Origin of the sequence: Paenibacillus sp. PK3_47 (assembly GCF_023520895.1) — a bacterium.
Classification (GTDB): Bacteria; Bacillota; Bacilli; order Paenibacillales; family Paenibacillaceae; genus Paenibacillus_AQ.
The window spans coordinates 5,303,332-6,226,077 of the sequence record NZ_CP026029.1; the positions used below are offsets into that span (position 1 = coordinate 5,303,332).

Sequence of the window (922,746 nt, forward strand, 5' to 3'; positions counted from 1 at the left end):
GACACAGGCTGTGGCTGATACTTCCCATGCAGAAGGCAATTCAACCATCGCAAGAGGGCAAGCCGCTCATGCTGAGGGTCTGCTGTCACAAGCGAACGGAAACGCATCTCATGCCGAAGGATCAGGAACAACTTCCAGTGGCCCATCGTCTCATGCTGAGGGAAACTTAACTGCAGCAACGGGAGGGGCTTCGCATGCAGAAGGGGTCCAGACGCAAGCGGTAGCTTATACGTCCCATGCGGAAGGTAATTCAACTATTGTTAGAGGTGAAGCCGCTCATGCCGAGGGTCTACTAACACAAGCGAACGGTGCTGCCTCCCACGCCGAAGGATCTGGAACGTCTTCCATTGGTCCCTCGTCACATGCCGAAGGAAGTTCGACCGCAGCAACAGGAAGCGCCTCGCATGCAGAAGGGTTTCAGACGCAAGCTGTGGCTGACACATCCCATGCGGAAGGCAATTCAACCATAGTAAGAGGCGAAGCCGCTCATGCCGAAGGTCTGCTGACACAAGCAAACGGTAACGCGTCTCATGCTGAAGGATCTGGAACGTCATCCGAGGGCCGCTCGTCCCATTCCGAAGGGAATGCAACAGCTGCTACTGGCGGGGCATCCCATGCTGAGGGAAACCAGACTCAGGCCAGCGGCGCAGCCTCCCATGCGGAAGGGAGTAATACACGATCTTTAAGCGAAGCTTCGCATGCAGAAGGTTACTTTACTGAAGCGAGTGATCAGGGGGCACATGCGGAAGGCTTTTTCACAAAAGCCAACGGATTACACTCTCATGCTGAAGGGCATTTTACGGTTGCCAGCGGGATAGACGCCCATGCAGAAGGGGATACCACGGTTGCCAGCGGGGGAGATTCCCACGCAGAAGGATTTCATACAGTCGCTAGTGGAGAAGTTTCGCATGCCGAAGGATCAGAAACAATTGCAAGCGGCCCTGGAGCTCATGCAGAAGGTGCAAGAAATACAGCAAGCGGCCAGATCTCTCACGCCGAAGGACAATTGAATGTTGCCAGCGGTAATATTTCACATGCCGAGGGAAGTAATAATACAGCCAGTGGTCCAATTTCTCATGCAGAAGGTCAACAAAATATAGCCTCCGGCCCCATATCACATGCAGAAGGGGTAAATACGAACGCTGGGGGATTTGCATCCCATACAGAAGGATCTGGTACTAGCATTATTAGTAATTTTGGCCATGCCGAGGGGGTTAATACCACTGTTATTAATACAGGGGCTCATATTATGGGACAAAACGGTGCCACAAGATTTCCTTTTTCCTGGCACCTGGCGAATGGTCTTGCTGTCGGACCTACTCTGAACGCCGCAGTAATTCAAGGATCGACAGGGAATTTATTTTTGGATGGCACAGTGATAGCCCCTGCAATGGCAGATTATGCAGAAATGTTTGAGACGACCGACGGCAATCCGATTGAACCGGGATATTTTGTGACTTTGGATGGAGAGCAGGATACCATTAGAAAAGCCAATGCAAATGATGATTACATCATCGGGGTAGTAAGTGCAGCACCGGCAATGATTGCGGATGCGAGTGATCTGCGCTGGCACAACCTCTTCATTAAAGATGAATGGGGCAGAATTCAATATCATGAAGTGTTTATCCCGGAAAAAAGGAATGCGGAAGGGGATTTGCTTCAACCGTCGTACATTAAAACAGAGCCTATCCTGAATCCAGCCTGGGATGCCTCAGCTGTTTATATCCCACGTTTGGAAAGACCTGAATGGGTTGCAGTTGGAGTTGTCGGTAAGTTGCTTGTACGCGATGATGGCACATGCAAACCGGGGGGATATTGTATTTCCAATAATGACGGTATCGCTACCTTCTCACCCAATGGCTTCAGGGTAATGAGACGGACTGGAGCCAATCAAGTTCTTATCTTTATTAATCAGGCCTGGAGTAATAATTAGCGTTAGAATACGTCACAGCAAACAACTGCTCCTTCTGTACACTGTGCGGAAGAGGCGGTTATTTGTTGTATCTTCTTGTTCCTCAGTTGTCTTAGCCTTATTGTAACAAAAATCACATAACACGTCTCAATCCCGGTTAGGAGATTTTCTGGCCGGGATTTTTCTATTGGAAAATATTGATCACGTCCTCCGCAGTCCGGAATACGCGTTTTCTGTTTTAAATTCTACTAAAGGGATATGTAATAATAATAATCTAATGAGATTAAATACAGAGATATTGTAAGGAGTTCTGATCTATTGAATGCAAACAAATTAATAGCAGCAGGCTTGCCGATGATTGCGGTGACGTATGGCTTGTCCCGGTTCAGTTACGGCCTGCTGCTGCCGCACATCAGCGAATCGGTGCATATGGATCAGTCCACCAGCGGGCTGATCTCGTCTCTATCCTATATTGCATACTGCATTTCCATTGCAGCTGTAATGGCTTTTTCCGCTAAGTTCTCTCCAAGATCCATTCTTTTGGCGGCCGGATTATTATCTGTTGTTGGGCTCGGTATCATCTCTGTTTCTCCTGATCCATTCATTCTGGGTTTGGGTATCTTTGTGGCCGGGCTGAGTACAGGGTTGGCTTCCCCGCCCTATGCTGATATCGTTAGCACTAATATAGAAGAGAAGCGGCAGAATCAGACGAATTCATGGATCAATTCCGGGACCAGTATTGGAACCGTGCTGACCGGGTGCATTGCGATTGTCATGGCTGAACGCTGGCGGGAATCGTATTGGATCTTTATAGGTATGGCTATAGTAACACTTTTCGTTAATTATAAAGTTCTTCCGAAACAGCAGGCTCCGAACAAGAAAGAGATACATGCTCCTTCTAAAGAGGAGTGGATGCGTTCTATCCGGTTAATGATTGCATCCCTGCTTCTGGGTCTTTCCTGCACGCCGTATTGGACGTTCTCCAGGGACTATATGCTGACTTTAGATAGTGTTCCCGCATATCTGGGTGAATGGTTCTGGGTGATCATCGGGTTAGCAGGTTTACTGGGGGGAACTGCCGGGGTGTTTATCAATAAATTTGGCCTGTTAAAAGCCTACTGGCTTTCTGTAGCGGCACTTTCAACCTCCAGCCTGATCCTAGGAATGAACCCGGGCAGCATTATTATAGGATTCCTGTCACCCGTTTTGTTTGGCAGCTCTTATATTTTCGTTACAGGGGCCATCATCGTGTGGGGAATCTCCCTGTTCAAAACGAATCCGTCCTTTGGAATTGCCGTACCGTTTTTATTGCTTGCACTGGGGCAGGCGACAGGTTCCATTTTTGCAGGACAAATTGCTGATTCAGCCGGCTATAACACTCTTTTTATCGGGGCAGCTGTAATGGGTTTTGTGGCGTTAGTATTTTGGCCTAAAATAAAGGAGAACTCAAATGGCTGAGGTGAAAAAACGGCTATCCTGAAGGGCGAAAGACGTGCTTTTTATCCGGCGTTTTATTAGCATACTTCAAGTGTTGTAACATTAGCTTTCTTCATACCTGTCATGACAAACTTTCATTATTCTTTAGCTGAAAATCAGAGGTATACTGTTTGAGGAAAAAATCACAGTACAACTACTAGAGGCTAAAGGAAGCGTGTCAGGATGAATAAGTACAAGGTCAATTTGCTGGTTTTGCTCATTACTCTGGGATGGGGGTTTTCGTACCTGTTCATGAAAATGGGCTCGGATTCGATGGAAGAGTATAACTTGCTGGCGCTGCGCTTCGGCATTGCTTTTCTGGTCACGGGATCTGTTTTTTACAAGCGACTGCGCAAGATCGGTAAGTCTGCGGTCGGGTATGGAGCGGTGCTCGGAGCCGTTATGCTTGGGGTATGCGCCTCTATTGTTTTTGGCCTAAAAACTACCAGTACCTCGAACGCAGGTTTTCTGGTGGGGCTTACCGTTATTTTCGTACCTGTATTGAGTGTGATTCTGTTCCGGAAAAGGCTGGAGCGGAGTCATGTCACCGGTGCGCTGCTCGCAATTACCGGCATTGGCTTTTTAACCTTGAACAGCGATTTACGGTTTCATCCTGGCGATATTCTGTGTATTGCTGCCGGAATCGGGAATGCACTGTACATTCTGATATCGGGTGCGGCAGTGAAACGTAATGATTCCATAGCCATCGGTATTTTGTCCCTGGGCTTTACCGGACTGTTCGCGATGATCTTATCGTTCCTATTCGAGTCCCCGGCTCTTCCTGGGACATCGGGTGAATGGACGGCCATTCTGGCTCTCAGCCTGGTCTGCAGCGCCTTTTGCTTTATTGCCCAATCGGTGTCCCTCAAATATATCGCCCCGGTACAGCTGGGGTTAATGTATGCTTTGGAGCCTATTTTCGCCGCAATAACCGCTTATATTTTTGTGGGTGAGCGCCTTACTGCACAGGGATATTTCGGCGCACTGCTGGTGGTGGGCGGAATCCTTCTCTCCCAATGGCTGGAGTACCGGAAAAAGGTTGCCGTCAAGCTTACGTACCCCGTATTGCCTGCGGGTGCAGATCACCCTGCTGCCTAATGACATCATTAAATTTTATTACGTCTGACCTACAGCCCTCAAAAGCGACTAATGTTTTCTGCTGAAGCAGTAGCCGCCTTTGGGGGCTTTGTGCTTGTCCCGTTCATCTCCTTTCATGGATATGTTCAATTAAAGAGTGGACAGAAGAAAGAAATCAGTTTATTGTTATACTTATTACAAGTGTTATAATAACTAAAGAAATAAGGGGGTAATGATGAATCCAATTACTAATAATACGATGCTGGTCAAAAGAACTAATCAGGAGCTTGTCCGGCAGACGCTCAGAACCCTCAAGAAGGCTACAAAAGCTGCGGTGGCAAAAGCTACAGGCCTGAGCCTCGGCACCTGCGGGAATATTCTCAATGAGCTGCTGGGGACTGGTGAGCTGCTGGAGCTGGAAACCGAAGAATCTAACGGAGGCCGCCCGGCAAAGGTATTTCAGTACAATATGGATTATGCCTTTATTGCGTGTATTATCGTCAGGGCCGGAGTGAAGACGCATTCCCTTGAATTTGTGGTCACCAATCTGGCTGGCGAACTGGTAGAGCAGGGGCGAGAGGAACATTTGCCGCTTAATTTTACTGCTATTGAGCAACTGGTGGGCAGGCTTGTTAACGGTCATCCGGAGATTCGCGCTGCCGGCATTGGGGTACCTGGACCGGTTCATCAAGGAATTATGCAGATCAGCGATATTGAAGAATTGATTGATATCGAGATCGGGAGCATTCTCAAGGAGAAATACGGCATTGAAGTTGTAGTGGAGAATGACATGAATCTCACGGTGTATGGATTTTACCACCGGCAGGAATATGAGGATGATAAGACGGTAGCTGTGGCGACCTTTATCGAAGGCAGCTTCCCGGGAGCAGGCATGATGGTGAATGGCCATATCCATAGGGGGAGCAGCCATTTTGCCGGAGAAATATCTTTTCTTCCCTATGGCATAACGCGGGAGGAGCAGTTCCGGCAGCTGCATGACCGGGATACCTTTCCTTCTATAGCCGCAAGTGCATTAAGCAGTCTGATCGCTGTGATGAATCCGGAAGTGATAGCTTTGACGGGGAATCTGTTGCATTCTGCAGATGTGGAAGTGATCCGCCGGGAATGTATGAACAATATCCCGGAGATGCATATGCCGGAGCTTATGCAGCTTAACGATCAGGATGCGGATTATATGCATGGCTTAATTACGGTGACGCTGGAAAGCTTGTCTTACTCATATCAGCTGGTGGAGAAACGGATGTAGAACACGGGCCAGTAGTCCGGAAACTTAAAGAAAAGGCAGGGACAAACCATGAATCAAAAAGAAAGAATGCTTGCAGGACTTCCATACAAGGCCTGGCTGGACGGATTAAGTGAAGAGAGGCTTGCCAACAAGCTCAAAGTTCATGAATACAATCTGCTGCGGCCGGATGAAACCGGAAGAAGAGATGAATTAATCCGCAGCATCCTGGGCAAGACCGGCAAGAATGTGAACGTTGAAGCTCCCTTCCATTGTGATTACGGAACGAATATTACTGTGGGTGAAAATTTCTACAGCAATTTTAACTGCACCATCCTTGACGTCGGTAAAGTTGTTATTGGCGAGAATGTCATGTTCGCTCCCAATGTATCGCTCTATACAGCCGGGCATCCCATTCATCCCGATTCCCGGAATTCCGGGTACGAGTATGGCATAGCGATTACCATCGGCAACAATGTGTGGATCGGCGGTAATGTGGTCGTTAATCCCGGCGTGACCATTGGCAATAACGTTGTCATTGGCGCAGGCAGTGTAGTTACCAAGGACATTCCCGATAGTGTTATTGCCGTAGGCAGCCCTTGCAGGGTGATCCGCGGGATCACGGAAGATGACCGTAAATATTACTTTAGAGACAGAGAGTTCGATGTGCCAGATTACGTGTAATATGGTGCCAGGATGAACGGGCATTCCCGACTATTCATAATAACAAGCCAAGGTCCGGCCTGCCCCGACTTTGGCTTGTTTGTTTATATGCCTTAAGAGCTGTACATAATTGTGAAAAAAAGGTAACTTTGCAGGGAAGCTTTCTGGTATCATGATTAGTATAAAATTTAAGCGAAGCGAGGGATGGACATGCCGCATACGGTTGATTTTAAAAATGTGTCTATAGAAGGTTTGGAGTCATCACCTGTGGCGGAAGCGCTGGCCGGTCTGCGGGCGAACGAAGCGCGTTATTTTATGAACAAGTACAAGCATGAATTTACGGTAGTGCCAGCTGCCGAAAGCCAGGATAATCTTGATTATGTGAACCGGATTCTAAAAGAAGAACGCAATATCGAGTTTGCAGCGAGACCGCTGGAAACGTCGCAGTTTCAGGTGGAGAATATCCGCTTTACATACGTATTTTATGAGGATGGTCTTGGACTAAATGTCATGTATACCGTCGATGATCCCAAGAAGCGGGCTGTCGGGTTCAAGCTGTCCGAGGGGATGGAGGTACCGGCGGAGCTGGAAGGGAAGTTCAAGTTCGCCAGACAGAAGTCCAAGCTGGCCGGGACGATCCGCGGCTCATTTTTTGTGATCAAAAAAGAGTATTAACCGATCGAACTTACAACCGCAGGTCTGCAATAGTGAGAGTGCTGCAGGATTTAGTTGGATTTCCCCCACCTAATTATATCCTTTTATCCTAAATATAAGTTTTAGTTGGAAATTCTCCCGCTAATGTTGCGGATAATGGCTTTTGCCGACTCATACGGTACATTTAAGTGGAGTTTTTCCAATAAGCATTGAATTATAGGTATTTATCGGAGAATTAAATGGAGACATTCCACTTAGCTTGATCTGTACATGCTCCCTAAGACCATCTTCTATAATATCCGGCTAATCAACAGGGCTGAAGAACGTGCAATGGAACCTCAAAATCCTGCTCGGAAGAATAAGCTGCCCCGTACACCTCTTCCAGCCGCAAGACATGTCCTAAGACAGAGAAAAACGCAGAAAAGTTCAGCAAGCTTGGACAAAGTTGCAAAATTTGCGACTTTTTTGTTTTATTTACGTATATGTTCCTTAAAAGAGACTCAGATACATAAAAAGGAGCGATGCATCTTGAACTTCATGAATCAGAATGGCGACAATCCGGTGCCGGGACGCAGGCTGCCGGAGCTCAAGCCGGGGATGTACAAGAAGATTGGAATAGGGTTAGCCGCTGCCGTTGTGTTGATTTTTTTAGGCTCTACTTCGTTTTATACGGTGCAGGAACAGGAACGGGCGGCTATCCTGACATTCGGCAAGTACACGAACGAATCCTCGGCAGGACTTCACTTCAAATGGCCATATCCCATCCAGGAGGTCATTACGGTGCCTGCGGAGCTGACCCAGCGGATCCATATCGGGTACCGTGAGGCAGATGGAGGATCTGTAGCGGTTGAAGAGGAAGCGATGATGATTACAGGCGATGAGAATATCGTGTCCGCCGATGCGGTAGTCCAGTGGAAGATCAGCAATATCCGTGATTATCTGTATAACATTGACGACCCGGACAAATTCCTGCGCAACTCGGCCAGCTCGTCGATCCGTGCTGTGATCGGTTCCGAGAAGCTGGATTATGCCATTACCGACGGAAAGACAGTGATTCAGGATAAGGTCCGTGAGCTTCTCGTCGATCTGCAAAAGAAATACAACACCGGCATACAGATCATTGATATTAAATTCCAGGATATTGAGCCGCCGAGCGGCCAGGTACAGGAAGCATTCCGTGAGGTAACCAATGCCCGGGAAGAGAAGAATACGAAGATCAACAACGCCAAGAAGTATGAGAACGATATCATTCCCAAAGCACGCGGTGAAGCGCAGGCGCTGCTCGAGAGAGCCGAGGGAGAGAAGAAGTCGCGTATCCTGAATGCGCAGGGGGATGTTGCCCAGTTCAACGCCATTTATGCCGAATACAGCAACAACCAGAGTGTAACCGAAAACCGGCTGATTCTGGAGACACTGGAGACGATTCTGCCAGGCGCCCAAATCTTCATTACCAACTCAAACAGTGACACTGTGAACTATCTGCCGCTGAATGAGCTGATGCGCAGCACTCCGGCAGCCACATCTGCCCCGGCAGCGGTTAACCCGCCTGCTTCAGCCGCACCGCAAGGAGGAGATTCCCAGTGAAAAGAAACCATATTATCGCACTGATATCATCTGTAGTTCTGGTTATCCTGCTTGCCGGCTCCATGTATATCGTGAGGGAAGGCGAATACAAGGTAGTCCTCCGCTTCGGGGAAGCGATGCGTACTGTCGAGGAGCCCGGACTGAAGTTCAAGCTGCCTTTTATCGAAAATGTCTCGGAGCTTCCCAAATATCAGATGACCTACGAAAGCTCGCCGACCAGCATCCTGACCAAGGACCAGAAGCCGATTGTGGTGGATAACTATACCGTCTGGAGAATTACCAACGCCTCGCAGTTCCTGAGAACCGTACAATCGGTAGGCGGCGGAATTCAGCGTATTGATGAAGCGGTATATAACTCGGTGCGCCGGAAGCTGTCAGAGGTCAATTATGAAAATATTATCAGTGAGGACACCGGACGGGGCAATATCAACGATGAGATTACTAAAGACGTAAGTGCTGCCTTGACCCGCGATAATTACGGGATTGAAGTGATTGATGTACGGATCAAACGTACCGATCTTCCGGAAGAGAACAAACAAAGCGTATACAACCGGATGATTTCGGACCGACAATCCATTGCCGCGCGCTATCTGTCTGAAGGTGATGAGGAATCCAAGAAGATCACATCCAAGGCCGACCGTACCTCCACTGAGCTGATGGCCCAGGCCGAAGCCGACTCCAAGAAAATCATCGCCGAAGGTGAAGGGGAAGCCGCCAGGATCTATAACCAGGCCTACGGGAAATCTCCGGAGTTCTACAGCTTTTACCGCACACTGGAGAGCTATGTGACTACGCTGAAGAATGAGCCGGTGATCATGATCCCGATTGACTCGCCTTATGCCAGAATATTAATGGGACAATAGCTTCATCCAATATGATTTAATGACCCCCTCGTGTCAGACAACGCCAAGAGACATCACTCCGATGGACTTGAGCGTTGCTTGAACGCAGGGGGTTTTTATCTGCAAAACTCCAATAGTTGAATAAATCAATTATGGTTTTGCTTAGATCATTGTTTTCGGGTAAGGGGGAGAATTAAAATCTAACTATGTAAGCGTTTGCTGCAATCCCTGATTTGAACACAAAAAGGAGTAGATTACATGCTTAGAACAGTAGAGGTTGAAAACGGGACCGTTCAGGGGCTGCCTGCCGCCGACCCCCGGATTACGAGCTTCAAGGGAATACCGTTCGCTGCCCCGCCGACAGGCGTGAACCGCTGGCGTTCACCGCAGCCGGCTGCAGATTGGGAAGGTGTGCTGCAGGCCTTTCAGTTTGCGCCGGTCTCCATGCAGGTAAGGCAGGAAATCGATGACAACAATATTTATACCCGGGAATGGGCCGTGGAGCCCGATATCGCCATGAGCGAGGATTGCCTGTATCTTAACGTATGGACGCCCGCCAAGCACAAAGATGAGAAACTTCCCGTCTATGTATGGTATTTCGGCGGAGGTCTGCAGGTAGGCCATCCGGCCGAAATGGAGTTCGACGGCGAACGGATCGCCAGGCGGGGCATCGTGGTGGTCACGATCAACTACCGGCTGAATGTGTTCGGATTTCTGAGCCACCCTGAAATAACGGCGGAAGCGCCGGGGGCACCCGCTAACTTCGGCAACCTCGATCAACAGGCGGCTACCAGATGGGTGAAGCGAAATATCGCGGCATTCGGCGGTAATCCGGATCTGATTACCATCGGCGGCCAGTCCGCCGGCGGAGGCAGTGTAATGAGCCAGCTCACCTCTCCGCAGAACGAAGGCCTGTTTCAGCGGGCCATTGTTGAGAGCGGTATCTTCACCAACCTGTACCCGGGAACGCCTATGCCCGGACTGCGGAATAGTCTGGAAGAAGCGGAGCAGGACGGTGTCCGTTTTTTTAATTACCTGGGTGTATCGTCCCTTGCGGAGGCCCGGCAGCTGGATGCGGTCTATCTCAGGGACAAGGCTGTAGAGTACCGGGGGTTCTGGGGCACAGTAACCGACGGGGTGTTCCAGGCCGGCAACCCGTTCGAGCTTTTTCTTCAAAACAAACGCTGGATGGTTCCGGTAATGTTTGGTCATACCTCCTCCGAGTTTTTCAGTGTTCCGGATACGGTGACGATAGAAGACTTCAGGAAGATGGCTGCGGACCTCTTCGGCGAAGATGCCGGCACTTTTCTGGAGCTGTGCGGTGCCAAGACAGGCGATGCTATTGAAGAAGCCCGGAAGAGAGCGTCGGTGAGCGGGATTGAGTATGCGATTCGCATTGCTGCACAGGCCAGTGCCGCGAACGGAGGGGAAGCCCAGATATACTATTATAATTTTGATGCCGAAATACCGGGCTGGGACAACCCGGGCACTTTCCATTCGGTCGATCTCTGGTTCTTTTTTGAGACGCTGGCCAAATGCTGGAGACCTTTTGTCGGGAAGCATTACGATCTGGCCCGCCAGATGTGCAATTACTGGTGCTATTTCATCCGGTCAGGCGACCCGAACGGCAGGGACTCTACAGGAGAGGAATTACCACGCTGGGAGCCGTATACTCCTGAAGCGCCATACGGAATGCTGTTTGCTGATGAAGCCGTATTGTCCAGAGAGCAGCCCGGCAGTCTCATGAAGTTTCTTGTGGAGCAATATTGCAAAAAGCACGGTTATGCGCTTCAACAGGGATAAGCAAGACGGCCTGCATTAACCCTTGGCATGCTTCTGGTAGTTTCTCGGTGTGTGACCGGTAATTTGCTTAAATTGCCTGCAGAAGTGCTCCACATTCTGGTATCCACACCGGGACGCTACTTCCGCTATGCTCCGGGCATTGTGGATCAGATATTCTTTTGCCATGCGGATCCGGCTGTTAATGACATCATCCATGCAGGATATTCCAAATGTCTTTTTGTAAATATTCTGGAGATAACCCGGACTGATCTGAAGAAAGTCAGCCATTTTGGAAACCGACCAGTAATTGGCCGGATTGCTTTGAATAGCGGTACGCAGTTCCAGCAGCTTGTAGTACTGAGGTGTAATATTATCCTGGAAGCAGGACTCCCAGAGCTTGTTGAACAGCGTCCGGAGCAGGAGGTCAATGGATGATTCTCTGCAGTCGAGGCTGAAATTGTGCTCAATGACAAGCAGCTCAAACAGCTTTTGGCAGTATTCAGGATCACTCAGGCCAAAGGGGACGCCTAACGGGAGCGGTGATTCTGCAAGATAAGGTTCATCGGATTCGAAGCGGATCCAGTCATTGACGAAGTGACCGGTGCAGGCCCGGTAATAGACCTTTTGCTGCGGACGATAAAGGATTGCACTATGGGCAGGGTATTCCCGGAGACCGCCGTTTACCCAGAATTGTGCCGGAGTCTTGGTGACAACAAGGAGCCAGTGGTGGCCAACGGGGACATCAAGAACAAAATTGCCCGCATGTGCGGTATTGTGCTCAACATAGTGAATATAAACCATATTCGTATTCCCTCCCGGAAAGAAGAAATCGCTTACTTATTCTGGAAAGCGCTGCTTCCATGATAACCGCAGGGCGGTTTCTTTGTAATGTTATCAATAGACATTTATAACGTACTATAAAGTTTCGCTTAGTATAACATGAACAGAGATGCATAAATTAAAGCGTTTTCCTGAAAAATCATAGAAGCCCAATATTCTAAGAATAGATCAATGTTCTATGCCTATATGTCATGGACTTTCGTTAAAGCGCTTTACTATACTGTAAAGGACAAAGCAAAGTGCCTGCCTGGACTTACAACAATAACGGACAAGGGTGAATTAGCAATGGCAAAAAAACAGGGATTTAATCCATATCTTCCGTCATGGGAATATATCCCCGACGCTGAGCCGTATGTTTTTGATGGCAGAGTGTATGTGTATGGTTCGCATGACCGGTTTAACGGACACGCGTTTTGCTTAAACGATTACGTCTGCTGGTCTGCACCGGAGGACAATCTGGCGGATTGGCGGAATGAGGGAGTCATCTACCGGACTACGGATGATCCGCTTAACCCGGAAGGCCGCATGTGCCTGTACGCACCTGATGTCACAGTTGGACCGGATGGCCGCTATTATTTGTATTATGTGCTTGATAAGGTCCCTGTCGTTTCAGTGGCGGTCTGTGACAAACCCGGCGGCAAGTATACTTTCTACGGCTATGTGAAATATGCCGACGGAACACGCCTTGGGGAGCGAGAAGGCGACGAGCCGCAGTTTGATCCGGGCGTACTGACCGAAGGGGAGATGACATACTTGTACACCGGATTTTGCGGTTACGGTGATAAATCCAGACACGGGACCATGGCGACGGTGTTGGGTCCCGATATGCTGACGATTGTTGAAGAGCCTGTGTTTGTTGCGCCAAGCCAGCCGTACAGCGAAGGAAGCGGTTTTGAAGGCTTCGAGTTTTTTGAAGCTCCGTCGATCCGTAAACGGGGGGATATCTATTATCTTATCTACTCCTCCATTTCCATGCATGAGCTGTGTTATGCCACCAGCAGTCATCCAACCAGGGACTTCAAGTTCCAGGGTGTGATTATCAGCAACTGCGATCTTCATATTGACAGCTACAAGCCGGCGGACCAGCCGATGTATTACGGCGGCAACAACCATGGAAGCATCGTTGAAATTAATGGTGAATGGTACATTTTTTATCACAGGCACACCAATGGGACGGCTTTCTCCCGGCAGGGCTGTATTGAAAGAATTGAATTCCGCGGGGATGGCACGATTCCCCAGGTAGAGATTACATCCTCCGGCCCGAACGGGGGGCCGCTGGAGGGACGGGGCGAATATCCGGCATCTCTGGCCTGTCATCTGTTCTGCAAGCACCAGGAAATGTACACTGGCGGCTTCGGTCAGATCGGAGCCTGGATGGACAGCCGGTTTCCGAAGATTGCCCAGGACGGCGGGGATGGAGACGAAGAAACGGGCTATATCGCCAACATGACAGATTCCGCTACCGCCGGTTTTAAATACTTCGCATGCGAGGGAGTCGCCAAAGTTAAAATTAAAGTGCGCGGATACTGCTCGGGTTCTTTTGAAATCAAAACGTCATGGGACGGACCGCCGCTGGGCCGTATACCGGTAGGCTTTACGAATGTCTGGACGGAATACATGACTGAAGTGAACATCCCGGATGGTGTACAAGCACTGTATTTCACATATACCGGCAATGGCGGCGCCAGTCTCGCTTCATTTACGCTGGAATAACCGGAAGAGTGAGCTGAATAGGTAAAGAACTGGAAAGCAGCCTCAGGAGATCATCCGGTGCTGCTTTCTGTATTGCGGTATAACGAAGCTGGAGGCCGGAGGAGAGAATCAAATGGTAAGTGGCGGACAGGAGCACAGATTATGGTACAGCAGGCCTGCTGAAAAGTGGAATGAGGCCTTGCCGATAGGGAACGGGCGGCTGGGTGCCATGATATTTGGCGGTACGGCTGAGGAAAAGCTGCAGCTAAATGAGGACTCCGTATGGTACGGAGGTCCGCGGGACCGCAACAACGGGGACTCGCTCCCCAATTTGCCGGTGATCCGCAAGCTGATTATGGAGGGAAAGCTGCGCGAGGCCGAGGAGCTGGCGGCGATGTCAATGGCCGGATTGCCTGAAGCGCAGCGGCATTATTTGCCGCTGGGAGATCTGCTGCTTTCCTTTGGCGGACACGGACAGCCTGCTGAAGAGTACAGGAGAGAGCTGGATTTAGAGCACGGGATTGCCCGGGTCAGTTACCGGACCGCAGAGGCAAGCTATACCCGCGAAATCTTTGCCAGCTACCCGGATCAGGCGATAGCCATACGGATTTCTACCGACCATAAAGATGGATTATCTTTAAAAGCCCGGTTTAACCGTCAAAACTGGAGATATATGGAGAAAACGGAAAAGTGGCAGAACGACGGTCTGGTGATGGGTGGCGTGTGCGGGGGGGAAGGAGGCAGCACCTTTGCTGCTGTCCTTAAGGCGGTGACGGAAGACGGCACTTGCCGGACCCTTGGCGAGTATTTGCTTGTAGAAGGTGCAAGCTCGGTAACCCTGCTGCTTGCTGCGGGAACTACTTTCCGGCATCCCGATCCCGCTCTTCACGCCAAAAGAGTGCTGGAGGAGCTGGCCCGGGTTCCCTATGAAGAACTGCTGGCCAGGCATACCGCAGATTACCGGGAGCTTTACGCGCGGGTTACGTTAAGGCTGCCGGGGAAGCCGGAGCATTACGGAATGCCGACTGATGAACGGTTGAAGCGGTTTCAGGAAGGGGAGGAAGATAACGGTCTGATTTCGGCCTATTTCCAGTATGGTCGTTATCTGCTCATCGCATCCAGCCGCCCAGGCTCCCTGCCAGCAAATCTGCAGGGGATCTGGAACGACAGCTTCACTCCGGCCTGGGACAGTAAATTCACGATTAATATCAATGCGCAAATGAATTATTGGCCTGCAGAAATCTGCAATCTGGCGGAATGCCATGAGCCGTTATTTGATCTGCTTGAGCGGATGAGGGTTCCCGGGAGAGTGACGGCCAAAGTCATGTACGGCTGCGGGGGATTCACAGCACATCATAATACGGATATCTGGGGAGACACAGCGCCGCAGGATACCTACCTGCCGTCTTCCTTTTGGCCGCTTGGCGCCGCCTGGCTGTGTCTGCATCTCTGGGAGCATTACCGTTTCAGCCAGGACCGTTATTTCCTGGTCCAGGCCTATGGGACGATGAAGGAGGCGGCACAGTTTCTGCTGGACTATTTAATAGAAGATGACCAGGGCCGACTGATTACCTGTCCTTCTGTCTCCCCCGAAAATACGTATAAGCTGCCTGATGGGGAGTCAGGAGTGCTATGCGCAGGAGCTTCAATGGACTTTCAGATCATCGGGGCATTGTTCAGTGCCTGTATCCGCAGTGCAGAAATCATTGGTACGGACGACGCATTCCGCTGTGAACTTGCCGCAGCGCTTGAGCGTCTTCCCAAACCGCAAATCGGGAAGCACGGGCAGATCCAGGAGTGGATGGAGGATTATGAAGAAATGGAGCCGGGGCACCGGCATATTTCCCATCTGTTTGCCCTTTATCCCGGCGAAGCTTTCACTGTGGAATATACGCCGGAGCTGGCTGAGGCTGCACGGGTAACACTCGAACGCAGACTTGCGAACGGCGGCGGCCACACCGGCTGGAGCCGTGCCTGGATTATTAACTTCTGGGCCCGATTGAAGGATGAGAACAAAGCCTACGCCAATGTCCGGGCACTTTTGGAGCATTCAACGCTGCCCAACCTGTTTGACAATCACCCTCCATTTCAGATTGACGGAAACTTTGGAGGGGCTGCGGGGATTGCCGAGATGCTGCTGCAGAGTCATGCCGGAGGCATTAAGCTGCTGCCCGCTTTACCGTCAAGCTGGAGCGAAGGAAGTGTCAAAGGTCTGCGGGCAAGGGGAGGATACACCGTCGATTTCACCTGGTCGGACGGGCTGGTGACCGAAGCCGTTGTGAGCTGCACGGTTTCCGGTTCCTTTTTACTGGAGGCTCCGGGACTTGACTCCGTTACGTTCACGGGAGAAGCCGGCTGCTCTTATACATTCAAGCCCGCGAATTGACGCATACAGAAGGCAATGAGGCCAGAACATTCATGAATATGGAGGTATGAACATGACATTTCAATTAAGCCAGGCAGTAGGAAAGGTAGCGCCGAATGGCAATCCGCTGGTTGGATACAGATACGGGGCCGATCCCTACGCCCTTGTGTACAGCGGCCGGGTCTATTTATATATGACCAATGACGCGCTGGAATATGACGGGAACGGCGGGATTGTAGAGAATACTTACAGCAGTATCAACAAGATTGCTGTGATCTCTTCCAGTGATCTGGTCAATTGGACCGATCATGGCGAGATTGCGGTTGCCGGGCCGGACGGGGCGGCGAAATGGGCAACCCAATCATGGGCGCCTGCAGCAGTCCATAAGGTCATCGGCGGCCGGGACAAATTCTTTTTGTATTTCGCCAACAATGCCAGCGGGATCGGCGTTCTGTCGGGTGACAGTCCGGTTGGACCGTGGATTGACCCTATAGGTGAGGCGCTTATTCTGCGTTCGACTCCGGGAGTTGAAGACGTAACCTGGCTGTTCGACCCGGCGGTTCTGGTGGATGACGACGGCAAGGGCTATATTTATTTCGGAGGCGGAGTGCCGGAAGGAGCATATGCAGAGCCCGGTACGGCGCGGGTGATGAAGCTGGGAGATGACATGATCAGTGTAGAGGGGGCTGCCGAGGTTATTCCTGCCCCGTTCATGTTCGAAGATGCCGGAATACACAAGCGGGAAGGGGTCTACTATTATACCTACTGCTCCAACTTCTTTGATGGGGAGCGCCCTGAAGGCAGTCCGCCGGCGGGAGAGATTGCGTATATGACCAGCGGCAGCCCGATGGGACCCTGGACGTATCAGGGGACGATTTTAAAGAATCCGGGACATTTTTTCGGTGTATCAGGCAATAATCACCATGCAATTTTCCAGTTTCATGATGAATGGTACATCGCTTACCACGCACAGACTCTGTCCAAAGCACAGGGCATTGCCAACGGCTACCGTTCGACGCATCTGGGCCGGCTTTTCCACAATGAAGATGGTTCCATCCGTGATGTGAGAGCTGACTATAAAGGTGTAGAGAGGATTGGATATTTGAACCCTTATGAGCTTGTCCAGGCTGTAACGATAGGATGGAGCGCGGGTGTCAAGACGGAACTAAAGGCAGATAGAGAACAAAGAGTAGTTACGGGCATTGATCAGGGCGACTGGATCGGCTTGTCCGGGGTTGATTTCGGAAGCAAAGGTGCGGCAGCATTCACAGCCAGTGTCATCAGCCTGCAGGGAGGCTCCATAGAGCTGCATCTGGATGACCCTGCAGGCCCGTTAATAGGTGAACTGGCCGTTCCGGCGGCGGCCGGGCCGGACTCACAAAGCGGGCTGAAGACAGAAGTGAGCGGAGCGGAAGGAATCCATGATCTCTATCTGGTCTTTACTGGAACGGAGGAGACTGAATTATTCGAGCTTGTATCCTGGCAGTTTATCAGCTAAGGAAGGTAATTCATTTATAGGCTGCTCTTGAACGTGTGTTCTTTGGAGGCAAGCTTGTCCCGGTAAGCCCGGGGAGAGCTTCCGGTGAGCTGCCGGAACTGTCTGCAGAAATGCTCCACGTTGGCATAACCGCAAAGTGCGGCAACCTCGGCTATTTTGTGCGGACCGAAGCTGAGCTTTTCCTTGGCCAGCCGGATCCGGCAATGGATGACATCCTCCATACAGGAGATGCCGAAGGTTGATTTATATATCGTCTGCAGATAGCCCGGGCTTATATGCAAATATTCAGCCATTAAAGAAACGGTCCATGGACGGCCGGGATTATTGTAGAGCAGCTTGCGCAATTCCAATAAATTATAATATTGGGGACTGAGCTTGTCCTGTGAAGCCTCACAAAGCTTGTTAAAAATAATTCTGAACAGGTAGTCGATGGAAAGCTCGCGATAATCATTAGTAAAGGTGTTCTCTGTGGTCAATAATTGAAACAGCTGATGGCAGTAGCCGGGATCGGGCAAGGAGAACGGGACACCAAGCGGCAGCGTGGTTTCTGTAATATAGGATTCATCCGCATCGAAACGGACCCAGTCGTTAACGTACTTATTGGCGCAAGCGCGGTAATAGATTCTGTGTTTGGGCGGATAAAGGATAGCGGAGTGGGCCGGAAACTCCTTCAGTTCCCCGTTCACTTCAAACAACGCCGCAGTGTGTGTGAGCAGCAAAAGCCAGGCATCCAGGCCATCAGGTATACTGTATTCAAAATCTTCAGAATGAGCGGCATCATATTCGACATAGTGGATCTTAGGCAAGATTTTTCTCCTTTCATTCTTTGGATATATCAATTAATGAGCAGGAAATATCATTGATAGGTATTCATCGTTTCTCTATAATTTATAGTATCTGTCATTAGTATTTATCAACAACCATATGCACCTGTCAATGATACCACAAATGAACGGCAACCGGATCATGAAAAGGAGATGTAACATGAATTCAATCCCAAAACCCAATCAGCCGCTGGTCACTCACATTTATACCGCGGATCCGTCCGCACATGTATTCGAAGGTAAAATTTACATTTATCCTTCGCATGATCTCGATCATGACGGACCAAGTAATGACAACGGGGATCAATATGCAATGGAAGATTATCATATTTTATCGATGGAGAACCTGGACTCGCCGGTGGTGGATCATGGAGAAGCGCTTCATCTGAGAGATGTTCCATGGGCTTCGCAGCAGTTATGGGCACCCGATGCGGCCTACAAAAATAACACCTACTATTTGTTTTTTCCTGCCCGTGACAAAGAGGGGATCTTCCGCATAGGTGTTGCTGCTTCTGCTAGTCCGTCAGGCCCGTTTGTGGCTGAGCCTGATTATATTCCAGGGAGCTTCAGCATTGATCCGGCTGTCTTTATAGATGAAGATAACCGCGCTTATATGTATTTCGGCGGACTCTGGGGAGGGCAGCTGGAGAAGTGGCAGTCCGGAGCATTCAATCCCGAAGCGGAAGGCCCGGCACTGGACCAACCGGCCTTAGGACCGCGTGTAGCCTTGTTGAGTGAAGATATGCTCTCCTTTGAGGAACAGCCGCAGGAAATCTCCATTGTGGACGAGGACGGTAAGCCTATTGCTGCCGGAGATGAGGAACGGAGATATTTTGAAGGGCCGTGGCTCCACAAATATAACGGTCTGTATTATCTCTCCTATTCCACAGGCACAACACATAAGCTCGTGTATGCGGTCAGCGAGCATCCTAAGGGTCCTTTCACCTTTAAAGGAGAGATTCTCTCGCCTGTAATAGGCTGGACTACCCATCACTCCATTGTACAGTTTGAAGAGAAGTGGTACCTGTTCTATCATGACTGCTCGCTCTCTGAGGGTGTGAACCACAAGCGGTGTGTCAAATATACAGAGCTCAAATATAACGCAGATGGTACCATTCAGCCGATCAATCCGTATCCAGAGAGGTGATGAGGAGCCATGTACGGGAACAGCACCGATTATACGGTACAAGCAACAGGGTATGACAAGGAGAGGGACAGCATAGCGCGCGGGGAGATCCGTACCATTGAATATCCCTCCGCAACGGTAGGCAACAACCGCAAAGCAAGAGTATATACACCGCCGGGTTACTCTGCCGCAGAGAAATACAGCGTCTTGTATCTTCTGCACGGCATAGGCGGAGATGAGAACGAATGGTACAGCCACGGCAAGCCGCAGATCATTCTGGACAATCTGTATGCCGATCAATCCATTAAGCCGATGATCGTCGTGCTCCCCAACGGCCGGGCGATGCGGAATGACCGGGCGGAAGGCGATATTTTTGCCCCCGACAAGGTGCAGGCGTTCGAGACCTTTGAATCGGATTTGCTGCAAGACCTTATCCCTTATATTGAAGCGAACTATTCCGTCCTTACGGGCCGCAATAACCGTGCCATTGCCGGATTGTCGATGGGCGGAGGGCAATCTCTGAATATCGGCCTGAATAATCTCGACCGGTTCGCCTGGATCGGGGCGTTCTCCCCGGCTCCTAATACGAAGCTGCCCGAGCTGCTGCTGCCAAAACCGGATATCGCCGCTGAACAGCTCAGCCTGCTATGGCTGTCCTGCGGCGATAAAGACCGGCTAAAGGATATCAGCGACCGCACGCATGCTTATTTATCACAGCATTCCGTTCCGCATATCTGGGTAGAGGAAGACGGTGACCATGACTGGCCGGTCTGGAAGAACGGCTTGTACCAGTTCTCCAGGCTGATATTTTAGCGGCGCTTCTGCAAGCTCCGGCTTCCTATCGCCGCATACTGTACAAAGGTACGCTCCAGGCAGACCATCTGCCCGGAGCGTACCTTTTTTTGAGAGACTCTTTACTCCGTGCAGCTTCAGCCGTTCGGTTTATCCAGTAAAGATATGCCTGCACGATCGAAAATTTGCTTCAGCCGCTGCTCCTTTTCATCACTCCATGGATTTAACGGAGAATGGCTGAAGGTAGGCAGGGGAAGGCCGGACAGGCGGACCGCTTCTTTGATGGTCGGGATAAACGGCTCATCCAGCGCATACAGCGGCGGAATCTGGATCAGCTTCCGGTGATACTCAAGCACCTCCGGCAGGTCGTTATTCCGGAAGCTCTTGTACAAGCCGAGCATGAGCTGCGGGGCGAAATTGGCACTGGCTGCAATGGCCCCGGCTCCGCCAGCCGCGAGGGTAGGCAGCAAATATTCGTCAAAGCCGCAGAACACGGCGAAATCCGGATTGACCTCCCCGACCCGCAGAATCATTTGACGGATATGGCTGAGCTGGTCCACAGTCTCCTTGATGCCGCACACATGGGTATAGCTTGCCGCAAGGCGTCTGACAAAGGCAGGGCTTAAATCCTGACCGGTCAGCGCAGGGAAATTATAGAGCATCAGCGGCAGGTCGGAGGCTTCGGCAATAGCGGCGTAATGCGCGAACAGGCTGTCTTCGCTCAGCTTGAAATAGTAGGGATTTATGACAACAACACCGGTTGCACCGCTGCTTGCAGCATGCCGGGTCAGACGGATGGCTTCTGAGGTTGTGCTGCTGCCTGTCCCGATCCAGACCGGAAGGCGTCCGGCGGTGCACTCTATGCAGAACTCCGCAATTTCCTCCCGCTCTGCGGCATCGAACTGGTTGAATTCCCCCGCCGTTCCCAGGAAGAAGAGGCCGTGTACACCTCTGTCAATCAGGCTGTCAATCAGCAGCTTCATTCCGGCACGGTCAAGCTTCCGGTTTTCATTCAAAATCGTGGGTACAGGAGGAATAACGCCTGCAATGGATTGAATATTTTTCATTTGTTTTTGCCTCCGAGTTTGATATTATAAACATGAGATTATTATAGTGAACCTGCAACACTTAATCAATTGTTGTTTTTTTAGAGAGGAGATTGAAGGGGTGGACCGAAAATACTGGGTTCCCGCTTTGGAAAGGGCCGATTTGATTCTGACGGCGATTTCCAGGAAGCCGGGGGAATATAAACTGACAGATCTGTGCGAGGTCACGGCGATCAACAAAAGCTCCATGTTCTCGCTTCTGCGGACGATGGAGACGCTGAATTGGGTCAAGCGGGATGAACAGGAGGCTTATTTTCTTGGAGCGGGGATGGCGTACCTTAATACGGTGTTTAATGAATCGCATAAGCAGAATTACAATCTGGTGGAGCAATTTTTGCAGGAATCCCAGGAGAGCGTCAAGGCCATCGGGGAAACCTTCCAGCTGTCGGTGCTGGACCGGAATGAAATTATTTATCTAGCCAAGCAGGAAGGGCCCTCGCTGGTGAAGCTGGAATCGAGCCCCGGCATGCGGTTCCCGGCCCATGCGACTGCGATGGGCAAGATGATGCTTGCGCTGCTTCCGCCGGAGGAATTAAGCAGACGGTACCCTGATCATCAATTGTCACCGGTAACCCCGCATACTGTGACAGACTGGACACCATTTACGGCGGTACTGGCTGAAATCCGCCTGTGCGGGTATGCGGTGGATCATGAAGAGATCATTGAGGGGATCTGCTGTGCCGCAGCTCCGGTTACGGATGCTTCCGGTAAAGTTGTTGCTGCCGTAAGCACATCTATGCTTCGCCATGCTTATCTGGATAAGCAGGAAGCGGCAATTCAGGAGGTCATCCGGCTGGGGAAAAAGCTGTCCCGGGGTTAACACCGGGAGCCTGCACAACAATTTAGACGGGAAAGAAGGGCACATTATGGAACTGAGCTTGTCAGAAATTATGAAAGAGAACTCAGGGGAGCCGGTGCCGGTACATACTGCTGCCGAAGGACCTTCCGGCAGTCTTCCGATTACGGGCCATATGCTGCACAGCGCCCCGAGCGGAGAAATTTTCGGCATGAGCCAGAACGCGGGAATGGGCTGGAACCCGCTGCTTCTGAACCGGCCGCAATACCTGATCCTCGGCACCATGGGGGGAATCCGGCGTGAGGACGGCAGTCCTCTTGCCTTGGGTTACCATACAGGCCACTGGGAAATCGGCGTGATGATGGAGGAGGTTGCGCATGAGATAACCGCTCATGAAGGAATCCCCTTTGCGGGCTATGTCAGCGACCCCTGCGACGGCCGCTCCCAGGGAACAGAAGGAATGTTCGATTCCCTGCCTTACCGGAACGATGCGGCCATCGTCCTGCGCCGCTTGGTCCGCTCCCTGCCGACACGCAAGGGAGTGCTTGGGGTAGCCACCTGTGACAAGGGGCTGCCCGCGATGATGCTGGCCCTGGCCGGCATGCATAATTTACCGGGGATTATTGTACCGGGAGGCGTTGCGCTGCCGCCTGTACAGGGGGAAGATGCCGGTAAAGTGCAGAGCATCGGGGCGAGATTCAGCAACGGCGAGCTGTCGCTGGAAGAAGCTGCGGATCTCGGCTGCCGCGCCTGCGCAACGCCCGGCGGCGGCTGCCAGTTCCTGGGCACAGCCGCGACAGCCCAGGTGGTTGCCGAAGCGCTGGGCATGTCGGTTCCCCATGCGGCTCTGGCTCCTTCCGGGCAGCAGATATGGAAGGATGTCGGCCGCCAGTCTGCACGCGCACTGCTGCAGATGGAGCATAGCGGAATTGTCATGAAGGATATCCTGACAGACCGGGCAATACACAATGCGATGGTTGTCCATGCCGCATTCGGGGGATCAACGAATCTGCTCCTTCACATCCCCGCCATTGCCCATGCTGCCGGACTGCGCATTCCGACTGTCGAAGACTGGAATGGGGTCAACCGCAAGGTGCCGCGGCTGGTCAGCGTCCTGCCGAACGGCCCCGTTCCGCATCCGACGATCCGGGTGTTCCTAGCCGGAGGGGTTCCCGAGGTTATGCTGCATTTGCGGAGGCTGGGACTGATTGACGAGTCGGTTCTAACGGTGACAGGCAGGACGCTTGGGGAGAACCTGGACTGGTGGGAGCATTCCGCCAGACGCCAGGACATGCGCAGCCGGCTGCGAGAGGCAGACAGGATTGACCCGGATAGCGTGATTATGAGTCCGCAGGAGGCGAAGCGGCAGGGAATGGCCTCCACAATGACCTTTCCAACCGGAAATCTGGCTCCCGAGGGATCGGTCATCAAGTCGGCAGCCATTGATCCTTCGGTTCTGGACAGTGAAGGTGTCTACCGCCATACGGGAAAAGTGAAGGTGTTCACTGCGGAAAAGGATGCCATCCGCAGTATCAAGCTGGGACTGATCCAGGCAGGAGATATCCTGGCTGTTATCGGACGCGGGCCCAGCGGTACAGGCATGGAAGAAACGTACCAGTTAACTTCCGCCTTGAAGCATCTTCCTTTTGGCAAGTACGTCACTCTGATTACAGATGCGCGGTTCTCCGGGGTTTCTACAGGGGCCTGTATCGGGCATATCGGTCCGGAAGCATTGGCAGGAGGGCCCGTAGGCAGGCTCAGGGACGGCGACTGGGTAGAAGTTACCGTTGATACGGTCAAGCTGGAAGGCAGTGTGAATCTGGTTGGCGACGGTGAGCAGCCGGGCACTGCCGCAGACGGCAATGTTCTGCTGGCTGCCCGAACCGCGCATCCGTTCCTGGCTGTAGATCCGGGGCTGCCGGATGATACCAGACTGTGGGCTGCACTGCAGGCCGCAAGCGGCGGAACCTGGCAGGGCTGTGTCTACGATACCGATAAAATTATTGCCGCCCTCGAAGCGGGCCGGCAAGCATTGGGGTGGAAATCATGACAAAAAGCTTGATTCAGAATCCGATTCTCCGCGGCTTTCATCCGGATCCTTCGATCTGCAGAGCGGGAGAAGATTATTATATCGCCACGTCAACATTTGAATGGTTTCCCGGCGTCCGCATCCATCATTCACGCGATCTGGTTCATTGGCGGCCGCTGACGCATGCGCTTACACGCCGCTCACAGCTGAATATGGAAGGGGATCTGGACTCCGGCGGCGTATGGGCCCCGTGCCTCAGCTATGATAACGGGATCTTTTATCTGATTTATACAGATGTCAAGAGCAGACAGGGGGCGTTCAAGGATACGCCCAATTATCTGGTCACTGCAGCGGATATCGAAGGTCCGTGGTCCGAGCCTGTCTATCTGAACAGCAGCGGGTTTGATCCGTCACTGTTCCACGATACCGACGGACGCAAATGGCTCGTCAATATGCTGTGGGATCACCGGACGGACAGGCACAGCTTCGCTGGGATCGTGCTCCAGGAATATTCCGCAGAGCTGGGGCGTCTTGTGGGTCCGGTGTTTCCAATCTACAAAGGAACGGAGCTAAGATTGACGGAAGGACCGCATTTATACCGGAAGGACGGCTGGTATTACCTAATTACGGCGGAGGGAGGCACCCAGTATGACCATGCGGTGACGGTAGCCCGGTCACGGAACATCGAAGGCCCGTACGAAACGTATCCGGACAATCCGGTTCTGACCTCTGCCGGTGACAAAGAATTGAAGCTGCAGAAGGCAGGCCATGCCAGTCTGGTTCAGACCCATACCAATGAGTGGTACATGGTCCATTTGTGCGGCCGGCCGGTAAAGGACAAATATTGTAACCTGGGCCGCGAAACAGCGATTCAGCGCTGCCGGTTTACGGAGGATGGGTGGTTAGTGCTGGAGGATGGAAGCAACAGGCCTTCTCTTACCGTACAAGGGCCGGATATTCCGGCTCAGCCCTTTGAGCTGCCTGCCGCACGGGATGATTTTGATGCGCCGGAGCTTGATATCCGCTGGAGCACCCTGCGTGTTCCGGCTGAAGAAGACTGGCTCTCGCTCAAAGAGCGGCAGGGCTTCCTGCGTCTGAAGGGCAGAGAGTCGATGAGCTCCCTGCACCGCCAGAGTCTGGTTGCCCTGCGCCAGCAGGCCTTCAGCTGCAGCGCGGAAACTGAAGTTCTATTCGAGCCGGAGCACTTTCAACAGATGGCCGGACTCATTGTTTATTATGATACGAAGGATTATGTTTATCTGCGGATTACTCATGATGAGAAGACAGGCAAGTGTCTGGGGATTGTCCGCTCCGTGGACGGCACATATGAAGATGACATCTGCCCTCAGGTTCCCTTGCAGTCCGGCGCAGGCTGCCGGCTCAAAGCCGTGATCGAGCGTGAGAATCTCCAGTTCTATTACAGTGCCTCCGGAGCGGATTGGAAAGAAATAGGCCCAAGTCTTGATATCTGTCATTTATCCGATGATTTCCCGGCGTATATCAGGTTTACCGGAACTTTTATCGGCATGTGCGTCCAGGATCTGGCCGGGACCTTCCGTGCTGCAGACTTTGATTATTTTGAATACAGGGAACTGCCTGAAAAAGTGTAAAGGCAGCTCACGGATAAGAACTTCCTCCTCCCGGGGGAGGTTCTTTTTCTTTCCGGACAAAAGCAACATTTGTCTATGTGAAAGCAACGTAAAGCTATAGTTTTAAAGTGCGAGGTATGATTAAATGCATACATAATACATCATTTGTTAAGCACATCACTACTATATTCGATTATGCGAAAGGATGATAATGAACGATGAACCAACAACAGCTCGGCTTGAAGCCGCCATTGGGGTGGAATTCCTGGAATACCTTTACCTGGGACATTAATGAGCAGCTGATCCGGGAAGCCGCTGATACCTTCGTTACCGGGGGGTACAAGGATGCCGGATATGAATACATTGTGATTGACGACTGCTGGAGTCTGAAGGAAAGAGATGCAGAGGGCAGATGGGTTGCCGATCCCGATAAATTCCCGAGTGGTATGAAGGCGCTTGCAGATTATATCCATTCCAAAGGGCTTAAATTCGGAATGTACTCCTGTGTAGGCACTCATACATGCGCCGGGTATCCGGGGAGCTTCGAGCATGAATTTCAGGATGCGGAATTACTGGCAGAATGGGGCGTGGATTTTCTTAAATACGATTACTGCTTCAAGCCCAGACATATTTCCGGAGAGCTGCTCTATAAACGGATGAGCCTGGCGCTCAAAAACTGCGGAAGAGATATTCTGTTCTCGGCATGCAACTGGGGCGAGGACAACGTATACCACTGGATCCGTGAATCCGGGGCGCATATGTACCGGTCCACAGGGGATATTCAGGACAGCTGGGAGTCTATCAAGAGGCTGGCCCTGTCACAGCTTGATAAAGCCAGCTTTACAGGGGCGTATTGCCATAATGATATGGATATGCTGGTAGTCGGCATGTATGGGGGCAGCAACAACGGTTTTATCGGAAGCCAGATCGGGGGCTGCAACGATGTGGAGTACAAGACCCATTTTTCATTGTGGAGCATGATGGGATCTCCGCTGATGATCGGCAGTGATATCCGCAAAGCCAATAAGGAGACCAGAGATATCCTCTTGAACAAGGATTTGCTCGCCATCAATCAGGATGTGGAGGGGCGCGGTGCTTACCGCATCAAGCCGGAGCCGCAGTGGTTCCATACGGATGATGTATTTATGCTGGTCAAAGTATTAACAGACGGAGATCTCGCTATCGGATTCTTCAATCTGAGTGACGGCCAACGGGAAATCTCGCTGCAGTTCTGGGATGCCGGGCTGCCCTATGCTTCCGGTAAATCGCTGTCTTTATATGACTGCTGGGAGCACAAGGAAATTGGCGTATTCAAAGAAAGATATGCTCCCGTAGTTCCGGCTCATGACTGCCACATCGTACGCGCCAAGCTGGTGTAAAACACAGTATGAGTATGAATAGGACATGCAGAACGTGCGGAGTTCCCTTGATGACGGACGATGTGGCGATTTATCTCAAGCTTGTTACCCGGAACGCCAGAGACTTCCTCTGTATAGATTGTCTCGGGGTGCAGCTGAATTGCGGACGGGAGCCGATTGAGCAGCTGATTACTTATTTCCGGGAATCCGGCAAATGTGTGCTGTTCCGTTAAGGAGCGCTGTAAGCTTTTCTATACTCGGACGGAGTATGGGAAGTTACTTTTTTGAATACCTTGGAGAAATATAACGGGTCCAGATAGCCGACGGAATAAGCCAGGGATTTGACAGATAATCCGGAATGGATTAACAGCTCACAGGCGCGCCGGATCCTGAAAGCGGTTATATAACCGGAAACAGAAATGCCGTTCACTTCCTTGAATAACCGGAACAAATAGCTGCGCTCAATCTTCACAAAATCTACTACCTCAGGAACAGACAGGGAAGAACGCCAGTAGTTGCTTTCAATATATTCCTTGGCGGACAAGGCATAGTCTTTTTTGAGAAAGGCCCGGGCACTGGGGTAAAACTCCATGTAATAGGTTAAAAGAAGATGCAGTCCCGCATCCGAACGTTCCCGCTCAAACAGCGCTGTCCCGGCAGCCTTGACCTTGTGAAACAAGGGAGCGAAATCTTCCGGCGAGGCTTCAACAACAGGGTGATGGGGCGCAATATTGATCATTGACAGCAGACGGGAGGCTTCAGGACCGTTAAATTCAATCCAGTAATATTCCCAGGGGTCCCGCGGATCCGGATAATAATATACCTCCATATGCGGGAATATCATGAAGCTTTCGCCTGTTTTCAAACAAAAAGTATCCTGATTAATCTTCAAATAACCCTTTCCGCTTACAATATAGTGCAGGGCATACACATCGCGGACCCCCGGACCCCATTTATGTGAATTTGGCGGCTTATACCCGTTTCCTTTTACCAGTGAACCTTCGTCAGAGCTGTAATACATTGAATTCATAATCAGCACCTGCATCCTTTGATATATCTATCAGGGTATAGGAAAATCAGCGGAAAATAAAGAGTCCAATGATTTACTCCCCTTTAACACATCTCATACCTTCCCGTGGTATAACAGAACTAACCGGATAAAAGAGGAGAAGGATAAATGAAGCTCACTAAAGAGGAAAAATCATGGATTCTGTATGACTGCGGCAATTCGGCGTATTCGATGGCAGTGACTACAGCGCTGCTGCCGATTATATTCGGCATGTTTAACAATGTGGACAGCAGCATGGATTTAGGCTATTTTAATTCGATTGCCAGCATACTGGTGGCGGTTCTCAGCCCTATTTTAGGGACGATTGCCGATTACAAGGACCGGAAGAAGCGCTTTTTTATCTTTTTTGCGGCGGTCGGGATATTAGCTACGGCATCCCTTGCCTTCGTCTCCCCGGATAGCGGGCAGTGGCAGCTGCTGGTAGCCTTTTACATTCTGTCAGCCATCGGGTTTGCCGGGTCCAATATATTCTATGACTCTTTCCTGGTAGATATTGCGGATGATGAACGGATGGATAAGGTATCGACAAGAGGGTTTGCGTTCGGATATATTTTTAGCGTCATTCCGTTCGGAATCAGCCTGCTGCTTATTTTTGTGCTGGGTATGGACAAGGCCATCGGGTATCAGATCGGGTTCATTATTACTGCGCTCTGGTGGGGACTGCTGACGGTGCCGATGATCCGGGATGTGAAGCAGCGTTACTACATTGAGCCTGAACCGAAGCCTGTTGCGAACAGTTTCAAAAGACTTGCCGTCACCTTCCGGAATATCCGCCAGCACAAAATTGTATTTGTGTTCCTGATTGCCTATTTCTTTTACATTGACGGTGTGGATACGATTATTAAAATGGTCGTGCCTTACGCGACTGCGGTGCTGGGAACGGATGCCCTGGACACTTTTACCCTGCTGGGCATTCTGCTGATTATCCAGATTATTGCCTTTCCGTGTGCGATTCTCTATGGTAACCTGGCCAAAACCTATTCCGCCCGCAAAATGATCATCGTTGGAATTTTTACATATATCATCTCTTGTATTGCGGCTTTTTTTATTACGTCTGTGTGGCATATTTTCATTCTGGGGGCGCTGATCGGCTCGGCTCAGGGAGGGATCCAGGCGCTCAGCCGCTCGTATTTTGCCAAAATCATTCCCAAAGAAAATTCCAATGAATTTTTCGGGTTTTACAACATTTTCGGTAAGTTTGCGGCGATTCTCGGTCCTGTGCTGATGTCGCTGACGACAACTTTGACGGGTGAAGCGAGCTACAGTATTCTGGCGATTATTCCGCTGTTTCTGATCGGCTTCTTTGTCTTCATCACATTACCTAAGGGGAATTAATATGGAATCAACAATGTCTGAGGCGCCTGCAGCCAAACATCTGATCGTTGTATCCTATGATGCGTTTTCGGAGGACAACTGGGAGACAGCCAGCCGCTTGCCTAATTTGTCTAAATTAATGAAGAACGGTGCCTACAGCAACCGTTTGAAAAGCGTATATCCCACACTCACCTATGTGGTTCATACGACCATCGCCACAGGGATGTATCCGGACAAACACGGCATCCATCATAACAATCCGCTGCAGCCTTTTGTACCGGAGGAGGACCAGCACTGGTTCTGGTTCCGGGAAGCGGTGAAGACCCCGACAATTTATGACGCTGCACGTAAGCAGGGGATGAGCACCGCGGGCATTCTCTGGCCGGTATCCGGCAAATCTTCGATTCAGTATAATATTCCGGAGATCAGGGCGCTTAAAGGCGAGAATCAGGCGCTGAAGGTGCTGCGCAGCGGCAGCCCTGTATACTGCATCCAGATGGAAATGAAGCATGGACGGATCAGGCAGGGGATTGAGCAGCCGTATCTGGATGACTTTTCCACCCAATGTGCTGTCGATACGATCAAGCGTAAAAAGCCCAATCTCCTTATGATGCATCTGATCGATCTCGATGATGCCAAGCATATGTACGGAACAGACAGCGAGGAAGTGCATGAGGTTCTTCTGCGTATGGATCACAGGCTTGGCGAGATCATGCAGGCAGTGGAGGATGCCGGGATCAAGGACGATACAGTCCTTATGGTGCAGGGGGACCACGGGCAGTTCAATGTGCGGTACAAGGTGCATTTGAATACTCTTTTGCAGGCGAAGGGCCTGATTTATGAGGAAAATGGAGAGCTGAGATGGCGGGCGTTCTTCCAGTGCGGAGGAGGATCGGCTTACCTGCATGTCCGGCCGGGGGATGAGGAAGCTGAAGCCTTGGCTCTTGCGGCTGTCGAAGAATATATGAATAATGGGGCCTCAGGAGTAGAGAGCGTGTATGACAGGGACAAGCTGGACCGTATGCACGCAAGTCCGTACACAAGGATTATGCTTGAAGCCAGGCTGGGCTATTGTTTTGACGAGAGCCTGGACGAGCAGGTGGTTGTGGATTTAAAAGCACACGGAATCCGTTATGCCACACACGGCTATTCTCCCGACAAAAGCGGGTACCGCTGCAATATCGTCATCTCCGGCGCGAAGATAAAGCATGATTTTGCTATCGGGGACATCGAAATGGTCGACATTGCTCCGACGATGGGGCGAATTCTCGGGATCGATTTTAGTCATGGGGACGGCAGGGTGCTGGAGGAGATTTTTGCGAAGTAGGCCTGGTGAAGGAAATAATATGTTAAAGAGCAAGCGGACTTCGCAGCAAATGCGGATCCGCTTTTTTGTGCGGAAGATGAATAAGGATCTGGAATGGTGGGTGATGCTCCCTCCTATAACCTTTATGTGAAAATGCAGCACGGCCGCACGGAGGTATAGAGGATCTTAAGATCCAAAAAGTGCAAATCCGGCAAAAGAGTTCAAACCCTGTCTAGGGCTGTTCAAAAAAGTATGATTGTTGGAATGATTCTCATGCTTTAAGGTGGAAAGAGTATATGAAAGGGGGATGAACGTATGATGTTCAGCTATTCATTTATACCCGTTCTGGAAGGCTTATATAGTATGGAAGAAGGTTATGGCTTTGCCGCGTCAGCTGGAGTTTCGATGAATGAGGATTTACGGGATTCATGGCCCGGAGATTATTTCACGCCGCCGGTCCCGACCCTGCTGATGGATGTGCCCAACGGCAATTATAGGGTAACCCTGCAGATCGGTGCACCGGACCGGCCTGCTGTCACTGCAGTAAGAGAAGGAGTGGGGCGGATCAGGCTGGGGGAGCTGGAGACTGAAGCCGGACAGATCGTTACGCGGAGTTTTGCCGTGCATGTAGACAACGGACAGCTTAAGCTTGCCTTTGGAGGAAGTGCGCCTGGTGTGCAGCATGTTAAGGCAGAGCGGGAGACCCGTATCCCTACCTTATTTCTGGCGGGAGATTCCACAGTAACGGATCAGTCCTCCGCTAAATATCCTTACACAGGCTGGGGGCAGGTGATCGGATTATACTTCAATGCGAATATTGCCATTGCTAATCACGCATGTTCCGGCAGAAGTGCCAAAACCTTCATTCAGGAGAGCCGCCTGCTGCGGATTGCCAAAAAGCTGCGCAAGGATGACTATCTGCTGATTCAATTTGCCCACAACGATGAGAAGGAAAAGGGGGAAGGCGAAGGGCCGTTTACGACGTACCAGCACTATCTGCAGCAATTTATTGATCTGGCACGACAAGCAGAAGCGCATCCTGTATTGATATCTCCCATGCACCGCCGGTTCTTTGAGTCAGACGGTTCCATAAGCAATACCCACGGGGACTACATTGAGGCCATGCGCCAGCTGGCTGCCCGTGAAGCCGTACCTTTTGTTGACTTGGCGGCGCTTAGTAAAAGGTATTTTGAGGAGCTCGGGGAAGAGCGCACCAAACAAATCTTCCTGTGGGCCGAGCCGGGACAATATGCGAATTTTCCGGAGGGTGTGCAGGATAACACACACTTCTCGGAAGCTGGTGCCATTGAAATGGCCAGACTGGTGGCCGGGGGAATACTGCAGGCAGGAGTGGAGGGGCTGGAGCAGCATGTGATTGGATATGCGGGAGAAGTGCTTATAATTAACGCGGATTCGTAAATATACGAATCCGCTTTTTGTTTAGGCTTTGGAGAGTTTGCCCGTTCTGAACGGGGCAACCGCTGAGGTTCATTGTACTCGGTTTTTCGAGTACAATGGGCGCGTTTGACGTCGCAGAGGCGCGATGTACTCTGTTTTTCGAGTACAAAAGGCGCGTTGCACGTTGCAGAGGCGCAATGTACTCGGTTTTTCGAGTACAATGGGTGCGTTGCACGTCGCAGAGGCGCAATGTACTCGGTTTTTCGAGTACAATGGCCCCGTTGCACGTCGCAGAGGCGCAATGTTCTCGTTTTTTCGAGTACAATGGCCCAGTTGCACGTTGCAGAGACCCAATGTACTCGGTTTTTCGAGTACAATGGTCTCGCTGCGCGTAGCAGAGCCCGAATGTACTCGTTTTTTCGAGTACAATGGTCTCGCTGCGCGTAGCAGAGGCGCAATGTACTCGGTTTTTCGAGTATATTGAGCGCGCTGCACGTCGCAGAGAACAAATTTACTCGTTTTTTCGAGTACAATGGCCCCGTTGCACGTCGCAGAGGCGCAATGTACTCGTTTTTTCGAGTATATTGAGCGCGCTGCACGCCGCAGAGCCCGAATGTACTCGTTTTTTCGAGTACAAGGGGCTACTTTCTGCTGGAGGACAATTGGGCGTGAGGTAAGGTTTACCTGCAATGCAATTTTACAACAGGGGGTTGTACCTCATGGGCAAACCACCCGCTGGGAGGGTGGTTCTAATTAAACATCATTCAAATTGGCAATAACCGCAGCTGTGAATTCGGCCGTGGAGGCGGTACCTTTTAAATCGCGCGTTTTTACCCCATCCTCCATGGTCTTAAATAGAGCTTTTCCGATCAGCTCACCCGCCGTCTTCAAGGAAGTGTCCGCATGTCTGGCGCTCAACCAGTCCAACAGCATAACGGAGGACAAAATAATGCCAACCGGATTGGCAATGTTCTGCCCGGCTTTGTCAGGTGCAGAGCCATGGGCTGCCTGGGCCATTGCCAGTTTGTCGCTGGTGTTGATGGACGGGGCCAGTCCCAGGCTGCCCACCAGCTCACCTGTCAGGTCAGAGAGGATGTCGCCGAACATGTTCTCCGTGACAATGACGTCAAAATCCTGTGCCCGGCGGACCAGATGAGCGGTCATGGCATCGATATGATAGTCATCCACCTGCACTTCCGGGTACTTAGCGGCGACCTCCAGACAGACGTTCTTAAATAGGCCGCTACCCAGCTTGATCACATTTGCTTTGTGCACAATCGTCACCTTTTTGCGGCGCTGCACCGCCATCCTGAAGGCTTCGTGGGCAATGCGCTCAACGGCTTTGCGGGTGAAGACACCGGTGGATACCACTACGTCCTCGGTAATCTGCCACTCGCCGGTCCCCGCGTACATATTGCGGTCCGAATAGAAGCCTTCTGTATTTTCACGGAAAATAACCAGATCGGTGTCTGCTACAACGCCCTTAATACCAGGCAGATTCCTGGCGGGACGAACATTTGAATAAAGATCAAAGTAATGCCGGAGCTCTCCGCTCGGATTACGGCCTTCCTGATACTCCTGCGGATATGCGGCAGAGTCATGCGGGCCCATAATCCATCCGTGAAGCTTCTCCAGCGTATCCTTGGTCTGCTGCGGCATCGGATTCCCGTATTCTTTAATAGCGGTCCAGCCCATCGGAAGCGTGACGAATTCTATACTCACTTCCGCCAACCGGGAAGCTGCTCCCAGTATATCAACCGCAGCCTGCGTAATCTCCGGCCCGATCCCGTCTCCGTACAGCGCGCCTAACTGGTATGTATTCATATGATCAAATCCTTTCGGTGGGTTGGACAGATAAAGCCGTTCTATTCGCGTAAACTGGAAGGATTATATCCTTTAATCGACTTAAATACACGATTGAAGGTTCTTATATTATTGAATCCGCAATCCAGTGCGACAGTGGTAATCGGATCATTGGTTGACCTGATTTGTTCTTCCGCCGCATCCGCCCGGATGGCATTCAGATAATGCTTGAAGTTCGTGCCGGTCAGACTTTTGAACAGCCTGCAGAAATGAAACGTGCTGAGATTAAAGTGGCCTGCCGTTTCAGCCAGTGTCAAGGGCTGCATGTAGTCTGACTGCAGATATTCTATAATCTTCTGCATCGTCTTCAGATTGGCGGTCCGGCGGTTCTCCTGTTCGCCGTCCAGCTGTGTATCCGGCGCATGGCGCTGCAGCGTCGCAAGCAGCTCCAGCGTTTTGCCGGTAATAATCATAGGGGAATAAGGATCGTTTAACTGCATCTCAGCATAGACCTCGTCGAATAATCCCTTTAGCCGGTCACGGATGCCGGGATTTATTCCACTTTCCTGAATCGTGTCCTTAGTTAAGAAGGAGCTCTTATAGCTGATGTCTGAAGGACGTGCTGCATAGCCGCCAAGCAGACTTGGCTGAAAGACCAGAATATAGAACGTAGCCTGATCCATGCTTTCATACCAATGAATATCTCCGCTGCAGCATACCGCCACCTCCCCCTTGGTTAAGATGGTCACCTCCTGATTGATCCCGAAGCGCACAGAGCCGTCCATCACCAGAACCGCTTCCATATCTGAATGCCAGTGGGCACGGAAGGAGAATTGCTTCTGCTCATGCCTGTAAATCCGCAGCGGGAAGTCCGGGGGATAGGAACGTAATTCATGATAAGCCTTCATCTTATGAGGCCTCCTAAATAATTGAGCAATTTCTGTCCATAAATGAGCAAGGAATGACTTTCTGCAACGCTTATCCGGAGCTATAATTTGAGTCATTCACGGACAGATCATGATTACTTTATTATAAGAGGATGTGGAACGATTGTACAAAACCAGTGAGAATTCATCCCGGGCAGTAGATGGTACTACAGGTACGCCGCTGGGAGGATTCGGAGCAGGGGCCGTCAAATTTTGCGCGCATAACGGAACCTTTGCAGCTGTCACGCAGGCTCCCGCAGACCAGAATGATTATGTACCGATGGGGAGGTCCGGATTCCAGTTCTATTCCTGCTGCGGAGGACAAACCGAGACATTACATATAATGCAGGCTTATTGCTCTAATGGACGCTATGAAGATGACGCAGTCTGGCCGGAGCATAGAGTCAACTTTGGAACATTAGGCAGGATCAAAGTCCGGATGACGGCTTTTTCGCCGCTGGACCCGAAGAATCCCGGGCTTATGAGTATGCCGTATGCCTTTTATGAGCTGGAACTGGAAAATGAATCGGATGACGATGCGGCTGCCGCATGCGCTTTTCATGTAGATAGGCCAGCAGGGCCTGCTGAATATAAGCAGGGAAAAGGTTTTGCTTCCGATAAATGGGCTGTATATGCGGCAAGCAGCGATCCGGAGGCTGTTATGACCTGCGGCGGCGATGACAGCCTGTTTTTCAGCCATGGGGAATATAACGTCCAACCTCTGCCGGATGAACTTGTGAATAAGACAGCTGTAAAGGTTAACCTTGCCCCGGGGGAGACCAAAACAATCCGTTTTGTATTAGCCTGGTATGATGATACCGATCCGGAACGTGCTTATTACCTGAATCTGTATGACAACCCCGGTGATATTGCGGCGCTGGGAATAGAGAACTTTGACCGCCTTAAGGCTAATGCCGATGAGCTTGTTAACCGGATGCGGGGATCCAATCTGCCGGTGTGGCTGCAGAACCAGACTTTGAACACGCTTGCAAATTTATCGAATAACTCAATGTATAAAAAAGACGGAAGAGTCGCGTTTGCGGAAGGGGAGTGGACCTGCTTCGGTACGATGGACCAGATGTGGCATGCGCGGCAGATTGTGAATCAGCTGGTGCCTTTTTTCGCCTGGCAGGAGCTGCGGTACTGGGCCAGAACCCAGAAGGATAACGGGCAGATCCATCATGATTTTAACAGCAGCGGGCCCGATAAATCGGTACTTGTAGACTGGGATGATAAAGATCACAGGGACTACAGGGAAATCAGCAAGTGGGTGGACCTCAACTGCGGATTTATTATTTCTGTCTTTGAAACCTTTCGTGCGACCAATGACAGGGAACAGCTGGATTTCTTCTGGCCTTATATCCAAAAAGCCGGACAGCGGATTCTGGATCAGGTAGAGCTGTACGGGAGTCCTGATTATGCATATACCTTTGACGAGTCCGAAAACTCCTATGATGCCGGCGGGGACCCCAACCCGTATAATGCCAGCCTGTCTGCAGCTGCTTACCGGATTATGATTGTACTTGCCGGGATACAGGGCGAAAAATTTGCAGCAGAGCAGTACCAGACCGCTTATGACACCGTTGTCTCCTCCTACCGGGCCCGTTACCTTAAGCCATCACTGCCGGCAGGCAGAGGCTGTGAATCCTATTTTGCCGGTCAATGGCTGGCCTTGCACTTAAAGCTTGGGGAGATATGGTCCGCTTCCGAAACAGATGCTGTGCTGGAAAGCCTGGACAGCTACTATCATCCCTACTATTGGGGGCTGGGTAATCTGAACGGTACCTACAACGAGTGGACCCCGTATCTTCTTGTGCATTATGGAGGGCTGCTGCTGAATACCGGAAGAGCCGCTGAGTGGGCTGCAATGCAGAAGGATGCCTACAACAGGCAGTATAACAACAGAAATTATGTCTTTAACCACCCCTTGGACATTTTGCCGGCGGCAGCGGAACCTGATTATGCTGCTGCAACGGTTTCCGGGGATAAGCAGTACATCAGCATGCCGGGAATCTGGCGGAATTATTACGATATCGCCGGTTTCTGCCGGGACAGCCATACGAAGGAAATTTGGCTAAAGCCTGTTATCCTCGAGGAGATGGCCCATGAAATGACAGAGGTTATGGTCATCACACCGGAAGGCTACGGGACTGTAAGCTGCAAAGAGAGCGGAGAAGGGTTCCAGAATAAAGAGATTACGGTGAAGTTCGATCAATATATCGAAGTCAGCACCATACATATGGCTGATCCTTACGGGGATAAAGTGACTGTAGCTGTCAATGGAGAGAAGGTTGCATTTACCCGTTCCGGCACCGGCTACGCCAGAGAGCTGCTTATCGAGTGGAACGGGAGAATCGGCAGCAGCGGCATCAGTATCGTAACTGCAGGCGATCCCGGCAGCCCTCCGCCGCCCTTGCCTGCAAAACCATCCACCGGAGCGGATGGCATTAAGCCTTCTGCACTGCGGAGTGCTTACCGCTATATGGAAGCCGAAAGCGCGGATGAAACGGCAGGTGTAAGCCTGGTCACCCCTGTCGGAGGCACCTGGTATGTAACCGACTGCCATAATTTTGACTATATCAAGCTGGACAATGTCGTGTTTGAAGACACCGGTTCCCGGACTTTTAAAGCAAGGGTCTCCAGTACGGCTGCAGATTCGAGGATAGAGATTGTTCTGGACAGCGTGGGCGGAGAAGTCATAGGAAGCTGCCCTGTCCCGTGTACTGGAGGCGAGGGGGCTTGGGTCTATGCGGCCTGTCCGGTTACCAGAACTTCCGGTACCCATCATGTGATTCTGAAGTTTTACGGAAATACGGAGGGCAATCTCCTGAATATCGATAAATTCAAATTCGTTCAGGATGACGGCAGGCTGGACCGGTCGGAATGGACGGCAGCTGCCTCCAGGAATGGTCTGAACGCTTATGCCGTTCTGGATGAGGATGCTGCTGCGGGCTGGAGGGCCTCCTATCAGGCTGACCCTATTCATCTGATTATTGATATGCAGGAGGAGCAGCTGTTCAACAAGATCACATTGGACAGTGATATCGGGGACAATCCCGGTCCTTACCGGTTGTTCGTCTCGGCTGACGGCGTGAATTACGGAAATGCAGTTGCAGCGGGTTCCGGCCGGAAAGAGACAGGATGTACCGAAATTGAATTTCTCCTGCAGAAGGCCCGGTTTGTGAAACTGGTGCTTTCGGATGGGGAAGAAGCCCGGCTCTGGACCATCTATGCGCTGAATGTCTGGAACACTTCAACCACAGCATTGTAATCGTCTCTGATGAACCAACAGTCCTCATCTTATTTAAGGTGGGGACTGTTTGCAAGTGCTTGTACACGAATGGCGAAAAGTCTTTATACACTGTAATAAACAGAAAAATGTTAAAGAAGTTATATAAAGTATATTGTGCGAAACCCCGTTTACTGAGATTATATAGGTTGTCTGAAGATAATCATCCGCCTTAATGAAAGGCTGGACAGGAGGGATGAAGTTGAGCAAATATTTGCTGAAGCTGCTCGCCTATAGTCTTGTGCTGGGCATTCTGCCTACTATAATTATCGGCTTTGCTTCCTACTCGATTGCTTCGGGGGATATGGAGAAGAAGGTCAAGGAAATGAATATGCAGTGGCTGGATCAGACGCAGATGCGTGTAGAGCAAATATTGAAGACTACTGAAAAATCAGCCACCCAATTTGCCAACTCCTCCCTGGTTAAGGAAGCGATGAACAGTCCGTTATCTTCATATAACTTTGAGTCCATCCGGCTGCTTACCAAGGAGCTGTATAACCTGCAGTCCAGCGATGCGATTATTAACCAGGCCTATCTCGTCAGCCTTGAGCAGAATTGGGCGCTCAACCTGAATGTGATGAAGCCGCTGGATCAAATGGAGAACCGCCAGGAATTCATTGACAATGCCAAACAGCCAAAAAGTATATTCTGGTATACAGGGCTGTCTGCTGCAAATACGGATCTTTTCTACGAACCTGTGGAAACGATTACATTGGTGCACAAGATTCCGATCCTGCCGCAGACCGATAAACCGCAGGGTCTTCTCGTCGTAAGTATTATTTTATCGGAGATTCAGGATGTCATGGGGTTATCCTCCAACGTATCCAGCCGGAACTATATTCTGGACCGCGCGGGTGAAGATATTCTCGCTGCTGAAGCAGACAAGAAACGTTATAAAGAGATTAACAGCGCTGTGGTACAGCAGTTACAAGCAGATACAGACCAGCCAGCGGGAATATTTAATACCCGGCTTGACGGGAAAGAAGCGGCTGCCATGTACCGTTCCTCAAGCTATAACAGCTGGACTTACATATCGGTAGTCGACATCGGGGAGATGAAGAAGGATACCCGCAAAATAGCCGGCTTCACTATTCTGGTCTGTCTGGCCATTGTGCTGGTTGTCGTCACCCTTGCCTTGTATGGAAGCCGCCGGATGTATCTCCCGATCAGCAATCTGCTTCATGTAGCCAGAACATACGATCATTCGGACGGGGAACAGCGGTCACCGCGGAACCGGGATGATCTGGAATACATCAAATCCAGTATCCAATCGCTGGCCGGGTCACGGGACCTGCTGGAGAAGCAGATGCTGGGACAGACCAGCCATTTGAAGGAGTATTTCGTATTAAAATTATTTACAGGCCAGATCAGCGAAAACGATTATTTGTTCCGTTCCGAAATATACGGCTTCCCGTCCGGATGGAAAAGCCTGGGGGTTCTTACCCTTCAGATTGATAATCTGCAGGAAACGCGCTGCCGGGAGGAGGACCGTGAGCTGCTGCTCTATGCGGTCAGCAATATTGCCCAGGAGGTTCTGCCTCCTTCGCTCCGCTTTCCTCCGATTACACTGAACCAGTCTCAGGTTACGCTGGTGGCTACGGACCAGGATGACAGGGAAGCGGTCCGGAATATTTTGTACGAAGCCGCAGAGTGTATCAAGATAAACGCGGAAAAGGTTTTGCAGATCAAGGTGAGCATTGGCATCAGTAATCCTTATGTACAGCTGACCGATACTGTGATTGCTTACGGGGAAAGCCTGAACGCCTTGAAGGCACGGATCAGCCTGGGGCCGGAGATTATTATTCATTACGGGGATCTCGGAAGCCAGGGGGGAAATGAACATTATGAATACTCCCATCTGAAAATGCTGGAGGAAAGGGTGATTTACGCCATCAAGGAAATGCAGCCGGAGAGCGCTTCTGAGCTGCTGGGGCAGTACCTCGACACGTTGGTCTATAAGGACCGTGCTCTGTATGAACACCAGACGATGCTTCTGCAGCTGGCTTCAGGACTTTTGCGGATTGCACAGGAGCAGGGGATTCCGGTAAAGCAGGTGCTGGAGGGTGAAAGTGACATGCGGAAAATCTTTCAGCTGCAGACACGGGAGGAGATCATTCACTGGTTTGAATCCAAGTTGATCCATCCCATCATCAAGCTGCTGTCTGATAATTCCAAGATCCAATATGTAAAAATCGCCGACAGGCTCGTCAATATGATTCATGAGCAGTACGATCAGGAGATTACGCTGGAAATGTATTCGAAGATTCTGAATTATCATCCGGTGTACTTAAGCCGCATCTTTAAAAGGGAAATCGGTGTATCGTTCAGTGATTATTTGACGGATTACCGGATGAAAATGGCCAAAGAGATGCTGGAGAAGACGGATATGAAGATCTCGGAAATCAGCGAGAAAATAAAGTATAAAAATATCAGTTCTTTTATCCGCAGCTACAAAAAAACGTATCAGATTACACCAGGCCAATACCGGGAAAACATGATGAACGGAGCGGAGAAATGAAGATTACTATCTTACGAGTCTTATGCTGCCTGATGTTGGCTGCTGTGCCGGCAGGCTGTGGGCCCATGGGCGGAAGCGGGGGGAAATCCCTGCCTTCTTCCGCCTTCAACCTGTCCATCGGAGCCACGCTGATCGGTGAGCTGCCTCCTAATAATAATGAAGTCGAGCAGGCCATCGAGGCTTACACGCAGACGAATCTGCAGATTGAATGGATTCCGATGTCCGCCTATGATGATAAGCTGAGGCTGATGATTGCCGCGGGGGAACTTCCCAAGCTTGTGAAGCTGGGATATTCGCCCGATTATATCGCTACTATAAAAGCAGGCCAATTCTGGGAGCTGGGCCCTCTGCTGAAGGATTATGCCCATTTATCGGCGCTGGATAACCAGTATTATCACAATATCTCCGTGGAAGGGCGGATCTATGGGGTGCCCATTATCCGTGATCTCGGACGTGCGACAATTCAATACCGCAAAGACTGGTTTGACCGGCTGGGGCTTGAGGTACCGGTAACGCTGGAGGATTGGTACACTGTCGTGCGCGCAATGACCCTGGAGGACCCGGATGGTAACGGAAAGCACGACACCTATGGGATGGTCTTGGATAAAAGATACAATACGGATGTCAGTTCTATACTGACCCGGATTTCCGTATCCCAGGGAGGGCCGAACAAGTGGCTGGAGGAGGAGGGGCGCTTCACGCCTGAATTTCTTACAGAGCCTTTTTTGGACACCTTGAAATTATTCAGAAGGCTGTACCGGGAAAAGCTGATTAATTCCGATTTTGTAGTTGTCGATACGAATGAAACGACCAAAATCTATGATTCAGGCCGTGCCGGCATCCAGATTTCCGGAGGCAACGCCCAAAGCTGGATGGACAAGTTGACGAAGACGGTGCCGGAGGCGGAAGTTGATGTGGCTTTTCTTACCGGTCCGGAAGGCAACCGTCTGCCGGGTGAACCGGGAAATGCCGGCTTCTTTGCGATCCCCAAGGATTCTGTCAAAACATTGGAGGAAGTCAGGCAGATACTGGATTTTCTCGATAAGCTGTTTGATCCTCCCATGCAGACAGTGATCAGCAAAGGCATTGAAAGCAGGCATTGGGCTGATAAAGGGGAGTATGCAGAAATTCTGGACAGGACGCTGGATCTGAAGGAAGTGAAGCCTTACCGGGATTTGTTTCCTTATCTTGTGTACGACCAGAGTTCGGTTAAACCGAGTCTGCAGCCCGAGCTCTACCTGAGGACCCAGCAGCTCGGCAGGCAGAACAGGGAATACATCGTTGAGAATCCGGCGCTGACCCTGGAATCCGATACCTACAGGGAAAAAGGCAAGGAGCTGGAGCTGATCATTCTTGACGCAGAAACCAAATTTATAATGGGCATGATTGATGAAGAAGGCTGGCAGGCAGAGCTGGCCAGGTGGCAGGAAGCAGGCGGCACCCGGATGTGCCGGGAATATGAACTGGCTTACAGCAGGACTGTAAGATAGCAGGCGGACAGAGATCCTCGGATCTCATCCGCCTGCTTTTTTGCCGTGCAGAGCCTCCGCTTCAAAGGTTGTATAAAGTGAACTGCATGGATATATGAGGGTTATTGCAGGCCGGAAAACCTGCGGGGAAGCCCTATTGGCAGCAGGAGAGGTGAACAGGTTAGCTCAGCCTTATAGCCGGTCATAACCGGATGAAATAGTATTGGACCCAGATAGCAAACAAAGAAATCAAGGAGGTTACAGAGTTGAAGCAGAACGTAACAACTTCTTCAGGAGTACCCGGCATCAGGGCCCCAAGGGGCAGGATGGGTACCCTGCTGCGGGATATCACCCGGGATAAGTGGTTATATCTGATGCTGCTGCCTGGTGTCATCTATTTTATTATCTTCAAATACGTGCCTATGTACGGGGTATCCATGGCTTTCATGGACTATAAGCCCTATACCGGTTTTCTGAACAGCCCATGGGTCGGCTTTAAGCACTTTGAACGGTTTTTCTCGGAGCCGCAGTTTGGCATGCTGTTCCGCAATACAGTGATCTTAGCCATTTATAATCTGGTCTTCTTTTTCCCGATGCCGATCATTCTGTCGCTGATGTTAAATGAGGTGCGGCGCGCCAGATTCAAAAATTTCATTCAAACGTTAATCTACATTCCCCATTTTGTCTCCTGGGTGGTCGTTGTCGGGATCTTTTACATTCTGCTGACTACGGAAAACGGAGTGCTGAATGAGCTGCTGTATCAGATTACCGGCAAAAAAATCGCTTTCCTGCTTGAAGCGGAATGGTTCCGGACGATGATCATTACCCAGTCAATCTGGAAGGAAATCGGATGGGGAACGGTGATTTTCCTTGCTGCTCTGGCCGGTGTGGATCTGCAGCAGTATGAAGCAGCGAGAATTGACGGGGCCAACCGCTGGCGCCAGCTATGGCATATTACGCTTCCGGCAATCCGCAGTACGATTATTATTCTGTTTATTCTCCGTTTGGGGAGCTTCCTGGATTCGGGCTTTGAGCACATCTTCCTAATGATTACTCCGACCAACCGCGAGGTGGGCGAAGTATTCGATACCTACGTGTATACCAAAGGGATGACTCAGGCCCAGTACAGCTATAGCGCCGCGGTCGGCCTGTTCAAATCGGCAGTCGGTCTGGTATTGGTGCTGGGGTCCAACTGGCTGGCCAAGAAGTTCGGAGAAGAGGGTGTCTACTGATGCCGCTTCATAAACAGGAACGGAGGAGGTTTTAATTATGCATCAAGACAAAACCATGGGGAACCGGATTTTCGATGTGATCAATTATACGCTGTTAATCCTGATCGCACTGGTCTGTGTGTTGCCATTTGTATATGTGTTAGCGGTTTCATTTACGAGCCCGGCGGAGGTGGCCAAGGGCGGACTGATTCTGTGGCCGAAGGAATGGTCCCTGGCCTCATACCGCTATATTTTCTCAACGGATACGCTGTTCCGGAGCATGCTCGTCTCCATCTACATCACGGTAGTGGGCACCTTCATCAATCTGCTGTTTACCTCGCTTATGGCTTACCCGCTGGCCAAATCCACACTCAGAGGCCGCCAGTTTATACTGCTTGCCGTATTGTTCACAATGCTGTTCGGCGGAGGCATGATCCCTACATATTTTGTAGTCAAAGCCATGGGGCTGACGAACAGCTTATGGTCCTTGATGATCCCGAACGCCATCAGCGCCTTCAACCTGATCGTGCTTAAAAATTTCTTTCAGCAAATTCCCGACGGGCTGGAGGATTCGGCCCGGATAGACGGCTGTAACGATGTAGGTGTGCTGTTCAGAATTGTGCTTCCGCTGTCCATGCCGGCTATGGCTACCTTTGGTTTGTTCTATGCCGTCGGGCATTGGAACCAGTTCTTCAGCGCCATTCTGTATATCAACGACAGCACGCTGTATCCGATTCAGGTTCTGCTCCGGCAGATCGTCATCTTATCCCAGGGCAGCATCGGTGACACTTCCATTGATAACACGGAAATTCAGCCATTGACGATCCGGATGGCAGTCATTGTATTTGCCACGGTCCCCATTCTGCTGGTCTATCCGTTCCTCCAGAAGCATTTTGCCAAAGGGGTAATGCTCGGATCAGTCAAAGGCTGACCGTGATTTAAATTAAGCTTGCAGGCTATGAATGTCCATATGTCCTGGTTGCAAGGGGATATGGGCTTACCATAGAAATTTCTACAACCGGAGGGGTTAGGTCAATGAAGAAAAGAATGGCGTTACTAATGGGGGGCACATTACTGGCCACAGCTGTATTGTCGGCATGCGGTTCCGGAAATGAGCAGAATGCGGCAAACGGCAATACGAGTCCGGCCAACAGCAGTACGAACGCACCTGCAGAGGATCATTCTCCGCTGGAGCTTTCGATTGCTGTACACCAGGCTGCTGAAGTACCGGCTAAAGGGAATGCCATGGAACAGGCGATTGAAAAGTATACAAACACTAAGCTGAACTTCCAGTGGATTCCGACTTCAGGCTATGACGAGAAAATTAACGTCATGCTTGCTTCAGGAGAGCTTCCCAAGGTGATCAAGATCAGCTATGTTCCTACCATCGTTGCTGCGATGCAGTCGGATGTCTTCTGGGAGATCGGACCTTATCTGCAGGACTACAAGAATCTTGCGGCTCAGCCTGAAACCTATTATGACAATATTAAAGTAGAAGGAAAGCTGTACGGACTGCCGGTCTTCCGGAGTGTGGGCCGGGCGGTCCTCCAATACCGCAAGGATTGGTTCGATGAATCGGGCCTGCAGGTGCCGAAAACGCTGGATGACTGGTACAACGTTCTAAAAGCCGTGGCGGAAAATGACCCGGATAAGAACGGAAAGAAAGATACTTACGGACTCATGCTGGACAAAGGCTATAATCAGAATGTCTCCTCGACCTTAACCAGACTTTCGGTTATGCAAGGCGGTCCTAATAAGTGGGAAGTGGATGAACAGGGGAACTTCACCCCGGAGTTCATGACCGAAGAGTTTAACGATACCTTGAATCTGTTCAGACGGCTGTATGCCGAGAAGCTGATTAACCAGGATTTTGCTGTAACCGATTCCCAAACCGTGGATAAAGCTTATGAAGCCGGCCGGGTAGCCCTGCGGATCTCCGGAGGCAACGCCCAGACCATGCAGTCGAATCTCGAAAAGGTCGTACCGACGGCAGTTATGGATGCGGTTGCCCTCGAAGGTCCCGGCGGAATCCGGGTTCCTGCGGAGAGCGGCAATGCCGGGATTCTGGCCATTCCAAAGTCCTCCGTAAAAAGCGAAGCGGAAATGAAAAGAATTATGACGTTCTTTGATCAGCTGCTCGACAAAGAGATGGTCAATCTGATCAATAAAGGCATCGAGGGTACCCATTATTCAGTAGAAGGGGATTATACCATTCCGCTGGATAAGGATGCCGATGCCAAAGAAGTGAAGCCTTACCGGGACACATTGCTCCAACGTGGAGAAACGTACAATATGGATAAGCCGATGAAGCAGACGGAGCTGTTCGTGAAGAACAATAAAGTGGTAGCAGAGAACGAAAAATATGCGGTGACTAATCCGGCCCTTACCCTGATATCCAATACCTTTACAGAGCGCGGCAGCGAGCTGGAGCAGATGATTACGGACGCGGAAACCAAATATATTATGGGCAAAATTGATGAAGCAGGCTGGAACGCGGAGGTTGAGAAATGGAAGGAAGCCGGCGGCAGCAGCCTGATGGAAGAGTACAAGGAAGCCTATCTGAAAACCAAACAATAAAGAATAGAAGGTAACCCTAAAACCGTCTTATGCACCTGGAAAGGAAGATAAGGCGGTTTTTAGAACAGTCTTTGAAAGCGCTTATACCGGAAAGGGGATTTACCATATCAGTTAAGAGGAGGACATCCATGTACAAGCGATCCAAAAAGGCCGTAAGCAAATTACTGGTACTGGTCATGCTGGTGACCACCGTGTTTAGCCTGGGGCATGCTCCTGTGCAGGCGGAGGGTGCAGCGCAGAATGGCATGATTGAGGTATGGGACTTCGGAGGTGTTCAGGCAGCGGGAGATGAATATACCAACCATATTACAGTGGATACGCTGAACGGATTAAGCGCCTCTGTCGGGTCCGGCTGGTTTAAAGAGAATACTTCCTTCGGTGATCTGACGGTCATGACGCCTGCCGGCGGAGGTTATCACAGATTATATTATTACGACGGTGAAGCTATTGGCGCGCTATCCTACGGAAAGCCTACTACCAAAACCTTCAGCGACGGGTATGACAGCAGGGGTTCCGTCTATTCTGCGGGTAACGGAGATGCTTCCGCCAAGTACATCCGCCTGGAGAATGTGAAAGCAGGAGACCTCATCCACTTATATGGTTTCGTTACCAACGGGGCCGGCCCTGCAGCTGTTAATTTCGCACTGATCAGCAGCGCAACCGGTGAAGCCGTGACGGGCAATAAGGAGGCTTTCACTTCAGCAGGGCAGATCCTTGAATACCGCGCGCTGGATTCCGGGACTTTGCAGATTTATTATACAGAGTCAGGAAGCCATAAACCCAACATTGCGAGAATAACCAGGACTCCGGGTGTTAAAGTAACCGGTACACTGAACTTGAATGAGCATGTCCTGTCAGGCCATTCAATCGTTTTTCAGAACCAGTCCACCCAAGAGCTCCTTCCCGCAAAGCTGGAGGCTGACGGGACGTATACTGCAGTTCTTACCGCAGGGTACACGTATACAGCAGTCCTCAGAGGTGTCGACTCTGAATATGCCATATCAGATGACTCCAAGACAGTTGCCGTTACAGCTGCCGATATTCACAGCGGCATTGATAATCTTCAGTTACATGTAGCCAGAATTCCTATGGCGAACATCAGCGGAACCATTACCGGATTTGAGGCTGGTTACAGCCTGGATCATTTGAAGATTACCTTCAGTCCACAGGAAGGCAGTCTGGCTCCGGCTGTTGATGCCCGGCTGAATAAGGCAGACCTGACGTATTCCGCAGATCTCCGTGCAGGGGAAACCTATGCATTAGCCATTTCCGGCGTGAACGATTACGGGCTTCATGGAGAGGCAAGTGTAACCATCCATAAGGACATAACCCGAAATATTACGGTTGCAAAAGCAGCGGTTTACACTGCAGCAGGCGCCTTTACCGGATTGCCGTCCGGAGTCGGCATTGGCAGCATCAAATTTACGAATCTGAATGACGGGTACAGTTATACCGGAGAAGTCAGGGATGGAAGCTATACAGTCAAGCTGAGGGATGGTGCCTATGCTGTCACCGCAGTTTCTTCAGATCCCGCCTATACAACTGCCGGACACGTCGTTATCAATGGAAGTGACACTGCCAAGAACATCAGGTTCTCCAGCATTAAGCCGCTGCCGCCGCTTCCTCTGGTACAGGATTTATACGTCGGTGACAGCGCCAAAGAGCATAACTATGCATCTGTTAGGGAAGCACTTGCTGCAGCCGCAAGGATGAATCCGGCCAGTGAAGCAGAGCGCATCACGATTCATATTGCGCCAGGCATCTACCGGGCACAGCTGAAAATCGCAACGCCGTATATCAATCTGGTCAATGCGGATCCCGGCAAAGAGGTTAAAATCACCTGGTACTACGGGGTCGGCTATGATTATTACAGTGCCGGCGCGGATGGGCTGTATAACGAGGACCGGGCTTATGACAAGTATCTGAAAGGCAACCCGGGCAGCTTCAAATGGGGAGCTACCGTATTTGTCACCAGCGCCGCAACCGGATTCAGAGCAGAAAATATCGTCTTTGAGAATTCATTTAACAAATACATTACAGAGGAAGAGCTGGAGGATGGCGTTGAAGTCACGACGATCAACTCGCCTACGAATCTTACGCCAAGAACAGCATCACTGGATGCCAGGTCAAGAGGGGCGACGGAACGGGCAGCGGCCATTGCCGTCGAGGCGGATCAGGCCGAGTTCTATCGGTGCAGATTCCTGTCCAATCAGGATACGCTGTTTACGGGCAACACCCGCCAGTACTACAAAGACAGCTTCATAGAAGGCAACACTGACTATATCTTCGGCTCGGGAAATGTTGTTTTTGACAATAGTACACTTCACTTTGCCGGCTACAGCGATCAGGATTCGGGAGGGCATATTACGGCAGCGAAGCCGTCCTCAGCTTCGGACCCTTCCTTTCACGGTTACCTGTTCAGGGACAGTACAGTAACGGCATCCGGTGACAAATACAAGGCGGCAGGGGATTTCGGAAGACCTTGGGGGCAGGATGCCAAGGTGATCTTTCTGGATACCAGGCTGCAGAGCAGCTCGATCATCTATCCGGAAGGCTGGGCTGGAATGGGCGGCTCCGTCCCTGAGAAGGCAGACTTTTATGAATACAACACAACGTATAACGGTGAACCGGTAGACACATCGTCCAGAAAAGGAAATGTGCTTAGCGGAACAGCAGCTGTGGTGGATGTAACCCAATATTTCGGCAGTGATTGGGTGCCTCATTACTATGAGCCAAGTACATTAACAGCACCTGTCCTGCAGGCAGATGCTGTAAGCCCGTCCCGGGCTGTGCTCAGCTGGCAGGCTGCTGTCAGCAGCATAGGTTCTGTCCTGTATGAGGTGTATCAGGACGGGCACAAGGTGGCTACGACAACTGAGGCGACCTACACGGCTGATCAGCTTGCGCCTTTGACGGGCTATACTTTTAAGGTAACGGCCATCAATACTGCGGGAAATACAGCGGACAGTGCCAGCGTGCAGGTGACGACTGCAGAAGGGGGATTGCCTTCCGCACCGGTACTGGCAGCAGAGCCGGGCAACGGCAGCGCGAAGCTTAGCTGGTCCTCGGTTACGGGTGCCACCTACTACAATGTCAAAGGGCGCACCGCCGGCAGCGCAGGCTATGACATGCTGTATACCGTCAACAATTCAACCGTTACTTCTTACACGTATTCTGAATTGGCCAATGAAACTCCATATCATTTTATTGTAACCGCCTCCAATGAATACGGGGAGAGCCCTGACTCCAATGAAGTGACAGTAACCCCTGGAGCCGGATCCGGACCGGAAGCAGCTATTAAACCGGAGGATTTCACCGGATACGACATAGGCAGCCCGAATATGGCAGGTTCATCCGGTTTTGATGAAGATACCAATCTGTTTACACTTACCGGTTCAGGAACGGGGATTAATAAAAATGCTACCGGACTGGATCAATTTTATATGAAGGCAGTCAAAATCAAGGGAGACTATACGCTGAGCGCCAAAGCAATATATACCGGAGGCCAGCTAGGCCATATGAGCCTTACGCTCAGAGAAAGCCTGGATCCGAACAGCTATCATTATACGCAGGCTGCCACGGCTGCAGGCGGCAGAAAAATGTTCAGATACAGCGGCTCATCCAACGGTTCCAATTCAACGATTCCGATGAGCGGGACGGCGTATCTGCAAATCACAAAGATTGGGGATAAAATCACGTCCATTGTCAGTTCGGCACCCATTCCGGAACATCCGGAGGCCTCGGACACGCTGGCAATCAGCACAGCCACTGCGAAGCATCTGGGCCTGGACGAGAACGGGAACCCGAAAGAGCTGTACGCCGGGCTAATGGTGAACGGTGCCAACGCGGCCTCATCCCTGACAGCCGTTTTTGAAGATGTCAAAATTGTGATGGCTGACGGTACAGTAGCGTTTGATGCCAATGCCGGAAAGCCGGTGGCGCCGAAAAATGTGAATGCAAAGCCCTACAATTCGGGTGCCGAAATTACCTGGGACGCTTTGAGCACAGCAGCATCCTATACGGTGAAGCAGAGCGAACGTATAGAGGGGCCGTTTGAAGAAGCCGTAACGGTCGGAGGCTCGGTCTATAAAGCTTTCGTAACAGGGCTGGAAAATGATAAAACCTACTATTTTACCGTCACGGCAAGCAATGCCAGCGGAGAAAGCGTCCCGTCCGGCGCGGTTAGTGTATCGCCATCAGCATCCGCGGATGTGCCGCCAGTCATCACGATGACTTCACCGGAGCCAGCCGGCGAAGTAACCAGCGCCATTCTGCCGCTAAGCGGAACCGTGGATAAGGAGAGCACGCTCACCATCCATAACAACGGAATTCCGGAAAAACTGGATGGAAGCAAAGAATATCTGACCTTAAGTAAAAACGGGACTTTCAGCGCGAACCTGACTCTGGTACCGGGTGTGAATGAGATTGAAATAAAAGCTGCCGACACCTACGGAAAGGTGACAACCGTTAATTATACCGTTGCTTATAAATACAAAGCGGGAAGCATCGGCTTCTATAGTGCAGAGGAGCAAGCCATTACCGTCCTTGAAGCAGGCAAGGAAATTATTATACAGGCAGAAGTTGAAAACTATATAGCCTCAGCCAAAGATGTCATGCTGGTTGCAGGGCTGTATGACGGGGACAACAACCTTATTAAGTTCATTTGTACCGCTGAGACTCTGTCTAACGGTGAAGCAGATTGGTTATCTGCCAGACTGAAGCTTCCGGATGATGTGAGCGGGTATACACTCAAGGCTTTTGTCTGGGACAATTTCACGGATATGCAGCCCCTATCGGACATTGCTGTACTGAAATCGAACTAATTTGCGGGGAGGAAACACGATGAAGAAGCGGATTCTTTCGGCTGCACTGGGTGCTCTGCTGAGCTTGTCATTTCTGGCAGATGCGCTGCCTGCTTATGCAGACCAGGCCCCGGCAGACATACCTGCATTTCCGGGTGCCGAAGGCGGAGGGATGTATGCCAGCGGAGGCCGGGGTTATGATGTCTACGAAGTGACCAATCTGAATGATTCCGGCCCGGGGTCCTTAAGAGACGCAATCAGCGAAGACAACAGAATGGTTGTTTTCCGGGTATCGGGAACGATTCACTTAACAAGGGCGTTAAGCTTCAGTAACCGTAAAAATATTACGGTCGCCGGACAGACCGCCCCGGGTGACGGGATTTGCATTGCCGGCTTCAACACGGACATCAGCAGCGCGAGCAATATTATTATCCGGTATTTAAGATTCCGGCCCGGCTCGGCCAATATTTCCAGCGAGCCGGATGCGCTGGGCGGCAGAGGCTCGAACTATGTGATGATCGACCATGTCTCTGCCGGCTGGTCTACAGACGAGGGATTGTCCTTTTATGAGAACAATAACCTGACCGTGCAATGGAGCATTATCAGCGAGAGCCTTACTCTATCGGGACACGTCAAAGGAAAACACGGGTATGGCGGAATCTGGGGCGGCAATGCGACCACCTTCCATCACAATCTGCTCACGAGCCATACCAGCCGGATGCCGAGAATCGGAAACGGCAATACGCCCGGAAATATCACCATGTCTAACAACGTGATTTATAACTGGGGTTTTAATAACACCTATGGAGGCTTAACGACGCTGCAGTCCAATGTAGTAAATAACTACTACAAACCGGGTCCGTCCACGCTCCAATCTGTCAAAGGAAGAATCATTAATCCCGGGGACGGCGAGTTCTATGTGAAAGGCAATTATATGTACGGTAATCCGGAAGTGAGCGCAGACAACAGCAGGGGAATTCAGAATGCAATTCCGTCTACCGTGCTGTCGGAGACCCCTTTTCTTAATGACAGTTATTCTACGGTCAAGATTACGGATGCTGAGCAGGCATATAACGATGTGTTACACTCGGCTGGAGCTGTGCTGCCGAGGAGAGATGCCGCAGATGCCAGGGCTGTACAGGATGTGATCAACGGAACAGGCCGGACGATTAACCGGGAATTTGAGGTCGGCGGCTATCCGGAATTACTGTCAGCAGAGGCTCCGCAGGACCGTGATCATGACGGCATACCGGATGCCTGGGAAGATGCCCATGGACTGAATAAGGAGGACAAAGCCGACGGGAAGGCAATCAGTCCAAGCGGGTACAGCAACCTGGAAAATTATATAAACAGCCTGGCAGACATGGCTCATGGAGCGGATAATCCGGTAGTCAGATTAACGTCTCCTGCGTATAACGCTTTATATGAGGAAGGCGGTACAATCAGCATTTATGCGGAGGCTGCCGACACAGACGGGATTGCCAAAGTACAATTTTATAAAAATGACCTGCTGGCCGGAGAGGTGAAGAAGGCGCCTTTCAGCTTTACGCTTGATGATGTGGAGGAAGGGACCTACTTTATCTCTGCCAGAGCCTATGATACACAAGGGAATTCAACCCAGTCCACCTCCATGCCGGTCCATGTTAACGGGCCTGAAATCGCTGGGGAATGGACCTCTGCGGATATCGGCAGCACGCCTGTCAAAGGCAGCGGGAGTCTGGATGACTCCGGTATTTTAACAGTTAAAGGTTCAGGCAAAATCACCGGCAAAAATGACAGCTTCCACTATGTCTATCAGCCGGTCAGCGGCAATGCATCTTTGACGGCCAGACTGGATTCTATTGCTTTGCTGGATAACAATGCTATTTCCGGACTGATGATCCGGGACAGTCTGGAACCGGACGCCGCTGCCGCGCTGATCAGCACCTCGATCGTGAAGGCAGACCGGGATGAGCTGGGGAACGGAGACAAGGACGACACGTACTATGCCACCTATTTTTCATCCCGGATGAATAAGGGGGAGGCGGTCAGGACACTGAACAATGCCGATTATCCCCAGGACTACTTGCCAAGCTTAACGGATAACACCCTGCCGATCTGGCTGAAAATCGAGCGGATAGGCAGTACAATTGCAGCCTTTACCTCCTATGACGGTGAACAATGGACAGAGCTGTACAGGGATACTTTTAATATGGATAAGGACGCCTATATCGGATTTGCAGTCGACGGGACCCAGCCGCAGATTGAGGATAAGTATTACAATGTGGCCAAATTCTCCGATGTACAGATCAGCAATTCATTTACGGTAACCGATGTCAAAATTACTGATGTTCTGGGAAATGAAACTGCAGAGCTCGCCCCGGGGCAGAGTGCAGTGGCTGAAGTTACGGTAAGTAAAAATTCAGTGGCCGCCATGGAGGCTGCAGTTGTTATTCAGCTGTGTGAGGCAAGCGGCAAGGTCATCTCCACTTCATATGTGAAGTCGGCATTTGGGGTCAATCCGGTCAAAACGGTGAAAGCCGTGTTCAGTACTCCGCTGAATCTTACGGGACTACAAATCAAAGCCTACGTAGTGAATAACGTAAAAGACGGACAGATCATTTCTAACCAGTTAGGGGTGGACTTATGAGCAAAAATGTCTATCGGACATTCCTGGCCTGGATCGTGTTCTCGATGGCTCTGCTTAACATAGACAGTTTCCGTGTATCGGCAGATTCAATATTAACGGTAAGCCAGCAGGTAGATCATAGTAAAGTATCTGTAACCGTTCATTCAGCGGCAAATATGCAGGACACCGTAACTATCCTGATTATGCAAAAGCTGACCCATTCCGTAGCCTATATGGATCAGGCGGTGCTTCGTGACGGACAGCATACCTTTAGCACCCTGCTGCCCAAGGGAGAATACTACGGATTTGTGGGCTCCGTAAGCAGCGGTAAGGCAGACTTGAATGAGTTCAGCATCATGCACGAAGAAACCATCACAGGCTTCAGGCCCTTGAAGGCCATTACAGTGGCCAAAGGCGGAAGCTTTGTACTGCCCGGTTCAGTCATCGCTGTCTTTGACAACGGGGCGAACAGGGAAGTCGGTGTGAAATGGACCAAGGTCCCGGATACAGAGACATCAGGGCAGTTTCTGATTACCGGTGAGGTCAATGGAAGCCCGAAAACTGTAGAGTTAGTGCTGAATGTGGGCGAAGCACCAGCGACACCGGAGCCAACAGCCACACCGGCACCAACCACATCGCCAACACCGACAATCACACCGTCTCCATCATCGCCTGCAAACACAGCCCCGCCAGCATCGGGCCAGACTGCGGGGGCAGCTGCAAAACCATCCCCTTCACCAGGGGCAGACAGCCCGGCGGTAACGCTGAATGCAGTACTGGATGGGACTACGGGAATAGCGAAAGCAGAGGTTACAGAAGCGGCGATCAACGCAGCATTGTCCAAAGCTGTATCTGACATTCATGGCCTCAAGACCATAGAAATCATTATGCTCCAAGCTGAAGGCGCCAAGGGATATGAGCCGGTATTACCGTCCAGCGTGTTCAAACAGGGGGATAAGAAGCTGCTGTTTAAATTGACCACCCCTATTGGAACGGTTGAACTGCCGGGCCATATGTTTGAGGAGCAGCTCCCGGAAGGCAGTACCACCGTTTCCATTGTTCTGGCATCCTCAGATAAGTCAGTGATTACGGACCCGTCTGTCAGAAACAGTGTCGGTGATAAACCTGTTATTGAACTGACCGTAAAAGCAGACGGTAAGGCCGTTGAATGGCAGAACAAAAACGCACCGGTCAAGGTATCGCTGCCTTATATGCCGGCGCCGGCTGATCTGAAGAACAGTGAGCATCTCGTCGTCTGGTACATTGACGAGGCAGGGAGGGCAGCTAAAGTATCAAACACGAAATACAGCCCGGCAGAGAGCAGGGTAACCTTTAGTACGTCCCACTTCAGCAAGTTTGCTGTTTCTTATGTATTCAAGACGTTTAATGATGCAGCTGTATTCCGATGGGCTCAAAAGCCGATCGAAGTATTGGCTTCCAAGGGGATCATCAATGGGGTGTCGGATACCGCCTTCGCTCCGCAGGCTAACATTACAAGAGCGGACTTCCTCGTGATTCTGGTAAGAACACTAGGGCTTACGGCTGATTTCAGCGGCAACTTCAGCGATGTCAGCCCGTCAGCGTACTATTATGAAGCGCTGGGCATTGCCAGGCAGCTCGGAATCGCCACCGGCACAGGGAACGGCGGATTTAACCCGGCTGAACCGGTCTCCCGCCAGGATCTGATGGTTCTCAGCAGAAGGGCGCTTCAGATCAACGGTACCGCTGTCACGGAAGGCAATGCTGCGGACCTCCGGAAATACAGTGACTGGGCGGAGCTTTCAGCATATGCAGCAGAAGACGTTGCGGCAATGGTGAAAGAAGGGCTTGTCAGCGGCAGCGGAACTGCCCTGAGCCCCAAAGCCTACGCCAATAGAGCGGAAGCTGCCGTAATCATGTACAGAATCTTCAATAAGCTGTAAAAGATTATTTTGCATAGCAGTACGCCTCCCGTTTCGGGGGGCTTTTTTGCATGCTGGTTGAAGTAGATCTAAGAAGGAACGATTGCTGCGGAGAATGAATGACCAGGTTAGCGGCTTAAAGTAGGGGGCTGATGCAATCTAATGTACTTTGTTTGTGCAGCAGATGACCGCTAAATCGACGAAAAGTAGATTCTATTGCAGTTTGTACAGCGGATATTCAGCATTTAGCTGCTTTTAGTCCACTTATCCGAAATCAAATGTATGAAATACAATGGAATGGACTTTTTGGCGTTACGAAGAGATTCTATTGCACAAAATGCAGGATTGTAGATAAGCCGTGTTATGAAAAAGGGTTTCAGCGAGCACGTACAGCGCACACCGATCAACCTAAGTGGAATTTCTCCAACTAATCCTCCGAAAAATACCCGTATTACTCTGCATGTTGGAAAAACTCCACTTAAATCTGCTGAATGAGTCTTTATAAGCCTTTATCTGCCCGAACAGCTGGAGAATTTCCAACTAAAAGTTATAAATGATGAAAAAGGACAGCATTAGGTGGAGGAATTCCAACTAGGCTGGTGAATCAACAAGCCTGTACAAAGTTCAATCATGCTCCAAAAGCCACGGTTCACTAGGTAAGAAAGCGCTACGTTCCCCGATTCATCACCCGCGGCGTCCGGCCATCCTGCTTCCGGTGTGTTAACGTGTTAGGCTTAGAATTGAAGTAGAGAGCGGCAGAAGAGGCCGGCCTGTGTTAGTTGAAGAAATATAAAAAGCCGTTTTCCCGGTTTCATCCGGGCAAACGGCTTTTCCTTACATGAAGCTGTAGAGGCGTACGCCATGCGGCGGGATGGCCGTCTGCAGCGAGCCTGCGTTAAGCTCCGCTGGCGCTCCGCTCCACAGCTCGGTGCCGGAAGCGGCGCTCAGCCCGATCTGTTCAAGAGCGAGGTTAACAGGCAGCGGGCTGTCGCCTACATTGAACACGGCAGCATAGCGGGTGCCATCGGTATGTTCGGCAGTCCAGACGATCAGATCGCCTTGGCAGAGCGCCTCCTTGGCGCCGTAGCTCTCGCGGTGCATGCGCAGAACCTCTCGGTTCGTCAGCAGCGACATTGTCCACTCGTCGTTGTCCCGCAGTTCGCCGCCGAAGATCAGCGGCGAGCGGAAGATGCTCCACAGCGACATCATCGTCAGCTGCTCGTCACGCGTGAACCGGGTCCAGCGGTCCGCGCCTCCGCCGTCCACGGAACGGATGCCGATGTGGCCGAGCGGCAGCATGTCACAGTCCGGCCAGGAGCCGGTCTGGGGCACGCCCTGCCATTTGCGGCAGCGGTCGAACATATCCAGCAGCAGCGGCCACAGGTCCCAGAAGTCATCGGTTACGCGCCACATATTGGCATGCTCGACAAAGAAGTCCGCATATTCCACCGGAGCGGGTCCGGGGGAGAGGCTGAGCACCATCGGCCGGCCGCAGCGTTCAATGGCTTTGGAGATCAGGGCGATTTCCGGCTGATGGGTGTCATACAATCTGGAAGCTGCGATGTCATCTACCTTAACCAAATCAACGCCCCACTCGGCATATAATTCGAACAGCGAGTCGTAATAGGCCTGTGCGCCTTCTTTCGAGGCATCTACACCGTACATATCCGTATTCCATGGACAAATCGAGTTTGTATGTGCAATATCGCGTGCTGTAGCAGAAGTGCCCAGAACCGGAGTACCCGCATGGGCAGCCTGCCGCGGAATACCGCGCATGATATGAATACCGAATTGCAGTCCGAGGCTGTGCACATAATCAGCCAGCGGCTTGAAGCCTTGGCCGCCCGCTGCAGAAGGGAAGCGGTTCTCGGCAGGCATCAGCCGGGAATGTCCGTCCATCACGAGCGGAACGAACGGACGGTATTGTGAAGAATTCGCAAGGGGCTCATACCACTGAATATCGACAGTGATATAGTTCCAGCCGTATTCTTTGAGATGCTGTGCCATGTATTCCGCATTGCCGCGGATTTCAGCTTCCGTTACGGCTGCGCCGTAGCAGTCCCAGCTGTTCCAGCCCAGCGGAGGCGTAGGTGCTGCAAGCTTATGGTTCATTGTAAATCTCCTTTGCTGATGTATTATTGCTCTCGTCTGTTCCATCATAATCAAGGAGATTAGCAATATCTATAGTAATCTTACAAGTCTGATAGCACTATATTGCGGTCAATCAAAAAACAATCTGCGATACGCAAGGCTTTCGCCCCCGCTGCGGAAATCTCCCGGTGTAACGCCGGTCAGACTGCGGAACGCCTTGATAAAATAACTGCCGCTGGAGTAGCCAACCTGCCCGGCAATCGTTTCAACGCTGAGGGGGGTTCCCCTGAGAAGCTCCATCGCCTTCTCCGTGCGGACCCGGGTCAGATAGGCGCCGGGAGTCAGTCCTGTGCTGGCCGAAAAGCTGCGGATCAGGTGATATTTGGATAAGGAGACATGCTCGGACAGCTGGTCAATGCTGATCATCCGTGAATAGTTATGCTCTATGAATTCAGCAGCACGCCGTACATTCTCCGGCCAGTTATCCCTGTTGCGCAGCGTCGCGGCCTGAAGCCTGGACAATTCAGTCATGAATTGATAAATGCAGGAGGAGGCGATCAGGGGATCGGAGATTCTGCCTGCCGCGGCATCGTTCACAATCATCCGCAGCAGCCGGACGGGTGCGCTATCCGGAGGCAGATACGGGACTTCCCCGGCTTCACGCAGAAATTTGCGCCAATGGGGCAGGATCAGGTCGGGCCGGAACAGCAGGAACAGGAATTCCCACGGCTCGGACGAATCCGGATGATAGTAATAGCGGTGGGGGCCGGGAATTTCAGCGAGAAAAGCCTGTCCCGCCGTAACCCGGTGAGTCCGGTTCCCCGACTCGTATATGCCTTCACCGGAGAGCGTGTACTGGAACAGCAGCAGAGGGCCGTCACTGCGCTCCATTCCGTCCCAGTGATAATCAGGGGTGGTGATGCAATCGCTGCCTGCCGCAAACAAAACGCAGAGCTGAAGCTCCTTATCCTCCGCAAACCGGAAGCCGTAGGTGCCTCTCGGGATATCCATAAACGTCCTCCTTGTTGGAAGGACTTCTTATCTGACGCCCTTCTTCATTCTCTGTAGTTTACCATATCACTTTACTTGCTTTATAAAAACAGACTTTAGCAGACTTTCATTGAAAATCCCGGAAACCTTTGTTACTGTTACAAAAGAAAGGCGAGAAGCTGCGAAGGAAGGTAGACAGATGTCACGGATGAAAGTGTACAGAGCAACAGAAGACAATGTTAAAGTAATCGGTCGGACCTATTACAGCAATGATGTGCGGTGGCTGGCCCTCTCGGGCGGCGGTGTTGAATTTTCATTCCGCGGTAGAAAAGCGGAGGTTACCTTAAAGGGGGATGCCATTGCCCTGACCGGCAACAATCTGGCCCGGGTCGGCATCAGCGTAAATGGAAAGCGGGTCATTGACGATCAGATCGGTCAGCCGCTCAAAACGTATACAGTATTTGAAAGCAGCACGGAGCAGGAAGTCATCATCCGGATCACCAAACTGTCTGAAGCGGCTATGTCAACGGTCGGGATTCAGGAAATTGCTGTTGATGCCGAGGACGGTATTAAGCCAACTCCAAAAAATATACATACCATTGAATTCATCGGCGATTCCATTACCTGCGGCTATGGTGTAGATGATGAGCATGCACTGCATTCTTTTTCCACGGCAACGGAGGATGTCACCAAAACCTATTCTTACCTGGCGGCAGAGCAGCTTCAGGCTGACTACAGCATGGTTTCCTACAGCGGATACGGCATTATTACCGGCTACACCGAAAATGATCAAAAGCTGACCACCCATCTGCTGCCGGATTATTATGAGAAAGTGGGCAAGTCTGAAGGGAAGTTTGAAGACCGCGTGCTGCCGCAGGAGCTGCCTTGGGATTTCAGCACATTTACCCCTGAACTGATTGTCATTAATCTTGGAACGAATGATGATTCTTATACCCAGGACGATCCCGGCAGACAGCAGGAGTATGAGGAACAATATGTCCAATTTCTAAAAATGGTCCGTCGGAACAATGCCAATGCTGCGATTCTCTGCACACTGGGGATTATGGGGGACAGGCTGTATCCTTATGTCGGGCAAGCTGTGGAACAATATACGCTGGACACCGGCGACAGCAAGATTTCGGCGATGAAATTTGATGTGCAGCTGGAAGCTGACGGCTACGCAGCCGATTACCACCCGTCCCGGGCAACTCACCGTAAGGCAGCAGATAAGCTGACTGTGCATATTAAAGAACTGATGAACTGGTAATTTAACAATAACTTGCGGGGAAAGGAGGCGCATACCATTGGAGAATCGCGGAAGATTGTCTGGTACTTCTGCCACTCATGCAAAGCCTGGAATTGGAAAGGCGATACTTTGCATGGGGCGAAACGTTTGACTTTATCGCTGACTAAGCTTTTCTGACGACCGGCTTTGCACCTTATTTCAAATCATACGAATAAGGGGCGGGCACTCATGAAATATATTAACGCATCCAAGGTTTTACCTGAACTGCTGATTAAGGAAATCCAGAAATATGTTCAAGGGGAAACGCTGTATATACCGAAAGAAGAATCAGAATATAAAGATTGGGGAAGTCTGAGCGGCGGAAGAAAGCTGCTGGACCAGCGCAATGCGGCGATCCGTCAAGCTTTTGACAACAACCGCAGTATTGAGCAGCTGGCAGGGGAGTATTTCCTGTCAGCCGAAACGATCAAAAAAATTGTCTATTCGCATAAATAGCAGAAGAGCACTGGTGAAGAGAATTCATCAGTGTTTTTTCGTATGCCAAAGATGATTCCAAGTCATTGTCTTCATATTAAAGTCCTGGACTCAGCCCTTACAATAGACTGGTAACACCAAGAGCAGGAATTGAGCATGAGAAGAAAGTGAGGACCTTTTACAATGACTAATCCCCACAGCAGAAGCAGGCATCTGATTGATCCGGAGATCATTCAGGCCATTGATTTGATACCAACTGCCGATCTTAACCTGGCTTCACTAATGGAATCGCGCAGCAAACAGGCGCAGATGCTACCGCAGGCAGATATAACGGAGCTGTACCCGGTTACCTATGAGATGAAAAGAATCCCGAGTTCCTTTGGCGGACCGGATATCCGGATTGAGATCATAAAAGCCGTAAAGCCCAAGGCTAACAAAATGCCGCTCTACTATTCGATCCACGGCGGCGGTATGGTGATGGGAAGTCCTGCCGGAGACCGTGCAGGGAATGCAGCGCTTGCTGCGCAGCATGGGTTCTGTACGGTATCAGTCTATTACCGTCTGGCACCGGAGCATGTACAGCCCAGCCAGCTGCAGGATTGCTACTCGGGCCTGAAGTGGTGCATTGAGCATGCAGAGGAACTGGGAATCGATATTCAAAAAGTGGCGGTCGGAGGCTCAAGCGCAGGCGCTGGTCTCGCAGCCGGTCTGGCTCTGTTCATCCGTGACCGGCAGGAGTTTGCCATTCATCATTTGCGGCTGCTCAGACCCATGCTGGATGACCGCACGGCTGTTAAGCCGGAGCATCCCTATGCAGGAGAGTATGTCTGGACCCGGCAGAGCAATTATTTTGGCTGGAAATCTGTATTAGGACATGAGCCGGGCCAGAAGTCTGTCAGTGAATACTACGTACCTGCCCGTGCGGAGTCACTGGCCGGGTTACCTCCGACGTATATGAATATTGGAACCGTGGACCTTTTTATAGACGAATGTATAGTATTTGCCCAAAAGCTGGTGCGAAACGGGGTGCCTGTAGAATTGCATGTCTACCCCGGTTACCATCATCTGTCTCCTATGTATCCTGATGCCCATTACTCCATTGAGGGCGCAAGCTCCAGTGAACATGCCCTGCTGAAGGCGTTGCAGCTGCTGTAAAGGGGCACTAAAAAAGCGTACCCGCAAGACGGGCACGCTTTATTTTTACATATTAAAAGTAAGGTGTTTTACATATCCAAATCTGTAAATGCGTAAGGCAGCAGCTCTTTCAGCTTCAGTTCCAATATATCCTGTTTGTCATTAGTTAAATAGACGGGCATATCCGGCGAGCAGAATTCAGCCATAACCTGTCTGCAAATGCTGCAGGGCGGAAGATAATTTTCGGTATCCCCTGCAATCGCAATCGCCTGGAAATCACCTTTGGTATAGCCGTTTGTAATTGCCGTAAAAAATGCTGTCCGCTCGGCGCAATTCGTTGCTCCAAACGATACATTTTCCACATTCACCCCGTTAATTACAGTTCCGTCCTTAAGCAGCAAAGCCGCTCCGACCGGGAATTTGGAATAAGGGATATACGCGGATTTTTTAATATTACGTGCACTTTCCACTAATTGCTCTTTGTTCATAATCATTCACCCTTTTGTAATAAGAATGAACCTGCAAGGTCCCCTTATCGCCAGCATCATGCCGGCAGGACTTCTAATATTATAGATAGAGCGGAAGTTTGTCAATGTGGAGTGCTGTGACGAATGCTCCGGGAATCCGCCTCAAATTCGACAAGGTTTAAATGCGTTTATTTATCTTCAAAAGTGTGTGTTTATGGACTATAATGTTCACTAGAGTTTATATTAATACGTTTTTTCCAAAACACATAAGTCTGGAGTGCTGAACTGTGATCAGAAAAGCGAGTATCATGCAGGTCTACCGGGATAGTTATGAGGAGTATAAGAAGCGTCACGATGAACTGTGGCCCGAAATGGCTGAAGAGCTGAAGAACCATGGCGCACACAACTATTCTATTTTTCTGGATGAAGAAACAGGAAATCTGTTTGCTTACCTGGAGATTGAGGATGAAGCGAAATGGGAGCAGATGTCCCGGACAGAGATTTGCCAAAAGTGGTGGGTATATATGGAGCCGCTGATGGAGACGAATCCTGACCACAGCCCGGTGTCCAAGAACTTGAAGGAAGTATTTTATTTAAAATAAATCAGCAGGGGGCTGACCCGAAGCCATGTATTGGCCCGGGTCAGCCCCTTTTACATATAACCGTTACTCCGCCTGCGCCAGACTCATCTCTACACTCATCAGAATAAAGGCCCCGGCTCCGTGCAGGTCATTTTCGCTGGTCGGGCGGGCGATGTAGTGGGCGTAATCGCCGATGCCTGTGCCGATGCAGATTTTGCCGATCCGCAGGCTGCCGTCTTCGTCAAAAGTCAGCGTGTCGATGACTCCCTGATAGCCTTTCCACGCATATTTCATATACTCAGCTTCCAGGTAACCAAGTCTGACTGCCTTAGCTATGGCCTGCACGAATAGAGCGGTACAGGAGTTTTCCAGCCAGTTGTCCGGGCGGCCGCCTTTATCAATCACCTGATACCACAGTCCGGTAGCCGGGTCCTGGAATTTCACCAGTGCGGAAAGCAGATTCTGCAGAATATTGATCAATGTCTCTCTGTCCTTGTGCTGTTCCGGGAACTGCTCCAGCATTTCCAGCAGTGCTACAGGGAACCAGCCGATTGCCCGTCCCCAGAACTCCGGCGCCAGTCCGGTCTGCGGATCGGCCCATGCCGCTTCTTTGGTCTCGTCCCAGCCATGATAGAGAAGACCGGTAACTGGGTCCTTGGTGTGCTGTTCCATCAGAATCGCCTGATAGGCCATCAGATCAAAATATTCATCCTCGCCAAAGGTTCTGGCATACTGCGTTGCGATAGGACCTGCCATATACAGACCGTCCAGCCACATCTGGTTCGGGTAACGCTCCTTATGCCAAAAGCCGCCTGACGGATTGGTTTTCCAGGTCTTCAGCAGCGGGACCAGGGTATGGAGTGCCTTACGGTAGCGTTCATCTCCGGTCTGCTCCAGCAGATTGAACAGCAGCACGCCGGGCTGAATATCATCCAGCTCGTTGGCGTTGAATTTTCGGATGCTGCCGTCGCTCAGGATCTGGCTGTCCACCCAGTCTTTGATGTAATTATAGTATTCCGGCTTTTTTGTCTCCCGCCAGCATTTCTCCATCCCTGATAAAAAAACGCCCTGATGATAATGGAATCGGTCGGGCGGAAGCTCCTCGGGCTTAAATTTCTTCATGAGCGTATCGCAGGCAAGCTGTGCCCATTCAATCGGGGACAACGAAGCCCCGGTTCCTGTGGTGTCTCCTGAGGATGGTGCAGTGTTAGTCATCAGATTTACGACCTCCTTTTCAATTTAAGCCTATGCTATCACAATAAAACACACATTATTTGCGCATATGGACTAATTCTTCTTATATCTTGCGCAACTGGACAGTGCGGTCTATGCTGGAGACAGATAAGATAGCGGAAGGCGGGCGCAGGATGGAAGAGATCGGTTATAACAACGGCAGGGAGACCTTCTCCGTGTCATACCGGAAGGCGAAAAGCCATCATATGCAGACTAATCATTTTCACAGTACCTATGAGATCTTTCATCTCATGAAGGGCAAACGGACCTTCTTCATCAAAGACAGGACGATGGTGGTGGACGAGGGTCATATTATTATTATTGCGCCGGATGTGCTGCACCGGACGACGGATGCCCAGGCTTCCGGATATGAGCGGCTGGTGATTAATATTCACGGTGAGGAGCTCCCCTGGACAGACGGGATATCCCGGGAATTCATCCGGCCGCTGTTCGCTGAGGACTATCTGATTATAAAATGTCCCCTGCAGGAACGCCTGATGATCGATGAAATCTCGCACAGCATCCTCAGGGAGATCAGGGAGCAGCCCCCCGGCTTCGAGCTTTATGCCCAGACGCTTGTACTGCAGCTGATCATTGCCTGCTGCCGGCAGGTGATCCAGAGCAGCACAGAACCTTCCGAAGCCCCGAGCCCGGCACATGAACGGATTATGGAGGTTGTCCGGTTTATCAACAGCCAGTATATGCAGGACCTTTCACTGCCGGCAGTGGCGGAGAAGTTCTACGTGAGTCCCTATTATTTAAGCCGTTTCTTTAAAGAAGCCACAGGCTTCACCTTTGTAGAGTATTTGAACAGCGTACGGGTGAAGGAAGCGAAGCAGCTGCTTGAGCAGACTTCGCTGAAGGCCAGCCTGATCGCCAGAAAAGTGGGGTTTGGCAGCATAACGCATTTCGGCCGGGTGTTCAAGCAGGTCACGGGCCATGCGCCGCTGTATTACCGGAAGAGGTAGTGTGGCGTCGCCGGGAAAAGAGCGTATTGTACCCGAAAAATTGAGTACAATGGGGCCCGGCGCCGTGAGGAGCGCCCAATGTACTCGAAAAACCGAGTACATTGCGCTCCGTCGCCGTGAAAAGCCCCCAATGTACTCGAAAAACCGAGTACAATACGCCCCGGCGCCGTGAGGAGCCCCCAATGTACTCGAAAAACCGAGTACATTGCGCCCCGGCGCCGAGAAGAGCCCCCACTGTACTCGAAAAACCGAGTACAATACGCCCCGGCGCCGTGAAAAGCCCCCAATGTACTCGAAAAACCGAGTACAATACGCCCCGGCGCCGTGAAAAGCCCCCAATGTACTCGAAAAACCGAGTACATTGCACCCCGGCGTCGCGAGGAGCCCCCAATGTACTCGAAAAACCGAGTACATTGCGCCCCGGCGCCGTGAAAAGCGCCCAATGTACTCGAAAAACCGAGTACAATACGCCCCGGCGCCGAGAAGAGCGCCCACTGCACTCGAAAAACCGAGTACATTGCATCCCGGCGCCGTGAAAAGCGCCCAATGTACTCGAAAAACCGAGTACATTTCACCCCGGCGCCGTGAAAAGTGCCCACTGTACTCGAAAAACCGAGTACATTGCACTCCGGCGCCGCGAGGAGCGCCCACTGTACTCGAAAAATCGAGTACATTGCATCCCGGCGCCGTGAAAAGCGCCCAATGTACTCGAAAAACCGAGTACATTGCGCCCCGGCTAAGGGCTGCACCTAAATCAGCCCATCCCTTTCCTTGATTTCATACACTTCAAGTTGTAAGTGCGACCGTGGGCTTTGCCATATTTGATGATCCGCTGAAGCATGCTGCTATCCGGAAGCTTGGTGAACGGGCAGGGGTCTGGAGCGGTATTTACTTCAAGAATCCATAGTTTAAAATGCCGGTCGATGGCAATATCCACACCAATCTCCTGCAGGCCGGGATAAGCCGTTGCCAGCTGTCTCGCGCACTTTACCCCGATACGCTTCATTTCCGCTATCAATGCGTTGCTCTTCTCTGAGCTTGTGTTGGCGTTCAGCAGCACCTCTGCCGGAAATATAGTTCCTCCCTGGCTGCCGTTGGTGACCACTTTGCGGGGATGGGCGACGCGTCCTGCAAGCCCGGTAGCTTCCCATGCGCCCTTAAGATTCCGCTGCACCATTACCCGGATATCGAAAGGACGTCCCTTATAGGCCAGCAGCCGGACCCCTTTTTGCGCCAGATAGGGTTTTCCTTGAGTTTCACTATGAATTGCCTGGTATGCCCTGCGGTAACCCTTGAATTTGCGCACGACCGTACCTGCCTGATATCTCCAGCTGCTGTCCCCATACCGTTCAACCCGGATTACCCCCTGGCCCAAGGAACCGCAGCATGGCTTGATGTACACCATTTTGTATCTGCCAAGCATGTCCAGGAGGATGGCCTGATCCATTTTTCGAGTTACCGGAATATGTCTTCTTAACTCCGGACTTCGGAGCAGCACCCTAGTCTTCGTCAGCTTGTTGGATATTCGCGTCAGCTGCTTTTTCATCCTGTCCCTCCGTTCCTGAAATGTCTGTAGGCTATTGTACGGGAATACGGGGCTTTTTGATTGGGCGGATGCACAGGAACAGAACACCCGGTTCACATTGTACATATGATTATTGCAGGTGTATATTAATGCGGCTGCAGGTGCGGCCAACAGGAGGCGGCCAGAATGCCGTTCGGCGATTTGCAGAAAAAAGTGCTTGAAGTCATCGGGGAGTTCCCATGGTACAAGGGGCTTCTCAGCGGTGAGAGGGGGGAGTACAGTCTGCAGGATCTTCCTCTGCTCACGTCAGAAATTATGGACACCTATTATTACAGCCGGACCGCCGACCCGTCGCTGGCTGTATACCGCACATCCGGTACAAGCTCAGGCAAAAGAAAATCGATTGTATATTCTGCGGAAGACGACAGGCACTATGTGGACATCAAAACAAAGCTGTATGCCAAACTGCTTGCGGGCAGCGGCTGCAGCAAGGCTTTGGCGGATATGGGCACCGGACATGCAGCGAACACGGCGCTGGCTATTTTTGAACGGCTGGGTATGAAAAGCTGCTCAATTCCGTTCGAGCTCCCGGTCGCGCAGCATATCGAAGCTCTTCAGGATTTTCAGCCGGATTTGCTGTACACAATGCCTTCTATTCTGGATCATATCGTCCATGCTGCCGCAGATCCGCAGTCCTTCGGAATCCGCAAAATCATACTGGTCGGTGAGATCGCCTCACCGGAATGGCAGAGGAATATGGCCGCCGTGTTCGGCCTTGAGCCGCGCGACATTATCGATACGTACGGGTCTATTGAAATAGGCACAATTGCGTATTATGACCATGATGCGGGCCGGTATATTTTTGCAGACGGAATTGCTGCAGAGGGAATCGGGACACAGGAGCTGGGAGGGGAGCTCGAACCGCTGGGTCAGGGCGAAAGTATCCTGGTGCTTACATCACATGTCCGCAGGAAGCTGCCTGCTTTACGTTTTGTTACCTATGATGTGGTCAGGGATTTTCGGCCCGTAGTGATCGACGGTGTGGAGAAGCAGAGCTTTGCGGCCATTGTCAAAAGGGTAGGCAAAGAGCTCAAGCACGGCGAGAAAATCAGCCTGTACGATATCGAACAGGTCGTATACCGCCATCTGAAGGATGCGATCATCCGGGTCAGAGTGAAGAACAACGCGCTGGCAGTCTATATTAAAAGCAAATCCGCAGACCCATCCGTCATCGCGGCGGTCCGGGAGGAGATCAGGGAATGTATTCCGGAGATCGGCCTGATGATCCGCAATGGGCTGCTTGGCGATATTGAGGTGATTTTGGCCGCCGAAGGCGACCAGCTGGACAGCGGTAAGGTCAAGAACAAGAAGCTGTATTATGAGCAGAATGCAGGCGGTCCAGGGATAGACACCGCAGGCGGTATTTTGTCCAAAATAGGAAATACACCGCTCATCAAGCTGAATACGCTGTTCCGGAACAGTAAATTTGAAGTTTACGCCAAGCTGGAGCTGCTGAATCCGGGGGGAAGCGCCAAAGACCGGCCGGCCCTGCGGATGATTACCGAGGCCTGGAAAGAAGGGAGCATAGGTCCGGGTTCGGTCATTATTGAATCGAGTTCGGGCAATATGGCGATTAGCCTGGCGATGATCTGCAGCTGCTTGGGAATGCGTTTTATCTGCGTGGTAGACCCCAGAACGACGCGTACGAACCTGCAGATCCTGAAGGCGCTGAACGCAGAGATTGCTTATGTGGACGAACCGGATCCCGAAACCGGGGAGTTCCTGCCCGCGAGGCTGAACCGTGTGCAGCAGCTCCTGCGGGAGATGCCGGGCAGCTATTGGCCCAACCAGTATGGCAATCCCCATAATTATTTGTCCCATTACCATACAACGATGAAAGAGATGGTGACTGCGCTTGAACGGTTGGATTATTTGTTCTGCAGCGTCAGTACTTGCGGGACAATCCGCGGACTTGCAGAATACGCCAGAGATCACGGACTGAAGACTAAGATTATCGCTGTGGATGCAGAGGGCAGCATTATTTTTGGCGGAAAAAAAGGTAAAAGGCGTTTCCCCGGGCTTGGAGCCGGAATTGTGCCGCCTTTTTACAGACAGGATTTAATCCATCGTAACCTCTACGTCTCGGATTGGGAGATCGTCGAAGGCTGCCGGGCGTTGGCTCAGCAGGAATCGATTCTGGCGGGAGCATCCTCCGGCGGGAATATTGCGGCTGTCAGGCAGATGGAGCAGGAAATAGAGGCGGGGGCCGTCTGCGCGGTCATTCTGCACGACAGGGGAGAACGTTACCTTGATACGGTGTTCTCGGAGAGCTGGGTACAGAGGGAGTTCGGCAGGCGGGACCCGATTAAGGACGGAGAGAGGAGGAAATAAAGTCATGCTGTATTTAAATGATCATGACATTACGGCCATAGGCGTGAACTGGCCTGCATTGGTGGATACCATGGAATCCGCAGTGCGCATTCTGGATTCCGGTGATTTTGCACAGCCGGTGAAGCCTTACCTGAGGTACAACCATCCGCTTAACCGGATGATTGCCATGCCTGCTTACGTGGGCGGAAAGGTTAAGGCTGCCGGAATCAAATGGATCGCCAGCTTTCCCGGTAATATCCAGGCCGGACTACCCCGTGCGCACAGCCTCACTGTATTGAATGATCCGGAGACCGGCCAGCCGTCCGCCATCCTGAACTCCGCGATTCCAAGCATCGTAAGAACGTCATCCATCAGCGGGCTGATGCTCCGCCACTATATACAGGCACGGCAGCCGGAGAACATTCATCTGGGAATCATCGGCTGGGGACCGGTTGGACAGTATCATGTGCAAATGGCTGCTGCTCTTTACGGCGACAAAATTGAACGTATCCGGATCTTTGATATCAAGGGAGCAGATTTGAGCAAAGTCCCACCACCGTATGCGGAACGGGCAGAAGTGGCGGAGAGCTGGGAGGAAGTATATCAGCAATCCAATGTGTTCATCACCTGCACGGTGTCGGCCGAGAGGTATATAGATGTACCCCCTGCGCCGGGCAGCCTTCTGCTCCATGTTTCACTGCGGGACTATCAGCCGGAGGCGCTTGCAGCCTTAAAGGCCATCATTGTTGATGATTGGAATGAGGTCTGCCGTGAGAATACCGATATCGAGCGGCTTCATCTGGAGCAGGGGCTAAGCCGGGACGGTGTCCGGCTGATTACCGATGTGGTCTGCCGGAGCTGCCTGGCCGATTTTCCGGCGGAGGAGCCGGTCCTCTTCAGCCCGATGGGCATGGCGGTCTTCGATATTGCTACAGGTGTGTATTATGTGAATGAAGCAAGGATGAGGGGAATCGGAACGGAGCTGTAGAAGACGGGTTGTAAAAGTAGAGTTGAAAAGCCAAAGCGTACATAAACAGCGTACGCTTTTAGTATTGTGCAGATCGCTTACCTTCGCTTTGTTGAATTCGCTGGAAATAAGCTGGCGGGCAGAATGAACGGTAAAAGTCCCGTTGAATCTGCTGGAAATCGGTTGGCGGGCGAAATGAACGGGAAAAGTCCCGTTGAATCCGCTGGAAATCGGCTGGCGGGCGAAATGAACGGGAAAAGTCCCGTTGAATCTGCTGGAAATCGGCTGGCGGGCGAAATGAACGGGAAAAGTCCCGTTGAATCCGCTGGAAATCGGTTGGTGGGCGGAATGAACGGGAAAAGTCCCGTTGAATCCGCTGGAAATCAGCTGAGGGGCGAAATGAACGGGAAAAGGTCCCGTTGAATCCGCTGGAAATCGGCTGGCGGGCGAAATGAACGGGAAAAGTCCCGTTAATTCCGCTGGAAATCGGCTGGCGGGCGAAATGAGAAGCACAAATACCTCTGAATCCGCAGAAATCAGCCCCAGCAGCGAAATGAGAGGCACAAATACCTCCGAATCCGCACAAACCAGCCGCAACGGCGAAATGAGAAGCACAAATACCTCCGAATCCGCAGAAACTAGCCGCAACGTCGAAATGAGAAGCACAAATACCTCCGAATCCGCAGAAACTAGCCACACCGCGAAATGAGAGGTACAAATGCCTCCGAATCCGCAGAAACTAGCCACACCGCGAAATGAGAGGCACAAATGCCTCCGAATCCGCAGAATCCAGCCACAACGGCGAAATGAAAGGTACAAATACCTCCGAATCCGCAGAAACTAGCCACAATGGCGAAATGAGAAGCACAAATACCTCTGAATCCGCAGAAACCAGCCACAATGTCGAAATGAGAAGCACAAATACCTCCGAATCCGCAGAAATCAGCCACAGCGGCGAAACGAGAGGCACAAATACCTCATAAGCCTAACCATTATGCTAGTTGAAGGACAAATTGCAATTAGGATGAGCCTATATCCTATACATACTGATAGTTTCGATTGGCAGTGGGCACTGTAATTTCACTGAACCGCTAGCTGCAAGGAAAAGAGGGGTGAGGAAAAGCAGAAAAGCGGAAAAGAGGAAAAACAGAAAAGCAGAACAGCAGAAAAGCGGAAAAGAGGAAAAGCAGAAAAGAGAAAAATGAAAAGAGGTATGGAGAGAAGAGGATAAAAGAATAAAAGGAGAAGAAGAGAAGAGAAGAAGAGGATCAGAGGATAAGGGGGCCATAACCGGCCCTTCACTTAATCCCCCCAACCCCCTCTCAGCGCTGCGTCAAATTTGTATTGTACTATTTCTCATATTTCCTAAAGTATCCCCACCCTCTCACCGATATAAAAAAAGTGGGCAGCTATGTCCTAATGATTACATTAATGTTACTTATTTTTACTATTTTCATAGATGAAGGTTTTGATGAATTCAGGCGCTGACCACGCAAAATAACCCTGATTTTTACACCTGACGTAACATCAGAAGGAAGTTTCAGCAATTTTCACGTTGCCGTGCAGAATTTATGTTATCGCAGTTTACACAGGAATATATGAAATAGGATTGACAGGAAGAAGCAGGATACAATACTATTGAATCAATAGTTACAAAAAATTAATGAGTTGTTGCCGAATTTCGTTTCGAAAACGGGGGAACCAATCTTGGGTGAATTATTCTTGAAGGCAAAGGAATATAGGGAACCTTTAACCGAACCCTCAGCTAACTCCGTAGGCATTGAAGGGAGAAAAGGTTTCTGAAAAAGTTCATTTTGTCTCTAATGGGAGCTGCAGTTTTATTCACGTCCACTCCAGTCAGCACATACGCCAGTACATCATCACTGAATAGCGAAGTTCAAGAGGTATTGGGAACCCCTTACCAATGGGGCGGTACTACAACCGCCGGTTTCGATTGTTCCGGATTTATTTTGTACATTATGGAAAAATTCAATTCAGGTGACCTGCCGCGCACCTCAGCCTCGCAAGCCAAAGCCGGCACACCCGTAGCTAAAGATGATCTCCGTGAAGGAGATCTGGTATTCTTCAATACGCTCGGCTCCGGAATCTCGCATGCAGGTATTTATATCGGTGACGGTGAGTTCGCTCATTCTTCCAGCAGCAAAGGTGTAAGAATCAGCAAGCTCACAGACTCCTATTACCGCGACCGTTATGTGACTGCCCGCCGTGTAGTGAGCGAGACCAGCTACAGCAAGATGGCCAACTAATATTTATAAGTATAATCATGTCAAAGAACAAGCTGTCTCCGGCCGCCGGATGTCAGCTTGTTCTTTTTAATATACTTACGGTGAGGCTAAGAGCTGTACACCGCAACTTCCTCCGTCCGGTCGTCCCTCCGGATCTCCAGCAGCTCCATTGCAGCAAAAGCCCTGATTCCGTGCAGGTCGCCTCCGTTTACAGTGAACGAATCGCCGCTCCGGGCAGCCTGGGCCAGGCCGTTCAGCACAACCTCTCCATGCCCCGATAAAATAACCCAGTGTTTGCCGCTATGCAGGCAAGGCATCTCAGGCATCTCATGCCCTGGCAGCAAAAACAGCTTAACCGTAAGCACAACCTCTCCTTCATTTCCGGTCCGGTCCAGGACCATATAATGCCCCCAGGCGGTTTCTCCGTAACCGGCCTCTGCTGAAGGCGGATGCACAATGTCTTTAATGGCATTCGCCTCTTGTTTACCGGCAATCAGGATGCCGTCCGGACTTCCTACAGCAACAATATCCGGAACACCGATGACAATCATGGGCAGCTTCAAGTCGTTCACAATATGTGTATTCCCGCTGTTTCCCCAGATTCCTCCGGGTCCTGTCACCGTCTGCTGCAGCCGGGCAGTCAGCGTATCCCAGCTGCCCAGATCGCGCCATTCCCCTTCGTGACGGAGCACTGCAGCTTTGCGGGTCCGTTCGGCTATTTCCTTGTCAAAGCTGCGTACGGGAAAACCCGGGTACAGTGCGGTGAAGGCAGCCGGCTCCGCAGGGAGTCCCATTTGCTCCAGATGGCTCAGCATAAAGCCGAGCCTGAAAGCAAAAACCCCGCAGTTCCACAGCGCGCCGCTCCTGATCAGCTCCCCGGCCTTAGAAGAATCAGGCTTTTCTTCAAAAGACAGGACAGGGGAATAAGCCGTGTTACCGCCTGGTTTCTCCGGAAGTATGTAGCCATACTGATCCGAAGGATGGGCGGGTCTTGTCCCAAGCAGTACAAGCTCGGCTTGTGAAGCGGACAGAATATCCGTGAACTGATGGAAGCACTGAAAAAATCCGTCATCGGCATACATATCTGCAGGAGCCACGCATATAGTATCTTCCGGTTTAGCCTTGCGGGAGGCATACAAATAAACTGCAGCTAATGCAGCTGCCGTAAAGGTTCCGCGTTTATGCGGCTCCCCGAGAACTTCGTACCTGTTCCCCGTATACCGGCGCACGAGGGATGTCTGGTCCTCATGTGCCACGAACAATGCTGATGGGCTGAGACTGCTGTTCTCCAGCTGCCGGCACACCCGTTCAATCATCGACTCGGTGCCCCCGCCGGGAGCCGGCAGCAGCTTCAGGAACATTTTTGAGCGGACAGGGCCTGACAGCGGCCACAGCCGCTGCCCGGAACCTCCGCATAACAGGATGGTATGCAAGGCTGCCTTCCTCCTTCACGCTTAATGCCTGGCTGGAATGGAATATGCCTTACGCTGATGGAAAGACAAGGAGCGGTAGGAGCGTGCCAGCTTTTGAAGCTGTGTTTTTTTCAGCGTGCCCGCAGGTGTTTTCAGGGATTTATTGCCCGCGCTCTTCAGGATCACTGCGTCCTTATTCCTGCTGTAGACATAATTGGCATACGTCTCGAATTCGGAGAAACCGAACTGCTTTTTCTTGTTGATGCTGCGGATAATGGCGGCATGCCAGGGCATGCCGTGCCGGGCTTCTATTTTCCTTTTGAGCGCGGCCAGCCTGGTTTTCTCGAACAGCATATAGTGGGTTACAAAGGATCTGGGAGAAGGGGCGGCTGTGCCGAGCAGCTTACGGTAAGTAACAAAGTATTCCGGCTGGCTCCAGCTGCGGCAGTAAAAAATGCTTTTCCCGTTCGCCCGGAACCGGTGCGGAGTAATGAGAACTGTATCGGCATCAACAACCAGGAAGAATTTTTCCCGGCAGATATGATCCCCGTTCATTTTCAGCAGCTGCTGGTAGAGCCAGCCTGAACGGTTCCAGCGCGTCGAGGAGTAGCGGATATCCTTTTTGGTAAACGGCAGTACGGTAGTCTCATTTACAAAAACACAGCCTTTGCGCGAGCACAGGCTTCTGATGCTGCTGCTGTCCGGGGAAACGATGTAAATATTGCTGATCGGATGGCGGACATAGCGGCGCAGGCTGTCTATCACATGGGGCAGGGTGGCGAGATCCTTTTCAATGGCCGGGATCAGGACGTCTATAGGAGGACCGCTGACACTCCGGCCTGCAGTAGTAGCTGGCATAGGTTCATCTCCGTGCACAAATTGACACCTCAGCGTCTGCACTAGGATATGTCTGCTAACCCTGTTTTGACCGGGCGGCGGCCGCCATAAAGTTAATCTTCCATTACGGGACAGATGATTTATTCAGCACAGCTCCATCCTGCATACGATACTGTGACATTGTAAAACAGGGCGGGACATCCCACCCGGACAGGAGTGTGCAAGTGTGAAGGATAAGCAGAAACAAACCGGATCAAGCAAATGGTTCAAGACCAAGCTGCTGCTTCGCAACAAGGCGGTGAAGCCTTTTATTCCAGATACCCGCAGATTCAGCAAAGTGAGTCTTGAGCAGATGATCCACAGCTATGGAATGGTCTACGTCAAGCCGGAGCGGGGAACCTATGGGAACGGTGTAATCCGGGCCGAGCAGACCGGGCGGCAGAGCTATACTTATCAATATGAAGAAACCGTCCGCCATTTTGACAGCTTTGATGCTTTTCATAAGAGTCTCGCGAAGAAGACCGGAAGCCGGAAATATCTCATTCAAAAAGGAATTCACCTGCTGAAGCACAATAACCGCCGTTTTGATATCCGTGTCATGGTCCAGCTCAGTCCCAAAGGGAAATGGGAGGCGACCGGTATCATCGGCCGGCTCGGGCATCCGCGCAAAATCGTGACCAATTATCATAGCGGCGGCAAGCCGACCGCGATAGAGAGTCTGCTGTCGGCCCATCTGTCTGAACGCAGGCTTGCTGTGCTGACAGAAGAACTGAATACACTCGGGACCAGGATCGCTGCCCATATGCAGAAAACCTATCCCAAAATGAAGCAGATCGGCGTGGATGTCGGACTCGACCGGTCGCTGACGCCGTGGATTATTGAGGTAAATATGAACCCTGATCCTTATATTTTCAATCAGCTGAAAAATAAGTCGATGTACAGAAGGGTCATGAGATACCGCCGTTTTCATATGGGGAAATAAGGTGTGCAGATTGAACGTGATTTATCGGTTTTGGAATTAGTCGTGACTCCAGTGAATATTTGGACTTCCGGCTGCTATTTTAGCAAAAAGACAGTCCGCTACCCAGAACTACGGGTTAGCAGGACTGCCTTTTTTTATGGCTATGTTAAACGTTATATGTTCTGCGAAAAGGTAAATATCACTGTACGAAAGCTTATCTATTATTTGCGGCAAAGGGGCAGGGATATTCCAAAATATAGTATTATAGTATTGGGAATAAGCCTTCTATATATAAAGGTTCAGAGAGGAGTGATTGTTATGGTTGGCAAAGAAATAAGGGATATAATTGAAAACTATCTTGAGGCATACAATTCATTTGAAATTGAAAGCATGGTTAACCTCTTGCACAAGGATATAATATTTAGGAATATTTCCAATGAAGAAACCACCACGGAAACCAGAGGAATACAAGCCTTTAGGGAATTGGCAGAACAGTCGTCAACGATGTTCACCAGCCGCCGCCAGATAATCACCGGGTACAGTGTCATAAATGACAAAGCAGAGGTTGGAATTGATTATGAAGGTATTCTTGCCGTGGATTTACCTAACGGATTAAAAATCGGGGATAAGCTGCATTTAAATGGAATGTCAAAATTCGAGATTAAGGAAGGAAAAATCTCATTGATTGAAGATTACAGTTGAGTAATACGACGTTTCAACTAAAGAGAATTGATAGCACAATAAACCGCCTTTTTGCCAAGGCGGTTTTCTTATTATAAAAATATGGATCCAACTGCGGCGCTCAGCAGCCCAAGTACCATTACCGAGGCCACCACGAACCAGACGACCCGGCGCGGAAACGATTTGTAGATCATCAGCAGCGAAGGCAGGCTGACCGGCGGCAGAGTAACGAGCAGCGCACCTGCAACGCCTGTGCCAAAGCCGAAGGAAAGGAAGGTTGCAATGATCGGAATTTCGGCTGCAGTCGGGATGACGAACAGGGTGCCGGCAATTGTAAAGATAATAACCGCCAGAATGCCGTTAAAGGCGCCTTCTCCCAGTGCAGGGAACATCCAGGCCCGGGCTGCGCCCAGCACAAGAACTGTAACCAGGTAAGCGGGGACGATCGTCAGCAGCATTCTTCCGGCGCTTTGCAGCCAGCGTATCCAGAAGTTAGCCTCGTGTTCAGCGGGTTTATTGACCAGCTCATCGACCGGCTCAGGGACAGTAGAGCCTCCGGCCAGTTTGCCTGCGAAATAGCTGACGGCAAAAGTCAGGATCAGGCCGGACACAATGCGCAGCAGCGTGAATTTCCAGGACAGCACGAAGGTCATAAAGATAAGTGTCGCCGGATTCAGCATCGGGTTACCCAGCCAGAAGGCAAGCGCTGCCCCGACGGAAACATTTTTTTTACGGAGTCCGACGGCAATCGGTGCGGCGCAGCAGGTGCACATCATTCCCGGAAGGGATGCAAGGCCGCCGAGAGCCGTGCTCCTGAAGTTCGCTTTGCCGAGAACCTTCAACAGCCATTGGGACGGGAGCAGCACCTGAACCAGGGAACCGAGCAGAATGCCGAGAACTGCAGCTTTCCAGACCGCATTAAAATAAGTCAGGGCGTAATCCCATGCGGATTGAAAAGAGGGAGCAGGCATTTCGCCTTGTTCACCGGTCAATATGGATGAGCCGATGGAGTGTTCCGTTATAGCTTTGATCGCCTTGTGGTAGTAAGGCCACCATTTCACATAGGACAAACCTGCTACCGCAATGACAACAAAGACCAGTGCGAGCAGAATCGTTAACCTGGAAGGCTTATAGCCCTTCCCGGGATGCCCAGAAGTTGTGGCAGACATGTCTTTCCCCCGTTTTCCTAAAAAATTCAAGAATAATAGTATAGCACAGGAAGCAGGATTAGTAACTTATATTTTGTCATTATGATGTTCTTCGTGTAAGATTAAAGAGTTAATCATTTCATTTAAAGGAGCTGTGTCTTGATGTCACAAGCTGAACCTATAAAACTGACTTCATTATCTTCCAAAGGCGGCTGCGGCTGCAAAATCGGTCCCGCCGATCTGATGCAGGTGCTCCGCAATCTGCCGCCGGCTGTACCGAACCCGGATCTGCTCGTGGGACTGGATACGAGTGACGATGCGGGCGTGTACAAGCTTAGCGATGAGCTGGCGCTGGTGCAGACGGTTGATTTTTTTACACCGATTGTGGATGACCCGTATTCCTTCGGGCAAATTGCCGCAGCCAATGCGTTAAGCGATATTTATGCCATGGGCGGCAAGCCCCTTACAGTACTTAACATTGTAGCCTTCCCCATCTCCGTTCTGGATAAAAGCATCCTGGCGGATATTCTGCGCGGAGCAGCCGACAAGGTGCAGGAAGCCGGAGCTACGCTCGTAGGCGGGCATTCCATTGACGATAAGGAGCCGAAATTCGGGCTGGCCGTAACAGGGCTGGTGCATCCGGATAAAGTGAGAACGAATGCGGCGGCGCGGGCGGGGGACAAGCTTATTTTAACCAAACCGATCGGTGTGGGCATCCTGACGACTTCGATCAAGAAGGATCAGCTCACTCCGGAAGAGACGGCCCGCCTTACTGCAGTGATGTCCTCGCTGAACAAAACAGCTGCTGAGATAATGTTCTCCTATGATGTGCATGCCTGCACGGATGTGACCGGTTTCGGACTGCTGGGACATGCCTCGGAAATGGCGAAAGGAAGCGGGAAGGGACTCATTATCCGCCAAAATGATGTGCCGATGCTGCCCCGGGTCAGAGAGCTTGCGGAGCAGGGGTTTGTTCCCGGAGGAACCAAGAACAACTTTTCCCATCTGGAAGGCAGTATTCTGTATCCGGAGGAGATGGACCAGCTGAGCCGCTATATCCTGTGCGATGCGGTCACTTCCGGCGGTCTGCTGATGTCGGTCGCTCCTGAAGACAGCGGGGAGCTGCTGGAGAAGCTGATTGAAGCCGGTGTGGAAGCGGCATGTATTGGAGAAGTAACAGAAGAGCACCCTGGGCAGATTAAGGTTATAGCTGCGCAATAAAAGGTGAACAGGAACGCTTCGGAGGAGAGAGAATATTGTTTCAGGATATTACATTAGAAGAATTAAGGGCGCTGCGCAGCCGCAAGGAAATTACGGTTATTGATGTCCGCTCGCCTTCAGAATATAAAGACGCAACCGTGCCGGGCAGCCTGAATATTCCTTTTTTCAATGATCAGGAACGGGCTGAGGTCGGAACCCTGTACAAACAGACAAGCGTGCAGGCGGCCAAGGAAAAAGGGCTTGACATCATCTCTGCAAAATTGCCCTCATTCATTCAAGAGTTCGGGGCGGTGCAGGGAGAGAAGGCGGTGTTCTGCTGGCGGGGAGGCATGCGGAGCCGGACCACGGCGACGGTGTTGTCCCTGATGGATATTCACGCCTACCGGCTGATCGGCGGCTACAAGGCTTACCGTAAATGGGTGCTGGAGGAGCTTGAGCATTACGACCTCAAACCAAAGCCTTATGTTATTCACGGAAATACAGGCACCGGCAAAACCAATCTGCTGCACCGGCTGCGCAAACAGGGTCACCCGGTACTGGATCTGGAGGGGATGGCCGGACACCGCGGCTCGATCTTCGGGCAAATCGGTCTTCAGCCGAGCAACCAGAAAACGTTCGACAGCCTTCTTTTGGAGGAATTGATCGCACTGGAGCAGGCGCCTTACATCCTGTTTGAAGCGGAGAGCAAAAAGATCGGCAAGGTAGTTATGCCGCAGTTCCTGGCCAGCCGGAAGGAAACCGCCGCGCAGATCTGGATAGAGATGCCGCTGGAGGCGCGGGTACAGCAGATTCTGGCGGATTACCAGCCGGAGCAGTTCAAAGACGAATATATCGCTGCCTTCCTCAGTATCAAATCCCGGATTCATATTCCGGTGGCGGCCGAAATTGAGCGGACCCTGCAGGCAGATTTGTTCGGGGAAGCGGTGGCGCTGCTGCTGGAGCATTATTATGATCCGAAGTACGGCCACTCAGCGGGCCAATATGAGAATGTCGAAAAAATCACCTTCACGGTGAATAATCTGGATGAGGCAGAGGCAGCTGTAAACTCCTATTTGAGCGAGCAGATTCCTCAGCTGCAATAAAAAGATCCACCTAATTCCCTTGTTTATCTTGATGGGATTAGGTGGAATTTTTGTTTTTAACGGCGAAAAAATGATTTTATTTGATTAGGGGGAAGTGGAATTTCTCCATCTAATTCTCAGATAAATACCGGTATTTCAATACCAGTTGGAAAAACTCCACTTAAATGTACCGAGTTAGAATTCAAAGGCATATTTCCACTGAAATAGCTGGAGAATTTCCAACTAAAGCTCATAAATGAGGGACTAGGACAGAATTAAGCGGAGGAAATCCAATTAAGCCCAGCAGCACGCCCTTCTCGCGGATTACACAATACCGGCCGAAGATCCTGCACTTTAATCACGGTGTGACGGTCTGACGCAGGCGGGTTATAGCGGACTGTGACCAGCTTATCTTTTTACCGCCTGTGCTTAATAATTCTTACCAGCTGATCCATCACCGCATCAATTTCCTCAACGGTGGTATACCTCCCCAGGCTGAACCGGACAGCACCGCGTGCTATGGAATCCTCTATCCCCATGGCCTTCAGCACAGGTGAGCCTGTATAATCCCCCGCATGGCAAGCAGAGCCTGCAGAGGCGGCTACCTGATCCAACTCATTTAGCAGATCATGTCCTTCCCATCCGGTAAAGCTGACATTTAGCGTATTAGGGAGCTTGTGTTCAGGATGGCCATTAAGCTTAAAGTTATCGCCAAACTCGGCTGTAAGCCGGGAATAGAAATAGTCTGTCAGGACTTTACAGTCATCGTTCAGTACAGAGGCTAATTCACAGGCTTTACCCAGGGCGACGTCAAACATGACATTTTCCGTTCCGGCCCGCCGTCCGTTTTCATGGCCTGCACCGTGAATCAGCGGTGTAAGGATTACGCCTTCTCTGATGTAGAGCGCGCCGATGCCCTTTGGTGCATACAGCTTGTGTCCGGCTAGGGTCAGCATATCAACACCCAGTTCTTTTACATCCAGAGGAACTTTTCCGGCAGACTGCGAAGCATCCGTATGAACTAGAATCTGATGCCTGCGGCAGAGTCCGGCAATTTCCCGGATGGGTTGAAGAGTGCCTGTCTCATTATTGGAATGCATAATGGTGACTAGGATGGTCTCCGGACAGATACTTCGTTCCAATTCCGCCAGATCCACAACACCGCGGGAATCCACCGGTATGTATGTCACTCTATAGCCGTTCTGCTCCAGGTATCTGCACGGATTTAGTACAGCCGGATGCTCGGTGCTTGAGGTAATGATGTGGTTTCCCTTAAGCCTGCAGGCATGGGCAGCCCCCTTGATCGCCATATTATTGGCTTCGCTGCCTCCGCTTGTGAACAGGATCTCACGGGCAGAAGCATTCAGCAGACCGGCTGCCTGGCCTCTGGCGGTTTCTACTGCTTGTTTGGCGGATTGCCCTAAGGAATGCTCACTGGACGGATTGCCGAATTGCTCATAGAGATAGGGCAGCATAGCATCAGCCACAGCCTTATCCACAGGAGTAGTTGCGTTGTAGTCTAAATAGATCATTTGAGTTGCCTCCTTTGCCTGATGGGCTGCGGAATCAGCTGAAACGTGTTTGTTCCGCGGGTCCATTATACTGCAAAAATAAGGCGGATGGCTTTATATTTCCGGTCCGGACCAGACGGAAACCCCATCAATCGGATAATCATGCAGCTCCGGGCCGGGACCGGCTGAGCCTAGCAACAGCTGCGCTCCGGATTTCTTCAGCTTAAACAGCTGCTCGATATGGTATATTCCCGGTGCAAAGGTTCCTGAGCACATGCTTAGCGCAACTCCGGCTGCCACTCTGGCAGTAACGGCTGCTTCATTGTACCCCTGAATGCCCCATTCAGTGAGTACAGCTGTGCCTTGGCGGACTCCGTATGCATCAACTTTGACGGCATATTGTTCAGAACCGAACTTCAGCCTGCTGAATGCTCCCACGGTAAAGTTCCGGATTCTGCGATTGCGGAAGAGGGAGGTCAGACCAAGCTTTTGCAGCAGGGCAATACCGGCCGTGACCGGCCGGGAATCAAAGCACAGCCGGGTAGATACTGAAGGGACGTTAAGGGTTTCAGGCAGGGTCTGCTGGTCAGAAAAAGGAAAACGGTAAGCCGGCCGCTTCCCTATGGGCCCGCCAAAGCTGATAGCCTTCCGGCCGGTAAAGCTGGCTGCGGTTACAGTACTACCTTGCTCCGTCAGCTCAAAGGCGGTTCCCAGACTGTCCACCGTCCATTCAAGAGCGGCCTGGCCGTGGCTGTCCCCCAGTCCCAGCATAATCGAGATATCCAGCTGCTCTGTACTGTCCAATGACTGTGTGGCCTCTTTGGCCAGCAGATTGGTTAATCCGGGGGCCAGACCTACGCTTAGTAAGGCTGTCCCTGGCAGTTTATAGCCATTATCCCCCAGCCTTTGCAGCTGCGTAAGAAAAGCTCCGTTTGCCGTGATATCGACATAATGTGTTCCGCTCTGCAGACAGGCTTCCGCAAAGGAAGTATCCTGCTGGTCCAGACACATGACAACAAGCTTTGTCTGCTGGAGGAAAGCCATATCTGCTTCTCCTGCTGTAAGCTGCATTGGGAGTACCCGGCCGCCGGTTGCCCGGCTGAATTGTTCCGCACGTTCGAGGCTTCTGCCTGCCGCAAATACCCGTCCCGGATACTGTTCCCCGAGCAGGGTGCAGATTTGTGACCCGACATGGCCGTATCCTCCGACAACTACAATATCCGTCTTCATTCTGCGGCCTCTTTGCCCGGCTTAACAGCGAACCAGCCTTCAATCAGGTAGGAGCTGAAAAAGCGCACGGCACCTGTGAACCCGCTGCTGTGGAGCAGATCCTGAAATGTATGCTCCGGAACTGGAAATGAGGTGTTGCCAATGGAGTTCTGAAACCATTCACATTCCTGCTCCGTTATTCCGCCTGCATGCATATGATAGCTCCAAGCTTTCATCTGCAGAGAGCCGGGGATTCTATTGATATCTCCGCATAATGCTGCTGCAATAAGAATCCCGCCGTCCTGAAGACGATCATAAACTTCTTCAAGAAGCTGCTGCTTTTGAGCAGGCTCCTGCAAAAAATGCAGAACCAGGATGCAGGTGGCGGCAGCATACCTTTTGCTATGATCAAGATCCTGTACTGTGCCTTGAGTGAGGCTTATCGCTGCGTTCAGCTGCACGCGCTCCAGCCGCTGTCTTGCAAGCTCCAGCATAGCTTCGGACGGGTCGACGCCGGTCAGCGACCAGTTCCCTCGTGTTCCGAGCGTCAGAAGCTCCTGGCCACCGCCGGCTCCCACGATCAGCAGCTCTGCCTGTGCATCTGATTCACTGTCTAAATGTGCCGCAAGTATATGCTCCATCATTTGTATAGAACGGTATAACCGGGTATTTTGGCGGCAATTGTTGCCTCATAATTATGGACGTCGGGATGTTCCCAGTCTCTAGGTTGATGCGTGGTGTTTTTTTGCATTGTATCGGCTCCTGTCTCTAAGGCTCAATTTTGCGCTCTCCTGTTATAATAAGAGTTAATATTCATTATGAGACTCAGAGCATTATTACGGCTATCCCACTTATCTGGGATAAGGAAAGGACAACCGCATGAAAGAGAGCCAAATGATCAATATACTGAAACAGCTGGACACAGACAGGCAAGAATATAAATGGACATCCAAGGAGTACAGGGAAGCAGTTATCGATAAGCTTCGGAAGGCTGTTCCTTTTACGGCAGCCTGCTGCACCACTACAGATCCGCATACGCTGCTGTCCACTGGTGCAGTTACCGGGCAGGGGCTGACTGAGCTGCATCCGCTGCTGTTCCAGTATGAGTATCTGCGTGAGGATTACATGAAGTATGAGCAGCTGGCAACGGCGACGGTTCCGGTTGCCTGCTTAAGCGGTGTGACGGAAGGGAAGCCGGAGCGCAGCGCACGTTATATGAATGTTTTACAGCCAGCAGGCCTCGGGGATGAGCTGCGTGCGGCACTGGTTTCCGGGGGAGCCTGCTGGGGATTTTTGACCTTGTTCCGCTCGGCGCATGAGCTCCCTTTCCAGGAAGAGGAATGCAGAATCATTGCAGCGGCTGTTCCGTTGATTGCCGCCGTATTGCGGAGCTATGCAGCTGGGCTTCCTTATGATCAGCCGGATACTGTTCCGGAAGACAACGGAATTCTGATTCTGAATGACTCGCTGCTGCAGCTGAGTGCCAATGATGCTGCGAATCATTGGCTGGACAAGCTGCGCCGGCTGGAGGAGCTGGACAGCGGAGTTCTCCCAAGACCAGTTAACGCAGTGTGTCTGCGTGCGCTGGCGGCGGAGATGGGGGACGGAGGAGCATCTGCTCCGGCCAGTCTGTGTCTGCGCCTGGAGAACGGGGCATACCTGACGGTTACAGCGAGCCGGCTGGAAGCGACGGGTGGAAAGAAAGAGCTTGCTGTAACTTTTGTCTGCGCCAAGTCCTCGGACATTTTCCGCCTGCTGGCTGATGCATGTGTGCTGACTCCACGCGAAAAGGAGCTGGCAGAGATGCTGTCCAGAGGCTTGTCGACGAAGGAGCTGGCGGAGTCGCTATACATATCTGCATATACGGTGCAGGACCATCTGAAATCCATTTTCCGCAAAACCGGCGTGACCAGCCGCAGAGAACTGACCACCAGGCTGTTCCCGCATAAATAATCCATTAAATTACCAAAATGAAATAGAGAGGAAAGGGCAGGATATTGAAGGTGACACTTTAGAATCTAACTTAAAGTGAGGATCGAATTCATGAGTAAGCCTTCAGATCAATCCAAAGCGGAGAAAAAGCTTAAATGGTGGCAGCTGTCCCTGCTCGGCGTTGCCGGTACCATCGGAACAGGTTATTTTTTAGGCTCCGGCCTGGCGATTTCAATCGGGGGCCCTGCCGTGCTGCTTGCTTATTTACTGGCGGCTGTGGGCACTTATGTGGTGTTTGATGCACTTTCACGGATGACTGCGCAGCATCCGGAGCAGGGCTCTTTCCGTTCCTATGCCAAAAAAGCGTTCGGCAGCTGGGCCGGCTTCGGCAGCGGCTGGGTGTACTGGTTCTCGGAGCTGCTGATTATGGGCAGCCAGCTGACCGCTTTGTCCATTTTTTCACGGTTTTGGTTCCCGAATATACCGATGTGGGTCTTCGCAGCCGGCTTCGGGTTACTGGGACTGCTGATTGTCTTCTTCGGCAACAAGGGCTTTGACCGTGTCGAAAATGTGCTCGCAGTGATCAAAATGGCGGCGCTTGTTATGTTTCTGGTGCTGGCCGCAGCACTGCTTGCAGGCTGGATCGGCGGAGGAAAATACACGCCAAATGCACCGCTCGGCTACAAGGAGATTTTTCCTGCCGGAGGAATCGGACTGTGGTCTGCTTTTATATTTGCCTTTTATGCTTACGGGGGGATTGAGGTACTGGGCATAATGTCATACCGGCTGAAAAAGCCGGAGGATGCCCCCAAAGCAGGTAAGGTTATGCTGGTTACCCTGGCCACCGTATATATTGTTTCCATCGGCCTTGCGGTGACCATGGTTCCGCTGAAAGTATTTAATCCGAAGGAAAGCCCTTTTGTACTTGCGCTCAGCAGCGATCATCTCGCTTTTGTTCCGCATATTTTTAACGGGGTGCTCATTATTGCCGGCTTTTCGACGATGACTGCTTCACTGTATGCTGTAACCTCGATGATGCTGACTCTGGCACAGGAAGGTGACGCTCCCGGGATGTTCGCCCGCAAATGGAAGGATAAATATCCTGTATTCGCGCTCGGGCTGATTTCCTGCGGGCTGATTGCGGCGATTGTGATGTCGCTGCTCCTGCCGGGAAAAGTGTATGAATACATCACGACGGCCGCCGGGATTATGCTTCTGTATAACTGGTCCTTTATTCTGCTCTCCTCAGGAAAGCTCCTGAAGGCTGATAAGCTCAGCGGAGTCAAACGCTGGATCGGACTTGTTCTGATTGCAGCGGCAGTTACCGGGACCCTTTTTCACAAGATCAGCCGGCCGGGATTCTACATCTCACTGCTGCTGGTAGCCATCATTGGCGCCTGCGATGTTATCGTGCAGCGTATCAAACGAAAGAAGGAAGGCCATGCTGCAGCTGAAGCACCTGAGGAGAAACAGGAAGAAGCAGGAACCGGACACATAGGCAGTTACAGCCCTCCTGCTCATGCCGGTTTCCGGATCAAGGGTATAAGGCTGCGCAGAAGTAAAATTTAAGGCATAAACAGCAGCTTGAAGGCTTCAAATCCGAAGTAAAGCCCAAATCCGACCAGAGACAGTCCGGAGAGGACGGAGATGGCTTTTAACACGGCAGGGGTCAGCAGTTTGCGGAATATGCTTGAGGCGGCAGCCATAGTGACATCCCACAGCAGGATTCCAAGCACAATCGCTCCGCTGTAAATGAGCAGTTGCTGCATCGGATACTCATTAGCTGCTTTGGCAAGTATGGAACCGTAGATGCCGAGCCAAAATAGAATGGACAAGGGATTGAACAGGGACATCAGAAAGCCGGAGAAAAAGGATTTGGTCAGCGTATTCACATTTCCTCTCGTGTCGGCAGTAAGCTCACCGGCATTTTTGATGCTCTCTACCCCAGTGTAGACCAGCACAAAAAAGCCGAACAGCCAAAGAAAGGCTCTGACAAAAGGGGCGTCCAGCAGATGGATAATGCCCATATACACCAGCAGCATGTAAATAATGTCAGCGCTTATCGCTCCCAGTCCGACCATCCAGGCATGCCAGAAGCCGCCGCGGATACCCTTGTCCAATTGCGCCGCATTAATCGGCCCGATCGGTGCGGAAAGTGACAGTCCAAGAAAAATGTAACCGATGAATATGTTGATGGGAACCTCCTCCTTAAACGTTGCTGCAATTAGCTTATTCAACTGGGAGGCTTTGTAGGACATGATGTCAAAAAGAAAAAGGGTGGTCTCTCCATGAAAGGGAAAAAAGGGGCTTTAATCGCGCTTGCCTCCATACCGCTGATCATGACGCTCGGGAATTCAATGTTGCTGCCGGTTCTTCCGCAAATTTCGAAAGAGCTCGGTATTAACGCATTCAAGGTCAGTATGATTATTACGGTATATGGGCTTATTGCTATTGTAATGATTCCGGTTGCAGGTTATTTGTCCGACCGCTACGGTCGCAAAATCGTCATTCTTCCGGCTCTGATCCTTGCTGCTCTGGGGGGGGCAGTCTGTGTCCTGGCCGCATGGTTTATGGATGGCGTATCCGCATACTGGGTAATCCTTGCCGGGCGTCTGCTTCAGGGGATCGGAGCGGCAGGCGCATTCCCGATCGTCATTCCGTTTGTCGGAGATCTGTTCAAGGATGAAAAGGAGGTCAGTAAGGGACTGGGGATTATCGAGACCTCGAATACCTTCGGGAAGGTGCTCAGTCCGATTCTGGGCGCATATTTGGGTACTATTTTGTGGTATGCGCCTTTTATAGCTATCCCGATCCTGTGTCTCTTTTCCTTTGTGCTGGTCATATTTCTGGTCAAAAAGCCGAAGAAGGAAGAGGCGCCGGAGCCCAAGAGCTTACGGCAGTTTTTATCGGAAATCAAAGAAATTCTGCATGAAAAAGGCCGCTGGCTGTATGCCATCTTTGCCATTGGCGGAATCTGCATGTTTGTTACCTTTGCGGTGCTGTTCTATTTATCCGAGACGCTGGAGTCGAAATACAATCTTCACGGTGCGGCCAAAGGATTCGTGCTGGCTATTCCGCTGGCGCTGCTCTGTCTGGCCTCCTATGGAACAGGTAAGGTCATCGGGCAAAATAAGAAGCTGATGAAATGGCTGGGCTTTGGCGGAATGGCATTGCTTACCGCAGCTATGGTTGTCACGGGCTTTTACAGCGGTATTTATTTTATGGTCGGATTATTGAGCTTAAGCGGAATCGGAATCGGTATTGCCCTGCCTTGTATGGATGCGCTGATTACAGAGGGAATTGATAAAGAGAACCGCGGAACGATCACCTCCCTGTACAGCAGCATGAGATTCATCGGGGTGGCCCTGGGACCTCCTGTCGTTTCCCTTCTGATGCCCAGCGGGCATTGGGCGCTGTTCGGGACTATGGCTGCCGTGGGCGCTGTCGGCGGATTATTGACATTATTCGCGGTAAAACCGAGCTCGGGAGAAAAGGGGAAAAGCGGCGGTACACGAAACAGAAGGCCGGCCTCAGTTACAGGAAAGCTTGTTATCAGACAGAAAGCCCGCTGACACGAATACAGAGATGTGAGCCTTGGTCCTGAATACAAACGGACTGAGGCTTTTTTGTTGTTTCACCTGTGAACGGCATAAAAAACTCCCCATATAGCAGCAGGCTTATTGTTCTTTGCCTGTTGACTGTATGGGGAGCGTTTTACAGCTGAAGAGCGATTGTTATTTGTTAGGCTTCAACGGCTTCCGGACGCTTAATTTGAAGCGGCGGAGGAATCAGCCAGCCTTTTTTCTTGTTCATGTGCAGGATTTTCATCCCCAGCGCGGCTTTGGTCGCATGATATTTGCCAAACAGCGCCCCGACATCCTCGCGGATGGCCTGGCCCATCACCTGGCTGCAGGCAACCAGGCCGGCTGCTGTTTCAGCAGCGATTTTTGCAGCGATTTCCTGGTCTGCAAATCTGGCGCCGACCGGAATATCCTCAAGCTTGACTTCGGGTCTGTGCGGCATTGCAGGAGCAGCGGCAATGCCGTTGTCATTCAGCAGCGTGTCACACTCGCTGATTTCCAGCTCCGCCTGATCGATCAGCTGGCCGAGAATTTTCTTCAGATCGTGGTCCCCGGCATGGTTCAAGTAGGCACGGTAACAGGACACTGCGCCCTTCGCCATTGTAGAGGCTGACCAGATGCCGAAAATTTCTCCGTAATGCAAGGGTTCGTCTTTGGGATTACCGCCTAAAATTCCAGTCATAGATAAGCTCCTTTATTGTGAAATGTGAAACAGGAGTAGTATGCCCGTAAACCCAAAGATGTTGCAGCATAATTCTCTGTTACACTTCAATAATAATGGGGAGAATCATCGGCCGGCGTTTCGTTTTTTCATACAGGAATTTGCCCAGCGTATCCTTGATCGTCGATTTCATGACATTCCATTGCCCGAGGTCATTTTTGTTCATTTTGTTCAGCGTAGCGGTAACCAGCTGGTTGATCTCCTCGATCAGGGTTTCGGAATTGCGGATGTATACAAAGCCTCTGGAGATGGTATCCGGCTCGTTCAATAGTCTGCCGTCATTCTGGCTCAAGGTGATCACTGTAATCAGGATACCGTCGGCAGACAGCTGTCTGCGGTCGCGCAGTACGACATTGCCGATATCGCCAATGCCCAGCCCGTCAACGAGAATCTGTCCGGCAGGCAGCCGGGCAGGCTGGCGGACGGTCCCGCCGCTCGACTCCACGATATCCCCGTTTCTCAGGATGAAGATTTTGCTGCTGTCCACGCCGACTGCTTCTGCGAGCAGGCTGTGGTGATGCAGCATGCGGTATTCACCATGAATCGGAATGAAATATTCCGGCTTCATGAGCGTCAGCATCAGCTTGAGCTCTTCCTGGCTGCCATGACCCGAGACATGCAGCTCACTTCTGGAGCCGTAAATCACCTTCGCCCCGAGAATGTACAGATTATCTACAATCCGGGCCACGTTGCGCTCATTGCCGGGAATCGGGTTCGCGGCAATCAGCACCGTGTCCCCGGCTTCAATTGCAAGCTGCCTGTGGCTTGAATTCGCCAGCCGGGATAGCGCGGCCATCGGCTCGCCCTGGCTGCCGGTACAAAGCACGGCAATTCTCTCAGGTTCCAGCTTGGCTGCTTCCGCCGTTTCCACCAGCATGCCTTCAGGAACGTTCAGGTATCCCAGCTCCTGGGCGACTCCGACGACGTTGACCATGCTGCGGCCGAGCAGAGCCAGCTTGCGGCCGGTAAGGGCCGCCGCATCCACAATCTGCTGCAGCCGGTGGACATTGGAGGCGAAGGTGGATACGAAAATCCGCCGCTCCGCCTTCTGGAACGCTTCCTCCATATGGCCTCCTACCAGCCGCTCGGAAGGGGTGAAGCCGGGACGTTCTGCATTGGTGCTCTCAGAGAGCAGAAATCTGACGCCCTTTTTGCCGATTTCCGCCATTTTGTGAATATCCGGGTACTGCCGGTTCACCGGGGTCATATCAAATTTAAAATCGCCTGTATGAACAACGGTTCCCTCCGGTGTATCAAATACGACGCCCAGGCAGTCAGGAATACTGTGGTTAGTTTTGAAGAAGGTAGTGGTAATTGAGCCGAAATTCAGTGCAGAATCTGCATCAATCGTATGCAGCTCTGTCTGGCGAAGAAGGCCATGCTCCTTCAGCTTGTTCTCGATCAGTCCCAGGGTCAGGCGTGAAGCATAGACCGGTATATTGAGCTGCTTCAGCAGATAGGGGATGCCGCCGATATGATCCTCATGGCCGTGTGTGACCACCAGTGCACGAACCTTGTCGGCATTGCTGAGCAGATAGGCAATATCGGGAATGATCAGATCTATGCCAAGCAGGCTTTCATCCGGAAATTTTGATCCGCAATCTATGACAATAATATCTTCGGCGTATTGCAGAAGATACATGTTTTTGCCAATCTCATGTACTCCGCCTAATGCCGCAATCCAAAGCCGGTTTCCAGACATTCGCATGATAAGCTCCTCCTCTTGAATTTGCCTATATTATGCATAAATGCCGAAGGAATTATCCAAGGCTTATAGCAGAACTAAGATACCCGGCCCGTTTTGCCGGATGCGGAATACAGCTTGAGCCTGGAGCCGATATACGGCATGAACAGATTGAGGAGCGGACCGCCCAGCAGGACAGTAGCCAGTGTCCCGGGTCCTATCGGCCCTTGCAGCAGCGCGGCCATGGCCAGAAAAACTACATAAATCGCAGTTCTTGCGCTCAGAATGCTCATCCCGGTCTTTTGGCGCAGAATTAACATCAGCCGGTCCAGCGGAATCGGTGCAAACCGGGCATGCAGGTAGACAGCCGTTCCCAGCCCGATCAGCACAAGCCCTGCTGCCAGACAACTGATCCTGCCGATCAAATGCTCTGGCTGCAGCACAACGGTAACCAGCAGATGCCACAGATCAATGCCGAGACCGGTAATAAAAGCGGTAAGCAGCCCTGAAAATTCAGGCATCTGCCTGACCATCAGCGCATTGCTGAAAATCATGATAAACGCCAGAATGACCTCCCAGCTGCCTATGGTCAGTCCGGCTTGTTGTGACAAACCCACCAGCAGAGCATCATATGGCGATACACCGAGGGAGGACTGGATTGTAAGGGTAATCCCGAGGGAGAGTATGATAATGCCGGATACATAAAGGCTGAATCTGGCCGCAGTGTTACTCATTAATCAGTGTTCTGGTCATCAGGACATGGGGAATGCCGTCTTCCATGAACATTTCTGAGGAAGTAGTGTAGCCAAGCTTGTGATAAAAGCCTTCCGCCTGGGTCTGCCCGTGCAGCTTAACCTTGCTGATCCCTTTGTCTGCGGCAATCTCCTCCAGTGACTGAATGATAACCCTGCCGAGTCCGTATTTGCGGAATGCGGGGAGCAGACAGATTCTTTCCAGCTTGCCCAGACCCTCCACCTCTCTGATTCTGCCGGTCCCTGCAGCCTGGCCGTTATGGTATACCAGAATATGCGTACAGCCGGCATCCAGTGTATCAAAAGCATCGAATTCCTCTTCCAGAGGCACGCCCTGTTCCTTCACAAAAACCTCTTGTCTAATTTCCTTAGCTGCCTGCAGCTGCGGTTCCTCTGTAATGATCACTGTACTGGTATTCAATGCTCTTCAGTCCTTTATGATGGATTTCTTAGGCGGGACAAGTCATAATTCAATTATCCGCTTTATAAAGTTACTCCAATAATGTTGTATATGCAACAAAAATATAAACTGGGAGTTTTGCAGATGAAAGAAATCCTCCGTGAAATTGGAATGATCGCCAGGGCGCTTGATTCCATCAGCAATATTGAATTTAAGGAAATTGATCTCACCCGGGGGCAATATTTATATTTGGTACGGATCTGCGAGAACCCGGGCATTATTCAGGAAAAGCTTGCTGAAATGATCAAGGTGGACCGTACAACGGCCGCCCGGGCGGTGCAGAAGCTGGAGCTGCAGGGGATGATCGAGAAGAAAAGTGACGGGGAAAACAAAAAAATCAAAAAAATCTACGCCACTGACAAAGGCAGGGAGGTCTACCCTTTTCTGATGAGAGAGGGGAATTACTCCGACAGGATGGCTCTGCAGGGGGTTTCTGACGAAGAAACAGAGACGCTTTATAAGCTTCTTGTAAAGGTGAGAAAGAATGTGGAGGCCGACTGGGAGCAGGTGAAAAAGGGGCACAAAAGAGATTATTAAGCCACAAATTTGCACATGGGCAAAAAATATGGTCTAATTTTTATATAATCTAATCCCCAGCATTTCAGTCTGCATAAGAATAATAGAGGAGGCGATTTTATGTTCAAAAAGCTGATACAAAAGGTGATTCACTCTGCCCAGAATTCGGGACACCACAAGCATTCCAGCAGTCACCGGGGAAGGAGAGGGAACGCTCATTATTCCAGTTCCGGTAAAAAGCGCATGTCCTACCGTTATTCCAGCAGCGGTTACAGGCCGAAAAGAGGCAGCTCTTCAGATTACCGTCACGGCAGCGGGCATAAGGGGCATAAATATTACAAGAACAGATACGGAAGCTCCAGCTGATTCTTTCCTCAGCGGAGCCCCGGAAGAATCCGTTCCAAATCGGAGACGAACCCGGAAGTGTCCGGATAAGGGTTGCCTTCTTCAAGCAGCCTGAGGAGAATTTCCCTGAGTTCACCGGAGAGCTGTAATTCTTCCATCCAGCCTGCTTCCGGAGCATCGGGTTCAGGGCTGAATTGAGAGTAAAGCATGAAAAGCATCAGATGTCCGATATCATATAAATCCGACTGTATCATGGCAGGCTTTGACGGTGTTGTACTGTTGAAGCCTGCTTTAATCTGCTTATAAAGATCCGAACCGCTGTTACCGAGCGGAGCCGAAAGGCCAAAATCGATTAAATAGAGCTGATCTTCCTTCATAATTACGTTCGGTATACGCAGATCGAGGTGAACAAAACCTTTATCATGTATATATTTCACGCGCTCCATCAGCTGCAGCGTCCAGTTTACGGTATCTCTTTCCCCGAACGTCCTGCCTTCTGCAAAAATGGAGTCCTCCAGCGTTTTCCCTTCGATATAATCGATTACTAGCGATACAGAGCGCTTTTCTTCAAAAAAGTCCCGGCAGGCCGGAATGAAGGGATGCTCAAGCGCTGACATCACTTCTTTTTCCCAGGCCAGCATTTGCTGCCCGGTTCCTTTCTTGCTCGGCTTGGCCTGCTTGACCGCTACGGTCTGCTGATGCTGTTCATCCAGGCACCGGTAAGTAATACCGTAGCTGCCCAGCCCGATGGGCGATATCACTTTGTATCTGTCACCGATATAACTTCCAGGCTGAAGGGGATAATCTGTCCAAGCCTGGAGAAATCCTTTAATATATTTGTACACGCCGATTAACCCCTTTGTGTGTAAAACCGGATCGAATAGGAGAGAGTTGTGAACATGAATAATAATACAACAGTAGTATACCGGTTTAGCCGGATGGAAGAGCAAGAGGCAAGACAAATTGCGGATTGGAAATACGAGCCCCCGTATTCCATGTATAACTCGAACGATCCGGAAGATATCGGGGAGCTGATGGACGGTTCCTATTACGCTGTACATACCTATGACCATGAACTGATCGGTTTCTTTTGCTTCGGCCAAAATGCCCGGGTTCCCGGAGGAACGGAGCAGGGATTGTACACAGGAGACCATGTGCTTGATATCGGGCTTGGGCTGAAACCGGAATATACGGGAATGGGACGCGGACTTGGTTTTCTGAGAGCAGGTCTTGACTTTGCCGCAGCCGAATTTAAGCCTGATAAATACAGACTGACTGTCGCCGCATTTAACAAGAGGGCTATCTCCCTGTATCACACCGCCGGATTTAATGTCATAGGTGCCTTCATCAAGCAGAATCCGGGCAACAGCATGGAATTTGCAGTCATGGAATTAGGCTGATTATAATTACCGCCAAAAGGTTGTACAGTCTGCCTTATCCTCAATGTTAAACCGGATCATTTGCTCAAGTAATGCGTAATCAACCGGCCCGTTCCACTTGATGCGTACCAGCTCTTTGGTGTGATCATAGCCTGCCTGCACAATGTCCCCGCTAAACCGGTTAATCCCCGCCTTCTCCGGAGCGACAGCCAAATGCTGCTTGGAAACGCTGAAGCCTATGATAAACGTCCCGTGGTGAGTGAACATAGGCTGTTTCCAGGCGATTTTGGGTTCAAGTTCGGGGAATGTCTCCGATACCCACTCCAGTACCTCTTCCGTCCGCTGCCTGTTCTCCGGGTCAGCTATCTGTGCTGTGAACTCCGCAAAAACCTCCATAATGTTTCCTCCTGTACTGGATCATTTTATTCTTCCGCAAGACGCCCGGACACGATTAGTATAACAATGATTTATATCACTTGCCAGAACTGCGGGTTAACGGGATTCAGTTGACGAACCGGAAGTGAAGCACCTATAATAATTAGTGTATGTACTAACTAATTAATATAAATGTTAATGTAATTGGACAACGTTTACTAAGCTAAGGGAAGCGGTGAAATGATGGAGACAAAAGCGGCTTTAAAGGTACTGACAGGACAGAAGGGCGCGGAGTTGGGTGATCTCTTCGGAATTTTCTTTGAGGATCTCAATCATGCGGCAGACGGGGGGCTCTATGCCGAGCTTGTACAGAACCGGTCATTTGAATTTGATCCTATCGACAATAAGGACTATCATGCATTAACAGCCTGGGAGGCTGTGCAGCGGGGGAATGGACAAGCTAAACTTACGGTAGAAGACAGCCGGCCTTTAAATGAACGCAACCTGCATTATGCAGTCATCGATATCGTGGAGGAAGGCAGCGGTGTCGGAATTATGAATCTCGGGTTTAACTCGGGGATTCCGGTCAAGGAAGGCGGGCAATACCAGTTCTCGATGTACGCCCGCCGCGACGCAAGCTTTGACAGCCCCTTAAGCATCCGGATTGAAAGCGCTGACGGCGGGGTTCACGGAGAAACCTTCATCACGGTGAACAGCACGGAATGGGCCAAATATGAGGGCGTTATTGAGGCAAAAGCTACCGATTACAGCAGCCGGCTTGTTGTTCTGGCCAAGGGGAGCGGCAGGGTGTACCTGGATATGATCTCGCTGTTTCCGGAAAAGACATTTTTGAACAGACCCGGAGGCCTGCGGGAGGATATTGCGTTGCTGCTTAAGGATATGAAGCCGAAGTTCATGCGTTTTCCGGGCGGCTGCCTTGTCCATGACGGCTCTCTGAACCCGGATGACCGGGATTCGATGTACAGATGGAAGAACACGCTCGGTGATGTAGCCCAGCGGCCGGCCAGACGCAACAACTGGAGCTATAACCAGACGCTGGGGCTTGGCTATTATGAATACTTTCAGTTCTGTGAGGATATCGGTGCCAAGCCGATCCCGGTTCTGCCAGGGGCGTATGACCCGCATCATAAACGGATCGTTCCGGTCGGTGAGCTGAAGCCGTGGATCGATGATGCGCTGGATCTGATTGAGTTTGCGAACGGGGATACAAGTACGAAGTGGGGCGGTATCCGGGCTGAACTCGGGCATCCGGAGCCTTTTGGACTGGAATATGTCGGTATCGGCAATGAAGAAGTGGGTGAGCCGTTCTTTGAACGGTATCCGTATTTCCACAGGGCGATCAAAGAGAGATATCCTGATATTAAAGTCATCAACTCAAGCGGACCGTTCTCGGCCGGTGCGGAATATGAGCGGGGCTGGAACTCTGCCAGAGAACATCAATCCGATCTCGTAGACGAGCATTACTATTCCAGTCCGGAATGGTTCCTCGCCAACCACCACCGTTATGATCATTTTAAAGGTGATGAACCGAAGGTTTTCCTGGGGGAATATGCTTCCTGGGGCAATACCTACTATAATGCGCTGGTGGAAGCTGCCTTCATGACCGGCCTGCAGAACAATGCCCATGCGGTAGGACTGGCCTGTTATGCGCCTATGCTCTGCAATGTGGATTATGTCAACTGGAAGCCGGATATGATCTGGTTTAACAATCATGAAGTATACGGTACAGCCAATTATTATGTACAGAAGCTGTTCATGAACCATCAAGGGGATCACTTGCTTGGAGTTGAAGCTGAAGGGTTCGCGCCTCCACAGACCAGCGGCAATCCGCCGATTACCGGAGCGCTGACACTGGCGGTGGATGCTGCTTCGGCCAGGTTCTCCGGGATTACCCTGACGAATAATTTGACGGGTGAAGTGAAGACATTCGGCAGCTCCTCATCAGGGATTACAGTGTCAAAGCTGCCTGACCCGGCGCTGAACGGCAAGGATCCTGAAGTGTTTGAGCTAGGCGTAACCGATTGGGAACAGTATACGCTGAAGCTGAAGGCCGTACGGACTGCGGGGCATAAGGGGTTCCGGATTTATTTTGGCAAACAGGATGAAGCAAATCATCTCTTCTGGGAGATCGGCGGCTGGCAGAACCAGGATTCCATTATTACCTCAATTGTGCAAAACAGGCACACTGCCCTGACGCACACAATGTTCACTGTGGAAACTAATGTGGAATACGATCTGACACTGGAGGTATCAGGAAGACATATCCGCTCCTACATCAACGGAGAGCTGTTCAACGAGACGGAGGATAAGCTTCCGGTCATTGAACCTCTGTACTACACGGCAAGCCGGGAAGAAGCAACCGGAGACATTATTCTTAAGGCTGTAAATGTTCAGGGGCAAAGTATTGCAGCAGACATCGGGCTAATTGACTTGCCTGGTGAAGGCATCAATATTGAAGTTTATGAATTGTCCGGACACCGTCCCGAAGACGAAAATAATTTTGAGCAGCCGGCGCTGGTCTCGCCCAAACAGCACAGCCTAAGTGCTGCTGGCAGCAGCTTTAGTTATGAATTTCCCGAGCAGTCCGTTACGGTTTTCAGAATCAGCCCGAAATCTTAATTGTTTTTAGACCTTACAGCAGAGCCCCCAACTCCGGAGAGAAGGGGGTTTTGTTATTTTAATCAGGATTCGATGTCAATTATGGTCTCCATAATTCATTCAGCGGTTTAAAGGAATTTTTCACGGTCATAAACAGAGATTGCTACATCTTCACGGACCGCTTCTTTGAGGTATGGCATGGCGGCGATGAGGGTTTCGGTAGTGTTAATAATTTTCTCTCCTCTTATGTTACCGGCAGGTGCAGTGTTAAATTTGACCGCTTTACGTTTCCTGAAGCAAAAATTGTGTCGAAGGCCAGTAAAATATATAATATAGAGGTGGACTTTGATTACAGAGATCCTGCAGAAGCATAATAGAGCGGGGATCATACATACCAAAGGAGAATGGAATGTGAATGAGAAGCTAAAGCAAGCATATGACAGGCTGGGGCTGCCTGAAAACGTATCCAGAGAAGAGATTAATAAACGGTTTGATCTGCTGCTCAAACGGCGGCGTTCCAAATCAAAGGATGAGGAGAGATCGGCACCGGAGGAGGATTTTCAGGCCTTCAAATTCATCCTTGATACGCTGGATAAGCAGGAGATTCAGGAAGCCGAAGAGCAGCGGCTGGCGAAATACGGCAAGCTGTCCGGAGCTGCAAGCAAATGGGAAGACTTCATGCGGCTCTACAAAACTCATGTGATCATCTCGGTTATTGCTATCATTGTTCTTGCTGTTGCAGGAAATGCTATTTATAAGAATGTGCAGCATAAAAAATATCTGGCTTCCCTGCCGCCGCTGGATGCAACGATTATGTTCCTCGGCAATTTCGGCGTACAGGACCCCGACGGGCAGACGGCTGCGCTGGATCAGGCTATTGTGGAGCAGTATCCGGAATGGAAGCGTGTGGAGACCAATATGGTCTATCTGCCGCGGACGGGACCCGGTGTGGACAGCTTTGATATGAATTATATGCAGAAGGCTGTAGTGGAGCTGGCTGCGAACCATCCCGACATCATTATTCTGGATGAAGCAACACTGCAGTGGATCGGCGGACAGGACGGATTTCAGAATCTGGAATCCCTTGTCACGGACGGGACCTTGTCCAAAAATGACACCCGGCTGAAGTGGGGAACGAATGAAGAGAGCGGCGAGGAAGAGCTGTATGGCGTGGATATCATAGATTCGGAGTTTGTAAAGGCCCTGCCGATCAACCATGCTACCGAAGAAATGATCATTGGTGTACTCGGTGAAGATGCCGTGGATAAGGCGGCCGGCCTGATCAAACATATCACTGCCAAGAGCAGCGGGGAGTAGGCTGAAGCCTGTTTGTCCCAATAAAAATAACCCGTGTCCCCCAGTAAACCAGGGACACGGGTTATTTGATTTACAGCTGAATTACAAGTCCGGAAGACAGGCTGGTAATTCCGCCTGCTTCAAGGAGGCTTGTCTTAGCGCTCCAGCCGGTAGCCGCCGTGGAACACAGGGCCGACATATTGATTGAATGCATACCCATTCCGGATTGCCGCCGAAACAAAGTCCTTGGCTTTGGCAACCGCTTCTTGAACAGACAGGCCGTTCGCCAAGCCGCCGGTGATGGCAGCCGCGAAGGTGCAGCCTGCCCCGTGGTTATAGGCCGGTTCAATTTTGGCAGTTTCCAGCACGGTGAATTCGCTGCCGTCGAAGAAGATGTCAATGGCCAGGTCACCGCCGAGGGCTTTACCGCCCTTAACGACAACATTTTTGGTGCCGAGCTTGTGGATCAGGCGGGCAGCTTCTTTCATTTCGTCAATGGTGGTCAGCTTGCCGAGACCGGAAAGAACGCCTGCTTCGAACAGGTTGGGAGTGGCTACGGTAGCCAGCGGAAGCAGCAGATCGCGGATGGCGTTTGCACTCTCCGGATTCAGCACCTCGTCTTCCCCTTTGCAGACCATTACCGGGTCAATGACAACATTAGTCTGCAGGTTGTCTTTGATCGCTTTTTCTGCAACCTGTACAATTTCCACGCTTCCCAGCATACCGGTCTTCATTGCGTCCACAGGACCGCCGGCGAAAATCGTTTTGAGCTGCTCGGCAACAAGGGGAGCGTCAACCGGATAGACATTGTGATGCCAGCCGTTGTCCGGGTCCATGGTTACGATAGTGGTTAATGCGCTGAAGCCGTAAGTGCCGTACTCCTCAAAGGTTTTGAGATCGGCCTGAATGCCTGCGCCTCCGCTGGAGTCACTGCCGGCAATGGTTAAGGTTTTGATGATTTTGTTCAAGGGTAACGTCTCCTTCTTGTATATAAATGGTCGTACTCTGATTCAGAAGAATCCATACTCCCGATATTATAACAAAAATCATTGTCAGCGTCCGCAAAAATGCGGTTTTCAGCATATTGCTTTGTGCGGAGGCGAAAACACTTCATTCCGATACGGCTTTTGCATCTGCTGCAGGAAGGTCCAGTGCACCATGATGGGCTGTGAAGAAGCCGATAACCGGTTCCAGCAGTGCGGCTTCAGGAGAACCGGCAGACAGGCGGAGTTCGATCCGGCGGACCCTATGCCCCCATTCGCCATCCTCATAATAGGCAGCGCCTTCGCTCAAATAACCGTCCTGGCCGGCTGCAATCGAATAACGGACAGTCCGCAGGTCTGCGCCCTCCGTGCCCAGCAGATAACGGTCTGAGAATTCCAGCGGCTCATAGACAGGGAATCCGTGTTCCTCCGCCCAGGCGGACTTTTCCGGGAAATAAGTGCCGATATCCGAGATCGCGCAGCCCTGGCAGCTCCAGGTATTATCATAGTAGGTGAGCGTCTGCTGCGGCTGATCCGGATCCTCAAAGGTCACTCCGTAAGAACCGTTGGCACCGGTGTTCGCCGAAGGGATCCAGCCAGCCGGAGCAAGCAGCAGATAACCGCTCCCGTTATCGGTGAAATAGACTCCTGCCGCCTGAGGCTGATTCTCCATTGAAGGCAGGAGCGGATAGCTCATCCCGGGGAGGGCAGGCAGTGCTGTATGCACCGGCCTGGTGCCGTCATCCAGACTGGGGACAGATTTTATGAATAATAAGGGCAATGTAACCGCCTTGCCGTCATTGCTGGATGAGGGGAATTTAAGAATCAGGTTCTTTGTATTATCGGGTGCAGTGCTTGGGACAGCATGTGCGGCTCTGTCTGTCGTGATAGCGGCTGATCCGTTATCACCGGACCCGGCAGATTGGTTAGTGCCGGTACAGCCGGCCAGCAGACCCGCGGCCAGCATGAGCACGGCGGCATAAGTGAGCAAGTGTGATTTTATGCACTGCGGATTTTCCGGTTTATTCACTTGAGTCTCATTCCTTTTCAGCATACTGTGTTAAGATGGGACTGACGCCATATTTGTTCCAATCTTAACCACTATACTATTTTTACATATGAAAGCTTTTGCAATTTTGTAATATACAGGTGACAAATCTAACATCCGGACGGACGGCAGCACAGAGGTTGAATGCAATCCGCAGGTGTATTGGGTAAGAGCAGGGGTCCTTGTTCTCCTGAGATGCATATCTTTATAAAAGCTCAGATTTACCGCGATATAAGGAGGGACCAGAAGTTCATGATAGACATCAGCCTGTGCATGATCGTCCGCAACGAGGAGAACAGCCTGCCGCGCTGCCTGGCTTCGGTGGAGGGGATTGCCGATGAGATCATCCTTATAGACACCGGCTCAACGGACAGGACCAAAGAGATTGCAGCTTCCTTCGGAGCGGTGATTTACGATTTTACCTGGATCGATGATTTTTCGGCGGCCCGGAATTTTGCATTCAGTAAAGCTACAAGAACTTATATCCTCTGGCTTGATGCCGATGATTATCTGAAGGAGATTGACCGGGAGCGGTTCAGGGCACTGAAGCAGAATCTGCCGGACGGCATTGACAGTGTGAATATGCAGTACAATCTGGCTTTTGACGCGGAGGGCAACGTTGTTACGTCTTTACGCAGGAACCGGCTGGTCCGCCGCAGCTGTAACTTCAAGTGGATTGGGCCAGTGCATGAATATCTGGAGGTCTACGGCCCTGCTTACAGCAGTGATGTGTGCATTACCCATGACAAAGACAAGGTCTACACAGACCGTAACCTGAGGATTTATCAAAAGCGGGTTGAGGCGGGCGAGGTGTTCTCCCCCCGTGACCAGTACTATTATGCCAACGAACTGCGCGAGCACGGAATGGACGGGGAAGCCTGCCGCTATTATGAGCAGTTCCTGGAGGATGGAAAAGGCTGGATCGAAGATAATTATATGGCCTGCCTGCGGCTGGCAGAATGCCGTGAACGGCTGGGAGACAAGCAGGGTGTTTTTGACGCATTGTGCAGGACGCTGCAGTATGATTTGCCACGGGCTGAGTTCTGCTGCCGCCTCGGAGCCTGGCATCTGGACAAAGGGCAATTGAATCAGGCAGTCTATTGGTATGAGCTGGCGGTCCAGCTGCCGAAGCAGAATGATTCTATGGGGATAAATAATGAGGCGTTTTCTACCTGGCTGCCCAATCTTCAGCTGGCATTATGCTATGACCGTCTGGGGCAGCACGAAAAGGCAAATGCTTTTAATGAGACAGCGCTGAGATATTATCCGTCCCATCCAAGCATGATGTACAACCGGAATTATTTCAAAAACCTGCTGGGTGACAAATACAAGGAGCCCGGACAGCCGGCACAAGAACAATAAAATGCAAAAAAAGAGGCTTTTCTTACTATTCAGGTAAGGAGCCTCTTTTTTGTTATTGTCTGCGTCAGCAGCCTATGTTCAGCCGTCTGCTCTGAAGTAACTGTTCCTCAGGGGCATAACAGCTCTTGAAGAAATGCCGGACGAAGCGGTATTCATAAAATTAAGGACAGCCTGTTCCATAATGCGGACGCTGTTCTCCCAGGTCCATTTGACCGAATCTGCTTCACCCTTCGAGGCAAGCTTGATTCTGAGCGGATGATTCTGAGCCAGTGTAATTATATCCTCAGCCAGCCGGTTTTCATATCTGTAAGACAGCAGGCAGTTCTCGGCATGACGGGCATATTCCAGATTGCCGCCCGAATAGACGGACACCAGGGCAGCTCCGCAGCGCATGGCCTCCAGCCCCGGCATAGAGCCGGTATCGAGTGTGCTGGAGCTGACAAAGATATCGGCGCTGTTATAGTGGTAGCACAGCTCTTCATCATTCAGCGGGGTATAGAACCGGTATTTGCCGCCGGCTTTCATAGCCTGCAGTGTATCCGAAGAGTAGAACTCATCAGGCGGACTGATGAAGTTGATATTCACACCGGGAAGCTGTTGTTTAACCATATCAAGCTGCTGGATCATATAATCCTGTTCCCTGTGCCAGGAGAACGTGTCCTCATTTTTACGGAGAATAGCTGTAATGTTCAGCGGCTCCTGCAGCATATGCCGGAAATGGTAATTCTTAAACGCTGAACTGATGCCTACGGGGACAATGCTGCCTTTGATTCCATGATTGATCTCAATTAATTCCTGCTGCCAGTGGGACAGTACGATCAGGTTGTCCGTAATATGGTAGCTGGGGAAGGAGATGTTATTCTCCGGCAAAAATACAGGCTCATAACACAGCGAGAGACGGACATGGAGTCCCTTGCCGTTTTTGCTCGCAGCCTCTGCCACAGGAACGGTTGTGTAAAAATTCGAAACGATGACGTCGCTGACCGGAAAATCAGATTCCCGCAGCACTGTATGCGGAGTCCGCAGCAGCGTAGAATGCACTGTATAAGACACGGCGCCTTCCAGGGGCATAAGGATCACAACCTCATGGCCCAGCCGGGTGAGGCCGTTGGTCAGCTCTACAAGCATCCTTTGGGCGCCGCCGTGGCATAAGGTGAGAATGGGGAATGTGAACCTCATCGCTGATCCGTCCCTTCTGATTAAGCTTTGGTTACCCGTATGTATACTATTTTATTCGTGGCAGGCAGTGATGGTGAGCGGATTTATACAGGCCAAGTAACAGATGGCAAATGCATTTACACGGCCGTCCGGCTGAGTGGCAAGTCAGGTGAAGGCCGGGTTTCGCAAATGGTGAGAGGCGGGTTATATGATAATAGGGAACGACCCAGGAGGAGGGATTGCTGATGAACAAAAATGGAGACAAGTTTGCTGCGGAGCTCGCAGTGGAGGATTTCAGATACAGCGAGAAGAACGAAAAGCTGGTAAAAAAGAGCTTTTGGAGCAAAACGAAGAAATTTGCCGGCAAAATACCGTTTACCAAAGATGCAGTTGCTATGTATTACTGCGCCATCGACGCTAAAACCCCGATGTGGGCCAAAGGTATCGCCTTTGGTGCACTGGCTTATTTCATCTCGCCGATTGATGCCATTCCCGATGCGCTCATCGGATTGGGGCTGACGGATGACGCGGCCATTATTGCCGCCGGCGTCCGGGCCATTGCCGGCCAGGTAACCGACGAGCACCGCCAGAAGTCTGAGGAGTTTTTTGAGCAGGAGCCAGGGAAAGCAGTGGATAAGAATTCACAGATGCAAAGCTAAGCCGGGGCATGGAAAACTCATAAGTGTTCGCGAAAAACCGAGTATAATGGGCCACGGCGAAGGGAAAGCAGCAAATTGTAAGTGAAAAACCGAGTATAATGGGCCACGGCGAAGGGAAAGCAGCAAATTGTACACGAAAAACCGAGTATAATGGGCCACGGCGAAGGGAAAGCAGCAAATTGTACGTGAAAAACCGAGTATAATTGGCCGCTTCGAAGAGAAAGCAGCAAATTGTACACGAAAAACCGAGTATATTGAGCCACGGCGAAGGGGAAGCAGCAAATTGTATGCGAAAAACCGAGTATATTGAGCGATAGGCCATTCGATTCAGGTTAACAGTTATTGCTAAAAGGTGCAGCCCCGGCTGCACCTTTTTTTAACTTTCTGCAGTTACGCTGCCCTTGGACAGCTGCTTGGTTTTGTATTCCTCGCCCCAATCCCGCATCAGCCGGATGATCGGAATCAGCGTACGTCCGAATTCAGACAGCGAATACTCGACCTTGGGCGGCACCTGATGATACACTTCCCGGTGGACAACGCCGTCCTCTTCCAGCTCACGGAGCTGCAGAGTCAGCATACGCTGGGTAATGCCGGGACATATTCTCCGGAATTCATTGAATCGCTTCTTCTCGTCCATGAGATGGTACAGCAGCACGCCTTTCCATTTCCCGCCGATGACATCCAGAGTGAATTCAACAGGGCAGGCTGTTCCCTGTCCATCCGGGCATTCACCGAACCCGCCTTTTCTGTTACGCATAATTACCCCACCTTAAAGTATCGATTTGTATACTACATAACATAAATGTACGTACCAAAATTAAGCCTATGTACTCTACTATTATGCATGTAAGCAGAAGCCAGTCAATCGAAACTTGCTGGGATGAAAGAGGGTCTGATTAATGGAGACCACTGCGTTAACCAAACAAGAGATCCTGTCCGCTTTTGAATTCAACACGCCGCAGACAAAACACGGCAATCATCCGGACAGGTTATTCAAAGGGTCTGAGCAGGATCTGCAGCTTGAAAACCTAAATTAAAAAACCTCTCTGCCGAAGGAACGGGTGAGAAACACGGTTCCTTGAAAGAGAGGTTTTTTTATGAAAATCCTTACAAGTGTCGAAAAATAATTGAAAATTTGCTGAAAGTTCTGATAGTCTAGAGGAGTAAGGATTACATAGGATTTTCAATTTAGGATTGAAGGGATTCCTGCTGTGTGAAAATTATCCGTATTATTGCTGAAGTTGCTGTATTGTATGTGTTCTTTCTGGCTGGAGAGTATCTGCAGAAGCTGCTGCATCTCCCGGTTCCGGGCAGTATCGTCGGCCTGCTGCTGCTCTTTGTATTGCTCCTGCTCAAGATTGTGCCGGTAAAGCTGATTGAGAACGGCTCTTCATTTATCATGGCGTACCTTCCGATGTTTTTCATTCCGGCAACCGCTGGAATTATGAATCATCTGGATATCTTCAGCGGCAGAGGCCTGCTGCTGATCGGCATTCTGGTGGTAAGCAGTATAATTACGATGGCTGTAACGGCTCATTCCAGCCAGTGGATTGCCTCCCGCAGCGCGAAGGGGACCGGCAGACGCAGTTACCGCCGCACCCTTCTGAGAGAGAAGGGCAAGGAAGCATGAAATATCTGATTGCCGCCGGCTTTATCCTGCTCACTGTCGCTGTTTATATCCTGATGTCCATGCTTTACAAGCGTTACCGTCTTCCTGTTCTTTTGCCGGCGCTGACTGCGACTTTTACAGTTGTGGTGCTGCTGCTGGGCTTTGATATTTCCTACGACACGTACATGACCGGGGGAGAATGGATCAACCGTCTGCTGGGACCAGCGGTTGTGGCGCTAGCTTACCCGCTCTACAAGCAGCGCAATGTGCTCTGGAAGAACCTTCCGGCAGTCCTCGGCGGAACAGTTACAGGACTGCTGGTCGGAATGTTCAGCGGGCTGCTGCTGGCCGCATGGTTCGGATTCTCCAAGCTGTATGTGCTGTCTGTACTGCCCAAATCCATTACTACCGCCGTAGCCATCCAGATTTCGGGAAGTCTTGGCGGAGACTCTTCGCTTACCTCAGTATTCGTGATGATTGCCGGATTCACCGGGGCGATCGGCGGTCCTTATATTATCCGTGCGTTCAAAATCCGCGGTGAATCCGGCATCGGCATCGGTCTGGGCACCGCGTCCCATGCGCTTGGCACGGCCAAGGCGCTGGAATATGGAGAGCGCGCTGTTTCCATGAGCTCAGTGGCGATGACGGTGTGCGCCATTGTCGGTTCCATCGCCTCGCCGTTCGTCGCCTGGATTGTCTATCATTAAGCTCCGGCTTAACTGTTGACCTTCAGGCGGATGACGTTCCAGGAAGCTTTCGGAAGGAGGGCAGTGACGCTGCCTTCCCCGGCTGCTGCATTTCCCCGGTTGTGAGGCAGCACATTGCCGGGGTTGCTCCGTGTGTTGCTGGCATGAATATCTTCATGTTCAAGTACAGTATGCTGGAGGACGCTAACGTTCTTGAAGCTGCGAAGATCAAGGGTAAACTCCATGCCTTCAGTCAGATGGCGGTTTACCGCAAAGACAGTAACTTCTCCGAGTTCTTCGTTATATACACTGACTGCTTCGAGATAAGGTACGTCCGTGAAATCCTTGGAGTCATACACCGGACTTGTAATCAGCGGGTGCAGTACCGTACCGCGGCCGTAGAGCGATGCATGCATATAAGGGTAATAAGTCGTTTGCAGCCACAGCGGACCGCCGTTTTCGGTCATAATCGGAGCAATAACATTGATAAGCTGGGCGATACAGGCCATTTTAACCCGGTCTGCATGCTTTAGCAGTGTAATGAGGCAGCAGCCTACGACTAGGGCATCCTCCATGTTGTATTCATCTTCAAATTCAGGCGGCGCAACCTGCCACAATTGATCAGCGCGGCTCGTGCCCTGGGTTTTCCATACGTTCCATTCATCGAGCGAGAGGTAGATTTTCTTCTTGCTTTTCTTTTTAGCCTTGATATAGTCGCACACGGCTGCTACACTGCTGATGAACTGGTCCAAATCCAGTGAGCGGGCCAGGAAATTCGGCGTGTCATCTTCATGGTTGTTATAGTACTGATGCAGCGACAGGAAGTCCACGTTATCATAGCTGAGATCAAGGACTGTGGCTTCCCACTCGGCAAAAGTAGACATGCTGCTGCCGGAGCTTCCGCAGGCTACGAGCTCAAGAGAAGGGTCGACCCAGCGCATCGCTTTGGCGGTTTCGTTGGCGAGTCTGCCGTACTCTACGGCTGTTTTGGCGCCAATCTGCCAGGGACCATCCATCTCGTTGCCCAGACACCAGGTTTTGAAAGCATGGGGCTCCTTGTAACCATGGGAAATCCGCAGGTCACTCCAGTAAGAGCCGGAAGGATGATTGCAGTATTCTACCAGATTTCTCGCTGCATCAATGCCGCGGGTGCCGAGGTTAACGGCCATCATGACCTCGGAGCCGGCCAGCTTGGCCCAATCCGCGAATTCGTTAGTACCGATTTGATTTGTCTCAGTGGTCCACCAGGCTAATTCAAGAGAGCGCTTACGGTCAGCTTTTGGACCCACGCCGTCCTCCCAGTTGTAGCCGGAGACGAAGTTGCCGCCAGGGTAGCGGATGATCGGGACGCCTGCTGCACGCACAGCCTGCAGGGTATCACCGCGAAAGCCGTTTTCATCGGCGGTCGGATGCTCAGGGTCATATATGCCGCCGTAGACTGCCCGGCCCAGATGTTCAATAAAGGAACCATACACCCGCGGATCAACCTCAGCCAGCTTGAAATCTTTGTCGACGATCATTTTTGATTGTATTGTCATTGATATACACTCCTTCGCAAGGGATTAATAATAATATTAATTGATTCACCTATTTGATGATTACATAATACGAATGAACCACTATAATAAGCAATATAATTATTCAGGATTAATATAATTACTAATTCAAATGTCTTGGAGGATAATACTTATGTATCTGACTACCGATTCTGAATCCCTCAAGGTGTATGAAGCGCTGGCCAGTGAGGTCCGCCTGCGGATTATCGATCTGCTAGGTGTACAGGAGATGCATATCAAAGAACTCGCCGCCAAGCTGTATCTCAGCAGTGCTATTGTCAGTTCGCATGTAGCCAAGCTGCAGAAGGCTGGCATTGTCAGTTCCAGGATGAAGCGGATTGACGGAGGGACCTACAAATACTGCTCGCTCTCGGCTAATTTTCTGCAGGTTAAATTATCGGGTGCCAAAGGCATTGCCAAGAAGGTCGTCGAGGTCTCGGTGCCTGTAGGGCATTATACGGATCTTCAGGCTTCACCCACCTGTGGTATTGCCACAACCGAAAAGCTGATCGGATACTATGATGATCCGCGGTATTTTCTCGACCCCGAGCGGGTGGATGCAGGAATCCTGTGGTTTGCCAAGGGTTACGCCGAATATAAGGTGCCTAACTATCTTTTCAGGGACCAGAAGGTTCAGGAGATTGAAATTTCCATGGAAATCGGTTCGGAGGCACCGCATGTAAATGAGAAATGGCCTTCAGATATTACCTTTTCCCTGAATGGAGTGAAGCTTGGCAAATGGACCAGTCCCGGCGACTTCGGCGTGATGAGAGGCCGGCTTACCCCGGCCTGGTGGAATTCCGATGTGAACCAGTACGGCCTGCTGAAGGTGCTCCGCATCAATGCGGGGGGGACTTATATTGACGGGCAGCAGATTTCGGCGGTTACGCTTAATGATGTGCAGTGGCAGCAGGACCAGTGGACCTTCCGCTTTACAGCAGAAGATATCAGCCGTAGGCGGGGCGGGCTGACCTTGTTCGGGCGCGGGTTCGGGAATTACGAGCAGGATATTGTCTTTCGCGTGTATTACGAGTAAAAATGATGGCTGTGCAAAACCTCCTGCACGAAAAAATGTTTGTAAAACAGGCTAATGGGTAACTATAACTAAGTAACCATTACTGAAGAAGCTTAAGTAGAGCTATCAAACCTATAGGAGGAATTCACATGTCAGATCATACTCAGAACGAAGCGGACATCCGCAATAAGGAAAACAAAGACGGCGATTCCTTGGCAGAACGCAAAAAGATGGAGAATGGCGTAGATATCGAGCCGGAGGCCGATGATTGGGTTGCCAAGCCTGCAGAATCCGCGCACCCCGACCCGCTTCCCAAAAACTAAACTGCAGCGATGCATGTGTTGACAGACCATCCTTACAGGATGGTCTGTTTTTATTTTTTTGCATAATTACCGGGCTTCCGGGTATTGAGAAGCCTTTTGCAAGTAAGGTATACTGTACATAAGTACAACCTGAGCAACTCATAATATTGTCTGAGATCGTCGCAGATTCATCTTGTCTCAAGCAATCCATCTTGCGGGGAGGAATTGAAATGCGCAGTCGGGATGACAGCGGCCGCTACCGGCACAAACGTGCGGACACGCTGACAGGACAATTCGAGAAGAGATACAGCCCGGATTTTGGGGTGCGCAGTGATCTGAGGCTGGAAACCCAAAGAAGGCTGTATGACAAGGAGCCGCTAACGCCCATGATCCGGGAGCAGCAGCTTAAAGAAGAATAAGAGAGCAAGTCTCATCCTTTCAGTATCAGGGCATAACCTTCAGGTTATGCTTTTTGTTTTGCAATTTTACTGCATAACCCCTGCAGGGGGATGGCATACTAGCTTCCGGATGGCCTGAATGGAAATTATTATGGGAGGAGGCGGAGGTTATTACCTTTTTACCGGAACTTCAAGCGGGGGATCCTGCAGCATTTGCTGTGGCGGGGTCCTATGCTTTCTATTTTGTTATTTACTCGTTTCTGGGCTGGGTGCTGGAGGGAAGCTATAATCTATACAGCGCGGGCACCTTCCGGAAGGAAGGGTTCATGAAAGGGCCGTTCAAGCCGATGTACGGCTGTGCGCCGCTGCTTCTGCTGGCGGCCCGGGAGCTTGGATTGCCGGTTCCGGTTCTTCTGGTGCTGGCACTTGTCATCCCCTCAGCCGTTGAGTATATCAGCGGATGGCTGCTGCTGACGTTATTCCACAGACAATGGTGGGACTATTCCGGTATGCCGTATCAATTGCAGGGACATATCTGCCTCAAATTCTCTTTATACTGGTGGGGGCTTGCGGCTGCCTGTATCTTCCTGCTGCATCCGGCTATACAATGGTTCTACTTGCGTATTGAAAAGCTATGGCTGCCGGTCCTGCCTTTGGTTGTACTGCTGTTCCTCAGTGATCTCCTGTGGACTTTCCGGGTCCGGCGGCGGGCGTTAAAGCGGCTGGGGCTCGGTTAAAAGCAGCGGTAATGGAACTGTCCCAAAAGAACATCTTGCGGCCGCACGGCTAAGGGATGTTCTTTTTGATCTGCGCGGACAAGGAATAGATGCACGGAATGTCAAATATAGTGATAAGGGTTTCCTGACCAGAGGAGGATTATGAATGCCAATGTCTGATTATTACCGCCGGCTGCGTGAGAAGCTGGGGCAGGGGCTGTTGATGATTCCGTCAGTGGCCGCTGTTATCAGAAATGACCAGGATGAGATTCTGTTCATCCGTAAAGGCGGAGAGCAGCTGTGGGGACTGCCTGCAGGCGCGGTTGAACCCGGAGAGACTCCGTCCAGGGCGCTGCGGCGGGAGGTGTTCGAGGAGACGGGACTGATGGTTACGCCGAAACGGATTATCGGTGTGTTTGGCGGAGCAAAGTACGCTTATGAATACAGTAACGGTGACAAGGTTGAATATGCAGTGACGGTTTTTGATTGCATTATTGTAAAAGGGGTTCCCCACAGCATCGACGGTGAGGCAGAGGAGTTCAGATTTTTCAGGGAAGAAGAGATTCCTGAAACCGCTATTCCATTTCCGAAGGAAATCTTCCTCAAGGATGGCGGTACTGAAAAAGCAATATTTGAGTAGAAACATCAGGAGCAGGATCGACTGCATACTTCAAGCTTGCGGAGGACAACCATTAAAATGAGAGCAAGACTGATCTGCGGCTGCGCGGTACTGCTGGTCATGGGGCTGGGATCAGCGTCCAGAGCATACAGTGATGTGCTGCCGCTGTTCATTGCACAGCATGCAGGGGACGCGCTTTGGGCAGGGATGATTTATTTCGCCTTTCGCTTCCTGCTGATCCGGCAGGCCGGGTGGTGGTGTCTTATCTTCAGCCTCGTCTTCAGCTTCGGCATAGAATTCAGCCAGCTCTATCAGGCGGAGTGGATCAATGGTCTGCGTTCCACATTGCCGGGAGGGCTGATCCTGGGCAGGGGATTTCTATGGGCCGATCTCCTCAGGTACACTGCAGGAATTATGATCTGTTATGTACTGGACCGCAGTCTGATGCGCAAATAACGTCTGATTTGGAGATGAACCCCGGAACATGACAATGACAAGTAATCTAATCATAGTCTGCCTGCTTACCATGGTTATTAACACCGCAGAAACGTTATCCTACTCCGTGCGTTACGCCGGAGTACGGCTTAACAAGATCGCGATTGCCTTATCCTTAACCGGCATTATTGTTCTCGTATCCCGGACCGCCAACATGATCCAGGCACCGCTGACCGCCAAATTTGTGGACGTAGCCAATAAAGCTGCTGCCTCGGGCGGGAGCTTCCCGCTGCTTAATTATTTGCAGATCATTATGCTGGCCGCTTCGCTTGGAACCTTGATCGCGATCGGACTGTTCCCTACATTCGTCGGACTGTTCGGAAGAATTATTTCCAAGCTGGAAATTGAAGGGTCCTTGCCCAAAGTGCTCAGCAGTGTCACTGTAGGACAGCTTAAGAATACCCGGAAATATATCAGGAAGCCGAAAGTCGGATTGGTAAACTTCCGGTATCTGGGTATTCCTAAGCGGTTTATTATTATGAATATCTTCGTGACCGGGTTCTATACAGTAGGTGTCCTGTCCTCATTGTACGCAGCGCATCTGCTGCCTCAGTTCAGCACGACAGCTTCCCAGGCTTCGGGTCTGATCAACGGGATGGCCACCATCATGCTGACTGTCTTTATCGACCCGCAGCTTGGAATTATCACGCACAAGGCCACAGAAAATGTGGAGTACCGTGACCAGCTGGGGAAAATCTATGTGCTCCTGATGGGTTCGCGGTTTCTGGGGACGCTGCTGGGACAGCTCGTCCTGATTCCGGCTGCCTACCTTATCAGCTGGCTGGTACAGCTGATTTGAGTGACTGGACTGTACCACCGATCAAGCCGCAGACTATAACGGTGAGTCATTATTTCGGCAGCTTGGCCTCGGCAGTCCTGAGAATGGAAGCTATTTGCTTCTCCCAGCGGTAAATCTGCTGTCCCATAGTGCGGATTTCGCCCATCTTGGCATAAGACTTCTTCATTGCCGCAGCCGCCGCAACAGCATCGCCGTTCTTGACAGCCGACTTGTAGCTCTTGTCAGCTTGGGAGCGCACGGACTTCGCCGCACTGACCTTCTTATTCTCTGCGGTAATCTGCTTCTTAAGCGCAGCTGCCGGAAGAAGGGCATCCTTGGCTGGTTTGACCTTGGCCGCTGCAGCGGCCCGTGCTTTGCTGAGCGCTGTGGTCTTCGCCTTTACCTCAGCCTTGGCAGCTTCAGCAGCAACCTTGAGCTTGTTGCGCTTGATGTCCAGCAGTGTTGCAGACTTCAGGTTCTTGGCTTTGCGGGCTTCCGAAGCCTGCTTTCCGAGCGATGAATACTGCGTCAGCAGCGGAGCATGCTTCTTCTGTACAGCCTCGGCTTCTGATTTCAGCTTGTTCAGCAGCTCCAGATCGGTGGACTGCAGCTGCTTGTTAATTGCGGCAAGATCAATATTGTTCTGTTTGCGGAGCGCCTGGGTTGCTGCGTTTTCAGACTTTAGCGTAACCTGAAGCTCCGTGTAGTTGCTGTACAGGGAATGGATTTCATCCAGGGCAGAATCCCAGGCTTCCGCCGCAGCCTGCGGCGCGTAGCCTGAAAAGAGCATCAATACAATCAGCAGCCCTGTCCAACAGCCCGTCCTGCCTGCCCTGCCCACCCTGTGTTCAGCGTATAACCTGTTCAGAAAATTCACTATTAGATCATCTCCTTAATTACACTCGTTAATCAGACGAAAAAAAGCACCCCCAAGAAAGGCAGATATGCCTGTCCTGCGAGGTGCTTCGCCCGCTCAACGCGTATTATTTGTTCCTAACTATAACTTGAAATTAATGGATGGTCAAGTGGGAACAGAACCTTCGTTCGCATTGATCACGAATAGGGCAGCGTTTAGAGATTTATTACATTATACGGTATAATTGTTGTGGATTCCGTAACAAAAGGAGGCATAAATTGAGTATAAACTCCAGTCATACCAGCGGCAGGACCGCATTAGTTACCGGAACCTCCAGCGGCTTCGGATTGCTGACTGCTGTAACGCTGGCGGGTAAAGGTTATCAGGTCATCGCAACCATGAGAGACCTTAGCCGGAAGAATGAACTGCTCAGCCAGGCTGAACAGGCAGGCGTACATAAGCAAATTCACCTCATGACAATGGATGTGACAGACTCCGTATCCGTCCAGTCGGCCGTTGCTTCCATTACAGAAGCCTATGGCAGAATTGATGTGCTGGTCAATAATGCAGGATTCGCCGTCGGCGGCTTTATTGAAGAGGTAAGCATGGAAGAGTGGCGCCGGCAGATGGAGACCAACTTCTTCGGCCTGGTGGCGGTAACGAAGGCTGTACTGCCCGTGATGCGGGAGCAAAGAGAGGGCCTGATTATTAATGTCAGCAGTGTAAGCGGCCTGTCCGGATTTCCCGGATACGGACCCTATGCCGCTTCAAAGTGGGCCGTGGAGGGCTTCAGTGAAAGCTTGCGCCAGGAGATGTCTCCCTTTGGGGTCAGAGTAGTTCTGGTTGAACCGGGATCCTTCCGTACCCCCATCTGGGAAAAAGGAATAGGAGGTATTCAGGTCAATGAAGCATCCCCGTATAAAGAAAAGCTTGAAGAGGTGCTGCGATATTCCCGCCGGACTGCAGAGACTGCGCCGGATCCCCGGCAGGTAGCTGATCTGATCGGGCGTATCACCGCAATCTCTGCACCCAAGCTGCGGTATCCCGTCGGCAAAGGCTCCCGTATGCTGATGATCGGCAAGGCTCTGCTTCCCTGGAAGATGCTGGAGCGGATCATTGCCAGAGGGCTGAAAGGCGCCAATTAGGCCGCGCCCTGCAGACACTGGCGCATTGCCAAATTTCATGAGTTTGAATAAAATGAAGGTCCGGTCTATTTTTCAAAAAGCGAGGTGTAATTATGCCGGATAAAGTAGGACTGCATTTATGCTTCGATGAGCATGGACGTGAAATTGAAATTATTGATGTGACTCCGCTGTCACGGGATCAGTACCGTATTGAGGAAACACCGATTTTTAACCCCGGTATTGCCCTGGGTGATATTATCAGAGTGAAGGAAAAGCAGGGCGTATCTTATTATGTGGAAACTGTGCAGAAATCCGGCTACCGGAGACATGCCTGGCTGCTCAGCAGAGAGGCGGCCTTTTCCCGGGATATCAAAGACTTTACACAGCTGGTAACAGAGCATGGAGGAAGATGGGAGCAGATTTTCGGAGGTCTTTTTGTAATTCATATGCCGCGTAATACTATTATTGATGTTGAACTGGAAATGTCCCGGATTATAGAACGATTTGATCACTAATACATACAGGTGAGGTGGCAAATGAAGAAATTTCTGAAGCAATGGGTACCCAGTATCCTGATCGGGGTGGTACTCTCTCTGTTTATCCGGACGTATGTTGCCGAAGCGATGCGGGTGCCGACAGAGTCCATGGTGCCTACCATCGAGGTGAATGACCGTCTTGTAGTCGAAAAAATGCTCTGGCTGACTTCGCTTAAGCACGGGGATATCGTGGTATTTACACCGCCGGTACAGGATGAGCTCCACAAAAGATACGTTAAACGGCTGATCGGTCTGCCTGGTGACACGCTGGAGATCAAAGACGGTTCCCTGATCCGCAATGGCGAGATTATCGGGGAACCGTACCTGAAAGAACCGATGACCTATACCTTTGGTCCCGTCACTGTTCCGGAGGAGCATTATTTCTTTCTCGGGGACAACCGTAATGTCAGCTATGACGCCCATTTGTGGCCGACTCCATTCGTAGCCAAGGACAAGCTGATAGGCAAGGTTATCGCTGACGTTAATGATTTGTTCTAGGCATTACTTGAAGATTGGATAATCTACTACTACAACTTCTTCTATAATTCCTTCAAGCAGCCCTACAAAATGGCGGTGCGCCGGGTGCGGGCCATATGCCCGCAGGGCTTCCTGATCTGTAAAGGTCACGCGAAGCCCCAGCGTATAGCCGTGAATATTCTCCGTTTCTTCCGTGACGTTTACGCCAGCCGTAATATCCACAATCCCCGGAATTTGCTCTTTTAATGCAAGCAGTGTCCCTACCAGATGCTCTCCGTTTTGCGGATCGTATTGCCCGTTGAATTTAAACGCAACCAGATGCTCGAACATGGACTTCCTCCCTTTAGATAAATTTCCTCCTAAAATATCATATAGATCTTATTCCCTAATGTACATTGTTTGCGTATCGGATGGTTCTCCCGGCCTCTGAAGGGCGGCTTGAGCGGCTAAAGTCAGGGATTCTTTTGAACTAGGTGGATAAGGCGATTGTGACTTTCACCATATTGTAACACTGTACGCTTTTGAATATGATCAAGATAGTTAAAAGGAAATATTTCCTGTGCATGAAAAAGGGGTGCTGAGTTTGAAAGTCCATGTCACTGATTTACAGCACGGCGATTGTCTTACGACAGACACTTTCAATAGTGTGGGCCTGCATATCCTCCCAAAGGGAACGGTAATCCGCCGTGAGGAAATCTCGCTTCTTATACGGCAAAGAATAGATTATGTGGATATTGACATCCAGAATATTTTCCATCCGGCTGACGGAAAAGTTCCGGGGCACGGATTGGATGAGGAGTTTGATCAGGCGATCCTGAGTTACGAGTCTATATTTCTGGAAACGCTGAAGCGCGGAAGCTTTACTCCGTCCATGGTGGATGATACGCTGCGGCCGCTGCTGGAGACACTGGACCGGGAAAAGGATGTCGTAGCGCTTCTGCTCCTGCTGGACCGTGATGACATTGATACCTACCATCATTCACTCCAAGTCGGGCTGCTGTCCTATTACATAGCTTCATGGCTGGGTTATTCCAGGGAAGAACGCTATAGAATCAGCCGCGCAGGCTACCTGCATGATATCGGCAAAAGCCAGGTGTCCCTGTCCATCTTAAATTATGCCGGGTATCTGACTGCTGCGGAAGAGGAGGAGCTGAGACGCCATACCTCCTACGGTTATGATATTATCCGCGGGTCCATGAAGGATGAAGGCACGGCACTGGCCGCACTGCAGCATCATGAATACGAAGACGGGAGCGGATATCCGAACAGAATCAGCTATAAGGACATCCATCCGTATACCGAAATTGTATCTGTAGCGAACCTGTACCTGAATCTTACCACCTCAAGACTGAACCGGCCCAAGCAAGGACTGGTCAGCGTGCTGCGCCAGGTGCATGAAATGGGTTTTGGCAAGCTGAACGGAAATGTGGTGCAGGCGCTGACGACACATATGCTGCCAGGCTTTTTAGGCAAAAATGTGCAGCTCAGCAACGGGGAAAAAGGTATGATTGTGATGAACAATCCGCTTGATCTGTTCAACCCGCTGGTTAAGGTTAATGATACCTTCCGAGATTTGTCACGGGAGCGCAGCCTGACAGTTGATGAGGTTTTTGCCTGACTTGTAGTGCCCTATTGCGAAAACAGGTTATCCTTCGGGTTCCGGAAAGGACAGGAGGGTAGCCTTTTTGGGCTGTGTGCCATATTTGAATTCCGCCCATAGATTGGCTATGATTAATGAAAGATTGCTATACTCCTTCAACCGGGAAAGCCTCCGGGTGAAGAGAGCAGAAGAGGAGAATTGATTATGAGTACCGGCAGCAAGATCGAAAATTTCAAACAGCTTAAGTATGATCTGACCCGTTTTATGATGATTTACAAGTTCGCTCTGGAGGAAATGGAGACCAAAATTGAAATCCTCAAGCAGGAATTTCAGATGCTCCATGACTACAGCCCTATTGAGCATACCAAATCACGCCTTAAATCTCCTGAAAGCATCATGAACAAGGTGATACGCAAAAACTGCGGGATCTCCTTTGATAATATAAAATCAAGCATCAAAGATATAGCGGGATTACGTATTACCTGTTCGTTTATCTCGGACATTTACCAGGTCAGCGAAATGCTGCAGAAGCAGGATGACCTGAAGGTACTGGGCGTGAAGGATTATATCAAGAACCCGAAGCCTAACGGCTACCAGAGCCTGCATCTGCTGGTGGAGGTTCCTGTATTTTTGTCAGATTGCCAGGAGCATGTCTGCGTTGAGGTGCAGATCCGCACGATTGCGATGGACTTCTGGGCCAGTCTTGAACATAAAATTTTCTACAAGTACAGCCAGTCGGTTCCCGAGCATTTGACCAGGGAGCTGAAGCATGCGGCGGATAAAGCTTATGAGCTGGACCTGCAGATGGAGCGGCTGCACCGGGAAATTAATGAAATTAAGGATGCCCAGGCTGATGATACCGATGAAGAGCTCAAGCAGATCATCCTCAATAACCAGCAGTTTAATCTCCCGGCTAATTTCATCAAGCTGTTAGGCGAATAAATCATTGCAGAGGCTGGCGGCAGCGTATAGCATGTACTTAATACTACTCGGTTTGAGATGGGAGGGTACATGTCTATGGCTGCATTTGTCACAGACCTGGACGGGACGCTGCTGACGTCGGAACAAAGGCTAACGGACTATACAGTTCGTGTTCTTACGGAAGCAATGGAACAGGGGGTGATTGTCAGCTTCGCGACTGCAAGAGGTTATGTAAGCGCCGCCAGTGTTGTGTCGGAGATTGCCTGGAGGTTCCCGGTTATTCTTTATAACGGAGCTCTTATTTACGATACAATGAACCGGCAGGTTGTTGACGGGTACTGGCTGGATGCAGTTATTTCCGGGGAAATCATCGAGACCGGCCGAAGGAGCGGGATTACGCCTTTCCATTTCACAATGAACGATAGGGATGAAGAAAGGGTATTTCATGAGCCGCCGGCAAGGGCAGGTGATGTTTGCTTTTATAACAGCCGTTTGGGTGACAAAAGATTCCGGGAAACTGATAAGCTTGAGGTAATGGACGGGCACCGGACGCTGGTCATTACTTATATTGGACTGCTGGAGGAGCTTCAGCCGGTGTACAATGCAGTACACGAGAGATTTGGAGCAGAGATTCAGATTCATTTCATCAGGGACTTGTACATAGAGGATCATTATTTTCTGGAGTTCAGCCATCCCAAAGGCAACAAAAGCGACGGTTTGAAACTGTGGGCACGGCACCTGGGTCTGGAGACTAAAGACATCCTTGTATTTGGCGACCATTTGAATGACCTGGGGTTATTCGCTGCTGCCGGAACCCGTGTTGCAGTGCAGAATGCCCACGAAGAGCTTAAAATGCTGGCGGATACAGTCACTGCTTCCAACAATGAGAATGGTGTGGCTGTGTTTCTGGAGAAAACTCTAAAAAGGGAGAGATGTTAAATGAGTGAACACAATCTTCGGACGGTTACAGTGAATCAGATCGGATATGCTGCGGACAGCCGGAAAACCGCAATGTTTACCGGTGAAGGGCAAAAATTCCGGGTCATTCATGAGGATACCGGTGAAGTGGTATTTACAGGTCAGACTGGGGAGAAGAGAGCAGACCCGGCAAGCGGCGTTAAGGTGCATGCCGGCGATTTCTCGGAGGTGACTGCAGCCGGAAGATACCGTATCGAAGCGGAAGACGGTGGGGTGTCGGCAGCCTTTGTCATTGGCGATAAGCCGTATCATGAGCTGCAGCAGGGATTATTGAAAGCCTTTTATTTCTACCGCTGCGGAACGGAGCTGGATGAGGCATTTGCCGGTCCTTGGGGACACAAGGCCTGTCACCTCTCAGAAGGGATTGTATACGGACAGCCTGGACTTACGCTGGACAGCTGCGGCGGCTGGCATGACGCGGGAGATTACGGTAAATATTCGGGACCGGGAGCCAAGGCTGTTGCCGATTTACTATTGGCTTATGAGCTGTATCCTTCAGCGTTCAGCAGCAGCGTGCCGATTCCGGAGAGTGACGGGGTTACGCCTGACGTGCTGCTGGAATGCAGAGTAGAGCTGGACTGGCTGTTCAAAATGCAGGAGTCCGGCACCGGCGGAGTCTATCATAAGCTGACTACTTTGAGCTTTCCGGGCCTTGATGTCATGCCGGAGGATGATACGGCAGAGCTGTATTTCTCGCCGGTGTCTGCAACGGCTACAGGGGATTTCGCCGGTGTGATGGCGATGGCGGCGCGGATCTACAAGCCGTTCGACGAAGCTTATGCGAACCGGTGTCTGGAAGCAGCCCGCCGTGCCTGGGAATGGCTGGAGAGCCATCCGCAGGTCCCCGGCTTTAAGAATCCGCCGGAGATTTCAACCGGGGAATACGGGGATGATACCGATACCGATGAGCGTTACTGGGCGGCAGCGGAGCTGTACCGGACAACCGGGGAAGAGGTATACCACCAGGCGCTTCAGGCGCTCGCACAGCTGTCCTTTCCGAAGTACAGCCTGGGCTGGGGAGATATGGGCGGCTATGGCACATTTGCCTATCTGCTCAACGGGGAAGCAGCGGCGGAGACTGCACTGTATGCTTCCCTCAAGGAAGGGCTGCTGGCCGAAGCAGAGCGGCTGCTGCACCAGAGCCGTGAGGACGGCTACCGCATCTCCCTGCTGGAAGAAGATTATATCTGGGGCAGCAATATGCTCGTGATGAATAATGCCATGCTGCTCCTGGCGGCAGAGCATTTCAGCGGTGACGATGCTTATGCAGATTGTGCGCTCGATCATCTGCATTATCTGATGGGCCGCAATGTGCTGGATATCAGCTATGTGACCGGTTTTGGCGACCGTCCGGTCATGAACCCGCATCACCGCCCGTCGGTGGGCGACAATTTGGAAGCACCGGTGCCCGGTCTGGTGTCGGGCGGTCCGGACCGCGGACTCCATGATGAGTACGTGGCTGAGCATCTGCAGGGCCGGCCTGCCGCCCAGTGCTTTGCAGACCATGACCTCAGCTACTCGACCAATGAGGTGACCATTTATTGGAACTCGCCGGCTGTGTTCGTAACTGCGAGGTTTAACCAGCAGGCGTGAACCAATGGGCTCAGCTATTATAGAGCTGCTTAAGCGGTATAGGGTGCGGGTGGATAGGGGATTATCTCCGCAGGAATTATCGGAAATTGAACAGCGGTATCAAATTGTATTCCCGGATGACTTGCGTCAATTGTATGCTGCAGGACTGCCGGTTGGTGATCGCTTCTTGAACTGGCGCGACGGCTCATCAGCAAATGTTGAACGAATCCGCAGATCCTTGAATTGGCCGCTGGAAGGCATGATTTTTGATGTTATGCATAACTCTTTTTGGTATCCCGCATGGGGGGATAAACCGGACTTACCCGAGGATAGAGTAAGAATTTGTGAGCGGGAGTATTCAAAAATTCCAACATTAATTCCGATTTATTCTCACAGGTATCTCCCCTCCAATCCGCCGGAGGCTGGTAATCCTGTATTCTCAGTGTATCAGACCGATATTGTCTATTATGGAGAGAATCTTCTGGAATATTTCAAGGTGGAGTTCGGGGACAAGCCTCACGGGGCGATAGAGTTTGACCAAATAAAACCTATCGATTTCTGGAGCGATGTGATGGGCTGAGCAGGTTACAACCTATCACCTTGCGTACCCGGAGATATCAATTACTTGGAAAAGCTAATGCTAACGGACCCTGGTTCCGTTATTTTGTACTAAAGGTGTGTTTGGGAATTCTAAACATTCCTGTAAACGCTAAGTTTTTGGCTTAGACAAAAACAAGGGCGCCTCGTATGATGGGGGTATAAGGGGTCCGAAGCCCAAAACCCATCAGGAGGCGCTTACTATGAAGTCTAACCGAAACCATACAACGAATCAACGTATTGAACGAATTACTATGCAACATGCCGTGGTCGGAATCGATATCGCTAAGGATACGCATGCCGCACAAATGACTGACTTTCGTGGACGTTCCCTGACTCCGCGTCACCTGTCTTTTCCAAACACGCTGGAAGGCTTTGAGAAACTCTTGCGCTGGGTCAAAGAGGTTCAGTCAAAACATCGGCTGACGTCCCTCCTCATCGGTCTGGAGCCCACCGGACATTACTGGTTTAACCTCGCGAATTGGCTGCTTCAGCAAGGGATTGAGGTGGTACTGGTTAATCCCGTAACGACTCACCGCAATAAGGAAAATCGGGACAATAGCCCATCCAAGAACGATCCAAAGGATGCGCTTGTCATTGCAGACGTCGTCAGCCGAGGGTATTATACAGACTACGTGACTCAGGCCGCAGCGTTTGAGCGGCTAAAGACACTGATGAGCGACAGAGAATACTGGGTGAAGCAACTGACAAGTCTGGGTAACCGGATCGTCCGCTGGATTGACCTGTACTTTCCGGAATTCCGCCAAGTCTTCCCGGACTGGACGGTGCTTCGGTCGCTGGCATCACTCCGCGCTTGTCCATTGCCGTGCGACCTAAAGAGACTGAGCGTCGACGAAGTCATTGACCATTGGCGCGAACAAGGGATGAAGCGTGCCTCCGGTGTCAGCGGCAGAGCGAAGGCAGCAGCCTTGCTGGCAGCAGCAAAGCGAAGCATTGGGGATACGAGGGCAACGGAAGAAGCCCGGCAAGACAGCTGCCGCCTGCTTCAAACCTACGAGTACGTGAGCGCTATGCTAGGTGAAATGGATGAGGCCATCCAATCGGTCTTGACGGAAATCCCCTTGGCCGAGCAACTACGGAGCATCTGCGGGCTTGGAAACATGACGCTGGCAGCCGTCCTGGCCTCGGCTGGCGACCTGCGCCTCTATGCGCATGGCAAGCAATTATTGCGACGAGCCGGCCTGAATCTGGCCGAGTGCACCTCTGGTAAATTCAAAGGGCAAATCAAGCTCTCCAAGCGTGCGACAGTATGCTCCGTAAACATTTATACTGGGGGATGCTGGGCCTGGTGCGGCAAAATCCTGATTTCAAGCGGTGGCATGCGAACAACCAGGCGCGAGGGATGAAGAAACAGGCTTCGCTGTTTAAGCTGATTGGCAAGTTGGCCCGCATTCTGATTGGCATGGTGCAGCGAGAAGAAACCTACCGCAGTCCACTTCCAGCCCCGGCTGCCGCGTAAACCCGAACCACGGGCATTGACTTATTCGCAGGATTGTACAGCATAACGTGCACAAAGAGAACCGAATACGCGGTCCGGAAGGGCTTTGACCCGTTAACTAAACGCTATCGGTCTCCACGCCATGGACAGGTGTAACGAAGGAATGTAAGGGCATAGACCCGTTGAGATCTGGGAGGGTGAACCTCCGTGGGCCAAGTGGAGTGTGCAGGAATCGATGTGTCCAAAAGCACGTCATGCGTTGCTTCTGTTCCTGCATGCCCGCCAGCAGACTAACGGCTCAACCTCCACCACAAACCAACCATCTCCACCGTTTCATGACGATGAAATCCTGCGAATGAGTGAGTATTCGTGAGAAAACCCCTTAAATACGAGGGACGGACCCTGGATCCGTTATTTCATTCGAATGGGCTTCATTTACCCGTCATTTAGCAGAATAAAGGAACTACGGTCCGTTAGCGATGGAAACGGGGCAATTTTCGGCAAATAACGGACGCAGTGTCCGTTAGCGCGCGAAAGAGGACGAGGCCTATAATGGATGCGTCCGCAGACATAGAAATCCAGCAGAGAAACCCAAGACCACTGAAAGATCTGGGTTTCTCAATACTCTGAAGCACAAGCCAGCGGCTTGTGCTTTTTGGCATAATGTCTATGAAACTCGCAATAGCTAATTTACAGGCTTGTATGCCTTAGCAGCATTATGTACTCGATTTTTCGCATATAATCGCCTCGTTCGCCCCCCAGCAGCCAACTGTATTCGATTTTTTGCATCCAATGGGGCAACTTTATTCGAGCATCGCCACAGATGGCCGAAGCTGCAAAGTTGGAATGAAACGACGTATATACAAGCTTCATTAATCGTTTATAATGGGTAGATATGGCTTGGAACTACAAGGAGGTTGAAGAATGGCTGCACCCGCAAGAGCAGAAGCCAAGTCCGGCAGGAAGATTAGCCTGACCTTGCTGCTGATCGGCCTGGTGACACTGGTTTTTGTGCTGACCACTACGATTTTGCTAGTCGCTTCTTATAAATCGAAAAAAAGATCTTTAATCGATACAACGCTCAGCTTAAATCAATCCAATGCCCAGCGGATGAGCAAAACTGTGGATTCGCTGTTCCGTTCCATGCGCACGAGTCTCGCTTACAGTGCCGAATCCCTCTCCAAGATGAATGCTGCTGAGCCGGAGGCGATTGATGATTATCTTGAACTTATGCAGAACAGCAGCAATTATTTTAATTCGGTAATACTCGTATCTGCCGATGGCATGGTCCGCAGCAGCGCTCCACAGTCATTGGGGATCACCGGACAACAGGTAGGCTCCCCCTCAGTTATTGAAGCGCAGCAGCTGAAAACCTCTTTTTTATCAGAACCGCATATCTCTGCCACTACCGGAAAAATGCTTGTGTACATGAGTGAGCCGATATATGACGCGGAGAGGAACTATCTTGGACTTATCGGAGGAACTATCTACCTTCAGGATGACAACATACTTAATATGATTTTTGGTAGCAGTTCAATTGACAGCTCCGGTTCATACTTTTACATAGTCAGCAAAGACGGGCATCTGCTGTTCCATCCGGACCACAAGCGGATTGACGAGGATATTAGCGGCAATGAAGTGGTGAAGCAGCTAATGGAGGGACAGAGCGGGCAAATGCAGGCGATTAATGTCAGCGGTATCTCTATGCTTGCCGGTTATTCCAGTGTTCCCGCCAGCGGCTGGGGGGTTGTCGTGGTTTCCCCTGAGCAAGTTATTCAAAAGCAGCTAGTGAATTATCAGCGCAAAATACTCGCCTACACAATTATTCCCTTTATGATTCTGCTGCTGTGTGTATTTATGCTGGCACACCGGCTTGCCCGTCCTTTTGTCTATCTCGCGGATCTAATGAGTACAATGGGCAAAGAGAAAAAGAAGCTTCCCCAACTGAAGCCGCACTGGAACCGCGAAGCGGATCTGTTGAGACAGGCAGTTGTCATTGCGTGGACGGATATCCAGAAGCAGACGGATCAGCTGACACAGGTGGCCATGACGGATCCGCTTACAGGACTCACCAACCGCCGGTCACTGGAGAACAGCATTAACCAGGCCATTGCTGCCAGGATGCCTTTTTCGCTGATTGTGCTGGATATCGATAAATTCAAGTTTGTAAATGACACCTACGGCCATCTCGCCGGGGATGAGGTATTGAAACATTGTGCGCATATCCTTAGTACCAGTATCCGGCCAGGGGATGTATGCAGCCGTTACGGCGGTGAGGAATTTATAATTATGCTTCCGCGCACAAAGGCCGGGGATGCCTATGTTGTCGCTGAACGAATCCGCAAGTCGCTGGCACAAAGCAAAGGGCCTGTTGAACGGCGCATCACCTCATCCCAGGGAATCGCACATTATCCTACCCATGGCAGAAATCTCGAAGCATTGCTCAATGAAGCTGATCAGGCGCTGTATTCCGCCAAACACCTGGGGAGAAACCGTACAAGAATTGCCGGAGAATAAGCACACAAATGAGCATCTTCCATCCCGGAAGGTGCTTATTTGTGATTCCAGAAGGAGTCCCGTCACCTGGGCATAGGCGGATGCATACCCTATTGCAGAACGACAAAAAACGGTCAGCAGAAGGGAAGGATTGCACGGTGACTCTGAATAAGGATTACACATCGCCCAATACACAATTCAGCTTTGATGTGAACGGCAATACGTTATTTAAGAAGGATGCTTGCAACTATATTAATGTCTTGTCGGTGAAAGATCTCAATACGCTTGACAATACATCGCTGCTTGATATTTATCTGAGCAAAGCCAATGTCGTAGAACCGCATTACCATCAAAATGCCGCAGAACTCGTCTATTGTATCTCCGGGGCAGCTGTAGTTTCCTTAATAAACCCATTCACCAATGAGCTGCTCCACTTCCCGATTGCTCCGGGCCAGGTAGCGAATGTGCCGCAGGGCTGGTGGCATTATGAGGTAGCTACAGTGGACTGTACGCATCTGCTGGCTATTTTTAATGCACCTACACCGGAGGTTATTCTGGGTTCGGATATTCTGAAGCTGACTCCTGCCAATGTGCTGGCCCATACTTACTGCCTGAATGAAGCCAAAGTAAAGGATACGCTGGCGCCGGTGAAGCCGAGAACGTTCATTGGACCGCCTGCAGACTGCTGTGAACCAGCCAATGTCATGGCTGAAAATGCTGCTGCTCCCAATATGCCGGCTTACCAGTATCCAGGTACGCAGCCGGTGGCTCAGGGCTACGGATATCAGCATTATCCAATGCAAGGTTATTATGCGCAGCCTTATGCCCAGCAGTATCGTGAGCAGCCTTACAGCCAGAGCTATCCAACGTATCAGAACCAGGCCGTCCAGGAATAGCAGTCCGTACTTAACAAGAGAACTCCCGGAATAACCTGCCGGGAGTTCTCTGTATCAGGCCAGGCGGACAAGCACACGGCCCCTGGTATTGGATTTCAAAATGTCTTCGAGTGCAGCGGGCAGCTCTGCCAGCCTGATCTCACGGTCGACAAGGCTTTCCAGGGTATCCGGCTTCAGATCACCGGCCATCCGTTCCCAAATCATCTGCCGTTTACCGGCAGGGCAGGAGACAGAGTCAATCCCCAGCAGGCTTACACCGCGCAGGATAAACGGCAGCACTGATGTCGGCACCGCAGTTCCGGCGGTAAGTCCGCTTGCGGCGACCGCGCCGCCGTAGGCGATTTTGCTAAGAATGGCTGCCAGCGGTTCACCGCCGACAGAATCAACAGCCGCCTGCCAGCGCTGTTTATCGAGCGGCTTGGCCGCGCCGCTGCCAACCTCCTCGCGGGAGAGGATCTCGGCCGCGCCCAAAGCCAGCAGGTAACCGGCTTCCTCAGTCCGGCCGGTGCTGGCTGCGACATGATAGCCTTTCTTAGCCAGCATGGCTACGGCCGAGCCGCCTACGCCGCCGGTGGCGCCGGTGACAAGCACTGTACCTTTATCCGGAGCGGCTCCCTGATCCTCGAGCGCCTGAACCGACAATGCGGCAGTGAATCCGGCAGTCCCATAGATCATCGCTTCACGGAGGCTGAGTCCTTCCGGCAGAGGCACAACCCATTCCGCAGGAATCCGGGCATACTCGCTGAAGCCGCCGTAATGCGATACGCCGATGCCATAGCTGGTGGCAATTACCGGCTGGCCTTCCCGGAAGCGGCTGTCTGTTGAGGAGACTACAGTCCCCGACAGATCAATCCCCGGAACAAAAGGGTAACTGCGCACGATGTTGCCGTTCGGAATGCTGGCCAAGCCGTCCTTATAATTGACGCTGGAGTAGGCTACCCTGATCAGGACTTCACCGGCGGGCAGATCTTCCAGAGATAACTCTTTTACCTGAACCGTAAATTGTTCCGATTTGTCTACAACCAAAGCCTGAAATGTATCCGGCATAAATTCTCGCTCCCATTCTTGTACGATCTGTAATGTAAATCAGTTATATAATATTTATTCTGACCGGTCAACTTTTTAAGTGCTATGATATATTATACATTAACCTGATTGGTGGAGGGTCCTATGGTACGTTACAAGAAATCCGAGGAGAAACGCAAACAGATTCTGTCTGCTGCTTTTCAGGCATTATCTGAACACGGCTACGATTCCGTTACTTTGCAGACGATTGCGGATTACGCGAAGGTCAGCAAGGGCGTTGTGCATTATTATTTTGACAATAAAGAGGCTGTCCTTATCGAACTGCTGCAGTGGCTGACCGGCAAAATCTCAGCTAAAGAGCAGGCCGCCGTAGCAGAACAGCAGACCGCAGAAGGCAAGCTGGTTGCTTATATTGAATCGGCATTTGCGGGGCCGGCCCAAAACCGTTCTTTTTACCGTGTATATTTAGATTTCCTCGCCAGAGCGAGCAGGATACCTGTCTACAGGGAAATTAATCAGCGCTTCTATGACAGCTGTGCTGCGATCAGTACGGAAGTGCTTACCCTTGGACAGCAGGAGGGGATTTTCTCGAAAAAGCTGACTCCTGACACCACGGCACCGCTCATCCGGGCGGTCATCGACGGCTGTCTGATCCAGTGGCTGATGTCAGGTGACGATGAGCTTCATGCGGCATTCAAGGACTCCTGCCATGCGGCGGTTATGAAGCTGCTCAGAAGCTGAAACAGACATAATGCACTCTAACATAGCGTATAAGCAGATGAACCTGCTGGCGGAATGCCTTGCGGGTTGTTTGTGTGTCTGGAAAATTATACAATTAGAATGATATTTCCATTTTCAGGAGGCTTAATGAACAGAAGAATACACATTATGGGTGCTTCAGGCTCCGGAACAACTACACTCGCACGGGCCTTGGCCGCAAAGCTTCTGTACACCCCTTTGGACAGTGACGACTATTTCTGGGAGCGCAAATTCAGTGTGCAGACTGAAAAACATGAACGTTTGCGGAGGATTAGACAGGACTTAGAGGACAGGGAGCCGTGGATTTTGTCTGGTGCGGTATGCGGCTGGGGCGACGGGCTGAAATCCTGTTTTGATCTGGTCATTTTTTTGTGGATTCCTCCGAACCTCCGGCTGGAGCGCTTGCGGGCAAGAGAGTATGAACGCTATGGTGAGGACAGCCTGCCTGGCGGCAGTAAATATGAGGATGTGCAGGCATTTCTGAAATGGGCGGCTTTGTATGATACAGCGGGTGCGGAGGTACGCAGCAGAGTGCTGCATGAGGAATGGCTGTCCGGGCTCCAGTGCCCGGTACTGCGGCTGGTGGAGGATTTGTCAGTCGGAGAGCGTGTGGAAAGAGTGCTTGACTATCTGGGGCATAGCGGGGTACACAGTGCAGGAGAGTGATTTTACAACAGGATGAAAGAGGGAACTGTATGTTGAAATTTGTACGTAAACTGCTGCTGCCGGGAATAGTATTGCTTATCCTGACGGCCTGCAGTAACACCGAAACCCAAACCATCCGTCATGATTATACGTTTACTGGTGAGAGCGAGACATGGTCGGCGGAGTATATCCAGACAGCCTGGGAGAAGTATATCATTCCAGAAGATGAAGACAAACGGGTAGAATATGAAACCTCCAAAAAGTATAATTTTGAGCTTCGGTACAAGGGAGAGCAAAGTGATCTGGAAGATATAAAGCAGTTGCACTATAAGTATGAAGGAAGAGGCGGATCTGGAAGCATGAACATGGAAGGCCCCATTCCGGCAGAGCTTTTAAAGTCGGGCGCTTCTGGAACCGGGACAATGTTAAAAGAAGATTCAATAATCAAAGTAAACGTCGACTGGGACGGGAAGTCGGAGCAGTTTGAGCTGCGGGTGAAGGAATAATATCGGATGATTTATCCGAAGAATGGACAGCTTTAATAGTACGGCCAATGACTTTTTTTGTGAGAGGAAGCAGGAGCATACCCATGGTAACTATAAAAGAAATTGAAGCGGATTCTCTGGAAGCATTAAATGAGCTCTACAGTGAGTTGACAGGCGTAACCGCTAATCCGGGCAAACTGAAGGAAACCTTCAACATGATCAAGGCGGACAGCCGGTATATATTACTCGGTGCGTACACAGACGGTGAGCTGCTTGGTTCGTTAATGGGTATTATCTGCCAGGATCTTGTCGGGGACTGCCGGCCGTTTATGGTTATTGAAAATGTTGTTGTCTCCTCACGCGCCCGGCGCCGGGGACTCGGCAAACAGCTCATGACTGCGGTCGAGGCCATTGCCCATAAGCGAAATTGCTACTATATCATCCTTGTTTCCGGCGAGAAACGTAAGGAAGCGCATGTTTTTTATGAACGGATGGGCTACCGGGATGAGAAGGTGGAGGGTTACCGCAAGCATTTAACCTCGCATTAAAATGGGCACGGGAAGCTGATTACGGTTAACGTAATTCAGCTTCCCGTGCTTTTGTAATGCCTGACACCTATGCGCCAGATGAGCAGTGAGAACGCAAGAAATGCGGAACCGGCCGGGAGAGCAAGATATCCGGGCCATGATGGATAGCCCCAGCCGCACACCGCAGCCGCAGGATAAAAGCTGATGAACAGCATCGGCAAAAAGAAGCTGAACACCGACTTCAGTGCCCGCGGCATGTGCGGCTCCGGGATGCGGGTGATTTGATAGCTGGCATTAGTCAGCAGATAAATCCAGTCCAGCCCTTTGATTGTGAAAAAAGCGAGCCCCGACGTAAGCACGAATACCCCGCAGTACATGAGGCAGCCGCCGGCGAGCGCCATGACCAGGATGCCAGTCTTACCTGGAGTAAGTGATACACCAAGTTCCTCCAGCGCCCAGCCTGCTGCACAGATTCCGGTAACCGGACGCACTAGCCGGTGCAGGTGGAATCTGGAGGCTGCAACCTGTACGAAGAGGGATCTGGGACGGAGCAGCAGCCGGTCAAAATCGCCGGAGCGCAGCAGATACCACGGAAAATAATCAAAGCCGCGGCAGAAACTCTCCGCAAGCCCGAACGAAGCTACTGCCAGGGAGTAGACAAGGATGATGTGGGCTACGGTCCATTCGCCGATGCTGCCAAAGCGGGAGAACAGCAGTACAGTGGAGATAGGATCGGAGACGACAACGACAAACACCTGGATCAGCATCAGCCACCAGCCTTTATACTCCATCCCGGACAGCAGGTGCATCCTCAAGAATTTGAAATAGACTTTACCTTCTGTAATCATCGTATAAGATCACCCTCCCTGGACAATGATGCTTTTCAGTTTGCGGTTCATCATGAACCGGCCGGCTGCAATGAAGACTACGCTCCAAAAGAGCTGCAGGCCGATCCCGGGCAGCGCATCCGCTGGAGCCATACTGCCTACATACAGCTGGACCGGGATATCGGCGAATCCGCCAAAAGGCTGAAAATAGAGAAAAGTCTGCATGAAATCAGGCCAGAGCCGGAGCGGAAGGTAGGTGCCGGAGAGGATGTCGCTCAGCAGCAGCAGCATAGAAGTCGGACCGTCGCCCCAGGTAATGTTGAGCCGGATTGCGGTGACAAGCATGGCGAAGGCGGAGCACAGGACAAAAGCCATCCCTACAGAGAGCACAAAGAACAGCAGTCCCGGGATGGAAGCGGGTCCGCGCAGGGCATAGGCGGCAGGCATCAGCAGTCCGGCACCTATTGTTGCCAAGCTGCGGATCCATGAGGTGCCGAGCTTGCCGGCGGAGCTTTTGACGAACCAGTGTGTGTATAAGTTCATGGGCCGGCACAGTTCAATTCCGACGTCGCCGTTATTGATTTTTCCCATAATCTCGCTGTCAATGCTCATAGCCTGCAGTACGAACAACCCTTGGGCCAGCCATACATAGGATATCGTCTGCGCGAGACTTAGCCCATTATTGTTCCACGCTCCGTTGTCGCTGTATGTATAGAACACGGTGAACAGCACGCACTCCATAAGGCCCCAGAAGACGCCGACCATTGCTCCGGATAAAGCCGCTACCCGGTACTGCAGACCTTCGGCCATCCGGATCCGGAAGAGCGAGCCGCACGCCCGGGCGGTGGATCTCAAGTTCATGTTGCACCTCCTGATAAACGTAAATTATAGAATTGAACAGTGCTGATTTAACTCCTCAGACTAAAGACAGATCATTGTACATAGCAGCGATCATAGCGTCTGTGTTCACTTTCATGACAACCTCCGGCGCATATTTTGCCTGCAGACCGGCAAGTTCCCCGTCATACAGCAGCTGGCCGCGGCCGATGACCATAACCCGTTCGCACAGTGCTTCGATATCATCCATGTCATGGGTGGTCAGCAGCATCGTGACGCCGTATTTACGGTTTTCCTCTTTCAAAAAGTTGCGCAGCGCCAGCTTCGATACCGCATCCAGCCCGATGGTCGGCTCATCGAGGAACAGGATGGAGGGACGGTGCAGCAGCGCCGCAACCAGCTCACAGCGCATCCGCTGCCCAAGTGAGAGCTGTCTTACCGGAGTTTTTAACAGTGCTTCCACTCCAAGAGCCGCCGTGAGCCCGGACAGTCTGGTTTTGTAGTCGCCTGGCGGTATGGCATAAATGTCCTTCAGCACCTCAAAGGAATCCGCCACCGGCACATCCCACCACAGCTGTGATCGCTGGCCGAACACAACCCCGATTCGTGAGACATGCTCTACACGGTTTTTCCACGGAACCTTGCCCATGATGGTACATTCGCCGCTGTCAGGCGTGAGGATGCCGCTCATCACCTTGACAGAGGTAGATTTGCCGGCGCCGTTCGGCCCGATGTAACCCACCAGCTCACCTTCAGCAATTTCAAAGCCGATTCCGCCGAGGGCCTCCACCTCCGTAACATTGCGCATAAAAGCACCCTTCAGCAGACCCCATTTTCCCTCAGGCCGTTTGTACACTTTGAAGCTTTTGCGGATATCCTTCATTATGATTTGCATTCCATTCCCTCCTTCGTGCAGAAGATCATATCACCGGGGAGGAAGAACCTGCCAGCAGCACTGAGCCTGAATAGGATTCTTATCCGGAAGGGAAGAGGGGGTGGATCATTTATTTTCTCCGTTTTCCATAAAATTGCTTGCTAAGTTGACATTTCCGTGCTATAGTAATTTTATAGTAAGCGCCAGGGAATTGGGTTTTTTTTTTGTAACATATATAACCTATATAACTAACGTACCGGTGATGATAATCGCCGGTATTTTTGCGTTCACTTGGTGATTTAATTTGCTGTACATACGTATGAGTATAATTTTATAACAACAATAATATATTATTAATAGTTATTTATTTATTGCAAAACGATAAAATATGTGTTAAAGTCTGTTTAAATTAAATCACAAGTGAGGGGTTTTTATGGAACGAGGAACAACACTCTTTTTGAAGGCTGCGGTGATCCTGATCGGTATTCCGATTCTGGCATTGTGCATTTTTGTCGTGCCGGGGATTGCTGAATTTGCGGCAGAATTGTATCCCGACTATGCGTATATCAGGTATCTTATTTTCATTGATTTGTATGCGGCGGCAGTACCGTTCTACATTGCGCTGTATCAGGCTTTCCGGCTGCTGAGCTACATTGATAAGAACAAGGCTTTTTCTGACTTATCCGTCCGGGCCCTCAAAAATATCAAATACTGCGCAATTACCATCAGCTGCCTGCTTACTGCAGGGATGCCGCTCTTTTATCTTATGGCAGAAAAGGACGATGCCCCGGGCATTATTGTCATTGGACTGATCCTGATTTTTGCCTCCATGGTGATTGCCGTGTTCGCCGCGGTTCTCCAGAAGCTGCTGAAGGAAGCTATTGAACTAAAATCAGAAAATGACCTTACGGTCTGAGGTGACAATCATGGCGATTATAATAAATATTGATGTAATGCTGGCCAAAAGAAAAATGAGTGTAACCGAGCTGTCCGAGCGCGTGGGAATCACCATGGCGAATCTGTCCATTCTGAAAAATGGCAAAGCCAAAGCTGTGCGGTTATCCACACTGGAGGCGATTTGCAAGGCACTGGACTGCCAGCCCGGGGATATTTTGGAGTATAGAAGTGATGGGGACACGACAGACAACGGTTGAAGTAAATACAGCAGACACACCAGCACCTGCAGCCCCTGCCATATGATGGCGGGGCTATTTTTAATTAAAGTAACCGGAAAAACGGGAAAGAAAAGTCTCTGGTGGTGGCGGGTATGGAGAGGTAAGATGGAGAGGGATAGGTTTAACCTCCGGGGTGGCTCAATGTGCTCGGTTTTTCGAGTATAATGGGCTGGTTTACCCTCACAGGGGCCAAATGTACTCGGTTTTTCGCGTATAATGGGCTGGTTTACCCTAACGGTGACTCAATGTAATCGGTTTTTCGAGTATAATGGACTCGTTTACCCTCGTGGTGACTCAATGTGCTCGGTTTTTCGAGTATAATGGGCTGGTTTACCCTAACGGTGACTCAATGTACTCGGTTTTTCGAGTATAATGGGCTGGTTTACCCTCGCAGTGGCTCAATGTACTCGGTTTTTCGCGTATAATAGGCTGCTTTACCCTCGTGGTGACTCAATGTACTCGATTTTTCGAGTATAATGGGCTGGTTTACCCTAACGGTGGCTCAATGTACTCGGTTTTTCGAGTATAATGGACTCGTTTACCCTCGCAGTGGCTCAATGTACTCGGTTTTTCGAGTATAATGGGCTGGTTTACCCTCGCAGTGGCTCAATGTACTCGGTTTTTCGCGTATAATAGGCTGCTTTACCCTCGTGGTGACTCAATGTACTCGATTTTTCGCGTATAATGGGCTGGTTTACCCTAACGGTGACTCAATGTACTCGGTTTTTCGAGTATAATTGACTCGTTTACCCTAACGGTGGCTCAATGTACTCGGTTTTTCGAGTATAATGGGCTGGTTTACTCTCGCAGTGGCATTTCGTGTTCGGATTCGATTAACATTGAGAAAATAGTTAGAAGCAGCGACTGAATAAAGCAGTAGATTTTGAATAGTAAGTGAGAGTGAGGGAGGTCGGCAGATAATGAGCACTACATTTGAGGTGTATCCTACGTCTTCTTACGTACCCAGGATTACGGAACTATTGGCGCTTGCCAATCAGAAACTGCAAAATTTTTTACAACCGTTCGAACTGAAGACTGCTCCTGTAATCAGTGCACGAATTGGAGAGACGATAGTTCACACCAACTCATCCACCTTTCTGAACGCGCAGTGGGAAGAGGAATATGCCTGGTTTTTTGTGAATGATGCTGATGGGGGGACGGATGCATATTACAGTATCGTTAATGATTTGGATGTTGAGATATGGACTGAATACCAGGACAGCGGCCTTCGTTATACAAAAGTCCTGCATGCGCTCTCTATAGGCTATTATTGGTCCTTCCGCCGATCGTCAGGCCAGCCTGCAATGATCAATGTGGCCTACGGCTTTCTAGCTGCAGCCATGGCAGAACTAACCGGCGGATTCCTCTTTTCGGATGATGGTGCCTGGACAGGCGACCCCAGCCTTGCAAGCGAATTCGAAGGCCGGTATTTCAATCCTGCCAAAGCTAACAATTATGGAGACGCCCTCTGGTATGCAAGGTGCCTACAAAGCCTCATTGAGGAATATGGAGGAAAGCAATATGACCCGGGCATAACGCTTTTAACCGAACATGAATGGGAAGATAACCGAAGATTAACTTACGCACCATCCGGACGTACTATGGGGGAAGGTCCGGCGAAAGGTGACACTTTGCTCATTTTACATAGTGAATACCTCAATTATCCGTATGCCATCATTAACCGCAGTCTGGTGAAGCCGGATGAGCCTGCTCTTATTCGGATTTTAAGGCTTACAGATGTCAGAAGAGTGCTTGATCTTTCCGGACAGCCTGTCCATTCTGTTCAGGAGATCGATTTAAAGCCGCTGCTGATGAATCCTGAACTGACTTTTTGGTATAACCCGGTGTTGGGGAAAAACGGGGAGAATATTTTTAGACAGCTGACAGAAGCCTGAGTTACGGCGTTTTTACATCCACGCTCCTGCTGATTTAACTCATATCGAATAACAGCCCGGCAATCCGGTTAAAGGTTAGATAAGGCAGCGGCAATCAAGCAGAGTTATGCTATATAACCGTAACAAAACTGCCTGCCTCAAATCAGACAGAATAATTACTCCGCTGATGCAAATCCTAAACCAAGCCTAGCCGTAACAGTTAAATGAGAGTCAAAAAGGACGGAGTGCAAAGGAGTTTCTTATGACCGACGACAACAATAATAACCAGACAACTTCAAACACCGGCTGGAATTTCGATAACAGCTATGCCACTTTGCCGGAAGCAGCCTTTACGCTGCAAAAGCCGGTACCTGTCCGTGCGCCGCGAATGATTATTTTTAATGAATCGCTGGCTGAAAAGCTGGGACTCTCTTCAGAAGAACTAAAGAGTGAGGCCGGTGTTCCCATATTAGCGGGCAACCAGATTCCCGAAGGGGCCTTGCCGCTTGCCCAGGCTTATGCAGGTCATCAGTTTGGCCATTTTACGATGCTGGGGGACGGAAGGGCTGTGCTGCTTGTCGAGCAGATTACTCCGGACGGGGAACGTTACGACATCCAGCTAAAAGGCTCAGGAAGAACCCCTTACTCGCGGGGAGGAGACGGGCGTGCGGCGCTGGGACCGATGCTGCGTGAGTACATTATCAGCGAAGCTATGCATGGTCTCGGTATACCTACAACCCGCAGCCTGGCGGTGGTTGCCACAGGAGAACCGGTGATCCGCGAGACCCATCTGCCGGGAGCCATTCTGACCCGGATCGCCGCCAGCCATTTGCGTGTCGGGACTTTTCAATATTTTGCAGCGCGGGGTGTTGTCCAGGACCTCCGTACGCTTGCAGATTATACAATTAATAGACATTACAAGGATGCTCAGTCAGAGGAGAACCCGTATCTGGCACTGCTGCAGCGGGTGATCCGGCGTCAGGCAGAGCTTATTGCCAAATGGCAGCTGGTTGGCTTCATCCATGGCGTAATGAACACGGATAATATGGCAATTAGCGGACAATCGATTGACTATGGGCCGTGCGCATTCATGGACGTCTACGACCCGGCCACTGTATTTAGTTCTATTGACCGCCAGGGACGTTATGCCTACGGAAATCAGCCGGAAATTGCGGGCTGGAATCTGGCGCGCTTTGCTGAAACCCTGCTGCCGCTGCTGCATGAGGATGAAGAGCAGGCAGTCCGGATTGCTGAAGAGGCTGTCTCTGATTTTTATGAAATCTTTAATCGTAAATGGTTGGCTGGCATGAGGTCGAAGCTCGGGATTTTTAACGAAGAGCCTGAGGATGAACATCTGGTTCAGGAGCTGCTTACAGTAATGCACAACCACCGGGCAGATTATACCCATACTTTCCGCGCGCTAACTCTGGATCAGCCGGTGGAGACGGCTCTGAATGAAGCCCCGGAATTTACGGCATGGAAAAAACTGTGGCAGGCACGGCTCGGCAGACAGCAGCAATCAGCAGCTGATTCACAGCAGTTGATGCGGCACAGCAACCCTGCAGTCATTCCGCGTAACCAACGGGTGGAGGAAGCATTGGAAGCCGCTGTGGAGAGAGAGGATTACAGTGTAATGGAGAATCTGCTGAAGGTGCTTGCACGGCCCTACGCACACTCGCCGGAACAGGAAGAATACGCGGCAGTCCCTGCTGCATGCAATCAGCGTTACCGGACATATTGTGGAACTTGAGCTAATGTACTTCAGACCGTACTCTAACAGGGTGCGGTTTTTTGTTGTGCAGAAAGTTGAACAAGCGCGGACACGGGGATAGGTGGGCTGCCATAGATGGTGTATAAAAGGGGTGCCTCCCGGAATCAGCGGGAAAAGTCCCGTTGAATCGCTGGCAAACGGCCGCCGCACTGAAATCAACGGGAGAAATCCCGTTGAATCGCCGGCAAACGGCCGCCGCACTGGAATCAACGGGAAAAGTCCCGTTGGTTCGCCGACAAACGGCCGCCGCAGTGAAATCAACGGGAAAAGTCCCGTTGAATCGCTGGCAAACGGCCGCCGCAGTGAAATCAACGGGAGAAATCCCGTTGAATCGCCGGCAAACGGCCGCCGCACTGGAATCAACGGGAAAAGTCCCGTTGAATCGCCGGCAAACGGCCGCCGCACTGAAATCAACGGGAGAAATCCCGTTGAATCGCCGGTAAACGGCCGCCGCAGCGAAATCAACGGGAGAAATCCCGTTGAATCGCCATATAGCAGCCACTGAAACAGCAGAGGTTTCTTAGCTTTTAATATACTTTTATTAAAATCATCTTTTACCACCGCCTCAGCTATCCGCCTGTGATACACTGGGATCAATTGTTGCCTTTTATCAATATTGATAAAATCAAATTTAATGGAGGTATGTGGATGGAAACAATGTTCCGCTATAACTGGATGATCCGAGAGGAATGGTACAAATGGTGTGAACAGCTGAGTGAGGAGGAGCTCCTTAAGCCGCGTACAGGCGGTGTGGGCGGGATTCTGAAGACGCTTTTTCACATTGCGGATGTCGAGTGGAGCTGGGTTATGTGCATGGAGGGCAAACCGGATTTTGAAGAGGATTTTGCGGAGTACAGCAGCCTGCAGCAGGTGAGGGCATTAGATGCACGCTTCCGGCCTGAGGTGGAGCGGTTTGTCCTTGGCTGGCATGAGGGGCTGGAGCGGAACCTGCTGGAAGATCATTATAAGGCAGAAGGCGAACGCAGCCACGCATGGGGAGAAATTATGCGCCACATGATCGCCCACGAGATTCACCATATCGGGCAGCTGTCCGTATGGGCCAGAGAGCTGGGCAGAGCGCCTGTCTCGGCTAATCTGATCCGAAAAGGCCTGGCAGAGTTTCTCCCGGGCAAAGAATCAACCGTAGGGTAATGTATATAAAATGGCGTACTGGGCCAGACCCCTCACAGCGACGGAGGAAACCAGAGATGGCGCAGGTCCACCCAGCCCTGGCTGTTGAAGGTAACGCCCCGCACTGAGGGAAGATATGCCGTTTCGATCGGCTTCTCATATAGAATATGCAGCTGATGACCTCGGGTCAAATGGTCTTCAATAATCCTGAAGCCTTCTGCTCTGGCCGCAGCATCGGGCTCCCGTGAGATCAGCTTCAGCCTGCCTTCGATATCCGCGCGGATCCGGGGCTCCATGTGCTGGGAAAGCGTCAAATATAAATCGTACAGCCGGAGCTGTTCATCCTGATCGCGCAGCAACGAGAATACAATCAGGTCGGACTGCAGGCGGACAGGACCCTTGAATTCCTCTGGGGAGACCGGTAACACGGTACTTTCGTACCCGCTGCGGCCAAGCTTCTCCGCCACATAGCGGGCATCTCCGGCATACTGCGGAATTGTGGCAATCTGCAGGTTTACCTTTAAATCCGCAGCCAGCGGACTGTCTGACGTCAGAGGACTGTCTTTCGTCAGAGGATTGTCTATCGAGAGAGTCTCATCCAGGCAGGACAAAATATCAGCACGAAGCAGGGGATCACTCAGTGGTCCCTTTTTTTTGGTGTTGCAGGTGACAAATTTACGCACCGAGGACTCGGAATGAATCCGGCTCAAGGCGCCGGAATTTTCTGCAGACGGATTTGGAATGACATGAAAAGACGATCCCGTCCCTGCCGCAGGCAGCGTAATCCCCCAAGGAACATAAATGACCTCCACACGGTCGAGATGGGCCCGCCCCTGGAAATAGTAAGGAAACACCTCCAGCACACAGCAGTCATCATTCATCTCCACGACCTTGAAGGGACCTGTCCCTGCCGGCCGGCGTCCAAAGCTGCTCTCATCCTGATTCTCCAGATCACGGGGAACGATGGCAGCCCGGCTTGTACAGAGAAACGGAAGGAACAGCTCATTCGGCTGCTTCAGTTCAAAGCGGACGGTTAAGGCATTCAGGGCCTTCACCTTCCGGATTTCTTTGAATATAGAACTATAAAGTGTACGCTGCGAGGTTTTCATCATCCGCTCAAAAGAATACACCACATCCTCGGCAGTCAGCACGATGCCGTGATGGAACAGCACCTCTTTACGAAGATGGAAAGTCCAAACCGTGCGGCTCTCATCCGCATCCCAGGCATGGGCCAGGCCGGGAAGCAGCTTGTCCTGCTTGCTGCTCCGGCTGACCAGCCCGTCAAACACATGGCTGGATACAAAAGACTCCGCCTGCAGATTCATATACAGCGGATCAAAGGTGTGGAGCTGCTGGGTGACGGGCAGGCGCAGGGTATCAATCACTTTGTCGCTGCGGATTTCTTCATGATGTCCAAAGTAGGCCAGCAGCCAGCCCTGCAGCGTATCTTGAAGCGATGATGCGCGCGCATGACCGCGTATCCCTTCAAGAGCGCTGCTCATGTCTTTGCTGCTGATGGCCATCTTCATGGACTGCAGGGCAATCTCTTCGGCATCTGCCAGGAAGGCAAGCCGGGAGCGCCGCCCGCGGCCGCGGCTGGGTGTCCAGCGGATCCAGCCCTGCCGGGCCATTTTGCCGATGACATGCAGGGCATTGCGGTGCGTGCAGCCAAGAGTCTGTGCCAGTTCATCCAGAGTGACGGCAGCTTCCGGAGCTCCTCCATGCTGTGAATGCAGCTTCAAAAATTGGCTGTGCAGCTTCATCGAAGCCCGCCTCCTTTACAAAATAGGAAATTATCCGTAATTTCTTTCTCTTTTTCTTCTTATTTTATCAGCTAGAATCAGGATAAGAAAGCAAGGAAATGGAGGATATTACCATGGATAACAATCATGCTGCTGCAATGGGACCGGCCGGCCGGGCGCTGCTTGCCGCACTGCTGCTGGCTGGAGTACACCAGTATTTGTTCTGGGGCAAGCCGCCGGGCGTTTCTTATCCGCTTTTTGTATGCCTGTTCTATGCATTTATGCTGTACTTTGCCAAGGATAAGCTCCGCAGACAGACCTTGTTTGGCTATGTCTGGTTGGGGTCCATAGTTCTGCTGTCACTTACATACGGGCTGTTCAATAACTTTTTTTTCTACGGGCTTAACTTTCTCATGATTCCGGCGCTCATACTGCTGCATATGACTTATATGCTCAGCTACCGTAATCCTTCCTGGAGCAGCTTCAAGCTGATCGGCGCTGCAGCGGAACATTTTTTCGCCCAGGCGCCGCGGCATCTGCCGACGGTATTCAAGATCTTCCGCCGGCCTGGCGGAGACAGTGCCAAAAGCGAACGCAAGCAGGTGCTGATCAAAGTGCTCATCGGTCTTGCTGTCTCCTGTCCGCTGCTGATCATTGTGGTGTCACTTCTGTCTTCTGCTGACGGGGTGTTCAACCAGATGCTGAATAGCATTCCCGAGCTGCTGGATATGGTTTCCTTCGGTGAAGGCTTTACGCGCATCCTGTGGATTCTAGTGCTGGGGCTGGGAATGTTCGGATTTTTATGGGGGTTTGTCGACTCCAAGGCTTATGACTGGAATGTTCCGGTCCAGAAAGGGGATCCGGTCCCTGAACCCTTCACCTTTAACCTGGACCCGGTGGTCATGACAACCATTCTGACGGTGATCAATGCGGTTTATGTGTTGTTTGTATGCCTGCAGTTCACCTACCTGTTCAGTGCATGGGAGGGAATTTTGCCGGAAGGAAGCACGTATGCCGATTACGCACGAAGCGGATTTTTTGAGCTCATTCTGGTGACCGGTATTAACTTTGTTATACTGCTGCTGGCGCTGTACACTCTGGGTGCAGTGAAAACCGGGCTGCAAAAAGGAATCAACATTCTGCTCTACATTCTGGTTCTGTGCTCGATGGTGATGCTTTATTCCGCCTTTACCCGGCTTGCGCTGTATGAAGAAGCGTACGGTTACACCTATATCCGCTTTCTGGTGCATGCCTTTATGATTTTCCTGGGGCTTCTGATGGTGCTCACCGCAATCCGGATCAGCCGGGTGAAGTTTCCGCTCGCCCAATGTTATATTGTGCTTGGCATGCTGTCCTACGTGTTGATGAATTATATCGGGATGGATTCCATGATTGCGGACAAAAATATACAGCGCTACGAGGAGACGGGGAAACTGGATGCCGGATATTTAACGGGCCTGTCCTGGGAAGCCGTTCCGAAGCTGATTGAGTTCAGTAAGCAGCATGACGGGATGCTGGACAGCCAGCTGGCTGAAAAGCTGAAGCATAGAGGCGCAGAAGCCAAGTGGCCTTCATTTAATCTGGCGGAACACCGGGGCGAACGGGCGCTTGTGCGGTATTTTCAATAAATGCTTTTGAAAGATACGTCCGTATATGTTCTACTTAATGTATTGAAAATGCTTTAACAGTAGAGCAATAAAGGAGAAGTCAGTGATGCAGTCCATTATAGATATCGGGACCGTCCGCAGTCTTGCCGCGCAGAATGGTCTTACGGAGATGTTCACACAGGAAGTAATAGACGCTATGGAACTCCGGCGGTATGCCGACAGGGAGGCAGTCTGCTCGGTCGGTGACCGGCTGGAAGGGATGTTCATCCTTGTTCAGGGCAAGCTCAAAATTCATACCCTGCTGCCAAACGGTAAATCCATGCTGGTGCGGTTCGCCAGGCCCATGTCTGTCATCGGGGATGTGGAGCTGCTGCGCCAGTATCCGGTAAAAAATGAAGTCGAGTCTGTCGGCGACAGCCTGCTGCTGGTAGCAGGGCGCAAGATGCTGCTGAAGGAGATGGAAGAGAACACGGCGCTGCTGCGCTTTTTGCTGGGGGAGCTGAGCCATAAAATGTACACCCTAGGCCAAACCTCGGCGCTGAACCTCCTCTATCCGGTGGAGAACCGTTTTGCCAGCTACCTGATGTCCCTGTTTGCAGACACTGTAGGCGGCCACCGCGTGGAAGAGATCCGCACCTCAAGCCTGACGGAGACGGCGGATTTGCTCGGCACAAGCTACCGGCATCTGAACCGGATTGTGCACCGTTTTATCGAAGAGGGGATTATCGAACGCAAAAAGGGCCGCCTTAGTGTGCTCGACGCAGACAAGCTGGCCATGCTGGCGAACGGGAATTTGTATGAGTAAGGGGTGGTCAGGAGCAATAAGAGGGAGAGGTTTCAATGAAGGTCAGACTAAGCAATTATAATCCGGACTGGGCCAGGTCTTATCAGGATGAAGCTGATTTTCTTAAAACTATATTTACGGATGAAATTGTACGCTTTGAGCATTTTGGCAGCACTTCAGTGCCGGGCATGAAAGCGAAGCCTGTCATTGATATGATGTGTATAGTTAAAGACATTAACCGTGTGGATGTACATAACAATACCATGATTTCGCTCGGCTATGATGCAGCTGGAGAATGGGGGATTCCTGGCAGAAGGCTTTTCCGGAAGGGTGGAGAAGAAAGAACGCATCATATCCATTGTTATCAGACAGACAGCCCGCAAATTGAGCGGCATCTTATATTCAGAGATTATTTGCGAGCCCATCCGGAAGAAGCAGCAAGATACAGCCGGTTTAAGGAAGAATTAGCGGAACGGTTTGACCATACCAGCGAATACAGCCCTGCCAAAAAGACATTTGTGCTGGAGATGGAGCGGCTTGCATTGGCTTGGTACGATCAAACCGGGACAAATAAGTGACGGCTGACCTTAAAACTGAATAATCACATTCCCCTTCTTTCGTTCAGTCTCTACATATTTATGGGCATCCGGCAGCTGCTCCAAAGGATACCGGCGGTCGATCACGGCTTTCAGTGTCCCGCTGCTGGTGAGCTCCATGAGATACGTCAGATTCGCTTTATTTTGCATAAGCCCGGCCGTAGCCACAATAGCCCTTTTCCCTTTAAAAAGGGATGTCCACATCATTTGCATCAGGGTAGACATACGGGGTTCGGTAGTCAGATACATTCCGTTGGCCGTAAGCACACGCTTGCATTCTGGGAAAAAACGTTTGCCTACAGCATCAAAAATAACATCAAAAGCCTTATGTGTCTTCGTAAAATCTTCCCGGGTATAATCAATAACGAAATCTGCCCCTGCTGCTCTTACCAGACTTTCATTGGCACCGGAGCAGACAGCGGTCACTTCAGCGCCAAAGAATTTTGCCAACTGCACAGCGTAAATACCGACAGCTCCCGAAGCGCCATTGATCAGCACTTTCTGCCCTTTCCGCAGCTGAGCCTTATCTCTCAGAAACGTCAATGCAGTAGCGCCTCCATCACAGACGCCGACAGCCTCTTCAAAGGTAATGTTGTCCGGTATAACTGCAAGCGGGCTCTCTTCAGAGAGACATTTATATTCGGCGAAAGCCCCGAAGCTTTTGACGCTCATTCCCAAGACGCGATCCCCCGGCTTAAAATGCTTTACTTCCTCACCGACTGCTTCAACCACACCTGCTAATTCAGTTCCTCCTACAGCAAACTTTGGCCGGGACAGCCCGTATAACAGTTTGATCATAAACGGATTGCCTTGGCGGAAGGCACAGTCAGACGGCCCTACTGTGGCAGCTTGAATGCGGATGAGCAGCTCCTTGCTTCCTGGCGACGGTTTCGCGGTTTCTTGCAGGGTAATCACTTCCGGCGGACCATACGAATGTTGAACCATGGCTCTCATGGGTTTCCCCCTCCTAACGGTAATTTTACTGCAAATGGACATTTACAAGAGACCCCTGACGTAAGAAAATGGATAGAGAAGATGATAGCGGACAAGGAGATGAAGGCAAGGGACAATGAAAGACATTCTGTACAAATACATGTCGAGATGGACTTCGCTCAGCCAGGAAGATCAGCAGGCCATAGTGGATGAAATCCGTGTGGAGGAATTTACCAGGGGGACTGTTCTCTTTAGCCAGGGAGATCATCCTGCGGCATGCTATTTCATCTTGAAAGGCTGTGTAAGGCAGTATTCGATCGATGAGGATGGCAGAGAGGTAACGTCAAATTTTTATACCGAAGAGCAGGCCATCGCGATGTTTAACCAACACAAGGCGGATAAGTCATCGGAGTATACTTTTGTGTGCACAGAAGATTCGGTTATGGTCGTTGGCGCTCTGGATGCGGAACAGGACATGTACACCAAGCATCCTCAATTGGAATCCATGACCCGCAGAATGATCGAAGTTAACTTTAGCCAGGTCCAGGATGAATTTGCTGCATTTATCGCTTCTTCGCCTGAAGAACGCGTCAAGACTCTTCTTGTCAAACGCCCCTTTCTTATCGACCGGGTACCCCAACATCAGCTGGCCAGTTATCTCGGCATTACTCCGGAGTCGCTAAGCAGAATCAAGAAGCGGATCCAGTGAGATTTTATCTGCTAGGAATACTGTTATTGTAGGTATGGGGAGGTTGCCCTGCATTGACTTAAGTCAATTATTATTGAATATGGAGGATCAGCACATGAAGGATAACAACAATTTGCTGACTCAGACCCTGGCTGATGTGGAGCATGTAAAGGTGCACGGGAGAACAACAGGCTGCCTGGCTCCTTTGACTTTGTTCTGGACGGGGAGTGCTCTGGAGCTGAACCTTACGGGTACTGAGCTATGGGTAGAGATTGAGGCGGATTATGATTTGTACGAGCCGTGGATTTGCATGGAGATCAATGGGGTTCCGGTGAGCAGGCAGATGGTCACGGGAGGGCGGCGCTGGATTCCGTTATTTCGGGGCATGAGTGCAGATAAAGTGAAAAATATCCGGGTGATCACTGAAGTGCAGGCGATGAGCGGCGATCCTGCCTGCCTTTTTCAAATTCATGCGGTGAAATATGATGGAACATGTCTGCCTGTTCAGGAGCAGCCTTACAAAATAGAGTTCATAGGCGACAGCATCACCTCAGGTGAAGGAGCGATAGGTGCCAAGGAAGAAGAAGACTGGCTTCCGGTGTGGTTCAGCGCTGTGCAGAACTATACGGCGATGACGGCCAGATCGCTGAACGCTGAATACCGGGTGATTTCACAGAGCGGCTGGGGAGTGCTGACCGGCTGGGATAACAATCCGCAGATGAATATCCCCCAATATTATGAGCAGGTATGCGGCCTGCTGGCCGGGGAAAGAAATGAAGCTTTGGGTGCGAGGACTGCTTATCATTTTGAAGCCTGGCAGCCGGACGCCGTCGTGGTTAATCTCGGGACCAATGATGGAGGCGCTTTCTACAGCCCTGGGTGGAGGAACCCCGTGAGCGGGGAGATCCATAAGCAGCGGTTAAATGAAGACGGCACGTTTAACTCCGATGATTTGGCTGCCTTCGAGCAGGCCGCATGCAATTTTCTTATAAAGCTTAGGCAAAAGAATACACATGCGCATATCGTCTGGGCATACGGCATGCTTAGCATTCCGATGATGCCGGCAATTTACCGTGCCGTAGATGCGTACGTACGATTGACCGGTGACCGCAAAGTGTCCGTGTTTCAGCTCCCCAATATGACAGAGGACACAATGGGCGCAAGAAGTCACCCTGGCGTAAAGGCTCATGAGAAGGCTGCTGAAGCATTGACAGGGTATTTGAAAGAATTACTGGCCTAATAATATAACCTGACGTAAAAGTTATTTCTGCAAAACAGCGATAGTCGCGGACTTTGTTTACAGTCCCGGGATTACCGCTGTTTTTTGTTTTTCGGAATATTTTCAGCAAACGTTCAGTCCGGACTCAGCCCGGATTAAGGAGCGGACGTTAGAATCAAATCACAGACGGAGTGAAGCAAGGATAACAGCAGTATTGAATACATATAGACTCGGAGGTAACACCTATGCTCAAAGGAATTCGCGCAAAAATATTACTGGGCTTTGCCGCAGTCATTGCCGTTTTTATCGTGGCCATTGCCGGAAACATCCTGTTTCATGGTAAAGTAACGATGCTTACAGATGAGATTAACCGCAGCTACAGCAAGCTGTCGCTGGTACAGCAGCTTACGGACAACATCCGGCAGGCGGACGGGCTGGGTGCCAGGTACGTAATGAGTAATACCGAGGAGGAAAGAAATACATATCTCACTGCCTATGAAAGCATGGTTCCGGAAATACAGGACGCGGTATCAGCGCTCAAGGCTGCCGGACTGAATGAAGCGGAGCTTGCCGGGATCAGTAATCTGGAGACCGAGTGGAACAATTACCTGGCAGTTCTGGAAAGGGCCTTTGCATTAGCCAAGGAAGGGAATTTCCCGAATGCGCAAAAAGAATTCACCAATCTCTCCCTGGATACGATTATGGATTCCCAACTGGTATTCGAGGATACGCTGAATGGAGAGATCCTGACAGCGCAAAACGAGGCCGCTTCTCACCGCAGCTCCGCAACGGGGATCAGTTTTGGGGTAACGGCACTTTCCGTGCTGCTCGCTGCAGCAATTGCGCTGCTGCTGTCAGGCAGAATTATCCGGCCGCTCCGCGATGTGAACCGGCAGCTGCAGGAAATCGCCGATGGCGAGGCCGATCTTACCCGCAAGCTTTTGGTGCGTACAAAGGATGAGATCGGAGAGCTTGCCCATAACTTTAATAGGATGACCGCCAATCTGGGAGCCATCATCAGACAGGTAAGTCTTTCAGCCGACGGACTGTCGGCGTCTTCCGTCAAGCTGACCGCCGACAGCGGTATGACAGCAGGAGCTACGGAACGGATTGCCGGTATCATGAACACATTAGCTGCCGGCACGGACAGGCAAATGAACGACTTGCAGACAAATATGACCACCATTGCCGAAATGTCAGCCGGGATTCAGCAGATCGCCGTAAGCATGCAGGATATCTCCGAAGCCTCCGTGCGTTCCACTGAATCTGCGATTGCCGGGGACCACTCGCTAGAGGCGGCAGGGGCCCAGATGGAAGCGATCAGCCGTTCCATCCGCTTCTTGTCGGAGCAGGTCTTGGGCTTCGCGGACCGTTCCCGGGAAATTGGCAGCATGGTGGAGGTCATTAAGGGCATTACCTCACAGACAAACATGCTGGCGCTGAATGCGACCATTGAAGCGGCGCGGGCCGGCGAGCAGGGCCGGGGTTTCGCTGTAGTAGCGGACCAGGTCCGCAGGCTTGCTGAACAATCCGGTGAATCCGCGAACCTGATTGCCGCCATGGCGGCAGGGATACAGGCAGATACTGATCATGCAGTAAAAGTGATGAAGAACAGCATGGGCGAGGTGCAGAGCGGTACAGCAATTATTGAGCATGCCGGCCGGTCCTTCAGGGAGATCCGTGCCAGTATTGATACATTGGCCGGACAGGTGTATGAGGTGTCGGGTGCCGTGGAGGAGATTACTGCAGCTTCGGATGAGATTGTAGCTTCCATCCGCACGGTGACAGAAATCTCGGAAACGACGGCTGCCAACACGCAGCAGGTTACGGCGGCCTCCCGGGAACAGCTGGCCTCGGTGGACCAGATTGCTTCTTCAGCAAGTGCGCTGAGCAGCCTGGCACAGGGGCTGCAGGGGCTGGTGGCCCGGTTTAACATCTAATACACACGCAGTGATAGGGCTCCGCCGGTTCTGGCGGGGTTTTTTTAGATGATGAAAAATACAAAAAGAGAGAGATCTATAGAGAAATATCCGGCAGTAAGGGTAATGAACAGTAAGAATTTAGGTGTGAGCGCAATAAGAATGGACCGGGGAGGGGACATTAATTGAACGGTACAATAATGGCTTTTATTTAATCCGAAGGAGCGTGAACATAATGAGCGATTGGATCCAAAAGATTACAGATCAGTCCGGTGAGCTGACGGATGAGGAGACAGTGTCACTCAACAAGCTGCTGGCCTCTTATTTTGAAAGGCCGGTCTTGTTCACCGAGGAAGGGTTAGCTTCCTTTGCGGAAGAGGAACTGGAGATTATCCACGATACCATGAAGGGCCTTATTCTAACCAAAGCTTCGCTCGCGGACATTCAGAGCATCACCGGTAACCCGGAAATAGATTATCCTCAGGAAGTGTCGTTCGGCAGCATAGATAAGGCTCCTCCGGCACGCTAATCGACAAGTAGGAGGCAGTAGCGATACAATGGGTGATACATCCCTGCAAGGAATGAAGGAGGTACACCTGTGACATCACTGGTAGTGAACGATATAACAGAACTGATCGGCAATACGCCGGTTGTGCGGTTAAGCCGCTTGACCGGTCCCCAGGATGCGGAGCTGTATGTGAAGCTTGAAATGTTCAATCCCAGCGGCAGCGTCAAGGACCGGGCTGCGTATAACCTGATTCTGCAGGCAGAGCGGTCCGGGCTGCTGATGCCAGGCGGAACCATTATCGAGCCGACCAGCGGCAACACCGGCATCGGTCTGGCGATGAATGCGGCGGCAAAGGGCTACAAGGCGATTCTTGTTATGCCCGATAACATGACAAAGGAACGGATCAATATCCTGAAGGCTTACGGTGCAGAGGTAGTGCTGACACCGGCGGCGGAGCGGATGCCCGGGGCAATTGCCAAAGCGCTGGAGCTCGGGGAGCAGATTCCCGGCAGCTTTATTCCCCAGCAGTTCGAGAACCGGGCGAACCCGGACATTCACCGCACTACTACGGCTCCGGAAATTCTGGAGCAGATGGACGGCCGGCTGGATGTATTCGTAGCCACTTCGGGAACCGGCGGCACCATAACAGGGACCGGTGAGGTACTGCGGAACCATCTGCCGCAGCTTCGTGTTGTCGTGGTTGAGCCGCAGGGCTCCCCTGTGCTCTCCGGCGGACAGCCCGGCCCCCACAAGCTGGTCGGCACCAGCCCCGGATTTGTCCCTGCCATCCTGAACACGGAAGTGTATGATGAAATTGTTCAGGTGACAGATGAGAATGCGCTGGAAACCGTGCGCAGCCTGGCAAGCACAGAAGGCATATTAATCGGTCCTTCCGGCGGCGCAGCAGTATGGACCGCGCTGCAGGAAGCGCGCCGGCTGGGCAGCGGCAAGCGGGTGCTGTGCATTGCCCCTGATACAGGCGAACGTTATCTGAGCATGGGTATATTTTAAAGTGTAATGAAGAAAGGGACCGCCCGTCACGCCTGCGTGGCCGGACGGTTTTTTTTCAATGCATAGCCCAGCCTGAACAGTCCGTACCCCAGCAATGCTCCCGAAGTATTCAGAATCAGATCGTCCACATCAAAGGTTCCGATGGAGAACAACACCTGCGCACACTCCAGTGTCAGGCTTAATCCGAAGGCTTTGAACAATACTCCTATACCCGTAATTTTTTTGCTGCCGGATAGAAGCACCAGAAATATGCCATTCGGTATGAAGAGAGCTATATTCCCCGTTAAGTTGATCAGCGAATGTACTGTCATCCGGTCAAGCGTATTCAAGATCGTGGCCAGCGGAACAAAATTGGCCTGAGCCAGCCGGCCTGCTATTTGCTCCGGACTCCGCTGCAGCTGCTGCCACAGAAAAGCAAAGTCGATGTGGCCGAACTTAAATAAAATAATTTTAAATATTGCATACACGTACAGGGCAAACAGTGCCTGCAGAATGATTGTTGTGATTGTTTGCGCGGATGATGATTTCATTTCGTTACCCTCACTTTATCAGGAATGACCGGGGAACACCGTTACGATGACACCCTCCATGTTGTTGCCCGAAATCTCATAACGGCGGTCAGCCGGTACAGGGATAGACGTGTAGCCGGAGACGGGATAATAACTGATTTCGTAGGTTTTACCCGCAAGGGTTGCAGAAATGCTGCCTTCCCTGCTCAAATATTCCAGATACTCCTCAAGGGTAAAATTTTTCTGCTGCATAATCAGGCTGTGCGGCAAGCCGACATAACGGAAATGCCACGGTTCATAATGAATCCCGGTAATGGATACTTTGTCTTTGGGATACCGCAGAATGAACCCGTATTCCGCAGCATGGTCCTTCAGCCATGTTCCTTCAGGTGCGCGGCTCATTTCAGCTTCGGTTGATCCGATATCCAGCGATAATCCCAGATTATGTTCACTGTGTCCGGGCGGCAGAGCGTACTCCGCACCCTTGTCCTCATAGAGCTGCTGCTGTTCCGCCTCATCCCTGTACCCGCTGCTGATCATAAAATGCGTGACCCCGTCTTCGGCGGCAGCAGCTACCATTAATGCAAACTGCCGGGCTACGGATCGGGACAGCCTGACTGTAGTGTCGAACAGACCGTAACCCTGTACCAGCTCTTTCTGGTCCCATAGGTTGACTACATCAGGCTGAACTGCTCCTTTATGGATAGCATATTGTTTGTTGACCAGCAGCAGGCTGCCCTCATGGATCTGTTTCTGATCAATAACCCTTAGATTGGTCCCCCGGGGGTCAGACAACATCAGTTGCCCTTGTGTCCGTTCCCGCACCTCTGCGGTATATTCCGGTTCCTTATGTAAGACTTCATATCCGAGCAGCAGTATGATCACAAGCCAAAAAACCCACTTCTTCATCTCTCTTTCCTCCTTAACTGTGTCTACACAGAATAGGGGAAGCAGATTAAATAGAAGTGGGGGTAAAGTTAAAGTTTTTCTTAAGTCAGAATAAATACGGCCAAGAGTTAGGTTGCGAGCGGCAGCCGTACCTCGAACAGCGTGCGGATTACACTGCTCTCGGCAGAGATCGTCCCGTGATGCTGCTCTACAATATTTTTGGCGATAAACAGTCCAAGTCCTGTACTGCCTTCCCGGTGCGTCCGGGCCTTGTCGCCTGTATAGAACATATCGAACAGATGCGGGAGCTCTTCCGGGGGGATGCTGTCACCGTAATTAATAACCTGCACAACAGCCGCATCTCCTTCAACCCGGCAATGGATATCGACGAACTGTCCGTCCTGCCCGTAGCGGACCGCATTGGCCAGCAGATTCTCAAAAACGCGTGCCAGCAGCTCGCCGTCACCCTCAATCTGCAGCTGCGCTTCAGCGTTCAGCCGGGCCGTAAGCCCGTTATTTTCAAAAACAGGATAGAGCTCCTCGCTCAATTGGTGAAGGAGCTCGCTTAGATCAAGCGGCTGCTTCTCGAGGGTCAGCATTCCGTAGTTCATTCTTGTGATTTCAAACAGCTCATCGATGAGCTTTTCCAGGCGCTGTGATTTGGTGAAGGCGATGGACGTGTAGTGTTTGATTTGATCCGGGCTTAGCTGACTGTCCTTAAGAATCAAATCAAGATACCCGAGGACAGAGGTGAGCGGCGTCCGCAAATCATGGGCTAAATTCAGCACCAGCTGATCCTTGCTGTTCTCGGCAAAGTCTCCGCGTTCCACGGCTTCTTGCAGTTTTTCACCCGCCAGATTAAGGTCCGCAGCGATATCTTCGAACTCGTCATTGGATGAAATATGCAGCCTTCCGGTAAAATCACCGTTAGCAAGCAGGCGGACCTGTCCGGAAATTTCCTTGAAATAACGCGCATAAGGCTTGGTGAACAGAAAGAAAAACAAAATGGCCAGCGGAATAAACAGGATCAGGAAAAAGTTGAAATCCCCTATAGAGCGGATCATTTGCCGGACCTGGGCCAGGGGATCCTCCAAACGTACCCGGGAATAGTACTGCTGCAGCAGTTTGTAGAGCAGGTACGTGAGTATTCCCGAGCAGGACATGCTGAGCACGAGCAGCCAGATCATTTTGAAGCGGAAACTGCGGAACAGGTTAGCCATTGAAAGTATACCCGACCCCCCAGACGGTTTTTATCCATTTGTTTTTGGTTTGCTCTTCACCGAGCTTTTTGCGCAGCGTACGGATATGCACCATCACCGTATTTCCGCTCTCATAATAGGCTTCCCCCCATACCTGCTGAAAAATATGCTCTGCGCTGAACACTTTTTTCGGATAGCTGGCCAGCAGATGGAGAATATCAAACTCTTTGGGCGTCAGCTCGACGGGATGTCCGTACAGAGTTACTGAACGGCAGTCGTGGTCTATGATTAGTCCCGCGATTTCGATTACAGGCGAACTCCCGGCGGCAGGCTGAACCGGCTGATTCAACTGCAGAGAGCGGCGCAGCTGGGCATTCACCCGGGCTACAAGCTCCATCGGATTGAACGGTTTGGTCATATAATCATCAGCGCCGATCACAAGCCCGGTGATTTTGTCGAGATCCGAGGTCTTTGCGCTTAAAAAGATGATCGGCAGCTGATACTGCTCGCGGATTTGCCGTGTGACTTCATGTCCGTTCAGCCCAGGCATCATGATGTCCAGAATGGCCAGATCTATGGAATGGGTCTGTACAGCCTGAACGGCTGCCCTCCCGTCGGTTACCTTGATCAGATGATATCCCTCTTTTTCCAGATGCAGGGCGACCAGATCAGCAATTTCCGCATCATCGTCGGCGATAAGAATCGTAATCCGTTTCATTTCTAATCCGCTCCTATATTGATATGGCTGTATGTTTTCAGCGTGTATTTTCTTTTAGTGTAACCTAACAGCCGTTCTTTCGGAAACTTCCGGTTTCACACATGCAGTTAGCAGCGCCGGCTGATGGACGGTATAATAGCTAGTGGACCGATCACTGAACACAACAGTTTTATTTTAAAATACTTAGAATTGTAACATATCTCTTGCAGCTATAGCCCGAAAGAGTCATGAGCAAGACTGCCGGGCCATGTTATTCTATGAATCAAGTTTAGGGAGGGGACAGCAACGTATACCCGGATCAAAGTGCTTATCCTGCTCATTCCAACCATCATGGTCGGGATATGGGAATGGGTGCGACATCAGTTTCTGATGCCTTATATCTCCATGGATATGGGGAATTACCTGACACCAGTGCTGGTGTTCATGTTCAGTATTGTACTGCTGCTGCCGCTGTTCTCACTGATGGAGCGGAATCAGAGAGAGCTGGAGCAGGAACGGTCGGTCAAAACCGCGATGGAAGCCAGAGATCTGCTGGCCAAGGAGCTGCATGACGGAATGGCCCAGTCCCTGTTTCTGCTGTCCGTTCGGATTGACCGGCTGGAGCAGAACCGCAAGAACGGGGAGATTAGTGCCGAGAACGTTGAGCAGATCCGCAAAACAGTGCACGAAGTCAACCGTTATGTACGGCAGGCTATTGTCAATTTGAAGGTTCCTGTCTCGGATATAGCGGCATTTTCGCTGGAACAGTCGGTAAAAGAGCAGCTTGCCGCCATCTCAAGCGAGGTGATGATTGAGGTATCACTAGACTGGCGCTTGCCGGAGCAGGCACTGACATCTGCGGAACAGGCAGAGCTGTTCTCCTGCATCCGTGAAGCTGTGATTAATGTGCGCAAGCACACCAGGGCAACAATGGTGGCTGTAACCGCTCAAGGAGACGGAGAGTGCTGGAAAGTATCTGTAACCGATGACGGCGGCGGAATCAAGCATGACAATCCTTTTGCCGTGAGCGGGAGCTACGGGCTGCAGATTATGCGGGAACGGACAGAACGCATGGGCTGGCGGCTGGAGATTAAGTCAGGTCCCGGCGGTACAACGGTGGAGATTACGAAAGGGGGAACCTTGGAATGAGCAGCTGCAGAGTGCTGATCGTAGACGATCATGCCCATGCACGTGAGGCGATGAGCGAGATTCTGTCGCTGGATGAGCAGTTTGAAGTCATTGGCGCAGTCGGAAGCGGTGCCGAGGCTCTGGTCTGGACCGGGCAGTGGATGCCGGATCTGATCCTGATCGACATTGAGATGCCGGGCATGGACGGGCTGGAAACAACACGCCGGATCAAACAGGAGTACCCTTATGTCAAAATCGTCATTGTCACCGTGTCTGATGAAATCTCATATTTGTTCGAGGCACTGAAGCAGGGGGCGCAGGGGTATTTGCTGAAGAACCTGGCACCGTCAACCTGGATCGAGTATTTGCAGGCGATCGTCAGTGAAGAAGTTCCCCTGAGCCGTGAGCTGGCTTTTCAGATTTTGAAGGAATTCGCTGTGACAGCCGTCAAGGAAGAACGGGAAGCATTAACGGCACGCGAAAAGGAGATACTGGGCTGTGTATCCTCCGGTTCAACGAATAAGGAAATTGCGGGTCAGCTTGGCATCTCCGAGCATACCGTCAAAAATCATCTTAAAAACATCCTCCAAAAGCTCCAGCTCCAGAACCGCACGCAATTGACGCGGTATGCCCTGGAACAAGGGCTGGCTTCGCGGGAACGCGATTTTCCGCGAAAGAAATAAACATACTATGAGACACATACAGAGAGGGAGATACCCATGAAATCAATTATCCGTAAAATCGCAGCGCTCGCTGCACCGTCCCTGGCAGCTTTGATGCTGTTCGCGGCAGTAGCCAGTGCGCATGTAACCGTTGCGCCGGCACAGTCTGCAACAGGAGCCTGGGAGACTTATACACTGAAAGTTCCTTCAGAAAAAGAGTCGGCCACCGTGCGGATCGACCTGCGTATTCCGGAAGGGGCGGAGTTCAAGCAGTACGAGCCTTCTCCCGGCTGGGACGTAACCATTGAAGGAAACAAAGTCAGCTGGATCGCAACCGGAGAAGGCATTTTGGCCGGACAATTCCAGCGTTTCTACTTCACAGCCAAAAACCCGGACAGCGCGGGCGATATCGCGTGGAATGCCTACCAGCATTATGCTGACGGCAGCCTGGTGCAGTGGTCAGGTGAAGAAGGCTCGGCGACTCCGCATTCGGTCACTGAAATTGTGCAGAGTACCGCAGGCGACAGCGGACATTCCCACGGTGCGGCAGCTGCGGACGATCACGGCTCCATGGACATGGGCGGACAGGGTTCAATGACCATGGACGAACACAACAAAATTGTGGAAGGTATGGACAACAGCAGCACCTCACCGCTGATCTATATCGCAATCGGAATCTCCCTGGTGGCCTTTTTGCTGGCGGCCATCAGCTTGCTGAGAGGACGTAAGGATTAAGCATTTTGTTAATGTGCTGCAGCTGCGGATCTCCTCATCCCTGAAAAGGGTGAGGGGTTCGCAGTTTTTTTGTGCGGAAATGGCAGGGAATAAATGAGATGAAGCGGGCGTGATCCTCTGCTGGAGGATAGAGATTGGTCTCCTGGGGGAAATGCTTATCATGCCTTGGCAATCTCCCGATCAACCTAAATGGAAATTCTCCATCTAATTCGATGGCAGCTACCGATATTGCAGTTCTAGTGGGAAAAACTCCAGTTAAAAGTACTGGATTAGTCTATCGAGGCCTTTATTCGCTGTAATAGCTGGAGGATTTCCAACTAAAACTCATAAATGATGAAAAAGAAGCGGTTTAGGTGGAGGATTTCCAACTAAAGCGGATGATCAGGGAAAAGGAGGCGGGAGGAACTGGATGGAACAAAAAAGCGATAAGGAATCATTCCTTGTCGCTTTTTATGGAGAATTTAGAAATGACTTTGCGGTTGGCCAGTTCCTTCAGAGCCTGCCGCAGCTGATCGGGAGAAGGATTCACAATTCCGAGCTGTTCCTGCAGGAAAGCCAATTCTTTTTCGTTATTACCATGTTTGTTGTTCATGCGGTTCACCTCATTTTTGATTTTACACCAAAATCCGTTCTCATGCTCCGGTACCTCCTGTTATTTTTAACGCTGTGCTGTTCTGATATACTGGTTTTGAGCTTGCAACTACGATTATAAGGAGCCGAAAAAGTATGGCAATCCTGAGGGATATAGTAGCAAATAATACTTATGTGGAATTTTTATTTTTAAGTTGTATACCGGGGGAAGATGAGGGCTGCCAGCTAGCCTTTACCTATTGCCGGGACAATCACGTCGTTTACGAACTGGCTTTTGGCTGGACGAACCTGACGATTAAAAATTATATTGAAGTAACCTCTAAATTTCCGCTTGAAGCGCTGAATGATTTTATACTAAACAATCTTTATACTTCGTTCGAAAAACATTTATACGGTTTGGAATGGACCGGATTAGAGGAAAGGAATACCTATGGGATTAGATTTTCCGGTGCCCATCAGGACTTTTCGTTGAAGGTTACTGATGCTGCAGTGCAGCAGTTTGGCCGTGAGCTGGAGGCGGAGTGGAGAGAGGGGCAGCAGATGACCCTAAATTTCGCCTGAAAATACAATCAGTTGCAGGTTGTACATCAGATTCCCCGTATGGAGGCGTTTTTGCCCCGGTTGTGAGGAGGTTAAAATGAAAGATTTCAAACTGTTAATTATCATTGGTATCATCATCATTGTATTGATAATAGCGGCTGCCGCCATAGAGCGGCTCAAAACAGAACGTACTGCGGCTACCGCCTCATCCGGTGTTCCTTATAATCTGGTTACTACGTTTAAGGGGGATGCGCGCAGCAGCCGGGCGTTCACCTGGTATACCGGCGACCCCGGCGCAGACGGATGGCTGGAGATTGTTAAAGGCAGCCCATCGTCGTTCGCTGAGGGGGCTGTGATCAGGACCAAGGCAGTTCATTCGGTAGTGAAGACGGACAGCGGTAAAAAAGGAGTACATAAAGCGGAGATTACCGGCCTGGAACCTGGGACCATGTATTCCTACAGGGCTGGCAGCGGTACGGATGGGGAATGGAGCGGGACGTTTCAATTCAGTACAGCAGAGAAGGACAGCGGGAGTGTAACTTTTATCAATGTTACCGATTCCCAAGGCGCCTCAGCTGCCGATTTCAAATTATGGGGACGTACGCTGGACAAGGCGTTTCAGATCTTCCCGGAGGCACAGTTTATTGTGCACAATGGAGATTTTACAGAGGAGCCGGGGGAGTCTGGGCTGTGGAATAAGTTCTTCAGCAATGCGCAGGGTATAGTGGGCTCCATTCCGCTGATGCCGGTAACCGGGAACCATGATGAGATCGACGGGCAGACGGAGGAGTTCACCTCGCACTTCAATCTGCCGGACAATGGAGCAAAGGGGTCGGTTCCCGGAACCGCCTATTCTTTTGACTACGGCCCTGTGCATGTAGCGGTGCTGAATACCGAGAGCCATCTCAAAGCCCAAACCAAATGGCTGAAGGAGGATCTCGCGGGCACGGATAAGCCATGGAAAATCGTTGCGATGCACCGTCCTGCATACGGGGGCAGCACTTACAAAAAGATAGAGGACTGGACAGCGGTTTTTGACAAATACGGGGTTGATCTTGTGCTTCAGGGGCATAATCATGAATATTCCAGATCTTATCCGCTGCTCGGCGGCAAAATTGTATCCGGACAAAAAAGTGCAGCAGGTGCTGCTAAAGGCACTGTGTATGTAGTCACGAACGCATCCGGCGGCAAATTTAACGAGAAAAAAACGGAACAGTTCTACCACAAGGTTCATTTTCAGAATGAGAAGCAGATGTTCGCCGGCATTTCCGTCCGAGGCAATCAGCTTACTTATCAGGCGTATGATGTGGACGGCAGCAAGCTGGATGAATTTGTGCTGAAGCATTAAGTGAAGAGGGCTGACCCGAAAGCTATGCAATGGCTTGGGTCAGCCTTTGTTGTATTGGAGGCAGGGCTGCGGATGTATGCGAAAAATCGAATGCGATGCGCTACTGCGTAGTCAAACGGGCAAATGACGTCAGCTACAACGTCTGCCCGCTGTCCACTGTAATAATCTGGCCGGTCATCGCCTCCTGGGCAAGAACGGAGCAGATGAAGCGGGCAATATCTTCAGGCTGGGCTATCTGCTGCAGAAGCAAATTTGGTGCGAGCTTGTTCATCTGCTCCTCACGGCCTGCCCACCACCTTGTGGCGACAGCACCCGGCACTACACAGTTCACCCGGATCTCAGGAGAGAGTGCCCGGGCCAGCGATTTGGTCAGGCCGTGAACCGCTGCTTTGCTGACCGCGTAAGGGAGCGAGGAGCCGGAGCCGGTAGTCCCGGCAATGCTGCCCATATTCACAATAGCGCCCTGTCTGCTGAGCTTCATATAAGGCGCCACTGCACGTGCACAGAAGAACATTCCTTTGACATTGACCGCGAATAATTCATCCCATATAGCCTCGGTTACTCCATCCAGGTCTTCAAGCGCAAGATGTCTTGTAATGCCGGCGTTATTCACCAGCAGATCAATGCTGCCGCAGGTCTCCACAATTTGTCTGGCCATCTCCTGCACCTCATGCTCCTGTGAGACATCAGCCTGAACAGCGATGGCTTGGCCCCCGAGCTCCTTGATGCAATTTACGGTTTCCAGTGCCTCCGCTTCCGAACGGGAAAAATTTACGGCTACAATAGCTCCGGAAGCGGCAAGCTCCAGGCTTGCTGCCCTGCCGATACCTGTCCCGCCACCCGTTACCAGCGCTACTTTTCCTGACAGTTTCATAGTTCTCCGCCTCAGTTCTTGAATAGTTATGATTATATTTATATTTTATAGAGGGCATTGGATTTTGTATAATTGAATTAACTGAATGGAAGGTTCAAAATATTTGAATTATATAGAGGTGGAAAATGGACTTCAAAGCGATAAAAACCTTTCAGACCATCATTAGAACCGGAAGCTTTAACCGGGCTGCAGAGGAACTGAATTATGCGCAGTCCACAGTCACGATGCAGATTCAGAAGCTGGAAGCGGATGTAGGCGTTCCGCTGCTTGAGCGGGGGAAAACCATCAGCTTAACTGAGGCGGGCAGATTCTTTTATGAACAGAGCAACTTTTTGCTAAAGGATATGGAAAGGCTGCAGGACAGCCTGACAGAATATGCAGCAGGTACTGCCGGAAAGGTCCGGCTGGGAGCAACAGATCCGACAGCCAGCTACCGTCTGCCGGTGCTGCTGCAGAAGTTCATGAACCTGTTCCCCAAGATGGCAATTAGTGTGGATATTGCAGGAACTGCGGCGCTTACAGAAAGGCTGCTGCGCGGAGAGCTGGATATGATTCTGTGCTCACCCCCGGAGTTTAACAAGGAGCTTCACTATGAGCCGCTATTTACCGAGGAATTTGTGCTGATCCTGCCGGACGGCCATCCCCTGACTGCCGAACCGCTGCTTACACCGGATCATCTGCGCGGACACCGGCTGCTGATCACGGCTTCCGGTTGCCCATACCGCAAAAAGCTGGAAAGTGTGCTTCAAGAATATGCCGGCCCGCCGCTGGACACGATGGAAATCGGCAGCATGTCTGCTTTAAAATTTTATGTGGAGAAAGGGTTAGGGATAGCGCTTGTACCGGAGGTAACCCTTCACCCGCTTCCTGAAGGGACGGTAATGCGGGCATTGGAAGGAGGGAGAGTAAATATGACCAGCGGTATAGCCTGCAGATTGTCTGACTATCCGCTGAAGCCGGCGGGACGGAGCCTGTATGAGTTTCTGAAGGAGGAACTGGCTGAAGTAACTTCGAAAAATGACCGGGAAGGTTCACGCTAAAAAAGGAGCTATGCCGCCATCTGTACACGGCGAAGCTCCCGGTAGGCCACTTTTCTATTGCAGCCGATATTCACCTGCGGGCAGGCATCTTTTTCAGCTTGAACGTTTTGACAATCTCCGGAACCTCATCATTTACCATACGCTGCAGCAGGTCAATCTCTTTTTTATATTTCTCGTAATCATAGTCAAAGCCTGTTTCATCGAGAAAAGCGCCCGGGAGTTCACTTGGAACGGTATACGCATAAATGCGTCCGCCACGCTCGGCCAGGAAAATGTACGGGGATTCATCATAACCTTCGTTACGCCACTGCTCCAGTGTCATTTTGAACACCAGCAGGTTTAATACATCCTCATACACTTTTCCTTTATATTTAAAAAGAAAAAATACGCCATACTCTGCATCGGCAAGCTTTTTGCTTGTTTTTATGACCGTGTATGTCTTCCATGAATCGGGCAGCGTGATGCTAAATCCGTACACAGGGTCACGATACAAATAATTAACGGGTTTCTTTGCAGCTGATTTTGAAGTCGGTTTTTTGGCTGCTGATTTCGGTTTGCGGGCCGGGACTGGCATAAACTTCACGCTCCTTGCCTGATTAGTATCGGACAACAACATAATAATCAGGATATTCATCCGGAACGCATAAGGTTTGGACATCTGCCCGAAGACAGAAAAAAGCCCCTGCTGCTGACTCTGTCCAGCTTGCAGAAGCTTTATAATTTCAGGCATAATAATAGGCCTTATAACACACATAAACCTGTATTATTGATAGTTTCATCAATAATACAGGTTTATGCTTTCAGCACTATACCCATGTTCTTCTCAGACTCCTTATCCTATCCTTTGATCTCAGCCGGGTAGAAATCGTCCGAGGCGGCAGTAAATTTGCCTATCCTGCACATTAAATCTTCTCTAATCCATCCTCTGTCAACGATAGGACTCATGTTCAACATTTGAACTTTAAGAAGTTCATACCATTTCGTTCGGGAATGAATGGAAAGCTTTAGCGTCAGGATCAAAGATATAGTCTCAATCTCAGGGATTACGCTGCCAAAGACTGCTTACGAATGAAATTTACTACCCGTGAAGCGTTCCTTCCAGCAGTGTATGTGTCCTTGAGTTGATGTCTAAAGTATACCCCGAAGCCGGGCAGGAGTAAAAAGGCGTATACCTCTAATCTGGGGATATTTTGCATTAATACCTCATGTAAGCGCTATTATTCTGGAGGATTCTTTGTTTTTTAAATTTTAAGTACCGGGTTGTTTCCTTGGTTCTTCATGTATAATGGACCTAATGGTAACGTACGGGGAGGTTTACGTCTGTGAAAGCGGCCATATTCTATTTTTCCGGCACAGGTAATACTGAGATCATCGCAGGACATTTTATGAGGGCGCTGCAGGAAAGAGCAGTCAAGACACAATTGTTCCGGATGGAGGACATCCTCAACGGCAAAAGAAAGGCAGATTTCGGGGAATATGATCTTATCGGCCTTGGGCACCCGGTGTATGGTTTTGGAGCTTCCAGAATTGCGGAGGAGTTTGCAGCCCGGATTCCGGCAGGCAAGGGAACCGGGGCTTTTGTATTTAAAACCGCATCCTCACCTCATTATGTAAATTACAGTGCTTCAAACCGCATTCTGCTGAAGCTGGACGACAAAGGGTACACAGTTTTTCATAACTCTCTTTTGGCGATGCCCTGCAATTTTTATATGAAATATGACGACCGGCTGAACAAACAGCTGTATCTGACTGCGCTGAAAAAAATAGAGGTGTATGCAGATGAAATCGCCTGTGGAACTCCCCGCAGATTAGAAGTTAATATTGTGCTGGAGAAGATACTCAAGAAAATAGCGGACTGGGAAGAGAAAAAAGCGGGAAAGGCCTTTGGTAGAGGACTGAGGACTACAGAGGACTGCACCATGTGTCTTAAATGCGTTAGAGGGTGTCCGGTATCTAATATTTCTGGTACAGCTGAAAAAATTACCTTCGGTTCAAATTGTCTGCTCTGTATGCGCTGCATCTACTCGTGTCCGCAGCAGGCGATCTTTCCGTCGCGTCTGCGGGGCTCAGTAGTGAAACCATTTAACGGGGGCATTAAGCTGGCTAAATTAATGACTGATCACGATAATGACGGTTGTTTTGTGAACGACCGTTCCCGAGGATATTACAAACATTTCATTGCCTATATCAAGGAATATGAAACTATTCCCCAAGCAGAAGAAGAGGAGCGTACACAGAAATGAAGCTGTTTCAGATAAAGACGGCACCGATTGGTGTTGAACGGATTGCGGAGTATCTGGAAGACAATTATGTATGCATAGGGTACCCGGGGCTGGGCGATTTGGAGTTTGCCGGCCGGGATGAGATCCGCAGCCGGCTGATTCAAGCCGTAGCGGTTCCAGGTGCGGAGATCGAAGCTGCGGCAGAGGCTTTGGATACGTTTGTTCATAGTATGGAGGATGGCGATTATGTGGTGGTTGCAGACGGGGAATGGGTCCATCTGGGTGATCTCGGAGATTACTTCTATGACGATACCTTTGATCAGGCAAAGGACGGCCGCTGCCACCGGCGGGGCGTAACCTGGCTGAAAAGCCTGCCGCGTACAGCAGTAAATCCTGAGATCAGCAAGCTGCTGGCCGAAGAAGCATTTGTCTCCCGCTACACAGGAACGCTGCCATCCGCAAGGCTGGATTTGTGGATCGCCGGTTCATCTGCGGAAACAGCAGGCAGCGCGGAGAACGCGGGTAATAACGTCAAAGTCGATGCAGCTATCATCTCGGAAGCTATAGCTGTTCTCCGGGAGGCGTTGCACAGCAGTGACACGGACAGAAGAGAGCGGGCAGCGATAGCCATTCTTCAGTATGCCAAATAAGCCGGCAAATATGCACAAACACAAAGGGCATTCCGGTACTGATCCGGAATGCCCTTTGTTACACAAGTAAAGACTATAGATCAGATGAACTCGACAAATTCATGAACAGGCTTGCGGTAGCCGCGGGGTCTGATCTTGTGCTTGTTGTCTTTGCCGATCGTAATCATCAGTGCAGGAACGAAATTGTCCGGTACACCGAGTGTAGCGTTAACAGCCGCCGGATCAAAACCGATCATCGGGCACGAATCCCAGCCTTTATCTTTAGCAATCAGCATAAACTGCATCGCTGACAACGAGGCATTGCGGATGGCTTCATCACGCTGGAATTGGTCATTCCCGATATATGAATCATTGATGGATTGGATGGTGCTGTCATACTCCGCCTGGCTCATGGCACCAAGCAGCTTAAGACCGCTGTAGATTTCCGGCGCCTGCAGGTAGGCATTTTTGTCTCCATATACCATGATAACAGCAGAAGCGGTATGAATTTTATATTGATTGTTGGCATCCTTGCGTAGCTGTTCCTTCAGAACCAGATCAGTGATGACTTTATAATGCGTATGCTGCAGATTGGAGCTGGAAGGAGCGAGCCGGGCAAGGGAGAACATTTCCTCCAGCTCTGCACGCGGAATACTGATGTTTTCTACAAAATTCATTGCGGATCGGCGGTTTTGAACCAGTTCTGAAAAGGTACTCATGTTAAATGCCTCCGTTTACGGTATGTATGGGTTAGTAATCATAAATAGCTAATATTTATAAATAAACTTACTATTAGTTACTTACTTGCTAAAGATATCATGGGCGGGAGTTGGCGTCAATAACTAAATCAGCATTATGGAAAAATTATCATTACACAGCATGTAATTTATTAAATATTTCACAAGAGAAGTGATTATAATCACAAAATTAGGGTCTAAAGGCAAAAAGATTGTGACATTTATAACATAATAGGTGTTATAATAGTGGAATGGAGTATGTGTTTTATTATTTAAGCAGTTAAGCTAATGCAGAGGAGAGCACAAAATGTCAGAATCAAACAATCAGACACATCCAGAACAAGTTACAACGAAGTCTAACACCAATGAGAATGTTCTGGACCAGCTTTTGAAGCCCGAGGTTCAGGAATCTTTGACCGTCCTGATCGAGCAGCTTCCGCAGATTACACAGCTTGTGAGCGTGCTGAGCAAATCTGTTGACTTTGTACAATCGGTTGCAACGGACGAAGTACTTAAAAATGATACGGTAGGTGCAATCAAGGAGCTTTCCGAGCCGGTAGTAGGTTCGGTTAAGAATATGGCAGCTACAGTAATTGAGGCGAAGGACCGCGCTGAAGCAAGCAGCGAGACCATCAGCCTTTTTGGTCTGATGAAGATGATCAAGGATCCGCAGGTTCAGAAGCTTCTGCGTTTCATGAACGCCTATCTTCAAGTCAGCGGCGAACGCAGCCAGAGTAAATAGACCTTAATATTTCATACGCAAAGAACGGGGGAAACATCAAATGTCAAAACACATCGTTATTCTTGGAGCAGGTTACGGCGGTTTGCTGAGTGCTTTAACTGTACGGAAATATATGAACAAAGCCGAAGCGAAAGTGACTGTTGTCAACCAGTATCCTACCCATCAGATCATCACTGAGCTTCATCGTCTTGCCGCAGGCAGCGTAGCGGAAAAAGCTGTTGCCATGCCGCTTTCCAAGCTGTTCGCAGGCAAAGATATCGATTTGAAAATTGCCAAGGTAAAGTCCTTCTCAGCAGACAACAAGCAGGTTAAGCTGTCTGACGGTTCGACCCTCACTTATGATGCGCTTGTTGTAGGTTTGGGCAGCGTAACCGCTTATTTCGGTATACCGGGACTGGAAGAGCACAGCATGGTGCTTAAATCCGCTGAGGATGCCAACAAAATTCATGCGCATATCGAAGACCGCATCCGTGAATACTCGAGAACGAAGAACCCGGCTGACGGTACCATCCTTATCGGCGGCGGCGGTCTGACCGGCGTAGAGCTTGTAGGGGAAATTGCCGATGTGCTGCCTCAGCTCACCAGAAAATATGGGGTTGATCAGCAGGAAATCAAGCTCATGCTTGTAGAAGCAGGACCAAAAATTCTTCCTGTACTGCCTGACCACCTGATTGAACGCGCCACTGCAAGCCTTGCTGCCCGTGGAGTTCAATTCTTGACTGGACTGGCTGTTACAAATGTAGCCGGCAATGTCATTGACCTGAAGGACGGACAAAAAATTGTCGCCAATACTTTTGTATGGACCGGCGGCGTTCAAGGGAATCCGCTGGTTGGCGAATCCGGTCTTGAAGTGAACCGCGGCCGTGCCACTGTAAATGAATTCCTGCAATCGACATCCCACAAGGATGTATTTGTTGCCGGTGACAGCGCGGTCCTGTTTGCGCCGGACGGCCGTCCATATCCGCCAACGGCACAAATCGCCTGGCAGATGGGTGAGCTGATCGGATATAACCTGTTTGCACACCTGAACAATAAATCCTTTAATGTGTTCAGCCCGATTAACTCCGGTACACTCGCCAGTCTTGGACGTAAAGACGGTGTGGCCATCGTGGGCGGGAACTCGACTCCGCTGAAAGGTCTGCCTGCGACGTTGATGAAGGAAGCAAGTAACATCCGTTACCTGTCCCACATCCATGCGCTGTTCAGTCTTGCTTACTAAGAGGCAGGCATAATCATTGATTTGCCGCAAATCCCCTTCATATGCGTGAAGGGGATTTTTTGAGTACCTAAATTTAATGTTTTCATAAATTGAAAGTGTTTTCACAGGCAGTGTTTTGCTATAATGGTATTGCTTTATACCCTAAGAAATTCCATAGGAGGCCTTTACAGATGGCATTTAAAGAAAACGATATCATTTTGTTTATCGGGGACAGTATTACGGATTGCGGTCGCAATTATGGGGACCCTTCTTCGCTGGGTACAGGTTATGCACTGATGGCTGCTGCGCGTCTTGGACTGCAGTATCCGGACAAGAATCTCACCTGCATCAACCGCGGAATCAGCGGCAACCGTGCCATTGATCTGCAGCAGCGCTGGGAGAAGGATTGCCTCGAATTGAATCCGACATGGGTCTCAATCTATATAGGCATTAATGACACCTGGCGTTACTATGATTCCGGACAGGAAACAACGGCAGAGGAATTTACAGCAATATACCGTGACCTGATTGAGCGGACCAAGAAAGCCACTGATGCCCGTCTGGTGCTGATTGAACCATTTGTGCTGCCGGTACCGGAAGACCGCAAGGGCTGGCGCCGGGATCTTGATCCGAAAATTCATGCCGTACGGGAACTCGCCCGTGAGTATGGTGCACTCCTCGTTCCGCTGGACGGCCTTTTTGCAGCCGCTTCCGTCAAAGCAGCACCGGCCTACTGGGCAGGAGACGGCGTTCATCCTTCACCGGCCGGTCATGCGCTCATTGCTGATGCCTGGCTGAGAACTGTCGGTGCCATCCGTTAGACAAGCCATTTCTTACCTTTAGACGTGTACATATCAACCGGCCGGGGCGGCTTGCTGCCCTTGAGGGCCGGTTTTTTGTGCGTATAAGAAGTATATATTTAGTGGGGGAAATGTTGCGCTGCTGTATAAGCAGACGGGAATTGGCCATCAGTTTATTCTGTTACTCATAAATGGTATAATCAAAGGATGTCTATGACTGAGAAATAAAAAATAGATCCCCCGCTAACCTACGATGAGAGGAATATGAATATATGATCTGCGATAACGAGCAAGACCTGCAAGGACTTAAGGCAGCGGGCAAAGTAGTGGGCCACACGATTGCCGAGATGAGAAAAAGTGTACAGCCCGGGATGACAACTGCCGAGCTGGATGCAATCGGTGCGGAGATCATGAAGCAGTTCGGGGCCAATTCGGCGCCGCAGGTGACTTATAATTTTCCGGGTGCCACCTGCATCAGTGTGAATGAAGAAGCGGCTCACGGCATTCCGGGTTCCAGAGTAATACAGGCTGGTGATTTAATTAACATCGACGTATCTTTGGAATTGAACGGATATTACGGAGATGCCGGAGCATCTTTTCAACTGCCGCCCTATAATGAGAAGATCGTACATTTATGCCGCAGTGCAGAAGAAACGATGATGAGCGTCATCAACCATCTCAGAGCCGGGATGAAGGTCAATGAGATCGGCCGGGTAATGGAGCTGGAAGCCCGCAAACGCGGGTACAAGGTTGTCCGCAATCTGTGCAGCCACGGAATCGGCAAATCCCTGCATGAAAAGCCTTTTGAAATCCTGCCTTACTATAATCCGCGTGCCGGGGCTGTGCTTAAAGAAGGCCAGGTTATAACAGTTGAGCCTTTCCTCTCGACCGGAGCTGATTTCGTGGAGCAGCAGCCGGACGGCTGGACCCTCAGCGTTGCCGACAACAGCAGGGTAGCCCAGTATGAACATACCATTGTGGTAACCAAAGGCAAGCCCGTTATTCTGACCGGCGTTTGATCACTGCCATCCTATAATATCAAGGGAGGTCTGCCGCTTGCGGATCGCATGTATACTTTTTGACGGAATCACGTTCCTTGACTTTGCCGGCTTCTACGATGTCATATACCGGCTCGGACAATTTGAAGCAGGAAAAGGGCTGGAGTGGGACATATGTGCGCCTGCAGAAGAGATCACGGATGAACTGGGGCTGACTGTCAGGGCAGGAAAGGTGCTGCCGGATTTATCACAGTATGACATGGTTTTTGTGCCTGGAGGCATGGGAACGAGACAGCTCAGATATGATGAGGGCTTCCTTGACTGGCTGCGCGGCGCGGCGGACGTTCAGTATAAAGTATCCGTATGTACGGGTTCCCTGCTGCTCGGTGCTGCAGGATTGCTTCAGGGGCGGAGTGCTACAACGCATCCTTCTGCTTATGAACTGCTGAAGCCGTACTGTGCAAGTGTGATCAAAACCCGGATCGTAAAAGACGGTAACCTTCTCACAGGCGGCGGGGTGTCAACTTCCATTGACATGGGATTGTATGTGCTGTCGCTTCTGGCGGGAGAAGAGGCCATGCTTGCGGTGAAACAGCAGATTGATTACCCCTATATTATGCAGGGCATCATTGAGAAGCAATAAAAGGCAGCGCTGCAAGATTGACAATGGTTCAGAATGTAACTATCATTGTTACATCCCATGCTTGTTTTTTGTTTGAGGCACCAAAGGAGAGATTGACATGAACATCAGCACCAGGTTTGCGGTTGCTATTCATATTTTGACTTTAATAGATGCAAATAAAGAGGGTAAAAGTACTTCCGAATGGATTGCCGGCAGTGTCAATACAAATCCCGTGGTTATACGGCGCATTACTGGTATGCTGCACAAGGCTGGCCTGGTAGATGTCCGTCCGGGAGTGGCAGGCACAAGCCTCAGCCGGGAGGCGTCAGAGATTACGCTGCTGCAGATTTATAAAGCGGTCAATGCTGTGGAGGAAGACTCATTGTTCTCGGTGCATGAACATCCGAACCCGGAATGTCCGGTAGGGAAGAACATCGCCGGAGCGATTGTTCCGGTATTTTCCCTGGCCCAGAAGGCTATGGAGAACGTACTGCAGGAGGTTACACTGGACCAGATCGTGAATCAGATTCCCGTATCCTGACGGAAGATGCGCAAGCTTTAAGGGCCGGAGCCTGATCCGGTCTTTTTTTGCAGCTGTACGGGGTTGAACATTATAGGATGTGTACAAGTGAAGTCAATCAGACAATTTTAAGTAAACCTTCAGCAAGAATTTAGGTGTTTTTAAGGTTGAAAGAGTATAGTAAAGATCTCCACCCCCCAGTGGATTATATATTGCGCAGATCCTGTCGTGCCTCGGCAGGGTCTTTTCCTGTCTGCTCCTTTACACATAATTCCAGATGGTTTAGACTGACACAGGAAGATTACGAAGGAGAAGACAGGGATGCCGGCTTATGAAGTTCTCTGTAAGGTTATATTTAAAAGGGGATGCCTATGAAGAGCAAATCATTATTATCCGTATTGGCGGCCAGCATTGTGCTGGGAATATCTTTTATTACCGGTTGTTTGCTGATCGGGAATGATCTTAAAGAGAGAAGTGCGAATATGGAACAGTCCCAAAACGGAGCCGGAGTGACGGCCGGACCGCTGATGACCATTCAGGAAACCGCCGGATTTCTGGGACTGAGTGAAGAGCAGGTACTGAATATTATGAAAGCTGAAAATGCTATTCTAAGCAATAACGGAGTGTTTACAGGTATGAGGCTTCCTTATATCAAGGTGGATGACCAGTTTTTGTTCAGCCGGGCTGACTTGCTTAGTTGGGTCCAGCAGGCGACCGCAGAGAGAAGAGTATATAGCGGGGTCAAAATGCTCCATTAATTATTAAAATAACATCTATAAAGATTGAACTTGAAAATATCCTATTAGGAAATAGGGCGGAGGAGAAGTTTGGAACTGTAGGAGCGATAGCGTCCGCCTTTGTTTGCGGATTTCAACCGCGTAGACGGGTAAAATCAAAGAAATCTGCTGACAACAGCGGCCGGAAGTCCAAAGGTTCTCTGGAGTCACGACCATTCTAAATAGAAGAATCACTAGTTCAATCTATATAGATAACGGAGGAACCACTGTGGAACAAATCGCAATTATTTCTGATATACATGGCAATCTGACTGCTCTGCAGGCGGTGCTTGCGGATATCCGGAGCCGTAACATTTCACGGATCTTCTGTCTGGGGGACATCGTTGGCAAAGGACCGAGCTCTGATCTGGCTGTTGATCTGGTGCGGACGCATTGTGAGAAGGTGGTCAGGGGCAACTGGGATGAATTTATTACCGGAACTGATGAGCTGGATATGATAAAATGGCACCGGTCGCTGCTGGGAGAGGAACGTCTGGACTACCTGGCAAGCCTGCCGTTCTGCATCGAATTCCGGATGAGCGGCAAGCTGATCCGCCTGTTCCACGCCTCACCGCGCAGCGTGAACGAAAGAATCCAGCCCTGGGATGATTATGGCAGCCGGCTGTCCCTGTTTGAATCCTCCGTGATGTGCGGGGAGCCGCTGCCGGCAGATGTAGCGGGATACGGTGATATTCATAACGCTTATCTTCAGCACCTGGAAGGGAAAGTACTGCTGAATGCCGGCAGTGTGGGGAATCCGCTGGATCTGACCCAGGCCTCATACGTGATCCTGGAAGGAGAATACGGTAGCGGTACAGCGGCGCCGCTGAATATCCAGTTTGTTCGGGTTCCTTATGATATTGAGCTGGCGGTGTCCCAGGCTGAAGCCTCAGGGATGCCTGATATGGTGCCTTATATCCGTGAGCTTAGAACAGCGGAATACCGGGGGAGAACATAAAAATGAAGTCTGCCTTTCTCAGGCAGGCTTTCAGGCCGTTGTGAAAGTCCCGGCAACCGTATGTTGTGATTTTGATTTCATACGACACCGCGTTAACATTGCCGGCTCCAACCATCACCTCACGCGCACCAGAACATACTAATGACTTGGAAATCCTAATGCTAACGGACTCCAGATCCGTTATTTTGCATTAGAGGTGGGACGCAGTGTCCGTTAGCGTGCGAAAGAGGACGAGTCATCTAACGGATGCAGTGTCTGCAGACTAGGAACCCAGCAAGAAACCCAAGACCCTTAAAAGAGCCGGGTTTCTCAACACTTTGGAAGCCTGCCTCCTAGAGGGCAGGCTTTTTTGCTTTTACAGAAAAGTAATTGACAAACTTATAGAGTGCAACTAAACTAAAGTTAGTAAATATGTAACAGGGTTAGTTACAGCTGTGAATGGGGATATCACTAAGTGCAAAGAATAGGCTTTATACAACAGATCAGTAACGGAATTCAGAGAGTCCAGGGGGAGATAATATGACAGCAGCTAAATTACATGAGGAAGTACAGATCGGCCTAGTACAGATCAGGGTCAGCAATCTGGAGCGTTCGCTCGATTTTTATGAGAATGTCGTAGGATTGCAAGTCCTGCGCCGGCAAGAGCGGGTGGCGGAAATGACTGCAGACGGCAGCCGGGTGCTGCTTATTCTGCGGGAGATTGAGCATGCGGTGATCCCTCGCCGCAGCTCATTCGCCGGACTTTATCATTTTGCGATCCTTCTGCCTGACCGCCCGAGCCTGGGGCTTGTGCTGCGGAACCTGATTGATTCCGGGATTCATATCGGACAGGGGGATCATCTGGTCAGCGAGGCTCTGTATATTCAGGACCCGGATAATAACGGGATCGAGCTGTACCGGGACCGGCCGAGAGATACCTGGCAGCATGAGCCTAACGGCAACGTCGTCATGACTACAGATCCGGTAGATGTGGAAGGCCTTTTAGCGGCTTCAGAAGGGCTGGCGTGGAAAGGTCTTCCGGCAGGCACTACCATGGGCCATGTCCATTTTCACGTCAGTGACCTTAGTTTGGCCCGTACATTCTATGTGGACGCACTGGGCTTTGAGGTTACCACCAACTTTGGAGATTCGGCACTGTTCATTTCGGCAGGAGGGTATCATCACCATATGGGCCTCAATATCTGGGCGGGGCAGGGTGCACCTGCAGCACCGGCTGATGCTCCGGGAATCGATTATTTCACCTTGCTGCTGCCGGGTGTACAGGAATGTAATGCTGTCGCAGAACGTATGCGCAGTGCGGGTTATACTGTGACTGGAGATGGGCAGGGAGTGACTGTAACTGACCCGTGGAATATCGGGATCAAGCTGCTTGTAAAGCCGTAACATACATGGAACAGCAGCATTATATGTGCAAATAAGAACAGGAGGCGAAGCCGGATGAATCCGGAACCGCCTCCTGTTTGTCTGCTGCGGATGGTATTAATGTTCGGGTGCATTAATATCCGGTTCATGTACCGGCTGCTGCATTACCGATCCGTCCTCAAGGCGGAGCCAGGTATCAAATTCCCTTCTGCCCAGAGTCAGTTTGATTACGCGTGCACCGCGCATAAAGCCTTCTTTTCCATAAGTATTGAAGCCTGTAGCCCGCCCGTAAGACAATCTTATCCCGTGCAGGCTGCCGGTGAAATCATTGACATGATCATGCCCGCAAAAGGTGCCGGCCACATCGCCCATCTCAAGCAGCGCTGTAAATAATCCGGAATTCACATGCGGTGAGCATACCCGCTCGTATTTATGCCCGTAACAGGTCTGTGTGTTCCACATCTCCAGATATTCGGGAACCGGAATATGAAAGAATGCCAGTGCAGGCAGTCTGGGGTTCCTGTTCCGCGGATTCAGCCGCTCCGATTCACCCGCCAGCCAGTTGATCTGATTCCGCCGGACCCAGTTATAGCCCGGAATTTGTTCATGTTCGGAATAGGCGCCGGAATCCAGAAAATAGAGCAGGGCTGCAGAGCCGCCGCCGGGACCTCCGATCTCAAGCGTGTAATTGCCTGAACCGGAAAGCTCCTCAGGGCCGGCTGCGGCCAGGCATTGTGGATGCTCCAGGGCAATCTTCATGAGCTCTTCCCGGGAAATCCGGTTTTCGGTGTCGTGATTGCCAAATACAAAGGCCCAGGGAATACCGGATTTCTCTGCTGCGTCTACGGCCCCGCGGAAAGCGGCGGCAGGATCTTCGCAATCTTTTTCGCCTGGTGACACGGGGCCGGTATAAATCAGATCGCCTGTGAACACGACAAGATCCGGCTGCTCTGCCTCCAAAATACGCTCCATCAGTTCCCGGGTACGCTGGTCTTCAGCCCTTCCGTCCATCCAGTGCAGGTCGGTAAATTGGACCATCGTAAAGGTTCCGTCCTCCCGGAAGGCTAATTTTTCACTCATACGCTAACTCCTCTCTTAAGCGGCAGATCAGCCGATCCACACGCGCTGTGTGAAGTGGTCGCCGGAGTTCCGTCCGATCATAATATCAAACTCTCCGGGCTCAAACACGTACTGGTTGTCCCTGCCGTAGAACATCAGCATATCTCGTGTAACGGTAAAAGAGACCTGCCGCTTCTCATGTGCAGCCAGGGATACCTGGAGGAAACCCTTCAGTTCTTTGACCGGACGCACGACACTTGCGCTGACATCACGGATATAGAGCTGTACGGTTTCTTTGCCGGCGATGTCTGAAGTGTTCTCCACGACTACGGACGCGATGGTGTCTCCGGTATTTTCCACGCTGAAGCTGCTGTATTCAAAGCTGGAATAGCTCAGGCCATAGCCGAAGCAGAACAACGGATCATTGGGGCAATCCAGGTAACGGCTCACATAGCGGATCTGCGGATATCCGGGATCAAAAGGCCGTCCTGTCTGATAAGCATTATAATACACCGGAATTTGTCCCACACTATACGGAAAGCTCATCGATAGTCGCCCGGATGGATTGTAATCCCCGAACAGCACATCTGCCAGGGCATTCCCCGATTCGCTCCCCAGGAACCAGGCTTGTACAAGGGCATCGCTGGCTTCCAGAACAGGCTTCAGCTCCAGCGGACGTCCGCTGAATACGATGGTGACTACACGTTTACCGGTTTCCTTCAGACGCAGGATCAGTTTCTCCTGATTAGTGGACAGACGCAGGCCGGATTTGCTGGCACCTTCTCCGGTATCATGCTGGTTCTCCCCGACAGCAGCGAGAATAACATCACAATCCTTCAGCCGGTTATAAGCGTCCTCGGTTTCATCTTCAACATCAAATACGCCCTCAAGCATGCTTCCCAGCTCACCGGTCATAGCAGTAAGAACATCTGCAGCTGAAGTTTTCCGGACAATTCCCTCATAAAGGGAGACCGCGGAATCCTTCACTGTACCAGACCAGCCTCCGAGCACCTGAACAGAGGTGGCGAAGGGGCCGGCCAGTCCGATCTTCATGCCGCGCTGCAGAGGTAATGCAGCCTGATCATTCTTCAGCAGCACTACTGAGCTTGCCGCAAGCACACGGGCGGCCCGGCGGTGCTCCGGATCCGGGCCGGCAGCCTCGTCGGCTTCGGGATCAGCATCCTTGAACGGATTCTCGAACAAACCGAGTGCGTCCTTAAGCTCCAGCACCCGGATGACCGCTTCATCAATCAAAGTGCTGTCCAGCTTGCCTTCTTCTACCAGGGCTGCGGCATGATTAATATAGTGGGTGGACATCATCTCCATATCCAGGCCCGCAGTCAGGCTTTTTTCAGCTGCTTCGCTGCCGTCCTGTGCGGCACCGTGGGGAACCAGCTCATTGACAGAATTGAAGTCAGCGATGGTTACGCCGTCAAAGCCCCATTCTTCCCGCAGAATGCCGCGGAGCAGCTGTTCATTTCCGGAAGCCGGGATACGGTCTACCGTATTGAACGAAGCCATCACCATGGCTGCACCGGCATCTATGGCTGCTTTGTAGGCTGGCAGATAATATTCGCGGAACACACCGGAAGACATGTCTACCGTGTTATATTCGCGGCCGCCTTCCGGGGCGCCATATGCGGCAAAATGCTTCACGCAGGCTGCAATCCGCCCCTTGTCTTTGAGGTCCATTCCCTGATAGCCGCGGACCATCCGTTCGGCCATCCGGGCATTCAGATAGGGATCTTCTCCGGTTGTTTCCATAACCCGTCCCCAGCGCGGGTCACGGACGAGGTCGGTCATCGGCGAGAACGTGACATGAATACCGGCAGCAGCGGCTTCTCTGGCGGAAATTTCAGCAAAACGTTCACAGGCTTCCAGGTCAAAGCTGCAGCCCATAGCGAGCGGAATCGGCAGAATGGTCCGGTAGCCGTGAATCACATCCGCCATGAACAGCAGGGGGACAGGCAGGCGGCTGGAAGCCAGATGGCGGGTCTGCAGCTCAATCACATTTTTGGCGCCAACGCCGTTCAGCACACTGCCGATGCTGTTCATGACATGGGGCTGAATGTTCAGCTCCTTGAAAGGTCCGGTCAGATCCACGGTATCATCCAGCCCCCAGTAGTGGGGGCCGAGCTGGGTTAATTGAGCCAGCTTTTCCTCAAGCGTCATCTCATTTACCAGCTGTTGAATAAACGGTTTGGTCATTGCTAACTCCTTCTTCCCGAATGTACAGGTTATTGTGTGATATGGATGTGCAGCTCACTGTCGGTGAGTGACAGCAGAGTATTTTTGTCTACACATGCAGCACCATGACGATAAGGATTGGAGCGGCTTGTGGCGGTAACCGCTTTTCCGTCCCCATACAGTTCAGGTGTCCGGGAAGCGCCCGGGCTGATGTGATATACAAAGGTGAATGTGCGTCCGAAGCATTGGTAGGTAAAGCGCAGGCCGTCCAGGCTGGCCGGCAGTACCGGATCGATAATCAGCTCCCCGGGAGTAAAGCGGATGCCCAGGATGCCGGAGATAAGCTGATTCAGGTAAATTCCGGGGCCGCTGGAATAAAGCCGCCATCCGCCTTTAACCTCTACGCTTCCAGTGCGCAGCTGCCCGAAGTTCTCATCATAGCTGTACCGGTCGGGAAATTCCCCGTCTGAGCTGCTGAAATACATATTGCTCTGCCGGAGCTTTGCATTGGGAACGCTGTCCCGGATAAGGACCGGGTTAATCTGGAACAAGCCTTCCCAGGCCCGGTCCGCTTCCCCCAGCTTGGCTGCCGCTTCGAGATAGCGGATGTGGGCATGGACATACTGCAGGCTGATCTCACGTCCGACATTGGCGGCCTGCTCGGCACGGCGGAAGACCGTGCTTACACCGCCCGCATAACGGGCAGGCCGGTCCATAAGACGTACGCCGTCCGGACAGGCCAGATGCTCATCGATCAGGCGGAGATTGATTGCAGCCTGAGCAGGGCTGACCAGCTCCGCAATAATACTGCGTGTCATAGGCAGCAGGCGGTAACGGATTCCGGTCCCGTTGTCCCGGGGATGAAGCATATATTCCAGTGTTTCTGCGTCTTTGAACAGTGCAAAGCCGGCAATAACATCATCCTTGATCAGCAGGCTGTGGAAGGAATTTTTCATCCCCTCGGCCATATCGGCCAGGCTGGCCGAGAATTCAGGATCAAAGTCCGTAACCTGCGACAGATTACGTATGACCTGGAACGCCAAAGCTACTGTCCAGGCGCTGACGAGCTCTGTTTTCAATGCTTCATTGGCAGGCTGCAGCGTATCATCCCAGTCACCGCCATCATAGGAGAGAAGGCAGGTGCCGTTAAGGAAGCGCTTACGGATCGTTTCCACAGCAGCCTTCACATGCTCCAGCAGTGACTCGGATTGCGGGGCCGGCATTGCATTATCCAGGTGGCGGTATCCAATCTGTTCATGAAAGACAGACTGATCGCCTGTAGCCATCACATAGTCGCCGATGCATTTCAGCGGCCAGAACACTACATCGCCATGCCATTCATGGGAATGAACCGGATGGCGGTCGAACATGAACCACTGCGGCCATTCCCGGGTCTCCCAGAGCTGGTGGGCGAACACCTCCAGCAGCACGTTTCTGGCCAATTCATAATGCTGGGTCATCAGGAAGTATTCCATCGGCCCCTGACAGACATCACGGGTGCCCCAAGCGGCTCCGCCAGGCTGTTCAAGCCCGTGCGGCACAATAAAATGGGTCATGGCATTATGGGTGTACCACCATGCGGTTTCATTCAAGGCCTCAATCCGCTTCTGCTCACTTCCTTCAATTTGCAGCTTGAACCGGGAACTGAAGTTTTCATAGAATGTGCCGTATTTAGCGGTTTCCTCTTCAAAGCGGTAAGGCAGGACCCTGCTGCTTTCTCCGGAAGTAAGCCTGCCCTGCATAACCAGCTGAAAGCCGGCGGACTGCTCCACCGTTATTGTAAGCAAAGTTCCGTTGCGCGGTTGACCATCCTCATAGAAAATCCGGTCGTCACTAAACATGTAAGCGGTACCAGGTAATTGAATGTTGTAATGAAGGCCAGGGTAAGGATGGCTTTGCTGCACACTCTCCTCCGGAAGGATCTGCAGTATTCCGTCTGCCTGATTTACCTGCACAGACTGAACAAATTCATGTTCTCCCATCACCAGCTGGTTAGTCAGCAGGAAATCGTAGGACCTGCCGGACCCGGATTGTACCTGAAGGGCTATATCCGACTGGTGAGCTGCGGTAAAGCTGGTAACTGTAAGCGTATCGCCATTCAGTTTATAATGCCATCTGGCAAAGTTAACGCCCATTTCATAGGCCGCAGGCAGCGTTAAAATGCGGTAAACTCCTTCAACGCGGATATAAATGCGCTGACCTGTATTCTTGAGAATATTCAGCAGGCCGCGCGGCGTGGAGAGCAGCTTGTGGAAAGAGGTGTTGCCCGTTACAGTCTGGCCGTTAAAGATACCGTACATATAATTTGTAGATGAAATCAGGTTGTTATCGATCTTTTTATCATCCAGCAGGGTGGTGATAATATGCCCGTGCGGACGTTCCACCAGCAGCTCCTTGGACTGCAGGACGACATGGACGTGATCCGGCGTGAAAAAGGATAAGAGCTGACCGTCCTCATATTCCTCCAGCCTGCGCTCGGGATACATCGCATCGATCTCTTCCCGGGACCATTGCTCTGAGACATAAGGCTGGCCGAATCCGGGGTGGAGCGCAACAGCTTCACCTTCCTGGAGCGGTGCAAGGGAGTTCCAGTCTATAGCGGTATAAGCATTCCGGATCTCGGAGCCGTACTCCAGCGAGGTTACTGCATCAGGGTGGGTCTCACGGAAGAGGCCGTAGAAGGCAAATTCACGCGGTTCATTCAAAGACATCTGTTCAGTCTGCAGCCCTGTGTAGGATAATTCGAACTGATAATTCCGGCTTGGCAGTCCGCTGTGCAGCACTTGCGGTACATTCTCAGCCTTGTAGGACAAGCCGAAGAACTGCATGCCGTCAGTGGAATAGGCAACCGCCCGGGTATTCAGTACACCCTGCTGTAAATAGGGGAAAGCTGAGCCCTGCGGCTGGTTCTGGCGGGAGCATACTGCAAAGCCGTTAGGCCCTTCCCAAATGCTGTGGTCCAGATACTGGCTCATATACAGCTCATTGGACAGCACGCCGCCTTTGTCCGCAACGCCGATGTCCTGCCCGTAAATGATATCTACCGTTTCTCCATTTCCGGAGAGCAGGATGTGCCAGAACCAGATTCCGTCAGCAGCCGGAACAAAAGTTACACGGTAATCAATCTCCTGAGCGGAGCCTTCAAAAACGAGCTTATCCTGGTTGTAAGATAGTCTGGAACGGGAACGTATGCCGAGCAGGGGGTAGCTGTTGATCCCCCCAGCCGTATGCACACGGAGATAAATGTTGTTGGCCGACCCGTCTACCGGGTTGCCCTGATATTGGTTAATAAGGGTGTGTGCATGCATGAATTCGAAGATATCACCTGTAGGCAGGAAGCTGTAGCGCGAATCTCCCCGGCTGAAGCCGATCAGATGGCTGTGTTGTGTGAAAATCATAATAACCCTCGCTTTCCAGTGCTTGGTTATGACATGTTAATGGAATGAAGGGGAGTTCATCACAGGATGTCATAAAGAAGGGTAACCTGCTTCACGAAAAATACAATAGAAACGTTTCCATACTGAATACACCTAGATCTTAGTCCCAACCTAAAAAGTTGTCAATAATGTTCAAAAAAATAGTTATTTTTGTACAAACGAACAATAATGTGTTAGATAAGTACTTGAAAAATTTTTAGGAATTCTGATTGACAGCGCATACATTTTGGGAGTATATTCTTCGCGAGGGGAGTTTGGTGAAAACAATGGAAACGTTTCTATACTGTCATTTCCGCTTTATGAATGTTCAAACTGGAGGTGGGCTCATTGGCAAGTTTTAAGCGTGCAGGCGGGAATTTGATCCGGGAAGTTGTAAAAAACAGAGTCCTTTTTCTGATGCTGCTGCCTGTCATTCTGTATTTCGCGATTTTTCATTACGCGGTAATGCCGGGGGCATACGTCGCATTCGTAGACTACAATCTGAATAAGGGGATCTTTGGCAGTGATTTTATCGGCCTGAAGAATTTTGAATTCCTTGTCCAGAACGGTGATCTCTGGAATATTACCAAGAATACACTGCTCTACAACCTGGTCTTCCTAGCCCTAGGAAATATCATTCAGATTGTATTTGCCATTATGCTGGCGGAAATATCAGGCAGATGGTTCAAGAAGATTTCACAGTCCGTCATTCTCCTGCCTAACTTCATTTCCATGGTAATCGTTGGCGTGTTTGCCTACAATATTTTCAATTTCAACTCCGGTTTTATCAATACGATATTCGCCGGCGCCGGTCTGGAGCGTTATGAATTCTATTCCGATCCCGGGATCTGGAAATATATCATTGTAGCCTTCAAGATCTGGGCCGGTACCGGCTATGGCATGATTGTCTATCTCGCAGCGATCACAGGGATTAATCATGATTTATATGAAGCCGCTTACATGGACGGCGCGACGACCTGGCAGCGGATCCGCTACATGACGCTTCCGATCCTGAAGCCGACCTTTATCCTGCTGCTGCTGTTCGGAATGGGCGGAATCCTCAAAGGCTCCTTCGACCTGTTCTATAATCTCATCGGCACCAACTCGGTACTGTATCCGCAGACAGATATCATTGATACGTATGTATTCCGTTCCCTGGTCGGACAATTTAACTTCTCCATGGGGGCGGCAGTAGGCTTCTATCAATCCTTGTTCGGCCTGATCCTGGTGCTGGTAGTTAACTTTATCGTCCGCAAAGTTGAACCGGACAGCGCCTTGTTCTAAGTTCAGATATGTAAAGGGGTGATTATAGTGGCAAAGACAACCATCAAGCAGGACTCCGGCAGTATCTTCATTAAACTGATCAGTTACATCTCCATTACCATTTTTGCGCTGTTCTGCTTATTTCCCTTTGCCTTAATGATTTCTTCCTCGTTCATGAACGAGCAGGAAATTGTCCGGGAGGGATACAAGCTGCTGCCGAATGAGCTCTCTTTTAAAGCATACGAAATGCTTCTTAGCAACTCTACACAGCTGATCAACGCTTACCAGGTTACGATTTTTATCACTGTAGTAGGTACGGTGCTCGGGCTGTTCATGATGTCGATGGCCGGGTTCGTGCTCAACCGCAAGGACTTCAAATACCGCAACTTTTTTTCTTTCCTGATCTACTTCACGACACTGTTCAGCGGCGGTCTGATCCCCACCTATATTCTGATGGTCAAGCATCTTCACTTGAAAGACAGCCTGTTCGCCATGATTCTCCCCGGGGTGGTCGGTGCCTGGTCGATCTTCCTGATGCGCAACTTCATGAAGGCGATTCCTGACTCCCTGTATGAATCCGCAACTATCGACGGGGCAGGCGATTTCCGGATCTATTGGCGGATATTTATTCCGCTGGCGGTCCCGTCCCTGGCGACAATCGGACTGTTCTCGGCCCTCGGCTTCTGGAATGAGTGGTACAACGGAATGCTCTATATTGATACGCCGGAAAAATATCCGCTCCAGTACTTTTTGCAGCGAATGGTCAACCAGACGAACCTTGGGGCGTTAATCAACTCGGGGGCAGTGATCAATACGGCTGACCTGCCGACCCAATCCATCAAGATGGCTACAGCTGTTCTGGCTACCGGTCCGATCATTCTGCTCTATCCGTTTGTACAGCGCTACTTTGTATCTGGCCTCACCATCGGGGCAGTAAAAGGTTAATGGATGCTTTATACAGGGCATTTATTATAGATCATATTTTCTAAAACAGAAGAGAAAAGGGAGGCTTACCTAATGAAAGGTAAAAAAATTGCGTCTTCTTTAATTGCTGTACTCATGCTTGGCGGATTGCTGAGTGCCTGTTCTTCGGGCAATAATGCATCCAATAATGAACCTGCTAATAGCGGGGCTGCGGAAACTTCCTCTAACGCGGGTGGAGTGGATACTTCTAAAGAAGCTAAGCTGGTATACTATCTTTGGGGCAGCGAAGGGGTTACCAATAAGGATATTATTGCCGAGATTAACAAAAAGCTTAAGGCTGACCTCAACACTACGATTGAAGTAAAGTACATCGACTGGCCGGATACGGCTACCAAATACCCGCTGCTGTTCGCTTCCGGTGAAAAGTTCGATATGTCTCATGCCTCACCGGGAGCGCCGGTATCTTATTTTACCCTGGCCAGCGAAGGTGCTCTGGTGGATATTACGGAAATGCTCGACAAGGTTGCTCCTACATTAAAGGCGGAGATCCCGGAAAGTGCCTGGCAGAATACCAAATATAAAGGCAAGATCTACGGAGTTCCGAGTTTATACAGTGAATATACGCCTGCCGGCTATGCCTACCGTTCGGACTTGCTGGAGAAATACGGCATGGACAAAATCGATTCTATCGATGACATGGTAAAATATATGGATAATGTCGTCGCCAATGAGTCCTTCCCGCCAATCAACGGCAAGGCTGAGGATGCGCAGAATATGTACAGAATGCTAGTAGATACTACGGATATGTGGCTGAATGCGCCTGGCATATCGTCCGTGGAACTTAATCTCGTTACCAAAAGTCCGGAGGATTATAAAACAGTCTTCCATCCGGCATTCACCCAGGAATTTGAAGATTGGGCTGTGAAGATGCGGGAATGGGCGGACAAGGGCTATTGGGCAAAAGATGTTTTATCCGCATCGCTTGGCGGTAAAGAAAACTTTAGAGCGGCGAATTCCGCAGGTTATCTCACCCATGCCCAGGACTGGATCGGCCAGTATGGCGCGGATATGAAGGCCCAGCCTGAATCTGATCCTTACTTCTTTACTTTTGCTGAAGCCAATAAAAAGATCAAACGCAAGATGGGTGTGGACAACTCGACGGTTATCAGCACAAATTCGGCCAATCCGGAACGGGCTCTGATGGTGATCGAGAAGTTCATGACTGATGAAAGCTACTATAACCTGATCCAGTACGGAATTGAAGGCAAGCACTACGTGATCGAAGACGGAACCCTGAAAAAACCGGAAGGATTCAATGAACAAACCGATGGCGGCGGTTTCTCGGCCTGGTCCCTGCGCAATGACAAGTTTGTCATTCCTACCGAATCCGAAAACCCGGTCCGCAACTCCCTGTATGCTGAATGGGATAAGGTAGCCATCGATGATCCGTACAACGGCTTCAGCTTCGATCCGTCGAATGTGACCACAGAGATTGCTGCCATTTCCAACGTCAATTCACAGCTGGGCATCCAGCTGATGCTGGGCAAAACCAGCAAAGATCCGAAAGAAGCTGTCGCAGATTACCGTGAGCAGCTGAAAAAAGCAGGAGTCGACAAGGTCATTGCCGAAGTAGAAAAACAATTGGCTGATTTCGTTCCTGTCAATTAAAAGAAGGTAAAAGGTGTGGGGGAGCTGTCGGTGCATAGCTCCTTTACCCCTAAATGGAGGAATATAGTGGACGTAAATATCAAGGATATCGCGCGGATTTCCGGTGTCGGCATCTCAACGGTTTCCAGGGTGATTAACAATAAGGGATTGGTGAGCAAGGCCACACGGGAGAAGGTTCTGAGTGTTGTCAAGGAATACAATTATATTCCCAATTCCAATGCGCGGAATTTGAAAACTACGGAATCCAAAAATATCGCCCTCATGGTCAAGGGAATTACCAATCCCTTCTTCTCCACTATGATCAAAGAAATTGAACGCCAGGTCAATTTGCGCGGCTATCCTTTTCTGATCCAGCAGGTAGAAGACGGGACAGATGAGATTAACGCTGCCATTCAGCTGGTGAAAGAGAAGAATCTGTGCGGGGTCATCTTTATGGGCGGAACCTATAATCATTCCGAGGAGAAGTTCAGGCAGCTGACGGTGCCCTTTGTGCTGACAACAATCACCTCTACGCAGGAGGTGGACCCGGGGATCTTTTCCAGCGTGATCATCAATGAATGGAAGGAGGCCTATAAGGCCACCAATTACCTGATCTCACTGGGGCATACAAATATCGGATTTCTGGCCAAGTCGCCATTGTTGGATGAAACAACGGGTAACCGCAGGTTTTTGGGCTACAAGCAGGCTCTCACCGAACATGGTCTGTCTTATGATGCCGGCCTTGTCGGAGACTGCGAATATAGTCCGAGCTCGGGATTTGATGCGGCGCGCAGGCTGCTTAACAAGAATAAAGGGATGACGGCCATTTTTGCCGCCTCGGATACGATTGCCATCGGTGCGGCCAAAGCCATGCTGACCGCCGGGCTCTCCATCCCTGATGATATCTCGATCCTTGGATTTGACGGTATCGAAATGGCGGAGTATTATCATCCTTCTCTGGATACAATCAGCCAGCCGGGGACAGAAATGGCCTTATCCAGTGTGAATGTCCTGTTCGACCTCATTTCCGGACGCTCAGGCCATCAGCATCTGGTCTATGATGCCGTACTGCTCAAAAGAGGCTCCTGCAAAATGATCAAAGCCCATTAGAAGCCGAAGAGGACATCCGGTGTTTTAGTAAAAGCTATGAGAAGCAAGAAGCAGAGGCCGCTCTGCTTCTTTTTTGTACTTCAAAATTCGGGTATACTATTCTGAAATAACAGTGTCCTTTTTTGACAATAACATACGGGGGATGATCAAGCGTGGAGACTTTTCTGGCCGTGCTGCTAATGCTTGCTCTTATTGCGGCTTCCAATATCGTGAACCGGTTTATCCCGTTTGTTCCGATTCCCCTGATCCAGATTGGATTGGGAATTATTGCTGCGCTTGTACCGACGGGAATACATATGGAGTTTGAGCCTGAGCTGTTTTTTATTCTGTTTATTGCCCCGCTGCTGTACAATGACGGGAGGCGGACACCCCGGGATGAATTATGGAACCTCAGGGCACCTATCCTGCTGCTGGCCCTGGGTCTTGTCTTTGTAACCGTATTTGCCGCCGGATATGCCATTCACTGGATGATTCCGTCCATTCCGCTGGCGGCAGCCTTCGCACTTGCGGCGATTCTCTCGCCGACAGATGCTGTTGCCGTCAGCTCGCTGGCCGGAAGAGTCCATCTGCCCAAGAGCATCCACCGCATTCTGGAAGGCGAGTCCCTGATGAATGACGCTTCCGGGCTGGTTGCTTTTAAATTTGCAATTGCAGCGATGGTTACCGGCGTATTCTCACTGCCCAAGGCGACGCTCAGCTTCATTATGATTGCGGCCGGCGGACTGCTGCTGGGAGCGGCGCTGTCCTTCCTGCTGATCCGGCTGAGTATATTTATCCGCAGGTTCGGCATGGAGGATGTCACGATGCATGTCCTGCTGCAGATCCTTACACCGTTTATTATTTATCTGGTCAGCGAGGAGATGGGCGTGTCGGGAATCCTGGCCGTTGTAGCCGGAGGGATCGTCTATGCGATCGAGAAGGACCGTGCTGCATCTCCGCAGTATAAGCTGCAGCTTGTATCGGCCAGTACCTGGTCGGTGCTGCTGTTTATCCTGAACGGGATGGTGTTCCTGATTCTCGGCGTATCGGTTCCGGATGTGGCCAGGGTCATCATCGTGGATGAATCCATGAATAATTTTATGGTGGCAGCTTATGTACTGGCGATCACGCTGCTGCTGCTTGTGCTGCGGTTTCTCTGGGTATATGCCTATTCCTTGTTCGAAAGCCGCAGGCTCAGGACAGACAAGGCGCCGCTGAAGGCGCAGCTGATCACCTCAATTTCCGGTGTGCGCGGAGCCGTAACGCTGGCCGGGGCTTTCTCGATCCCGCTGGTTCTGGGAGACGGCTCCCCATTTCCCGAACGCGACCTGATCATTGCCCTCGCCGCCGGGGTTATTCTGGTGTGGCTGGTCCTGGCCAGTATATTCCTGCCTATATTGGCAGGGAAGGAGGAGATTGCTGCTGAAGCCCCGGATTCGAAGAGCACGGAGCTGGCTGCAAGGTCAGTTGTGATTGATGCCGGAATGGCGATGCTGCGCAGCCTGGCTGCAGAGAATCCGGGTTCTTCAACCCAGCCGGCACTGCTGGAGTTTACCGATAAGATCGACAGGCTTTGTGCTCCCAAGACAGAGAACGATATCGCTGCCGAGAAGTTCCGCAAGCTGGGGGTTCAAGCACGCCTGGACGGTCTGGAGGCAGAGCGGGCAGCACTCCGGCAGATGGTGGAAGCAGGGAGCATTGCCACTCCGGTTGCCGCCCGGATGGAGCAAATTCTGGATCATACAGAATCACTGCTCTGCCGCCGGCTGGATACGCAGATTAAATTTTCGTTTACGGAAATCCAGCGCCTGTTCTCTGGGCTGTTTTCCGGCCGCCTGGATGGGGAAGAAGGCCGGAAGGCCGTCCAGAATGCCGAGAGCGCACGCCAGGCCAAAATCGCGATGTGCCAGGCGGCAGTGTCCGCGGTCAGCGGGGGAATCAGTGATGAGAACCGTGCGGCTGCGCAGCGGGTGATTGACAAGTATGAGCGGCTGGAGTCGCGGCTTGCGCAGGGCGAAGGCTGGAGCAAGGATGGTATTATTGATGATGAGAAGCTGGAGCTGAAGCTCAAGGCGATTCAGGAGCAGCGGGATACCGTGCAGCAAATGTATCAGGAGGGCGCAATTAACCTCAAGATTGCCGGCAGGCTGCGGCGGTTTGTCGATCAGCTGGAAACATCGATTTGGGAGGATTAACATGGGCAAAGCTGAAGCAACCGGATTGTCTTTCACAGAGATCGGGGAAGAGCATCTGGAAGATGTGCTGGATATCTACAATTATTATGTAATGAATACGACCGTATCTTTTCATACGGAGCCGCAGACTTTACAGGAGATGCGCCAGGCAGTATTGAACGGGGATCACCGCTTTAAATCTTATGCCATCGTGCAGGACGGCAGCATGCGGGGCTATGTGCTTATTGCCAGACACAAGAACAAGCAGGCGTATGACACATCCGGCGAGATCAGTATTTATCTGCGGCCGGGCCAAGGCGGACGGGGTCTTGGCGGGGAGGCGCTCAGCTTCATAGAGGAACAGGCCGCGGAACTGGGCTTTCTCGTGCTGGTCGCTACCGTCTGTGCAGATAATGAGCCAAGCCGGCGGCTGTTCCTGAAGCACGGGTATGAGCAGAGTGCCCTGTTCAGGGAGATCGGGTACAAGTTCGGCAGGTGGCTGGATATTGTCAGTTATCAGAAGATTGTGGGATGACTTTGTTCCTAGCTTATATTGCGACTGACAGCAACTTTAGGTGCGGATACTCTTTAGATGTATTTCATACAACTAAAGACATCTATTTTTATACAGGAAGGGTTTTAGTTGCAGTTTCTGCAATTAAAAACCCCCTTTAACCGCAAAAGGAGCCTTTACGTCATTTTTAATTGCACAGAATACAGTTAAGTTTCTGAATCCGGTTTTTGGTCGTCTTTTAGCTGCAGGAAATACAATTATTTGCTGTTCATGCCTTAGAACTGGTGATGAAAAAGCCCGTCCACCTCACAAGGATTAGATCCCTGCAGGCGGATGGGCTTTTTGCGGTTTATCTGGCCTTGCGGCGGAGCATCTGCCCGAGCACTTCACTGAGCACGAGACCGGTGGCGATGGCTCCCGAGAGAAGCAGAGCCTGCACCGCATACTGGATGGCCTGATTGTTGTCATTTTCCACGAAATTGCGCATGGCATCATAAGCCAGTCCTCCCGGGACCATGGGGATGATTCCCCCGACGCTGAAGATGATGACCGGCATTTTATAGTAGCGGGCAAAAAATTGGCTGATGACACCGACTACCACTGTAGCGGCAAAAGTGGCAATTACCGTATCCAGCTCTTTCTCAAGCTGCAGATACAGGATCCAGCCGACCATCCCGGCAAAGCCGCACTGCAGCAGCGCACGTTTCGGTGCATTGAACAGGATACAGAATGTGGCTGCGGCAATAAAGCTGGTTATTAGCTGCAAAATCATGAACGGTTACCTCTTTCACATGGGTGTTCAACCTGCGGAATCTTCGATTCTAAAAAAGTGACAGCACAAGCCCTATGCCTGTCCCAATCGCAAAAGCGGTCAGAAACGCATCGGCTCCCTTGGACAGTCCTGATACCAGGTGCCCGGCCATCAGATCACGGACCGCATTCGTAATAAGAAGTCCCGGAACAAGCGGCATAACGGAGCCGATGATGATCTTGTCCATTTCCTGGCCGATCCCGAATTTGACGGAGAAGAAGGTGATCAGGCCAATCAGGAACGAAGCGGAGAATTCTGCAAAAAACCTCACCTGTACAAGCCTGTGCAGGTAGATGACAGCGGCGTAGCCGAGTCCTGATACCAGAAGAGCCGGAAGGGCATCCCAGAGGCTGCCTTTGAACATCACGGTGAAGCAGGCGCCGGTGAGGGCCGCGGCAGCGATCTGCACCCATATAGGATAAGCATGGGCCGAATCATCCACTGCGCCGAGACGTTCGCGGGCTTCGGCTGCGCTCAGCTGGCGTTCACTGAGCCGGCGCGAGATGTCGTTGACCTCGGAGACCTTCTGCAGGTCGGTGGTCCGCTCAGCGATCCGGAACAGCTTGACCGGCTCCGTCCGGCTCGTTGTGAACATAATGATTGTTGGCGTCACGTAGCTGTGCGCTCCCGGGAATCCGAGTGCCGCCGCCATGCGCGTCATCGTATCTTCCACCCTGTAGGTTTCCGCGCCGCTCTGCAGCATAATTTTTCCGGCCAGCAGGCAGAGATCGATAATGTCATGCGCGGAAGTATTGATGTTATTGCTTGTGCTATCCAACTTCTTTCGATCCTCCCCTGGAATGTTATCTATTTCTGATTGTCGCCGTAATTTCTGAAAATATCAAGCTTTATTCATTTATTTTATTTTTGAAATAAATGTCTGGGCGGTGTTCAGCTGCAGAGTCTATTTTACAGGCCGCTAAGGAGAGAACAGTTATTTTTCAAGGGTGCACAGACCGGTTGCCACACCGCCGGCGAAGATGGTCAGGATGGAATGAAAGAAGGTTTCCTTGGAGATCAGCACCCCGCCAGCCCCGATGATCAGAATATCGGACAGGAAAATGATGGCGCCAATGTTAAGCGGGACATACCGGTGAATAAATTTGGCAAGCAGATCGGTGCCTCCGGTGCTGGCTTTGAACCTCAGCATCAGCCCGACCCCCGTTCCCATCAGAAAGCCGCCGAGAATGGCGCTGGAGATTGAACCAACCTCGATATAGTATAAAAAGTAGAACTGGAGCGGACCCAGCAGTTCAATCAGAAATGATGAAATCAGCAGGCCCAGCACACTGTTATAGAATATGTCCCGCTCCTTCACCCAGGCCAGCAGGAAAACAGGAAGACTGCACAAAACAATGGCCAGTCCGATTTTGGCGCCGGAGAGATAATTCATAATGAGGGCGATGCCGATAATCCCCCCGTCGAGGATTTTATAGGGAACTAGGAAAAAGTTAGCAGCAGCAGCGATCAGCAGACTTCCAAGAACAATAACGGTAAACCTTGGGATCGGGCGCATAGTCAACATCTCCATTTTAAGCATAAAGGCATGTCTTAATAAGTATGCATGGAGTTGGGAAAAAATAGCTGTTCTGCAAAGCTCATATTCCCCGCCATTGATGATCTTATGAAATAGTACTTGCGGGAGAAGATATAAGCAGATATATTAATAGTAATATTTACGATTAAAATAAAAATGTAGTAAAGTGAGTGAAGAACGGATGGATTTTACATACAAGATTCTGGAAAGTGATATTGATCTGCTGGCAGCTGCGCTGTCGGAGGTGAAGGTAGCAGTTGCTGTAAAAGACATGGAGGAGGATGTGCTGGAGAGCGGAGGACGGATTATTGAGTATACACCCAACTCGGTACGTATCCGCGGGCTGTCCTACTGCCGGAGAATGTATGAATTTCGGGCCCTTTCCAGATAAGCTGGCGTTGTGATGCGATGAGCAGGAAGGATAGAGGAAAATCAGGTCAATGAGCTTAAGAAACCGGGAGCATTATCTGAGCTGCAGGTGCGTTGAAGGCCGGTTTAATGTCCGTATTCTAGAAAAATGTTTCGTGGAGCGTGCCGAGCTCAGCCGTGGATTGTGTTCAGATCAGCCATGGAGCGTGACCAGATCAGCCATGGAGTGTGACCCTATCAGCCAAAGTGGAAATTCTCCAGCTAATTCTAAGGAAACTGGCGCTATTACAATAGTAGTGGGAAAAACTCCACCTAAAAAGTACTCAATAAGCCTCCAAAGGCTTTTCTCATGCCGATTAGCGGGAGATTTTCCAACTAAAACTCATATTTGATGAAAAAGGAAGGGATTAGGTGGAGGTTTTCCAACTAAGCCCTAACTCGGCGTTCAGCTTTTTCCTTATTATAGTGTTAACCGGCTAATGCCTAAACCAGACTTACCGTGAATACCGCTTCCGGTAGCGCAGGGGGGATATACCGACCTTGCTCGCAAACCGGCGCGAAAAATAAGCGGTGCTCTCAAAGCCCGTGCGGTCCGCGATAGCAGCAATAGGAATTTCCGTCTTCAGCAGCAGAAGCTTGGCCTGCTCCAGCCGGTAATCTGTCAGGTACTCCATCGGCGTCAGCCCGTATACGCGCTTCATGCAGCGTGTCAGATAATTGTAGTGGAAATGGAGCGCCTCTGCGAGAACTGTGTTTGTGAGGGCTTCAGTGTAATGATTACGGATGTATGCCTCCGTCTGCTCGGCAATTTCGGCAGCATGGCTCCCTGAGGCGTCCTGCTGGGCAAGATCCATCATCCGCAGCATTTCTTCAAAAATCCGCTGCTGCTGCCAGACGGCGCTGGATCTCCGGTCGCGGGTGAACTGCAGGAGCTGGGCTGCCTGGCCGCTTGGCTCAGCCGGTCCCGGAAGCGGGCCGAACTGCGGCACACGGATCGTATAGGGATAAGTAAGGAACTGCTGAAAATGGGTATCACGGCCTGCGTACACAGGTTCACCTTCAGCCTCCAGCCATTCTGCAACTGTGTGAAAATGAATCCATACGAAAGAGGTTGTCTCCTCGCACGGCTTGACGCTGTAATGATAACGGTCCGGGAGCAGCAGCAGCGTATGACCTGCAGGAACCTCCCACTGCTTGTGGTCTTCTCCAAGATAAAGGCAGCCCTGCTCCACAAGAATCAGGTCGAATTTTCCCATCCGGCTGCGGTTCGGATGCTGCTCTCCGGGCTGATATACTGTATGTCCGCATTCCAGGAAGTAGGGAAAGGGCGGGGCTGCAAAATGAATATAAGAAGGGCTAAAGCTCATAAAGTGCTCCTTTCAGATAGGTACAGTTCCCTGATGTATAATCTAAAGTTGTCTAAGAGATAGCGTGTGAAATAGTACAAAAACAGGGTTGTGTATGATCCTGTTTTTTATTTATTTTAACGTCTATAATGGCAAATAGCGAGAACGATTACATGCAGAGGAGAATGATCGATGAGCAAAGCGGCAGAGACTGTGTACAAGGACAACAAGCAGACCGTCAAAATTCAGGATGAATTCTGGGGACGTTATATCCGGCTGGTACAGGATACCGTCATTCCGTATCAATATGAAGCGCTGCATGACCGGGTGCCGGAAGCAGAGCCCAGCCATGCCATTGCCAACTTTGAAATCGCTGCCGGCAGAAAAAGCGGAGAATTCAAAGGGTGGGTGTTCCAGGATAGTGATGTCGCCAAGTGGCTGGAGGCGGTAGGATATTCTTTAAGCATCAAGCCTGATCCTGAGCTGGAACGGCGGGCTGATGAAATTATTGATCTTGTGGGGGAGGCGCAGCTGGAGGACGGCTATCTCAATACGTATTTTATTATCAACGGCCTGGACAAACGGTGGACGAACCTGCAGGATTGCCACGAGCTGTACTGCGCAGGGCATTTCATAGAAGCGGCTGTGGCTTATTATGAAGCTACCGGCAAAGACAAGCTTCTGAACATTATGCGCCGTAACATTGATCATATCGATTCTGTATTCGGGCCTGAGGAAGGCAAAATTAAAGGCTACGACGGCCATCAGGAAATTGAACTGGCGCTGGTGAAGCTGTACCGGCTGACAGGTGAAGAGAAATTTCTGCGTCTGGCAAGCTTCTTTATTGATGAAAGAGGACAGGAGCCGAATTTTCTCCGCCAGGAGTGGGAGCAGCGGGGACGCGTCACCCATTGGTCGGGCAAAACGGACAGAATGGATCCTGCGTACAACCAGGCCCATCTTCCGGTGCGCGAACAAAGTGTAGCCGTAGGACATTCCGTGCGTGCTGTCTATATGTATACGGCAATGGCCGATCTGGCTGCGATTACCGGAGATGAGGCACTGCGCGAAGCCTGCAAAAGACTATGGAGCAATATGACGGAGAAACAGATGTATGTTACCGGAGGGATCGGCTCTACGCATCACGGCGAAGCATTCACCTTCGACTATGATCTGCCTAACGATACGGTGTATGCGGAGACTTGTGCTTCTATCGGCCTTATTTTCTTCGCGAAGCGGATGCTGGAGATGATTCCGGATGCGGGTTATGCGGACATTATGGAGCGGGCGCTCTACAACAACGTACTCGGTTCCATGGCGCAGGACGGCAAGCATTATTTCTATGTCAATCCGCTGGAAGTATGGCCGCAGGCCTGCAGCTGTGATCCGGGCAAACATCATGTCAAGTCAGAGCGCCAGGGCTGGTTCGGCTGTGCCTGCTGTCCGCCGAATGTAGCCCGTCTGCTGACTTCGCTGAACCAGTACATTTACACCGTTCACGGGGATACGCTGTACACAAATCTCTATATCGGCAGTGAGCTGAATGTGAAGCTTGGCGGTACCGAAGTTGCTGTCAGCCAGCAGAGCAGCTACCCGTGGGAGGGAAAGGTGTCATTGCAGCTTGATCCAGCAGCTTCCGGGGAATTCGGTCTTGCTCTGCGGGTGCCTTCCTGGAGCGAGGGGATCGAAATTAAGATTAACGGAGAAGTGCTGGAATCCGCTGAACGTCAGCAGGGGTACGTGATTATCCGCAGAGTGTGGAATGCGGGTGATGTTATTGAAGCCGAAATTCCGATGGAAGCACACCGCGTTTATGCCCATCCTTTATTGCGTGCAGATGCCCAAAAGACAGCCATTCAGCGCGGACCGCTGGTCTATTGCCTGGAGTCTGCCGATAACGGGGAACCCTTAAGCTCCGTTACACTGGATGAAACAGCAGCCTTCAGTGAGACCTTCGATGAGTCCCTGCTTGGTGGTGCAGTTGTGGTAGAAAGCAAAGGCTTCCGTGTGGATCAGCAGGGCTGGAACGGAGGCCTGTACAATAGAGTAAAGGCGCCGGTAAATGAGGTCAAGATTAAGGCCGTTCCTTATTATCTGTGGGGTAACCGCGGCAGCGGCGAGATGCGGGTATGGATTGCTGAAGGCAAGGCGTAAGCCAAAGAATTACTAATAGTTAATAGTTTTTAAAAAAACAACCCGGAGTTCACCGCTGATACGCGGAGAATCCGGGTTGTTTTTTATAGATACCGGAAAGATATTGTTTTATCCCTTCCTAATACCGTGAATCTGATTAGCCAAGCTCTACAACCACTTGGTGAACAGCGCCGTCACCTACAGGTGTAATGATGTTACCTTCAACAGCAGCGCCGTCGAGTGTCAGGCTGGCAACGCCTTTGGACACGTGGTTCGGGTTCTTGATCGTGATCACATAAGTATCTCCACGGAAGACGCGGGTGATTTCGAAACCGTCCCACTCGGCAGGGATACAAGGATCTACCTTCAGGCCGGCAAAATCAGCTTGAATACCAAGAATGGATTGGGTAATGGCTACATAGTTCCATGCAGCTGTACCTGTCAGCCAGGAGTTTTTCGCTTCCCCGTGGCGCACAGCGTCTTTACCGGCAATCATTTGCGAGTACACATAAGGCTCCATGCGGTGCACTTCACTGATATCTTCCAGGTAAGCCGGAGCAATCTTCTTGTAGATTTCGAAAGCTCTGTCGCCGTGGCCCAGTACAGTTTCAGCGATCATGATCCATGGGTTATTGTGGCAGAAAATACCGGCATTTTCTTTGTAGCCCGGAGGATACGTGGAAATTTCACCCAGGTTCAGATAGTACTTGGAGTACGCAGGTTGCTGCAGCACGATACCATAGTCCGTATCCAGATGTTCCTGAACGGAAGTCAGCGCCTTGGCAGCTTGACCGTTCTCTACACCGATACCGGCCATAACGCAGATCCCTTGCGGTTCGATGAAGATTTTACCTTCTTCGTTCTCTTTGCTGCCGATCTTGTCGCCATAGTGATCGTAAGCACGCAGGAACCAGTCTCCGTCGAAACCGTGAGTCAGCGTGATTTCACGCATGTTCTCGATTTTGGCTTCAGCGTCTACAGCTACATCGTCAAGACCGCGCATGCGGCAGATTTCAGCATAGTCCGGTCCTACGAAGACGAACAGACCAGCGATAAAGACGGATTCAGCTACACGGCCTTCGATGTTCGCAGTAGTCTGGAACGATTCACCCGGCTCGGTGGAGAAGCAGTTCAGGTTGAGGCAGTCATTCCAGTCCGCACGGCCAATCAGCGGCAGGCCGTGAGGTCCGAGGTTGTTGGTCACATGCTCGAAGGAAACCTTCAAGTGCTCGAACAGGGTAGCAGTGTTATCAGGATTGCTGTCGAACGGAACCTGCTCATCCAGGATGGAAGTATCTCCGGTTTCTTTGATGTACGCAGCGGTTCCAAGGATCAGCCAGAGCGGATCATCGTTGAAGCCTGTACCGACTTCGTTGTTGCCTTTTTTGGTAAGCGGCTGGTACTGGTGATACGCGCTGCCGTCTTCGAACTGGGTAGCGGCGATATCAAGGATACGCTCTCTGGCACGCTCAGGAATTTGGTGTACAAAGCCGAGCAAGTCCTGGTTGGAATCGCGGAAGCCCATGCCGCGGCCGATTCCGGATTCGAAGTAAGAAGCGGAACGGGACATGTTGAAGGTAACCATACATTGATACGGATTCCAGATGTTGACCATCCGGTTCAGCTTGTCGTCGCCGCTCTGGATTTGGTATTTGGACAGCAGGTTATCCCAGTGTGCAGCCAGAACAGCCAGTGCTGCGTCCACTTGCTCGTCTGTAGCGAACTGCTCGATGACAGCCTGTGCCGGCTTTTTGTTGATGACATTCAGGGATTCCCATTTCTCTTCTTCCGGATTCTCGATATAGCCGAGAACGAAGATGAAGCTTTGCTCTTCGCCAGGTTCCAGCGTAATGTTCAGGGCATGGGATCCGATTGGGGACCAGCCGCTGGCTACGGAGTTGCTTGCTTCACCGGAAGCCACTACCTGCGGGTTGTCCAGACCGTTGTACATACCCACGAAGGATTCACGGTCGGTATCGAAGCCGTCAAGCGGTTTGTTTACAGAATAGAAAGCATAGTGGTTTCTGCGCTCGCGGTATTCGGTTTTGTGATAGATTACGGAGTCCTTGACTTCAACTTCACCGATGCTCAGGTTGCGCTGGAAGTTGGTCATATCGTCTTGAGCGTTCCACAGACAGAACTCGGCAAAAGAGAACAGCTTAACGGTTTTCTTCACATCACCGGTGTTCTTTACGACAAGGCGGTGAACTTCGGCGTTGTGGCCCATAGGAACAAAAGCCAATTGGTTAACGGAAATTCCGTTGCGTTCGCCGGTAATGGAAGTATAGCCAAGACCGTGGCGGCATTCGTAGAAGTCGAGGTCACGTTTTACCGGCATCCAGCCCGGAGTCCAGAAATCACCGTCATCATACAGATAGTAATAGCGGCCGCCTGTGTCCAGCGGAATATTGTTATACCGGTAACGGGTAAGTCTTCTCATGCGTGCATCACGGTAGAAGGTATAACCGCCGGCAGTATTGGAGATAAGTCCGAAAAATTGCTCGTTACCAAGGTAGTTGATCCATGGATAAGGTGTTTTTGGAGTATTGATTACATACTCTTTGCGGATGTCGTCAAAGGTTCCGAATTTCATGAGAGAAAAGTCTCCTTTCGAATGTGAACGCGCGTTTACAATGGTGAGAAAAAATTCCCTTGGGGCAAAGGGAGTTTCTCATATCAATTATCAATGATGACGGTACTACTTCTTGGGCGGCTGGCAGGAATCTCTTTCGACCAGCCGGGCCGGAAAGCTGATGGTACTGAAGGTCGGCTGCCGGGAATCACACAGCTCAATAACCTTCTCTACAGCAGCCTTGGACATTTCATAAATCGGCAGACGGACAGAGGTCAGCTTGGGATGAATGCGTGCAGCGAGCTGCACATCATCGAATCCGGCAATGGAAATATCCTCAGGTACGGAAATTCCATGCTCGGAGAACGCTTCCATGGCAGAGATAGCCATATCATCATTAGATGAGAAGAAGGCGGTCGGCAGTGTGCCGCCGGAAGCCAAAAGCTTGCTGACTTCTTCGTAAGCAGCTTCCTTCAGGAATTCTCCCTTGAGAACGAAGCGCTCTTCTACAGTCAGGCCATGCTTCTTCAGCGTATCTTCATATGCCGCATAGCGTTCCCGTCCGGAGTAAGTGTTCATCCGCCCGCAAATCATGCCGATGTCTTCATGGCCAAGGCCAATCAGATATTCAATCGCTTCGACTGTGCCCTCATAGTCCTTGGAGTTCACAATAGCCAGATGATTGCGGTCCAGATGCTCCGACATAATCTCCGAAATGTCATAATCGATCAGCACCAGCGGAGAATCAAGGCCCACCATTTCCCGGACGATATCAATATCCTTCTGAGTGCCGACAATGATGCCGCCGTCAATCCGTTTCTGCAGAAAAGCCTGCTTCACTTTGAGGAAATCGTCAGGAGAGTAGACGGTGTGGATCAGCACATAACAGCCGCGGGCATTCGCCGTGTCGACTACGGCATCGACGAAAGGCGCGAAATAATTGTTCTGATAGATCCGGGTCGTATTCTCTTTCTCGTTCATGCTGATGGCGAAAAGGCCGATGGTATCGGTCTTCTTGCCGGCCAGGGCGCGTGCAAAGCTGTTCGGCTCATACTGATGCTGCTCGATCACCTTCAGCACCTTGGCCCGTGTCTCTTCAGGGACGTTGGAATAGTTGTTGATCACGCGGGATACCGTGCTTCGGGAAACCCCGGCGAGCTTCGCTATATCTTCGCTGCGCATAATGCCCCCTTTTCGTAAACGCGCGTTTATGAGCCTATTGTAAATTAAAATGCGGCAGAAAGCAATCGTCGAAAATAAGAATTTTGGCTTTGCATTAACGGCTGCTTGTAGCTAAGCCCCGGCAGAGAGTAGCAGTTATTGACCGTGATTCAATGAAATAGGCCCAGGAAATTATTGCATATAGCGGGAGAAGTCCTTATACTCCAATGTAGGAAATTAAAATTTGAACTAACGTGAGGGGAGTTTGACCAGGTGAAGAAGAAGATGATCGCAGCATTAACAACTTTTGCACTGCTTGGAGGAATGGGAACCGGAGTCTACGCCGGAGCCAACCTGCAGGAAATCAAGGCCTATCTCAACCCCGGAATCAAATTTAAGGTAGACGGCAAGCCGGTACAGCTTCAAAACAGCAGCGGTGCAGTCATATCCCCAATTTCTTATAACAATACAACATACCTGCCTGTCCGTTCTGTGTCAGATTTGCTGGGGGTTACGGTGAACTTTGACGCAGCGGCCAATACCATCCTGTTAGGCGAACAGACGGAAGGCGTGTCCATCGCGGCCGGATTCAAGGATACGTCCTATCGTACCAAAGACCCTGCCAAGACCGTCTATAAGGACAAGGATTACAAAGATGTTTATTTTGACAATGGAAGCGGAACCCGCGGCAGTTCCTTTATGCTCTACCCCAATAAGAAATACCAGAAATTATATATCCAGGTTGCCGCCATTGGTCAGGATATCGAAGAGTTTTTCGTTAACGACTCCGATACCGACGCTGAACTCGTAGGTAAGAGCATTGCGGTTGAGGATGGTCTGACTACGATTGAAGTGAATATAGCGGGTGTGAGCTCACTTTTTGTGCACGCTAAGGTCGTGAACGGCGGGTCGATGTTCATTCCTTTGACGACATCTTATTACAAATAACGATTTCGCCTCACACTCTATTAACAATGGAATGCTAGATTAAAGGTACCCCCATCTTTTGTATGTAGTATATACGCGCTGACTCACTTGGCCCTGCCTTCCGGCGGGGTTTTTTTTGTTAATAAGCTGGCAGGGAGGCAGGAGCAGGTTCAAATGAAGGCTGCATAGCAGCAGACACGAGTGTGTATAAGAATTTTGCGGAGAAAGTGTATTGTAGTGGATTTCATGGCCAGGATGAATTGCGGTGTGCTGTCCCATCAGCGAAAGATTAAGGTTGTTCTGGAGGTATTGGCCTAAAGCAGAAGGGGGAGGCAATCTTATAAAAAAAGATTGCCATCCCCGTACATCCTATGGTATTATAAATTTCGTTGCAGGACGGTAGCTCAGCGGGAGAGCACTATCTTGACAGGGTAGGGGTCATGGGTTCGAACCCCATCCGTCCTATATAGAAGTACCAGGAAGAAAGCCTTGGGTATCAAGGCTTTTTTTGTTTTTCTATGGAATCATTGAGACTGCTGCTTGTATAAAGGTTATGGGTTGGGGACGGATTGGGACGGTTTTTTAATGATAGAATGAAAATGAGCTTTAGTTCTTTTATTCCATACAAAAAAATAGGCCGCCCTCTGCCCGGGATGCGACCTATTCTTGTCGTTAGTGCCTGTATTTGATTAGCCGTCCTTAAAAGCGGCTGCGCCTGAGAGTCGTGTTCCTGCACGGCTCTCTTTGTATTTTACGTCATTTCCGGCTTCAACGCACACCTCTCAAAACATCAACGGCAAAAAGAAAATCAGAAATACAATAAGTACGATGACACTGCTGATCCTGCTCATTAAGAGGTAGGCGTCGCTGGGCTCTGAATCCCCTTTGACCATCCAGCCGTAACGCATATGCCAGCCCATTGCCGGAAAGAAAATATTTAACAGCGCGACCAGCACGAAAAGAATAGCGAAAAATTCCATGTGGCTCATCCCCTTTGGCTGCATCTCTAAAGTCAGGTTTGGACAGGAGTTGACCGGACTCTATCTTTATGGAGCAAATGAGTAGTTTTGAACAATATACCGGATGACATAAAAAGCAATGATGAACAATGAGGCCACAGTAAGCAGGGTGGAAACAATGACTTTATCTGAACGTCTGTATTTACTCATAACATCACCTCGGGTATCTTTTTGTAAATTATACCATAGTTGGGCGGCGCATATTTCGGTGTTAAAGAATAAACCGCAGTTCAACGAATGTCACTGCTGCGGTAAAAGGTATGTGCTATAGTAAAATGAATGATAATACTGGAATAAAATTCCGGGGTCTAACCTTTTTGATTTACAAACATTTATCGCAAAGGATGATCATTTGAAGGAGATTTATCAGACAGAAGATCAAGTTAGTTACTTTAAAGGCGAGGAATCGCCGGAGGAGCGATGGAAATGATAATGCCCGTTCATATCGTAGCTGTCGGAGGAATCGTGGAAAATGAGCAAGGAGAAATCCTGCTGGTCAAAACGTACCGTGGCGGATGGGTATTCCCGGGAGGGCAGGTGGAGGCCGGGGAGACATTGACGGACGCGCTGGCCAGAGAGATCAAGGAAGAAAGCGGAATAGACGCAGTGGTTTCAAATCTTATCGGAGTGTACTCCAACACAGGAACATATAAGGGGTATGACGGGGTAACGGATGTTCCGACTAAAGTGATAATGGATTTTACGTGCAAGCCTGTAGGCGGTGAACTGGGGACGTCAGATGAAACCTCCGACAGCCGCTGGGTGGCGAAAGATCAGGTGCTTAGGTACATAACCAGCCCGGTGATCGTCACGCGTTATCAGGCGTATCTTGATTTTGCCGGAAATGTGGGCTATATGGCTTATGAGACAAAACCGGAGTTTAAGGTGTCGCTGGAAAGAAACATTTAAAAATACTATAGACTGTGGATTATAAAAGCCCCCTTAATCGGGGGCAGCAGCTGTAAACTCACTTCTGTCCAGCACCCAAATCATAGATAACCGCCATAACCCTGCCCGGCATTAACCACGACTCCCCCTCAAAGCTGCTGTCCTCAGCAATAGTTCCTGTTCCGTATAACCATGCTGCCGATGCTGCAGCTTTTCAACCAATGAGTCTCTGGCTTCGTAATCTTCTATATAATAGATGTAACCGGCGGAGCTTAGAGCGTATCCGTTCTGCTGCGGGAAAAATGCATTTTATACATTAGATTACTTGAAAATCGGGGGGAATCCCATTCTAGGTATTTGGTGCAGCAGAATTCAGGAATATGGAGGCATTTCAGCAAATTCAATAGATCAGACTTGGCCTGATTTTAAAAGAGGGTTGGATAGACGAACGCTCTAAGAAAGCACTTTTCCACAAAATGTATAATCAACCTAGCTGTATTTCCTGCAACTAAATCGCCCTCTTTTCGTCGGGGGAACGCTTTAGCTGTACTTTCTGCAGTTAAAAATCACCAAATCCTATAAAAGAAAGTTTCCGGGCGTTTTTAATTGTACAGAATGCAGTTAAGCCTATAAATCAGACTTTTGACAATCTTTTAAATGCAGAAAATGCAGTTATCCGCTAAGCGCTGAACAGTCGCCCGTTTAACAACCCCCCATTCCGTCAAAGCTGATAAAAAGCTGGCAACAGGAGGGATTAGTATGCGTGGCACTATGGCTCGCCGGGTTGGGATGGCGCTGGTTCTGCTGCTTGGGGCAACAGGATGTACGACGTCTTACCAGGCACCCGGGTATGTAGAAATCCAGAGGATGACTGAGCTCGATGGGGGACCGGATCTGCTTCAACAGGATCGTCCGTTATCTCCGGTAATGAGGGATGTGTATGACCGCTCCATTCCTGAGGATGTGTATTCAACGCAGTAGCCCCGTAACTATACAGAAAGCCGAAAATTCTGTATAATTGGTCAACTATCATTTGGATAGCAAAGAGAGGAGACCGAAGGATAATGGCTGCAGAAATTGTGCATGTGACATCAGAAGAACAGCTCCGGCTGGGGCTGGATATCCGCAAAAAGGTGTTTGTGGAGGAGCAGAAGGTACCGGCAGATTTAGAAATTGATGAGTATGATGTAATCGGTGATAATGCACACCATATTGTGATTATGGATGAAGGCCTTCCGGTAGCTACCGGACGCTTGATTTATTATAAGGCGGGAACCGCCAAAATGCAGCGTATCGCCGTGCTCAAGGAATACCGCAGCAAAGGGTACGGACGGGTTCTTTTACTCGCCATGGAGGAGCTGGCCCGTGATCTGGGGCTTGAATTTTCGGTATTGGACAGCCAGTGCCAGGCAGAAGAGTTCTACAGCAGGCTGGGATACGAAGTGATCTCCCCGGAACCGTTTTATGACGCCGGGATTTTGCATGTAAGGATGCAGAAAGCGCTGTAACGATTAAGCAGATACATACGTTTTCCAATTCCGGGACAAGCTACAGGTGAGCCTTTTGGCCAATCCAAGCGTGAAGGAGAGAATCCTTATGATTAACAATGAACGCGAAAGATTTGTGGCAGCCCGGCGTAACGGTGACGGTGACCTGACCAGCTTCCAGACCTCTACAGGACGTGTGCTGGAGTACCAGCAGGCGCTGCAGGAGGTTCAGGCCGGTGGGATTGCCGGTGTGAACGTATTTAAAGGCAGAGATGGTGAAATGTATATCCGCGGCGATGCAGACGGTGATCCGACGAACAATTTGGACCAGCTTCCGCAATTCTAAGCCGCATCTCATAAAAACGGCCAGGCAGCGTAATTGACGTTGTCCGGCCGGTTTTTTTGCCCTTTTTTACAGTGAATAAATCTTATGCTGCTCCAAAAAATCCATTTCACCCGTCCTGCCCTCAAAATCAGGTTTCCGGTCACTGTAATGCATGAGCAGAATCAGTCTGCGCACATCTTCAGGCAAGGACATCAGTTCCTTGAGCGTGGTATGGACATGGCCTGGTCCCGTGAGCTGGCAATCATGCAGTATCTTCCGTACGCCCTCTTTGCGCACAAGCTTAAGCAGGAGCTCAGGCTGGAATGTCATATCCGCACTGTAAAATACATCCTCATTCAGCAGCAGCGAGTAGCTGTCCCTTCCCTGGATATGCGGGGTACGGATCAGTTTAAAGGTGATATCCTCGGAAAGTTCGCAGTAGCGATCCGCCTGCAGTGGCTTAATCTCAAACATATCCGCCAGCCGTTCCGCCCGGGCTTTGGCCGCCAGACCTTTTTGAAGAAGATGCTGCCATAACGGATCAACCAAGGTTTCGCTCAGCAGCAGCCTCATTTTCCTGCCATGGTCCTTCATGCTGCCCGCAAGGCTGGCAAGACCGCCGACATGATCATCGTGAATATGCGTAATCAGCACCGCATCAATTTCGTGGAAGCTTTTGCCCATTTGCCTCATCGCGGCGGGTGCTGTAGTTCCGCAATCAATGAGCAGTGTATAGCCTTGCCCCAGCAGCAATCCGTTATTATTATAGTAGCTTTTGGAAAAAGCATCGCCTGTACCCAGCATTTGCAGGTTTACAACATTCATCACAGGAGGCCTCCATCTATCCGTGTTTTCTTCAAGGTTTCGCACTTATGAAAATATAGTAACACTTTTCGTGAAAGTTATGAAATTTTTGCCGGACCCCGCGCAACTTGTGGCATGAACGGAAGTATATATTAACAGCATGAATTACTTGGGGGTCTCTAGCGATGAGATGGAAAAAAATTGCTCTGTGCGTATGTGTATTTTCCCTGATGGGAAGCTCAATGCTGTTCGCTGATGCAGTAAGTCAAAAAGTCAGAGTGTGGAGCAATGGCAAAGAGCTGGCTGACGGGGGCTATTTAATAGACGGCAAAACCTATATTCCGGCCCGGGAAGCAGGGGGAGTCGTCAACTGGGACGATTCAGGCAAAGTAACCATTATTAAACCAAACGTGCATATTGTTCTGTTTAAGGGAGACACTGTGTTCGGGAACGTAAACGTCGGCAAGCTCAAAATCAAGGTGCTGACACAGGTGGACAGCCTTACAGAGGATGTAGCGGCCGTGAAGGTTGCCATAACCGATCCGTCCGGGAATGTGAAGGATATCCAATCACAGGAGCTGAGCGGCTCGAAGAAGGATAATTTCTGGTTCCCGACTTCGGAATTCACTTATGATTTCAAGGAAGCCGGGAAATACCGGGTAGGCTTTTACATCAAAGCTTCTAAAAATGCAGACTACGTACTTGTCTCGGAGAAGGTCATCACTGCGCTGCAATAACGGTTTTGCTGCCCTCAAATTGACCTGAACTTGTCTTACGTGTTACGATACCAAATGTAGGATAATTCAATTTAAAGTGAGGTATTTCAATGAGCGATCACAAACATGAGCATGGCCATGAACATGGTGAAGCATGCGGTTGCGGACATGATCACGACCATGAGCACGAGGAGTTTGTGCTGACCTTGACGAACGAGCAGGGCGAAGATGTAGAAATGGTGCTGGTGGAAACGTTCGATGTAGGCGAGAAGCTGTACGCTTTGCTGCTTGAACGCGAAAACCCTGAAGCTGACGGCATCATTCTGCGTATGGAAGAAGAAAATGAAGAAATGGTGCTTTACAACATTGAAGATGAAGCTGAATGGAACGCTGTTGAGGCAGCTTACAATGAGCTGCTTGCACAGCAAGAATAGATTTCAGTGAAGTATATCAGAGACACGGCTGACCTGAGCAAGGCAGCAGTCTCTATGCACGAGAGGCTTGATCAAGAGCAGCGGTTCTCCGGTAACGGGGGATGGCTGCTTTTTGCTGTTCTACATGCAAAATAATAAGGCCGTCCCGAAAGTCATGGGGGACTGTTCGGGACGGCCTTGTGCAAACTCAGGAAGCAGACAGCCTGTTAGGAGATCGGCTCAGCTTCGACAATGACTTTGACAAAATTGATGCTGCGGTCCTCGGGGCCTTTAACCGGCAGCCCAATTTCCACGTGGTCGATGATATAGTCAATGTTATCCTGGGTAATAACTTCACCGGGAAGCAAAATCGGGATGCCCGGAGGATACACATAGATAAATTCAGCAATGATATAACCGGCTGACTCCCGGAACGGAACAACCTGGGTATCGGCATAGAAAGCATCTCTCGGGATCAGGGCAAGCTGCGGAATTTCCGGTACCTGCACCTTAAGCTCGTAGATTTCGCCTTTGCTGTAGTGAATGGCTGACAATACCCGCAGGGCGGAGATCAGCTTGTCTACCGATTCCTGTGTATCACCAGGGGTAATCAGGCAAAGAATGTTATACATGTCGCTCAGTTCGACTTCAATATTATACTTCTGGCGCAGCCAGTTCTCTGTTTCATAACCGGTGATGCCCAGATGGCGGACGTGAATATTAAGTTTGGTCGGATCAATATTGAAGGTGGCTTCCGTGCCGAGAATCTCTCTGCCGAAGCTGTACAGGCCGTCAATATTGTTAATCTCATTCCGGGCATAATTGGACAGTGCAATAGCCCGCGCTGCCATTTCATGGCCGTTCAGGGCAAGATTGCGTCTGGAGGTATCCAGGGATGCCAGCAGAACATATGAAGTTGAAGTTGTAGTCAGCATACTGAGAATCGTCTGTACCCGCTGCGGGTTCACCAGACCGGTCTTGGCATTCACATTGAGCACGGAGCTTTGCGTCATCGAACCGCCCAGCTTGTGTACACTGGTTGCCGCCATATCCGCACCGGCCTGCATGGCCGATACCGGCAGATCCTCGTGAAAATGAATCAATACCCCATGTGCCTCGTCCACAAGTACGGGAACGCCGTAGCTGTGGGCCAGATCCACAATCGAACGGAGGTCGGCGCAGACGCCAAAATACGTTGGATTGATTACTAGAACGCCTTTAGCGTCCGGATGACGCCTAAGAGCCTTTTCCAGCGAGCTGGTGGTAATGCCGTGGTCTATCCCAAGATTCTCATCCTGAACAGGAGAGACGAAAATAGGCTTGGCTCCGGAGAAAATAATCGCCGACATCACAGATTTGTGAATGTTGCGCGGCACAATAATTTTGTCTCCTTCCGAGCAGACAGAGAGGATCATAGTCATGATGGCATTGCTCGTGCCTTGTACGCTAAAATACGTATAATCGGCGCCGAAAGCCTTCGCAGCCAGCTTTTGAGCTTCTTGTATCACGCCTGTAGGCTGATGAAGATCATCAAGCGGTGCGATATTGATCAAATCTATGGATAGAGCGTTATCGCCGATAAACTCACGGAATTCGGCATCGGTTCCTAGCCCCTTCTTATGCCCGGGAATATGAAATTGAACAGGGTTTCCGGCGGCATGCTTTTTAAGAGCGGTGAAGAGGGGAGTACGGTGTTGATCCATTTAATGCTGTCACAACCTTTCGCGAAGAGTTATTTTACAAGCAAGCATCAGTATAACAAATCAATCAGCATAATACTAGGATGTGATGAAATGTCTAGCAAAGAAACAGAACGTGTGCATATCAGTCTGGCCACCCCGTTTATTGTCGAAATGTGGGTCATCATTTTTCTGGTGGGTTTTGTGAAAGGCTCGCTGCTGGTAGCTTTGCTGCCTGTCTATATGGAGAATATTCTCGGCTTGTCAGTGACAACGGTCGGCCTGGCATTTGCACTGCAGTATTTGGGTGACAATCTTTTCCGCAGCCCTTCGGGCTGGGTGATGGGGCGGATCGGGTACCGCTGGACCATGACAGGTTCTTTGCTCCTGATCGTTATTGCTGTCGGCATGATTATTTATGCCAAAGATGCGGTCTCCCTATCCGCAGCCTGCCTTATTTTTGGAATTGGAACATCACCGCTGTGGCCTTGCACGATGACAGGGATTACTGAGCTGGCCGGCTCCACGCAGAGCGGCAGCAGCGGAGCGGCGATGGGCGCGGTGGAGATGGCTTCCCTTGCGGGAACCGGCATCGGACCGATCGCTGTTAACTTTCTGATGGATCACGGTGGCCAAAGCTACCGCATGGTATTTCTGGTGCTCATGGGCTGCGCAGCCGCAGTTGCCGCTGTGGCGCTTCTGCTGCCGTCAAGAATTGGCGGCGGCCAGGCATCCCGGGAAGTCCTGCAGGATAAGCTGGCAGCTGGAGCAGGTCCTAGGCAGCAGCCGCTCCACAATCTTATGCAAAAGATACGGGAGATGAGCGGCTCGCTGAAGGTGAGCCGGTGGCTGTTCCCGGCACTGTTCCTGCAGGCTTTCGCCATCGGCCTGATGACCCCGGTAGTGACGTTGTTTGCCCATTCCGAGCTGCATGTCTCGCCGAACCAGTTCAGTCTGCTGCTAATTGCCGGAGGGGGGATAACAGTCCTTGCCCTGATTCCGGCAGGAAAACTGGTTGACAGGTTCGGCACTTCTGTCTTCCTGAACACCGGATTTATGCTTGCTGCGTTTTCGCTCGCTTTTTTCTCCCAGGTACGCTGGCTTCCGCTGGCCTTCTGTGCTGTAGCTCTGGTTGGAATCAGCTATGCCCTGATCCTGCCGGCCTGGAATGCCTATATCGCCAGACATGTCCCCAAGGGAGAACGGGGCACGGTATGGGGCTTATTCCTGACGCTGCAGGGCTCCGGGATGGTGGCCGGTCCGGTACTTTCCGGCAGACTATGGGATTCCGTCAGCCACAGTGCGCCATTTCTGGCCAGCTCGGCAGTGATGCTGCTGCTGTTCGGCCTGCATCTGCTGATCGTCCACAGAACAAAATTGAAGCAGACAGGATAGCCTGAGATTACGGATTTCTTCTAACTTCCTAAAAAACAGCAGCAGGCGTTTGGAAAGGGCGGGACGCGGGTAAAAATAGTCAATAAACCAAGTTACCGCTACATAATATGAAGTATAAAATAAGAGTAAAAGCAAGCACGATTTTTGTTAACAGGTGGAGGTCCGGCAGTCGGTTTTACTCTGGGTCAGGTTCATGATACATGCTTTGCCGGAGGCGGAGCTGTTAGGGGGGAGTGCCGTGAATAAACACGATGAAGTGGAGTACTGCAATGTGGAGCTGCGGTTTGAGAGACAGCATATCCAGGATCTGATCAAGGATTTGATTAAAGATGGCTATTCCCTGTACTGGAGCGAAAATGAGAATGTATTTCTGATCTCGGTACGCACGGGACGCAAGCTGGTGAAGCTGCGCTTCCAGCGGATCAAGGACGGATATAAGCTGGTAGGGGATTACATGATCCGCGATGCCCGCCTGTCTGAGTGGATGGAGAAGCTGATTGGCGATATGCGGGGGCATGCTGTAGTGAAGCGGTTCCGTGACCGTCAGATTATTATTGAGAATATTTTATTCGGTGAAGTCATCCGGCTGGTGGAGATTTCCGGTTATCAGCAGCGGGTGCTGTATCAAAAAGGTCCTCTGCTTACAGATCAGGAGCTGAGCAAACTGTTCTATTCCGCCGAAGGGGAAGAAAGAATCCGCCAGCGGAAAATAGAGGTTGATGAGCAGCTGGACCGACTGAATGAGGCGATGCGCAGCGGGGATTCCGAAGCGGCTGACGCCTGCATGGCCCGGCTGGGTGTGCTCACCCGGGAATTGAATATGCTGGAATGGTAACAGCTGATATTGTGCTTCAGGGCATCCCTAACCGGGGTGCCTTAAACTTTGTAATGCAAGTTGTTTACAGGGGTTCACTTCTGGCGGCAAAAACGGTAAAATAGTCATTGTGAGCAATTTCCTGCTTTATAGCGGATTTTGTCAATGATATTGATCTCTCTTTCGCAGAGCGGGCTTTGCTGTCGGTGATAAAGGATGGTATTGTTATACTGCGAGAAATGGAATTCACAAAAAATACAGGGTGCAAAGGGTGGAGGACCAGATGGCAAAACAACAAATCGGCGTTATTGGCTTGGCGGTAATGGGTAAGAATTTGGCTCTTAACATCGAGAGCAGAGGCTTTAGCGTATCGGTATTTAACCGTTCCCCGGAAAAGACTCATGATCTTATTGCCGAAGCAGAAGGCAAAAACCTTGTCGGCACATTCTCTGTGGAAGAGTTTGTGCAATCTTTGGAAGTGCCGCGCAAAATTCTGATCATGGTACAAGCCGGTAAGGCTACCGATGCAACAATCGAGCAGCTTCTGCCGTATCTTGACCAAGGCGATATCATTATCGACGGCGGTAACGCTTATTTCCCTGATACGGTTCGCCGCAGCAAAGAACTGGAAGAGAAGGGCTTCCGCTTTATCGGCACCGGGGTATCCGGCGGCGAAGAGGGCGCGCTCAAAGGACCTTCCATTATGCCTGGCGGTCAGGAAAGCGCATATAAACTGGTTGAACCTATTCTCACGGCAATTTCGGCCAAAGTGGACGGAGAGCCTTGCTGTACATATATCGGACCGGACGGTGCGGGACACTATGTAAAAATGGTGCACAACGGCATCGAGTACGGCGACATGCAGCTGATTTGCGAAGCTTACCAATTGCTGAAGGATGTGCTCGGCCTTGATGCCAAAGAGCTGCACAGCATCTTCAAAGAATGGAATAGCGGCGAGCTTGACAGCTACCTGATCGAAATCACTACAGATATCTTCGCACAATACGATGAAGAAACCGGCAAGCCTATGGTTGACGTTATCCTTGACGCTGCCGGCCAAAAGGGAACCGGTAAATGGACAAGCCAAAGCTCGCTGGATCTTGGCGTGCCGCTGTCCATGATTACCGAATCCGTATTCTCCCGCTTCCTGTCCGCAATGAAGGAAGAACGCGTTGAAGCCAGCAAAGTGCTGAGCGGTCCGGAAACCGAGCCGTTCCAGGGCGACAAGGCAGAATTCATCGAGAATGTGCGCAAGGCGCTGTTCGCAAGCAAAATCGTATCGTACGCACAAGGCTTCGCACAGCTTCGCGTAGCTTCCGATGAATACGGCTGGGATCTGAAGTACGGAAGCCTTGCCAAAATCTGGCGCGGCGGCTGCATTATCCGCTCCCGTTTCCTCCAGAACATCACAGATGCTTATGAAACAAATCCGGAGCTGAAAAACCTGCTGCTGGATCCGTTCTTCAAGGACATCATGAGCTCTTACCAGTCTGCATGGCGCAAGGTTGTAGCAGCTGCTGTAACCCAAGGCGTTCCGGTACCGGGCTTCGCAAGTGCGCTGGCTTACTATGACAGCTACCGTACAGAGCGTCTGCCTGCGAACCTGCTGCAGGCTCAGCGCGACTACTTCGGCGCACACACCTTCAAGCGTGTCGACAAGGAAGGCGTCTTCCACCACAACTGGATCGCTGAATAATTATTGCGGCACAGCCGCTGGTATCAAGCGGCCCGAAAGGCCCCCCGCTTCCGGGCAGCCTTTCGGGCCTTTTTCTATTACCAGCTTAGAGAACATAGAAGTCCATTGTGTAATGTTTTGGCCCTGTGTTATGATATGACAAATGTTGCGGTTGGAGGGTAGACATGGCTGGGGATATGGATGAACATCAGGAAACTGTCAGCAGCAGTGCGAACAGAAGCATTATCCTTGTAGGCATGATGGCCACAGGGAAGTCAACGGTCGGCGCTTTGCTGGCAGAGGAGTTAGGCTATGAGCTGGTTGATCTGGATCATGTTATAGTTGAGAGTGAAGGACGCAGCATCGCGGAAATTTTTGCCGAGGGCGGTGAAGCGCAGTTCCGGAAAATTGAGTCGTCTGTGCTCCGGAAGATGCTTGAAGGGGAGAGAAGAGTGATCTCGACAGGCGGAGGCGCAGTACTTGCCCCGGGAAATGCGGAGATCATGCTGGAAAAGGGACTTGTCGTTGCACTGACTGCTGCGGAAGAGGAGATCATTGCCCGGGTCAGCGGAGACCAGGCGCGGCCGCTGCTGGCCGGCAATGCGCAAGAACGGGTGCGCACGATTATGGAGCAGCGCCGGAACGCGTATCGCTTTGCACATTGCACGGTGGATACAACGAAGCTGAGTGCCGCAGAAGTGTCGCAGCATATTTTAATGCATTACCGCGGTTGAGCTTTTAAGTGTACTTGTGAGCAGGGATTATTCCTCTGCAGTTTCATACCATTCGATCATTCCGCCGCTCATATTGGTGCCTTTATAGCCGAACTGCTGCAGATACTGGCAGACACGCTGGCTGCGGGCGCCGGAACGGCAGATGAAAATAATTTCCCGGTCTGCAGGCAGTTCTTCTGTATGCTCCGGGATCAGACCCATCGGAATATGGCGGGCACCGGGAATCATCCCGAAAGCGACCTCGTCATCTTCGCGGACATCAATCAGGATCAGCTCTTCTCCTGCTGAAATCCGCTGTCGCAGTTCCTGCGGCGTAATTTGGGGGATATCATTCATAGTTGTCTGTAACCTCATTTCTTCAGAAGAATGCTTTTATGATAACACAGGAGCAGAACGGCATGTCAAACGGTGCAGTACATATACTAATACTTAATCTAAGGAGAGTCTGAACTATGGATGTTATTGTTAAGCCTACGCCTTCCCTGCAAGGAGAATTTGGGGCCTTGTCGTCCAAAAATTACACTACACGTTACCTGCTGGTCGCCGCCTTGTCCGATGGCGTCAGCACAATCTACCACCCTGCACACAGCGAGGACAGCGATGCCATCCGCAGATGTATAGCCGATCTTGGAGCCGAGCTGACTGAGGACGAGGAGAAAATCGTAATTAAAGGCTTTGGCCGCAATCCGAAGGACGTCAAGGAACTCAATGTAGGGAACGCGGGAGCGGTTCTGCGTTTTCTGATGGCTGTGGCTGCGCTGAGCCCGGAGGTTACCTTCGTAAATACCTACCCGGATTCACTGGGCAAGCGTCCGCATGACGACCTGATCACAGCGCTCGGCCAGCTTGGGGTTAAGGTGGAGCACAATGATGGTAAACTGCCGATTACGATCCGCGGCGGCAAACCGGCTGGCGGACGGATTACTGTATCCGGAGCAGTCAGCTCCCAGTATCTCAGCGCACTGCTATTCTTGACCCCGCTGCTTGCGGAAGACAGCGAGATTGTCGTACTGGATGACCTGAAATCTAAAGTTGTCGTCGGCCAGACGCTTGAGGTGCTGGAGCAGGCGGGAATTGTCGTTCACGCGGCAGATGACTATATGTCCTTCAAAGTGCCGGGCGGACAATCCTACCAGGCGAAGTCCTATACTGTTCAGGGCGATTATCCGGGATCGGCTGCTGTACTTGCTGCTGCGGCAGTGACACAGTCGGATGTGAAGATTCACCGGCTGGCTGAGCGCAGCAAGCAGGGGGAACGGGCGATTGTGGATGTCCTGCGGATGATGGAAGTGCCGCTTACCCATGAAGACGGCACGGTGCATGTACAGGGGAACTGCCGCCTGAAGGCAGTGGAATTCGACGGTGATGCGGCAACAGATGCTGTACTGGCTATGGTGGCCGCGGCAGTATTCGCCGAAGGCACCTCGCGCTTCTATAATGTGGAGAACCTGCGTTACAAGGAATGCGACCGGATCACAGATTACCTGGCCGAACTGACCAAAGCAGGGGCTAAGGTGGAAGAACGGCGTGACGAGATCATCGTCCATGGTATGCCGGAAGGCGTGGAGGGCGGCGTTACGATAAATGCCCACTACGATCACCGGGTAATTATGGCTCTGACCGTAGTGGGGCTGCGTGCACGCCAGCCGCTGCTGATCAAGGATGCGCATCATGTTGCGAAATCCTATCCGCAGTATTTCGACCATCTGCGTTCGCTTGGCGCCAACGTGGAATGGGTACAATAGTAGGAGGGGCTTGATTTTACAGGTGTTGAGCGGGCGTTGAGCCTGATGACTCTATCGCGTATACGAGATGACATCTGTAGTGATCGCTGTGGCAGCTTCCTGCTGGCAGGATGATCTGGTGGCAATAAGACTGTTATTGAACAATAATTACATCTTAAAGGACGCTTAAGGGGGAATTCGAGATGAGTTTTGAGAATCCGAGCCGGGAGCAGATTGGCGATATACTGGCTTCCGCAGGTAACATTGCTGTCGTTGGCCTGTCCGATAAAAGTGACCGTGTCTCCTACATGGTTGCCTATGCGATGCAGAGCCGCGGCTACCGCATTATCCCGGTCAATCCGACCGTTGACGGAGATATTCTGGGTGAGAAGTGCTACCACACGCTTGCCGAAATCCCTGAGCCGGTGGATATTGTCAATGTGTTCCGCCGGAGCGAATACTGCGCTGAAGTGGCCCAGGAGGCAGCGGACATCGGCGCGAAGGTGCTGTGGCTCCAGCAGAGCATCATCAGCCAAGATGCCGCTGACATTGCGGAGCGGCACGGCATGATTGCGATCATGGACCGCTGTATCAAGGTCGAGGAAGCGGTCACGATGCATGGCCGGAGGCGGGGGTAAGATTTAACTCCTGAAATTCGGCTGGTTATCGCTATAACCTGCTGCTATACTTAAAAAGACGAAGAACGTCCTATATCCGTGTTAATGATATGCTCCCCATATAGTAGACAGGTGAAATAATAAAAACCTGTTACTGTATGGGGAGCATTTTTATGGAGCGAAAAAACATTGCAGCAGCTGAGAAATTAGCGATTCTTCAGGAAATTAAAGAGGGAGTTATCGGATTAAATGCGGCAGTCGGTAAGTTTGGTGTGTCGAAGAGTTCCATCCAAGAATGGAGACGGCGGTACAAGGCGTACGGCTACCCAGGGTTGGAAACCCGTACCCATAACCGGACCTATTCCGCAGAACTTAAACGAAAGGCCGTGAAGGATGTTCTCGAAGGAGGCTTGTCTCAAACCCAAGTCATTTACAAATATCAAATTGCAAGTCAAACCCAACTCGCGAACTGGATTAAGAAGTATAATGGTCATAGCAAAAGCTTAACCGCAAATTCGGGAGGAACGAAAGCGATGACCAAGGGGCGTTTGACGACATGGCAGGAGCGGATCGACATTGTGCAGTACTGCCTTGCACATCAACTCGATTACACAAAGACGGCAAGTCAATTTAAGGTGTCTTACCCGCAAGTCTACAGTTGGGTGAAGAAGTACCAGAGCGGCGGAGATGACGCTTTAAGGGATGGTAGAGGACGCACCAAGGCGCCGGAAGAGCTAACGGAGGCGGATCGCTACAAGCTTGCCATGAAGAAGCTGGAGTACGAGAATGAGCGGCTCCGTGCGGAGAACGCTTTGTTAAAAAAGTTAGACGAAATCGAAAGGAGGCGACTTTAAGTTCCGTTCGGCAAGAGAACATCTATCTGGCTGTTCAGGCCGTTCAACAAGAGGGATACGGCTCCATTCAGCTACTGTGCGAGCTTGCAGGCATTGCACGGTCAAGTTATTACAAGTGGCTAAGCCGCACACCGAGTCGCCAAGAGAGAGACAATGAGAAGCTAATGCAGGAGATGCTTCTCTTGTATGAACAAGTAGAACGGATCTATGGATACCGCCGACTGGCACTTCATTTACGAAGGCAGATGAACCAACCGATTAATGCGAAACGAGTATACCGTCTCATGAAGCTCCAGGGCATTCAGTCGGTCATTCGCAGAAAGCGAAAGACGTACGCGGGTTCTACCCCTCAGCAGGTTGCAGAGAATTTGCTGAACCGTGAGTTCCATGCTGAAGCGCCGAACCAAAAATGGGTCACAGATGTCACCGAATTCAAATATGGGAGCGGAAAGAAGGCTTATTTGAGCGCTATATTAGACCTGCACGACAAGTCCATTATTTCTTATGTGCTAGGGCATTCTAATAACAACGCACTGGTCTTTGAGACGTTTGAGCTAGCGGTACAAGCTGCCCCCCAAAGTCATCCCCTGCTCCATAGCGACCGCGGGTTTCAGTATACTTCCTTGAAGTTCAAGGAAATGGTAGATAAAGCTGAAATGAAGCAAAGTATGTCCCGTGTAGGCTGCTGTATTGATAATGGACCGATGGAATCTTTCTGGGGGACTCTAAAATGTGAGAAGTACTACCTACATACCTACCGGACTTTTGAAGACCTCCAAAAGGATGTCGAGAACTACATTCACTTTTACAATAATGAACGGTTACAGGCAAAACTAAACGGCCTCAGTCCTATAGAATTCAGGACCAAGGCCGCTTAAAACTCTTTTATTATTTACGCTGTCTACTTGACGGGGTGCAGTTCATAACGGGTACGGGGCGTTCTTTTTATTTTCCGGGAGGGATGAAGGGTGGAGTTTGAAGAAGCGCATAGGTTATTTGTTGCCGGGCACGCAGGCGCAAGGTCGGGGGAGCGGAAAGGAAGGCTGCTCAGGGGGCACAATTTTGCAGAAAAGCTGTTTTTGCAGAACGTATGGTGGCCGCTGTTCGGGGCGCTTGGGGACCTGCATCCGGAGTACGAAGTGTATGACTGGAACAGGAAATCGCAGTTTCTGGACTTTGCTTTTTTGCCGCCTGGCGGTGCTCGGTTCGGGATCGAGTGTGACGGATATCAGAGCCATATCAAGGATATGGACCGCGAGAAATTCTGCTATGCGCTGAACCGTGACACTTTTTTGACAGGGCTTGGGTGGAAGATGCTGCATTTTTCGTTCGACGATATTCAGCAGCGCCCCGAGGTGTGCCGGATGCTTCTGCAGCTGGTGCTCGCACCTTATTTAGCCCGTCCGGCTGCCGCGCAGCAGATTTTGTCCGAAGAAAAGGAAGTCCTGCGCTTCGCCTGGCGTATCGGCAAACCGCTGCGGCCCAAGGACGTGTCGGATCATTTTGGGATTAACTTCCGGACGTCTAAGCGGCTGTTGAACTCCCTATGCGAAAAAAGACTATTAAAACCGGTAGCGTCTAATGAAAGAACAAGATATTACGAGCTGAAGGCCATGCGCCCCGACAAAATTGGTGAACAGGGGTCAGCGGAGCAATAACTGCACTTCATACAGCTAAAAGTAGTGTTTTTGCCATCATCTGCAATATAGCTGCACTTTGTACATCTAAAAATCGCAAAAGTGCTTCATTAGGCGGATTTAGCCGAAAATAAGTGTACAGAGTGCAGTTAAAGACTAATTAGTTCCCTGGGGAGCAGCTTTAACTGTACAAAGTACAAATAGAGCTGGGAGCAGGGAGCAGGAGCAGGAGCAGGAGCAGCAGGGAGCAGAAGCAGGGTTGAGCCGGAGCCAGAAGCGCAGATGTGGGATAAGATATTACGAGCTGACGGCCTTGCGTTCCGACCAAATTTGGTGAACAGGAGGCAGCGGAACAATAACTGCACTTTATACAACTAAAAGTGGTGATTTTGGGATCAATTTCGATATAGCTGCACTTTGTACATCTAAAAATCGCGAAAGTGCTTCATTAGGCGGAATTAGCCGAAAATAGGCGTACCGAGTGCAGTTAAAGACTAATTAGTCCCCTGGGGAGCAGCTTTAACTGTACAAAGTACAACTAGAGCTGGGAGCAGGAGCAGGAGCAGGAGCAGGAGCAGGAGCAGGAGCAGTAGCAGTAGCAGTAGCAGTAGCAGTAGCAGTAGCAGTAGCAGCAGCAGCAGTAGCAGGGAGCAGCATCAGCATCAGCAGCAGCAGCAGTAGCAGTAGCAGCAGTAGCAGTAGCAGTCACAGCCCCAGCCCTGAACCCAACTTCGGAGCATACCCCCCTGTTCAACAGTTACTGGAACCCGGGTATGATGCAGGCCAGAGTACACGCATTATTCCCCAAATAAAGTTCACACAAAGCTGTCAAACGTGATATTCTAATTGTTGGCGTTATCTTTTGACAAAACCTGCCGCAGCGCTTACCATTCAGTATAGAAAGAAAGGAGAGGGTCGCCTTGAATTGGCTCGGATCTTTGCAGCAGCTGGGCAGAGCCGTTATGCTTCCTACCATGGTGCTTCCGGCGGCAGCCATTCTGCTGAGTCTGGGCAGCTTGCCATGGTCTGAATGGGGACTTTCTTCGGTGTCTGAAGTAACTACATACGCAGGGCAAGGCGTTTTCTATTTCATGCCATACCTGTTTGCTGTCGGCGTAGCGTGGGGGTTGTCCAACCAGGCGGGACCGGCGGGGCTGGCTGCGCTGGCTGGAATGTTTACTTACGACCGGATTGTGACCCATATGGGCAGCGGTGAAGTTCAGCCTGCAACATTAATCGGAATTATACTCGGGATTATCGCCGGCGTGGCGCATAACCGGTTTAAAAATATCAAGCTGCCGGAGGCTATCCAGTTTTTTGGGGGGTCGCGGTTTGTTCTGCTGTTTATGGGTTTGTTCTCGGCCTTGTTCGCCTGGCTGATGCTGGGGATCTCACCGGTGCTGCAGCACGGTCTGGATGTACTGTTCCGGGATATACAGCTGACGGGCGGATATAGTGTGTTCATCTATGGGGTACTCTACAGGGTACTCACAGCATTTGGACTGCATCACATCCTTAATAATGTATTCTGGTTTCAGCTGGGCACCTTTACCACTCCTGACGGCAGTGCGGTCGTGCAGGGGGATTTGCCGCGTTTTTTTGCCGGTGACCCTACAGCAGGGATCTTTATGGCCGGACTGTTTCCGATCATGATGTTCGCGCTGCCGGCGATAGCATTTGCTATCATCCAGGAAGCGCGGGAGGACCTGAAGCCGCAGATTAAAAAGACTTTTTTACGCGCAGCCATGGTCTGCTTTTTGACAGGGGTGTCTGAGCAGATTGAGTTCGCGTTTCTGTTCGCCTCGCCGTATCTGTTCGCGCTGCATGTATTCATGTCCGGACTTGCTATGGTGCTGACCTATTCGCTGGGTATTCATCACGGGTTTTCCTACTCCGCGGGGGCAATTGATTTTTTCCTCAATCTTCACTTGTCGCAAAAAGCCTGGCTGCTGATTCCGATCGGGATCGGTTACGGGATTATCTATTATAATATTTTCCGCTGGGCAATCCGCCGCTTTCAGATACCTACGCCAGGGCGCGAGGAAGGCTCGGAGCTCGGAGACTGGGCAGGCAATATACCCTATCAGGCTCCGCTCATACTGGAGGCGCTTGGGGGCAAGGAGAATATTGTTCAGGTGCAGGCATGCATCACACGGCTGAGATTAACGGTAGGCAATGACCGGCTGATCGATACGGGAGCACTCAAAGGACTGGGCTCTGCCGGGATTATCAAGCTGGGCGGCGGTAACGTGCAGGTCGTATTCGGTACGTACTCGGAGCTGATCCGCGAGGAGATTGACAAGCTGCTGCTCCGCGATCTGCCCCAGGTGCTGTTCAGTGCCCCGATGCAGGGCCGGATGATGCCGATCGAGGAGGTGCCGGATCATATTTTTGCCGCCAAGCTGGTGGGTGACGGTGTAGCCTTTTTCCCGGAAAAAGGAGAGCTGGTCTCGCCTGTATTCGGCAAGGTGATGCATGTGTATCCTACAATGCACGCAGTGGGCATTTCCACGCCTGAAGGGCTGGAGGTGCTGATGCATATCGGGATCGACACTTCGCAGCTTAAAGGGCCGTTTGAGGCGCTTGTACAGGAAGGTGACAGCGTGGAGCCGGGGCAGCTGCTGGTTCGTTTTGACCTTGGCTATCTGCGGGAGCATGCGGCCTCACTCGCCACACCGATGGTGATCACCAACCCGGACCGTGTTAAATCCTGGAGCTATGCTCCATTCAAAAATGTGAAAAAGGGGCAATCGTCGGTAATGTCCGTTGTATTACATGAAAGTAACGTTGGAGGGATCGAAGCATGATACAAGGCATTGGCGCTGCAGCAGGTGTTGCTATCGGGAAGGCCTTTGTCCTGCCGAACTGGGAATGGAGCCTGCCGGACACGCAGGTGAATCCGGTCGATCTGGCCAAGGAGTTCGAACGTTTATACGAGGGGATCAGAACCTCCAAAGATGAGATTGAGTATATCAAAAGAGAATTCCGGGAGGTCGTGGGGCCGGAGGAGTCGAGTATTTTTGACGCCCATCTGGCCATCCTCGATGATCCTGTATTTATGAGTGAAATCCGCGGAATCATCGAACGCCAGTACAAAGCGGCTGAGGTAGCGGTGAAGGAAGCCATTGACCATTTTGTAGCGATGTTCGACCTGCTGGATGATGAATATATGAAAGAACGGGCAGTAGATATCAAGGATGTCGGAAACCGGCTGCTGAAGCATTTGCTGGGCGCGCCTGAAGTAACCCTGCCGTCCGATACCCAGCCTTATATCCTGGTGGCGAAGGAGCTGTCTCCTTCCCAGCTTGCGCACTTGAATCCTACCTATGTGCTGGGAATTGTCACGATGATGGGCGGCAAAACTTCCCATTCTTCGATTATGGCGCGTGCGCTCGGCATTCCGCTTGTAGCGGGTCTGGAGAATAAGCTGCCTGCACCGATTCAGACGGGTGACATGCTCGTTATTGACGGGGACTCCGGAATTGTCCAGCTGCACCCGGATGAAGAGATTGTCAAGGATTATGCCTCCAAACGGGATAAGCTGCGCAAAAAGAGAGAACAGCTCGAGCTGCTTGCGACTGTGGAAGCTGTCACCAAGGACGGCGTGCCGCTGCGGCTGGCAGGAAACATCAGCTCGGTCAAGGAGCTTGATCTGGCGCTGAGGTACGGGGCGGAGGGCGTCGGCCTGTTCCGGACTGAGTTTTTGTACATGGACAGGCATTCCTTCCCTACAGAAGAAGAGCAATTCGAAGTCTATAAACTGGTAGCGCAAAAAGTGGGAAGCAACACGGTTGTCATCCGTACACTGGATATCGGGGGAGACAAGCATCTCGATTATTTCCAGCTGTCTGAGGAGCAGAATCCGTTCCTTGGCTACCGCGCCATCCGGATCAGCCTGGACCAGAAAGACATGTTCAAGACCCAGCTGACGGCAATTCTGCGGGCGAGCCATTACGGTAATGTGAAAATGATGTTCCCGATGATCTCCTCTGTTGAAGAGGTGCAGGCAGCCAAAGCACTGCTGAACGAAGTGAAGGAAGAGCTGGACCAGCAGGGGATTCCGTATAACCGTGAAATCCCAGTCGGCATTATGATCGAGGTTCCGGCAGCGGTAATGATCGCTGATTTGCTGGCTGAGGAAGTGGACTTTTTCAGTATCGGTACGAACGACCTGGTGCAGTATGTACTCGCTGTAGACCGGATGAATGAACAGATTGCCCACATGTACCACCCTTACCATCCTGCAGTACTGCGCATGATCCGATTGACGGTGGAAGCCGCGCGGAATGCAGGCATTGATGTGAGTGTGTGCGGCGAGCTGGCCGGAGATGAACGTTCCCTGCCGCTGTGGCTGGAGCTGGGGATTTCCAATCTGAGCATGTCGCCGCAGGCGCTGCTGAAGGTCAAGCACCGTACGCTGAACACGCTGGCCGCGGATGCCAGAGAAGTAGCCAAAGCCTGTTTCCGGCATCGTACAAGCCAGCAGACGGAAGAGCAGCTAAGTGCTTTTGTCAGCCGGGGCGGCGTTGTACCGGGAACACGCGGAGACAGCAAAGAAAAAACATCCTAGATTATTGGAGCGTTAACGGGCCCGGCAGCTTGCCGGGTCTTTTTTTGTGTCCGGGTGTCAGCGGAAAAAGTAAAACCGTTTGCTCCTATACGCAGTCAATATATAAAGAGCTCTACAGAAGGCAAGGGGTGAGGACATTCAGGTGATCGATAATATTATAAAAAATACGGCTTTATCTGCGGATGACGAAGCGTTATTCTTCCGGCAGGTTGCCGGGGAGAAGCGGAAGCTGTACGGAATTGCCTTCAGCTACCTCCGCAATGAGGCCGATGCGCTGGAAGTTTTGCAGGAGGCGACCTGCAGGGCATGGATGCACAGAAATAGCCTGAAGGACCCGGGACGCTTTGTCCCATGGGTAACCAGGATTCTGATTAACTGCTGCAATGACGAACTGAAACGGCGGAAACGGATGTCATCCCTGCAGCCTGTACAGCAGCAGGACGGGATAATGGAGATGAAAAGCGACCGCAGGCTTGATATGGAGCAGGCGCTGGACGGAGTCAAGCCCAAATACCGCCAAGTCCTTGTTCTTAAATATTACCGGGATATGACTTTGAGCGAGATTGCCGAGGTTCTGAATAAACCGGAAGGTACGGTCAAGACCTGGCTTAACAAAGGACTGAAGCAGTTAAGGGACAAAATGAACCGGAAAGGGGGGCTGTAGCATGGCAGAAATTGAAGAAAAGCTGCTCAGGGATTATTTTCAGGAGATGGACAGTACAGCTGATGCGGTATCCGACATGAAGCTGGATGCTGCGATCCATCAAGGAATCCGCAGCGGCAGAAATAAAGCATCGGGGCTGCGGAAAAGTTATGCGGCGGCGGTTCTTGTGATATTGGCTGCTGTGCTTTTAGTAAGTATTCCATGGATCTTTGAGCAGATGAAGCCGCAACAGGCCGTGCAGACACCAAAAAGCTGGGGGGAGCTGGAAGTGTACCGCCAGGTCATCGGGGATAACTTAACGGTTAGTTCCGCGCTGGATGCCGGCTTTGTGCAGCAGGTAAACTTCCAGTCTCCTGAAGCTGACGGTTTACAAATGACAGTCAACGGGGTAATTGCAGACCGGCGTGGGGTCATACTGCTGTACACTCTGGTTAACCATACAGATCAGAAATTTATGTATCCCAGGTTTACTTTGAAAAAGAACGAAGCTGCCCTGAATGATCTAACTTCAGAAAGCTTTTCCGGTGCTAACAATAACTCCTTGCCGGATGGCGGAGGAATCCGTAATGTGATGCATATTCCATGGGAGAATCTGCAGGAAACGCTGCCGGATCAGGTTTATGCCACATTAACAATGATGCCCGCCGACGATAATCAGCATCCTGTTCAAGGTGCCAATGGTGAGGTGAAGCTGCAGCGATTAAGTGTAATGATCGATCTGGATGAATCTGCAGAATATGCACAGGGATCAAGTGTGGAGTTAAAGGCTACTTTGTCTGTGGCCGGACAGAAGATCCGGATGAATAACGTATATATTGGTCCGACAGGGATCTACATGAACGAGGTTTATGATGGAAAAAACACAATGAAGATATTCGGCTTGTATGGTCTCAAAATGAAAATTGGAACGGGGACGCAAATGGAAGAACTCCGGCAGAACACAGCGTATTCATATAACGGCGGCCCTTTACATTACGTATTTGCCAATGATAATATGCAGCCCGGGGAACCGGTCAGGTTGGAGATTGAAGGGCTGTATGCCATTGAAAAGACGAATCTTGAGGTAGTCATCAATACCGAAACAAGACAGATTCTGAAAGCGCCGGATGACCGGCTGAGCTTGTCGGAACGTATGGATGGCGCAGATTCGGGAGCATTGATTCTTGATCTAACCATGCCGGCTGCTGAAGAAGATACTGACCAGAGCGGAAGTGTTTCTCTCGATTACAATTTTGTAGACGGGGAAGGTGCCGGGCGTTGGCTTGAGCCGCGTGTAGAACAGTACAGTTCATACATGGAATACAGAAATAACGGCAAGGAGAGTGTGGCTACCTTTTTTTACAATCTGGGGGCAGAAAAGCTGCCGCAGCCGCTAACGTTCAAGCTTAATTATTATCCGGGCCTGATTACCGGTGATGACAGCCTGCGAATCAGATAAGCACAGTCGCCAATAAAACAAAGCAGCCCTGCTCCGCACCTTTCGGTGAAGCAGGGCTGCTTATTTTACAATGACCTAAACTTATTCCCCGGCCAGCGCATCGCAGAACGCCTTGCCGTATGGCGGCAGGTCAGGCGGGCGGCGGGCGGAAATAATGTGGCCGTCTGTAACGACGGGTTCATCTTTCCAGATGGCCCCGGCATTCTCCATATCATCACGGATGCCCGGGGTGGAGGTGACGGTTACGCCGTCCAGAATTTTGGCGGAGATCAGCACCCAGCCGGCGTGGCAAATTTGGCCGATCGGCTTCTTGGCCGCGTTGAAATCCTGTACCAGCTTCAGCACGGCGCTGTAGCGGCGGATTTTGTCAGGAGCCCAGCCGCCCGGTACCAGAATACCGTCATAATCGGCAGCACTAAGGTCGTCCCAGGAATACTCTGCTTCAGCAGGTACGCCGTATTTGCCGACATAGGTTTTACCTTTTTCCAGGCCTGCCAGGTGAACCTCTGCGCCTTCTTCCCTTACCCGGTATACGGGATACCAGAGCTCCAGATCTTCGAATTCATCGTCAACCAGCGCTATTACTTTCTTTCCGGTCAGTCTCATCATGTACAGCTCCCTTCCCAGACGTAATGCATATCCAGTTCATTCTATCAAATTTGAAGTTTGAAGTCACATATCGCTATGCAAAGATTAGAGTAATTTCCAAATAAATCATTATATGCAAATGAGAAGGTTTTTGAAGGCAGGGGGGCGAATATAGCTATTAAAAGCGAAGTCCCGTGTACAAAAAAACTGAACCTGAGGTGTGGGAGATGAACATAGATCATTTAATGAAGAAGACCTGCAGCTGTGGCGGTGTCATGACTATACATATGCATACCCTGATATACAGCGCAAGAGTCAAAATTACGGATGTCCCGGTATATACCTGCGGCAGCTGCGGACGTTATGAACCGCTTTTGATGATCAAGCGTGACTTAGGCCTTTTGATCGGAGAACTGGCCGGGTTGCCAGAGAGAAGGCATCTTTCTTTTGCCGACCGCAATGAATGGGCCGCCCTGCTCAAGGAAACTTTTGCCTCCGCAATGTTCATGGGCGGAATGACCGAATTGGAGGAAGCGATCCGCAGCGGAATAGAGGGAAGAATTGATCTTCTGCTGGATGTATACCGTGTTGCCGCAGAGCTTGCTGACTATGATTGGATGGAAGAAACAGGAATCAGGCTGTCACAATTGACCCAGCATTCCACAGAAAGCGCTAAATGAAAACTTTTTCTGCAAAAATGATGAAAAACTTTCACGAAAGTTGGATTTTTCACGCGCTTTTTGTTACCATAGGAGTATGTTAGATTAATTGCTGTAATTCAGCCTGAAATTGAGGCCCGAGTTACTAGATTTTCCCTATATGATACGCAGCGCGCACTTTCTGAAAGAAATTTGAAAGGAAAATGAAGCGTTATCATTGCACAATTGTACAAAGTGTCGTATCATAATTTTAATTAGTCGAACGATAAAATTTATCGCAATGGAGAGAGTAATTTGACGGTAACCATTTACGATGTAGCTCGGGAAGCAGGCGTATCTATGGCTACGGTATCACGGGTTGTGAACAATAACCCCAATGTGAAACCGCAGACCCGGAAGAAGGTTTTTGAAGCGATTGAGCGTTTGGGCTATCGTCCGAATGCCGTGGCGAGAGGTCTCGCCAGTAAGAAAACAACAACCGTAGGGGTTGTAATTCCCGATATCTCCAACTCGATTTTTGCTGAAATTGCACGCGGAATTGAAGATATCGCCAATATGTATCATTACAATATTATTTTGTGTAATGCGGACAAACGCAAAGAAAAGGAAATCCGTGTCATCAACACTTTGCTTGAGAAGCAGGTGGACGGGCTGCTCTTCATGGGCGGAACCGTAACCGACGAACACATTCAGGCATTCCAGACTTCTGCAGTTCCTATCGTTCTTTGCGCAACCCGCGATGAGAAGGGAACCTACCCGTCGGTTGATATCGACCACGAGACTGCAGCCTTTGATGCCGTGAATACGCTTATCCGCCACGGTCACCGCGAAATCGCCATGATCAGCGGTACGCTGCAGGATCCTGCGAACGGCTATGCCCGTTTCCAAGGCTACAAGAAAGCGCTGGAAGCAGCCGGTATCGAGTACCAGGAAGATCTGGTGCGCATCGGTAATTACCGTTACGAATCCGGTGTCGAAGCCATGAAATACTTCCTCGGTCTCAAGAAGAAGCCGACGGCAGTATTTGCTGCAACCGATGAAATGGCGATTGGTGCCATTCACAGCATCCAGGATGAAGGCCTCAAAGTACCGGATGATTTCTCGATCATCAGTGTCGACAATATCCGAATGGCATCGATGGTCCGTCCTCTGCTGACTACTGTAGCCCAGCCGATGTATGATTTGGGTGCGGTAGCGATGAGACTTTTGACCAAGCTGATGAAGAAGGAGACGGTAGAGAATCCGCGGGTTATTTTGCCGCATGAGACGATTCTCCGCTTGTCTGTAAATCACGTGAACAAATAATTCAATAGAAGTACGCAGAAAGCTCCTTCGGGAGCTTTTTACGTTGGGAGGATAGCTATGAGTGAAGTGACCGGAATCATTGGAGCGATGGATGAGGAGATTAAGCTGCTCCTTGAGCATATGGAGAATAGAAGTGAGACAGTAAAAGCAGGGATTAGGTACTACGAAGGTGTAATTATGGGCAAGTCTGTAGTTCTCTGTAAATCCGGGGTAGGCAAAGTTAATGCAGCGGTTACTACCCAGATTCTGCTGGATGCGTTCGGGGTATCCCGGGTTCTGTTCACAGGAGTGGCAGGTGCTGTTCATCCGGAGCTTAACATTGGAGATATCGTGATTTCCTCCCGCTGTATCCAGCATGATATGGACGCTACTGCGCTGGGATATTCAAGAGGCGTTATCCCTTATCAGGAGGTTTCCACTTTTACGGCGGATTCTGGACTGGTTAGGCTTGCGGAACAAGCCTGCAAGGAATTGAAGCAAAAATATGTAACCGGTATCGTGCTCTCGGGAGATCAGTTTATTGCAAGCAGAGAGGCGGTCAGAGATCTTCGGGAGGAGCTGAACGGAGCCTGTGCCGAGATGGAGGGGGCCGCAGTCGCGCAGGTATGTTATATGAACGAGGCTCCGTTTGTCATTATCCGCTCGATGTCAGACAAGGCTGACGGTTCGGCACATGTGAACTACCGTGATTTCACTGCAGCAGCTGCCGAGCGCTCCCATTCGATCCTGGAATACATGCTTCAGGCGCTGTAGCAAGGAAATCTTTTAATACATAAAACGCTGTCTGAAACGTACTCTGTCAAAAGTCTCCTGTGAAGACACTGGCACTTCCCGTCCGATCCGGACCATAAGGCAGTTGGCTGGATGTGAGCATATTTCCGGATCATCCGTAGCGTACCATACCATATCTGCGGTTTTCATCAGCTTCTCCATCATTTTCCGGTAAGCCCATACATCAAGTCCGCTGCCTTTGAGGTCCCAGTGCCAATAATATTCTGTCGTAAAAACAATACAATTCTCCAGCTGTTCCTCCTCAAAAGCAGTTGAAATCAGAAGTTTGCCCAGGCCGCTCCCCCTATAGCTATCGGCGACTTCAATGGCCCCGAGCTCAATAAGATCCTCCATCCCCCCCTGTGACCACAGCTCCAGCTCATCCGGGTAGTGGAACGTAACATAACCTACGATTTGCCCGTTATCAGCAGCGGCAATGATCCGCCCCTCAGGCAATCCCGCAATTTCTATGAGCGCTTCATGCTGTTCCCGCGGCTTACGGAAGGCATCCAGCTTTGGATGCATGTCCAGTCCTTTCAGAACCTCTGGTGTTAACGGCCCGCTGACGGTGATGACTCTATCATTATGTAAAAGCGTATGGGAGACGGGGATTTTGCGGTGTTCCATAAATGGGCTCCTTTCTATCTGAAAACCATAATATCCGCTGACTAAAATATGGAATGTAACCGCTTCCTGTGATATACTGTTTCCGACATAAAACATTCACAATTGCGATATTGACAGCACCTTGTATGAGAAAAGATCCACCCTTAAAGCTTAAATCAAACAAGTAGGGGAGGCAAGTGCAATGGGGCAAGTCCACAGCGAAATTATACCGGGACGTGTGCAGCAGGCGAATATGAAGGATTATTCCCGGTCAGTCAGCGAATTCCGGTGGGAGGATGTTGAAAAAGAATTTACGTGGTACAGCACCGGAAAGGTGAATATGGCTCATGAAGCCGTGGACCGCCATGTACAGGAAGGCCGGGGAGGGGCAACAGCCCTAATCTACAGCGATCTGGTAAGAGAGGAACGGTATACCTTCGCGGATTTGCAGGAGCGGTCGAACCGGTTCGGCAATGTACTGCGCAAATACGGTGTCGGCAAAGGAGACCGTGTGTTTATTTTTATGCCGCGGAGCCCTGAGCTGTATTTCAGCCTGTTGGGGATTCTCAAGATCGGAGCTGTAGCAGGGCCGCTATTTGAGGCGTTTATGGAGACGGCGGTCAAGGACCGGCTGGAGGACAGCGGAGCCGTGGCACTTGTGACAACGCCGGAGCTTCTGCACAGGGTGAAGCGTGAAGAGCTCCCGGAGCTGCGCCATATCATTATTGTGGGCGGTGAGCCGGATGAGGAACAGGGACTGCTCAGTTTTGAAAAAGAGACTGCAGCCGCTTCCGCAGAGCTGGAGCCGGAATGGCTGACACTTACGGACGGTCTCATCATGCACTATACCTCAGGTTCAACAGGTAAACCTAAAGGCGTCTATCATGTTCAAAAGGCAATGATTCAGCATTATTATACAGGCAAAATTGTACTGGATTTACGGCCGGATGATATCTACTGGTGCACTGCAGATCCGGGCTGGGTGACAGGTACATCTTACGGGATTTTTGCACCTTGGCTGAACGGTGTAACCAATATTATCAGGGGAGGACGCTTTAGTCCGCAGGACTGGTATAAAACGATAGAACGTTACGGCGTTACGGTCTGGTACAGCGCCCCTACGGCTTTCCGCATGCTGATGGGAGCCGGGGAGGGCAGCCTGCAGGGCATCGACCTAAGCAGCCTGCGCCATGTGCTCTCTGTAGGAGAGCCGCTGAATCCTGAAGTAGTGCGCTGGGGTGACAAATTTTATCAGCAGCGGATTCATGATACATGGTGGATGACAGAGACCGGTGCCCAGCTGATCTGCAATTATCCGGGGATGGACATCAAGCCGGGCTCCATGGGCCGTCCGCTTCCGGGAATAGAAGCGGCCATTTTGGATGACCGGGGCAATATACTGCCGCCGTATGCAATGGGCAATCTGGCGATACGGACGCCCTGGCCCTCCATGATGGGAGCCATTTGGAACAACAAGGCCAAATTCGACGAGTATTTCCGTATACCCGGCTGGTACATCTCCGGAGATTCAGCCTACATGGATGAGGATGGGTACTTCTGGTTCCAGGGGCGGATTGATGACGTGATTAATTCTTCCGGGGAGAGGATCGGGCCTTTTGAAGTGGAGAGCAAGCTGGTGGAACATCCTGCCGTCGCTGAGGCAGGGGTAATCGGCAAACCCGATGTGCTCAGGGGAGAGATCATCAAAGCTTTTATTTCCCTGCGGGAAGGTTATTCTGCTACGCCGGAGCTGAAGGATGAAATCGCCGCATTTGTCAAAGCAGGCTTGTCAGCCCATGCCGCACCGCGTGAGATCGAATTCAGGGATAAGCTGCCCAAGACACGGTCAGGCAAAATTATGCGCCGGGTACTTAAGGCCTGGGAGCTCCACCTGCCGGCAGGAGATTTATCAACGATTGAGGACTAACGAAATGAATATCTGTTACAGCATAAAAACACCGTTCCCTGAATTCTCAAGGGAACGGTGTTTGTGTGTACTGCTAAAGAGCAGGGGAGCGTACCAGCTACTGTGCGTTTTGTGCATTGGCCTCAGTATTGGCTTCACCGGCATTGTTACTGCTGCCGCTGCCCAAAGGAACCTCTGCATTAGCCGGCGGCTCAATGATGATCATTCCGGGATCTTCTGCATTTTCCGGAGGAGCTTCCCCTTCCGGCGTCGCCTCTGCACCCGGCATTACTTCCGGTTCAGGCGTTGCCTCAGGGGCCGCGGCAACGGATCCGCCAGCCACACTGGTGGAAGATGTCTCATTACCGGCAACGTCCACTGCAGTTACGTAGAAAATGGCACTCAAGCTGCTAGGAGTTCCTGGTGAGAATACGGTTCTATCCCCGACTGAAATGGTAGCCTGCTTCTTGAAAGGGCCTCCGTTGATGGAACGGTATAACCTGTAGCCTACAACATCCGGTGAACCGCTTGGTTCAAAGTCAACCACAGCTTTGCCGGAACTGTAGGATACCGTCACTCCGCGCGGAGCAGAAGGCGATGAACCGTCATCAACCCGCGGATCAACCTCGGTCGGGAAATCGGTTTTGGCATCGGACGGCATATAATACTGCAAGGATTCATGTTCTTTCATTCCCTTGAACGCTTCGCGCAATTCCTTTACGAGATCCTGGATCGGCTTTTCACGTTTGACAACGATCTTCTCTCTGAGGAAATCGTCGGGCGTGCCCTCCAGCGGAATATAGTTGACACCGTTATAGGAAATGAACTTGGCTCTGGAGATTCCGTCATCGCTGTCTGTAGGCACAAATTCAGCATTAAATATGTCTGTAGTGAATTTGTCCGTTAAATCCGTGGGCAGCTTGCCGCTGTACGCGGATACGGTCTTCTTTACGATGCCTTCAGGCTGGGCGAATTCCTTGGTCACGAACAGCTCAGGCTGCCTGTCGATGACGGCGTTCATTACCTTCGCCCACAAAGTCTGGGCCTGGCGCTTCTGGGTGTCGCCCTGAAGGGTATTAATCTGTTCTTTGTAACCTACCCAGATGCCAAGTGTGACATCCGGAGAATATCCCATGAACCACACGTCTCCGTAGTTTTGCGTGGAGCCCGTTTTGCCGACAACCGGCACATCATCAAAATGTTCATACTCTTTTTTGACTGTAGATGCCGTACCTTCCGTAATGACAGTGCGCAGCATATCTGTCATCAGGTAGGCGGTTTGTTCAGAAAATACCTGTTCTGGCTCAGCTTTGTGCTGATAAATAATTTTGCCCTGCGAATCGACGATCTTCTCGATCATATAAGCATCGTTAAAAGCACCCTGGTTTCCGATTGAAGAATAAGCATTAGTCAATTCCTCAACAGAGACGCCATAGCGCAGTCCGCCGATAACCCCGGTCTGTGCGTTATAATCATCCTCCTGGAGCGTAGTAATCCCCAGCTTCTTGGAGAAGGTCCAGGCGTTCTCGATGCCGACCTTCTCGATAAAGAGCTTGAGGGCAGGGAGATTTAATGATTTGTTAAGCGCATAACGGGCTGTGACCAGACCCTGATAACGGTTGTTGGCATTCTTCGGAATATGAAAGCCTTTGGAGCCGTCCTTCAGAATCACCGGAGCATCATCAAGAATGCCGGCAGGCTGAATCAGTCCGGCGTCAAGCGCCGGCAGATAGGCTGCGATGGGCTTCATGGTGGAGCCGGGCTGGCGGACCATCTGGGTAGCATAGTTCATCTGCTCAATATTAAAGTCACGGCCTTCGATCATACCGAGGATGGCACCAGTTTTGTTATCAATCATCATGCCGGCCGTTTGTTCCTTGCCCCGGGACTCACTGTCTGCAGTGAAGTTCTCGCTGTTCTCGGATACGCTGTGCATGGCACTGTACACTTTTTTGTCGATTGTAGTATATACACGGTATCCGCCGGTCATAAGCTGCTGCCGGGATTCCTCCAGCAGTGCGGTATCGCTTGCAGCATCCGCCGTGTTACCGTCTGTACCGTTTGCCGCTTCATTGAGCGACAAAAGAATCTCCGCTGCCTTGCGCTCGGTTTCCAGCATCAAATAAGGATACGTGGCATAAGCCTTCTTCGTATGCGGTGCCAGGGAGCCTTTGATATCAAAGAGGAGTGCTTCATCATATTGGGAGGTAGTGATCTTGTTCTCTTCCAGCATGCGGCGGAGCACGAGCTTCTGACGTTCAACCGCCCGGTTGAATGCCGTCTCATTGAATTCGCCTACTCCGTTAAATGCGGAATATCTGGAAGGCAGCTGCGGAAGTCCGGCCAAATAAGCCGCTTGGGCCACATTCAGCTTATCCAGATCATCCAGGCCAAAAATTCCCTTGGCCGCTGCTTTGATCCCGAACACATTATAACCGTTGGAGCCGTTACCGAAGGGTACCTTATTAAGATAGGCTGTGAGGATTTCCTGCTTGGATAAAAAACGCTCCAGCCGCAGTGACAGCAGTATTTCCTTCACCTTACGGTCTTCCGTGCGGTCAAGGTTCAAAAATACGCGTCTGGCCAGCTGCTGGGTCAGGGTGCTTCCCCCTGTCTGAACCGATTCGTTAAGCAGCTTCTGCTTAACAGCACGCAGGGTGCCTGTAATGTCAATCCCCTTATGCTCATAGAAATTATTGTCCTCTATAGCGAGAACGGCATCAATGACAAGCTGCGGTATATCATTAAATTCAATAAGCCTGCGGTCTTCTTCCGTCCGCAGCTGACCGATCGGCTGGCCGTCACGGAAATAAGCAAACCCGGTGATGGCGTTCTGGCTGACCTGCTGCTGAATCAATTCCTGGGAGCGCACAGGATCGTCTTTCACTATGGAAGTGACATATCCTGCGACGGCACCGCCGGCAAACAGAATGCCCAGAATACCGAGTATAAACATCCATTTTACGACAGATCCGAATCTGCGGAGCCAGGATCTGCGCGCCGGACGCTGTTTTGCGTTCTTCTTTTTATTCTCTTCAACCATCGACGATAATCCTCCTTTTAACGGAACTATTATAGCACAATTTGCCGATTTTGAATGCGCTTCTACCCAAAGTGGCTTTTTGAATGTAGTTGACTTGGGAAATCGCTGTATGTTATAAAATTACTCAATTGGATATTATAAATGCATAGAAGGACATCAGTAGAAGGGAAGCCAGGTGTTTCAGAGAGCCGGTGGGTGGTGTGAACCGGCAGCAGGCCCCTTTGAATTACAGTCTGGAGCAGTCCGGAGGAAATGCAGGCATACTGAGTGCCTGTCCAGTAGTCCGGAACCGGGGCATACCCGTTATCGAAATGAAGTGAAAGATCCCCGATTGTTCTGCAGATGCAAGGGATCTTTAATTAGGGTGGTACCGCGAGTCTTTTGCTCGTCCCTTGGGGATGAGCAGAGGGCTTTTTTTGCGTTGTCAAAATAACAGGTATACAGGAGGCGTATTTATGAAATGGGAGGCTTTGAACTCTGCACAGCAGCAGGAGGTGGAGAGGCAGCTGGACGTATTTTCACGTGGAGCAGCAGAGATTGTACCTGCGGAGGAACTGAGAAACAAGCTTATCAAATTCGTGGCGGCCGGCATTCCGCTCAAAATTAAGCTGGGACTTGATCCGTCCGCACCGGACGTCCATATCGGACACACCGTTGTATTGCATAAGCTCCGCCAGTTTCAGGAGTCCGGTCATCAGGTGCAGCTGATTATCGGAGATTTTACCGGGCGGATAGGAGACCCTACAGGAAAATCAGAGACACGCAGGCAGCTTAGTGAAGAGGATGTGCAGCGGAATGCCGCCACTTACAGGGGGCAGGTTTACAAAATTCTGGATCCTGAAAAAACACAGCTGCTCTGCAATTCGGATTGGCTGAGTCCGATGACTTTTGCGGAGGTGGTCAATCTGGCGGCAAAGGTAACAGTGGCGCGGATGCTGGAGCGCGAAGATTTTACCAAACGTTTTCAGAACGGCCAGGCCATTAGTGTGCATGAATTTTTCTACCCGCTGATGCAGGGAATGGATTCCGTGGTCAATGAAAGTGATATTGAAATTGGCGGAACGGATCAAAAGTTCAATATTCTAATGGGCCGTACGCTGCAAAAGGAACAGGGAAGCGAGCCGCAGGCCGTAATTTTAATGCCGCTGCTGGAAGGGCTGGATGGCGTGAGAAAAATGAGCAAAAGTCTGGGGAACTATATCGGAGTTGATGAAGAGCCTGCCGAAATGTACGGTAAAACGATGTCCCTGCCGGATGAACTGATGCTGAGATACTACGAGATGGTTACAGATCTCAGCAATGAGGAACTGAGTGACTTAAAAGCTGCAGTGTCTTCAGGTTTAGCTCATCCCAGGGATGTGAAAATGCGCCTCGCCTATACACTTGTCCGTATGTACCACGGGATAGAGGCTGCAGAAGCCGCCGCTCAGCAGAATTTCATAACGGTATTTCAGCAGCGTGCTCTGCCGCAGGAGGCTGCGATTTTTAGCGTCAAGGCCGGAGAACTTGAACAAGGCAGGGTTAAGCTTGTGAGACGGCTCACTATGGTTGGCTTCGCAGATTCCAATAGTGAGGCAAGACGGAGCATCCGGCAGGGGGCTGTGAAGCTTAACGGGGTGAAGCTGGAAGACGTGAACGGGGAGATTGTCCCGCAGGAAGGAGATATCCTTCAGGCCGGCAAGCGGAATTTTATCAAATTAAGCTTGATGTAACCCTTATACCTCTCAATCCGCCCTTTTGCCCGCTTAAGACGGATAGCATGCCATTGCACTCGAAAAACCGAGTACAATGGGCCTGTGTAAAGGGAAGGCGTGCCAATGTACTCGAAAAACCGAGTACATTGGGCCTGTGTAAAGGGAAAGGGGGCCATTGTACTCGAAAAACCGAGTACAATGGGCCTGTGTGAAGGAAAGGCGTGCCATTGTACTCGAAAAACCAAGTACAATGGGTCAGAGTAAAGGGAAATCGGGCCATTATACTCGAAAAACCGAGTACAATGGGCCAGCATAAAGGGAAATCGGGCCATTGTACATGAACGTTCGTTTCCCGTAATATCCGCTGACCAAGCCACTGACAAATGGCATTAAACAAAAAAAGCCACCGGAAAATCCGGTGGCTTTGATCGAATCCGCTGTTCGCGAAATCTTAACGGTTGTAGAACTCGACGATTTGTTTCTCGTCGATATCTTGGGACAGCTCAGCACGTTCTGGCAGACGGATGTATTTACCTTCGAAAGATCCGTCAGCAGATTCCAGGTAACCTGGAAGGTGGGAACGGTTGTCCAGAGCTTCTTTGATGGAAGTCATGGAACGGCTTCTTTCGCGCAGGCCGATAACGTCGCCGATGCTTACACGGTAGGAAGCGATGTCGACTTTTTTGCCGTTAACGGTTACGTGTCCGTGAGCTACCAACTGACGTGCGCCTGCACGGGAGTTAGCAAAGCCAAGACGGTAAACCAGGTTGTCCAGGCGGCTTTCAAGCAGGAACATGAAGTTTTCGCCCGCGATACCTTGCATTTTTTGAGCTTTGGAGAACAATGTGCGGAATTGTTTCTCGCCCAGGCCGTACATGTGACGCAGTTTTTGTTTTTCCAAAAGCTGCATTCCGTAGTTACTTACTTTTCTGCGTTGGTTAGCGCCGTGTTGTCCTGGAGGGAAAGGGCGTTTCAGGTCTTTGCCTGTACCGCTAAGGGAAATGCCCAGACGGCGGCTGAGTTTGAATTTAGGTCCGGTGTAACGTGCCATGTTATAGTAGACTCCTTTATAATTGAAATTTCATGGTAGGGCCTATTTGTGCCGCAATCGTATCCGTGAAAGCGTGTATTGGTTTCACTCTGCCGGGGAAGTTCAGCCGCTGCCCTGGCAGTAACGAGATGCGTGAGGGTGACACAACGTTACGCCCAAGTAAGACTTCTTATCAGTCTTGTTCAACAATAAATATTATATGAAAATGATAGGTAAAGTCAAGGGCAACTTTAAAGAGATTTTGTCACTCTTTGTCGTTAGTTCTTTGGTCCTAAAAAAAATCCCTCTGTTCAGGAAAATATAATGCATTAAAGGAGGAAAGGGAGTAAAATGTAGCTAATTATATGTAGTCGGAAAGTTTTTAACTCGAGTAGTAAAGGGGAACCTCTTATGTCAGATCAGGAAGCATGTGGTCGTAAAGACAGTCGCATGCTGCTAAAGGAGAACATGCAGTCCGGTGGCGTGATAAGCGACCCCGCAGCATGGCTTAGGGAAACGGATCTTGTGTCCCATGATTTCCCTTACGTAGCCCAATTGATTGCAGAAAGCTATGATGAATGGCGCAGACTTTCTGTCCCCCCCTTCGCGGAATCCTGGGACTGGGGTGTTTTGAATTTTGAAGGCAAATGGATTGAATCTATATATAACGGCAGTAACGGGGAGAGCAGCTGGAAAATGCAATGGGCAGAGGCTTCCGGACTAAGCCTGCTCTCCCGTGAAGTCTGCACCGCGCGTGAACAGGTGAACGGGGAAACGGTAATGCTTCTAACACTGCCGGTATTTACAAGAGGCCAGGGAGAAATCTTTGCCCTGCTCGGCTGCGCGATGACCGCTGAACAATATGATCAGGGAGGACGGTATACGGCCGAAGCGATGGCTATGCATTACCAGACCTGTTTTTACCACAGATTTGAGCATCTGTTTGTGTCTGATCTGGCCGGAGTGCACCAGCATGCCGAGCGGGAGAGCAGCAGGCGTTCCCTGCTGTTCCAGATTGTCCAGCGGATGCATGACAACATAGATGTGGATGCTGTGCTTACTGAAGTGATTGAGAGCATCTCGGCTATGTATCCGGCAGCACGGCTTGAGCTTTTTATGTCACAGGATCACCGCAGCACCCACCCCAAGGTCAAGCCGCTGCCGCTGCGCTGGAAGAAGGATGACGTACGCGGAAGGGCTTTTAAGGAAGGGACCCTTGCCCTTGATTTCGGGGGGGAGAGCTGCTCCCATGTTGAAATCGGGCTTCCGCTCGGAGGAAAGCAGGGGGTATACGGTGTTTTTCATATGGTAATGGACAAGCCCGCGTTTACTGAAGTGGACCAGCGGTTTCTGGGTATGGTTGCAGATACGGCGGGGACAGCTTTTGAGAATGCCAAGCTCTATGAACGTTCCAACCAGCTGATCCGTGAGCTGCGCATGAGCAATGAGCTGACCCAGCGGCTGAATCAGAGCCTGCGGCTCGGCGATATTTTTCAATATGCGTTTGAAGAGTTGCTGGAGATGTTTGCCGCCGACTACTGCTGCATCCTGCATATGAATGAAGAGAAGGGCGGACTTGAGGCTATCGCCTGCAATTACCACCCTCTGCGGAATGAAATGATCTCAACGGGGGACGGCATCGGCGGCAAAGTCTACAGTACAGGCGAACCGGTCATTCTGTCGGACTATTCGGCAGCAGGGGGGCCACCCTCCAGGCTAATGGATGCGACCTCCTCACAGTCAATGATTGCCACACCGCTGAATGTGGGCGGGGAAGTGCGCGGGGCGATTATACTTACGCACAGGGAAGCCCATTATTTCTCCTATGACAGCTTCAGGCTGCTGCAGGCAATGGCAGGGCATATCGGACTTGCCGTAGGCAATGCCAGACTGCATGCAGAGGTGCGGTATCTGGCCAACCGTGACAGCCTGACAGGGCTGTATGCGCGTCATTACCTTGATGAAGAGATTAAGGAAAGACAGACCAAGGACTTCTGCGGCTCGCTGATTGTGGTAGACATTGATCAGTTCAAGCTGGTCAACGACACCTACGGCCACCAGAAAGGCGACAAAATCCTGAAGCAGGTCAGCGAGATTGTAAAAACCTCGATCCGCCAGGGGGATATCGCTGCAAGATGGGGCGGCGAAGAGCTCGCGGTGTATCTGCCCCAGCTTGGAGTGCAGCAGGCTGTTTTTGTAGCTGAACGGATCCGCAAGCGGGTGATGGGGGAGACGGAACCCCGGGTTACCGTATCCTGCGGGATCGCGGAATGGAGCTGGACGGATGACCGTGTGAGCGTGGAATCCCTCTTTTACCGGGCCGATATGGCGCTCTATGAAGCGAAGAACAACGGCCGCAACCAGGTCGTCATTGACAAAAGAACAGATAATGCGAAGAATCCTTTGGCTTAGGCCGGAAGGGTTCTTTTTTTACTTTGAGATATATTAAAGGAATAATACTGAAACGACGGGTTAGATGCTCGCCTTCGCATAGCCGTCTCTTTTTCAGGATTAGTGGAATTTCTCCTTCTAATACTCGATAAAAAGCTGAGAATACGATGGCAGCAGGAAAAACTCCACTTAAATCTGTCCATTTCCTCTCCAGAGGCAGAATTACCCGGAAACAGACGGAGAATTTCCAACTAATTAACGTGAAGTACTAAAAAAGCTGAAATCAGGTGGAGAAATTCCAACTAAGCTTAGGAGCGTACCACCATACACAATTTATATAAAAATTCCGTTTCCGTATAACCTCTGCCCGCCGGGTAACCCTATAAGGGATGGTCACTTTAGAAAATATACTCGGAACGGGAAGGCCTGAATGCCATGAAAAAATCTGTATTCCTCCGCAAGGCGGCAGGAGCTGTTGTCCTGATAGTATGCTGCTTGTATACCGGGGGCTGCGGGGTCACCGGGAACAAGCCGGCTGATGAAGACCTGAGCCTTGTGCTGGCCGGGATGGACGGCAGTGATCATGTATCTTTTGAAGGGGCGGCAGGCCTCTTGATCGGCGGCAGGACAGTCGCGGAATCGGCACTATACTATGGAGGCAAAATTGAAGATCACAACAAGGTAAGCCTGCATACTTTATTGCCGGACAGCCAAGAACAGCCGAAGACAGCAGGGACCGCGGACATACAGCATTTTGAACAGAGCCATCCTGCAGCACCGTCCTATTACACACGCCTGGAAAAAAAAGACGGGGCATGGGCCATGCTGTCATCCGCACCTGAGGAGATGGAGAGCAATCCGCTGCCTGCATTGAATCCCCTGGGCCAGCTTGAAGAATTGGAGGCCAGGAAGAACCAGGTGACAGAGGAAAGCGGTGCGGCCAGAGGCACCAAAACACTGCGCATAGAGCTGACTCCGGCAGAAGCCAGAGCGCAGCTTACTGATGAGCTGGAAAGCCGGATGCAGGCGATCCGCCCCGCAGATGCCGGCTTGAAGACACAGGAAGGTGAAAGTCAGCCGCCGGAGGTGACAAAGGCACTGAACGGCTTATGGGAGCAGAAGAACACGGAACTGCTGCAAAAGCTGGAGCAGGCCGACATCCGGTCCGTCTATTACCTGAAGGTGGACACGAGATATAACCGGCCCAAAAGGCTGACTTGGACCCGGACGGTGAGCTACCCCGGTGCACAGGAAGCCGATGAGGAGACCTATGTGACCAAAGTGGATTTTTACGGCTACCGGTAAAAAAACGCCAGCAGGGGAGAAAACCTTGCGCTCTCTAGAGGGCGTGCTACAATATAACGGTATGTTTATTTTAAGCATGAGGAAGGAAGAGAGAATATGAAGGACCCAAGAATCCAGAAGCTGGCGGAAAACCTTGTCGGTTATTCCGTTAATGTGCAGCCGGGCGAGAACGTGCTCGTCGAAATGATCGGCAGCGAAAGAGATTTAATCAAAGCGGTTGTAGAGGAAGTCGGCAAGGCCGGAGGACGTGCATTCGTGCAGCTCACCGACCGTACGGTTCTGCGCAGCATGCTCAAATATGCCACTCCTGAGAGCCTGACCACATGGGCGGAAATCGACCTGAACCGGATGAAGCAGATGGACTGCTATATCGGCATCCGTGCCGGGGAGAATGTCAACGATCTGGCTGATGTGCCGGAAGAGAACATGAAGCTCTACAATTCCCTTTATTCGCATCCGGTACATAGTGAACAGCGCGTAAAGCATACGAAATGGGTGGTGCTGCGCTATCCGAATGCAAGTATGGCCCAGCTGGCCAATACGACAACAGAAGCGTTTGAAGACTTTTACTTCGAGGTCTGCAATCTGGATTACGCCAAAATGGACAGAGCCCAGGATGCACTCGCTGATCTTATGCGCAGAACGGATAAGGTCCGCATTTCAGGTCCGGGAACCGAGCTGTCCTTCTCCATTAAAGGAATCGGTGCCGAGAAATGCTCCGGCCAAAAAAATATTCCGGACGGCGAAGTATACAGTGCTCCGGTCCGCGATTCCGTAAACGGTACAATCAGCTACAATGCAGCGACACTGTATAACGGAATAACCTTCGAGAACGTGAAGTTCAAATTCGAGAACGGCAAAATTGTGGAAGCGACCAGCAATGACACCGCACGCCTGAACGAGATTCTGGATTCCGACGACGGTGCGCGCCACATCGGGGAATTTGCAATCGGCTTTAACCCGTATATCCTGCATCCGATGAAGGACATCCTGTTCGACGAGAAAATTGCCGGGAGCCTGCACTTTACTCCGGGACAGGCATATGATGTTACAGACAACGGCAACCGCTCCTCGATCCACTGGGATCTGGTGCTGATCCAGCGTCCGGAATACGGCGGCGGAGAGATTTATTTTGATGATGTACTGATCCGTAAGGACGGAATCTTTGTTCTGCCGGAACTTGAAGGTCTGAATCCGGAAAATCTGAAATAAATTTTAAGGAGTTTTGCATTTTAAGAAAACGACTTGCACGAGTAAGCGGATTCAAGGTATCATGTAATTGTTTATATAAGACTTATGTTCATATCAAGTTGCGGAGGGATTCTTATGTCCAGTAACAATGCGGCAATCGTCGATATTGCCCAAACAGCAGGCCGGTTCAATTCATCAATCGTTCTTCAGGCGGACAACAAGTACATTGATGTTAAGAGTATCCTTGGATTGTTCACTACACTGGTTTCCAGCCAAAGCTACGAGCTTCATGTTCACGGCACGGATGCTGAAGAAGCCAAGAAGGCAATGAGCGAAGTATTTTCCAAACACGGCTTGAATTTTACAGTTGTTGCAGAGTAATACTAATATCCGGAAGACGTCCTGCCACTGACGGCAGGGCGTTTTTAATATATTAAAAACTGCATTCTTGTATTGGTTACCGATTTCGACTAATATTAAATAAAATAGCATTAGCAGCAGTAACTTTTGGACATGGGGGGGAAATTGCATGACTTCATCGGATTTGCAGGAACAGCTTAACCAAAAAGCGATCACTCTTCTACAAGAAGATGCCGATAAAATTCAGAAGCTCATCGAAGTACAGATGGAGAACCTGGCGACTCGTTACTGCCCTCTCTATGAGGAAGTGCTCGATACCCAGATGTACGGCTTCTCCAGAGAAGTCGATTTTGCAGTCAGAGCGGGACTCGTTCCGGAAACCACCGGCAAGACGGTGCTGAGCGAGCTGGAACGCAATTTGGCTGTACTCTATGAAGCTCTGAACAAGAAAGCGGAAGAGCGCGAGATGTAAACGGCAAGTCTCATCCATTCATAAAAACGCACATAAGGACCATTTGGTCTCTCATGTGCGTTTTTTTTAAGTCCGCGATCACCGATTGATTAGACGAGGAAAAAGGAGACACCCAAAATCAAATATACGGCGAGCAGTAAAAGTCCCTCGTACCAGTTGGTCTGTCCGTCCTGTATGATCGATTTGGCAATGAATACTGAAACAGCTATAGCGACGATTTCAATAATTGTAAAGACGATATCCATCGTGTTGCCCATAAAGTAGCTGGCAAAAATCAGTACCGGGGCGACAAACAGTGCGATCTGCAGACTGCTTCCTACCGCAATTTCTACGGCTGCGCCGATCTTGTTCTTCATAGCCAGCATGATTGCAGCGCTGTGTTCAGCAGCGTTACCGATGATCGCTACCAGGAAGGCGCCGACAAACAGTTCGCTGAATCCGAAGCGTTCGGTCAGTGTTTCCAGCGTGCCGACCAGCCACTCACTGACAAAGGCGACCATAACTGTGGCCAGAATCAGATACAGAATCGATTTGTTCCGGGACCAGACGGGAGGATGTTCATTAGGCAGTTCCTCGGCGTTGTCATCCGTGACATCGGCCAGGTATTTTTTGTGTGTAATCATGGAGAAGATCAGCCAGGCTATGTAGGAGGCTATCAGCAGTCCTGCAACGACTAGACTCAATACTTCTGTGTCCTGCTCCGTAATGGAATGGGTGTTGAAGAACATTGCCGGTACAAAAAGAGCGATCACGGCAACAATCATCAGTGAACCGTTCAGCCCGGCGAGTGTCACGTTGAAGTTCTGAACCTTGAATTTCAGGCCGCCGGCAAAAATACTCAGACCGAGGACGAGCAGCAGATTGCCGATAATGGAGCCGGTGAGGCTGGCTTTGACCATGTCGAACAGCCCTTCCTTCACCAGGAAGAAGGCGATAATCAGCTCCGCTGCATTGCCGAAGGTGGCATTAAGAAAGCCGCCCAGTCTCTGGCCGGCATAGTGGGCTACACTCTCTGTCGCCCGGCCGAGAAAACCGGCTACAAAGATGACGGCGACAGCCGACAGCACGAATTGAAGCGTGTGGTCCCAGGCTGCATAGTGGGCGATAGCGCTAAGCAGAAAAGTGGTGACCAGAAGCGCTGGAGAAATCCATTTTTTCATGACAGGAACACTCCAATCTATATGTAAGGTTAAATTCATATCTCAATATACCCAATTCCATGCGGAGTGTAAACGGAATTGAGATAAAGTCATTTGCTTTTTAGCCTGTTTTCGAATTACAATAATTGATAATGAGTGTAGGGGGGATATGGCATGGCAGAACAACTTCAACTTGAAATGGGAAATATACGGATATCGAATGACGTCGTCTCCAAGATTGCCGGATTGGCAGCCCTGGAGACTCCGGGTATTGCAGCCATGTCAGGCGGCTTGTCAGAAGGCTGGGCGAAGCGCCTAAGCGGCAAGAACGTGCAGAAGGGCGTTACCGTTGAAGTGGGACAGCTGGAAGCTGCAGTGGATTTGCGGATTATCGTTCTTTATGAGACCCCGATCCACGAGGTGTGCCGGATGCTTCAGCAGAATGTACGCGAGGCTGTGGAGAGCATGACAGGCCTTCACATTGTAGAAGTGAATGTCAAAGTGGAAGGCGTTGCCTTCAAGAATGACGAGATTTCCTAAGCGCTGAGACGCTGCGGGAACAAATGCGGAAAAAGGCAGTCCGGGAACATTATCCGGACTGCCTTTTTCAAATTAAATATCCCTATTAGCGGGTACGGCGTCTTACAGTCGTTACTGACTTTGTCACTTCCTCTTTGGCAGGCTTGCCGGTCTCTCTGGAAATGCTGAGCATGATGCCCATACACAGCATGGTTACCAGGAGGGAAGAGCCGCCATAGCTGATGAACGGCAGTGTAACGCCTGTTAACGGGATGGTTTTGGTAACCCCGCCGATATTGACGAAGGCCTGAATGGCGATCAGCCCCATAATCCCTATGCCGACCAGGGTGCCGAAAGGATCGGTACACCGCAGTGCGATCAGAATGCCCCGCCAAATAAAATACAGATACAGCAGCAAAAAGATAGAGGTTCCTATAAAGCCGAATTCTTCACCGATCACGGCAAAGATAAAGTCTGTATACGGATAAGGCAGGTAATGCAGCTTCTGCACGCTTTGACCAAAGCCGGAGCCGCCTGTTCCTCCTTCACCCAGGGCAGTCAGTGACTGGACAATGTTGTACCCGTCACCCTGGGCATCTTCAAACGGATCCAGAAAGGCTGATATACGGCCTTTACGGTAATCCTCCTGGACAACGACTTCCCCGGCAGATGGTGACAGGGAGTCAATGGCTGTCTTGGCTCCCAGGACAATGCCGACACCCAGAACAAGCAGCGCAATTGAAGCCAGAATATGCTTCATGCTGGCACCGCCCGCATAAATGACAAGCCCGCTTGTCGCTACCAGGATGAGGCAGGAGCCGAGATCCGGCTGCATCATGATCAGTCCGGCTACAATTCCGACAATAACCATCACCGGTATGTATCCTGTCCGCAAATCTCTCAGCCGTTCGCCTTTTTTGGTAATCAGGGCAGCCAGATAGAGGATGATCGAGATTTTGGCCAGCTCGGTAGGCTGAATCCCCAGCTTACCGATGCTCAGCCAGCTTCGTGCACCGTTAATCCGCTCTGCAGAAGCTACGATCAGCAGAAGTATCAAAGTAAGGAGAAAGATCGGCGCATACCATTTCTTGAATTTGCTGTAATGAATATTCATTACGGTGAACATCACAAAGGTTCCCAGGGCGACCCAGATTACCTGTTTCTTCACAAAATATAAGGGATCATTTCCAAACTTTTCGTTGGCAAGCGTCAGGCTGGAGCTGGAACTGAACACCATCACCAGTCCGAAGCCGACAAGCAGCAAAGTAAGGATCAGCAGCTGGAAATCGGGCGTTCCTCTTTTGGGCAGGCTGACTTTTTTGGTTGTCTTTCCCTTCGCGGCACTCAAGCTTCCAGCAGTTCCTTCAGTTCAAGTATATGCCTCTTGGCAGTATCCAGCACAGGCTGAGGTACCGGGGATTCATACTCCAGGCCGTGAGGAAAGGTAGCTTTGCCGAGGTATACCGCTTCAATTGCAAGGATGGAATCCGGCTTCTCCAGCTTGCCCTCTACAGCGCGCGTGTTGACCCGCAGAAAATACTCTCCGCCGTTCTGCCTGTCTTCGATTTTGCAGTCGTAAGTGGCGCGGTAATATTCCCATTGCCAGCGGATGAATCCTGCTTTGGCCGCGCTCTCGTCCAGATAGAGAAGGTCGCTTTTCAAGCCTACAAGGCCGGTGTTCTCAAAAATCATAGCGCACATATCCCCCTTATCAAATGGAATGATTGTTTAATGATCAGAATTATTGATGTTCTCCCTCATGATAGTATGTTTCCATGGGTTGTGCAAGGTAAGCCGGGCCTATGAATACCCACTTTTTTGCGTTTCTGCTACAATGGAAGAAATATAGCTCTTTGCGGCCGGGACCGGAATAAATGCAGGACCTGCTGGCCTGGCCGGAGCGGGTTATGGGAGAAGGGAATGGACAATTATGGAGAAGCTATCATTTGAACAGCTGCTTCCGGAAATGGTGAAGTGGCGCCGCCATCTGCACCGTCATCCGGAGCTGTCTTACCAGGAGAAAGAGACATCGGCCTTTGTGGCGGGGAAGCTGGCGGAATTCGGGATCGAAGTGGTCAGAAGCAGCACCGGTTACGGACTGACCGGAATTCTTAAGGGCAGTCAGCCGGGCAAAACAGTGGTTTTGCGTGCCGACATGGACGCACTGGCCATTACGGAAGAAAATGAACACGAGTATGCTTCACAGAACAAAGGCGTTATGCACGCCTGCGGACATGACGGTCACACGGCGATGCTGCTCGCGGCAGCTTCATACTACAGCAGCCGGCGGGATGAGCTGAACGGTGAGCTGCGCTTCCTGTTCCAGCCTGCCGAGGAGATCTGTCCCGGCGGAGCACAGGGAATGATTGCCGAAGGCGTGCTGGAAGGAGCAGATGCCGTATACGGCCTGCATCTGTGGACTCCGATGCCGGTGGGTACAGTCGGAAGCGCTCCGGGCCCGCTGATGGCTTCTGCCGATGAATTCTTTATCGACATTATCGGTAAAGGCGGGCATGGGGGCATGCCTCACCGGACGGTTGACAGTATCGTGGCGGGGGCAGCGCTGGTAACCCAGCTTCAGAGCATTGTCAGCCGGTCCGTTGATCCGCTGCGGCCTGCTGTGGTCAGCATCGGCACGATTCAGGGCGGAACCGCGCAGAATATTATTGCCGACCGCTGCCGGATTACGGGGACAGTCCGGTCCTTTGACGAAGAGACCCGTTATCTGATCAGAGGCAGAATCGAAGAGATGACTGCCTCGGTAACCGCAGCTTACGGCGCCGAGTTCAAGCTGGATTATCTGATGGGCTATCCGCCGCTTGTGAACCATGAAGAGGAGTTTATGCGCTTTTTCCGGACAGCCCCGGAGGCGCTTGGACCGCAAGCGAGTGTAATTATGATGGAGAAGCTGATGCCGGCGGAGGATTTCTCTTATTATGTCAGAGAAATTCCGGGCTGCTTCATCTTTGTGGGCGCCGGCAATCCCGATAAGGATGCGGTATATCCGCATCACCACAGCCGGTTTGACTTTGATGAAGACGCCCTGCTTCATGGAGTGAAGCTGCTGGCAGCCATGGCGGATTCCTGCCTGAATGAATAAAATACGTATATTATGAACGGGCTGAGGAAAACCTACTTCCGTATATAGGAACTTGACAGGAGGGGTTATCCTTGAAGACCGTTCAAGAAGTGATGACTGCACAGCCGGCTACCGTTACGCTGCTGGATAATATCTATGAGGTTGCCGTCTTAATGAGAGACCATGATACCGGGTTTATTCCCGTGGTCGATGCGGATGACGGCGTCACTTTAATCGGAGTGATCACAGACCGCGATCTTGTCATCCGGGGGTATGCGGACAAGCATTCCGGTTCCACCGCTGTGGAAAGGGTCATGAGCCGGGAGGTTATTTCTGTCAGCGGGGACACTTCGGTGGATGAAGCCGCTGAACTCATGGCTTCGGGCCGGATCCGCCGGCTGCCTGTAACCCGCGGCAAGCAGCTGATCGGCATCGTGTCGCTCGGTGATCTTGCCGTCAAGAACATCTTCGCTGATGAGGCAGGAGAAGCGCTGAGTGAAATATCGCAGCGGCAGCTGCATTGAATAAGCACATAGGGGAGCTCATTTCCGCATCTTGCGGAGTTGGGCTTCTTCCTGCTGCTGTTTATTAAGAAGTGACCGAGGAGGAAAGCTATGAGCGCACAGGGAGCCTGTATTACCCGCAGAGACCGGACGGTTCTGCTGGAATGCAGCCATCCGGGGTTTGACGAGGCCAGAAAGGAGCTGGCGGGCTATGCCGAGCTGGTCAAAAGCCCGCCCGTCTACCACACCTACCGTATCTCACCCCTGTCACTATGGAATGCCGCAGCTGCCGGATATACGGCTGAGAGAATCGTTGCGAGCCTGAAAAACCTTTCCCGCTGGGGAATCCCCGCTGGACTGGAGGACGAGATCAGAGGTCTGCTCTCCAGGTACGGAAGCCTGGAGCTGCATGCAGACGCTGTGAATCCGCAGAGTATCATGCTCCGTACAGACAAGCCGGGCATTCTGGATGAACTGGAGAAGCTGAATACGCTGACTGCGCTGGGACTTCAGCGCAGCCATTCATTAGAGAGCAGCTTCCCTGCCGTGCAGCGGGGACTCCTGAAGCAGGAGCTGACAAGACTTGGTTATCCGGTTATCGACTATGCTGGCTACCGTGAAGGTCAGGTGCTGGACATTGCCTGGAAAGGAGACGGGCAGGGGGAGGCTGGCCGCTCTGACGCTTCATTTAGGCTCAGGGACTACCAGCAGGAGGCTGTCCGCCATTATCAGGGTACCGGCGGAAGCGGGGGCAGCGGTGTTGTGGTGCTGCCCTGCGGTGCAGGCAAAACCGTTGTAGGTCTTGCCGTTCTGGAAAGCCTGCAGTGCGAGGCCCTGATTCTCACCTCCAATGCAACCTCTGTAGAGCAGTGGCGGTCCGAACTGCTGGAGCGGACCAACCTGCCGGCATCCGATGTCGGGAAGTACACCGGTGACCGGAGGGAAGTGCGGCCGGTAACTATAGCAACCTATCAGATGCTGACTCACCGCAGTTCAAAGGATGGTCCGTTCCTGCATATGAACCTGTTCAATGAGCGGAACTGGGGACTGATTATTTATGATGAGGTTCATCTGCTTCCGGCCCCTGTATTCCGGGCGACAGCGGATATCCAGGCCACCCGCCGGCTGGGGCTTACGGCTACACTGGTCAGAGAAGACGGCCGGGAGGGGGATGTATTCTCGCTGATTGGACCTAAGTTTTACGAGCTGCCATGGAAGACACTGGAGGACCAGGGCTGGATTGCCTCGGTGGAGTGTGTGGAACTGATTGTGCCGATGGCACCGGGCCTCCGGAGCAAATACATCTATGCAGGAGGAAAAGAACAGTTCCGGCTTGCCTCGGGCAATCCCGCCAAGGCGGAGGCGGCTGCGCAGATTGTGGAGGCGCACGCCGGTGCTTCGGTGCTGGTTATCGGCCAGTATCTGGATCAGCTTGAAGAGCTGGCGGAACGCCTGCAGGCGCCTTTGATTACCGGGAAGACGCCGCAGCGCGAGAGGAAAGAACGGTATGCAGCATTTAATGAAGGGCGTCTGCGGGTGCTGGTGGTTTCCAAAGTGGCTAATTTTGCCGTGAATCTTCCCGATGCCTCCGTGGCGATTGAGGTGTCGGGCGCCTTCGGCTCACGGCAGGAGGAGGCACAGCGGCTGGGCCGCATCCTCCGGCCGAAGCCGGATGAGAACAAAGCCTATTTCTATACGCTGGTAACCGGAGACAGCCGGGAGCAGGAATTTGCACTGCGCCGCCGGATGTTTTTAACTGAGCAGGGCTATGAATATGCAGTGAGAATGATAGAGCGGCAGGAGGAGGAAATGGCATGATGAAGCTGTCATCTGAGGCGCAGGAGGTGCTGCAAAGGAGCTGTGCTGCTTATGCAGCACAGCCCTTTGCAGCGGACAAGGCAGAGCGGCTGCGTCCGGCGGCCCTCTGCCGTGCCGAGCAGCAGCTGGCTCTGCTGGAGCTGCGCCAGGCAGGGATGCTGGAGCTGCGCCGCAAAATATGGGGCGAGCAGCTGTATCAGATTCCGGCAGAAAGGCTGGCTTCCATACAGCAGACCTGCTTTCCTTATGTTCCACGTGCTGTACCGGACAGTGCGGTAGCTCTTCAGTCAGCCACAGGCGCGGGGCTTACGGGAGAATTGTTCCGGGCATTGCTGTTCACCGCGCGGGAAGGGCTGCCCTTGACCGGAAAAGGGGCCATACACAGCAAAAAAATGAGCCGCCTGGCTGCAGGATTGTCGTTACAGGAGCATCAACTGGCGGATCTGATATCCCCGGATGCAGGCCGTGCGCATCCGCACCCGCTGCCGGCGATGGTCATCGTTGACCTAATGCTGGCAATGGGGCTCGCCTGCCGGAACCAGACGGCTATCGTTCTGGATTCCGGGAGGCTGAAGAGCTGGTTCGGGCTCACTGAAGCTGAAATGTCAAGCCGGCTATACGGCGTTATACTGGAACGTTACGGGCAGCAGTCAGCCGATCTGCAGCATTTCCGTTATTTTATCTCCGCTGCCGGATTCGCGCCAGGGCAATGGTATTCCTTAACGGAGGTTGTTCAGGCAATGGCCGCTTACGGACTTTGTGTACCGGGACCGCAGCTGGAAGCGGGATGTCTGGTATGGCTCAGAGGACTGGCGGCGTTCGGCTGGTGCGAGCTTGGAAGCGGAGAGGGTGGCGATGCATGCTTCCGCTGGACAAGAATGAAGCCGCTGCCGGAAATTGGCCCGGAGAACGGATGCCTGGATCGGCCGGAAGCAGCAATGTTTATTGTACAGCCGGATTTCGAAGTGCTTGTTCTCCCGGAAACCCCGTTTCCTATCCGGTGGAGGCTTGCCGGATGTGCCGAACTGCTGCACAGCGACGACCTGTGGAGCTTCAGGCTGACCCAAAAAATGCTTGAAGCTGCTGCGGAGCAGGGCCGCTCTCCCGGGGAGGAAATAGCCTGGCTGGCTTCCCATGCGCACGGGGGATTGCCGGGACAAGTGGAGCAGGCCCTGAAGCATTGGGCCAAAGGGATCGGACGTACAGAGCTGTCAGAGGTTATTCTTCTGGCTTGCCGGAATGAAAAGGACGGAGAGGTCATTGCTGCCCATCCGCGGCTGCAGGAGAGCCTTACCAGAGTGGGGCCGCTGCACTTCATTGTCCAGCCGGAGGAGGTCGCAGCGGTCCGCAGGGAGCTGGCAGGTTCGGGGCTGGCGCCGCGCTTCAGCGGGGGCCGGGAAGGGAAAATGCCGGAATCTGATTACTTGCTGTCTGAAGCTGCCGCGCAGGCTGCAGAATTTATCCTCCCGGACACAGAAAATTCCTGTGGGCTATTCGGTAATAAAGTTACACTGCAGCTGATCCCGTTCGTCTCTGCCGAAGCGGAAGAACTGATGCTGCCGGGCCGGACGGCTGTGCCGCAGATGTGGTTGAAGGAATGGCGGCAGTATCACGGCTCGACAGCGCAGAAGGTGATGGAGCAGGCCCTGGAATGGGGAGTAAAGGTCCGCCTGGCACTGGAAGACCGGGTTCACGAGTTTATTCCCGGCCGAATCCACTCCCGCCCCTGGAGAGTGACGGGCTATCTGCTGGATTCCGGGGGGGCAGACGGAATGGAGGCGGAGCTGGCCGCAGGGGATTGGCAGGAGATGATGCTCCTGCTGCCCCGGGAACGGAGAATTTCCTCTTCTTCTGAGGCAGGCGGATATGTTATGATAAGATAGTCTACAGCTACAGTAGACCATTAACGTAGAAAAGAGTTGAAGTTCATGAGCGTAGCTGAAATGAATACGGTCGATATGGCCGAAGTGCTTACTTACGCCTATGAATTAGGCGATATGATTAATCAATCCGCTGAAGTATCGGATTACTTATACTGGAAAGGCCGGGTTGCTGCCAACCCGCAAATCCAGGCCATGATTAGAGTGCTGGACAGCAAGAAGGAGCTGTTCGAGGAGACCCAGCGGTTTGGTCATTTTCACCCGAATTATCATTCGGCCAAGGATGAGGTTACAGCGGTAGAGCGGGAGCTTGAACAGTTCGAAGAGGTTGTACGCTTCAAGCTGGCGGAGAAGACGCTGGATGATATCCTGCACTCGATGTCGGAAGCGATTGCCTTCTCCGTATCGGACAGCATCAAGGTGCCCAGCAATGATCCCAACCCCAAAGGCGGATGCGGCAGCGGAGGCAAATGCTCTTGCGGATAAGCCCTCCAGAAAGAGACAGATAGAAAGGCGGATGAGCTTATGTTTGCGGAACGGACAGGATATATCGTGTGGGTTAGTGACGTCAAGGCGGCACGCAACCTGGAGAAATACGGAACTCTTCATTACGTATCCCGCAGGATGCATTACGCGGTTATGTATGTGAATGCGGAACGGGCAGAGGAAGTTATGAAGAATGTCCGCAGGCTCTCCTACGTGCGCAAGATCGAGAGATCTTACCGTAATGAGCTCAAGACGGAATATACCAGCAACGGACAGGACAAGTCCCGTTACTACGGACTATAAATTCCGTTATTCAGAGGAACAGGCGCCGACGGCGCCTGTTTTTTTGTACAGCGCTTAAGGGATCCGGCTTAAAATCTCTAGGTAATTTGCCCTAACTATTTTATCGCAGCTTAATACTTCCGGTATATGCTTGTACAGAGTGACAAAATTCACGAAGAAAAGCACGCAGGTGATAAGATGATTAAAGATTGGGCATTGTCCAAAAAGCTATCGGTAATTCCGCAATACCTCCAGCACATGAACGGAAGAGTGAAGGGAGAGGTCAAAGAGCTGGGGAGACTGGCCGCACTCCTGGATATTATGAATAATGAACGTCTGGATACTTATTTTCAGCCTATATTGCAGCTGCACAGCGGCCAGACCCTGGGGCATGAGGTGCTGAACCGGCCGCCCAGCTCAGCCCAATTCCCTACGACAGAGCAATTTTATGAATTTGCCGGGCGGACGGAGCAGATGTACCGTTTCGAGCAGTACTGCCGGCGGATGTCGCTGTCCCGGTATGTGGATAAGCTGCCGGCGGCGGACAGGGGGAGCGGAAAGCTGATTTTTATTAATGTGCATCCGGGGGTGCTTCATGATGCCCGCCACAAAAGCGGAGAAACTCTGGGGCTGCTGCATTCACTGGGGCTCTCTCCGGAAAAGGTAGTCTTTGAACTGACTGAACGGCAGGCGGTGCAGGATTATGTAAGCTTCGAAAAGGTATTGTCCCATTACCGTACCCAGGGCTTCCGCATTGCTGTGGACGATGCAGGCTCGGGATACAATAGCCTCAAGACACTTGTCTATCTCAAGCCGGAGTTCATCAAGCTGGACAAGTCCCTGATCCATGGAATACACGGCAGCCGTGAACAGCAGGAGCTGCTGGAGCTGGTCAGGGAATATGCGGCCAGATCAGACACAAAGGTCATCGCTGAAGGCATTGAAACGGCGGAGGAGCTGGAATTTTTGCAGCGTTCCGGGATCGAATTCGGCCAGGGATATGCGCTGGGCAGGCCATCACTGCTGCCGGTTCAGGGCGCTTTCCCGCCCGGTGATCATCACAATCCAGAGTTAGAGTTGGGAGGCTACAGGTATGTTTCTGCAGATCGGAGAAATCGCCGAGCAGATTCCGGAGATTTCCTGTCATCATAAATGCGAATATGTGGATCAGGTTTTTAAAAGCAACCCGCAGCTTCAGGGAGTCGCCGTATGCGAAAATGGCCTTCCTGTGGCGCTGATCATGAGAATCCGCTTTTACCAGCAGATCGGGACCCTTTACGGTTATACCCTGTATATGGGCAGACCTGTAGAGCTTGTCATGGACAGAAACCCGCTTGTCGTGGAATACAAAACGCCTATCACCGAGGTCAGCAGGCTGGCCATGAACAGAAGCGACGAAAATCTGTATGATTACGTGATGGTTATTCATGAGGAGAAGCTGTTCGGGGCTGTCAGTGTGAGGGATCTGCTGCTGAACTTTGCCGAGATCCAGGCGGTTGCCGCCAGTTTTCTGAATCCGCTGACCGGACTTCCTGGCAATCTCAGCATCAATGAGTGGATGGTAAAAACGCTGCTGCAGGAGCAGTTCAGTGTGCTGTACATAGATCTGGATCATTTTAAAGCCTACAACGATACCTACGGATTTAAGGAAGGGGACCGGATGCTTCAGGCGACAGCAGAGATATTGAAGCATGCTGCGCTGCAGCAGGGCGGGTTCCTGGGCCATATCGGCGGGGACGACTTTATTATTTTTATCAACCACTATAACTTTGAAGAATGCTGCAGGTCGATCATCTCGCAATTTGAGACGGCCGTTCAGGATTTTTACCATGCCGGACATCTGGCCCAGGCTTATGTACTGACAGAGAGCCGTTCGGGTGTAATGGAGGAAATTCCGCTCGTCTCCATCTCTGTGGCAGTCGTGACCAACCGCTTCCGGCGTTTTGAATCCCCCCAGGATCTTTCGGGCGAAGCGGCACGGCTGAAGAAAAAATGTAAAATGATCAAGGGCAGCAGTTACGTGGATGATGAGGATTATGCGCTGCTGCAGGACTGCCGCTAACTATTAACTATACACTCCGGGATCTGTGCGATGCTTGAACAACACGCCCTGATGCGGTAAGATTGACAACAATAAGAGCATGCCAAGACCCTTTATTGTGGAGTGTGATGAGGATGCAGGGTAAGGGGATGGAATGGTGGGGGGCTTATGAACCCTTTCATGTCATGCTGAAAGATTACAGAGTTGCCGACATCGTGATCACCGATCATGCGAAGAGCCGTTACCTGGACCGGATCAAGCAGGAGGACAGCCTGGATGAGGAGATTGGTGCATGGCTGTGGCGGAGCCTTAAGGAGAACCGGGTCAAGCCTTATCTGCAGAGTGAGCTTAACGCCTATCTGATCGAAGAGGATATTGTGATCATAGCTGAATTCAAGGAGCTTGAGGGGGTTACAAGCCTCTCCGGGCGGCCGCTTTATGTTATGGTCATCGTGTCCTTTTTGGGCCGGATTTCGGCGGCACCCCAGCTGCGGGATCTGCAGGCTTATTTTGCCCGGCTGCGCAATTCACGCCGCATGAAGCTGGCGAAGAAACGCCGCAAACGCAGATAGAAACCGGCAAGTTACCTGGAAGGCATGCGGCTTAGGGCTGCATGTCCTTTTTTTGGTGGTTTGTCCAAAGCTGCGGGTACATTTAAGCAGAAGCAATCAATTACTGTGAAGGAGCTTTCAGGTTATGAATTTTCATCAGCTTCATATTTTTTATACGGTTTCGGAACGGGGGAGCTTCTCGGCTGCAGCCCAGACGCTGCACATGACACAGCCGGCGGTGACGATGCAGGTGCAGGCGCTGGAGGATTATTTCGGCACCAAGCTGTTCGACCGCTCCAGCAAAAAAATTATTCTCTCTGAAGCCGGCCGTGCGCTTCTTCCTTATGCCAGGCGGAGCATCATGCTGATGCGCGAAACAGATCAGGCGATGTCGGCGTTTACTCATATGCTGGAAGGGCGCCTGCAGCTGGGAGCCAGCCTGACGATCGGCGAATATGTGCTGCCGCGGCTGCTCGGACCTTTTGGCAGGGAGTATCCGAATATTTCGATCGTCATGAAAGTGATGAACACCTCGCAGATTATGGAGGAAATCAACAAGCACCAGCTTAATTTCGGACTGATCGAAGCGCCGGTGGCGCATCCGGATATGGAGGTAGAGCCGGTAATGGGGGATGAACTCAAGCTGATTGTGCCGGGAGATCACCCGCTGGCAGAGAGGGAAGAGGTTATGCTGGAGGAGGCGCTGCAGTATCCGTTTGTGCTGAGGGAACAAGGATCGGGCACCCGGCAGGTGATGGAGGAGCAGCTGATGTCCAAAGGACTGGACTCCAGCGCAATGAAGATCGTGATGGAGCTTGGAAGCAACGGTGCGGTGAAATCGGCGGTGGAGGCCGGACTCGGTCTGACGATAATTTCCACTTCGTCGGTCAAACATGAAGTCGCACTGGGGTTAATGAAGATTGTGAACATCAGCGATGCATCCTTTAAAAGGCAGTTCTATGCCATACATCTCAAATCGACGCTGCTGCCGATCTCGGCTGTTACCTTTCTTACCTTCCTGCGCCAGCACTCCAGCGGGCAGTAAGAATACTGAACAAAATACCAAGCAAAAAGGAGTGTCCATTATGCAGCAGGAACCGGGGAGATGTGATCTTCACACCCATACCTTGTCCTCTGACGGCAAGCAGCCGCCTGCAGACAATGTGCGGCTGGCCTACGAGAAGGGGCTCGCAGCTGTAGCGATAACCGATCATGATACGGTTGGCGGAATCGCGGAAGCTTTGGAAGCAGGCCGGAAATACGGAATTACGGTAGTACCTGGAGTCGAAATCAGCTCGCGTGCCGGAGGCAAAGAAATTCATGTGCTCGGATACTTTATCGATCATGAGCAGGAGCTGTTTCTGTCGCGTCTTGCCGCGCAGAGAGATACCCGGGACCAGCGGAATGAGGCCATTATCGGCAGGCTGAATGAGCTGGGAATCACAATTACGCTCGACAATGTAATCCGGGGAATTGGCCGGGAGCTGAAGCAGGGCGAGAGTGTCGGGCGGCCTCATATCGCCGACGAGCTGGTGCGGCTGGGGGCAGCAAGTGACATGCGCGATGCCTTTGATAAATATCTCGCTGAAGGCGCAGCGGCCTATGTATCTCCGCCGCGGATTGCCCCGGAGCTGGCCTGCCGGTGGATCCTGGAAGCCGGTGGCACGCCGGTGCTGGCCCACCCCGGCATTTACGGGAATGATGAGCTGGTCCGCTCCATTATCGCCGGCAGTGAGCTGCGCGGTATCGAAGTATACCACTCGGACCACGGACAGGCTGAAGAAGAAAGATACCTTGCCATGGCCGGGGAGTACGGCCTGCTGGTCACAGGCGGCTCGGATTTTCACGGTGCGCGCCAGGGTGTCATTTTTCACGGGGATATCGGCAGTGTGACGGTTGGTGTTGATGTGCTGAATCAGCTGAGGATTGCGAAGAAGTAGACCGGGAACGGTGAACTGTTTAGAAACTGCAAAAAACCCCCATATCCGGGACGTTTGCTATCCCTGGAACGGAGGTTTTTTGGCATGCAGACAGATATAGTTCGGCGGCTGATTAGGCGGCGGGAGCCACCAACTATCTGTTCTACCGGGTACCGCAAGATGATCTAAATGGCCTGGGATTCTCTAACGGACCGAAGTTCCCTTATTTGCTCCATTTAACGCCTTTTAAAGGGCTAACGGACCCTGGTTCCGTTATTATCTGATTTCGATGATGATATGGGATTAGCTGCAGCAAATAACGCCTCCCCGGTCCGTTAGCTGAGCAAAACGCTCTTTTAGGTGCAAATAAAGGATCCTCTGTCCGTTAGGATGTGAAGCCTTCTGCTGCTAGCTTTTCAGAGCATTCGGCAGGCTCTTGATACGCTCCTCATCCGGTGTGACGAAGAGGGTTTTCTGGTGATCATAAATGACAAAGCCGGGCTTTGCGCCGCTGGGCTTGCGGACATGACGGATCAAAGTGCAGTCAACCGGAACACTGCTGGATTGCTTCGCCTGACTGTAATAAGCCGCCAGCTGCGCCGCTTCCTCCAGGGTGGCATCACCGAATGTTTCGCTGCGGATTACGACGTGTGACCCCGGTATATCCTTGGTATGCAGCCAGGTGTCATTGGCAGAAGCCAGCCGGTTGGTGACGTACTCGTTCTGCAGATTGTTTTTGCCGACATAAATGTCAATGCCTTCGGATGAGGTATAGACCTGCAGGGTAGGACGGGTTGTTTTTTTCTTCTTTTTTCCTTTTTTGCTGCGGTCGCGCATATATCCCTGGCTCACCAGCTCGTCGCGGATTTCTTCGATATCATTCAGTGAGGCATGGGCCAGCTGCTGCAGCAGTGTCTCCATATAGGCAATTTCCTCATGCGTTTTGGTCAGCTGTTCATCGATAATCAGCAGGCTGTTCTTGTATTTGTTGTATTTCTTAAAATAACGCTGTGCATTGTCCGAGGGAGTCAGCAGCGGATCCAGCGGAATGGTGATTTCCTTTTGCTCCTCGTCATAGTAATTGATCAGCTTCGCTTCCTTGTCCCCTTTGTTCAAGGTATGCAGGGATGCGAACAGGAGCTCACCCCAAATCCGGTATTGGTCAGCATCCTCCGCCTCCTCCAGATCCTTCTGGAGATTGGCCAGCTTCTTCACATTTTTGCCCCGTTCATTGCTGATAAAGCGGATCAGATCGCTTACCCGCTGTTTTACGGTATCGCGTTCTGCTTTATCCCCGTAGTAATCCTCCAGACAAGTGCTGATGGAGCTGTACTGCTTCACAGGGTCATTATTTAAGGTCAGAGGAACTGCTGAGAAAATGGATTTGCCTTTGGCGTTATGTCCGATGATCGGCGCGAAGGCGAAATCCTTAACCGGAACCATAACGGACCGGAAAGCTTCCCAGAGTGCCGCAGGCTCTAACGGTCCGCCCGATTCCGAAGCAGCTTCCGGGCTGACCTTCGCTGCTCTTGTCACAATCTCTCCTGCAATCAGAGGGCTAATTCCGCTAAAGGCATGCACGATCCAGCCGGCAGGGTCGGCTGAAGGTGCAGGTCCGCCTGTTCCGGCGGCTTTTGGCTCCTCCAGTGAACGCAGCAGTCCGGCGATCTCTCCCTCTATCATTTCTTCGGGTTCTTCTTCAAGGTCCTCTGACAGAAGCGCAGCTTCCTCTGCCGAAGTCATTAAGGCCAAGAAGGCTTCCTTACCTGTCTCCAGCGGATTCAGCTTATGCTGCTGCGGCGGCTCGGTATAGGCGGCACCAGGCATCACTACCCGGTAGCTGCTGATGGAAGGCGTAACGTGGTGAATCCCGTCAATAATTGTGCCGGTGGACAGATCGGTCAGGATGATATTGCTGTGCCGGCCCATCAGCTCGATAATGATTTTTTTGGCCGAGACATCGCCGAGCTCATCCCGTGTCCGGATATTGATGTGAATAATCCGCTCCATGCCAACCTGTGTGATGCTCTCGATGGTCCCGCCTTCACAGTGCTTGCGCATCAGCATGCAGAACATCGGCGCCTCCGCCGGGTTGATCGTGCTGCGTTCTGTCAGATGCAGGCGGGGATAGGTCGGATTGGCCGACAGCAGCAGCTTGCCGCCGCCGCCGGCGCCGCGCAGAATGAAGATAAGGTCGTGGGTGTTAGGCTGATATATTTTGCCGACACGCGCACCGGTAAAAGGCTGAAGCTCGTGCACGATCGCTCTTGTAACAATACCGTCTAATGCCATGTTAAAGCTCTCCTGTCGCATGATAATAATGTTCTCTTCTCTATGATGCCATACTTTAACACTTTCGCGCAAAAGGAAGAGCCCTGTTCAGTGATATTTTGGGACGACCTTGAATACACTTGGTCATGAACAGGTGGAAAAGCTGTGCGCCGCCGGAAGTCAAGAAACGACCGGGAGGGGAAAGAAAAGTTATGGAACAAAAAAGTTGGCACAGGCTCGGTGCGGAGGAGCTGCAGAAGTTGTTCAGCGTTCATCCGGGTGCGGGCCTAAGCGGGGAGGAAGCCGCAGAGAGACGCAAGGAGAGCGGGTATAACGAGCTGTCGGAAGGAAAGCAGATCTCACCGCTGACCTTGCTGCTTAACCAGTTCAAGGATTTCATGGTGCTTGTGCTGATGGGGGCAACGCTGGTATCCGGTCTGCTGGGAGAATATCTGGATGCCGTAACGATCGTCGCCATCATTGTGCTTAACGGTGTGCTGGGGTTCGTCCAGGAATTCCGTGCCGAGCGGTCACTCCGGGCGCTTAAGCAGCTCTCGGCACCTTCGGCAAAGGTGCTGCGTGATGGCCGGCAGGAGACCATTCCGGCAAAAATGCTGGTGCCCGGCGACATTGTCCTGCTGGAGAGCGGAGACAGGGTTCCGGCTGATGTCCGCTGGCTGGAGTGCAGTGCACTCTATGCAGAAGAATCCGCACTGACAGGAGAATCGCTGCCGGTATCCAAGCATGCGGAAGCCATTCATGCTGAGGAGATTCCGCTCGGCGACCAGAAGAATATCGGCTTTATGGGCACAATGGTGACCCGCGGAACAGGCAAAGCGGTGGTAGTCCGTACGGGTATGGATACCGAGATGGGCAAAATTGCCGACCTGATCCAGAATACCGAAGCGCAGGAAACACCGTTGCAGCACAGGCTGGAGCAGCTGGGTAAAATTCTGATCTATGTCTCGCTTGCGCTCACGGTCGTAGTTGTGCTTGCCGGCATCCTGCACGGGCAGCCTGCTCCGGCGATGTTCCTTGCGGGAGTCAGCCTAGCTGTCGCAGCTATTCCGGAAGGGTTGCCTGCCATTGTTACCATAGCGCTTGCCCTCGGTGTCCAGCGAATGATCAAGCGCAAGGCTATCGTCCGCAAGCTGCCTTCCGTTGAAACGCTGGGTTGTGCTTCCGTCATCTGCTCGGATAAGACAGGGACGCTCACCCAGAATAAAATGACCGTCACACATCTCTGGAGCGCCGGCCGCGATATGGAAGTAACCGGCGAAGGATATGCCCCGGTCGGACAGGTTCTGTCCAAGGGCAGACCCGTAGATCTTAAGAATGACCAGAATCTGCGGCGGCTGCTTCAGGTAGGGGCCCTGTGCAGCAACGCTGAAATCGTGGAAACTTTTCCCGGAGAGGCACGCGGCAAGCGCAAAGGGAAGGATAAAGTTACTGAAAATGATAAAGAGACTAACAGCCCGTCCGTCTGGGAACTAAAGGGCGATCCTACCGAAGGGGCGCTGGTGGCTTTATCGGCCAAAATGGGCCTTACCGCACAATCACTCGCTGTAACCTACGGGCGCGAAAAGGAATTCCCGTTTGATTCGGAGCGGAAGCTGATGTCAGTTATCGTCGGCCATCCCGGCGGTCGGATGATCTGCACCAAGGGGGCACCGGATGTCCTGCTGGGCAACTGCTCTTATATGCTGTGGGAAGGCGGGGTAGTACCCTGCACGCCAACGCTCCGCCAGAAGGTGCTGGAAGCAAACGAACGGATGGCCTCCGGGGCCCTGCGGGTCATCGGCATGGCTTACCGTGAGCTGCGTCAGGGAGAAACCGTGGACAGTGAGAAGGAAGCGGAGAGCCAGCTGATCTTCATCGGCCTCACCGGGATGATCGATCCGCCGCGGAAAGAGGTGCGTGATGCAATCGCCGTAACACGCCGCGCCGGCATCAAGACTGTCATGATTACCGGGGACCACGGGACGACGGCGGAAGCTATTGCCCATCAGCTGGGCATTCTGCAGCGCGGAGGAACCGTGCTCACCGGCAGCCAGCTTACCCGGATGGACGATACCGAGCTGGATAAAGTATCCGATAATGTATACGTATATGCCCGTGTATCTCCGGAGCATAAGCTGCGGATCGTCAAATCCCTGCAGCGCCGCGGGCATGTGGTGGCGATGACCGGTGACGGAGTCAATGATGCTCCGGCGATCAAGGCTGCAGATATCGGGATCTCCATGGGGATAACCGGAACCGATGTTACCAAGGAAGCGTCATCGCTGATTCTCGGGGATGATAACTTCTCGACGATCGTAGCCGCTATTGAAGAGGGGCGCAGCATTTACGAGAATATCCGCAAATTCATCCGCTACCTGCTGGCCTCCAATGTCGGCGAGATCCTGACGATGTTCTTCGCGATGATGCTTGGGCTGCCGCTGCCGCTGGTGCCGATCCAGATTCTGTGGGTTAATCTGGTTACCGACGGGCTGCCGGCTATGGCGCTTGGCGTCGACCAGCCCGAGAAAGATTTGATGGAGCACAAGCCGCGGGGAGCGAAGGAAAACATCTTTGCCCGCCGGCTGGGCTGGAAAATTATCAGCCGCGGTCTGCTGATCGGCCTTTGCACGCTGGCTGCCTTCTGGCTCACTCTCCGCACTGACCCAGGCAGCGCCCAGCAGCTGATCCGGGCTCAGTCGGTTGCCTTTGCCACGCTGGTTATGGCGCAGCTGATCCATGTGTTCGACTGCCGCAGCTCACGCTCCGTGTTCCACCGCAATCCGCTGCAGAACAAACCGCTGGTGCTTGCCGTGCTGTCATCCATCGTGCTTATGCTCCTCGTTATGTACATTCCTGTGCTCCAGCCGGTCTTTAAAACAGTGGCGCTAAGTTTCCGCGAATGGTGCCTTGTGCTCGTCATGGCCGGTATTCCTACCTTCGTGATGGGGGCGGGCAGCGTCTGGGGCGGCAAAAGGAACCGCAGCCGCACCGGCGGGCGGCCAATGATAAAAAGTACAAAAATTTCGGCATAAAATCAATAGCCTCGTCCCGCTCCTTTAAGGTATGCTAAGTTCACGTCGAACTTTTAAGGCTGTACTTAACAAAACTTTTAGGAGTGGACCTTTCAATGGAATTTACAAAAATGCACGGCCTCGGAAATGATTTTATTGTCGTATTCGGTGAGCAGGAGCTGCCAGCTGATGCTTCAGAGCTTGCGGTTAAATTGTGCAACCGGTTCTTCGGTATCGGAGCCGACGGCCTGGTATACATTCTGCCTTCAGAACGCGGTGATTATATGATGCGCATCATGAACTCGGACGGCTCGGAAGCCGAACAGTGCGGCAATGCGATCCGCTGCGTATCCAAATATGTATATGATAAGGGACTTGTCAGTTCGGAGCAGATCGTAATCGAAACAATCGGTGCAGGCGAGCAGAAGGTGACCCTGAAGGTAAAAGACGGTGTTGTTGAGACAGTTACTGTGGATATGGGAGAACCTGTACTGTCCGGAAGCCAGATTCCTGTTGCCATCGATGCCGAGCCGGTACTGGATCAGCCGATTGAAACAGAGGGAACGGAGTTTAAATTCACCGCCGTGTCCATGGGCAATCCGCACTGTGTGATCTATGTGGACGACGCTGTGAGCTTTGATCTCGGCATCTGGGGACCAAAGCTGGAGGTACATCCGCTGTTCCCGCGTAAAGTGAATGTGGAATTCGCAACTGTACGTGACCGCAGTCATGTGGACATGCGTGTCTGGGAACGCGGAGCGGGTCCTACACTGGCATGCGGCACTGGAGCCTGCGCTACGCTGGTTTCCTCCGTGCTCAACGGGCTGACTGACCGTTCAGCCCGGATCAGCCTGAAGGGCGGAGATCTTTACATTGAATGGAACGAGACTGACAACCATGTATATATGACCGGGCCTGCCGAGGTCGTTTATACAGGAACCGTCGAAATCTGATTTAGTATTCGGATTGAAATATCCAAAAATTTTGATCAGGGATAGTCCCGGGGCTGCTGCTCCGGGACTATCCCTTTTGTCATTCCTGCTGATCCGAATAATGGCAGGGTCAACCGTGAATAATAGGACGAGCTTAAGAGAGAGGGGGATTGCCCGGTGTACGGGAAACGTCGTTCAAAGGAAAGTTCCGGGACAGGCGGTTCCGGTCAAACCCGCAGCAGCAGTGCCCGGAGTTTGTCCGGCCTGATTGAAGAAAGTATAGAGAATATCCAGTCAGAGCTGGGGAACAGTCCCGATCTGAAGGTCCGCAAGTTTCAGATCGGCGGAGCCAGTCCGGTCAGGGCTGCCGCAGTCCATCTGAGCGGATTATCAGATACGACTGCCGTAAACGAATTTGTGGTCGGGTCCTTGCTCGAGAATACAGACGGCATCACCGGCGATGCGGCAGACAGCGATACAGATCTGAAAGAGCTTATTCTGAGCCGTGCATTGGTTATCGGCGAGGCAGATGTGAAGGAGGAATGGAATGACATTATGCTGTCGGTATTATCCGGCGATACGGCAATCCTTATTGACGGCTATACAGCTGCCATTATGTGTGAGACCCGCGGCGGCGAATGGCGTTCTGTAGAGGAGCCGTCTTCACAGGTGGTGGTGCGGGGACCCAAGGACGGGTTTGTGGAATCTATCGGAACCAATGTGTCATTAATCCGCCGGCGGATCAGGTCACCGAAGCTGCGTCTGGAATATATGAAGATAGGGACGGAGACCCAGACCCATATCGGACTCATGTACATGAAAGAAATTACGAGTGAGGATCTGGTCCGTGAGGTCCGCCAGCGGCTGGAGCAGATTGTAATTGACGAGATACTGGAGTCCGGATTTATTGAGGAGCTCATCCAGGATAAGACGATCACACCTTTTCCTACAATTTATAATACGGAACGCCCGGATGTGGCTGTTGCCAATCTGCTGGAAGGCAGAGTGATCATCATTGTGGACGGGACGCCTTTTGTACTGGTGCTGCCGGCGGTATTCACCCAATATTTTCAGTCTGCTGAAGATTATTCGCAGCGCTATGACATCGCCATTCTAATGCGGCTCATCCGTTATGTGAGCTTTATTGTTCTGATTCTCGGACCCTCTGTGTATATCGCCCTGACTACCTATCATTATGAGATGATTCCGACCACACTGCTGATCAATTTACTGTCCCAGCGGGAAAATGTGCCTTTTCCGGCCTTTGTGGAAGCCTTGGTAATGGAAGGGGCCTTTGAAATTCTGCGTGAAGCCGGTGTCCGGATGCCCCGGGCGATTGGGCAAACCGTGTCTGTGGTAGGTGCACTGATTTTGGGCTCGGCAGTGGTGGAAGCGGGAATCATAACGCCGATCATGGTCATTGTAGTGGCGCTTACCGGTATAGCCAGCTTTGCAATCCCAGCATACAACATGTCTATTGCCGGCCGGATCATCCGTTTCGGTTTTCTGCTTCTGGCCGGCGTGTCCGGATTTTATGGCATCACCCTGGGGCTGATTGTGCTGGTCGCACACATGAACAGCCTGCGCTCCTTTGGCATTCCATACCTGTCACCGTTTGTACCGCTGTCAGTAAAAGGGCTAAAGGATACCCTCATTCGATTGCCGCTCTGGTCCATGAGACCGAGTAAATCCCCTCAGCAAATGCGAGCTGAGATGCCTAAATATATGAAAGTAACAACAGGACAGGACTTCCGGCTGTCCCCGGCCATTGTCAAAAACAGCAAACCACAAGAGCTCCATACGGAAGGGGAAGAGCAACAAGATGATAAATAAGGTTGTCTCTCTGACACTCCTTGCCTGCCTGCAGCTTCTTCTTCCGCTGGTTCTTACCGGCTGCTGGGACAGTGTCGAGCTGAACAGACGGGCTATAGTCTCCGGAGTCGCAATCGACAGGGGGCCCACGGAGGAGGAGAAATTCATATTATCCTTTCAGGTTATTGTCTCGGAAGAGATCTCCGGAGAAACGACGAGAGGCACCGCCCCGGTCGCCGTTTATACAGGCAAAGGACGTACCATGTTCGAGGCGCTGGCCAATACGTCGCGGCAGACTGCCCGTTTTTTATCGCTGGGCCATATCCGTGTGCTGGTGATCTCCGAAAAATTCGCCCGTGAAGGCATTAAGGATATTATGGATGTGCTTGAACGGGAAAGTGATACACGGCTGACCAGCCTGATTTTTATCTCCAAAGGCCAGGAGGCCAAAGACCTGATGACAACCATGACCGTATTCAGCAAAATTCCTGCCAACGATCTGGTGGAAAAGCTGGATACGACCTCCAAGCAGTTCGGCTACAACTACCGGATGGAGGTGGATGATGTGATCAGAGGCATTCAGATCAGGGGAGGGGGACCTTTAATTAACGGCGTGCATACTTCGGGGGACAGGGAAAAAGCAGCCTCTAATGATAATTTGAAGACCATAACCCCAGGGGCAGTTTTACGTGTTTCGGGTCTGGCTGTCTTTAAAGATGACAAGCTGAAAGGGTGGCTTCAGGGAAATGAGGCGCTTGGCGCCGCCCTGATTCATAACCAAATAAAAGAATACCCTTCACTGATCAAGGATCAGAGGGGAGGGTACATCGCTTTTAATGTGTATCATTCACAGCTGGAGCTGGGGGTAAATGCGTCCGATCCTGAGCATCCGGTCATCAACATTGAGATTTACCAGCAGGCGGCTTTAAAAGAGGCTTCCAGCCCGCTGGACCTTACTTCCCCGAAGGTTCTGGAGGGGCTATCGTCCGGCCTGCAGGCGGAAACCAAAAGACAGATTGAGGCGGCAGTTGCTGCGGCCAGGAGATACGGCAGTGACGTTCTGGGGTTTGGTGAAGAAATGGAAAGGGAGAATCCGCAGGGTTGGAAGAAGGTGAAGGACCGCTGGGAAGGGATTTTTGCTTCCTGTGAGGTCAACATTGATGCAGATGCTGTAATCAGGCATACCGATATGCGGAACAATTCGTTCCAGGTGAATCAATAACGTAAAGAAGGTGACGTATGGGGACTGTCAAAATCGGCCTGACCCAATTTTTCAGCATTACACTGCTGTTTGAACTGGGAACGGCACTGGTCGTCAATCTGGGGATGGGGGCAGGCAGAGACGCATGGATTTCGATTCTGGTCGGGGCAGTGGCGGGATTGGTCATGTTTGCGGGTTACACTTATCTGTACTGGAAATACCCGGATGAGCCTTTTACTTCTTATGCGCGGAAGCTGCTGGGCCGGCCGCTCGGGGCGGCAGTTGCGGTGCTGTATATCATTCTGTTTATGAATCTGGCGGGCAGGGATCTGCGCGACGGCAGCACCATGCTGGCGATGGCGACTATGCATAACACACCGCTTTTTATTTTGAGCACACTTATGATTATGTCAGGGGCTTACGTTCTTCATAAGGGGCTGGAGGTGCTGACCAGAACCTCGCTCGTCTTTTCCGCCATCGTACTCCTGATCGGTGTATTCAGCATCATTTTGCTTACACTGTCAGGTTCAATTAACCTCAACTATCTGCTTCCCATGCTCGAAAATGGCATAAAGCCGGTTCTGGTATCCGTAATCCATCAGAATTATATGTTTCCGTTCGGGGAAATGATCTGCTTCACAATGCTGATGCCCCACTTGTCCAATGTCAAAAAAGGACCCTGGGCCATTGCCGCTGCCATGCTGTTCGCTGCACTGCTGCTGAGCCTGACGATGGCGATGAATATTTCTGTGCTTGGGGCAGATATTGTGAAGCGTTCCCCGCTGCCGCTGATGCCGGCCATCAGCAAAATATCCATTTCGGATTTTATCCAGCGGGTCGATATTTTTGTGGTTATGGTGCTGATTATCGGCGTGTTTTTCAAAATGGCGGTGTTTTTCGCTGCCGCACTCATCGGCATTTCCGAGCTGTTCAAAATTCCTTACCGCAGGATGCTTTACCCGTGTGCCCTGATCATCCTGTTTACCTCCATGCTGGACGCCCGGAGCTTTATCGAGCATCTGGATGAAGGCGGACGGCTTCTGTATGTGGTTTACCCGTTTTTTATGGTGGGCATTCCCGTCATCCTGATCCTCATTGCCGCCGTGAAAAGCTATTTCTCCGCACCGCGCTCCGGCTGAGTGCCTTTGAACCAGTATATTGCGTCGGAGATGAAGAGGCTGAGCAGCATGACCGCGGCAGCAAGCTTCTCAGAGGCGGTATACAGGAGGTAATGGAAAATGTAGCTGATGTTGTGCATCCCGTAACCGAACATCCAGTCGCCCAGATACAGATAACCCAGGGAAAGCGCGGACAACAGCAGAATAACGGTATATTTGCGCAGCAGCTGTCTGCGCACTTTTTTTCTCATGCAGCTTGCTCCTCTCAAAAAAAGAATACGGCTAGTATGAGGCAAAAGGTGTTCCGGCATACAAGGGGCTGCGGCGTGATGCAGTTTTTGGGCCGGGCCTTCTTATCAACCAACCTGTTTTATGTTACATTAGTATGAAACTAATGACAGTATAGGGGAGGTTCTGCGGTGAAGCCGGATTTGCGCTCTGCGTGGAGTAATCAAGTTTTGGTCGGGGACGGAGCAATGGGGACGTTTTTATATCAAAAGGGGTTCCCTGTCGGCATCTCTTATGAAGAATTGAATCTGACCTCTCCCGAGGTTATAGAAGATGTGCACCGCAGCTATATTGAAGCGGGAGCGGTATTGCTGGAGAGCAATACGTATTCGGCCAATTATGACAAGCTGTCCAAGTTCGGCCTGGAGGACAAGGTGGAAGAGATCAACCGTGCAGGCGTACGCATCGCGCGTAAGGCGGCTGGAGAATCCGGATACGTGGTAGGTGCCGTAGGCTCAATCCGGGCCGGCAAACGGGCGAACCTGTCGGGCTCGGAGCTGAAACGCTTTTACGCCCAGCAGTTTGCTGCGCTGCTGGAAGAACAGCCGGACGGGATCATGCTGGAGACCTTCTATGATGTTGAGGAGCTGCACTTGGCCTTGAGGTCGGTCCGCAAGCTGAGCACGCTGCCGGTAATCTGCCAGCTGGCCGTAGATGAAACTGCGCGTACCCTCGACGGATTCACACTGACCGAAGCGTTTCATATTCTGGAGCAGGACGGGGCCGATGTGATCGGCTTCAATTGCCGTACAGGTCCTACGGGCATCAAACGGGCGCTCCGGACACTTCAGGGAAGTCTTACCCTTCCCGTATCGGTCTATCCCAATGCGGGGATTGCCGATTATGTGGACGGGCAGTACCGCTACGGCGCGACTCCTGATTATTTCGGGCAGATGGCCCCTGTATTTGCGGATATGGGCAGCCGGATTATCGGCGGATGCTGCGGCACTACCCCGCAGCATATTGCAGAAATCTCTGCGGCACTGCGCGGATATGTTCCGCAGCCGCTGCCTGAACCTTCGGTGAAGCCGAGCGCAGAGCGCATATCCGTGCATGAGCATCTGGGGGAGGATGCGGACGGAAGCAGCGCAGAACCGAATCTGGTAGATCTGGTGAAGGAGCGTCATACTGTAATTGTTGAACTGGACCCTCCGCGGGACCTGGATATTACCAAGTTCATGAAGGGCGCAGAAGCACTGCGCAGAGCCGGCGCAGATGCGCTGACGCTGGCTGATAATTCTCTGGCGGTAACTAGGATGAGCAATATGGCGCTTGGATCGCTGGTGCAGTCCCGGACGGGACTCCGGCCGCTTGTGCATGTAGCCTGCCGGGACCGCAACCTGATCGGTACCCAGTCCCACCTGATGGGCTTCGATGCCCTCGGCATTGACCATGTACTGGCAGTAACCGGTGACCCGGCCCGATTCGGCGATCTGCCGGGCTCGAGTTCCATTTACGATCTGACCTCCTTCGAAATTATCCGCATGATCAAGCAGCTTAACGACGGCATTGCCTTCTCCGGCAAACCGCTTAAAGCGAAGGCCAAATTTGTAATCGGCGCCGCATTTAATCCGAATGTGAAGCATTTGGACAAGGCGGTACAGCGGCTCGAGAAAAAAATTGCATCAGGCGCTGACTATATTATGACCCAGCCGGTCTATGATCCTGAACTGATTGTGCGGATTGCCAAAGCGACCGAGCATCTCGATATTCCGATTTTTATTGGCATTATGCCGCTTGCCAGTGGGCGCAATGCGGAATATCTTCACAACGAGGTTCCCGGGATTCAGCTGTCTGATGAAGTGCGGAGCAGAATGCAGGGCCTGGAGGGTGAAGCCGGCCGGGCTGCAGGTGTAGCCATAGCCAAAGAACTGCTGGATACTGCCACAGCGCATTTTAACGGCATCTATTTAATGACACCGTTCATGTTCTATGAGATGAATGTGGAGCTGCTGGAGTATATTTGGGAGAAGCAGGGGCGCAAATTGTCCCCCTTGTTTCGCTAGTAATAATCAATTACAATAGTGTAATGGATGTGATTCCGTTGTCATTTAGCATGACCGGATACGGTCAATCATCCCTGCAATTCGGCGGTTACAAGATTACATTCGAAGTCAAATCGGTGAATAACCGTTACTGCGAAGTAGTGCTGCGGATGCCCCGGAATTGGACGGGTTATGAGGATATGCTGCGAAGAAAGGTTCAAAGCCATATCAAACGGGGCCGGGTGGATGTCATCATTAATAGAGAGGTCACGGAAGAGGCAGCCTCTGTACAGGTTCTCAACCGTCCGGCAGTGAATTCCTACCTGAAGGCGGCGGAAATTCTCAAGCGTGAGTTTGGAGTTTCAGGGGAGCTGACTATACGTGAAATTCTCTCTATGCCCGGTGTAATGGAGCTCAAGGATGAAGCTGCGGCCGAGGCCGTGCATGCTCTGGAGGATTATTCAGAGGTGCTTGAATCAGGGCTGGAGCTGAGCCTGCAGTCACTGCTGGAGATGCGTGCGCGGGAAGGGCGTCATCTCGCGGCTGACCTGACGATGAGGCTTGGCCGCCTTGAGGAGCTTCACGCTGAAATGGCTGCACTTGCGCCGACAGTCGTAAATGAATACCGTGACAAGCTGCGCCAGCGGCTGAGCGTGCTGAATGACGGGACGTTCCCTTTTGAAGAGCATAAATTCGGAATGGAAATTGCTATCTTTGCCGACCGCTGCAACATTGATGAAGAGCTTACCCGGCTGTACAGTCATTTTGAACAATGCAGGGCGCTGCTGCTCAGTAACGAGCCGGCAGGCCGCAAACTGGATTTTCTCATTCAGGAGATGAACAGGGAGACGAATACAATCGGGTCGAAATGCAATCATCTGACTCTGGCGAACCTTACGCTTGAAATGAAGGCGGAGCTGGAGAAGATACGTGAACAAGCAGCGAATATTGAGTGATCACCGGTATCTGAATCAAGCAAAGATGTAACTTATGGGGGGAACAACCGGAACATGGCAATCAAATTAATCAACATCGGCTTTGGAAATATCGTATCGGCCAACCGCATTATTTCCATTGTCAGCCCGGAATCTGCACCGATCAAACGGATTATCCAGGAGGCCAGGGACCGGCATATGCTGATCGACGCGACTTATGGACGCCGGACACGGGCCGTCATTATTACAGACAGCGATCATGTCATTCTCTCGGCGGTTCAGCCGGAGACAGTGGCACACCGCTTATCAAGCAAAGATGACGATAACGATGAATAACAACAAATGGAGTGTATTATGTCAAAAGGATTGCTGATTATTTTATCCGGCCCTTCCGGCGTAGGCAAAGGTACCGTATGTACCGCGCTGAGACCGAGGATGCCTGAGCTGGTCTATTCCGTTTCCGCCACTACCCGCAATCCGCGGGAGGGCGAAGAGAACGGTGTCAACTATTTCTTCAAGAGCAGAGAAGAGTTTGCGGACATGATTGAACGTGACCAGCTGCTTGAATACGCAGAATACGTGGGCAATTATTACGGTACTCCGCGGGACTTTGTGGAGCGTACGCTCGAGAGCGGCAGAGATATTATCCTCGAAATTGAGGTTCAAGGAGCCCTTAAGGTGAAGGAGAAGTTCCCTGAAGGCATCTTTGTATTCCTGCTGCCTCCATCGATGGACGAACTGAAGGACCGGATCCGCGGCCGCGGAACGGAACATCCGGATGTGATCAGCCACCGCATGTCCGTTGCAGAGGATGAGATCGGCCTGATCCGGCATTACGATTATGCCGTTGTCAATGACGAGATTGATCTGGCCTGTAAACGAATAGAAAGCATTATTATCGCCGAACATTGTAAGGTGAGATGACATGCACTGCAAGCAACAGATAGATGAAATCACAGTAAACAGATGAAGAGGTGTCTTACGTGCTATATCCATCCATTGATGAAATGATGAACAAGGTCGACAGCAAGTATTCCCTGGTTGTCGCTGCAGCCCGCCGGGCAAGATTGCTCCGTGAAGGCGGCAAAACCGATGTCAAAGTGCCTAAATCCCACAAATTTGTAGGAGTTGCACTGGAAGAGATTTATGAAGACCGTATTGTTGTAACCCGCGGCGAAGAATAGTCTGCATTGCCCTGCTATACCTATTGTGGAAACGGACACTGCCTGCAGTCAGGGCGGCGTTACCGTTTCTTCTTAGGTTAGGAGGCCTGCACAATTTACAACTCTCAACTGACGGCCCGTTCGGGGCTGTTCCTGACAACCGGAAGGTTGTTATTTTTTTAAGCGGATTTTCGGATTTTGACGGAAATGAATCATACCAAGTTATCAGTTTAGGCAAGGGACAGGGGGAAATCATGTTGAACAGCCTGAAGGGTAAACGAATCATCCTGGGAATTACCGGTGGGATAGCTGCTTACAAAGCGGCTGCCCTGACCAGCAAGCTCACGCAAAAGGGCGCAGAGGTGCATGTTATTATGACTGCTTCAGCCAAACAGTTCATCACCGAGCTGACATTGCAGTCACTGTCCAAGCAGCGGGTATACAGCGACACGTTCCAGGAGCGGGATCCGGAGGCGATAGCGCATATTGATTTGGCCGACACTGCGGATCTGGTTCTGATTGCACCGGCTACTGCGAACATCATCGGCAAAATGGCCCATGGCATCGCTGATGACATGCTCACCAGCACGCTGCTCGCGGTTACGGCGCCGGTGATGGTTGCTCCGGCGATGAACGTCCATATGTACCAGCATCCCGCTGTGATCAGCAACATGAAGATCCTCGCAGAACGCGGTATTCAATTTATTGAACCGGGGGAAGGCCTGCTGGCCTGCGGTTATGTGGGTAAAGGACGGCTTGAGGAGCCCGAGACGATTGTACGGGTAGTAGAGAATTATCTGGCACAGCGGGACAGCACCGCCTCAGGACCGCTGAAGGGGAAGAAGGTTATGGTCACTGCCGGCGGAACCATTGAGCGCATTGATCCTGTGCGGTACATTTCCAATGACTCATCGGGAAAAATGGGCTTTGCGGTAGCCCGCGCTGCGCGTGCGCTGGGTGCGGAGGTAACGCTGGTGGTTGCGAGAACGGATGAAGCGCCGCCGCAGGACCCTGCCATCGAAATCGTCCGGGCATCATCGGCCCAGGACATGTACGAGGCTGTGTCCGGCCGCTGGAGCGATTGCGATATATTGGTCAAAGCGGCAGCGGTGGCGGATTACCGGCCTAAGGAGAGCGCGGGTTCCAAAATCAAAAAAAGCGGGGACACCCTAACGCTGGAATTGGTGAAGACTACAGATATACTTGAAACGCTGGGCCGGAGTAAAAACAAGCAGTTCCTGATCGGATTCGCCGCCGAGACAGGAAATGCGGAAGTCTATGCCAAGGACAAGCTGGTCCGTAAAAACCTGGATCTGATCGTGGCCAATGATGTCGCTGTGGAAGGAGCGGGCTTTGGAACGGATACGAATATCGTATCTATATATGATGCTGGCGGCCTGGTGCTGGATCTCCCGCTGGTCTCCAAGGATGAGGTAGCCCGCCGTCTCATGCTCCTGGCGGCAGAACGGACCTCTGGAGCTGCACTATAATGGATATTGCCAAGGTCATTGTCGATGTTCCTGTGCGCAGCACTGACCGGCCGTTTGATTATCTGATTCCGGGAGCATTAAAGCTGTGGATTGAGGTGGGCAGCCGGGTGGCGGTTCCCTTCGGGCACCGCACGGTCCAGGGCTTTGTAGTCTCTCTGGAATCCGGTGAGACGGGTTCTGTGTCCAAGCTGAAGCCGGTCCAGGAAGTGCTGGATCTGATGCCGCCGCTCTCTCCAGAGCTGGTAGAGCTGGCGGACTGGATGAGCCAAAGGTATGCCTGCAGAAGAATATCCGCACTGCAGGCCATGCTTCCAACTGCACTCAAGGGCAAGGCGGAACGGCTGATTTCTCTCGGGGAAGCCGCAGAGTCTTCCGGAGTGGCGGAGGACGAGCTGTTTCCGATGTTTCTGGACACAGACCAGGAGGAGCAGCAGATTATCGATTTCGTAAGGCGCAGCGGTGAAGTTTCCATGAGACAGCTGACCCGGAGTTTTCCTGAAGCGGCGGAGACGGTGAAATTTATGCTCCGCCGGGGCGTGCTGGCCGAAACCCAGTCCATCAAGGATAAGATGGGCAAAAAGAAGCTCAAAGCTGTAGATCTGGCCATTGGTGTTGCGGCTGCGCGCGAATCGCTTGCCAGCTTTCCGGCTCGTTCGGCCCGGCAAAAGGAAGTGCTCGCTTTTCTGGTCGAAATGGAGCCGATGCTGCCTATGCCGATGAAGGATCTGCTGGCCGTGCTGCAGGTGACAGCCGGGACCGTTAAGGCGCTGGAGGATAAGGGATATATTGAAATCAGCGAGGTTGAGGTATACCGTGACCCGTATCGGGGACGGGACTTCAAGCCCAGTACGCCGCTGCCGCTCACGCCCGAGCAGGAATCGGTGTATAAGCGGATTACCAGAGCGGTTGATGAACAGCGCCATGAGGTGTTTTTGCTGCATGGGGTTACCGGCAGCGGGAAAACAGAGATTTATCTGCAGTGTATCCAGCGTGTAGTGGAACAGGGCCGGCAGGCTGTCGTCCTGGTTCCGGAAATTGCGCTCACACCCCAGATGGTTGAACGGTTTAAAGGCAGATTCGGCAGCGGAGTAGCGGTGATGCACAGCCGCTTGTCTGTAGGCGAAAGGTATGATGAATGGCGGAAGATCCGTGAGGGCAAAGCATATGTGGCCGTAGGTGCGCGTTCAGCGGTGTTTGCTCCGTTCGCAAATCTCGGTCTCATCATTATGGATGAGGAGCATGAGAGCTCTTATAAACAGGAAGAGAACCCGAAGTATCATGCCCGTGATGTCGCTGTCCGCCGTGCGGAGCAGGGCGGTGCCGCTGTAATTCTCGGTTCTGCCACCCCTTCGCTGGAGAGCTATCATGCGGCCAGGTCGCAAAGTGATATTCATTTCTCGCCGATCCTGCTGGAGATGCCGACACGGGCGCTGGGCAATGAACTGCCAAAGGTGCATGTTGTTGATATGCGAGACGAGCTGAAAGAAGGCAACCGTTCCATGTTCAGCCGCAGGCTGCACGCTGCACTTGCAGACAGGCTGGAACGCGGTGAACAGACCGTGCTGCTGCTGAACCGCAGAGGCTTCTCAACGTTTGTCATGTGCCGGAGCTGCGGTTATGTTGCCGGATGTCCGGAATGCGATATCTCGCTGACCTACCACAGCCGCAGCGACAATCTGCGCTGCCATTATTGCGGTCATGCCGAGCCGGCGCCGAAGATATGTCCGGAATGCGGCAGTGAGCATATCCGCTTTTTTGGTACGGGAACACAGCGGGTGGAGGAAGAACTGGGCAAGCTGTTTCCGGGAATCCGGGTGATCCGGATGGATGTAGATACGACCACGGAGAAAGGCTCGCATGAGAAGCTGCTGAACCAGTTCAGGGACAAAAAAGCCGATGTGCTTCTGGGCACGCAGATGGTCGCCAAAGGCCTGGATTTCCCTGATGTTACGCTGGTTGGTGTCATCACGGCGGACTCCGCATTGAATCTGCCTGATTTCCGTGCGGGAGAAAAAACGTTCCAGCTGCTGACTCAGGTGGCAGGCCGGGCCGGACGGCACCAGCTTCCGGGTGAGGTCGTAGTCCAATCCTACACACCGGAGCACTACTCCATTGTCCATGCCAGCGGCCATGACTATAACTCTTTTGTGCGTGAAGAGCTCAAGCACCGCAGGGAACTGCACTACCCGCCATACTGCAGGCTCATTCTTGTGACGCTGTCCCATGAGCAGCTTCCGCTGCTGCTCAAAATGGCCGAGAACTACGCGCTGAATATCCAGGGCAAAGCAAGGCAGCTGCGCTGGTACGGCAGTCTGGACAAGCTGTCTTCAGATGCGCTTGATCTTTTGGGACCGGTAGCTTCCCCTTTGCCGCGGCTGAAAGGAAGATACAGGTTTCAGTGCATTATTAAATGGCGGGGTTCCATAGATGCAATCGGGTTAGCCAAGCAGGTGGCGGAAGAGCTGGAGGATTCGGTACGGGATAACGGACTGCAGATCAGCATAGACGTCGACCCGCAAATGTTGATGTAGTTGACCTGCGTGGTACAATGGGAATGGATTTTCACATGACAATGTTTAGAACAAGGAAGGTGTTTTTATAATGGCTATCAGACTGATCGTAAAAGAACCGGATGAGGTGCTTCATAAGACAGCAAAGACGGTAACGAAGGTAACGCCTAATGTGCAGAAGCTGCTTGATGATATGGCGGATACAATGTACGACGCGGAAGGCGTGGGCCTGGCAGCTCCGCAGGTAGGTATCCTGAAACGGCTGATTGTCGTTGATGCCGATGAAGAGCACGGGCTGATCAAGCTGATCAATCCTGAAATTGTCAGTACGGAAGGCGAACAGTTCGGGCCGGAAGGCTGCCTGAGCATTCCCGGGCTCAACGGTGATGTCCGCCGTGCGGAGACTGTCACTGTACGGGGCCTGGACCGTGAAGGCAATGAGGTGACCATTACAGGCAGCGGACTGCTCGCCCGGGCATTTCAGCATGAGATTGATCATCTGAACGGTGTATTGTTTACAGACATTGCCGAGAAGGTATATGAATACACCGCTGACCACAGTGAAGCAGGGGAGTGAAACATATGAAGATCGTATTCATGGGAACCCCTGCCTTTGCGGTTCCCTCCCTGAAGATGCTAGTGGAAGAAGGTTATGAGGTCGTGGCTGTTATTACACAGCCTGACCGTCCGCAGGGCCGCAAGAAAACATTGGTACCTACACCTGTGAAGGAAGCTGCCCTGGCACTTGGCCTGCCGGTGCTGCAGCCGGAGCGGCTGCGCCGGCCGGAAGCTGTAGCTGAGCTTGCCGCTTATGAGCCGGATCTGATTGTTACGGCGGCTTATGGTCAGATCCTGCCCAAGTCGGTGCTGGACCTGCCGGTAAACGGCTGTGTCAATGTTCACGGATCACTGCTGCCGAAATACCGCGGCGGAGCGCCGATTCAGCGCTGTATTATTAATGGTGAAACAGTGACTGGAGTAACGCTGATGTATATGGCTGAAGGCCTCGATACAGGAGATATGATCTCCCGGGTCGAAGTGCCGATTGAGGATGACGATACATCAGGAATACTATTCGAAAAGCTCAGTCTTGCCGGCCGTGATCTGCTGAAGGCCGAAATGCCGCGTCTGGCAGCCGGCCGTGTAGAAGCTGATCCTCAGGATGACAGTGAAGCAACCTACGCGCCCAACCTGACCCGTGAGGATGAACGGATTAACTGGAATGCGGATTCACTCAATATCTATAACCAGATCCGCGGTCTTGTGCCGTTTTCCGGAGCATTTACGCTCTGGAACGGCGAGAGCTTCAAAGTATGGTCAGCTGCAAAGCCGGTTGTCAGCAGTGATGGAGCAGCGGCACCGGGGACTGTGCTTGCGCTGAACGAAAGCGGTGTTGAGGTGAAGACCGGCAATGGAACGCTGCTGCTGACCACCGTGCAGCCGGCAGGCAAAAAAGCAATGAGCGCCGGCGATTTCAGCCGCGGTGCAGCCATGAAGCCAGGGACGGTGCTCGGTTGAGCGCGGCCGGCAAAGGCGGCGCGGGCCGCAGCAGTAACAAGAAGGCAGCTGCTTCCGCACGCGAAGTAGCGCTGGATATTCTTGTCCGGGTGGAACAGGAGGGAGCTTACAGCAACCTTCTTCTGAACAGCAGTCTGCAGAAATCAGGACTAAGCCGTGAAGATGCCGGACTTGCCACTGAACTGGTGTACGGAAGCATCTCCCGCATGATCACGCTTGATTATGTGCTGGACGATTTTGTAAGCAAAGGTATAACCAAGCTGCAGCCCTGGGTACGCAGCCTGCTGCGCTTAAGTCTGTATCAGATTATGTATCTTGACCGCATCCCTCCGCATGCAGCAGTCAATGAGGCTGTTAACATTGCCAAGAAGCGCGGGCATCAGGGAATCTCAGGTATGGTGAACGGAGTCCTGCGCAACGTGCTTCGTGCAGGTGAGCTGCCGGTGCTCAAAGCAGGGCTGAGCGAGGAAGAACGGATTTCCATTCTTCATTCCCATCCGCTCTGGATGGTGCGCGAATGGAGTGCCCAGTACGGCCTGGAGACCGCTGCAGCTATGTGTGCGGCCAACAATGAGCCGCCGGCGGTCAGTGTACGCGTAAATACGACGATGATCAGCCGTGAAGCACTGCTGGCCCAGATGCTTGAAGCCGGACTGGATGCTTCCGAGTCCATATTGAGCCCGTTCGGTATTGTTGTAAAAGGCGGCGGCAATCTGGCCCTTACCTCCTGGTACAGTGACGGTTATTTATCCGTACAGGATGAGAGTTCGATGCTCGTAGCTGAGGCTGTAGCTCCGGAACCGGGGATGAAAGTGCTGGATTGCTGCGCTGCACCCGGCGGCAAAAGCGCCCATATGGGCGAATTAATGAAGGACCAGGGCAGTATTTATGCCAATGACCTGCATGAACACAAAGCAAAGCTGGTTACAAGCCAGGCGGAACGTCTAGGCCTGGACTGCATCACAGCAGGAAGCAGCGATGCGCTGGATCTGGCACAGTCGCTTGAGGCAGCTTCCTTTGACCGGATTCTGCTGGATGCGCCCTGCTCCGGTCTGGGCGTCATCCGCCGCAAGCCGGATCTGAAATGGCGGAAGCAGCCCGAGGATGTGGCCGGCATAGCCGCCCTGCAGGGCGAACTGCTGCAGTCCGTCTCTAGGCTCCTGAAGCCGGGCGGCGTGCTGGTATACAGCACCTGCACCACAGAGCAGGCGGAGAACAGCCGTGTAGTTTCGGAATTTCTGGAGAATAATTCCGGCTTTGCATCCGTGACTTTTAATTCACCGGTATGGGACCGGCTCAGCGGCACGGCGCTTGCTGAAGGCGAAGGGATACAGCTTCTGCCGCAGCATTATGGAAGCGACGGTTTTTATATTGCACGTATTGAACGACTCTTGTAAAATAGTAGATCTGCATCGTAATGAGAGAACTCCCGCCCGCAGGACTTTGTGCGCGGCGGGCTTTTCTTTTACCGTCTCTGAAATTTGTGTTAAAATAGGAAGAATGAGAAATAATACGCATATGGATATCATTAAGCGTATTGCAGTTTATCAATAAAATACGAAAGCACAGGTGCTAACTATAATGAAACCTTTAATATATGATTTTTCTCTGGAAGAGCTGCAGCAGTGGGCCAAGGATAACGGTGAGCCTGCTTTCCGCGGCGGCCAGATTTTTGACTGGCTGTATGTGAAGCGAGTGAATGACTTTGAATCCATGAGCAACTTGTCTAAGGCGCTGCGGGCCAAGCTGGATGAACAGTTCAGTATCAATGCCCTGACTGAAATTACGAAGCTGGAATCGAAGGACGGTACGGTGAAATTCCTGTTTGGACTGCATGACGATCATGCCATCGAAACAGTTATTATGAAGCATAACTATGGCAACAGTGTCTGCGTAACAACACAGGTAGGCTGCCGGATCGGCTGCACCTTCTGTGCATCAACGCTCGGGGGGCTGAAACGCGACCTGACAGCAGGTGAAATTGTTGCCCAGGTTGTCCGTTCCCAGCAAATTCTGGATGCCCGCGGTGAGCGCGTAAGCAGTATTGTAATTATGGGTACAGGCGAGCCGTTCGAAAATTATGATGCCACCATGAGATTCCTGCGCCTGATGATTCATGAAAAAGGCCTGAACATCGGCCAGCGCCACATTACCGTCTCCACCAGCGGAATTGTTCCGAACATCTACAAATTTGCTGATGAAGATACCCAGATCAATCTGGCGATTTCGATCCATGCGCCTAACGATGCATTGCGCTCCAAGCTGATGCCTGTTAACCGCCGTTACCCGTTTGACGATGTTATTGAATCACTGCGTTATTATCAGGCCAAGACCGGGCGCCGGATCAGCTTCGAATATGCCCTGATCGGCGGGGTCAATGACCAGCCGGAGCATGCGAAGGAGCTGGCCGGCGTGCTTAAGAGCATGCTGTGCCATGTTAACCTCATCCCGGTTAATCATGTGCCTGAACGCAAATATGTACGGACTTCCCGCAATGATATTTTTGAATTTCAGCGTATTCTGGCCGACCAGGGTGTGAATGTAACGATCCGCCGTGAGCAGGGCCATGATATTGCGGCCGCATGCGGACAGCTGCGCGCCAAACATATGGAGTTGAGGTGAGGATAGTTGATCAGAACAGTTCATGCCAGCGACATTGGCCGGGTACGTACGGTAAATGAGGATTCTGTCTGGATCGGCGCCACGCGCCACGGTTATACACTCGGCATTATAGCCGATGGAATGGGCGGACATTTGGCTGGAGATACCGCGAGCAGGCTCGCTCTGGAGAGTATGAGGAGCACGCTCGATGAACTTCAGCCCGAACTGTCAAAGGAAGAGCTTGGAACTGCGCTCTCCTCTGCAATTAAGGAAGCCAACCACACCGTTCACAGTGAGGCTTCGCGTGACGAGAAGTACCACAACATGGGTACGACTGTTGTATCGGTTCTGCTGAAGGGGACCGCAGGCTATATTGGCCATGTCGGTGACAGCAGAGCTTATCTTGTGAAGGACGGTGCTGCATTTCAGTTAACCGAGGATCATACGCTGGTCAATGAGCTGTTCAAGAACGGCCAGATCAGCCTGGAGGAGCTTGGCAGCCATCCCCGCCGCAATGTACTGACAAGAGCGATGGGGACGGATGCAGAGGTAACTGCGGATCTGGCGCCTGTCAGTCTGGCGCCCGGTGAGCTGCTGCTGCTGTGCAGCGACGGGCTCAGCAATTTTGTCAGCCAGGAGCATCTGGGCAAGGTTGCAGGAATCCGGGAAATATCCTTAGAGGAGAGAGCGGATCGCTTGCTTCAGCTGGCGCTGCTTGCCGGGGGTGGCGATAATATCAGCGTCGCTTTGTTGGAACATCAAGGAGAGGCCGCTGCGCCCGAGACAAAGGAGTGGAATAGATGATCGGTCACGAACTGGGCGGCCGTTATCAAGTCATCGAACGGATCGGTGGAGGTGGCATGGCGCTTGTATACAGGGCGCATGACATCCTGCTTAACCGGAACGTCGCCATTAAAGTATTGCGCAATCAATTTGTGCATGATGAAGAGTTTATCCGCAGATTCAGACGGGAAGCTCAGTCCGCCGCATCTCTGTCTCATCCGAATGTGGTCAGTATATATGATGTAGGGCAAGAAGAAGACATTCATTATATTGTTATGGAATATATCGAAGGCCATAATCTGAACGAGATTATCAAAGAACGGGCGCCGCTCCAGGTGGACGAGGCGGTACGCATCGCTTCACAAATTTGTGATGCACTGGATCATGCACACCAGAATCAGATTATTCATCGTGATATTAAGCCTCATAACATTCTGATCGGACGTAACGGAAGGGTGAAGGTAACGGATTTCGGGATTGCCCGGGCGGTTACCTCGACAACGATCACCCAGACCGGTTCGGTAGTAGGTTCGGTACATTATTTCTCACCGGAGCATGCCAAAGGTGTAACTACCGGAGAGAAATCTGACCTTTATTCATTGGGTATTGTATTATACCAGATGCTTACAGGAGTATTGCCGTTCCTGGGCGAAAGCCCGATCAGTGTTGCGCTGAAGCATCTGCAGGAGGAGTTCGAAGAGCCGCGTGTGCTGAATCCGCTGATTCCGCAAAGTGTGGAGAATGTGATTTTGAGATCCATGCGCAAGAACCCGGATGAGCGTTATCAGTCTGCCAAGCAAATGCTGCAGGATCTGGAGACCTGTCTGCTGCCAGAACGGCGCAGCGAAGCCAAAAGCACATTCCATGATGATGACGAGGATGAGGACAGAACGCGGATTATTCCGGCGATCAAACCGCTCCAGCGTGGTCTCGGTGCCCGGAACAGCGGGGAAGACCGCCTGCGCAGTATGGCAAAGGAAGAAGATGACGAACCTCCGGTTCCATCCAAGCGGAAGTGGGGACGTCCCGCATTATGGATCGGACTTACTCTGTTTATACTGATAGCAATGGGCAGCGTGGTTTGGTATGTGAACTCCAAATTGTCGGTGGCCGAGGTTACCGTACCTAAGGTTACGGGCTACGAGCTTGAAGAAGCAACAGCTATGCTGGCCGAGGCGGGACTTCTTGTAGAAGATCCGCCGACAATGGAATATAACCCTAACTTTGCAGAGAATGTCGTATGGGAACAGAACAAAAAAGAAGGCACGGTAGTCAAAGAGGGAACTCATATTATTCTCAAGGTAAGCACCGCGAAGACCAAATACTATGTCCCGTCCTTATCCGGAAAAAGCTACGATGAGGCTGTTCAAGCGCTGATTGCGGAAGGTGTGGCACAAAGCCGGATCAGCCAGGATCCGCGTTTCAGCGAAGATTTCCCGGAAGGCCAGGTAATCGGCTCTGAACCGGCGGAAGGAAACGAATATGATCCGGAGACAGCGGCGGTCAAAATCATTGTCAGCAAAGGCGAAGAAAGTATAGAAATGCCTGACCTCATCGGCTCGTCGGAATCCCAGGCGAAGAAGCTGATTGAAGGTGCCGGCCTGGTGCTGGATGAAGTCAAGGAAGAAGCCTCCTATTCCATCGAGAAGGGAAAGGTCATGGAACAATGGCCTTATGAGGAAGGCGACCTTGTCTCCAAAGGGGATAAAGTTAAAATCTCCATAAGTACGGGATTCCCGCCGGAAGCATTGAACTATACCTTTAATGTGCCGGTGGCACCGTCAAGCGACGGCAAGAAGACACAAATCCGCATTGTGTATTCCGATGCCCGTAATGACGGTGAACCGCAGGAGTGGGGAACACGCACGATTGGGAAAAGTCAGGTACTGTCTGTGAACCTGGTTCTGGCGCCTAACAAGGATGGAGCGGTCTCGCTTTATCAGGATGGCGAGTATATTGAAGCTTTTGAAATCCGGTATTCGGATGCCAAGAACGGCACGGTTCCGCAGCCGGAGCCTCCGGTAACAGAGACGCCGGCGCCGCCAACTCCGGCACCGACAGAAACGCCGCAGCCTGATCCGACCATTGAGCCGGAAATTCTGCCTCCGGGATCTGAAGAGGAAGAAGAGGCGGATGAGACTGCCGGGAATGTAGATCAGACAGGTTTTGTTACGGAGAGTCCGAACAGTAATGCCAGCCTCAAAGCGTTAACGAACAACGGAAATAACGGCAAAAAGGAAAAGCATCAGAACAAAGGCAACGGCAAGGATAAAGATTATTAAAGAGGAATAGACAGCTGCTGAACCGTCATGAATGCGGGCAAGGCTGCTGCCGCCAAATGACCCGGGGATATGAGCTTGGGTCATTTGTGCAATCTCAGGAGAGGAAGGCTCAACATGTATGCCTGAAGGAATCATCATCAAAGCATTAAGCGGTTATTATTACGTCAAGCCGCTCCAGGACGGGTCTATTGCCACCGGGGAGGAGACTGTACAATGCCGGGGCCGGGGGATTTTTAGAAAGAAGGGAACTGCGCCCCTTGTCGGGGACCGGATCATTTATGGTCTCACCGAAAACGGTGAAGGCACGGTTGATGAAATTCTGCCTCGGGAATCCGAACTGATCCGTCCTCCTGTAGCTAATGTTAACCTGGCGGTGCTGCTCTTCTCATTGCGTGAACCGGATATGAATCTCAATCTGCTCGATAAGTTCCTGGTTCATATTGAACACGCGGGACTGGAGCCGCTGATCGTACTTACGAAGCAGGATCTGGCCGATGACGATCATGAAGCGACCAGAGAGGTCAAGGAACTCTATGAGCGCATTGGTTATGAAGTGATGGTCACCAGTTCATTAACCGGCTCGGGAAGCGAGCAGCTGCGGGACCGTCTCGCCGGGGGCGTAAGCGTCTTCGCCGGACAATCAGGTGTCGGCAAATCAACGCTGCTGAACCGGCTCGTGCCAGGACTTGAGCTTGAAACAGGTGAAATCAGTCTTCGGCTGGGCCGCGGGCGTCATACTACCCGCCATGTGGAACTGATGGATATCGGCAACGGCGGCTTCGTAGCGGATACTCCGGGATTCAGCCAGCTGGATTTTCTGGAATTAGGGGTGGAGGAGCTGTCGGTATGCTTCAGGGAATTCGCATCCTATGCGGAGAATTGCAAATTCCGCGGCTGCAGCCATCTGCATGAGCCGGGCTGCCGGGTTCTGGATGCTGTTGAAGCAGGTGAAATAGCCGGCAGCCGCTATGAACATTACAAACTTTTTTACAATGAGATGAAAGACAAAAAGCGGAGGTACTAAAGACATGATAATTATCGCCCCATCATTGTTGTCAGCGGATTTTGCAGCACTGGGTGCTGAGGTTGCGGAAGCGGAGAAGTGCGGAGGGGACTGGCTGCACGTGGACGTCATGGACGGGCGTTTTGTTCCCAATATCACACTGGGGCCGCCGGTAGTCAAAGCTGTAAAGGCAAATACCTCGGTGCCGCTTGATGTTCATTTAATGATCGAAAATCCGGAGCGCTACATAGCTGACTTTGCCGCTGCAGGCGCATCGGTAATCACTGTACACGCCGAGGCCTGTGTACATCTGCACCGTGTGGTGCATCAGATCAAGGAGCTGGGGCTTATGGCGGGTGTTGCCATTAATCCCGGTACTCCGGCTTCTGCGGTCCGTGAGGTGCTTGAGGATGTCGATATGGTGCTGGTTATGACCGTCAATCCCGGTTTTGGGGGACAGGCCTTTATTCCGGGTACACTCCGTAAGATCCGCCAGATCCGCGAGTGGGCGAATGAGATCAATCACAGCAATTTGCGCATTGAGGTGGACGGCGGAATTGCCGAGGAGACCGCTCCTTTAGTGGTTGAAGCCGGTGCTGATGTTCTGGTGGCAGGCAATGCCGTGTTCGGGCGGAGTGACCGTGCAGCCGCGATCAAGGCGATCCGTGAGGCAGCAGGGTCAGCCGTCCGTTAATCTGTGTGCGGATGAGAGTGAAGGTATAGGCCAAGTTGTCGGCGCATAAATATGGTTACATGAGCAGAAATCTCATGTAGCCTTTTTTTGTTCAATAAGGGAGGTCTGCAGTTCGTTTACGTATGCATAAAGACTGGAAAGTCTCCTACTGTACGCGCATGAATTGATGGGAGGGTGAAGAATGAAATTTTACACGTTTAAGCTGCCGAAATTTTTGGGAGGTTTTGTCAAGGCAATATTGAATACTTTTCAGAAAAGTTAAGCAGGTAACAGAACAGAAGACATGAAAAAAAGCACCTTACGAATGTAAAGGGTGCTTTTTGTTTCATATGAGATATCACCAGGTCTAGGAAAATCCAAGACTAAACGCGTTCAACTTTACCGGCTTTCAAAGCACGGGTGCTGACGTATACGCGTTTCGGTTTACCGTTCACGAGGATGCGGACCTTCTGAACGTTAACTCCCCAAGAACGACGGTTGCGGTTGTTTGCGTGAGACACGTGGTTACCGCTGCTCGGTTTCTTGCCGGTTACAGTACATTTGCGGGACATAGATTACACCTCCTTGTTACTAACACCTGCATAAAACAATACTTAAATATAATATCACAGCAAAAATTGCTACGTCAACCGATTCAAAAACATTTATTTCTTTATGCTATTATAGTACAATGTAACTTAGTGTATTATGTCCAGTTAATCATAGAATTGATTAGGCATAAAGTTAGGAAGGGGAATTCTCATTGAGTAAGCGTTCTATAAACGGAACAGATTTTACCGCAATGGTACTCGCCGGTGCGGAAAGGCTGCAGCAGCATGCAGAGCACGTCAATTCCTTGAATGTGTTTCCGGTACCGGATGGAGATACGGGAACCAATATGAACTTAACGATGACTGCAGGCGCGAACGAATTGAAAAAGAATAATACCGCATCAGTCGGTCAATGTGCAGGCGTGCTTTCCAAAGGCCTTTTAATGGGCGCGCGGGGCAATTCCGGCGTTATTTTGTCTCAGCTGTTCAGAGGTCTCGGACGTTACGCTGCCCAGTATGATGAGCTTAACACGCAGCAGTTCGCGGCAGCGCTGCAGACCGGAGTGGATACAGCTTACAAGGCTGTGGTCAAACCGGTTGAAGGCACCATTCTGACCGTAGCCAAAGAAGCTGCAAGACATGCGGTGTATTTTGCCCGCCGTACAACTGATATCAACGAACTCATGACAGAAGTATTGACGAGAGCGAAGGAAGCGCTGGCGAATACGCCGGAGCTGCTGCCTGTGCTAAAGCAGGTTGGCGTCGTAGACTCCGGCGGACAGGGTCTGGTGTACATTTATGAAGGTTTCCACCAGTATCTGACGAGCGGAAGCACTGCTGAGCCGGCCCCTGTACAAGGACAAGCTCCTGCTGCCGTTCCGGTTTCAGCGGCTGCAGCGCAGCCTGTGCTGACCAAGCATGAGGCGGTGCCTTCATCCGTGCAGTCGTCTGCCCAGTCCCAGCTTCATACGGAAGATATTGAATTTTTATATGATATGGAGTTCTTCATTAACCGCCAGCTTGGCGTGAATGCAGGAGCGGATTTTGATGAGGAAAAATTCCGGAAAGCGTTGTCAGTCAACGGAGACTCCATAATTGTAATTTCCGATGAGGAGACCATCAAGGTACACGTGCATTCGAAGACACCGGGAGATGTGCTTAACCTTGCGCTGCTCTATGGTGAAATTACCCAGATCCATATTCTTAATATGCGGGAACAGCACCGCGATCTGCTGACAGCAGGGATGGACATTGCGCCGATGCCGGATGTTTTTGCAGATATTCCTGAGGAAAAAAGCAGCGTACAGGCACCGGCCGTTCCACCGGCGGATGACCTGGCTCCTTACGGCTTTATCGCTGTGTCTTCCGGCGACGGTATTTCTGAAATTTTCAGGAGCCTGGGTGTCGATGCCGTGCTGGCAGGCGGTCAGACCATGAATCCAAGCACAGAGGATTTCGTTAATGCGATTTCATTAATCTCCGCAAAGCATGTGTATATTCTGCCGAATAACTCCAACATCGTGCTCGCTGCACAGCAGGCCAAGGATCTGCTGGAAGGGGAGCGGGAGATAACCGTTATTCCGAGCAAGAGCATCCCGCAGGGAATTGCTGCTGCGTTTGCTTTCCAGGAGGATGATACTGTAGATGCCAATACCAGCAACATGCTTGAGGCCATTTCACAGGTTAAATCCGGGCAGGTAACCAATTCCGTACGGGACACTGTTATTGAGGAGCTGGAGATCAAGGCAGGCCAGTATATCGGCATTTCCAATTCCAAAATTGTTGCAGCTTCCGATGACCTGCTGGGTGCAAGCCAGGCTCTGCTCTCAAGCATGCTGGAGAATGGTGATGAGATCGTCACTGTCCTGACCGGTGCAGAGACAGAGAACGGTGTCACTGAAACTTTAGCCGGCTGGCTGGAGGAGAACTATCCGCAGGTGGAAGTCGAGATTCATGAAGGCGGGCAGCCGTTGTATTACTATCTTTTCTCGGTTGAAGCCTAAGCTCAAGCTTTATTCCTCTATTTGCGTCAAAGCATTTTCCGCCGCTGCGCGGAACAGCTTAAATCTTGTTTGGGGAGGAATTCCATGAGTCGAACCGTTATCGTCACAGACAGTACTTCGGATATCCCGCCGGCACTGGCGGAAGCTTACGGCATTCAGATTGTACCGCTGACCCTGATGTTCGGTGAAGAGTCTTACCGGGATAATGTCGATATGACACCGGAGCAGTTCTATGAGCGTCTTCCGCGTGCAGCACAGCTGCCGACGACCTCTCAGCCTTCTCCGGTTGAATATATGAATGTGTACCGCACCATCCTGGAGCGTAATCCGGGCAGTGCAATTCTGTCTTTCCATATCTCATCCGGGCTAAGCGGGACCTATCAGTCAGCGGTTTTGGCGAAGTCCATGCTGGAGGAGGAGGGGGAGGCCATCACTGTGGTGGATTCCCTGTCCGCTTCCTACGGTTTCGGGTTTATGGTAGTAGAAGCGGCGCGCCTAGCCAAGGAAGGCAAAGAACCGCAGGAGATTCTGGAGACTGTGGAGAAGCTTCGCCAGTCGCGCAAGCTATATTTCCTGGTCGACACGCTTGAATATCTGCAGAAAGGCGGCAGAATCGGCAAAGCTTCAGCGTTTCTGGGAACGCTGCTCAATATCAAGCCTATTCTCTCTATTGATGCAGAAGGTATTATTTATGCGGTTGAGAAGGTAAGAGGCCGCAAAAAAGCAATTGCCCGCATGATCGAGCTGTTCAAAGCGGACCTGCCGGGAGTGAACAAAATCAATGTGGCCGTGGGTCATACGGCTGAACCGGCATACGGCGAAGAATTCCTGAAGGAATTAGCCGGGCACTTCACCCTGGAAGAGCAAGTGCTGACCAACATCGGCCCTGTTGTAGGCAGCCATGTCGGCAATGGTACGTTAGCCGTATTTATCTGGCCCGCGTAAATAGGGGATGAACATGCAGCTATCACTTGATGAAATCGAAGTAAAACAAATAACTGGCGTGAGCGCTCAAAAGCAAAGCGAGCTTCACGCCTTTGGCGTCTTTACAGTGAAGGATCTGCTGGAATATTATCCGTTCCGTTACGAGGATTTCCGTCCGCGTTCGCTCAGTGAGGTCAAGCATGGTGACAAGGCAACCGTGGTGGCCAAGGTGATCGGTATACCTGTACTGCAGCGGTTCGGGGGCAAATCACGCCTCAGCTGTAAAGTGGTTGCCGAGCCGTGGATGTTCACCGCCACCTGGTTCAATCAGCACTATATCAAGGAGCAGCTGACAGTGGGGCGGGAAATCGTTATTACCGGCAAATGGGATCAAAAGCGTAACGCCATTACCGTCACAGATTATGAATTCCCTGACCGCGGGGAGGGAAAGACCGGTACTCTTCAGCCTGTATATTCTGTCGGAGGCAAGATCACACAATCGTGGATCCGCAAAAGCATCAATCAGGCGCTGCTGCAGTTCGGTGAGCTGATTCCGGAAATACTGCCGCAGGTCATCCTGCGGAAATATGACTTCATGCCCCGCAAACGGGCTGTAGCTACGATTCACCGGCCGGAGGATACCCGGGAAGGCCAGCAGGGCAGGCGCAGAATGGTCTACGAGGAGCTGTTCCTGTTTCAATTGAAGGTACAGGCTTTCCGGGTGCTCACCCAAGGGAGAATGGACGGCGTGGTGCACACCGTTGATAATGCAACTGTCCGCCAGTTTGTGCGCAGCCTGCCTTTTGAGCTGACGGATGCCCAGAAGCATGTAGAACTGGAGATTCTGAAGGATATGCGCTCCCCATCCTGTATGAACCGGCTGCTTCAGGGCGATGTTGGCTCTGGCAAAACCGTACTGGCGGCAATCGCGCTGTTTGCCACGGTGCGGTCGGGGTTTCAGGGAGCGCTTATGGTGCCGACTGAAATTCTGGCGGAACAGCATATGCGCTCCCTGACGCGGATGTTCGAACCGTTCGGCATCACAGTCGGGCTATTGACAGGCAGCGTGACCGGGCGCAAACGCAAGGATCTGCTTGCATCCCTGCAGATGGGCATGATTGATGTCGTTGTAGGCACGCATGCGCTGATTCAGGATGACGTATTCTTCCGCGGGCTGGGCCTTGTGGTCACGGATGAGCAGCACCGTTTCGGAGTCAACCAGCGCAGTATTCTGCGCCGCAAAGGTTATAACCCGGATGTGCTGACGATGACGGCAACCCCGATTCCGCGTACACTGGCAATTACAGTATTCGGTGATATGGATGTATCTACCCTGTCCGAGCGGCCGAAGGGGAGGGTCCCGATTACTACCTATTGGGTAAAACATGATCTGATGGAGCGGGTGCTGAAGCTGGTGAACCGCGAGGTTGATCAGGGACGGCAGGCTTATCTGATCTGTCCGCTGATTGAAGAGTCCGAGAAGCTTGATGTGCAAAACGCAATTGACCTGCATGTCCAGATGTCACAGAACTTTCCGAATTACTCGGTCGGACTGCTGCACGGACGGATGACTCCGGGCGAAAAAGACGAGGTTATGCGCGCCTTCTACAATAATGAGATTCAGCTGCTTGTATCTACGACAGTTGTAGAGGTTGGCGTCGATGTACCTAACGCAACGCTTATGATCATCATGGATGCTGACCGCTTTGGATTGTCACAGCTGCACCAGCTGCGGGGACGTGTCGGAAGAGGGCAGCATGCTTCCTACTGTGTGCTTGTAGCCGATCCGAAATCGGAAATCGGCCGCGAACGGATGACGGCCATGACCGATACGGATGACGGTTTTGAAGTGTCGAGAAGGGATCTGGAACTTCGCGGTCCGGGGGATTTCTTCGGAACGAAACAGAGCGGGCTGCCGGAATTCCGGCTGGCGGATATGACCGCCGATTTCGAGGTGCTTGAGCAGGCCCGTGACGATGTCGCTGAACTGCTTAGGGATGCTTCCTTCTGGACCTCAGCCGATTATGCTCCGCTGCGCGGCTATCTGCAGAAGGAGCAAATATTCCAGGGCGATATTATTGATTAATTAGGCACATGCCGCCGCCGTCCCACATATACTGTGAATGATTGGATATGACGGGAGGTGCTGCATTTGGGTTACCAGCAATACGGAATCAGCCCGCAGCTGGTTGAACGGATCAAGCTGAAGATGAAGAATACGGCTGTCAAGGAACGCATTAAGAACATGATTAACGGAATCTCCAAGCAGGAGCTGCAGGATACCGCGGTTGTTCGCAGACTGGTGAAGAATGCCGCTTCAGTCCTTAATGAGAAGCTGACCACCACGCAGGAAGAGCAGATTGTAAAGTTCGTGATTGCCCAAAAAATTGATCCTAACAATACGTTTCACCTTATCCGGCTATGGGGTATGTTCCGCTGAAGAAGCAGGCCAGTCCTTACATCAGGCAAGCAAAAAGTCGTTCCCGCTAAGAGCAGCGGGAACGACTTTTTGGTGTACGGATATTTTCCATAGGTCAGCTGATATTTTTACGGAACAGGTCACCCGGATCCCGCCCGCTTGCCCCGCGGAAAACAATCTGGCTGTCCTTGTCATACTGCCGGACGATAGAGGTCAGCTTCTCCTCTTCCAGCCTGCTGGCCAGACAAAATAAGGTGCCGGGCTGGCCTGCCGGACCGGAGGCCTGGACAAGCTTGGCTTCGCGCTCCAGCGATTCCTTCAGCGCTTTGCTGATCTCCTCACAGCGGCGGCTGGTAATCCACACAGCCCTTGAGCGGGACAGGTCCCTCAGTGAAATTCTTACCCCTTCAAAGGCCAGAAGATAGGCAATGATGGAATACATCGCCTGATCCCAGCCGAATAAAAAACCGCCGCATAACAATATGGCACAGTTGAACAGCATAATGGCTGTTTCAGCATATTTAGGCGGGCCGCCCTTCAGCAGCAGGTACCCGGGATCGCCGGCCGAGCCGGTGATCCCGCCAAAGCGGATGGATATACCTATGCCTAAGCCAAGGCACAGCCCTCCGGCAATGGCTGCCGTAAGCGGTTCTCCCGCAACCGCCGGGTAACTGTGGAGTGCCAGGGAGCCTGCTGTAAGGCAGAGCAACCCGAGCATGGTATACAAGGCAAATTGCAGGCTGATTTGTTTGCGTGACAGCAGAATAAACGGCAAATTGAACAGGAACAGGAACAAGCCCAGCCGCATTTCAGTCATATGTGAGAACAGGGCGGAGAGTCCGGTAATCCCCCCGGGAATCAGCTTGTGCGGAATCAGGAACAGCTCCAGTCCGACGGCGGCGAGCAGACCTCCGGCAACGATCGAGAGAATACGGACAGGTTTGCGCTGAAGCGGGGAATAAGCTCCGCTTGTGCGTTTGTTCAAAGGTATTCCTCCCATCATCAGAAACTTATTTTTGTAAATCTGAACGGGTGAGGTTTAATATGCTTTGTCCACATAATTGGAAGTAAATTTGAGCGGATGCAGCCGCAGGCGTTTTAGGATGATATAGATAAAAGGATAAAAAGAAACACTTAGAAGACAGGCCGCAGATTCCGGTGTCAAAAGCGGGGTGGATCCATGATGGGATATGCGGACTCCCGGTGTATAGCTTGGCTTCGGCGGATGTAACCGCACCGGCTGTGTCAATTTGTGCTCATATTGCTGGATTTGCGGGGTTCTTCCTTCATACTCTTCCTGATGATGAACGCCGAAGGATGCAGCGAGCAGTGTGAAGAGAACCATGGGGATCAAACTTATGCGAAGCAGCTGTTGAAAGGGTTTGCGTCCCAGATATGCTATCATGGATTCACCTCCTTACTGTATGTAGTATATCTAAAGCATAACATAGGTTACGTAAGGGGCCAAATCATTAAAGCTTTTTGAGGGTTTGGTATTTCTCCATTTGTACTAAGAATTACCTGAGTATTTCTGGGTAAACTCCATATGAGTGAAAATAAAGCGCTGAAAATGGAAGGAGCTGATGGCTTGAAACCGGAAAATACTTCAGATAAGGTTCAAATGTCCACACCGTTTCATACCCTGGACACGGCAGAAGTGCTGAAAAGGCTGGAAACAGAAGAAAACGGCCTGTCTTCAGGCCGGGCGGGCGAACTGCTTACCCGTTACGGCAAAAATATGCTGCAGGAAGCAAAGCCCAAATCACTGCTGGCTAAATTTATCGAGCAATTTAAAAATGTCATGATCTTTATTTTGCTTGCTGCAGCAGTGCTGTCAGGCATCCTGGGAGAATGGACGGATACCGTTATCATTCTGCTGGTTGTCGTATTGAATGCCGTGCTCGGAGTGATTCAGGAGAACAAGGCGGAGCAGGCCCTTGAAGCGCTGAAAAGCATGTCATCCCCGATGGCCAGAGTCCGCCGTGACGGGCAGGTACGCGAGATCAAAAGCGAGGAGCTGGTGCCGGGCGATATTGTACTGCTGGAAGCGGGTAACGTGGTACCGGCGGATGTAAGGCTGCTGGAAACCGCCTCGCTGCAGATTGAAGAAGCAGCATTGACTGGAGAATCATTGCCTTCGGATAAGCAGACCGGTGTGCTGGAAGGGGAGGATCTCGTCATCGGTGACCGGAGCAATATGGCCTATATGAGCAGCAGCGTGACCTACGGCAGAGGCTTGGGTGTTGTTACGGCTACGGGTATGTCTACTGAGGTCGGGAAAATCGCCGGTTATATCTCCGGGGCAGAGACTGAAGTCACCCCGCTGCAGAAGAAGCTGGATGAGTTAGGGAAGTATTTTACCTTTATTATCCTTGGAGTCTGTATCGTTATCTTTGCGGTCGGGCTTCTTCAAGGCAGAGAAATGCTCGATATGCTGCTGACTTCAATTTCGCTTGCCGTGGCTGCGATCCCCGAGGGGCTGCCCGCCATTGTGACGATTATTCTGGCCCTGGGTGTCCAGCGGATGGCCGGACGCAAAGCGATTATCCGTAAGCTTCCGGCAGTGGAGACACTCGGCAGTACAGAAATCATCTGCTCTGACAAAACAGGAACGCTGACACTGAACAAGATGACTGTCGAGAAACTTTACATAAACGGACAGACAGTGGAAGCGAATGCCGCGCTTAAAGAAATGCCGGGCGGAGAACTGCTGCTTCAGGCCATGGCGCTGTGCAACGATTCCAGTATCGATGAAGGAGAGGGCCAGGGGAACACAGGGAATGCTGATGCCAAGCCGGGAGGCGGTTCGCATAGTAAAAGCGGCAAAAAAATAATCGGTGATCCGACGGAAACAGCTCTGGTCGACTATGCGCTGAGCATCGGTATTGACAAAAGAGAGCAGGAGAACAAGTATCCGCGCAAAAAAGAGCTGCCGTTCGATTCGGACCGCAAGCTGATGACCACCATTCATGTAATGGAAGGCGGTACATTCCGCGGATTGACCAAAGGCGCACCGGATGTGCTGCTTTCAAAGTGCACCCATATTTATAAAGAGGGTCAAATAGTGCAGCTTACTGGCGAGGACTCACGTTCCATCACTGCCGGAAATAAGCAGCTGGCGGATGAAGCGCTGCGAGTGCTGGCTTTTGCATTCCGTGATTATACGGAGCTTCCTGCTGATCCTTCACCGGAGACATCAGAGCGTGAGCTCGTGTTCGTCGGGCTGACGGGTATGATTGATCCTCCGCGGGAAGAAGTGCGTGAAGCGGTCGCTGTCTGCCGTCAGGCGGGTATCCGTCCCGTGATGATTACTGGTGATCACCGGGATACAGCTGCAGCGATTGCCAAGCGGCTCGGCATTATCGAGAGTGACGAAAGTGTCCTTACAGGCCGCGAGCTGGATAAGATCAGCGAGGAGGATTTTGCGGGCAGGGTTGCAGATTATTCCGTGTATGCCCGTGTCTCACCGGAGCATAAGGTGCGGATCGTCAAAGCCTGGAAGAAAAAAGGGAAAATCGTCGCGATGACCGGTGACGGCGTGAACGATGCCCCGGCATTAAAATCGTCAGATATCGGGGTGGGAATGGGGATTACGGGCACCGATGTCGCCAAGGGCGTATCGGACATGGTTCTTGCTGATGATAACTTTACGACAATTGTGGTTGCTGTAGAGGAAGGACGGAAAGTCTACAGCAATATCCGTAAAGCCATTCAGTTTCTGCTCTCCGCGAATCTCGGAGAAGTGCTGACCCTGTTCATTGCCACATTGATCGGCTGGCGTATCCTGGAGCCTATCCATATTCTCTGGATTAATCTTGTTACGGATACCCTTCCTGCGCTGGCACTGGGGCTGGAGAAAGCCAGTTCAGATGTAATGTCAAGAAAACCGCGCAAATCCAGCAGCAGCATTTTTGCCGGAGGTGTGGGGGCAGGGATTATCTATCAGGGGATCATTGAAGCTGTGTTGACGCTGCTGGTATATTACTGGGCGCATACCCATTATGATGAGGGTGTTGCGGTGACCATGGCTTTTGCCACCCTTGGCCTTCTGCAGATTACACATGCATTCAGTGTAAGGTCCAATACGAAATCACTGTTCCAGATCGGCTGGTTTACCAACAAATACATGCTTGGCGCCTCGGTTATTTCCGGGCTGCTGCTAGTGCTGGTCATTATCATCCCGGGACTGAATGACTGGTTCGGCGTGCAGCATATGAACGGAATGCAGTGGCTCATTGTCTGTGCGGCTGCCCTGTCGATCATCGTTATTGTTGAGCTAATAAAGCTGTTCATACGTATGAGCGGGAAAGGCAAGAGCTGGGATTAGGTTAAGCGTGCTTGCTTCAGCATACAATAAAGAGCTTGGAATTCCTTGAAGGGAATCCAAGCTCTTTGTTACATCAGGGAGTCTAAAGCACACGCTGCATGTGCAGCGTTACATTTTCCCAGTATCCGGTATCCAGTTCACTAATCTGTACCCCCGGTTCGCCCCATGTATGGATAAACTTCCCGTCTCCAATATAAATGCCTACATGGCCAGGTACGGCGTCGCTTTTAAAGCGTCCCGGGACCGTGAAGAAAATAAGATCGCCAGCTTTCAGCTCATCCCGGGATATCCGTCTGCCGACGTTATCCTGATCCCGGGCGAGGCGCGGCAGTTCAATGTCAAACTTTCTGAATACATGTCTGGTAAAAGAGGAGCAGTCAAATTTTTTGGTGTCCTCATAAGAACCTGCGCCAAAGTCGTATGGAACGCCAAGAAATTTTTTGGCATAAGAAACCAGTTCTGCTGTATCTACATTGGATGCACTTTGAATCCTTAACGTTCCCGGGGCATGATTTCGGTTATCAGCTCCGGCATCCTTATCGGTAGGTGTGGCAATATTAATCTCTCCCGTGGTCGGATTCCAGCCTACCTCTGTCTGCAGGAGCTTGGAGAGTGCTGTAGGAGTGATGTAAATCTGGCCGTCGCGGCGAACCGGCGCATCGGGCAGCGTAAGCTTTTGTCCCAAGGAAAAGACTTGCTTGGAGTTCGGACGCAGCATGTACATTACATCCGTGTAGCCCAGCTTGACGTAACCGCCGCTGGAGGTGTCGTCTTTCATCCGGTAGCCGATCGATGCTGCAGCAGGCTTGAGCGGAATCCAGAACTTTCCCTCTTTGTCAGTCACATGAGATTTCTCATAATAGCTGCCGGCAAAGGTACCGGAAGGAGTAACTGAATTCACCTTAGGTTTCGTCTCGCTGCTGTAAGACCCGCATGCGCTGGCCGTCAATGCTGCAGCGAGCAGCATGGCAGCCGTGAAAAACTTTTTGTGGTTCATAATTGTCATGTTGGCACGCTCCATGTTCAAATTATAAGAACAGTTTGCGCAGTGGCCGATTTTTTATCATAGGGGATTTGTGCGTGAATTGTAATATTGCGCCAGTTGAAATATATGGAGAGATCATAAAGGATTGACGGATATACAGTGTCCATATAATATAAGTTTAATAGATTTGCTGTACTTAATGTGAGACTGATGTAAGCTTTTGCTTTAATGCTTTTATAGATGAAAGCGATAATGCTGGACCGCTCACTTTGATGCACGCGCTGATACCGTAAAAGAAAAGGGGTTATATGATGAAGAAAAAGAACATTTGGTTAGGCCTCAGCCTGTGCTTGATGCTGGTAGCATCCGGATGCGGAAGCAACAACGCTGCAGTCAACACGGACAACGCCGCTAACACAGGGAATACGGCAGCCAATGCTACCAATGCGCCGGCGGATACGGAAAGCACGGACTCCTTCACAATTGCCATTTCACAGTATGTAGAGCACCCGTCGCTTGATGCCACTCGTGAAGGTTTCCTGGCTGCCCTGAAGGATGCCGGAATTGTTGAAGGCGAGAACCTGAAGGTGGATCTGCAGAACGCACAGGCCGACCAGGCCAACAATCTGTCGATCGCACAGAAGATTGCCGGAGACAAGAATGATCTTGTGCTTGCCATTGCCACACCATCCGCCCAAACGGTTGTGCAGAACGTTAACAAAGAAACACCGGTCCTGTTCGCAGCGGTAACAGATCCGCTGGATGCCAAGCTGGTGACCGATCTTGAACATCCCGGCGGCAATGTCACCGGAGCTTCCGACACCAATCCTGAAGCTATTACGCGTCTGATGGACTTTATCGCCGCACAATTCCCGGACGTGAAGAAGCTCGGGCTTATCATCAACGAAGGAGAGCCGAACGCAGTAGTGATGTCGGGTATCGCCAAGGAAGCGCTGGATAAGCACGGCATTGAGCTTGTAAAAGCGGCAATTACGAACACTTCCGAAGTGAAGCAGGCGGCTGAATCGCTTGTAGGGCGTGTGGACGCATTCTACATCACCCTGGACAATTCGGTGGTAAGCGGCGTGGACACTATTATCCAGACTGCCAATGACAACAAAATCCCGTTCTTCTCGGCTGACCGTGATACCGTTGAGAAAGGTGCTTTTGCAACAGTAGGCTTCAAGTACTATGATCACGGATACCAGGTGGGTGAAATGGCTGCAGATATCCTGAAGAACGGCACGAACCCTGGGGATATGAAGGTAACGATGCAGGAGAAGCTGGATCTGATCCTTAACCTCAAGGCAGCGGAAGCACAGGGCATTGAAGTTACAGATGCCATGAAGGCTGAAGTTGTTGACCAGACTAATAATATCATTCAATAAGAGCCAGACCAGATGGGGCGATTCCGGTGGGAACGCCCCTTGCCGCTTGAAGGAGGAAGTCACCCATGTATAATTCGATGATCGGGGCCGTGGAACTGGGCCTGCTTTATGCTTTTATGGCTTTAGGTGTATATATTACGTTCCGGATTCTTGATTTTCCGGATTTGACTGTGGACGGGAGCTTCACAACCGGCGGAGCGATTGCTGCAGTGATGATTACTAACGGCTATTCTCCGTGGCTTGCCACATTTTGTGCCCTGCTGGGAGGTATGCTTGCAGGGATGTGTACAGGCCTGCTGCATACCAAAGGCAAGATCAACGGGCTGTTGTCGGGGATTCTGATGATGATTGCACTCTATTCAATTAATTTGCGTATTCTGGGCAAACCTAACGTTTCGCTCATGGGAGAGGACACATTGTTCAGCTCTGTTAATCTTCTGCTCGTAATGCCGTTTGTAGTCGTGCTGGTCAAAATCCTGATGGATCTGTTCCTGCGGACGGATCTCGGTCTTGCCCTGCGGGCCACCGGAGACAATGCCCGGATGATCCGCAGCTTTGGAGTCAATACACATACTACGACAATTCTCGGCATCAGCTTGTCCAATGGACTGGTAGCACTTTCGGGAGCGCTGATTGCCCAGGAGTCTACCTTTGCCGATTCCTCTATGGGTATAGGAATGATTGTTATCGGTCTGGCTTCGGTTATTATCGGGGAAGCGATCTTTGGAGCAGGAAGCGTGTTCAGGGCTACGCTGGCAGCAGTGCTGGGCTCGATTGTCTACCGTGTCGTCGTTGCGCTCGCCCTGCGGGTGGAATGGCTGGAAGCTTCAGATCTGAAGCTGATTACCGCAATAATAGTTATTGTAGCTCTGATGTTCCCTTCCGTTCAGCGTCATCTGAAGCAGAAGAGCACTGCGCGCAGAAGAAGCGCCGAACTTGCCAAGCAGGCACAGCTCGGCAAGAAAGGGGGAGCAGCGAATGCTAAAGCTTGATAATGTATCGAAGCTGTTCAATCCCGGCACACCGGATGAGAAGATTGCACTGCTCGGGATTGATCTTGAACTCCGGGCAGGAGATTTTGTAACCATCATCGGCAGTAACGGTGCAGGCAAGTCCACCCTGATGAATATTATCTCCGGAGTTATGAAGCCGGATCTCGGTGAAGTACGTATTGAAGGAAGCCCGATCAGCCACCTGCCGGAGTTCCAGCGGGCCCGCTGGATCGGACGGGTGTTCCAGGATCCGATGGCAGGTACTGCACCGCATATGACCATTGAAGAGAATCTGGCTATGGCTTACAAGAGAGGGCAGAACCGGGGATTATCCTTCGGGGTCAGTGCCGCAAAGCGCTCGCTGTTCCGTGAACAGCTGAGCCGGCTGGGCATCGGTCTGGAGAACCGGCTCAGAGCTAAGGTAGGCATGCTCTCAGGCGGTGAACGGCAGGCGCTGAGCCTTCTGATGGCTACCTTCACCCAGCCGCAGATTCTGCTGCTGGATGAGCATACAGCCGCGCTGGATCCCTCACGTGCCGAATTGATTACCAAGCTGACCGAATCCATCGTCCGGGAGATGAAGCTCACGACCCTGATGGTTACCCATAACATGGAGCAGGCGATCCGCCTCGGCAACCGGCTGATCATGATGGACAAAGGATCGGTCATTCTTGATATCGATGAATCCCGCAAAAAGGATTTGACGGTAGAAAGACTGCTCGGAGAGTTTGAGACGATCAGCGGACATAAGCTTGCGGATGACCGGATGATGCTCGGATAATGAAATGGCCGGCTTCAGCGGGAATACTACGGCACCACACCCAAAAGACTTGGACTGCAGCAACGGCTGCGGTCCAAGTCTTTGTCTCATTTTGATCTAAATTTGCGTTAAAGCTTCTCTAAGCTGCGCGAGATGACGTTCTTCATGGATGCCGATAAAATCCACCCATTGCGCCACATCCATCAGTCCGAATACCGGATGCGGATATACCTTGCGGTTCCAGAGCGCCTCTTCGCTCTCCGCAAGCACGGCCTTAAGTTCAGCCCGGGACTGATCCAGCCGGGCACGCAAATCACCTAAAGGAATGAATTCCTCTGTAGGGACAAGATGTGGAGGTGCGTCAATGAAGCGGCTCCGGTCGAGCGTCAGCTGATAAGGCTTTGGTTCTGTTACGGTCTCTTCACTTGCAGTAAGTGCCTGGACAATACCGGCGGTGATGGCTTTTTCCATCAGATACAGATGCTCCATGATCTGGACGGGAGACCATTTGCCCCCGGCGGGTTTGGTATTGAGCGTCTCTGCGGACAGCCCGGATACGGCGTCATAAATCTGTCCGCGGATCTCTTCATTATGTGTCATCATCATTCACACTCTCCTCATATGCAAGAATAACTGCGGGTTTTTGGAGCCGGAAGTCAGGTGGACTTGTCTAACCATATTATCGCTGTCCCCAGAGCTTGTCAAAAATAGCTGCCGTCCGATTCACAGCCCAGTATGGGAGGTAAAGGTAAGGGAAACAACTTAACTGGAGAGCGCAAACACCACTGTAGGAGGAATGGAAAATGGCAGATAAAAAGCTTGAAGGAAAAGTAGCGATCGTAACCGGGGGCGGCTCAGGAATCGGGCGGGCTACCGTTCTTGAATTCGCCCGCAATGGCGCGAAGGTGGCTCTGCTCGACCGCACAGTTGAGAACGCTGAGAAGGTTAGACAGCAGATCGAAAAAGAAGGCGGAGAGGCTATTGTCATCGAATGTGACATTGAACAGCCTCAGCAGGTGGAAGAAGCGGTGAAGCAGGCTGCCGAAAAATGGGGACGGCTGGATGTTGTTTTTGCCAATGCCGGCATTAACGGTGCGATGGCGCCGATTGAAACGATGGATATCGAATCCTGGGATCAGACGATTCATATCAATCTGCGCGGAACCTTTGCGACGGTTAAATATGCGATCCCTTATCTGAAGGACAACGGCGGCAGCATTCTTATCAACAGCTCCATTAACGGCAACCGCGTGTTCTCCAACATCGGATTTTCGGCGTACAGCACCACCAAGGCAGGTCAGGTTGCTTTTATGAAAATGGCTGCGCTGGAGCTGGCCCAATACAAAATCCGCGTGAATGCCATCTGTCCGGGTGCGATTAAAACGAATATCGACGATAACACGTATCCTTCCGATGATCTGAAGGAAGTACAGATTAAAGTCGAATTCCCGGACGGCGACCAGCCGCTCGAAGAAGGACCGGGACGTCCGGATCAGGTGGGCAAGCTGGCCCTGTTCCTGGCTTCCGATGATTCGGACCACATTACAGGTACAGAAATCTATTGTGACGGCGCAGAGTCTCTCCTGCACGGCTGATCAAAAGTCTAATCAGGGACCGGCAGGAATAGAATAGACTTGAATAGTATCTCCTTCATTCAGAAACGGATTTCCGTATCTGCTGCATGATGTGCTGCCGTGCCCGGCAGAAGCCACCCTGCAGCAGGAGCGGCAATGCCGTTTCTTTTGTTCCAAATAAAGATAAGCAATTCCCCGGTTTTCAGTTATACTGTTTTTATCTGTTTTCATTCCACATTATAAGGGGGAGCCATGGATATTAATATTGATTTGCACACGGAATCGATAGTCAAGCTGCTTGTGGCCATGCTGTTCGGGCTGTTCATCGGTATCGACCGGCAATTGAAGCAGAAACCGCTGGGGATTCGGACCAGTATGGTCATCAGCATCGCCAGCTGCCTGGTGACTCTGGTCTCCATTCACGCCTATGACAAGTTCGGCGGTGCCGAGCACCCTACGATGGACCCGATGCGTCTGGCGGCACAAATTGTGAGCGGCATCGGTTTTCTGGGCGCCGGCGTTATCTTGCGCAGAGGCGGGGATGCCATCTCCGGTTTAACCTCGGCGGCGCTGATCTGGACGGCTTCGGGAATCGGGATCGCTGTGGGTGCAGGCTTCTACCTGGAGGCCGCTTACGCGGTTGTTCTGCTGATGTTCGCTGTTAATGCCGTTCCCCTGCTGATTAAAGCGGTTGGGCCGGAGGTTCTGAACAAGCATGAGATTTCTGTCAAAATCATTATGGAGCAGAACTATGTGCTGACAGAAGTGATTCAGAAGATTGAGGGGGGCGAGCTGACTGATACCAGAAAAAACAGACATCACGGGCGCACGATCCGCCGGATGAAGATCAAGGATCTGGATGACGGCCGGCAGCTGATCGATATGGTACTGTCCACTCCCGACCGGGATTACGCTACAGAAATTTACTATGATGTGAAAAAAATCGAACACGTAATGAGCGTGGAAGTAGAGCAGCTGTAAAAAGGCCATGTTTCTGCTTGGGCAGATGTGGTAATCTAACATGTGGAGAGTCATTTTGATTTTTTCGAAGGGAGAATTACTAAATGTCGATTACAGCATTTGAAGGACAGTATGAAGGAGAGGCGGCGGTCTGGTTAAAAGCCGGACGTTATGAAGCAGCTATCCTGCCGGGGATCGGCGGCAACCTGATCTGCTTCCGGGATACCGAAAACGGTTACCGTTTCCTGCATGAGCCGGGAGCAGAAGGGATGGAGGACTTCAAGGCCAGCCCGGGAATCCATGGGATTCCTGTACTGTTCCCTCCTAACCGTTATGAAGACGGGGAGTTTCCGTGGAACGGCAAAACTTACCGGCTCCCGGTAAATGAGGAGGCAACAGGTAACCATCTGCACGGATTTTTACATACGGCAGCTTGGGAGGTCGAAGAATTCGGCAGCGGTAAACATGAAAGCTTCGTTACGGTTGCCATCAAAGTAGATGAGAATCATCCGTCTTATCAGTACCTGCCTTTCAAATATACGGTTAAGCTGCGTTACACGCTTGGCGAAGGCGGTTTATCCCAGCAGCTGCTGGTGCATAATGATGGGGAAGAGCGGATGCCGTGTCTGCTGGCATTCCATACGGCCATTAACGCGCCGTTCGCCCCGGACAGCGCTGCACAGGATTACCGTGTGAAGCTGACCATCGGCCAGCGCTGGGAGATGAGTGACCGCATGCTGCCTACAGGTGCTTTCCAGGAGCTTACGGCTGATGAAATCGCCATGCGCGAAGAAGGTGTGAATCCGTTTTATGCATCCATGGACAACCATTACACAGCTGTTCCGCAGAACGGCCGCAACCGCATGGAGCTGAAGGATACGAAGTCCGGTGCGACTCTTGTATATGATGCAGGCACTTCCTACAAGCAGTGGATGATCTGGAATAACGGTGCAACAGAAGGGTTCTTCTGTCCTGAACCGCAAATTAACCTGGTCAATGCGCCTAAGGTGGATCTTCCGGCTGATGAGATTGGCTTGTTCGGTCTTGAACCGGGCGAATACTGGGAAGAGACAAGCCGTCTGTATGTAAAATAACTTAAGCTGATTCATATTTAAGTGAATAGAACGGGGAGCAGTGAACCAAACTGCGCCCCGTTTTTTTTTGTGCGCTAAAATTATGCTGATGATAATGGATTTACATTATTTTTACATACAGTTAACAATTTAAGGTTTCTTTAAGCAAGTTATCGTATAATGTTCGCCTAATACATGCTTATCTGCAGATTGGAGTGGAAATGCTGTGCGAGCTTTACTGCCGGACAAAGGGCTGGGAAAATTGCTGTTAGCGCTGCTGGCGGGCGGATTTATACTTAACTTCTTTATGCAGTCAGCGCTGCTTAATATGAATATATACAGTGTACTGGAATGGATAGGTGAATTTTACGGGCTGTATCTGGCCGGGGGGCTGTTGTTGTTCTGCGGCCTTCTGGTCTGCTCCATGCTCTTGCCTAACCCATACATCGGACCGGCCGCTGCCGGCCTGCTGATGGTAATCACCGGCTTTGCAGGCTATCAGAAGCTGTCCACAACAGGCGAGCCGCTGTTTCCCTGGGACTTGATGCTGCTTAAAAATGCCGGAGAAATGAGCAGGATTGCCCAAGGAATGGTCTCTCCGCTTATGCTTGCAACAGCCGCGCTCCTGGTGGCAGGATTAACCTGGCTGATTATTAAGCTGCCCAAGCAGCGGATCAGCTTGCAAATCAGGGTACTGCTCACTGGCGTTTCTGCGTCAGCAGTCGCCGGTTTTATTTTCCTGGTCGGCTCCCAGTCCCAGATCTTTACCTCACTGAAATATGAAAATATATTCTGGAACCAGAAGGTCAATTACAGCCAGAACGGATTCCTGTTTGCCTTTGCCGGCAATTTGCGCCAGAACCTCATGGAGGAGCCGGAGGGCTACAGCCGCGATGCAATCGCTGAAATTGCAGCCAAATATAACGCATTGCCGGATGTGCCGGCAGCCGCAGGGAAAGAGGAGCAGCCGAATATTCTATTTATGATGGACGAGGCGTTTTTTGATCCCACCCGCCTGCCGGACTATCAGTTCAGTGAAGATCCGCTGAAATTCATCCATCAGCAGCAGGGGAAGGTTCCCTCGGGGCTGATGCTGTCACCTGAATTTGGCGGCAATACGGCAAACATTGAGTTTGAAGCATTGACCGGCATGTCAATGTACTTTTTGAAGGACGGCTCGATCCCGTATCAGCAGCGGATTGTCAAAATGTCCTCGCTGCCTTCCATTGTCAGCATTCTGAAGGAAAGGGGATACCGGGCACTGGCGCTGCATCCGTTCGACGGCACCTTTTATAACCGCAACCGGGTCTATCCGGTCCTGGGTTTCGATTCCTTTACCAGTGAACAGGATTTGGAGCATGCGGAGCGGATGACGCCAGCCGGTTATATTACCGACAAGTTTGCTGTAGAGGAGGCTGTGCGCCAGCTGAAGTCCTCCCGGGAGCCGGCCTTTTTGCATCTGGTGACCATGCAGAACCATTTTCCTTTTACCAAGGGACTGAACGGGCCTAACACGATTAAAGTACAAGGTCTGCCATCAGCCTACACCGATGAGTTCGAAACCTATGTGCAAAACACCAAATTGACGGATGAAGCCCTGGCTTATCTGCAGCAGGAGCTAAAGACCATAGAGCGCAGGACAGTGGTTGTATTCTGGGGAGACCATTTGCCCGCTTTATCCGCAGGAATTTATAGGAACGCAGGCTGGGACAAGGAGCCCAGGCTTAAACATGAAACGACATTGCTAATGATGGCGAATTTTGAGCTGCCTGCTGAACCGCTGGGAACGCTCAGCCCCGCTTTTATCGGACCTGAGGTGTTCAGGCTGACGGGCCAATCCCTGCCGGCTTATTACAAGCTGCTGGAGCAGGTCCGAAAGGAGCTTCCAGGCTTAAGCAAAAATGTGCTGATCGGCCCTGACGGCGAACGGAGTGAATTGGACGCGGCTCAGCAGCTGCTGCTCGATGACTACCGGATGGTGCAGTACGATATGCTGGAAGGGGAAAATTACGCGCAGAGTCTTTTGTTCTAACAGGGATTTTTTGTCTGTATTAACAGTATGGGCATGTTATAATAAATGGATATTTGTTTACGAGGGGGTGCCATAGTTGCAAATTATTGCCATGCTGACCATGCTGATTGATCATGTCGGCTACATATTTTTTCCAAGCGAGCTGTATTTAAGGGTGGTAGGACGCATTGCGTTTCCGATTTACTGCTACTTGCTGGTGCAGGGGCATATACATACATCATCACGGCCCCGTTATCTGCTGCGTCTGTTCCTGATTGCTGTGATCACCCAGATTCCTTACAATATGGCACTTGATCCCGGCGGCTGGAATGTAGTCTTCACACTGCTCCTGTCAGCTATAGTGCTGGTGATCCTGGATAAACTGCCTAACCTTTGGCTCGGGATTCCGGTTGTCATTGCGGCCGTACTTGTAATGGACTATCTGCCGCTTGATTACAATGCCTACGGGCTTTTGCTGGTGCTGATTTTCCGCTATGCACGTTCGTACTGGCTTGTTGCAGCCCATTTTATACTGAATGTATTTTTCCTCTTCTACTACAACTGGCTGGTTCAGATGGCAAGCATTCTGCCGACCCTGTTCATTGCCTTGACCCCGGGGGCACTGAAGGCTTTGGAGAAAAGACGGATTCCGCGCTGGGTATGGTGGTCCTTTTATCCGGCTCATTTAGCTGTACTTGCTATTGTTAAGATTATACATTACCAATATTGGGTAACTATAGATTGGCGGAGTCTGCTAACTTTGTAAATAATGCACTTTGGGCTGTCTATGTTAAATCCTTCCTCTTTATGAGATGATGGATAGATTTCACAAATTTAATGCTAGAGGAGACATGCTATGAAGAAAATGAAAGCAAGAGCAAAATGGTTGGCCCCGATTCTGGCGATTCTGCTGGTTCTGGCGGGCTGTCAGCCGGTAGCCGGGTTTGACGTCAACAAGGCGCTGCTCGGAGACCTGGATGTGAAGTCTTCTGAATCCAGTATGACTTTATCGGTGAATGCGGTTCCTGCTCCGGGAATCAGCAGTGAAGATCAGGAAGTGGTAGATCTCATTAATTCCTTTTCATTGGACCTGGCTCACGTAAAACTGCAGAATAACGGAAATGTATCCGCTGCAGGCACGATCGGCTACAAGCAGTTAACGGTTCCGTTTAACCTGTATATGGATCAGGAATCTATCCTTTTTACAGCGGAAGGTGCAAAGCAGCCGTACTACATCCCGCTCGAAAGCTATGAAGCAGCGCTGGGTGCTGAGGGGTTAGATCCTTCAGGTGCGCAGAATATTAGCAAGCTGTTGACACAATTTGTCGTGAAAAATCTTCCGAATCCGGGCACGATCAGCGTTGCTTCGGTGAGTGAAGCTGTCTACGGCGAACAGCTGAGCCTGACTAAGCTACATACTGAAATTACAGGTGAAGAGCTGCCGGCCCTCTTGAAAAGCTTTTTGAAATCCGTATCACAGGATACAGAAGGATTTAAGGCTTTGCTCAGCGGTCTCTATGATTACTTATATCCTGTTCTGATGGCTTCCGGAGCGGATGCTGCGCTGGATGATCTTGGTTTGGGAGACATTCCGCTCGAAGATAAAGAAGGTGTAGTCACTGTGGTCCATGATGCGGCCAAACTGGCAGTGGATGCCCTGCTTCTGATGTATGACAAACAGGTTGCCAAACTCTATGAATCTGATCCTGATCTCGCGACCATTCTGGGCAAGGATACAAAGCTCAAGGTAGATCTGTTCGTAGACAGCGGTTTCCATGTCCGTAAGCAAAACTTTGATCTCTCCGTTGCCATTCCGGCCAGTGAGTTTTTACCGCTGCAAAGCATCTCTCTGAAGTCAGAGACAGAAACCTGGAATTTAAACGGTCCGGTTACTGCTGATGTCATCAGTAAAGAAGGGGCACTGGATTTCTCGGCAGAACCTCCTACACCTGGTGCGACCCTGAGAAACTTTGATCCGGAATCAGCCGCGTATAATCTGCTCAAGAATGATCTGGGCATCACTGCTAAATCGCTCGTCATTATGCCTGAAGATGAATACTATTATCCGATCGTTGAAAATGGCACCACTTATGTTCCGCTCCGCTATGTAGCAGAGGATCTCGATGCTGTAGTGGAATGGGATGCTGCCAACCGGGCCATTGTTGTAACCGAAGATGTATACGGCGACCAGCTTGTATTCAAAATCGGCTCTGCACAGGCTACGATTAACGGCAGCGCAGTGCAGCTTCCAAAACCGGTATTCGTTGACGAATACGGAGATGGCTATGTGCCGCTCCGTGTGCTGGCAAAGGGTCTGCATGCTACGGTAGAGACGGATGAGTACGGATATATTTATGTTAACCGTCCGTAATTTAACGTAAGCTGCTACAAGACAAAAGGGGCATCCCAAAAGCCATGACATGGCTCCTTGGGATGCCCCTTGTTTATTTCTTGAAATCCAGTCCTGCAGCTGACAGGGCTTCACGTAGCTGTCTGATCGTCTTGGGTCCAAGGCCATGCAGCTTAAGCAGCTCAGATTCGCCCAGCTCAGCAATCTGCTCCAGAGAGCTGATGCCCGCATGTGTAAGCGCCCGCCGGGCCGGTTGCCCCATCTTGGCAGGAAAATTACTGCCATCCATGAATTTACCGTTCTGTTTCAATCCAATCCCCCCTATTAACAATAACTAGTGTCTGGTAAGGATAATTTCAAGCGACACCTTGCTCCAGCCCTGTTCCCTGGCCATGCTGCGGATATAACCCGGCATAAAGCCGCCCTCCATGTTTTCCCATAGCTTGTACCCGGGCATTGCTTTGATTTCTTCCAATACACTGCCGGCAGTACCCGCAAAATAGTTCACATTCAGCCTGGACATGACCTCAGCCATAGAAGCCTTTTGGTCCTCGGTAAAGGGGGCATCCTGCAGCCGTTCCAATGCTTTATTATACGAGTTCCTGGCAAAGGTCTGTTCGGCATAAGTTTTAAAGTGGAGCAGATTAGCGTCTTCAATTCCATTTGCCGCAGCCCAGCCCTCTACATTAACTGCAGAGGTTTTGTACGTAACTGCACGTGAAGCCGGATCAAAGGTCATTTCCCCGTATTGGTGAGGATTGACTGCCATCGCGCTTGTAGCGATATCATATACGGTAAGCAGGCCGGAGGATGAGTCTCCGGTGATGGCTCCGGGATCCCTGCGGATATCCTGCATATGGATATGTCCGGATAATACAAGATTCAGCCCGTTCTTGCGCAGCCGCTTCAAGGATTCCTGACTGTTATTCAGTTTAAAACCGGAGACAGGCATGGAAGTGTGGCTGAGAAGATTATGATGCATTACTGTAATGATGGAGGCATGCTGCCTGGCAGCTTCCTGCACACAATCCTCGATCCAGGACAGAGTTTCAGGCAGGAGACGGCCGTCTGTCTGCGGAAATCCGTACTTTTCGTTGTTATGGTACTGGTTGCTGTCCAGCATCAGCAGCCATAATCCGGGGGCGGCATTTACAACATAGCTGAGGCTGTTCTGGTCTCTGGAAATGGCCTCATTGTAACCAAAGTCACCGTATAAGCGGGGGAAGTCTTTATCGGTGATATGCTCTGACTTAAGCTGCTTATCATTCTTGAAGGACCTCGCCCACGGATTGTTCAGATCGTGATTGCCTGGAATGACATAGACGGAAGTTCCCGACGCCTCGACCTGCTTCAGCTTCTTTGTAAGCTCTTTATGGCTGCCGGCTTCGCCGTTGTTGGTTAGATCTCCGCTTAGGATCACGAATTCCGGTTTCTTCTGCCGGATGTCATGGACAAACGCTTCGGTCAGTTCATCGCTGTAAGGCAGCATTTTACCGTCTCCGCCATTGACATAGGTTTGAAAAGCTTCTCCGCCGTCTTCCAGTGCTTTATCCAGATAGTGGAGGTCGGTAGCTACCCAGAAGGAGACGGGGCCATTTGATGGTTCCGGCTGTGCAGCTGTCTCCAGTGAAAATACTGACGGTTCTGTGTCCTTGCAGCCAGTCAGCACAATACCTGTCAAAATCAGTGCGGAAAGGGCGGATACGACGCTTTTTTTCATCATTTGAACCTTCCTTCTGCATTTTTGCGGAATCATTGTAGCTTATTTATGACCGGATTGTATATCAGAAATGCAACAGCGTTTAAATAACTGCCGGGATGATTAATGAAATTAGGATGGAGTGTATAAATCATCTCATTACAGCGACAATAAGTGTTGAACTATAGTAGTGGCGGGCGCAGGAAAGTTTTATGAAAAAGTTATTGTTTTTTTGGAATTTAAGTGTTAAGATTTAAAAAAGTTAGTTACTAAATTAAATGGAGGTAGTTATTTTATGTCGAAAAGCTTTTTGGATGCCGTAAAAGAAAGACGTTCCGTATATGCCATCAGCAAAGAATCCCCTATTTCAGACGACCAGATCAAGGCAATCGTTGAAGAGGCGGTATTACATAGCCCGACTTCATTTAACTCCCAAAGCTCCAGAGCTGTTGTTCTGCTGGGAGAGCAGCAGGATAAACTGTGGGATATCACAACTGAAACGCTGCGCAAGATCGTTCCGGCTGAACAATTTGAAGGTACTGCGCAAAAGCTTGCTTCGTTCAAAGCGGGCTACGGTTCCGTTCTGTTCTTTGAAGATCAGGCAGTGGTGAAGAGCCTGCAGGAGAACTTTGCCCTGTATGCCGAGAACTTCCCGATCTGGTCTAACCAATCTTCCGGTATCCTGCAATTTGTCGTATGGACAGCATTTTCCGAAGCCGGCCTTGGCGCATCCCTGCAGCACTATAACCCGCTTATTGATGATGAAGTGAAGGAAACCTTCGGTATTCCGGCAGAATGGAAGCTGATTGCCCAAATGCCATTTGGTAAAGTAGTTACTCCTCCGGGCGAAAAAGAATTCCAGCCGATTGAAGACCGCGTAAAAGTGCTGAAATAAGGGGGTTACTCCCTTTGTTTAAAACCTCCTGAACCTGGCTAATTACTACTATAGCCTGATGAGGGAGGTTTTTGTATGCCTTGGAATAAGGATGATTATCCGGATTCACTCAAAAATTTCATGGCCCCTGTACGCAACAAAGCCATCGAAATTGCCAATGCGCTTCTGGATGAAGGGTACGATGAGGGCAGGGCGATCGCCATTGCCACGGCCCAGGCCAAGGAGTGGGGCGAAAATCATGACAAGCAGATCCGTAAGAAAAATACCTGAAAATTCTATACTTCATTGACCGGTTAACAAAAAGAGGAGCAGACGCCAGCGTCTGCTCCTCTTACATATTCAAGTCAACTTTGTATGCTTGTCCAACAGACGTCCGTGTTCAGCACTGCCTTATTCAGCAGCAGGAGCTTCTGTTGCAGCAGGCTCTGCACTTGCTTCAGGGCTTGCTTCAGGAGCCGTGGTAGCCTCAGGCTCATCGGTCAACGTGTTGGTGATCTTGGCATTGGCAGTCAGATCCTGCAGCCAGGTTGTGGACATCTCGGATACCTTCTGCGAAGTAAGAGTGTCCTTGATTTCCTCTTTCTTCTCTTCGAGAGTATATTCCTTGGCTTCCTTACGGTCAGTCACTTTAATGATGTGATAGCCGTAATCGGATTTTACAGCACCGCTGGTTTCGCCGACTTTGAGCGCGAATGCGGCATCGGAGAATTCAGGGACCATATCGCCTTTTTTGAAGAAGCCCAGATCGCCGCCGTTATCCTTGGAGCCGGTATCTGTGGATTTTTCTGCCGCCAATGCTGCAAAATCAGCACCTTCAGCCAGCTGCTTCACAATAGCATCAGCTTCTTCTTTGGTTGCTACAAGAATATGGGATGCCTGAACCTCTGCCTCCTGATTAAGAGTGGCTTTGTTCTCGTCGTAGTATTTGGTGATCTCTTCGTCAGTCACAGTGACCTGCGGTTCCAGGATTTTGCGGATTTCCACCTGCAGCGGCATTTGCTTTTTCAGGTCGTCGATCGTCATGGAGCTTTGTGCCAGTGCGCTGTTCAGGGCATCTTCACCGCCGAATTGCTCTGTGAGATCTGCAATCTCTGCATCGATATCGGCATCAGTTACAGTCACATTCGCCTTCTTGGCTTCTTGACCGACAAGAGTAGTTGTAATCAGGTTCTGGAGCGTTGCTTCCCCGCCGGCTTCCACCAATTTATCATAAAGCTGTGCTTTTGTAATATCAGTACCGTTAACGGTAGCGACAGCTGTCTTATCGCCGCTGTTTCCAAACGGGGGCTTGATCAGTACAATGATCAGGGCTGCTGCAAGAACAAGAGAAGCGATCATCCAGCCTTTGCCGCCTTTGGAGGTGGAAGCTGAAGGAGGAGTTCCTGTACCGCCGACTTTATTCATAACAGGTACGCTTGGCTGAGCTTCAGCAGCTGGAGCTTTCTTGGCTTCCGGAGCCGGAGCGGCCTCTTCAGCCAATCCCTCATTGTTATTTACGGAAGAGTTGTTCTCCTCCGGTGCTGCATTGTTGTCCAGGTGTTCGTTTTCAAAATCTTTTTTGTCCATTATAATTAATGACTCCCTTCGATATAGGTGTTGCCTGTCTTTCTACAACTTTACCAGAAATACGGTTTCCAAACCTTAAGAAAGTATAAAAAAGCGGAATTATCTTTTAAGAATTTATTAAGAAAAATAAAAAAACCGGAGATCGCATGGCTTCACCACGCGCTTCCGGCTTATTTTGAGGGGATATAAGAAACCACAACCGGCATTCGTCCGGTGTACTTATATCCGCACCTATAACCGCTTAAGAGCTGAGGCTTCTGAGCTGATGGCGGATACTTTCCTGCTTCCGTCTCGGGACACGGACATTTTTGGCGTACAGTCCCTTTTCTCCAAAATAGATGCAGTCGTCTTCGATGCCGCTGATCTTATGCAGATTCACATAGCAGCCTCCGTAGACATGGTAATAACATGAATTGGACAATAAACGGTTAAGCTGCTCGGCAGTCATTCTCTTTTTGATATTGTAGTTTCTGCCGTGAAAAATGACCAGGTCGTGATCTCCGACCTTAAAGAACAGAATGTCCGTCTCCACCTCGAAGTCCTCATATACGTTTCTGGCTTCCAGCAGGCTGCTCATTCGTGTTCCCCCTTTATTAAAATTAACATGGATGTTAGCGCTTTCATTATAGCATATCTCCCCGGTTTTGAGAAGTCTTATTTTTGAAATGTTTTTTGTTAATTTTCACGTTGCATTTGTCATAGACGCTGAAAAACGGTAAATTATATAGATGGCTGTATTTTTAATTAATACTTAAATTCATGGAGGGGGATCATCTAGATGAATGAGAATACTAAGCTGCTGTTATTTACAGGCTCCTATGCAAATGCCGCAGAGAGCGGGGTTCAGGTGTTTGAATTCAACGGAGAAGCAGGGGGTACACTTGTACTTCTGGATAAAGTAGAGGGTATCACCAATCCTACCTTTGTAAATGTAGATCCTGAAAAGCTGCGGCTGTATGCCATTGGGGAGATTCCGAACGGGGATGGCGGAAAACAGGGTGAGGTGGTTACCTTCGCCATTGACCCTAAAGAGGGCATGCTGACTGAACTGAAGCGGATTAAGACGATGCCGTCCGAGGGAAAAGGTCAAACAACAACCTGCCACATTGCAAGAGAACCGGAAGGCGGACATCTTGTCGTCTGCAGTTACCACGGCGGAAGCATCGGGTTAATATCGCTGGATGAAGACGGCCAGCCTCTGAAGCTGATTGATACAGCACAGCATACCGGCCATGGTGCGCATCCTGAACGCCAGGACCGGCCGCATCCGCACTCCGCGGTATTCAGTCCGGACGGTCGTTACTTGTTCGTATCAGATCTTGGCCTGGATATTATCCGTTCCTACCGGATTGACCGGGAAACGGGGACGCTTGCGGCTCATGGAGAGACCTCACTTCATCCCGGGGCCGGACCGCGCCATTTCGTCTTTCATCCGGACGGCAAATCGGCTTATGTAATCAATGAGGTGGACTCCACCATCACTTCGTTTACATATGATGAAGCTGCAGGCACACTGCAGACCATAGCGACTGTACCGACACTGCCTGCAGATTACCAGGACAAAGAAGAAAATACCTGCTCCGAGATCGCCCTCTCGGCGGACGGGCTGTACCTGTACGGCGCCAACCGCGGTCATGACAGTATCGTCGTATACGCTGTGAATCCTCAGACTGCTGAGCTGACGCTGGTCGAGCATGTATCCACCCGCGGAGGCCACCCGCGCCACTTTACCGTGACGCCTGACGGAGGTTATCTGATCGTAGCCAACCGTGATGCCAACAACCTGGTTGTCTTCTCACTGGATCAGGCAAGCGGAAAGCTTACCTTTACCGGAAATACTGCGGAGGCTTCCAAACCGGTATGCATCAAGCCGGCGGTATTTGCAAGATAAGACCTGGTACGTATAAGCGGTTATAATACGGCAAAAGGAACAGCGGGAGCAGTATGTCCCGGTGTTCCTTTTGAATTGCCGCTGATAGGGTATCATTACAAAATGGCGGAAGGGCTGTCCCCTTATTTAAGGGAGACAGGTTTAAGCGGCACGACCGTGGAGACTGCCGATTTGAAGAGGACATTTTGCCTGCCGTCACCCTGGCCCTGCAATGTGATCGTGTAGGCATCGTAAGAGGTTACGGTGCCCTGCATTTTGACTCCGTTCGTTGTAAAAATCGTTACGGGTACCTTTGTTGAAATGCATTGGTTCAACAAACGTTCCTGCAGTTTCAGGCTTTCCACTTTGGCAGCACTCCATCTTTTAGGAATTGAATTACTTTTTCAATTATAGCATGGGAAAGACCTTCTCAGGAAATCTCCCCGGCAGGCCCAAAATAGACAAGGGGGTACATATGCTTTATTATCGTAACTGGTCCAGAGGTTTTCGCAATTTTTTAGGGTTCGCTTTGGCTTTTGCTGTCATTGCAACGTTAGTCATGCTGAATTTAACGGCTGGTTTTGATAACATGATCATTGATTTCATACAATCTATGGAGTCCCCGGCACTGACAGCCTTCGCCAAGGGGTTATCGCTGGTCGGCTCCTCCAGGCTTGCCATCGGCATTGCGCTGGTTACGATGCTGCTGCTGTTTTTTGTCCTGCATCACCGGATGGAGCTGGTTCTGTTCATATGGGTCGCTGTTGGCTCATATACACTGAATACAATGATGAAATTGTGGTTTCAGCGGGAGCGGCCCAGCATTCACCGGCTGATTGAAGAGGTAGGATACAGCTTTCCCAGCGGACATTCCATGGCAGCCTTCTCTATGTACGGAGGAATCGCTTATCTGCTTTGGAGGCATATGAGAAATCACCTGCAGCGCATATTTCTGATTATATTTACGGTGCTTATGACAGGAGGGATAGGCTGGAGCCGGATCTATCTGGGTGTGCATTACCCGAGTGATGTTATCGGCGGTTATGCGGCCAGCGGTGCCTGGCTGATGCTGTCTATCGGTATCTTTGAGGCTTACCGTAAATCGCGGCAGGTCTGAGCGGTCCGCTGGCATAAAAAAAACGGATACCCGCAATCTGCGAGTATCCGCAATTCATTTTTATAGATATACGGCGTTCAGCCTTCGCGCTTTGCAGACAGCAGGAAGCATCTTACGGGGTCTTTTCTCCTGAAGGATGCCCTGTCTGGCTGCCTGTACGGGACTGCGCAGCGCTCTCAATACTAAGCTTCAGCAAAGCCGGTAATCCGGCTTTCAGTTTTTTGAGCTCATCCGGATTCAACTGGCCCTTCTGAAGGGAATCATCCAGCTTCCGGCCTGCCGCTTCGCTCAGCTTTTGAATATACTGGTCTTCAGTCCAGCCCTTTTTCTCTTTGGCAATAGCATAAAGGGTTTTTCCGTTCTTGAGACTGGTTACCAGTTCAGCCCGGTCCATTTCCAGGAGTCTTGCTGTTTCATTCACTATGAAATGTCCTCCGGCTCTGAAGCCTCGGGCTTGGTGTGGATGCGGGTGATGGCCTTTACCGGATTGCACGCTGCTCTCTGCAGGTGAAGTTATAGTTCCCGCGCTGCTATCCCCATAAGCAGCTGCCGGAGCAAGACTGAGCATAACGGCTGCTGTGAACACTGTAATTCTGGAAATCCTGTTGCTCATGTTTTCACCTCGTGTGATGGATGTGGGAACTGCTGTACATAGTATCTCTGGAAGCTTAAGGAATTCCGTAAGCCGGTTTAAGCCATACTAAAAATTCGCCGGCCCCCTGCATGGGTAATGAATACTTGTACCCTATTAGAGATTGACCGAAGATCACAAGGATATACATACATCGCATGAAGAATATGCAGTTACTAAATCAAGGAGGGATGGTTTTGGCGTTTGGTGCCCGCATACTCAAAACAGGAATGGCAGTTACGCTCGCACTTTATTTATCCGTTCTGCTTAATTTCAGCTCGCCTGTAGGTGCGGCGATTGCAGCGATTTTCGCCATGCAGCCCTCCATTTACAGGTCCTGGCGTTACTTTTTGGATCAGATTCAGACCAGTACGATGGGAGCGGTTATCGCGCTATTAGGCGGGATGCTGCTGTCCAATGAACCTATAGCAGTCGGGCTTGTATGTATTCTGGTCATTATGATCAGCATGAAGATGAACCGCGCCGACACCATTGGCCTGACACTGGTTACAGTGATATCCGTGATGGAAGCTTCAGGGCAGTGGGAGTTTGCGTTAACGCGTTTTTTGCTTACACTGACTGGTATTGTGTCTGCTTTTATTATTAATATTACGGTTTTTCCGCCGAAGCCGCGCAAACAATATATACAGCAGATAGAAAATGTCTTTGCCAGCCTGTCCCTGCTGCTGCGTACTGCAGTTTCGCATGAGATGAAGGAAAGTGTATTCCGGGATGAGAAAAATGCCCTTGCGGGCTCCATCAAATCGCTGGCAGACAAATACGCCTTATTCGAGGAAGAGCAGAAGCAGCTGAGAAGAGCCAAGTACAGCCAGACCCGGCAGATGGTCGTATACAAAAACCTGCTCAATTCGCTGCAAAAGGGCTTTGAGGTGCTAGAGGCTGTGGATCAGCATTATTTTCAGGCGGAACGTACCGAACGTACCGATGAATTGTTCGACAGGCATCTGGAGCAGCTGATTAAATATCATGAGTATATTTTGCTCAAATTCGAAGACAAGCTGAAGCCGGGTGCGAACGATTCGGAGCCGCTGGGAGAGGATAATGACCGTTTTCTGGAGGCCGCAATCCGCGGATATAATCCCGAGAAATCCGGACAGCTGCGTCTTTCAGTAGTTGCTGCCGCTATCTATGATTATGGATATCAGCTGGAACGGCTGGATAAGGTTGCGGAGCATATCAACCGAGCCCATGCCGAGGATAAGGAATAGTTAATTTCACGAATGAAATGCAGCCTTTAAAAGGGGATGAATTGCAGTGGAGAAACAGGAACAGGAATGGAAGGAAGAACAAGCGAGGGTGACAGACATAACGGCTCTGCTTAAATCCCATATCCGCGGGCTGTCGGAGGAGCTCGGGCTCCACCGGACAGATGTAGTGGATATGCGTAAAGATTTCTGGGAAGAAGTGACAGTGAATTTCAGCAGCCCGGATGATCTGGGTGAAACTTCAACAAGCCTGCGGCAGCAGGCGCAAATTCTTAATGAGCGCGAACGCCATCATTTACAATCCAGCAAAGCACTCAAAAAATATAAAAAGCTGGTCGTGTCCCCCTATTTCGGACGGATCGACTTTGCAGAGACCTCGGATGCAGCTGCCGAGCGGATTTATCTGGGAATCGGTTCATTGATGGAGGATAACGGCAATTTTCTCATCTATGACTGGCGTGCGCCGATCTCCAGCCTGTATTACGACGGAGCACCCGGACCGGCATCCTATGATACTCCTGGAGGGCTGGTAAGCGGAAATATGGAGCTGAAGCGCCAATTCGTGATCGATGAAGGCGTAATCGAAGTGATGTTCGATACAGGTATGACTATCGGCGACGAGCTGCTGCAGCAGGTGCTCAGCCACAGTGCGGATGACCGGATGAAGAACATTGTAGCGACGATCCAGAAAGAACAGAATGCGGTAATCCGCAATGACAAAAGCCGAATGCTGATTGTCCAGGGTGCTGCAGGAAGCGGCAAGACCTCAGCGGCGCTGCAGCGTGTAGCCTATCTGCTCTATAAATACCGCGAGGTGCTGCAGGCTGATCAGATGCTGCTTTTTTCACCGAATCCGCTGTTTAACAGCTATGTATCTACAGTGCTTCCGGAGCTGGGCGAGGAGAACATGCAGCAGACGACCTTTCAAATGTATCTGGAGCACAGGCTGGGCCAGGAGTTTCAGCTTGAGGACGTCTTCAGCCAGACCGAAAGCCTGCTGGGGACACCGGATGGCCCACAGGCTAACCTCCGCAGGGAGGGAATACGCTACAAATCCTCCGTCGCTTTCCTGGATGTGATCCGCAGGTATGTGGACATGCTGGAACATAAAGGGATGCTGTTCAAGCCATTAACCTTCCAGGGTAAAGCGGTGGTCAGCAAGGAGGAAATGGAGCGCCAGTTCTACACCTATGATTCCAATATCAGACTGGCGAACCGGATTGATCTGATGACAGGCTGGCTGCTCAAAAAGATTGCCGCATTCGGCGTAGAAGAGCGCAAGGCTGCCTGGGTTGAGGAGCAGATTGAGCTGCTCGATACAAGTGACTACCAACGGGCTTATCAGAGTGTGCGCCGCAAGGGCGGTGCGCATGATGAAAGCTTTGATGATTTTGAAACCGAGAAAAGCCAGCTGGCCCGCTATGTCGTCAGCCAGCGCCTGAAGCCGCTGCGCGGCTGGACCAAACGTGGGCGGTTCGTCGATGTAAAAGGGCTGTACAGCAGGCTTTTCTCCGACCGTGATTTGATGGACAGCCTTAGCAGCGGCAGCGCCAATGAGCTTCCGGAGGTCTGGGATGACATCAGCCGGCTGACACTGAAATCCATGGCTGCCAATGAGCTTGCCTATGAGGATGCGACACCGTTCCTGTATTTGAAGGAGCTGAGCCAGGGCTTCCGCACCAACACGCAAATCAGGCATGTGATCGTCGACGAGGTTCAGGATTATTCGCCGTTCCAGCTGGAATTCATGCGCCGCCTGTTCCCGCGGGCGAAGATGACTGTCCTCGGTGATTTGAACCAGGCGATCTATGCCCAGGGTGAAGTGCTGGGGGAACTGGCAAGCCTTGTCAGTGTCTATGGAGAAGAGAATACGGAGGTCATTTCCCTGACCCGAAGCTACCGTTCGACTTATGAAATTGTGGAGTTTACGCGGGCAATGATTCCGGGGGGCGAACGGATCGTTCCGTTCAACCGCAAAGGTGAGGTGCCCCTGCTGAATGTGGTGGACAGCGAGTCCCGGCTGCTGGAGGCCATAGAGAAGGATATTCTCGACCTGCATGCCAAGGGCTACCATTATGTGGCGGTTATCTGTAAAACTGCGGAGGAAAGCGCAGAAGTCCATGACAAGCTGCAGCATAAGATCCCGGTGAGGCTGGTGACAAAGGATACCCCTAACTTCCAGAAGGGAACGCTGGTGCTGCCGGCCTATCTGGCCAAAGGTGTGGAATTCGACGCGGTTATCATCTACGACGGGTCGGAAGAAAAATACGGACGGGAAAATGAACGCAAGCTGTTCTATACCGCCTGCACACGGGCCATGCATCTGCTGCACATTTACAGTCTTGGGCAGCCGAATCATTTTATGCCTGCGTCAGTAAGAGAATCCGTAGCCGCAGGCCGGCTGCAGGACTGAATCCATTCATAGAAGAAGGCCATTCCGCACAGTATTCACTGGCGGGATGGCCTTTAGTGTTATAGAGTGATATTAACCGTGTTTACGGGCGCGCCAAGGTGGAACTGCTGTTGGCCAGCCGGCTGCGGCGCCGGTTGAACAGGATAACAATATAAATGACCAGCAATAGCGCTGGAGCCAGCGCCGAATAGCGGTACATGACGGCGTAGGAGTTATACAGCGCCACCGAGCCGAGCAGCATGGTTCCGACGGCAACACCAAAATCCAGGGAGTTGAAGAACATGCCGTTGGCCGTTCCGCGCTGTCGGGCGTCCACAGACTGGATCATCCAGGTCTGCAGGGCCGGCTGCATCGACCCGAAGCCGATGCCGTAGCACAGTGCAGCAGGGAAGAGGGCGGCAGTGGATGAAGCAAAGGAGAGCAGCAGCAGACCGCCGATAATGAACAGGCTGCCTGGGATCAGCAGGGCTGCCGGGCCGAAACGGTCATAGATTTTACCGGACAGGGGCCGGATAATTACGATTGCAACAGCATTAAACAAGAAAAAATAAGCGATATGATCCAGGTGAATCTCAGCGCCGTATAAAGCCAGGAAACCCAGCAGTCCGCCATAAGAGATGGACAGAAGCAGATTCAGGATACTGGGAATCAGCAGCTTGCGGAAAACGCCCCCTTTGGGACCGGTAACCGGTTCAGGAGCAGGTTCCTTATGATGCGCAGGCAGGCCTCTCGTTAAGCTGTAGCCGAGCGGGACAATCAGGGCAAGCGCCAGTCCTGTGCATAGGAGAAGCGATCCAAACCCCGGCCCCTGCAGCAGGCTGAGCCCGATCAGCGGGCCGGCGGACATGGCCAGACTTGTGGACAATCCGAAGTAGCCCATACCCTCACCCATACGCCGGATAGGGATAACATCAGACGCCATTGTCGGAAAAGCTGTGCTGGCCATTCCGAAGCCGATGCCGAACAGCATACGCATCAGCAGCAGGATGACAATGGTTCCTGAAAAGTAATAGCCGATTACAGCAGCCAGGGAAATGGCAAGCCCCAGGAAAATCAGCAGATTGCGGCCGCCTTTTTCCATAGCCTTGCCGGCAAATAAACGTGAAGCAATTGCGCTGAGTGCGAACAGGCTGGTAACAAGACTCACCTGTACAGAAGAAGCATTCAGATTCCCCTCGGCATACACCGGCAGGGTGGAGAGCGTCATCTGCAGACCGATAAACAGCAGCAGATTACATACGGTAAGCATGATAAAAGATTTGGTCCATAAACGGTCAGATGTGTTAGTCAATATTGTTGCTCCTATTCTTGATGTGAATTTCCGGTGTTGTGATAGATCAGCTCCAGCATGCCCCGGAGCTCTTCCAGCTGCTGCGGTGTGAGGCCAGCAACTGCGGCATTGATGTTCTGCTCTTCCAGCTGAAGTGTGCTTTCAATAAGCTCCTTGCCCTCCTCTGTGGCATACAGCAAAAAAGCCCGCCGGTCGCTGGGGCTCGTGGATTTCGTTATAAATCCCTTCTTTTGAAGCAGTTCAACAATCCGTGCGGTCGTAGGCTGGTCCTTGGCGGCAGCGGCGGCCACTTCTTTCTGGTTAATCCCGCCCCGGTCCGCAATCATCAGCAGCACCGACCATTGTTCAGGGGTAATATCATAGGGCTTCAAAGCCCGGGCAAAACCATTGGAAATCCGCCGGTGGGTGGAGCCGAGCAGAAACCCGAGGAATTGCTGCGGTGAGGATATGGGCATCATCCATCGTCCCTTCATAAATACTTGTTTTGACAATTATAAATATAACAAGTAAATTTGTCAATGCAGATTAAGGATCAGAGTGCAGCAAAAAGCACCTCCCGGAAAATGAACAAATCCGGCAGGATCCATTCATTTCTGAAGAGGTGCTTGTATCAGCTAAATAACGGCTTATTTGGCTTCTTGCGGAACAGTTTCCCAGTCCTTCAGGAAGCGCTCAATGCCGTTGTCAGTCAGCGGGTGTTTCCACAGCGATGGAAGCAGGGAACCAGGGATCGTAGCGATGTGTGCACCGGCGATGGCCGCCTGCTCCACATGTGCGATGTTACGGATGCTGGCTGCGATAATTTCGGAAGTCAGGCCGTAGTTGGTAAGAATGGTCTTCAGGTCTTTGATCAGCTTCATGCCATCCACACCGATATCATCCAGGCGTCCGACGAACGGACTGATATAAGTTGCGCCGGCTTTGGCAGCCATCAGGCCTTGAGCGGCGGAGAAAATGAGGGTAACGTTGGTCTTGATGCCTTTCTTGGTCAATTCATAGCAGGCAGCCAGTCCATCTTCCGTCATTGGCAGCTTGATTACGACATTCGGTGCCCATTCCGCAATTTCCAGCGCTTCCTTAAGCATTTCTTCTGTCGTAAGGCCAATAACCTCGGCGCTTACCGGACCAGGAACAATCTCAACGATTTCTTTGATGACTTCTTTGAACAATCTGCCTTCTTTGGCAATCAGCGAAGGGTTGGTCGTAACGCCATCCACCAAACCGAGGCGTGTAATACGTTTGATTTCTTCAATATTTCCGGTATCCAAGAAAAATTTCATTGTGAGTGTTTCCTCCCTTGATCTCTTATGGATTGACAAACCGTAAGCACAACTTCATTATGAATCATGCCATCCAAAGTTTCAACTGTTAATATGAATATTTCAAATTAACTTTATAGATTGTGATAGATTTTTCAGTTCTGCCTACCGGACCATTTCCCGCTGCCTGCACTCCGTGATAATATAGTAACGGTATTGCGTAACTCGTATGGAATGGCAGGTGGCAGGAATGATTACTGTAGTTGCGGGAGCAGCTGTATTTTTGCTGTTGGCCGCCGGACTTCTCGCTTATCAGAACAGCAGGCTGATTGCCGAACGGGAAGCTGCGGAATCTGCGGTCCCGACCGGTCTGCTAATGTACTCTATATATTATGAGGACTTTGCACACCAGGAGGAGAGGCCGGAAGCTGTACCTTTATTTCAGTTTACTGTGCTTTCGGCGCCGGACGAACAGTTCGCCAGCGGGGAGCGGGGCACGACAATGGCACTGTGCCGGGTTCCTGCCGGAACAGGCGAAATGACGCTGACGGATGCGGAGAGCTGGATGACAGGGAATATCCGCAAAGCTTCAGTTCAAGGCACACTGTACAATTACACTTCGTATACAGACAATGCTATGCGCAGAGGTGAAAAAGAGCTGGTCAAGAGTTTGCAGACTGCGCTTAAGGAGGAAACAGGCTATGCAAATCATTATAAATAATGTCGCTGTCTCCGTCCGTCAAGGTGATATTACACACTTTGAAGGCGATATGATTGTAAATGCCTCGAACTCGGGACTCTACGGAGGCGGCGGAGTGGACGGTGCGATTCACCGGGCCGGCGGACCGCGGATTGCGGAAGAATGTGCCGAAATCCGCCGGACCCAAGGGGGCTGTCTGCCTGGGGAAGCTGCTGTTACAAGTGCCGGCAGGCTGCCGTTTAAGGGAATTATACATACGGTCGGACCGATCTGGAAAGGCGGGAACGCCGGCGAAGCGGCTACACTGGCTAACTGCTATATCAGCAGCCTTGATCTGGCAGGTGCCAGGGGAGTGCGCAGTATTGCTTTTCCTAACATCAGCACCGGGGTCTATAACTTTCCCAAAGACTTGGCCTGCCGGACAGCGCTCCGGACGGTTACTGAATATGTCAATGCACAGGACCCTCTTGTTTTTCCGCTGAAAATGATTTCGTTTGTATGCTTCGAGCATGAGAATGCCGAGTTATATAAGGAAACGCTGAAAAGTTATACTTAACCATCATCAAATTGAGACAAAGAGAATTTGGACAATAGCGGAGGGAAACGGATGGCACCAATAACTGAAGTGAGTTTTACAGAAGTCGGTCCGGAGAACAGGGATTTGCGGGCGTTAATTGAAGATCTGGACGAGGATTTGAAGGCGCGTTATCCGCATGAGACCATCTATGTCGTCGATTTTTCCGATCCTAAAGTAAAGGAAATGACGTTCGTAGTGGCTTATCAGGGGGGAAGGCCTGTCGGCTGCGGAGGGCTCCGGCCGCTTGATCCGCAGAGCTCGGTGATGGAGCTGAAGCGTTTTTATGTGGATCCGGGCTGCCGCAAGCAGGGGATTGCGAACAGGATGCTGCTGGATCTGGAAGCAAGGGCACAGGCGGCAGGCTGCCGTGAAATCAGGCTGGAGACCGGTATCAAGCAGCCGGAAGCGATAGCACTTTATGTGAAGCACGGGTACCGGCCGATTGATTTGTTCGGACCTTATATTGGGGATCCGGACAGCCTGTGTTACGGGAAAGTTTTATCCTGACTGGGGCCACTCAGGCATGATATTTGCCGGTAGGCTCATTAAGCACCCATTCCAGCATGATAATCATATCCTCAAGCCGGGAGATTTGGGCGCTTAAGGTTACATTCTGCGGATCATCTGCGGCGAGCGGGGCCTGGCGTGACTCCAAAGCTCTGCGCTGCACCGTTAATTCGTTAATTTTGGACTGGATTTGATTTTGGGTTCTCATCCGGGATCCTCCTGGTGATTATAGATTTAAGTTTAATATATTATAACGGATAACATGGGGGTAATGAAATGAGTGTCAATGTAAAGCAGCTGGCTGCTGAAAAAGCGGTTGAGTATGTTGAGGACGGAATGAAGGTAGGGCTGGGTACGGGATCTACTGCGTACTGGGCAATCCGCAAGCTGGGAGAACGGGTTCAGCAGGGATTGAAGATTACGGCAGTAGCCACCTCCCGCGCTTCTGAGGAGCAGGCCCGTGAACTCGGTATTCCTCTCGTTGCTTTTGGCGATATTGACAGTCTTGATCTGACGATTGACGGTGCAGATGAGCTGGACAGCAGGCTGCAGCTGATCAAAGGCGGCGGCGGAGCGCTGCTGCGCGAAAAAATTGTCGCGGTGAACAGTACACGCATGATCGTGGTAGCCGATGAGAGCAAGGCTGTAGAAACGCTGGGCAAATTCCCGCTGCCGGTTGAGATTATCCCTTTTGCCTGGGAATGGACGCTCGCGCAGCTGAATAAGCTGGGCTGCAGTGCGGCGCTGCGGCGCAGCGGGGATGACCTTTATAAGACAGATAACGGGAACTACATCGCTGATTGCCGCTTTGACACCATTACTTCAGCACCCGAGCTGGCGTTATCCCTGCAGAGTATTCCAGGTGTTGTGGAACACGGGCTGTTCATCGGAATTGCCGATATGGCCATCATCGGGAAAAACGACGGCAGCATTGAAATTGTTGAGGGTGAGAATCATCTCTAAATCTCCGCATAAACGGGTGATAAGGAAACGTGGACAACCGCGCCGGATTTGGGCGTGGTTGCTGCTGTTTTTATACACAGGTGCTGTTGTCTACTGGATGTTTATCGGATTTGGACGCACCATTCATACAGACGGAGGGCTGCAGTACAATCTTGAACCTCTCCGTACAGTAAAACTCTATTTCGATCTGGATAACGGGGTGCCGTTCACAGGCAGGCTGGTGAATCTGCTCGGGAATGTGGCTGTATTTGTTCCGTTTGGCATTCTGCTGCCGCTGGTAAATGCAAGGCTGAACTCCATAATCCTGTTGACCGGATATACAGTTCTTTACATTCTGATTCTGGAGACCATGCAAATGCTCCTTCGGGTAGGCAGCTTTGATATTGATGATCTCCTGCTTAACATGCTCGGGGTCTGGACAGGGTATGTGCTGCTGCGATTGAAGAAGAGACGGTAAACAAGAGAAAAAATCTTAAAGGAGACTTTTATTATGCTGATTGATTTGAAGCAGCGTGTTAACTCGCCGGAAGTGGCTGAACTGCTGGCGTATGCTGTAATTGATGACCCGGAGGCGCTTCGCCGCACCTCTGCCGAATATAGTGAACAGGCTGCGCTGCAGCTCTGCGGCTGGGAAGAAGAGGAGGTGCTGGTCGGCCTGCTCGGCTTTGAGGAAACCGAGGACGGGTCTCTGGAAATCCGTCACATTGCCGTGCTTCCGGAGAACAGGGGGAAGGGATATGCCCGCGGGATGCTCCTTGAGCTTTTGACCGCCCGGGAACCGCGTTACCTTCTGGCAGAAACGGAGGATGAAATCGCAGCTGACTTTTACCGCAGCCTGGGGTTCATGGTATACAGCCTGGGCGAGAATGCAGCCGGGATCGAAATGTTCCGCTGTGTCTATGAGGTCGAGGAGCAGGAAGACGAGGATTAAGCCCTAGATGACCGGTTAATGCAGCTCTGTTTGCCAAATTTGGCAGGTGAATTGTCCTCCTGGGATGCGTGCAGCTTAAGCGAAATGGAATGAACTTGAATTAACCTAATGGAATCTATATAAATGGAATTTCTCCACCTAATTCTTCGGCAAATACCGGAATTCCAATACTAGCGGGAAAAACTCCGCTTCAATGAACTGGCTTAGTCTCCGGAGGCATTTTTTCGCTGAAATAACTGGAGAATTTCCAACTAAAGATCTTTAATTGTGAAAAATGACCAAATTAGGTGGAGGAAACCAACTACATTTGAATTACTCCATGAATTATAAAAAGAACCTCTGCAAGTTCCCGGATTGAACGGTAGACAGCAGAGGTTTTTGGTGTGCATCAGCATAAAATTACCGGGTATTGCTTATGTACAGGTTCTAACGCAGCTTGGCAAAATAACTGCGCAGCGCCCAGCCGCGCTCCTGCCGTTTCTTATACTTGGGCAGTGAACGGTAAATGGCAATCGACTCGGCAAACGCCTGCTTCGCATCTGCATCCCGGCCCAGTATCTTGTACATGGAGCCTGCCAGATAATAAGCTTCGCTGGAGGAGGACTGGATCTCCTGGAACTGGCCGACATAATACAGCGCCTTGTCCTGGTCAATGCCGCGGAATGTTTCAGCCAGGCGGAGATAAGGCTGGCCGTATTGTGCCCGGCGGTTAATCTCCAGACCCTGCAGCATTTGCGCTTCCCCCTCGGGAAGGAGTCCAAGCTTCAGATTGACAAACCCGAGCTCCACCCAATACTCAGCGGACTGTTCATAGCGGTCGGCGATCCCGGTCAGCAGCTCCTTGGCTTCACTATAACGTTTGCGCTCGGACAGCAGACGGGCCAGTTCAAACTTGGAGGAGACGTCGTTGGGGTTCAGCGATATTGTGGTCCGCAATCTGGAAATCTGCCGGCTTCTGCGGAATGGCTTGGAGATGCTGGGGAAGAGGCCGACATAGCGGCGGTCCAGAAAATACAGGATAACCAGCAGGATGATTAAGGCGATGAACGGGTTGCCGAACAGTTGGAAAAGCAGAAAAAAGCCGAATATTTTGATCATGAATTCCCTCCGTTATAATGGTGTTACCAAAACTTTTAATGACAGCTAAGCTGCAAGGCAGGATAATTATACCATGTCTTTACAGCGATAACATATACGGAGAATAAGCTGAAGTGGCATACCCTATGCCGCAGAGTGTCCATAGTAAGAGCATGGGGAAAAAGGGTGAAATCCGTAAATTTGACCTGCTGATCCCGGTTAAGACTCTGATTCCTTTCGCCATTCTCTCGGCGTCTTCCCCGTAAACTTGCTGAAGATTTTGCTGAAATACCGCCCGTCCTGGTAACCGACCATCTCGGCGACGGAGGAAATTTTATGCTGCCCTCCGGAGAGCAGCAGCTTGGCGTGATCAATCCGGACCTTTTCCAGATATTCCGAAATATTCTCGTTAAACATTTGCTTGAAGCGCCGGGAAACATATTCGCGGCTAAGAAAAAACTCGCCGGAAATTTCCTGCAGCGTCAAATTGTCCATGTAATGAAGGTCGATATACCGCTTAATCTCATAAATGGCGTTGTTCTCCTGCAGCCGGGATTCCTTCAGAATGCCGGCAATTTCTACGAACGCCTCTGTCCACTCCCGCCGCCATTCTTCCAGTGATAACCGTCCGTTTTTATCCAGCGGGAACAGCCCGGGGAAGGAGGAGGGAGCGGGCTCGCCGGCTGGCGGCGCCGTATCCTGAAGCAGCCGGCTTCTCAGCAGCTCGTATTCGTACCGCCAGTATTTCAGATCCTCCCACGTGACGGCCTGCCGCCGGACAACCGCATCAATCCAGCCGGAGACCGCCAGCCCGATCTGGGCAGCGTCTCCCCGGTGGACCGCTGTCGTGATTCGGCTGGCATAATCGGCCAGCACGGTTCTTTGGGCAGGCGGCATGGAGGAGGGCCCACCGAAATGATAGATCGGTGTATCATCCAGAAACGAGATCCCGCGCGCGGTTTGAAGTGTCTGCTGGAAGCCGGTGGGAATGCCCTGCGGGAAGGACACCCTATCTCCGCAGGCGAAGCGGAAACGCGCCCCGAGCACCCTGTACAGAGCGTCATTCATCGCTTTCAGCTTACAATCTGTCTGCCCGAGCTCTCCGGTCAGCAGCAGGACAAGACCGTAATTCGGGTCCGTATGTTTAAAGGCATAGCCGTTGCGGACAAGGCCGATCACCTCATTGCAGATATTGCCCATCAAAAAATGCAGCAGATCCGGATTGCGCCCGAATTTACCCAGAACGGTGCGCGGAAGCGGATCGGTCAGCAGCATTACAACCTGGCATTCCACCGCCGCAGACCAGCCGAACGCAGCGCGCAGCTCATCTGCGGCTCCAGGCTGGGAGCCGGGCCGGGAGACGAGGGCCGAGAGCGTTTTGTCCCAGTACATAGGCAGCGTTTTGTTGATCTCTACCTCCCTCTGAATATTGAGACTGCGGGCTTCTTCTTCCCTGCGCCAGGCTGCTGAGGCCTGGCTGAGCGCCTCAAGCAGCTCGCTGCGGCTGATCGGCTTCAGCAGGTAGTCCATTCCGCCGTGCTTGATCGTGTTGCGGATGTAAGTGTAATCGTCATAGCCGCTGATCACGATCACTTTGGAGGACGGAGACTTGTCTTCAATCCACTTCAGCAGCGCCATGCCGTCCATATTGGGCATTTTCATATCGGTGAAGATAATCTCCGGCCGTTCGCGCACAATCAGCGTCATCGCTTTTTCCCCGTCACAGGCCTCCAGAATGTCCGTAATGTTAAATGCCTCCCAGTCCACAAGCAGCCGGATAGAATCCCTTACGTCGGATTCATCATCGACGATCAGTACTTTCATGGTATATCGCTCCTTCCGTCAGGGGGATTCCGATGTGTACGGAGAAGCCGTGCGGCTCCGCATGTCCGATTGTTACAGCTGCTTTATCGTTAAAGAAAAGGCGCAGCCGGGAGATGACATTGATCAGGCCGATGCTGCCGCCTTCTGTGCCGCCCGGCTGTTCACTGGCAATCTGCAGCTGAAGCTCCAGCAGCCGCTCAGGGGTGACACCGGGACCGTTATCGGTGACCGTAACGCTGAGTATTTGACTGCCGCCTTCCACTGAAATGGTGATCTCAGCCTGTTCCGCCGATTCGAAGCCGTGTTTGAAGCAGTTCTCGACAAGCGGCTGCAGGATCATTTTGGGAACCGGCGTGTCAAGGGCGGCGTCCCTGCTGGTTACAATGCGGTAGCGGAGCCTGTCCTTGAACCGCTGCTGCTGCAGCTCCAGGTAAGCCTGTGCATGGGCAATTTCCTTGGATAGCGGAACAACTGGTTCTTCCGTATTCATGTTGTAGCGCATCATCAGGCCGAGGGAAGAGGTGAGCTCGTAAATCCGCGGCACCTTATGGTGCAGGGCGACCGAGCCGATAGACTGCAGCGTATTAAAAATAAAATGCGGATTAATTTGCGCCTGAAGCGCTTTCAGCTGATTATCCTTGTTGGCCAGCTCCAGCCGCAGCTCCCGCATAATCAGATTATCGATCGTATCGACCATGTTTTTGATTGCGCTGCCGAGTACGCCGACTTCATCACTGCGGTCCGGATCGCTGTCAAACTGGAGCTTTCCGAGCTTGATCTTGCGGATCGATTCGGTCAACCGCTTGATCGGAGCCGTTACCATGACCGAGACGAACAGAGCGGCGGCGATTGCAATGAACAGAAAGGTCAGCAGCACAAGCATATTGATCCGCAGCACACTTGCCGCATTGCTGTACAGGTAGCTGTCAGGAATCTGCTTGGCGACGATCCAGATGCGTCCGATCAGCTCGAACTTCTCGAAAACGACGATGCCGTTGAAGCCGTCGTCCCCGCGCCAGTCAAAGTGGCCGGCCCCCGTGAAGCTGTAGCGGGCATGCTGCAGCCAAGCATAGTCGGGTTTGGTGCCGATTTCTTCTTCCCTGGAGGTATAGATGGCAGTTCCGGTGTCGTCCAGCAGATAGATATTCTCCTGGCCCTTATCATAAAGCATGTTCATGATACTGCGGAATTCATCCAGCTTGAAGTCGATCGACAGCACGCCGATCCGTTCCTTGAGCGGTGCCCGGTACACCGGACGGTGAATGGTAAATACGGTGTTGGAAGGGCTGTACGGAAATTCCTCCATGCCGTAATTATGCGAAGGATGGGGCGGCTCCAGAAAAGGATCGTTTTTATCAAGCGGCTGCACGAAATGACCGTCTAATCCGCTGCTGCCCGGCCCGCGCTTCAGATAACCGTCGATCAGCAGCCAGGACTGGTCGGCGAGATCGGAATACAAATACACCTGCTGAATATCCCTGGCGGACTGCTCAATGGCGTGCAGGCCGGAATAAATATTGTTCTCTACCATAAAGTCGCTACGTCCCTGCACCAGAATGTTATACAGGCTGTTCGTCATCCGGATGTTGTTGTAAGCGTACAGGGAGATATTGTTCATTGCGTTCAGCTGCCCCATAAGGCTGGTGGTCCCTTGGCGGACCGTGTTTGAATTTTCGCGGATGGAATCATCTTTTAAGGAGAGTTTGGTGTAAAAATAGGAAATCAGGATGGAGGCGGCGATCGGCACCAGAATGGCGGCCATCAGAAAGACGCTCAGCTTGTAGCGTATGCTGCCCCGGAAGCTGCGGTATCTCAAAAGCGTTCCCCCTTACTCCGCGAATTGGTTTACAGTCTAGCACCGCTTCCAACAAAGGGTCAATAGGCTTTCTTGGCTAGGCGCGAAAAAAAAGACCGAGGTCACAATCTTACACATTTTTGGTCAACATCGGCTGTATTCCCGCTCACGGTAAAGTTAGTATACTGATCGTGTGAAACGCTTACAAGATAATACACAGGGAGGTTAAGGTATGAAAAAATGGTCATCCCTACTGATGGCAGGCTCGCTGTCGCTGGCGGTATTAACTGCCGGATGCTCGGGCGGAGGCTCAAATGCGGGCAGTGAGGCGAATAGCACGGATCCCGATACAGCAGGCAGCAAGGATGAAATTACACTCTACACTATTCAATCCACCAATCCAAATTTTAAGGCCTGGCTGGATGAAGCGCAGGAGAAAAGCGGGGTCAAAATCAATTGGGTCGCCGCACCGACCGATTCAGATACCCGTCAGCAGAAAATTTCCACCATCCTTTCTTCGGGCGACAGCACTGTGGACATTCTGGAAATCAACGATGAAATGGCCACTTCCTTTAAAAACGCCGGCTGGCTGGACCCGCTGCAGGATACGGTGCTGACTGAGGATATTATGAAGCAGCTGCCACAGGGCTATATGAAGGATATGCTAACCTCCGCCAAAGGCGATGTGTTCGGCGTCCCAAGCTATACTGGCTATCTCGCGCTGTGGGTCGACCAGAAGAAGCTGGATGCAGCCGGAATGACCTCAATTGAAACCAAAGAGGATTATGTGAATTTTCTGAAGGCTACAACGAGGGACGGTCAGTACGGCTACGGCGGCTCCTGGGAAAAGACATACGTTTCTAACGAAATTGCAACCTTTGTCAATTTGTTCGGTGGCGACTACTATGACTGGACCAATGAGAACAGCCGCGAGGCGGTCAAGTTTATGTACGACATGGCCAATACTTGGAAGGTGACGCCAGTCGATCAGATTGCGGACAAATATGAGCAGATGAACCAAAAATTTATTGACGGCAAATACGCGTCTGTGTTCATGTGGGGGACAGGCACGGATTATAAACAGGCGAACCGGTACGGACCTGATCAGATCCATATGGTTAATATGCCCGAATTTGCAAAACGCAGCATTTTCACCGATTCCTGGAGTTATGTGCTGAATTCGGCTTCCAAAAATAAAGAGGCGGCAATCAAATTTCTCCAGTATGTAGCCAGCGAGGACGGCGAGCTGAGCGGCTGGAAGAATTTTGACCGCTACCCGGCCAGAGCAGACGTCTCAGCTAATGAAGCGGTGACCGGCGACATTAAGGAAATCTATACTCTGATCCAGTCCACCAATGAGGTTCACGGACGCCCGATGCTCCCGCAGACGATGGAATTCATCTCCGAGATGGGCACGCTGTTCCAGAACTATATTCAGGATAAAATTACGCTGGACGAATTCTGCCAGAAAGCGCAGGATGCGGTTGAACGCTACCAGTAACGTCCAGCTAACCTTAAATCAACTGTAACTATCATACCGCAAAGGTAGGGCAAGCAGCGGGAGCGCCGGCTCCCGTCACTTGCTCATCCGAGCCTTGCCGCAGGAAAGGAGGCGCTGTCCATGTATGCCAGCCGAAAATATTGGGCGATAGCTTGGGTTCTAGTGCTGCCCGCGCTGATTATCCGGGTGTTCACGACCATCTATCCCATCATTGAAACGTTCCGCATCAGTCTTTACGAAGTCAAGCTGCTGCGGGGGATCCGCGAGTTCGTCGGCTTCGGTAACTTCATTGAAATGTTCCAGGATTCCAAGGTGATCGCCTCTATCGAATTTACGGCCATTTTTGTAGCGGGCTCCATGATCGGCCACATCGTGCTGGGTATTGCGCTTGCGCTTATTCTCAATATGAAATTCGCAGGGCAAAAGGTGCTGCGGACGATTGTGCTGCTGCCCTGGGCCATGCCCATGGTGGTCATTGCTATGGCCTCAAAGTGGGCGTTCAACAATGAATACGGGCTGATTAATGATTTTGTCCGCTGGTTTAACCCGAATTTTAGTCTGGACTGGCTTATCCATACGAATACGGCACGTTATGCCGTCATTGCCGTTGACCTGTGGAAGGATTTACCCTTCTTCGCCATTTTGGTGCTGGCCGGGCTGCAGTTTATTTCCGCAGAAATGTATGAAGCAGCCAAAATTGACGGGGCAGGCCACGTCCGTTCATTCTTCAGCATTACGCTGCCTCTGTTGTCCCGCAATATTCTGATGCTGAGCATTTTCTTTACAATGTGGCGGATAACCTCCTTCGACGTCGTGTATGCGATGACGAGCGGGGGACCCGGAGAAAGTACTGCACTGATCGCCTACCGGGTAACAACCGAGGCGTTTACGAATCTCAACACGGGCTATGCCGCCGCAATTGCGGTTGTGCTGTTTCTGGTCATGGCTCTGCTCAGCGGGCTCAGCATGTCCGCAGCCAAACGCGTAGACTACTAAGGAGCGATGTACGATGACGACCCAAAACCCCAGACCGCTGCCGCTCACCCTGCTCATGTGGGGCCTGGCCCTGATCGTAGCCTTTCTGATCCTGTTTCCGCTCTGGTGGATCTTTATTTCCTCCATTACGCCAGCGGGGGAGCTGTTCTCTAAACCGATCAAATATTGGCCCGATCATCCGACGCTTGCCAGCTACCGCTATCTGATTGAGAATGTGGGGCTGCTGCCGAAAATTTGGGATACCGCCATTATCGTCGGACTGTCGATATTGATCGGGATGATCGTGTCCGTTATGGCTGCCTTCAGCTTCGCCCGGTTCCGCACCAGGGGTCTTGCCGTTGCCGTCGGCTTCCTGCTGGCATCCATGCTGATTCCCGATGTCGTTACCGCCCGTCCGCTGTATGATTTCCTGCGCAGCGTGCATCTGTATGATACGTATACGGGGCTGATTATCTTATATATCAGCGGCATTCTTCCGTTTACGATTCTGATTCTGCAGAACTATCTGAATGATATCCCGGTTTCGATCGAGGAGTCGGCGGCCATCGACGGCTGCGGTTTTTATCAGTCGCTGATTTACGTTACCGTACCGCTGCTCCGTCCGGCGCTGGCAACCGTCTGTATCGTCAACTTTATTACATGCCTTAACAACTTCTTCACGCCGCTGTTCTACTCGAACGGAATTTCGGTGCTGTCCACAGCCATTACGCAGCTGCCGCTTAGAGACAATATGTACGCTGTGCCGTGGGACCTGGTCAGCGCCATGGGGTGGATCATTATTGTGCCGATTATCGTCTTCGTCGCGATCTTCCAGAGACAGATTATGGAGGGAATTATGGCTGGCGGAGTTAAAGGCTGATTATAAGCTAAGAACGCTGTCAAGGAACAAAATAAGTGTACGAGAGAGGAGTCTATACTATGGTTGAACATCCGTTTGTGGGAGGGCTTACAGCGCTTCCCCTGCTCAAATCCTGCCGGAGCCGGGCCGTTAACGCTGAGAATCCGAAAGGTGAAAAAGGCAAGGGAGGCATGGCGGCCAGCCATCTCGGCCCTTCCCGCAAAGGCTCTCCCTGCATCCGGGACGTAGCGTCCGGCGCAACTGCCTTGCTGGCTGATATTGAGGGTCCCGGTGTCATCGAACATATCTGGATCACCGTCACCGACCGGACTGAAGCAGACACCTTTGTCTTAAGGGACTTGGTGCTGCGCATGTATTGGGATGATGAGACTGAACCTTCCGTAGAAAGCCCGCTCGGGGATTTCTTCTGCAGCGGTTTCGGGCGAGGCTGCACCGTCAATTCCCAGGCGATTGTCGTCAATCCGACACGGGGCTTCAACTGCTACTTCCCGATGCCGTTTAGGCGTAAAGCGAGAATTGAAATCGAGAACCAGCATGAAGCGCCTATTCCGGCCCTTTTTTATCAGATCGATTACTGCCTGCATGATGAATTGCCTGAGCAGACCGCCTATTTCCACGCCCATTGGAGGCGGCAGCGGATGACCAGCAAGGCAGAGGATTACGTCATTCTGGACAATGTAAAGGGCCGAGGACAGTACGTGGGAACCTATATCGCGCTGACGACCCTGGAGCGGTATTGGTGGGGAGAAGGCGAAATGAAGATGTATATCGACGGGGACGACGAATATCCGACGATCTGCGGTACGGGGATGGAGGATTATTTCGGAGGTGCCTGGAGCTTTGCGACACAGAAGGACGGAAAGACAGTGGAGAACACGTACTGTACGCCTTACATGGGGTACCCGTATTATTCTGCTCATGACGAGGCCGTTCATAATTTCTATCATAATGACGACGCGCCGCCGATGCGCGGGTTCTACCGCTGGCATATACTGGACCCGATCCGGTTCCATGAGGACCTTAAAGTGACGGTTCAGCAGATCGGAGTCTACAAAAAGGGCTTGTTCGAGCGTCAGGACGATGTAGCTTCGGTCGCATACTGGTATCAGACAGAGCCGCACCAGCCGTTCGAACCGCTGATGTCCAAGGAAGAGCGCTGGCCGAGATAAAGCTAAGGCAAGCTGAGAATTGGGATACCGGCAAGGACCCAAGGACAGGCGCAGGCAAATATTTCTTCGTATCTTCCCGCAGGGACTGGCGTTTATACTGGTTATAAAGCCATCTTGCGACGAAGGGGTAGACAATGCGATGAGGTCCAAGCGATTTATATTAACCGTAGCAATACTCCTGCTCACTGCTGCTGCTGCTGCGGCCTGCGGGGGGCGAAACGGAGTCATCTATGAGTCAGACGCAGGAAGAAATCAGTTGGGAAATAGAGGGGAATCTGTGCGGACGCTGAAGATTTTTAATTTTAAGGTGGAGATGGCAGAACAGCTGAATGCACTGACGCAGCGATATCAGGAAGAAACCGGCGTGCAAATTGAGCTCGATACCTGCGGCGGGGGCTGCGATTACAGCGCGGAGCTGAAGACGAGGTTTAACTCCGGCGACAAGCCGGATCTGTTCTTCGTGGCAGGATATACCGACCTGGACCTCTGGCAGGAGTACCTTGAGGATCTTAGCGATGAACCGTGGGCAGAGGAGATACAGGAGCTGGCTAGACCCGGCATTATAAAGAATGGGCAAATCTACGGGATGCCGCTCGCGATGGAAGGCTGGGGTTTTATTTACAATAAGGCCCTTTTCCGCAAGGCGGGAATTGAAACCGCGCCGGTGACGCTCAGCGGGCTGAGAGCAGCGGCGGAGCGGCTTCAAGCAGCCGGCATCACGCCGTTTGAGAACGGCTACGCGGAATGGTGGGTCCTCGGCAATCATCTGCTGAATACTGCATTTGCCCTGCAGCCCGATCCGGAGAAGTTCATTGAAGAAGCCGGCAGCGGCAGCGCCAGGCTGACCGGGAATGAAACGTTTGAAGCCTGGCTGGATCTGATTGACCTCACGCTGGAATATGGTCAGGAGGCACCGCTGCAGACTGATTATTATACTCAGGTGGTTCATTTTGCAGACGGACAGGCGGCGATGATGCAGCAGGGGAGCTGGACGCAGCTGCAGCTGGATAAGCTGGCTCCGGATCTGGACATCGGCTTCCTGCCAATGCCGGTGAATGATGACGGCGTGAGGATGGATAAACTTCAGATCGGGGTGGCGAATTACTGGGGCGTGCTCAAAAGCTCGGCAATGAAGGAGGAGGCCAAGGCATTTTTACGCTGGCTGGCAAGCTCCGGTGCCGGCCGGAAGTTTGTCGTGGATGCGAGGCTGATTCCCGCCCTTAAGGACATGTCGGTTCCGGAAGGCCAGTTAGGGCCGCTGGCTGCGGATATCATGTCATATATGAAAGAAGGCAAGACGCTTCCTTGGTTGTGGCAGCGCTATCCGGGGTACGAGGCGACCACCTCACAGATGAGTGTGCAGATGCAGGCTTATATCGGCGGACAGATCCGCCGGGAGAAGCTGCTGGCTGAATTTCAGCGGATATGGGATACGGCCCGGAGTTTCGTGCATTACCCGCCGGCGTAACTTCCGTTTTTAACGCATACTAAGACGTGTATAACTGTATAGATATTTTAAAGCAGAACAAAGTAACGAATTTAGTTGCTTTGTTCTTTTTTTTCCTTAAAGTGCAAAAAAACTGTTTAGGAATGGAAGGAACGGTTTAAATAAGGGATAACATATTGCGCAACGACGCAAAGTATACGCAAATTATATGCAATTGGTGAAGATTACGGAAGGAGGGGGAACATTAATGAGCATGACGGTACATAATCTTATGGCTTTCAATCATCAATTTTTTAGACCTCAACCCGTGGTCGAGCCAAGGCAGCAGAGAACGGAAGAGAAGACTCAAAGCTTTCAGGATATCCTGAACGAAAAGCTGAGAGCTACCAGCGAAATGAAACGGTAGAAGTTATAGACTGAATTTAGAAGTAAAACAGAAGCCGGACATGTTCCCCTTGGGGCGCTTGTCCGGCTTCTTTGCATTATGATCTGACCTCATAAAATTGGCAGCTGCCGCGGGAATAATACGTCAAGTCGCTGACCCGGGACTGGATCACAACATCGGTATCGGTGAAACGTACGACGGTAGCGCCGGAATTCACCAGGTGATCATCCTGAAAGACACGGACAGGCAGCTTGCGGTCAACGGCCTCCTGCAAATCCCGGTCAGTCAGCAAAGGACGGTTGATGGGCATGGAAGTACTCTCCTTTTGTCATTAAATAAGAGGAAATAAAAATAGTATACCTGCGCAGGTGTGATAAATCCAATACCGGCAGCAGAAACTGTAGAACCGTCACCGGCCTCACCGTAATTATTTCCACCACAAATCGGAAGTTTGCCTCCTCAAAAAAATCATTCCTCTACTGTACACTAAGTCTTGTAAGAGAAACCTTTGAGAGGGGTACAGAGGAATGTATAAAGTAAAGAAACTTGCGTTGACACTGGCTTCAATCATGCTCGTCAGCACGCTGGCCGCATGCGGAGGCAACAATAATGCAGGCAGCAACGCAAACAAAGAGAATGCAGGTAACAACGCAGCAAGCACAAATGCTCCGGCGGCAACTGAAGATGCTGCAGAGCCTGCCGAAAAGGTAGAGCTTTCATTCTGGACACTCGGCAACGTCAACTATGAAGAGCTGGCGGCTGAGTACACAAAGGAACATCCGAACGTTACGATCAAAATCCAGAACACCGGTGACCAGACGGCCCACCACAACAACCTGACTACAGCATTGTCGGCAGGTTCCGGCGCACCTGATATTTTCCAGCTTGAAATCGGTTTCATGGAACGTTTTATCAGCGCACAGGACAAATTCTATAACCTGAACGATCTCGGTGCCAAAGACATTCAGGCGAATTACCTGGACTGGAAATGGAAACAGGCTTCCTCCGTTGACGGCAGCTTCCAGCTCGGACTTCCGACAGATATCGGGCCTACCGTTGTCTACTACCGTACAGATCTGGTTGAAGCTGCAGGACTGCCGGCAGATCCGGAAGGCTTCAGCGCAGCCATTGATACCTGGGATAAATTTGCGTCTGTAGCCAAGGCGTACAAAGACAAAACTGGCAAGTACTTCTCCGACTTGACGGACCTGACTTACAACGCGCTGCGTGACCAGTCTGCAGATGAAATTTATTTCAGCAAAGCAGACGGCAAGTTCATCGGCGACACTAACCCGCAGGTGAAAAAAGCCTATGACTTCACAGTAAAAGGGATTCAGGAAGGTTGGATCAGCAACTATCTGCTGTGGTCGCCTGAATGGGGTCAAGGCATGAGCGACGGTTCCTTCGCCGTAGTTATGGGGCCTGCATGGATGGCAGGTAATATCAAGAGCAACGCACCGGATTCGTCCGGCAAGTGGAAAATCGCCCAGCTGCCTGAAGGTGCAGGAAACTGGGGAGGATCTTTCATCACCTTGCCTAAGGAAGGCAAGCATCCCGAAGTGGCCTATGATTTTATCCAATTCCTTGTGAACAAAGACAGCCAGCTGGAATCGTTCAAAACCAAAGGCCTGATGCCTTCCATTCCTGCACTGTATGAAGACCCTGCTTTCGTTGATTTCAAAGATGATTTCTTTGCCGGACAGCAGACTGCCGTTGAATTCGGTAAAGCTGCAAACCGCGTAAAACCGGTATACTACGGACCGCTGCATGACCAGACTGACACGTTCTTCAAGAACGCGCTCAAGAATGTAATCGAGAAAAAAGCGGACCCTGCCAAAGAGTGGGACGAAGCAGTTAAACAAGCGAAGACCCTGGCAGAACGCAGCTAGGATCATTCACGAAAGAATGGTATCCCTGAAAGTCCGGATTCATGGAGAGCTTCATTCTCTGTGAATCCGGATTTCTGGAATTTACAGGAGTTTTCTTATCTTCCCTGGAGGTGTGACATGGCACAGCCCGTAATTACGAGTCCGCATGCCGAGAGCAAACGCCCATTTTTAACTGAACAAAGACGGAGCCGCATCACTGCATATACCTTCATTTCCCCGTTCTTTATTCTGTTCTCGATATTCGGACTGTACCCGATATTCTTTACCTTCTATTTATCCTTCTTCAAGTGGGATGCCCTTAATCCGATGAAGTTCGTCGGTATGAAAAACTACGAGCTCGTAACGAGTGATCCGACGTTCTGGATTTCCTTCTCCAATACGCTGATCATGGGGCTTATGGGCACGCTGCCGCAGGTGCTTCTGGCATTGCTGCTGGCGGTTCTGCTGCACTCTGGAATGACCAAATTCAAAAAGACCTTCCGCATTCTGTATTTCATGCCCAACATCACCTCCATCGTTGCTGTAACGCTCGTCTTCAGTACACTTTTCGGCAACAACGGGATGATCAACTGGATGCTGAACGGACTGGGACTCGACAGTATGGCGTTTAACTCCGGCTGGTGGGGAGTAAAAATTGCAATTTCCACAATGGTGATGTGGCGCTGGACGGGCTACAATGCAATCATTTTCCTCTCAGGCCTGCAAAGTATTCCGATGGATCTGTACGAATCTGCGCGGATTGACGGGGCGAACAGAAGACAACAGCTCTTCTCCATCACTCTGCCGCTGCTTAAACCGTTCATTATTTTCGTATCCCTGCAGTCGACGATCGGTGCCCTTCAGCTCTTTACAGAGCCTTATGTATTCCTCGGTCAAGCGGGAACAGGTTCCACCCGTCAGGAAGGGATCACTATGGTTACCTATCTTTACAGCGAAGCTTTCCGCAACGGATTCTTCGGTACAGCGGCAGCTACGGCAGTCCTGCTGTTCCTCGTTACAATTCTATTCTCCATCCTTAATATGCTGATTTCCAGAGGCACAGGCGGAGACACTGGGAGGAAAAAAGCGTGAGTACACTGCGTATGTTCAGAAAAAAACCGGATGATCTCGGCTTCTTCGGCAAATTGGGCTTTTATTTCCTGCTGATTCTCGGCGCGCTGATCTCTGTCTTTCCGTTCTATTGGATGTTTGTAGTCGGCACGAATGACAAGGGGGCTGTGTTTCATGTGCCGCCGCTGCTGACGGTAGGGGACCAGTTCTTCGATAATTTCAAGCGGGTGCTGGAAAAAGCGGACTTCTTCCAGGCGCTCGGCAACTCGCTGTTTGTATCTTCAATGGTAACGGTATCGGTTGTGTTCTTCTGCACACTGGCCGGTTATGCTTTTGCCAAATATGAGTTTCCGCTCAAAAATATGCTGTTCGTGTTCGTTATCGCAACACTGATCGTCCCGCAGCAGCTGGGTGTACTGCCGACTTACGTAATTATGGCCAAACTGCACTGGATCGACAGCTACAAGGCGCTGATTGTGCCGGCGATGGTGAATGCCTTCGGGATTTTCTGGATGCGCCAGTACATCTCCTCCGCTGTGCCGACAGAGCTGATTGAAGCGGGACGCATTGACGGCGGCGGACATTTCCGGATCTTCTGGAATATTGCCGTTCCGGTAATCACTCCGGCCATGGCGACGCTTGGCATCCTGAACTTTATGACGGTATGGAATGATTTCTTCTGGCCGCTTGTTGTCCTGAAGAACAAGGAACATTATACGATTCAAATCGCCCTGCAGCAGCTGTTCACTACACGCGACGGGCTGGATTACGGCATGATCATGTCAGCGACCTTTACGGCTACACTGCCGCTGCTGATCGTCTTCCTGCTGTTCAGCCGCTGGGTTATTGCCGGACTTACCTCAGGCGCAATTAAAAGCTGACACAGTTTTTTATGATTAACAAGGAAACAGGAAGTCCCTTGAAGAATAATAATGGGCAGAGACAGCAGGAGGAAGGGAAGGAACTATGAAGCTCCGCCGTAAAATTTTGTTCGCTATTATTCTTCTTGTGTTCATTCCCGTAATCGTGATGGGCATAGTTACATATGTGAATTTCTCCAATGCCATGGAGAAGAAATCAAGCAATTTCTATTGGATCTCCCTTCTGGAGACAGACCGCAAGCTCAAATTTGCCCTCAGCGAAATTTCGAATATTACCAATTCGGCGATTATTCAGCCCAAAATCCAGGAACCGCTCAAGCAGCGGGATTTTGTACTGACCTATGACATCAAGCAGGACATTAATAACCTGCTGATCAATCATCCAATGATCACTTCGTTCAGCCTGTACGGCAAGGACCGGCTGCTCTATCAGTATAACGCTCCGATGTCCTTCAGTGAGATGACCCACCAGAACTGGTACCGTGCTATGGAAGAGGCGGAAGGCCGGCCGGTATGGTCCGGGCCCGGAGAGAACGGTTCAGAAAATTCCGGCAATCCCGTGCTGGTGCATGCCAGGGTCATCAAGGATTCTTTTTCACTGGAGGATATCGGTTATCTGGTCGTCTACGTCAAGCCTGATCTGCTGGACCAGATCTTCTGGGAAGCAGCCACGCTGAAGAAAGGCGATATTCTGCTGGTCAATAAGCAGGGGAATATCGTATTTAACAAATCCGGCGAGCATATCGGGCAGCTGACCCGTTTTCCTTTTCTGGAGGAAGGGTATGCCAAGGCTCAGGACTATTACATCGACAATTATCAAGGGGAGAAATCATTGATTACTTTCCTTCCTTCCCATAATCCCGAATGGAGTCTGGTAGCGATCACGCCCATGAACCTGATCTCCTCGGAGTCGGATTCCATCCGCAATCTGGCTATTATTTTGTCCACAGTATCTTTGCTGTCCGCCTTCCTGTTTGACCGCTATTTCATCCGCAGGCTTGTGCGCAGCATCAACAGTGCGGTCAACGGCATGAAGCGGGTCAAGCAGGGAATCTACACTCCCATTACGATTCCTTTGCGCTCGGATGATGAAAGCGATCATCTGATCGACGGCTTCAACCGGATGAGCGCGCAGATCAGCGAGCTGATTGAGCAGGTGCAGACCGAGCAGGGCCGCAAGAAGGAGGCGGAGATGCAGGCGCTGATGGCGCAGATCAACCCGCATTTTATATACAATTCGCTCGAATCCATCAACTCGATGGCTGTGCTGGCGGGGAACAGGGATATCAGCAAAATGGTTGTATCGCTCGGCAGGCTGCTGCGGATCAGTATCAGCCAGAACCAGGAGCTTATCCCGCTGCAGATGGAGTTTGAGCATGTCCGGCATTATCTTGATATCCAGAAATTCCGTTTTGAAGACAAATTCTCGTACCGGATTGATCTGCCTGACCCGCTTAAGCACGTCATGACCCAGAAGCTGATCGTACAGCCTATTGTCGAAAACGCTTTATATCATGCCATTGAGCAGATGGAAGAGCACGGAAATATAACAATCAGCGCGCATGAGACAGGAAAGGATATTATTATCATCGTGAAAGACAACGGCCCGGGCTTTGATCTGCCTACACTAATGAGCTTATGGAACAACGAGCACAGCAATCCCAAAAAGTACAGCGACAGCGGCGTTGGACTGAAGAACGTGCATGAGCGGCTGAATATCCGGTTCGGCAATCCCTATGGCATCCTAGTATGCTCCTCCCCTGGCTTCGGTTCTACAATCTGTATCCGTATTCCGAGAATCCAGCCATGAACATAAACAGACACGGGATGAAAGGGAGGCGGGCAGCCGTGAGATGGGTGATGAAATGGGGCTGGATTCTGCTCTATATCCTGCTGATGGCCGGGGCGGTATTGTTCATAAACTTCGGCTACAGGGAGCCGATAGAAGATAATTCCCCCGAGAAAATCACATTGACCTTCCGCCACTTCTGGATCAAGGAGCATGACCGGCCGCTGCTGGCGATTTATGAAGAGGTGGTTCAGGAATACCAGAAGGACCATCCCAATGTCAAAGTGAATTTCGAAGGGCTTGACCAGACCATTCACCGGGAGCAGAAGCTGAAGAACGAGATGGTGACCGGTACGCCGCCGGATATGTTTGTGCTTTTCGGCGGTGCAGAGATTGAGCCGTATGTACGGTCCAACAGGCTGATGGATCTGACCGATTTTGTCATGGAGAACGGTCTCAGGAACCAGTTCAGCGATCTGCATCTGTGGACCTTTGATAATCATATTTACGGACTGCCGATTGAAGGGAACGCCGAGCCGCTCTATTTTAACAAAACACTGTTCAACAAACTGGGGATCAAGATTCCCGAAACGGTAGATGAACTGGACTCAGCGGTCCGGAAACTGAAAAATGCAGGGGTTATTCCCTTTGCTCTCGGCAATGAGGACCGCTGGCCAGCGCTGATTTTTGCCCATTATCTGATGGACCGGTACGCCGGACCTGAACTGATCCAGAAGCTGGTTACCGGCGAAGATCACGCTACTTTTCAGAATACAGCCTATTCGCAGGCGTTCCGGCATCTGGAAAAGTGGATAGGGGAAGGGGCCTTCAGCCCGTCCTCCAACGATTTGTCGCCGGAAAATGCGGTGAAGCTGTTCACCAGCGGCCAGGCAGCCATGTATCTCAACGGCAACTGGGATATTAATTTGTTCTCCGGTAACGAAGCACCTCCCGGTTTTCAGAATGAGGTGGGGGTCATTCCGTTCCCTGCACTTGCCAAAGGGACAGAGCCTTCCATCGCGGGCGGATATACGATCGGAATCGGACTATCCTCGAGCCTGACCGGTGCCAAACGTGAAGCGGCGCTGGAGCTGATGAAGGCCTTTTATACGAAAGAAATTCAGACAAGGATTGTGTATGAAGGATTGAGAATCCCTTCCATGCGGATTGCCTTTGATCCGGAGAAGACCGGACCGGTATTTGCACAGGTTATGGAGATCATGGACAAGAACAAGCAGAGCTTCGTGCCATATGACAATCTGCTGTCTCCTGAAGTCAAAAAAACCTTCCTTACTGTCATTGAAAATATGATTGACGGAGGGATAAATGGGGATGAGGCGCTGAAGGAGCTGCAGACTTCCTCACAGCAGTACTGGAATCTGATCCAAAGCTCGGCAGTTCAATAATTCTTGGGGGTGTGGGGGCAATGAGTGCACGGCAAGAGAGATACAAAGTACTGCTGGTGGATGATGAGCCGATTATTCTGCGCAGCCTGAAGGTGGCGATTCCGTGGGAAGAGCTGGGGCTTACCATAGCGGGAGAAGCAAAGAACGGAGAGGCTGCCCTGCGGCTGATTGACGAAATTTCACCGCAGATCGTGATCAGTGACATCCGCATGCCGGTGATCGACGGAATTGCCCTGATGAAAGAGGTGCTTCCGCGCAGCTCCAAGCTGATCTTCATCTTCATCAGCGGCTACGGCGAATTTGAATATGCCCGGGATGCGCTGCGGCTGGGTGCTTTTGACTATCTGCTGAAGCCGATCGACCATGATGAACTGACGGAAATGCTCAGCAGGGCGAAGCAGAAGCTCGATTGGCAGAAGGAAAACGAACAGCTTATGCATTCGGTGCAGATGCTGTCGACACTGGCCCGGGAGCGGATGTTTGCCGAATTTACCCTGGGCAATCCGCGTCCGCTGCAGCATCTGAAATGGCTGGAGAACAGCGAGCTGGACGGCGAATATTTCATGGCGGTGGTCCGGCTGGACGATTACGCTGCCCTGACGGCCAAATGGAGCGCCGAGGAGAAGCATCTCTGGCTGTTCGCGGTCCGGAATATCCTGGAGGAATGGTCTCTGGATAACGGGGCGCTGTCTGTCTTCCCGTTCTACAACGGGGAGTGGGTGCTGCTGTTCCCGGGAAGCCTCAGTGTGGGCAAACGTGAGCTGGGAGAACAGCTGATTGCCGGGATCAAAAGATATTCCAAACTGTCCTGCTCTGTTGGCATCAGCCGCAGTACGCAGGGGATTGACCAGCTCAGCACCGTTTACCCGCTGGCCGCCAAAGCGCTGTTTCAGCGGTTTTACTCCGGTCAGGCCGGCGTATTTATTGAAGAGGAGACGGCCGGAATTCCGGAGCGCGAGGTAAAATATCCGAAAGAGCTGGAAATTTCGCTGATTGAGAGCATCCGCACGCTGAATATGGAACGGATGCTGGTGCTTTTTGATGAAATGGCCTGCTTCATCGAAGCACAGGCGCTCCCGAGGGAGCTTGCCCAGCGGATTATCATTGAAATGATTGTAGTGCTCTACAGGCAGTTCGAGGACCTGAATATGCAGCCGGACCTGACGCTGGAAGGCCTGCTGGGCAGGCTACAAGGGCTAAGCACACTGGATCATGTCATTGACCTCCTGAAGCGGGAATTCCGTGAATGGATGCAGCGCAGCAATAAGACCTTAGCCCGCGAAGACGGCCGGAGTGCCGTGGATAAAGCGAAACGCTATATTGAAGCCAACTATCATAAAGACCTCAGCATTGAGGAAGTGGCCGAGGTGGCCGGCCTCAGCATCAGCCATTTCTGCACCTTGTTCAAGCAGGTCTCAGGCTATACGTTCCTGGAATTTGTGACCTGCTGCCGGATGGAAAAGGCCAAGGATATTCTGCAGAACAGCCCGGTGAAGGTGTACCAGGTGGCACCGCTGGTAGGCTACCAGGACCCGAAATATTTTACCCAGGTGTTCAAGAAGGCGACCGGCAGAACCCCGAGCGAATACCGCGAGGAGCATTCGAGGCAGGCGAAATAGGGGTTGACGGCACGGGGTACATGGGGCACACGGGCAAACGAGGTACACGGAGCACAGACGGAGCACACGTAGAGCAGACGGGACACACGGGACACACGGGACACACGGGACACACGGAGGAAATCCGTGTGTTTTTTGTTTTGGATTTAGCCCGCAGAGGTCCAATGTACTCGTTTTTTCGAGTATAATGGGCGACTTTCCGTGCGCCGGGTCCCAATGAACTCGTTTTTACGAGTATAATGGGCCGCTTTCCGTGCGAAGCGGACCAATGTACTTGATTTTTCGAGTATAATGGACCGTTTTCCCAGCGCCGGGTCCCAATGAACTCGGTTTTTCGAGTATAATGGACCGCTTTCTGTGCGCAGCTGCCCAATGTACTCGATTTTTCGAGTATAATGGACCGCTTTCCGTGCGCAGCGGTCCAATGAACTCGGTTTTTCGAGTATAATGGGCGACTTTCCGTGCGCAGCGGCTCAATGTACTCGGTTTTTCGAGTATAATGGGCCGCTTTCCGTGCGAAGTGGTCCAGTGTACTCGGTTTTTCGAGTATAATGGTCCACTTTCCCAGCGCGGGGCCCAATGAACTCGGTTTTTCGAGTATAATGGGCCGCTTTCCGTGCGAAGTGGTCCAGTGTACTCGTTTTTTCGAGTATAATGGGCCGCTTTCCGTGCGAAGTGGTCCAGTGAACTCAGTTTTTCGAGTATAATGGGCGACTTTCCGTGCGCAGCGGCGCAATGTACTCGATTTTTCGAGTATAATGGGCCGCTTTCCCAGCGCCGGGGCCCAATGAACTCGGTTTTTCGAGTATAATGGGCGACTTTCCGTGCGCAGCGGCGCAATGTACTCGATTTTTCGAGTATAATGGGCCGCTTTCCGTGCGCAGCGATCCAATGTACTCGGTTTTTCGAGTATAATGGGCCGCTTTCCCAGCGCCGGGGCCCAATGAACTCGATTTTTCGAGTATAATGGGCCGCTTTCCCAGCGCCGGGGCGCAATGTACTCGATTTTTCGAGTATAATGGGCCGCTTTCCGTGCGCAGCGGTCCAATGTACTCGGCTTTTCGAGTATAATGGGCGACTTTCCGTGCGCAGCGGTCCAATGTACTCGGCTTTTCGAGTATAATGGGCGACTTTCCGTGCGCAGCGGTCCAGTGTACTCGGTTTTTCGAGTATAATGGTCCGCTTTCCCAGCGCCGGGGCCCAATGTACTCGGCTTTTCGAGTATAATGGGCGACTTTCCGTGCGCAGCGGCCCAATGTACTCGTTTTTTCGAGTATAATGGGCGACTTTCCCAGCGCAGCGGTCCAATGTACTCGGTTTTTCGAGTATAATGAGCGACTTTCCGTGCGCAGCGGCCCAATGTACTCGTTTTTTCGAGTATAATGGTCCGCTTTCCCAGCACCGGGGCCCAATGTACTCGATTTTTCGAGTATAATGGGCCGCTCGGGGATAAGTATCCCAAAGCAGCCCGTTCCGCGATTCATGTGCCTGACTGCGCTGCGGCCGCGCTTTGTATCTGCAAGTATGACAAATGTCATACTCTGTACTTGATGTTTATGCCTTTTTGTCATGACACTTTCATCTATATAATGATTCTAGATCAATGTATACGGAATCGAATACACCGAGGAGGAACCGAGCAAGATGACTACCAAACAGACATCCCAGCTTTCCAGCCTGAAAAAAAGTGTTGCCCCCTACGAGAAAACAGACCATAAGGCGAGCGTGAGGCAGCTTGTGAATACGCTTGGACCGCTGCTGCTGCTGTGGGCTGCTGCCTATTTCAGTCTTGAAGTATCCTACTGGCTGACACTGCTGTTTGCCATTCCGGCGGCAGGCTTTGTGATACGGACCTTTATTATTTTTCATGACTGCTGTCATGGTTCCTTCTTCAAAAATCGTAAAGCCAATGACATCGTCGGCACGATTACCGGTGTATTGACCCTTGTGCCTTACCGGCAGTGGAAGCACAGCCACTCCATTCACCATGCCGGCAGCAGCAACCTGGACAAAAGAGGCATCGGCGATATCTGGATCATGACTGTGGATGAATATCTGGCGGCCAAACCGCTCAAACGGCTGTTTTACCGGATCTACCGTAATCCGCTGGTGATGTTCGGATTGGGCCCGATTGCCGTGTTCCTGATCCAGTACCGGTTCAACGCCAAAGGTGCAAGACGCAAGGAACGGATGAATACGTATCTTACGAATGTTTTAATCGTAGCGTTATATTCACTGATGATCTGGGCTATCGGCTGGCAGGCATTTCTGCTCGTTCAGCTGCCTATCGTATTTGTATCGGGATTCCTGGGCATCTGGCTGTTCTATGTACAGCATCAGTTCGAGGACACCTATTTTGAGCATGAAAATGAATGGAGTTATGTAATGGCTGCCGTGGAAGGCAGCTCCTATTACAAGCTTCCGAAGCTTCTGCAGTGGATAACAGGCAATATCGGCTTTCACCATGTGCATCATTTGAGCCCAAAGGTGCCGAATTACAATCTGGAGCTTGCGCACAACGCCACTCCGCCTCTGCAGATGGCAACGACAATTACAATCGGCACGAGTCTCAAGGCGCTGCATTTCCGCTTGTGGGACGAAGAGAATAAAAAATTCATCAGCTTCAAGGAAATCAAGGCGAAACTGCGCGAGCCAATTTCAGCGGGCTCCATGAACGTGTCCCGGCCCGGTTTTCAAAACAAATAACAGGCTTTACTGTGTCGAACCGAAAAGAGAAAGTCAGAACCGGAGGCGTGCATACACCGGCTGCTCTTTCTCTTTTTTGTACTAATAGGCGAAGTTAATCGCGGGTTTATGCTAAAATGGAGGTAATATCGCTGGCCAAAAGGATGACTGACATGCAGAAGTGGCATCATATTTTTCACAAAAGTACAGGTCTCAGCCCCTATGTATGGGTGGTCTTTTACATTCTGCCTTTTTATTTCATTTTCCGTTCCTCCAGTATGGACCGCTGGGTGTATGGAATCATTATGATAATTATGTTTTTTGCCTGCTACGTGCTTTCTTTTAAATCCAAGGGCTGGGTGGTCTACTTCTGGACGAGTGTGCAGATCGTTGTATCCATTACCATGACGCTGCTGTTCGGATACATGTATTTTGCGCTATTTCTGGCCTTTTTTATCGGGAATATCCAGAGCAAGGCCGGGTTCTTTACCATGTATTCCATTCATCTGCTGACTACGATTGTAGCCATTAACTATGAATTGATCACGCGCAATCCGGTGTTTATCTCCCAGCTTCCGTTCGTATTGGTCAGCATTATTGCAGTAGTCCTTCTTCCGGCTACCACCTATAACCGCAACAACCAGGACAAGCTGCAGGGCCAGCTGGAGGATGCCAACAAACGGATCTCGGAGCTGGTGATTATGGAGGAGCGCCAGCGTATTTCACGCGATCTGCATGATACGCTCGGCCAGAAGCTGTCGCTGATCGGTCTCAAAAGCGACCTGGCCGGCAAGCTGATTAACAAAAATCCGGCGCAGGCTGTTATAGAGATTAACGATGTCCGCCAGACGGCGAGAAGCGCGCTCAAAGAGGTCCGGGAGATGATCACCCAGATGCGGGGAATCAGGCTTGAAGACGAGCTGGTGCGGATCAGGCAGTTCCTGCAGGCGGCAGAAATCGAATTCCGGCTGGAGGGCAGCCCGAAGCTGGCCAATACTTCACTGATTATGGAGAATGTACTGAGCATGTGCATTAAGGAAGCGGTAACGAATGTAGTCAAACACAGCGGAGCCACCCAGTGCCTGATACAGATTGAACCCTCACGCACGGATCTGTACATTAAGGTGACGGATAACGGCAAAGGCATTGAAGGCTCCAACATGGATTACAAGGGTCACGGACTGCAGGGGATGAGAGAGCGGCTTGAATTTGTAAACGGCGGTATGGACATCGTACGGGACGGAGGAACTATGATTATAATAAGGGTCCCTACAGTCATACGGCAGCCGGAACAGGAGGTAACTGTGTAATGGTCAAAATAGTGATCGCCGAGGATCAGCGCATGCTGCTGGGAGCGCTGGCTTCACTGCTTGATCTGGAAGAGGATATGAAGGTTGTCGGCAGAGCCGGCAACGGGGAAGAAGCTGTGAAGCTGGTGCAGCAGCAGCAGCCGGATATCTGCATCATGGATATCGAAATGCCGGCGATGACCGGTCTTGAAGCTGCGGAAGCACTGAAGGATTCCGGCTGCAAAATTATGATTCTGACCACCTTTGCCCGGGCGGGGTATTTCGAACGTGCGGTCAAGGCCGGAGTGGATGCTTATCTGCTGAAGGACAGCCCGATTGAAGAACTGGCCCAGTCTATCCGCAGCGTGATGGCCGGCAGGAGGCTGTATGCCCCCGAGCTGATGGATGAGGCATACAGCAGTGAGGCCAATCCGCTGACCCAGCGGGAGAAGGAAGTGCTGGGACTGATTGCCGACGGCAAAAATACAAAAGAAATCGCCAGCCAGCTGTATATTACAACCGGGACGGTCCGTAACTACATTTCGGTTATTCTCGACAAGCTGGATGTGGGCAACCGTATCGAAGCGATTACGAGGTTCAAAGAAAAAGGCTGGTTCAAATAAATTTGTATGAAGGGGGACCGCCGGGTCTGCCCTTTTTTTGTGCAATTATCCCGGACTTCCTGAGGCAGTAATGGGACGAATATACTATTTTTGCCACCGGAAGGCCGGGAGCGTTGGAACTCCAAAACATTTTTGTTAAGATAAATGCAAACATGTATTCCTATTCTTAAATGAACGGCAGCGTTTGTCTATTCCCTGATTCTGGGTAATGGATGAATGTGCCCAAATTGCATTTTGCACTCGTTATCCACCTAATTCAACCGGGGAGGACAATCATTTGCTGGAGCTAACAACGTCGTATATTGATTCACTGGCACCCAATGCCGCCGCCATCAAGAACGGGCTGGGACTGGCACGCAAGAAAAGTTTTGTGCAGCTGCAACGCTCAGAGGGCGGGGAACTGCTCTTCGGGCAGTGTTCAGGGAGCGGCAAAACACCTTATGTATGCTCAGCGGATTTTATCGTGCCTGAGAAGCCTGTGTTCCGCTGTACCTGTCCCAGCCGGCAGTTTCCGTGCAAGCATGCCTTAGGTCTGCTGTATGCCTATGCCGAAGGCCAGACCTTTACTGAAGCTCCTGTACCGGAGGATATTACAGCCAAGCGGGAGAAGGCCGAGAAACGGGAAGAAAATAAAGAAAAGCAGGCGGCTGAAGGCAAGGAAAACAAACCCAAGAAGGTTAACAAGTCCGCGCTCAAAAAGAAAATCAGTGCCCAGCTTGAAGGGCTGGACCTGCTGGAGAAGCTGGTGCTGTCCCTGATCCGCGGCGGATTGTCCACTATTGACAGCAAAACGGTCAAAAGTATCCAGGAAAATGTGAAGCAGCTGGGCAATTATTATTTGTCCGGTGCCCAGATTGAGCTGCGCAGGCTGGCATTGCTGCTGGGCAGCAACCAGGACCGCGAGGAGAGCTATACATACGCTGTGGAACAGCTTACGCGGCTGCATGCGTTCATCAAGAAAGGCCGGGCTTATCTGACCGCAAGAGGTGAGGACCCGGAATTGGCGCTGGATCACGAATCTACAATTGATGAATGGCTTGGCCATGCCTGGCAGCTGTCGGAGCTGAAGGAATACGGGCTGACCAAGGAAGCAGCGGAGCTGCTTCAGCTGGCCTTTTACAGCTTTGATGATCTGGCCCGCCAGGAATATGTCGATCTTGGCTACTGGCTGGATTTGGAGAGCGGAGAGATACACCGTACGGTGAACTACCGTCCTTACAAGGCAGCCAAGCTGATGCGTGAGGAGGACAGCTTTTTTGAGGTGGCCTGCACGCCTGTGCTTTACAAGTATCCCGGTGACATGAATGTCCGGGTCAGATACGAAGAGATGAAGCCGAGGCCGGTAGCAGCTGAAGATTTCGCTCTTTTGTCTTCAAAGGACCAGCGTTCTTTTACGGAGGCTATTAAGAAAGTGAAAAACCAGCTCAAGAACCCGCTGGGCGACAAGCTGCCTGTAATGCTGCTGCATGCTGCGGATTTAGGTGTGACAGAAAGCGGGCAATATGTGATGACGGATGAATCCGGAAGCAGCCTTGTACTCGAGGATATTCCTTCACTTCCGCAGGGAACAGTTTCTCTGCTGCCGTTCCTGTCAGCCCCTGCGCTTCAGGACTGCTCTGTGCTTGTAATGTTCGAGCATATTCTGGACTCGGGCCGGCTGGTTGCCCAGCCGCTTACTGTCATCAAGGATGAGACTGTAACCCGTCTCTTGTACTAGGCATCATTCTAATTCAGGCCATTCTTATAAATGTATAGGGGGACAGTCCATGAGTACAGCATTGTTACAAGAGCTGCATCAAGAGGTGAGAAGGCTATACATTGCCGGCAGTGATCTGGCAGCAGGAGATTTCAGATTGAAACGGCTGCTGCCGCAGTTCCAGCAGCTGGGTGAACGTGCCGCCGTATTCAAGAAGCTGGGCGAAGGCATTGCGGCGCTGACCGAACCCGATGGAGCTTCCCTGCCTGCTTCCCGGCTGCAGGAACTAACCCTGCTGCTGGAATCCGTGCTGTATACCCAGGGATCAACGGCGCCGGACGGAGCTCCGGGGCCTGTGATGAACTATCCGTTTTCACTTAAGACGGAGCTGCCTTACCGTAAGCTGGCTGCTGTAAGGCTGGCACTCACTACAACGGGCAGCGGCAGATATGAAACGGTAGTCGAAGCTTTTAAGGAAGGTGTGTTCTCGGACCTGCGCCTGCTGCCGCTGGCTATCGATGCTTTAAATGATCCCTACTCCGCGATTGCCGATTATGCAATGACTACCATTTTACCTTCTTACGGGCCGGCTATTAACGGTCTGTTATGGGAAAGTCTCGACCCCAAAGGGGGCAGACGTGAAGTCCGGAAGCTGGAAGTCATCGGTATTACCGGAGGAGCTGAATGGCTGGCCAGGATTTTTGAAGCGGCGGAACAAGGGAACCAGGATATGAAGATTGCGGCCATGGAATTTATGGCAGGTCATGCTGAATATACCCCTGTTCTGCTGGAATGGTCCAGGGAGAACAGTGAACTCCGCAAAGCCGCTTATTACGCTCTTGCCCGGGGCGGATCTGCTGAAGGCGAAGCCAGACTGCTTGAAGCTTTTGAAGGCAAAGACAGGGAACATGTGGCGTATGCGCTCGCAAAATGGCCTTCCGACAAGCTTAAGAAAATCCTTGCTGATCAGTTTTTGGATGAAATCCGGCATATCCCGGAGAAAAGTGATGACGCTGAGGTGATGAATACTTATGGAGAGCGGATCCGGCCATATCTTACAGTATTTAATCATGATACGAGCCCGGTGCTTTATGAGGTGTTCAAGCTTGTCCTGAAAGAATATAAGCGTCTGTCTGTAATAGGGAGGTCATCGCTGATCACGCACGCAGCCGGTTATATAGAGGCTTCGGGCACCATGGAAGACTTCAAGCTGCTGGAGGAGCTGGCCGGACAGGATTATCTCTATGTGAGTTATTGTTTCCGGGCGGCGTATAAGCTCTTTTCACCCTCAGAGCTGTTTGAACGGTTTGTCAGCCTGACGCCGGACGAACTGAAGTACCCTGTGTTCATCAAGCCGACCCGGATCGAACTGGTGCTGATAGAGACAATAGAGTTGATGGTACTCCCCCATAGAAGAGTAGCTTACGACATGGTTTGGGATCCCTCAAGACCGGGCCGGCAGTATTCTTCAATAATGATCTCAGAGGACAACATTTCCAGTGATTGGGATGACCGCTGGCTGGACTGGTTTATGGCTAAAGGAGCGGTAAAATTGGTTTGCGCTTTTGCCCGGAGTGGTCATGAGGAAGCAATCAGCTTCCTGAAAGAGAATCTGTTTGCACTGAAACAGCGCGACAGACAGGAAATCATTCCGCTTATCTTCACAGGCTTCAGCAGGGCGGGCATGGAGAAAAGTGAGCGCCAGGAGCTGCTGATGACTGTGCTGGAAAAGGAGAGATATTACGATCCGTATGTATTCGATCTTTATCTGTTCCAGATGCTGCTGGACTTTCCGCCAGGCTACATCAGCCGTATAGAGGCGCTGCTTCCGCGGTTTAGATACGAAAGTAAACAGCAGCTGGAACATCTGATTAACCATTTGCAGGAGAAGAATAAATCATAAGGGGATATGTACATGTCAACGGAACAGGAACAACTTCAGGATTACATGCGTCTCCCGGCAGAAGTGCTGTATCAGGAGGAACTTGCGGCGCTGCGCCGGGAAGACAGCGGGACCATCCCGGCCGGATGGCAGATGTCCCCGCGGGCGGTGCTGACCTTTATCACCGGAGGCAAAGCCGGGAACACAGTCATCACCCCTAAATATATCGGAAATAAGCGTCTGGTTGAAATGGCGGTAGCCACTCTAGTTACCGACCGGGCACTGCTGCTGATCGGTGAACCGGGAACCGCCAAATCATGGCTCTCAGAGAACCTGGCAGCAGCCATTTACGGTAATTCAGGACTGGTGGTCCAAGGGACTGCCGGAACCAGTGAGGAGCATGTGCGTTACTCCTGGAACTACGCAATGCTGCTGGCAAACGGCCCGACCCCGGAGGCTTTGGTCAAAAGCCCTATAATGCGCGCCATGGAGAACGGCGGAATTGCCCGGTTTGAAGAGATTTCCCGCTGCGCATCGGAGGTGCAGGATGCGCTGATCTCCATACTGTCGGAGAAGACGATCTCTGTTCCGGAGCTGGGCAAGGAAGCCAGTGCACGCAAGGGTTTCTCCATTATTGCCACAGCTAATACCAGAGACCGCGGAGTCAATGAGATGTCTGCGGCACTCAAACGGCGTTTCAATATTATCGTGCTCCCGGCACCTAATGATATTGAAACGGAGCTGTCTATCGTCAAGAAGCGGGTGGCGGAAATTGCGGCTTCGTATGATCTTCAGGCTGCTGTTCCGGCTGATGAGGCGCTGCTCAAGGTGGTTACCATTTTCCGTGAACTGCGCAGCGGTATGACTCTGGATAAGAAAGAGAAGGTGAAGACGCCGGCCGGTGTCATATCCACCGCAGAAGCGATTTCTCTGCTCACCAACAGCATGGCGCTGGCTGCCAGCTTCGGCAGCGGTGAGCTGACTGACAGTGACCTGGCGGCCGGACTGCAGGGTGCGATTGTTAAGGACGATGACAAGGACAAACTGGTATGGAGGGAATACCTGGACAACGTAATGAAGAAAAAAGGAGCGGAGTGGCGCGGCCTGTACAACGCCTGTAAGGAGATGAATGAGTGAATCAGACTGCTGAAACCGGGGTGCATATTTTCGGGGTGCGGCACTTGTCGCCGGGAGGTGCCCAGCATCTGCTGAAATATCTGGATGAGCTTCAGCCTACGGCGGTACTGATTGAAGGACCAAGTGATGCCAGCAGCGAAATCAGTCATTTGACCCATAAGGTTACGAAGCCTCCGGTGGCTATTCTGGCATTCACCGAACAAGTGCCTGTACGTACCGTTCTTTGGCCGTTTGCTGTCTATTCCCCGGAATACCAGGCTATGCTGTGGGCCAAAGCAAACGGGGCGGAAGCTGAATTTATTGATCTGCCTTCATCAGTAACACTTGGATTGCAGGATATCATGAGGAGCAGGAGAGAGCGTTCACTGGAACCGGACGCGTTAGTGCCTCCTGCTGACGGTCCTGCTGAAGGCGGGCCGCAAGCGGAAGAATCCATATACAGCCGGATAGCCAAGGCATCCGGTGAATATGATTACGATATGTACTGGGAGCGTAATTTTGAACATAACAGCAATCCGGGCGCGTACCGGACATCAATACTTGCGCTTACCGCAGAGATGCGTGAGCTGGCAGAGGAACAGGAAAGAAAGGAACAGCCGGCGGAATTTGCGTATAATGCACTGCGTGAGTCCTATATGCGGCGTCAGATTAGCAAGGCCATTGCAGAGGGCCATGAGCCGGATAAAATCGTCGTGATTTGCGGGGCGTATCATGCTTCGGCGCTTGCCGATTTGACGGACAAGATGAGCGACGAGGAGCTTGCAGCCCTCCCGTCGCGAAGTACCAAGCTTACGCTGATGCCTTATTCGTATTACAAGCTCTCCTCGATGTCCGGATACGGGGCAGGCAACGCAGCGCCGTATTACTTCCAGATGATGTGGGAGAGTATGGCATCGGGCAGAGCCGGAGATCTGCCGCATCTGTACCTGTCTTCAGTGGCAAGGGACCTGCGTCAACAGGGAACCCACCGCTCCACCGCTGAGGTTATAGAAGCAGTACGGCTGGCGCAGTCGCTGGCCTCGCTGCATGGCGGCGGACCGACGCTGCGCGATTTGCATGATGCGGCCCAAACCCTGCTCGGCCACGGGGACCTCTCTGTAATAGCCGAAGCGCTGGCGCGGGCGGATGTCGGTACAGCCATCGGAAATCTTGCCGAAGGGGTCAGCCAGACTCCGATCCAGGATGATCTGAACAGACTGCTGAAGCGATACAAGCTGGAGAAATACAAGTCCACCGTAGCTGGCGATCTGGCACTGGATCTTAGGGAAAACCGCCGGGTAAGCAGTCAGGAAGCGGCCTTTCTGGATTTGCACCGGTCCGTATTATTCCACAGGCTTGTGCTGCTCGGAATTCATTTTGCCAAGCTGCAGCGCAGCAGCCAGGATGCAGCGACCTGGGCGGAGCACTGGGTGATCCAGTGGACGCCTGAAGTGGAGATACAGGTTGTGGAATCCACCCTGCTGGGAGAGACGGTCGAGGTTGCGGCGGCTTATGTGTTACGTGAGCGGCTGCATGAATGCCGCGCGATTTCTGATGCCTCAGCGCTTATCCGAATGGCCTGCCAATGCGGCATGACCGCCCAGATGGAGGAAGGAAGCCGCGTGTTGCAGAATCTGGCCGCTGACAGCCGGGATGTGCCCGGTATCGCGGCTGCTGCCCGTGAGCTTTCAACGATCATCCGGTTTGGTGATATCCGCAAGGTAGATACAGCGCCGCTTGTGCCGCTGCTGGAAGAGCTGTTCCGCCGCGGATGTCTCTTCCTGCTGGATGCCAGCGGCTGCAATGATGAAGCAGCCGGACATATGATCACGGCGATTAACGAATTGAACGGCATTTCGCTGGAGCACAGCGAGATTCTGGATGAAGCCTTGTGGCTGCATGAGCTGCTGCTGCTCTCGGAGCGGGATGACCGCAATCCGCGGCTGTCGGGTTTTGCCTGCGCGATTCTTATGGAGCGCGGAGCGATTGCTGCAGAGGATGTTGCAGCAGAAGTATCACGCAGGTTATCTCCGGGGATACCGGCTGATCTCGGGGCCGGCTGGTTCGAAGGAATGTCGATGCGCAACCGGTACGGTCTGCTCTCACGCCTCAGCCTGTGGGAACAGCTTAACGATTATATCAATGCTCTGGAAGACGATGAATTCAAACGGGCGCTTGTTTTTTTACGCCGGGCGTTCAGCAGCTTTTCTCCCCGGGAGAAGACGATGATTGCCGAGCTGCTGGGTGAGCTCTGGGGTGTGAATACCGAGCAGGCCGCAGAGATTCTGACCGGCGAGCTGAAGGAGGAAGAAGCCAAAATGCTGGATGAGCTGAACGATTTTGACTTCGGTGACTTTTAGATGACTAAGGAGAACAAGCAAGCACATTCGTTGTCCCGCTGGAGGCTGATTCTAGGTCAGGAAGCGGAAGCATCACTGTCCGGCTACGGGGAAGGCGGAGTGCTGCACCTGACGGAAGAAGAGCGGATTATGGATGCCGCGCTGGCGTCAATATATGATGAGACCGGCGGCGGTGACGGGAACCCTTCGGCAGGAGGTAAAGGCAAGGGAGCCGGGGGAGGGCCTTCCGCAGTCCATCTTTCCAAATGGCTGGGAGATGTGCGCAGCTTTTTTCCGGAAGATGTGGTCTCGATTATCCAGAGTGATGCGATGGAACGCAAAGGATGGAAGCAGCTGCTGTTCGAGCCGGAAATGCTGGCATCCGTAAAGCCGGATATCCGGCTTGTGGGCACGCTGTTGTCACTCAAGGGCAAGATCCCCGAGAAGACCAAAGAGACCGCCCGGATGCTGGTCGGTGCATTGGTTGATGAGCTGGTTAAGCTGCTGGAAACCGATATCCGCCGGGCTGTCACCGGGGCTTTGAACAAGCGGCAGCATTCACCGCTGCCTTCGCTCAGCGGCCTCGACTGGAAGCTGACGATCCAGCGGAATCTGAAGCATTATGACAGTGAGCGCAAAATCATTATCCCGGAGCGCTTCTATTATTTCGACCGGGCCAAACGAAGTAAGGAATGGACGGTAATTGTCGATATTGACCAAAGCGGCTCGATGGCGGATTCAGTCATTTGGGCTTCCGTCGTGAGTTCGATTTTTGCCAGCATTCCGGCGCTGAATACGCGGGTCGTGGCCTTCGATACAGAGGTGGTCGATTTGACCGAGCAGTGTGCGAATGATCCTGTGGATATGCTGTTTGGCATACAGCTTGGCGGTGGTACGGATATCCATAAATCTGTGCAGTACTGCGAGCAGTTCATCGAGGAGCCTAAGAAGACATTATTCATTATCATATCTGACCTTTATGAGAACGGTAATCAGGCTGGGCTGGTACGGCGGATGCGCGAGCTCCGGGAATCCGGGGTCCGGACAATGACGCTGCTGGCCCTGTCGGATGAAGGCAAACCTTACTATGATGAGCGTCTGGCCAAACAGCTGTCGCGGGACGGTACGCCATGCTTTGCCTGTACACCGTCACTTTTGCCTGCTTTGGTCGAAGGAGCCTTGAAGGGACAGGATCTTGGTGAGCTGGCGAAGCGCCTGGGCGCTCAATAACATCTGTGAATGCGGCAAAGGGGAAATTATAAAGGCTTCGCTCCTTGGTTGTGCAGGGGCGGAGCCTTTCTTTGTTGATAGCTATGCACAGCATATTCCACATCGACTATAACGCCAGGTTTGTTTATATTGCCATTAACTGCACCTGTTACACTTTCGGCTAATATGATATATTACTTAGCTGAAGACCCAAAAGGCTTATTGTAACCCAAACTACTTTCCATTCACATATTGTGTAAGCTGCGTATATGATTTATAATCGGTTATTAAAAAGCACCTATCAATAGGAGCTGCTTGAAAGGAAATGAACTTCTTATGTCAAGTAAGTTAAGAGCGGGTATCGTCGGCGGTACCGGTATGGTGGGTCAGCGTTTTATTGTACTCCTTGAGAATCATCCTTGGTTTCAGGTAACGGCCATTGCAGCAAGCGCCAATTCGGCAGGCAAAACCTATGAAGAATCAGTCAAAGGCAGATGGAAGCTTGCTACTCCTATGCCTGAAGCGGTGAAAAGTATTATGGTTCAGGATGCGTCCAAGGTGGAAGAGGTAGCCAAGGATGTGGATCTGATTTTCTGTGCGGTTGATATGAAGAAGGAAGAGATCAAGGCGCTGGAAGAAGCCTATGCTAAAACTGGCACACCAGTGATCTCTAACAACTCTGCACACCGCTGGACTCCGGATGTTCCAATGGTTATCCCGGAAATTAACCCGGAGCATCTTGAGGTAATTGCCCAGCAGCGCAAACGTCTGGGTACGGAAACCGGATTTATTGCTGTAAAACCTAACTGCTCCATTCAGAGCTATATGCCAACACTGCATGCCCTGAGCAAGTTTAAGCCTTCGAAAGTTGTAGTTACGACCTATCAGGCAATCTCCGGAGCAGGTAAAACCTTTGCCGACTGGCCGGAAATGGTCGATAACGTAATTCCTTATATCGGCGGGGAAGAAGAGAAGAGTGAGCAGGAGCCGCTGCGGATCTGGGGCAGCGTTTCGGAGAACGGGGTTGTCAAAGCAGAATCTCCAGTTATCACTACACAGTGTATCCGTGTGCCGGTAGCTGATGGCCACATGGCTGCGGTATTTGCTTCCTTTGAACAAAAGCCTTCCCAGGAAGAAATTCTGGAAGCGTGGAACAGCTTCAAAGGACGTCCGCAGGAGCTGGAATTGCCAAGTGCACCTAAGCAGTTCATCACTTATTTCCAGGAAGAGAACCGTCCTCAAACAGGACTTGACCGTGATATTGAGAACGGCATGGGTATTTCGGCAGGCAGACTCCGTGAAGATACGCTGTATGATTACAAATTCGTCAGCCTGTCCCACAATACGGTGAGAGGTGCAGCCGGCGGTGCCGTACTGATCGCAGAACTGCTCAAAGCTGAAGGATATATTCAGCCAAAACAAAACTAAGCTTTAATTGCAATAATAACAGCCTGCCGGATCTTGCCGGCAGGCTGTTTGCGTAAATCCCTGACATTCTGCTTAATATAATGTTACACTAGAAAAGCTGATCTAAAGATTATATATAGGCGAAAACAATGACTGAACACCAATGGAGTGATATTGTGGCAAAGAGCAAAGGCGGCGGTACCGGCAGAGGAACAGGCAGCAAGGGCTGGACCCGCTGGAACAAGACGGCGAAGCCTGCAAAACCGAAATTTCTGACTTCCGGCGGAGGCGCCAAAGGAACCGGCGCAGCCAAAGACAGCAGCGGATCCGCTAACAAGAACAGCGGAAAGTAGGCCTGAAATGAGAATAGACAAATATATGAGCATGACAGGAGTGTATTCGCGCAGAGAGACGGGCAGATTAATTGCAGCCGGCCGGATAACCATTAATCATACGGTGTGTGAAAAAGATGCAGAGGTAGAGCCCGGCGATCTTGTGGCTGTTGACGGAGAACCCGTAAGTCTCAGCACAGAGTCGCCGGTCTATCTGGCCCTTAATAAGCCGCTTGGCATCACCTGCACGGCGGCCCGCAGTGTTGAAGGGAATATTATAGATTTTGTAAATTATCCTTCACGGATCTTTCCCGTAGGACGGCTCGATAAAAATTCGGAAGGCCTGATTCTGCTGACAAATGACGGCGGCATTGTGAATACGATGATGCGTTCGGAAAACGGCCATGAGAAGGAATACAGGGTCACTATAGACAAGCCGGTGACCCCGGAATTTCTAAACCATATGTCCATGGGAGTAGCGATCCTGAATACAGTAACTAAGCCTTGCAAGACCTATGCCTTGCCGGATTCTGAACTTGAATTTGGAATTATTCTGACCCAGGGGCTTAATCTGCAAATCCGCCGCATGTGCAAGGAGCTGGGCTGCCGGGTCCTCCGGCTGGAGCGGGTCAGAATTATGAATATTGGTCTGAACAGCCTGCAGAGAGGCGAGTGGAGACATTTAACATCCCGCGAACTGGAAGAATTATTGGCTGCTCTGGATAAATAGCATTCCCTGAGGCGTCCGGTGTCCCAGACCAGGTTACTCAGCCGCCCCTGGGCTTGCTTGCTCAGTTAACGCCTTGGATTCGAACTGCTTATTATAGAGATCTTTGTACACCCCGTCATTTTCCAGCAGTGTTTCATGCGTGCCTTCCTCGGCAATCGCGCCGGCTTCTATGACCAGGATTTTGTCAGCCGCCATAATTGTGGAGAGCCGGTGGGCAATGACAATACTGGTTTTGCCCATAAGCAGAACTCGCATCGCCTGCTGGATATAGTATTCGGATGCAGTATCAAGAGATGAGGTAGCTTCATCCATAATAATGATTGGAGGATTCTTCAGCAGCACCCTGGCGATTGAAATCCGCTGTTTTTCCCCGCCTGACAGCTTAATGCCCCTGTTCCCGACAACGGTATCATACCCCTCCGGCAATCCCATAATAAAATCATGGATATAGGCGGCCTGGCAGGCTGCGGTTAAATCTGTTTCTGCGGCCTCCTCATGGGCATACATCAGATTTTCGCGGATGGTGCCATTGAACAGGTAAGTATCCTGAGTCACCAGCCCGATCTGGGCGCGCAGTGATTCCAGTGTAAAGTCACGGATATCCCTCCCGCCGATAGTGATCAACCCTGAATCCAGCTCATAGAGCCGGGGAAGCAGGCTGGTAATGGTCGTTTTGCCGGCACCGCTCGGTCCGACCAGCGCAGTCAGTGTGCCGGCTGCCGCTTTGAAGGAGATGTTCCGCAGCGCACTCTTATCCTGCTGATAAGCGAAGTTTACTCCCTTGAATTCAATGTCTTGTCCTGCAGCGCTGAATGGCAGTGCTTTAGGGCTGTTTACAATCAGCGGATCCATGTCAAAATAATCGAAAATCCGTTCAAAAAGGGCCGCAGAGCGCTTGATATCCACATAAAGATTAGTCATCTGCATCACAGGGCTGTACAGTCGGCCAAGCAGGGCAACAAAGGTGATAATTGTTCCGATCGAAAGCTCGCCCTGTATAAACAGATAGCCGCCGTACAAATAAATCAGCATCGGCCCGATCGTTGTAAATGTAGTCAAAATCATCATAAACCACCGGCCGGCCATCGACTCGCGGATCTGTAAGGCTGTGGCATCGGCATTGATAGTTTTGAACTTCGCATACTCCGCTTCCTCTTTGGTGAAAAGCTTCATAAGCATATATCCGCTGATGCTCAGGGTTTCCTGAATAATCTGATTCTGCTCCGACACCTTCTCCTGCGTCTCCTTGGCCAGCTTCCAGCGCACGTTGCCCATTTTGCGGGTAGGCACAATAAACAGCGGAATAACCAGGATACCGAGCAGGGCCAGCTTCCAGTTCATGAGGAACAGCGCAGCCGTTGTGGAGATCAGGATAAACAGGTTACTGGCAAAATTAACAATGGTGCTGTTGAACACACCCTGAACTCCGGCAATATCACTGGTCATCCGGGTGATGACTTCCCCCTGCTTCACCCCAGAGAAGAACTGCAGCGGCATCCGCTGTAAATGACGGTACATCTGGTTTTTCATATCATGGACAATATTGAGCGAGATAAAAGAATTCAAATAATTCTGCAGCACGCCCAGCAGGCCGGTTACTATAGTGGCCGCCAGTGAAGCGAGGACCAGCCATACCAGTAACTGCAGGTTTTTGTCCGGCAGCGCCCGGTCGATGATCTGCTGGATCAGAATAGGCGGCAGCAGTCCGAGAAGGGCAGTTACACACAGCACAATCATAACCAGAGACGTCTGTTTCCAGTAGGGCATGAAGTATTTGGCAATGCGGAGCAGCAGAGCTCTGGAGATATCGGGCTTCAGGCCTTCATCGAATTTCAATTTGCCGTGCCCGCCGCCCATACCGAAGCCTCCTCCCATTATTCATCACCAGCTTTACGGTTGGAATCATCCTGGGCCTGCATCAATTGCGACAGCAGCTGGGTGTTCATATGCAGGAGAGACTGGATTTCTTCCCCGGAAAATTGCGCGAGCGCTTCTCCCAGCACCTTATGTGAAAAAGCTTCTTCGTTGTACCGCGCACACAGCTCTTCACCCGCAGCGGTAATGTACAATTTGATTTCCCTGCGGTCCTGTTCGGAGGTCATCCGCTGCACCAGCCCTCTTTCGGCAAGATTATCAATGTGAATGCTCAGTCTGCTTTTGGCAAAAACAAGCCGTTCGGTCAGCTCCTTCTGCGTCTGTCCCGGAATTCCCCGGATGGAGTTAAGAATACCGAGCTGATGCACAGTCAGTCCGTGGTTCGCTGCGCTTTGGTGGGCAAGCCTCTTCAGCTGCCGGGCCACGGCAAAAAATGAATTGTAGACAGCTATAGTTGTCTGTTCCTGATTCTTGATGTTAACCACCTGTCCTTTGATTGAAATATAGTTAACTTTGTAAACAGTTATCTTTGAGAACTAATAATACAGCAAAAACCCCTGTACGTAAATACTGGTAATTAACGATTGAGCATCCGGCAGTTTCCCGTTATAATGATTCTCCTCAGAGAGGAGTGTGAAAATTGATGATTATTCATCCAAAGGAATACGAAGTAAAAGGTTTGAGATACATGATCCGCTCAGCCAGAGCAGAGGATGCGGAGCAGCTGCCGGCCGTCCGTCTGCAAATCGACGGGGAGACCGAGAATATGGACAGGGAGCCCGGCGAAGCCTTTATTGATATGTCTGGTTTTGAGGAGCTGATCCGGAAGGACACGGAAAGTAAGCGGAATATTTTTCTGGTAGCAGAGGTGCTTGGACGGATCTGCGGTTATTCAAGGTGCCAGGGCAATGAGCTGAAACGGTTCGCCCATAAGGCGGAATTTGGCGTTGGCGTTCTGCAGGAGTTCTGGGGGTACGGCATCGGGAGTCATCTGCTGCAGGAGTCCATTGAATGGGCCGATAACAGCGGGATTACGAGGCTGACACTGAATGTGCTGGAGCGTAATGAGTCCGCTATCCGGCTGTACAGTAAGCAAGGTTTTGAGCAGGAAGGCATTTTACATAAAGACAAGCGGCTGGCGGACGGTAAATACTATAACACGATCCTGATGGCGAGATTAAAGGAATGAATACTGTTTGGAACGGTTTTGTCTATTCAGATATAAAAGAACGCAGCACCTCCATTGAGGCTGCTGCGTCTGATTGAAGTATTGTTTATCCCCCGGTGATCCGGGAGAATTGCTGGGCAGTTCCGGCGATATTATCGGCTGTTGCAATGGCTGAAATTACAGAGATGCCGTCTGCACCGGCAGCGATTACCGGACCTGCGTTATCTGCGGTGATTCCGCCGATGCCGACGAGCGGGATCGTCAGTCCGGCTTGCCGCAGCTCTTCAATAACAGCGGTCCCGCGTACTTCGCTGGCGTCGGCTTTGGAAGAGGTGGGATAGACGGGACCGACTCCCAGATAATCTGCACCATCGCTGACGGCCTGCCGTGCTTCCGGCAGAGAGTGGGCGGAGACACCGATGATTTTGTGTTCACCCAGCCGCTGCCGGATCAGCGAGGCGGGCTCATCGTCCTGACCGGCATGCACACCGTCTGCATCAAGTGCTATGGCAAGATCAATATCATCGTTTACTATAAAAGGAATCCCGTGGCTGCGGCAGATTTCCTGAAGCTGCTTCCCGAGATCGAACGCCGCAGCGCCTGTAAGCGCACCGGGACCTTTTTCACGGAACTGGAACATGGTTATTCCTCCCGCAATCGCCTCTCTAAGTGTCACGGCAGGGGAGAGCCGGCAGTTCACACTGCCCATAATAAAATAGAGCCTTAAGTGTTTGCACATCTCGCTCTGCTGTATCCGCTTCATTGCAGTGCCCCCCTTATTCTGTTTCCGTAGGCAAAATGGTTCGTCGGACCGTGCCCTCCACCAATGCCGAGCCCGTCTTCAATCGCTGCCTGGATAAAATCTTTGGCTACCCTGATGGCTTCTGTCACTATAAGGCCTTTGGCCAGACCTGCGGCAATTGCCGCGGAATAGGTACAGCCCGTGCCATGGGTATGCCGGGTGGCGATCCGCGGACCTTCCATATAAACAAAGGATTGCCCGTCATATAACAGATCCAGAACGCCTGCGGTTCCGTCGTCGTGGCCGCCCTTCAGCACAACATAACGGGGGCCCATGGAATGAATGAGTCTGGCGGCATGTTCACGTTCTGCCAAACCGGATATTGTCATTCCGGTCAGCACCTCGGCTTCGGGAATATTAGGGGTCACGGCTAAGGCGGCAGGCAGCAGCTTTGCCTGCAGTGCCTGCACGGCTTCCAGCTGGAGCAGCGGCGAACCGCCTTTGGCAACCATTACAGGATCTACAATAAGGTTGTTCCATCCGTAACGCTGTATCCGTTCAGCGGCGAGCGTGATGATCTCACCGCTGAAGAGCATCCCGGTCTTCAGTGCGTCAGGCTGCAGATCACCTCCGATGGAATCCAGCTGCGCGCTTACAGCTTCGGCTGACAGTGGAAATACGCCTTGTACACCGAGGGTGTTCTGGGCTGTCACCGCAGTGAGCGCAGACATGCCGTACACACCCAGCTCCTGAAAGGTTTTGAGGTCAGCCTGTATCCCTGCGCCGCCCCCGCTGTCTGAACCGGCGATAGTGAGTGCTTTGTATACATTAGTCATACTGTCATCTCCTGTATGGATTAGGATTCGCGCTGCTGTATTCTGGATCTTTCAGCCAATACCACCGGAGTGACCAGAGCGAGCTGGTTCAGGAACTCCGTCTGGAAGCTTCCCGGTCCCTGATGGGCAGCAGCCTCGGCAGCAATCTCTGCAGCCACGCCGTAGAAGGAGAGGGCTTCAGCTGACGCCTCCAGCCAGTCACCGCCGCTGGCAGCCAGGAAAGCGCCGGTTACAGCGCTGAGCAGGCAGCCTGTACCTGTAACTTTAGTCAGGATGGAATGGCCGTTACTGACGATCCGGGTCCGGGTTCCGTCAGTGATCACATCATCCTTGCCTGTAATGATGACAATGCAGCCCAGCTTCAGGGCTGCTTTTTGAGCTAAGGCAACAATATCGCCTTCACCTTCGCCGGCATCGACACCTTTGCTTGCCCAGCTTTCGCCCGCCACGTTTGCCACCTCGGCGACATTGCCGCGCAGGACGGAAATCTGCAGCGAGTTAACGAGCTTTTGGGTCACGTCTGACCGGTACGCTGTTGCCCCGGCGCCTACAGGGTCCAGCACCAGCGGCACCTTATGGCGGTTCGCGGCTTGTCCGGCCAGTATCATGGCCTGGATGGCGTAATCATTAAGCGTGCCGATGTTAAGCACAACCGCACCTGCCATCGCTGCAATATCGGCAACCTCCTCGTGGGCGTCGGCCATGAACGGTGAAGCCCCCAGGGCGAGCAGCCCGTTGGCGCTGAAATTGGCAACCACAATATTAGTAATGTTATGAACGAGCGGGTTCATTTCCCGCACCTTCGCCAGATAAGTCATGATTGTTCCTCCTCAAAGTTTTGTGAGCTAAGGCTAAAGTTTTATGAACGGTCTAAAAATTGACAAAGGCCTCACCGCTGTCCTGATCCCCCGGAATCAGCCCGTTTTCTGCAAGCCAGGCTGCGGCCTCTCCCCAGGACTGCGGGTCCTGAGATCCAAAACGCTCGTCACCGGCGTCCATCAGCGGGATCAGAAGGTCCAGGCTTTGCGCTTCGATCTCAGGATCCAGCGGGGCAGTAGCGTCCTCATGCGCCAGCAGGATTTCCAGTGCCTGCCCGGGCTGATCCTGGACGAACTGCTGACCCTTGCGGATCGCATTCATGAAGCTTGTGAAATCATCCTTGCCATCAGCAAGACCCTGCTCACTGGCAACGAGAACCAGCTCATAGTAATCGGGAACGCCGTACTCTGTCGGATCGAAAGAAACTACCGGATGGCCTTCCTTAGCCAGAATCAGCGCCTCGTGATTAATAAAGCCGCCGATGATGCCGTCTACACGGCCGGTGGATAGTGCCGGAACCAGGTCAAAGCCGACATCAATCATATTCAAAGAATCAGGATCGGCACCGTCATGCTTGACCATGGTGCGCAGCATGGCTTCGTACAGGGGGATGGAGGAATACCCGGCGTTTTTTCCGGCAAGATCCTTGGGACTGGTGATTCCGCTGTCCTGCGGAACGAGCAGGTGATTCAGCGGATGCCTTACCAGGGCAGCAAGCGATTGTACCGGGATTTGTTCTGCACGCGCCATCAGCACCTGCGGCTGATAACTGAGCGCCAGATCCACCTTGCCTGAGGCAACCAGCTTCAGTGCATCATTGCTGTCAGCAGGCATCTGAATCTCTACATCCAGGCCTTCTTCGGCAAAATAACCTTTCTCCCGGGCAGCATACAGAAAGGAATGCACCGCGTTGGGATACCAGTCGAGCATAATTGTCAGCTTCCGGTTCTGTCCTGTACTGTTTCCGGAGGATTGCCCGGAAGCTTCAGGGTCAGCAGCGGTACCGCATCCGTTCATCAAGAGCAGTGCACAAAAGAGCAGGGTACAGCGCAGTGCGGTTTTTTGGCTTTTTTTACTGCGGCTATGTATCATCGGTAAATCCCTCTTTTCCTCAATATGAATTTTTCGAGCATGGCCATGCTTAGAAACAAAACAACGCCCAATACGGACAACAGAAGCACCGCAGCGAACATTTCCGCACTTTGCAGTGTTCCGGCCATTCGCCGGCTGAAATATCCGAGCCCCCGGCTGCCCCCAAGCCACTCCCCGATTGTAGCCCCGATAACACTGTAGACAGCTGCAAGCTTGAGTCCGGAAAAATAACCAGGCAGCGCAGGCGGAATTTGAGTCTTGATCAGGATCTGCCAGCGGTTAGCGCCCAGTGTCTGCAGCAGCTCCTTGTACTGGCCGCCGCTTTTGTTCAGCCCGTCATAAGCAGCGACGGCTACCGGGAAGAAGGCGGTCAGGAACACGACAGCGAGCTTGCCCCACAGGGAGTATCCGAACCACATGATGAAAATAGGGGAAAGGGCAATCATCGGAATCGTCTGGCTGACAATCAGCAGGGGATAAACCGCTTTTTCGAGCAGCACATACATATGCATTCCGATGCCGAGCACAGTTCCGCAGCCTGCGGCCAATGCCAAACCAAGCAGCGTTTCCTGAAGCGTGGCAGGTAAATGCTCCCCGAACAGAAGCTGCCTGTGCTCAATGAGTGCCGAGACAATTGCGGAAGGGGCCGGCAAAATAAATGGAGGCAATGCTTGAGCCCGTGCCGCCGTCTCCCATACCGCAAGAATGAGGAGGACAAGCAGGACAGCAGGACCGTAGGCCTGGAGTATTTGTCTAAATTTTATGGCTGTCATACAGTCTCCGTTCGAGTTCTTCCCGTAAGGCTACGAACTCCGGCTCATAATTCATTCTGTAATGTCTTGGCCGCGGCAGCTCCACGTTCATTTCCTGCATTCCCCCGCAGGTCCCGCCTGTCATCAGATAGATCCGGTCGCTAAGCAGGAGCGCCTCTTCCAGATCATGAGTAATGAACAGTACAGTCTGATGTAATCCGCTCCAGAGCGCCAGCAGCCAGCGGTGCATCTCGCGTTTGGTAATGGCATCCAGCGCCCCGAACGGTTCATCCAGCAGCAGGAGTTCATTGCCGGCGGCAATGGTGCGCAAAAGGGCGATCCGCTGGCGCATTCCGCCCGATAATTCCGACGGATAGGCGTTCTCTGTACCAGCCATGCCGAACCGGTCCAGCATTTCGCGAATCCGCATAACAGCCGCCTGCCTGCTGCCGTCCTTCTTCAGCTCCCAGGGTAAAAGGCAGTTGTCCAGCACCGTTCTCCAGGGCAGCAGCAAATCCTGCTGGGGCATGTAGGAGATATGTCCGAGCCGTTCACGGGCAGCCGCTGAACGCCTTCCGTTAACGCTGACAGCTCCTGCGGACGGCTCAAGGAGACCGGCAATGATTTTGAAAAGCGTACTTTTGCCGCAGCCGCTGGCGCCAATCAGAGAAATGAACTCTCCTTGGCGGATCTGCAGGGAAAGCCGGGAGAACACCGGCGCTCCCGCCGTCCCGTAAGCGTAGGACAGATCATCGATCGCAATCATTCGCTGGCACCTCCTGAACATCTAATTCATAACTGCAAACACAATAAAGACCCATCCATCTCCGGAGGAAATGAATGGGTCTGAACAGATACAGTCAGATAAGGCGCATGACGCGCACTGATGCACAATTCCGCTCCACTTCCCTCCGCTGGTATGATCCAGATCAGGTTCCAAGGGTCCGGAGCTTAAGCTCCGTCTCAGTCGGCCGACTCCCCTAGTGAAATAGCAGGTCCTATTAAATTCACAATCGCTAATTAATATACCATATTTTTACGCCTTGTAAAGAGCGGGATGTTACGGATCCCTTTGTACGGTGGAATTAGAAGGGCTTAGTTGGATTTTCTCCACTTCATTTTGTCCGTTTTCATCATTTGTGAGCTTTAGTTGGAAATACTCCAGCTATTTTGACGAAAAGAGGCGTTAATAGACGAATCCAGTACATTTAAGTGGAGTTTTTCCCGCTAGTTCCGTAATACCGGTATTTATCGGAGGATTAGATGGAGAAATTCCACTTAGCCTGATCTGCAAGCGTCCCTGCAGCCCTCACCTGCCACCCCCACCAAAACTTGGGCCTCAACAGCTGCATTTTGTGCATTAGAAACTCCGTATTTGGCCAGGAAATCTGAAGCGGTTGTATTTTGTACAGCAGCATAAGATCAAATAGGTGTTATAAGCCTGAAATTAAGAAATCTGCTGCATGAAATGCATCAAAAGGCGATTTTGCCGCCAAATAGCCGGAATCTAGTGCACTAATTACAACCAGACATTGAAGCACACCTGCACCTGGGCACATGAGCACATAAACACATAAGCACATGCGTACCTGAGCTAACCTCGAGATATTAGCGCTCTTTGTTACCCTGCCCGGCAACCTCAGCCTTCTGCAGTCCGCTCACAAACAGCGTCATAATTCCCCGGGTAATTTCCTCTTTCGTAGCGCCGTGCACCTTTTGCTGGTATAGATAAAGATCCGGGCTGAGGACAGCGACGAGTGCGGTAGCTCCAAAATGCGGATCAATGCCGATTATCTCCCCGTTGTCCCTGGCTCTGCGCAGCAGCTTCGCCATAATGTCATTCAGCCGCCGGAAAAAGGGGTGCTCAAACTGGGTCAGCTGCTTTTTGCCGGTAAACTCCGATTTTATCATCAGCAGCAGCTCCGCATACTCCTCGATAAGATCGACCACCCGCCCGATGCAGCTTTGAAGATGCATAAGAGGAGCCTCTGCGTACTCCGGCAGCGGGAGCTCACTCTCCATACCCCTAAGAAAACGCTCGGTGCTGTCGTTCAGCAGGGCGGAGCAAATTTCTCCTTTGTCGCTGAACCGGCGGTAAAGGGAACCTTGTCCGATTCCGGCATGTTTTGCGATAGCATGCATATTAACGGCCTCAATGCCATTTTCCGCAAATAAATCATGGGCAGCCCGGAGAATACGTTCGACGTAGGGGTCCTGTTCAGTTTTTTTCATATCGATGCCCTTTCATTGGTTTTCATATATTTCATGTTCGTTACAGAAAAATATTGACATAGCGGACAATTGTCCGTAGACTGGAAAAGCACTTGCGGACAACTGTCCGATAGCAGCATTATTATACCGATAAAACTGCCCGGTGGTCAACGAAAGGAAAAGAACCGGGTATCTCAGGAGGAGAAGAGGATGGAAGGATCGCTCAAATCAGAGGCGGATTTTCGTTTATCCAGTATACTGGTTCCGCTGCTGGCGATTATTGCCGGTGTGTTTATGGTGGTGCTTGACAGCACGGCAATGAACGTGGCTTTAACGACACTGGTCCATGATTTTAATACAGATCTGAATACGCTGCAGTGGGTGGTTACCGGCTACATGCTGGCTCAAGCTTCAGTCATCCCGCTGTCGGGCTGGCTGTCCGACCGTTTTGGCGCTAAAACTGTTTTTTTGACCGCAATCATCATATTTACGGCAGGTTCATTGCTTTGCGCAACCCCGAGCAGTGCGGAATGGCTGATTGTTTTCCGTGTCCTGCAGGGTCTGGGCGGCGGATGCGTACTTCCGGTAGGGATGGCCTATGTGTACAAGCTCGCTCCAAAGAGCAAAGTGGGTATCGTTATGGGAATCATGGGGATTCCGGTGCTGTTTGCTCCGGCGATCGGCCCGGTGCTGTCAGGCTGGCTGGTTGAATATCATTCCTGGCGCTGGATTTTTCTGATCAATATCCCTATCGGGATCATCTGCGTGCTGATCGGTCTGCGCAAGCTGCCGAAGTCGGAACGGAGCCAGGTGGCAGGGATGGACAAGTTCGGAATCATTCTGGGGCCGCTTGCTTTTGCCTCACTGTCTTACGGTGTCAGCCAGGGTGCAGACAGCTGGACCTCTGATAAAACCATTATTGGCCTAACAGTTGGCGTCACAGCACTGATTGCTTTTATATTTGCCGAGCTGCGCACACGTACACCGCTGCTGGAGCTGCGCATTCTCCGGTCTGCCGATTTCAGCACAGGTATTCTTGTGCAATGGATTGCCCAGTTCGGGCTGTACGGCGCACTCTTTATGCTTCCGCAGTTTCTGCAGCAGGCCCGCGGCTTTGGCGCGTTTGATACAGGTCTGACGCTGCTTCCGCAGGCTATCGCCTCCGGTATTATGATGCCGGTCGCCGGCATCCTGTTCGACAAAATCGGGGTGCGCTGGCTTGTAGTCGGCGGGCTCAGTCTGGTCTCCGGTGCACTCTACCAGTATTCCCATGTAGATCTGGCTACGCAAAGCCGGGATTTGATCGTGCCGCTGATCATGTGTGGTGCGGGCATGGGCCTGATGGTGATGCCTATGAACACTCATTTGCTCAACAAAGCCCCCGGGCCGCTGGTCAACCGTGTAACCTCGCTGACCAATTCGATGCAGCAGGTTATCAACTCACTGGCGGTATCCACGCTGGTAACGATTCTAACTTCAAGAACGGCTGCCCGGGGAATCGAGATGCAGGAGGCGGCTGCGGCTGCAGGTACAGATCCTGCCAATGCTTCGCCTGAAGCGCTGAAGCTGGCGGCACAGACGGTGCTGGCCAAGGGGTTCGATGATACGTTTCATATTATGATTTTTGTGGCACTCACCGGTGCGGTGCTGGGCCTGCTGCTCCGGAGAGGGCGCAGGGGAGATGACAAAGGGGAAAACCGTGAGGTTCATCCCGAGATTATGCATGGCTGATGATTTTTCACAACAAAGTATTACCTTTGTATCCTCACGGTGTAATTATGCTGCCGCGGGGATTTTTTTCATATCCGTTGGTTTTGCAAAGTACCAGAATACGCGTACCATAGCTATGCCCCGCTTTAGGGAGGATTTTACTCAGAATAACCGTTGTGATGAAGTTGGCGGATTTTTGGGTAAGATAAACGAGTGCAGATGAACAAAGCAGCACTGCTGCCCAGGTTTTTCCTTACACAACAATTCCGATCTATAAGATGGGAGTAAGTCTTGACGTACTTGTTAGAACGGTGTAGCATTGACATTCTGCCGGTTCAGACGGGTACATAAAGAGAGATGAGAGGGGATATTGTAATGAAAAAATTTAGTGTAACACTTATAATGCTGCTTACCATAGTGCTCCTGGCGGCATGCGGCAACAATAACGCCGGCAACAACACAGGAAATAACGCCGGTAATAATGCCGGTACGGCAACCGAAGCTCCTGCAGCCGGTAATGAAGGCACTGCAGCAGCCGGGAACAGCCTGGAGACTGTGAAAGCAAACGGCAAGCTGCGTATCGGAACAGAAGGCACCTATGCGCCGTTCACGTTCCATGATGCTGAAGGCAATCTGACCGGATTCGACGTAGAAATTGCCCGGGAGATTTCCAAGCGTCTTGGTGTTGAACCGGAATTCATCGAGACCCAGTGGGATGGACTTTTTGCCGGGATGGATGCCAAACGCTTTGATGTAATCTTCAATGAGGTGTCCATTACTGATGAGCGCAAGGAAAAATACGATTTCTCCGATCCTTACATTGTATCCAAGGCGGTTCTGATTGTGGGTGAGGACAACGAAGATATTCAATCGTTCGCTGATCTGAAGGGTAAAAAAGCCGGCCAGTCCCTAACCAGCAACCTGTCGGACATCGCCCGTGAGAACGGTGCGGAAATCGTCGAGATTGAAGGCTTCAATCAGGCGATAGATCTGCTGCTGTCGGGACGGATTGACGCAACGGTCAATGACGGCTTGTCTTTCCTGGATCTCAAAAAACAAAAACCTGATGTGAAAATCAAGCAGGTGGATGAAATCGCCGAAGGTTCACAAAGTGCAGCGGTATTCCTTAAAGGCAATGATGAGCTGATTCAAGCTGTGAACGAAGCGCTGGCTGAAATGAAAAGTGATGGTACGTATCTGAGCATTTCCGAGAAATATTTCGGAGCTGACGTTTCCAAATAACTGACGGATGGAAGGGGCGGCTTCGCCCCTTTGCTGTCCAAGAAGGATGTCTAATCTATGGATGACCGACAAATTCAAATATTTATAGATTCACTGCTGCCGCTGTTCAAAGCCGGGGTGGCTTTTACGATTCCGCTTGCCCTTGTATCCTTTGTGCTGGGGCTGCTGCTGGCTGTTCTTACTGCACTCGTACGGCTTTCTTCCTGGACCATTCCGAAGCTGATCGCAAGATTTTATGTTTGGGTGATCCGGGGAACTCCTTTGCTGGTACAGCTTTTTATTATTTTCTATGGCCTTCCGTCAGCGGGCATTATACTGGATCCTTTTATCGCCGCTGTGATCGGCTTTACGCTTAGTGTGGGCGCATACGGCTCCGAGATTGTGCGGGCTGCGATCCTGTCGATACATAAAGGCCAATGGGAAGCGGCATTTTCCGTCGGGATGACCCGGGGGCAGGCACTGCGGAGGGTTATTTTGCCGCAAGCTGCGCGTGTATCCGTACCGCCGCTGTCGAACTCTTTTATCAGTCTGGTAAAAGATACGTCACTCGCAGCCAGCATTACCTATGTGGAAATGTTCAGAAAGGCCCAGCAGATCGCAGCTACTACTTACGAACCTCTTCTGGTCTATTCTGCTGCTGCGCTGTTCTACCTGCTGTTCTGCTCCGTGCTGTCTGTGCTGCAAAATTACCTGGAGAAACGGCTGGGCCGTTACTCGGCCAGTTAAGGAGGAACTCTTTTGATCGAAATACGTGACTTGCACAAATCCTTCGGCCCGCTGCAGGTATTAAAAGGTGTAGATCTGCGGATGGAGCATGACAAGGTGCTGGTAATCATCGGCCCTTCCGGATCCGGCAAAACAACGCTGCTGCGCTGCTTCAATCTGCTAGAGGTTCCTGACAAAGGGAGCATTTCGCTGGCCGGCCTTCATATCGATTTTACGCCCGGAGGCAAAATTCCGCAGAAAACCGTACTGTCTCTCCGCCAGAAAACCGGAATGGTGTTCCAGTCGTACAACCTGTTCCCGCATATGACTGCGCTTGGCAATGTGATGGAGGGACAGGTTACTGTCCAGAAGCGTTCAAAGGAGGATGCCCGCAAACGGGGGCTCGAGCTGCTGGCCAAGGTAGGCCTTGCTGACAAGGCGGATGCATACCCTCATCAGCTGTCGGGGGGACAGCAGCAGCGTGTGGCAATTGCCAGAGCCATGGCGGTGGAGCCGGAGGTACTGCTGTTCGATGAGCCGACGTCCGCGCTGGATCCCGAGCTGGTAGGTGAAGTGCTGAAGGTCATCAAGCAGCTTGCCGCTGAAGGCATGACGATGGTGATTGTTACCCATGAGATGAAATTTGCCGCAGATGTGGCGGACCGGATCATCCTGATGGATAACGGCGTGATTCTGGAGCAGGGCACACCGCAGCAGGTGCTGGTTGAGACCACGAACCCGCGGGCCCGGCAGTTTCTCAACCTCCTGAGCGGGGAAGAGGAGTAGGTTATAGCTTTAACAATAGAACTTGTTTCCTATGATCTGTGTAACCGCCCCTGAAGTCTCAATGGATAAGCCGGACAACCATTGAGAACAGGGGCGTTTTTTGTGTGAAAAATGTCATTGGGCTGATATAATATGGAAAACGGAGGAAAAAGTGATGAGAATACCACAGGAGGCGTGATGAAAAAACCTATTTTTCAGGCGTTAATGACAGGTCTGATTTTCGTGGCTGCATATTATGCGTTTCAAGTCGTGCAAGGCATGTATCTCACTTATACCCATGTGGTTCCCGGTTTGGCCGGGCAGTATGCGTCTGCTGTTCCTTTGCCGAAAAAGATATCTTTTGGAGCGGGCAGCAGCCCTGCGTGGAGAGTTGTGGAATTTAGCGGTTTGATGCTGCTTGGAATCATTGTATATTACACCGGCAGGACAGTGAGAAGGAAGAAATCGAAATAAGGCCCCTTTATTCCTGTTCGCCCATGGCCTGAACGGCCAGCTCCAACGCTTTAATTCTTCTTTCCAATAAAGTTTTTTGCGGGCTTCCGGCCTTTGACTTGGCATAGCTGCTCTCAACGGATGGGAGTAAATCTGTAATAACTTTGCGGGCTTTGGCCAAATCAGACGGTGTATAGGAATGCTGAACCTGTTCCCAGACCTTTTGCAGCACAGCCAAACTGACCTGAACAGCCTGGAGCCGTTTGTTCACCAGAGTGGTATTTGCACCATTCCGGGTCATTTGGGATAAGGCGTTTTCAAGCTTGCGTAACGTCGATTGCAGTGCTTTTACGGATTCCTGCTTAACTTCATTGGATACGTTTTCCACACCGGTACCATCCTTTCTTTTTAACAGGGTATCATTCCGCCAACCATAAAACAACGGCAGTCCGGGACCCGTTACTTGTCCATGGCTGCCGTTGTTTCTGCGTAAATAGGCTGCAAAAATGCTGCTTAGTTAGCAGGTCCCTTGTCACTTGCCGAATGGAGATACTCCAGCGCATTATACAGCATCACTGCTGCTTCAGCCCGTGTGATCTCACTTTTGGGACTAAAATTGCCTTTGGCATCCAGCGAATTGATCCCGTATTTTAACGAACGCTGGATGCTGCCCTGGTAGGAGATGTCCATCGCAGCTTCATCGGCGATATCGGCAGGAACGATGTTAATCATCGGCAGATTGCCGGCCTTTTCCACCGCCTGCACCAGCAGGTTCGTAAAAAGCTCCTTGGTCATGGGCTTGGAAGGATCGATGTCAGCAGGGATCTTGATGCCGTTGTAATGGGCATTAACGAACGCTTCCGCATACCAGGCATTGTCCTTCACCTTGCTGAAGGTGTCACTGGCCAGCGGGGCCTTGTTGAAATCGATGGCTGCAAGAGTCAGCTGGAGGCCGCCGGTGATGAACTGCAGGCCTTGGGCTGTTGTTACTTTGGAGGCAGGCATAAACTGGGTATCGGATATGCCTTTGATAAGCCCCTGCTCCTTAAGGGAGATAATTTTGTCTTTGCCGGTAACATTGCCGATATCCTTAAAGCTGCTGCCGGCAGCGAACATGGGACCTCCCAGCGAGAAGGAGAGCAGCGACACTGACGTGATTGCGGCAAATGCGGTTTTTTTCATGTTCATGGGAATTCCACCTCTTAAGTAGGGTTGGCCGTTTGGCGTTGATCAATTCCATTGACGCAGCAAAATGTGGAAATGTTGCGGGCTATTTTATTATCTTATTGTAAAGTTGCCATGTCAAAAATATATCCCTATGCAAATTGCTCCGGTCTGCTGGGATTCTCGGCCCGGGATGTTATAATGAGAGAGATACTTTTCATTTTCAGTTCATTTTGTTATGCTTATATCGTAAAGATTACTATTAATGGACAGGAAATGACGTTATTCTTATACAATCGAGGTGGAGAGCCCATGGACCCTATTGCGAATATCGGCCAGCAGTTTGCCGCGCATAACTATAAATTAACCCCCCAGAGGGAAGCTATTGTCAAAGTCCTGCTGGATAATGAGGAAGAACACCTAAGTGTGGAAGATGTATATATGCGGGTGAAGAACAGCTACCCACATCTGGGCTTGGCGACTGTCTACCGGACGCTTGAACTGTTGTGTGAACTGCACATTGTCGAAAAAATGAATTTCGGTGACGGGGTTGCCCGTTACGATCTCCGCGGGACGGATCATGCGCATATGCATCATCATCTCATCTGTAATGTATGCGGCCGGCTGGAGGAGATCAAGGATGACTGGCTGCTTGACCTGGAGAGACGGCTGGAGCGGGAATACGGCTTCAACGTTACGGATCACAGGCTGGACTTCAAAGGCACCTTCAATACCTGCAAGCGGCATGGCTGTAAGGGAGACAGGAAGGATAAGGCGGTGTCATAAGTCGTATAAACGGATGGACGCAATAAAGACGCAGAGCGGGTGTTGCCGCTCTGCGTCTTTTTGTCGGGCGGATGCATGCTTACTGGTCCTTGTTAACTGTGCCTTTAGCCTGCTTGGGCCAAATGATGTAGCTGATGCTGATTACCGCATCAATGCCAACGATAATGGACCAGACTCTGATCGTATCCTGCAAAGTGCCGGTCCGCGCAGCATCCCCTGTGATTGCAATCATGCCATAGAGCAGGCCTACCCCTATGGAAAAAGCTAGCAGATGCAGCAGCCAGCCGGTCCATTCATAGCGGCCGCGTTCTGCCCCGTACTTGGGACGGGCAGGAGGCCGGGGCCCGCCGGCAAAGCGGTAGGCAAACCTTGCGTCGGCCCAGGCAATCATCCGGTGACCCCAGGCTACGGATACGCCGATATAGATCGCGGCAAGACTGTGGGAGAAATCAGCTGTAGCTCCGTTCCGCAGATCAATGATAGAAGCGGCGATAAGCACCAGGTCAATTAAAGGAGTACAATACAGCAGGACCGCTCCGAGCTTCTTCATTCTGAGGATATAACGGCTGGTTAGGCCTGCCAGCACGAATACCCAAAAGGCAATTTCACAGCCGATAATAAAAAATGCCATTTCCTGACCCCCTGAATTAAATAATACAACTGTATTAAAATAACTGCTGCAAGTGTATCACGGTTCAACATGCTTTTTCAACTATGATATACTCTTTATATGCCTAAATTAGTGAATCATGAGGAAAGACGCAGACAATTAGCAGAAGCAGCCTGGCGGATTATCCGCCGCGAGGGAATGGAAGGCGTATCTGTCCGGAGTGTCGCCCAGGAGGCCGGCATGTCGCTCGGCTCGCTGCGCCATTATTTTGACACCCAGTCTGAGCTGCTTGCTTTTTCAATGAAAATGGTCTCGGATCAGGTCAACGCCAGAATGGAAGCCCTTGAATTTACGGATCATCCGGTAGAAGACATCGAACGTTTTATCGGGGAGCTGATGCCGCTCGATGACGAGCGGCATACCGAAGCGGAAGTGTGGCTGGCTTTCTCGGTAAAAGCCGTTACGGTCCCGGAGCTGCAGAAGCTGCAGGAGGAAGTACATAGTGCACTATATGAAGGCTTCACCAAAGCGATTTATTATCTGGCGGCCCGCGGAATGTTAAAGGAGGGAGTGGACCAGCGGGCTGAAGCAATGAAACTGCATGCGCTCGTGGACGGGCTGGTGCTGCATCATACCACCCGGCCGGAGCAGGTATCACGTGAGGATATAGCCGGTCTGGTGTCGTCCCATGTGCGGAGTCTGCTGCAATAACAAACATGCTGCCATGCGGATAGGAGCAGAGCAGCTTCAGGCCGTTGAGGAAGCCTCGATAACCTTTTTTATCTGATTTTGATTTCATACGGCACCGCCTTAATTATTGACGGCTCTAACCCATCACCTCACGCGCAGGAAGATATTAATTCCATGGAAAGGCTAATGCTAACGGACCCCAGATCCGTTATTTTGCGCCAGAGGTGTGTTTTGGAATCCTAACGGACCCCAGATCCGTTATTACGTCCGAAAGGGCTTAATGTACCCTTCATTTAGCAGAATAAAGGAACTACGGTCCGTTAGCGATGTAAAGGGAGCGATTATCGGCAAGTAACGGACGCAGTGTCCGTTAGCATGCAAAAGTTAACTTGCGAAAGAGGACAAGTCATCTAACGGATGCAGCGTCCGCAGATATGGAAACACAGCAAAGAAACCCAAGACCATTAAATGATCTGGGTTTCTCAGCACGCTGAAGCTGCCATGCGTATACGAGCATGGCAGCTTTGTCATCCGGCAGGCTTAAGGGCGGCTGGGCACAAACGATCTGATCCAGGTGCCGAAGCTCCCGGGATTGCGGGTCTGCACGAGCACCACGCCTTCGCCGCGGAACCGGCAGACAAGGGCCTCGCCGCTGGTCAGGCTGTTCAGCCAGCCGGAGGCTGCTTTTTCCACCTTATAGTCCATATAATCCGGCCAGGCGACCAGATGCCCGTTGTCGATAATCATTTCTTCGCCCGGACCGAGATTAATCGCATGGATGGCCCCGAAGGAGGAGAGGAACACGGTTCCTTTGCCGCTGATCTCGATTATGAAGAACCCTTCGCCGGAGAATAGGCCGCGGGTAAGATTCTGCATTTTGGTGTTGACCTGGATGCCCTGCGTGCCGGCGAGAAAGCCGTCTTTTTGCACAAACAGCCTGTACGATCCGTCAAGCTCAATAGCCTGAATATCCCCGATCGCTCCCGGTGAGAGCAGCACTTCGCTTTCCCTCCGGACAGCAGTCAGCTCCTGGAAGAAAAATTTCTCCCCGCTGAGCATCCGCCCAAGCCCGCGCATCAGTCCGCCGTCCACTGTTCCTCTGAGCTCCACATCGGGAGACATGGCAACCATGGCCCCCATCTCTGCTTTGACGCCTTCGCCCGGATTCAGGTGCACTTTAAGCATGGCAAAAGCCCCATCATATAGAATCTCATATCTCATTGAATTATTCCTCCCGTATGATAAAATTTAAATATACTTTTGAAAAGGAGTGCTGCCATAATGGCAAGAACAAAAACGCAAAAGGCGCTGCAGAAAGCAGAGCGTTCCGGAACCTGGTGCGCCGCCATGAACCGGAGATCCAATGAAGACTATGGCGCTATTTCACAGCATGTACGCATAACCCCGGGCAAGGTTCAGAAACTGAATAAGGTCAAACACAAGGAGCGGATCTTTCAGGATGGCGCTCCTTTTCATATGCTGAGAGGGGCTTGACACTGTACAGACCGTTTTATTTCTGTTCTCTGCTATGTACGCGGTATTCTTTGGGCGACATGCCGTACCTGCTCCTGAAAATGCGGTGGAAATAAGTGTAGTTGGCGAAGCCGCAGGTTTCGGAGACATGCTCCAGCGGCATAGGGCTGAAGGTGATGCGCTCGCGGGCCATTTCCAGTCTCACATCATTTACATATTTGACAATGCTTGTCCCGAAGGCCTCTTTAAAGAGATGAACAGCCCGGGAGACCGAAATATCGACATGTGCGGCCACATCCTCCAGCCGGAAAGAAACTGCGGCATGCTCTTCGACATACTGCTTCATGCGGTAAGCAAGATAACCCTTTGGCGTAATCACCGGCTGCTCTATCATCAGCCTGTCAATTTCCATACATATAATCTGCAGGTAACAAGACGAAATCTCCGGTGAGGAATCGGACAAGCGGCGCTGCTCCAGCACAAGCTGGCGGAACAGGCTGAGAAAATTATCGCTCATCGGCAGACGGAGCAGGGCGGGACGCTGCTTCCGGTTCCACCATTCCTCGATCCAAGGTCCTCCGCAAAAAATATGATAGTCCCCGCTTTCAATCCGCGGCTTGCCGACGGGGTAGTTCTCTTTTTCGATACTCAAGTAGTAGGGATCCTGCGGTGCGAACAGCATAAGGTCACCGGCTTCGACCGGAGCAATTGCTCCGTCAATCCGGGTCCGGCTGCGCCCTTCCGTCTGCAGACGGAGCAGGTAATTCTGGACGCCGTCATTGCGTGACATCTGAAACGGTTTGCGGTGAAATGAGAATCCGGCTGTGTATACTTGGCAGGTATTGGTAGATTGCATAGTTCCTCCTGAACGGTATAAATGATAATCAGATTGTTCATGTTTTAATCATATTATTCATTTTATTATATACGCTTTCATATTACCATGTACTCAGGCAAACACATATAAGCGATAAAGAGAAGGCTGCATTGCGGCTCTAATAGCTACATAGGCGGGAATGGGCAGGCAGGGGACGGGATATCCGCATATTGGGAGATTTTCACATTGCAGCCCTTTTGTTCAGGTGTAAACCCGAACTGGCCGGTGGGCGGTTCAGCAGGCACTGCAGGTTAACTCTTATCCATTAGGAGTGAGAAAAATATGTTGAAGATTGGTCTACAGCTCTATACGCTCCGGGAAGAACTGGAACAGGATTTCGAAGGCACGCTTCGCAAGGTAGCAGAGCTGGGGTATGCCGGAGTGGAATTTTTCCACTTTTTTGGCCGGACCGCAGACGAAGTAAAGGAACTGCTCCGGGAAACCGGACTGGTTGCTCTTGGAGCTCATCGTCCGTATGATGCCATGCTTAACGATACGGAACAGGAAATCAGCTACAATCTGGCCATCGGCAACCGCAACGTGATCATTCCATTCCTGACTGAAGAACAGCGCAACTGGGAAGAAGTAGCCGCGAACCTGCGGATTATCGGTGAGAAATGCAAAGCGCAGGGCGCAGTGCTTTCTTATCATAACCATGACTTTGAATTTACTGAGCATTATGGAGAGCGTACAGCTTTTGACGGGATTTTTGAAGAAGTGCCGGCCGATCTGCTTCAGGTGGAGCTGGACACGTGCTGGGTACACTTCGCAGGTTATGACCCTGTAGAATACATTAATAAATACGCAGGACGCCTGCCGATCATTCACCTGAAGGATTTGAAAAAACGTGAAGACGGTTCTCCGGAGACTGTGGTGCTTGGAGAAGGGGAAATCAATCTTGCCGCCATTCTGGAAGCTGCAGCTGCTGCAGGCGTGGAATGGGCGGTCGTAGAGCAGGATTACTGCAGCCGTTCACCGCTTGAGAGTGTAAGTGACAGCATGAAATGGGTTAAAACATATGCCAATCAAGGAGGAAAAGTTAATGTCTAAGAAATTCAAAATTGCAATCATCGGCTGCGGAGGTATCGCAAACGGTAAACATATGCCAAGCTTGTCCCGTCAGGAAAATGCTGAAATGGTGGCATTCTGTGACATCGTGGAGGAACGCGCCCAAGAGGCTGCTGAGAAGTACGGCGCTGAGGGAGCGGCAGTTTATACGGATTTCCGTGAACTTCTGGCAGCCGGCGGATTTGACATTGTGCATGTATGTACGCCAAATGACAGCCACTCCGAAATTACTGTTGCCGCGCTTGAGGCCGGCAATCACGTAATGTGCGAGAAGCCAATGGCCAAGACTACGGCACAGGCTCAAGAAATGCTGGAAGCAGCACGCCGTACCGGCAAAAAGCTGTCGATTGCTTACCAGAACCGTTTCCGTGCGGACAGCGAGTATCTCAAAGGTCTCTGCGAAGGCGGAGAACTGGGCGATATTTACTATGGCAAGGCCATTGCACTTCGCCGCCGCGCCGTTCCTACATGGGGCGTATTCCTGGATGAAGAGAAGCAAGGCGGCGGACCGCTTATTGATATCGGAACCCATGCGCTTGATCTGACGCTGTGGCTGATGGACAACTACAAACCGCGTATGGTAGTCGGATCGACCTTCCATAAGCTTGGACAACGCAAAAATGCGGCCAATGCCTTCGGTCCTTGGGATCCGGAACAATTCAAGGTGGAAGATTCCGCATTCGGCTTCATTACTATGGAGAACGGTGCGACAATCTCGCTGGAATCCAGCTGGGCGCTGAACGTCTCCGAATTCGGCGAAGCCAAAACGCTTCTCGCCGGTACAGAAGGCGGTGCGGATATGAAGGACGGACTTCGTCTGAACGGCGAACGCGCCGGCCGCCTGTACGAAACCAAGGTGGATCTCTCTTCCGGCGGCGTAGCCTTCTACAGCGGGGCTGCGGAGTCTGAAGCGGACCGTGAAGCACGGCTCTGGCTGGAAGCGATCAGAGATGACAAGGATCCTGTCGTTCTGCCTGAACAGGCCCTGGTTGTAACCCAAATTCTTGAGGCTGTATATGAATCGGCCCGCACAGGCCGCGCAGTTTATTTTGACGGAAGCTCGGACAACTAAGCGTATACTACACGCACACATATAGAAACAGGAGTGGAAAACACGATGAGTTCAAACAAACATTCCATTGTCATCGTCGGTTATGGCGGTATGGGAAGCTATCACGCCCAATTGATTGGGGAAAATGATCATGTGGAAGTGGCCGGTACATTCGATCTTCTGGAGGATCGCCGCAATGCCTCTGCAAAGGCGGGATACAAAGCGTACGCAAGCTATGAGGAAGTTCTTGCTGATCCTGCGGTTGAAGTCGTACTGATTGCTACGCCGAACGATGTGCACAAGGACATCGCTGTCCGTGCCCTGAAGGCAGGCAAACATGTCATTTGCGAGAAGCCGGTCGCTATGTCGTCGGAAGAACTGAAGGAAATGATGGCGGCAGCGGATAAAGCCGGACGTGTGCTGATGGTCCACCAGAACAGACGCTGGGATGAGGACTTCCGTGTGATTAAGCAAATGTACGAATCGGAAACGGTAGGCTCCCTGTTCCAGATTGAGTCCCGTGTGCACGGGGCAAACGGCATTCCAGGCGACTGGCGCCATGTCAAAGCCCAAGGCGGAGGCATGCTGCTGGACTGGGGCGTGCATTTGCTGGATCAGCTCCTGTTCATGATTGACAGCAAGGTTGTCAGTGTAAGCAGCAATCTGAGCTATATTCTCGGCAATGATGTCGATGACGGCTTCGAAGCCATCCTTCTGTTCGAAAATGGCATCAAGGCCATTGTAGAGGTTGGAACCACCAACTTTATTACACTGCCAAGATGGTATGTGAAAGGGATTGAGGGCTCGGCCATTATTGAAGACTGGTCTCTGAACGGAAGAATAGTCACCCGTAACCATGCGAGTGAGCGCCGTGAGCCTACTCCAATCCGTGCAGGAGTCGGCTTGACCAAGACGATGGCCCCGCCGTCTGAAGGCTCAACCATTACTGCAGCGCTGCCGCCGGCGGCCGAACTGCCGGACAGCTTCTACAATAACTTCGCCGCTGTAATTGAAGGCAAGGCGGAGCCGATTGTGAAGAACAGTGAAGTGCTGCGCGTTCAGAACCTGATCGAAGCGATTTTTGCTGCTGCCGAGAACAATGCGGTCATTAAAGATTTTGATACCTACGAGGATTTAAAACCGGTACAATCTATAGGAGAGGCGGTTAAGTAATGAAACTTGGAGTATTTATGGTGCTTTTCGGCGGTCGTAAGCTGGAGGATGCGCTGGATTATGTAGTTTCCAAAGGGCTGAAGGCAGTAGAAATCGGAACGGGCGGCAATCCGGGCAACAGTCACTGTGATCCGAAGCTCCTGCTTGAGAATGAAGCTGCACTTAAGGAGTTCAAGCATGCTGTAGAATCCCGCGGACTGATGATCAGCGCGCTGAGCTGCCATGGTAATCCGCTGCATCCGCAAAAGGAGCTGGCCCGCAAGGATCACGAGGATTTTGTGAACTCGGTCAAGCTCGCCCAGAAGCTTGGCGTACAGGTTGTAAATACCTTTTCGGGCTGTCCGGGTGACCATGAGGATGCCAAATATCCGAACTGGCCGGTTGCACCCTGGCCGAATGATTACCAGGAAATTCTAACCTGGCAGTGGGAGAATAAAGTTATTCCATACTGGAAGGAAATGGGCGCTTTTGCAACAGAACATGATGTGAAGATCGGCCTGGAGCTGCATGGAGGGTTCTCCGTGCACACCCCTGGAACGCTGCTGCGCCTGAGAGAAGCTGCCGGTGAGGCCATCGGGGCCAACCTGGATCCGAGCCACATGTGGTGGCAGGGGATTGATCCGGTGCAGGCGATCCATATCCTCGGACGTCAAGGAGCGATTCATCATTTCCATGCCAAAGACACGGTCATTGATCCGGTGAATGTAAATATGCACGGATTGACGGATATGCAGTCTTATACAAATATGCTTGACCGTGCCTGGCAGTTCCGTTCGGTGGGCTACGGCCATGACGTGAAGACCTGGGCTGATATTATCAGCGCGCTGCGTCTGGTGGGCTACGACTACGTTGTTAGCATCGAGCACGAAGACGGTCTGATGTCTGTTGAAGAAGGCTTCTCCAAAGCTGTTGATAATCTCCGCCAGGTACTGATCGAGGAACCGCTGGCAGACATGTGGTGGGTCTAACCCTGATGGACAGCTTCACCAAAGTCCAACTGGATGAACGGCAGCTGGGACTTCTGGTCTCGGCTGCTTTCGGTGAGGATACAGCTGTAATCTCCGGCACAGAGCTGACCGGCGGCTACTTTAATACAGCCTATGACCTCGAATTAAGCGACGGCCGGTCTGTAATCCTTAAGATTGCCCCTGCAGCAGAGACGGAAATGCTGAGCTATGAGAAGGACATCATGCGCGCAGAAGTCGAAGCGCTGGAGCTGGTGGCAGACATAGGCGGTATTCCTGTACCTGAGGTCTACAGTTACGACGAGAGTCTGCGGCTGATCTCTTCGCCCTACTTCTTTATGGAGAAGATTGAGGGGCAGCCGTACAGTGAAGTGAAGGAAAGCCTGTCCCCGGAGGAGCGGTCATCCATTGAGCACCAGATTGGACGCTACCAGCGGCTGATTAATGAGATCAAAGGCAGCGGCTTCGGGTTGTTCGGACAGAGTCCGGCAGAAACGGGACAGTCTTGGCGCGCTACGTTTACCTCCCTGATGAACAGGCTGCTTGCCGATGCCGCATGGCTAGGCGTAACGCTTCCTGCTGCGCAGGAGGAAATCAGGCGGGTATTGGAGCGGTATTATTCCGCATTGGATGAGGTTACGGAGCCCCGGCTCATACATTGGGATCTGTGGAACGGCAACGTGTTTGTAAAGGACGGAAGGGTCATCTCGATTATAGACTGGGAACGGGCATTGTGGGGGGACGTTCTGCTGGAATACTACTTCCGGCATTTCGAGAATTCGCAGGCTTTTTATGCGGGCTACGGGGCAGACTTTGACAGCCCGAATGAGCGGCTGCGCAAAAAGCTGTATGACCTGTATCTGGATCTGATCCTGGTGATTGAATGCTATTCCAGACAATACAAGGACGAAAATCATGTGCGCTGGACGGCTGATAATCTTGCACGGGGCTGGGAATCGTTCACTGCTGACAGTGAGGCTATACGATAGGACACAGAAGACCGGTTCTCCTGGCGGAGATCCCGGTCTTCTTGCCTGTCTCCTAGAGCTGTGCATTGGGAATCCCGACGAGCGGATTACTGTCTGCTTCATAATCGACGCCTTCTGTTTCAAAGCCGAACAGCTGGAAGAATTCTCTTCTGTAGCTCTCAAGATCCGACAGCTCATGAATATTGCCAGTATTAATATGGGACCATAACCTATCCACCTCAGCCTGTACTTCCGGTTTCATTTCCCGATCGTCAATGCGGATGCGGCCGGCTTCGTCAAGTGCCGGGCCACCGTGGCTATAAAGCCGGTCAGCAAACAGCCTGTACGCCTGTTCAATGCATCCCTCGTGCAGACCCTGCTCCTTCATGACTTTATAGAGGATGGAGATGTACAGCGGAACTACAGGAATAGCCGAACTGGATTGGGTCACCAGGCCTTTACTGACAGCTACAAAAGCCTGTCCTCCGGCAGGAGCCAGCTGTTCATTAAGCTGCACTGCAGTGGCTTCCAGGTGGTCTTTGGCCCGTCCGATAGTGCCGTCACGGTATATAGCCCTGGTAAGCTCCGGACCAATATAGGAGAAAGCCAAGGTTACAGCATGATCAGCCAATACCCCGGCCTGGCGTAAGCTGTCTATCCACAGCTGCCAGTCTTCACCGCCCATCACCTTGACGGTGTCCTGGATTTCTATATCCGATGCAGGCTCAATGGTAATCTCGCTAACCTCTCCTGTATGGAAATTGACCGTCTTATTCGTGTATGGCTTCCCTATAGGCTTCAGCACCGAATGATGGACCTTACCGCTGGCAGGATCATTTCTGCGGGCTGTGGCTACACTGTAAACGACAAGATCAACCTGACCCAGCTCCTGACGGATGAGCTTAATTGTCCGGTCCTTAGTTTCCTGTGTAAGTGCATCCCCGCATACACTGTATGATTTCAAGCCGGCTGCTCCGGCGAAGCGTTCAAACGCGGCGGAGTTATACCAGCCGGCAGAGGCTGTCCGGGTATCACTGGGACTGCTTTGGCGGTAGACGCCGACTGTGGCGGCTCCGGCACCAAAAGCCGCCGCAATCCGTGAAGCCAGGCCGTAACCGGTCGAAGCTCCGATCACCAGCACGCTGCGCGGACCAGCAATGCCCGGCTGCTGCCGGATATAATCAATCTGCCGCTGTACCTGGAGGGCACAGCCTTCGGGATGGGCAGTTGTACATATAAAACCGCGTGTTCTGGGTTTGATGATCATCTTAATTTTCCTCACTTTCGCCTGTACGCCGGATATGATTTTTATATTGCTTAAATTTACTGTATTAGGGATTATCCATGCAAGTTATAGGGTGATGTAAGCTAATGTGCCGCTAACGGTGGAGGAAATGCATAGTTGCATGATTTCAGAATGGTGTATTTTCAGAAAAAACTTGACGAAAGACTATGTGAATAGATAAAATAATACTTATTGCCTATCTAAATAATATGAACTATTATCATAATTTGAAGAGAGTAGAGAGGGTGACAGGATGGAGCGCCTTTTAGAAGTAAAGGACCTAGCAATTTCATTCAAAACACGCGGTGGAGAAGTACAAGCGATCCGTGGTGTTAACTTTCATGTCAACAAAGGAGAAACACTTGCGATTGTAGGCGAATCCGGTTCCGGTAAGAGTGTAACTTCCCAGGCCGTTATGAAACTTATTCCTGAACCGCAGGGCATGTACAAGCGCGGTCAGATTATTTTTGATGGACAAGATCTGATCAAGAAAACTGACAAGCAAATGCAAAAGATCCGCGGTAAAGAGATCGGCATGATCTTCCAGGATCCGATGACCTCACTCAACCCGATGATGAAAGTCGGCAAACAAATTACTGAAGTACTGTTCAAACATGAGAATATGTCCAAGGATGCAGCCTACAAACGTGCTGTTGAACTGCTTGGCCTCGTTGGTATTCCTTCACCGGAACGCCGTTTCCAGCAGTATCCGCATGAGTTCAGCGGCGGGATGCGCCAGCGTGTAGTTATTGCCATGGCGCTTGCTGCGAACCCTAAGCTCCTGATTGCCGATGAGCCGACAACTGCGCTTGACGTTACCATTCAGGCACAGATTCTGGATCTGATGAAGGATCTGCAGAAGAAAATCGGTACAGCGATCATTTTCATCACGCATGATCTTGGTGTAGTTGCCAGAATGGCTGACCGTGTAGCGGTTATGTACGCCGGACAAATTGTGGAGATGGGCACATCGGAAGAAATCTTCTATGACCCAAAACATCCGTATACATGGGGATTGCTTGCATCCATGCCGAGTCTGGAGAGCAAAGGTACCCAGCTGACTGCCATTCCGGGAACACCTCCGGATCTGATCAAGCCGCCTAAGGGTGATGCCTTTGCACTGCGCAGCACTTATGCAATGGAAATCGATATGGAGAAAGAGCCTCCAATGTACCAGGTATCCGATTCCCACTTTGTGAAATCCTGGCTGATGCATCCAATGGCTCCGGCTGTTGAACCTCCTGCTGTGGTGAAGAGCAAACAGCGCGTTCTGAAGAATGCATATCCGGAACCTGTACTGGTCCAGCAGTAATAACCTGAATAAATTAAGCAGCGCCAAGCCGTTCACCGGCTTGGCGCTTTTTGCTGTTCACAGTGCTGTGGCTTTGAGCATAGCCGGTTGTTCAGCGCTCATACTTACGAAGTACAATCACAGCATTATGCCCCCCGAAGCCGAAAGAGTTAGAGATGCCGGTATTCAGCTCCGCCTTGCGGGCAGTATTCGGCACATAATCCAGATCACAAATTTCATCCGGAATTTCCTGATTGATCGTAGGCGGGATGATGCCGTCCTGCAGGCTTTTGAGCAGGGCGATGGCTTCAAGTCCCCCTGCAGCACCGAGTGCATGTCCGGTCATTGATTTATTTGCTGTCACCGGTATCCGGTAAGCGGCGTCTCCGAACAGCTTCTTGATCGCTAACGTTTCTGAACGGTCCCCGACTATAGTGCTGGTGGCATGGGCGCTGATGACATCTACCTCTTCAGGAGTCAGGCCGGCCTCCTTCAGTGCTGCCTTCATTGCCTGCAAGGCTCCCCGGCCTTCGGGATGGGTGGCGACCATATGATAGGCATCCGAGCTCGCTCCATAGCCTGTAATCTCGCCGTGAATGACTGCATTTCTGCGCAGCGCATGCGTAAGTGATTCGAGAATCAGGATGGCACCGCCTTCTGCAATCACAAATCCGTCCCGCCCTCCGTCAAAAGGTCTGCTGGCCTTCTGCGGTTCCCCGTTCCGGGTGGACAGGGAGGTGGCATTGCCGAAGCTGGCCAGCGAAATTTCGCTGATGGCCGCTTCTGAGCCGCCGGCAATCACGCAATCAGCTCCGCCGTAACGGATGAGCCGGAAGGCCTCGCCAATGGCTGTGTTGCCGATCGAACAGGCTGTTACCGGTGACATGGACGGGCCCAGTGCACCGAACTTCATGCTGATCATAGCTGCGGCCATGTTGGAGATCATCATCGGGATCAGTGTCGGGCTGACCCGCTCCGGCCCGCGCGCGCTCAGCAGATTCCCCTGGTCCATTAAGGTGTGGATACCGCCGACTCCTGAGCCTACATATACACCCAGCCGTTCATGGTCTATCTGATCAGGCTTTAGTCCGGATTGAGCCCAAGCCTCTTCAGCAGCGGCCAGTGCGAACTGGCTGAAGCGGTCCATTCTCCGGGCTTCCTTGCGGCCGAACCGGCCTTCTGAGTCGAAGTCATGCACGGCTCCGGCGATCTTGGTTTTAAAATGTGCCGTATCAAAAGCTGTTATATGGGTGATGCCCGATTCACCTGCAATGAGCCGGCTCCAAAATTGCTCTACAGTATTGCCAAGCGGCGATATGACACCCATGCCGGTAATTACAACGCGTTCCATTTATAAATCCTCCCCTGTATAGCCAAATGATAAGAAGTTGATGCTGTTCTAAATGTATTCTTTCACTTTGCTTATCCTATTACAAGTTGTCGTTTATCCTAGTATAATTACTACTATCATACGAATAATATCTTGAAAAGAGGAATATAAATGTCCCATCAGATGAGACTTCAGGCATTGTCGGCATTCCTGAAAGCACGCCGTGCAGCGATCTCTCCGGCGGCCGCCGGTCTTCCCGAGGGGACACGAAGACGGACACCGGGGCTCAGAAGGGAGGAGGTTGCCCAGCTTGCAGGAGTAAGCAATACCTGGTATACGTGGCTGGAGCAGGGGCGGGATATCAGAGTGTCACCCTCTGTACTGGAATGTATTGCCGCAGCGCTACAGCTGAATAAGGATGAGCGCAGCTATCTGTTTGCCCTTGCGCTGGATAATGGCCCGGCTAATGGCATATATCCCCAAGAGGAAGCTTCTGCAATTACGCCTTCCCTCCAGAAGATTCTGAAGGAGCTTACTGCCTGCCCGACAATCATCTCAGACCGCAGATGCGGTATTGTCGGCTGGAATGAGGCTGCGGCACACGTTTTTCTGGATTTCGCCAGACTGCCGCAGGAGGAGCGCAATATGATCCGCTTATTGTTCGTCCGTAAGGAATTCCAGCGCCTTGCTGTGAACTGGGAACAGTTCGTCCGGGGATATTTATCCATTTTCCGCGCCTATTACGGACAGTACTTGGAGGACCGCTGGTATGACGATTTTATAGCCGAGATGAAGGAAGCCCATCCTGAATTTGATAAGCTGTGGGAAGAGAGCAGAGTAAGCTCTGCGCCGGATGTTGTACTCGAATTCCGTCATGCCAAGGCAGGCAAGATGTTATTTCAGCTGACATCGCTTCAGGTTCAGGGCGGCGCTGACCTGCGCTGCAGTATTTATACGCCGGCAGGCGATTCCAATACAGAACAAAAGCTGCGTCAACTGCTGGAACATCACAAGCTAAGTTAGCTGATAAAATTAATTTATGTATTCATAAAAAACAATAAATATGCAATATTGAAATAGAAGTTTATACTCCTAATATGATGTTCAAATCTTAACGGATTATAAAGGAGCAATTAGCAGATGGCAAAGGTAACGGGATTGGAAGGCGTAGTAGCAGGAGAAACGGATATCGGTTTGGTGGATGGTGAGAAAGGTTTTTTGGTTTACCGGGGATATTGGGCAAAAGAGCTTGCCGTCAGTAAATGCTATGAAGAAGTGGCCTTTCTGCTGTGGAACGGGCGTTTGCCTTCACCAAAGGAGCTGGCACTGCTGAAGCAGGAAATGGCTGAGTCGAGAGCCTTGCCGGAGTATCTGAGGGGAATGATTGATCTGCTCCCGGCTTCAGTTCCGCTGATGCTCGTATTGCAAAGCGCTGTAGCTGCATTGGGGGTGCCGGAGAACGCATCCTGGCCGCCTACCCTTAAGCAGGCTGTACGCCTGACGGCTATTTTACCGGTCATTATTGCTTACAGGTACCGCAGACTGCAGGGACTGCCTGTTGTCGAGCCGCTGGCAGACCTGGGGCATGCCGCCAATTACCTCTATATGCTGACAGGAAAAGTTCCGGAGAACGCCCACGTGCAGGCGCTCAGCGCCTATCTGATTCTGTGTATGGAGCATGGTATGAATGCCTCGACATTTGCAGGACGTGTAGTGCTCTCTACAGAATCTGATATGTGTGCGGCAGTATGCGGTTCGATCGGGGCCATGAAGGGGCCGCTGCATGGCGGTGCTCCTTCGGAAGTCATCTCGATGCTGGAGGAGATCGGAACCAAGGAAAACGCAGAGCCATGGATCCGCAAAGTGCTGGATCACAAGGGCAAAATTATGGGATTCGGCCACAGAATTTATAAAACCAAAGACCCGCGCGCAGAGGCTCTGCAGATTGCTACCCAGGAAATGATCGGTAAAGATGAATCTTTTGACTTGGCTATTCATGTAGAGCATACAGCTATCCGGCTGCTGGAGGAGTATAAGCCGGGCCGCCGCCTGTTTACCAACGTGGAGTTTTATGCGGCTGCCATCCTGCGCGCACTTGAGCTTGACCCGGAAATTTTTACACCGACCTTCACTTCAGGCCGGATTGTCGGCTGGACCTCGCATATTCTGGAGCAGGCGGGGAGCAACCGCATCTTCCGGCCGCAATCTGTATATACCGGTCCGATGCCTGCTACCGGGATTTAGCTCCAGGAAGTCTGACAGCATAAAACATCCCCGGCCTTCAGCGGCCGGGGATGTCTGGAGGGGAATGGCAAGGAGCGGGCATGAGCGAGGTGCCCGCTCATTGCATCAGAAATCCGAGGTTGCTACCTGGATGGTGCCGAATACTGCACCGGCAGCTGTGCTGAGAAGCGCAGCAACCAGTATGGCGCTAATGGTAAGAGTAAGACTGTTGAGTGCAGGGATTTCATAAGAGACGGTTGGCGCATTGATCCGGTAAATAACAAGATTCACAGGGAAACCGGAGTTGTTATTCACAGTTACTGAAGCGTTGAGAATTCCATTCAGATTCTCGTAGTAGGATTTACCTACACTGGGTCCCAGATTGAAGAATTGTTCCGCTAACAAAATGGCCATTATTTTGACCTCCTTTCCGTTTGATAGAATATTATATTCGGCAATTCTATAAATGCATTAATTAGCAGGTGTATTAGGAGATTCATACATTTTCATAGTTTAGAACAGGACATCCCAAATATGTTACACTAGAGTGTATTCTAGTCAAATCGTAAGGAGAATGTCATCAATGAAGCTGGTGTCCTGGAATGTAAACGGCTTAAGAGCCTGTGTGAATAAGGGGTTTAATGATTATTTTGCTGAAGCTGATGCGGATATCTTCTGTGTGCAGGAGACAAAGCTTCAGGAAGGGCAAATTGTGCTGGAGCATGGGGAAGAGTACTCTCAGTACTGGAATTATGCTATTAAGAAGGGGTATTCGGGGACGGCGGTATTCACGAGGATCAAACCGCTGTCTGTGAGATACGGACTGGAGGAAGAGACGGAAGCCGAAGGGCGGATCATTACGCTGGAATTCGCTGACTTTTATCTGGTTAATGTATACACTCCGAATGCCAAACGCGACTTGACCCGGCTGGAGTACCGGTTGGAGTGGGAGGACCGCTTCCGTACCTATCTGCTGGAGCTGGACAAGCTGAAGCCGGTGATCGTCTGCGGTGACCTTAATGTGGCCCATCAGGAGATAGACCTGAAGAATGCGAAGCCGAACCGCGGCAACTCCGGCTTTACCGATGAAGAGCGGGGCAAGATGACTGAACTGCTGGAATCCGGGTTCGTAGACACCTTCCGGCATTTCTATCCCGACACTGAAGGGGCTTATACCTGGTGGTCTTATATGCCGAAGATCCGGGAGCGGAATGTCGGCTGGCGGATTGATTATTTTTTGGCCTCTTCGCGGCTGATTCCGAATCTGCTGGATGCCGGGATTGACTGTAACGTGCTGGGCAGCGACCATTGTCCTGTAGTTCTTAAGCTTAAGGATATGGAGCAGGCCTGATACAGACATTTGGATTGAAAATATTACAAAGGCCGTGCTTCCCTGAAGGGAGGTACGGCCTTTGTCTTGTCATGATGTGAAATAGATGGGGTTTTAATCAACTTGATTTCTCATAGAATTAGAAGGCTGTCCGGTATAGTCTGCTAGTTCACGCTGCTTCTCCGGCCATGTGATTGCGTTTGTGGTCCCGCTGATCCGTTCATAGAACAGGACAGGGTCCCTTTTGAACACTTTAAGGGCAAGATGAATGCAGAAGATCATATCACAGATCAGCAGCAAGCCTGGAATCCCGGCTGTCCATCCGCTGTCTAAATGGCCGGACCACGACGGATTTATAATAAGCGTATGTGCCCCCAGCCAGATGCCGTAGAGCAGAACATATCTGACGGTCAGACTCCATAGTGTGGTACGGCCTTCAAGTCCGCTGATCCGGATCCGCACAATCCATTTGCCGAGCGTCCGCCCGCGGGTCACATAAGGGATGAGCACGAAATAAATAAAGGTGGAAATCCAATACGCACCGGGAAGCGAGAGGGAGTTGATCAGAAGGGCTCCTGTCACCCATACGAAAAAATCGGTCATAAAAGCGATGGCACGTCTGGTGTAGCTCACCTTTTTGGCGGATAAGTCTTCCCGGCTGTCCAGCTGGTCAATCTTCGGTAATAAACCGGAAATCCATAAGGCGATGCGGTACCCGATAATCCCTCCGAGCGTGTTGGTAATAAGGTCATCGACATCGAAGATCCGGTAAGGGTGATCAAAATATCCATAAATTCCGGTAATCTGTGTAATCTCGAACATGAGAGACAGCACAAAGGACAGAAGAATACACACTACCCAGCGTGTCTGGAAATAATAACCGAGGAAGATGCCGAAAGGTATGGTCAGAATCACATTAAACACTGCCTGATAAAATGCAGGTTCACGCAGCAGTGTCAGATAAGAGGACGGTGTCTCCGGAAGAAGCCCCGCAGAATCCGCAATATCCTGAAGGAATTGCAGCGGAACAGGCTGAATCAGGTTGCCGGACAGCGGCAGATTATGCCGGGATGCCGGGAAAGGAAGCATAATCAGATAAAAAGCATTTAACAGGTAGAGCAGCAGCAGGTACAGAACCAGCGCTCTGATCTTGTTGATATAGCCGTGTCTCCGGTACTGCACAACAAGAAAAGGTAAAGTGAATACAAGTGCTGCTACAGGAAAAGACATAAACGCATAAGAGATAGGAAATAGATACGATTGAAACATAATACACCTGCCGTAACATAGATAGTTTGTGCCTCAATTAAAAGTCAGTAAAAAGTCCCGCTGGCAGTTAGACGTTACTCCGGACCAAAAACCCTGCAGAAACCCGCCTTCCTCTCAAAACCTTCTTTATTATAGGAGTTAATGGAAATATCCTCAACTTATTTATTGGGCTCATCCGGCATACATATGTCTGTAGAGGAGCGTGAGGACTATGGAAAAAAAGGTACAGCAGTACTACAAGCTTAAAGCGAAGCAGAAGGAGCTTGAAAAAGATCTGGCCGGGCTCAGGCAGGAAATTCTCGCCTATTGCAGTGACAGGGGAGAGAATGAAACCGTAATCAGCGGCTACAAGGTGAAGCTGGTGACCCAATCCCGCAAGGAATATGATGATGAAAAGCTGTACAACACCCTGGCTGACCCGGCGGTGTGGCGTCTTCTTTCCCGGGCCGATCCGGCGAAGATTGCAAGTCTTATCAAGCTGAATGTTCTGGCCGAGGATAAAATCCGGGACACCTACTCGGTGAAAAATGTTACGCTGCTGCAAGTAGACAAACAATAGCCTATAATTCATGCAGAGGTCGTCTCTATTGGAGGCGGCCTCGCAACTGCGCCCGTTTTGCGTTAAAATAGCAGAAGCGGTTCAAAGCTGATCTGATAGAAATCATGCATTCAAGAATATGGAGGAAGTTGTCATGAAAGATTTCGAGATAATACTTGAGAAGTATGCGGAGCTCGTTGTTAAAGTAGGGGTAAATGTGCAGCCTGGACAAGTGCTGATGGTCCATTCCCCGCTGGAAACTGTAGAGTTAACCCGCCTGATCGTAAGTAAAGCCTATGAGGCTGGAGCTAAATATGTCATGGTTGAATGGGATGATGAGAAAATTACCCGTATCCGCTATGAAAAAGCCCCTGAAGAGTCCTTCAGCTATTACCCGCAGTGGCATGCCGATATGCTGGAGGGCTTTGCTGAAGAGGGCGGCGCGGTGTTACATATTAAAGTACCTGACCCGGAGCTGTTCCGCGGAATTGATTCTAGTAAAGTATCCACGGCGGTAAAAGCTGCTGCGGTGGCCCGGAAGAAGTATCAGCATTACACCCGCAATAACAAAATCAGCTGGTCGCTGATCAAGGCCCCGACCCGGGCCTGGGCGGACAAGGTATTCGCTGATCTTCCGGAAGAAGAACGTGTAGAAGCGATGTGGGAAGCAGTATTCCAAATGACCCGCGCCTTTGCCGAAGATCCGGTGGCCGCCTGGCGCGGGCATATCGCAGATCTCAAGCAGAGCCAGGACCGGATGAATGCCAAACGCTACAAGAGCCTGCATTACCGTGCTCCGGGAACGGATCTGCGCGTGGAGCTGCCGGAAGGCCATTTGTGGCGCGGAGGCGGCGGTGAGAATGAAAGCGGGGTATATTTTGTAGCCAATATGCCGACTGAAGAAATTTACACCATGCCGCTCCGCACAGGTGTCAACGGTACGGTATCCAGCACACTTCCGCTTAACCTGAACGGCCGGCTGGTGGACGGCATTACGTTTACTTTTACAGACGGTAAAGTGACGGCTTATGATGCCGCATCCGGACGGGAGCATCTCACTTCGCTGCTGGAAACGGATGAAGGGGCTTCGTATCTGGGTGAAATGGCACTCGTGCCGCATGATTCGCCAATCTCCCGCCTGAACCGTGTGTTTTATAATACCGGTATTGACGAGAATGCCTCCTGCCATTTCGCGCTGGGCAGTGCCTATCCTTCAAATATTGAAGGCGGGGTAGGAATGAGCAGCGAAGAGCTGCTGAAGAGGGGCGCTAACGTAAGCCTGACGCATGTCGATTTCATGATCGGCTCCGCAGAGCTGGATATTGACGGAGAACTGGCCGATGGCACCATCGAACCGGTATTCCGTCAGGGGAATTGGGTGCTGTAGGCGGATACAGATGTAACTTTAACAGCAGTTTGAGCCGTCCCTCGGGGCGGCTCTTTGCTTATGGTCTTGCCAGTAAATGTTCCTCTTTGCAGAGGCCGATTGTACTCGGTTTTTCGAGTATAATTGGCCCGAATCCCTCCGCGGGTGTCCAAATGTACTCGATTTTTCGAGTACAATTGTCTCGTTCCCCTTTGCGGTGGCCCAATGTACCCGGTTTTTCGAGTACAATTGTCTCGTTCCCCTTTGCGGTGGCCCAATGTACTCGATTTTTCGAGTATAATTGGTCCGAATCCCTCCGAGGTGGCCCAATGTACTCAGTTTTTCGAGTACAATTGGTCCGTTCCACTCCGCGGTGACCAAATGTACTCGGTTTTTCGAGTACAATTGGTCCGTTTCCCTCCGCGGTGACCAAATGTACTCGGTTTTTCGAGTACAATTAGCAAATCAATGTTTCGAAAAATAAAGCCATTTAGGCCCTTACCCAGAACAGGAAATCTACAGTGTCGTCAGGGCACGGCTTCTGCATTCCAGTATCGGCCGCGAGTTTCAGAACAGCGGGGCATAGGAGCCCACCAGTTGGTCGATGGTCAGGATAATTATCATAAAAGGTACGGCCGGGGCCACGTGATGCTGGACAGAAGCCAGCCTTTTCCCGCTCAGCTGGCCGCTGAATTCCGGATAGCATCTGTCGATCCCGGCAAAATGGAAGACCCCAAGACCGGAACCATTATCGGTGACATGCATTACTCGCCGAATCTGGAGATCAGCTTCACACTGGATGGGAAGTTCAAGGAAGCAGCAACAAGGGGGTGTATCCGGACCAAACGTTTGAGCTGGATGGCCATGAGGTGGTGCTGACTGAGGTTGAACTGTCTCCACTGCTGATTACAGCAACGGTTACCTTAAAGAATCCTTCCGGATACCAGCGCGAGGCAGGCCATGAGATTTTGGACAGCAATTACACGGCAGAGATTGTAGCGGAGACCAAAGCAGGGAACCGGCCTCTCCCGGCCTCTTTTGGTGAGGGCATGAAAGACAGTTTCAAAAAAATGTTCAGCAGCAATATGCTGGATCATCCAGAATCTCTCGACTTGGTCTTTAAAACCGGAACCGGAACTAACGAAGAAGAGATCAGGATAGAAATTCTGAATTAGGACAGGACTAGCAATGATAACGATTATCAATTAGAATAGAAGGGGATGATTTACTTTAAATACTATGCCTAACAGGGGTTGCAGAATAATTACAGCTTCGGGCACTCAGGAGGAATGAACAGTGTTTGTGCAGACGAGATCCATCGTTGTAGAAAAAGGGAACAGCGGCAAGGTTATTGAGCGGTTCAGCGCACCGGGTGTTTTGGAAGAAATGCCGGGACTGATCGACATTAGTGTAGCTTTGAATAAGAAGAGCAAGGAATCCGAGGAAGTGTTAATCCTGATCCGCTGGGAATCGGAGGAGGCCTGGAAGAACTGGGAGAAAAGTGACGCTCATATTCAGGGGCACAAGAACAGCAGAGGCCAGGAGAAACCGGAGTTTATTCTAAGCACAACGGTCAATATGTATGAAGTGCAGACGATAAAAGAAGGCAAGGTCTACGGCCGGCAGGTATAGCGGCATCATTGCCTGACACGCGGTTACCGGAAGTAAGCTGCAATAAATGCATTCACCCGAAGAGGCCCCGGGATTCATTTCCAGGTGCCTTTTTAGTATGCATTTTCCAATCAGGGAAGTCAGCTGGATAAAATATATACAGTTACTTACAATTAGTGATTTTACTGGACGCAAAAAAGATTTTTTTAGCATGGAGACTTGAAATCGTTAACATCTAGCACTATAATACATTTATCGAAACGATTCGAGTTAATGGTATTTAAAAAGCCAAACTCTTTCGGAATATTAGATACTATTGTCGAGAAAATGTTGAAAAGTAGTTTCTTAGCGCTATGAATCGCCTGCAAAAGCCTTTTGAGTCTATGAAAACGTACTTATTTCTAACATGAGTGCTCGAAATTTTTTTTCGAATATAATCGAAACGTTTCGAAGAAAGGGCTTCAAACATATTATTTATGAGCTTGGCTCACACTAAAACCAGGGGTGACAGAAGAATGAACAAAAAAACAGGTATTTCAATGCTGGCCTTATTAACAAGCTTTTCTCTGATTGCAGCAGGCTGCGGCAACAACTCCAGCGAATCGGCATCGGGAGATAACAAGACACTGAAGGTATGGTTCATGGGTACGTCCGATACGGTAGATCCGATCGCCGATATGTACGAGGAACAGAATCCCGGCATCACTGTAGATGTACAAGCCATTCCTTGGGATACTGCACATGACAAACTTCTGACTGCGGTAGCCTCCAAGAACGGTCCTGACGTTGTTCAAATGGGTACCACCTGGATTCCTGAATTTGCAGCTGCCGGAGCACTGGCAGACATGACTCCATACATCGAGCAATATCCAAGCATGAAAGCGGAAAACTTCTTTGACGGTGCCGTTCAGACTACGAAATATGAAGATCAGACGGTAGCGGTTCCTTTCTATGTAGAGACACGCGCCATGTACTACCGTACAGATCTGCTTGCTGAAGTCGGTTATCCCGAAGGTCCAAAGACATGGGATGAGCTGAAGGATGCGAGCAGAAAGCTGGTTGAAAAAGGCGGCCCAGGTCATTACGCTTTGCCGATTGAAGGTAAAGACACGATTTACCCGGCTATTTTTGCCTGGCAGAACGGCAGTGACATCATCGACAGCAACCGTCAGCCACAGTTCAACCAGCCCGCTTATGTGGAAATGGTAGATTTCCTGAAAAGCTTCTATGACGAAGGGCTGTCCCCGAAAGGAACGGACCTGGATACAGTATCCGCATTTAAAGACGGCACAATGGCTATGTTCATCAGCGGTCCTTGGATGATTCAGACGGTTAAAGAAAAGGCTCCGGAGATTGACGGTAAATGGGCTGTAACTACACTGCCTGCCAAAGAAACCAATACTTCCTCCATCGGCGGCGCTGACTTGTCCATCTTCAGCTACAGCAAAAACCAGGATGAGGCTGCCAAGTTCATTGCTTTTATGGCTGAACAGGAAGCTCAGCTGAAATACTACGAAACTTCGAACTCCATGCCTGCACTCAAGGCCGCCTGGGACAATGAAGCGCTCTCCGATCCGATGATTGCCGCTTTTGGTGAACAGCTTGAAAATACGCGTCCGGCTCCAACCGTAAGAGAGTATGAGGAAATCGCACAGGCAGCTATGGCTTCCTTTGAACAGATTACTATTGGCGGTGCAGATACACAAACCGAGCTGGATAAGCTGAACGACAAAGCAAATGAACTTCTCGGCAACAAATAATCATTGATTAATTGTCAGGCGGGTGCCGGGATCTCTCTCCTTAATGTGAGGTTCCGGCATTACGTTTGTATAACGTTCCGCATAGCGGGGCGTGGAAAGAATGCGAAAGGGTGTGATTGCAAGTGAGTTCATTTGTGAAGGCGTGGAACAAGCATAAATATCCGTATCTGTTTATCGCGCCTGCGGTAATCCTGCTGACTTTATTCTCCATCATTCCGATTATCATTGCACTGGTGATCAGCTTTACAGACATGGATTTGGTCGGGCTTGCGGATTATTCAAATATTAACGGTGTGGGAATCAGCAACTATATAGATATTTTCAAAGATCCGGTATTCCTGAAGTCGATGTATAACACTATGATCTACGTGGTTATCGGTGTACCGCTGGTCGTCGTAGCTTCCATGGGGGTGGCGATGCTGCTGAACTATGGAACCGGCTGGTTATTCAAAAGCTTCCGGGTCATTTATTACATGCCTTCCATTACCAACATTGTCGCCGTGGCTGTAGTTTGGGGCTATCTGTACAACGGAACGTACGGTTTGTTCAACTATATCCTCTCCTGGTTCGGCCTTCCTGCACAGCAGTGGCTTCAGGATCCGGCACTTGCCAAGCTCTCGCTGATTCTGCTGGCTTTCTGGAAGTCGATCGGTCTCAATATGATTATTTTCCTGGCGGCACTGCAGGGAATTCCCCGCTCCTATTATGAGGCGGCTGAAATTGACGGGGCAACCGGCTGGAAGAAACTGCGCTTTATCACTGTTCCTTTGCTTGGATTCGCTACTTTCTTTGTGACCATTACGACCCTGATCGGCTGGATTCAGTTCTTCGAAGAACCGCTGGTGATGACCAAAGGCGGACCGCTGAATGCGACGATGTCCATGGCGCTCTTTATCTATAATAACGGGTTCCAGCTAAGTAAATTCGGCTATGCGGCATCAGGTTCCTTCGTACTGTTCATCATCATTATTATTGCGACCCTGATCCAATTCGCGGTCAAAAAGAAAGAAGTAGAATACTAAGCCTGGTCCTTGCAGCCAGCAGTTTAGAAGGAGGAACGAGCATGACGCTTAAAGCGAAGGGAATAGAAAAAGCAATTATGATTACGCTGCTCGTCATTGGAGGACTTCTGATGATGGTGCCGTTTATATGGATGCTGGGCTCATCGTTTAAACCTGAGAATGAGTTTACGGTGATACCGCCCGCTCTTTTTCCGGAAAATCCTACATTCAATAACTACCGGGATTTATTTGTGAAAATGGACTTTTTAGTCTATCTGAAAAATACGCTCATTATCGTATTGTGTTCATTTGCGGGGCTGTTTCTTAATGCAATGGCCGGATATGCGTTTGCCAAATTCGATTTTCCGGGCCGCAATAAATTTTTCTACATTATTCTGGGGACGATGATGATCCCGGGTCAGGTGACGATGATTCCAACCTACCTGATCATCAATCAGATGGGGCTGGTCAATACCATGGCAGGTATCGTGCTGCCGGGTCTCGTCGGGGCCTTTGCGATCTTCCTGTTCCGTCAATTCATGACTACGATTCCGATGGACCTGCTGGAAGCCGCCAGACTGGATGGAGCCGGTGAGCTGCGGATCTTTTTCCAGCTGATGGTGCCTATAGTGAAGCCGGTATTTGCCGTTCAGGGCATTCTGACCTTTATCGGGGCATGGAACAGCTTCCTGTGGCCGCTGATTATTGCCAATGATGAGAGGCTCTATACGCTGTCAGTCGGTTTGTCGCTCCTCAAAGGCCAATACGGTACAGCATTCGGTCTGCAAATGGCCGGAGCCGCGTTCATGGTCGTCCCGATTGTTATTATCTTTATCTTCTTCCAGAAACATATTATAGAAGGATATACGATCTCAGGGATGAAATAATTAATAGAAGCAAAATGCGGATGGGGAAGGGTTGAAATGCAGTATGGCAACGATCAAGGATGTGGCGAAGCTGGCTGGAGTAGCATTATCTACAGCTTCATATGCGATGAGTGGAGACAGCAAGGTCAGTGCAAAGACTAAAGAGAAGGTGCTGGCAGCGGCAAGAGAGCTGAACTATCAAAAAAATGGATTTGCCATGGATTTGAAACGGAGCCGGACGAACACCATTGCCCTTATCTTGACCGATCTTTCGGGTCCTTATTACTCGGAGCTGATCCGAAGTATACAGGATGTTGCATTGTCCAATAGTTTTGATCTCATTGCCTGCAGCTCCATGGGAGGCAAGGATTCGACTGCCGTCAGGTTTTTGCTTGAAAAAAGAGTTGACGGTGCAATCGTGCTTGCCCACAATATCTCGGACGAAATTCTGACGGCTGCGGCCGGTGAACGTTTTCCGATCGTCGTGATGGACCGGATCATTTCCGGGGAGGGCCTGATCAATGTTATGGTTGACGGTGAGCTGGGGGGCTATACCGCAACCCGTTACCTGATTGAAAAAGGCCACAGCTCGATCGCTTATATCAGCGGACCGGCCAATTCCTACGATAACACATTGCGTTATCAGGGGTTCCAGCGGGCCATGCGTGAAGCCGGGCTTGAAGAGAAGACAAAATGGAGATTAAGCGGAAATTTTATCCGTGAAGGCGGATATAAAGCGACCAAAATGATGCTGATGCAGGGGGAACTGCCTTCGGCCGTATTCTACGGCAATGATGAAATGGCGGTCGGCGGGATGAAGGCGCTGGAAGAAGGCGGAGTATCTGTTCCTGGAGATATTTCGGTCATCGGCTTTGATGATATCCAGCTGGCTGAGTATATTCAACCGCCGCTGACAACGATTCACCAGCCGATGTATGAATCCGGTTCGCTGGCCGGACATCTGCTGTTCCAGAAGCTGAACGGTGACCCGGTCAATGATTTCTATAAGCTCAAAATTAATCTGGTTGAACGCAAATCAGTCAACCCACTCAGTTAACTTGGAGATGAACAGACGTGGCCTTTATTCAAATGTCGTTATTCTCGGAAATCCTGGGCATGTCGACAGAAGTGAATGCCGTTGTACCGCTGAATGCGCAGCCTGGCCATAAGCGCGGCGGCAAGCTTCCTGTGCTCTATCTGCTGCACGGTCTGGGCGGCGACCATACGGAATGGACACGCCAGTCAGCGGTGGAACGTTATGCCGAAGAGAAGGGGCTGGTGCTTATTCTGCCCCGTGCCGACCGCAGCTATTATATGGACATGAAGCAGGGCGGAGCCTATTTCACTTATCTAAGCCGGGAGCTGCCGGAACTGGTCAAAAGGATCTTTCCAATTTCCGGCCGCAGAGAAGATACCTTTGCCGCCGGCATCTCCATGGGCGGATATGGAGCCTTCAAGCTGGCGCTGAGATGTCCGGAGAATTATGCTGCAGCAGCCAGTCTTTCCGGCGGATTGGATATCGTCGGCCGTGTTAACGGCCCGAACGGCTTTCACCCGGGGGAAATCCAGCGGATATTTGGTTCCGGTGCGGAGCTTGCAGGGAGCAGGGATGATCTGTTTGCTCTGGCGGATGCTGCGGCATCAGCTGACCGGCCCCTGCTCTATCAGTGCTGCGGCACAGAAGATTTTCTGTACGAAGGGAACCGGAGGTTTCTTAAGCATGCCTCAGCTGCCGGATTGCAGATAACGTATGAGGAAGGGCCTGGAGAGCATGAATGGGGCTATTGGGACAGGCAGACGCGGCGGATGCTGGACTGGCTGCCGCTGTAAGCTTCCTTTGAATGAATAAAGGAAGCGAATTTCCATCGAAACAAAGTGAAACGTTTATGATATTAGTAAAAATAATTAATGATAAAGCCTTATATATAAAGAAAATAATGGATAGAAACGTTTCGTTTTTCTTGGGGGAGGCATGGAGATGACCAATCATCTGTACAACAAATACGTCAAGAACATGACACTGGAAGAAAAAACAGCCCAGCTCCTGCAGCTGGCAGCTCCTTTTTTCGATAAGCCGGGAGAGCATTCTGAAATTACCGGCCCGATGGAAGAACTGGGAATACAGTACGAAACCCTGCGGAGCGCAGGCTCTGTACTCGGTGTTGCCGGCGCCGAGAAGATGATGGCCGTACAGAAAGCCCATCTGGAGAACGACCGGCATGGCATTCCGCTGCTCTTTATGGCGGATATCGTACATGGGTTCAAAACGATTTTTCCTATTCCGCTCGCCATCGGCAGTTCCTGGAATCTGGAGCTTGCCGGGCAAAGCGCTGAAGTGGCTGCACGTGAAGCGGCAGTTTCCGGTCTTCATGTAACCTTTGCCCCTATGGTGGATCTGGTCCGGGATCCGCGCTGGGGCCGGGTGATGGAATCAACGGGAGAGGATACTTATCTGAACGGGTTGTTTGCCGAGGCCTTCGTGCATGGGTTTCAAGGCGATGATCTGAGAAATGATTTGACGCGCGTTGCGGCCTGTGTGAAGCACTTTGCAGCTTACGGGCTGGCGGAGGGCGGCCGGGACTACAATACCGTTGATCTGTCAGAGCGTCAGCTGCGTGAATATTACCTGCCCGCCTATAAAGCAGCCGTGGACGCGGGGGTCAAGATGGTGATGACCTCGTTCAATATTGTTGACGGCATCCCGGCTACAGGGAACCGCAAGCTGCTGCGTGAAATTCTCCGTAAAGAATGGGGCTTCGACGGAGTCATCATATCTGACTGGGCTTCCATTAAGGAAATGGTAGCGCATGGCGCTGCAGAAGACGATAAGGAAGCGGCATTGCAGGCTATCCAGGCTGGTGTAGACATCGACATGATGACAACCAGCTATATCAATCATCTGCCTGAACTGGTACAGGAAGGCCTGGTAGACGAGAAATTGATCGATGAAGCAGTGCTGCGTATTCTGGAGCTTAAAGAGAGCCTGGGCCTTTTCGAGAATCCGATGCGCGGAGCAGATCCTGCTGCAGAGAAGGAGATCGTATTCTGCGGAGAGCACCGGCAGGTGGCCAGAAAGCTGGCCGAGAAATCAAGCGTGCTGCTGAAAAATGAGGGCGTTCTGCCGCTTGAACCCGGGCAGCGTGTCTCACTGATTGGCCCTTTTGCGAATAGTGGCGATATTCTGGGCTGGTGGTCCTGGACGGGTTCCAAGGAAACGGCTGTAAAGCTTGGGGATGCCATGAAAGCAGCCAGCGGCAATCCGAGCCATATAGTTATTGCTGAAGGTTCGGGGATTGACTCCATCAGTGAAGATCAGCTGAACGAAGCGCGCAAGACCGCGGCGAAGGCGGATGTTATTGTGCTGGCGGTGGGCGAATCCTCGGATATGAGCGGTGAAGGCGGCAGCCGCAGCAACATCAAGCTGCCGGAGGCACAGCTTGAGCTGATCCGGTCCATGAAAGAGCTGGGCAAGCCGTTGGCCGTTGTTCTCTTTAACGGCCGTCCGCTGGATCTGCACGGGGTATACGATCAGGCAGATGCCGTGCTGGAAGCCTGGTTCCCCGGAAGCGAAGGCGGTGCGGCGCTGGCGGATATTCTATATGGAAAAGTAAATCCTTCGGGACGTCTTTCCATGTCCTTCCCGTATTCCGTGGGACAAATTCCAGTCTATTATAATTCTTTCCGTACCGGCCGCCCCAAACCGGAGCAAGAGACAGAGAACCGTTATATTTCCAAGTATATTGATATTCCCAATGAGCCGCTGCTGCCTTTCGGTTTTGGACTAAGCTATACCACGTTCGAATATGAAGACCTGACGTTATCATCAGAGGTGCTGACAGCTGACACACCGCTTGAGGTCAAAATTACGGTAAAGAATACAGGCTTAAGAGCCGGAACCGAAACGGTGCAGCTCTATGTATGCGACATTGCAGGCCAGGTTGTCCGTCCGGTGAAGGAGCTCAAAGGCTTCCGCCAGATTGAGCTTGACCCCGGAGAAAGCAGTGAAGTTGTCTTTCGCATTGATGAAACGCTTCTCCGCTACCACCACAGTGATATGACAATCCGCAGTGACCGCGGCGAATTTATTCTTTATGTCGGTGCAAGCAGCCGTGATGTCCGGGAAGCCCGGTTCACTTTAGTAAAATAACAAGTACTCAAAATAGCGGATCTTAGCCGCATCAGATAAGGAAGTGAGAAGCATGACAACTTTAACAGGTTCCAAAGTGTCACTTCAGAATGGAAACTTAACATTTACATTTTTGCAGAGCGGAGATCTCTACCAGGCTTTTGGCGGTAAAATGATGATTAACCAGCTGTTGTCGAACGCGCTGGACGGAGCTCCCGGCAATATTTATGCAAGGTTGCATTTGCCTCAGGGAATCCATGCGGTACCGCTGCTCGGGGTGAAATCAGGCAGCCGTTTCCGTCAGGATGGGGACCGTCTGGTATGGCAGGGGGAAATTCCTGCAGGTCCGGAAACTCCGGGTCTGCACGAGCCAGTTGCTTATCGGGTAGTATTCACACTGGCCGGCAATGGCATCTGGTTCTGGGATGTAACCGTTGAAGGTTCGGGCGTAGAGCTCGACCTGATCTATACTCAGGATGTCGGTATCGCCTCTCCTGGAGCGGTAACCAGTAATGAAGCTTATTTGTCACACTATATTGACCATGCTGTCTTTGAACACAGTGATTATGGTTATGCAGTATGTTCACGCCAGAATCAGCCGCAGGACGGTAAATTTCCTTATCTTCAGCAGGGATCGCTGACCGGTGCTACCGGTTTTTCAACAGATGGCTTCCAGTTCTTCGGACTTAGCTACAAGGAGACGGACAGACCGGAGGCGCTGTACCAGGAGAAGCTTGCAAGCGAAGTTTATCAATATGAGTTCGCTTATACGGCGCTTCAGACAGAAAAGAGCATGCTGAATGGTAAGGCACACTTTGTCTTTTACGGCCTGTTCCGTGACAATCACCCTGCAGCGGTTACAGAGCTGGAGTATGAAGCGGAGCTTAAGGATGCCCGTGAGTATACACTTGGTCTTGGACCGGTAACCCCAGACGGAAGCTGGCTGGACAAAATATCGCTGTCTTCCCGGATCGGTGAGCCGCTGCAGACGGAGGAATTCTCCGGGGAGGAGCTTAACAGGCTGTTCCCGGACAGACAGCAGGAAGAACGGGAAGGCGGGAAGCTGCTTGCTTTCTTTACAGACACCTATGAGCATATTGTCCTGAAGAGCAAGGAGCTGCTTGTTGAACGTCCGCATGGACATATTCTGATGAGTGGTGACAATGCACAGCTCGGTGCAGAAGTAATGACTACGACATCCTATATGTACGGGATCTTCAATTCCCAGGTGGTCACAGGAAATACCAACTTTAACAAAATGCTCTCCAATGCCCGCAATGCGCTGAATGTATACAAAACCTCCGGGCAGCGGATTTATGTGGAAGCGGATGGACAATACCGCTTGCTGACCATGCCTTCGCTGTTTGAAATCGGCTTTAATTATGTCCGCTGGCATTATAAGACGGCTGCAGATACCCTGGTAATTACCAATTATACAGCTGCAGATGCTCCGGAAGTAAAACTTACGGTCCGTTCGGCCCAAGGGAAAGCATACCGCTTCCTGGTCACTAACCAGGTGACGATGAATGTGGCTGAATACGAAATTCCATACCGCTTATCACAAAATGCTGAAGGTGTATTGACCTTCCAGGCACATGACAGCGGAACAAGTGCGAAGGTCTATCCGGAGCTGGCTTACCGGATGACGCTGGAGGGGGCCGGGTACCGCCTTGGCGATGAAAGTTTGCTTTTAGATGGGCCGGCTTCAGGAAGCGCCTCGCTTGCTGTACTTGAACTGGAGGAGAGTGCTGAATGGAGCTTGACGATCCAGGGACAGCTGGACGGTAAAGAACGTCCGCCGGTTATATTGGATTTTGCTTCGGAGGCTGCGGAGTACCGGAAGTTCTTCTCAGGCGTGATGAACGGGTTCAGGCTGACCAAAGACAGCGGCGGTGAAGAGGAACTGTTCAAGGTCAATGCGCTTGCCTGGTGGTACACCCATAATATGCTGGTACATTACTCCGTGCCGCACGGCCTGGAGCAGTACGGCGGGGCAGCCTGGGGCACCCGTGACGTCTGCCAGGGACCTGTGGAATATTTCCTGGCTACGCATAAATACGAACAGGTCCGGGAAATTATGCTGACTGTATTCGCCCACCAGTATGAGGATGACGGCAGCTGGCCGCAGTGGTTCATGTTCGATAAATATGCCGCTATACAGCAGGAAGAGAGCCATGGCGATATTATTGTCTGGCCGCTTAAAGTGCTGGGTGATTACTTACGGGCAACACGTGACTTTGCTGTGCTGGACGAGAAAGTTCCATACACCCGCAAGCATACCTTTGATTTCACGGAATCGGCAGCAACCGTCCGCGAGCATGCCATCAAAGAGCTGGAATATATCAAGTCCCATTTCCTGCATGATACTTATTTGTCCTCTTATGGAGACGGTGACTGGGATGATACGCTCCAGCCCGCAAATGCACAGCTGAAGCAGTACATGGTCAGCAGCTGGACCGTAGCCCTGACTTATCAAACGGTGCTTGGCCTGTCCGGAGTGCTGCAGGATACAGACAGCGCCTGGTCTGAAGAGCTGCGCGGAATGGCTGAAGGCATCAAAAATGACTTCAACCGTTATATGCTGGGAACAGATGTCATTCCAGGCTTCCTGTACTTTGAAGACCCTGAGCATGCCAAGCTGATGCTGCATCCTGAAGATAAAGAGACAGGCATTCAATACCGTCTGCTGCCGATGACGCGCAGCATGATCGGTGAACTGCTCACTCCGGAGCAGATGGAAGCCCATTATGAGCTGATTCTTGAGCAGTTCCTGTGCCCGGACGGCGTACGGCTGATGAACCATCCGGCACAGTACGCCGGCGGTGTCAGCATGCACTTCAAACGTGCGGAGCAGGCGGCTAATTTTGGACGCGAGATCGGCCTGCAATATGTGCATGCGCATATCCGCTTTGTAGAGGCTATGGCGAAGATCGGCAAACGTGATCAGGTATGGAAGGGTCTGGCGACCATCAACCCTGTAGGCATCCGTGATGCGGTACCTAATGCCGAGCTGCGTCAGAGCAACGCGTACTTCAGCAGCTCGGACGGCAAATTTGCAAGCCGTTATGAGGCCCAGCAGCGGTTCGGTGAACTGCGCGACGGATCGGTTGCGGTCAAGGGCGGCTGGAGAATCTACTCCAGCGGTCCGGGGATCTATATGAACCAGCTGATCTCCAATGTTCTGGGAATCCGTGAGGATGCGGGAGATTTGATCATTGACCCTGTACTGCCGGATGAGCTGGACGGCACCCGCTTTGATTTTGAATACGGAGGTTCCCCGGCAGCGTTTGTTTATCACTATGCAGAGGGGACTGAAGGGACACTCCGCTCTGTTAAGGTCAACGGCCATGAGGTTCAGGCTGAGCGGATCGATAATCCTTACCGCCTTGGAGGCCTGCGCATCAAGCGGGAGGACGTTGAACGTCTCCGCACTGCAGAAACAACTGTTGTAGACATTTATATGTAAATTAATACAGGCGAGGGGCCGTTGTTCCGTGTACCGGACTGACGGGCCATCGCCTGTTTATTTTAAGCGGCATTATTTATTTTTGAATATAATGTTATCCATTCTGCTGTTAATCAGCGCAATCAGCTGCTCTGCCATATACGCTGCCGAATATTTGAAATGCGTCTCCGCCCAATACAGAATGACACCGACGGTTGCGGACATCCGGTAGCTCAGCATAATTTCATAATCCAGAGGCGTGCCGGCCTCTTCCATTTCAATATGCATATCTTCACGCATGGAATTCCGCAAAGTATCATACAGCATGGCGGCAATTTTGCCGCGCTGCACGGAAGAGAGCGCCAGAAAGTCTTTTTTATGGTCTTCTATATGCTGAAACAGCTGCAGGGCAGAGGGAAAAATCATGGTAGCTTTAATCTGCTGCATGCCTTCATAAGGCTTAAGCAGTGTCTCCGCAAAATTCCGCAGAAAATCATCATGAATATCCTTCAGCAGATCTTCCTTGCTCACAAAATGCTTGTAAAAGGTCCCCCGGTTGTAGTCCGCACGCACGGAGATATCCATAATGGTAACCGCATCATATCCCTTTTCCAGGATCAGCTCCATGAAGGCTGCCTTCAAAGCCTGCCGGGTTCTCCGCACTGCTCTGTTCAATTCTTCTTCCCGTTCCAAGGCCATCTTCCTCCACGATATTTGTCATTTTATTATAACCATTAGGCTCCAATGAGAAAAAGAGTGCCAATGATTAAAAATTTAAGTAAACAATAGGACATGGAATGTTCAAATTAATAATAAAGAGGTAACATGCCGAATCCGAATGTCGCTTTTTCAACTATATCTTAAATTATGATGAATGGGGAAGCCATTCAGCAGGTGATCCGTGAGCTGGGACTGGACGATTCCAACTCTCTGGCTGTCACAGCTGATGTATCCAGAGAAGAAGATGTGAAGAACTACGTGGACAAAGCCGTGGAGAAATTCGGAACCATCGATTATTTTGCCAATAATGCCGGGATTGAAGGTCCTTCAGGCCTAGTGGAAGAGATCAGCGTCAAAGCGCTTGACATGGTGTACAACGTCAATGTGCGCGGTGTCTTCCTTGGTCTGCAGTATGTGATCCCTGTAATGAAAAAACAAAAATCCGGCGCAATCCTCAACACTTCCTCCTTGGCAGGATTGATGGGAGCCTCGGGAATGTCACCATACATTATGTCCAAGCATGCGGTTGTAGGCCTGACCCGTGTAACGGCCAATGAGCTTGCACCGTTCGGCATTCGTGTCAATGCAGTCCTCCCGGGCACCATCAACACCCAAATGATGCGCAAAATCGAGACCAACTCCGGCAGTGCAGACTCCTTCAAAGCAGCCAATGAAGCTACAACGCCAATGGGACGCTATGGAGAGCCTGAAGAGGTAGCCGCCGTAATGAACTTCCTCCTGTCTGAAGAAGCTTCATTCGTAACAGCTTCGCTTTACACAGTAGACGGGGGAATGATGGGACAATAAGGCAGCAGCGATAAGGGTGTGTAATAGTATTAATTAAAAAGGGGTTAAGCCGTCTGCCTGGGCAGCGGTTTGACCCTTTTTTGCGTGATTTCTTACACGGGTCCGGGAGCAGGATTATACCTAAGTGGAATTTCTCCTGCTATTTCTTCATCTATTCATGTAATCAGGATGCTAGCGGGAAAATCTCCACTTATATATTCCCAATCCGCCCGTAATGGTGAAAAAACGCCGTATTAAATGGAGGTTTTCCAGCTAAGCTGCATAAATAATGAAAATTGGTGAAATTAAGTGGAGAAAATCCCTTTAAAGAATCAGATTTCCGCCCTGAACGTTCTGCCCAGCTGATCCCCCAGGCCGAAGTAATGACGGAAATTATAGATCAGCGGACTCCATTTTTGCGGATCGATATGACTGCCGTGAGTAATAATATCCTTATGGGCATGCACTTGTACTGCCCTGGCCTCTATGACCGCAAAATCAGGAGAATGCTCCGGCACCCGGATATTCAGCACAGCGGCTTCGATTTGCAGCGGACATTCGGCTATACGTGCCGGCTTTACAGTCACTGAAGCAGCAGGCGTTAGCCCGCTGGCGGCGAATTTATCTTTTAGAAAAGTGAAACCGTATTGCTGCTTATCTTCCGGAACAGGATATTTGCCGGTATACGGAGCCAGCCGTTCCACCTCTTTCCAAAGCGAAGGGCCCGGGATATTCACTACACACTCAGGGTGCCGCTCCAGGTTATGAAACGCTTGTCCGCCTATGCCCAGTCCGAGCACAATACAGTCTCCGAGTGCCCAGGAGGAAGAGATCGGGCTGATATTTACCGTGCCGTCTTCATTTAAAGTGCTTAGCAGGATTACCGGAGTGCCGTAGTACAGAATGGCGGGTTTAATCATTTCTGATGGCGGCAGCTGGTTCGTATTATTCATGGAATAGTTCCCCCTGTTGATGTTTTCTGCTCCAATTGTATAATACATATAGTTCAAGTATCATCGAAGTATGGAATGCAAAGAGGGTGTCAACAATGAAAACCGCTTCAAACCTGGCTCAGATTGCAGCTCTGGTGAGTGAAGATTCGCGGGCTGTAATTTTATCTGTTTTGATGGATGGAAGATTTCATGCAGCGGGCGAGCTCGCCTATATGGCAGGGATACAGCCGCAGACAGCAAGCTTCCATTTGGCAAAAATGGTTCAGGCGGGTGCAGTTGCCGTTGAAAAACAAGGAAGGCACCGCTACTACGGAATAAAGGATCAGCAAGTTGCCCAGGTGATGGAATCTTTATTGTTCCTTGCGCCTCCGGTTGAAATCAAGTCGCTGCGGCAGTCAGCAGAAGATCAAGCGCTCCGTTATGCACGAACCTGTTATGATCACCTGGCGGGGAGTCTGGGCGTCCAATTGACTAAGGCACTCCTGAATACCGGTGTTCTATGTGAAGAACTGGAAGGGTATGAGGTTACCGGATACGGGGAAAAGATTTTTACAGACCTTCTGATTGACCTGGAGCAGGTGAGGAAGAAAAAGCGGTCGTTCTCACACAAGTGTCTGGACTGGAGCGAAAGACGCCACCATCTCGCCGGCGCATTAGGAAATGCCATTCTGGAAAAGCTGCTGGAAATGCATTGGGTGCAGCGGCACCCTGCGTCACGGGCTATCAGCATTACTTCCGAGGGGGAGAAGGGGCTTAGAGAAGTGTTTTCGCTGGATATCAATGAATTGGCGGTATTAGGCAAAAATAAATAAAGACCTGTCCCCCGAAACGGATTCGGACAGATCTTTAGGATTCACTGGGGCCAATACACTCTATCTCCTGACCGGAACAATCCGGTTGCGGCCCTGATTTTTGGCTTCATAGAGCGCTATGTCTACAGTTTTGAACAAATCGCTCAGATAAGCTGAGGCGTCCTCAGGTTCCGGGACCGAGAAGCTGCGGATACTCAGCAGCCCCATGCTAATGGTTACGGATACAGGATGCTTCGCATTTTCGATGTTTATCAGGTTCGTCTCAATGCCGGATTTGAAGATTTCTGCTAACTGCAGCGCCTGCGGCTCATCGGTGTCCGGTAAATAAATAATGAATTCTTCACCGCCGTAACGGGCCAGAATATCAGCGGGTCTTAACGACTCCTGAAGCCTCTCAACCGTACTGCAAATTACAGCATCACCGGCCAAATGCCCGTAACGGTCGTTCACCGTCTTGAAGTAATCGATATCCAGCAATATTAGTGCTGAGGGGGTTTCAACCTCGCGGCTCCTGATGACCTCCTGCTCCAGCTGCTGGGTCAGATAATGACGGTTATAGCATCCGGTCAGGCTGTCGGTAATCGCCATCTTCGTCAGTTTGCGGTTGCTCTGGAACAGCTCCTCCTGGACTTTAATCAGGGAAGCGTTGCGTTCCTGCAGGATCGAATTCTGCTGATTGGTCTCGTCAATGAGCCGGCGGAGTTCCGTAATGTCCTGGAATGTGATTATCCGTCCGACCCTGACATTGCTGACCATGATTGGTGCGGCATGAATGCTGATGAAGAGCTGTATGCCGGGGTGGAACAGTTCAATTTCAGCTATTTCATGCGGCCGCTCCCGGTATTTATGCAGGAAACGTTCCATCCTGACTGAATTTCCGGGTAAAAAAGCGGCCATCTCAAACCGGTCACCAATGGTCAGATGTCTGTACGGATAGAGGGCCTGATTGATTTCAATGACTTTCTCATGATCATCGAGCACCAGGACTCCATATTCCATCGTATCTATGATATCCTGATGGGCAATGGTGACAATATCAAACACTTTATCCTGGTGAATGGTAACAATAAAGAAAATGGCTGATACTACAATGCCCAGCGAGGTAAAGCCCGGAATAACAGGCAGGAAATCGTCCAGCACCACATTGAGAAAGACATCAAGCATCAGGAACACAGTGACTGCTATGATCCCTTTGAGCATGTTCATGATCTGATTTTTGATCCGTCCGGCCTGCCCGGAGACAAGCGCAACGTAAATAATATAGAATGAAACGATGGCATGAATGATAAGAATCAGCATATTCACCCAGAATACCGGGCCATAAGTTCTTTCGGCATATCCGCCGTTAACCGGCTGCACGAACCAGCCGTTCGGATTCAGCACTACACCCAAAGAGGAGAGAAAGGCCGGCACGAACAGCAGCATTAATATTTTCCGGTTCAAAAACTGCGACTGGCCTGACAGCAGGATTGTGAAGAAGATCCAGCCGGTGGTCAGCAGCGAAGCATCCACAAAGGCAAGCTTTACATAAAACAGCTGATAGACAGGGTCATCTACGGTTTTGATGGCGAACTGGCAGTAGGGCCATACCATCATGGAAAAATGAAAGAGCAAATAGACTTTATGCAATTTTGTAATGGTTACGGTAGCAAATATGTATATGAATAATAGAAACAAAATAAAGCACATGATGAGATCAATCCATGACTCCAAAGCCACCGGGCCGCACCTTCTTGCTATTATGGAAGTGATATTCTACATGGGTCTGAAGTCTTATATATTGATTTTAATATATAATTAGTATGAAAATTTTTCAAGTTTTTTAGAAGTTTAAACTAAACGTTACTATCTTTTTGCAGGAGGGAAACAACATGAAGTCGGTTACTGTACAAAGTCTAACGGAGAAATTTCAGCTTGAAGTGCTGGCGGGAGCCAGCCGGATGGACCGTCCAGTTACCCGTCCGCGCACGCACAGACCGGGGCTGGAGTTTGTCGGATATTTTGATTTTTTTCCTATGGAGCGGGTACAGGTGCTCGGCCGTAAGGAAATTAACTATTTATTGACGCTTAGTGTGGAAGACCGCAAGCTGCATATCGGGAACATCGTCAAATATCATCCGCCGTGTTTTATAGTGACCTCAGGCCAGCAGGAGATCCCTTATTTGACACTGTTCTGTGATCAGGAAGGGATTCCGCTGCTGCGGACAACAGACACAACCACTGAGTTCATTGCCAAGCTGGACAGTTATCTGGTCAAAACACTTGCGCCGGAAATGTCTATTCATGGTGTATGTGTGAATGTATCCGGTATAGGTATTCTGCTCAGGGGCAAATCCGGAATCGGCAAAAGCGAAACTGCACATACGCTCATCAGAAGAGGCCACCGGTTTGTGGCAGACGATATAGTGGTACTAAAAAAGCTGGGGCCGGCTACACTGCTCGGTACCCATAACGAGACCACCCGCGAATTCCTGGCACTGCGCAGTGTCGGCCTGATCAATGTCGTCAGACAATACGGACGCAGGGCTTTCCAGGATGAAACGCGGATCGTGCTCGATATTGAGCTGGCCCCATGGCGGGAGAATGCGCTGAACAATGAGCTGGAGGTCGTTCCCCAGTTCACCGAATATCTCGGTGTCCAGATTCCGCATATGGAAATCCAGCTTCAGCCGGGCCGTGACGTTGCCGGCCTCATTGAGGCGGCGGCCAACAACTGGTATCTTAAGCAGCTTGGCTACAGCGCGGTTGAAGAGTTTATGAAGCGGATCGAAGATGGAATGCAGTCTTAAAGTTACATATAACAACCAAAGCAGCAGTTAAGGACCGTATTTTTTACAGCCTTAACTGCTGTTATTTTAAATATTCAAAATATTCAGATATTGCGAAGAAAAAGAAGGAAATATGACTGCTGCTGTCGAAATATAAATTCACATAGATAATAAATACCAAAATATGTTTTATTCTGAAGCGCCAGCTGATGAACAAAGGCAACTCCGCCGAAAGGCGGAAGACGCAAAGCTACCGGTCTAAACCGCTTCAAAGCGGCATGACAGCGGGGATACTCATATAGTTTGGTTTTTTGTTGTCTAAATACAACAATAGTAGATTAGTAGACATGTTGAGGAGGGTTTTGCCGGGACAATATACATAAATGGAAGCAGAGTTCTGCAAAATGTTGAAAAATTTATGATTATTTGTCTGAAAATATCAAAAAAGAGGCAAGAAATGTCGATATTAACTAAGCTATGTCATGAATTTCATTGCTGAGCTCATGAATCTCTCAGCTTAGAATCAAAACAATCAGAGGAGTGTCAATACAAGATGATCGCAGAAACTAAGATGTATCCGGAATCCAACACTATTTTTATCAGCCTCCACGGTTTTGCCGATTTGGATGAAACCATCAAAGAAGTAGATATTTTCGAGAATAATATGCCGTCATTGCCGCTTAAAGATATGTCCCTAATCATCGATTGCAGTGATATGGCGCCATTCAAAGCTGAAATCCTGCCTGTACTTGAACGCTGCTACGTTTTGTACAACGCGTTTAAGCATTGTGTGCTCGTCAATCCGCAAAAGGTTGTTGCCAAATCCCAGCTGCAGAGAGTAGCTCCCAAAGCCGGATTTGCAGGACACTTTGTAGATACCGTTGATGAAGCTTGGGCGATTGTGAAGGGTTAAGCGTTAACGGGAGATCAAATTCTTTTCAATGAAATACATTACAAATCTACTGGCAAAGGGTGGTCAAACTTGGCTAATGTGAGAATAGTAAGTACTGAAGTGTACCATCCGGCAACGAAGGTCAGCAATGAAGAATTGGCTGTCCAGGCGGGGGAAGCAGCAGGGAAGCTTATCGGGATTTGGGAGTATTTTGGACGCAAGGATCGTTATTATGCAGAGAGCTATGAAGAAAGCACGCTCTTTATGGGAATAGAAGCGGCAAAAGCATTACTTAAAAAAACCGGGCTTGCCGGAGAAGATCTGGATATGATTGTATTCTCCTCAGGCACTCATGACTTCAGCGCACCGACGGATGCTGCTTTTGTTCACCAGGCTTTAAAGGGTAAAGAAAATTGTATTGTGTATGACAGCAATGCAAACTGTGTAGGGATGGTTGTCGCTGCTGACCAGGCGGCCCGTTCTATGATTACGAACCGCAAAGTGAAATACGCGCTTATTGTAGGATCGGAACAAATTGCCAGGTTTTATAAAGAAGGGGACTTGGCGTCAAAAGGTCTCTGCGGAGATGCGGCCTGCGCGGTCTTGTTGGAGCGTGTAGAGGACACAGACGCCGGTCTGATTGATTCCGCATACTACACCAATACGCAAAGAGCCGAGGATATGCAGTTTCCTGCAGGCGGGATGACACAGATTTACGGCGAGCATATGACGCTTGAGGAGAAGAAAATTTATCTTCATCCGGAATATAACGTCAATGTGGCATTCCCGACAGCGGTAACGAATATTGAAATGCTGCTGCAGGAGCATGGACTGCAGAAAAGTGACATCACCCACTATATTCTCAGCCAGCTGAATCTCAGTGTCATCAAAGATATTGCCGGCAATTTGCAGGAAGACATTACTAAATTCCCGTACATTGGCGATATCTATGGCTACACAGGGACCAGCAGCCCGTTCATCACGCTTCATCATGCCATTAAAGACGGCACCCTGGTTCCAGGGGACCTGTTCGTACTGTGGTCTGTCGGAGCGGGGATTACCAGCTGTGCCACCCTGTGGAAGCTGTAATCCGATTTCTGCTGAGTTAAGAAGCAGCATCTATACAATTAATCAGACCCTGTGCCGGCCGGCACAGGGTCTTTTCAGTCCGCCAATCCGATGGCAATGGACGGTGACTTCGCGGGATCGAGCAGGGCCATCAGCTTAAGCAGATTGCTCTCGGACATGGCAATGCAGCCTGCTGTCGGCTGGTTTGCGCCCTTCCAGATATGCAGAAAGATCGCGCTGCCTTTCCCGGACACTACCGGAGCAGTGTTGTATCCTATGACCACAGCATATTTGTAAAGCGGGTGCTGAAGACGCTCATAGGAAGACCAGCGCAGGCCCGGATGACCGTCATAGGTTACCCACTGGTTATACTGTTCTGAAGCAGGATCATCAATCCAGAAATCCTTACTGGTTGTTTTCGTATATTCAAGCTTGAGATTCCCCGGTGCATCACCGGTTCCGAACGCCGGACCCAGCGGATACACACCGGAAGGCGTCCGCCCGTCTCCTTCTCTGATTTTACCGGTACCTCCGCGGCCCAAAGTTACGGGAATGCCGGCCAGAGCCGGGGACCATTTACCGTCACGCTTTTCATATAAAGTTAACAGCCCTGTTTGTGACTTTGCGGTTCGTGCAGTAACCACAACGGTCTGGCTGGAATTTAGAAGTGCAGCCTTGTAAGGCCAGGAGGCGGTGAAGCCCGCAGCAGAGGTCCGGTGAGCAGCAGGGATATACAGAAGAAGGAAGAGCAGCGCCGCGGCAATCAGAATGGACAAACGTCTGAACATATCAATTCCCCCTTTACTGCTTATTACCTCAGCAGGTTCCGGGGGAATCCGGGTTATGCGGGGATTTGGAGCGGCAGTCTTTTTTCAAGAGCAGAATCTGCTGTTCTCTATGCTCTGCAAGCTCACGGAACTGGGAAATGGTGTCTCTCATTTTGTGCAGGGCCTGGGTCCGGTAAACTTCAGGATTAACCCCTCTTATAAAGTAGATTTGGGTGCTCCTCCTGCTGCTTCGTATTACTTGGCGAAAAACGGGAACAATTTATTACCAGCATGGAATACAAAAAAAGCCCGCATCCGGCGCGGGCCTTCTGTTCAAGTATGATGATGCAAAAATTAATGTGCTGCGCGTTCTCTCTTGCGGTACATCTGAAGCAGTACATACGAGAGGACAAAAGCTCCTGTAACCAGCCAAAGCGGAATCCGCGGATCCAGCTTGTATGCCCAGCCGCCGATAATGCCGGCAGGTGCGGTAAAGAGCAGAATGAGTACGGACAGCACGGAGAATACCTTCGCTCTTTTATCATCATCAATTGCATTCTGTACAGCAGCTTCCAGGTATGGCGAGCTGATCATTAACCCGACTGCTGCCAGAATGGTGCTGAGCCCGATCCAGACCAGATTAGAAGAAGGATACAGCACCAGCATGACATTGGAAAGGGCGGAAAGGGCGAACCCGGCCATCATGGAACGGTTGGCGCTTTTCTCCGGGATTTTCGGCATAATCAGCCACAGCGTAATCAGCATAATCACTGAGGACACCGCAGGGAACAATGACAGGATGCCGTTATCCATATGCAGGTAATCAGCCAGATAGAGCGACAGGTAAGTCGTCTTCAGGGTAGCCTGGAAATTGAACAGAATGTAGACTGCGAAGATCAGCAGCAGGGTGCTGTCTCCCCAAAGCTCGCGGAAAGCGCCGCCGTATTCGGTCATAATCTGCTTGAGTCCGAGACCGCGGGTTTCCTTGCGCTTCTGTATGCCGGCTTCTGTCTCACGGGTGGTCAGGTGACGGCCGACGAACTGGAAGGTCATCATGACAAAGGCCAGCACGTACATAATACGCATGCCGCTTACCATTCCGTAATGGGCAACAAGCAGCCCGCCAAGCGGTGCGAACAAGCCGCCGATCACGCTGATGATCTGAAGCAGCGTAAAGACATAGGTACGGTCGGAAGGCTTCGTATCTTCAACAATCAGGCAGTAGAAGGCGATATGCGGTACACGCTGGAACCCGTTAATGAACGCAGCTGCCACAAAGAACCAGAAGTTCTGTGAAACGGCCCACAGGATGGTGGCCAGACTCCAGCTCAGCAGGTCGAAATATAAAATGGCCCGCTTGCGGCCCAGCCTGTCCGTCAAGTATCCGCTGATTAAAGATGAGAAGACCTGCACGATCAGGCCGATGGTGGTGACCCAGCCGATGTTCACTTCCGTCAGGCCGAGCTCGTACATATACAAGGTGGCGTAAGTGGAGAACATGCTGAACGGGATCAGGAAAAACGGTTCGAATGCGAGGCAGCCGCGGCTGTTGCCCTGCAGACGGGGGAATAAATGTCGTGCCATAATGTTTCCTCCGGGTTGTCGTTAGTAGGATGGCTTACAAGCCTTTATCGTATATGAAAATACTAAAAAATAAAAGCATAAAGAGGAAAATAATACTTATAGAATAATTAGACTGGCGAAAAATGTTGACATATGATGTAATGAATATATGTAATTAAAAATACTATATTACCCGGAATAATAATCCGGCAGGGGAGGATCATCATGAGCAGCACGATTAGAGTAGGAATTGCAGGGTACGGCAATTTGGGAAGAGGCGTACAGCAGGCCATTAAGCAAAATCCCGATATGGAACTGGTAGCGGTCTTTACACGCAGAGATCCGGAAGAGCTGGCTAAGGTGACCGGAGTGCCGACGGCACGTTTGTCGGATGCTGCGGACTACATAGATCAGATCGATGTAATGATCCTATGCGGAGGATCTGCAACAGATCTGCCGGAGCAGACACCGGAGCTGGTCAAGCTTTTCAATACGGTTGACAGCTTCGATACTCACGCCAAAATCCCGGAATTTTATGAAAAAGTAAATGCCGCAGCTCTCGAAGGCGGCAAGGTCGGGGTTATCTCCACAGGCTGGGATCCGGGCTTGTTCTCCATGAACCGCCTGCTGATGCAGGCTGTACTGCCGGAAGGCGTAGACTATACCTTCTGGGGAACCGGAGTCAGCCAGGGGCATTCCGATGCCATCCGCCGCGTACCGGGCGTCAAAGCCGGTGTTCAGTACACTGTGCCGGTACAGGAAGTGATTGAGCGTATCCGCTCCGGAGAAACGCCTTCGCTGACAACACGCGAGAAACACCGCCGTGACTGCTTTGTCGTAGCAGAAGAGGGGGCAGACCAGGAGGCAATCCGCAGCACGATCGTGAACATGCCGGACTATTTCGCCGACTATGATACCACGGTAACCTTCATCTCGGAAGCGGAGCTGGCTGCAGAGCATTCCGGCATGCCGCACGGCGGCTTTGTCATCCGCAGTGCTGTCACGGGCAGCGGCAGCAAGCAAATTGCCGAATTCGGCCTGAAGCTGGACAGCAATCCTGAGTTCACCGCCAGCGTACTTATCGCTTACGCAAGAGCAGCTATCCGTTTGAGCCGGGAAGGGGCCAGCGGGGCTAAATCCGTGTTCGACATTCCGCTGGGTTATCTTTCCCCGAAATCAGGGGAAGAGCTGCGCCGCGCATTGCTGTAGGCGTGCCTGTAATTGGCTGTAGTATGTTTAAGGGGATTTATCAGGCTGTCGGGAAAGTCTCGACAGCCTGATTTACGTGATTTTGATGTCATACGGCACTAGGTCAACAATTGCCGGCTCCAACCCACCCATCGTCCCGCGCGCACCAGAACGTACTGATTGCTTGGCAGGCTAATGCTAAAAATTCCTGTATACGCTTAGTGTTCAGCTTAGACAACAAACAAGGGCGCTTCGCATGATGGGGGAAGGGGCGGAAGCCTTACAAACCGAACAGGTGGCACTTACTATGAAGCCTAACGGACCCCGGGTCCGTTATTTTGCGCTGGAGGCGTGTTTTGAAATCCTAACGGACCACAGTTCCTTTATTTCATCCCAAAGGTTGTAATTTACCCGACATTTGGCGGAATAAAGGAACTACAGTCCGTTAGCGGTGGAAACGGGGCGATTGCTTACAAATAACGGATGCTGGGTCCGTTAGATGGATAAGGGGAGGGGTATATAACGGATGAAGTGTGCGTTTAACATGGAGGAGCGTGCCCGCAGACCTATTTGCCGCCCGGACCTTGAAGCTGAACAGCATGGCCGGCATGCAAAATAAGCAAAATTTGCTCAACCAGCCCCGGTGCCCACACCAATGGATGCACAATTCTAGGGCAGACGGCCAAATGTCATTGGACAATTATACTTTATCTAACTCGCTAAAATTCCATTGTTTCAGGAGTTATATCTATTACGCAAAAAGGACGTGCCGTTTATTCCGGCACGTCCTTTTTAAATATGTGGCAACTAAGTTTAGGCTGCTGCTGTCAGATTAGACAACACCCTGAGCCAGCATCGTATCCGCCACTTTCAAAAAGCCTGCGATATTGGCACCTGCAACCAGGTTGCCCGGCATACCATATTCATCGGCTGCGCTGACGGCGCTGCGGTAAATATTCTTCATGATCTGGCGCAGCCGTTCATCGACTTCCTCGAACGACCAGGAGAGCCGGAGCCCGTTCTGGCTCATCTCAAGCCCGGATACGGCTACCCCGCCGGCATTGGCTGCCTTGGCTGGTCCGAACAGGATCTGTTGCTCCAGGAAGTGATCTATAGCTGACAGCGTAGACGGCATGTTGGCGCCCTCTCCGACAGCAATTACCCCGTTCGCAACAAGTGTCCGTGCGGCTTCCTCATCAAGCTCGTTCTGTGTGGCACAAGGCAGTGCGATGGAGCAGGGCAGGCTCCAGATGCCGGTGCTGCCTTCCGTATACACAGCATGCGGATGCTCCTTGACGTATTCGCTGATCCGTGAGCGCTCCTGCTCCTTTAATCTTTTGAGCGTTCCGAGATTAATGCCTTCCGGATCATGGATGTAGCCGCCGGAGTCGCTGCAGGCAATGACATGTGCGCCGAGCTGCTGCAGTTTTTCTATAGCATATATGGAGACATTGCCCGAACCGGATACAACAACCGATTGATCCCGGAAGTCCAGCCCTTTCGCAGCCAGCATTTCCTGGACAAAATACACCAGGCCGTATCCCGTAGCTTCCTTTCTCGCCAGACTTCCGCCGTACAGCAGGCCCTTGCCTGTCAGAACACCGGCTTCGTGGCCGCCGCGGATTCTTTTATATTGTCCGAACATATAGCCGATCTCGCGAGCGCCTACACCAATGTCGCCGGCAGGAATGTCGGTGTCAGGTCCGATATGCCGGTACAGCTCAGTCATAAAGCTCTGGGCGAAGGACATAACCTCCCGGTCCGATTTGCCTTTGGGATCAAAATCAGAGCCGCCTTTGCCGCCTCCGATGGGCAGTCCGGTCAACGCATTTTTAAAAATCTGCTCAAAGCCCAAAAACTTCACAATCCCTAAGTAGACAGAAGGGTGGAAGCGTAGTCCGCCTTTATAAGGTCCGATCGCACTGTTGAACTGCACGCGGTATCCGCGGTTGACTTGAATGTTGCCGGCATCATCGTACCATGGAACTCTGAAGGAAATGCTCCGCTCCGGTTCGACCAGCCGCTCGAGGATGGAATTCTCCATGTAGTGGGGATGGCGTTCCAGCACTGGCACCAATGTATCGAGGATCTCCTTGACGGCTTGGTGGAATTCGCGCTCCTGCGGATCGCGGTGCTGAACCTCTTCATATACACGCTGTACATAGGCTTTGGCCGAGGAATGGGCTTCTGAATGGATGGTTGACACTTAATTGAACACTCCTGTCTGGTTGGATTGAATAAATACCGAATATCTTAAATATTTATTAATTATTAAAATGAATCTTACTAAAACCTGACATGAAAATGCCAATTAAATATTTTTTGTAGGCTTATCAATAATTTCTATAAAGTTTACAGTTTGTGTTATGTATAAGCGGAGAAACGGGGCTCGTTGACCTGGGGGAGAACTCAATGTACTCGAATTTTCGCGTACATTTGGCTTGGTTACCCTCGCAGCGACGCATTATACTCGATTTTTCGCGTACAATTGGCTTGGTGACCCCCGCAGCGCGCATTATACTCGAATTTTCACATGCGACGGGTTGTCAGAACTGTTGATCTAAATACCAAAGGAAGGGTAGTTAAGGGAATGACGGGTGCGTTAAATTTGTTACAGTTCATAGTGGGGAAGAAGCGATAATCAGAGGTTTTCAATAAACTGTAAAACACAGTTAACAATAAAAAAACTCCGCCATGAATGTGGCGAAGTTGTGAATTTTATAAATATGTTACCTTTATTATACCACAAATTAACAAATAAATCAAGTATTGTTTACTCTGCCGCCTCAATGCTACAACAGATATGAGGTGATTTTACATGGAAAAGAAAAGCTTAACCGCACTGGTGAGCGCATTCGCAAGAGCGCATCATGCGGAGCAGAACAGGGTCACCATTTTTAATGATTCACTTGCCAGGCAGCTTCTAACCGATGAAGAATACGAAGGGATCTCCGGCAATATGGCCCAGGGGATTGCATTTTTTCAGCCGGATTTTGCGGGTTCCCGGGAGGAGACACTGCGCAGAGTAGCGGATCATCAGCTGTCGCCAACGCCGCTCGGCAGGGCTGCTTTTGCGGAAAAGGCACTGGAAACGGCGGTGCTGCTGGGTGCCGGGCAGTATCTTATTTTTGCAGCAGGATATGATACCTTCGCCTATCGTCAGCCCGAGTGGGGCAAGAACCTGCAGATCTTTGAAATCGATCATCCTGCCACCGCTGCAGACAAACAACGCCGTCTATCCATGCTGCATGCAGACAAACCTTCCAACCTGCATTTCATACCGGGTGATTTACGTGAACGTGATTGGCAGACCGAGCTTTTGGCAGCTCCGGACTTTCACCCGGAACAGATCAGCTTCTGCAGTCTGCTGGGGATCAGCTATTATTTGCCCAAGGATGCATTTAAGCAGCTTGTAGCGGCAATAACTTCAATACTTCCAACCGGCAGCACGCTAGTCTTTGATTATCCGGACGAATGGACATTCACTCCGCAGGCAGGGGAAAGAGCGCAAAAACAGCTCATGATGGCCGCAAGTGCCGGCGAACCGATGCAGGCGAGCTATTCCTATACTGAAATGGAACAGCTTCTGCAGGAAGTGAATCTGCTGATTTATCAGCATTTGACGCCGGATGAGATCACTGCCCAGCTGTTTAAAGCCTACAACGACAGTCAGCCTGACCATCCCATGACCGCATTTGACAACGTGAATTACTGCCTGGCGGTTAAAAGATAACGTTTCACCCTTTTCACAAATGTCCAATAACTGGGGTAGGAACAAAAGATCCCCTTACAGGAGGACTTTCAATGAGGCACAAGGCAAAATCTGTTACTGGCTGGAGCAAAGGAATGCTGCTCCTTATCGCGCTTACAGTGGGGAGCGGGGTTACAGCAGTTAATGAACAGCCCGCAGCGGCAGCAGCGGCGGCTTCCCGGGATGCCCAAGCAGTCTATAACCAGTTCCAGAAGTATATCCGCATCCCCTCAAGCCTTGTCCAGGCACGCAATTACTTAATCAACCATATTGATGAAGCCGGCTCCTGGTATGCAACGGTGATGACACTGCAGCTGGAAAATGCGCAAAAGGCTGAACTGGAGCGCTTCTCCGAGAAAATCTATCCGGAAAAGGTGCAGAATGCGATTGAAGCATCGGCAGCTAACAATGGTCTTACCTATACCGGCCTGCTCCGCGGAATCCAGGATACACAGATCCGCCGGCTGATCCAGGAAACCTGGGATAAAGGCTATAAGCTGGAGAGCAGTGAGGGGATGTATTATCCGGTCTTGCACTATGAGGGATTTAAGGTGTTCAGGCCCTACGTGGGTAAGGACATCTCTTCCTATATAGATATTATGGCAGCTGAAAGCAACCAGCCGTCAGAATACGATGCCGGAATCGTTATCACATGGGATGAGCTGATTGGCCGAACAGCGGTTATGAGCGATTTTGTACAGGACTATCCGAAGTCGAACAGAACGGCAGCCATCCGGCAGGAGCTTCAATATTCCGCTGTCAAAATGTTTTACGGATCCGACAACACGCCGGCTTATGATCCGCAGACCCAAGCTCTTGATCCTGAGCTCCGCAGAGCTTATGAGGATGTCCTGCTCGAAGGTCCCGGAAACAATGGAATCTTTGGAATTCTGCACAAGCTGATGCCTCTGCTGGATGCGTCAGGCAACATCCTTACTCCGGAAGTTTCAGAGTATCTGAAAGAAGAATTAGCGCCTTATACTGAAATCTATAACTGAGCCGTTACTGCTAAACCATCATGAATGACAATGTTAGCCGCACACCCGCCAGGCCGGCAGCTGCCCGTGAGAGCAGACTGCCGGCCTGTATTATTTTGCGGAAAAAAGGAAATCGTCCAGATTATTTTCGCATAAAGTCCATGTTCAAACGTGAAAGTTTTAACTATCATAGATTTATGATAATGATTATCATTATTAATAAATAGATGGAGAGTGGTCAAGGGGATGTTGAAGAAAATCAGAGGTTTAGTGCTTGCCGGTGTAATGGTAATTGGTGCAGGTTCTGCCGTCAGCGCGAATGCAGCGCCGGTAAATGTAGCTAAGGCTTCCACTGCAACGCATAAAATTACTTACAAGGGCAAGCAATACACCGTTCCTGTCAAAACAGACAAAATTGTTATTACCGGTGCTGTGGAGGCGCTCGAAGATGCGCTGGTGCTTAACTTCAAGCCGAAGGGGGCCCTGACTGTAGGGGGCGATTTCCCGGCTATTTTTTCAAAAATAACTGCAGGTGTTCAGCCGATCGGAGAGAAGACAGAACCTGATCTTGAGGCGATCCTGAAGCTTAAGCCTGAGGTCATTCTCAGCAGTACGAAATTCCCGGCTGAAACCAACGCAAAGCTGGCTAAAATTGCGACTACCATTCCAGTATCACATATATCAACCGATTGGATGGACAACCTGAAGCTGCTGGCGGCACTGACCGGCAAACAGAAGGAAGCGACACAATCCATCGTTAAATATCAGAAGGAACTGAAGGTAGTCAAAGCCAAGCTTGCTCCGAAGCTGAAAAATAAAAAGGTAGTGGCGCTTCGCGTCCGCTCCGGCAACCTGTACCTCTATCCAAAGGATGTATTCTTTAACCGTTCGCTGTATGCGGATCTGGGCGCAGCGGTACCGAAGGAAATCCAGCAGGCGAAAGCCCAGCAGCTGGTTTCGCTGGAAGCCTTTGCGGCTATCAACCCGGATTACCTGTTCGTTCAGTTCTCGGAAGATGAGAACAAGGACAATCCGAAAGCCCTCGCCGAGCTGCAGAAGAACCCGATCTGGAAGAACCTTAAGGCTGTCAAGAACGGCAATGTATACGTAAACCTTGTGGACCCGCTCGCCCAAGGCGGAACCGCATACAGCAAGTTTGCTTTTATCGAAGCTTTGAAGAAAACCAATCTTTATACGGGTAAATAAAAGCAAAGAATCCCTTCCCGCAGGACTCCGGAAGATCCCCATGACATCATGGGGACGGAGTGAACCGGGAGGGGATTTTGTCATTTCTAAAAGATAGAGATCAATTCTTTAGTATATGGATGCCTATCGTCAGCAAACATTTCAGCCTTGGCGAACTCGTCGACCAGCCGGCCCTCCTGCATAACCATAATGCGGCGGCTCATCCGGTTCACTGCGGCCAGGTCGTGAGAAATGAACAGATAGGCCAGATTCAGGCTGCGCTGAAGCTGCTCCAGCAGGTCCAGAACAGCACCTTGCGACAGCACGTCCAGGCTTGCTGTCGGTTCGTCCAGCACAACCAGTGCCGGCTCTATGCTGATTGCGCGGGCAATGGTTACCCGCTGCTTTTGGCCGCCGCTCAGCTCGTGAGGGTAACAATCGGCCAGCGAAGGGGAGAGCCCGACAGCTTCCAGCAATTCACTGATGAATGCTGCCCTGGAGGAACAGCTGAAGTAGGTATGCTTCATCCGGGTGTTGTACTGCTCGTACGGGTCCAGCAGGGAATCTTTGACTTTAAGCCTGGGATTAAGCGCAGCGGACGGATTTTGAAATACGATCTGCATGTCCCTGCGGTAAGGATTCAGCTCCTTTTCGTTAAGGGCTTCAATACGCTGACCCTGGAAGGTTATAATGCCGCCGCTCACCGGCTCCAGGCGCAGCAGGCAGCGTGCCAGCGTGCTTTTGCCGCAGCCGCTCTCGCCGACCAGGCCCAGGCATTCTCCGCGGTTCAGCTGAAACGATACCCCTTGGACAGCCTGTCTGCCGCTTTTGTATTCCTTGCGCAGCTGCTCTACGGCCAGCAAAGGCGCGGTCATAAATTCACCTCCGGCAATCCGGAAGCCAGGCGGGAGAGCACAGGTGCGGCTGCAATCAATTGCCGGGTATACTCATGCCGTGCATGGTCGAGCACACGGTGTGTGCCGCCGGACTCCACGATCCGGCCTTCCTTCATGACCGCAATCCGGTCCGTATATCTTCTGACATGACGCCAGTCATGGGTAATAAAAAGGATGGCGCAGCCGGTGTCCTCCCGCAGCTGCTGAAGAAGGCTGAGAATGCGGTGGCCTGTAACACTGTCCAGTGCTGTGGTGACTTCGTCTGCAATCAGGACATCCGGTGAGAACAGCAGGGCCAGCGCGATGGAAGCCCGCTGCAGCTGGCCTCCGCTGAGCTGAAAGGGATAGGATTTTGCCAGATTGCCGCTTAGGCCCACGGATTCGAGAGAAGAGCTGATCACACTTTTTGCAGCACTCAGACTGTTTTTATCGTGCATTTTAAGAGCCTCTGTGAAATGCTGGCCGATCGTGCGGAACGGGGCGAAGGAGGCCTGATAATCCTGGAAAATATAAGACAGTCTATGTCCAAGTACTTTCCGTACGTTTCTGCGGTTCATGGCCAGCAGGTCCTGTCCGCCTAACCGGATGCTGCCGTCCGCAGAAAGGCCCGGGGGAAGCAATTGGCCGGCGCTGCGGGAGAGCAGGCTTTTACCGCTTCCGCTTTGGCCGACAAGAGCATGCCATTCTCCCGGCTGGACGCCGAGGGATACCCCGTCTACCAGCGTTCTTGTCCGGCTGCGGATGGTGACCTCTTCAAATTGCAGCATCAATGCCGCACCTCCTTTTTGACATCATAATAATCCCGCAGTACATCGCCCAGCATGCTGATGCACAGTACTACAAGTACAATGGCCAGTCCGGGGTAGATCATCAGCTCCGGTGCAAGCTGGAAATAGGGTCTGGAGTCATTCAGCATGGCTCCCCATTCCGGTGTAGGCGGCTGAACACCCAGACCTATGTAAGACAATGATGAAATCAGGAGAATCACCTTACCCAGATCCAGACTGGCCAGAACGAGCACCTGCCCGGCAATATGCGGCAGCAGATGCTTCCTCAGCATTGTTACAGAGGATAATCCGTTGGTCCGGGCTGCCAGCATATAATCCTGCCGGGACTCGGTGATTACAGTAGTGCGCACGACACGGGCGTAGCTTACCCATTTCACCATCACGATGGCTATGACCATACTGTTCAGTCCGGGTCCGAGCAGCCCGCTGAGCACGATAACGACGATCATGTCCGGAAAAGCGAGGAATCCGTCCGCTGTACGCATAAATATACGGTCAAGCCACCCGCCCTTGTATCCGGCGATCATTCCCGTCAAGGTGCCGATACTCAGGGCAGCCAGGAGTGCAAGCACGCTGTAGCCGATCGTCTGCCGGCCTCCCAGGATTAAGCGGGTGAGTACATCACGGCCGAGATGGTCTGTTCCCAGCGGATGGGTAAGGCTCATTCCCTGCAGGCGGTTACCCAGATCCGTAAGTGAAGGATCATGCCGGAGTATAACTGAAGAATAGGCAATAACGAGCAGAAGGAGGCTGCCGAAGACCGCAACGGCGCTGATTTGCAGTTTTTTTCTTAGCTGTGCCGGCATCCGGTTCATCGGACGTATCATCTTACATTTCCCTCCCCTTCAGCCTGATCTGCGGATTTAAGTACCGGTTAAGCAGATCTACAGCCGTATTAACAATAAACACTGTGACAGCCATGACCAGGATATATCCCTGGATAAGCGGATAATCGCGCTGCCGGATCGAATCCACGACCAGCCTGCCGATTCCCGGATAGGCGAACAGCACCTCAATCACGACAACGCCGCCGATCAGGCTGCCCAGACTGACTCCGAATACAGTGATAACCGGCGGCAGACTATGGCGGAACGCATAGGACCAGAAGATTCTCCGCTCTGACAATCCGCGTGCTCTTCCGGCAACAATGAACTCTTCTGCCAGTGATTCCAGCAGGCTTGAGCGCAAAAGCCGGAGATAGACGCTGGAGATAGCCAGTCCCAAAGTAAGGGAAGGCAGAATAATAGAAGTCATGCCGTCCCGTCCCATGGTCGGCAGCCAGCCCAGCTGGACACCAAAAAGGTCAATCAGAAGGAGGCCCAGCCAGAAGCTGGGCACAGCGGCCCCGATAACGGATAAAGCACGGCTTATCTGGTCAATCCAGCTGTCCCTGTACAGTGCCGACAGAGAAGCGAGAGGCAGCGTAACGATCATCATGACTGCAAGTGAGCCAAAGGTCAGCTCCAGCGTTGCCGGCAGGCTGCCTGCGAGCAGCTCCGTGACAGGCTGCCCGGTTGCGTAAGAATTGCCGAAATCGAGTCTGACGAACTTCAGCAGCCATTCCCCGTACTGAACCATCAGGTGATCATTGAACCCCATCTCTTCCCGGAGCTGCTCAATTTGTTCGTGGCTGACGGAGAGCTCGTCTGCGTTCAGAATGGTTAAAGCCGGATCCCCGGGTGCCAGCCGGATAAACAGAAAACTGATAAAGGTGATGAACAGCAGGAACAGTGCGACCTCCAGAAACTTACGTAAAATAATCTTTAGCATTATTCCCGGATATCCAGCTGATTGGTAATCATGTAGTATTCACTGCGCGATGTCACCCAGTTTTTGACCTTGTTTTTGTTATAGGCCACGATGGTGGACGGATGCAGGATGAACGAATTGATCACCTGCTCATGGACATAGCTGGCGGCCTTCTCTGCCAGTGCGGCGCGTTCAGAAGGATCTACTGTACGGTTAAGCTCGTCAATGATTGCGGTCAGCTCAGGCTGTTCAACGCCGCTGAAATTCAAGGCTCCAGCCGGATGGTAGGTGGCATTCAAATAATATCCGGCATCCCCGCGCGGCGCGGTCAGATTGCTGTAGGTGGCCAAATCCCAGTCCCGGTGTGAAGCCATATAGTCTTCCGGCGTATCAATTTGGCGGATTTCGACCTGGATGCCGATCCGTTTGGCGTCAGACTGGAACACCTGGGCTATTAAAGGCAAATCGGCACGGGCACTGTAAGTCAGCAGTACGAGCTCAAGAGGGACTCCGTTCTTCTGCATCACTCCATCCTGCTGTGTATATCCGGCTTCAGTTAAATACTGGATTGCCGCTTGTTCCCCGGCAGGGCCTGGCTCAAATGACGGAGCAAACGGCAGGGAGGGTAGGAACGGTCCCTTCGCCGCTTCTCCATAACCGAGAAGAATCGTATCCACAATCTCCTGGCGGTTAATCAGGGCATCTACTGCACGGCGGACATGGATATCCTGCATGCTCTCGCGTTCCATGTTCATCGTCATCTGATGGACCCGGAAGGTAGAAGTTGCTTCGACTTCGATCCCGTCCTCCGCACGCAGCACTTCAAGGCTCTCTACCTCAGGACGGTATACAATGTCTACCTGGCCGGACTGCAGGGCAAGTGTACGGGCATTGGCATCCTCATTGAATGAGAAGGTGACGGCATCCAGCTGCGCGGCTCCGTCCCAGTAAGCTTCGTAACGTTCAACTTCCAGCTTGCTTCCAGGGGCAAAAGAAGCCAGCTTGAACGGGCCGGTGCCGGTGAGCTGCTGATTGAAATCTTCCTCAGTGACATCAATAATCGAGACGTTCGGGTTCACCAGTTCACTGATAAATTCAGGGAACGGCTGGGTTGTAGTAATATGTAACAGATTTCCATCTGCTTCTATATGTTCGATATGGAGTGCATTCTTGATTGCGGCGCTCTCCCGGATCGCTCTTTCCAGTGAGGCCTTGACTGCGGGGCCATCCATGGCCTTGCCGTTATGGAAGGTTATGCCTTCGCGAAGCTTCACGGTCCAGTGCTGGCCGTCAGTGCCTTCCCAGGATTCCGCCAGCCACGGGACAACCTTGAGCTGCTCTTCATCCAGCTTGACCAGCGTCTCGGTAATGCCGGCGCGCAGCGGAACATAGCTGGAGTCTACATGCGGGTCAAGGGAACGGGTCGAGAAATTATACAGGAAGTGAATATGTTTTCGTTCTGCAGTCCCTTCTTGCTCCGGGGGGGTTCCGGCATTTTGGGAACAGGCGCTTAACAGAATCAGGACCATAAGCATGGTAAGGCTGAAACCTAATTTAAGCGGTTTTCCGGAAGAAAAATAACGTAAGAAAGACGTATGGGGAATTGTTTTCATGCTGCACCTCTTAATTAGTAATAGTTACGAATTAGTATATTATCGTAAAGTTTACGATTAATCAACTATAAAAAAGAACAGCAGAGATTTTAGCTCTGCTGTCCTGCCTTTATCTATTGCCGGATGAACGGATCATCCGGATAATTTCGTCTGCGACCAGCCGGGGTTCGGAGAACATGATCATATGCCCGGAGAGCGGGGCTTCAATCAGGCGTCCGTTTGACAATGCTGCGGCTGTCCGGCGGTGGGCTTCATGAAGCGCCGGCCGGGTCTTGCGTTCCATCCCGGACATCAAGGTTCCTGAGATGACGGAGACTTCAAGATCCCCTAAATTCAGCGGGTAATCCCGAAGCGTCCGCAGGTCCTCTATAAAATTATTGCCTTCAGCTATAATCGTTCTGGCCGCCTGTACAGTGAAATCATCGCGCCGGTGATCCTTATAGACATCTGCCGGAAGGACTCTTCCCGGCCTTGCGCCCATCATCCTGTAGAGGCCGGTTCCGGCCATTACAGGCAGCAGCGTGTTCATTCTCCCGTAATGCTTCGCCGAGGCCTCTTCAAAATACATTCCGCAGTGCTCGTCTGTCTGATCCACCAGCACAAGCCCGCGCAAGCGGGCATGATCCATTTCCGCAGCCAGCTTACGGATGATGGGGCCGCCCCAGCTGTGGCCGGCGAGGATGAACGGGCCTTCTCCGAGGTGCTGCAGCAGCCGGGCCAAGTCATCCGTGATTCTGGCCAGCGTCCTTGGCGCAGAATCCCGTTCACTGCGGCCGCTGCCCGCACGGTCGTAGACGACAGCACGCGCATGTTCAGCAACAAGCGGCTGTACGAGTCCCCAGGCGGAACGGGACATGCCCATCCCGGATTCAAACACGACGGTTAGCCTGCCCGTGCCGCTCTCCATATAGTGCAGCCGCCGCCCGTCGCCGGTCTTAATATAATGGCTGTCTCCAAAAGTGTGCGATGTATTATGCGGCATAGTCAATTCCACCCATCCATTAAGAATCATTCTCAATTGTATTGTATGACAAGAGCAGAGAGGGGACAAGAGCCGCTGTTCCAGGCGTTTTTTGGATAGGGCAGCCCCGCTTATTTTGCTGTAATAAATATTTTTACCCGGAAATATTTACAAACCCCACAAAACCAGCTATATTGTACAGGTACAATAAGTACACTTGGCGGCCGTAAGGAGGAAGCTCTTGGAGATTATCATTAGCAATAACCGGAACAAGCCTATTTATGAACAGATCACTTCGCAGATCAAAGCCATGATTATGAGCGGAGAACTGCAGGCGGGAGATCCCATTCCCTCCATGCGCTCCCTGGCCAAATCCATTCAAGTCAGCGTCATTACGGTCCAGAAAGCTTACGAAGATCTGCAGCGGGACGGATTCATAGAGACTACTGTAGGACGCGGAAGCTTTGTCTCTGCGGTCAGCAAGGACTTTTATCAGGAAGAACAGCAGAAGAAAGTGGAGGAGCATCTGCTGTCTGCAGCCGAGATCGCCCGTACAAGCGGAATTCAACTGGACAAATTGGTGGAGCTGCTGACTGTCTTTTACAAGGAGGATGAACAATGACTTATAGTTTAGAAATTGCAGGCCTGGCCAAGACCTACCCGAACACCGATTTTTGTCTCGACAATGTTACATTCTCGATTCCCAGCGGCACCATTATGGGGTTTGTCGGTGAAAACGGCGCGGGTAAAACGACCACCATTAAATCCATACTCAACACCGTCAAAAAAGACAGGGGCACAATCAAGCTGTTCGGAAAATCTATGTCTGACAAAGATACGGAAATCCGCGAGGATATCGGCGTTGTTTTTGATGCGGTGAACTTTTCCGGTGTCCTGACACCGAAGCAGCTGGCCAAGGTCATGAGCGGGGTGTATAAGCAGTGGGACCAGGATTTCTTTTTGGACATCATGCAAAAGTTTAACCTTCCCCTGGACCGGAAAATCAAAGGATTTTCACGGGGAATGACCGTAAAGCTGTCCATTGCCGTCGCGTTGTCCCATCAGCCCAAACTGCTTATTTTAGATGAAGCTACCTCGGGTTTGGACCCGATCACAAGAGAAGAAATCCTGGAGATATTCCTGGAATTTGTAGAGGACGAAAGTCACTCCATCCTGATGTCTTCCCACATCACAAGCGACCTTGAAAAAATCGCCGACTACATCACCTTCATTCACCGGGGAAAGATCATCATGACTGAGAGCAAAGACGATCTGATATACGGATACGGAGTTGCCCGCTGCAAAAGTGAACAGTTCAAGCGCATAGACCCAGCTGATAGAGTCGCATATAGAATGAAGGAGTTTCAGACCGATGTGCTGGTAAAGGATAAGAAAGCTTTTGCGCAAAAATATGACGGCATTATCGTAGACCATGTGTCAATCGATGAGATTCTGCTGTTCCTGGTAAAGGGGGAGAGATAAGATGAGAGGACTGTTCTTGAACAATTACTATTCCATGCAGAGCAACATCAAAGTATCGCTGAGCATAGCTGTGGCACTCTTGCTGGTTACTTTTTTTGTAAGCGACATTAAAGTCATGAATGCACTTATAGCCGGACAGATCATGCTTTTTGCTGTGAGTATAGGCTCTTCTTTGCAAGTGGATGAAGCTTCCAAATGGAGCAGGATGGAAATCACCCTCCTGGTCAAAAGAAGTACGGTTATAGGTGCCAAATACCTCTCATTCGTGATGCTGCTTCTGTTAGGGATGGCCATTAGTGTATGCACAACGATTCTGCTGTCATTAAAAGAGTCAGTAAGCCTGGCAAATCTGTGGAACGGCTACAGCTTCGGCCTGTCGCTTGCGATTCCTGTGATCTCGGTCTGCTTCCCGGCGATCCTGAAATTCGGGGTGGAGAAAAATGAAATGCTGCTGTTCCTGTCGGTGGCTGCTGCGCTGGGAATGAGGTTTCTGGTATGGGTGCTGATCAATATGACGGGAAATACCGTGAACTTTAACGGCTCCGAGGTAGGTAATGCTGCGCTTATGGTTTCACTTCTGATGTTCGCGGCCTCCTATTTTCTATCGGTGCGGATTCAGGAAAATAAAGAATTTTAAGCTATCGGTTCAGAACATAGATAAGGCGCGCTTGCAGTGGAACCTTGCATTTGTGTAGACTTGTTTAATAGAACCCTTGTACGGATCAAGGGACCAAAAAACAGCGCATACGCAGAAGTAAGGTGGTTAGTATGTTTATCATCCTTGGACTTGTTTTTATCGCTTTATACGCCCTGATTGTATTCTACATAGGATGGAGCGGCTGGAGCTGGATCAAGCCGGTGGTATCGGGCAGATTCCGTATCATTTATATTATTGTGCTGATTTTTCTGGCGAGCTCGCTTATTCTCTCCAGAGTGATCGCGGGGTCAACAATTTTAAGCGTGATCGGCAGTTATTGGCTCGCTTTGTTCAGTCTGCTGGTTCTGCTGCTGCCGCTCATTCATCTCGCAGTCTGGTTAACCAAGCTGTCCCGGTTGCCGCGCCATTCTGTTCAGAAGTGGTCCGGAATTATTACCTTTACTCTATTGGCTGTTCTGCTCGGATATGGAAGCTATAATGCTTTTAGTCCGGTTACGCGGTCTTATGAAGTGAAAATTGATAAGCCGGGACCGGCAAACGGCGAGCTGCACATTGTAATGGCGTCGGATATGCATTTCGCTTATTTATCCGGAGCAAACCATGCGAAACGGATGGTAAAGGAAATCAACGCGCTGCAACCGGATATTGTGCTGTTTCCCGGCGATATTGTGGATGATGATATTGTGCCTTACCGGGACAAAGGCATCAGCAATATTTTATCTGAGATAGAAGCTCCACTGGGTGTGTATGCCTCGCTCGGCAATCATGACCGATTCAAAGGCGACACCGCAGAGCTGATTGATCTTCTGGAGGAAAGCGGGATGCAGGTTCTTTATGACGAGACTGTGGAGGTCGGAGACTGGCTGACGCTGATCGGCCGGAAGGATTACAGTGATGCAGAGCGGGCGGAGCTTAATGAACTGACAGCTGGCATTGATAAATCCAAGCCGGTAATTATGCTGGAGCACCAGCCGGTCGAGTTCAGTACCGCTGAGGAACAGGGCATAGATCTGATGGTCTCCGGCCATACCCACCGCGGACAGATCGCACCTGCCCATCTCATCACATCCAGGTTGTTCGAAAATGACTGGGGTTACCTGCAGAAGGGGCAGTTTCATTCCGTCGTCTCTTCGGGATACGGGTTCTGGGGGCCGCCGATCCGGATCGGGTCGCGCTCGGAGGTTGTGTCCATTAAAGTGCAGTTCTCCGGTTCAGAACATTAGAGCAGAAGGGGCAGTCCGGATATATTATATCCGGGGTGTCCCTTCTTTTTTGCCAAGGAAAAGGTAAAATGTAAGAAGGACAACGCAGAGAGGGTGGCAGGATGGCCGGCAATGAGTGGATCGCTGAATGGATATTAACGGAGCCGTTAGACAATTTATGGGTGGTTGCAGGCGAGGTTCATTACTATAGAAATCCTGCCTTGATTTTTATCACGGATGGGCAGTCTGTCTGGAATATTCATGGAGAGAAGATACAGGTCTCCTCTGGACAGCTCATCGCTGCCGAAAAAGATACCGTCATCAAGATTATGGAAGGCGGCACAGCGGATTTGACAGGCTGGGAAATTCATTTTCATACCTATAAGCCCTTCAGCAGTGAAGAGGGCGGGGCGGATGTGGACTGGAAGGTGCCGGACGGCCATACCTTTCAGCAGGTGCAATTAACAGGTCATGCTCTGGCAGGCCTGGGTCATTATTTCAGAGACAATGGAACACAGAACTTTATTCCAATCAGGCTCAGTAATCAAAGTCTAGTATACGAATTATTAAAACATCTCTACCGGAATCAGCCGGATTCCGGGCAGACTACCGGGGAAGGACTGCTGCGGTCCATTACCTATATGCAGGAGCACTATGGAGAAATTATTACCCGCAATCAGCTGGCCCGGATTACCGGTGTCAGTCCATGGCATTATTCAAGGAAATTCAGTGAGCGGTATGGCATTTCACCTCTGAGTTACCTGGCCCAGTATCGCGTGTACCGTGCACAGGAGCAGCTGCTGCTGACCCGTTCCACCTCCCAGGCGATTTCCGGACAAGTAGGTTTTGAGGATGTTCATTATTTCAGCCGCCGCTTTAAGCAGTTTACAGGGGTATCTCCGCGAAATTATGCCCAGACACTAAATCAACGCAAAATTGTAGCTTTAGCGCCCCTCCTTGCCGAGACCATGATCGGATTAGGTGTTATTCCGCATGCTGTAGTGTCGTCGCCCGTACTATTGGCGGAACATCAGCTGGAGCTGTTTACAGCTCACGGCGTTGAAATACTGGAAACCGATCAATTTAACCTGGATGTTGAGCGGATTTCGCAGGTGCAGCCTGAGTTAATCCTCGGCCCTTTTATTACAGAAGACAAGAAGCAGAAGCTGCGCACAATTGCACCAGTTATTACCGACCTGCAGCTGGATCTGGAGGACCTTCTTATCCCATTGGGAACATTGCTCCATAAGGAAAAGGCGGCAGCGGGCATTTCCCGGGCTTTGGCTGCAAGAGTAAATGAAGCTAGAAATCAGCTGAATCCGGTTATTCAATCCGCCGCAACTGTAATGGTGCTGAGAATCGAACCCTTTGGGTACCGGTACTTGGGCGGCCGCTCCAACAGGATATCCCGCCTTCTCTATGACCATCTTGGGTTAGGTCTGCCAGAACCGTTAAAAGCAGGGGAGGCGTGGTTTAATCCGTGTTCCGCTGAATTGTTAAGTCTGGCAGATCCGGACTATTTGTTTGTGGAGAGGCGTGTCATGGAGCATTTTGATGCTGAGGACAGCAGCAGGAAACTGATGGAGAGCAGTCAGTGGAAGAACCTTAAGGCAGCCCGAAACCAGCAGGTCTTTTATATTGATACCCGGCTTTGGGTGGATGGATGCGGAACTTCCGGATATCCGGTGATACTGGATCAGATCGTCAGCTTTTTAAGTGGTTCCGAAGCCGTCTGCGCACAATAATCCACATCATTCCGCACAATCCGCTATGGAAAGGCTGCCGCTAATTTGATAGTGTATTGATAATAATTATCATTATCATCATAAGGGGCGGTATTTCATGTTTAAAACGCGTTTTAAAGGGATTGTATTTTTGCTGTTGGCTCTGAGTCTGGTATTAGGTGCATGTTCCAATGCCTCTGCACCGAATGGGACAAATGCTGCTGCAAACACAGAAACTGCGGCTGGCGGCAGCAAGACAGTACAAGATATATTCGGGGATGTCGAAATCCCGTCCCGGCCGCAAAATCTGCTCGTAACCAATTCCAGCTATGCAGAATATCTGATCGAGATGGGGATTGTACCGCAGATGGTACTCTTAACTCCTGCAGTTGAGCCGGACTACCGCGCACCTTATTTTGAAGAGCATGGCGTGAAGATCATTGAAGGGGAGCAATACCAGTATAATTATGAGCAGCTGCTTGCCCTGTCACCGGATCTGATTATTTCCCAAGGAGTGGGCATGGAGCAGACGGTGTATGATGATCTGAACAAAATAGCGCCTACAGTTGCCGTTGATACCACTGGTGATATGGAAGACGCCATGCCGAAATTTGCAGAGATGTTCGATAAAACGGCTGAAGCCGAGCAGGTATTAGCCGAGTTTAACGGCAAAGTCGAACAAGCCAAAGCCAAAATCGGGGAAGCGGTCGGAGACAAAACAGTGCTGGTTCTGCGGGTGGAGAGCGACAGATACCGTTATTTAGGTGCAAAAGCACCCAATAGCAGCAGCAGATTTTTTTATGAGAAGCTGGGACTGAATATTCCTGAAATTTTTAAAGATTCTGAAGACTGGTTTACACCGTTCTCATTAGAAATTTTGCCGCAAATCAAGGCGGATTACATCTTTCTGGAGCAGCGGACGCTTGAAGGATCTGATGCCACACAGTCCATGAAGGACCTGGAGGCGAACCCTTTATGGAAGAACATGGAGGCTGTGAAGAATGGACAAGTCTTCCCGCTGAAAACCAGTGATTTCGTTCAGGGTGTTGGCCCTGTGGGTTCAGCTCTGCTGATGGATTATGTGGTAGAAAAGCTGGTGCCCTAATGAACCAGGAGCATCCGGATATTTATGATGTAACGATCGTAGGAGGCGGACCTGCAGGCATGTACGCAGCCTTTTACAGCGGGATGAGAGCCATGCGGACCAAAATTATCGAAGCCAAAACGGAACTGGGCGGGTTCATGCGTACTTATCCGGAAAAGCTGATCTGGGATGTTGGCGGAGTTGAGCCTGTCCGTTGTGAAAAACTGATAGATTCGCTGGAACGGCAGGCCAGAACCTTTGATCCGGAGATTGTATTCGGGCAGGAAATTGCCGGCATGGAGCGCCGCGAGGATAATGTCTTTGTACTGACCTCCAAAACAGGGGAGTGTCACTACACCCGTACGGTCCTGCTGTGTGCCGGACGAGGGATGACGCAAATTCAGAAACTGGATATCGAGGGGGCCAGCCGTTATGAATTAAGCAATTTGCATTATACAATAACGGACCTGTCCCGGTTCAAAAATAAACATGTGCTAATCTCCGGCGGCGGTAATTCCGCAGTAGACTGGGCAAATGAACTGGCAAATGTGGCCAGACAGATCACTGTGGTGCACAGACGCCATGAATTTGGCGGACATGAACAGCCAGTAGAACAGATGAAGGCTTTTGCCAAAGTAATGACCCCGTACAGCCTTAACAAGTTATTTGGAGCAGGAGAACGGATTGAACGCGTGGAGCTTGTTCATACAGGGACAGGGTCCTTTGAGGAATTCGAAGTGGATGAAGTCGTTGTAAGTCATGGATACGACCGTGACTTCGGTAATCTCAGCAGCTGGAAGCTTGACAGAGGAGATTACGGAATTATTGTGGATCCGCAGATGAGGACAAGTGAAGACGGGATTTTTGGAGCCGGGGATTTTATCACTTATGACAGCAAGGTCCGCCTCATTGCAGGTGCATTTAACGATGCCGTTCTGGCAGTCAACAGTGCGAAAAGATATCTTGATCCTGACTCCTCCAAAATGGCGGGCGTATCCTCCCATAATCCACGCTTTTCAGAGAAAAACAAAGAGATTGTACAGCAGGAGATAGGTTAACAAGCTGCCGGGAAACAATCCCGGCAGCTTAGCTGTGCTTGCTATTTTATACAGCAGCTTTTATTGAATAAGATCAACCGCATCCTGCGGCACAAAAGCTTCTACGCCATTGTAGACAATCACACCATCTAACGCAGTTTTGCTGCCATTAAGGAGCGCAATGTTTTTGTAGATTTGCAGTTCGAGCTTAGTGGTGCCTTTGGTTACGAGGATTTTCGGATTTTTGGCATCGGTCAGATCCAGCTTGTACGTTGCGCCTTTGGCCGTAAAGGCCTGTTTTGCCGGAACGAACAATTGCTTACTTGTACTGTCGAGGTCTAGGTTCAGCACACGCGCCATATATTTGGCTACATCTGTGTTGTCAATTACACCGAAAGGCCGGTCATTATTTGGAGCATACGTATACAGCACCACATCTCCGCCCGTGTGTCCGCCTGTCGTCCAGCCAATGCCGGAACGTTTGCTGATCATCGGTCCAACGGTATAGTTCAGGCTGCCAGGGCTGGCTGCTTTGATTTCAGCAAATTCCTCGGTTGTCAGGTCGGTAATGCCAAAATACTGCTGCATCACCGCTTTGATATTGGTGCGGTTAGCATTGAGCTTGGATTCCAGGCCTTCGCCGGTCAGCTTGGCCTTTTTCAGAGGTCCGATAAATGTGGACAACGGCTCTTTATCATAAGTACCTGAAGTTTCGTTATTTCCGATGGTCAGACCGCCGTTCTGGTGATCTGTAACAGCAACAACGACGGTTTCCGTATCTTTTTTGGCAAAATCAACAGCTGTTTTGACAGCATCATCGAAGGCCAGCACATCACTGATGATGCCGATAGGGTCGTTGGCATGTGCCGCCCAGTCTACTTTGCTGCCTTCAACCATGAGGAAGAAGCCGTCTTCGTCTTTGGACAGCACCTCAATGGCTTTGGCCGTCATCTCGGCCAGGCTTGGCTGCTTTGCCGGATCACGATCCATGTTGTAAGACATGCTTGCCGGGGCAAACATCCCCCACAGCTTGCCTGATGTCGAAGCTTTCATCGCAGCCGGAGTAGTTACATAGTCATATCCCAGTGCTTTAATGGAAGCGACCAGGTTTTCACCGTCTTTGCGTCCGGCAGGCTCCAGAAAGCTGCTTCCTCCGCCGAGAACAACGTCCATCCCGTTATAAACCTGCTGTTTGCTGAGGGCATCATAGTTTTTGCGGTCCGGATAGTGAGCCGAGAAGTCAGCGGGTGTAGCGTGCATAATTTCGGAGGTCGCGATAATGCCGGTAGCTTTGCCTGCCAGTTTGGAGGCTTCCAGAACGGAGGCTACAGGTTTTTTGGCATCTCCAGGGGCAATGGCCTGAAGCCCTGGCATTGTCGCTTTATCCGGCAGTACGCCGACATATCCTGTATGTGATTTGTGGCCTGTAGCAAAGGCTGTTCCCGCAGGAGCAGAGTCTGCAATCGGCGCATCTGCAGAGTGTGTACGAACCATGCCGCTGGCCATGGAGTCCAGTGCCAGAGAAGATCCCTTATACCAGCGGGCCAATGCAGTGGCATCATTCGCCATACCGTCGGGGATCAGGATTATTACATTTTTAATGGGGGAGACAGTAGAGGCGGTTTCTTCCGCAGCCAAAGCTGCACTGCTGCTTCCCAGTGTAGCTGTAACAATGGTCGTAACTGCAAGCATTTTTTTGACCGTACGGGTATTGAACTGGTTTAACATTAGTACATCCTCCTAGTGATATGCATAGTTTGGTGTCCAAAACCCAGTGTATATAATAAATGATAAGTGAGCGTTTGCACTGGGTTAACTAAATGTAAACTTTACGAATAATAAATAGTGTGGAATTTAAAACGGGGGAAGGGAATGAACGAAGAATAGGTTCACGCGCAAAAAGCCGCCCCGGCTTCGCTTGCAGCGAAACCCGGACGGCCCTTCGAGTTATCATTCAAATAGCGTGTACACGTGAATGTTGCGCAGTTACAGCTTTTATACTGTACGGTCTTTAGCTGTAACAGTGTCTCCCTTTTATCAGGACTCGGAGTCCTGGCGCTTGACTTCCTCGTCACGAACCCCATTCAATTCATACTCGTTCTGGTGAAGCTCCTTGAGCATATTACGGTAAATATGGGCCTCTTGACGGTCTAATCCGTCGCGATTTTCTTTTAAAATCCAGTTCTCGACTGTTTTCTTCAATATTTCGCTTTTTCGCTCCAGCAGTTCCGTATAACTCAATGTGCTTCATCCTTTCCGGTTTGCAATTTCAGACGCCGGATGGACCTTGCTCTAGTGTGGACTCAAGATGGAATCCTGAACGCAACATCACATCCGGCGTAATGTTTACCATTATACAGGAAAGGCTGGAGGGACCCAACGCGGCTCAGCTGTCTTAAGGCAGGGTAAGCTCAGCTAAGACTGGATTACGCGTCCTCAGCGGACCTCTCCGTAAAAGTGCGGCCGGATGCTCCGGGATGCTGGCAGATGCTTCTTAGCTTATCAGTTATTTATTCTTCAAAAAGCAGCGCATCAGTACTTTGGCAGCTTATATACCGGCCACAAGACCAGCCTGAATATTTTGCGGCCCCAAAAGGCGATAACGGTTCCTGCATTCCATGAGCCCCGGTTATTCTGCATGAATTGATCATTGATAATATAAGTCCTGGTGGAAGGAGGGCTTTTCAGGCCGAGCTCTTCCCACCTGGCCGGATCATTCGAACCTCCAAGCTTTGCAAGCATATTAGCGCATTCTTGATTGATCTTAGCCGGAAGCTGGCCGAAGGCCCGGGTGATTTGCGCATGAAATTCATCAATCGGATTGCGGCTGGCGAGGCTCTCCAGGTGGATGCTTTCGCGAAGGTAAGAGACATAGGCGAGATGGTCAGCCCAGAGCTGGTCAATATAAAACAGCCGTACCCGCTGCTCGGAAGGGCTAATCGGCTGCTCGCCTTTCAAAATTCCGAGCCGTTCACCGTATAGAATCCGCCTCTGATCCTCCACCATATCTGAATAACTGTTCAATTCCTTGTGTATCTCGAAGTTTTGGCCCATAACGACGCGCTGGATATGCGTGATTTTGCTGCAGAGCACAGCATCTTCCAGAGCCTCATCCTGTCTGGCTGCACGAACCGTCGCCCTGATGCCGAAACGAAGCAGCATTTCGTCTTCCAGGCTTACAAAAAATACGGAGGATCCCGGATCACCCTGGCGGCCCGAACGTCCGCGCAGCTGGTTGTCGATCCGCAGGCTCTCGTTCACATGTGTACCAATTACGTATAACCCGCCCAGTCCGGCAACAACTTCTGCCTGCTCGGGGTCGCCGCCGCCGAGCCGGATGTCGACCCCGCGTCCCGCCATATTCGTAGATACCGTCACCGCGCCGGCTTCTCCCGCTTTGGCGATAATTGCGGCTTCTTCTGCGTCATTTTTTGCATTCAAAACATGACAAGGTATGCCGGCAGCGGCCAGCGTCTCCGCCAGCTTGTCCGATTCCTCGACGCTGGACGTACCGATGAGAATGGGGCGTCCCGTTCGATGAACGGATGAGATTTCTTGTACAAGCGCCTTAAGCTTGGCTTCTTTATGGGTATAGATCCGGTGCGGATGGTCGATCCGTATGTTTGTCCGGTTCGGCGGGATTTGCAGTACCTGCAGCGCATAAATATCTTCCAATTCACTTGCGGAGACCTGTGCGGTAGCCGTCATTCCGCAAATCATCGGATACAGACTGATGAAGTGCTGGATGGTGATTGTCCCGAGGATTTTCCCGCCGGCTGTCCACTGCAGGCCTTCTTTCGCTATCAGCGCGGCCTGCAGCCCGTCGGGCAAATACCTGTTCTCGGCTACGCGGCCGGTATATTCTTCGATCAGCTCGATGTTACCGTCCCGGACGATATAATCGACGTCTTTTGTTAACAAAGATTCAACATGCAGCGCGCAATTCAATGAAGTTAACAGATGACTGTTATGATCATCGTACAAATTACCGCAGCCAAGCAGCGACTCTGCCAGTGCAGCGCCGGCATCATTCAGATACACATTCCGCTGGAATTCGTCAAAGTCGTAATGCTCTTCGGGCTGCAGCTGCCTGGCCACTTCCGCAAACATATTGCTGCCGCTCTTGGGCGAACTCCACTCGCTGCTGATGACCAGCGGCACCCGCGCTTCGTCTAGAAGCAATGAATCCGCTTCGTCGACGATTACGTAGTGGAAAGGACGATGTACAGTATCTGCTTCACTTAATGCGATCGTGTCGCGCAAATAATCAAACCCAGCTTCTTTAGCTGTAACATAGGTTATATCTGCTGCGTATGCTTCCCGTTTCTCGAACAGACTCATGCCGGATTGAACAGAGGTTACCGTTAATCCGAGGAAGCGGTAAACCGGACCCATCCACTCAGCATCCCTATGTGCCAAATAATCATTAAAGGTCAGCACATGGACGCCTCTGCCGGTCAGCGCATTCAAATAAGCGGGCATAACGGCAGAAAGTGTTTTACCTTCACCAGTGTGCTGCTCAATCAACAATCTCTCATGCAGAGCGATAGCCGCCATAATCTGGACATCGTAAGGCTGCAATCCGAGCGTTCTTTTCGCTGCCTCACAAACTAATGAATAAGCATCAGGCAGAAGTTCATCCAAAGGCGTACCTGCTTGTGCTTCCTTTTGCAGCCGGAGTGATTCTGCTTGAAGCTGCCCGTCGTCCCATGCATCCAGCTTCCGGTTTCTGATGAGCTCCACTTTGTCACGGTAGACCTTCAGCTTATTCTGATTGTCGCGGTCGTAGAACTTTTGCATTAACTTTACGGCCATATTCATAGAAAGCTGATCTCCCCTCGCTAGAAAAACGCTTAGATTTGAACACTGTTGAGCTAAGCCTGGCCATCCGCATTGTGCGGATAAAACCTCTTTTCAATGACTGCGGGCTTATGAACTTCGTATTACTACGTAAAAACCGGGCACTGGTTTCTATAAATTACCTGCTGTCACTTAAGCTTTCCGCATACAGTCTTACTTTTTGTGTATCTGGATTACTCTGGTATTTCGTGGCGAAATATTTATTTTTACAATTTTTTACGCTTATGTGTCAGGATTTTTGTTAGAATGGGAGGAATGCAGGGGTTTACCCGACTAAAGGAGAGGTTTCATTGATAAGAAGGAGATGTGTATTCGTATTCTCGGTTCTATTATTACTGTGCAGTACTGTCACGGCATATGCAGCAGAAGAGTCCATCGGGGGAGCAACGCCTTCCGGAATTCCGCTGACAGGTTTAGAAGCTTTAGCAGACGATTATGTAAAAGAGTACATAGGGCAACATTCTGTTGGTGCGTCTGTTGTGGTGGTGAAAGATGGGCAGGTGGTACTGTCCAAAGGATACGGCTACGCAGATGTGGAACAGCAGATCCCGGTCACGCCGGAAACAGTAATGGAGTGGGGCTCCATCAGCAAGCTTACAGTTTGGACGTCCGTGATGCAGCTGGCAGAGCAGGGGGCGATTGACCTGAATGAAGATATCCGCAAGCTTTTGCCGCCAAATTTTCTGACAAAGCTGAATTATGATGAACCTATAACGATGCTCCATCTGATGAACCATAATGCGGGATTTGAAGAGTATATGTTCGACATGGCTTATCAATCCCCTGGGGAGGTTCGGCCGCTGGAAGAAGGACTGAAGCTTGCCCAGCCTGAGCAGATTTACAGACCCGGTGAGGTTGTGGCCTATTCGAACTATGGCAGCTCATTGGCGGCATATATTGTGGAGAGAATCAGCGGTCAGCCTTTTCATGAATATGTTCAGAAGCATATTTTTGATCCGTTAGGCATGAAGGACTCCATTGCCCATTCCGTCGTGGAGGAGCGCCCGGAGCTGCTGGAGCATAAAGCTAAAGGGTATTTCTTCGCAGGAGAAGGAAGATTTACGCAGGGGGCATGGAATTATATGTCCATGTACCCTAACGGCGGAAATAACGGCACTGCGGAAGATCTGGCTAAGTTTGCGATGGCTTTAGTGCCTGCGGCGGGAGAACAATCCCCGTTGTTCGGGAATCCGGAGACGCTGGACACCATGCTGTCCCGGAGTTATGCTGCAGCAGAAGACATGCCGGGCATTGCCCATGGATTCTGGGAATATCCAGGACTGCACCGGACACTGGGGCATGGCGGAAATACGATAGCTTTTGCCACCAATCTGCAGATCGTGCCTGAAGAACGGTTCGCGGTCATAGTTATGGCTAATCAAGCCGGCGAATCGAGTATCGTTCATGGCCTGACCAAAGCGATAGTAGGCATGCGTGAGCAGGCTGATGTGGCCGGTCTGCCGGATGTATCAGAGGTGGAAGGGAGGTTCCTGGCTGCACGCCGGCCTGGAGAAGGCTTTATGAAGCTGTTCCCTTATCTTACAATGATGAGCCTTAAGCCGCAGGGGGCAGATCAGCTACAGGTGTCCCTGGCGGGCATGAGCGGAAGCTATAAGGAGGTTCAGCCATACCTTTACCAGAAGGTGAGCGGGGACCCTGGCCTTGATGTCTGGCCCATGCTGTATGCCAAGGTCAATAATGGAAAGGTAGCGGCAGTCTCGGTATATACCTCGGATTATCTGCCGCTGCCTGCCGGCAAATCCATGCCGGTGCTGCTTATAAGCGCTGCGCTTGCGGCATTGGCTATCGCGTATTTTATTATCTCGCCATTTGTACTGCTGGTGCAGGCGGTCTTGAACAAGCGGAGAGGCGGAATCCGGACTGTACCCCGTGCCGGCAGCCGCAAGGTGGCGGCTGGACTCACCTTAACGGGTACCGGTATTGTGGTGAACAATCTGGTGCTGGCTTTACGGATGCTGAGCAACAGTGAGCGGGCGTATGCAGAAGTGTACCCGCAGATTATAATAAACTATGGGCTGACGGGTTTGGCTGTACTGCTGGCCGCTCTGCTGCTGTTCTCCTGGAAGAGGAACCGGTCCGGTTCAACGGCCCGGGACAGTTGGGCGGTTATTCTGCCTGTTGTAATGACCGTTGTTCTGGTGGGACAGCTTGTGTTCTGGGAGTTTTACAGGTAAAAGATAATTCGGCGTGAATTCAGTATCAAGAGCTCTTTGTGAGTGTGGGCTCTTGGTCTTTTTTTGTGAAAAGTCGTTATAGTTGTCCTCGTAACTGTTCCGTCATATCAGGGGATGGTATGGAGGCCCAATGTATGTATGCGGTAATTGAGTACAATGGGCCGCTGTAAGGGCAAAGGGTCGGATGTACACGAAGACCGAGTACAATACACAATGCACTAATCGAATGTAAGCGGAATGATTATCCGTAGCATAGAGTGAGGGATAGGAGTCATTGCAGGTAGAGAAGTTGGGGAAAAACTTAAACTAAAATGGTTAGTTTGCTATTCTGCCATCAAATTAACAATATTTGTATTTTTTTAGCCGACTAAAAGTGGCAGACTACATATAAATGCAGGCTAACGCGGCAAAGAATGCCCCGTCTCCTATTCCAATCGGAAGGAGGCGGGGCTTTGTGCATTTAAAAACTAATTTTGTAGCAGAAAGGGGAAGGGTATGGGGTTTAGAGAGGAACATGAGCAATGGTTGTTTGATCATTTCAAGCGAAGAAAAGGGGAGCGGCTTGATGCTCTGAAACGTGGTCACGGCTATGGTAACCGCTTATTTGTCGAAGAAGTGTGGTGGCCGCTTGCCGGCCATTTTGATGGACTGCATCCGGAGTATGAAGTGAGGGACTGGCGTGGCCGATCATATTTTGTAGATTTATTGTGGGAGGTCGGTTCCTCGCGTATTGCATTTGAAGTTATGGATTATGGCTCACATGGTACGGACCGGAGCAAATACCGGATGGACCTGAACCGCGGGCTTTTTTTGCAGTCACAGGATTGCACGGTACTCTATATCTCGCTGGATGAGCTCAAAGAAAATCCGTCTTTCATCCTTACGGCACTGCAGAACGTTCTGTATCCTTATTTGTCCTCGGGTCTGTCTGCGAACAGAACAGCTGAGAGAACTTACTCAAAAATCGAACGTGACATAATGCGGTCAGCGATTCGTCATCACCGTATCCTTCGCCCGGCTGCTGCTGCAAAAGAGCTGGATTTGCATCCGATGACGGTCATAAAATACTGCCGCAGACTGGTGGAAAAATGTAAATTCCGGCCTGTGGCAAGAGGAGCCTCCCAGCGGATTGTTTACTATGAATACATTGGTATGATTCATAGCCCGGATCTGGTTTGATGAATGATCTGTTCCGAGGTAACTTTGTGAAAACCAAACAGTGATAGCACAGGCAGGTAACTTACCTAAATGTACTCGAAAAACCGAGTATATTGGGCCACCGCGAGTGCCAGCGTCCCCAATGTACTCGAAAAACCGAGTACAATGGGCCACCGCGAGTGCCAGCGTCCCCAATGTACTCGAAAAACCGAGTACAATGGGCCACCGCGAGTGGCAACGGCCCCAATATACTCGAAAAACCGAGTACATTGGTCCACCGCGAGTGCCAGCGGCCCCAATGTACTCGAAAAACCGAGTACAAGGGCCACCGCGAGGTACCAAAAAACAAGCGATCGCCAAAGGCAGTGCGCCTCTTGAAGATCGCTTGTTTTCCAGTATGGGAGTGCTTAAGTTTGCGTTAGCCTTTTACACCACCGACCACCATTCCTTTGACGAAATATTTCTGCAGGAACGGGTACACGATAATAATCGGTACACTGGCAACGATGGTCATGGTAGCCCGGACGGAGGTTGGCGTTACTGCGGCTTTATTTCCCTGAGCATTGGCGAAGGCATCGGCTGCCGAGCTTGCACTGGCTGTATTTGACGTGGACAGCATCTTCATCAGTTCATACTGGAGAGTGCTGAGGCTTGGTGTAGAAGAGTTATACAGGAAAACGTCAAACCAGGAGTTCCATTGGTACACGGCTACGAACAACGAGACGGTGGCAAGCGCTGGAACGGTCAGCGGAAGCACAATGCGTGAAAAGGTAATGAAATCCCCGGCACCGTCGATTTTTGCTGATTCCATCAGACCCTCTGGCAGTCCTTCGATAAAAGAACGGATCACGATCATGTTAAAAACACCGATGATGCCCGGGATAATGTATACCCAGAAGGTGTTCAGCATATGCATTTCTTTGATCAGCAGGTAGCCTGGAATCAAGCCGCCGCTGAAATACATGGTAAAGATAAAGGTGACGGATACGAACTTTTTCAGTTTGTATTCCGGACGGCTAACTGTATAAGCCAGCATTGCTGTACAGAACACGGAGACAACCGTTCCGACAATGGTGCGTGCAGCAGAAATAAAGGTTGCATAAAAAATGTTGGATTCACTAAAGACATATTCGAAATTTCTCAGTGTCCATTCCCGCGGCCAAATGTAGATATCCCCGCGCACTGAATCATTGGCATCGTTAAAGGATAGGGCAAGCATATTCAGAAAAGGGTAGAGGGTAACAATAACCAGCAGGATCATAAAAATAGTATTGCAGATATCAAATATTCTGTCACCCAGCGAGGAATTCCGGAATTTTTGGTTTTGTGCCATAACGTGTGCCTCCTTTCTAGTACAATCTGCTTTCGCCCATACGCTTGGCGAGGTTGTTAGCGGTAATTAAGAAGATAAAGCTGACCACGGTTTTGAACATGCCGGCTGCAGTCGCAAGGCCAAAGTTATTCATTTGCATGCCGTATTTCAGCACGAATATATCTAGATTTTCCGAATAATCAATATTCATCCCGTTGCCAAGCAGGTACTGCGCTTCGAAACCGGATTCAAGGATATGGCCCAGATTCATGATCAGGATCAGAACAATTACCGGTTTCATGCCTGGAAGGGTGATATACCACATCCGCTGAAGACGGGAGGCACCGTCTATTTCGGCGGCTTCATATTGGGACGGGTCAATGGTGGTGATGGCAGCCAGATAAATGATCGTGTTCCAGCCTACATTTTTCCAAACTTCAGTGACTCCGAGAATTCCCCAGAAGTACTCGCCGACCCCGAGCCACAGCACAGGCTGATCAATGAGATTCAGGCGGAGCAGCAGCACATTGACAATTCCTTCAGGTGCCAGAGCTGTCTGCACGATATTGGCCGCCACTACCCATGAGATAAAGTAGGGCAGGTAGCTGATGGTCTGAACCGTGCGCTTGAAGAAAACTTTACGCAGTTCATTCAGCAGAAGGGCCAGGACGATAGCTGTTACAAATCCAAGGACCAGATTAATCGAGCTCATCACGAGCGTATTGCGCAAAACACGGTAAAACTGCGGTTCCTGGAACAAAAATTTGAAATTATCCAAACCCACCCAGGTTTGATCTAAAAAATCTCTGGCCGGCTTGAATTTTTGGAAAGCAATCGTCCATCCCCAAAGCGGGAGGTATTTGAAGATTATCACCCACAGAAGAAAGGGCAGTGACATCAGCATTAGCATTTTCTGTTTAGATAACTCTTTGAAAAAGACTTTCACGCGCGAATCGCCAGTATTCGATTGCGGCATTAGTCCAGCAGCAGGTTTCTCCACCTTAACAATCCCCTTTCCCAGACCTGTATGATCTCTTTGCAGCAATTCTAGAAGGGAAAAGTGAAGACAGCTTCACTTTTCCCGGTATGGAATCCTAATAGAACAGCTACTGACTTACCATTTTCCATCGATGCGATTTTTGATCTTGTTCGTCATGAATTCTTCGAAATCTGCCGCATCCAGTTTGTTATACTCAGCGAGATATTCATTCCAAACGTTTTCAAATTCGGCTGGGGAAGAAAGCACTAAGCGGGAATAATATTTCTGCTGCAGATCTCCGGCACGCTGGCTAAACAGCTGTTCCGGGGAACCAGGCTCACGCTCAATACTCCAGGCCGGGTACCATGGACGTTCCACCGGCTCGGCATAGAAGTCACCGAAAGTTTTCAGCTTGTAAGCATCAAGCAGGGCCTTGTCGCCTTCTGTATAATTGATTGCCGCCACTTCCGGCTGGTTGAACGGAACATGGGCATTGCCGTCGTCATACACTGAGTTATCACCGTACCGCGGCCACTCATAATCGAAATAAGCAAAGCCGTATTTGCGTTTGAAATCATTGTCGTTACGGTTGGTAAGCTGTTCTTCGCTCATCACCATGCGTCCTTCTTCATTCACGGAGTAGGTGACTCCTTCTTCGCCCCACTGGACAAGCTTCTGATTCTCATCCGTCAGCAGGTTATCCCAATATTTGATGATGCGTGCCGGATCTTTAGCGCTTACAGAGATACCGAGTCCGCGGTTATTGACGAAAGATGGAGGATCCACATATGCGTCTGTAATGCTCTCGTCATAGACAATCGGAAGGGCGACATAACGCAGGTCGTCATCTCCGGCTGTTCTCAGGTTGGTTGTCGCATCATTAATCTGCCAGGAATAGTTTACAAATCCGAGTACACGGCCGGAAGTAAGCTTGGCGAGATACTGGTCTTTGTTGGCGGTAAAGGTTTCCGGGTCAACCAAGCCTTTGCTGTTCATTTCATTTAGCTTGGCCAGCCAGCGTTTCTCATCTTCAGTTCCCTGATAGAGCTTGGCTTCATGGGTTTCCATATCAACCATGACGGCGCCCTCATTCGGGTAGCCGGCCAGATGCATCGGCTGATTCGTAATGGTGAAGAATTCACCGGCGGTGCCTGCAAAGGTAACGAATCCAATGGTGTCTTTTCCATCTACGGTAGGGTATTTGGCCTGATATTGTTCGATCAGGTCAAAATACTGGTCCAGTGTTTTGACTTCCGGATAGCCGAATTCTTTCAGCACGCGCCGCTGCATCCAGAAGGTGCTGGTTGGGTCAGGCGGCGACAAGTATCCGTTTACATTCGCAGTGTAGGGAAGGATATAGATATTGCCGTCTTCATGTGTAATTTTATTCATATAGTCGCCATAAACACGTTTGATATTAGGACCGTATTCCTCAATCAGATCATTCAGCGGGATGAGTGCACCGGCATCCAGGAACTTTGCAAGCTCGCCTACGGGGGAGATGACGTCAGGATAATCGCCGCCGGCAATCATTACGCCCGATTTGGTGCTTGCATCCCCGACAACAAATTCCATCTTCCAGTCAACACCCGTTTGTTCCTGAAGAATTTTACCGATCGTGGTATCACTTGCCATCACATCTCTATTATTACCAAAACCAAAGTAACTGTAAGTAACCGGTTCTGTGCTAACCTCACTTCCACCGGACTTACTGCTGCCTTCTCCGGCATTGCCGTTCGAGCAACCTGCCAGCAGAAGCGTCGTAGCCATGACCGCAGCCAGGCTGGATTGTAACCATTTTTTTCTGTGCATTGCAGTATCCCCTTTCTGTTGTTTGTAAGCACTTTCAGTATAAAATAAAGCCTTTCGTATTGTTACATGGCAAACTTTAGATCGGTCTTTGAATAATTAAGAAACAAATTTATTTAATGGCCAGCGGCAGCCGGAGGAGTACGCGTGTTCCTTCCCCGGGTTCACTGGAAATGTTGAAGAAGAACGATTCACCGTAATAGATTCTCAGCCGTGTTATAACATTTTTCATGCCGATTGAATCGCCCATCGCAGAGTCATCCTCAAAGTAATCCTGCAGCTCCCTGATTTTCTCCTGATCCATACCGACCCCATTATCTGCACTTACAAAGATGAGCTGACCGTTCTCCTGGGCAATCTGTATGTTGATATATCCGATGCCGGCTATATTTTCAATGCCATGAATACTGGCATTCTCCACAAAAGGGAGGAAGGCCATCTTCGGTATTTCAATGTCGAGCAGGGATTGATCCACCTCAATATGATAGTCCAGCTTTGTATCAAAGCGGTATTTCTGAATCTCCAAAAAGCTTTCGATTAACTCCAGCTCCTCGCGGATCGTTACGAAGCTTGTTTTCCAAAGGATCGATTTGCGGAAAATTTTGGCCATATTCTGAATGGTTCTGGCGGTTTGAGTTTCGCCTTTCATCTGGCTCCTCATTCTGATCGTCTCCAGCGCATTAAATAAAAAGTGGGGATTAATCTGGCTGTGGAGCGCATGCAGCTGGGCCTGCCGCTGGCGCAGCTCCAGTTCCTTTTTTTGTATTTCCGCTACATAGACATCATTGATCAGATTCCCGATCCGTTTGCTCATCCGGTTGAACTCGACCGCCAGCTCACCAACTTCATCCCTTTCCCCGTTATAGGGGATCAAACCGAAATTTTTGTCCTTTACGGACTTCATCTGCCGCAGGATGTTGCGGATACGGGTATGTATGGAGCGGGACATGATCAAGATCACGATGGTTGGCACGACGAAGTTAATCACCGCAAACCACAGGATAAACTGACCGGATTGTCTGACATCCGAGAGAATGATCTCTTCATCCAGCACCCCGTAAACAGACCATCCGCCTACATAACGGTTGTTCTGGTAAGTTTTCCCGATGACAATGGCTTTCTCCGGTTTGGGGATGTCACTGAGAGAAATAGTCTGTTCTGCTGTGATCAGCCCGCTCGGTTCACCGTTGGCCAGACGCCCGTAGCGGGCCTGATTGGATGGATCCAGAATGTAAAAGTCGCCGGTGAAGCTGGATAAATCCAGAATTTGTTTTATATAATTCATATTTAAATCAATTTTGAGCACATGCTCATAGGTCTCCAGCCGGCGATCAGAGAGTCTTTGAATGACACTGATATTATCGGGTGTTACGAAGAGATGCGGATGTGTATTGTTGAATGTATTGATCTGTCCGTACCAGTCGCTGTTCCGTGTATCATCCTCAAGTCTAATGATGTTGCCTGAGGCAAGAATAGTAGGATTGTCCGTCATGATGACTAAGGAGCTGATCACTTTGTTTTCCTTATCCGTGCGGTTGAACAGATTGGATATGGTGTTGAGCGATTCAACATAGCGATTATTAGATACAAAGGTAGTGTTTAAATGCTGAATGAGCTGCTTGTCAATAGAGTAGAGGTAGGACATGCCTGCAGCATCGTCAATAACGGTTTTTAACTCGGCTTGCAACAGGGACATCGCTTGTTCCGCATCAGAAGTCTTCTGAGTTTTGATATTCATGGTAGTTACCTTGTAGAACATAACATTGGTCAATATGATTGGTATGAACACACATACAATGTAAATCACGATCAGCTTGCTTCGAAGCTTCATATGATGCAGCAGACGGAAGTTGATCACTGACAGGTACCCCCTTATTTCTTATTATCGAGCATCAGATTGCGGTAATCGGTAGGTGTCATATTCTCGAGCTTTTCAAATTGGGTAGTAAAATAATCCGCATTCTGGAAGCCGACCAGCTCAGCGATTTCGTACATGCGTTTCTTCGTCTGCCGCAGCAGACGTTTGGCCTCCTCAATGCGCAAGGACAGCAGGTATTCATTGAAATAGACGCCGTAGGTTTTACGGAACAGTTGTCCGAGATAGACCGGATTCATGTTAAAATCAGCAGCAATCCCCTTCAGATAAATGTTTTCTTTATAGTGTCCGTCGATATACTTCTTGATTTTTTCTATACTGCCTTCACTCTTGTCTCCGCGCTTTCCGGCAATATATTCAGCTGCTTCCCCGATAAAATGCAGGAAAACCTGCTTCAGCTGGTGCAAATTGCGGTATTTGGTCTGCCAATGGAGCAGCTCGGCCGTCGAGTATAATTGGTTCTCATCACCTTCCAGCTGACGGATGATATTGATGATGGCGATCATGCTCCGTCTGATCGTGTTCGTAACGGCCCCCGGAGCGAAATGGCGTTCCTGAAACTCGGAGAAAATAACATCAACCGCGGAGCTGTAGGCTTGCTTGTTATTGGCTTCCAGCTCATAGATCAGCTTGCTGTGAAGCCCTTCTTCCACATCAAAGTAATATAAAGGAAGCTCCAGCAGCTTATCAGCCATGAAAATGCCTTTAAAGCTGGCGGAGAAACGGTAATTGAGGCATTTTTCAGCACTGGCGCCGGAGGCCACAATTTGTTTCAAATGGTTCGCTTTACAGCCTACAAACAGGGTAATTGTCGTTTTGAGCTCTCTTTCCAGCATGTCCAGCATACCGGCATAGTTTTTCGGCCCGTAAGGACTCAGCTCATTCATCCATAGTTCAGGGACGATGATCCCATACTGGTTGTTCGGGCGTCTATGAATCAGCAACGTCTGCGTCTTCTGATGAAAATAACGCTGCAGCGCTGCCTTCAAGGCAGGCATATAATCAATTTCGCCATGGGGAAGCCCGTCCTGCATTTCTGCAATGACATATGTATAGGAAGAGGAGATCGGCAGCTCCAGTGCATAGGCAATCCGTCCCATTACCTGGTCATCCGGTTCTGTCTGCAGCAGGCTTTCGATGACGGTTTCGACAAGCGGTTTTTCTTTCGTGATGGATAACAACTGTTTTTGATTTAACGTGTGGGCTATCTTTTTTAAGGCAGCTGTAAGCTCCTGTTCATCTACGGGCTTCAGGATATAATCTGAAACATTGTAACGGAACGCCTGCTGGGCATACGAGAAATCAGGATATCCGCTTAAAATAATAAATATGGGCTGCTGCTCAAGCTCTGTCTTTACTTTCCGGATCAGCTCCAAGCCGTCAAGGACAGGCATCCGTATATCTGCAATCACCAGCTCAGGGTTTAACTGTTCGATCAGGGCGAGCGCTTCTTTGCCGTTTTCCGCTTCACCGCAAATTTCAAATTGCAGCGGGCTCTCGTTCATAATAGAGATTAGACCTTTACGGACAAAAACTTCATCATCTACAATCAGCACTTTATACATTGATTTTCCTCCTTGGTGTAATATAAGCAGGTGGTGAAAACGATTCCATATGTGGCATCCGGAAGGACACGAACCCATATTCACCCCCGGGAGATTCCGGGCAACGGTGCACTCATTATAAGCAATGTTTGGCAAGAAGTTAATCTATTGCAGTGGAATTTTTAATAAAATTAATCATTTTACTAGAGAAATGTGGGTACATAAAGACATAAAGTGTGTAAATATCAAGCCGCTCTTTAAGAATACAACTTTTGTTATTACCGTAAGAGAGGAGCAACTGTGAATGGATTCTTGGATTTATCTGGTGATCACACTGTTTTATGCAGGTCTGGGCGTATGGGGAATAATGATGTGCATCCGCGGCGAGGCGAGGCTGGGTTATGTTGCTCTATTTGCAGTAACAGCTGCACTGATCTGGGATAATGGAGTTATGGCTGCAGGTACAACGATAGGAGAAGGCGGGCTGCTGGAATCATTGAATACGGCGAGATACTGGCTGCATGCTTTCTGCACGCCGCTGCTCGTACTGGCCAGCCTCGATCTGATCCGGTGGGCAGGCAGCACATGGGCCAAAACAACGATTGCGAAAGCCATTGCCTGGATCTTTACGGCTGGTCTTATTGTGCTGGAGTTAACTACGCATACATTCTCTCTGCAGCTTAAGCCCATGCTTGAATACGGTGCGCTGCGTTATGTGCCTGCGAATGAAGAGTCCGGACCGCCAGTCATGGTTTTGCTAATTATGATTCCACTTTTAGCAGCCGGAATTACCCTCTGGAAGCGAAAAGTAACGGCCATTCTGTTCTTGGGAACAGCCCTGATGCTGGTTGGCAGCATGATATCACTGCCAGTGGAGAGTTCGGCAATAACCAATGTGTTTGAATTGATATTAATAGCGTCTCTTTGGTACTCAGTGTATGCATTGCAAAAGCAGGAAAGGCGCAATGGATAGGGCGGATGATTCAGACAAAAGGAAGGGTCAATCCGGGTATAACCGGTTGGCCCTTCTAATTGATCAGAAGCCAGTAACAGAAAGTTCACCAGTAAGAGGTCAGGAGGAAGTACGCCAATCAAGTCAGTGCCTGAACCACATTGTTCTTGAATCATGATAATCTGCGGAATACACCGCCCCGAAAGTAGACCTGTCGATTAAACAAACCATCAAGTAAACCTGTACGGACTCAAACAATCCCTACACCACTACAACAGCCCACAATGCCCGCGTCTGCTCAAGACCTCTGGGCATCCTCGAACCCCTCACAGGCAAGAATACCAAAACGCTTCCACCCAAACGCCCAAAAAAATGAAAAATATTTGATAGATGGAATTTACCATTATATTGGAAGGAATTATATTTTAAGGACACACCTTAATTGACCCTATAAATTATGCTTCAAAATTTAAGATTGACAAATAAATAGGGTTGGGTTTTAATCGTAATTATTACGAATTAAGGAGAGTGACGATGAAGATTAAATGGTTGTTAATTCCAATGGTCTGCATGTTGATGGTTATTATCTGGGGATGCAGTAGTGAATCAAGTAACTTGAACCCTGCCGCAACTTCAAGCATGCAGCAAGATAATAACAGTTCAACGGATAATGAGTCAGCTGCGAATGCTGTCAATAATGATTTTCCGCAAGAATTGATTATTGTCGATCAGGAAATTGCAGCAAGTGTAGACCCTGTGGCGCCTTTAACTTCCAGCTATTTAGTGGCCCTTGCTGCCGGAGAACCTTTATTCAAGGTGGATGCAAATGGTATAGTCCAGCCTTTATTGGCAGAAGGTGCTGAAGCAATAGACTCGACCACATGGGAAATCTCCTTGAAAGAAAACGCACAATTCTGGAGCGGGAAAGCGGTCGATGCGGAAGCGGTCATTGCTTCGCTTGAACGTTCTCGGGACCTGGACAAGCAAGTTATTCCTTACATACAGGATTTGACCTTTACCCCGGTTGACACCTATACGATCCACGTTAAAACGGCACGTGAGCATATGGACGTCCCTTTAAACCTGTCTTACTATCAAACGCTGATTCATAACGCAGAAGCATCCTTTGATTCTGTCGAAACAATGGACCTTACAGGTATGTACAAGGTGGTGGCGTTTGAGCCGCAGAAGCGCATGGAGCTTGAGATTAACGACAATTATTGGGGGCGAAAACCGACCATTCCCCGGATTGTCCAAGAGCAAATAAGCGATGAGCAGACACGTATGCTTTCTGTATTGAGCGGCAATAGTCATATCGCTCATAAAATGCCAGTGTCCGGTATATCACAGTTGCAAGGAAGCGATGAAGTGAGAATTTCGGCTGTGCCGGCTGCGAATACGCAAACGATTTATTTAAACCTGAGTCAAAGCAAGTTCCAGGATGTCCGGGTCAGACAAGCATTGTCCTGGGGGATTGATCGCGATGAATTGATTGTCCAGGCTGCAGAAGGACAGAGCATTCCATTGACGACATGGATGAGCTCAAATCCGGCATTTTCGGAAGCGCGCAACGCTGTCTATACACAATATGATGCTGAGCGCGCGGGTCAGCTGCTGGATGAAGCGGGCTGGCTGTTAAGCGATTCAGGCGTACGGATGAAAGACGGAGAGCCCCTGACAATCAATCTGATGACATGGGGTGGCGACAGTGCACTGGGAGAAACGCTGCAATTCCAGTGGACCAAGCTGGGGATTCAAGCGAATGTACAACACGGGGACTATAATTTGATCGAGGTTGCTCGTGAAAATGGGGAATGGGACGCATTTATTGAGGCCTGGAGTACATTTGGCGATCCGCTAACATTGATGAAAGGACAATTTTCACCTTCAGGAAGCGGCAATTACGGCGGATTCGACGATGAGCTGACGAATGATTTATTGGAACAGCTGGCTTTAGCGAACGATGAGGCAACACGGCGTGAGCTGGCGCTCGAAATCAATGCTCACGTAGCTGAACAAGCTCCGGTTGTTAGCCTTTTTCCTCGCCCGCAAATTACGGCCGTTAGTCAAAAGCTTGAAGGTTTTGTCGATCATTTCCGCCAGTTCGAAAATTTGGTCAATGAAAATTTGACATTCGTATCGCCATAAGGAGGCAAGCGTAATGGGGTTTCGGTTATTAAAAAAGGCCATAGAAACGCTTATTACTGTCTTCGTGGCCTCACTGGTCCTGTTTGCGCTTATTCGCCTTGCTCCGGGTGATCCTGCCAAACTGCTCATTGGCTCTACTTTCGAGGTTGCGATTGATGTTGAGGCTTATGATGCGGCGGTTAACGAAACGCGTGAACAAATGGGGCTTACAGAGAGTGTACCCAATCAGTATTTCTCATGGATGGGCAGCCTGCTGCAGCTGGATCTGGGGAATTCCTACTATACAGGTCGCGCAGTGACAGAGGAACTCGGTGAGAGATTGCCGGCCACACTTCTATTAGCAGCTGCCGCACTGCTGATTCAAGTGATATTAGGATTTGTAGTGGGGACGTTGTCTGCCGTTTATAATGGAGCATTTTTTGATACAGCGGTAAGGGTTATTTGTGTAGGGCTGGCATCCATTCCTGGATTTGTAATCGGCCTGCTGCTGCTTTTATTGTTAGCGGTCCAATTTGGTGTATACGAGATTACCAGTCAGGCGAGTCTTCCCAGATTATGGCTTCCTGCTTTGACGATGGGACTGCTGGGCGCGCCACAAATGATCCGTGTTGTGCGGGCCAACCTGCTGAGTGAATTGGGACAGGTCTATATTCAGTCTGCGGTATCCAGAGGGCTGAGCCAGCGACGGGTAGTGTGGCATGCGATGCGTAATGCACTGATTCCGACAATTACAATGATTGGCTTGTCATTCACTGCTTTTATAGGCGGGGCAGTTATCATTGAAAGTATTTTTGCCTGGCCGGGACTGGGAGAGTACGCACTTGAAGCTATTTTAAACAAGGATTATCCGGTCCTGCAGGGTTATGCTCTTCTAACGGTGGTATCGGTTGTCATCATTCATATTATAGTAGATGCTATTTATGCCGTTCTTGATCCCCGTGTTTCCCGGAGACAGGAAAGGGCGGTGACTAATGAGTAAACTGAAATCCATGTCGGGCCTCATTTTCGGCACTGTGCTGCTGGCGGTTATTGCAGGAGCTATTTTTGCAGCACCATGGTTATCGTTGCAGGATCCACTGGCAATGAGTGTGGGAGAACGTCTGGAGAAGCCAAGTGCAGAACATCCGCTTGGTACCGATCGATTCGGCCGCGATATTCTTTCCCGCACATTGCATGGAGGGAAAACAACGTTTCTTTCATGTGTCCTTGCATTGGGTTCAGCGTTATTAATCGGCATGCTGGTTGGCGTTACTGCCGGGATGTTTCATGACACGTTATTGGATCATGTTATTATGAGGCTTATCGATGTCCTGCTGGCTTTTCCGTTCATGGTGTTCGCAATGGTTATTGCCGCATTATTCGGAACTGGTTTATATCATTTATTGTTTGCAGTCGTAATCGTATGGTGGGTCAGTTTTGCTCGTCTGACCAGAAGCATCGTGCTTAGTGCGAAGAGCAGCACATCTGTTGATGCGGCTAGAGTGCTTGGCAGCTCAAATTTCATCATTATGATCAAAGAGCTTCTCCCAAAAGCGTTTGGGCCTGTTCTCGTTCTGGCAACATTTGAACTGGGCAACCTCATTTTGGCCATTGCCGCACTTTCCTTTATCGGACTGGGATCACAGCCGCCATCACCGGAGTGGGGAAGTATGCTTGCAGACGGACGTGCCCATTTCATGATGAACCCGCATGTGCTGCTGGGTCCAGCGCTCTTTATTGTGCTGACCGTTCTTGCGTTTAATTGCATTGGCGAAGGGCTGCGTGACCGTTTGGATCCGTATGAAAAAACGCGCATATAAAGAAAGCTTTATATAGGCAAGATGAAAGGGGGAGGATTATGAACGATGCTGGTCATCAGCAAATGCTTGATGTGGATAACCTCCAGGTATTCTACTTGCAAGAGGGGAAGCCGCAACCTGTCCTAAACTCCATTTCCTTCAAGCTTTGTAAAGGCGAGATTGTGTCATTGTTAGGAGAAAGCGGATCCGGAAAGTCAACCATTGCAAAAGCATTAACAGGATTACTTCCTCCTTCAGCGCAGCTTGCAGACGGTATAATGAAATTGAAAGATCATCCGCCAATGCAGCTTTCCGCACCGTCCGGAGCATGGATTGATATTCGTGGGCGGGGGATTGCGATGCTGTTCCAGGATGCCCGTTTAGCGCTTAATCCGATGATGACGATCAAAGATCATTTTTATGAAACGTTGAAGGTACATGGACTCGCAGGAGACAAACTAGAAAGTGCAGCAATTATCGAAGGGTGGCTATCCCGTCTTCATTTCAGTCATCCTTTCCAAATAATGAATGCCTATCCTCACGAGTTAAGCGGCGGCATGTGTCAGCGTATATGTTTGGCATTGACGTTATGTTTGCGACCGCAAGTTTTGATTGCCGATGAACCTACTTCAGCCCTCGATACCGTCAATCAGCGCGAGGTGCTTGAGTTGATACGAAATCTGCAGCAGGAGCTTGATTTGTCAGTGCTGCTTATTACACACGATATAGGTCTTGCACAGGCTATCAGTCACCGTACAATTGTGCTTCATAAGGGGAATATCGTTGAGGAGGGAGATACCGCAGATTTACTTGCCAAGCCTCGCCATTCCTATACCCGTCGATTGCTCAATTCCCGCATGCTTGCTTCTTCTTCTGAGGACATTCCTTCTTCTGGCGAACCATTCGTACTGGAATTGAAGCAATTGGTCAAAGTTTTCGACCAGAGGCGGATCGTACTCGATAAGATTAATTTGCATGTCCGAAAAGGGGAAATCGTTGGTATCCTGGGACAGAGCGGCTGCGGTAAATCTACGCTTACCCGTTGTATGCTGGGGCTGGAGCCAGTAAATTCAGGTGCGATCCATCTTCTAGGCCGAAATATTACATTTTTAAAGGGCAAGGAAAGGCGAAAGCTCGCCAGGCATATACAACTCGTCTTTCAGGATGCCAGAGCAAGCCTCAATCCGCATGAAAGTGCGCTTGAACTTGTACAAGCTCCGCTCAAAACGTTTCGGATCGGAAGTCGGAAGGAGCGATTGGAGCATGCCCGTCATCTGTTGGACGAGGTAGGCATAACCGGATCTGCTCAGCATCGCAGGCCTCCGCAATTAAGCACGGGACAATGCCAGCGGATTGCAATTGCCAGAGCGTTGGCTTTACAGCCCGATGTTCTTGTTTGTGATGAAGCGGTATCAGCACTGGATATGAATGTACAGACCCAGATACTGGAATTGCTGCAGCGTCTTCATCAACAATTCGGTTTTTCCATGATTATGATTTCGCATGATGTCCGTGTCCTGCGAGCCTTTTGTCACCAAATCGCAGTAATGCATGAAGGCAAGTTCATTGAAAGGTTGTCCGGAAAGGAGCTGTCATCCAGCGAGCATCCTCATACTTCGCTGCTTTTAAGATGCGCGGATGAATTAAGTGAACTGAGTGAGCGGAAGGCAACGAATAAGCATATGGAGGTCGTTCGATCTTGAGTCAATCACGGGTCACTTCTTGGCCATTTATTCGTCTCTATGCACTGGCGTTTCTGTTCTTCAGCGCCAATTCTATTCTGACCGTTATTATCCCTTTGCGAAGTGAAACATTAGGAGCCAGCAATTCGACAATCGGTTGGATTATGGGCGCTTATATGTTAACCTGTATGTTTTTTCGTCCTCTCGCGGGTCAAATTGTGCAGCGCTACGGAGCTACGAAGGTGCTGCGTATTTTATTGCTGGTGAACGGTTGTGCTTTATTGCTGTATCCTTTAACCGGTCTTATGGGATTTTTGGCTGCAAGACTGTTGCAAGGTGTATCTACCGCATTTTTTTCCATGTCATTGCAGATTGCTATCATAGACAGATTGTCAGATGAAGAGCGGTCGCAAGGGATTTCGCTGTATTCGTTGTTCACGTATATGCCGGGAATTATCGGTCCGGTTCTGGCGCTGGCCATTTGGGACCGGGGGGGATTAAATGCCTTCACCGTAGTAATGGTGGTCATAGCAGCAGGTACGGCGATGTTCGGATTTCTTACTCCGTCACATGCGGACGGTGAAGGAGACAATGAAGATGTCAAGCCACAGCCGCAAGCAGGGATGTGGTCTTCCTTCGGCCAACTGTTTACAGTTCCTCCTCTCTCATTATGTACATTGCTAATGCTTGGTGCATCTGTTGTATTTGGTGCTGTTTCAGTATTCGTTCCGCTCTATGCTCATCAAATCCAATTCGGTAACGCAGGCGTCTATCTAATGATTCAGGCCGCGGTTATCGTCCTTGCACGCTTTTACTTGCGCAAGCGCATTCCTTCGGACGGCTACTGGCGTAAATCGTTTATTCAAACGGTGCTCTTGCTCGCTTTGTCGGCAGCATTGCTGCTCTCTTTAGCTTCTGCATTGGGACCGGTAACGTTCTATCCGGCAGCTGTCTTGATGGGCATTGCTCAAGCTATGCTATATCCGGCGCTTACTACTTATTTGACATTTGTATTGCCACAAGCTTCCCGAAATGTGCTGCTCGGCTTATTCATTGCCTCAGCTGACTTGGGCATTTCTCTTGGTGGTATGGCAATGGGTCCTGTAGCTGACCTTTTGTCCTATTCCGGGATGTATGGCTTTTGCTGTATCCTCATTCTGATTCTTCTTGGGGTTGAGAAGGTTCTGCGGAGACACCTGAGCGTCCCGGGTGATAAGCTAGCCAAAATGGTTTAAAAGGATTGGAACCGCCGGGTGACAGAGTCCCCGGCAATTTTTTGCAGGTGTGGGTCAGGCAGGCTACAATAAAAAATACAGGTGCGTGTGGAAGCAGCCTAATAAAATGAATTGAAAAAAGCATTGAATTAAGTAACGGGTCCATGTTGATTTTCATGTACGCCCAAAACACCGCCCAAGGCCTTAGCCTACATGGCGGTGTTTTGTATTTTATAGACTGTACGCCCGTAACAAGATCCTATATTTCTCCCGTCGCCACCGGATTCTCCTCATACGAGATCCAGTCACTCCAGCTCCCCGCATACAGCCGCACATTCTTGAACCCGGCCTTCTCCAGCGCCATTACATTCGGGCAGGCGGTCACGCCGGAGCCGCAGTAGACGATAATCTCACGGTCCTTGTCCAGTGCGGCAAAATGTTCCGTAAGCTGTCCGGCGATTTTGTAGCTGCCGTCAGCATTCTGCGTATCTTTCCAGAAGTAGTTAACTGCGCCGGGGATATGGCCGGCTTTCTTGTCCATCGTCTCGTTCTGACCCTGATAACGGTCATTCGAACGGGAATCGATGAGGACGGGAAGAGCAGGAGAGGAGTCGCCAGAAAGGTTATTATCGGCTACGGGATCAGCCACGGCATCCGCCAATCTCTCCGAAACCTCGCGAACCTCATCAACACCCGCCAGCATCTGCGGCTGCACGTTGGCCACAAAGGTGCTCGGCACCCGCACAGGCTGATGAGCGGTCACCGGATATTTTTCCGCTTTCCAGGTGCTGAAGCTGTCCTCCAGAATGAATACCTGCTCATGTCCGAGATAGCGCAGCAGCCACCATAGCCGCGCAGCATTCATGCCGTTCTCGTTATCATAGGCCACAACCCGCGTCTCGTTGCTGATTCCCAGCTTTGAGAGGCGTGCCGCCAGAACTTGCGGATCAGGCAGCGGGTGGCGCCCGCCATGCGCCCCGACAGGACCGGACAAGTCCTGCTCCAGATCCAGATAGACAGCCCCCGGTATATGCTCCTCTTCATAGCTTTCCCGGCCGGCCTGGGGTTTACCGAGCGTGAACCGGCAATCTATGATCGTCTGCTCCGGTTCATAGAGTCTGGCCAGCAGCCAGCGTTTGGATACAGTTGCGTCCATTAACGATCCCATCCTTTGCAAATTCAATATGAAGTTTATTATAGCGGAAAAAATAGAATTCCGCAGAACCAGTTCCGCGCAGAGGGGAAGCACCAATGCAGCTTCTACCTTGATTCCACAAATTGAGCCTCGACCGCAGCTGTGGCCGGCGGCAGCTGTATTCCCTGCCTCCACAGCAGGACAGGATTGTCATTTTTCGGGCCAAAGTAGATGGCTTTAATCGCAATGGAAGGATCGGAGCGGTTCACATTTAACATTTCCAGGTCGATTCTGTCGTATCTGTTGCCGAGTCCAAGATCGGCGAATTTACGCGATTTAATCACAGGCCGCACAGGAGTAAGGTAGAAATTCCCGTCTTCCTCAAGCCTGCCATTAATCTGGTTCAGAACGTAACCGTCGGTTATTTTGACATGATAGGCGATTTTGCCGTTTTTAAGCTGGCTGATATCCGAAATCTGAATATTGCCCGAAGGAACCTTGATGATATTCCACCGGAATAACCCGGCATAGCCAAGCACAATTAAGCCGCACACTGCCGTAGCCAGAAGAAGGCCCTTCACAAAAGAACGGACCCGGGTGCGGTGCCAGTAGCCTTGGAAGCTGGACAAACCGCTGCTCTCCTGCTTATTTTTTTGCATAACCTCAAAGGGCAGAGGGTTCTCCTGCAGCTTGAGCAGGGCGGCGGTACATTTCCCGCAGGTGCCAAGGTGCTCCTCCACTGCTTTCCGGGCAGCTGTACTGCACACCTCATCATGGTATAACGGCAACAGGTCCTCAACAATTTCACAGGACAGTTTGTTCATCGGTTTTCCTCCATTAACAAGTCTTGTATGATGTCTCTTGCGCGGTGATAAGTGACTCTTGCCCAGCTCTCGGTCCTGCCGAAAACTTCACTGATATGGGCAAAGGACAGTTCGCCGAATACCCTCAGTGTAAAAACCTCTTTATAAGGCTCTTTCAGATTGTGCAGCAGCTTGTGGATCCTCAGCGCTTCGCTTTTATCTGCCAGGGTATGTTCAATTAAGCGGCTGCCGGACTGGACTATGGTCTCATGATCATACTGTTCATAGCGCTGCTGCTTGTCCATATAAGTAAAATATGTATTTTTGGCGATTTGACAGAGCCAGACACTGATTTTACAATTGCCTTTGAACTGGTTGATATTTTTTACTGCTTTCACGAACGTTTCCTGCGTGATCTCTTCTGCGATTGCTTTATCCCGGCTAAGAGACAACACAAACAAGTAGACATCCTGGAAATATTGCTTGTAGATTTGCTCTACATCAGCCACATGTTCACCACCTTACATAGATAAGACACCCTTAGGGGAATTTCGTTACAAAAAAAGAAAGGGGCATAAGCCTACGGATACTATTGTAAGCCGGAATTGGCCGGAATGGAGCGGAACGCTGCATAAGCGGAGCGGAGGGTGGAATAACACAACCTTCTTTGTGGAAAATAAAACGCGGCGCGCGGTGCTGCGGATCTATGACACGCATAAAGACAAGGATAAAATCCTGTTCGAGCATGCGGTGCTGGGACAGCTGGCGGCGCTGGATCTGCCGTTCCGCGTGCCGGCACCTGTCCGTGCTGCGGACGGAAATATAGTGGTAGAGCTTCCCGAGAAGGACGGGAAATTCGCCTGTTTATTCCAATATATTGAAGGGGATTCACCCGGGGACGAGGAAGCCGGCTTCTTTGGCTCGTTCGGTGAAGCGGCAGGTATTCTGTCTGCTGTCCTGGCAGAGGTGAATCCCGGACAAGTCCCGGTGTACCGGCCGTATTATGAACTTAGGCAATCTTATCCGCTATGCAGTCCGGAGGCTGTCCGCGGCATCTGTCTGAATCCCCCGCAACCGTTCAAGGATCTTGAACAGGAGCTGGCGCTGCTCTATGAAGCCTATGAGCATATTGCCGGTTCCCTGGAGCAGCTGGCCGGACTGCCGCATCAGCTGGTGCATGGCGATTTGAATGGATCAAATTTGCTGGTGCACAGCTCTGACCGCCGGCAGGTAGCGGCGCTGCTTGACTTCGAGTTTTGTACCCGCGATGTGCGGGCGATGGAACCGGCGGTAATCTTGTCCGGACTGGTAGGGCATGCGGAGGAGCAAGCCGCGGTACAGGAATTTTGGCGGGGCTTCAGCGGAGTGATCCGGCTCAGCGGCGCCGAAATAGAAGCCATTCCGGTCCTGATGCTGCTGCGCAAGGCCGATGTGTTCCTGCATTTCGTCAGCCGCTATCTCGAAGGGACAGATGAGGCAGATGTGCTGCGGGAGCAGACTGGACTGCTCGCAGGGGATCTGCGCCAGCTGTCCGCAAGCACAGCGCAAATGATGGACATTATTTGTTCAGAGTAGCTCATTCCGGAGTCGGTTACCCGGCCTGTTCACCGGCAGCCTGCATCAGCTGGTAGATCTTACGCGTTGTATTGACATTGCGGACGGTCATCTGCCGGTACAGCTTGGTACCGATAAGCTTCGTCATCCCGCTTTTAGTGATGTTCTCACGTTCGACTCCATACAAAATGGCTCCGGGTACATAGAGCAGGGTTCCGATTCCCGGCTTTAGCGGCAGTTCCTCCAGCACAGAAGGGGTATTAATCTCCTCCCAGAGGAACATCACATCGCTTTTCAGCTGATCATCATTGCTCCAGGATTCAGGCAGTGCCTCGACAACCGTACGGATTTCATCGATATTCCGGACCATCACTCTGATGTTCAGGCCAAAATCTCCGGCAATGGCCTGTTCGAGCAGCTCCGGCAGCTCTTCCTGGTCATGACTGTCACTCGCAAAAATAATATTTCCTGAATTGATATAGGTTGTAACCGAGGCCAGTCCGGCCTGTTCAAATGTTTCTTTGAGCAGCTTCATGCTGATTTTGTTGTTTCCGCCCACATTTATGCCCCTTAATAAAGCCACGTAGATCATTTTGCATCCCTGCTTTCCTGCGTATTGCTTACATTATAGAACCCGTTAAAACCGATAACAAACGTAAGCGGGAATTATTTCTGCATTTTATTTGGGTATATATTGGTAGTAATACATATTTCCGCATGGAGCGGAGACAAGGCATGAGCCAGGAGTAAACCGGCAAAAACTTCCGGAAGATATGGAGTGAAAAGGGATGTACAAATTGAAAAGTATAGGCAATTTTGCGGCCATGCCGGCTGAGGCCATTCCTATTTATGAAGGGAATGTGCAGGCGGTGCAGAATTTGCTTGCAGAAGGCTGGGAGGTCAATTCTGAAATCACGCTCAGCAAACACAGCAGAGTTACCCCTCTGGAGCTGGCACTGATCAGGGATGATCTGGAGATGGTAAAGCTGCTTGTGGAGCATGGCGCAGAATTGAACAACTCAGAGAAACCCGCCTTTTTAACAGCTGCCCGGTACGGCTCGGAGAAGACAGTACGTTATATCCATAGTCAGGGTGCAGAAATGAACCGCATGAACCGTGTGAAATCTAATGCATTTCAGGAAGCGTATTATGGAGGAGGCAGGAATATTCCGCTCCTTTTGGAGCTTGGGCTGGATATCCGCCGGTATGGCGGCGAAACCTTGCGGTCCGCTGTCTCTGACCATAAGCTGAAGCTTGTACAGTATCTGCTCGACCAGGGAGTGGATGTTAATTACAACGAAGCTGATATGGTGTACCCTTACCGGGCTACTCCGCTTACCGTTGCTGCCAGAAACAACAATTTGCCCATGGTCCAATATCTGATTGAACGCGGCGCAGATGTGACTATTGCCGAACAAGACGGAGAGCGTGCCTATACGATCGCCGTTGCTGCTAAAAATATGCAAATGGCTGAACTTATCAAGGCGCAGGAGCCTGCTGATTTTCATGATCTGAACAACAAGCTGCATGCCCTCCGGGCGTACAAGCTTCCGGCAGCACTGGTTTCTTTTCTGAAGGGAAAAGAACTGCGTTTAAATCTGCCCGGGAATGAATATGAAGTAGGTTACATTGATTTCTTCACACTCACAGATACTATTGAAATGAAAGCTGGAAGGTCGAAACTGCTGCGGCTTTCGGCAGTGGTGGATAACTACAGTGATCTGCTAATTGTGTGGCATCCGGGCTCACAAAAAATCGGCTGCTATGATGTGGAACATCAGGAATATCATCCATTGGCTAAATTCAAAGATTTTATTGCTGACCCCGTTACTTATTTGGGAATGCTGCTTGAAGGCTGATACACGGACCTCTGAGGTGTCGTTTCCTTGTCCGTAAACTTTACAAACAGTATCGGAATAGATATAATTTATTTATAACATTTAAGGGTTTAGAACAACAGAAAGGGGCCTAACGCCAGTAGGCTCCTTTTGTATTTCTTGCCCATGTTAACAGGAGGGTGAAGGTCATTCACAAGGAAAAGATTATGGTATGTGTTCATTATGGTCCGCACGGGGAGCGTTTAATCCGGCGTGGTGTCCAGCTGTCCGAGCTTATCGGAGCACCGCTGTATGTGCTCAATGTAGATAGTTCGGACAGTGATGAATACAATCAGAGTAAAGAAATGTTTATGACAGTATGGAAACGCCTGGCAGAGGAAGCAGGAGCAGAGTTTATGGTCCGCAAACGCCGGGGCCGCAAGACAACCGATGTTATTGTCGAAGCAGCAGAAGAGAAAGAGGTAACACAGATCATCATCGGGCAATCCGCCCAGACGCTGTGGCAGGAGCTGACCAAACGTAACTTCGTCAATGAGCTGATCAGCAAGATGAATATGATGGATCTGCATGTTGTCGCTGTTCAGCGGATGCGCGCAGGACTGGAAGAAACCCATGAAGAGGGTGTAATTTCCTATCTGGTGAAAAATGGCGGCGTGTACGAGCTCAGCGATGAACCGGAAGGCCCTGACTCCATCAAAGGTAAATATTTTCACGAATTGCACACGGAATTTGAGAATGGCTTGTTCAGAATTGAGCAAGATGGTAAGGCGAGATATTTGCATATTTGTGAGGGCAGATTGACGGATCCTTTATAGCCGTCTTTGCCTATCAGAACTAAGTAACAATGTTCACAACTTAAAATCTAGAGTGGAAAAGGAGGCTTGCCTTTGCTGCATATAACCGTTCTTGTTCCGTTTCTTCTGGCCTTGATGATAGCGCTTCTACGCAGGAGGATGCCCAGTATCCACAGAGGGTGGCTGATGCTTGCCGGCCCGCTGGCGCTGTTCATTTACTTTTTGACCCGGATTCCGGTCATCAAGGGAGGGGATTCCGGATATGAGACCGTATCATGGATTCCGTCCCTTGGCATTGATCTGGTGTTCCATCTTGATGGTTTAAGTTTGTTGTTCACATTGCTGATTACGGGGATGGGTACGCTTGTAATTATCTATTCCATTTTTTATCTGGAGAGACGCGAAGAATTGACCCCGTTTTATGTGTATCTCCTGTTATTTATGGGAGCTATGCTCGGGGTGGTGCTCTCCGATAACCTGATGGTGCTTTACGGTTTCTGGGAGCTTACAAGTGTATCTTCTTTCCTGCTGATCGCCTTTTGGCACCGGAGACAGAAATCGCGTTACGGCGCACTGAAGTCGATGCTGATTACTGTCTTCGGCGGTCTGGCGATGTTCGCCGGCTTCCTGATGCTGTATGTGATGACAGGAACCTTCAGCATCCGCGAGATCTGGAGCCAGGTTGGCGATATTAGCGGACATTCGCTGTTCGTTCCTGCCATGCTCCTGATTCTGCTGGGCGCTTTCACCAAGTCGGCCCAGTTCCCGTTCCATATCTGGCTGCCTGATGCCATGGAAGCGCCGACTCCGGTCAGTGCCTATCTGCATTCGGCAACGATGGTAAAAGCGGGTTTGTATCTGGCAGCACGTTTCAGCCCGGTGTTTGCGGGGCAACTAGAGTGGTTTTGGATTGTGTCGGGTGTCGGCCTGATCACCTTGATCTATGGATCGATCCAGGCGATGAAGCAGACGGACCTGAAGGCTCTGTTAGCCTATTCTACAATCAGTCAGCTGGGACTGATTATGGGATTACTGGGAATGGGATCAGCAGCTTCATTTTATAACGGTGAAGAAGCTGTATTCTATACCGCCGCAACAACGGCAGCACTCTTTCATTTGTTCAACCACGCCATATTCAAAGGCTCGCTGTTTATGGTCGTCGGGATTGTCGACCATGAGACCAATACGCGTGATCTGCGCAAGCTCGGGGGCCTCATCTCCCTGATGCCGGTGACCTTTACGGTGGCGCTGATCGGCAGCTTTTCCATGGCCGGCCTGCCGCCGTTTGCCGGTTTCCTCAGCAAGGAAATGTTTTTTACGGTGGTTCTGAATATCCGCGAGCTGGACATTCTGAACGTCCAATCGTTCTTTACGCTGTTTCCGGTCCTGGCCTGGATTGCCAGTATCTTCACCTTTGCTTACAGCATGATTCTGGTATTCGATACCTTTTTTGGCAAATACCAGCCCGAGAAGTTAGATAAGAAACCGCATGAGGCGCCTTTCGGGCTGCTGCTTCCTCCAATTATTCTGGCGGCGCTTGCCGTGGTGACCGGATTTTTCCCGAACATGCTGTCCAAAACACTGATTGTGCCGGGAATGAACGCGATTCATCCGCAGCTGGCGGCAAATGAACCTTTTTATGTGAATATCTATTTCTGGCATGGCTTTACCACCGAATTATGGATGACGCTTGGCGTGGTCATACTGGGGATTATCGTATACAGAGTGTACGGCCGTTTAAGTCTGGTGGACAAAGATTGGGGCAGAGGCAGAGGCATCACCCTGAATCAGGTCTATGACGGCAGTCTCCGGCTGGTGGAACGGTTATCCCGTTCAATCACCGGTCTGTATATGACAGGCTCCATGAGGCACTATCTGATGTACATCTTCGCTTTGTTCATTGTTATAGTGGGCGGTTCCATGCTGTACACGGAGGGAATTACATTCGGCCAAGGGCAGTATGCTCCGGTCTCCTTCTTTGAACTGGTTGCGGTGCTGGTCATGCTGACCGGTGCACTGGCTATTCCGTTTGCCAAGTCGCGGATTGCGGCAATTCTGCTGACGGGTATGGTCGGGTATATGGTAACTCTGCTCTTTATCCTGTTCCGGGCACCCGATCTGGCGCTTACGCAGATGATCGTTGAAGTGGTGTCGGTGACGCTGTTCCTGCTCTGCTTCCGGCATCTGCCGAAGCTTAAGCGCGAACAGGCCAAGTTCAAGGTGAAGGTGCCGAAGCTCATTATTGCGATCGGTTTCGGTGCGACAATGACACTGGTTGCGCTGGCGGCTCTCGGCAGCAGTCCGTTTGAATCGATTTCAAGCTACTACACGGAAAACAGCTACAAGCTGGGCGGCGGTAAAAATATTGTTAACGTGCTGCTTGTCGATTTCCGCGGCTTTGATACAATGTTTGAGATCACGGTGCTTGGACTTGCCTCACTGGCTATTTACTCCATGATCAAGCTGCAGCTGGAACCGGACGATAAGCCCGCTCTGGTAAAAAGTATATTTGACGATAGCAGGCCCCGGTATTCCCGCAGCAATGATGTGCTGCTGCAGTCGGTAGCCAAGGTGGCCTTCGTTATCATCATCACCTTCTCGCTCTATCTGTTCTTTGCCGGACATAACAATCCGGGAGGCGGCTTTATCGGCGCATTGATGGCGGCGGCAGCGCTGGTGCTGCTCTCCATAGCCTTCGGGCCGCAGTTTGTGGAGAAGGTGCTGCCTGTGGATTACCGCAAATTAATTGCCGTTGGCATCCTGCTGGCGTTTCTTACGGGAATGGGTTCCTTTCTGTTCGATGTTCCTTTCCTCAGCCAGGCTTTCGGGTATTATGAGCTGCCGATCATGGGAACGACGGAACTTACTACGGCGATGCTGTTCGACCTGGGAGTATACCTTTCGGTGATCGGTGTCACCATGAATATTATCTTTACGATCGGGAGGGATAACTGATGGAATTCCTTATTGCCCTGGCGATCGGTGTCCTGTTTACCGTTGGTGTATATCTGGTCCTGTCCAAGAGCCTGCTGCGCATCCTTTTGGGGACTACGCTGCTGACTCATGGCGTTCATCTGCTGCTGCTGACGATGGCGGGCCTGAAGACCGGTGCTTCCCCGCTGCTTGGCGAGAAGGCCGATGCATATGTTGATCCTTTGCCGCAGGCGCTTATCCTTACCTCGATTGTTATCAGCTTCGGGGTGACCGCGTTCTTCATCGTGCTGGCTTACCGGGCCTACCGGTCGGCGGGAATGGATGACGTGGAAGGCAGCAAGGGGGAACGCCAATGAACAATCTGCTGGTTATGCCATTGTTGATTCCGGCTCTTACGGGAGTCATCCTGATTTTTCTGAAAGAAAAGATCGGTCTGCAGCGTATCATCAGTGCAGTCAGTGTCTTTCTGAATATTGCGGTTGCAGTAACAATTGTATATCAGGTAAGTACAGATGGGATTCAAACGCTCTATATGGGCGGATGGATACCGCCGTACGGCATTGTTTTTGTCGCTGATATGTTTGCGGCGCTGCTCGTATTGACAACCTCTGTGGTAGGTGCAGCCTGCATGTTCTTTTCCTTCGCCAGTATCGGCGAACAGCGGGAGCGGTTTTACTTCTATACGTTCTTTCATTTCCTGCTGACCGGGGTGTTCGGCTCTTTCCTTACCGGAGACCTGTTCAACCTGTTCGTCTGCTTCGAGGTTATGCTGCTGGCTTCGTATGCCATGATCGTGCTGGGCGGAACCAAAATTCAATTGCGTGAAACGCTGAAATATATCCTCGTCAATGTGATCTCCTCCAGTTTGTTTGTAGCTGCGATTGCTTATCTGTATGCTGCTACAGGTACGCTTAACATGGCGCATCTCGCGATGCGTGTGGCGGAGGCGGGACAGGGCGGTGTTATGAACGTCATTGCAGTGGTACTTCTGCTGGTGTTCTCGCTCAAAGCCGGTCTGCTGCTGTTCTTCTGGCTGCCGGATTCCTACAGTGCGCCTCCGCTGGCGGTAAGGGCGTTGTTCGGGGCACTGCTGACCAAGGTGGGGCTGTATGCCATCATACGGATGTTCTCGCTGATCTTTGTTCATGATCCTGCGCTTACGCATACGCTGATTAGCTGGATGGCCGGAGCGACGATGATTCTGGGAGCCCTCGGGGCGATGGCCTATCATGATCTCAGCCGGATCTTTAACTATAATATCGTAATCAGTGTAGGCTTCATTGCGTTTGGTATATCGGTTGCGACCCACGATTCCTGGAGCGGAGTGGTGTTCTATCTGATGCACGATATGATTGCCAAGGCGCTGCTGTTTTTCCTCGGCGGGCTGATTATTGCAGCCTCGGGAACCGAACAGCTGAGACAGATGGGCGGACTGATCCGCCGGTACCCATGGACCGGCTGGATGTTCTTCATCCTGACCCTGGCGCTTGTGGGGGTACCCCCGCTTAGCGGTTTTGCCGGAAAGGTCATGATGATCCGCAGCGGGTTCGGCGAGCAGCAGGTTGCGTTATCACTGATTGCGCTTGCTTCAAGCTTTGTCGTATTGTATTCGCTGATCAAGGTGTTCCAGGAGGTTTTCTGGGGCGGGGAAAGAAGCGAAGAAGAAATTCATCCTTTGCGTTATAAAGCCATGATGGCGCCGGCTGCCGTGCTGTTTGTCCTGATTATTCTGATGGGCCTGGGTGCGGAAACTGTGAATGAATATGTTCTTCAGGCTGGTGCAGTGCTGGCTGATCCGGCACAATACATTAACGCAGTCATGAAGGAGTAGATGCAGATGGCCTTTCAAATATTATTGAATTTCATGATAGCTTTCCTGTGGATGTTCCTGTTCAATGACTGGACAGCATCCGGCTTCATCGTAGGCTATTTGCTAGGAGTTGCCGTATTGTTCGGACTGCGGCGTTTCTTCAACACACGTCTGTATCTTGGAAGAGGATGGGCAATCATTAAGCTGCTGGGACTGCTGCTGCGGGAGCTGGTGGTATCCAGTTATGTTGTGGTGAAGGCGGTGCTCAGACCCAAACTGGACATCCGTCCGGCTATTCTGATGTATCATACAGAATTGAAATCGGATTGGGAAGTGGCAATTCTGATCACCATATTATGCCTGAATCCGGGTTCCGTGGTGCTTGAGGTTTCCAAGGATAACCGGACATTGTATATTCATGCGATGGATATAAGGGATGCTGAACAATTCCGGGACAGTATACGCAATACGTTTGAAAGAGCGATTTTGGAGGTGTCCCGCTCATGATTAATTTTATACTCATGCTGTCGATATCGATCATGGTCATTTCTATCGGGATTTGCGCCTGGAGACTGGTCAAAGGGCCGTCCCTGCCTGACCGAGTTGCAGCGCTGGATACGATCGGAATTAACCTGCTGGCGATGGTGGCTGTACTTTCGATCTTGTTCAGAACGCAGACCTTTATTGAATACATTTTGCTGATCGGAATTCTCTCTTTTATCGGAACGGTAGCGATGGCCCGGTATATTGAAAGGGGAGTGGTCCTGGAATATGGAAACGATCAAGACGGTACTTGAATTCCTGGTGGTCCTTCTGATATTGACCGGCGCTTTGCTCAGTGCTGCCAGTTCTTTTGGACTGATCCGTCTGCCGGACGTTTATTTAAGATCGCATGCCGCAGCCAAAAGCGCCACGCTTGGTGTACTGTGCGTACTCAGCGGTGCATTTCTCTACTTTGCGTTTTTTCTTGATTTCATCAGTGCGAAGCTGCTGCTCGGGATTGTTTTCGTATTTATGACTTCCCCGCTGGCAGCCCATCTGACCAGCCGTGCCGCCTACCGGACAGGTGTACCGCTGTGGAACCGCCGGATACAGGATGACTTGAAAGAGGTGCTGGAGAAGGAACGGGCTCAGTCAGATTCCTCTTCATCATAGTTCTGATAAATAATAACAGGGATGTCCACCAGGCCATAAAGCGTCTGGGGCATCCCTGTTTTTTTGACGTGATTGAAGTTTTATTCGGGGCCCCCGTAAAGTACCCGATTTCCCTTCGAAGCAAAGCTACACTTTGTGGGGGGATTATTTTATCCGGCGGAATAGATAGACTGCATTTTCGCCTGTGGGCGGAAGAATCAGTGAAGACAAGGTTTCATAAAGTTCCATCGAGAAATCTTCCAGCTGGTAATAAGTCGCGAAATCCCCGGTAATTGCGGGACTGCGCGTGCCGATAACGATGTACAGTTCAACAGATGGTGTTCTGAAGACCTGCTTCTCATAATTGTTTCCCGGGACAGGCCATGAGCATATAACCGTTTTTGGACTGTATTTGGCCAGAGCCGCTTTGGCATCGAGCTTTTCCACAAAATCCGGATATTTGATGTAATGCTCCCAGCTGTAGTCATCGGTTGCCCTGCAGTCGACACGCTGCTGCTTCAGGAAGGCGGTTAAAGTCCCATCCCCGGCACCGATCTCCAGGCATGGATTTTCCCCGATAAGAACCGCCAGCTCCTTGATCAGCTCTTTGGAGTAGAAGCAATATATCCCCTGTTTATTAACAAGCGGCATCAGTATCCGTTTATTGACCACCAGCTTCCAGAACAAACGGAACTTGCGGACAGATACCGGCTTGCGTTCAAGCCCTTTGGTGAACAAAAGCTTTTGCAGCAATGTCCCGTCCCACACATTAAAGCGGACATTTTCATGCGGAGTGTTAGAGGAGGACGCAACCGCTGCTTTTTCAAGCAGATAAAAAGCAAATCGCGCTTTGATAATATCCGGCAAAAAGGCGTTGACGGTTTTTTCATTCCATTCGCTTTTTTGAATTTTAGATTTGGCGATTTTCGCATTAACCGTGTATTTGTCCAGGATCGCTTTGGTGAAATTCGTTTTCCCGGCTGCTTTTAACGCACGGATCTCTTCAAGGACTTCGTCCTTGTACTGCGGATACTGGGTCAGCAGCGTTTCCACGCTGATCTCGTTAACCATAATTTTTGCAGCAGTATCCCTGGTGAAATTTCTCATAGATTACCTCGCTATGCTGAAAAGGGTAAAATAAGACGCTATAAGCTATAACGTACATATTTTACCCGAGAAATTGTAATGAGGCAATGTAACTGCATCAGATCAGCCGGTAACCTGAAGGCAAATTCCCGCTGCTGCGGATGTTACGGATTTGGGCAAGCGTCAGTCTCTGATTGGTGGAAATAATAGATTCAACATCATTGCCGGAAATATAATCATCCAAATCTCTGATGTTGTGATTTCCCCGCAGGACACGGAAGCTGCCTCTGAACCGGGTTCTGCTGAACAGTACGAGCGTGGCATTGCTGCTGGTGGAGAAGAAGCGCAGGCTTTCGATACCGTCCAGAATATTATCCGTATTGCGGATGCCCAGGTTGCCGGTATAGGTCCGTACTCTTCCCCGGTAATTCTCCTCTTCATAAACTCTCAGCCGCGGATAAGTCTGTGAAACATGAACTGAAGGTTTCATATCCATTCCTCCCGATAGTGTGATAAGCAGGTGGTGCAATACTATTCTATGAAATGCTTTTGGTAAGGGTATGGACTAGTCTCCTTCAGGCAGCCTAATCTTGAGATCCATAAAACGGGGTTTACTTTGTCGTTGACCTAGTGTACTATTTAACTAACACACCAACACTGAATCTTAACTATAACTACAAGGTACAGGGAGGATATAATGGATCATTTTATGGGGCAGGGGGAAAAGACGGTGCAGGCAGGGGATGATATAGTGCTGCAGATGAGAGAGGTCAGCAAAATCATCAAGGGTAAGGCGATAGTCGACCGGTTGTCTTTTGACATCAGAAAAGGGGAGATTGTCGGGCTGCTGGGTCCGAATGGAGCCGGCAAAACAACCACGATCCGCATGATGACCGGACTGATCAAGATGAGCGGGGGGGATGTGCTGATTCACGGCCACAGTATCCGCAGCAGCTTCAATCAGGCGATCGCACATATCGGAGCGATCATTGAGAATCCGGAATTTTATCCCCACATGACCGGCCTCGATAATCTGAAGCAGTATATGCGGATGTGCGACGGGGTGGGGGAATCACGGATCCATGAGGTCGTTCAGCTGGTAGGGCTGCAGGAGGCCATGAATAAGAAGGTAAAAGCGTACTCGCTCGGCATGCGCCAGCGGCTGGGGATTGCGCAGGCGCTGCTGCATTCACCGAAACTGCTGATTCTGGATGAGCCGACCAACGGTCTGGACCCGGCGGGAATCCGGGAAATGCGGGACTATATGCGGAAGATTGCCGAGGTAGAGGGAATATCAATTCTGATCTCCAGTCACATGCTCGCGGAAATCGAACAAATCTGCCACCGTGCGGTGGTCATCCAGAACGGACAGCTGGTAACCGTCTCCCAGCTGGGCATAGCTGCAGACAGTGAAGGGGAGGTCAGGCTTACGATCCGTGTCGGCAGTCTGGCGGCTGCTGTTAAGGTCATTGAAGAGATCCGCGGGGTTCAGCTGCTTGGTACCGGCGAGGCACGCTCGGAAATAAGCGTAAGTCTGCAGGATCACAACGTGCCAGAGCTTGTGGAGGCCTTCAGCAGGGCCAAGGTCGGTGTCTACCGGATTACAGAGAACAAGCATAGTCTTGAGGATGATTTCTTGAAATGGACAGGAGGCAACCGCATTGCGTAAATTTATGAATCTTGTTCTTAACGAATGGCTGAAGCTGGCCAAAAAACGCTCGTTTTTTATCCCTTTCCTGCTGCTTGTCCTGATCCCGGTGCTGATAGGCTATATAACCCGGTCATTATCTCCGGAGAGCTTCCATTCAGGGGCGGAATTCACCGCCGGCATGCTGCCGCCCACCGGAATGGGCCAGGTGATCGCGATTCTCGCTATTATAGGGACAGCAGGAATCGTAGCCAAGGAATACAGCCAGGGGACGGTCAAATTTCTGCTGATCCGTTCACGCAGCCGCACAGCCATTCTTGCCTCCAAATATGTAACCGTCATGTTATACACCTTAAGCATGGTGGCAGTTACGGCAGTTTCGTCTTTGATCTCCGGAATAGTGTGGTTCGGCTTTAGCGGCGGTGAAGCCGGTGCAGCAGAGATCATGCCCGCCATGCTGTACGGGACTGTGTACACCATAATGTATGTCACCCTTGCCTTTATGGTCGGCGTGCTGACTACATCGACAGGCGTGACCATAGGTATTACCATGTTTGCTGTGATGCTGGACAAAGTTTTGATCTACCGTGAGTTTTACAAATACGTTTTATTTCCCAATCTGGATCTGTCCGTTTATGATGGTGGAGAGGGGCCGCTGCCGGGAATGAGTATGGGGTTTTCCATTGCCATGCTGGCTGTCTATATGCTGGTGTTTCTGCTGGCAGGGTTCACTGTATTTAGACGAAGGGACGTTGCTTGATGACCATCGAATTCGATAACAACCAGCCGATTTATATACAGATTATGAATTACATCAAAGGGGAAATCGTAACTGGAAAGCTTCTGCCGGGAGATAAAATCCCCTCGGTCAGAGAGCTGGCTGCAGAGCTGCAGATTAATCCGAATACGGTGCAGAGAACTTTTCAGGAACTGGAGCGTGAAGAAATTGTGGAGACGCGGCGCGGCATGGGCAGATATGTCACGGGCAGCCGGGATAAAATTATGACCATCAAAAAAGAAATGGCACAGGATGTGCTGGACCGCTTTATACGCGGGATGGAGGAGCTTGGCTTCCGGGGCGAAGATATTCTGTCCGCCGTGGCGGAGAACATTGCTGACAGAGAGAAGAGATAGGGGGAGAACGGCAGGGTGGACAGCATACTTAAAGTACAGGATGTGACGAAAAAATACGGCTCAAAGCAGGTGCTGCACGGAGTATCCTTTGAGCTCACGGCCGGGAAAATCACGGGACTGCTTGGCAGCAACGGCAGCGGCAAAAGCACGCTGATGAAGCTGATCGCCGGACTGGCACAGCCTACCTCGGGGAATATTTCTGTGCTGGGCGTGCCTGTCGGCGTAGAGAGCAGGGCGCTCGTTTCTTTTATGCCGGACCGGCCGCTGACAGAGACATGGATGAATGTAGGGGATGCGCTGCAGTTTCAGCAAGATTTCTATCCCGATTTTGATGCGGATAAGGCAGGAAGAATGCTGGATTTCATGAAGCTCAGCAAGAGGGACAAGGTACGGACCCTTTCCAGGGGAATGACGGAACGCCTGCAGCTTACTCTCGCTTTATCCCGGCGCGCAAGGCTGTATATGCTGGATGAGCCGATTGGCGGCGTAGATCCGGTAGCACGGACGAAAATTCTGAATGCACTGATGGAATTTTATGAGGAGGACAGCACGATTGTACTCTCAACACATCTGGTGACAGATATTGAACGGATCTTTGATGAGGTGATTTTTATTAAAGACGGGGAGCTTGTCCTGCAGGGTGAAGTGGAAGAGCTGCGGCAGCAGCGCGGTAAAAGCATCGATGAGCTGTTCAGAGAGGTGTATGCCGAATGCTGAAGCTTATTAAATACGATTTCAGGCGGAGCCGTGAACTGATTCTGGTCTTTTTTGCTATTGCAGTGCTGCTGCACATCGCCATATGGTTATCCAACAGCACGATGGGAGCCAACCTGATTTCGCTTCATGTTGTTACTTATGTTTTTCTTGGATTAGGTGTTATTTTTGTTTGTGCGAATACTTACAGCAACAACATCAGATTTTATCACAGGCGCCTGCTGCCGGTGCACGCGATTTATACGATACTGTCGCCTTTACTGCTATTCCTGCTGCTGCTTATTGCGATGGCTGCTGTTGCCCTGCTTCATCTGGGAATTTACATTCTGATCTATTCAGCAGATTTCATCCCGGTCAATTTCTGGAGCGTGGTGCTGAACAACATGCCCAAACTGATATGGGCAGCCATTTTCTCGACAATTATGGTACTGTTCTCACTTACTGTGGCAGGCTGCTTCCGGTTCAGAGGCAGGCTGTGGGTAGGGCTGGCTGTTTTTATTGTTCTGCAAAATATTCTGTCCTATCTGGAATGGCTGCTCTTCGGCAATTACTTCGCCGGACTGGAGGACGCATTCAGGTTTGAGGTTGAAACCTCCTCTGCCGGTTCCGGCGGAATTGTGCTTTCGAACATCAGTACATCTTACTGGCCCGTTACATTCGAAATTGTTATAGCAGCAGCAATGTTCTATGTGATGACACGTCTGCTCGCAACCGCAATACAAGATTAGCCCGCTAAAGGAAGTATTCCGGCGGAGAGAAGGGCAGGGTTACGATCCTGCTCTTCTTTGCGTGTGTAATAAAAGAAGACCCCGAATGGAGGTCTTCCGCTGTAACCGTTTGTTGTTCACTGTGCCCTGAGTGTATTTGTCCAGCTCTCCAGCTCACGCATCAGCAATTCTTCCTCGTCTTCCTGCAAATCCAGTCTTACTCCATACTGATACTGTCCAATACCGAACATCCAGCCCCAGCGCACACTTCCTTCGAATTGAAGCTTGTCTTCTGTCAGCTTGAAATGTATGATCAGCTTTGTATCGCCTGCCGTGAAGCGGAGGTTCAGGGGGGTGCGCACTTTGCAGCCCGAACGGCTGAGGTCCAGCAGCACACCTTCTGTAAGCTTTCCTGCTCCGGGACCGGAATTTCCGGCCGGAACTTCAAGCCAGCATTCGATCGGCTGGTTCATTACATATCTGAACGGTTCTTTTCTGTTGGAGTCATCCATCATTTACCTCCGCGAGTTTATTTGCTATTATATCGGAACGGCCAGACTTGAACAATCTCCTAAAGTGGTATTTTTTCAAAGAGTTCACCGGATTTAATCATACCAAATTGACAGGTTTTCTGCATGTTAAATATTAAGAGTTCAATTGAATTCTAGCCGGGAAGGGGCGTAACGCCATGTATCAGTACGAAAATGAAAGCTTTGAGCACCATAATTTTGATTATGCCGCTTTGCGGGACGGGGAACTCAGCGGATGTACCTTCGAACGCTGCACATTCAGAGGCGCATCCATGGAGGAGATGACAACTGAGGGCTGCCGTTTTGTGGACTGTGATTTCACAGGCGCGCTGCTTAATGCTTCGCTGCATAGAGGAGGGGCGTTTACCAATTGCAGATTTTCAGGTGCCAACCTGTTTGTGTCCAGATTCGAAGACTGCAAAATGGTCGGCTCCGATTTCTCCAATGCCGCGATGGACGGAATTACGTTGATCGGCGGAGACTGGTCATATACTAATCTCAGACATGTGAATCTCGGCAAGCAGGATTTACGGAACATCCGGTTTGCAGAGGCGGATATGCTGGGCTGCAATCTGCAAAAAAGCGATCTGCGCGGTGCCGACTTAAGCCGTGTGCAGCTGGCCCAGTGCAAGCTTGCGGGAGCAGACCTCCGGGAAGCCAAGCTGGAAGGGATAGATCTGAAGAGCCTTGATCTCAAAGGGGTAAGACTGGATGTGGAGCAAGCCGTACTGCTGGCCCGCTCGCTCGGGGCAAAGGTCGGCTGACTCCCGGAATCCTTAGAACAGCTCCAGCACGAATATTCCGGCGCAAATGTTGTCAGGCAGTTCTTATATTTTACGCGCTTCCAGCCGATAAATAATTATCGACTCTATTCGACAAGGAGAATGTTCATGTCACTCCATCTTCGCACTTTTTTTTCAAGTGCATTTGCAGTAATTATAATTCTTTTAACTGCTCTGCTTATTTATGTAATAGGAGAACGGTCTACCAAGTCTGTAGAGACCAGTATCGGGGGATCACTTGCCCAGGAGGCCTACCAGATGGCGGAGAAGCTGGACCACTTTATGTGGTCGCGTTCCGGAGAGGTGGAGGTGCTCAGCAAGCTTAACGCTTTTCAGGAGCCGCTTGACCGGCAGGAAGTGGACAGGCTGCTGAACCAGCTTAAGAGCAGCCTTCCTGTATTTACGTGGGTCGGGTACGTGGATCCCGCAGGAAATGTAATTTCGGCTACAGACGGCATCCTTGCAGGCACGAATATCAGCCAAAGACCCGTGTACCAGGAAGGCTATAAGGGAATGTACATTGGGGATGTGCATGATGCGGTACTGCTGTCGCAGCTTCTGCCGAACCCGACCGGTGAGGCGCTGCAGTTCGTCGATGTAAGTGTTCCTGTACATAATGAACAGGGCCGGGTCAGCGGCATTCTGGCAGCCCATCTCAGCTGGGAATGGTCGCGGGAAGTGGAAAAGTCTATTCTGGAGCCTTTGAAGAAGCGTTTGGAAGACGTAGAGGTATTTGTGGTCAGCCAGAAGGATGATACGGTGCTGCTTGGTCCGGCGGCTTTGGTCGGAAAAAAGCTGTCGACAGATATTCTGCAGAAAATACGTTCCGGGGAGAATTCCTGGATCGTCGAGGATGACGGCGGCAAAAATTATTTGACCGGATATGCTTATGGTGACGGTTATTTGAATTATCCAGGTTTGGGCTGGTCGGTGATTATCCGCCAGCCGGCCGAAGTAGCCTTTGCGCCGGTGCACCAGTTGGAACGATTCATCGTGCTGATCGGAATGGCTGCTGCTGTGCTGTTCGGTATTATCGGCTGGTTTATGGCAGGCTGGGTGGCCCGGCCGCTGCATAACATTGCCAGAACAGCTGATCTTCTCAGCTCCGGGGCCAGTGCGGAGATTCCTACTTCCAACAGGATTAAGGACATTGCCATCTTGTCGGCATCCCTCCGCAATCTGGTCAGCAATCTGACCAAAACGGAGAACAAGCTGAGCTACATGTCGGATATGGCGCTCCGTGATGTGCTGACAGGCCTGCCGAACCGGGCTGCGCTTGATGACTTTCTGGCCCGGGCTGTGAACAGGGCCAAGCAAAACCGGACTACACTGAGTTTTCTATATCTGGATTTGGACGGCTTCAAAAAAGTAAATGATGCCTACGGCCATCCGACTGGCGATGCCCTGCTGCAGAAGGTGGCGATCCGGCTGCGGGACTGTACCCGGGATAATGAGATTGTCGCCCGTCTCGGGGGAGATGAATTTGTGGTGATTCTGCATACATCAGCCAATAAACCTATGCAGGAAGCAGAGATTGTGGCAGCGCGGATCATCAGCAAAATCAATCTGCCGATTGCCATCGGGGGAGAGAACATCCATGTCGGCTGCAGCATTGGCGCAGCGGTGTGGACTGCTGATGGGCCGGACACGTTTGAGACGCTGCGTCTGGCTGACGAGGCGCTGTATATTTCCAAGCGGAGCGGCAAAAACCGGATCACGTTTGAAGCAGCAAGTTAATCTGCATATGACAAACAGCAATAACCTTTCTTTGCCCGGCGGCATTTCCGCTGCCGGTCTGAGGAAAGGTTATTTTGGTTTGATGCTATAATCGGGAGTTGCTGGCGTGTTATCAGAAGGAGCTAGCGTAATCTCTTACGCGGATTGGACCACCATTTGATCCACAAATTGTTGTCGTCATCGCGGAAAAATTTGATGCCAATCCACTTAAGGGGTGTCCATAACTCTTTGAAATAATAAGATGGCATAGTCAATTAGACCCTCCAATATAGTAAATTATTACTATATAGTACGCCAGTTATAGGAAATTATCAATAGCTATCCTTCTTTTTACCTATAGTTGAATTTTGTCTATTTTGAGTACTTGCCGGCTTCGCGGTAGTAGACGGTTTGCTGAATGATCAGAATCAGGGCCAGTACGATCATAGGAACCGGTGTAAAGCCGAAAAAGAGCGAATACAAGGCGAATAGAATCATACCAATCACCAGGCTCGCGCTGGTTGTCTTGAAGGCGGCATACGAGGAACGGAAGACAACCCACTGTTCTCCTTCATCCATTTTATCAAACAGCTCACGCTCCGCCTTACCCTGACTTCCGAATCTGAGATCCATTTGCCGGTCGGGATACTGCTTGTTATAAAGAACAAAAGAGCGGTGCTGCAAAAATACCGCCAGCAGCAGGAAGATGAGGCCGCCAATCATATTGAACAGCATGAATATCTCCTCGTCACCGCTTCTCGTACCGGGACTGAGCGCGTGGGCGAAGGACAAAATCAGCCAGAGATAGCTGACAATCATGTTGTAGGTCACATTCTGCATCAGGCTGCTTAAGGTACGTTCCCGGGGACTCTCTATGCTGCCGTCATGGAAATGCTCCTGCTCTTCCGGCAATCCTTTTATTTTCTTGAATCCGTACATAGTAAGCAGCGTCAGCACTACCGAAATCAGGGCAAGAACCGCAAACAGCAGATCATAATCGTAAAATACGGAAGGCTTGAAATTCAGATCTGCAGGAACCGTCACACTTCCCGAAGCAAATATATAACCGATTGCCCCGCCTATGATCATCCATACTATCAGTTTGATGGCACCGCGCGTCCTCGAAGCTTGTTTGGCTTTCTCCATCTTAATCACTCTCCTCGTTGTTAATCCAAAATATGGTTTCTACTTCTGCCCCGAACACTCCGGCGATCTTAAGAGCCAATACGACTGAAGGGGAATAGTCCCCCCGTTCAATCAGTGCAATGGTCTGTCGGGAAGCGCCAATCCGTTCTGCCAGCTCCTGCTGGGATAGTCTGTCCCTTGCCCTGTATTCCCGTACACGGTTATTCAGTTCACCCACGAGTTTCCACCTCCACAAAGCAATTGTATAATATCATTGTCAAAATGTAAATTATAATATACAAAAAGACGATAATCATTTACATCTTAAGCTGTAAATAATCTAGCAATATTTCATTGTGATAGGGATGAGCACAAGCTTTTGCGCGGGAGAAGCATTTAATAAAAGAGAAAGGATGTGAAAGGAATGAAGGATAGCGAATTTATCGCCAAAATCGCCCCTTATGCGGTAGAAGATATGCAGCGCAGCCGGATTGCCGCCTCGCTCACCATAGCCCAGGCTGCACTTGAGTCAGCATGGGGCAGCAGCGGCCTGACGGTAAAAGCCAATAATCTGTTTGGCATCAAGGGCAGCGGGCCTGCCGGAAGTGTCACTATGCAGACCACCGAATATGTTAGGGGCAAAGCGGTGCAGGTTCCGGCCGCCTTCCGCGCATATCATAACTGGGGACAATCCGTGGCTGACCACTCGGCGCTGATAACCGGCGGGGTGTCCTGGAACCGGGGCTTGTACAGCAGAGCCATCGGGACGGACGGGAGAACGGCTGCCAGGGAAATCGCAGCGGCAGGATATGCCACAGATCCGAATTATGCTGCAAAGCTGATCCGGATTATGGATGACTATAATTTATACCAATATGACGAAATGAAGGAGGACGAAGAAATGTCCGCTGAAGATAAACAGAGGCTTCTGAGTCTTGAAAATGAACTGAAGGAAATGCGTACACTTATATCCGGACTTTCAGTCAGCCGCGATACCCTGAAGACAGGGGTTCAGGAGCAGGGGCAGAGCATTAAAAATATTGCTGAACGGCTGGTCGATATCGAAGGCCGGGCAGAGATGAAAGTTCCTGCATGGGCAGAGCCTGCTGTAAATGCTGCAGTGGCGGCCGGGCTTCTGGATACACCGGACGGGGGGAGCTATGATTTTTACCGTCTGATCACTGTACTCTACCGGGCAGGACTGCTGGTAACGGAGTAAGGGGGAGAATGCTTTGTATAATGACGCACTGAACAGCGTGCTGGCCTTTGCATCGGTGCTTGCCGTTTTTGTATTGGCACTGGTCCAGCTGGTGAAGAATACGGTGAATCTCCCGCGTAACCTTATTCCGGCCATCGGGGTTGTTATCGGGCTGCTCGTTGGCGCAGCGGCGTATCCTTTTACAGATATGAGTCTGGTACTCAGGCTGTGGGCCGGCGGTCTGGCCGGATTGTCGGCTACCGGGCTGTTCGAGCTGGCGTTCAGCAAAAGGGACGGTTCTACCAAAGAATGATGTTATATAGGCTGGGATATAAAAAAGCTTAACGCAGGTATCCGGCCAGGCAGACCAACAATGATCTTCATATATTGAGATATGCAAGACAGGAAGGAGGTGCTCTGGATGGGGACTTTTCTGGATGCCAGAACTTCGCAGAATGCCAGTATTGCCAACTCCATTGCCATTCCGATTCTGGTCGCCAATACCCCGCAGTTATTCGGCCAGATTGGCCTGATCACTGAAGGGATTACGGCTAACCCGCGTGTATTGCTCAAGGGGACGATATCTGTACAGCTTCCGCTCGCTCTTGTGGGGATAACTATAACAATTGTCAGAGGGACTTTACCAACCGATCCGGTGGTTTATTCCGCTACTTCCACGTTCAGCCTCAGTCTGCTGGCTCCGCAGGTTATTACATTCTCTGCAGCAGATTTCCTGCCGCCCGTTACTCCGCAGATTACTTACACTGCTTTTGTATCCTCTAATCTGCTCGGAACCGTCCGTGTCGGTCCGGAAAGCTTTGACGGAATTCTGGTTTCAGATTAATTCCTGGAAACACCTGCTGCCTGTCCTTCCCGGGGACGGACAGGCAGCAGGTGTTTGTTATAATTCGGTCCCGGATTTATTGTTCCCCGCCTAAAATTTTGGCCGTTTCGCCCAATCTGATAGGCCTTTCCATACATATGTTATGGTGTAGTCATCATTATGAAGGAGGTTATCTCATGGGTGCAGATTGCGGATACGGAGGTAAAGTCGGCGGTGCTTATTGCGGACCTGTAGGTCCATGGACTTCTACAGGTGCAATTCTGGTTCTTTATATCCTGCTGGTCATTATTCTGAGTGCCTGTTTATTCTAGGCCAATATTCAGCTGCCAGCGCGGCCCGGGCTAAGATGCCTGTGCCGCGCTTTTTACTTTTACAGCAGACTAGAATAATTTACATAAAGCACCAGATCCATTATAGTGGAACCCAAGTAAGGGAAAGGGGGAGCTATATGGAGATTAGAAAACTGGGAGCAGACGAACATCCGCCAATGGATTTGTTGATTAGCGCAGATCCTTCACCGGAGAAGATCAAAGATTATTTGCATAGAGGCGCTTGTTACGTGGCGGTCAGCGGCGGGGAAACGGCCGGGGTATATGTGCTGCTGCCCACAAGACCGGATACGGTTGAACTCGTTAATGTTGCGGTGGGTGAGAAGTATCAGGGGAAGGGGCTGGGCAAGCAGATTGTTGGTGACGCTATCCATACTGGCAGGCAAGCCTAAGCGAAATGAATGTAACCTTTTACCAGTTAAAACGTATGAAGGGGAGATATGATCTCGGAGAGGAGTTTTGAACATGAAAAAAGGTATAACACTCTTCCTTGCAGGAAGTATGCTGCTGAGCGTTGCAGGGGGATGGGGAGCACCAGTGGCCCACGGGGCAGAATCGAAGGTAAAGGTAATCGTCAACAATGCAGCGCTGAAGTATCCGGATGACAACACTTCTTATCTTGACGGATCTGTAGTAATGGTTCCTGCCCGCGCAGCAGGCGAGACGCTCGGCTTCGAGGTGAGGTACATAAAGCAGGAAGACAGCCTGAAGCTGGCTGGAGACGGGGTGCAATATACCTTTAAGCTTAAAACAGGTGAAGTAATTATAAATGGCTCGGACAAGCTGGCATTAAAGGGCAGCGCAGCACTAAAAAATAATCGTGTCTATGTGCCGCTGGCCTGGCTTGAGGTTCTCGGTCTGAGCACTACGTATGACGCAGCAGCAGCCCAGGCTACTGTAATGCAGCCGCAGCAAATCGCGGAGAACGTCCTGCAGCTGTTAAGCTCCGGACAATTTGATGTACTGAAGCAGCAATATTTTGATGACAATCTGATCAAGGTTCTACCGGTATCCGCGCTCCAGCAGGGATGGGAAAGTGTGACGTCACCTCTTGGCAGCTATGTGAAGCTGGAATCAGCGATTGCCACCACAGAGAAAAATGAAATGGTTATTGTGAGTGATGCCTTATTTTCACAAGGGAAATTAACTGTAACGATGACTGTAGGCAGCGGCGGCAAATTGAGCGGACTAAGCATTGCACCTCCTGTTATCGATGCACCAAGTGTTGATGTCCCGGTAAATGTTACGGAAGAAGATCTTGTCATTGGGGAGGGGACGGCCCATCCTTTGCGGGCGAAGCTGACCATGCCGAGAAATGCGGCTCAGCCGCTCCCGGCAGTCGTACTGGTGCATGGTTCGGGCTCAACGGATCTGGATGAAACGGTTCTGGGCAACAAGCCTTTCCGCGATATTGCCTACGGGCTTGCCGAGCAGGGCATTGCGGTGCTCCGCTATGATAAAAGGACTTACGCCTATCCTAAGGAGCAGGTGCTCACAGTGAAAGAAGAAACGGTAGACGACGCCGTTGCCGCTTCCAATTTGCTGAAGCAGGATAAGCGGATTGACGCTTCCCGGGTATTCGTTGCCGGGCATAGTCTGGGCGGAATGCTGGCCCCGAGAATTGATGCGGCAGGCGGAAATTTTGCCGGGTTGATACTGCTCGCCGGTTCACCCAGAGCGCTGTGGGAGGTCGTGTATGATCAGAATATGGATATTCTGAACGGGCTGGCTGACAGCGATCCGCTAAAAGCGCCAAATGCGGCGTTAGTTGCTGCTGAACTCGATAAAGCCAAACGCCTGGCCTCCATGACTGATGACGAAGCTCAAAAAGCGCCTTCTGTCTTTGGAATGCCGGCTTATTATTTACGAGAGATGGATCAGCATAATACCGCCGAACTAGCCCGGGGATTACAGAAGCCTGTGCTTGTGCTGCAGGGCGGAGATGATTTCCAGGTCTATCCGGACAAGGATTTTCCGCTCTGGAAAGAGGTGCTGAAGAACAACAGTGCCGCTGACTTCAAGCTGTATCCCGGATTAAGCCACCTTTTTGTGGACTATGATGGACCTGGAGCCGGGACTACTGCTGAATATAATGTACCGGGCAGAGTGGACTCCGGAGTGATTGCAGATATGGGAGATTGGATTAAGGGTCTGGATGAATAACAGGGCGGGTGCAATCCTGAAGATGACGGGGACCGTTATGTGCTCCATTCCGCTTCTTTTTGGGGCTGCCGGTCCGGTTTCGGCTAAGGCGGATATGAAAGTTGCAGGAGCTGGTGTGGAGGAGATCCAACCTTTTGCTGTAACCGGAGAAAGGCAGCTTGATCTGGAAGGCGGACAACCCACGTATACTGCAACCTTATCAATCGCCAAAGGCTCCGGTAATCTTAAATTACAGGCTAAGAACAGCGGCGGCCAATCGTACAGGGTAACGCTTCAGAGTGTTGATTATCCTCAATACGGTGTGATTTTAGATGCGGACGTTAAACCCGGTGAACCGCTGAACTGGATCAAAAATGGCGGCGGTGTTCCTTCTGGCGCGTATATTTTACAAGTACACGGCAGCACAGCTAATCCCAAAGGTGTTGTCTATTTAAAAAGTGCAAAGAAACGATGGTAATCTATATTTTTATGAAGGATTAACCGGGAATAAAAAGTCGTTTTATTTTTTGTGCAACGGGTAAAATGAAAAAGTGAGTACTCATCTGGCATCAGTAGCTACTACAAGGAGACTTGAACACCGGTTATGCCGGGTGGCTCACAACTTCCGTTTCTGACTTCGCGAAAGGCAAAGCAGCGTTCATCGCAGGCAATGCCGTCGGCTGGCAGGGTGAGCGGAAGCATAGACCGGTATACTGATAATGCCCTTGCGGTGTTAAGCAGTATACCGTTTTCTTTTTGAAATTTATCCGGAGAATTACCTTTCTTCAGTACTGACTGGTGTTACCCAAGCTTCATACAATGTGACTTTTAGATGGAAGAAATAAGGAAGTTGTGACTTTTGCTTGATTCATTACAAGGGCTTTCATATTGCGATATTTTTCGCTGTCTTGTTTAACTCAGATCAACAGATTAATTTTAATCGACATGATTGTATTTTTTAAAATTATTGTTGGGGGCTATTCCTGTCTGTGTTAACTCTTTCTTTTTTGAGTTATATTCAAAAAAATGAAAGCTTCCTGGGTCATCAGAGTAAGTTACTTTTATGATATAGGGGTTATACCCTAATAGAACATTATCGATGTGGTAGGAGACTTTAACCTCATATTGCTCTTCAGCATATCCCTTTGTAACCAAATAATTATTCATCTCTCTATTTAATAATGATTTATGGGTATTCACTCTAATGAATCCAAAAGTAAGTAATAATAAAAATAAAGTACAAATTATGATTAATATCTTTCTCAATGTGATTCCTCCTTAAAATCATAATTTATTCACTCTTCTCTAGGCATAATCATTAAAGAAGAGAGCGAGGTATCTTTTCCAAAAGAGATATTTTTAATTATTGATTTATTTTTTGAATTAATAATTGAAACCGTATTATTTAAATCATTAACTACAAAAAGCAATTCCCCATGTTTTTTTATTTCTGTGGGACTGTATAATCCATCAATATAGCCTAAAGTTTTTCCGTTCTTAGTATCAATAATTGTTATTGTCGTTCCTTTACGATCGCCATAAACTTCTTTATCATTATTAGTAATGTATGCAAGTCCTTGTTCATCGATAACAACATCTCTTACACCAGAGCTAAGAGGAAATTCACTTATTAGTTTTCCACTTGAATTATATCCTAAAATGCTGGATTTTTTGAATTCTTGAGGGTCTAAAGGCATCTCAATTATATAGATAATTCCTTCATCACTAATGAACATTCCCTTAGGGCTATAGTTAAATCCATCGGGGGTTAATATTTTTTGTTTTCCATCCAATAAATTTACTTCGAGTATATAATTATTGGGAACACCCTGATACCCCATGTCGTTCGCCTTTACAACTGTAAAATATAAGTTTTCTTTATGAATTCCGTAATTTAATACTGCACCTTTAACATTAATGGGATCTGTTTGTTTATAGTTCAACGTGCTAATTGCATCTAAAGGAATTCCATCTTTATAAAGGCCTGGTATAAGTGCGGAAAGCACATAGGCTCGATTTCTTTCTGGATCAGAGATTATTAGTGAAGGACCCTCATGTTTAAGAGTTATTTTATTTAATATTTTGCCACCTTTAATAGTTAGGACTTTGTTGTTAAGACTGCCGTCAGTAGTATCATAAAATGAAGCTAAAGCAGTACCACCAGAAATATTTTCAACTGAATGTAATATATCCCCTTGCTTCTTAAAGTTAATGCTGGTAGTTTCTTCAATTATAATTTTTTTATTGTTTATATTCGTGATTTCAAGTATTTCTAAGTTACCACCATTATTTATATAAATATTGGAAGTAGAAGTGTCTTTTTGTACTTTATTGGTTTCCTTAAAAGAGCAGGATGATAGAATAATGGATACAATTAAATATAGAAAAAAAGTTTTCGCTTTCATTTCAGTACCCTTTCTTCAAATAGAATTTGTACATAACACTAATTACAAATGAAATTGTTTTTTTGGTGTAGAAAAAGGACACTTATGAAGTGTCCCTTTATAAAGTGTTAGTAATAAGCCCCTACCAAAAAAGTATGAGGTGAATTTAGCAAGTCATCTGGCATCACCCATACTCCTCCATTAGAATCAAGGTCAATACCCATCGTATAGTAACCTTTACAAGGTATTTTTGAACAATACCATGAATCATTTGAATCTTTTCCAGAGTACCAATAATAAGGTTCAAATACTGAAGCGAGATTATAGGCCCAATTATATGCTGAAGCCTGTGTTGATGAAGTATAGTCTGTTGTTAGGATATAGGCTTCATCATGTTTTCTCCAACCACTCACGCTTTCAAACAGCACCCCTTTATTGTATTCATGAACTGCAAATAATTGGTGCTTCTATACAAGGTGAGCAACTAGATGCTCCGGATATGATTAAAATTCTAGTGACAAAGCAGGAAGTTGATACGGTTCCATCTAGAAAGAAGAAGGATAAACCCCTGAAAGTCACAGGCATAATACCAAGTCTGCCATTTACACAAGATACGATGTCCAAGTTAGCTCATAAAAGGTTATCTGAGATCTATAACGATCTCATGAATATGATTCGTGATAAGAAGATAATGTCTGAGATATTAGAAATAGAAGTTACCGAAGATAACAACAAGCTATTTAATGATTTTTGTAATCAATATAGGGAGTTATGGTTATGTACAGATGAGCAGAGAAAGGAACTATATAAAAAGCTGTGGGAAAGAATCGAAACAGTGATAAACCAACATTCGGAGCGGAACGTTTCTGACTAAATGATTATCCAATTGCGATTAAGGGAGAGAAGTTATGCTGCAGAGAAAACATAGAGGGAAGATGGTTACATGTTATGTATACGGAAAGTTGTTTCCAGTTCGTTCCCTGGCTGAACATGAAGAAGAGAAGTGGTATTTCGAATATAACGACAACGAAGATCTGATGGTGAACTACAACTTGATTCAAGCGTTAAATAACTTATCCTTAGAGGGTTGGGAACTTGTAATCCAGCATGAGCTCGGATTTATTCTTCGTAAACAAATCAGGCGGCATGTTCCTGAGGCGAGTCTTTAGAGGTTGTTCGTTTGAGGAAATGGCACCCAATCGGCACCCAATTATAAGATTTTGACTCCTTGAAAGTAATGAGCAGGAGTCGGGAATCCTTATACATCAAGGGTCCGGACAACAAAAATCGGAGCCCTATTTCTAGGGCTCCTTTCATGGGAGAGGAGAAACCGGACGAAGAGCTTATGGGGAAACGTAAGCCTGCTCCGCGGTTGTCTACGACATTTTGTGATGTCGATAGTTACATGATGGCCCGGAACGGGGGATCTTATACCTGCGTTGATAAAAAATAATCGGTGCGGTGATTTTACTGTATCCACATTTGAAGTGACAAGGATAGACAATCTTTTTATTTCAGATGACAATTGTGGTACGATAGGCTTGCACTTATGCCCTGACCGGCATAATAAACAGAGATATAAGAGCAGGTGAGAGCGGTGAGAGTTGTATCGGGAAGTGCCAAAGGCAGACCCCTGAAAAGCGTTCCGGGCACCGGAACCAGGCCTACGACCGACAAGGTTAAAGAGGCTATTTTTAGCATGATCGGCCCTTATTTTGACGGGGGAGCCGTGCTGGATTTGTTCGCAGGTACAGGCGGTCTCGGGATTGAAGCCCTGAGCAGAGGGATGGACAGTGCGGTGTTTGTGGATATGGAGCAGAAGAGCATCGATACGGTGCGGGCCAATTTGCAGGCAGCCAGGCTGGAAGCCAATGCTGAGGTGTACCGGAATGACGCAGGAAGAGCGCTTGGGGCGATGGAGAAGCGGGGGCGTTCATTTGACCTGGTGTTTCTGGACCCTCCTTACAGGCTGAAGCACGGGGATGAGCTGATGCTTACGATGGCCCATAAGGGGCTGCTCCGGGCAGATGCGGTCATTGTGCTGGAACATGAATCGGCATATGCCTATCCGGAGGAGATTGCGGGATTTTACAGAATGCGCCAGTCTGTATATGGGGAAACTACAGTATCCATTTACAGGTATGAACCTGTTCCAGGGGAAGCTGCTGGGAGCGGCAAGGAGGATATCGATGAGTCTGCAAATTAGAAAAGAGCGTGTCGCCATCTATCCGGGAAGCTTTGATCCGGTAACGATGGGACATATGGACATTATCAGACGCGCAGCCAAGCAGTTCGACAGACTGATTGTCACTGTGCTGAATAACTTGAGTAAAAAGCCCATGTTTACGGTTGAAGAACGTACGGAGCTGCTGCGTCAGGCAACCGCAGACATTCCGAATGTTGAGGTGGACAGCTTCCGTGATCTGCTGGTGAACTATTTGCGGCAAAAGGATGCCCAGGTAATCGTCCGCGGCATCCGCACAGTGACAGATTTTGAATATGAACTGCAGAATGCTTCCATTAATCATAACCTGGATCCCGAAGCAGAAACGATATTCATGATGACCAATCCGAAATATTCCTACTTAAGCTCGAGCGTGGTTAAGGAAATTGCTCACTTTGGCGGGAATGTCTCGGATTTTGTCACCCCGGAAGTAGAAGCCGCGATGAAGCTGAAGTTCAGCCATTTGGACGGCGGAGCAAAGTAAGGAAGTATACAGCCGCAGACAGGGCTAACAAAACCGCTAGAAGCATGAAATGCATACTTAGCAGGCTGGGCAGCGTCTGCCATACTGCCGCCGGAGTGATGCCTGCGGGCTCGGCAGGGGGAGCGATACCGGCTGCCGCAGGCAAGTCAGCGGTAGGGATATTCATCAGCGGTTTCCACAGCAGCATAGTGCCAATGAATGCATACAGACCATGAAGCAGGCGGGAAAAGGCGTAAGGTATAAAGCGGACACCCGCTGCTCTCAGCGATGTCAGTGCCTGAAGCTGTCCGCAAATTCCGCTCCAGCCGAGTGCGGCTGACAGCAGCGCATAGCCGGGCACGCCCATAGATCCCTCGTCTGCGCCCCTTGTGCTGGCCAGTTCTTTTGCACCGAGATGAATTTCGAGGAGGCCCGCCGCGAGCGCTGAAGGCAGCTGAGGGATCAGTGAAGTAACGATGTTGATCGCTACGGCGAACATAATCATATACCCCCCGACGAGCATCAGGCTTTGCACTGCAGAAGAGACGGATTCACCGAGCAGCCTGCCGAAGCTGCGGCCATCCTGTTCCCGGGCTTCGGCTGCAGTCTTAAGTATCCTTTTAAATAAAGGAAGTTTAGTGTGCCTTGCACCTGCTGCTGCATCCGGCGCATGGCTGTCTGCAGGTTTTCTGCGAATCAGTGCTGAAGTACAGCCTGCAAGCAGACCGGAAAACCAATGGATGGCCAGCAGGGCGTATCCGGCTGCCGGACTATGCAAAAAGGCTGTCCCGACAACGATCAGCAGGCTGACCGGACTGGCAAAATGGGCCAGTGCCGCCAGACGTCCCGCTTCGTTGTCACTGATACTGCCCTGCTTATGAAGCTGCATGACCCCATTAGCGCCTGACGGGAATCCTGCTGACATCCCGAGGGCCAGCGTCCAGCCGCCTATACCGGGGAGCCTGAACACTTTGCTCATCAGCGGGGCCAGCAGGACGCCAAGCCCGTGTACCAGACCTGAGGCGGTCAGCATTTCGGACAGGATCAGAAAGGGCAGCAGCGCAGGGAAAACAAGGGTCCACCAGAGCTTCAGCCCCTGCAGCGAAGCTGCAAAAGAAGACTCCGGTGCAGCTACGATGGCGATAGCCAGCAGTATTGCAAAAGCACCGGATAAAAAGGGAGCCGAGCCTGAAAGAATCCGGCGCAATTTTAGGATATTCATTTTATGCATCCCCTCTTCATAACTTAGGACATGGGCTTAGCTTGTTACAATTTATGCAGGGGAGACAACCATCATGCCACGGCCAAGAGGCGGGGCTATGAAGTTTGTACGTGGTCAGGCATAGGGCCGCGGGAAAGAAGGGAACAGCAGTGAGGCTGCAAAGACGCCGGATAGGATTTCGTGCTTTTGCCTATTTGTTCACATTTGTCGTAATTGTTTATGTTGCTGTATTTATGAACACCCCTTATATTGTCTACCAGCCCGGCAGTGCCACCGAGGTCGCGCCGATGATTGAGGTGGAGGGCGGAGACCAGGAAGAACAAGGAACTTTTATGATGACTACGGTGTCTGCAAGCTATGCGAATGTAGCGCTCCTTATAGCCTCTGTGTTCAACGCACACAGCGAAGTGGTGCTGAAAGAGACGCGGCTGCAGGATAAGACGGAGCAGGAATATGCGGCTGAGCAGGTCTTTTACATGAGCAGTTCGCAGTCCAACGCCGTGGAGGCCGCTTATCAGGCTGCGGATGTCCCGTATGAGGATGTTGTGGATTATCTTTACGTCATCTCGGTTGCCGATGCAGGGAATCAGAGCAAGTTCCAGCCGGGAGACAAGATCATCAGTGTATCCGGCCAAAAAATTCCCGATCCTGAGGCATTGGCTGAACTGCTCTCCTCCAGTAAAGTGGGCGATGAGGTGGAGATTGTTCTGCAGCGTGCCGGGAAGGAAGTTAAGGAACAGGTGACTCTGGTTGAAGTCCAGGATAGTAATGATCCCGCTGTCCGGCCGGGTCTGGGTGTAGTGATCGGCGCTGTACAGAGGGTGGAGCCCAAGGAGGCAGGGAAAACTGTCAGCTTTGTGGATACAAATGTCGGTGGACCTTCAGCAGGACTTATGTTTACAATGGAAATCTATAACCGGCTTACACCCGGGGATCTAACCAAAGGTCACCGGGTAGCAGGTACGGGAACGATTAATGCGGAGGGAACGGTCGGATCGATCGGCGGGGTCAAGCATAAGATTGTCGCTGCCGACCGTAAAGAGGCGGAGATCTTTTTTGTACCTGTCAAAAATTATGATGAAGCTAAAGCCAAAGCAGATGAAATAGGCACGGATATGAAGCTTGTGCCTGTATCAACTTTGGATGATGCGCTGAAATATATGGAGGAGCTGCCGGTCAGACCATGACCGGCGGCTGAAGGTAATCGGCGTAAAGGTCGGTCCGCAGCGGATGGCTGTAAGCTCCGGCATACACCGCAGCTGCTTGAAGATCCAGCTGAAGCATGGGATGGGAGAAATGGGCCGGACTCAGCACAACAGGCAGGGTGGCTGCCTGTTTCATTTGTTTCAGAAGACTGCGGCCGCTTGCGCGGAAGCCGAGAACCCGGATATAGGCCGGTCCCTGGGCCAGACGGTCAGGTAACAAAGCTTCCTTGCTATGATTGAGCAGGGCATGAAGCAAAAGTCTCTGCAGTCTGGTGTGAGTGTAACGCTTGCTCTTAAGGGCCTGCAAAAGCCCGTTTACAGTAAATTCAGGAAGCTCCGTCATGATGCGCAGCAGCCGGTTCTCCAATCCCTCATTCATATCCTGAAGGCTGCGGAGTTCAGCTGCTGTACGCGTGGACAGTACATGGCGGAGCGGAATCCGGAAATCCTCAAGACTCAGCGGGCCCCTGCCTGCTGCATGCTCCCGTTCCAGGATGGACAGGCTATATTCCGGCATGTATGGAGCAGGGGAGCCGCCGTCCTGAAGCAGACGGCGGATTGCGGTAGCGCTGGCGATGGATGATCCCGGAGACAGCGGATCATGGAATCCCGCCCCGGTCCTTGGAACGGTGAGCGGGCGGATGCTGCTGTTCAGCCGGCGCAGTGCAATCAGGTAGTGCAGGCCAAGGCTGTTGTTGGGCTGGCGCAGCAGAGCACCGGCATCCGCCCCTTCTGCTGCCGGTTCTGCAGCAGAGCTCCTCCAGGCCGCTGCCGCAGCTGCGCTGTAGGCGGCGGGAAAGCTCGATCCTTCAGCCATACGCCGGCGGATCTCTTCCTGCAGGGTGCTGCTCTCTTCGGCCAGAAATCCGGCCAGCGGGAGCAGGGCACCCAAAGTGCCGGCTTCGGAGCCGAAGCACAGGCTGTCCACCACCCCGGTGGCCTCCAGCAGGGCTGCAGCTCCGAAGGCGAACCATTCCGCCGGCTGGACAGCATAGGCCACCGGCAGTTCAATTACGAGATCGGCGCCCATATGCAGCGCCATCTCCGTCCGCGCCTGCTTGCTGACCGCCGCCGGCTCGCCGCGCTGGGTAAACGGGCCGCTCATGACGACAATGGTGCTGTCCGCACCCGATAATTTTTTGGCTTCGCGGAAATGGTGGACATGCCCGTTATGTAAAGGATTATATTCGGCTACAATACCAACTGTAGTCAAAGCTGCTCACTCCATATCATGTGGAAATAATGTTTTAATAGTTATATCATAAATTGTCCCTATCCTTGAAACAATATAAAGGAAAAATGGTTGACAAAGTCCGGAAATAATAGGTATAATAAATTTTGTTTGTTTGGAGTGATGATTATGAAGATTCACTTTCGCAAATTGGCTAATGCCGACGAGGCTCTGCACATTCATGAAACATTGGATGTCAGTGAACTTGTCAAAGGGCGAAAGGATATACTTGCTGTTGCGCCGCTCTCAGTGGACCTTAATGCGCTGCCCGCGGGAACCGATCGTGTGAACGTGGTGGGGAAATTGAACGGGAATGTGGACATGTTATGCTCACGTTGCCTGACAGAGGTCAACAGTAAACTGAACATTCCTTTTGCCGAGACTTTCAAATGGCTCAAGCAGCCGATTCTTCCCGATGATGAAGATGATGAACTCATCTACGTCGAGGATGAGATTGTGGATCTTGTCCCGTTCGTGGAAGAAAACTTCGTACTGCACTTGCCGGATTCGGTATTGTGCAAGGCAGACTGTCTTGGTCTTTGTCAGACATGTGGACAAAATTTGAACGAAGGCACCTGCAGTTGCGACAACACAGTGGTCGATCCACGGCTCGCTGCGTTGAAAGGATTCTTTACCAAGCAAGATGACTAAGAACAAATCCCGGGTTATAACGGGTTAACAAGAAATTGGGAGGTGTAACACAATGGCAGTACCTCAACGGAGAACGTCCAAAACACGCCGTGACAAGCGTCGTACTCACTTCAAACTGGTAGTACCAGGTATGGTGAAATGTGAACAATGCGGAGAGCTGAAACTGGCTCACCACGTATGCAAAGTTTGCGGAACTTACAAAGCAAGAGAAATCATCAAGAACTAGTTTTCTTGAGCGTGGCACTTCATCATTATTGATGGAGTGCTATTTTTTTTATGTGATTGAGAATACTACAGGTAAGATTGCTGCATCTGCACCGCGGTAGATTTAAGTTTGATGCTGCGGTGTAATCTGCTGTAAAGCGGCAGGATTGAAGTCAATGCTTTATTTTTGGCGCTTCATGCTTTATACTACATATTAGTACCTGGTTCTAAAACATAAATTACCTTTATAATACGAATGACAGCGGCCATTCTCACGGCCGAATGCTTGTGCTTTAGCATGTGCCAGGAGGTGAGCCGCCATAGAGCGGATGTCCAAGAAAGACCGCCAGCAGCAGCTGCTGAGAATAATTGAAGGGAATCCGTTCGTGACGGACCGGGAATTGACCCGGCAGCTTAAGGTGAGTATCCAGACCATCAGGCTGGACAGGCTGGAGCTGGGAATACCGGAGCTGCGTGAACGGATGAAGCAGATGGCAGAGCACTCCTACGATCAGGTGCGCTCGTTGCCTCCTGACGAAGTGGTTGGTGATATTGTCGATCTGCAGCTGGACAGAAGCGGGATATCCATCTTTGAAATCCGGGAGGAGCATGTCTTTTCCAGAAACGGTATCGCCCGCGGCCATTATGTGTTTGCCCAGGCCAATTCGCTTGCGGTTGCTGTTATCAATGACGAGATTGCTTTGACCGCTTCGGCTGACATCCGGTTTGTACGTATGGTCAAGCTTGGCGAGAAGTGCATAGCCAAGGCGCAGGTGCGCTCGCTGGCAGGACGCGGCGGCAAAGCTGAAGTGGACGTATTTACGTACGTCGGAGAAGAGCTGGTATTTCAAGGTCATTTTGTAGTGTACCGGTCCGCAAATGAAGAATACAGCGAAGGGGGAAACCGAAGTGCTGATCGCCATTGATGCCATGGGCGGGGACAACGCTCCTGAATGTAATGTGGAGGGGGCGTTGTCCGCGGCCGCGGAGTGGAGTGATACGCAGATCGTGCTTGTCGGCGACGAAGCCAGGCTTGAGCCGCTGCTGAAGAATAAACCGTCCAATGTGACGGTCCGTCATGCAAGTGAAGTAATCGGTGCGGATGATGAGCCCGTGAAGGCGGTCCGCCGCAAAAAGGATTCGTCCATGGTGGTTGCCGGACGTATGGTGCGTGAAGGCGAAGCTGCTGCCATGATCTCGTCCGGAAATACCGGCGCCCTAATGACAACAGGGCTGCTGGTCGTCGGAAGAATGGAAGGCATTGAGCGTCCCGCTCTTGCCCCGATGATACCGACGCTGGATGATGTCGGTGTACTGGCGCTGGATCTCGGCGCCAATATGGATGCCAAACCCCAGCACCTGGCGCAGTACGCGCTGATGGGCAGCATTTACCGCAGCAAGGTGCACGGTATTGCCAGACCGCGTGTAGGGCTGCTGAATGTCGGAACAGAGCCGGGCAAAGGCAATGAGCTGACCAAGGAAGCCTATCCGCTGCTTGAAGCCTTGCCCGGAATTCATTTCGTCGGCAATGTCGAAGCCCGGGATGTGCTTACAGGCAGCTGTGATGTTCTGGTATGTGACGGCTTTGCCGGCAACATCCTGCTGAAGACGCTGGAAGGAACGGCAGGAGCCATGTTCTCGCTGCTTAAAGAGCAGTTCAGCAAATCGCTCAAAACCAAGCTCGGTGCAGCGATTCTGATGCCTGAGCTCAGAGGCCTCAAGAGCAAGCTGGATTATAAGGAACACGGCGGAGCGCCGCTGCTCGGCCTTAGCGGGCTGGTCGTGAAGGGCCACGGCTCCTCAGACGGCAATGCAGTTAAGAATGCAGTAAGACAGGCGCGGATAGCGCTGCAGGCAGGTCTTGTAACAAGCATATCCAAGGAAATTAGCGGGAAGTGAGTGACAATATGAAGCAGCTGCGCCCTATAGGGATCATCGGCACCGGGAAATATGTGCCTGAGAAAATATTAACCAACAGTGATCTGGAACAAATGGTAGAAACGAATGATGAATGGATTGTCAGCCGCACAGGGATCCGCGAACGGCATATTGCGGCTCCGCATGAGGCGACTTCTGATCTGGCTTATGAAGCGGCGCTCAAAGCGCTGGAGTCCGCGAACATGAAGGCAGAGGACCTTGAACTTATAATAGTAGCAACTATTACTCCGGACAGCGCTTTTCCTTCTACAGCCTGTATCCTTCAGGACAAGCTTGGTGCCAAAGGCGCTGCGGCGTTTGATTTGTCGGCGGCCTGCTCAGGTTTTGTCTACAGTCTGGCTACCGCTACCGGATTCCTGCAGACCGGAATGTACAACAATGCGCTGATTATCGGTGCAGACACCTTGTCGCGGATTACGGATTATACCGACCGCAACACCTGTGTACTGTTCGGTGACGGTGCAGGGGCGGTCATTCTCGGTGAAGTTCCTGAAGGCAGAGGCTTCCAGTCCTTCGATCTGGGAGCTGAAGGCTCCGGAGGCAGCCTGCTGAAGATGGAAGCGGGCGGCTCCCGTCTGCCGGCATCCCAGCAGACAATTGAAGAGAAGAAGCATTTCATTTACATGAACGGGCGTGAAGTGTTCAAATTTGCAGTCCGGGTCATGGGCACAGCAACAGAACGTGTGCTGGCCAAGGCCGGACTCGGCAAGGAAGATATCGACTTGTTCGTACCTCATCAGGCTAATATCCGTATTATCCAGTCCGCTATGCAGCGCCTGGATCTGCAGGAGAACAAATGCGTCATTAATGTTGACAGATATGCCAACACTTCTGCCGCATCCATTCCGCTTGCGCTGGTGGAAGCTGCCGAAGAAGGGCGGATGAAGGAAGGCGACACCGTGCTTATGGTCGGCTTCGGCGGCGGCCTGACCTGGGGAGCATCCGTATTGGTCTGGTAACAGCAGAGACTATAGATAAGACGGCGTGAACCGGACAAACAGTGAGGAGTGCTCCACTGTAAAGGCTCCGGTTAGCCGGAAGGGGTTAGTAGAGATGGGTAAAATTGCATTTGTTTTTCCCGGCCAGGGTGCGCAGGCAGTCGGTATGGGTAAGGATATATATGATGCTCTGCCGGACAGCCGTGCGGTGTTCGAGAAGGGCGACGAGGTGCTTGGTTTTCCGCTGAGCAAGCTTGTTTTTGAAGGGCCGGACAGTGAACTGAAGCAGACGGTGAATACGCAGCCGGCGCTTGTCACGGCCAGTGTTGCTTTTCTTGAGGCTTTTCGCGCTCAAGGCATCAGCCCGGATTATGTGGCAGGTCACAGCCTTGGTGAATACAGCGCCCTCGTGGCGGCCGGAGTTCTCTCCTATGAGGATGCAGTAGCACTGGTACGCCTGCGCGGACAGTTTATGGAAGAAGCTGTTCCCGGCGGCAAAGGTGCAATGGCAGCTGTACTGGGCGCGGAACGCGGAGCTTTGGCGGAACTGTGCCGCACCATTAGTGAAGAGGGCAATCCGGTAGAGCTGGCCAATGTTAACTGCCCTGGGCAGATTGTTGTATCCGGTTCGGCGGCGGGCGTGGACAGTGTTGTTCAGCGCGTCAAGGAAGCTGGCGGCAAACGGGCGATTCCGCTTGAAGTCAGCGGACCTTTTCACTCTTCTCTAATGAAGGAAGCGGCGGACCGTCTCGCGGCAGAGCTTAAGAAGGTTACTTTCAATAGGCCTTCCGTCCCGGTTGTGGTTAATGTTACCGCAGCTCCGGTTACCGATCCTGAAGAGATCCGCCAGCTGCTTGTGCAGCAGGTATTCTCTCCTGTATTATGGCAGGATAGCGTGGAATGGCTGATCTCTGCCGGTGTGGATACGTTTGTGGAGATCGGTTCGGGAAGCGTGCTGGCCGGACTGATCCGCAAGATTGACAAAAATGTAAAAGTGGTAAACATTAACACACTGGAAAGCGCCCAAGCCCCTTTGTAATTCAATTGGCTGAAGGCGGTGAAGGTGAAAGGGGCTAAAGAAGCATGTTCTCAGCATTAAAAGGGCAGACCGCCCTCGTTACCGGAGGCTCCCGCGGCATTGGACGCAGCATTGCTCTGGCACTTGCCGAGCAGGGAGTCAAGGTCGCTGTCAATTATTCCGGCAGTGAAGCTGCAGCGCAGGAGACGGTCCGGCTCATCCAGGAGCTTGGCTCTGAAGCCATTGCGCTGAAAGGGAATGTCGGCAGCAGTGCGGAGGCTGACAATCTGGTCAAAGAAGTGGTGAACACCTGGGGCAAGATAGACATCCTTGTGAACAATGCCGGTATTACCCGGGATAATCTGCTTATGCGCATGAAAGAAGAAGAGTTTGATCAGGTCATCGAAACCAATCTCAAAGGCGTGTTCAATTGTCTTAAGGCGGTTACACGTCCGATGATGAAGCAGCGTTACGGCCGGATCATTAATATTTCCTCGGTTGTGGGTGTAACCGGCAATCCTGGGCAAGTTAATTATACCGCTGCCAAAGCAGGTGTGATCGGGATGACGAAATCTGCAGCCCGGGAGCTGTCTTCACGGGGAATCACTGTGAACTGTATTGCACCGGGATTTATTGATACCGATATGACCCGCGAGCTGTCCGATGAAATCCGCAGTGAGCTGATCAAGGGGATTCCTCTTGCAAAGCTCGGGCGGCCGGAGGACATTGCTATGGCGGCAGTATTCCTGGCCTCTGAAGGGGCTGCCTATATGACAGGCCAGACCATCCATGTGGATGGCGGCATGTACATGTAAGGCATAATAAGCGTCAAAGTATGACAGGAAAAGGGAATTGGAGCAGCCGGAAAGCGTTTTTTATGCTCTATGGTATTTTGACTTCATATCTCGTATAATACCAAAAGAGGAGGTGAACCGGATGTCCGATGTATTGGAGCGTGTAAAACGCATTGTCATCGACCGCTTGGGTGCCGATGAAGCTGAGGTAACATTAGAAGCGTCTTTCAAAGATGATTTAGGTGCTGATTCTCTTGATGTAGTTGAATTGGTAATGGAATTGGAAGATGAATTCGATATGGAAATCTCTGATGAAGATGCAGAGAAGATTACGACCGTGGGTGAAGTTGTGAAGTACATACAATCTCATACCTAGAGTCCTATCATTGAGGGTCCCGTCCCCAGGGGGGCGGGACTTCTCCTCATTTTACACCGGTAACGGATTTACGGGATATAACATTTAACATCTTTACGGGGAAAATAACAGAACCGCGGTTAAGACAAGCTGCGGCTGCAGTTTATATAGACTTTTTGAAAGACAAATACTTACTTGATGTTGAAATATACAGCCTACAGATGGGGTGATTGCGTTTGAGTCATAGAGTAGTTGTTACAGGAATGGGCGTAATAACGTCCCTGGGCAAGGATCTGGATACTTTCTGGGACAGCCTGATGAGCGGTAAATCCGGAGTATCTCTGGTGGATTCCTTTGATGTTAGTGATTACACCACGCGTATAGCGGCTTCGGTCAAGGAATTTGATGCGGAGGAGCGTTTTGGCCGCAAGGAAGCCCGCAAGATGGACCGGTTTGTACAGTTTGCAGTGGCAGCCGGCGAGGATGCGCTGAAGGACAGCAACCTTAAGATCGGTGAGAATATTGATGCAGAGCGGATCGGCGTATCTGTCGGCTCCGGTATCGGCGGACTGGGAACGTGGGAGGACAATCACAACCTGCTGCTTGAAAAAGGGCCAAAGCGGGTAAGCCCGTTCTTCATTCCGATGATGATAGCCAACATGGGCTCCGGACAGCTGTCGATTAACCTCGGCGCCAAAGGACCTAACACTACGACGGTTACAGCCTGTGCTACCGGAAGCCATTCCATTGGTGAATCTTTCCGGCTGATCCAGCGCGGTGACGCTGATGCGATGATCTGCGGCGGCTCGGAAGCTACCATCCGTCCGACAGGCATGGCAGGGTTCTGTGCAATGAGAGCGATGTCTACACGTAACGAGGAGCCTGAGAAGGCCAGCCGTCCGTTTGATGTTGACCGCGACGGTTTTGTAATGGGTGAAGGCGCCGGAATTCTGATTCTGGAGTCGCTGGAGCATGCCGAGAAGCGCGGAGCCAAGATTTATGCCGAGGTTATCGGCTACGGTCTTAGCGCAGACGCTCACCATATGACAGATCCGGACCCTGACGGCGCGGCGCGCTGTATGAAGATGGCGATCCGTGATGCGGGAATTAACCCTGAGGATATTGATTATATCAATGCTCACGGAACTTCCACGCCTGCAGGGGACAAATCGGAAACTACTGCTGTGAAAAAGGCACTGGGAGAGCATGCCTACAAGGTAGCCATCAGCTCCACCAAGTCCATGACCGGTCACCTGCTCGGTGCAGCCGGCGGCGTAGAAGCGATTATTTGCGGTCTTTCCCTGCAAAAGGGCATGATTGCGCCGACGATTAATCTGGATAATCCTGATCCGGAATGCGATTTGGATTATGTCCCGAATGTGCCGCGCAAAGCGGAACTGAACATTGCAATGTCCAACTCCTTCGGGTTCGGAGGACATAACGCAACCGTTATTCTCAAAAAATTCAATCAGTAAGGGGACAGTGCGGTGAAAGGAGACCTGAAGCAGTTACAAAGTCAACTTCAAATCCAATTTCACGATCCTGTACTTCTGAAGCAGGCCTTTACCCATGCATCGTATGTGAATGAACACCGTTTCAACCAGCATCAGGACAACGAACGCCTGGAATTTCTGGGCGACGCTGTCCTGGAGCTTACGGTGTCTGAATACCTGTACAACCTGCTGCCTGACCGGCCGGAAGGTGAACTGACCAAGCTGCGGGCCGCAATTGTATGCGAGCCTTCACTGGTCAAGTTTGCCGAAAGCCTGGGCTTCGGCAAATATGTACTGCTGGGCAAAGGGGAAGAGCTTACGGGCGGCCGGACACGGCCGGCACTGCTGGCCGATGTGTTCGAGTCCTTCGTGGGAGCGCTTTATCTCGATCAGGGTCTGGAAACAGCGCGGAAATTTCTTGACGACCATGTATTTCCGCTGGTGGAGACGGACGGCAAGCTGCAAATGCAGATGAGCGACTTCAAGACAGAGCTTCAGGAGCTGATACAGCATCACGGCATGGGTACGCTGGAATACCGGATTATTGAAGAACGGGGACCGGCGCATGAGCGCGAATTCGTCTCTGAAGTATACATGGCGAACCGGTCACTCGGCAAAGGAACCGGCCGTTCCAAGAAGGAAGCGGAACAGCAGGCTGCCGCAGCGGCTCTGCTGCAGCTGAAGGAAGACGGCGCATAAATACGCGGATTTATATTAATTATGCAATGCAAGCGGAGGAGAGCAGCAATGGTCTGAATGCCGGCGTAAGGCGGAGGTCAGACTTTTGCTGCTCTTTTTCGGACAAGATGCCAGGATGATGCAGCCGCTGCACCGCAGTTATTATGAGGCTGAGGCGGCCGCTATTCTAGGCTTTTACACGCTATGGTATAATGATTCAGAGGTGATAGGGCAGTTATGTTTTTGAAACGGATTGAATTAGCCGGCTTTAAATCTTTTGCTGACAAGACAGAGATGGAATTCGTACGCGGTATAACAGCAGTAGTCGGCCCGAATGGAAGCGGCAAGAGCAATATCTCCGACGGAATCCGCTGGGTGCTCGGCGAACAGAGCGCCAAGTCGCTGCGCGGGGGCAAGATGGAGGATATCATTTTCGCCGGAAGCGATGCCCGTAAAGCCGTGAATTACGGTGAAGTTTCGTTAACCCTGGATAATGAGGATCATGTGCTGCCGCTGGATTTCAGTGAAGTCACAGTGACACGCCGGGTCCACCGCAGCGGGGAAAGTGAATATCTGATCAACAAGCAGGCCTGCCGTCTGAAGGATATCACGGAGCTGTTCATGGATACCGGTATCGGCCGTGAGGCATATTCGATCATCGGGCAGGGCCGCATAGAAGAAATTTTGAGTACACGTTCTGAGGACCGGCGCGGTATTTTTGAAGAGGCCTCGGGGATTGTCAAATATAAATCACGGAAGAAGGACGCGGGGCGCAAGCTGGATGAAACGGAGCAGAATTTGCTGCGGATCCACGATCTGCTTAGTGAACTGGAGGATCAGGTCGGTCCGCTGAAGGATCAGTCGGAAAAAGCTGCCCGTTACAAGGAGCTGCGTGAACAGCTCAAGCACCTGGAGATTTCCGTATACGTGCACCAGATTGAAGGGATACATACGGCCTGGAAGGAAGGCAATGCCCGTCTGGAAACTCTGCAGGTCGAGCAGCTTGAGCTTTCAACTGTAGTATCAGCACATGATGCCAAGCTGGAGAGCGGCCGTTCAGAGCTGAGGACGCTGGAAGAGCAGATTGAGAAGCTTCAGGGAGAGCTGCTGCGGTACAGCGAAGCCAATGAGAAGAGCGAAGGCTACGGCGAAGTGCTTAAGGAGCGCAAACGCAATCTGGAAAGCAACCGGGAGCAGCTGCTGCTCACTTTAGGTTCTGTAGGTGAGCGTTCGGCTGACCGCCAGCGGGAGCTTGCGGAGCTGGAGCATAAGCTGAAGCAGACGCGGGAAGCCCTGGAGGAGCTGCGGAGACAGATTACGGATGAGGAAGCACGGCTGGAAGGTGTAACCGGCGGAATCAGCCAAAGCAAGGAAGAGAAGCTGAAAAGCTCCCTGCTGGAGCTGATGAACCTCATGGCGCAGGCGCGTAATGAGATCCGCTATGCGGACCAGCAGAAGGAGGCGCTGGAGCGGCGGATGAGCCGCAGCCAGGAGGAGAGCGGCAAATGGCTTGCCCGTCTGGAAGAATTGACTTCAGCGCAAAAAGGCCTGAAGGATAAAATTGCTGCGCTGGGTAATGAAATCAGCAAGCTTAGAAATGCTTATATTACCGAGAGCGAGCAGACAAGCAAACGCCAGAAGCTGCTTGAGGAGACACAATCCGGACTCCGCAAATGGGAACAGAAGCGTGAAGCCCAGGTGTCCCGGCATGAGACGATGAAGGAAATGCAGGATGATTTTGACGGCTTCATGCTTGGCGTCAAGGAAGTTCTCAAAGGCGCCCGCAAGGGTCAGCTGAGCGGTGTCCATGGTGCTGTCGCGGAGCTGATATCCGTTCCTGAAAGATTGGAAATGGCTGTGGAGACGGCTATGGGGGCATCACTGCAGCATGTCGTTATGGATAATGAAGCGGTATCCAGACAGGCGATCTCATTCCTGAAGCAGCGCCAGCTGGGACGGGCAACCTTCCTGCCGCTGGACGTCATCCGTCCGCGACAGATTACCGGCAGCGACCGGAGCATGGTGGAAGGTGCAGATGGTTTTGTCGGTATCGGCTCGGAGCTGGTAGGCTACGAGGAGAAATACGCAAACATCGTCGGCAGTCTGCTCGGTAATGTAGTCATTGCGGAAAGTCTGGAGCAGGCCAACCGGATTGCGGCGAAATGCCAATACCGCTACCGGGTCGTTACTCTGGAAGGCGATGTGGTCAACGCAGGCGGTTCAATGACCGGGGGCAGTCAGCATAAGAAGAACAACAGCCTGCTGAGCCGCAAACGCCAGCTCGACCAGCTGTTTGGCGAGATTGAGGAAAGTGAGCGGCAGATCAGCAAGCTGAAGCAAGGCATGAGCCGCCTGCGTGAAGAGCAGGAGAATGCGTCACAGAAGCTGGAGCAGCTGCGTCATGACGGTGATGAGAAGCGCATGGAGGAGCAGCGTGTCTCCGGCGATCTTAAGCAGCTTGAACAGGAACTGCGCCATGTGCAGGAGCAGGTGGAAGGCGCGGGTGCGGAGCGCAGCGGTTTTGAGAGCGAGGTGCGCGGTCTGGAAGAGAGCCGCAATCAGGCTGTCTCCGAGCTTGCCCGGCTGGAAAAGGAAGAAAAGGACGCCCACGAGGCGATCCGGAGTGCAGAGTCTGAGCGTAAAGCAAGCGAGAACGCGAAAGAAGAGCTGCAGGGCAAGCTGACGGGTATGAAAGTGTCTGAAGGCAAGCTGGATCAGGAGATATTCTCGCTGGAAGAGCAGCTTCGCCGGATGAGACAGGACGCCGGTTCACAGGACAAGGAGCTGCGCCAGAACCGGAATCTGCTGATGACAATCGAGCAGGATCTGGAAGAGAATGCCCGCGAAGCGGTGAAGCAGAAGGAAGACCTGAACAGCTACCGGCTGAAGAAGGAAGAAGCCTCAAGCAAGCTTGACCTTGCCCGTGCAGACCGGGCCGCGCTGACCCGCAAGCTGGAGCTGGCGGAAGGCGAGACCAAGGATCAGCGGCAGGCGCTGAGATCAGTGGAGGACAAGCTCCGCTCTACGGAGGTAGCGGTAGGCCGGCTTGATGTGGAGCTGGATAACATTCTCCGCAAGCTGAGCGATGATTATGAGCTGAGCTACGAGCTGGCGAAGCAGCGGTATCCGGTTCCTGAAGATGTGCCGGCAGCCCAGCTTGAGGTACAGTGGCTGAAGCGCAGCATTTCTGCGCTCGGAGAGGTGAATCTGGGTGCGATTGAGGAATATCAGCGTGTACATGAACGTTTCACCTTCCTCAGCGGACAGAAGGACGACCTGGTTGAAGCCAAAACCACCCTCTATCATGTCATTCATGAGATGGAGGAGGAAATGTCCAAACGCTTTAAGCAGACCTTTGATGCGATCCGCCGGGAGTTCGGCACAGTCTTCACCAAGCTGTTCGGCGGCGGGCGTGCAGATCTGCAGCTGCTGGATCCTGAACATCTGCTCGATACAGGAATTGATATCGTGGCCCAGCCGCCAGGCAAAAAGCTGCAGAACCTCCAGCTGCTATCCGGCGGAGAGCGGGCACTGACTGCTATGGCACTGCTGTTCGCGATTTTGCAGGTCAAACCGGTTCCATTCTGTGTGCTTGATGAGGTTGAAGCGGCGCTGGATGAAGCCAATGTGGTGCGGTTCGCCCAATATTTGCGCGAATTCTCGGAACAGACACAGTTTATCGTAGTTACACACCGTAAGGGCACGATGGAAGAAGCGGATGTTCTGTACGGAGTCACGATGGAGGAGGGCGGCGTATCCAAGCTGGTCTCTGTCCGTCTGGAAGACGAGGAAGCGGAGATTGCCTGACCTTGACCCATTGGTGGTTAGCAGAATATGCCGGAACTTGAAATAAGACGGCCTGCAAGTGAAGATAGCATAGAGCTTGCACCGATTACCGGAATGTAAAATAAGGAGGAATATCATGAGCTTTTTCAAAAAATTAAAAGAAAGCATTTCCGGCAAAACCGAAAGTGTAACCAAAAGCTTCCGCGATGGTCTGGAGAAGACCCGCAAAGGATTTGTTGAAAAGGTATCCGACCTGATCATCCGCCGCAAAAAAATTGACGAAGAGTTCTATGAGGAGCTTGAGGAAATTCTGATCGGTGCCGATGTGGGCGTAAATACAGTAATGGATCTGGTGGAAGAGCTGCGCGCCGAAGTGAAAAAACAGCGGATTGAAGATGCAGCCGAGCTGCAGCCGATTCTATCCCGTAAGCTGATGGAGCTGCTGCGCGGTGATGATGACAGCACGCTCCGCGAGAATCCGGACGGCATCACAGTTATCCTGTTCGTAGGTGTGAACGGGGTCGGCAAGACCACTACCATCGGCAAGCTGGCACACCGATACAAACAGGAAGGCAAAAAAGTTCTGCTCGCCGCTGGCGATACCTTCCGTGCAGGAGCGATCGAGCAGCTTGAGGTGTGGGGACAGCGTGCCGGTGTAGACGTGATTAAGCAGCAGGCGGGATCTGACCCGGCCGCGGTCATGTATGATGCAGTACAGGCTGCCAAACAGCGGAACGTGGACATTTTGATCTGCGATACAGCTGGAAGACTGCAGAACAAGACGAACCTGATGGAAGAGCTGAACAAAATCTTCCGTGTCATTCAGCGTGAAATTCCGAGTGCACCTCATGAGGTGCTGATGGTCCTTGACGCGACGACAGGGCAGAATGCTCTGACTCAGGCCAAGCTGTTTGGCGAGAAAAGCGGAGTGACCGGTCTTGTGCTGACCAAACTTGACGGCACGGCCAAGGGCGGTATTGTGGTGGCTATCCGCCAGGAAATGAACCTGCCCGTCAAGCTTGTAGGACTCGGCGAGAAGATGGAGGACCTGCAGCAATTTGATTCCGAACAGTTCGTGCATGCGCTGTTTGCCGGATTAATTACCGAGGAAGCAGAGAAGGAAGAGCAAGCCTAGAAAGCAGCAGGTGCCTGTCGGCAGGCACAATGCAGCTTAATATGAAACCCGGAAGAACAGATTATGTTCCTCCGGGTTTTTGCTGCTGTTAAGGTGGAGTCGGCATTCGGTGTGAGAAGAGCGGGAGTGATGCCGGCCGGAATGAACGGGAAAAGTCCCGTTGAATTCGGAGGAATCAGGCTTTTGGCTGAAATGAACGGGAGAAGTCCCGTTAATATTGCAGGAGTCGGGTATTTGGCTGGAATGAACGGGAAAAGTCCCGTTGAATTCGGAGAAATCAGGCTTTTGGCTGAAATGAACGGGAAAAGTCCCGTTGAATTCGCAGAAACCAGGCAGAAAACAGGCCCAAAGGTGAAATGAGAAGCACAAATACCATCGAATCTGCAGAAATCAGCCAGAATGGTGAAATGAGAGGCACATATACCTCAGAATCGTCAGAAACCAGCCAGAATGGTGAAATGAGAGGCACATATACCTCCGAATCGTCAGAAACCAGCTAGAAGGGTGTAATGAGAGGCACATATACCTCAGAATCCGCACAAAACAGCCAGGTAGGTGAAATGAGAAGCACATATACCTCAGAATCGTCAGAAACCAGCCAGAATGGTGAAATGAGAGGCACATATACCTCAGAATCCGCAGAAATCAGCAACCAAGGTGAAATGAAAAGCACAAATACTTCCGCATTGCAAAGATCCGCCTCAATAGCCAGTTCTAGTGCCAAAGCAGGGCATACTGCTCAAGCAGAACTTTATAAGCCGGACCGGCAGTTCCCCCGTACATTTTCCCCCGCATCCTTCCGCACATTTTAATAGAAGAAACAGAATCTACCCAAACCAGCAAATCTATATAAATATATCAATATATGAAAAATTCATAATAGTACTGCTTGTCAGCACACCTGCATACAATGCTAGGAGTCACTCACTTTCAGCTCCCGAATGCTACACTGCCGAGAAAGGAAGCGATTACAATTATGCGGGATGGTTCATAAACTCCATTTTGCTGTTATATATATTGACACGGATATTATCATTTACGTATTATGAGAGTATATTTTAATAATGTTAATAAAAAATCATTCAAATTTTAGCTTTGTTGTTAACAAATGTGACGCATTTATATTGATCCGAAAGGAGTCGGGCTTATGTCCAAACTTGATCCTCTGCCCGGTCTGTCTCCGTATCCGCTGGAGCATTTTTATGATGAAATGTATGCCGATGAACGGAACATCCGGTCTCACTACAAGCATGTTAACCGCATGTTTTCCGGGATGAGTCCCGAAGGGCTGCAGAGCAAGCAGAAATTGATGCAGCGCCGGATGATGGAAGAAGGAATTACTTTTACACTGTATAACCCGGCACAGGATCACCCGATGGAGCGGACGATACCCTTTGATATGATTCCGCGGATCATTCCCAAAGGGGAATGGGAACGGCTTGAAGCAGGTATTGTCCAGCGGATCACGGCACTTAATTTGTTCATCCACGATATTTATCATGAGCAGTACATTGTCAAAGACGGGATCGTCCCGAGGCGCATGATCGTATCCAACTGTTATTTCCGTCCTGAGATGGCCGGATTGCGCGTACCGGGAGGGGCTTATATTACAACATCCGGTATCGATCTGATCCGCCATCATGACGGGGAGTATTACGTGCTGGAGGACAATTTGCGGACACCGTCAGGGTTCTCTTATCTTTTCAAAGGAAGATCACTGATGAATCAGTTGTTTCCCGAATTGGCCTTTGCCAGCTCTATCCGCGATGTGGATCACAGTCTCAACCGGTTCCTGTCTGTACTGCGCAGCCTGTCGCCTTCCAGAACCAAAGATCCGGTGATTGCCCTTCTCACACCCGGTGAATACAATTCAGCGTATTACGAGCATGCTTTTCTGGCGCAGCAGATGGGGATCCATCTTGTGGAAGGCCGGGATCTCGTGGCCAAGGACCATAAAATTTACCTCAAGGTAATGAACGGGCTGCGCAGAGTGGATGTGCTGTACCGGCGTCTGGATGATGATTTTATTGATCCGCTCGCTTTTCAGCCGAATTCGCTGCTTGGAGTGGCGGGTCTGATGAATGCTTACCGGGCAGGAAATATCGCGATTGCCAATGCTCCGGGAACAGGTGTAGCTGACGATAAAGCCATGTACGTCTACGTTCCTGATATGATCCGTTATTATCTTAATGAAGAGCCGATTCTTGGCAATGTGCCTACGTATTTACTGTCCCGTCCGCAGGAACGCCAATATGTGCTGGATAATCTGGCCGGGATGGTGGTCAAGGAGACCTCTTTGTCCGGCGGTTACGGAATGCTGATCGGCAGCGAAGCAACCAAGGAGGAGCTGAACGAATTCCGGCTCAAAATCCTTGCTGATCCGGGGCGTTATATCGCCCAGCCGATCATGTCGCTGTCAAGAGCACCGGTGTTGACGGGTGACACGATGTCCCCGCGCCATATTGATCTCCGGGCATTTGTACTGATGGGGGCAGACCGCAAACCGCATGTTATACCCGGAGGTCTGACGCGGGTTGCCATGAAGGAAGGCTCACTGGTTGTAAATTCTTCGCAGGGCGGTGGGGTCAAGGATACTTGGGTGATGGCATAGAAGGTTTGCATACCAAATCCCGATTTAATAACAGGATGGCATCAATACGTTGGGTGAAGGGGTGGCTAGGATGCTGAATCGCAATGCGGAAGCTTTATTCTGGATCGGCCGGTATATGGAGCGGGCGGAGAATCATGCGCGGCTGATTGATGTGCATTATCATATCCAGCAGGAGGAGGATTTTCAGGCAGAGGGCCATAAATGGTCGAGGCTGATTGATGCGCTGGGGGTCCGGAATGAGTACCTGCAGCAGTTCGAAAGTTTTTCCGAGCAGGATGTATTATCTTTTATTACACTGGATCGCGGCAACAGCAATTCTTTGTTCTCCTGTGTGCATCAGGCCAGAAATAACCTGCGGACTCTCCGCCAGCATCTGCCGAGCGAGCTGTGGGATATTGCTAACGGCTTTAATCTGTGGCTCGGGGACCAGTCAGTAGCTGACATTATGAGCGGACCGCACGGGTTCTATCAGCAGGTCAAAGAGCGGGCGGCGATGTTCCTCGGAGCGGAGCATTCGGTGATGTTAAGAGGCAACGAGTGGCGCTTTATTGAAAGCGGGCGTTTTCTGGAGCGTGCGGAGAATACAACTCGGATTCTTCAGGCAGTAACAACCTCCTGTAAATCCAAGGATATTGCCGCAGTCTACACACAGCTGCAGGCCGTGCTGAAATCCGTAAGCGGATATCAGGCATTCCGCCGTTATTATGCAGACGCCATGTCGCCGGAGAGTATTCTGGAGTTCATGATTGTAAATTCTTACTTCCCGCGCTCCATCCGGTTCTCATTTCATAAGCTGGAGGAGCATTTAGCGAAGCTGGAGCTGGATTCCTCAGAGAAGGGCTCCGGTCATGAGAAGGTGATCCGCCAGGCCGGCAAAATCAAAGCAGAGCTCGATTACATGGAAAAAGAAGAAATGTCAGGCGATCTCGTCGAGGATGTGCTGCATTCCCTGATGCTCTCCTGCCAGAGGCTGGGCAAGACCATGGAAGGTGCCTTTTTTCGCCGTGAAGGAGTACAGGTATGAAGATTCAGATCAACCATACAACGACCTACAGTTACCCGGAGCCGGTGACGGACAGTGTCAATGAGATCAGGCTGACGCCGCGCACCAATTACCGCCAATCCTGCTATCATCATGAAGTCGAAGTGCATCCTCCCGCCAATCTGCTGACTTATGAGGATTTCTTCGGCAACCGCGTCCATGCCTATACGGTGAATAAGCCGCACACGGAAATGGTGATTCACACCAAAGCAACGGTCGTCACGCTTGACAAGGAACAGGGAGCCGATTTGCCGCATCTGGAGCTGGAAGAGCAGGTGAGGTTGCTTAATGATGATAAATTCCAGAACCGGTACATTGAGTTCATCCTGCCAACCCGCTATACCGAGGTGACGCCGGAGCTGGTGGAGTTTGCTTCACAGCATCCTTTTAACGAAGCCGAAGATATGTATGAATGGACCAAAAGGCTGTCCTCAACAATATATGAACAATTTACCTACGATCCCGAAGCAACAAGCGTGAATACCACTGTCAAAAATGCACTTAAGCTCAAGCGCGGCGTCTGCCAGGATTATGCCCATCTGATGATTGCTGTCTGCCGCAGTGTAGGTCTGCCCTCCCGGTATGTGAGCGGGTACCATTTTGTCAGTGATCTGCAGGGCGGCAACGCCGATTTCGAACAGGCTTCACATGCCTGGGTAGAGACCCACATACCGGGTACCGGCTGGCTAGGTTTTGACCCGACGAACAATATGGAAGTGAACTGGCGTTACGTGAAGCTTGGACACGGGCGGGATTACAAGGATATCGTTCCGGTCAAGGGCGTATACCGCGGGGTGGCCGGAACACTTACCGTGAAGGTGGATGTCCGCCGGCTGGATAACTGAAGCATGCTGAAAAAGTCCCGCTTGGCGGGGCTTTTTTTGCTCGTACGCCCAGCATGGGCGTCATCTCTAGGGTGAAAGTCCCGAGCGGGGGCTGGCAAGCGCCTACCGTTAGCCAAGGGCAAGGGTGTCTACCGCGAGGTGGAATCTGAAGGAAGTCGGAGGCAAAAGCACGACCTGAGGTACACGAATCCAATTTGAGGCGGTTGCAGCCGGATGAGTCACCTAGACATGACGAAATCCTAAGCTGCCAAGGGCTGCAATCGTAAACTTGGGCAGGTGCGGGCGGAAAGATGACGTTCTTATCTGGGGAGGCCTGTCCGGTATGCAAGGAAAAAAAAACTTGTAACCGTAACCGAGAGGTTGCGCTGAACGGGCAGGAGTCAGCAGAGGCCATAGTACGTAAACTGTTGCAACAGTTTACGGAAGGGCTGAACCGAAAGGAGAGAGGAAACCGATGCGTTCGCATGAAGAGCAACGACAGCCGAATATCTCGCAAGAGAGCTGCCAGCAAAGAGAAGCGGTGAAGCCGCCAGGGTATGCTGGAGCGCCGAGTTCTTCGTCGGCACAAACCGCCCCTCCCTCTCGCAAAGCAGCGAACAACTTGCTGGAGCGAATGCTCGAAGGAGACAACCTTCGGCTCGCGTATAAACGAGTGGTACAGAACGGAGGAGCCCCCGGTGTGGACCATGTAACGGCAGCGAATCTACAAGCTTACTTGAAAACACATTGGGAACCGGTGAAAGCCGAACTTCTGGCGGGAACTTACAGACCTGCGCCAGTCAAACGGGGGGAAATCCCCAAACCCGGAGGCGGCGTACGGCTGCTGGGCATCCCGACCGTGATGGACCGTTTTCTCCAGCAGGCTCTTCTACAAGTCATGAATCCGATCTTTGACGCAGAATTCTCGTGGTACAGCTACGGCTTTCGACCCGGGAAAAGTGCACATGACGCAGTAAAACAAGCGCAAAGATATATCCAAAAGGGTCTGAGGTGGGTCGTGGACCTCGATCTTGAGAAATTCTTTGACCGGGTAAATCACGACATGCTGATGGCGAGAGTGGCGCGGAAAGTGACAGACAAAAGAGTGCTGACACTGATTCGGGCGTATCTAAACGCCGGAGTCATGGTGAATGGAAAGCTGGAGCACAGCCAGGAAGGAACGCCGCAAGGCGGTCCGCTGAGCCCGCTTTTGGCAAACATTCTGCTGGATGATCTGGATAAGGAATTGACCGTACGTGGCCTGCACTTTGTACGCTATGCGGACGACTGTAATATCTTTGTGGCGAGCAAACGAGCTGGCGAACGGGTCATGGAATCGGTTAGCGGGTTTGTAGAAGGAAAGCTAAAACTGAAAGTGAACCGGGAAAAGAGTGCAGTCGCCAGACCTTGGCACCGGAAGTTTTTAGGATTCAGTTTCCTGAGCCAGAAACAGGCAACCATTCGATTAGCACCGAAGACCATTTCGCGATTCAAGGAGAGAATCCGTGAACTGACAAACCGAACGTGGTCCATTTCCATGGAAGAACGAATTTGCCGACTAAACCGTTATCTGATGGGGTGGCTTGGCTATTTCCATCTAGCGTCGGCGAAGAAACACCTCCAAACGCTGGACCAATGGATTCGGAGAAGGCTGCGAATGTGCCTGTGGAAACAATGGAAGCGAGTGCGCACACGAATCCGCGAACTCCGGGCGCTTGGGGTGCCTGAGTGGGCCTGTTTCACGATGGCCAACTCGCGGCGAGGCGCATGGGAAATGTCCCGGAATACAAATAATGCCCTCCCGACTTCCTATTGGGAAGCGAAAGGGCTGAAAAGCTTGCTTTCACGTTACTTAGAGCTTTGTTAACCTTTTGGAACCGCCGTATGCGGACCCGCATGTACGGTGGTGTGAGAGGACGGGGGCTTGCCGCCTCCTCCTACTCGATTGGGCATGGGTCCCGGAAGGTCTCAGTAAATGGCTGTTGCACAGGGGGAGGCACAGTTTGCACAAATTTTGCACAAGGTGATTATAATCAAGCGCTGGATGGGTAATCTTGAATCAGAGTCGATAAGATGAACTATTAGGAAGGAGAGTACACAGATGAGCCCAAATATAGCGAAAAAACAGCGTTTTGTGGGAAAAACAGCCATTATTACAGGTGCGGGCTCTGGGATCGGCAGAGCGACAGCAATTCAGATGGCCCGTGAAGGTGCAAACGTAGCCTTGTTCGATCTGGTAAATGAACGTACTTCAGTCCTGGCGCAGAAGCTGAACAAGCTCCGCAAGGATTGCGCGCTTGCCATTGAAGTAGACACCTCGGATGCGGAGGGCATGGAGGAAGCGGTGCGCAGAACCGTGGAGCATTTTGGCGGAGTGGATATCGTATTTGCCAATGCAGGGATCAATGGTGTAGTGGGGCCGATCGAGGAGCTGAGTCTCAGCGACTGGGAAAAGACGATGTCGGTTAACCTGACCGGAACCTTCCTGACTCTCAAATACACAATTCCTCATCTGAAAGCCAAAGGCAAAGGCAGCATCATTATCACAAGTTCTATTAACGGGAATACCCGGTTCACAAGCTTCGGCTGGTCGCCTTACAGTACAACCAAGGCCGGGCAGGTTGCTTTTGCCAAAATGGCTGCGCTGGAGCTGGCCAAGTTCAAAATCCGTGTAAATGTGATCTGTCCGGGAGCCATTTCAACCAATATTGATGAAACCACTGAATTCAACGAGGAAGTGGAAGAAATCGTGATTCCGATCGAATTCCCGGAAGGTGCACAGCCGCTGGCTGATGGACCGGGCAAGCCGGACAATGTGGCAGATCTCGTCTCGTTCCTCGCTTCTGATGAGTCTATTCATATCACAGGTGCGCAGATTGTTATTGATGGAGCAGAATCACTGTTATCTTAACATGTATATTAGACAGCCTTATCCCGGCACGAACACGGAGGTAAGGCTGTTTATGCGCGGATGTAGAGAACACCAGTCTTTTCATGGTAATATTCAGCTAAGTTATCTAGAGGCGGTGATAGCCATGACGGCTGTTTTAACTGGAGGGGAAAAGATTCGCGCGGTGATTACCGGAGCTACCGGTATGGTCGGCGAGGGTGTGCTGCATGAATGCCTTGCACATCCTGAGGTAGAGCAGGTACTGAGCCTGGGCCGGAGAGCCTGCGGGATTTCCCACCCCAAATTAACAGAGATTCTGCTGGAGGATTTATCAAATTTGTCAGGCATCGAAGAACGTCTTAAGGGATATAACGCTTGTTACTTTTGCCTTGGAACCACTTCCGCAGGGATGACAGAAGCAGCTTATACGCAGCTTACCCACGGTCTTACGCTGAATATCGCCGGGGTGCTGGCAGAGCATAATCCAGGCATGGTATTCTGCTATGTCACTGCTGCCGGGACAGACCGCACTGAGCAGGGCCGCAGTATGTGGGCCAGGGTCAAAGGAAAAACGGAAAATTCGCTGCTGAAGCTGCCGTTTTCCCGTATCTATTTTTTCCGCCCGGGCTTTATCCGTCCTACACCAGGCCTGATCCGTACCCACCGCTATTACAAAGCCATCGGCTGGATGTATCCGCTAATGCGTTTCCTGATCCCTAAATACGTAATTACCCTGCAGGAAATGGGAAGGGCTATGATTCACGTGACCAAACGGCATTATTCAAAAGATATTTTGGAAAGCAGGGATATGGCGGTTTTGGCGGAAGAATAGAAACTGTTCAGAAACAGTCCAGTAAACAGCAATATTACATACAATAATGAAGACCGTTTTCAGGTAACTGCTTTAAGGCTGCCTGAACGGTCTTTTTTTGTGGAAAAGAAAAATACATAATCTAATTAGATACTTGTAAAATAACAAACGAAATGATAAACTGTCTATAAAATAAACGAAACAGGTGATGATGTTGCCAGACAGCAGAGAGTCGGTGGGCATATCAGAAAAATTCTGGAATGCTTCGGTCGCCGAATTAAAGCAAGGGTATGTTTTTGAGAAGAGGGAGCACTCGGGTTTTTTTACATGTCTGGTGTGTGGGGAAGCGTTTGAAAAAGGGCTCATTTATAAGCAGGAAGAGACGTTTTACGAGGCGGAGAAATTTGCGGAGCTTCACGTTACTCAAGTTCACGGAACCATGTTCAACTGGCTGCTGGGACTGGATAAGAAGCTGACCGGATTAACGGAGCTGCAGAAGGGCCTGCTGAAGTCTTTTAACCAGGGCCTTAGTGACGGTGAAGCCGCCAAAGAGCTCGGGATCGGCAGCACATCAACGGTGCGGAATCATCGTTTTACGCTGCGTGAGAAGGTCAAGCAGGCCAAGCTGTTCCTTGCCGTCATGGAGCTTACGGAAGAAAAGCCGGGAGTATCTTCGCCATTTGTCAGCATACCCCGGACCGCCTCTATGGTCGATGAACGTTTTGCCATTACAGAGGAAGAGAATGCGGAGATTCTTGCTGCTTATTTTAAGCAGGGGCCGGATGGGCCGCTCAGTGAATTTCCCAAGAAGCAGAAGCGAAAAGCCGCGATCCTGCGCCAGCTGATTCAACGTTTCACCCCTGGACACAAGTACAGTGAGAAAGAGATCAATGCCATACTGGCAGATGCTTACCATGATTACGTTACCCTGCGCCGTTACCTGATTGATTACGGCCTGCTGGACCGTGAAGATGACGGAAGCAGCTACTGGGTCAAATTATAGGGATGAATCCCGCAAAGGAGAGAATAGAGAAGATGGAAAAAGCGAGAAGAAAAGAGCTGGGCTACAATTATGCACACTCACACAGGCCGATGGGGGTATACAGAATTTTTAATACGAAGAATGATAAATCCTATGTGGGCAGCAGTCTGAACCTGGATGGGGTGTGGAATAAACATAAATTCATGCTGGGGATTGATAATCACGACAACAAACAGCTGCTGGAGGACTGGCGGAAGTATGGGGAGGAGGCCTTCCGGTTTGAAATTTTGGAACAGATTAAGCCGGAAGAAGACTTCGTAGCGGATGTGACCGAGCTGGCAAAATATAAAAAGGTGCTGCCTGAGATGGAAAGCAAATGGCTGGAGCAGCTCTCTCCATACGGGGAACGGGGTTACCACAAGCCGAAACAGGCATGAGTCAGATAGCCGGAGCGTAAGTGAATTACACTTTTCTGTGTGCTAAAATAAAGGAAAACCGCCTCTGCAGGGAATTTGCTTATGGCAAAACCTGCGGTATGGAGACAGGAGGCCTTATATATGGCCATTTTATCATGGCTGGCAGAGCAGCGGATTCAGGAGTCCATGCGTAACGGCGAATTCGACCATTTGCCAGGACACGGCAAGCCGCTGGAGCTGGAGGATCTGTCAGGCGTTCCTGAAGATCTGCGGATGTCTTTTAAAATCATGAAAAATGCCGGTTTGCTCCCTGAAGAAATTACACTGCGCAAGGAATGTGTAACGCTGGAGCAGCTGATCTCCGCCTGCCACAAAAGCGGAAACCGGGATTCCGGAGAGCGGAAGAGTCTTGAAACGAAGCTGTCTTTAAAAAGACTCCGCCTGCAGGAGCTGCTGCGGCAGCGCGGGCTGGAGGACAGCGGCGCTTTTATGGACTATGGCGAACAGATCCGGGAGCGGCTGACGGGTGATTAATGGATAAACAACGTTGTATTTGCAGGGGATGTATTCAGGGGATGTATTAATGAAGGAATGTCATAGAAGAGCTTGCGGCCCATGGGGCGTACAGGCTCTTTTTGCTGTATCCTAAGTTATACACTATGGCTGCCGCACAGGTTCTTGAATTCCGTGCCGGTTTCGCCCATGATGGTATATATGGAAAAGTTAAGACTATGTGCAGATAATGGAGAGAAATAATGAAACAGCTTCCAATTATGCAGGTGCTACCTGAACTGAGAGCAACACTGAATAACAATACAGCGGCAGTGCTGATTGCCGAGCCGGGAGCGGGGAAGACCACAGGTACACCGCCGGCTTTTTTGGATGAACCGTGGATGGAGGGCAAAACGATCCTGATGCTGGAGCCTCGGAGGCTGGCTGCACGTTCAGCGGCCATGTATATGGCGGCCGGCATGGGAGAGAGTGCAGGACAGACTGTTGGTTACCGGATGCGGATGGACAGCAAGGTGGGCAAAAATACGCGTATCGTCGTGGTCACCGAAGGGGTATTAACGCGAATGCTGCAAAGCGACCCTACCCTTGGGGATGTGGGACTGGTTATCTTTGATGAATTTCATGAACGGAGCCTGCATGCCGATCTGGGGCTCGCTTTGACGCTGGAAGCCCAGTCGGTGCTGCGGGAGGATTTGCGGATTCTTATCATGTCGGCAACGATTGACGGGGAACGTGTCTCTGCTCTCCTGGGCGGAGTTCCTGTGGTGCAATGTCCGGGCCGGACCTTCCCGGTAGAGACCATCTATGCCCCTGCAAAATCCGATACACCGCTTGAAAAAGCGGCCGCAGCCGCTGTAAGGCGCGCACTCTCGGAGCAGGCTGGTGACGTGCTTGTCTTCCTGCCGGGAGAGCGGGAGATCCGGCGAACTGAACGGGAATTGGCGGGCGGAAGTCTGCCTGCCGGAACGGTGCTGCGCCCGCTGTACGGGCAATTGCCGCAGGCTGAACAGGATGCGGCTGTAGCTGCTGCGGTTCCTGGCGAACGCAAGGTGGTACTGGCGACTTCGATTGCCGAGACCAGTCTGACGATTGAAGGCGTGCGTACGGTGATCGATACCGGCCTGAGACGGACGCAGGTATTCTCGCCGCGTACCGGGATGCCGCAGCTGACGACGGTGCCGGTCTCGAAGGCATCGGCGGATCAGCGGCGCGGGCGGGCCGGACGTACCGCCCCCGGAGTGTGCTACCGGCTGTGGAGCTCGGAAGAGCACCTGCGGCTTCCGGAAGATAATGTGCCGGAAATTATGGAGACCGACCTGGCGCAGCTGGCCCTGGAGCTGGCGCTGTGGGGCGTGCGGGACCCTGCCGCACTGCCTTGGCTGGACGCGCCGCCCGCTGCGCCTTATGCGCAGGGCACAGCGCTCCTGCGCCAGCTCGGCGCGCTGGACGCCGGCGGCGCCATTACGCCGCACGGCCGCAGCATGGCCGTGCTGGGCGCGCACCCGCGGGCCGCGCACATGCTGCTGCGCGCGGCCGCGCTTGGCGCAGCGCCGCTGGCCTGCCGGCTCGCGGCGCTGCTGGGGGAGCGGGACCTGTTCAAGGGTCCCGCCGGGCAGGGCAGCGACCTCACGCTGCGCGTGGAGGCGCTGCAGAGGTACGAGCGCTCCGCCGCCGACACGGGCGGAGCGGACCCCGGGCTCCTGCGCGCGGTGCTGCGCGAGAGCCGTAATCTTGAGGCGCAGCTGCAGGGCGCGCCTCACGGCAAAGCCGGCGAAAGCAGCATAGGCCTGCTGCTGTCGTTCGCCTACCCCGACCGGGTCGGGCAAAAACGCGGCGATGGCGCGTTTCTGCTGTCCGGAGGCCGGGGGGCGGCGATGGCTGAAGGGCAGCCGCTGGCGCGCTCGCCCTATATTGTTGCTGCCGGCGTGGAGGCGCGCGCCGGCACAGACCGGATCATGCTTGCCGCGGAGCTGCCCGAAGAGCAGCTGCTGAAGCATCATGCTGATAACCTCGCGGAGGAGCGCGAGGTGTACTGGGACAAGGACAGCGGAAGCGTGAAGGCGCGCCGGATCACCAAATTTGGCGCGCTTGTACTGAAAGAAACCACTCACGAACGCCCTTCTGCTGAAGAGACGGAAGCCATTCTGCTGCGTGTGGTTGCCGAGGAAGGACTGCACCTGCTGCCTTGGGATAAAGGAACCGTCCAGCTGCGTGAGCGGATGGGGTTCATGCATGGTCTGCAGCCGGACTGGCCTGATGTCTCTGACGAAGCGCTGACCGGTACACTTGAAGAGTGGCTGGGACCGTTCATTTCCGGTATGCGCAATTTGCGTGATCTGCAGCGCCTGCCGTTATCGCGTGCGCTGGAAAACCTGCTGGACTGGAACAGCCGGCAGGTGCTGGACAGGGAGGCGCCTACTCATATCACGGTACCCAGCGGATCAAAAGTGCCTTTGGATTATAGTAATGCAGGTACTCCGGTACTGGCTGTCCGGCTGCAGGAAATGTTCGGCCAGATTGATACACCGAGAATAGGGCTCGGAAGGGTTCCAGTCCTGCTGCATTTACTCTCACCGGCAAGGCGGCCGGTGCAGGTGACCTCGGATCTCGGGAGCTTCTGGAGAAGCACTTATTTTGAAGTGCGAAAGGATCTGAAAGGACGTTATCCCAAGCATTACTGGCCGGATGACCCGCTGCAGGCGGTACCGACGAACCGGACCCGGCCTGCGAAATAAATACAAATTAGTGGCTGCTCTATTCAAATTTTGAGATTCAGGAGATGTTCACCCGGCGATCATAAATTCCGTTTAATTGTTACGCGGAACTGTTTTGTTCCTTCGTGTAAGGGTAATAAAGTAGCGAACGACAATTACGAAGGAGGGCTTCAAGTGACTAATAAAATCGTAGGTGTTTTCGATACGGAACAAGAAGCGACCAGAGCAATTGAAGGACTGCAGCGGCAAGGAATTACCAATGATGAAATTTCAGTCATTACACGTGACCGTGATGAAATGAAAAGCATTTCTGAAGATACAGGCACGATGGCTCCAGAGGGTGTAGCTACCGGGGCAGCAACGGGCGGTGTGGTAGGCGGTGTTACCGGCCTGCTTGCCGGAATCGGGGCGCTGGCAATTCCGGGTATCGGGCCGATACTGGCAGCAGGGCCTATCGTGGCTACACTTACCGGGGCGGCTATCGGTGCCGGTGCCGGAGGGCTGGTAGGCGGACTGATCGGACTCGGCATCCCTGAGGACGAAGCGAAGGATTACGAGGGTTATGTCGACAGCGGCAAAATCCTTGTACTGGTAGATGACAACGGCAGAGGACGCGATATTCATAATGTCTTCACCGGCAACCAGTCGCTGAACTCTGCACGCTATAACAATCTGTATGCTGACGATACTTTGACTAATCAAGGTGTAGCGAATCGTGATGTAATCCGGGACGACACCGCAGTCGGCAATACACCAGGCAACAGAGGTACCTTGAATGATCCGGATCTTTACAACCGCGACAGATTCTAATCAGGGTCCTTAAGGCCCGTTGATATTATAAAAAGAAAAACTGCATTTCAGGCGATAATGTCTGGAGTGCAGTTTTTTTGTTGTTGGAGCTAGATATACCCTCTATGTCCGATGCCCGAGCAGCAGGGTAGAATGAATTTAGGAGGAGGGTGAAAGTCATTCTGTTGCATTTTCTGCAGCAGAAGCGTCTTAAATCCGCCGGAAAATGGAATCTGCCGCAGTTAGTACATTAAAAATCCGCAAATCCGCAGATATCGGCCCAAAATACGGAAATCTATTGCGCAAAATGCAGTCAATCAACTTATACTCGAACTGCTAGGAACAGATTTTGATCCGACGTATTAGTATTCGCCAGAACAACATAAACCCCATACATGGCTGAAACAGCGAGATTCCATTCCTGGTGAATTGGTGACAAATGTGCTCAAGCTGAATTACGGACGAGCTGTAAACTCCGGGGAAAGAGAATAAAATTAGAAAGAGTATAAAATTAAATTTCAACATATGAAAAATTCACAATAATATTCTAATTATGAGCCAAGTGAAATAAACAAGTAGGTAAACAAGTAATAAACAAAATAAGATAACCAAAAATAGAGTGAAAGAGAAAAAGAGTAAAAGAAAAAGAGTAAAAGAAAAAGCAGAAGAAGAGAGGGAGTAGAACAAATCACAACCAGAGCAAAAACAAAACCGAATTAAAAACAGATAAGCAACTCAAGATCAACTCATTAGTAGAATAGCAGCAGCTGTACCAAGCAGAACAACGGCGCATAAGAGCGAAATAGCAGTAGAGGAAGGCGAAAGCAGAGAACAATCAGTTGAGAACTCATGGACATAAGAGCACCGCAAGAAGAGCAGAAGAGCAGAAGGAACAACCCCCAACCCCAACCCCCAACCCCAACCCCCAACCCCAACCCCCAATCCAAATCAAACCCTGAAAATTCTCAAACTATAATCGTTGTGCGTTTGAACAGACAATCCTAATGAATGCCCCCGGTGCGTTACATTCACTGCCATTAAATTTATTCATACTTCCCAATCGGGAATCAAATTCGGATTTACTTCTACCGTGATGAGATCCGAATTCCACCTGATTATGCGCTAATTGCATTTCATACAACTAAAAATAGCTTTTATCGTGCCGAGAGGAGTTTAGTTGCAGTCTCTACAGTTAAAAAACCCTAAATCCCGGGAAAGAAGAAAATTCTCTGTTTTTAGTTGTACAGTTTACAGTTAACTTCCCGAATCCTGCTTTTAAGCTTCATTTAAATGTAAGAAATACAACTAACCCGGAACTACTTCCAGATGGAATGGAACCGTGTAAGGGCTCTGGTCACTTCAATAATTTGTCCGCGTAGGTTGCACGTGTAGATTGGTGCGTGGGACAGCGGGTGTAGGTATTTTTTCCGCCACAGATATCATGAATTGCTAAGGCAGACGAAAACAGGTGACAGTGACAGCATAAGTCTGACAGTCAGGCAAAGCTTCGGGAGAAGGCGGCAACAAAAAGAAACAGCCAGAAGCTGATAGATTACAATCCAACCCCTATACACCAAATTACAGCATATGAAAAATTCACAATAACAAACGCAAAAAGACATTGCACTCCCGCAAACTCAGTAAAATCCCATCATATATCACGGACCTATTTACATAGACAATAGAAAAAGTGAGCCCCAGAGAAAAAATAAACCCAGAAAAAAATAAACCCAGAAAAAAATAAACCCAGAAAAAAATAAACCCAGAAAAAAATAAACCCAGAAATAAAATAGACCCCAGAAAAAGAGGGACCCCAGACTTTGGCAAATTCAGGTTGTGAAAGTTGGAAAATAGTGTTTATATTAAAGATAGATAGTTTACACAAATTATTATATTAATTAAGGTTCAGAAACCTCATACGGGGTTTAGCCTAGTCTTAAGCTTTGACAATGAAGTCCTTTTTCCGGACAGCTATCTTTCAGCAGAAATCAAACACGAAACGGTGCTGCATACACCACAAGGAGGAGATTCCATGGCATTTATGATTGCCCAGCGGGCGTATATTAAAATTTATCTGATTACAATGGTAGAGCAGCATAAAGGGTACGGGTATCAGATGCTTGAGGATTTACGGAGGGATTTTAAAGCTTACGGCTATTCTCCTCCCCAGAGTGAAGTATACCGGGCGCTCCATGAGCTGGTGCAGCAGGGTATTCTGTACCGCACCAAGCAATTGAAGGGAAATGATCCGAAGGTCGATTTTCAGGAAATCGTACTTTATCATTTTACGGCCGACGGAGAGGAGAAAGCCAAGCTGTACAAGAAGCAGGTCAAGACCGATCTGGACCGCTGTCTCGGAATATTGAATAAAGCTGTAGCGGATAATTACTAATTTTAAGCATCCGGCTCTTCGGCGTCATTCTCCGGAAGTGTGATTGGAGAGCTGGCAGTGCCATAATCTTCAACGGCATCCCAGGCATCGGCATCATCGAATCTTCCGCTGTTCTCCTGGCGGCCTTCTCCCGCACCTTTCGGAGGGGTCGTCATCACTTCTTCTTCAACAGGACGATCGCCCGAAGTTCCGCGTTCCGGTGTATGCTCGACAGTATATTTGGTATACGGAATGGCTTCCAGCCGTTCATAAGGGATTTCTTCTTTGCTGATTACGCAGATTCCGTAGGTTCCATCCTCCATCCGCTGAAGCGCTTCATCAATCTCTTTAAGCTCTTCATTGAAGGCATAGTTAATTCCCAGATCCCGGCTTCTTTCAAAGGTCTCGGTGCCTGTGTCTGCCGGATGATTGTCTGCGGAGGAAAGCTCACCGGTAGAGACCCGGAGTGAATCTCCAAGAAGGCTGTTTTCTTCCCCGTTGTCAGCGAAATGCTGCTCCAGTTCGTTTCTGCGTTCTTCCAGAGCAGCTTTCAGTGTAGCTAGCTGTGAATCGCTTAAGTGGCTCATGAGATGATCTTCCTTTCTGCGAAAAGTGTAGTAGTGCTGCCGTATTCTTTCCTTACCCTATTCCATGAACAGGCAATCATCGGGGCCGGATTCAGAACTGCAACTTTAGTGATATTTTCAGGTACCCTGCAGCCTGTTATAATGGTTACTGCCGGAGAACACGCACACATGGAGGTTACTTAAATGGATGAACATATGAAACGCAGACTGGACAAGCAGAGAAAGCTGTTCAGCCAGCTCGGCATTACTCTTGATGCACTTACGATTCATGAGAAGGAATTCAGCATGAAGCTTCGCGGTTATGACGCTGAGGAAGTGGATACTTTTCTGGATAGCGTAATTAAGGATTATGAACGTTTTTACGCCACGATTGCCGATCTGATGGATAAGTGGCAGGAGCAGCAGCTGGAGCTGCGTGAGTTGAAGGAGACCAAAGCCGCAGCCGTTCCGGTGATCAGAGGCATCGATCCCAAGGAACTGGAGGATGTAGTGATCAGAATGGAGCTGAATCTGCGCCAGCTGAAGGAGAAGCTCCCCCGCGCAGAAGAATATCTCTAAAATAGCAATAGCAACGTCCCTGGTCCGGACACCTATTTTATCTATAACACTTGTCTTCATGTCCAGCATGGAGACTTGTGAATTTTGTTACCAGCATTTACAATCAAAGAGAACATATACCGGGATGCAAGATGGAGGTTGTACCTTTGCCTAAAAAGCATGCTTGGAGCCTGAAAATCCGCGGGAAAATCGGACTTGGATACTTTATTATATTGTTAATGCTGGGTCTGTTCCTGCTTATTGTCTCCAGTAGAATTACCGATCTTGAGCATGAAACCATGTTCATTAGCAGCCACGATATTGAAGTGCATGAGCTTACCTATCAGATTGAGAAGAATGTTCTAGATATGGAGACCGGACAGCGGGGATACGTCATAACCGGTGACGAAAGCTATCTTGAGCCGTATAACAGCGGACTTGCTGACTGGCGGATTAATTATGCCAAGCTGAACGCACTTATTGAAGATAATCCCGAGCAAACGCAGAATTTGAGCAATATCAGGGAAAGTATAGAACTGTGGATCAGTACAGCGGGAGAATATGTTATTGATCTGAAAAGAAATGGCCATGAGGCCGCCGTCGATGCATTTTACCGCAATGATAACGGCAAATCACTCGTAGATACGATCCGTGCCCAGTCTGATTATTTCCGTGACAATGAGCGTAAATTAACAAGCGAACGGATTACTGCGCTTAAGAGCGGTAATGAGAAGCTTATCATCACAATGTATATCCTGTGGTCACTGGTTGCCCTGCTCGCGTCACTGATTGCCTATTTGATCGCAGCTAACATTGTTAATCCTCTGGTCAGTATCATCAGTGCGATAAGCGGTATCGCCGGCAGGGGGAATATGTCTGAGCGGATCAAAGTCAAAACCAGGGACGAAATCTATGATCTTGGAGAAGCGACTAATAATCTGCTGGACACCGTGCAGCGTGAACAATGGAGCAGCGAACAGTTGGCCGCGATGTCGATTCTGCTTCAGGAAACAACCGATCTGGAGAAGATGTGCCGGACTTTTACGAATAAGCTCGCTACGATACTGGAAATGCAGTACGGGGCTGTTTTTGTCCTGGATCATGATAATAATTTCAAACGTACGTATGCCTATGCGGGAGCAGAGGATAAGGAAGGCCATTTTGGGGCCCTGCTGATCCGGCCGGGGGAAGGACTTGCCGGACAGAGTGCGGAAGATAAGTGCCTTAAGGTTATAGAGCGGCTGCCTGAGGATTATATCAGCATTAATTCCGGTCTTGGCAGGGCGGCGCCACGGGTTGCGGTAATTGCCCCGGTTATTTTCGAGAATAAGACTGTGGCAGTTCTGGAGACTGCCTCTTTAATCAAGTGGGCACCGCACCAGTTTGAGCTGTTTGGTGAACTGCTGAAAATGCTGGGCGTGGCCATAAATTCGGTCCTTACCCGGATGGAAATCCAAAAGCTGTACCAGGAATCACAAATGATGAATGAAGAATTACAGGCCCAGTCCGAGGAACTGCAGGTACAGTCTGAGGAACTGCAGGTTCACACCGAAGAGCTGCAGAACCAGACGAACGAGTTAATGTCCCTGAACAAAGAGCTGGAGGACCAGAAAGCTGTTGCGGAGAATGCTGCAGTTGAGCTTGCCAAATATAATGAGCAGCTTGAGCTCAGCTCCCGTTACAAAACAGAATTCTTAGCCAACATGTCTCATGAGCTCCGTACGCCGCTTAACAGTATGCTTATTTTGTCACAGCTGCTTGCGGAGAACCGTAACAATACCTTAACCGAAGAAGAACAGGGGTATGCAGATGTCATACATACTTCCGGCAGTGAACTGTTAAGGATGATCAACGATATCCTGGACCTCTCCAAGGTAGAAGCCGGGAAGATGCAGCTGGAGCTTGATGCGGTTAACCTTACGGAGCTGCCTTCCATATTGCTGGGGTATTTCGCCAAAACAGCTGAACAGCAGCAGCTTGATTTTACAGTAAAAATGGATGATCAGGTGCCGGATCTGTTCTTTACGGATGAAATGCGGATGCATCAAATATTACGTAATCTGCTGTCCAATGCATTTAAGTTTACTGAACAAGGAAGCGTAGAAGTGGAGATTACCCGGCTGGAAGAGTACTCCGATGACCAGTATATATCTCCTGGACCCGTTCTGGCCTTTGCTGTAAAAGATACGGGTATTGGGATCTCGGAAGGGAACCGTGAGCTGATTTTTGAAGCCTTCCGTCAGGCAGACGGATCAACCGCACGCAAGTTCGGCGGGACCGGGCTGGGATTGTCGATCTCCCTTCAGCTTGCCAGATTGCTCGGAGGCCATATTACACTGGTAAGTGAGGAAGGTAAAGGAAGCACCTTTACGCTGTATCTCCCCAGTCAGGAAGTGGAAAGTGAAGCTGAGATTGTGCCGCTGGGCGCATGGTCACCGGCTGCAGCTACGAACGAATATATTGACACACTAACCCGGGAATCGTCTGCGACTAAGTCCCAGGATCAAGTTAACGCACGTGATGCGCTCAAGCTGAGCGGCAGAACGGTACTGATTGTTGATGATGACCAGCGCAATATTTATGCGCTGCAAAAAGGGCTGGAGCCTTACAACATGAACATCCTGACCGCACAGACTGGTTACGAATGCCTGCAGATTGTAAGAGAAGTGCCTGGGGTGGATATCGTGCTGCTGGATATTATGATGCCTAATCTGGATGGCTACGATACTTTATCCATCATCCGGGAGGAGCTGCACCTGACGGAACTGCCGATCATTGCAGTCTCCGCCAAAACCATGAAGGAAGACCGGGAACGCTGTCTGAAAGCGGGGGCTACAGATTTCCTGAGCAAGCCTGTGCTGCTTAAGGACGTAGTATCGAGAATGTACAGATGGATCAGTCCGGCAGAGGAATAAGCTGAATTTAGCCCGGCTTAACTTTTCTAAATTTACCATTGACGGAATCCTTACGGATGCTTTATGATGTGTTCATAAATGATCATTTATATGCAGTTGGCGTGTTACCGTAAAGGGCATGAGCCAAGGATTGTCTTCATTCATGTGGAGCAATTCTTGGCTTTTTTTGTTGCCTGAATACTGAAGATTAAGGAAGGAGGGAGAACTTGTCGCGGGAATTTGAGCAATTTCAGGTGCAGCGTGTGATCGGAAACAACGTTGTGATGGTTCAAGGGGAAAAGAACGGCAAGGAATATGTGATTATAGGCAAAGGCATAGGCTTTGCTGCCAAAAATGAGGGTGTTATCGCTGCCGACGATCACCGGATCGAAAAGCTGTTTCGGCTTGAAGACCGGGAAGAGTGGAGCCAGTACCAGATTCTGCTGGAGGATATAGATCCTAAAGTCATGAAGATCACCGATGAGATTATCGGAGATATCACCTGCCAGTTTCCCGGCAAGTTAAACGACAAGATTTATTTGGCGCTCCCAAGTCATATCCAGTTCACCATTTACCGTTTGCGCAGCGGGATGGATATTATCAATCCTTTTTTACAGGAAACCAAAATGACCTTCCCGAAGGAATTTGAGATCGCTTCCAAAGCAGCTGACAAAATCAGTGCCGGATTTAATGTCAAGATTCCCGAAGATGAAGTGGGCTTCCTGACTTACCACGTATACTCCGCTGTCAGCAACGTTCCGGTAGGGCAGCTGGTAAAGGTATCGAATATTGTAAGCGAGCTGATCGAAATGATCAGGGAAGAAAAAAATATAACTTTTGAGCAAGGCAGCATGAATCACGTACGGCTGATGATTCATCTGCGCTTTTCGCTGGAAAGAATTTTGCAGGGATCATTAATAGATAATCCATTCGTTAAGCACATTAAGAAAGAGTACAAAACGGAATATAAGCTGGCGCAAAAGCTTGGAAAAATCATGCAGAGTAAACTTGAAGCTTCTATTCCTGAAGAAGAGTTATGCTTCCTTGCTATGCATCTGCACCGGCTGTTCCAGACCGTGGAGAAAAATAAATAGAAGCCTGAGAGGAGTGGCCATAATGTTTTCCAAATGGAAATCCAAAAAGGAAGAGCAGCATACAGAACAGCAAATCGAGATCATGGCACCGGTCAGCGGGCAGGCGCTTCCTCTTGCCGAGGTTCCGGATGAGACGTTTGCCGGGGGTCATATGGGTAGCGGGGTGGCTATTAAGCCTGCCGAAGGGATCCTCAAGGCTCCGTTTGACGGGACCGTGGCCCATATCGTGAAAACAAATCATGCTCTGATCCTGGAGCATCCTTCCGGATTGCAGCTTTTGCTGCATATCGGCATTGATACGGTCAGTCTCAAAGGAAGCGCTTTTGTCAGCCGCGTCCAGACTGGTGACCGCGTGACAGCCGGAGAGACTCTGATTGAGTTCGATCTTGAAGCCATACATGCAGCAGGACTGCAAAGTATTTCTCCTATTATTGTGACCCTTACGGAGGAGATTCCGCCAGAGGTAGTATCCTTGTACGGCCAGGTTACCGCCGGCCAGGATCCTGTACTTAGAGTGGCTTCAAAGCAGTAAGCCATAGCATTACCTATTTTTGAACCCGAGGGGGACGATTTATTATGTTGGCTTTTTTACAAAAGTTAGGCAAGTCTCTGATGCTTCCCGTGGCAACGATGCCGGCGGCGGCCATTCTGCAGGGCTTTGGTCTGATTGATTATGAAAAGGATTTGCATTTAGGCAATGCGGTTGGAGGATTCCTGAATCAATATATCGCTCCTTTCCTTACAGCAGGTGCTGATGCTATATTCGGAAATTTGGCTTTAATATTCGCTATTGGAGTTGCAATCGGTTTTGTAGGGGATGCTGTTGCCGCATTATCGGCACTGATCGCATATATGGTCCTGACCAAAGTGCTTGCTATTGTACCGCTGCAATTTTCCTTCATTAACGATGATGTGGTGCTGAACATGGGTGTGCTGGGCGGTATTTTTGCCGGAGCCTGGGCTGCTTACCTGTACAAAAAATTCCACAACATCAAAATGCCTGACTGGCTCGGATTCTTTGCCGGAAAACGTTTTGTCCCGATCATTACAGCTGCTTCCACGATGGTGCTTGCTGTATTCATCGGTATGATCTGGAGTCCGGTACAGGATGTAATCAGTGATTTCGGCAACTGGGTTGTAAGCCTTGGTGCAGTCGGAGCCTTTGTCTTCGGTACAGCCAACCGCCTGCTGATCCCTATTGGACTGCATCACGTGATGAATACCATTGCCTGGTTTCAAATCGGCGACTTTACGAATGCAGCAGGCGAGCTGGTACACGGTGACCTTACCCGATTCTTCGCAGGGGACAAAACAGCAGGGATGTTCATGACCGGCTTCTTCCCAATCATGATGTTCGCCCTTCCGGGCGCTGCTCTGGCATTTATTCATACAGCTAAGCCGGAGAAACGTAAAATGGTTGCCTCGATCTTTATCGGATCGGCTATCGCCTCCTTCCTGACAGGGATTACGGAGCCGCTGGAGTTCTCCTTCATGTTTGTGGCCCCGCTGCTGTACGTAGTGCACGCTGTATTAACGGGTGTGGCCGGTCTGCTTATGTACGTACTGGATGTCAAGCTGGGCTTTGGCTTCTCTGCCGGTCTGATTGATTATCTGGTCAACCTGAAGCTGTCGACGAACGCGTGGATTTTGATTCCTGTAGGTCTTGCCTTTTTCGTTGTCTACTATGTATTGTTCCGTTTCATAATAGTGAAATTCAACCTGAAAACACCGGGACGCGAAGACGATGTGGAAGATAAAATGGAAGAGACCAGTGTCCGCGGCACCACAGTGCCTGCTTCCTCCAGAGCTGCCAAAATTCTTGATAACATCGGCGGTCCGGCCAATATCCAGAATATCGATGCCTGCATCACCCGGCTGCGGCTGATAGTCAAAGACGAGAAGGCCGTCAATGATAACGCATTGAAGCAGCTTGGCGCATCCGGAGTGATGAGGCTCGGCCAAGGTGCAGTCCAAGTCGTCTTTGGCCCGCAATCCGAGCAGATTAAAGATGACATCAAAAAATTAATGTAAGGCAAGTTTTGCTGCGGGCATCCTGGATGTCCGCTTTTTCTTATGTGGAACTATTGCATTGTTTATAAAACCGAGTATAATACTTGGTATAAGGTTGAAAAAGGGATTAAGGAGTCGGTATACATGTCAATCGATGATTATCTGGATCTGCTAAATTACGCCAAGCAAATGAACGATGAACAGTGGCAGGCTGACATCATTGAGACCTTGAACAATTTCAGGCAAATCTCGGAGGAAGAACAGAGGGCTGAAAATGTGCGGGAGCTGTGGAGCCGGTTCGATGAGGTGAACCATCTGCTGCTGGAGCTGTTCGACAAGCTTAGGGACGGGGAAGATGCAGAAGACAGCGGACGCTGGAAAGAGCAGATCTGGGAGATGAAGCTGGAGAGAATTACTTTGTCGAGACAAATTCAGAAGCAATATATCAAAATTATATAAAGTTATTATAAAAATAAAAACATCAACAAATATTGATTAATACATAGGAGCAGTTCTCTTAACAAGGGACTGCTTTTTGTGTTATTCCGTCCGGCAGTAATAAATTTTATAATAAGGTTCAAAGTGTGATACAAAAAAGCTCCGGCAGCCGTCTTACTTATAGCTGCAGCTGATAAGGAGGATTTACACTCATGAATATTCCGGAATCTGAACAATTCAAAGCATTGTTCTATGAACATTACCCTATTGTGCGGCGTAAGCTTGCCGCATTAGTACGTGACGATACAGCGGCTGATGATCTTGCCCAGGAGGTTTTTCTTAAGCTTTACCGTAATCCGCCGGATGATCCGGGGGCACTGGGTGCCTGGCTGCATAGAGTGCTGACCCGGGCCGGCTATGATTACCTGAGCAAAAAAGCCAGTGAACGGCGGCTTCAGGACAAGCAGGAGCTGTTATTTCAAGCAGAGCCGTCACCGCCCTCAGGGGAAGAAGCCGTCTTAAACAAGCTGGACCAGGAGGATGTCCGGGTATGGCTGGACGAACTGCCTGAGCGGGACCGGCAGGCGCTGCTGCTGCGGTACTCCGGGTACAGCTACAGCGAGATTGCCGGTGAGCTCGGCATCAGGCCTCCGGTTGTGGGTACCCTGCTGAGCCGCGCTACACAGAAACTAAGGCAGCATGCAGCAGAATCCCTGCCCCAGCCTGATTAACGGAGAGTATTGAACTATTTATGTACAGGAACAAATTAACACTCAATTAGGAGGAACCAGTCATGACTAATCATATGAACAAAGACTCACATACAGATTCACATACATCCTCTACAGACGAGGCCTGGACCAGACTGCAGGCAAGTCTTGCCAAAGAGCCGGTGAATCCGGTATGGGCAGCATGGGGACAACAATCTGCAAGTCCTGACCCGGGTCATGAGGGCGAAGCTTCTAATATGCAGCCGGCAGTTACCGAGCCGCCCGTTCAGGAACAGCAAAACATGCAGGGGAAGGAGCCATTCGGCAAGCAGCCTGCACACAAAACCCTTCGCCGGCCGAAAATGAACCGCCGCCGCAAGTGGACGGCTGCCGCGGCTGCCGCCCTGATAGTGGGCGCCGTTCTCGCTACACCGGTCGGCAACACGGCCATGGCGGCCATCCTGAACCAGTTCCGGATGCAGGAGGGCGCTGTGATCGAGGAGAGCGATCTGCGGAATATTTTCTATCAAGTTAATGAAGGCGGGGCATTCAGTGAAGCGGATAACAAGTTTGGCATATTCACTACCTCTGCCGGGGATCTCGGGGGCGAGCTGCCTGTCGGCCAACTGCAGGAAAAGCTGGGCTACAGTGCATTGAGCAGTCCGATGTTTGATTCAATAAATACGGTCTATGTCATGAATTCGCGCGATGCAACACTCACCCTGAATGTGGATGAAGTCAATCAGGCGCTCATGCGCCTGGGCTCAGACCAGCTGCTGCCGCAGTCCGTCGACGGTAAGCCGATTACGCTCCACATGCCTGAGGTAGTGAGCTATAATCTGTCTGCTGACAATAATCGCTGGGCATATGTGACGCAGATGAATACACCGACTATAACTGTAGATCCTTCTATTGATGTGACGGAAGCGCTCAAGGCTGTTCTGAATTTCCCGCTGCTGCCTGATCAGTGGAAAAACTATCTGGAGCAGAGCCGTGTACTGTCCGGAGAAATCCCGATGCCTTTAATTAAAGGAGAAACCGCTGAAGAGCTCACGGTTGGCGGTACACTGGTCATTATGGATACGGATGAATACGGCAGAGGAGCAAATTACCGGGCGGTGTGGGTTAAGGATGGACAGATGTTTGAGTTTAGCGGCGGAGATATCTACCAGGACAAAGAGGAGTATCTAAACAAACTGCAGGAGCTGATCTCCCAATGAGTGAACCGGCCATTGAGACCAATTCGCTGACCAAGGTCTACAGCAACGGACGCGGCTGCCGGGATGTTACGATTACCGTAGGGAAAGGGGAAGCCTTCGGCTTCCTCGGCCCTAACGGGGCCGGAAAAAGCACTTTTGTCAAAATGCTCGTCGGCCTGACTTCTCCTTCCGGCGGAAGTGCCACCCTGTTCGGTCATACCATCGGTTCTCTCGAAGCAAAGGCTAGAATCGGTTATTTGCCCGAATTATACCGTTATCAGGAATGGCTCACGGGTGAAGAAGTGGTCAGGCTGCATGCCAGGCTATGCCGGGTGGATAAAACTGCAGCGGACAAAAGAGTTCCGCAGCTTCTGGATGAAGTAGGGATCGGCCAGCGCGGCCGGGACCGGGTCAAACATTATTCCAAGGGGATGCAGCAGCGGCTGGGACTTGCCTGTGCATTGGTGAACGAACCTGCCCTTGTCTTTCTGGATGAGCCTTCCTCGGCACTGGACCCTGTCGGGCGGATGGAGGTCCGCAGGATCCTGGAGCGTCTGAAGGAACGGGGAGTCACCATATTTCTCAACTCCCATCTGCTTGAAGATGTTGAGGTGCTGTGCGACCGGATGGCGCTGCTGAACGACGGCGGGATCCTGCGGCACGGCAAAGTGTCTGAAATACTCCATAAGCGAAGCACCTGGCTTTTAAAAGTGGGGGGCTATTCGCCTTTTTTGCTGTCCTGGCTTCAGGAAACGACCGGACTTCATATCAGGCAGAGCTCTGAAATCATTGACGGCAGTACAACCTGGCTGGAGGCTGAACTTGAGGATGAAGAGCAGGCCGGATGGCTGAATGCACTGATTGTAGAGCAGGGGATGACATTATATGAAGTTACCCGCAAGAAAGAGCATCTCACGGACTGGTTCATGGATGCGGTGTCGGGCCTCAGCCACAGGGGGGAACGGGTATGAGAATAATCATCGGCATGACCTGTAAAGAGCTGCTTCGTAAAAGAGTAATGATCCTCACCCTTCTATTGACCGTAGTGTTCCTGATTGCCTTCTGGTTTGTCGCCAGTACAATCGGCAGTAACTCCTTTATAGAAAGTGATGCAAGCAGTGCCACTATTCTCATTGCCCGTTTTTCGAACGGGGTTTTTATTCTGACGCTTGGTTTTTTCTTTGGCAGCTTCGTCATTGCCTTTCTGGCCATATTTAGTTCATTCTCTGTAATTTCCGGGGAGGCGGAACAAGGTGTGATGCAGGCGCTCCTTCCGAGACCGCTGCCGCGCTGGAAATGGTATATGGGACGGTGGCTGGGTTATGTATCGCTTGGTGTGCTATATGCGCTTATATTGTTTATTGCAATCCTGGCTATTACCCAGGTACATGCGGCCATACCGCAAGAAGCGGGAGCTTTAATCAAGTCTTTCCTGCTGTTCGCCTCAGCGGTCCCGCTGCTGATCAGCCTATCCATGCTCGGCTCAGGCGTATTCTCGGCATTGGGCAACGGTGTATTCATGACCATGCTCTATGGGGCAGGCTGGCTCGGGGGAATGATTGACAAGGTAAGCGGATCATTGCAGCTGGAAGGGGACGGCATGAATATGCTTAATAACCTGACAGGTATTATGTCGCTATTGATGCCGGTAGACGGTTTACAGCGGAAGATGATGGGGGAACTGCTAAGCTTCGAGGATCTCAGCGGACTGGTCGGCTTTTCCGGGAGCAGTATGGGCCTGACGGATATAAGCTCTGTGCCCTCTGGCAGCTTTGTCATTTATGCAGCCTGCTATACCTTACTTGCACTGTTCACCGGCTTATGGCGGTTTCAGCGGAAGGATCTTTAATTGTATATATGCGGCAACAAATAAGCGCCCTTTTGATCCGGATCACGGAACCAAAAGGGCGCTTTATTCGCCTCTGAAGCGGGCGTCACTGGGTCACGCCAATCTCGATCCAGTCAGAAGACCAGTTGCTGATCTCTCCGAGAATCGGAGCCAGCGCCGTTCCTTTGTCAGTAAGCGAGTACTCGATCCGTACAGGCATTTCAGGATATACAGTACGCTGGATGATGCCTTCGTTCTCCATTTCTTTTAAACGGTCAGATAACACCTTGCCGCTCAGATTGGACAGACAGCTCTCGATTTCGCCGAATCGGCGCGGTCCCTGCATCAGCACAAACACAATCAATGCGACCCATCGTTTGCTTAACAGATCCACCGCTTTCTCAAAGCGCGGACACATTTCAAACTCATTCATGTTGTTCACCTCTGCATTCATTATATCATAAACTTACAATAAGTAATTATAAATGTTAAACTATATTTTATAACTTGACGAACATATATTACAATGATAAACTTACTTACAAATAGTTACTTGATATTCAGATACTTAAATTTAGATTATTCAAATTAGGACGGTGCTCTCATGAAACCTGATATTCTTTCTATATTGCAGAACAAGATCAAGCGGATAACGATGGATGATTCCACGAACATCCTAGTCGGACCTATTACACTTCCAGTGAATCTGGACGGAGAGACCGTTACTTTCAAATGGTACAGCTGGTTGAAGACAACCGATGAAGAACTGATGCAGGGGGATTCTCAGGCGGCAACGGAGCTGCTGATCTCGCGTCTGTCCTCCATGAATCTCGCTGACGGGCAGCAGTCAAGTGTACTCGTCTATGGTGATTTCGAAGGCTCGGAAGAAGCTTTAATCCGGATGCACAGCATCTGCCATACCGGAGATATTTTTGGCAGCAAACGCTGTGATTGCGGCTTCCAGCTGCGCCAGTCCATGAAGATGATTGCCCAGCACGGCGCCGGCGCGCTCTTCTACCTTGCCAATCACGAAGGCAGAGGCATCGGCCTGTTCAGCAAAGCTATGGCTTACATCCTTCAGGAAGAAGGATATGATACGGTTGAAGCCAATCTGGAGCTCGGCTTTGCCGATGATTCCAGAGACTACAGAGACGCAATCAGCGTCCTGCAGCATCTGCGCAGCAAACCGGTAACTTTGATCACCAATAACCCGAAGAAGATGGAAGCTTTGCGGGCTGCCGGCATGAATACGGGCAAGAGAATACCGCTTTGGGGCGATGTCTCTGTTTTTAATGAAAAGTATCTGCGGACCAAAGTTGCCCGTTCCGGCCACCTGGAAGCTGTAGTGAATCCGGATTTCTTCGAGGGCAGAGTCGCCAAATAAAAGAAATTGGGTAGTGCTTTTGCATTCCGTACATTATAATGGTGTACTGAACCCTATTTCTAGCTTAGCGAGGTACAATATGAATGCCATTCAAGTACAGGACTTGCGCAAAACCTTCAAAGTCCAAAAAAACCGCGAGGGCCTCAAAGGGGCCTTCGCTGATTTGTTTAAGCGGGAATATTCCGAAGTTACGGCCGTAAAGGATATTTCCTTCACGATTCCCCAGGGTGAAATCTGCGGGTATATCGGTGAGAACGGAGCAGGGAAGTCGACGACGATCAAAATGCTCACCGGTATCCTTGTGCCCACGTCTGGCAGTGTGACTGTCGGCGGATTTGTACCTTATGAGGAGCGCGAGAAATTCGTGCAGAATATCGGTGTCGTTTTTGGCCAGCGCAGCCAGCTGTGGTGGGACATCGGTGTAATTGAGTCTTTCCAGCTGCTGCGCAAGGTGTACCGGGTGTCCGAGCATGATTTTAAAAAAAGGCTGGACGAGCTCGTTGAGCGCCTGGAGCTGCAGGATCTCCTCAACCGTCCGGTCCGCAAGCTCAGCCTCGGCCAGCGGATGCGCTGTGAACTGGTGGCGGCCCTGCTGCATAATCCGTCGATTTTGTTCCTGGACGAGCCGACGATCGGTCTGGATATTGTCGTAAAATCAGAAATCCGCGAGTTTCTGAAGGATATGAACCTGGAGCATGGCACCACGATTCTTTTGACGACCCACGATCTGCAGGATATCGAAGCGCTGTGCTCCCGCGTCATTATGCTGGATGACGGCCGGATTATCTATGACGGCGGCCTCGATAATCTGAAGGAGCGCTGGGGAACCGGGCGTGAAGTGCTCTTCCAGTTCGGGATGCCCACCAAGCTGCAGCAGCTGCAGCAGTGGTCGGACGGCATGCCGGTCACCTGGACGGCCGAGAACGATCTGGGCGCCAAAGTATGGATTCCGCGTGAACTCAATGTATCGGATCTGCTGGCACGGGTGGTCGGCAAGGCGGACATCACGGATATCAAAATCATCGAGACCAATACGGACGATATTGTCCGCAGTATTTACCAGTCAGGCTCTGCAGAGAAGCCGGAGGATAAAATCTCGGCGCTGCAGGAGGAGAAAGAGGCCGCTCATGTCTGACAAGCTTCAGGCTGCTTCAGCAGCAGGCGGACCTGGCGGCGGCTCCCGGGAGGACGGCCGGAGGCTGCTGCTGGGTGCTTATTTTGATTTTATCCGCATCCGGTTTCTGACGATGCTGGCTTACCGAGTCAATTACTATTCGGGCATATTAATTTATACGCTCAATATCGGGGTCAACTACTTTACCTGGAAAGCGATCTACGGCGGAGGGGAGTCACTCGGCGGCTTTTCGGGTGCGCAGATGACCACCTATGTCGCTGTGTCGTGGATGGCGCGGGCGTTTTATTTTAACAATCTGGACAGGGAAATCTCTACTGATATACGTGATGGAAGCATCGCGATCCAGTTCATCCGGCCTTATAACTATGTTCTGGTCAAAATGATGCAGGGGCTCGGCGAAGGTGTGTTCCGCTTCATGCTGTTCATGATCCCCGGTATGGCTATTGCCATGCTGTTATTTCCTGTACAGCTGCCGACAGAGCCGTCCGCATGGGCGGGGTTCCTGGTGATGCTCTTTTTCAGCTTCCTGATTAATTCACAGATCAACGTAATTACAGGCCTGTTTGCCTTTTTCGTGGAAAATAATGAAGGCATGATGCGGATGAAGCGGGTGATTGTTGACCTGTTCTCCGGCCTGATCGTTCCGATCAGCCTGTTTCCGGGCTGGCTGGCCGAAGTGCTGAAGGTACTGCCTTTTCAAGCGATTACTTACCTGCCGGGTTCTGTATTTACAGGCCGGGTGCAAGGGGTCGGCATCTGGAATGTGCTGGGCGTCCAGGTGTTCTGGTTCGTCGTGCTGCTGATTCCGATTGTCTGGCTATACCATGCGGCGCGTCAGCGGCTGTTCGTGCAGGGAGGGTGAGGAAAAGGTGTATTACCTGGGATTGTTATGGGAGTATCTCAAAAATTATATGAAGACCCGCCTGACCTACCGCGCCGATTTCTGGGTGGAGGTCATTTCGGATCTTTTGTTTCAGGCAACCAATTTTATTTTTATTCTGGTTATCTTTATGCATACCGACAGCCTGGGCGGCTGGAATCAGAATGAAGTAATCTTTGTGTATGGATTCTTCATGGTTCCTTACGGGGTGTTCAGCTGCTTCATTAACATGTGGGGCTTCAGTGAGCGTTATATCGTCAAAGGCGAGATGGACCGTGTCCTGACGCGTCCGGCACATAATCTGTTTCAGATTTTCCTGGAAAATGTGGACCCGCCGGCACTGTTCGGCTCGGTCATCGGTGTAATCATTATGGCGATCAGCGGGGCGAATCTCGGGCTGCCTTTTGAGTGGTGGACGATTCCGGCGCTCATTATCCTTACGCTGAGTGCGGTAGCCATCTATACCGGTATCTATACAACGCTGACGTCGCTGTCCTTCTACTCGGATGCACCGACAGGGATCCTGCCGCTGATGTATAACATCCAGAGCTATGGCCGTTATCCGGTCACCATCTATAACCGTGCGATTCAGGTGCTGCTCACCTGGATTATTCCGTTTGCGTTCGTCGGCGTGTATCCGGCTGCGCTTTTCCTGGACCGGGAGGAGATGCGGGGAATGGCGCTGCTGACGCCAGTGGTGGGTGCGGTGTTCCTTGGGATCGGGCTGCTCAGCTGGAATTACGGTGTGCGGCGTTATAAAGGTGCGGGGTCTTAAGTTTAGTGATTAGGCAGACAAGAGGGATCTTGTCTGCCTTTTTGTTGTTTGCTGTGTTTTGTTAAGCTTGCTTGTGAGCTGACAGAAGGGGGTTACGGCAACGGCTAGGGCTAGGGTTGCTTTACGGGAGAAGGCTGCTCAGATCCAGATGGAAATTCTCCGCTTAATTCTATGGAAAATCATTAGATAAGGCGATTAGGTGGAAAAGCTCCATCTAATTCTGAAAAACCAGCACTATACGGATGAATTTGGTATATTTAAGTGGAGTTTTTCCTGCTAACCTTGCAATTCTGGTGAGTTTACGAGATTTAGATGGAGAAAATCCACTTAGGTTGATCAATGCATGGCTAAAGGGGAGGAGCAGATTCATGTTTGACGGCATTAATTTTTCGCCTGGGATAGTTACTTATAATGTACCTCAGTACTTAGGCCAAGAAGATATATTACAAGTCAGTTACACAGAAAATGATATCGATTATACAATCGACGTTGGCTGGTATAGAAAGTGGTTTGCTGTGGTTGTAATTAAAGATATGGATTGGGAAAATCCAGTGTTGGAGAAACATTGTGTTGAGCCCGGGAAGTTACCTGCTTTGGTTCAGGAGTGTGCTGAATTTGTCAGGGCGGCATTAGAGTCTAAATAAGTTAGTTAGATTAAGGACTCTTATCCGTGAGCACTAAAATTAATAACCATAAATGGAGGAACCGCAAATGAAAGACTGCATCATCGGCATTGACCTGGGCGGGACGAATATCAAGGCAGCATTGTTCACGGCGGAGTTTACTGTGAAAAGCGAACTGTCGATTCCTACAGAAGCTGCCAAAGGTCCGGCACATGTATTGGAACGGATCCGCACGGCAGTAGATTTACTGGTGGAGGAGGGCAGTATTACTCTTCAGCAGATTAAAGCTATGGGGTTAGGAATTCCCGGCTTGCTGAATCCGGAAAAGGGGATTTCAATTTTTTCCCCAAACTTTCCCGGCTGGGAACAGATACATATTGTGAACGAGATGATGCAGTACTACGATTTTCCTGTGTTTATCGATAATGATGTAAGGGTCAACTTGTACGGGGAGTGGCAGTTTGGTGCCGGAAGGGGATACGACAATGTTGTGCTGCTTACGCTTGGTACCGGGCTTGGATCTGGAATTATACATAACGGCAAGGTGCTCTATGGCACTACCTTCAGTGCAGGTGAGATCGGACATATGAATATGTACCGGGAGGGTCGTCCCTGCCGCTGCGGCAGCTCCGGCTGTCTGGGCAGATACGTGTCTGCAGTCGGAATGGTTAATACGTTTAAAGAAAAGCTTCACGAAGGCAGAGCCAGCATCATTCAGGAATGGACTGGCGGGGATCATGAGCTGATTACAGCACTTATGATTTCAAAAGCTTATGACCTGGCGGATCAGCTCTCTGTACAAGTCATGCACGAAACCGGCACATTGCTTGGCTACGGCTTGTCCAATGTGATTAACCTGCTTAATCCGCAGGCGGTTATTATCGGGGGAGGCATGGCTGCGGCGGGAGACAGGCTGCTAAGCAGCGTCAGAGCGTCGGTGAGTGCCCATGCACTGAAGCTGTCCGGCGGCAGCTGCACCATCCTGCAGGCAGAGCTCGGGAACCGTGCCGGCACTTTAGGGGCGGCTTATTATGCAGGCAGCAAGCTTGGGGCTGCATCCGCTGTATAGGGAGAATTATACTTCCGCTGCGGTAGCATGATATGCTATAGGCATTGACTGAACAAGCAGGAGGGGTACAATGAAACGAGACATCCAGCATGTCCCTTACGGCTATGAACCGCCGGCCAAGGAACGCAAGGGTACTTTGATTTTTTATGATTCTTTCGAGCATATCAGTGACCAGGAGCTGGAGGCAGCAGCACGCACGGCTGTGGAGCGAAAGTTCACGAAGCTGGTGCTGTATCCGCTGCATGAGGAAACGGTGAGAAGAATGACGAAGGAGCCGGTCCAGTCCTTTTATAAGCGTGAAGACCGTCTGCATGAGTGGAAAAGAGACCAGGGCCAGTCCTTCATCACAGTGGAAAGCCTGGAGGGCAAACGCAAGAAATACACGCCGCTGGATTCTGCACTGCGCCATATCAGCGATGTCTATCCCTCGCCGTATTTTCTGTACCTGACGCCGGAAACGGCGAATTTATTTGCCTCCTATTCATCCTTTGAGGATTGGATCGTTAAGATCCGGCTGCTGCTGTCGGAAGCTCCGGCTGCTGTCCATCCGCGGCTGGAGAAGTTCCGCCACCGCTGGGATGTGGCCGGGGAAGAGCCCAGGGAATAAGGCAGAACCTATAGCCGTAAATGAAAGAGCGGGCCGGCGGCCCGCTCTTTTACTCTGTATAGGAAGCTCGATTTCAATCATGAAGCCTCTAGCTGCTCTTCTGGCTGCGTCTGTACGTATACATTCTCCACTGATAATGAATGAAGCAGCCAATGCAGAACCCGAGAATGGCAACCGTTGCTGCCACAGCGACCAAACCGGTAAAGAGGTAAGCGGCAATCGTCCACCCGGCGAGGAAGCTGATAAGTCCGCCTGCCAGGCAGAATACGGCGATACTCTGGTTGAACTGCTGCTGCCCGTAGTCCTCAAGCACGTAAGCGGAGCGTTCTTTTTTCAGGAAATTAGCCGCCAGCTTTATCACCGGATTATACCCGAACAGCAGTCCCGGTATCCCGGCTGCCAGCGGTAATGCGAGAATCCAGTGCTGGTCTGTTAGCCAGCTGGCTAATACTGAAATTACAATAAAGGCCTGATTGGTTTTGACCAAAGGGCGCGGTATTCCTTTCACAGAACCGGAGCTGCTCATGCATAATGCACACCTTTCACATTGGAATAATTAAATTATACTGGATGCAGAATAAGCCAGCAATAAGAGGGAAGAACATGATCTATAATATTTTACAAAGCTTTGTTTTACAAAAATAAGCATTAAAATTTAAATAATTAAACGTTGACATAAACGGGCGATTCGTGGTTTTATTATGTAGACCGATTGTTATAAAAGTAAAAGGAAGTGTCAAGCTTGTCGAGCAAGCACAATGCACGTGAGGCGATCGTGGACACCGCATCCCGGTTATTTTTCACACAAGGTTATCATGCCACAGGGTTGAATCAGATTATCAAAGACAGTGACTCGCCCAAGGGCTCCCTTTATTATTATTTCCCCCACGGGAAGGAGGAGCTGGCTTTAACCTGCATCAACCGCACTAGTGAAACTGTTGCCGAGAAGCTCAGACACTATGTGGAGAAGAGTTCATGTACTGCTGACGGAGTACAGGAATTCATTCTGAATATGGCCAGGGAGGCTGTAGTGTCCAATTTTGAAGGTGTTGTTCCGTTCAGCTTCTGGCTGGCGGTAGAGACTTCCTGCATCAGCGAAGAACTGCGCGGAGCTTGTCAGGCTGTATTTGAAGACTGGCACGAGGTTATTGCGCAGCGTCTGATTGCTGAAGGCACAGATGAACAGACTGCAGCCGGTAAGGCTTCAGCTGTCATTTCATTGTTTGAGGGCGCGCTGCTCCAGGCGCTGACTTACCGGAGTGAACAGCCGCTGCTCGCTGCAGCGCAGATTATTCCGGCAATGCTGGGCACAGAGAAAGAATAGAGAGAGACAAAATTTACACATTATCAGGAGGATTAGAGAGTGGAAGCAACTATGCAAGGACAGCAACAAACCGGGCAAAAGAAATTTAAAGTATTGCCGATTCTCGTATCCCTGCTTCTGGCAGGTTTTATCGGGATGTTCAGTGAGACGGCGCTGAATGTAGCACTTAGTGATCTTATGATTATTCTGGATATTACACCAGCTACAGCACAATGGCTGACCACAGCTTATCTGCTGACACTTGGTATTCTTGTACCGATTTCCGGTCTGTTGCTTCAATGGTTTACCACAAGACAGCTGTTCGTGACTGCCGTATCCTTCTCCATTGTGGGTACATTCCTGGCAGCGATGGCACCGACGTTTGAATTTTTGCTGCTGGCCCGTGTCGTTCAAGCAATGGGTACAGCCCTGCTTCTGCCGCTGATGTTCAATACGATCCTGGTCATCATCCCGCCTGAAAAAAGAGGGGGCGCAATGGGTCTGATCGGTCTGGTTATCATGGTTGCACCTGCAATCGGGCCGACGATTGCCGGACTGCTTATTGAGAGCCTCAGCTGGCACTGGATCTTCTGGCTGTCACTGCCATTCCTGGTTGCGGCACTGATCTGCGGAATTCTGTTCATGCAAAATGTCTCGGAAGTCACCAAGCCGAAGATTGACGCACTGTCGATTCTGCTATCCTCGCTCGGCTTTGGCGGTATTGTGTTCGGATTCAGCAGTGCCGGGGAAGAAGGCGGCTGGGAGAGCACAAAGGTTATTGTTGCCATTGCTGTCGGCGTAATTGCACTCATCCTGTTTGTCATCCGTCAGATGACAATGAAGCAGCCGATGATCAACCTGCGCGCGTTCAAATTCCCGATGTTCACAGTAGGCGTTCTGATGGTCTTCATCTGTATGATGGTCATCCTGTCCTCGATGCTGATTCTTCCGATGTATCTGCAGCAGGGCCAAGGCTACTCAGCCTTCAAAGCAGGTCTGCTGCTTCTGCCCGGCGGAATCATTAACGGACTGATGTCACCGATTATGGGCCGCCTGTTTGATAAATACGGTCCAAAATGGCTTGTGATCCCGGGTCTGATTATTGTCGCAGTAACACTCTGGTTCTTCTCCAGTATCACTGCCGCATCTACCGTCGCCTTCATTATTGTGCTGCACAGCACACTGATGATCGGGGTATCGATGATTATGATGCCTGCACAGACGAACGGAATCAACCAATTGCCAATGCAGTACTATCCTGACGGCACGGCGATTATGAATACTTTGCAGCAGGTTGCCGGTGCGATCGGTACCGCGCTGGCTGTAAGTATCATGACTTCCGGCACGAAGAGCTACATGGAGACTGTAACGAACCCTGCGGACCCTGCCAACGCCGTTCAGGCGTTCACGCATGGCGTACAGAATGCTTTTATTTTCGGCATGATCGTGGCCATTATCGGTCTGGTCGTCTCCTTCTTCATCAAACGTGTTGTGGTACAGCATAAAGCTCCGACTGCAATGCATTAATATTTGATAGGTACGAAGCGCATCCGCTCTGCGGATGTGCTTTTTCCTGTTTCAGCCGCTTTAAATGCTGGACGACTATGGAAGGGGAACCTTATACTAGTCTTGTCAAGATGCGGATCAGAAAGGAGTGTCCTAATTGAAAGTTCACCGCTGGATGAGCAGAAGAATAACAGGCGGTATTCTGCTGCTTACATTAACTTTGTCGTGTCTATTAACAGCAGGAGAGGCTTCTGCTTCAGGTGTAACGAGCCAGAAATCCGGAGCAGCCGTGCAGGAAAGTATACCTGCCAAGAAGAATAGTTTACCTGACGGTTTTGTGTACCTTGATGAAGTGATTCCTGCAGCACAATACGAAATCCGTTACTACAGTGATCATAATTTTATCGGGACAAGGATCGACGGGTACAAGGCGCCATATGCGATTTTTACACGTACAGCTGCGGCTGCACTGAAGAAGGTGAGTGATGAACTGGCGAAAAAGGGATATATGCTGCGCATTTACGATGCCTACCGTCCGCAAAAAGCGGTAACTCATTTTGTAACCTGGTCCCAGGACTCTTCCGATCAAAAAATGAAGAAACAGTATTATCCGAAGCTGGACAAACGTAACCTTTTTAAGCTGGGCTTTATCGCAAAAAAGTCGGGACATTCCCGGGGCAGTACGATCGATTTAACTCTGGCTTATCAAAAAACAGGGGCGTTAGTTGATATGGGCAGCCCGTTTGATTTTTTTGGCGAGATTTCTTACTATAATACCCCTCTGATCAGCAAGACACAGCAGGCTAACCGCAAAATCCTGAAGGATGCTATGGTCAAGCACGGCTTTAAGCCTTACGCCAAAGAGTGGTGGCATTTTACATTTATAAAGGAGCCTTACCCCAAGCAGTATTTCAACTTTAATGTAGAGTAAACTATTTGTTTTACTTTTTACAGAAACAGGGTTATAAGCTGCGGGAAAGCGGTTATTGTTAATTGTAGGAGTATTCCCTGCAGCATGCGTGCATAATAATTTTGATACTGGAGAGGTGGAACCGATTTGAAGAACAAAATCGCAGCCGTTATCCTAAGTATTCTGTTATTGGCAGCAGGAACGGGGATAGGAACGGCACAGAGGGCTGACGCCGCAGGCGGAGTGGGTATTATTATGAACGGACAGGCGCTTCAGACGGGCAGTTCACCAGCATACCAAAGTGGCAGCACGGTAATGATTCCGCTTCGGGAAGCGGCAGAGGTGCTCAAGTACAAAACTTCCTTTACAAGTGCAACAGGTACAGTTCAACTGACCCGGGTAAAAGAAACGATTGAATTCAAGCTTGGCAGCCAGGAGCTGGTGATTAACGGCAAAGAAAAGCAGTCTTTCACCGACAATGCAGTTTCCAGACAAGGGCGTCTATTCGTACCTTTAAGTTTCTTCAGTGCCATTGGCCTGGTCACCTCATATGATGCGGCCAGCAATCAGGCGGAAATCTACAGTCCGGAAGTTACAGCAGGTGTAGTCACCAGTCTCCTTGCGGCCGGTAAATATGAAGAGCTGAACAAGCGGTATTTGACCGGAGCAGCAGAACAGAAGCTTACACTGCCGCAGGTTCAGCAGGACTGGGAAAAGGCAGCCTTACCTTCAGGCCATTTTCTCGGAATCAAAAATACAACCAGCCAGCAGGCCGGAAAGGGCATCACCATACAAAGTGTGCTGACATTTACCGGTGCGGAAGTGATGCTGACGCTTCAGGTAGATCAGTCCGGCAAAGTTACAGGATTTACGCTGGGTGCAGTACCGGCGAGTGGGATCTCAACTCAGCCAGTGCAGAATTAAAGATAAATATGGGGTGCCCTATAGCCAATACAGCTATTAGGGCACCTTTTTGTGCTGCAAAGATCTATGAACCTGGCTGAGGAATATCTTCATTTATTTGTTAGATTTCTGATTTTACATATGCAATGCGCAAGAAATGTCCAGTGTCCTGCTCCGCTAATTATTATAATGATGTTAATCGTTGCAACGAGGAAGTGAAGCGTGTGGGTTATATAGATGATTTCCAGGAAACTATTGATTACATTGAAGAAAATTTAACCGGTCGCATTAGTATTGAGGAGTGTGCAAAAAATTCGGGATTTTCCAAATTTCATTTTCACCGGCTCTTCGGCATCCATCTTGGCGTCACCTTCATGGAGTATGTCCGCAAAAGAAGGTTAGCTTATGCGATGCTTGATGTCATTAAAGGAAGAAGGATTCTGGATATCGCACTGGACTACGGCTATAGCTCAGAGAGGACGTTCAGTAGAGCATTCCAGCAGGAGTTCGGCCAATTGCCCGGCAGCTGCAGAAGTGTGAAATATGTTTTACCCCCTAAACCTGTGTTAAAAGAACAGATTAACTTGTTACGTGGAGGAGTTCAAATGGACTATTTAAGTGAAGTGAGGATTGAGAAAATCGACACAATGGATGTAGTGAGCGGGGTTAGGATCAGCAATAATCCTGAGGAAGAAGTAGTTAACTTTGTCACTGAATGGGCCAAGAAGTCCGGAGTGAATCCCGGGGCCAGAAAATTCGGGTTTGATATTCCCCTTGCCGGCGAAGAGCAGGAGACAGGCTTGCGTGGTTATGAGTATTGGGTAACTGTGGAGGAACAAGTCTTTCCCCTGACAGCAGGTCTTACGTGTAAACATATTAAAGGATGTAATTATGCAGTGCTGCGGGTTACCGAACCCTATATCAATCCGTTTGAGCGCATTCCCTTGGGCTGGAAAAAGCTTGCCGGCTGGGTGAACAGCAGAGGCTATAAAACCTCGTGTGACCAGGAGCGCTTTTGGCTTGAGGAAGAACTTGTTATGGGCGGTTCTGTATATATGGATTTATATTTTCCTATTGAATAGGACGGAATCTCTTCATTCTTAGGTTAGATTTTCAAACTTGATAACGATATAATTTTAAGGTACAACCTCTGGGGGATTTTACTTTAAATTATGGGGAATTAGGAGGCGTTCAGATGGAACAAAAGGATTTTGAAGAGTATGAGTGGCTTAATAAAGGGGATTTCAGGTTTGAAGCGGACAAATTAATCCTAACCGCGCCTGCAAAAACAGATTACTTCTGTCCCGGCGGTTCCATCGGAGAAGAAGGTGTGATTCCGGAAGGTTTAGCCAATGCGCCGTTTTTTTATACGGAAATACCGGGAGATTTCGTGCTGAAAGTAAAGGTGAGCCATGACTTTCTGGAAACCTACGATGCGGCTGCCATTATGGTTATGAAGGATTTGAAGGTATGGGCAAAAGCCTGTTTTGAACTTACAGATTTTGATACGAAGGCTGTTGTCAGTGTGGTGACGAACCAGATATCGGATGATGCAAACGGCTGTAATATTGATGGCAATGAAGTATGGCTGCAGGTTGCAAGGTACGGCAATTCCTTTGCTTTTCATTATTCGTTAGACGGCAAAAAGTATGATATGATGCGCTATTTCAGCCTTCCGGTAGAGGATACAGTTAAGGTGGGAATTGTAGCACAGGCGCCTACGGGTCAAGGCGGGGATCGGGTGTTTCAGAATTTATCAGTAGAAAAGAAGACCGTGAAAAATTTGAGAACGGGAGCCTAATGCTCAATTAAAGAGCCGCCGCAGCGGATGCTGTGACGGCTTTTTTATACTGGAATCAGTAATTGATAGGGCCAGCTACAAATCAGCCCGGCGTTTCTTAAGTCCTCTTGGTAAATGGGGAGCGGCAGGTATTTTTCCTAAAAGCTCGGAAGCGACAATACCCAGCAGCACAAGTGCTGCGCCGGCATAGCCCTGCATGGACAGCTGTTCACCTACAAACCAGTAGCCAAAGAAGGCGGCAAATACAGGCTCCAGTGCAAAAATCAGGCCGGTGCGGGCCGGTGATGTGTATTTCTGGGCTATTGGCTGCATAATGAAGCCGCAGGCGCTGCAGAGAATACCCAGTGCCAGAATGGCAGTCCAGCCTGGTAAGGTGGAGGGCAGAGCAGGTGTTTCAAAAATAGCAGACAAGACAAGGGCGTAACCGCCGGCAAAGCCAAGCTGAAGAATGCCGAGGTTCAATGTGTCGCAGGTTTTGACCGCTTTTCCTGTTACCAGAATCTGCACGGCATAGAACAGTGCGGACAGGATACAGAGGAGATCACCCGGCCCGATGTGAAGAGAGGCATTCAAGGTGAGCAGCCCAATCCCGGTTATGGCAAGGACAGCTCCAAAAATCTGCGGCGGTGCGGTTTTCTTTTTGAAGACCAGCACTTCAATCATGGGCACAAAAATGACGGTCAGCGCAACCAGGAAGCCGGCATTGGAGGTTGTCGTTGTCTTCAGGCCAAATGTAATGCAGGTGAATACACCTAATAGTAAAAAGCCGAGCAGGGCTCCGTATTTCAGTGTTCTGGCATCGATCCGGCGCAGGCGTTTATGGAACAGGGCAGCCGCCAGGATAAAAGCCAGCCCGAAACGCAGCGCAATCAGATTAAATTCACCAAGTGTGTCCAACCCCATCTTCATGAACAGGTAGGAGGACCCCCAGAACATGGTTACTACGAGGAGCATCAGCTCAGCCTTCAGCGGCTTCATTTCATCATCATCCTTCTTATTCTCAAGTGAATATAGTATAATACGCTCAATTACATAAGTTAACTGAATGTTTATCATACAAAACATGAATGAAATTCATGGAAATAAAGGGTGGGTGCATGCTTTGAGTATCAGCAAATATGAGGTATTTTTAAAGGTGGTGGAGCTGGGAAGCCTGACCAAAGCAGCCGATGTGCTGGGCTTCACCCAGTCGGGAATCAGCCATACGCTCAGCAGCCTGGAATCGGAATTCGGATTCCCGCTGCTGCTGCGCAACCGCTCCGGCGTCAAGTTGACAGTGAACGGGGAGCAGGTGCTCCAGCCGATCCGGGAGATTCTGAAATGGAATGAGCAGCTTAAACAGCAGGTTGCCGATATACACGGACTGGAGACGGGAACGATTACAATCGGCACCTTCACCAGCGTGTCTGTGCACTGGCTTCCGGGCATGATCAAGCAGTTCCGCCAGGAGTATCCGTATATTGATTTTAAGCTTATGGAAGGCGGTTATCTGGAAATTGAGCAGTGGATTGAGGCCGGAGTCATTGATTGCGGTTTTATCTCGCTGCCGACCCGGGAGAAGTTCGAAGTGATCCCGCTGAAGCAGGACCGGATGCTTGCCATCCTTGCCAAGGATCACCCTTTGAGCGAGGCTCCCTTTATGCCTCTGGCCCAAATTGCGTATGAGGACTTCATTATTCCAAAACCCGGCTCTGACTATGATGTCAGACGTGTGCTGGAACGGGCGGGCATCAAGCCTAATATCAAATTTTCGGCTGGAGATGATTATGCGATCATTGCAATGGTGGAGAACGGTCTGGGCATCAGCATTTTGCCTGAGCTGGTAATCACGCGCCAAAAGCATAATGTGGCGATGCTGGAGCTGGAAGAGCGGAGCTTCAGGTCCCTGGGAATTGCCGTCAACGATATGAAATATGCTTCCCCGGCGACAAAGCGTTTTTTGAAATATGTACAGACCTGGCTGAAAGAACAGTAAGGACAACTATAGAAGCCCATGCCGCCTGCTTGCTGCATGGGCTTTTCGGCTGGAAGAAAAATGATACATAAACCAGTTGACGCCAGGAAGTGAACATGAGAGAATGTACGCGTGTACATTAAGCGTTTGCAACATTGAATTTGCTCTATGAAATGCAGGTTGAGTATCCAGAAAGGGATGATCGCTATCGCCAGTCGTAAAGAGGTGGCGAATCTGGCAGGTGTATCCGAAGCGACCGTATCACGTGTGCTTAACAATGTCGGACCGCTAAAAGAGGAAACGAAGCAGCGGGTGCTCGAGGCGGCGCGGGAGCTCGGGTACACGCCCAGTTCTCTGGCCCGCAGCTTTGCCCGCAGAAGAAGCGGGAATTTGGGTGTAGTCATGCCCTATCTGCCCAAAGCCCGATTATTCTCCGCGTATTACTTCTCGGAAATTCTCAGCGGAATCGGAAGCAAGGCAAGAGAAGAAGGCTACGACTTGCTCATGATTTTCCGCGATGGGGATGAACCGCTGGATTACTCCGGGTTGTTCCGGATGCGGAAGGTAGATGCCTGTATTGTGCTGGGCGCGAAGGAAGAGGCCGGCGAGCTTGCCGCGCTGCGCAGCCTGAAGCAAGAAGGCCATCCCTTTTGCCTCATTAATCAGCATTTTGAAGGCGAGGGCTTCCATGAGGTGGATGCGGATCATGTAGAAGGGAGCCGCCAGGCTGTGCAGCATCTGCTGCAGCAGGGATACAGGCGGATCGCCTTTCTAAACGGTCCGGCAGCTTATTCGAACAGCCGGGACAGGTTGGCCGGATACCGGCAGGCACTGGCGGAAGCAGGTATAGAGCCAGATCCATCGCTGCTGCTGGAAGGGAATTTCAGCCGCAGGAGCGGGGCTGCAGCGGCGAAGATTATTGCCGCGGGCCTTGCGCACATCGATGCTGTCGCTGTGGCCAACGACCGGATGGCCATCGGTCTTCAGCAGGGACTGCGTGAACTGGGGATACCCGGCAGCCGGATGCCGGCTATTGTCGGGTATGATGATTCGGATGCTGCCGAACTGACGACACCGGCACTAAGCAGTGTACGTGTTCCGTTTTATGAGCTGGGGGAAATTGCGGCAGCGCAGGTACTTGAATTGTTTTCAGCTATTGAATCGGAAACAGCAGGCAGACTGATCTCGGTCAAACTGCCTACAGAGCTTGTTGTCCGTGCTTCAACCATGAATATAAGTTCCAGGGAGGGCTAAGATGAAACAGCTTCGTATCGGAATGATTGGCTATAAATTTATGGGCAAGGCCCACAGCAATGCATACCGCAGTCTGCCTATGTTTTTCCCCGGTGCACTGAAACCGGAAATGTCTGTCATTTGCGGCCGTAATTCAGAAGCAGTTCAGGAGGCAGCTTTGCAGCTAGGCTGGGCGGAAAGTGTAACGGACTGGCAGGAGCTGGTCTCACGTGAAGACATCGATCTTATCGATATCAATGCACCAAGCAACGCACATAAAGAGATTGCCCTTGCTGCCGCCAAGGCAGGCAAGCATATCTTTTGCGAAAAGCCGCTGGCACTTAATCTGGAAGACTCCCGTGAGATGCTGAAGGCAGCTGAAGATGCCGGGATTGTGCATATGGTCGGCTTTAATTACCGCTTCTCTCCGGCGGTCCGGCTGGCCAAACGGCTGGTGGAGAGCGGACGGCTGGGGACTATTTATCATTTCCGCGCCTGGTTCCTGCAGGACTGGATCATCGATCCGGAGTTCCCCCTGGTATGGAGGCTGCAAAAGGAGGTCGCCGGTTCCGGCTCCCATGGTGATCTTGGCGCGCATCTGATTGATCTGGCCCATTTCCTGGTTGGCGATATAAATGAAGTTATCGGAATGAGCGAGACCTTCGTCAAGGAGCGTCCGCTCGCTGCAGAAATGACAGGGCTTAGTGCCAAGGCGGGCAAAGATGCACCGCGCGGGGAAGTTACAGTAGACGATGCTACATTGTTCATGGCCCGTTTTGCTAATGGTGCCCTGGGCAGCTTTGAGGCCACGCGCTTTGCAGCCGGCCACCGTTCGACCAATTCTTTTGAGATTAACGGCAGTCTGGGCAGTGTGAAATTTGATTTTGAACGCATGAATGAACTGGAAGTATACCTGGCCTCTGATGATGAGGATGTACAGGGCTTCCGGAGGGTGCTGGCCACTGATCCGGCTCATGATTATGCAGAAGCGTGGTGGCCGCCGGGCCATACGATCGGTTTTGAGCATACCTTTATCCACGAAATGCTGGAGCTGTCTGCTGCAGTGGAAGAGGGCCGCCAGCCTCAGCCTAACTTCAATGACGGGGTGAAATGCCAGGCGGTGCTTGAGGCTGTTGAACGTTCGATCGAACAGCGCCGTTGGGTAGAGCTCTCCGAGATGTAATGCATGCGCTGCCATTAATATAACCATTCATTTAAATGAAGGAGTGTTAAGGATGAAGAAGGCTTTGATCGTGTGGGGCGGATGGGACGGCCATGAACCTCAGCAGGTTGCTGATATTTTTGCAGAGATTTTGCGCGGGGAACAATATGAGGTTGAAGTGTCAGACACACTGGAGGCTTTTGCAGACCGAGAGAAGCTGCTTGGCCTTGATCTGATTGTACCGGTCTGGACGATGGGTCAAATCGAGCAGCAGCTGGTGGATAATGTATCCGCAGCAGTACAGAACGGTACAGGGCTTGCCGGCTGTCATGGAGGAATGTGTGATTCCTTCCGCAACAATGTAGACTGGCAGTTCATGACCGGCGGACAATGGGTAGCCCATCCGGGCAATGATGGTGTTAATTATACGGTAGAAATCCGCCAGGGCTCCAGCCCGCTGGTGGAAGGCATTGCAAATTTCGAAGTATCCACGGAGCAGTATTATCTGCACATTGATCCGGCTGTGGAAGTTCTGGCGACAACCCGTTTCCCTGTGGTAAACGGACCGCATGCAACCAATAAAGCGGTGGATATGCCTGTCGTATGGACCAAGCGCTGGGGACTGGGCCGGGTATATTATAATTCGCTTGGCCATCATGCCGATATCGTCGCGCTGCCTCAGGTTAAGGAACTGATGCGCCGCGGTCTGCTCTGGGCGGCAGAGGGCAAAACGTATGCAGAATCAGCAACGCAGGATTTGCAGAACATCGGCAGCTACAGCGGTATGGCAGACAGTCAATAATTGCGGGAGCGGGAGTGAGTGAGACGATGGATAAGGTAAAAGTCGGGATTATCGGCTGCGGCAAAATCAGCGGCATTTATATGGAGAATTGCAAGAAGTTTGAGATTCTTGAGCTGGCCGCCTGCGCGGATATGGACCTGGGAAGAGCTCAGGAGCAAGCGGATAAATACGGAATTCCGAACGTGTACACAGTCGAAGAGCTGCTGAATGATCCTGAGATCGAAATTGTAATCAACCTGACCATTCCGGCTGCCCATGCGGATATTAATCTGCGTGCGCTCGAAGCCGGGAAACATGTGTATGTGGAGAAACCTTTGACTGTCACACGGGAAGAAGGGTTAAGCGTTCTTAATCTGGCTGCGGAAAAAGACCTGCTCGTCGGCAGTGCTCCCGAGACCTTTCTCGGGGCCGGAATCCAGACTGTACTGAAGCTGATTGAAGACGGTATCATCGGCAAGCCGATTGCGGCCACCTCTTTCATGATGAGCAGAGGCCATGAGCACTGGCATCCCGATCCGGAATTCTATTATGCGCCGGGCGGGGGACCGCTGTTCGATATGGGACCTTATTATTTGACCGCCCTTGTGCAGCTGCTGGGTCCAATCCGTGCTGTGACCGGCATGACAGGCAAAGCCCTTGAGGAGCGGACCATTACCAGCGAAAAGAAGGCCGGGCAAAAGATTCCCGTCGACATTCCGACCCACGTGGCCGGAACGCTTCAATTTGCAAACGGAGCAATTGCGACGCTGATTACCAGCTTTGATATCTTCGGCGGAAGTGACCTGCCGCCGATTGAAATTTATGGGACCGAAGGAACGATCCGTGTTCCTGATCCTAACACGTTCGGCGGACCGGTTAAATACCGGCGGACCGGAGAAGCCGAATGGACCGAAGCGCCGCTGCTGCCGGGTTATGACCAGAATACGCGCGGCATCGGTCCGGCGGATATGGCTTATGCTATCCGTACAGGCCGTAAGCACCGGGCGAGCGGCGAGCTTGCTTATCATGTGCTGGAAGCGATGTGGGCGTTCCATGATTCGTCTGATTCGCGCCAGTTCTACGAAATGGAAAGCACCTGCGAACGTCCGGCACCGCTGCCTCTAAATCTTGCACCTTATACTTTGGATTAAGCAACCTATTCCGCTCTGATTCCGTCATAGAGGTTAGAGTGGAGGTGGTCTTACATGTGGAATAAGGCAGGAGTAGCCAAATATTGCGGATTTATTGCGCTGATTCTGCTGATCAGCGGCTGTGGAAACGATCCGGGGAACGGTAAGCTGACAAGCGGCGCTTCGCCGGCACCGGCAGTTGCAAGTAATGCTCCGGATGCCGGCAGTGGTGCAGCGGCACAATCAGCAGCCGTTCCGGAGGATATTATGACCTTTCTGAGTGAGGGGAATATTCCAAATGGGGATATCTATTTGGACGGAAGTACCGTGCACGTTAACATCGTAGGCCTGAATGCAGAGATCGAGCGCAGCTTTGCGGACAGGTTCGCCGCGGGCAGCTATGTGCTGCATGATGTGAACTTTACTTAGCAGCAGCTTGAAGCAGCTTTCAAGCTGCTGGATCAGGAAGTGCACCAGCGGCTGGATCTGTATGGAGCCTGGATCGATGTGATACAGAACAAGATTGGCGTCACCATGCCGGATGACAATGCCGCCAAGATCCAGGATGAGCTTGAGCAGCTGATTGATCCCGGGATGCTGCATTATGATGTGAGTAAGATTGGTGAACCGCATGTTACCGGTGAGATCGTGGAGATCGAGACCGGGGAGCGGAACCGGATTCTGATTTTGGAGCCGGGCCAGGAGCATCCTTCGTACTGGTTCTCCATCGGCGATCGGGCTAAGATGTATGACGCCGAAGGACTCAGCATTGCCATTGCTGACTTGCAGAAGGGGCAGCATGTCAAACTGTGGAGCACTGGTACAGTTGAGGAGTCTTTTCCGGCATTAGCTTCCTTACGGAGACTTGAACTGGATGAAGAGTGAGTGAATTTTACATGTAGCGCAGCACCGTTCACATCGAGTGGACGGTGCTGTTTGCTTGTGCTGAAAAATGTACTCGAAAAACCGAACACAATGGGCAACCGGGAAGGTAGAGAGCTATCCAGGTTCGCCAGTGAGGGGAAAGTGCGTAAAGTAACCCGCTGGTTCGCAAGTTAGTGTGGTTTCGATTGGCAGAGATACGGTCTTGCCCGGGGGGAATTCATGAAATAACACTACTTCCGCGCCCCGGAAGGTGTCCGCCCTTTGTACTGCTTATACAGCTTGGTAAAATAATTCGGATTGTCACAGCCGACTTTGCCGGCGATCTCTGTCACTGTGTAATCGGTTTCCAGCAGCAGCCGTTCAGCTTCATTCATCCGGTACAGGTTCACATAGTCAATAAAAGTGCGCCCGGTCAGCTTTTTGAACATTTTGCAGAAATGGTAGGGGTTCAGATTCACGAACCGGGCAGCGCTTTCAATTGTGATCTTTTCATCAAAATGGTGTTCCAGATGCTCCAGCAGCGGTTTGAACCGCTCCCGGTTGACGGAATGACGCTGGTTCTGCACCCTGCCCGTTGACAGCTGCGGCGGAAAGGAACGTGCCAGCAGAGTGAAAAACAGATGCAGCTGATTTTTGACCACCAGCTGGAAAGCAGGCCCTTTTTGAAGGACCTCGGAAATAGCAGAATCCAGCAAGGTATAATAGGCGCTGCACGAGCTTTCATGATCTGACGGCTTCACCGGGAACTGGTAGCGGTTGTCCAGATAGGGCGCAACGAATTGCTCATGCTGCAAATCCTCGGTGCGTTCCTTGAACAGGGAAGCATGAAAAACGATAGATGCGAACGAAACATCGCCTCTTTGCATGCTGTATCCGACATGCAGGCCTCCTGAAGGCACAAGGATTACATCTCCCGGGCCTGCTTCATAAGGCATGCTGTCCACATGGAAGATTGCCCGTCCTTTTTTCATCACAATAATCTCAAAATGTTCATGCCAGTGCAGGAACAGTATATTCTGCTCAGGCCTGGCATCCCTGCACTCATTAAAAAAGATACGGAAGGGATAGGTTTTCTCTTCAAGCTGCGGATATTCTTTCAGCTCTTTCGGATAGGTCACGGCAACTTCAACTCCCACAATATTCAGCTATAATCGCACAAGATAAGAAGAGATTTAGCATCAAATCCGCTATATACTTGGATTGCTGAACTTACTATAAACCAATATTGGAGTGGTACACAAGATGCTGGATACATTGAGAATCGGTACGCTGGTAGGCGGCGGGGATGCAGTCAGAGTCATTCCGCAAATTGTTGGACACGGATTTGAGTCCTTCAGTTTGACCTTTTGGCAGACTACCGGGGGGACTAACCTGACAGAAACTGCAGCACGGGTGCGCGAGCTTGCCGCAGAGCATGATTTTGTTATTTCCTCAGTAGGCATCTTCGGCAATCCTCTAACCGGATCGGGTGACAATGCAGACACACTCGCCAGCTGGGAACGGCTGATTGATCATGCCCATTTATTCGGGACCGATATGGTATCGGGTTTCACCGGCCGTTTGACCGGCCAATCCATTGACGACTCCATTCCGAAGTTTGCCGAAGTGTTCGGAGAGCTGTCGAAGAGGGCGGCGGACCGCGGATTGAGAATCGCTTTTGAGAACTGCTCCATGGACGGCAACTGGCAGACGGGAGACTGGAATATCGCCCACAATCCGACCGCCTGGGAAAAGATGTTCAATGCTGTGCCTGCAGACAACCTGGGCCTGGAATGGGAGCCCTGCCATCAGATGGTGGCACTGATTGATCCGATTCCGCAGCTGCGCAAATGGACAGATAAAATATTCCATGTACACGGCAAGGATGCCACAATTGCCTGGGATATCGTCAAGGAATACGGAATTCATGGGCCGAAGCCGTATGTATGGCACCGAACTCCGGGCTTTGGCGATACCAACTGGACCGATGTGATTTCGATTCTCCGCCAGGCGGGATATAAAGGCACTATCGATATTGAAGGCTGGCATGATCCGGTATACCGTGATGAACTGGAAATGACAGGACAAGTGCATGCGCTGAACTATTTGAAATCCTGCCGTGGAGGCAGCTTTATACCTAATCCGGTCTAAGAAGAAAGCGGGGACACCATAATGACTGCACAATACCGCGTAGCTGTCGCCGGCTGCGGAGCAATGGCTAACGAGTGGATCACCTATGCCCTGAAGAGATCAGATGTGGAAATTGTAGCGTTGGTGGATCTCCGTCCGGAGTCGGCTCAGGCTATGGCTGAGCGCTACGGGCTGTCCAGCAGGGTATTTACGGACATCACTGAAGCCATCACAGAGACACAAGCTAATCTTGTATTTGATGTAACTATACCTGCAAGCCATTACAATATCGCAAGTAAAGCGCTTGAGCTGGGCTGTAATGTATTCAGTGAAAAGCCGCTTGCCGAAACCATGGAGCAGTGCAGCGCCATTGTAGAAACTGCGGAACGTACGGGGCGCAGCCATGCTGTCATGCAGAACCGGCGTTATGATCAGCGTATCCGCTCTCTGCGCAGCCTGATTGAGGCCGGGACGGTAGGACGGACGGGTTTCATCGGCGCCAGCTTTTTCTTAGCCCCGCATTTCGGCGGGTTCCGTGATGCCATGAACAGCCCGCTGCTGCTCGACATGGCCATCCACACCTTTGACCAGGCCCGCTTCATCAGCGGTGCTGATCCCGTCACAGTGTACTGCCAGGAATTTAACCCTCCCGGCTCCTGGTATGAGGGGATGGCGTCGGCGATCTGCATTTTTGAAATGTCGGACGGCTCCGTATTTTCTTATCAGGGCTCCTGGTGTGCGGAGGGCGCTCCTACTTCATGGGAAGCTGCCTGGCGGATTCACGGGGAGAAAGGCGCGGTGATCTGGAATGGGCAGGGAATGCCTTATGCGGAAGTCATCAGCGATGCCGACCAGACAGGGAAGTTTATTCGTGACTACATGAGGGTGGAAGGTCCGGTTATCCCTATGAATGAACAATTCCATCACGGCTGCCTGGAGGAGATGTTCCTGTCCCTTGAAGAGCAGCGGCCTGCTGAAACAGACTGCCGGGACAACCGCTACAGCATGGCTATGGTATTCGGGGCTCTGGAAAGTGCCAAAAGCGGACAGAAGCTTGAAATTGCCGAAATTATGAGAACGCATCCTGAAACCAGCCTGCTTCATCCTGCGTATACTCCGGTAAATACGAAATAGGAGGCTGTTTATGTCCTTTTTTAACAAAATGCTGGCAAGTGTGGGCATCGGATCTGCACAAATTGATACTCTTTTGGAAAAGACCTCATATTTCCCCGGGGAGCCCGTTTCGGGAGTCGTCCGGATTACCGGCGGCAGCGTCGACCAGTCTGTAGACAAAATTTATATCAAAGTTATGACCGAGTATATTAAGGAAGCCAACGACAGCAAGCAGCGGGTCAGCCATACGATCTCCCAGATCAGGGTTACGGATCAGGTTCATTTAAAGGCTCAGCAGAAGCTGGAGATTCCGTTCACCTTTACGCTTCCGCTCGAGACACCGCTGACGTTCTCGCGGCAGCCGGTCTGGCTGCACACCGGACTGGAAATCTCCAGTGCAGTTGATCCGACGGATAAGGATTATATTGAAATCACACCAACGCCATTTGCGTCCATCGTATTTGGTGCCGTGGAACGGCTGGGCTTTTCCTTCAAGCATTCCACCTGCGAGCATGACCGCCGTTTTGGCGGAGGGGTACCGTTTGTACAGGAAATTGAATTCTATCCCGGCGGTGAATTCAGAGGACGGCTTAAAGAGCTGGAGCTGATTCTGCGCAACGGTCATGAAGGATTATCCGTGCTGGTCGAAGTGGACCGCAAAAGCGGAGGGATTGCCGGCTGGCTGGAGAGCGCACTGGATATTGATGAGAGAAAAATGTGGCTGCACCTTTCCAGAGAAGATTTGAACCGGGGAACGGATTATGTTGCCGGACTGCTCAGCGGCCTCATTTATAAGGCGCTCCGCTAACGAGTGTACTGCACCGGAGCAAAAGAAACCCGGCAGCAAAAACCTTATGGCACTTGCCATAAGGTTTTTTTTGCTGCTTAACGCTATTGCGGGTTTACCTTTGTCAGCTGCTGTTAAAATCCTCTGTACTGGGGTTCTTCCTTTTCCAGCTCCGTAACCCGGCCTTCTACCTGCAAGGCGATCTGCTGTGTCTGCTCAGCCGCGTTAGTGAATAAGGTTTTAGCCTCCTGATTCTGGGTTTCCAATGCAAATTGCTCTAGACTGGCTTGAGCACTTTTCAAGGAAGCCAGGCACGTTTTCACCTGAGTAATTACAGTCATGTGATTTTCTCCTTTCTAAGCTTGATGAGGCTGTGAATGTGAATTACTTCATAGTATCTTCAGCGGCCAAGGAATTATTTCTTGGTTAATTAGGACCTGTTTTGACAAATAATGAGTATGCTGCGTTAGCTGATATTTGAAAACAGGAGGTGAAAAGAATGCCCGAATGGTTCGAGGTAATCTGGAGGACTTCTTTTGCTGTGGTTGTATTATTCTTATTGACCAAGCTGCTTGGAAAGCGGCAAATTTCACAGCTTTCTTTCTTTGAATATATCACAGGCATTACCGTGGGGGACCTGGCTGCATCCATCTCACTGGATACCGACAAAACCTGGTATTTGGGGCTGATTGCACTCATTGTCTGGGTATTGTTCTCGTTAATGATTGAATTTCTGAAAATTAAAAACAAAAAAACCAGAGATTTTATCGATTTCAAATCGACGGTGCTGGTCAAGGATGGAAAGATCTTGGAAGATAACATGAGAAAAGAACGGATATCCTCAGATGAGCTGCTGGAGGAGCTTAGAAAAAAGGATGTATTTAAATTAGCCGATGTTGAATTTGCCATCATGGAATCCGACGGTGCGATCAATGTTCTGTTAACCAGAGAAAATCAGCCGCTGACTCCAAAGGATCTCGGAATTAAGCTCGCCCCGGAGCAAGAGCCGCAGATTGTTATTATGGATGGCAAGATAATGGATGCTTCACTGGAAAAACGAGGACTCTCACGGAGCTGGCTGCAGGGGAAGCTGGAGAATCTGGGACTTACTGAAGCTAATGTGTTCCTGGGGCAAGTCGATACCTATGGTGAGCTTACAATAGATCTGTACGCCGATAATATTCAGACCCCTCAGCTGCAGGACAAGCCGCAAGTATATGCGCTGCTGAAGAAATGCGAAGCGGATTTGGAGCTGTTCAGCCTGTCGACCAAAAATAAAAATGCCAAGCTTATGTATGGCGAGGGTTCGGAAAAGCTGCAGCTATTGCTGAAGGAGTTACAGCCGTTTCTTCAGAGCTGACAAATTGTGTGAAATTGTGAGCGTACGTAGGAGGCCAGCAAAATTTGACTGATTTTGTTGGCTTTTGATGTGTGTATTGGCAAGATCAACTATTCACATAAATGTAATAATAAGGGTAAAAAAATGCTGTACATTTTTGATGAAATGCTTATAGTGGAGATTAGGCTGACCGCTGCAAAAGAGTTGAATTACGGATATTCGGCAGTCATGATTTTCTCACAAGGTAGGGGATGCCGTGTCTGGCCCGCGCACTACTGCATAAGAAGGCAGGGGCAGTCAATGATCTGAACATGTGTCACCGGCAAAGAAATCATATCGTATACTGGAGGTAAATGTTAACGTGAAAATAAAAAGAAGATTTGGATTCGCGGTTATGGTTGCGCTTTCGGCTTCGCTTGTTTTTGGCGGATGGGGAGGCATCGGGCTTTCCCGGGTACACGCAGCGGACATTTTCAGTGATGATTTTGAATCGGGGGAAGCAGGCAGCTGGACCCGGACGTCAGGTACATGGTCAGTGGTACAAGAGGGCGGGTCGCGGGTATATTATCAGTCTGCCGATACGGAAGGGCGTACCTATGCAGGCAGCAGCTCCTGGTCCGATTACAGTGTTCAAGCTGATGTGAAAATTGATAACTTCAACGGCAACAACCGTACCTACGTATGCGGGCGTTATACGGACGGCAACAATTATTATGCAGCCTCTTTGTCTAACAGCGGCGGGGGCACTCTGGAAATCCGCAAGAAAGTAGGCGGCTCCAGCAGTACACTGGCTGTGAAAACAGGTTTTCCGGTTACAGCCGGAACAGTATACACAGTGAAGCTAGAACTAAGCGGAAATTCGATTAATATGTACGTAAATAATGTTTTGCAGTTAAATGCACACGATAACAATTTGACTGCTGGCGGTATTGGTTTAATCGCGTATAAAACCGAAGCCAAGTTTGACAATGTTGTGGTTACAGCTGCCGGTTCCGGTACACCTTCACCTTCGCCAACCGTTACGCCTACAGCAGTGCCTACACCTACAGTAAAACCGACCTCAACACCAACTGCAGCGCCTTCGCCGACAACTGCCCCAACCCCAACGCCTGGCGCAACAGCTTCACCAACCTCAACACCTGCTCCGGTGGCAGGTGCGCTGTATGTATCTCCTGACGGATCTGCCGGAAATGCCGGAACCCTTGGCAGTCCGACGACACTTGCCTCGGCCATTACCAGGATTGCACCAGGCGGAACCATCTATATGCGCGGGGGTACCTATACTTTCAGCTCACCGGTAACGGTTGAACGGGAAAACAGCGGCAGTTCAGGTCTGCGCAAGAACATTGAGCCTTACGGTACTGAAAAGCCGGTGCTGGATTTCTTTGCCCAATCCTTTGGTTCTACTGAGCGCGGCCTGCAAATTTTCGGACACTACTGGAAAGTTAAAGGCTTGGAGGTCAAGGGGGCAGGGGATAACGGGATTTTTATCGGCGGAAATTATAACATCATCGAGAATGTAGAAACTCATCATAACCGTGACTCCGGACTGCAGATCAGCAGATATTCCTCTTCATTATCCAATATTGCCGACTGGCCGAGCCACAATCAGATCATCGGGGTCTATTCCCATGACAACTTTGATCCGGATAACGGCGAGGATGCCGACGGGTTTGCCGCCAAGCTGACCATTGGACCGGGGAATGTATTTGACAGATGTATAGCTGCCTGGAATACCGATGACGGCTGGGATTTATATACCAAGTCAGACACCGGCCCCATTGGTGCGGTAACCATTAAGAACAGTATTGCCTACAAGAATGGCCAGACTTCCGACGGCAGCAGCACTTCGAACAGTGATGGAAACGGATACAAGCTGGGCGGCGAGAAAATAGCTGTTAATCATATCGTCCAGAACAGCGTCGCTTTTCAGAACAAGAAGCACGGCTTTACTTTTAACAGCAATCCCGGTTCCATTCAAATGACAGGCAACACCTCCTGGAGCAACGGACAGAGCAATTTTGCTTTTGATACCGGCACTCACCAGTTCAGCAATAACTTAAGCTTTGCAGGGGGTTCGAGTGACAAAACGAGCGGTACAGACATTCTCAGCACCAATGTATGGTGGAAGAGTAATGCCAGCAGCAATGGCAAGGGGCTGATTGTGAGTGCGGCCGACTTTGTCAGCCTGACCCCTTCAGTCATCCGTAATGCTGACGGTTCCATTGCATTGGGGAATTTCCTTAAGCTGGCCGCCGGCAGTGATCTGATCGGCTCAGGCACTCCAAGCGGTACTAATATTGGAGCTACCTTCCAGTAAAACAGCTGTATTTTAAATTCCGGCGGAACAGCGCTATACTATTAGCGATTGGTTTTCATTACTTTTAGTATAGAAGGGATGTTTACGCCATGGAATATGTGAAACTGGGATCAACAGGACTCGATGTATCCAGAATATGTCTTGGATGCATGAGTTACGGGGAGCCGGAACGCGGCGGCCACTCCTGGACACTGAATGAGCAGGAGAGCCGTCCGTTCATTCAAAAGGCGCTTGAGCTGGGGATCAACTTTTTTGATACGGCCAACGTCTACTCCGATGGAAGCAGCGAGGAGATCGTCGGACGGGCGCTGAAGGATTATGCTTCACGTGATGAAGTCGTCATTGCCACCAAAGTGCATGGCCGGATGCGTCCGGGACCGAACGGGGGAGGGTTATCACGCAAAGCCATTATGAGTGAAATTGACCACAGCCTGAAACGTCTGGGAACAGACTATGTTGATTTATATCAGATTCACCGCTGGGATAATACGACTCCGGTCGAGGAGACCATGGAGGCGCTGCATGATGTTGTCAAGGCCGGAAAAGCCCGCTATATTGGTGCTTCATCCATGTATGCCTGGCAGTTTTTGAAGGCGCAGCATACCGCAGAGCGCCATGGCTGGACCCGTTTTGTCTCCATGCAGAACTATGTCAACCTGCTGTACCGTGAAGAGGAGCGGGAGATGCTGCCGCTGTGTGAAGCAGAGGGGATTGGCGTCATTCCCTGGAGCCCGCTGGCCCGCGGCCGCTTGACCAGAGACTGGGAGAGCACCAGTACACGTTCAGAAAACGATGAATTCGGCAAACGTCTATATGCCCGTACAGAAGAGGCAGACCGGCTGGTTGCGCTGCGTGTAAAAGAAATTGCGGAAGAGCGGGGAATTCCGCGTGCGCAGGTCGCCTTGGCCTGGGTACTGCAGAAAAAGCCTGTAACTGCACCGATTGTCGGAGCAACAAAGATGAGCCACCTGGAGGATGCGGCTGCTGCCGTGTCTGTAGCCCTCAGCCCGGAAGAAATCGGCAGGCTGGAGGAGCCTTATATTCCGCATCCGGTTATGGGGCATTGATCAAAATAATAGTCCAAACTTTCAGGGGACCGGCTGGAGAGCCGGTCTCTTTTTGCTGACCGCCTGACCGGTATTCCGCATAAATCCATTGATTTCTGGCAAACTAAGTCAGATATTCCATAGAAGAAGAAGGAGGCAGGGGATCATGGCGGCAAGCATACTGGACTATATCAAAGAGGAGTTGGCGGGAAGCAGCGACGTTGTATACCAGTCCATCAATGTATACGGCCATGCCTGTATGCTGATCTATATTCCTTCTATAGTAGACACGTTAAGCATGCAGGAGTATGTCTCCACACCGCTTAAATCAGAAGCGAATTCTGAGCCGGACTGGCCGAAGTTTCTCGAACGCCTGGACAGGGGATCGGCTTTTGCCATTCCTTATGTCAAGGTCTACGAGGTGAAGAGAGCGGTTGAACTGATCGTCAGCGGCAATGCCTTGCTCTGTATCGATGGGCTGCCCTGTATGTATTATTTTGAAATCATCCATTATCAGAAAAGAGCGGTCTCCGAATCCCAGAATGAGCTGGTAGTCATTGGTCCGCAGGAAGCATTCATTGAAGATATAGACACCAATCTGTCGCTTTTAAGACACATAATCAAACATGCAGATCTGAAAACCAAACATTTCAGCATCGGTAAATACACGAAAACGGACGTATATCTTATATACATTGAAGGCCTCTACAATCCGCAAACGCTTGAAGAAATCCAGACTTCACTGGAAGACATTTCGATAGACGGCATATTAGGGATCAGCTATCTGGCAGAGCATATGAAGCAGGGGCATTTCTCGCCTTTTCCGTTATTTCAGTATACAGAGCGCCCCGATTCGGTAGCTGCCTCCTTAATGGAGGGAAGAATCGGCATGCTGATGGACGGGACCCCTTCCGCTTTGCTGACTCCAGTCACCTTTATGTCACTGCTGCAGTCATCGGAAGACTATTACCAGAGCTTCTATGCGGGCAGCTGGGTCCGGATCGTCAGGTTATTTTTCTCCATGCTGTCTCTGGTTCTGCCTTCTCTGTATGTAGCCATCACGACCTTTCATTCACAGATCATTCCATCCAATCTTCTGCTCACCATCGCGTCAGCCAGAGAGAATATTCCGTTCTCGGCATTAACCGAAGCGCTCATCATGGAACTGACCTTCGAGGCATTAAGAGAAGCAGGGACACGTATCCCGAAACCGGTCGGACAGACCGTATCCATTATCGGCGGTATTGTTATCGGACAGGCTGCCGTCCAGGCGGGAATTGTCTCGGCTCCAATGGTCATCGTGGTGTCGATTACAGGGATCGCTTCGTACATTATTCCCCATATGGAGCTGGGTCTGATCTTCAGGCTACTGCGCTTTGCACTGCTTATTCTTGGAGGCACGATGGGGCTGCTCGGCGTTATTGTTGCTGTTTTTGTAACCTATGGCCATCTGGCAAATATGCGTTCTTACGGTACACCTTTTCTGCAGCCGATTGCACCGCTTGTGTTCCGGGACTGGAAAGATACCTTTATCCGTGTCCCTTCACAGTATATGAACAAACGCAGCACCTCCTTTACCAACCGCAAAAATGACAGGAGGCAGAAGAAGCAATGAAGCCTCTGAAGATTGCCCTCTGCCTGATTTTGCTGCTGAATCTGACCGGCTGCTGGTCCAAGCTCGAGCTGGATGAGTTAACGTTTATCTTCGGCATGTACATAGATTCAGGCAAAGAACCGGGAACGGTGGAGGTATCGATCAATGCGCCTTTGCCGAACCGTCTGTTATCCAGCACGCAATCCGGCGGTTCGCAGGGGAAAAGTTATTCTCTGGTTACAAAGACTGCTCCAACCATTACAGATGCTGTCATCATGATTCAAAAGGACCTGTCACGCCGCCTGGAGATTTCGCATATTAAGGCTGTAGTCATCGGCAAAGAGTATGCAGAGCAAGGCATCAGTGAAGTTCTCGACTGGTTCAAAAGACAGCCGGAATTTCCCATTGGAACCTATATTATGGCCGCTCCGGGAAAAGCTAAGGAAATCGCCAAGCTGTCCCCGGTCTTTGAGCAATTGCCGGATCAGGTGCTGATGGATTTCTCCAGCCAGAATCTGACCTTTGCCACGACCGTAAGAAGCTGCCTTCTTGCTGAAGCGAACAATATGGGGTATGCGATGAACTACTTGTCTTTCGGAGAAAACCCTGATGTGAAGGAGCAGGGCGAACCGCTGAAATGGGCAGGCGTTCAGGGGGTGATGCTGTTCCGCAAAGCGGCCATGCGGCAGGTCCTTAATACGGAAGACAGCCGGTCTCTGGCCTGGGCCGCAGGGAATGTTGCAGGGCATGTTGCGCTGCCGATGTACACTGTGAAATGGGAAGAGGATGGCAAGGGGACAGCCAGTGCGCTCTTTTACTCAAATCATGCATCCAAAAAGGTAAAGATGAGCAGTGACGGGCCCGTATTCTACATTAAATTAAAAGGTAAAGCCAGCATTACCTATTTCAGGGATGCAGAGGGGCACGGCGCCAATGAAAAGAGTGGGGTTATTTTGCAAAAGCTTCGCGAAAAGGTCATAGCCGACGTCACTCGTTCTATTAAGGCTACCCAGAAAGCAGGTGCGGATGTGCTGCAGCTCGGCATGCTTATGGAATGGAACCATCCTGCGGAATGGAAGAAGCTTCAGGAGAAGTGGGATGAGGAGTACCGTGAGGCCCAAATTGTGGTCAGTGCTGATCTGAGCATAGAAGATTTCGGGTCTGTAAAATAAGACGTACGCAAAGGAGCCGCTATGCGCACAACCAATTGGCAGATGTTCCGTTTCAGTGTTGTTTTCTTCAATTCGCAGACAACGATTTTCCTCGTTCCGATTCTGGTGTCCAGCTCCGGTTATCAGGGTTGGATCTCTCTTATAGGGGGGTGCTGCCTGGGATTGGTCCTATTATTCTTTACCATGAAATTAGGAAGTCTGAAGACGGATCAGGCCTGGGTGGACTTCGGCAAAGCGATTATGGGTAAATGGGTACACAAACTGCTGGTGCTTCTGCTGCTCTGCTGGTGCGTATATTATTCTTCCTATGATATTGAGAACTTCGTCCTCTTCTTCGGCTCCAACTACATGCGGGGCACTCCGCCTCTCTTCATCCAGATTGTAATCGGGCTGGTCATTATGTACACGGCCTCACTCGGATTAGCAACCATCGTATATATGACGGACGGGATATTTTTGATTATACTGGTCGCCACCATTTTCACGTTATATCTGTTTACACCCAATGCTGATTTTACCATGCTTCCCGCGTTTATCCACCATTTTGATCCCGGTCTCGCTCTGAAGGATACCCTCACTGTAACCTCCTGGTTCTCGGAATGGGTGGTATTTCTGTTTGTGGCGCCTGAGCTTAAAATCAACGGTAAAATGCTGAAGAAGCTGATGGTCGCTCAGCTCTGCATTACTTTTACAGTCCTGATGGGGTGGATATTTACGATTTTGAATTTTGGCCCGCACCTCGGGAAAGAGCTAAGGTATCCGTTTCTGGAAATGGTGCGCAGCTCCTCCCATGACAGCATTATTGGTAATATGGACCCGATTCTGATTGGCCTTTGGTCCTTCTCCATGTTCATTCACAGCGCCTTTTTAATCTATGTCGCCTATAAATGCGCGCTGCACCTGTTGAACCGGAAAGGGAAAAAATATGTGATTCCTGTACTGACTGTGTGTTCGATTACCCTGGCTTACCTGTACTCCCGTAATATTACGAAGTATTTTAGTGATTTCTCATCTGCTGCTGCCGTAATATTCTGGCTGGTGGTGGAGTGTATTCCCGTATATTACATAGCTGTGGCTTATGTGCGTTCAAAAATAAACGCGGCACCTAAATAGTGCTGCGGTTTACTTAATTACTAAATGGAGGCGCTTTCTGGTATGATAGACCTAAAGTACATACCTAAATTCGTTGATTGGATGGTGAGCCTTCATGAATCTGCAGGAAGCGAAGGAACTGGTAGAATTGATAAGAATGAATCTGGCCAAAGTCATTGTCGGAAAAAAAGAAGGGGTAGACCTGCTGCTGACCGCGCTGCTGGCGAATGGCCATGTGCTGCTGGAGGATGTTCCGGGCACCGGTAAAACGCTGCTGGCCAAGACACTGGCCCGCTCGCTGGACTGCAGTTTCAAAAGAATCCAGTTTACACCGGACCTGCTGCCTTCGGATTTGAGCGGCATCAACTACTATAATCAGCAGACCGGAGAATTTCAGTTCCGGCCCGGTCCGGTGTTTGCCAGCATTCTGCTGGCTGACGAGATTAACCGGGCAACGCCCCGCACCCAGTCGAGCCTGCTGGAATGTATGGAGGAACGGCAGATTACGATTGACGGGGTCACTCATGAGCTTGAGGCACCTTTTCTGGTAATTGCCACGCAGAATCCGATAGACAGCCAGGGAACCTTTCCCCTTCCGGAAGCACAGCTGGACCGGTTCCTCTTAAGGATTATGACAGGTTATCCTTCCTTCGATGAAGGAGTTCACATTCTGCAGCGGTTCCGGCAGAACAACCCGCTGCAGGATACCCAGCCTGTGGCGACATCCCGTCAGATCCAAGATATCCAGCAGCTGACTACGGCTGTTACAGTCAGCGACGATTTGCTGGCTTACATGATCCGGATTGTTGAAGCAACCCGGAAAGCTCCGGCTGTCAAGCTGGGCGCAAGTCCACGCGCCGGATTCTCTCTGCTCCGCGCTTCCCAGGGCTATGCCCTGATTCAAGGCCGGAATTATGTCATTCCGGATGATGTCAAGGCGGTGGCCGCTCCGGTCCTGGCCCACCGTCTGCTGCTGCAGCGCGGACCCGGCTCCCGGGAAGGCCAGGCGGCAGAGGTTGTGGAGCAGATCCTCCGGGAAGTGGAGGTTCCGGCGGAACCTGCAGTGGCTGCAAGGGGCGGAAGGGGAGACTAAGACATGTCGCTTCCCTGGTTTATTATCACTACACTTCTATTATTGATGGTTATTTACGTTATTTATGACCGGAATACGTTCAAGAAAGTCCGCTACACCCGTTATTTCTCGGAATCCTCCGTTTATGAAGGAGGACAGCTGGAGATGGTTGAAGAGATTACCAACGGCAAGCTGCTTCCGCTTCCCTGGCTGAGGCTTGAATCCAGTATTTCGAGCGGCCTTACGTTCGGCAACCAGGAGAATTTTGGCGTCAGTACAGGACAAATCTACCAGAATCATGTCAGCCTGTTTTCTTTGAAATCTTACCGTCATATTAAACGCCGTCATTTGATTACCTGTCCGCAGCGGGGACTCTTCCGGCTGGATTCCGTTACGATGACAGCAGGAGATCCGTTTGGCGTCAGCCGCAGGAGCCAGACTTTCCCGCTGCAGCTTGAGCTGCTGGTCTATCCGGGAATGGCCGATTTCAATGACCTTCCGCTGCCGGTCCACAGCTGGCTCGGTGAACTTCCTGTGAAGAGATGGATTGTCGAAGATCCCTTTCTTACAGCAGGAACCCGGGAATATATGCCCGGGGATTCGCTGGGTTCCATCAACTGGAAGGCAACGGCCCGCACAGGCTCCATGCAGGTGCACCGGAAGGATTATACAGCGGATTCACGCCTTATTATCTGCATTAACGTAGAAGACAGCGATTCGATGTGGAGAACGGTGAACAATGCAGAACGGATTGAATGGGGCATAAGGTGTGCAGCTGCAGTAGGGGAGTATGCCATGGGTCACGGCATTGAGACAGGACTGTTAAGCAATGGAAGACTGGATGGAGGAGGGGCAAGAGAGCCTGTGTCAGCCCGTTCTCTTGGCAGTCTGGAAGAGCTGATGGGACTGCTGGCCTGTCTGAATCTGGACAGAACCATTCCAATGTCCAGCCTTCTGGAGCTGGAAACCGAAAGCGGCAGCAGCAATAACGATTATCTTATCATTACCTCTCACAGGGGAAATGAGCTGCAGCAAGCGGTTGAGCAGCTGAAAATGCTGGGCAACGGCGTGGAGTGGCTGGATATTACGGATACGGGGAGGGTGGTCGGCGCATGAAGCCCCGGATGTCTCCTTACATCAGTACCACTATAAGATTATGGGCTGCCAGTATTGTGGAATGGCTGTTTTTTATCCCGGCATGGCTCGTGCTGCAGACGTATTTCGAGTCAGGCAATCCCGTCATTCCCTGGATGTACACATTGCCGTTGCTGTCGTTGGCAGGTGTGCTGCTGCGGCATTACTGCAACCGCCGGTGGAAGCAGTTCCCTGTCTCATTATTGGCCGGAGCCGCCGCCGGTATGCTGACTGCCGGCTGGTCTCTCTATGCAATTCCTTTAATAGCAGCAAATTGTACCGCGGTATTTATGGGATTAACCATAAGCTCCCGGAGTAACCGCTTCAGATTGTTTTTGACCGGATTAGGTTTATATTTAGCCGCAGCCATCGCATTCCAGCGGATCCCGCTGCTGGAGCCTCATCTGGGCTTCATCACCTGGACCGGCAGCCTGTGCCTTGTGCTGATGCTGCTGGATACGAATACCAGCTATCTCCGTTACAGTTCTTATGCCGGAGAAACGGCACGCTTGCCGGCAGGCATTCAGCGGCTGAACCGGATGTATGTAATAGGGTTCATTGCCGCCGCGGCTGCACTGGCCGCCGGCGGAGCCAAAATTATAGCTGCGCTGTTCGTAGGGGTTCTCGGTGCCATTCTAAAGTTTTTCAGCCTGCTGAGCGGCTTGTTCACTCAGGAAGAAGTTTCACCCGCTCCAGCTCCACAGGCTGGAATTCAGGAAATGCTGGCCAGCGAAGTCAAGGAACCCGGCATCCTGGCCCTTATCTTTGATATCCTGCTGTATGTTATTGGAGGAGCAGCAGGTATTGCCATCCTTTATTTCCTTCTCCGGTGGCTGTACAGGAATTCAGGCGGTCTGTTCCGCAGAGCGGTGGACAAGCTGCTGGCTATGCTGCGCAGAGAGACCCTAACGGAGACATCCCCTTACCGTGATGAAGAGCAGAGTATCTTCACCTGGGAGAAAACAATCCAGGACTTCCGCAATTACTGGAAGGACCGGATCCCGGGGAAGCGAAGAGACCGGTGGGAGAGTATGAACGGGGAGCGGGAGCGGGCCCGCTGGCTGTACCGCCAGTGGCTTAACGCCAGAAGGACCGAAGGTTATGAAGCAAAGGGATATCTGACACCCCGGGAGACCGGTAAGGATGTAGCACAGTGGTCCGGAAGCAGAGCGAAGCAGCGCAAGGGAAGCATTGGTGCCGGGGCCGAGTCAGAAGAATTGCTCAGGCTTTATAACCAGGCCAGGTATGGCGGCGAGGAACCCGGCTCCGGGGAGATTATACAGCTTAAAGACAAAATGAAATTTTAAGATGCCGCCATTAAGCGTCAGATGTCTCATGCAGACGCTCAGAACAGCAGACGCAGCAGCATAAGCGAGAGAATCCCTGTAATTACCGTACCGAGCAGGCTGCGGGTTTTGACCGCGATCCAAAAGGTCGGAACCGCAGCTATCAGCTCCACGTTGGCAGACAACGTCTGGAACCGGCCGTCTTCAATGAACAGCTCCTGGGCAATGAGTGCAGACATGACGGCAACCGGTACATAATTTAACCAGCGCATCCCCCATTCAGGGATCGTTATCCGGCTGAGCAGCATCAGCGGAACAACCCGGGGGATGAAGGTAACCAGTGCTGCACCGACAATAATCAGGAATATATCCGGTCTTACTTCCATTTTTCCATCACCATTCCTATCGTAGAAGCTATAACTGTTGCTGCAATTACACCCATGCTCGGGGACCACAGGATGGATATGCCGACTGCAATGAGAATAGAGATCCCTCCGACAGTAATATCCAATATGTACTTGCTTCTGCTCATAACCGTCAGTACGAGCAGGCCGATGAACATCGCAGGCAGGGCGAAATCGAGTCCCCACTGCTCCGGATTGGTAATCCACTGCCCGAGATATGCGCCGGCCAGGTTGGCAGCAATCCAGTTCAGATAAGCAGTAATGTTGAGGCCGTGCATCCACTTCTCGCTGATGTTCTTTTTTCGGGCGCTTGCCTGTATGGCGACACCAAAGGTCTCGTCGGTAAGCAGAGCGCCGATCAGCAGATTCCTGAACGGTGTCAGGTGGCGGAAATAAGGGGACAGGGCGGCACTGAGCAGCAAATGCCGCAGATTGACGAACAGGATGGTAATGATAATTCCGGAAATGGTGCTTCCGGCAGCAATCATACCTGCAGCAATGAACTGCGCCGACCCGGCGTATAGAATGATAGAGAGCAGGGCTATTTCAGCAATGCTGAGCCCGGCGGTTTTCTCAACAACTCCGGCGGCGAAGCCGATGCTTAAATAGCCCAGCAGTGTAGGCAGGCAATCCTTAACGCCGCGCAAAAAGCTGTCGTCACTCCCCTGAGCTGCAGGGAGATCACCTTGTGCAGATTCCAGCTTCATATGCTGCACCTCCTAGAATGAATTTAATATAGTCCCGTTACAGGCAGATTAGCTTAATATCATATAATTTGCGGAGTAATGCAAGAGGTATAAGCAAAAAAATAAAGGTAATTTCAGCTAACATGCAAATGGTCCCGCTGCAGCACGCTCTGCAGGGGACCATTTGTTATAGGTCTTACTTTATTTCAATACCAGTACACCGAATCCGTCCATCGTGAACGTCCCTGAAAGCGTATTGCCCGTCAGCAGATCGGTCTTCTGCTCTCTTAACTGAATCACAGCCGGCTCTTCGCTGTAATTCAGCAGAAAGGCCAGACTTGCCGCGCCCCCTTCACGGATTTGCAGCTCTACTTCACGGGGAAGCTCCAGCCAGTCTGCTGCAGGTGAACGCAGACCCAGCAGCCGGATCATCTGGAGGGCGGCATCTTCATTAAAGACAGCACCGTAATACCAGACTTCACCTTTTCCTCGTACATTTTTGGTTACCGCCGGTTTGCCGGCATAGTAGTCGGAAGCGTAGGTTCCGATAATTTCTACACTGTCTTCTTCAACCTGCAAAATATCATTGAACGCATCCGCGCCGGTTGTACTCTCCGCATCCTGCCCCCAGCTGATGAAGGTCGGCTTGCGGGTCCCCTTGACCATGGTAAATTCTTCGACTGTAATCCCGCACAGCTCTCTTGCCGCGCCGGGAAAAGGACGCATATAGCATTGCCCGCGCTTGTCCTTGTACCCTGTACGGCACCCGAAGACCAGCTTGCCGCCCTGCTGCACATATTCATCAAGCAGGCTTGCAGTTTCGTCTGACAAAATAGCCGGGTGCGGATAGATCAGCACCTCATAACGCGCCAGCTCGGCTGCTGTTGTATTGTCCCGCAGGTAGAACACGTCATTTGGAATGTGCTGCCCGGTCAGTGCCTTGAACCATTCCTTATTGCTCTGCCACATGAACGGGCCATGCCACACATCATATTCGCCGTCCCATTCATTGTCATAATCGCGCAGAATAGCAACGCTGGCCTTGTTCCGTGTTCCGATAATCTCCTTGCCTGCTGAAGCCAGCTCTTGGCCGATCTTCGCAGCTTCTCTCACCCGGCGGTTCGGCTGGTTGTGGTAATCATTGATTCCATGCCAATAGATTTCATTGCCCATAGTAGCTGTCCGCCAGCGGAAATAAAGGACCATATCCGCGCCGTGGGCGATGGACTGGTAGGTCCACAAACGCATCTGCCCTGGTTTGGGCGAAGGCATATCCATCCGGTTGACCCAGCCGCCGGGGCCTGACTGCTGCTCCATGATGCAGAAATTTGGACTGATGGAACGCACAGTGGACAGGGACAGACTCCAGCTCCGGTCTTCCAGCGGATTTTGCTCTGACGGATTGCTGGATATGGTGGAGAATTGCGGATAGGAATCATAACTGAAGAAATCCAGCAGCTGGTCATTCATTTCATGGTTATCCAGATGGCCGAACAGGCCGTTAGTCGTTACCCATTGCTTCGGGGCTTTGGTACGGAGTATATCAGCCTGAAGCGCAGCAAACGAAATGGTATTGTCAGAGATAAAGCGCTTTTCGTCCAGTGCCTGATGCGGATTAGGCTGTCTTGGCACCGGTGTAGGACGCGGCAAAAAAACCTGGGACCAGCTGGTGTAGGTCTGATTCCAGAAGACTGCGCCCCACGCTTCGTTCAATTTCTCAAGTGTGCCGTATTTATGCTGGAGCCATCCGCGGAATGCGTTGTGATCACTCTCAGAGTAAAATTCATTAATCTCACAGTTCAGCTCATTGTCAATCTGCCAGCCGGCAACACCGGGATAATCTGCATAATGTTCAGCCAGCCTTGTGACAATCTGAGCGCACAGCTCCCGGTATTTCAGACTGCTGTAATTGTAATGCCGGCGCATTCCGTGATGAAGTGTTACGCCATCATGGGTAACATTAAGCACTTCCGGATAACGTTCAGTCAGCCAGGCGGGCGGGGTAGCCGTCGGGGTGCCAAGGATCACCTTGAGCCCATGGCTGTGTGCAAGGTCTATTGCCCGGTCAAAAAGACCAAACTGATAGTTCCCTTCTTCCGGCTCAAATATGGACCAGGCGAATTCGCCCATACGGACAATGGTAAAGCCGGTCTCTACCATGCGGCGGTAATCGTCAGCCCACATTTCTTCCGGCCAGTGCTCCGGGTAATAGCATACGCCGAGTTCGAACCGTTCTGCTGCGACAGGTGTCTTCATAGTGACCTCCAAGTGTAAAAATATGCTTTGATGAAACTACAAAACTATTGTATTATCAGCTGCATATAAACTTATATAACATAATCTTGCGATTATATGACTATATTGCGTGCTTGTTTTTCAGCACTCTGGAAGGGCGGTTTGAATTTGAAAAATCAGTGGGTATTGCCAGTTCCGGCCTTTGCTCATTATGTGTGCTATCCGGAATTTCTGGGTCATTACAGCCAGTTTCCGCAGCATGCCGAGCGCAGGGGCGAAGGTGTACTGAACAGTTACAATCTCCATCTGGTGTTTGACGGCGAAGGATATGTATTTCATGAAGGTGAGCGGATTCATATGAGCCGGGGCAGCGGTTTTCTTTTTCCGAAAGGGGCCTATCAGCAGTACGGATGTGATCCCGGACAGCCCTGGGAGGTGCGCTGGGTACATTTTGACACCTCGCTGTCATTACCGCTGCTGGAGGAAGCTGACCAGTCCCGGGGCTATTTCTTTACCTTTGATCCGGATGCAGGACTCACGGGGCTGTTCGAAGAGCTGTCGGGGCTTAGCGAAGTCTATGAAACCCGTAATGAGCCGCGCTTTTCGGCTATATTATATGAAATACTCATTACGCTGCTGCAAAACTCCGAACCGCTGAACGGCTCAGTGCCGCCGGAAATCAGACATTCCATCCGCAGTACAGCCGACAGGATCCATAGCGAATGCCAGCGTCCCTGGACTCTTGAAAGCATGTCGAGGCTTGCCGGCTACAGCAGCTATCACTTTTTGAGGCTGTTCCGGTCCATTATGGGGAAGACGCCTAACCGGTACTTGAGTGACTGCCGCCTGGCCAGAGCGAAGCTGCTGCTGGTCTCCTCAGATTTGACTGTTGCCGAAATTGCCGTCCAGAGCGGATTCCAGCAGTCCAGCTATTTTATCAAAGTATTCAGGCAGGTCGAAGGCATGCCCCCGAACAGGTACAGAAGAACCTTCGGTTCGTAGATAACCTGGATTAACCTTATATAAACGTCTAAAACAGTGTATTTTACGCTGTTTTTTTGTGTTTCTGGAACAAAAAGGTTACAACGGCGCAGTAAGAGTTACAAATTGGATACATTTAGCTGTGATACAGCAACTATAATTATTCTAGTAAATAGACCTGGGGGGAAATGAATGAGAAAACATAGATTTACTTATACTGCACTGCTCCTTAGCACGTTTGTGATCGGTCAGCTGGCATCGGGATGGACGGCTCCGGCTGCTGAAGCAGCTGTGAAGGCACCGCTTGCAGCCGCTGCAGCAGGAAGTACGATCAGCTCCGTCACCCTGGCGCCTGGAGTGTCAGCATCGCTTACAGACGTCAATATCTGGCCGCAATCCGGCGGCAATATCCTTACATACACCTTGCGTTATTCGAATAACAGCGGCTCCAGCGCAAATCTGCTGCATTATTTTTCACGGGTGGTTACTCCGGGCGGCTCGGTAATACCCGGTAATCCTGTAACGGCGGACGCGCTAAAGAAAAAAGTGTTGGCCAAGAACAGCCTGAGCGTAACTTACTATGTCAATATCGGTGCGATCAAGTCGCTTAACGGAATCAAGATTTCGATGAATGTGTGGGACGCCAAAGCCAAAGGCTATTTGCGGCAAGCCGGTTCATTTACGGTACCTGCGAATTATTCGACAGCTGTGGCAGCAGGCAAAACCCTTAGCACAACAATGAATGATATTCCGGTTGCGGCAGGCGGAGAATCATTGGAATTATATAAATACGGCGGCAAAGTGTATGCGAAGGTTGGCCTAAGCTTAACCAACAAAGGCAATAAAGTGCTGGGCGATCCGGGTTATTCGGCCTATCTGATCTCGGCCAGCGGAACTTCCTTTGAGCTGGCGCTGAACGGTTCGCCGACTGATTTCAAGATCCAGCCGCAGGAAAAGAAAAGCATCTACTATTTGACGGAAATTCCGGCTTATTTGAACACCAGTAATATGAGAGTGCAGTTTACAAAAACGGACGAAACCTTGAAGCTGGAGCTTCCGGTGTCCTCCTATAAGCTGCCTGCAGCATCAATGCCCAATCTTGTAGTTGCCAGCGGTGCCGCCAAAAAAGTAATCATTAGCAGCAACGCGGTACATATGCGGCTCAGCAATGCTTCCGTGTACGCCGAAGATGCCCAGGCTGTGTGGTCACTTCAATTAAAAGTTACAAATTCCGGCAACAAGGCGGTTACCTTTCCGACCTATGAGCTGGCAGTGAAATCGGTTAGCGGCAAAACCTTTCCGGTGGATGCCAAAGCTCTAAACGGACTTACCCTGAAGCCGCTGGAGAGTAAGGTTATTACCCTTAAAGTACAGGTTCCGCTGGAAATCGAACAGTCCGGCCTTCAGCTGATGATGATCGAATCGCTGAGCACGGATGCCGGTAGCGGGGCGGGAGGCCAGACAGAAGGCGGAGCCGGCCCTGCTGTAACCTCGCCGAAGCTGATCTTCCCGGTCGCTTATTTCTCTATTCCTTATACGCTGCGCGGCAATGTGCAGAACGGGCAGGAATATCCGGCCACGAACCAATACGGCTCCTTCTCATACCGGCTCCAGTCTCTGCAGCGTTACCCGTGGAAGGATGATGACATTGTCATTGCCAGACTGCAGATAACCAATACCCAGCAGGTAACCTTGACCCTGCCTGAGCTCAAAGCGGCGCTTAAGCTGGATAACAATAATCTGGCAGCGTCTACCGAGCTGATGATGGATCAGGAAGCAGCGGTGCTTGCTCCGGGCAAATCTGCGGATATCGCAGTGATGGCCAAGATTCCGTATACCGATGATTTTGACACGGTAAGCCTGAATTTGTTCAGCAAGACAGAAACGGAAAGTATTCCTTTCCTGGATTTCACGGCGTACGGCACATTAACGGCCATTAATAACATTGAACGCGGCGGTACATATACCATCACCGGCAAAGGCAAAAATGCCAGCGTTCAGGAGAAGAGAACGATCGTCTACGAAGGAAGTAATTCCAATATTATCTATACAGAGCTGCTAATGAGCAGCGATGAAAAAAGACAAAGCAAAATGGCCCGGCTTCAGGGCTATTTCAAGACACCGGACGGACAATTCTATGAAGCAAAGCCTAATCAGACAGACAACTCCGCCACGCCTGGCGGCAAGCAGCTGATTTCCTTCTGGGCCAAGCTCCCCAAGACAGTATCTGCAAGCGATATTTCACTGTATCTGGGATCAGGCGTAACAGGCGGCAAGCTGAGTGAAAGCGGCCAGGAGGCTTCGGGGTTCATTAATATCGGTTCGCTGATGCTTACTCCTGGCAAACCGGCCCCGGCAACCAATCTGTCAACAACCGTGCTGTATCCATACACCCTGAACGTCCTAAGCTCTGAAGGGAAGATTGTTGAATCCAGCGACACCCTTTCGATTAACATCAACTACAACCTGCTGAGGGACAACAGCTTTGACAGCGGAGAGCAGGAGCATAAGCTGGTGCTCAGAATTACTGATCCTTACGGGCAGTCCCAGGAAAAGCTGCTTACTCCGGGAACGGACCTGACGGAAGGGTATAACAATACCTTCAGCATGTCTATCACAAGAGATATTTACAAAAAGCTGCGTTCCGGAACTTACAGACTGACATTATTTGATGAATTCCAGGGAGAACGGCTGGAGCTTAGCAGCGAGGCTTATGTCCTGCGTTACGAGCCGCTGCCAAGAGCCGAAGATGACAAACAATAATCTATTCTAAGTTCATAAAGGAGCAGCTTCCATGTTGCGAGTTGAAAATATCAAGCATTCTTTCAAAACCGGTAATGAATGGACACCGGTACTGCACGGAATCAATTTCACAGTAAAAGAAGGAGAGATGGTCGCGCTTCTGGGCAGCTCGGGCTCCGGTAAGTCCACGCTGCTGAACCTGATGGCGGGGCTGATGAAGCCTACTGAAGGGCAGATCTACATTGCTGACCAGGACATAGTCCAGATGGGGGAGAACAAGCTGGCTGAATTCCGCCGGAAGCACATCGGTTTTATATTTCAGGCTTACGAGCTGATCACCAGCCTGACGGTGCGTGAAAATGTGGAGCTTCCGCTGGTATTCCAGTCCGTTTCACCTTCGAAGCGCAAGCAAAAAGCGCTTGACCTGCTGGAGCAGGTAGGTATTCCGGACAAAGCGGATTTGTTTCCTTCACAGCTCTCCGGGGGCCAGCAGCAGCGGGTCAGTATCGCCCGTTCGCTGATTACCGAACCTTCTGTTATTTTTGCAGATGAGCCGACAGGGAATCTGGACACGAAGACCGAGGAGGAAATTATCAGTATTCTGCTGAAATTGAACAAAACCATGAAGACAACGTTTATTGTAGTTACCCATGAACAGGAAGTGGCAGATCAGATGCAGCGGATCTTCTTACTGCGGGACGGTTACATGATTACCGGAGAGCAGCCGCCGGCGGCAGAGCCTATGACAGTGGAACCAGAAGCGGCGGAACCTGAGGCTGCAGAGCCTGAAGCGGCGGAATCTGAGGCAGTGGAGCCTAAAGCAGCGGAGCCTGAAGCGGCGGAATCTGAGGCAATAGAGCCTAAAGCAGCGGAGCCTGAAGAGGAGGGGACGCAGTGAAGCTAAGGGATATTTCCCGGATGGCCTGGGACCAGGTAAAACGCCGCAAGGTAGTAACCGGCCTTTGTATGACAGGCATTTCCATCGGCTGTGCAGCAATCATCGTAGCCCTGAGTATCGGACAATCTGCACAGGACTATGTAACCGAAGAAGTGAACCGTAATTTTAAAATGGATGAGATCATGGTCACCCCGGGCGGCGGTATTCCTTCACCGGGGGGCGGCGGCAGCGGCAGTTCTGCTGCTCAGGATAATGAGAATCTTGATCCCGGCAAGCTTACACCCCAGAAGCTGGAGATTATTCAGGGCCTGAAGCATGTCGTCGCTGCAGCCCCTTTTCAGGAGCTGGGTTACCTCCAGATGCTGACAATGGATAACAAAATCGGGGACGTTCAGGTCATTGTTACGGATTTGACGATGCTGACCAAATACGACAAGACCTTCAAGCAGGGGACCGGCACGAACATGCCGGGCATGGTTGTATTGAATCATGGGGCCACCCTGGGGCTGATTGACAATGAGACACGGCAGAAGATATTTGACGGCCTCAATGCTGATCCGTTTAACCAGGAGCTGAATAATCAGTACATGAGCTTGACTACAGTGCCCTCTGAAATGTACCGCCAGCAGTTCCAGCTGCAGGCCAGGGATTACAGTGTTCAGGAGGGGGCCGTCAAGCTCAGCTCTCCGCTGCAGGTCAGCGGGATACTCGCGAATCCGGCAGGGATGAGTGATGAACGGGCTTCTTACGAGAAGATCGCCTATGTGTCTCCGGAAACGGCAGCCCGCCTGGCGGAAGAGCTGGCTTTTGAGAACTTCAGTGCGATTAATACATTGTCGGAAGACAGCTATAATTCCGTTACGGTAAAAGTAGATAACATGGACAACATTAAGCAGGTGGAGGAGATTATCCAGAAGCTGTCCTTGTCTGCCAGCGACAATCTGTATCAGCTTGATATGCTTAAGGAACAATTCGATATGATCAAAATGGCGGCGCTGGGCATCGGCGTATTTATCCTGGTCATTGCTTCCATCTCCATTATTGTCGCCATGACGATGTCCACACATCAGCGGCGCAGGCAGATCGGAATTATGAAGGTACTGGGGGCGAACATGGGGCAGATCCGCAATATGTTCATTACAGAAGCGGCGCTGCTGGGACTTTTGGGCGGCATGCTCGGTGTAGGGTTCTCCTACCTGATCGTAATGGCAATCAACAAACTGATAGGTACGGCAGGGGCCGGGTTAACCTTTGTAATTCCGCTGATGACTATTCCGGTGGGGCTCGCTTTTGCAATTATGACCGGTGTGCTGTCAGGGATTTATCCGGCCATCAGTGCGTCCAGAACCGATGCGCTTACGGCGATCAAGCGTGATTAGAAATTAAAGCTGAAAGGAAGCAGGACAATGAAAAGGATTTTAAAAAAGAGCCTGAAATGGATTATTATAGCAGGGATCATTATTACTGCGGGTTACATGCTGTATACCAAAGTGTTCAAGGAGACTGAACCGGAGGTTGTCATGGAGCCGCCGCCGGTGATCAGCTTTCAGGTGACTTCAGAGACGATGACCAACTCCATCCAGGTTAAAGGAAGATCGCAGTATCAGGAGGAGACGCTTGTCTACGCCCCTTTTGCTTCCAAGGTAACGTCCTGGAAGGTGGAGAACGGAGGCCAGGTGAACAAAGGGGATGTGCTGTTCAACCTGGACCAGTCCCTGCTGCAGAATGAAATCGCGACGGCGGAAGCGGCGATCCGTAAGGCCCAGCTTGAAGCGGAGCTGAATGATTTTGTCAGTCAGCAGGAGGAAGAGAATGCGGTTCCGGTTGGCTCAGAGGCTGAACGGCTTAAAGCGCTGGCTGCGCAGGAGACGGCCCGGCTGAATGAGGAGCTTAACCAGGTCAATACCGAAATTCAACAGAAGGATATCGCCGACAAAAAGGCCCGGCTCAAAACCGCCGTGTATCACGCTCCCGCTACAGGCATCTTCCTGTTCGACAGCAGCAGTGAACGTCCGCAGATGGTAACGGACAACCAATACATCGGCAAAATCGTCGATTTGAACAAGCTGGAATTTATCGCTCTGGTTGGCGAACAGGATTATTTCCGCATCAAGAAGGGCATGAAGGTGCAGGTGAAAATGACTGCAGTAAAAGATCTGAAGCTGACCGGCGAAGTTACCGAGGTGGCGAAATTCGCCACGACAACCTCCGGTCAGAATACGGCGGGACAAGTGCCGCAGTTCGAGGTTGTCATCTCGCTGCAGCCGGACGAACATTTGATCGGCGGCCTGAGCCTGACCGGTGATATCGAGACACAGCGTAAAGACAATGCGGTTGTCGTATCCAGCATCGCCGTTATCCGTGAAGGCGATCAAGCCTTCGTTATGCTGGATAAAGGCAACGGCCAGTACGAGCGGACCGAAATCAAGATCGGAATGGAGACCTCGGAGAAGACCGAGGTGCTGTCAGGGCTGAAGGTCGGGGATACTGTGGTTCTTCAGTAAGGTTGGTATTTTGATTATGGTATTTGTATAAACGGCGGGGCTGTTCAAGTGAACAGTCCCGCTGTTTATTTTGTTTTTTGGGGGGAGTGTGGCGCGAGCTGGAGGGCGGAGTGGGCGCCTTCAGCGGGATCAACGGGAATAGTCCCGTTGAATTGTGCGAAACCAGGCCAGTGGGTGGAATGAAAGGGAAAACTCCCGTTGAATCGGCGGAAACCAGGCCGATGGGCGAAATGAACGGGAAAACTCCCGTTGATTTGGCGAAAACCAGGCCAGTGGGTGGAATGAAAGGGAAAACTCCCGTTGAATTGGCGGAAACCAGGCCGATAAGCGATATGAACGGGAGAATTCCCGTTGAATAGGCGGAAACCAGGCCGATGGGCGAAATGAACGGGAAAACTCCCGTTGATTTGGCGAAAACCAGGCCAGTGGGTGGAATGAACGGGAGAACTCCCGTTGAATTTGCGGTAAGCAATAAGGTGGAGCGGGTGGAAACTAGGCCGATGTGATAGTGTGAAAAGAACAAATACCCTTGATTTCGCAGAAACCAGCCACAGCGGCCGAATGAGAAGCACAACTACTCCTGATTTCGCATAAATGAGCTACAGCGGCGGAATGAGAAGCACAACTACCTCTGATTTCGCAGAAGTCAGCCACAGCGGCGGAATGAGAAGCATAACTACCTCTGATTTCGCAGAAATGAGCCGCAGCGGCCGAATGAGAAGCACAACTACTTCTGATTTCGCAGAAGTCAGCCACAGCGGCGGAATGAGAAGCATAACTACCTCTGATTTCGCAGAAATGAGCCGCAGCGGCGGAATGAGAAGCACAAATACCTCTGATTCCGAGAAACGAGCCGCAACGGCGGAATCAGAGGCACAAATATCCCTTAACACCCTTTATACCAATCAGTATCATGTCCTCACCAAAGCTCCACAAGTGATCTCATTCAGACAACGTCTTCTGCCAGGCTTTGATCTCTTTATTCAGATCTCTGAGATCTGGCACAGGCAGGGGAGCGTCGCTTAGTTTGTATTTTTGTTTCAATGTTAAAATGCGGCGGACGCTTTCATCGATGCGCTTCTCTGTTATTCTCCCGTCTTTTACACTGTCCAGCAGAGCCTGACGCACTGCCTGTTCATTCTCATATTGGTGGGCGACCAGGAGGATATCACTGCCGGCAAGGACGGTGTCAACAGCTGCCGCTGCCAGTGTATAGTGGTCTGTTATAGCACCCATCGTGAGATCGTCTGTGATTACAACGCCTGTAAAGCCCATTTTCTCCCGCAGAAGCCCACTGATGATTGGCCGGGACAAAGAAGCGGGTTTATCCGGGTCCAGCTTGGGAAAAAGAACATGCGCAACCATTACAGCATCCGCATCCTCCGCGATAGCAGCCTCAAATGGCAGCCATTCCAGCTGGGCAAGGTCTGCAGCAGATTTATTCACTACAGGCAGCTCCAGATGCGAATCCACGGATGTGTCGCCGTGACCGGGAAAATGTTTGACGACCGGAATGACACCTTCTTCTGATATGCCTTTCATCTCCGCGATCCCGAGCGGGGTAACAATGCCGGCAGTGCTGCCAAAAGAACGGTCTCCAATGACCGGATTATCCGGGTTGCTGTTGATATCCAGAACGGGGGCAAAGTTCATGTTAAATCCGGCTGCCAGCACTTCTCTTGCCAGAAGCTGGCCGAACATCCGGGCAGAATCGGGATTACCGGCAGCTCCAACCCTGCCGCTGGACGGCATGTCTGCGTACTCCTTCGGCATCCGGCTGACCTTGCCGCCTTCCTGGTCGACACTCATAAATAGCGGTACAGGATTTCCGCTGTTGCTGTTCTTGAGCCCGTTAATCAGAGTAACCATGCTGTTTAATCCGGAAATATTATCTTTATAGAGGATAATTCCGCCGATTTCGTCTTCAGCGATCATCCTCTTCGCCTGACTGTCCAGCTGTGTGCCGTCGATCCCGGCGAGCAGCATTTGCCCGATTTTCTCCTCCAGCGTCATTCCGGCTATTTGCAGCGCGACACTATCCTCATCGCTTTGGCCTGGTGAAGCAGATGGGGCCGGTGTCTGTGCTGAAGCGGTTGAAGCCGGAGAATTCAGCTGGCCGGATGCAGCCGGAGCTGCCCCTGGACCCGAAGACGGAGGACTAATTGCTGTTACCGCCGGCGATGGCGTGGATGTGCTGCCAGCCGGAAAGTTACTGCTGTTGTTACTGCTGCATCCCAATACAAGAAGCAAAGAGGCTGCGGCGGTTAATGCAGATATTTTACGATAATTATTGATCATTATGGACGAACTTCCTCTCAATTACGGATGGATTAGTAAAGTATTAGTATCGGCAAACAGTAGAAATTTGAAACGATCTTCAGTATGAATATCCCCATTTGATAAGCAAGCGGCTAACACTTCACGCAGTAATAGACTCCTTTAATTGAAAAAAGTTACATCTAAGGTGAATATACTGCCAGGTTACAGCAACAAATTCTTCCATTGTTGAACAAATGCAAACTATGTTGCATCATGCAAAACACTTCCGGCTCCCCAACTCTATTTATCAGGGTTAACTATTGCGCCATCCGGCAACACTGTTTCTCTAGACCCACCCAGATGTCAGCGTGTAGTATAGAACAATACTATGTTTTGGAGGTTCTTTTTGTTGGAAAACTACAGCGACATCAAACAAAGTGAAAAAGGGGCCTGGCTAAGCTTAGTTGCCTATATTCTGCTCTCTGTCACCAAACTGTTCATCGGTTCCGCATCGGGTTCACAGGCGCTGCTGGCTGACGGTTTGAACAACAGCACAGATATTATAGCAACCTTAGCCATTCTGGTAGGACTGAAAATTTCCAGAAGACCCCCTGATTCCAATCACAGCTACGGGCATTTCAGAGCAGAGACAGTTGCTGCACTGATTGCTTCATTCATCATGATTGCTGTAGGAATTCAAGTGCTGTATCAGGGCGTGAACAAGTTTATCCAGCCTGCACTGGAAACACCGGATATGGTAGCGGCCTGGACAGCCGCTGGCTGTGCAGCGGTTATGCTTGTGGTGTACATGTATAATATTGCGCTTGCCCGCAGGCTGAAGAGCAACGCCATTGAAGCAGTAGCACAGGATAACCGGTCGGATGCGCTCGTAAGTATCGGTGCTTTTATCGGCATCATTGGTTCGCAGTTTGGACTTCCGTGGCTCGACCCGCTGACCGCGACTATTGTCGGGCTTTTAATCTGCAAGACGGCCTGGGATATTTTCCGCAAAGCTACCCATGATTTAACGGACGGATTCGATGCCAAGGAACTGGAGCTTATGAAACAGACTGTCGCCCAAATCAATGGAGTTGAATCCATCAAAGATATCAAAGCCCGTATCCATGGAAACAATGTGCTCGTCGATACAACCGTGCTTGTGGATTCAAATTTGAATGTCGTGCAGAGTCATGACATCACAGAAGAGATAGAGGACCAACTGAAAGATCTTCACCGGGTATCTTATGTGCTGGTTCATATTGAGCCTGTGTGACCAACAAAAGTCTGAGCAATCAGGCTTTTTTTGTTTGCTTATTCGGAGTGTACTTGACTAGAACTAATAAAAAAGGTATATAATAACTTTATGATATTAACACTTAGTTATTAATATAAATGATCTAGAGGAGTGTGTATATGACTGATCATTTTGCCAATGAGCCTAACGGTTTGACGGAAGAACAGTTTTTGCAGACGTATAATGCAGGAGACTATGAGCGGCCGTCCGTCACCGTTGATATGCTGATCTTCACCGTAATGGAGCAGGAACAGGATAATTACCGGAAGCTATCCGAGAAATCGCTGCAGCTGCTGATGATTCAGCGGGGAGGACATCCGTATCTGGGACAATGGGCGCTGCCCGGGGGATTCGTCGGGATCGATGAAAGTCTGGATGATGCCGCACGCAGAGAGCTCTATACTGAAACGAACATCGACAATATTTATATGGAGCAGCTGTATACCTGGGGAGAAGTAAAGCGCGATCCGCGGATGCGTGTTATCAGCTCCTCTTATATGGCTTTGGTTGACCGGACCGCACTGCAGGTGCAGGCAGGGGATGACGCTGCGGATGCAGCCTGGTTCGAGGTAACCTATGAGATTGATCAGCGGACACGCAAAGAGATTGAGGGCGGTACGGAGCTTGAGCAGCAGATTTCCATCACTTTGCAGAATGGGGCCGTAAGCTTAAGCGGAATCGTCCGGATCACCGAATCTGTCCAGGGCCATGTCCGCAAAACCAAACGTGAAATTGTCGAGAATAACGGGTTTGCTTTTGACCACCTGATTATCATTCAGTACGCGATTGAACGCCTGCGCGGCAAAATTGAATACACAGACATTGTTTTTAATTTGATGCCGCCGCTGTTTACTTTGACTGAGCTGCAGCGTGTGTATGAAATTATTCTTGGCAAGGAGCTGCTCGCTGCGGCCTTCCGCCGGAAAATTGCCGGCAAGGTTACAGAAACCGACGAGTTCACCAAGGATGCCGGGCACAGGCCATCCAAGCTTTACCGGTATAATCCTGACAGAGATTAATAGACTTATTTTGATAGAATGAGGTGAAATATTGTGAATTATAAAAGCAATGCAAGAGAATCCAGAGCCGCGACCGCCCAGCAAACGCTGGATATCATAGCTAAAGGAAGTTACAGGAATAGTGCCGGACATCAGATTGATATTGCGGAAGCCGTCAGCAGGGCGGTTACAGGCTCACAGCTGTATTCTCCGGAGCAGCTTACAAAGCTGAATAAGGATATCCGGGAGCGGATTGCCGGGCAGCCGCAGAACAAGGCGAAAATCGAGGTTACCGGGGAAACCACATTAGAAGCAGCACAGCGTCTTGTTGAAAAAAAGAGCATATCTCACACCGTCTGCCTGAATTTTGCCTCGGCCAAAAATCCCGGCGGCGGCTTCCTGAACGGCAGCCAGGCCCAGGAAGAAAGCTTGGCGCGGGCTTCGGCCCTGTATCCCTGCATCTCGCAAATGAGTGAAATGTACAAATATAACCGCAGCCGTAGTACGGCCCTTTATTCCCATTACATGATCCATTCACCAGAAGTACCTGTGTTCCGGGGCAGCAGGGAGGAGCTTCTCACCACGCCGTACAACGTATCTATGATTACAGCGCCTGCCGTGAATGCAGGAGTAGTGAAAGAACGGGAAGCTGATGCAGAGTCCCGGATCGCAGAGGTTATGCTGGAGCGGATCCGCTATATCCTTTCCGTTGCTGCAGACCAAGGACATCCGGCCATTGTACTGGGAGCTTTTGGTTGCGGGGTGTTCCGCAACGACCCGTCTGAGGTAGCCGGCTATTTCCGCAAAGTTCTGCTGGAGGAAGGCTATCAGGTCCTTTTTGATACCATAGTATTTGCAATTTTGGACCGCTCCCCGGACCAGAGTGTCATCAGCGCTTTCCGCAGGAAACTGCTGTAACTTTATTAAATAACTTCTGAAGCGCAAGAGATCATCTTGCGTTTTTTTTGCGTCTGATAAGCAGGTTTTTGCTGAGTTATGTCCTGTGATGTAATTAACAGATTCTTTAACAGGAAAGATAGAGAATTAAGTATATATTTTTATATGCAATTTATGGTAAAGGATAAGGTGAGCAGATGATTGAATGGAAAGATTCTTATGATATCGGCGTAGAGAAAATTGACTGTCAGCACAGACAGCTGCTGGTGAAGCTGAATGAATTTTTTGATGCATGCTCGAATCAGAAGGGAAAAGAGAAGATTGAAGAAACACTGCAGTTTCTCAAGGAATATACATTGGAGCATTTCAGCAGTGAGGAGCAGCTGATGTCGGAGATTGATTTTCCCGAACTGGCTGAACACCGGAAGACACATGCCGAATTCGTACAGGCCGTGCTGGAGCTGGAAGAAAGCATCAAGACCAAAGGCGTATCCGTACTTTCCACGATCAAGCTGAACCGTACACTTACCGACTGGCTGATCAACCATATCCACAAATGCGACAAGCTGATTGGTGAATGCATGGCTGCAAAAGGCAACAAGGCTGTATAGTTCGATACATAAATCCACTTCCGAAGATGCCAGAAGGCATTTTCTTTTTTTTGGACGGATATTACGTTTATTGTAAAGGCAGAGCACAGTTAATACCCGCTTAATAGTTTGTGTTATGATTTGAGGTGAATATAAAGATAGTTGAATGTCAAAGGAGTGAAGTTATGAAAATACTGCGCATGCTGCTTCCGGGGCTGGTAATGCTGCTGGTTCTTAGTCTTGTGAATTTTTACATCGGGATTCATCTCTGGGTTCTCATTAAGGACGTTATACCGGAGTTTTCTGCAGCTGCATACTGGACAGTATTCATTATTATTGCTTTTGCTTACATGATCGGAATGGTGCCTTGGCCGCAGGCGGTGAAGCCTGCCGCCCGTTTTTTTAAAGTGGTAGGCTCCTATTATCTGGCTTGCATGGAGTTTGCAATTATCGTGCTTCCGCTTACGGATCTGCTCTATTGGGTGCTGGGATTAATGGGCTTTGACCGTACATTATTTATTCCGGAAGCCGGTGCAGCACTGATTCTGCTTCTGGCGGTTTTCCTGATATGGGGTTCGCGGAATGCCTGGAGCACGGTAGTGCGGAATCATCCGATCCGGATCCATAAAACAGCAGGGTCCAGCGCGCCGCTGACCGTAGCCGTTGCTTCCGACCTGCATTTAGGTAACATTGTCGGCAACCGCCATCTTGGCAGAATGGTCCGCGAGATCAACAGCATGCAGCCGGATATTATTGGCCGGGGATGTGCTGGACGACAGCATTGAACCTTTTATCCGCAACAATATGAGTGAACATTTAAAGCAGCTCAAAGCCCGTCACGGCGTATATGCGGTACTGGGGAATCATGAATATTACGGCGGGTCGATTGCTGAATATACCCGTGTGATGCGCAGCATCGGGATCCGGGTGCTTCAGGACGAGGTCGTGGAGACGGCAGGCCTGTATATTGTGGGACGCAAAGACAAAACCGCTGAATCGATGGCCGGGGGCAGAAAAAGTGTCGCAGCACTGCTGGAAAATCTGGATCTAACGCGTCCCGTCATTATGATGGATCATCAGCCTACAGGATTTGACCTCGCGGCGAAAGCCGGCGTAGATGTGCTCTTATCCGGCCATACGCACCGCGGGCAGATTGCTCCGAACCATTTTATTACCAAAAGACTGTTCGAGCTGGACTGGGGATATCTGCTGAAGGATAAACTGCATGTGGTTGTCTCCTCCGGGTATGGTACCTGGGGACCGCCGATCCGTCTGGCCAGCCGTTCCGAGCTTATTAAGCTGGAAGTGCTGCTGGAAGGCAGCAAATCCTACAGCGAAGAGCCTCTGTCAGGGCAAACCGTGCTGGTCTAAGTTAAAGCAGTGCAAGAACCCCCTGTACTTCATTTTTGGAGCTGCAGGGGGTGACCATTTAAAGGGACTGATGAAGCTGAAATATATTGAATTTGGTATTGGAAATACGTGGATAGTCCGGACGGAAACGGAGCTGCCTGACGGCACGGAGTTTGAGGAGCGGGGGATAGCAGGTCCAGTTAGGCTGCAGTCTGTTTACATAAGGATATGGATCGGAAAATCGGTCTGGATTGCAGATAGCCGAGAAGGATTCAAACGAGCACGCAAAAAAAGGAATGCATTTAAACTGATCTTCGGGATCAGCAGCCATTAGATGAATATGCTTTGACAATTAAGGCAGGATCACATACATTCAAATAGTTAAGTGATTAACTACATGGAGCTGAACTTATGCATGGATGATTTACAAAAATATGTGCTGGAACACCCGCTGCCAATAGAGGCGTACTTCACCCTTGTGGAAGCAACAGCAAACGTTGTGGCTGTATCGGAGAAATATTGGCAGGTACATGGACTGAACGGTGCGAGAATCCGGGTACTGGTAGAGATCGCCAAGCAGGGCGGGGAGATTCTGCCGTCCATACTTGCCGAGAAAATTGGTGTGACCAAGGCTAACATCAGCCTGCTGCTCTTACCGCTGGAGAAGGACGGTTATATTACCCGGGCCGGCCATTGGCAGGACGGACGCAAAACCGTCATATCGATTACTGCTGAAGGCCGCTCTCTGCTGCTGGAGCATCTTCCGGATAACAGGCTTGCTGTGGCTGAGAAAATGAACAAACTGGATGCGGAGGAGCAGCGCCAGCTGATCCAGCTTTTGAACAAGCTGAACCGGTAAGTGGTCGGGCTATTGCAGCTGGCAAAGTTATATTTTATATAAAAATAATTAATGGCTTAACTAAATGTCGGAATGGGAGTGTCGATGCTTGAAAAAATTATTGGTCGCCGATGACGATGTACATATCAGAACACTGCTCCGGCATGTGTTGTCGAGAGAGGGTTTTCTCGTCATAGAGGCTGCTGACGGCCGTGAGGCGATGGGGCTGATGAAGAATCACACCATAGATCTGGCGGTTGTAGATGTGATGATGCCGCATGTGGACGGGCTGGAATTATGCAGCCACATCCGTGAAACCTATGATATTCCTATCATCCTGTTAACTGCGCGTCAGCAGCTAAGCGACAAAGAGCAGGGATATTTGCGCGGAACAGATGACTATGTCACCAAGCCGTTTGAGCCCGAAGAGCTGTTGTTCCGTATCAAGGCTTTGTTCCGCCGATACTCCGTCGCCTCTGATGACAAAATCCGCCTGAACTCATTAGTGATTGACCGCAAAAATTATGAGATCAGCGCCGGGAACGAAGTGCTTCTGCTTCCGGTGAAGGAATTTGAGCTGTTGTCCCAGCTGGCACAGTACCCGGGCCGGCTGTTCTCGCGAAGTGAATTAATTGAACTGGTATGGGGTGCGGATTATGAAGGCGACGAGCGGACGGTGGATGTCCATATCAAGCGGCTGCGCCAGCGGTTTGCGGAGTATCAGAATGATTTTATCATCCGTACCGTCAGGGGAATCGGATACAAAGTGGAGATGGTGAACGCATGAAGTCACTGTATATTAGAATGTGCGTCATATTTTGTTCCGTTATCCTGATCAGCAGTGTGCTGGGATTTCTGGCCTCCAATCTGTATTATCAGTCACAGATCAAACCGAAAAATGATGCCAAGCTTACGGAGATGGCTGCCGGGCTGCAGCAATTTATTCAGGATCATCCCGGTACGGTGGAGGAATACCTGCTCAGTACGGCTTCACTGGGGTACAAAATGTACCTCTCCAATGGCCGGGGGAATGAGACCTTTTACGGACTGCCTTTCCGCAAAAACGATCTTCAGGAAGGCGTACTGGAACAAGTACTTGCGGGCGGAATCTACCACGGGGTGGCGGAGTTTCCCAGCCAGGCGTTTGTGACCGGTTTTTTTGATAACCAGCTGACCAATACCATAGGTGTTCCTGTCCAGATCCGGGGCGAGACCTATGCGCTGTTTATGCGTCCCGATGCCGAGGTGCAGTTCGGTGAGCTGCGGATCTTTTTTGCCGTCCTGATTGGGGTGACGATTCTGCTTAGCTTATGCTTTGTAATGATTACTGTGTTACATGTGGTCAGGCCGATTACCCGTTTAACAGAAGCGACTAAGAAGATCTCAAAAGGCAGATATGATATCCAGCTGTATACTGCACGCCGTGATGAGATCGGCCAGCTCGCCAGCCATTTCCTGATCATGAGCCGCGAACTGGAACGGACCAACCGGGCCAGACAGGAATTTGTGGCTAATGTATCCCATGAGATCGAATCACCGCTTACTTCCATTCAAGGGTTCGCCCATACGCTTAAAGACCCGGATCTTCCGGAGGAACAGCGTACCCAGTATCTTTCAATTATTGAGGAGGAAAGCCGCCGTCTCTCTATGCTGAGCAAGCAGCTGCTTACGTTATCTTCACTGGATTATGACCAGAATGCGCTGCACAAAAAGACCTTTGAACTTCGTGCCCAGCTGCGGCAGGTGCTGCAGATTCTGGAGTGGCGGCTGACGGAAAAAGAGCTTGCGGTACGTTTGAATGTAGAAGAGATTACGATTAACGGGGATGCAAATCTGCTCTACCAGGTATGGATGAATCTGTTGTCCAATGCAGTGAAATATACCCCTTCCGGCGGCTCTGTTTCCGTTGCAGCCAAGGCTGCGGACGGGATGTGCACCGTGACCGTTGAAGATACGGGAGAAGGAATCTCCGAAGCTGACCTGCCGATGATTTTTGACCGCTTTTACAAGGTGGAACGTGCCCGTACCCGAGAACACAGCAGCAGCGGCCTCGGGCTCTCCATTGCCCGCAAAATTATCGAGGCGCATAACGGGACGATTGAGGCTTCCAGCAAGACCGGAGCAGGGACTGTGTTTACGGTGAAAATTCCGCTGCTGTAATTGTTTATTCATACTCCGTTCATCTTCATCTTCTAGACTGTGGCTATACAGATTAGAAGGAGTGGTAGTATGTTCTTAGCTTTACGGGAGATGAGGCACTCCAAAGCCCGCTACAGCCTCATTATGGTCATCATGCTTCTGGTTTCGTTCCTGGTTCTGTTCGTCACCGGATTAGCCAGAGGACTATCCTATGCCAATATTTCAGCACTGGAAAATATGCCTGCGTACCACTTTGTCATTCAGAGCGACGCGGATCATGCCTTCCGCCGTTCCCAATTCAACGAAAATGAACTTGCTGCCGTACAGTCGGTTGTAGGCGGTCAAAAGGCTGCAGCGCTGGGCGTTCAGACGAGTACGGTTACAGCTGATCAAGCGGATGCCAAGGCGGATATCACTTTTTTTGCCGTGGATATGGAGGGCATGCTGGCTCCAAAAGTCACGCAAGGCGAGGGGATTTCTAATGAAGTCCGCGGGTTTGCCGTGGTGGACTCCAAGCTTCAGCAGTCGGGCATTGTAGTCGGCAGTATCATTGAGGATCAGGCTTCAGGGCTTAGCCTTAGGGTATCAGGGATTGTTGAAGACAGCTCCTATAGCCATACGCCTGTTGTCTACATTAATCCGCTGGACTGGAAGGCCATGAAGCAAAGTGCCAGCCTAAGCAGCAGTGACAGCAGTAACGTTCCCTATAATGTAATAGCCATTGATGCCACTGCTGCGCAAGTATCTGAAATTGCAGGCCGGGTGGATGGAGCAGAGGTGATTACACAGCAGCAGGCCATCTCCAGTGTTCCCGGCTACTCCGCCGAACAGAATTCACTGAGGATGATGATTGTTTTTCTGTTTGTTATCGCCGCGTTTGTGCTTGCCGTGTTCTTTTATGTTATTACTATACAGAAGACGAGCCAGTTCGGGATACTAAAGGCGATGGGGACTACGATGTCCTATCTGGCCTGGAGCGTAGTCGGACAAGTCATGATTCTCTCCGTGACCAGCCTGGCGGTAAGTCTGCTGCTGACCTTCGGGATGAATATGGGGCTGCCGGAAACAATGCCTTTCAAGCTGGAGGGCCCGACCATCCTGTTGACCAGCGTCCTGTTCATCGGAATGTCTCTTCTGGGATCGCTGATTTCTGTTGTCAAAGTAGCCAAAGTAGATGCGCTGGAAGCGATCGGGAGGGCAGGAGCATGAAGAATAAATTAATCATGAAGCAGGTAACCAAAACGTACGGTGACGGTGATTCCACAATGACCGTGCTGAATAACCTTGATTTGACCGTAAAAGAAGGTGAGTTTGTAGCCGTGCTGGGGCCTTCTGGTTCGGGAAAAAGCACATTTCTCTCTGCAGCCGGTGCGCTGCTTACACCAACCAGCGGTGAAATCAGCATCGACGGGGAATCTCTTAAGGATAAGGACAAAGGAGCGCTGACCGAGCTCAGGCTGCAAAAGATCGGCTTCATGTTCCAGAGTGCGCAGCTGCTTCCCTATCTGAAGGTGGAAGAGCAGCTGCTGTATGTGGCTAGGCTTGCTAAGCATAGCAGCAGGGAGGCGAAAACACGGGCAGCATATTTGCTGAAACGGCTGGGAATCTATGAAAGGCGCAGTTCCTACCCTGAGCAGCTCTCCGGCGGGGAGAAACAGCGCGTCGCGATCGCCAGAGCGCTGATGAACCACCCGGCTATTCTATTCGCAGACGAGCCTACGGCGAGCCTCGATTATGAACGCGGCAGGGAAGTCGTCCGGATGATTGCCGAAGAAGTGAAGAAAGAGGGCAAAGCGGCAGTTATGGTTACCCATGACGAGCGGATGCTGGAGTGGTGCGACCGTGTGCTGCATTTGCAGGACGGCGTCTTGATTGAATATTAATAAGAGAGCCAAACCCTGAAAGCGGGTTTGGCTCTTTTCTATCGATTAACGTTATAAGAAAATAAGTATAATTAATTATCTTCTACCATTTAGGAGAACCTTTTGAATCCAAAGTCAAAGAGCTTGTGGCGGAACCATGATTTAGCGGAAATTCAAAAAGAAGCAGTCCAAGACCTAAATTTCAGGTGCATGGCTGCCTCTTTTGTGTTGGCTATGAGGTGGAGATCAAACAGCTAAGTGGAAATTCTCCATCTAATTCTCCGGTAAACACCGGTATTACGAAAGTAGCGGGAAAAACTCCAGTTAAATGTAATGAATAAGTCTCTAATGGCCATTATCCGTCCGAATAGCAGGAGAATTTCCAGCTAAAGCTTATAATTAATGAAAAAGGACCAGATTAGATGGAGAAATTCCAACTAGGCTGCTCAGCACCTTACTTATGCACTTTTACTCATACTGACTCTGACCTTGCCAAGCCTCTTACACCCATCAAACCCCCGAATAAGCCATAAACCCGCCATCCACCGGCACGGTAATCCCCGTAACAAAACCTGACATACCCTCGTCCGCGAGCCACAGCAGGGTACCCAGCAAATCCTCGGGTTTGCCGAAACGGCGCATCGGGGTCTGGGAGATGATTTTGCGGGAACGGTCGGTAAGCTCGCCGTCTTCACGGATCAGCAGCTTCTCATTTTGCTTGGTGACAAAAAATCCCGGAGCAATCGCGTTCACCCGCACACCGGACTCTGCCAAATGGACTGCCAGCCACTGGGTGAAGTTGTTGATTCCAGCCTTTGCAGCACTGTAGGCGGGGACTTTGGTCATAGGTGAAACCGCGCTCATAGAGGAAATATTGATGACAGAAGTTCCCTGACGGCCGAGCATCTGCTTTCCGAAAATCTGTGTCGGAATCAGTGTGCCGATCAGATTGAGATCCATAACCTGGCGGAAGCCCGGCACAGCGAGGTCAAAAAACGATTGAACCTCCGGGTTAGCCAAATCTTCCTCACTGAAGGTTTCATTGGTTGTAATCGCTGTCGGCTGGTTGCCCCCGGCACCGTTAATCAACAGATCACAAGGCCCCAGCCGGCGCAGAACCTCGTCAGCAGCATTCATTACGCTTTCTTTGTCGGTTACATCGCAGGCGCAGGAAATCGCGGTGCCTCCCGCCGCGTTAATCTCCGCAGCCACAAGCTCACCTTTGTCAGCGGTACGGTTCAGAATGGCCACCTTGACGCCCTGACGCGCCAGCTCCATAGCCATTGTGCTGCATAATATGCCCGCTCCTCCGGTGATTACAGCAATCTTACCGGCAAGTGCAGGGTGTATAGTAAGCTCTGCCATGTACAGCACTTCCTCTCGTCAAGTCATTTCAATGCCTATTATACCTGGAAACGTGAAAACGTAAAGATTTGGACACATATTCAGCTCAGCTATAGCGCAAAAGGTGTACTTAATCAACAGAGAGAGTAGGAGTTAACAATCACCTGCAGCAGCTGCTCCATAATCCCATGTGCTATATCATAATCACCATGTGCTACGCCATACTCACCGTGTACTGCTCCGGTAGGCTGATGGGGAAACCCCGGTTGTTTTCTTGAAATGTTTGGAGAAATGGGCAAGCTCCATACCGACCTGTTCAGCAATATCCGAAATGCTTAAATCAGAGTAGGTAAGCTGGCGTTTAGCCAGATCCATCCGTTTCAGCTGCACATACTGCATGGGAGGTACGCCCATGAACTTCTTGAAGTAGGGAATGAAATAATTAGGGTGCAAATGCACCAGATCTGCCAGCTCCTCCACGGCCATCGGCTCGGTCAGCCGAAGTTCAATATACTGCAGCACATGGGCCAGCTTGCCCTGGTCACCGTTATGCACAAGCTCCTCCATAAAGTTGGAATAGCCGCCATCCTGCAGGGTCATTGCCAGAAGATTAAGCAGCGAAGCCTGAATACGGAGTGCAGAAGGCAGACTGTTATCCTCAAACTGTGACACCATCTGTTCAAAGGTTTCGCGGGCCAATTGCGGATCAGCAGCGTCACTGATATACAGGTTATGGGCAGAGTCGAAAAGCGGCCATTCCCCGATCTTTGCGTCAAAATGGCAGATATACCGTGTATACGGATCTTCTGCAGAGGTACGGGTGGTTTGCGTGGTTCCTGCAGGCATAATCATCAGCTGTCCGGGGACCGGGTAATGGGTTACCCCGTTGATAATTACCTCACCAGTGCCGGATTCAATGTAATACAGTCTGTTAAAAGCAGGTGTTTCGCTATTCCTGCTCCAGCCCGGAAGCCCGCTCTTCACTTGGGCATGAGTCACACTGACCGTAATGTTCTGCAGCAGCCTGCCGGTTAAGTTCCCGTTCGTACTCATGCGGTGAGTAATCATAGGCAAATCTCCCCTTACCGTTAGATATTTCCATTATACCGCTTTCATTTAACTAATCCATCTTATTTTTATACAAATATGCCTTAGTTAAAGTCATGTTCACTTCCGGCAATTAAGGTTATTCTCAAGTCATAAACTCATATAGGAGTGATTAAGGCAATGATGAAGGTTCGCTTTGGAATTATCGGTGTCGGGAATATGGGGCGGGATCACGCCTTTAGCCTGCTGAATGATGTGAAGGGAGCAGAATTAACGGCTGTCTGTGACGTGAACCCTGCGCGTCTGGAGTGGGCAGAGGAGCAGCTGCCTGAGCATGTGCAGCGTTATGCAACCGCTGCCGAATTATTCGAATCCCGTTCGATAGATGCCGTGTTAATCGCTACACCCCACTATGATCATCCGCCGCTTGCCATAGAAGCACTCCGCTGCGGCTATCACGTCCTGATTGAGAAGCCTGCGGGCGTGTATACCAAAGCTGTACAGGAAATGAATGAAGCCGCTGCACAGTCGGACCGTAAATTCGGCATCATGTACAACCAGCGTACCAACCCACTCTACCAGAAGCTGCGTGATCTTATCCGGTCCGGGGAACTCGGGGAAATCCGCCGTACGAACTGGATTATCACGAACTGGTACCGGTCGCAAAGCTATTATGATTCCGGCGGCTGGCGGGCAACCTGGGCAGGTGAAGGCGGCGGCGTGATGCTGAATCAGGACCCTCACCAGCTGGATCTCTGGCAGTGGACAACCGGCATGATGCCTAAGCGGGTAAGGGCCTTCTGCCATTTCGGCAAATACCGGAACATTGAAGTGGAAGATGATGTAACCGCTTATGTCGAGTATGAGAACGGAGCGACCGGACTTTTCATAACCACTACCGGGGAAGCTCCCGGCACGAACCGTTTTGAAATCAACGGCGATAACGGAAAAATCGTCATAGAGGACGGTAAGCTGACCTTCTGGCGCCTGCGTACTCCTGAACCGCAGTTCAACGCGGAGTATAAAGGAGGCTTCGGATCACCGGAATGCTGGAAATGCGACATTCCGGTTCAACCCGGAAACGGAGACCAGCATAAGGGGATTCTGCGCAACTTCACGAACGCTATTTTGCATGATGAGGAACTTCTGGCTCCGGGAGAGGAAGGTATCCATGGGCTAACCCTGTCCAATGCCATGTACCTGTCCGCCTGGACGGACAACTGGGTGGAGCTTCCGATCGATGCCGACCTGTTCTATGACAAGCTGATGGAGAAGGTGGAGCAATCTACTTTTCACAAAGAAGTAACAGAGGAACAGGCTTTTAACGTCAAGGGCACGCATTAATCCCCTGCAATATAACGATGAACAGCCAACCTATACAAAGAGAGGATAAAAAAACATGAATCTCGAAACCATAGCAGCCCAAATGTATACCTTGCGCGAATTTACGCAGACGCCTGAGGGATTGAGAGACGCTTTTCAGAAGCTGAAGGACATTGGCTACAAAGCAGTACAAATTTCAGGCACCGGTCCAATCGACCCTGCGCTGGTCAAGCAGTATGCCGATGAATCGGGCCTTCAAATCTGTGCCACCCATGTTCCGTGGAACCGGCTGGTCAATGACCTGGATGCGCTGGCAGAAGAGCATAAGCTGTGGAACTGTAAATACGTCGGCCTGGGTTCGCTTCCGGCAGAGTATCAGAGCAGTCTGGAAGGCTACCGCAGCTTTGTGAAGCTGGCCTCCGAAATTGCTGTTACGCTTAAAGAGCAGCACGGTCTGCAGTTTATTTATCACAACCATGATTTTGAGTTCACTAAATTTGAAGGAACTACCGCTTTGGATGTTATGTTGCAGGAGACTGATCCTGAAAGTTTTGGTTTTGAACTGGATTTGTACTGGGTTCAGGCAGGGGGCGGCAATCCTGTGGACTGGGTGCAGAAGGTGGAAGGAAGAATGGGTGTGGTTCACCTTAAAGACATGGCCATTGTCGACAGACGCCAGGTGTTTGCCGAAATCGGGGAAGGGAATATGAACTATAAAGCGATCGTCGAAGCCTGCCGGGCTGCCGGAGTGGAATGGTTCGTTGTCGAGCAGGATGTCTGCCGCCGAAATCCGTTCGAGAGCCTGGAGATCAGTTATAAATATCTGACGTCACTGTTGTAAGGAGGAAAACCATGAGCCGAAAAGACGGTATGATGTACGCTCCTTCCCGCGAAGCAGCACCGGTTGTAGAGCGTGGGGAATTTATAATTGCCGCCATTGCCCTGGACCACGGACATATTTACGGAATGTGTAACGGGCTGGTGGAAGCCGGAGCAGAACTGAAATGGGTGTATGATCCTGATCCGGACAAAGTAAAAACCTTCCTGGCGACTTATCCCGGAGTTAAAGCAGCCCGCTCGGCCGAAGAGATTCTTGAGGATCCGGAGGTTCAGCTGGTTGCAGCAGCAGCGGTTCCCTCAGAGCGCGGACCGCTGGGCATTAAGGTGATGGCGCACGGCAAGGATTATTTTACCGATAAAACGCCTTTTACTTCATTATCACAGCTTGCGGCAGCCAGAGAACAGGCAGAGCGTACGCAGAAGAAATATATGACCTATTACAGTGAAAGGCTGCATGTGGAAAGTGCAGTGTATGCCGGACAAATGATCCGTGAAGGTGCTATCGGACGCGTGCTTCAGGTGATGGGGCTGGGGCCGCACCGGCTTAACGCTTCCTCCCGGCCCGACTGGTTCTTTAAGCGTGAGAAATACGGCGGCATCCTGTGCGATATCGGGAGCCACCAGATTGAACAGTTTCTTTTCTACAGCGGTAACCAGGATGCGAAGGTGCTCCACAGCAAGGTAGCGAATTACAATAATCCGGATTATCCTGAGCTGGAGGATTTCGGCGATGCTACGCTGGCCGGGGATAACGGCGCTACGCAGTATTTCCGGGTAGACTGGTTTACCCCAAACGGACTTGGAACCTGGGGTGACGGGCGGACGATGATTCTGGGGACGGAAGGCTACATCGAACTGCGCAAATACAGCGATATCGGCCGCTCCAATACAGGGGATCATGTCTACTGGGTGGATGGACAGGGTGAACATTACGAGCATGTCGCCGGAAAAGTCGGATTCCCGTTCTTCGGTGAACTGATCCTGGATTGTCTGAACCGGACGGAGAATGCCATGACCCAGCAGCATGCTTTCAAGGCGGCGGAGCTCTGTCTGGAAGCACAGGCCCAAGCGGTGAATCTCACACCGGATATTCTTAGGTGAATTGACTAGCATACAGAAAGAAGTTGATCAGGGCTGATGACAACTACTACATTAGGTGCAGCCATCATCGGCTGCGGGGCAATCTACTCTTTGCATGCCAAAGCTATAGCCGGGATGGAAGGCGTGCGGCTTATGGCCGTTGCCGATACTGATCACGCCGCAGCAGAGAGAGCCGCACGCGAATATACCTGTGAGGCCGTGAAGGATTACCGGGAGCTTCTGGACCGTGACGATATCCAGGTAATCCATCTCTGCACACCGCATGATCTGCATGCCCGGATGGGAATAGAATTTCTGCGGGCAGGCAAGCATGTGCTTACCGAGAAGCCGATGGCTCATGATATGCCGTCTGCGCGGCAATTTCTTGAGGCTGCGCAGCACAGCACAAGCCAGCTCGGGATCGTATTCCAGAACCGTTACAATGATGCCTCTATACGGATCAAAGAAACGATAGACTCCGGTATATTGGGCGCTCTTCATTGTATGAAAGGCATCGTGACCTGGCACCGCAGCGAGGCCTATTACACGGATAGCAGCTGGCGGGGGAAATGGAGTACCGAAGGCGGCGGTGTGCTGATTAATCAGGCGATCCATACGCTTGATCTGCTGCAGTGGTTCGGCGGTGAACTGGCTTCCGTACAGGGAAGTGTGACTACAGATGCGCTGGACAGAGTTATCGAGGTGGAGGACACGGCGCATGCCTGTCTGAACTTCAAGAATAAAGTGCGCGGACTTTTCTATGCTACCAATGCCTATCTGGTGAATTCGCCGGTTGAACTGGAGCTTGTCTTTGAAAAAGGTGCGCTCCATCAGCGCAGGGACCGCCTCTATCTTTGGAAGGATGGCCAGGAAACGCTGCTGTGTGAACCCTATGAGGTCAGCAGTAACGGAAAAGCATACTGGGGCTCCGGCCATCAAAAGCTGATCCGGGATTATTACAACCATCTCCGCGACGGCAAAAAATTCTGGCTTGACGGTGCAGAAGGCATCAAGGCACTGCAAATGATTGAGGCGATTTACAGCTCCTCAGCAGGGAGACAGCAGGTTCCTTTGGGTTAAATGAGGGTGACCCCGGCCGGCAACTTCTCCCGCAAATTGACTTTGTGGCTATTTAGCCTTATCTTCATAACATGCGCTATAAGCTTGTGCAGATGATAGATAGGGAGAGGGATTAACAGATATGGAACAGGCTATGTTTGCAGGAGGCTGCTTCTGGTGTATGGTGACGCCGTTTGAGGAACTGCCCGGAATACACGGGATTGTATCGGGTTATGCCGGGGGAACCGTGGAAAACCCGACCTATGAAGAGGTCAAAACAGGGACTACAGGTCATTATGAAGTCGTGCAGATCACCTTTGATCCGGAGATTTTCCCGTATGAGAAGCTGCTGGAGTTGTTCTGGCCGCAGATCGATCCGACCGACGACGGCGGACAATTTCAGGACCGGGGAAGCCAGTACCGCACTGCGGTATTCTATTATAATGAAGCGCAGCGGGAGGCGGCAGTTGCTTCAAGGGATGAAGTTGCAGCCAGCGGAAGATTTGAAGGACCAGTCGTTACGGAGATCCTGCCGGCCCCCGTCTTTTACCGTGCCGAAGAATATCACCAGGATTACCATAAGAAAAACCCGAAGCATTATAAGGAAGACCGTGAGCAGTCCGGCCGGGATACCTTTATTGCTAAGCACTGGTAAAATTACGGTGTGAAAATAGAAATCCGCATCTCCATAATCGGGGATTGCGGATTTTTTACGTTTATTAACTCATTAAACCAAAATATGGGACCCCTTTTCCGAAATTTCCGCCCTATTTTAAGATAGGCAAGACAGCTATAATCGTAATTGCAAACGCATACATTACCATTTATTACTAGACTATAAAAGAGAAGGTGATGAATGAGGAAGAGGGCCTGAGTATAGTGTGGCTAGTGCTGTGCAGCCGGTTGCAGTTCTTTGCAGTAATGAATGTCCAGCTTACCAATTAGGAGGAGGAACATTTCATGCAAAAAAAATGGCTTGCCTCTATGTTTGCGGTAGTGCTGCTGTTATCCTGTATTACCCTTTTCGGTTCCAAAGCGCAGGCTGCGGATTACACACAAGGCGTTGAGCTGTCAGGCACTACAGCAACGATCTGGTTCAAATCAACGGTGAGCACCAGTTGGGTTGACGCCCATTATAAAGTCAATTCAGGCACTCAGCAGAATCTCCGTATGACCTACAACAGCGGCAAAGCGCGCTATGAACAGGCTGTTGCTGATGTAGCCGGCGGCTCGGTCCTCACTTACTTTTTCACCTATAATAACGGTACTCCTGCTTACGACACAGGCTGGTTCACATATCATGCAGGGACATCGCCGACCAATCCGCCTTCCAATCCGTCCGCTTCTATTTATTCAATTTCTGCTTCTTCCATTCCGTCAGCTCCAAACGGCTCGATGTCGGTTAAAGTCATGAACGGAACAGGAGGAGCCTACTCTGACAGCCAGATCTACTGGGGAGTCATCGGGATCAATCCGGTTAACGGCAGGTGGAGCTACCTGGATCTAAACGGTAACCTTGTGCCCATCTCTGCAGCGCTGAATAATGCTTCCGGCCATCTGACGAAGAACGGCGTCAATTACGCCAATATCTATCACACGGTCAGCCAGGCCTCCTGGGTCAGCATGCCCAAAATCACCTCCGGGCGGATGTTCCTGAGTGTGGGTACACCGCTGTACATTAAAACCTATGACGACGGCTTTGCCGGACCGGATATCGACAATCCTACAGATCCTAACCGTAATATTTATTTCGATTTTGTAGAGTTTACTGTAGATGATGCAGGGTATCACGGAAATACGACCCGCGTTGACGCCTTTGGCTTCCCAATTCAGCACCGTCTGGTGAATACATCCGGTTCCTATGACCAGACTGTCGGTGAGCTGGAATCCGAGACCCGTGCCGGTCTGTTCACTAAATACCAGAACGAAGTTCCTTCAGCCTTTAAATCGCTGGCAACCGTTCAGGCCCCTTACCGCATTGTAGCCCCGATACACGGATCTTTCGCCGCCGGTGGAGCGAACGCCAATTACTTTGCCGGATACTCCAGCTACAGCACCCAGGACATACTCCGCAATGACGGTGCACTTATTGACGCTGCTACCGCTGCTGCAATCAACCGCCATGTCTATACCACGGGCAATTGGAATAACGTAGCCAATTACTATAACGCAGCTCCCGCCAATTTCTATGCGAAATTCTGGCATGACCACAGCATTAACGGGCTTGCTTACGGATTCCCCTATGATGATGTCAATGGACAAGCGGCCTATCTGGAAGTGGGATCACCGAAGGGGCTTATTATCCGGGTGGGGTGGTAAGCTTCCGGTATTTGACAGCATAACGGAAAGAATAAAGCGGCACGGACAGTCACCATTTTGCTCCTGGGCGATATGCTGTAGGTAAAAAGGAGGACTGTTTATGCCGCTGTTTCAAGGTAAGGAAATAGAGGAATCAGGGCATGCTCTGGAGGACTGGAAGCGGGAAGCCTACCGGCTGTTCGCCTTCAAAATGAGTGACCGGAAAGCCCTCTTCCCCTGTATTCCGGCCACACAGGCATTCGCGCTGGGACATCTGCGGTATGCATTCATGCCTGCGCCTTCACAGGAATCGGCAGGAGAGAAACTGGCTGAAGCTATCGCTGAGTATGGAAGGTCTTCGCGGACGTTTGGTGATTATTCCTCACTGGTGGTCTTTTTTGAGGCAGAGGAAGAGATCAGGGAAGTGACCGGATATGAAACGCTGTTCTGGGACTTGTTAAGCCGGGCCAGCACTGTAGATCCATCTCCGTGGCCGGAGGATATTCCCGAAGATCCCGAGCAGGCGATGTGGGAGTTTTGCTGCGATAATGAGCGGTATTTTGTCTATTGCGGCACCCCGGCCCACACCTCCCGCCAGAGCAGGAATTTTCCATACTTTATGCTGGCTCTGACACCGCGCTGGGTGCTGGACCACTGGAATGCGAACCCTCATAAAGCGGCAGCAATAGCTCCCCGTATCCGCGCCCGCCTGGCTGCTTACGACACCATTCCGGCTCATCCGGAATTGAAGCAGTACGGATCAGAGGGGAATCTGGAGTATAAGCAGTATTTTTTGCGGGATGACGATACGTCAGCGGGAGGTTGCCCGTTTCACCGGGGACTTCACAAGGAGCAGGCTGATGAGTAGAGGAGCAGTGGAACAGCAGACCACCTATCAGGGGATCTGCTGTTTTGCATGACTATTTCAATAGTCATTCTTATATAATTAAAATTCCACATACTTTCTACACATTTGCCGGGTAAACTCCAAAGTAGGATGTAACAGCATCTACAATGGAGGGATCTACTTGAAGAAACTAATACTGCTTGGCTCAGCGACCCTGCTGCTGGGTGCCGTGCTGGCCGGCTGCCAGGCCGGAAATACGGATAAGACATCTTCGACCAAAGCGTACAGCCAGACGGCCGTAAATATGCCATGGATTGGAACGAAAAATACAACCCGGATTAACAGCTCTGATCCTGTACAAGCAGCGGTGCTCGTTTCCCGGACGCTCTGGACGGCTGAAACGGAAAGCAACAGGCCTTCTAGCGTCGTATTAACCGATGCTGCCCATTGGCAGATTGCAGCTGCCAGTGCGGATTTGATCCATCATCCGAGCAATGGACCGGTACTCTATTTTAATAAAGACGGAATTCCCGAAGCTACCATTGACGAGCTTACCCGCCTTAAACCGCTTGGCGCAGAGAGTAATGAAGGGGTTCAGGTTATTATAGTCGGAACGGCTGCGGACGGAGTAGAAGCTCAATTGAAGGAAATGGATTTAAAGGTTGATAAAATCGAGGGAAACGAACCGGCGGCAGTGGCGCAGGCGATCGATACCTATTATGCCAAAGTGTCAGGTGAGCTGCCGGACAGCGTTATTATCGGCTCCATGGACAGCCCTGAATATACGCTCCCCGCGGTTAACTGGATTGCACATATGCCGGAACCGCTCTTGTATGTAAGCCAAAACGAAATTCCGGCGGCAACGGCAGAAGCACTGGAGGCGCGCAGCGGTCAGGCTTCCATCTATATTCTGGGGCCTGGACGGGTAATATCGGAGGATGTAGAGCAGCAGCTGGCAGCCTATGGGACAGTAACACGAATCTCCGGAGACAATCCTTATGAGAACAGCGTAGCTTTTGCCAAGTATAAAGATTCTTCGAACGGTTTCGGGTGGGGCATTACAGCTCCGGGGCATAATCTCTCACTGCTCACCACAGATTCCCCGCTGCTGGCTGTTGCTGCAGCTCCATTTTCACATCTGGGCAAGCATGCTCCGCTAATATTTACGGAACAGGGAGGACTCCCGGATGCTGTAATGAATTATACAATGGAGCTTCAGCCCAAATATAAAGATTCTCCCGCCGAAGGACCCTACAACCATGCCTGGCTGACAGGGGATGCCTCCACTCTCTCCGGCGGACTGCAAAGTGAAATTGACGACATGCTCGAAATCTCGCCGGCCTCCGGTGATAATCCGCATTCGGGGCATTAAAATAGCAAGCTGGCAGCGGGAGAACCCGTTGCCTTTTTGTTCTGTATTTTTTAGGTATAATGAAAACAACTTGAATGAACATGTAAGGGGTGGGGCCATTGCCGAAACTTCAGGTGCTGATTGTAGACGATGAATGGAATATGCGCAATCTGCTGCGCATTTATTTGACCAAAGAGGGGTTTGCAGCCGCCGAAGCCTCCACGGGCCGGGAAGCGCTGAACATGATCAGCCAGCATGCCTATGATGTAATTATCCTTGATGTAATGATGCCGGATATGGATGGATGGCAGGTATGCCGGACGGTCCGGGAGACAAGCCAGGTACCAATCCTGATGCTGACAGCCCGTTCAGAAACCAGGGATAAAGTGCATGGCCTGGGTGCCGGTGCGGATGATTATCTGACAAAGCCGTTTGAGCCGGAGGAGCTGCTGGCCAGAATTTATGCCCTGCTGCGGCGTTCGGGAATGGCTTCATCCTTAAAAAAGTCAGATGAAATTCTCAATCTATCTGAACTGCGGATTGATCCGGAAGCCCGTGAGGTGCGGGTCATGGATCAGCCTGCTGATTTTACACCGAAAGAATTTGATCTGCTCGTCATGCTTGCACGCGGGAGGCAGCGTGTCTATACCAGGGAGGAGCTGGTGGAACTGCTGTGGGGGGTAAATTATGAAGGCGAGACCCGGGTCATTGATACACATATCAAAAATATCCGGGAAAAACTGCAGAAAGCCGGACTTCCCTATCAACCGGTTCAGACAGTATGGGGGCTGGGATATAAATTTCAGGTGCCGGGTGACGTGGAGTGAAGCGCAATATGATCGGTTTTAAATTGGGTTTGGTCATTATGGCCGTATTTTTGTTTCTCCTGTTGCTGCTGGGGGTGGTCATCGAGCGGATGTTCACAGGGTTCTATTATCAGGAAATGCAGCAGGAGACGGAGGATCTGGCTTCGCATTTTACCGCCATGGCGCAGTCCGGGGATACTACGAGTGAGCTGATGATGTCCTCTTTTGCCGAATTCTCTAATGTGAGTATATTTAACATTTCTCTGAATAACAAGGTTAATTTCCACTCCGGTGTCCATGATTACGCTGACAGATCATTTGTCCGGAAAGAGGACCTGCAAGCGATTTATGCTGGCCATAGCATAAATTTTTTATACACTGATCCTGGGGGACACCGTTATTTTGTAGCCGGTCAGCCTATCCAAAGGGGGCAGGCGGTTCAATCTGCACTGTATGTAATGTCTTCCACAAATAGTATGGAGCAGTCCCTGTCTACTGTACGGAGTATCCTGCTGCTCTCAGGTTTGGGTGCTGTTGTGATTGCCCTTGGAATTACCTGGTTCATCGCCCGTACGCTGTCACGTCCGCTGCTTCAGATGCAGACAGCCACCCGTAAAATCGCCGCCGGCGATCTGGAGACAAGGCTTACGATCCGCAGCAGGGATGAGATCGGACATCTGGCCGGAGCCATCAATGATCTGGCGGTTGATCTGCAGCATTACCGGGATACCCGTCAGGAGTTTCTGGCGAATATTTCCCATGAACTGCGCACACCGATCACTTATCTGCAAGGGTATGCGAAGGTAGTCAGGGATGGATTATATGAGACGGACGATGAGAAGAAGCTGTATCTTGAGATTATCAATCAGGAGGCCCACCGCATTCAGCATCTCGTTGACGATTTGTTTGAATTGGCCAAAATGGAGGAAGGCAAAATTACACTCAACCGGGAGAATGTCGATCTTAGACAGGTCGTTGATCAGTCAGTCCGGAGGATGGAGCTTACTGTAAAAGATAAAGGTCTTAACCTGACTGCCGCCTATGAAGGCCGGGCCTATCTGCTGCCAGGAGACAGAAAGCGGATGGAGCAGATCGTAATGAACTTGCTGGAAAATGCAGTCCGCTACACTGACGAAGGAGCAGTCCACATTCGTCTGCAGTATACTGGACATTCTGCTGTACTGGTGATTCAAGATACCGGAATCGGAATTCCCGAAGCGGAGCTGCCCCATGTGCTGGAACGTTTTTACAGAGTGGAGAAATCACGTTCACGCCAGTACGGGGGGACAGGCTTAGGGTTGTCGATTGTGAACAAATTGGTGGAGCTGCACGGTGGTACTCTGTCGATTACAAGCAAGCTTGGGGAGGGGACGCGGTGTGAGGTGACTTTTTACCGAGAAAAATAGTGGCGAAATGAACGGGAAAAGTCCCGTTGATTGCGCCGAAGCTAGCCGCTGCGGCGAAATGAACGGGAAAAGTCCCGTTGATTATGCCGAAGCTAGCTGCAGCGGCGAAATGAACGGGAAAAGTCCCGTTCAATGTGCCGAAGCTAGCCGCAGCGGCGAAATGAACGGGAAAAGTCCCGTTGAATGTGCCGAAGCTAGCTGCAGCGGCACAATCAACAGGGACATTTCATGCCTGCCCGTGTAATCAGTGACTCATACCAGCCATCCCGCCAATAATGGACGGATCGATCATACCGAAGATCATAGCGATGTGGGCAACGACGAGGAAGCCGCTGACCAGCAGAAAATGCAGCTTCAGCTTGCTCTCTTCGGAACGTCTGCGGGCGATTATCCCCAGATCAAGCAGTGCCAGCGGGAGCAGGAACAGCACTCCGCTCAGGTAAAAGCCTACAGCTACCACGTCGACCCATGTATGCCATTCGCCGTTAATGGTAAGCGGCACAAAAGCTGTCGGGAACAGGTAAAGAAATACACCGGTAAAGTACAAACCTGCCAGTATACTGCAGATGCGGTTAAAGGCTCTAAGCGGTCCGTCCAGCTTCTTGGTGAACAGGATGATAAACTCTGTAACGGTAATCGTCTCTGCAAAAATTACAGGTATCGCCATAAAAAGTATCAGGTTCCATGGCTGATTATCTGCCAGCAGTGACATGTAGTGCGTCATATTCATGTTAAGTCCTCCTATGTATGTATTGCTCTTCTGTCTCTTCTGTCTGATGGTAACTGAAAAGTGTGTGGAAAGTATGTAGAAACGAAGGTATGATGTAACAAGTACGATCAGACAGTGGTCAGCCGGACAAGCTGAACAAGCATTTCCGTGTGACCATAATAGAGCGGAGGGAGCAAGCCTAAGATGAGCACTAGCTTAAAAAATATTTTATTTGATCTGGACGGGACGTTAACCGATCCCAAAGAGGGGATCACCAAATGCATAGAGTATGCGCTGAATAAATTCGGGATTGAAGTGGAGCATCCGGACCTGCTGCTGCCGTATATCGGACCGCCGTTATACGATTCTTTTATCCAAATTCAGGGGATGCCTGCGGAGCAGGCGCTGCTCGCTGTGGATTACTACCGTGAACGGTACAAGACGCTGGGTATGTTCGAAAACAGTGTGATTCCCGGAATCCCGCAGCTGCTGGAAGAACTGCAAAACCAGGGCTACAGCTTATATGTCGCCACGTCCAAACCGGTCGTTTTTGCCGAGGAAATTATCCGCCATTACAAGCTGGAAGGATATTTCAAGTATGTCGGGGGGAGTAATCTGGATGGAACCCGCTCCAAAAAACGCGAAGTCATTCAGCATGTGCTGGATCACAATAACCTTCCTGCGGGAGAGGCACTGATGATCGGCGACCGGGAGCATGATATTATCGGGGCGCAGGGCTGCGGGGTAACTTCAATCGGTGTGACTTTTGGTTATGGTTCTGTAGAGGAGCTGAACGGTGCAGGGGCGGATTACATCGCTTACACAGTGGCAGAGGTTGGAGAAATCATCGGACGGATCCGTTCGGGGACAAGCAGCAGTCTGGCGTAAATGCGCATTTTCTTCAAGGGATGTTAGATTTTCGGACATAGCAGAGTGTAAAACTATTTTTCATTCCAGGTCTTGACTTTTAATTAAGCCATTCAGTAATATGTAACACAGGCAACACCATATGCAAGGCAATGACCAAAGACATGGTATCCTTCACGGACTGACCAGAGAGAGAAGTGCAAGGTGAGAGCTTCTTACAGAACCCGGCCGGATATTACCCCTTTGCAGCCGTGGCACTGAACCCTTCCCGCTGTTGGGAGGCTGTAAATGCCACCGTTTTATCCGCGATACAGGATACCAATGAGGACACTAGTGACTTCTCTTCCGCCGAACAGCCGGTGGTGGTGCAGCACAGGTCAAATTAGGGTGGAACCACGAGCTGAACGCACTCGTCCCTGTACGGGAGAGCTGCGTTTTTTTGCGTTCAATCACACCTATAAGAAATGGAGGCTATAATCATGGAGATCAAAGCAACACTGCCGGATGGAACTGTTAGGAGGTATGCGCAGGGCACCACGATTGCACAGATCGCAGAGTCGATCAGCCCGAGTCTCAGAAAAAATGCAGCAGCAGGAAAACTGGATGGCAGACTTATTGATTTGCATCAACCGGTTAAGCAGGACAGCCTCGTCGAGATCATTATGCTGGACAGTGAAGAGGGACAGAACATTCACCGGCACAGCACAGCGCATCTTATGGCCCAGGCCATCAAACGGATATACGGAGAAAAGAAGGTTAAGCTGGGAATCGGTCCGGTGATTGAAGACGGATTTTATTACGATATAGATATTGAAAAGCCGCTGTCTACAGAAGATCTCGCTGCCATTGAGCAGGAGATGAACAGAATTGTCCGGGAAAATCTGCCGGTCGTACGCCGGGTGGTAACCCGGGAAGAGGCATTGGACATTTTCTCGGCGTTTGAAGAACCGCTTAAGCTGGAGCTGATCCATGATCTTCCAGCCGATGCCGAGATCAGCATTTACGATCAGGGAGAATTCTCTGACCTGTGCCGGGGGCCGCATCTGGCATCAACCGGGGGAATCAAAGCTTTCAAGCTGCTTAATGTAGCAGGTGCGTACTGGCGGGGCAACTCGGACAACAAGATGCTGCAGCGGATTTACGGCACAGCTTTTATCAAAAAAGCACAGCTGGATGAGCACCTCTACATGCTGGAGGAAGCGAAAAAACGCGATCACCGCAAGCTGGGCAAGGAACTGGGACTGTTCATGTTCTCTGAGGAAGCGCCGGGAATGCCGTTTTATCTGCCGAAGGGCATGATTATCCGAACAGAGCTTGAGGATTTTGCCCGGGGGCTGCAGCGGGAGCGGGATTACGACGAGGTGCGTTCACCGCTGATGATGAATAACCGTCTCTGGGAGCAGTCCGGGCATTATAATCATTATAAGGACAATATGTATTTTACTCACGTCGATGATGCCAAGTTTGCGCTGAAGCCGATGAACTGCCCGGGTCATATGCTGGTCTACAAGAACAGTCTGCACTCCTACAGGGAGCTGCCGATCCGGATTGCCGAATTTGGCCAGGTACACCGCCATGAATTCTCGGGGGCATTGGGCGGGATGATGCGTGTCCGTACGTTCTGCCAGGATGACGCCCATCTGTTTGTCCTTCCGGAGCAGATTGAAGCGGAAATCGGAAAGGTGCTTGAGCTAATCGACCATATTTATAAGGTGTTCGGTTTCGAATACAAGATCGAGCTGTCTACACGGCCTGAGGATTATATGGGTTCGGATGAACTGTGGGATCAGGCGGAGTCTTCCCTGCAGCAGGTGCTGGAGAAACGCGGCATCAAGTATCGGGTAAATGAGGGTGATGGCGCTTTTTACGGGCCGAAGATTGATTTTCACATTATGGATGCGTTAAAAAGAAGCTGGCAGTGCGGAACCATCCAGCTGGACTTCCAGATGCCGGAGAAATTTGATCTGACTTATGTCGCCGAAGACGGCAACAAGCAGCGGCCCGTCGTCATCCACCGTGCAGTTTATGGCTCGATTGACCGGTTCATGGGCATTATTACGGAGCATTTCAGCGGTGCTTTTCCGGTATGGCTGTCTCCGGTGCAGGCGAAGCTGCTGCCAGTGTCCGAGAATTATGTGGAGTATGGGCTGGAAGTGAAACGGGCGCTGGAGAAAGCCGGCATCCGGGTAGAACTGGACTCCCGAAATGAAAAGCTGGGGCTCAAGATTCGTGAAGCACAGCTGCAAAAAGTGCCTTATATGCTTGTGCTCGGCGAACAGGAGAAGAATTCTTCCAGTGTGTCGGTCCGCAGACGTTCCGGAAGCGAGCAGCTGCCGGCAAGCATTGAAGAGATTGTTTCCCAGATCCGCAGTGATATTGAGGCCAGAGTATAAATTTTTGCTTCATTAAAATGTGTACCAGACAACAGGACTGCTCCGTTTACATAAATGGGGCAGTCTTTTGATATTATAATGCAGACAATAAGAGAGGGAGTCATTTATAATCGAATAGATTCAACTTGAAACCAACATATATTCTGAAATCCTTCGCCAGAGACTGATAGCGAGGAAGCAAATGTGGAGCGTATAGCAGTGTACTGGTTAGTTGCATTTCCTGCAGTTAAAAGACTGCAAAAAAACGGATTTGCCGGTTTAACTGTATTCTTTACATCTATAAAATGAGGAAAGCCGCTTATTGTGAAGTAAAAGGATTTTTAACTGCAGGAAATACAATTAAAACCCTCTCAGAGCAAAAACGGGCTGTTTTAGTTGCATGAAATACAGTTATAGTCGTAGCCGTAGCCGCAGAATCGCAACCAGAGTTAGAAAAGTAAATGTCCAGCTGAAAGAATCGTCGATAACAGGGAGGCAACTTACGTGATTATGAATGACACCAGAGAGCTTGAAGGCAAGCTGATTAAGCTGGTACCTATGGAAGCGGAACATAAAGCTGAATTGATTGAAGTGCTTGGCAACCCGCATATCTGGGAGTTTACCTGGAGAAAAATCACTTCACGCGAGCAAGTAGCTCAGCTGATTGATACAGCCCTTGGCAATATGCAAAAAGGCGGTGAACTTCCTTACGTGATGATCGATAAAGCCTCAGGCCGGATTGCCGGAACTTCAAGGATTATGCACCTGGACCTGACTCACCGCAACGCTGAGATCGGCTGCACCTGGATTTCCCCTGAATTCTGGCGCACGGCGGTGAATACCGAGTCGAAGTCGCTCCTGCTGCATCACTGTTTTGAAGAGCTGGGCCTGATCCGGGTGAATTTCACAGTGGTCGGTGACAATTTCAGATCCCAGAAAGCCGTCGAGCGTATTGGTGCGGTAAAAGAAGGCGTGCTGCGCAAACACAGAATTACATCCGGGGGAGACGTTGTAAATAATGTGCTCTACAGCATCATAGACGATGAGTGGCCTGCGGTAAAAGCCAATCTGAATTATTTGCTGAATGTTAAATATTCATAGAACTATTTTGTGTAAATTGATATAATAGAAACATACATTCGCCTTTTGGATGGCGTTTCAGCGAGTATAGCCCATATTTCTCCCTTACCGGGGGGATATGGGTTTATCTTATTTTGTAGGGTGATCTGATGATTGAAACAATCAAGCTGGTTTTAGAGCGCAAATATGGTGCTATCCGCAAATCCAGACACAAAGTTTCTCTTGTATGGCTAGAGAAGGAGGTCGAATCTGGCTTCGAATATCGTTCGGATTACGTCGAAATGGCAGGCGGGTTTACTAGGTTTGCAACAGGAATAGATAAGCTTCTTGACGAAGGATACTTAGTGCCTCTTTCAAAGGTGAAGAAATATAAAACTTCGTATCTAGACGAGACATACTGGCTTTCAGAGACGTCAACAAAAGATTCCGGCTGGAGTGAGGCAGCTATGCTGCGCCTGCTTGATTTGAACGTATTAAATCTCAGTTATTACAGAAATCATCCGGAAGAACAGACTGCAGAAGTATGGACATACATAGAGCGGATTTATGATTTTTTACGTACGGTTGAGGAGAGGGAGTATGTGACTAGAGAAGAACGCTCCTTAGAACTGTTTGATCGGGAAAAATGGCTCTCTGAGCCGGAAGGTATTCAGTTTCTTTCGAGGCTTGGCCTTACACTGCAATCTATTAAAGCGCTGGTTGTACGCGAACTTTTTGAATGTCATCTTCAATCAATGAAGCCGATCCGGCGGGTTTTAATCTCAGAGAACCATTCATTTTTTGATTCGGCTAAAAGATTGATGCAAAAAGGCAAACCGGTCTGCGGAATGGAGCCCGAGATGCTGATTTACGGTGAAGGCTGGAAGATCATCAGCAGCCTGCAGTATCTGAATGAATTCAATATTGAGAAGGACGAAGCCATTGTATATTACGTTGGTGACATGGATAAAGCGGGCTGGGATATTTATGGTAAGCTGAAACTAACTTATCCTGAATGGAATATAAAGCTTGCTCTAAATATTTATAGAAAAATGTTAGAAGCTGCACGTCAGACCTATGATTATGAAAAAAACCAGTCCTGTCACCCGCAACATTTGGATATTGTCAGGGAAGAGGCTGCAGGTGACCCCGATCTGAATGTTTCTATAGAAAGGCTTCTGAAAGATAACAAACGTATTCCACAGGAAGTACTAAATTACGAAGTGATGGTGAGGTTGGCTTAGAGCATGAACTGGAGTGATTTTGGAGAACGGAACAAACGCCTCAATCCGCTATGGAGCCTCGGGGCGGGGATGAATCTGGGCGAACTTCAGCCCTACAAGGAAATGATTGCGCTTAGTGTGCTGCTGCAGGTGTATTATCTGGAGCTGGAATCGAACGAGCGGAGAGCGAGGGAAGACCTTGTTGAATTGACCTGGATTTCGCTGGAGCGATTCAATATTGCCAAGTTTGGCACTGCTGAATCTGTAGAGCGGATGGTGGACGGGCTGCTGTGGAGCGGCAACGGCGGCGATTTTGAAGCTTTTTATTATGATGACGCTGCCCGGCAGATGGCTGTGCAGAAATACAAATATTTCACGGTGGATGAGGATGCCACGCGCAGCAGCTGGGAAGAGACCGGCAAAACGGTCTACCGGCTCTCCGAATACGCGATGGAGCTCATTTTCATGAGCCACGAGATTATTGATGAATTCCAGATCAGCATCAAGCTGCTGGAGATTCAGATGCATATCAAGCATGGACGCGTGACGCGGGCGATGCAGGATGTGAACGAGCTGATCTCCCGGGTGCGGAAAATGATCCAGCAGCAGCAGGAATACCGCAATGCGCTGCGGCGTAATCCAAAGCATATGTTCAGTGAGTATGGCACAGCACGGCACGAGCGCCTGGAGGAGATTCATCAGCAGTTCGCGGAAGAACGGAAGCACTTTGATAATATACACCGCTCACTGGCCCGGCTTGCCAACGATGAGAAGGATGTCATCGACTTTAATGAGCTGCGGCAGCTGTCCGAACGGGTGGAACTGTCCCGCAGAGTGCATGATGAGCTGGCCGGCGTGGTCTTGAGCATTTTTGAGACGGAAACGAATCTGCGGCTAAATTACCCGGAGCTGTTCTGGGGAGCAGCGGGATTCAATTTCCGGACAAATGTGTGGGAGGAATGGGTGAAAGCCGAAGGACTGCCTGACGGGGACAGTCTGGAGACGTTAGTCAGCGGATTGTTCACGCCGAACCAGGACTTCATCTACCCGCTGGCCTGGGCCTGGGAGGAACAGGATGTGGGCTTTTTGCCGGAGGAATACCTGGATGAACCCGAAGAAGCCATGGGGGAGGAACCTGCAGTTTATATACCCAAATCCATTCCCTGGCCGGAAGTGAAGTCGCTTTGGTATCCTGTGTTCGCAGAGCTTGCAGTTCAGGGGACTTTTACCTTTGCAGCAGAGAGCTTTTCGGAGGAGGAGCAGAAGCGTTGGGCAGAGACGCCGGATGCGGTGGACCTGTGGATTCAGTTTTTTCATGCTGATATCATCGTGCAGGAGCATGCAGCAGATGCGGACAGCGGAGCTGACGAACCCCAAAAGCTGATCCGGCAGCTGATGGCGGATTATCCCGGTCTTGAGAGCCTGCGCGGCAAACGGCTGCGGACTTCGATCCGGAAGATCCCAACCGTCAGCGTAAGCTGGCCCGGTCTGGAAATGAGCCCGTATACCATTACTATAGTAGAGAATTGAGAGGATAGAAGCATGAGCTACTCGTTAGAACAACTGCAGCAGGCATCGCGGCTGTTTTTTGACCTGCTCCGCAGAAAAGTGATTTCGCTCGACGACCCGGCTGCTGCAGAATGCCTGCAGGACACTGGAGCGTATGACGCCCTTCAGTATCTGGCTAAAGAAGGGGGCTGCCGGATTATGAACTCCGGTCACCGTCTGCACCTGCTGGTTAATCCGCTCGGTTCCGGATTTGCCACGAACTTCACCCAGCTGCGGAACAAATACTCGCGGATTGAACGCAAGACCCATTTACATATTATCAATGTCATTATTCTTGTATTTCTGGCCGAAATGGATCAGGATGAGCAGCACTTCAAGCCGGGCCAGGACAGCATGTCTTATCTGCAGATTGCAGATCAGGTGTCTTCGCTCTTTCAGGCCTGGATTGAAATGGATGAAGAAGGTGCCTTCAGCAAGCAATGGCGGCTGGATGTTCAGGCCATGCATAAAGTGTGGGCAAGTCTGTACATGCAGACCAAAAGCCAGGAAGAAGGCGACTCCCTGTCCCGGGGTTCGGGCTCACGGATCGGCTTGATTCATGAAGGCATGAAGCTGCTTGAGGAAGAACATCTCGTGTTCATTTCCGAGAACGAGAAACGTATTTTTCCGAGAGAAGAATTATATGAACGGATGCGGTACCTGTACCATGATGTTGACCGGTATAAGGAGCTAAGGGCATTAATTGGCCGCACCTTGAGTGATAAGGAGGGAGAAGCTCATGCCGCGCATTGAACGGATCCGGATTACCGGTCTCAAATATGAGAAAATGCTCAAAAAATACGACGATATGATCCTGGATCTCTGCAATGAGGAGGGTCCGGCGAACACGCTGATTACGCTGATGAACGGCGGCGGTAAAGGGGTACTGCTGCAGTCCATTTTCCAGCTGCTGCTGCCGAAGACGGCCTGGGGCAAAGACAACGAGAATCAGGTAGAGGCATTTTTTCATAACCATAAGAAGCAGCTGAAGCCTTACACCTTCCATGTGGCTATTGAATGGCGGCTGGACCATCCCGAACGCAATCAATACATGACGACAGGAATTGCTATGACAGCCCAGAGCTCGGCGGATCAGCTCGAAATCAAAGTGGATTATATGCTGTATACGCTGATGGATTATGAGGAGCATGCGGAGCTGACGCTTTCCACACTCCCGCTGTACAATCATGACGAGGACGGACCGGCCGGGTTCGAAACCATCCAGCAGTTTGTAAGGGAGCGCCGCAATGAGTTCATCTACTATGGAAGCAGCAGCTCGGATCTGAAGAGATACTACAGCTATCTTGCTGAACGGGACATCCACATCGGTGAGTGGCGGAACATGAAGAAGATCAATGGTGAAGAGGGCGGGATTAAAGGTTATTTTCAGAAAAATGATGCCTTCTCCAACCAGAATCTGTTCGAAAAGCTTATCATACCGGAGATCGGTGCCAGTTTAAGTGAAGGCCTGCGTGAAGAAGACGGCTCACTGCAAAAAATGTTCGTAGATGCGGCGACAATCGCCCAGAGGCTGCCGATGCTGGAACAAAGAGAGAAGGCTTTTGCCGAATTCACCGGACTTGCCGCACCGCTGCATGACTTAGTGAAGCAGGGGACAGAAGCCGACCAGCACCACCGGGAGACAGAGCTGACGGGACGACAGATTTATACGGTTATCCAGGAAGAGCTGAAGCGTGCCGAAGAAGAGCGCAGCAGGAAAGCGGACGAACTGGTCAAGCTTCATCAGGAAGCACGGGAGCTGCGTTTTGAGCAGGATAATCTGAGGTATCTCCTCAGCAAGGAAGAGCATGATTTGAAGCAGGATGAGTTCAAGGCTATCAGCGACAATCAGGGCAGAGCACGGCTGCGGTTGGATGAATCGAAGCTGAGAGAAAAGAGTCTGGAGGTGGCCCATTACCGGGCCAAACGCAGTCTGCTGCTGCGCGAAATGACACAGTGGCAGAAGGAGATCGAAGTCATTGAAGGCTCGCTGGAAATGAAGGAACGCCAGGAGGTTATTCAGGGTGCGAAGGCGGAGCTGCGCAATCATTGGGAGATAGTCCGCCGGTTGTGGCAGTCTCAGCTTCAGGAGTACTCGGAACGACAGCGGGCGGTCACAGCTGAAGAATCCGCACAGCGCAAGGAGAGGGAGAATAACCTGCTGGAGCTGGGCGGACTCGACAGCCGGATTCATGAGCTGACTGCTTCCATCCGGCGGTATACCGAAGATACAGGGGTGTTTGCAGCCAGGTACGGGCACGAGGCTGCCGGATTTCCGGCTGCAGCGCTGCAGCGGACGCTGATCGCCGCCAAAGACATTGCTGCAACCCTGCTGCAATTAAATGACCGGCGCTCTGCGGCAGGGGAGCAAAAACTGAATCTGCATAAATCCCATACGGAGTTTAGCGTTAAGCTAACAGCGCTGCAGGCCAGGACTGAAGAGGTAAGAGGTCTGCTTGAAAATCAGCGGAACCGGGAGTCGCAGCTGTGGTCACAGCTGGTGGTACTGCTGGAAATGTATGAAGAGCATCAGGCGTACGGTGCGGCAGGTTTATTTGAAGCCGGGACTGCTGTGCAGGAACGGTTCATCCGCAGAATAGACGAAGCCGAGCAGCAGGCCAAAAGGCTTAGAAGAGACTATTATCACCAGCTGATGGATGTGGAGCTGCAGCAGGAAGCTTATTGGGTGCCCAATGCGGATATACTGACGGTGAAGGACAAGCTGGACTCTTTGAAGATCAGTTCCATGACCGGCAGCTCCTATCTGAATGATCTGTCATTTGTGGCACGGGAAGAGGAGCTGGAACGCCATCCGCTTCTACCTTATAGTCTTATTGTGACAGCACGGGAAGCAGATAAGCTCAAGCCGGAGCTGCTGAAGGATATCATACTGAAGTCAGCCGTACCTGTATTTATCCGTGAATCAATGGCGGCAGCGGCTGAAGAGCCGTTCCTGCTGTTCGCAAACCAAGGTCAGCAGATGGTGCTGCAGCCGGAACAGTTCCAGGAGTGGAAACGCGGCATTGCAGCGGGACTGCAGGTGAAGGAAGAGGAGCTTCGCGAAGCAGAGGTGTATCTGTCCAGGCTCAAAAAGGTGCAGCAGGACTTTGAACATGTCCGCCAAAGCGAGCACAGCCTTACCCTGAATGACAGACTGGACGGGCTTGAACAGCAGCAGCAGTCGCTTGCGCAAAGCATTAGTGAGCTGAACGAAGAGATCCGTAAAAATGAAGATGCTGCTGCAGATATCTTAAGAGAGCTTGCGGATTGCGAGACCGAAAAGAAGGAGTTAAATGAACGGGAGCAGGCGCTGCGGCAGTGGGAAATGCGCACGAAGAAAAATGAGCAGGATTATAAGGACAAGCAAAGTGCCCTGGAGAACAAAAACCTCCTTGTCAAACAAATAGCTGCTGCGGACCAGCAGCTGGACCTGCTGAAGGCGGAGAGTGACAATATCGGCAAACAGCAGGTCAAATGGATTGGAGATACACGTTACTCCCTTTTCCCGAGAGTTCAGCACTGGTTTCCGGAAATTTCCTTTCCCGGCGAGCAATCCGCTGCTTCGGCGGAAGAGGACAGCGCAGAAACAGTTGATCATGATGCCCAGAATAAGCTGCTGGAGCTGCTTAGCACTGTAGAAAGCCTTCAGCAATCCCTGACCCAGAACGAACTGGAAATCCGTACACGGGCAGGGAATATCAAGCGGTCCGGCGAGCAGCTGGCTGAGCTTGAAGCAGCGGTAGTTCAGGTGGATCCGGAGTGGCAGAAGACGCCTGAGCCTGCCGACTCACCGGATCATATTATGGCAGCCCGGCTGCGCCAGAAGAATGAAACGGCCTATCTGGACGAGGATTACCAGCATATCCGCGATTCTTATATCCGTTGTCAGACCGAACTGACCAGTCTGCAGAAGGAATTGGCGAAGTCCGAAAAGGCGATCAAGGACAAGCATGAACGCGCCACCGAAATCTGGCATGAATCACTGGACCGCAAAGAGGAAGAGATCGGCCGGCGCTTCCGGGAGAATGAACATCTGCTGAATGTCTGCAAGCAGACCTTAACGGTTATGGATCATTGGCTGCAGACACTCGCTAATCAGAGCAAGATTATGGAGACGCATGTTGAAGGGCGCGTATTGCTCCGCGATATTCCTGAAGAAGTGCAGCTCTCTGTAAAAGAGGATTGTGAACCGCTGGTTGCCGGTTGGCTGGTGCGCAGCCGGGAATCCCGAAGTGAACGTAATGAAATTGCCCGTAAAGTGAAAGAGGAGAAAAATGCTCTAAGCGCCAAGCTGTCCAAAAGCGGCTGGAATGCCGAACTGGAAGCCAAAATTCAGGACCGGCTTAATACAGTACACTGGGATGACTTCTCTATTGCGATTCAGGTGCTGGATTCCATGCTGCAAAGCTCGCGCGACCAGATTGAGAGCATCCGGACAGACAAGGAAGGCATGGAGCTCTCGCGTACCCTGTGGGTTGGCCGGGCCGCCAAACGGGTAGTTCAGATTGTGGAGATTCTGAAACGCATGGAACGCCGGATGATCATCCATAATGAGAACGGCTATGCTTTTCCGCTGATCCGGATGAACTACAAGAATATCAGTGTCCCTAAGACGACGGATGATATTGAGCCGCTGATCGCCGACTATTTCAACCGCTGCATCAGTACCCTCCTGGAGAAATATACCAAGATCGAACAGGTTCCGGCTGCATCTATCCGGGAGATTATCAATGACGGCAAAATTGTATATGCATCCATGCAGAATCGTTTCCCTGTGCTGCAGGTGTACAAGCCGGTTACGGAGAATTATTTCCTGTATGCCGAACCGGAAGATTTTCACTACTCCGATTGGGAAGTTATCAACAGGGGCGCCCTTGATGAAGCGGTGGGCAGCGGCGGGCAGCGTCAATCCGTACAGCTGCTTGTAGCCATGATGATCATGACCCATAAGCGGGTTAACCGGGAGAATAAGGGCTGGACGGTGTTTTTGTACGATAATCCGTTCGGCGAAATGGTCTCCAACAACGTGCTGGATCCGGTATTTGAGATCTCCAAAGCCCTGAAGTTCCAGTGGCTGATTGTAACACCGCCAGAGCTGGTCAAGAACGATGTCAGCATCCGTTTCGGCGTGTACTGGCAGCTTTATTTTGGCGGAGATAAGGGAGAAATGCTGGAGTCCACGCTCATCAAAGGCGGGCGCAAGCTGATTCCGGCTTCATTGTTCTAGCAACCCCACTAACTAACTTACAAGAAAAGGCGGTAATTTAAGATGAAAAATCTGCAGTCCACAGTAGAATTGGCTAACGGCATTCAAATGCCATGGCTCGGGCTTGGCGTGTATAAGGTGGAAGAGGGCCAAGAGGTTATTGATTCTGTAAAAGCAGCGATCAAAGCTGGCTACAGAAGTATTGATACAGCAGCGCTTTATGCTAATGAGGAAGGCGTAGGACAGGCGATCCGGGAGTCGGGCGTAGCCCGCGGGGAGCTGTTCATTACAACGAAAGTCTGGAACGCTGACCAAGGTTATGAGTCTACGCTGGCGGCATTTGATAAGAGCATCAGCAAGCTGGGGCTGGAGTATGTTGACCTGTATCTGGTGCACTGGCCGGTAAAAGGCAAATACAAAGAAACCTGGAGAGCGCTTGAACACCTGTACGCTGAAGGCAAGGTCCGAGCGATTGGCGTATCTAATTTCCAAATTCATCATATCGAAGATTTGCTGACAGAAGCTAAAGTAACACCTATGGTCAACCAGGTCGAGCTGCATCCGCTGCTGAGTCAGCAGGAGCTTCGTGAGTACTGCCGCACACAGGGAATTCAGATTGAAGCATGGGCTCCGCTGGCCCAGGGCCGCCTGCTGGACAATGAAGTGCTTGGGGATATCGCTAAGTCCCATAACAAATCGATTGCCCAGGTGATCCTCCGCTGGGATCTGCAGAGCGGCATTGTGACCATACCGAAGTCCATTAAAGAACAGCGGATTATCGAGAACGGCGATGTGTTTGATTTTGAGCTGTCGGCCGAAGAGATGGCACGCATCGACGCCCTGAATGTGAATCAGCGGATCGGTGCCGATCCGGATAATTTCAACTTTTAAGATTGCTTAAAAGTCAGACACAGCAAGCAGTGATTTTCCCATTAGGGGGGAGTCACTGCTTTTTTTGTGACGTACGCCAGTGGGGGGAGCTAGCTCCCCTTGGAGTGGTCAAATGTATTTGGTTTTTCGAGTATAGTGTGTCACATTCCCGCCGGAGTGGCCAAATGTGCTCGGTTATTCGAGTAGAATGGGTCACATTCCCGCCGCAGTGGCCCAATGTACTCGGTTTTTCGAGTAGAATGGGTCACATTCCCGCCGCAGTGGTCCGATGTACTCGGTTTTTCGAGTATAGTGTGTCACATTCCCGCCGGAGTGGCCAAATGTGCTCGGTTATTCGAGTAGAATGGGTCACATTCCCGCCGCAGTGGTCCAATGTACTCGGTTTTTCGAGTATAATGTGTCACATTCCCATCACAGTGGCCCAATGTACTCGGTACTTCACATTCAATGAGCTTGTTTCCGCTGTAAGCGGGATTAAGCGAGTGCTGTTAACACAGACTCGTTACTTCCCCAGCACCCTGGTCATAATATAATCCGTCTGTTCCTCCTCGCCCATATGGAAGGAGTGGGTTCCTGTTTGCACAAAGCCCATTTTCTGATAAAAGGCAACTGCGTTCCCGTTCTTTTCCCACACTCCGAGCCATACTTTCTTTTTGTGCTGTTCCGCCGCTATTTCAACAGCTTTGTTGATCAGATATTTTCCCAGACCCTGCTGATGAAATTTATGCTTGATGTATATCCGCTCGACCTCGAGGGAATCAGCGCCCATTTTTTCCGTTTGGGCTTCATCAGTGTTGAGCTTCAGGTAACCGGCGATTTCCTCATTGGAATATACAAAATAAAATTGTGAACAGGGCTCCGACAGCTCTATGGCTAACTGCTCCCGGCTAAACGCTTTGTCCAGGTAAGCTTGCATCATTTCCGGGGAATTCTGATCTTTAAAAGTCTCCTTAAAAGTTTCGCTGCCCACTGCCTGAAGCAGGCTTATGTCATCCGGTGTGCACTTTTTTATCATAATATCCAATCTGCTTGCCTCCTTATTTATAGAACACGGTAACAGAATCGTACCCCAAAAATGTTGTAATTACAACAATAATCACTTCAGATAAAGATGACACATGGCAGAACTAATCTAATCAATGATGAATATCGTGGAATTTTAACAGCAAACTTACATAAACTATGAATATAGCAGCTATAACAGCAAGTGGAAGTAACCGATATAAAAGATAGGGATATTCAGAAGCAGGAGGTACATATGAAACGTAAAACAATATTAACAGCTTTGATATTCATGCTGCTGAGTGCGGTTATGCTGCCGTCATTCAGCGTGGCGAAGACCAGTGTGCCTGATCATACGGAGTCTTTTTATGTTAATGATTTTGCAGGGGTTATCGATCAGAAGACAGAGAATTACATGGTAAATTACGGGGTGAAGCTGCATCAGGCCAGCGGGGCACAGGTCGTTCTGGCTACTGTAGATTCCACCAAAGGCGTGTCAATGAAGGAATATGCCAATGCGCTTTTTAATACCTGGGGAGTAGGCTCAGCCGATAAAAATAATGGTGTACTGCTGCTGCTGTCGGTCAAAGACGACGATTACTGGGTGGTGCAGGGTAAGGGGCTGGTGAACACTTTAAGTGACGGACAGCTGTCGCAAATTTTGTCCCAGTATCTGGAGCCGGACTTTGCCCGCAAGGATTATAATTCAGGCGCACGGAAAACATACGGGGAGCTGATCCAGCGGCTCGGCGGAGTGTGGACGGAGCAAACTGCGAACAGTAAATATGTGGCTGACAACGCCGGAGTGTTCAAGCAGGTAACGAAGGATTATCTCAATCAGTCGAGTTACCGTTACAAATCAACCTCCGGTTCTGGAATTTACGTTGTTACCGTCAAGAATACCGGAGTTAAGAATCTGCAGGAATATGTGTACAGCAAATTTGCCTCAACAGGTGCCGGACCCAGGGATGTAGTGCTGGTGCTGGATATCGGCGGTGATAATTATCACGTGCTTCAGGGCAGAGATATCGACAAGACATTAACCAATGAGCTGATCAGCAGTATGCTCGACAAGGAACTGGAGCCGTATTTTGCCAAAAAAGAGTACGCAGCAGGCGCAACGGCAATGGCGAATGCCTTGTACGGATTTTTCCTGGCACGGGCGGATCATTATCAGCAGCCGGCGGCATCCGCTTCACAGCCTGCCGCAGCAGCAGCCGGAGCAGCTGCCGGAAGTGTTGAGAACACGGTGACCATCACAGAACGCGAACCGGTTTCAACTGGCAATGCTATTCTGATTTTTGCCTTGGTGATTGGCGGCATTCTTCTTATTAGTCTTGCTGTTGCCCGGCGCAACAGATACATCGTGCAATATGGAGTTCCGGTTAATCCTTACCATCAGCGTAACATCCGCAGGTACGGCACCTGGAACGGCCAGGCGGGTTACGGTTATGGCAGCAGGTGGTATAACAGGCGGCACCGCCGGCCTAGCCGGCCTTCCTCGGCTCACTCCAGCAGCTTCTGGAGCAGCAGCAATGAAGCCAGCGCAACGAACGAAGGGGGAGGCGGTTCTTCTTCGGGAGGCGGAGCGGGACGCTACTCGCGCGAAAGAGAAACCAACAGCGGCGGCGGCGGTTCGAGCAGCGGCGGCGGCAGCGGACGCTACAGCTATGACTCTGACGATTCCGATGACAGCGGCTACAGCTCCGGCAGTTCCGGTGACAGTGGAGGAGGCGGCAGTGCCAGCAGCGGCGGCGGTGTCGGCAGGCACGGCTGACATAATTTTTATAATAAGCAGCGGATCTCCTTAGGAGGGCCGCTGTTTTTCTTTTAACTGCGCTGTTAAGAGAATTAACAAACTGAAACTTTTAATTTCATATAATCATGTAAGATGGAAGGAGCTGGGCATTTGCCCATTCTATGATCAGGATTTACCAGGGAGGAAGTAAGCAAGTGAACTCTTCATCATTACCGAAACGCTCCACCGTCACTACAAAGAAACCGCCGGCCCGTAAACGCAAACGCAAGAAAAAGGGCTTTTTCCGCATGCTTTCAAGAGTCATTCTATTCTGTATGCTGCTGCTGCTCGCTGGCGGAGCATGGCTTTATCTCGCGCCTTCAGGCGCAAGCACCCGGTATTTAATCGCGGATACCCTGATCACTACCCAGCACCGGTATATGGCAAAATATATTATCGGCGAAGAGGAGCTGAAACACAGGGTAACCGAATATAATCAGCGTTTTGTGCAAATGGGAGACGAGAAGGATACGCATACCATTGAACAGCCGCCTGCTGCGGAAGCGGAAGCGGAAAAGCCGCTGGTCGAAATCGAAAAAGTTACCGGCAGCGGATACACCGGGTATGTGATGACGGTTAACGATCCGACGAAGGTCAGGCTGGGGGTTCCAAGCCGCATAGGTTCCGGTGAGAAAGTGTCCAGCATGGTAAAACGCACAGGGGCAATTGCCGGTGTCAACGGCGGGGGCTTTGCAGATCCCAACTGGAGCGGCAACGGCTTCAAGCCGATTGGCCTGGTCATTTCGCAGGGCAGACTCTATTATGACGGACTGGGAGGGAAAACCTCCACGCAGATCGTAGGGCTGGACAAGCAGGGTAAAATGTTAGCCGGCAACTATTCGCTGGAAGAGCTCGGTGAGCTCGGCGTCAAGGAGGCGGTATCTTTCCAGCCGCGGATTATAGTCAATGGCAAAGGACTGATCAAGAATGCTGCCGAAGGCTGGGGAATCGCACCAAGAACTGCGATGGGCCAGCGCGCAGACGGTGCACTGCTGTTCGTTGTGATCGACGGAAGGCAGCCCGGCTACAGTATCGGTGCGAATTTGTATGATGTGCAGCAGATTATGCTGAAGCATGGCGCGGTGATTGCAGCCAATCTGGACGGGGGATCGTCTACGGTGCTGGTGAAGGACAATGAAATCGTAAATCAGCCTTCCTCACAATACGGTGAGCGTTATCTGCCGACAGCTTTTCTGGTGTTTGAACATCCGGAAGAAGCTGACATACCGAACATCTGGGAAGGGCTGGACCCTTCACAAATCGACGCCGGCAAAAAGCGGCCGCAATAAAGGCTGCGGGCATTTTGAAGGAATAAGCATGGTACAGAAGTGGGGTTTATGCTACGATATTTCTGACAAGCATGAGGCACCAGGCCTTGAGTAGAGGGGGAACAGGATTGACATTGCAGCAGCTCCGCTACGCCATTGAGATTGCCAACAGCGGCTCGATGAATGAAGCGGCCAAAAGGCTTTTTGTATCCCAGCCGAGTCTCTCGAATGCGATCAAGGAGCTGGAGAACGAACTGGGGATTACCATATTTGAACGGACGAACCGGGGGATCAGCATTTCTGCCGAAGGGATGGAATTCCTGGGATATGCGCGCCAGATTATCGAGCAGACCGAGTTCATGGAGAACCGGTATACCGGCAAAAAACGCAGCCCGATCTACTTTTCCGTCTCCACCCAGCATTATGCGTTTGTCGTGGATGCTTTTGTAAGGCTGATGAAAGAGCGTAATGTGATGGAGTACAATTTCAGCCTGAGAGAAACGCAAACCTACGAGATTATCGAAGACGTGCGCACCCTGCGCAGCGATCTTGGAATCCTGTATATCAATGAGAGCAACTATAAAGTGATGAACAAGCTGTTCAGCGACGGCAATCTGAAATTCACTCCGCTTTTTAATACGAGCCCGCATGTGTATGTCAGGTCATCTCATCCGCTGGTTCACAAAGAGAGCATCACACAGGATGACATTCTGCCATACCCGTATATTACTTTTGAGCAAGGAGACAACAATTCGCTGCATTTCTCCGAGGAGATGTTAAGCTTCACCCAGATCGAGAAGAATATTAAAGTTACAGACCGTGCTACGCTGACCAACCTGCTGTTAGGCAGTGATTCTTATACAGTGGGAACGGGAATTATGGCTTCTGAGCTTAACGGGAACGGACTGGTTACCATCCCTTTTGACAGCAATGAAGTGTTCACTGTCGGCTGGATTGCCCACAAGGACCGCAGACCCAGCGACATCATGTCCGGCTTTATCGAAATTCTGAACGATCTGGTCTCGGATCATTATTTCGACTTCAATCAGTTCTTACTATAACAGCAGGAGGGACGTATGATCAGTCAAGTTACCGGCACCAAAAGAAACTCACCGCCTTTTCGCTACGACATCGTCGGCAGCTTCCTGCGCAGTGATGAGATCAAGGCCGCGCGCCTGTTATTTGAACAGAATGAGCTTCATGCAGATCAGCTGAATGAGATTGAGGATCAGGAAATTGCCAAGCTGCTGGAGCAGGAAAAAGCGCTTGGACTCCAAGCCGTTACCGACGGTGAGTTCCGCCGTTCCTGGTGGCATCTGGACTTTTTCCTTGGCATTGAAGGCACGCAGAAAATCACACTCAACCAGGGCAGCGGCTCCAAAGAACATGCACAGCGGGCGGAAAGCTTTAAGATCGTGGATAAAATCTCATTCGGAAATCATCCGATGGTCGGACAGTTCATCAAGCTGCAGCAGATGGCGGGGAATACAATGGCCAAGATGACTATTCCGTCGCCTTCGCTGTTCCATTTCGTGCAGGACTACAACGGTAATGAAATCTATCCGCAGCGGGAGCAGCTGTATGCCGATATTATCGCCGTATACCGTGCTGCAATACAGGCATTCTATGATGCAGGCTGCCGTTATCTGCAGCTGGACGATACCACCTGGGGAACCCTTTCCAGCGGTAAACACCGCGCGCATTTGCGCAGCAGAGGGGTGGACCCTGAGCAGCTGGCCGAGGATTATGTGCGGCTGATCAATGAAAGTATTGCCGGGCGTCCGGCGGATATGACCATCGGTCTGCATGTATGCCGCGGCAATTTCCGGTCTACCTGGTTCGCCGCAGGCGGGTATGAACCGGTGGCCGAGAAGCTGTTCGGGCATGCCGAGGTGGATGCTTTTTTCCTGGAGTATGATAACGAGCGTTCCGGTGACTTCGCACCACTGCGTTATATCCGCGACCAGTTTGTTGTCCTGGGGCTCGTAACCACCAAACATGGGGGACTTGAGAATAAAGAGCAGCTGAAAGCCCGGATCGCAGAAGCCGCCCAGTATGTAAATATTGAGCAGCTGTGCCTCAGTCCGCAATGCGGCTTTGCTTCTACCGAGGAAGGCAATATCCTGACGGAAGAGGAGCAGTGGGATAAGGTACGGCTGGTAATTGAAACGGCGAATGAGGTATGGGTGTAGCGTGGTAAAAGGGATGTTCCGGCAGACTGCAGTCAGCTGTCCGGAGCATCTCTTTTTTGATGAATCAGAAGGTATAGTTCAAAGAAAATAAAATATTTGACTGGAGGGCACATGATTAAGCTAAGTGGCAGGGAGCAATATAGTTAAAGGAAAGTAAAGAAATACAAGTGGTAAAATGTTATTAAAACAAAGGAGATATAGTATGGAAAATGTCAAAGAAATTCAATTATCTTTTTATCAAAATAAACACTTAGAGAGTTTAAGCAAATTTGAATTACCAGAATCGCAAGTAAGATTCACAGCACTACCAGAAGAGATATTAAATGTATCTGAAGGTCAATATAGAATCGTTATCCTCTCAGAAGACTTACCCGTGGGATTCTTCTTATTACATAATACTGAAAGAGTGAGAGAATATTCGAATAGCCCTAACGCGATGTTACTTACCGCATTATCGGTGGATCATAAACATCAAGGGAAAGGATATGCAAAAAAAGCAATGGTTGAGTTAAAAGAATTTATAACGATGAATTTTAAATATTGTGATGAAATTATCCTAGCAGTTAATCATAAAAACATTCCTGCTCAGAACTTATATAAAAATGTAGGTTTTATTGATACAGGTAGAAGAAAAGCTGGAGAAATTGGAGAGCAGTTCATTATGCAGTTGAAAATTCATTAATATTATTATGTCATTTGCTTCCTTCTCTTTAAAACCTACGGCTATTCAATGACCCCAGTCTAACAAAGTCTACTTGTTTACAGCCCGTTCATCAAAGCCTCTATTTGTTACATAGTTATCTATACTCCATACTCCGCGTTTGGCTTTCCGCGCTTTGTCAGCGATGTTCTTGAACTCTTTTTCAAACTTGATATCCGGCGGAAACACTGCGACACGGGCCAGGCCCTCCTCCAGCAGCAATTCATTGACCATATGATCACCAATATAGGCATAGGCTAAAAGCCGGCCATACTGGTCGCGTTCAGACACATCGAATTCAAGGCGGACAGTTTGGCCCTTAAGTAGATCAGCCGTGTAATCGCGCGCTTCCAGCGCAAAAGGCTCGGGATGATCCCCGATTTCGGGAGTATCAATAAGTAAAAGGCGTACTTTTTCTGTTTTGCCATCCTTGCCTTTGATTTTGAAAGTATCCCCGTCGGTGACTGAGGTCACTTCGGCTTCTATAGAAGACCCGTTTAATACATAAGTATCCAATACATAAGTATCCAAAACTTCAGTGTAAGAGGATTCTTTTTCATTGGCCCGGTCAAATAATGGAATGTCAGGATCGGCAAAAATAAGGACAGCCGCACAAACAATCGCTGCAGCCACAGAAGACAGGGTGATGCGCTTACGGTTTCTTTTTGACATATGATGAATAACTCCTTTTGTATAAATGATAACGAGGTGCGGGCTAAACTTGAGTTCGGATAGGGCTCTTATGGCATTTTCTACAGCAAGTTGCTGTGGTATGGAAAATAGTCCAAGGCAGCGTCTATAGTGCAGATCAAGTTAAGTGGAAATTCTCCAGCTAATTCTCTGGCAAATACCGATATTACAATATTAGTTGGAAAGACTCCACTAGACATGCGGCAAAGCTAACATGAAAATTTATTTGAAATAGTTAGCTAATTATGGATAAAAAAGATGAGTTTACTCTGGTGAAAAAAGAAAAAAAGCCCTAATGTAGAGAGAGTAGGCAGGTTACCCACATCTCTCCACAAAAGGAGCTCAACCATGGGTAACATATCGCAAAATTCAGTTTTACGCAAGTACTTACAGCATTTAATGTTAAATTCTTTTCGTTGTCCGTTCGCAGATCATTATGCTAAAAAACTTACCGTCGGAGCCGCGATTACACTTTTTGTAGAAGCTCAGTTGCAGCAAAGGCGTACTCTCTCCGACATTGTGCTCAATTTGGAAACGAATGCGGAGCTTCAGGACATTACCGGACTCACGACCATTCACGAATCGACCTTGAACCGTAAGCTTGACACCATCCCTCTCGCTTATCTCGAGTGGTTGTTTGCCGAACTCGTTCAGGAGTTAAAAATGCGAAAAGCGAAAGCTAAGGGCATCAAGCACCTTGGAACGTTGGCACCTGTCGATTCAACCAGCCTTTCGCTACCCAAAATACTCGGCGACTGGGCGTTTTATCAAAACAAGACCAAGGGTGTCAAAATCCATACACGGCTGCTTTCGCTGGAAGCCGGGTGCCATTTTCCGGATGAGATTGTCCTTTCCACCATCGGTGTGTCGGATCAACAAGCGGTCAAATATCTCGTTGTCCCCGGAGAAATCACCTACATTTTCGACCGTGGCTACGTGCATTACGGAAACTTCAGAGAATGGTCGGAAGGAACGGTGCTGTTTGTTGCCCGGATCCGTGCAAAAACAAAGTACACCGTGCTGACCGAACATCCCGTTTCGGGTAGCAGCCATATGACTCGGGACGCTTACGTTGAGATTTTGGATAAAAATTCGGGCCAAACGTTTTGTGTCCGCCTTGTACAATTCCAAGATAAGCATGGAAAAATCTACGAGGTCATCACCAATCGCCAGGATCTTTCAGCCAAAGACATTAGTGAAATTTATCGCTGCCGCTGGCAAATTGAGCTGTTTTTTAAATGGATTAAGCAGCATCTGGCCACCGTAACTTTCCACAATCATCACCCGCATGCAGTGTGGGTCCAATGTTATATTGGAATCATTACGGCGTTGCTATGTCAGCTCATCCATTTAGAAGTACAGCCTACCCTAAGTGTGTGGAGCATGCTGCGAAAGATGAGATACTACGCCATGAAAGACTGGGATGTATTTGTTGAAGCGCTGAATCGCGAACCGACCCGTCGTTCTAAAGGGCGGCAAAAGATTCCTAGGCCCGCAGAAACTCCAGTACAAACGAAAGAAAAACGAGCGACGGTAAAAATAATTCTGGAATAACCAATAACATATACCTTTATTTGGTAACTAAACCTACGACTTAAGGAGCCACTGTTCTTTTTTCGTTGAGTCCACAAAGCTTACTGTAAAATTATTACTTTCGGTTTGGTTTAGCTCCCATGTAAGTTTGTATGCATGTCTAGTGGAAAGACTCCACTTAAATATATTGAATTAGTCTTAAAATGCCTTTATCCGCACAATTAGCTGGAGAATTTCCAACTAAAGATCATTAATAATGAAAAAGAACAGAATTAGGTGGAGGAAATCCAACTAAGCCTAGTAGCATTCACACTTAAGCAGAATTTGCCGCCCCCATATCATTTCAGAGTAACGTTGCTAAGTCAGTCTGCCTATGAAAAAGCTGCAGCTCCAAGGTCAATCAGTCTAGCTTAACAGAAAAGTCGGAAGATAGACACATCACCAGTGACTTACATAAAGCTTCAAACGAATTTCAGGTGGAAAGAAAGTACCTTGGATGTTTTAAAATACTTTTTTTAAGCTCTAAACCTGCCGTATGCCCACTCCCCGGCTTCTCCTGCCCTTTACGGGATCGTTGGACAAGAGGTATAATGGAAAGCGACTGTTTATAATAAATGTTGGAAAGCGAGCGGAACAATATGGGTCGTAAGTGGAATAATATTAAGGAAAAGAAAGCATCCAAGGATGCTAACACTAGTAAGGTATACGCCAAATTCGGGGTAGAGATTTATGTAGCAGCCAAAAAAGGCGAGCCGGATCCGGAATCGAACCGTGCACTGAAGGTCGTTCTGGAACGCGCCAAAACTTATAATGTACCAAAGGCAATTATCGACCGTGCGCTCGAAAAAGCAAAAGGCAGCGGTGACGAAAATTACGTGGAACTCCGTTACGAAGGCTTTGGTCCAAGCGGATCGATGATTATCATCGACGCGCTGACCAATAACGTGAACCGTACAGCTCCGCTGGTGCGTTCCGCATTCAGTAAGAACGGCGGTAACATGGGCGTGAGCGGTTCAGTAACGTATATGTTTGACCAGACAGCGGTCATCGGCCTTGAAGGCAAGTCTGCTGACGAAGTCATGGAGCTGCTGATTGAAGCCGATCTGGATGTGCGCGATGTTCTGGAAGAGGAAGAAGCGGTGATTGTCTATGCCGAGCCTGACCAGTTCCATGCCGTTCAAGAAGTGCTGCGCGGTGCAGGCGTTACTGATTTCACAGTAGCCGAGCTTACCATGCTGCCTCAGAACTATGTAAGCCTTCCGGAAGATGCCGAAGCGCAGTTCGAGAAGCTGATTGATGCTTTGGAAGAGCTGGATGATGTACAGCAGGTATACCACAACGTGGAATAGTTTTAGCGAGGACGGGCATACAGCAGAACAGCTGCGGTGTCCGTCTTTTTTTTGCAGGGAATAAACTGGAGCTGCTGCTGCCACAATAAAATGAAGTGATTTCCAAACCCGAAGGAGGCAGCAGCATGGAGCATAACAGCAAACCGGATAAGAACCTGATCAACACCGTAGAAGACCTGGCGCATACCCCTGTAACCAGCCAGCAGGCTCAACAGATGGAGCAGAAGAAGCTGGATGTCCGTAAGGAAGCGCTAAGCGACGACAAGACAACCTACAAGAAAAACGAACAAAACATCTATAAGTAAGTTCAGGCAAATGGCAAAACGAAAAAAAGTGGCAGAGGGATCTGTCACTTTTTTGCCGTATCAGAACTGGATATCTGGGATATTTTGTGTGCCATAATCGTTCTGGTTATGCTATACTTAATTTATACATAAGAACATGTGTTCCCTTTCAACAGCTGGGGTGGAGGAGGAATTGCTATGAGTGACTTAAGTCTAATTAGTGTTGCCCATATATTTATGATTAGAGAGGGTCAGATTCTACTGTTGAGGCGCTGCAATACCGGACATGAAGATGGACGTTACGGGCTGCCCGCAGGCCGCCTGGAGAGAGGAGAAAAAGTCCATTCCGCCGCGGCCCGCGAGGCTGCAGAAGAATGCGGGATCTCCATAGCACCGGAGGATTTGCAGATGATCAGTGTAATGCATATTAACACTTCATACGGGGAACGCGTGGATTTCTTTTTTGCAGCCCATGAATGGAATGGGGAGGTCCGCAATTGCGAGCCTGACAAATGTGATGACCTGCGCTGGTTTCCACTGGGTCAGCTGCCTGTGAATCTGATTCCGTTTATCAGGCAGGCGCTGGATAATTATCTGGAAGGCGTATGGTTCTCTGAATTTGGATATGAATAACTGAATAATGGTATGGTGCAGACCGCCAAAATTGTGTATGCTGGAGTGTGTTTGAAAAACTCTGAAATACATAGCAGGAGGATTTGCACGACATGGAATTTGGAAGTCCGGGTATGATTGCAATTTTAGTGATTTGCGGCTTTTTGGCCGGTTTGATTGACTCTGTGGTAGGAGGCGGGGGACTGATCGGGATTCCGGCGCTGCTGGCAGCGGGTATTCCGGTTCATCTGCTGCTTGGAAGCAACAAGCTGGCCGGAACGTTATGCTCTTTTACCAGCACGGCCTCCTTCATGAAGTCAGGCAAAATTGATTTTTCACTCGTTAAGGTGCTGATTCCTTTTTCTATTATAGGTGCGGTGTCAGGGACGCTTACAGTGCGCCAGGTGCCTTCGGAGTTTCTGAAGCCGCTGGTGATTGTAATGCTCGTAGTCATAACCATATATACGTTGTTCAAAAAAGCCTGGGGCGATGTGTCCACCTTTAAAGGCAGCACTGCCAAAACCCGGCTGATCGGTGTTGCTGTTGCTTTTGGGATCGGATTCTATGACGGATTCTTTGGTCCGGGGACAGGATCATTTCTTATTTTTGCCTTTCTGATGATGGGCTTTGAGTTCGTTACTGCTGCAGGTAATGCCAAGGTGCTTAATTTTGCCAGTAACATCTCCAGTCTGATTACATTTATTGCTTTGGGGTCCGTCAGTTATTCCTACGGTCTGATTATGGGCATTCCGATGATTATCGGTGCTGTTGTCGGCTCCAGAATCGCGATCCGCAAAGGGGCCAGCTACATCCGCCCGCTGTTCATTACAGTGACGGTAATCTTGATCGGCAAGCAAATCTGGGATACGATGCATTCATAACAAAAGGGCGGGGAGGATGACATGGATATCCGGTTAGCACCCAAGGAAGAGGTCTGGCAGTTACGTCATGAAGTGATGTGGCCGGATCGTGAACTGGATTATGTGAAACTTAAAGATGACGACAAGGCAATACATTATGGGCTATATGAAGAAGACTGGCTGGTGTCTGTAGTTTCACTGTTTATAGACGGCCGGGAGGCCCAGTTCCGTAAATTTGCTACAGCCGCAGCTGAGCAGGGGAAGGGTTATGGCACACTTTTGCTGAATTACATGCTGGGCGAAGCTGAGCGTTCAGGTGTACATAGAGTAATCTGTAATGCGCGCAGCCATAAGGCTGCTTTTTATCAAAAATTCGGGCTCATAGTAACAGACAGGACTTTCACCAAAGGCGGCAAGGAATACATTGTTATGGAACGCTTCTTTGGCAGCAGGATAGAGAGAGCAGGAGAGGAAAGGAATGAATCATGACTAACAAATTGTATTATGAATCAGCATTTATACAGGAATGGGAGACCGTGATTAGCGGCACTGCCCAAAAGGAAGACGGATTATATCTGGTCCTTGCGGACACCGCTTTTTATCCGCATGGCGGCGGACAACCCTGTGACACTGGTTATATTAACGGTATTGCTGTACTCGATGTCATCCTTGAGGAGGATACAGTGCTGCACAAAGTGGAGCGGATGCCTGAAAGCACTTCGGTCAGCTGTGTCATCGACTGGGATCGAAGGTTCGATCATATGCAGCAGCACAGCGGCCAGCATCTGTTATCAGCGGTGTTCCTTAAGCAGCTTCAGGCGGTGACCTTGAGCTTTCATCTGGGCAGCGATTATGCGACGGTCGACATTGACCTGCCGGAGCTGCCCCAGGCTCAAATGGCAGAGATTGAACAGGAGGTTAACCGCCAGATTTACATGAACCGGAGCATCACCAGTTATTTTGTAGATGAAGAGGAACTGGCCAAGCTTACACTGGTGAAGCAGCCAAAAGTGACCGAGAACATCCGGATTGTGGAAATTGAAGGTGTGGAGCATAACGCCTGCGGCGGCACACATGTCTCTTCTACAGGGGCCATCGGGATGATTAAGCTGCTGCGGGCTGAGAAACAAAAAGGCAACATCCGGGTTACCTTCAAATGCGGATACCGGGCTTTACAGGAATTTAATGACGGTATGAAGATTTTGGGGGCGCTGTCTGCCAAGTATAATACGGGCAAAGAAGAGATTATGGACCGGATTGAGAAATGGGAGCAGGAGCAGAAGCTGGTGCAGGCTGAACTGACCGCTCTCAAGGAGCAGAATGATCAATATGCTGCCCATGAGCTTTTATCATCCCGGGAACCGGACAGCCCTGTAATCGCCCATATCTATGAGGACAAAACGCTTAAGGATTTGCAGAATCTTGCCGGCAAACTGACTGCACTCAGCGAACTGCCTGTCCTGCTGCTGTCGGCAGCCGAGAACAAAATTGTCCTGGCCCGGAGCGGCAGTACCGGATTCTCCTGCGGTGCCTTCTTTAAGGCAAACTTAACGGAGTATCAGGGAAAAGGCGGCGGCAGCGACAAGCTGGCCCAGGCGGGATTTGCGTTACGGGAGCAGGCATTGGATTTTTATGAATTCGCCAAAAGCCAACTTTTAACTTACTAAACATCATTTCTCCATAAGTGTGATCCCTTGTTCCATGTTCATTTATGCGGGAAATGTTTATAATGAATAGAGGCTGTAAGCGTATTCTGTGATTTGCACACATGACCTTGGGAGGGACCACCATATGAACTACCGCAAACTTGGAAATACAGGGTTATCTGTCAGTGAAGTCAGCTTTGGTACCTGGGCAATTGGCGGCGACTGGGGAAACAGTTCTGATGAGGATGGCCTGAAGGGCCTGGAGCTGGCAATGGAGCAAGGCGTCAACTTTTTCGATACAGCAGACGTTTACGGTGGTGGACATGCCGAAGAACTGCTGGCCAAAGCGACAAAGGGCAAAGAGGATGAGGTACATATAGCCACCAAGTTCTGCCGTGCGGGCGACATCCATGATCCAGACAATTATTCGGCGCGCCGGGTGAGTGAATATGCCGAACAAAGCCTGCGCCGTCTGCAGAGAGAAGCAATTGACCTGTATCAGATCCACTGCCCGCCGATCGACATTCTGCGCGACGGCAGCGTATTTGCGGTGCTGGACAAGCTGAAATCCGAGGGCAAAATCCGCCATTACGGCGTAAGCGTCGAGACGATCGAAGAAGGCCTGCTGTGCCTGAATTATCCCGGGGTTGAAGCTCTCCAAGTAATCTTTAATCTGTTCCGCCAGCAGCCTGCGCTGGAGCTGTTCCCGCGTGCAGCAGAGCAAGGAGTGGGAATCCTGGTTCGCCTGCCGCTGGCCAGCGGGCTGCTGACAGGTAAATTTAATGAAAACAGCACCTTCCAGGCGAACGATCACCGCAATTTCAATGCCAACGGCGAGCAGTTCAATGTCGGCGAGACTTTTGCCGGGCTGCCATTCGCTAAAGGCGTGGAGCTGGCCCGCAGTCTGGAATGGATCAGTGAAGGCCGAGATAACATGGCCAGAGCCTCCATGCGCTGGATTCTCGACCATCCTGCAGTAAGCTGCGTCATTCCCGGGTTCAAGAACAAAACCCAGGTCAGCGATAACCTGAAGACAATCGAGATCCCTTCATTTACACCGGCGGAAATGGAACGGCTGGCGTCCTTTTATCAGGACGAGGTTGCTCCGCATATCCGCGGGGGAATTTAATTCTCTTCAGATGCTTAAATCTATAGTTTGTATCAACAAGGAATTCTCCTGCAGGAGAATTCCTTGTTTTTTCTGTCCACCTTCAGGCCGAAGCTGCAGCACGGCGGGTCAATGCCCAGAACAGTAGAGCCAGAACACTGACAGAAGCACCAAGTAAGCTTACCCCGGCCCAGCCATGATGAGCATAGATTTGGGTTGAAGTGATTGAACCGGCAGCACTGCCGAGGGAGTAGAAAACCATATAAGCGGCAGTGAGCCTGCTGCGCGCCTCCGGCCGTAAAATCAGGATCATGCTCTGATTGGTAACATGTACCGCCTGAACCGCGAAGTCCAGAAGAATAATTCCAATAACTAGTACAAAAAGCGAGCGTTCTGCATAGCTGATCAGCAGCCACGAGATGATTAAAATGCTTAAAGCCAGTCCCGTCATCTTCTGCCCGGACCCCCGGTCAGCAAGCTTCCCCGCATGTGCAGCGCCTAACGCTCCGGCGGCTCCCGCGAGTCCAAAGGCCCCGATAGCTGTATGCGAGAGGGATATAGGCGGAGCACTAAGCGGAAGCACCAACGATGTCCATAAAATGCTGAAATCCGCAAAAATCAGCAGAGCCAAAACAGCGCGGACACGTAAGATCCGTTCTTGCGCATACAAGCTGAACACCGACTTAAGCAGTTGGAGATAGGTCAGTGATTGTGGCGCACGGCTGGTGCCAGGCAGCATTTTAAATAGCGAAATGTTCATAATCAGCATCAGGGCTGCAGAGAACAAATAGATGGAACGCCAACCCGCAAGATCTGTTAATAATCCTGAAACTGTCCTCGCAAGAAGGATGCCGGTTACAATGCCGCTGGTTACCATGCCGACGACTCGTCCCCTCTGCACAGGGTCAGCCATGTCCGCAGCGAAGGCTACAATGGTCTGCGTCACTACGGCAAGCAGTCCGACTAAAGCCAGACCTGCAAAAAGTGCTGCCGCAGAGGAAGCTGTACCTACGATGACCAGTGCAACCGTTGATAAGGTCATTTGACCGATAATGAGCTGGCGTTGATTCAATAGATCACCAAGCGGGACCAGCAGCAACAGTCCTGCAGCATAAAGAGACTGGCTGATCGTAATAACGATACCAATGGTTGAATGTCCAATATTGAACTCGCTGGATAACTCATCGAGAATTGGTTGGGCGAAATAGATGTTGGCAACAGATAATCCGCAGGCAACTGCAAATAATAGTATTACAGCACGAGACATACGTGAACCTTTAGCTGTTATAGAGAGAACCTCTCCCATATGACATCACCCATTTCTGATATTTTTTATTAAGGAGTTAACATACCGATCAGTATGAAATTACCTCAACAATATAATGTCATTCTTAGATAAGTGTCAAGGAATATTTATTCGTTTGACATTTTTTTCGGATAAACTTAAAATATTAACGTACTAATCGGTATGTAATGAATGAAAGAAAGCTAAGTCTTACACAGAGAGGTATTGATTATGGGACGTAACCGGGCATATAACGAGGATCAAGTATTAGATGCAGCTATGCAGCTTTTCTGGGAGAAAGGGTATGAAGCTACTTCATTAAGTGATTTAACTTCCCGGATGCAGATTCAACGACCCAGTATATACTCAGGTTTTGGAGGGAAAAGGGAGTTATTCGAAGCCGCACTGCGCAAGTATACAACAGCCCATGCTTCCGAGATCCGGACCAGACTGCAAAGCGGACCATCTGTAAAAGAAGCGTTTCGCGCTTTCTTTGAAGCTGTGGTTGAGGATGAGTACGCAGCACTCCCTAGAAAAGGGTGTTTTTGCATTAATACGATGGTTGAACTTGCACCTCATGATGAGAAATTTGAAATTCTCACAAGAGAACATCAAATGTATTTATCTGTAATATTTCAGGAAACCATCGAACGGGGGATTCAATCAGGCGAGCTGGAGAGTGGAATGGACATCAAAGCTGTATCCCAGTCGCTGGTCGTGTCGTTAATTGGATTAACCGTGCTGCTCAAGTCCCGTCCAAAGCGCTCTTTCGTTGATAATACGATCAAAACTGCGCTTACCCTTCTTAAGTAACTTCAATTTTATGAAGGACATATGTCCTTTTTGGATAAGCTAAGATGTTTTTTAATAAAAGAAGTAGAGATTCAGCTTTGGTAAGGAGGAAGCAACATGACAGCAGCCATCGATAAAATTGCCTGGATTCACATCGTAGACGGAAAAGTGCTGGGAGCACGGTCTAAAGGGAAGGACACTTATTATTTTCCCGGAGGCAAAAGGGAGAGCGGAGAAACGGATGCGGAGACTTTGATCCGGGAGATCCAGGAGGAGCTATCTGTTCAGATCAATCCGGAGACCATTACGGAATTTGGCACGTTTGAAGCGGAAGCTCACGGCAAAGCGGAGGGCGTCCGTGTGAAAATGACTTGTCTGTTTGCGGATTACACAGGTGAGTTGAGCCCGGCCTCGGAAATTGAGGAGCTTGCCTGGCTTACCTATGAGGACCGGGAGCGGGTATCGGCCGTCAGCCGGATTATTTTTGACCACTTGCGTGAGAAGAAGCTGATTGCTTAAACATAAGATAATAGCTATGTAGTATTAATGGAGCTCGAAGCGCTAATTCAGCGATCCAGGAGCAGTTGCCGCCGCGGCAGCTGCTTTTTTTGATTTTTTACTTGTTTGAGTACGTGCTCGGATAAAAAAAATACTCGGTAAGCGGTAGGGAATGAGGCTTGCTCTAAGATCATTCCGATAGAAGGGAGCGGGCAACTGACAGAGGGAGGGGCAAAAAAATTACTGTAAGTATAGTAATTCCCTCACATCGGCCGAATGTACTCGTTTTTTCGCATACAATGAGCTCGCTCCCCTTCACATCGGCCGAATGTACTCGTATTTTCGCATACAATGAGCTCGTTCTCCTTCGCATCGGCCAAATGTACTCGATTTTTCGCATACAATGAGCTCGTTCCCCTTCGCATCGGCCAAATGTACTCGGTTTTTCGCATACAATAAGCTCGTTCCCCCTCGCATCGGCCGAATATACTCGGTTTTTCGCATACAATGAGCTCGTTCCCCTTCGCATCGGCCGAATGTACTCGGTTTTTCGCATACATTGGTCACGCTACTCTCTGAGCGGTTCGCTACAATAAGCTCTTTCCGTTGCAAAAAGCAAAATGGTGCCTTGATTGTTACTCCTTCAAAAAGGGACAGGACCGTTAAAAAAGAAATACCCAAAAGGAGGAAACGCCGTTGACAATCTGGCTACTACGTGTTACTTTGTAGTGGTAGTAAGTAATACTGCATACCAGTCATACAGAATAGTAAAGGGTGATTATGCTGGATAACCTGACGGAAATGTTAAAAGGCGTGCTTGAGGGCTGTGTCCTGGAAATTATTAGCCGCAAAGATACTTACGGCTATGAAATCACGCGGCAGCTGAACGCGCTCGGCTTCACAGATGTTGTAGAGGGAACGGTGTATACGATCCTGATCCGGCTTGAAAAAAACAAGCTGGTGGAGACCACTAAAAAGCCCTCCGAATTGGGACCGCCCAGAAAGTTTTTCTCGATTAATGACGCAGGGCGTGAAGAACTGAGAATGTTCTGGGAGAAATGGGCGTTTGTATCTTCGAAACTTTATGAGCTGAAGGAGCGAAAAGAATGAACTTTTGGGAAAAGATTACCGGGAACGACATGACTAAAGAATTTAAGAAATTTGAATTGCGGGTCAAAAAACTTCCGGCTGATTATCAGGCGGCATGGGAAAAGATCAATACCAATTTTTGGGCGCATGCTGATTTCACCGGCCGGAATCTTATGCCCATTCTCGACGGTGTGCTAGGCCTGCTGGAAGAAACAGCGGCTGAAGGCCAGCGTGTCGAAGAGGCACTGGGGGACGATATCAAAGGCTTCTGTGCAGCACTGGCCGGTGAAGAAGGAGCCAAGTCCATCCGTGACAAATGGCGCGAGCAGCTCAACAATAATATCGCCAGAAAATTGGGCAAATAGGGGGAGGCACTAATGAAAATACGGGATATCATCGAAGGTAAAAAAGAGTGGCGGGCGCATGTAGCGCGTGTGAAAGCACTTCCTCAGGATTATCAGATTGTCTATAAAGAGATTCAGAAATACCTCTTTAAGGTGGGACCTGTAGAACTTACGGAAGGGACCGGGCTGCTCTCAGGAATTATCGACCTTTTTGAAGAGGGGGCTTCCCGGGGGGAAGGCGTGCTTGAAGTGACGGGCAGCGACGTGGCGGCTTTCTGTGACGATCTGATTAAAGATTCCAAAACCTATGCTGACATCTATCAGGAATCAGTTGCCCGGGAAGTTCATCAGGCTGTGAAAAAGGATACGGATAAAACAAGGTAAGAGGGGGATGACGGATGGAAAAAGCCATTGAAGTGAAAGGCTTGAAAAAGTCTTTTAAGCGCACGGAGGTTCTAAAGGGTGTTGATTTTGAAGTGAAGAAAGGTGAAATTTTCGCTCTGCTGGGCGCAAACGGCGCGGGCAAGACAACGGTAGTCAGAATTCTCACTACATTGCTCAAGCATGACGGGGGTACTGCCGCCGTTAACGGATTTAACGTCACGACAAACCCGGGGGAGGTGCGGCAAGCGATCAGTCTCACGGGACAGTTTGCTGCCGTGGATGAGATTCTGACCGGGCGGGAAAATCTGATCATGATTGCCAGGCTGCGGCATCTGGAACAGCCGCGTCAGGCTGCGGACGAATTGCTGAAACGTTTTGGCTTAACGGAAGCTGCAGACCGCAGGCCATCTGCTTATTCGGGTGGTATGCGCCGCAGGCTCGACATTGCCTTAAGCCTTATCGGCAAACCGCAGATCATTTTCCTCGATGAGCCGACCACCGGACTTGACCCTGAGGCCCGGATTGAAGTTTGGAAGATTGTAAGAGAACTTGCCGAAGGCGGTACCACGGTATTCCTGACCACACAGTATTTAGAGGAGGCCGAGCAGCTTGCCGACCGGATATCCATTCTGCATGAAGGCAGAATTATCGCAGAGGGTACACTTGCAGAGCTCAAAAAGCTGTTTCCTGCAGCGAAGGTGGAGTATGTGGAGAAACAGCCGACATTAGAGGAGATTTTTCTCGCAATTACCGCTAAGAAGGAGGCCATCTAATGGAGACGGCAAAAAAACATTTTTTTAGCGATATGAGTGTTATGCTTGGCCGTTCCATGCGCCATATTTTTCGCAGTATGGACACCATCCTTACGGTCTGTATCACCCCGGTTGCAATGATGCTGCTGTTCGTTTATGTGTTTGGCGGAGCCATTGACACAGGTACCGATAACTATGTGAACTACCTGCTGCCCGGTATCCTGCTTATGGCTATTGCCAGCGGGGTTGCTTATGTGGCCTACCGGCTGTTTATGGATAAACAGCGGGGGATCCTTGAGCGGTTCCACTCCATGCCGATTGCACGTTCCACCGTACTTTGGGGGCATGTGCTGACCTCGGTGGTATCCAACTTTATTTCTATTGCCGTTATCATTCTTACAGCGCTTATTATGGGCTTCCGATCGCCGGCAGGGATATTATCCTGGCTTGCCGTAGCCGGTATACTTTTGCTGTTTACGCTGGCATTGACTTGGGTGGCAGCCATTGCCGGATTGTCAGCTGCAACGATGGAAGGGGCAAGCGCCTTTTCTTACCCGCTAATCTTCCTTCCATTCATCAGCTCGGCGTTTGTGCCGACTGAATCCATGCCCGCAGTTGTCCGTGTCTTCGCCGAGAATCAGCCCGTAACCCCCATTGTGGAAGCGATCCGCGCGCTCCTGTCCGAACAGCCGGCGGGCAATGACATATGGGCCGCTCTGGCGTGGTGTACCGGGATCCTGTTCATAGCTTATATCTTTGCGGTCCGTGCTTATAAACGGAATGCCGGTTAATAGTAATGCAATATAATGGGATAGCGGCAGATCATGCAGTTTAAGGGGCGGTCATGATACATGGTGATGGATAAGCGATTGCTTAATGAATTGAATAATAATTATTCCCTTGTATTTGATAAGTTAACTTTTAACCGGGACGGCGGCAGCTTATCGTATATTGTTTATACAAACAGCCGGCGTTATTTTCTCAAAATGGTCCGGCCGGAGTTTTTAGACACAGCCAGGCAATCGATAGATATTCATTTGTATTTGTATCACAATCATTTTGCGGTACCTCAAATCATTCTTACCAAACCGGGAACGCCTTATTTTAGCAGACAGCATGATAACGGGACACACCTGTATATTTTATATGAGTATATTGAGGGCCTGGAACCGGATATTTATAAAGATGCAGAAGGGATCGGCCGTTTTATAGGGAATTTCACAGTATTATGCAAAAATATAGCGGTAATCTGGTGTCCCGGAGTAAATCCTATTTTATTGACAGATATATACAGATACTAAACAGAAAAATGTACCCGGAGGAAAAAATCAAAGCCTATATGGAGTATGGAAACGCTCTATGGGACAATGTCAAAAATCTCCCGTACAGGTACTGCCACGGCGATCTGAACCGCGGAAATATTCTCCAAACGCCGGATGGGGAGATGGTTCTTTTGGATTTTGATACCTCATGCAGCGCATTTGCAATCTTTGACATCATGATGGTATGTAATTGTACTGATTATTTCAGCTATAATGACGATGGCTACAAAGAAACGAAGGGAATTTACGAAAGATTTTTAACAGGTTATTCGGACTATCACTCACTCTCGGAAAATGAAATGTCTGCATTTTATGATTTCGTTGCAATCATGCACTATCAGCTCCAGGCAACTATTATCGAAATCCATGGACTTGATTGTGTAGATGAAAAATTTATAGATCACCAGCTTGAATGGTTATTGAAGTGGAGGGAGCAGTGTCAAAGGGAATGCAGCTAGATCAACAGGGGCATATTAATCAGGAAATGAAGCGAAAAGATGATTTCATAAAACAGCGGCAGTAAAGGATTATGTTCCGTCCTTGTCTGCTGCTGTTTTTCATTATAAAGATACAATTTGTAATTTAGGACATATGTCCTTCACGGATGAAGCAAGATATCATTTAATTAGAGAGCAGAGAACATACAGAGGAGAGAGAAGCAATGAAAGGGATTATTTTCGCATTATTGGCGGGGGCATGTATCACACTACAAGGAGTGGCGAATGCCAGAATCAGCCAGGATATCGGCACATGGCAGGCGGCTACAATTACACAGTTGACCGGATTTCTCATGTCTTTGCTGATTCTGCTGTTCGTCCGGGATGGCAAAAAGCAAGGTTTAAGGAAAGTAAAGCCGCTGTATTTATTCGGCGGTGCTCTGGCCGCTTTTATTATTTTCAGCGAAGTAACGTCCATCCAGAAAATCGGTGTTACCTTCACCATTTCCGCGCTTTTGATCGCACAGCTGTGTCTGACTTTTATTATTGATATCAACGGATGGTTTGGTGTGGCCAAGAAAAAAATGCGTCTGCCGCAGTTCATCGGAATCGGAATGATGATTGTAGGCGTTGTGATCCTGAAGTTATAACTTGCAGTAAAAGCATCTTAAATCTGAACATAAAAGGGAGTACAACATAATGATGATCGGACTTGTACTGGCGCTGTTTGCCGGTTCGCTTGTGGCTTTGCAGAATATTTTTAACACCAAGGTAAACGAACATACGGGTTCATGGACTACAACTACTCTGGTGCTGGCAATGGGCTTCGGGGGCTCTCTGCTGATGGGACTTATTCTGGAAGGTAAAAATATGTTCACGCTGCAGCACATGCAGCCCTGGTACTGGATCAGCGGGATGATTGGTGTCGGTGTCGTCATCTGTCTCGTGCAGGCAACCCGGATCCTGGGACCTACTTATGCGATTTCAATCGTTCTGACTGCACAGCTCGGATTTGCGCTGTTGTGGGATTCCCTGGGCTGGCTGGGACTGACCAAAGTTCCGTTTACCATGAACCAGCTGATTGGTGTCATCGTCATTGTCGGCGGAATTCTGGTCTTTAAGCTGGGCGGGGGGAAAGAGCCGGAAGAGTCGGGCTCTCCCGGTAAGCCGCATAGCCAGCAGGCGGTGCGTGTGGATTAAGTTCATATTTTGACAATGTAGAGATAAAAACAGTTAAAGCGTGCAAACCGGAAATACCGGCTGCAAGCTTTTTTGGATAGCTGGAGGCAGCACGGCTTGTAACTTTTTCCAAATGGTAGCGTCTAATTATACGTGAAATTAACAAACAGTCAACGTATACGGAGGCGTATTATGAGTAAATGGAAAGGTTTAACCTTTGGTATCCTGGCCGCAGCCATCGCTTTAAGTCCGGATACCGTATCAGCTGCTGCTGAGTATAGCATCCAGTTGAATTACAAAGAATCATCGGTCTCTAACCGCAAAATCATATCGGACGGCACCATGTTTGTTCCGCTGCAGCAGTTGGCACAGGATATGGGTTACGCACTAACATGGAATCAGAGCACCAAAACCGCCAAGCTCGTCCGTCCGGACAGCGAGGTCACGCTGACAACCGGAACGGTGAAATCAGCAGTAAATGGCACGCCGGTCACATTGGCCCATCCGCCACGAATTATTAAAGGTAAAACTTATGTGCCGCTGGTATCTGCCGTAAAAGCTATGGGCGGTAAAACTGTTTACGATAGCTACAGCGCGAGTCTGAACATTGTAGACGAACTGCGTTACTCAGTAGCTGCTTCTAAAGGCAGAACCTATTGGGTGTCGCAAGCTAACGGTAATGTTTATAGCGCAACTTCAGGCGGCAAGCCTGTGCTTATCGGTGAACTTCCCTTTGCAGATTTAACATACACCCACAGACTGATTGTCCGGACTCTTGGCAAAAGCGATTTGCTGCTGCTTACCGATAACCACTACGCCATGTTCAATGACTTTAGCAACGGATACCAGGCACTAATTCAGAACGGCAACATCCTGAAGCAAATGGAGTATCATTACATGACGCCTTCCTATGCCAAAGCTCCAATCCCGCCATCCACCCGGCCTTATATGACAGACGGCAAGAATATTCAGCTGATCAATCCGGAGGGTAATCTCGGCAAGGCGCTTGAACTGGAAAGTCTTACGGGAGCGTCAGGAGATTTTGTAACAGAATATGCCGCTGAAGATATCATTCTGGTACGTTTGCTGCAAAATACCCGCTTGTATGCCATTGATCCTGTTACCGGAGTCAGTACAGATCTTACTGGATCATTGATCAGCAGCGGAGATCTTAAAGAGTGGGAGCGGGCGGATGGATCAGATCCTTATATCGCGGGCAAAATGCTTACACTGAAGAAGCGGGACGGCGGTGTACTGACTTTTACTTATTCTCCTATCCCTGATGGAAAAGAAAAGACGGTAACGTACAACTTGGCGGATTAAGATGTATGGTTAAAGGCAGACAAAAGGATGGCCGCTGGCCATCCTTTTTTTGAATTACAGTTAAAGTATACAATTACACCGGCCCCACAGAAGCCTTGCCCAGCAGAGTGCTGCGCCATTTCGTATAGACTTCCCACGCTTCGCCATTGTCCAGCAGATGCTTGCAGGTATACACGCCTTCTTCGATTGAATTAACCTTGCCAGCAAGATGGAGGCGTGCGGCGCCGTTCAGCAGTGTCTGATTATAAAAGGCCATATGGCCGCCGCCCTGGAGTACCTCTTCGGCAGTCTGAAGCTGCAGCCGCGCTGTCCAGTCCATCTTGGGAACCATGGTTTCGAGCCCTAGCGCATCCGGGTCAATAATGTCCATATGGGCTTCACCGTTTCGGATCCGGTATACCCGGTTGGGCCTGTCGATGAAGAGATCCTCGGAGCCTTCGGCACCCTGCACGATCAGCCCTTTTTGATACCCGAGCTTGATAATCAGGCGGGATATACGGTCAAATACCGTGTTGTGGAAAATGCCGAATACGATATAAGGAGAGCAGGAAAAGTCCATCAGCTTCTCTACCGTATTAAAAATCGTCCGCATCCCGATGTCCTCGCGGAGTGTGCGGATATTACCAAGCGGCGGGCACCATAGTTCGGAATTGGCGAACAATACTCCGCTTCTTCCGGCAGCCTCAATGGCTTCTGTACGGCTCTGCTGAGAAATATCAATACCTGACTGCCCTATGATATCCTGCAGGGTAATGCCCCATTTTGGCGGCAGGGAAGCTGAACCATGCAGGGTAACCGGCAATCCGGCAGCGGACAGCAGAAAAGAGGTAGGGAACGTGGCGACAAAAGAGTTCTTCCGCCCGTCATACGGCCCGGCACAATCCAGCCCTTGCTGAACCGGCTCCCGGCGGGCATACTTCCGGGTGACAGCCACAAAGGCTTCAAGCTCTTCGAGGCTCTCCAGCTTGATCCGCTCGGCAATCAGAAAAGCGCCGATTTGTACCGGTGAGGCCGTCCGGCCCAGTATAGCTTCGGCTGCATGCGCCGCTTCCTCGTAGCTTAAATCTCTCGCGCCGCGTTTGCCTCTGGCGACTTCTTTTAGAATATTAATCATATGAATTCTCCTTAAGTTTGATCCTGCAGCAGCTGATACACCTTCACTATAGAAGTAGCGACGTCAACCATGCGTTTCCGTTCATTCATCGCCTGTTTGCGCAGAAGGTCGTAAGCCTCGGATTCGCTGATGTTTTTGGCTTTGGAGAGAATGCCTTTTGCCATATCAATCCATTTGCGTTCTTCAATCCGTGACAGAAGCTGCTCCCGTTCCTTTAGCCACTGCTGCCGTTCAAAGCACTGCCTTGCGCTAAAATGCAGAATCCAGTGGATTTCCTGAGGCAGCATGGAAGGGGAAAGAATCCCGTCTACCATAAGGCTGTCTTCACAGGCATTAACAGATAAAGTCGCTGTAAGCGGGGTGCACCACCAGAGAACCGGAGCGATTTTGTGCTGGATCAGGGGAGTTCTCCAGGCCGTAACTTCTGTAATCGGGAGGTGAAGAATATAAGCATCGACATCTGTCTGATCAAAAGCTTCTTCCCGGGTGGCTGCGGCTCCAACAACATATCCGCAGGAGCGGAGAAGGCTGGCCGGGCTGCTTGCTGAGCGCGGTTCTGTGTCGTTCTCTGTTCTGCTATCATGAATTACTAACAGGGAATGCATAGTTTGACGCTCCTTTTACATCATAATAATCGTCGTCATATACATACTGAAGCAACCGTGCTGAAAATGAATTAGATGTTATATTATATAACACAAAATCCGGTTTGTTGTCGATAAATTTAAATAAATAAAATTTTATATGTCATAATTATTGACGTATCGTTAAGACCTGTAGTATAGTCGGTTTAACAAATCATCAATTCACGGATACAATGGGGTATCCGGTTGAAGCGGCAATGGCGCCTGCTATCACTTACCGATCTTGGAAATGTATATTTCCGGGCGGAGTGTAGCGGGCTATTTCTGTTGTTTACATGGAGAGGAGAGAGACATATATGTCAGCTGCACGCAAAAAACTGATTCTTGTCGGTAACGGAATGGCGGGGGTACGCGCGATAGAACATCTGCTCAAACTGGCTCCGGAGGCTTATGAAATTACTATTTTCGGATCAGAGCCGCATCCCAATTATAACCGCATCATGTTGTCCTCTGTCCTGGCAGGCGGAGCCGCAATGGAAGATATCATCATTAACGATCTGGAATGGTATAAAAGCAACAACATCAACCTGTATACGGGCCATACCGTTACTTCTATAGATACGGAACAGCGCAAAGTCACTACGGATAAAGGAATCGAAGCCCATTACGATGAGCTGGTCCTTGCAACAGGCTCTGATCCGTTCATGCTGCCGCTTCCGGGCGCAGATAAAGAGGGCGTTATAGCCTTCCGTGACATCAAGGACTGCGAGATTATGCAGGAAACGTCGAAGACGCATAAAAAAGCGCTCGTTATCGGAGGCGGTCTGCTTGGGCTGGAGGCGGCCAGAGGGCTGCTGCATCTCGGTATGGAGGTGTCCGTAGTTCATATCCATGATTATATTATGGAACGCCAGCTGGATGAAGCCGCCGCTGTAATGCTACGCAAGGAGCTGGAAGCCCAAGGCATGAAGTTTCTGCTTAAGAAACAATCCGAAGCCATTCTCGGCAAAAAAAGAGTCAAAGGCCTGCTGTTCGCAGACGGGACTGTGGAAGACACCGATCTGATCGTGATGGCAGTCGGAATCAAGCCGAATGTTGCGCTGGCACGGAAGAGCGGCATTGAAGTTAACCGCGGGATCGTGGTCAGCGATTATATGGAAACGAATATTCCCGGCATATATGCAGTCGGTGAATGTGCAGAGCACCGTGGAATTGCCTATGGGCTTGTAGCTCCACTGTATGAGCAGGGGGCGGTTCTCGCTAAAAAACTGGCAGGTGTGCCGACAGAAGGTTATGCCGGATCGGTTACATCGACCAAGCTGAAGGTGTCCGGTGTGGATGTGTTCTCTGCAGGCCGGTTCACCGAGCAGCCCGGTTCTAGGTCACTGCGTTATCAGGATGAGATTGAAGGGGTCTACAAGAAGCTGGTCATTGAAGATGATAAGCTGGTCGGCGCGGTATTGTTCGGAGATACGGGGGACGGGGCGCATTTATTCTCCATGATCAAGAACGGTGAGAGGATTAAAGGGAAGGAAAAAGAGCTGCTGCTCGGCATTTCCTCCGATGCGCTTGGTGCATCCAAAGGCAACAGGCTGGAAGGCATGGCGGATGACGAGATTATCTGCGGCTGTAACGGGGTGTCCAAGGGAGCGATTGCCGAAGCCATCCAATCCGGCGGCTGCACGAGTGTTGGCCAGATCAAAGCCTGCACCAAAGCTTCGGCATCCTGCGGCGGCTGCAAACCGCTGGTCGAAGGGCTTCTGCAAATGTATGCCGGAGATAATGTAGTAACTGTCAAAGAAGGCATCTGCGGCTGCACCACGCTTGGACGTGACGAGATTGTGGCTGAGATCAAGCGTATGGAACTGAAGACGGTGAAGGAAGTCATGAATGTCCTGGAATGGAGTAATGAAGAAGGTTGTCCGAAATGCCGTCCTTCACTGAATTACTATCTGGGAATGCTGTGGCCTGAAGAATATATTGATGAAAAAGAATCCCGTTACACTAATGAACGCTATCATGCCAATATCCAAAAGGATGGAACCTACTCTGTTGTTCCAAGAATTTACGGCGGGGTGACCTCACCGGCAGAGCTGATCAAGATTGCCGAGGTGGCGGTTAAATTCGATGTTCCGCTTGTGAAGTTCACAGGCGGCCAAAGGCTTGATCTGCTGGGGGTTAAGAAAGAAGATCTGCCGAAAATGTGGGAGGAGCTCGATATGCCTTCCGGCCATGCGTACGGGAAGACGCTGCGGACTGTCAAAACCTGCGTTGGCTCAACCTTCTGCCGCTTCGGCACCCAGGATGCGATGGGCATGGGAATCCGGCTGGAAAAGGCTTTTGAACGGCTGAATGCACCAGGCAAAGTGAAGCTGGCCGTCTCCGGCTGCCCCCGCAACTGTGCGGAAGCTACAATTAAAGACTTCGGAGTTGTCGCTATTGACGGCGGCTGGGAGCTTCATGTCGGAGGCAACGGCGGCGTGCATGTACGGGCAACAGACCTGCTGTGCGTAGTGAAGACCGATGACGAGGTTCTGGAATGGGCGAGTGCCTTCCTGCAGTACTACCGTGAGAATGCCGGCTGGAATGAACGGACTGCGCAGTGGGTGGAACGTGTGGGTCTGGACAGCATCAAGCAGGCGCTGGAAGATCCGCAGGAGCGGCTTGCGCTTGTGGAGAGAATACAGACTGCTCTCAGCGTGACGACCGACCCTTGGAAAGAAATTGTCAATACACCGGACCTGCGCAAAAATTTCGAACAAATCACTCAGCCTGCGACTGAGACTGTATAGGAGGCCACTGCCATGACGATGACCAAGATGCTGGTCGGTAAAGTTACAGATATCGATGTTAAAGGATCCCGCAAACTGCAGGTAGGTGATAAGGAAATTGCACTGTTCAAGCTGACAAGCGGAGAAGTGCTGGCTGTCGAGAATAAATGCCCGCATAAAGGCGGCGTATTGTCTGAGGGCATGGTCTGCGGCTCCAAAGTCCATTGCCCGCTTCACGACTGGCGGATTGATCTGCACAGCGGAGACGTTCAGGCCCCGGATACCGGGCATGTCACCACTTATGAAGTCGAAGTTGATCCGGATAGCGGTCATATCTATCTGACGATGTAATATAACTTAGGAGATTACAGAGGTGTTTATTATGGATTACGTCAAACCCGGTGAAGTGCTGAACTCGATGATCGAAGCCGGCAAAACCAAAGCGGAGCTGTCCGTCATGCAGTTGATCATACGCGGCGTTCTTGGCGGAATGATACTGGCATGTGCCACTACGCTGGCTTTTACAGCAACAGCCCAGACCGGTATACCGATGACCGGTGCGCTGATTTTTCCTGTAGGCTTCGTGATGATTATTCTGCTGGGGCTGGAATTGGTTACAGGCAGCTTCGCCATGATTCCGCTGGCCGTAATGGAGAGAAAAACAACTTCACCTCAGATGCTGAAGAACTTTCTCTGGGTCATTGCCGGTCATTTGATCGGCTGTGCAGTATACGCAGTATTGTATGGGCTCACCATCACCAAGATGGGAACCGATATGTCGAATCCGATGATCCAGACCCTGATCTCCACAAGTGAAACGAAGACGACCGCCTATAAAAGTATGGGAGCTGAAGGGATGGGACTGGCCTTCATCAAGGCGATTCTCTGCAACTGGATGGTTACGCTCGGCGCAGTTATGGCTATGACCTCCAAGTCCACCGCCGGCAAAATTGCAGCCATGTGGCTGCCGATCTTCACCTTCTTCGCTCAAGGCTTCGAGCATACCGTGGTTAACATGTTCGTTATTCCTGCCGGAATGATGCTTGGCGCAAGTGTCAGCTTTGCCGACTGGTGGATCTGGAACGGAGTGCCCGTTCTGCTCGGTAATTTTATAGGCGGCGTCCTGTTCACGGGCGTTCTGTTCTATCTGTCGCAAAAAGGAGTCAATTCCGGCGGTGCGACGGTCGTTTCCGGGGTTATGCCTGCCGTAGGCGGAAAAGGCGCGGTTAAGAAAACTGCAGTCATGGAGAAAAGCCTATGAAACAGGGACGTATTTCTATAGTAGGTGCGGGTCCGGGTGATCCCGAGCTGATTACGGTCAAGGCTATGCGCTGTATCCAGAACGCAGATGTGATCCTATACGACCGGCTGGTCAATGAGGAGCTGCTCGGCTATGGCCGTGATGAAGCGCTGCGGATCTACTGCGGCAAAGCACCTGGACAGCACTCCATGCCGCAGGAACAGACTGAAAAACTGATGATCAGATATGCTGCCGCCGGCAATCATGTGGTCCGCTTGAAGGGCGGAGATCCCTTGGTGTTCGGCAGGGGCGGGGAAGAAGCTTTAACCGCCGCTGCTGCAGGAATTCCGTATGAGATTGTTCCGGGTCTCACCTCGGCCATCGGGGCTGCAGCATCCTCCGGGATTCCGCTCACACACCGTGGTATAGCTGCTTCTTTTGCCTTTGTTACCGGCAGCCGCTGCAATGAAGACGGCGCCCCGGTCCGCTGGGACGCGCTTGCCCACAGTGTAGATACACTGGTCATTTATATGGGAGTTAGCCGGTTAAGCGAGATCCGTGAACAGCTTCTGCATCACGGGAAAGATCCGATGACACCGGCTGCACTGATCGAGAACGGCACCACTTCACGCGAACGTACAGTAACAGGGACGCTCGGCAATATTGACAAGCTGGCGGCCGCGATGAAAATTGTCAATCCCGCGCTGATCATCATAGGTGAATCTGTGAAGGTGAGGGAGCAGCTGCTGAGTCTGGAGAGGGCGGCACGCTCGCAAATCGGGTAAATAGTTATTATAATCAATGGATAACCCGCCTGCTTTCAGTTGGCGGTGTTATCCATTTTTTTACCCTTGTTATGTGAGTGCCGGATGGAGTGAGTCCCGTCACAGGAGATAAGCGTGATTCAGGGCTATACTTGCCTCATATGCTAATCTCAGACAGCCTGTTCCGAAGGAGAGGGAGACTTATGAAAGTACTATTGAACGAACTTACAACCCAAAGGCTGGAAGACAGCCTTGGCGGTCAACCCGGAAATTTCAAACTGTTCTATGATACGGAAGACTGCGGCTGCAACGGTATGCTGGTCATCATGATTGTTAAAGAGCCTAACGCGACTGATATCGTGTTCCAGCAGGAACCTTTTGTGTTCCTCTGTGACCGGCAGCAGGAGTCTTTATTCGACGAGGTGATGAAGCTGGAGGCGGACGAAGGTTATCCATCGTATAAGCTGACCAGTGATTCCACATTGTTTGGCAGCAACATCCGGGTGAAGGATGCACGGTAGGGGACTGAGTCACCATTTAACATCCTTGCGTCAGACTTATAGATGGATTAGTGGGCGCAGCCCCGGTTGATAGATGTAATACCTGCAGTTAAAATGGGCCTCTGAAGTTGTATTTAACTTTTAACTGCACTCTTTACAAGTATTTTGAGCAAAAAACCGCTTTTGAAGGAAAATAGTGGTTTCTAAGTGTACGAAGTGCAGCTATACCGTAAATACGGCTTCAGGCATCACTTTTAGTTGTACGAAATGCAGTTACCCACATGCGTATCTTATCGAAGACAGCAGAAGCCGCTCTCAGATTACTTGGGAGCGGCTTCTGCTATTTAACGTTTTCTTTAGACCTCAACCCTTAGTATGCTGTCCAGCCGCCGTCGGCCGTCACAACCGTACCATTGACAAAACTCGATTCATCCGAGGCCAGGAACAGCGCCAGCTCCGCGATTTGCTCCGGTTTGCCCATCTGCGGATTAAGTGCCATCCCGGGCTGGGTGCGCCCCATGCCGAACTCATTGATATGCGTCATGCTCGCGCCAATGTTCGTTTCTACTCCGCCGGGGGCAATGGCATTGCAGCGGACTCCCTGCTTGGCGTACATGAAGCCGGTGTTTTTGGTGAAGCCGACAACGGCATGCTTGGATGCCGTATAAGCCGCTCCGGCACGGGCTCCAAACAATCCGCCGACGGAAGCGACGTTGATGATCACGCCTGCCTGCTTGTCCAGAAATATCGGCAGTGCTTTGCGGGTGGCACGCATGACAGAAGTTGTATTTACCGCGAAAATCCGCTCCCAATCTTCATCCTTAATATCGCCGGCAGGCTCAAAATTGTCCATAATTCCGGCATTGTTAACCAGAATATCTAAAGTGCCATACGTGTTAACAGCCGCATCGATTAACTGGTCAATATCTGTTCCTTCAGCCACATTTGCTCTGACAGCAACGGCATCTCCGTTAGCCGCTTTGATTTCCTCCACAGTAACGGCAGCTGCTTCCTCGTGAATATCTGACACAATGACCTTTGCGCCTTCTTTTGCATACAGGATAGCAATTGCTTTACCCATTCCTGATGCAGCGCCTGTAACCACGGCTACCTTGCCTTGAAGTCTCATGTGTATCCTCCAATACTCGCTGATTTATACCATTGATTAGTATGGAGTTTATGGCATCTGCTTTATGCAGGATTAGCGGGGCAGTTGTGGAGAGTTTTTGACATTGAAAAAGTAAAAGGATGTAAACGCAAAAAACCACCCTGTGCGGGTGGTTCATCCGGCGTAAAGGTTTAATAAGAAGTCCAGCCGCCGTCCGCAGTAATTACGGTACCATTCACGAAGCTGCCCTCATCTGAAGCGAGGAATAATGCAACCTGGGCGACTTCTTCGGGTTTACCTGTCCGCGGATTCAAGGCCAGCCCCGGCTGAGTCCGGCTGATGCCGTATGGGCTGATGCTTGTCATGCTGGAGCTGATATTGGTTTCCACGGCACCGGGTGCGATGGCATTGCAGCGGATCCCGTGAGGTGCGTACATAAATCCGGTGTTTTTGGTAAACCCGACAACCGCGTGCTTGGAAGCAGTATAAGCTGCACCTGCGCGGGCACCGTTCAATCCGCCAGCCGAAGCGACATTAATGATTACACCGTTTTGTTTTTCAAGCAGAATTGGCAGGACCTTGCGTGTTGCCCGCATGACGGACGTTGTGTTAATGGCAAAAATCCGCTCCCACTTGTCATCCTCGACCTCGCCGGCCGGCTCGAAGTTATCCATAATTCCGGCGTTGTTCACCAGGATGTCAACCGTCCTGTAAGTATTAACAGCGGTATCGATCAGATTCTGGATATCTGCTTCATCAGCAACATTTGCCTTGACGGCAATGGCAGTGCCGCCGCTGGCAGTGATCTCTTCAACCGTGGCATTGGCTGCCTCCAGATTAATATCTGACACAATGACCTTTGCGCCTTCTTTGGCGTATAAAGCGGCAATGGCCTTGCCCATTCCAGAAGCTGCTCCCGTAACTACGGCTACTTTATCTTGAAGTCTCATGTAAATACCTCCGATTCAGCTTGTGTCTATCGCTTATTCATTCATAGTATAATTAATTTAAATTAAACTCTTCAATATGCAAATTTGAAGCAAAATGGCTGTTATTCAACAGAAATCACAATAATGTTCATTAACTTAAATTTTCCGCAAGAGGAGGGGCACTTTTGACTCTAACAACTCCAACCACAGACAGACGAATCAGCAAATCAAAAACCGCCCTTAAGGATGCTATGATCCGTTTGCTGCATCAGAAGGATTTTAAAGAAATATCCGTAACCGATCTTGTGCAGCAGGCGGATTTGAACCGCGGAACCTTTTATAGACATTATCAGTACAAAGAGGATCTGCTTGACGATATACTGGATGATGTAACAACAGATCTTATCCATTCCTACAGGGAGCCTTATCTGGGCAGCGAGACCTTTGATGTCAGTGCAATGAACGCTTCAGCTGTAAAATTGTTTGACCACGTCTACAGGCACGCCTATTTTTACACGCTTATTCTGCATTCAAATTCGCTGTCCGGAATGTACAATCAAATCTGCAAAGTGCTGATAAAGCTTGCTCTGCAGGATCTCACAGACACACGCCGGGCAGAGCAAAAGGTCAACCTGGAGCTTCATGCCAGTTATCAGGCTTATGCTATTTTTGGGATGATTGCAGAATGGGTCAACGGCGGCTTTAAGTACAGCTCACAGTATATGGCCGAGCAATTAGTGGAGTTCATTCACCTGAATCAATCCGGAGTGGTTATCAGGCCCCGGATATCAGAGCTCCGTCTGGAAGATTACCTCCATTTTAACTAAAACCCTGTACAGAAAGGGCTGAAACTTAAGTTATGAAATTTATCGGACTGGATATCGGGACAACCTCCATAACCGGACTTGTATATGATTTGGAATGCAGGGCTGTACTTCACGCGGTAACAGAGCAGAACAGCAGCGGGCTCCAGGGCACAGGCATGGAATGGGAGATACTGCAGGATCCTGCAATCATTATCGATATTGTGGAAAAGATACTGCAGAAGCTACTCACGTTCCAGCCTGAAATTGCGGGCATCGGCCTGACGGGACAAATGCATGGCATCCTATACATCGGCCAGGACGGACAACATGTTAGTCCCCTGTACACCTGGCAGGATGGCCGGGCCGGACTTCATATCCGTAATTCCGTATCCTATGCGGAAGAGCTTAGTGAACGCAGCGGTTACCGGATAGCGCCGGGATACGGGCTCGCGACGCATTATTATAATTTGCAGTGTGGGCTTGTACCGGGGAGTACGGTCCATTTATGTACGATAGCTGATTATGCAGCTATGAAATTGACCGGAAGTCACGTCCCGCAGATCGATGCTACACAGGCTGCTGCTATTGGCGGTTACAGTTTCTCTATTGGAAGATTTGACCCGGACGCCTTATCAAAGGCTGGTATAGACGCTGCAATCCTGCCGCAGGTGGTTCCTTCAGGAACAATGGTTGGGGGAAGTGAACAAGGCATTCCGGTATATGCATCGCTAGGAGATAATCAGGCCAGCTTTCTGGGCAGTGTTCCGCTGCCGGACGAGTCTGTACTGCTGAATATCGGAACGGGTAGCCAGCTGTCGCTGCTGATGGCAGATGATACTTGCCGTGCAGAAGGAATGGAAGCCCGGCCCTATCCCGGCGGAGGCGTTCTAATGGTTGGGGCAGCGCTCAGCGGGGGCAGGTCTTACGCCCTTCTGGAGAATTTCTTCCGTCAGCTCATTGGGGCATATAACGGCAAGGAGCCTGCAGAAGCTTATTCGTTAATAGCGGAGCTGATGACTGCAGAGTCTGAATGTGGCGGTAATAGCGGTCTTGCCGTAAACACGCAGTTTCTGGGAACTCGCAGTGATCCGCTGGCCCGCGGAAGTATAGAGGGAATCTCCCTGGACAATTTTACACCGGGCAAAATGGCGCATGCTTTTCTTCGAGGAATGATCGGCGAGCTGCATGGTTTTTACACAGAGGTTACCGGGAGCGGCATCCCTGCCTATAAAACACTGGTCGGTTCCGGCAATGCTCTTCGTGCCAACCCGGTATTGTGCGCCAAGGCACAGGATACCTTTGGGCTTCCGCTTATGCTTAGTGCATCACAGGAGGAGGCGGCAGTGGGTGCGGCATTGTGCGCAGCAGTAGGGGCAGGACGGATTGGAAGTTTTCGGGAGGCGGGGCAGTATATAATCACAAAAGGGAGGTCAGACCAGTAAGTGCTGGTGACCTCCATTAAGAACCGTGATATCCGGATGATTTTCACGGAGAAGTATTTCTGACGAATGAGAAGGGATGTCCTTACCGGTCCATGTTTGACCGTTCTTTCGAGAAAGAGGGCATCGACAGCATCACTTACCTGGAATTTCAAAGTGCCGAAGCGATCAAACAATGTGCCATTTCGGGCATCGGCATTGCTTTTCTTCCTGAAATTGTAGTGGAGACGGAGATCGAACGCGGAGAGCTTGTTGCCCTTCCATGGCTGATCCCGGACCTGAGGGTGTATACTCAGATGCTGTGGCATAAAGACAAGTGGCTTTCACCCATCATACTGTCTTTCATTGAGGCATCCAGAGCGGGTTTTGCGGGACAGGTGAGGGATACAACCGTTTAACACAGGGTAGTAAAAATCTCCTGTTCTTTTATTCTATCCCCGCAATCCCCGCGCCCTCCAAAGCGGACTTGCCATACATCCAATAAAAATCAATAAATTTCCCGCTAAGGTTATCAAAAATACAAGGCGCGGACTGATGAATTCTGAAATCCAGCCCGACGCCATGATGGCGAACGGCATCCCCAGCTTGAATATAGACCCCGTAATCCCGCTGACCCGGCCGATAAGCTGGTAAGGTGTGGTCTCCTGGCGGAACGTCCAGATGCTTACGGTGCTGATCGTTTCAAAACAACCATACAGGAACAAGCCAAGCGCAAGTATATAAGCGGAATTTGTCAGATAAAAAATGATACTGGTTAATCCGACGCATAAGCTCGATAACGTGATTAGCTGCCCGACTGCCAAATACCGGCGTAATCTGCCGATCAGAATACTGCCTGCCAGGCCTCCGATCCCTGCTGCCGAGAAGACGATGCCGAGCTGGGCATTGTCAAGGTTCAGTACATCTTTGGCGAAGAAAATAATCGTAGTATCCACCATTCCGGACGTACTGTTCAGAAATACAACAGCAACCGTCATGCACCACAGCAGCCGGTTCGTGCGAAGCTCAGTCCAGCCTGCATGAAGCTCTTTCCAGAAGCCTGCGGGCATTGCAGTTCGGGGCTTAACCTCTTCATCCGTCTTTATAAACGCCAAGATAACAAAAGCGAACACAAAAGCAATAGCGGTCAGCAGCAGCGCAACGTGAATATCGGGAAGCATCAGCAGGATTCCGCTTAGCAGCGGACCTGCAATTCCTACAAAGGTCGTCACAAAGTTATAAGAAGCATTGGCAGAGGTCAGCATGGAAGCGGGCAGCGAATGTTTGACCATGGCGACCCGTGCGTTGGAATAGGCATATCCAAAGGTCATCAGCAGAAATCCGGCGATATAGAACAGCACAACGGATTTACTGCCATTTTCAACCGAAATGTATAGACCGGTGAGAATAACAATTTGGACTGCAATCGCTGTTAATGACCACCGTTTTTTATGGACCCGGTCCACAAGAACGCCAATGAACATGGCCAACAAAAGATTAGGCAAAAATTCAATGCCCCGCATGGTAGACATAACAATAGAAGACCGGGTGAGATCATAGAGAATCAGGGGCAGGGCAAGCTCATAAATTTTATTCCCGAGTGCCATAACGGCACCTGCAACCAGCAGGATCATAAAAGCCGGACTGCGCCATACGGAAGGATGTCCGGGTACTTTCACAGTGTTGTCAGTCATCATTTTATACACGCTCCTCTTTACCAATTGAACTGACCAAATTATACTTTTGTAAAAGAGGAAGTAAAAGTGAAAGGTTGAACTGGTTTTTTCGCCTTTTAGAGGAGTGCAGAGGTATGGAGATGGGAGATTATTACCTGCGGTTAAAAAAAGAGTTTAGGCATCGTAAACACGGGGAATGGTTTCCAGTAACTATGGGCGAGCTGTCAGCTGCTATGGATTGTACACGCCGTAATGCCCAATTCCTTGTGCAAAAGCTCAAAAATAACCGGTATATTGACTGGAAGCCCGGGCTTGGGAGGGGAAATATATCTCAGCTTGCTTTTTTGCGGAATGCAGAAGAATTAATGCTGGATAGAGCGCGTAACCTTGCGGCCCGTGGACAAATCAGTGAAGCGTTGGCGCATCTTGCATCATGGGAAGACGAATCTGTGCATGCTGAATTCCGGTTATGGCTGGGAGAGCAGTTTGGTATACAGCAGAAGCGCAGCGGGGAGGAAGCGGATATTTTGCGGTTTCCCTTTTACCGTCCGGTACCTGATCTGGATCCGCTGCAAGTAATCCGCAGAACTGAAGCGCATTTCATCCGCCAGATTTTTGATACCCTGGTTCAGTATGAGCCGGCAGAGCAGTGCTTGAAGCCCGGACTGGCGCATCACTGGGAGTATGAGGAAGATTATAGGAAATGGACTTTTTATCTGCGTAAGGGCGTGAGATTTCACCACGGAAAAACGCTGACGGCAGGTGATGTACAGTATACATTTCAAAGGATACAGCAGCAGCGTGGTGTACAGGATTGGCTGGCCGACAGTATACAGGAAATGGAGATTCTGAGCTCCACCCGTATCTGCTTTTATCTGCGTGAGCCGAATGCGCTATTCGCCCATTTTATCGCTACAGAGAGATTTTCCATTGTACCCGATGATCTGGAGCAGCGCTCCTTAAGACGGGATTTTACAAGGCTTCCTGTAGGGACAGGCCCTTTTGCCATCAGCGCTAATAATGAATCCGTCCTTGTACTGGAAGCGAATGAGCGCTATTATTCAGGACGCCCGTTTCTGGACCGCACAGAAATGTGGGTGTGGCCGAATTACGAAGAGGTTTTGCCTGAAGGGGTACAGACGGACAGTGAACTGCAATTGCTTTATTTTGAGGCCAATAGCAAAGGCGCGGCGGATCAGACACTTTATCAGTTGGAGACGGGGAGTACAGTCCTCACGTTCAATTTGTCAAAAGAAGGGGTACTGCATGATGAACGCATCCGCCAGGCAGTACATCTGGTACTGGACCGTCAGCGGATGATCCTTGAACTGCAGGGGAAACGTCAGCAGACTGCCTCCGGTTTTGTTCCTGGCGATTATGACCCCATGTATACCGGCGGCTGTTCAACCAACGCAGCCAGAGAGCTGCTGAATGCTTCTTCCTATGCGGGTCAAGTGCTGGAATTGTACACCTACGAGTTTTTTAGCAATGAAGAAGACGTATTATGGATAAAGCGGGAGTGCGGCAAGATTGGGCTGAAGCTTAACATTACAGTGCTTCCCATCCGGGAGCTGCATTCGGCAGCCCATCTGGACGCTGCAGATATGATCTACGGCGGGGAAGTGTTAAGTGATGAACCCTCCATTACACTGATCGAAATGTACCGTACGCCGAATGGATATATCCGTAGCCATCTGGACCCGGAATTGCGTATAGCGGTGGATATTATGATCTCGGAGGCACTGAGGGAGGCAGAACTGACGCAACGGATGCATATTCTCGGGAAAATCGAGCGTGAGCTGAAACACCGGAGTAATGTGCTGTTCATCTACCATAGCCTGCAGTCTGTTGGTCACGACCAGTCCTTCCAGGGTATGTCGATGAATGCCTGGGGCAAAATCAATTATAAGGATGTGTGGGTAAAGTAAAATCCCGGTAAATGCCGACTTTTCTCCTTATGAACGGGAAAACTCCCGTTGAATTCGCAGGAACCTGGCTTATATGCGAAATGAACGGGAAAACTTCCGTTGAATTCTAGCAAAGCAGCCCCCTTTGCAAAATCAAAGGTATAAATACCTTTGAATCCGAGGCAATCAGCCACATTAGCAAAATTAAGGGTACAAATACCTTTGAATCCGATGAAATCAGCCACATTAGCAAAATCAGAGGTATAAGTACCTTTGAATTCACAGAAATCAGTCACCGCAGCAGAGTTAGCCCAGGTTAGCGAAAAAGGGCCAGTATATTAACCTAATATTAGTTTTTCTTAATCTACTTTTCCATTGTCAGATCAACTCCCACCGCTGCTCATAACAATTAAACGTAGGCGGTATGCTTCTTTACAAGTCACCTTTTAAACGTTACTCAACCACGCTTCACTTCACCCGGCGTTGATACTCCTTACTGGTTCAGGCAAATCCAACTTTACTCATCTTACCTGCCTTACTGACTTAACCTTACTCACCTCACCTTACTCACCTCACCTAACTTCCTCGTCTACCCAACACAACTTGTCTACCCTATCTTAACCGCGTTGCACCTAGTCCCTCACTACCGATCCACCCTCCAGTTAATGGATTAATATCCCATAAAACTTGCCCATGAGAAAAATAATTTGACAATAGAAACATCACCCATTATTTTAGTATATATAAAATGAGTTTCTGTAGGGAAACATTCTTTCGTTCGTGAATAATATTTAGATTACAACAATATTTAGTACGGGAGGAGAAACAAGATGAGACAACAACGGATGGGGAGAACGAGGACACTCAAGGCCGCGGCACTGCTGGGACTCACATTGCTGGTTACAGCTTGCGGGACAAATACAAATGGCAATGGGGATGCAGCTGCAGGCTCGGGAGATAACAGAATTACAATAGTGACAACCATCTCACAGATTGCCGATCCCATTTCAGTCATCGGGGGTGATAAGGTGGATGTGCTGAGCCTGATGGGACCGGGAGTGGATCCGCATCTGTACAATGCCACACAGGGAGATATTGCGAAACTGGACCGGGCGGACCTGGTGCTGTACAGCGGACTGCATCTGGAGGGGCAGATGAACGAGGTGTTCGAGGAGATCGGTAAAACGAGACCGACACTGGCTATCTCTGAGAGTATTCCGGAGGAGGAATTGCTTAAGGACGAACAGGGGGACATCGACCCCCACGTATGGTTTGATATGGACCTGTGGAAACAGGCGCTGGACAACGCAACCGAGGAATTGAAACAGCTGTCCCCGGAGGACGCTCAATATTTTGATGACAACCGGTCAGCATATTTCGCCCAGCTGGATACCCTTAATGCGGAGTCGAAGGCGAAGCTCGCGGAAATTCCGGAAGGCAAGCGGACCCTGGTTACGGCACATGATGCATTCGGTTACTTCGGGCGGGCAAATGGTATCGATGTTGTCGGCCTGCAGGGGCTGAGCACGGAAGATGAGATTGGAGTCTCCGATATCAATGACACCATATCTTTGCTCACCCAGTACAATATACCGGCTGTTTTCGTAGAGAGCAGCATTAATCCGAAATCGATTGAAGCCGTCATTGAAGGCGCCAAAAGCAAAGGGCTGGAGGTTAAGGTCGGCGGAGAGCTCTTTTCCGATGCTATGGGTGAAGCTGGGACTCCGGAAGGCACTTACCTGGGCATGTATAAACACAATGTAGAGACGATCTATGCTGCACTGAGTGGAGGAGGAGAATGAAATGAGCGATGTCATTGTTGAGAACCTGAGCGCCTCTTACCGTCAAAATAAAGTGCTGCACGATGTATCCTTTCAGGTTCATCCCGGCACGCTGACAGCCATTATCGGCCCGAACGGGGCCGGAAAATCCACACTGCTCAAAGTTATGCTGGGGCTTCATCCCAAGCTGTCAGGGACCGTATCCTTTTTCGGTACCCCTTTCTCCAAAGTAAAATCCCGTATCGGCTATGTGCCGCAGAGAGGTTCGGTAGACTGGGATTTTCCAACGGATGCGCTTGATGTAGTCATGATGGGACTGTACGGAAAGGTGGGCTGGCTGAAACGGCCGAAGGCTTCGCACCGGGAGCAGGCGATGACTGCACTGGAACAGATGGGAATGGCCGATTACGCACACCGTCAGATCAGCCAGCTGTCCGGGGGGCAGCAGCAGCGGGTGTTTTTGGCCCGGGCACTTGTCCAGAACTCGGATCTGTATTTCCTGGATGAGCCCTTGGCGGGTGTGGATGCAGCTACGGAAAAAGCGATTATGACAACACTCAACCAACTGAAGGAGCGGGGCAAAACGGTGATGGTCGTCCATCATGATCTGCATACGGTAGAAGAGTACTTCGACCATGTACTGCTGCTTAACCGGACGATTGTGGCGCATGGAAGGACTCAGGAGGCTTTTACCAAAGACCAGGTCTACCGCGCTTATGGCGGAACGCTCCGCTGGATCGGAGGGGCGTAATGGACTTCGCCGGACTTTCACCAAACACACTATGGGTATTGTTCAGCACTTTAATTCTTGGAGTCGCCTCGGGTCTGATCGGATGCCTGGCCTACTGGAAACGCCAAAGCCTGATGAGTGATGCCCTGTCCCATGCGGCGCTGCCGGGAATTATCATTGCGTTCTCGCTCACCGGAACCAAAAGCGTGCCCGTTCTGATGGCCGGAGCGGCGCTTAGCGCGTTTATCGGCTTTCTTTTTATCCAGTGGATCCAGTCTTCCACCAAAATTAAAGAAGATACCGCCATGGGCATCGTATTATCGATCTTTTTCGGACTCGGCATTATGCTGCTGTCTATCGTGAACCGGACGGCTGGCGGCGGGCAGAGCGGACTGGACCATTTTATCTTCGGGCAGGCTGCTTCCATGACGGGCAAGGATGTCCGGACGATGTCTGTGCTGGCCTTCATAATCATTGCAATCATCTGGATCGGATTCAAAGAGTGGAAGCTCTACCTGTTCGATGCTGATTTTGCCAGAGGGCTGGGGATGTCCGGGCGGCTAATGAACGGAATTTATATGGCACTGCTGATTCTTGTCATTGTTATTGGTATCCAGGCGGTAGGTGTGATCCTGATGGCTGCCCTCCTGATTATCCCCCCGGTTAGCGCGAGATACTGGACGCATTCTTTTAAAACCATGCTGATTCTCTCGGCGGTATTTGGCGGAGGTGCGGGAGCTGCAGGCACTTGGGTAAGTACGCTTGGAAAAGGCTGGCCTACCGGTCCGTTCATCGTGCTGCTCTCGTCATCATTGTTCCTTGTATCGCTGATCTTCGGCTTTCAAAAGGGCTTGGTGGCCAAACGCCTTCAGCTGAGAGCACTTAAAAAGCAGTCCCTGCCGCCGCTGCCATCCCATATGCAAAAGGGGGAGATCTGAGATGATAAGCTACACCGGCTGGATTCTGCTGACGGCGTCACTTGTCGGATTAACCTGCGGGATTATCGGCACCTTCCTTATTCTGAGAAGAATGGCGATGATGGCCGATGCCATCAGTCACAGCGTGCTGCTCGGAATCGTCGTCGCCTTCCTGATCACAAAACAGCTCAGCGGCGGTCATATGTTAATCGGCTCAATTATTGCCGGCCTTGCAACAGCGGTGCTCGTCCAGTTTCTGCATTCCCGCGGTGTCGCACAGGAGGCTTCGATCGGGGTGGTTTTCACCACTCTTTTTGCGGCCGGCGTAGTGCTGATTGCCACCAAAGTGGGGAATGCGCATCTGGATGTGCAGCACGCCCTGATGGGGGAGATCACCTTTGTTCCCTGGAACAAAGTGAATGTTCCGTGGATTGGCGAGGTGCCGCAGGCTACATTGATGCTGTCCATCGTGCTGGTTATCGTGCTGGCCGTAATTCTCGCTTTTTATAAAGAATGGAAAATCACCTCGTTCGATCCGGCGCTGGCTGCGAGCCTCGGCCTTCCGGTTGTGTTCATGCACTATCTGTTCATGACACTTGTATCTGTAACAACTGTTGCGTCGTTTGACGCTGTTGGCGCTATCATGGTCGTAGCCATGCTGATTACACCGGCGGCTTCAGCCTACCTGTGGACCGAAAAGCTGTCGGTCATGCTGCTGCTCAGCGCCGGGTTTGGAGTGCTGTCAGCTATTACTGGTTATTACATCGCCGTCTGGCTGGATACCTCAATCTCGGGGTCGATGGCTTTTGCCACCGGGATTGTGTTTCTGGCCAGCTTCATCGGTTCGCCAACCAATGGCGTATTCTCCAGATATTTGCGGGCAGCAGTGGTGGCGGAGGAATAGGGGGAGACGGAACTGCAGGGGAACTAAAAAAACGCCTCTGTTTTATTGCTCATATGCAATGGAAACAGGGGCTTTTTGCTATGCGTAAATTTGTATTAATACTTCAGCGCATGCGGGAATTGGAGCAATATGGCATTACGGATCATATCGGCCATCATCAGCGCTTGACGCTCGATCCGGTCATAGATCTGAATGCTGGCCTTGTAATCTTTATTGAGCATGGCAACCGCTTCTGCCTGGGTTAAGGCAAGGTGCTCATAGAACATCTTCTTGAATTCCTCTTTGGGCAAGTAAGAGAGGATGCTGCTCAGGAAGCTGATAATTTCGTCTGCGTTGGCATACCATTTCTTTTCTGCAGCAGCAGCGCTACTTGTATCTCCTGCCTTGGCTGCTTTCACAAGATCGGCTGCAATGCTCAGATGTTCCGTGATTAAGCGGGTGTACGTGTTACCAATGTTTTCTCCAAAAAAGGGCTTGAACGCGTTCCCCATATCCGGAGCATTCTGCAGAAGACGGGCCAGTACGGCATCTGTGTCAGGCAGCCCGAATACCAGGCTCGTAATGGCCATGCGTGTCCATGCAACATGCTGCTCCCACAGCATCCGCATGTGGTTTTTAAACTCAATCTGGGCTTTGGTCAGGCAAATCAGTTGGGGTCTTGCGTAAACAGGGTGAAAACCGGGCGAGGCATAAGGATACATATCATTAATCCTCCCTTGAATATGGTTATAGTATTGTATGGGGAGTTCGCCCAGGTTGTTCTTGGTACAAGGAGGATGTTCATGGAAATTAGTGTGAAAGACACAATCGTCCAATTGATTCAGGGTGATATTACTAAAACTACTGTCGATGCCATAGTAAACGCAGCCAATACAAGTTTGATGGGTGGGGGCGGTGTAGATGGTGCCATCCATAGAGCTGGCGGAAAAGCAATATTAGAAGAGTGCATAAAGATCCGCAATCAACAGGAAGGCTGTGCAGTCGGAGAAGCGGTAGTAACAACCGGAGGGAACTTGAATTGCCGCTTCGTCATTCATACCGTTGGTCCCGTCTGGAACGGCGGAATGAACAATGAGGAAGATAAGCTGAGAAACTGTTACAGGAATTCTTTAAAACAAGCTGATTTAAACGGAGCTGCAAGCATTGCTTTTCCAAATATAAGTACAGGCATATATAACTACCCGAAAGATTTAGCCTGCAATATAGCCATAGACGAAGTATTTAACTATTTCGTAAATAACGATTCAGAAATTAAGAGGCTCGTATTTGTATGTTTTGATGATGAAAGTTTTGCAATATATGAAAATGAACTAGTAAAGTATGATCATCATGATTGACGCAACGATTGTCCGTGTCCAGCAGCATGGAGCGGGCGCGAAAGCAGGGCCTTCAACTAGCAATTGGGCATACCTATGGCGGATGAACGGCCAAAATTCATGCGGCTGTTGTTGCTTTGGGCATTCCTGTAGGCTTTGAGCAGACCGGTGGAAATTGCCGCGACTCGGTAACTGGACACGAGTTGCTTAGTCAGATGGAGTGAACAAAAAGGAAAGCCTCGACAGATCGTGCTTACGATACCGATCAGCCGTAAACGCTTAGAATAAGCATTCAAGGAATATGCTGATTTATCCAGTTAACTTAAGACCACAAGCAGAGGGTGTTTTTAATCACTTTGAAGGGGATTATCAATCCTAATTTAATATGGTATAATACAGTACAACGTGGTATATGATTATATAAAGATGTATACATTAAAAAAGAGCAAGGATGTTCGCGCATCCTCACTCTTACAACAGTCCGCTTTTAAGGGCGGCAGCTTAGAACTTAGGGCTACCAGAAAGAATAGACCGTTATCCTTTGGACAGGGCGGTCTATTTCTTTTTGTGGAAAGAGAGTATCAAAATCACCAACGTTGCAAATTGAATCATCAACGTCAATGTATCTTTTACTTCCACAGGCATCACCTCCCTTCCGGGAGATTAGCCGACCGCCCATATTAGCCATACTGTTGATAATATATTATACCATATTAATACAAGTCACACAGTTAAATAAGAGTTTTAACTTATCATTTAGATATTTACTCAGATCATTTAAACTGCTGCAGTTACAAATACAAAAAACGTATTTTAAAACCTGCTGTAAAGCAAAGAATGCTTTAGCAGCAGGTTTTATTATGGTTATAAGCTCAAGAGGTGCTGGAACCGGCAACAACGGATTCAATGTACGGCTTTTTTATTAAAGGCGTGTAGCGGGTAAAAGAGGCCCGTTCCCGGTGTTACTTTTTAAAGGAGCCGTGCTGGAACACGAATAGTTTTACGGGCTTAGTAGAATGAACTTGAAAATATCCTATAAGGAATTAGTGACGGAGGAGAAGTTTGGAACTGTAGGAGCGATAGCGTCCGCCTTTGTCTGCGGATTTTAACCGAGCAGTGGTATAAAAATGAGAAATCTGCAGACAACAGCGGCCGGAAGTCCAAACATTCTCTGGAGTCGCGACCATTCCAAATAGAAGAATCCCCAGTACTTTAATCGAACAACTCCTGATCAACTACCCTTATTCCGCAAAAAAAGCCCGGCCAGCTTCTGCTGACCGGACCTGCTATACATACGATGAATCCAATTATCTAGGAGACAAAGTAAACTTGAACGAATACGGACGGTTAGCCGGCAAGGTAAACTCCGTATGAGTTGGAGCGCCCCAGCTGTCGTCGCCGCCGACACCCATTTGCTTGTAATTTACCCGCAGGACAGTTTTATTTGAAACAGGCAATTTGTAGCCATGGTCGTTCGCCTCCAGCTCCTCAGGACTCCAAGGAAGAGCATTGATCTCAAAGAGGATGGCACTGTCAAAATAAAGTCCCGGTCCATCCGCACCTTCTGAGATTGAAGCATAACGCACATCCGTCTTGTTGCCGCTCTCCTGCGGCTTGAGGTAAGGCGTGAACTGGTCGCTTACCTTGCCGTTGTAACGGCCGATGGCTGCGCTCTTTTGTCTGTCCCAGTAGTTCTCATGCGGTCCGCGTCCATACCAGGAGATGGTATCCAGGGACGAATCCAAGGTGAACAGCATACCGAATTCAGGAATCTCCGGCAGGCTGCTGAAGCCCGGGTTCAGCTCCTGGGTGATTTCAACGGCGCCATCCGGACGGATTTCATATTTCACAAACAGGATGGAATCCGGATTAGTGGGCAGCTGGTACGCGGCGTTCACATATACTACACTGCCTTGAGTCTGATAAGAGAAGCTGAGGAGCGTCCGGTTGTAGGAAGCGTCTCTCCATACCGCGCAACGCTCGTGCAGCTTGTTCCCCATATCATTGTCGGTCACCGCTCTCCAGAAATTCGGTCTGGCCGGCTCAAGCAGCAGCTCTCTGCCGGAGGATTGATAAGATACCAGATCTCCGTTTGCTGTATTAAAGCTAAGTGCAAAGTCTGCACCTTCAATCTGCAGCAGTTCAGCTTGTTCGGTTACCTGCGGTGCTTCTCCTGCAGGAGCAGGGAGGAGGACAGCGGTGCGCGGAACCAGAACGAATTGTTCCCAGGCCATTTCATGGTTAGCCTCTGCCCAGGCAGCAGCAGCGGTCTGCACAAAGCTGACAGTCAGCACGGCTTCCTTTTCTTTACCCAAGGCATCAAGGTCATATGGAAGGATACATTCAACTGTTTCTCCAGGTGCCCCTCCGATACGCAGAGACCCGGATTGCACAGTGTCACCTTCCAGACTGATTCTCCACTGCAGCTCATATTCTTCGATGTCGGTGAACAGGTACGTATTGCGCAGGCTAAACACACCTTTGCTCAGGTCAACAGCCGAAATAATGATGCTCTGGTAGCATTTCTTAACCTCTAACAATTTCGGAGTGACTGTACGGTCTGCGAACAGCAGGCCGTTGCCGCTGAAGTTGCCGTCATGCGGGTTTTCGCCGAAATCGCCCCCGTAAGCCAGATATTCCACACCCTCCGGAGTTTTCGTGCGGATCGCCTGATCGACCCAATCCCAAATGAAGGCACCCTGTATAACATCATATTTATCGAACAGTTCGGTGTACAAGTGCAGGCCGCCGCAGGAATTGCCCATCGCATGGCTGTATTCACAGAGAATATAAGGCTTTTGCGGATTGTTTTTGGCATAAAACTCAACCTCATGCGGTTTGTGGTACATCGTAGACTCGATATCGCTGGCCATGTCAGAAGCTCTGTAGTGGAAAGTACCTTCATAATGAACAGGACGGGTCGGGTCCGCTTCCCGCAGATAATCATGCATGGCAATGAAGTTGTCACCGCCAAAGGATTCATTCCCCAGCGACCAGATGACGACTGACGGATGGTTTTTGTCTCTTTGCATCATGGAGTTGCAGCGGTCTATAACATTGGCCAGCCATTCCGGTCTGCTCGCGGGAACATTGAAGTCATTGAGCTCTTGCTGCCCGTACTGCCAGGAACCGTGGGTTTCCAGGTTGGTCTCGTCAATTACATATAGGCCGTACTCATCACACAGCTCATACCATACAGATTGATTCGGGTAATGGGAGGTCCGCACAGCGTTAATGTTATGGGACTTCATGAGCAGAATATCTGTGATCATATCCTCTTTGGAGAGGGCGCGGCCGGTGTCGCAGGAGAATTCATGGCGGTTCGTACCTTTAAAGACGACACGTTTGCCGTTGATTTTCATGAGGCCATCCTTGATCTCGAAGGAACGGAAGCCTACCTTGCAGCTCACTGCATCCTGTACCTGTCCCTGCTCATCCACGATTGTCAGAACAAACGTATACAGATGCGGCTTCTCCGCGCTCCACAGCTTAGGTTTCTCCACGGGTGCAGATAGCTTGAGCTGCTGAATTTCGCCACCATCGAAGTAGACGGGTGCGCTAACTGTTGTAGACGAAATTTTATTGAGTTTGTCATCGTAGAGCTGCATCTGCAGACTTAATGACCCCGGCTTTTGTCCATAATAATCTTCCAGCGTAACATCGACATTCAGATCCGCATTGACAAAATCGGAATCCAGATCGGTACGGACGAAGAAGTCGGCAATATGCACAGACGGCGTAGTATACAGATAGACATCACGGAAGATCCCGCTCAGCCGCCAGAAATCCTGATCTTCCAGCCAGCTGGCATCACACCAGCGGTAGACTTCAACTGCCAGCTTGTTCTCGCCTTCACGCAGATAAGCGGTAATGTCATATTCGGATGGCGTAAACGTATCTTCACCGTAGCCTGCCAGCTCACCGTTGACCCATACGTAAAATGCGGATTCAACGCCCTGGAAGCTGAGGTATACCGGCTGTCCGTCCCAGGACTCGGGTACAGTAAAGGTGCGGACATACGAACCTACCGGATTATATTTGGTCGGAGCAAAAGGCGGCTTCAGATCAGGCTCAGACACAGCCCACGGATAACGCACATTGGTATATTGAGGGTAATCATAACCCTGGAACTGCCAGTGAGAAGGGACAGGCATGTCTGCCCAGCCGCTGCTGTCATATTCTGCAGTATAGAACTCCTTAATGCGCTGTTCAGGTGTTTCGGAGAACGAAAATTTCCAAGTGCCGTTGAGTGACTGATAATAGGGAGAAGATTCTTTGCTGCCTTCAAGTGCCTGTTCCACAGAGGGATAGGACATCTTCGAGGCATGTGCCTTCATCCGGTTGAGTTCAAAAATCTCCGGGTTGTTATTCCACTCGGGGTAACCGTTGGCAGGGGGCTGGTAATCTAGCTTCTTGCGCACTTTAACATCTCCTTGTATTGTTATATTCATATTATAGATTGAAGAATGTCGGGAATATATAAAAGGATATTATTAAAATATATCAAAATATGAAACAGGTGAAGCGTGATGGAGAGCAAGCTGGTTTTTTGTGAAAATGATGAAATGATGCTGCTGCCGCTGTATGCCACAACGATTGGCTTCTGGGAACATCAGGTACAGACTGCACGGGAGGCGGGTTTTCCGGATTATCAGATGCATCAGATTCTGGAAGGCAAAGGCGAGCTGATTGTCGGGGACAAACGCTATATTGTCGGGCCGGGAGAGGTTTTTTTTCTGTACCCGGATATTCCGCACGAGTATACTCCGATCAGCCGGGAATGGAAGCTGGCCTGGATTTCTTTTAACGGGAGGGAAGCCGCCCAGATGCTGCTGTATGCAGGCATTCGTGAGTCCGGCCCCGGGAAATTGCGCTCGGAGGCTTTCCTAGAACCTCTGCGGGAGATGCTGCTGCTGCCGGATGACAATGAGCTGGGAGTTAATCTGGAGCGGAGCAAGCTGTTATTTGCGCTGCTGCTGGATTTGAAGCAAAGGCTGCTGCCTGCCACGAATCATGAGGATGAAATGGAACGGATCCGGCCTGTGCTGCGCTATATTGAGCTTCATCTGCACCAGCCGCTTGTGCTGAAGGACATGGCGGAGGTTATTAAGGTGTCACCGCAGTATTTATGCAGGCTGTTTCAGCGAACCGTACGCGAACGTCCGGTAACGTATATCAACAAGCAGCGGATCAACCGCAGCAAGCAGCTGATGTTCAGCATCCGCGGCAAAAAAATATATGAAATCGCCCAGGAGGCGGGCTTTGAGAATGTGAGTTATTTTTGTGCGGTGTTTAAAAAGGTTACCGGCATGAAGCCGGAGGAGTTTAAAAGATTGCATGGATTGGATTAAGCGAATACAGAAATGAACCTTTTTCCCGCCGGATTTGTCTAAAGTCTTGTTGGCACCCGACAGGTCCATCTGATTGTGATAAAAAATAAAAGCGGGGGATTCACTGTGTCTGTTATGCTGGCTATGCACGTCGGTACACATTTGCTTGCAGGATGTTTTATAGCTTCCTTTGTATTTATGCGTCAAGATATTTCTTTTAAAGATAAGCTGATGATTCTGGGACTTTCAGCCTTTTTCGGCATCTTTCCCGATCTGTTGGGAACACGCGATACTTCGCCATGGTCTCATTCATTAATCGTAATGGGAATAGTCATGGTTCCAGTAGTGTACCTGTTAAGATTTTTTCTGCAGAAATATTCTTATCCAATGCTGTATGTATGCTTCGCGGGGAGCGTAATGGCGCACATTTTCGTTGATTATCTGGGACATGGGGTGCATTTAATTTATCCGTTTTCCAGGCAAGCCTATACTTTGCCGCTGATTTATCTCGGAGACCCTACGGTATGGGTGCCTATGCTGCTTGGTGTTGTTATTTTCATCCTGCCTGTAGTGTTCAAAAGAAAACTAATAATGAATACACTATTTGCTGTGTTCATTGTCATCTACCTTGGTCTAAAGCTTGCAACAGTTGCACAGATTGAGCAAAGTATCTCTCAGAAGCTCACACTAACGGAAGAGGCGGGTGTAAAGGTCTATCCTTTAAGCGAATATCAGGTAACCAGCATGACGGATTTTTGGAAAATGGGGTTTGATGTCATTGATAAGCAACGTTCTGTTAGAGGTATCGTGCCGCTCCTGGGCGGAGATCCGCACCTGCATGTGAATGTCTTTTATTTGATGGAGGGTGACATTGTCGTAAGTAACACTGGTAAGGATGGGATCGAAGAGGTGTATCGTGTGCCAGCTTCTAATCGTGAAACCTCACTGGAAGTAACAGAGGAGTCGAAAGTGGATTCTGCCGGAATAATTATGGCTCGGGACCGGAATGGGAATACCCGGGAGTTTATTTTCAGGAATGGGAAATGGGCGCCTTGAGCGTCGCAATCATTATGTGTCCATCTATAACCCGGAGGTGCCTTATGAAGAAGATTATTGAGAATTACTAGCCGGTGATTATAATTAAATTGCATGAATATCCAACTGGGAAAGGGATTAGACGATGATATTTATTACCAAGAAAAACATACATAAACTGATTGAACCTTATAGAGAATCTGACATGCTTGTCTGCTATTCCACTCCACAAAGCTTCTCGGCCTACAGCAGCCGGGCGATATTATTAATCAATAATAGGAAGGTAATTATCCTTTTTCTCAATCTTTTTTCTACTAAAGTCATCCAAAAGGTTGAATTTGAAGCCGCTGAATTAGAAGAACAGAATTATAATCCGGGCTATGCATCTTCCGCCATATGGTCGTTTAAAATAAAAGGAGAGAAATGGAAATTCAGAATCATCAAAAAAATCCTTACGCTCGGCTCTATGCAAAGGGAGTTTCTTGATTTTTTGCAGCAAAATACATAAATTAGCGCTTGGGCAGTCCGCTGTTCTTCCTAGAAATTTTTCATGATTACTTGATTTGTATAAAAGAATGTTTTATTGTAGACATTAGAGATCCTTAATTGATCTTATTGAGCGTCACAGCAGTAAAGATGTTTTTTTTAATATTATTATGGATATTATGTATCCGGGAAAGGCGGTTCACATGAAAGGACATACCATGGAGCGCAAGCTGGACGCAGTAATTATCGGAGGCGGACCCGCAGGGTTAAATGCTGCACTGGTGCTGGGGCGGGCCAGAAAAAATGTAATTGTAATCGATGATATCCAGCCGCGCAACTGGGTAACCCGGGAGACTCATGGCTTTTTGACACGGGATGGTGTTAGTCCGGCAGAGTTTCGCCGCGCAGCCCAGGAGGAGATTGGAGCGTATCCTTCAGTACATTTTGTGACAGATTCGGCGGTGTCGGTGTCGGGGGCAGACGGAGATTTTCAAATAACAACAGCACAGGGACAACTCTTTCAGAGTAAAAAGCTGCTTTTTGCAGTGGGGAAAAAAGATGCCCCGTTAACTATTAACGGGTTGGACGCCGTGTATGGTAAAAGCGCCTTTGTGTGCCCTTATTGTGACGGCTGGGAGCTGCGGGATCAACCGCTGGCGTTAATTGTTAAAGGGGCTAATGCTGTGCATTTGGCTTCTGTGATCCCGGGATGGAGCAGCAACTATACTATCGTTACCAATGGTCCTGACGAAATGACGGAAGAGGAACGCAGCGAGCTGAAGAGACATAATATCCCTGTGTATGACTCCCCGATTGTACAGATCGAATCCGATGACGGTATTGTGCGGCAAATTGTTCTGGAGGATGGTACGGAGATTTCGTGCAGGGGGATATTTTTTGCGCCTCAGCTTGTTGCGGGATCGGAGCTGCCGGCCGCTTTGGGCTGCAGGATGACTGATACGGGATCGGTGTTTGTAGATGAATATGGCAAAACCAGCGTTCCCGGTGTCTACAGTGCCGGTGATGCGGCAAGTGAAAAGTATCAGGCGATTGCTGCTGCCTCGTCCGGTGCGTTAGCCGCAATAGGGATGAACAGCGAGCTGCTTGCAGAGGCTTGGAAAGCAAAAGGATGATTTTTACAAAGTGTACGGCAACCTGTATAAAAAATAAAAGCAAAACAGCGTCTCCTCAGCTTCATTGGATTCGCTGTTTTGCTTTTTGTCAGGGTTTGCTGAAGCAGATGACTTCTTATTTTCACATTGATGAATAAATAAACATTTCCACTTCCGCCGCAGTCACTGCCCTATCCGGATTGGAATTGTCGATTGTTACCACATGGGAAGATGGCAGGGGCCAAGCTACAGTGCGGCTTTTAAAAGCAGAGCGGAAGATGTCCCAGTTCTGAAATTTCCAATCATCGAGCGGGGAGTGTCTGCCCTCTATGCGTTCCCTGAATAATCCTTCATTAGCCAGAGTGACAAGGACAACTTTGACCTCTACATCCTGGAGCGTAAGCCCGATCCGTGCCAGTTCATTGTCTATCCAATGCGGGTCTGCGGCTTCCTTGGTGAACGGACCGACCACAAATATATCACTGCAAAGACCGAGATTATCCAGCGCAGCGTCCATCGTAATCCGGTAGCCGAGGTCCCGGCAGAGCTTTTTGTATTGGTCTGAGTCCCTGTCGGACGGGTCCAGTCCATGCATCGTCATTATAGCATCGGCTGCAGGGCGCAAAAGAATGTCCATGTCGAGCACAGCTGCGGTGCGCCTGGAGGCGACGGCTTTGGCCAGGGTAGTTTTGCCTGCTCCGGCAGGTCCGAGGAAAAAGATAAGTTTGTTCATTGCAGAACGCTCCTTAAATAGAGATACGTGTGATGCAGACCCGTCTATCGTATCATTTTTGGATCTGTTTGGCCCGTTTACCTCTGAAGTAATGCATTATACTCGGTTTTTCGAGTACAATTGGCCCGTTTACCTCTGAAGTGACGCTATATACTCGGTTTTTCGAGTACAATGGGTTCGTTTACCTCTGAAGTGACGCAATATACTCGGTTTTTCGAGTACAATGGGTTCGTTTACCTCTGAAGTGAAGCAATATACTCGATTTTTCGAGTACAATGGGTTCGTTTACCTCCATAGTGTTGTATTATACTCGGTTTTTCGAGTACATTTGCCGCTCCAGCCGATAGAGAGTGTAAGCATTATAAAATTCCCCTGCTACGCTCTCCCCAAAGTGACCACACGCATAACCCCTTTCCAGAAAAGCTGTATATTCAAATTATAAGAATCTGCCGCTATAACTTTCAGAATTTGATTCAAATCCTCCTTTTGAATTGGTGCCCATTATAGAATGAGGTTGCTGATAAACATTATCAATTAGGAGGACATGAGAGATGAACAATACAGAAATCAGGATCGCCAGGGATACGTACTGGGTAGGCAAAATTGACAACCGTGAGGTGCCGTTCCACCGCCTTATCCTTGCAAAAGGAACGACATATAACTCTTATTTACTCAAAACAGGCAAGCCGACTGTGATCGATACCGTAGATATGGAATTTGGCCGGGAATTTGCGGAACGGATGGAGCAGCTGATGGATCCGCTGGATATTGCCTACATTGTCATTAACCATACTGAACCTGACCACTCCGGGGGTCTTGCGGCTCTTGCATCACGGGCGGCGAATGCGACGATTGTCTGCACAGAGATTGCCGTACCCGAGCTGCAGGAAATGTACAAGCTGCATGCCCGTAATTTTCTGGTGGTGAAGGATGGGGATACGCTGGATATCGGCGGAAAAACGCTGCTGTTCAAAGAAACGCCGTACCTTCATACCGCAGAAACGATGATTACCTATTGTGTGGAGGACAAAATACTGTTCCCTTGCGATATATTCAGCACTCATGTGGCGGTGGAGAAGCTGTTCAGCGATGAGGCCGGATTCGATATTACTGACGACTTCAAAGGCTACTATAACGCCATTATCCATCCGCACAGAAGATATGTCAGAACACTGATTGAAGCTGTAAAAGATCTGGACATTCAGATGATTGCCCCTTCGCACGGGTTCCTGATCCGGAAAGATGTCCGCAAGTATATTGATTTGTACGCTGAATTGAGCCGTGAAACGACGCAGGGCAAAAAGGCAGCCGTCGTGTACACGACACTCAAAAACAACACCAAAAAAATGGCCGGTATTCTTCAGAATACGCTGCAGGCGAACGGAATCGATACCGAAGTATGGGATGCAGATAAAAGTGATATGGCAGCCATTCTCGACAGCGTCAGCGCGGCGGATGCCGTTTTCATTGGAAGCTCGACCCGCTACGCAGATATGATCGGCAACCTGGAGCCCCTGCTGAAGGAGCTGCAAAATATGAATCTGGAAGGCAAGCTCGCGGCAGCGTTCGGCTCTTACGGCTGGAGCGGTGAAGCCATCGAAGTCATTCAAGACTACCTGAACGGTACGAATATGACCGTGCAGAGCACTTCTGATGTGATCAAATCCACCGGCATGACGCATGTCGAATTTCCGATCCGGGTCCGTTTTTCTCCCAAAGAAGCAGAGAAGACGCAGAAGATTAAGAATGCCGCTGATTTTGTCTCCGATTTGCTGCTGAGCTCGTTCTAAGGGGGAGCCGAGAAATGCACAGACATTATGTAATTGTCGGCAGCGGAGTTGCTGCAGTTCATGCGGCCAAGGCAATCCGCGATCAGGATGCGGAATCGGAAATCACTATTTTTGGCGAGGAAAAGCACCTGCCGTACAACCGGATCAAGCTGACCAAAGGCTTGTTCAGTGATCTGCACAGCGAAAAAGTGCTCATCAAGAAAGAGAAATGGTACCGGGATAACCGGATCGCACTCCAAACCGCAAGCCGCGTTATATCTATTCATCCGGAACGCCAGCAGGTGGAGACAGCGGACGGCAGGCTGACAACCTACCATAAGCTGCTGCTCTGCATGGGGGCGCGGAACCGGGCGCTGGCTGTAGAAGGGGCAGGCCTTAAAAATGTCCATACGATCCGGGATCTGGGCGATGCCGACCTGCTGAAAGCGAACCTGGCTGCAGGACAGCGTGTCGTTGTCATCGGCGGCGGCGTTCAAGGCCTCGAGACAGCCTGGGCATTACATGAGGGCGGTTATCAGGTGTCGGTTGTGGAAGCTGCCCCGCGCCTCATGGCAAGACAGCTGGACGAAGCTTCATCACAGCAGCTGCGGGTCGTTCTGGAACAGTCTGGTGTGCAGGTCAGAACACATGCTGGAGTAGATTCTATTACGGGAACGGAAGCCGTCTCCGGCGTAATCCTGGATGACCAGACCTCAATCCCCTGTGAGCATGTGGTGTATTCGATTGGGATCGTTCCAAATACAGCGCTTGTCAAAGAAACCGGAATCCAGACTCGCGCCGGCGTCATTGTGAACAGTCATCTGGAGACAAGTGCACCAAATATATATGCTGCTGGCGATCTTGCCGAACTGGATGGTCTTGTGGAAGGATTATGGGGCGGAGCGATGGAACAGGGAAAGATTGCCGGCGGCAATATGGCTGCCGAACAGCCTGCTGCTTACCGCAGAGCAACACCGGTTACTTTGTTCAACGTCTTTGGCGTCTCGCTGTTCTCGATCGGAAATACGGATGAAAGCCAATGTGACCAGTCCGTTTCGTCCAATGTTAACGGCGTGTATACCCGTATTTTTATTCGGGACAGCAAGCTGGCCGGTGCAATCTCCTGGGAAGGTGCAGCAGCTTCATTAATCTATAAATCCGCAATCGAGCAGGGGATAAGCCTTGAGGGTATGGATTTGCTTAACAGCAGCCTTGAAGAGATCATGACACTGGTTGAGGCGAGATTGTAATACAAAATTATATATAATAGGAGGAAAAATATAATGAAAAAACACATTTGTCTGCCTTGCGGTTATATATACGATCCGGCCATCGGTGATCCGGATGAGGATGTTGCTCCAGGTACGGCGTTTGAAGATTTGCCGGAGGATTGGGTGTGTCCGGTTTGCGGTGAGGATACAACCCATTTTGCACCGGTAGCAGAAAAAGGGGCCGCTTCTTAGGAAGCCTGCCTTCCACAGCACTGACGAATCAACAAAGGAGGGATCATAATGCCTGAACATTCCTGCCAGAATGCCGCGGAGCCCTGTACCCGCAAAGTACCGATCTTTGCCTCGTTAAGTGACGGGGAGCTGTCGCGGATCAGCGCCATGATCAGACACCGGAAATTTGCCAAAGGCCAGGCGTTAATGATAGAAGAACAGCCGACAGATACCCTGTATATCATCCAGCAGGGGCAGGTCAAATTGTCGAAGATGACGCCTCAGGGCAAGGAGCAGATTCTGCATGTGCTGAGCAACGGAGAGTTTTTTGGCGAGTTGAATATTTTTAACAGCGAAGAGCTGAGCAATTTCAGTGCGTATGCACTGACAGATACAAGCATTTGTATGCTGACCAAAAATGATATGGAGCAGCTGATCCGGGAGAATCCGGATATTACGATCAAGCTGCTGAAGACCGTCTCCAAAAGACTGGCCCACACTGAAAATCTTGCGCAGAGCCTGGCGACCAAGGACCCGGAAATCCGCATTGCCTATATGATTCTGGAGCTGAGTGACAAGTATGGAAAACCGCGTAGTGGTGGGATTCATGTCAAACTTCCGCTTTCGCGCGAGGAGCTGGCGAGTTATGTCGGTGTCACCCGGGAGACGATCAGCCGTAAATTCGCCATCTTTGAGGATTTGGGCATCATTGAGCTGGTAGGCAATAAACAGCTGATTGTCAAGAACCGCCCTTCACTGGAGAAGTACATTGATTAGGCCGTCAGGAGATGCTCAGACTCCATTAACAGTGAAAAGGATCTATGAGCCTGCTGTGCCGAAGGACGGGTACCGGATACTAGTAGACAGACTGTGGCCGCGGGGAGTTTCTAAACAGGAGGCTGCAATTGACGAGTGGATGAAGGAAATTGCTCCAAGCCCTGAGCTGCGCAAATGGTTCAGTCACATACCGGAGCGGTTTCCCGCTTTCAGTGACAGCTATACCCGGGAACTGGAGGAAGACCCGTCACGCGGAGAGCTTGCTGCAAAGATCACTGAACTGGCGCTGCAGCAACAAGTGACGTTAGTCTATGCCGCGAAAGATCCCGTACACAACCACGCTAATGTTTTATATAAATGGCTGCTCACCCGGTAAAAGAACACGGGCCGCTTCCGGATCTCAAATAATCCTGGAAGCGGCCCGTTTATTTTTTATAACAGAACCCACTGATTTCTAACGCAACTCCCGATGGGACTTGCAATGAATTAGTTGCTCTCCAGCTGCAGAGCCGGACCAAAGAACTCATAATGGATTTGCTCTTCTTTCACACCAAGACCCCGCAGCTCGCGGATCATCGCTTCCATGAACGGCACAGGACCGCATACATAAGCATCCCCGGTTACATCTACATAAGACTTAAGGATTTCTCCTGTAATAATGCCGTCCGGACCTCCGGAGAAGAAGGTCTTGAATTTGACGTTGCTCAGACTGGCTGCATGCTTCTCGACATCCTTGCGGAATGCGGCAAGCGCTTCATTCCGTGCAGAGTGCAGGAAGACAGTAGGCCGGTCCGGCGTTACATTCGCTACGGTCTCTAACATACTCATCATCGGCGTAATTCCTACACCTCCGGAGATAAAAGCAACAGGTGTACTTTTTGTGGCATCGAGCATAAATTCGCCGGCAGGCGCACTTACCTCGACAGTGTCTCCTTCATTAACCTGGTTGTGAAGATAGACAGACACGACACCATTCGGGTCATTGGTTTCTTCACGTTTTACGGAGATACGGAATTCATCACGTTTTGGCGCCTGGGACAGGCTGTATTGGCGGATCATGGTATATTTTTCGCCTGGAATTAAAACACGGACTGAAATATACTGGCCTGGCTTGTAGTCCGGTACATTGGAGCCGTCTGCAGGTTTCAGATAGAATGAGGTAATATTGCCGCTTTCCTGAACTTTGCGTGCCACGGTGAAAGGTTTGAAGAAGTTCCAGCCGTTGTCCTGTTCACGGGCTTCTTTATACATGTTGTCTTCGACACCAATAAATGCGTCTGCAATAACACCGTACGCTTCTTCCCAGGCTGTCAGGATTTCATCTGTGGCGGCATCGCCGAGCACTTCTTTGATGGCTTTCAGCAGAAACTCGCCGACGATCGGGTAGTGCTCCGGCTTAATGCCGAGACTGACATGCTTGTGGGCAATCTGGACAACCGCTGGCAGAATGTTCTCCAAATTATCGATATGGACTGCGGCGGCGTACACGGCATTGGCAAGTGCTGCCTGCTGGCGGCCCTGAGCCTGATTGGCATGATTAAATACATTGAGTAATTCCGGGTGGGCTTCGAACAAATTCCGGTAAAAGACTGTTGTAATGGTTGTTCCATGTTCTGCCAATACAGGCGCTGTGGACTTTACAATGTCACGAGTGTGTTGTGATAAAATAACGTTCATCCCCTCTCAATTATTACGAATTTAATATATACTGTTTTTAATCTAAAAGATATATTTAAAATACCACTTTAACAAAATGGACATTATTTATGATATCATTTGTAATAAATATCACTTACTATACACCTGATTGGAGATAAGTATGAGACTGACGTTATATACCGATTTTTCATTGCGTATACTCATCTACCTTGGAGCGAAAAAGCATGATGAGCTGTCAACGATACAGGATATTTCGAACGCTTATGGAATCTCCAAAAATCACCTGATGAAGGTATCGCATGAATTAGGCAAGGCAGGTTACATTGAAACCGTAAGAGGAAGGGGAGGGGGGATACGCCTGGCTCTTCCGCCTGAGAAGATTAACATCGGGGAGGTCGTCCGGCGGATGGAAGATGACTTTTATCTGGTCGAATGCTTCAATCCTGCGGGCGGCAGCTGTCCGATCTCCCCGGTGTGCGGACTTAAAGGCGTGCTGGGCAGAGCGCTCCAGGCGTATCTGCAGGTGCTGCATGAATATACTCTGCAGGATCTATTGATTAACAAAGATGACTTGCGTGCCATTCTGCAGCAGCAGAACGGATTCAGGACTCCGCAAACAGAAGACGTTCCTCATCCCGGCTGTGAATCGCATTTACCACCAGCAGGGCGTGGAACTGGTGAAGTACTTCAGGAGTAAGGCCTTCTTCGGCAAGCAGAACTTTTACATCCTCAACGATGATCCGCAGCAGGTCATGGTCCCGGGTAAGCTTAGCAATAGCGTCCAGCAGTCCGGGGTTCTTTTCTGCCATTTCATGGTAGAATCCGTCTTCCTCCGCATCGGCGTGGCTTAGAATCCGTGTCTCCCAATATTCAATTAAATGCTCGGCGGCCTGGCGTGCGACTTCAAATTCCCGGGCTTCGAGCAGCTCTTCTACTTCCTCGGTTTTACTGACAGCTCCGGACAGTCCGCCCTGATGAATAGCATGATGGGCGTGCAGCTGGCGTAATGAAGGTCCTGGCATGATGGTTCATCCTCTCATTTTTTGACCAGTATAGCATATAACCCAGTAGTGAATTTCCCGGTAAGGAGATCCCCGGACAAGAAAGAGGGAACTCCCTAATGGGCGCCCCTGCTTTTCAAATATACACGGCTTTACCCAAGCTTTTCTCTGTGATGAGAAAGGCTTTTTTGCATTTTGGCCAGATCAAGGGAATTCCCGAGGCGCAATAGGCGTTTCCCTAATGGGAAGTCAGGGCCGGGAGATCCATAATGATATTAATTGAATGATTGCTGTAAAGGAGTGTACGTAACCGATGAAGAAGAAATTCGGCCTTAACTTTTTTAAACCGGTAGAGAGTTATTCGAAAAACTGGTCCATTCTTGAAGAGAAAAATAGAGATTGGGAAAATATGTACCGCCAGCGCTGGTCACACGATAAAGTAGTACGCACTACCCATGGTGTCAACTGTACAGGCTCCTGCAGCTGGAAGGTATTCGTGAAGAACGGAATCATCACCTGGGAGAACCAGCAGATTGACTATCCTTCCTGCGGACCGGATATGCCGGAATTTGAACCGCGGGGCTGTCCGCGCGGGGCGACATTTTCGTGGTATGAATACAGCCCGCTGCGCGTCAAATACCCTTATGTAAGAGGTAAGCTGTGGCGGCTGTGGCAAACGGCGCTTAAAGAGCATGACAATTATGTCGATGCCTGGGCCAGTATTGTGGAGAACCCCGAGAAGGCAAGCGAGTATAAGAAGGCGCGCGGTAAGGGCGGCCATGTCCGCGCAGCCTGGGACGACGTGCTGCGTCTGATCTCGGCACAGCTGATCTATACCATCCGTAAATACGGCCCGGACCGGATCGCTGGCTTTACGCCCATTCCGGCCATGTCGATGGTCAGCTACGCTTCCGGAGCACGGTTTATTTCACTCCTCGGCGGTCAAATGCTGAGCTTCTATGACTGGTATGCGGATCTTCCGCCGGCCTCCCCGCAAATCTGGGGCGAGCAGACGGATGTTCCGGAATCCTCGGACTGGTACAACGCTGGTTACCTGATGATGTGGGGCTCCAATGTGCCGCTGACCCGGACGCCGGATGCCCACTTTATGACAGAAGTCCGCTATAAAGGAACCAAAGTCGTATCCGTAGCACCGGATCTGGCGGAGAACGTCAAATTCGCCGACAACTGGCTGGCACCGAATCCGGGCACGGATGCGGCACTGGCCCAGGCCATGACCCATGTTATTCTGAACGAATTTTATCAGGAACGGCAGGAGCCGATGTTCCTGAATTACGCCAAGCAGTATACAGATATGCCGTTCCTGATCCTGCTTGACCCACATGAAGATGCGCTTAAAGGCGGACGTTTCCTCCGGGCAAGCGATCTCGGTGATGATTCCCAGCACTCTGACTGGAAGCCGGTCATCTTCGACGAAGCAGCCGGTAAAATGATCGTACCTAACGGCACGATGGGGCAGCGCTGGGAAGAGGGCAAGAAGTGGAACCTGATTCTGGAGAATGAAGACGGCAGCAAAGTGGAACCGGCGCTTAGTATTGAGGGCCATGGAGAACAGTGGACGGAAATTGTTTTCCCTTACTTTGATAATGCCGGCAACGGAACGTTCCGGCGGATGATTCCGGTCCGCACAGTGCAGCTGGCTGACGGTACAGAACGTTATGTTGCCACGGTATATGATCTGATGATGAGCCAGTACGGTGTTGCCCGTACAGAAAGCCCGCTGAATGCCAAAAGTTATGAGGATGCATCCTCCCATTACACGCCGGCATGGCAGGAGAAGATTACAAGTGTGAAGGCAAGTGTCGTGGTGCAGATTGCCCGCGAATTTGCCCAGAACGCGATTGATACGGGCGGACGCTCGATGATCATCATGGGGGCAGGGATCAACCACTGGTTCAACAGTGATACGATTTACCGTTCAATTCTGAATCTGGTCGTTCTTACAGCATCCCAAGGTGTGAACGGGGGCGGCTGGGCGCATTATGTCGGCCAGGAGAAATGCCGTCCGATTGAAGGGTGGTCAACCGTTGCTTTCGCCAAAGACTGGCAGGGCCCGGCCCGGCAGCAGAATGCAACTTCATTCTTCTATTTTGCAACAGAGCAGTGGCGTTATGAGGAGAGCGGTACAGATTCACTGAAATCGCCGACCGGCGGAGATGTGGCGTACCAGCATCCTGCTGATTATAATGTGCTGGCTGCACGACTTGGCTGGCTGCCGTCCTTCCCGCAATTTAACAAGAACAGTCTATTGTTTGCAGAGGAAGCCGCGCAGCAGGGCAAGAAATCAAATGCCGAAATCATCAGCCATACGCTGGAAGAGATTAAATCACGGAATACCCGCTTTGCTGTGGAAGATCCCGGCGCTCCGGAGAATTTCCCGCGTTCCCTGTTCATTTGGCGCTCGAACCTGATTTCCAGCTCCGCCAAGGGCCAGGAATATTTCATGAAGCATTTGCTCGGAGCTTCCGACGGCCTGCTGGCTGAGCCGAATGAGGAACAGAAGCCGGAAGAGATTATCTGGCGCGAAGATGTGGAAGGCAAGCTGGATCTGATGGTCGCCATGGATTTCCGGATGACAACCACACCGCTGTATGCAGATGTCGTACTGCCGGCGGCCACATGGTATGAGAAAACCGATCTGTCGTCGACAGACATGCATCCGTTCGTGCATCCGTTCAATCCGGCGGTGAATCCGCTCTGGGAATCCCGGTCCGACTGGGATATTTACCGCCAGCTGGCAGAGGTATTCTCCGATATGGCGAAAAGTCATCTGCCCGGCGTCTATAAAGACCTTGTGGCTACGCCGCTTAACCATGACTCCATCAATGAGATTTCACAGCCGATGGGACTTGTCAAAGACTGGGCCAAAGGCGAAGTGGAAGCTGTTCCGGGCAAAACCATGCCGAACCTGACGATTGTCGAGCGGGATTATACCAAAATTCATGATAAATATATTTCACTCGGACCAAACCTTATGGTCGGAAAAGCAGGCGCACACGGTATCAGCTTCTCAGTCGCTGAAGAATACGAAGAGCTCAAGAAGCTTAGCGGAGTGTATTTCGACGAATCGATCAAAAACGGACTGCCGAAGCTGCAGACGGCACGCCAGGCGGCCGACACGATTCTTCATTTGTCTTCGGCCACCAACGGCTGCGTATCCCAGAAGGCCTACGCTTCTGCAGAAAAGGATTCAGGCGTAGAGCTGCGTGATATCTCGGCAGACCGTGCGGCGGAGAAAATTACGTTCCAGAGCATCACCGCCCAGCCGCGTGAAGTGATTCCGACACCGGTGTTCAGCGGTTCGAACAAGCAGGGCCGGCGTTATTCACCGTTCACTACGAACATCGAACGTCTGGTGCCCTTCCGTACACTGACGGGAAGACAGCATTTCTATATTGATCATGAAATCTTTCAGCAGTTCGGTGAAGCACTGCCGGTGTACAAACCGACGCTGCCGCCGATGGTCTTCGGGCCGCGCGACAAGGAAGTGAAGGGCGGCCAGGATTCACTGGTCCTGAGATATTTGACGCCGCACGGCAAGTGGAATATCCACTCGACCTACCAGGATAACCAGCATATGCTGACCCTGTTCCGCGGCGGTCCGACCGTATGGATTAACAATGAAGATGCAGAGGCACACGGCATTGCCGATAATGACTGGCTGGAAGTGTACAACCGCAACGGTGTCGTCACTGCACGTGCGGTAGTCAGCCACCGGATGCCGAGAGGCACCATGTTCATGTACCACGCCCAGGACAAGCACATTCAAGTACCGGGTTCTGAAATTACGGATACCCGCGGCGGAAGCCATAATGCGCCTACCCGAATTCATCTGAAGCCTACCCAGATGGTCGGCGGATACGCACAGCTCAGCTACGGTTTTAACTACTATGGTCCAATCGGCAACCAGCGGGATGTCTATGTAGCCGTACGCAAAATGAAGGAGGTTAACTGGCTTGAAAATTAAAGCGCAAGTTGCAATGGTAATGAATCTGGATAAGTGTATCGGCTGCCACACCTGCAGTGTGACCTGTAAAACAACCTGGACCAACCGTAAAGGTGCAGAATATATGTGGTTCAACAACGTGGAGACCAAGCCGGGAATCGGCTATCCGAAACGCTGGGAAGACCAGGAGCTCTACAAAGGCGGCTGGCAGCTGCGCAAAGGGAAGCTTGAGCTGAAATCGGGCAACAAGCTGTCCAAGATCGCACTCGGCAAAATCTTCTATAACCCTGATATGCCGGAAATGAAGGATTACTATGAGCCGTGGACTTACAACTATGAACAGCTGACCAATGCCGGCGAGCAGGAGCATTCACCGGTAGCCCGCGCCCATTCCGCCGTAACCGGTGAGAAGATGGATCTGGAATGGGGCCCGAACTGGGAGGATGATCTGGCTGGAGCGCATGTAACCGGTCCGCTGGATCCGAATATCCAGAAAATTGAGGAAGAAATCAAATTCAACTTTGAAAAATCCTTCATGGTATATCTGCCGCGTCTCTGTGAGCACTGCCTGAATCCGAGCTGCGTCGCTTCCTGTCCTTCAGGAGCGATGTACAAACGGGATGAGGACGGGATTGTCCTTGTCGATCAGGAAGCTTGCCGCGGCTGGAGATATTGCATGACAGGCTGCCCATACAAAAAAGTGTACTTCAACTGGCAGACCAACAAAGCGGAGAAATGCACCTTCTGCTTCCCGCGTGTTGAAGCAGGCCTTCCGACGGTATGCTCGGAGACCTGTACCGGCCGGATCCGTTATCTGGGTGTTCTGCTGTATGACGCCGACAAGGTGCTTGATGCCGCATCAACGCCGGATGTGCAGGACCTCTACAAGGCGCAATGTGATTTGTTCTTGAATCCGCATGATCCGGAAATCATCGCCCAAGCGAGAAAAGACGGCATCTCCGAGGATTGGCTGGAAGCTGCCCAGAATTCACCGGTCTACAAGCTGGCGATCGAGCACAAGCTGGCATTCCCGCTTCACCCGGAATACCGTACACTGCCTATGGTGTGGTATGTACCGCCGCTTAGCCCGATCATGAATTACTTTGAAGGCAAGGATTCGCTGAAAAATCCGGATATGATTTTCCCGGCGATCGAGGAGATGCGGACACCGATCCAGTACCTGGCTAACATGCTGACTGCCGGCGATACCGAAACGGTCAAAGAAGCCCTGCAGCGGATGGCGATGATGCGTTCCTACATGCGTGCCAAGTCTTCCGGACAGGAATTTGACCTCAGCCGGCTGGATCGTGTCGGCATGACTGCCCAGCAGACCGAGGAAATGTACCGCCTGCTGGCCATTGCCAAATACGAAGACCGGTTTGTGATCCCGACCTCGCATAAGGAGCAGCACATGAATCCATATCGTGCCCAAGGTTCCGCAGGCTACGGCAACGTTATGGGTGACATGGGCTCCGGCTCCGGCTGTGACGGATGCGGTGCAGCAAGCTCCATCGGTGAGTCCATGAAGACCGGCAAGGATTTGTACGAAGAGAACTTCTACGGAGGGATTTGGCGTGATTAATCTGACCAGACTGTACGATTACAAACCATCCTTCGGATATTTTGCCCTGCAGCTCATGTATCCGGAAAAGCTGGATTTTCATCCGGCTTTTCTGGAAGAGACGTTCAGCAGCGATGGACCGGCTTACAGCCATGTGCATACCTATTGGACATTGATGCAGAAGCTCAGTCTGGATGAAATACAGGAGAATTATGCGGCCACTTTTGACTTCCAGAAGGACTGCGCCCTGTATATGACCTACTTCAAGTTCGAGGATGCCAAAGAACGGGGGCAAATGCTTGCCAAGCTGAAGCTCCTGTATGAAATGTACGGGCTGGAAATGCCGGAAGGCGAGCTGCCGGATTTTTTACCGCTGATGTGTGAATTTCTGTACGCCGCCGAGTGGCTCGGGGATCCGAAAGCAACGGAAAATTTTCGGATGCTGATGGCGATTCTTGAGGATGGCACCTACCACCTGGTCAAGGCGCTTGAACGGCTGGAAAGTCCTTATTACCACCTGGTGAAGGGATTGCGTGAAACATTTAAAGCTTGTGCTGAACAGGAGGCCCTAAGTTAATGAATATGCTAGATCAATTTTTATGGGTCATTTTCCCTTATATGTGCATGGTGGTCTTCATCGGCGGACATATTGTCCGCTACCGCAAGGACCAGTTCAACTGGACGGCCAAATCCAGTGAATTTATCGAAAAGAAACAGCTGAAATTCGGCAGCATCCTGTTCCATCTGGGCATTATTCCGGTTATTTTTGGCCATATTGGCGGGCTCGCTATTCCAAAATCCTGGCTTGAGGCCGTTGGTGTCAGTGATCATCTTTACCACATCGGCGCGGTATATATTGGCGGGATTTTCGGGGCTGCTACCCTGCTGGGGATGCTGATCCTTACTTCACGGCGCTTCACCCTGAAGAATGTCCGCCGGCTGAGCAGCGCATCGGATCTGATCGTCAACTCCCTGCTGCTGTTCATCGTGTTCATGGGGATGTATTCCACGATTGTAACCAATGCCGTACAGCCTGAATTTGATTACCGGGATACCATTTCCGTCTGGTTCCGCGGCTTGTTTATGTTCCGTCCGGACCCGGCGCTTATGGTGGATGTGCCGTTTTCCTTTAAGCTGCATATTCTGTCCGGCTTTGCTATTTTTGCCTTCTGGCCGTTTACGCGTCTGGTCCATGTGTGGAGTGTTCCGTTGAATTATATAGGCAGAAGTTATATCCTATACAGAAGAAATAAATCGAATTAACGGAAAGAGAGCGGTACACTTCTTTCCCTGTTCAATTTAGGAGAGAAAAACGATGACAAATAAGGTGGATTACCAAATGAAGCTGGACCAGATCCGCAGGGAGCTGGGGTATGATTTCATGTCACTGGCTTTTGCCGAACCGGCGGAATATGACTATGTAATCCGATGGAAATATGTCTCAGGGAACACGAATGACCGTTACAAACGGATCGTGCTTCAATCGGGAAGAGGGATTGCGGGAATCGTATTCAAGACCGGCAAACCGTTTTTACTCCCTTCTGTGCAGAAAGATGTTAAGCCTGATGCATTATTTAATTATCCCATCACGAAGATGGAGAATTTGAACAGCATCGGTGCTGTCCCGATGTGGAATGATGCCCGCGTCGCAGGCGTGCTTCTTGGCGGATTCAGGGGCGAACGGCAGGTAACCCCCGAGATGCTGAGAGCTCTGGAAGCTACGGCGCGCAAGGGCATTGGAGAACTGAACGGGAAGGAATTGTTGCTCAGTTGATGACATCCGGACACAATCTGCCGCACCAGCTCATGACGAAGCTGTTTGAGAACAGCATGGAAGCGATGTTCTTTTTTGACCGTGAAGGGAAAGCCCTGGCGATGAATCCCGCTGCCGAGAACATTGTGGATAAGGATATTCTGAAGCAGCTGTATCAGGGAAATCCCCAGGCGCTGTGTGGTACCTGCCGCGGGTATACCAGTGAGACGGAGCTGCGCACCTGCCTGAACTGTTATTTTAACACACCCGATTCCGAGGAATTCACCTCTTACCAGGTCTATCTGGAGACAAGGGATAAAGGGATTGTCCCTTATGCCGCTTCTTTTCACACCATAGATTATGAGAATAACATCAGGGTATTTATGCTGAGGGATCTTACCAGGCAGTTCAAGACCCAGGAGAAATTTTATCAGAACAAAATGATGAAGCACGTCATTGAAGCACAGGAGAACGAACGCAAGCGGATTTCACGCGAACTGCATGACAGTGTGGCTCAAGAGCTGATGAGCGCCGTGATTGACCTGCGCGTGCTCAAGTATATGACAGCAGATGAACAGTTGTTGAAAAAAGTGAAGCAGACCGAAGTGTCCATGACACGGCTGCTGAATGATATCCGGAGTCTGTCCGTGGAGCTGCGGCCGGCGGCGCTGGATGATTTTGGACTGGAGGCTGCCTTCCGGTCTTATTTCAAACGGATGGAACAAAGCTATGGCCTTGTGATAGAATATCAGTCCCAGCTGTCAGAGAAACGGTATGAGAGTGAAATTGAAACCGTAATGTACCGTGTGTGCCAGGAAGCTGTTCTGAACGCCCTGAAATATGCCGAGGTAGATACCGTTTCCGTATCGCTGACCGAGAAGGACGGCGTGCTGCGGCTCCTTGTTGAAGATCAGGGCATAGGCTTTAACAAGGGTGACGAGCCCAGCGGAACCGGACTTGGCCTGTTTGGCATGCAGGAACGGGCAGAGCTGGTGGGCGGAACCTGCACCATAGACTCGGGGATCGGCAAGGGGACCCGGATTATGCTGCAGGTTCCGGTAGGATTTGCACAAGGAAAGGAATGAGTTTCTGATGAAAATCGTCATTGCAGACGACCATGCGATCGTGCGCAGCGGCTTCTCTATGATTCTGAATTTTCAGGATGACATTGAGGTTATCGGGGCTGCGGCAGACGGTATTGAAGCTTATGCCCTGGTGGCAAAGTTCCGGCCGGACATACTGATTATGGACTTAAGCATGCCGCCGGGCGAGAGCGGACTGATTGCGACAGGCAAGATTAAAGAGGATTATCCTGACACCAAAATCCTGATTCTGACGATGCACGATGACGAGGAATATCTGTTCCATGTGCTGAAGAACGGGGCATCCGGATATGTGCTCAAAAGTGCGCCCGACGAAGAGCTGCTGCTGGCCATCCGGACTATCCATGAAGGCGGCACCTATATTCAGCCCAAGATGGCAACCTCTCTTGTCCGTGAATTCATCAAGCAGGATAAGAATGTTACCACAGAAGACCTGTTCGAGCTGTTATCCAAGCGGGAGCTGGAGATTCTGCCGCTGATCGCCAAGGGGTACGGGAACAAGGAAATCGCTGAGAAACTGTTCATTTCAGTGAAAACGGTGGAAGCCCATAAGGCCAAGATTATGGAAAAGCTGAATTTGAAAAGCCGGCCGGAGCTGGTGGAATATGCGTTACGCAAAAAAATGCTGGATTTCTAACTGGCGAATGGAGGAGAGCACCATGCCGGATTTTGCTGAGCTGCAGTTTACTACGCCTGCCATGCGCATTCTTGAGAATGAACACCGCTATTTATCTTTTTTAATGGAAGAATGGCATGCTATTGTGCTTTGGTTTGAACAGGAGAATATCCGTCTGGATGAAGCGAGGGTGCGGATACAGGAGCTGCGGCAGGCGGTCATTGATTTCATGGAACCGCTGAGGAAGCATACCGCGAAGGAAGAGGGCCATTTTTTCCCGCTGCTGGGGTCATACATAGGTTTTGAGCAGGGGCCGCTGATCGGGATCCAGGAGGAGCACCGCGAAATTGAAGGTTATCTCGGGCATTTTCTGCATCATACGGAAGAGGGCTTCGATGGGTTATCTTTATCGGATATCCGGGCTGCCGTCAAGGATGCAGGGGAAGCCTTTGAAGTACTGACGGTACACTTTGTCAAAGAAGAAGCCGTTATTTTCCCGATGGCCGAAAGCCGGCTGCATGCCAAGGACAAAGAGCGGCTTAGCCAACAACTGAATACACTGATTACTTAACAGAAAGGGCTGCCTCAATGGAAGCAGCTTTTTTCTTTGTGGATGTATGGAGAGTGTCAGCGTTCGCGAGGGTAAACGAGCCCAATGTACACGAAAAACCGAGTATAATGTGCCACTGCGAGGGATAGCAAGCCTGATGTACACGAAAAACCGAGTACATTGTGCCACTGCGAGGGCGAACGAGCCCGATGTACTCGAAAAACCGGGTACATTGGGCCACTGCGAGGGCGAACGAGCCCGATGTACTCGAAAAACCGGGTACATTAGGCCACTGCGAGGGTAAACGAGCCCAATGTACACGAAAAACCGAGTACATTGTGCCACTGCGAGGCTAGCTATTCCTTATCCTGATCCTCAAAGGGAGTTACCCAGATCTTATAGATCATGATTCCATTAATTAACTCCTTTGAAGTATTAACATTGATCCTGACATTGTTGTAGTCTGCCCATTGGGGAAGATGCTCGGCCAGGTAGGTGTGAACATTGGCATCCGGTGATGCGTAACCAACATGAACCCTTAGTCCGCCTGCGAAGTCAGGATAAAGAGAATCCGCCCATTCATTGACTTCCCTAATGGAGTCGAATATTTTCCCCGCTTCCTTGTAATCCTCATTAATCCATTTAATATCCAATAGGGAACCCTCCATCTGCCCTCTATATATCCATAAGCTTTTTGTCTAAAAATATACTCCGTATCGCTCCTTGACCCATTCTGGGAATTATAAACAATCACCTTACTGGATTCAAGTGTGAAGTGCTTCTCCCCCAAAACCGGCAATCATTCTCCATTGCTATGCTATCTTTAATCCGGAAGCCGCCTGCCTTTATTTTCAGGGTTTACCCTGTCAGGGAAAGGGGACTCCCCTATATCTGAACAGGGGGATCGGCGGATACAATGGGTACAGGAAATATTCACATAGACAATCAGGAGAATAAATGATGAAAAGGTGAGTTGAATGATTAAAAAAATGCAGTTGCCGCTGCAAACACTGAACTTGATTACCGGTTTTATGGTGTGGGTGATTATTTCATCCCTGATGCCATTCATATCCGAGGATATCAGCATTCCTCAGGGTAAACTGGCGATGGTGACAGCCATTCCGGTGGTGCTCGGTTCGGTTCTAAGAATTCCGCTGGGCTATTATGCGAACATTTTGGGTGCACGGATCATTTTTATGGCCAGTTTTATCCTGCTCTTGTTCCCGGTTTACTTTATCAGCGAAGCTACTACGGTAACGCATCTGATTATCGGCGGACTGTTTCTGGGCATCGGCGGGGCCGTATTCTCGGTCGGCGTTACTTCGCTGCCAAAGTACTACCCCAAGAACAAGCATGGTCTGGTCAACGGGATTTACGGGATCGGAAATATCGGAACGGCCGTCACTACCTTCTCGGCACCGATTGTGGCTGCACAGCTCGGCTGGTCCGTTGCCGTTAAGCTGTATCTGGTCCTGCTGCTCGTGTTCATTGTGCTTAACTTCTTCTTCGGGGACCGTCAAGAGCCCAAGATGAAAGCTCCAATTATCGAACAGATCAAGGGAGTCGCCAAGAATGAGAAGCTGTGGCTGTTCTCGCTGTTCTATTTCATTACCTTTGGTTCTTTTGTGGCTTTTACGATCTATCTGCCGAACTTCCTGGTCTCTAACTTTGGGCTTGAAAAAGTAGATGCAGGCATGCGCACCGCGGGCTTCATCGCCGTTGCAACCTTTTTCCGCCCGGTAGGCGGCTGGTTAGCGGATAAATTTCAGCCGTTGTTCCTGCTGATCGGCACCTTCAGCATTTACACTGTGGCAGCCATTGTATTGGCATTTATGCCGGACATGGGACTGTATACGGTCGGCTGTCTCGCCATCGCGGTAAGCGCAGGGATTGGTAACGGGGTTATTTTCAAATTGGTACCGCTGTACTTCAACAAGCAGGCAGGGATTGCCAACGGGATCGTGTCGATGATGGGCGGCCTGGGCGGATTTTTCCCGCCGATTATGCTGTCCGTTATTTACACGGCTACAGGCCAATACTCCATCGGATTTATGCTGCTGTCGCAAGTGGCACTGGCCAGTCTGGTGCTCGTGGTCTGGTTGTATTTTCAGGATAAGCTGGTGCTTACCTCAGAGGTATTCAATTCCACAGGACAAGGCATTCTGGTCACAGATGTAACAGGACTTATAAAGTCTGTAAATCCGGCGTTTACGAAGCTGACAGGATACACCGAAGAGGAAGTGGCCGGCAAGCAGCCGAGCATCCTGAAGTCGGGCCGCCAGTCCAAGGAGTTTTACAGTAAAATGTGGAGCGAAATCCGGGCAAAAGGCATGTGGCAGGGAGAAATCTGGAACAAACGCAAGAACGGTGAAGAATATCTGCAGTGGCTGAACATCAGCGCGGTAAAAGACGAAACAGGCGAAGATGTCCGCTATGTCGGCACATTCAGTGATATTACCAATAAATAATGGCATGTTCAAAATCAGCTTAGGATCAGTCCGGCATGAAGTTAGGAGCAAATGAAGGTGGATAAAGCCAGAAGTCCGGTTAGTGTAGCAGAAGCCGTATTCCGGGTCGTTGAAAAAGCATGCTTCACAGGCAAAGAAAGCGTCACGCTTGCCGAGAGCTATGGACGTATTCTCGCCGAGCCGCTGACAGCAGCACATGATGTGCCGCATTTCACGCGTTCGCCATATGACGGGTTTGCCATCCGCTCGGCAGATTCAGCGGGAGCCTCCGGCCAGCAGCGCATCTCATTTACAGTAGTGGATCATATAGGGGCAGGGGAAGTATCCGCTGTAAAAATCGGCGCTTTTCAAGCAGTCCGTTTGATGACAGGCGCAGCACTCCCGGAAGGTGCGGATGCGGTAGTGATGTTCGAGCAGGCTGTGGAGGGAGACGGGACTTTTACAATCCGTAAAGCTTTTGAACCTCTGGAAAACCTCTCCTTACAGGGGGAGGATATGAAAGCAGGGGAGACGGTTATTCCTTCCGGCAGCTATATTAATCCGGGAACTGTGGCACTTCTGGCTACCTTTGGCTATAGCTCAGTTCAAGTGGCCAAGCGTCCGGTTGTAGGGATATTATCAACGGGAACCGAGCTGCTGGACGTCGCTTCTCCGCTGGAACCCGGCAAAATCCGCAACAGCAACGGTCCGATGATCGCTGCACAGCTGGCAAGAATGGGCATTCCTTATAAAATATATGACTCTGCTGCTGATCGGCTGGAGGAAAGCCTGCTGACCGTGCAGAAGGCGCTCTCTGAAACAGACTGCCTGATTACAACAGGAGGCGTGTCCGTCGGTGACTACGATTATTTGCCGGAAATCTATAAGCGGCTTCAGGCAGATGTGCTGTTCAATAAAGTTGCGATGCGTCCGGGGAGTGTGACGACAGTTGCAGTTGCCGGAGATTCTTACCTGTTCGGGCTGTCGGGTAATCCCTCTGCCTGCTTCACAGGATTCGAGCTGTTTGTAAGGCCGGCGCTGCTCAAAATGATGGGCGCAGAAAAAATCTATCTTCCGCGTACGGCAGCAGTGCTGGCTGAGGATTTTGCGAAGGCCAACCCGTTCACCCGGTTCATCCGGGCAGTTCATAACCGGACAACGGTCCGGCCTGCAGGCTTCAATAAATCCAATGCAGTATCCTCGATTGCTAAGGGGAATTCCCTGCTGGTACTGCCTGGAGGGACAAGGGGCTTCACCGCCGGTGATAAGGTGGACGTACTGCTGCTCGGCGTTGAAGAAGGCAGCGAAGAATGGGTGCTGTAGTTTACAGAAAGGAGGAGGGGGCAGGAATGAAAATGAATCCAATACAAGATCAGCTGCGGCGGCCGATCCGCGATTTGCGGATTTCAGTCACAGACCGGTGCAATTTCCGCTGTTCCTACTGCATGCCCAAAGAGCTGTTCGGGGATGATTATGCGTTCCTGCCCTCCAGTGAGCTGCTGACCTTTGATGAAATGCTGCGGCTTACCGGGCTGTTCGTCTCCCTGGGCGTGAGCAAAATCAGGCTGACAGGCGGCGAACCGCTGATGCGGCGGGGCCTTCCTGAGCTTGTGGAGGGAATTCATGCCATCGACGGGGTAGAAGATATGGGGCTGACGACCAACGGAGTGTTTCTGAAACAGCATGCTGAGGCACTGTACGGCGCAGGCCTTCGCAGGCTGAATGTCAGTCTGGATGCACTGGACCCGGAGTTGTTCGGAAGAATGAACGGGCGCGGAATTAGACCTGACGTTATTCTGAGAAATATAGATCATGCCATAGATAACGGTTTTGAAGTCAAAGTGAACATGGTTGTGCAGAGAGGTGTCAACGAATCGGAGATCGTACCGATGGCGGATTATTTCCGGCAAAAGAATATCACACTGCGGTTCATAGAGTTTATGGATGTCGGTAACGACAACGGCTGGAGTTATGCGAAGGTTGTAACCAAGGCGGAAATACTTGAGCGGCTCCAAAGCTCGTTTGAACTGGAAGCACAGGATTACAATTATTTCGGTGAGGTAGCCAAAAGGTACCGGTACAAGGGAAGCAGCACGGAAGTCGGATTTATCACTTCTGTATCCGAATCGTTCTGCTCCTCCTGTACACGGGCACGCCTGTCTTCAGATGGCAAATTCTATACCTGCCTGTTCGCTTCCGGCGGATTTGATCTCAAGAAGCTGATCCGCAGCGGTGCGGATGATCAGAGTCTGCTGGCAGCGATCCGCAGCGTATGGGAGCAGAGGATGGACCGCTATTCCGATGAGCGGTCGGAGCAGACACTGAGAAGCAGGACGAAGATAGGCATGTCATATATCGGAGGCTAGGCTAAGGGCAGCATTAACTATTAGTGCTGCTTTGCTGTGTATCATTTTTGGCGGCTTCAAAGTTGCCTGTACCTACCCGGCGGCGGATTTCCTCTTCAGTCAGCGCCTCACCGATAGCTCCGGTAGGAATATCTGCCGAGCCTTCCGCAACCTCCATCCGTTCCACGCGGGCAAAGCCGGCATTCGTCTGCCGTCCGATCTGCTCGCGTTCTTCCCGGGTTAAAGATGATGTTTGATTAGATTCATTAGTCACTACTTAACATCCCCTTTCGTGTACATTATCCATAAATAATACCCATATTCTGTAACCTGGAAACACGTATTATACATCAAAAGGACGGGAGACGAACTGTACTTATGAACGGAGCCCAATTGTTAATTCAGATGCTGATTGATAAGAATATAAAGACGATATTCGGGTACCCCGGAGGTGCCGTATTGCCTTTGTATGATGCTTTGTATGATTGTGACAGCATAGAGCATGTGCTGGTCCGGCATGAGCAGGCTGCTGTTCATGCCGCAGACGGATATGCAAGGGCAACAGGAAGCCCGGGCGTGGCGCTCGTGACCAGCGGACCCGGAGCAACAAATGCTGTTACTGGAATTGCTACGGCGTTTATGGATTCGGTACCGCTGGTTGTGCTGACCGGCCAGGTGTCCACCGACCTGATCGGTCTGGACAGCTTTCAGGAAGTGGATATATACGGGATGACGATGCCTATCACCAAACATAATTATATCGTACGGGATATCGCAGATCTTCCCAAAATCGTGAACGAGGCCTTCTATGTAGCTGTAACAGGACGGCCGGGTCCCGTGCTTATTGATCTGCCGAAAAATGTGATGAATGCGGAATACAGCGACCTGACTACGCCACTTGAACCTAATTCTTTACCGCTAATCCGTGGTTATCAGCCGGAGCATGACATTGACCCTGCGGATATCCGGCAGACGGCAGAGCGGCTGAACCAGGCGGAGCGCCCGCTAGTACTGGTTGGAGGGGGCTGCATGCCGGGCGATACACCGGGGTTATTACGGAAATTCGCAGAACGGAGTAATCTGCCGGTTGCCAGCACACTCATGGGCCTCGGGGCTTTCCCTTCAGGACATCCCCTGCATCTGGGGATGGTTGGAATGCACGGATCAGTAGCAGCCAACCGTGCACTGCAGAAGGCGGATGTGGTGCTGTGCCTCGGCGTCCGTTTCAGCGACCGGGTCACCGGGAACAGGAAGGCGTTCTCACCAGGCTCATACAAGATCCAGGTGGATCTCGATACTTCGGAGCTGAACAAGAACATCGCCGTCGATCTAGCGATAGCAGGCTCTTGTGCAGTTCTGCTCGAAGGGCTCCTGGAACAAGTACATACGGATGATATTACGGACTGGGAACAGCAGATCAAAACTTGGTCCATTCGGGCAGTGAAATCCCGTACCGTGGAAGAAGATAAGCTGACGCCCCATGAAGTTATCAAATGCATCCAGAATGCCACAGCCGGAGATGCCATTATTGCTACGGATGTGGGCCAGCATCAGATATGGACCGCTACCCATTACGAATTTTCGGAAGCACGGTCCTTTCTGACCTCCGGAGGACTGGGAACCATGGGGTATGGCCTGCCGGCAGCCATCGGTGCGGCAGCAGCTTTTCCGGACCGCCAGGTGGTATGCATTACAGGGGACGGCAGCTTCCAGATGAATATGCAGGAGATTATGACCGCTGTCGATCTTGGACTGAATGTCAAAGTCGCCATATTCAAAAACGGCTACCTCGGCATGGTAAGACAGTGGCAGCAGCTGTTCCTCGGCCGGAGGTATTCATCGGTGCGGATCAACTCGCCGGACTTCGTCGCCTTGGCCAAATCTTTCGGTGCTCATGCCTTCCGGGCCCGGACACTTGCTGAGGCGGAAGATATTATTCATCAAGGGCTTCACACGGACGGTCTTGCCGTTATGGAGTTTGATATTACCGAGGAGACAAATGTTTATCCTATCGTGCCGCCTGGAGCAAGCAATCAGGATATGATCACAGAATAGGATTACAGGAGTGCCCATATAAAAAAGGATGATCCTATACCATAGCGGTAACAGGAACATCCTTTTGTTTTACCCGGAACTAGAAATACAATACCAGCACAGCTATGTACAGCATAAGCGAAAAGCCGATTTCAATCATCCCGGTGCGTTTGGCCGTAATTCCGGTCTTGGGAAGGATAGCAGCCCGCAGCAGCAGAATAATCAGCGGGACGATGAGAGACGGGAACAGAATCATTCCGGCCACTGCAGCGAGAAGGTGATACAGCACAGATCCGTAATAGAACCGGATGTTGTTGCGTTCACGGATCACCGTTTTGACATACAGGGCCGTTCCGATAAAATACATGGCCGACAGCAGGAAGAGCTCAGTAACCGTTCGCCAGCTTTCACCCTCCCCGACATAGAACACCGGATAGATAATCAGGCAGAACGCGAGTATAGCCGAGATATCGTTGATCAGGGCGCGTTCATTTTTGGTTTTGGCATAATAAAGATTTACTGCAAACAAGGGGACCAGCGGAAGCACAAACCATAGCAGCACAGGCTCGGCAATGATCAGGTAAACGACAAAAGGCAGCAGCAGCAGTCCGTATACCTTCATCGGCTGGGCATAACGCCGGAATTTCCCCGTCTTGACCCCTTGCAGCAGCGGAAAGCTGAATAAATAGATCAACAGCCAGCAAAGAAACAGCGGAATATGCAGATACTGTCCCTGAGAGGAAGCCACCCCGAATAAGAATGGAAGGACGAGCATGGCCCAGGCCCCGTGTTGGTTGGGAATATATTTCTTCATTATATATAGACCTCCTGCGTTCAGATATCATGGCATGAAGATCACCAGACTCTTTAACTATAAGGTCTTTTTATCCTGCACCCGGGTGACTATAAGCACAACGGATTTGAAGACAATGTAACAGCTTCTTAAACGCGCAGACCGTTCCATTTCTTGAGCTGCAAAATCCTGCGGAACATCCTTTTGTCTTTCAGCTGGTTAAAAATATAGGCATCCGGCCGGGTGTTGACTTCAATAATCCACGGCTTCAGCGCAGCATCCAGTCCGATGTCCAGCCCGATTTCCTTATAGCCCGGATTTCTTTTCTCAAATTCCTTCGTAACCTCATACCCAAGATTCGTCAGTGCATGGATGTAATTCTTTTTCTTATCTCCCTGCAAATAAGCTTCCAATAAGGTCTCCAGCGGGAGAGGTGTTCCGTTGCTGTGGAAATTCGTGACGATTTTCCGCGGGTGGGCAATCCGGCCGATATAACCGCTGCATTCCCATTTGTTGTTCTCGTTTTTTTGGATCATGATCCGGAGGTCGAATATACGCTTCCGGTAAGTGAGCAAATGGATGCCCTGCTGCACAATATATTCACGCTTCAGCTTGCATTTGGCCAGCGCCTTATACAAATCAGCATAACTGCTGTAGTAATAAGGGGTTGTACCGGCATGGTACCCGTATTTGTGGTCATTAACTTTCATCACCCGGATCACACCGTTTCCGCCAGTGCCTTTAACCGGCTTGACGTAGACCATTTTGTGTCTGTCCAGCATCCTCCGCAAATTATCATAGGAATATAAAAGAGTAGGCGGCACAAACTGGCGAAGCCGGGAATGCTTAAGCAGCAGCTGGGTTTTGGACCATTTGCTGCCTAGTGTTCTGGAACTCTTCGGGAGGCTGACGATCTTGGACGGCATGAGCCGATCACCCCGTTCTCATTGATAACGATAGAACATCGTATGTTGAGCGGTCATTTTGCGGAACCGGGAGATTGAATTCTCATGTATAATAGGTAAGTTGATACTACTTGAAGGCTTGGAGGCAGCATAGAGATGAACATTCGTCCGCTACAATTTGCAGATAACGCAGTGATTGAAGGAATTATCAGAGAGAGTCTGATGGAGTTCGGGGGAAACAGAGAGGGACTGGCCTGGGCAGATCCGAACATGAGCGATCTGTACCATTATTACAACAGCGAAGCAGGCAGAGCTTACTGGGTGGCTGAAGAAGACGGGAGAGTGCTGGGGGGATGCGGGATTGCACCTTTTGGCGGGCCGGAGTCAGGCAGCATCTGCGAACTGCAGAAAATGTACCTGTCCCCGGCCAGCAGAGGTACCGGAGTAGCTAAGGCGCTGCTGCAGACTGCGCTTGATTATGCAAGGCAGCACTACAGCAAGTGTTATCTGGAAACGCTCCAGAACATGCATGCCGCCAACCGCTTTTATATAAAAAACGGGTTTGAGCTGCTGGAAGCCCCGCTTGCAGGCTCGGAGCATTTCGCCTGTGATGCCTGGTATATTAAAGATCTGGCTTAATACAAGCGGTTCTTGTAACCATCCTCAAGACTTAGGGCAACTGCTTCGGGAGTCAGGCCTTCCATTCGGATATGCTCGGAGAGCATTCTGGCTGCAGACGGCAAATCCGCAGTGTCCAGCCAGGAGCCGGGCTCCCACAGCTGTGAACGTCTGAAGGCTTTGGCACAGTGCAGGAAGCATTCTACCGCCTCGACAATAATGCCCATAACCGGAACGCTGTCCCGTACAGCCGCCGGCGCAAGCAGCTTAGGGTCGGTTGTTATGTAAGCACGCCCATTGATTCTCAGCGTTTCGCCAAGTCCCGGAATGAGGAACAGCAGTCCCGCTTCCGGATTGCCGATGATGTTGCGCAGCGAGTCATATCTTTTGTTGCCTGGCCGTTCCGGAATCAGCAGATGCTGCTCATCTATAATATGTACGAACCCCGGATGATCGCCGCGTGGTGAGACGTCGCACTGACCGGATGCATTCGAAGTAGATAGCAGCATAAAAGGTGACTTTGCAATAAATTCTTTGCAGTTCTCATCCAGTGTGGTAATCATTTTTTTCTCCGCGATCTCTTTCGGATAACCCATCAGGGACCGAAGCCCGTCTTCGGTCCTGATTATAAATTTCTCCTCAATAACCCCCATAAATAATCATCCTCTCCGGAAAAATATTTCCTTACATATTATACTGCGTCAGATCAATTCCTTGCGAACCTTTAAATACCGGTACAGGAAGCATCCCGACAAAGCACAGATAATTGCGCACAGTCCGATGAAACCATAACCTGCCTGAAGACCGCGCAGCAGCCCTGTGGACGTCTCTGCACCATAGAGATGCTTCACACCGTCTATAATGGCTCCAATGGCGTAGTTCCCGATAACACTGCCGAGACCCATCAGAGTGACGGTGAACGTAATGGCGGTGTCGCTGCCGGTCGGATATCTTTTGGCGATGAAGGCCATAACGGTCGGGTAGATCATGGCAATACCAATCCCGGCTGCGGCGAACAGGAAGGCGAACTTCTCTCCGCCAAGCAAGGCGGCAAAGGTACATAATCCGGAGAATCCGGAGAAAATGATTAAGGACAGGTTAAAGCCGATTTTATCGGTCACAGGACCCAGCAAGAGTCTGGCGAGCGAGAAGAAGAGGAAGAAGACTGACAGCATGCCGGAGGCTTTTACCGTATCCCAGGCATAAGCTTTTTCCAGGAAATTAACCAGCCAGCCGCCCACCGCAAGCTCCGAGACTACGCCGAACGACAGAATTAGGACCAGAAGCCAGAGCGCCGGATCACGGATCAGCACTTTGAGGGAAATCCGGTCTTCATTTGGCAGATCATCTCCCGGAAACGTACTGCGCAGCGCCGACAGAATCGGAAGAATCGATAAGGACAGCATCACGAGATACATTCCGCGCCAGTCCAGCGTCCAGCCAAACAGAGTGACCGACATCAGTCCGGTTGCAATGAGAGGGGCAAGTGTGGAACTGAACCCATAGAAGAAATGGGACAGGTTCATCATCGTTCCGGTATTCTTGACGAAGATCCGGGCACCGAGTATGGCCAGGCCAATCTCCAGCATGCCGTTCCCGATGTACATCAGGAAGTAGGAAGAAGCGAAGAGCGGATAAGTATGCGAGACGTAAATGAACACCCCGGAAATGATCATGGAGGCAAAAGAGATAATGGTGACAGCCTTAATGCCCCATTTGCGCACCAGAACAGCAGTGAATGAACAGGCAATCAGATAGCCCAGCGCGTTAAGGGATAAGAGTGTGCCTAACTGTCCTTCATCCAGCTTAAAATCAAACTGAATACGCGGAATAGCGGGACCTTTAATATTTTCCGAAATCCCGAAGATGATAAAGCCTAAAAATATGGTGGCCAGCTGCATGGCATACACCTTGTTGATTGTACCTAAACGCTGTTTCAAAAGAAGAACCTCCTGGAATGTAAAATATAAATGTGGCTATCAGGGTTACGGGGTTCTGCTACCTTTTCTCAACCACTTGAAGATGATAGGCCAGACTCTCCAGAGTCGCTGCGGTTAACCCGGCCAGGTATTCCTGGTGTGTATTGTTCCTGATCTGCAGCCTGGGCATATGCTCCTCAGGAATCACCTGCAGACAGCCTGCATTCAGTGTCTCCAGCAGATCGGTGGAAGGAAGCTCGCCGGTCAGGACAATCGCAATCGGATTAATAACGGCGATGATAGAGATTAGTGTAGAGACCGCCAGCGGAACGAACCCGTCCGGACTGTGCAGTGCGGCCATCTGTGCTTCGCGCGTCATCCCGAAGGGCAGATAAGAAACTTCTCCGCCGAAATTCGTGTTCCCGCTTAAGATCCGCCCATCGACAATAAAGCCTGCACCGGGAAACTGGTTTTTGGGAAATGTGACTACGGCAAAGGTCTTTTCGCCTTCAAAATTTTGCAGATTATAGAATCCGTAGACCGTCATATTCATGTCGTTCTCAATAGTGACCTTCAGTTTGTATTTCTGCTCCAGTCTGGGACCCAGCGGCTTGCCGGCCAGATCCGGGACGTCGCAGATTCCGATGATTCCTTCATGGACAACACCGGGAATTCCAATGCCAACCGCCTGAATGTTGTCGTGCTCTGCTGTAACCTCACCAATTAAATTGTCTATGGTGTCTTCATTAATGTGATCCTTGATCAGCGTAGTTTCCTGGATGAGCTCTCCGAGGAGGTTCGCCAGCGCATAAGTAATGGAATGGATGCCGCCTTCCGTCTTGACAAGCAGGCAGAGCACATAAGCAAAATCGGCATTGTACTTGTATTGTCTGGCCGGCCGTCCGCCTTTGGATTCATCGGGTCCAGTTTCCATTACTTCACCGCTCTGGACAAGCTCATTGAGGATAGTTCCGCAAGTGGCAACACTTAATCTGGTGGCCTCGGCGATGGAGGCTTTGGTGGCGGTGCCCAGAAGTTTGATGCTGTTTTTGACCAGTTCAACATTGATTTGCTTCAATTGATACGTATTGTGGGAAACTTGGGACAAGGCAGCGCGCTCCTTTGCAATGACTTTTAATAACTCTTTTAATAAATGAAATATAGTGGCATTCCGGATGAAAGTCAACCCCTGATTCCTATATCGTACTGCACGCTGGCTTGACAAGCCTTAAAGGTGTTATTTAAACTTACGGGGCATGAATAAATTCATAGAGATGATAAGGGGGGAACCTGGATGAACAAGCCGATAATCGCAGTAGATATGGACGACACCATCTGCCATCTCGTCAAGCGGGCAATCTACCATAACAACAATGAATTTCCGACCCATGTGCTTCGTTACGAAGACATGATTGACTGGAACACGGACCACTTGCGCCACCCTGACAGTACCCAGGATATTTTCTTCGGGAGACCCGGTCTTTATGAAGAGCTTGAGGTGTTCGATGAGCATGTTATTGCAGAAATGGAAAAGCTTCATAATGCCTACGATGTAATTATTGTTACAGCAGCTGTACCGAAGACGGTCGCCGAGAAGTGGAACTGGCTGCAAAAGCACATGCCTTATATTCCCGGAGAGAACTTCTTCACCTGTAAAAGAAAGCATCTGATCAACTTCGATCTGCTCATTGATGACGGTCCGCATAACCTGCTGCCTGCGGTGGAAGCGGGGAAGAAGGTGCTCTGTATTCCGCATCCTTGGAATCTGAAAGCAAGAGAGCAGTATGCATTCCCGCTGATGGATACCTGGAAAGGCGCAAAAGAACGCGTAGATGAAATTCTGCAATCCGGCAGATGACCGGGATACATAGTGGTGCAATAAAGACAGGGCCTCGTTAAGCAGGCACCTGTCTTTTGCATGTTCTGCCTATTCAAGCCCCGGCTGATTCCTCTTTGTTCAGTGTATAAAAGCTTCTGAATCCGCTGCTGGCTTCCAGCAGCTCTTCCAAAGATCCTATGCCCGCAATTTCCCCGTTCTCCATATAAATGATCTCATCATATAAACTTAGCAGGTCCTCATTCATATTATGGGTGATTGTAATCAAGGTGAGCCCTTCATGCTTCAGCAGCCGGCTCTCGATTTCATAGGCCGTTTGCATATCGATAGCCGAGGTCCCTTCATCGAGTATCAGCAGCGGCTTGTTCCGGATCAAGGCTCTGGCAACGGCAATCCGCTGGCGCTGGCCTCCGGAGAGCCGTGAACCATTCTCACCGACCGGAGAGAGGAGGCCCTGCGGAGCTGCGGTAATAAATTTATGCATACCGCTCATTCGTACGGCCCGCTCCAGCTCCTCTTCCGTATAATCTTCATCTAACGTAATGTTTTGCCTGATGTCATTATCAAACATATATACGTTCTGATGAATCGTGGAGGCCATTTGCAGCAGCTTATCCCCGTCCAGCCTCCGGGTATCCGTACCATCGACAGCGATAGTACCCTCGTAACGTTCATAATAACCGCTTAACAGCTTCACCAATGTTGATTTACCGCAGCCGCTTTGGCCGACCAGCGCGTATTTTTTACCTTTTCGCAGCGTAAGGTCAATGCCTTTGAGTACCGGTTTTCCGGATGGATAAGCAAACTGCAGCTGGCGGACTTCAAGACTATCATTGAATACGGGGTCAAGTATAGCCGTGTGAGTCTCTTGACGATCCTCCGCGCTGCCAGCCAAAGCATCGATGCGGTCCAGAACAGGCTTCACCCCTTGAATTTTGGGCAAGTTCTCCATAATAATCAGAACCGGACCGACAATTCCGCCGCTTAGCTGAACAAGGGCAACAAGGCTGCCGGCTGATAAATCACCGGAAATGATAAGCCAGGCGGCAATGAAGACTACAGCAAACTGGCTGAGAACCGCCAGCGTCTGGGATATGCCTTCATTGGCTGCGAACAGACGGTCTGCGGCGAACCGGGTGTTAGCAGCCATCTCATTTTTCTGCTTGAATTTGCGGGCGGCATGTCTGCCTATGGCGTAGGATTTGATGACTTCATAGCCGGACAGTAAGTCCTTCAGTCTTGCAGTGAACACCGACATTTGAGCGGAGACAGCATTTTGCCGGTTCTGCAGCGCTTTGCCAAACAGGGAAGGGACGGCAAACATCAGGACCATGCTTAAGATAAGGATCAATGTAACCAAGGGGCTGACATAAAAGAGGACGATCAGGGATACGGCAAAAATTACAGTGTTTTGCAGAGTGAGCAGCATGGGGTGGATGTAATTGTCTTCGGCCAGCTTGATATCATTAGTAAGTGCAGACAGATAATCAGCGGTATTCGCGGACGTGAATTCTTCAACTTTACGCTGAAAAATCCCCCGGAATACCATCTCCCGCAGGGATACCGTCAGATTGCGGATGAGCGCTTTGCTGCAAAGGGAATAGACAAATCCCAATACGGCGAGCAGCAGCAGATAAATAACAGACAGGATTAGAATTTGCCGGAAAAGTTCACGGTCACCCTGCATCGCGGCATCGATTACCTTTTGCAGGATCAGGGCAATGAATACTGTGGCTGCAGACGTGGTAATGCTCAATAGCAGGGTGAGTGCGAGTAGTGTTTTGCTCTGGCTGAGAGATTGTTTCAAATGAATCAACTCCTTTTTGTTAGATGATTATTAAATTCGTAAGGCGATAATAACATTATAATTAGAATAAGGTCAACAATATTAGATTATAATCTAATATTGGTGAATAAAAAGCTTCCCATGATTAATCATGGGAAGCCTAATGTAAAGCCGGATTTTGTTATAACAAAAACTGCTCCATATCAGAGATTAATTGGCGCAGGTTATCCTGATTCAGATGGTAATACACCTTGCCGTTTTTTTTCTCAATACCGACCAGACCGCAGGCCAGCAGGACATTCATATGATGCGACATCGTAGCGGCAGTCAGGCCCAGCTGCTCTGCAATCTCTAGATTATATTTGGGGCTAACCTTGAGCGAAGCCAGGATCTGCAGCTTGCTGTTATCCCCGAGCGCCTTCAGCCTCAGCAGCAGGAAATCTCTGGAGTCAGCCAGTGTCTTGCCGGAAATCGGCAGCACATCTACATAAAGGCCATAGTAACATTGCGTAGTGAAAAGCTGCTGTCCCAGCGGCATAATCAGGCTCGGATACACTACAGGCTCTTCAGCAAACATTCCCACCAGCTTCAGAAACTGTTCATCCTCCTGTTTTTGAACGGATTGTATGTAAGCCCTGATTAGCTTATGAAGCGGTTTCGCCACTTCCGCAGATGCTTTTTCAAAGGCAGGGAGATTGGTATTTACGGTATCGATCAGCAGCTTCAGCTGTTTGCGCGGCGTTTGCAGGATGCCCATCAGCTTCCACTTCGTTTTTTCATCAACCGGACAGTGTGCCAGAAAGGCGACGATATCATCCAGTGAACGGATGTTTTCAGCAGAGGCAGCCTGTGCCGGCCGGTCATCCAGCTCTTCCAGGCGCAGCAGCACTCTGATCAGTGCACTCTGCATTTCATCTTCAGTTACCTGATCAAAAGCAGCCAGCCAGCCTGTATTCTCACTAAGCAGTGCAAGCAGCACAGAAAACAAACCTTCATTGTCTTCGCTGAAAAAAGTAATTGTGTTGTCATCGATGACCCGGTGTTTCATGAAAGCTGCTATATACTTGTCGAGTATTTTGAGATGCCTGTTATAAAAGAACTCTCCGTCCACACCGAATTCGTTCAGCTCTTCAATCATATCTGACTTGAACTTCTCCGCATGGCTGCTGACGTACAATAGCCCCATCGTTTCAAAGACCGGCTCCAAACGTTCCTGAATAATAAGATTCATTAGGCCTCCGCTATATCAATGAATTTGGTGTTTATCTAATATATTATATTTATGTAAAACACCATTATCAAGCAGGGCGAAACAAAACGGTCGTTCTTACGTCTAAAGGTAGATGAGTACCTAACAAATATTACCTCAAGAAATGGGGGCTTACATTTTGCATTTCTGTAAACTGACAAAAACCCGACGGACATTCATTGTTCTAGCTGCCATCCTGTCTATGTCAACGAATCTTCCGGCTTCTGCGGCAGACACTGCCTATGCGGAAGGACAAGCCGCTCTACCAGCGGTTGGAGTTACAGGCATTTCCCTCGCTGCGTCAGCGGTGCCTTACGGATTTGAGGCAACGACTTTAAGCATCGACGGCAAAAAGCTGAATATACTGGCATACCATGCTGATCACACCCTTATGGTCCAACTGGTGCCTGTTGCCAAAGCCATGGGTTACACGGTTGATTATAATGCGAAGACCGGTGATCTCACACTAAAGAAGCCGAGGCGTGTAATCAAGATGGTTCTTAATTACAGCGAATACAACCTGAACGGTATTACCTCATCCGCCAAAACCCCGTTTATCCGCGGCAATTCAACCTATCTGCCGCTGCGCCAGCTTGCTGATCTGTCCGGATACACGATTGTCCAGCAGGGCAGATCTGAGTTCAAGCTGACTGAACGTTCCGAAAATGATGTAACCATTTCTGCCTCTGAGGAATTGGCGGTTGATACGGAGCCGTATTCTTTTTCATTCCATTATCCGGTTCTCTCCGCATACGCGAACAAGGAAGCTATGGACAAAATCAACCTGTTTCTGAAAGAGACTGCGGAGAAGTGGAAAACAGATGCGGAACAGGAGCTGTCTGAGGCCTGGGCGGCTCATCCTAATAAAGACCGGATTATAGATTACGCCCATATGTATCCTTATGGTTTTCAGGCGCAGTGGAAGGTTGCCTACAATGAGGAAGGCATGCTCAGTCTTTATGCCGATACCTATCAATATATGGGGGGCACAGAACCTGACCGGCTGCTCCGCCACAGCTGGACCTTTGATCTGAACAGCGGACAAGCGCTGACGCTGCTTGAGGCCTCCGGCAATTCACCGGATTATGCTGTGAAGATTAATCAGTATGTAAATCTGAAAATTGCTTCCGGAGAGGTGAACAGCACCCCGCCGGCACAGTTTCCGGGGATAGAAACGGCTGGGACAGGCTGGTATGTCAAAGACGGAAAGATCATGGTGTATGTCCAGCCGGAGCCGGGTGCTTTTTTGAAAAATGAGGTGTTTGAAGTTTCTGTTCCGATTTCCCGGATTGCAGAGTGAAGCAATAAGCTCCCGATTATTAAAAGTTGCTGCTACATGTAAAAAAGCTGTCTTGGTCCCCGGACTTTAGACGGCTTTTTGTTGTACCGAACCAGGCCAGTATTGCCCGCCAAGTTGGAGCAGTTCGTTAATACGGCGGACAATGTGTTTAAGAGCGAGCGATCCCGTTGTAGGTGAAAAACCGAGTACATTGGGCTAACATGACGGTATGAGGACCGAATGTACACGAAAAACCGAGTACAATGCGCTACTTTGAGGGTAAACGGACCAAATGAACACGAAAAATCGAGTCCAATGCGCCACTTTGATGGGAGACGGACCGAATGAACACGAAAAACTGAGTACAATGCGCCACTTTGATGGTAATCGGACCGAATGTACACGAAAAACCGAGTCCAATGCGCCACTTTGATGGTAAACGGACCGAATGTACATGAAAAACTGAGTATAATAGGCCACTTTGATGGTAAACGGAACAAATGTACACGAAAAACCGAGTACAATGCGTCACTTTGAGGGGAGACGGACCAAATGAACACGAAAAATCGAGTCCAATGCGCCACTTTGATGGGAGACGGACCGAATGTACATGAAAAATCGAGTCCAATGTGCCACTTTGAGGGGAGAAGGACCAAATGTACATGAAAAACCGAGTCCAATGCGCCACTTTGAGGGTAAACGGACCAAATGAACACGAAAAACTGAGTCCAATGCGCCACTTTGCTGGTAAACGGACCAAATGAACACGAAAAACCGAGTCCAATGTGCCACTTTGAGGGGAGACGGACCAAATGAACGCGAAAAACCGAGTCCAATGAGTCACTTAGAGGGGAGACGGACCGAACGTACACGAAAAACCGAGTCCAATACGCCACTTTGAGGGTGGACGGACCGAATGTACACGAAAAAGCGAGTACAATGCGTCACGTTGATGCTATACGAACCAAATGTACACGAAAAACTGAGTCCAATGCGTCACTTTGAGGGGAGACGGACCAAATGAACACGAAAAACCGAGTCCAATACGCCTCTTTGAGGGTAAACGGACCGAATGTACATGAAAAACCGAGTCCAATGCGCCACTTTGATGGTAATCGGACCAAATGAACACGAAAAACCGAGTCCAATGCGCCACTTTGAGGGTAGATGGACCGAATGTATATGAAAAATCGAGTACAATAAACCTCCGTGATGGTAAAAGGCCCTGCGAAGATAAGCACCCCCCAACCCAACCCAACCCAACCCACTATCTACTTTAATCCACCCTTAAGTAAACCGGCAGTTCCTATACAGCCAGGTGACTCAACAGAGCAGTCTATTCCTCTTAAGGTTTTATTATCCAATTACTTGCATTTAAAGTATGTACTCTTGTTGAGTACCAAAAAATAGCAATAAAAAATCAATCAAAAATGTAATGTATATGTCAACTATGTAGAAAAACACAAATAATATGGCAAATAATTCGTAATAAAAACGAAGACTTTGCAGTTTTATTGTAATATAATCTAACTCATAGAAAGGCAAGAGAGACAAATGTTATATAAACTAACATTATTGGATGCAGTGAAACTCAGGAGGGGAGCATGAACCATGCAAATAACAGCAGCACCTTACACTTGGCCTTATGACGGAGCCATTGATCCGGCGAAGACGGCACTGATGATTATCGACATGCAGACCGATTTTTGCGGCAAAGGCGGTTACGTGGAGAGAATGGGATATGACCTCTCTTTAACAGCAAGAGCCATCCAGCCGATTCAGCGGCTGCTGGCACGCATCCGTGAGATTGAGGGATTTACCGTCATTCACACCCGTGAAGGACACAAACCTGATCTTTCCGATCTGCCGGCGAATAAACGGTGGCGCAGCAAGCAAATCGGTGCCGAAATCGGCTCGGAAGGACCGGCGGGACGTATTCTTGTCCGGGGCGAGCGCGGCTGGCAGATTATTGATGAACTGGCCCCTATACCGGGAGAGTATATTATCGACAAGCCGGGCAAAGGCAGCTTTTATGCTACAGACCTGGATTTGGTTCTTAAAAATAAAGGCATTACCCATTTGATTCTTACCGGAATCACAACCGATGTCTGTGTACACACAACGATGAGGGAAGCCAATGACCGAGGGTATGAATGCCTGATTCTGGAGGATTGCACGGGAGCTACCGATCCTGCCAATCACCTGGCGGCGCTGAATATGGTCAAAATGCAGGGCGGCGTTTTCGGCAGTGTAAGCAATTCGGAATCAGTGCTGGCGGCACTTGCACAACTCTAAAATCATTCATAACGGGGGAATCACTATGTGGAACAAATCGAGATCTAAAGCACTTATTCTTCTCACTTCACTGATGCTGCTCCTAACTGCCTGCGGCAACAATTCGGAAGCCGGTACGGCAGAGGGCCAAGGGGCAGAGGGTACGGGCTCCGGCGAACTTAAAAAGGTTGTACTGAGATTAAAGTGGATTCACCAGGCGCAGTTTGCCGGTTTTTATACCGCCGTTGAGAAAGGATTTTACAAGGATGCGGGGCTGGATGTGGAGATTCGTCCGGGAGGCTCGGATTTTCCGGCAGTACAGATGGTTGCTTCAGGCAGTGAAGAGTTCGGGGTAACCGGTGCTGACCAAATTATTATCGGAAGAGAAAAAGGTGTACCGGTCAAAGCATTGTCCGCGATTTACCGCAAAACACCGTTTGTGATGTTCGCCCTTAAAGAATCAGGCATTACATCGATGGAAGACCTGGTCGGCGAAAAGGTAGGCATCAAGCTTGGCGGCAACGAAGAGCTTACCTTCCGGGCGATGGAGAGAAGTGCGGGCATCGAAACTTCGCAAATCGAAGAGATGCCGATCAAATATGACCTTAGCCCGCTGTTGACGGGTCAAGTCAAAGCCTGGCCGGGATATGTTATCAATGAAGTGCTGGCTGTGCAAGAGCAAGGCAAGGAAGTCAATATTATCGATCCGAATGACTATGGCATCAATTTTTATGCTGATACCCTGTTCACAACAGAATCAGTGATTGAGAAAGACCCGGAGATGGTCCGCAATTTCGTACAGGCATCCATGAAGGGCTGGGATTATGCAATCAACAATCCTGAGGAAGCGGCTGAATTCGGTCTGAAATATGGCGAAAAGCTTGATCTGGAGCATGAAGTTAACATGATGAAAGCCAGTATCCCGCTGCTGGAGCCGGCGAAGCTTCCGCTGGGTTCCATGGAAGAGTCTGCCTGGGCAACACTGCAGCAGAATCTGATCGACCTTGACTTTGTAAAAAAAGAGCAGGATCTGGGATCCCTCTTCACCAATGAATATCTGGAATAGGGAGTGAATGGGTATGACAACAGCGATCAAAAAACAGATGGATTCCACCCCTGTGCGGAATCCCGGTACCCGGGAAGTTATGCTGTCCTTGCGTAATTGCTCCCTTTCATTCGGCAATGTGCCTGTCCTTAACGATGTCAGCCTTGATGTATACCGCAATGAGTTCATTTCCATTCTTGGACCGAGCGGCTGCGGCAAATCAACGACACTGCGGCTGATGCTGCGCCTGCTGAACCCGGAAGGAGGCGGGGAAGTGCAGTATTCCTCTCCTGACCTTTCACTCGGCATGGTATTCCAGAAGCCTGTCCTTATGCCTTGGCTTAGTGCACTGCAGAATGTAATGCTTCCTCTGGAACTCGGAGAGAACAAGAAATTCAGCAAGCAGGAAGCACGGGAGAAGGCGGAGAGTGCGCTGCGGCTGGTTGGACTCCAGGATTTCCTGAACCATTTCCCGCATCAGCTAAGCGGAGGGATGCAGCAGCGGGCAGCAATTGCCAGGGCACTGGCCGCTGATCCGACGGTGCTGCTGATGGATGAGCCGTTCGGCGCACTGGATGAGCTGACCCGTGAGAAGCTGAATTTTGAATTATTGCGGTTGTGGGAGAGTCCGGAAACGAGCCTCAGCAGCATCGTGATGGTTACCCATTCCCTGCAGGAATCCGTGCTGTTGTCTGACCGGGTAGTGATGATGTCACCCCGCCCTGCCGGAGTAACCGATATTATTCCGGTGCCGCTGCCTTCGCCGCGTGAAGCAGGAATGGAAGAGCTGCCGGAATTCCATCAGACCGTGAAGGAACTGAGAAAGCGGGTGAAGCACCTATGACAGCCAAAATCAAAGATGGCATGTATCCGGTCACGTTTACGCTCGGCTTCCTGATTTTGTGGGAACTGGCCGTGCGGCTCCTGTCGATTCCAATGTATTTGCTGCCTTCACCGACCCAGGTCATTTCGGCAATCGACGGTTCACTGTGGTCACATACGCTGGTTACGCTCGGTGAATCGCTGGCCGGATTTATCCTGGCCAACATTCTGGGTCTTGTCACCGCCATTATTTTTGTACATTCCAAGCCGATTGAGAAAGGGATGTTCCCGCTCGCGATAGCTCTGAAGACTACACCGCTGGTTGCGCTGGCTCCTCTTCTCGTAGTCTGGCTGGGCACCGGTTATTCGTCGAAAGTGATCGCCTCCATGCTGATCTGCTTCTTCCCGATTCTGGTGAACAGTGTCAAAGGCCTCAAGGCCATTGAATATGAAGCATGGGAATTGTTCTCCACTTATAAAGGGACCAAAAGTGAAATCTTCTGGAAGCTGCGGCTGCCGACCAGCCTGCCTTATATCTTCTCCGCTTTGAAAATTTCCACCTCGCTTGCCATTGTCGGAGCGATCGTCGGAGAATTTGTCGGAGCGAACAAAGGCCTAGGCTATGTGGTGCTCGTTTCTTCCTATCATATGGACACTCCGGTGATGTTCTCGGCCATTATTGCTTCGGCGCTGTGCGGTCTGCTGCTGTTCTGGTGTATCGGGCTGCTGGAGAAAAAGGTTATTTTCTGGACAAGGAGCGATGATCTGTGATGAAATGCTCGGTGATCAAAATCCCTGCTGGTGCTCCGCATGACATGTCGGGCCTGCAGGCGTCGATAAAAGAGGGGCTCTTCCGGCCGGAAGAGGTTGTTGCTGTGCTGGGCAAGACAGAAGGAAACGGCTGTGTTAACGATTTTACAAGGGGCTACGCTGTAATGGCGTTGAAGAATTTCTTTGCCGAGTCGTTGAACGGGCAGGCTGCAGATATTTCGTATGTGATGTCCGGCGGAACGGAAGGTGTGCTCAGTCCGCATTTCACAGTCATCAGCCGCAGCGGCGGTCCCGAAAAGGGTGTTGAAGGTGCTGGCCTAAAGTCACTCGCCATCGGCGTTGCCAGAACCCGCGCGTTCCTTCCGGAGGAGCTGGGCCGGCTCAGTCAGGTGGATGAAGTGGCGGATGCTGTAGCCCAGGCTGTGCTGGATGCCGGAATTACCTCGGCTGAGGATGTACACTTTGTGCAGATCAAATGCCCGCTGCTTACCGCAGAGCAAATATATGAGGCTCACGGCCGTCAGGCATCGCTCGTTACGGAAGATACATATAAATCCATGGGGTATTCCCGCGGTGCTTCCGCATTGGGAGCAGCCGTTGCGCTGGGCGAAGTGGAGCGGTCTGCACTTGGCGAAGAAGATATATGTGTGAACTGGGATAAATTCAGTGCGGTGGCTTCCACTTCCGCCGGCAGCGAGCTGTCCTGCTGTGAGGTCATTGTTTTTGGCAACTCGTTATCTGCGGAAGGACCTTATCATATCGATCACGCGGTCATGAAAGATGCGATCGACGGCGCGGCGCTTCAGGGACTGCTGGAACGCTATCCCGGAGATGAGCTGGTGCAGGTTCTGGCCAAAGCCGAAGCGGATCCGGATGGAGTCATCCGCGGACGTCGTCATATCATGCTGGATGATTCCGATATCAACCATACCCGGCATGCACGGGCTGTTGTCGGCGGCGTGCTGGCTTATGTCGGAGGTGATCCGATGATTTACGTATCCGGCGGCGGCGAGCATCAGGGTCCAAAAGGCGGAGGGCCGGTAGCGGCTGTGTTCAGACGTAGATAGAGCATTTTTTATCCAAAAGAAAACCTATAACCTATACATCATGGAGGAATCAATTATGCATACAAAGGAAACGGAAGTGCTGACAGCGGCGGAAATGACATGGGAGTTAATGCCGAATCATATTGAGCTGTATCACCGTGAGATTGTATCAGCGGAGCAGGCGGACCGCCTGGGCATCCGGATGAGCTCGATTCTGTGGGAGAAGCTGGGGGTCGGCGGCCAGGTCGTTCCGCATTATCATGATGTGGTGGAAATTATTCATATTACTGTAGGTCAGGTCAAGCTCCTGTGTGACGGTGAATGGTACAGCTACCGTGCCGGGGACACCTTCCATGTGCCTGCCAATGTAGTCCATTCTGTGGCAAACGTAGGCGATACGCCGTCTGAGCAGATCAGTATTTTTGTCCCGGCTGAGGCGGATGTGCCGGTAAACAGCTTTTTTGGCACAACTCTGATCGAGGATATTTATTCTTCCAAGCTAAAGTAAAGGCGGCGGAGCCATGGGCAGCAATGTAATCACAGGATTGACCTGCAGCGATATACTGCTGATTCCCGATCTTAAGGAAGCGGTTGTTCTGGCCGGAGCAACTGGTCTGGGACGTTACATTAACCGTGTAAATGTCATGGAAGTTCCCGATGTCATTGACTGGGTCCGCCCGGGAGAGTTTCTGATCACCAGCGGCTTTCCTTTTCACGGACAGCCGGAGCTGATTGCAGAGATTATTCCCCAGCTGAACCAGAAAGGGGTCTCCGCACTGGGGATCAAAACCAAGCGCTATATCGATGAGGTTCCGGCGCGGGCACTGGAGCTTGCAGACCAGCTGGGCTTTCCAATCTTTGAGCTCCCGGCTGCCGCTTCGTTCTCTGATGTCGTGAGGGATATTATGGAACGGGTACTGGTGCAGGAGGCGAGAGAGCTCTCCCAGCTGCAGAGCCGCTTTCAAAAGCTGTCCAAACAGCTTCTCCATGGAGACGGTATTGAGGATTTCCTGCAGTCGCTGGATGCCATGCTGCACAATCCGATCGTACTGCTGGATGATACAGATCAGGTCTTTTGCTCTCCGCAGGCGGAGGAGCTGCAGCTGTCTGAGCAGCTTCCGGCATGGATGCAGCTGCGACAGGAAGGGAGCCTCGGGATCACTTTCCTGACCGTCGGGGACCGGCGTATCCGAGCTTATGTCTCGGCGGTCAATGACAAGGGAGTAGATCAGTGCCTGCTGGTGCTGCTGGAGTGGAACCGTGAACTTTCGGTAGTCGATCAGCTGACGGTTGATAGGGTAGGCGTGCTGGTCGGCCTGGAGATGATCAATGCCGGAGCCCGCCGGGAAGTTGAACTCAAGTATGTCGACCAGTTTCTGCAGGACTGGATCAGCGGCCGGATTGCGGCTGCGGAGGACCTGAAGCTGCGCGCTGAAGCCTGCGGCTGTCCCCTTGCCGAACGTCCTCTGCGTGCGGTGACGGTCGGCTGGCTGGAAGAAAAGCCGGAGCTTAAACATCTGCAGCAAGCGGTAAAGCGGGTGCGGGCCAGAGCTGATCTGCAGCATGTGAAGCTGACCATCCTCGAGGGAGAGCTGGTTCTGACTGTTCCGGAACAGCCGGATCTCACGCTCGAGGATACACTTGGGCGCCTGCTCGCGGAGCTGAACCGGACGTTTGCCAAGGAAAACTGTGCCTTCTGTATCGGGGATCTGGCGGATGGTCCGGATCAGGTCCGTTTCAGCTATGAATCTGCCCGGAAAATTGCCCGGATCCGCGAAATCAGCGGTTATGCCGGCCCTTATGTGGATTACCGGAAGCTGGGCGTCTTCCGGCTGCTGTACCATTTACCCGAGCTTGCCGAGGTCGGCGAGTACAGGGACCAGTATATAGTTCCGCTGCTGGAGTATGACAGCAGACATAACGCCTCATTACTGCAGACTCTGCAGCTGTATTTCAAGTGTAACCGTAATATCAAACGGACCTCTGCCGAGCTGTTCACCCACTACAATACAGTCAACTACAGAATAGACCGGGCCTGCGAGCTGCTGGGGTTAAGCCAGGACGACGGTGACGACATGCTGGAGCTGCAGCTGGCGCTTAAGCTGCATGAGATGGGAAGAGGAAGCATGCTGCGTATGGAACCGCAGAGAAGGAGATGAAGCATTATGCCAACGAGAACAAAGTTTCCCGCCAAGCTGACCGCCGGCTGGCTGCGCGGACAATATTTAAGCGGTGCGCTTGAACCGGAGGCAGTCATCCGGGAAATCATCAGCCGTGCCGGACGTGACGCGGAAATGAACATCTGGATTGAAGCTCCCGCTGAGGTTCATATCCGTCCTTATCTGGAGGCATTGAAAGAGCTGGATCCACAGAGCCATCCGCTGTGGGGGATTCCATTCGCGGTTAAGGATAACATCGATGTTAAGGGACTGCCGACAACGGCAGCTTGTCCCGACTATGCTTATCAGCCGGATGAAGATGCGTCAGTTGTTGCAAGGTTAATTGCTGCCGGAGCTATTCCTGTCGGCAAAAGCAATCTTGACCAGTTCGCCACCGGACTTGTCGGAGTGCGCAGCCCGTACGGCGAGGCGCATAACGCCCTGCGGCCGGAATATATCAGCGGCGGCTCCAGCGCCGGTTCGGCTGTGGCTGTAGCGAGAGGCCAGGCGGTGTTCAGCCTGGGCACGGATACCGCCGGCTCGGGCCGTGTGCCGGCGGCGCTGAACGGGCTGGTCGGCTATAAGCCCAGCCTTGGCGCCTGGCCGGTGCGGGGTGTCGTACCGGCTTGTGCCAGCCTCGATTGTGTGACTGTATTTGCACACAATCTGGAGGATGCCCTCGAGGTGGACCGTGCAGCGCGAGGTCTCGATGAGGCGGATCCGTGGTCGCGTGCTGTGGAGCGAATGCCCGCCGGTCTTCCTGCGAAGGTTCTGCTTCCGGAGTCCCCGCTCTACTTCTATGGCCCTCATGCCGCTGAGTACCGCCTGGCCTGGGATCAGGCGGAAGCAGCAGTTCAGGCATTAGGACTGCCGGTGGAACGGGTGGACTGCACGTTGTTTTTTGAAGCGGCATCCATCCTGTACGATGGTCCCTGGGTAGCCGAACGCTGGGCCGGTCTGGGTGAGTTCGTAGAGAATCACCGGGAGGCTGTACTGCCGGTGACAGAGGCAATTCTGTCCTCCGGAGCGGCGGAACGTCACACTGCAGCCAGCCTGTTCCAGGTGATGCACCGGCTGCAGCGTTATAAGCGGGAAGCGGAGCTGCTGCTGCAGGATGCGGTGCTGGTGCTTCCAACCTGCGGCGGAACATGGACCCGGGAGCAGGTTGCTGCGAATCCGGTTGGTGCCAATTCCGATATGGGACGGTATACCAATCACTGCAACCTGCTCGATCTCTCGGCAGTAGCTGTGCCGGCTGGAGAAGCGGATAGGGATCTGCCGTTCGGCATTACAATGTTCGCGCTTGCGGACAGCGAACATCTGCTGGCAGGAGCAGCTGCACGGTTTCTTGCAGAGGGCGATTTGCGGGAAGTCACTGATGCTGATGCTGCTGATGCTGAGACAGCTTCTTCGGGCATGATTACGCTGGCAGTCTGCGGACTCCACATGCGCGGGTTCCCGCTGGAGAAGCAGATGCTAGAGCATGGCGCCCGTTTCTGGCAGGAAGCGCGGACGGCCCCGTGCTACGAGCTTGTTAAGCTTCAGACGGAGCCGGCCAAGCCAGGACTGCTCAGACAAGACAGCGGAGGCAGCTCGGTCGAGCTTGAACTGTGGCGGATGCCGGCGGAGTCGCTGGGATCATTCGCGTCGCTCATTCCTGCCCCGCTGGGGCTTGGCCGGGTAGCGCTGGAAGACGGCCGGGAAGTGACCGGCTTCATCTGCGAAGGTTACGCCGCAGCCGCAGCCGAGAATATTACGGCTTACGGCGGCTGGAGATATTTGCCCGCTAATTGAACTGATGGAGCGTATAACACCCCGCAAGCAGAATGCTGCTTGTGGGGTGCTTTTCGTGGCAGAGGGGCAGACAGAATGCCTCCTTTACCCTCGTGGCAGCACAATGTACTCGATTTTTCGTGTACAAATGGCCCGTTTACCCTCGTGGCGGATCAATGTACTCGATTTTTCGTGTACAATTGGCCCGGTTGCCCTCGTGGCGGATCAATGTACTCGATTTTTCGTGTACAATTGGCCCGGTTGCCCTCGTGACGGATCAATGTACTCGATTTTTCGCGTACAATCGGCCTGTTTACCCTCATGGCGGATCAATGTACACGATTTTTCGCGTACAATTGGCCCGGTTGCCCCCGTGGCAGCACAATGTACTCGATTTTTCGCGTACAATCGGCCCGGTTGCCCTCGTGGCAGCACAATGTACTCGATTTTTCGCGTACAATTGGCCCGTCTACCCTCGAATAGGCCAATGTATTCGGTTGATCGCATACACTGGCCCCCGCGCTGGCAGCAAAAAGGACGGATCTGCATGTAGCAGAGGCCGTCCTTTTGCATCGATCGCTGCAAGACTATTTCCGCTGGTCAATCCAGCAGCTTCAAACCGACAGCAGAACCAAGAATCATTGCGATGAACAGCAGGCGGCGCCACTCACGCGGCTCACCGTACAGGAACATGCCGACACAAGCCGCGCCAACCGTTCCAATACCCGTCCAGATCGCATAGGCGGTTCCCATCGGAATTTCACTCATGGCGAAAGAAAGGAGAGAAAAGCTTACCGAAAATGACAGCAGAAGCAGAAGGATGGAAGTGACGTCCCTGCGTTCTGTGATCCTTTTGATACCAATAACGCCGAGTACTTCGCAGCATCCTGCGCCAATCAGTGCGAGCCACGCCATCAGGAATGCCTCCCTTCTGTTTTTTGCTCTTTGTCCGTGACAAGCTTGAGGCCGATCACTCCGCTAAGCAGCAGACCGATCAGCAGCACTTTGCCCAGCTTAAACGGTTCGCCGTATAACAGCATTTCGCTGGCGACTGTACCTGCTGTACCGAGACCTGTAAAGACTGCATATACCGTGCCGACTGGCAGCTTGCTTGCAGCCCTGATAATCAGCATGAAGCTGACTGCAATCGCGATAATCGTAAAGATCCACTCCGCCAGAGTGGTGGAATGCTTCAGTCCTGAGACCCAGAACACCTCGACAATTCCGCCGATAATTACATAAAGCCAGTTGAGATTCATGATGCCTGTGATGCTCCTTTACTTGAAAATTGTAGAATTAGTATTGCATACGCGATGAATACAATTCACAATATAAAGTATCCCATTAGGGGAGAGTCAATATTTATTTTTTGAGCAGCAGCAGTTTGAAAGGGGAAGTCTGAGCGGAAATGAAGGAGTATTTGTCGATTGGCGAGGTGTCAAAATTAAAAGGTGTAAGCATCAAATCCTTACGGTATTACGATCAGTTAAATATATTAAAACCTGCCTATATCAACGAACAGAGCGGCTACAGGTACTATACGCTGGATCAGATGGTTGTACTCGATGTCATCATCATGTGTGTTGACCTGGGGATTCCGCTCAAGAATTTTTCCAATTATGCGGATGAACAGGGCAGACTGCGTCTGGATAAAATCCTCGAAGACGGACAGCAGATTGCCATGCTTAAAGCCCGGAAAATCCAGTCGGCACTTAGCCGTATGGAGAGATTATCGGGCAGCATCCGCGATTATCAGGCATACAAGCACAATAAAGGAATCTATCAGCGGCAGATCGGCAAAAGAAATATGCTTACCGCGCCCTGGCACGGCAATCCGGAGGATAACAAGCTGTTCATGAAAAATGTTTCGGAGTTATATCTGCTGTCCCTGGAGCTTGGACTGACGAGCTTGTACCAGCAGGGCTTGATCTATTTTTACAGGCAGGATGCTGTGGAGAAGTATGTATTTGTGGAGATTATGGAAGAGAGCGGGGATCTGCGGGTAATCTCACTCCCGGCACGGGAATATTCCTGTACGCTGCTGCCGTCCAGCCAGATTGAGGAGACTGCCGAGATTTTCGGGTATGACCGCGCAGAGCTGGCAGGCTCTTATGTGATTGACGTTGATTTGTATGATGCGAATGTGGAAGGGGATACCTACCCTGTCGAGCTGCAGCTTGCCTTGCCTTTCAGTGGTTAAAGCATCCTCACCCAAAAAAACGCCCGGCCCATAAAGGCGCGGACGATTTTTGGGTCTGTTCAAAAGATTCTGAATAATAAATAAATTACGGCGATGATGCCGCCAAGAATGAGCCAGGTCGAAATTTCGTCCCACAGGCTGGGGAGCCCTTTGGAATGAAGCTTCTGTTCATTCACATCAAAGTTGGCCTTGTGGCCGATATGATCAGTGGTGCGGGGCGGAGGACTGCCGTTGCCGTCGAACATAATGATCATCCCCTAAATGTAGTATAACGTAATTATACCCTTATTTTGCTAAATGAGGAATAGTGACATCCCGGACTTTATTAACTCATTATTAACTTTCCTGTACCTGCGGGCTTTTATCCGTAACGAAATACAGCAGTGCCAGAACCGGGAGAGCCATTCCAAGCAGTGCTGTCAGCCCCCACCCGCCGCGGGCATAAGACCATCCGCCGAGGGAAGATCCGACAGCTCCTCCCAGGAAAAAGATGGCCATAAACAGTCCGTTCAACCGGCCTCTTGCTTCACTGCCGAGGGAGTAAATCGCACGCTGGCCGAGGACCAGATTGCCGGATACAGCCATGTCCAGCGTAATTGCTGCAGCTGTTAACAGAAGCAGATCCATCACGGTGTTACCCGGCAGCAGGTAAGCCAGTAAGAAGGATAATATGGCGATGATCATCGCCAGAGCGGTCAAACGCCGGGTCCAGCCTTTGTCTGCCAGCCGGCCGGCAATGGGTGCTGCAACGGCTCCGCCCACACCGGCCAGTGCAAACCAGGCAATACCCTGCTGTGACAAGCCAAAATCATCAGCCAGATGCAGCGGAACAGCAGTCCAGAAGAGACTGAAAGCACCAAAGAGGGAAGCCTGATACAAAGCTCTCCGGCGGAGTACAGGCGTTTGTTTTAACAGCACAGCAAGCGAAGCAATCAGTTCTCCGTAATTCATAGTTGGGGCTGGCACTCGTTTTGGCAGAATACGGGACAACAATACAGTCAATAAAGTAACCAGAACAGCCGACACCCCAAATACAGCCTGCCATCCCCAGAAGCTTGCGATAAAGCTGGCCAAAGGACGGGCAAACATAATGCCCAGCAGAAGTCCGCTCATTACATTGCCGACAACACGGCCGCGCTGTTCTTCAGAGGTTAAAAAGGTTGCGTAAGGTACCAGAATTTGAGCGACGACCGAGCCGAGGCCGATAAAGAAGGAAGCTGCCAGAAACAGCGGGGCATGATGTACGAAAGCGGCTGTAAGCAGGGCAATAATCACCAAGAGGAGTCCAGTAACCGCAAGCCGCTGGTTTTCAATGATATCGCTCAGGGGGACGATGAACAGCAGGCCCAGGACATATCCGAGCTGTGTAATGGTAACGATAAAGCCTGCTGCGGAAGAGGACAGGCCCGTATCACCGCTGATCGGTCCAACAAGCGTCTGGGCATAATACAGGTTGGCAACGATAATGCCGCAGGAAGCGGCGAGCAAAAAGGTGATCCATCCGGGTACATGCTGCTTATTTTTGCTGTTGTCAGTATACATAATAAAAGCCTCCTTTGAATTAATAAACTGAACGTTCAGTATTTATTTCACACCCCAATAATATACTGAACGTATCGTTTTGTAAATAGGTAAGTCAAAGTTTTATTTAGGCTGATTATTTAGTAAAATGTACGTATGGTTTTTTAAATACGGTATTTATAAAATTCTGCTCAGGAGGTTATGGCAAATGTGTGCCCAAAGAGGACGTCCGCGTAACCCGGAAACACAGAAATCGATTCTGCAAGCGGCTTATGATTTGCTGCTGGAGCAAGGCTTCGGGGCGGTTACGGTGGAGAAAATTGCCGAGATGGCCGGTGTAAGCAAGGCGACAATCTATAAATGGTGGCCGAACAAAGCGGCCGTAGTGATGGACAGCTATCTAGCCGCTGCGGCGGAAAGGCTGCCACTGCCTGATACGGGCTCTGTACAAGAAGATATCCGTATTCATGCCACATATTTAATGCGGTTTCTGACAAGCCGGGAAGGTAAGATCATAACGGAGATCATAGGTGAAGGGCAGACGGATGCAGGGCTGGCAGAAGTGTATCAGACCCGTTATTTTCAGCCCCGCCGCATGGAAGCCAGACAGCTGCTGGAGAAGGGAGTAAAGCGGGGGGAACTGCCCGATACCCTGGATCTTGGTCTATGTATCGATCTGATTTATGGCCCTATTTTTTACAGGCTGTTATTAACAGGGGAGCCGCTGACAGAGGAATATGTAGCAGCGCTTACCGGATGTGCCTTTCACGGCATTGCTTCTGTTAAAGCGTGACAGATACCGGAATCGGTGGATATACCAAAAAGCTGCAATCCCCAGAGCGGGAGAATGCAGCTTTTTTGTATCCTGCCATATTAGCTGAACATATCACCCAGGCCCGGGCTGTGTTCATTCGGCATTTCAGGCATGACAGGAACAGGGAATCCGGCCGGAGGTTCCGTAACCTGAAGCTCACCCTTGTTGCGGCTTGGCGAAGGACCCTGGAAAATCTCAGCCATTCTGTTCGGATCAAGCATAAAGTCAAACTGGGTGTTATGGTATCCCATCTCCACAAACTTCCGGCATTCCGGATACTTGTTGATATCGTAGTTCGGAATAGGGAAGATGCTGCCCCAGTTCACACCCAGTGTCTCCAGCGCTTTGGCAAAAGCATTCTGGTGGGCATTGTCTCTGACAATCAGAAAGGCAAGCGTTTCACGGAATGTCTGGTTGGAGCTCATTTCGTAAATACGCGTTTTTTGCAGCACGCCGGTGGATTCCAGTATCACGTTATTGAGCAGGTCGGCAATCAGATTGCCGTGGCTGTATACATAATTGCCGAGCCAAGGATTGCCCGCAGCATCTACTGGCAGGGAAGCTTGTGCACCTACGATAAAATGATGCGGATTCGCATGCTTTACAGCTTCGTCCAGCGGCGCCCCGTCTGTGCCGGAATTGCCGGCACCGTCTTCACCCGAGCCGTTCAGCAGCTGGTTGATGGTATGCTGCACCAGATCCACGTGGGCAATCTCCTCCAGGAATACGCCGCGCATCAGGTCGCGGAACTGCAGTTCTTTTCCCCGGAAATTGCTGCTCTGGAAGAAATACTGCATCATTGTCCGCATTTCGCCGTAATGGCCTCCCAAAATTTCCTGCAGCACTCTGGCGGCAGCCGGATCCGGGCGGTCCACCACAATATTGTTAATCAGACCTTCTTTATAGAAATACAAATTGATTACCTCCCTCGTTGATATCGCAAATTCTCCGGTTATTGTCCCCAGTTCATGCACGTCTATACGAAAGGTATAAATGTTACCGATGAATCCACAATAAAGACAGCAAAGTGTTCTGATCCGGCATCCAGTCCGGGAGAGCAATGGTAAAAGGAGCGTAACCTGACGATGAAACGATCCAGCTTAATCAAGACAGTCCGCAGAGCGTTTCTGCTGCTGGCCGTCAGCATTGTGTTCATTGGGGCAACGACAGGCGGAAAGGTCATCCGCAGCAACAAAGCCGGGAACCAGCATAATGAATATTTCGGGCTCGGAAAAGATTGCAATCTCATTGTCATCCAACTGGAATCGGTACAAAACTTCGTGCTTAACACATCTGCCGCGGGCAAACCTCTGACTCCTGTATTGAACGGGCTTGCGAAAGAAAGCCTGTATTTTCCCTATGTATTTCAGCAGATCGGCAGCGGGAATACATCTGATGCGGAATTCATCGTAAATACCTCTATTTATCCTGCGGGAGCGGCCCCCATGTCCTCTAAATTCTCCAACAAGGAGCTCCCCAGCCTGGCCCGGATCATGCATGACCGCGGGTATGTAAGCAGTACATTTCATGTGAATGATGCGAGCTTCTGGGACCGGCAGGACATGTATCCGGCTCTGGGCTTTGACAGGTATTATGACAAGCCTTATTTTCCGCAGGAGGTATTTAACCGTTTTGGGGCTTCAGATGAAGATCTGTACCGCGTAGCCGTGAACAAAATGAAAACGATGCGCAAGCACGGTCAAAAATTTTATGCACAGCTGATTACTGTATCCAGTCACTCTCCGTTCAACATTCCAAAAGACAGCAGGCGTCTCAGGCTGAACTGGAAATCAGGCGACAAAAAGCTGGAGGATTATCTGAGCGCTGTTAACTATGCTGATTATGCACTGGGGCAGCTGATCGGCAGGCTTAAGGAGACAGGCCTGTGGGATCAGAGCGTCGTGGTGGTGTATGGAGACCATTTTGGACTGAACAAAAAGAAATTTGACCCCAAGAAAGTCAGCCGGGCACTGGGTATTACTTATCATAAGCAGATCAGTACATTCAACGTTCCGCTGCTTATTCATGTACCGGGACTTACGCAGAGCAGGATCATCGGGCAGGTGGGAGGTCAAATTGACATTCTGCCAACCGTTGCCAATATTATGGGAGTTGAACTGCAGGAGAAGGGGTTTACAGCTTTTGGCCAAGATCTTATGAATTCGCAGCATAATGTGGTAGGGATGCGGTATTACATGCCTACGGGGACTTTTTTTAATGATGAGATCATGTTTATTCCCGGTAAAAAGGGATTTGAGGACGGCAGTGCCACCTTCATCAAATCGCTCAAGCCTGTCAAAGATCTCACCCCCTATAAAACGGACTATGATTATATCCTTCAGCGTCTGAAGCAGTCTGACCGGTATGTGAAGCAGCTTCCCGGCAGGCAGCAGGGTCCGGGGCTGAATGATGCAGGGCTGAAGAAATCCTATGGAAAAGACGTGAAAGGGGTAAAACAATGAAAGCAGAGCTAGTACTTCAGCTAATTCAACAGCTTGCTATTCCATTTGACAAAAAAGAGACCATGGACCTGCTGACAGAGCAGGCCGGAGGTGCAGAATATGTACTGCTGGGTGAAGCCTCGCATGGTACATCAGAGTTTTACACCGTGCGGGCTGAGCTGTCCAAACGCCTGATTACGGAGAAAGGGTTCCGGGTCATTGCTGTAGAAGGGGACTGGCCGGCTTGTTATACGCTCAACCGGTATATCAAAGGATATTCCGGTCATGAAAATGCCAGAGAAGCGCTTGGAGATTTTAACCGGTGGCCGACCTGGATGTGGGCGAATCAGGAAATACTGGAGTTTGCAGAGTGGCTCAGGAGCTATAATAACGGCAAGCCGGAGGAGGATAAGGTCAGTTTTTATGGAATCGATGTGTACAGTTTGTGGGAATCCATGGATGAAATCCTGAAGTTTCTGGGCACACGGGACCGGGGGGATCTGGAGGCTGCGCGGGAGGCGTTTGCCTGCTTTGAGCCTTTTGGCAGAGATGAGCAATCATACGGGATTTCCGCTTCGCTGTACGAGAGGGCTGTGAAGATAAAGTTGTCGAACTGCTGCAAAGACTTCAGGATAAATGGAAAAGTGTGCCGGAAGGAGACCGGGAGAATACGCTGAGTGCAGAGCTGAATGCAATGGCTGTAAAAGGCGCGGAAGCCTATTACCGGACCATGATCCGGCATGATACAGAATCCTGGAACATCAGGGACCGGCATATGGTGTCGGCACTGGAAAAAATTATTGCCTTCTATGGGACTGGGACACGCTGTCTGGTCTGGGAGCATAATACCCATATCGGTGATGCCAGAGCTACCGACATGGCACAGGACGATATGGTCAATGTCGGCCAGCTGCTGCGGGAGCAGCACGGAGACAAGGTGTATGCCATCGGCTCCGGAACCTATGAGGGAACGGTAATTGCCGGACGGTCATGGGGCGCGGAAGCACAAATTATGAAGGTGCCTCCAGCAGCCAGAAACAGCTGGGAAGAATTGCTGCACAGACACAGACCAGAGAATAAACTGCTGTTGTTCGGGAACCAGGAGACGGCATTGGATGAGATGATTATCGGCCACCGGGCCATCGGGGTCGTCTATCACCCTGAACGGGAACGCGGAAATTATGTGCCAACTGTTCTTCCGCTGCGGTATAATGCGTTTATTTACCTGGACCAGACCAAGGCATTAACGCCGCTTCAGGTGAAGACGCTCCAGGTCTGAGGTGTACATTCGGATGTTGATTGTATATCCTGTTTTTAGGAAGTTCTCTTCTGGATTCCATAACGACAGGTGGACAAGCGATGTTAATTACACGTGCTTTTGTTGTATCTGCTCTGGCAATGCTGCTGTTAGCGGGCTGCAGCGGTAAGGATGACTCTCCGGATTTAGAGGTTAGGCAACTTTCCGGTTCAAACGGTGAGATAACAGAGACCCTTACAGACGGCGGGCAAACGGCTGATGAAGCTTTTATGGCCGATTTATCGGCAACACTGAATCTGTCCTTCAAAATCATTCATGCCATGGGGGAGAAAGATTACAGCTATCTGGAATCCGTCGCGGCACCCGGTGTAACGGTGAACAAGGAAGAAAACAGGGTTTATTTTGAACGCGGCGGAGAGCAGCTGTCTTGGGATTTCCTGCAGCCGGTAACCCTGGATAAGCTTGAATACAGATTCTCCACATACGTTAACGAGCAGCAGAAGGAGTTTTTGGCGGGATTTGCCATCTATTCAGGGGACAGCCACTCCACAGTTGAAATCTATTTCGTGAAGCAGGGGGATGTCTGGCTGTTCAACGGGTTACTTACCAATGCCTGATGCCTGAAGGTGTCTCCACAGTCTACAGAAAAGCGGTGAGCCGTAAATGAGCACTCCGGAAGATTTATTGACCTGCATCAGATTCGAGGATGAGGCGGGGAACTTTATGAAGGCAGCAGCGCCTCCTATTTATGAGACAGCGCCTTTTTTGTTTAATACTTATGAAGAATACGCAGAGGCAGCTAACAATGAGCAGAATCATTACGTATATACCCGGGGAACCAATCCTACGGTGGAAATCGCTGAGAAAATGATTGCAGCGCTGGAAGGTGGCGCTTCCTGCAAATGCTTTGCTTCGGGAATGGCGGCTGTAAGTGCTGCCCTGATGTGCAGCCTGTCAGCCGGAGACCATCTCATTCTGGTTGGACATGTCTATAAAACCTCAGTCAAGCTGGTCAAATACCTGGCCAAAAAATTCAACATAGACTATACCATCGTTCATTCCACTTCTCTGGATGACGTAGCTGCTGCGGTGAAGCCGCAGACCCGGGTGATGCTGATGGAGTCGCCAACCTCGTATACTTTTGATATTGCCGATATTTCAGAGCTGGCAGCATTTTCAAAGACGAAAGGGATCCGCACCATTATTGATAATTCCTGGGCTACACCCCTTTTTCAAAAACCGCTGGAGCTGGGCGTCGATATTGTGGTCCACTCCGCTTCCAAGTATTTGGGGGGCCATAGTGATCTGGTTGCAGGTGCCGTGATCTCGTCCAAAAATATTATGGATCAAATGTATGCCGAAGAATTCGACCTGATGGGCGGGTGTCTTGCTCCTTTTGAAGCTTGGCTGCTGGTACGCGGACTAAGAACCCTTCCGCTGCGTATGCAGGCTCATCAAAATAACGGCCTGCACCTTGCCCGGTTTCTGGCCGAACACCCGGCCGTTGCGAAAGTGAACCATCCGGGGCTCCCGGCTCATCCCGGGCACCGCACTGCAAGCCGCCAGCTTAAAGGCTACTCGGGTCTGTTCAGCTTTGAACTGAAGGACGGGGGATTCGAGGATATCCGCAGGATGCTTAACAGGCTGTGCTTGATACGGATCGGTGAGTCCTGGGGCGGAATGGAGAGCCAGATTATTTCTCCAAACTACGGGTACAATGAGCAGGAGCTTACCCAAGAGCATATGCCGCAGTCTTTGATCCGTCTGGCTGCCGGACATGAACCTTCAGAGCTGTTGATTCAGGATCTGCATGATGCATTAAGCTGAGCTGACATTGGTCCAAAGAATGATAAAAGCTGCTTACCGGGGAACGGTAAGCAGCTTTTTTATGAAGCAGACAGTTATTTCTTAATCAGCACCTTGAAGCTGTAAGGCTCCAGATGAACCTTCAACACGCCATCCGCGGACTTAATCTGCTCGTCACCGAACGCATCCTCCCAGGTTCCGTCCAGCTCTCCAGTCAGGGCAACAAGCTCGTCCGACGGGTTCATCCAGACTGTAAGACGGGAATTGTCGTCCCAGCGCTCATAGGCGCATGCACGCTCCTGTGATCCGGATTTCAGGAATCTGATTTCGCCTGTGGACAATGCAGTGTGCGCTTTGCGCAAATGGATCAGCTGCTTGTACCATTGGTGAAGATCTCGGTCCTGCTTATCTTCTTCCCAAATCATACATTTCCGGCAATCCGGATCGCCTTCTCCCTCAAGCCCGATCTCATCACCGTAATAGATACAAGGTGTCCCTGTGAAGGTCAGCAGGAAGCCGATCGCGAGCTTAAGCTTTTGCTTATCGCCGCCGAGCATGGTCAGCACCCGCGGTGTATCATGGCTGGCCATAAGGTTGAACAGTACCTCATTGGCTTGCTGCGGATAACGCATGAGAATACATCCCATATGTGAAGCAAAGGTCTCTGCATCCATGTCATCCGTATTCAGATATTCCAGCAGACGTTCTGTCATCGGATAGTTCATGACCGAATCAAACTGGTCGCCCTCAAGCCAGCGGAGGGAGTCCGTCCATACCTCGCCGATAATGTAGGCCTCAGGATTGATCTGTTTAATCCGGGTACGGAATTCCCGCCAGAAATGATGGTCGATTTCATTGGCTACATCAAGCCTCCAGCCGTCCATGCCAATCTCCTTCAGCCAGTATTCGGCGATATCCAGCAGAAATTCCTTGGTCGCGGGATTGGCTGTGTTCAGCTTGGGCATTTCTTTAAAAAAGCCAAAAGCGTCATAGTTCGGCTTGTCATCTTTGACTTCCACCGGGAAGCTGTGAATGTGGAACCAGTCTGCATATTCAGACTGCTCACCATGTTCAATGACATCCTGAAACTGTATGGAATTCGAACCGATGTGGTTAAAGACCGCGTCCAGAACAATCCGGATCCCTTTAGAGTGGGCTTCCTCCACGAGTTTTTTCAAAAGCTCAATATCGCCAAAGTGAGGATCAACCTTTTTGTAATTGATCGTATCATATTTATGGTTGGTTGGAGCCTCGAAGACAGGCGTCAGGTAAATAGCTGTGATGCCTAAATCCTCCAGATAATCCAGATGATCTATGATGCCCTGAAGATCCCCGCCGAAGAAATTCTCCCGGGTAGGCTTACCGCCCCATTCCTCAACACCTTCCGGATCATTAGAAGGATTTCCATTGGCGAAGCGTTCCGGCATAATTTGATAAAAGACCGCTGATTTGGCCCATTCCGGAGCTGCAAACAGATCGATTTTATGGATATAAGGACGGTCATAAAAGCCGCCCGGAGCTTCCGGCTCTTCTGTAAAAATTCCTTTTTCAGTCATCCAGACCGTTTCTTCTCCCGAATGAAAGCGGAAGGCGTAGGAAAAGCGTCGGTTATCCGGCTTGACGCCAACCTGCCAGTAATCGAAGAACCGGTCTGAAGCCACAATATGCATATCCTGTTCATGGTGATAGGCTTCCCAGTCATATTTGTCGCCAGTCAGGGCTACCACCCGGTCCACGTTCTGTTTTTGGGTGCGGACGCGTAAATGGAAGGTGTCTTCATCATACATATAAGCCCAGTTGGCTTGCGGTACGTGGTGCAGACTTTCCAAATTAATTTTTGCTGTGTGCTCGGGGGAGTTAAAGGCTTGTTGGTCAGAAATCATCTGCATACCCTCCTGGATGGATTAGTTTAGTTGGTCATTACATTGTCGCCTTGTGGAGTCACATTCAGACCACCATTGAAGTGTGCACGTATGCTCAGGAATGCGGCTCCTCAAGATGATTCAAAATTTACAGTATTTATTAGTAAACAGCTTCCAGAGAAAGTAAACGTTCCTTTCAGCAAAGTTATTGAATTGAAATTTTTCGGACTTTTATTCAGGTTGGCAAAAGAGAGGTGATGCTACTCCGCAGTCACATAAGTGTCAGTTGATTCTTTTACCATAAGGGCGATAATCAGATTAGCTAAGGTGATACTCAGACTAACTAAAAATTTTAAATCATTGTATTAGTTTCCCGGGAGGTTAATAGGAGATGAGATTAGGTGCGATTGGATTGTTCGTGGATAACATGGAGGTAATGGTACCTTTCTACAGGGACGTGATGAAGCTAAATTTACAGTGGGATGGAGGCAGCTTTACCGGAGTCAGAACGGAGCAGGGGATATTCTTCAATCTTTGTCAGCGGACGGTTTATGAGAGCCAATTCTCCGGAAAAATTGAGAACCGACAGGGAGTAAAAGGCAATATGGAAATCACTTTTGGCGTTCCGCAGTTTGCAGATGTAGACAGGGAATTTGAGCGTCGTGAACGCGGGAGCGAAGCCTATTTTACAGCCGAGGACAGAAGCTTACGGACTTCGCATTTGTTACATAGCTGACCCGGAAGGAAATTTGATTGAAATATGCTCGGATGATTCCGGGCAGTAGCATACGTTAGCAGTGATGATCCAGAGGCCCCGTTTAACAGGGTCTTTTTTTAGTGGCTTGTGCTGGATGGGCGGAGTTGAGCTGGACGATGGGATAGAATGAACGGGAAAAGTCCCGTTGATTTCGTGGAAGCTGGGTAAAGGGGCGAAATGAGCGGGAGAATTCCCGTTGAATTGGAGGGAATCCTGCATGTGGACGGAATGAACGGGAGAATTCCCGTTGATTTCGTAGAAGCCGGAGAAATGGACAGAATGAGCGGGAAAATTCCCGTTGAATTGTCAGGAACCCTGCATGTGGACAGAATGAGCGGGAGAATTCCCGTTAATTTCGGAATCCGAGCTGAGACTGAGATAAGATGATTAAATAATTTGATGGGTCGTGGAGTAAAAACACCTCCGAATTCGCTCGTATTAGCCACATAATAGAAATCAAAGGCACAAATACCTCCGAATTCGCTCGTATTAGCCACATAGTGGAAATCAAAGGTATAAATACCTCCCAATTTGCTCGTATCAGCCACATAGTGGAAATCAAAGGTATAAATACCTCCCAATTAACTCATATCAGCAATAGTACCAAAATCAAAGGCACAAATACCTCCGAATTCGCTCGTATCAGCCACATAGTGGAAATCAAAGGTATAAATACCTCCCAATTAGCTCATATCAGCAATAGTAGCAAAATCAAAGGCACAAATACCTCCGAATTAGCTCATATCAGCCACATAGTGGAAATCAAAGGTAGTATATACCTCCGAATTCACTCATATCAGCAATAGTTCCAAAATCAAAGGCACAAATACCTCCGAATTCGCTCGTATCATCCACATAGTGGAAATCAAAGGTATAAATACCTCCGAATTAGCTCATATCAGCAGTAGTGGCAAAATCAGAGGCAAATTTGCCTCTGTATCCACATAAACAAGCCGCTGACTTATCCAACGATGCCGGAGCCGCGCCTCTGCTATCTTTTGAACGGACCAATATTCCGCAGTATTGACAACCTGTATATACAGGTTTAAACTGTGTGAGGTGTGTTTGGTCTTGTATATACAAGTTTAATGATTGAAATAAGAAATATTTAACTGGAGGTGTTGGTTTTGGGTAATTCCCCATATGCGGAATGGTGGCGCCGGTCTACGGTGTATCAGGTGTACCCGAAAAGCTTCAATGATACAACAGGCAGCGGAACAGGTGATATCAGAGGGCTCACGGAAAAGCTGGATTATCTGAAGGACCTTGGAATCGATATTGTCTGGCTGCAGCCGGTTTATGTTTCGCCCCAACATGATAACGGTTACGATGTCGCAGATTACGAGAATATTAATCCTGATTTTGGTACCATGGAAGACTTTGATGAGCTTGTCGGGGAACTTCACCGCCGGGGCATAAAGCTGATGATCGACATCGTAGTCAATCATACTTCTACTGAGCATGAGTGGTTCAAGCAGGCCATTTCCAGTAAGGATAACCCTTATCGTGACTATTACATCTGGAAAGACCCGGGTCCAGACGGCGGCTTGCCCAACAACTGGCAGTCCAAGTTCGGAGGTCCTGCATGGCAGTTTGACGAGGCTTCAGGACAATACTTCCTTACTTTGTTTGACAAAACACAGGCAGACCTCAACTGGGAGAACGAAAAAGTCCGCCGCGCTGTGAATGATATGATGCTCTTCTGGGCCAAAAAAGGTGTAGACGGCTTCCGCATGGATGTCATTAATCTTATTTCCAAAGACCAGCGGTTCCCGGAAGATGACGGCAGCGTGCCTCCTGGAGACGGACGGAAGTTTTATACAGACGGTCCGCGCGTCCATGAGTACATCAAGGCGATGTATGAAGAGGTATTCGGACCTTACGAGATGATCACAGTTGGTGAAATGTCATCGACTACGCTTGCGCACTGCATCCGCTATTCCAATCCGGAAGAACGCGAATTCTCTATGACCTTCAACTTCCACCATCTGAAGGTGGATTATCCGAATGGACAGAAGTGGGAGCTTATGCCCTATGATTTCGAAGCGCTGAAACGGCTCTTCACCCAGTGGCAGACCGGGATGCAGCAGGGCGGGGGATGGAATGCGCTGTTTTTTAATAACCATGACCAGCCGCGCGCACTCTCCAGATTTACTAACGATAATATTTACCGTACCGAAAGTGCCAAACTGCTGGCTACAACACTTCATGGTCTGCAGGGAACACCTTACGTGTATCAGGGGGAAGAAATCGGCATGCCGAATCCCAAGTGGAACGGTATTGAGGAGTTCCGTGATATTGAGTCCCTGAACATGTACCGTATTCTTGTCGAACAGGGAAAAAGCCCGGAAGTAGCACTCAGCATTTTGCAGGAACGTTCGCGGGACAATTCCCGCACCCCTATGCAGTGGGATGACAGTCCCAATGCCGGATTTACTACCGGAACACCATGGCTGAAGGTGGATGAACGGTATCCGGAGATCAATGTAGCGAAAGAACTGCAGAATCCGGAATCGATTTATCATCATTACCGCAAGCTGATTGCATTCCGCAAGGAACTGCCGGTGTTCACGGAAGGTGTCTTTAAAAGGCTCGATGCCGGCCATCCTGAAGTATTCGCCTATTCCCGGCTAAGTGACGGGGAAGCGCTCGTCGTTGTCTCCAATTTTAGCGCCAAAGATACTGTGTTCCGCTTCAGCGATGAGCAGTGGGCAGAGTTCACTTCGAGAGGTACTGACAAACTTCTGGCCGGCAACACAGCGGACGGACCTGCTCTGACTGAAGAGCTTCACCTTAGCCCATATGCTTCTTACATGTGGCTGATCTCATGACAAGAGCCATTGAATTAGAGTACTGAATGATAACAAAGGAGTGATCAAATGGCTATAGACCGCAAAAATGTGGAGGCTATCGTCCAGGCCGTAGGGGGCGTGCAGAATATTGAAGTCGCCACACATTGTGTGACCCGGCTGAGATTCTCGCTCTTCGATGAGAGCCTGGTAGATGCGGAAGCTCTGGACCGCAATGACCTCGTAAAAGGACAATTTTCTTCCCAGGGACAGTTCCAGATTGTAATCGGTCCGGGTCTTGTGGACAAAGTGTATGATGAATTGATTGATATTACCGGAGGTGCCCGCGCCTCCAAAGATGAAGTGAAAAATGCGGCCGCCAAGAAGCAGAATCCGCTTCAGCGTGCTATTAAGACGCTGGCGGACATCTTCATTCCGATTCTGCCGGCCATCGTAACAGCGGGTCTCCTGCTCGGGATTAACAACATCCTGACAGGGCCGGGGATTTTCTTTGATGAAAAATCGCTGGTTGAAGTATATCCCGGCTGGAAAGACTTTGCGGCAATCATTAATACTATAGCCAGCACTGCCTTTACCTTCCTGCCAGCATTAATCGGCTGGGCGGCTGTCACCCGGTTCGGGGGCAGTCCGCTGCTGGGGATCGTACTGGGTCTGATCCTGGTGCATCCGGATCTGCTCAGTGCCTATAGCTATGCTAACGCTTCACTCGAAGGCACAGTTCCGACATGGAACTTGTTCGGCTGGCATGTAGAGAGGATCGGCTACCAGGGACAGGTGCTGCCGGTACTGGTCTCGGCTTATATACTCGCCGCAATAGAGAAATTCCTGAACAAGCGGGTGCATGATTCCATCAAGCTGCTGGTTGTAGCACCGGTAACGCTCTTGATCACAGGGTTTCTGGCGTTCACAATCATCGGCCCGCTGACCTTTGCGATTGGTAATGCAATTACCGACGGTCTTGTCTATGTGTTCGACCACTTCGCGCTTCTCGGCGGACTTATCTACGGTGGATTGTATGCGGCTCTGGTTATTACCGGGATGCATCATACCTTCCTGGCGGTGGATGTTCAGCTGATCGGCAGTGAAGGAGGAACGTTCCTCTGGCCGATGCTGGCACTCTCCAACATCGCTCAAGGTGCTGCGGCACTGGCAATGTTCTTCATTGTCAGAGAACAGAAAGCCAAAGGCCTCGCGGTGACGTCTTCTGTATCCGCCTTCCTCGGTGTCACCGAGCCGGCGATCTTCGGGGTCAATATCCGCTATCGCTATCCGTTTTTCTTCGGGATGATCGGCTCTGCGCTGGCAGGTATGCTGCTTACGCTTAATGATGTCCGCGCTTCCTCGATCGGGGTCGGCGGGATACCGGGCTTCCTGTCGATATTCCCTAACCAGTGGGGCGTATTCTTCATCGGCATGGCCATTGTTCTGGTTATCCCGTTCGTTGCTACCATGCTGTATGGGCGTACAGTGGTCCGCCGGACTGAAAAGAAATCAGCAGCGGCTGCCACTACTGATACCCGTCCAGCTCCTGAACCGGAGCTCAGCAGCCGCAGTGCTGTACAAGGCTCTGATGAACCGGTGAACATTCTTGAGCTTGTATCTCCTCTGAACGGACGGGCAGTTCCGTTGGAACAGGTGCCGGATCCTGCTTTTGCCGAGAAGCAAATGGGTGAGGGCATTGCAATTGAACCCACTGAGGGAAAAGTATATGCGCCATTTGATGCCACAGTGGCCCACGTAATTAAGAGCAAGCATGCAGTGATCCTTGAGCATGCCAGCGGAGTTCAGGTTCTGATTCATGTCGGGATCAACACCGTTTCGCTCAAAGGCAACGGTTTTACTTCACATGTTAATATAGGAGATAAGGTAAAAGCCGGAGACCTGCTGCTTGAGTTCGATATGGAGGCCATCCGCGCTGCGGGTTATCCTCTCATCACGCCAATCATTATTCCTGCCGGACAGGAGATGGTGGCAAGGATAGAAGAGAAGACAGGTAATGCTGCGGCCAAACAGACAAGTATTCTCACGATTCATCTTAACGGATAAGACTGGCTCTTATGCACCGGTCATTACTGCAGATTGACAGCCCTCAGGGGCTGTTTTTCTATTCAGGCCCGGTCCCAATTCAATCCATGCTTACTTAGGCCGGGCATGATACAATAAAGGCGGTGATAAAATTGAGAGAGAATATATTTGTACAAATCTATAACGGGTATATTAACCAGATTCAAACGGGGCAGCTGCTGCCCGGAACGAAGCTTCCTTCCGAAAGTGAACTTGCTGAAACCTATGGCACATCCCGGGAGACGGTACGCAAGGCGCTGAACCTCCTTTTTCAGGAAGGCTATATCCACAAAATCAAGGGCCGGGGATCGTTTGTGCTCGATGTGACCCGGATGGACTTTCCGGTAACCGGTCTGATCTCTTTTAAGGAGATGGCGGCTACACTGGGCGCTCCCTCACGGACTATCGTTTCTGAGACCAGTATGGAGCCGGCAGGCAGTACACTGGCAAGGCAGCTGCAGGTTCCACCGGAGACAACCATCTGGAAGGTGATCCGCGCCAGAGAGATAGAAGGCGAGAAGATTATTCTCGACAAGGATTACTTCCGGAGTGATATTGTTCCGTTTCTCAGTACAGAGATTGCAGCCGGTTCGATCTATGATTATCTGGAGCTTGAACTCAAGCTGAAAATCAGTTATGCCAAAAAGCTGATCTCTGTCGAACCTTCAACAGAAGAAGACCAGCGGCTGCTGGATTTGAAAAAATACACGCATATCGTGGTTGTGCGGAACTATGTCTATCTGGAAAATACGGTGCTTTTTCAATATACAGAGTCCAGACACCGGCTTGATAAATTTCAGTTCGTTGATTTTGCCAGAAGGGTGAAACGCTGACAAATAGAGTATGGCTGGTGCGCAAGCGGGTGATATCCGTACCTATTAATCGTTTCAGCTATTTAGTAACGGCCTGAATGTGACGATAATAATAGAAAACTACACATTTAGGAGAAAACCATGGATAATCTGACCGCTCTAGTTCAAGCAGCACCAATGTTTAAGCAAATTCATTCCCAGGATATTATGATTGGCATCACTGACCGGGAAATTTTTCATTATTATGCACCCAGCAAAGCACTTGACTTCGGATTAACCAAGGGAAGTCCTGTACCTCCTGATGATCCGTCTCTCGGCAATGCCCTTGCCGGCCGCGCTACTACGAACCGGCTGCCGGCTGAGCTCTACGGAGCCACAGTAATTTCTTCCGCAATACCGGTTTATGGTGAGGACGGAGAAGTTATTGGCGCTTTTGCAGTGGCCTATACTCTGGAGAATGAGGACAAAATGGAGCAGCTCACGGAGAGCATCAATCGGATCAGCGGCCAGCTGGTCGATATGGTACAGAATGTAGCTGCCCAGTCTGAAGAGCTGTCTGCTACAACGGCGCAGATTCTCGACAACTCCCGGAAGACTGTTGAAGAGTCGAAGCAGGTTAACAAGGTCACCGGGTTTATCCGTGAAATCTCCGAACAGACCAATCTGCTTGGCCTGAACGCGGCCATTGAAGCCGCCCGGGTAGGGGCGCAGGGAGCCGGCTTTGGGGTGGTGGCATCAGAAGTCCGGAAGCTCTCGGTCAATACAAAGGAAGCGACCAAGTCCATCGAGGATTCCCTGAGCCTGGTCCAGAATTCCATCCGCCAGATGGAGCAGGAGATCGAAGCGATTGCACTTTCTTCTTCCGCCCAGGCAGAGCTTGTGACCCAATTCAGCGAAGTCATTGAACGACTGAACGAGACCAGCGGTGAAATGACCCGGTTTATAGCATCCATTATCCAATAACATGATCACTTTTGCAGGAAGGCGGCCGTCTCAAACGGCCGCCTTCCTGCGTTCTATCCGTGTCTGTTTGATTGCCGGCAGCGCCGTTAGGTTAATAGATGTTGATAAGCATGTCATAAAGGAGGTTAACGGTATGCAGACGATCTGGAAAGGTGCAATCAGCTTCGGGCTGGTAAATGTTCCTGTCAAAATGTATTCCGCTACACATGACAAAGATATCCCGCTGAGGCTGCTGCACCGTGAATATCATGAACCGATCCACTATATCCGGACCTGTCCCCAATGTGAGGAAGAGGTAGCCTGGAGTGATATTGTTAAAGGATATGAATATGAAGAAGGCAAATTTGTCACTTTCGACAAAGAGGAGATGGATGAGCTGGCCTCCGAGTCTTCACGGGAAATCCGGATTTTGGATTTTGTCGACTTAGCGGATATTGATCCGGTCTACTATCAGAAAACCTATTATCTGTCCCCGGAGGAGACCGGTCAGCATGCCTACAAGCTGCTGGTCAAAGCGCTGGAATCGACTCAGAAAATCGGTGTGGCCAACATAACCATCCGGCAAAAAAGCAGTCTGGCCGCCATCCGGGTCATCGATGGTGTTCTGTCGCTGGTAACCATGCATTATGCAGAGGAAATCCGCGGCAGGGACGATGTACCTAACCTTCCGGATGATGAAAAGGTAGACCGCAGGGAGCTGGACCTGGCCAAGGCGCTGATCGACCAGCTGACCGGAGATTTTGAACCGGAGAAATATAGGGATGAATATAAGGCGAGGCTGCTTGAAGCCATAGAAGACAAAATTGAAGGCAAGGAAATCCGGGAAGCGGAAGAAGAGAAGCTGCCGAATGTACTGGATCTAATGGATGCCCTTCAAGCGAGCCTGAGACAGCTAAGGCCTGCTGAACATTCAGATAAAGGAGATAAGCCCGCACCCGTTAACCGTGCCAAAGCCCGGTCCAAACGGACAGGAGCTTAGTAAATCCTGCGTAAATTACTGAACGGCAGACATTTAGGAAGTGAAAGGAGAACAAGCAGATGGAAGACAAACGCAAACATTTTGTCCACGTGACTCCAAACGAAAACGGAGGCTGGGATAATCAGCAGGGCGGGGAGAAGCTTAGCCATCACCGGACCAAAACCGAAGCTGAGAAGGCCGGCAAGGAAGAGGCGAAAGAAGCCTATACCGAGCTGAAAATCCACAACAAAGACGGCAAAATTTCCGATTCCATCAGCTACGGTAACGACCCGTTTCCGCCGAAGGGCTGAGGAACTTCATAGTAGAGGCAGACCGCAGCAGAAGCGTAGGGGCTTTGGCTGCGGTTTTTTGCTTTTTACCCGCATCAGACTATAAGGTGAACCTGCTTCGTATCCCTAACGGACCCACGATCCCTTATTAAGCTAAATTCATCTTGAAAACCTCTAACAACGAGGAAATAAGGGAACTACGGTCCGTAAGAGCAACAAAATGTGTCTGATGTAGAAAATAACGCCCTACGAGTCCGTTACAGCTTCACCCCTTTTACGATCAGCCACAGCGGAAACAGAATCTCAAATATTGCCCCCGGAATGTACAGGACGGCTCCTGTGTCATAACCGGCGACGGACAGACAGCTGCTGGTTAACAAACCGGCATACCCGATGAAGCCTATGACGGACAGAAGCCGCGGAACCAGTCTGGAGCGGTAGAGCACATAACAAAGCAGCAGGCTGCCTAGACCCAAGACGATCATGGCAATTTCAAAAAGCATAAAATGAGCATCTGCCGCTGCTCCGGCAACCGCATATAAATATGAAGCTTCCGCACCAGTGTAATCCTCGCTCAACCCGATGAGTAACAGCGGACCGGCTAAACTGATGATTAATATAGCAGACTCAATAATCCGTGCACCGAAGTAGCCCAGCGCAAAAACTTCATTATATTTTCGTAACGCCGGGTACAGCAGCACCCCGATCCCCACTACGGAAATGGCATTGATCAGCTCCAGGAACAAGCCTGCCAATACTGTTGTCCGGCCCGGGTACAGCTTTTCAAGGAAATCGGGCTGCTGCATAACGGGATTCAGCATTCCGCTTCCAATCATGTAAGCTGCCGTTGAAATCAGAAACATTATCCCTGCCGCTCTTGCCATTCTGTTCATGCTTATCTCTCCTTAGCGCTTGTATTAATTGGATTATAGCTAAGGGAAGCACATGCCCAGTAGACACTTTAGTGTGGTTTGTGAGGCGGAAGGAGCAGATGGAGTTCGTGGGCCCTGGCGATAGCTTCCGTGCGTCTTTGAACTTGAAGCTTCTCAAAGATCCGGCGGTTGTGTCCTTTGACCGTATCAAGGGCCAGGAAGAGCTGCTCACTGATCTCACGGTTGGAAAGTCCTTTGGCGATTAGCCCCAACACCTCAAGTTCGCGCTGGCTGAGGGGGTCAATAAGCTGCTTTGTTCTCCCGTAGCTTAGTATCTTCCGGACACGTTCCAGTCCGGCTTGTGCGTCTTGAAGTGCTGGAAGCGGCAGGTCACCGGCCAGCTGCAGCGCCTCTTCGTAATACTCTCCGGCCAGACCTGGCTCATTATCCGCTTCTTGAATTTGCCCGAGTCCGATCAGAGACATTACCGCCATCAGCTTATGGCCAATTATACGGCTGTACGAAATGACTTCATTATACGCTTGCCGGGCTTGCGCATGATCACCCTGCCGCTGGCAGGCGACGCCCAGCATCCATGCCGCAGACGTCCGCACAGACAGATTATCTGGACGGAGAAATGTCAAAGCACGCCGGGACTGAGTAATAACCACGTCCATCTCAGAGTTAGCGTCTGCCCGGACAGCCCGGGCAGGGGCGATTAATTCAATGAGCTCACCGGATTTGTCGTCCTGGGCTGACTTTTGCATGGTTGTTTCGGCTGCCTGCAATTTAAGGTTAGCCCCGTTAGGTTTAGCGGTCATCATTAAAGAAGCAACTGCTGCCCGGGTGGCCGCAATCAGACCGGTCAGGTCTTTGACCCGTTCATCCTGCGGCATATCTCTCAGCGCTGCTTCCGCAGCCCGCAGCTTATGTTCTACATGCGTCGGCCGGCCTGTAATCAGCAGCACTGAACCATACATTACCCACAGCGCAGGTCTGGTATCAAGCTCTGCGGCAGGCAGCGATTCCAGCCATTTTAACACCATGCCTGCTGCCCCGCGGAGATGCAGCGGCATCCCGTTGCCCTCAAGCAGCCGTGCGGCGCGTTCGGTATCAGCTGCTTCTACGGCATGACGGAATGCTTCAATCTCATATCCTTTCGCTTCGTACCACTCACTTGCTTTAATATGTAATTCCGCGATCTCCTCTTCAGCCAGACTGTCCCGCAGCTGTCTCTGCAAGGATTCGGCAAACAAGTGATGATACCTGTACCACTGCCGTTCCTGATCCAGGGAAAAGATGAACAGGTTCCGGCGCTCAAGCTGCGTTAACAAATGCTTGCCAGCCGCAGCGGAAGCCGCCGGCATAACAGCCGCGCACAGTGAACTGCTCAGGCGGCCAAGGATGGAGGTCCTTAACAGAAAGGCCTGAACTTCTGCCGGCTGGCGCTGCAGAACCTCTTCTACCAGGTAATCCAGCACAAAATGATGACTGCCGGCAATGGACTGAATGAACCGGCCCGAACCCTGATCACCCTGTATAGAGAGCGCTGCCAGCTGCAGACCGGCAATCCAGCCTTCCGTTCGAGAGGACAAAGCCTCTATTTGAACAGCGGGCAGACTAATCCCCATAACACCGTTAAGGAAGTCCTCCGACTCAGCCGGAGTAAACCGCAGATCAACCGCCCGAATCTCGGTTAAGCGGTCTTGAACCCGTAAACGGGCAAGTGGAATAAGCGGTTCGCTGCGCGTAATGATTACCATGTGTATGTGTGCAGGAAGGTGGTCAATAAGGAAGGTAACGGCTTTGTCTATAAGCTCTGAATTTACTGTATGATAGTCGTCAAGGATAAGCAGAAAAGGTCCCAAGAATGCAGCAGCCTTAAGCAGCACGGTAAGAATGGATTCCAGCGGCGGCGCCACCGGCGACTGCATAACGGCAAGCACACCTGCACCAAAGTCTTCCCGGAGATTCTGCAGGGAGGAGATAAGACAGGTCATAAACCGGGAAAGTTCACCGTCTCCTTCTTCCAGCGACAGCCACGCGGCAGGCAGTCCGCTGCGTCCGGACCATTCGCTGACGAGTGTTGTTTTGCCGTACCCTGCGGGCGCCGATACAAGAGTCAGACTGCGGTGCAAACCCTGCTGCAGCTTATCGATTAACCGTTGGCGGAGAACGGTATCAGGCCGGTGCGGCGGAATATTAAATTTGCTGGGCAGGATATTCGTTGTCATAAGCTAATCTTATCACCTGATGTTTCAGCCATCAATCAAAGGCTGACCAGGAATGGTTCATTCGTTACGGCAGTCCGTATCCCGTCTTAATGCAATCTTAATGCGGCGGCCAAAGTTGTAATGCGGTGCTGATTTGGCACATGATATACTTACACTAAAAACGCAATTATTTTGCCGGAAAGGGGCATTAGCTTGAGAATGGATTCAGACGGCCCCGGTTACCTGAAGGAGCAGCTTACAGATATCCAGCCGGCGAAGCGCCGCGGGAAGCTGAAGATTTTTGTCGGATATGCATCCGGAGTGGGTAAAACTTATGCTATGCTGCTGGATGCCCGTGAGATGCTGAAAGATGGAGTGGATGTAGTCGCGGGTTACATTGAACCCCATGTCCGGCCGGAGACATCCGTTCTTTTGGAAGGGCTGGAGCTCATGCCGCCGCTGGCAGGACCGGTCCGAGGGAACATGTCCAATGAATTCAACCTGGATCTGGCGATCCGGAGAAATCCGGAGCTTATCCTGCTGGATGAGCTGTCCCATGCCAATGCAGCAGGCTGCCGCCACAAGAAGCGTTATCAGGATGTGGAAGAGCTTCTGCGGGCAGGCATTCATGTCTATACTACCGTTAATGTTCAGCATATTGAAAGTCTGCAGGAGGTTACAGCTTCTATTACAGGCTTTAGCGTCCGCGAAATGATTCCGGATGAAGTTTTTGACAGTGCCGATCATATAGAGCTTGTCGATATCGAACCGGATGATTTGATCGACCGCCTCCACAAAGGCAAGATTTATCCCGAAGAACAGGCCCGGCAGGCACTTACCCATTTTTATGTCAAAAGTAAACTGACCGCCCTGCGCGAAATCGCCCTCCGCTACACGGCAGATCAGGTGAACAGAAAGGCGGCGTTCAACCGGGACGCTGCTCCCCATACAGAATTTTATACCAAGGACCACATCCTTGTCTGTCTGTCTTCAGCTCCTTCGAGCCAGAAGGTGATCCGTACAGCGGCCAGAATGGCCGAGGCGTTCCATGGAACTTTTACGGCATTATATGTAGAGACCGCAGACAGCAGCCTGTCAGCACCCGGGAATGTTGAAGAGCTGCGGAAGAATCTCCGGCTTGCAGAACAGCTTGGGGCACAGATTGCAACAGTGTACGGCGAGGATGTTCCGGGACAGATTGCCGAGTATGCCAAAACAAGCAGGGTATCCAAAATCGTCATCGGCCGTTCCCAGCATAAAAAGCGGAGGCTAAGCAAACCCAACCTTGTAGACAAGCTGACTACTCTTGCACCAGGCATCGAAATCTATATTATTCCGGATGCCTCTCCTGCTCCTGAGCCAAGATTAAGGGGACTGCTCAATCCTCCCAAGCTCTCTTTGGGTGATACGGTCAAAAGCACCGTCATTCTTGCAGCCTGCACTTTAATCGGCATATGGTTTCAATCCCTGGGTTTCAGGGAAGCCAATATAATCACCGTGTTCATTCTGGGCGTCCTGATCAATGCCATGGTGACGAACGGAAGACTGTACAGTGCAGCAACTTCGGTGCTGGGCGTACTGATCTTCAACTATTTCTTTACCTACCCTTATTTCTCCTTTCAGGCTTATGACTCGGGGTATCCGGTCACCTTCCTGGTGATGCTGACGGCTTCTTTTATATCCAGCACACTGACTATGAAGGTAAAAGAACAGGCACGCCACTCTGCACAAAAGGCCTACCGCACCGAGGTACTGCTGGAGACCAGCCGCAAGCTTCAGCAGGCGGAGAATATTCCGGCGATTATGAACGAGACTGCAAATCAGCTCGTGAAGCTGCTGGACAGAACCATTATTTTTTATCCGGTAGAGCAGGATGGCCTGTCTGAACCGCTGATTATTCCGAAGGAAGATGCTGCCGCGGACGCGCATGTTTATACAGAAGGCAGCGAACGCGCTGTTGCCGAGTGGGTATACAAGAACAACAAACGGGCAGGAGCCACTACGGATACATTCTCTGCGGCAAGCTGTCTTTATCTTGCGGTAAGAGGAGGAGATTCGGTATTCGCCATAGCGGCCATTGTCATGGAGCATGAAGAACCGCTGGATGCATTTGAGAAAAGCCTGATGATCGCCATGCTGGGCGAATGTGCACTGGCACTGGAGAAGGAACAGCTGAATGTGATGCAAAAAAAGATCACCAGCCAGATCGAGCAGGAGCAGCTGCGGGGGAATTTGCTGCGGTCCATCTCCCACGATTTACGGACGCCTCTGACCAGTATTTCCGGCAATGCCGGGATTCTGATCAGCAACTCCAGTGTGCTGAGTGAACCGCAGAAGCTAGGATTATATAATGATATCCATGATGATTCCATATGGCTGATCCATCTGGTAGAGAATCTGCTGTCCATTACCCGGATTGATAACGGCTCGCTGAATCTGAATATGCAGGCGGAGCTGATGGAAGAGGTGATCAGTGAGGCTTTGTTACATATCAACCGCAGCAGCGGAGAGCATGTAATTACGACAGCGGTAGAAGACGATCTGCTGATGGCCAAAATGGACCCCCGCCTTATTATCCAGGTGCTGATCAATATCATTGACAATGCGATTAAATATACGCAGGAAGGCTCTATTATTCAGGTATCGGCGAAAAAAATAGATCAGCAGGTGCTGGTTGAAATTTCAGATAACGGCCCCGGCATTCCGCCGGAAGCCCAAAGCCGGTTGTTTGATATGTTCTATACGGCTAATAACAGCCTTGGAGACGGCCGGCGCGGATTAGGGCTGGGGCTTGCGCTCTGTAAATCCATTATACAGGCACACGGAGGAACCATTGAGGTAAGAGATAACGTTCCCAAGGGTACGGTATTCAGCTTTACTTTGCAGTCTGAGGAGGTCATTGTTCATGAATAAACCGTCAATTCTCGTAGTGGAGGACGATAAACCGATCCGGAAGCTTATTACAACTACGCTGGAGACACAAGGCTATAAATATCATACGGCAGAAACAGGCGCAGCTTCGATTCTCGAGGCTGTATCCAGCCCGCCGGATCTGATGATCCTCGATTTGGGCCTTCCCGATATGGATGGGGTAGAAATTATCCGCAAGATCCGCTCCTGGTCCAACCTGCCCATCATCGTCGTCAGTGCCCGCAGTGAAGACAGGGACAAAATCGATGCGCTCGATGCCGGAGCAGACGATTATCTCACCAAGCCGTTCAGCGTGGAGGAGCTGCTGGCCAGACTGCGCGTCAGTCTGCGGCGGATCCGCAATGACAGCGATAAGCTGCTGAAAGACGCGTCTGTTTTTCATAACGGCAGCCTGAAAATTGATTATGCCGCCGGCTGTGTATGGGTGGAGGAAGAAGAGGTCCATCTTACGCCGAGCGAATATAAACTGTTATGCCTGCTGGCGAAGAACGCCGGCAAAGTGCTGACCCATAATTACATTCTGCATGAAATCTGGGGAAGCCACACCTATGATATCCCGGCCCTGCGAGTGTTTATGGCTACCCTGCGCAAAAAAATTGAAAAGCCCTCCCAATCCAAGATTATTCAGACCCATATCGGGGTGGGGTACCGGATGCTCCAGGTGGGGGATGAAACCCGGTAACATTTATCGTAATTTTACAGCTATAAGTCCGGTCAGCGGATATTACAGAAGCCATGCTCGCTTGAGCATGGCTTTTTTGCATCTTTTCAGTTTAAAAATCATTTTTATGCAATCTTAATTTTCTCCTGCAAACCCTAACCCCGAACTAATAGCAGAAATGTTAAGCTGACTCAGAAGTTAATTGGAGGCACAGAGACAGATTATAAAAAGAGGAGCGGGTAGTGATGATGGATGTGTATATGCTGGCGTGTCTTGCACTCATATTCGGTGTGTTCTACGGCTTTGTCCAGTGGTGCGGGCGGGTCGTGGATGATCAAGGGGGCGGGGGAAAATGACAGTGGTCATTATAGCAGCTCTGCTGTTGTTTCTGTACCTGGTATACGCCTTGATTCATCCTGAGAAGTTCTAGGGATCAGTTACTGACAAAAAAGGCTATTTTATTAGATTAGGAGGGTCATACGTGGGCATTTTGCAAATTGTAATTGTAATCGCCATACTTCTGCTGCTGGTGAAGCCGGCAGGGACTTATCTTTATCATGTTTTCTCCAATGAACCGAACCGGATGGACCGGATCTTCGGCGGCCTGGAACGGGGGATCTTCCGGATCAGCGGGCTTGGGCACCGGGAGGGGATGTCCTGGAAACGGTATGCCATAAGCTTTCTCTCGGCAAATATTGTGCTGGTGGCTTTCGGTTATCTTATTCTGCGCCTGCAGGGCAGCCTGCCGCTGAATCCGAACGGAGCCGGTGAAATGGAGCAGACACTGACGTTCAATACCGTTATCAGTTTCATTACGAACACTAATCTTCAGCATTACAGCGGGGAAACCGGGCTGTCTTATTTCTCGCAGATGGCTGTTATTACGATGATGATGTTTACTTCGGCGGCAAGCGGCTTGTCAGTGGCTGTGGCTTTTGTCCGGGGGATAACCGGCCGAAAGACGCTGGGGAATTTCTTTGAGGATTTTGTCAAGGCGCATACCCGGGTATTCCTGCCGCTGGCACTGCTTGTAACACTGGTGCTTGTGGCACTGCAGGTTCCGCAGACTCTACAGCCTACACTACAGGTAACAACGCTGGAAGGTCAGAGTCAGCAGATTGCTATCGGTCCTGTTGCCTCACTTGAATCGATAAAGCATCTTGGTACAAACGGCGGCGGTTTTTTTGGTGCCAACTCGGCCCATCCCTTCGAGAACCCTTCACCGCTCACCAATGTGATTGAAATTCTGTCGATGTGGCTGCTGCCCGCCTCCTTGCCCTATATGTACGGCTTGTTCGCCAAAAATAAAAAGCAGGGCTGGGGCATCTTCGCTGCCATGATGACTTTGTTCGTTCTGCTGCTGTCGCTCAACTATGCCGCCGAACTTAAGGGGAATCCCGCCATCACTGAACTGGGTATAGAGGCTTCGCAGGGCAGTATGGAAGGCAAGGAGGTACGCTTTGGCATCCCGCAATCGGCCCTGTTTACTACGGTGACAACTGCAGCTACTACAGGGAGTGTCAATAATATGCATGATACGCAGACTCCGCTGGGCAGCATTACGCCGCTGGCACTGATGATGCTGAACAATGTGTTCGGCGGCAAAGGTGTCGGACTGATCAATATGCTGATGTATGCCATGCTTGCTGTGTTCCTCTGCGGGCTGATGGTGGGACGGACGCCGGAATTTCTCGGCCGCAAAATTGAAGCCAGGGAGATGAAGCTGATTGCCATAGCCATACTGGTGCATCCGCTGATCATTCTGGGCCCGACGGCGGTTTCCTTTATAAGCGATCTGGGCCAGGGGGCTATCAGCAACAGCGGTCATCACGGATTGACCCAGGTTCTGTACGAATATGCATCCTCGGCTGCCAACAACGGCTCCGGATTTGAAGGGCTTGCGGATAACAACACCTTCTGGAATGTGATGACAGGTATTGTCATGCTGCTCGGCCGTTATGTGTCGATCATTGCAATGCTGGCCGTCGCCGGCTCCCTGATCCGCAAGCAGCCCGTTCCGGAGACGATAGGCACATTCCGGACAGACAACGGGCTGTTCACCGGAATTCTTATCGGTACGGTACTTATTATCGGTGCGCTGACCTTCCTGCCAGTCATTGTATTAGGTCCGGTTGCCGAGCATTTGATTTTAAGGTAGGGGAGAGGAAGAACAGAGATGAGCACAATCCATAAGAAAAAGCTGCTGACTGGACCGATGGTGCAGAGTGCGGTGAAGGACAGCTTTGTGAAGCTGAACCCGGTCACCTTGATGAAAAATCCGGTCATGTTCGTTGTAGAGATCGGGACATTTATCGTCCTGCTGATGGTAGTCATGCCGGGTTACTTTGGCGCGGGAGATGCAGTAGGCTTCAACATTACAGTATTCCTGATTCTGCTGGTCACCTTATTGTTCGCGAACTTTGCAGAAGCGCTGGCCGAAGGCCGCGGGAAAGCACAGGCCGATACCCTGAAAAAAACCAAACAGGATATCTCGGCTAACAGGGTGACAGGCGGCAGCGTCAAGACAGTGGCCTCTTCCGAGCTGCGTAAAGGGGATATTGTGATTGTCAGCCAAGGGGAGCTGATCCCCGGCGACGGTGAAGTGATAGAAGGTCTGGCTTCGGTGGATGAATCCGCGATTACGGGTGAATCGGCTCCGGTGATTAAGGAGGCCGGCGGCGATTTCAACTCGGTCACGGGCGGTACAAGAGTCGTGAGCGATGAAATCAAGGTGCGGATTACAAGCGATCCCGGAGAATCCTTTCTTGACCGGATGATCTCGCTGGTCGAAGGTGCTTCGCGGCAAAAAACGCCGAATGAAATCGCCCTGAACACGCTGCTGATCAGCTTGACGATTATTTTCCTGATCGTTGTGGTGACCCTCCGTCCGATAGCCGCCTATCTGGAGGTGGAGCTGGAAATCCCTGTGCTGATTGCGCTGCTGGTCTGTCTTATACCGACGACTATCGGCGGATTATTGTCAGCCATCGGGATTGCCGGTATGGACCGGGTGACCCAGTTCAATGTTCTGGCGATGTCAGGCAAAGCAGTGGAGGCTGCCGGGGACATTAATACGATGATTCTTGACAAGACAGGTACCATTACCTTCGGCAACCGAATGGCGAGTGAATTGATTCCTGCAGGTAAAGAGAGTGAGGAAGAGCTGGCCGTGTGGGCAGCGATCAGTTCGCTTAAAGACGAGACACCCGAAGGAAGATCGGTCATTGAACTGGTGAAAAAGCTGGGATACCGCTACGATCCGGAATGGGCTGCGGGCGGTGAATTTATTGAATTCAGGGCGGAGACGCGGATGAGCGGAATCGACCTTCAGGACGGACGCAAGGTCCGGAAGGGTGCCGTTGATTCCATACGCCGGTGGGTGTCCGCCCAGGGAGGACAAATTCCAGACAATCTGGAGACTCATTCCAATGCGGTGGCCGGCAAGGGCGGTACTCCGCTGGCTGTAGCCGTGGACAACCGGATTTACGGGCTGATCTATTTGAAGGACACGGTAAAACCGGGAATGAAGGAACGGTTTGATGAGCTGCGTAAAATGGGGATCAAAACGATCATGTGTACCGGGGACAATCCGCTGACTGCTGCAACGATAGCTGCTGAAGCGGGAGTGGACGGTTTTATAGCCGAAAGCACACCGGAGGATAAAATTGAAGTGATCCGCCGTGAGCAGAGCGAGGGCAAGCTGGTGGCGATGACAGGGGACGGGACAAATGACGCGCCTGCCTTGGCACAAGCTGATGTGGGGCTAGCCATGAACAGCGGGACCTCGGCAGCCAAGGAAGCGGCCAATATGGTGGACCTGGATTCAGATCCGTCCAAGATTATTGAAGTGGTGGCCATCGGCAAGCAGCTGCTGATGACGCGCGGGGCATTGACCACATTCAGTATCGCCAATGATATCGCCAAATATTTTGCGATCATCCCGGCGATGTTCACATTGGCCATCCCGCAGATGGAGGTACTGAATATAATGGGGCTCGGTTCACCCGGCTCGGCAATTATCTCCGCGCTGATCTTTAACGCGATCATTATTCCGCTGCTGATTCCGCTGGCCATGAGAGGCGTTTCGTATAAGCCGATGAGCTCTGTGAAATTACTGCGGCGGAATATTTTTATCTATGGTCTCGGCGGCATGCTCGTTCCGTTTCTCGGCATCAAGGTCATCGACCTGTTTGTCAGCATATGGATCTGATGAGCGTTGTGTGTCTACCGCAGAAAGGATGAACAAGATGAATAGTGTGGGTTCAAACAGGGAAGAAGTTGCAGCTGTTTCCGGAGCTGTTTATTTGTTAAGTGTGATCCGTCTCAGCATTGTATTTATAATCCTGTGCGGAATTGTGTATCCGCTGGCTTCTACGGCTCTTGCACAGGTGCTGATGCCCAAGCAGGCGAATGGAAGCCTGCTGAAGAACGGTGACGGTGTAGTCATTGGCTCCGAGCTGATCGGTCAGAACTTTACAAATCCGGCATTGTTTCAGGGCCGTGTATCCAGTATTGAATATAAAGCTGAAGCTTCGGGTTCGAACAACTATGGACCGTCTAACCCTGATATGCTCCAGCGGACGAAGGACTCTATAGAAGCGTGGAAAGCAAATAACCCTGAGGTGCCGGTTCAGCAATTACCGGTTGATCTGGTGACGAACTCGGGATCAGGTCTCGATCCGCATATTTCGCCTGCGGGGGCAAACGTGCAAATCCCCCGGATTAGTGCCCTGAGCGGGATACCGGAAGGCGAGCTCGAAGCATTGGTGCAGCAGTATACGAAAGGCCGTGATCTCGGAGTATTCGGTGAGGAACGTGTCAACGTGCTGAAACTGAACGCTGCGGTTATGGAAATAACGGCACAATAGTCAGGCTTGCGCCCTGTCCGGAACTCGGACAGGGCAGTATGCGTTAATTCAGGAAAGGAAGGCCAGCCATGCCGCCATATAAACGGAAGACACCGGAGGAAATCCTCTATTCTATCTATCAGCTGCACCGGGGTAAGCTCAAAATAATTATCGGCTCGGTCAGCGGCTCCGGCAAAACGTATCACATGCTGGAGGAGGGCAAGCTGCTGAAGCAGCAGGGCATTGATGTGGTCATCAGTGCGGTATCCACCATGGGACGGAGTGAAACAGTCCAGCAGCTGACAGACCTGGAGCGGGTGCCGAGTATTCATTGGCAGAAGGACGGCAAAGAGCAGAAGGATCTGCCGCTTGAGACCCTGCTGGAACGTAACCCCGAGGTGCTTCTCGTCGACGGGCTTGCCCACCGCAACCGTAAAGAAGCCCGTTTTGCTACCAGGCTGGAGGATATACGTTATTTAATGGATAACGGAATCAGTGTGATTACAACGGTCAATGTGTACGAGCTCGGGGGAGTGGGCGAATTAATCTATGAAATGACCGGAATCCGCGCTGATGAGACGGTTCCATTGAATACGCTGGAATTAGCGGATGAAGTCCGCTTGATAGATGTATCACCCGAGACGATTCTGAAACGCATTGAAGAAGGAATACTGGGCGGAGAGATGCCCCCGGCGCTGTCCCGCAGGGGAAACCTCGGCGTACTGCGCGAGCTTTCCCTGCGCCTGGTGGCTGAAGGCGTCAACGACTCACTGGAGAAATACCGGGAAGAGCAGGGAATGACCGGGCCTTCCGGTGCTGCAGAAAGAATCCTGGTGTCTGCACAATACCACTGGAACGGTTCACTCTATGTAAGGAGGGGACAGCAGATCGCCAAGAGACTGAACGGTGAGCTGATTGCCGTAACGTTTGTCCGGAAAGGCCGCGCGCTGACCAAAGAGCAGCAGTCCTTTAAACGTTCGATCATCAAACTTGTGGAACGGGTGGATGCCAGATTTGAGGAGCTTCCGCTGAAGACACTGAGACAGCTTCCGTCCGGGCTGATCCGTTATGCCATGCACAATAAAGTAACCCGAATCGTTATGGGCCACTCCAAGCAAAGCCGCTGGCAGGAAAAATGGCAGGGATCGATTGCGAACCGGGTCCTGCGGTCAGCACGGAATATTGACGTCTTCCTGATGGCCGACCGGGCGGAGGCGGACGGGGAACGGATTCTGCCGGTCAAATCGAAGGCGAAACCAGCCCCGGGCGCTTTTCACCGGCTGACCGGCCAGGAGCTGGAGAAAAGAATAGAGACGATCCGGCGCGGCACCTTTAAGGTGTACATCGGAGCCGCTCCCGGTGTAGGCAAGACCTACAAAATGCTCCAGGAAGGCAACCTGCTGCTGAACAAAGGCATCGATGTCGTCATCGGCCTGCTGGAAACACACGGCAGGAAGGAAACCGGGGCTCAAATAGGCAGCCTGCCGGTCATCCCCAAAGCCAAGATCAAATATCAGTCGGCTGAACTGGCTGAAATGGACTGTGAGGCGATCATTGCCCGGCAGCCGGAAGTCGTACTGGTGGACGAACTGGCTCATACGAATGTTCCCGGCAGCCGGAACCGCAAGCGGTATGAGGACATTAATTACTTGCTGGAGCACGGCATATCGGTAATTACTACTGTAAATGTGCAGCATCTGGAAAGTCTGAATGACGCCGTGGCCCAGCTTACAGGAGTACGTGTCCGGGAGACCGTTCCGGATGCCATCCTGAGGATGGCCAGTGAGGTGGAGCTGATCGATGTTACACCGCAGATGCTCCAGGAACGGATGCGGGCAGGAAAGATTTATGCGTTCGAAAAGGTGAACCAGGCACTGGAATCCTTCTTCAAGATCGGTAATCTGATTGCGCTGCGGGAGCTGGCACTGCGCGAAATTGCCGATGATGTAGACGAACGCCTGGAGGCCTGGGACCGTGACACCTCGCTCAGGGGGCCATGGAGCAGACGCGAGGTGATCTTCGTGTGCGTGGATACAGGTCCCCGGGCAGAGCGGCTGATCCGCCGCGGATTCCGGATTGCCCACCGGCTGAAGGCGGAGTGGTATGTGCATTATGTGCACTGCAATATGAATCAGACGGGGGAAGAGAAGAAACGGCTGGAGCTGCTCCGTCATTTAACAGAGCGGCTTGGCGGTTTGATGGAAATTTCCGCCGCAGGGAGCCCTGGAGCCGTTCACGGGCAGCTGCTGAACAGGATGAATGAGGTACAGACAACACAGCTTATCATCGGACAGTCGCGGGCTCCGCTTTGGCGGACCTTGTTCAAAGAAAGCTTCATGCAATATCTGCTGCGCAACGCCCGCCATATGGATATGCTGGTAGTCGCTGATCAATAAATGACCTCAGATTTACAAACGGGTGTGATACGTTTTAAGATTTAGATTATAATTTGTAGTAGAACACAGCCGTTTGAGAGGAGCAGATACTGTATGAAAAGCATCGCCGTTTTTTGCGGGTCAAGTCCCGGAATTTCCCCGATATACCGCGATCAGGCTGCAGCTCTTGGCAAAGAGCTGGCAGAGCGGCAGATTACTCTGGTTTATGGAGGCGCCAGTGTCGGACTTATGGGCGCAGTCGCGGATGCGGCGCTTCATGCCGGCGGCCGTGTTGTGGGCATCATCCCGCATTTTTTGAACAGCCGGGAAATAGCCCATACCCGGCTGTCCGAACTGATTGTGGTGGATTCCATGCATGAACGAAAGTCTGCGATGGCTGAGCTTGCTGATGGCTTCATCGCGCTGCCCGGCGGACCGGGAACGATGGAGGAATATTTTGAGATTTTCACATGGGGGCAGCTCGGCCTGCACGTTAAGCCCTGCGGTATTCTGAACATCAATCATTACTATGATCCGCTGATCGCCATGTTTAACCGGATGTCGGAAGAGCAGTTCATGCAGGATAAATACCGCCCGATGATCATTACTGATACAACACCCCAAGGAATCCTGGAGCAGTTCTCCAGCTATAAAGCACCCGTTGTTCCGAATTATTTGACCGAGGATCGGACCTGAGGAACAGAAACAGGATTCCAGGTTAAACAATACTGAACGCATATAAGCCGCCCGGGCTATGTGCATCCGGAAAGCTTTTTGCAAGCTGCAAATCAGAACCGAATGAAGTAATGAAATTAAAAGTGAGCAAAACCGATCCCGTCAGCGTGACTGAACACACTGGTCCCGTTATACACACACCGTTCCCTTCAGCCGATACATCATCCGCGCTGGTGAATCATTACTTGGCTTGCTAACGGACCACAGATCCGTTATTTTGCCCTAGAAGTGTGTTTTGGAAGGCTAACGGACCATAGGTCCGTTATTTCATCCGTAAAGGCATAATTTGTCTAACATTTAGAGGAATAAAGGAACTACGGTCCGTTAGCGGTGGAAGCGGGGCGATTTCCGGCAAATAACGGACGCTGGGTCCGTTAGCGTAAGAAAGAGGCCCACACCGCCGACGGATCCATAGGTCTTGCCCGGACTGCCAAATGTCCGGGAATAATGTGCTGCTGATGGCAGCAGCCATGCAGAACATGAAGATCATTAAGATAATGACGATCCGGCTTGCTTGCATGAAGACGGCCCTCATTCCCCCGTTTCCAGTACGCAGACGTTGAACCTAAATGAAACCCAGGGCCATGAATGGTCCTGGGTTTCTCAACACCTGCTTAGTGGGGGCACTGTGGCCTGCAGTATTCCCGGAATATACAAATCCCTGATCTCCTGGCTGGAAATCAGGATTCTGCCCGCCAAGCTTTCAGCAGCGGCCCTGAGTCCCCGTATACCGGATCTGTCAGCGGCAGCGGAACCTTGCCGATTTCAGGCAGCCCTTCGGCCCAGTCCTCAGGCGCAGCCCTGCGCGTATTGTACTGCATACCGCCCGGATAGGCGCCGGCGACAAGGAAGTCATCGCTGCTCGACAGGCTCTTGTGCGCGGTCCCGGCGGGCAGGACCAGTACATCGCCCGGCGAAATCTCAAAGGTGGCACCGGAGTCGCCGCCAATCTGTACAAGGGCGGTTCCGGAAATGCCCCCCAGCACCTCATGCGCATTGCTGTGATAATGGTGGTAAGGGAACACGCCGTCCTCCCAGCTGTTCAGCCAGCCATTGTCATTAAATAATTGCCGGATATGTTCCGGTTGTTCCTTCAGGACACCAGGATACAGAACAGCCGGCAGCTTCGGGTTATTCGGCAGCAGGCCATCCTCCTTGAACATGAATGTCTTTACCGCCGCCTCCGCTTTCGGTACTGCTGATTGAAATTTAGTCATTGGATTCTCCCTCCTGTTTCTTTTCTATTCATTACCCGTTTTCTGGAAAGTATTTCGCTGCGGCAATACGTAACCGTACAGCTTCTTGCGCGTATAACGAACAAGAACAATTTACTAAGAAGCTGAGGTAATTCATCTATGAGTATGGTTTATACACAAAATGCCGGGAGAGCGTATCAGCTGGCGGAGCAGAAAGCGGGGCGTTATTTTGCAGCGCTGGATGCGCAGGTGAAGGAGAAGGGGTATGTGCCCGTCCTCACCGCAGATTTTAACTTGTGGAAAAAGAATCATATTCACCGGACGTCCTGGCTGTCCTTTTTTTCGCGCAACAACAGAAAACCCGGCACAACGGATTACCAAAAATATCTGCAGTGGCTGAAATATACAGGCAAGCTGGATGATTATCTGGACCGCAGCATTTCTTACATCTATATGAGAGATTTGGGCAAAGCGCTGGATTCTCCGCAGACTGCAGCCCGGATCCGGCGGATGGTTGAAGATATTAAAACCCAGTTCCTGCCCGGAACGGCTCCGCAAAAAGGCGGACAGCCGGATATTATGAATCTGGCACAGCTGTACCGGTGGGGGCAGAAGGAAGGGGTAGAAGCGGCTGTAATTTGGGTGATCGGCAAGCTGAAATCCGTCTCCGCCAATCTCCCGCAAGAGATGAACGCCGAGCATGCCCAGCGCAAGCTGATCAAAATCATCATCGGGGTGGTCATGAATGCCCTGGAGGAGCTGGGGGAAGGCGTTACACGTGAGGAGCGTTCCCGGCAGCTAGACCAGGCGATACGGCTGGGATACTCCTACGGTCTGACTTATCCTTTTATCGATGATCTGCTGGATTCCGGCGCATTAACCGCTGCTGAGAAAGAGCAATATTCCCGGATGATCCGCCAGGCGCTGCTTAGCGGTACGGTGCCTGAGCCGGGAGAATGGACCGGAGCCAAGCTGCCAATGATCCATTATGTGCATTCAGAGCTGCGGGAAGCCTTTGAATATATTAAAAGTGTGCAGCGGCCGGACACGGAGGGTTCGTTTTTTGAGCGTTCTTATGTATTCTTTCATTCCCAGGAGGTGGACCGGGCCAAAAGCCTGGCGCATGACAACTACACGAATGAAGAGCTGTACCTTCCGGTCATTCTGAAATCGGCCTCCTCCCGGTTGATTGTCCGTTCCGTTATTAATGCTCCTGAAGATGAAGGCTTTGATCACCGGACCTTTCATTACGGGCTGTATAACCAGTTAGCGGATGATTTTGCCGATATGTTCGAGGATATGAAGGAAGGCGCAGTTACACCTTATACTTATTATCTAAAATACCGGGATACACGATCCGACCTGCTGAATCCCTTTGAACTATACTGGACCGTAATCTCCCATCTGCTCCATAACGTGTATGCATCCGACCCCAAGACCCGTGAAGTCATCCTGGACCGGGTGATTAACGGTTTAAAGCGCTCCAAAGAACGGTTAGGATTGGCAAAATATAAGGAAGTCATGGACATCTTCGCTTCCGGCAGCCCCGGATTCAATGAGCTGGTGCAGCGGCTGGTAACCAAAGCGGATGATGTGGATTTCTTCGACAAGCTGCTTCGTGACCAGCTGATCATGACCCTCAAGAATAACGGCAAAGACAAGGATGAATTTCACAGCATCGTTACTGAAGTCCGTGAAGAGATTAACAGCCAGCTCCTGATCGAAAAGCCTGCCGGCATGCCGCCGATGAAAAATCTGCTGATCGACGCCGCCAATTACAGCCTGAACGGGGACGGCAAACGCCTCCGCCCGATTTTGACCTGGGTTATGGGGGTACGGGAATACGGACTGCAGGCAGCCGATCTTATTCCGCTTCTGAGATCACTTGAATATATGCACACGGCTTCGCTGATCTTTGATGACCTGCCTTCTCAGGATAATGCGTCTACCCGCAGAGGCCGTGACACCCTGCATGAGGTGCATGATCCTGCTACTGCTGAATTGACCGGCCTGTTCCTGATTCAAAAAGCCACGGAGGAGCAGGCGTCACTGGAACGCTTTGATCCGGAGACCGTGCTGAAGCTGATGAAATATTCTGCCCGGAAAACAGAGGACATGTGCGTAGGGCAGGCCATGGATTTGCATTCCAAAGGCAGGCCGCTGACCCTTGCAGAGCTGAATGAAATCTGTTTTTACAAAACCGGAATTGCCTTTGAGGCTGCGCTGGTCATGCCGGCCATTCTGGCCCGGGTTAACGAACAGGAGATTGCTGCTCTGAAGAAATACGCTTATCATGCAGGCATTGCTTTTCAGATCAAGGATGATCTGCTGGATACGGAAGGGGACCAGTCCCTGCTGGGCAAGCCTGTCGGCCAGGATGCCGGGAACAACACTTCGACATTTGTTACGGTCCTCGGACTGGAAGGCGCCAGACAGGAAATGTGGGAGCACTATTGCCTGGCAACGGACGCACTTGGGGAGCTGCCGCGGGGGATCCCATTTCTGAAGCATCTGCTCAATTATCTGATTAACCGGGAGCATTGATCTGCAGACTATTGTAGCCGGTAAAGGCAATAATGTTGAAAATTCAAAAATGCAATGTTATGATACCTATACATTAAGTGACGGGAGCTGAAGAGTATAATGGAGTAATTTTTCTTGCGGAATTTGTTAAATGATAGAACAGCACAGCGGATATTTCTTATATTTCTGCTGATACGGATACCGTCCAGTAAGGGCGGCAAGCCGTTATTTCCTGCCTGTTTTATTTTTTATCTGCAAGAAAGTTACTCCTTACTTTTCACTCAAACGATATATCCTTATCTGTCCCCGGAGGGGGCGGGTTTGCTGTATTTATTTGAGCTGCGGGAGAGGTAACTTTCTTGCGGCTCTTATTTATTGTACAGGAGGCGTATATGATGTCACTTATAAATGTTACCAACCTGTCGTTTGCCTACGAAGGCAGCTATGACCCTATTTTTGAAAATGTCAGCTTTCAGATGGATACCGACTGGAAACTCGGCTTTACCGGCAGAAACGGCAGAGGCAAGACCACCTTCATGAATCTGCTGCTGGGCAAATATGAGTACAGCGGAAGCATTTCCGCCCAGGTGGACTTTGATTATTTTCCATTCCATATAGAGAACCGGGAGTCCAATACGATTGATGTCGTTAACGATATTTATCCTGATTATGTCCACTGGAAGCTGATGCGCGAGCTCACGCTGCTGAAGATGTCCGAAGAGGCATTGTACCGGCCCTTTAATTCCCTGTCGAACGGGGAGCAGACGAAGGTGCTGCTGGCAACCTTGTTCATTAAGGAGAACAGTTTCCTGCTGATCGATGAACCGACGAACCATCTGGACATAAGCGGAAGAAAGCTTGTCAGTGATTATCTGAGATCCAAAAGCGGGTATATTCTCGTATCGCATGACCGGGCTTTTCTGGATAACTGCGTGGACCATATCCTTTCCATTAACAAGACCAATATCGAGATCCAGAAGGGGAACTTCTCCAGCTGGTGGGAAAATAAACGGAGACAGGATCAGTTCGAATCTGCAGAGAATGAAAAGCTGAAGCGGGACATCAAACGTTTGTCGGATTCGGCGAAACGGACGGGCAACTGGTCCCATGAAGTGGAAAAAAGCAAAAACGGAACGAGAAACTCCGGCTCCAAGATCGACAAAGGTTATGTCGGCCACAAGGCTGCCAAAATGATGAAACGCTCCAAATCCATCCAGCAGCGGCAGCAGAATGCGATTGAGGAGAAGAGCAAGCTCCTGAAGAATATCGAAAGCGCGGAAAGACTGGAAATTACACAGCTTGCCTACCACAAACCGCAGCTTGCCGAGCTGGAAAATGTGTCTGTCTATTACGGTGAGAAGCTTGTGTGTGATAATGTCAGCTTCGTTATTGAGCAGGGTGAGCGCATCGCGTTGTCCGGCAAAAACGGCTCCGGAAAATCCAGCATCCTCAAACTGATCTGCGGCGAAGATATCAGCTATACCGGAGCCTTCACTATAGACAATGGGCTGAAAATATCCTACGTATCCCAGGACACCTCTCATCTACAGGGTAATCTGACGGATTATGCGAGAGAGCAGGGGATCGACGAGAGTCTTTTTAAAGCGATACTCCGGAAGCTCGATTTCTCCAGAGTCCAGCTCGGGAAGGAGATCTCCACCTTCAGCGGCGGCCAGAAGAAGAAGGTGCTGATTGCCAAAAGCCTGTGTGAAGAGGTCCACCTCCACATCTGGGATGAGCCGCTGAATTTTATCGATGTCATCTCCCGGATGCAGATTGAGGAGCTGCTGCTGGAATTTAGGCCGACCCTTCTTTTTGTAGAGCATGACAGCCAATTTTGCAGTAATATAGCTACAGAGATTGTTGAACTTTAATACCCAAGTTAAGTGAGGTACCTTAAGGCATGAGCAACGATAACCCCGATGAATTAGAGCCGCAGCATCCGGCCTATTTACCGCCTACCGAGATCATTTTGGATAACATAACGAACGGGTTCTTTATTCTTGATCACGATTGGTGCATCACCTATACGAACAAACCGATGCAGAACTTTGTGCGGATGAGCCGTGAGGAGCTGCTCGGAAAGAGCATATTGGATGTTCTCCCGGATGCTGTGGGCGGCGATTTCCAGGAGCATTACAAGAAGGCCATGAATGAGAAGGTTCCGGTTCTGTTCGAAGCCTATTATGAGCGGACCGGAGAATGGCTGGAAGTCCGGGTTGTCCCGTCAGAGGAAGGCTTAATTGGTTATGCCTTTAATATCACCGAGCGCAAGCAGCAGGAGCAGACCATTGAACATATGGTTTACCATGACTACCTGACCGGACTGCCGAACCGCAGGGCTCTCGAGAACAAACTGGATGAGACTGTGCGGCAGGCTGGGGAAGACCAAGAATCCTTTGCACTGTTTTATATGGATATCGACCGGTTCAAGAACCTCCAAGACACTGTGGGACACCAGCTTGGTGATCTTTTGATTAAACAACTGGCCGGAAGACTGGCTCAGCAGATAGCTGACAAAGGTTATATTGCCCGTCTCGGCGGTGATGAATTTGCAGTCATTGTAGACCGGACATTTTCTGACCCTGATAAAATCAATGAAATAGCCGGCAGTCTGCTTGCTGCCATTGAAGAGAATCCTTTTGAGATTATGAACCATGAACTGTTCATTACAGGCAGTCTGGGAATCAGCTTTTACCCGGAGCATGGGCAGGATGCTGATTTGTTACTGAAAAATGCTGATATTGCACTGTACCGTTCCAAGAAGAACGGAAGGAATCAACATACCACTTATAATCCGGTAGTGGATATCAACAGCTATAAGAAGCTCTCTCTCGAAAAAGATCTCCGGCTCGCCATTTACGGGGACATGCTGGAGCTGTATTATCAGCCACGGGTAGAGGCGGCAACAGGTAAGATACGGGGTGCTGAAGCGCTGATCCGCTGGGACCATCCGGAATGGGGAGTCCTGTCTCCCACAGAGTTCATCTCAATTGCTGAAGAGACAGGACTGATCATTCCCTTAACCGAGTGGGTCATTCAAACGGTATGCCGGCAGATAAAATCGTGGCAGGAGGAGGGCAGGCCGGCGGTTCCGGTATCTGTCAATGTAGCCGTACAGTTCTTCCTGTCCAAAACTTTTATCCACAAAGTAAAAGGTATCCTGGCAGAGCATGAAACCGGAGGCGGATGGCTTGAGTTTGAGCTCACAGAAACTTCTATTAAGGATAATGAGAAGCTTGTCATCTCCGTGGTTGCGGAATTAAGAGAAATGGGCATTAAAGTGTCTCTGGACGATTACGGCACAGGGTACTTGTCACTTGCTTATCTGGCCCAGTGTAAGATGGATATCTTGAAAATTGATAAAGGCTTTATCCGCAATCTCACTACGGAACGCTCGAACACCGTCATTGTTGCTTCAGTGATCCAACTGGCTCATGGTTTGGGCATGAAGGTAGTGGCTGAGGGTGTGGAAACTGCTGAACAGTTATCCTTTCTTAAAAAAAACGGCTGTGACGAAATCCAGGGCTATCTGTTCAGCAGACCCGCAGCCGTGGCTGATTTCTCTGACCTGTTAATGCAGAAGGTGCTGACGCCCGGCGGGACAAGCTCACCGGGGGTTACCGAAGACCGGCGCAGACATATCCGTATTCCGCTTTTGCTTCCGTTGAGTGCCCAAATGACAATCGTTAAAATCAAGGACAGAAGGCTGAGCCTCGGCATGACCGAGGTCGTTGTGGAGGATATCGGCGCTGGCGGCCTGCGCTTCCTGACCCATCTGGCGTTAACGGTTAATAAAGATATCGTGCTTCAGCTGGAGACAGAAATTCTCGGAGAAAATGTCCAGCTCAGCGGCACCGTTGTCTGGAAACAGGAAGCGGACGAAGAGATTTATCAATACGGCTTTGAATTTATCATGAATGACAGGGAACGGCTTCAGTTGGAACGGCTTCTGGGTAATTTGACTGAAGAAATGGAGAAAAGCCCGATTCTTCCCCGCTGCAGATTAATCAAGACCAACAAATATAAGTATGTCAAAAATATTGCAGCCCAGCTGCATCTCAAATAAATTTCCAGTCTGAGCGGGAGGTAAAGTGTTGGTTATCCTTGCATGTCTTATTTTCATCATTACCTTATTTTTTGTGATATGGCAGCCCCGAAATCTGTCAATTGGATGGTCCGCCTGCGGCGGAGCCATCCTTGCTTTGCTTGCCGGTGTAGTCAGCCTGGGTGATGTCCTCGACGTCACCCTCATTGTCTGGAATGCGACGCTGGCCTTTGTAGCGATCATCCTGATTTCACTCATCCTCGACAGGATCGGATTTTTTGAATGGGCTGCCCTACATATGGCTATAGCCGCCAAGGGGAACGGAACACGGATGTTCATCTATGTGAGTGTACTCGGTGCGGTTGTGGCTGCTTTTTTTGCCAATGACGGTGCGGCGCTCATCCTGACGCCGATCGTGCTGGCGATGGTCCGGGCACTTAATTTTGACGAGAAAAAAGTGTTCCCGTTCATCATCGCCAGCGGATTCATCGCCGATACCACTTCACTGCCGCTGATAGTCAGCAATCTGGTCAATATTGTCTCTGCGGATTATTTCGGGATTACCTTTATGGAATATGCCGGGCGGATGATTATACCTACGCTGTTCTCGCTTGGGGCAAGTATTCTTGTGCTGTATTGGTTCTTCCGCCGGAGCATTCCCAAAAGCTATGTCAGCACAGGGATCAAGCCTCCGGAGGAAGCGATTAAAGACAAACAGATGTTCAAGCTGTCCTGGATCATCCTGGCGATTCTGCTCGCAGGCTACTTTGTCAGCGAATTCCTGCACATCCCGGTGTCTGTTGTGGCCATGTTCGTGGCACTCTTTTTCCTGCTGATGGCGAGAAGAAGCCCGTATGTACCCACTATGGAAGTGGTGAAGGGTGCGCCTTGGGCGATTGTATTCTTTTCGATAGGGATGTATGTCGTGGTATACGGGCTGCGCAATGCCGGGCTTACGGACGTGCTGTCAGAGGTCATTCAGGTTGTTGCCGATCAAGGGCTGTTCGCTGCCACGGTAGGGATGGGCTTCATAGCGGCTGTGATCTCTTCCATTATGAACAACCTGCCTACGGTGCTGATCGATGCCCTGGCTATTGATGCTACGCATACCACCGGCCTGATCAGGGAAGCGCTGATCTATGCGAATGTAATCGGGTCTGACCTTGGCCCCAAGATTACGCCGATCGGTTCGCTGGCTACGCTGCTGTGGCTGCATGTGCTGTCGGCCAAAGGGGTGAAGATTTCCTGGGGAACGTACTTTAAAACCGGTATTATTCTGACGATTCCAACATTGTTTATTACGCTTGTCGGGCTTTATCTTACATTGGTCTTATTTTAAATTCATAGACGGTAATCAGAAGCACAAAAGGGGCTGTCCCAAAAGCCATGAAATGGCTGCTTGGGGCGGCCCTTGGTTTGGAGTAGGATGTACGTGTTCACCTTGGCTGGACGCTCCGCGAACGGACCGTTGTTCCAATCGCTGTGCTCTCCAGATTTTTTTCATTCCCCTTAGCGGTGAAAATCCGGAGACCAAGGCGACCGCTGCCGCTTTTCCACAATCAGTCCGTCCTCTCCACTGTTTAAGCGGAATTGGATCTAAACTCTTTTTGAAAAAACAACAAAAAAATCGCCCTTTTAGTAAAATGGAGGTACCACCCAACCATCTCAAAAAGGAGCGATTTCTTTGTACATCCAATATACCATGGACCAACTTTGCATGCCAATGGATCTGGAAGAAGATATTCCAGGGCAACCACCTTGCCCGTGTCGTGAATGCTGCAGTAGAGCGGCTGCATTGTTTGCCGGCATAGAGGCCGCAGAAAAACAAGAAGAACAGGAACACTGCGGCCAGGGCCTGAGCGAACTTGGCGAGTCCAGCGAGATTAGCAGTGAGAAACTCGAACGAATGACTCAGGCGTTGGAGTCAAAGCTCCTGGAAAAACCCAAAGACAAGCCCCTGAAAAAAGCCGTCCGGAAGCTGCGTAAGGATTTGCTTCCCCGGCTGCTGAAGTACGAACAATACCAAAAGCTCCTTGGTGACCGGAAGCAGTTTCAGCAAGACCGATCCAGATGCAACGTTTATGCGGATGAAAGAAGACCACATGCGAAATGGCCAGCTAAAACCGGGATACAATGTGCAAATCGGGACCGAAAACCAATTTATTTTAGCCTACAGCCTACACCAAAGACCCACCGACTTCCGCTGTTTACAGCCGCATATGGAAAAAGCGCAACAACTCCTCGGAAAACGGCCAAAGACGGTCATTGCGGATGCAGGTTACGGCAGCGAGGAAAACTACGCCTATCTGGAAAAGGAAGAGATGCAGGCGGTGGTGAAGTACGGTAGCTACCACAAGGAAAAGAGCAAAGCATGGAAAACAAATGCCGGAAAGCGTATTTGGACAACTGAAGAACAACCGGGGGTTCCGGCGTTTTCTGCTTCGCGGCATGGAAAAAGTGACACTCGAGGTCGGTTGGCTTTCGCTCGCCCACAATCTATTGAAACAAGCTGCAAATGACCAAAAACGCAGAGCAGCGATTCTCCAATAACAGGAGAATCGCTGCTCTGCTTCAATTTTAGCTTTTGAGAAGAGATGAGCCTGTCACTACCAGTAGAATATCTACTTATGGGACAGCCTCTTTTTTGTTATCTTATTTATTTTGCCGCAGGAAGCTCGATCTTCAGTTCCATTCCCTTGATGAATTGCTTCTCCTTCACGGTCTCCGTGAAATCATCCTCGACTATAAAAGGCTTTAACAGCAGGTAAGAGGTTGTTCCGGAGGTGGAGGCATACCTTGCGTCAAAGGTGAGCGCGTTGGAAGAATACTCGCCATCACCGTTCAGAGCCGGCAGCTGGCGACCTTGATCGTCATACACAGCAACCCGGATCTTGTTCAACTGTTTCTCCTGCTTCTCCGTTAATTTGTCCGCGTTAGTCAAAGCGATAGAATAGTGGACGCGGGTCGTTAAAGGCGTACTCTGTAAACTTGCCACTGAAACGGACAGCTCGTCGTTAGCGGACACAGCATCCGGCTGCACATTTACGATATCTTGGGTTGTTTTTGTGAATGGGATATCCAGCTTGAATTCATGGTCGATCCCTTCCAGTGTAAGCACAGCTTCAGCGGTGAAGGTATCAGGAACAGTGCTGCTGCCCGATGGTTCAAGCACCTCTTCGAAGATCAGCATATCCGGATGTGCCTCTCCAGCGCCCGCATAATACCCGCCCTGCAGGATGGAACCGGAGTCGCCTTGCTGTTTGCCGTCTACCGAAACTGTTACATTACTGATTGCATCGCTGAGTTTAACGGTCTTTTTACCGGTATCAAACCGGCCGTTCTCCAGATTCGGAGCCGCTACCTTCACCAGAAAAGCAGCCCGGCTGCCATCAAAGACGGTTTCGGTGACTTCGAGCTTCACGTCTTTATAGGACACTCCGCTGTTCACGCTGGAGGCAAGTCCGAGGTCACCGGCATTCCGCAGGCCGATATCGCCTTCAATGGAGCTGAACAGGCTTCCGATAAGCGGTATGCTTTTGATCGAATCTGCCATGACCGGGGATACAAAGCCGGAAGCGAACACCCCTGCACCGAGAACGAAGGCGGCTGCTGTGGCAGAGCTTAAGCGGCGGAGTCTTGACAGCGGTTTGCTTCTGCGTCCGGCAGGCTGTTCCGGCAGGGAGGCATAGGTCTCATCGAGACGGGCCCGCACAAGCGGGGAGATGGGCATATCCGCAGCTGCCTTTCCCTCTTTAAGTCCTTTAAATTCATTTTCCAGGTTAAACCGATCCATAGTTCATCTTCCCCTCTTGATTGATTTTAAAATGCTTCAGCAGCGTCTCTCTCGCTCTTGACAGCCGCATTTTTACCGCGCTTTCTGAAATTTCAAGCACACTGGCAATCTGCCGCAAGGGCAGGTCCTCAAAATAATGCAGGATGACAACTACCTTCATCTTCTCTTCCAGGCGGTCAACAGCTTCTCTTAAATCGACTTTGTCATATTCATCCGAGGGAGAAGCGGACTCCGGGACCTCAGCGTACACAAGCGCACGTGAGCGCCCTGACAGGATAGAGTTGCATTCATTAATCAGAATCCGGAAGATCCAGGTCTTAATGAATTGCGGTTCACGCAGGGAATGCATTGATTTATAAGCCTTTAAAATCGTTTCCTGCAGCGCATCTGCTACATCCTCGTCTTTCCCCAGCATCGATTTGGCCATATAGTGCAGGGAATTCTCAAACTGCTTAACCAGGCTGATAAAAGCTTCGCGGTCTCCGGCTTTGGCCTGCACCGCAAGTTGGGCTAAATCCAATGTCATACACTCCTTTCTTCTTGTTGGTGTTTATATCAGTTAGACCCGTGAAGGGGGCATATGGTCACAAATAAATGAGAATCGTGCAATAACATACTATATAAGACAGATTTACAGAAGGTATGATCGGATGAGAACAACATGAAGGAGGTTTTTCTCATCAATATTACATCATTTTTGGTTTACTGCTTTATTGTAACCTTTTCACCGGGACCGGCGAATATTGTTATTCTATCGACAGTACATACTTACGGCACGAAAAAAGCAATGAAATATACGTATGGGGCAACGCTGGCCTTTGGTCTTTTACTGATGGTTTCTGCTATGCTGAATACGCTGCTGGCCGACGTGATACCCAGGATTCTTATTATCATGCAAATCACCGGAAGTTTCTATATGCTGTATCTGGCTTATCAAATCTGTAATTCGGATGTCTCCGGGGCCAAGGCCAGACCCACAGCTTCCTTCAGGTCCGGGTTTCTGATGCAGTTCCTGAATCCCAAGGTAGTCCTGTTTACGATGACCGTCATTCCGGGTTTTATCATGCCCTACTACGACACCGTACCGGCAGTATCCGCAAGTGTGCTGGCCATCACGGTGATCGGCTTCCTGGCCTTTGCATTCTGGGTGGTTTTCGGTACAATATTTAAGGCTTTTTTGCAGAAGCACAGCAGGATTGTAAATGTACTGATGGCATTGTTTCTGGTCTATGCGGCTGTGATGATATGGTTATAGAGCGAGCAGGTGAGAGGTGAAGTAGATGGAAAAGTTTATTTATAAAAAATCCGCAGGAATCACTGCGCTGTCCGCAAGCATGACGGATTTTAAATACAAAAAGCACTCCCACCAGGAATATGCCATTGGGGTAACCCTGCGCGGGATCCAGCAGTATAATCTGGAGGGAAGCCGGCAGCTGTCGCATCAGAACGGTGTTATGCTGTTCAACCCCGAGCAGGCCCATGACGGAATGGCCCATGATGAGCGCGGGCTGGATTATGTGATGCTGTACATTGATCCCGAACTGCTGCTGGAGGTTAGTGAGCGGAAGGAGATTGTGCGATTTTCTACACCTATCGTGTATAATAATAGTCTTGCGTCAAAAGTAGTAAGCCTCGCCAGTGCAGTATTTGAGGAAAATGAAGCGCTCTGCAGTGAACTGCTGCTGCCGCTGACAGACAGCCTGACCCGTAGCACGCCATCCGGTTATGACCGCAGGGAAGATTTATTAATGGTAAAAGCCAAGACCATGCTTCAGGATAATCTTACAAGCGTGCTGAAACTGGAGGATCTCTGCCATGAGCTTCATCTGTCGAAATTCCAGCTGATCCGTTTATTCAAGGCTCATACCGGCATTTCGCCGTACCAGTACTTTTTGAACAGCAAGATTGAACGGGCCAAGCACCTGATCGAACAGCATGGCGATGTTTACGCTGCTGTAGCAGAATGCGGATTCGTGGATCTGACCCATTTGAACAAGCATTTCAAGAGCGTGTACGGAACCACTGCGTTTGAGTACAGCTTGCTTGTCCATTAAACTAAAATAAACATTATAGATTGAATTTAAAAATGTAAGGGTAGGGAGGGGCGGAGGAGAAGTTTGGAACTGTAGGAGAGATAGCGGCCGGAAGTCCAAACATTCTCTGGAGTCACGTCCTATTCCAAACCAAAAGTATAAGTTCAATCCAGATAGAACCAGGAGCATCTCAACATGACAAAATACGTAGAAATGGGTTACCCAATTTACGAAGGAATGCCTGTGTATCCCGGACTCCCAGAAGTTACATTGGAGCCGAAAGAGCGGCTGGATAAAGGGGATGACTGGAACGGTAGTGTGCTCAGCATCTATCTTCATGCCGGAACGCATGTGGATGCACCGTGGCATCATTTGAATAACGGTAAGGGGATCGATGCCATTCCGATTGAAGATTTTATCTACCGGAAGCCGCTGCTGATCGATTGCCCCCTTGGACCGGGAGGATTCATTACGGTTGAAATGCTGGAGGAATATGAGGGGCTGGATGAAGCGGATATTCTGATCTTTAACACCGGGTATTGGAAGTTCCGGGATACAGATTTTGAGACCTATGCAAACAACTCTCCGGCCGTTTCACCGGAAGCTGCTGTATACATACGGACGAAGCTCCCTAACTGCAAGGCCGTGGCTATTGATACTTTGAGCATCGAAAATTTACAGGATGCCAAGGGCAACGGCTATTTTGTCCACCATGCCTTTCTGGATCATGAAAAGTATGCCGAGCCGACGATGCTGATCTATGAAGACATCAATCCTGCGCCGCTGGAAGGCAAAAAACTCATTTCTGCATTCACCGCACCGCTCCGGATCAAAAACCGCGATGCTTCGATTGTGAATGTGATTGTTGAGGTGGAGGAGTAACTTTAATTGTAGACCGGCCGGGGGGATGCCTCTGGGCCGGTTTTTAGTTGAGGAACAATAGGTTTATTGCAAATGTTCCGTTAGATTTTCTATAGTAAAGGTCCATTGGTTATCCTGATACTCTAATCGGTGGATACTGGTATAAGAGACGGGAAAGGTCCGGTTGCTTTGGTTTGTCCATACAATACCATTCACAATATGATAAATTACATTTATAACTCCCCGGTGGGTAACTACAAGTACATTCTCATTGATGCTTTTCCTTGATTAGAATACCATGACCGAATACATATGCCTGTGATGTAATTGTTCTAACCCAGTTGGGCGAGGCAGGACAAGGCAGGGGATACGGAGGACGTTCTAGTGCACTTTGTACATTAGTTTTGCAGTAATATCGGCGCTCCGGCAAGCTTTCTAGTGTACAAAGTGCAGTTGCAGCAATCAGACTCTTTGAATTGGGAGCACTACCGGTATGCTAACGGACTGAGGATCCCTTATTTCCGTCAAAAGCGGGAATTAGAACAGCTAACGGACACCAGGTCCAGGTCCGTTATTATGCTCCATTCCCCCTTAAAAGGCACGACGTTGAGGGAATAAGGGAACGACGGTCCGTTAGCCCGGCAAAATGTCCATTATAGGCCAAATAAGGGAACGACGGTCCGTTAAATAATTGGCGGCCATATTTGGCAATCCCTAAGGTCTAAATCCACAATCCCCGCGCGCTCTATCCCTCATCCATACATCCGATAGTTCCCGCTCAACGCCAGCAGGCTGAAGAAGTACAGGCAGTTGTCGTAATACCGGCGTTCGCCGGTGCGCAGCGGAGTATTCCAGAACAGCCTTACGAAGTGCCCGGCATCCGGACCGTCTGCAGCCAGCGAAGCCATGGCAAGTGTAGCCAGCAGACCGACAGGGTGCAAAGCCGGCTCTTCAAATGCTTCACCGGCAATGGTATACCGGCGGTAATCCGACACCTCAATATTCCGGAAAAATCTCTGGATCCGGTTGCACTGCTCCACCTGCCACGGGTCCTTGCGGAACCATTCGTAATCGAGCGCAATATTGGCCGCCACACGGTAGGCATCACTGTAGAAATGGCGGAAATCTCCATGCGGCTGAGGCTCAGCCGGTGTCCCGTCATAATTGGCATACTCCGGAGAGAGGCCGGTTACCGGGTGACAGGCTTTATGCAGATAAGCCCGGCTGGCTGCCGCAGCTTCAGCCCAGAAGCTTCTGTCCTCTTCATCCGCCCGCAGCGCGAACAGCTCATAAAAGTGGGGGAGATGGTAAGAGGGATCGCTGAAAGGAGACTCGGGCACGAATTTGATCAGCTTATTGGACGGTTCCCACATGGGATCGCCTCCGCGCTCTCCCTGATGGAGACAGGCCCGCAGAATCGCAGCCGCCTGCCCGGCATAATTAAAGGGCCCCGGCCCCTCACCCCAGCGGCTGGAAGCAAAGAACAGTGCCATCGCAAAAAACTCCTCGCCATCCGGTGCAGGGCCCTGCGACAGCCGTGTGCCGTCAAGCTTGCAGTGCCAGGCAAAATAATCCTTGTACCGGCCTTCTTTATGCTGCATAAATTCCTTGGCGTAGTTCCACAGCCGGTCGAATTCTTCTTTTTTATCCATTTGAACCGCCATCATCATTCCGTAGGACATGCCCTCTGAACGCACATCGTTATTGCCTGTATCCACCATATAACCTTTGTCATCACCCATGGGATGGTAAATCCGGACATCCGTTGCTCCGTAGAACAGTTCATTCCAGGTGTTATCTAGCTTCTGCCGGATTTCCTCATCCGTATACCCCAGCTCGCCCAAAAGATTCCGCATAGTATCCTCCATTATGATCGTTATGCCCAGAGTATAGCACAGAGGAGAGTGTAAATATTAAAGCGCTTACCTGAAAAAGTATATATGATTTGCAATCTGTATATCCCGCAGCAAAAAACCGCAAGTCTCCTGGAAAAGCAGAGCGGCTTGCGGTTTGCACCTGATTTTTTATACATAATATTTAACGTCTGCAGACCTTAACGCTTGAGGCTTTGTCCATTGGTAGCGATCACTTCCTTGTACCAGTGGAAGGATTTTTTGCGGTAACGCTCGAGTGTGCCTGTATTGTCATCATGGCGGTCGACATAAATGAAGCCGTAACGTTTGCTTAGCTGTGCAGTAGAGGCACTTACAAGATCGATACAGCCCCAGGTGGTGTAGCCCATGACATCGATTCCGTCCTCGATAGCTTCGCTGACCTGAACGAGGTGATCATTTAGATACTGGATACGGTAATCATCATTTACAGTCGGCACGCCGTCTTCACCTGTGATCAGCTCATCCTTGGCGCCAAGTCCATTTTCAACGATAAACAGCGGCTTCTGGTAACGGTCATAAAACATATTCAGCACATAACGCAGGCCCTGAGGGTCAATCTGCCAGCCCCATTCACTGGCCTCAAGATACGGATTTGCCACACCGCTGAACAGATTGCCTTCATTTGCTGTGCGTTTGGAATCGTCTGCCGTCTCACACATGCTCACATAATAGCTGAAGGAGATGAAGTCTACAGTGTGCTTCAGGATGTCTTCGTCACCAGGCTCCATATGAATTTCAATGCCGCGTTCTCTGAAGAAGCGTTTCATGTATCCAGGGTAAGTTCCTCTGGCATGGACATCGGCAAAAAAGTAGTTCAAATGCTCGGACTCCATCGCCGCAATCACGTCATCGGGATTCGGAGTGAGCGGATAAGTCGGCATGCTGAGCACCATACAGCCTATTTTAAAATCCGGATGAATCTCATGTCCGATCTTGACCGCCAGAGCACTGGCCACAAACTCATGGTGAACCGCCTGGTACAGATCCTGTTTGCTGAGCTGATCCTTAGGGGTATAAATCCCGCCGCTCATGAACGGTTCATGCAGAATGGAGTTGATCTCATTGAAAGTCAGCCAGTATTTGACCTTATCCTTATATCTTGTGAACAGTGTTCTGGCATAACGCTCATAGAAGCCGACCAGCTCACGGTTAACCCAGCCGTTATAATGCTTGGACAAATGCAGCGGTGTTTCATAGTGGGAAATGGTTACGAGCGGCTCAATCCCGTATTTATGGCATTCGTCGAACAGGTCGTCATAGAACTGCAGGCCTTTTTCATTCGGCTCCAGCTCGTCTCCTTTCGGAAAAATCCGCGACCAGGCAATAGAGGTACGGAAGACTTTGAAGCCCATTTCGGCGAAGAGCCTGATATCTTCTTTGTACCGGTGGTAAAAATCAATCCCGACCAGCTTCATATTATCTTCCGTCGGCACCTCTGTAACCGGACCTTTAATGCCTTGCGGAGCAACGTCCTGGGTGGACCAGCCTTTGCCGTCTTCATTATATGCACCTTCACACTGGTTAGCCGCTACTGCGCCGCCCCACATGAAGCCTTCAGGAAACTTAATGGTCATCATGGATCCCGCCTTTTTATAGTTGTTGGATGATTTATGGTAAGCTAGTATCATGTCCTGTAACTGAATGCTAAATGCTGAAACGCGTTACATGTCAAGTATTTTCTAAGAATTAGGGAGAGCAGCATGTCAAATCTTGATCAGATCGCCAAGCTGTCGGGGTTTTCAAAGGCAACGGTATCCAGAGTACTGAATCATTCCCCGCATGTGAGCAGGGCGACAAGAGATAAAATCACAGCCATTATGAAAGAACTGGATTATGTACCAAACGGGAATGCCGTTTCATTGTCCACGGGACAGACCCTGCAGATCGGCATGGTGACAGAGGGCATTAACGCAGTGATGCTGCCTTTTTTGAACAGCTTTGTGGAAACGGCCAGCCGGAACGGCTACCAGACCATCATCTATACCTCAGGCGGAGATCCCGGGAAGGAGCTGCAGGCCTTTGAGGATTTGCGCAGAAAAAGAGTCGACGCACTCGTCATCAGCACCTGCGTGAATGATCAGGAGCTGCTGGGCTCATATACAAAGTACGGTCCTATTGTCTCCTGGCAGCGGATAGAGCATTCACAGATCGCTACGGTTGCCATGAATCAATATGACGGTTACCTGCTGGCACTGGAGCATGTCATTGCACAAGGGCGTAAGCGGATTGCCAATGCCTTCGGCAGGGAGCGCAGCATTAATACCTTGAGCCGGGTACAAGCTTATCAGGATACGATTTCAAAATATAACCTGCAGGACGGGCCGGGGTGGTCGAAGAGAGGAGTTTTTTCAATCCGTGACGGAGAACAGATGCTCCGTGACATGTGGGCTAGCAGGGAAGAACACCCAGATGCCATACTCTGTGCGAATGATATGGTGGCGGCCGGGGTTCTCAGCGAAGCACGCAGGCAGGGAATTAAAGTTCCGGAGGAGCTGGCTGTCGTCGGTTTTGACAATACGGAGCTGGCACATACTCTGGGGATTACCTCCGTGCATAATCCGATTGAGGCCCAGGCGCGCAATGCTTTTAATCTCCTGCAGGGGAGACTGCACAATACGGGGGCGGATCTGCAGGAGCTGCAGTACTGTCTGGTCTCAAGAGAAACAACCTGAAGAAGAGTCCGCGTGTGGGCAAGCTGTGTGTTCTGTATGTCTGCATAAAATGGTCCGTTGTTGGTCAACGTAATGGTTAGCGTCCGTTGGTTCGGCGCGTAATTATCAGGAGGCGATCAATCATGGCTAAACCGGATAACCGGGCAGATAACGTGGAGCATTTGCAGCAAAGCATCCAGAACACCCAGCAAAACTTGCATGAGGCAGAGGAATATTTGAATGAATTTTCCTCTGAAATCAGCAGCCGCGAGCGGGAAGAAATCGAAGATAAGAACGAACGCCGCAAGCGCAGCATCGAAGGCTTCCGTGCGGAAGTCAAAGACGAAGCGGCTCATTCCCGGGAAAGCTGAGTGACGTTCACCCGGATATAAGGGGTAGTTGGTTTCTGGCAGAGACTTAGGAGACATGATGTCGATGTCACTAAGTCTCTCTCTTTTTAAATATCAGGTTAAGATTTGCAGCAACTATAAGTTTTAATCCTTGATTTTAGTGATTTTTTGGACTGACACTTGAGCTGGAAATGAATCATTACTTGCTGTAAAGGATACTTCAATTACTTCACCTTTTTTATATTAATCCTCTGAAATGTACTGTTTTTTTTGCAGCATGGACTTTTCCCCTTAGAATATAAATTACGACCCCGCTATAACGTTCTTTATTTACTTTATAATACCGGCTTTACGGTCTTAATAACCTTATAATCAGACTATACAACAAGCATAACACGTGTTATATTAACCCTGAGGTGCTTTTATGGGCAAAAAAAGAGTGACCAGCCACGATGTGGCGAAGCTGGCCGGGGTATCCCGGAGCGTAGTATCTGCTGTGCTGAACAATACTCCGGGAATCGGAGTCAGCGTGGAGACACGCGAAACGGTGCTGGCGGCGATCCAGGAGCTTAATTATCATGTGGATGCCCAGGCGCGCAGCATGAAGACAGGCCGCAGCATGACACTTGCAGCTTACGGCGACACCCGCCATCCGCTGTTCATGCGGCTGCTTGAGGGGATGCAGCGGGAATGTGAGGCAAGAGGCTATCATATTCTGCTCTGCTCCCCGGGACACAGGCAAACCGGTGAAGGGCGGGATGAGCTGCTGGGCCTGTACCATCAGCGGAAGATTGACGGTATTGTTACCCTGGACAGCACGAGCTACCGCAATGAAGAATGGGCGGCCAAAGTTAAAGAATCCGGCGTACCTTATGTCTCCGTGGAGGGCTACGCCGGGACCGGAGGCATCTTTTCTGTGCTCGCCGATTACAAGGGCAGTGTAGAAATGGCGCTGGACTATTTGTATGCTGGAAAGACATCCATTACTGAAGCTCCGGTATATGCTGATGTGTTTCATCACTCAACAGCAGGGCAGGCAATCTGGGCAGAAGAGAACCGCAAAAATGCATATACAGAATGGTGTCTGAAGCATGGGATGCAGCCTGTAATCTCACGTCATGAAGAAAGAGAAGGGCGGGTAGATTGGCTCGAATGGCTGAGGGATCTGCAAAGTGACGGAGGCACGCTGCCCCCTGTACTGGTTAACTGGTCCAGTGCTGTGCCGGATTTATACCGGGCAGCTCACCGGTTAGGCCTGCGCATAGGTGATCAGCTGCGGATTATGGCTGCGGACAACACCATTCAGGGACACCGCCTGAGTCTGCCTTCCTTGAGCTGTGTAGAAATCCCCTATGTTGGCATGGGTGAAGAGGCTGTACGCTGTGTACTCAACCAGCTGGAGCAGGGTCCGGGAACGGAAAGGCCGGCCAAGCTGTGGCTGCCGGCGATTCTGCGGCCGGGGGAAAGCGCGTAATTGAAGCAGCTGAAGAAGAAATGCAGTTTATGGGTTTGTTAGATTATAAGATGTGCCAAATGCTTGAGGTTCGGCAGAAGTCAGAAACGGCATGCCCCGCAAGGAGCAGCCGCTTCTTTTTTACCATATAACACGTGTTATATTAAGGAGGAGAAATGAATGTTTTGGACTGAGGAGAAGCTGGGCGCACGTATTAAAGAACTGGAAGTATATCGTTACCGGGAAGCTATCCGTCTTGAAGAGTGGCAGGGCTGGGAGGATGCCGAAGGTGCTAACGGGGAGTATCCGCAGTTGGGGGAGGGCGGTAAGGCTTACCGTCTGGGAGATTACTGGACTGGGCGTGACGCTTATTTATGGCTGCACCATAAAATTCTGATTCCTGCGGACTGGCAGGGCAGAAAGATTGTCGGACGTTTTGACTTTGGCCGGACCGGGGGCGGTAATAACAGCGGATTCGAGTCTCTGCTGTTCCTGAACGGCAAGCCGTACCAGGGTGTGGACTCCAACCACCAGGAAGTCTTTCTGGAGGAGGAGACAGCCGGACAGACGGTGGACTTCACATTCCGTCTTTGGTCCGGACTGGAGGGCGGCGGCCTGCCGGTCCCTCAGGAGCACCGGCTGAAAGTAGCAGAGCTGGCCTGTCTGGATGAGGCTGCTGACGATCTCTATTACACCGGGCGCGCTGTCCTCGGAGTCAGTAAGCAGCTGCCGGAGAATCAGCCGCTGAAGCAGGAGCTGCTGACAGCACTCAATCAGGCATTTAACCAGCTGGACTGGTCGAAGCCCGGCAGCGCTGTTTTTTATGCTTCTGTAGCCGAGGCTGACGAGCTTTTGCGTTCCCGCCTCGGTGAAATGAAGCAGGAGCATCCTGTAACCGTTACCGCAGTCGGGCACACACATATTGATGTGGCCTGGCTGTGGCGGCTGACCCACACGAGGGAAAAATCAGCCCGTTCCTTCTCCACAGTGCTGCGGCTGATGAAGCAGTTCCCGGAATATATTTTTCTGCAGACCCAGCCGCAGCTGTATGAGTATATTAAGCACGATTATCCGGAAATCTACGCTGAAATCGCAGAACGTGTAGAAGAGGGCCGATGGGAAGCCGGCGGTGCAATGTGGCTCGAAGCGGACTGCAACCTGACCAGCGGGGAGTCACTTGTCCGCCAGATTTTGTACGGCACCAAGTTCTTCCGTGACGAGTTTGGCGTGGAATGCAAATATCTGTGGCTGCCGGATGTGTTCGGCTACAGCTGGGCACTGCCGCAGATTTTGCGGAAATCAGGGATTGATACCTTTATGACGACCAAAATCAGCTGGAGCCAGTTCAACCGGCTGCCGCATGATACGTTCCGGTGGAGAGGGATTGACGGCAGCGAGGTGCTGACCCACTTCATAACGACTCCGGAGGGACCTGAATCCAGCGCCTGGTATTATACGTACAATGGCCTGATTGAGCCTTTTTCTGTCCAGGGAATTTGGGACCAGTACAGGGACAAAAATCTGAACCGTGAGCTGCTGCTGTCCTACGGCTACGGTGACGGCGGCGGCGGGGTCAACCGGGAGATGCTTGAAATGCGCCGCCGTCTGGACAGTATCCCGGGGGTGCCTAACGTGAAGACAGGGCGGGCTGATGAATATTTTGAACGGTTAAACGAGAGGATCAGCCGCACGGATGAATATGTCCACACCTGGGACGGGGAGCTGTATCTGGAATATCACAGGGGGACTTATACGAGCCAGGCCTACAACAAACGGATGAACCGGAAGCTGGAGCTGCTGTACCGTGAAGCCGAATGGCTCCAGGTGCTGCTGGCCGCTGAGTCCGGGGGCTTTACACAATATCCGGCGCAGGAGCTGTACGAAGGCTGGAAAATCATCCTGCGCAACCAGTTCCATGATATTATTCCGGGCTCCTCTATCCGGGAGGTGTATGAGGATGCACGGAACGAATATGCGGAAGCGGAGCGGCTGGGCTTACAGGCTGCGGATGCTGCTGTTGCTGGACTTGTTAGTGCCGCCGGCGGCGGTGAGGATACAAAAGAATACACAGTATTCAACGGGGCTTCTTTTAACCGGGCAGGATTGGTATCTGTGGCCTGCAGGGATCAGGCAGCGAAGGAATGGAGAGACAGCAGCGGGGCAGTTCTTCCATCCCAGCGAATGGGGGAAGAGTGGCTTATTGAAGTGCCTCCGGTTCCGATGATGGGGACGGCAGGAATTACAGCTGCAGCTGCAGAAACAAACGGGCAGGCTGTTCCGTTTACTTGGCAGGATTCGGTACTGGCCACACCTTTTTATATACTCGAATGGAATGAATCCGGACAACTCACACGTATTTATGATCATTCCGCAGAGCGTGAGGTATTGGCAGAAGGTGAGCGCGGCAACGTCTTCCAGGTTTTTGAGGATAAACCGAAGATGTTCGATGCCTGGGATATTGATCTGTTTTATCAGGAGAAAATGCGCGAAATAACAGATCTTCAATCCGTGGAGCTGATTGCATGCGGTCCTTTGGCTGCGGTACTGGAGTTCACATGGCGGTATATGGATTCCACGATCATTCAAAAGATAAAGGTATACGCCGCAAGCCGCCGGATTGATTTTGAGACCCGGGCCGACTGGCATGAACAGCATCAGCTGCTGAAGACAGCTTTTCCAGTGGCAGTGAGATCAACGGAAGCTACCTATGATATCCAGTTCGGGAATGTAAAACGTCCTACGCACTGGAATACCAGCTGGGATTATGCGCGGTTTGAGAGCGTCGGTCACCAGTGGGCGGATTTATCGGAGCGCGGATATGGGGTGAGCCTGCTTAACGACTGCAAATACGGCTACGATATCAAGGATAATGTCATGCGTTTATCGCTGATCAAATCCGCAACTGCACCGGACTGGAATGCCGATCAGGGAGAACATCTGTTTACTTACGCCCTGCTGCCGCATATTGGAGATTGGGTCGCCGGAGGTACTGTCGAGGAAGCCTGGGCACTTAATAATCCCCTCCGTGCGGTACAGGGCAAAACCTCCGGTAATGAAGGCAAATCACTGATTACGGTTAACCAGTCCAATATCGCCATAGATGCGGTCAAATTGTCTGAACAGGGAGACGGCTTCATCGTCCGGCTGCATGAATTCACGGGAAGCCGCAGCACAGTCAGTCTGGGCAGTCATTATAACCTGGATTCCTGGCAGCTGTGCGATATGATGGAGCGTCCGCTGGAAGAAGCCCGTCAGGGGAGAGAGTGTAGTCATGAATTTAAACCGTATGAAATCTGCACTTTTTTGGTTAAATTCACCAGTCAACAATAAAGGGAGGCAGGATTATGCCGCTGGGTAGACGGACGGAACGGCTGCTTCATGAGCTGAAGAATCTTTTTATAGTGGAAAGTCTTGAAATCAGGGATTGGTCGCTGCAAAGGGCGTTCTATGCAGATGAAGATGAATATGAGTTTGCAGAAGGCACGGAGACGGTATCGCCGGGTCACCTGCAGAGCAGGATCAGGGAAACCCTGTTTCTGAAAAAGACCCTGGACATTCCGGAGATCTGGCGCGGCAAAGCAACGGGTATTATGTTCAAGGCGGGAGGTGAAGGGCTGCTGTCCGTCAACGGTGTCCCTTACCATGGACTGGATAAGAACCGGAGCTATATTCCGCTGTCCGCCGGGCTGGCTGCATCGGCTACGCTTGATCTGCATGTCGAGCTGTATCATGTGCCGCCGCTTCCGGTAGACCCGCTCAACGGGCAGGTGGATCATGTTCCGCCGCCGGTTGATTTTCAGGATGCCAGGCTGGTGATCCTTAACAAGCGGGCAGAAAGCCTTTATTTCACAGTGAAGCTCTGCCATGATACAGCGATTCTGCTCCCCGCAGGTGGCATCGAACGCAGCCGTCTGGAAACGGCACTCGAAGCAGCCCTTGCGTTCCTGAGCGGTCAGGATGCTGCCGGAAGGCCGTTTTTGGCTGATGAAGCAAGGCTTGTGGAAGCAGAGGAGCGGCTGACAGCTGATCTGAATGCATCCAGAGCAGGCCAGCCGCCAGGTATTGCGGGCACCATGCACATGGTTGGGCAGTCGCACATTGATCTGGCCTGGCTGTGGCCGCTTAAGGAAACGGTCCGCAAGGCCAGCCGTACTTTTTCTACCGTAATCACGCTGATGGAGCAGTATGAGCATTACCGTTATTCACAGAGCCAGCCTCAGCTGTACGATTATGTGAAGCGGCATGATCCGGAGCTGTACGCCAGCATTAAGAAACGGATTGCGGAAGGACGCTGGGAGCTGGTCGGCGGGATGTGGGTGGAGCCGGATCTCAACATTCCTTCAGGTGAATCCCTGGTGAGGCAGCTGCTGTACGGGCGGGCCTTCTATGACCGGGAATTCGGCAAAAACTCACGGGTAGAGTGGCTCCCGGATACCTTTGGATACTGCGCCTCGCTGCCGCAGCTGCTGAAGAAGTCCGGTGTGGACTATTTCATGACTACCAAAATGAACTGGAACGATACGAACAGGTTCCCTTATGATCTTTTTTACTGGCAGGGGATTGACGGCACCAAGGTGCTGTCCTATCTGAATCACGGTCTGAATGAGGATACGGCTCCGGCCGATGTGTCTGAACACTGGAACAGCTTCCGGCAGAAAAAAGTCCATCCCGAGCAAATGCTGCTGTACGGTTACGGGGACGGGGGCGGCGGTGTTACGCGTGAAATGCTGGAGACTGTGGAACGATCCGGCAGCCTGCCGGGACTGCCGGGCAGCCGGTTCAGCACTGCGCATGAGTTCTTTGACGGAATCAGGGACGCTGCGCCGCCGCTTCCGGTCTGGTCGGGAGATATGTATCTGGAGCTGCATAGAGGAACCTATACAACCCACGGGCAGAATAAGCGGTGGAACCGGAAAGCCGAAGCGCTCTACCGGGAGACGGAAATCTGGAACACGCTGTCGTATCTCTCAGGTGCTGCGGAACTTGCAGAATGCGCGAGTACACAGCACGGAGAGCTGCAGGAAGGCTGGAACCTGCTGCTGCTGAACCAGTTCCATGACATCATACCGGGAACTTCCATTCCGGAGGTATATGTTAAGTCGAAGTCACATTACGAAGAAATATTCGGGCGCGGAGAACGGGTGCGTGCTGCTGTATTGAACCGTCTTGAAAAGTCCATAGATACCCAAGGTGAGGGCATACCGGTCATTCTGTTCAACAGCCTGTCCTGGGAGCGCCGGGATGCTGCCGCATTGACTGGAGGCAAAGAGCTTACAGGCCTGCTTCCTTATGATGATCAAGGGGTTCTTTTGCCTTCCGATCTGCTTCCGTACAAGGACGGTTACGCCATGTATATCTCTGCAGGTACTGTGCCTTCAATGGGATACCGGACCGTATGGCTGAGGCCTGAACCATCCGCCGGTTCATGCAGCCATGCGGGTGGCCAGGCAGCGGGGACCTTGGAACAGGCTGAAGAGCGCGCTTTGCCCGTTTCCGTACCGGAGCAATGGGAGACCGCTCATTACCGGCTTGCCTTCGATACTGAAGGACGCATTGTATCCTGGCTGGATAAGAGCTGCGGGCGTGAGCTGGTTGAAGCGGGCGGAGCAGCCAATCATCTGCAGCTGTTCCACGACCGTCCGACGGTCTGGGATGCCTGGGATATCGATCCGCATTTCGGGGAGCAGCCGGCTGCGGAAGCCGTACTGCTCTCAAGCGAGGTTCTGCTCCAGGGCCAGACCCGGGATGTGCTGCGGATGTCCTGGCAGCTGAATCACTCTTTGATCGAGCAGCAGATTATTTTCCACCGGGATTCACGGCGTGTCGATTTTGAGACCCGGGTGGACTGGCGCGAGGAACATAAGCTGCTCAAGGCTGCTTTTCCTGTACAAATTCTATCATCCAAGGCTGTCTACGAGATTCCGTTTGGCAGCATCGAACGGCCGACTCATACGAATACAAGCTGGGAACAGGCGCAGTTGGAGGTATGCGGACACCGCTGGGCCGATCTGTCTGAGGGAGGGTATGGCGTCAGCCTGCTGAACGACTGCAAATACGGCTATGACATCAAAGGAAATACACTGCGCCTGTCACTGCTCCGTGCTCCCCGCTGGCCGGATTCCTCTACTGATATAGGGATTCATGAGTTTACGTATTCGCTTTTGCCTCATCAGGGGGACTGGCGGGAGGGAGGCGTTGTACGGGAAGGCTTTGTGCTCAACCAGCCGCTGTATGCGCATATTGCAGAGGCACATGACGGAGTCATGCCGTCCAGCCGTTCCCTGCTGGAATTGAAGGGCAATCATACGATCATTGATGCGCTGAAAATGGCGGAGGACGCAAGCGGAGCTGTAATCCGCATGTATGAATCCGGCGGCGGACGGGAGAATGTGCTCCTGACCCTGCCCGGAAATTCACAGGTTCCTGATGGCAGGTTCACCGTAGAGGAGACGAATCTGATGGAGCAGCCGGAAGCTGCTCAGGGTATTGAAGTGGAGGAAGAGGGGATTTCCCGGACCTTTACGCCTTACGAAGTGGTTACTTTAAGGGTAGGCCAGGAATAAGCATTTTGCGATTGGAAAATACCGTTATGACAACAGGAGCGTCCTGCAGGCCGAACATCGGCTGCTTGGGCGCTCCTTTTTCGTATTGGTGATCTGTGAAAAGTGGATAGATTTATCCACCCGGATTGTAGATTCATGGGATACGTAAAAAATCCCGGCCTTGCTACAATACAAGTAGGTTCAGAAGAATATGCGTACGAATTCTAAATCAGGGGAGTGCATAAAGGATGAGAAGAACAGGACGTTCACTGATCGGTTCGCTGGTAACGGCTTTTGCCCTGGCCGGAACACTGGCAGGCTGCAGCGGAGGGAACAATGGGAATAACGGGAACACGAGCGCCGGCAGCCCGGCAGCCGATCCCACCGCAGCCGCTACCGCCAAGCCGGCCGAAGTGCAGAAGGTTAATTTCTCGATTGTGTCCGCAAGACCCGGAGATGAAGCTTTCTATAAAGAACAAATGGATTTGTTCATGAAAGACAATCCCGACGTAAAAGTCACCGTCATCGCCAATCCGACCGAGCAGTATAACAATGCGCTTCAGCTGTCTTTTGCCGCAAACGAGGGTCCGGACTTGTTCTTTATCGAAGGCGGCCAGCCGCAGGCGCGTACGGTCTATGACAATCACTGGGTGGAGCCGCTGGACAGCTATATGGACGACGACTTTCTCGCCCGGTTTCCCGAAGGCGCTTTCAGCCGCACCAGCCAGACCCGGGTGAACGGGGAGGTCATCGGGATTCCGGTGCGGGACCCGCGTTTTGACAAGGTGAGACCGCTCTATTACAACGCGGATATCCTGGAGCAATACGGCTTCAGCGAGCCGCCAAAGACGCACAGCGAGTTCACAGCAATGGCAACGAAGATAACCCAGGAGGGGAAAGGCAAGGTCTACGGCTTTGCGATGATGGGCAAGGCGCCGGCGGTGTTCGGGCTGACGGTTTCCGGCCTCGGCTCGGGACTGGAGGGCGGCGTGATCGGTTATGAAGGCAACACGATCATCAATCTGCTGAGCGGGCAGTTCTCCTCCAAGTCGGCGACACCGGTCGTTGAGATGCTGCGGCAGCTGAATGCGCAGAAGATTGTGGCACCGGGCTGGGAGAACTGGGATACGGCGCAGATGCACCAGCAGTTCGCCGCCGGCCGGGTAGCGATGTTCATCGGGGCCGCCTGGCAGGCGGAGGAAATCCGCAAGCTGAACGAGGGGATTGATATGGGCATTGCAGCAGCCCCTGTACCGGATGACGGACGCAAAGGCTACCGGGATACACCGACGATTGCCGAGCCGCGGTATGCCATGAGCGCACAGTCCGAAGTAAAAGAAGCCGCGTGGAAAGTGCTTAACTTCCTGGGCTCCGTGGAGTTTGAGCGGGCGAATTATGAATATGCCAAGGAGCTGGTCGTCATGCCGGAAGCGATGGAAGGGATCGAAATGTCGCCCGATATGCAGGCGATTGTGAAGGTGATGGATGAGACGATCCGCATGACCCCGGCGATCAATACGAAGAACCAGAACTATGACCAGTTCTCGAAGAATATCAGCGACGCCATGCCGAAGCCGAAGATTCAGGAGGTCTTCCTGAAGGCCGTCATGGAGAATGCAGACCCTGTGCCGCTAGCAGAAAGCTATGACCAGAAGGCGAATGCGGTCATCGATGAGCAGATTAAGATTGCCAACGAGGGGGGCATTGCGTTTACCCGTGAAGATATGAAATATCCCGACTGGGACCCGATGCAGGATTACATTGTGGAGTAGCACTGCTGATACAGGCAGCTGAAAGGCTATAGAAATAGTACAGGAGTGATGCAGATGACCTACGGTACCAAGCCGCAAATGGCGATGCCCGGCGGACACAGAGAGCTTTCCAAAAGATCCGAGCTGTTCAAACAGATCAAAAAGCACCGTTTTCATTATCTTTTTGTTCTTCCTATGCTGGTATTCTTCGGCGCCTTCACCGTATGGCCGATGGTTGCGAGCTGGTATTATTCCTTTTTTAACTGGGACGGCATCGGCTGGCCTACGGATTTCATCGGACTGGGCAATTTCGTGGAGGTGGGCTCCGATCCGGGGTTCTGGAATGCTTTTGTGAACACCTTTGCTTTTGCCTTGACCCATGTGCTGATCCAGATGCCGCTCGCGCTGATTGTAGCCGTTATTCTGAACAACCAGTTTCTGGCCGGCAAAAATGTCTACAGGCTGCTGCTGTTTGTTCCGGTCATTTCCACTACGGCAGTTATCGGGGTGATCTTCTCGATCCTGCTTAATCCGCTGGGGGGCGCAATTAATGAGATGCTGATGGGCACGGGCCTGTTGAAGGAGCCGATCAATTTCCTGGGCTCTACCAAAACAGCCCTGCCGACACTCCTTGCGGTCTCTGTCTGGAAAAGCTTCGGTACACCGATGATTTACTGGCTGGCCGGACTGCAGACCATTCCCGGGGAGCTGTATGAAGCGGCCAAAATCGACGGTGCAGGCAAGGTGCAGAGCTTCTTCCGCATTACGATTCCGATGCTGCTCCCGATCGGCCTGGTCATCATGCTGCTTACCTTTATCAACAACCTCGATCCGTTTGATCTGGTCCGGACCATGACAGAAGGCGGGCCGGTCAAAGCAACCGATGTGGTACAGACGTACATTTTCCGGTATGCATTTGAGCCTGAGAGCGGTTCCTCGCGGTACGGCTTTGCGTCGGCTGCTGGCATTCTGTTCAGTCTGGCGGTCCTTGTATTTGTTATCATTCAGGCGCTGGTGGGCAAAGCGGTCCGCAAGCCCGGCCCGAAAGGAGAGTGAGTCCGGATGTACTGGTTATCCCGTCTATGGAAGCAGCTGCCCGTTCAGGCGGTGCTGCTCGTGTTCACCCTGATCTGGAGCTATCCGTTCATCTGGATTATCTCCTCTTCGTTCAAATCGCAAAGTGAAATGTTTCTCGGCGGAATCAATATCATCCCTAAAGAGCCTACCTTTGATAACTTCATCCGGGCCTGGGATTTGGCTAACTTTTATCAGTTCTTCTTCAATTCTGTGATCGTGACAGTCTCGGTTGTACTGATCGTGCTGGTCATTACCTCCATGGCCGGTTACGCGTTAGGCAGAGGGAATATGCCGGGCAAAAAAATCATCATGACCCTGCTGGTCGTCTCCATGTTTTTACCGAAGGGGTTCACGATTCTGCCGCTCTTTGAGCTGATCGTCGGCCTCGGCTTCAACAATACGCTGATGGGTGTCATTCTGGCAGAATCCGGCCCGTCCAAAATTGTGTCCATTCTGCTGTTCATCGGCTATTTCTCATCCTTGCCGAAAGAGATGGAGGAGTCCGCGACGATTGACGGCGCCGGTTATTTCCGGATGTTCTTCAGCATCATGCTGCCGCTGTCCAAACCGATTCTCGGGACGGTGACCATTTTCAGCTTCATCAACGCCTGGAATGCATTTTTTGTACCGCTGACCTTTACCTTAAGCAAACCTTCGCTTCGCACACTGGGTGTGGGGATGTACAATTTTTTCGGCACCAACAGTGTCGACTGGACGGGACTGGCGGCAGGCGCCTGCATGTCGGTCATTCCGATTATCATCGTATTCCTGTTCCTGCAGCGCTACTTTATTGAGGGCCTGGCAGGTTCAATCAAAGGTTAACCCGGCTCTGTACATTCAGTGAATTGGAGGACTTGAACATGAGTCAGCAAAAAACGCTCTGTACCGGAGTTCTGGTGATCGGCGGAGGAACTGCCGGCTGTGTTGCAGCCCTGGCGGCTGCCGGAGAGGGAGCAGCAGTTATTCTGGTAGAGAGTGACAGTGCGCTCGGCGGTGTGGCGACCCGGGGCGGTATTCACCGCTATTATTACGGATCACCCGGCGGGCTTCAGGAGACCATCGACCGCAGAGCCGAAGAGGCTGCCAAGATATTCGGCGGAGAGACAAAGGGATTTCATCCGGATGCCAAAAGGGTGGTTCTGGCTGAAATGTGTGCTGAATACGGCGTAAAGGTATATCTGGATTCGGTAGTGTACGAGGTGATTATGGAACAGAGCGATGTAACCGGGGTGCGGGTGCTTACTCCGGAGGGCAGGCTGGATATAGAGGCTGAGGTTACCATCGATTGTACCGGAAATGCAAGCCTGGTAAGAATGGCCGGGGGCGGACTGAGGTACGGGCGTGAGCTGGACGGCATCTATCATAACTACTCGCTGATCCCGCGCAGATTGCATGAAGGGCAGATCGGGTACGACAATCTGGATGCGGGCTGGGTTGACCCTTATGATCCGTGGGATGTATCCAGAGCTTTTATCCGCGGACGGGAAAGGATTAGGGAGGATTACGCGGCCGGCAGCCATTACTTCGCGGTCTCCTCCATGCTCGGAGTCCGGGAAGGGGGATTAATCAATGGCGACGCCGTGATTACAATGGACGATTACATTGAGGATACGCCCTCGCCGGAGATCATCTCCCGCAGCTACTCCCATCTGGACAATCACGGGTTCGATACGGGCAATGAGAGTGACTTCAGCCAGCTATGGATTTCTGTACTGGGCTTGTTCGTAAAAGGCCTGTGGTGTGATATTCCTTACGGTTCTCTGCTGCCTCAAGGAATAGGAAGGCTGCTTGTGGCAGGACGGTCGCTCTCGGTGGAACGGGATGTGGGCATGGGCGTCAGAATGCAGAAGGACATGCACAAGGTAGGGGAAGCCGCCGGAACCGCGGCAGCGCTCAGTATCCGTAACGGATGCAGTCCGCGCAATCTGGACAGGTCTGTCCTGCAGGCACGGCTTGTGGAACGGAAAGTCATTGAGGCAAAGGATCTCCACAGGACGAAGGGCCGTAATCTCCAGTTCCGGCACGGGGCGCTTGCGGATGCAGACAAAAGTCCAGCAGAGCTTGCATTAATGGTGCCGGAACTGCTGGATTACCTGGATACGGAAGAACGCTGGAAAGCAGTCTGGCTGCTGGCCGGACGCCGGGGGTCTGCCCCGGATCCGGATAAGGTGGCGGCGCTGGTGCAGCTTTTGCAGGAGGGAACCCGGGAGTCGAAGTTCTGCGCGGCCGTTATACTGTCGATGCTGGGCAGGCGGGAACCTGAGCCGTATCTGCTGGAACTGATTACTGCAAGAGAGAGCAGCAAGCTTGGCAACCATCCCAAATGCGTTCCTTTCTGGATCGCGTCCTTTATTCTGCTCGGTATGCTGAAAAGTACCTCAGCGCTGAAGGAAGCCAGGTCTGTGCTGGCAGAGCAGCCGTCTTCGGTCTTCAGCACATTCATTCTTAATTATATCTCTGCAGTTACAGCAGAAATGACGAATGTTGAGCGTTCTATAATTGCAGCTGCAGTGAAGCAGTGGCTGGCTTCACCGGGACTGGGCAGTGACTACCGGATGCATGGGGAACGGCTGGAATCGCTGCGCTGGAGTCTTGAGCTGCGCGCGGCTGCCTTTTTGGCGGCATGCCCCGGGGAAGAAGAGACGGTCCATACGCTAACTGCGAAGCGGTATGGCGATTCCCGCGGATTTGTCCGTAATGCTGTGCAGCGTCTGGTGCCGGAATATGCACCAGCAGCTCATGAAGGGGGGGAAGCCTGCCTCGGAGAATTTGAGGCCGCTGTAATCGGGGGGTCTGCAGCGGGCGTTCTCTGTGCGGCGGCGCTGTCCAGGCAGGGGAAACAGGTCGTGCTGCTCGAGAGCAGCAGCAGCCTGATGACCGAGGTCACCAGATCACGGCAGACTGTTTTTCCGGCACTATGGACACAGCAGGACGATGAACTGCTTGAGTTTGCTGAAGTACTGCGCGCTGCCGGCGCCTGGGACGGACAGCAGCTGGAGCCTGTGCTGGCGCAATTGGCAGCTGACCGCTTTTTGACAGAAGCAGGGGTCCGCATTCTCTTTGAAGTCCGACTGCTGGAGGAGCAGCTGCCGGAGCACGGCGGGGCTGTCCTTACAGTGGCCCATAAGGGCGGAACCGGTACCATCAAAGCCGGTGAAATTATGAAATTCAGCAGTGAAAGCAGACCTGCCGCGGGGCCTGGCGGTACGATAACCTCCTTGCTGTTAGGCGTACCGGCTGAGGCGGAAACCTTTTATGAAATAAAGGGAGATCATGATGTGCTGCGCCTTCGTATCCGCCCGGGGTTTTATCCGGATGAGTCTTACCTTGATGTCCGCTGGCACGGGGAAGCACGCCAAGAGAAGGCCTCCGGCGAAATTTACATGGTTCAAGCCATGAAGGAGCTGAGAAGCAGAGGCATTATTCCGGATTCTGCCGCCCTTGCTTACATTGCAGATCAGCCATGGGCTGGCAGCGGCCTTGAAAGGGGGGATACCTGCACGGACTGGAGCAGCGGCCTGCACAGATGAAATATTGCAGAAGCTCAATCTTACCAATTTCAGAGAAGGAGTGACTATTCATGAGTATCTTGTCAGCGTTGCCTTTAATCCGGATTGCAGAACTAAAAGTAGAAGGAGCCCCGCAGCAGGAGGTGTCGTTCGCAGCCCTTGGGAGCCTGGTCCCGGCCGGAACGAAACATCTGCTCATTGAAGTCAATGCCGCTCAAACCTATACCGAGCGGAGATTCTGCGAGGTCATGATCAATGGCGATACCGGAAACCGCTACAACCGCAGAGAGTTCATGGCTTCCGGCACAGCGGTTACCACTACGAACACGACCAATACAAATGTAGCCCAGGGTGTGGATATCCCGCCGGCAGGAACCAGCAGATTCGGGGGCGGCTATATTTTCTTTCCCCATGCGTTCCGGACCGACAATTTGAAGCTGTGGCAGTCCATGGGCTCCTCCCTGGAGACGCGCCTGCAGCGCCATGCATGTTCCTGGGAGAGCACCGCAGCTATTGACACCATTACTCTGCAGCCCTGGCGGAATGTTCCCGGCGGAGTAAACCAATGGGCAGCCGGTTCCATCGTGACCCTGTATGCCGTAGATGAATCGCGCCTGATTGAGGAAAAGGCGCTGAGCAGCGCCGGCAAATTCACCTTTGGTTCGCTCCCGGCCGATACGCGCCATCTCGTGATGCTGATGCATCTGCGTTCCGGCGAGAACCTTGCTACACGTCAGGGAGACCGTGTATACCAGATCCTTAACAGCGATCAGCCTACGAGTAACTATAAGGTACAGCGTTTTGGCGGAGAAAATATGGCCAGCAATCTGATTATCGACGAAGCCTTTACCGAAAAGCGGGTAGGCTGGTCTACTGCTGCGGCGGCAGCGGCTGATTCTTATGGAAACCTTGTCGTCATGTATCCAGAATTCCGCAATACAGATTTCCAGAGACCTTGGATCAGCCAGCATGCCGCCTTTGAGGAGATTTATTTCCCGGTCAGCCAGGAAAACGGGCGCTGGACGAATACCAGCGCATTGACCCAGCTGCACTATTATCCCGGCTCGGGGGCCAATTACCTTCCGGGATCACGGATCGGGGCGTATAAGCCGAATCCTGGAACGCGGCATGTGGTTGCCGCCGGCGGAGAAGCGTCGGTTACTTTAGCCGTTCCGGCAGATGCCGCCGGCCTGCGGATTATCGTGGTAGCCCGGACGAATGCCAACCAGGCGGAGGACCGGATCACCATTGAGCTGAACGGGGACGCTGCTGCCGGGAATTATGCCATCCGCCGGGCCTCGGCTTTTGCCGGAACGGATGAGACTGCAGTTGCTGGCGGCAATGAGTTCGGTGTGGTGCCTGGAGGAACGGCGGAAGCAGGCATTTACGGCTGCGGAGCGGCGGCGGTAATCCAGCATGCGGCTGCAGACCGCCACAAGCATATGTTGTCAACCATAGGCGCTTCAGGCGGCCGGCTGGCCATCTACGGCGGGCAATGGAAGAATACTGCTGCTGTCACCTCCGTGACCTTCAAACCGCTGAGCGGCACACTTTTTGCCGCCGGATCTGTATTTGAATTGGTTACGGCAGAGGATAATCTGTAAATAGTAAGTTAGCACGCATTGTTATGCCCCCGCCATTCATTCCGTTTGGAGAGCGGGGGTATTTCGCGCGAGTTGTATTTTGTGCAGTTAAACCGGTCTATTTTTGTGCCGAAAGGTTTTTAATTGCAGATGCTGCACTTAAAAATCCCTCCAACCCGTAAAAGGAGACTTTTTGTTATTTTTAATTGCACAGAATGCACTTAAAGCTCTAATTGCGGTTTTTTATGGTCTTTTAGCTGCAGGAAATACAACTAGCCTCTTACTATACTGTACCTGTCCACATTCGTTACTCTCTCCTATTTGTTTGCAGAGTGCAGGAGCCGGCGTTGTTGGAGTCTAGTCTATAATAATTTTCAGGGTGAATAATGCTGGACAGAAGGGTGAGGTGGAAGCACGAACCGGATTCTATTGCACTTTCTGCAGCAGATCCCCTTTAAATTTGGCGAATAACGCCCTCTATTGCAATTTGTACATCAGAATAACCCTGAAGAAATCATTTATGAACTGGAGGCATGGGGATTTTTTGAGGAATAACGGTTCCCACAAACGAAAAGCCCGCACTGACCGGGAATTGTAACTTTCCTGAACAGTACGGACAACAGCGTAGTTTGCACTTATGCGATTAAACCGACTATAACAACGTCATCAATGTTCCGCCTGCCGCACCTGTTAACACGACGATCCAAGGCGGTACTTTCCAATACACTAACATACTGAATAATATAGCTGCAAAAGCAAAATCAGCAGGTGCCAGAATGGTGCTGGTCCAAATGGGCTGATAAAATGCAGAGATTAATATGCCTACTACTGCCGCGTTTACTCCCATTAGAGCGCCTTTTGCCTGCGGATTCCGGCGTACTGCATCCCAAAAAGGGAGTGTGCCCAGAATTAAAAGAAATGCAGGCAGGAAAACAGCAATGGTTGCCAATATTCCTCCTGTCCATCCGTTCATGACAGCACCCAGATAGGATGCAAATGTAAACAGCGGTCCCGGAACGGCCTGAGCGGCTCCATATCCTGCAAGAAAGGCCTCTTCACTCACCCAGCCGGTAGATACAAATTCCCGTTCTAGCAGAGGTAAAACAACATGTCCTCCCCCAAACACAAGCGAGCCGGAACGGTAGAAGCTGTCAAACACGGCAATCCAGTGTATGGAGGTGGACTCTCTTAATAACGGAAGAACAATGAGCAGGCCGAAAAATAAAACCAAACAAATAACGGCAAAACTGCGTTTAACCGGAAAACTCACTCTTTCCTCAGAATCATCTTTTTGCCGGCTGTAGAACAGGAAACCAAGACATGCTGATAGTAGAATCATACCGATTTGGGCATATGCGGTCTGCCACAATAATGTAGCTACCAGTGCCAATAAGGCAAGTGCTTTTCTTTTCAGATCCGGCGTCAGTTTTTGGGCCATTCCTATAATGGCGTGGGCGACTACGGCGACAGCAACAATTTTTAGCCCATGAATCCAGCCGGCGCTGCCGACATCAAATTGCTGCAGAAGCAAGGCAAACAAAATTAATGCGATTACAGAAGGTAAAGTAAAGCCAAGGAATGAGACGATTCCCCCCAGCACACCTGCCCGCATGACACCTATACCAATGCCAACCTGACTGCTCGCGGGTCCGGGTAGAAACTGGCATAACGCAACTAAGTCCGCATAATTTTTTTCGTCCATCCATTTTCTTTTGCGGATATATTCCTCATGAAAATAACCAAGATGGGCGACAGGGCCGCCAAATGACGTCAAACCCAGTCTGGTGGATACCCTTAAAATTTCGAGCAATGACTTCAACAAACCCCGTTCTCTCCCTGACGGATTACCCACTTAAATTGTCCCTCCACAAGTATGGAATGCCTGTCTGTATAGGATGTTACAATCAATAATCCGTTCCCACAACTCCTATACAAAAAAATGACACTGCCTTGACATTTCTCTTACTTTTGTAAATAAACTTTACGTTACTGCCCCCGCAGCATAGCCGCCTGCTCCTCACGGAATTGGCTCGGCGTCTTGCCGACCAGCCTTCTGAAGATTCTCGCAAAATATTTATAATCCGGTATTCCGACCTGCTCGGCAATTTCGCTGACCTGGCGGTCCGTTTCCATGAGCTGATTTTTGGACATCTCAATCCGGTACCTTGTGACATAATCCGAGAAATTGATTCCAGTCTGGGCTTTGAACAGGTGGCTGAAATAGTTGGGGCTTATGGCCAGATGCTCGCTGATCTCTGCAACGCTGATGGGCTGCCGGTAGTTTTTGGACACATAATCCAGCGCATTTTGGATCTCGGAGCGGTCAATCGGCTGGTCAAAGGACAACTGGCTGGCACTTTGTTTCCACATAAACAGCTGCAGCATGTACTCCTCGACATCGTAAATCGTTTCAAGACCGGCCAGCTCGGACATAAATCTGTTCCTGACCCGGGAATCGGCAAGCGTCCAGCGGGCAGCAAGCCCTTCAAGCCAGCTCAGCAGAGAATCGGGGCAGGTTTTGTTGCGGATTACAGGTTCGATATAGCACTCGCGGACCATCCGCTGAAGCTGGCCGGGGTCCGTCAGGCCGGTTATTCTGGAAACGGGATCGGGAAGGAGCGGAGAGGCAGCGGCCCGGCTGTCAACCCGAGAAGCTGCAGCATATAGATGAACCCCGCCATGTCCATGATAAAACACCTCAGATTGCAGGTCATCCAGCTCGACAAAGGCCTTATTGAAGGCACCGGGCCACTCTTCCGCAGAGGAGCTCATGGGATGTACGGCACTGATCCGGACCGATACGGAAAAGGGGAGATACTGGCGTGCATATTGCAGGATACTTTCATGCAGGGGCATAAGCTTTTGCTGGTCAAAAGAAACACCGGAATGGAGCATCCACAGCCCGATACAGTTTTCTCCCCAGGCAAAAACGTTGTAGGCGACGGTCTGTTCCGTAATCTCTTCGATCATCCGCATCATCACATATTTGAACAGTGAAATATCCTTGGAATGAAAGGTCTGGGTCAGCCGGCTGTAGCGGTCGATACTGACAATGCCCAGCGCAAACGCAGGCCCCGGCCGCTGCCAGTGCACAAAATCGCAGGTTGCGTTCAGTTTCTGCAATGAGGATATCCCGCCGCTGCGGAGATCCAGCATCAGCTGCTTGCGGAGCAGGGGCTGGCTGTCCTGCAGCTGTTTCCGCTCTTCAATAGTAAGCAGCATACGCTCGCGGTCGGCTTCAATTTCCCTGCGGGCAGTATTGAGAATATCAAGCAGCTCCTGATACCCGGAGGTTATTTTGAGCAGATAGCCAAGCGCCCCCAGCGACACCGCCTTGCGTGCAAATTCAAATTCCTGAAAACTCGACAGAATAATGACTTTTACCCTCGGCATCTGTTCCTTCAGCCGCTCCGTAAGCTCCAGGCCGTTCATCCGCGGCATCACCACATCCGTAATGACGACCTCCGGGTTCAGCTGCCGGCACAGCTCCAGCGCTTCTTCTCCGTCTTCAGCCTCGCCAACGATTTCGAAACCATGCTCCTCCAAGGGAAAGGCATAACGGAACCGTTCACGGATTAACGCCTCATCATCGACTACAAGGCAGCGGATTCTTCCCAGCACAAAGGTATCATTGTTCACTCGCTTCAGCCCCTTTCACCACCGGCAGTGTAATGAATATTCTGGTTCCCAGACCTTCCTGGCTCTCTATTCTTAAGCCGTAGGCGTCACCGAATTGAAGCTGCAGCCGTTCATGCACATTGCGCAGTCCCAGCGACGAATAATTCGGCAGCATATCCCCGGATGAAGCGGGAGAATCCGATACTTCCAGCAGGGCTGCCAGCCGTTCCGGCGCAATTCCGGTTCCGTTGTCCTCAATGATCAGCTGCAGGGCTTTTGGCGTTTTCAGCGTACCGCTGACAGTGATTTTGCCGTCTCCCCGCCGTTTCTCTTTGATGCCATGAAAGATTGCGTTTTCAATAATAGGCTGCAGCGTCAGTTTCAGAATCCGGCAGTCCAGGATCTGCTCATCAATCTCATAATTGACTTCAAATTTATTCTGATAGCGGATCTGCTGCAAATATACATAATGCTTCAGTCCCTGAAGCTCTCCGTTCACAGTGGTTAAGGCTTCACCTTTGCCCATGGAATAATCAAGCAGATGCACGAGCGCATGCAGGACCTTGGAAATCTCATCCGTCCGTTTCAGGTCGACCAGGGCATTGATTGAATTCAGCGTGTTATATAAAAAATGCGGGTTAATCTGCGCCTGCAGCGCTCTGAACTCGTATTGTTTCTTCAGCTTTTCCGTCCGCAGCTTGTCGTCTATCAGCTCTCCGATATGATCCAGCATGACGTTAAAAGAGTCGGCCAGCATCCGGAACTCATCCTTGCGCTTCAAGTGGATGCGAAGCTTGAGATTGCCCTTTTGCACCTTGCGCATCTGGAGAATGAGGCTGGAGATCGGACCGTCGAAGTAGCGGGCGAGAAAAAAGGAGATGACAAGTGAAAGGAAAATAAAGAAAAGCGTCAAATAAATGGCGTAGTAGCGGAGCTGGTTGACGGGTGCAAGAATGTCGTGCTTTTTGACAAAGGTGACCAGCCGCCAGTTCTGCGAATTGGGCGAACCCAGAAGGGCTACAAACTCCTCATTCCCGGCAAACAAAGGAGACAGACCGGTAACCTTATCCTGCAGACGGCGGGTGATCTGTTGATACAGGCTGATATATTCGTCCTGTCTGACCTTGATTGCGCTGATGATCGGTTTATATTCAGGGTTGAACAGCAGGGTGGAGATGGAGGGTTCCGGATTCATGCCGACGATAAGCTCATTGATGGCCAGCAGGTCCAGGTCAGCAGCCAGAATCCCCTGCATATCCATGCCTCTGTTCACCGTTACTGCGATCGTCAGCACCAGACCTTTGTTCGGAGACTGGTAAGGTCCGATGGTCTGCAGGGATTGCCAGGAGTTCCTTGCACCGGAATACAGCTGGTCAATCAGGGAATCCGGAAGCTCTGTCGCCGGCACTGTCTCATAAATAGATCTGTCGGGAGCGATGAAATACATGCCTCTTGAAAAAGGGTACACGGAATATTGATACATCCGGAGCACCTCGGTAACGGCCTCCTCAGACTGGCCTGTTTCCGCAAGCTTGCTGGCCAATTCCCCGAGCGGATTTTTGATATCCGCGAGAATGCGTTCGAGCTGATCGAACTGGCGGCCGGCATAGGATTCCATCTGGTTCATTTGTTTGTCGGTCAGGAGGCCGGTGATGTAACGGTAGGCGATAATACTTATGGATAAGGCTACAGCCAGCATGCTGGCCAGGATAATGATAAACATTTTGAAGCGGATTTTATGGAGGAAAAGGAGCGAATTCTTCATAGCCGTTAGCCCTCCCGCCTGAGTTCATTGCATGTTCAGTGTAACGATGAAATTTTGCCCCTGTCAATGAAATGCCTGGAAATCCTGAAAGTGGGTAGATTTCTCCACCCTGTTTGTAGCATTGTAGGATACGGGATGTCTCGGAGTCCCTGCTACAATACAACTGTGATCAAAGTAATTGCGCATGAATCTAAATCAGGGGAGTGCATGAAAGATGAGAAGAGCAGGACGTTCACTGATCGGTTCGCTGGTAACGGCTATTGCCCTGGCCGGAACACTGGCAGGCTGCAGCGGAGGGAACAATGGGAATAACGGGAGCACCAGCGCCGGCAGCCCGGCAGCCGATCCCACCGCAGCCGCTACCGCCAAGCCGGCCGAAGTGCAGAAGGTTAATTTCTCGATGGTGTCCGCAAGACCCGGAGATGAAGCTTTCTATAAAGAACAAATGGATTTGTTCATGAAAGACAATCCCGACGTAAAAGTCACCGTCATCGCCAATCCGACCGAGCAGTATAACAATGCGCTTCAGCTGTCTTTTGCCGCAAACGAGGGTCCGGACTTGTTCTTTATTGAAGGCGGCCAGCCGCAGGCGCGTACGGTCTATGACAATCACTGGGTGGAGCCGCTGGACAGCTATATGGACGACGACTTTCTCGCCCGGTTTCCCGAAGGCGCTTTCAGCCGCACAAGCCAGACCCGGGTGAACGGGGAGGTCATCGGGATTCCGGTGCGGGACCCGCGTTTTGACAAGGTGAGACCGCTCTATTACAACGCGGATATCCTGGAGCAATACGGCTTCAGCGAGCCGCCGAAGACGCACAGCGAGTTCACTGCAATGGCAACGAAGATCACCGAGGAAGGTAAAGGCAAGGTCTACGGCTTTGCGATGATGGGCAAGGCGCCGGCGGTGTTCGGGCTGACGGTTTCCGGCCTCGGCTCGGGACTGGAGGGCGGCGTGATCGGCTATGAAGGCAACACGATCATCAACCTGCTGAGCGGACAGTTCTCTTCGAAGTCGGCGACACCGGTCGTTGAGATGCTGCGGCAGCTGAATGCGCAGAAGATTGTCGCACCGGGCTGGGAGAACTGGGATACGGCGCAGATGCACCAGCAGTTCGCAGCCGGCCGGGTAGCGATGTTCATCGGGGCCGCCTGGCAGGCGGAGGAAATCCGCAAGCTGAACGAGGGGATTGATATGGGCATTGCAGCAGCCCCTGTACCGGATGACGGACGCAAAGGCTACCGGGATACACCGACGATTGCCGAGCCGCGGTATGCCATGAGCGCACAGTCCGAAGTAAAAGAAGCCGCGTGGAAAGTGCTTAACTTCCTGGGCTCCGTGGAGTTTGAGCGGGCGAATTATGAATACGCCAAGGAACTGGTCGTCATGCCGGAAGCGATGGAAGGGATCGAAATGTCGCCAGATATGCAGGCGATTGTGAAGGTGATGGATGAGACGATCCGCATGACCCCGGCGATCAATACGAAGAACCAGAACTATGACCAGTTCTCGAAGAATATCAGCGACGCGATGCCGAAGCCGAAGATTCAGGAGGTCTTCCTGAAGGCCGTCATGGAGAATGCAGACCCTGTGCCGCTGGCAGAAAGCTATGACCAGAAGGCGAATGCGGTCATCGATGAGCAGATTAAGATTGCCAACGAGGGGGGCATTGAATTTACCCGTGAAGATATGAAATATCCCGGCTGGGACCCGATGCAGGATTACATTGTGGAGTAGCACTGTGCAAGTCCAACTGAGGAAGGGGTTATTCTGTGAACACAAGCAAACGGTCATTTCTGCTGTTCCTGGTAATTACGCTGCTGCTCCCCTTGTCATGGCCAGGCGGTATGGCTCAGGCTGAGGGACCGCCGGCACCGGTGACTTACCCGTCATCTGCAGGCTTCAGTGATACGCAGGGCCACAATGGATGGAGTTATCTGAAGCTGGAGGGGAATGTATACAGTGAGCTTACCGTGTATGATGCCGCCAACAAACGCTGGCAGGCTGCCCCCTCCTCTCCTGTATATCCCTGGATCAAAGCCGGAGAAATGCATCCGGGCAATACAGGGGCTGCTGTCCGTGCCTGGACAGCACCCGGTAACGGAACCGTGGATATCTCCGGCGGTGTCCGCAAAGGGGATAATAACGGCGACGGTATGATTGCCTCCATCAAGAAGAATGATGGAGTGCTCTGGAGCACGCTGATCACCACAAACACAGCTATTGATCCCGTACAGACCTCGGGGATCTCTGTTGCGGCCGGTGACCGTATTACCTTTGAGGCCGGCAAAGGGGGGAACATCAGCAACGACCATACCTTCTGGTCGCCGGTGATTGTTTTTACAGCGGCGAATACTCCCGGTCCGGGTACGGACCCGCCTGAGACAGGCGGATTACAGCTGCCCGTCACGGAATCGGTAAATACAAGAGGCGGCGCGGAACATGAGAATGTCAACCAGATGATGCGGGTTCCTGCGGTAAATGTTCCTGCTTCCGGCAGCCAGTTCTGGGTTAAAGCCCGTCTTAAGGACGGCATCCCTGACCCCGTAAATACCCGCCATGGATATGTAAAAGCGGAGTTATCGGATTATCCGTACGGGGCTGCCGGGTCGGTTACGCTTAATGTGTATCAGACGGCAAGTCTGGCACGTGAAGTTCCGGTAACCTTGTATGGACTACAGGACAGCTTATGGGCCGAGGAGAGCATCACCTGGAACAATGCCCCGCAGGAAGCGGGGAGTCCGCTCGGAACACAGCGTGTCAAGGAACCGGGCTGGTACACCTATGACATTACTGGATTTGTAAACGCTTTATTGATGGCTGGTGCTCCAAATGCTTCTTTCCGTCTGACAGACGATGCCGCTGCTGATTTGAATGCCCAGTTTGCCTCCAGCCGGGCAGCGGATTACAGGCCCTATCTGGAATTTCAAGGCGGAATTGAAGGGACCGCACCTGTAACAGCTGATCCTCCGGCCGGATATGTGGAGCCCGGGACAGCAGTGACGTTATCCACCTTAACATCGGAAGCTGAAATATACTACACGGTAGACGGCAGTGATCCGCGGACTTCAGGCCTGCTGTACAATACGCCTGTTGTTATTACGGAACCATTGACCCTCAAGGCTGTTGCCCGCAAAGCGGGGCTCGCTGACAGCATCATAACCAGCTTTGATTATCAGACCGCTGTGCTGGAGCAGGGGGGCGTAACGAACCTGCCGGACAGCTTCTACAGCCGTCCGGGGCTTGAAACGATGCCCGTCCTGGATTATGCCTCGATGAAAGTGGCTAATGTCAGAGACTTTGGAGCGAAAGGGGACGGCATTACTGACGATAAAGCTGCCTTCGACCAGGCCGTCGATGCCCTGAGTGCCGCGGGCGGCGGAATTGTGTTTATGCCGTCCGGGAGGTATGTGTTTGCTGCCCCGCCGACACCGGAAGCCACTGCTGCCGACCGCAGATTCTGGGACCGCACCGGTGAGCGGGAGCTGCATAATATCCACTTTGTGGGGGAAGGCGAATCCACTATCATCGATTTCCGGAATCCGGGGATTCCGTCGCTGGCATCAGGCCAGTCTTACCATAACACCAACGGTGTGTATACCGGGGGCCGGCCGTACGGCTGGAGGTTTGCCGGAAGCGATTATTCCTTGCGCGGCTTCAGCACCACCTGGTCGCCTCGCATGGATATGAGGTCGATTAACGGCCCGTACAATATCGGGTTGTCCGGACAGAATATTCAGGTTACAGGCCTCAATATAGACCAGGGAGGCATCGGGATTGTTTTTTGGCAGGGCTCCAGGAACATCTGGGCTGTCGGCAATGAGGTAAGGAATACGGGGGCGGACGGCATTCATTTTGCCAACACTGTCAATGTGGTCGCTGCCTATAACTATGTCGAGAACAGCAACGACGATGCGGTCGGGTTTGTCTCGGATGCTCCGGGAAGCAATAACTGGCCGGTCTCCGAGAACAACGCCGCTTTGTACAATACCATTGTCCGGACCACCTGGGGCAGAGGCGTCAGTGCGGGAGGCATTGGCCACCGGATCGAACACAACAGTATTGAAAGCTCCCTGCTGGCAGGGGTGTTCACCAACTCTCTCGGCCAGGGCGGCGTGTCCGGTGTTCCGGTGAAGGATGTATCCATCCGGTACAATACCATTTTGTGGTCAGACCAGAATAACCGCCAGAGCAACAACAATAACCAGAGCTCTGTATACAAAGGTGCAGTGGTGCTGAATAACAACGCGGCAAATACGGCGATTGAGCATAACCGAATATATGGAAATCCGGGCAACGGCATTTTCTTCAGCGCCTGGAGTTCTCCTTTGCAGGGGAAGGATCTGCAGGTGAACGGCAACCGGATTGCCGGATCGGGAGAAGGTGCCATTAAGATCAACAGCAATGCAGTGATTGACGGGCTTGAAGTAAAAGACAATATTCTTCTGGACAATAATGCAAGCGTACTGTTTGGAGGGACCCTGAGCGGAACTCTTGATTACTCCGGCAATAAGGTGAGTCAGCCTACTGTCCCTGTGAAGGCAGGGTTCGATACGGTAACGGAGGCTTCAGAGTTTACGGATGTCTTTGCGGACAAAGCTGCCGAACCAAGCGGAACACAGTGGGAGGAGACTGCCTCGGCGCCGGTAAACGGCGGGATTGTCAATGTCAGGGATTACGGGGCAACAGGTGACGGAACAGGCAATGACCTGCAGGCATTCTACGATGCTCTGGCTGCCATACCTGATGCAGGAGGCGTGCTGTATGTACCCGCCGGAACGTATCTCTTGCAGCCGCTTGAGGGCCGGGACAGCTACCCGTTTACCGCAATCCGCCATCATCTGCTGCTCTCGGGCAGACATAATATCCATATTACAGGAGACGGCGATGCTTCTGTATTGAGGTTCGCTTCAGAAGACCATCAGGGAATCCGGCTGCTGGATGTCAGCGGTGTCTCCATCCGCAATCTGCGCCTGCAGCTTGATGATCAGCCTGCCCAGCGCCATAACCGCTCCCTGCTGGATATCTCTGCGAGTACTAACGTGGTGGTTGACAACGTTACCGCTGAGCGCTCCGGCGGGCCGGGCATTTCAGCGGATGCGTCCACACGCGTATCCATCCGGGACAGTAAGGTTTCGGATTCGGGGACAGCCGGCATTGAGCTGCTGGCCAGCCGCCAAATCGAAGTGACAGGCAGTGTGGTCTCCAACTCCCGTGACAACGGAATTCATGTGAACAAGCTGGGCAGCATTGCCCGCGAGCCGCAGTATATCCGGATCCAGGGCAATGAGATCCGGGGCTCCCGTGATTATGGCGGGATTGGCATTGCCAGCGGCAACTATATTGAAGTGGCAGATAATATCATTTCTGATACGCATCTGGCCGGGGTTCACCTGTACTATACCAGTGAGGCCTATTTTCTTGACCAGGTAAGGGTTACGGGAAATACGCTGCTGAATACAAATAGCGGTCCGGGAACCTATCACTATGGTGCAATTACGGTGCTCAGAAGCATGAGAGGCAACCTGGAGATCTCAGGTAATCATATTGAATCCACTCCATATGCCGGCATAGCCATTGACCAGAGCACACTGTCCAGCCTTAAGCTGGGCACGAACAGCTTCAGCGGAGTGGGCGGTGAACCTGTGCGTCAGAGCGGCTCAACGATCGCCTCTTTTGTGGATCTGGATAAGCAGGTTCATATTGCTTCAGTGACTCCTAAGCCGCTGAACAGCGGTGACTGGTCGGACTGGGCGCTGCTTGTGGAGCTTGAGAACAGCGGAGCCGCACCGGCTGGAGGGTCGCTGCATCTGGATGGGCCGGAACACTGGAAGAATACAGTCGCGGCGGTTCCGTTCGAGGCCCTGGCTCCGGGGGCCCGGACAACGCTGGTAGTCGATGTGCCGGCTCCGCCAAACACCCATGCTGTACCAGCGGAATTGCGGCTGAGCCTGTCCAGCGGTGCGGAAATAAAGACGTCTGCACAGATCAATTTTCTTGCTGCTGCAAAGACCAATGCTGCTCCGGAAATAGACGGGGTGATAGGTGACGACTGGTCAAAAGCAATGCCGTTCCAGCTGAAGCTGCCTTCCCAATATAAGCCGGTAAGCGGCGGAACCGTTCCGTGGGGAGGAGAAGAAGACTTAAGCGCTGCCGGCTTTACCCAGTGGGACGACTCACAGCTCTATGTCGCGGTTGTTGTACAAGACAATATACACAGCCAGCCGAGTACAGACGGCTCTGCCTGGATGGGGGACAGTCTGCAGTTCATGGTGGATCCGGGGAGGGTGAACGGGCCTGGGAGCAGCGGTTACAGTGAGCTGCTCTTTGCCCTACCGGACGCTGGCGGTACAGTGAAATGGCGCTGGTCCGCAGTTTCCGGCAAACAGCCGGGTGAGCTGATCAACACCAGCGCGGCCATTGTAAGAGACGAAGCCAGCCGGACAACCACGTACGAAATAGCGATTCCATGGGAAGAGCTGCTTCCGGCAGAGGCCCCGGCTGTTCCGTCTCTGGCGGGCTTCTCCCTGCTGGTGAACGATGATGACGGTCCCGGCCGGCACGGGTGGCTGGAATATATGAGCGGCATCGGCACCGGCAAAAACCCTAATTTGTTCGGGGAGCTGGTTTTGACCGAAGTCCCCGGTGGACCGGGCAATCCTGGAGGACCCGAGGAGCCGGGCGGACCGGAAGAACCCGGAGGACCGGAGTTCCCTGGGGGACCGGGGAATCCAGGAGGGCCGGAGAATCCTGGAGGGCCGGTGAATCCCGGAGGACCGGGGAATCCTGGGGGACCGGAGAATCCCGGCGGACCGGTGAATCCCGGCGGACCGCAAATCCCTGTTCTTCCTGGTACAGGGGCCGGTTCCAACCCTGCTCAGCCTGCGGTCCCCGGAACGGTCCAGTCTCCGGGAGTGGAGGAAGATGGCACTAATTTGTGGATGGAGCTGATTCCGCAAGGGGATTCTGCTAGCGGTTCAGCCAAGGCAGTGCTGACAGCCGATGCCTTGAAGCATTATATAAGCAGGGCAAAAGCCTCTGCAGCAGTAAGCCTTAGAATTCAGCCGCTAAGCGGAGCGGAGGCCTATGAAACCGTACTGCAAATGTCCGGGCTGAGGGAGACCCTGGCCGGGAGACCGCTCGAGATCAGCACTCCGCTGGGCAGCGTAACCCTGCCTTCGATACTGCTGAAATCCATCCCTGCGCAAAGTACGGGGGAGCTGTCTCTGATTATTAAGGCTGCGAGCGGTAATATTCCGGAAAAGCTGAAGGAGTCTGCCGGTAACCGCCCGGTTTTGGACATCGATCTGGCTCTGGATGGCAGACGAATCTTCAGCCCGGAAGGGGAAGTGACAATCCGTATTCCTTATCAGCCGTCTTCAGCGGAAATGACGAATCCACAGCTTATCTCCGTCCGTAAGATCAGCGATGAGGGAAATATTCAAGCGGTGACTAATGCCAGGTTCGATGCCGGAACCGGGAGCATTGTCTTCCGCACCCGGAAATTTTCCCGGTATGCAGTTGTTTATCACAAGTCCGTGTTCCAGGATATGAATACCTTCAGCTGGGCGCATCCTGCAGTGGAGGTCCTTTCCGCAAAAGGTATAATCCAGGGCGTAACCGAGACCAAATTTGCTCCTGAAGCCTTGATAACGAGAGGCGATTATATTCTGCTGCTTACCCGGATGCTGGAACTCAAGGCCCAAACCGCCGAACCGTTCCGTGACATCAAGCCAAGTGACCACTATTTTGAAGCTGCAGGAGCTGCCAAAGCACTAGGTATCGCTTCCGGTAATGGAAAAAATACTTTTGAAGCTGAGCGGCCTGTTACACGGCAGGAGATGGCAGTCTTTGCAGTGAGGGCCTTGGAAGCCGCCGGACTGTTAAGGCCGGAAGAAATACAGGCAACCTTATCAGGTTATACAGATGCGGACGAGATTGCCCCTTATGCCAAAGACAGTGTGGCAGCCCTTGCGGCCAGAGGGATTTTACAGGGCAAATCCGCTGAAAGGCTTCATCCGCAGGAGGCGGCTTCCAGAGCCGAGGCGGCTGCCATACTGTACCGGATTTACACCTCAATCATGAACTGATCTTTACGTCGTTTTTTGCCCAGGTCTGCTGATTATTCGAAATAGGTAATACCACAACGATTAAAGTACCGATCTAAGGCTTAGTGGGATTTTCTCCACCTAATTCTGCCCTTTTTCATCAATTATGATCTTTAGTTGGAAATTCTCCAGCTAATCGGACGGATAGAGGCCTTTGGAGGCACATCCGGTAATTTTAAGTGGAGTTTTTCCCACTAGTCTTGCAATACTGGTATTGTCCTTAGAATTAGGTGCGGAATTTCCACTTATATAGAATGGACTTGAAGATAATCTAATAGGAAAGAGTGGCGGAGGAGAAGTTTGGAACTGTAGGAGCGATAGCGTCCGCCTGATAGCTTTCCGCAGAAAAGCTCGCTTCGAAAGCATAGGCAGTCTGCGGATTTCCACCGCGAAGAGCGGTGTGAATCAATGGGATTTACAGGCGGAAGCGGCCGGAAGTCCAAACATTCTCTGAAGTCACGAACAATTCCAATTAGTGAAATCACCAGTTCAACCTATATAGGTAGATCTGTACACGCTCCGTGCAACCTTTTCCCATGATACGGATACAGATAACCAACATCGATATTTTTTTCCTGACTAATATGAACCAGCTTTACAGAAACACCCCTTGGATAACAGCCGGAATGAACCTGAGTTTACCGGTGATGATCCTGGGGGTATTTTTGTTAGATAAATGTTATCCTAAAAAAGCGTTCTTTCACTATAGACATGGCGGTACTGAAATCTGTTATTATAAAGTAGAAAATGAAAGCGACACAATATTTAGAGATTATGATGACTGGGAGTGGATTTGGTTGCAGACAATGATCAGCCTGGAAGGTGAATGGAAGTTACAGCTCGACAAAGAAAAGCAGGGACTGCAGCTGCCTTTCTCCGATGTGATTACACTGCCGGGTACGACGTCACATGCCCGTAAGGGACCGGTGAACGAAGAGGTACTGGTGGGCTCGCTGACAGATGAATACCTTTTTGAAGGACAGGCCTGGTACTCGAAGGAGATTGAAATTCCGGAAGAGCTTGCCGGAAAAACCGCGTTCCTGTATCTTGAGCGTACACGGATGACTACAGTATGGCTGAACGGTGAAGAAATCGGCAGCCGCAACAGTCTGAACACCGCACATGTATATGATTTGACCGGCAAGCTCCGGGCAGGAGTGCAAACGCTAACGGTTTGTGTCAACAATGTGGACTATCCAACCAAAGGCGGCCATATGACCTCGCCGGATACCCAGACCAACTGGAATGGCATCACCGGACGCATAGAGCTGCAGTTCTACGGAGAGTCGTATCTGAGCGGAATCCGGCTGGATCCGGATGTAGATACGCGGAGTGTCCGGATTACAGCCTCGCTGAATGGCGGGACGGCGGCAGTGGTCGGGGTCGAAGCACACAGCTTTCTCGAAAATGCTTACTCTGTAGCTGAGCAGGAGTTCCCGGTTTCATCTTCAGATGAGATTTCCATTGTGTATGAGCTGGGGGAAGATGCACTGCTCTGGAGCGAGTTCGCGCCTAACCTGTATAACCTCAGCATTGTCCTCAAAGACAAAAACGGTGCAGTCATCGACCGGAACAAGCTGATATTCGGGCTTCGTGCCTTCCGGACAGACGGGGACAAATTTACGATTAACGGTGAAAAAACCTTCCTGCGCGGCAAGCATGACGGGCTGATTTTTCCGCTGACCGGATATGCCCCGACAGATGTTAATGAATGGGTAAGAATCCTGTCGATTGCCAAGTCCTACGGCATCAATCATTACCGGTTCCATACCTGCTGTCCGCCGGAAGCCGCCTTTACTGCCGCAGACATGCTGGGTATCTACATGCAGCCGGAGCTGCCGTTCTGGGGAACGGTCACCGAACCGTCGGATGAGGGCCACAATCAGGAGGAGCAGGATTATCTGGTCAGCGAAGGTTATGAAATTCTGAAAGCGTTCGGCAATCATCCATCCTTTGTCATGATGTCGCTCGGCAATGAGCTGTGGGGCAGCAGAACCAAGATCGATTCTATTCTAAAAGAGTACAAAGCATTCGATAACAGACCCCTGTACACCCAGGGCTCCAATAATCATCAGTGGGTGCCGGAAGTGCTGGAGCATGATGATTTCTTCAGCGGGGTGCGCTTTTCGAAAAACCGGTTGTTCAGAGGCTCTTATGCCATGTGCGATGCTCCACTGGGGCATGTTCAAACTGATCTTCCCGGAACCATGAAGGATTATGACGATGTCATCGTCCCGCCTAGTCTGCTGGATGGTGAGTCTTCCGGAGCGGAGGCAGGAGGCACCATTCAAATCCAGTATGGCACGGAAGCAAAAACTGTTGAGGCTGGAGACGCTTCCGGAGAGTGGATTCCGCAGATTCCGGTAGTTTCCCATGAGATCGGGCAATATGCAACGTTCCCGGACTTTGAGGAAATTGAGAAATATACCGGCCCGCTCAAAGCCAAGAATTTTATGGTTTTCCGTGATCGGCTCGAAGCTAAAGGACTTGGGCATCTCGCAGCCAAATACTTCGAGAGCTCCGGCAAGCTTGCAGCAGCCTGCTATAAAGAAGAATTGGAGGCGGCCTTCCGTTCCAGGAGACTTGCGGGCTTCCAGCTGCTGGATCTGCAGGATTTCAGCGGGCAGGGGACCGCATTGGTCGGCGTTTTGGATGCTTTTATGGATTCCAAGGGCATGTTGACCGCAGAAGAATGGCGTTCGTTCTGCAATGACGCTGTCCTGCTGGCCAGATTCCCGAAATTCAACTATGCATCCGGCGAACCATTCGAGGCCAGTATTGAACTGAGCTGGTACCGGAGCGTCAGTCCTGCCAGTCTTGTGCTTGAATGGGAGCTGGCTGCGGACGGCCTGTCGATCTCCAAAGGCTCTGCGGAGTCTGCGGTTCCTGCTGGAGAGAATTATGTGAACATCTGCCAGCTTAATGTGGAGCTTCCGGCTGTTGAGGTGATGACCAAGGCCGTGCTTAACCTGCAGATCGCCGGAACTGACATTTACAAAACCTATGACTTGTGGATTTACCCGCAGCAAAAGGCTAATCCGCTGGAAGGCATTCACGTATTTAATGAGCTGTCTTCTGAGGCGCAGTCTTTGCTTGCGCAAGGGGAGAACGTGCTGTTCATGCCTAGACCGGAGTCGCTTGAGAATGCAATTGAAGGCTTTTACTGCACCGATTTCTGGTGCTACCCGATGTTCCGTTCGATTTCCGAGAGCATGAACCGCCCGGTACCTGTCGGCACAATGGGGCTGTTGATCGACAACAGTCACCCGGTATTCCGTGATTTCCCGACCGAACAGCATTCCACCTATCCATGGTGGAACATCGTGGAGAACTCGAAATCGATTATTCTGGATGATACGGACCGTGCCTGGAGCCCGATTGTTCAGACCATTGATAACTTTGAGCGTAACCACAAGCTCGGCTTCCTGCTGGAGTGCAAGGTTGGAGCTGGCAAGCTGCTGATCTGCGCCCTGGACGCCGGCAAAGCAGGCCAATCTCCGGAAGGTAGACAGTTCCTGTCCAGTCTGGCCGGTTACATGAACTCCGAGGCGTTCTCACCGGAGTACGAGGCAAGTGTCGCTGAGCTTCTAAAGGTTATTCGTTAATAGTTAAAAAGTATAATGAGCTCTGGAAGCCGTGCGGACCTTCGCACGGCTTTTTCTTGTGGTTAAGTATCCATGGCTTGCGCCAGATCGGGGAGTGAGATGCCGGGGGGGGATGAACGGGAAAAGTCCCGTTGATTTCGCTGAAAATGGGCAGACGGGCGGAATTAGCGGGAAAAATCCCGTTGATTTCACCAGAAGTAAGCAGATGAGCCAAATGAACGGGAAAAGTCCCGTTGATTTCACCAGAAGTGGGCAGATGGGCCAAATGAGCGGGAAAAGTCCCGATGATTTCACCAGAAGTGGGCAGATGGGCCAAATGAACGGGAAAAATCCCGTTGATTTCACCAGAAGTGGGCAGATGGGCCAAATGAGCGGGAAAAATCCCGTTGATTTCACCGGAAGTGGGCAGATGGGCCAAATGAACGGGAAAAATCCCGTTGATTTCACCAGGAAGTGGGCAGATGGGCCAAATGAGCGGGAAAAGTCCCGTTGATTTCGTAGGAGCCAGGTGAGGTGGGAGGGAGCAATTGAATGTTGGCATGTAATGCACAAATACCTCTGAATCCGCAGAAACCAGCCACAGCGGCCTAGTGAGACGCACATATACCCTTGATTTGGCCGAGATCAGCCACAGCAGCGAAATGAGAAGCACTTATACCCTTGAATCCGCAGAAACCAGCCACAGCAGCGAAATGAGAAGCACTTATACCCTTGAATCCGCAGAAACCAGCCACAGCAGCGAAATGAGAAGCACAAATACCTCAGAATCCGCAGAAACCAGCACAGCGGCGAAATGAGACGCACGAATACCTCTGAATCCGCAGAAACCAGCCACAGCAGCGAAATGAGAAGCACATATACCCTTGAATCCGCAGAAATCGGCGACAGCGGCGAAATGAGAAGCACGAATACCTCTGAATTCGCAGAAACCAGCCACAGCGGCGAAATGAGACGCATAAATACCCGCGACCATACTTAAGAACGCCCGCCCGGCACCATCCGGAAGTTCACCCCAATCCCGAGGCTCCCTGTACCTTCACCGACCCAGTATTCCCGCCAATCACACGCACTGACCGTGAAGGAATGCGCCGATACAATGGTGTATTGACTTTCAACTATCCAACTACTATTATGAAAATAGCTAAAAACGGGCGATGGAGTTCGCCGTAACCGTCTCGTGAGACTAATGACTCCTACCAGTAAACTTTTACTGGTAGGAGTCTGTTTTGTTTCAGGGATTTAACAGATAACCGGGGGCTGGGAAATGGGCAGAATGGCTGAACAATGGAGAAGATTTGCAGGAAGAAGCAGTTATCTGGCACTGTGGAGTACTTTTATCAAGTGGACTGTGCTGGGCAGTATTGTAGGTGTCTTATCAGGGACGGCGTCGGCAGTGTTCCTGAAAAGTCTCGATTACGTGACAGATATCCGGCTTGAACATGGCTGGCTGCTGTTTCTGCTGCCGCTGGGGGGCGCACTGGTTAGCTTTCTGTACATGCGCTACGGGCTTAACAGCGCCAAGGGGAATAACCTGATTCTGGAGCAGATTGGCGAAGGCAAAGAGACCATACCGCTGCGCATGGCCCCCCTGGTATTGTTCGGGACGCTGGTTACCCATCTGTTTGGCGGCTCGGCGGGCCGTGAAGGGACAGCTGTGCAAATGGGCGGCAGTCTGGCCGAGGGGTTCGGCCGGTTGATTCGAATCAATCCGCTCGACCGGAAAATTCTCCTGATGTGCGGGATCAGCGGGGGCTTTGGCTCTATTTTCGGCACACCGCTGGCAGGGACTATCTTTGGACTGGAGGTTATCGCGGTCGGCATGATCAGTCACAAGGCGCTGCTGCCCTGCTTCGTTGCCAGTTTTACCGGAGATCTCGTGGCGTCCCGTTTATGGAGGGTTCATCATACCCATTATGCTGTGGATGTGTTTCCGGGGATCGATGCACTGGTCATTGCTAAAGTTGTCATCGCCTCAGTGATCTTCGGTCTGGTCAGCATGGTGTTCAGTGAACTGACGCATGTTCTGAAGCGGACCTTTACCGCCCTTTTTAAAAATCCGATGCTGAAAAGCGCCGTTGGCGGCCTGATCATCATTGCACTTGTATATATCGCAGGGACGAGAGACTATCTGGGACTCGGTCTTCCGCTGATTAGCGGAGCTTTTGATTCCGACGTATCGCCGTTTGCTTTTCTGTGGAAGCTGCTGTTCACCTCCATTACGCTGGGAACGGGCTTTCAGGGCGGTGAGGTGACACCGCTATTCGCCATAGGCGCTACGCTCGGAAACAGCCTTGCCGGAATACTGTATGTGTCCGGTCCATTTTTGGCCGCGCTCGGGTTCATCGCTGTGTTCAGTGGAGCGACTAATACGCCAATTGCCTGTTTTATCATGGGGATTGAGCTGTTCGGCTCCGGCGGAGCGGTCTATATGTTCATCGCCTGCATAGTCAGCTTTCTGTTCTCCGGGCATACCGGCATCTATACCTCCCAGCGGGTCGGAGTATCCAAAAGCCCGCTGATTTCCATCCCTGAAGGAACCACATTAGCTGCCGTCAAAAGCCTGCGCAAAACCAGGCCGGAAGAGCAAAAAGAGACTTCGGAACAATAGATGGAAATATCTGCGTGTCCACTTTTCACCAAAACCTTGTTAAGGTATATGGACAATATTCATATGAGGTGATAAGTTATCATGCTTAAAAAGCACTGTTTGTTCTGCGATGAGATTGTCCCGATCACACCGGAGGGTGATTACGATAAATATAACAGCTGCGCCTGTTCACCAGGCGGGTCGTACAGCCTGCTTAGAGAGAGCTATGAGCCCATTAATGCGCTGCCGCATGCAAAAAAGCGGGATATGCTGCATATAATCTCGGCTTATATCCGTGAGACTACAGATAACGGCGCCAAGGTACGGCTGTCTGCGGACGATTTGGATTCCATTGCGAATTCCCCAAAGATCCCCGTAACGTTAGAGGATAAGGGAAACCGTCTGCTGCAGTATTTGTACCGGCACGCCAACAGCGCGGAGGAGCCGGTCGTTATTCATCCGCTCTCCAGCAGCTACAACCTGACGTATTCTCCCAATCTGCAGGAGCTGGTATATATCATCGACAAGCTGAGCACCGCCCAGCTGCTGATCAGGGAAGGCATGAGCTTTAAGCTTACAGAAGCGGGATGGGCGGAAGCTGCGGCCAGTGCCGGAGGCAAAAAATTAAAACCTTGCTGTGTTCTCATTCCGGATGAGGAGCATCTGCGCACGGAGTGGATAGAGAAGCTGCTGCCCAGAATTGAGCAGTGCGGCTACCAGCCGCGCCTGCTTGCCCACGGGAATTCCCCTGGCGGAGAACAGTATCCGCTGGAGCTGATTGCCGACGCCAAGCTGATTGTTGCGGATTTAACGGACCTGTCGCCTGAGGTGTATTTTGCCGCCGGTTATGCGCTTGGCTTGAACGTTCCGGTGGTCTGGACTGTGAGGGAGAGCGATGCGGATAAGCTGAATGTGCAGATTCAGGACATTCGTCCGATAGTCTGGGAGACTGCCGAAGAGCTGGCAGTAATCCTCCAGCAGAGGTTAACAGTACAATAGAAGAGATTCACAACACAGGCGCTTCTCCCTGGTGGGAGCGCCTATTTTTGTTGTTAACGGAAACGTTTACGCCCGGCAGGGAGCGAAGAAGGATTTTATTGATCGATGACGAATTGTAAGGTTTGAAAATCATTCTTGAACTGCATCTGGGATGAATACATAAGGGGGAAGTGGATATATGTCGGAGAAGCTGCTGGAGCTTCATTCAAGAAACAAATTACTGGTTGTGCTAATGTGCGCGGCTTTCCTGCTCGGAATGGCCGTGTCCGTCAACCACATCAGGGTTACCCTGAGCATGTTCGCTCTCCCCGTAGTGGTGCTGAGTGTTATTTTGACGTGGAGTAAAATCGGAATCCCTAATATCATGTATTTGGTGGCGCTGGGACTCAATCTGATTTCCTTCTTTTTTATTAAAGAGAGCTCATCGTTCAGCAGCCTGTTCCTGCTGTATTTCTCTCTGGGTATTGTCTCCATTTACCACAATTACCGGCCGCTGCTGCTTAATGGACTGGTGGCTGCCGTAATGCTGAACTACTTTGTGCAGACGAAGGATTTCCTGGGGACGGAAAGTGCTGTGAATATGACTGCTTATCTGGCCATTACGCTGGCAGTTCTGGTCGCACAAAGTGTGATCGGCGCGCGGATGATCCGCAAGCAGGAAGCGAGTGCCCTGGAATCAGCGAATGCGATGACGCGGACAGAGGCTGTGCTGACGGAAGTGAGAAATTCTGTATACGTGCTGGGTGAATCTATCGGTAACCTGCAGAGAAATGCGGCTGAAACCGGCGAAATTTCATCTCAGGTCTCCGTTGCCTTCAGTGAGATTGCAGGAGGTATCGAGTCACAGTCTGTAAGCGTAGCGGATATTTCCGAGGCGGTCGGACAGGTGAATGGAACTATAATAACGGCTACGGAGGCTTCTGTCCGGATGAGTGATTCCTCAAGAGCTACGGCTGAATATGCCGTTCAAGGCAAGGTATCGATGGAAGATCTGTCCGGAAAAATAGCTGAAATTGACGGGATCGTTACTCATACCTCGGACGTGATGATTCAGGTGAACGGGGAAAATGCCAAAATCGGAACGATCGTTGCGACGATTCATGAGATTGCCACCCAGACCAACCTGCTGTCATTGAACGCATCTATTGAAGCGGCGAGGGCTGGAGAGCATGGGAGGGGCTTTTCGGTAGTGGCATCTGAGATCCGCAAGCTGGCACAGCATACGCAGGAGGCTTCTGCGGACATCTCGGCTATTCTCGCAGCCATACAGGGAAATTATTCAGAGGCGAACGGGCTGGTGGAACGCGGGCTTGAGGCTGTAGCTGCCGGCAAAACATCTGCCGGGAATGTTGAACAGCTGTTCACAGGCATTCATGCCAATACCGCAGAGGTGCTGCATCAGGCGGAACAGATCCGGGAGATGAACACCAGGCTCCAGCAGTCTTCCCAAACCGTATTAAATGAAATAACTGCGGTGGCTGCATTCACGGAACAATCGGCAGCATCTGTAGAGGAGGTACTGGCAAGCGCTGCTGTTCAGCAGCAGAACGTCGCCGGCATTGCCCAGTCCATTAACAGGCTGCAGGAATTGATGAACAAGCTTGAAGCTGTCGTTCATTAGCGGGATTTTTTTGAGCTTCCGGGAGGTGTCTGAGCAGATTGCCGATGTGTCGGCAGCGGCCGAGCAGCTGTCTGCGGGCTCGGAAGAAGTTGCTGCTGCGGTTAGCGGCATGGCCCATATTGCCGGCGGGGTATCCGAAGGCTCCAGAATGATCAGTACAAATACTAACAGCATGCGGGAAGCGATCCCACAGGTTAGTGTATAGGCAAATTTGACATCGGAGTGAAAAGTGTATACATTTGTATACAACACTTATATGTTATACGACAAATCCATGAAAAGGTGCTGAACTCTATGAATATCATTGAGCTTATTACAACCCGCAGAAGTATCAAGCAATTTAAGCCGGATGCTGTCAGTGAAGAGCTGCTCTATTCGTGGCTGGAAGCAGCCAGCTATGCACCTAACCACCGGATGAATGAACCCTGGGAGCTGCTTGCTGTCGGACCCGAAACGAGGGCGAAACTGAAGCATAAAACAGACTTTGGCAATGCGCCTGTGGTGCTGGCCCTTTTATCCAAATCTGCAGCCACACCGTTTGAGCGTGACGAGAATGTCATAGCTGCCGCGTGCTTTGCGCAGAATCTGCTGCTGGCGGCACATGAGGCCGGTGCAGGCGCTTATTGGGCTTCTCTGGGGGCCTTGCCCCATAACCGGGAGATTCTCTGTGTCCCTGAAGGTTATGATGTTATCGGTGTCTTCGGGATCGGTTACCCGGCAGAAGTTCCGGCCGCCAAGCCGAGAACCCCGATCCGCACCAAGATTACTCAACTCCATTAACAGCAAGGCCCTGTCCACCCGGAAGCGTCGGGAAGGAACAGGGCCTTTTTTGATGCAGATTTATAAATGAAATTCACTTCACAAACTGGTCGATAAGCTTCAGGATAACTTCGCGTTTGACCGGCTTGCTGACATATTCGTCCATTCCGGCTTCCAGACATTTTTCCCGGTCGCCTTTCAGGGCATTGGCGGTAACCGCGATAATAGGCGGGCAGTTCTCCTGAAGCTCCTTTTTGATAAGCTTAACAGCCTCAAAGCCGTTCATAATCGGCATGTGCAGATCCATTAGGATGAGATCAAAATACTCCCTCCGGACAGCCTCAAGCGCATCTATGCCGTTGGTGACAGCTGTAATGGAGTGGCCGATTCTTTCAAGCGTCTTGGTCAGCACCAGCTGGTTGATGTAATTGTCTTCGGCCAGCAGGATTTTTACCTGTTTGTCTGCAGAAGGAGTGTAGATCGATTGGATTTGAACAGGAATTTCTGCGGCCTTTTTGGGCCGTATGGTGAACGTAAACGAAGAACCGTTTTTACCGTCACTTTCCGCATAGATCCTGCCGCCCATCATTCCGATGATTCTGCGGCTGATGGCAAGCCCGAGACCGGTCCCCTCATGTCTGCGCATCATAAAGCTGTCCACCTGCGCAAAAGGCTCGAAGATGGCGTCAAGGTGCTTGGGATCAATCCCGATGCCTGTATCTGTTACCGTGAAGACGAGTAAAGAAGGATCTTCCTTATCTAATTTAACTTTTACCGATATGCTGCCTTTATGGGTAAACTTGACAGCATTGCCGAGCAGGTTCAGGAGCACCTGCTTCAGGCGTTCACTGTCACCGTAGATATAGTCCGGCACATCATGATTGATGGTACAGGAGAGCTCCAGCTGCTTTTGTTCGGCTCTCACGGAAACAACAGCAAAGCTGTCCTTGATGCACTTGCCTAGCTCAAAGGTATGCTCCTGCAGCTCGGTCCGGCCGGCCTCTATTTTGGACAGGTCCAGAATGTCATTGATAATGTTGAGGAGGGTTTCCCCGCTCTTGCGGATAATCTCCACATAATCCTGCTGTTCTTCGCTCAGCTCTGTGGTCTCCAGCAGAATATCCGTCATGCCGATCACCCCGTTCATCGGGGTCCGGATTTCGTGGCTCATCATGGCCAGGAACTCGCTTTTAGCCCTGTTGGTGCTCTCGGCGGCCTCCTTGGCAAGCATAAGCTGCTTCTGTTCTGAAATGTCTTTGCATATCAGATAAAAACCGATGTTCTGGTTGTTCACGTAAATCGGTGCGATACTGGTGAGCACTTCAACGACTTCGCCGCTTTTGGTGGTAAGGCCGTTAATATGCTGATCAACCGAATCATCATACAGCGCCCGTGCAAGAATGTTCTGGACATTCTCCTGCCCGATCAGCCTGGCAAGCTCCATTCCGCTAAGCTCAGCCTCGATGGAATAACCGGTAATCTTCTCCGCCATGCTGTTGGCGTTAATAACTCTCCCGTTAAGACCAAAAGAAATTACGGCATCGTGGTTGTATTTTTTCAGGGAAGTATACCGCTCAACAGACTCCTGCAGACGCTGTTCGGATTCCTTTTGTCTGGTGATATCTATGATTTGACAAATATAATATAACGGCTGGCCGGACTCATCACGGAACAGCTTGAGAGAGAGCTGGCCCCATAAATAATTTCCGTGCTTTGAAATGAACCGCTTCTCAAGCTCCACTTCCGGTTGATTCCCCATAAGCTCCCTGAGATCGTGGACCGTTCTGAGCTCATCATCAGGAGAGGAGAGGTCTTCCAGTCTCATTCCTTCAAATTCGTCTGCCGTATAGCCAAAGATCCGCTGAAATGCGGGGTTTACAGTCAGAATTAAATCTTCGGGCCCGATAAGGGCTATGCCAAAGGAGGCATGGTCAAACACCTGCTGGTTAAAAAGCTCCGGATTTAGGTTTACGCGATGCATGGCGTCCTCCATAATTAATAGTTAGTATATATTTAGCGATAAAAATAGACCTCCTGCTATGAAGGCCTAAGCGATATAGTCTGGGTAGATGCAGCTCCGAAAACATTATACCCGCAGTGCTGTTTGTTGAATCAGCAGAAAGGCCGTTAGATTAGAGGAAAATGCTGGGCCTCCAGCGAATGGTGTATAGCGCTGTTCCGGCACCTTGCCGGATAGTTAGCAACCACTGGGGGAAGGAATTGAATTATCCATGAAAAAAATTGTAGTGCTGTTTACCGCCCTGCTGATCCTGATCGGCCTGGGCTATCCTGCCGGGGCCGGCACAGCCGCCGCTGCCGCTGCACCGTCTTATACGGAGATCTCCACCTTTGTGGACGGAAAACTGATCATTTTGCCGTCCAAAACCATACTTGTGAAGGGCTCGTCTTACGTACCTGTGAAGCTGCTCAGCCAGATTCCTGGCTTTACCGCTGCTTCAGCAGCCTCGGGAGTAACCGTTACAGGCAGCAGAGGAAGCGCCGTGCTGAACAAGGACAACTCCGTCCTGTACCGCAATTCCAATTATGTCGCTTTCAAAACGCTGCTCAAGCTCGGAGCCATCGACGGAAAATACGCTTCAAGCGCGACTTCCCTGTTCATCTGGAGTACAGATGAAGGCAAGACCAAGAGCAACAGCATGCTGTATGCCATCAGCAAGCTTCCGGGAACCATGGGCTATGCTGTCGGCAAAAAAGTCCACATGGCCGGCACGCCGGGAAGCTTTTGGGTAACAGACGTTATTTACACAGAGGGCCTGGCCTTAACCTTCACTCTGCAGGATGAAAAGGGCGGGGAATGGACTTATGATGTGGAGCATGATTACGGCACCGAGGACTATATTTACACGGCGGAGTTTCTGCAGGCACTGAAGGAGTTTTTTAACGGCCGGCCGGTGTGGGCCGTAAATTCGGAAATTCCCGACAGCCCCTTTAAGAACATGGAGAAAGCGTCGGTCCAAGACTTCCGGTCCAACCCGCATAACGGCAACCTGGAAATGATCATCCGCCGGGCGAACGGGCAGGATATTTATATCAAGCTGCCGACGGACGGCAGCGCGGCAGAATATATCACTGACCTGTTCTTTTTCGAAGATCCGCGTAAGGTTGCCTCCATCAGTGATAAAGTATGGGCAGCAATCCGGGAAGAACAGGTTATTGTCGGCATGAAGCCGGATGAGGTATACCTGGCCTGGGGAGAACCCGACAGCATTAACGAGACTCTGGGTTATATTGTGTACGGCAACGTGTATTTCTACTTCATCAACAATAAGGTCAAGTACATTTACGAGCTGTAGTCCCGCGCTAATTATTCTAAGACAAATAAACACGGCATACCCGAAAATCATTTCTTGGGTATGCCGTGTTTGTCTGCAGGGAGAAGCCTTACTCTATAAATCGGCCAGTGTCTGGGCCTGCTGATCCAGCTCCCGTGCGGCTTCTCCGATGACACTGAACTCATGTACCGCATTCTTCACCAACGCTTGACTGTCTATAATGATCGTCTGTGACTGCTTCATCCCGGAAGTAATGTGATTGACCTGCGCGCTGATTCCGCTCAGGCTGATATTCACTTGCCGGGTCGCTTCTTCCGCCTGCTTGGACAGCTTACGCACTTCATCCGCCACTACGCTGAAGCCGCGGCCATGCTCACCGGCATGAGCAGCTTCGATCGCCGCATTTAAAGACAACAGCTGGGTCTGGGAAGCGACATCGGAGATTGTATTTATTATGCCGCGGACCGAATTGGCTTCCTGCTGGAGTGATTTCACCATTTCCATAGTGTCATCAACCTTTTGCACACCCCGGTTAATCGCCGCAGCAATTTCATGTGTGCTGGCAATTCCGTCATCGGTACGTTTCCGCAGATCCTCTGCCATAATTTTCATTGTATTTGTAAAAGAAGTCGTAGTGTTCTCACGGGCAGTAATATCTGTAGCCACCTTAAGAATGCCTTTGACAAGACCTTTTTGATCAAAGATTGGCGTGTATGTCGCTTCGAACCACAGGAGCCTGCCATCCTTGGCCACTCTCAGAATTTTATCCTGGAACGAAAGTCCGCTCCGCAGATTTCTCCAAAGCGCTTTATATTCGGCGCTGACGACAAATTGCGTGGTACAGAACTGGCGGTGCATCAGACCCGGCATTTCGGCTGCTGTATAGCCCATGGCTTTTGCAAAATTATCGTTGGCCCATAATACCCTTCCTTCCGTATCGAACTGTATCATCGCCAAAGATTGTTCTATAGCTGCCATCACAGCTTGGGGATCCAGCACTTGAGTTCTGGAATTATTAATAGTCTCCTCGTAGATCATACGGCATCTCCTCAATCTATGTATAAGGTTTGTATAGTTATATGGTGATCATTATACACACATTCGACAATGTTAGCAAAAAAATAGTTCCATGGGCATATAGTAAATTTGTTAAATTGTTAATTTGTAATGTATAGTTTAGATGTAAACTCTTACATAGATGACCGGAAAGGAGAGGTATTACATGAACGTTGAGCTGGCCAAAAACCTGGATGAGGCTTCCTCTGAACCCCTTAAGCTTAGTGTGCTGGATCTGGTCCCTGTACTGGAACAGGCGGATTCCGCATATGCGTTGAATCAGGCCGCTGCGCTGGCACAGATTGCCGAAAGACTGGGCTATACCCGTTATTGGATCGCGGAGCATCATGATATGCCGGGACTTGCCTGTACAGCACCGGAGGTGCTGCTGGCACATATCGGAGCAAAAACACAGCACATCAGAATCGGCTCCGGGGCTGTACTGCTGCCGCATTATAAGCCGCTGAAGGTTGCGGAAGCTTTTCATATGCTGGCCAGCCTGTATCCCGGACGGATTGATCTTGGAGTGGGACGGGCACCCGGCGGGGCAGCCGAGGTCAGCCTTGCGCTTAGCGGCAACTTCCTCGAAAATGTCTGGAAAATGCCGGAGCTGCTTAAAGGCGTCTCCGAGCTGCTGCAGGGGAATTATGAGTACGAAGGCCGGCAGATCACTGCCCGTCCGGTTCCGCCAATCCCTCCGGAGCTCTGGCTGCTGGGTACGAACCAGAAAAGCGCGGCCTATGCTGCAGAACTTGGAGCCGGGTATGTATTCGGCCAATTCATGAGTGATGTGGCGGGAGAGGAAGTGCTGCGTGCTTACCGTGAGGCATTTGTTCCATCCAAGTTGTCTGCTGTACCGCGGGCTATCGTTGCTGTAGGGGTTGTTTGTGCGGAGACGGAGCAGGAAGCAGCGCGGCTTGCTGCAGCTATGGCATCCTTTCAGCAGGAGGCTTCCGGCGAAGAGAGGTCTGCGGTCCATGAGCGCAAGCTGCTGATTGGTACCCCTGCAGGTGTCAGGTCAAAGCTGGAACAGCTATCCCGTTTGTATAATGTTGATGAGTTCATCATCGTTACCATGATTCCTGATTACAGCGCACGGCTGCGTTCTTTCGAACTGCTTGCTGCTGCTTGCTGGAGCGAGTGACCTTAAGGAGAGGAGAGTGCCGGATGAACGGGAAATTGAGCAGCAGCAGGGTGCAAGGATTTTTAAGGGCGGAAGGCCGGTCGGTTGTAAATGAAGCGGGAGAAGAGATTGTTTTGACGGGATGGGGGCTGGGCAACTGGCTTCTGCAGGAAGGGTATATGTGGACTACAGACGGCAACAGCAGGTTTGACCGGCCGCGCCGGATTGAAGCAGTAGTACGTGAACTAACAGGGAGTAAATATTCAGAGCGGTTCTGGACTGCATTCAGAGAGAACTATATTACGAGGGAAGATATCCGGATGATGGCTCAGCAGGGGTATAATTCAGTCCGGATTCCGTTTAACTGGCGTATTCTGATGGAAGATGAACCGGGAATCATCTGGAAAGAGGAGGGCTTTCGGCTGATTGACCGCTGCCTGGACTGGTGTGAAGAGTTCAAACTGTATGCTTTTTTGGACCTGCATGGAGCGCCGGGCGGACAGACAGGCCAGAATATCGACGACTCCATTGATGATGTGCCGAGACTGTTTACAGATCAGGACAGCTGGGATAAGGGCATCGCACTGTGGCGGACGCTTGCGGACAGATATAAGGACCGCTGGATTGTCGGCGGCTATGACCTGCTCAACGAACCGATCCGGACACCTTCCGCTGACAGTGATTTTGGTTATCTGGTGCCGAGGCTTGTGGCGTTCTATGAAGAAGCCATTGCAGCCATCCGGGCGGTGGACAGTAAGCATATGCTCTCGGTGGAAGGCCATCACTGGGCAACGAATCCAAGCATTTTTTACAAAAAATATGATGATAACATGGTTGTGCATTTCCACAGATACGCCTGCTACCCGGAGCTTTCTTCCTTTCGCGAATTTATTGAAGTGTCGGAGCGGCTGAATGTGCCTCTGTGGATGGGGGAGACCGGGGAGAACCTCAATGAATGGTACACTGCGCTGTATCCTTTGTCTGCGGAGCTGAATATCGGGTATAACGTCTGGCCGTGGAAAAAAATGGACAACACCAATTCGCCCTACTCCGTCAATCTGCCTGAGGGCTGGAATCAGATTATGGATTATACCAGGGGAGGTGTCCGTCCCGGATATGAGCAGGCGTGGGCTATTTTCGACCGGTACCTGGAGAATATTAAGATCGAAAACTGCAGATATAATGCTGAAGTCACGCAGGCGGTGCTCAGGCTTCCGGGCTGTACCGTGCGTGCGACGGATTTTGATGAGCTGCCGGGTAAAGGAATAGCATACAGCGGACTCAGAACGGAAGGCAATTTGTACAATTACCGGTCAAATACAGGTATGCACATTGTAGAAGATATTAAGCTGGGAGAGCTGCGGAAACGCTTTTTCTTCGATATTCTGTGGGACCGCTTTCTTCTTGAAATGACGGACGGGGAATTTGCGGGTTATTCTATTAACGATACGACGGAGGAGAGCAGTGTTGCTTTTGTATACAGCTGCAATCAGCCGGTGTCTGTAACGGTGCGGCAGGATGAGAAGGATTTGGTCACACTGACACTGCAATCTGATGGGAAAAAGCAGGCCATAGCCCCTGTTCCGCTGTTCCCTGCGGGAAGCTCCAGGATCAAGATTGTGGTCAATGCCGGAACGTTACGACTGGAAAAGTTAATGTTCAGGTAAGCGCACAGCCGCGGGTTTCCGCGGTATTTTTTATTGCCCGGAAAGTTACCGCGTTAACGATTGCCGTCTCCAACCCGTCGACTCACTCTTACCAGCACGTACTGATTATTTTGAAATGCTAATGCTAACGGACCTCAGGTCCGTTATTTTGCGCTGGAAGTGTGTTTTGAAATCCTAACGGACCCTAGATCCGTTATTTCATCCGAAGGGGCATCATTTATCATCCAACATTTGGCGGAATAAAGGAACTACGGTCCGTTAGCGGTGGAAACGGGGCGGTTTTCGGCAAATAACGGACACAGTGTCCGTTAGAGTGCAAAAGAGGACGGGACTTATAGCGGATGCAGTGTCCGTTTCGCCTGAAAGGACGCCTCCGGCAGCCAAGCTGCGCCTGTCCAGTCCTTGCACCGGCGCAGCTTGGCTGGTGTGCAAACTAGGTAATATTTGTTGACCAGCCCGGCACCCACGCCGACTGATGCACAAGTCTTGCGCGGACTGCCAAATGTCAGGGAACATATGCTGATGACGGCAGCTGTCCGCTCTGCTCTCTATCTAAGTCACCTTCTTTTCCAACAAGACGTAGGCACAAAGCACCATTCGTGTTATTCTAGGAGAGCTTGTTAATATTAGGTAATTTACATAGGAGGTAGTTTGTTGAAAAGATTGCTCAGTTGGTTATTGGCGGCCAGTTTGCTGGTGGGAATTACCGTTATTCCGGGCAATACAGCAGCCGCTGCCGCAGCGAAGCAGGTTTTGCGGATCGGTTATGAAGTATTGCCGGGCTCTGTCGACCCCGCCAAGTCCTCGGACGATGCAGCATCGACTCTTGTCAAAGGCTTGTTCGAAGGACTGGTCCGGCAGGACCGGTCCGGCAAGGTCATTCCGGGAATGGCCAAATCATGGAAGGTTTCAGCGGACGGCAGGACGTATACGTTCAATCTCCGCTCCAGCGCCAAGTGGAGCAACCAGGACAGTGTGAAGGCTTCTGATTTTGAATACGCCTGGAAAAGAGCGCTCGCACCCGAAACCGGCAGCACGTATGCGTTCAATATGTACGATATTGCCAATGCGGAGGCTTACAACACCGGCAAGCTGAAGGACGCCTCCAAAGTCGGTGTAAAAGCACTGGACAGCTATACTCTGCAGGTGACGCTCAAAGAAAAAACGGCTTATTTTCTGCAAATGCTGGCTGAGGATATTTTTGCACCGGTAAATGCTGCTGTAGTGAAAGCGGACAAGAACTGGGCCCTTAGCAGCAAAACGATGGTAACCAACGGCCCGTTCACCGTGAAATCCTGGAGCAGTAATACTATCACGCTGGCCAAAAACCCGAAATATTACGCTGCTGTTGAAATCAGGCTCTCCGAGGTTCAGCTCCTCCGGCCCAAAGCCGGTACTGAGAACACTACGGTGGCCTATCAGAAAAATCAGATCGACTGGGTCGGAGGCAAGGAAGCGCTGGTCTATTCTGATTTAACAGAGGCGTCGCGCAAACAGATTGCCGAAATGCCTTATAGCTCAACTTACTACTACCAGTTCAATGTACATGAGGCTCCTTTTGACAATGTGAAGATCCGCAAGGCTTTAGCTATGGCTGTTGACCGGGAAGCGCTTATCTTCGGCACGCCTGCATACGGATTTATCCCTCCGGCTATAACAGGCAACGGTCTTAACTACCGGAGACAGGTTGCAGATACTTCTTATTTCAAAGAAAACGTCGCCCAGGCCAAAAAGCTGCTGCAGGAAGGCTTGAAGGAAGAGGGGCTTTCGGAGCTGCCGGAGTTTTCGATTATCGTGAATGAAGAAGGGGGCCACGATCTTGTTGCATTCTCCGTCATTTCGGACTGGAACAAGAATCTGGGAATTGAAGCGGGTCTTGAGTTCCAGCCCTGGCAGCAGCTGTTAAGCAACCGCTACAGTCAAAATTATACTATTGCCAGAGCAGGGTGGGGTGCAGACTATAATGACCCTTCAGCGATGCTGGGGATTTTCACTTCAGAAAGCCCTGACAACGATTCAGGCTGGAGCAGCCCGCAGTATGACAGTTATGTTGCCCAGGCTAAAGCTGTATCCGACCCCGCCAAGCGTAACGCGCTGTATGCCAAGGCCGAAAAGCTGCTGATCGATGACATGGTTATCCTTCCGCTCTATTATTACGTTGCTGATGTCCTGCACAAGCCGGAAGTCAAAAATGTATACTTGGATTACGACGGCAATATTATTTTTTCGCGGGGATACATTCAGTAGGCTAAACGGTGTCACAACTTCCTTCCGCTGATCGTCATGTATGCATCAGAGCGGAAAGGGTTGAAGGATATGCCGGATAATCAGAGCAATAACGGGCAGCCATGGGATGTAATCATTGTCGGAGCAGGAATTGCGGGATTAACATCATCCATATTTTTGGCTCAGGGAGGGCTCAGCGTTTTGCTGCTCGACAAAGGGTCACAGCCCGGAGGCAGAGCGGCTTCGACCGGGATGGCTTCCGCCAGCGTTAATCTGGGTGCGCATGCGCTTTTCAAAAGCGGACTGGCAATTTTGCAGGAAGCGGGGGCAGTGCCCGCAGGATCGGTGCCGGGACCGCCGGATACCTTCGTTTTTAAGGGGGAAGACGGCGGGAGTATAGCGTTTCCCCTGTCCCGGCTCCTGCTCGGTTCTTTCCTGAAGTGGCATGAAAAAACAGAGCTTATCCGCTTCTACAGCCGTCTGCGCAGAACCGATACCTCACGGCTGCAGGCTGTTACCCTGCAGGCTTACCTGGAATCGCAAATCTCCAGTATGCGGGTGCGCAGCGCCCTGCTTGCACTTGTACGAGTATCCACGTACTGCGATGCGCCCGGGCTGATCAGTGCAGGCGCTGTGATTGAGCAGCTTAAGCACGGGCAGGTATTATACGTGGACGGGGGCTGGCAGACCCTCGTGAAGCAGCTGACGAATCATGCGCGCAAGGCAGGCGTATCCATCCGTACGGGTTCACCTGTAAGTAAAATTACCGGCAGCCATCCCGAAATGACTGTATTTTTAAAAGATGGAACACAGCTGAACAGCCGTTATGTCATCTCTACAGCCGGCCCCAAGGACACCCTCGCTATGCTTGATCCGGCGCTGGAGGCGGAGGAGGCTGCAGTCTATAATAAGCTGATTCCTGTTCATGCTGCCTGCCTGGATCTGGTGATGCCGGAAATTCCCCGGCCCAGGACCAGATTTGTATTAGGTGCAGATTACCCGTGGTATTACTCTAATCATTCTGCTGCTGCAGTATTGTCGGAGGATCCAACCCTGGCTGTGGTTCATGTCATGAAGTACCTGCCGCCGTCCGGAGCGGATGACCCTGCAAGTGATAGGGTGGAGCTGGAAGGATTCCTCGACCTTATCCAGCCGGGCTGGCGCAGCCATGTGATTAAGCAGCGTTACCTGCCGAGGATGCTTGTCTCCCATGCGGCCGTAACCGCAGAGGGCGGCGGTACCGCAGGCAGACCCGGGGTTGCAGTTGCAGGAAGGCCGGGATTGTATGTTGCCGGGGACTGGGCAGGTCCGGTTGGAATGCTGGTGAATGCTTCACTCCACAGCGCCAGGCAAGCCGCCCGCAGTATACTTGCCATTCGTGAGGTAGGTAAATAAGAAGATAAAGAAGGGGTGTACTGTGGAGCTTGATTCCGTATACCGTTCTTACAGGCCGCTGCTGCTGTCCATCGCATACCGGATGCTCGGGTCGGTTACACAGGCCGAGGATCTGGTACAGGACGCGTTCGTAACGATACAGCAACTGGTCAGCGGTAAGGATAAGGATGGCAATCCCATCCTTAATATGAAGTCATACTTGTGCAAGATCGTTACAAACCGCTGTCTCGATTATCTGAAATCCGCGCATAACCAAAGGGAATTGTATGTGGGTCCCTGGCTGCCTGAACCTCTTGTTCAGCATTATGCTGTGGATGGAATCCCACCCTCCGCCGCAGGCCGGGACCCTCTTCAAACAGTTATGCTGGAAGATACGGTTTCGTACGCATTCCTTGTCCTGCTTCACCGGTTAACTCCGGTGGAGCGGGCGGTATTTATTCTTCGTGAAGCTTTTGATTATGATTACAGCGATATTGCGGAATTTGTTAACAAGACAGAAGCGGGATGCCGCAAAATCTACAGCCGTCTCAAACAAAAAATTCAGACTGAACCGCCTGCCGGGCTGAAGACCAGCGGGCAGTCTGACCAGCTGGTCCTCCGATTCCTCCATGCAGCCTCCACAGGTGACATGGAGGGGCTTTTATCCATTCTATCCGAGGATATTGTGCTGTACAGCGACGGGGGCGGAAAGGTCACGGCAGCCGTCCGGCCGGTGGCTTCAAGCCAGCGTGTTCTGGCTTTTATACAAGGCCTGGTCTCCAAAGGGAACGGCGCCGGTGCCGTGCGTCTTGTACAGGTAAACGGACAGTTAGGATTCGTGGTGAGCAGTTCCTCCGAGCCCTTCCCGACAGTTGTCAGCTTCTTTTGCAGCGACAACCGGGTTCAGGAGATTTATCTTCTGCGCAATCCGGAGAAGCTCCGGCATTTACGCTTAGGGCCGGATCACGAATGATCCGGCTGTTTTTTCTTCTTTTTTCTCTTTCTGATCATGATGACGATAAACAGCAGTAAAGGAAGGGCCAGCTGGAATACAGGAGATACGTAATTCAGCACTTCACCGCGGCCTACCTGAATGTGATGGGTGTAGTTGGGAGACAAAAAAGCTAACCCGTACAGTAGCACTGCCACTGGGATCACCCATTTTTTGTAGCCCACCCCGGTAATTCTCTCCAGCCCTATTACAGCCCCGCTGAAGAAAGCGGCAATCTTGATACCCAATCCAAGGAACAGAAGCAGCGTGAACAGGGCATCCATCCGTTCCAATATTTCCGCCAGGTCGATCATCTGCACAGTTTCAAGCAGCGGGAGCGTGCTGTAGGCAGCGAGCTTGGGGCCCATAACAAATATAATCAGCTGATTAATAAAGGTTAGGGAAAGGGCAGTGGCCAGATAGGACAAGATAACGGTCTTAATAAGATTTCCGTCCTTATGTACATGAGGATAGAACACCAGGAACAATACGACCTGGCCGAAAGGAAAGGAAATAATTTCGGGTACCGCTGCCCGGAACACCGGAGTCCACCCGTTCTCCAAAACAGGCAGAGAAAGTTCATAATGAAAAAGACCAGTGGCCGGAATTAACACACTGATCAAGAGATAGCCGAATATCATCAGCGGAAAAAGCATCATGCACATGAGGAACAGTACTTTGTACCCGTACCGGACCGTATTGGAGATCACCAAAATTGCTATAACCGCAATAATCCATACGGAGGTATTGTTAAGCAAAGTCAGCACGGTCACTTCGCTCAGATCACGCAGATTACGCGAAGCCTCATAGGTGAAATAAATAACAAACAGCAGATTCAGCAGGCAGCCTAAATATTTTCCTGTGAACCGCCTGAATAACATGAACAGATCCAGCTTCGGCTCCTGCCGGTGTATCGCCAGATGCAGCAGCAGAAGCAGCAGGCCGCCGAGCGCGCCGATGAGCATGGCCAGCCAGGCATCCTGCTTTGCTTCACCCCCAATTAGAAACAAGGTAGTGCTCCCTACTTCAAAAAGAGAGAGAGTCACAGCCAGCTCTGATACACGCAGTGTACTCCGGTTCATTTATGGTCTCACCCCCATCTAATTGTCTTTATTGCTCTCCAAGCAGCTTGTTGAAGGAAGCCTGGAGCAGTCCAGGCTGGATAAGGTTCACCTTAACGCTAATATCAATATCCATTTCAGCTAAAGCTTCAGGCCAGCTGCCCTTGATTTCCTTCCAGTCCCCGGGATGCTTCCGGTGGATGTTATTTCCGATGCCGGCAAGATCCAGGTTCAATTTCTGCATCCCGTTCCAGCCCTCCAGAATCTGGGCTTCAATGCGCTCTTCGGCCTCCCGCTGCAGGACTTTTAGCCCCTGGGCAGTGGTTATATCTTCATCAGATGTGGTTTCCGTAATCTCTGCATTAACTTTAACATTTACACGCAGGGTGTAGTGCTCCGGTCCTTTTATCGGGGTAATCTTCACCTTCGCTTTGCGGACCAGAAAAGCGGTGATTTCTCCTTTGCTGTTTTCGCTGCTAAGGGTGGTCGACTGCACACGGTCATTCAGCCAGTTAAGTCCCAGGCTCTCATTCCGGCTCAAAGTCCCTACCTGCTTGTCCTTGTAAAAAACAGCCAGACGGGATAATTTTTTGGTACCGGCAGGTGCGGTTTCTTTATAAATATCAATAGATTCCAGCGTATCACCGAGACCTTCAATAGATAACTCCGGCACGCCTGCAGCAGCGCTATCCGAGCTGATTTGAAGCGCCAGCTGGTGGACAGACATGGAAGGGTAGTACGAGGATAACTGGGCATTTCTCTGCAAAATATTGGCCAATGCCTGTCCGGGAAGCTTCTCCGGGGGAATCAGCACCTTCAGGCAGTCACTGGCTTTTCCGTCTGTGACGAACACTTTTACCGTTTCCCGGGCATCCGGATTACGGTAGTAATTGTCGAGGATTTCTCCAATACCCGCTTCTGCTGCTTCTTTGCCGATGATAACCACATTGGTATGGGCAAAATACAGCTTCCGCGGGTGTTCTATACTGCTGGCCGCTACAGCTTCTCTAATACTTCTGCCTTTGGTGGAGAACGTATGGATGGCAGATTGCGATCCTCCGCTGCCTGCGGAGCCGCTACCGGCAGTCATTGCCGAAGGAACGATCACCTGGTAGCTAATTGTCCAGTCGCCTTTGTGCCCATCGTACCCCGTGGCTGTCGTTATCCCCAGCTCATTAAGCTCTATGCGGTTTCCGCACCCTGTAAGGAACAGAAACAGGATGGACGGGATAAAGAATGCCCGGAACAGGCGCATGTCAATCCCTCCCTTGCTCTTGTGGATCGGTCTCTTTCATACTGCTGATAATATTGTTGGAGCCCGCAGGATACTGATGGGAAGCCTGTCTGGTTCGGTTCGGGCCGGATTTCGTATGAGGCCGTGTCTTCATGGCCCACCAGGGAACTCTGAGCACGAGATCTTTCATATTAGACTTGTAGAACGGGCTGTAAGGAGTCATATAATCCACCCCGAAGGACTGAAGGGAGACCAGATGCGCCAATACCGGAATTACCCCCACGAGAATCCCGAACAATCCCAGTGTCCCGGCCAGAACCATCAGAAAAAAACGCAGCAGCCGGACCGAGGTAGCCATGCTGAAGTATGGAATCACAAAGTTTGAGATCGCCGTAAAAGCAACCACAATGACCATTGCACCGGAGACCAGTCCGGCCTCTACTGCAGCCTGCCCGATGACCAGCGCCCCTACAATGGAGATGGCTGGTCCGATCGCCCGGGGCATCCGTACACCGGCCTCCCGGATGACCTCAAACGTCAATTCCATAGCCAAAGCTTCAAGCAGCGCCGGAAACGGCGAGCTTTCACGCTGGGCGGCCAGTGTCACCAGCATAGTAGTAGGGATCATTTCCTGCTGGAATGTAGTCAGCGCAATAAATACAGAAGGAAGCAGCAAAGAAATGAAAAACGAAATCATCCGGATAATCCGTAAAAAAGAGGAGATATCATACCGCTGGTAGTAATCCTCGGGGTTCTGAAAAAAGTTGAAGAAGGTAACCGGTGCAATCAGCGCAAATGGGGTACCGTCAACCAGAATAGCGACCTGCCCGTCCAGCAGGCTGCCTGCTACCGTATCCGGACGCTCCGTGTTTAACATCGTAGGGAAAACGGAAAGCGGTGCATCCTGAATGAATTCCTCGATATAGCCGCTCTCCAGTATACTGTCTGTCTGGATGGCTTGAAGACGCTTGTTGATTTCCTTTACCACTTCCGGATCAGCGATTTGCTCAATGTAGGCTACAATTACTTTGGTTTGTGAAACCTCCCCGATCGTATGGCTGGTAAGCCTCAGGTCAGGGGTCCGGATTTTTCTGCGGATCAGCGTAATATTTGTTGTGATTTCTTCGGTAAACCCTTCTTTAGGCCCGCGGATGACCGTTTGGGAGGTCGGTTCCTCCACAGCTCTTCTTTCTCCGCCTGCGATGGACACGGCGAGCGCTGACTGCATGCTGTCGATCATAATCAGCGCACTGCCCGTAAGAATAGGCTGGTACATCTGCTCCCTGGTGCTGATGACAGTAATGCTGCCGGCAGGCAGCATATTTTTGAAGAACGAGACTGCCGTGTGCTCATTGTTGAATTCCGGCATACAAGCCAGCCCCTGAATAATTCCTTCCAGCAGGTCAGATAACAGAGCGGAATCCGTCAAGCCCTCAAGATAACATACAGAGAGGACAGGGTCAGAACCGGTATTACCGGTGAAATCGCGCATGATAAAGTCGGGACTGTTTCCCATCGCATTCAGCAGGGCTGCACGTGTGCGGGGTAACGAAGGATCTATAGGTTCGCCGGAATTTTGCGGATTCTGCGTATGCTGATTCTGTTTTTGCTTGTATTTCTTTTTGTTCGGTCTATAAGTTCCGGCAACCTTTTTAATCCAGCCCATCCATGTGGCACCCCCGCTCCCCTGCATACCTCTAACTCTCTTTCTGGAATATAATGTGTGACAAAGATAACAAGTTTATACGCTGAAGACATAAGCTGCCTGTAGAACCTCCCCTGAACCTCAAAAATGTAGGTGTACAAGATGTATGAACAGCTGTTTCCCGTCATAAAGTGTACAAGGTAGTACCTTTGGACAGGGAGTGAAGATCTTTGAGCATTCAGCTGTTACTCAGTTATATTTTTTTGGGTTTAACCCTTGCTGCGCCGATGGGGCCGGTGAATTCTGCACGTCTGGATAAAGGGATCAAGAACGGATTCTGGAATGCATGGTCTGTCGGAGCGGGATCCATGATCGCCGACGGGATTTTTATGCTGCTGATCTATATGGGGATGGTCCGTTTTTTGAATATGCCTGAAATTCAGATCTTTCTATGGATTTTTGGCTCATTAATACTGGTTTATTCAGGTATTGAGAGTATTCTTACCGCTGAAAAGGTAGATATCCATGCGACTATGCGCAATAAAGAGTCTTTGCTCAGAAGCTTTATGACCGGGTTTATGGTGTCCATCACCAGTCCGTTATCCATATTGTTCTGGCTCGGCATCTACGGCTCTATTTTGGCGAAAACAGCCAATTCGTACGGGACATCCCATCTGTTAATTTACAGTAGCATGATTTTCCTCGGACTGGCGCTTTGGGATCTATGTGTCGCTTCACTCACCACTGGGCTGCGGCGTTTTTTGAATGAGAGCATGCTGAAGTGGATTTCTATCATTTCGGGTGCTTCGCTGGTCGGCTTCGGGGTTTATTTTGGCATTCAGGGTATCAAGGCTTTGTGGGGATGAAGCGGGTCATTGTAACCATTTCTCATTTTTCTCATAGGATACATCGTTACTGCGATGAGGCAAAGGCCTATAAACTTTGAGAATTCTGGAGGAAAAATATTATGCCGACGGTGAACATCCCTAAGAGTTATGAATCCTTACTTAATTTGACACAGACCGAGAAAGCGATCAAATTGGCCAAAGAGCTGTTTGAAGCTGAACTAAGCGAAGCGCTGAATCTGCAGAGAGTTTCCGCCCCGCTTGTGGTGAGAAACGGCAACGGAATTAATGATAACCTGAACGGGGTAGAGCGTATTGTCTCCTTCGATGCCATTGATATTACGGACGGAGAGCTTGAGATTGTCCAATCCTTGGCCAAATGGAAGCGGATGGCCCTGCAGCGCTATAATTTTAAGGCAGGAGAAGGACTGTACACCATTATGAACGCTCTGCGGCGGGATGAGATTCAGGATAATCTGCATTCCATCTATGTGGACCAATGGGACTGGGAAAAGGTAATCCCCCGGGAGCAGCGTAATCTGGACACCTTGAAATCCGCCGCACGGTCGGTTTTTAATGCGGTCAGAACGACCGAGCAGCTGTTGTCACAATTCTTTCCGGAACTTACGCCCGTTCTCCCGGAAAAGCTGCATTTTATTACTTCCCAGGAGCTGGAGTATCTCTATCCCGACCTGACACCGAAGGAAAGAGAGAACCGTGCCGCACAGCAGTACGGGGCAGTTTTTATCATGCAAATCGGCGGAGCGCTGCTCTCGGGGATCAAGCATGACGGCCGTGCCCCGGATTATGATGACTGGAATTTGAACGGGGACATCGTGCTCTGGTATCCGGTTCTGGAGCAGGCCTTTGAAATATCTTCGATGGGAATCCGCGTCGATAAACAGCGTTTGGCGGAGCAACTGGAATTATCCGGTGATGAAGACCGGAAGGCTCTGGAATTTCATCAGCTGATCTTCCGGGATCAACTGCCGCAGTCTATTGGAGGCGGAATCGGCCAGTCGAGGGTCTGCATGTTTCTGCTTAAAAAAGCCCATATCGGTGAAGTGCAGGCTTCCGTGTGGAATGAGCAGATTCTGAAAGAATGCCGGGAAGGCAATATCAATCTTCTCTAACACGGGGATGACGCCAAACAAGCAGCCGCTCACGGAGCAGGCTGCTTGTTTGGTTTGCCGGATTTTTCCCATTTCCTGCTCATCATCCAGGTAACGGCCGCTATTATTGCAACGAGCACGATGCTCACGACAAAGCCTAGCCGGATGCTTTTTTCCATAATAGTCCCGGTTACAGCAAGCAGCAGCAGGAGTAGACCGGTGACGGACAGGATCTTTTCCTTCACCTTCAGCTTCAGGATTTTATATGCGGAGATGATGATGAACCCCCAGTTATACATTTGCAGAATTCCTGCCGCCGTAGTGATATAGGCATAAATTTTGCCCGGCAGAAGCAGGGAAGTGACCACAGACAGGGATAATCCCGCAGCGGCCAGCGCCAGGGAGGCCAGAGGCAGGCTCCGGAACTTAAGCTTCTTCTGAAATACACGGGGCGCATCGCCGTCCTTGGCGAGTGTGACAAGCAGGTTGGTGACCGCAAACAAAGAAGCGGTCATGGTGGAGAAGCCTGCGGTCAGGATCGCTGCATTAAAGACATGGGGAAAGAAGGGCAGCTTATAGGTGGACAGTGCGGTTACGAACGGGCTCTCTTTTTCCGTAATGGCTTTGTAGGAGACCATAGCAATCACCAGACCAATGGAAATCACGTAGATGATGGTCAGTACGATCAGCATGACTTGCCCCGCTTTCGGCGCATCCTCCTTGTTTTTCAGCTGCATTGACATCAGGCCGATGGTTTCAATTCCGCCATATGCAAAAAAAGCATAAATCAGTGAAGACCAGAAGCCGCGGAAGTTCCCGGGGAAAATCTCATTCATGGAGCCCGGCATACCCGGCCGTCCGTCATTTCCTCCATGAATCCAGCCGAACAGGGCCGCAGCGGCGAGAATGATGAACATCACAATCGCAGCGGTTTTCGTAACAGCAAGTATATTCTCGACCTTGTCAAAGCCCTTAGTCCCGAGAAGCACTACGGCGATGGAGAGCACCGCATAGATGGCGGCGAATACCCAAAGCGGTATGCGGGGGAACCAGAATTGTGACAGAATGGCGAGCGCCGTCAGCTGGCTGCCCATAATCAGGATTTTGGAGCTCCAGTAATTCCAGCCGCAGCTGAAGCCGGCCCAACGGCCGAAGGCCTTTTCGGCATAGAAGCAGAAGGAGCCTTCCTGAGGGTCGGCAGTGGTCATCATGGCCAGCAGATGATAGACGATATAGGTGCCGGCCGCAGCGAGTAAAAAGGAGAAGACCATGGCAGGTCCGGTAATTTTAATACCAAGGCCCGAGCCCAGGAAATAGCCGGTCCCGATCGTACATCCGATGCCCAGCAAAGACAGCTGCCACCATTTTAATTCCCCGTCTTTGGCAGGTGATGCCTGTTTCTTGGTATTTTTAGCACATGTTTGAGTCATTCAGCACCCCCTAGAAATATAATATGGTTCTTTAGGAAAGGGTTTATTCGGGAGGCTGATTATGGGGTAAGTAATGAGAAATACCTGCATAGAAGGGAGTAATGATCATGGAAACTCAAACGAAAAAGACAATCGCAATAGGGGCAGCGCTCGGTGCATTAGTCGGTGCCGGTCTGGCCGTTCTCCTTGCTCCTCAGCAAGGTCAAGGCGGACGCACCAAACTGGCGGATGTGGCAGAGATTGTTAAGGAAAAAGGCGCCATGCTTAATGAAAAGGGCCAGGTGCTCGCGGAAAAAGGGCAGGAGGTCGCAGAAGTCATCAAGGAATCCCTGGGTGTATTCAAGGAAATCAAAGATGAGGCTCTAACCGTTACAGAGGAGATTAAGACGGAGATTCAGAATTTCAAGCAGGATCCCGCACCTCCGTACAGCATATAATTCTAAAGGCAGCCTGTCCTTGCGACAGGCTGCTTTTTAAGTGCGCCCGGCATGGGCGATAACTAGGCGGTGAAAAAGTCCGCTATTTCAAGTTTCCAGGCTTTGCCCTGGGGAGGAACGGAAATGGGTTGTATATTCGCGGCTGGGTAGAAAACCTAAGAAAACTGGAAAATACCGGAGTGGCAGGCCTGCAAAACGGGCTTTGTCCAGCATTGTCATGGCTGTATCCTCAGTGGCTGAACTGGAAACAAGAGAGTAAAGCAAGCTTAAGAAGAAGGACCTGTCGGGGACAGGTCCTTTTCTGGCGGAAACAAGTTATAGATCCACCGCGGTAACTTGGGCAAAGGTATTTCCATGAATATCCTTAAACAGCTTCAGCATATTTTTTGAAATTATCCAAAATGGCCTGCCATCCGGCTTTCTGCATTTCTATTTCGTTAGTATTCTCCGCTTCAAAGGTTTCCGTGATTTGGGTATCATTGCCGAGACGGGTAAAAGCAATCTGCACTTTTCTGCCGTCACCGACGGTATAGGAGAGCTCCTCGTTAAGGGTTACCGTGTCATATACTCCGCTAAAATCAAATCCGAAGCTGCCGTCTTTGGCTTCCATTCTGGAGAGAAATGCACCGCCGGGCTTAAGATCGTTCTCAGCGTAAGGGGTATGCCAGTCTTCGGAAGCATGATTCCACTGTGTGATATGCTCTGGCTCAGTCCAGTATCTCCATACACTTTCTACGGGGACATGTACAATTGTTTCGATAGTTATCGTTACCGGACTCTCTGTTCCCACTATAACGCCTCCTCATATCAACCTGTTATTTTCAGATCATATCACGATTATTTGCCAAAAGCGACAAGTCTGTACTGTTATGAGGCTGATGTTGATTTAGTTACAATTTTATACATAAAAATGCTAGAATGGATGTATTCCTGACTATTTGGAGGCTGCTCATATGTATTACAGCGAATACGCCAAAACATTAATTATACTTCTGTTAATTATTGTATTTCTGCTGGTCTGGTCCTTCTATAAATGGGCCAATAATTCCCGTAAGAAATGAGTGCTTACATAATTTTGAGATGAACGGGAGAGAGTCATTGTTGGAGACATTATTAACGGACAAGAACGGATTGTATGTGCTGCCGCTGGAGCAAAAACATGAGGCTAAATTAAGAGGGTCACAGCACATTCTGTATGGATTGATGGAAGCGATATTTATCGGATGTATTCTGCTGCCCGGCGATGACCGGACGGCCAAATTTATATTTAATATTTTCTTTTTACTTTTTGCTGTTTTTTTCGGATATCTTTGGCTTGCGATGACGTTTTTTAACAAAGCTTATTTAATAGTTACCGACGAATACCTCGAATATAAATGGCTGTTCGGGCACAAGAAACTTCCGTTCCATAGTATCTACAAAGCTGAGTTTGTTTCGGAAAGCGGAGTGATCAAGCTCGGAATCTGGGCGGATGAGCAGGGAGCGAAACGTTCCTTCTGGGAAAGGACTGACCGGCTCTTCGGCAGGACTTATTCTGCAGGTATTGCTGTTTCAGCCTTCCACCACATTGACTTTGAAAAGCTGCGCTTAACAATCCTGTCGAAGGCTGGTATTCAGTGAGTGTATGTGCTGCAAGAATTATATCCAGCAGTCCGTAAGCATCCGAATAAATGTAATAACCCGCAGGGATTAGCCTGACGGGTTTCTTGCGTTGAATTGGATATACTATGCATGGCTGTTCATTTTAATTGGATTTTCTCCACGTAATTCCATCATTTCCTGGGGGTTGTGAGGATTAGTTGGAAATACTCCCGCTATTTCGGGCTATATTTGGCTATGGAGCGAAATTCATTGGATTTAAGTGGAGCTTTTCCCACTAAAACATCAAAAATGCTGCAAAGCGGAGAATTAGATGGAGAAAATCCACTTGATGGGCGGCGGCCGCTAATTTAGCCTGACAAATTGCCGAAATACCGTGATGGAAAATAATTATTCATAATCCTTCCAGCAGAGGAATATACTCTTGATTGATTAACGAACACCTGTTTGGTTATAATACAAACAAATGTTCTTATTATGGAGGCGATCGGTCATGAGAATGGCTAAGGGTCAAATCATTGAGATTGTATATATGGATAAGGCGGGCAATATCACCCAGCGGCAGATTGAAATCCTCGGCATCCAGAACGGACGAATCCGGGCAACCTGCTTAACCTCCGGTTCGCCGCGGGTATTTCTCCTCTCCGGTATTCTGGCCTGGCAGGCAGTCCGGGGGAAGAGGTATGCCTAAGGAACGTATTATTCTGCTGTCAGACTGTCAAAGCTTCTACGCCAGCGTCGAGAAAGCGGCCCATCCCGAATACAAAGACCGGCCGGTCGCCGTAGGAGATCCCGCACGGATGAACGGCATTGTATTGGCAGCCTGTCCTATCGCCAAAGCCCGCGGCGTAACCACCGCCTCACGGGTGGGTGAAGCGCTGACCAAATGTCCCGAGCTCGTAGTGATCCGGCCGCGGATGCGGACTTATATTAAGGTCTCCCTGCTGATCTCGGAAATTTATCAGAGTTACACTGACCTTGTAGAGCCGTTCAGTATCGACGAGCAGTTTCTGGATGTGACCGGCTCCGTGAGTTTTTTTGAACAAGACCTGCAGGACATCATCCGCTCCGTACAGCAGCATGTCCTGTTATCCACGGGCGTGTGGACCCGGGTAGGGGTTGGACCGACCAAAATCCTGGCCAAGATGGCCAACAACATGGCAAAGAAGAAGGAGGACGGCGTATTCAAGCTGGATTACGGCAATCTGGATACCGAGCTCTGGCCGCTGCCGGTTCATGAAATGTTTATGGTCGCCGGCAGAATGACCAAGAACTTTTACCGGATGGGGATTACTACGATCGGCGACATTGCCCGGATGGAATTGGGGGAATTGAAACGGAGAATGCGCATGACCATGGGCAGACAAAGCGATATTCAGGCCGAATATTATTGGCAGACTGCCCGCGGCATTGACCCAAGCCCCGTAGTGACCGGAATACGCCACCAGCTCAAATCTGTAGGCCACGGCAAGGCGCTGCGCTGGAATCTGTACACCAGGCTGCCGGAAATCGAGGTTGTCCTGCTGGAGCTGGTTATTGAGGTATGCCAGCGGGCACGGCGCCACGGGTACATGGGATCGGTGGTAACCGTTGCCGTATCCGAAACGGACGGTACAAGATCGAACGCCTACAGCCGGCAGACGACTTTGCCTGAACCCTCCTCCTTAACGCATGAGGTGGCCGCGGCGGCGTATCAGTTATTCGTCGACCACTGGACCGGCATGCCTTTGAGCCGCCTGACCATATCCATCTCCCAGCTGACCGATGACAGCGTCATGCAGCTCACCTTATTCGACGACAGGGTCCGCAGCTATAACAGGGAACAGGCTATTGACCACATCAAAACAAGATACGGCAGCCGAGCGCTTATACGCGCGTCCTCATTGCTGGAATCCGGGGTGGCTCTGGAACGGGCTGAACAAATAGGGGGACATTACCAATGAGCAAATTAGACGGGAACGAGAGATGGAAAACCAAGATGCTATTGAGCGAGCATGTGGAACAGTACGACCAGCAGCAGAAGAAAGAGGAATCCGGCCGGCAGATGCTCACGATCGCGGAACGCACGATGGTCCGGGATCTCATTCTGCTGCCATACATAGATACGATGGTAAGCAAGAGCATCGAAGAGATTGAACATTCGGGCAATGTGCTCAGCAGAATATACTTAATGGCCGGCCGTTATATCCAGCACCGCGTCATGCAGGATACGTACCGGCTGCAAAAGGAGCTCAGACAGCGCAACATCAAGGTTTTGCCGGACGAACAGGAGGATTTCCTGGTGTACCACAAAATTTTGTTCCGCGGCTACCAGGAGCGGTTTGGACTCACCCGGGATGTTATGCGCACGGAAATAAGCTTGAAGCTCACCCGGTACACCTCTGATCTGGGGGCGGTGCTGAAAGAGCATTTGAAATAAAACAGCAATCTCCTCCCGGCGTTCCTCCCGTAAATTTAACTAATCTTTAGGTTCGGCTTAGGTTATGTAAAGGTTGGGGCGCTATAAATGAATATGTAGAGAGGAGATACTGAATGAACCAATTAACCAAGGCTCTGACGGTAGGGAAGGCGGTCTTGCTGGTTCTTGCCATCATTTATGTGGGCTCATTAGTGGATTTTATTTTTGAACCGCTGAAGTCACTGACCGGCATGATCCTGATTCCTTTATTGCTGGCTGCTTTCTTCTATTATTTATTACGGCCGCTGGTCAGTCTGCTGGAGAAAAAGCGGATGCACCGGACACCGGCTATTCTTCTCATCTATGTGGTTGTAGCCATGCTGATTTTGGCCTTCTGGGGCGGGGTGTGGCCCCCGCTGAAATATCAGCTGATGAACATGATCAATAACGCGCCAGCGCTGTTTAATTTACTGGATGCCAAGGTGAGGGAGCTTGAACAAAGCGGCTTTCTGGCAAAAATTTTCCCCGGGGACAGCGGTCTGCTCTCTCATTTGACGGAGTATCTGAACAAAGGGTTCAACCTGCTCACGAACTATGTATCGGGACTTTTTTCAGCGGTATCCAACTTTGCGATTGTTCTGTTCACCTTCCCGATTCTTCTGTTCTACATGCTGAAAGACGGCGAGAAGTTCGGAAGGGTGATTGTCAGGATTTTTCCGAAACGTTTCCGTAACAGAGCCCGCACAATTCTTAAAGAAATCGACGCTGCCCTGAACAGCTATATATTGAGCAGAGTAATGGTTAACGTGGCCCTGGGAATCTTAATGTACCTGGGATTTCTGCTCATCGGGCTGCCGTATGCGCTTGTGCTGACACTGGTGGCGGTAATCATGAACTTCATTCCGTATTTCGGCGCCATTATCTCAGCGATTCCGATTGTGATCTTCGGCCTGATTGAATCCCCGAGTGTGGGCATCTGGTCGCTCGTCATTATTCTGCTGGCGCAGCAGATTCAGGATAATATCATCCAGCCGCTCATTTTCGGCAAAAGTCTGGATATCCACCCGATTACCACAACGGTTCTCGTGCTGGGTGTAGGCAATCTCTTCGGAATTATCGGGATGCTGATCATCGTTCCAGTCTATACCGTGTTCAAAATACTGGCCAAACATACTTACCATGTGTTCTTGAAGGAGAAATGGGAAGGGCTGTAGCTCACACTAACCGGAGGAGGGACTAAGATGACTACTGCACACAGCGATTATATAGGAAGAGTGGCCATTTCCAACCGGACAATCACCAAGATTGCCGGCAAGGCGATAGAGGAGATCCAAGAGGTCATGGCACTGATGCAGGGTTCAACCAAACGTAAAAATAAAACAGACTTCTATAAAGCCGTGAACCTTACCATTGAGGACGGGAGTGTATCTATCCGCATCTTTCCTGTCCTGAGACTCGGAACTCCCCTGCACGAAATCTCCAGGAAGCTGCAGCATGTCATTAAGAGTCATGTGGAAAAAATGACCGGCTTCATCGTCTCCGAGGTCCACATCACAGTATCCGGAATCGTCCCTAACCCTGGTTAGGCGAACGATTCCGGTTTTTCTGTATTGGGGCCGAAGCAAAGCTCCACCTTGCGGGAATTTTTATCATACAGGAATTTCTATCGTAAAAACAGTTGTTTCCGCAGGGCTGCTGCCGAGCTTCAGCGTACCGCCCATTCTTTCGGTGTTTTTCAGCGCAATCGCAAGCCCCAGGCCTGTTCCCCCGGAAGCTGTTCTGGCTTCATCCCCCCGGACAAACGGATCAAAGATCACCGCCCTGAGCTCAGGGGAAATCCCGATGCCCGTATCCGCAATTTCGATGGCTACCCGCTGGTTCCCCGGAATAAGCTCAATGCGCAGCTCCGTTCCCGCAGGATTATAGGTGAGGGCATTGCTGATCAGGTTATGAACGGCGCGGGAGAGCAGCTCCGGGTCAAAACGGGCATATATCGCATGCTCGGGCACTTTGAAATGCAGAGTGAAGCTGTTCTGTTCAATCTCGCCGTAAGTATCGGCAATAATCTCCCGCAGAAAATCCCCCAGATCATAACGCCCCAGCTTGAGCAGGAAATCCGGTGAATCGGTCTTCAGCAGCTCTACCATATTCTGAATCAGCTTCGTCACCTGGGAAGACTTGTTGTAGATATAGGTCAGATATTTCCGCTGCCGCTCGGGGTCCGTAACCCGGCCTTCATAGAGCGCCTGCGCATAGCCCTGAATGCTCGTAATCGGCGTCTTCAGATCATGGGAGAGATCCATAATCATCCGCTGTTTGCTCTCTTCCGCCTGCCGCCGCGCCTCGGTGGTGGTCTCGATCACGTCAGCCATGTAATTGAACCGCTCACCGATCTGGATGAACTCCTCCTCGGCATCGACCATAATCCGTGTGCTGTAATTGCCCTGAATCATTTCATTCAGACCCTCACTGACCGTTCTGAGCGGTTTGCGTATTCTCCGGGCCACGGAATAACTGTAGCCGACAACTACCAGCAGCATGACAATCGTGCCGGATAAAATATAGAAGGTTACCGGCTGATTCAACTGGGACTGGAAGGGGTAGCTGTTAATGGTGATCTCAATCCGGTTGCGGGGAATTTTGAGCAGCAGCCATGCTGCGGTTCCCTGATCCTCATAACGGGTTAATGAATAGTAATACTGCTGCTGCGGGCCGTTCTCAAGCAGCCCGTACAGCTGTTCTTCGGTATAGCTTTGCGCGGTGTCAGCTTTGGCTCCGATCACATCTATAAGGGTTTTGTCCTGATTGAGCACTTCCAGCCAGCCCCCGCTGCCGAGCAGCTTTCCGGTTTCTGGTCCGGTGTAGGGGTTGTCCGAATAAAGGCTGGCCTCAGGCTTCAGATCGGGATCAGCAATCATATAGTCCTTGATTTTACGGGTGACATCGATCTGAATGAACAGGTACGCAGCAAGCACGATGACCACAATAATCAGAAAAAAACGTAAAAAGTCAAAGGCAAGAGACGTTTGCAGCGGCCGCTTACTTCTATCTCTCCACAGGCGCATCCATTTTGTACCCCAATCCTCGAATGGTTTTTAGATATTCCGGCTTTTTGGAATCCCGTTCGATTTTTTCACGGATATTGCTGATATGCACCATAATGCTGTTATCTTCATACATGTAGAAGTCTTCCCACACCGCTTCATAGATTCTTTTGCGCGTAAAGACTCTGCCGGGCTCACCCATCATCAGCTTCAGAATCTTGAATTCCGTCGAGGTCAGCACCACCGGTTCTCCGGCGACATGCAGGACGCATGTGCTGATATCCAGCGACAGATCTCCGAGCACGAGGGTGCTGACGGTTTCCTTCCCGGCTTGGGGGACATCGAAATGATGGACTCTGCGCAGCATGGCATTCACCCGGGCAACCACCTCAAGTGGATTGAACGGTTTGGAGATATAATCATCCGCCCCAAGCTCAAGACCGAGAATCTTATCATGGTGCTGGCTTTTTGCCGATAATAACAGAACAGGGATGTGGCAGGTACGGCGGATATTTTTAAGCAGCTGCAGGCCATCCATTTCCGGCATCATGATATCGAGGATCGCCAGATCCACAGCTTCGGTATTAACTATGCCCAAGGCCTCTTTACCATTGGCTGCCTTTAATATATGAAAATCCTTTTCCAGATAGAGCTGGAGCAGCTCCACAATTTCCGGTTCATCGTCAGCTATAAGAATTGAGTACAAAGCAATCCCTCCCTAGTACATTTTTAGCGCATCAAGCTTTATTCAACCTAAACCGAATCTAAAGATTACTTAAATATTGTGCTTGACCGGAATGTGGAAGATACCTACAATTCTAAATACCGCACAACTTACTTGCAAAATATATATTTGAAGGGAGCACACACTAATTGGAATCCGGCAGCCTGTTCACACTCATACTTTCTATCATAACCTTACTCAATATTATTTTGGCGGGAGTTGTCATCTTTATTGAGCGCAGGGACATCGGGTCGACCTGGGCCTGGCTGATGGTCCTGTTCTTCATTCCATTACTCGGATTTCTCTTCTACGTCTTCTTCGGCCGGCAGCTCAAACAGAAAAACTTCTATAAGCTAAGCGCAGAAGAACGGATCTATCTGCAGTCCGCAGTGGATGAGCAGGTGATGACGGTTGATTACATGGGCGGACTTACCGCCAAATATGCGAACCTGCTGAAGATGAATCTGCGGTCGTCCAATGCGCTCATCACACTGGATAACGAAATTGAGATCTTTGAAGACGGGCAGGACAAGTTCAATTCACTGATCAATGATATCCGCGGTGCCAATCAGGAAATCAATATACAGTACTATATCTGGCAGCCCGATGAGCTGGGAACCAAACTCCGCGATGAGCTGACGATCAAGGCAAAAGCCGGCGTTCAAGTGCGCATTCTGTACGATGAGATCGGCTCGAGGCTGATTAACCGCTCTTTTTTCAAGGATGTGATCGCTCATGGCGGTAAGGTAGAGGTCTTTTTCCCGTCCATCTTCCGGCTGATTAACTTGCGGATCAACAACCGCAATCACCGGAAGCTGTGCATTATTGACGGCACGATTGCTTATATCGGCGGATTTAACGTCGGGGATGAGTACCTGGGCCTGGATAAGAAAATGGGATACTGGCGGGACACGCATTTCAGAATACAAGGGGGTGCCGTTGACCAGATTCAGGGCCGGTTTCTGCTGGACTGGAACAAGGCGGCGAACCGTCATGATATGCATCCCGAGCAGCTGGCCTTCCGCACAGAGAAACATACAGGCAGCAGCGTGGTGCAGATCATCTCCAGCGGACCGAACTCCCAGACGGAGCATCTCAAGAACATGTACCTGAAGCTGATCGCCTCTGCCAAAAGAAGCATCTATATCCAGACACCGTACTTCATACCGGATGCAAGCTTTATGGATGCCTGCAAAATCGCGCTGCTCTCCGGCGTAGATGTCCGCATTATGATTCCGAACAAGCCTGACCATATGTTCGTCTATTCCGCGACTTTGGCGCATGCCGGTGAACTGCTGCCTTACGGCGTCAAAATCCTGCAATATGAGAAGGGGTTCATGCATGCCAAGACGATCGTGGTGGACCAGGAGATCGCCTCTGTCGGAACTACGAATATCGACACCCGCAGCTTCCGGCTGAATTTTGAGGTCAATGCGCTTGTCTGTGATGAAAAGATCGCTACCGAGCTGCATGACCTGTTCCTGAAGGACAGTCTGTCCTGCTCGGAGCTGACACTTCAGCGCTACGAGGCACGGCCGAATTTGCTTAAGTTCAAAGAAGCGATCGCGAGATTATTATCTCCGATTCTGTAATACCAAAAAGGCCAAGCTCTTGTCACTAGTCCGGACAAGAGCTTGGCCTTTTAGTTTTGCAGTGAACCGCCAGAATGAAGAATTAGGAGGCCTGTTCAAACTGGCTGTTGTACAGCTCGGCATAGAAGCCGTTCCCCGCGAGCAGCTCTGTATGGCTGCCGCTTTCGAGAATATCGCCATCCTTAAGCACTAGGATGACATCGGCATTCTTAATGGTAGAAAGTCTGTGTGCGATAACGAAGGAGGTTCTTCCTTCCATCAGCTTATCCATAGCCTGCTGAATGAGCAGTTCTGTTCTTGTATCGACGGAGCTGGTCGCTTCATCAAGAATGAGCATCGGCGCATTTTTCAGCATGGCCCGGGCAATCGTAAGCTGCTGCTTCTGGCCGGCGGACAAGTTGACTTTATCATTCAGGACCGTATCATAACCTGCGCTAAGCGTCTGGATGAAGTGGTGCAGACCTACAGATTTGCAGGCGGCTTCTATTTCCGCATCGCTTACGCCTGTTTTGTTGTATACGAGATTTTCTCTGATCGTACCCTCGAACAGCCAGGTATCCTGCAGCACCATGCAGAACAGATCATGAATATTCTCTCTCGTCAGGCTGCTGACCGGTGTATCATCAATGTAAATTTCCCCGCCCGTTAATTCGTTGAAGCGGATCAGCAGGTTGATCAGCGTTGTTTTACCGGCGCCGGTTGGACCGACGATCGCGATTTTCTGGCCGGGCTTCACACGGGCTGAGAAATCTTTGATCACAAGATTGTCAGAGCCTTCATAAGCAAACTTTACATGTTCAAATTCCACTTTGCCCGCAGCGGTTGCCAGCCGGCTCTGCTTGCTGTCCTCATTCTCCATTTCCTCGGCATCCAGGAATTCAAATACCCGGCTGCTGGCAGCGGAAGCGGATTGCAGACTCTGTGCGGCCTGGGCAATCTGCGCAAGCGGCTGGGTGAAGAAACGGACGTACATGATGAAGGCCACAATCACCCCGAACGAAATCGATCCGTTAATGGCCAGCACCGCACCGACGACGCAGACGGCCACATAACCCAGGTTACCGATAAACGTCATGATCGGCATCATAAGACCGGAGAGGAATTGCGCTTTGTACGCACTGTCCTTCAGCTGCTGATTCAAGGCATCGAATTCCCCGCGCATTTGCGCTTCGCCATTATAAGCTTTGACTACAGTGTGCCCGGTGTAGACTTCCTCCACATGACCGTTAATTTTGCCCAGAAAATCCTGCTGGCTCTGGAAATACTTTTGCGATTTCTTCATAATTGCCGCCATCAGGCCAAAGCCGATGACTGTAGCTGCAATAGCTGTCAGGGTCATGAGCACATTGGTTTTGAACATCATAATGATCGATCCGATGAACAGGGCGAGGGCAGTGACCAGCGTTCCGACACTTTGGTTCAGGGCCTGACCGATGGTATCGACATCATTGGTTACCCGGGACAGGATATCACCGGTTGTAGATTTATTATAGTAAGAGATCGGCAGCCTGTTCATTTTACGGGACAGGTCTTTTCTCAAGCTTCTGGAGACCTTCTGCGTAACATTTGACATAATCAGACCCTGGGCCAGCGACAGGATGGCGCTTAAGGCGTAGATGAAGACCAGAAAGAGTCCGATAGAGGTGACTGCGTCCATATCGATGCCGGCGGCAAGGCCTTCGGTAATCAGGTCGGTCATCTCCGACAGCTTATCCGGTCCCAGCAGGGTCAATACGGTTCCGGCAGCCGCACTGATCACGGCAATCAGAATAATGGGAATATGGCTCCGGCAATAATTGAGCAGTTTGCTCCAGGTGTTATTTTGCTCTTTATTCTTTTGGGTATCCATTAGGCAAGCTCCTCCTTCGACAGCTGCGAGTACGCAATTTCCTGATAGATGCTGCAGGACTGCATCAGTTCATCATGCGTGCCCATACCCGCGATCCGTCCTGCTTCCAGGACAATAATTTTGTCGGCATCTTTGATCGTACCGATCCGCTGGGCAACGATAAGCATTGTGGTTCCGCGGGATTCCTTTTTCAGCTCACTGCGCAGCTTGCGGTCTGTTTTATAGTCCAGCGCAGAAAAGGAATCGTCGAAAATCAGAATTTCAGGACGCCGCGCGATCGCCCGGGCAATCGACAGCCGCTGCTTTTGTCCGCCGGACAGATTGGCACCGCCCTGGGCGATTTGCGCGTCGTAGCTGCCTTCCATTTTCTCGACAAAATCCGAAGCCTGCGAGGTATACACGGCATCCACTACATCAGAGGTGACATCCCGGCCGTTATCGCCAAAGGCGATATTGGAGGTTACTGTACCGCCGAACAGGACCGCTTTTTGGGAGACATAACCCATTTTGTTGCGCAGGGCGCTCTGCTCATATTGATTTACATTCAAGCCATCGACCAGCACTTCACCTGACGTGGCATCATAGAAGCGCGGAATCAGATTTACGACAGTGCTCTTTCCGCAACCGGTTGAACCGATGAAGGCAACAGTTTCACCTTTTTTGGCTGTAAAGCTGATATCCTGGAGGACATACTCCTCGGCATCCGGATATTTGAAGCTGACATTTTTGAACTCCACTTCGCCGACCAGATCGGAAGGAGAAGAGGTAATCGTTCCGTTGGCCAGGCTTGGCCGGGTATCCAGCACCTCGTTGATTCTTTTCGCGGATACTTGGGCACGCGGCAGCAGGATAAAGATCATGATCAGCATCATAAAGGCCATGACGACCTGCAGGGCATAGGAAGAAAATACGATCATATCTGAGAACAAGCCCATTTTTGCAGTGGCATCAGCACCTTGAATCATGACTGCACCGATCCAGTAGATCGCCAGACTCAGTCCGCTCATAATGAGAGTGATGCCGGGCATGAGGGTGGCTAATACATTTTGCGCAAAAAGATTGGTCCGGGTCAGTTCATTATTCGCTTCGCCGAATTTATCTTCCTGATATTTCTCGGCATTATAGGCGCGGATGACGCGAAGCCCGGTAAGGCTCTCCCTCGCTACACGGTTCAGGTTATCTGTCAGCTGCTGCAGCTTCTGGAATTTAGGCAGTACCAGCAGGATACAGATGCCGACGATAACGATCAGCAGTCCGACGGCAGCGCCGGTTGCGAGCGACCATTCCCAGCTCTTGCCGGTAATCTTGAGCACCGCCCACACCGCGAGGATAGGCGCTTTTACCATCACCTGCAGTCCGATGACAATCAGCATCTGCACCTGCATAATATCATTTGTCGAACGGGTGATCAGGCTGGCCGTAGAGAAGCTGTTGATTTCCTCCATGGAGAAGGACTGGACTTTGTTGAACAACTTGGAACGGAGTCTGGAAGAGAAGTTAGCGGCAATTTTGGCGGCAATACCTGCTACTATAATTGAAGTGGCTAAGCTTCCCAGTGCACAGAGCAGCATCCAGCTGCCGGTGGCAATAATCTCGCTCATCTCGCTTCCCGGTGTCTGGATCAGACGGGTAATGTCGGCCATATAATCCGGGAGTTCCAGATCCAGCCATACCTGGGCAACAATGAAGAGGACGCTGATTCCGAATAAGGTCCATTCCTTTGCTGTCAGATTCTTAAGTAATTTGATCATAGAGTTGCGGCTCCTTTATGTGATGTTGCCAGTATCATACCGGAGGAAGATAAACTGAAAATTAACTTTTCTGAAAAAAGAAAAAGCCCTGAAAGAACCATCCGGTTCTTTCAAGACTTCATTTATAGCCCGGCGGGCAATGTAACAGTAAACGTCGTTCCCTGTCCCGGGGAGCTGGTGCATTGAATGGTGCCTTCGTGCAGCGTAATGATTTTGTGTACAATCGTAAGTCCAAGCCCGTTGCCGGCAGTGGAGTGGGAGGTATCCTGCTGGTAGAACTTATCGAAGATTTTGGGGATGGCGTCCGCAGCTATGCCGCTGCCGTTGTCCCGGAACAGCATTTCAAGCATATCCCCGTGTCTCTTCATGCCAACCTCAATCTCGCCCTGCTCAGGCGTGAACTTGATCGCATTATCGAGCAGGTTGAGCCAGACCTGATTCAGCAGCTCCTTGTTCCCGGCCAGCTCATAATCCTGGATATTCAGGTTCAGCGACAGGTGCTTTTTCTCCAGATTGGCGTTAAGCAGCAGCACACATTGGCGGATTTGCTCCCCGACGTTATAGCGCTGCTTGTTGCTCAGAATCGACAGGGTTTCAATTTTGGACAGCTCCAGCACATTGGAGGCGAGCGAAGCCAGCCTGGCCGATTCCTCAATGACAATATCCAGATATTCATCCCGTTCCTCTTTGGAGAGGTCATCATATTTCAGAATCTCCGCAAACCCTTTGATCGATACAATCGGGGTTTTGAATTCATGGGAGAAGTTATTAACAAAATCTGTGCGCAGAATCTCGATGCCGCCAAGCTCTTCGGCCATGCGGTTAAAGTTCTCGGACAGAATCCGGAACTCCGGCGGGCTGGTCAGCTGCAGGCGCATAGAGAAGTCGCCTCCGGCCAGGCGGTCGGTTGCATTGATAAAGGTCTGGATCGACTTGACCATCTTGCGGCTGGCGAACATTGAAATCACTGTACCGATCAGGATACAGGCAATCAGGATCAATATAGGAAAGACGGTACCGTCCCTGATGATCGCCTCATTCAGCAGGCCGGTGACATCCGCCAGAAAGAACAGCAGCCACGTAGTGCTCACCGTAATCAGAAAGATAAGAAATACCGCTATGGAAAAAGTGATGGGCAGGCTGAGCCGGTTGCCCAGCTTCATGCTGATCCTGCTGCGTATTCTGCTTTTGCTCAAACCTTCTTCACCGCCTTATAGCCGAGGCCGCGCACAGACACCAGTTCAAAATCCGGATAATGCTCGAACCGCTTGCGGAGGCGGTTAATATGCACGTTTACAGTGGTGTCCACACTTTCGTTGTTCATGCCCCAGATTTCGTCCATGAGCTGGATGCGGGTAAAGATCCGGTCGGGATAGGAGAGCAGCTTGTACAGCAGGTAGAACTCTTTTTGCGGCAGAGTCTGCTTCTCGTCCTCCCGGGTAACCGTCAACGCCTCATAATCCAGAATCACTTTGCCGACCACCAGCTTGCGGCTGGTTGCAATCTGCGAACGGCGGAGCAAGGCCTGAATCCGGAGCAGCATTTCCTCGGTATCAATCGGCTTGGTCATATAATCGTCGGTGCCCAGGCGGAAGCCTTTTTTCTTGTCCTCGGGGAGATGCTTGGCCGTAGCCATCAAAACCGGGATCGTACTGTTGGATGCCTGCAGTTCCGCCGCAAATTCATAGCCGTCCATATTCGGCATCATAATATCAAGCACGATCAGATCAATATGCTGTACTTCCAGTATATCAAGCGCCTTATAGCCATCCTCGGCCGTATACACATCATAGCCTTCACGTCTAAGAACAGCTTCAAGAAGTCTTCTCACATGCCTGTCATCTTCCACTACGAGAATGCTGATCATATTTTCACTCCATGTCTAAAGGGTATCAGAGCCATAGTATCATCTTTTCAGGGGATAGAACAGGCTTGGGGGAGCAGGCGCCGCGGGTGAACGGAAAATTGACTTGCCTGGGGGAGCGAACTATAATGCACTGATAATATGAACAGGAGAGTGCAGCCGCGATGACGATGACGGAAAAGGAAAAAGCGCAAAAGGGACTATTATACGATAATAACAATGACAAGCAGCTGGTGGAGGAGCGTCTTCAGGCCAAAGAGCGGTGTTACGACTATAACCGGTTGCGTCCAAGACAATTAGAGGAGCGGAAAGAGCTGATCCGCAAGCTTTTCGCCAAGACCGGGGAAGAGTTTCTGATCGAGCAGCCGTTTTATTGCGACCAGGGATACAATATTGAGATCGGTGAGCACTTTTACGTGAATCATAATTGTGTAATGCTGGATGCGGCCAAAATTTCGTTTGGAGACTATGTATTCATTGCACCGAACTGCGGATTTTACACCGCCGGGCATGCGATTGATGTGGAGCAGCGTAACATGGGACTGGAGGTAGCTCTTCCGATTACAGTAGGGGACAATGTGTGGATCGGAGGCGGGGTATCAGTGCTCCCGGGAGTCAGCATCGGCAATGATACCATTATTGGGGCCGGCAGCGTAGTGACCAAGGATATCCCTTCCGGGGTGATTGCTGCAGGGAATCCCTGCCGCGTGATCAGGGAGATTACGGAGGCGGACAAGGATAAATACCCGCGGGGTTGATGACAGAAATATGTAACTTCCGGAACCCCACACTCAGCACTCTTTCGGAAGGAGACGGTGGGAGGGGGCGGTGTTTAATTGTATTTCCTGCAGCTAAAAGACCACAAAAAACAGGATTTGGACGTTTAACTGTATTTGGTACACGTAAAACCGGTGGAAGGTCTTCTTTTAGGACTTAAGGGAATTTTTAATTGCAGAATCTGCAACTAAAGCGCTCCTGGTCCAAAAATCGCCGGATATAGCTGCATGGAATACAGTTAAAGTATAAGCTGAGCTAACTCTCGATAATCTGCGGTTCATCCAGGAGGATGCGGGAGAGAACAGGGAGCGAAAAGGGAGCGCCGGTGCTTCACTTTAGTTGGATTTCCTCCATCTAAATCCATCATTTTTCATGAAATATGATAGTTAGTTGGAAATACTCCGTCTATTTCGGCTCAAATCTCCCTTCGGGCACGGAATCGGTAAAATTAAGTGGTGTTTTTCCTGCTATCGCTGAAATTACGTTGTTTGAAGAAGAAATAACAGGAGAATTTCCACTTCGCTTGATCTGATCAGAGCTCAGAAATCCAAATACTCACGTGGTTCGGGCGGAGCATCAAAGCTCATATCACAACATAAACCGTATAGTTTGTTTAAAAGCGCGCACCCGGAGCATACGTTATCAGAAGAACCTTGCTCACTCCTGCGCATACTCCCGTACGCTCACGTCTCATCTCTCATACGCCTGCACTTTCACATACCTGTACGCCCACACTCTTATACGCCTATACTTTCACATACCTGTACTTTCATACGCCTACATTTCGCATACTTGTACGCTCACACTCTCATAGGCCTGCATTTCGTATACCTGTAAGCCCACGCTCTCATACGCCTACACTTTCACATACCCGTACGCTCAATACGCCCATATTCTAACACGCCGTACGCACTCACGCCCATTTCCCCTCTTATTCGACACACAAACCGCTCTTCCGACGGATATTTAGCCTGCTGATTATTTTAGCATATTAACAATTTTCGCCATCAGATTTTATATCCCCTTCACTTTTCATAGGTAGTATGGTCCCTATGGGTTTGTCCCGGTGGGACACGCACCAACTACTACTGCATTGGGAGGGGTATCGCAATCGTGAAGAAGTATTTGCGTCAAGTGAATGCCGCAGTAATTTTTCTATTACTCATGTCATTGTTTCAACCAGGAGTGTATGTAAACGCTGCAATGACCGATCTGCCTGCAACAGAGTACGGTAAGGTCATTGATGTGCGTAAAACGGAACTGGCACCGGGAGCGGTGTATACATGGCTTAATATGGAGAATGAGCGCGGGCAGCAAAAAATACATGCCGTTGAATTTGATCCGAAAAATCCGAATCTGGCGCTCCGGGCAGGCACCAAGAACGGCAAGGTATATGGAATGAAGGGTGTCACCGAAATGGCCGCTTATACGGATGCGCCGGGCAGCCGTGTTATCGCAGGGATCAACGGTGATTTCTACGAAATCTCCGGCTTTGCTACGGGCGTGCCTAACGGGCTGTTCATGGACGAAGGAAGAATTCTGAACAGCGCCAGTTCTACATATGCTTTCGGCCTGAAAGCGGACGGCAGCTCCATTTACGGTTCTCCCAAGCTTACAAAGCAGGTATCGGTCGGCGGCCAGACGGTGAATCTGACCAGCATTAACCGGTACCGGGATACGAACCATCTTGTTCTATATACGACAGACTACAATACATCCACCAAGTCGACGAGTGAAGGCGATGAAATCGTACTGGACATCGTGGAAGGTGAAGTGAAGAGCGGACAGACGCTGAAGCTGAAGGTAGCCGAAGTCCGCAAGAACCTGGGCGATACGCCGCTGGCTGCCGGACAAGTGGTTCTGTCCGCTTCCGGAACCTCCCGCGCAGTGGTAGCCAATCTGCAGGCGGGTGATGAAATCACGGCAAGCTTTGCCCTGGACGGGGAATGGAACGATGTCGTGATGGCGGTGGGCGGACAGGGGCCGCTAGTTAAAGACGGAACCGTACAGACCAATGTAGGTCCGGCCGGTATCCACCCGCGTACTGCGATCGGTACCAAAGCGGACGGAAGCATCGTGCTGTTCGAAATCGACGGCAGAGCTCCGGGCTTCAGTGAAGGCGTCGAGACAGACGAGCTGGCCAAAATGCTGAAGGACATGGGCGTGGTGAACGCCATGAATCTGGACGGCGGAGGCTCTTCTACTTTTGTAGCGAGGATGCCGGGAACTTCCGGCGTCCAAATGATGAACCACGGCTCGGACGGCTACGAGCGGAAGACAGGGAACGGATTGCTGCTGGTCAACACCGCACCCGAGCTCACGACAGCTTCCACGCTGGCAGTACAGCCGAACGCCGAGCGGATTCTGGCAGGGGCGGCCTTTAAGTTCACAGCCGCCGGCATAGATGCGAACGGACAACCGGCTGCATACAGCGGACCGCTGACCTGGCAGGTTGACCCAAGCCTCGGAACGATTGACGGGGAAGGTCTGTTTAGAGCATCCGCTCAGGCAGGCACTGGCGTTGTAACTGCTGCAGCGGGAACAGTGCAGGGCAGCGGGGAGATTGAAGTGGTCGGCCAGCTGACAGAGCTGAAGTTCCCGGATGTAGTCAAGACCTACACTTCAGGTGCTGTAGAGAAGCTGTCCGTAACTGCACTGCGGGAGGGCCAGGTCATTCAGGCGGCTAACAGCAGTTACGAATGGCGGGTGGAAGGCGGCATCGGGACGGTGGATGCAGACGGGATCTTCACCGCGACTAACGGGAATGGGGAAACCGGCAAGATTTATGTGAAGCACGGAAATGTGGAAGCCTCATTTGAAGTGAATGTGGGTCTGCCGCCGGTGATTTTGGAGGATTTTGAAGCCGGACTCGGCAAGTATACGGCTACCGGTGCAGCAGCCAACTACACCCGGCTGGTCGAAATCACAGATCAGGATTTTATCCGGAACGGCGATAAGGCGCTGAAGCTGGAGTATGATTTTACAGGCAGGACCGGTACTTCGGGAGCCTATTTGACGGCATCCTCTACGGACAATCGCATCCAGATACCCGGCTATCCGGAGAAAATCGGCATGTGGGTATACGGAGACGGCCAGAAGCATTGGCTCCGCGCCCAGATCAGGGACGGGAACAACGCGGCTGTGCCGATCAACTTCACGGCTGCACTTCCCGGTGTGGACTGGACAGGCTGGAGATACGTTGAAGCGGATGTACCAACAGGAAAAGCAACTCCGCTGACTATGGATATGCCGGTCCGTTACATGGAGACAAGCAACAATAACAAAACGGCCGGTGCTTTGTATATTGATGACATCCGCGCTGTATACGGACCTCTGAATGAAGATACAACACCGCCGGTGATGAAGGATGTGTATCCGGCTGACAACGAGATCGTCAAGACGGCCACACCGACGATTTCAGTCACTGCCGAGGATGCAGGCTATGATCCGGTCATTCATCCGGGGACAACATTGATAGATCCGGACAAAACGCGTGTGTATGTAGACGGCCAATTGGTTGAACACGGCTTCTATCCGCCAAAAGGCACCATTACCTACAAACCAAAAACCGCCTTGGCGGAAGGACGTCATAAAGTGAAGGTGGCCATCCGTGACCTTGACGGAAACCAGACGATTAAAGAATGGTACTTCATGGTCAATCTGGGCTCCCCTTATTATGTGTACGATACACCGGAGACAGTATATGCCGGTAACACCTACACACTGGATGTAAGAGCTGTGAAGGCGAACATTCTGAAGGAAGGGCACATTGCCTTCAAATTCGATCCTGCTGCAGTACAAGATCTGCAGGTGATCCGCGGAGATAAAGTAACATCAGCGCAGCTTGAGCCGGTCATTGACCCGGCAGCAGGGGAAGTGCGCCTGAATCTGAGTAATCTGAATGAAGCGAATCTGTCGGACAGCGAGCTTATTGGACAAATCCGTTATACGGTAAGCAATGCGTATGTCGGCCCGCACACGCTTGAAGAAATATCCGATCCGGCCAAAGAAGTGTCCAAGCCGCTTGTCATCGAAAACACTTCAGGGTCTGTAACCTCAGCCGAAGGTACCGGAACTCCGATCAACTTTGTAGGAGCCGCTGCCGGGCTGACGGTAAAAACACAGCTCAAGCTCACCTGGAATCACTATGACATGGCTCAGGGCTTCCCGGCAGCGTTTGCTGTCAGCGAGATGACCGGGGGCGCGGCCGTTGAAGGTGCGAAGCTGCTGATAAACGGAGCGGAAGCAGCTGCTGCCGTCACCGGAGCAACCGGTGTTCTGACAACCGAGGCGGCGACGGCAGCAGCAGGGACCTATAAGGTCCAGGCCGTTAAAGGCAATGCCTACAGTCCGGTCATGACCTTTAAAGTAGCACCGCATGCCGGAACAGCAGCACCCCGCAACATCAATGTAACTATGGGAGAGGATGCGGAAACTTCACGCCAGCTGACCTGGCAGACTGAGCCGCTAACGACAGAAACTGTAGTTGAGCTGGTGAAAGCATCAGAATTCACGGATTTTGCAGACAGCAATGTGCTGCGGATTACGGGTACCAGCTCCATCTATAACACCAACAATGACGGAACGGTGCGTGTGCATAAAGCCGAGGTTACCGGCCTTGAGCCAGGTACTTCCTATGTATACCGTGCCGGTGATGGAGACAGCAATGTCAGCCAGCAGGGAACCTTCCGTACGAACGCAGCTGAAGGAGAAGCAACTAAATTCCTCTTCATCGGCGATTCACAGGCAGATTCACAGGCCGGCTTTGCCCTGTGGGGCGATACGCTTGCCAAAGCTATGGAATCTATGCCCGATGCAGACATGCTGGTGCATGCCGGGGATATGGTTGATAAAGGCTTTGAGCAGGAGCAGTGGAACTGGTGGTTTGAGGCTGCTCAGGAGCAGCTGCTGAATACAACCCTTGTTCCCGTTATCGGCAACCATGAAGTGAATGGTTCGAACGGCACCGGGGACTATACAGCCCAGTTCCATAATCCGCAGAACGGCGCAGCCAGTGTGAAAAACACGAGTTTTTCTTTTGACATTCAGGATACACACTTTGTCGTGCTCAACACAGAATACGGAAGTCTGTTTGATGAGCAGGCCGAGTGGCTGGATGAAGACCTGGGCAGCACGGACAAGAAGTGGAAAGTGATATTTTTCCATCAGGGACCTTACGGCAGCATGTACGCCAATCAGAATGTTCAGGCCAAGTGGGTGCCGGTGTTCGATCAGCACGGGGTGGATCTCGTCATGAACGGCCATGATCATATCTACCTCAGAACCTACCCTATGAAGGGCGGAGCCATCGTGCCGGAAGGACAGGGAACCAGATATGTGATCGGCGGCTCCTCCGGTCCGAAGTTCTATGCGCTCACAGAATACTTCTGGCAGGAAAAGATTGACGACAAGCAGGAACAGATTTTTACAGCCGTAGAGATTACAGGTGATGAAATTAATATTGTGGCCAGAACAGCCGGAGGACGTGAGGTAGACCGGTTTGCGATTGTCAAAAAGGACCCGGAGACCCTGATTCTTGACCGGACGTCTGCCGAAATGCTGCCAGGCGAAAGCCTGAAGCTTGAGGCAACCGTAGGACCGGAAGATGCATCGGTAAAAGAAGTGGTGTGGTCAGTAGTGGAATCTGATCCGGCCGCTACAGTAACCGTTGATACGTATGGTTTGGTGACGGCTCTACAACCGGGTACAGCCACCGTAAGAGCAGCTGTATACGGATATCCCGGGATTTACGCAGAGAGCCAAATTACAGTAAAAGATGCTATTCAAAGTCTTGAGCTGCAGGGCAGACTAACGCTTAAACCGGGGGCTCAGGATCAGACGGTAACAGAAGCCGTCTACTATTCGGGCAGCCGGCACACAGTGACGGAAGGGCTCGTCTATGCCAGCACTGACGAGAGCGTCGCTACGGTAAGTGACAATGGATTAGTGCATGCATTAGCACAAGGCTCCACCGTCATTTCGGTCACATATCAGGACTTCAGTGCCAGTTATAACCTGAACGTCACGCTGGAAGATCCGGCAATGACAGCGATTCAGCTTGACGGACCTCGGGCGCTTGCTGCAGGAGCATCCGGAACAGCGGTTGTTCAGGCGGTATTCAGCGATGGAAGCCTGGTGGAGATCCTGGAAGGCATCCTGTACAGCACTTCCGATCCGTCGGTTGCTGCTATTGATGACAATGGATTTATTCAGGCTTTGGCAGAAGGAACTACAGTGATCAGCGCGGTATATCAGTCATGGAGTGCAGATTACACGCTAACCGTAACTTCCGTTACGCCGGAAGTTACCCTCGAGAAGCTTGAGTTCAGCGGGCTTGCTGCCCAGCTGATAACAGGCCAGAGTGCTGCGGCAGCTGTAACAGCAGTCTACAGTGACGGAACTTCAGTCCTGGTGACAGGAGACGCTGTAATTACAAGCAGTAATCCTGCTGTGGCTGACATTGTGAACGGTTCTACAGTCCGGGCACTGCAGGCAGGCAGCACCACAATTTCAATCAGCTTCGGCGGTAAAACCCTGGAGTTTGTGATTGCAGTAAGTAATCCGTCAGGAGGCAATCCTGGACCTGCTCCAACACCAACACCCGCACCAACACCGGGACCTTCGGGTACACCTGCTCCAACGGGACCGGTGAATACAGGCATCCTGCAAGCATCAGCCGAACAGCTGTCGGTGAAGAACGCAGCAGGAGAGGTAGTGCTGACAACTGCCGGCCATCTGAATGAACTGATCCTGCCGGGTAATGCAGCCGGAGTGCTGGGTAACGCACCGCTGCGCGTGGAGGCGCCCAACCTGAGTCTGGGCATTCCCGGACAAGTGCTTGCCGAGCTCAGCAGTCTGCTTCCAGGCGGCCAGCTTGAAGGCAGCACCATATCACTGGCAGTGAGGCCTGTAGCACCGGCTAAGACAGCTGCACTGCTTACGGCTTCCTCCAGCCGCACAGGTGCTGAGGTGAACACGGTAAGCGATATGATGGAATTTGCACTAACGATTACTGCAGAAGACGGCACAGCTTATACATTAAGCCAGTTCCGCCAGCCGGTCAGCTTAACATTTAACGTAAATCCGGGAACTGATCCGGAGCTGACAGGTGTCTATTATATTGCAGAAGACGGTACGCTTCAGTATATCGGCGGAAATTTGGCGGACGGCAAAATAACCGCCTCTGTCAGCCATTTCAGTAAATATGCCGTACTGGAATACAACAAAACATTTGATGATGTACGTCCAGGACACTGGGCGGAAAGCGCAGTAAAGCAGCTCGCGGCGAGACAGCTGGCAGAGGGCGTATCCGTAAACCGGTTTGATCCGGACCGGGCTGTAACCCGGGCGGAATTCACCGCGATGCTCGTAAGAGCTCTTGGGCTTACAGGAACGGGAAGCTCTTCCTTCGGCGATGTAGCAGCAGACAAATGGTACGCAAACGATGTAGCGCTGGCTGTACAGGCCGGCCTCGTGAACGGCCGGACATCATCCAGCTTCGCACCGGATGCCGTAATTTCACGCCAGGAAATGGCGGCGATGCTGGTCCGTTCTTATGCATATGCTGCGAATCTGGAGCTTTCCGAAGCTTCTGGCAGCCCAGGCTTTACCGATGTGACAGCTGCTCCACAGTGGGCACAGGCAGCCATCGGCCAGGCCCGTGAGCTTGGACTGATGAACGGGCGGACCGCAGAACGGTTTGCACCGGCAAGTAATGGAACACGTGCCGAAAGTGCGCAAATGATCCTGAACCTGCTGGACAGCTTAGACTAGACCCCTATTACAGCTGAAAAGACAGGTATGGCAGCAGTTCTCCGGTGATTTGGAGGGCTGCTGCTTTTTTCTATGAGACGCTAAATGTTTATTCTGTCCGCACATATGTTAAAATGACAATTATACTTCATGTTTTAATACACAAGGAGGCTTCTATGCTACCGATTCAACCTCAAGACATCCAGGTCCGGATTGACCAGTTCACCGGCCAGGATCTATACATGCACCTTGAAATGACAACAGGGGCTTATGCTGTCAGCCCGGCGTCTGCGTTCATCAGCAATGCGGCCGTCAGTTTTACCAACGGATCTATTTCCGGCTCCGGCCCTTACCGTGTGGGGCTTAAGACGCCCCAAGGCTGGATCTATGCTGAAGGTCTCACCCATGTGGATGAGAGTGACAAGGAGCGCCTGATTATGGCAGGGCATGACAGCCAAGGCAAGCTTATTGTCGCCTTGCAGCTGAGCCGGGAGAAGTTCTGATGAGACTGGAGGAGCAGGTAACTATGAATACTAAACAAACCGAGCATAAACGTATACTGGCCGTATTTCCCCATCCCGACGATGAATCTTTTGTATGTGCAGGGACACTGGCTAAGTACATAGATGAAGGTGCTGAGGTCACCTATGCCTGTCTGACACTGGGGGAGATGGGCCGCAATATGGGCATCCCGCCTTTTGCCAACCGGGTGACATTGCCGGCGATCCGCAAGGAGGAACTGGAAGCGTCCAGCCGTGCAATCGGGATCCAGGATTTAAGGATGCTCGGCTTCCATGATAAAATGATTGAGTTCGAAGACCAGCAGCTGCTGGATTCCCGGATTCTTGCGCTGATCGAGGAACTGCGGCCTTCCCTCGTTATAACCTTTTATCCCGGCTTCAGTGTACATCCCGATCACGATGCCACCGGAGCCGCTGTTACCCGGACCCTCCGGGCGCTTCCCCCGGCAGAACGTCCGTTGGTATACTGCAGCGCGTTCTCCATCAATCATGAACAGGTCATCGGCAAAGCTGATGTGAAAGTAGATGTTACCGGCTATCTGGATAAAAAAATGGCGTCGATTGAGTCTCACCGCTCACAGTTTCAGGCGGCTGAACTCGTTGGGAACAAGGTTTTGACCGAGCAGGAGATCCGCAGCCGTTATGGAACCGAACAATTTTGGACTTACCGGTTCAACTGATTATTTATAGATTGAAAGTGGCAGGATATCACCAGAAATGGTGGTATCTTTTTTTTGTCGAAAGCAGGTAAAATATGTATTTCATATTTTTTTGGATTTACTATATATCTCACATGCTAAGTTAAGCTATAATGAGGTCTAAAAAAAGAGAAAATGGGGACAGTCGATGAATCAAACAAAAGGTGACACAAATCTGCTCTCGGAAAAGAAGGAGCGGTTTTCTTCCAGCGGTTTTATTCTTGCCGCTATCGGAAGTTCGGTAGGACTGGGAAACATGTGGAAATTCCCCTACATTACAGGTGAGAACGGCGGCGCTGCATTTTTCCTGCTCTTTATCGTCTGTCTCGTGCTGATCGGCTTGCCGGTGCTGCTGGCGGAGCTGGCCATCGGACGCAGCGGGCGCGGAAGCGCAGCAACTTCATTTATCCGCGCCGGAGGCGGCAAAGGCTGGAAATTACCCGGAATTCTGCAGGTCATTGCACCGTTCCTGATCCTTTCCTTCTATGTGATCGTTGCCGGCTGGACGCTGCATTACGCTGTGATTGCTTTTAACGGAAATTTGTTCAGCACCAATGATTATGCAGGGCAATTCGGCTCCTTTGTCTCCGGATATATGCCGATTGTCTGGCAGGGTGTGGCGATGCTGATTACAGCTGGCGTGGTTATTCTCGGCGTATCCGGCGGGATTGAGAAGTTTAATAAAGTGCTGATTCCGGGACTGGTTATTCTTCTTATTGTGCTGATGATCCGTGCGCTTACGCTGCCGGGTGCAGACCAGGGGGTATCGTTCTTTCTGAAGCCTGACTTCTCAGTGCTTACCGCGGAATCTGCGCTGGTTGCCTTGGGACATGCTTTCTTCTCCCTGTCGCTTGGCATGGGGATTCTGCTGACCTACGGATCTTATGTCGATAAGAATCAGTCGCTCGGCACGGCTACCCTGGCCATTGGCGCCGGAGATCTGATCTATGCATTCATCGCCGGACTGATTATTTTCCCGACGACGTTCTCGTTCGGCATTGCTCCGGACCAGGGTCCCTCCCTGATCTTTGTAGCGCTGCCTGCTGCATTCTCGGCTATGCCTCTGGGTGCTTTCTTCGGCGGGCTGTTCTTCATCCTGCTGGCGATTGCCGCGATGACCTCGGCCGTTTCTCTGCTTGAAGTTCCGGTATCCTATGCGATGGAGCGCTGGAACTGGAGCCGCCAGCGTGCAGTCTGGATTCTGGCGCTGGTCTGTTTCCTGGTCGGAATTCCTTCAGCCATGTCACTGGGTATGTTCCCTGAGCTTACGTTCGGCGGCAAAGCGCTGTTCGACTGGGTGGACTTCATTACCTCCAACATTATGCTGCCGCTTGGCGGTCTGCTGATTACCGTATTTGCCGGATACTTCTGGAAAGGGGCAGCCGAAGCGGCCGGACTGAAGGCAGGCTGGTTCCGCATCTGGCTGTTCATGCTCCGCTATGTTGCGCCTATTCTGGTGTTCCTGGTGCTGCTGCATACTTCGGGGATTCTTAAGTTTTAGCGTTCAGCTGAATTATAAAGAAGGGGTGTCCCATAAGCCATATCATGGCTGCTTGGGACGCCCCTTAGTTTTGTCTTAGAGGTTTGTTATCGCTTGGGCGAACGCTGCCGCTTTTCCACAATCGTTCCGTCCGCTCCGCTGCTTTAATCGTAAGTACTCCCCAGTCTTCTTAAAATCACAAATAACTAAAGGGACGCACTTTTTTGTTATTCAGACGGATCAGGCCTCTGCTGATTGCTCTGCTCCGCGGCTGCGCCGGCTCATAAATACCAGGGACAACGCGATCACGGCCAGAATAATACCCAGCCTCCGCAGCCCTCCGGCGCTAAACTGACTGCCCATTACGATGTTTATCAGCAGTGAAGAAAAGATGGTTCCGAGGTATCTGGAGGTATTAAACAACCCGGAGGCTACGCCGATGATTGCTTTTGGTGAACTCTGGAACAGCGCCGCCTGCATCCCGACACTATTTAGCCCGTTGCTGATTCCGAATGCAGCCAGCGCGGCACATACACTGATAACCGGCGAGTCTGGGGTAAGCATAACAAGCCATACGGACCCGAATGTCATTAATAGTGCTGATACAGTCAGCGCAGGGCGGGGACCGGATCGTTCAATCCATCTTCCGGCTGCCGGAGAGGCCGCAAGCGAGCAGAGCCCCAGGCTTAACATAAGAATCCCTGTGTGGAACCCGCTGATTTCCCGTACCGTCTGCAGGTAAGAAGGCAGTCCGAAAAATACCGCATAAAAAAGCACGTTAACCAGCATGAACTGCACATTAACCCATGTCATCGAAGGGTATTTGGCGAATGTCCGCAAAGGAATGAAAGGAGAAGCCGCTTTTAGCTCATGTTTTACAAACATCCACAGCAGTACAAGTCCAACTGCGCCAAGCATAACATGCACTGCGGAGAGCTGCCCGGAGGAACTTACAGACAGCAGACCGGTAAGGAGAATAACCAGACCCGCAGTGAACAGCAGAATCCCCGGAAGATCCATGAAGTCCGACCATTTGCGGATAGACATGCCTTGGACAACAGGAGACTGCGGCGCTTCCTTGGGAATCATTTTCCAGGCCAGAACGAAGCTCACCGCAACAAACGGAAGGTTGACGAGGAAAATCGCCTGCCAATCCTGCCAGTGGATCAGCATACCGCCTATAAAGGGTCCGACTGCGGCCGCTCCAGAGAGAAAAATGGACATCACCGACAGTGCAGCACCTTGTTTCTCTGTAATATGTATCCGTACAATAGCCATTCCCACCGCGACCATCATACTGGTTCCAGCCGATTGGACAACACGGAATCCGATAAGCCACCCAAAGCTCGGAGACAGCGGTGCCAGCATCGATGCAGCAAAGGCAACTACAAGACCGGTGAGGAAAATTCTCCGGCGCCCGAAGAGATCACTGGCTTTTCCCATTACCGGCTGGGCAATTGCGCTTGCAATATAGAAGGAGAAAATAATCCAGGAAACCGAAGCATAATCAAGCTGGTACGCCTGCTGCAGTCTTGCAACAGCTACAGCTATCATCGATGAGTTTAACGGATTCAGCATTATCCCCAGACTAACGGAAATCAAAAGCCAACGGCTGCGTGCATTCATTACTTGTTCCCCCCAATATGTGTTGATGCCATCGTACTTGAATCCTGTTATTTATTCCAACGCATTTTATGGTATATTTTCATAGACTGGAAGGAATGTATGGAGGGATAGAATGGAGCTTCTTCAGCTGCAATATTTTATTGCTGTAGCCAGGTTAGAGCATATGACCGAAGCTGCACGAAGTCTGCATGTAACTCAATCATCACTTAGCAAGACCATTCAGCGTCTGGAAGAGGATCTGGGAGTTCTGCTGTTTGACCGGACTGGAAGGAAGCTGCGGCTGAATGAATATGGAAGCCGTTTTCTGCCGCGCGCAGAGAAAGCGCTGTTTGAACTGGAGCAGGGAAAGCAGGAGCTGAGCGATCTGGCGAGCCGGGCGCAGGGCACACTTGAACTTGCGGTGAATACTGCCAGCACTTTACCGCAAATACTCCGTAAGTTCCGCCAACTACAGCCTGCTATCCATTTTCACGTGCAAATGCTGAATACACAGGAGATGGTTACGGCCCTGCACCGGGGAGAGGTCGATTTTTGCCTCTCTTCGCCGCCGGTAGAAGGGGAGGATATAGCAAGCCGGATCGTGTGTATCGACCCGATTCTGCTGGCAGTGCCTAAGGGACACCGGCTGGCGAGGAGGGATCGGGTTACGTTAGATGAACTCCGGGAAGAATGGTTTATTGCTGTGAAAAAAGGCTACGGAACGCGCGATTTGGTCGACGCTGTGTGCGGTGCGGCGGGCTTTGTGCCGGATTATGTGTATGAAGGGGATGAGCCTGCGCGGATTATCACGCTGGTGGAGGCCGGAATCGGGATCGCCTTTATACCCGGTACCGCCAGAGATTCAAGGGATACTGTGAAATACCTGCGGGTCGATAACAGTGAGCTGGTGCGGGAAATCGCTTTACTGTGGAATAAAAGCCGCTACCTTTCACGCGCTGCCCTGGAGTTCCGGCAGCTGGTCTTCGCACACTTTCTGGAAAATACTTTTGCATAAAAAGAACTCAAGAGCCATACCCTAAAGGGGCAAAACTAAGCCTTAAAGGAGATGTGCTCACGATGGACAAACAGCCGAAACAAGCTGCAGACAAAAAAACAGTTAAGAAAGTGGAAACCACTTATCCTTCCGGCAAAATCGAATCCGAGTTCGCGGAAGAGCTGACCAGCAGCGATATCGAGTCAGCGTTCAAGAATCCTGTAACCGGTGAGGAACGGATGTATTAAGAGCAAATAAAAGCTGCAGCCCGGATACAGATTTAGGTCCAGGACTGCAGCTGTTTTATTTATTGGGCTCCGGCATAGGTGAAGCTAAAGAGGGAGTCTCATACTTTTCCCAATGGATGAAATTTTCCATCAGCACTGCGAGAATGACACCTACGACCAGGCCGTTTGAAGCCAGCGGTGTCAGCAGCGGAGGGAACTCGGCGAAGGCGGTTGCCGGAATGTTCATAATTCCGATGCCTGTCAGGGCAGGCAGAGCGATACGGTAAATGGTTTTGGCGTTAATGGACAGTTTACCCAGCGCATTCAGCGCCGTTCCGAACATTTGCAGATAGGCAACGAACAGCACGGCGCTGCCGACTGACATCGGAAGCAGAGCCAGCCAGCCGCTCAATGCGGGAACGAGGCCGACCAGCACCAGCAGGGCCGCACCTGTGATGAGCGCCGAACGGCGCAGCACCTTCGTGTTCTCCAGAAAGCCGATCGAAGACGCGAATGTGCCGAACGGAATGAGGCCGAAGCAGGCGCCAATAATCGAAAACAGATTTGTAAACAGCAGCGAGCGCAAGAATTGTTTATTCCCGGCGGACTGCTGGTAGAGCTTATCTGCGGCAAAGATGCTTGTTAATGTATTGGTCATATTCACGAGACCGGCAACAAGTCCGACCATGAGAATGCCGGGCTGAAAGGAAGGCTGACCCCAAGGCATCCAATGCCAGATTTTCATTGAGCCTGCATCTGAGCTCCCGGTACTGCCGCTGCCCCCGAACAAAACCGCATAAGCAATCCAGCCGATAATGATGCCGATGAGCAGCGAGAACTGCCCAAGCTTGCCTTTACCCTTCAGATGGATCAAAGAGACAAGAATAATGACGAACAGGGACAGCCCGGCCAGCTGTAAATCCCATTGTCCGCTGTCGCTGTAGCCGATCATTCCTTTGAAAAAAGTATTTCCGAGCTGAAACGTAAGCAGCAGCAGATAAATCCCCATAACAATCGGCGTAAAGATACGCTGCAGCACCTTCAGGAAGCCCAGCAGTCCGAGCACAACCGCAATCACACCAGCCAGCAGAAATCCGCCGGTCAGATTGGCGGCGACTGCGGCGGCGTCCATCCCCATAGCCGGAGCGGAGGCGATTACGCTAAGCACCAGCCCCCACCAAATTCCGGCCGGACCGTCCATCAGTGCATAGCGGTGGCCCCATAACGCCTGTACGATGCACAGCAAGCCCGTCAATATGAATGAACGCTGCATGGCGGCTGTAATATCTCCTGCACTCATGTCCAGCGCATGACCTACAGACAACGGCACCAGCACCGTATTCGTGAACAAAAAGAAAAGCCACTGCACGCCGGCGAACAGTGAGCTTATCCCGTAATCCGATTTTTTCAGTTGCATAAATTCTTTCCCAGCTTTCTATATCCAGTGATGAGTGTAGTAAAAATCAGCGGGCGCCAGCTTCCTTGAGAATGGCTGCAATTTCGGAATATCCGCGGTTTTGGGCATGCGCAAGCGGTGAAATTCCGTCCTTGTCGGCCAAGTTGGCGTCAGCGCCATGTGCGGTGAGGAGACGGACAATCTCTGTATGATTGCTTCCGCCGTCCCCCAAAATAACAGCTTCAAGCAGGGCAGTCCAGCCCAGGTTATTTACATGGTCAATGTTAACATCCGAATGTTCGAGCAAATATTGCACGATATGGGCATGCCCACGGTCTGCTGCCGGGATCAGTGCTGTACCGCCGTACCTGTTCGTCAATGCAGTATCTGCACCTGCTTCCACCGCTAGCTTGACGATTTCAGGCATGCCTTCAGCTCCCGCATACAGTAACGGGTTATCTGAACGGTGGTCACGGATGTTAATGTCTGCCCCGGCATCAAGCAGTGCTTTGAACGTTTCCGGTTGATTGCCGTGTGTGGCCGCAAGCGCGGCTGTCCGTCCGCGTTCATCCACGCCGTTAATATCAGCTCCGTCTTTTAACAACCCGGTTACCCTGGCCGTGTCTCCGCGTTCAGCGGCTGCAATCAGTTCATTCGCCATATGTTGATCTCCTCCTGGATTTAAAGGACCAGCTGAACAGCCGGTCAGCATAACTACCCCTATAACAAGTAAACAGCGGATGAAATAGCTCACATTATCCCTCCATGAATGTGTAACGTATTTATGGTATCATGGGGTGAAGTATATGAAAAATATTAATTTTATTCTAAAAGTATATGAAAATCATATAGTTGGAACGGAGCAAATCTATGGACATTAAGCAGCTGCGTTATTTTATTGCCTTAGCCGAGGAGAAACAGGTTACCCTTGCAGCCCATAAGCTGCACATGTCACAGCCGCCGCTCAGCCAGCAGCTGAAGCTGATGGAGAACGAACTGGGCGTACCGCTGTTTTACAGACACGGGCGTCATCTGGAGATGACGGCTTCAGGCAAAACGCTCTACGAACATGCATTGACCATTACCCGTCTGATGGATGAGGCCAAGGAAGAGGCACGGGAATCAGGGCTGGGGATCAGAGGAAAGCTGTCTATCGGGGTCAATACATTGTCAGACGCCCGCCTTCCCGGTGCACTCAGCGTGTTCCGCAGTCATTATCCGAAGGTGACGTTCAAAATCCAGCAGAATGAAACGAATACACTCATTAAGCTGATCCGGGAGAAAGCGCTCGACATGGCGATCGTCCGCCTGCCGATTGATCTGGAGGGTTTTGACTACACGATGCTGGGGGACGAGCCGCTGTATTTCGTAACAGGGGAAGAAGGGCCGGGCACGATGCTGGAGGATGGCGAAGCCGTGAGCTACGAGCTTATCGCCGGATATCCCTTGCTGCTTCCCAGCACCGAAGGTCTGGGACTGTACAATCTGCTGCTGGAGCAGTTCCGGGCAAGGGGACAAGTCCCCTCGATTATTGGGGAATGTTCCGATATCGGCATGCTGATGGAGCTTGTAGCCTCCGGTTTCGGCGCTTCCATCCTTCCCGCCACACCGCTGGCAAGGTACAAGAGCGCACGCATTCGTACATACGTAATCGATGACCCGCAAGCCGTGTCCGGCTCGGCGGTAATCTGGCTGAAAGATCATTATCTTAGTAAAGCGGCTGTGCTGTTGATGGAGTCTATCCGGAACGCTGTTGTCTAATAGGAGCGGGGAACCCAGTTGACTTCTTGAGTCCAGAGCAATAGAGGGACACATAACAACAGCGGCAGTCCAGGACACCATATCGTCCAGGGCATACCGCTGTTTTTTTAATGGAGGCTAATCCACACTCAAATGCTGAAGCAGCATCCCCGCAAAGCGGTCGGCAATCTTGATCTCCTCAAGCCCGGAATGCTGCTCTGACCCGGGAATCAGGCTCATTTTCTGCAGCAGGGCCATCATTGACGTAAAGATGAACTGGGCAGTTTTCACAGGCTCAGCGTCCCGCTTTAAAGATCCGTCATTTGCTCCGGTTTCCAGGGCTTCGAGCAGAAAATGGCGTTCTTTTTCCCGGCTGATGAATTGTTCATACTGCTCTCTGAGCTCTTTAGTGGAACCATAAGCCTCATAATGCAGATCAAACAGCAGGACAAACCGGATATAACCCGGGTGCTGTGAAGCATAGTCAATCCAGCCCTTCAGCATGGAAGACAGCATCTCCTTACCGTTCATTCCGGCAGAAGGCGCTCTCCGGACGAATCCGGTCATGTCCTCCAGAATTTCGATCTGCACCTCGAAGACCAGCTCATTCATAGTCTGAAAATGCTTATAAAATGTTACCCGGCTGATCCCTGCAAGGGTGCAGATTTCTTTGATGTTCACGGTGAGAAAGCTTTGCTTGACGAACAGCTCTTTTGCAGCCGTAATGATATCTTCACGGTTCTTATTCTTTAAGTTTGTGTGCCAGTTTTCAGTCATGGGCAGCCGTCCGTTTCTGATCATTTTTGGCCGTTCTGACAGTTAATATGAGGGCAACGGCCAGGATAGCAGCCCCAAAAATATAAGGCATATTAGTATGCCTGTCAAACATTTGCCCCGCGATAACCGGCCCCAGTATGCTGCCTATACTTGTATAGGTCGTGCTTAATCCGGCAGCATAGCCTTGGCGTTCACCGGCGGAGTTCGCAATCAGCGTGCTGATTGTCGGCCGCAAAAAGGCATTAAATGCAAAAAACAAAGCCGAGACTGCCAGCAGGTACGCCATATTCACCTTAAAAATCATAAGCAGCAGCGCCGCAGAGGTCATCACCAACGATAGGCGGATGAGCTTCATTTCACCGAGCTTTTTGATAAACCGGTCGAGCAGCCACACCTGCACAATAATGCCTATAACTGCGCCTACGGTAATGAGGACAGAGATTTTGGCGGAATCGAAGCCGTATTTTTGTTCTACAAACAGCGCATACACCGTTTCGTAATTCATCAGTCCAAAGGTAATAATCAGCGTGAGCAGCAGATAAGGAAAATACGGCGTCCGGAAGGATTCCAGAACCAGATTGTGAATGGGCACCCGTTGGGCAGTATGCTTCAGGGTACGCTTTTCCTTTGGCAAGGTCTCAGGCATGAACAGGCTTAACAGCATAGCCACAAGTCCAAGTCCCCCGGCAAAAAAATACGGGATTCGAATCCCGAACTCTGCAATCAGGCCACCCAGTCCCGGACCCAGCACCATCCCCAGATTCATGGCAGCCCCCAAATATCCCATACCTTTAGCGCGGGTATCCGGCGTGGTAATGTCAGCAACATAAGCCATGTTAGACGGAACCATCAGGCCTACACCTATTCCGCCGATAAATCGGGCAGCATACAAGAGAGGCAATGTGTGACCTACAGCAAACATGAGATCCGATATTACTGTTAAAAAGAGTCCGGCAATCAGCAGCGCTTTGCGCCCCAAGCGGTCCGACAGCTGTCCGCCGATCGGCGAGAACACAAACTGTGCAGCACCAAAAGCAGCAATGAGATAACCTGCAGCAGCACCGGCCGCATTGAATTGCTTGAGATACTCCGGCAGGATTGGAATGACCATTCCTTGGCCCAGCAGGGCAATGAACAAATTCAGCATCAGAATAAACAGCGGTAATTTGGCAGACTTAGGCAAGCCGCTCATGTTGTAGCCTCCTTGATGGTTTACATCGTATAAATAGTTACACAGTGTAAACCATCATACTTGATTGAACGGGAAGTTGTAAAGAGATTAAATGATACTGGTGGGCCGGCGAGTGGCGGAACGTCAATTGGAGGGAAGCAACAGATTGCTATTGGAGGGTCGGGTCGCTACCCTTTAACTGTATTTCGTACATCTATTTGGAGCCTTTTTCGGTATTTGCAGACTTTAATTGCAGTTTGTTCAGTTAAAAATCACCATTTTCCGTAAAACGGTACTTTGCGCTAGTTTTAATTACACAGAATACACTTAAAGCTGCAAGGCTGGCTTTTCGCCGTCTTTTAACTGCAGGAAATGCACTTAAGTGAGGAACATTCCCGGGCTTCGGTTCAGCGCGCATCATTTTCAGAAATGTTAACAACAACTTTTACAAAGCTCTGATACTAAGACAACAATAGAGCTTTAATATTGGTTTCAGGGCCGGATACAAGCTATGCCGGACGAAGCAAAACACAGATGAAGCAAGATACAGACGAAGGGAGCATGCCTCGGAATGATGCATAACCCCGTGATTGCCTCCATCACACAGGAATCGCAGATTGCACCGGCGGTTCAGTGCGGTGTAAAGCGCGTAAACCTGATGACAGGGAACATCAACAATCTGGGACAGATTGTACGTCCGCTGCAGGAGGCGGGCAAGCAGGTGTTTGTACACGTAGAAATGGTAGGCGGAATCGGGAGAGATGCGGCGGCAATCCAGTATTTGGCGGAAGCCTTCAAGGTGGACGGCATTATTACGACCAAGAGTAACTCCATTGCCACAGCGAGACAGCATGGTCTTGCCAGCATCCAGCGGATTTTTGCGATTGATTCGGCGGCGATTGAAACCGCGCTTCGCATGATCAAATCCGGTAATCCCGATGAAGTGGAATTGATGCCAGGCCTGATGCCGAGGATCATCAGCGAGCTGAAGCAGCGCATTCAGCAGCCGCTTATAGTAGGCGGACTGATCCGGCAGAAGGAAGAGATCCGCAGCGCACTGGCAAGCGGTGCAGACTACGTATCAATCGGTGACGCATCTTTATGGGATTATAACAATTAAATACAGCACCCCGGGTGGAGACGATGAGAAAACCCAGCGGTCAGAGAGTAATGTTCCAATCTAGGCTATTGCGCATAGATACGGGCTTATTTTTTGAAGCTGGTTTTTTGACGTGCCCAAAAAGCAGATATTCTGTGCCCCAAATGAGGAACTTGCAGCAGGAAAGGAGCTGGACACCATGAACATTGCTTCGTATGAAGCCTATTGCTTTGACCTGGATGGCACCGTATTTATCGGCGACCAGCTGCTGCCGGGTGTTCAAGAGACACTGATGGAGCTGCGTGCACGCGGCAAAAAAATCCTCTTCCTGACCAACAGCTCGGTGCATACGCGGCAGGATTGCCAGAAAAGGCTTGCCGGCATGGGGCTGCTGTGCCAGGAAGAGGAAATCCTGACTGCGCTGTATGTCAGCGGCATGTATTTTGCCCGCCAGCTGCCGGAAGCAATACTTTATCTCGTCGGTGAAGAAGTCATGAGCTGGCAGATGAAGCTGTGCGGGGTACCGACCACGGAAATTCCGGAGGCTGCAACCCATGTGCTGATCGGAATGGACCGCGGATTCAATTACGAGAAGCTGCGGCTGGGCATGAATGCAGCAAGGTCAGGGGCAAGCCTGGTGGCGGTGAATCCCGATCCGGTCTGCCCGGTTCCGGGAGGATACATCCCTGATACCTGGTCGATCGTCAAAGCGCTGGAGACTGCAGCCGGTAAACAGTCTGCGATGATCATCGGCAAGCCTTCGCTCGACTATGCAGAGGAGGCACTGCGGAAGCTGAACATAGATCCGGAGCTATGTCTGATGGTCGGTGACCGGCTGGAGACGGATATTCTGATGGGCAGCCGCAGCGGGATGCATACCGCGCTTGTCCTCACAGGCGTCAGCAGGAGAGAGGACATCCTTGCCCAAGGCATCGAGCCTCACTATGTCCTGGACAGTCTGGCAGATATCCTGCTGGCCGAACCTTTACTCTAGAAACCTTAAGTTCATTCGATTCACCAATACCACAACCCATTCAAGGAGGCTCAACACATGCACAAATTTAAAATTCTGGCCCACCGCGGAGCCAGCGCTTACGCCCCGGAGAACACCATGGAAGCTTTCAGGCTCGCGGTAGAGCAGCAGGCAGACGGTTTTGAAATCGACATTAACCTCACCAAAGACGGCGAGATTGTGGTCATCCATGATGACTCCATTGACCGGACCTCGGATGGCAAAGGCGATATTACGGAGTACACGCTGGGAGAGCTGAAGCAATTTAATTTCAATAAAGGTTTTGAAGAGCGGTATGCCGCCGCACAGATCCCGACACTGCGTGAGGTGCTTGAACTGGTCAAGGCGCATGACCTGTATCTGAACATTGAAGTGAAGGATATTTTGTCCAAAATGAACCTCTATGCCGGGCTGGGCAGCGCAGCCGCAGAGCTGGTGCGTGAATACGGGCTTACGGAGAACGTAATCTTCTCTTCCTTTAACCACACTTCCATGGTCAAGCTTAAGGAAGAGTACCCCGACATGCGGACAGCACTGTTGTATATTGCCGGGCTGTATGAGGGGGAGAAATACGCCAAGATGGCAAAAGCCGATGCGCTGCATCCCGTTTTCTTCGGTGTGAACCGCACGAATGTGGAACAGGCACAGGCTGCAGGAATACAGGTCAATGCCTGGACCGTCAATGAGCAGGAGCATATCCGGATGATGATTGATGCCGGGGTGGATGGAATCATTACAGACCGTCCGGATGTTTGCTTCAAGCTGAGAGGTTAGCCCATGAACCATTCGATCATCTTGGCACACAGAGGAGCAAGCGCCTATGCGCCGGAGAACACACTGGCAGCTTTTGAGCTTGGGCGGCAGATGGGGGCGGGAGGAATCGAGCTTGATGTACAGCTTACCAGAGACGGCAAGCTTGTTGTCATCCATGATCATACGATTGACCGCACCTCTGACGGAACAGGACGCGTCGCAGACATGACCCTGGAGGAGCTGCGGAGGTATGACTACTCCTACAGCTTCAAAGACAAGTATGGGACAGAAGGCAGCCGGATACCGGAACTTCACGAGATTATGCAATTTGCCATGGAGCATAACCTGTTCATCAACATCGAGACCAAGGATTATGCCAATCCCTATGGCGAAGTGAACCGGCTCACAGCGGAGCTGGTCAGAGCTTCCGGATATGCCGGGCATACGCTGATTTCTTCTATTAATCATCACGCAATGGCGATGTTAAAACGCGAATATCCTGAGATCAAGACGGCTATCGCTTTCCTGGAGAGCTTTTACCGGCTGGAAGCATATGCGGAGAGCTGCCAGGTGGATGTGCTGCATCCTTACTACCTGGGAGTGGATGAATCTTTTATGGAACAGGCTGTCCGGAACGGCTGGGAGGTTAACCCCTGGACTGTGGATGACGAAGAGGAGATGAAGCGGCTGCAGCAGCTTGGTGTAACACGGATCATGACGAACCGTCCGGATGCTGCGGCAAGATCATTGCTGTCAGTCGGCGTCTAAGATAACGGCAGCCGGCAGCATACGGACTAAGGAGGAGAACATGAGCAGCATTGTACTGGAGAATGTCAACAAAATCTACGGTGACAAGACGATCATTGAAGGGCTGAACCTGACGATTGAGAGCGGCAGCTTCACAGTTCTGGTCGGGCCTTCCGGCTGCGGCAAATCCACGACTCTGCGGATGATTGCCGGGCTGGAGGAAGCTACAGGCGGCTCAATTTCGATCGGCGGCAAAAGCATGAACCATGTGGAGCCCGGCAAACGCAATCTGGCGATGGTGTTCCAGAATTATGCCCTGTATCCGACGATGAGCGTCGAGAAGAACATTGAATATGGGCTCAAAAACAATAAAGTGCCCAAAGAAGAGCGGAAACGGCTCGTTACCGAAATTGCGCATACGGTGGGATTAACCAAACATCTGCACAAGAAGCCGGAATTTCTCTCCGGGGGCGAACGGCAGCGGGTCGCCTTGGCCCGGGCGATGGTCAAAAAACCGGCGGTATTCCTCATGGATGAGCCGCTCTCGAACCTTGATGCCAAGCTCCGCCAGCAGATGCGGATGGAGCTGATCGAGCTGCATAAGAAGCTCGGAGCAACCTTCGTCTATGTTACGCACGATCAAGTAGAGGCCATGAGCATGGGAACGCAGATTGTCCTGATGGACGGCGGACGGATTATGCAGGAGGATACTCCGCATGCCATTTACAACACGCCGCGCAACCTGTTTACCAGCCGGTTTATCGGCACGCCCCCGATGAATATCCTCGAGCTGGGAGCTTCAGTCAGCCTACATAACGGGGCACCGGCAGGCGCCAAATATGTCGGGTTCCGGCCTGAGAAGGCGAAGTTCGCGATGGAGCAGGGCATGGAGAACGACCATGTGCTTGTACTGGATGCTGCACTGGACGGCAGGGAACTGCTCGGTTCAGAGGTGATCTACAAGGCGGTACTTGAAGACGGGCGGAGTGTTGCTGTTAAATGCTTTGACAGTCCCGAACGCGCACTCGAACCCGTCAAGCTGTATGTGAAGCGGGAGCATCTGTTTTATTTTGACGAACAAGAACAATGTATACCTGCTGCATCAGAAGCGGAAGTACCAGCCGTTCCTGTACCTGCGGCGGTTGGTGATACCGCATGATGCGGCGCAGCGCATCCGCCCGCTGGCTTCCCTATCTGCTGGTTGCTCCGGCCGTACTAATCCTGACGATCTTTTATATCTACCCGATACTCTACAATATTTATCTCAGCTTTTTCACCTGGAACATGCGCGGACCGATGAAATTTGCCGGACTTGGCAACTATACCGAGCTGTTCAAAGGCCACGATTTTCTGGATACGCTGCTGAATACCTTGCTGTATATGGTGATGGATGTCGTGCTGGTGATGGTGCTGGCGATGCTGCTCGCGCTCTTTTTACAGAAAAATACGTTCATCAACCGCTTTATTCAAATGCTTAGCTTTACGCCCAACATCATCTCGCTGGTCTCCGTATCCCTGATCTGGATGTGGCTGATGAATACGGATACCGGACTGTTCAACTATGTTCTGTCGCTGTTCGGGGCCGGTCCCGTCGGCTGGCTGACAGACAAGCAGGTGGCGCTGTTCTCGCTGGTTCTGGTGTCGGTGTGGAAATCGGTCGGCTTCAATGCGCTGATTATCACCTCAGCACTGGGCTCAATCCCTGCACATCTCTATGAGGCGGCGGCACTGGATAATGCTTCAAAGCGTTCCGTGTTTTTTGAAATCACGCTAAAAATGATCTCACCGACGCTCTTCTTCCTGATCTTAATGAACATTATCGGCTCCTTTCAGGTCTTCGAGACGATCAACATCATGACCCAGGGCGGACCGTCCAATGCCACGAATACGCTGATCTTCAGCATTTATAAGCAGAGCTTTGAATACTACAGAGTCGGCTATGCGGCAGCGATGGCAGTGGTGCTGATGGCGATCGTGGGACTGATTACCATTTTCTATTTCAAGGCACTTAACAAACGGGTTCATTACCGGTAAGGAGCTTATTCGTGAAAATATTATTTCGGGCGCCCGGTGCCCTCCTTAGAATCCTGATATCGGTTCTGCTGATCGTGATTTTCCTGACCCCCTTTTACTGGATGATTCTCACGGCCTTCAAAACCTTGGGCGAAGTGCTGTCCATGCCGCCGAAATTCTGGGTGAACTCGCTGCAGTGGCAGAATTTCAGGGATGCTTTTACCCGGATCGACTTTCTGCACTATACCCGGAATTCGCTGATCATTACGCTGGGAACGATGATTGGGCAGGTACTGGTAGTGGTTCCGGCAGCTTACGCATTCGCAAGATACCAGTTTAAAGGGAAAAACGTTCTGTTCGGCACCGTTCTGGCGACGATGATGATTCCGGGACAGCTGATCTTTCTGCCGATCTTCGTCATGTTCGCAAAGTCGGGGCTGCTGAACACCTATATGTCCCTGATTGTGCCGTTCATCGCCAGCGGAACCGCAATCTTCATGCTGCGGCAGACCTTTATGCAGGTGCCGGATTCACAGCTGGAGGCGGCAAGGCTCGACAACGCCAGTGAATTCAAAATCATCTACACCATCATGATGCCGGCAGCCATTCCGACACTGTCCACCTTGGGGCTGCTGACGTTTATCGGAACCTGGAACAGCTACTTCTTCCCGCTGGTATGGACGACGACGGATGCGGTGCGCACCCTGCCGCTCGGGATCCAGAAGCTGCAGGATATTGAGGGGCTCAGCCCGCAGATCGTCATGGCAGGCAATATGATGCTGATTGTTCCGATTCTGCTGGTGTTCATCGTTGCCCGGAAACAGATTGTCAAAGCGTTTACCTACATGGGAGTGAAGTAGCCATGCTTAACTACACACTCACATGCTGCTAAATATCAAATTAACTTTAAGCTTATGCTTCCGGTGCGAGTTTTGTATGAAGGTAATCAGGAAGCATTCGCCCACAAAACCTTTAGGAGGAATCAGAGAACATGAATGTCTGGAAACAACGGGTATTGCCGGTTGCAATGGCAGTGTCACTGTCAGCGGGTCTTGCAGGATGTGCAACAACAGAAGCCGGGTCAGCAGCAAGCGTATATGAAAAAGGCGAAGAGGTTGTGGAGCTGCAGTTCTGGACATCAGCGGCAGAAGAGGTTAACCAGCAGCTGGTGGATCAGTTCAACCAGACCAGAGGAGCCGAGCTGAACATTCATGTTAACGCCGAATATCAGGGCGACTACTGGGAAATGCAGCAGAAGGTGAACGCAGCGGCGATTGCCGGCACACTGCCGAATGTCTTTATTGATGAGGTGGCCATGACCAAAGGCTTTGCCGACAGCGATATTATTCTTAACCTTCAGCCTTATATCAAGGCGAACGACTTTGATACTTCCGACTTCAAAATTGGCGACCTCGGCAATCTCTACGTGAACGAGGATCTGTATGCCTTCCCGCATATGAGAAGTGTGCCGGTGATGTATGTCAACAAAACACTGGCTGCCAAAGCCGGGCTGAATGAGAACGGTCCCGCTACCTTCGCTGAACTTGAAGCTTATCTGCAGGCTGCACATGATGCAACCGGCGAACCGCCAATGTATCTGTTCAACTATGATTTCTGGGTGATGGAGGCGCTGCTGCATTCCTATGCTGAAACTACGGTGGTTAACGGGGACGAAACAGCTTCCAACATCAACAGTGAAGGTGCCGTAAAGCTGATTACATTCATTGAGGACCTGGAATCCAAAGGCCTGATCAAAGTGCTTGGCGTTACCGATTCGGATGCCTTCTATGCAGCGATTGCCAACCCGGCGACAGCCCTGATTTTTTCCAGTATCGGCGGCTACAAGACCTTTGCAGGAATGGCTCAGGAGAGCGGTATCGAGCTTGGCGTTTCCATGATTCCTGCCGGCGAAAGCGGGACAAGAGGGGTGCCGGTAGGAGGTTCCAATACTTATCTGGCCAATACAGGTACTGATATTGAAAAAGCAGCCTCCTTTGAATTCATGAAATGGCTCTCGGATACCGAGCAGGCCGCTTACGCTTCTGCCAGCACCGGCTATCTGCCGACACGCCTGTCTTCCCTGGATACAGATCTGATGAAAGAGACCATAGCTGCCTTCCCGGGCTACCAGGTCGCTTCCGATCAGCTGGAATTCAGCAAAATGCGTCCAATGACCGGCGCTTACCATGAAATCGAGGACCTGATGGGCACCCGGATCAACGACATCTGGATTGATAACCTGAACATCCAGGAGAGCCTGGATAAGCTTGCCGAAGAAATCAATGGGATACTGAACCGTTAATTTCAAGGTAAAGCACGTAAGCAGCATTAGCAGCCGTCCCTTTCCGGGGCGGTTTTTTAATTCAATCTGACAAATGTAACAATAATTTAATAATTTAAATTAATGTATATTTATTGTTTTACAATATATTACGTGTTAGAATCATGACTATCAAAGGAGGAGAATAACCTGTCATGAAAACCACAAAGCTGAATCCATTCACCCAGCTGCTGCATTTCGGCTACCATCAGGCAATGAGCTGCATTTTTCCGGTGGCCATCTTTGGCACCTTAGCCCTCTCCAGTGCAGTTGACATTCCCTTCGTACACCGTTATGATGCCATACTTCTTGTGCTGCTGACCGTTCAGTATCTGATGTACCGCAGCGGACTGGAGACCCTGGATGAGATCAAGGTGATCTGTGTCTTTCACGTGATTGGTCTGATTCTCGAGATTTATAAAATAAGAATGGGTTCCTGGTCATACCCTGAGCCGGGGTTTACCAAAGTTTTCGGAGTTCCGCTCTACAGCGGCTTTATGTACGCCAGTGTTGCCAGCTTTATGTGCCAGATCTGGCGCAGGCTGAGGATGGATATGACCGGCTGGCCGGGCCTGCTTCCTGCGGGTATGCTCGGAGGAGCCATCTACCTGAATTTTTTCACCCATCACTTTATTCCGGACTTCCGCTGGTGGCTGACGGCGCTTGTGCTGATCGTCTTCTGGAGAACCTGGATCATCTACCGGGTGCGCACGGTCACTTACCGGATGCCGCTGACGCTGGCCTTTGCCATTGTAGGTTTTTTTATCTGGCTGGCCGAGAATATCGCCACCTTTTTCAATGCCTGGAAGTATCCTGACCAGAATCAGGCCTGGCAGATGGTCAGCTTCAGCAAGATCAGCTCGTGGTTTCTGCTTGTGATAATCAGCGTAATCATTGTTGCACAGCTTAAGCATGTGAAGGCAGGGCGGGGAGATCATTCAGTGAACACTGCAAGACGGGAGGCGTGAAAACGGCTGCCGTTTTTTTCTGGCTGAAGGAGGAAATGCAGAGCGGTTGACTTTTAAATATCCCGGCTATAATATAGGAATGAATATTCATTCCGAAAATGAGGTGAAGCAATGGCAAAGAACAAGCAGGAAGATATTTATGCTGCGGCCATGCAGTTATTTGCAGCCCGCGGCTATGACGGGACGACTGTGCCGATGATTGCCGAGCAGGCCAAAGTCGGGGCGGGGACGATCTACCGGTATTTTGAGAACAAGGAAGCGCTCGTGAATTCACTGATCACCCAGTGTGTGCTTAAGCTCTCCGAAGCGATCAGGACCGGCTATCCGGAGCATTTGCCCATACGGGAGCAGTTCACGCACATTTACAGCCGGTTGTTTGATTATGCCAGAAACAATGTAGACGCCTTTCTGTTCATTAATGCTCATGATGATGCCTATTATCTGGACGGGAAGAGCAGGCAGGTGATCAATGAATTTATGGCTTTTGTCGGTGAAGCGATTGAACGGGGCCAAGTAGAGAACGAAATCCGCCAGCTGCCTACTTGTGCATTAATTGCTATTGTATACGCGCCGATCAGTATGATGATTAAGCAGATGCAGAGTAATATCCTGATTTATTCAGAGGAGCTGTACAAGGATCTTGAGGATAGTGCATGGAACGCTATTCGTAACCGTTAAACCGCTGCTAAAGTGGTTTTTCGCCGTAAACGGAATGAATATTCATTCCTATTAATCCGAATTTAAAAATTCATCCTACTTAAGGATAAAATATAAAATATTTTTAATAGAAAAAGGTGGCCCGATGAAAAAGTTAAAAAGCTGGAGAACATTATCTTTTATAATGTGGATCCTGGTTACAGTGTTGATGTTAACAACGATACCGGACATGGACCGGCTGGTGAAGGAAAAGGGACAAATCTCCATTCCGGACAGCGCACAAAGCAGCATTGCCGCTGAGATGATCAGACAAATGGACCCCCAAAGCGGAGATTCCTATGGAATTATAGCCGTCTTCAACAGCGGGAGTGATCAGCCGCTCACGGATAGCCAGACACAGAAGATTGAAGCTGTAATCCATGACCTGAAAGCCAAAGAACAGGAGCTGGGCATCACCGGCATCATGGCACACACGGACAGCCCGGAAGTGGAACAGCAGCTGGTCTCCGAAGACCAGACAACCATTTTGACGCAAATCTCTGTGGACAGCAATCATGGGGAAATCTCACAGGTGGCCGGGGAACTGGACGAATTTATAGCCGGCGAGGGGCTGGAGTCACAGGATATCAGCACTTATCTGACCGGCAGCGAGCTTATCGGTAACGACTTTGGGAACTCCACCCAGGAAGGGGTAAAGAAGACTGAAGTTATAGCGATTGTTTTTATTCTTGCTGTACTCATTCTTGTATTCCGTTCTCCGGTGGTACCGCTGATTTCACTGCTTACGGTGGGCGTGTCGTATCTTGTATCCTTGGGAGTAACCGCCCAGCTCGTCGATCATTTCAGTTTTCCGTTCTCCAGCTTTACGCAGGTGTTCCTGGTCGTAGTGTTGTTTGGCGTGGGTACGGACTATAATATTTTACTGTACACCCGGTTCAAAGAAGAATTGGCTCACCAGGATGATGTATATACCGCTGTAAAAGCAACCATGAAATCGGCAGCGAAAACCGTCCTGTTCAGCGGATTGGCAGTCATGATCGGTTTTGCCTCGCTGTACCTGGCCAAGTTCAATTTGTATCAGGCGACTTCCGGTGTGGCGATCGGTGTCCTGGTACTGCTGCTTGTACTGGTTACACTGAATCCGTTTTTCATGGTCCTGCTTGGGAAAAGAATGTTCTGGCCGGTGAAAAAGTTCAATGGCCACGGAGACAGCCGCTTGTGGGGGACGTTCGCTAAAACTTCGGCAGCCAGATCTGTTATGGCCATCGTGCTTGTGCTTGTGTTAACCGTACCTTTCATCCTGAAGTATTCCAATGTACTCAACTTTAACGATTTATGGGAAGTTAGTGACAAATACGAATCCAAGCAGGGAATCAATGTCATCGAGGATCATTTCCCGCCGGGCTTTTCTTCACCGGCAACACTCGTGATCCAGTCTGACAGTCCTCTGGACCAGGCCGCTGCACTGCAGACCCTGGATGAAGTCGCTGAAAGAGTCTCAAAGGTTAAAGGAGTATCCGAGGTACTGTCGCCAACCCGTCCTACAGGAGACAAAATACAAGAGCTATATATTAACGATCAGACCAAAGAAGTAAACTCCGGACTGGGCGATGCCAATGACGGCATAGGAGAAATCAATGAAGGCTTGTCTTCAGCTGAAGAACAGCTGGGAAACAGCGGCTCAAGTGACCTGGCCAATGTCCAAAAGCTGATTAACGGAACGGGCGAAGTCCAAAACGGCGTATCCGCATTACGGGATGCACTGGATCAAGTAACTGCAGGGATGAACAGCGGTGCCTCAGGTGCCGGACAAATAGAAGACGGCCTTGCCTCGCTGGGGACCAGTGTAGGGAAACTGTCTGCTGCAACATCCCAGCTCTCCGCAGGATACAGCCAGCTGGAAGAGGGACTGAACTCTTACGACCAGTATTTCGCAAGTATCGCTCAAGCCATTACGGGTGCCAGCCAAGGATATGGGCAGATTGAAGCGTTGATGAATAATCTGACCGCAGAAAATCCGGATATGGCAGAAGATCCAAATGTAGTGAAGACGCTGGGTATCGCCGCATCAGCCAAGCAGCAGCTTGAGGGACTCTCCGGACAGCTGGAGCAGCTGCGCGCTGGTCACGAAAAGGCTATGGCTTCTTTCAAAACAGCCAATACCTCACTGGCCCAGCTTAACAGCGGTTTGCAGCAAATGCAGAACGGAGTAACGCAGCTTCAGACCGGAGCAGCCGGCTTGAAAGACGGCTTAAACAAAGGAGCCGCCGGTTCCGGTCAAATCTCAGATCAATCCGTTCAGCTCAAAACCGGCCTGTCGCAAATCAACGATGGCCAGCAGCAGCTGCTGCAGGGGCTTACTGATCTGCAGGGCAAGATGGGCGAACTCCAGGCCGGGCTGAGCGCCAGTACGGAGGGTCTTACCCAGGTAAGCACGGGTCTGGAAACGGCCCAATCTTATTTGGGCAATCTTAGCGAATCGGAGACTTCACAAAAGTTCTATGTTCCAGAAGAGGTATTGAAGGGTGAAGAATTCCAGACCGCGCTCAATACCTATATGTCAGATGACAGAACAACTGCAACGATGACGATCATCCTGGAGCAAAATCCGTTCTCGCGGGAAGCGATGCCGGTCATTGATGAGATCAGCCAACAGGTCGATGCCGCACTGAGCGGAAACAGTCTGAGCAGCGCCAAGGCCGCCATCAGCGGTACAACAGCACGCAACGCCGACCTGAATACCGTATCACAGGAAGACTTTATGCGCACTGCAATCATCATGATGATCGGTATTGCCGTTGTCCTGATGTTCATTACCAGATCGCTGATGAATTCCCTGTTTATCGTGGGTTCATTAATACTGGTATACTTCACATCGCTTGGCATAGGGGAATGGATCAGCTCGCAGCTGTTCGATGCAGATTTACTGAGCTGGAATGTTCCGTTCTTCAGCTTCATAATGATCGTTGCACTCGGTGTGGATTACAGCATTTTCGTAATGATGCGTTATAACGAGCTTCAAGGAACATCTGCGGAACGTATTGTAAAAGCATCCCGTGACATCGGCGGCGTAGTTTTGTCCGCTGCTCTGATCCTGGGCGGTACCTTTGCGGCCCTGATTCCTTCGGGAGTCTTAACCCTGATCCAGGTGGCAGTCGTCGTTATCATTGCTTTGCTGCTCCTAAGCCTGATTGCGATGCCAATCCTGCTCCCGGCTCTGATCGGACTAACCGGCAGATTAAACCGCAAGGACAGCAGTTCTGATATAGACAATAACGTTACGCTATAAACAGCGTTCCACTGCAGCCGGCCATTTGGCCGGCTGTTTTTGCGTGGATAAACCCCGGGCAGCAGGACAATTTCAAATTTTCGCACTTCATTTCCATAATACCCCTTTACACCTGCATGCTTATATATTATAGTTGGTTACACAAGTATACAACCATACAACGACATCCAAAAGTCCAAACATTCACCGCAGTAGCGACTGAACCTTTACATTAATTCCCCAGTTCAATCTATGTTAGAGGAAGGAGGCTTTAACTCACTTGAAAGCATTGCTGGATGAATCACAACCCATTTTTCAGCAGATTGCCCAGATGATTATTGATGATATTGTGGATGGACAGCTGAAGGAAGGAGAACGGGCGCCCTCAGAGAATGAGCTGTCCCAGTTCTACAACATTAACCGGGCTACCGCACGCAAAGGTCTGCAAATTCTGGCCGATCAGGACATTCTGTTCAAACAGCGAGGGATCGGCATGTTTGTAAAAGAGGGGGCGAAGCAGCAGGTGCTGCAGGAAAAGCAGCAGCATTACCGTCAGGATTATATCCGCCCGATGCTGGAAGAGGCGAGACGCATCGGCATGACCACGGAGCAGATTATCGAATGGATTAAAGAAGAGGAGGGCAAGCAATGATTTCTTTGAACGAGATTTCTTTTGCCTACGACAAAAATCCAGTCATCAAGAAGCTGTCATTCACTGAGCAGGACCGGGTCATTACAGGACTCTGGGGACGGAATGGTGCCGGCAAAACGACACTTATGCAGCTGATATCCGGACATCAGAAGCCCGATAGCGGAACTGTGCAAATCATGGGGCGTGAGCCTTACAACAACCCTGCAGCTCAAGGCCATTTGTGCTACATAAAGGAAGATCATCCGTTCAGCGAAATATGGTCTGTCCGCGATTGTCTGCGGTTCTACCAGTACTTCAAGCCCAATTGGAACCAGGAATTTGCGGAACAAATGCTGGAGACGTTTCAATTACCGCACAAGAAAAAGACCAAAAAGCTTTCAACAGGAATGAAGACGGCTTTACAGCTGGTGATAGGTTTGGCCAGTCAGGCTGATGTGACGATTCTCGATGAGCCAACCAATGGGCTTGATGCGGCGATGCGCAAAAAATTTTATAAGCTGCTGCTGGAAAGCTATGAGGCCTTCCCCCGTCTAATGTTAATTTCTACGCATCAGATCGAAGAATTACAGCCGCTGCTCGACAACATCATGGTGGTTCATGAAGGACAACTGCTCACACACGAGCCTATGGAGAACTTACGGGAAATGGGAATCTGGCTAACCGGCGAGAGCGGACAGGTAAACCAATTAACCAGTAACGAGAAAGTTATAGAAGAAAGTACGCTCGGTTCCACAAAAAAAGTGATGATTGACGCCCCAATGTCTGAGAAGTGGAGAGAACGGGTCCGGACCGCCAAAGTTTCAATAGAAAAGGCTCATGTACAGGATTATCTGCTGGCTGTCACGGAAAATGTGAAGGAGGCTTCACGATGAGAACCGCATATGGAACATTCCGCTTAATTTATGAGGATGCCTACTGGTTTTTGGGAAAGCTGCTGCTGCTCTATATTACACTCCCTTTAACAGCGGTCTGGATTATTCTCGGTCTGTCCTTTGATATGGAGGATGCAATCAGTGTGATCGGCGGTCCGGCGTATTTCTTCTTCATACCCTTCTATGGCATTATGGGGTTCAAAAGCCTGCTGCCGATTGCTGTCGGTCTTGGCAGCACAAGGACTCAAGTCCTGAAAAGCTTTTATGGAGTCGGCATTGCCGGGGTGGCAGTATACATGCTGTTCCTGAATTTATGCCAATGGCTGGTTTCAGCACTGTACGAACGCGGTGTCATAACCGTATCCGTTTCCCATCCCGGAACATTATATTCAGCAGAGTATCAGTTTTTACCATACCTTTGGATTGATATTATGGTTGGCCTGTTATTGTTCGGCGGTGCTTTCTTTATCTACTGTATATTCTATCGTGCCGGCATGACCAGGACACTTGCCGGTATCATGCTTACCGTTATTGCCGTAATGTTCTTGTACTATTCAGGGCTGCTTGCAGGACCCATAGATGCACTATCAGAGCTTAAGATTTCAGCATTAGCTGCCTTTACTCTGGGAGGTGCGGCAGGGCTAGCTGCTTTATTCCTCACTTATCCTATGATGAGAAATGCTTCGCTGCAGCAGGCGGAGAAGAGAGGATAAGCTTCATGCAGATCTTATGTTCCAAGCAAAATTAAATTCAACCTTATGAATTCCGTACATGCATTCAGGATAGCTGCGGCTAATATACATTAGGGATCGAAAAACGACCCGATGAGGTGATGAATTGTTTTTTCACATTAAAGAGCTGCAGTATCACGCGAAACCAGAGCGGCCGGATCCGGTGTATGCAAGGAAGCTTCAGGAGGTTTTAGGCGGACAATTCGGAGAAATAACCGTTGCCATGCAGTATTTGTTCCAGGGGTGGAATGTCCGGGGTGACGGTGCGGCTTATAAGGATTTATTGATGGATACGGCAACCGAGGAGCTGGCTCACGTAGAAATGCTGGCAACGATGATTGCCCGCCTGCTGGATGGAGCTCCGGTGGAGACACTTGAGGACGCGGCGCGTGATCCGCTGGTTGCAGCGATTCTGGGCGGCTCAAATCCCCAGCATGCTATCGTAACGGGGCTGGGAGCGGCCCCTACGGATAGTAACGGCTACCCGTGGAATTCCCGGTATACGATTGCAAGCGGGAATTTACTGGCAGACTTCAGAGCTAATTTGAATGCAGAGTCACAGGGCCGTCTCCAGGTCGCACGGTTATACGAAATGACAAACGACAGAGGTGTAAAGGATATGCTGTCCTGGCTGCTGGCCCGGGATACGATGCATCAGAACCAGTGGATGGCGGCTATTTGCGATCTGGAGTCGAAGGAAGGAGTTATCGTCCCGACGACTTTCCCCAAGCAGTTAGAGAAACAGGAAGTGTCGCATGTTCTGTTTAATTTCTCGCGCGGGGAAGCCAGCGCAACCGGCCCGTGGGCACATGGTCCAGCTCCGGATGGAGGCGTCTTTCAATATGTAGCAAAGCCTCAGCCTTTAGCACCGGAACCTCATCTCCCTCCGGCTCCGCCATACATTTTTGATACACCCCCACAAGTACTTAATATGAAGGGACCGCATCAACCGCCAATGTAGTACCTAAGAGCACCTTAACTTGCTGTTTTTCGGCATATTGAGGTGCTTGTTTCTATTAATCAGAGGATAGACCCTGCTTATAATAAAAAGCCTGCACATGATGTGCAGGCCAATTTCATTTGTACTTCATTCAGTTAACCTGGCGAGACTTCCACATTCAGCGTTTCATCACGGATATCGCCGACAATTTCTTCGAGCAGATCTTCCATGGTGACAATGCCGGTCGTGGCTCCTGAAGCATTCGTTACAGCGGCCATATGGACTCTGGTAGTCTGCATCCGTAGCAGTACATCCCGCAGGTTCTTGCTTTCGGCAAATTTGGGGATGTCGTGGATATACTTCTGCCAGTCTGTATCCCTGCCGGCAGCAATACTCGTTAACATTTCTTTAGTATTAATATATCCGATAAACTGCCCGTTTCTGTCCGCACTTTCTACAGGATAACGCGTATAATCATGTTTTTCCAGGACTTCGATTAATTTGGCGGCCGGCATCCCGGCTTGCAAAGTAACGACCTTGCCCAAGGGAACAATGATTTCGCTAAGCGTCCGCTCATCAAAAGCAAAGATGTTGTTGAGATAGACCAGCTCTGTCTTGTTGATCTCTCCGCTCTCGTAGCTTTGGTCAACAATCCATTTCAGCTCCTCTTCGGAATGCACGGTTTCATGGCCTGCCGGCTTTACACCAAAGATGCGCAGCAGGAGGCGTGCAGAACCGTTCAGGGCGACGATAAACGGATAGGTGATTTTACCGAACCAGAACAGCGGAGGGGCCAGCAGCAGGGTCATTTTCTCTGCAAACTGGATCGCCAGTGTCTTCGGTGCAAGCTCTCCGATCACCACATGCAGGAACGTGATAATGGCCAGCGCGATGGCGTAAGACAGCACAGTGGACAGTGCCGCCGGTACGCCGATCTCATCAAACAGCGGATGCAAAATCCGTTCAACAGTCGGTTCACCCAGCGCTCCCAGTACGAGAGCAGTAATCGTGATTCCTAACTGGCAGGCGGACAAATAATAATCCAGATCATGCGCTACCTTTTTGGCGATTACCGCTTTTTTGTTGCCTTCGCTGATCAATTGGTCGATACGTGACATCCGCACCTTCAGGATGGCAAACTCAGCCCCGACAAAAAACGCAGTAAGTCCGATAAAGATAGCAACCATTATTAAATTTATTGTAATGACTCCGTCCAAAGTTTTCCCTCAAAATGAGGGATTCACCTCCAAGAATTTTTTAGGCTGTAACTTGAATATAAGCTGTATTGAAGATTACGATTCTGCCGGTGTGTAATGAAGAATAACCAGTTTGATCTGGAAATTATCCATCTCAGCGATTTGGAAGTGCTGTCCGCCGGCCTGGAATTCGTGGCCTTCCTGAAGGTCAGTACCTTCCCGGACTTGAATCCATCCGCCGATCGTATCCACTTCCTCACTGTTTTCGAATGACAGACCGAACTGCTCTTCAATCTCTTCCAGAAGGACACGGCCGCTGATCAAATAGGTCTTGTCGTCCACCTGCTGAATATCGGAGACCTCATCGGCGTCAAACTCATCCCGGATCTCTCCGACGAGCTCTTCCAGAATATCCTCTAGGGTAAGAATTCCTGCCGTTCCGCCGTATTCATCAATAACGAGTGCCATATGCATCTGTTCCTGCTGCATCTTGAGCATCGCTTCCTTGATAGGCGTTACTGAAGATACAATCGGGAGACTGCGCACAAATTCCTCCAGCTCACGGTCACGGCCCATAATAATATGGGGCAGCATTTTCTTCACGTTGACAACGCCGAGAACCTTATCCTTGTTGCCCGCCTCAATTACGGGGTAACGTGTATAATTGTTCGCGTCAAGAATGCTGATAATATCCTCATTGGACATCTCATAATCCAGCGTAACCATTTCCGTTCTATGGATCATAATATCTTTGGCCATGCGTTCATCAAAAGCAAAGACATTCTCCAGATACTCCAGCTTGGTCTCGTTGATTTCGCCGCCTTCAAAGCTCTGCTCCATAATGATCCGCAGCTCTTCTTCCGAATAATGCTCCTCATGCCCTGCAGGCTTTACACCGAACCAGCGGAGAATAATCCGCGAAGTTCCGTTCAGCGCCACAATAAAAGGGTGCATGATTTTGCCGAACCAGTACAGCGGGGGAGAGAGCAGCAGCGTCAGCTTCTCGGCATACTGAATGGCCAGCGTTTTGGGCGCCATTTCTCCGACCACCACGTGGAGGAAGGTTACTAGAATAAAGGCGATTGCATAGGAAGCAATGGATGACGTCGACTCCGATACATTCAAGTAATCAAATACAGGGTACAAAATACGTTCCACTGCCGGTTTACCGATTGCACCAAGTCCCAGCGCAGTTACTGTAATCCCCAGCTGACAGGCAGACAGGTAATAATCCAGATCGCCGACGACTTTTTTGGCTATAACCGCTTTTTTATTTCCTTCATCAATTAATTGTTCAATCCGTGACATCCGCATTTTGACTGCAGCAAACTCCGAGGCCACAAAAAATGCTGTCAAAAAAATCAGTACTGCAAGTATGAATAAATTCATTATCGTTATTAAGTCCAATCAGTTCCCTCGTTAGAGGGATTCACCTCCAAGTTAATTTAGGACGTTGGTATTCAGGCATATAGCGTTCAAATTAAACTTACAGTTGAAGAAGCAGATCAATGCAGGAGTACAATCCACTTGCAATATCGCCTTCCCATTATTGTTCAGCCCCCCTCCATAATGTTTACGAAAAAGTATAACATAATTCAGACCCAACCATCCAGCTGCACGTCATGGTTTGACTGCAGCAGAGTTACGGAATTATTCAGAATATATTGCACATTTGAAATTAATACTACTGTAGGCTCTGAAATATACAGAGTGATCCAAAATGGTGAATACCAGATTATAACTTAGGAGGAAGTACACAATGGAGCTGCAAAATCATCAAAATATGGAGACAGGCACCATTCCGCCGCAACTGAACCATGGCGGCCATGAGATGTTCGACGTTCACGAGGTATTGGCAGGCGCAATCTGCACGCTGGATACTTATACAATGCTTAGTGAACAAGTACAGGATCCCGAACTGAAAACGATTCTGGAGCGTCAAAAGCAATTCATGACCACAGAATACAACACTACGCTGGAATGCTTCAAAACCGGACAAGATCCTTCCGTACCTACACAAAGCTATAAGATGACACAAGGTAATGATTTTGTGTACGGAATGAAACCAAGCACTCCAAAAATGCCTATCCAGTCCGTTGCGGGTGTTAATGACCAGATTATTTCACTCAGTATGCTGAACTCCTTGAAGCTTGGAGCCGTTATGAAAACCAATGCAGCACTGGAATCCACAAATCCGGTAGTACGCCGCGTACTTGCCGATTCCCTGCCTAACTGTATTGAGATGGCTTATGAGGTCTCCCTTTACCAGAACAAAAAGGGTTACTATCAAGTACCGCAGCTTCCGCAGCAGGATATGCAGCAAATGCTGAACAGCTACGGCCCTGCAGCAATTGTGCCGCCGCTTAACGGTAACATGACTCACTAACCGGATTTCTGAAGTAACACAAAGAAGCTGCCCTTGGGCGGCTTTTTTGTATTTTAGCAGAAACAAAATGTGACCGGATGCCGTTCTGGATAACCGGCGAAGATGAGCTGGAAGGTTTTGTAGCGGCGCTGGGAACTGCCAAGCCGCTTGCTGCCGAGCCGCTGATCGATCAGGGAATTTATGAGAATGAAGACCGTAAAATCATCTATTTGATTTGCAGCTGGAGGAAAACACAAAGGTGCAATTGGTTTTGTTCGGTCAAGGGTTAGTTAGCTGCGCATGATCCCGGTATTCTTCGAGGTGGAAGACAGTGCGTTTCAGACGCTGTGGAACAGCATGAATCTGTAAACCATTGCAGTTCAGCCACATGTGAGTCCTATACTCCATGTGGTTTTTTGATATAATTATCTGAAAACACTGGTTATGGAGATGGTACAGATGTCAGATAGTCAGGTATACATAAGGTTCGCCGAGGAAAGTGATGCGAAGGAAATGACCGAGATGAATACGCGCAACCGGACTTTTTTTGAAGAATTCTCGCCAGGCAACTCCGACGAATTCTATACGGAAGAGCATCAGCTCCAGATGATTATTAAGGGCAGGACGGACCGGGCAGAGGACAGGAAATACGACTTTCTGATCTGCCACACGCCAACCGGACAAATTATCGGCAGCGCTGGGCTGTCTTTCATAGTACGGGGACCGCTTCAGAGCTGTATGATCGGATACACGCTGGACCAGAATTTTAACGGGAAGGGTTTCATGACGGAAGCAGTGAAGCAGGTTGTAAGTTATGCTTTTCAGGAACTGAAGTTTCACCGGATTACGGGAGAAGCCTCCCCGAAGAATCCCGGATCGATCCGTGTGCTTGAAAAAGCAGGCTTCCACAAAGAAGGCATCTCGCGCAGCAACCTTAAGATCCGCGGGGTATGGGAGGATCATCAGGTTCTGGCTATTATCAATCCCGATGACAGTATTTAGTCTGCAGGAGGAACTATGCGAAAAGCAAACCCTACGCTGATGAAAGAGATTAATCTGAACCATGTGCGTGAAGTGATGAAACAGCTCGAAACGGCCACAAAACCCCGGCTTGCGTCCATGACCGGATTAAGCGTTGTTACCATAAACTCCCTGGTCAAGGAGCTGCATGAGCGCGGTGAGCTGTTTGAGGATTCTTTTGTCCCGTCCGGCGGCGGGCGGCCTGCACAGACCTACCGTTACAATTATGATTTCAGCCTTGCACTTGTCATGTATCTGAAGGAAGAGCAGGGCCAGGAGCTGGTCTCAGCAGCTGTAGTCAATCTGGAAGACGGGATTCTGGCCAGGGAGAATTACAAGATGCCTGTACTGGACAGGGCGTATTTCCGGAGCATCGTCGGTCATTTTATTTCCTTGTATCCTGCAATCAAAATCATTGGCATCGGTATCCCTGGTCAAGCCGTCAACGGGGAAATAACGGTCAGCAGCCATCAGGAGCTGCGGGGTTCCAGGATGATCAAAGAAATTGAAGCTGAATTTGGACTTCAGGTACTGGTCGAAAATGATGTAAATGCCGCGATCAGCGGATACTGTATGGAGCATGGGGAAGCAGAGGACCAGTGTATATCAGGCATTTACTTTCCGCGCAGATATCCGCCGGGTATGGGCATTGTTCTGGATGGCAAGGTCATCAGAGGCAAAAACGGCATGTCAGGAGAGATCAAGTTTCTGCCGGACAGTCCGGACTGGATGAGCGAAATGAGCACCGCTACCTTCGTGGATGTAGTCTGCCGGATTCTTCAGACCGTAAATGCGGTTCTTGCTCCCGATAAAATCGTAATCTACCAGGACAGGGTGGGGGAAGAGCTTTGGGAACCCGCTTGGCGACTTTACTGTGAACACCATCCTATGCCTTCCGATCCGGAGGTTATTTTGCAGAATACATTTCAGCAGGATTTTGAAACGGGCCTGCGCAGGATGACGCTTAAAGGACTGCAGTCCAATTTGGCTCCGACCTCCTAAAACCCGTCTCCAGAAGGTGATTCCGGGGACTGGTTTTCTTTACTTGACAATGCCATTATTCTGTCGGAAAATAAACGGGCGTACTTTATAAAGTTTCTTTATTAAGTGAGGGATGATGTTTTGGCAACCTGGTTTTTAGTTATAATCTATCTTGCGTTTATCAGCCTGGGACTTCCTGATTCATTGCTTGGTTCCGCATGGCCGGTCATCTGGCCGGATATCGGCTCTTCGCTGGGTTCTGCCGGCCTTGTATCCATGATCATTGCAGCCGGAACCATCGTGTCCAGTCTGGTCAGCGGACAAATCATCGGGCGCATGGGAACCGGGAAAGTTACCTTGTTCAGCTGCCTGCTTACTGCTGTTTCCTTACTGGGCTTCTCCATGGCACCTTCCATGTTCTGGTTCATCGTACTGGCGGTTCCCCTTGGTCTTGGCGCAGGTGCGGTAGATGCTGCACTTAATCATTACGTGGCAGACAATTACAAGGCCCACCACATGAATTGGCTGCACTGCTTCTGGGGAGTAGGAGCTACGGCTGGTCCGGTCATCATGGCCGGTTTTTTGGCAGGGCCGCATTCATGGAGAGGCGGTTACGCCGCAGTTGCCGTCATCCAGTTCATTCTGGTTGTAATTCTTCTGGTGACACTTCCTTTGTGGAAGAAGGTGGCTGCAGCCAGAGGACATGAGCAGTCTGATCATATAAGCCAGGAGAAAGCCCTGGAAGAGAAGGACAAAGCAGGCGTACCCGTAAAAGTACTACAGTTAAAGGGAGTAAAGCCATCCCTGCTGGCCTTCTTTCTGTATTGCGGAGTCGAGATGACCGTCGGGTTATGGGGAGCCAGTTATCTGGTAGGTACAAGAAATGTTGCGGCAGAAACCGCTGCGGGCTGGATCTCCTTGTATTATGGAGGAATTACCGTCGGGAGATTGATCACAGGTTTTATTACTTTAAAAGTTGCCAACCGGCTGCTGATCCGTTATGGCCAGCTGGTAACTCTGGCAGGCGGAATTCTTCTGCTCCTGCCGCTGTCTTCATCCGTTTCCATGTTAGGCTTTATTCTCATCGGACTCGGCCTTGCGCCTATTTATCCGGGGCTTCTGCATGAGACACCTGCGAGGTTCGGCCGGGAGAACTCCGCCAGACTGATGGGGTATCAGATGTCTGTAGCCTATACCGGTTCCACACTGGTTCCGCCGCTGTTCGGACTGCTTGCGGCTAACGCAGGTACAGACTCATTTCCGGTAATCATCCTTATTCTTCAGGCGGGTATGCTGCTTAGTGTAGAAGCAGTGAACAGAGTGCTCAGAACTAAAAGATTAAGTGATTAATATTCAGATTCATGCAGGGGCTATTCCAACAAGGCATAGGATATGGCTTAAGGGATAGCCCCTGTTCGAACATCCGCCCAGGCCAGCGTTCCATCCGGCATCCAGCCAAGCAGAGTCCCTGCTGCTGCGAATTCAAAGGTCCTTTCCAGCTTGTCATATACTGTTATGGCCCCTGAATGGGAGGGATATGCCGCAAATCTTCCGTCCGGCGACCACTGAAGCCTGGATAACGGAAAGTAATCCTGCTGGCGCTCATGCTCCCAGATATCCTCTTTTACCTGATCCGTAATTCTCTCATCCCCCATAATTGAAGATGCCCCGCTTGTGATGCTGAAACGGATTTTCCCGAGCGGGTTGCTCACCTCTCTGTCAGCAGGAAGAATAAGTGTAGAATCATCCTCCCAGACCAGCGGATACACGAATAGAAAACCGTCACTGTGTGAAAGGAAAGCGGCATTCTCCCGCGACAACAGCGTATTGCCTTTCCGGTCCAGAACCAGCAGGTCCGCTCCGGGGCCAATGTAATCATCATGCGCGTACAATACAGCGATGCGGGTACCGTCAGGAGATGAGGACATTCCGTAGACCGGCTTGTCAAAGGTATGAATTTTACTGCGTGTGAAGTCCTTCAAATCCACACGGTACAGCGTTCTGTTGCCGGATACCATATAAGTGTAGCCTTGATAAAAACGGTCAGAGTACATCTCATGATATCCGTAATCATTGCCGAATGAGGCCTCTTCCCGGGAGAAAGAAGGAATATTCTGCGCTTGACCTGTCAACGCCTGAACCAGATGATGCTCTTCTTGTCCATAGAACAAAAAGGATGGCGAAGAGGATTCAACGTTTTGTACAGGGTGGATCCAGCCCGTATTCCAGCCCGGAATGACCCGCCGGGTACCGGAGGTGATGCCTTTGAACAGAATGCTCCCTTGACCGGCCTGGGATCTCATGATGACTGAATTACGGTATGGCTGCTCCGTATTAGCATACGTTTGTCCATCTGCGGTCCTTGCTTCATCCAGATTAAACGTTCCGGAAAAATTGCTGCTCTCATCCATATGCAGACGAATCTGTACAAACCGGGGAGATTCCCATTCCAGCGAATAGCTGAACTCTGCCTGCGGATCGCTGGTCTGCAGACTATTTTTTAGCGCTTGTTCCAATGAGTCCCTGTCAATGTCGCTGTTGGACTTCACTTGCACCACCTGCCTGTATCCATCTATGGTAATCAGCTGTTCTATATATAGAAAAGGCTCTTCGTCGCTTGCCGCCGCTGAAGATAAAGAAGCGGCTGGCTGAGCCGGGACTGACGAACTGGCTGCTGAAGCAGGGGATGGAGAAGTGCCTGCATTGTCTGCTCTATCAGCTCCCCGGCAGCCTGACAGCAAAGCAGCGGCCAGCACAACCACAGTTAAATAACGCATACATAAACCTCCTGGTATGTTCCAAAGTTGTACGGATTGTATGAAATGGTTAGATTTACATAATAATATGGACGTTATTGCTGCGGATAAGTTGCTGCGGCCGGGGATACGGGGATTATCAAACTACAAATCTCCATATAAGTAGACGGAAGAGGTTAGAGGAACAGCGGTTGCTTCGGCAGCCGTTTTTTTATTAGCCAAGAGGCAAAGTAATTCCATTCTATGGTAGAATTCGATTGTGATCGTGATTTTTTTTATAAAAGGAGCCTTGTAAATGATTTCAATAATTCAAATGACACTTCATGATGCTTATAAAATCCGTGACATCGATCGTTCGGAATCCATTGAACTGATGTACAAATTAAATAACGGAGTACTTGAAGAAATAAATTCACCGCATGAATGCCCCAGATGGGCGGAAGATACTTATCTTGAAATCATATCCCGGTATGAATATGAGCTAACACACGGCGGAACGGCTTTTGGAGCATTTGACGGAAATAAATTAGTTGGGTTTGGTGTCCTGGCACATAAGTTCAGGGGCTATGATAAGGACAGGCTTCAGATTGATCTTATGTATGTGTCACGGGAATACAGAAGAAGAGGCATCGGCAGTCTTATTATGGAATCGCTTAGTAAAGCAGCAATTAAACAAAAGGCAAAGTATTTATATATTTCGTCGACCGAGACTGAATCAGCTGTGAAGTTTTATACCAGTCTTGGTTCAGCTGTTACAACAGATATCGATGCGGAATTATTTGAAAAAGAACCCGATGACATTCACATGGTAATAAAATTATAGCAATATTAGTAAAGTTGATTTAACTCAAAAATAAAAGCAGAGGGGGGGCTATATTGAGTGAGATAAAGTATCCGGTAAAAACTGCATCACGTATGGGAACCGTTATCGGCATGATTTTAATTACATCCATTCAATGTTTTAACGTATGGAGATTATGGGATTCGCAGCGAGAATTTTTCTTTTACGCATCTTTAACAGCAATTTGTATATGTGTAGGGGTAATGCTAATTTCTTTGTACATAACATTTCTAAAAAAACCAACAGAGTTATGCCTGTCCAATGAGCAAATGATATTCAATGGGAAGGTAATGAAACCAAAGGATATTAAAATGATCATGATCAGAGGGTATTTTAAACCTGTAATAGGGATATTGCCTCACGGTAGGATGCTCGTCCCTATGGATATGGCATTCAGGTATTCAAAGGATGAAGAAGATAAAGCTATCGCGGATTTAAAGAGCTGGGCAGCAATGAATGATGTAGAGATGGACAATAAATATTTTCAGACGTGGATATAGGAGTATTCATTAAAAGAAACACAACAGCGGCAGCCCCGGACCTTATCCGTCCAGGCTGCCGCTTTGTTATCAAATCATCCCAATACATATGAACCTAAATAAGGACATAAGTTGCTCTAAGAGGGCCATGAACGCCTACGACAAGCTGCATTTCAATATCCGCCGAATTGGAAGGGCCGGAAATGAAGTTGATGGCCGAGCCCACGGGTTCACCGGCTTCCACCCTTCGGTTCAGATCTGCGGCCGCCTGGGTGGAGCGGAGGACTATCCGTTGTTTCTCAATCACTGCAATATAATGGTCCGGCAAAAAGTGAAGCGAGCGCCCCTGGTCCGGCCGGCTCTCCACAACAATCGTACCCGACTCGGCCAGCACGTAATCCGCAAAGACAATAGCGGTATTAGCTGCTTCCGAGCGGCTGATATTATTCTCCCTGCCGGCAGACTCCGACCAGACGTACGAATCCGGGAAGCTCAGTCCATACCCTGCAAACCGGGAGTCACCCGATGTAATGACCGGACCACCGCCGTTGGCCTGGATCAGATCATCGAGGGTCTGCTGCAGGATCTCAGGACTTGATTCGATCAGCTGCGTGTGAATGAAGAAGCATTGCTCTTTCAGAATCCCAATTAAATCATCTGTCGTCAGACTCCCGTAACTGTCCGGAAACATTCCCTTAAAGTCAGGCCGCTGTACTTCAGCTGCCCGTGCACGCCCCAGCTTGGAAGCGACGGTGTTCAGGAATGCCTCTCTGTTGGCTGATGTCATTTACCGCTGCCCCCTTTACGCTGCTCCATCCAGGTCCGGAAACTGTCCTGCTGCTTGACCGGCTGGTTAAGGTCACGGACATTAATCCATCCTTGAATCAGTCCCGGACCTCTCACAATCCGTCCATGCTTGCTGAGCATCCGGCTTCCCGGGTTCGCAAACCGCAGCGCCTTGCCGAAGAGGGACCGGGAAGAGAGCAGGCGGCCTGCCGCTTTCATCTGCATACGGTCTGCTGCACCGGTGCGCTTTTCGTTCACGATTTTCTGACGGTGCATAATCAGCTGCTCGTGAAGCGGGATTTTGACCGGACAGACATCGGTACAGGCTGCACAAAGGCTGGAAGCAAAAGGAAGCTCCTTATAGTCATCATATCCGCCGAGAAGGGGAGTAATTACGGCTCCGATCGGTCCCGGATAAATCGACCCGTAGGCATGCCCGCCTATATGCCGGTAGATCGGGCAGACGTTCAGACAGGCGCCGCAGCGGATGCACTGCAGAGCTTCATTGAATTCACTTCCCAGAATATCCGAGCGGCCGTTATCCACGACAACGAGATGGAACTCTTCCGGACCGTCACTTTCACCTGATACCTTAGGGCCCATAACGGTGATATAACTCGTTAATTTCTGTCCGACAGCGCTGCGGCAGAGCAGATTATCCAGCACTTCCATCTCTTCGAGCGTAGGCACAATCCGTTCCATGCCCATCACCGCAATTTGGGTTTTCGGTATGGCCGCTGTAAGATCTCCGTTACCCTCATTGGTCACCAGATTGATGGCACCCATATTAGCTACGGCAAAGTTGCATCCCGTGATCCCGACATCCGCATCCAGGAACTTCTGCCGCAGCACTTCCCTGGCGAACCGGGCCAGATTCTCCGGCGTTTCATCACCGGTATAGCCGAGTTTTTCAGTGAACACTCTCCTGATCTGTTTGCGGTCTTTGTGCAGGGCAGGGGCCACAATATGGGAAGGCGGGTCCCAGTCGTCAATCTGGAGAATATATTCGCCAAGATCAGTCTCAATCAGGTCACATCCGGCTTCGATCAATACCTTGTTCATTTCAATTTCTTCGGTGACCATCGATTTGGACTTGACGATTTTCTTCGCCTGCTTCCGGACGACGACATCCCGGATGTAGCTGCTGGCTTCTTCTTTGGTTGCGGCAAAATAAATATGCCCGCCTCTTTGCTCAATATTATCTGCGAGCTGATTAAGGTAAAAGTCCAGGTTCTTCAGTGTATGCTGGCGGATTTGCTGGCCGATCGTGCGCCACTGCTCCCAATCCCCGAGTGAGGTGGCGGCAGTAAGCCGTCTTGTCTTCAGGCTGTCCTGCGCAGAGCTTACGGCGCTTCTCATGAATGTATCGCTGATACCTTCAGTACTGCGTTCACTGAATTCCCGTTTATCGGTTTGCAGGCTCAAGTCGGGATTCCTCCTTTGACGGCGGCAGGATGAACTGTGTGGTTCAGCACTTCCGCGATGTGCATAATTTTGACGGGTTCCCCTTTGCGGGAGAGACGTCCGCCAATGTTAAGCAGGCAGCCCATATCGGCACTGATCAGAATGTCTGCCCCTGTATCTTTTACACACTGGCATTTTTCATCGACCATCTGCTGTGAAATCTCCGGCATTTTGACCGAGAAGGTTCCGCCAAACCCGCAGCAGTTATCGCTGTTCTTAAGCGGCTCCAATTGCAATCCGCGTACCTGTTCAAGCAGCTGGTAGGGCGTTTCTTTTTCCCCGAGTAATCTGGTCATATGGCAGGAACGGTGATAGGTGGCGGTACCCTCAAGACTTGCTCCGACATCAGTAACACCCAGCACCCGCACGATAAATTGTGTAAACTCATATGATTTCTCTTTTAACGCAACCGCTTTCAATCCCCATTCGGGATCTCCTTTAAAAACCTTCGGGTACTCATGGAACATAGCAATACAGGAGCCGGAAGGACCGACGACGTAATCGGAGTGCTCGAAGGCGAGCATCATAGTTTTCATCGCAAGCTTTGAATCTTCCAGATAACCGCTGTTATAGGTGGGTTGACCACAGCAGACCTGCGAAGCAGGAAAATCAATTTCACAGCCAAGCCTTTCGAGAACCTCGACCATAGCCTTTCCTACATTAGGGGTCATAAGGTCCACTAAACAAGTTGAGAAAATACTGACTTTCATTCCTGTTCCTCCAATCGCGACTTCGACTAATTATAGCTTAACTCAAGAAGTCAATGAAAAACAACATAAAAACGCATAAAAAATGTGTATGTTGTTGACATAAAATGTTGTTAGCGTTTACACTAGGGGTGTATGATGGAACAAATTACCTTGAGGGGGAGTATTAGTGGAAAAGCATTTGATGTATATCAACGGCCAGTTTACGGAATCAGAAACTAAAGAGTTTATGGATGTAACCAACCCGTCAACAGATGAAGTCATTTCCCAAGTCCCCAAAGCTACCAAGAATGATGTTGTGCGTGCCATTGATGCAGCGGAAGCAGCCCAGTCTGCCTGGGAAGAGACACCCGCGGTAGAGAGAGGGAAGTATCTCCATGCCATCGCCGACGGAATCCGTGCTGAAGCTGACAGTATCGCCAGACTGATCTCGGAAGAAGTGGGCAAAACCTTGGAGCTGTCTACAGTAGAGGTTAATTTTACAGCGGATTACATGGACTATATGGCTGAATGGGCGCGCCGCTACGAAGGTGAGATTGTTCAGAGTGACCGGGATAATGAGAATATTTTTGTGTTCAAACGTGCCATCGGGGTAACTACAGGGATTCTGCCGTGGAATTTCCCGTTCTTTCTGATCGCCAGAAAAATGGCACCGGCCCTCATCACCGGTAATACGATTGTCGTTAAGCCGAGCGTTGAATCCCCTAACAATGCGATTGCTTTTACCAAAATTGTGGATAAAGTCGGTCTGCCTCCGGGTGTATACAACCTGGTTACAGGCAGAGGCGGAGAGGTCGGCAACGAGCTGGCCAGCAACCCTAAAGTCGGAATGGTCAGCCTGACAGGCAGCGTACCGGCCGGACAAAAGGTAATGGAGGCGGCAGCCGAGAACATTATCAAGGTCAGCCTTGAGCTTGGCGGTAAAGCGCCGGCGATTGTAATGGATGATGCGGATCTCGACCTGGCTGTAAAAGCGATCGTGGATTCCCGTGTAATCAATACTGGCCAGGTCTGCAACTGTGCGGAGCGTGTATATGTGCATGAGAAGATCAAGGATGAGTTCACCAGCCGCCTGGTCGAGGCCATGAAGGCTGTCAAATATGGCAACCCGCTGAAGGATACAGGAATCCAGATGGGGCCGCTGATCAACAAAGCCGCTCAGGATTCTGTACAGCAGAAGGTTGACCGTGCAGTCGAAGAGGGCGCAAAAGTTCTCCTGGGCGGTAAAAAGGTGGAAGGCACAGGCAGCTTCTTTGAACCGACGGTTATTGCCGATGCCACCAACGAAATGGAAATCGTACAGGAGGAAATTTTCGGGCCGGTTATTCCGATTGTTACCTTTGCGGATCTGGATGAAGCCATCGAGTTGGCCAATGACAGCGAATTCGGGCTGACTTCTTCACTCTACACCCAGAATCTGAATGTGGCGATGAAAGTCATCAAACGTCTGAAATACGGAGAGACCTATATTAACCGTGAGAACTTTGAAGCGATGCAGGGCTTCCACGCAGGCTGGAGAAAATCCGGTATCGGCGGCGCAGACGGCAAACACGGATTGAACGAATACCTGCAGACTCAGGTAGTTTACCTGCAGTATGATAAATCTATTAAGTAGTTGAACTTATAAAGTATATTAGCTGAATGCTCCCGGGTGGTCCGGGAGCTTTTTTGATGTGCGGAAACTGGTGCGAAGATGTGCCGGGGCGAAATGAAAGGTATTTTTACCTCTCATTCTGCGGGAAATCGGCTAGCGGACCAAATGAGAGGTATTTTTACCTCTCATTCTGCGGGAAATCGGCTAGCGGACCAAATGAGAGGTATTTTTACCTCTCATTCCGCGGAAAGTCGGCTAGCGGACCAAATGAGAGGTACTTATACCTCTGATTCCGCGGAAAGTTAGCGAGTGGACCAAATGAGAGGTAAATACCCCTGATTCCGCGAAAAGTTGGCCCGTGGACCAAATGAAAGGTATTTATACCTCTGATTCTGTGAAGAGTTGGCTCGTGGACCAAATGAGAGGTATTTATACCCCTAATCCAGCGAAAAGTCTTCTAGTGGACCAAATGAGAGGTATTTATACCTCTGATTCGGCGAAAAGTTGGCCCGTGGACCAAATGAGAAGTATTTATACCTCTGATTCTGTGAAGAGTTGGCCCGTGGACCAAATGAGAGGTATTTATACCTCTGATTCCGCGGAAAGTTAGCGAGTGGACCAAATGGGAGGTATTTATACCTCTGATTCTGTGAAAAGTTGGCTATCGGGCCAAATGAAAGGTATTTATAACTCTCATTCCGCAGAATGCAGGCGAGTGGGCCAAAGAAAAGGCCCTGCAGTCCACAGGTAGCCAGCCTAAAGTTTTTTCTTCAAATAATACTTCGTCTGGCCCTCATTGGGGCAATCCTTAATCTCTCCGAAGATTTCATATCCCTGCTTCTGATAAAAATGCGGCGCCTGCCAGCTCATTGTAGTCAATTCACTTACTTTACAGCCGCGCAGACGGGCTCTGGCCTCCAGCTCTTCCAGCAGCGCTGCACCTAATCCATTACCTCTGAAAGAGGGATCTACTGCCAGCAGATGGACGTTCAAAATGTTCCAGACGATATCACCGGTGATCCCGCCCGCGAATATATCATTTTCATAAGCGGCCAGGGAAATAGCCTCGCGCTCATATGGGGGGATGTCCTGATCCGCGCTGCGGCTGTGCTGTTCGAGCAGACTGGAAATTTGCCGCTGATTTTGCTCCGGATGTAACTCTGATATTTTTAATGACACCACTATCACTCCTTATCCCTAAACTATAGCATACCGGGGGCTTTAGCAGGACCGATTCCGGTTAATGACTATAGAACCCAAGAAAAGCGCAAGGAGGCCATGCGATGTGGAATAATTTAAAACAGAAGCTGTATGACCGGAAAGAGCCCGCTTTTCCGCTGGCGCTGTTCCGGATCGGCTTTTCGCTCGTATTTATGCTCGAACTGATACAAATGATGATCTTCAGGGATCTGATTTTTCAAAAAGACAGCCTGGCAGCCACTGTGCCGCTCTTCTTGACCTTCTTGTTTGTACTGTGGATGCTGGCGCTGTTCCTGCTTCTGATCGGCTATCGGACCCGGATCGCGGCTATAGTGAACTATGCTATCAGCGTGTATATACTGGGATTTGTGGCCGTCAATGAAACGAACAACTGGCAGGTGGATTCCTTGTTTCTGACAGGCTCATTTCTGCTTCTGTTCATGCCTGTGTCCGCCTGTGTCTCGGTTGAAAGCCTCATGGAACACCGCCGCCAGGCCAGAGTCCGTGTCCGGAAGCTGCCCCGGCCCAAGGCCCGGTTCATTCATACAGCGTTTCTGATTTTCATGATGGGGCTGTTTTACCTGGATTCCATGCTGTTTAAAGGTTCTTCCTCCATGTATCTCACAGGATTGGGGTTGTGGGCTCCGGCTTCACTGCCTTTCACCACCTATTATGACGTCTCCTGGCTGATCAATCATGAATGGCTCGTACGCATACTCGGTTATTCTCTGCTGGTCTATGAGACCGTCTATATCTTCCTGATCTGGTTCGGAAAACTCCGGGTGTGGCTCAGTCTGGCCGGTGTCCTATTGCATGCGGGCATCGTAGTTGTGTTCCCGATACCGGTGATGAGCCTGCTTACCATTGTTATTCACCTGTCCATTATCCCGGAGAGCGCATACCGGAAACTGTATGACAAGCTGATTGCCGCCAAGCAGAAACGCCTGGCTGTGTACTATGACCGGCTTTGTCCGCTGTGCCGCCAGACGGTCGGCATCCTGTCGGCACTTGACTTCCGCAAAGGCATTGAATGGAAGGCGCTGCAGGATTTCGCGGCAGAGGAAAAACTGCTGTCCGGCATTCCCGAAGAAGATCTGCTGCACGATATTTATGCCGTAGAGAAAGGCAAGAAGCTGCATAAAGGAGTAGATACCTATGCCGCGATTCTCCGCTCAACAGGCTGGTTATACCCGGTCGGACTGCTGCTGAGCCTGCCGCCAATCCATGGCATTGCCGCCCGTATTTACGGGGCTGTAGCTGCCAGACGCAAACGGGAAGGGGGCTGTACGGACAGCACCTGCGGCATTGGCATTGTCGCACCGCCGGAACCCTCGTCATCCTTTTTGGCCGGCAAGTTCTGGCCCGCCGCGACTCTCCTGATCGTATGGATCATTTCTTTTATCATCATCTCCTTCGGGTCGCCGGTTTACGGCAAATATTTGACCGGAGAGAACAGCCAGCTTACAGCTGCTCTGAAGGATACCGCCGCAGTCTACAAGCGGGTGACCTACCCGGTACTGGGCTGGAGCAATCACGGCGTATACACGGAGACCCATTTTGAGGATTACACTTTCCAGACACGACTGGTCTATGTTAACGGTGATTCTCCCGTACCTCTGCCGATCATGGACGAACGCGGCTTCTCTCGCAGTTATGCGGTTGGGCGGCAGTGGGATAACTGGTCATACGCAACCGCCAAGCCCGGCCTCTCCTTCGAACAAGCAAGCCGCCATTTGCTGGACTACGCCGCCTTCTGGGCAGAACGTAATGGAGTGGATCTGGAATCCGGCAGCGGTATCATCGAAATCCAGCGCAAGCCGATTGAAGTGAAGCTTGACGCCTTCCGGGAGGGCCTGCTAAGGGATAATATGAGTCAGCCTTGGACCCGGATCGGTGAGATCTCCTCCAGCGGCGGCAGTCTGCAGGTTGTAATGGACGGGGGATCAGAGCCAGATCCTCAGGGCACCTGGGGAGAAGCGGCTGGCAGTGCCAGATGATCTGATTAAATAGTTAAGTCAAACAACAGCGGTTCTCCTATTATTGGAGGATCGCTGTTCTGCGTTGCTGATATTTAAGAACCCGCTTTAAACCGCCCAACTTCTTAAAAAAGTGCACGTTATCCTATAAAAGCCGCATACCCATGCCGCAGCTGTTGTCCTAAAATGAAGTCAATTCAACAATATCAAGGACAGAAAGTGGGAGTTAAGGGATGCTACAGGAAAGAGACCGCAGCTGGATAGAATCAATCATTAAGAAAATCACAGTCAAAATGGATACAGTCAGCGAGAGATCGCGCCATAAAATTCCCTATACAGCCATAGACGGAATACATGACGATAAAGCTTCGCAAAATGCAAGCGGTTTCGATGCGGACGGGATCTGCTGGTGGACCAACGGCTTCTGGGGCGGCATGCTGTGGCTGATGTATCATGAAACCGGAAATGAGAAGTACAAGGAAATTGCAAATATCTCCGAAACGTATCTGGACCAGTGTTTTCAGGATTTCTACGGGCTGCATCATGACGTGGGCTTCATGTGGCTGCCTACGAGCGTTGCTAATTATAAGGTGACCAGGAATCCGGATTCGCGCAAAAGAGCCCTGCATGCGGCCAACCTGCTCGCAGGCCGGTTTAACTTGGCCGGCGGCTTCATCCGTGCCTGGAATGACCTGGAGGATGGCGATACAAGGGGCTGGGCCATTATCGACTGCATGTTCAACATTCCGCTTCTGTACTGGGCAACAGAGGAAACGGGTGATCCGCGGTTCAAGCAGATTGCCATGCGGCATGCGGATACAGTTATGTCTTCTTTCGTCCGTCCGGACGGGTCTGTGCATCATATCGTAGAGTTCGATCCGTTCAACGGCGGAGTGGTCCGTACCTATGGCGGGCAGGGTTATGCGGACGGATCTTCCTGGACAAGAGGGCAGACTTGGGCAATGTACGGCTTCATGATGAGTTATATTCACACAGGCAAAGAGGAGTATCTCCAGACAGCCAAAAGAATCGCCCACTATTTTATTGCTTGCATTCCGGAAGACGGCGTAATTCCGCTCGATTTCCGGCAGCCGGCTGAGCCTGCACTGGAAGATGACACAGCGGCAGCGATCGCCGCCTGCGGCCTGATTGAGATTGCCAAGGCTGTAGGCGAAGTAGAGCGCGATTTGTATCTGAATGCGGCACTTAAGCTGCTGCGGACACTGGATGAGCGGTCCGACTGGTCCGAGGCAAGTGACTGCATCCTCCAAAAAGGTTCAGAAGCCTACCACAAGCCGCGCAACAAGCATCATCATCCGATCATTTATGGGGATTTTTATTTCATGGAGGCAGTGTTCAAGCTGAAGGGGAATGACTTGTATCTATGGTAAGCATCTGTTTCTAAACGCGTAATTGACTCAAATTATAAAGCGAGGATATCATTTCATGAGCCATAAGATTATAAATCCGGTATTAAGAGGCTTTAATCCTGATCCTTCCATTGTAAGAGCAGGAGACGATTATTACATTGCGACTTCCACCTTTGAATGGTTCCCCGGCGTACAAATACATCACTCCAGGGATTTGGTTCACTGGGAGCTGATCGCACACCCGCTTAACCGGGTGTCTCAACTGGACCTTAGAGGAATAGGCGCTTCTCAGGGAATTTGGGCACCCTGCCTGACCTATGATAACGGCATCTTTTATCTGGTGTATACTGTCGTCAATTCATTTTATGTCAAAATGTACGATACGCCCAATTACCTTGTAACGGCAGCGGATATCCGCGGGGAATGGTCAGAGCCCGTCTATTTGAACAGCTACGGATTCGACCCTTCCTTGTTCCACGATGATGACGGGCGCAAGTATATCGTCAGTATGGTAACCGATCACCGGGTAACCAAGCGTTACAGGGGCCATCTTGTTATTCAGGAGTATTCATTGGGTGAGCAGCAGATGATCGGGGAACCTGTTACCATCTATGCCAGTAACGATACTTACCTGGAAGGGCCGCATATCTACAAGCGTAACGGCTATTATTATTTGTTCGCGGCGGACACAGGCACAGGGGAGGGCCATGGACAGAGCATCCTGAGATCCAGATCATTATTCGGCCCGTATGAAGCATGTGAAGGCAACTCGTTAATGACCTCCCGAAACCATCCGGATCTGCTGCTGCAAAAGGCGGGGCATGGCGATCTGGTCGAAACGCAGCACGGGGAGTGGTATATGGCGCATCTGTGCGGCCGGGCTCTTGCGAACCGGACGGAAAAAGGGGAGCGTAAATATACTCTCGGGCGTGAAACCGCACTGCAGAAGGTAGAGTGGACGGAGGACGGCTGGTTAAGGCTTGCAAATGGCACCGTAGTGCCGGATACCGAGGTACAAGCACCTGATCTGCCGCCGCATCCGTTCCCTGCAAAACCGGCAAGAGATGATTTTAACAGGGATAAGCTGGATATTCACTTTCAGTCGTTACGCATTCCCCTTGACGAAACCTTCTACTCCCTGACTGAACGCACCGGGTATCTCCGGCTGTACGGCAGAGAAGGCCTGGGTTCAAAATACCGGCAAAGTCTTGTCGCGAGACGCTGGGAAGAGCATGCTTTTACCGTCAGCACATGCCTGGAATTTGAACCGGAGAGCTTCAAGCAGCTGGCTGGACTCATCCTGCTCTATGACACACAGAATTATTACTACCTGCATGTGACGCATCATGAAGATCTGGGACGCTGTATCTGCATTCTTAGCGCCGTTAACAACAACTATTCAGAACCGGCGGGTTATATTGCACTTCCTGATGACGCGAAGCGTATCTTTCTGCGTGCAGAAGTGGACCGTGATAAACTCCAGTTTGCGTACTCCGTGAACGGGGAAGAGGGGTTTCAGGATATCGGTCCGATTCTGGATGCCAGCACTTTGTCGGATGAGGCCTGCCAGGAGGGCTGGTTTACCGGCTCTTTTGCCGGGATCTGCTGCCAGGACTTAACCGGCTTCCGCAAGCCTGCTGATTTTGATTATTTTGAATACAAGAACAGGCTGTAAGGAGAATTCTGCATGAGTGATGAATTTAATGTGAGGCAGTATGGAGCCAAAGGCGACAGTATTACAGTGGATACCACCGCAATCCAGCAAGCAGTAGATGCCTGCCACAGCGCAGGCGGAGGTTATGTAGTGCTTTCCGGGGGAACGTTTGTATCCGGCACGATTTTTCTAAGATCGAACGTATATTTACAGGTGAATCCTTCCGCAGTATTGCTGGCAAGTCCCGATATAAGCGACTTCGTGGACGGACCCATTATAACCGCTACGTCAATGAGAAGGACATGGATAAATGCTTCATTTATGCTGAGGATGCCGTGAATATCGGGCTTACCGGCCACGGTGAGATCAACGGCAATGCCGGCGAATTTCCGAATGAAGGCAGCATATACCGGCCGATGATGATGCGCTTTTTGCGCTGCACCAGCGTTCATGTCAAAGGACTCCGGCTCTACAACTCCACTGCGTGGACAACCGCTTTTTTGGACAGCGAGAATATCTGGTGTGAAGACCTAGACATCCGCAACGATAAAAAATACAACGGTGACGGCCTGGATTATGACGGCTGCAGGAATGTGTTCATCCCGAACTGCAAAATCCTCGGGACCGACGATAATCTCTGTCTGCAGGCAAGCAGCAAGGAATATCCGATGAAAAACGTGCATATTACGAACTGCCATTTCACTTCGATTTGTGCCGGTATCCGGATCGGACTCAAGTCCATTGGAGACATTTCAAATGTCACGATTCATAATTGTACCTTTGAGGACGTCCGGCGCGAAGGTATTAAGATCGAGTGTACCGAAGGCGGGAGTATTACCGATATCGTGGCTTCCGGTCTGGTGATGCGAAATGTAACACGTCCTGTATTTATCCTGCTGAACAACCGCCCTTCTTTTAACGGGATCAGAGTGGATGCCTGTGAGAGCCGTCCGATACGTGATCTGGTTCTGAAGAATATGATCTATACTGCTGCTGGCGGCGCGGCAAAAGAAGACATTCCTGCCGGGTACCCCAAGGTGTGGGATATGCGGCTTGATCATCCGGAACAGGTATCCGAAAATTATTATCCCGACTGGAGCCGGGCGAGATTTATGGATATCAGGAATGTAGAACGGCTGGTGGTGGAAGGTGTAAGGTTCCATAGCTTGAGAGAGGATACAAGAGAATCTTATATTATTGAAAATTGTAAAACACTTAATCTGGATGTTGTGGAATATTAACAGATGAGAAAGTTGTGCTGTCCGGCAAGGGTAAGGTATGATGAATAATATTCTTCACTCCTTACCCGGAGATTCAATATAGCTTGGAGGCATAACCAATGAGCCAGCGTTTTCGTATTACCCGTACCATGCAGGAAAATATTGCAGAGCCTGCAATCACTCTTGAGGAGTGCAAAAATTACTTTGCATCTAAGGCCGATTTTACGTATTCAGAGACTTTTACCGTCAAAGGACCGGAGAGCACCATGACGATCAACGGTGATTTTTTCATGTGGAAGCTTGGAGAATCAGAAATTCCTTTCCGGTTGTACTCCGGAGATCTCTATGTAGCCGTGCCGCATGAAGCGATAGCTGCCAAAATGCTTGAAGTGGCCTCTGATTTGCGTGCTGATGTGGTAGAAGGTTAGCCGTCAGTATTAAAGTGTCAGTTTCTTTCCGGTAATACATGAAAAAATTAAGACCGCCTCTTCTAAAGGGCGGTCTTTTTTGCGTATTTATTACGTAATTACGATATCTGAATACCCGGCAACAATATTGAGTGAACCTGTGCTGGTATCTGCCCAGGCCCCGATATAGCCTCCCGGCGGGACAGAGGCAATATCGATATAGTCGCCAATCAGCGGTACCGGCGTCGGGCTGCTTCCATTGGGATTGAAGGAGGAATTAGTGATTCTTGTATTCGTAAATGTCTGTCCGCCATTAATAGACCGGGCCACAAACACATCCAGCAGAAAACCGTTGACCTGGTTGCTGTAATAGATGACATTCACGACGCCAAGCAGAGGATCCACATCAATTGCCGGGAAAAAGTTCTGCGATCCCGCAGGTGCACCGGTAATACTGACCGGAGCTGACCAGGTCGTTCCTGTGTTGTCCGAGAAGGACATCAGGATGTCGGAATAGCCCTGCCGGAAATCCTGCCAGACGGCATATGCACGTCCACTGAATGGTCCGGATGAACGGTCGGTCGACACATTGGCAAAGGTCAGTACACGGAAGGCATAATTTGGAACCGGCAGCACAATCGGAACAGGCACAACAGAAGAGACCAGAACCGCTGATTCAAATGTAGTTCCTCCATCCCGCGACAGCCTGATAAAGAACCGGGAAGGTGTATTATTCGTAATCCAAGCGGCATAGACATTGCCGACAAGATCAACCGCGGTATCCGGACGCTCCACCTGATCCGTTACGCTGGACAGAAGGACATTATTCCAGGTGGCCCCGCCATCCTGGGAGCGGCTGAGGAAGGCTGTGGAATTCCCCCCATTGGCTACGTTGAACTGATGATTATAGGTTACATAAATATTGCCCAGATAAGGGCTGGACTGGCCGACATCAATCAGGACATTCGTCTCATCATTATTAATATAAGTGCCGTATCCGCTGTTCACGATAACCGGCGGGCTGAAGGTAGCTCCATTGTCCGTCGAGGTATAGATTACCGTTGTACCATCGGAAGCACCGGGGAAGACATGGGCTGTGACCACAAAAGTATTGGGGAAGCCGTAGGCAACCATGGGAGCTTCAGCCCCTGTAAAACCGGGAGGCAGCGGGAGGATGGTTGTGGTCCAGTTGGCACCGCCGTCCAGGGAGCGGTATACACCGGTATTCGGCACACCACCTACAGAAGTGTCAACGGCCACGGCAATCATGATACTGGGAAGCAGCAGGTTGACCGCGATGCCAGGCTCAAACTTCGGGAACGGCCCCGCAGTTACTGCGAAGTTGAAATTCGTCATTAGAAACCTCCTTTCCTTCTTTCTATCAGGATATGAAAAATCAGCACTACACTACTGTGCCTTTTGGACAGTAATCAATAATCCATGAATGCCCCGAGTCTCCTGTCTCAATCCTTATTTGCGAGAATGAATAGAATGCTAGAAAACAAAGAAAGGAGTGAAAGAGAATGCCATTCACTTCAGGAATTATTACCAATACCCGGGCTACCGGTACAGCGGCAAGCTATATTGCTGTAAGCAGCCGTAACTTAAGTGCATTTACTGCAACCGTTGTAGTAGAGGTTTTTACCGTCCCGATCACGACACTGACGCTTACTCCGATTTATGTAACCAGCTTTTTTGTTCCACCCTTTACAGCTGATATCAGGGAATTCTTCATTGCAGGAAATGTGGCCTACGAAGTGCAAATCGATAACACCGACCCGCTGTCCGTAGTCGCCTTCTCTTCTTATGGACTGGATGAGTCCGGAAATCTGGTTACCGAGCAGAGAGTGCTGCAGTCGGAATTTACGGAAATTTCTGCCTTTTCGCTGCCGCTGTAAACTTGGGCTTAAAAAAATGACTGCAGCGGAAACCGTCTCCCAGAGCGGTTTCCGCATTTTGGCATGTCTTTTACAGGGGAAAGAGGCTATTCACACAGGCAGGCCGGACGCGAGCAAAATACACTGATTACAAACCTGTGCAAAAGGGGGAGGAAGGATTGGCGGATGTTGGAGTTGTAATGCCGGTATATATCCAAAATCCGGAATTCCTGCGGCAGGCGCTGGAATCTGTTCTGAAGCAGACAATCACCGGATTCCGGCTTGTCATTGTCATTGACGGTGCGCCGCAGATGGAGCCGCTTGTGACGGGCATTACCGGCAGGGACCCGCGGATAACGGTCATCTCATATCCCGTTAACCAAGGTGTAGCCCATGCATTAAATACCGGCTTCAAGCTGCTTTTTGAGGATCCTGACATCCGGTATTTGACCTGGGTATCCACAGACAATATTTATGAATCTTATTTTCTGGAAATCCTGCGGGCTGCTCTGGTTAAAGGACCGCCGGAATTAGGCCTTGTGTACAGCTCCTTTCAAAGCATAGACAATGAGGGGAACCTGCTGAATGACGAGCATCAGCTGGCCGCACTGCGCCAGTACCAGGGACGAAATAAGGAAATGCTGCTTGAATCTTCAATTATCGGCGTTTCTTTTATGTATAAAGCAGATCCTGCCAAAATCGTTGGAGATTACCGCCTCCAGCCGGTAGAAGATTACGATTATTGGCTGAGACTGGAGGAGCACTGCGATATCCGCTACATTCCGGTCGAACTGATGAAGTACCGCGTAAATTCTTCCTTTAGCGTGTCGGCACAGCTGCTCTCTACAGAGAATCACCGGAAATGGAGATATACTTATCATTTGACCCGTCTGCAGGCCCGGTCACGACGGGGGATTCCGCCGGCTATTACTATTCTGTATCCGGTCCAGGCAGCAGATGCATCTCATATCGCAGCTGTGGAGAACATTTATGAACAAACGTTCAGTAATTATATTTTCCGGGTACTCGACTTGTCGCATGATAACCAGCCTACAGCGCTGCTGTCGGAAATCCATCATCCCATAACCGAGTTTGTCTGGATGCCGGGCGCTTCGGTTCAGCATGCGGTATACAGGATGCTGGTCAGTATCACCACCCCTTATACACTGTTGTTCGGACCCGGACTGTTTACTTCGTATATGGATATTGAGTATCTGATAGACAATTTGATCAGAAATACGGGAACTGTCATATCCGATTACTATACGGATGATCATACACAAATCGGCTACAGGCATAAGGGTGTGCCTTCTGTGAAACCTACACTTACGAATGAGCTGTTCAAAACTGCGGAGCTGCTGGAGCTGTACAGCCAGACCATGACCCAGAAAATACTGAGCGAAAACGAGTGATGATATGAAGGTGCTGTTTACGTTTTATAACCCGAGCGGGGGAATGGAAACCTTGAACCGGGTCCGCTGCGAAGCCTTGTCCGCACAGGGAATTGAATGCCACCTGCTCTATACTCATCATGGAGAAGGGCGGAGGAATATCCGGAATACTCCGGTTCATATCTTGTCCAGTGACGAGGAAATCCAATATTTGCTGACAGCCATATCCTTTGACCTTATTGTAGTCTGTACAGACATCGATCTGGCCGAGCGGATCCGCAAGCTTGGTTACAGCGGTTTGCTGGTATATGAGCTGCAGGGACTGGGACAGATAGAAGAAGCGCGGGAAGTCATCGCAAGGTTCTCCAGCCGGATCTATCAATATGCGGATGCGCTTGTATATCCGGAGACTGCACACTTGAAGCTGCTGCTGAAGGAATACCTTCCTGCTATGCAGCATTACTGCTTCGATGATCCCGTTGGCCTGCCTAACTTCGGGTATACTGCGTATCCCCCGCGGAAATATCCGGTTCTGGCATGGGTAGGCCGCATACAGGCGAATAAGAATTGGCGGGAATTTCTGCAGATTGGCCTTCGGCTGCTGGAGAGCAAGCCCCAGTTATATTTATGGATGTTCACAGATAACACTTTATATGATCCGGAAGAAAAGGCGGGCTTCGACCAGTTCGTCGCAGAGACAGGAGTTTCCTCAAGGCTGATCCTTTATTCCAATGTGCCGCATGAGCTTATGGCCGATTATATGAGCATTGTGGGTGATTCCGGAGGGCTGCTCTGCTCCACCTCCATACTGGAAGGCTTCGGCTACGCGGTAGCGGAGGCGATGTTATGCCGCTGCCCGGTGCTGTCCAGTGATTCCGACGGAATCCGCAGGATGGTTATTCATAACCAGACCGGAAAAATATACACCGGCGGACAAATTGATGAAGCGGTATGGTCCGCATTCTCCTTAATGCACAACCGTCCGCTGAGAGCTACGATCCGGAGGCAGGGTGAGAAACATATCCGCACCAATCTGAGCCCGCAGCTGTATGTAACCAGATTTCTAGAGATGTATAATTCATTGCTTGATGTAAGGCACTGATAGAGAACCGCTGCTCCTTCCGGGCAGCGGTTTATTTTTGCGAACCAATAAGATTCAGCTCCCGCCAGGAGCATCAATACCAGCCAAATGAAGTGTCTGCTTCAAACGGTCAAGCTCCACATAATAATCCTCTAAGCCGGCAAAATTACCGGACGGAGACGCTTGTTCTTGTCCGTATAACATATAGTAGTCAAGTTTATTATGATTGCTGATCATCCAGTAGGTCGGCAGGACATGCAGCTTGTGAAAGATTTCAATCACTTGTGTCCCCTCACAACAAAAAGCGAGATTTGTCAGCCCCGCGCCATGTGGGCCTACAATCACTTTAGCTGAGGCAAACAGTTGAATTTGCCCGGTTATGCTCCAATCCTCAGGACAGACGGATATAAAACCATAGGTCTCCAGGCATTGAATGATTTCATTCTCGTTAACCATCCGGCGGTAGGAGGCTTTTCGCCTTGAAATATATAACCGTTCCGGAACGGATTGTGCCGTATCCCGCAATGGCAGAAGCTTTGTGCGCAGCGTATCAGTAATCCATGGCGGATAATGGGAATTCATCATGATGGATGGTACAATCAGCTGATCGGCTTGAAGATACAGATTCATATCCGTGCGGATGATAGAGGACGGCTGTATTCCAAATAATCGTAGCGTCTCTTCTGCAAAGGCGGCATGAGGGTAAGGATTCATGATCAGGCAGTGATAAGGAACATCCATGGACTTAAGCATCAATAGTCTGGGCAGCACATCATAAAACCAGTGAAAATAATTACCGCTTCCGCAAAAAGTCAAAACAGCAGCGGTCCCGTGAATCTTTTGCGGTTCCTGATCCTTTTGGCGGAACATTGCAGGATGCTCATCCGCTGCCAGCATTCGGTGCTGTTCCCCGTCGTACTCCGGTGAAAGGTCATGTATCAGTCTGCCGTCCGGAGTCAGAACAGCGCCCGACTGACCCCATACACGCCCTGACTGCAGGAATGCAACATAACCGCCTTCAGGCTGTTGTGAGTAGGGCATTAAGTAAGGATGAATCTCGGTTTCAATGCTCTTGGGAGCTTCAAAAACAGCTATGCCGCCAAAATCAAACGGGATAACTGTCCGCCGGTCAACAGCCGCAGTGCCAACTTCTGCAGCGTCAGTGCCAACTTCTGCAGCGTCAGCTGCTATAAACGAAGCCTGCCATTCCCAGATGCTATTAAAGTAACCTGCTTTTACTTGGCTTACCGGGAGAATTTCATCGTTTATATCGTCCATGGAGCACCCCGCAATTATCCATTATCAAGTTATTTTATGTTATTAAAGAATATAGGACACGACTAAGAAAGAAATAGACAAATGGACCAAAAGCAAGGATGGAGATTATAATTCAGGATACTGTAAGGAGTATTATTTATAAATATTGTTGCACGGCACCTGACCGTATCCTATAATCATAGCGGCAGAATGGATGAACGTTTGTCAGCTGGTGTTTTGTAAAATACCGGTGACCAAGATCTAAGCGTAGCGTAGCAAAATTGTACAATTGGAGGGAGCTGCACATGAGCGGATCAAATCAGGAGTATATCGTAATCACCGGGGCAAGGGAGAATAACCTCAAAAATGTATCCCTGCGTATTCCCAAACGGAAAATCACCATTTTCACCGGGGTATCCGGTTCCGGCAAGTCATCGATTGTGTTCGATACGATTGCTGCGGAATCCACCAGGCTGCTGAATGAGAACTTCAGCATGTTCGTGCGCACCTTCCTGCCCAAGGTTCCGCAGCCGGATACGGACGGAATTGAGAATCTCAGTATGGCTGTTATTGTCGACCAGAAACGGCTGGGAGGAGGCTCCCATTCTACGCTGGGTACGATTACCGATATTTCCCCGATACTGCGTCTGTTGTTTTCCCGTTTGGGTCAGCCCCATGTCGGACAAGCCCATATGTTCTCCTTCAATGATCCGGCGGGCATGTGTCCGGAGTGCAGCGGTCTTGGCCGCAGGCTGGGTGTAGATATGGGCAAGGCGCTGGACATGTCCAAATCGCTGAATGAGGGCGCCCTGCAGCTGCCCGATTATGCAGTTAACGGCTGGGAATGGAACATGATCGTGCAGGCGGGAGATTTTGATCTCGACAAGAAGCTAAGTGATTATCCGGAGGATGAACTGGACAAGCTTCTCTATGCCAAAGCACGGAAAGTGAAGATGGATTTTGCCGGTAAGGCGACTAATATCACCGTCGAGGGCGTCATTGAGAAGTTTACCAACAAATACATTAAGCAGGATGTAAAATTGAAATCCGAGCGTACTCAAAAAATGGTGGCACCATACATTTTCGAGGGGCCATGCTCCAGCTGTCATGGAGCGAGACTCAGTAAGGCAGTCCTCAGCTGCAGGATTAACGGACTAAATATTGCTGAGCTGTCAGCTATGGAGGCCGGAAGACTTATCGAAGTCATCCGTGAGATGAAGGATCCGGCAGCTGCGCCGATTGTTAAGTCACTTACGGAACGCCTGCAGCATCTGGTGGACATCGGACTGGACTACTTGACACTGGACCGGGAGACGGATACGCTGTCCGGCGGCGAATCACAGCGGGTCAAGATGGTCAAGCATCTGAGCGGCAGCCTGGTGGATGTCACCTATATTTTCGATGAACCCAGCGTCGGACTGCATCCCCGTGATGTCCACCGGTTAAATGAACTGCTCCAAAAGCTGCGCGACAAGGGCAATACCGTAATTGTAGTGGAGCATGATCCTGATGTAATTAAAGTAGCCGACCATATTGTTGACGTTGGTCCTCATGCCGGAAGCCGCGGCGGCACCATCATGTATGAAGGAAGCTATCCGGGCCTTTTGGAGTCCGATACACTCACAGGAACACATATGAAGCGTCCGCTTCAGTTGAAGCAGGACTGCCGGCAGCCATCCGGCAGGCTGTCCATTAAGGATGCTGTGCTCCATAATTTGCAAAATGTGAGTGTCGATATCCCTACCGGAGTTCTTACAGTAGTCACAGGAGTCGCCGGCTCCGGCAAAAGCACACTGATTAATGAGGTGTTCCTCAGCCGGCAGCCTGATGCAATCGTCATAGACCAATCGGCGGTAGGCGTGTCCTCCCGTTCCAATCCGGCAACCTACACAGGAATTATGGACGATGTGCGAAAAGCATTTGCTTCCGCCAACAAGGTCAGTCCGGGATTGTTCAGCTTCAATTCCAAAGGGGCCTGCGAGAACTGCCAGGGACTGGGCGTCGTCTCTACAGATCTTGCATTCCTGGACAGTGTGAATCTGCCCTGCGAAGTATGCGGAGGCAAACGGTTCAAGGAAGAGGTACTGTCCTACAAGCTGAACGGCAAGTCGATTGACGAAGTATTGGAAATGACAGTAGAGCAGGCTTTGGACTATTTCCAGCTAAAAGAGGTTGTCCGCAAGCTTCAGGCGATGAGCGACGTGGGCCTGAACTATATTACACTGGGTCAGCCGCTCAGCACTCTCTCCGGCGGGGAATGCCAGCGGATCAAGCTGGCCAGTGAGCTGCATAAGCAGGGCAGCATCTATGTACTCGATGAGCCGACGACCGGTCTCCATATGTCAGATATCGCCCATATCGTGGAGATCTTGAACCGCCTCGTCGAGGCCGGAAATACGGTAATCGTGATTGAGCATAACATTGATGTCATCAGCCAGGCGGACTGGATTATTGATATGGGGCCGGATGGAGGGAGCAAAGGCGGCCAGGTAGTATTCGAGGGCACGCCGGCACAGATCATTCATTCCGGGCAGTCCATCACAGGTCGGTATTTAAAGTAAGAAGATTTCTTCCGCGAGTTATGAATGAACCGCACGCTTGAATGACAAGATAAGGAAGTAGTATACATCTCATTTCCAGAGGAGGTCTACTTTAATGGCTCACCAGAAGAGAAGAGAAGAAGCTGCCTGGAAGTCACGAAAGCAAGCCCAGCATCCCCATGGTAAAATCAGATCGCTTAAGGAATTGTCCGGCGAATATGACGGGAAGCATACTACTTTGTAAAAAAGAACAAGACTGCCGCAGCATGCTGCGGGCAGTCTTGTTTTATTTAGGCGTTAGCCCGTGGAGTGTGTGAAGCGTGCGTGCAACAAATAAGCCACGCGCTATGCAGGTGGAGTAGCGCAGGTTTAACTGCGCCCCTTCCCAATGTACTCGGCTCGCTTCCCTCCGCAGTAGCCCAATGTACTCGGTTTTTCGAGTTCATTAGGCTCGTTTCCCTCTGCAGAGACCAATTATACTCGGTTTTTCGTGTTCATTAGGCTCAATTCCCTCCGCAGAGACCAATTATACTCGGTTTTTCGTGTTCATTAGGCTCAATTCCCTCCGCAGAGATCGATTATACTCGATTTTTCGAGTTCATTAAGCTCAATTCCCTCCGCAGAGACCAATTATACTCGGTTTTTCGTGTTCATTAAGCTCGTTTCCCTCAGCAGACACTCAATGTACTCGGTTTATCGCATTCATCAGGCACGTTTCCCTCCGTAACAGCCATTGTTCCCGGTTTTTGGGATTAAGGAATCAGCTGGTTGATCTGGCTTATTAACTCGTTAACTTTATTAATGGTATCGGGAATGCCTGTCGATTCAAAAGCAGCCTTTCCTTCCTCCACATTGGTAATAGCCTGATCCAGGCCCTGCTGCAGTGTTTCGTTGTAACCCTTAATGGTCTGGTGCAGTTCAGCGGCATACTCGGGAACCTGAAGATTCGCATATTGAGCGCTTTCTTCTTTTAGTGAAGTTAATCTGTCCAGCAGTTCCTGCCGTGCCGCCGGGTCAGTTACAGCATTCGTTGCCCACGTATCCATTTCCTGTCCGAATTCCCGCATATTTTGCATATAAGCAGCTGTATCGGTAGCGAAGCTGACCCCGTTGCCCACCTGTTCCGCAAGCCCGCAGCCCGGCATAATCAGCATCAGGAACAGCAGTAGTCCCAACTTGTATTTTTTCATTGACTTCACTCCTTGAAATTTATTTTATTTTTAAAGATTAATGTAATTATTTATTACGGTAAAAACGATTTCAGGTTGCGGAAACATGGCTCTTTGTGAATAAACCATGAACACCCTGTTGATGTTGAGAATGATTATCAACTATAATGTGTGGAGAGATCCAGACGGCAGAAGGGGATGAAGAATGACGGTACAACTCAAGGACCAGCTAATGCTATGGAATCAGGTGTCCATCCAGGTCAAAGATGTCCGGCATATGATTATGGAGCAGGATGAGACCTTCACCTACCGTTTACCCGCAAGTGCATTCATATACGCAGTAAGAGGCGGGGCTAGTGTACTTATGGACGGCAGGTCCCACACTGTAAGCCGGTTTCATGTTCTGCATGGCGGCAAAGGCTTATACCTGGACATTACCGCAGGTGAACTTTTCGAGTATTATCTTATTCTGTACAAAGCGATGCTGCCGCTGCCAAGCCGCAAGGAATTGCTCTTATTAATGAAAACTGACAGCCCGTTCCAGATGCAGTTCGGAGCAGTTCCGCAGTATCCGCTGTCTTTGCTGGACAAGGTGAAGGCGATGGACGAAATCTGGCACCGCTCCAGCGTACTGGAGAAGCTGCAGGTCAAGACGCTGTTCTATCAATTCACCGTGGAAGTGCTTGAGCAGCTGTTCCGGCAGCCGTTCCATCCGGCAGAGCCTGATCTGGCAGCCCAGGCCATCCGTTATATTCACGATCATTACCGGGAACAGATAACGCTTACGAAGCTGGCGAAAGAGCTGGACTGCAATTCCCGGCAGCTGCTCAGATTGTTCAAAGCCAGGGAGAATACCAGCCCGATTGATTATTTAATCCGTGTCCGCATGCATAAGGCCCGGGAACTGCTGCTGACTACGGATTCTGCATTAAAGGAAATCGCCGAGCGGGTAGGGTACGGGGATGTATATTATTTTAGCAGGCTGTTCAAAAAGGTCACCGGGAATTCCCCGTCAGTCTACAAAGAGAAGGTACATAAGTGTGAGGCCGGTCCAAATAATCCATTTGATATGTCGATATCCTCTATTGTAGAGCGAAAGCTTCAACGGTATATTGATAGTGAATATGATAATCATTATCAATATAAAAGGGGAGATCTACCTGTGTACAGGAAACACAAAACGTCCATGGCAGTTACTTTATTGTTAGGCTTCACGCTATTATTAAGTGCTTGCGGGGGCGGAGCTGTGAATAATACTTCAGCCTCGAATACCAATACAGCAGCAGCCGGAGCAAATACAGCGGCCGTTACGCAGACAGCATCTCCTGCTGCTAACGCTGATGCGGATGCACCGAGAATTGTTAAGCATGCCATGGGCGAAGAGACGCTGACCGGAACGCCTGAACGGGTAGTTATCCTGACGAATGAAGGAACAGAAGCGCTGCTAACCTTGGGAATCAAGCCGGTAGGCGCGGTGCAATCCTGGATCGGTGATCCCTGGTATGAGCATATCAAGGACAAGATGCAGGAAGTAACGGTAGTGGGGGACGAGCTTCAGCCCAATCTGGAGCTGATTGCCAGCCTGAAGCCTGACCTGATCATCGGAAATAAAGTCCGGCAGGAAAAAATCTATGAACAGCTGAAGCAGATTGCCCCGACGGTCTTTTCGGAGGATCTCAGCGGTGAATGGAAGAATAACTTCAAGCTGTATTCCGAAGCGGTGAACAAGAAGGATGAGGGAGAGCAGGCGATGAAGGCCTTTGATCAGCGGGTGGCAGATGTCAAAGCCAAGCTTGGCAGCAAAGCGGAAACCAAAGTATCCATCGTCCGCTTCTCGGCTTCCCAGGTCCGGATCTATCAGAAGGATTCCTTCTCCGGCGTACTTCTGGAGCAGCTCGGCATTGCCCGCCCCGCTTCACAGGACAAGGATAACTTTATGGAAGTAATGTCCAAGGAAACGATTCCGGATATGGACGGGGATGTGTTGTTCTATTTCGTGACGGAAGAAGCGAGCAAAACTGATGCTGCCAAAGTGGTGGAGGAATGGCTGAACGATCCGCTGTTCAAAAACCTGAACGTATCCAAAAACAATAAAGTGATTCAAGTCAATGAGGCGATCTGGAACACAGCCGGTGGCTATGAGGCGGCTAACCTGCTGCTGGACGAGATTGTAGACTATTTTGAAGTAAAGTAGAACGGAAGTTTACATAAGCAAGCTGATGTCTGGATCATCAGGCGTCGGCTTGCTTTTGACTGTCAGGAACAGGGGAGGGAAACAGGAATGGCAAAAAACCTCCAGGTCCGGCGGGGAAAGCTGACAGGGCTGTTGTTTGGCCTTGTTCTGCTGGCGGTCCTGATGCTTGCCAGTATCTTATTCGGAATTCATCAATACAGCATTACAGATTTGCGGATTGCATACAGCCAGTTCGACGGCTCCAATGACCATCTGATTATCCGGACCACCCGTGTGCCAAGAGCACTTATTGCCGCGGCGGTGGGAGCCTGCCTGGCTGTAGCCGGTGCCGTGATGCAGGCATTAACCAGAAATCCAATGGCTTCACCGTCTGTTTTTGGCGTCAATTCAGGCGCTTCCCTGTTTATCGTGATCGGACTTGTCGCCTTCGGGCCTTTGCTTACGCTGGGCGGTATGGTCTGGATTGCTTTTGCCGGCGCGGCCTGTACATCTGCATTTGTATATGCGCTCGGAGCAGGAGGGCGGAGTACCTTTGAGCCAATCCGTCTGACCCTGGCAGGTGCTGCTGTGGCGGCATTTGCTTCATCGGTTACCTCCGGGCTGATCCTGATCAACAAGCAGTCGCTGGAAACCGCGCTATTCTGGATGATCGGTTCGGTATCCGGCAGAAACCTTGAGCATCTGCTCATTGTATCTCCTTATATGCTGGTTGGGCTGATCATTGCGATGTCACTCGCCGGATCCTTGAATCTCATGGCACTAGGAGATGACAGCGCGCGCAGTCTAGGACAGCGGATGCTGCTGACCCGGATGCTGGCGGCACTTGCTGTTGTGCTGCTGGCCGGAAGCTCTGTTGCTGCTGCAGGGCCCATAGCATTTGTCGGCCTTGTTGTTCCTCATTTATGCAAATCCTTCACCGGCCCGGATCACCGCTGGCTGCTTCCTTACTGTGCGCTGGGCGGAGCGGTACTGCTGGTTGCGGCTGATTTGGCTTCACGGTTTATTTTGATGCCCAAAGAAGTGCCCGTAGGGGTGGCAACAGCGCTGATTGGCGTACCGTTCCTGATTCATGCGGCCAGAAGGAGGGAACATGCTTAGACAAGGAAAATCCCGCTCTATCGTAGTTATTTCGGTATTATTCCTGCTAATGGTAGTAACTTTTATATTATGCTTGGCTATTGGCGGAGTTAACATTCCTGTTTATGAGGTCGTCGCATCCCTTCTCGGGACCAACCGGGAGAGCAGTGATCTCATTATTATGGAGCTGCGTATGCCGCGGATGCTTGCCGCCGTGCTTGTCGGATCAGCTCTTGCTGTTGCCGGAACGCTGCTCCAGGGCGTGATCCGCAATCCGCTGGCTTCTCCCGATCTGCTCGGCGTGACAGGCGGAGCTTCGGTGGCGGTGGTGGGCTTCATGACCATTTTCACCGGATTCAGTGTTCACTTCATCCCTTTTATCGCTATCGCGGGTGCATTGGCAGCTGTTATTCTTAACTACATTTTGGCCTGGCAAAAAGGGGTTTCACCCTTCAGATTGGTGCTGGTAGGACTGGGCCTGTCCACTGCTGCGGGAGCCCTGACGATGTTCCTGCTGATCAGCGGACCTTCATATCTGGCTGCACAGGTGCTGAACTGGATGACCGGAAGTATATACGGCACGAACTGGTCCTACATCAAAGCGCTTTGGCCTTGGGTAGTCGCGGTCATACCGCTGTCGATGCTCTATGCCAAGGAGCTGAATATCCAGGCATTAGGGGAAGAAACCGCCTTGGGGCTTGGCAGCCGGCTGCAAATAAGCCGGGTCGTTGTGCTGCTGTTCAGTGTGATGCTGGCCGGAGCGGCGGTTGGGGTGGCAGGGACGATTTCTTTTATCGGATTATTGGCACCCCACATGGCCAGACGGCTGGCGGGGAATTCTTACCTTACCACGATACCTGTCTCAGCGCTCATTGGCGCTATATTGCTGCTCTTAGCTGATCTTGCCGGAAGGATGCTGTTCCAGCCTCTCGATATTCCAGCTGGCGTGTTCACGGCCGGAATCGGCGCGCCGTTCTTTATGTATCTGCTCTTCCGCCGGAAAGGCATAGGCTGGTCTGATAGGAAGTAGCGTGAATTAATAAAGAGGCTCACAAATTTTTCCTCTATTAATATAAATTTAATCGCTCAATTTGCCGATGATTGAATTTGTATGCGAATTTGGAGAGGAGACAGAGAATTGTACAATTTCGAAGGTAAAGTTGCAGTAGTTACAGGCGGGGGAAGCGGTATCGGCCGCCAGGTAGCCGTGGATCTGGCTAAATACGGAGCCCAAGTAGCGGTTGTCAGCCGTACGGAAGCAAGCGGTGTAGAAACCGTCCAATGGATTCAGCAAAACGGAGGCACAGCCCTGTTCATTCAAGCGGATGTCCGCCGCAGTGAAGATGTACAGGCTTATGTCAAAAAGACTGTAGAAGCTTTTGGCCGGATTGACCTGTTCTTTAATAATGCGGGGGTAATGACTTCTCCGGCGCCTATCGTCGAGTTCTCTGAAGAGCTGTTCGATCTGACGATGGATACAAATGTAAAAGGAACATTCCTGGGACTGAAATACGTCATTCCTGAAATGCTGAACATCGGCGGGGGGAATATCGTGTGTACCTCTTCCGTAGTCGGCCTTAAAGGAAATCCCGGCGTATCTCCATACTCCGCTTCCAAGCATGCAATTATCGGTCTTACCAAGTCCGTAGTCGGCGAATATGCCGCTCAAGGTATCCGCGCTAATGTGGTCTGCCCGGGTTGTGTCTACACCCCGATGATGGACCGTTATGCGGCTGAGTTCTCCCCTGAGGACCCAAGCCTTACCGAGCAGATGATCTCCCAGATGGTACCGATGGGCCGCTATTCCAAACCGGAGGAAGTAAGTGAACTGGTACTGTTCCTGCTCAGCGACCGGGCTCCGATCATTAACGGTTCGGTCTATACGATTGACGGCGGGCAGACAGCTTAACGTAAGTTGATTCGCATAAGTGAACCGGATTCCAAATAAAGGAGCAGATGCCCCGGGCAGCTGTTCCTTTTTATATTGTTGTACAATTATGTGGCGCAAAGCTTGTGTTAAAGATATTATGAATTTACCAATAAACAGAAGGGGAGCACTCGTTATCCTATGATGATGCCAGTCTTAGCAACCAAGTTATATATCCCTACGGTAAAGACAAACACTGTCAAGCGTCCCCGGCTGGTTGAGAAGTTAAATAGAGGGATGGAGCGGAAATTAACACTGGTCTGCGCATCTGCCGGATTCGGAAAAACTACGCTGGTCAGCGAATGGGTCAAAAGCTGCGGCAGGCCTGCTGCATGGCTATCCCTGGACGAGGGTGATCATGACTTTACGCGTTTCATGACTCATGTTGCCGCCGCTCTGCAGAATATTGACCAGAGTACCGGGAAGGAAGTGCTTGGACTGCTGAGCGCATCACCACCACTGCCGCCCGAGTTAATCTTGACGACTCTGCTTAATGATCTTTCTGCACTAGCATATAACTGCATCTTGGTTCTCGATGATTACCATGTTGTACATGCCAGCCCTATTGATGAAGCGATCAGCTTTCTGCTCGAACACCTTCCGCCCCAGATTCATCTGGTCCTGATCACCCGCGAATATCCTCAGCTTTCCCTGGGAAGAGCCCGTGCCGGCGGCCACTTAAGCGAGCTCCGCGATGCCGACCTGAGGTTTTCTTCAGGTGAAGCGGCTGACTTCCTGAATCAGTCTATGGGACTCAGTCTTTCTGCGGATGAAATCAATGCGCTGGAAAGCCGGACTGAGGGCTGGATAGCAGGGCTGCAGCTGGCTGCCCTTTCCATGCAGGGGAATGAAGATATCCCCGGGTTCATCCGGTCATTTACGGGTGACAACCGGTACATAATAGATTATCTGGCCGAAGAGGTTCTGCAGCGCCAGCCTGAGCCTGTCCGTGACTTTCTGCTTCAGACGTCCATATTGGACCGTCTATACGGTCCGCTATGCGATGCGGTAACAGGCGGGAAGGATGGCAGCGCCCAATTGGAGTCTCTGGAACGGAATAATTTTTTTGTCGTTCCACTGGATGAGAGCCGTAAATGGTACAGGTATCATCATCTTTTTGCCGGGGTTCTCTACTCCCACTTAAGAATATATCAGCCTGAACGAATAGCTGAACTGCATAGACGTGCTAGTGTATGGTATGAACAGCAAGGAGCAGTGGCCGACTCGGTCAGGCATGCGTTGAACGCTGAAGATTTCACCCGTGCAGCCGAACTGATTGAGCGGTCATGGCCGGAATTACGCAGAACCCGGCAGGAGACTGCAGCGCTGGGCTGGTTGAAGACACTCCCTGAAGAAATATTCCGCTGCAGGCCGGTCCTGAGCGTGGTATTTGCCTGGGCCCTGCTTGCCAGCGGTGAATTAGAAGCGGTTGAACACAGGTTAAGCAGCGCCGAGCTGTGGCTGGATACGTCACCCGGAAAATCTGCTGTAACAGAAAGTATGACTGTCGTGAATCAAGAAGAGTTCCGGCGGCTTCAAGGCACGATAGCCGGTTACCGTTCGGCAAGCGCCCAGGCGGCAGGGGACATCGCAGCCGCTATATATTATGCACATCGGGTGCTTGAATGGGTACCTGATGACGACTATCTCCGCCGCGGTGCCGCTTCGGCGCTGCTGGGCCTTGCTGCCTGGAGCAGCGGTGACCTGATCCGGGCGTACCAAATGTTCTATGATGGCATGGCAAATGTGGAGAGGGCCGGCAATATATCAGATGCTGTCGGGGGCACCATTGCCTTAGCCGATATAAGTATTGCCCAGGGCCGGCTTGCGCAAGCCGCCAGAGTCTATGAGCGGGGACTGCAGATTGCTGCTAACCATGGGCACAATAAGCAAGTACTGAGAGGAACGGCAGACATATATGTAGGTTTAAGTGAGCTTTGCTGCGAACGCAATGAGCTGGATGCCGCCATTCAACACCTGCTAACCAGTAAAGAGTCAGGGGAGAGCAGCGGTTTTCCCCAGAATCACTACCGCTGGAAGGCTGCCATGGCCGGAATAAAGCAAGCACAGGGAGATCTGTCCGAAGCGTTAGTCCTGCTGGATGAAGCCGAAAAATTGTACACAGCCGATTTTTTTCCGGATGTCCGTCCATTAACTGCCCAGAAGATCCGGGTCCAGCTCGCACAGGGCAGGCTGGTTGAGGGGCTGGATTGGATACGGGACCGGGGCCTGACTGCCGGAGATGATTTAAGTTATATTCGCGAGTTTGAACACATCACGTTGGCCAGAATTCTTCTGGCCCAATATAAGTTAAGCAGGCAGGAAGAGATCATGTTCAGTGCCTCCGATTTACTGAACCGTCTTTTGCGGGAGGCAGAACAAGGCGGCAGAAACAGGAGCAGAATCGAAATTCTGATGCTGCAGGCGGTCGCTGAACAAACTCAGGGTAACATACAAGGGGCGTTAATAACGCTAGAGGCTGCCCTTAAACTGGCGGAGCCGGAAGGCTATGTCCGTATTTTCCTGAACGAAGGTGATCCGGTGCTTTCCTTACTGCATGCAGCTTCAGATGAAGGAATTACACTGGACTATGTTCACAGACTGCTTGCTTTTTCCGGTAAGTCTGCGATCTGCACTGCTGGTTACGGGAGGATGAGCGAACCGCTAAGCGAAAGGGAATATGAGGTACTGCGTTTGCTCAGTACTGAAATGAGCGGTCCGGATATTGCCCGCACTTTGTATGTATCTTTAAATACACTGAGAACTCATACCAAAAATATTTACGCTAAGCTCGGAGTGAACAACCGCCGGACCGCCCTTCGCCGGGCTAACGAACTCGGATTATTATAAAAATCACATAAACAATCACCACATGTGGTGATGCCGGCTCCTCCAATGTTGTTGTATCTTGAAATTAAGAAAAGAACATGGAGGAGCTTACATATGAATACAAAAACCATCCGCGTTGCAAAAGGGAACAGCAGTGAATACAGCAGTAAGGTAACTGCACATGGTCTTATCCGGCGGGCAGGTCTGGCTGCTATGCTGGCCGGCATCCTGTTCATTATTATCCAGCTCATTCATCCGCCTGAAAATCTCACCTCGGTAACCACACCCAAATGGGCAATTGTTCATTACTTAACCATTGCTATGGCGCTTTGCGGATTGACTGGTATTACAGGCATCTATGCAAGACAGGTAAAAGAGAGCGGATGGACGGGACTTGCGGGGTATATACTGTTCAGCCTGTTTTGGATAGCAACGGCGGCTTTTACTTTTGTAGAAGCCTTTATTTTACCGGTTTTGGCAGACCTCACTCCAGGATTCGTGGAAGGCTTTCAGGGTATTTTTAGCGGCAGGACTGTCAGCGGGGTTAACCTCGGTATACTTCCGGCAGTAGCGCCAGTTGCAGGTATGATCTACATCTTAAGCGGTCTGCTTCTTGGCATTGCTACCTTTCGGGCCGGCATTCTGCCGCGCAGGGCAGCCATTCTTCTCAGTTTCGGATCAGTGGTAACACTGGCATCTTCACTGATTCCTCATCCTTACGACCGGGTACTTGCCGTTCCTATGGGAATAGCGCTGCTGTGGCTGGGATTTGCTCTCTGGTCAGAAAGACGTTAGAACTCCAGTGATTAAAAAATCATGCATCTCCGCAGAAGATGACGATCCTATTTGCCGTAACAATTATAAAAGATTGATATTGCGCAGTTTATAGGCCATTCCGCTTAGAATCGTACCATTTGTCAGGTTAAGCTACATATAAGAAACTATCATGGCTTGTAAAGGAGAAGTTCTGATGACCGCAAAGTTAGAGCTGGGCGTACGCGCCCATGATTTCGGGCAGCTGCCGCTGGCTGAATTGATCGAAAAATTAAAGCGCTATCAGATGAATCATATCCAGTTTGCTGTACAAAGGTCCTTTCCCGAAAGCGCAAGTTCTTTGTCCAATATTCATCAGGGTACGGCAGTACATTATGGGGAGGCGTTCCGCCAGGCAGGCATCCGGATTGCTGTACTTGGCTGTTACGTCAATATCATTGACCCGGATGTGGAAGGGCGCCGGGAGGCGCTTCACCAGTTCGCTACTCATCTGCGTCTGTCCCGCGATTTTGGCGCTTCACTGGTAGGGACTGAAACAGGCTGGTTGAAAGACCCGGCCTTGCATCGTACTGAAGAGGCCTTTCTGGAGGTCGTTAAGTCGGTAGAGATCATGGTGAAGGAAGCCGAACGCTTTGGAGCAACGGTGGGGATTGAAGCCGTGGCAACGCACCCGCTGCATTCAGCCCGCCTGGCCAGACGCCTGCTGGATCTGGTGCCTTCGAACAATCTGCAGATTATTCTGGATTGCGTGAACCTGTTGTCTCCGGAAAATTATGAGGACAGGGAGAACGTTGTCCTGGAGGCATTGGAGCTGCTCGGTGACCGGGTAGCTGTACTGCATCTGAAGGATTGCGTCCTGGAAGGCGGTGCGATCAAGGGGGTGCCGATTGGACAAGGCGGTATGAATTTTGCTCCAATCCTGCGGTTTATGAAATACGACCGCCCGCATCTGCAGGGTATTATGGAAGAGACCCGGGAAGAAAATCTGGATGAATCCATTGCATACCTGCGGAAGCTGTACGAGGAAGTATAATTAATTTCTGCAAAGACGGAACAATCAAACAAAGAGCCCGGGGTCAATGTCCCTGGGCTCTTCTTTGGTTCATTCTTGTATTAGTGCTTACGTCCGCTCTCAGCGTTAAGCTTGGCAATCAGCTTGTCACCTTCGACATCGAGGTTCGGAAGCAGACGGTCCAGCCATTTCGGCAGCCACCAGGCTTTGTCGCCAAAGACAGCCATAACCGCCGGAACAAGCGTCATCCGGATGAGGAAAGCATCGATCAGGATACCGAACGCCAGTGCGAAGCCGATTTGCTTGATCATCGCATCAGGCGCGAAGATAAAGCCTGCAAAGACGGATACCATGATGACCCCTGCGGCTAATACGACACGGCTCGCCAGATCATAACCGTGAATGATACTGTCGTTGCCGTGGCGGCCATGGACATAAGCCTCACGCATGGAGCTGACCAGGAACACCTGGTAATCCATCGCCAGACCGTAAAGGATACCGGTGACGAGGATCGGCATGAAGCTGAGCAGCGGGCCTCCTGTATCAAATCCGAACAGGGAATGCATCCATCCCCACTGATAGACTGCGGTAGTCAAGCCAAAAGTGGCAAGAATACTGAGTACGAAGCCTACAGTTGCTTTGATCGGAACGATAACAGAACGGAATACAAGCAGCAGAATAATTAAGGACAAGACTACAATAATTCCAATATAAACAGGGAAGGCTTCAGAAAGCTTGGAAGACATATCGATGTTGATGGCGGTAAAGCCGGTCACACCAAGCGTTACATTATTATCCGCTGCCAGTGTATAGCTTGGATCACGCAGATCCTGCACCAGATCTCTGGTCTCTGTATCCGTCGGTCCGGTTTTCGGGATCAGGCTGATGATGGCAATATCACCAGTTTCGTTGACACCCATCGGGGATACCAGGGTAACATTGTCATGCGATTGCAGTCCCTGTACCAGTCCGCCCAAGGTTTCCATGCTGATTTTATCAGAAGGGTTGACAGGCTGGGCTACCAGAAGCAGCGGTCCATTAAAGCCTTCGCCGAAACCTTCCGAAGTTATATCATAACTTTGGCGTGCCGCTGTATCCAGGTTCGCCGAGGCACCGGACGGAATACCCAGCTCCATCTTGGTTACCGGAATAGCTGCCGTTCCAAGAACCAGCACAACCAGGATAATGATAACCCAGCGGTATTTCACGGTAATGTTAGCCCAGCGGTGTGAGAATCCGCTGTGTTCCTTGCTGGCAGTTGCTGTGTTTTTCGCACGGGCTTTGGCGGTAACGATTTTTTCGCCAACCAGACCGAGCAGTGCAGGCAGCAGGGTCAGCGACAGCAGGACGGTAATCAGAACGCTGACAGCAGCGACCATTGCCATAGTGGACAGGAAGCCGATGCCGATGACCAGCATCCCGCAAAGGGCGATAATAACCGTCAATCCGGCAAAAAATACAGCGCTGCCGGCGGTACCGACTGCCCGGCTTGCCGCTTCTTTGGCATCTAATTTCTCATCGAGAATCAGGCGGCGCTGCCGGTTTACGATAAAGAGTGAGTAGTCAATTCCGACAGCCAGGCCGATCATAACGGCGAGAATCGGTGTAATGTCATTCATCTGAATGACGCTGGAGAGAGCAAATGCACCCCCGACACTGATTGCAACGCCAAGCAGGGCAGTAATCAGCGGCAGTCCTGCCGCTACAACAGAACCAAGTGTAATGAACAGGACAACTGCAGCTACGGCTACGCCGATGGCTTCTGTAGATCCGATGGCCGGCATACTCTTGAGCGAGTCGCTTGGAATGGCTGTAATGCCTGAGCCGGCCTGCTCAACTTCAGTTACCGCAGCGATAATGTCATCCGGTACGTTAGACGGAAGGGATGTCTGCTGCACAGTGAACTGGAACTGGAACAGGGCAATTCTGCCGTCAGCCGACAGCATGACACCCGGAACAGGAACACCGTCAGCCATCAGCGCTCCGTAAGGAGCACCCGATGCGGCTTGAGCTGCAGCTGCAGCCTGTGCCGCGGCGGCTGCCTGATCTGAGGCTGCAGTCTGGTCTGAAGCCCCCGCCTGACCTGCAGCTGCCGCTTGAGCCGCTGCATCTGTCTGCCCGGCGGCAGATGGATCTGCAGCAGCACCCTGGCCTGCAGCAGCGGCCGCCTGAGCAGCCAAATCAGCAGGATTAATTACATATTCCATGCCGTATACTTCGTTAATAGCCTTCATGAGAACCGCAACACGTTCCGGCGTATCAAGTCGTTCGCCGTCAGGTGCGGTAAAAGCTACACTTGCCTGGCCGCCGGCAGCGGCTGGAAGCTCTTCTGCCAGCATATCCAGCACTTTTTGCGATTCAGTGCCTTCAATCTTCATTTCAGAGCTGGACTGGATGCCGTTGACCCCGAGCAGGGCGCCTACCACACCAAGAATAATGATCCACACTCCAAGGAAATACCAGGGCTTGGAATAAGCCGATTTCCCCAAACGGTACAGAAATGTTGACATGTAATGGTTTCTCCTTTTTATCTCTGGTTTAGAAGCCGTTGCGTAAATAAGCAAACATCGTGTTTAAGTATTGATCAAATGACACGGCATCAGAATTATCCTCTTGCACTTCACCCGGCAGCAGAACGTTTAACTGCCCATCCAGTATAGGCACAAAAGCGCCGTAGACCGCACCGGCAAGCAAATGGCTGTAACCGTCTGTATAACGCCCATGGGTGAATTGCTCGAGCATTTCTCTTGCAGCGATCTGCAGACGGCGGAATACGCTCAATATATAGGGTTCAAGAGACGGGTACTGATGCGCAAGCGATACAAACTGCCGCAATTTATGCAAAAATTCTGACGTGAACTGCAGCTTGAACAGGCTGTGCAGAGCGTCCAGAGGTGTTGCATCCGGGGGCAGATCTGCCAGCAGCGAATTCTCATCCTCTGTTGAAGCATTGCCGATAAAATACTCCGCTACCGCTTCCTCTTTGCAGGAGAAGTAGTTGGCAAAGGTTCTGCGGGAATACCCGGCCTTCTGGACAACATCGTCGACAATGAAGCCCTCCATTCCACGTTCAAGCGCAAGCTCAAAGGCTGCCTCGGCCAGGGCGAAGGCAGTTGCTTCCTTTTTTTTGTCGCGCAGCGTCGGCTTGAGGTTCAAATTTTATGCGTCCTCCTTTCTTGGGCAGAGACAGGCTCTGGTCTATATTTACTAAGTACATTATTGCCCAAAGTGCAAAATTGCACAATGAGCAATTAGTGACGAAATTGTGAATTTCTTTGGTTATTTATGTTTTAATAAGCGCAAGAAGGACCATTCTCCTTTATTTTGTTTAATAAATCAGCATCATTTATGAAACTGTCTGTGAAGTTGTTCATACATAATAGAGGGGACTGGGGAACATGGTACGTCTCCTTACGAGGCATCTGGTTAGACGGGGCGGTCAGTGGATTTCTATCAGCTTAAGTTTCGCGTGTATACCCGGTTTCTTTGCTTATAAGTTTAATGAGGGAGCTGTCTTTACAGCAGAATAGATACCTGCTAGTTATTATTCTGGGGTTAGCTGCCGCTAACCGGTTAGAGCAACGGTATATCATTATTATTTGGGTTGCGATCATTTTATCAACATTTATTATTACATTGTGGCTATACCCTCAAGAGAGTGACCCAGGTGTAGTGAAACATATTTGGGACAGGATTACGGAGTAGTGATTCTCACAATGCATTAAATTCAGATATACTAAGTATTAAAAAGTAATGGAGCGAACACATGAAAACCATATTTTCCATTGGAGAAATGTCCAAGCTGCATAATACCACCATCCAGACACTCCGTTATTATGATGAAATCGGGCTGCTGGTCCCTTTTGGAGTCGACGCGAAAACAGGGTACAGAACCTACTCGACAGAGCAGTTTGAACAATTGAATACGATTCAGTACCTTAAGGATTTAGGCTTTTCACTCAATGAAATCAAAAGCCATTTTGCTAAAAGAGATCCTGAGGACTTTATCAGGCTGCTGCATAAACAGAATGAAAATACAGAAGCTGAGATCAGAAGGCTGGAACAGATCCGCGATAAATTCCAGTACAGAATAGAGGAAATCCGGAAGGTTCAGCAGATAGAGCAGCAGGAACTGGAAACGGTGATTGTTGAACAACTGAGCCAAAGACGCATTTTCAGATTAAAAGAAAACATCCGCTCAGAGCCTCATCTGGAGATTTCCCTGAGAAAGTTAGAGAAGCTGTTTAACATCCGTTCCACCATATTTATTGGCGGTGTCGGTTTGACCGTCGATATGCATCATGTAAAAGAAAACAGGTTCGACGGGTATAATTCCATTTTTCTGATTGCCGATGATACAGATGCCTCTGAAGATGTTACGGATTTCTTACCTGAAGGGAAATACGCCTGTATTTATTATCGCGGCCCGCGGAGTAAGGCCCATGGATATTACAATCTATTATTGAAGGAGATCGAAAATAAAGGATTACATATTATAGGGGACGCTATAGAAAGGACCTTAATAAATGAATATATATCCGCCAATCCGATGGATCATGTAACGGTAATTCAAATCCCTGTGAAATAAAAGGTTGACTCTCTTGTTACAAGAGGGTCTATTTTATTATCCATAGAACGATGGAGAGGGGTTTTAAAATGATTACGGCAGCAAACTTGTGGCTTTTTATTGGAACTTCGATTATTTTGATCATGATTCCGGGGCCCGATCTTATTTTTACACTCACCCAGGGAATTGCAAACGGCAGAAGGGCGGGAGTGGTTACAGCGCTGGGATTAAGTGCAGGGAATACTGTACATACCATCGCCGCGGCTCTGGGACTTTCGTTGATTTTTCAAACATCGGCCATCGCCTTCACCATTTTCAAAATATCAGGAGCGCTGTATCTATTCTATTTGGCCTATAAATCGGTAAAATACCGTAAAGCAACAGTCGAAATCAGCAGCAGCTCCAGACAAGAGGTCAAAGGCCTTTTCCTTAAAGGAACTATAATGAATATACTGAATCCAAAAGTAGCAATCTTTTTCCTTACCTTCCTTCCGCAATTTGTGAATGATTCACAAGAACATGTACCACTTCAAATGATAATATTCGGGATGATCTTCATTATGTTAACAGCAGTCATTTTTAGCCTTGTCGGCTATTTCTCAGGCTGGTTCCGGAATTTGTTCCTGCGCTCCCCGCGTTCAAATGAAGGGATGAATATCGCTGCCGGAATCATTTTTACTGCTCTGGCCGTCAAACTTCTGACTATGTAACCGTATAATATAGGATATAAATAAAAACATGGAGTTCAACCATCTAAGCTGTTAATATAATGTTCATGGCATTAAAGAAGGAAGATGGGGACATTTAATGGCGAAAATTTTCAGGCATAAAGCATATTTAATCGGAATTCATGTATTAACATTAATCTTCCTGTTTACAACGCTGTACGCCTATTTTCCGTGGATCCGGGTGAAGGTAAAAGAGATCATTGATCCTGCGGATAAGGTCTACACGGTTGCCCACCGCGGGGCTTCAGGATATGCTCCCGAGAACACCATGCCTGCTTTTGAGCTGGCGATTGAGATGAATGCGGACTCTATTGAGCTCGATATTCATTTGACCAAGGACGGGGTTCCGGTAGTCATCCATGATGAGACGGTTAACCGTACCACCAACGGCAAAGGGTACATCAAAAATTTGACCCTGGAGCAGATCAAGCAGCTTGATGCCGGCTCCTGGTTCAACGAAGCGTATCCGATGTTTGCCCGAGAGAGTTATGAAGGCTTGGCCATTCCCACACTGGATGAGGTATTTGACACCTTCGGCAAAGATACGAATTATATCGTGGAAATCAAGGAACCCGCTCCAAACAGTAATATTGAGGTCTTATTAAACGAAGCGGTTGAAAAATACGGTCTGGAGCATGAGGTGGCTGTCCATTCCTTCAGTGCATCCAGTCTGCGGAAGCTCCATTCGATTAATCCGGAGATCACGCTGTATCAGCTGGTGTGGAATGATTATGCCGCTTCGAGAGTTTCGGAAGCTTACTTAAGGTCCGTGAAGACCTACGCTGCCGGAATCAGTCCGAATTTCCAGGGAATCAATGCAGCTTATGTGGCGCAGGTAAAAAACTTTGGCCTCAAGCTGATGCCCTACACGGTAAATTACCAGGTCAACATGGATAAAGCTTATATGTGGGGGGTGGACGGGGTGTATACCAATTTTCCCG

General features: G+C 50.8%; 824 protein-coding genes, 1 tRNA gene, 4 pseudogenes, 4 riboswitches and 1 other annotated feature (2 of these 834 cut by a window edge). Of the genes and pseudogenes, 606 read left to right on the forward strand and 223 right to left on the reverse strand.

Translation table 11 applies throughout. From position 1 onward, the window contains the following. The 9 genes from C2I18_RS22985 to C2I18_RS23025 form a co-directional block, all read left to right on the forward strand. A protein-coding gene (locus tag C2I18_RS22985) for a peptidase G2 autoproteolytic cleavage domain-containing protein (RefSeq protein WP_249898045.1) crosses the window boundary here: on the forward strand, positions 1 to 1,933 show its 3' portion. The gene continues 101 nt to the left of window position 1, outside the view; 1,933 of the gene's 2,034 nt are visible here — the last part of the coding sequence; its start codon lies beyond the left edge, outside the window; it ends in the stop codon at positions 1,931 to 1,933. Between the two features lie 297 nt (positions 1,934 to 2,230). Next, a complete protein-coding gene (locus C2I18_RS22990) occupies positions 2,231 to 3,370 on the forward strand; it encodes an MFS transporter (RefSeq protein WP_249898046.1) in 1,140 nt (379 codons plus the stop codon). 201 nt (positions 3,371 to 3,571) lie between these two features. Beyond that, on the forward strand, positions 3,572 to 4,486 hold the full coding sequence (locus tag C2I18_RS22995) for a DMT family transporter (RefSeq protein ID WP_249898047.1): 915 nt from the start codon (positions 3,572 to 3,574) through the stop codon (positions 4,484 to 4,486). Between the two features lie 211 nt (positions 4,487 to 4,697). Next, on the forward strand, positions 4,698 to 5,732 hold the full coding sequence (locus C2I18_RS23000) for an ROK family protein (protein WP_249898048.1): 1,035 nt from the start codon (positions 4,698 to 4,700) through the stop codon (positions 5,730 to 5,732). 48 nt (positions 5,733 to 5,780) lie between these two features. Next, on the forward strand, positions 5,781 to 6,392 hold the full coding sequence (locus tag C2I18_RS23005; RefSeq protein WP_249898049.1) for a sugar O-acetyltransferase: 612 nt from the start codon (positions 5,781 to 5,783) through the stop codon (positions 6,390 to 6,392). Positions 6,393 to 6,581: 189 nt separating this feature from the next. Then, on the forward strand, positions 6,582 to 7,046 hold the full coding sequence (locus tag C2I18_RS23010) for a phage tail protein (RefSeq protein ID WP_249898050.1): 465 nt from the start codon (positions 6,582 to 6,584) through the stop codon (positions 7,044 to 7,046). Positions 7,047 to 7,562: 516 nt separating this feature from the next. Next, positions 7,563 to 8,609 carry an FtsH protease activity modulator HflK gene (hflK, locus tag C2I18_RS23015; RefSeq protein WP_249902214.1) on the forward strand — a complete coding sequence of 349 codons (1,047 nt, stop codon included), beginning with the start codon at positions 7,563 to 7,565 and terminating at the stop codon, positions 8,607 to 8,609. Beyond that, entirely contained in the window at positions 8,606 to 9,472 is an 867-nt protein-coding gene (gene hflC / locus C2I18_RS23020) for a protease modulator HflC (RefSeq protein ID WP_249898051.1), read from the forward strand. The genes hflK and hflC overlap by 4 nt, the downstream gene beginning before the upstream one ends. 237 nt (positions 9,473 to 9,709) lie before the next feature. Beyond that, positions 9,710 to 11,254 carry a carboxylesterase/lipase family protein gene (locus tag C2I18_RS23025; RefSeq protein ID WP_249898052.1) on the forward strand — a complete coding sequence of 515 codons (1,545 nt, stop codon included), beginning with the start codon at positions 9,710 to 9,712 and terminating at the stop codon, positions 11,252 to 11,254. Between the two features lie 15 nt (positions 11,255 to 11,269). Here the strand turns inward: C2I18_RS23025 and C2I18_RS23030 are convergent, their stop codons facing one another. Further along, positions 11,270 to 12,034, reverse strand: coding sequence for a helix-turn-helix transcriptional regulator (locus C2I18_RS23030; RefSeq protein WP_249898053.1), 765 nt, complete (start codon positions 12,032 to 12,034; stop codon positions 11,270 to 11,272). 324 nt (positions 12,035 to 12,358) lie between these two features. Here C2I18_RS23030 and C2I18_RS23035 point away from each other — a divergent pair, with 324 nt between their 5' ends. The 3 genes from C2I18_RS23035 to C2I18_RS23045 all read left to right on the forward strand — a co-directional run bounded on the left by C2I18_RS23035 (position 12,359) and on the right by C2I18_RS23045 (position 17,628). Further along, positions 12,359 to 13,786, forward strand: coding sequence for a family 43 glycosylhydrolase (locus C2I18_RS23035; protein WP_249898054.1), 1,428 nt, complete (start codon positions 12,359 to 12,361; stop codon positions 13,784 to 13,786). Between the two features lie 112 nt (positions 13,787 to 13,898). Beyond that, complete coding sequence (locus C2I18_RS23040; RefSeq protein WP_249898055.1) at positions 13,899 to 16,151, forward strand: glycoside hydrolase family 95 protein; 2,253 nt, start codon at positions 13,899 to 13,901, stop codon at positions 16,149 to 16,151. Between the two features lie 52 nt (positions 16,152 to 16,203). After that, positions 16,204 to 17,628 carry a glycoside hydrolase family 43 protein gene (locus tag C2I18_RS23045; protein ID WP_249898056.1) on the forward strand — a complete coding sequence of 475 codons (1,425 nt, stop codon included), beginning with the start codon at positions 16,204 to 16,206 and terminating at the stop codon, positions 17,626 to 17,628. Positions 17,629 to 17,642: 14 nt separating this feature from the next. Here the strand turns inward: C2I18_RS23045 and C2I18_RS23050 are convergent, their stop codons facing one another. Further along, complete coding sequence (locus tag C2I18_RS23050) at positions 17,643 to 18,434, reverse strand: AraC family transcriptional regulator (protein WP_249898057.1); 792 nt, start codon at positions 18,432 to 18,434, stop codon at positions 17,643 to 17,645. Between the two features lie 178 nt (positions 18,435 to 18,612). Here C2I18_RS23050 and C2I18_RS23055 point away from each other — a divergent pair, with 178 nt between their 5' ends. Then, positions 18,613 to 19,599 (forward strand): glycoside hydrolase family 43 protein, encoded by a 987-nt coding sequence (locus C2I18_RS23055; RefSeq protein ID WP_249898058.1) that lies wholly within the window; start codon positions 18,613 to 18,615, stop codon positions 19,597 to 19,599. A gap of 9 nt (positions 19,600 to 19,608) precedes the next feature. After that, positions 19,609 to 20,391 carry an alpha/beta hydrolase gene (locus C2I18_RS23060; RefSeq protein ID WP_249898059.1) on the forward strand — a complete coding sequence of 261 codons (783 nt, stop codon included), beginning with the start codon at positions 19,609 to 19,611 and terminating at the stop codon, positions 20,389 to 20,391. A gap of 116 nt (positions 20,392 to 20,507) precedes the next feature. Here C2I18_RS23060 and C2I18_RS23065 read toward each other — a convergent pair whose 3' ends face one another. Then, complete coding sequence (locus tag C2I18_RS23065; protein ID WP_249898060.1) at positions 20,508 to 21,437, reverse strand: dihydrodipicolinate synthase family protein; 930 nt, start codon at positions 21,435 to 21,437, stop codon at positions 20,508 to 20,510. 100 nt (positions 21,438 to 21,537) lie between these two features. On the opposite strand from C2I18_RS23065, the gene C2I18_RS23070 reads away from it, so the two are divergent. The 5 genes from C2I18_RS23070 (at position 21,538) to C2I18_RS23090 (ending at position 27,481) form a co-directional block, all read left to right on the forward strand. Then, positions 21,538 to 22,296: an IclR family transcriptional regulator gene (locus C2I18_RS23070; protein ID WP_249898061.1), complete on the forward strand. Its 759-nt coding sequence runs from the start codon at positions 21,538 to 21,540 to the stop codon at positions 22,294 to 22,296. A gap of 46 nt (positions 22,297 to 22,342) precedes the next feature. Next, entirely contained in the window at positions 22,343 to 24,322 is a 1,980-nt protein-coding gene (locus C2I18_RS23075) for a YjhG/YagF family D-xylonate dehydratase (RefSeq protein ID WP_481857834.1), read from the forward strand. Continuing rightward, entirely contained in the window at positions 24,319 to 25,911 is a 1,593-nt protein-coding gene (locus tag C2I18_RS23080; RefSeq protein WP_249898062.1) for a glycoside hydrolase family 43 protein, read from the forward strand. The genes C2I18_RS23075 and C2I18_RS23080 overlap by 4 nt, the downstream gene beginning before the upstream one ends. Before the next feature lie 197 nt (positions 25,912 to 26,108). Then, positions 26,109 to 27,269, forward strand: coding sequence for a glycoside hydrolase family 27 protein (locus C2I18_RS23085; RefSeq protein ID WP_249898063.1), 1,161 nt, complete (start codon positions 26,109 to 26,111; stop codon positions 27,267 to 27,269). Positions 27,270 to 27,319: 50 nt separating this feature from the next. Then, positions 27,320 to 27,481, forward strand: coding sequence for a hypothetical protein (locus C2I18_RS23090; RefSeq protein WP_249898064.1), 162 nt, complete (start codon positions 27,320 to 27,322; stop codon positions 27,479 to 27,481). On the opposite strand, the gene C2I18_RS23095 is transcribed toward C2I18_RS23090, so the two are convergent. Continuing rightward, positions 27,478 to 28,278 carry an AraC family transcriptional regulator gene (locus tag C2I18_RS23095; protein WP_249898065.1) on the reverse strand — a complete coding sequence of 267 codons (801 nt, stop codon included), beginning with the start codon at positions 28,276 to 28,278 and terminating at the stop codon, positions 27,478 to 27,480. The two genes, C2I18_RS23090 and C2I18_RS23095, sit on opposite strands and share 4 nt — an antisense overlap. Before the next feature lie 147 nt (positions 28,279 to 28,425). Here C2I18_RS23095 and C2I18_RS23100 point away from each other — a divergent pair, with 147 nt between their 5' ends. The 3 genes from C2I18_RS23100 to C2I18_RS23110 all read left to right on the forward strand — a co-directional run bounded on the left by C2I18_RS23100 (position 28,426) and on the right by C2I18_RS23110 (position 32,356). Further along, complete coding sequence (locus tag C2I18_RS23100; RefSeq protein ID WP_249898066.1) at positions 28,426 to 29,652, forward strand: MFS transporter; 1,227 nt, start codon at positions 28,426 to 28,428, stop codon at positions 29,650 to 29,652. 1 nt (position 29,653) lies between these two features. Further along, positions 29,654 to 30,958 (forward strand): alkaline phosphatase family protein, encoded by a 1,305-nt coding sequence (locus C2I18_RS23105; RefSeq protein WP_249898067.1) that lies wholly within the window; start codon positions 29,654 to 29,656, stop codon positions 30,956 to 30,958. 294 nt (positions 30,959 to 31,252) lie between these two features. Further along, on the forward strand, positions 31,253 to 32,356 hold the full coding sequence (locus C2I18_RS23110) for a rhamnogalacturonan acetylesterase (protein WP_249898068.1): 1,104 nt from the start codon (positions 31,253 to 31,255) through the stop codon (positions 32,354 to 32,356). A 732-nt stretch (positions 32,357 to 33,088) separates the two neighbouring features. Here C2I18_RS23110 and C2I18_RS23115 read toward each other — a convergent pair. Next, complete coding sequence (locus tag C2I18_RS23115) at positions 33,089 to 34,159, reverse strand: isocitrate/isopropylmalate dehydrogenase family protein (RefSeq protein ID WP_249898069.1); 1,071 nt, start codon at positions 34,157 to 34,159, stop codon at positions 33,089 to 33,091. A 41-nt stretch (positions 34,160 to 34,200) separates the two neighbouring features. Beyond that, positions 34,201 to 35,046: an AraC family transcriptional regulator gene (locus tag C2I18_RS23120; protein ID WP_249898070.1), complete on the reverse strand. Its 846-nt coding sequence runs from the start codon at positions 35,044 to 35,046 to the stop codon at positions 34,201 to 34,203. A 142-nt stretch (positions 35,047 to 35,188) separates the two neighbouring features. On the opposite strand from C2I18_RS23120, the gene C2I18_RS23125 reads away from it, so the two are divergent. From C2I18_RS23125 to C2I18_RS23165, 9 genes are all read left to right on the forward strand, one after another. Further along, positions 35,189 to 38,335: a carbohydrate-binding protein gene (locus C2I18_RS23125; protein ID WP_249898071.1), complete on the forward strand. Its 3,147-nt coding sequence runs from the start codon at positions 35,189 to 35,191 to the stop codon at positions 38,333 to 38,335. Positions 38,336 to 38,555: 220 nt separating this feature from the next. Continuing rightward, positions 38,556 to 40,871, forward strand: a complete 2,316-nt coding sequence (locus tag C2I18_RS23130) for an AraC family transcriptional regulator (protein ID WP_249898072.1) — start codon at positions 38,556 to 38,558, stop codon at positions 40,869 to 40,871. 65 nt (positions 40,872 to 40,936) lie between these two features. Further along, on the forward strand, positions 40,937 to 42,361 hold the full coding sequence (locus C2I18_RS23135; protein WP_249898073.1) for an extracellular solute-binding protein: 1,425 nt from the start codon (positions 40,937 to 40,939) through the stop codon (positions 42,359 to 42,361). A 305-nt stretch (positions 42,362 to 42,666) separates the two neighbouring features. After that, entirely contained in the window at positions 42,667 to 43,572 is a 906-nt protein-coding gene (locus C2I18_RS23140) for an ABC transporter permease (RefSeq protein WP_249902216.1), read from the forward strand. Between the two features lie 37 nt (positions 43,573 to 43,609). Further along, positions 43,610 to 44,482 carry a carbohydrate ABC transporter permease gene (locus tag C2I18_RS23145; protein ID WP_249898074.1) on the forward strand — a complete coding sequence of 291 codons (873 nt, stop codon included), beginning with the start codon at positions 43,610 to 43,612 and terminating at the stop codon, positions 44,480 to 44,482. A 128-nt stretch (positions 44,483 to 44,610) separates the two neighbouring features. After that, entirely contained in the window at positions 44,611 to 46,128 is a 1,518-nt protein-coding gene (locus C2I18_RS23150) for an extracellular solute-binding protein (protein WP_249898075.1), read from the forward strand. Between the two features lie 128 nt (positions 46,129 to 46,256). After that, positions 46,257 to 50,951: a pectinesterase family protein gene (locus tag C2I18_RS23155; protein ID WP_249898076.1), complete on the forward strand. Its 4,695-nt coding sequence runs from the start codon at positions 46,257 to 46,259 to the stop codon at positions 50,949 to 50,951. Positions 50,952 to 50,970: 19 nt separating this feature from the next. Continuing rightward, positions 50,971 to 53,559 (forward strand): Ig-like domain-containing protein, encoded by a 2,589-nt coding sequence (locus C2I18_RS23160; protein ID WP_249898077.1) that lies wholly within the window; start codon positions 50,971 to 50,973, stop codon positions 53,557 to 53,559. Further along, complete coding sequence (locus C2I18_RS23165) at positions 53,556 to 55,460, forward strand: S-layer homology domain-containing protein (RefSeq protein WP_249898078.1); 1,905 nt, start codon at positions 53,556 to 53,558, stop codon at positions 55,458 to 55,460. Before C2I18_RS23160 ends, C2I18_RS23165 begins: the two co-directional genes overlap by 4 nt. 813 nt (positions 55,461 to 56,273) lie before the next feature. Here the strand turns inward: C2I18_RS23165 and C2I18_RS23170 are convergent. Both C2I18_RS23170 and C2I18_RS23175 read right to left on the reverse strand, forming a co-directional pair. After that, complete coding sequence (locus tag C2I18_RS23170; protein WP_249898079.1) at positions 56,274 to 57,551, reverse strand: glycoside hydrolase family 27 protein; 1,278 nt, start codon at positions 57,549 to 57,551, stop codon at positions 56,274 to 56,276. 108 nt (positions 57,552 to 57,659) lie between these two features. Beyond that, on the reverse strand, positions 57,660 to 58,541 hold the full coding sequence (locus tag C2I18_RS23175) for an AraC family transcriptional regulator (protein WP_249898080.1): 882 nt from the start codon (positions 58,539 to 58,541) through the stop codon (positions 57,660 to 57,662). A 178-nt stretch (positions 58,542 to 58,719) separates the two neighbouring features. Between C2I18_RS23175 and C2I18_RS23180 the strand changes: the two genes are divergently transcribed. The 3 genes from C2I18_RS23180 to C2I18_RS23190 all read left to right on the forward strand — a co-directional run bounded on the left by C2I18_RS23180 (position 58,720) and on the right by C2I18_RS23190 (position 61,395). Then, complete coding sequence (locus C2I18_RS23180; protein WP_249898081.1) at positions 58,720 to 59,787, forward strand: SGNH/GDSL hydrolase family protein; 1,068 nt, start codon at positions 58,720 to 58,722, stop codon at positions 59,785 to 59,787. Positions 59,788 to 59,994: 207 nt separating this feature from the next. Beyond that, positions 59,995 to 60,261: a CD3324 family protein gene (locus C2I18_RS23185; RefSeq protein ID WP_249898082.1), complete on the forward strand. Its 267-nt coding sequence runs from the start codon at positions 59,995 to 59,997 to the stop codon at positions 60,259 to 60,261. Positions 60,262 to 60,423: 162 nt separating this feature from the next. Further along, positions 60,424 to 61,395, forward strand: coding sequence for an alpha/beta hydrolase fold domain-containing protein (locus tag C2I18_RS23190; protein ID WP_249898083.1), 972 nt, complete (start codon positions 60,424 to 60,426; stop codon positions 61,393 to 61,395). A 68-nt stretch (positions 61,396 to 61,463) separates the two neighbouring features. Here the strand turns inward: C2I18_RS23190 and C2I18_RS23195 are convergent, their stop codons facing one another. Then, positions 61,464 to 61,862: a cytidine deaminase gene (locus tag C2I18_RS23195; RefSeq protein WP_249898084.1), complete on the reverse strand. Its 399-nt coding sequence runs from the start codon at positions 61,860 to 61,862 to the stop codon at positions 61,464 to 61,466. Between the two features lie 266 nt (positions 61,863 to 62,128). On the opposite strand from C2I18_RS23195, the gene rhaM reads away from it, so the two are divergent. Next, entirely contained in the window at positions 62,129 to 62,443 is a 315-nt protein-coding gene (gene rhaM / locus C2I18_RS23200) for an L-rhamnose mutarotase (RefSeq protein ID WP_249898085.1), read from the forward strand. A 63-nt stretch (positions 62,444 to 62,506) separates the two neighbouring features. Here rhaM and C2I18_RS23205 read toward each other — a convergent pair whose 3' ends face one another. Then, positions 62,507 to 63,637, reverse strand: a complete 1,131-nt coding sequence (locus C2I18_RS23205) for a glycoside hydrolase family 88/105 protein (protein ID WP_249898086.1) — start codon at positions 63,635 to 63,637, stop codon at positions 62,507 to 62,509. 152 nt (positions 63,638 to 63,789) lie between these two features. On the opposite strand from C2I18_RS23205, the gene C2I18_RS23210 reads away from it, so the two are divergent. Beyond that, positions 63,790 to 64,623, forward strand: coding sequence for an AraC family transcriptional regulator (locus C2I18_RS23210; RefSeq protein ID WP_249898087.1), 834 nt, complete (start codon positions 63,790 to 63,792; stop codon positions 64,621 to 64,623). Positions 64,624 to 65,377: 754 nt separating this feature from the next. Here the strand turns inward: C2I18_RS23210 and C2I18_RS23215 are convergent. Then, the gene (locus C2I18_RS23215) at positions 65,378 to 66,169 is read right to left on the reverse strand and encodes a YheC/YheD family protein (RefSeq protein WP_249898088.1); all 792 of its coding nucleotides are present in this window, start codon (positions 66,167 to 66,169) and stop codon (positions 65,378 to 65,380) included. A gap of 165 nt (positions 66,170 to 66,334) precedes the next feature. On the opposite strand from C2I18_RS23215, the gene sbnA reads away from it, so the two are divergent. Both sbnA and C2I18_RS23225 read left to right on the forward strand, forming a co-directional pair. Then, positions 66,335 to 68,539: a 2,3-diaminopropionate biosynthesis protein SbnA gene (gene sbnA, locus C2I18_RS29750; protein ID WP_342760314.1), complete on the forward strand. Its 2,205-nt coding sequence runs from the start codon at positions 66,335 to 66,337 to the stop codon at positions 68,537 to 68,539. Positions 68,540 to 68,543: 4 nt separating this feature from the next. Next, complete coding sequence (locus C2I18_RS23225) at positions 68,544 to 69,506, forward strand: 2,3-diaminopropionate biosynthesis protein SbnB (protein WP_249898089.1); 963 nt, start codon at positions 68,544 to 68,546, stop codon at positions 69,504 to 69,506. A 58-nt stretch (positions 69,507 to 69,564) separates the two neighbouring features. Here C2I18_RS23225 and C2I18_RS23230 read toward each other — a convergent pair whose 3' ends face one another. After that, a complete protein-coding gene (locus tag C2I18_RS23230) occupies positions 69,565 to 70,071 on the reverse strand; it encodes a hypothetical protein (RefSeq protein ID WP_249898090.1) in 507 nt (168 codons plus the stop codon). 169 nt (positions 70,072 to 70,240) lie between these two features. Between C2I18_RS23230 and C2I18_RS23235 the strand changes: the two genes are divergently transcribed. Then, entirely contained in the window at positions 70,241 to 70,468 is a 228-nt protein-coding gene (locus C2I18_RS23235) for a hypothetical protein (RefSeq protein ID WP_249898091.1), read from the forward strand. A gap of 679 nt (positions 70,469 to 71,147) precedes the next feature. Continuing rightward, positions 71,148 to 71,280, forward strand: a riboswitch (cyclic di-AMP (ydaO/yuaA leader). 4 nt (positions 71,281 to 71,284) lie between these two features. Next, on the forward strand, positions 71,285 to 71,752 hold the full coding sequence (locus tag C2I18_RS23240) for a C40 family peptidase (RefSeq protein WP_249902218.1): 468 nt from the start codon (positions 71,285 to 71,287) through the stop codon (positions 71,750 to 71,752). Positions 71,753 to 71,838: 86 nt separating this feature from the next. Here the strand turns inward: C2I18_RS23240 and C2I18_RS23245 are convergent, their stop codons facing one another. Both C2I18_RS23245 and C2I18_RS23250 read right to left on the reverse strand, forming a co-directional pair. Beyond that, positions 71,839 to 73,164, reverse strand: a complete 1,326-nt coding sequence (locus C2I18_RS23245) for a sugar phosphate nucleotidyltransferase (RefSeq protein WP_249898092.1) — start codon at positions 73,162 to 73,164, stop codon at positions 71,839 to 71,841. A 21-nt stretch (positions 73,165 to 73,185) separates the two neighbouring features. Next, positions 73,186 to 74,001, reverse strand: a complete 816-nt coding sequence (locus C2I18_RS23250) for a DUF6492 family protein (RefSeq protein WP_249898093.1) — start codon at positions 73,999 to 74,001, stop codon at positions 73,186 to 73,188. A 205-nt stretch (positions 74,002 to 74,206) separates the two neighbouring features. On the opposite strand from C2I18_RS23250, the gene C2I18_RS23255 reads away from it, so the two are divergent. Then, on the forward strand, positions 74,207 to 74,962 hold the full coding sequence (locus C2I18_RS23255; RefSeq protein ID WP_249898094.1) for a YheC/YheD family protein: 756 nt from the start codon (positions 74,207 to 74,209) through the stop codon (positions 74,960 to 74,962). 3 nt (positions 74,963 to 74,965) lie between these two features. Beyond that, on the forward strand, positions 74,966 to 75,643 hold the full coding sequence (locus C2I18_RS29755; RefSeq protein WP_342760315.1) for a nuclear transport factor 2 family protein: 678 nt from the start codon (positions 74,966 to 74,968) through the stop codon (positions 75,641 to 75,643). 71 nt (positions 75,644 to 75,714) lie between these two features. Here C2I18_RS29755 and C2I18_RS23265 read toward each other — a convergent pair whose 3' ends face one another. Then, positions 75,715 to 76,791 (reverse strand): permease, encoded by a 1,077-nt coding sequence (locus tag C2I18_RS23265; protein ID WP_249898095.1) that lies wholly within the window; start codon positions 76,789 to 76,791, stop codon positions 75,715 to 75,717. Positions 76,792 to 76,932: 141 nt separating this feature from the next. Here C2I18_RS23265 and selD point away from each other — a divergent pair, with 141 nt between their 5' ends. Continuing rightward, positions 76,933 to 77,991 (forward strand): selenide, water dikinase SelD, encoded by a 1,059-nt coding sequence (gene selD / locus C2I18_RS23270; protein WP_249898096.1) that lies wholly within the window; start codon positions 76,933 to 76,935, stop codon positions 77,989 to 77,991. Positions 77,992 to 78,026: 35 nt separating this feature from the next. After that, the gene (gene mnmH / locus C2I18_RS23275) at positions 78,027 to 79,073 is read left to right on the forward strand and encodes a tRNA 2-selenouridine(34) synthase MnmH (protein ID WP_249898097.1); all 1,047 of its coding nucleotides are present in this window, start codon (positions 78,027 to 78,029) and stop codon (positions 79,071 to 79,073) included. Positions 79,074 to 79,468: 395 nt separating this feature from the next. On the opposite strand, the gene C2I18_RS23280 is transcribed toward mnmH, so the two are convergent. The 3 genes from C2I18_RS23280 to C2I18_RS23290 all read right to left on the reverse strand — a co-directional run bounded on the left by C2I18_RS23280 (position 79,469) and on the right by C2I18_RS23290 (position 82,416). Continuing rightward, positions 79,469 to 80,584, reverse strand: a complete 1,116-nt coding sequence (locus tag C2I18_RS23280) for a cysteine desulfurase family protein (RefSeq protein WP_249898098.1) — start codon at positions 80,582 to 80,584, stop codon at positions 79,469 to 79,471. 93 nt (positions 80,585 to 80,677) lie between these two features. After that, positions 80,678 to 81,793, reverse strand: a complete 1,116-nt coding sequence (locus C2I18_RS23285) for a saccharopine dehydrogenase family protein (RefSeq protein ID WP_249898099.1) — start codon at positions 81,791 to 81,793, stop codon at positions 80,678 to 80,680. Beyond that, entirely contained in the window at positions 81,790 to 82,416 is a 627-nt protein-coding gene (locus tag C2I18_RS23290) for a class I SAM-dependent methyltransferase (protein WP_249898100.1), read from the reverse strand. Before C2I18_RS23290 ends, C2I18_RS23285 begins: the two co-directional genes overlap by 4 nt. A gap of 235 nt (positions 82,417 to 82,651) precedes the next feature. On the opposite strand from C2I18_RS23290, the gene C2I18_RS23295 reads away from it, so the two are divergent. Next, positions 82,652 to 83,725 (forward strand): helix-turn-helix transcriptional regulator, encoded by a 1,074-nt coding sequence (locus tag C2I18_RS23295; protein WP_249898101.1) that lies wholly within the window; start codon positions 82,652 to 82,654, stop codon positions 83,723 to 83,725. A gap of 90 nt (positions 83,726 to 83,815) precedes the next feature. Further along, the gene (locus tag C2I18_RS23300) at positions 83,816 to 85,273 is read left to right on the forward strand and encodes an amino acid permease (protein ID WP_249898102.1); all 1,458 of its coding nucleotides are present in this window, start codon (positions 83,816 to 83,818) and stop codon (positions 85,271 to 85,273) included. On the opposite strand, the gene C2I18_RS23305 is transcribed toward C2I18_RS23300, so the two are convergent. Continuing rightward, positions 85,270 to 85,899 carry a LysE family transporter gene (locus C2I18_RS23305; RefSeq protein WP_249902220.1) on the reverse strand — a complete coding sequence of 210 codons (630 nt, stop codon included), beginning with the start codon at positions 85,897 to 85,899 and terminating at the stop codon, positions 85,270 to 85,272. The genes C2I18_RS23300 and C2I18_RS23305 overlap by 4 nt on opposite strands. A 93-nt stretch (positions 85,900 to 85,992) precedes the next feature. On the opposite strand from C2I18_RS23305, the gene bcbE reads away from it, so the two are divergent. Beyond that, on the forward strand, positions 85,993 to 87,276 hold the full coding sequence (gene bcbE / locus C2I18_RS23310; protein WP_249898103.1) for a bacillibactin exporter BcbE: 1,284 nt from the start codon (positions 85,993 to 85,995) through the stop codon (positions 87,274 to 87,276). Positions 87,277 to 87,445: 169 nt separating this feature from the next. On the opposite strand, the gene C2I18_RS23315 is transcribed toward bcbE, so the two are convergent. From C2I18_RS23315 to C2I18_RS23330, 4 genes are all read right to left on the reverse strand, one after another. After that, the gene (locus tag C2I18_RS23315) at positions 87,446 to 87,967 is read right to left on the reverse strand and encodes a DUF3231 family protein (protein WP_249898104.1); all 522 of its coding nucleotides are present in this window, start codon (positions 87,965 to 87,967) and stop codon (positions 87,446 to 87,448) included. Positions 87,968 to 88,046: 79 nt separating this feature from the next. Beyond that, on the reverse strand, positions 88,047 to 89,714 hold the full coding sequence (locus C2I18_RS23320) for a ribonuclease J (RefSeq protein WP_249898105.1): 1,668 nt from the start codon (positions 89,712 to 89,714) through the stop codon (positions 88,047 to 88,049). Positions 89,715 to 89,788: 74 nt separating this feature from the next. Then, positions 89,789 to 90,424 carry a YczE/YyaS/YitT family protein gene (locus C2I18_RS23325; protein WP_249898106.1) on the reverse strand — a complete coding sequence of 212 codons (636 nt, stop codon included), beginning with the start codon at positions 90,422 to 90,424 and terminating at the stop codon, positions 89,789 to 89,791. After that, positions 90,417 to 90,863, reverse strand: a complete 447-nt coding sequence (locus tag C2I18_RS23330) for a GNAT family N-acetyltransferase (RefSeq protein WP_249898107.1) — start codon at positions 90,861 to 90,863, stop codon at positions 90,417 to 90,419. Before C2I18_RS23330 ends, C2I18_RS23325 begins: the two co-directional genes overlap by 8 nt. A 123-nt stretch (positions 90,864 to 90,986) precedes the next feature. Between C2I18_RS23330 and C2I18_RS23335 the strand changes: the two genes are divergently transcribed. Together C2I18_RS23335 and C2I18_RS23340 are read left to right on the forward strand one after the other, a co-directional pair. After that, positions 90,987 to 91,439 (forward strand): MarR family winged helix-turn-helix transcriptional regulator, encoded by a 453-nt coding sequence (locus tag C2I18_RS23335; protein WP_249898108.1) that lies wholly within the window; start codon positions 90,987 to 90,989, stop codon positions 91,437 to 91,439. Positions 91,440 to 91,538: 99 nt separating this feature from the next. Further along, positions 91,539 to 91,784, forward strand: coding sequence for a hypothetical protein (locus tag C2I18_RS23340; protein ID WP_249902322.1), 246 nt, complete (start codon positions 91,539 to 91,541; stop codon positions 91,782 to 91,784). A gap of 8 nt (positions 91,785 to 91,792) precedes the next feature. Here C2I18_RS23340 and C2I18_RS23345 read toward each other — a convergent pair whose 3' ends face one another. Further along, the gene (locus tag C2I18_RS23345; RefSeq protein WP_249898109.1) at positions 91,793 to 92,608 is read right to left on the reverse strand and encodes a serine/threonine protein kinase; all 816 of its coding nucleotides are present in this window, start codon (positions 92,606 to 92,608) and stop codon (positions 91,793 to 91,795) included. Between the two features lie 54 nt (positions 92,609 to 92,662). Between C2I18_RS23345 and C2I18_RS23350 the strand changes: the two genes are divergently transcribed. Continuing rightward, positions 92,663 to 93,163 (forward strand): GNAT family N-acetyltransferase, encoded by a 501-nt coding sequence (locus tag C2I18_RS23350; protein WP_249898110.1) that lies wholly within the window; start codon positions 92,663 to 92,665, stop codon positions 93,161 to 93,163. A 6-nt stretch (positions 93,164 to 93,169) separates the two neighbouring features. Here the strand turns inward: C2I18_RS23350 and C2I18_RS23355 are convergent, their stop codons facing one another. Continuing rightward, entirely contained in the window at positions 93,170 to 93,538 is a 369-nt protein-coding gene (locus C2I18_RS23355) for an iron chaperone (protein ID WP_249898111.1), read from the reverse strand. 219 nt (positions 93,539 to 93,757) lie between these two features. Between C2I18_RS23355 and C2I18_RS23360 the strand changes: the two genes are divergently transcribed. Further along, complete coding sequence (locus tag C2I18_RS23360) at positions 93,758 to 96,157, forward strand: alpha-L-arabinofuranosidase C-terminal domain-containing protein (RefSeq protein WP_249898112.1); 2,400 nt, start codon at positions 93,758 to 93,760, stop codon at positions 96,155 to 96,157. A 390-nt stretch (positions 96,158 to 96,547) separates the two neighbouring features. Next, positions 96,548 to 97,453 carry a molecular chaperone DnaJ gene (locus C2I18_RS23365; protein WP_249898113.1) on the forward strand — a complete coding sequence of 302 codons (906 nt, stop codon included), beginning with the start codon at positions 96,548 to 96,550 and terminating at the stop codon, positions 97,451 to 97,453. A gap of 134 nt (positions 97,454 to 97,587) precedes the next feature. Here C2I18_RS23365 and thiD (C2I18_RS23370) read toward each other — a convergent pair whose 3' ends face one another. After that, positions 97,588 to 98,400: a bifunctional hydroxymethylpyrimidine kinase/phosphomethylpyrimidine kinase gene (thiD, locus tag C2I18_RS23370; protein ID WP_249898114.1), complete on the reverse strand. Its 813-nt coding sequence runs from the start codon at positions 98,398 to 98,400 to the stop codon at positions 97,588 to 97,590. A 142-nt stretch (positions 98,401 to 98,542) separates the two neighbouring features. After that, the gene (locus tag C2I18_RS23375) at positions 98,543 to 99,445 is read right to left on the reverse strand and encodes a DUF4850 domain-containing protein (protein ID WP_249898115.1); all 903 of its coding nucleotides are present in this window, start codon (positions 99,443 to 99,445) and stop codon (positions 98,543 to 98,545) included. 270 nt (positions 99,446 to 99,715) lie between these two features. Between C2I18_RS23375 and C2I18_RS23380 the strand changes: the two genes are divergently transcribed. Further along, entirely contained in the window at positions 99,716 to 100,825 is a 1,110-nt protein-coding gene (locus tag C2I18_RS23380) for a glycosyltransferase (RefSeq protein WP_249898116.1), read from the forward strand. A 78-nt stretch (positions 100,826 to 100,903) separates the two neighbouring features. On the opposite strand, the gene C2I18_RS23385 is transcribed toward C2I18_RS23380, so the two are convergent. Next, on the reverse strand, positions 100,904 to 102,004 hold the full coding sequence (locus C2I18_RS23385) for a glycosyltransferase family 4 protein (protein ID WP_249898117.1): 1,101 nt from the start codon (positions 102,002 to 102,004) through the stop codon (positions 100,904 to 100,906). 224 nt (positions 102,005 to 102,228) lie between these two features. Here C2I18_RS23385 and C2I18_RS23390 point away from each other — a divergent pair, with 224 nt between their 5' ends. Continuing rightward, a complete protein-coding gene (locus tag C2I18_RS23390) occupies positions 102,229 to 102,642 on the forward strand; it encodes a YkvA family protein (RefSeq protein WP_249898118.1) in 414 nt (137 codons plus the stop codon). A gap of 376 nt (positions 102,643 to 103,018) precedes the next feature. Here the strand turns inward: C2I18_RS23390 and C2I18_RS23395 are convergent, their stop codons facing one another. Next, positions 103,019 to 103,399, reverse strand: a complete 381-nt coding sequence (locus C2I18_RS23395) for a winged helix-turn-helix transcriptional regulator (protein WP_249898119.1) — start codon at positions 103,397 to 103,399, stop codon at positions 103,019 to 103,021. A gap of 142 nt (positions 103,400 to 103,541) precedes the next feature. Here C2I18_RS23395 and C2I18_RS23400 point away from each other — a divergent pair, with 142 nt between their 5' ends. The 3 genes from C2I18_RS23400 to C2I18_RS23410 all read left to right on the forward strand — a co-directional run bounded on the left by C2I18_RS23400 (position 103,542) and on the right by C2I18_RS23410 (position 104,958). Beyond that, complete coding sequence (locus tag C2I18_RS23400; RefSeq protein WP_249898120.1) at positions 103,542 to 103,679, forward strand: hypothetical protein; 138 nt, start codon at positions 103,542 to 103,544, stop codon at positions 103,677 to 103,679. 176 nt (positions 103,680 to 103,855) lie between these two features. Further along, positions 103,856 to 104,272: a CidA/LrgA family protein gene (locus tag C2I18_RS23405; protein ID WP_249898121.1), complete on the forward strand. Its 417-nt coding sequence runs from the start codon at positions 103,856 to 103,858 to the stop codon at positions 104,270 to 104,272. After that, entirely contained in the window at positions 104,269 to 104,958 is a 690-nt protein-coding gene (locus tag C2I18_RS23410; protein ID WP_249898122.1) for an LrgB family protein, read from the forward strand. The genes C2I18_RS23405 and C2I18_RS23410 overlap by 4 nt, the downstream gene beginning before the upstream one ends. A gap of 8 nt (positions 104,959 to 104,966) precedes the next feature. On the opposite strand, the gene arfA is transcribed toward C2I18_RS23410, so the two are convergent. Beyond that, the gene (arfA, locus tag C2I18_RS23415) at positions 104,967 to 106,475 is read right to left on the reverse strand and encodes an arabinosylfuranosidase ArfA (RefSeq protein WP_249898123.1); all 1,509 of its coding nucleotides are present in this window, start codon (positions 106,473 to 106,475) and stop codon (positions 104,967 to 104,969) included. A 151-nt stretch (positions 106,476 to 106,626) separates the two neighbouring features. Here arfA and C2I18_RS23420 point away from each other — a divergent pair, with 151 nt between their 5' ends. The 7 genes from C2I18_RS23420 to C2I18_RS23450 all read left to right on the forward strand — a co-directional run bounded on the left by C2I18_RS23420 (position 106,627) and on the right by C2I18_RS23450 (position 110,837). Then, positions 106,627 to 107,529, forward strand: coding sequence for an ArsR/SmtB family transcription factor (locus C2I18_RS23420; protein ID WP_249898124.1), 903 nt, complete (start codon positions 106,627 to 106,629; stop codon positions 107,527 to 107,529). Between the two features lie 128 nt (positions 107,530 to 107,657). Next, positions 107,658 to 107,831 carry a hypothetical protein gene (locus C2I18_RS23425; RefSeq protein ID WP_249898125.1) on the forward strand — a complete coding sequence of 58 codons (174 nt, stop codon included), beginning with the start codon at positions 107,658 to 107,660 and terminating at the stop codon, positions 107,829 to 107,831. A 209-nt stretch (positions 107,832 to 108,040) separates the two neighbouring features. Continuing rightward, complete coding sequence (locus tag C2I18_RS23430) at positions 108,041 to 108,229, forward strand: hypothetical protein (RefSeq protein WP_249898126.1); 189 nt, start codon at positions 108,041 to 108,043, stop codon at positions 108,227 to 108,229. Between the two features lie 197 nt (positions 108,230 to 108,426). After that, positions 108,427 to 108,945, forward strand: a complete 519-nt coding sequence (locus tag C2I18_RS23435) for a putative ABC transporter permease (RefSeq protein ID WP_249898127.1) — start codon at positions 108,427 to 108,429, stop codon at positions 108,943 to 108,945. A 145-nt stretch (positions 108,946 to 109,090) separates the two neighbouring features. Further along, the gene (locus C2I18_RS23440; RefSeq protein ID WP_249898128.1) at positions 109,091 to 109,564 is read left to right on the forward strand and encodes an NUDIX domain-containing protein; all 474 of its coding nucleotides are present in this window, start codon (positions 109,091 to 109,093) and stop codon (positions 109,562 to 109,564) included. Positions 109,565 to 109,621: 57 nt separating this feature from the next. Next, complete coding sequence (locus C2I18_RS23445; RefSeq protein ID WP_249898129.1) at positions 109,622 to 109,999, forward strand: ribosomal maturation YjgA family protein; 378 nt, start codon at positions 109,622 to 109,624, stop codon at positions 109,997 to 109,999. Between the two features lie 34 nt (positions 110,000 to 110,033). Continuing rightward, the gene (locus tag C2I18_RS23450) at positions 110,034 to 110,837 is read left to right on the forward strand and encodes a lipid II flippase Amj family protein (RefSeq protein ID WP_249898130.1); all 804 of its coding nucleotides are present in this window, start codon (positions 110,034 to 110,036) and stop codon (positions 110,835 to 110,837) included. 49 nt (positions 110,838 to 110,886) lie between these two features. Here the strand turns inward: C2I18_RS23450 and C2I18_RS23455 are convergent, their stop codons facing one another. Continuing rightward, entirely contained in the window at positions 110,887 to 111,693 is an 807-nt protein-coding gene (locus C2I18_RS23455; protein ID WP_249898131.1) for a hypothetical protein, read from the reverse strand. Between the two features lie 257 nt (positions 111,694 to 111,950). On the opposite strand from C2I18_RS23455, the gene C2I18_RS23460 reads away from it, so the two are divergent. The 3 genes from C2I18_RS23460 (at position 111,951) to lepB (ending at position 113,830) form a co-directional block, all read left to right on the forward strand. Next, on the forward strand, positions 111,951 to 112,817 hold the full coding sequence (locus C2I18_RS23460) for an SDR family oxidoreductase (RefSeq protein WP_481857835.1): 867 nt from the start codon (positions 111,951 to 111,953) through the stop codon (positions 112,815 to 112,817). Between the two features lie 92 nt (positions 112,818 to 112,909). Continuing rightward, a complete protein-coding gene (locus C2I18_RS23465; RefSeq protein WP_249898132.1) occupies positions 112,910 to 113,311 on the forward strand; it encodes a DUF4265 domain-containing protein in 402 nt (133 codons plus the stop codon). 21 nt (positions 113,312 to 113,332) lie between these two features. Continuing rightward, a complete protein-coding gene (gene lepB, locus C2I18_RS23470; protein WP_249898133.1) occupies positions 113,333 to 113,830 on the forward strand; it encodes a signal peptidase I in 498 nt (165 codons plus the stop codon). Between the two features lie 3 nt (positions 113,831 to 113,833). Here the strand turns inward: lepB and C2I18_RS23475 are convergent, their stop codons facing one another. Beyond that, positions 113,834 to 114,139, reverse strand: a complete 306-nt coding sequence (locus C2I18_RS23475) for a Dabb family protein (RefSeq protein WP_249898134.1) — start codon at positions 114,137 to 114,139, stop codon at positions 113,834 to 113,836. 244 nt (positions 114,140 to 114,383) lie between these two features. On the opposite strand from C2I18_RS23475, the gene C2I18_RS23480 reads away from it, so the two are divergent. The 8 genes and pseudogenes from C2I18_RS23480 to C2I18_RS23515 all read left to right on the forward strand — a co-directional run bounded on the left by C2I18_RS23480 (position 114,384) and on the right by C2I18_RS23515 (position 124,328). After that, complete coding sequence (locus tag C2I18_RS23480) at positions 114,384 to 115,427, forward strand: HD-GYP domain-containing protein (RefSeq protein WP_342760316.1); 1,044 nt, start codon at positions 114,384 to 114,386, stop codon at positions 115,425 to 115,427. Between the two features lie 186 nt (positions 115,428 to 115,613). Beyond that, the gene (locus C2I18_RS23485) at positions 115,614 to 116,351 is read left to right on the forward strand and encodes a GTP pyrophosphokinase (protein ID WP_249898135.1); all 738 of its coding nucleotides are present in this window, start codon (positions 115,614 to 115,616) and stop codon (positions 116,349 to 116,351) included. A 75-nt stretch (positions 116,352 to 116,426) separates the two neighbouring features. Next, entirely contained in the window at positions 116,427 to 117,269 is an 843-nt protein-coding gene (locus C2I18_RS23490; RefSeq protein WP_249898136.1) for a Cof-type HAD-IIB family hydrolase, read from the forward strand. Next, on the forward strand, positions 117,270 to 118,901 hold the full coding sequence (locus tag C2I18_RS23495) for a glycoside hydrolase family 9 protein (protein WP_249898137.1): 1,632 nt from the start codon (positions 117,270 to 117,272) through the stop codon (positions 118,899 to 118,901). A gap of 4 nt (positions 118,902 to 118,905) precedes the next feature. Continuing rightward, the gene (locus C2I18_RS23500; RefSeq protein WP_249898138.1) at positions 118,906 to 119,460 is read left to right on the forward strand and encodes an SMI1/KNR4 family protein; all 555 of its coding nucleotides are present in this window, start codon (positions 118,906 to 118,908) and stop codon (positions 119,458 to 119,460) included. 220 nt (positions 119,461 to 119,680) lie between these two features. After that, positions 119,681 to 120,957: pseudogene (locus C2I18_RS23505) on the forward strand (IS110 family RNA-guided transposase). Between the two features lie 903 nt (positions 120,958 to 121,860). Then, positions 121,861 to 123,453, forward strand: coding sequence for a sensor domain-containing diguanylate cyclase (locus C2I18_RS23510; RefSeq protein WP_249898140.1), 1,593 nt, complete (start codon positions 121,861 to 121,863; stop codon positions 123,451 to 123,453). Positions 123,454 to 123,533: 80 nt separating this feature from the next. After that, positions 123,534 to 124,328 (forward strand): cupin domain-containing protein, encoded by a 795-nt coding sequence (locus C2I18_RS23515; protein WP_249898141.1) that lies wholly within the window; start codon positions 123,534 to 123,536, stop codon positions 124,326 to 124,328. Positions 124,329 to 124,382: 54 nt separating this feature from the next. Here the strand turns inward: C2I18_RS23515 and C2I18_RS23520 are convergent, their stop codons facing one another. Continuing rightward, entirely contained in the window at positions 124,383 to 125,375 is a 993-nt protein-coding gene (locus C2I18_RS23520) for an acrylyl-CoA reductase family protein (protein ID WP_249898142.1), read from the reverse strand. 123 nt (positions 125,376 to 125,498) lie between these two features. On the opposite strand from C2I18_RS23520, the gene C2I18_RS23525 reads away from it, so the two are divergent. The 4 genes from C2I18_RS23525 (at position 125,499) to C2I18_RS23540 (ending at position 127,791) form a co-directional block, all read left to right on the forward strand. Then, on the forward strand, positions 125,499 to 126,095 hold the full coding sequence (locus tag C2I18_RS23525) for a TetR/AcrR family transcriptional regulator (protein ID WP_249898143.1): 597 nt from the start codon (positions 125,499 to 125,501) through the stop codon (positions 126,093 to 126,095). A gap of 126 nt (positions 126,096 to 126,221) precedes the next feature. Continuing rightward, positions 126,222 to 126,779 (forward strand): AAA family ATPase, encoded by a 558-nt coding sequence (locus C2I18_RS23530; protein ID WP_249898144.1) that lies wholly within the window; start codon positions 126,222 to 126,224, stop codon positions 126,777 to 126,779. 29 nt (positions 126,780 to 126,808) lie between these two features. Then, a complete protein-coding gene (locus tag C2I18_RS23535; protein ID WP_249898145.1) occupies positions 126,809 to 127,264 on the forward strand; it encodes a hypothetical protein in 456 nt (151 codons plus the stop codon). Positions 127,265 to 127,347: 83 nt separating this feature from the next. Further along, complete coding sequence (locus C2I18_RS23540; protein WP_249898146.1) at positions 127,348 to 127,791, forward strand: GNAT family N-acetyltransferase; 444 nt, start codon at positions 127,348 to 127,350, stop codon at positions 127,789 to 127,791. Positions 127,792 to 127,826: 35 nt separating this feature from the next. Here C2I18_RS23540 and C2I18_RS23545 read toward each other — a convergent pair whose 3' ends face one another. From C2I18_RS23545 to C2I18_RS23555, 3 genes are read right to left on the reverse strand one after another with little or no spacing between them, the layout of a single operon-like run. Beyond that, positions 127,827 to 128,618 carry an ABC transporter permease gene (locus tag C2I18_RS23545; RefSeq protein WP_249898147.1) on the reverse strand — a complete coding sequence of 264 codons (792 nt, stop codon included), beginning with the start codon at positions 128,616 to 128,618 and terminating at the stop codon, positions 127,827 to 127,829. A 9-nt stretch (positions 128,619 to 128,627) separates the two neighbouring features. Next, a complete protein-coding gene (locus tag C2I18_RS23550; RefSeq protein ID WP_249898148.1) occupies positions 128,628 to 129,458 on the reverse strand; it encodes an ABC transporter permease in 831 nt (276 codons plus the stop codon). Between the two features lie 55 nt (positions 129,459 to 129,513). After that, positions 129,514 to 130,329 (reverse strand): ABC transporter ATP-binding protein, encoded by an 816-nt coding sequence (locus C2I18_RS23555; protein ID WP_249898149.1) that lies wholly within the window; start codon positions 130,327 to 130,329, stop codon positions 129,514 to 129,516. Between the two features lie 412 nt (positions 130,330 to 130,741). Between C2I18_RS23555 and C2I18_RS23560 the strand changes: the two genes are divergently transcribed. The 6 genes from C2I18_RS23560 to C2I18_RS23585 all read left to right on the forward strand — a co-directional run bounded on the left by C2I18_RS23560 (position 130,742) and on the right by C2I18_RS23585 (position 136,280). Further along, positions 130,742 to 131,224 carry a DUF2975 domain-containing protein gene (locus C2I18_RS23560; protein WP_249898150.1) on the forward strand — a complete coding sequence of 161 codons (483 nt, stop codon included), beginning with the start codon at positions 130,742 to 130,744 and terminating at the stop codon, positions 131,222 to 131,224. Positions 131,225 to 131,234: 10 nt separating this feature from the next. After that, positions 131,235 to 131,462, forward strand: a complete 228-nt coding sequence (locus C2I18_RS23565) for a helix-turn-helix domain-containing protein (RefSeq protein ID WP_249898151.1) — start codon at positions 131,235 to 131,237, stop codon at positions 131,460 to 131,462. Positions 131,463 to 132,403: 941 nt separating this feature from the next. Next, complete coding sequence (locus C2I18_RS23570) at positions 132,404 to 133,378, forward strand: hypothetical protein (protein ID WP_249898152.1); 975 nt, start codon at positions 132,404 to 132,406, stop codon at positions 133,376 to 133,378. Between the two features lie 241 nt (positions 133,379 to 133,619). After that, positions 133,620 to 135,107: a protein adenylyltransferase SelO gene (locus tag C2I18_RS23575; RefSeq protein ID WP_249898153.1), complete on the forward strand. Its 1,488-nt coding sequence runs from the start codon at positions 133,620 to 133,622 to the stop codon at positions 135,105 to 135,107. 112 nt (positions 135,108 to 135,219) lie between these two features. Further along, the gene (locus C2I18_RS23580; RefSeq protein ID WP_249898154.1) at positions 135,220 to 135,633 is read left to right on the forward strand and encodes a hypothetical protein; all 414 of its coding nucleotides are present in this window, start codon (positions 135,220 to 135,222) and stop codon (positions 135,631 to 135,633) included. A 143-nt stretch (positions 135,634 to 135,776) separates the two neighbouring features. Continuing rightward, positions 135,777 to 136,280, forward strand: a complete 504-nt coding sequence (locus C2I18_RS23585; RefSeq protein ID WP_249898155.1) for a DinB family protein — start codon at positions 135,777 to 135,779, stop codon at positions 136,278 to 136,280. A gap of 32 nt (positions 136,281 to 136,312) precedes the next feature. On the opposite strand, the gene C2I18_RS23590 is transcribed toward C2I18_RS23585, so the two are convergent. After that, entirely contained in the window at positions 136,313 to 138,022 is a 1,710-nt protein-coding gene (locus C2I18_RS23590; RefSeq protein ID WP_249898156.1) for an ABC transporter substrate-binding protein, read from the reverse strand. Positions 138,023 to 138,135: 113 nt separating this feature from the next. Here C2I18_RS23590 and C2I18_RS23595 point away from each other — a divergent pair, with 113 nt between their 5' ends. The 3 genes from C2I18_RS23595 to C2I18_RS23605 all read left to right on the forward strand — a co-directional run bounded on the left by C2I18_RS23595 (position 138,136) and on the right by C2I18_RS23605 (position 140,970). Beyond that, positions 138,136 to 139,629 (forward strand): DUF4153 domain-containing protein, encoded by a 1,494-nt coding sequence (locus C2I18_RS23595; RefSeq protein ID WP_249898157.1) that lies wholly within the window; start codon positions 138,136 to 138,138, stop codon positions 139,627 to 139,629. Between the two features lie 85 nt (positions 139,630 to 139,714). After that, the gene (locus tag C2I18_RS23600) at positions 139,715 to 140,413 is read left to right on the forward strand and encodes a Crp/Fnr family transcriptional regulator (RefSeq protein ID WP_249898158.1); all 699 of its coding nucleotides are present in this window, start codon (positions 139,715 to 139,717) and stop codon (positions 140,411 to 140,413) included. A 35-nt stretch (positions 140,414 to 140,448) separates the two neighbouring features. After that, positions 140,449 to 140,970, forward strand: coding sequence for a GrpB family protein (locus tag C2I18_RS23605; protein ID WP_249898159.1), 522 nt, complete (start codon positions 140,449 to 140,451; stop codon positions 140,968 to 140,970). Positions 140,971 to 140,979: 9 nt separating this feature from the next. On the opposite strand, the gene C2I18_RS23610 is transcribed toward C2I18_RS23605, so the two are convergent. Beyond that, a complete protein-coding gene (locus C2I18_RS23610) occupies positions 140,980 to 141,942 on the reverse strand; it encodes an NAD(P)-dependent alcohol dehydrogenase (protein WP_249898160.1) in 963 nt (320 codons plus the stop codon). Positions 141,943 to 142,057: 115 nt separating this feature from the next. Between C2I18_RS23610 and C2I18_RS23615 the strand changes: the two genes are divergently transcribed. From C2I18_RS23615 to cysK, 5 genes are all read left to right on the forward strand, one after another. Continuing rightward, complete coding sequence (locus C2I18_RS23615) at positions 142,058 to 142,630, forward strand: Crp/Fnr family transcriptional regulator (protein ID WP_249898161.1); 573 nt, start codon at positions 142,058 to 142,060, stop codon at positions 142,628 to 142,630. Positions 142,631 to 142,724: 94 nt separating this feature from the next. Beyond that, positions 142,725 to 143,849: an SGNH/GDSL hydrolase family protein gene (locus C2I18_RS23620; RefSeq protein ID WP_249898162.1), complete on the forward strand. Its 1,125-nt coding sequence runs from the start codon at positions 142,725 to 142,727 to the stop codon at positions 143,847 to 143,849. Positions 143,850 to 144,073: 224 nt separating this feature from the next. Further along, a complete protein-coding gene (locus tag C2I18_RS23625; RefSeq protein WP_249898163.1) occupies positions 144,074 to 145,768 on the forward strand; it encodes a methyl-accepting chemotaxis protein in 1,695 nt (564 codons plus the stop codon). A 214-nt stretch (positions 145,769 to 145,982) separates the two neighbouring features. Beyond that, positions 145,983 to 146,276, forward strand: coding sequence for a hypothetical protein (locus tag C2I18_RS23630; protein WP_249898164.1), 294 nt, complete (start codon positions 145,983 to 145,985; stop codon positions 146,274 to 146,276). Between the two features lie 69 nt (positions 146,277 to 146,345). Further along, positions 146,346 to 147,266 carry a cysteine synthase A gene (gene cysK / locus C2I18_RS23635; protein WP_249898165.1) on the forward strand — a complete coding sequence of 307 codons (921 nt, stop codon included), beginning with the start codon at positions 146,346 to 146,348 and terminating at the stop codon, positions 147,264 to 147,266. A gap of 26 nt (positions 147,267 to 147,292) precedes the next feature. Here the strand turns inward: cysK and C2I18_RS23640 are convergent, their stop codons facing one another. The 4 genes from C2I18_RS23640 to C2I18_RS23655 form a co-directional block, all read right to left on the reverse strand. Further along, the gene (locus C2I18_RS23640; RefSeq protein ID WP_249898166.1) at positions 147,293 to 147,796 is read right to left on the reverse strand and encodes a VanZ family protein; all 504 of its coding nucleotides are present in this window, start codon (positions 147,794 to 147,796) and stop codon (positions 147,293 to 147,295) included. A gap of 18 nt (positions 147,797 to 147,814) precedes the next feature. Beyond that, positions 147,815 to 148,684 (reverse strand): M15 family metallopeptidase, encoded by an 870-nt coding sequence (locus C2I18_RS23645; protein WP_249898167.1) that lies wholly within the window; start codon positions 148,682 to 148,684, stop codon positions 147,815 to 147,817. A gap of 107 nt (positions 148,685 to 148,791) precedes the next feature. Next, the gene (locus C2I18_RS23650) at positions 148,792 to 149,883 is read right to left on the reverse strand and encodes a HAMP domain-containing sensor histidine kinase (protein ID WP_249898168.1); all 1,092 of its coding nucleotides are present in this window, start codon (positions 149,881 to 149,883) and stop codon (positions 148,792 to 148,794) included. Further along, positions 149,876 to 150,580: a response regulator transcription factor gene (locus C2I18_RS23655; RefSeq protein ID WP_249898169.1), complete on the reverse strand. Its 705-nt coding sequence runs from the start codon at positions 150,578 to 150,580 to the stop codon at positions 149,876 to 149,878. The genes C2I18_RS23650 and C2I18_RS23655 overlap by 8 nt, the downstream gene beginning before the upstream one ends. 303 nt (positions 150,581 to 150,883) lie before the next feature. Between C2I18_RS23655 and C2I18_RS23660 the strand changes: the two genes are divergently transcribed. The 3 genes from C2I18_RS23660 to C2I18_RS23670 are packed head-to-tail and all read left to right on the forward strand — an operon-like array spanning position 150,884 to position 153,084. Next, positions 150,884 to 151,708, forward strand: coding sequence for a sensor histidine kinase (locus tag C2I18_RS23660; protein ID WP_249898170.1), 825 nt, complete (start codon positions 150,884 to 150,886; stop codon positions 151,706 to 151,708). After that, positions 151,705 to 152,370, forward strand: a complete 666-nt coding sequence (locus tag C2I18_RS23665; RefSeq protein ID WP_249898171.1) for a response regulator — start codon at positions 151,705 to 151,707, stop codon at positions 152,368 to 152,370. The genes C2I18_RS23660 and C2I18_RS23665 overlap by 4 nt, the downstream gene beginning before the upstream one ends. Positions 152,371 to 152,406: 36 nt before the next feature. Next, on the forward strand, positions 152,407 to 153,084 hold the full coding sequence (locus tag C2I18_RS23670) for a YcnI family copper-binding membrane protein (protein ID WP_249898172.1): 678 nt from the start codon (positions 152,407 to 152,409) through the stop codon (positions 153,082 to 153,084). 433 nt (positions 153,085 to 153,517) lie between these two features. On the opposite strand, the gene C2I18_RS23675 is transcribed toward C2I18_RS23670, so the two are convergent. Next, positions 153,518 to 153,676 (reverse strand): hypothetical protein, encoded by a 159-nt coding sequence (locus tag C2I18_RS23675; protein WP_249898173.1) that lies wholly within the window; start codon positions 153,674 to 153,676, stop codon positions 153,518 to 153,520. A gap of 134 nt (positions 153,677 to 153,810) precedes the next feature. On the opposite strand from C2I18_RS23675, the gene C2I18_RS23680 reads away from it, so the two are divergent. Continuing rightward, positions 153,811 to 154,236, forward strand: a complete 426-nt coding sequence (locus tag C2I18_RS23680; RefSeq protein WP_249898174.1) for a hypothetical protein — start codon at positions 153,811 to 153,813, stop codon at positions 154,234 to 154,236. Positions 154,237 to 154,312: 76 nt separating this feature from the next. Next, positions 154,313 to 155,563 (forward strand): purple acid phosphatase family protein, encoded by a 1,251-nt coding sequence (locus C2I18_RS23685; protein WP_249898175.1) that lies wholly within the window; start codon positions 154,313 to 154,315, stop codon positions 155,561 to 155,563. Positions 155,564 to 155,696: 133 nt separating this feature from the next. Here the strand turns inward: C2I18_RS23685 and C2I18_RS23690 are convergent, their stop codons facing one another. Further along, complete coding sequence (locus tag C2I18_RS23690) at positions 155,697 to 156,437, reverse strand: SDR family NAD(P)-dependent oxidoreductase (protein WP_249898176.1); 741 nt, start codon at positions 156,435 to 156,437, stop codon at positions 155,697 to 155,699. A 125-nt stretch (positions 156,438 to 156,562) separates the two neighbouring features. Between C2I18_RS23690 and C2I18_RS23695 the strand changes: the two genes are divergently transcribed. Then, positions 156,563 to 157,477: a LysR family transcriptional regulator gene (locus C2I18_RS23695; RefSeq protein ID WP_249898177.1), complete on the forward strand. Its 915-nt coding sequence runs from the start codon at positions 156,563 to 156,565 to the stop codon at positions 157,475 to 157,477. Positions 157,478 to 157,547: 70 nt separating this feature from the next. On the opposite strand, the gene C2I18_RS23700 is transcribed toward C2I18_RS23695, so the two are convergent. Beyond that, on the reverse strand, positions 157,548 to 158,135 hold the full coding sequence (locus tag C2I18_RS23700; RefSeq protein WP_249898178.1) for a hypothetical protein: 588 nt from the start codon (positions 158,133 to 158,135) through the stop codon (positions 157,548 to 157,550). Positions 158,136 to 158,799: 664 nt separating this feature from the next. Between C2I18_RS23700 and C2I18_RS23705 the strand changes: the two genes are divergently transcribed. Both C2I18_RS23705 and C2I18_RS23710 read left to right on the forward strand, forming a co-directional pair. Next, positions 158,800 to 159,720: an EFR1 family ferrodoxin gene (locus C2I18_RS23705; protein WP_249898179.1), complete on the forward strand. Its 921-nt coding sequence runs from the start codon at positions 158,800 to 158,802 to the stop codon at positions 159,718 to 159,720. Beyond that, entirely contained in the window at positions 159,717 to 160,349 is a 633-nt protein-coding gene (locus C2I18_RS23710) for a hypothetical protein (protein WP_249898180.1), read from the forward strand. Before C2I18_RS23705 ends, C2I18_RS23710 begins: the two co-directional genes overlap by 4 nt. A gap of 80 nt (positions 160,350 to 160,429) precedes the next feature. Here C2I18_RS23710 and C2I18_RS23715 read toward each other — a convergent pair whose 3' ends face one another. Beyond that, positions 160,430 to 161,047: a nitroreductase family protein gene (locus C2I18_RS23715; RefSeq protein WP_249898181.1), complete on the reverse strand. Its 618-nt coding sequence runs from the start codon at positions 161,045 to 161,047 to the stop codon at positions 160,430 to 160,432. Positions 161,048 to 161,372: 325 nt separating this feature from the next. On the opposite strand from C2I18_RS23715, the gene C2I18_RS23720 reads away from it, so the two are divergent. The 9 genes from C2I18_RS23720 to C2I18_RS23760 all read left to right on the forward strand — a co-directional run bounded on the left by C2I18_RS23720 (position 161,373) and on the right by C2I18_RS23760 (position 169,062). Beyond that, positions 161,373 to 161,807 (forward strand): DUF1641 domain-containing protein, encoded by a 435-nt coding sequence (locus tag C2I18_RS23720; RefSeq protein WP_249898182.1) that lies wholly within the window; start codon positions 161,373 to 161,375, stop codon positions 161,805 to 161,807. A gap of 40 nt (positions 161,808 to 161,847) precedes the next feature. Next, positions 161,848 to 163,026: an NAD(P)/FAD-dependent oxidoreductase gene (locus C2I18_RS23725; RefSeq protein WP_249898183.1), complete on the forward strand. Its 1,179-nt coding sequence runs from the start codon at positions 161,848 to 161,850 to the stop codon at positions 163,024 to 163,026. 170 nt (positions 163,027 to 163,196) lie between these two features. Then, a complete protein-coding gene (locus tag C2I18_RS23730; RefSeq protein WP_249898184.1) occupies positions 163,197 to 163,826 on the forward strand; it encodes an SGNH/GDSL hydrolase family protein in 630 nt (209 codons plus the stop codon). Positions 163,827 to 164,077: 251 nt separating this feature from the next. Beyond that, positions 164,078 to 164,824 (forward strand): type I methionyl aminopeptidase, encoded by a 747-nt coding sequence (gene map, locus C2I18_RS23735; protein ID WP_249898185.1) that lies wholly within the window; start codon positions 164,078 to 164,080, stop codon positions 164,822 to 164,824. A 37-nt stretch (positions 164,825 to 164,861) separates the two neighbouring features. Next, a complete protein-coding gene (locus tag C2I18_RS23740) occupies positions 164,862 to 165,446 on the forward strand; it encodes a DJ-1/PfpI family protein (protein ID WP_249898186.1) in 585 nt (194 codons plus the stop codon). A gap of 97 nt (positions 165,447 to 165,543) precedes the next feature. Next, positions 165,544 to 165,966: an Rrf2 family transcriptional regulator gene (locus C2I18_RS23745; protein WP_249898187.1), complete on the forward strand. Its 423-nt coding sequence runs from the start codon at positions 165,544 to 165,546 to the stop codon at positions 165,964 to 165,966. A gap of 350 nt (positions 165,967 to 166,316) precedes the next feature. Continuing rightward, positions 166,317 to 166,703: a helix-turn-helix domain-containing protein gene (locus C2I18_RS23750; RefSeq protein WP_249898188.1), complete on the forward strand. Its 387-nt coding sequence runs from the start codon at positions 166,317 to 166,319 to the stop codon at positions 166,701 to 166,703. A 247-nt stretch (positions 166,704 to 166,950) separates the two neighbouring features. Next, positions 166,951 to 167,679: a metallophosphoesterase family protein gene (locus C2I18_RS23755; RefSeq protein WP_249898189.1), complete on the forward strand. Its 729-nt coding sequence runs from the start codon at positions 166,951 to 166,953 to the stop codon at positions 167,677 to 167,679. A gap of 519 nt (positions 167,680 to 168,198) precedes the next feature. Then, entirely contained in the window at positions 168,199 to 169,062 is an 864-nt protein-coding gene (locus C2I18_RS23760; RefSeq protein ID WP_249898190.1) for a VOC family protein, read from the forward strand. A 96-nt stretch (positions 169,063 to 169,158) separates the two neighbouring features. Here C2I18_RS23760 and C2I18_RS23765 read toward each other — a convergent pair whose 3' ends face one another. Genes C2I18_RS23765 through C2I18_RS23775 form a run of 3 tightly spaced genes read right to left on the reverse strand, consistent with a single transcriptional unit; the run spans position 169,159 to position 175,685 of the window. Continuing rightward, a complete protein-coding gene (locus C2I18_RS23765; protein ID WP_249898191.1) occupies positions 169,159 to 170,121 on the reverse strand; it encodes a metallophosphoesterase family protein in 963 nt (320 codons plus the stop codon). A 27-nt stretch (positions 170,122 to 170,148) separates the two neighbouring features. Further along, positions 170,149 to 172,308, reverse strand: a complete 2,160-nt coding sequence (gene bglX / locus C2I18_RS23770) for a beta-glucosidase BglX (RefSeq protein WP_249898192.1) — start codon at positions 172,306 to 172,308, stop codon at positions 170,149 to 170,151. A gap of 29 nt (positions 172,309 to 172,337) precedes the next feature. Further along, positions 172,338 to 175,685 (reverse strand): GH36-type glycosyl hydrolase domain-containing protein, encoded by a 3,348-nt coding sequence (locus C2I18_RS23775; protein WP_249898193.1) that lies wholly within the window; start codon positions 175,683 to 175,685, stop codon positions 172,338 to 172,340. Positions 175,686 to 176,051: 366 nt separating this feature from the next. On the opposite strand from C2I18_RS23775, the gene C2I18_RS23780 reads away from it, so the two are divergent. The 6 genes from C2I18_RS23780 (at position 176,052) to C2I18_RS23805 (ending at position 183,335) form a co-directional block, all read left to right on the forward strand. Further along, on the forward strand, positions 176,052 to 176,987 hold the full coding sequence (locus tag C2I18_RS23780) for an ABC transporter permease (RefSeq protein ID WP_249898194.1): 936 nt from the start codon (positions 176,052 to 176,054) through the stop codon (positions 176,985 to 176,987). 27 nt (positions 176,988 to 177,014) lie between these two features. Further along, positions 177,015 to 177,911, forward strand: coding sequence for a carbohydrate ABC transporter permease (locus C2I18_RS23785; protein ID WP_249898195.1), 897 nt, complete (start codon positions 177,015 to 177,017; stop codon positions 177,909 to 177,911). A 72-nt stretch (positions 177,912 to 177,983) separates the two neighbouring features. After that, a complete protein-coding gene (locus C2I18_RS23790) occupies positions 177,984 to 179,558 on the forward strand; it encodes a DUF3502 domain-containing protein (protein WP_249898196.1) in 1,575 nt (524 codons plus the stop codon). 66 nt (positions 179,559 to 179,624) lie between these two features. Then, complete coding sequence (locus C2I18_RS23795) at positions 179,625 to 180,647, forward strand: LacI family DNA-binding transcriptional regulator (protein ID WP_249898197.1); 1,023 nt, start codon at positions 179,625 to 179,627, stop codon at positions 180,645 to 180,647. Positions 180,648 to 180,799: 152 nt separating this feature from the next. Next, positions 180,800 to 182,821, forward strand: coding sequence for a Na+/H+ antiporter (locus C2I18_RS23800; RefSeq protein ID WP_249898198.1), 2,022 nt, complete (start codon positions 180,800 to 180,802; stop codon positions 182,819 to 182,821). 1 nt (position 182,822) lies between these two features. Then, complete coding sequence (locus tag C2I18_RS23805; RefSeq protein ID WP_249898199.1) at positions 182,823 to 183,335, forward strand: GNAT family N-acetyltransferase; 513 nt, start codon at positions 182,823 to 182,825, stop codon at positions 183,333 to 183,335. Positions 183,336 to 183,663: 328 nt separating this feature from the next. Here the strand turns inward: C2I18_RS23805 and C2I18_RS23810 are convergent, their stop codons facing one another. From C2I18_RS23810 to C2I18_RS23820, 3 genes are all read right to left on the reverse strand, one after another. After that, on the reverse strand, positions 183,664 to 184,086 hold the full coding sequence (locus C2I18_RS23810; RefSeq protein WP_249898200.1) for a threonine/serine exporter family protein: 423 nt from the start codon (positions 184,084 to 184,086) through the stop codon (positions 183,664 to 183,666). 49 nt (positions 184,087 to 184,135) lie between these two features. Then, complete coding sequence (locus C2I18_RS23815) at positions 184,136 to 184,903, reverse strand: threonine/serine exporter family protein (RefSeq protein WP_249898201.1); 768 nt, start codon at positions 184,901 to 184,903, stop codon at positions 184,136 to 184,138. 156 nt (positions 184,904 to 185,059) lie between these two features. Continuing rightward, a complete protein-coding gene (locus tag C2I18_RS23820) occupies positions 185,060 to 185,641 on the reverse strand; it encodes a YitT family protein (RefSeq protein WP_249898202.1) in 582 nt (193 codons plus the stop codon). Positions 185,642 to 185,843: 202 nt separating this feature from the next. On the opposite strand from C2I18_RS23820, the gene C2I18_RS23825 reads away from it, so the two are divergent. Next, positions 185,844 to 186,053, forward strand: a complete 210-nt coding sequence (locus C2I18_RS23825; protein ID WP_249898203.1) for a hypothetical protein — start codon at positions 185,844 to 185,846, stop codon at positions 186,051 to 186,053. A 472-nt stretch (positions 186,054 to 186,525) separates the two neighbouring features. Here the strand turns inward: C2I18_RS23825 and C2I18_RS23830 are convergent, their stop codons facing one another. Next, positions 186,526 to 187,398, reverse strand: a complete 873-nt coding sequence (locus tag C2I18_RS23830) for a helix-turn-helix transcriptional regulator (RefSeq protein WP_249898204.1) — start codon at positions 187,396 to 187,398, stop codon at positions 186,526 to 186,528. Positions 187,399 to 187,569: 171 nt separating this feature from the next. Between C2I18_RS23830 and C2I18_RS23835 the strand changes: the two genes are divergently transcribed. Next, positions 187,570 to 189,531: a glycoside hydrolase family 127 protein gene (locus C2I18_RS23835; RefSeq protein WP_249898205.1), complete on the forward strand. Its 1,962-nt coding sequence runs from the start codon at positions 187,570 to 187,572 to the stop codon at positions 189,529 to 189,531. 136 nt (positions 189,532 to 189,667) lie between these two features. Here C2I18_RS23835 and C2I18_RS23840 read toward each other — a convergent pair whose 3' ends face one another. Both C2I18_RS23840 and C2I18_RS23845 read right to left on the reverse strand, forming a co-directional pair. Then, entirely contained in the window at positions 189,668 to 192,103 is a 2,436-nt protein-coding gene (locus C2I18_RS23840; RefSeq protein WP_249898206.1) for a glycoside hydrolase family 94 protein, read from the reverse strand. 105 nt (positions 192,104 to 192,208) lie between these two features. Then, positions 192,209 to 193,264 carry a LacI family DNA-binding transcriptional regulator gene (locus C2I18_RS23845; RefSeq protein WP_249898207.1) on the reverse strand — a complete coding sequence of 352 codons (1,056 nt, stop codon included), beginning with the start codon at positions 193,262 to 193,264 and terminating at the stop codon, positions 192,209 to 192,211. A gap of 252 nt (positions 193,265 to 193,516) precedes the next feature. On the opposite strand from C2I18_RS23845, the gene C2I18_RS23850 reads away from it, so the two are divergent. Together C2I18_RS23850 and C2I18_RS23855 are read left to right on the forward strand one after the other, a co-directional pair. Beyond that, the gene (locus C2I18_RS23850; protein ID WP_249898208.1) at positions 193,517 to 194,191 is read left to right on the forward strand and encodes a stalk domain-containing protein; all 675 of its coding nucleotides are present in this window, start codon (positions 193,517 to 193,519) and stop codon (positions 194,189 to 194,191) included. A 372-nt stretch (positions 194,192 to 194,563) separates the two neighbouring features. After that, positions 194,564 to 194,635 (forward strand) — tRNA-Val (locus C2I18_RS23855). A 317-nt stretch (positions 194,636 to 194,952) separates the two neighbouring features. Here the strand turns inward: C2I18_RS23855 and C2I18_RS23860 are convergent. Next, positions 194,953 to 195,150: a DUF6199 family natural product biosynthesis protein gene (locus C2I18_RS23860; protein WP_249898209.1), complete on the reverse strand. Its 198-nt coding sequence runs from the start codon at positions 195,148 to 195,150 to the stop codon at positions 194,953 to 194,955. 66 nt (positions 195,151 to 195,216) lie between these two features. After that, a complete protein-coding gene (locus tag C2I18_RS29660) occupies positions 195,217 to 195,339 on the reverse strand; it encodes a hypothetical protein (RefSeq protein ID WP_275100939.1) in 123 nt (40 codons plus the stop codon). A 276-nt stretch (positions 195,340 to 195,615) separates the two neighbouring features. Between C2I18_RS29660 and C2I18_RS23865 the strand changes: the two genes are divergently transcribed. From C2I18_RS23865 to C2I18_RS23880, 4 genes are all read left to right on the forward strand, one after another. Then, entirely contained in the window at positions 195,616 to 196,098 is a 483-nt protein-coding gene (locus C2I18_RS23865) for an NUDIX hydrolase (RefSeq protein WP_249898210.1), read from the forward strand. A gap of 738 nt (positions 196,099 to 196,836) precedes the next feature. Then, a complete protein-coding gene (locus C2I18_RS23870) occupies positions 196,837 to 197,058 on the forward strand; it encodes a hypothetical protein (protein ID WP_249898211.1) in 222 nt (73 codons plus the stop codon). Between the two features lie 83 nt (positions 197,059 to 197,141). Continuing rightward, positions 197,142 to 197,585, forward strand: coding sequence for a GNAT family N-acetyltransferase (locus C2I18_RS23875; protein WP_249898212.1), 444 nt, complete (start codon positions 197,142 to 197,144; stop codon positions 197,583 to 197,585). 88 nt (positions 197,586 to 197,673) lie between these two features. Beyond that, positions 197,674 to 197,910: a DUF3892 domain-containing protein gene (locus tag C2I18_RS23880; protein WP_249898213.1), complete on the forward strand. Its 237-nt coding sequence runs from the start codon at positions 197,674 to 197,676 to the stop codon at positions 197,908 to 197,910. A gap of 66 nt (positions 197,911 to 197,976) precedes the next feature. Here C2I18_RS23880 and C2I18_RS23885 read toward each other — a convergent pair whose 3' ends face one another. Further along, complete coding sequence (locus C2I18_RS23885; protein ID WP_249898214.1) at positions 197,977 to 198,714, reverse strand: MBL fold metallo-hydrolase; 738 nt, start codon at positions 198,712 to 198,714, stop codon at positions 197,977 to 197,979. A gap of 164 nt (positions 198,715 to 198,878) precedes the next feature. Here C2I18_RS23885 and C2I18_RS23890 point away from each other — a divergent pair, with 164 nt between their 5' ends. Continuing rightward, positions 198,879 to 199,430: a copper amine oxidase N-terminal domain-containing protein gene (locus C2I18_RS23890; protein ID WP_249898215.1), complete on the forward strand. Its 552-nt coding sequence runs from the start codon at positions 198,879 to 198,881 to the stop codon at positions 199,428 to 199,430. A gap of 89 nt (positions 199,431 to 199,519) precedes the next feature. Beyond that, entirely contained in the window at positions 199,520 to 199,843 is a 324-nt protein-coding gene (locus C2I18_RS23895; protein ID WP_091066439.1) for a DUF1292 domain-containing protein, read from the forward strand. A 206-nt stretch (positions 199,844 to 200,049) separates the two neighbouring features. Here the strand turns inward: C2I18_RS23895 and C2I18_RS23900 are convergent, their stop codons facing one another. Next, on the reverse strand, positions 200,050 to 201,525 hold the full coding sequence (locus C2I18_RS23900; RefSeq protein ID WP_249898216.1) for an aminotransferase class I/II-fold pyridoxal phosphate-dependent enzyme: 1,476 nt from the start codon (positions 201,523 to 201,525) through the stop codon (positions 200,050 to 200,052). A gap of 90 nt (positions 201,526 to 201,615) precedes the next feature. Between C2I18_RS23900 and C2I18_RS23905 the strand changes: the two genes are divergently transcribed. From C2I18_RS23905 to C2I18_RS23920, 4 genes are all read left to right on the forward strand, one after another. Continuing rightward, on the forward strand, positions 201,616 to 202,896 hold the full coding sequence (locus C2I18_RS23905; protein WP_249898217.1) for an MFS transporter: 1,281 nt from the start codon (positions 201,616 to 201,618) through the stop codon (positions 202,894 to 202,896). Positions 202,897 to 203,134: 238 nt separating this feature from the next. Then, positions 203,135 to 203,731 (forward strand): hypothetical protein, encoded by a 597-nt coding sequence (locus tag C2I18_RS23910; RefSeq protein WP_249898218.1) that lies wholly within the window; start codon positions 203,135 to 203,137, stop codon positions 203,729 to 203,731. A 262-nt stretch (positions 203,732 to 203,993) separates the two neighbouring features. Further along, entirely contained in the window at positions 203,994 to 205,406 is a 1,413-nt protein-coding gene (gene gndA / locus C2I18_RS23915) for an NADP-dependent phosphogluconate dehydrogenase (RefSeq protein ID WP_249898219.1), read from the forward strand. Positions 205,407 to 205,570: 164 nt separating this feature from the next. After that, the gene (locus tag C2I18_RS23920; protein ID WP_249898220.1) at positions 205,571 to 206,119 is read left to right on the forward strand and encodes a shikimate kinase; all 549 of its coding nucleotides are present in this window, start codon (positions 205,571 to 205,573) and stop codon (positions 206,117 to 206,119) included. Positions 206,120 to 206,146: 27 nt separating this feature from the next. On the opposite strand, the gene C2I18_RS23925 is transcribed toward C2I18_RS23920, so the two are convergent. Beyond that, a complete protein-coding gene (locus C2I18_RS23925; protein ID WP_249898221.1) occupies positions 206,147 to 206,455 on the reverse strand; it encodes a rhodanese-like domain-containing protein in 309 nt (102 codons plus the stop codon). Between the two features lie 116 nt (positions 206,456 to 206,571). Between C2I18_RS23925 and aroA the strand changes: the two genes are divergently transcribed. The 8 genes from aroA (at position 206,572) to C2I18_RS23970 (ending at position 217,623) form a co-directional block, all read left to right on the forward strand. Next, entirely contained in the window at positions 206,572 to 207,864 is a 1,293-nt protein-coding gene (gene aroA / locus C2I18_RS23930) for a 3-phosphoshikimate 1-carboxyvinyltransferase (protein WP_249898222.1), read from the forward strand. A gap of 182 nt (positions 207,865 to 208,046) precedes the next feature. Further along, entirely contained in the window at positions 208,047 to 208,481 is a 435-nt protein-coding gene (locus C2I18_RS23935; protein WP_249898223.1) for a CoA-binding protein, read from the forward strand. A gap of 152 nt (positions 208,482 to 208,633) precedes the next feature. Continuing rightward, positions 208,634 to 210,192 (forward strand): IS3 family transposase gene (locus C2I18_RS29855; RefSeq protein WP_481857813.1). Its coding sequence is split into 2 segments (ribosomal slippage): positions 208,634 to 209,267 and positions 209,267 to 210,192, totalling 1,560 coding nucleotides; the frame shifts between segments, so codons are not numbered across the junction. Positions 210,193 to 210,282: 90 nt separating this feature from the next. Beyond that, positions 210,283 to 210,972: an endonuclease domain-containing protein gene (locus C2I18_RS23950; RefSeq protein WP_249898224.1), complete on the forward strand. Its 690-nt coding sequence runs from the start codon at positions 210,283 to 210,285 to the stop codon at positions 210,970 to 210,972. Between the two features lie 899 nt (positions 210,973 to 211,871). After that, positions 211,872 to 213,758 carry a glucose PTS transporter subunit IIA gene (locus C2I18_RS23955; RefSeq protein WP_249898225.1) on the forward strand — a complete coding sequence of 629 codons (1,887 nt, stop codon included), beginning with the start codon at positions 211,872 to 211,874 and terminating at the stop codon, positions 213,756 to 213,758. Then, positions 213,755 to 215,521 (forward strand): phosphoenolpyruvate--protein phosphotransferase, encoded by a 1,767-nt coding sequence (ptsP, locus tag C2I18_RS23960; protein WP_249898226.1) that lies wholly within the window; start codon positions 213,755 to 213,757, stop codon positions 215,519 to 215,521. The genes C2I18_RS23955 and ptsP overlap by 4 nt, the downstream gene beginning before the upstream one ends. Positions 215,522 to 215,663: 142 nt before the next feature. Then, positions 215,664 to 216,185, forward strand: a complete 522-nt coding sequence (locus C2I18_RS23965; protein WP_249898227.1) for a sigma-70 family RNA polymerase sigma factor — start codon at positions 215,664 to 215,666, stop codon at positions 216,183 to 216,185. A gap of 1 nt (position 216,186) precedes the next feature. Next, positions 216,187 to 217,623: a DUF4179 domain-containing protein gene (locus C2I18_RS23970; RefSeq protein ID WP_249898228.1), complete on the forward strand. Its 1,437-nt coding sequence runs from the start codon at positions 216,187 to 216,189 to the stop codon at positions 217,621 to 217,623. Between the two features lie 81 nt (positions 217,624 to 217,704). On the opposite strand, the gene C2I18_RS23975 is transcribed toward C2I18_RS23970, so the two are convergent. After that, entirely contained in the window at positions 217,705 to 218,232 is a 528-nt protein-coding gene (locus tag C2I18_RS23975; protein WP_249898229.1) for a type 1 glutamine amidotransferase domain-containing protein, read from the reverse strand. A 266-nt stretch (positions 218,233 to 218,498) separates the two neighbouring features. On the opposite strand from C2I18_RS23975, the gene C2I18_RS23980 reads away from it, so the two are divergent. The 3 genes from C2I18_RS23980 (at position 218,499) to C2I18_RS23990 (ending at position 220,928) form a co-directional block, all read left to right on the forward strand. Then, positions 218,499 to 218,891, forward strand: coding sequence for a hypothetical protein (locus tag C2I18_RS23980; protein WP_249898230.1), 393 nt, complete (start codon positions 218,499 to 218,501; stop codon positions 218,889 to 218,891). 273 nt (positions 218,892 to 219,164) lie between these two features. Next, complete coding sequence (ccpA, locus tag C2I18_RS23985; RefSeq protein ID WP_249898231.1) at positions 219,165 to 220,175, forward strand: catabolite control protein A; 1,011 nt, start codon at positions 219,165 to 219,167, stop codon at positions 220,173 to 220,175. A 57-nt stretch (positions 220,176 to 220,232) separates the two neighbouring features. Beyond that, the gene (locus C2I18_RS23990) at positions 220,233 to 220,928 is read left to right on the forward strand and encodes a 5'-methylthioadenosine/adenosylhomocysteine nucleosidase (RefSeq protein ID WP_249898232.1); all 696 of its coding nucleotides are present in this window, start codon (positions 220,233 to 220,235) and stop codon (positions 220,926 to 220,928) included. 12 nt (positions 220,929 to 220,940) lie between these two features. Here the strand turns inward: C2I18_RS23990 and C2I18_RS23995 are convergent, their stop codons facing one another. Then, positions 220,941 to 221,573, reverse strand: coding sequence for a GNAT family N-acetyltransferase (locus C2I18_RS23995; protein ID WP_249898233.1), 633 nt, complete (start codon positions 221,571 to 221,573; stop codon positions 220,941 to 220,943). A gap of 232 nt (positions 221,574 to 221,805) precedes the next feature. On the opposite strand from C2I18_RS23995, the gene acsA reads away from it, so the two are divergent. After that, complete coding sequence (acsA, locus tag C2I18_RS24000; protein ID WP_481857956.1) at positions 221,806 to 223,479, forward strand: acetate--CoA ligase; 1,674 nt, start codon at positions 221,806 to 221,808, stop codon at positions 223,477 to 223,479. A gap of 97 nt (positions 223,480 to 223,576) precedes the next feature. On the opposite strand, the gene C2I18_RS24005 is transcribed toward acsA, so the two are convergent. Further along, positions 223,577 to 226,501 carry a transglycosylase domain-containing protein gene (locus C2I18_RS24005; protein ID WP_249898235.1) on the reverse strand — a complete coding sequence of 975 codons (2,925 nt, stop codon included), beginning with the start codon at positions 226,499 to 226,501 and terminating at the stop codon, positions 223,577 to 223,579. 137 nt (positions 226,502 to 226,638) lie between these two features. After that, positions 226,639 to 226,897: a binding site (T-box leader), on the forward strand. Positions 226,898 to 226,956: 59 nt separating this feature from the next. Here C2I18_RS24005 and tyrS point away from each other — a divergent pair. Beyond that, positions 226,957 to 228,213, forward strand: coding sequence for a tyrosine--tRNA ligase (tyrS, locus tag C2I18_RS24010; protein ID WP_249898236.1), 1,257 nt, complete (start codon positions 226,957 to 226,959; stop codon positions 228,211 to 228,213). A 433-nt stretch (positions 228,214 to 228,646) separates the two neighbouring features. Here tyrS and rpsD read toward each other — a convergent pair whose 3' ends face one another. After that, entirely contained in the window at positions 228,647 to 229,246 is a 600-nt protein-coding gene (gene rpsD / locus C2I18_RS24015; RefSeq protein ID WP_249898237.1) for a 30S ribosomal protein S4, read from the reverse strand. A 390-nt stretch (positions 229,247 to 229,636) separates the two neighbouring features. Between rpsD and C2I18_RS24020 the strand changes: the two genes are divergently transcribed. The 5 genes from C2I18_RS24020 (at position 229,637) to C2I18_RS24040 (ending at position 234,944) form a co-directional block, all read left to right on the forward strand. Next, positions 229,637 to 231,637, forward strand: a complete 2,001-nt coding sequence (locus C2I18_RS24020; protein WP_249898238.1) for a sensor domain-containing diguanylate cyclase — start codon at positions 229,637 to 229,639, stop codon at positions 231,635 to 231,637. 414 nt (positions 231,638 to 232,051) lie between these two features. Beyond that, positions 232,052 to 232,921 (forward strand): hypothetical protein, encoded by an 870-nt coding sequence (locus C2I18_RS24025; protein WP_249898239.1) that lies wholly within the window; start codon positions 232,052 to 232,054, stop codon positions 232,919 to 232,921. Positions 232,922 to 233,017: 96 nt separating this feature from the next. After that, positions 233,018 to 234,133: an aminopeptidase gene (locus tag C2I18_RS24030; RefSeq protein ID WP_249898240.1), complete on the forward strand. Its 1,116-nt coding sequence runs from the start codon at positions 233,018 to 233,020 to the stop codon at positions 234,131 to 234,133. A gap of 114 nt (positions 234,134 to 234,247) precedes the next feature. Next, positions 234,248 to 234,493, forward strand: a complete 246-nt coding sequence (locus C2I18_RS24035; RefSeq protein ID WP_249898241.1) for an HPr family phosphocarrier protein — start codon at positions 234,248 to 234,250, stop codon at positions 234,491 to 234,493. 148 nt (positions 234,494 to 234,641) lie between these two features. Further along, positions 234,642 to 234,944, forward strand: a complete 303-nt coding sequence (locus tag C2I18_RS24040) for an Fpa/YlaN family protein (protein WP_249898242.1) — start codon at positions 234,642 to 234,644, stop codon at positions 234,942 to 234,944. 89 nt (positions 234,945 to 235,033) lie between these two features. Here C2I18_RS24040 and cax read toward each other — a convergent pair whose 3' ends face one another. Continuing rightward, positions 235,034 to 236,104, reverse strand: a complete 1,071-nt coding sequence (gene cax / locus C2I18_RS24045) for a calcium/proton exchanger (RefSeq protein ID WP_249898243.1) — start codon at positions 236,102 to 236,104, stop codon at positions 235,034 to 235,036. Positions 236,105 to 236,257: 153 nt separating this feature from the next. Here cax and C2I18_RS24050 point away from each other — a divergent pair, with 153 nt between their 5' ends. Next, on the forward strand, positions 236,258 to 236,623 hold the full coding sequence (locus C2I18_RS24050) for an Asp23/Gls24 family envelope stress response protein (RefSeq protein WP_019911482.1): 366 nt from the start codon (positions 236,258 to 236,260) through the stop codon (positions 236,621 to 236,623). Positions 236,624 to 236,708: 85 nt separating this feature from the next. Here C2I18_RS24050 and ftsW read toward each other — a convergent pair whose 3' ends face one another. Then, positions 236,709 to 237,950, reverse strand: a complete 1,242-nt coding sequence (gene ftsW / locus C2I18_RS24055; protein ID WP_249898244.1) for a putative lipid II flippase FtsW — start codon at positions 237,948 to 237,950, stop codon at positions 236,709 to 236,711. Further along, positions 237,947 to 238,294, reverse strand: a complete 348-nt coding sequence (locus C2I18_RS24060) for a YugN family protein (RefSeq protein ID WP_249898245.1) — start codon at positions 238,292 to 238,294, stop codon at positions 237,947 to 237,949. The genes ftsW and C2I18_RS24060 overlap by 4 nt, the downstream gene beginning before the upstream one ends. Positions 238,295 to 238,532: 238 nt before the next feature. Between C2I18_RS24060 and C2I18_RS24065 the strand changes: the two genes are divergently transcribed. The 11 genes from C2I18_RS24065 to C2I18_RS24115 all read left to right on the forward strand — a co-directional run bounded on the left by C2I18_RS24065 (position 238,533) and on the right by C2I18_RS24115 (position 249,182). Next, positions 238,533 to 239,702, forward strand: a complete 1,170-nt coding sequence (locus C2I18_RS24065) for a M20 family metallopeptidase (RefSeq protein ID WP_249898246.1) — start codon at positions 238,533 to 238,535, stop codon at positions 239,700 to 239,702. Between the two features lie 71 nt (positions 239,703 to 239,773). Beyond that, complete coding sequence (locus C2I18_RS24070; protein ID WP_249898247.1) at positions 239,774 to 240,205, forward strand: CBS domain-containing protein; 432 nt, start codon at positions 239,774 to 239,776, stop codon at positions 240,203 to 240,205. 90 nt (positions 240,206 to 240,295) lie between these two features. After that, complete coding sequence (locus C2I18_RS24075) at positions 240,296 to 242,002, forward strand: DNA repair helicase XPB (protein WP_249898248.1); 1,707 nt, start codon at positions 240,296 to 240,298, stop codon at positions 242,000 to 242,002. After that, positions 241,999 to 243,885 carry a helicase-associated domain-containing protein gene (locus tag C2I18_RS24080; RefSeq protein WP_249898249.1) on the forward strand — a complete coding sequence of 629 codons (1,887 nt, stop codon included), beginning with the start codon at positions 241,999 to 242,001 and terminating at the stop codon, positions 243,883 to 243,885. Before C2I18_RS24075 ends, C2I18_RS24080 begins: the two co-directional genes overlap by 4 nt. A 45-nt stretch (positions 243,886 to 243,930) precedes the next feature. Beyond that, positions 243,931 to 244,368, forward strand: coding sequence for a YlbF/YmcA family competence regulator (locus C2I18_RS24085; protein WP_249898250.1), 438 nt, complete (start codon positions 243,931 to 243,933; stop codon positions 244,366 to 244,368). A gap of 39 nt (positions 244,369 to 244,407) precedes the next feature. Beyond that, positions 244,408 to 244,671 (forward strand): YlbG family protein, encoded by a 264-nt coding sequence (locus tag C2I18_RS24090; protein ID WP_039872590.1) that lies wholly within the window; start codon positions 244,408 to 244,410, stop codon positions 244,669 to 244,671. Between the two features lie 177 nt (positions 244,672 to 244,848). Beyond that, positions 244,849 to 245,802, forward strand: coding sequence for an EAL domain-containing protein (locus tag C2I18_RS24095; RefSeq protein ID WP_249898251.1), 954 nt, complete (start codon positions 244,849 to 244,851; stop codon positions 245,800 to 245,802). Further along, a complete protein-coding gene (locus tag C2I18_RS24100; RefSeq protein ID WP_249898252.1) occupies positions 245,744 to 246,712 on the forward strand; it encodes a GGDEF domain-containing protein in 969 nt (322 codons plus the stop codon). Before C2I18_RS24095 ends, C2I18_RS24100 begins: the two co-directional genes overlap by 59 nt. A gap of 113 nt (positions 246,713 to 246,825) precedes the next feature. Continuing rightward, positions 246,826 to 247,263, forward strand: a complete 438-nt coding sequence (locus C2I18_RS24105) for a hypothetical protein (RefSeq protein ID WP_249898253.1) — start codon at positions 246,826 to 246,828, stop codon at positions 247,261 to 247,263. Positions 247,264 to 247,387: 124 nt separating this feature from the next. Continuing rightward, the gene (locus C2I18_RS24110) at positions 247,388 to 248,287 is read left to right on the forward strand and encodes a selenium metabolism-associated LysR family transcriptional regulator (RefSeq protein ID WP_249898254.1); all 900 of its coding nucleotides are present in this window, start codon (positions 247,388 to 247,390) and stop codon (positions 248,285 to 248,287) included. Between the two features lie 40 nt (positions 248,288 to 248,327). After that, positions 248,328 to 249,182, forward strand: coding sequence for a PHP domain-containing protein (locus C2I18_RS24115; RefSeq protein WP_249898255.1), 855 nt, complete (start codon positions 248,328 to 248,330; stop codon positions 249,180 to 249,182). Positions 249,183 to 249,569: 387 nt separating this feature from the next. On the opposite strand, the gene C2I18_RS24120 is transcribed toward C2I18_RS24115, so the two are convergent. Continuing rightward, positions 249,570 to 251,453 carry an Rqc2 family fibronectin-binding protein gene (locus C2I18_RS24120; RefSeq protein ID WP_249898256.1) on the reverse strand — a complete coding sequence of 628 codons (1,884 nt, stop codon included), beginning with the start codon at positions 251,451 to 251,453 and terminating at the stop codon, positions 249,570 to 249,572. 191 nt (positions 251,454 to 251,644) lie between these two features. On the opposite strand from C2I18_RS24120, the gene C2I18_RS24125 reads away from it, so the two are divergent. The 5 genes from C2I18_RS24125 to C2I18_RS24145 all read left to right on the forward strand — a co-directional run bounded on the left by C2I18_RS24125 (position 251,645) and on the right by C2I18_RS24145 (position 259,527). Further along, complete coding sequence (locus tag C2I18_RS24125; protein ID WP_249898257.1) at positions 251,645 to 254,464, forward strand: calcium-translocating P-type ATPase, SERCA-type; 2,820 nt, start codon at positions 251,645 to 251,647, stop codon at positions 254,462 to 254,464. 95 nt (positions 254,465 to 254,559) lie between these two features. Continuing rightward, the gene (gene dapF, locus C2I18_RS24130; RefSeq protein ID WP_249898258.1) at positions 254,560 to 255,396 is read left to right on the forward strand and encodes a diaminopimelate epimerase; all 837 of its coding nucleotides are present in this window, start codon (positions 254,560 to 254,562) and stop codon (positions 255,394 to 255,396) included. A gap of 156 nt (positions 255,397 to 255,552) precedes the next feature. After that, positions 255,553 to 257,208: a spore germination protein gene (locus tag C2I18_RS24135; protein WP_249898259.1), complete on the forward strand. Its 1,656-nt coding sequence runs from the start codon at positions 255,553 to 255,555 to the stop codon at positions 257,206 to 257,208. Next, positions 257,198 to 258,409 carry a Ger(x)C family spore germination protein gene (locus C2I18_RS24140; RefSeq protein ID WP_249898260.1) on the forward strand — a complete coding sequence of 404 codons (1,212 nt, stop codon included), beginning with the start codon at positions 257,198 to 257,200 and terminating at the stop codon, positions 258,407 to 258,409. Before C2I18_RS24135 ends, C2I18_RS24140 begins: the two co-directional genes overlap by 11 nt. Before the next feature lie 17 nt (positions 258,410 to 258,426). Further along, on the forward strand, positions 258,427 to 259,527 hold the full coding sequence (locus C2I18_RS24145) for a GerAB/ArcD/ProY family transporter (RefSeq protein WP_249898261.1): 1,101 nt from the start codon (positions 258,427 to 258,429) through the stop codon (positions 259,525 to 259,527). On the opposite strand, the gene C2I18_RS24150 is transcribed toward C2I18_RS24145, so the two are convergent. Beyond that, entirely contained in the window at positions 259,500 to 259,757 is a 258-nt protein-coding gene (locus C2I18_RS24150; RefSeq protein ID WP_249898262.1) for a hypothetical protein, read from the reverse strand. The genes C2I18_RS24145 and C2I18_RS24150 overlap by 28 nt on opposite strands. A 168-nt stretch (positions 259,758 to 259,925) precedes the next feature. Here C2I18_RS24150 and C2I18_RS24155 point away from each other — a divergent pair, with 168 nt between their 5' ends. From C2I18_RS24155 to spoVM, 16 genes are all read left to right on the forward strand, one after another. Continuing rightward, positions 259,926 to 261,800: a bifunctional homocysteine S-methyltransferase/methylenetetrahydrofolate reductase gene (locus C2I18_RS24155; RefSeq protein WP_249898263.1), complete on the forward strand. Its 1,875-nt coding sequence runs from the start codon at positions 259,926 to 259,928 to the stop codon at positions 261,798 to 261,800. 38 nt (positions 261,801 to 261,838) lie between these two features. Continuing rightward, a complete protein-coding gene (locus C2I18_RS24160; protein WP_249898264.1) occupies positions 261,839 to 262,735 on the forward strand; it encodes a YicC/YloC family endoribonuclease in 897 nt (298 codons plus the stop codon). Positions 262,736 to 262,789: 54 nt separating this feature from the next. After that, positions 262,790 to 263,050, forward strand: coding sequence for an extracellular matrix/biofilm regulator RemA (gene remA, locus C2I18_RS24165; RefSeq protein WP_006209218.1), 261 nt, complete (start codon positions 262,790 to 262,792; stop codon positions 263,048 to 263,050). A gap of 18 nt (positions 263,051 to 263,068) precedes the next feature. Then, positions 263,069 to 263,638 carry a guanylate kinase gene (gmk, locus tag C2I18_RS24170; RefSeq protein ID WP_249898265.1) on the forward strand — a complete coding sequence of 190 codons (570 nt, stop codon included), beginning with the start codon at positions 263,069 to 263,071 and terminating at the stop codon, positions 263,636 to 263,638. A gap of 59 nt (positions 263,639 to 263,697) precedes the next feature. Further along, positions 263,698 to 263,898, forward strand: a complete 201-nt coding sequence (gene rpoZ, locus C2I18_RS24175; protein WP_249898266.1) for a DNA-directed RNA polymerase subunit omega — start codon at positions 263,698 to 263,700, stop codon at positions 263,896 to 263,898. A gap of 233 nt (positions 263,899 to 264,131) precedes the next feature. After that, positions 264,132 to 265,367 (forward strand): bifunctional phosphopantothenoylcysteine decarboxylase/phosphopantothenate--cysteine ligase CoaBC, encoded by a 1,236-nt coding sequence (gene coaBC, locus C2I18_RS24180; protein ID WP_249898267.1) that lies wholly within the window; start codon positions 264,132 to 264,134, stop codon positions 265,365 to 265,367. Continuing rightward, positions 265,367 to 267,898, forward strand: coding sequence for a primosomal protein N' (gene priA, locus C2I18_RS24185; RefSeq protein ID WP_249898268.1), 2,532 nt, complete (start codon positions 265,367 to 265,369; stop codon positions 267,896 to 267,898). Before coaBC ends, priA begins: the two co-directional genes overlap by 1 nt. 70 nt (positions 267,899 to 267,968) lie before the next feature. Then, positions 267,969 to 268,454, forward strand: a complete 486-nt coding sequence (def, locus tag C2I18_RS24190) for a peptide deformylase (protein WP_249898269.1) — start codon at positions 267,969 to 267,971, stop codon at positions 268,452 to 268,454. 5 nt (positions 268,455 to 268,459) lie between these two features. Continuing rightward, a complete protein-coding gene (fmt, locus tag C2I18_RS24195) occupies positions 268,460 to 269,395 on the forward strand; it encodes a methionyl-tRNA formyltransferase (protein ID WP_249898270.1) in 936 nt (311 codons plus the stop codon). Further along, a complete protein-coding gene (gene rsmB / locus C2I18_RS24200; protein ID WP_249898271.1) occupies positions 269,392 to 270,792 on the forward strand; it encodes a 16S rRNA (cytosine(967)-C(5))-methyltransferase RsmB in 1,401 nt (466 codons plus the stop codon). Before fmt ends, rsmB begins: the two co-directional genes overlap by 4 nt. A 184-nt stretch (positions 270,793 to 270,976) precedes the next feature. Beyond that, positions 270,977 to 272,017, forward strand: a complete 1,041-nt coding sequence (gene rlmN, locus C2I18_RS24205) for a dual-specificity RNA methyltransferase RlmN (protein ID WP_249898272.1) — start codon at positions 270,977 to 270,979, stop codon at positions 272,015 to 272,017. Between the two features lie 6 nt (positions 272,018 to 272,023). After that, positions 272,024 to 272,800 carry a Stp1/IreP family PP2C-type Ser/Thr phosphatase gene (locus tag C2I18_RS24210; protein ID WP_249898273.1) on the forward strand — a complete coding sequence of 259 codons (777 nt, stop codon included), beginning with the start codon at positions 272,024 to 272,026 and terminating at the stop codon, positions 272,798 to 272,800. Then, positions 272,797 to 275,061 (forward strand): Stk1 family PASTA domain-containing Ser/Thr kinase, encoded by a 2,265-nt coding sequence (gene pknB, locus C2I18_RS24215; RefSeq protein ID WP_249898274.1) that lies wholly within the window; start codon positions 272,797 to 272,799, stop codon positions 275,059 to 275,061. The genes C2I18_RS24210 and pknB overlap by 4 nt, the downstream gene beginning before the upstream one ends. Before the next feature lie 118 nt (positions 275,062 to 275,179). Continuing rightward, positions 275,180 to 276,085: a ribosome small subunit-dependent GTPase A gene (rsgA, locus tag C2I18_RS24220; protein WP_249898275.1), complete on the forward strand. Its 906-nt coding sequence runs from the start codon at positions 275,180 to 275,182 to the stop codon at positions 276,083 to 276,085. A 4-nt stretch (positions 276,086 to 276,089) separates the two neighbouring features. Further along, positions 276,090 to 276,758 carry a ribulose-phosphate 3-epimerase gene (gene rpe, locus C2I18_RS24225; RefSeq protein ID WP_249898276.1) on the forward strand — a complete coding sequence of 223 codons (669 nt, stop codon included), beginning with the start codon at positions 276,090 to 276,092 and terminating at the stop codon, positions 276,756 to 276,758. 181 nt (positions 276,759 to 276,939) lie between these two features. Next, positions 276,940 to 277,020: a stage V sporulation protein SpoVM gene (spoVM, locus tag C2I18_RS24230; RefSeq protein ID WP_006675261.1), complete on the forward strand. Its 81-nt coding sequence runs from the start codon at positions 276,940 to 276,942 to the stop codon at positions 277,018 to 277,020. A 100-nt stretch (positions 277,021 to 277,120) separates the two neighbouring features. Here spoVM and rpmB read toward each other — a convergent pair whose 3' ends face one another. Continuing rightward, entirely contained in the window at positions 277,121 to 277,309 is a 189-nt protein-coding gene (gene rpmB, locus C2I18_RS24235) for a 50S ribosomal protein L28 (protein WP_249898277.1), read from the reverse strand. 191 nt (positions 277,310 to 277,500) lie between these two features. Between rpmB and C2I18_RS24240 the strand changes: the two genes are divergently transcribed. The 4 genes from C2I18_RS24240 (at position 277,501) to C2I18_RS24255 (ending at position 282,655) form a co-directional block, all read left to right on the forward strand. Further along, entirely contained in the window at positions 277,501 to 279,291 is a 1,791-nt protein-coding gene (locus C2I18_RS24240) for a DAK2 domain-containing protein (protein ID WP_249898278.1), read from the forward strand. A gap of 84 nt (positions 279,292 to 279,375) precedes the next feature. Continuing rightward, positions 279,376 to 280,236, forward strand: a complete 861-nt coding sequence (locus C2I18_RS24245; protein WP_249898279.1) for a DegV family protein — start codon at positions 279,376 to 279,378, stop codon at positions 280,234 to 280,236. A gap of 13 nt (positions 280,237 to 280,249) precedes the next feature. Beyond that, the gene (gene recG, locus C2I18_RS24250) at positions 280,250 to 282,301 is read left to right on the forward strand and encodes an ATP-dependent DNA helicase RecG (protein ID WP_249898280.1); all 2,052 of its coding nucleotides are present in this window, start codon (positions 280,250 to 280,252) and stop codon (positions 282,299 to 282,301) included. A gap of 66 nt (positions 282,302 to 282,367) precedes the next feature. After that, entirely contained in the window at positions 282,368 to 282,655 is a 288-nt protein-coding gene (locus C2I18_RS24255) for a stage VI sporulation protein F (RefSeq protein ID WP_249898281.1), read from the forward strand. Between the two features lie 94 nt (positions 282,656 to 282,749). Here the strand turns inward: C2I18_RS24255 and C2I18_RS24260 are convergent, their stop codons facing one another. Together C2I18_RS24260 and C2I18_RS24265 are read right to left on the reverse strand one after the other, a co-directional pair. Next, positions 282,750 to 283,619, reverse strand: a complete 870-nt coding sequence (locus C2I18_RS24260) for a YitT family protein (RefSeq protein WP_249898282.1) — start codon at positions 283,617 to 283,619, stop codon at positions 282,750 to 282,752. Between the two features lie 54 nt (positions 283,620 to 283,673). Further along, positions 283,674 to 284,039 carry a hypothetical protein gene (locus C2I18_RS24265; protein ID WP_249898283.1) on the reverse strand — a complete coding sequence of 122 codons (366 nt, stop codon included), beginning with the start codon at positions 284,037 to 284,039 and terminating at the stop codon, positions 283,674 to 283,676. Positions 284,040 to 284,255: 216 nt separating this feature from the next. Here C2I18_RS24265 and C2I18_RS24270 point away from each other — a divergent pair, with 216 nt between their 5' ends. After that, positions 284,256 to 286,961, forward strand: coding sequence for a cation-translocating P-type ATPase (locus C2I18_RS24270; protein ID WP_249902223.1), 2,706 nt, complete (start codon positions 284,256 to 284,258; stop codon positions 286,959 to 286,961). 82 nt (positions 286,962 to 287,043) lie between these two features. On the opposite strand, the gene C2I18_RS24275 is transcribed toward C2I18_RS24270, so the two are convergent. Continuing rightward, entirely contained in the window at positions 287,044 to 287,967 is a 924-nt protein-coding gene (locus C2I18_RS24275; RefSeq protein ID WP_249898284.1) for a C40 family peptidase, read from the reverse strand. A gap of 290 nt (positions 287,968 to 288,257) precedes the next feature. Between C2I18_RS24275 and C2I18_RS24280 the strand changes: the two genes are divergently transcribed. The 3 genes from C2I18_RS24280 (at position 288,258) to C2I18_RS24290 (ending at position 291,107) form a co-directional block, all read left to right on the forward strand. Continuing rightward, positions 288,258 to 289,334 (forward strand): ABC transporter substrate-binding protein, encoded by a 1,077-nt coding sequence (locus C2I18_RS24280; protein ID WP_249902224.1) that lies wholly within the window; start codon positions 288,258 to 288,260, stop codon positions 289,332 to 289,334. A gap of 65 nt (positions 289,335 to 289,399) precedes the next feature. Next, entirely contained in the window at positions 289,400 to 290,326 is a 927-nt protein-coding gene (locus tag C2I18_RS24285; RefSeq protein WP_249898285.1) for an ABC transporter permease, read from the forward strand. Beyond that, on the forward strand, positions 290,313 to 291,107 hold the full coding sequence (locus tag C2I18_RS24290; protein ID WP_249898286.1) for an ABC transporter ATP-binding protein: 795 nt from the start codon (positions 290,313 to 290,315) through the stop codon (positions 291,105 to 291,107). Before C2I18_RS24285 ends, C2I18_RS24290 begins: the two co-directional genes overlap by 14 nt. 96 nt (positions 291,108 to 291,203) lie before the next feature. Here C2I18_RS24290 and C2I18_RS24295 read toward each other — a convergent pair whose 3' ends face one another. Then, positions 291,204 to 291,692: a DinB family protein gene (locus C2I18_RS24295; RefSeq protein WP_249898287.1), complete on the reverse strand. Its 489-nt coding sequence runs from the start codon at positions 291,690 to 291,692 to the stop codon at positions 291,204 to 291,206. A gap of 197 nt (positions 291,693 to 291,889) precedes the next feature. Here C2I18_RS24295 and C2I18_RS24300 point away from each other — a divergent pair, with 197 nt between their 5' ends. From C2I18_RS24300 to C2I18_RS24325, 6 genes are all read left to right on the forward strand, one after another. After that, positions 291,890 to 292,681 carry an SDR family oxidoreductase gene (locus C2I18_RS24300; protein WP_249898288.1) on the forward strand — a complete coding sequence of 264 codons (792 nt, stop codon included), beginning with the start codon at positions 291,890 to 291,892 and terminating at the stop codon, positions 292,679 to 292,681. Between the two features lie 231 nt (positions 292,682 to 292,912). Continuing rightward, positions 292,913 to 293,641 carry an MgtC/SapB family protein gene (locus C2I18_RS24305; RefSeq protein ID WP_249898289.1) on the forward strand — a complete coding sequence of 243 codons (729 nt, stop codon included), beginning with the start codon at positions 292,913 to 292,915 and terminating at the stop codon, positions 293,639 to 293,641. An 83-nt stretch (positions 293,642 to 293,724) separates the two neighbouring features. Continuing rightward, positions 293,725 to 294,714 (forward strand): aldose 1-epimerase, encoded by a 990-nt coding sequence (locus C2I18_RS24310; RefSeq protein WP_249898290.1) that lies wholly within the window; start codon positions 293,725 to 293,727, stop codon positions 294,712 to 294,714. 205 nt (positions 294,715 to 294,919) lie between these two features. Next, a complete protein-coding gene (locus C2I18_RS24315) occupies positions 294,920 to 296,725 on the forward strand; it encodes an LTA synthase family protein (protein WP_249898291.1) in 1,806 nt (601 codons plus the stop codon). Between the two features lie 76 nt (positions 296,726 to 296,801). Then, entirely contained in the window at positions 296,802 to 297,470 is a 669-nt protein-coding gene (locus C2I18_RS24320; protein ID WP_249898292.1) for a TraX family protein, read from the forward strand. 90 nt (positions 297,471 to 297,560) lie between these two features. After that, positions 297,561 to 299,075, forward strand: coding sequence for a copper amine oxidase N-terminal domain-containing protein (locus C2I18_RS24325; RefSeq protein ID WP_249898293.1), 1,515 nt, complete (start codon positions 297,561 to 297,563; stop codon positions 299,073 to 299,075). A 73-nt stretch (positions 299,076 to 299,148) separates the two neighbouring features. On the opposite strand, the gene C2I18_RS24330 is transcribed toward C2I18_RS24325, so the two are convergent. Further along, positions 299,149 to 299,364, reverse strand: a complete 216-nt coding sequence (locus C2I18_RS24330) for a helix-hairpin-helix domain-containing protein (protein WP_249898294.1) — start codon at positions 299,362 to 299,364, stop codon at positions 299,149 to 299,151. A gap of 24 nt (positions 299,365 to 299,388) precedes the next feature. Next, positions 299,389 to 300,777, reverse strand: coding sequence for a metallophosphoesterase (locus tag C2I18_RS24335; protein ID WP_249898295.1), 1,389 nt, complete (start codon positions 300,775 to 300,777; stop codon positions 299,389 to 299,391). A gap of 271 nt (positions 300,778 to 301,048) precedes the next feature. Here C2I18_RS24335 and C2I18_RS24340 point away from each other — a divergent pair, with 271 nt between their 5' ends. Continuing rightward, on the forward strand, positions 301,049 to 301,648 hold the full coding sequence (locus C2I18_RS24340; protein ID WP_249898296.1) for a nitroreductase family protein: 600 nt from the start codon (positions 301,049 to 301,051) through the stop codon (positions 301,646 to 301,648). Between the two features lie 75 nt (positions 301,649 to 301,723). After that, positions 301,724 to 301,918 carry a DUF2188 domain-containing protein gene (locus tag C2I18_RS24345; protein WP_249898297.1) on the forward strand — a complete coding sequence of 65 codons (195 nt, stop codon included), beginning with the start codon at positions 301,724 to 301,726 and terminating at the stop codon, positions 301,916 to 301,918. A 120-nt stretch (positions 301,919 to 302,038) separates the two neighbouring features. Here the strand turns inward: C2I18_RS24345 and C2I18_RS24350 are convergent, their stop codons facing one another. Both C2I18_RS24350 and C2I18_RS24355 read right to left on the reverse strand, forming a co-directional pair. Next, positions 302,039 to 303,214, reverse strand: a complete 1,176-nt coding sequence (locus C2I18_RS24350; RefSeq protein ID WP_249898298.1) for a foldase protein PrsA — start codon at positions 303,212 to 303,214, stop codon at positions 302,039 to 302,041. 241 nt (positions 303,215 to 303,455) lie between these two features. After that, positions 303,456 to 303,791 carry a hypothetical protein gene (locus tag C2I18_RS24355; RefSeq protein WP_249898299.1) on the reverse strand — a complete coding sequence of 112 codons (336 nt, stop codon included), beginning with the start codon at positions 303,789 to 303,791 and terminating at the stop codon, positions 303,456 to 303,458. A 201-nt stretch (positions 303,792 to 303,992) separates the two neighbouring features. Between C2I18_RS24355 and C2I18_RS24360 the strand changes: the two genes are divergently transcribed. After that, complete coding sequence (locus tag C2I18_RS24360; protein WP_249898300.1) at positions 303,993 to 305,105, forward strand: lactonase family protein; 1,113 nt, start codon at positions 303,993 to 303,995, stop codon at positions 305,103 to 305,105. Positions 305,106 to 305,227: 122 nt separating this feature from the next. On the opposite strand, the gene hfq is transcribed toward C2I18_RS24360, so the two are convergent. Next, positions 305,228 to 305,449 carry an RNA chaperone Hfq gene (gene hfq, locus C2I18_RS24365; protein WP_249898301.1) on the reverse strand — a complete coding sequence of 74 codons (222 nt, stop codon included), beginning with the start codon at positions 305,447 to 305,449 and terminating at the stop codon, positions 305,228 to 305,230. Positions 305,450 to 305,559: 110 nt separating this feature from the next. Between hfq and C2I18_RS24370 the strand changes: the two genes are divergently transcribed. Further along, positions 305,560 to 306,201: a phosphatase PAP2 family protein gene (locus C2I18_RS24370; protein ID WP_249898302.1), complete on the forward strand. Its 642-nt coding sequence runs from the start codon at positions 305,560 to 305,562 to the stop codon at positions 306,199 to 306,201. Between the two features lie 112 nt (positions 306,202 to 306,313). On the opposite strand, the gene C2I18_RS24375 is transcribed toward C2I18_RS24370, so the two are convergent. After that, on the reverse strand, positions 306,314 to 306,814 hold the full coding sequence (locus C2I18_RS24375) for a hypothetical protein (RefSeq protein ID WP_249898303.1): 501 nt from the start codon (positions 306,812 to 306,814) through the stop codon (positions 306,314 to 306,316). A 215-nt stretch (positions 306,815 to 307,029) separates the two neighbouring features. On the opposite strand from C2I18_RS24375, the gene C2I18_RS24380 reads away from it, so the two are divergent. Then, positions 307,030 to 308,061 carry an FUSC family protein gene (locus C2I18_RS24380; protein ID WP_249898304.1) on the forward strand — a complete coding sequence of 344 codons (1,032 nt, stop codon included), beginning with the start codon at positions 307,030 to 307,032 and terminating at the stop codon, positions 308,059 to 308,061. Between the two features lie 46 nt (positions 308,062 to 308,107). Further along, positions 308,108 to 310,471, forward strand: a complete 2,364-nt coding sequence (gene helD / locus C2I18_RS24385; RefSeq protein ID WP_249898305.1) for an RNA polymerase recycling motor HelD — start codon at positions 308,108 to 308,110, stop codon at positions 310,469 to 310,471. Positions 310,472 to 310,553: 82 nt separating this feature from the next. Here the strand turns inward: helD and C2I18_RS24390 are convergent, their stop codons facing one another. The 3 genes from C2I18_RS24390 to fsa form a co-directional block, all read right to left on the reverse strand. Next, positions 310,554 to 311,720 (reverse strand): MFS transporter, encoded by a 1,167-nt coding sequence (locus tag C2I18_RS24390; protein WP_249902225.1) that lies wholly within the window; start codon positions 311,718 to 311,720, stop codon positions 310,554 to 310,556. A gap of 53 nt (positions 311,721 to 311,773) precedes the next feature. Beyond that, positions 311,774 to 312,220 (reverse strand): MarR family winged helix-turn-helix transcriptional regulator, encoded by a 447-nt coding sequence (locus C2I18_RS24395; protein ID WP_249898306.1) that lies wholly within the window; start codon positions 312,218 to 312,220, stop codon positions 311,774 to 311,776. Between the two features lie 168 nt (positions 312,221 to 312,388). Beyond that, entirely contained in the window at positions 312,389 to 313,042 is a 654-nt protein-coding gene (fsa, locus tag C2I18_RS24400) for a fructose-6-phosphate aldolase (RefSeq protein WP_249898307.1), read from the reverse strand. A gap of 229 nt (positions 313,043 to 313,271) precedes the next feature. On the opposite strand from fsa, the gene C2I18_RS24405 reads away from it, so the two are divergent. From C2I18_RS24405 to C2I18_RS24415, 3 genes are read left to right on the forward strand one after another with little or no spacing between them, the layout of a single operon-like run. Further along, on the forward strand, positions 313,272 to 313,742 hold the full coding sequence (locus C2I18_RS24405) for a hypothetical protein (RefSeq protein ID WP_249898308.1): 471 nt from the start codon (positions 313,272 to 313,274) through the stop codon (positions 313,740 to 313,742). Continuing rightward, entirely contained in the window at positions 313,723 to 314,277 is a 555-nt protein-coding gene (locus C2I18_RS24410; protein ID WP_249898309.1) for a macro domain-containing protein, read from the forward strand. Before C2I18_RS24405 ends, C2I18_RS24410 begins: the two co-directional genes overlap by 20 nt. 51 nt (positions 314,278 to 314,328) lie before the next feature. Further along, the gene (locus C2I18_RS24415) at positions 314,329 to 314,805 is read left to right on the forward strand and encodes a GNAT family N-acetyltransferase (RefSeq protein ID WP_249898310.1); all 477 of its coding nucleotides are present in this window, start codon (positions 314,329 to 314,331) and stop codon (positions 314,803 to 314,805) included. A 10-nt stretch (positions 314,806 to 314,815) separates the two neighbouring features. On the opposite strand, the gene C2I18_RS24420 is transcribed toward C2I18_RS24415, so the two are convergent. Next, positions 314,816 to 315,013, reverse strand: coding sequence for a hypothetical protein (locus C2I18_RS24420; protein ID WP_249898311.1), 198 nt, complete (start codon positions 315,011 to 315,013; stop codon positions 314,816 to 314,818). A 68-nt stretch (positions 315,014 to 315,081) separates the two neighbouring features. Here C2I18_RS24420 and rpiA point away from each other — a divergent pair, with 68 nt between their 5' ends. From rpiA to C2I18_RS24435, 3 genes are read left to right on the forward strand one after another with little or no spacing between them, the layout of a single operon-like run. After that, positions 315,082 to 315,768, forward strand: coding sequence for a ribose-5-phosphate isomerase RpiA (gene rpiA, locus C2I18_RS24425; protein ID WP_249898312.1), 687 nt, complete (start codon positions 315,082 to 315,084; stop codon positions 315,766 to 315,768). 16 nt (positions 315,769 to 315,784) lie between these two features. Beyond that, the gene (locus C2I18_RS24430) at positions 315,785 to 316,225 is read left to right on the forward strand and encodes a VanZ family protein (RefSeq protein WP_249898313.1); all 441 of its coding nucleotides are present in this window, start codon (positions 315,785 to 315,787) and stop codon (positions 316,223 to 316,225) included. A 33-nt stretch (positions 316,226 to 316,258) separates the two neighbouring features. Beyond that, positions 316,259 to 316,699, forward strand: a complete 441-nt coding sequence (locus C2I18_RS24435) for a GNAT family N-acetyltransferase (protein ID WP_249898314.1) — start codon at positions 316,259 to 316,261, stop codon at positions 316,697 to 316,699. Between the two features lie 426 nt (positions 316,700 to 317,125). Here C2I18_RS24435 and C2I18_RS24440 read toward each other — a convergent pair whose 3' ends face one another. From C2I18_RS24440 to C2I18_RS24450, 3 genes are all read right to left on the reverse strand, one after another. Continuing rightward, complete coding sequence (locus C2I18_RS24440) at positions 317,126 to 317,797, reverse strand: tetratricopeptide repeat protein (protein ID WP_249898315.1); 672 nt, start codon at positions 317,795 to 317,797, stop codon at positions 317,126 to 317,128. A 198-nt stretch (positions 317,798 to 317,995) separates the two neighbouring features. Then, positions 317,996 to 319,600, reverse strand: a complete 1,605-nt coding sequence (locus C2I18_RS24445) for a response regulator transcription factor (RefSeq protein ID WP_249898316.1) — start codon at positions 319,598 to 319,600, stop codon at positions 317,996 to 317,998. Then, positions 319,578 to 321,416 carry a cache domain-containing sensor histidine kinase gene (locus C2I18_RS24450; RefSeq protein ID WP_249898317.1) on the reverse strand — a complete coding sequence of 613 codons (1,839 nt, stop codon included), beginning with the start codon at positions 321,414 to 321,416 and terminating at the stop codon, positions 319,578 to 319,580. Before C2I18_RS24450 ends, C2I18_RS24445 begins: the two co-directional genes overlap by 23 nt. A gap of 211 nt (positions 321,417 to 321,627) precedes the next feature. Between C2I18_RS24450 and C2I18_RS24455 the strand changes: the two genes are divergently transcribed. The 6 genes from C2I18_RS24455 (at position 321,628) to C2I18_RS24480 (ending at position 327,773) form a co-directional block, all read left to right on the forward strand. Next, complete coding sequence (locus tag C2I18_RS24455) at positions 321,628 to 322,896, forward strand: ABC transporter substrate-binding protein (protein ID WP_249898318.1); 1,269 nt, start codon at positions 321,628 to 321,630, stop codon at positions 322,894 to 322,896. Between the two features lie 120 nt (positions 322,897 to 323,016). After that, complete coding sequence (locus tag C2I18_RS24460; protein WP_249898319.1) at positions 323,017 to 323,892, forward strand: carbohydrate ABC transporter permease; 876 nt, start codon at positions 323,017 to 323,019, stop codon at positions 323,890 to 323,892. 13 nt (positions 323,893 to 323,905) lie between these two features. Continuing rightward, positions 323,906 to 324,751: a carbohydrate ABC transporter permease gene (locus C2I18_RS24465; protein WP_249898320.1), complete on the forward strand. Its 846-nt coding sequence runs from the start codon at positions 323,906 to 323,908 to the stop codon at positions 324,749 to 324,751. 59 nt (positions 324,752 to 324,810) lie between these two features. Beyond that, the gene (locus tag C2I18_RS24470) at positions 324,811 to 325,920 is read left to right on the forward strand and encodes a glycoside hydrolase family 172 protein (RefSeq protein WP_249898321.1); all 1,110 of its coding nucleotides are present in this window, start codon (positions 324,811 to 324,813) and stop codon (positions 325,918 to 325,920) included. Between the two features lie 256 nt (positions 325,921 to 326,176). Beyond that, a complete protein-coding gene (locus C2I18_RS24475; RefSeq protein ID WP_249898322.1) occupies positions 326,177 to 327,388 on the forward strand; it encodes an ABC transporter substrate-binding protein in 1,212 nt (403 codons plus the stop codon). Between the two features lie 226 nt (positions 327,389 to 327,614). Next, positions 327,615 to 327,773, forward strand: a complete 159-nt coding sequence (locus C2I18_RS24480; RefSeq protein ID WP_249898323.1) for a hypothetical protein — start codon at positions 327,615 to 327,617, stop codon at positions 327,771 to 327,773. Positions 327,774 to 327,849: 76 nt separating this feature from the next. On the opposite strand, the gene C2I18_RS24485 is transcribed toward C2I18_RS24480, so the two are convergent. Further along, complete coding sequence (locus C2I18_RS24485) at positions 327,850 to 328,062, reverse strand: hypothetical protein (protein WP_249898324.1); 213 nt, start codon at positions 328,060 to 328,062, stop codon at positions 327,850 to 327,852. 217 nt (positions 328,063 to 328,279) lie between these two features. On the opposite strand from C2I18_RS24485, the gene C2I18_RS24490 reads away from it, so the two are divergent. The 17 genes from C2I18_RS24490 to C2I18_RS24570 all read left to right on the forward strand — a co-directional run bounded on the left by C2I18_RS24490 (position 328,280) and on the right by C2I18_RS24570 (position 351,694). Beyond that, positions 328,280 to 329,641 (forward strand): ABC transporter substrate-binding protein, encoded by a 1,362-nt coding sequence (locus tag C2I18_RS24490; protein ID WP_249898325.1) that lies wholly within the window; start codon positions 328,280 to 328,282, stop codon positions 329,639 to 329,641. Between the two features lie 117 nt (positions 329,642 to 329,758). Continuing rightward, on the forward strand, positions 329,759 to 330,712 hold the full coding sequence (locus tag C2I18_RS24495; protein ID WP_249898326.1) for a carbohydrate ABC transporter permease: 954 nt from the start codon (positions 329,759 to 329,761) through the stop codon (positions 330,710 to 330,712). Then, positions 330,709 to 331,572, forward strand: a complete 864-nt coding sequence (locus C2I18_RS24500) for a carbohydrate ABC transporter permease (RefSeq protein ID WP_249898327.1) — start codon at positions 330,709 to 330,711, stop codon at positions 331,570 to 331,572. Before C2I18_RS24495 ends, C2I18_RS24500 begins: the two co-directional genes overlap by 4 nt. A gap of 85 nt (positions 331,573 to 331,657) precedes the next feature. Continuing rightward, a complete protein-coding gene (locus tag C2I18_RS24505) occupies positions 331,658 to 333,382 on the forward strand; it encodes a cache domain-containing sensor histidine kinase (protein ID WP_249898328.1) in 1,725 nt (574 codons plus the stop codon). Between the two features lie 17 nt (positions 333,383 to 333,399). Beyond that, positions 333,400 to 334,767 carry an ABC transporter substrate-binding protein gene (locus C2I18_RS24510; protein WP_249902226.1) on the forward strand — a complete coding sequence of 456 codons (1,368 nt, stop codon included), beginning with the start codon at positions 333,400 to 333,402 and terminating at the stop codon, positions 334,765 to 334,767. 20 nt (positions 334,768 to 334,787) lie between these two features. After that, on the forward strand, positions 334,788 to 336,386 hold the full coding sequence (locus tag C2I18_RS24515; RefSeq protein ID WP_249898329.1) for a response regulator: 1,599 nt from the start codon (positions 334,788 to 334,790) through the stop codon (positions 336,384 to 336,386). Between the two features lie 1,644 nt (positions 336,387 to 338,030). After that, the gene (gene desA / locus C2I18_RS24520) at positions 338,031 to 339,092 is read left to right on the forward strand and encodes a Delta(5) desaturase DesA (protein WP_249898330.1); all 1,062 of its coding nucleotides are present in this window, start codon (positions 338,031 to 338,033) and stop codon (positions 339,090 to 339,092) included. Positions 339,093 to 339,244: 152 nt separating this feature from the next. Then, a complete protein-coding gene (locus C2I18_RS24525) occupies positions 339,245 to 340,381 on the forward strand; it encodes a sensor histidine kinase (protein WP_249902227.1) in 1,137 nt (378 codons plus the stop codon). Beyond that, complete coding sequence (locus C2I18_RS24530) at positions 340,381 to 340,983, forward strand: response regulator transcription factor (protein WP_249898331.1); 603 nt, start codon at positions 340,381 to 340,383, stop codon at positions 340,981 to 340,983. Before C2I18_RS24525 ends, C2I18_RS24530 begins: the two co-directional genes overlap by 1 nt. 277 nt (positions 340,984 to 341,260) lie before the next feature. Next, positions 341,261 to 342,700: an SWIM zinc finger family protein gene (locus tag C2I18_RS24535; protein ID WP_249898332.1), complete on the forward strand. Its 1,440-nt coding sequence runs from the start codon at positions 341,261 to 341,263 to the stop codon at positions 342,698 to 342,700. Between the two features lie 49 nt (positions 342,701 to 342,749). Next, positions 342,750 to 344,582, forward strand: a complete 1,833-nt coding sequence (locus C2I18_RS24540; protein WP_249898333.1) for a HEAT repeat domain-containing protein — start codon at positions 342,750 to 342,752, stop codon at positions 344,580 to 344,582. A 12-nt stretch (positions 344,583 to 344,594) separates the two neighbouring features. Beyond that, a complete protein-coding gene (locus C2I18_RS24545; RefSeq protein ID WP_249898334.1) occupies positions 344,595 to 345,698 on the forward strand; it encodes an AAA family ATPase in 1,104 nt (367 codons plus the stop codon). Continuing rightward, a complete protein-coding gene (locus tag C2I18_RS24550) occupies positions 345,695 to 348,037 on the forward strand; it encodes a DUF5682 family protein (RefSeq protein WP_249898335.1) in 2,343 nt (780 codons plus the stop codon). Before C2I18_RS24545 ends, C2I18_RS24550 begins: the two co-directional genes overlap by 4 nt. Further along, positions 348,038 to 349,246, forward strand: coding sequence for a VWA domain-containing protein (locus C2I18_RS24555; RefSeq protein WP_249898336.1), 1,209 nt, complete (start codon positions 348,038 to 348,040; stop codon positions 349,244 to 349,246). A gap of 315 nt (positions 349,247 to 349,561) precedes the next feature. Next, a complete protein-coding gene (asd, locus tag C2I18_RS24560; RefSeq protein WP_249898337.1) occupies positions 349,562 to 350,653 on the forward strand; it encodes an aspartate-semialdehyde dehydrogenase in 1,092 nt (363 codons plus the stop codon). A gap of 152 nt (positions 350,654 to 350,805) precedes the next feature. Further along, entirely contained in the window at positions 350,806 to 350,985 is a 180-nt protein-coding gene (locus tag C2I18_RS24565) for a DUF3934 family protein (RefSeq protein ID WP_249902228.1), read from the forward strand. A gap of 7 nt (positions 350,986 to 350,992) precedes the next feature. Continuing rightward, positions 350,993 to 351,694: a pseudouridine synthase gene (locus C2I18_RS24570; RefSeq protein WP_249898338.1), complete on the forward strand. Its 702-nt coding sequence runs from the start codon at positions 350,993 to 350,995 to the stop codon at positions 351,692 to 351,694. Between the two features lie 33 nt (positions 351,695 to 351,727). On the opposite strand, the gene C2I18_RS24575 is transcribed toward C2I18_RS24570, so the two are convergent. Further along, complete coding sequence (locus C2I18_RS24575; RefSeq protein WP_249898339.1) at positions 351,728 to 353,551, reverse strand: ABC transporter ATP-binding protein; 1,824 nt, start codon at positions 353,549 to 353,551, stop codon at positions 351,728 to 351,730. Positions 353,552 to 353,568: 17 nt separating this feature from the next. After that, complete coding sequence (locus C2I18_RS24580; protein ID WP_249898340.1) at positions 353,569 to 354,054, reverse strand: MarR family winged helix-turn-helix transcriptional regulator; 486 nt, start codon at positions 354,052 to 354,054, stop codon at positions 353,569 to 353,571. Positions 354,055 to 354,212: 158 nt separating this feature from the next. On the opposite strand from C2I18_RS24580, the gene C2I18_RS24585 reads away from it, so the two are divergent. Continuing rightward, positions 354,213 to 354,758 (forward strand): GNAT family N-acetyltransferase, encoded by a 546-nt coding sequence (locus C2I18_RS24585; protein ID WP_249898341.1) that lies wholly within the window; start codon positions 354,213 to 354,215, stop codon positions 354,756 to 354,758. A gap of 85 nt (positions 354,759 to 354,843) precedes the next feature. Here the strand turns inward: C2I18_RS24585 and thiE are convergent, their stop codons facing one another. The 7 genes from thiE to C2I18_RS24620 all read right to left on the reverse strand — a co-directional run bounded on the left by thiE (position 354,844) and on the right by C2I18_RS24620 (position 361,210). Continuing rightward, the gene (gene thiE, locus C2I18_RS24590) at positions 354,844 to 355,500 is read right to left on the reverse strand and encodes a thiamine phosphate synthase (protein ID WP_249898342.1); all 657 of its coding nucleotides are present in this window, start codon (positions 355,498 to 355,500) and stop codon (positions 354,844 to 354,846) included. Then, complete coding sequence (thiD, locus tag C2I18_RS24595) at positions 355,497 to 356,315, reverse strand: bifunctional hydroxymethylpyrimidine kinase/phosphomethylpyrimidine kinase (RefSeq protein ID WP_249898343.1); 819 nt, start codon at positions 356,313 to 356,315, stop codon at positions 355,497 to 355,499. The genes thiE and thiD (C2I18_RS24595) overlap by 4 nt, the downstream gene beginning before the upstream one ends. 20 nt (positions 356,316 to 356,335) lie before the next feature. Then, positions 356,336 to 357,133 (reverse strand): hydroxyethylthiazole kinase, encoded by a 798-nt coding sequence (gene thiM / locus C2I18_RS24600; RefSeq protein WP_249898344.1) that lies wholly within the window; start codon positions 357,131 to 357,133, stop codon positions 356,336 to 356,338. Between the two features lie 52 nt (positions 357,134 to 357,185). Next, positions 357,186 to 358,226: an ABC transporter substrate-binding protein gene (locus tag C2I18_RS24605; protein ID WP_249898345.1), complete on the reverse strand. Its 1,041-nt coding sequence runs from the start codon at positions 358,224 to 358,226 to the stop codon at positions 357,186 to 357,188. Then, positions 358,223 to 358,999, reverse strand: a complete 777-nt coding sequence (locus tag C2I18_RS24610) for an ABC transporter permease (protein WP_249898346.1) — start codon at positions 358,997 to 358,999, stop codon at positions 358,223 to 358,225. Before C2I18_RS24610 ends, C2I18_RS24605 begins: the two co-directional genes overlap by 4 nt. Then, the gene (locus C2I18_RS24615) at positions 358,980 to 359,744 is read right to left on the reverse strand and encodes an ABC transporter ATP-binding protein (RefSeq protein ID WP_249898347.1); all 765 of its coding nucleotides are present in this window, start codon (positions 359,742 to 359,744) and stop codon (positions 358,980 to 358,982) included. The genes C2I18_RS24610 and C2I18_RS24615 overlap by 20 nt, the downstream gene beginning before the upstream one ends. A gap of 123 nt (positions 359,745 to 359,867) precedes the next feature. Further along, positions 359,868 to 359,970, reverse strand: a riboswitch (TPP riboswitch). 616 nt (positions 359,971 to 360,586) lie between these two features. After that, complete coding sequence (locus C2I18_RS24620; RefSeq protein WP_249898348.1) at positions 360,587 to 361,210, reverse strand: TetR/AcrR family transcriptional regulator; 624 nt, start codon at positions 361,208 to 361,210, stop codon at positions 360,587 to 360,589. Positions 361,211 to 361,399: 189 nt separating this feature from the next. On the opposite strand from C2I18_RS24620, the gene C2I18_RS24625 reads away from it, so the two are divergent. The 5 genes from C2I18_RS24625 (at position 361,400) to C2I18_RS24645 (ending at position 366,085) form a co-directional block, all read left to right on the forward strand. Next, positions 361,400 to 362,920: a DHA2 family efflux MFS transporter permease subunit gene (locus tag C2I18_RS24625; RefSeq protein ID WP_249898349.1), complete on the forward strand. Its 1,521-nt coding sequence runs from the start codon at positions 361,400 to 361,402 to the stop codon at positions 362,918 to 362,920. A 354-nt stretch (positions 362,921 to 363,274) separates the two neighbouring features. Next, the gene (locus C2I18_RS24630) at positions 363,275 to 364,141 is read left to right on the forward strand and encodes an amino acid ABC transporter substrate-binding protein (protein ID WP_249898350.1); all 867 of its coding nucleotides are present in this window, start codon (positions 363,275 to 363,277) and stop codon (positions 364,139 to 364,141) included. A 57-nt stretch (positions 364,142 to 364,198) separates the two neighbouring features. Beyond that, entirely contained in the window at positions 364,199 to 364,867 is a 669-nt protein-coding gene (locus C2I18_RS24635; protein WP_249898351.1) for an amino acid ABC transporter permease, read from the forward strand. A 12-nt stretch (positions 364,868 to 364,879) separates the two neighbouring features. Further along, a complete protein-coding gene (locus tag C2I18_RS24640; protein WP_249898352.1) occupies positions 364,880 to 365,632 on the forward strand; it encodes an amino acid ABC transporter ATP-binding protein in 753 nt (250 codons plus the stop codon). Between the two features lie 177 nt (positions 365,633 to 365,809). Beyond that, positions 365,810 to 366,085 (forward strand): hypothetical protein, encoded by a 276-nt coding sequence (locus C2I18_RS24645; RefSeq protein WP_249898353.1) that lies wholly within the window; start codon positions 365,810 to 365,812, stop codon positions 366,083 to 366,085. A 7-nt stretch (positions 366,086 to 366,092) separates the two neighbouring features. Here the strand turns inward: C2I18_RS24645 and C2I18_RS24650 are convergent, their stop codons facing one another. After that, complete coding sequence (locus tag C2I18_RS24650) at positions 366,093 to 366,452, reverse strand: hypothetical protein (RefSeq protein ID WP_249898354.1); 360 nt, start codon at positions 366,450 to 366,452, stop codon at positions 366,093 to 366,095. A 125-nt stretch (positions 366,453 to 366,577) separates the two neighbouring features. Beyond that, complete coding sequence (locus tag C2I18_RS24655; RefSeq protein ID WP_249898355.1) at positions 366,578 to 367,252, reverse strand: S-layer homology domain-containing protein; 675 nt, start codon at positions 367,250 to 367,252, stop codon at positions 366,578 to 366,580. Positions 367,253 to 367,540: 288 nt separating this feature from the next. Here C2I18_RS24655 and C2I18_RS24660 point away from each other — a divergent pair, with 288 nt between their 5' ends. Further along, a complete protein-coding gene (locus C2I18_RS24660; protein WP_249898356.1) occupies positions 367,541 to 368,014 on the forward strand; it encodes a Fur family transcriptional regulator in 474 nt (157 codons plus the stop codon). Positions 368,015 to 368,093: 79 nt separating this feature from the next. Here C2I18_RS24660 and C2I18_RS24665 read toward each other — a convergent pair whose 3' ends face one another. Continuing rightward, the gene (locus C2I18_RS24665) at positions 368,094 to 368,645 is read right to left on the reverse strand and encodes a hypothetical protein (protein WP_249898357.1); all 552 of its coding nucleotides are present in this window, start codon (positions 368,643 to 368,645) and stop codon (positions 368,094 to 368,096) included. Between the two features lie 99 nt (positions 368,646 to 368,744). Between C2I18_RS24665 and C2I18_RS24670 the strand changes: the two genes are divergently transcribed. Next, entirely contained in the window at positions 368,745 to 369,335 is a 591-nt protein-coding gene (locus tag C2I18_RS24670) for a TetR/AcrR family transcriptional regulator (protein WP_249898358.1), read from the forward strand. A gap of 519 nt (positions 369,336 to 369,854) precedes the next feature. Here C2I18_RS24670 and C2I18_RS24675 read toward each other — a convergent pair. Beyond that, on the reverse strand, positions 369,855 to 370,535 hold the full coding sequence (locus C2I18_RS24675) for a TIGR00266 family protein (protein WP_249898359.1): 681 nt from the start codon (positions 370,533 to 370,535) through the stop codon (positions 369,855 to 369,857). Between the two features lie 60 nt (positions 370,536 to 370,595). On the opposite strand from C2I18_RS24675, the gene C2I18_RS24680 reads away from it, so the two are divergent. Beyond that, the gene (locus tag C2I18_RS24680) at positions 370,596 to 370,808 is read left to right on the forward strand and encodes a hypothetical protein (RefSeq protein WP_249898360.1); all 213 of its coding nucleotides are present in this window, start codon (positions 370,596 to 370,598) and stop codon (positions 370,806 to 370,808) included. A 16-nt stretch (positions 370,809 to 370,824) separates the two neighbouring features. Here C2I18_RS24680 and C2I18_RS24685 read toward each other — a convergent pair whose 3' ends face one another. After that, positions 370,825 to 371,643, reverse strand: a complete 819-nt coding sequence (locus C2I18_RS24685) for an AraC family transcriptional regulator (RefSeq protein WP_249898361.1) — start codon at positions 371,641 to 371,643, stop codon at positions 370,825 to 370,827. Between the two features lie 303 nt (positions 371,644 to 371,946). On the opposite strand from C2I18_RS24685, the gene C2I18_RS24690 reads away from it, so the two are divergent. The 5 genes from C2I18_RS24690 to C2I18_RS24710 are packed head-to-tail and all read left to right on the forward strand — an operon-like array spanning position 371,947 to position 376,910. Continuing rightward, the gene (locus C2I18_RS24690) at positions 371,947 to 372,714 is read left to right on the forward strand and encodes a sugar phosphate isomerase/epimerase family protein (protein WP_249898362.1); all 768 of its coding nucleotides are present in this window, start codon (positions 371,947 to 371,949) and stop codon (positions 372,712 to 372,714) included. Beyond that, positions 372,707 to 373,804, forward strand: coding sequence for a Gfo/Idh/MocA family protein (locus C2I18_RS24695; protein ID WP_249898363.1), 1,098 nt, complete (start codon positions 372,707 to 372,709; stop codon positions 373,802 to 373,804). The genes C2I18_RS24690 and C2I18_RS24695 overlap by 8 nt, the downstream gene beginning before the upstream one ends. 45 nt (positions 373,805 to 373,849) lie before the next feature. Beyond that, complete coding sequence (locus C2I18_RS24700) at positions 373,850 to 374,956, forward strand: Gfo/Idh/MocA family oxidoreductase (RefSeq protein ID WP_249898364.1); 1,107 nt, start codon at positions 373,850 to 373,852, stop codon at positions 374,954 to 374,956. Next, the gene (locus C2I18_RS24705; protein ID WP_249898365.1) at positions 374,956 to 375,924 is read left to right on the forward strand and encodes a sugar phosphate isomerase/epimerase family protein; all 969 of its coding nucleotides are present in this window, start codon (positions 374,956 to 374,958) and stop codon (positions 375,922 to 375,924) included. The genes C2I18_RS24700 and C2I18_RS24705 overlap by 1 nt, the downstream gene beginning before the upstream one ends. Next, on the forward strand, positions 375,912 to 376,910 hold the full coding sequence (locus C2I18_RS24710) for a phosphotransferase family protein (protein ID WP_249898366.1): 999 nt from the start codon (positions 375,912 to 375,914) through the stop codon (positions 376,908 to 376,910). Before C2I18_RS24705 ends, C2I18_RS24710 begins: the two co-directional genes overlap by 13 nt. Positions 376,911 to 376,962: 52 nt before the next feature. Here C2I18_RS24710 and fabV read toward each other — a convergent pair whose 3' ends face one another. After that, positions 376,963 to 378,156, reverse strand: a complete 1,194-nt coding sequence (gene fabV / locus C2I18_RS24715; protein ID WP_249898367.1) for an enoyl-ACP reductase FabV — start codon at positions 378,154 to 378,156, stop codon at positions 376,963 to 376,965. Positions 378,157 to 378,427: 271 nt separating this feature from the next. Here fabV and C2I18_RS24720 point away from each other — a divergent pair, with 271 nt between their 5' ends. After that, positions 378,428 to 379,486 carry an ABC transporter ATP-binding protein gene (locus C2I18_RS24720; RefSeq protein WP_249898368.1) on the forward strand — a complete coding sequence of 353 codons (1,059 nt, stop codon included), beginning with the start codon at positions 378,428 to 378,430 and terminating at the stop codon, positions 379,484 to 379,486. A 91-nt stretch (positions 379,487 to 379,577) separates the two neighbouring features. On the opposite strand, the gene fabF (C2I18_RS24725) is transcribed toward C2I18_RS24720, so the two are convergent. Beyond that, positions 379,578 to 380,816: a beta-ketoacyl-ACP synthase II gene (gene fabF, locus C2I18_RS24725; protein ID WP_249898369.1), complete on the reverse strand. Its 1,239-nt coding sequence runs from the start codon at positions 380,814 to 380,816 to the stop codon at positions 379,578 to 379,580. A 150-nt stretch (positions 380,817 to 380,966) separates the two neighbouring features. Here fabF (C2I18_RS24725) and C2I18_RS24730 point away from each other — a divergent pair, with 150 nt between their 5' ends. Together C2I18_RS24730 and C2I18_RS24735 are read left to right on the forward strand one after the other, a co-directional pair. Next, positions 380,967 to 381,818, forward strand: a complete 852-nt coding sequence (locus C2I18_RS24730; RefSeq protein WP_249898370.1) for a helix-turn-helix transcriptional regulator — start codon at positions 380,967 to 380,969, stop codon at positions 381,816 to 381,818. A 117-nt stretch (positions 381,819 to 381,935) separates the two neighbouring features. Next, positions 381,936 to 383,039: a citrate synthase/methylcitrate synthase gene (locus tag C2I18_RS24735; RefSeq protein ID WP_249898371.1), complete on the forward strand. Its 1,104-nt coding sequence runs from the start codon at positions 381,936 to 381,938 to the stop codon at positions 383,037 to 383,039. 105 nt (positions 383,040 to 383,144) lie between these two features. Here C2I18_RS24735 and C2I18_RS24740 read toward each other — a convergent pair whose 3' ends face one another. Further along, positions 383,145 to 383,432, reverse strand: a complete 288-nt coding sequence (locus C2I18_RS24740; RefSeq protein WP_249898372.1) for a hypothetical protein — start codon at positions 383,430 to 383,432, stop codon at positions 383,145 to 383,147. A gap of 169 nt (positions 383,433 to 383,601) precedes the next feature. Between C2I18_RS24740 and C2I18_RS24745 the strand changes: the two genes are divergently transcribed. Then, positions 383,602 to 384,369: an exodeoxyribonuclease III gene (locus C2I18_RS24745; RefSeq protein WP_249898373.1), complete on the forward strand. Its 768-nt coding sequence runs from the start codon at positions 383,602 to 383,604 to the stop codon at positions 384,367 to 384,369. Between the two features lie 93 nt (positions 384,370 to 384,462). On the opposite strand, the gene C2I18_RS24750 is transcribed toward C2I18_RS24745, so the two are convergent. Beyond that, positions 384,463 to 385,530: a VanZ family protein gene (locus C2I18_RS24750; protein WP_342760317.1), complete on the reverse strand. Its 1,068-nt coding sequence runs from the start codon at positions 385,528 to 385,530 to the stop codon at positions 384,463 to 384,465. 298 nt (positions 385,531 to 385,828) lie between these two features. On the opposite strand from C2I18_RS24750, the gene C2I18_RS24755 reads away from it, so the two are divergent. The 12 genes from C2I18_RS24755 (at position 385,829) to C2I18_RS24810 (ending at position 400,351) form a co-directional block, all read left to right on the forward strand. Then, the gene (locus tag C2I18_RS24755; RefSeq protein ID WP_249898375.1) at positions 385,829 to 386,176 is read left to right on the forward strand and encodes a hypothetical protein; all 348 of its coding nucleotides are present in this window, start codon (positions 385,829 to 385,831) and stop codon (positions 386,174 to 386,176) included. Between the two features lie 133 nt (positions 386,177 to 386,309). Then, the gene (locus C2I18_RS24760) at positions 386,310 to 387,542 is read left to right on the forward strand and encodes an aminopeptidase (RefSeq protein WP_249898376.1); all 1,233 of its coding nucleotides are present in this window, start codon (positions 386,310 to 386,312) and stop codon (positions 387,540 to 387,542) included. A gap of 576 nt (positions 387,543 to 388,118) precedes the next feature. After that, positions 388,119 to 388,400 (forward strand): hypothetical protein, encoded by a 282-nt coding sequence (locus C2I18_RS24765; protein ID WP_249898377.1) that lies wholly within the window; start codon positions 388,119 to 388,121, stop codon positions 388,398 to 388,400. Beyond that, a complete protein-coding gene (locus tag C2I18_RS24770) occupies positions 388,352 to 388,696 on the forward strand; it encodes a hypothetical protein (protein ID WP_249898378.1) in 345 nt (114 codons plus the stop codon). Before C2I18_RS24765 ends, C2I18_RS24770 begins: the two co-directional genes overlap by 49 nt. 121 nt (positions 388,697 to 388,817) lie before the next feature. Then, on the forward strand, positions 388,818 to 389,153 hold the full coding sequence (locus tag C2I18_RS24775; RefSeq protein ID WP_249898379.1) for an antibiotic biosynthesis monooxygenase: 336 nt from the start codon (positions 388,818 to 388,820) through the stop codon (positions 389,151 to 389,153). Positions 389,154 to 389,647: 494 nt separating this feature from the next. Next, entirely contained in the window at positions 389,648 to 390,892 is a 1,245-nt protein-coding gene (locus C2I18_RS24780) for a sugar ABC transporter substrate-binding protein (RefSeq protein ID WP_249898380.1), read from the forward strand. Between the two features lie 122 nt (positions 390,893 to 391,014). Beyond that, complete coding sequence (locus C2I18_RS24785) at positions 391,015 to 391,914, forward strand: carbohydrate ABC transporter permease (RefSeq protein WP_249898381.1); 900 nt, start codon at positions 391,015 to 391,017, stop codon at positions 391,912 to 391,914. Positions 391,915 to 391,955: 41 nt separating this feature from the next. After that, complete coding sequence (locus C2I18_RS24790; RefSeq protein WP_249898382.1) at positions 391,956 to 392,780, forward strand: carbohydrate ABC transporter permease; 825 nt, start codon at positions 391,956 to 391,958, stop codon at positions 392,778 to 392,780. A gap of 43 nt (positions 392,781 to 392,823) precedes the next feature. Next, complete coding sequence (locus C2I18_RS24795) at positions 392,824 to 393,816, forward strand: LacI family DNA-binding transcriptional regulator (RefSeq protein WP_249898383.1); 993 nt, start codon at positions 392,824 to 392,826, stop codon at positions 393,814 to 393,816. Between the two features lie 17 nt (positions 393,817 to 393,833). Continuing rightward, entirely contained in the window at positions 393,834 to 394,589 is a 756-nt protein-coding gene (locus C2I18_RS24800) for an alpha/beta hydrolase (protein ID WP_249898384.1), read from the forward strand. Positions 394,590 to 394,737: 148 nt separating this feature from the next. Then, positions 394,738 to 396,906 (forward strand): beta-glucosidase BglX, encoded by a 2,169-nt coding sequence (gene bglX, locus C2I18_RS24805; RefSeq protein WP_249898385.1) that lies wholly within the window; start codon positions 394,738 to 394,740, stop codon positions 396,904 to 396,906. Between the two features lie 52 nt (positions 396,907 to 396,958). Next, on the forward strand, positions 396,959 to 400,351 hold the full coding sequence (locus tag C2I18_RS24810) for a GH36-type glycosyl hydrolase domain-containing protein (RefSeq protein WP_249898386.1): 3,393 nt from the start codon (positions 396,959 to 396,961) through the stop codon (positions 400,349 to 400,351). Between the two features lie 72 nt (positions 400,352 to 400,423). On the opposite strand, the gene C2I18_RS24815 is transcribed toward C2I18_RS24810, so the two are convergent. Next, positions 400,424 to 401,005 (reverse strand): TetR/AcrR family transcriptional regulator, encoded by a 582-nt coding sequence (locus C2I18_RS24815; RefSeq protein ID WP_249898387.1) that lies wholly within the window; start codon positions 401,003 to 401,005, stop codon positions 400,424 to 400,426. 192 nt (positions 401,006 to 401,197) lie between these two features. Here C2I18_RS24815 and C2I18_RS24820 point away from each other — a divergent pair, with 192 nt between their 5' ends. Next, complete coding sequence (locus C2I18_RS24820; RefSeq protein WP_249898388.1) at positions 401,198 to 401,857, forward strand: SDR family NAD(P)-dependent oxidoreductase; 660 nt, start codon at positions 401,198 to 401,200, stop codon at positions 401,855 to 401,857. 311 nt (positions 401,858 to 402,168) lie between these two features. Here C2I18_RS24820 and C2I18_RS24825 read toward each other — a convergent pair whose 3' ends face one another. Beyond that, positions 402,169 to 402,789, reverse strand: a complete 621-nt coding sequence (locus C2I18_RS24825; RefSeq protein ID WP_249898389.1) for a flavin reductase family protein — start codon at positions 402,787 to 402,789, stop codon at positions 402,169 to 402,171. A 95-nt stretch (positions 402,790 to 402,884) separates the two neighbouring features. Here C2I18_RS24825 and C2I18_RS24830 point away from each other — a divergent pair, with 95 nt between their 5' ends. After that, positions 402,885 to 403,601 carry an ArsR/SmtB family transcription factor gene (locus C2I18_RS24830; protein ID WP_249898390.1) on the forward strand — a complete coding sequence of 239 codons (717 nt, stop codon included), beginning with the start codon at positions 402,885 to 402,887 and terminating at the stop codon, positions 403,599 to 403,601. 60 nt (positions 403,602 to 403,661) lie between these two features. Here the strand turns inward: C2I18_RS24830 and C2I18_RS24835 are convergent, their stop codons facing one another. Beyond that, a complete protein-coding gene (locus tag C2I18_RS24835) occupies positions 403,662 to 405,290 on the reverse strand; it encodes a histidine kinase N-terminal 7TM domain-containing diguanylate cyclase (RefSeq protein WP_249902229.1) in 1,629 nt (542 codons plus the stop codon). Positions 405,291 to 405,472: 182 nt separating this feature from the next. Between C2I18_RS24835 and hprK the strand changes: the two genes are divergently transcribed. The 3 genes from hprK to C2I18_RS24850 all read left to right on the forward strand — a co-directional run bounded on the left by hprK (position 405,473) and on the right by C2I18_RS24850 (position 408,350). After that, positions 405,473 to 406,390 (forward strand): HPr(Ser) kinase/phosphatase, encoded by a 918-nt coding sequence (hprK, locus tag C2I18_RS24840; RefSeq protein ID WP_249898391.1) that lies wholly within the window; start codon positions 405,473 to 405,475, stop codon positions 406,388 to 406,390. Between the two features lie 187 nt (positions 406,391 to 406,577). Further along, positions 406,578 to 406,667, forward strand: a riboswitch (cyclic di-GMP riboswitch). A gap of 255 nt (positions 406,668 to 406,922) precedes the next feature. Then, positions 406,923 to 407,282 carry a hypothetical protein gene (locus C2I18_RS24845; protein ID WP_249898392.1) on the forward strand — a complete coding sequence of 120 codons (360 nt, stop codon included), beginning with the start codon at positions 406,923 to 406,925 and terminating at the stop codon, positions 407,280 to 407,282. Between the two features lie 78 nt (positions 407,283 to 407,360). Then, a complete protein-coding gene (locus C2I18_RS24850; protein WP_249902230.1) occupies positions 407,361 to 408,350 on the forward strand; it encodes a ketoacyl-ACP synthase III in 990 nt (329 codons plus the stop codon). 74 nt (positions 408,351 to 408,424) lie between these two features. Here the strand turns inward: C2I18_RS24850 and C2I18_RS24855 are convergent, their stop codons facing one another. Together C2I18_RS24855 and C2I18_RS24860 are read right to left on the reverse strand one after the other, a co-directional pair. Beyond that, positions 408,425 to 409,117, reverse strand: coding sequence for a L,D-transpeptidase family protein (locus tag C2I18_RS24855; RefSeq protein ID WP_249898393.1), 693 nt, complete (start codon positions 409,115 to 409,117; stop codon positions 408,425 to 408,427). Between the two features lie 333 nt (positions 409,118 to 409,450). Beyond that, a complete protein-coding gene (locus tag C2I18_RS24860; RefSeq protein WP_249898394.1) occupies positions 409,451 to 410,680 on the reverse strand; it encodes an MFS transporter in 1,230 nt (409 codons plus the stop codon). A 204-nt stretch (positions 410,681 to 410,884) separates the two neighbouring features. Between C2I18_RS24860 and C2I18_RS24865 the strand changes: the two genes are divergently transcribed. Further along, a complete protein-coding gene (locus tag C2I18_RS24865; protein WP_249898395.1) occupies positions 410,885 to 411,868 on the forward strand; it encodes a diaminopimelate dehydrogenase in 984 nt (327 codons plus the stop codon). A gap of 811 nt (positions 411,869 to 412,679) precedes the next feature. On the opposite strand, the gene gdhA is transcribed toward C2I18_RS24865, so the two are convergent. After that, positions 412,680 to 414,053 (reverse strand): NADP-specific glutamate dehydrogenase, encoded by a 1,374-nt coding sequence (gdhA, locus tag C2I18_RS24870; RefSeq protein WP_249898396.1) that lies wholly within the window; start codon positions 414,051 to 414,053, stop codon positions 412,680 to 412,682. 612 nt (positions 414,054 to 414,665) lie between these two features. Here gdhA and C2I18_RS24875 point away from each other — a divergent pair. The 3 genes from C2I18_RS24875 (at position 414,666) to C2I18_RS24885 (ending at position 417,781) form a co-directional block, all read left to right on the forward strand. Then, positions 414,666 to 415,580, forward strand: coding sequence for a class I SAM-dependent methyltransferase (locus C2I18_RS24875; RefSeq protein ID WP_249898397.1), 915 nt, complete (start codon positions 414,666 to 414,668; stop codon positions 415,578 to 415,580). Positions 415,581 to 415,651: 71 nt separating this feature from the next. Further along, positions 415,652 to 416,596 carry a hypothetical protein gene (locus tag C2I18_RS24880; RefSeq protein ID WP_249898398.1) on the forward strand — a complete coding sequence of 315 codons (945 nt, stop codon included), beginning with the start codon at positions 415,652 to 415,654 and terminating at the stop codon, positions 416,594 to 416,596. A 225-nt stretch (positions 416,597 to 416,821) separates the two neighbouring features. Beyond that, complete coding sequence (locus C2I18_RS24885) at positions 416,822 to 417,781, forward strand: ABC transporter substrate-binding protein (RefSeq protein ID WP_249898399.1); 960 nt, start codon at positions 416,822 to 416,824, stop codon at positions 417,779 to 417,781. An 86-nt stretch (positions 417,782 to 417,867) separates the two neighbouring features. On the opposite strand, the gene C2I18_RS24890 is transcribed toward C2I18_RS24885, so the two are convergent. The 6 genes from C2I18_RS24890 to C2I18_RS24915 form a co-directional block, all read right to left on the reverse strand. Further along, a complete protein-coding gene (locus C2I18_RS24890) occupies positions 417,868 to 418,635 on the reverse strand; it encodes an ABC transporter ATP-binding protein (RefSeq protein ID WP_249898400.1) in 768 nt (255 codons plus the stop codon). Continuing rightward, complete coding sequence (locus C2I18_RS24895; RefSeq protein ID WP_342760360.1) at positions 418,632 to 419,423, reverse strand: ABC transporter ATP-binding protein; 792 nt, start codon at positions 419,421 to 419,423, stop codon at positions 418,632 to 418,634. The genes C2I18_RS24890 and C2I18_RS24895 overlap by 4 nt, the downstream gene beginning before the upstream one ends. Next, on the reverse strand, positions 419,423 to 420,271 hold the full coding sequence (nikC, locus tag C2I18_RS24900; protein ID WP_249898402.1) for a nickel transporter permease: 849 nt from the start codon (positions 420,269 to 420,271) through the stop codon (positions 419,423 to 419,425). Before nikC ends, C2I18_RS24895 begins: the two co-directional genes overlap by 1 nt. A 1-nt stretch (position 420,272) precedes the next feature. Continuing rightward, complete coding sequence (gene nikB / locus C2I18_RS24905; RefSeq protein WP_249898403.1) at positions 420,273 to 421,214, reverse strand: nickel ABC transporter permease; 942 nt, start codon at positions 421,212 to 421,214, stop codon at positions 420,273 to 420,275. Continuing rightward, the gene (gene nikA / locus C2I18_RS24910) at positions 421,214 to 422,728 is read right to left on the reverse strand and encodes a nickel ABC transporter substrate-binding protein (RefSeq protein ID WP_249898404.1); all 1,515 of its coding nucleotides are present in this window, start codon (positions 422,726 to 422,728) and stop codon (positions 421,214 to 421,216) included. The genes nikB and nikA overlap by 1 nt, the downstream gene beginning before the upstream one ends. A gap of 187 nt (positions 422,729 to 422,915) precedes the next feature. After that, positions 422,916 to 423,788, reverse strand: a complete 873-nt coding sequence (locus C2I18_RS24915; RefSeq protein WP_249898405.1) for an alpha/beta fold hydrolase — start codon at positions 423,786 to 423,788, stop codon at positions 422,916 to 422,918. Between the two features lie 220 nt (positions 423,789 to 424,008). Between C2I18_RS24915 and C2I18_RS24920 the strand changes: the two genes are divergently transcribed. From C2I18_RS24920 to C2I18_RS24950, 7 genes are all read left to right on the forward strand, one after another. Beyond that, a complete protein-coding gene (locus tag C2I18_RS24920) occupies positions 424,009 to 424,389 on the forward strand; it encodes a GntR family transcriptional regulator (RefSeq protein WP_249898406.1) in 381 nt (126 codons plus the stop codon). After that, positions 424,386 to 425,249, forward strand: a complete 864-nt coding sequence (locus C2I18_RS24925; protein WP_249898407.1) for an ABC transporter ATP-binding protein — start codon at positions 424,386 to 424,388, stop codon at positions 425,247 to 425,249. Before C2I18_RS24920 ends, C2I18_RS24925 begins: the two co-directional genes overlap by 4 nt. A 1-nt stretch (position 425,250) precedes the next feature. Then, positions 425,251 to 425,886: an ABC-2 transporter permease gene (locus C2I18_RS24930; protein WP_249898408.1), complete on the forward strand. Its 636-nt coding sequence runs from the start codon at positions 425,251 to 425,253 to the stop codon at positions 425,884 to 425,886. Between the two features lie 131 nt (positions 425,887 to 426,017). Further along, entirely contained in the window at positions 426,018 to 427,130 is a 1,113-nt protein-coding gene (locus C2I18_RS24935) for a metallophosphoesterase (protein WP_249898409.1), read from the forward strand. Between the two features lie 101 nt (positions 427,131 to 427,231). Next, positions 427,232 to 428,854 carry a helix-turn-helix domain-containing protein gene (locus C2I18_RS24940; protein WP_249898410.1) on the forward strand — a complete coding sequence of 541 codons (1,623 nt, stop codon included), beginning with the start codon at positions 427,232 to 427,234 and terminating at the stop codon, positions 428,852 to 428,854. 97 nt (positions 428,855 to 428,951) lie between these two features. Beyond that, positions 428,952 to 429,938 carry an ABC transporter substrate-binding protein gene (locus tag C2I18_RS24945; protein WP_249898411.1) on the forward strand — a complete coding sequence of 329 codons (987 nt, stop codon included), beginning with the start codon at positions 428,952 to 428,954 and terminating at the stop codon, positions 429,936 to 429,938. Then, on the forward strand, positions 429,938 to 430,975 hold the full coding sequence (locus C2I18_RS24950; RefSeq protein ID WP_249898412.1) for an NAD(P)/FAD-dependent oxidoreductase: 1,038 nt from the start codon (positions 429,938 to 429,940) through the stop codon (positions 430,973 to 430,975). The genes C2I18_RS24945 and C2I18_RS24950 overlap by 1 nt, the downstream gene beginning before the upstream one ends. Before the next feature lie 60 nt (positions 430,976 to 431,035). On the opposite strand, the gene C2I18_RS24955 is transcribed toward C2I18_RS24950, so the two are convergent. The 3 genes from C2I18_RS24955 to C2I18_RS24965 form a co-directional block, all read right to left on the reverse strand. Next, positions 431,036 to 432,682, reverse strand: coding sequence for an alkaline phosphatase (locus tag C2I18_RS24955; protein ID WP_249898413.1), 1,647 nt, complete (start codon positions 432,680 to 432,682; stop codon positions 431,036 to 431,038). A gap of 309 nt (positions 432,683 to 432,991) precedes the next feature. Then, on the reverse strand, positions 432,992 to 433,195 hold the full coding sequence (locus tag C2I18_RS24960) for a hypothetical protein (RefSeq protein ID WP_249898414.1): 204 nt from the start codon (positions 433,193 to 433,195) through the stop codon (positions 432,992 to 432,994). Positions 433,196 to 433,486: 291 nt separating this feature from the next. Further along, on the reverse strand, positions 433,487 to 435,775 hold the full coding sequence (locus C2I18_RS24965) for a preprotein translocase subunit SecA (RefSeq protein WP_249898415.1): 2,289 nt from the start codon (positions 435,773 to 435,775) through the stop codon (positions 433,487 to 433,489). Positions 435,776 to 436,104: 329 nt separating this feature from the next. Here C2I18_RS24965 and C2I18_RS24970 point away from each other — a divergent pair, with 329 nt between their 5' ends. Both C2I18_RS24970 and C2I18_RS24975 read left to right on the forward strand, forming a co-directional pair. Beyond that, a complete protein-coding gene (locus C2I18_RS24970) occupies positions 436,105 to 438,009 on the forward strand; it encodes a serine hydrolase domain-containing protein (RefSeq protein ID WP_249898416.1) in 1,905 nt (634 codons plus the stop codon). A 495-nt stretch (positions 438,010 to 438,504) separates the two neighbouring features. Continuing rightward, on the forward strand, positions 438,505 to 439,188 hold the full coding sequence (locus C2I18_RS24975) for a hypothetical protein (RefSeq protein ID WP_249898417.1): 684 nt from the start codon (positions 438,505 to 438,507) through the stop codon (positions 439,186 to 439,188). Between the two features lie 397 nt (positions 439,189 to 439,585). Here C2I18_RS24975 and C2I18_RS24980 read toward each other — a convergent pair whose 3' ends face one another. The 5 genes from C2I18_RS24980 to C2I18_RS25000 all read right to left on the reverse strand — a co-directional run bounded on the left by C2I18_RS24980 (position 439,586) and on the right by C2I18_RS25000 (position 446,708). Then, positions 439,586 to 440,500, reverse strand: a complete 915-nt coding sequence (locus tag C2I18_RS24980; RefSeq protein WP_249898418.1) for a carbohydrate ABC transporter permease — start codon at positions 440,498 to 440,500, stop codon at positions 439,586 to 439,588. A 16-nt stretch (positions 440,501 to 440,516) separates the two neighbouring features. Then, on the reverse strand, positions 440,517 to 441,455 hold the full coding sequence (locus tag C2I18_RS24985; protein ID WP_249898419.1) for an ABC transporter permease: 939 nt from the start codon (positions 441,453 to 441,455) through the stop codon (positions 440,517 to 440,519). A gap of 138 nt (positions 441,456 to 441,593) precedes the next feature. After that, positions 441,594 to 443,270, reverse strand: coding sequence for an ABC transporter substrate-binding protein (locus C2I18_RS24990; RefSeq protein ID WP_249898420.1), 1,677 nt, complete (start codon positions 443,268 to 443,270; stop codon positions 441,594 to 441,596). A gap of 109 nt (positions 443,271 to 443,379) precedes the next feature. After that, positions 443,380 to 445,125 (reverse strand): sensor histidine kinase, encoded by a 1,746-nt coding sequence (locus tag C2I18_RS24995; protein WP_249898421.1) that lies wholly within the window; start codon positions 445,123 to 445,125, stop codon positions 443,380 to 443,382. Positions 445,126 to 445,139: 14 nt separating this feature from the next. After that, the gene (locus C2I18_RS25000; RefSeq protein WP_249898422.1) at positions 445,140 to 446,708 is read right to left on the reverse strand and encodes a response regulator; all 1,569 of its coding nucleotides are present in this window, start codon (positions 446,706 to 446,708) and stop codon (positions 445,140 to 445,142) included. 283 nt (positions 446,709 to 446,991) lie between these two features. On the opposite strand from C2I18_RS25000, the gene C2I18_RS25005 reads away from it, so the two are divergent. The 6 genes from C2I18_RS25005 (at position 446,992) to cntE (ending at position 454,482) form a co-directional block, all read left to right on the forward strand. Further along, the gene (locus tag C2I18_RS25005; RefSeq protein ID WP_249898423.1) at positions 446,992 to 447,660 is read left to right on the forward strand and encodes a hypothetical protein; all 669 of its coding nucleotides are present in this window, start codon (positions 446,992 to 446,994) and stop codon (positions 447,658 to 447,660) included. Between the two features lie 513 nt (positions 447,661 to 448,173). After that, positions 448,174 to 449,787: an ABC transporter substrate-binding protein gene (locus C2I18_RS25010; RefSeq protein ID WP_249898424.1), complete on the forward strand. Its 1,614-nt coding sequence runs from the start codon at positions 448,174 to 448,176 to the stop codon at positions 449,785 to 449,787. Between the two features lie 13 nt (positions 449,788 to 449,800). After that, a complete protein-coding gene (locus C2I18_RS25015) occupies positions 449,801 to 450,766 on the forward strand; it encodes an ABC transporter permease (RefSeq protein ID WP_249898425.1) in 966 nt (321 codons plus the stop codon). Beyond that, positions 450,759 to 451,586 carry an ABC transporter permease gene (locus tag C2I18_RS25020; protein ID WP_249898426.1) on the forward strand — a complete coding sequence of 276 codons (828 nt, stop codon included), beginning with the start codon at positions 450,759 to 450,761 and terminating at the stop codon, positions 451,584 to 451,586. The genes C2I18_RS25015 and C2I18_RS25020 overlap by 8 nt, the downstream gene beginning before the upstream one ends. A gap of 38 nt (positions 451,587 to 451,624) precedes the next feature. Further along, the gene (locus tag C2I18_RS25025) at positions 451,625 to 453,268 is read left to right on the forward strand and encodes an ABC transporter ATP-binding protein (RefSeq protein WP_249898427.1); all 1,644 of its coding nucleotides are present in this window, start codon (positions 451,625 to 451,627) and stop codon (positions 453,266 to 453,268) included. Next, positions 453,265 to 454,482 carry a staphylopine family metallophore export MFS transporter CntE gene (gene cntE, locus C2I18_RS25030; protein ID WP_249898428.1) on the forward strand — a complete coding sequence of 406 codons (1,218 nt, stop codon included), beginning with the start codon at positions 453,265 to 453,267 and terminating at the stop codon, positions 454,480 to 454,482. Before C2I18_RS25025 ends, cntE begins: the two co-directional genes overlap by 4 nt. 238 nt (positions 454,483 to 454,720) lie before the next feature. On the opposite strand, the gene C2I18_RS25035 is transcribed toward cntE, so the two are convergent. The 3 genes from C2I18_RS25035 to C2I18_RS25045 form a co-directional block, all read right to left on the reverse strand. Further along, entirely contained in the window at positions 454,721 to 455,617 is an 897-nt protein-coding gene (locus C2I18_RS25035; RefSeq protein ID WP_249898429.1) for a sulfurtransferase, read from the reverse strand. Between the two features lie 104 nt (positions 455,618 to 455,721). Further along, positions 455,722 to 456,420: a zf-HC2 domain-containing protein gene (locus C2I18_RS25040; protein ID WP_249898430.1), complete on the reverse strand. Its 699-nt coding sequence runs from the start codon at positions 456,418 to 456,420 to the stop codon at positions 455,722 to 455,724. Further along, positions 456,417 to 456,908: an RNA polymerase sigma factor gene (locus tag C2I18_RS25045; protein WP_249898431.1), complete on the reverse strand. Its 492-nt coding sequence runs from the start codon at positions 456,906 to 456,908 to the stop codon at positions 456,417 to 456,419. Before C2I18_RS25045 ends, C2I18_RS25040 begins: the two co-directional genes overlap by 4 nt. 82 nt (positions 456,909 to 456,990) lie before the next feature. On the opposite strand from C2I18_RS25045, the gene C2I18_RS25050 reads away from it, so the two are divergent. Further along, positions 456,991 to 457,974 (forward strand): phosphotransferase, encoded by a 984-nt coding sequence (locus C2I18_RS25050; protein WP_249902231.1) that lies wholly within the window; start codon positions 456,991 to 456,993, stop codon positions 457,972 to 457,974. A 16-nt stretch (positions 457,975 to 457,990) separates the two neighbouring features. On the opposite strand, the gene C2I18_RS25055 is transcribed toward C2I18_RS25050, so the two are convergent. Continuing rightward, a complete protein-coding gene (locus C2I18_RS25055) occupies positions 457,991 to 458,545 on the reverse strand; it encodes a DUF1697 domain-containing protein (RefSeq protein WP_249898432.1) in 555 nt (184 codons plus the stop codon). A gap of 196 nt (positions 458,546 to 458,741) precedes the next feature. Here C2I18_RS25055 and C2I18_RS25060 point away from each other — a divergent pair, with 196 nt between their 5' ends. The 8 genes from C2I18_RS25060 (at position 458,742) to mnhG (ending at position 466,484) form a co-directional block, all read left to right on the forward strand. Next, a complete protein-coding gene (locus C2I18_RS25060; RefSeq protein WP_249898433.1) occupies positions 458,742 to 459,812 on the forward strand; it encodes an ankyrin repeat domain-containing protein in 1,071 nt (356 codons plus the stop codon). Between the two features lie 158 nt (positions 459,813 to 459,970). Further along, positions 459,971 to 460,606, forward strand: coding sequence for a universal stress protein (locus tag C2I18_RS25065; protein WP_249898434.1), 636 nt, complete (start codon positions 459,971 to 459,973; stop codon positions 460,604 to 460,606). Positions 460,607 to 460,672: 66 nt separating this feature from the next. Next, complete coding sequence (locus C2I18_RS25070) at positions 460,673 to 463,540, forward strand: Na+/H+ antiporter subunit A (protein WP_249898435.1); 2,868 nt, start codon at positions 460,673 to 460,675, stop codon at positions 463,538 to 463,540. After that, positions 463,540 to 463,875 carry a Na(+)/H(+) antiporter subunit C gene (locus C2I18_RS25075; RefSeq protein ID WP_249898436.1) on the forward strand — a complete coding sequence of 112 codons (336 nt, stop codon included), beginning with the start codon at positions 463,540 to 463,542 and terminating at the stop codon, positions 463,873 to 463,875. Before C2I18_RS25070 ends, C2I18_RS25075 begins: the two co-directional genes overlap by 1 nt. Next, a complete protein-coding gene (locus tag C2I18_RS25080) occupies positions 463,872 to 465,350 on the forward strand; it encodes a Na+/H+ antiporter subunit D (RefSeq protein ID WP_249898437.1) in 1,479 nt (492 codons plus the stop codon). Before C2I18_RS25075 ends, C2I18_RS25080 begins: the two co-directional genes overlap by 4 nt. A gap of 6 nt (positions 465,351 to 465,356) precedes the next feature. Further along, complete coding sequence (locus tag C2I18_RS25085; RefSeq protein WP_249898438.1) at positions 465,357 to 465,836, forward strand: Na+/H+ antiporter subunit E; 480 nt, start codon at positions 465,357 to 465,359, stop codon at positions 465,834 to 465,836. After that, positions 465,833 to 466,126 carry a Na(+)/H(+) antiporter subunit F1 gene (locus C2I18_RS25090; protein WP_249898439.1) on the forward strand — a complete coding sequence of 98 codons (294 nt, stop codon included), beginning with the start codon at positions 465,833 to 465,835 and terminating at the stop codon, positions 466,124 to 466,126. Before C2I18_RS25085 ends, C2I18_RS25090 begins: the two co-directional genes overlap by 4 nt. Then, entirely contained in the window at positions 466,101 to 466,484 is a 384-nt protein-coding gene (mnhG, locus tag C2I18_RS25095; RefSeq protein ID WP_249898440.1) for a monovalent cation/H(+) antiporter subunit G, read from the forward strand. The genes C2I18_RS25090 and mnhG overlap by 26 nt, the downstream gene beginning before the upstream one ends. Positions 466,485 to 466,628: 144 nt before the next feature. Here mnhG and C2I18_RS25100 read toward each other — a convergent pair whose 3' ends face one another. After that, a complete protein-coding gene (locus tag C2I18_RS25100) occupies positions 466,629 to 467,570 on the reverse strand; it encodes a hypothetical protein (protein WP_249898441.1) in 942 nt (313 codons plus the stop codon). A gap of 97 nt (positions 467,571 to 467,667) precedes the next feature. After that, positions 467,668 to 468,039, reverse strand: coding sequence for a hypothetical protein (locus tag C2I18_RS25105; RefSeq protein ID WP_249898442.1), 372 nt, complete (start codon positions 468,037 to 468,039; stop codon positions 467,668 to 467,670). Positions 468,040 to 468,246: 207 nt separating this feature from the next. On the opposite strand from C2I18_RS25105, the gene C2I18_RS25110 reads away from it, so the two are divergent. Genes C2I18_RS25110 through C2I18_RS25130 form a run of 5 tightly spaced genes read left to right on the forward strand, consistent with a single transcriptional unit; the run spans position 468,247 to position 471,773 of the window. Then, positions 468,247 to 469,218: an ABC transporter ATP-binding protein gene (locus tag C2I18_RS25110; RefSeq protein ID WP_249898443.1), complete on the forward strand. Its 972-nt coding sequence runs from the start codon at positions 468,247 to 468,249 to the stop codon at positions 469,216 to 469,218. Further along, positions 469,211 to 469,957, forward strand: a complete 747-nt coding sequence (locus C2I18_RS25115; RefSeq protein WP_249898444.1) for an ABC transporter permease — start codon at positions 469,211 to 469,213, stop codon at positions 469,955 to 469,957. The genes C2I18_RS25110 and C2I18_RS25115 overlap by 8 nt, the downstream gene beginning before the upstream one ends. Beyond that, complete coding sequence (locus C2I18_RS25120) at positions 469,957 to 470,331, forward strand: GntR family transcriptional regulator (protein WP_249902232.1); 375 nt, start codon at positions 469,957 to 469,959, stop codon at positions 470,329 to 470,331. The genes C2I18_RS25115 and C2I18_RS25120 overlap by 1 nt, the downstream gene beginning before the upstream one ends. Positions 470,332 to 470,346: 15 nt before the next feature. Beyond that, positions 470,347 to 471,048 carry an ABC transporter ATP-binding protein gene (locus tag C2I18_RS25125; protein WP_249898445.1) on the forward strand — a complete coding sequence of 234 codons (702 nt, stop codon included), beginning with the start codon at positions 470,347 to 470,349 and terminating at the stop codon, positions 471,046 to 471,048. Further along, positions 471,042 to 471,773 (forward strand): hypothetical protein, encoded by a 732-nt coding sequence (locus tag C2I18_RS25130; protein WP_249898446.1) that lies wholly within the window; start codon positions 471,042 to 471,044, stop codon positions 471,771 to 471,773. The genes C2I18_RS25125 and C2I18_RS25130 overlap by 7 nt, the downstream gene beginning before the upstream one ends. 116 nt (positions 471,774 to 471,889) lie before the next feature. On the opposite strand, the gene C2I18_RS25135 is transcribed toward C2I18_RS25130, so the two are convergent. Next, complete coding sequence (locus C2I18_RS25135) at positions 471,890 to 472,225, reverse strand: PilZ domain-containing protein (protein WP_249898447.1); 336 nt, start codon at positions 472,223 to 472,225, stop codon at positions 471,890 to 471,892. A gap of 215 nt (positions 472,226 to 472,440) precedes the next feature. On the opposite strand from C2I18_RS25135, the gene C2I18_RS25140 reads away from it, so the two are divergent. Next, the gene (locus tag C2I18_RS25140; RefSeq protein ID WP_249898448.1) at positions 472,441 to 473,046 is read left to right on the forward strand and encodes a pentapeptide repeat-containing protein; all 606 of its coding nucleotides are present in this window, start codon (positions 472,441 to 472,443) and stop codon (positions 473,044 to 473,046) included. A gap of 126 nt (positions 473,047 to 473,172) precedes the next feature. Further along, the gene (locus C2I18_RS25145; protein WP_249898449.1) at positions 473,173 to 474,801 is read left to right on the forward strand and encodes a sensor domain-containing diguanylate cyclase; all 1,629 of its coding nucleotides are present in this window, start codon (positions 473,173 to 473,175) and stop codon (positions 474,799 to 474,801) included. Positions 474,802 to 475,152: 351 nt separating this feature from the next. Here C2I18_RS25145 and C2I18_RS25150 read toward each other — a convergent pair whose 3' ends face one another. Together C2I18_RS25150 and C2I18_RS25155 are read right to left on the reverse strand one after the other, a co-directional pair. After that, on the reverse strand, positions 475,153 to 475,926 hold the full coding sequence (locus tag C2I18_RS25150) for a DUF3169 family protein (protein WP_249898450.1): 774 nt from the start codon (positions 475,924 to 475,926) through the stop codon (positions 475,153 to 475,155). A 1-nt stretch (position 475,927) separates the two neighbouring features. Then, complete coding sequence (locus C2I18_RS25155; protein ID WP_249898451.1) at positions 475,928 to 476,143, reverse strand: helix-turn-helix transcriptional regulator; 216 nt, start codon at positions 476,141 to 476,143, stop codon at positions 475,928 to 475,930. Positions 476,144 to 476,329: 186 nt separating this feature from the next. On the opposite strand from C2I18_RS25155, the gene C2I18_RS25160 reads away from it, so the two are divergent. From C2I18_RS25160 to C2I18_RS25190, 7 genes are all read left to right on the forward strand, one after another. Further along, entirely contained in the window at positions 476,330 to 477,124 is a 795-nt protein-coding gene (locus C2I18_RS25160; protein WP_249898452.1) for a glucosaminidase domain-containing protein, read from the forward strand. Positions 477,125 to 477,152: 28 nt separating this feature from the next. Further along, positions 477,153 to 477,416 (forward strand): holin, encoded by a 264-nt coding sequence (locus C2I18_RS25165; protein ID WP_249902233.1) that lies wholly within the window; start codon positions 477,153 to 477,155, stop codon positions 477,414 to 477,416. A gap of 108 nt (positions 477,417 to 477,524) precedes the next feature. Continuing rightward, a complete protein-coding gene (locus C2I18_RS25170) occupies positions 477,525 to 477,947 on the forward strand; it encodes a hypothetical protein (protein ID WP_249898453.1) in 423 nt (140 codons plus the stop codon). 176 nt (positions 477,948 to 478,123) lie between these two features. Continuing rightward, positions 478,124 to 478,258 (forward strand): YjcZ family sporulation protein, encoded by a 135-nt coding sequence (locus C2I18_RS25175; RefSeq protein ID WP_249898454.1) that lies wholly within the window; start codon positions 478,124 to 478,126, stop codon positions 478,256 to 478,258. Between the two features lie 137 nt (positions 478,259 to 478,395). Further along, positions 478,396 to 478,668, forward strand: a complete 273-nt coding sequence (locus C2I18_RS25180) for a GNAT family N-acetyltransferase (RefSeq protein ID WP_342760319.1) — start codon at positions 478,396 to 478,398, stop codon at positions 478,666 to 478,668. Positions 478,669 to 478,741: 73 nt separating this feature from the next. Next, a complete protein-coding gene (locus C2I18_RS25185) occupies positions 478,742 to 480,439 on the forward strand; it encodes an alpha/beta fold hydrolase (RefSeq protein WP_249898455.1) in 1,698 nt (565 codons plus the stop codon). A 94-nt stretch (positions 480,440 to 480,533) separates the two neighbouring features. After that, complete coding sequence (locus tag C2I18_RS25190) at positions 480,534 to 480,896, forward strand: hypothetical protein (protein ID WP_249898456.1); 363 nt, start codon at positions 480,534 to 480,536, stop codon at positions 480,894 to 480,896. A gap of 458 nt (positions 480,897 to 481,354) precedes the next feature. Here the strand turns inward: C2I18_RS25190 and C2I18_RS25195 are convergent, their stop codons facing one another. After that, positions 481,355 to 481,684 carry a hypothetical protein gene (locus tag C2I18_RS25195; RefSeq protein WP_249898457.1) on the reverse strand — a complete coding sequence of 110 codons (330 nt, stop codon included), beginning with the start codon at positions 481,682 to 481,684 and terminating at the stop codon, positions 481,355 to 481,357. A 29-nt stretch (positions 481,685 to 481,713) separates the two neighbouring features. Next, positions 481,714 to 482,823, reverse strand: a complete 1,110-nt coding sequence (locus tag C2I18_RS25200) for a YncE family protein (protein WP_249898458.1) — start codon at positions 482,821 to 482,823, stop codon at positions 481,714 to 481,716. Between the two features lie 316 nt (positions 482,824 to 483,139). On the opposite strand from C2I18_RS25200, the gene C2I18_RS25205 reads away from it, so the two are divergent. The 4 genes from C2I18_RS25205 to coaD all read left to right on the forward strand — a co-directional run bounded on the left by C2I18_RS25205 (position 483,140) and on the right by coaD (position 485,510). Further along, on the forward strand, positions 483,140 to 483,676 hold the full coding sequence (locus C2I18_RS25205) for a hypothetical protein (RefSeq protein ID WP_249898459.1): 537 nt from the start codon (positions 483,140 to 483,142) through the stop codon (positions 483,674 to 483,676). A gap of 34 nt (positions 483,677 to 483,710) precedes the next feature. Then, positions 483,711 to 483,971, forward strand: a complete 261-nt coding sequence (locus C2I18_RS25210) for a hypothetical protein (RefSeq protein ID WP_249898460.1) — start codon at positions 483,711 to 483,713, stop codon at positions 483,969 to 483,971. A 428-nt stretch (positions 483,972 to 484,399) separates the two neighbouring features. Continuing rightward, entirely contained in the window at positions 484,400 to 485,008 is a 609-nt protein-coding gene (gene rsmD / locus C2I18_RS25215; RefSeq protein ID WP_249898461.1) for a 16S rRNA (guanine(966)-N(2))-methyltransferase RsmD, read from the forward strand. Beyond that, a complete protein-coding gene (coaD, locus tag C2I18_RS25220; RefSeq protein ID WP_249898462.1) occupies positions 484,992 to 485,510 on the forward strand; it encodes a pantetheine-phosphate adenylyltransferase in 519 nt (172 codons plus the stop codon). Before rsmD ends, coaD begins: the two co-directional genes overlap by 17 nt. On the opposite strand, the gene C2I18_RS25225 is transcribed toward coaD, so the two are convergent. Then, positions 485,482 to 486,711: a nucleoside recognition domain-containing protein gene (locus tag C2I18_RS25225; protein WP_249898463.1), complete on the reverse strand. Its 1,230-nt coding sequence runs from the start codon at positions 486,709 to 486,711 to the stop codon at positions 485,482 to 485,484. The genes coaD and C2I18_RS25225 overlap by 29 nt on opposite strands. Positions 486,712 to 486,860: 149 nt before the next feature. Here C2I18_RS25225 and C2I18_RS25230 point away from each other — a divergent pair, with 149 nt between their 5' ends. After that, the gene (locus tag C2I18_RS25230) at positions 486,861 to 487,898 is read left to right on the forward strand and encodes a YlbL family protein (RefSeq protein ID WP_249898464.1); all 1,038 of its coding nucleotides are present in this window, start codon (positions 486,861 to 486,863) and stop codon (positions 487,896 to 487,898) included. Here the strand turns inward: C2I18_RS25230 and C2I18_RS25235 are convergent. After that, positions 487,888 to 489,129, reverse strand: a complete 1,242-nt coding sequence (locus tag C2I18_RS25235) for a nucleotidyltransferase (protein ID WP_249898465.1) — start codon at positions 489,127 to 489,129, stop codon at positions 487,888 to 487,890. The genes C2I18_RS25230 and C2I18_RS25235 overlap by 11 nt on opposite strands. A 147-nt stretch (positions 489,130 to 489,276) precedes the next feature. Here C2I18_RS25235 and C2I18_RS25240 point away from each other — a divergent pair, with 147 nt between their 5' ends. The 26 genes from C2I18_RS25240 (at position 489,277) to C2I18_RS25365 (ending at position 518,121) form a co-directional block, all read left to right on the forward strand. After that, positions 489,277 to 489,798, forward strand: a complete 522-nt coding sequence (locus tag C2I18_RS25240; protein ID WP_249898466.1) for a YceD family protein — start codon at positions 489,277 to 489,279, stop codon at positions 489,796 to 489,798. A 52-nt stretch (positions 489,799 to 489,850) separates the two neighbouring features. Beyond that, complete coding sequence (gene rpmF / locus C2I18_RS25245) at positions 489,851 to 490,024, forward strand: 50S ribosomal protein L32 (protein ID WP_249898467.1); 174 nt, start codon at positions 489,851 to 489,853, stop codon at positions 490,022 to 490,024. A gap of 307 nt (positions 490,025 to 490,331) precedes the next feature. Then, a complete protein-coding gene (gene fapR, locus C2I18_RS25250; protein ID WP_249898468.1) occupies positions 490,332 to 490,928 on the forward strand; it encodes a transcription factor FapR in 597 nt (198 codons plus the stop codon). Then, the gene (gene plsX, locus C2I18_RS25255; protein ID WP_249902234.1) at positions 490,912 to 491,901 is read left to right on the forward strand and encodes a phosphate acyltransferase PlsX; all 990 of its coding nucleotides are present in this window, start codon (positions 490,912 to 490,914) and stop codon (positions 491,899 to 491,901) included. The genes fapR and plsX overlap by 17 nt, the downstream gene beginning before the upstream one ends. Positions 491,902 to 491,909: 8 nt before the next feature. Then, a complete protein-coding gene (locus C2I18_RS25260) occupies positions 491,910 to 492,899 on the forward strand; it encodes a beta-ketoacyl-ACP synthase III (protein WP_249902235.1) in 990 nt (329 codons plus the stop codon). Between the two features lie 94 nt (positions 492,900 to 492,993). Beyond that, entirely contained in the window at positions 492,994 to 493,917 is a 924-nt protein-coding gene (gene fabD / locus C2I18_RS25265) for an ACP S-malonyltransferase (protein ID WP_249898469.1), read from the forward strand. 44 nt (positions 493,918 to 493,961) lie between these two features. Further along, complete coding sequence (gene fabG, locus C2I18_RS25270) at positions 493,962 to 494,711, forward strand: 3-oxoacyl-[acyl-carrier-protein] reductase (RefSeq protein WP_249898470.1); 750 nt, start codon at positions 493,962 to 493,964, stop codon at positions 494,709 to 494,711. 121 nt (positions 494,712 to 494,832) lie between these two features. After that, positions 494,833 to 495,066, forward strand: coding sequence for an acyl carrier protein (locus tag C2I18_RS25275; RefSeq protein WP_019911228.1), 234 nt, complete (start codon positions 494,833 to 494,835; stop codon positions 495,064 to 495,066). A gap of 215 nt (positions 495,067 to 495,281) precedes the next feature. Then, positions 495,282 to 496,520, forward strand: coding sequence for a beta-ketoacyl-ACP synthase II (fabF, locus tag C2I18_RS25280; RefSeq protein WP_249898471.1), 1,239 nt, complete (start codon positions 495,282 to 495,284; stop codon positions 496,518 to 496,520). Between the two features lie 12 nt (positions 496,521 to 496,532). Next, positions 496,533 to 497,237 (forward strand): ribonuclease III, encoded by a 705-nt coding sequence (gene rnc / locus C2I18_RS25285; protein WP_249898472.1) that lies wholly within the window; start codon positions 496,533 to 496,535, stop codon positions 497,235 to 497,237. A 216-nt stretch (positions 497,238 to 497,453) separates the two neighbouring features. Further along, positions 497,454 to 501,023 (forward strand): chromosome segregation protein SMC, encoded by a 3,570-nt coding sequence (smc, locus tag C2I18_RS25290; protein ID WP_249898473.1) that lies wholly within the window; start codon positions 497,454 to 497,456, stop codon positions 501,021 to 501,023. 115 nt (positions 501,024 to 501,138) lie between these two features. Then, positions 501,139 to 502,137: a signal recognition particle-docking protein FtsY gene (gene ftsY / locus C2I18_RS25295; protein ID WP_249898474.1), complete on the forward strand. Its 999-nt coding sequence runs from the start codon at positions 501,139 to 501,141 to the stop codon at positions 502,135 to 502,137. A 63-nt stretch (positions 502,138 to 502,200) separates the two neighbouring features. Next, positions 502,201 to 502,497: a hypothetical protein gene (locus C2I18_RS25300; protein ID WP_249898475.1), complete on the forward strand. Its 297-nt coding sequence runs from the start codon at positions 502,201 to 502,203 to the stop codon at positions 502,495 to 502,497. Next, positions 502,494 to 502,637 carry a hypothetical protein gene (locus C2I18_RS25305; protein ID WP_249898476.1) on the forward strand — a complete coding sequence of 48 codons (144 nt, stop codon included), beginning with the start codon at positions 502,494 to 502,496 and terminating at the stop codon, positions 502,635 to 502,637. The genes C2I18_RS25300 and C2I18_RS25305 overlap by 4 nt, the downstream gene beginning before the upstream one ends. Before the next feature lie 647 nt (positions 502,638 to 503,284). Beyond that, positions 503,285 to 504,748: a circularly permuted type 2 ATP-grasp protein gene (locus tag C2I18_RS25310; protein WP_249898477.1), complete on the forward strand. Its 1,464-nt coding sequence runs from the start codon at positions 503,285 to 503,287 to the stop codon at positions 504,746 to 504,748. Between the two features lie 70 nt (positions 504,749 to 504,818). Next, positions 504,819 to 505,772 (forward strand): alpha-E domain-containing protein, encoded by a 954-nt coding sequence (locus C2I18_RS25315; protein ID WP_249898478.1) that lies wholly within the window; start codon positions 504,819 to 504,821, stop codon positions 505,770 to 505,772. Continuing rightward, positions 505,769 to 506,635 (forward strand): transglutaminase family protein, encoded by an 867-nt coding sequence (locus C2I18_RS25320; RefSeq protein WP_249898479.1) that lies wholly within the window; start codon positions 505,769 to 505,771, stop codon positions 506,633 to 506,635. The genes C2I18_RS25315 and C2I18_RS25320 overlap by 4 nt, the downstream gene beginning before the upstream one ends. Before the next feature lie 454 nt (positions 506,636 to 507,089). Then, a complete protein-coding gene (gene ltrA / locus C2I18_RS25325; protein ID WP_249898480.1) occupies positions 507,090 to 508,481 on the forward strand; it encodes a group II intron reverse transcriptase/maturase in 1,392 nt (463 codons plus the stop codon). 234 nt (positions 508,482 to 508,715) lie between these two features. Further along, entirely contained in the window at positions 508,716 to 509,525 is an 810-nt protein-coding gene (locus C2I18_RS25330; protein ID WP_249898481.1) for an SDR family oxidoreductase, read from the forward strand. 124 nt (positions 509,526 to 509,649) lie between these two features. Next, complete coding sequence (locus C2I18_RS25335; protein WP_249898482.1) at positions 509,650 to 510,336, forward strand: NAD-dependent epimerase/dehydratase family protein; 687 nt, start codon at positions 509,650 to 509,652, stop codon at positions 510,334 to 510,336. Between the two features lie 187 nt (positions 510,337 to 510,523). Next, entirely contained in the window at positions 510,524 to 511,318 is a 795-nt protein-coding gene (locus C2I18_RS25340; RefSeq protein WP_249902236.1) for a DUF2087 domain-containing protein, read from the forward strand. A gap of 32 nt (positions 511,319 to 511,350) precedes the next feature. Further along, positions 511,351 to 511,734 carry a GIY-YIG nuclease family protein gene (locus C2I18_RS25345; protein ID WP_249898483.1) on the forward strand — a complete coding sequence of 128 codons (384 nt, stop codon included), beginning with the start codon at positions 511,351 to 511,353 and terminating at the stop codon, positions 511,732 to 511,734. 120 nt (positions 511,735 to 511,854) lie between these two features. Beyond that, a complete protein-coding gene (locus C2I18_RS25350) occupies positions 511,855 to 512,247 on the forward strand; it encodes a DnaJ family domain-containing protein (RefSeq protein WP_249898484.1) in 393 nt (130 codons plus the stop codon). Between the two features lie 221 nt (positions 512,248 to 512,468). Continuing rightward, positions 512,469 to 514,961 carry an ATP-dependent helicase HrpB gene (hrpB, locus tag C2I18_RS25355; RefSeq protein ID WP_249898485.1) on the forward strand — a complete coding sequence of 831 codons (2,493 nt, stop codon included), beginning with the start codon at positions 512,469 to 512,471 and terminating at the stop codon, positions 514,959 to 514,961. Positions 514,962 to 515,114: 153 nt separating this feature from the next. Further along, positions 515,115 to 515,750, forward strand: coding sequence for a general stress protein (locus tag C2I18_RS25360; RefSeq protein ID WP_249898486.1), 636 nt, complete (start codon positions 515,115 to 515,117; stop codon positions 515,748 to 515,750). 2,011 nt (positions 515,751 to 517,761) lie between these two features. Then, complete coding sequence (locus C2I18_RS25365) at positions 517,762 to 518,121, forward strand: replication termination protein (RefSeq protein ID WP_249898487.1); 360 nt, start codon at positions 517,762 to 517,764, stop codon at positions 518,119 to 518,121. 2 nt (positions 518,122 to 518,123) lie between these two features. On the opposite strand, the gene C2I18_RS25370 is transcribed toward C2I18_RS25365, so the two are convergent. Further along, the gene (locus tag C2I18_RS25370) at positions 518,124 to 518,687 is read right to left on the reverse strand and encodes a TraR/DksA C4-type zinc finger protein (RefSeq protein WP_249898488.1); all 564 of its coding nucleotides are present in this window, start codon (positions 518,685 to 518,687) and stop codon (positions 518,124 to 518,126) included. Between the two features lie 183 nt (positions 518,688 to 518,870). Between C2I18_RS25370 and C2I18_RS25375 the strand changes: the two genes are divergently transcribed. From C2I18_RS25375 to C2I18_RS25420, 10 genes are all read left to right on the forward strand, one after another. Then, positions 518,871 to 519,245 carry a DivIVA domain-containing protein gene (locus C2I18_RS25375; protein WP_249898489.1) on the forward strand — a complete coding sequence of 125 codons (375 nt, stop codon included), beginning with the start codon at positions 518,871 to 518,873 and terminating at the stop codon, positions 519,243 to 519,245. A 146-nt stretch (positions 519,246 to 519,391) separates the two neighbouring features. Then, positions 519,392 to 522,139 (forward strand): CHASE3 domain-containing protein, encoded by a 2,748-nt coding sequence (locus tag C2I18_RS25380; RefSeq protein ID WP_249898490.1) that lies wholly within the window; start codon positions 519,392 to 519,394, stop codon positions 522,137 to 522,139. Between the two features lie 206 nt (positions 522,140 to 522,345). Beyond that, positions 522,346 to 523,212, forward strand: coding sequence for a PRD domain-containing protein (locus tag C2I18_RS25385; RefSeq protein WP_249898491.1), 867 nt, complete (start codon positions 522,346 to 522,348; stop codon positions 523,210 to 523,212). Between the two features lie 22 nt (positions 523,213 to 523,234). After that, positions 523,235 to 523,744 (forward strand): PTS sugar transporter subunit IIA, encoded by a 510-nt coding sequence (locus C2I18_RS25390; protein ID WP_249898492.1) that lies wholly within the window; start codon positions 523,235 to 523,237, stop codon positions 523,742 to 523,744. A gap of 44 nt (positions 523,745 to 523,788) precedes the next feature. Continuing rightward, positions 523,789 to 525,243 carry an N-acetylglucosamine-specific PTS transporter subunit IIBC gene (gene nagE, locus C2I18_RS25395; protein WP_249898493.1) on the forward strand — a complete coding sequence of 485 codons (1,455 nt, stop codon included), beginning with the start codon at positions 523,789 to 523,791 and terminating at the stop codon, positions 525,241 to 525,243. Between the two features lie 123 nt (positions 525,244 to 525,366). Further along, the gene (locus C2I18_RS25400) at positions 525,367 to 525,681 is read left to right on the forward strand and encodes a hypothetical protein (RefSeq protein WP_249898494.1); all 315 of its coding nucleotides are present in this window, start codon (positions 525,367 to 525,369) and stop codon (positions 525,679 to 525,681) included. A gap of 191 nt (positions 525,682 to 525,872) precedes the next feature. After that, the gene (locus C2I18_RS25405) at positions 525,873 to 526,391 is read left to right on the forward strand and encodes a sigma-70 family RNA polymerase sigma factor (protein ID WP_249898495.1); all 519 of its coding nucleotides are present in this window, start codon (positions 525,873 to 525,875) and stop codon (positions 526,389 to 526,391) included. A 62-nt stretch (positions 526,392 to 526,453) separates the two neighbouring features. After that, entirely contained in the window at positions 526,454 to 527,590 is a 1,137-nt protein-coding gene (locus C2I18_RS25410; protein ID WP_249898496.1) for a hypothetical protein, read from the forward strand. Beyond that, a complete protein-coding gene (locus C2I18_RS25415) occupies positions 527,587 to 528,540 on the forward strand; it encodes an ABC transporter ATP-binding protein (RefSeq protein WP_249898497.1) in 954 nt (317 codons plus the stop codon). Before C2I18_RS25410 ends, C2I18_RS25415 begins: the two co-directional genes overlap by 4 nt. Further along, entirely contained in the window at positions 528,537 to 529,418 is an 882-nt protein-coding gene (locus C2I18_RS25420; protein ID WP_249898498.1) for an ABC transporter permease subunit, read from the forward strand. The genes C2I18_RS25415 and C2I18_RS25420 overlap by 4 nt, the downstream gene beginning before the upstream one ends. Positions 529,419 to 529,503: 85 nt before the next feature. Here C2I18_RS25420 and C2I18_RS25425 read toward each other — a convergent pair whose 3' ends face one another. Next, positions 529,504 to 529,830, reverse strand: coding sequence for a catDE operon transcriptional regulator CatR (locus C2I18_RS25425; protein ID WP_249898499.1), 327 nt, complete (start codon positions 529,828 to 529,830; stop codon positions 529,504 to 529,506). 171 nt (positions 529,831 to 530,001) lie between these two features. Between C2I18_RS25425 and C2I18_RS25430 the strand changes: the two genes are divergently transcribed. The 7 genes from C2I18_RS25430 to C2I18_RS25460 all read left to right on the forward strand — a co-directional run bounded on the left by C2I18_RS25430 (position 530,002) and on the right by C2I18_RS25460 (position 535,870). Further along, a complete protein-coding gene (locus C2I18_RS25430; RefSeq protein ID WP_249898500.1) occupies positions 530,002 to 530,781 on the forward strand; it encodes a GTP cyclohydrolase II in 780 nt (259 codons plus the stop codon). A 79-nt stretch (positions 530,782 to 530,860) separates the two neighbouring features. After that, positions 530,861 to 531,916, forward strand: coding sequence for an ABC transporter ATP-binding protein (locus C2I18_RS25435; RefSeq protein WP_249898501.1), 1,056 nt, complete (start codon positions 530,861 to 530,863; stop codon positions 531,914 to 531,916). Positions 531,917 to 531,983: 67 nt separating this feature from the next. Further along, positions 531,984 to 532,778 (forward strand): ABC transporter permease, encoded by a 795-nt coding sequence (locus tag C2I18_RS25440; RefSeq protein ID WP_249902237.1) that lies wholly within the window; start codon positions 531,984 to 531,986, stop codon positions 532,776 to 532,778. After that, positions 532,741 to 533,571, forward strand: coding sequence for an ABC transporter permease (locus C2I18_RS25445; RefSeq protein ID WP_249902238.1), 831 nt, complete (start codon positions 532,741 to 532,743; stop codon positions 533,569 to 533,571). Before C2I18_RS25440 ends, C2I18_RS25445 begins: the two co-directional genes overlap by 38 nt. Positions 533,572 to 533,939: 368 nt before the next feature. Next, on the forward strand, positions 533,940 to 534,215 hold the full coding sequence (locus C2I18_RS25450) for a hypothetical protein (protein ID WP_249898502.1): 276 nt from the start codon (positions 533,940 to 533,942) through the stop codon (positions 534,213 to 534,215). 67 nt (positions 534,216 to 534,282) lie between these two features. Beyond that, positions 534,283 to 535,263 (forward strand): ROK family protein, encoded by a 981-nt coding sequence (locus C2I18_RS25455; RefSeq protein WP_249898503.1) that lies wholly within the window; start codon positions 534,283 to 534,285, stop codon positions 535,261 to 535,263. A gap of 70 nt (positions 535,264 to 535,333) precedes the next feature. After that, the gene (locus C2I18_RS25460) at positions 535,334 to 535,870 is read left to right on the forward strand and encodes a hypothetical protein (protein ID WP_249898504.1); all 537 of its coding nucleotides are present in this window, start codon (positions 535,334 to 535,336) and stop codon (positions 535,868 to 535,870) included. 88 nt (positions 535,871 to 535,958) lie between these two features. Here C2I18_RS25460 and C2I18_RS25465 read toward each other — a convergent pair whose 3' ends face one another. Then, positions 535,959 to 536,396, reverse strand: a complete 438-nt coding sequence (locus C2I18_RS25465; RefSeq protein ID WP_249898505.1) for a DUF4395 domain-containing protein — start codon at positions 536,394 to 536,396, stop codon at positions 535,959 to 535,961. 216 nt (positions 536,397 to 536,612) lie between these two features. On the opposite strand from C2I18_RS25465, the gene C2I18_RS25470 reads away from it, so the two are divergent. From C2I18_RS25470 to C2I18_RS25495, 6 genes are all read left to right on the forward strand, one after another. Next, entirely contained in the window at positions 536,613 to 537,194 is a 582-nt protein-coding gene (locus tag C2I18_RS25470; RefSeq protein WP_249898506.1) for a TetR/AcrR family transcriptional regulator, read from the forward strand. A gap of 51 nt (positions 537,195 to 537,245) precedes the next feature. After that, on the forward strand, positions 537,246 to 538,700 hold the full coding sequence (locus tag C2I18_RS25475) for a DHA2 family efflux MFS transporter permease subunit (protein ID WP_249902239.1): 1,455 nt from the start codon (positions 537,246 to 537,248) through the stop codon (positions 538,698 to 538,700). A 136-nt stretch (positions 538,701 to 538,836) separates the two neighbouring features. Next, positions 538,837 to 539,610 carry a M15 family metallopeptidase gene (locus C2I18_RS25480; RefSeq protein ID WP_249898507.1) on the forward strand — a complete coding sequence of 258 codons (774 nt, stop codon included), beginning with the start codon at positions 538,837 to 538,839 and terminating at the stop codon, positions 539,608 to 539,610. A gap of 126 nt (positions 539,611 to 539,736) precedes the next feature. Further along, a complete protein-coding gene (locus C2I18_RS25485) occupies positions 539,737 to 540,513 on the forward strand; it encodes a copper amine oxidase N-terminal domain-containing protein (protein WP_249898508.1) in 777 nt (258 codons plus the stop codon). Between the two features lie 203 nt (positions 540,514 to 540,716). Then, the gene (locus C2I18_RS25490) at positions 540,717 to 541,574 is read left to right on the forward strand and encodes a helix-turn-helix domain-containing protein (RefSeq protein WP_249898509.1); all 858 of its coding nucleotides are present in this window, start codon (positions 540,717 to 540,719) and stop codon (positions 541,572 to 541,574) included. A gap of 113 nt (positions 541,575 to 541,687) precedes the next feature. Further along, positions 541,688 to 542,293: a DUF1349 domain-containing protein gene (locus tag C2I18_RS25495; RefSeq protein ID WP_249898510.1), complete on the forward strand. Its 606-nt coding sequence runs from the start codon at positions 541,688 to 541,690 to the stop codon at positions 542,291 to 542,293. A 75-nt stretch (positions 542,294 to 542,368) separates the two neighbouring features. On the opposite strand, the gene C2I18_RS25500 is transcribed toward C2I18_RS25495, so the two are convergent. Continuing rightward, positions 542,369 to 543,271, reverse strand: coding sequence for a DMT family transporter (locus C2I18_RS25500; protein ID WP_249898511.1), 903 nt, complete (start codon positions 543,269 to 543,271; stop codon positions 542,369 to 542,371). 124 nt (positions 543,272 to 543,395) lie between these two features. Here C2I18_RS25500 and C2I18_RS25505 point away from each other — a divergent pair, with 124 nt between their 5' ends. The 7 genes from C2I18_RS25505 (at position 543,396) to C2I18_RS25535 (ending at position 549,438) form a co-directional block, all read left to right on the forward strand. Further along, on the forward strand, positions 543,396 to 544,268 hold the full coding sequence (locus C2I18_RS25505; RefSeq protein WP_249898512.1) for a LysR family transcriptional regulator: 873 nt from the start codon (positions 543,396 to 543,398) through the stop codon (positions 544,266 to 544,268). A 177-nt stretch (positions 544,269 to 544,445) separates the two neighbouring features. Then, positions 544,446 to 545,501, forward strand: a complete 1,056-nt coding sequence (locus tag C2I18_RS25510) for a LacI family DNA-binding transcriptional regulator (RefSeq protein ID WP_249902240.1) — start codon at positions 544,446 to 544,448, stop codon at positions 545,499 to 545,501. A 1-nt stretch (position 545,502) separates the two neighbouring features. Further along, positions 545,503 to 546,663, forward strand: a complete 1,161-nt coding sequence (locus C2I18_RS25515) for a Gfo/Idh/MocA family protein (RefSeq protein ID WP_249898513.1) — start codon at positions 545,503 to 545,505, stop codon at positions 546,661 to 546,663. A gap of 52 nt (positions 546,664 to 546,715) precedes the next feature. Continuing rightward, entirely contained in the window at positions 546,716 to 547,444 is a 729-nt protein-coding gene (locus tag C2I18_RS25520) for a ThuA domain-containing protein (protein ID WP_249898514.1), read from the forward strand. A 26-nt stretch (positions 547,445 to 547,470) separates the two neighbouring features. Next, positions 547,471 to 548,574 carry a Gfo/Idh/MocA family protein gene (locus C2I18_RS25525; protein WP_249898515.1) on the forward strand — a complete coding sequence of 368 codons (1,104 nt, stop codon included), beginning with the start codon at positions 547,471 to 547,473 and terminating at the stop codon, positions 548,572 to 548,574. 54 nt (positions 548,575 to 548,628) lie between these two features. Beyond that, entirely contained in the window at positions 548,629 to 548,982 is a 354-nt protein-coding gene (locus tag C2I18_RS25530; RefSeq protein WP_249898516.1) for a hypothetical protein, read from the forward strand. A 39-nt stretch (positions 548,983 to 549,021) separates the two neighbouring features. Further along, positions 549,022 to 549,438: a YobA family protein gene (locus tag C2I18_RS25535; protein ID WP_249898517.1), complete on the forward strand. Its 417-nt coding sequence runs from the start codon at positions 549,022 to 549,024 to the stop codon at positions 549,436 to 549,438. Positions 549,439 to 549,668: 230 nt separating this feature from the next. On the opposite strand, the gene C2I18_RS25540 is transcribed toward C2I18_RS25535, so the two are convergent. Beyond that, positions 549,669 to 550,556 (reverse strand): helix-turn-helix transcriptional regulator, encoded by an 888-nt coding sequence (locus C2I18_RS25540; RefSeq protein WP_249898518.1) that lies wholly within the window; start codon positions 550,554 to 550,556, stop codon positions 549,669 to 549,671. Between the two features lie 124 nt (positions 550,557 to 550,680). On the opposite strand from C2I18_RS25540, the gene C2I18_RS25545 reads away from it, so the two are divergent. Genes C2I18_RS25545 through C2I18_RS25555 form a run of 3 tightly spaced genes read left to right on the forward strand, consistent with a single transcriptional unit; the run spans position 550,681 to position 553,468 of the window. Then, a complete protein-coding gene (locus tag C2I18_RS25545; protein WP_249898519.1) occupies positions 550,681 to 551,568 on the forward strand; it encodes a sugar phosphate isomerase/epimerase family protein in 888 nt (295 codons plus the stop codon). 21 nt (positions 551,569 to 551,589) lie between these two features. After that, positions 551,590 to 552,681 (forward strand): Gfo/Idh/MocA family protein, encoded by a 1,092-nt coding sequence (locus C2I18_RS25550; protein WP_249898520.1) that lies wholly within the window; start codon positions 551,590 to 551,592, stop codon positions 552,679 to 552,681. A 10-nt stretch (positions 552,682 to 552,691) separates the two neighbouring features. Next, positions 552,692 to 553,468 carry a sporulation protein gene (locus C2I18_RS25555; protein ID WP_249898521.1) on the forward strand — a complete coding sequence of 259 codons (777 nt, stop codon included), beginning with the start codon at positions 552,692 to 552,694 and terminating at the stop codon, positions 553,466 to 553,468. A gap of 113 nt (positions 553,469 to 553,581) precedes the next feature. Here the strand turns inward: C2I18_RS25555 and C2I18_RS25560 are convergent, their stop codons facing one another. Beyond that, positions 553,582 to 553,788: a DUF1657 domain-containing protein gene (locus tag C2I18_RS25560; protein WP_249898522.1), complete on the reverse strand. Its 207-nt coding sequence runs from the start codon at positions 553,786 to 553,788 to the stop codon at positions 553,582 to 553,584. A gap of 158 nt (positions 553,789 to 553,946) precedes the next feature. Between C2I18_RS25560 and C2I18_RS25565 the strand changes: the two genes are divergently transcribed. The 9 genes from C2I18_RS25565 (at position 553,947) to C2I18_RS25605 (ending at position 565,523) form a co-directional block, all read left to right on the forward strand. Beyond that, on the forward strand, positions 553,947 to 554,807 hold the full coding sequence (locus C2I18_RS25565) for a DUF421 domain-containing protein (RefSeq protein ID WP_249898523.1): 861 nt from the start codon (positions 553,947 to 553,949) through the stop codon (positions 554,805 to 554,807). 1,012 nt (positions 554,808 to 555,819) lie between these two features. Beyond that, the gene (locus C2I18_RS25570; protein ID WP_481857957.1) at positions 555,820 to 557,106 is read left to right on the forward strand and encodes a right-handed parallel beta-helix repeat-containing protein; all 1,287 of its coding nucleotides are present in this window, start codon (positions 555,820 to 555,822) and stop codon (positions 557,104 to 557,106) included. Between the two features lie 89 nt (positions 557,107 to 557,195). Continuing rightward, entirely contained in the window at positions 557,196 to 558,173 is a 978-nt protein-coding gene (locus C2I18_RS25575; RefSeq protein WP_249898524.1) for an aldo/keto reductase, read from the forward strand. Positions 558,174 to 558,318: 145 nt separating this feature from the next. After that, on the forward strand, positions 558,319 to 559,767 hold the full coding sequence (locus C2I18_RS25580; protein WP_249898525.1) for a spore germination protein: 1,449 nt from the start codon (positions 558,319 to 558,321) through the stop codon (positions 559,765 to 559,767). Then, positions 559,764 to 560,918 (forward strand): Ger(x)C family spore germination protein, encoded by a 1,155-nt coding sequence (locus tag C2I18_RS25585; RefSeq protein ID WP_249898526.1) that lies wholly within the window; start codon positions 559,764 to 559,766, stop codon positions 560,916 to 560,918. The genes C2I18_RS25580 and C2I18_RS25585 overlap by 4 nt, the downstream gene beginning before the upstream one ends. 42 nt (positions 560,919 to 560,960) lie before the next feature. Next, the gene (locus C2I18_RS25590; protein ID WP_249902241.1) at positions 560,961 to 562,031 is read left to right on the forward strand and encodes a GerAB/ArcD/ProY family transporter; all 1,071 of its coding nucleotides are present in this window, start codon (positions 560,961 to 560,963) and stop codon (positions 562,029 to 562,031) included. Between the two features lie 94 nt (positions 562,032 to 562,125). Beyond that, positions 562,126 to 563,103, forward strand: a complete 978-nt coding sequence (locus tag C2I18_RS25595) for an AAA family ATPase (protein WP_249898527.1) — start codon at positions 562,126 to 562,128, stop codon at positions 563,101 to 563,103. Positions 563,104 to 563,106: 3 nt separating this feature from the next. Continuing rightward, positions 563,107 to 564,198, forward strand: coding sequence for a DUF58 domain-containing protein (locus tag C2I18_RS25600; protein ID WP_249898528.1), 1,092 nt, complete (start codon positions 563,107 to 563,109; stop codon positions 564,196 to 564,198). Next, positions 564,195 to 565,523, forward strand: coding sequence for a hypothetical protein (locus C2I18_RS25605; RefSeq protein ID WP_249898529.1), 1,329 nt, complete (start codon positions 564,195 to 564,197; stop codon positions 565,521 to 565,523). The genes C2I18_RS25600 and C2I18_RS25605 overlap by 4 nt, the downstream gene beginning before the upstream one ends. A gap of 38 nt (positions 565,524 to 565,561) precedes the next feature. On the opposite strand, the gene C2I18_RS25610 is transcribed toward C2I18_RS25605, so the two are convergent. The 3 genes from C2I18_RS25610 to C2I18_RS25620 all read right to left on the reverse strand — a co-directional run bounded on the left by C2I18_RS25610 (position 565,562) and on the right by C2I18_RS25620 (position 568,848). Then, positions 565,562 to 565,888, reverse strand: a complete 327-nt coding sequence (locus C2I18_RS25610) for an AzlD domain-containing protein (protein WP_249898530.1) — start codon at positions 565,886 to 565,888, stop codon at positions 565,562 to 565,564. Then, entirely contained in the window at positions 565,879 to 566,613 is a 735-nt protein-coding gene (locus C2I18_RS25615) for an AzlC family ABC transporter permease (protein ID WP_249898531.1), read from the reverse strand. Before C2I18_RS25615 ends, C2I18_RS25610 begins: the two co-directional genes overlap by 10 nt. 180 nt (positions 566,614 to 566,793) lie before the next feature. Next, positions 566,794 to 568,848 carry a beta-galactosidase gene (locus tag C2I18_RS25620; RefSeq protein WP_249898532.1) on the reverse strand — a complete coding sequence of 685 codons (2,055 nt, stop codon included), beginning with the start codon at positions 568,846 to 568,848 and terminating at the stop codon, positions 566,794 to 566,796. Positions 568,849 to 568,995: 147 nt separating this feature from the next. Between C2I18_RS25620 and C2I18_RS25625 the strand changes: the two genes are divergently transcribed. From C2I18_RS25625 to C2I18_RS25645, 5 genes are all read left to right on the forward strand, one after another. Next, a complete protein-coding gene (locus C2I18_RS25625; RefSeq protein WP_249898533.1) occupies positions 568,996 to 569,829 on the forward strand; it encodes a helix-turn-helix transcriptional regulator in 834 nt (277 codons plus the stop codon). A gap of 171 nt (positions 569,830 to 570,000) precedes the next feature. Next, on the forward strand, positions 570,001 to 572,571 hold the full coding sequence (locus C2I18_RS25630; RefSeq protein WP_249898534.1) for a hypothetical protein: 2,571 nt from the start codon (positions 570,001 to 570,003) through the stop codon (positions 572,569 to 572,571). Between the two features lie 31 nt (positions 572,572 to 572,602). Continuing rightward, a complete protein-coding gene (locus C2I18_RS25635; protein ID WP_249898535.1) occupies positions 572,603 to 573,448 on the forward strand; it encodes an ABC transporter ATP-binding protein in 846 nt (281 codons plus the stop codon). Further along, positions 573,445 to 574,827, forward strand: a complete 1,383-nt coding sequence (locus tag C2I18_RS25640; RefSeq protein WP_249898536.1) for an ABC transporter permease — start codon at positions 573,445 to 573,447, stop codon at positions 574,825 to 574,827. Before C2I18_RS25635 ends, C2I18_RS25640 begins: the two co-directional genes overlap by 4 nt. A gap of 27 nt (positions 574,828 to 574,854) precedes the next feature. Next, entirely contained in the window at positions 574,855 to 575,952 is a 1,098-nt protein-coding gene (locus C2I18_RS25645) for an efflux RND transporter periplasmic adaptor subunit (RefSeq protein WP_249898537.1), read from the forward strand. Between the two features lie 599 nt (positions 575,953 to 576,551). Here C2I18_RS25645 and C2I18_RS25650 read toward each other — a convergent pair. Next, the gene (locus C2I18_RS25650) at positions 576,552 to 576,845 is read right to left on the reverse strand and encodes a hypothetical protein (RefSeq protein ID WP_249898538.1); all 294 of its coding nucleotides are present in this window, start codon (positions 576,843 to 576,845) and stop codon (positions 576,552 to 576,554) included. Positions 576,846 to 576,894: 49 nt separating this feature from the next. Continuing rightward, positions 576,895 to 578,250 (reverse strand): beta-N-acetylhexosaminidase, encoded by a 1,356-nt coding sequence (gene nagZ, locus C2I18_RS25655; RefSeq protein ID WP_249898539.1) that lies wholly within the window; start codon positions 578,248 to 578,250, stop codon positions 576,895 to 576,897. A 370-nt stretch (positions 578,251 to 578,620) separates the two neighbouring features. Here nagZ and C2I18_RS25660 point away from each other — a divergent pair, with 370 nt between their 5' ends. The 12 genes from C2I18_RS25660 (at position 578,621) to C2I18_RS25715 (ending at position 588,200) form a co-directional block, all read left to right on the forward strand. Next, positions 578,621 to 579,484 carry a cation diffusion facilitator family transporter gene (locus C2I18_RS25660; protein ID WP_249898540.1) on the forward strand — a complete coding sequence of 288 codons (864 nt, stop codon included), beginning with the start codon at positions 578,621 to 578,623 and terminating at the stop codon, positions 579,482 to 579,484. Positions 579,485 to 579,624: 140 nt separating this feature from the next. Then, positions 579,625 to 580,524 (forward strand): NUDIX hydrolase, encoded by a 900-nt coding sequence (locus C2I18_RS25665; protein ID WP_249898541.1) that lies wholly within the window; start codon positions 579,625 to 579,627, stop codon positions 580,522 to 580,524. A 33-nt stretch (positions 580,525 to 580,557) separates the two neighbouring features. After that, the gene (locus C2I18_RS25670; protein ID WP_249898542.1) at positions 580,558 to 581,421 is read left to right on the forward strand and encodes a TIGR02452 family protein; all 864 of its coding nucleotides are present in this window, start codon (positions 580,558 to 580,560) and stop codon (positions 581,419 to 581,421) included. A 176-nt stretch (positions 581,422 to 581,597) separates the two neighbouring features. After that, positions 581,598 to 582,011: a bacteriohemerythrin gene (locus C2I18_RS25675; RefSeq protein ID WP_249898543.1), complete on the forward strand. Its 414-nt coding sequence runs from the start codon at positions 581,598 to 581,600 to the stop codon at positions 582,009 to 582,011. A gap of 164 nt (positions 582,012 to 582,175) precedes the next feature. Beyond that, the gene (locus C2I18_RS25680; RefSeq protein WP_249898544.1) at positions 582,176 to 582,775 is read left to right on the forward strand and encodes a metallophosphoesterase family protein; all 600 of its coding nucleotides are present in this window, start codon (positions 582,176 to 582,178) and stop codon (positions 582,773 to 582,775) included. 19 nt (positions 582,776 to 582,794) lie between these two features. After that, positions 582,795 to 583,361, forward strand: a complete 567-nt coding sequence (locus tag C2I18_RS25685) for a metallophosphoesterase (RefSeq protein ID WP_249898545.1) — start codon at positions 582,795 to 582,797, stop codon at positions 583,359 to 583,361. Between the two features lie 76 nt (positions 583,362 to 583,437). Continuing rightward, positions 583,438 to 583,674, forward strand: coding sequence for a DUF3977 family protein (locus tag C2I18_RS25690; protein ID WP_249902242.1), 237 nt, complete (start codon positions 583,438 to 583,440; stop codon positions 583,672 to 583,674). Positions 583,675 to 583,737: 63 nt separating this feature from the next. Then, the gene (locus C2I18_RS25695) at positions 583,738 to 584,199 is read left to right on the forward strand and encodes a MarR family winged helix-turn-helix transcriptional regulator (protein ID WP_249898546.1); all 462 of its coding nucleotides are present in this window, start codon (positions 583,738 to 583,740) and stop codon (positions 584,197 to 584,199) included. A gap of 64 nt (positions 584,200 to 584,263) precedes the next feature. After that, the gene (locus tag C2I18_RS25700) at positions 584,264 to 584,965 is read left to right on the forward strand and encodes a response regulator transcription factor (RefSeq protein WP_481857840.1); all 702 of its coding nucleotides are present in this window, start codon (positions 584,264 to 584,266) and stop codon (positions 584,963 to 584,965) included. Positions 584,966 to 584,982: 17 nt separating this feature from the next. Then, positions 584,983 to 586,338 carry a sensor histidine kinase gene (locus C2I18_RS25705; RefSeq protein WP_342760320.1) on the forward strand — a complete coding sequence of 452 codons (1,356 nt, stop codon included), beginning with the start codon at positions 584,983 to 584,985 and terminating at the stop codon, positions 586,336 to 586,338. Positions 586,339 to 586,407: 69 nt separating this feature from the next. After that, positions 586,408 to 587,526, forward strand: coding sequence for an ABC transporter permease (locus C2I18_RS25710; protein ID WP_249898549.1), 1,119 nt, complete (start codon positions 586,408 to 586,410; stop codon positions 587,524 to 587,526). Then, the gene (locus C2I18_RS25715; RefSeq protein ID WP_249898550.1) at positions 587,523 to 588,200 is read left to right on the forward strand and encodes an ABC transporter ATP-binding protein; all 678 of its coding nucleotides are present in this window, start codon (positions 587,523 to 587,525) and stop codon (positions 588,198 to 588,200) included. The genes C2I18_RS25710 and C2I18_RS25715 overlap by 4 nt, the downstream gene beginning before the upstream one ends. Before the next feature lie 489 nt (positions 588,201 to 588,689). On the opposite strand, the gene C2I18_RS25720 is transcribed toward C2I18_RS25715, so the two are convergent. Next, positions 588,690 to 589,544, reverse strand: a complete 855-nt coding sequence (locus tag C2I18_RS25720) for an SDR family oxidoreductase (protein WP_249898551.1) — start codon at positions 589,542 to 589,544, stop codon at positions 588,690 to 588,692. A gap of 204 nt (positions 589,545 to 589,748) precedes the next feature. Beyond that, complete coding sequence (locus C2I18_RS25725; protein WP_249898552.1) at positions 589,749 to 590,591, reverse strand: helix-turn-helix domain-containing protein; 843 nt, start codon at positions 590,589 to 590,591, stop codon at positions 589,749 to 589,751. A 159-nt stretch (positions 590,592 to 590,750) separates the two neighbouring features. Between C2I18_RS25725 and C2I18_RS25730 the strand changes: the two genes are divergently transcribed. The 11 genes from C2I18_RS25730 (at position 590,751) to C2I18_RS25780 (ending at position 601,824) form a co-directional block, all read left to right on the forward strand. Next, positions 590,751 to 591,914: a Gfo/Idh/MocA family protein gene (locus tag C2I18_RS25730; RefSeq protein ID WP_249898553.1), complete on the forward strand. Its 1,164-nt coding sequence runs from the start codon at positions 590,751 to 590,753 to the stop codon at positions 591,912 to 591,914. A gap of 55 nt (positions 591,915 to 591,969) precedes the next feature. After that, on the forward strand, positions 591,970 to 592,734 hold the full coding sequence (locus C2I18_RS25735; RefSeq protein ID WP_249898554.1) for a sugar phosphate isomerase/epimerase family protein: 765 nt from the start codon (positions 591,970 to 591,972) through the stop codon (positions 592,732 to 592,734). Between the two features lie 11 nt (positions 592,735 to 592,745). Further along, complete coding sequence (locus tag C2I18_RS25740) at positions 592,746 to 593,834, forward strand: Gfo/Idh/MocA family protein (RefSeq protein WP_249898555.1); 1,089 nt, start codon at positions 592,746 to 592,748, stop codon at positions 593,832 to 593,834. 36 nt (positions 593,835 to 593,870) lie between these two features. Then, a complete protein-coding gene (locus C2I18_RS25745) occupies positions 593,871 to 594,893 on the forward strand; it encodes a Gfo/Idh/MocA family protein (protein ID WP_249898556.1) in 1,023 nt (340 codons plus the stop codon). Positions 594,894 to 595,014: 121 nt separating this feature from the next. Then, positions 595,015 to 595,527: a peptide-methionine (S)-S-oxide reductase MsrA gene (gene msrA, locus C2I18_RS25750; protein ID WP_249898557.1), complete on the forward strand. Its 513-nt coding sequence runs from the start codon at positions 595,015 to 595,017 to the stop codon at positions 595,525 to 595,527. A 329-nt stretch (positions 595,528 to 595,856) separates the two neighbouring features. Continuing rightward, complete coding sequence (locus C2I18_RS25755; RefSeq protein WP_481857958.1) at positions 595,857 to 597,191, forward strand: glycoside hydrolase family 64 protein; 1,335 nt, start codon at positions 595,857 to 595,859, stop codon at positions 597,189 to 597,191. Between the two features lie 100 nt (positions 597,192 to 597,291). After that, entirely contained in the window at positions 597,292 to 598,038 is a 747-nt protein-coding gene (locus C2I18_RS25760) for a YqcI/YcgG family protein (protein WP_249898559.1), read from the forward strand. A 160-nt stretch (positions 598,039 to 598,198) separates the two neighbouring features. Then, entirely contained in the window at positions 598,199 to 599,389 is a 1,191-nt protein-coding gene (locus C2I18_RS25765; protein WP_249898560.1) for a cell wall-binding repeat-containing protein, read from the forward strand. Positions 599,390 to 599,487: 98 nt separating this feature from the next. Further along, positions 599,488 to 600,195, forward strand: a complete 708-nt coding sequence (locus C2I18_RS25770; RefSeq protein ID WP_249898561.1) for a response regulator transcription factor — start codon at positions 599,488 to 599,490, stop codon at positions 600,193 to 600,195. An 8-nt stretch (positions 600,196 to 600,203) separates the two neighbouring features. Beyond that, entirely contained in the window at positions 600,204 to 601,580 is a 1,377-nt protein-coding gene (locus tag C2I18_RS25775) for a sensor histidine kinase (protein ID WP_249898562.1), read from the forward strand. A 7-nt stretch (positions 601,581 to 601,587) separates the two neighbouring features. Next, positions 601,588 to 601,824: a hypothetical protein gene (locus C2I18_RS25780; protein ID WP_249898563.1), complete on the forward strand. Its 237-nt coding sequence runs from the start codon at positions 601,588 to 601,590 to the stop codon at positions 601,822 to 601,824. Here C2I18_RS25780 and C2I18_RS25785 read toward each other — a convergent pair whose 3' ends face one another. Beyond that, entirely contained in the window at positions 601,825 to 602,310 is a 486-nt protein-coding gene (locus C2I18_RS25785) for a DUF6803 family protein (RefSeq protein ID WP_249898564.1), read from the reverse strand. It lies immediately after the preceding gene. Positions 602,311 to 602,493: 183 nt separating this feature from the next. Between C2I18_RS25785 and C2I18_RS25790 the strand changes: the two genes are divergently transcribed. From C2I18_RS25790 to C2I18_RS25825, 8 genes are all read left to right on the forward strand, one after another. Further along, positions 602,494 to 603,177, forward strand: coding sequence for an HAD family hydrolase (locus C2I18_RS25790; protein WP_249898565.1), 684 nt, complete (start codon positions 602,494 to 602,496; stop codon positions 603,175 to 603,177). Between the two features lie 458 nt (positions 603,178 to 603,635). Continuing rightward, positions 603,636 to 605,549, forward strand: a complete 1,914-nt coding sequence (gene thrS, locus C2I18_RS25795) for a threonine--tRNA ligase (RefSeq protein WP_249898566.1) — start codon at positions 603,636 to 603,638, stop codon at positions 605,547 to 605,549. A gap of 489 nt (positions 605,550 to 606,038) precedes the next feature. After that, entirely contained in the window at positions 606,039 to 606,629 is a 591-nt protein-coding gene (locus tag C2I18_RS25800) for a GNAT family N-acetyltransferase (RefSeq protein ID WP_249902243.1), read from the forward strand. 128 nt (positions 606,630 to 606,757) lie between these two features. Continuing rightward, complete coding sequence (locus C2I18_RS25805) at positions 606,758 to 607,831, forward strand: Wadjet anti-phage system protein JetD domain-containing protein (RefSeq protein WP_249898567.1); 1,074 nt, start codon at positions 606,758 to 606,760, stop codon at positions 607,829 to 607,831. 3 nt (positions 607,832 to 607,834) lie between these two features. Beyond that, positions 607,835 to 609,340 carry a hypothetical protein gene (locus C2I18_RS25810; RefSeq protein ID WP_249898568.1) on the forward strand — a complete coding sequence of 502 codons (1,506 nt, stop codon included), beginning with the start codon at positions 607,835 to 607,837 and terminating at the stop codon, positions 609,338 to 609,340. Positions 609,341 to 609,352: 12 nt separating this feature from the next. Then, entirely contained in the window at positions 609,353 to 610,111 is a 759-nt protein-coding gene (locus C2I18_RS25815) for a DUF6063 family protein (protein WP_249898569.1), read from the forward strand. Next, positions 610,098 to 614,585 carry a coiled-coil domain-containing protein gene (locus C2I18_RS25820; RefSeq protein ID WP_249898570.1) on the forward strand — a complete coding sequence of 1,496 codons (4,488 nt, stop codon included), beginning with the start codon at positions 610,098 to 610,100 and terminating at the stop codon, positions 614,583 to 614,585. The genes C2I18_RS25815 and C2I18_RS25820 overlap by 14 nt, the downstream gene beginning before the upstream one ends. A 42-nt stretch (positions 614,586 to 614,627) precedes the next feature. Then, complete coding sequence (locus tag C2I18_RS25825) at positions 614,628 to 615,455, forward strand: aldo/keto reductase (protein WP_249898571.1); 828 nt, start codon at positions 614,628 to 614,630, stop codon at positions 615,453 to 615,455. Between the two features lie 502 nt (positions 615,456 to 615,957). On the opposite strand, the gene paiA is transcribed toward C2I18_RS25825, so the two are convergent. After that, on the reverse strand, positions 615,958 to 616,479 hold the full coding sequence (paiA, locus tag C2I18_RS25830; RefSeq protein WP_249898572.1) for a spermidine/spermine N(1)-acetyltransferase: 522 nt from the start codon (positions 616,477 to 616,479) through the stop codon (positions 615,958 to 615,960). A gap of 234 nt (positions 616,480 to 616,713) precedes the next feature. On the opposite strand from paiA, the gene C2I18_RS25835 reads away from it, so the two are divergent. From C2I18_RS25835 to C2I18_RS25855, 5 genes are all read left to right on the forward strand, one after another. Further along, positions 616,714 to 618,234 carry a TPM domain-containing protein gene (locus C2I18_RS25835; protein ID WP_249898573.1) on the forward strand — a complete coding sequence of 507 codons (1,521 nt, stop codon included), beginning with the start codon at positions 616,714 to 616,716 and terminating at the stop codon, positions 618,232 to 618,234. A gap of 176 nt (positions 618,235 to 618,410) precedes the next feature. Next, positions 618,411 to 619,544 (forward strand): phosphodiester glycosidase family protein, encoded by a 1,134-nt coding sequence (locus tag C2I18_RS25840; protein WP_481857841.1) that lies wholly within the window; start codon positions 618,411 to 618,413, stop codon positions 619,542 to 619,544. 107 nt (positions 619,545 to 619,651) lie between these two features. After that, entirely contained in the window at positions 619,652 to 620,584 is a 933-nt protein-coding gene (locus C2I18_RS25845) for a LysR family transcriptional regulator (protein ID WP_249898574.1), read from the forward strand. 15 nt (positions 620,585 to 620,599) lie between these two features. After that, positions 620,600 to 621,715 carry a 5-methyltetrahydropteroyltriglutamate--homocysteine S-methyltransferase gene (locus C2I18_RS25850; protein ID WP_249898575.1) on the forward strand — a complete coding sequence of 372 codons (1,116 nt, stop codon included), beginning with the start codon at positions 620,600 to 620,602 and terminating at the stop codon, positions 621,713 to 621,715. Between the two features lie 202 nt (positions 621,716 to 621,917). Beyond that, positions 621,918 to 622,397, forward strand: coding sequence for a GNAT family N-acetyltransferase (locus C2I18_RS25855; RefSeq protein WP_249898576.1), 480 nt, complete (start codon positions 621,918 to 621,920; stop codon positions 622,395 to 622,397). A 69-nt stretch (positions 622,398 to 622,466) separates the two neighbouring features. Here the strand turns inward: C2I18_RS25855 and C2I18_RS25860 are convergent, their stop codons facing one another. Further along, complete coding sequence (locus C2I18_RS25860; protein ID WP_249898577.1) at positions 622,467 to 623,087, reverse strand: thermonuclease family protein; 621 nt, start codon at positions 623,085 to 623,087, stop codon at positions 622,467 to 622,469. A gap of 366 nt (positions 623,088 to 623,453) precedes the next feature. Between C2I18_RS25860 and C2I18_RS25865 the strand changes: the two genes are divergently transcribed. The 8 genes from C2I18_RS25865 to C2I18_RS25900 all read left to right on the forward strand — a co-directional run bounded on the left by C2I18_RS25865 (position 623,454) and on the right by C2I18_RS25900 (position 630,518). Then, positions 623,454 to 624,659 carry an IS4 family transposase gene (locus tag C2I18_RS25865; protein WP_249898578.1) on the forward strand — a complete coding sequence of 402 codons (1,206 nt, stop codon included), beginning with the start codon at positions 623,454 to 623,456 and terminating at the stop codon, positions 624,657 to 624,659. A gap of 617 nt (positions 624,660 to 625,276) precedes the next feature. Continuing rightward, the gene (locus C2I18_RS25870; protein ID WP_249902245.1) at positions 625,277 to 625,987 is read left to right on the forward strand and encodes a YebC/PmpR family DNA-binding transcriptional regulator; all 711 of its coding nucleotides are present in this window, start codon (positions 625,277 to 625,279) and stop codon (positions 625,985 to 625,987) included. Positions 625,988 to 626,112: 125 nt separating this feature from the next. Beyond that, positions 626,113 to 626,292 carry a hypothetical protein gene (locus C2I18_RS25875; protein ID WP_249898579.1) on the forward strand — a complete coding sequence of 60 codons (180 nt, stop codon included), beginning with the start codon at positions 626,113 to 626,115 and terminating at the stop codon, positions 626,290 to 626,292. Positions 626,293 to 626,469: 177 nt separating this feature from the next. Next, positions 626,470 to 626,904, forward strand: coding sequence for an NUDIX hydrolase (locus C2I18_RS25880; RefSeq protein WP_249898580.1), 435 nt, complete (start codon positions 626,470 to 626,472; stop codon positions 626,902 to 626,904). 92 nt (positions 626,905 to 626,996) lie between these two features. Further along, positions 626,997 to 627,764, forward strand: coding sequence for a TSUP family transporter (locus C2I18_RS25885; RefSeq protein ID WP_249898581.1), 768 nt, complete (start codon positions 626,997 to 626,999; stop codon positions 627,762 to 627,764). Between the two features lie 21 nt (positions 627,765 to 627,785). Further along, positions 627,786 to 628,232, forward strand: coding sequence for a GNAT family N-acetyltransferase (locus tag C2I18_RS25890; protein ID WP_249898582.1), 447 nt, complete (start codon positions 627,786 to 627,788; stop codon positions 628,230 to 628,232). Further along, a complete protein-coding gene (locus C2I18_RS25895; RefSeq protein ID WP_249898583.1) occupies positions 628,229 to 629,410 on the forward strand; it encodes an alanyl-tRNA editing protein in 1,182 nt (393 codons plus the stop codon). Before C2I18_RS25890 ends, C2I18_RS25895 begins: the two co-directional genes overlap by 4 nt. A gap of 124 nt (positions 629,411 to 629,534) precedes the next feature. After that, complete coding sequence (locus C2I18_RS25900; RefSeq protein ID WP_249898584.1) at positions 629,535 to 630,518, forward strand: aldo/keto reductase; 984 nt, start codon at positions 629,535 to 629,537, stop codon at positions 630,516 to 630,518. Between the two features lie 82 nt (positions 630,519 to 630,600). Here C2I18_RS25900 and C2I18_RS25905 read toward each other — a convergent pair whose 3' ends face one another. Beyond that, positions 630,601 to 631,764 carry an MFS transporter gene (locus C2I18_RS25905; RefSeq protein ID WP_481857842.1) on the reverse strand — a complete coding sequence of 388 codons (1,164 nt, stop codon included), beginning with the start codon at positions 631,762 to 631,764 and terminating at the stop codon, positions 630,601 to 630,603. A gap of 249 nt (positions 631,765 to 632,013) precedes the next feature. Here C2I18_RS25905 and C2I18_RS25910 point away from each other — a divergent pair, with 249 nt between their 5' ends. From C2I18_RS25910 to C2I18_RS25960, 11 genes are all read left to right on the forward strand, one after another. Continuing rightward, positions 632,014 to 632,595, forward strand: coding sequence for a TetR/AcrR family transcriptional regulator (locus tag C2I18_RS25910; RefSeq protein WP_249898586.1), 582 nt, complete (start codon positions 632,014 to 632,016; stop codon positions 632,593 to 632,595). Between the two features lie 96 nt (positions 632,596 to 632,691). Then, on the forward strand, positions 632,692 to 633,093 hold the full coding sequence (locus tag C2I18_RS25915) for an NUDIX hydrolase (RefSeq protein WP_249898587.1): 402 nt from the start codon (positions 632,692 to 632,694) through the stop codon (positions 633,091 to 633,093). 759 nt (positions 633,094 to 633,852) lie between these two features. Then, positions 633,853 to 634,182 (forward strand): PadR family transcriptional regulator, encoded by a 330-nt coding sequence (locus C2I18_RS25920; protein ID WP_275100996.1) that lies wholly within the window; start codon positions 633,853 to 633,855, stop codon positions 634,180 to 634,182. Beyond that, the gene (locus C2I18_RS25925) at positions 634,179 to 634,526 is read left to right on the forward strand and encodes a DUF1048 domain-containing protein (RefSeq protein ID WP_249898588.1); all 348 of its coding nucleotides are present in this window, start codon (positions 634,179 to 634,181) and stop codon (positions 634,524 to 634,526) included. Before C2I18_RS25920 ends, C2I18_RS25925 begins: the two co-directional genes overlap by 4 nt. Before the next feature lie 12 nt (positions 634,527 to 634,538). Beyond that, positions 634,539 to 634,889: a DUF1048 domain-containing protein gene (locus C2I18_RS25930; protein ID WP_249898589.1), complete on the forward strand. Its 351-nt coding sequence runs from the start codon at positions 634,539 to 634,541 to the stop codon at positions 634,887 to 634,889. 14 nt (positions 634,890 to 634,903) lie between these two features. After that, the gene (locus C2I18_RS25935) at positions 634,904 to 635,662 is read left to right on the forward strand and encodes an ABC transporter ATP-binding protein (protein ID WP_249898590.1); all 759 of its coding nucleotides are present in this window, start codon (positions 634,904 to 634,906) and stop codon (positions 635,660 to 635,662) included. Next, entirely contained in the window at positions 635,662 to 636,432 is a 771-nt protein-coding gene (locus C2I18_RS25940; RefSeq protein WP_249898591.1) for an ABC transporter permease, read from the forward strand. The genes C2I18_RS25935 and C2I18_RS25940 overlap by 1 nt, the downstream gene beginning before the upstream one ends. 548 nt (positions 636,433 to 636,980) lie before the next feature. After that, entirely contained in the window at positions 636,981 to 637,421 is a 441-nt protein-coding gene (locus C2I18_RS25945) for a phosphotransferase enzyme family protein (RefSeq protein WP_342760321.1), read from the forward strand. Between the two features lie 203 nt (positions 637,422 to 637,624). Beyond that, positions 637,625 to 638,050, forward strand: coding sequence for a DMT family transporter (locus tag C2I18_RS25950; protein WP_249898593.1), 426 nt, complete (start codon positions 637,625 to 637,627; stop codon positions 638,048 to 638,050). Positions 638,051 to 638,099: 49 nt separating this feature from the next. Then, complete coding sequence (locus C2I18_RS25955) at positions 638,100 to 638,600, forward strand: DMT family transporter (protein ID WP_249898594.1); 501 nt, start codon at positions 638,100 to 638,102, stop codon at positions 638,598 to 638,600. A gap of 171 nt (positions 638,601 to 638,771) precedes the next feature. Beyond that, positions 638,772 to 639,902 carry a copper amine oxidase N-terminal domain-containing protein gene (locus C2I18_RS25960; RefSeq protein ID WP_249898597.1) on the forward strand — a complete coding sequence of 377 codons (1,131 nt, stop codon included), beginning with the start codon at positions 638,772 to 638,774 and terminating at the stop codon, positions 639,900 to 639,902. Positions 639,903 to 639,975: 73 nt separating this feature from the next. On the opposite strand, the gene C2I18_RS25965 is transcribed toward C2I18_RS25960, so the two are convergent. Both C2I18_RS25965 and C2I18_RS25970 read right to left on the reverse strand, forming a co-directional pair. Then, positions 639,976 to 641,022 (reverse strand): anthranilate phosphoribosyltransferase, encoded by a 1,047-nt coding sequence (locus C2I18_RS25965; protein WP_249902247.1) that lies wholly within the window; start codon positions 641,020 to 641,022, stop codon positions 639,976 to 639,978. Between the two features lie 5 nt (positions 641,023 to 641,027). Further along, complete coding sequence (locus tag C2I18_RS25970; protein WP_249898600.1) at positions 641,028 to 641,621, reverse strand: ANTAR domain-containing response regulator; 594 nt, start codon at positions 641,619 to 641,621, stop codon at positions 641,028 to 641,030. 335 nt (positions 641,622 to 641,956) lie between these two features. Between C2I18_RS25970 and nirB the strand changes: the two genes are divergently transcribed. From nirB to C2I18_RS25995, 5 genes are all read left to right on the forward strand, one after another. Continuing rightward, a complete protein-coding gene (gene nirB, locus C2I18_RS25975; RefSeq protein ID WP_249898601.1) occupies positions 641,957 to 644,392 on the forward strand; it encodes a nitrite reductase large subunit NirB in 2,436 nt (811 codons plus the stop codon). An 18-nt stretch (positions 644,393 to 644,410) separates the two neighbouring features. Further along, positions 644,411 to 644,722, forward strand: coding sequence for a nitrite reductase small subunit NirD (nirD, locus tag C2I18_RS25980; RefSeq protein WP_249902248.1), 312 nt, complete (start codon positions 644,411 to 644,413; stop codon positions 644,720 to 644,722). 31 nt (positions 644,723 to 644,753) lie between these two features. Further along, complete coding sequence (locus tag C2I18_RS25985) at positions 644,754 to 645,632, forward strand: formate/nitrite transporter family protein (RefSeq protein WP_249902249.1); 879 nt, start codon at positions 644,754 to 644,756, stop codon at positions 645,630 to 645,632. Continuing rightward, complete coding sequence (cobA, locus tag C2I18_RS25990) at positions 645,629 to 646,396, forward strand: uroporphyrinogen-III C-methyltransferase (protein WP_249898602.1); 768 nt, start codon at positions 645,629 to 645,631, stop codon at positions 646,394 to 646,396. The genes C2I18_RS25985 and cobA overlap by 4 nt, the downstream gene beginning before the upstream one ends. A 182-nt stretch (positions 646,397 to 646,578) precedes the next feature. Further along, positions 646,579 to 646,896, forward strand: coding sequence for an iron-sulfur cluster biosynthesis family protein (locus C2I18_RS25995; protein ID WP_249898603.1), 318 nt, complete (start codon positions 646,579 to 646,581; stop codon positions 646,894 to 646,896). 349 nt (positions 646,897 to 647,245) lie between these two features. On the opposite strand, the gene C2I18_RS26000 is transcribed toward C2I18_RS25995, so the two are convergent. Beyond that, entirely contained in the window at positions 647,246 to 648,004 is a 759-nt protein-coding gene (locus tag C2I18_RS26000) for an SDR family oxidoreductase (RefSeq protein WP_249898604.1), read from the reverse strand. Positions 648,005 to 648,174: 170 nt separating this feature from the next. Beyond that, a complete protein-coding gene (locus C2I18_RS26005; RefSeq protein ID WP_249898605.1) occupies positions 648,175 to 648,933 on the reverse strand; it encodes an SDR family oxidoreductase in 759 nt (252 codons plus the stop codon). A gap of 164 nt (positions 648,934 to 649,097) precedes the next feature. Between C2I18_RS26005 and C2I18_RS26010 the strand changes: the two genes are divergently transcribed. The 3 genes and pseudogenes from C2I18_RS26010 to C2I18_RS26020 all read left to right on the forward strand — a co-directional run. After that, the gene (locus tag C2I18_RS26010; RefSeq protein WP_249898606.1) at positions 649,098 to 649,739 is read left to right on the forward strand and encodes a TetR/AcrR family transcriptional regulator; all 642 of its coding nucleotides are present in this window, start codon (positions 649,098 to 649,100) and stop codon (positions 649,737 to 649,739) included. A gap of 32 nt (positions 649,740 to 649,771) precedes the next feature. Next, the gene (locus C2I18_RS26015; RefSeq protein ID WP_249898607.1) at positions 649,772 to 651,160 is read left to right on the forward strand and encodes a sedoheptulokinase; all 1,389 of its coding nucleotides are present in this window, start codon (positions 649,772 to 649,774) and stop codon (positions 651,158 to 651,160) included. Between the two features lie 35 nt (positions 651,161 to 651,195). Continuing rightward, a pseudogene (locus C2I18_RS26020) lies at positions 651,196 to 651,555 on the forward strand (substrate-binding domain-containing protein); the annotation flags it as partial. Between the two features lie 33 nt (positions 651,556 to 651,588). Here the strand turns inward: C2I18_RS26020 and C2I18_RS26025 are convergent. Then, on the reverse strand, positions 651,589 to 652,833 hold the full coding sequence (locus tag C2I18_RS26025) for an MFS transporter (RefSeq protein WP_249898608.1): 1,245 nt from the start codon (positions 652,831 to 652,833) through the stop codon (positions 651,589 to 651,591). A gap of 113 nt (positions 652,834 to 652,946) precedes the next feature. Between C2I18_RS26025 and C2I18_RS26030 the strand changes: the two genes are divergently transcribed. The 5 genes from C2I18_RS26030 to C2I18_RS26050 all read left to right on the forward strand — a co-directional run bounded on the left by C2I18_RS26030 (position 652,947) and on the right by C2I18_RS26050 (position 659,051). Next, positions 652,947 to 654,740: an ABC transporter substrate-binding protein gene (locus C2I18_RS26030; protein ID WP_249898609.1), complete on the forward strand. Its 1,794-nt coding sequence runs from the start codon at positions 652,947 to 652,949 to the stop codon at positions 654,738 to 654,740. 809 nt (positions 654,741 to 655,549) lie between these two features. Further along, positions 655,550 to 656,521, forward strand: coding sequence for a metal ABC transporter solute-binding protein, Zn/Mn family (locus tag C2I18_RS26035; RefSeq protein ID WP_249898610.1), 972 nt, complete (start codon positions 655,550 to 655,552; stop codon positions 656,519 to 656,521). A 1-nt stretch (position 656,522) separates the two neighbouring features. Next, the gene (locus C2I18_RS26040) at positions 656,523 to 657,251 is read left to right on the forward strand and encodes a metal ABC transporter ATP-binding protein (protein WP_249898611.1); all 729 of its coding nucleotides are present in this window, start codon (positions 656,523 to 656,525) and stop codon (positions 657,249 to 657,251) included. Then, entirely contained in the window at positions 657,251 to 658,168 is a 918-nt protein-coding gene (locus C2I18_RS26045) for a metal ABC transporter permease (protein WP_249898612.1), read from the forward strand. Before C2I18_RS26040 ends, C2I18_RS26045 begins: the two co-directional genes overlap by 1 nt. A gap of 4 nt (positions 658,169 to 658,172) precedes the next feature. Then, positions 658,173 to 659,051, forward strand: coding sequence for a metal ABC transporter permease (locus C2I18_RS26050; protein WP_249902250.1), 879 nt, complete (start codon positions 658,173 to 658,175; stop codon positions 659,049 to 659,051). Positions 659,052 to 659,146: 95 nt separating this feature from the next. Here the strand turns inward: C2I18_RS26050 and C2I18_RS26055 are convergent, their stop codons facing one another. Further along, on the reverse strand, positions 659,147 to 659,752 hold the full coding sequence (locus C2I18_RS26055; RefSeq protein ID WP_342760322.1) for an acetylglutamate kinase: 606 nt from the start codon (positions 659,750 to 659,752) through the stop codon (positions 659,147 to 659,149). A gap of 75 nt (positions 659,753 to 659,827) precedes the next feature. Between C2I18_RS26055 and C2I18_RS26060 the strand changes: the two genes are divergently transcribed. Further along, complete coding sequence (locus C2I18_RS26060) at positions 659,828 to 660,388, forward strand: O-acetyl-ADP-ribose deacetylase (protein WP_481857959.1); 561 nt, start codon at positions 659,828 to 659,830, stop codon at positions 660,386 to 660,388. A 534-nt stretch (positions 660,389 to 660,922) separates the two neighbouring features. On the opposite strand, the gene C2I18_RS29860 is transcribed toward C2I18_RS26060, so the two are convergent. Then, entirely contained in the window at positions 660,923 to 661,012 is a 90-nt protein-coding gene (locus tag C2I18_RS29860; protein ID WP_481857843.1) for a putative holin-like toxin, read from the reverse strand. A gap of 662 nt (positions 661,013 to 661,674) precedes the next feature. Beyond that, a complete protein-coding gene (lacZ, locus tag C2I18_RS26070) occupies positions 661,675 to 664,788 on the reverse strand; it encodes a beta-galactosidase, LacZ type (protein ID WP_249898613.1) in 3,114 nt (1,037 codons plus the stop codon). 108 nt (positions 664,789 to 664,896) lie between these two features. Here lacZ and C2I18_RS26075 point away from each other — a divergent pair, with 108 nt between their 5' ends. The 4 genes from C2I18_RS26075 to C2I18_RS26090 all read left to right on the forward strand — a co-directional run bounded on the left by C2I18_RS26075 (position 664,897) and on the right by C2I18_RS26090 (position 668,351). Next, complete coding sequence (locus C2I18_RS26075; protein ID WP_249898614.1) at positions 664,897 to 665,718, forward strand: AraC family transcriptional regulator; 822 nt, start codon at positions 664,897 to 664,899, stop codon at positions 665,716 to 665,718. A gap of 114 nt (positions 665,719 to 665,832) precedes the next feature. Then, complete coding sequence (locus C2I18_RS26080; protein ID WP_481857960.1) at positions 665,833 to 666,753, forward strand: metal-dependent hydrolase; 921 nt, start codon at positions 665,833 to 665,835, stop codon at positions 666,751 to 666,753. Between the two features lie 124 nt (positions 666,754 to 666,877). Beyond that, positions 666,878 to 667,240 (forward strand): hypothetical protein, encoded by a 363-nt coding sequence (locus tag C2I18_RS26085; RefSeq protein ID WP_249898616.1) that lies wholly within the window; start codon positions 666,878 to 666,880, stop codon positions 667,238 to 667,240. A gap of 196 nt (positions 667,241 to 667,436) precedes the next feature. Next, the gene (locus C2I18_RS26090) at positions 667,437 to 668,351 is read left to right on the forward strand and encodes an NAD(P)/FAD-dependent oxidoreductase (protein WP_249902252.1); all 915 of its coding nucleotides are present in this window, start codon (positions 667,437 to 667,439) and stop codon (positions 668,349 to 668,351) included. A gap of 121 nt (positions 668,352 to 668,472) precedes the next feature. On the opposite strand, the gene C2I18_RS26095 is transcribed toward C2I18_RS26090, so the two are convergent. Beyond that, the gene (locus tag C2I18_RS26095; RefSeq protein WP_249898617.1) at positions 668,473 to 669,063 is read right to left on the reverse strand and encodes a P-loop nucleotide/nucleoside kinase family protein; all 591 of its coding nucleotides are present in this window, start codon (positions 669,061 to 669,063) and stop codon (positions 668,473 to 668,475) included. A 551-nt stretch (positions 669,064 to 669,614) separates the two neighbouring features. Between C2I18_RS26095 and C2I18_RS26100 the strand changes: the two genes are divergently transcribed. Genes C2I18_RS26100 through C2I18_RS26120 form a run of 5 tightly spaced genes read left to right on the forward strand, consistent with a single transcriptional unit; the run spans position 669,615 to position 673,427 of the window. Continuing rightward, the gene (locus tag C2I18_RS26100; protein WP_249898618.1) at positions 669,615 to 670,853 is read left to right on the forward strand and encodes an FprA family A-type flavoprotein; all 1,239 of its coding nucleotides are present in this window, start codon (positions 669,615 to 669,617) and stop codon (positions 670,851 to 670,853) included. A gap of 14 nt (positions 670,854 to 670,867) precedes the next feature. Continuing rightward, positions 670,868 to 672,082 (forward strand): NAD(P)/FAD-dependent oxidoreductase, encoded by a 1,215-nt coding sequence (locus C2I18_RS26105; protein ID WP_249898619.1) that lies wholly within the window; start codon positions 670,868 to 670,870, stop codon positions 672,080 to 672,082. Positions 672,083 to 672,115: 33 nt separating this feature from the next. After that, complete coding sequence (gene rd, locus C2I18_RS26110) at positions 672,116 to 672,295, forward strand: rubredoxin (RefSeq protein WP_249898620.1); 180 nt, start codon at positions 672,116 to 672,118, stop codon at positions 672,293 to 672,295. Between the two features lie 48 nt (positions 672,296 to 672,343). After that, entirely contained in the window at positions 672,344 to 673,051 is a 708-nt protein-coding gene (locus tag C2I18_RS26115; protein WP_249898621.1) for a Crp/Fnr family transcriptional regulator, read from the forward strand. Between the two features lie 31 nt (positions 673,052 to 673,082). Beyond that, positions 673,083 to 673,427 (forward strand): DUF488 domain-containing protein, encoded by a 345-nt coding sequence (locus tag C2I18_RS26120; RefSeq protein WP_249898622.1) that lies wholly within the window; start codon positions 673,083 to 673,085, stop codon positions 673,425 to 673,427. A 110-nt stretch (positions 673,428 to 673,537) separates the two neighbouring features. Here the strand turns inward: C2I18_RS26120 and hmpA are convergent, their stop codons facing one another. Then, positions 673,538 to 674,719, reverse strand: a complete 1,182-nt coding sequence (hmpA, locus tag C2I18_RS26125) for an NO-inducible flavohemoprotein (RefSeq protein ID WP_249902253.1) — start codon at positions 674,717 to 674,719, stop codon at positions 673,538 to 673,540. Between the two features lie 151 nt (positions 674,720 to 674,870). On the opposite strand from hmpA, the gene C2I18_RS26130 reads away from it, so the two are divergent. Beyond that, on the forward strand, positions 674,871 to 675,407 hold the full coding sequence (locus C2I18_RS26130; RefSeq protein WP_481857845.1) for an RrF2 family transcriptional regulator: 537 nt from the start codon (positions 674,871 to 674,873) through the stop codon (positions 675,405 to 675,407). Here the strand turns inward: C2I18_RS26130 and C2I18_RS26135 are convergent. After that, a complete protein-coding gene (locus C2I18_RS26135) occupies positions 675,313 to 675,732 on the reverse strand; it encodes a hemerythrin domain-containing protein (RefSeq protein WP_249898623.1) in 420 nt (139 codons plus the stop codon). The genes C2I18_RS26130 and C2I18_RS26135 overlap by 95 nt on opposite strands. 292 nt (positions 675,733 to 676,024) lie before the next feature. Here C2I18_RS26135 and C2I18_RS26140 point away from each other — a divergent pair, with 292 nt between their 5' ends. Genes C2I18_RS26140 through C2I18_RS26175 form a run of 8 tightly spaced genes read left to right on the forward strand, consistent with a single transcriptional unit; the run spans position 676,025 to position 685,282 of the window. Next, complete coding sequence (locus tag C2I18_RS26140) at positions 676,025 to 679,699, forward strand: nitrate reductase subunit alpha (RefSeq protein ID WP_249898624.1); 3,675 nt, start codon at positions 676,025 to 676,027, stop codon at positions 679,697 to 679,699. After that, the gene (narH, locus tag C2I18_RS26145; protein WP_249898625.1) at positions 679,689 to 681,260 is read left to right on the forward strand and encodes a nitrate reductase subunit beta; all 1,572 of its coding nucleotides are present in this window, start codon (positions 679,689 to 679,691) and stop codon (positions 681,258 to 681,260) included. The genes C2I18_RS26140 and narH overlap by 11 nt, the downstream gene beginning before the upstream one ends. Further along, on the forward strand, positions 681,253 to 681,816 hold the full coding sequence (gene narJ / locus C2I18_RS26150; RefSeq protein ID WP_249898626.1) for a nitrate reductase molybdenum cofactor assembly chaperone: 564 nt from the start codon (positions 681,253 to 681,255) through the stop codon (positions 681,814 to 681,816). The genes narH and narJ overlap by 8 nt, the downstream gene beginning before the upstream one ends. Beyond that, positions 681,816 to 682,502: a respiratory nitrate reductase subunit gamma gene (gene narI, locus C2I18_RS26155; protein WP_249898627.1), complete on the forward strand. Its 687-nt coding sequence runs from the start codon at positions 681,816 to 681,818 to the stop codon at positions 682,500 to 682,502. The genes narJ and narI overlap by 1 nt, the downstream gene beginning before the upstream one ends. Positions 682,503 to 682,554: 52 nt before the next feature. After that, positions 682,555 to 683,013 (forward strand): GAF domain-containing protein, encoded by a 459-nt coding sequence (locus tag C2I18_RS26160; protein WP_249898628.1) that lies wholly within the window; start codon positions 682,555 to 682,557, stop codon positions 683,011 to 683,013. Further along, entirely contained in the window at positions 683,013 to 684,077 is a 1,065-nt protein-coding gene (locus C2I18_RS26165) for a sensor histidine kinase (RefSeq protein WP_249898629.1), read from the forward strand. Before C2I18_RS26160 ends, C2I18_RS26165 begins: the two co-directional genes overlap by 1 nt. A 7-nt stretch (positions 684,078 to 684,084) precedes the next feature. Then, entirely contained in the window at positions 684,085 to 684,732 is a 648-nt protein-coding gene (locus C2I18_RS26170; RefSeq protein WP_249898630.1) for a response regulator, read from the forward strand. 22 nt (positions 684,733 to 684,754) lie between these two features. Beyond that, entirely contained in the window at positions 684,755 to 685,282 is a 528-nt protein-coding gene (locus C2I18_RS26175; protein ID WP_249898631.1) for a hemerythrin domain-containing protein, read from the forward strand. A gap of 335 nt (positions 685,283 to 685,617) precedes the next feature. Here C2I18_RS26175 and C2I18_RS26180 read toward each other — a convergent pair whose 3' ends face one another. Beyond that, the gene (locus C2I18_RS26180) at positions 685,618 to 685,914 is read right to left on the reverse strand and encodes a hypothetical protein (RefSeq protein WP_249898632.1); all 297 of its coding nucleotides are present in this window, start codon (positions 685,912 to 685,914) and stop codon (positions 685,618 to 685,620) included. 324 nt (positions 685,915 to 686,238) lie between these two features. Here C2I18_RS26180 and C2I18_RS26185 point away from each other — a divergent pair, with 324 nt between their 5' ends. The 3 genes from C2I18_RS26185 to moaA are packed head-to-tail and all read left to right on the forward strand — an operon-like array spanning position 686,239 to position 690,074. After that, complete coding sequence (locus C2I18_RS26185; RefSeq protein WP_249898633.1) at positions 686,239 to 687,729, forward strand: nitrate/nitrite transporter; 1,491 nt, start codon at positions 686,239 to 686,241, stop codon at positions 687,727 to 687,729. Between the two features lie 57 nt (positions 687,730 to 687,786). Next, the gene (locus C2I18_RS26190) at positions 687,787 to 689,031 is read left to right on the forward strand and encodes a molybdopterin molybdotransferase MoeA (protein ID WP_481857846.1); all 1,245 of its coding nucleotides are present in this window, start codon (positions 687,787 to 687,789) and stop codon (positions 689,029 to 689,031) included. A 26-nt stretch (positions 689,032 to 689,057) separates the two neighbouring features. Beyond that, positions 689,058 to 690,074 carry a GTP 3',8-cyclase MoaA gene (gene moaA / locus C2I18_RS26195; RefSeq protein ID WP_249898635.1) on the forward strand — a complete coding sequence of 339 codons (1,017 nt, stop codon included), beginning with the start codon at positions 689,058 to 689,060 and terminating at the stop codon, positions 690,072 to 690,074. Between the two features lie 13 nt (positions 690,075 to 690,087). Here the strand turns inward: moaA and C2I18_RS26200 are convergent, their stop codons facing one another. Then, positions 690,088 to 690,327, reverse strand: coding sequence for a hypothetical protein (locus C2I18_RS26200; protein ID WP_249898636.1), 240 nt, complete (start codon positions 690,325 to 690,327; stop codon positions 690,088 to 690,090). A 104-nt stretch (positions 690,328 to 690,431) separates the two neighbouring features. Between C2I18_RS26200 and ilvB the strand changes: the two genes are divergently transcribed. Continuing rightward, positions 690,432 to 692,108, forward strand: coding sequence for a biosynthetic-type acetolactate synthase large subunit (gene ilvB / locus C2I18_RS26205; RefSeq protein ID WP_249898637.1), 1,677 nt, complete (start codon positions 690,432 to 690,434; stop codon positions 692,106 to 692,108). Between the two features lie 79 nt (positions 692,109 to 692,187). On the opposite strand, the gene C2I18_RS26210 is transcribed toward ilvB, so the two are convergent. Together C2I18_RS26210 and C2I18_RS26215 are read right to left on the reverse strand one after the other, a co-directional pair. After that, positions 692,188 to 692,901, reverse strand: a complete 714-nt coding sequence (locus C2I18_RS26210) for a YwiC-like family protein (RefSeq protein WP_249898638.1) — start codon at positions 692,899 to 692,901, stop codon at positions 692,188 to 692,190. 128 nt (positions 692,902 to 693,029) lie between these two features. Continuing rightward, positions 693,030 to 693,806, reverse strand: a complete 777-nt coding sequence (locus C2I18_RS26215; protein ID WP_249898639.1) for a YheC/YheD family protein — start codon at positions 693,804 to 693,806, stop codon at positions 693,030 to 693,032. Between the two features lie 135 nt (positions 693,807 to 693,941). Here C2I18_RS26215 and C2I18_RS26220 point away from each other — a divergent pair, with 135 nt between their 5' ends. Beyond that, a complete protein-coding gene (locus C2I18_RS26220; protein ID WP_249898640.1) occupies positions 693,942 to 694,424 on the forward strand; it encodes a GNAT family N-acetyltransferase in 483 nt (160 codons plus the stop codon). Here the strand turns inward: C2I18_RS26220 and C2I18_RS26225 are convergent. From C2I18_RS26225 to C2I18_RS26235, 3 genes are all read right to left on the reverse strand, one after another. Continuing rightward, the gene (locus C2I18_RS26225) at positions 694,421 to 695,056 is read right to left on the reverse strand and encodes a pyridoxamine 5'-phosphate oxidase family protein (protein WP_249898641.1); all 636 of its coding nucleotides are present in this window, start codon (positions 695,054 to 695,056) and stop codon (positions 694,421 to 694,423) included. The two genes, C2I18_RS26220 and C2I18_RS26225, sit on opposite strands and share 4 nt — an antisense overlap. 48 nt (positions 695,057 to 695,104) lie before the next feature. After that, the gene (locus C2I18_RS26230; protein WP_249902254.1) at positions 695,105 to 696,304 is read right to left on the reverse strand and encodes an MFS transporter; all 1,200 of its coding nucleotides are present in this window, start codon (positions 696,302 to 696,304) and stop codon (positions 695,105 to 695,107) included. Positions 696,305 to 696,401: 97 nt separating this feature from the next. Continuing rightward, positions 696,402 to 697,430, reverse strand: a complete 1,029-nt coding sequence (locus C2I18_RS26235; protein ID WP_249898642.1) for an ROK family protein — start codon at positions 697,428 to 697,430, stop codon at positions 696,402 to 696,404. Between the two features lie 186 nt (positions 697,431 to 697,616). Between C2I18_RS26235 and C2I18_RS26240 the strand changes: the two genes are divergently transcribed. Next, on the forward strand, positions 697,617 to 698,180 hold the full coding sequence (locus C2I18_RS26240; protein WP_249898643.1) for a 5' nucleotidase, NT5C type: 564 nt from the start codon (positions 697,617 to 697,619) through the stop codon (positions 698,178 to 698,180). 73 nt (positions 698,181 to 698,253) lie between these two features. On the opposite strand, the gene C2I18_RS26245 is transcribed toward C2I18_RS26240, so the two are convergent. Together C2I18_RS26245 and C2I18_RS26250 are read right to left on the reverse strand one after the other, a co-directional pair. After that, the gene (locus C2I18_RS26245; RefSeq protein ID WP_249898644.1) at positions 698,254 to 699,966 is read right to left on the reverse strand and encodes an ABC transporter ATP-binding protein; all 1,713 of its coding nucleotides are present in this window, start codon (positions 699,964 to 699,966) and stop codon (positions 698,254 to 698,256) included. A 160-nt stretch (positions 699,967 to 700,126) separates the two neighbouring features. Next, complete coding sequence (locus C2I18_RS26250; RefSeq protein WP_249898645.1) at positions 700,127 to 701,176, reverse strand: ArsR/SmtB family transcription factor; 1,050 nt, start codon at positions 701,174 to 701,176, stop codon at positions 700,127 to 700,129. Positions 701,177 to 701,396: 220 nt separating this feature from the next. Between C2I18_RS26250 and C2I18_RS26255 the strand changes: the two genes are divergently transcribed. From C2I18_RS26255 to atzF, 9 genes are all read left to right on the forward strand, one after another. Continuing rightward, positions 701,397 to 702,494 carry a GNAT family N-acetyltransferase gene (locus C2I18_RS26255; protein WP_249898646.1) on the forward strand — a complete coding sequence of 366 codons (1,098 nt, stop codon included), beginning with the start codon at positions 701,397 to 701,399 and terminating at the stop codon, positions 702,492 to 702,494. A 1,590-nt stretch (positions 702,495 to 704,084) separates the two neighbouring features. Continuing rightward, positions 704,085 to 704,768 carry a biuret amidohydrolase gene (biuH, locus tag C2I18_RS26260; protein ID WP_249898647.1) on the forward strand — a complete coding sequence of 228 codons (684 nt, stop codon included), beginning with the start codon at positions 704,085 to 704,087 and terminating at the stop codon, positions 704,766 to 704,768. Between the two features lie 25 nt (positions 704,769 to 704,793). Then, positions 704,794 to 705,813, forward strand: coding sequence for an ABC transporter substrate-binding protein (locus tag C2I18_RS26265; protein ID WP_249898648.1), 1,020 nt, complete (start codon positions 704,794 to 704,796; stop codon positions 705,811 to 705,813). A gap of 13 nt (positions 705,814 to 705,826) precedes the next feature. Continuing rightward, positions 705,827 to 706,636, forward strand: a complete 810-nt coding sequence (locus C2I18_RS26270) for an ABC transporter ATP-binding protein (RefSeq protein ID WP_249898649.1) — start codon at positions 705,827 to 705,829, stop codon at positions 706,634 to 706,636. After that, entirely contained in the window at positions 706,633 to 707,385 is a 753-nt protein-coding gene (locus C2I18_RS26275; protein ID WP_249898650.1) for an ABC transporter permease, read from the forward strand. The genes C2I18_RS26270 and C2I18_RS26275 overlap by 4 nt, the downstream gene beginning before the upstream one ends. After that, the gene (gene atzD, locus C2I18_RS26280; RefSeq protein WP_249902255.1) at positions 707,385 to 708,452 is read left to right on the forward strand and encodes a cyanuric acid amidohydrolase; all 1,068 of its coding nucleotides are present in this window, start codon (positions 707,385 to 707,387) and stop codon (positions 708,450 to 708,452) included. The genes C2I18_RS26275 and atzD overlap by 1 nt, the downstream gene beginning before the upstream one ends. 55 nt (positions 708,453 to 708,507) lie before the next feature. Next, entirely contained in the window at positions 708,508 to 708,939 is a 432-nt protein-coding gene (locus tag C2I18_RS26285; protein WP_249898651.1) for a cupin domain-containing protein, read from the forward strand. Between the two features lie 13 nt (positions 708,940 to 708,952). Beyond that, positions 708,953 to 710,590: a PucR family transcriptional regulator gene (locus C2I18_RS26290; protein ID WP_249898652.1), complete on the forward strand. Its 1,638-nt coding sequence runs from the start codon at positions 708,953 to 708,955 to the stop codon at positions 710,588 to 710,590. A gap of 6 nt (positions 710,591 to 710,596) precedes the next feature. Beyond that, on the forward strand, positions 710,597 to 712,384 hold the full coding sequence (atzF, locus tag C2I18_RS26295; RefSeq protein ID WP_249898653.1) for an allophanate hydrolase: 1,788 nt from the start codon (positions 710,597 to 710,599) through the stop codon (positions 712,382 to 712,384). Positions 712,385 to 712,963: 579 nt separating this feature from the next. Here the strand turns inward: atzF and C2I18_RS26300 are convergent. Together C2I18_RS26300 and C2I18_RS26305 are read right to left on the reverse strand one after the other, a co-directional pair. After that, positions 712,964 to 713,278, reverse strand: a complete 315-nt coding sequence (locus C2I18_RS26300) for a DMT family transporter (RefSeq protein ID WP_249898654.1) — start codon at positions 713,276 to 713,278, stop codon at positions 712,964 to 712,966. Then, positions 713,278 to 713,622 carry a DMT family transporter gene (locus tag C2I18_RS26305; RefSeq protein ID WP_249898655.1) on the reverse strand — a complete coding sequence of 115 codons (345 nt, stop codon included), beginning with the start codon at positions 713,620 to 713,622 and terminating at the stop codon, positions 713,278 to 713,280. Before C2I18_RS26305 ends, C2I18_RS26300 begins: the two co-directional genes overlap by 1 nt. A gap of 149 nt (positions 713,623 to 713,771) precedes the next feature. On the opposite strand from C2I18_RS26305, the gene C2I18_RS29665 reads away from it, so the two are divergent. After that, positions 713,772 to 714,563 (forward strand): MerR family transcriptional regulator, encoded by a 792-nt coding sequence (locus tag C2I18_RS29665; protein ID WP_275100940.1) that lies wholly within the window; start codon positions 713,772 to 713,774, stop codon positions 714,561 to 714,563. Positions 714,564 to 714,622: 59 nt separating this feature from the next. On the opposite strand, the gene C2I18_RS26315 is transcribed toward C2I18_RS29665, so the two are convergent. Further along, on the reverse strand, positions 714,623 to 714,817 hold the full coding sequence (locus C2I18_RS26315; RefSeq protein ID WP_249898656.1) for a hypothetical protein: 195 nt from the start codon (positions 714,815 to 714,817) through the stop codon (positions 714,623 to 714,625). An 82-nt stretch (positions 714,818 to 714,899) separates the two neighbouring features. Next, positions 714,900 to 716,105, reverse strand: coding sequence for an MFS transporter (locus C2I18_RS26320; RefSeq protein ID WP_249898657.1), 1,206 nt, complete (start codon positions 716,103 to 716,105; stop codon positions 714,900 to 714,902). Positions 716,106 to 716,292: 187 nt separating this feature from the next. Here C2I18_RS26320 and C2I18_RS26325 point away from each other — a divergent pair, with 187 nt between their 5' ends. Further along, a complete protein-coding gene (locus C2I18_RS26325) occupies positions 716,293 to 716,877 on the forward strand; it encodes a TetR/AcrR family transcriptional regulator (RefSeq protein WP_249898658.1) in 585 nt (194 codons plus the stop codon). 80 nt (positions 716,878 to 716,957) lie between these two features. On the opposite strand, the gene C2I18_RS26330 is transcribed toward C2I18_RS26325, so the two are convergent. Next, complete coding sequence (locus C2I18_RS26330) at positions 716,958 to 717,812, reverse strand: manganese catalase family protein (RefSeq protein ID WP_249898659.1); 855 nt, start codon at positions 717,810 to 717,812, stop codon at positions 716,958 to 716,960. Positions 717,813 to 717,983: 171 nt separating this feature from the next. On the opposite strand from C2I18_RS26330, the gene C2I18_RS26335 reads away from it, so the two are divergent. The 4 genes and pseudogenes from C2I18_RS26335 (at position 717,984) to C2I18_RS26350 (ending at position 722,424) form a co-directional block, all read left to right on the forward strand. Next, a complete protein-coding gene (locus C2I18_RS26335) occupies positions 717,984 to 719,360 on the forward strand; it encodes an LTA synthase family protein (RefSeq protein WP_249898660.1) in 1,377 nt (458 codons plus the stop codon). A 62-nt stretch (positions 719,361 to 719,422) separates the two neighbouring features. Next, positions 719,423 to 720,618 (forward strand): annotated as a pseudogene (locus tag C2I18_RS26340) (erythromycin esterase family protein). An 80-nt stretch (positions 720,619 to 720,698) separates the two neighbouring features. After that, positions 720,699 to 721,214, forward strand: a complete 516-nt coding sequence (locus C2I18_RS26345) for a hypothetical protein (RefSeq protein ID WP_249898661.1) — start codon at positions 720,699 to 720,701, stop codon at positions 721,212 to 721,214. Between the two features lie 46 nt (positions 721,215 to 721,260). Beyond that, on the forward strand, positions 721,261 to 722,424 hold the full coding sequence (locus tag C2I18_RS26350) for a trans-sulfuration enzyme family protein (RefSeq protein ID WP_249898662.1): 1,164 nt from the start codon (positions 721,261 to 721,263) through the stop codon (positions 722,422 to 722,424). A gap of 74 nt (positions 722,425 to 722,498) precedes the next feature. On the opposite strand, the gene C2I18_RS26355 is transcribed toward C2I18_RS26350, so the two are convergent. After that, the gene (locus tag C2I18_RS26355) at positions 722,499 to 724,286 is read right to left on the reverse strand and encodes an alpha-glycosidase (RefSeq protein WP_249898663.1); all 1,788 of its coding nucleotides are present in this window, start codon (positions 724,284 to 724,286) and stop codon (positions 722,499 to 722,501) included. Between the two features lie 439 nt (positions 724,287 to 724,725). Here C2I18_RS26355 and C2I18_RS26360 point away from each other — a divergent pair, with 439 nt between their 5' ends. The 8 genes from C2I18_RS26360 (at position 724,726) to C2I18_RS26395 (ending at position 732,940) form a co-directional block, all read left to right on the forward strand. Continuing rightward, positions 724,726 to 725,001 carry a hypothetical protein gene (locus tag C2I18_RS26360; RefSeq protein WP_249898664.1) on the forward strand — a complete coding sequence of 92 codons (276 nt, stop codon included), beginning with the start codon at positions 724,726 to 724,728 and terminating at the stop codon, positions 724,999 to 725,001. Positions 725,002 to 725,199: 198 nt separating this feature from the next. After that, entirely contained in the window at positions 725,200 to 725,409 is a 210-nt protein-coding gene (locus C2I18_RS26365; RefSeq protein ID WP_249898665.1) for a hypothetical protein, read from the forward strand. A gap of 731 nt (positions 725,410 to 726,140) precedes the next feature. Further along, positions 726,141 to 727,853 (forward strand): alpha,alpha-phosphotrehalase, encoded by a 1,713-nt coding sequence (treC, locus tag C2I18_RS26370; protein ID WP_249898666.1) that lies wholly within the window; start codon positions 726,141 to 726,143, stop codon positions 727,851 to 727,853. A gap of 48 nt (positions 727,854 to 727,901) precedes the next feature. Continuing rightward, positions 727,902 to 729,878, forward strand: coding sequence for a PTS system trehalose-specific EIIBC component (gene treP / locus C2I18_RS26375; protein WP_249898667.1), 1,977 nt, complete (start codon positions 727,902 to 727,904; stop codon positions 729,876 to 729,878). 131 nt (positions 729,879 to 730,009) lie between these two features. Further along, positions 730,010 to 730,729, forward strand: coding sequence for a trehalose operon repressor (gene treR, locus C2I18_RS26380; RefSeq protein ID WP_249898668.1), 720 nt, complete (start codon positions 730,010 to 730,012; stop codon positions 730,727 to 730,729). A 120-nt stretch (positions 730,730 to 730,849) separates the two neighbouring features. Continuing rightward, positions 730,850 to 731,671: a methyl-accepting chemotaxis protein gene (locus C2I18_RS29670; RefSeq protein ID WP_275100941.1), complete on the forward strand. Its 822-nt coding sequence runs from the start codon at positions 730,850 to 730,852 to the stop codon at positions 731,669 to 731,671. Positions 731,672 to 731,804: 133 nt separating this feature from the next. Further along, a complete protein-coding gene (ku, locus tag C2I18_RS26390) occupies positions 731,805 to 732,650 on the forward strand; it encodes a non-homologous end joining protein Ku (protein WP_249898669.1) in 846 nt (281 codons plus the stop codon). 59 nt (positions 732,651 to 732,709) lie between these two features. Beyond that, positions 732,710 to 732,940 (forward strand): DUF2188 domain-containing protein, encoded by a 231-nt coding sequence (locus tag C2I18_RS26395; RefSeq protein WP_249898670.1) that lies wholly within the window; start codon positions 732,710 to 732,712, stop codon positions 732,938 to 732,940. A gap of 236 nt (positions 732,941 to 733,176) precedes the next feature. Here the strand turns inward: C2I18_RS26395 and C2I18_RS26400 are convergent, their stop codons facing one another. Both C2I18_RS26400 and C2I18_RS26405 read right to left on the reverse strand, forming a co-directional pair. After that, a complete protein-coding gene (locus C2I18_RS26400; RefSeq protein WP_249898671.1) occupies positions 733,177 to 733,812 on the reverse strand; it encodes a DUF4386 domain-containing protein in 636 nt (211 codons plus the stop codon). Between the two features lie 68 nt (positions 733,813 to 733,880). Next, positions 733,881 to 736,025 (reverse strand): winged helix-turn-helix domain-containing protein, encoded by a 2,145-nt coding sequence (locus tag C2I18_RS26405; RefSeq protein ID WP_249898672.1) that lies wholly within the window; start codon positions 736,023 to 736,025, stop codon positions 733,881 to 733,883. Positions 736,026 to 736,223: 198 nt separating this feature from the next. On the opposite strand from C2I18_RS26405, the gene C2I18_RS26410 reads away from it, so the two are divergent. The 8 genes from C2I18_RS26410 to C2I18_RS26440 all read left to right on the forward strand — a co-directional run bounded on the left by C2I18_RS26410 (position 736,224) and on the right by C2I18_RS26440 (position 747,514). Continuing rightward, a complete protein-coding gene (locus tag C2I18_RS26410) occupies positions 736,224 to 738,917 on the forward strand; it encodes a sensor histidine kinase (protein ID WP_249898673.1) in 2,694 nt (897 codons plus the stop codon). Then, the gene (locus C2I18_RS26415; RefSeq protein WP_249898674.1) at positions 738,910 to 739,617 is read left to right on the forward strand and encodes a response regulator; all 708 of its coding nucleotides are present in this window, start codon (positions 738,910 to 738,912) and stop codon (positions 739,615 to 739,617) included. Before C2I18_RS26410 ends, C2I18_RS26415 begins: the two co-directional genes overlap by 8 nt. Before the next feature lie 331 nt (positions 739,618 to 739,948). After that, positions 739,949 to 740,026, forward strand: a complete 78-nt coding sequence (gene kdpF, locus C2I18_RS29865; protein ID WP_481857961.1) for a K(+)-transporting ATPase subunit F — start codon at positions 739,949 to 739,951, stop codon at positions 740,024 to 740,026. Between the two features lie 51 nt (positions 740,027 to 740,077). After that, the gene (gene kdpA / locus C2I18_RS26420; protein WP_275100942.1) at positions 740,078 to 741,754 is read left to right on the forward strand and encodes a potassium-transporting ATPase subunit KdpA; all 1,677 of its coding nucleotides are present in this window, start codon (positions 740,078 to 740,080) and stop codon (positions 741,752 to 741,754) included. A gap of 18 nt (positions 741,755 to 741,772) precedes the next feature. Then, complete coding sequence (gene kdpB, locus C2I18_RS26425; protein WP_249898675.1) at positions 741,773 to 743,806, forward strand: potassium-transporting ATPase subunit KdpB; 2,034 nt, start codon at positions 741,773 to 741,775, stop codon at positions 743,804 to 743,806. A 28-nt stretch (positions 743,807 to 743,834) separates the two neighbouring features. Further along, positions 743,835 to 744,464, forward strand: coding sequence for a potassium-transporting ATPase subunit KdpC (kdpC, locus tag C2I18_RS26430; protein ID WP_481857847.1), 630 nt, complete (start codon positions 743,835 to 743,837; stop codon positions 744,462 to 744,464). A gap of 68 nt (positions 744,465 to 744,532) precedes the next feature. After that, positions 744,533 to 746,839: a histidine kinase gene (locus tag C2I18_RS26435; protein ID WP_249898677.1), complete on the forward strand. Its 2,307-nt coding sequence runs from the start codon at positions 744,533 to 744,535 to the stop codon at positions 746,837 to 746,839. 93 nt (positions 746,840 to 746,932) lie between these two features. Further along, positions 746,933 to 747,514, forward strand: a complete 582-nt coding sequence (locus tag C2I18_RS26440; protein WP_249898678.1) for an LOG family protein — start codon at positions 746,933 to 746,935, stop codon at positions 747,512 to 747,514. 719 nt (positions 747,515 to 748,233) lie between these two features. On the opposite strand, the gene C2I18_RS26445 is transcribed toward C2I18_RS26440, so the two are convergent. Further along, positions 748,234 to 748,770, reverse strand: a complete 537-nt coding sequence (locus tag C2I18_RS26445; protein WP_249898679.1) for a cupin domain-containing protein — start codon at positions 748,768 to 748,770, stop codon at positions 748,234 to 748,236. Positions 748,771 to 748,908: 138 nt separating this feature from the next. On the opposite strand from C2I18_RS26445, the gene C2I18_RS26450 reads away from it, so the two are divergent. From C2I18_RS26450 to C2I18_RS29870, 5 genes and pseudogenes are all read left to right on the forward strand, one after another. Beyond that, on the forward strand, positions 748,909 to 751,293 hold the full coding sequence (locus tag C2I18_RS26450) for a polyprenyl synthetase family protein (protein WP_249898680.1): 2,385 nt from the start codon (positions 748,909 to 748,911) through the stop codon (positions 751,291 to 751,293). Positions 751,294 to 751,667: 374 nt separating this feature from the next. Beyond that, complete coding sequence (locus C2I18_RS26455) at positions 751,668 to 753,146, forward strand: Lsa family ABC-F type ribosomal protection protein (protein ID WP_249902257.1); 1,479 nt, start codon at positions 751,668 to 751,670, stop codon at positions 753,144 to 753,146. Between the two features lie 29 nt (positions 753,147 to 753,175). Beyond that, complete coding sequence (locus C2I18_RS26460; RefSeq protein WP_249898681.1) at positions 753,176 to 755,341, forward strand: EAL domain-containing protein; 2,166 nt, start codon at positions 753,176 to 753,178, stop codon at positions 755,339 to 755,341. Between the two features lie 28 nt (positions 755,342 to 755,369). Further along, complete coding sequence (locus tag C2I18_RS26465; RefSeq protein WP_249898682.1) at positions 755,370 to 756,659, forward strand: arsenic transporter; 1,290 nt, start codon at positions 755,370 to 755,372, stop codon at positions 756,657 to 756,659. 444 nt (positions 756,660 to 757,103) lie between these two features. Continuing rightward, a pseudogene (locus C2I18_RS29870) lies at positions 757,104 to 757,870 on the forward strand (transposase); the annotation flags it as partial. A 106-nt stretch (positions 757,871 to 757,976) separates the two neighbouring features. Here the strand turns inward: C2I18_RS29870 and C2I18_RS26480 are convergent. Further along, positions 757,977 to 759,113: a DUF4179 domain-containing protein gene (locus C2I18_RS26480; protein ID WP_249898684.1), complete on the reverse strand. Its 1,137-nt coding sequence runs from the start codon at positions 759,111 to 759,113 to the stop codon at positions 757,977 to 757,979. Then, a complete protein-coding gene (locus C2I18_RS26485; protein WP_481857848.1) occupies positions 759,100 to 759,639 on the reverse strand; it encodes an RNA polymerase sigma factor in 540 nt (179 codons plus the stop codon). Before C2I18_RS26485 ends, C2I18_RS26480 begins: the two co-directional genes overlap by 14 nt. A gap of 153 nt (positions 759,640 to 759,792) precedes the next feature. Between C2I18_RS26485 and C2I18_RS26490 the strand changes: the two genes are divergently transcribed. From C2I18_RS26490 to C2I18_RS26500, 3 genes are all read left to right on the forward strand, one after another. Then, on the forward strand, positions 759,793 to 760,368 hold the full coding sequence (locus C2I18_RS26490; RefSeq protein WP_249902258.1) for a LysE family translocator: 576 nt from the start codon (positions 759,793 to 759,795) through the stop codon (positions 760,366 to 760,368). A gap of 25 nt (positions 760,369 to 760,393) precedes the next feature. Then, positions 760,394 to 761,167: an AraC family transcriptional regulator gene (locus C2I18_RS26495; RefSeq protein WP_249898686.1), complete on the forward strand. Its 774-nt coding sequence runs from the start codon at positions 760,394 to 760,396 to the stop codon at positions 761,165 to 761,167. Positions 761,168 to 761,341: 174 nt separating this feature from the next. After that, entirely contained in the window at positions 761,342 to 762,028 is a 687-nt protein-coding gene (locus C2I18_RS26500) for a cyclase family protein (RefSeq protein ID WP_249898687.1), read from the forward strand. 63 nt (positions 762,029 to 762,091) lie between these two features. Here C2I18_RS26500 and C2I18_RS29875 read toward each other — a convergent pair whose 3' ends face one another. From C2I18_RS29875 to C2I18_RS26510, 3 genes are all read right to left on the reverse strand, one after another. Continuing rightward, positions 762,092 to 762,223 carry a hypothetical protein gene (locus C2I18_RS29875; protein WP_481857849.1) on the reverse strand — a complete coding sequence of 44 codons (132 nt, stop codon included), beginning with the start codon at positions 762,221 to 762,223 and terminating at the stop codon, positions 762,092 to 762,094. 536 nt (positions 762,224 to 762,759) lie between these two features. Next, positions 762,760 to 763,863, reverse strand: coding sequence for a family 8 glycosyl hydrolase (locus C2I18_RS26505; protein WP_249898688.1), 1,104 nt, complete (start codon positions 763,861 to 763,863; stop codon positions 762,760 to 762,762). A gap of 197 nt (positions 763,864 to 764,060) precedes the next feature. Then, positions 764,061 to 765,476 (reverse strand): glycoside hydrolase family 1 protein, encoded by a 1,416-nt coding sequence (locus C2I18_RS26510; protein ID WP_249902259.1) that lies wholly within the window; start codon positions 765,474 to 765,476, stop codon positions 764,061 to 764,063. A 126-nt stretch (positions 765,477 to 765,602) separates the two neighbouring features. Here C2I18_RS26510 and C2I18_RS26515 point away from each other — a divergent pair, with 126 nt between their 5' ends. The 10 genes from C2I18_RS26515 to C2I18_RS26560 all read left to right on the forward strand — a co-directional run bounded on the left by C2I18_RS26515 (position 765,603) and on the right by C2I18_RS26560 (position 782,839). Then, positions 765,603 to 766,574 carry a LacI family DNA-binding transcriptional regulator gene (locus tag C2I18_RS26515; RefSeq protein WP_249898689.1) on the forward strand — a complete coding sequence of 324 codons (972 nt, stop codon included), beginning with the start codon at positions 765,603 to 765,605 and terminating at the stop codon, positions 766,572 to 766,574. A gap of 122 nt (positions 766,575 to 766,696) precedes the next feature. Further along, positions 766,697 to 766,924: a small acid-soluble spore protein Tlp gene (tlp, locus tag C2I18_RS26520; RefSeq protein ID WP_249898690.1), complete on the forward strand. Its 228-nt coding sequence runs from the start codon at positions 766,697 to 766,699 to the stop codon at positions 766,922 to 766,924. A 403-nt stretch (positions 766,925 to 767,327) separates the two neighbouring features. Beyond that, positions 767,328 to 768,377, forward strand: coding sequence for a LacI family DNA-binding transcriptional regulator (locus tag C2I18_RS26525; protein ID WP_249898691.1), 1,050 nt, complete (start codon positions 767,328 to 767,330; stop codon positions 768,375 to 768,377). A gap of 159 nt (positions 768,378 to 768,536) precedes the next feature. Continuing rightward, positions 768,537 to 771,686 carry an alpha-mannosidase gene (locus C2I18_RS26530; protein ID WP_249898692.1) on the forward strand — a complete coding sequence of 1,050 codons (3,150 nt, stop codon included), beginning with the start codon at positions 768,537 to 768,539 and terminating at the stop codon, positions 771,684 to 771,686. Positions 771,687 to 771,700: 14 nt separating this feature from the next. Further along, positions 771,701 to 774,919 carry an alpha-mannosidase gene (locus C2I18_RS26535; RefSeq protein ID WP_249898693.1) on the forward strand — a complete coding sequence of 1,073 codons (3,219 nt, stop codon included), beginning with the start codon at positions 771,701 to 771,703 and terminating at the stop codon, positions 774,917 to 774,919. 227 nt (positions 774,920 to 775,146) lie between these two features. Then, positions 775,147 to 776,670 (forward strand): ABC transporter substrate-binding protein, encoded by a 1,524-nt coding sequence (locus C2I18_RS26540; protein ID WP_249898694.1) that lies wholly within the window; start codon positions 775,147 to 775,149, stop codon positions 776,668 to 776,670. A 54-nt stretch (positions 776,671 to 776,724) separates the two neighbouring features. Continuing rightward, a complete protein-coding gene (locus tag C2I18_RS26545; protein WP_249898695.1) occupies positions 776,725 to 777,705 on the forward strand; it encodes a carbohydrate ABC transporter permease in 981 nt (326 codons plus the stop codon). A 6-nt stretch (positions 777,706 to 777,711) separates the two neighbouring features. Next, entirely contained in the window at positions 777,712 to 778,548 is an 837-nt protein-coding gene (locus tag C2I18_RS26550; RefSeq protein ID WP_249898696.1) for a carbohydrate ABC transporter permease, read from the forward strand. 38 nt (positions 778,549 to 778,586) lie between these two features. After that, positions 778,587 to 781,256 carry an FAD-dependent oxidoreductase gene (locus tag C2I18_RS26555; protein WP_249898697.1) on the forward strand — a complete coding sequence of 890 codons (2,670 nt, stop codon included), beginning with the start codon at positions 778,587 to 778,589 and terminating at the stop codon, positions 781,254 to 781,256. A gap of 50 nt (positions 781,257 to 781,306) precedes the next feature. Beyond that, the gene (locus C2I18_RS26560) at positions 781,307 to 782,839 is read left to right on the forward strand and encodes a hypothetical protein (protein ID WP_249898698.1); all 1,533 of its coding nucleotides are present in this window, start codon (positions 781,307 to 781,309) and stop codon (positions 782,837 to 782,839) included. Positions 782,840 to 783,470: 631 nt separating this feature from the next. Here the strand turns inward: C2I18_RS26560 and C2I18_RS26565 are convergent. From C2I18_RS26565 to C2I18_RS26575, 3 genes are all read right to left on the reverse strand, one after another. Then, complete coding sequence (locus C2I18_RS26565) at positions 783,471 to 784,637, reverse strand: chromate transporter (RefSeq protein ID WP_249902260.1); 1,167 nt, start codon at positions 784,635 to 784,637, stop codon at positions 783,471 to 783,473. A gap of 167 nt (positions 784,638 to 784,804) precedes the next feature. Continuing rightward, entirely contained in the window at positions 784,805 to 786,457 is a 1,653-nt protein-coding gene (locus C2I18_RS26570; protein WP_249898699.1) for a response regulator transcription factor, read from the reverse strand. Next, complete coding sequence (locus C2I18_RS26575) at positions 786,447 to 788,201, reverse strand: sensor histidine kinase (protein WP_249898700.1); 1,755 nt, start codon at positions 788,199 to 788,201, stop codon at positions 786,447 to 786,449. The genes C2I18_RS26570 and C2I18_RS26575 overlap by 11 nt, the downstream gene beginning before the upstream one ends. A gap of 214 nt (positions 788,202 to 788,415) precedes the next feature. Between C2I18_RS26575 and C2I18_RS26580 the strand changes: the two genes are divergently transcribed. From C2I18_RS26580 to C2I18_RS26630, 11 genes are all read left to right on the forward strand, one after another. Beyond that, positions 788,416 to 789,939, forward strand: coding sequence for an ABC transporter substrate-binding protein (locus C2I18_RS26580; protein ID WP_249898701.1), 1,524 nt, complete (start codon positions 788,416 to 788,418; stop codon positions 789,937 to 789,939). A gap of 35 nt (positions 789,940 to 789,974) precedes the next feature. Further along, a complete protein-coding gene (locus C2I18_RS26585) occupies positions 789,975 to 796,292 on the forward strand; it encodes an S-layer homology domain-containing protein (RefSeq protein ID WP_249898702.1) in 6,318 nt (2,105 codons plus the stop codon). A gap of 824 nt (positions 796,293 to 797,116) precedes the next feature. Beyond that, positions 797,117 to 799,915 carry a glycoside hydrolase family 2 TIM barrel-domain containing protein gene (locus tag C2I18_RS26590; RefSeq protein ID WP_249902261.1) on the forward strand — a complete coding sequence of 933 codons (2,799 nt, stop codon included), beginning with the start codon at positions 797,117 to 797,119 and terminating at the stop codon, positions 799,913 to 799,915. Positions 799,916 to 800,027: 112 nt separating this feature from the next. Continuing rightward, positions 800,028 to 800,408 carry a hypothetical protein gene (locus C2I18_RS26595; RefSeq protein WP_249898703.1) on the forward strand — a complete coding sequence of 127 codons (381 nt, stop codon included), beginning with the start codon at positions 800,028 to 800,030 and terminating at the stop codon, positions 800,406 to 800,408. A gap of 97 nt (positions 800,409 to 800,505) precedes the next feature. Then, on the forward strand, positions 800,506 to 800,712 hold the full coding sequence (locus C2I18_RS26600; RefSeq protein WP_249898704.1) for a hypothetical protein: 207 nt from the start codon (positions 800,506 to 800,508) through the stop codon (positions 800,710 to 800,712). Next, positions 800,709 to 800,894, forward strand: a complete 186-nt coding sequence (locus C2I18_RS26605; RefSeq protein WP_249898705.1) for a hypothetical protein — start codon at positions 800,709 to 800,711, stop codon at positions 800,892 to 800,894. Before C2I18_RS26600 ends, C2I18_RS26605 begins: the two co-directional genes overlap by 4 nt. 162 nt (positions 800,895 to 801,056) lie before the next feature. Beyond that, positions 801,057 to 801,118: riboswitch (Fluoride riboswitch) on the forward strand. A 70-nt stretch (positions 801,119 to 801,188) separates the two neighbouring features. Then, on the forward strand, positions 801,189 to 802,523 hold the full coding sequence (locus tag C2I18_RS26610; RefSeq protein ID WP_249902262.1) for a voltage-gated chloride channel family protein: 1,335 nt from the start codon (positions 801,189 to 801,191) through the stop codon (positions 802,521 to 802,523). Between the two features lie 81 nt (positions 802,524 to 802,604). Next, the gene (locus tag C2I18_RS26615; RefSeq protein ID WP_249898706.1) at positions 802,605 to 803,501 is read left to right on the forward strand and encodes a hypothetical protein; all 897 of its coding nucleotides are present in this window, start codon (positions 802,605 to 802,607) and stop codon (positions 803,499 to 803,501) included. 178 nt (positions 803,502 to 803,679) lie between these two features. Beyond that, positions 803,680 to 805,122 (forward strand): methyl-accepting chemotaxis protein, encoded by a 1,443-nt coding sequence (locus tag C2I18_RS26620; protein WP_249898707.1) that lies wholly within the window; start codon positions 803,680 to 803,682, stop codon positions 805,120 to 805,122. A 10-nt stretch (positions 805,123 to 805,132) separates the two neighbouring features. Then, entirely contained in the window at positions 805,133 to 805,327 is a 195-nt protein-coding gene (locus tag C2I18_RS26625; RefSeq protein WP_249898708.1) for a hypothetical protein, read from the forward strand. 89 nt (positions 805,328 to 805,416) lie between these two features. Then, positions 805,417 to 805,902: a nitroreductase family protein gene (locus tag C2I18_RS26630; protein WP_249898709.1), complete on the forward strand. Its 486-nt coding sequence runs from the start codon at positions 805,417 to 805,419 to the stop codon at positions 805,900 to 805,902. 73 nt (positions 805,903 to 805,975) lie between these two features. Here the strand turns inward: C2I18_RS26630 and C2I18_RS26635 are convergent, their stop codons facing one another. Then, positions 805,976 to 807,862, reverse strand: a complete 1,887-nt coding sequence (locus C2I18_RS26635) for a PAS domain S-box protein (protein ID WP_249898710.1) — start codon at positions 807,860 to 807,862, stop codon at positions 805,976 to 805,978. Between the two features lie 250 nt (positions 807,863 to 808,112). Between C2I18_RS26635 and C2I18_RS26640 the strand changes: the two genes are divergently transcribed. Next, entirely contained in the window at positions 808,113 to 809,195 is a 1,083-nt protein-coding gene (locus C2I18_RS26640) for a hypothetical protein (RefSeq protein WP_249898711.1), read from the forward strand. A 93-nt stretch (positions 809,196 to 809,288) separates the two neighbouring features. On the opposite strand, the gene C2I18_RS26645 is transcribed toward C2I18_RS26640, so the two are convergent. Beyond that, on the reverse strand, positions 809,289 to 810,212 hold the full coding sequence (locus C2I18_RS26645) for a methyl-accepting chemotaxis protein (RefSeq protein WP_249898712.1): 924 nt from the start codon (positions 810,210 to 810,212) through the stop codon (positions 809,289 to 809,291). A gap of 184 nt (positions 810,213 to 810,396) precedes the next feature. On the opposite strand from C2I18_RS26645, the gene C2I18_RS26650 reads away from it, so the two are divergent. The 5 genes from C2I18_RS26650 (at position 810,397) to C2I18_RS26670 (ending at position 817,593) form a co-directional block, all read left to right on the forward strand. Continuing rightward, positions 810,397 to 811,374, forward strand: coding sequence for an MsnO8 family LLM class oxidoreductase (locus C2I18_RS26650; RefSeq protein ID WP_249898713.1), 978 nt, complete (start codon positions 810,397 to 810,399; stop codon positions 811,372 to 811,374). A 23-nt stretch (positions 811,375 to 811,397) separates the two neighbouring features. After that, positions 811,398 to 813,020, forward strand: a complete 1,623-nt coding sequence (locus C2I18_RS26655) for a glycoside hydrolase family 5 protein (RefSeq protein WP_249898714.1) — start codon at positions 811,398 to 811,400, stop codon at positions 813,018 to 813,020. Between the two features lie 654 nt (positions 813,021 to 813,674). Next, a complete protein-coding gene (locus tag C2I18_RS26660; protein WP_249898715.1) occupies positions 813,675 to 815,267 on the forward strand; it encodes a peptide ABC transporter substrate-binding protein in 1,593 nt (530 codons plus the stop codon). A 36-nt stretch (positions 815,268 to 815,303) separates the two neighbouring features. Next, a complete protein-coding gene (locus tag C2I18_RS26665) occupies positions 815,304 to 816,641 on the forward strand; it encodes a phytoene desaturase family protein (RefSeq protein WP_249898716.1) in 1,338 nt (445 codons plus the stop codon). A gap of 22 nt (positions 816,642 to 816,663) precedes the next feature. After that, entirely contained in the window at positions 816,664 to 817,593 is a 930-nt protein-coding gene (locus C2I18_RS26670) for an RNA polymerase sigma-70 factor (RefSeq protein ID WP_249898717.1), read from the forward strand. Here the strand turns inward: C2I18_RS26670 and C2I18_RS26675 are convergent. The 3 genes from C2I18_RS26675 to C2I18_RS26685 are packed head-to-tail and all read right to left on the reverse strand — an operon-like array spanning position 817,584 to position 821,572. After that, positions 817,584 to 818,693 carry a GerAB/ArcD/ProY family transporter gene (locus C2I18_RS26675; RefSeq protein WP_249898718.1) on the reverse strand — a complete coding sequence of 370 codons (1,110 nt, stop codon included), beginning with the start codon at positions 818,691 to 818,693 and terminating at the stop codon, positions 817,584 to 817,586. The two genes, C2I18_RS26670 and C2I18_RS26675, sit on opposite strands and share 10 nt — an antisense overlap. A gap of 28 nt (positions 818,694 to 818,721) precedes the next feature. Further along, on the reverse strand, positions 818,722 to 819,927 hold the full coding sequence (locus tag C2I18_RS26680) for a Ger(x)C family spore germination protein (RefSeq protein WP_249898719.1): 1,206 nt from the start codon (positions 819,925 to 819,927) through the stop codon (positions 818,722 to 818,724). A gap of 1 nt (position 819,928) precedes the next feature. Continuing rightward, entirely contained in the window at positions 819,929 to 821,572 is a 1,644-nt protein-coding gene (locus C2I18_RS26685) for a spore germination protein (protein ID WP_249898720.1), read from the reverse strand. Positions 821,573 to 821,781: 209 nt separating this feature from the next. On the opposite strand from C2I18_RS26685, the gene C2I18_RS26690 reads away from it, so the two are divergent. Then, positions 821,782 to 822,417 (forward strand): LysE family transporter, encoded by a 636-nt coding sequence (locus C2I18_RS26690; RefSeq protein ID WP_249898721.1) that lies wholly within the window; start codon positions 821,782 to 821,784, stop codon positions 822,415 to 822,417. A gap of 101 nt (positions 822,418 to 822,518) precedes the next feature. Beyond that, positions 822,519 to 823,529 (forward strand): aspartate--ammonia ligase, encoded by a 1,011-nt coding sequence (gene asnA, locus C2I18_RS26695; protein ID WP_249898722.1) that lies wholly within the window; start codon positions 822,519 to 822,521, stop codon positions 823,527 to 823,529. Positions 823,530 to 823,558: 29 nt separating this feature from the next. Here asnA and C2I18_RS26700 read toward each other — a convergent pair whose 3' ends face one another. Further along, positions 823,559 to 824,938, reverse strand: coding sequence for an amino acid permease (locus tag C2I18_RS26700; RefSeq protein ID WP_249898723.1), 1,380 nt, complete (start codon positions 824,936 to 824,938; stop codon positions 823,559 to 823,561). Between the two features lie 107 nt (positions 824,939 to 825,045). On the opposite strand from C2I18_RS26700, the gene C2I18_RS26705 reads away from it, so the two are divergent. Next, positions 825,046 to 825,375, forward strand: coding sequence for a YtxH domain-containing protein (locus C2I18_RS26705; protein WP_249898724.1), 330 nt, complete (start codon positions 825,046 to 825,048; stop codon positions 825,373 to 825,375). Positions 825,376 to 825,739: 364 nt separating this feature from the next. On the opposite strand, the gene C2I18_RS26710 is transcribed toward C2I18_RS26705, so the two are convergent. Beyond that, positions 825,740 to 826,165, reverse strand: a complete 426-nt coding sequence (locus C2I18_RS26710; RefSeq protein WP_249898725.1) for an SRPBCC family protein — start codon at positions 826,163 to 826,165, stop codon at positions 825,740 to 825,742. 311 nt (positions 826,166 to 826,476) lie between these two features. On the opposite strand from C2I18_RS26710, the gene C2I18_RS26715 reads away from it, so the two are divergent. From C2I18_RS26715 to C2I18_RS26740, 6 genes are all read left to right on the forward strand, one after another. Then, positions 826,477 to 826,995, forward strand: coding sequence for a hypothetical protein (locus C2I18_RS26715; RefSeq protein WP_249898726.1), 519 nt, complete (start codon positions 826,477 to 826,479; stop codon positions 826,993 to 826,995). Positions 826,996 to 827,467: 472 nt separating this feature from the next. Then, positions 827,468 to 827,665 carry a hypothetical protein gene (locus tag C2I18_RS26720; protein WP_249898727.1) on the forward strand — a complete coding sequence of 66 codons (198 nt, stop codon included), beginning with the start codon at positions 827,468 to 827,470 and terminating at the stop codon, positions 827,663 to 827,665. Then, positions 827,658 to 828,917, forward strand: a complete 1,260-nt coding sequence (locus C2I18_RS26725) for a DNA polymerase IV (protein ID WP_249898728.1) — start codon at positions 827,658 to 827,660, stop codon at positions 828,915 to 828,917. The genes C2I18_RS26720 and C2I18_RS26725 overlap by 8 nt, the downstream gene beginning before the upstream one ends. Continuing rightward, positions 828,914 to 829,393, forward strand: a complete 480-nt coding sequence (locus C2I18_RS26730; protein ID WP_249898729.1) for a YhjD family protein — start codon at positions 828,914 to 828,916, stop codon at positions 829,391 to 829,393. Before C2I18_RS26725 ends, C2I18_RS26730 begins: the two co-directional genes overlap by 4 nt. Positions 829,394 to 829,506: 113 nt before the next feature. Next, entirely contained in the window at positions 829,507 to 830,586 is a 1,080-nt protein-coding gene (locus tag C2I18_RS26735) for an AI-2E family transporter (protein WP_249898730.1), read from the forward strand. Between the two features lie 27 nt (positions 830,587 to 830,613). Beyond that, a complete protein-coding gene (locus C2I18_RS26740) occupies positions 830,614 to 830,958 on the forward strand; it encodes an Asp23/Gls24 family envelope stress response protein (protein ID WP_249898731.1) in 345 nt (114 codons plus the stop codon). A 63-nt stretch (positions 830,959 to 831,021) separates the two neighbouring features. On the opposite strand, the gene C2I18_RS26745 is transcribed toward C2I18_RS26740, so the two are convergent. Beyond that, positions 831,022 to 832,437, reverse strand: coding sequence for a sensor histidine kinase (locus tag C2I18_RS26745; protein WP_249898732.1), 1,416 nt, complete (start codon positions 832,435 to 832,437; stop codon positions 831,022 to 831,024). Beyond that, positions 832,418 to 833,122, reverse strand: a complete 705-nt coding sequence (locus tag C2I18_RS26750; protein WP_249898733.1) for a response regulator transcription factor — start codon at positions 833,120 to 833,122, stop codon at positions 832,418 to 832,420. The genes C2I18_RS26745 and C2I18_RS26750 overlap by 20 nt, the downstream gene beginning before the upstream one ends. 167 nt (positions 833,123 to 833,289) lie before the next feature. Here C2I18_RS26750 and cls point away from each other — a divergent pair, with 167 nt between their 5' ends. Continuing rightward, complete coding sequence (gene cls / locus C2I18_RS26755; RefSeq protein ID WP_249898734.1) at positions 833,290 to 834,732, forward strand: cardiolipin synthase; 1,443 nt, start codon at positions 833,290 to 833,292, stop codon at positions 834,730 to 834,732. An 82-nt stretch (positions 834,733 to 834,814) separates the two neighbouring features. On the opposite strand, the gene C2I18_RS26760 is transcribed toward cls, so the two are convergent. The 4 genes from C2I18_RS26760 to C2I18_RS26775 form a co-directional block, all read right to left on the reverse strand. Further along, positions 834,815 to 836,581, reverse strand: a complete 1,767-nt coding sequence (locus C2I18_RS26760; protein WP_249898735.1) for an ABC transporter ATP-binding protein — start codon at positions 836,579 to 836,581, stop codon at positions 834,815 to 834,817. Beyond that, positions 836,581 to 838,332: an ABC transporter ATP-binding protein gene (locus C2I18_RS26765; RefSeq protein WP_249898736.1), complete on the reverse strand. Its 1,752-nt coding sequence runs from the start codon at positions 838,330 to 838,332 to the stop codon at positions 836,581 to 836,583. The genes C2I18_RS26760 and C2I18_RS26765 overlap by 1 nt, the downstream gene beginning before the upstream one ends. A gap of 122 nt (positions 838,333 to 838,454) precedes the next feature. After that, a complete protein-coding gene (locus C2I18_RS26770; protein ID WP_249898737.1) occupies positions 838,455 to 839,528 on the reverse strand; it encodes a sensor histidine kinase in 1,074 nt (357 codons plus the stop codon). Continuing rightward, positions 839,525 to 840,199: a response regulator transcription factor gene (locus C2I18_RS26775; protein ID WP_249898738.1), complete on the reverse strand. Its 675-nt coding sequence runs from the start codon at positions 840,197 to 840,199 to the stop codon at positions 839,525 to 839,527. The genes C2I18_RS26770 and C2I18_RS26775 overlap by 4 nt, the downstream gene beginning before the upstream one ends. 167 nt (positions 840,200 to 840,366) lie before the next feature. On the opposite strand from C2I18_RS26775, the gene C2I18_RS26780 reads away from it, so the two are divergent. From C2I18_RS26780 to C2I18_RS26800, 5 genes are all read left to right on the forward strand, one after another. Beyond that, positions 840,367 to 840,954, forward strand: a complete 588-nt coding sequence (locus C2I18_RS26780) for a sugar O-acetyltransferase (protein WP_249902263.1) — start codon at positions 840,367 to 840,369, stop codon at positions 840,952 to 840,954. Positions 840,955 to 842,137: 1,183 nt separating this feature from the next. Beyond that, positions 842,138 to 848,746 (forward strand): phosphodiester glycosidase family protein, encoded by a 6,609-nt coding sequence (locus tag C2I18_RS26785; RefSeq protein WP_249898739.1) that lies wholly within the window; start codon positions 842,138 to 842,140, stop codon positions 848,744 to 848,746. 155 nt (positions 848,747 to 848,901) lie between these two features. Further along, on the forward strand, positions 848,902 to 849,228 hold the full coding sequence (locus C2I18_RS26790; protein WP_249898740.1) for a YojF family protein: 327 nt from the start codon (positions 848,902 to 848,904) through the stop codon (positions 849,226 to 849,228). 23 nt (positions 849,229 to 849,251) lie between these two features. After that, positions 849,252 to 849,926 carry a bacillithiol biosynthesis deacetylase BshB2 gene (gene bshB2 / locus C2I18_RS26795; protein WP_249898741.1) on the forward strand — a complete coding sequence of 225 codons (675 nt, stop codon included), beginning with the start codon at positions 849,252 to 849,254 and terminating at the stop codon, positions 849,924 to 849,926. Between the two features lie 166 nt (positions 849,927 to 850,092). Then, positions 850,093 to 851,445 carry a sodium-dependent transporter gene (locus C2I18_RS26800; RefSeq protein ID WP_249898742.1) on the forward strand — a complete coding sequence of 451 codons (1,353 nt, stop codon included), beginning with the start codon at positions 850,093 to 850,095 and terminating at the stop codon, positions 851,443 to 851,445. Positions 851,446 to 851,664: 219 nt separating this feature from the next. Here C2I18_RS26800 and C2I18_RS26805 read toward each other — a convergent pair whose 3' ends face one another. After that, positions 851,665 to 853,050: an MFS transporter gene (locus C2I18_RS26805; RefSeq protein WP_249898743.1), complete on the reverse strand. Its 1,386-nt coding sequence runs from the start codon at positions 853,048 to 853,050 to the stop codon at positions 851,665 to 851,667. A gap of 112 nt (positions 853,051 to 853,162) precedes the next feature. Between C2I18_RS26805 and C2I18_RS26810 the strand changes: the two genes are divergently transcribed. Next, positions 853,163 to 854,044: a LysR family transcriptional regulator gene (locus C2I18_RS26810; protein ID WP_249898744.1), complete on the forward strand. Its 882-nt coding sequence runs from the start codon at positions 853,163 to 853,165 to the stop codon at positions 854,042 to 854,044. Positions 854,045 to 854,106: 62 nt separating this feature from the next. After that, positions 854,107 to 854,271 carry a hypothetical protein gene (locus C2I18_RS26815; protein WP_249898745.1) on the forward strand — a complete coding sequence of 55 codons (165 nt, stop codon included), beginning with the start codon at positions 854,107 to 854,109 and terminating at the stop codon, positions 854,269 to 854,271. A gap of 55 nt (positions 854,272 to 854,326) precedes the next feature. On the opposite strand, the gene C2I18_RS26820 is transcribed toward C2I18_RS26815, so the two are convergent. Together C2I18_RS26820 and C2I18_RS26825 are read right to left on the reverse strand one after the other, a co-directional pair. Continuing rightward, positions 854,327 to 855,667, reverse strand: a complete 1,341-nt coding sequence (locus C2I18_RS26820; protein ID WP_249898746.1) for a uracil/xanthine transporter — start codon at positions 855,665 to 855,667, stop codon at positions 854,327 to 854,329. Positions 855,668 to 855,713: 46 nt separating this feature from the next. Then, positions 855,714 to 856,307, reverse strand: a complete 594-nt coding sequence (locus C2I18_RS26825; RefSeq protein WP_249898747.1) for an ankyrin repeat domain-containing protein — start codon at positions 856,305 to 856,307, stop codon at positions 855,714 to 855,716. A 209-nt stretch (positions 856,308 to 856,516) separates the two neighbouring features. Here C2I18_RS26825 and C2I18_RS26830 point away from each other — a divergent pair, with 209 nt between their 5' ends. After that, on the forward strand, positions 856,517 to 857,407 hold the full coding sequence (locus C2I18_RS26830; protein WP_249898748.1) for a LysR family transcriptional regulator: 891 nt from the start codon (positions 856,517 to 856,519) through the stop codon (positions 857,405 to 857,407). A 117-nt stretch (positions 857,408 to 857,524) separates the two neighbouring features. On the opposite strand, the gene C2I18_RS26835 is transcribed toward C2I18_RS26830, so the two are convergent. Together C2I18_RS26835 and C2I18_RS26840 are read right to left on the reverse strand one after the other, a co-directional pair. After that, the gene (locus tag C2I18_RS26835; RefSeq protein ID WP_249898749.1) at positions 857,525 to 858,163 is read right to left on the reverse strand and encodes a TetR/AcrR family transcriptional regulator; all 639 of its coding nucleotides are present in this window, start codon (positions 858,161 to 858,163) and stop codon (positions 857,525 to 857,527) included. After that, entirely contained in the window at positions 858,156 to 859,355 is a 1,200-nt protein-coding gene (locus C2I18_RS26840) for an MFS transporter (protein WP_249898750.1), read from the reverse strand. Before C2I18_RS26840 ends, C2I18_RS26835 begins: the two co-directional genes overlap by 8 nt. A gap of 550 nt (positions 859,356 to 859,905) precedes the next feature. Between C2I18_RS26840 and C2I18_RS26845 the strand changes: the two genes are divergently transcribed. The 15 genes from C2I18_RS26845 to C2I18_RS26915 all read left to right on the forward strand — a co-directional run bounded on the left by C2I18_RS26845 (position 859,906) and on the right by C2I18_RS26915 (position 875,387). Next, complete coding sequence (locus tag C2I18_RS26845; protein WP_249898751.1) at positions 859,906 to 860,454, forward strand: glycerol-3-phosphate responsive antiterminator; 549 nt, start codon at positions 859,906 to 859,908, stop codon at positions 860,452 to 860,454. A gap of 178 nt (positions 860,455 to 860,632) precedes the next feature. Next, entirely contained in the window at positions 860,633 to 861,427 is a 795-nt protein-coding gene (locus C2I18_RS26850) for an HAD-IIA family hydrolase (RefSeq protein ID WP_249898752.1), read from the forward strand. A gap of 57 nt (positions 861,428 to 861,484) precedes the next feature. Continuing rightward, the gene (locus tag C2I18_RS26855) at positions 861,485 to 862,219 is read left to right on the forward strand and encodes a glycerophosphodiester phosphodiesterase (protein ID WP_249898753.1); all 735 of its coding nucleotides are present in this window, start codon (positions 861,485 to 861,487) and stop codon (positions 862,217 to 862,219) included. A 3-nt stretch (positions 862,220 to 862,222) separates the two neighbouring features. After that, a complete protein-coding gene (locus C2I18_RS26860) occupies positions 862,223 to 862,966 on the forward strand; it encodes a glycerophosphodiester phosphodiesterase (protein ID WP_249898754.1) in 744 nt (247 codons plus the stop codon). A gap of 40 nt (positions 862,967 to 863,006) precedes the next feature. Further along, positions 863,007 to 864,104: an ABC transporter ATP-binding protein gene (locus tag C2I18_RS26865; protein ID WP_249898755.1), complete on the forward strand. Its 1,098-nt coding sequence runs from the start codon at positions 863,007 to 863,009 to the stop codon at positions 864,102 to 864,104. Further along, positions 864,101 to 864,979, forward strand: coding sequence for a carbohydrate ABC transporter permease (locus C2I18_RS26870; RefSeq protein ID WP_249898756.1), 879 nt, complete (start codon positions 864,101 to 864,103; stop codon positions 864,977 to 864,979). Before C2I18_RS26865 ends, C2I18_RS26870 begins: the two co-directional genes overlap by 4 nt. A gap of 11 nt (positions 864,980 to 864,990) precedes the next feature. Then, positions 864,991 to 865,818 carry a carbohydrate ABC transporter permease gene (locus C2I18_RS26875; RefSeq protein WP_249898757.1) on the forward strand — a complete coding sequence of 276 codons (828 nt, stop codon included), beginning with the start codon at positions 864,991 to 864,993 and terminating at the stop codon, positions 865,816 to 865,818. A gap of 131 nt (positions 865,819 to 865,949) precedes the next feature. Beyond that, on the forward strand, positions 865,950 to 867,260 hold the full coding sequence (locus C2I18_RS26880) for an ABC transporter substrate-binding protein (protein WP_249898758.1): 1,311 nt from the start codon (positions 865,950 to 865,952) through the stop codon (positions 867,258 to 867,260). Between the two features lie 173 nt (positions 867,261 to 867,433). Next, complete coding sequence (locus C2I18_RS26885) at positions 867,434 to 868,246, forward strand: DUF817 domain-containing protein (RefSeq protein ID WP_249898759.1); 813 nt, start codon at positions 867,434 to 867,436, stop codon at positions 868,244 to 868,246. Positions 868,247 to 868,357: 111 nt separating this feature from the next. Further along, on the forward strand, positions 868,358 to 868,924 hold the full coding sequence (locus C2I18_RS26890) for a TetR/AcrR family transcriptional regulator (protein WP_249898760.1): 567 nt from the start codon (positions 868,358 to 868,360) through the stop codon (positions 868,922 to 868,924). Between the two features lie 124 nt (positions 868,925 to 869,048). After that, positions 869,049 to 872,192: an MMPL family transporter gene (locus C2I18_RS26895; protein WP_249898761.1), complete on the forward strand. Its 3,144-nt coding sequence runs from the start codon at positions 869,049 to 869,051 to the stop codon at positions 872,190 to 872,192. Between the two features lie 259 nt (positions 872,193 to 872,451). After that, the gene (locus C2I18_RS26900; RefSeq protein ID WP_249898762.1) at positions 872,452 to 872,823 is read left to right on the forward strand and encodes a GntR family transcriptional regulator; all 372 of its coding nucleotides are present in this window, start codon (positions 872,452 to 872,454) and stop codon (positions 872,821 to 872,823) included. Continuing rightward, complete coding sequence (locus C2I18_RS26905) at positions 872,820 to 873,695, forward strand: ABC transporter ATP-binding protein (RefSeq protein WP_249898763.1); 876 nt, start codon at positions 872,820 to 872,822, stop codon at positions 873,693 to 873,695. The genes C2I18_RS26900 and C2I18_RS26905 overlap by 4 nt, the downstream gene beginning before the upstream one ends. Next, positions 873,692 to 874,408 carry a hypothetical protein gene (locus C2I18_RS26910; RefSeq protein WP_249898764.1) on the forward strand — a complete coding sequence of 239 codons (717 nt, stop codon included), beginning with the start codon at positions 873,692 to 873,694 and terminating at the stop codon, positions 874,406 to 874,408. Before C2I18_RS26905 ends, C2I18_RS26910 begins: the two co-directional genes overlap by 4 nt. Positions 874,409 to 874,532: 124 nt before the next feature. After that, positions 874,533 to 875,387, forward strand: a complete 855-nt coding sequence (locus C2I18_RS26915; RefSeq protein ID WP_249898765.1) for a manganese catalase — start codon at positions 874,533 to 874,535, stop codon at positions 875,385 to 875,387. Between the two features lie 134 nt (positions 875,388 to 875,521). On the opposite strand, the gene C2I18_RS26920 is transcribed toward C2I18_RS26915, so the two are convergent. Further along, positions 875,522 to 876,583, reverse strand: a complete 1,062-nt coding sequence (locus C2I18_RS26920) for a hemolysin family protein (protein ID WP_249898766.1) — start codon at positions 876,581 to 876,583, stop codon at positions 875,522 to 875,524. Positions 876,584 to 876,658: 75 nt separating this feature from the next. Then, a complete protein-coding gene (locus tag C2I18_RS26925; RefSeq protein WP_249898767.1) occupies positions 876,659 to 877,969 on the reverse strand; it encodes a hemolysin family protein in 1,311 nt (436 codons plus the stop codon). Between the two features lie 352 nt (positions 877,970 to 878,321). Here C2I18_RS26925 and C2I18_RS26930 point away from each other — a divergent pair, with 352 nt between their 5' ends. From C2I18_RS26930 to C2I18_RS26950, 5 genes are all read left to right on the forward strand, one after another. Continuing rightward, a complete protein-coding gene (locus C2I18_RS26930) occupies positions 878,322 to 878,948 on the forward strand; it encodes a spore coat protein (protein ID WP_249898768.1) in 627 nt (208 codons plus the stop codon). A 77-nt stretch (positions 878,949 to 879,025) separates the two neighbouring features. Further along, a complete protein-coding gene (locus C2I18_RS26935; protein WP_249898769.1) occupies positions 879,026 to 879,217 on the forward strand; it encodes a hypothetical protein in 192 nt (63 codons plus the stop codon). A gap of 169 nt (positions 879,218 to 879,386) precedes the next feature. After that, positions 879,387 to 879,929: a GNAT family N-acetyltransferase gene (locus tag C2I18_RS26940; RefSeq protein WP_249898770.1), complete on the forward strand. Its 543-nt coding sequence runs from the start codon at positions 879,387 to 879,389 to the stop codon at positions 879,927 to 879,929. Positions 879,930 to 879,944: 15 nt separating this feature from the next. Next, entirely contained in the window at positions 879,945 to 880,949 is a 1,005-nt protein-coding gene (locus C2I18_RS26945; protein ID WP_249898771.1) for an ROK family protein, read from the forward strand. A gap of 120 nt (positions 880,950 to 881,069) precedes the next feature. Continuing rightward, complete coding sequence (locus C2I18_RS26950) at positions 881,070 to 882,278, forward strand: MFS transporter (RefSeq protein ID WP_249898772.1); 1,209 nt, start codon at positions 881,070 to 881,072, stop codon at positions 882,276 to 882,278. 47 nt (positions 882,279 to 882,325) lie between these two features. Here the strand turns inward: C2I18_RS26950 and C2I18_RS26955 are convergent, their stop codons facing one another. Further along, positions 882,326 to 883,705 carry a hypothetical protein gene (locus tag C2I18_RS26955; RefSeq protein ID WP_249898773.1) on the reverse strand — a complete coding sequence of 460 codons (1,380 nt, stop codon included), beginning with the start codon at positions 883,703 to 883,705 and terminating at the stop codon, positions 882,326 to 882,328. A 274-nt stretch (positions 883,706 to 883,979) separates the two neighbouring features. Between C2I18_RS26955 and C2I18_RS26960 the strand changes: the two genes are divergently transcribed. Both C2I18_RS26960 and C2I18_RS26965 read left to right on the forward strand, forming a co-directional pair. After that, positions 883,980 to 884,507 carry a GNAT family N-acetyltransferase gene (locus C2I18_RS26960; RefSeq protein ID WP_249898774.1) on the forward strand — a complete coding sequence of 176 codons (528 nt, stop codon included), beginning with the start codon at positions 883,980 to 883,982 and terminating at the stop codon, positions 884,505 to 884,507. Positions 884,508 to 884,560: 53 nt separating this feature from the next. After that, a complete protein-coding gene (locus tag C2I18_RS26965; protein ID WP_249898775.1) occupies positions 884,561 to 885,025 on the forward strand; it encodes a hypothetical protein in 465 nt (154 codons plus the stop codon). Positions 885,026 to 885,119: 94 nt separating this feature from the next. Here the strand turns inward: C2I18_RS26965 and C2I18_RS26970 are convergent, their stop codons facing one another. Genes C2I18_RS26970 through C2I18_RS26980 form a run of 3 tightly spaced genes read right to left on the reverse strand, consistent with a single transcriptional unit; the run spans position 885,120 to position 887,964 of the window. After that, positions 885,120 to 885,791, reverse strand: a complete 672-nt coding sequence (locus C2I18_RS26970; protein WP_249898776.1) for a LutC/YkgG family protein — start codon at positions 885,789 to 885,791, stop codon at positions 885,120 to 885,122. Next, a complete protein-coding gene (locus tag C2I18_RS26975; RefSeq protein WP_249898777.1) occupies positions 885,788 to 887,215 on the reverse strand; it encodes a LutB/LldF family L-lactate oxidation iron-sulfur protein in 1,428 nt (475 codons plus the stop codon). Before C2I18_RS26975 ends, C2I18_RS26970 begins: the two co-directional genes overlap by 4 nt. Next, complete coding sequence (locus tag C2I18_RS26980) at positions 887,212 to 887,964, reverse strand: (Fe-S)-binding protein (RefSeq protein ID WP_249898778.1); 753 nt, start codon at positions 887,962 to 887,964, stop codon at positions 887,212 to 887,214. The genes C2I18_RS26975 and C2I18_RS26980 overlap by 4 nt, the downstream gene beginning before the upstream one ends. Before the next feature lie 181 nt (positions 887,965 to 888,145). Between C2I18_RS26980 and aldA the strand changes: the two genes are divergently transcribed. After that, the gene (gene aldA / locus C2I18_RS26985) at positions 888,146 to 889,576 is read left to right on the forward strand and encodes an aldehyde dehydrogenase (RefSeq protein WP_249902264.1); all 1,431 of its coding nucleotides are present in this window, start codon (positions 888,146 to 888,148) and stop codon (positions 889,574 to 889,576) included. Between the two features lie 735 nt (positions 889,577 to 890,311). Here aldA and C2I18_RS26990 read toward each other — a convergent pair. Continuing rightward, positions 890,312 to 890,734, reverse strand: coding sequence for a GNAT family N-acetyltransferase (locus tag C2I18_RS26990; RefSeq protein WP_249898779.1), 423 nt, complete (start codon positions 890,732 to 890,734; stop codon positions 890,312 to 890,314). Positions 890,735 to 890,838: 104 nt separating this feature from the next. On the opposite strand from C2I18_RS26990, the gene C2I18_RS26995 reads away from it, so the two are divergent. The 6 genes from C2I18_RS26995 to C2I18_RS27020 all read left to right on the forward strand — a co-directional run bounded on the left by C2I18_RS26995 (position 890,839) and on the right by C2I18_RS27020 (position 897,403). Beyond that, positions 890,839 to 892,752, forward strand: coding sequence for a DCC1-like thiol-disulfide oxidoreductase family protein (locus C2I18_RS26995; protein ID WP_249898780.1), 1,914 nt, complete (start codon positions 890,839 to 890,841; stop codon positions 892,750 to 892,752). A gap of 212 nt (positions 892,753 to 892,964) precedes the next feature. Next, entirely contained in the window at positions 892,965 to 894,122 is a 1,158-nt protein-coding gene (locus C2I18_RS27000) for a glycoside hydrolase family 88 protein (RefSeq protein WP_249898781.1), read from the forward strand. A 55-nt stretch (positions 894,123 to 894,177) separates the two neighbouring features. Further along, positions 894,178 to 895,776, forward strand: a complete 1,599-nt coding sequence (locus C2I18_RS27005; RefSeq protein WP_249898782.1) for a glycoside hydrolase family 43 protein — start codon at positions 894,178 to 894,180, stop codon at positions 895,774 to 895,776. A gap of 12 nt (positions 895,777 to 895,788) precedes the next feature. Next, positions 895,789 to 896,094 carry a glycosyl hydrolase family 28-related protein gene (locus tag C2I18_RS27010; protein ID WP_249898783.1) on the forward strand — a complete coding sequence of 102 codons (306 nt, stop codon included), beginning with the start codon at positions 895,789 to 895,791 and terminating at the stop codon, positions 896,092 to 896,094. Continuing rightward, positions 896,058 to 896,996, forward strand: a complete 939-nt coding sequence (locus C2I18_RS27015) for a glycosyl hydrolase family 28 protein (protein WP_249898784.1) — start codon at positions 896,058 to 896,060, stop codon at positions 896,994 to 896,996. The genes C2I18_RS27010 and C2I18_RS27015 overlap by 37 nt, the downstream gene beginning before the upstream one ends. Before the next feature lie 98 nt (positions 896,997 to 897,094). Next, positions 897,095 to 897,403 (forward strand): hypothetical protein, encoded by a 309-nt coding sequence (locus tag C2I18_RS27020; protein WP_249898785.1) that lies wholly within the window; start codon positions 897,095 to 897,097, stop codon positions 897,401 to 897,403. A 90-nt stretch (positions 897,404 to 897,493) separates the two neighbouring features. On the opposite strand, the gene C2I18_RS27025 is transcribed toward C2I18_RS27020, so the two are convergent. Beyond that, complete coding sequence (locus C2I18_RS27025; protein WP_249898786.1) at positions 897,494 to 898,738, reverse strand: sialidase family protein; 1,245 nt, start codon at positions 898,736 to 898,738, stop codon at positions 897,494 to 897,496. A gap of 167 nt (positions 898,739 to 898,905) precedes the next feature. On the opposite strand from C2I18_RS27025, the gene C2I18_RS27030 reads away from it, so the two are divergent. From C2I18_RS27030 to C2I18_RS27040, 3 genes are all read left to right on the forward strand, one after another. Next, a complete protein-coding gene (locus tag C2I18_RS27030) occupies positions 898,906 to 899,280 on the forward strand; it encodes a hypothetical protein (protein WP_249898787.1) in 375 nt (124 codons plus the stop codon). 158 nt (positions 899,281 to 899,438) lie between these two features. Beyond that, the gene (locus C2I18_RS27035) at positions 899,439 to 900,671 is read left to right on the forward strand and encodes a glycosyltransferase family 2 protein (protein ID WP_249898788.1); all 1,233 of its coding nucleotides are present in this window, start codon (positions 899,439 to 899,441) and stop codon (positions 900,669 to 900,671) included. Between the two features lie 4 nt (positions 900,672 to 900,675). Further along, the gene (locus C2I18_RS27040) at positions 900,676 to 901,752 is read left to right on the forward strand and encodes a glycosyltransferase family 4 protein (RefSeq protein ID WP_249898789.1); all 1,077 of its coding nucleotides are present in this window, start codon (positions 900,676 to 900,678) and stop codon (positions 901,750 to 901,752) included. A 54-nt stretch (positions 901,753 to 901,806) separates the two neighbouring features. On the opposite strand, the gene C2I18_RS27045 is transcribed toward C2I18_RS27040, so the two are convergent. Further along, positions 901,807 to 903,009 (reverse strand): glycosyltransferase family 61 protein, encoded by a 1,203-nt coding sequence (locus C2I18_RS27045; protein WP_249898790.1) that lies wholly within the window; start codon positions 903,007 to 903,009, stop codon positions 901,807 to 901,809. A gap of 284 nt (positions 903,010 to 903,293) precedes the next feature. Here C2I18_RS27045 and C2I18_RS27050 point away from each other — a divergent pair, with 284 nt between their 5' ends. After that, positions 903,294 to 905,549 (forward strand): ATP-binding cassette domain-containing protein, encoded by a 2,256-nt coding sequence (locus C2I18_RS27050; RefSeq protein WP_249898791.1) that lies wholly within the window; start codon positions 903,294 to 903,296, stop codon positions 905,547 to 905,549. Between the two features lie 94 nt (positions 905,550 to 905,643). Continuing rightward, positions 905,644 to 905,772, forward strand: coding sequence for a DUF6254 family protein (locus tag C2I18_RS27055; RefSeq protein WP_249898792.1), 129 nt, complete (start codon positions 905,644 to 905,646; stop codon positions 905,770 to 905,772). Between the two features lie 508 nt (positions 905,773 to 906,280). Here C2I18_RS27055 and C2I18_RS27060 read toward each other — a convergent pair. Further along, on the reverse strand, positions 906,281 to 906,718 hold the full coding sequence (locus C2I18_RS27060; RefSeq protein ID WP_249898793.1) for a DUF6376 family protein: 438 nt from the start codon (positions 906,716 to 906,718) through the stop codon (positions 906,281 to 906,283). Between the two features lie 184 nt (positions 906,719 to 906,902). Between C2I18_RS27060 and C2I18_RS27065 the strand changes: the two genes are divergently transcribed. The 7 genes from C2I18_RS27065 (at position 906,903) to C2I18_RS27095 (ending at position 916,531) form a co-directional block, all read left to right on the forward strand. Beyond that, positions 906,903 to 908,891, forward strand: coding sequence for an AraC family transcriptional regulator (locus C2I18_RS27065; RefSeq protein ID WP_249898794.1), 1,989 nt, complete (start codon positions 906,903 to 906,905; stop codon positions 908,889 to 908,891). Between the two features lie 87 nt (positions 908,892 to 908,978). Next, positions 908,979 to 909,989, forward strand: a complete 1,011-nt coding sequence (locus C2I18_RS27070) for a FecCD family ABC transporter permease (RefSeq protein WP_249898795.1) — start codon at positions 908,979 to 908,981, stop codon at positions 909,987 to 909,989. Continuing rightward, positions 909,982 to 910,998: a FecCD family ABC transporter permease gene (locus C2I18_RS27075; RefSeq protein WP_249898796.1), complete on the forward strand. Its 1,017-nt coding sequence runs from the start codon at positions 909,982 to 909,984 to the stop codon at positions 910,996 to 910,998. The genes C2I18_RS27070 and C2I18_RS27075 overlap by 8 nt, the downstream gene beginning before the upstream one ends. Before the next feature lie 108 nt (positions 910,999 to 911,106). Beyond that, the gene (locus C2I18_RS27080; RefSeq protein WP_249898797.1) at positions 911,107 to 911,877 is read left to right on the forward strand and encodes an SDR family NAD(P)-dependent oxidoreductase; all 771 of its coding nucleotides are present in this window, start codon (positions 911,107 to 911,109) and stop codon (positions 911,875 to 911,877) included. Between the two features lie 255 nt (positions 911,878 to 912,132). After that, entirely contained in the window at positions 912,133 to 914,745 is a 2,613-nt protein-coding gene (locus C2I18_RS27085) for a winged helix-turn-helix domain-containing protein (RefSeq protein WP_249898798.1), read from the forward strand. A gap of 93 nt (positions 914,746 to 914,838) precedes the next feature. After that, a complete protein-coding gene (locus C2I18_RS27090) occupies positions 914,839 to 915,519 on the forward strand; it encodes a hypothetical protein (protein ID WP_249898799.1) in 681 nt (226 codons plus the stop codon). A gap of 175 nt (positions 915,520 to 915,694) precedes the next feature. Further along, entirely contained in the window at positions 915,695 to 916,531 is an 837-nt protein-coding gene (locus tag C2I18_RS27095; protein WP_249898800.1) for a sugar phosphate isomerase/epimerase family protein, read from the forward strand. 80 nt (positions 916,532 to 916,611) lie between these two features. Here C2I18_RS27095 and C2I18_RS27100 read toward each other — a convergent pair whose 3' ends face one another. Further along, positions 916,612 to 919,020: an MMPL family transporter gene (locus C2I18_RS27100; RefSeq protein WP_249898801.1), complete on the reverse strand. Its 2,409-nt coding sequence runs from the start codon at positions 919,018 to 919,020 to the stop codon at positions 916,612 to 916,614. Positions 919,021 to 919,048: 28 nt separating this feature from the next. Next, complete coding sequence (locus tag C2I18_RS27105; protein WP_249898802.1) at positions 919,049 to 919,666, reverse strand: TetR/AcrR family transcriptional regulator; 618 nt, start codon at positions 919,664 to 919,666, stop codon at positions 919,049 to 919,051. A gap of 610 nt (positions 919,667 to 920,276) precedes the next feature. On the opposite strand from C2I18_RS27105, the gene C2I18_RS27110 reads away from it, so the two are divergent. The 3 genes from C2I18_RS27110 to C2I18_RS27120 form a co-directional block, all read left to right on the forward strand. Beyond that, positions 920,277 to 921,098 carry a MerR family transcriptional regulator gene (locus tag C2I18_RS27110; RefSeq protein WP_249898803.1) on the forward strand — a complete coding sequence of 274 codons (822 nt, stop codon included), beginning with the start codon at positions 920,277 to 920,279 and terminating at the stop codon, positions 921,096 to 921,098. 68 nt (positions 921,099 to 921,166) lie between these two features. Continuing rightward, positions 921,167 to 921,787 (forward strand): LysE family translocator, encoded by a 621-nt coding sequence (locus C2I18_RS27115; RefSeq protein ID WP_249898804.1) that lies wholly within the window; start codon positions 921,167 to 921,169, stop codon positions 921,785 to 921,787. A 97-nt stretch (positions 921,788 to 921,884) separates the two neighbouring features. Next, on the forward strand, positions 921,885 to 922,746 hold the 5' portion of the coding sequence (locus tag C2I18_RS27120) for a glycerophosphodiester phosphodiesterase (protein ID WP_249898805.1). Its footprint extends 50 nt past the window's final position; the window shows 862 of its 912 coding nt (coding positions 1-862); it begins with the start codon at positions 921,885 to 921,887; its stop codon lies off the right edge, out of view.

Excerpts from the sequence above, each read along its gene's own strand:
- C2I18_RS22995 (WP_249898047.1), top strand. The coding sequence starts at position 3,572 with ATGAATAAGTACAAGGTCAATTTGCTGGTTTTGCTCATTACTCTGGGA.
- C2I18_RS23000 (WP_249898048.1), top strand. The coding sequence starts at position 4,698 with ATGATGAATCCAATTACTAATAATACGATGCTGGTCAAAAGAACTAAT.
- C2I18_RS23005 (WP_249898049.1), top strand. The coding sequence starts at position 5,781 with ATGAATCAAAAAGAAAGAATGCTTGCAGGACTTCCATACAAGGCCTGG.
- C2I18_RS23010 (WP_249898050.1), top strand. The coding sequence starts at position 6,582 with ATGCCGCATACGGTTGATTTTAAAAATGTGTCTATAGAAGGTTTGGAG.
- hflK (WP_249902214.1), top strand. The coding sequence starts at position 7,563 with ATGAATCAGAATGGCGACAATCCGGTGCCGGGACGCAGGCTGCCGGAG.
- C2I18_RS23025 (WP_249898052.1), top strand. The coding sequence starts at position 9,710 with ATGCTTAGAACAGTAGAGGTTGAAAACGGGACCGTTCAGGGGCTGCCT.
- C2I18_RS23030 (WP_249898053.1), bottom strand. The coding sequence starts at position 12,034 with ATGGTTTATATTCACTATGTTGAGCACAATACCGCACATGCGGGCAAT.
- C2I18_RS23035 (WP_249898054.1), top strand. The coding sequence starts at position 12,359 with ATGGCAAAAAAACAGGGATTTAATCCATATCTTCCGTCATGGGAATAT.
- C2I18_RS23040 (WP_249898055.1), top strand. The coding sequence starts at position 13,899 with ATGGTAAGTGGCGGACAGGAGCACAGATTATGGTACAGCAGGCCTGCT.
- C2I18_RS23045 (WP_249898056.1), top strand. The coding sequence starts at position 16,204 with ATGACATTTCAATTAAGCCAGGCAGTAGGAAAGGTAGCGCCGAATGGC.
- C2I18_RS23055 (WP_249898058.1), top strand. The coding sequence starts at position 18,613 with ATGAATTCAATCCCAAAACCCAATCAGCCGCTGGTCACTCACATTTAT.
- C2I18_RS23060 (WP_249898059.1), top strand. The coding sequence starts at position 19,609 with ATGTACGGGAACAGCACCGATTATACGGTACAAGCAACAGGGTATGAC.
- C2I18_RS23065 (WP_249898060.1), bottom strand. The coding sequence starts at position 21,437 with ATGAAAAATATTCAATCCATTGCAGGCGTTATTCCTCCTGTACCCACG.
- C2I18_RS23075 (WP_481857834.1), top strand. The coding sequence starts at position 22,343 with ATGGAACTGAGCTTGTCAGAAATTATGAAAGAGAACTCAGGGGAGCCG.
- C2I18_RS23080 (WP_249898062.1), top strand. The coding sequence starts at position 24,319 with ATGACAAAAAGCTTGATTCAGAATCCGATTCTCCGCGGCTTTCATCCG.
- C2I18_RS23085 (WP_249898063.1), top strand. The coding sequence starts at position 26,109 with ATGAACCAACAACAGCTCGGCTTGAAGCCGCCATTGGGGTGGAATTCC.
- C2I18_RS23090 (WP_249898064.1), top strand. The coding sequence starts at position 27,320 with ATGACGGACGATGTGGCGATTTATCTCAAGCTTGTTACCCGGAACGCC.
- C2I18_RS23095 (WP_249898065.1), bottom strand. The coding sequence starts at position 28,278 with ATGAATTCAATGTATTACAGCTCTGACGAAGGTTCACTGGTAAAAGGA.
- C2I18_RS23100 (WP_249898066.1), top strand. The coding sequence starts at position 28,426 with ATGAAGCTCACTAAAGAGGAAAAATCATGGATTCTGTATGACTGCGGC.
- C2I18_RS23105 (WP_249898067.1), top strand. The coding sequence starts at position 29,654 with ATGGAATCAACAATGTCTGAGGCGCCTGCAGCCAAACATCTGATCGTT.
- C2I18_RS23110 (WP_249898068.1), top strand. The coding sequence starts at position 31,253 with ATGATGTTCAGCTATTCATTTATACCCGTTCTGGAAGGCTTATATAGT.
- C2I18_RS23115 (WP_249898069.1), bottom strand. The coding sequence starts at position 34,159 with ATGAATACATACCAGTTAGGCGCGCTGTACGGAGACGGGATCGGGCCG.
- C2I18_RS23120 (WP_249898070.1), bottom strand. The coding sequence starts at position 35,046 with ATGAAGGCTTATCATGAATTACGTTCCTATCCCCCGGACTTCCCGCTG.
- C2I18_RS23135 (WP_249898073.1), top strand. The coding sequence starts at position 40,937 with ATGGGCGGAAGCGGGGGGAAATCCCTGCCTTCTTCCGCCTTCAACCTG.
- C2I18_RS23140 (WP_249902216.1), top strand. The coding sequence starts at position 42,667 with ATGGGTACCCTGCTGCGGGATATCACCCGGGATAAGTGGTTATATCTG.
- C2I18_RS23145 (WP_249898074.1), top strand. The coding sequence starts at position 43,610 with ATGCATCAAGACAAAACCATGGGGAACCGGATTTTCGATGTGATCAAT.
- C2I18_RS23150 (WP_249898075.1), top strand. The coding sequence starts at position 44,611 with ATGGGGGGCACATTACTGGCCACAGCTGTATTGTCGGCATGCGGTTCC.
- C2I18_RS23155 (WP_249898076.1), top strand. The coding sequence starts at position 46,257 with ATGTACAAGCGATCCAAAAAGGCCGTAAGCAAATTACTGGTACTGGTC.
- C2I18_RS23160 (WP_249898077.1), top strand. The coding sequence starts at position 50,971 with ATGAAGAAGCGGATTCTTTCGGCTGCACTGGGTGCTCTGCTGAGCTTG.
- C2I18_RS23165 (WP_249898078.1), top strand. The coding sequence starts at position 53,556 with ATGAGCAAAAATGTCTATCGGACATTCCTGGCCTGGATCGTGTTCTCG.
- C2I18_RS23170 (WP_249898079.1), bottom strand. The coding sequence starts at position 57,551 with ATGAACCATAAGCTTGCAGCACCTACGCCTCCGCTGGGCTGGAACAGC.
- C2I18_RS23175 (WP_249898080.1), bottom strand. The coding sequence starts at position 58,541 with ATGGATATCCCGAGAGGCACCTACGGCTTCCGGTTTGCGGAGGATAAG.
- C2I18_RS23180 (WP_249898081.1), top strand. The coding sequence starts at position 58,720 with ATGTCACGGATGAAAGTGTACAGAGCAACAGAAGACAATGTTAAAGTA.
- C2I18_RS23185 (WP_249898082.1), top strand. The coding sequence starts at position 59,995 with ATGAAATATATTAACGCATCCAAGGTTTTACCTGAACTGCTGATTAAG.
- C2I18_RS23190 (WP_249898083.1), top strand. The coding sequence starts at position 60,424 with ATGACTAATCCCCACAGCAGAAGCAGGCATCTGATTGATCCGGAGATC.
- C2I18_RS23195 (WP_249898084.1), bottom strand. The coding sequence starts at position 61,862 with ATGAACAAAGAGCAATTAGTGGAAAGTGCACGTAATATTAAAAAATCC.
- C2I18_RS23205 (WP_249898086.1), bottom strand. The coding sequence starts at position 63,637 with ATGACTAACACTGCACCATCCTCAGGAGACACCACAGGAACCGGGGCT.
- C2I18_RS23210 (WP_249898087.1), top strand. The coding sequence starts at position 63,790 with ATGGAAGAGATCGGTTATAACAACGGCAGGGAGACCTTCTCCGTGTCA.
- C2I18_RS23215 (WP_249898088.1), bottom strand. The coding sequence starts at position 66,169 with ATGAAAAAGCAGCTGACGCGAATATCCAACAAGCTGACGAAGACTAGG.
- sbnA (WP_342760314.1), top strand. The coding sequence starts at position 66,335 with ATGCCGTTCGGCGATTTGCAGAAAAAAGTGCTTGAAGTCATCGGGGAG.
- C2I18_RS23225 (WP_249898089.1), top strand. The coding sequence starts at position 68,544 with ATGCTGTATTTAAATGATCATGACATTACGGCCATAGGCGTGAACTGG.
- C2I18_RS23235 (WP_249898091.1), top strand. The coding sequence starts at position 70,241 with ATGAGAGGCACAAATGCCTCCGAATCCGCAGAATCCAGCCACAACGGC.
- C2I18_RS23250 (WP_249898093.1), bottom strand. The coding sequence starts at position 74,001 with ATGCCAGCTACTACTGCAGGCCGGAGTGTCAGCGGTCCTCCTATAGAC.
- C2I18_RS23265 (WP_249898095.1), bottom strand. The coding sequence starts at position 76,791 with ATGTCTGCCACAACTTCTGGGCATCCCGGGAAGGGCTATAAGCCTTCC.
- selD (WP_249898096.1), top strand. The coding sequence starts at position 76,933 with ATGTCACAAGCTGAACCTATAAAACTGACTTCATTATCTTCCAAAGGC.
- C2I18_RS23280 (WP_249898098.1), bottom strand. The coding sequence starts at position 80,584 with ATGATCTATTTAGACTACAACGCAACTACTCCTGTGGATAAGGCTGTG.
- C2I18_RS23285 (WP_249898099.1), bottom strand. The coding sequence starts at position 81,793 with ATGAAGACGGATATTGTAGTTGTCGGAGGATACGGCCATGTCGGGTCA.
- C2I18_RS23290 (WP_249898100.1), bottom strand. The coding sequence starts at position 82,416 with ATGATGGAGCATATACTTGCGGCACATTTAGACAGTGAATCAGATGCA.
- C2I18_RS23295 (WP_249898101.1), top strand. The coding sequence starts at position 82,652 with ATGAAAGAGAGCCAAATGATCAATATACTGAAACAGCTGGACACAGAC.
- C2I18_RS23300 (WP_249898102.1), top strand. The coding sequence starts at position 83,816 with ATGAGTAAGCCTTCAGATCAATCCAAAGCGGAGAAAAAGCTTAAATGG.
- bcbE (WP_249898103.1), top strand. The coding sequence starts at position 85,993 with ATGAAAGGGAAAAAAGGGGCTTTAATCGCGCTTGCCTCCATACCGCTG.
- C2I18_RS23315 (WP_249898104.1), bottom strand. The coding sequence starts at position 87,967 with ATGACTGGAATTTTAGGCGGTAATCCCAAAGACGAACCCTTGCATTAC.
- C2I18_RS23320 (WP_249898105.1), bottom strand. The coding sequence starts at position 89,714 with ATGCGAATGTCTGGAAACCGGCTTTGGATTGCGGCATTAGGCGGAGTA.
- C2I18_RS23325 (WP_249898106.1), bottom strand. The coding sequence starts at position 90,424 with ATGAGTAACACTGCGGCCAGATTCAGCCTTTATGTATCCGGCATTATC.
- C2I18_RS23335 (WP_249898108.1), top strand. The coding sequence starts at position 90,987 with ATGAAAGAAATCCTCCGTGAAATTGGAATGATCGCCAGGGCGCTTGAT.
- C2I18_RS23340 (WP_249902322.1), top strand. The coding sequence starts at position 91,539 with ATGTTCAAAAAGCTGATACAAAAGGTGATTCACTCTGCCCAGAATTCG.
- C2I18_RS23350 (WP_249898110.1), top strand. The coding sequence starts at position 92,663 with ATGAATAATAATACAACAGTAGTATACCGGTTTAGCCGGATGGAAGAG.
- C2I18_RS23355 (WP_249898111.1), bottom strand. The coding sequence starts at position 93,538 with ATGGAGGTTTTTGCGGAGTTCACAGCACAGATAGCTGACCCGGAGAAC.
- C2I18_RS23360 (WP_249898112.1), top strand. The coding sequence starts at position 93,758 with ATGATGGAGACAAAAGCGGCTTTAAAGGTACTGACAGGACAGAAGGGC.
- C2I18_RS23380 (WP_249898116.1), top strand. The coding sequence starts at position 99,716 with ATGATAGACATCAGCCTGTGCATGATCGTCCGCAACGAGGAGAACAGC.
- C2I18_RS23385 (WP_249898117.1), bottom strand. The coding sequence starts at position 102,004 with ATGAGGTTCACATTCCCCATTCTCACCTTATGCCACGGCGGCGCCCAA.
- C2I18_RS23390 (WP_249898118.1), top strand. The coding sequence starts at position 102,229 with ATGAACAAAAATGGAGACAAGTTTGCTGCGGAGCTCGCAGTGGAGGAT.
- C2I18_RS23395 (WP_249898119.1), bottom strand. The coding sequence starts at position 103,399 with ATGCGTAACAGAAAAGGCGGGTTCGGTGAATGCCCGGATGGACAGGGA.
- C2I18_RS23400 (WP_249898120.1), top strand. The coding sequence starts at position 103,542 with ATGGAGACCACTGCGTTAACCAAACAAGAGATCCTGTCCGCTTTTGAA.
- C2I18_RS23410 (WP_249898122.1), top strand. The coding sequence starts at position 104,269 with ATGAAATATCTGATTGCCGCCGGCTTTATCCTGCTCACTGTCGCTGTT.
- arfA (WP_249898123.1), bottom strand. The coding sequence starts at position 106,475 with ATGACAATACAATCAAAAATGATCGTCGACAAAGATTTCAAGCTGGCT.
- C2I18_RS23420 (WP_249898124.1), top strand. The coding sequence starts at position 106,627 with ATGTATCTGACTACCGATTCTGAATCCCTCAAGGTGTATGAAGCGCTG.
- C2I18_RS23425 (WP_249898125.1), top strand. The coding sequence starts at position 107,658 with ATGTCAGATCATACTCAGAACGAAGCGGACATCCGCAATAAGGAAAAC.
- C2I18_RS23430 (WP_249898126.1), top strand. The coding sequence starts at position 108,041 with ATGCGCAGTCGGGATGACAGCGGCCGCTACCGGCACAAACGTGCGGAC.
- C2I18_RS23440 (WP_249898128.1), top strand. The coding sequence starts at position 109,091 with ATGCCAATGTCTGATTATTACCGCCGGCTGCGTGAGAAGCTGGGGCAG.
- C2I18_RS23445 (WP_249898129.1), top strand. The coding sequence starts at position 109,622 with ATGAGAGCAAGACTGATCTGCGGCTGCGCGGTACTGCTGGTCATGGGG.
- C2I18_RS23450 (WP_249898130.1), top strand. The coding sequence starts at position 110,034 with ATGACAAGTAATCTAATCATAGTCTGCCTGCTTACCATGGTTATTAAC.
- C2I18_RS23465 (WP_249898132.1), top strand. The coding sequence starts at position 112,910 with ATGCCGGATAAAGTAGGACTGCATTTATGCTTCGATGAGCATGGACGT.
- lepB (WP_249898133.1), top strand. The coding sequence starts at position 113,333 with ATGAAGAAATTTCTGAAGCAATGGGTACCCAGTATCCTGATCGGGGTG.
- C2I18_RS23475 (WP_249898134.1), bottom strand. The coding sequence starts at position 114,139 with ATGTTCGAGCATCTGGTTGCGTTTAAATTCAACGGGCAATACGATCCG.
- C2I18_RS23485 (WP_249898135.1), top strand. The coding sequence starts at position 115,614 with ATGAGTACCGGCAGCAAGATCGAAAATTTCAAACAGCTTAAGTATGAT.
- C2I18_RS23490 (WP_249898136.1), top strand. The coding sequence starts at position 116,427 with ATGGCTGCATTTGTCACAGACCTGGACGGGACGCTGCTGACGTCGGAA.
- C2I18_RS23495 (WP_249898137.1), top strand. The coding sequence starts at position 117,270 with ATGAGTGAACACAATCTTCGGACGGTTACAGTGAATCAGATCGGATAT.
- C2I18_RS23500 (WP_249898138.1), top strand. The coding sequence starts at position 118,906 with ATGGGCTCAGCTATTATAGAGCTGCTTAAGCGGTATAGGGTGCGGGTG.
- C2I18_RS23510 (WP_249898140.1), top strand. The coding sequence starts at position 121,861 with ATGGCTGCACCCGCAAGAGCAGAAGCCAAGTCCGGCAGGAAGATTAGC.
- C2I18_RS23515 (WP_249898141.1), top strand. The coding sequence starts at position 123,534 with ATGCATACCCTATTGCAGAACGACAAAAAACGGTCAGCAGAAGGGAAG.
- C2I18_RS23520 (WP_249898142.1), bottom strand. The coding sequence starts at position 125,375 with ATGCCGGATACATTTCAGGCTTTGGTTGTAGACAAATCGGAACAATTT.
- C2I18_RS23525 (WP_249898143.1), top strand. The coding sequence starts at position 125,499 with ATGGTACGTTACAAGAAATCCGAGGAGAAACGCAAACAGATTCTGTCT.
- C2I18_RS23530 (WP_249898144.1), top strand. The coding sequence starts at position 126,222 with ATGAACAGAAGAATACACATTATGGGTGCTTCAGGCTCCGGAACAACT.
- C2I18_RS23535 (WP_249898145.1), top strand. The coding sequence starts at position 126,809 with ATGTTGAAATTTGTACGTAAACTGCTGCTGCCGGGAATAGTATTGCTT.
- C2I18_RS23540 (WP_249898146.1), top strand. The coding sequence starts at position 127,348 with ATGGTAACTATAAAAGAAATTGAAGCGGATTCTCTGGAAGCATTAAAT.
- C2I18_RS23545 (WP_249898147.1), bottom strand. The coding sequence starts at position 128,618 with ATGATTACAGAAGGTAAAGTCTATTTCAAATTCTTGAGGATGCACCTG.
- C2I18_RS23550 (WP_249898148.1), bottom strand. The coding sequence starts at position 129,458 with ATGAACTTGAGATCCACCGCCCGGGCGTGCGGCTCGCTCTTCCGGATC.
- C2I18_RS23555 (WP_249898149.1), bottom strand. The coding sequence starts at position 130,329 with ATGCAAATCATAATGAAGGATATCCGCAAAAGCTTCAAAGTGTACAAA.
- C2I18_RS23560 (WP_249898150.1), top strand. The coding sequence starts at position 130,742 with ATGGAACGAGGAACAACACTCTTTTTGAAGGCTGCGGTGATCCTGATC.
- C2I18_RS23565 (WP_249898151.1), top strand. The coding sequence starts at position 131,235 with ATGGCGATTATAATAAATATTGATGTAATGCTGGCCAAAAGAAAAATG.
- C2I18_RS23570 (WP_249898152.1), top strand. The coding sequence starts at position 132,404 with ATGAGCACTACATTTGAGGTGTATCCTACGTCTTCTTACGTACCCAGG.
- C2I18_RS23575 (WP_249898153.1), top strand. The coding sequence starts at position 133,620 with ATGACCGACGACAACAATAATAACCAGACAACTTCAAACACCGGCTGG.
- C2I18_RS23585 (WP_249898155.1), top strand. The coding sequence starts at position 135,777 with ATGGAAACAATGTTCCGCTATAACTGGATGATCCGAGAGGAATGGTAC.
- C2I18_RS23590 (WP_249898156.1), bottom strand. The coding sequence starts at position 138,022 with ATGAAGCTGCACAGCCAATTTTTGAAGCTGCATTCACAGCATGGAGGA.
- C2I18_RS23595 (WP_249898157.1), top strand. The coding sequence starts at position 138,136 with ATGGATAACAATCATGCTGCTGCAATGGGACCGGCCGGCCGGGCGCTG.
- C2I18_RS23600 (WP_249898158.1), top strand. The coding sequence starts at position 139,715 with ATGCAGTCCATTATAGATATCGGGACCGTCCGCAGTCTTGCCGCGCAG.
- C2I18_RS23605 (WP_249898159.1), top strand. The coding sequence starts at position 140,449 with ATGAAGGTCAGACTAAGCAATTATAATCCGGACTGGGCCAGGTCTTAT.
- C2I18_RS23610 (WP_249898160.1), bottom strand. The coding sequence starts at position 141,942 with ATGAGAGCCATGGTTCAACATTCGTATGGTCCGCCGGAAGTGATTACC.
- C2I18_RS23615 (WP_249898161.1), top strand. The coding sequence starts at position 142,058 with ATGAAAGACATTCTGTACAAATACATGTCGAGATGGACTTCGCTCAGC.
- C2I18_RS23620 (WP_249898162.1), top strand. The coding sequence starts at position 142,725 with ATGAAGGATAACAACAATTTGCTGACTCAGACCCTGGCTGATGTGGAG.
- C2I18_RS23625 (WP_249898163.1), top strand. The coding sequence starts at position 144,074 with ATGCTCAAAGGAATTCGCGCAAAAATATTACTGGGCTTTGCCGCAGTC.
- C2I18_RS23630 (WP_249898164.1), top strand. The coding sequence starts at position 145,983 with ATGAGCGATTGGATCCAAAAGATTACAGATCAGTCCGGTGAGCTGACG.
- C2I18_RS23640 (WP_249898166.1), bottom strand. The coding sequence starts at position 147,796 with ATGAAATCATCATCCGCGCAAACAATCACAACAATCATTCTGCAGGCA.
- C2I18_RS23645 (WP_249898167.1), bottom strand. The coding sequence starts at position 148,684 with ATGAAGAAGTGGGTTTTTTGGCTTGTGATCATACTGCTGCTCGGATAT.
- C2I18_RS23650 (WP_249898168.1), bottom strand. The coding sequence starts at position 149,883 with ATGGCTAACCTGTTCCGCAGTTTCCGCTTCAAAATGATCTGGCTGCTC.
- C2I18_RS23655 (WP_249898169.1), bottom strand. The coding sequence starts at position 150,580 with ATGAAACGGATTACGATTCTTATCGCCGACGATGATGCGGAAATTGCT.
- C2I18_RS23665 (WP_249898171.1), top strand. The coding sequence starts at position 151,705 with ATGAGCAGCTGCAGAGTGCTGATCGTAGACGATCATGCCCATGCACGT.
- C2I18_RS23670 (WP_249898172.1), top strand. The coding sequence starts at position 152,407 with ATGAAATCAATTATCCGTAAAATCGCAGCGCTCGCTGCACCGTCCCTG.
- C2I18_RS23675 (WP_249898173.1), bottom strand. The coding sequence starts at position 153,676 with ATGAACAACAAACATGGTAATAACGAAAAAGAATTGGCTTTCCTGCAG.
- C2I18_RS23680 (WP_249898174.1), top strand. The coding sequence starts at position 153,811 with ATGGCAATCCTGAGGGATATAGTAGCAAATAATACTTATGTGGAATTT.
- C2I18_RS23685 (WP_249898175.1), top strand. The coding sequence starts at position 154,313 with ATGAAAGATTTCAAACTGTTAATTATCATTGGTATCATCATCATTGTA.
- C2I18_RS23690 (WP_249898176.1), bottom strand. The coding sequence starts at position 156,437 with ATGAAACTGTCAGGAAAAGTAGCGCTGGTAACGGGTGGCGGGACAGGT.
- C2I18_RS23695 (WP_249898177.1), top strand. The coding sequence starts at position 156,563 with ATGGACTTCAAAGCGATAAAAACCTTTCAGACCATCATTAGAACCGGA.
- C2I18_RS23700 (WP_249898178.1), bottom strand. The coding sequence starts at position 158,135 with ATGTCCAAACCTTATGCGTTCCGGATGAATATCCTGATTATTATGTTG.
- C2I18_RS23710 (WP_249898180.1), top strand. The coding sequence starts at position 159,717 with ATGAAGCTGTTTCAGATAAAGACGGCACCGATTGGTGTTGAACGGATT.
- C2I18_RS23715 (WP_249898181.1), bottom strand. The coding sequence starts at position 161,047 with ATGAGTACCTTTTCAGAACTGGTTCAAAACCGCCGATCCGCAATGAAT.
- C2I18_RS23720 (WP_249898182.1), top strand. The coding sequence starts at position 161,373 with ATGTCAGAATCAAACAATCAGACACATCCAGAACAAGTTACAACGAAG.
- C2I18_RS23725 (WP_249898183.1), top strand. The coding sequence starts at position 161,848 with ATGTCAAAACACATCGTTATTCTTGGAGCAGGTTACGGCGGTTTGCTG.
- C2I18_RS23730 (WP_249898184.1), top strand. The coding sequence starts at position 163,197 with ATGGCATTTAAAGAAAACGATATCATTTTGTTTATCGGGGACAGTATT.
- map (WP_249898185.1), top strand. The coding sequence starts at position 164,078 with ATGATCTGCGATAACGAGCAAGACCTGCAAGGACTTAAGGCAGCGGGC.
- C2I18_RS23745 (WP_249898187.1), top strand. The coding sequence starts at position 165,544 with ATGAACATCAGCACCAGGTTTGCGGTTGCTATTCATATTTTGACTTTA.
- C2I18_RS23750 (WP_249898188.1), top strand. The coding sequence starts at position 166,317 with ATGAAGAGCAAATCATTATTATCCGTATTGGCGGCCAGCATTGTGCTG.
- C2I18_RS23760 (WP_249898190.1), top strand. The coding sequence starts at position 168,199 with ATGACAGCAGCTAAATTACATGAGGAAGTACAGATCGGCCTAGTACAG.
- C2I18_RS23765 (WP_249898191.1), bottom strand. The coding sequence starts at position 170,121 with ATGAGTGAAAAATTAGCCTTCCGGGAGGACGGAACCTTTACGATGGTC.
- bglX (WP_249898192.1), bottom strand. The coding sequence starts at position 172,308 with ATGACCAAACCGTTTATTCAACAGCTGGTAAATGAGATGACGCTTGAG.
- C2I18_RS23775 (WP_249898193.1), bottom strand. The coding sequence starts at position 175,685 with ATGATTTTCACACAACACAGCCATCTGATCGGCTTCAGCCGGGGAGAT.
- C2I18_RS23790 (WP_249898196.1), top strand. The coding sequence starts at position 177,984 with ATGAAAGGTAAAAAAATTGCGTCTTCTTTAATTGCTGTACTCATGCTT.
- C2I18_RS23805 (WP_249898199.1), top strand. The coding sequence starts at position 182,823 with ATGGGCAAAGCTGAAGCAACCGGATTGTCTTTCACAGAGATCGGGGAA.
- C2I18_RS23810 (WP_249898200.1), bottom strand. The coding sequence starts at position 184,086 with ATGATTTTGCAGCTAATAACCAGCTTTATTGCCGCAGCCACATTCTGT.
- C2I18_RS23820 (WP_249898202.1), bottom strand. The coding sequence starts at position 185,641 with ATGCGCCCGATCCCAAGGTTTACCGTTATTGTTCTTGGAAGTCTGCTG.
- C2I18_RS23825 (WP_249898203.1), top strand. The coding sequence starts at position 185,844 with ATGGATTTTACATACAAGATTCTGGAAAGTGATATTGATCTGCTGGCA.
- C2I18_RS23830 (WP_249898204.1), bottom strand. The coding sequence starts at position 187,398 with ATGAGCTTTAGCCCTTCTTATATTCATTTTGCAGCCCCGCCCTTTCCC.
- C2I18_RS23835 (WP_249898205.1), top strand. The coding sequence starts at position 187,570 with ATGAGCAAAGCGGCAGAGACTGTGTACAAGGACAACAAGCAGACCGTC.
- C2I18_RS23840 (WP_249898206.1), bottom strand. The coding sequence starts at position 192,103 with ATGAAATTCGGAACCTTTGACGACATCCGCAAAGAGTATGTAATCAAT.
- C2I18_RS23845 (WP_249898207.1), bottom strand. The coding sequence starts at position 193,264 with ATGCGCAGCGAAGATATAGCGAAGCTCGCCGGGGTTTCCCGAAGCACG.
- C2I18_RS23860 (WP_249898209.1), bottom strand. The coding sequence starts at position 195,150 with ATGGAATTTTTCGCTATTCTTTTCGTGCTGGTCGCGCTGTTAAATATT.
- C2I18_RS29660 (WP_275100939.1), bottom strand. The coding sequence starts at position 195,339 with ATGAGTAAATACAGACGTTCAGATAAAGTCATTGTTTCCACCCTGCTT.
- C2I18_RS23865 (WP_249898210.1), top strand. The coding sequence starts at position 195,616 with ATGATAATGCCCGTTCATATCGTAGCTGTCGGAGGAATCGTGGAAAAT.
- C2I18_RS23870 (WP_249898211.1), top strand. The coding sequence starts at position 196,837 with ATGCGTGGCACTATGGCTCGCCGGGTTGGGATGGCGCTGGTTCTGCTG.
- C2I18_RS23875 (WP_249898212.1), top strand. The coding sequence starts at position 197,142 with ATGGCTGCAGAAATTGTGCATGTGACATCAGAAGAACAGCTCCGGCTG.
- C2I18_RS23880 (WP_249898213.1), top strand. The coding sequence starts at position 197,674 with ATGATTAACAATGAACGCGAAAGATTTGTGGCAGCCCGGCGTAACGGT.
- C2I18_RS23885 (WP_249898214.1), bottom strand. The coding sequence starts at position 198,714 with ATGAATGTTGTAAACCTGCAAATGCTGGGTACAGGCGATGCTTTTTCC.
- C2I18_RS23890 (WP_249898215.1), top strand. The coding sequence starts at position 198,879 with ATGAGATGGAAAAAAATTGCTCTGTGCGTATGTGTATTTTCCCTGATG.
- C2I18_RS23895 (WP_091066439.1), top strand. The coding sequence starts at position 199,520 with ATGAGCGATCACAAACATGAGCATGGCCATGAACATGGTGAAGCATGC.
- C2I18_RS23900 (WP_249898216.1), bottom strand. The coding sequence starts at position 201,525 with ATGGATCAACACCGTACTCCCCTCTTCACCGCTCTTAAAAAGCATGCC.
- C2I18_RS23905 (WP_249898217.1), top strand. The coding sequence starts at position 201,616 with ATGTCTAGCAAAGAAACAGAACGTGTGCATATCAGTCTGGCCACCCCG.
- gndA (WP_249898219.1), top strand. The coding sequence starts at position 203,994 with ATGGCAAAACAACAAATCGGCGTTATTGGCTTGGCGGTAATGGGTAAG.
- C2I18_RS23920 (WP_249898220.1), top strand. The coding sequence starts at position 205,571 with ATGGCTGGGGATATGGATGAACATCAGGAAACTGTCAGCAGCAGTGCG.
- C2I18_RS23925 (WP_249898221.1), bottom strand. The coding sequence starts at position 206,455 with ATGAATGATATCCCCCAAATTACGCCGCAGGAACTGCGACAGCGGATT.
- aroA (WP_249898222.1), top strand. The coding sequence starts at position 206,572 with ATGGATGTTATTGTTAAGCCTACGCCTTCCCTGCAAGGAGAATTTGGG.
- C2I18_RS23935 (WP_249898223.1), top strand. The coding sequence starts at position 208,047 with ATGAGTTTTGAGAATCCGAGCCGGGAGCAGATTGGCGATATACTGGCT.
- ptsP (WP_249898226.1), top strand. The coding sequence starts at position 213,755 with ATGATACAAGGCATTGGCGCTGCAGCAGGTGTTGCTATCGGGAAGGCC.
- C2I18_RS23970 (WP_249898228.1), top strand. The coding sequence starts at position 216,187 with ATGGCAGAAATTGAAGAAAAGCTGCTCAGGGATTATTTTCAGGAGATG.
- C2I18_RS23975 (WP_249898229.1), bottom strand. The coding sequence starts at position 218,232 with ATGATGAGACTGACCGGAAAGAAAGTAATAGCGCTGGTTGACGATGAA.
- C2I18_RS23980 (WP_249898230.1), top strand. The coding sequence starts at position 218,499 with ATGCATACCCTGATATACAGCGCAAGAGTCAAAATTACGGATGTCCCG.
- C2I18_RS23990 (WP_249898232.1), top strand. The coding sequence starts at position 220,233 with ATGAGTGAAGTGACCGGAATCATTGGAGCGATGGATGAGGAGATTAAG.
- C2I18_RS23995 (WP_249898233.1), bottom strand. The coding sequence starts at position 221,573 with ATGGAACACCGCAAAATCCCCGTCTCCCATACGCTTTTACATAATGAT.
- acsA (WP_481857956.1), top strand. The coding sequence starts at position 221,806 with ATGAAGGATTATTCCCGGTCAGTCAGCGAATTCCGGTGGGAGGATGTT.
- C2I18_RS24005 (WP_249898235.1), bottom strand. The coding sequence starts at position 226,501 with ATGGTTGAAGAGAATAAAAAGAAGAACGCAAAACAGCGTCCGGCGCGC.
- tyrS (WP_249898236.1), top strand. The coding sequence starts at position 226,957 with ATGAAATGGGAGGCTTTGAACTCTGCACAGCAGCAGGAGGTGGAGAGG.
- rpsD (WP_249898237.1), bottom strand. The coding sequence starts at position 229,246 with ATGGCACGTTACACCGGACCTAAATTCAAACTCAGCCGCCGTCTGGGC.
- C2I18_RS24020 (WP_249898238.1), top strand. The coding sequence starts at position 229,637 with ATGTCAGATCAGGAAGCATGTGGTCGTAAAGACAGTCGCATGCTGCTA.
- C2I18_RS24025 (WP_249898239.1), top strand. The coding sequence starts at position 232,052 with ATGAAAAAATCTGTATTCCTCCGCAAGGCGGCAGGAGCTGTTGTCCTG.
- C2I18_RS24030 (WP_249898240.1), top strand. The coding sequence starts at position 233,018 with ATGAAGGACCCAAGAATCCAGAAGCTGGCGGAAAACCTTGTCGGTTAT.
- C2I18_RS24035 (WP_249898241.1), top strand. The coding sequence starts at position 234,248 with ATGTCCAGTAACAATGCGGCAATCGTCGATATTGCCCAAACAGCAGGC.
- C2I18_RS24040 (WP_249898242.1), top strand. The coding sequence starts at position 234,642 with ATGACTTCATCGGATTTGCAGGAACAGCTTAACCAAAAAGCGATCACT.
- cax (WP_249898243.1), bottom strand. The coding sequence starts at position 236,104 with ATGAAAAAATGGATTTCTCCAGCGCTTCTGGTCACCACTTTTCTGCTT.
- C2I18_RS24050 (WP_019911482.1), top strand. The coding sequence starts at position 236,258 with ATGGCAGAACAACTTCAACTTGAAATGGGAAATATACGGATATCGAAT.
- C2I18_RS24060 (WP_249898245.1), bottom strand. The coding sequence starts at position 238,294 with ATGATTTTTGAGAACACCGGCCTTGTAGGCTTGAAAAGCGACCTTCTC.
- C2I18_RS24065 (WP_249898246.1), top strand. The coding sequence starts at position 238,533 with ATGGAGAAGCTATCATTTGAACAGCTGCTTCCGGAAATGGTGAAGTGG.
- C2I18_RS24075 (WP_249898248.1), top strand. The coding sequence starts at position 240,296 with ATGAGCGCACAGGGAGCCTGTATTACCCGCAGAGACCGGACGGTTCTG.
- C2I18_RS24080 (WP_249898249.1), top strand. The coding sequence starts at position 241,999 with ATGATGAAGCTGTCATCTGAGGCGCAGGAGGTGCTGCAAAGGAGCTGT.
- C2I18_RS24085 (WP_249898250.1), top strand. The coding sequence starts at position 243,931 with ATGAGCGTAGCTGAAATGAATACGGTCGATATGGCCGAAGTGCTTACT.
- C2I18_RS24090 (WP_039872590.1), top strand. The coding sequence starts at position 244,408 with ATGTTTGCGGAACGGACAGGATATATCGTGTGGGTTAGTGACGTCAAG.
- C2I18_RS24095 (WP_249898251.1), top strand. The coding sequence starts at position 244,849 with ATGATTAAAGATTGGGCATTGTCCAAAAAGCTATCGGTAATTCCGCAA.
- C2I18_RS24100 (WP_249898252.1), top strand. The coding sequence starts at position 245,744 with ATGTTTCTGCAGATCGGAGAAATCGCCGAGCAGATTCCGGAGATTTCC.
- C2I18_RS24105 (WP_249898253.1), top strand. The coding sequence starts at position 246,826 with ATGCAGGGTAAGGGGATGGAATGGTGGGGGGCTTATGAACCCTTTCAT.
- C2I18_RS24110 (WP_249898254.1), top strand. The coding sequence starts at position 247,388 with ATGAATTTTCATCAGCTTCATATTTTTTATACGGTTTCGGAACGGGGG.
- C2I18_RS24115 (WP_249898255.1), top strand. The coding sequence starts at position 248,328 with ATGCAGCAGGAACCGGGGAGATGTGATCTTCACACCCATACCTTGTCC.
- C2I18_RS24120 (WP_249898256.1), bottom strand. The coding sequence starts at position 251,453 with ATGGCATTAGACGGTATTGTTACAAGAGCGATCGTGCACGAGCTTCAG.
- C2I18_RS24125 (WP_249898257.1), top strand. The coding sequence starts at position 251,645 with ATGGAACAAAAAAGTTGGCACAGGCTCGGTGCGGAGGAGCTGCAGAAG.
- dapF (WP_249898258.1), top strand. The coding sequence starts at position 254,560 with ATGGAATTTACAAAAATGCACGGCCTCGGAAATGATTTTATTGTCGTA.
- C2I18_RS24140 (WP_249898260.1), top strand. The coding sequence starts at position 257,198 with ATGATAAATAAGGTTGTCTCTCTGACACTCCTTGCCTGCCTGCAGCTT.
- C2I18_RS24145 (WP_249898261.1), top strand. The coding sequence starts at position 258,427 with ATGGGGACTGTCAAAATCGGCCTGACCCAATTTTTCAGCATTACACTG.
- C2I18_RS24150 (WP_249898262.1), bottom strand. The coding sequence starts at position 259,757 with ATGAGAAAAAAAGTGCGCAGACAGCTGCTGCGCAAATATACCGTTATT.
- remA (WP_006209218.1), top strand. The coding sequence starts at position 262,790 with ATGGCAATCAAATTAATCAACATCGGCTTTGGAAATATCGTATCGGCC.
- gmk (WP_249898265.1), top strand. The coding sequence starts at position 263,069 with ATGTCAAAAGGATTGCTGATTATTTTATCCGGCCCTTCCGGCGTAGGC.
- coaBC (WP_249898267.1), top strand. The coding sequence starts at position 264,132 with ATGTTGAACAGCCTGAAGGGTAAACGAATCATCCTGGGAATTACCGGT.
- priA (WP_249898268.1), top strand. The coding sequence starts at position 265,367 with ATGGATATTGCCAAGGTCATTGTCGATGTTCCTGTGCGCAGCACTGAC.
- def (WP_249898269.1), top strand. The coding sequence starts at position 267,969 with ATGGCTATCAGACTGATCGTAAAAGAACCGGATGAGGTGCTTCATAAG.
- fmt (WP_249898270.1), top strand. The coding sequence starts at position 268,460 with ATGAAGATCGTATTCATGGGAACCCCTGCCTTTGCGGTTCCCTCCCTG.
- rlmN (WP_249898272.1), top strand. The coding sequence starts at position 270,977 with ATGAAACCTTTAATATATGATTTTTCTCTGGAAGAGCTGCAGCAGTGG.
- pknB (WP_249898274.1), top strand. The coding sequence starts at position 272,797 with ATGATCGGTCACGAACTGGGCGGCCGTTATCAAGTCATCGAACGGATC.
- rsgA (WP_249898275.1), top strand. The coding sequence starts at position 275,180 with ATGCCTGAAGGAATCATCATCAAAGCATTAAGCGGTTATTATTACGTC.
- rpe (WP_249898276.1), top strand. The coding sequence starts at position 276,090 with ATGATAATTATCGCCCCATCATTGTTGTCAGCGGATTTTGCAGCACTG.
- spoVM (WP_006675261.1), top strand. The coding sequence starts at position 276,940 with ATGAAATTTTACACGTTTAAGCTGCCGAAATTTTTGGGAGGTTTTGTC.
- rpmB (WP_249898277.1), bottom strand. The coding sequence starts at position 277,309 with ATGTCCCGCAAATGTACTGTAACCGGCAAGAAACCGAGCAGCGGTAAC.
- C2I18_RS24245 (WP_249898279.1), top strand. The coding sequence starts at position 279,376 with ATGAGTCGAACCGTTATCGTCACAGACAGTACTTCGGATATCCCGCCG.
- recG (WP_249898280.1), top strand. The coding sequence starts at position 280,250 with ATGCAGCTATCACTTGATGAAATCGAAGTAAAACAAATAACTGGCGTG.
- C2I18_RS24265 (WP_249898283.1), bottom strand. The coding sequence starts at position 284,039 with ATGATAGCATATCTGGGACGCAAACCCTTTCAACAGCTGCTTCGCATA.
- C2I18_RS24270 (WP_249902223.1), top strand. The coding sequence starts at position 284,256 with ATGTCCACACCGTTTCATACCCTGGACACGGCAGAAGTGCTGAAAAGG.
- C2I18_RS24275 (WP_249898284.1), bottom strand. The coding sequence starts at position 287,967 with ATGACAATTATGAACCACAAAAAGTTTTTCACGGCTGCCATGCTGCTC.
- C2I18_RS24280 (WP_249902224.1), top strand. The coding sequence starts at position 288,258 with ATGAAGAAAAAGAACATTTGGTTAGGCCTCAGCCTGTGCTTGATGCTG.
- C2I18_RS24285 (WP_249898285.1), top strand. The coding sequence starts at position 289,400 with ATGTATAATTCGATGATCGGGGCCGTGGAACTGGGCCTGCTTTATGCT.
- C2I18_RS24290 (WP_249898286.1), top strand. The coding sequence starts at position 290,313 with ATGCTAAAGCTTGATAATGTATCGAAGCTGTTCAATCCCGGCACACCG.
- C2I18_RS24295 (WP_249898287.1), bottom strand. The coding sequence starts at position 291,692 with ATGATGATGACACATAATGAAGAGATCCGCGGACAGATTTATGACGCC.
- C2I18_RS24300 (WP_249898288.1), top strand. The coding sequence starts at position 291,890 with ATGGCAGATAAAAAGCTTGAAGGAAAAGTAGCGATCGTAACCGGGGGC.
- C2I18_RS24305 (WP_249898289.1), top strand. The coding sequence starts at position 292,913 with ATGGATATTAATATTGATTTGCACACGGAATCGATAGTCAAGCTGCTT.
- C2I18_RS24310 (WP_249898290.1), top strand. The coding sequence starts at position 293,725 with ATGTCGATTACAGCATTTGAAGGACAGTATGAAGGAGAGGCGGCGGTC.
- C2I18_RS24325 (WP_249898293.1), top strand. The coding sequence starts at position 297,561 with ATGAAGAAAATGAAAGCAAGAGCAAAATGGTTGGCCCCGATTCTGGCG.
- C2I18_RS24335 (WP_249898295.1), bottom strand. The coding sequence starts at position 300,777 with ATGATGAAAAAAAGCGTCGTATCCGCCCTTTCCGCACTGATTTTGACA.
- C2I18_RS24340 (WP_249898296.1), top strand. The coding sequence starts at position 301,049 with ATGTCGAAAAGCTTTTTGGATGCCGTAAAAGAAAGACGTTCCGTATAT.
- C2I18_RS24345 (WP_249898297.1), top strand. The coding sequence starts at position 301,724 with ATGCCTTGGAATAAGGATGATTATCCGGATTCACTCAAAAATTTCATG.
- C2I18_RS24350 (WP_249898298.1), bottom strand. The coding sequence starts at position 303,214 with ATGGACAAAAAAGATTTTGAAAACGAACACCTGGACAACAATGCAGCA.
- C2I18_RS24355 (WP_249898299.1), bottom strand. The coding sequence starts at position 303,791 with ATGAGCAGCCTGCTGGAAGCCAGAAACGTATATGAGGACTTCGAGGTG.
- C2I18_RS24360 (WP_249898300.1), top strand. The coding sequence starts at position 303,993 with ATGAATGAGAATACTAAGCTGCTGTTATTTACAGGCTCCTATGCAAAT.
- C2I18_RS24370 (WP_249898302.1), top strand. The coding sequence starts at position 305,560 with ATGCTTTATTATCGTAACTGGTCCAGAGGTTTTCGCAATTTTTTAGGG.
- C2I18_RS24375 (WP_249898303.1), bottom strand. The coding sequence starts at position 306,814 with ATGAGCAACAGGATTTCCAGAATTACAGTGTTCACAGCAGCCGTTATG.
- C2I18_RS24390 (WP_249902225.1), bottom strand. The coding sequence starts at position 311,720 with ATGCTTACCGTATGTAATCTGCTGCTGTTTATCGGTCTGCAGATGACG.
- C2I18_RS24395 (WP_249898306.1), bottom strand. The coding sequence starts at position 312,220 with ATGATGCCCATATCCTCACCGCAGCAATTCCTCGGGTTTCTGCTCGGC.
- fsa (WP_249898307.1), bottom strand. The coding sequence starts at position 313,042 with ATGAAATTTTTCTTGGATACCGGAAATATTGAAGAAATCAAACGTATT.
- C2I18_RS24405 (WP_249898308.1), top strand. The coding sequence starts at position 313,272 with ATGATTACTGTAGTTGCGGGAGCAGCTGTATTTTTGCTGTTGGCCGCC.
- C2I18_RS24410 (WP_249898309.1), top strand. The coding sequence starts at position 313,723 with ATGCAAATCATTATAAATAATGTCGCTGTCTCCGTCCGTCAAGGTGAT.
- C2I18_RS24415 (WP_249898310.1), top strand. The coding sequence starts at position 314,329 with ATGGCACCAATAACTGAAGTGAGTTTTACAGAAGTCGGTCCGGAGAAC.
- C2I18_RS24420 (WP_249898311.1), bottom strand. The coding sequence starts at position 315,013 with ATGAGAACCCAAAATCAAATCCAGTCCAAAATTAACGAATTAACGGTG.
- rpiA (WP_249898312.1), top strand. The coding sequence starts at position 315,082 with ATGAGTGTCAATGTAAAGCAGCTGGCTGCTGAAAAAGCGGTTGAGTAT.
- C2I18_RS24435 (WP_249898314.1), top strand. The coding sequence starts at position 316,259 with ATGCTGATTGATTTGAAGCAGCGTGTTAACTCGCCGGAAGTGGCTGAA.
- C2I18_RS24440 (WP_249898315.1), bottom strand. The coding sequence starts at position 317,797 with ATGATCAAAATATTCGGCTTTTTTCTGCTTTTCCAACTGTTCGGCAAC.
- C2I18_RS24445 (WP_249898316.1), bottom strand. The coding sequence starts at position 319,600 with ATGAAAGTACTGATCGTCGATGATGAATCCGACGTAAGGGATTCTATC.
- C2I18_RS24455 (WP_249898318.1), top strand. The coding sequence starts at position 321,628 with ATGAAAAAATGGTCATCCCTACTGATGGCAGGCTCGCTGTCGCTGGCG.
- C2I18_RS24460 (WP_249898319.1), top strand. The coding sequence starts at position 323,017 with ATGTATGCCAGCCGAAAATATTGGGCGATAGCTTGGGTTCTAGTGCTG.
- C2I18_RS24465 (WP_249898320.1), top strand. The coding sequence starts at position 323,906 with ATGACGACCCAAAACCCCAGACCGCTGCCGCTCACCCTGCTCATGTGG.
- C2I18_RS24470 (WP_249898321.1), top strand. The coding sequence starts at position 324,811 with ATGGTTGAACATCCGTTTGTGGGAGGGCTTACAGCGCTTCCCCTGCTC.
- C2I18_RS24480 (WP_249898323.1), top strand. The coding sequence starts at position 327,615 with ATGAGCATGACGGTACATAATCTTATGGCTTTCAATCATCAATTTTTT.
- C2I18_RS24485 (WP_249898324.1), bottom strand. The coding sequence starts at position 328,062 with ATGCCCATCAACCGTCCTTTGCTGACTGACCGGGATTTGCAGGAGGCC.
- C2I18_RS24490 (WP_249898325.1), top strand. The coding sequence starts at position 328,280 with ATGTATAAAGTAAAGAAACTTGCGTTGACACTGGCTTCAATCATGCTC.
- C2I18_RS24495 (WP_249898326.1), top strand. The coding sequence starts at position 329,759 with ATGGCACAGCCCGTAATTACGAGTCCGCATGCCGAGAGCAAACGCCCA.
- C2I18_RS24505 (WP_249898328.1), top strand. The coding sequence starts at position 331,658 with ATGAAGCTCCGCCGTAAAATTTTGTTCGCTATTATTCTTCTTGTGTTC.
- C2I18_RS24510 (WP_249902226.1), top strand. The coding sequence starts at position 333,400 with ATGAAAGGGAGGCGGGCAGCCGTGAGATGGGTGATGAAATGGGGCTGG.
- C2I18_RS24515 (WP_249898329.1), top strand. The coding sequence starts at position 334,788 with ATGAGTGCACGGCAAGAGAGATACAAAGTACTGCTGGTGGATGATGAG.
- desA (WP_249898330.1), top strand. The coding sequence starts at position 338,031 with ATGACTACCAAACAGACATCCCAGCTTTCCAGCCTGAAAAAAAGTGTT.
- C2I18_RS24525 (WP_249902227.1), top strand. The coding sequence starts at position 339,245 with ATGCAGAAGTGGCATCATATTTTTCACAAAAGTACAGGTCTCAGCCCC.
- C2I18_RS24530 (WP_249898331.1), top strand. The coding sequence starts at position 340,381 with ATGGTCAAAATAGTGATCGCCGAGGATCAGCGCATGCTGCTGGGAGCG.
- C2I18_RS24540 (WP_249898333.1), top strand. The coding sequence starts at position 342,750 with ATGAGTACAGCATTGTTACAAGAGCTGCATCAAGAGGTGAGAAGGCTA.
- C2I18_RS24545 (WP_249898334.1), top strand. The coding sequence starts at position 344,595 with ATGTCAACGGAACAGGAACAACTTCAGGATTACATGCGTCTCCCGGCA.
- C2I18_RS24555 (WP_249898336.1), top strand. The coding sequence starts at position 348,038 with ATGACTAAGGAGAACAAGCAAGCACATTCGTTGTCCCGCTGGAGGCTG.
- asd (WP_249898337.1), top strand. The coding sequence starts at position 349,562 with ATGTCAAGTAAGTTAAGAGCGGGTATCGTCGGCGGTACCGGTATGGTG.
- C2I18_RS24570 (WP_249898338.1), top strand. The coding sequence starts at position 350,993 with ATGAGAATAGACAAATATATGAGCATGACAGGAGTGTATTCGCGCAGA.
- C2I18_RS24575 (WP_249898339.1), bottom strand. The coding sequence starts at position 353,551 with ATGGGCGGCGGGCACGGCAAATTGAAATTCGATGAAGGCCTGAAGCCC.
- C2I18_RS24585 (WP_249898341.1), top strand. The coding sequence starts at position 354,213 with ATGATTATTCATCCAAAGGAATACGAAGTAAAAGGTTTGAGATACATG.
- thiE (WP_249898342.1), bottom strand. The coding sequence starts at position 355,500 with ATGAAGCGGATACAGCAGAGCGAGATGTGCAAACACTTAAGGCTCTAT.
- thiD (WP_249898343.1), bottom strand. The coding sequence starts at position 356,315 with ATGACTAATGTATACAAAGCACTCACTATCGCCGGTTCAGACAGCGGG.
- thiM (WP_249898344.1), bottom strand. The coding sequence starts at position 357,133 with ATGACTTATCTGGCGAAGGTGCGGGAAATGAACCCGCTCGTTCATAAC.
- C2I18_RS24605 (WP_249898345.1), bottom strand. The coding sequence starts at position 358,226 with ATGATACATAGCCGCAGTAAAAAAAGCCAAAAAACCGCACTGCGCTGT.
- C2I18_RS24610 (WP_249898346.1), bottom strand. The coding sequence starts at position 358,999 with ATGACAGCCATAAAATTTAGACAAATACTCCAGGCCTACGGTCCTGCT.
- C2I18_RS24615 (WP_249898347.1), bottom strand. The coding sequence starts at position 359,744 with ATGATTGCGATCGATGATCTGTCCTACGCTTACGGGACGGCGGGAGCG.
- C2I18_RS24620 (WP_249898348.1), bottom strand. The coding sequence starts at position 361,210 with ATGAAAAAAACTGAACAGGACCCCTACGTCGAACGTATTCTCCGGGCT.
- C2I18_RS24625 (WP_249898349.1), top strand. The coding sequence starts at position 361,400 with ATGGAAGGATCGCTCAAATCAGAGGCGGATTTTCGTTTATCCAGTATA.
- C2I18_RS24630 (WP_249898350.1), top strand. The coding sequence starts at position 363,275 with ATGAAAAAATTTAGTGTAACACTTATAATGCTGCTTACCATAGTGCTC.
- C2I18_RS24635 (WP_249898351.1), top strand. The coding sequence starts at position 364,199 with ATGGATGACCGACAAATTCAAATATTTATAGATTCACTGCTGCCGCTG.
- C2I18_RS24645 (WP_249898353.1), top strand. The coding sequence starts at position 365,810 with ATGAAAAAACCTATTTTTCAGGCGTTAATGACAGGTCTGATTTTCGTG.
- C2I18_RS24655 (WP_249898355.1), bottom strand. The coding sequence starts at position 367,252 with ATGAACATGAAAAAAACCGCATTTGCCGCAATCACGTCAGTGTCGCTG.
- C2I18_RS24660 (WP_249898356.1), top strand. The coding sequence starts at position 367,541 with ATGGACCCTATTGCGAATATCGGCCAGCAGTTTGCCGCGCATAACTAT.
- C2I18_RS24665 (WP_249898357.1), bottom strand. The coding sequence starts at position 368,645 with ATGGCATTTTTTATTATCGGCTGTGAAATTGCCTTTTGGGTATTCGTG.
- C2I18_RS24670 (WP_249898358.1), top strand. The coding sequence starts at position 368,745 with ATGCCTAAATTAGTGAATCATGAGGAAAGACGCAGACAATTAGCAGAA.
- C2I18_RS24675 (WP_249898359.1), bottom strand. The coding sequence starts at position 370,535 with ATGAGATATGAGATTCTATATGATGGGGCTTTTGCCATGCTTAAAGTG.
- C2I18_RS24680 (WP_249898360.1), top strand. The coding sequence starts at position 370,596 with ATGGCAAGAACAAAAACGCAAAAGGCGCTGCAGAAAGCAGAGCGTTCC.
- C2I18_RS24685 (WP_249898361.1), bottom strand. The coding sequence starts at position 371,643 with ATGCAATCTACCAATACCTGCCAAGTATACACAGCCGGATTCTCATTT.
- C2I18_RS24690 (WP_249898362.1), top strand. The coding sequence starts at position 371,947 with ATGTTGAAGATTGGTCTACAGCTCTATACGCTCCGGGAAGAACTGGAA.
- C2I18_RS24695 (WP_249898363.1), top strand. The coding sequence starts at position 372,707 with ATGTCTAAGAAATTCAAAATTGCAATCATCGGCTGCGGAGGTATCGCA.
- C2I18_RS24700 (WP_249898364.1), top strand. The coding sequence starts at position 373,850 with ATGAGTTCAAACAAACATTCCATTGTCATCGTCGGTTATGGCGGTATG.
- C2I18_RS24705 (WP_249898365.1), top strand. The coding sequence starts at position 374,956 with ATGAAACTTGGAGTATTTATGGTGCTTTTCGGCGGTCGTAAGCTGGAG.
- fabV (WP_249898367.1), bottom strand. The coding sequence starts at position 378,156 with ATGATCATCAAACCCAGAACACGCGGTTTTATATGTACAACTGCCCAT.
- C2I18_RS24720 (WP_249898368.1), top strand. The coding sequence starts at position 378,428 with ATGGAGCGCCTTTTAGAAGTAAAGGACCTAGCAATTTCATTCAAAACA.
- fabF (WP_249898369.1), bottom strand. The coding sequence starts at position 380,816 with ATGGAACGCGTTGTAATTACCGGCATGGGTGTCATATCGCCGCTTGGC.
- C2I18_RS24730 (WP_249898370.1), top strand. The coding sequence starts at position 380,967 with ATGTCCCATCAGATGAGACTTCAGGCATTGTCGGCATTCCTGAAAGCA.
- C2I18_RS24735 (WP_249898371.1), top strand. The coding sequence starts at position 381,936 with ATGGCAAAGGTAACGGGATTGGAAGGCGTAGTAGCAGGAGAAACGGAT.
- C2I18_RS24740 (WP_249898372.1), bottom strand. The coding sequence starts at position 383,432 with ATGGCCATTTTGTTAGCGGAACAATTCTTCAATCTGGGACCCAGTGTA.
- C2I18_RS24745 (WP_249898373.1), top strand. The coding sequence starts at position 383,602 with ATGAAGCTGGTGTCCTGGAATGTAAACGGCTTAAGAGCCTGTGTGAAT.
- C2I18_RS24755 (WP_249898375.1), top strand. The coding sequence starts at position 385,829 with ATGGAAAAAAAGGTACAGCAGTACTACAAGCTTAAAGCGAAGCAGAAG.
- C2I18_RS24760 (WP_249898376.1), top strand. The coding sequence starts at position 386,310 with ATGAAAGATTTCGAGATAATACTTGAGAAGTATGCGGAGCTCGTTGTT.
- C2I18_RS24780 (WP_249898380.1), top strand. The coding sequence starts at position 389,648 with ATGAACAAAAAAACAGGTATTTCAATGCTGGCCTTATTAACAAGCTTT.
- C2I18_RS24790 (WP_249898382.1), top strand. The coding sequence starts at position 391,956 with ATGACGCTTAAAGCGAAGGGAATAGAAAAAGCAATTATGATTACGCTG.
- C2I18_RS24795 (WP_249898383.1), top strand. The coding sequence starts at position 392,824 with ATGGCAACGATCAAGGATGTGGCGAAGCTGGCTGGAGTAGCATTATCT.
- bglX (WP_249898385.1), top strand. The coding sequence starts at position 394,738 with ATGACCAATCATCTGTACAACAAATACGTCAAGAACATGACACTGGAA.
- C2I18_RS24810 (WP_249898386.1), top strand. The coding sequence starts at position 396,959 with ATGACAACTTTAACAGGTTCCAAAGTGTCACTTCAGAATGGAAACTTA.
- C2I18_RS24820 (WP_249898388.1), top strand. The coding sequence starts at position 401,198 with ATGATGAATGGGGAAGCCATTCAGCAGGTGATCCGTGAGCTGGGACTG.
- C2I18_RS24825 (WP_249898389.1), bottom strand. The coding sequence starts at position 402,789 with ATGAATAATACGAACCAGCTGCCGCCATCAGAAATGATTAAACCCGCC.
- C2I18_RS24830 (WP_249898390.1), top strand. The coding sequence starts at position 402,885 with ATGAAAACCGCTTCAAACCTGGCTCAGATTGCAGCTCTGGTGAGTGAA.
- C2I18_RS24835 (WP_249902229.1), bottom strand. The coding sequence starts at position 405,290 with ATGTGCTTTATTTTGTTTCTATTATTCATATACATATTTGCTACCGTA.
- hprK (WP_249898391.1), top strand. The coding sequence starts at position 405,473 with ATGAAGTCGGTTACTGTACAAAGTCTAACGGAGAAATTTCAGCTTGAA.
- C2I18_RS24845 (WP_249898392.1), top strand. The coding sequence starts at position 406,923 with ATGATCGCAGAAACTAAGATGTATCCGGAATCCAACACTATTTTTATC.
- C2I18_RS24855 (WP_249898393.1), bottom strand. The coding sequence starts at position 409,117 with ATGTTCAGACGTTTGTCCATTCTGATTGCCGCGGCGCTGCTCTTCCTT.
- C2I18_RS24860 (WP_249898394.1), bottom strand. The coding sequence starts at position 410,680 with ATGGCACGACATTTATTCCCCCGTCTGCAGGGCAACAGCCGCGGCTGC.
- C2I18_RS24865 (WP_249898395.1), top strand. The coding sequence starts at position 410,885 with ATGAGCAGCACGATTAGAGTAGGAATTGCAGGGTACGGCAATTTGGGA.
- C2I18_RS24875 (WP_249898397.1), top strand. The coding sequence starts at position 414,666 with ATGGAAAAGAAAAGCTTAACCGCACTGGTGAGCGCATTCGCAAGAGCG.
- C2I18_RS24880 (WP_249898398.1), top strand. The coding sequence starts at position 415,652 with ATGAGGCACAAGGCAAAATCTGTTACTGGCTGGAGCAAAGGAATGCTG.
- C2I18_RS24885 (WP_249898399.1), top strand. The coding sequence starts at position 416,822 with ATGTTGAAGAAAATCAGAGGTTTAGTGCTTGCCGGTGTAATGGTAATT.
- C2I18_RS24890 (WP_249898400.1), bottom strand. The coding sequence starts at position 418,635 with ATGACCGCGCCTTTGCTGGCCGTAGAGCAGCTGCGCAAGGAATACAAA.
- C2I18_RS24895 (WP_342760360.1), bottom strand. The coding sequence starts at position 419,423 with ATGCTGCAATTTGAAGAGGTCACCATCCGCAGCCGGACAAGAACGCTG.
- nikC (WP_249898402.1), bottom strand. The coding sequence starts at position 420,271 with ATGATACGTCCGATGAACCGGATGCCGGCACAGCTAAGAAAAAAACTG.
- nikB (WP_249898403.1), bottom strand. The coding sequence starts at position 421,214 with ATGCTAAAGATTATTTTACGTAAGTTTCTGGAGGTCGCACTGTTCCTG.
- nikA (WP_249898404.1), bottom strand. The coding sequence starts at position 422,728 with ATGCTTATGGTCCTGATTCTGTTAAGCGCCTGTTCCCAAAATGCCGGA.
- C2I18_RS24915 (WP_249898405.1), bottom strand. The coding sequence starts at position 423,788 with ATGCCGCATAATACATCGCACACTTTTGGAGACAGCCATTATATTAAG.
- C2I18_RS24925 (WP_249898407.1), top strand. The coding sequence starts at position 424,386 with ATGACTTATAGTTTAGAAATTGCAGGCCTGGCCAAGACCTACCCGAAC.
- C2I18_RS24930 (WP_249898408.1), top strand. The coding sequence starts at position 425,251 with ATGAGAGGACTGTTCTTGAACAATTACTATTCCATGCAGAGCAACATC.
- C2I18_RS24935 (WP_249898409.1), top strand. The coding sequence starts at position 426,018 with ATGTTTATCATCCTTGGACTTGTTTTTATCGCTTTATACGCCCTGATT.
- C2I18_RS24940 (WP_249898410.1), top strand. The coding sequence starts at position 427,232 with ATGGCCGGCAATGAGTGGATCGCTGAATGGATATTAACGGAGCCGTTA.
- C2I18_RS24945 (WP_249898411.1), top strand. The coding sequence starts at position 428,952 with ATGTTTAAAACGCGTTTTAAAGGGATTGTATTTTTGCTGTTGGCTCTG.
- C2I18_RS24950 (WP_249898412.1), top strand. The coding sequence starts at position 429,938 with ATGAACCAGGAGCATCCGGATATTTATGATGTAACGATCGTAGGAGGC.
- C2I18_RS24955 (WP_249898413.1), bottom strand. The coding sequence starts at position 432,682 with ATGTTAAACCAGTTCAATACCCGTACGGTCAAAAAAATGCTTGCAGTT.
- C2I18_RS24965 (WP_249898415.1), bottom strand. The coding sequence starts at position 435,775 with ATGAATATGGCCGTAAAGTTAATGCAAAAGTTCTACGACCGCGACAAT.
- C2I18_RS24975 (WP_249898417.1), top strand. The coding sequence starts at position 438,505 with ATGGGGTTTAGAGAGGAACATGAGCAATGGTTGTTTGATCATTTCAAG.
- C2I18_RS24980 (WP_249898418.1), bottom strand. The coding sequence starts at position 440,500 with ATGGCACAAAACCAAAAATTCCGGAATTCCTCGCTGGGTGACAGAATA.
- C2I18_RS24985 (WP_249898419.1), bottom strand. The coding sequence starts at position 441,455 with ATGCCGCAATCGAATACTGGCGATTCGCGCGTGAAAGTCTTTTTCAAA.
- C2I18_RS24990 (WP_249898420.1), bottom strand. The coding sequence starts at position 443,270 with ATGCACAGAAAAAAATGGTTACAATCCAGCCTGGCTGCGGTCATGGCT.
- C2I18_RS25000 (WP_249898422.1), bottom strand. The coding sequence starts at position 446,708 with ATGTATAAAGTGCTGATTGTAGATGATGAAGTTTTTGTCCGTAAAGGT.
- C2I18_RS25005 (WP_249898423.1), top strand. The coding sequence starts at position 446,992 with ATGGATTCTTGGATTTATCTGGTGATCACACTGTTTTATGCAGGTCTG.
- C2I18_RS25010 (WP_249898424.1), top strand. The coding sequence starts at position 448,174 with ATGAAGATTAAATGGTTGTTAATTCCAATGGTCTGCATGTTGATGGTT.
- C2I18_RS25015 (WP_249898425.1), top strand. The coding sequence starts at position 449,801 with ATGGGGTTTCGGTTATTAAAAAAGGCCATAGAAACGCTTATTACTGTC.
- C2I18_RS25020 (WP_249898426.1), top strand. The coding sequence starts at position 450,759 with ATGAGTAAACTGAAATCCATGTCGGGCCTCATTTTCGGCACTGTGCTG.
- C2I18_RS25025 (WP_249898427.1), top strand. The coding sequence starts at position 451,625 with ATGAACGATGCTGGTCATCAGCAAATGCTTGATGTGGATAACCTCCAG.
- C2I18_RS25035 (WP_249898429.1), bottom strand. The coding sequence starts at position 455,617 with ATGGACGCAACTGTATCCAAACGCTGGCTGCTGGCCAGACTCTATGAA.
- C2I18_RS25040 (WP_249898430.1), bottom strand. The coding sequence starts at position 456,420 with ATGAACAAACTGTCCTGTGAAATTGTTGAGGACCTGTTGCCGTTATAC.
- C2I18_RS25055 (WP_249898432.1), bottom strand. The coding sequence starts at position 458,545 with ATGATCTACGTGGCTTTATTAAGGGGCATAAATGTGGGCGGAAACAAC.
- C2I18_RS25060 (WP_249898433.1), top strand. The coding sequence starts at position 458,742 with ATGTACAAATTGAAAAGTATAGGCAATTTTGCGGCCATGCCGGCTGAG.
- C2I18_RS25075 (WP_249898436.1), top strand. The coding sequence starts at position 463,540 with ATGGAATTCCTTATTGCCCTGGCGATCGGTGTCCTGTTTACCGTTGGT.
- C2I18_RS25080 (WP_249898437.1), top strand. The coding sequence starts at position 463,872 with ATGAACAATCTGCTGGTTATGCCATTGTTGATTCCGGCTCTTACGGGA.
- C2I18_RS25085 (WP_249898438.1), top strand. The coding sequence starts at position 465,357 with ATGGCCTTTCAAATATTATTGAATTTCATGATAGCTTTCCTGTGGATG.
- C2I18_RS25090 (WP_249898439.1), top strand. The coding sequence starts at position 465,833 with ATGATTAATTTTATACTCATGCTGTCGATATCGATCATGGTCATTTCT.
- mnhG (WP_249898440.1), top strand. The coding sequence starts at position 466,101 with ATGGAAACGATCAAGACGGTACTTGAATTCCTGGTGGTCCTTCTGATA.
- C2I18_RS25100 (WP_249898441.1), bottom strand. The coding sequence starts at position 467,570 with ATGAGAAATTTCACCAGGGATACTGCTGCAAAAATTATGGTTAACGAG.
- C2I18_RS25105 (WP_249898442.1), bottom strand. The coding sequence starts at position 468,039 with ATGAAACCTTCAGTTCATGTTTCACAGACTTATCCGCGGCTGAGAGTT.
- C2I18_RS25110 (WP_249898443.1), top strand. The coding sequence starts at position 468,247 with ATGGATCATTTTATGGGGCAGGGGGAAAAGACGGTGCAGGCAGGGGAT.
- C2I18_RS25120 (WP_249902232.1), top strand. The coding sequence starts at position 469,957 with ATGACCATCGAATTCGATAACAACCAGCCGATTTATATACAGATTATG.
- C2I18_RS25130 (WP_249898446.1), top strand. The coding sequence starts at position 471,042 with ATGCTGAAGCTTATTAAATACGATTTCAGGCGGAGCCGTGAACTGATT.
- C2I18_RS25135 (WP_249898447.1), bottom strand. The coding sequence starts at position 472,225 with ATGAACCAGCCGATCGAATGCTGGCTTGAAGTTCCGGCCGGAAATTCC.
- C2I18_RS25140 (WP_249898448.1), top strand. The coding sequence starts at position 472,441 with ATGTATCAGTACGAAAATGAAAGCTTTGAGCACCATAATTTTGATTAT.
- C2I18_RS25145 (WP_249898449.1), top strand. The coding sequence starts at position 473,173 with ATGTCACTCCATCTTCGCACTTTTTTTTCAAGTGCATTTGCAGTAATT.
- C2I18_RS25150 (WP_249898450.1), bottom strand. The coding sequence starts at position 475,926 with ATGGAGAAAGCCAAACAAGCTTCGAGGACGCGCGGTGCCATCAAACTG.
- C2I18_RS25160 (WP_249898452.1), top strand. The coding sequence starts at position 476,330 with ATGAAGGATAGCGAATTTATCGCCAAAATCGCCCCTTATGCGGTAGAA.
- C2I18_RS25170 (WP_249898453.1), top strand. The coding sequence starts at position 477,525 with ATGGGGACTTTTCTGGATGCCAGAACTTCGCAGAATGCCAGTATTGCC.
- C2I18_RS25175 (WP_249898454.1), top strand. The coding sequence starts at position 478,124 with ATGGGTGCAGATTGCGGATACGGAGGTAAAGTCGGCGGTGCTTATTGC.
- C2I18_RS25180 (WP_342760319.1), top strand. The coding sequence starts at position 478,396 with ATGGAGATTAGAAAACTGGGAGCAGACGAACATCCGCCAATGGATTTG.
- C2I18_RS25185 (WP_249898455.1), top strand. The coding sequence starts at position 478,742 with ATGAAAAAAGGTATAACACTCTTCCTTGCAGGAAGTATGCTGCTGAGC.
- C2I18_RS25190 (WP_249898456.1), top strand. The coding sequence starts at position 480,534 with ATGAAAGTTGCAGGAGCTGGTGTGGAGGAGATCCAACCTTTTGCTGTA.
- C2I18_RS25200 (WP_249898458.1), bottom strand. The coding sequence starts at position 482,823 with ATGAAAGCGAAAACTTTTTTTCTATATTTAATTGTATCCATTATTCTA.
- C2I18_RS25205 (WP_249898459.1), top strand. The coding sequence starts at position 483,140 with ATGCTGAAGCCTGTGTTGATGAAGTATAGTCTGTTGTTAGGATATAGG.
- C2I18_RS25210 (WP_249898460.1), top strand. The coding sequence starts at position 483,711 with ATGCTGCAGAGAAAACATAGAGGGAAGATGGTTACATGTTATGTATAC.
- coaD (WP_249898462.1), top strand. The coding sequence starts at position 484,992 with ATGAGTCTGCAAATTAGAAAAGAGCGTGTCGCCATCTATCCGGGAAGC.
- C2I18_RS25225 (WP_249898463.1), bottom strand. The coding sequence starts at position 486,711 with ATGAATATCCTAAAATTGCGCCGGATTCTTTCAGGCTCGGCTCCCTTT.
- C2I18_RS25240 (WP_249898466.1), top strand. The coding sequence starts at position 489,277 with ATGAAGATTCACTTTCGCAAATTGGCTAATGCCGACGAGGCTCTGCAC.
- rpmF (WP_249898467.1), top strand. The coding sequence starts at position 489,851 with ATGGCAGTACCTCAACGGAGAACGTCCAAAACACGCCGTGACAAGCGT.
- fapR (WP_249898468.1), top strand. The coding sequence starts at position 490,332 with ATGTCCAAGAAAGACCGCCAGCAGCAGCTGCTGAGAATAATTGAAGGG.
- C2I18_RS25260 (WP_249902235.1), top strand. The coding sequence starts at position 491,910 with ATGAAGCAGCTGCGCCCTATAGGGATCATCGGCACCGGGAAATATGTG.
- fabD (WP_249898469.1), top strand. The coding sequence starts at position 492,994 with ATGGGTAAAATTGCATTTGTTTTTCCCGGCCAGGGTGCGCAGGCAGTC.
- fabG (WP_249898470.1), top strand. The coding sequence starts at position 493,962 with ATGTTCTCAGCATTAAAAGGGCAGACCGCCCTCGTTACCGGAGGCTCC.
- C2I18_RS25275 (WP_019911228.1), top strand. The coding sequence starts at position 494,833 with ATGTCCGATGTATTGGAGCGTGTAAAACGCATTGTCATCGACCGCTTG.
- smc (WP_249898473.1), top strand. The coding sequence starts at position 497,454 with ATGTTTTTGAAACGGATTGAATTAGCCGGCTTTAAATCTTTTGCTGAC.
- ftsY (WP_249898474.1), top strand. The coding sequence starts at position 501,139 with ATGAGCTTTTTCAAAAAATTAAAAGAAAGCATTTCCGGCAAAACCGAA.
- C2I18_RS25300 (WP_249898475.1), top strand. The coding sequence starts at position 502,201 with ATGTTCCTCCGGGTTTTTGCTGCTGTTAAGGTGGAGTCGGCATTCGGT.
- C2I18_RS25305 (WP_249898476.1), top strand. The coding sequence starts at position 502,494 with ATGAGAAGCACAAATACCATCGAATCTGCAGAAATCAGCCAGAATGGT.
- C2I18_RS25310 (WP_249898477.1), top strand. The coding sequence starts at position 503,285 with ATGTCCAAACTTGATCCTCTGCCCGGTCTGTCTCCGTATCCGCTGGAG.
- C2I18_RS25315 (WP_249898478.1), top strand. The coding sequence starts at position 504,819 with ATGCTGAATCGCAATGCGGAAGCTTTATTCTGGATCGGCCGGTATATG.
- C2I18_RS25320 (WP_249898479.1), top strand. The coding sequence starts at position 505,769 with ATGAAGATTCAGATCAACCATACAACGACCTACAGTTACCCGGAGCCG.
- ltrA (WP_249898480.1), top strand. The coding sequence starts at position 507,090 with ATGCGTTCGCATGAAGAGCAACGACAGCCGAATATCTCGCAAGAGAGC.
- C2I18_RS25330 (WP_249898481.1), top strand. The coding sequence starts at position 508,716 with ATGAGCCCAAATATAGCGAAAAAACAGCGTTTTGTGGGAAAAACAGCC.
- C2I18_RS25335 (WP_249898482.1), top strand. The coding sequence starts at position 509,650 with ATGACGGCTGTTTTAACTGGAGGGGAAAAGATTCGCGCGGTGATTACC.
- C2I18_RS25340 (WP_249902236.1), top strand. The coding sequence starts at position 510,524 with ATGATGTTGCCAGACAGCAGAGAGTCGGTGGGCATATCAGAAAAATTC.
- C2I18_RS25345 (WP_249898483.1), top strand. The coding sequence starts at position 511,351 with ATGGAAAAAGCGAGAAGAAAAGAGCTGGGCTACAATTATGCACACTCA.
- C2I18_RS25350 (WP_249898484.1), top strand. The coding sequence starts at position 511,855 with ATGGCCATTTTATCATGGCTGGCAGAGCAGCGGATTCAGGAGTCCATG.
- hrpB (WP_249898485.1), top strand. The coding sequence starts at position 512,469 with ATGAAACAGCTTCCAATTATGCAGGTGCTACCTGAACTGAGAGCAACA.
- C2I18_RS25365 (WP_249898487.1), top strand. The coding sequence starts at position 517,762 with ATGGCATTTATGATTGCCCAGCGGGCGTATATTAAAATTTATCTGATT.
- C2I18_RS25370 (WP_249898488.1), bottom strand. The coding sequence starts at position 518,687 with ATGAGCCACTTAAGCGATTCACAGCTAGCTACACTGAAAGCTGCTCTG.
- C2I18_RS25375 (WP_249898489.1), top strand. The coding sequence starts at position 518,871 with ATGGATGAACATATGAAACGCAGACTGGACAAGCAGAGAAAGCTGTTC.
- C2I18_RS25390 (WP_249898492.1), top strand. The coding sequence starts at position 523,235 with ATGTTTTCCAAATGGAAATCCAAAAAGGAAGAGCAGCATACAGAACAG.
- nagE (WP_249898493.1), top strand. The coding sequence starts at position 523,789 with ATGTTGGCTTTTTTACAAAAGTTAGGCAAGTCTCTGATGCTTCCCGTG.
- C2I18_RS25400 (WP_249898494.1), top strand. The coding sequence starts at position 525,367 with ATGTCAATCGATGATTATCTGGATCTGCTAAATTACGCCAAGCAAATG.
- C2I18_RS25405 (WP_249898495.1), top strand. The coding sequence starts at position 525,873 with ATGAATATTCCGGAATCTGAACAATTCAAAGCATTGTTCTATGAACAT.
- C2I18_RS25410 (WP_249898496.1), top strand. The coding sequence starts at position 526,454 with ATGACTAATCATATGAACAAAGACTCACATACAGATTCACATACATCC.
- C2I18_RS25415 (WP_249898497.1), top strand. The coding sequence starts at position 527,587 with ATGAGTGAACCGGCCATTGAGACCAATTCGCTGACCAAGGTCTACAGC.
- C2I18_RS25420 (WP_249898498.1), top strand. The coding sequence starts at position 528,537 with ATGAGAATAATCATCGGCATGACCTGTAAAGAGCTGCTTCGTAAAAGA.
- C2I18_RS25425 (WP_249898499.1), bottom strand. The coding sequence starts at position 529,830 with ATGAATGAGTTTGAAATGTGTCCGCGCTTTGAGAAAGCGGTGGATCTG.
- C2I18_RS25430 (WP_249898500.1), top strand. The coding sequence starts at position 530,002 with ATGAAACCTGATATTCTTTCTATATTGCAGAACAAGATCAAGCGGATA.
- C2I18_RS25435 (WP_249898501.1), top strand. The coding sequence starts at position 530,861 with ATGAATGCCATTCAAGTACAGGACTTGCGCAAAACCTTCAAAGTCCAA.
- C2I18_RS25445 (WP_249902238.1), top strand. The coding sequence starts at position 532,741 with ATGCGGCGCGTCAGCGGCTGTTCGTGCAGGGAGGGTGAGGAAAAGGTG.
- C2I18_RS25450 (WP_249898502.1), top strand. The coding sequence starts at position 533,940 with ATGTTTGACGGCATTAATTTTTCGCCTGGGATAGTTACTTATAATGTA.
- C2I18_RS25455 (WP_249898503.1), top strand. The coding sequence starts at position 534,283 with ATGAAAGACTGCATCATCGGCATTGACCTGGGCGGGACGAATATCAAG.
- C2I18_RS25460 (WP_249898504.1), top strand. The coding sequence starts at position 535,334 with ATGAAACGAGACATCCAGCATGTCCCTTACGGCTATGAACCGCCGGCC.
- C2I18_RS25465 (WP_249898505.1), bottom strand. The coding sequence starts at position 536,396 with ATGAGCAGCTCCGGTTCTGTGAAAGGAATACCGCGCCCTTTGGTCAAA.
- C2I18_RS25475 (WP_249902239.1), top strand. The coding sequence starts at position 537,246 with ATGCAAGGACAGCAACAAACCGGGCAAAAGAAATTTAAAGTATTGCCG.
- C2I18_RS25495 (WP_249898510.1), top strand. The coding sequence starts at position 541,688 with ATGGAACAAAAGGATTTTGAAGAGTATGAGTGGCTTAATAAAGGGGAT.
- C2I18_RS25500 (WP_249898511.1), bottom strand. The coding sequence starts at position 543,271 with ATGAAGCCGCTGAAGGCTGAGCTGATGCTCCTCGTAGTAACCATGTTC.
- C2I18_RS25510 (WP_249902240.1), top strand. The coding sequence starts at position 544,446 with ATGATCGCTATCGCCAGTCGTAAAGAGGTGGCGAATCTGGCAGGTGTA.
- C2I18_RS25515 (WP_249898513.1), top strand. The coding sequence starts at position 545,503 with ATGAAACAGCTTCGTATCGGAATGATTGGCTATAAATTTATGGGCAAG.
- C2I18_RS25520 (WP_249898514.1), top strand. The coding sequence starts at position 546,716 with ATGAAGAAGGCTTTGATCGTGTGGGGCGGATGGGACGGCCATGAACCT.
- C2I18_RS25525 (WP_249898515.1), top strand. The coding sequence starts at position 547,471 with ATGGATAAGGTAAAAGTCGGGATTATCGGCTGCGGCAAAATCAGCGGC.
- C2I18_RS25530 (WP_249898516.1), top strand. The coding sequence starts at position 548,629 with ATGTGGAATAAGGCAGGAGTAGCCAAATATTGCGGATTTATTGCGCTG.
- C2I18_RS25545 (WP_249898519.1), top strand. The coding sequence starts at position 550,681 with ATGCTGGATACATTGAGAATCGGTACGCTGGTAGGCGGCGGGGATGCA.
- C2I18_RS25550 (WP_249898520.1), top strand. The coding sequence starts at position 551,590 with ATGACTGCACAATACCGCGTAGCTGTCGCCGGCTGCGGAGCAATGGCT.
- C2I18_RS25555 (WP_249898521.1), top strand. The coding sequence starts at position 552,692 with ATGTCCTTTTTTAACAAAATGCTGGCAAGTGTGGGCATCGGATCTGCA.
- C2I18_RS25560 (WP_249898522.1), bottom strand. The coding sequence starts at position 553,788 with ATGACTGTAATTACTCAGGTGAAAACGTGCCTGGCTTCCTTGAAAAGT.
- C2I18_RS25565 (WP_249898523.1), top strand. The coding sequence starts at position 553,947 with ATGCCCGAATGGTTCGAGGTAATCTGGAGGACTTCTTTTGCTGTGGTT.
- C2I18_RS25575 (WP_249898524.1), top strand. The coding sequence starts at position 557,196 with ATGGAATATGTGAAACTGGGATCAACAGGACTCGATGTATCCAGAATA.
- C2I18_RS25580 (WP_249898525.1), top strand. The coding sequence starts at position 558,319 with ATGGCGGCAAGCATACTGGACTATATCAAAGAGGAGTTGGCGGGAAGC.
- C2I18_RS25585 (WP_249898526.1), top strand. The coding sequence starts at position 559,764 with ATGAAGCCTCTGAAGATTGCCCTCTGCCTGATTTTGCTGCTGAATCTG.
- C2I18_RS25590 (WP_249902241.1), top strand. The coding sequence starts at position 560,961 with ATGTTCCGTTTCAGTGTTGTTTTCTTCAATTCGCAGACAACGATTTTC.
- C2I18_RS25595 (WP_249898527.1), top strand. The coding sequence starts at position 562,126 with ATGAATCTGCAGGAAGCGAAGGAACTGGTAGAATTGATAAGAATGAAT.
- C2I18_RS25600 (WP_249898528.1), top strand. The coding sequence starts at position 563,107 with ATGTCGCTTCCCTGGTTTATTATCACTACACTTCTATTATTGATGGTT.
- C2I18_RS25605 (WP_249898529.1), top strand. The coding sequence starts at position 564,195 with ATGAAGCCCCGGATGTCTCCTTACATCAGTACCACTATAAGATTATGG.
- C2I18_RS25610 (WP_249898530.1), bottom strand. The coding sequence starts at position 565,888 with ATGGAAGTAAGACCGGATATATTCCTGATTATTGTCGGTGCAGCACTG.
- C2I18_RS25615 (WP_249898531.1), bottom strand. The coding sequence starts at position 566,613 with ATGAAGCTGGAATCTGCACAAGGTGATCTCCCTGCAGCTCAGGGGAGT.
- C2I18_RS25620 (WP_249898532.1), bottom strand. The coding sequence starts at position 568,848 with ATGAAGACACCTGTCGCAGCAGAACGGTTCGAACTCGGCGTATGCTAT.
- C2I18_RS25630 (WP_249898534.1), top strand. The coding sequence starts at position 570,001 with ATGAGAAAACATAGATTTACTTATACTGCACTGCTCCTTAGCACGTTT.
- C2I18_RS25635 (WP_249898535.1), top strand. The coding sequence starts at position 572,603 with ATGTTGCGAGTTGAAAATATCAAGCATTCTTTCAAAACCGGTAATGAA.
- C2I18_RS25645 (WP_249898537.1), top strand. The coding sequence starts at position 574,855 with ATGAAAAGGATTTTAAAAAAGAGCCTGAAATGGATTATTATAGCAGGG.
- nagZ (WP_249898539.1), bottom strand. The coding sequence starts at position 578,250 with ATGATCAATAATTATCGTAAAATATCTGCATTAACCGCCGCAGCCTCT.
- C2I18_RS25665 (WP_249898541.1), top strand. The coding sequence starts at position 579,625 with ATGACTGATCATTTTGCCAATGAGCCTAACGGTTTGACGGAAGAACAG.
- C2I18_RS25675 (WP_249898543.1), top strand. The coding sequence starts at position 581,598 with ATGATTGAATGGAAAGATTCTTATGATATCGGCGTAGAGAAAATTGAC.
- C2I18_RS25680 (WP_249898544.1), top strand. The coding sequence starts at position 582,176 with ATGAAAATACTGCGCATGCTGCTTCCGGGGCTGGTAATGCTGCTGGTT.
- C2I18_RS25685 (WP_249898545.1), top strand. The coding sequence starts at position 582,795 with ATGAGTGAACATTTAAAGCAGCTCAAAGCCCGTCACGGCGTATATGCG.
- C2I18_RS25695 (WP_249898546.1), top strand. The coding sequence starts at position 583,738 with ATGGAGCTGAACTTATGCATGGATGATTTACAAAAATATGTGCTGGAA.
- C2I18_RS25700 (WP_481857840.1), top strand. The coding sequence starts at position 584,264 with ATGTCGGAATGGGAGTGTCGATGCTTGAAAAAATTATTGGTCGCCGAT.
- C2I18_RS25705 (WP_342760320.1), top strand. The coding sequence starts at position 584,983 with ATGTGCGTCATATTTTGTTCCGTTATCCTGATCAGCAGTGTGCTGGGA.
- C2I18_RS25710 (WP_249898549.1), top strand. The coding sequence starts at position 586,408 with ATGTTCTTAGCTTTACGGGAGATGAGGCACTCCAAAGCCCGCTACAGC.
- C2I18_RS25715 (WP_249898550.1), top strand. The coding sequence starts at position 587,523 with ATGAAGAATAAATTAATCATGAAGCAGGTAACCAAAACGTACGGTGAC.
- C2I18_RS25720 (WP_249898551.1), bottom strand. The coding sequence starts at position 589,544 with ATGGCAGAGCTTACTATACACCCTGCACTTGCCGGTAAGATTGCTGTA.
- C2I18_RS25725 (WP_249898552.1), bottom strand. The coding sequence starts at position 590,591 with ATGATTACTCACCGCATGAGTACGAACGGGAACTTAACCGGCAGGCTG.
- C2I18_RS25730 (WP_249898553.1), top strand. The coding sequence starts at position 590,751 with ATGATGAAGGTTCGCTTTGGAATTATCGGTGTCGGGAATATGGGGCGG.
- C2I18_RS25735 (WP_249898554.1), top strand. The coding sequence starts at position 591,970 with ATGAATCTCGAAACCATAGCAGCCCAAATGTATACCTTGCGCGAATTT.
- C2I18_RS25740 (WP_249898555.1), top strand. The coding sequence starts at position 592,746 with ATGAGCCGAAAAGACGGTATGATGTACGCTCCTTCCCGCGAAGCAGCA.
- C2I18_RS25745 (WP_249898556.1), top strand. The coding sequence starts at position 593,871 with ATGACAACTACTACATTAGGTGCAGCCATCATCGGCTGCGGGGCAATC.
- msrA (WP_249898557.1), top strand. The coding sequence starts at position 595,015 with ATGGAACAGGCTATGTTTGCAGGAGGCTGCTTCTGGTGTATGGTGACG.
- C2I18_RS25755 (WP_481857958.1), top strand. The coding sequence starts at position 595,857 with ATGTTTGCGGTAGTGCTGCTGTTATCCTGTATTACCCTTTTCGGTTCC.
- C2I18_RS25760 (WP_249898559.1), top strand. The coding sequence starts at position 597,292 with ATGCCGCTGTTTCAAGGTAAGGAAATAGAGGAATCAGGGCATGCTCTG.
- C2I18_RS25775 (WP_249898562.1), top strand. The coding sequence starts at position 600,204 with ATGATCGGTTTTAAATTGGGTTTGGTCATTATGGCCGTATTTTTGTTT.
- C2I18_RS25780 (WP_249898563.1), top strand. The coding sequence starts at position 601,588 with ATGAACGGGAAAAGTCCCGTTGATTGCGCCGAAGCTAGCCGCTGCGGC.
- C2I18_RS25785 (WP_249898564.1), bottom strand. The coding sequence starts at position 602,310 with ATGAATATGACGCACTACATGTCACTGCTGGCAGATAATCAGCCATGG.
- C2I18_RS25790 (WP_249898565.1), top strand. The coding sequence starts at position 602,494 with ATGAGCACTAGCTTAAAAAATATTTTATTTGATCTGGACGGGACGTTA.
- thrS (WP_249898566.1), top strand. The coding sequence starts at position 603,636 with ATGGAGATCAAAGCAACACTGCCGGATGGAACTGTTAGGAGGTATGCG.
- C2I18_RS25800 (WP_249902243.1), top strand. The coding sequence starts at position 606,039 with ATGAATGACACCAGAGAGCTTGAAGGCAAGCTGATTAAGCTGGTACCT.
- C2I18_RS25805 (WP_249898567.1), top strand. The coding sequence starts at position 606,758 with ATGATTGAAACAATCAAGCTGGTTTTAGAGCGCAAATATGGTGCTATC.
- C2I18_RS25810 (WP_249898568.1), top strand. The coding sequence starts at position 607,835 with ATGAACTGGAGTGATTTTGGAGAACGGAACAAACGCCTCAATCCGCTA.
- C2I18_RS25815 (WP_249898569.1), top strand. The coding sequence starts at position 609,353 with ATGAGCTACTCGTTAGAACAACTGCAGCAGGCATCGCGGCTGTTTTTT.
- C2I18_RS25820 (WP_249898570.1), top strand. The coding sequence starts at position 610,098 with ATGCCGCGCATTGAACGGATCCGGATTACCGGTCTCAAATATGAGAAA.
- C2I18_RS25825 (WP_249898571.1), top strand. The coding sequence starts at position 614,628 with ATGAAAAATCTGCAGTCCACAGTAGAATTGGCTAACGGCATTCAAATG.
- C2I18_RS25835 (WP_249898573.1), top strand. The coding sequence starts at position 616,714 with ATGAAACGTAAAACAATATTAACAGCTTTGATATTCATGCTGCTGAGT.
- C2I18_RS25850 (WP_249898575.1), top strand. The coding sequence starts at position 620,600 with ATGATCAGTCAAGTTACCGGCACCAAAAGAAACTCACCGCCTTTTCGC.
- C2I18_RS25855 (WP_249898576.1), top strand. The coding sequence starts at position 621,918 with ATGGAAAATGTCAAAGAAATTCAATTATCTTTTTATCAAAATAAACAC.
- C2I18_RS25860 (WP_249898577.1), bottom strand. The coding sequence starts at position 623,087 with ATGTCAAAAAGAAACCGTAAGCGCATCACCCTGTCTTCTGTGGCTGCA.
- C2I18_RS25865 (WP_249898578.1), top strand. The coding sequence starts at position 623,454 with ATGGGTAACATATCGCAAAATTCAGTTTTACGCAAGTACTTACAGCAT.
- C2I18_RS25870 (WP_249902245.1), top strand. The coding sequence starts at position 625,277 with ATGGGTCGTAAGTGGAATAATATTAAGGAAAAGAAAGCATCCAAGGAT.
- C2I18_RS25875 (WP_249898579.1), top strand. The coding sequence starts at position 626,113 with ATGGAGCATAACAGCAAACCGGATAAGAACCTGATCAACACCGTAGAA.
- C2I18_RS25880 (WP_249898580.1), top strand. The coding sequence starts at position 626,470 with ATGAGTGACTTAAGTCTAATTAGTGTTGCCCATATATTTATGATTAGA.
- C2I18_RS25885 (WP_249898581.1), top strand. The coding sequence starts at position 626,997 with ATGGAATTTGGAAGTCCGGGTATGATTGCAATTTTAGTGATTTGCGGC.
- C2I18_RS25890 (WP_249898582.1), top strand. The coding sequence starts at position 627,786 with ATGGATATCCGGTTAGCACCCAAGGAAGAGGTCTGGCAGTTACGTCAT.
- C2I18_RS25895 (WP_249898583.1), top strand. The coding sequence starts at position 628,229 with ATGACTAACAAATTGTATTATGAATCAGCATTTATACAGGAATGGGAG.
- C2I18_RS25900 (WP_249898584.1), top strand. The coding sequence starts at position 629,535 with ATGAACTACCGCAAACTTGGAAATACAGGGTTATCTGTCAGTGAAGTC.
- C2I18_RS25905 (WP_481857842.1), bottom strand. The coding sequence starts at position 631,764 with ATGTCTCGTGCTGTAATACTATTATTTGCAGTTGCCTGCGGATTATCT.
- C2I18_RS25910 (WP_249898586.1), top strand. The coding sequence starts at position 632,014 with ATGGGACGTAACCGGGCATATAACGAGGATCAAGTATTAGATGCAGCT.
- C2I18_RS25915 (WP_249898587.1), top strand. The coding sequence starts at position 632,692 with ATGACAGCAGCCATCGATAAAATTGCCTGGATTCACATCGTAGACGGA.
- C2I18_RS25920 (WP_275100996.1), top strand. The coding sequence starts at position 633,853 with ATGCTGGATAACCTGACGGAAATGTTAAAAGGCGTGCTTGAGGGCTGT.
- C2I18_RS25925 (WP_249898588.1), top strand. The coding sequence starts at position 634,179 with ATGAACTTTTGGGAAAAGATTACCGGGAACGACATGACTAAAGAATTT.
- C2I18_RS25930 (WP_249898589.1), top strand. The coding sequence starts at position 634,539 with ATGAAAATACGGGATATCATCGAAGGTAAAAAAGAGTGGCGGGCGCAT.
- C2I18_RS25935 (WP_249898590.1), top strand. The coding sequence starts at position 634,904 with ATGGAAAAAGCCATTGAAGTGAAAGGCTTGAAAAAGTCTTTTAAGCGC.
- C2I18_RS25940 (WP_249898591.1), top strand. The coding sequence starts at position 635,662 with ATGGAGACGGCAAAAAAACATTTTTTTAGCGATATGAGTGTTATGCTT.
- C2I18_RS25945 (WP_342760321.1), top strand. The coding sequence starts at position 636,981 with ATGGAGTATGGAAACGCTCTATGGGACAATGTCAAAAATCTCCCGTAC.
- C2I18_RS25950 (WP_249898593.1), top strand. The coding sequence starts at position 637,625 with ATGAAAGGGATTATTTTCGCATTATTGGCGGGGGCATGTATCACACTA.
- C2I18_RS25955 (WP_249898594.1), top strand. The coding sequence starts at position 638,100 with ATGATGATCGGACTTGTACTGGCGCTGTTTGCCGGTTCGCTTGTGGCT.
- C2I18_RS25960 (WP_249898597.1), top strand. The coding sequence starts at position 638,772 with ATGAGTAAATGGAAAGGTTTAACCTTTGGTATCCTGGCCGCAGCCATC.
- C2I18_RS25970 (WP_249898600.1), bottom strand. The coding sequence starts at position 641,621 with ATGCATTCCCTGTTAGTAATTCATGATAGCAGAACAGAGAACGACACA.
- nirB (WP_249898601.1), top strand. The coding sequence starts at position 641,957 with ATGTCAGCTGCACGCAAAAAACTGATTCTTGTCGGTAACGGAATGGCG.
- nirD (WP_249902248.1), top strand. The coding sequence starts at position 644,411 with ATGACCAAGATGCTGGTCGGTAAAGTTACAGATATCGATGTTAAAGGA.
- C2I18_RS25985 (WP_249902249.1), top strand. The coding sequence starts at position 644,754 with ATGGATTACGTCAAACCCGGTGAAGTGCTGAACTCGATGATCGAAGCC.
- cobA (WP_249898602.1), top strand. The coding sequence starts at position 645,629 with ATGAAACAGGGACGTATTTCTATAGTAGGTGCGGGTCCGGGTGATCCC.
- C2I18_RS25995 (WP_249898603.1), top strand. The coding sequence starts at position 646,579 with ATGAAAGTACTATTGAACGAACTTACAACCCAAAGGCTGGAAGACAGC.
- C2I18_RS26000 (WP_249898604.1), bottom strand. The coding sequence starts at position 648,004 with ATGAGACTTCAAGGCAAGGTAGCCGTGGTTACAGGCGCTGCATCAGGA.
- C2I18_RS26005 (WP_249898605.1), bottom strand. The coding sequence starts at position 648,933 with ATGAGACTTCAAGATAAAGTAGCCGTAGTTACGGGAGCAGCTTCTGGA.
- C2I18_RS26015 (WP_249898607.1), top strand. The coding sequence starts at position 649,772 with ATGAAATTTATCGGACTGGATATCGGGACAACCTCCATAACCGGACTT.
- C2I18_RS26025 (WP_249898608.1), bottom strand. The coding sequence starts at position 652,833 with ATGATGACTGACAACACTGTGAAAGTACCCGGACATCCTTCCGTATGG.
- C2I18_RS26030 (WP_249898609.1), top strand. The coding sequence starts at position 652,947 with ATGGAGATGGGAGATTATTACCTGCGGTTAAAAAAAGAGTTTAGGCAT.
- C2I18_RS26035 (WP_249898610.1), top strand. The coding sequence starts at position 655,550 with ATGAGACAACAACGGATGGGGAGAACGAGGACACTCAAGGCCGCGGCA.
- C2I18_RS26040 (WP_249898611.1), top strand. The coding sequence starts at position 656,523 with ATGAGCGATGTCATTGTTGAGAACCTGAGCGCCTCTTACCGTCAAAAT.
- C2I18_RS26045 (WP_249898612.1), top strand. The coding sequence starts at position 657,251 with ATGGACTTCGCCGGACTTTCACCAAACACACTATGGGTATTGTTCAGC.
- C2I18_RS26055 (WP_342760322.1), bottom strand. The coding sequence starts at position 659,752 with ATGTATCCTTATGCCTCGCCCGGTTTTCACCCTGTTTACGCAAGACCC.
- C2I18_RS26060 (WP_481857959.1), top strand. The coding sequence starts at position 659,828 with ATGTTCATGGAAATTAGTGTGAAAGACACAATCGTCCAATTGATTCAG.
- C2I18_RS29860 (WP_481857843.1), bottom strand. The coding sequence starts at position 661,012 with ATGCCTGTGGAAGTAAAAGATACATTGACGTTGATGATTCAATTTGCA.
- C2I18_RS26075 (WP_249898614.1), top strand. The coding sequence starts at position 664,897 with ATGGAGAGCAAGCTGGTTTTTTGTGAAAATGATGAAATGATGCTGCTG.
- C2I18_RS26080 (WP_481857960.1), top strand. The coding sequence starts at position 665,833 with ATGCTGGCTATGCACGTCGGTACACATTTGCTTGCAGGATGTTTTATA.
- C2I18_RS26085 (WP_249898616.1), top strand. The coding sequence starts at position 666,878 with ATGATATTTATTACCAAGAAAAACATACATAAACTGATTGAACCTTAT.
- C2I18_RS26090 (WP_249902252.1), top strand. The coding sequence starts at position 667,437 with ATGGAGCGCAAGCTGGACGCAGTAATTATCGGAGGCGGACCCGCAGGG.
- C2I18_RS26095 (WP_249898617.1), bottom strand. The coding sequence starts at position 669,063 with ATGAACAAACTTATCTTTTTCCTCGGACCTGCCGGAGCAGGCAAAACT.
- C2I18_RS26100 (WP_249898618.1), top strand. The coding sequence starts at position 669,615 with ATGAACAATACAGAAATCAGGATCGCCAGGGATACGTACTGGGTAGGC.
- C2I18_RS26105 (WP_249898619.1), top strand. The coding sequence starts at position 670,868 with ATGCACAGACATTATGTAATTGTCGGCAGCGGAGTTGCTGCAGTTCAT.
- rd (WP_249898620.1), top strand. The coding sequence starts at position 672,116 with ATGAAAAAACACATTTGTCTGCCTTGCGGTTATATATACGATCCGGCC.
- C2I18_RS26115 (WP_249898621.1), top strand. The coding sequence starts at position 672,344 with ATGCCTGAACATTCCTGCCAGAATGCCGCGGAGCCCTGTACCCGCAAA.
- C2I18_RS26130 (WP_481857845.1), top strand. The coding sequence starts at position 674,871 with ATGAGACTGACGTTATATACCGATTTTTCATTGCGTATACTCATCTAC.
- C2I18_RS26135 (WP_249898623.1), bottom strand. The coding sequence starts at position 675,732 with ATGCCAGGACCTTCATTACGCCAGCTGCACGCCCATCATGCTATTCAT.
- C2I18_RS26140 (WP_249898624.1), top strand. The coding sequence starts at position 676,025 with ATGAAGAAGAAATTCGGCCTTAACTTTTTTAAACCGGTAGAGAGTTAT.
- narI (WP_249898627.1), top strand. The coding sequence starts at position 681,816 with ATGAATATGCTAGATCAATTTTTATGGGTCATTTTCCCTTATATGTGC.
- C2I18_RS26160 (WP_249898628.1), top strand. The coding sequence starts at position 682,555 with ATGACAAATAAGGTGGATTACCAAATGAAGCTGGACCAGATCCGCAGG.
- C2I18_RS26165 (WP_249898629.1), top strand. The coding sequence starts at position 683,013 with ATGACATCCGGACACAATCTGCCGCACCAGCTCATGACGAAGCTGTTT.
- C2I18_RS26170 (WP_249898630.1), top strand. The coding sequence starts at position 684,085 with ATGAAAATCGTCATTGCAGACGACCATGCGATCGTGCGCAGCGGCTTC.
- C2I18_RS26175 (WP_249898631.1), top strand. The coding sequence starts at position 684,755 with ATGCCGGATTTTGCTGAGCTGCAGTTTACTACGCCTGCCATGCGCATT.
- C2I18_RS26185 (WP_249898633.1), top strand. The coding sequence starts at position 686,239 with ATGATTAAAAAAATGCAGTTGCCGCTGCAAACACTGAACTTGATTACC.
- moaA (WP_249898635.1), top strand. The coding sequence starts at position 689,058 with ATGAAAATGAATCCAATACAAGATCAGCTGCGGCGGCCGATCCGCGAT.
- ilvB (WP_249898637.1), top strand. The coding sequence starts at position 690,432 with ATGAACGGAGCCCAATTGTTAATTCAGATGCTGATTGATAAGAATATA.
- C2I18_RS26210 (WP_249898638.1), bottom strand. The coding sequence starts at position 692,901 with ATGAAGAAATATATTCCCAACCAACACGGGGCCTGGGCCATGCTCGTC.
- C2I18_RS26215 (WP_249898639.1), bottom strand. The coding sequence starts at position 693,806 with ATGCCGTCCAAGATCGTCAGCCTCCCGAAGAGTTCCAGAACACTAGGC.
- C2I18_RS26220 (WP_249898640.1), top strand. The coding sequence starts at position 693,942 with ATGAACATTCGTCCGCTACAATTTGCAGATAACGCAGTGATTGAAGGA.
- C2I18_RS26225 (WP_249898641.1), bottom strand. The coding sequence starts at position 695,056 with ATGGGGGTTATTGAGGAGAAATTTATAATCAGGACCGAAGACGGGCTT.
- C2I18_RS26230 (WP_249902254.1), bottom strand. The coding sequence starts at position 696,304 with ATGCAGCTGGCCACCATATTTTTAGGCTTTATCATCTTCGGGATTTCG.
- C2I18_RS26240 (WP_249898643.1), top strand. The coding sequence starts at position 697,617 with ATGAACAAGCCGATAATCGCAGTAGATATGGACGACACCATCTGCCAT.
- C2I18_RS26250 (WP_249898645.1), bottom strand. The coding sequence starts at position 701,176 with ATGAATCTTATTATTCAGGAACGTTTGGAGCCGGTCTTTGAAACGATG.
- C2I18_RS26255 (WP_249898646.1), top strand. The coding sequence starts at position 701,397 with ATGTCAACGAATCTTCCGGCTTCTGCGGCAGACACTGCCTATGCGGAA.
- biuH (WP_249898647.1), top strand. The coding sequence starts at position 704,085 with ATGCAAATAACAGCAGCACCTTACACTTGGCCTTATGACGGAGCCATT.
- C2I18_RS26265 (WP_249898648.1), top strand. The coding sequence starts at position 704,794 with ATGTGGAACAAATCGAGATCTAAAGCACTTATTCTTCTCACTTCACTG.
- C2I18_RS26270 (WP_249898649.1), top strand. The coding sequence starts at position 705,827 with ATGACAACAGCGATCAAAAAACAGATGGATTCCACCCCTGTGCGGAAT.
- C2I18_RS26275 (WP_249898650.1), top strand. The coding sequence starts at position 706,633 with ATGACAGCCAAAATCAAAGATGGCATGTATCCGGTCACGTTTACGCTC.
- atzD (WP_249902255.1), top strand. The coding sequence starts at position 707,385 with ATGAAATGCTCGGTGATCAAAATCCCTGCTGGTGCTCCGCATGACATG.
- C2I18_RS26285 (WP_249898651.1), top strand. The coding sequence starts at position 708,508 with ATGCATACAAAGGAAACGGAAGTGCTGACAGCGGCGGAAATGACATGG.
- C2I18_RS26290 (WP_249898652.1), top strand. The coding sequence starts at position 708,953 with ATGGGCAGCAATGTAATCACAGGATTGACCTGCAGCGATATACTGCTG.
- atzF (WP_249898653.1), top strand. The coding sequence starts at position 710,597 with ATGCCAACGAGAACAAAGTTTCCCGCCAAGCTGACCGCCGGCTGGCTG.
- C2I18_RS26300 (WP_249898654.1), bottom strand. The coding sequence starts at position 713,278 with ATGGCGTGGCTCGCACTGATTGGCGCAGGATGCTGCGAAGTACTCGGC.
- C2I18_RS26305 (WP_249898655.1), bottom strand. The coding sequence starts at position 713,622 with ATGAATCTCAACTGGCTTTATGTAATTATCGGCGGAATTGTCGAGGTG.
- C2I18_RS29665 (WP_275100940.1), top strand. The coding sequence starts at position 713,772 with ATGAAGGAGTATTTGTCGATTGGCGAGGTGTCAAAATTAAAAGGTGTA.
- C2I18_RS26315 (WP_249898656.1), bottom strand. The coding sequence starts at position 714,817 with ATGATCATTATGTTCGACGGCAACGGCAGTCCTCCGCCCCGCACCACT.
- C2I18_RS26320 (WP_249898657.1), bottom strand. The coding sequence starts at position 716,105 with ATGTATACTGACAACAGCAAAAATAAGCAGCATGTACCCGGATGGATC.
- C2I18_RS26325 (WP_249898658.1), top strand. The coding sequence starts at position 716,293 with ATGTGTGCCCAAAGAGGACGTCCGCGTAACCCGGAAACACAGAAATCG.
- C2I18_RS26335 (WP_249898660.1), top strand. The coding sequence starts at position 717,984 with ATGAAACGATCCAGCTTAATCAAGACAGTCCGCAGAGCGTTTCTGCTG.
- C2I18_RS26345 (WP_249898661.1), top strand. The coding sequence starts at position 720,699 with ATGTTAATTACACGTGCTTTTGTTGTATCTGCTCTGGCAATGCTGCTG.
- C2I18_RS26350 (WP_249898662.1), top strand. The coding sequence starts at position 721,261 with ATGAGCACTCCGGAAGATTTATTGACCTGCATCAGATTCGAGGATGAG.
- C2I18_RS26355 (WP_249898663.1), bottom strand. The coding sequence starts at position 724,286 with ATGATTTCTGACCAACAAGCCTTTAACTCCCCCGAGCACACAGCAAAA.
- C2I18_RS26360 (WP_249898664.1), top strand. The coding sequence starts at position 724,726 with ATGAAGCTAAATTTACAGTGGGATGGAGGCAGCTTTACCGGAGTCAGA.
- C2I18_RS26365 (WP_249898665.1), top strand. The coding sequence starts at position 725,200 with ATGAGCGGGAGAATTCCCGTTGAATTGGAGGGAATCCTGCATGTGGAC.
- treP (WP_249898667.1), top strand. The coding sequence starts at position 727,902 with ATGGCTATAGACCGCAAAAATGTGGAGGCTATCGTCCAGGCCGTAGGG.
- C2I18_RS29670 (WP_275100941.1), top strand. The coding sequence starts at position 730,850 with ATGGATAATCTGACCGCTCTAGTTCAAGCAGCACCAATGTTTAAGCAA.
- ku (WP_249898669.1), top strand. The coding sequence starts at position 731,805 with ATGCAGACGATCTGGAAAGGTGCAATCAGCTTCGGGCTGGTAAATGTT.
- C2I18_RS26395 (WP_249898670.1), top strand. The coding sequence starts at position 732,710 with ATGGAAGACAAACGCAAACATTTTGTCCACGTGACTCCAAACGAAAAC.
- C2I18_RS26400 (WP_249898671.1), bottom strand. The coding sequence starts at position 733,812 with ATGAACAGAATGGCAAGAGCGGCAGGGATAATGTTTCTGATTTCAACG.
- C2I18_RS26405 (WP_249898672.1), bottom strand. The coding sequence starts at position 736,025 with ATGACAACGAATATCCTGCCCAGCAAATTTAATATTCCGCCGCACCGG.
- C2I18_RS26410 (WP_249898673.1), top strand. The coding sequence starts at position 736,224 with ATGGATTCAGACGGCCCCGGTTACCTGAAGGAGCAGCTTACAGATATC.
- C2I18_RS26415 (WP_249898674.1), top strand. The coding sequence starts at position 738,910 with ATGAATAAACCGTCAATTCTCGTAGTGGAGGACGATAAACCGATCCGG.
- kdpF (WP_481857961.1), top strand. The coding sequence starts at position 739,949 with ATGACAGTGGTCATTATAGCAGCTCTGCTGTTGTTTCTGTACCTGGTA.
- kdpB (WP_249898675.1), top strand. The coding sequence starts at position 741,773 with ATGAGCACAATCCATAAGAAAAAGCTGCTGACTGGACCGATGGTGCAG.
- kdpC (WP_481857847.1), top strand. The coding sequence starts at position 743,835 with ATGAACAAGATGAATAGTGTGGGTTCAAACAGGGAAGAAGTTGCAGCT.
- C2I18_RS26435 (WP_249898677.1), top strand. The coding sequence starts at position 744,533 with ATGCCGCCATATAAACGGAAGACACCGGAGGAAATCCTCTATTCTATC.
- C2I18_RS26440 (WP_249898678.1), top strand. The coding sequence starts at position 746,933 with ATGAAAAGCATCGCCGTTTTTTGCGGGTCAAGTCCCGGAATTTCCCCG.
- C2I18_RS26445 (WP_249898679.1), bottom strand. The coding sequence starts at position 748,770 with ATGACTAAATTTCAATCAGCAGTACCGAAAGCGGAGGCGGCGGTAAAG.
- C2I18_RS26450 (WP_249898680.1), top strand. The coding sequence starts at position 748,909 with ATGAGTATGGTTTATACACAAAATGCCGGGAGAGCGTATCAGCTGGCG.
- C2I18_RS26455 (WP_249902257.1), top strand. The coding sequence starts at position 751,668 with ATGTCACTTATAAATGTTACCAACCTGTCGTTTGCCTACGAAGGCAGC.
- C2I18_RS26460 (WP_249898681.1), top strand. The coding sequence starts at position 753,176 with ATGAGCAACGATAACCCCGATGAATTAGAGCCGCAGCATCCGGCCTAT.
- C2I18_RS26480 (WP_249898684.1), bottom strand. The coding sequence starts at position 759,113 with ATGGATCGGTTTAACCTGGAAAATGAATTTAAAGGACTTAAAGAGGGA.
- C2I18_RS26485 (WP_481857848.1), bottom strand. The coding sequence starts at position 759,639 with ATGACATTGGATTTAGCCCAACTTGCGGTGCAGGCCAAAGCCGGAGAC.
- C2I18_RS26495 (WP_249898686.1), top strand. The coding sequence starts at position 760,394 with ATGGAAAAGTTTATTTATAAAAAATCCGCAGGAATCACTGCGCTGTCC.
- C2I18_RS26500 (WP_249898687.1), top strand. The coding sequence starts at position 761,342 with ATGACAAAATACGTAGAAATGGGTTACCCAATTTACGAAGGAATGCCT.
- C2I18_RS26505 (WP_249898688.1), bottom strand. The coding sequence starts at position 763,863 with ATGCGGAATCTTTTGGGCGAGCTGGGGTATACGGATGAGGAAATCCGG.
- C2I18_RS26510 (WP_249902259.1), bottom strand. The coding sequence starts at position 765,476 with ATGACCATTAAGTTTCCTGAAGGCTTCATGTGGGGCGGCGCAGTAGCG.
- C2I18_RS26515 (WP_249898689.1), top strand. The coding sequence starts at position 765,603 with ATGTCAAATCTTGATCAGATCGCCAAGCTGTCGGGGTTTTCAAAGGCA.
- tlp (WP_249898690.1), top strand. The coding sequence starts at position 766,697 with ATGGCTAAACCGGATAACCGGGCAGATAACGTGGAGCATTTGCAGCAA.
- C2I18_RS26525 (WP_249898691.1), top strand. The coding sequence starts at position 767,328 with ATGGGCAAAAAAAGAGTGACCAGCCACGATGTGGCGAAGCTGGCCGGG.
- C2I18_RS26530 (WP_249898692.1), top strand. The coding sequence starts at position 768,537 with ATGTTTTGGACTGAGGAGAAGCTGGGCGCACGTATTAAAGAACTGGAA.
- C2I18_RS26535 (WP_249898693.1), top strand. The coding sequence starts at position 771,701 with ATGCCGCTGGGTAGACGGACGGAACGGCTGCTTCATGAGCTGAAGAAT.
- C2I18_RS26540 (WP_249898694.1), top strand. The coding sequence starts at position 775,147 with ATGAGAAGAACAGGACGTTCACTGATCGGTTCGCTGGTAACGGCTTTT.
- C2I18_RS26545 (WP_249898695.1), top strand. The coding sequence starts at position 776,725 with ATGACCTACGGTACCAAGCCGCAAATGGCGATGCCCGGCGGACACAGA.
- C2I18_RS26550 (WP_249898696.1), top strand. The coding sequence starts at position 777,712 with ATGTACTGGTTATCCCGTCTATGGAAGCAGCTGCCCGTTCAGGCGGTG.
- C2I18_RS26555 (WP_249898697.1), top strand. The coding sequence starts at position 778,587 with ATGAGTCAGCAAAAAACGCTCTGTACCGGAGTTCTGGTGATCGGCGGA.
- C2I18_RS26560 (WP_249898698.1), top strand. The coding sequence starts at position 781,307 with ATGAGTATCTTGTCAGCGTTGCCTTTAATCCGGATTGCAGAACTAAAA.
- C2I18_RS26575 (WP_249898700.1), bottom strand. The coding sequence starts at position 788,201 with ATGAAGAATTCGCTCCTTTTCCTCCATAAAATCCGCTTCAAAATGTTT.
- C2I18_RS26580 (WP_249898701.1), top strand. The coding sequence starts at position 788,416 with ATGAGAAGAGCAGGACGTTCACTGATCGGTTCGCTGGTAACGGCTATT.
- C2I18_RS26590 (WP_249902261.1), top strand. The coding sequence starts at position 797,117 with ATGATCAGCCTGGAAGGTGAATGGAAGTTACAGCTCGACAAAGAAAAG.
- C2I18_RS26595 (WP_249898703.1), top strand. The coding sequence starts at position 800,028 with ATGAACGGGAAAAGTCCCGTTGATTTCGCTGAAAATGGGCAGACGGGC.
- C2I18_RS26605 (WP_249898705.1), top strand. The coding sequence starts at position 800,709 with ATGAGACGCACGAATACCTCTGAATCCGCAGAAACCAGCCACAGCAGC.
- C2I18_RS26610 (WP_249902262.1), top strand. The coding sequence starts at position 801,189 with ATGGCTGAACAATGGAGAAGATTTGCAGGAAGAAGCAGTTATCTGGCA.
- C2I18_RS26615 (WP_249898706.1), top strand. The coding sequence starts at position 802,605 with ATGCTTAAAAAGCACTGTTTGTTCTGCGATGAGATTGTCCCGATCACA.
- C2I18_RS26620 (WP_249898707.1), top strand. The coding sequence starts at position 803,680 with ATGTCGGAGAAGCTGCTGGAGCTTCATTCAAGAAACAAATTACTGGTT.
- C2I18_RS26630 (WP_249898709.1), top strand. The coding sequence starts at position 805,417 with ATGAATATCATTGAGCTTATTACAACCCGCAGAAGTATCAAGCAATTT.
- C2I18_RS26635 (WP_249898710.1), bottom strand. The coding sequence starts at position 807,862 with ATGCATCGCGTAAACCTAAATCCGGAGCTTTTTAACCAGCAGGTGTTT.
- C2I18_RS26640 (WP_249898711.1), top strand. The coding sequence starts at position 808,113 with ATGAAAAAAATTGTAGTGCTGTTTACCGCCCTGCTGATCCTGATCGGC.
- C2I18_RS26645 (WP_249898712.1), bottom strand. The coding sequence starts at position 810,212 with ATGATCTACGAGGAGACTATTAATAATTCCAGAACTCAAGTGCTGGAT.
- C2I18_RS26650 (WP_249898713.1), top strand. The coding sequence starts at position 810,397 with ATGAACGTTGAGCTGGCCAAAAACCTGGATGAGGCTTCCTCTGAACCC.
- C2I18_RS26655 (WP_249898714.1), top strand. The coding sequence starts at position 811,398 with ATGAACGGGAAATTGAGCAGCAGCAGGGTGCAAGGATTTTTAAGGGCG.
- C2I18_RS26665 (WP_249898716.1), top strand. The coding sequence starts at position 815,304 with ATGTATGCATCAGAGCGGAAAGGGTTGAAGGATATGCCGGATAATCAG.
- C2I18_RS26675 (WP_249898718.1), bottom strand. The coding sequence starts at position 818,693 with ATGAACCGGAGTACACTGCGTGTATCAGAGCTGGCTGTGACTCTCTCT.
- C2I18_RS26680 (WP_249898719.1), bottom strand. The coding sequence starts at position 819,927 with ATGCGCCTGTTCCGGGCATTCTTTATCCCGTCCATCCTGTTTCTGTTC.
- C2I18_RS26685 (WP_249898720.1), bottom strand. The coding sequence starts at position 821,572 with ATGGGCTGGATTAAAAAGGTTGCCGGAACTTATAGACCGAACAAAAAG.
- asnA (WP_249898722.1), top strand. The coding sequence starts at position 822,519 with ATGCCGACGGTGAACATCCCTAAGAGTTATGAATCCTTACTTAATTTG.
- C2I18_RS26700 (WP_249898723.1), bottom strand. The coding sequence starts at position 824,938 with ATGACTCAAACATGTGCTAAAAATACCAAGAAACAGGCATCACCTGCC.
- C2I18_RS26705 (WP_249898724.1), top strand. The coding sequence starts at position 825,046 with ATGGAAACTCAAACGAAAAAGACAATCGCAATAGGGGCAGCGCTCGGT.
- C2I18_RS26720 (WP_249898727.1), top strand. The coding sequence starts at position 827,468 with ATGAGAATGGCTAAGGGTCAAATCATTGAGATTGTATATATGGATAAG.
- C2I18_RS26725 (WP_249898728.1), top strand. The coding sequence starts at position 827,658 with ATGCCTAAGGAACGTATTATTCTGCTGTCAGACTGTCAAAGCTTCTAC.
- C2I18_RS26730 (WP_249898729.1), top strand. The coding sequence starts at position 828,914 with ATGAGCAAATTAGACGGGAACGAGAGATGGAAAACCAAGATGCTATTG.
- C2I18_RS26735 (WP_249898730.1), top strand. The coding sequence starts at position 829,507 with ATGAACCAATTAACCAAGGCTCTGACGGTAGGGAAGGCGGTCTTGCTG.
- C2I18_RS26740 (WP_249898731.1), top strand. The coding sequence starts at position 830,614 with ATGACTACTGCACACAGCGATTATATAGGAAGAGTGGCCATTTCCAAC.
- C2I18_RS26745 (WP_249898732.1), bottom strand. The coding sequence starts at position 832,437 with ATGCGCCTGTGGAGAGATAGAAGTAAGCGGCCGCTGCAAACGTCTCTT.
- C2I18_RS26760 (WP_249898735.1), bottom strand. The coding sequence starts at position 836,581 with ATGGATACCCAAAAGAATAAAGAGCAAAATAACACCTGGAGCAAACTG.
- C2I18_RS26765 (WP_249898736.1), bottom strand. The coding sequence starts at position 838,332 with ATGATCAAATTACTTAAGAATCTGACAGCAAAGGAATGGACCTTATTC.
- C2I18_RS26775 (WP_249898738.1), bottom strand. The coding sequence starts at position 840,199 with ATGATCAGCATTCTCGTAGTGGAAGATGACAGGCATGTGAGAAGACTT.
- C2I18_RS26780 (WP_249902263.1), top strand. The coding sequence starts at position 840,367 with ATGACGGAAAAGGAAAAAGCGCAAAAGGGACTATTATACGATAATAAC.
- C2I18_RS26785 (WP_249898739.1), top strand. The coding sequence starts at position 842,138 with ATGTCATTGTTTCAACCAGGAGTGTATGTAAACGCTGCAATGACCGAT.
- C2I18_RS26790 (WP_249898740.1), top strand. The coding sequence starts at position 848,902 with ATGCTACCGATTCAACCTCAAGACATCCAGGTCCGGATTGACCAGTTC.
- bshB2 (WP_249898741.1), top strand. The coding sequence starts at position 849,252 with ATGAATACTAAACAAACCGAGCATAAACGTATACTGGCCGTATTTCCC.
- C2I18_RS26800 (WP_249898742.1), top strand. The coding sequence starts at position 850,093 with ATGAATCAAACAAAAGGTGACACAAATCTGCTCTCGGAAAAGAAGGAG.
- C2I18_RS26805 (WP_249898743.1), bottom strand. The coding sequence starts at position 853,050 with ATGAATGCACGCAGCCGTTGGCTTTTGATTTCCGTTAGTCTGGGGATA.
- C2I18_RS26810 (WP_249898744.1), top strand. The coding sequence starts at position 853,163 with ATGGAGCTTCTTCAGCTGCAATATTTTATTGCTGTAGCCAGGTTAGAG.
- C2I18_RS26815 (WP_249898745.1), top strand. The coding sequence starts at position 854,107 with ATGGACAAACAGCCGAAACAAGCTGCAGACAAAAAAACAGTTAAGAAA.
- C2I18_RS26820 (WP_249898746.1), bottom strand. The coding sequence starts at position 855,667 with ATGCAACTGAAAAAATCGGATTACGGGATAAGCTCACTGTTCGCCGGC.
- C2I18_RS26825 (WP_249898747.1), bottom strand. The coding sequence starts at position 856,307 with ATGGCGAATGAACTGATTGCAGCCGCTGAACGCGGAGACACGGCCAGG.
- C2I18_RS26830 (WP_249898748.1), top strand. The coding sequence starts at position 856,517 with ATGGACATTAAGCAGCTGCGTTATTTTATTGCCTTAGCCGAGGAGAAA.
- C2I18_RS26835 (WP_249898749.1), bottom strand. The coding sequence starts at position 858,163 with ATGACTGAAAACTGGCACACAAACTTAAAGAATAAGAACCGTGAAGAT.
- C2I18_RS26840 (WP_249898750.1), bottom strand. The coding sequence starts at position 859,355 with ATGAGCGGCTTGCCTAAGTCTGCCAAATTACCGCTGTTTATTCTGATG.
- C2I18_RS26845 (WP_249898751.1), top strand. The coding sequence starts at position 859,906 with ATGATGCATAACCCCGTGATTGCCTCCATCACACAGGAATCGCAGATT.
- C2I18_RS26850 (WP_249898752.1), top strand. The coding sequence starts at position 860,633 with ATGAACATTGCTTCGTATGAAGCCTATTGCTTTGACCTGGATGGCACC.
- C2I18_RS26855 (WP_249898753.1), top strand. The coding sequence starts at position 861,485 with ATGCACAAATTTAAAATTCTGGCCCACCGCGGAGCCAGCGCTTACGCC.
- C2I18_RS26860 (WP_249898754.1), top strand. The coding sequence starts at position 862,223 with ATGAACCATTCGATCATCTTGGCACACAGAGGAGCAAGCGCCTATGCG.
- C2I18_RS26865 (WP_249898755.1), top strand. The coding sequence starts at position 863,007 with ATGAGCAGCATTGTACTGGAGAATGTCAACAAAATCTACGGTGACAAG.
- C2I18_RS26870 (WP_249898756.1), top strand. The coding sequence starts at position 864,101 with ATGATGCGGCGCAGCGCATCCGCCCGCTGGCTTCCCTATCTGCTGGTT.
- C2I18_RS26880 (WP_249898758.1), top strand. The coding sequence starts at position 865,950 with ATGAATGTCTGGAAACAACGGGTATTGCCGGTTGCAATGGCAGTGTCA.
- C2I18_RS26885 (WP_249898759.1), top strand. The coding sequence starts at position 867,434 with ATGAAAACCACAAAGCTGAATCCATTCACCCAGCTGCTGCATTTCGGC.
- C2I18_RS26890 (WP_249898760.1), top strand. The coding sequence starts at position 868,358 with ATGGCAAAGAACAAGCAGGAAGATATTTATGCTGCGGCCATGCAGTTA.
- C2I18_RS26895 (WP_249898761.1), top strand. The coding sequence starts at position 869,049 with ATGAAAAAGTTAAAAAGCTGGAGAACATTATCTTTTATAATGTGGATC.
- C2I18_RS26905 (WP_249898763.1), top strand. The coding sequence starts at position 872,820 with ATGATTTCTTTGAACGAGATTTCTTTTGCCTACGACAAAAATCCAGTC.
- C2I18_RS26910 (WP_249898764.1), top strand. The coding sequence starts at position 873,692 with ATGAGAACCGCATATGGAACATTCCGCTTAATTTATGAGGATGCCTAC.
- C2I18_RS26930 (WP_249898768.1), top strand. The coding sequence starts at position 878,322 with ATGGAGCTGCAAAATCATCAAAATATGGAGACAGGCACCATTCCGCCG.
- C2I18_RS26935 (WP_249898769.1), top strand. The coding sequence starts at position 879,026 with ATGCCGTTCTGGATAACCGGCGAAGATGAGCTGGAAGGTTTTGTAGCG.
- C2I18_RS26940 (WP_249898770.1), top strand. The coding sequence starts at position 879,387 with ATGTCAGATAGTCAGGTATACATAAGGTTCGCCGAGGAAAGTGATGCG.
- C2I18_RS26945 (WP_249898771.1), top strand. The coding sequence starts at position 879,945 with ATGCGAAAAGCAAACCCTACGCTGATGAAAGAGATTAATCTGAACCAT.
- C2I18_RS26955 (WP_249898773.1), bottom strand. The coding sequence starts at position 883,705 with ATGCGTTATTTAACTGTGGTTGTGCTGGCCGCTGCTTTGCTGTCAGGC.
- C2I18_RS26960 (WP_249898774.1), top strand. The coding sequence starts at position 883,980 with ATGATTTCAATAATTCAAATGACACTTCATGATGCTTATAAAATCCGT.
- C2I18_RS26970 (WP_249898776.1), bottom strand. The coding sequence starts at position 885,791 with ATGACATCAGCCAACAGAGAGGCATTCCTGAACACCGTCGCTTCCAAG.
- C2I18_RS26980 (WP_249898778.1), bottom strand. The coding sequence starts at position 887,964 with ATGAAAGTCAGTATTTTCTCAACTTGTTTAGTGGACCTTATGACCCCT.
- aldA (WP_249902264.1), top strand. The coding sequence starts at position 888,146 with ATGTATATCAACGGCCAGTTTACGGAATCAGAAACTAAAGAGTTTATG.
- C2I18_RS26995 (WP_249898780.1), top strand. The coding sequence starts at position 890,839 with ATGTGGAATAATTTAAAACAGAAGCTGTATGACCGGAAAGAGCCCGCT.
- C2I18_RS27000 (WP_249898781.1), top strand. The coding sequence starts at position 892,965 with ATGCTACAGGAAAGAGACCGCAGCTGGATAGAATCAATCATTAAGAAA.
- C2I18_RS27005 (WP_249898782.1), top strand. The coding sequence starts at position 894,178 with ATGAGCCATAAGATTATAAATCCGGTATTAAGAGGCTTTAATCCTGAT.
- C2I18_RS27010 (WP_249898783.1), top strand. The coding sequence starts at position 895,789 with ATGAGTGATGAATTTAATGTGAGGCAGTATGGAGCCAAAGGCGACAGT.
- C2I18_RS27015 (WP_249898784.1), top strand. The coding sequence starts at position 896,058 with ATGGATAAATGCTTCATTTATGCTGAGGATGCCGTGAATATCGGGCTT.
- C2I18_RS27020 (WP_249898785.1), top strand. The coding sequence starts at position 897,095 with ATGAGCCAGCGTTTTCGTATTACCCGTACCATGCAGGAAAATATTGCA.
- C2I18_RS27025 (WP_249898786.1), bottom strand. The coding sequence starts at position 898,738 with ATGACGAATTTCAACTTCGCAGTAACTGCGGGGCCGTTCCCGAAGTTT.
- C2I18_RS27030 (WP_249898787.1), top strand. The coding sequence starts at position 898,906 with ATGCCATTCACTTCAGGAATTATTACCAATACCCGGGCTACCGGTACA.
- C2I18_RS27040 (WP_249898789.1), top strand. The coding sequence starts at position 900,676 with ATGAAGGTGCTGTTTACGTTTTATAACCCGAGCGGGGGAATGGAAACC.
- C2I18_RS27045 (WP_249898790.1), bottom strand. The coding sequence starts at position 903,009 with ATGGACGATATAAACGATGAAATTCTCCCGGTAAGCCAAGTAAAAGCA.
- C2I18_RS27050 (WP_249898791.1), top strand. The coding sequence starts at position 903,294 with ATGAGCGGATCAAATCAGGAGTATATCGTAATCACCGGGGCAAGGGAG.
- C2I18_RS27055 (WP_249898792.1), top strand. The coding sequence starts at position 905,644 with ATGGCTCACCAGAAGAGAAGAGAAGAAGCTGCCTGGAAGTCACGAAAG.
- C2I18_RS27060 (WP_249898793.1), bottom strand. The coding sequence starts at position 906,718 with ATGAAAAAATACAAGTTGGGACTACTGCTGTTCCTGATGCTGATTATG.
- C2I18_RS27065 (WP_249898794.1), top strand. The coding sequence starts at position 906,903 with ATGACGGTACAACTCAAGGACCAGCTAATGCTATGGAATCAGGTGTCC.
- C2I18_RS27070 (WP_249898795.1), top strand. The coding sequence starts at position 908,979 with ATGGCAAAAAACCTCCAGGTCCGGCGGGGAAAGCTGACAGGGCTGTTG.
- C2I18_RS27075 (WP_249898796.1), top strand. The coding sequence starts at position 909,982 with ATGCTTAGACAAGGAAAATCCCGCTCTATCGTAGTTATTTCGGTATTA.
- C2I18_RS27085 (WP_249898798.1), top strand. The coding sequence starts at position 912,133 with ATGGAGCGGAAATTAACACTGGTCTGCGCATCTGCCGGATTCGGAAAA.
- C2I18_RS27090 (WP_249898799.1), top strand. The coding sequence starts at position 914,839 with ATGAATACAAAAACCATCCGCGTTGCAAAAGGGAACAGCAGTGAATAC.
- C2I18_RS27095 (WP_249898800.1), top strand. The coding sequence starts at position 915,695 with ATGACCGCAAAGTTAGAGCTGGGCGTACGCGCCCATGATTTCGGGCAG.
- C2I18_RS27100 (WP_249898801.1), bottom strand. The coding sequence starts at position 919,020 with ATGTCAACATTTCTGTACCGTTTGGGGAAATCGGCTTATTCCAAGCCC.
- C2I18_RS27110 (WP_249898803.1), top strand. The coding sequence starts at position 920,277 with ATGAAAACCATATTTTCCATTGGAGAAATGTCCAAGCTGCATAATACC.
- C2I18_RS27115 (WP_249898804.1), top strand. The coding sequence starts at position 921,167 with ATGATTACGGCAGCAAACTTGTGGCTTTTTATTGGAACTTCGATTATT.